Source organism: Neorhizobium sp. IRS_2294, assembly GCF_050500145.1.
GTDB classification, from domain to species: Bacteria; Pseudomonadota; Alphaproteobacteria; order Rhizobiales; family Rhizobiaceae; genus Neorhizobium; species Neorhizobium soli.
Genome location: NZ_CP191439.1, coordinates 1,744,998 through 2,650,561, shown reverse-complemented (window position 1 = coordinate 2,650,561; position 905,564 = coordinate 1,744,998). Strand labels below are relative to the sequence as shown.

849 protein-coding genes, 5 tRNA genes, 2 other RNA genes, 13 pseudogenes and 1 riboswitch (2 of these 870 cut by a window edge) are annotated in these 905,564 nt (G+C 60.7%); of the genes and pseudogenes, 447 read left to right on the top strand and 422 right to left on the bottom strand.

Annotated elements, in window-relative coordinates; all coding sequences use genetic code 11:
• Both ctaD and coxB read right to left on the bottom strand, forming a co-directional pair.
• A protein-coding gene (gene ctaD, locus ACQY1K_RS12865) for a cytochrome c oxidase subunit I (RefSeq protein WP_430257544.1) crosses the window boundary here: on the bottom strand, positions 1–1,158 show its 5' end (the start). 1,350 nt of this gene lie to the left of the window's left edge; 1,158 of the gene's 2,508 nt are visible here — the first part of the coding sequence; it begins with the start codon at positions 1,156–1,158; the stop codon falls past the left edge of the window.
• Positions 1,155–1,823, bottom strand: a complete 669-nt coding sequence (gene coxB / locus ACQY1K_RS12860; protein ID WP_430259008.1) for a cytochrome c oxidase subunit II — start codon at positions 1,821–1,823, stop codon at positions 1,155–1,157. The genes ctaD and coxB overlap by 4 nt, the downstream gene beginning before the upstream one ends.
• Positions 1,824–1,883: 60 nt before the next feature.
• On the opposite strand from coxB, the gene ACQY1K_RS12855 reads away from it, so the two are divergent.
• Complete coding sequence (locus ACQY1K_RS12855) at positions 1,884–2,384, top strand: DUF2231 domain-containing protein (RefSeq protein WP_062460587.1); 501 nt, start codon at positions 1,884–1,886, stop codon at positions 2,382–2,384.
• Here the strand turns inward: ACQY1K_RS12855 and ACQY1K_RS12850 are convergent.
• Positions 2,362–2,865, bottom strand: a complete 504-nt coding sequence (locus tag ACQY1K_RS12850; RefSeq protein ID WP_180215467.1) for a CopD family protein — start codon at positions 2,863–2,865, stop codon at positions 2,362–2,364. The two genes, ACQY1K_RS12855 and ACQY1K_RS12850, sit on opposite strands and share 23 nt — an antisense overlap.
• 131 nt (positions 2,866–2,996) lie before the next feature.
• Positions 2,997–3,632 (bottom strand): hypothetical protein, encoded by a 636-nt coding sequence (locus ACQY1K_RS12845; protein WP_113109825.1) that lies wholly within the window; start codon positions 3,630–3,632, stop codon positions 2,997–2,999.
• Between the two features lie 334 nt (positions 3,633–3,966).
• Between ACQY1K_RS12845 and ACQY1K_RS12840 the strand changes: the two genes are divergently transcribed.
• Positions 3,967–4,143, top strand: coding sequence for a hypothetical protein (locus ACQY1K_RS12840; RefSeq protein WP_430257543.1), 177 nt, complete (start codon positions 3,967–3,969; stop codon positions 4,141–4,143).
• A 263-nt stretch (positions 4,144–4,406) separates the two neighbouring features.
• Positions 4,407–5,204 carry an alpha/beta hydrolase gene (locus tag ACQY1K_RS12835; protein WP_244631413.1) on the top strand — a complete coding sequence of 266 codons (798 nt, stop codon included), beginning with the start codon at positions 4,407–4,409 and terminating at the stop codon, positions 5,202–5,204.
• A 27-nt stretch (positions 5,205–5,231) separates the two neighbouring features.
• Here ACQY1K_RS12835 and ACQY1K_RS12830 read toward each other — a convergent pair whose 3' ends face one another.
• On the bottom strand, positions 5,232–5,609 hold the full coding sequence (locus ACQY1K_RS12830) for a GFA family protein (RefSeq protein ID WP_430257542.1): 378 nt from the start codon (positions 5,607–5,609) through the stop codon (positions 5,232–5,234).
• An 89-nt stretch (positions 5,610–5,698) separates the two neighbouring features.
• Between ACQY1K_RS12830 and ACQY1K_RS12825 the strand changes: the two genes are divergently transcribed.
• Positions 5,699–6,115 (top strand): nuclear transport factor 2 family protein, encoded by a 417-nt coding sequence (locus ACQY1K_RS12825; RefSeq protein ID WP_430257541.1) that lies wholly within the window; start codon positions 5,699–5,701, stop codon positions 6,113–6,115.
• Positions 6,116–6,165: 50 nt separating this feature from the next.
• Here ACQY1K_RS12825 and ACQY1K_RS12820 read toward each other — a convergent pair whose 3' ends face one another.
• The 8 genes from ACQY1K_RS12820 to ACQY1K_RS12785 all read right to left on the bottom strand — a co-directional run bounded on the left by ACQY1K_RS12820 (position 6,166) and on the right by ACQY1K_RS12785 (position 11,824).
• Positions 6,166–7,257 (bottom strand): sensor histidine kinase, encoded by a 1,092-nt coding sequence (locus ACQY1K_RS12820; protein WP_245341542.1) that lies wholly within the window; start codon positions 7,255–7,257, stop codon positions 6,166–6,168.
• Between the two features lie 41 nt (positions 7,258–7,298).
• Positions 7,299–7,670: a response regulator gene (locus tag ACQY1K_RS12815; RefSeq protein WP_062455024.1), complete on the bottom strand. Its 372-nt coding sequence runs from the start codon at positions 7,668–7,670 to the stop codon at positions 7,299–7,301.
• Positions 7,670–7,966, bottom strand: coding sequence for a hypothetical protein (locus ACQY1K_RS12810; RefSeq protein WP_430242585.1), 297 nt, complete (start codon positions 7,964–7,966; stop codon positions 7,670–7,672). The genes ACQY1K_RS12815 and ACQY1K_RS12810 overlap by 1 nt, the downstream gene beginning before the upstream one ends.
• A complete protein-coding gene (locus ACQY1K_RS12805; RefSeq protein ID WP_430257540.1) occupies positions 7,963–9,042 on the bottom strand; it encodes a PAS domain-containing protein in 1,080 nt (359 codons plus the stop codon). Before ACQY1K_RS12805 ends, ACQY1K_RS12810 begins: the two co-directional genes overlap by 4 nt.
• A 270-nt stretch (positions 9,043–9,312) precedes the next feature.
• Positions 9,313–9,714, bottom strand: coding sequence for a DUF2177 family protein (locus tag ACQY1K_RS12800; RefSeq protein WP_092659988.1), 402 nt, complete (start codon positions 9,712–9,714; stop codon positions 9,313–9,315).
• Between the two features lie 111 nt (positions 9,715–9,825).
• Complete coding sequence (locus ACQY1K_RS12795; protein WP_113109829.1) at positions 9,826–10,350, bottom strand: GXWXG domain-containing protein; 525 nt, start codon at positions 10,348–10,350, stop codon at positions 9,826–9,828.
• Positions 10,351–10,364: 14 nt separating this feature from the next.
• A complete protein-coding gene (locus ACQY1K_RS12790) occupies positions 10,365–10,547 on the bottom strand; it encodes a hypothetical protein (RefSeq protein ID WP_062582515.1) in 183 nt (60 codons plus the stop codon).
• A gap of 116 nt (positions 10,548–10,663) precedes the next feature.
• On the bottom strand, positions 10,664–11,824 hold the full coding sequence (locus ACQY1K_RS12785; protein WP_430257539.1) for a flavin-containing monooxygenase: 1,161 nt from the start codon (positions 11,822–11,824) through the stop codon (positions 10,664–10,666).
• 142 nt (positions 11,825–11,966) lie between these two features.
• Between ACQY1K_RS12785 and ACQY1K_RS12780 the strand changes: the two genes are divergently transcribed.
• Positions 11,967–13,007 (top strand): phosphatidylglycerol lysyltransferase domain-containing protein, encoded by a 1,041-nt coding sequence (locus ACQY1K_RS12780; RefSeq protein ID WP_062455036.1) that lies wholly within the window; start codon positions 11,967–11,969, stop codon positions 13,005–13,007.
• 7 nt (positions 13,008–13,014) lie between these two features.
• Here ACQY1K_RS12780 and ACQY1K_RS12775 read toward each other — a convergent pair whose 3' ends face one another.
• Both ACQY1K_RS12775 and ACQY1K_RS12770 read right to left on the bottom strand, forming a co-directional pair.
• Positions 13,015–13,824 (bottom strand): formate/nitrite transporter family protein, encoded by an 810-nt coding sequence (locus ACQY1K_RS12775; RefSeq protein WP_430257538.1) that lies wholly within the window; start codon positions 13,822–13,824, stop codon positions 13,015–13,017.
• Between the two features lie 113 nt (positions 13,825–13,937).
• Positions 13,938–14,399, bottom strand: coding sequence for a MarR family winged helix-turn-helix transcriptional regulator (locus ACQY1K_RS12770; RefSeq protein WP_082476256.1), 462 nt, complete (start codon positions 14,397–14,399; stop codon positions 13,938–13,940).
• Positions 14,400–14,526: 127 nt separating this feature from the next.
• Between ACQY1K_RS12770 and ACQY1K_RS12765 the strand changes: the two genes are divergently transcribed.
• From ACQY1K_RS12765 to ACQY1K_RS12755, 3 genes are all read left to right on the top strand, one after another.
• Positions 14,527–14,958: an organic hydroperoxide resistance protein gene (locus tag ACQY1K_RS12765; RefSeq protein ID WP_062582523.1), complete on the top strand. Its 432-nt coding sequence runs from the start codon at positions 14,527–14,529 to the stop codon at positions 14,956–14,958.
• Between the two features lie 261 nt (positions 14,959–15,219).
• Complete coding sequence (locus tag ACQY1K_RS12760; protein WP_430257537.1) at positions 15,220–16,272, top strand: alpha/beta hydrolase fold domain-containing protein; 1,053 nt, start codon at positions 15,220–15,222, stop codon at positions 16,270–16,272.
• 11 nt (positions 16,273–16,283) lie between these two features.
• Positions 16,284–16,811: a DUF4142 domain-containing protein gene (locus ACQY1K_RS12755; RefSeq protein WP_062455045.1), complete on the top strand. Its 528-nt coding sequence runs from the start codon at positions 16,284–16,286 to the stop codon at positions 16,809–16,811.
• 120 nt (positions 16,812–16,931) lie between these two features.
• On the opposite strand, the gene ACQY1K_RS12750 is transcribed toward ACQY1K_RS12755, so the two are convergent.
• Together ACQY1K_RS12750 and ACQY1K_RS12745 are read right to left on the bottom strand one after the other, a co-directional pair.
• Complete coding sequence (locus ACQY1K_RS12750; protein WP_192086104.1) at positions 16,932–18,314, bottom strand: sensor histidine kinase; 1,383 nt, start codon at positions 18,312–18,314, stop codon at positions 16,932–16,934.
• Complete coding sequence (locus ACQY1K_RS12745; RefSeq protein WP_062455050.1) at positions 18,311–18,973, bottom strand: response regulator transcription factor; 663 nt, start codon at positions 18,971–18,973, stop codon at positions 18,311–18,313. The genes ACQY1K_RS12750 and ACQY1K_RS12745 overlap by 4 nt, the downstream gene beginning before the upstream one ends.
• Before the next feature lie 136 nt (positions 18,974–19,109).
• On the opposite strand from ACQY1K_RS12745, the gene ACQY1K_RS12740 reads away from it, so the two are divergent.
• The 3 genes from ACQY1K_RS12740 (at position 19,110) to ACQY1K_RS12730 (ending at position 22,408) form a co-directional block, all read left to right on the top strand.
• Positions 19,110–19,709 carry a hypothetical protein gene (locus tag ACQY1K_RS12740; protein ID WP_430257536.1) on the top strand — a complete coding sequence of 200 codons (600 nt, stop codon included), beginning with the start codon at positions 19,110–19,112 and terminating at the stop codon, positions 19,707–19,709.
• 162 nt (positions 19,710–19,871) lie between these two features.
• Complete coding sequence (locus tag ACQY1K_RS12735; protein WP_113109833.1) at positions 19,872–21,131, top strand: MFS transporter; 1,260 nt, start codon at positions 19,872–19,874, stop codon at positions 21,129–21,131.
• A 20-nt stretch (positions 21,132–21,151) separates the two neighbouring features.
• Positions 21,152–22,408, top strand: coding sequence for an arsenic transporter (locus ACQY1K_RS12730; protein WP_113165520.1), 1,257 nt, complete (start codon positions 21,152–21,154; stop codon positions 22,406–22,408).
• Positions 22,409–22,437: 29 nt separating this feature from the next.
• Here the strand turns inward: ACQY1K_RS12730 and ACQY1K_RS12725 are convergent, their stop codons facing one another.
• Entirely contained in the window at positions 22,438–23,322 is an 885-nt protein-coding gene (locus ACQY1K_RS12725; protein ID WP_430257535.1) for an SDR family oxidoreductase, read from the bottom strand.
• Positions 23,323–23,420: 98 nt separating this feature from the next.
• Here ACQY1K_RS12725 and ACQY1K_RS12720 point away from each other — a divergent pair, with 98 nt between their 5' ends.
• Positions 23,421–24,260: a helix-turn-helix transcriptional regulator gene (locus tag ACQY1K_RS12720; RefSeq protein WP_430257534.1), complete on the top strand. Its 840-nt coding sequence runs from the start codon at positions 23,421–23,423 to the stop codon at positions 24,258–24,260.
• Between the two features lie 10 nt (positions 24,261–24,270).
• Here ACQY1K_RS12720 and ACQY1K_RS12715 read toward each other — a convergent pair whose 3' ends face one another.
• Both ACQY1K_RS12715 and ACQY1K_RS12710 read right to left on the bottom strand, forming a co-directional pair.
• The gene (locus tag ACQY1K_RS12715; RefSeq protein WP_209901673.1) at positions 24,271–24,987 is read right to left on the bottom strand and encodes an SDR family oxidoreductase; all 717 of its coding nucleotides are present in this window, start codon (positions 24,985–24,987) and stop codon (positions 24,271–24,273) included.
• An 82-nt stretch (positions 24,988–25,069) separates the two neighbouring features.
• On the bottom strand, positions 25,070–25,288 hold the full coding sequence (locus ACQY1K_RS12710; protein WP_062455061.1) for a hypothetical protein: 219 nt from the start codon (positions 25,286–25,288) through the stop codon (positions 25,070–25,072).
• A 217-nt stretch (positions 25,289–25,505) separates the two neighbouring features.
• On the opposite strand from ACQY1K_RS12710, the gene ACQY1K_RS12705 reads away from it, so the two are divergent.
• Positions 25,506–25,988 (top strand): pyridoxamine 5'-phosphate oxidase family protein, encoded by a 483-nt coding sequence (locus tag ACQY1K_RS12705; protein WP_062455064.1) that lies wholly within the window; start codon positions 25,506–25,508, stop codon positions 25,986–25,988.
• Between the two features lie 63 nt (positions 25,989–26,051).
• Here ACQY1K_RS12705 and ACQY1K_RS12700 read toward each other — a convergent pair whose 3' ends face one another.
• From ACQY1K_RS12700 to dinB, 5 genes are all read right to left on the bottom strand, one after another.
• On the bottom strand, positions 26,052–26,294 hold the full coding sequence (locus ACQY1K_RS12700) for a hypothetical protein (protein WP_430257533.1): 243 nt from the start codon (positions 26,292–26,294) through the stop codon (positions 26,052–26,054).
• A 6-nt stretch (positions 26,295–26,300) separates the two neighbouring features.
• Entirely contained in the window at positions 26,301–26,882 is a 582-nt protein-coding gene (locus ACQY1K_RS12695; protein ID WP_430257532.1) for a 2'-5' RNA ligase family protein, read from the bottom strand.
• Positions 26,883–26,954: 72 nt separating this feature from the next.
• Positions 26,955–27,272 carry a hypothetical protein gene (locus ACQY1K_RS12690; RefSeq protein WP_192086112.1) on the bottom strand — a complete coding sequence of 106 codons (318 nt, stop codon included), beginning with the start codon at positions 27,270–27,272 and terminating at the stop codon, positions 26,955–26,957.
• A 28-nt stretch (positions 27,273–27,300) separates the two neighbouring features.
• Complete coding sequence (locus ACQY1K_RS12685; RefSeq protein WP_430257531.1) at positions 27,301–28,050, bottom strand: DNA polymerase III subunit epsilon; 750 nt, start codon at positions 28,048–28,050, stop codon at positions 27,301–27,303.
• Positions 28,051–28,101: 51 nt separating this feature from the next.
• Positions 28,102–29,196, bottom strand: coding sequence for a DNA polymerase IV (dinB, locus tag ACQY1K_RS12680; protein ID WP_174196282.1), 1,095 nt, complete (start codon positions 29,194–29,196; stop codon positions 28,102–28,104).
• 157 nt (positions 29,197–29,353) lie between these two features.
• Here dinB and ACQY1K_RS12675 point away from each other — a divergent pair, with 157 nt between their 5' ends.
• Positions 29,354–29,662: a hypothetical protein gene (locus ACQY1K_RS12675; protein WP_062455075.1), complete on the top strand. Its 309-nt coding sequence runs from the start codon at positions 29,354–29,356 to the stop codon at positions 29,660–29,662.
• Between the two features lie 51 nt (positions 29,663–29,713).
• Here ACQY1K_RS12675 and ACQY1K_RS12670 read toward each other — a convergent pair whose 3' ends face one another.
• The gene (locus tag ACQY1K_RS12670; RefSeq protein ID WP_430257530.1) at positions 29,714–31,126 is read right to left on the bottom strand and encodes an FAD/NAD(P)-binding protein; all 1,413 of its coding nucleotides are present in this window, start codon (positions 31,124–31,126) and stop codon (positions 29,714–29,716) included.
• Between the two features lie 173 nt (positions 31,127–31,299).
• On the opposite strand from ACQY1K_RS12670, the gene ACQY1K_RS12665 reads away from it, so the two are divergent.
• Positions 31,300–31,557 (top strand): hypothetical protein, encoded by a 258-nt coding sequence (locus tag ACQY1K_RS12665; protein ID WP_430257529.1) that lies wholly within the window; start codon positions 31,300–31,302, stop codon positions 31,555–31,557.
• A 124-nt stretch (positions 31,558–31,681) separates the two neighbouring features.
• Here ACQY1K_RS12665 and ACQY1K_RS12660 read toward each other — a convergent pair whose 3' ends face one another.
• Entirely contained in the window at positions 31,682–32,158 is a 477-nt protein-coding gene (locus ACQY1K_RS12660) for a DUF3597 domain-containing protein (RefSeq protein WP_113109845.1), read from the bottom strand.
• A gap of 62 nt (positions 32,159–32,220) precedes the next feature.
• Positions 32,221–32,625, bottom strand: a complete 405-nt coding sequence (locus ACQY1K_RS12655) for a hypothetical protein (RefSeq protein WP_174196285.1) — start codon at positions 32,623–32,625, stop codon at positions 32,221–32,223.
• Between the two features lie 174 nt (positions 32,626–32,799).
• On the opposite strand from ACQY1K_RS12655, the gene ACQY1K_RS12650 reads away from it, so the two are divergent.
• Positions 32,800–35,361: a GcvT family protein gene (locus ACQY1K_RS12650; protein ID WP_430257528.1), complete on the top strand. Its 2,562-nt coding sequence runs from the start codon at positions 32,800–32,802 to the stop codon at positions 35,359–35,361.
• A 75-nt stretch (positions 35,362–35,436) separates the two neighbouring features.
• Here ACQY1K_RS12650 and ftsZ (ACQY1K_RS12645) read toward each other — a convergent pair whose 3' ends face one another.
• A complete protein-coding gene (gene ftsZ, locus ACQY1K_RS12645; protein WP_062455086.1) occupies positions 35,437–36,432 on the bottom strand; it encodes a cell division protein FtsZ in 996 nt (331 codons plus the stop codon).
• 293 nt (positions 36,433–36,725) lie between these two features.
• Positions 36,726–36,920, top strand: a riboswitch (cobalamin riboswitch).
• Between the two features lie 130 nt (positions 36,921–37,050).
• On the opposite strand from ftsZ (ACQY1K_RS12645), the gene ACQY1K_RS12640 reads away from it, so the two are divergent.
• From ACQY1K_RS12640 to ACQY1K_RS12630, 3 genes are all read left to right on the top strand, one after another.
• Positions 37,051–38,058: an ABC transporter substrate-binding protein gene (locus tag ACQY1K_RS12640; RefSeq protein WP_430257527.1), complete on the top strand. Its 1,008-nt coding sequence runs from the start codon at positions 37,051–37,053 to the stop codon at positions 38,056–38,058.
• Positions 38,059–38,139: 81 nt separating this feature from the next.
• Positions 38,140–39,171 (top strand): FecCD family ABC transporter permease, encoded by a 1,032-nt coding sequence (locus ACQY1K_RS12635; protein ID WP_430257526.1) that lies wholly within the window; start codon positions 38,140–38,142, stop codon positions 39,169–39,171.
• Positions 39,168–39,953, top strand: coding sequence for an ABC transporter ATP-binding protein (locus tag ACQY1K_RS12630; RefSeq protein WP_430257525.1), 786 nt, complete (start codon positions 39,168–39,170; stop codon positions 39,951–39,953). The genes ACQY1K_RS12635 and ACQY1K_RS12630 overlap by 4 nt, the downstream gene beginning before the upstream one ends.
• Before the next feature lie 6 nt (positions 39,954–39,959).
• On the opposite strand, the gene ACQY1K_RS12625 is transcribed toward ACQY1K_RS12630, so the two are convergent.
• From ACQY1K_RS12625 to ACQY1K_RS12590, 8 genes are read right to left on the bottom strand one after another with little or no spacing between them, the layout of a single operon-like run.
• Positions 39,960–40,820, bottom strand: coding sequence for a bifunctional 5,10-methylenetetrahydrofolate dehydrogenase/5,10-methenyltetrahydrofolate cyclohydrolase (locus ACQY1K_RS12625; RefSeq protein ID WP_430257524.1), 861 nt, complete (start codon positions 40,818–40,820; stop codon positions 39,960–39,962).
• A gap of 2 nt (positions 40,821–40,822) precedes the next feature.
• The gene (locus tag ACQY1K_RS12620) at positions 40,823–41,992 is read right to left on the bottom strand and encodes a hypothetical protein (RefSeq protein ID WP_430257523.1); all 1,170 of its coding nucleotides are present in this window, start codon (positions 41,990–41,992) and stop codon (positions 40,823–40,825) included.
• 46 nt (positions 41,993–42,038) lie between these two features.
• Positions 42,039–42,923, bottom strand: a complete 885-nt coding sequence (locus ACQY1K_RS12615) for an ABC transporter permease (protein WP_430257522.1) — start codon at positions 42,921–42,923, stop codon at positions 42,039–42,041.
• Positions 42,924–42,928: 5 nt separating this feature from the next.
• The gene (locus ACQY1K_RS12610; protein WP_430257521.1) at positions 42,929–43,729 is read right to left on the bottom strand and encodes an ABC transporter ATP-binding protein; all 801 of its coding nucleotides are present in this window, start codon (positions 43,727–43,729) and stop codon (positions 42,929–42,931) included.
• Between the two features lie 34 nt (positions 43,730–43,763).
• Entirely contained in the window at positions 43,764–44,345 is a 582-nt protein-coding gene (locus ACQY1K_RS12605; protein ID WP_430257520.1) for an NAD(P)H-dependent oxidoreductase, read from the bottom strand.
• A gap of 16 nt (positions 44,346–44,361) precedes the next feature.
• The gene (locus tag ACQY1K_RS12600; protein ID WP_430257519.1) at positions 44,362–45,753 is read right to left on the bottom strand and encodes an FAD-binding oxidoreductase; all 1,392 of its coding nucleotides are present in this window, start codon (positions 45,751–45,753) and stop codon (positions 44,362–44,364) included.
• On the bottom strand, positions 45,750–47,045 hold the full coding sequence (locus ACQY1K_RS12595; protein WP_430257518.1) for an amidohydrolase family protein: 1,296 nt from the start codon (positions 47,043–47,045) through the stop codon (positions 45,750–45,752). Before ACQY1K_RS12595 ends, ACQY1K_RS12600 begins: the two co-directional genes overlap by 4 nt.
• Positions 47,042–47,842 carry a creatininase family protein gene (locus ACQY1K_RS12590; protein WP_430257517.1) on the bottom strand — a complete coding sequence of 267 codons (801 nt, stop codon included), beginning with the start codon at positions 47,840–47,842 and terminating at the stop codon, positions 47,042–47,044. The genes ACQY1K_RS12595 and ACQY1K_RS12590 overlap by 4 nt, the downstream gene beginning before the upstream one ends.
• Positions 47,843–47,972: 130 nt before the next feature.
• On the opposite strand from ACQY1K_RS12590, the gene ACQY1K_RS12585 reads away from it, so the two are divergent.
• The 3 genes from ACQY1K_RS12585 (at position 47,973) to ACQY1K_RS12575 (ending at position 50,300) form a co-directional block, all read left to right on the top strand.
• Positions 47,973–48,737, top strand: a complete 765-nt coding sequence (locus ACQY1K_RS12585; protein WP_430257516.1) for an IclR family transcriptional regulator — start codon at positions 47,973–47,975, stop codon at positions 48,735–48,737.
• A 9-nt stretch (positions 48,738–48,746) separates the two neighbouring features.
• Positions 48,747–49,574 (top strand): bifunctional 5,10-methylenetetrahydrofolate dehydrogenase/5,10-methenyltetrahydrofolate cyclohydrolase, encoded by an 828-nt coding sequence (locus tag ACQY1K_RS12580; protein WP_430257515.1) that lies wholly within the window; start codon positions 48,747–48,749, stop codon positions 49,572–49,574.
• Between the two features lie 99 nt (positions 49,575–49,673).
• Positions 49,674–50,300 (top strand): nuclear transport factor 2 family protein, encoded by a 627-nt coding sequence (locus ACQY1K_RS12575; RefSeq protein WP_430242732.1) that lies wholly within the window; start codon positions 49,674–49,676, stop codon positions 50,298–50,300.
• A 57-nt stretch (positions 50,301–50,357) separates the two neighbouring features.
• On the opposite strand, the gene ACQY1K_RS12570 is transcribed toward ACQY1K_RS12575, so the two are convergent.
• From ACQY1K_RS12570 to ACQY1K_RS12535, 8 genes are all read right to left on the bottom strand, one after another.
• Complete coding sequence (locus ACQY1K_RS12570; RefSeq protein ID WP_430257514.1) at positions 50,358–51,125, bottom strand: 2-keto-4-pentenoate hydratase; 768 nt, start codon at positions 51,123–51,125, stop codon at positions 50,358–50,360.
• A gap of 206 nt (positions 51,126–51,331) precedes the next feature.
• Positions 51,332–51,661 carry a cupin domain-containing protein gene (locus tag ACQY1K_RS12565; RefSeq protein ID WP_430257513.1) on the bottom strand — a complete coding sequence of 110 codons (330 nt, stop codon included), beginning with the start codon at positions 51,659–51,661 and terminating at the stop codon, positions 51,332–51,334.
• A 9-nt stretch (positions 51,662–51,670) separates the two neighbouring features.
• A complete protein-coding gene (locus ACQY1K_RS12560; protein ID WP_430257512.1) occupies positions 51,671–52,378 on the bottom strand; it encodes a glycosyltransferase family 2 protein in 708 nt (235 codons plus the stop codon).
• Positions 52,375–53,034 carry an HAD family hydrolase gene (locus ACQY1K_RS12555; RefSeq protein WP_184653833.1) on the bottom strand — a complete coding sequence of 220 codons (660 nt, stop codon included), beginning with the start codon at positions 53,032–53,034 and terminating at the stop codon, positions 52,375–52,377. The genes ACQY1K_RS12560 and ACQY1K_RS12555 overlap by 4 nt, the downstream gene beginning before the upstream one ends.
• 25 nt (positions 53,035–53,059) lie before the next feature.
• Positions 53,060–53,716: a hypothetical protein gene (locus ACQY1K_RS12550; protein WP_184653832.1), complete on the bottom strand. Its 657-nt coding sequence runs from the start codon at positions 53,714–53,716 to the stop codon at positions 53,060–53,062.
• Positions 53,713–54,474 carry a glycosyltransferase family 2 protein gene (locus ACQY1K_RS12545; protein ID WP_430257511.1) on the bottom strand — a complete coding sequence of 254 codons (762 nt, stop codon included), beginning with the start codon at positions 54,472–54,474 and terminating at the stop codon, positions 53,713–53,715. Before ACQY1K_RS12545 ends, ACQY1K_RS12550 begins: the two co-directional genes overlap by 4 nt.
• A 126-nt stretch (positions 54,475–54,600) precedes the next feature.
• Positions 54,601–55,308: a hypothetical protein gene (locus ACQY1K_RS12540; RefSeq protein WP_430257510.1), complete on the bottom strand. Its 708-nt coding sequence runs from the start codon at positions 55,306–55,308 to the stop codon at positions 54,601–54,603.
• 113 nt (positions 55,309–55,421) lie between these two features.
• On the bottom strand, positions 55,422–55,811 hold the full coding sequence (locus ACQY1K_RS12535) for a winged helix-turn-helix transcriptional regulator (protein ID WP_062455119.1): 390 nt from the start codon (positions 55,809–55,811) through the stop codon (positions 55,422–55,424).
• A gap of 106 nt (positions 55,812–55,917) precedes the next feature.
• Between ACQY1K_RS12535 and ACQY1K_RS12530 the strand changes: the two genes are divergently transcribed.
• Positions 55,918–56,931, top strand: coding sequence for a zinc-binding alcohol dehydrogenase family protein (locus tag ACQY1K_RS12530; RefSeq protein ID WP_430251196.1), 1,014 nt, complete (start codon positions 55,918–55,920; stop codon positions 56,929–56,931).
• Positions 56,932–56,955: 24 nt separating this feature from the next.
• Here the strand turns inward: ACQY1K_RS12530 and ACQY1K_RS12525 are convergent, their stop codons facing one another.
• Both ACQY1K_RS12525 and ACQY1K_RS12520 read right to left on the bottom strand, forming a co-directional pair.
• Entirely contained in the window at positions 56,956–58,317 is a 1,362-nt protein-coding gene (locus tag ACQY1K_RS12525; protein WP_430259006.1) for an amidase, read from the bottom strand.
• An 81-nt stretch (positions 58,318–58,398) separates the two neighbouring features.
• Positions 58,399–58,581: a DUF3008 family protein gene (locus tag ACQY1K_RS12520; protein ID WP_062582591.1), complete on the bottom strand. Its 183-nt coding sequence runs from the start codon at positions 58,579–58,581 to the stop codon at positions 58,399–58,401.
• Positions 58,582–58,715: 134 nt separating this feature from the next.
• Between ACQY1K_RS12520 and ACQY1K_RS12515 the strand changes: the two genes are divergently transcribed.
• The 5 genes from ACQY1K_RS12515 to treY all read left to right on the top strand — a co-directional run bounded on the left by ACQY1K_RS12515 (position 58,716) and on the right by treY (position 65,154).
• Entirely contained in the window at positions 58,716–58,952 is a 237-nt protein-coding gene (locus ACQY1K_RS12515) for a hypothetical protein (protein ID WP_162238003.1), read from the top strand.
• A gap of 162 nt (positions 58,953–59,114) precedes the next feature.
• Positions 59,115–59,918 (top strand): nucleotidyltransferase family protein, encoded by an 804-nt coding sequence (locus tag ACQY1K_RS12510; RefSeq protein ID WP_062457812.1) that lies wholly within the window; start codon positions 59,115–59,117, stop codon positions 59,916–59,918.
• A gap of 74 nt (positions 59,919–59,992) precedes the next feature.
• Positions 59,993–60,679: a metallophosphoesterase family protein gene (locus ACQY1K_RS12505; RefSeq protein ID WP_062457815.1), complete on the top strand. Its 687-nt coding sequence runs from the start codon at positions 59,993–59,995 to the stop codon at positions 60,677–60,679.
• Positions 60,680–60,808: 129 nt separating this feature from the next.
• On the top strand, positions 60,809–62,620 hold the full coding sequence (gene treZ / locus ACQY1K_RS12500) for a malto-oligosyltrehalose trehalohydrolase (protein ID WP_430257509.1): 1,812 nt from the start codon (positions 60,809–60,811) through the stop codon (positions 62,618–62,620).
• Positions 62,617–65,154, top strand: coding sequence for a malto-oligosyltrehalose synthase (treY, locus tag ACQY1K_RS12495; protein ID WP_430257508.1), 2,538 nt, complete (start codon positions 62,617–62,619; stop codon positions 65,152–65,154). Before treZ ends, treY begins: the two co-directional genes overlap by 4 nt.
• Positions 65,155–65,483: 329 nt before the next feature.
• On the opposite strand, the gene ACQY1K_RS12490 is transcribed toward treY, so the two are convergent.
• The 3 genes from ACQY1K_RS12490 to ACQY1K_RS12480 all read right to left on the bottom strand — a co-directional run bounded on the left by ACQY1K_RS12490 (position 65,484) and on the right by ACQY1K_RS12480 (position 66,643).
• Positions 65,484–65,732 (bottom strand): hypothetical protein, encoded by a 249-nt coding sequence (locus tag ACQY1K_RS12490; protein WP_139283784.1) that lies wholly within the window; start codon positions 65,730–65,732, stop codon positions 65,484–65,486.
• Between the two features lie 99 nt (positions 65,733–65,831).
• A complete protein-coding gene (locus ACQY1K_RS12485) occupies positions 65,832–66,224 on the bottom strand; it encodes a DUF983 domain-containing protein (protein ID WP_062455132.1) in 393 nt (130 codons plus the stop codon).
• 128 nt (positions 66,225–66,352) lie between these two features.
• Positions 66,353–66,643, bottom strand: coding sequence for a hypothetical protein (locus ACQY1K_RS12480; RefSeq protein WP_062455134.1), 291 nt, complete (start codon positions 66,641–66,643; stop codon positions 66,353–66,355).
• 245 nt (positions 66,644–66,888) lie between these two features.
• Here ACQY1K_RS12480 and ACQY1K_RS12475 point away from each other — a divergent pair, with 245 nt between their 5' ends.
• Positions 66,889–67,131, top strand: coding sequence for a hypothetical protein (locus tag ACQY1K_RS12475; protein WP_062455136.1), 243 nt, complete (start codon positions 66,889–66,891; stop codon positions 67,129–67,131).
• 78 nt (positions 67,132–67,209) lie between these two features.
• Here ACQY1K_RS12475 and hutX read toward each other — a convergent pair whose 3' ends face one another.
• Both hutX and ACQY1K_RS12465 read right to left on the bottom strand, forming a co-directional pair.
• Positions 67,210–67,734 (bottom strand): heme utilization cystosolic carrier protein HutX, encoded by a 525-nt coding sequence (gene hutX, locus ACQY1K_RS12470; protein WP_062455138.1) that lies wholly within the window; start codon positions 67,732–67,734, stop codon positions 67,210–67,212.
• 8 nt (positions 67,735–67,742) lie between these two features.
• On the bottom strand, positions 67,743–68,090 hold the full coding sequence (locus ACQY1K_RS12465) for an antibiotic biosynthesis monooxygenase family protein (RefSeq protein ID WP_430257507.1): 348 nt from the start codon (positions 68,088–68,090) through the stop codon (positions 67,743–67,745).
• Positions 68,091–68,251: 161 nt separating this feature from the next.
• Here ACQY1K_RS12465 and ACQY1K_RS12460 point away from each other — a divergent pair, with 161 nt between their 5' ends.
• From ACQY1K_RS12460 to ACQY1K_RS12450, 3 genes are read left to right on the top strand one after another with little or no spacing between them, the layout of a single operon-like run.
• Positions 68,252–69,151: a heme/hemin ABC transporter substrate-binding protein gene (locus ACQY1K_RS12460; protein WP_430257506.1), complete on the top strand. Its 900-nt coding sequence runs from the start codon at positions 68,252–68,254 to the stop codon at positions 69,149–69,151.
• Positions 69,151–70,239 carry a FecCD family ABC transporter permease gene (locus ACQY1K_RS12455; RefSeq protein WP_430257505.1) on the top strand — a complete coding sequence of 363 codons (1,089 nt, stop codon included), beginning with the start codon at positions 69,151–69,153 and terminating at the stop codon, positions 70,237–70,239. Before ACQY1K_RS12460 ends, ACQY1K_RS12455 begins: the two co-directional genes overlap by 1 nt.
• 22 nt (positions 70,240–70,261) lie before the next feature.
• Entirely contained in the window at positions 70,262–71,044 is a 783-nt protein-coding gene (locus ACQY1K_RS12450) for a heme ABC transporter ATP-binding protein (protein ID WP_430257504.1), read from the top strand.
• Position 71,045: 1 nt separating this feature from the next.
• Here ACQY1K_RS12450 and ACQY1K_RS12445 read toward each other — a convergent pair whose 3' ends face one another.
• A complete protein-coding gene (locus ACQY1K_RS12445; protein ID WP_430257503.1) occupies positions 71,046–71,402 on the bottom strand; it encodes a YbaN family protein in 357 nt (118 codons plus the stop codon).
• A 193-nt stretch (positions 71,403–71,595) separates the two neighbouring features.
• Between ACQY1K_RS12445 and galE the strand changes: the two genes are divergently transcribed.
• From galE to ACQY1K_RS12420, 5 genes are all read left to right on the top strand, one after another.
• Positions 71,596–72,585, top strand: coding sequence for a UDP-glucose 4-epimerase GalE (galE, locus tag ACQY1K_RS12440; protein ID WP_174196307.1), 990 nt, complete (start codon positions 71,596–71,598; stop codon positions 72,583–72,585).
• 12 nt (positions 72,586–72,597) lie between these two features.
• On the top strand, positions 72,598–72,993 hold the full coding sequence (locus ACQY1K_RS12435) for a VOC family protein (RefSeq protein WP_113109866.1): 396 nt from the start codon (positions 72,598–72,600) through the stop codon (positions 72,991–72,993).
• Positions 72,994–73,004: 11 nt separating this feature from the next.
• Positions 73,005–73,697: a uracil-DNA glycosylase gene (ung, locus tag ACQY1K_RS12430; protein ID WP_113109867.1), complete on the top strand. Its 693-nt coding sequence runs from the start codon at positions 73,005–73,007 to the stop codon at positions 73,695–73,697.
• A gap of 143 nt (positions 73,698–73,840) precedes the next feature.
• The gene (locus ACQY1K_RS12425) at positions 73,841–74,770 is read left to right on the top strand and encodes a VOC family protein (RefSeq protein ID WP_430257502.1); all 930 of its coding nucleotides are present in this window, start codon (positions 73,841–73,843) and stop codon (positions 74,768–74,770) included.
• A gap of 11 nt (positions 74,771–74,781) precedes the next feature.
• Positions 74,782–75,405: an alpha/beta hydrolase gene (locus ACQY1K_RS12420; protein ID WP_430257501.1), complete on the top strand. Its 624-nt coding sequence runs from the start codon at positions 74,782–74,784 to the stop codon at positions 75,403–75,405.
• Positions 75,406–75,448: 43 nt separating this feature from the next.
• Here ACQY1K_RS12420 and ACQY1K_RS12415 read toward each other — a convergent pair whose 3' ends face one another.
• Positions 75,449–76,489 carry a phytanoyl-CoA dioxygenase family protein gene (locus ACQY1K_RS12415; RefSeq protein WP_325265822.1) on the bottom strand — a complete coding sequence of 347 codons (1,041 nt, stop codon included), beginning with the start codon at positions 76,487–76,489 and terminating at the stop codon, positions 75,449–75,451.
• A 180-nt stretch (positions 76,490–76,669) separates the two neighbouring features.
• Here ACQY1K_RS12415 and ACQY1K_RS12410 point away from each other — a divergent pair, with 180 nt between their 5' ends.
• Positions 76,670–77,059 carry a RidA family protein gene (locus tag ACQY1K_RS12410; protein WP_062582616.1) on the top strand — a complete coding sequence of 130 codons (390 nt, stop codon included), beginning with the start codon at positions 76,670–76,672 and terminating at the stop codon, positions 77,057–77,059.
• A 210-nt stretch (positions 77,060–77,269) separates the two neighbouring features.
• The gene (locus tag ACQY1K_RS12405) at positions 77,270–77,686 is read left to right on the top strand and encodes a L,D-transpeptidase (RefSeq protein WP_430259004.1); all 417 of its coding nucleotides are present in this window, start codon (positions 77,270–77,272) and stop codon (positions 77,684–77,686) included.
• A 35-nt stretch (positions 77,687–77,721) separates the two neighbouring features.
• On the opposite strand, the gene ACQY1K_RS12400 is transcribed toward ACQY1K_RS12405, so the two are convergent.
• From ACQY1K_RS12400 to ACQY1K_RS12390, 3 genes are all read right to left on the bottom strand, one after another.
• Positions 77,722–78,297: a hypothetical protein gene (locus tag ACQY1K_RS12400; protein ID WP_430257500.1), complete on the bottom strand. Its 576-nt coding sequence runs from the start codon at positions 78,295–78,297 to the stop codon at positions 77,722–77,724.
• A gap of 189 nt (positions 78,298–78,486) precedes the next feature.
• Positions 78,487–78,636, bottom strand: a complete 150-nt coding sequence (locus ACQY1K_RS12395) for a hypothetical protein (protein WP_430257499.1) — start codon at positions 78,634–78,636, stop codon at positions 78,487–78,489.
• 202 nt (positions 78,637–78,838) lie between these two features.
• Positions 78,839–79,186 (bottom strand): hypothetical protein, encoded by a 348-nt coding sequence (locus ACQY1K_RS12390; RefSeq protein WP_092660075.1) that lies wholly within the window; start codon positions 79,184–79,186, stop codon positions 78,839–78,841.
• 224 nt (positions 79,187–79,410) lie between these two features.
• On the opposite strand from ACQY1K_RS12390, the gene ACQY1K_RS12385 reads away from it, so the two are divergent.
• Positions 79,411–79,965: a transglutaminase-like cysteine peptidase gene (locus tag ACQY1K_RS12385; protein ID WP_430257498.1), complete on the top strand. Its 555-nt coding sequence runs from the start codon at positions 79,411–79,413 to the stop codon at positions 79,963–79,965.
• A gap of 83 nt (positions 79,966–80,048) precedes the next feature.
• On the opposite strand, the gene ACQY1K_RS12380 is transcribed toward ACQY1K_RS12385, so the two are convergent.
• The gene (locus tag ACQY1K_RS12380; RefSeq protein WP_430257497.1) at positions 80,049–80,936 is read right to left on the bottom strand and encodes a DMT family transporter; all 888 of its coding nucleotides are present in this window, start codon (positions 80,934–80,936) and stop codon (positions 80,049–80,051) included.
• A 337-nt stretch (positions 80,937–81,273) separates the two neighbouring features.
• Between ACQY1K_RS12380 and ACQY1K_RS12375 the strand changes: the two genes are divergently transcribed.
• Together ACQY1K_RS12375 and ACQY1K_RS12370 are read left to right on the top strand one after the other, a co-directional pair.
• Positions 81,274–82,569 (top strand): adenylosuccinate synthase, encoded by a 1,296-nt coding sequence (locus ACQY1K_RS12375; RefSeq protein ID WP_092660079.1) that lies wholly within the window; start codon positions 81,274–81,276, stop codon positions 82,567–82,569.
• A 58-nt stretch (positions 82,570–82,627) separates the two neighbouring features.
• Positions 82,628–85,078: a hypothetical protein gene (locus ACQY1K_RS12370; RefSeq protein WP_430257496.1), complete on the top strand. Its 2,451-nt coding sequence runs from the start codon at positions 82,628–82,630 to the stop codon at positions 85,076–85,078.
• Between the two features lie 150 nt (positions 85,079–85,228).
• On the opposite strand, the gene rpoH is transcribed toward ACQY1K_RS12370, so the two are convergent.
• The gene (gene rpoH / locus ACQY1K_RS12365) at positions 85,229–86,131 is read right to left on the bottom strand and encodes an RNA polymerase sigma factor RpoH (RefSeq protein ID WP_062455169.1); all 903 of its coding nucleotides are present in this window, start codon (positions 86,129–86,131) and stop codon (positions 85,229–85,231) included.
• 205 nt (positions 86,132–86,336) lie between these two features.
• Positions 86,337–87,362: an RluA family pseudouridine synthase gene (locus ACQY1K_RS12360; RefSeq protein ID WP_430257495.1), complete on the bottom strand. Its 1,026-nt coding sequence runs from the start codon at positions 87,360–87,362 to the stop codon at positions 86,337–86,339.
• Between the two features lie 45 nt (positions 87,363–87,407).
• On the opposite strand from ACQY1K_RS12360, the gene ACQY1K_RS12355 reads away from it, so the two are divergent.
• Together ACQY1K_RS12355 and ACQY1K_RS12350 are read left to right on the top strand one after the other, a co-directional pair.
• Positions 87,408–87,797 carry a hypothetical protein gene (locus tag ACQY1K_RS12355; RefSeq protein WP_092660094.1) on the top strand — a complete coding sequence of 130 codons (390 nt, stop codon included), beginning with the start codon at positions 87,408–87,410 and terminating at the stop codon, positions 87,795–87,797.
• Positions 87,797–88,618, top strand: a complete 822-nt coding sequence (locus tag ACQY1K_RS12350) for a TrmH family RNA methyltransferase (protein WP_430259002.1) — start codon at positions 87,797–87,799, stop codon at positions 88,616–88,618. The genes ACQY1K_RS12355 and ACQY1K_RS12350 overlap by 1 nt, the downstream gene beginning before the upstream one ends.
• Positions 88,619–88,634: 16 nt before the next feature.
• Here the strand turns inward: ACQY1K_RS12350 and ACQY1K_RS12345 are convergent, their stop codons facing one another.
• Both ACQY1K_RS12345 and ACQY1K_RS12340 read right to left on the bottom strand, forming a co-directional pair.
• On the bottom strand, positions 88,635–89,885 hold the full coding sequence (locus ACQY1K_RS12345) for a hypothetical protein (RefSeq protein WP_430257494.1): 1,251 nt from the start codon (positions 89,883–89,885) through the stop codon (positions 88,635–88,637).
• 100 nt (positions 89,886–89,985) lie between these two features.
• On the bottom strand, positions 89,986–90,522 hold the full coding sequence (locus tag ACQY1K_RS12340) for a DUF1134 domain-containing protein (RefSeq protein WP_062457827.1): 537 nt from the start codon (positions 90,520–90,522) through the stop codon (positions 89,986–89,988).
• A 255-nt stretch (positions 90,523–90,777) separates the two neighbouring features.
• Here ACQY1K_RS12340 and chpT point away from each other — a divergent pair, with 255 nt between their 5' ends.
• From chpT to ACQY1K_RS12325, 3 genes are all read left to right on the top strand, one after another.
• Positions 90,778–91,452 (top strand): histidine phosphotransferase ChpT, encoded by a 675-nt coding sequence (chpT, locus tag ACQY1K_RS12335; RefSeq protein ID WP_062455179.1) that lies wholly within the window; start codon positions 90,778–90,780, stop codon positions 91,450–91,452.
• A gap of 153 nt (positions 91,453–91,605) precedes the next feature.
• Positions 91,606–91,968 (top strand): response regulator, encoded by a 363-nt coding sequence (locus ACQY1K_RS12330; RefSeq protein WP_430257493.1) that lies wholly within the window; start codon positions 91,606–91,608, stop codon positions 91,966–91,968.
• Between the two features lie 54 nt (positions 91,969–92,022).
• Positions 92,023–92,274 carry a hypothetical protein gene (locus ACQY1K_RS12325; RefSeq protein ID WP_430257492.1) on the top strand — a complete coding sequence of 84 codons (252 nt, stop codon included), beginning with the start codon at positions 92,023–92,025 and terminating at the stop codon, positions 92,272–92,274.
• A 116-nt stretch (positions 92,275–92,390) separates the two neighbouring features.
• Here ACQY1K_RS12325 and ctrA read toward each other — a convergent pair whose 3' ends face one another.
• Positions 92,391–93,092, bottom strand: a complete 702-nt coding sequence (gene ctrA / locus ACQY1K_RS12320; RefSeq protein ID WP_062455185.1) for a response regulator transcription factor CtrA — start codon at positions 93,090–93,092, stop codon at positions 92,391–92,393.
• A gap of 427 nt (positions 93,093–93,519) precedes the next feature.
• Here ctrA and ACQY1K_RS12315 point away from each other — a divergent pair, with 427 nt between their 5' ends.
• Both ACQY1K_RS12315 and ACQY1K_RS12310 read left to right on the top strand, forming a co-directional pair.
• Positions 93,520–93,870 (top strand): hypothetical protein, encoded by a 351-nt coding sequence (locus ACQY1K_RS12315; protein ID WP_062455186.1) that lies wholly within the window; start codon positions 93,520–93,522, stop codon positions 93,868–93,870.
• A 154-nt stretch (positions 93,871–94,024) separates the two neighbouring features.
• Complete coding sequence (locus ACQY1K_RS12310; RefSeq protein WP_430242783.1) at positions 94,025–94,483, top strand: paraquat-inducible protein A; 459 nt, start codon at positions 94,025–94,027, stop codon at positions 94,481–94,483.
• Positions 94,484–94,571: 88 nt separating this feature from the next.
• On the opposite strand, the gene ACQY1K_RS12305 is transcribed toward ACQY1K_RS12310, so the two are convergent.
• On the bottom strand, positions 94,572–94,847 hold the full coding sequence (locus tag ACQY1K_RS12305; RefSeq protein ID WP_062455190.1) for a DUF1153 domain-containing protein: 276 nt from the start codon (positions 94,845–94,847) through the stop codon (positions 94,572–94,574).
• Between the two features lie 288 nt (positions 94,848–95,135).
• Complete coding sequence (locus ACQY1K_RS12300) at positions 95,136–96,164, bottom strand: DUF2793 domain-containing protein (RefSeq protein ID WP_430257491.1); 1,029 nt, start codon at positions 96,162–96,164, stop codon at positions 95,136–95,138.
• Positions 96,165–96,427: 263 nt separating this feature from the next.
• Here ACQY1K_RS12300 and ACQY1K_RS12295 point away from each other — a divergent pair, with 263 nt between their 5' ends.
• From ACQY1K_RS12295 to ACQY1K_RS12280, 4 genes are all read left to right on the top strand, one after another.
• Positions 96,428–97,681 carry a sarcosine oxidase subunit beta family protein gene (locus ACQY1K_RS12295; RefSeq protein ID WP_430257490.1) on the top strand — a complete coding sequence of 418 codons (1,254 nt, stop codon included), beginning with the start codon at positions 96,428–96,430 and terminating at the stop codon, positions 97,679–97,681.
• 62 nt (positions 97,682–97,743) lie between these two features.
• Positions 97,744–98,016: a sarcosine oxidase subunit delta gene (locus ACQY1K_RS12290; protein ID WP_062582640.1), complete on the top strand. Its 273-nt coding sequence runs from the start codon at positions 97,744–97,746 to the stop codon at positions 98,014–98,016.
• Entirely contained in the window at positions 98,013–100,970 is a 2,958-nt protein-coding gene (locus tag ACQY1K_RS12285) for a sarcosine oxidase subunit alpha family protein (protein WP_430257489.1), read from the top strand. The genes ACQY1K_RS12290 and ACQY1K_RS12285 overlap by 4 nt, the downstream gene beginning before the upstream one ends.
• A gap of 10 nt (positions 100,971–100,980) precedes the next feature.
• On the top strand, positions 100,981–101,532 hold the full coding sequence (locus ACQY1K_RS12280) for a sarcosine oxidase subunit gamma (RefSeq protein ID WP_430257488.1): 552 nt from the start codon (positions 100,981–100,983) through the stop codon (positions 101,530–101,532).
• Positions 101,533–101,556: 24 nt separating this feature from the next.
• Here the strand turns inward: ACQY1K_RS12280 and ACQY1K_RS12275 are convergent, their stop codons facing one another.
• On the bottom strand, positions 101,557–101,859 hold the full coding sequence (locus tag ACQY1K_RS12275) for a HigA family addiction module antitoxin (RefSeq protein ID WP_430257487.1): 303 nt from the start codon (positions 101,857–101,859) through the stop codon (positions 101,557–101,559).
• Positions 101,860–101,939: 80 nt separating this feature from the next.
• Positions 101,940–102,206, bottom strand: a complete 267-nt coding sequence (locus ACQY1K_RS12270; protein WP_062582644.1) for a hypothetical protein — start codon at positions 102,204–102,206, stop codon at positions 101,940–101,942.
• A 206-nt stretch (positions 102,207–102,412) separates the two neighbouring features.
• Here ACQY1K_RS12270 and ACQY1K_RS12265 point away from each other — a divergent pair, with 206 nt between their 5' ends.
• The 7 genes from ACQY1K_RS12265 (at position 102,413) to ACQY1K_RS12235 (ending at position 110,676) form a co-directional block, all read left to right on the top strand.
• Positions 102,413–104,839, top strand: a complete 2,427-nt coding sequence (locus ACQY1K_RS12265) for a GcvT family protein (protein WP_430257486.1) — start codon at positions 102,413–102,415, stop codon at positions 104,837–104,839.
• Between the two features lie 280 nt (positions 104,840–105,119).
• A complete protein-coding gene (locus ACQY1K_RS12260) occupies positions 105,120–106,022 on the top strand; it encodes a branched-chain amino acid ABC transporter permease (protein ID WP_062455207.1) in 903 nt (300 codons plus the stop codon).
• A gap of 1 nt (position 106,023) precedes the next feature.
• A complete protein-coding gene (gene livM, locus ACQY1K_RS12255) occupies positions 106,024–107,412 on the top strand; it encodes a high-affinity branched-chain amino acid ABC transporter permease LivM (protein WP_430257485.1) in 1,389 nt (462 codons plus the stop codon).
• The gene (locus ACQY1K_RS12250; RefSeq protein ID WP_062455210.1) at positions 107,412–108,290 is read left to right on the top strand and encodes an ABC transporter ATP-binding protein; all 879 of its coding nucleotides are present in this window, start codon (positions 107,412–107,414) and stop codon (positions 108,288–108,290) included. The genes livM and ACQY1K_RS12250 overlap by 1 nt, the downstream gene beginning before the upstream one ends.
• Positions 108,290–109,018, top strand: a complete 729-nt coding sequence (locus ACQY1K_RS12245; protein WP_062455212.1) for an ABC transporter ATP-binding protein — start codon at positions 108,290–108,292, stop codon at positions 109,016–109,018. The genes ACQY1K_RS12250 and ACQY1K_RS12245 overlap by 1 nt, the downstream gene beginning before the upstream one ends.
• A gap of 39 nt (positions 109,019–109,057) precedes the next feature.
• Positions 109,058–109,411 carry a DUF6867 family protein gene (locus ACQY1K_RS12240; RefSeq protein WP_062455213.1) on the top strand — a complete coding sequence of 118 codons (354 nt, stop codon included), beginning with the start codon at positions 109,058–109,060 and terminating at the stop codon, positions 109,409–109,411.
• 140 nt (positions 109,412–109,551) lie between these two features.
• A complete protein-coding gene (locus tag ACQY1K_RS12235; protein ID WP_062455215.1) occupies positions 109,552–110,676 on the top strand; it encodes a branched-chain amino acid ABC transporter substrate-binding protein in 1,125 nt (374 codons plus the stop codon).
• 124 nt (positions 110,677–110,800) lie between these two features.
• On the opposite strand, the gene ACQY1K_RS12230 is transcribed toward ACQY1K_RS12235, so the two are convergent.
• From ACQY1K_RS12230 to ACQY1K_RS12215, 4 genes are all read right to left on the bottom strand, one after another.
• Positions 110,801–112,030, bottom strand: coding sequence for a hypothetical protein (locus ACQY1K_RS12230; protein WP_430257484.1), 1,230 nt, complete (start codon positions 112,028–112,030; stop codon positions 110,801–110,803).
• Between the two features lie 108 nt (positions 112,031–112,138).
• Positions 112,139–113,074: a response regulator gene (locus ACQY1K_RS12225; protein ID WP_430257483.1), complete on the bottom strand. Its 936-nt coding sequence runs from the start codon at positions 113,072–113,074 to the stop codon at positions 112,139–112,141.
• Positions 113,067–116,471 carry a hybrid sensor histidine kinase/response regulator gene (locus tag ACQY1K_RS12220; protein ID WP_430257482.1) on the bottom strand — a complete coding sequence of 1,135 codons (3,405 nt, stop codon included), beginning with the start codon at positions 116,469–116,471 and terminating at the stop codon, positions 113,067–113,069. Before ACQY1K_RS12220 ends, ACQY1K_RS12225 begins: the two co-directional genes overlap by 8 nt.
• Before the next feature lie 90 nt (positions 116,472–116,561).
• Positions 116,562–118,223: an alpha-amylase family protein gene (locus ACQY1K_RS12215; protein WP_430257481.1), complete on the bottom strand. Its 1,662-nt coding sequence runs from the start codon at positions 118,221–118,223 to the stop codon at positions 116,562–116,564.
• 178 nt (positions 118,224–118,401) lie between these two features.
• On the opposite strand from ACQY1K_RS12215, the gene ACQY1K_RS12210 reads away from it, so the two are divergent.
• Positions 118,402–118,530: a hypothetical protein gene (locus ACQY1K_RS12210; protein ID WP_256413792.1), complete on the top strand. Its 129-nt coding sequence runs from the start codon at positions 118,402–118,404 to the stop codon at positions 118,528–118,530.
• Positions 118,531–118,542: 12 nt separating this feature from the next.
• Here the strand turns inward: ACQY1K_RS12210 and ACQY1K_RS12205 are convergent, their stop codons facing one another.
• The 5 genes from ACQY1K_RS12205 to ACQY1K_RS12185 all read right to left on the bottom strand — a co-directional run bounded on the left by ACQY1K_RS12205 (position 118,543) and on the right by ACQY1K_RS12185 (position 121,552).
• The gene (locus ACQY1K_RS12205) at positions 118,543–119,502 is read right to left on the bottom strand and encodes an ATP-binding protein (protein WP_430257480.1); all 960 of its coding nucleotides are present in this window, start codon (positions 119,500–119,502) and stop codon (positions 118,543–118,545) included.
• Positions 119,503–119,516: 14 nt separating this feature from the next.
• Positions 119,517–119,900 carry a hypothetical protein gene (locus ACQY1K_RS12200; RefSeq protein ID WP_430257479.1) on the bottom strand — a complete coding sequence of 128 codons (384 nt, stop codon included), beginning with the start codon at positions 119,898–119,900 and terminating at the stop codon, positions 119,517–119,519.
• Positions 119,897–120,562, bottom strand: coding sequence for a response regulator transcription factor (locus ACQY1K_RS12195; RefSeq protein ID WP_192077444.1), 666 nt, complete (start codon positions 120,560–120,562; stop codon positions 119,897–119,899). Before ACQY1K_RS12195 ends, ACQY1K_RS12200 begins: the two co-directional genes overlap by 4 nt.
• Before the next feature lie 4 nt (positions 120,563–120,566).
• Positions 120,567–121,043: a PepSY domain-containing protein gene (locus ACQY1K_RS12190; protein ID WP_430257478.1), complete on the bottom strand. Its 477-nt coding sequence runs from the start codon at positions 121,041–121,043 to the stop codon at positions 120,567–120,569.
• A 134-nt stretch (positions 121,044–121,177) separates the two neighbouring features.
• The gene (locus ACQY1K_RS12185) at positions 121,178–121,552 is read right to left on the bottom strand and encodes a hypothetical protein (RefSeq protein ID WP_062455229.1); all 375 of its coding nucleotides are present in this window, start codon (positions 121,550–121,552) and stop codon (positions 121,178–121,180) included.
• Positions 121,553–121,792: 240 nt separating this feature from the next.
• Here ACQY1K_RS12185 and urtA point away from each other — a divergent pair, with 240 nt between their 5' ends.
• The 18 genes from urtA (at position 121,793) to ureG (ending at position 136,283) form a co-directional block, all read left to right on the top strand.
• Positions 121,793–123,085 (top strand): urea ABC transporter substrate-binding protein, encoded by a 1,293-nt coding sequence (gene urtA / locus ACQY1K_RS12180; protein WP_430257477.1) that lies wholly within the window; start codon positions 121,793–121,795, stop codon positions 123,083–123,085.
• Positions 123,086–123,313: 228 nt separating this feature from the next.
• Positions 123,314–124,930, top strand: coding sequence for an urea ABC transporter permease subunit UrtB (urtB, locus tag ACQY1K_RS12175; protein ID WP_430259000.1), 1,617 nt, complete (start codon positions 123,314–123,316; stop codon positions 124,928–124,930).
• Positions 124,927–126,102, top strand: a complete 1,176-nt coding sequence (urtC, locus tag ACQY1K_RS12170) for an urea ABC transporter permease subunit UrtC (protein WP_430257476.1) — start codon at positions 124,927–124,929, stop codon at positions 126,100–126,102. Before urtB ends, urtC begins: the two co-directional genes overlap by 4 nt.
• Before the next feature lie 4 nt (positions 126,103–126,106).
• On the top strand, positions 126,107–126,868 hold the full coding sequence (urtD, locus tag ACQY1K_RS12165) for an urea ABC transporter ATP-binding protein UrtD (RefSeq protein ID WP_174196330.1): 762 nt from the start codon (positions 126,107–126,109) through the stop codon (positions 126,866–126,868).
• Positions 126,869–127,045: 177 nt separating this feature from the next.
• Positions 127,046–127,741: an urea ABC transporter ATP-binding subunit UrtE gene (gene urtE, locus ACQY1K_RS12160; protein WP_113109896.1), complete on the top strand. Its 696-nt coding sequence runs from the start codon at positions 127,046–127,048 to the stop codon at positions 127,739–127,741.
• Between the two features lie 202 nt (positions 127,742–127,943).
• The gene (locus ACQY1K_RS12155) at positions 127,944–129,098 is read left to right on the top strand and encodes an alpha/beta hydrolase family esterase (RefSeq protein WP_430257475.1); all 1,155 of its coding nucleotides are present in this window, start codon (positions 127,944–127,946) and stop codon (positions 129,096–129,098) included.
• Positions 129,035–129,859 carry an urease accessory protein UreD gene (locus ACQY1K_RS12150; RefSeq protein ID WP_430257474.1) on the top strand — a complete coding sequence of 275 codons (825 nt, stop codon included), beginning with the start codon at positions 129,035–129,037 and terminating at the stop codon, positions 129,857–129,859. The genes ACQY1K_RS12155 and ACQY1K_RS12150 overlap by 64 nt, the downstream gene beginning before the upstream one ends.
• A gap of 33 nt (positions 129,860–129,892) precedes the next feature.
• A complete protein-coding gene (locus tag ACQY1K_RS12145) occupies positions 129,893–130,195 on the top strand; it encodes an urease subunit gamma (protein WP_062455242.1) in 303 nt (100 codons plus the stop codon).
• Positions 130,196–130,205: 10 nt separating this feature from the next.
• Positions 130,206–130,469: a DUF1272 domain-containing protein gene (locus tag ACQY1K_RS12140; protein WP_192086168.1), complete on the top strand. Its 264-nt coding sequence runs from the start codon at positions 130,206–130,208 to the stop codon at positions 130,467–130,469.
• 11 nt (positions 130,470–130,480) lie between these two features.
• Positions 130,481–130,786, top strand: coding sequence for an urease subunit beta (locus tag ACQY1K_RS12135; RefSeq protein WP_430257473.1), 306 nt, complete (start codon positions 130,481–130,483; stop codon positions 130,784–130,786).
• A complete protein-coding gene (locus tag ACQY1K_RS12130; protein WP_430257472.1) occupies positions 130,783–131,199 on the top strand; it encodes a lysozyme inhibitor LprI family protein in 417 nt (138 codons plus the stop codon). The genes ACQY1K_RS12135 and ACQY1K_RS12130 overlap by 4 nt, the downstream gene beginning before the upstream one ends.
• A gap of 50 nt (positions 131,200–131,249) precedes the next feature.
• Positions 131,250–131,510: an AbrB/MazE/SpoVT family DNA-binding domain-containing protein gene (locus ACQY1K_RS12125; RefSeq protein WP_184653777.1), complete on the top strand. Its 261-nt coding sequence runs from the start codon at positions 131,250–131,252 to the stop codon at positions 131,508–131,510.
• Entirely contained in the window at positions 131,507–131,917 is a 411-nt protein-coding gene (locus tag ACQY1K_RS12120; protein ID WP_430257471.1) for a PIN domain-containing protein, read from the top strand. The genes ACQY1K_RS12125 and ACQY1K_RS12120 overlap by 4 nt, the downstream gene beginning before the upstream one ends.
• A gap of 7 nt (positions 131,918–131,924) precedes the next feature.
• Positions 131,925–133,634, top strand: coding sequence for an urease subunit alpha (ureC, locus tag ACQY1K_RS12115; protein WP_430257470.1), 1,710 nt, complete (start codon positions 131,925–131,927; stop codon positions 133,632–133,634).
• A 25-nt stretch (positions 133,635–133,659) separates the two neighbouring features.
• Positions 133,660–134,343, top strand: a complete 684-nt coding sequence (locus tag ACQY1K_RS12110; protein WP_430257469.1) for a TIGR02117 family protein — start codon at positions 133,660–133,662, stop codon at positions 134,341–134,343.
• Between the two features lie 101 nt (positions 134,344–134,444).
• Complete coding sequence (gene ureE / locus ACQY1K_RS12105) at positions 134,445–134,921, top strand: urease accessory protein UreE (protein WP_430257468.1); 477 nt, start codon at positions 134,445–134,447, stop codon at positions 134,919–134,921.
• 6 nt (positions 134,922–134,927) lie between these two features.
• Entirely contained in the window at positions 134,928–135,629 is a 702-nt protein-coding gene (locus ACQY1K_RS12100; RefSeq protein ID WP_430257467.1) for an urease accessory protein UreF, read from the top strand.
• A 42-nt stretch (positions 135,630–135,671) separates the two neighbouring features.
• Positions 135,672–136,283 carry an urease accessory protein UreG gene (ureG, locus tag ACQY1K_RS12095; protein ID WP_062582696.1) on the top strand — a complete coding sequence of 204 codons (612 nt, stop codon included), beginning with the start codon at positions 135,672–135,674 and terminating at the stop codon, positions 136,281–136,283.
• A gap of 107 nt (positions 136,284–136,390) precedes the next feature.
• Here ureG and ACQY1K_RS12090 read toward each other — a convergent pair whose 3' ends face one another.
• From ACQY1K_RS12090 to ACQY1K_RS12055, 8 genes are all read right to left on the bottom strand, one after another.
• A complete protein-coding gene (locus tag ACQY1K_RS12090) occupies positions 136,391–137,077 on the bottom strand; it encodes a Crp/Fnr family transcriptional regulator (protein ID WP_062455259.1) in 687 nt (228 codons plus the stop codon).
• A gap of 187 nt (positions 137,078–137,264) precedes the next feature.
• Entirely contained in the window at positions 137,265–140,576 is a 3,312-nt protein-coding gene (locus tag ACQY1K_RS12085; RefSeq protein ID WP_209901552.1) for an efflux RND transporter permease subunit, read from the bottom strand.
• A 10-nt stretch (positions 140,577–140,586) separates the two neighbouring features.
• The gene (locus tag ACQY1K_RS12080; protein ID WP_082472011.1) at positions 140,587–141,831 is read right to left on the bottom strand and encodes an efflux RND transporter periplasmic adaptor subunit; all 1,245 of its coding nucleotides are present in this window, start codon (positions 141,829–141,831) and stop codon (positions 140,587–140,589) included.
• Positions 141,832–142,115: 284 nt separating this feature from the next.
• Positions 142,116–143,081 (bottom strand): ABC transporter substrate-binding protein, encoded by a 966-nt coding sequence (locus ACQY1K_RS12075; protein ID WP_430257466.1) that lies wholly within the window; start codon positions 143,079–143,081, stop codon positions 142,116–142,118.
• A gap of 55 nt (positions 143,082–143,136) precedes the next feature.
• Entirely contained in the window at positions 143,137–144,279 is a 1,143-nt protein-coding gene (locus ACQY1K_RS12070) for an ABC transporter permease (protein ID WP_430257465.1), read from the bottom strand.
• Entirely contained in the window at positions 144,276–145,163 is an 888-nt protein-coding gene (locus ACQY1K_RS12065) for an ABC transporter permease (RefSeq protein ID WP_430257464.1), read from the bottom strand. The genes ACQY1K_RS12070 and ACQY1K_RS12065 overlap by 4 nt, the downstream gene beginning before the upstream one ends.
• Positions 145,163–145,498, bottom strand: coding sequence for a hypothetical protein (locus ACQY1K_RS12060; protein ID WP_113165704.1), 336 nt, complete (start codon positions 145,496–145,498; stop codon positions 145,163–145,165). The genes ACQY1K_RS12065 and ACQY1K_RS12060 overlap by 1 nt, the downstream gene beginning before the upstream one ends.
• Positions 145,499–145,573: 75 nt before the next feature.
• Entirely contained in the window at positions 145,574–146,356 is a 783-nt protein-coding gene (locus ACQY1K_RS12055) for an ABC transporter ATP-binding protein (RefSeq protein ID WP_062582706.1), read from the bottom strand.
• 126 nt (positions 146,357–146,482) lie between these two features.
• Between ACQY1K_RS12055 and ACQY1K_RS12050 the strand changes: the two genes are divergently transcribed.
• Positions 146,483–146,893 carry a cupin domain-containing protein gene (locus ACQY1K_RS12050; protein ID WP_113165702.1) on the top strand — a complete coding sequence of 137 codons (411 nt, stop codon included), beginning with the start codon at positions 146,483–146,485 and terminating at the stop codon, positions 146,891–146,893.
• Between the two features lie 44 nt (positions 146,894–146,937).
• Here the strand turns inward: ACQY1K_RS12050 and hydA are convergent, their stop codons facing one another.
• The 4 genes from hydA to ACQY1K_RS12030 form a co-directional block, all read right to left on the bottom strand.
• A complete protein-coding gene (gene hydA / locus ACQY1K_RS12045; protein ID WP_430257463.1) occupies positions 146,938–148,392 on the bottom strand; it encodes a dihydropyrimidinase in 1,455 nt (484 codons plus the stop codon).
• Positions 148,389–148,769 (bottom strand): type II toxin-antitoxin system PemK/MazF family toxin, encoded by a 381-nt coding sequence (locus ACQY1K_RS12040; RefSeq protein WP_192086177.1) that lies wholly within the window; start codon positions 148,767–148,769, stop codon positions 148,389–148,391. Before ACQY1K_RS12040 ends, hydA begins: the two co-directional genes overlap by 4 nt.
• Complete coding sequence (locus tag ACQY1K_RS12035; protein ID WP_184653757.1) at positions 148,766–148,978, bottom strand: antitoxin MazE-like protein; 213 nt, start codon at positions 148,976–148,978, stop codon at positions 148,766–148,768. The genes ACQY1K_RS12040 and ACQY1K_RS12035 overlap by 4 nt, the downstream gene beginning before the upstream one ends.
• Positions 148,979–149,186: 208 nt before the next feature.
• Entirely contained in the window at positions 149,187–150,440 is a 1,254-nt protein-coding gene (locus ACQY1K_RS12030) for a Zn-dependent hydrolase (protein ID WP_430258998.1), read from the bottom strand.
• 254 nt (positions 150,441–150,694) lie between these two features.
• Between ACQY1K_RS12030 and ACQY1K_RS12025 the strand changes: the two genes are divergently transcribed.
• Complete coding sequence (locus tag ACQY1K_RS12025) at positions 150,695–151,330, top strand: TetR family transcriptional regulator C-terminal domain-containing protein (RefSeq protein ID WP_430257462.1); 636 nt, start codon at positions 150,695–150,697, stop codon at positions 151,328–151,330.
• Positions 151,331–151,944: 614 nt separating this feature from the next.
• Here ACQY1K_RS12025 and ACQY1K_RS12020 read toward each other — a convergent pair.
• A complete protein-coding gene (locus tag ACQY1K_RS12020) occupies positions 151,945–152,979 on the bottom strand; it encodes a glutamine synthetase beta-grasp domain-containing protein (RefSeq protein WP_062582719.1) in 1,035 nt (344 codons plus the stop codon).
• Between the two features lie 429 nt (positions 152,980–153,408).
• Between ACQY1K_RS12020 and ACQY1K_RS12015 the strand changes: the two genes are divergently transcribed.
• Positions 153,409–153,606 (top strand): DUF2735 domain-containing protein, encoded by a 198-nt coding sequence (locus tag ACQY1K_RS12015; protein WP_062455286.1) that lies wholly within the window; start codon positions 153,409–153,411, stop codon positions 153,604–153,606.
• Positions 153,607–153,702: 96 nt separating this feature from the next.
• Here the strand turns inward: ACQY1K_RS12015 and ACQY1K_RS12010 are convergent, their stop codons facing one another.
• Complete coding sequence (locus tag ACQY1K_RS12010; protein ID WP_430257461.1) at positions 153,703–155,598, bottom strand: methyl-accepting chemotaxis protein; 1,896 nt, start codon at positions 155,596–155,598, stop codon at positions 153,703–153,705.
• Positions 155,599–156,223: 625 nt separating this feature from the next.
• Between ACQY1K_RS12010 and ACQY1K_RS12005 the strand changes: the two are divergent.
• A pseudogene (locus tag ACQY1K_RS12005) lies at positions 156,224–156,547 on the top strand (DUF2325 domain-containing protein); the annotation flags it as partial.
• A gap of 170 nt (positions 156,548–156,717) precedes the next feature.
• On the opposite strand, the gene ACQY1K_RS12000 reads toward ACQY1K_RS12005, so the two are convergent.
• From ACQY1K_RS12000 to ACQY1K_RS11975, 6 genes and pseudogenes are all read right to left on the bottom strand, one after another.
• Positions 156,718–157,041, bottom strand: a complete 324-nt coding sequence (locus tag ACQY1K_RS12000) for a DUF423 domain-containing protein (RefSeq protein WP_430258996.1) — start codon at positions 157,039–157,041, stop codon at positions 156,718–156,720.
• A 55-nt stretch (positions 157,042–157,096) separates the two neighbouring features.
• A complete protein-coding gene (locus tag ACQY1K_RS11995) occupies positions 157,097–157,522 on the bottom strand; it encodes a group II truncated hemoglobin (RefSeq protein ID WP_244476126.1) in 426 nt (141 codons plus the stop codon).
• A gap of 199 nt (positions 157,523–157,721) precedes the next feature.
• On the bottom strand, positions 157,722–159,083 hold the full coding sequence (locus tag ACQY1K_RS11990) for an enoyl ACP reductase FabMG family protein (RefSeq protein WP_209901534.1): 1,362 nt from the start codon (positions 159,081–159,083) through the stop codon (positions 157,722–157,724).
• A 316-nt stretch (positions 159,084–159,399) separates the two neighbouring features.
• Positions 159,400–159,681, bottom strand: coding sequence for a hypothetical protein (locus ACQY1K_RS11985; protein ID WP_062455296.1), 282 nt, complete (start codon positions 159,679–159,681; stop codon positions 159,400–159,402).
• Positions 159,682–159,849: 168 nt separating this feature from the next.
• On the bottom strand, positions 159,850–160,266 hold the full coding sequence (locus ACQY1K_RS11980) for a DUF4174 domain-containing protein (protein ID WP_062455298.1): 417 nt from the start codon (positions 160,264–160,266) through the stop codon (positions 159,850–159,852).
• Positions 160,267–160,798: 532 nt separating this feature from the next.
• A pseudogene (locus tag ACQY1K_RS11975) lies at positions 160,799–160,939 on the bottom strand (flagellin); the annotation flags it as partial.
• 198 nt (positions 160,940–161,137) lie between these two features.
• On the opposite strand from ACQY1K_RS11975, the gene ACQY1K_RS11970 reads away from it, so the two are divergent.
• Both ACQY1K_RS11970 and ACQY1K_RS11965 read left to right on the top strand, forming a co-directional pair.
• A complete protein-coding gene (locus ACQY1K_RS11970; RefSeq protein WP_184653743.1) occupies positions 161,138–161,917 on the top strand; it encodes an ABC transporter permease in 780 nt (259 codons plus the stop codon).
• 122 nt (positions 161,918–162,039) lie between these two features.
• On the top strand, positions 162,040–163,035 hold the full coding sequence (locus ACQY1K_RS11965) for an ABC transporter substrate-binding protein (protein WP_430257460.1): 996 nt from the start codon (positions 162,040–162,042) through the stop codon (positions 163,033–163,035).
• A 67-nt stretch (positions 163,036–163,102) separates the two neighbouring features.
• On the opposite strand, the gene ACQY1K_RS11960 is transcribed toward ACQY1K_RS11965, so the two are convergent.
• From ACQY1K_RS11960 to ACQY1K_RS11950, 3 genes are all read right to left on the bottom strand, one after another.
• The gene (locus ACQY1K_RS11960; protein WP_430257459.1) at positions 163,103–164,812 is read right to left on the bottom strand and encodes a flagellin; all 1,710 of its coding nucleotides are present in this window, start codon (positions 164,810–164,812) and stop codon (positions 163,103–163,105) included.
• A gap of 319 nt (positions 164,813–165,131) precedes the next feature.
• Positions 165,132–165,737: a hypothetical protein gene (locus ACQY1K_RS11955; RefSeq protein ID WP_430257458.1), complete on the bottom strand. Its 606-nt coding sequence runs from the start codon at positions 165,735–165,737 to the stop codon at positions 165,132–165,134.
• A 193-nt stretch (positions 165,738–165,930) separates the two neighbouring features.
• Positions 165,931–166,007: transfer RNA gene (locus ACQY1K_RS11950), tRNA-Arg, on the bottom strand.
• A gap of 235 nt (positions 166,008–166,242) precedes the next feature.
• Between ACQY1K_RS11950 and ACQY1K_RS11945 the strand changes: the two genes are divergently transcribed.
• Positions 166,243–166,530: a DUF3329 domain-containing protein gene (locus ACQY1K_RS11945; protein WP_430257457.1), complete on the top strand. Its 288-nt coding sequence runs from the start codon at positions 166,243–166,245 to the stop codon at positions 166,528–166,530.
• Positions 166,531–166,539: 9 nt separating this feature from the next.
• On the opposite strand, the gene ACQY1K_RS11940 is transcribed toward ACQY1K_RS11945, so the two are convergent.
• The 4 genes and pseudogenes from ACQY1K_RS11940 to ACQY1K_RS11925 all read right to left on the bottom strand — a co-directional run bounded on the left by ACQY1K_RS11940 (position 166,540) and on the right by ACQY1K_RS11925 (position 170,553).
• Positions 166,540–167,097: a hypothetical protein gene (locus ACQY1K_RS11940; RefSeq protein ID WP_430257456.1), complete on the bottom strand. Its 558-nt coding sequence runs from the start codon at positions 167,095–167,097 to the stop codon at positions 166,540–166,542.
• 232 nt (positions 167,098–167,329) lie between these two features.
• Positions 167,330–168,154 (bottom strand): annotated as a pseudogene (locus tag ACQY1K_RS11935) (transglutaminase family protein); the annotation flags it as partial.
• Between the two features lie 36 nt (positions 168,155–168,190).
• Entirely contained in the window at positions 168,191–169,132 is a 942-nt protein-coding gene (locus ACQY1K_RS11930) for an alpha-E domain-containing protein (RefSeq protein ID WP_062455418.1), read from the bottom strand.
• 11 nt (positions 169,133–169,143) lie between these two features.
• On the bottom strand, positions 169,144–170,553 hold the full coding sequence (locus ACQY1K_RS11925) for a circularly permuted type 2 ATP-grasp protein (RefSeq protein WP_062582734.1): 1,410 nt from the start codon (positions 170,551–170,553) through the stop codon (positions 169,144–169,146).
• 370 nt (positions 170,554–170,923) lie between these two features.
• On the opposite strand from ACQY1K_RS11925, the gene ACQY1K_RS11920 reads away from it, so the two are divergent.
• Complete coding sequence (locus tag ACQY1K_RS11920) at positions 170,924–171,805, top strand: DMT family transporter (RefSeq protein ID WP_430257455.1); 882 nt, start codon at positions 170,924–170,926, stop codon at positions 171,803–171,805.
• A 350-nt stretch (positions 171,806–172,155) separates the two neighbouring features.
• On the opposite strand, the gene ACQY1K_RS11915 is transcribed toward ACQY1K_RS11920, so the two are convergent.
• Positions 172,156–172,482: a hypothetical protein gene (locus tag ACQY1K_RS11915; protein WP_430257454.1), complete on the bottom strand. Its 327-nt coding sequence runs from the start codon at positions 172,480–172,482 to the stop codon at positions 172,156–172,158.
• Between the two features lie 214 nt (positions 172,483–172,696).
• Between ACQY1K_RS11915 and ACQY1K_RS11910 the strand changes: the two genes are divergently transcribed.
• A complete protein-coding gene (locus tag ACQY1K_RS11910; RefSeq protein WP_430257453.1) occupies positions 172,697–173,131 on the top strand; it encodes a hypothetical protein in 435 nt (144 codons plus the stop codon).
• Positions 173,132–173,185: 54 nt separating this feature from the next.
• Here the strand turns inward: ACQY1K_RS11910 and ACQY1K_RS11905 are convergent, their stop codons facing one another.
• From ACQY1K_RS11905 to ACQY1K_RS11895, 3 genes are all read right to left on the bottom strand, one after another.
• Positions 173,186–173,560 (bottom strand): nuclear transport factor 2 family protein, encoded by a 375-nt coding sequence (locus ACQY1K_RS11905; protein WP_430257452.1) that lies wholly within the window; start codon positions 173,558–173,560, stop codon positions 173,186–173,188.
• A gap of 289 nt (positions 173,561–173,849) precedes the next feature.
• Positions 173,850–174,668: a calcium-binding protein gene (locus ACQY1K_RS11900; RefSeq protein WP_430257451.1), complete on the bottom strand. Its 819-nt coding sequence runs from the start codon at positions 174,666–174,668 to the stop codon at positions 173,850–173,852.
• Between the two features lie 199 nt (positions 174,669–174,867).
• Positions 174,868–175,770 (bottom strand): LysR family transcriptional regulator, encoded by a 903-nt coding sequence (locus tag ACQY1K_RS11895; protein ID WP_430257450.1) that lies wholly within the window; start codon positions 175,768–175,770, stop codon positions 174,868–174,870.
• A 91-nt stretch (positions 175,771–175,861) separates the two neighbouring features.
• Here ACQY1K_RS11895 and ACQY1K_RS11890 point away from each other — a divergent pair, with 91 nt between their 5' ends.
• Complete coding sequence (locus ACQY1K_RS11890; RefSeq protein WP_430258994.1) at positions 175,862–176,878, top strand: NADP-dependent oxidoreductase; 1,017 nt, start codon at positions 175,862–175,864, stop codon at positions 176,876–176,878.
• Positions 176,879–176,949: 71 nt separating this feature from the next.
• Positions 176,950–177,252 carry a putative quinol monooxygenase gene (locus ACQY1K_RS11885; protein WP_113110813.1) on the top strand — a complete coding sequence of 101 codons (303 nt, stop codon included), beginning with the start codon at positions 176,950–176,952 and terminating at the stop codon, positions 177,250–177,252.
• Positions 177,253–177,425: 173 nt separating this feature from the next.
• Here ACQY1K_RS11885 and ACQY1K_RS11880 read toward each other — a convergent pair whose 3' ends face one another.
• A complete protein-coding gene (locus tag ACQY1K_RS11880; protein ID WP_430257449.1) occupies positions 177,426–178,142 on the bottom strand; it encodes a helix-turn-helix transcriptional regulator in 717 nt (238 codons plus the stop codon).
• Positions 178,143–178,263: 121 nt separating this feature from the next.
• Here ACQY1K_RS11880 and ACQY1K_RS11875 point away from each other — a divergent pair, with 121 nt between their 5' ends.
• A complete protein-coding gene (locus ACQY1K_RS11875; RefSeq protein ID WP_430257448.1) occupies positions 178,264–178,899 on the top strand; it encodes a LysE family translocator in 636 nt (211 codons plus the stop codon).
• A 132-nt stretch (positions 178,900–179,031) separates the two neighbouring features.
• Here the strand turns inward: ACQY1K_RS11875 and ACQY1K_RS11870 are convergent.
• The 3 genes and pseudogenes from ACQY1K_RS11870 to ACQY1K_RS11860 all read right to left on the bottom strand — a co-directional run bounded on the left by ACQY1K_RS11870 (position 179,032) and on the right by ACQY1K_RS11860 (position 182,226).
• Positions 179,032–180,839, bottom strand: a pseudogene (locus tag ACQY1K_RS11870) (DEAD/DEAH box helicase).
• A gap of 427 nt (positions 180,840–181,266) precedes the next feature.
• Positions 181,267–181,620, bottom strand: coding sequence for a hypothetical protein (locus ACQY1K_RS11865; protein WP_062455439.1), 354 nt, complete (start codon positions 181,618–181,620; stop codon positions 181,267–181,269).
• 276 nt (positions 181,621–181,896) lie between these two features.
• Positions 181,897–182,226 carry a hypothetical protein gene (locus ACQY1K_RS11860; protein WP_113110811.1) on the bottom strand — a complete coding sequence of 110 codons (330 nt, stop codon included), beginning with the start codon at positions 182,224–182,226 and terminating at the stop codon, positions 181,897–181,899.
• A 237-nt stretch (positions 182,227–182,463) separates the two neighbouring features.
• On the opposite strand from ACQY1K_RS11860, the gene ACQY1K_RS11855 reads away from it, so the two are divergent.
• Positions 182,464–186,174, top strand: coding sequence for a response regulator (locus tag ACQY1K_RS11855; RefSeq protein ID WP_430257447.1), 3,711 nt, complete (start codon positions 182,464–182,466; stop codon positions 186,172–186,174).
• Positions 186,175–186,186: 12 nt separating this feature from the next.
• Here the strand turns inward: ACQY1K_RS11855 and mnmD are convergent, their stop codons facing one another.
• Positions 186,187–186,927, bottom strand: a complete 741-nt coding sequence (mnmD, locus tag ACQY1K_RS11850; RefSeq protein ID WP_430257446.1) for a tRNA (5-methylaminomethyl-2-thiouridine)(34)-methyltransferase MnmD — start codon at positions 186,925–186,927, stop codon at positions 186,187–186,189.
• Between mnmD and ACQY1K_RS11845 the strand changes: the two genes are divergently transcribed.
• The 10 genes from ACQY1K_RS11845 (at position 186,926) to ACQY1K_RS11800 (ending at position 193,698) form a co-directional block, all read left to right on the top strand.
• Positions 186,926–188,128, top strand: a complete 1,203-nt coding sequence (locus tag ACQY1K_RS11845) for an NAD(P)/FAD-dependent oxidoreductase (RefSeq protein WP_430257445.1) — start codon at positions 186,926–186,928, stop codon at positions 188,126–188,128. The genes mnmD and ACQY1K_RS11845 overlap by 2 nt on opposite strands.
• Before the next feature lie 112 nt (positions 188,129–188,240).
• Positions 188,241–188,948: a DUF1045 domain-containing protein gene (locus tag ACQY1K_RS11840; RefSeq protein ID WP_430257444.1), complete on the top strand. Its 708-nt coding sequence runs from the start codon at positions 188,241–188,243 to the stop codon at positions 188,946–188,948.
• Positions 188,949–189,019: 71 nt separating this feature from the next.
• The gene (gene puuE / locus ACQY1K_RS11835) at positions 189,020–189,976 is read left to right on the top strand and encodes an allantoinase PuuE (protein ID WP_430257443.1); all 957 of its coding nucleotides are present in this window, start codon (positions 189,020–189,022) and stop codon (positions 189,974–189,976) included.
• Positions 189,973–190,470, top strand: coding sequence for a 2-oxo-4-hydroxy-4-carboxy-5-ureidoimidazoline decarboxylase (gene uraD, locus ACQY1K_RS11830; RefSeq protein ID WP_430257442.1), 498 nt, complete (start codon positions 189,973–189,975; stop codon positions 190,468–190,470). Before puuE ends, uraD begins: the two co-directional genes overlap by 4 nt.
• Positions 190,471–190,533: 63 nt before the next feature.
• Entirely contained in the window at positions 190,534–190,827 is a 294-nt protein-coding gene (locus ACQY1K_RS11825) for a nucleotidyltransferase family protein (RefSeq protein WP_062582764.1), read from the top strand.
• A complete protein-coding gene (locus ACQY1K_RS11820) occupies positions 190,824–191,186 on the top strand; it encodes a HepT-like ribonuclease domain-containing protein (protein WP_192077407.1) in 363 nt (120 codons plus the stop codon). Before ACQY1K_RS11825 ends, ACQY1K_RS11820 begins: the two co-directional genes overlap by 4 nt.
• Entirely contained in the window at positions 191,170–191,694 is a 525-nt protein-coding gene (locus ACQY1K_RS11815) for an ureidoglycolate lyase (protein WP_430257441.1), read from the top strand. Before ACQY1K_RS11820 ends, ACQY1K_RS11815 begins: the two co-directional genes overlap by 17 nt.
• The gene (uraH, locus tag ACQY1K_RS11810) at positions 191,691–192,047 is read left to right on the top strand and encodes a hydroxyisourate hydrolase (protein ID WP_062582770.1); all 357 of its coding nucleotides are present in this window, start codon (positions 191,691–191,693) and stop codon (positions 192,045–192,047) included. Before ACQY1K_RS11815 ends, uraH begins: the two co-directional genes overlap by 4 nt.
• Positions 192,047–192,793, top strand: coding sequence for a metallophosphoesterase family protein (locus tag ACQY1K_RS11805; RefSeq protein ID WP_430257440.1), 747 nt, complete (start codon positions 192,047–192,049; stop codon positions 192,791–192,793). Before uraH ends, ACQY1K_RS11805 begins: the two co-directional genes overlap by 1 nt.
• 119 nt (positions 192,794–192,912) lie before the next feature.
• Complete coding sequence (locus tag ACQY1K_RS11800; protein WP_430257439.1) at positions 192,913–193,698, top strand: hypothetical protein; 786 nt, start codon at positions 192,913–192,915, stop codon at positions 193,696–193,698.
• A 31-nt stretch (positions 193,699–193,729) separates the two neighbouring features.
• On the opposite strand, the gene ACQY1K_RS11795 is transcribed toward ACQY1K_RS11800, so the two are convergent.
• Positions 193,730–194,491, bottom strand: coding sequence for an SDR family NAD(P)-dependent oxidoreductase (locus ACQY1K_RS11795; RefSeq protein WP_430257438.1), 762 nt, complete (start codon positions 194,489–194,491; stop codon positions 193,730–193,732).
• Positions 194,492–194,691: 200 nt separating this feature from the next.
• Between ACQY1K_RS11795 and ACQY1K_RS11790 the strand changes: the two genes are divergently transcribed.
• The gene (locus tag ACQY1K_RS11790; RefSeq protein ID WP_062455479.1) at positions 194,692–195,108 is read left to right on the top strand and encodes a response regulator; all 417 of its coding nucleotides are present in this window, start codon (positions 194,692–194,694) and stop codon (positions 195,106–195,108) included.
• Between the two features lie 15 nt (positions 195,109–195,123).
• Here the strand turns inward: ACQY1K_RS11790 and ACQY1K_RS11785 are convergent, their stop codons facing one another.
• From ACQY1K_RS11785 to puuD, 4 genes are all read right to left on the bottom strand, one after another.
• A complete protein-coding gene (locus ACQY1K_RS11785; RefSeq protein ID WP_430257437.1) occupies positions 195,124–196,269 on the bottom strand; it encodes an alpha-hydroxy acid oxidase in 1,146 nt (381 codons plus the stop codon).
• Between the two features lie 188 nt (positions 196,270–196,457).
• The gene (locus ACQY1K_RS11780; RefSeq protein WP_430257436.1) at positions 196,458–198,428 is read right to left on the bottom strand and encodes a methyl-accepting chemotaxis protein; all 1,971 of its coding nucleotides are present in this window, start codon (positions 198,426–198,428) and stop codon (positions 196,458–196,460) included.
• 315 nt (positions 198,429–198,743) lie between these two features.
• Positions 198,744–200,087: a guanine deaminase gene (gene guaD / locus ACQY1K_RS11775; RefSeq protein ID WP_430257435.1), complete on the bottom strand. Its 1,344-nt coding sequence runs from the start codon at positions 200,085–200,087 to the stop codon at positions 198,744–198,746.
• A gap of 8 nt (positions 200,088–200,095) precedes the next feature.
• Positions 200,096–201,337, bottom strand: coding sequence for a urate hydroxylase PuuD (puuD, locus tag ACQY1K_RS11770; RefSeq protein ID WP_430257434.1), 1,242 nt, complete (start codon positions 201,335–201,337; stop codon positions 200,096–200,098).
• 183 nt (positions 201,338–201,520) lie between these two features.
• On the opposite strand from puuD, the gene ACQY1K_RS11765 reads away from it, so the two are divergent.
• The gene (locus tag ACQY1K_RS11765) at positions 201,521–201,949 is read left to right on the top strand and encodes a GFA family protein (RefSeq protein ID WP_113166803.1); all 429 of its coding nucleotides are present in this window, start codon (positions 201,521–201,523) and stop codon (positions 201,947–201,949) included.
• A gap of 5 nt (positions 201,950–201,954) precedes the next feature.
• Here ACQY1K_RS11765 and ACQY1K_RS11760 read toward each other — a convergent pair whose 3' ends face one another.
• Positions 201,955–202,908: a GGDEF domain-containing protein gene (locus ACQY1K_RS11760; RefSeq protein WP_430257433.1), complete on the bottom strand. Its 954-nt coding sequence runs from the start codon at positions 202,906–202,908 to the stop codon at positions 201,955–201,957.
• Between the two features lie 179 nt (positions 202,909–203,087).
• Here ACQY1K_RS11760 and ACQY1K_RS11755 point away from each other — a divergent pair, with 179 nt between their 5' ends.
• From ACQY1K_RS11755 to ACQY1K_RS11745, 3 genes are all read left to right on the top strand, one after another.
• Complete coding sequence (locus ACQY1K_RS11755; RefSeq protein ID WP_092660229.1) at positions 203,088–205,094, top strand: GAF domain-containing protein; 2,007 nt, start codon at positions 203,088–203,090, stop codon at positions 205,092–205,094.
• Positions 205,095–205,478 carry a response regulator gene (locus ACQY1K_RS11750; RefSeq protein WP_092660231.1) on the top strand — a complete coding sequence of 128 codons (384 nt, stop codon included), beginning with the start codon at positions 205,095–205,097 and terminating at the stop codon, positions 205,476–205,478.
• A gap of 191 nt (positions 205,479–205,669) precedes the next feature.
• Positions 205,670–206,044 carry a hypothetical protein gene (locus ACQY1K_RS11745; RefSeq protein WP_197978069.1) on the top strand — a complete coding sequence of 125 codons (375 nt, stop codon included), beginning with the start codon at positions 205,670–205,672 and terminating at the stop codon, positions 206,042–206,044.
• A 6-nt stretch (positions 206,045–206,050) separates the two neighbouring features.
• Here ACQY1K_RS11745 and ACQY1K_RS11740 read toward each other — a convergent pair whose 3' ends face one another.
• Complete coding sequence (locus ACQY1K_RS11740; RefSeq protein WP_430257432.1) at positions 206,051–206,941, bottom strand: LysR substrate-binding domain-containing protein; 891 nt, start codon at positions 206,939–206,941, stop codon at positions 206,051–206,053.
• Positions 206,942–207,057: 116 nt separating this feature from the next.
• On the opposite strand from ACQY1K_RS11740, the gene ACQY1K_RS11735 reads away from it, so the two are divergent.
• A complete protein-coding gene (locus ACQY1K_RS11735; protein ID WP_192077395.1) occupies positions 207,058–207,282 on the top strand; it encodes a hypothetical protein in 225 nt (74 codons plus the stop codon).
• 8 nt (positions 207,283–207,290) lie between these two features.
• Here the strand turns inward: ACQY1K_RS11735 and xdhC are convergent, their stop codons facing one another.
• The 5 genes from xdhC to ACQY1K_RS11710 form a co-directional block, all read right to left on the bottom strand.
• Entirely contained in the window at positions 207,291–208,148 is an 858-nt protein-coding gene (gene xdhC, locus ACQY1K_RS11730) for a xanthine dehydrogenase accessory protein XdhC (protein WP_430257431.1), read from the bottom strand.
• A 32-nt stretch (positions 208,149–208,180) separates the two neighbouring features.
• Complete coding sequence (xdhB, locus tag ACQY1K_RS11725) at positions 208,181–210,520, bottom strand: xanthine dehydrogenase molybdopterin binding subunit (protein ID WP_430258992.1); 2,340 nt, start codon at positions 210,518–210,520, stop codon at positions 208,181–208,183.
• Complete coding sequence (gene xdhA, locus ACQY1K_RS11720) at positions 210,520–211,992, bottom strand: xanthine dehydrogenase small subunit (protein ID WP_430257430.1); 1,473 nt, start codon at positions 211,990–211,992, stop codon at positions 210,520–210,522. Before xdhA ends, xdhB begins: the two co-directional genes overlap by 1 nt.
• A gap of 682 nt (positions 211,993–212,674) precedes the next feature.
• Positions 212,675–213,451: a 3-hydroxybutyrate dehydrogenase gene (locus tag ACQY1K_RS11715; protein WP_430257429.1), complete on the bottom strand. Its 777-nt coding sequence runs from the start codon at positions 213,449–213,451 to the stop codon at positions 212,675–212,677.
• Positions 213,452–213,607: 156 nt separating this feature from the next.
• On the bottom strand, positions 213,608–214,558 hold the full coding sequence (locus ACQY1K_RS11710) for a GGDEF domain-containing protein (RefSeq protein WP_082472015.1): 951 nt from the start codon (positions 214,556–214,558) through the stop codon (positions 213,608–213,610).
• Between the two features lie 248 nt (positions 214,559–214,806).
• On the opposite strand from ACQY1K_RS11710, the pseudogene glpK reads away from it, so the two are divergent.
• Positions 214,807–216,299: pseudogene (gene glpK, locus ACQY1K_RS11705) on the top strand (glycerol kinase GlpK).
• 42 nt (positions 216,300–216,341) lie between these two features.
• Here the strand turns inward: glpK and ACQY1K_RS11700 are convergent.
• Positions 216,342–217,631: a hypothetical protein gene (locus ACQY1K_RS11700; protein WP_430257428.1), complete on the bottom strand. Its 1,290-nt coding sequence runs from the start codon at positions 217,629–217,631 to the stop codon at positions 216,342–216,344.
• A 316-nt stretch (positions 217,632–217,947) separates the two neighbouring features.
• Between ACQY1K_RS11700 and ACQY1K_RS11695 the strand changes: the two genes are divergently transcribed.
• Positions 217,948–219,282: a D-alanyl-D-alanine carboxypeptidase gene (locus ACQY1K_RS11695; RefSeq protein ID WP_062455530.1), complete on the top strand. Its 1,335-nt coding sequence runs from the start codon at positions 217,948–217,950 to the stop codon at positions 219,280–219,282.
• Positions 219,283–219,286: 4 nt separating this feature from the next.
• On the opposite strand, the gene ACQY1K_RS11690 is transcribed toward ACQY1K_RS11695, so the two are convergent.
• The 4 genes from ACQY1K_RS11690 to mqo form a co-directional block, all read right to left on the bottom strand.
• The gene (locus ACQY1K_RS11690; protein WP_192086214.1) at positions 219,287–219,823 is read right to left on the bottom strand and encodes an SH3 domain-containing protein; all 537 of its coding nucleotides are present in this window, start codon (positions 219,821–219,823) and stop codon (positions 219,287–219,289) included.
• Between the two features lie 157 nt (positions 219,824–219,980).
• Entirely contained in the window at positions 219,981–220,451 is a 471-nt protein-coding gene (locus ACQY1K_RS11685; protein WP_430257427.1) for a GFA family protein, read from the bottom strand.
• 44 nt (positions 220,452–220,495) lie between these two features.
• Positions 220,496–221,203, bottom strand: a complete 708-nt coding sequence (locus tag ACQY1K_RS11680) for a glutathione S-transferase N-terminal domain-containing protein (protein WP_430257426.1) — start codon at positions 221,201–221,203, stop codon at positions 220,496–220,498.
• 159 nt (positions 221,204–221,362) lie between these two features.
• Entirely contained in the window at positions 221,363–223,027 is a 1,665-nt protein-coding gene (mqo, locus tag ACQY1K_RS11675) for a malate dehydrogenase (quinone) (RefSeq protein WP_430258990.1), read from the bottom strand.
• A 255-nt stretch (positions 223,028–223,282) separates the two neighbouring features.
• On the opposite strand from mqo, the gene ACQY1K_RS11670 reads away from it, so the two are divergent.
• The 7 genes from ACQY1K_RS11670 (at position 223,283) to map (ending at position 229,480) form a co-directional block, all read left to right on the top strand.
• A complete protein-coding gene (locus tag ACQY1K_RS11670) occupies positions 223,283–224,308 on the top strand; it encodes an ABC transporter substrate-binding protein (protein ID WP_430257425.1) in 1,026 nt (341 codons plus the stop codon).
• Between the two features lie 5 nt (positions 224,309–224,313).
• The gene (locus ACQY1K_RS11665) at positions 224,314–225,381 is read left to right on the top strand and encodes a FecCD family ABC transporter permease (RefSeq protein ID WP_430257424.1); all 1,068 of its coding nucleotides are present in this window, start codon (positions 224,314–224,316) and stop codon (positions 225,379–225,381) included.
• Positions 225,378–226,139 carry an ABC transporter ATP-binding protein gene (locus ACQY1K_RS11660; RefSeq protein WP_430257423.1) on the top strand — a complete coding sequence of 254 codons (762 nt, stop codon included), beginning with the start codon at positions 225,378–225,380 and terminating at the stop codon, positions 226,137–226,139. Before ACQY1K_RS11665 ends, ACQY1K_RS11660 begins: the two co-directional genes overlap by 4 nt.
• Before the next feature lie 91 nt (positions 226,140–226,230).
• Entirely contained in the window at positions 226,231–226,695 is a 465-nt protein-coding gene (locus tag ACQY1K_RS11655) for an SRPBCC family protein (RefSeq protein WP_062582828.1), read from the top strand.
• A 56-nt stretch (positions 226,696–226,751) separates the two neighbouring features.
• A complete protein-coding gene (locus ACQY1K_RS11650) occupies positions 226,752–227,222 on the top strand; it encodes a hypothetical protein (RefSeq protein WP_113110786.1) in 471 nt (156 codons plus the stop codon).
• Positions 227,223–227,619: 397 nt separating this feature from the next.
• Positions 227,620–228,663 carry an LLM class flavin-dependent oxidoreductase gene (locus tag ACQY1K_RS11645; RefSeq protein WP_430257422.1) on the top strand — a complete coding sequence of 348 codons (1,044 nt, stop codon included), beginning with the start codon at positions 227,620–227,622 and terminating at the stop codon, positions 228,661–228,663.
• Between the two features lie 58 nt (positions 228,664–228,721).
• Positions 228,722–229,480 (top strand): type I methionyl aminopeptidase, encoded by a 759-nt coding sequence (gene map, locus ACQY1K_RS11640; protein ID WP_062455555.1) that lies wholly within the window; start codon positions 228,722–228,724, stop codon positions 229,478–229,480.
• 53 nt (positions 229,481–229,533) lie between these two features.
• Here map and ACQY1K_RS11635 read toward each other — a convergent pair whose 3' ends face one another.
• A complete protein-coding gene (locus ACQY1K_RS11635) occupies positions 229,534–229,749 on the bottom strand; it encodes a hypothetical protein (RefSeq protein ID WP_062455558.1) in 216 nt (71 codons plus the stop codon).
• Positions 229,750–230,054: 305 nt separating this feature from the next.
• Here ACQY1K_RS11635 and ACQY1K_RS11630 point away from each other — a divergent pair, with 305 nt between their 5' ends.
• Entirely contained in the window at positions 230,055–231,242 is a 1,188-nt protein-coding gene (locus tag ACQY1K_RS11630; protein WP_430257421.1) for a YbfB/YjiJ family MFS transporter, read from the top strand.
• Positions 231,243–231,371: 129 nt separating this feature from the next.
• Entirely contained in the window at positions 231,372–232,649 is a 1,278-nt protein-coding gene (gene sbmA, locus ACQY1K_RS11625) for a peptide antibiotic transporter SbmA (RefSeq protein WP_062455562.1), read from the top strand.
• A 359-nt stretch (positions 232,650–233,008) separates the two neighbouring features.
• On the opposite strand, the gene ACQY1K_RS11620 is transcribed toward sbmA, so the two are convergent.
• Positions 233,009–233,374, bottom strand: a complete 366-nt coding sequence (locus ACQY1K_RS11620) for a VanZ family protein (protein WP_430257420.1) — start codon at positions 233,372–233,374, stop codon at positions 233,009–233,011.
• A gap of 75 nt (positions 233,375–233,449) precedes the next feature.
• Entirely contained in the window at positions 233,450–234,436 is a 987-nt protein-coding gene (locus tag ACQY1K_RS11615; protein WP_430257419.1) for a polysaccharide deacetylase, read from the bottom strand.
• A gap of 215 nt (positions 234,437–234,651) precedes the next feature.
• On the opposite strand from ACQY1K_RS11615, the gene ACQY1K_RS11610 reads away from it, so the two are divergent.
• Together ACQY1K_RS11610 and der are read left to right on the top strand one after the other, a co-directional pair.
• Entirely contained in the window at positions 234,652–235,323 is a 672-nt protein-coding gene (locus ACQY1K_RS11610) for a tetratricopeptide repeat protein (RefSeq protein ID WP_062455572.1), read from the top strand.
• Positions 235,324–235,353: 30 nt separating this feature from the next.
• Complete coding sequence (gene der, locus ACQY1K_RS11605; RefSeq protein ID WP_430257418.1) at positions 235,354–236,784, top strand: ribosome biogenesis GTPase Der; 1,431 nt, start codon at positions 235,354–235,356, stop codon at positions 236,782–236,784.
• A 361-nt stretch (positions 236,785–237,145) separates the two neighbouring features.
• Here der and ACQY1K_RS11600 read toward each other — a convergent pair whose 3' ends face one another.
• A complete protein-coding gene (locus ACQY1K_RS11600) occupies positions 237,146–238,180 on the bottom strand; it encodes a glycosyltransferase family 4 protein (protein ID WP_192086222.1) in 1,035 nt (344 codons plus the stop codon).
• Positions 238,181–238,371: 191 nt separating this feature from the next.
• Here ACQY1K_RS11600 and ACQY1K_RS11595 point away from each other — a divergent pair, with 191 nt between their 5' ends.
• Positions 238,372–240,417, top strand: coding sequence for an acyltransferase family protein (locus ACQY1K_RS11595; RefSeq protein ID WP_430257417.1), 2,046 nt, complete (start codon positions 238,372–238,374; stop codon positions 240,415–240,417).
• On the opposite strand, the gene ACQY1K_RS11590 is transcribed toward ACQY1K_RS11595, so the two are convergent.
• Positions 240,378–241,289 carry a sugar kinase gene (locus ACQY1K_RS11590; RefSeq protein WP_430257416.1) on the bottom strand — a complete coding sequence of 304 codons (912 nt, stop codon included), beginning with the start codon at positions 241,287–241,289 and terminating at the stop codon, positions 240,378–240,380. The two genes, ACQY1K_RS11595 and ACQY1K_RS11590, sit on opposite strands and share 40 nt — an antisense overlap.
• Before the next feature lie 156 nt (positions 241,290–241,445).
• Here ACQY1K_RS11590 and ACQY1K_RS11585 point away from each other — a divergent pair, with 156 nt between their 5' ends.
• Complete coding sequence (locus ACQY1K_RS11585) at positions 241,446–243,107, top strand: alpha-glucosidase family protein (protein ID WP_430257415.1); 1,662 nt, start codon at positions 241,446–241,448, stop codon at positions 243,105–243,107.
• A gap of 268 nt (positions 243,108–243,375) precedes the next feature.
• Here the strand turns inward: ACQY1K_RS11585 and ACQY1K_RS11580 are convergent, their stop codons facing one another.
• Positions 243,376–244,917, bottom strand: coding sequence for a cation:proton antiporter (locus tag ACQY1K_RS11580; RefSeq protein ID WP_430257414.1), 1,542 nt, complete (start codon positions 244,915–244,917; stop codon positions 243,376–243,378).
• Between ACQY1K_RS11580 and ACQY1K_RS11575 the strand changes: the two genes are divergently transcribed.
• The 3 genes from ACQY1K_RS11575 (at position 244,892) to ACQY1K_RS11565 (ending at position 246,585) form a co-directional block, all read left to right on the top strand.
• Positions 244,892–245,551 (top strand): HNH endonuclease, encoded by a 660-nt coding sequence (locus ACQY1K_RS11575; RefSeq protein ID WP_430257413.1) that lies wholly within the window; start codon positions 244,892–244,894, stop codon positions 245,549–245,551. The genes ACQY1K_RS11580 and ACQY1K_RS11575 overlap by 26 nt on opposite strands.
• Before the next feature lie 153 nt (positions 245,552–245,704).
• A complete protein-coding gene (locus ACQY1K_RS11570; protein ID WP_430257412.1) occupies positions 245,705–246,214 on the top strand; it encodes a DUF3291 domain-containing protein in 510 nt (169 codons plus the stop codon).
• A 131-nt stretch (positions 246,215–246,345) separates the two neighbouring features.
• Entirely contained in the window at positions 246,346–246,585 is a 240-nt protein-coding gene (locus tag ACQY1K_RS11565; RefSeq protein WP_062455595.1) for a hypothetical protein, read from the top strand.
• 120 nt (positions 246,586–246,705) lie between these two features.
• Here the strand turns inward: ACQY1K_RS11565 and ACQY1K_RS11560 are convergent, their stop codons facing one another.
• From ACQY1K_RS11560 to ACQY1K_RS11540, 5 genes are all read right to left on the bottom strand, one after another.
• Positions 246,706–247,947 (bottom strand): saccharopine dehydrogenase family protein, encoded by a 1,242-nt coding sequence (locus tag ACQY1K_RS11560; RefSeq protein ID WP_430257411.1) that lies wholly within the window; start codon positions 247,945–247,947, stop codon positions 246,706–246,708.
• A gap of 53 nt (positions 247,948–248,000) precedes the next feature.
• Positions 248,001–249,098 carry a carboxynorspermidine decarboxylase gene (locus ACQY1K_RS11555; protein WP_062455601.1) on the bottom strand — a complete coding sequence of 366 codons (1,098 nt, stop codon included), beginning with the start codon at positions 249,096–249,098 and terminating at the stop codon, positions 248,001–248,003.
• Positions 249,099–249,254: 156 nt separating this feature from the next.
• Entirely contained in the window at positions 249,255–249,671 is a 417-nt protein-coding gene (locus ACQY1K_RS11550; protein ID WP_430257410.1) for a GFA family protein, read from the bottom strand.
• Positions 249,672–249,742: 71 nt separating this feature from the next.
• A complete protein-coding gene (locus tag ACQY1K_RS11545) occupies positions 249,743–250,276 on the bottom strand; it encodes an SRPBCC family protein (RefSeq protein ID WP_430257409.1) in 534 nt (177 codons plus the stop codon).
• The gene (locus ACQY1K_RS11540) at positions 250,273–250,722 is read right to left on the bottom strand and encodes an ArsR/SmtB family transcription factor (protein WP_430257408.1); all 450 of its coding nucleotides are present in this window, start codon (positions 250,720–250,722) and stop codon (positions 250,273–250,275) included. Before ACQY1K_RS11540 ends, ACQY1K_RS11545 begins: the two co-directional genes overlap by 4 nt.
• A 140-nt stretch (positions 250,723–250,862) precedes the next feature.
• Here ACQY1K_RS11540 and ACQY1K_RS11535 point away from each other — a divergent pair, with 140 nt between their 5' ends.
• Complete coding sequence (locus tag ACQY1K_RS11535) at positions 250,863–251,705, top strand: alpha/beta fold hydrolase (protein WP_430257407.1); 843 nt, start codon at positions 250,863–250,865, stop codon at positions 251,703–251,705.
• Between the two features lie 163 nt (positions 251,706–251,868).
• On the opposite strand, the gene ACQY1K_RS11530 is transcribed toward ACQY1K_RS11535, so the two are convergent.
• The 5 genes from ACQY1K_RS11530 to ACQY1K_RS11510 form a co-directional block, all read right to left on the bottom strand.
• The gene (locus ACQY1K_RS11530; protein ID WP_062457893.1) at positions 251,869–252,189 is read right to left on the bottom strand and encodes an ArsR/SmtB family transcription factor; all 321 of its coding nucleotides are present in this window, start codon (positions 252,187–252,189) and stop codon (positions 251,869–251,871) included.
• 114 nt (positions 252,190–252,303) lie between these two features.
• Positions 252,304–253,080 (bottom strand): HugZ family protein, encoded by a 777-nt coding sequence (locus ACQY1K_RS11525; RefSeq protein WP_430258988.1) that lies wholly within the window; start codon positions 253,078–253,080, stop codon positions 252,304–252,306.
• A 103-nt stretch (positions 253,081–253,183) separates the two neighbouring features.
• A complete protein-coding gene (choV, locus tag ACQY1K_RS11520) occupies positions 253,184–254,257 on the bottom strand; it encodes a choline ABC transporter ATP-binding protein (protein WP_249406394.1) in 1,074 nt (357 codons plus the stop codon).
• Positions 254,254–255,129 carry a choline ABC transporter permease subunit gene (gene choW, locus ACQY1K_RS11515; RefSeq protein ID WP_062455618.1) on the bottom strand — a complete coding sequence of 292 codons (876 nt, stop codon included), beginning with the start codon at positions 255,127–255,129 and terminating at the stop codon, positions 254,254–254,256. Before choW ends, choV begins: the two co-directional genes overlap by 4 nt.
• 145 nt (positions 255,130–255,274) lie before the next feature.
• A complete protein-coding gene (locus ACQY1K_RS11510) occupies positions 255,275–256,222 on the bottom strand; it encodes a choline ABC transporter substrate-binding protein (protein WP_430243817.1) in 948 nt (315 codons plus the stop codon).
• Between the two features lie 193 nt (positions 256,223–256,415).
• Here ACQY1K_RS11510 and ACQY1K_RS11505 point away from each other — a divergent pair, with 193 nt between their 5' ends.
• From ACQY1K_RS11505 to ACQY1K_RS11495, 3 genes are all read left to right on the top strand, one after another.
• Positions 256,416–256,997, top strand: a complete 582-nt coding sequence (locus ACQY1K_RS11505) for a thymidine kinase (RefSeq protein ID WP_062582867.1) — start codon at positions 256,416–256,418, stop codon at positions 256,995–256,997.
• 96 nt (positions 256,998–257,093) lie between these two features.
• Positions 257,094–258,065, top strand: coding sequence for a hypothetical protein (locus tag ACQY1K_RS11500; protein WP_430257406.1), 972 nt, complete (start codon positions 257,094–257,096; stop codon positions 258,063–258,065).
• Between the two features lie 111 nt (positions 258,066–258,176).
• Positions 258,177–259,367, top strand: coding sequence for a DUF2333 family protein (locus ACQY1K_RS11495; protein ID WP_062455628.1), 1,191 nt, complete (start codon positions 258,177–258,179; stop codon positions 259,365–259,367).
• A gap of 21 nt (positions 259,368–259,388) precedes the next feature.
• Here ACQY1K_RS11495 and ACQY1K_RS11490 read toward each other — a convergent pair whose 3' ends face one another.
• From ACQY1K_RS11490 to ACQY1K_RS11475, 4 genes are all read right to left on the bottom strand, one after another.
• Positions 259,389–260,108 (bottom strand): response regulator transcription factor, encoded by a 720-nt coding sequence (locus ACQY1K_RS11490; RefSeq protein WP_430257405.1) that lies wholly within the window; start codon positions 260,106–260,108, stop codon positions 259,389–259,391.
• A 226-nt stretch (positions 260,109–260,334) separates the two neighbouring features.
• Positions 260,335–260,856, bottom strand: coding sequence for a TIGR00645 family protein (locus ACQY1K_RS11485; RefSeq protein ID WP_082472017.1), 522 nt, complete (start codon positions 260,854–260,856; stop codon positions 260,335–260,337).
• A 142-nt stretch (positions 260,857–260,998) separates the two neighbouring features.
• Positions 260,999–263,332 carry a TonB-dependent hemoglobin/transferrin/lactoferrin family receptor gene (locus tag ACQY1K_RS11480; RefSeq protein ID WP_430257404.1) on the bottom strand — a complete coding sequence of 778 codons (2,334 nt, stop codon included), beginning with the start codon at positions 263,330–263,332 and terminating at the stop codon, positions 260,999–261,001.
• A 228-nt stretch (positions 263,333–263,560) separates the two neighbouring features.
• Positions 263,561–265,156 (bottom strand): DUF2235 domain-containing protein, encoded by a 1,596-nt coding sequence (locus ACQY1K_RS11475; RefSeq protein ID WP_174196397.1) that lies wholly within the window; start codon positions 265,154–265,156, stop codon positions 263,561–263,563.
• Between the two features lie 186 nt (positions 265,157–265,342).
• Between ACQY1K_RS11475 and ACQY1K_RS11470 the strand changes: the two genes are divergently transcribed.
• Positions 265,343–267,022 carry a formate--tetrahydrofolate ligase gene (locus ACQY1K_RS11470; RefSeq protein WP_430257403.1) on the top strand — a complete coding sequence of 560 codons (1,680 nt, stop codon included), beginning with the start codon at positions 265,343–265,345 and terminating at the stop codon, positions 267,020–267,022.
• 165 nt (positions 267,023–267,187) lie between these two features.
• Positions 267,188–268,336 carry a ceramide glucosyltransferase gene (locus ACQY1K_RS11465; protein ID WP_430257402.1) on the top strand — a complete coding sequence of 383 codons (1,149 nt, stop codon included), beginning with the start codon at positions 267,188–267,190 and terminating at the stop codon, positions 268,334–268,336.
• A gap of 16 nt (positions 268,337–268,352) precedes the next feature.
• Here ACQY1K_RS11465 and ACQY1K_RS11460 read toward each other — a convergent pair whose 3' ends face one another.
• Positions 268,353–269,639, bottom strand: a complete 1,287-nt coding sequence (locus ACQY1K_RS11460; RefSeq protein WP_430257401.1) for an extensin family protein — start codon at positions 269,637–269,639, stop codon at positions 268,353–268,355.
• Positions 269,640–269,928: 289 nt separating this feature from the next.
• On the opposite strand from ACQY1K_RS11460, the gene ACQY1K_RS11455 reads away from it, so the two are divergent.
• The 4 genes from ACQY1K_RS11455 to queF all read left to right on the top strand — a co-directional run bounded on the left by ACQY1K_RS11455 (position 269,929) and on the right by queF (position 274,301).
• The gene (locus ACQY1K_RS11455) at positions 269,929–272,118 is read left to right on the top strand and encodes an anthranilate synthase (protein WP_430257400.1); all 2,190 of its coding nucleotides are present in this window, start codon (positions 269,929–269,931) and stop codon (positions 272,116–272,118) included.
• Positions 272,118–272,642: an N-acetyltransferase family protein gene (locus tag ACQY1K_RS11450; protein ID WP_430257399.1), complete on the top strand. Its 525-nt coding sequence runs from the start codon at positions 272,118–272,120 to the stop codon at positions 272,640–272,642. Before ACQY1K_RS11455 ends, ACQY1K_RS11450 begins: the two co-directional genes overlap by 1 nt.
• A 257-nt stretch (positions 272,643–272,899) precedes the next feature.
• Entirely contained in the window at positions 272,900–273,835 is a 936-nt protein-coding gene (locus ACQY1K_RS11445) for a cation diffusion facilitator family transporter (protein ID WP_062457901.1), read from the top strand.
• Between the two features lies 1 nt (position 273,836).
• Positions 273,837–274,301: a preQ(1) synthase gene (queF, locus tag ACQY1K_RS11440; protein ID WP_062455655.1), complete on the top strand. Its 465-nt coding sequence runs from the start codon at positions 273,837–273,839 to the stop codon at positions 274,299–274,301.
• Between the two features lie 77 nt (positions 274,302–274,378).
• Here queF and ACQY1K_RS11435 read toward each other — a convergent pair whose 3' ends face one another.
• Positions 274,379–275,236: a DUF2076 domain-containing protein gene (locus ACQY1K_RS11435; RefSeq protein WP_430257398.1), complete on the bottom strand. Its 858-nt coding sequence runs from the start codon at positions 275,234–275,236 to the stop codon at positions 274,379–274,381.
• Between the two features lie 160 nt (positions 275,237–275,396).
• Positions 275,397–275,993: a HupE/UreJ family protein gene (locus tag ACQY1K_RS11430; RefSeq protein ID WP_062455661.1), complete on the bottom strand. Its 597-nt coding sequence runs from the start codon at positions 275,991–275,993 to the stop codon at positions 275,397–275,399.
• Between the two features lie 216 nt (positions 275,994–276,209).
• Between ACQY1K_RS11430 and ACQY1K_RS11425 the strand changes: the two genes are divergently transcribed.
• Positions 276,210–276,797, top strand: coding sequence for an ATP-dependent Clp protease proteolytic subunit (locus ACQY1K_RS11425; protein ID WP_062457904.1), 588 nt, complete (start codon positions 276,210–276,212; stop codon positions 276,795–276,797).
• Between the two features lie 141 nt (positions 276,798–276,938).
• Here the strand turns inward: ACQY1K_RS11425 and ACQY1K_RS11420 are convergent, their stop codons facing one another.
• A complete protein-coding gene (locus ACQY1K_RS11420) occupies positions 276,939–279,638 on the bottom strand; it encodes an EAL domain-containing protein (RefSeq protein WP_162728320.1) in 2,700 nt (899 codons plus the stop codon).
• A 241-nt stretch (positions 279,639–279,879) separates the two neighbouring features.
• Here ACQY1K_RS11420 and ACQY1K_RS11415 point away from each other — a divergent pair, with 241 nt between their 5' ends.
• Both ACQY1K_RS11415 and leuA read left to right on the top strand, forming a co-directional pair.
• On the top strand, positions 279,880–281,067 hold the full coding sequence (locus ACQY1K_RS11415; RefSeq protein ID WP_062457907.1) for a benzoate/H(+) symporter BenE family transporter: 1,188 nt from the start codon (positions 279,880–279,882) through the stop codon (positions 281,065–281,067).
• Between the two features lie 365 nt (positions 281,068–281,432).
• Positions 281,433–283,160, top strand: a complete 1,728-nt coding sequence (gene leuA, locus ACQY1K_RS11410; protein ID WP_430258986.1) for a 2-isopropylmalate synthase — start codon at positions 281,433–281,435, stop codon at positions 283,158–283,160.
• Between the two features lie 104 nt (positions 283,161–283,264).
• Here leuA and ACQY1K_RS11405 read toward each other — a convergent pair whose 3' ends face one another.
• The 3 genes from ACQY1K_RS11405 to ACQY1K_RS11395 all read right to left on the bottom strand — a co-directional run bounded on the left by ACQY1K_RS11405 (position 283,265) and on the right by ACQY1K_RS11395 (position 285,659).
• Positions 283,265–284,104, bottom strand: a complete 840-nt coding sequence (locus ACQY1K_RS11405; protein ID WP_062455670.1) for an anti-sigma factor family protein — start codon at positions 284,102–284,104, stop codon at positions 283,265–283,267.
• A complete protein-coding gene (locus ACQY1K_RS11400; RefSeq protein ID WP_062582897.1) occupies positions 284,101–284,601 on the bottom strand; it encodes an RNA polymerase sigma factor in 501 nt (166 codons plus the stop codon). Before ACQY1K_RS11400 ends, ACQY1K_RS11405 begins: the two co-directional genes overlap by 4 nt.
• A gap of 98 nt (positions 284,602–284,699) precedes the next feature.
• The gene (locus tag ACQY1K_RS11395) at positions 284,700–285,659 is read right to left on the bottom strand and encodes a metallophosphoesterase family protein (protein ID WP_062583179.1); all 960 of its coding nucleotides are present in this window, start codon (positions 285,657–285,659) and stop codon (positions 284,700–284,702) included.
• Positions 285,660–285,737: 78 nt separating this feature from the next.
• Here ACQY1K_RS11395 and ACQY1K_RS11390 point away from each other — a divergent pair, with 78 nt between their 5' ends.
• Entirely contained in the window at positions 285,738–286,226 is a 489-nt protein-coding gene (locus tag ACQY1K_RS11390) for an NUDIX domain-containing protein (RefSeq protein WP_113110758.1), read from the top strand.
• 15 nt (positions 286,227–286,241) lie between these two features.
• On the opposite strand, the gene ACQY1K_RS11385 is transcribed toward ACQY1K_RS11390, so the two are convergent.
• Complete coding sequence (locus ACQY1K_RS11385; RefSeq protein ID WP_430257397.1) at positions 286,242–287,213, bottom strand: glutathione S-transferase family protein; 972 nt, start codon at positions 287,211–287,213, stop codon at positions 286,242–286,244.
• 329 nt (positions 287,214–287,542) lie between these two features.
• Here ACQY1K_RS11385 and ACQY1K_RS11380 point away from each other — a divergent pair, with 329 nt between their 5' ends.
• The gene (locus ACQY1K_RS11380) at positions 287,543–288,046 is read left to right on the top strand and encodes a GNAT family N-acetyltransferase (RefSeq protein WP_062455683.1); all 504 of its coding nucleotides are present in this window, start codon (positions 287,543–287,545) and stop codon (positions 288,044–288,046) included.
• 30 nt (positions 288,047–288,076) lie between these two features.
• Here the strand turns inward: ACQY1K_RS11380 and ACQY1K_RS11375 are convergent, their stop codons facing one another.
• From ACQY1K_RS11375 to ACQY1K_RS11350, 6 genes are read right to left on the bottom strand one after another with little or no spacing between them, the layout of a single operon-like run.
• Complete coding sequence (locus tag ACQY1K_RS11375; RefSeq protein WP_325262214.1) at positions 288,077–288,496, bottom strand: GNAT family N-acetyltransferase; 420 nt, start codon at positions 288,494–288,496, stop codon at positions 288,077–288,079.
• 29 nt (positions 288,497–288,525) lie between these two features.
• Positions 288,526–288,945 carry a GNAT family N-acetyltransferase gene (locus ACQY1K_RS11370; protein WP_430257396.1) on the bottom strand — a complete coding sequence of 140 codons (420 nt, stop codon included), beginning with the start codon at positions 288,943–288,945 and terminating at the stop codon, positions 288,526–288,528.
• Complete coding sequence (locus ACQY1K_RS11365; RefSeq protein WP_430257395.1) at positions 288,945–291,011, bottom strand: hypothetical protein; 2,067 nt, start codon at positions 291,009–291,011, stop codon at positions 288,945–288,947. Before ACQY1K_RS11365 ends, ACQY1K_RS11370 begins: the two co-directional genes overlap by 1 nt.
• A gap of 3 nt (positions 291,012–291,014) precedes the next feature.
• Entirely contained in the window at positions 291,015–293,936 is a 2,922-nt protein-coding gene (locus ACQY1K_RS11360) for a DUF4159 domain-containing protein (RefSeq protein WP_430257394.1), read from the bottom strand.
• Entirely contained in the window at positions 293,933–294,868 is a 936-nt protein-coding gene (locus ACQY1K_RS11355) for a DUF58 domain-containing protein (protein WP_430257393.1), read from the bottom strand. The genes ACQY1K_RS11360 and ACQY1K_RS11355 overlap by 4 nt, the downstream gene beginning before the upstream one ends.
• Before the next feature lie 32 nt (positions 294,869–294,900).
• Positions 294,901–295,914 (bottom strand): AAA family ATPase, encoded by a 1,014-nt coding sequence (locus ACQY1K_RS11350; protein ID WP_430257392.1) that lies wholly within the window; start codon positions 295,912–295,914, stop codon positions 294,901–294,903.
• A gap of 205 nt (positions 295,915–296,119) precedes the next feature.
• On the opposite strand from ACQY1K_RS11350, the gene ACQY1K_RS11345 reads away from it, so the two are divergent.
• Genes ACQY1K_RS11345 through ACQY1K_RS11335 form a run of 3 tightly spaced genes read left to right on the top strand, consistent with a single transcriptional unit; the run spans position 296,120 to position 298,661 of the window.
• Entirely contained in the window at positions 296,120–296,755 is a 636-nt protein-coding gene (locus ACQY1K_RS11345; RefSeq protein WP_430257391.1) for a DUF1285 domain-containing protein, read from the top strand.
• Positions 296,752–297,387, top strand: a complete 636-nt coding sequence (locus ACQY1K_RS11340) for a CoA pyrophosphatase (protein WP_430257390.1) — start codon at positions 296,752–296,754, stop codon at positions 297,385–297,387. The genes ACQY1K_RS11345 and ACQY1K_RS11340 overlap by 4 nt, the downstream gene beginning before the upstream one ends.
• Complete coding sequence (locus tag ACQY1K_RS11335) at positions 297,384–298,661, top strand: CCA tRNA nucleotidyltransferase (protein ID WP_430257389.1); 1,278 nt, start codon at positions 297,384–297,386, stop codon at positions 298,659–298,661. The genes ACQY1K_RS11340 and ACQY1K_RS11335 overlap by 4 nt, the downstream gene beginning before the upstream one ends.
• 9 nt (positions 298,662–298,670) lie before the next feature.
• On the opposite strand, the gene ACQY1K_RS11330 is transcribed toward ACQY1K_RS11335, so the two are convergent.
• Positions 298,671–298,928 (bottom strand): hypothetical protein, encoded by a 258-nt coding sequence (locus ACQY1K_RS11330; RefSeq protein ID WP_430257388.1) that lies wholly within the window; start codon positions 298,926–298,928, stop codon positions 298,671–298,673.
• 141 nt (positions 298,929–299,069) lie between these two features.
• On the bottom strand, positions 299,070–299,981 hold the full coding sequence (hemF, locus tag ACQY1K_RS11325; protein WP_430257387.1) for an oxygen-dependent coproporphyrinogen oxidase: 912 nt from the start codon (positions 299,979–299,981) through the stop codon (positions 299,070–299,072).
• A 187-nt stretch (positions 299,982–300,168) separates the two neighbouring features.
• Between hemF and ACQY1K_RS11320 the strand changes: the two genes are divergently transcribed.
• On the top strand, positions 300,169–300,426 hold the full coding sequence (locus ACQY1K_RS11320) for a hypothetical protein (RefSeq protein WP_062455715.1): 258 nt from the start codon (positions 300,169–300,171) through the stop codon (positions 300,424–300,426).
• A gap of 9 nt (positions 300,427–300,435) precedes the next feature.
• On the opposite strand, the gene ACQY1K_RS11315 is transcribed toward ACQY1K_RS11320, so the two are convergent.
• From ACQY1K_RS11315 to ACQY1K_RS11300, 4 genes are all read right to left on the bottom strand, one after another.
• Positions 300,436–302,088 carry a Na/Pi cotransporter family protein gene (locus ACQY1K_RS11315; protein ID WP_062582924.1) on the bottom strand — a complete coding sequence of 551 codons (1,653 nt, stop codon included), beginning with the start codon at positions 302,086–302,088 and terminating at the stop codon, positions 300,436–300,438.
• A 147-nt stretch (positions 302,089–302,235) separates the two neighbouring features.
• Complete coding sequence (locus tag ACQY1K_RS11310; RefSeq protein WP_430257386.1) at positions 302,236–302,547, bottom strand: addiction module antidote protein; 312 nt, start codon at positions 302,545–302,547, stop codon at positions 302,236–302,238.
• 2 nt (positions 302,548–302,549) lie between these two features.
• Positions 302,550–302,696, bottom strand: a complete 147-nt coding sequence (locus ACQY1K_RS11305) for a type II toxin-antitoxin system RelE/ParE family toxin (protein WP_174196420.1) — start codon at positions 302,694–302,696, stop codon at positions 302,550–302,552.
• Between the two features lie 57 nt (positions 302,697–302,753).
• Positions 302,754–303,218, bottom strand: coding sequence for a tRNA (cytidine(34)-2'-O)-methyltransferase (locus ACQY1K_RS11300; RefSeq protein WP_430257385.1), 465 nt, complete (start codon positions 303,216–303,218; stop codon positions 302,754–302,756).
• A 339-nt stretch (positions 303,219–303,557) separates the two neighbouring features.
• On the opposite strand from ACQY1K_RS11300, the gene ACQY1K_RS11295 reads away from it, so the two are divergent.
• From ACQY1K_RS11295 to ACQY1K_RS11285, 3 genes are all read left to right on the top strand, one after another.
• The gene (locus tag ACQY1K_RS11295; RefSeq protein ID WP_430257384.1) at positions 303,558–305,408 is read left to right on the top strand and encodes an ABC transporter ATP-binding protein; all 1,851 of its coding nucleotides are present in this window, start codon (positions 303,558–303,560) and stop codon (positions 305,406–305,408) included.
• 337 nt (positions 305,409–305,745) lie between these two features.
• Entirely contained in the window at positions 305,746–307,659 is a 1,914-nt protein-coding gene (locus ACQY1K_RS11290) for a HAMP domain-containing methyl-accepting chemotaxis protein (RefSeq protein ID WP_092660351.1), read from the top strand.
• Positions 307,660–307,813: 154 nt separating this feature from the next.
• Complete coding sequence (locus tag ACQY1K_RS11285; protein WP_192077212.1) at positions 307,814–309,694, top strand: ABC transporter ATP-binding protein; 1,881 nt, start codon at positions 307,814–307,816, stop codon at positions 309,692–309,694.
• On the opposite strand, the gene ACQY1K_RS11280 is transcribed toward ACQY1K_RS11285, so the two are convergent.
• On the bottom strand, positions 309,681–310,619 hold the full coding sequence (locus tag ACQY1K_RS11280; RefSeq protein ID WP_430257383.1) for an endonuclease/exonuclease/phosphatase family protein: 939 nt from the start codon (positions 310,617–310,619) through the stop codon (positions 309,681–309,683). The genes ACQY1K_RS11285 and ACQY1K_RS11280 overlap by 14 nt on opposite strands.
• Positions 310,620–310,987: 368 nt before the next feature.
• On the opposite strand from ACQY1K_RS11280, the gene petA reads away from it, so the two are divergent.
• The 3 genes from petA to ACQY1K_RS11265 are packed head-to-tail and all read left to right on the top strand — an operon-like array spanning position 310,988 to position 313,803.
• Positions 310,988–311,578 carry a ubiquinol-cytochrome c reductase iron-sulfur subunit gene (petA, locus tag ACQY1K_RS11275; protein ID WP_062455741.1) on the top strand — a complete coding sequence of 197 codons (591 nt, stop codon included), beginning with the start codon at positions 310,988–310,990 and terminating at the stop codon, positions 311,576–311,578.
• A gap of 13 nt (positions 311,579–311,591) precedes the next feature.
• Positions 311,592–312,881 (top strand): cytochrome b, encoded by a 1,290-nt coding sequence (locus ACQY1K_RS11270; protein WP_430257382.1) that lies wholly within the window; start codon positions 311,592–311,594, stop codon positions 312,879–312,881.
• 22 nt (positions 312,882–312,903) lie between these two features.
• Positions 312,904–313,803 (top strand): cytochrome c1, encoded by a 900-nt coding sequence (locus ACQY1K_RS11265; RefSeq protein ID WP_062455745.1) that lies wholly within the window; start codon positions 312,904–312,906, stop codon positions 313,801–313,803.
• A gap of 83 nt (positions 313,804–313,886) precedes the next feature.
• Here ACQY1K_RS11265 and ACQY1K_RS11260 read toward each other — a convergent pair whose 3' ends face one another.
• The 4 genes from ACQY1K_RS11260 to ACQY1K_RS11245 form a co-directional block, all read right to left on the bottom strand.
• On the bottom strand, positions 313,887–314,867 hold the full coding sequence (locus ACQY1K_RS11260; RefSeq protein ID WP_430257381.1) for a Csu type fimbrial protein: 981 nt from the start codon (positions 314,865–314,867) through the stop codon (positions 313,887–313,889).
• Positions 314,848–317,301 (bottom strand): fimbria/pilus outer membrane usher protein, encoded by a 2,454-nt coding sequence (locus tag ACQY1K_RS11255; RefSeq protein WP_430257380.1) that lies wholly within the window; start codon positions 317,299–317,301, stop codon positions 314,848–314,850. Before ACQY1K_RS11255 ends, ACQY1K_RS11260 begins: the two co-directional genes overlap by 20 nt.
• A gap of 12 nt (positions 317,302–317,313) precedes the next feature.
• Positions 317,314–317,742, bottom strand: coding sequence for a fimbrial biogenesis chaperone (locus ACQY1K_RS11250; RefSeq protein ID WP_062455754.1), 429 nt, complete (start codon positions 317,740–317,742; stop codon positions 317,314–317,316).
• Positions 317,743–317,805: 63 nt separating this feature from the next.
• Positions 317,806–318,303 carry a Csu type fimbrial protein gene (locus ACQY1K_RS11245; protein WP_174196427.1) on the bottom strand — a complete coding sequence of 166 codons (498 nt, stop codon included), beginning with the start codon at positions 318,301–318,303 and terminating at the stop codon, positions 317,806–317,808.
• A 437-nt stretch (positions 318,304–318,740) separates the two neighbouring features.
• Between ACQY1K_RS11245 and ACQY1K_RS11240 the strand changes: the two genes are divergently transcribed.
• The gene (locus ACQY1K_RS11240) at positions 318,741–319,283 is read left to right on the top strand and encodes an adenine phosphoribosyltransferase (RefSeq protein WP_430257379.1); all 543 of its coding nucleotides are present in this window, start codon (positions 318,741–318,743) and stop codon (positions 319,281–319,283) included.
• Positions 319,284–319,384: 101 nt separating this feature from the next.
• Positions 319,385–319,999, top strand: coding sequence for a LysE family translocator (locus tag ACQY1K_RS11235; RefSeq protein ID WP_430257378.1), 615 nt, complete (start codon positions 319,385–319,387; stop codon positions 319,997–319,999).
• 7 nt (positions 320,000–320,006) lie between these two features.
• Here the strand turns inward: ACQY1K_RS11235 and ACQY1K_RS11230 are convergent.
• The 3 genes and pseudogenes from ACQY1K_RS11230 to ychF form a co-directional block, all read right to left on the bottom strand.
• Positions 320,007–320,473, bottom strand: a pseudogene (locus ACQY1K_RS11230) (MaoC family dehydratase).
• On the bottom strand, positions 320,470–320,940 hold the full coding sequence (locus ACQY1K_RS11225) for a MaoC family dehydratase (RefSeq protein WP_430257377.1): 471 nt from the start codon (positions 320,938–320,940) through the stop codon (positions 320,470–320,472). The pseudogene ACQY1K_RS11230 and the gene ACQY1K_RS11225 overlap by 4 nt, the downstream one beginning before the upstream one ends.
• Before the next feature lie 27 nt (positions 320,941–320,967).
• Positions 320,968–322,071, bottom strand: a complete 1,104-nt coding sequence (ychF, locus tag ACQY1K_RS11220) for a redox-regulated ATPase YchF (RefSeq protein ID WP_113110733.1) — start codon at positions 322,069–322,071, stop codon at positions 320,968–320,970.
• 284 nt (positions 322,072–322,355) lie between these two features.
• Between ychF and clpS the strand changes: the two genes are divergently transcribed.
• Complete coding sequence (gene clpS, locus ACQY1K_RS11215; RefSeq protein ID WP_062455774.1) at positions 322,356–322,664, top strand: ATP-dependent Clp protease adapter ClpS; 309 nt, start codon at positions 322,356–322,358, stop codon at positions 322,662–322,664.
• Between the two features lie 12 nt (positions 322,665–322,676).
• Here clpS and prmB read toward each other — a convergent pair whose 3' ends face one another.
• The 5 genes from prmB to ACQY1K_RS11190 form a co-directional block, all read right to left on the bottom strand.
• On the bottom strand, positions 322,677–323,606 hold the full coding sequence (gene prmB, locus ACQY1K_RS11210; protein ID WP_430257376.1) for a 50S ribosomal protein L3 N(5)-glutamine methyltransferase: 930 nt from the start codon (positions 323,604–323,606) through the stop codon (positions 322,677–322,679).
• A gap of 1 nt (position 323,607) precedes the next feature.
• Positions 323,608–324,336 (bottom strand): aminoacyl-tRNA hydrolase, encoded by a 729-nt coding sequence (gene pth, locus ACQY1K_RS11205; protein WP_430257375.1) that lies wholly within the window; start codon positions 324,334–324,336, stop codon positions 323,608–323,610.
• Positions 324,337–324,444: 108 nt separating this feature from the next.
• Positions 324,445–325,257: a substrate-binding periplasmic protein gene (locus tag ACQY1K_RS11200; protein WP_244508744.1), complete on the bottom strand. Its 813-nt coding sequence runs from the start codon at positions 325,255–325,257 to the stop codon at positions 324,445–324,447.
• Positions 325,238–327,622, bottom strand: a complete 2,385-nt coding sequence (locus tag ACQY1K_RS11195) for a putative bifunctional diguanylate cyclase/phosphodiesterase (protein ID WP_430257374.1) — start codon at positions 327,620–327,622, stop codon at positions 325,238–325,240. Before ACQY1K_RS11195 ends, ACQY1K_RS11200 begins: the two co-directional genes overlap by 20 nt.
• A 219-nt stretch (positions 327,623–327,841) precedes the next feature.
• Entirely contained in the window at positions 327,842–328,459 is a 618-nt protein-coding gene (locus tag ACQY1K_RS11190; RefSeq protein WP_062455789.1) for a 50S ribosomal protein L25/general stress protein Ctc, read from the bottom strand.
• A 369-nt stretch (positions 328,460–328,828) separates the two neighbouring features.
• Between ACQY1K_RS11190 and ACQY1K_RS11185 the strand changes: the two genes are divergently transcribed.
• A complete protein-coding gene (locus ACQY1K_RS11185; protein WP_430257373.1) occupies positions 328,829–331,639 on the top strand; it encodes a bifunctional diguanylate cyclase/phosphodiesterase in 2,811 nt (936 codons plus the stop codon).
• 20 nt (positions 331,640–331,659) lie between these two features.
• Here ACQY1K_RS11185 and ACQY1K_RS11180 read toward each other — a convergent pair whose 3' ends face one another.
• The 8 genes from ACQY1K_RS11180 to lgt all read right to left on the bottom strand — a co-directional run bounded on the left by ACQY1K_RS11180 (position 331,660) and on the right by lgt (position 338,458).
• On the bottom strand, positions 331,660–331,917 hold the full coding sequence (locus tag ACQY1K_RS11180; RefSeq protein ID WP_062455795.1) for a hypothetical protein: 258 nt from the start codon (positions 331,915–331,917) through the stop codon (positions 331,660–331,662).
• A 109-nt stretch (positions 331,918–332,026) separates the two neighbouring features.
• Positions 332,027–332,431 (bottom strand): Kazal-type serine protease inhibitor family protein, encoded by a 405-nt coding sequence (locus ACQY1K_RS11175; protein ID WP_082472021.1) that lies wholly within the window; start codon positions 332,429–332,431, stop codon positions 332,027–332,029.
• Positions 332,432–332,547: 116 nt separating this feature from the next.
• On the bottom strand, positions 332,548–333,480 hold the full coding sequence (locus ACQY1K_RS11170) for a ribose-phosphate pyrophosphokinase (protein ID WP_062455798.1): 933 nt from the start codon (positions 333,478–333,480) through the stop codon (positions 332,548–332,550).
• Positions 333,481–333,605: 125 nt separating this feature from the next.
• The gene (locus tag ACQY1K_RS11165) at positions 333,606–334,349 is read right to left on the bottom strand and encodes a hypothetical protein (protein ID WP_430257372.1); all 744 of its coding nucleotides are present in this window, start codon (positions 334,347–334,349) and stop codon (positions 333,606–333,608) included.
• A gap of 78 nt (positions 334,350–334,427) precedes the next feature.
• Entirely contained in the window at positions 334,428–335,579 is a 1,152-nt protein-coding gene (locus ACQY1K_RS11160) for a M24 family metallopeptidase (protein ID WP_430257371.1), read from the bottom strand.
• 18 nt (positions 335,580–335,597) lie between these two features.
• Entirely contained in the window at positions 335,598–336,389 is a 792-nt protein-coding gene (pgeF, locus tag ACQY1K_RS11155; protein WP_430257370.1) for a peptidoglycan editing factor PgeF, read from the bottom strand.
• Positions 336,390–336,516: 127 nt separating this feature from the next.
• Complete coding sequence (locus ACQY1K_RS11150) at positions 336,517–337,632, bottom strand: class I SAM-dependent methyltransferase (RefSeq protein ID WP_062455810.1); 1,116 nt, start codon at positions 337,630–337,632, stop codon at positions 336,517–336,519.
• Positions 337,633–337,639: 7 nt separating this feature from the next.
• Positions 337,640–338,458: a prolipoprotein diacylglyceryl transferase gene (lgt, locus tag ACQY1K_RS11145; RefSeq protein WP_430257369.1), complete on the bottom strand. Its 819-nt coding sequence runs from the start codon at positions 338,456–338,458 to the stop codon at positions 337,640–337,642.
• Positions 338,459–338,692: 234 nt separating this feature from the next.
• Between lgt and ACQY1K_RS11140 the strand changes: the two genes are divergently transcribed.
• From ACQY1K_RS11140 to ACQY1K_RS11125, 4 genes are all read left to right on the top strand, one after another.
• Positions 338,693–338,977, top strand: coding sequence for an accessory factor UbiK family protein (locus ACQY1K_RS11140; protein ID WP_062455813.1), 285 nt, complete (start codon positions 338,693–338,695; stop codon positions 338,975–338,977).
• Between the two features lie 538 nt (positions 338,978–339,515).
• The gene (locus ACQY1K_RS11135; protein ID WP_062455815.1) at positions 339,516–340,016 is read left to right on the top strand and encodes a YbjN domain-containing protein; all 501 of its coding nucleotides are present in this window, start codon (positions 339,516–339,518) and stop codon (positions 340,014–340,016) included.
• On the top strand, positions 340,016–340,831 hold the full coding sequence (gene proC / locus ACQY1K_RS11130) for a pyrroline-5-carboxylate reductase (protein ID WP_430257368.1): 816 nt from the start codon (positions 340,016–340,018) through the stop codon (positions 340,829–340,831). Before ACQY1K_RS11135 ends, proC begins: the two co-directional genes overlap by 1 nt.
• A 6-nt stretch (positions 340,832–340,837) precedes the next feature.
• Positions 340,838–341,179, top strand: coding sequence for a tRNA-binding protein (locus tag ACQY1K_RS11125; RefSeq protein WP_430257367.1), 342 nt, complete (start codon positions 340,838–340,840; stop codon positions 341,177–341,179).
• Positions 341,180–341,272: 93 nt separating this feature from the next.
• Here the strand turns inward: ACQY1K_RS11125 and ACQY1K_RS11120 are convergent, their stop codons facing one another.
• From ACQY1K_RS11120 to ACQY1K_RS11110, 3 genes are read right to left on the bottom strand one after another with little or no spacing between them, the layout of a single operon-like run.
• Positions 341,273–342,652 (bottom strand): ATP-binding protein, encoded by a 1,380-nt coding sequence (locus tag ACQY1K_RS11120; protein WP_430257366.1) that lies wholly within the window; start codon positions 342,650–342,652, stop codon positions 341,273–341,275.
• Between the two features lie 39 nt (positions 342,653–342,691).
• Positions 342,692–343,390 (bottom strand): response regulator, encoded by a 699-nt coding sequence (locus ACQY1K_RS11115; RefSeq protein WP_062455827.1) that lies wholly within the window; start codon positions 343,388–343,390, stop codon positions 342,692–342,694.
• A 13-nt stretch (positions 343,391–343,403) separates the two neighbouring features.
• On the bottom strand, positions 343,404–343,880 hold the full coding sequence (locus tag ACQY1K_RS11110) for a MarR family winged helix-turn-helix transcriptional regulator (RefSeq protein WP_430258984.1): 477 nt from the start codon (positions 343,878–343,880) through the stop codon (positions 343,404–343,406).
• A gap of 264 nt (positions 343,881–344,144) precedes the next feature.
• On the opposite strand from ACQY1K_RS11110, the gene ACQY1K_RS11105 reads away from it, so the two are divergent.
• Together ACQY1K_RS11105 and ACQY1K_RS11100 are read left to right on the top strand one after the other, a co-directional pair.
• The gene (locus ACQY1K_RS11105) at positions 344,145–344,339 is read left to right on the top strand and encodes a hypothetical protein (RefSeq protein ID WP_062455833.1); all 195 of its coding nucleotides are present in this window, start codon (positions 344,145–344,147) and stop codon (positions 344,337–344,339) included.
• 68 nt (positions 344,340–344,407) lie between these two features.
• Positions 344,408–345,055, top strand: a complete 648-nt coding sequence (locus ACQY1K_RS11100; protein WP_430257365.1) for an MBL fold metallo-hydrolase — start codon at positions 344,408–344,410, stop codon at positions 345,053–345,055.
• 78 nt (positions 345,056–345,133) lie between these two features.
• Here ACQY1K_RS11100 and ACQY1K_RS11095 read toward each other — a convergent pair whose 3' ends face one another.
• Both ACQY1K_RS11095 and ACQY1K_RS11090 read right to left on the bottom strand, forming a co-directional pair.
• A complete protein-coding gene (locus tag ACQY1K_RS11095; protein ID WP_006725577.1) occupies positions 345,134–345,349 on the bottom strand; it encodes a cold-shock protein in 216 nt (71 codons plus the stop codon).
• 478 nt (positions 345,350–345,827) lie between these two features.
• Positions 345,828–346,769, bottom strand: coding sequence for an EAL domain-containing protein (locus tag ACQY1K_RS11090; RefSeq protein WP_430257364.1), 942 nt, complete (start codon positions 346,767–346,769; stop codon positions 345,828–345,830).
• Between the two features lie 220 nt (positions 346,770–346,989).
• Here ACQY1K_RS11090 and ACQY1K_RS11085 point away from each other — a divergent pair, with 220 nt between their 5' ends.
• Complete coding sequence (locus ACQY1K_RS11085; RefSeq protein ID WP_430257363.1) at positions 346,990–348,192, top strand: pyridoxal phosphate-dependent aminotransferase; 1,203 nt, start codon at positions 346,990–346,992, stop codon at positions 348,190–348,192.
• A gap of 134 nt (positions 348,193–348,326) precedes the next feature.
• Here ACQY1K_RS11085 and ACQY1K_RS11080 read toward each other — a convergent pair whose 3' ends face one another.
• Both ACQY1K_RS11080 and ACQY1K_RS11075 read right to left on the bottom strand, forming a co-directional pair.
• Positions 348,327–349,547 (bottom strand): PQQ-dependent sugar dehydrogenase, encoded by a 1,221-nt coding sequence (locus tag ACQY1K_RS11080; protein ID WP_430257362.1) that lies wholly within the window; start codon positions 349,545–349,547, stop codon positions 348,327–348,329.
• A 124-nt stretch (positions 349,548–349,671) separates the two neighbouring features.
• Complete coding sequence (locus ACQY1K_RS11075) at positions 349,672–350,784, bottom strand: calcium:proton antiporter (protein WP_062455845.1); 1,113 nt, start codon at positions 350,782–350,784, stop codon at positions 349,672–349,674.
• Between the two features lie 201 nt (positions 350,785–350,985).
• Here ACQY1K_RS11075 and ACQY1K_RS11070 point away from each other — a divergent pair, with 201 nt between their 5' ends.
• Positions 350,986–351,246, top strand: coding sequence for a DUF2188 domain-containing protein (locus tag ACQY1K_RS11070; RefSeq protein WP_430257361.1), 261 nt, complete (start codon positions 350,986–350,988; stop codon positions 351,244–351,246).
• An 80-nt stretch (positions 351,247–351,326) separates the two neighbouring features.
• On the opposite strand, the gene ACQY1K_RS11065 is transcribed toward ACQY1K_RS11070, so the two are convergent.
• From ACQY1K_RS11065 to trxB, 4 genes are all read right to left on the bottom strand, one after another.
• Positions 351,327–352,451, bottom strand: coding sequence for an N-ethylmaleimide reductase (locus tag ACQY1K_RS11065; RefSeq protein ID WP_113166398.1), 1,125 nt, complete (start codon positions 352,449–352,451; stop codon positions 351,327–351,329).
• Positions 352,452–352,502: 51 nt separating this feature from the next.
• Entirely contained in the window at positions 352,503–352,799 is a 297-nt protein-coding gene (locus ACQY1K_RS11060) for an ArsR/SmtB family transcription factor (protein WP_062455854.1), read from the bottom strand.
• 590 nt (positions 352,800–353,389) lie between these two features.
• Positions 353,390–354,292 (bottom strand): LysR family transcriptional regulator VtlR, encoded by a 903-nt coding sequence (locus ACQY1K_RS11055; protein ID WP_062455858.1) that lies wholly within the window; start codon positions 354,290–354,292, stop codon positions 353,390–353,392.
• 2 nt (positions 354,293–354,294) lie between these two features.
• The gene (trxB, locus tag ACQY1K_RS11050; protein ID WP_062455861.1) at positions 354,295–355,269 is read right to left on the bottom strand and encodes a thioredoxin-disulfide reductase; all 975 of its coding nucleotides are present in this window, start codon (positions 355,267–355,269) and stop codon (positions 354,295–354,297) included.
• A gap of 341 nt (positions 355,270–355,610) precedes the next feature.
• Here trxB and ACQY1K_RS11045 point away from each other — a divergent pair, with 341 nt between their 5' ends.
• From ACQY1K_RS11045 to ACQY1K_RS11035, 3 genes are read left to right on the top strand one after another with little or no spacing between them, the layout of a single operon-like run.
• A complete protein-coding gene (locus ACQY1K_RS11045; protein ID WP_062455864.1) occupies positions 355,611–356,081 on the top strand; it encodes an Lrp/AsnC family transcriptional regulator in 471 nt (156 codons plus the stop codon).
• A gap of 49 nt (positions 356,082–356,130) precedes the next feature.
• Positions 356,131–357,144: a Stealth CR1 domain-containing protein gene (locus ACQY1K_RS11040; RefSeq protein ID WP_430257360.1), complete on the top strand. Its 1,014-nt coding sequence runs from the start codon at positions 356,131–356,133 to the stop codon at positions 357,142–357,144.
• Positions 357,145–357,204: 60 nt separating this feature from the next.
• Positions 357,205–357,936 (top strand): hypothetical protein, encoded by a 732-nt coding sequence (locus ACQY1K_RS11035; protein WP_092660400.1) that lies wholly within the window; start codon positions 357,205–357,207, stop codon positions 357,934–357,936.
• Between the two features lie 22 nt (positions 357,937–357,958).
• On the opposite strand, the gene ACQY1K_RS11030 is transcribed toward ACQY1K_RS11035, so the two are convergent.
• From ACQY1K_RS11030 to greA, 3 genes are all read right to left on the bottom strand, one after another.
• Entirely contained in the window at positions 357,959–358,849 is an 891-nt protein-coding gene (locus tag ACQY1K_RS11030) for a 3-deoxy-manno-octulosonate cytidylyltransferase (protein WP_430257359.1), read from the bottom strand.
• A 70-nt stretch (positions 358,850–358,919) separates the two neighbouring features.
• Positions 358,920–359,972 (bottom strand): glycosyltransferase family 4 protein, encoded by a 1,053-nt coding sequence (locus tag ACQY1K_RS11025; protein WP_430258982.1) that lies wholly within the window; start codon positions 359,970–359,972, stop codon positions 358,920–358,922.
• A 63-nt stretch (positions 359,973–360,035) separates the two neighbouring features.
• Positions 360,036–360,512: a transcription elongation factor GreA gene (greA, locus tag ACQY1K_RS11020; protein WP_062457929.1), complete on the bottom strand. Its 477-nt coding sequence runs from the start codon at positions 360,510–360,512 to the stop codon at positions 360,036–360,038.
• Between the two features lie 242 nt (positions 360,513–360,754).
• Here greA and ACQY1K_RS11015 point away from each other — a divergent pair, with 242 nt between their 5' ends.
• The 3 genes from ACQY1K_RS11015 (at position 360,755) to ACQY1K_RS11005 (ending at position 363,916) form a co-directional block, all read left to right on the top strand.
• A complete protein-coding gene (locus tag ACQY1K_RS11015; RefSeq protein ID WP_062455876.1) occupies positions 360,755–361,987 on the top strand; it encodes a putative DNA modification/repair radical SAM protein in 1,233 nt (410 codons plus the stop codon).
• Positions 361,987–363,438: a UdgX family uracil-DNA binding protein gene (locus ACQY1K_RS11010; protein WP_430258980.1), complete on the top strand. Its 1,452-nt coding sequence runs from the start codon at positions 361,987–361,989 to the stop codon at positions 363,436–363,438. Before ACQY1K_RS11015 ends, ACQY1K_RS11010 begins: the two co-directional genes overlap by 1 nt.
• Positions 363,439–363,538: 100 nt before the next feature.
• Positions 363,539–363,916, top strand: a complete 378-nt coding sequence (locus ACQY1K_RS11005; RefSeq protein WP_430257358.1) for a DUF6693 family protein — start codon at positions 363,539–363,541, stop codon at positions 363,914–363,916.
• A 6-nt stretch (positions 363,917–363,922) separates the two neighbouring features.
• On the opposite strand, the gene ACQY1K_RS11000 is transcribed toward ACQY1K_RS11005, so the two are convergent.
• Positions 363,923–365,491 (bottom strand): MFS transporter, encoded by a 1,569-nt coding sequence (locus ACQY1K_RS11000; protein WP_430257357.1) that lies wholly within the window; start codon positions 365,489–365,491, stop codon positions 363,923–363,925.
• A gap of 106 nt (positions 365,492–365,597) precedes the next feature.
• Complete coding sequence (carB, locus tag ACQY1K_RS10995) at positions 365,598–369,086, bottom strand: carbamoyl-phosphate synthase large subunit (RefSeq protein ID WP_062576875.1); 3,489 nt, start codon at positions 369,084–369,086, stop codon at positions 365,598–365,600.
• Between the two features lie 307 nt (positions 369,087–369,393).
• On the opposite strand from carB, the gene ACQY1K_RS10990 reads away from it, so the two are divergent.
• From ACQY1K_RS10990 to ACQY1K_RS10980, 3 genes are all read left to right on the top strand, one after another.
• Positions 369,394–370,632 carry an MFS transporter gene (locus ACQY1K_RS10990; protein WP_430257356.1) on the top strand — a complete coding sequence of 413 codons (1,239 nt, stop codon included), beginning with the start codon at positions 369,394–369,396 and terminating at the stop codon, positions 370,630–370,632.
• A 100-nt stretch (positions 370,633–370,732) separates the two neighbouring features.
• A complete protein-coding gene (gene ypfJ / locus ACQY1K_RS10985) occupies positions 370,733–371,629 on the top strand; it encodes a KPN_02809 family neutral zinc metallopeptidase (RefSeq protein WP_430257355.1) in 897 nt (298 codons plus the stop codon).
• A 380-nt stretch (positions 371,630–372,009) separates the two neighbouring features.
• Positions 372,010–373,425, top strand: coding sequence for an MATE family efflux transporter (locus tag ACQY1K_RS10980; protein WP_430257354.1), 1,416 nt, complete (start codon positions 372,010–372,012; stop codon positions 373,423–373,425).
• Between the two features lie 42 nt (positions 373,426–373,467).
• Here the strand turns inward: ACQY1K_RS10980 and carA are convergent, their stop codons facing one another.
• On the bottom strand, positions 373,468–374,673 hold the full coding sequence (gene carA, locus ACQY1K_RS10975; protein WP_174196454.1) for a glutamine-hydrolyzing carbamoyl-phosphate synthase small subunit: 1,206 nt from the start codon (positions 374,671–374,673) through the stop codon (positions 373,468–373,470).
• Positions 374,674–374,980: 307 nt separating this feature from the next.
• Between carA and ACQY1K_RS10970 the strand changes: the two genes are divergently transcribed.
• The 6 genes from ACQY1K_RS10970 (at position 374,981) to ACQY1K_RS10945 (ending at position 382,804) form a co-directional block, all read left to right on the top strand.
• The gene (locus tag ACQY1K_RS10970; protein ID WP_062455897.1) at positions 374,981–375,433 is read left to right on the top strand and encodes a GatB/YqeY domain-containing protein; all 453 of its coding nucleotides are present in this window, start codon (positions 374,981–374,983) and stop codon (positions 375,431–375,433) included.
• 384 nt (positions 375,434–375,817) lie between these two features.
• Positions 375,818–377,833, top strand: a complete 2,016-nt coding sequence (dnaG, locus tag ACQY1K_RS10965) for a DNA primase (protein WP_062576884.1) — start codon at positions 375,818–375,820, stop codon at positions 377,831–377,833.
• Positions 377,834–378,371: 538 nt separating this feature from the next.
• Positions 378,372–380,423: an RNA polymerase sigma factor RpoD gene (rpoD, locus tag ACQY1K_RS10960; RefSeq protein ID WP_062455900.1), complete on the top strand. Its 2,052-nt coding sequence runs from the start codon at positions 378,372–378,374 to the stop codon at positions 380,421–380,423.
• A gap of 113 nt (positions 380,424–380,536) precedes the next feature.
• The gene (locus tag ACQY1K_RS10955; RefSeq protein WP_430257353.1) at positions 380,537–381,859 is read left to right on the top strand and encodes a DUF930 domain-containing protein; all 1,323 of its coding nucleotides are present in this window, start codon (positions 380,537–380,539) and stop codon (positions 381,857–381,859) included.
• 25 nt (positions 381,860–381,884) lie between these two features.
• Positions 381,885–382,307, top strand: coding sequence for a secondary thiamine-phosphate synthase enzyme YjbQ (locus tag ACQY1K_RS10950; RefSeq protein WP_092660426.1), 423 nt, complete (start codon positions 381,885–381,887; stop codon positions 382,305–382,307).
• A gap of 155 nt (positions 382,308–382,462) precedes the next feature.
• Positions 382,463–382,804, top strand: a complete 342-nt coding sequence (locus tag ACQY1K_RS10945) for a hypothetical protein (protein ID WP_092661070.1) — start codon at positions 382,463–382,465, stop codon at positions 382,802–382,804.
• Between the two features lie 78 nt (positions 382,805–382,882).
• On the opposite strand, the gene ACQY1K_RS10940 is transcribed toward ACQY1K_RS10945, so the two are convergent.
• Positions 382,883–383,650 (bottom strand): SIMPL domain-containing protein, encoded by a 768-nt coding sequence (locus tag ACQY1K_RS10940; RefSeq protein ID WP_062455912.1) that lies wholly within the window; start codon positions 383,648–383,650, stop codon positions 382,883–382,885.
• Positions 383,651–383,844: 194 nt separating this feature from the next.
• Between ACQY1K_RS10940 and ACQY1K_RS10935 the strand changes: the two genes are divergently transcribed.
• Together ACQY1K_RS10935 and ACQY1K_RS10930 are read left to right on the top strand one after the other, a co-directional pair.
• Positions 383,845–383,920, top strand: a tRNA-Ile gene (locus tag ACQY1K_RS10935).
• A gap of 347 nt (positions 383,921–384,267) precedes the next feature.
• Positions 384,268–388,089 (top strand): SIR2 family protein, encoded by a 3,822-nt coding sequence (locus ACQY1K_RS10930; RefSeq protein WP_430257352.1) that lies wholly within the window; start codon positions 384,268–384,270, stop codon positions 388,087–388,089.
• A 254-nt stretch (positions 388,090–388,343) separates the two neighbouring features.
• Here the strand turns inward: ACQY1K_RS10930 and ACQY1K_RS10925 are convergent, their stop codons facing one another.
• On the bottom strand, positions 388,344–388,499 hold the full coding sequence (locus ACQY1K_RS10925; protein WP_430257351.1) for a hypothetical protein: 156 nt from the start codon (positions 388,497–388,499) through the stop codon (positions 388,344–388,346).
• Between the two features lie 462 nt (positions 388,500–388,961).
• On the opposite strand from ACQY1K_RS10925, the gene ACQY1K_RS10920 reads away from it, so the two are divergent.
• The 10 genes and pseudogenes from ACQY1K_RS10920 to ACQY1K_RS10875 form a co-directional block, all read left to right on the top strand.
• The gene (locus tag ACQY1K_RS10920) at positions 388,962–389,579 is read left to right on the top strand and encodes a hypothetical protein (protein ID WP_430257350.1); all 618 of its coding nucleotides are present in this window, start codon (positions 388,962–388,964) and stop codon (positions 389,577–389,579) included.
• 46 nt (positions 389,580–389,625) lie between these two features.
• Positions 389,626–391,542, top strand: a complete 1,917-nt coding sequence (locus tag ACQY1K_RS10915) for an AAA family ATPase (protein WP_430257349.1) — start codon at positions 389,626–389,628, stop codon at positions 391,540–391,542.
• Between the two features lie 1,510 nt (positions 391,543–393,052).
• Positions 393,053–393,211: a hypothetical protein gene (locus tag ACQY1K_RS10910; protein ID WP_430257348.1), complete on the top strand. Its 159-nt coding sequence runs from the start codon at positions 393,053–393,055 to the stop codon at positions 393,209–393,211.
• Between the two features lie 135 nt (positions 393,212–393,346).
• The gene (locus ACQY1K_RS10905) at positions 393,347–394,117 is read left to right on the top strand and encodes a hypothetical protein (protein ID WP_430257347.1); all 771 of its coding nucleotides are present in this window, start codon (positions 393,347–393,349) and stop codon (positions 394,115–394,117) included.
• Positions 394,118–394,120: 3 nt separating this feature from the next.
• Entirely contained in the window at positions 394,121–396,433 is a 2,313-nt protein-coding gene (locus ACQY1K_RS10900) for a hypothetical protein (RefSeq protein WP_430257346.1), read from the top strand.
• Between the two features lie 2 nt (positions 396,434–396,435).
• Complete coding sequence (locus ACQY1K_RS10895) at positions 396,436–397,377, top strand: ATP-binding protein (protein WP_430257345.1); 942 nt, start codon at positions 396,436–396,438, stop codon at positions 397,375–397,377.
• A 2-nt stretch (positions 397,378–397,379) separates the two neighbouring features.
• Positions 397,380–399,545 carry a TniQ family protein gene (locus ACQY1K_RS10890; protein WP_430257344.1) on the top strand — a complete coding sequence of 722 codons (2,166 nt, stop codon included), beginning with the start codon at positions 397,380–397,382 and terminating at the stop codon, positions 399,543–399,545.
• 119 nt (positions 399,546–399,664) lie between these two features.
• Positions 399,665–400,618: a toll/interleukin-1 receptor domain-containing protein gene (locus ACQY1K_RS10885; RefSeq protein ID WP_430257343.1), complete on the top strand. Its 954-nt coding sequence runs from the start codon at positions 399,665–399,667 to the stop codon at positions 400,616–400,618.
• 352 nt (positions 400,619–400,970) lie between these two features.
• Positions 400,971–401,828: a hypothetical protein gene (locus ACQY1K_RS10880; protein ID WP_430257342.1), complete on the top strand. Its 858-nt coding sequence runs from the start codon at positions 400,971–400,973 to the stop codon at positions 401,826–401,828.
• A gap of 180 nt (positions 401,829–402,008) precedes the next feature.
• Positions 402,009–402,154 (top strand): annotated as a pseudogene (locus ACQY1K_RS10875) (transposase domain-containing protein); the annotation flags it as partial.
• A gap of 651 nt (positions 402,155–402,805) precedes the next feature.
• On the opposite strand, the gene ACQY1K_RS10870 reads toward ACQY1K_RS10875, so the two are convergent.
• A complete protein-coding gene (locus ACQY1K_RS10870; protein ID WP_430257341.1) occupies positions 402,806–403,261 on the bottom strand; it encodes a hypothetical protein in 456 nt (151 codons plus the stop codon).
• A gap of 412 nt (positions 403,262–403,673) precedes the next feature.
• On the opposite strand from ACQY1K_RS10870, the gene ACQY1K_RS10865 reads away from it, so the two are divergent.
• A complete protein-coding gene (locus ACQY1K_RS10865; protein WP_430257340.1) occupies positions 403,674–404,048 on the top strand; it encodes a DUF4440 domain-containing protein in 375 nt (124 codons plus the stop codon).
• A 286-nt stretch (positions 404,049–404,334) separates the two neighbouring features.
• Positions 404,335–405,531: an MFS transporter gene (locus tag ACQY1K_RS10860; protein ID WP_430257339.1), complete on the top strand. Its 1,197-nt coding sequence runs from the start codon at positions 404,335–404,337 to the stop codon at positions 405,529–405,531.
• A gap of 404 nt (positions 405,532–405,935) precedes the next feature.
• Here the strand turns inward: ACQY1K_RS10860 and ACQY1K_RS10855 are convergent.
• From ACQY1K_RS10855 to ACQY1K_RS10830, 6 genes are all read right to left on the bottom strand, one after another.
• Positions 405,936–407,074, bottom strand: a protein-coding gene (locus ACQY1K_RS10855) for an IS3 family transposase (protein WP_430257338.1) whose coding sequence is annotated in 2 segments (ribosomal slippage) — positions 405,936–406,807 and positions 406,807–407,074 — 1,140 coding nt in all. Because the reading frame shifts where the segments join, the coding sequence is not laid out codon by codon here.
• A 341-nt stretch (positions 407,075–407,415) separates the two neighbouring features.
• Positions 407,416–407,580 (bottom strand): Flp family type IVb pilin, encoded by a 165-nt coding sequence (locus tag ACQY1K_RS10850; RefSeq protein ID WP_430256717.1) that lies wholly within the window; start codon positions 407,578–407,580, stop codon positions 407,416–407,418.
• Between the two features lie 1,007 nt (positions 407,581–408,587).
• Positions 408,588–409,391 carry a M10 family metallopeptidase C-terminal domain-containing protein gene (locus ACQY1K_RS10845; protein WP_430257337.1) on the bottom strand — a complete coding sequence of 268 codons (804 nt, stop codon included), beginning with the start codon at positions 409,389–409,391 and terminating at the stop codon, positions 408,588–408,590.
• Positions 409,392–409,813: 422 nt separating this feature from the next.
• Positions 409,814–410,290 (bottom strand): TIGR02391 family protein, encoded by a 477-nt coding sequence (locus ACQY1K_RS10840; protein WP_430257336.1) that lies wholly within the window; start codon positions 410,288–410,290, stop codon positions 409,814–409,816.
• Positions 410,283–410,957 carry a DUF5343 domain-containing protein gene (locus ACQY1K_RS10835; RefSeq protein WP_430257335.1) on the bottom strand — a complete coding sequence of 225 codons (675 nt, stop codon included), beginning with the start codon at positions 410,955–410,957 and terminating at the stop codon, positions 410,283–410,285. Before ACQY1K_RS10835 ends, ACQY1K_RS10840 begins: the two co-directional genes overlap by 8 nt.
• Before the next feature lie 546 nt (positions 410,958–411,503).
• Complete coding sequence (locus ACQY1K_RS10830) at positions 411,504–411,821, bottom strand: hypothetical protein (RefSeq protein WP_092660533.1); 318 nt, start codon at positions 411,819–411,821, stop codon at positions 411,504–411,506.
• Between the two features lie 386 nt (positions 411,822–412,207).
• Between ACQY1K_RS10830 and ACQY1K_RS10825 the strand changes: the two genes are divergently transcribed.
• From ACQY1K_RS10825 to ACQY1K_RS10765, 13 genes are all read left to right on the top strand, one after another.
• Positions 412,208–413,071, top strand: coding sequence for a branched-chain amino acid ABC transporter permease (locus tag ACQY1K_RS10825; protein WP_430257334.1), 864 nt, complete (start codon positions 412,208–412,210; stop codon positions 413,069–413,071).
• Position 413,072: 1 nt separating this feature from the next.
• Positions 413,073–414,077: a branched-chain amino acid ABC transporter permease gene (locus ACQY1K_RS10820; protein ID WP_430257333.1), complete on the top strand. Its 1,005-nt coding sequence runs from the start codon at positions 413,073–413,075 to the stop codon at positions 414,075–414,077.
• The gene (locus tag ACQY1K_RS10815) at positions 414,074–414,853 is read left to right on the top strand and encodes an ABC transporter ATP-binding protein (protein ID WP_430257332.1); all 780 of its coding nucleotides are present in this window, start codon (positions 414,074–414,076) and stop codon (positions 414,851–414,853) included. Before ACQY1K_RS10820 ends, ACQY1K_RS10815 begins: the two co-directional genes overlap by 4 nt.
• The gene (locus tag ACQY1K_RS10810) at positions 414,834–415,550 is read left to right on the top strand and encodes an ABC transporter ATP-binding protein (RefSeq protein ID WP_430257331.1); all 717 of its coding nucleotides are present in this window, start codon (positions 414,834–414,836) and stop codon (positions 415,548–415,550) included. The genes ACQY1K_RS10815 and ACQY1K_RS10810 overlap by 20 nt, the downstream gene beginning before the upstream one ends.
• On the top strand, positions 415,550–416,371 hold the full coding sequence (locus ACQY1K_RS10805) for a phosphate/phosphite/phosphonate ABC transporter substrate-binding protein (protein WP_430257330.1): 822 nt from the start codon (positions 415,550–415,552) through the stop codon (positions 416,369–416,371). Before ACQY1K_RS10810 ends, ACQY1K_RS10805 begins: the two co-directional genes overlap by 1 nt.
• Positions 416,372–416,463: 92 nt before the next feature.
• Positions 416,464–417,954, top strand: coding sequence for an HAL/PAL/TAL family ammonia-lyase (locus ACQY1K_RS10800; protein WP_430257329.1), 1,491 nt, complete (start codon positions 416,464–416,466; stop codon positions 417,952–417,954).
• Positions 417,955–418,035: 81 nt separating this feature from the next.
• Positions 418,036–418,833: an NAD-dependent epimerase/dehydratase family protein gene (locus ACQY1K_RS10795; protein WP_430257328.1), complete on the top strand. Its 798-nt coding sequence runs from the start codon at positions 418,036–418,038 to the stop codon at positions 418,831–418,833.
• A 15-nt stretch (positions 418,834–418,848) separates the two neighbouring features.
• Positions 418,849–420,282 (top strand): aldehyde dehydrogenase family protein, encoded by a 1,434-nt coding sequence (locus ACQY1K_RS10790; RefSeq protein WP_113110698.1) that lies wholly within the window; start codon positions 418,849–418,851, stop codon positions 420,280–420,282.
• 143 nt (positions 420,283–420,425) lie between these two features.
• Positions 420,426–421,313, top strand: coding sequence for a helix-turn-helix domain-containing protein (locus ACQY1K_RS10785; protein WP_430257327.1), 888 nt, complete (start codon positions 420,426–420,428; stop codon positions 421,311–421,313).
• 140 nt (positions 421,314–421,453) lie between these two features.
• The gene (locus ACQY1K_RS10780) at positions 421,454–423,628 is read left to right on the top strand and encodes a TonB-dependent siderophore receptor (protein WP_430257326.1); all 2,175 of its coding nucleotides are present in this window, start codon (positions 421,454–421,456) and stop codon (positions 423,626–423,628) included.
• A gap of 113 nt (positions 423,629–423,741) precedes the next feature.
• A complete protein-coding gene (locus ACQY1K_RS10775) occupies positions 423,742–424,797 on the top strand; it encodes a siderophore-interacting protein (protein WP_244474057.1) in 1,056 nt (351 codons plus the stop codon).
• A 112-nt stretch (positions 424,798–424,909) separates the two neighbouring features.
• Positions 424,910–424,999, top strand: a tRNA-Ser gene (locus ACQY1K_RS10770).
• A gap of 126 nt (positions 425,000–425,125) precedes the next feature.
• Complete coding sequence (locus tag ACQY1K_RS10765; RefSeq protein ID WP_062581198.1) at positions 425,126–425,404, top strand: hypothetical protein; 279 nt, start codon at positions 425,126–425,128, stop codon at positions 425,402–425,404.
• Positions 425,405–425,469: 65 nt separating this feature from the next.
• Here ACQY1K_RS10765 and ACQY1K_RS10760 read toward each other — a convergent pair whose 3' ends face one another.
• Entirely contained in the window at positions 425,470–426,129 is a 660-nt protein-coding gene (locus ACQY1K_RS10760) for a peroxiredoxin (protein WP_092660551.1), read from the bottom strand.
• A 281-nt stretch (positions 426,130–426,410) separates the two neighbouring features.
• Complete coding sequence (locus tag ACQY1K_RS10755) at positions 426,411–426,809, bottom strand: DUF1236 domain-containing protein (RefSeq protein WP_062455989.1); 399 nt, start codon at positions 426,807–426,809, stop codon at positions 426,411–426,413.
• Between the two features lie 391 nt (positions 426,810–427,200).
• On the opposite strand from ACQY1K_RS10755, the gene ACQY1K_RS10750 reads away from it, so the two are divergent.
• On the top strand, positions 427,201–427,932 hold the full coding sequence (locus ACQY1K_RS10750; RefSeq protein WP_430257325.1) for a hypothetical protein: 732 nt from the start codon (positions 427,201–427,203) through the stop codon (positions 427,930–427,932).
• A gap of 11 nt (positions 427,933–427,943) precedes the next feature.
• Here ACQY1K_RS10750 and ACQY1K_RS10745 read toward each other — a convergent pair whose 3' ends face one another.
• Together ACQY1K_RS10745 and ACQY1K_RS10740 are read right to left on the bottom strand one after the other, a co-directional pair.
• On the bottom strand, positions 427,944–428,609 hold the full coding sequence (locus ACQY1K_RS10745) for a response regulator (RefSeq protein WP_430257324.1): 666 nt from the start codon (positions 428,607–428,609) through the stop codon (positions 427,944–427,946).
• Positions 428,606–429,988, bottom strand: a complete 1,383-nt coding sequence (locus ACQY1K_RS10740; protein WP_325262364.1) for a sensor histidine kinase — start codon at positions 429,986–429,988, stop codon at positions 428,606–428,608. The genes ACQY1K_RS10745 and ACQY1K_RS10740 overlap by 4 nt, the downstream gene beginning before the upstream one ends.
• A gap of 271 nt (positions 429,989–430,259) precedes the next feature.
• Here ACQY1K_RS10740 and ACQY1K_RS10735 point away from each other — a divergent pair, with 271 nt between their 5' ends.
• The 3 genes and pseudogenes from ACQY1K_RS10735 (at position 430,260) to ACQY1K_RS10725 (ending at position 432,403) form a co-directional block, all read left to right on the top strand.
• A complete protein-coding gene (locus ACQY1K_RS10735) occupies positions 430,260–430,922 on the top strand; it encodes a phosphatase PAP2 family protein (protein WP_209903466.1) in 663 nt (220 codons plus the stop codon).
• A 58-nt stretch (positions 430,923–430,980) separates the two neighbouring features.
• A pseudogene (locus ACQY1K_RS10730) lies at positions 430,981–431,618 on the top strand (nucleoside triphosphate hydrolase).
• A gap of 80 nt (positions 431,619–431,698) precedes the next feature.
• Positions 431,699–432,403, top strand: a complete 705-nt coding sequence (locus tag ACQY1K_RS10725; RefSeq protein WP_062581192.1) for a Crp/Fnr family transcriptional regulator — start codon at positions 431,699–431,701, stop codon at positions 432,401–432,403.
• Here ACQY1K_RS10725 and ACQY1K_RS10720 read toward each other — a convergent pair.
• Positions 432,400–432,774 (bottom strand): response regulator, encoded by a 375-nt coding sequence (locus ACQY1K_RS10720; protein ID WP_162734959.1) that lies wholly within the window; start codon positions 432,772–432,774, stop codon positions 432,400–432,402. The two genes, ACQY1K_RS10725 and ACQY1K_RS10720, sit on opposite strands and share 4 nt — an antisense overlap.
• A 203-nt stretch (positions 432,775–432,977) precedes the next feature.
• Here ACQY1K_RS10720 and ACQY1K_RS10715 point away from each other — a divergent pair, with 203 nt between their 5' ends.
• A complete protein-coding gene (locus ACQY1K_RS10715; RefSeq protein WP_062456004.1) occupies positions 432,978–433,691 on the top strand; it encodes a Crp/Fnr family transcriptional regulator in 714 nt (237 codons plus the stop codon).
• Between the two features lie 9 nt (positions 433,692–433,700).
• Here ACQY1K_RS10715 and ACQY1K_RS10710 read toward each other — a convergent pair whose 3' ends face one another.
• From ACQY1K_RS10710 to ACQY1K_RS10670, 9 genes are all read right to left on the bottom strand, one after another.
• Entirely contained in the window at positions 433,701–433,931 is a 231-nt protein-coding gene (locus ACQY1K_RS10710) for a DUF6894 family protein (RefSeq protein WP_062456007.1), read from the bottom strand.
• 99 nt (positions 433,932–434,030) lie between these two features.
• A complete protein-coding gene (gene pepT, locus ACQY1K_RS10705) occupies positions 434,031–435,266 on the bottom strand; it encodes a peptidase T (protein ID WP_430257323.1) in 1,236 nt (411 codons plus the stop codon).
• 125 nt (positions 435,267–435,391) lie between these two features.
• A complete protein-coding gene (locus ACQY1K_RS10700) occupies positions 435,392–436,672 on the bottom strand; it encodes a TRAP transporter large permease (RefSeq protein ID WP_062456012.1) in 1,281 nt (426 codons plus the stop codon).
• Positions 436,672–437,193 carry a TRAP transporter small permease gene (locus ACQY1K_RS10695; RefSeq protein WP_430257322.1) on the bottom strand — a complete coding sequence of 174 codons (522 nt, stop codon included), beginning with the start codon at positions 437,191–437,193 and terminating at the stop codon, positions 436,672–436,674. The genes ACQY1K_RS10700 and ACQY1K_RS10695 overlap by 1 nt, the downstream gene beginning before the upstream one ends.
• Before the next feature lie 87 nt (positions 437,194–437,280).
• Positions 437,281–438,267 carry a TRAP transporter substrate-binding protein gene (locus ACQY1K_RS10690; RefSeq protein ID WP_062456018.1) on the bottom strand — a complete coding sequence of 329 codons (987 nt, stop codon included), beginning with the start codon at positions 438,265–438,267 and terminating at the stop codon, positions 437,281–437,283.
• A 51-nt stretch (positions 438,268–438,318) separates the two neighbouring features.
• Positions 438,319–439,200: an amidohydrolase family protein gene (locus ACQY1K_RS10685; RefSeq protein ID WP_430257321.1), complete on the bottom strand. Its 882-nt coding sequence runs from the start codon at positions 439,198–439,200 to the stop codon at positions 438,319–438,321.
• On the bottom strand, positions 439,200–440,351 hold the full coding sequence (locus tag ACQY1K_RS10680; RefSeq protein ID WP_430257320.1) for a mandelate racemase/muconate lactonizing enzyme family protein: 1,152 nt from the start codon (positions 440,349–440,351) through the stop codon (positions 439,200–439,202). Before ACQY1K_RS10680 ends, ACQY1K_RS10685 begins: the two co-directional genes overlap by 1 nt.
• A gap of 4 nt (positions 440,352–440,355) precedes the next feature.
• Positions 440,356–441,261 carry a 5-dehydro-4-deoxyglucarate dehydratase gene (kdgD, locus tag ACQY1K_RS10675; RefSeq protein ID WP_092660566.1) on the bottom strand — a complete coding sequence of 302 codons (906 nt, stop codon included), beginning with the start codon at positions 441,259–441,261 and terminating at the stop codon, positions 440,356–440,358.
• Positions 441,262–441,332: 71 nt separating this feature from the next.
• Entirely contained in the window at positions 441,333–442,085 is a 753-nt protein-coding gene (locus ACQY1K_RS10670) for a FadR/GntR family transcriptional regulator (protein WP_092660568.1), read from the bottom strand.
• Positions 442,086–442,270: 185 nt separating this feature from the next.
• Here ACQY1K_RS10670 and ACQY1K_RS10665 point away from each other — a divergent pair, with 185 nt between their 5' ends.
• The 5 genes from ACQY1K_RS10665 (at position 442,271) to ACQY1K_RS10645 (ending at position 447,389) form a co-directional block, all read left to right on the top strand.
• Positions 442,271–442,843 carry a DUF922 domain-containing Zn-dependent protease gene (locus tag ACQY1K_RS10665; RefSeq protein WP_244474056.1) on the top strand — a complete coding sequence of 191 codons (573 nt, stop codon included), beginning with the start codon at positions 442,271–442,273 and terminating at the stop codon, positions 442,841–442,843.
• A 31-nt stretch (positions 442,844–442,874) separates the two neighbouring features.
• Positions 442,875–444,026 carry a M20 family metallopeptidase gene (locus ACQY1K_RS10660; RefSeq protein WP_430257319.1) on the top strand — a complete coding sequence of 384 codons (1,152 nt, stop codon included), beginning with the start codon at positions 442,875–442,877 and terminating at the stop codon, positions 444,024–444,026.
• Between the two features lie 113 nt (positions 444,027–444,139).
• Positions 444,140–445,696 carry a VOC family protein gene (locus ACQY1K_RS10655; RefSeq protein ID WP_430257318.1) on the top strand — a complete coding sequence of 519 codons (1,557 nt, stop codon included), beginning with the start codon at positions 444,140–444,142 and terminating at the stop codon, positions 445,694–445,696.
• Entirely contained in the window at positions 445,693–446,655 is a 963-nt protein-coding gene (locus tag ACQY1K_RS10650; protein WP_430257317.1) for an ROK family protein, read from the top strand. The genes ACQY1K_RS10655 and ACQY1K_RS10650 overlap by 4 nt, the downstream gene beginning before the upstream one ends.
• 5 nt (positions 446,656–446,660) lie before the next feature.
• The gene (locus ACQY1K_RS10645; RefSeq protein WP_113110857.1) at positions 446,661–447,389 is read left to right on the top strand and encodes a copper homeostasis protein CutC; all 729 of its coding nucleotides are present in this window, start codon (positions 446,661–446,663) and stop codon (positions 447,387–447,389) included.
• A 14-nt stretch (positions 447,390–447,403) separates the two neighbouring features.
• Here the strand turns inward: ACQY1K_RS10645 and ACQY1K_RS10640 are convergent, their stop codons facing one another.
• The 4 genes from ACQY1K_RS10640 to ACQY1K_RS10625 all read right to left on the bottom strand — a co-directional run bounded on the left by ACQY1K_RS10640 (position 447,404) and on the right by ACQY1K_RS10625 (position 450,760).
• The gene (locus ACQY1K_RS10640) at positions 447,404–448,045 is read right to left on the bottom strand and encodes a helix-turn-helix domain-containing protein (protein ID WP_244508750.1); all 642 of its coding nucleotides are present in this window, start codon (positions 448,043–448,045) and stop codon (positions 447,404–447,406) included.
• Between the two features lie 78 nt (positions 448,046–448,123).
• On the bottom strand, positions 448,124–448,495 hold the full coding sequence (locus tag ACQY1K_RS10635; protein ID WP_139283807.1) for a transcriptional regulator: 372 nt from the start codon (positions 448,493–448,495) through the stop codon (positions 448,124–448,126).
• A gap of 140 nt (positions 448,496–448,635) precedes the next feature.
• Positions 448,636–449,256, bottom strand: coding sequence for a response regulator FixJ (gene fixJ, locus ACQY1K_RS10630; RefSeq protein ID WP_062456050.1), 621 nt, complete (start codon positions 449,254–449,256; stop codon positions 448,636–448,638).
• Positions 449,243–450,760 carry a PAS domain S-box protein gene (locus ACQY1K_RS10625; RefSeq protein ID WP_430257316.1) on the bottom strand — a complete coding sequence of 506 codons (1,518 nt, stop codon included), beginning with the start codon at positions 450,758–450,760 and terminating at the stop codon, positions 449,243–449,245. The genes fixJ and ACQY1K_RS10625 overlap by 14 nt, the downstream gene beginning before the upstream one ends.
• Positions 450,761–451,068: 308 nt before the next feature.
• On the opposite strand from ACQY1K_RS10625, the gene ACQY1K_RS10620 reads away from it, so the two are divergent.
• Positions 451,069–451,464, top strand: a complete 396-nt coding sequence (locus ACQY1K_RS10620; RefSeq protein ID WP_430257315.1) for a response regulator — start codon at positions 451,069–451,071, stop codon at positions 451,462–451,464.
• A gap of 16 nt (positions 451,465–451,480) precedes the next feature.
• Here the strand turns inward: ACQY1K_RS10620 and ACQY1K_RS10615 are convergent, their stop codons facing one another.
• Positions 451,481–452,737, bottom strand: coding sequence for an AGE family epimerase/isomerase (locus tag ACQY1K_RS10615; protein WP_430257314.1), 1,257 nt, complete (start codon positions 452,735–452,737; stop codon positions 451,481–451,483).
• A gap of 160 nt (positions 452,738–452,897) precedes the next feature.
• Between ACQY1K_RS10615 and metH the strand changes: the two genes are divergently transcribed.
• Complete coding sequence (metH, locus tag ACQY1K_RS10610; RefSeq protein WP_430257313.1) at positions 452,898–456,668, top strand: methionine synthase; 3,771 nt, start codon at positions 452,898–452,900, stop codon at positions 456,666–456,668.
• A 126-nt stretch (positions 456,669–456,794) separates the two neighbouring features.
• On the opposite strand, the gene ACQY1K_RS10605 is transcribed toward metH, so the two are convergent.
• The 4 genes from ACQY1K_RS10605 to ACQY1K_RS10590 form a co-directional block, all read right to left on the bottom strand.
• The gene (locus ACQY1K_RS10605) at positions 456,795–457,856 is read right to left on the bottom strand and encodes an ABC transporter ATP-binding protein (protein WP_430257312.1); all 1,062 of its coding nucleotides are present in this window, start codon (positions 457,854–457,856) and stop codon (positions 456,795–456,797) included.
• A gap of 27 nt (positions 457,857–457,883) precedes the next feature.
• Entirely contained in the window at positions 457,884–458,672 is a 789-nt protein-coding gene (locus tag ACQY1K_RS10600) for an ABC transporter permease (protein WP_113167065.1), read from the bottom strand.
• 11 nt (positions 458,673–458,683) lie between these two features.
• Entirely contained in the window at positions 458,684–459,559 is an 876-nt protein-coding gene (locus ACQY1K_RS10595; RefSeq protein ID WP_113110683.1) for an ABC transporter permease, read from the bottom strand.
• Positions 459,560–459,638: 79 nt separating this feature from the next.
• Positions 459,639–460,742: an ABC transporter substrate-binding protein gene (locus ACQY1K_RS10590; protein ID WP_062581155.1), complete on the bottom strand. Its 1,104-nt coding sequence runs from the start codon at positions 460,740–460,742 to the stop codon at positions 459,639–459,641.
• A 666-nt stretch (positions 460,743–461,408) separates the two neighbouring features.
• On the opposite strand from ACQY1K_RS10590, the gene ACQY1K_RS10585 reads away from it, so the two are divergent.
• Positions 461,409–462,908 (top strand): amino acid permease, encoded by a 1,500-nt coding sequence (locus ACQY1K_RS10585; RefSeq protein WP_062456074.1) that lies wholly within the window; start codon positions 461,409–461,411, stop codon positions 462,906–462,908.
• A 215-nt stretch (positions 462,909–463,123) separates the two neighbouring features.
• On the top strand, positions 463,124–463,840 hold the full coding sequence (locus ACQY1K_RS10580) for a ParA family protein (protein WP_062456077.1): 717 nt from the start codon (positions 463,124–463,126) through the stop codon (positions 463,838–463,840).
• A gap of 76 nt (positions 463,841–463,916) precedes the next feature.
• Here ACQY1K_RS10580 and ACQY1K_RS10575 read toward each other — a convergent pair whose 3' ends face one another.
• The gene (locus ACQY1K_RS10575) at positions 463,917–465,335 is read right to left on the bottom strand and encodes a L,D-transpeptidase (RefSeq protein ID WP_430257311.1); all 1,419 of its coding nucleotides are present in this window, start codon (positions 465,333–465,335) and stop codon (positions 463,917–463,919) included.
• Positions 465,336–465,517: 182 nt separating this feature from the next.
• Here ACQY1K_RS10575 and ACQY1K_RS10570 point away from each other — a divergent pair, with 182 nt between their 5' ends.
• The 3 genes from ACQY1K_RS10570 to ACQY1K_RS10560 all read left to right on the top strand — a co-directional run bounded on the left by ACQY1K_RS10570 (position 465,518) and on the right by ACQY1K_RS10560 (position 467,185).
• Entirely contained in the window at positions 465,518–466,351 is an 834-nt protein-coding gene (locus tag ACQY1K_RS10570) for a DUF4432 family protein (RefSeq protein WP_113167048.1), read from the top strand.
• Between the two features lie 74 nt (positions 466,352–466,425).
• Positions 466,426–466,764 (top strand): TIGR01244 family sulfur transferase, encoded by a 339-nt coding sequence (locus ACQY1K_RS10565; protein WP_062456086.1) that lies wholly within the window; start codon positions 466,426–466,428, stop codon positions 466,762–466,764.
• 79 nt (positions 466,765–466,843) lie between these two features.
• Entirely contained in the window at positions 466,844–467,185 is a 342-nt protein-coding gene (locus tag ACQY1K_RS10560) for a RidA family protein (RefSeq protein ID WP_062581144.1), read from the top strand.
• 76 nt (positions 467,186–467,261) lie between these two features.
• On the opposite strand, the gene ACQY1K_RS10555 is transcribed toward ACQY1K_RS10560, so the two are convergent.
• From ACQY1K_RS10555 to ACQY1K_RS10535, 5 genes are all read right to left on the bottom strand, one after another.
• The gene (locus ACQY1K_RS10555) at positions 467,262–467,384 is read right to left on the bottom strand and encodes a hypothetical protein (protein ID WP_256413794.1); all 123 of its coding nucleotides are present in this window, start codon (positions 467,382–467,384) and stop codon (positions 467,262–467,264) included.
• A gap of 61 nt (positions 467,385–467,445) precedes the next feature.
• Positions 467,446–469,095: a thiamine pyrophosphate-binding protein gene (locus tag ACQY1K_RS10550; RefSeq protein ID WP_430257310.1), complete on the bottom strand. Its 1,650-nt coding sequence runs from the start codon at positions 469,093–469,095 to the stop codon at positions 467,446–467,448.
• Complete coding sequence (locus ACQY1K_RS10545; protein ID WP_430257309.1) at positions 469,092–470,291, bottom strand: CaiB/BaiF CoA transferase family protein; 1,200 nt, start codon at positions 470,289–470,291, stop codon at positions 469,092–469,094. Before ACQY1K_RS10545 ends, ACQY1K_RS10550 begins: the two co-directional genes overlap by 4 nt.
• Before the next feature lie 2 nt (positions 470,292–470,293).
• Complete coding sequence (locus tag ACQY1K_RS10540; RefSeq protein ID WP_430257308.1) at positions 470,294–471,259, bottom strand: DMT family transporter; 966 nt, start codon at positions 471,257–471,259, stop codon at positions 470,294–470,296.
• A gap of 54 nt (positions 471,260–471,313) precedes the next feature.
• Positions 471,314–472,276, bottom strand: coding sequence for a lysophospholipase (locus ACQY1K_RS10535; RefSeq protein WP_430257307.1), 963 nt, complete (start codon positions 472,274–472,276; stop codon positions 471,314–471,316).
• Between the two features lie 149 nt (positions 472,277–472,425).
• Between ACQY1K_RS10535 and ACQY1K_RS10530 the strand changes: the two genes are divergently transcribed.
• The 4 genes from ACQY1K_RS10530 to metF all read left to right on the top strand — a co-directional run bounded on the left by ACQY1K_RS10530 (position 472,426) and on the right by metF (position 478,054).
• Positions 472,426–474,228, top strand: coding sequence for a hypothetical protein (locus ACQY1K_RS10530; RefSeq protein WP_430257306.1), 1,803 nt, complete (start codon positions 472,426–472,428; stop codon positions 474,226–474,228).
• Between the two features lie 120 nt (positions 474,229–474,348).
• Complete coding sequence (ettA, locus tag ACQY1K_RS10525; RefSeq protein WP_062456108.1) at positions 474,349–475,998, top strand: energy-dependent translational throttle protein EttA; 1,650 nt, start codon at positions 474,349–474,351, stop codon at positions 475,996–475,998.
• A 150-nt stretch (positions 475,999–476,148) separates the two neighbouring features.
• Complete coding sequence (locus ACQY1K_RS10520) at positions 476,149–477,147, top strand: ArsR/SmtB family transcription factor (protein WP_062581130.1); 999 nt, start codon at positions 476,149–476,151, stop codon at positions 477,145–477,147.
• A gap of 10 nt (positions 477,148–477,157) precedes the next feature.
• Positions 477,158–478,054, top strand: coding sequence for a methylenetetrahydrofolate reductase [NAD(P)H] (metF, locus tag ACQY1K_RS10515; protein WP_184653441.1), 897 nt, complete (start codon positions 477,158–477,160; stop codon positions 478,052–478,054).
• Between the two features lie 412 nt (positions 478,055–478,466).
• On the opposite strand, the gene ACQY1K_RS10510 is transcribed toward metF, so the two are convergent.
• From ACQY1K_RS10510 to ACQY1K_RS10490, 5 genes are all read right to left on the bottom strand, one after another.
• A complete protein-coding gene (locus ACQY1K_RS10510) occupies positions 478,467–479,381 on the bottom strand; it encodes a DMT family transporter (RefSeq protein ID WP_174196505.1) in 915 nt (304 codons plus the stop codon).
• A gap of 89 nt (positions 479,382–479,470) precedes the next feature.
• Positions 479,471–480,700: a lytic murein transglycosylase gene (locus ACQY1K_RS10505; protein WP_430257305.1), complete on the bottom strand. Its 1,230-nt coding sequence runs from the start codon at positions 480,698–480,700 to the stop codon at positions 479,471–479,473.
• Positions 480,701–480,830: 130 nt separating this feature from the next.
• Positions 480,831–481,625, bottom strand: coding sequence for a glycoside hydrolase family 25 protein (locus ACQY1K_RS10500; protein WP_113167058.1), 795 nt, complete (start codon positions 481,623–481,625; stop codon positions 480,831–480,833).
• A 133-nt stretch (positions 481,626–481,758) separates the two neighbouring features.
• Positions 481,759–482,442, bottom strand: a complete 684-nt coding sequence (locus ACQY1K_RS10495) for a class I SAM-dependent methyltransferase (protein ID WP_430257304.1) — start codon at positions 482,440–482,442, stop codon at positions 481,759–481,761.
• Positions 482,442–483,701 (bottom strand): DUF3419 family protein, encoded by a 1,260-nt coding sequence (locus ACQY1K_RS10490; RefSeq protein ID WP_430257303.1) that lies wholly within the window; start codon positions 483,699–483,701, stop codon positions 482,442–482,444. Before ACQY1K_RS10490 ends, ACQY1K_RS10495 begins: the two co-directional genes overlap by 1 nt.
• Before the next feature lie 108 nt (positions 483,702–483,809).
• Here ACQY1K_RS10490 and ACQY1K_RS10485 point away from each other — a divergent pair, with 108 nt between their 5' ends.
• Positions 483,810–485,168 carry a serine hydrolase domain-containing protein gene (locus tag ACQY1K_RS10485; protein WP_430257302.1) on the top strand — a complete coding sequence of 453 codons (1,359 nt, stop codon included), beginning with the start codon at positions 483,810–483,812 and terminating at the stop codon, positions 485,166–485,168.
• Here ACQY1K_RS10485 and ACQY1K_RS10480 read toward each other — a convergent pair.
• The 3 genes from ACQY1K_RS10480 to ACQY1K_RS10470 all read right to left on the bottom strand — a co-directional run bounded on the left by ACQY1K_RS10480 (position 485,108) and on the right by ACQY1K_RS10470 (position 488,259).
• A complete protein-coding gene (locus ACQY1K_RS10480; RefSeq protein ID WP_430257301.1) occupies positions 485,108–486,250 on the bottom strand; it encodes a transglycosylase SLT domain-containing protein in 1,143 nt (380 codons plus the stop codon). The two genes, ACQY1K_RS10485 and ACQY1K_RS10480, sit on opposite strands and share 61 nt — an antisense overlap.
• 112 nt (positions 486,251–486,362) lie before the next feature.
• Entirely contained in the window at positions 486,363–486,998 is a 636-nt protein-coding gene (locus ACQY1K_RS10475) for a hypothetical protein (RefSeq protein WP_184653431.1), read from the bottom strand.
• Positions 486,999–487,047: 49 nt separating this feature from the next.
• Complete coding sequence (locus ACQY1K_RS10470) at positions 487,048–488,259, bottom strand: pyrophosphate--fructose-6-phosphate 1-phosphotransferase (RefSeq protein ID WP_062456140.1); 1,212 nt, start codon at positions 488,257–488,259, stop codon at positions 487,048–487,050.
• Positions 488,260–488,616: 357 nt separating this feature from the next.
• Here ACQY1K_RS10470 and ACQY1K_RS10465 point away from each other — a divergent pair, with 357 nt between their 5' ends.
• The 17 genes from ACQY1K_RS10465 to murB all read left to right on the top strand — a co-directional run bounded on the left by ACQY1K_RS10465 (position 488,617) and on the right by murB (position 507,086).
• Positions 488,617–489,360, top strand: coding sequence for a J domain-containing protein (locus ACQY1K_RS10465; RefSeq protein WP_062456142.1), 744 nt, complete (start codon positions 488,617–488,619; stop codon positions 489,358–489,360).
• Positions 489,357–490,127: an N-acetylmuramoyl-L-alanine amidase gene (locus tag ACQY1K_RS10460; protein WP_174196511.1), complete on the top strand. Its 771-nt coding sequence runs from the start codon at positions 489,357–489,359 to the stop codon at positions 490,125–490,127. The genes ACQY1K_RS10465 and ACQY1K_RS10460 overlap by 4 nt, the downstream gene beginning before the upstream one ends.
• A 243-nt stretch (positions 490,128–490,370) precedes the next feature.
• The gene (locus ACQY1K_RS10455) at positions 490,371–490,997 is read left to right on the top strand and encodes a lytic transglycosylase domain-containing protein (protein WP_430258978.1); all 627 of its coding nucleotides are present in this window, start codon (positions 490,371–490,373) and stop codon (positions 490,995–490,997) included.
• Between the two features lie 67 nt (positions 490,998–491,064).
• On the top strand, positions 491,065–492,285 hold the full coding sequence (locus ACQY1K_RS10450; RefSeq protein WP_430257300.1) for an NAD(P)/FAD-dependent oxidoreductase: 1,221 nt from the start codon (positions 491,065–491,067) through the stop codon (positions 492,283–492,285).
• 42 nt (positions 492,286–492,327) lie between these two features.
• Positions 492,328–492,774: RNase P RNA component class A (gene rnpB / locus ACQY1K_RS10445), an RNA gene on the top strand.
• 443 nt (positions 492,775–493,217) lie between these two features.
• On the top strand, positions 493,218–493,652 hold the full coding sequence (gene mraZ / locus ACQY1K_RS10440; RefSeq protein ID WP_062457964.1) for a division/cell wall cluster transcriptional repressor MraZ: 435 nt from the start codon (positions 493,218–493,220) through the stop codon (positions 493,650–493,652).
• 14 nt (positions 493,653–493,666) lie between these two features.
• Entirely contained in the window at positions 493,667–494,692 is a 1,026-nt protein-coding gene (gene rsmH / locus ACQY1K_RS10435; RefSeq protein ID WP_062456153.1) for a 16S rRNA (cytosine(1402)-N(4))-methyltransferase RsmH, read from the top strand.
• A gap of 3 nt (positions 494,693–494,695) precedes the next feature.
• Positions 494,696–495,163, top strand: coding sequence for a cell division protein FtsL (gene ftsL / locus ACQY1K_RS10430; protein ID WP_430257299.1), 468 nt, complete (start codon positions 494,696–494,698; stop codon positions 495,161–495,163).
• Positions 495,163–496,911, top strand: coding sequence for a peptidoglycan D,D-transpeptidase FtsI family protein (locus tag ACQY1K_RS10425; protein ID WP_062581106.1), 1,749 nt, complete (start codon positions 495,163–495,165; stop codon positions 496,909–496,911). Before ftsL ends, ACQY1K_RS10425 begins: the two co-directional genes overlap by 1 nt.
• Positions 496,912–496,970: 59 nt before the next feature.
• Positions 496,971–498,443 carry a UDP-N-acetylmuramoyl-L-alanyl-D-glutamate--2,6-diaminopimelate ligase gene (locus tag ACQY1K_RS10420; RefSeq protein WP_062456161.1) on the top strand — a complete coding sequence of 491 codons (1,473 nt, stop codon included), beginning with the start codon at positions 496,971–496,973 and terminating at the stop codon, positions 498,441–498,443.
• Positions 498,440–499,873, top strand: a complete 1,434-nt coding sequence (locus tag ACQY1K_RS10415; RefSeq protein ID WP_430257298.1) for a UDP-N-acetylmuramoylalanyl-D-glutamyl-2,6-diaminopimelate--D-alanyl-D-alanine ligase — start codon at positions 498,440–498,442, stop codon at positions 499,871–499,873. Before ACQY1K_RS10420 ends, ACQY1K_RS10415 begins: the two co-directional genes overlap by 4 nt.
• A 30-nt stretch (positions 499,874–499,903) precedes the next feature.
• Positions 499,904–501,007, top strand: a complete 1,104-nt coding sequence (gene mraY, locus ACQY1K_RS10410; RefSeq protein ID WP_062456167.1) for a phospho-N-acetylmuramoyl-pentapeptide-transferase — start codon at positions 499,904–499,906, stop codon at positions 501,005–501,007.
• A 4-nt stretch (positions 501,008–501,011) separates the two neighbouring features.
• Complete coding sequence (murD, locus tag ACQY1K_RS10405) at positions 501,012–502,418, top strand: UDP-N-acetylmuramoyl-L-alanine--D-glutamate ligase (protein ID WP_430257297.1); 1,407 nt, start codon at positions 501,012–501,014, stop codon at positions 502,416–502,418.
• A 2-nt stretch (positions 502,419–502,420) separates the two neighbouring features.
• Positions 502,421–503,575 carry a putative lipid II flippase FtsW gene (ftsW, locus tag ACQY1K_RS10400; protein ID WP_062456173.1) on the top strand — a complete coding sequence of 385 codons (1,155 nt, stop codon included), beginning with the start codon at positions 502,421–502,423 and terminating at the stop codon, positions 503,573–503,575.
• A gap of 4 nt (positions 503,576–503,579) precedes the next feature.
• Positions 503,580–504,704, top strand: a complete 1,125-nt coding sequence (gene murG, locus ACQY1K_RS10395) for an undecaprenyldiphospho-muramoylpentapeptide beta-N-acetylglucosaminyltransferase (protein ID WP_192077030.1) — start codon at positions 503,580–503,582, stop codon at positions 504,702–504,704.
• Positions 504,701–506,110: a UDP-N-acetylmuramate--L-alanine ligase gene (murC, locus tag ACQY1K_RS10390; protein ID WP_062581099.1), complete on the top strand. Its 1,410-nt coding sequence runs from the start codon at positions 504,701–504,703 to the stop codon at positions 506,108–506,110. Before murG ends, murC begins: the two co-directional genes overlap by 4 nt.
• 1 nt (position 506,111) lies before the next feature.
• Positions 506,112–507,086 (top strand): UDP-N-acetylmuramate dehydrogenase, encoded by a 975-nt coding sequence (murB, locus tag ACQY1K_RS10385; protein ID WP_113110663.1) that lies wholly within the window; start codon positions 506,112–506,114, stop codon positions 507,084–507,086.
• A gap of 453 nt (positions 507,087–507,539) precedes the next feature.
• Here murB and ACQY1K_RS10380 read toward each other — a convergent pair whose 3' ends face one another.
• Positions 507,540–508,844 (bottom strand): MFS transporter, encoded by a 1,305-nt coding sequence (locus ACQY1K_RS10380; RefSeq protein WP_062581096.1) that lies wholly within the window; start codon positions 508,842–508,844, stop codon positions 507,540–507,542.
• Positions 508,845–509,237: 393 nt separating this feature from the next.
• Here ACQY1K_RS10380 and ACQY1K_RS10375 point away from each other — a divergent pair, with 393 nt between their 5' ends.
• From ACQY1K_RS10375 to ligA, 8 genes are all read left to right on the top strand, one after another.
• Positions 509,238–510,164: a D-alanine--D-alanine ligase gene (locus ACQY1K_RS10375; RefSeq protein ID WP_430257296.1), complete on the top strand. Its 927-nt coding sequence runs from the start codon at positions 509,238–509,240 to the stop codon at positions 510,162–510,164.
• Complete coding sequence (locus tag ACQY1K_RS10370) at positions 510,152–511,072, top strand: cell division protein FtsQ/DivIB (RefSeq protein ID WP_062456190.1); 921 nt, start codon at positions 510,152–510,154, stop codon at positions 511,070–511,072. Before ACQY1K_RS10375 ends, ACQY1K_RS10370 begins: the two co-directional genes overlap by 13 nt.
• On the top strand, positions 511,069–512,400 hold the full coding sequence (gene ftsA / locus ACQY1K_RS10365; RefSeq protein WP_062581091.1) for a cell division protein FtsA: 1,332 nt from the start codon (positions 511,069–511,071) through the stop codon (positions 512,398–512,400). Before ACQY1K_RS10370 ends, ftsA begins: the two co-directional genes overlap by 4 nt.
• Positions 512,401–512,482: 82 nt before the next feature.
• Entirely contained in the window at positions 512,483–514,243 is a 1,761-nt protein-coding gene (ftsZ, locus tag ACQY1K_RS10360; protein WP_430257295.1) for a cell division protein FtsZ, read from the top strand.
• 367 nt (positions 514,244–514,610) lie between these two features.
• A complete protein-coding gene (gene lpxC / locus ACQY1K_RS10355) occupies positions 514,611–515,567 on the top strand; it encodes a UDP-3-O-acyl-N-acetylglucosamine deacetylase (RefSeq protein WP_430257294.1) in 957 nt (318 codons plus the stop codon).
• 192 nt (positions 515,568–515,759) lie between these two features.
• Entirely contained in the window at positions 515,760–516,626 is an 867-nt protein-coding gene (locus ACQY1K_RS10350) for an outer membrane protein assembly factor BamD (protein WP_062456202.1), read from the top strand.
• A gap of 40 nt (positions 516,627–516,666) precedes the next feature.
• Positions 516,667–518,340 carry a DNA repair protein RecN gene (recN, locus tag ACQY1K_RS10345; protein ID WP_430254132.1) on the top strand — a complete coding sequence of 558 codons (1,674 nt, stop codon included), beginning with the start codon at positions 516,667–516,669 and terminating at the stop codon, positions 518,338–518,340.
• A 179-nt stretch (positions 518,341–518,519) separates the two neighbouring features.
• A complete protein-coding gene (gene ligA / locus ACQY1K_RS10340) occupies positions 518,520–520,697 on the top strand; it encodes an NAD-dependent DNA ligase LigA (protein WP_430257293.1) in 2,178 nt (725 codons plus the stop codon).
• Positions 520,698–520,700: 3 nt separating this feature from the next.
• Here ligA and ACQY1K_RS10335 read toward each other — a convergent pair whose 3' ends face one another.
• Complete coding sequence (locus tag ACQY1K_RS10335) at positions 520,701–521,240, bottom strand: GNAT family N-acetyltransferase (RefSeq protein ID WP_430257292.1); 540 nt, start codon at positions 521,238–521,240, stop codon at positions 520,701–520,703.
• A gap of 275 nt (positions 521,241–521,515) precedes the next feature.
• On the opposite strand from ACQY1K_RS10335, the gene ACQY1K_RS10330 reads away from it, so the two are divergent.
• Positions 521,516–522,106 (top strand): 3'-5' exonuclease, encoded by a 591-nt coding sequence (locus ACQY1K_RS10330; protein ID WP_062456214.1) that lies wholly within the window; start codon positions 521,516–521,518, stop codon positions 522,104–522,106.
• Positions 522,107–522,172: 66 nt separating this feature from the next.
• Positions 522,173–522,670, top strand: coding sequence for a CreA family protein (locus ACQY1K_RS10325; RefSeq protein ID WP_062581078.1), 498 nt, complete (start codon positions 522,173–522,175; stop codon positions 522,668–522,670).
• 79 nt (positions 522,671–522,749) lie between these two features.
• Here the strand turns inward: ACQY1K_RS10325 and ACQY1K_RS10320 are convergent, their stop codons facing one another.
• The gene (locus ACQY1K_RS10320; protein WP_062457968.1) at positions 522,750–523,217 is read right to left on the bottom strand and encodes a chemotaxis protein CheW; all 468 of its coding nucleotides are present in this window, start codon (positions 523,215–523,217) and stop codon (positions 522,750–522,752) included.
• Between the two features lie 123 nt (positions 523,218–523,340).
• Between ACQY1K_RS10320 and ACQY1K_RS10315 the strand changes: the two genes are divergently transcribed.
• The 3 genes from ACQY1K_RS10315 (at position 523,341) to ACQY1K_RS10305 (ending at position 525,143) form a co-directional block, all read left to right on the top strand.
• Entirely contained in the window at positions 523,341–523,496 is a 156-nt protein-coding gene (locus tag ACQY1K_RS10315) for a hypothetical protein (RefSeq protein WP_430243192.1), read from the top strand.
• 99 nt (positions 523,497–523,595) lie between these two features.
• Positions 523,596–524,195 carry an SCO family protein gene (locus ACQY1K_RS10310; RefSeq protein WP_062456221.1) on the top strand — a complete coding sequence of 200 codons (600 nt, stop codon included), beginning with the start codon at positions 523,596–523,598 and terminating at the stop codon, positions 524,193–524,195.
• A 66-nt stretch (positions 524,196–524,261) separates the two neighbouring features.
• Complete coding sequence (locus ACQY1K_RS10305; protein WP_430257291.1) at positions 524,262–525,143, top strand: 50S ribosomal protein L11 methyltransferase; 882 nt, start codon at positions 524,262–524,264, stop codon at positions 525,141–525,143.
• Between the two features lie 80 nt (positions 525,144–525,223).
• On the opposite strand, the gene ACQY1K_RS10300 is transcribed toward ACQY1K_RS10305, so the two are convergent.
• Complete coding sequence (locus ACQY1K_RS10300) at positions 525,224–525,397, bottom strand: hypothetical protein (RefSeq protein ID WP_062456227.1); 174 nt, start codon at positions 525,395–525,397, stop codon at positions 525,224–525,226.
• Between the two features lie 238 nt (positions 525,398–525,635).
• On the opposite strand from ACQY1K_RS10300, the gene ACQY1K_RS10295 reads away from it, so the two are divergent.
• Positions 525,636–527,471, top strand: coding sequence for an aminopeptidase P family protein (locus ACQY1K_RS10295; protein WP_430257290.1), 1,836 nt, complete (start codon positions 525,636–525,638; stop codon positions 527,469–527,471).
• A 6-nt stretch (positions 527,472–527,477) separates the two neighbouring features.
• On the opposite strand, the gene ACQY1K_RS10290 is transcribed toward ACQY1K_RS10295, so the two are convergent.
• From ACQY1K_RS10290 to pncA, 3 genes are all read right to left on the bottom strand, one after another.
• A complete protein-coding gene (locus ACQY1K_RS10290) occupies positions 527,478–527,801 on the bottom strand; it encodes an AzlD family protein (protein WP_062457971.1) in 324 nt (107 codons plus the stop codon).
• Positions 527,802–527,812: 11 nt separating this feature from the next.
• Positions 527,813–528,559, bottom strand: a complete 747-nt coding sequence (locus ACQY1K_RS10285; protein WP_430257289.1) for an AzlC family ABC transporter permease — start codon at positions 528,557–528,559, stop codon at positions 527,813–527,815.
• 117 nt (positions 528,560–528,676) lie between these two features.
• Positions 528,677–529,303 carry a bifunctional nicotinamidase/pyrazinamidase gene (pncA, locus tag ACQY1K_RS10280; RefSeq protein ID WP_430257288.1) on the bottom strand — a complete coding sequence of 209 codons (627 nt, stop codon included), beginning with the start codon at positions 529,301–529,303 and terminating at the stop codon, positions 528,677–528,679.
• A gap of 304 nt (positions 529,304–529,607) precedes the next feature.
• On the opposite strand from pncA, the gene ACQY1K_RS10275 reads away from it, so the two are divergent.
• Together ACQY1K_RS10275 and ACQY1K_RS10270 are read left to right on the top strand one after the other, a co-directional pair.
• A complete protein-coding gene (locus ACQY1K_RS10275) occupies positions 529,608–530,831 on the top strand; it encodes a YeeE/YedE family protein (RefSeq protein ID WP_062581070.1) in 1,224 nt (407 codons plus the stop codon).
• A gap of 507 nt (positions 530,832–531,338) precedes the next feature.
• Positions 531,339–532,787 (top strand): DUF2778 domain-containing protein, encoded by a 1,449-nt coding sequence (locus ACQY1K_RS10270; RefSeq protein WP_430257287.1) that lies wholly within the window; start codon positions 531,339–531,341, stop codon positions 532,785–532,787.
• Positions 532,788–532,832: 45 nt separating this feature from the next.
• On the opposite strand, the gene ACQY1K_RS10265 is transcribed toward ACQY1K_RS10270, so the two are convergent.
• Positions 532,833–533,978, bottom strand: coding sequence for an amidohydrolase (locus ACQY1K_RS10265; protein WP_430258976.1), 1,146 nt, complete (start codon positions 533,976–533,978; stop codon positions 532,833–532,835).
• Positions 533,979–534,046: 68 nt separating this feature from the next.
• Positions 534,047–536,611 carry an ATP-dependent helicase gene (locus ACQY1K_RS10260; RefSeq protein ID WP_430257286.1) on the bottom strand — a complete coding sequence of 855 codons (2,565 nt, stop codon included), beginning with the start codon at positions 536,609–536,611 and terminating at the stop codon, positions 534,047–534,049.
• A gap of 218 nt (positions 536,612–536,829) precedes the next feature.
• Between ACQY1K_RS10260 and ACQY1K_RS10255 the strand changes: the two genes are divergently transcribed.
• Both ACQY1K_RS10255 and ACQY1K_RS10250 read left to right on the top strand, forming a co-directional pair.
• Positions 536,830–538,008, top strand: a complete 1,179-nt coding sequence (locus ACQY1K_RS10255) for an efflux RND transporter periplasmic adaptor subunit (RefSeq protein ID WP_430257285.1) — start codon at positions 536,830–536,832, stop codon at positions 538,006–538,008.
• Positions 538,005–541,196, top strand: a complete 3,192-nt coding sequence (locus tag ACQY1K_RS10250; protein ID WP_430257284.1) for an efflux RND transporter permease subunit — start codon at positions 538,005–538,007, stop codon at positions 541,194–541,196. The genes ACQY1K_RS10255 and ACQY1K_RS10250 overlap by 4 nt, the downstream gene beginning before the upstream one ends.
• 10 nt (positions 541,197–541,206) lie before the next feature.
• Here ACQY1K_RS10250 and ACQY1K_RS10245 read toward each other — a convergent pair whose 3' ends face one another.
• Positions 541,207–542,643 (bottom strand): PLP-dependent aminotransferase family protein, encoded by a 1,437-nt coding sequence (locus tag ACQY1K_RS10245; RefSeq protein ID WP_430257283.1) that lies wholly within the window; start codon positions 542,641–542,643, stop codon positions 541,207–541,209.
• Positions 542,644–542,737: 94 nt separating this feature from the next.
• Between ACQY1K_RS10245 and ACQY1K_RS10240 the strand changes: the two genes are divergently transcribed.
• The 3 genes from ACQY1K_RS10240 to ACQY1K_RS10230 all read left to right on the top strand — a co-directional run bounded on the left by ACQY1K_RS10240 (position 542,738) and on the right by ACQY1K_RS10230 (position 548,921).
• Complete coding sequence (locus ACQY1K_RS10240; RefSeq protein WP_430257282.1) at positions 542,738–543,601, top strand: DMT family transporter; 864 nt, start codon at positions 542,738–542,740, stop codon at positions 543,599–543,601.
• A gap of 88 nt (positions 543,602–543,689) precedes the next feature.
• A complete protein-coding gene (locus tag ACQY1K_RS10235; RefSeq protein ID WP_430257281.1) occupies positions 543,690–545,105 on the top strand; it encodes an FAD-binding oxidoreductase in 1,416 nt (471 codons plus the stop codon).
• Between the two features lie 87 nt (positions 545,106–545,192).
• Complete coding sequence (locus tag ACQY1K_RS10230) at positions 545,193–548,921, top strand: AsmA-like C-terminal region-containing protein (protein ID WP_430257280.1); 3,729 nt, start codon at positions 545,193–545,195, stop codon at positions 548,919–548,921.
• 17 nt (positions 548,922–548,938) lie between these two features.
• Here the strand turns inward: ACQY1K_RS10230 and ACQY1K_RS10225 are convergent, their stop codons facing one another.
• The 4 genes from ACQY1K_RS10225 to ssrA form a co-directional block, all read right to left on the bottom strand.
• Positions 548,939–549,217 (bottom strand): ribbon-helix-helix domain-containing protein, encoded by a 279-nt coding sequence (locus tag ACQY1K_RS10225; protein WP_430257279.1) that lies wholly within the window; start codon positions 549,215–549,217, stop codon positions 548,939–548,941.
• Between the two features lie 98 nt (positions 549,218–549,315).
• Complete coding sequence (locus ACQY1K_RS10220; protein WP_113167506.1) at positions 549,316–549,522, bottom strand: DUF4169 family protein; 207 nt, start codon at positions 549,520–549,522, stop codon at positions 549,316–549,318.
• Positions 549,523–549,531: 9 nt separating this feature from the next.
• Positions 549,532–550,035 carry an SspB family protein gene (locus ACQY1K_RS10215; protein ID WP_062456270.1) on the bottom strand — a complete coding sequence of 168 codons (504 nt, stop codon included), beginning with the start codon at positions 550,033–550,035 and terminating at the stop codon, positions 549,532–549,534.
• Between the two features lie 111 nt (positions 550,036–550,146).
• Positions 550,147–550,515: a transfer-messenger RNA gene (gene ssrA / locus ACQY1K_RS10210) on the bottom strand.
• Positions 550,516–550,639: 124 nt separating this feature from the next.
• Here ssrA and ACQY1K_RS10205 point away from each other — a divergent pair.
• The 7 genes and pseudogenes from ACQY1K_RS10205 to ACQY1K_RS10175 all read left to right on the top strand — a co-directional run.
• A pseudogene (locus ACQY1K_RS10205) lies at positions 550,640–551,167 on the top strand (thymidylate synthase); the annotation flags it as partial.
• Positions 551,168–551,436: 269 nt separating this feature from the next.
• The gene (gene thyA / locus ACQY1K_RS10200; RefSeq protein ID WP_430257278.1) at positions 551,437–552,360 is read left to right on the top strand and encodes a thymidylate synthase; all 924 of its coding nucleotides are present in this window, start codon (positions 551,437–551,439) and stop codon (positions 552,358–552,360) included.
• 148 nt (positions 552,361–552,508) lie between these two features.
• Positions 552,509–556,516: a hypothetical protein gene (locus ACQY1K_RS10195; protein WP_430257277.1), complete on the top strand. Its 4,008-nt coding sequence runs from the start codon at positions 552,509–552,511 to the stop codon at positions 556,514–556,516.
• Positions 556,516–558,480, top strand: coding sequence for a hypothetical protein (locus ACQY1K_RS10190; RefSeq protein WP_430257276.1), 1,965 nt, complete (start codon positions 556,516–556,518; stop codon positions 558,478–558,480). The genes ACQY1K_RS10195 and ACQY1K_RS10190 overlap by 1 nt, the downstream gene beginning before the upstream one ends.
• A 10-nt stretch (positions 558,481–558,490) precedes the next feature.
• Positions 558,491–559,018, top strand: a complete 528-nt coding sequence (locus tag ACQY1K_RS10185) for a hypothetical protein (protein ID WP_430257275.1) — start codon at positions 558,491–558,493, stop codon at positions 559,016–559,018.
• 3 nt (positions 559,019–559,021) lie between these two features.
• A complete protein-coding gene (locus tag ACQY1K_RS10180; RefSeq protein ID WP_430257274.1) occupies positions 559,022–560,638 on the top strand; it encodes a tyrosine-type recombinase/integrase in 1,617 nt (538 codons plus the stop codon).
• A 129-nt stretch (positions 560,639–560,767) separates the two neighbouring features.
• On the top strand, positions 560,768–561,151 hold the full coding sequence (locus ACQY1K_RS10175; RefSeq protein ID WP_430257273.1) for a hypothetical protein: 384 nt from the start codon (positions 560,768–560,770) through the stop codon (positions 561,149–561,151).
• A gap of 277 nt (positions 561,152–561,428) precedes the next feature.
• Here the strand turns inward: ACQY1K_RS10175 and ACQY1K_RS10170 are convergent, their stop codons facing one another.
• Positions 561,429–561,701, bottom strand: coding sequence for a hypothetical protein (locus ACQY1K_RS10170; protein ID WP_430257272.1), 273 nt, complete (start codon positions 561,699–561,701; stop codon positions 561,429–561,431).
• Between the two features lie 338 nt (positions 561,702–562,039).
• On the opposite strand from ACQY1K_RS10170, the gene ACQY1K_RS10165 reads away from it, so the two are divergent.
• The 6 genes from ACQY1K_RS10165 (at position 562,040) to ACQY1K_RS10140 (ending at position 567,976) form a co-directional block, all read left to right on the top strand.
• Positions 562,040–563,758, top strand: coding sequence for an AAA family ATPase (locus ACQY1K_RS10165; protein ID WP_430257271.1), 1,719 nt, complete (start codon positions 562,040–562,042; stop codon positions 563,756–563,758).
• Between the two features lie 100 nt (positions 563,759–563,858).
• Positions 563,859–564,407, top strand: coding sequence for a nucleotidyltransferase domain-containing protein (locus ACQY1K_RS10160; protein WP_430258974.1), 549 nt, complete (start codon positions 563,859–563,861; stop codon positions 564,405–564,407).
• Positions 564,408–564,420: 13 nt separating this feature from the next.
• Entirely contained in the window at positions 564,421–564,795 is a 375-nt protein-coding gene (locus ACQY1K_RS10155) for a hypothetical protein (protein ID WP_430257270.1), read from the top strand.
• Between the two features lie 530 nt (positions 564,796–565,325).
• Positions 565,326–565,694: an ArsR/SmtB family transcription factor gene (locus tag ACQY1K_RS10150; RefSeq protein ID WP_430257269.1), complete on the top strand. Its 369-nt coding sequence runs from the start codon at positions 565,326–565,328 to the stop codon at positions 565,692–565,694.
• 1 nt (position 565,695) lies between these two features.
• A complete protein-coding gene (gene arsK / locus ACQY1K_RS10145; protein WP_430258972.1) occupies positions 565,696–566,901 on the top strand; it encodes an arsenite efflux MFS transporter ArsK in 1,206 nt (401 codons plus the stop codon).
• A gap of 100 nt (positions 566,902–567,001) precedes the next feature.
• Entirely contained in the window at positions 567,002–567,976 is a 975-nt protein-coding gene (locus ACQY1K_RS10140) for an arsenic resistance protein (protein WP_430257268.1), read from the top strand.
• An 18-nt stretch (positions 567,977–567,994) separates the two neighbouring features.
• Here ACQY1K_RS10140 and arsH read toward each other — a convergent pair whose 3' ends face one another.
• The 7 genes from arsH to ACQY1K_RS10105 all read right to left on the bottom strand — a co-directional run bounded on the left by arsH (position 567,995) and on the right by ACQY1K_RS10105 (position 572,400).
• Positions 567,995–568,702 carry an arsenical resistance protein ArsH gene (arsH, locus tag ACQY1K_RS10135; protein WP_430257267.1) on the bottom strand — a complete coding sequence of 236 codons (708 nt, stop codon included), beginning with the start codon at positions 568,700–568,702 and terminating at the stop codon, positions 567,995–567,997.
• Entirely contained in the window at positions 568,642–569,118 is a 477-nt protein-coding gene (arsC, locus tag ACQY1K_RS10130; protein WP_430258970.1) for an arsenate reductase (glutaredoxin), read from the bottom strand. Before arsC ends, arsH begins: the two co-directional genes overlap by 61 nt.
• A gap of 2 nt (positions 569,119–569,120) precedes the next feature.
• A complete protein-coding gene (gene arsB / locus ACQY1K_RS10125) occupies positions 569,121–570,194 on the bottom strand; it encodes an ACR3 family arsenite efflux transporter (protein WP_430257266.1) in 1,074 nt (357 codons plus the stop codon).
• Complete coding sequence (locus ACQY1K_RS10120; protein ID WP_430257265.1) at positions 570,194–570,721, bottom strand: arsenate reductase ArsC; 528 nt, start codon at positions 570,719–570,721, stop codon at positions 570,194–570,196. The genes arsB and ACQY1K_RS10120 overlap by 1 nt, the downstream gene beginning before the upstream one ends.
• Before the next feature lie 15 nt (positions 570,722–570,736).
• Positions 570,737–571,177 carry an arsenic resistance N-acetyltransferase ArsN2 gene (gene arsN2 / locus ACQY1K_RS10115; protein ID WP_430257264.1) on the bottom strand — a complete coding sequence of 147 codons (441 nt, stop codon included), beginning with the start codon at positions 571,175–571,177 and terminating at the stop codon, positions 570,737–570,739.
• Positions 571,174–571,527 (bottom strand): ArsR/SmtB family transcription factor, encoded by a 354-nt coding sequence (locus ACQY1K_RS10110; protein WP_430257263.1) that lies wholly within the window; start codon positions 571,525–571,527, stop codon positions 571,174–571,176. Before ACQY1K_RS10110 ends, arsN2 begins: the two co-directional genes overlap by 4 nt.
• A 93-nt stretch (positions 571,528–571,620) precedes the next feature.
• On the bottom strand, positions 571,621–572,400 hold the full coding sequence (locus tag ACQY1K_RS10105; RefSeq protein ID WP_430257262.1) for a MauE/DoxX family redox-associated membrane protein: 780 nt from the start codon (positions 572,398–572,400) through the stop codon (positions 571,621–571,623).
• A 74-nt stretch (positions 572,401–572,474) separates the two neighbouring features.
• On the opposite strand from ACQY1K_RS10105, the gene ACQY1K_RS10100 reads away from it, so the two are divergent.
• Positions 572,475–572,858, top strand: coding sequence for a MerR family transcriptional regulator (locus ACQY1K_RS10100; protein ID WP_430257261.1), 384 nt, complete (start codon positions 572,475–572,477; stop codon positions 572,856–572,858).
• 10 nt (positions 572,859–572,868) lie between these two features.
• Here ACQY1K_RS10100 and ACQY1K_RS10095 read toward each other — a convergent pair whose 3' ends face one another.
• The 6 genes from ACQY1K_RS10095 to ACQY1K_RS10070 all read right to left on the bottom strand — a co-directional run bounded on the left by ACQY1K_RS10095 (position 572,869) and on the right by ACQY1K_RS10070 (position 577,757).
• Positions 572,869–573,318, bottom strand: a complete 450-nt coding sequence (locus ACQY1K_RS10095; RefSeq protein WP_430257260.1) for a DUF411 domain-containing protein — start codon at positions 573,316–573,318, stop codon at positions 572,869–572,871.
• Between the two features lie 77 nt (positions 573,319–573,395).
• The gene (locus ACQY1K_RS10090) at positions 573,396–573,680 is read right to left on the bottom strand and encodes a copper-binding protein (RefSeq protein ID WP_430257259.1); all 285 of its coding nucleotides are present in this window, start codon (positions 573,678–573,680) and stop codon (positions 573,396–573,398) included.
• An 18-nt stretch (positions 573,681–573,698) separates the two neighbouring features.
• A complete protein-coding gene (locus ACQY1K_RS10085; RefSeq protein WP_312413359.1) occupies positions 573,699–574,178 on the bottom strand; it encodes a cupredoxin domain-containing protein in 480 nt (159 codons plus the stop codon).
• Between the two features lie 33 nt (positions 574,179–574,211).
• Entirely contained in the window at positions 574,212–575,570 is a 1,359-nt protein-coding gene (locus tag ACQY1K_RS10080) for a copper oxidase (RefSeq protein WP_325262537.1), read from the bottom strand.
• Between the two features lie 15 nt (positions 575,571–575,585).
• Entirely contained in the window at positions 575,586–577,043 is a 1,458-nt protein-coding gene (locus ACQY1K_RS10075; protein ID WP_430258968.1) for a TolC family protein, read from the bottom strand.
• A 306-nt stretch (positions 577,044–577,349) separates the two neighbouring features.
• Positions 577,350–577,757: a hypothetical protein gene (locus ACQY1K_RS10070; RefSeq protein WP_430257258.1), complete on the bottom strand. Its 408-nt coding sequence runs from the start codon at positions 577,755–577,757 to the stop codon at positions 577,350–577,352.
• Between the two features lie 579 nt (positions 577,758–578,336).
• Between ACQY1K_RS10070 and ACQY1K_RS10065 the strand changes: the two genes are divergently transcribed.
• From ACQY1K_RS10065 to ACQY1K_RS10030, 8 genes are all read left to right on the top strand, one after another.
• Positions 578,337–578,756, top strand: a complete 420-nt coding sequence (locus tag ACQY1K_RS10065; protein ID WP_430257257.1) for a DUF305 domain-containing protein — start codon at positions 578,337–578,339, stop codon at positions 578,754–578,756.
• Positions 578,756–579,088: a four-helix bundle copper-binding protein gene (locus tag ACQY1K_RS10060; RefSeq protein ID WP_430257256.1), complete on the top strand. Its 333-nt coding sequence runs from the start codon at positions 578,756–578,758 to the stop codon at positions 579,086–579,088. The genes ACQY1K_RS10065 and ACQY1K_RS10060 overlap by 1 nt, the downstream gene beginning before the upstream one ends.
• Before the next feature lie 125 nt (positions 579,089–579,213).
• Positions 579,214–579,603, top strand: a complete 390-nt coding sequence (locus tag ACQY1K_RS10055) for a hypothetical protein (protein WP_430257255.1) — start codon at positions 579,214–579,216, stop codon at positions 579,601–579,603.
• 95 nt (positions 579,604–579,698) lie between these two features.
• Positions 579,699–580,103 (top strand): FixH family protein, encoded by a 405-nt coding sequence (locus ACQY1K_RS10050; protein ID WP_430257254.1) that lies wholly within the window; start codon positions 579,699–579,701, stop codon positions 580,101–580,103.
• Complete coding sequence (locus tag ACQY1K_RS10045) at positions 580,100–581,548, top strand: efflux RND transporter periplasmic adaptor subunit (protein ID WP_430257253.1); 1,449 nt, start codon at positions 580,100–580,102, stop codon at positions 581,546–581,548. Before ACQY1K_RS10050 ends, ACQY1K_RS10045 begins: the two co-directional genes overlap by 4 nt.
• Entirely contained in the window at positions 581,545–584,685 is a 3,141-nt protein-coding gene (locus tag ACQY1K_RS10040) for an efflux RND transporter permease subunit (RefSeq protein WP_430257252.1), read from the top strand. Before ACQY1K_RS10045 ends, ACQY1K_RS10040 begins: the two co-directional genes overlap by 4 nt.
• Positions 584,686–584,815: 130 nt before the next feature.
• Complete coding sequence (locus tag ACQY1K_RS10035; protein ID WP_430257251.1) at positions 584,816–587,446, top strand: heavy metal translocating P-type ATPase; 2,631 nt, start codon at positions 584,816–584,818, stop codon at positions 587,444–587,446.
• 158 nt (positions 587,447–587,604) lie between these two features.
• Positions 587,605–588,105: a copper chaperone PCu(A)C gene (locus ACQY1K_RS10030; RefSeq protein WP_430257250.1), complete on the top strand. Its 501-nt coding sequence runs from the start codon at positions 587,605–587,607 to the stop codon at positions 588,103–588,105.
• A gap of 293 nt (positions 588,106–588,398) precedes the next feature.
• Here the strand turns inward: ACQY1K_RS10030 and ACQY1K_RS10025 are convergent, their stop codons facing one another.
• Together ACQY1K_RS10025 and ACQY1K_RS10020 are read right to left on the bottom strand one after the other, a co-directional pair.
• Positions 588,399–589,430: a serine/threonine-protein kinase gene (locus tag ACQY1K_RS10025; RefSeq protein ID WP_430257249.1), complete on the bottom strand. Its 1,032-nt coding sequence runs from the start codon at positions 589,428–589,430 to the stop codon at positions 588,399–588,401.
• A complete protein-coding gene (locus tag ACQY1K_RS10020) occupies positions 589,431–589,898 on the bottom strand; it encodes a hypothetical protein (RefSeq protein ID WP_430257248.1) in 468 nt (155 codons plus the stop codon).
• 317 nt (positions 589,899–590,215) lie between these two features.
• Between ACQY1K_RS10020 and ACQY1K_RS10015 the strand changes: the two are divergent.
• From ACQY1K_RS10015 to ACQY1K_RS10005, 3 genes and pseudogenes are all read left to right on the top strand, one after another.
• Positions 590,216–590,677 (top strand): annotated as a pseudogene (locus ACQY1K_RS10015) (divalent metal cation transporter); the annotation flags it as partial.
• Positions 590,678–590,776: 99 nt separating this feature from the next.
• Positions 590,777–591,598: an ammonia-dependent NAD(+) synthetase gene (gene nadE / locus ACQY1K_RS10010; protein WP_325262567.1), complete on the top strand. Its 822-nt coding sequence runs from the start codon at positions 590,777–590,779 to the stop codon at positions 591,596–591,598.
• A 36-nt stretch (positions 591,599–591,634) separates the two neighbouring features.
• Positions 591,635–592,891, top strand: coding sequence for a cytochrome P450 (locus ACQY1K_RS10005; protein ID WP_430257247.1), 1,257 nt, complete (start codon positions 591,635–591,637; stop codon positions 592,889–592,891).
• Positions 592,892–592,976: 85 nt separating this feature from the next.
• Here ACQY1K_RS10005 and lspA read toward each other — a convergent pair whose 3' ends face one another.
• Both lspA and ACQY1K_RS09995 read right to left on the bottom strand, forming a co-directional pair.
• On the bottom strand, positions 592,977–593,468 hold the full coding sequence (lspA, locus tag ACQY1K_RS10000; RefSeq protein WP_325262571.1) for a signal peptidase II: 492 nt from the start codon (positions 593,466–593,468) through the stop codon (positions 592,977–592,979).
• On the bottom strand, positions 593,465–594,292 hold the full coding sequence (locus ACQY1K_RS09995; RefSeq protein WP_430257246.1) for a cation diffusion facilitator family transporter: 828 nt from the start codon (positions 594,290–594,292) through the stop codon (positions 593,465–593,467). Before ACQY1K_RS09995 ends, lspA begins: the two co-directional genes overlap by 4 nt.
• Positions 594,293–594,389: 97 nt before the next feature.
• Here ACQY1K_RS09995 and ACQY1K_RS09990 point away from each other — a divergent pair, with 97 nt between their 5' ends.
• Positions 594,390–594,776, top strand: a complete 387-nt coding sequence (locus tag ACQY1K_RS09990; RefSeq protein WP_325262575.1) for a helix-turn-helix domain-containing protein — start codon at positions 594,390–594,392, stop codon at positions 594,774–594,776.
• 37 nt (positions 594,777–594,813) lie between these two features.
• On the opposite strand, the gene ACQY1K_RS09985 is transcribed toward ACQY1K_RS09990, so the two are convergent.
• On the bottom strand, positions 594,814–595,230 hold the full coding sequence (locus ACQY1K_RS09985) for a helix-turn-helix domain-containing protein (RefSeq protein WP_325262577.1): 417 nt from the start codon (positions 595,228–595,230) through the stop codon (positions 594,814–594,816).
• 311 nt (positions 595,231–595,541) lie between these two features.
• Positions 595,542–595,772 (bottom strand): hypothetical protein, encoded by a 231-nt coding sequence (locus tag ACQY1K_RS09980; protein ID WP_430257245.1) that lies wholly within the window; start codon positions 595,770–595,772, stop codon positions 595,542–595,544.
• Between the two features lie 267 nt (positions 595,773–596,039).
• Here ACQY1K_RS09980 and ACQY1K_RS09975 point away from each other — a divergent pair, with 267 nt between their 5' ends.
• Together ACQY1K_RS09975 and ACQY1K_RS09970 are read left to right on the top strand one after the other, a co-directional pair.
• Positions 596,040–597,137 (top strand): L,D-transpeptidase family protein, encoded by a 1,098-nt coding sequence (locus tag ACQY1K_RS09975; protein WP_430257244.1) that lies wholly within the window; start codon positions 596,040–596,042, stop codon positions 597,135–597,137.
• Between the two features lie 4 nt (positions 597,138–597,141).
• On the top strand, positions 597,142–597,306 hold the full coding sequence (locus ACQY1K_RS09970) for a hypothetical protein (protein ID WP_430257243.1): 165 nt from the start codon (positions 597,142–597,144) through the stop codon (positions 597,304–597,306).
• 30 nt (positions 597,307–597,336) lie between these two features.
• Here the strand turns inward: ACQY1K_RS09970 and ACQY1K_RS09965 are convergent, their stop codons facing one another.
• From ACQY1K_RS09965 to ACQY1K_RS09955, 3 genes are read right to left on the bottom strand one after another with little or no spacing between them, the layout of a single operon-like run.
• On the bottom strand, positions 597,337–598,269 hold the full coding sequence (locus tag ACQY1K_RS09965) for a cation diffusion facilitator family transporter (protein WP_430257242.1): 933 nt from the start codon (positions 598,267–598,269) through the stop codon (positions 597,337–597,339).
• 51 nt (positions 598,270–598,320) lie between these two features.
• Positions 598,321–598,977 carry a DsbA family protein gene (locus ACQY1K_RS09960; RefSeq protein WP_430257241.1) on the bottom strand — a complete coding sequence of 219 codons (657 nt, stop codon included), beginning with the start codon at positions 598,975–598,977 and terminating at the stop codon, positions 598,321–598,323.
• Positions 598,974–599,408 (bottom strand): disulfide bond formation protein B, encoded by a 435-nt coding sequence (locus ACQY1K_RS09955; RefSeq protein ID WP_430257240.1) that lies wholly within the window; start codon positions 599,406–599,408, stop codon positions 598,974–598,976. Before ACQY1K_RS09955 ends, ACQY1K_RS09960 begins: the two co-directional genes overlap by 4 nt.
• Positions 599,409–599,644: 236 nt before the next feature.
• Here ACQY1K_RS09955 and ACQY1K_RS09950 point away from each other — a divergent pair, with 236 nt between their 5' ends.
• The 4 genes from ACQY1K_RS09950 (at position 599,645) to ACQY1K_RS09935 (ending at position 603,587) form a co-directional block, all read left to right on the top strand.
• On the top strand, positions 599,645–600,262 hold the full coding sequence (locus tag ACQY1K_RS09950; protein WP_430257239.1) for an SCO family protein: 618 nt from the start codon (positions 599,645–599,647) through the stop codon (positions 600,260–600,262).
• Positions 600,263–600,395: 133 nt separating this feature from the next.
• Positions 600,396–600,692, top strand: a complete 297-nt coding sequence (locus ACQY1K_RS09945; protein WP_325262593.1) for a PRC-barrel domain-containing protein — start codon at positions 600,396–600,398, stop codon at positions 600,690–600,692.
• 994 nt (positions 600,693–601,686) lie between these two features.
• Positions 601,687–602,664 (top strand): thymidylate synthase, encoded by a 978-nt coding sequence (locus ACQY1K_RS09940; protein WP_430257238.1) that lies wholly within the window; start codon positions 601,687–601,689, stop codon positions 602,662–602,664.
• Positions 602,664–603,587 (top strand): hypothetical protein, encoded by a 924-nt coding sequence (locus ACQY1K_RS09935; RefSeq protein ID WP_430257237.1) that lies wholly within the window; start codon positions 602,664–602,666, stop codon positions 603,585–603,587. The genes ACQY1K_RS09940 and ACQY1K_RS09935 overlap by 1 nt, the downstream gene beginning before the upstream one ends.
• Here ACQY1K_RS09935 and ACQY1K_RS09930 read toward each other — a convergent pair.
• The 3 genes from ACQY1K_RS09930 to ACQY1K_RS09920 form a co-directional block, all read right to left on the bottom strand.
• Positions 603,584–604,678: an ImmA/IrrE family metallo-endopeptidase gene (locus ACQY1K_RS09930; RefSeq protein ID WP_430257236.1), complete on the bottom strand. Its 1,095-nt coding sequence runs from the start codon at positions 604,676–604,678 to the stop codon at positions 603,584–603,586. The two genes, ACQY1K_RS09935 and ACQY1K_RS09930, sit on opposite strands and share 4 nt — an antisense overlap.
• Complete coding sequence (locus ACQY1K_RS09925; protein ID WP_430257235.1) at positions 604,678–605,013, bottom strand: hypothetical protein; 336 nt, start codon at positions 605,011–605,013, stop codon at positions 604,678–604,680. The genes ACQY1K_RS09930 and ACQY1K_RS09925 overlap by 1 nt, the downstream gene beginning before the upstream one ends.
• 67 nt (positions 605,014–605,080) lie before the next feature.
• On the bottom strand, positions 605,081–605,446 hold the full coding sequence (locus ACQY1K_RS09920; RefSeq protein ID WP_430257234.1) for a hypothetical protein: 366 nt from the start codon (positions 605,444–605,446) through the stop codon (positions 605,081–605,083).
• Between the two features lie 848 nt (positions 605,447–606,294).
• Between ACQY1K_RS09920 and thyA (ACQY1K_RS09915) the strand changes: the two are divergent.
• The 5 genes and pseudogenes from thyA (ACQY1K_RS09915) to ACQY1K_RS09895 all read left to right on the top strand — a co-directional run.
• Positions 606,295–606,576, top strand: a pseudogene (thyA, locus tag ACQY1K_RS09915) (thymidylate synthase); the annotation flags it as partial.
• Positions 606,576–607,103: a dihydrofolate reductase gene (locus ACQY1K_RS09910; protein WP_062581045.1), complete on the top strand. Its 528-nt coding sequence runs from the start codon at positions 606,576–606,578 to the stop codon at positions 607,101–607,103. The pseudogene thyA (ACQY1K_RS09915) and the gene ACQY1K_RS09910, both read left to right, overlap by 1 nt.
• A gap of 162 nt (positions 607,104–607,265) precedes the next feature.
• A complete protein-coding gene (hflK, locus tag ACQY1K_RS09905) occupies positions 607,266–608,375 on the top strand; it encodes an FtsH protease activity modulator HflK (protein ID WP_430257233.1) in 1,110 nt (369 codons plus the stop codon).
• Positions 608,375–609,337 carry a protease modulator HflC gene (gene hflC / locus ACQY1K_RS09900; RefSeq protein WP_062581041.1) on the top strand — a complete coding sequence of 321 codons (963 nt, stop codon included), beginning with the start codon at positions 608,375–608,377 and terminating at the stop codon, positions 609,335–609,337. Before hflK ends, hflC begins: the two co-directional genes overlap by 1 nt.
• A 236-nt stretch (positions 609,338–609,573) precedes the next feature.
• Positions 609,574–611,349 carry a Do family serine endopeptidase gene (locus tag ACQY1K_RS09895; protein WP_430257232.1) on the top strand — a complete coding sequence of 592 codons (1,776 nt, stop codon included), beginning with the start codon at positions 609,574–609,576 and terminating at the stop codon, positions 611,347–611,349.
• Positions 611,350–611,358: 9 nt separating this feature from the next.
• On the opposite strand, the gene ACQY1K_RS09890 is transcribed toward ACQY1K_RS09895, so the two are convergent.
• Positions 611,359–611,961 carry a GNAT family N-acetyltransferase gene (locus ACQY1K_RS09890; protein WP_430257231.1) on the bottom strand — a complete coding sequence of 201 codons (603 nt, stop codon included), beginning with the start codon at positions 611,959–611,961 and terminating at the stop codon, positions 611,359–611,361.
• Positions 611,962–611,987: 26 nt separating this feature from the next.
• Positions 611,988–612,881 carry a phosphoserine phosphatase SerB gene (serB, locus tag ACQY1K_RS09885; RefSeq protein WP_430257230.1) on the bottom strand — a complete coding sequence of 298 codons (894 nt, stop codon included), beginning with the start codon at positions 612,879–612,881 and terminating at the stop codon, positions 611,988–611,990.
• Between serB and miaA the strand changes: the two genes are divergently transcribed.
• Complete coding sequence (gene miaA / locus ACQY1K_RS09880; RefSeq protein WP_430257229.1) at positions 612,882–613,775, top strand: tRNA (adenosine(37)-N6)-dimethylallyltransferase MiaA; 894 nt, start codon at positions 612,882–612,884, stop codon at positions 613,773–613,775.
• Between the two features lie 16 nt (positions 613,776–613,791).
• On the opposite strand, the gene ACQY1K_RS09875 is transcribed toward miaA, so the two are convergent.
• Entirely contained in the window at positions 613,792–615,981 is a 2,190-nt protein-coding gene (locus ACQY1K_RS09875) for a helicase HerA domain-containing protein (RefSeq protein WP_192086359.1), read from the bottom strand.
• Between the two features lie 382 nt (positions 615,982–616,363).
• Between ACQY1K_RS09875 and ACQY1K_RS09870 the strand changes: the two genes are divergently transcribed.
• The 3 genes from ACQY1K_RS09870 to ACQY1K_RS09860 all read left to right on the top strand — a co-directional run bounded on the left by ACQY1K_RS09870 (position 616,364) and on the right by ACQY1K_RS09860 (position 619,826).
• Positions 616,364–618,142, top strand: a complete 1,779-nt coding sequence (locus ACQY1K_RS09870) for an acetolactate synthase 3 large subunit (protein WP_082471955.1) — start codon at positions 616,364–616,366, stop codon at positions 618,140–618,142.
• Between the two features lie 70 nt (positions 618,143–618,212).
• On the top strand, positions 618,213–618,785 hold the full coding sequence (gene ilvN / locus ACQY1K_RS09865) for an acetolactate synthase small subunit (protein WP_062456299.1): 573 nt from the start codon (positions 618,213–618,215) through the stop codon (positions 618,783–618,785).
• Positions 618,786–618,815: 30 nt separating this feature from the next.
• Complete coding sequence (locus ACQY1K_RS09860) at positions 618,816–619,826, top strand: capsular biosynthesis protein (protein ID WP_430257228.1); 1,011 nt, start codon at positions 618,816–618,818, stop codon at positions 619,824–619,826.
• On the opposite strand, the gene ACQY1K_RS09855 is transcribed toward ACQY1K_RS09860, so the two are convergent.
• Positions 619,823–620,665: an aldo/keto reductase gene (locus ACQY1K_RS09855; RefSeq protein WP_430257227.1), complete on the bottom strand. Its 843-nt coding sequence runs from the start codon at positions 620,663–620,665 to the stop codon at positions 619,823–619,825. The genes ACQY1K_RS09860 and ACQY1K_RS09855 overlap by 4 nt on opposite strands.
• Before the next feature lie 196 nt (positions 620,666–620,861).
• Between ACQY1K_RS09855 and nthA the strand changes: the two genes are divergently transcribed.
• From nthA to ACQY1K_RS09825, 6 genes are all read left to right on the top strand, one after another.
• Complete coding sequence (nthA, locus tag ACQY1K_RS09850) at positions 620,862–621,521, top strand: nitrile hydratase subunit alpha (protein ID WP_430257226.1); 660 nt, start codon at positions 620,862–620,864, stop codon at positions 621,519–621,521.
• Positions 621,518–622,177 (top strand): nitrile hydratase subunit beta, encoded by a 660-nt coding sequence (gene nthB / locus ACQY1K_RS09845; protein ID WP_430257225.1) that lies wholly within the window; start codon positions 621,518–621,520, stop codon positions 622,175–622,177. The genes nthA and nthB overlap by 4 nt, the downstream gene beginning before the upstream one ends.
• Positions 622,164–622,553, top strand: a complete 390-nt coding sequence (locus tag ACQY1K_RS09840) for a nitrile hydratase accessory protein (protein WP_430257224.1) — start codon at positions 622,164–622,166, stop codon at positions 622,551–622,553. The genes nthB and ACQY1K_RS09840 overlap by 14 nt, the downstream gene beginning before the upstream one ends.
• Positions 622,554–622,598: 45 nt before the next feature.
• Positions 622,599–622,787 (top strand): type II toxin-antitoxin system HicA family toxin, encoded by a 189-nt coding sequence (locus ACQY1K_RS09835; RefSeq protein ID WP_174196548.1) that lies wholly within the window; start codon positions 622,599–622,601, stop codon positions 622,785–622,787.
• Positions 622,788–622,790: 3 nt separating this feature from the next.
• Complete coding sequence (locus ACQY1K_RS09830) at positions 622,791–623,222, top strand: type II toxin-antitoxin system HicB family antitoxin (protein ID WP_092660675.1); 432 nt, start codon at positions 622,791–622,793, stop codon at positions 623,220–623,222.
• An 84-nt stretch (positions 623,223–623,306) separates the two neighbouring features.
• Complete coding sequence (locus ACQY1K_RS09825; protein WP_062456323.1) at positions 623,307–624,431, top strand: ATP-dependent DNA helicase; 1,125 nt, start codon at positions 623,307–623,309, stop codon at positions 624,429–624,431.
• Positions 624,432–624,437: 6 nt separating this feature from the next.
• Here ACQY1K_RS09825 and ACQY1K_RS09820 read toward each other — a convergent pair whose 3' ends face one another.
• The gene (locus tag ACQY1K_RS09820) at positions 624,438–625,154 is read right to left on the bottom strand and encodes a MerR family transcriptional regulator (RefSeq protein WP_430257223.1); all 717 of its coding nucleotides are present in this window, start codon (positions 625,152–625,154) and stop codon (positions 624,438–624,440) included.
• A gap of 340 nt (positions 625,155–625,494) precedes the next feature.
• Between ACQY1K_RS09820 and ACQY1K_RS09815 the strand changes: the two genes are divergently transcribed.
• Both ACQY1K_RS09815 and ACQY1K_RS09810 read left to right on the top strand, forming a co-directional pair.
• Entirely contained in the window at positions 625,495–626,247 is a 753-nt protein-coding gene (locus tag ACQY1K_RS09815) for a pyridoxine 5'-phosphate synthase (RefSeq protein ID WP_430257222.1), read from the top strand.
• A gap of 277 nt (positions 626,248–626,524) precedes the next feature.
• Entirely contained in the window at positions 626,525–627,790 is a 1,266-nt protein-coding gene (locus tag ACQY1K_RS09810) for an NAD(P)/FAD-dependent oxidoreductase (protein ID WP_430257221.1), read from the top strand.
• A 53-nt stretch (positions 627,791–627,843) separates the two neighbouring features.
• Here ACQY1K_RS09810 and ACQY1K_RS09805 read toward each other — a convergent pair whose 3' ends face one another.
• The gene (locus ACQY1K_RS09805; protein WP_430257220.1) at positions 627,844–628,788 is read right to left on the bottom strand and encodes a bifunctional helix-turn-helix transcriptional regulator/GNAT family N-acetyltransferase; all 945 of its coding nucleotides are present in this window, start codon (positions 628,786–628,788) and stop codon (positions 627,844–627,846) included.
• An 85-nt stretch (positions 628,789–628,873) separates the two neighbouring features.
• Positions 628,874–629,758, bottom strand: coding sequence for an SDR family oxidoreductase (locus tag ACQY1K_RS09800; protein ID WP_430257219.1), 885 nt, complete (start codon positions 629,756–629,758; stop codon positions 628,874–628,876).
• A 117-nt stretch (positions 629,759–629,875) separates the two neighbouring features.
• On the opposite strand from ACQY1K_RS09800, the gene ACQY1K_RS09795 reads away from it, so the two are divergent.
• On the top strand, positions 629,876–630,283 hold the full coding sequence (locus ACQY1K_RS09795) for a winged helix-turn-helix transcriptional regulator (protein ID WP_430257218.1): 408 nt from the start codon (positions 629,876–629,878) through the stop codon (positions 630,281–630,283).
• 51 nt (positions 630,284–630,334) lie between these two features.
• Here ACQY1K_RS09795 and ACQY1K_RS09790 read toward each other — a convergent pair whose 3' ends face one another.
• Complete coding sequence (locus ACQY1K_RS09790) at positions 630,335–631,384, bottom strand: NAD(P)-dependent alcohol dehydrogenase (protein WP_430257217.1); 1,050 nt, start codon at positions 631,382–631,384, stop codon at positions 630,335–630,337.
• 189 nt (positions 631,385–631,573) lie between these two features.
• On the opposite strand from ACQY1K_RS09790, the gene ACQY1K_RS09785 reads away from it, so the two are divergent.
• The 13 genes from ACQY1K_RS09785 (at position 631,574) to lipA (ending at position 643,223) form a co-directional block, all read left to right on the top strand.
• Positions 631,574–632,479, top strand: a complete 906-nt coding sequence (locus tag ACQY1K_RS09785; protein ID WP_062456341.1) for an AraC family transcriptional regulator — start codon at positions 631,574–631,576, stop codon at positions 632,477–632,479.
• 167 nt (positions 632,480–632,646) lie between these two features.
• Positions 632,647–633,297 carry a TetR/AcrR family transcriptional regulator gene (locus tag ACQY1K_RS09780; RefSeq protein ID WP_113165431.1) on the top strand — a complete coding sequence of 217 codons (651 nt, stop codon included), beginning with the start codon at positions 632,647–632,649 and terminating at the stop codon, positions 633,295–633,297.
• Between the two features lie 39 nt (positions 633,298–633,336).
• Entirely contained in the window at positions 633,337–634,356 is a 1,020-nt protein-coding gene (gene ilvC, locus ACQY1K_RS09775; RefSeq protein ID WP_062456348.1) for a ketol-acid reductoisomerase, read from the top strand.
• A gap of 194 nt (positions 634,357–634,550) precedes the next feature.
• The gene (locus tag ACQY1K_RS09770; RefSeq protein WP_062581006.1) at positions 634,551–634,868 is read left to right on the top strand and encodes an FtsB family cell division protein; all 318 of its coding nucleotides are present in this window, start codon (positions 634,551–634,553) and stop codon (positions 634,866–634,868) included.
• Between the two features lie 183 nt (positions 634,869–635,051).
• Positions 635,052–636,110, top strand: a complete 1,059-nt coding sequence (gene pdhA / locus ACQY1K_RS09765; protein WP_062456352.1) for a pyruvate dehydrogenase (acetyl-transferring) E1 component subunit alpha — start codon at positions 635,052–635,054, stop codon at positions 636,108–636,110.
• 19 nt (positions 636,111–636,129) lie between these two features.
• On the top strand, positions 636,130–637,584 hold the full coding sequence (locus tag ACQY1K_RS09760; RefSeq protein WP_092660693.1) for a pyruvate dehydrogenase complex E1 component subunit beta: 1,455 nt from the start codon (positions 636,130–636,132) through the stop codon (positions 637,582–637,584).
• Between the two features lie 10 nt (positions 637,585–637,594).
• Positions 637,595–637,888, top strand: coding sequence for a hypothetical protein (locus ACQY1K_RS09755; RefSeq protein WP_092660695.1), 294 nt, complete (start codon positions 637,595–637,597; stop codon positions 637,886–637,888).
• 1 nt (position 637,889) lies between these two features.
• Entirely contained in the window at positions 637,890–639,287 is a 1,398-nt protein-coding gene (locus ACQY1K_RS09750; protein WP_430257216.1) for a pyruvate dehydrogenase complex dihydrolipoamide acetyltransferase, read from the top strand.
• Positions 639,288–639,410: 123 nt separating this feature from the next.
• Positions 639,411–639,653: a hypothetical protein gene (locus ACQY1K_RS09745; RefSeq protein ID WP_062456364.1), complete on the top strand. Its 243-nt coding sequence runs from the start codon at positions 639,411–639,413 to the stop codon at positions 639,651–639,653.
• A gap of 47 nt (positions 639,654–639,700) precedes the next feature.
• A complete protein-coding gene (locus tag ACQY1K_RS09740; protein WP_092660701.1) occupies positions 639,701–640,339 on the top strand; it encodes an SGNH/GDSL hydrolase family protein in 639 nt (212 codons plus the stop codon).
• A gap of 77 nt (positions 640,340–640,416) precedes the next feature.
• Positions 640,417–641,880: a dihydrolipoyl dehydrogenase gene (gene lpdA / locus ACQY1K_RS09735; protein ID WP_430257215.1), complete on the top strand. Its 1,464-nt coding sequence runs from the start codon at positions 640,417–640,419 to the stop codon at positions 641,878–641,880.
• A 70-nt stretch (positions 641,881–641,950) separates the two neighbouring features.
• On the top strand, positions 641,951–642,196 hold the full coding sequence (locus ACQY1K_RS09730) for a GlsB/YeaQ/YmgE family stress response membrane protein (RefSeq protein WP_062456372.1): 246 nt from the start codon (positions 641,951–641,953) through the stop codon (positions 642,194–642,196).
• Between the two features lie 37 nt (positions 642,197–642,233).
• Positions 642,234–643,223: a lipoyl synthase gene (gene lipA / locus ACQY1K_RS09725; protein ID WP_062580989.1), complete on the top strand. Its 990-nt coding sequence runs from the start codon at positions 642,234–642,236 to the stop codon at positions 643,221–643,223.
• A 27-nt stretch (positions 643,224–643,250) separates the two neighbouring features.
• Here the strand turns inward: lipA and ACQY1K_RS09720 are convergent, their stop codons facing one another.
• Positions 643,251–643,448: a hypothetical protein gene (locus ACQY1K_RS09720; protein WP_062580987.1), complete on the bottom strand. Its 198-nt coding sequence runs from the start codon at positions 643,446–643,448 to the stop codon at positions 643,251–643,253.
• Positions 643,449–643,753: 305 nt separating this feature from the next.
• Here ACQY1K_RS09720 and ACQY1K_RS09715 point away from each other — a divergent pair, with 305 nt between their 5' ends.
• The gene (locus ACQY1K_RS09715) at positions 643,754–644,206 is read left to right on the top strand and encodes a type II toxin-antitoxin system RatA family toxin (protein WP_062456381.1); all 453 of its coding nucleotides are present in this window, start codon (positions 643,754–643,756) and stop codon (positions 644,204–644,206) included.
• 11 nt (positions 644,207–644,217) lie between these two features.
• On the opposite strand, the gene ACQY1K_RS09710 is transcribed toward ACQY1K_RS09715, so the two are convergent.
• Together ACQY1K_RS09710 and ACQY1K_RS09705 are read right to left on the bottom strand one after the other, a co-directional pair.
• The gene (locus tag ACQY1K_RS09710) at positions 644,218–644,715 is read right to left on the bottom strand and encodes a CinA family protein (protein ID WP_430257214.1); all 498 of its coding nucleotides are present in this window, start codon (positions 644,713–644,715) and stop codon (positions 644,218–644,220) included.
• A complete protein-coding gene (locus tag ACQY1K_RS09705; protein ID WP_430257213.1) occupies positions 644,712–645,935 on the bottom strand; it encodes a bifunctional 2-C-methyl-D-erythritol 4-phosphate cytidylyltransferase/2-C-methyl-D-erythritol 2,4-cyclodiphosphate synthase in 1,224 nt (407 codons plus the stop codon). The genes ACQY1K_RS09710 and ACQY1K_RS09705 overlap by 4 nt, the downstream gene beginning before the upstream one ends.
• 147 nt (positions 645,936–646,082) lie before the next feature.
• On the opposite strand from ACQY1K_RS09705, the gene dusB reads away from it, so the two are divergent.
• The 9 genes from dusB (at position 646,083) to ACQY1K_RS09660 (ending at position 657,744) form a co-directional block, all read left to right on the top strand.
• Positions 646,083–647,105 carry a tRNA dihydrouridine synthase DusB gene (dusB, locus tag ACQY1K_RS09700; RefSeq protein ID WP_430258966.1) on the top strand — a complete coding sequence of 341 codons (1,023 nt, stop codon included), beginning with the start codon at positions 646,083–646,085 and terminating at the stop codon, positions 647,103–647,105.
• Complete coding sequence (locus tag ACQY1K_RS09695; RefSeq protein WP_092660713.1) at positions 647,102–648,247, top strand: two-component system sensor histidine kinase NtrB; 1,146 nt, start codon at positions 647,102–647,104, stop codon at positions 648,245–648,247. The genes dusB and ACQY1K_RS09695 overlap by 4 nt, the downstream gene beginning before the upstream one ends.
• Positions 648,247–649,698 (top strand): nitrogen regulation protein NR(I), encoded by a 1,452-nt coding sequence (gene ntrC / locus ACQY1K_RS09690; protein ID WP_430257212.1) that lies wholly within the window; start codon positions 648,247–648,249, stop codon positions 649,696–649,698. Before ACQY1K_RS09695 ends, ntrC begins: the two co-directional genes overlap by 1 nt.
• Positions 649,699–649,916: 218 nt before the next feature.
• A complete protein-coding gene (locus tag ACQY1K_RS09685) occupies positions 649,917–652,193 on the top strand; it encodes an ATP-binding protein (protein WP_430257210.1) in 2,277 nt (758 codons plus the stop codon).
• Positions 652,183–653,547, top strand: coding sequence for a sigma-54-dependent transcriptional regulator (locus ACQY1K_RS09680; RefSeq protein WP_062456399.1), 1,365 nt, complete (start codon positions 652,183–652,185; stop codon positions 653,545–653,547). The genes ACQY1K_RS09685 and ACQY1K_RS09680 overlap by 11 nt, the downstream gene beginning before the upstream one ends.
• A 6-nt stretch (positions 653,548–653,553) precedes the next feature.
• Positions 653,554–654,417 (top strand): D-amino-acid transaminase, encoded by an 864-nt coding sequence (locus ACQY1K_RS09675; protein WP_430258964.1) that lies wholly within the window; start codon positions 653,554–653,556, stop codon positions 654,415–654,417.
• Positions 654,418–654,523: 106 nt separating this feature from the next.
• A complete protein-coding gene (hfq, locus tag ACQY1K_RS09670) occupies positions 654,524–654,766 on the top strand; it encodes an RNA chaperone Hfq (protein ID WP_007757453.1) in 243 nt (80 codons plus the stop codon).
• A 2-nt stretch (positions 654,767–654,768) separates the two neighbouring features.
• On the top strand, positions 654,769–656,199 hold the full coding sequence (hflX, locus tag ACQY1K_RS09665) for a GTPase HflX (protein WP_209903444.1): 1,431 nt from the start codon (positions 654,769–654,771) through the stop codon (positions 656,197–656,199).
• Positions 656,200–656,472: 273 nt separating this feature from the next.
• The gene (locus ACQY1K_RS09660; protein WP_062580972.1) at positions 656,473–657,744 is read left to right on the top strand and encodes an MFS transporter; all 1,272 of its coding nucleotides are present in this window, start codon (positions 656,473–656,475) and stop codon (positions 657,742–657,744) included.
• 92 nt (positions 657,745–657,836) lie between these two features.
• On the opposite strand, the gene ACQY1K_RS09655 is transcribed toward ACQY1K_RS09660, so the two are convergent.
• The 5 genes from ACQY1K_RS09655 to cysG all read right to left on the bottom strand — a co-directional run bounded on the left by ACQY1K_RS09655 (position 657,837) and on the right by cysG (position 662,741).
• Entirely contained in the window at positions 657,837–658,652 is an 816-nt protein-coding gene (locus ACQY1K_RS09655) for a ferredoxin--NADP reductase (RefSeq protein ID WP_092660723.1), read from the bottom strand.
• 128 nt (positions 658,653–658,780) lie between these two features.
• Positions 658,781–659,290: a DUF934 domain-containing protein gene (locus ACQY1K_RS09650; RefSeq protein ID WP_430257208.1), complete on the bottom strand. Its 510-nt coding sequence runs from the start codon at positions 659,288–659,290 to the stop codon at positions 658,781–658,783.
• On the bottom strand, positions 659,290–660,963 hold the full coding sequence (locus ACQY1K_RS09645) for a nitrite/sulfite reductase (RefSeq protein WP_430257207.1): 1,674 nt from the start codon (positions 660,961–660,963) through the stop codon (positions 659,290–659,292). The genes ACQY1K_RS09650 and ACQY1K_RS09645 overlap by 1 nt, the downstream gene beginning before the upstream one ends.
• A 21-nt stretch (positions 660,964–660,984) precedes the next feature.
• Positions 660,985–661,299 carry a DUF2849 domain-containing protein gene (locus ACQY1K_RS09640; RefSeq protein ID WP_430257205.1) on the bottom strand — a complete coding sequence of 105 codons (315 nt, stop codon included), beginning with the start codon at positions 661,297–661,299 and terminating at the stop codon, positions 660,985–660,987.
• The gene (cysG, locus tag ACQY1K_RS09635; protein WP_430257203.1) at positions 661,299–662,741 is read right to left on the bottom strand and encodes a siroheme synthase CysG; all 1,443 of its coding nucleotides are present in this window, start codon (positions 662,739–662,741) and stop codon (positions 661,299–661,301) included. Before cysG ends, ACQY1K_RS09640 begins: the two co-directional genes overlap by 1 nt.
• 225 nt (positions 662,742–662,966) lie before the next feature.
• On the opposite strand from cysG, the gene ACQY1K_RS09630 reads away from it, so the two are divergent.
• Both ACQY1K_RS09630 and mazG read left to right on the top strand, forming a co-directional pair.
• Complete coding sequence (locus ACQY1K_RS09630; RefSeq protein WP_430257202.1) at positions 662,967–663,548, top strand: nucleoside deaminase; 582 nt, start codon at positions 662,967–662,969, stop codon at positions 663,546–663,548.
• Between the two features lie 17 nt (positions 663,549–663,565).
• A complete protein-coding gene (gene mazG / locus ACQY1K_RS09625) occupies positions 663,566–664,396 on the top strand; it encodes a nucleoside triphosphate pyrophosphohydrolase (protein ID WP_430257200.1) in 831 nt (276 codons plus the stop codon).
• 61 nt (positions 664,397–664,457) lie between these two features.
• Here the strand turns inward: mazG and ACQY1K_RS09620 are convergent, their stop codons facing one another.
• The 7 genes from ACQY1K_RS09620 to uvrB form a co-directional block, all read right to left on the bottom strand.
• Complete coding sequence (locus ACQY1K_RS09620; protein WP_430257199.1) at positions 664,458–664,844, bottom strand: hypothetical protein; 387 nt, start codon at positions 664,842–664,844, stop codon at positions 664,458–664,460.
• A gap of 639 nt (positions 664,845–665,483) precedes the next feature.
• Positions 665,484–665,681, bottom strand: a complete 198-nt coding sequence (locus ACQY1K_RS09615; RefSeq protein ID WP_062456430.1) for a hypothetical protein — start codon at positions 665,679–665,681, stop codon at positions 665,484–665,486.
• Between the two features lie 140 nt (positions 665,682–665,821).
• Positions 665,822–666,277 carry a DUF3828 domain-containing protein gene (locus ACQY1K_RS09610; protein ID WP_430257198.1) on the bottom strand — a complete coding sequence of 152 codons (456 nt, stop codon included), beginning with the start codon at positions 666,275–666,277 and terminating at the stop codon, positions 665,822–665,824.
• Positions 666,278–666,343: 66 nt separating this feature from the next.
• Positions 666,344–667,429 (bottom strand): beta family protein, encoded by a 1,086-nt coding sequence (locus ACQY1K_RS09605; RefSeq protein WP_430257197.1) that lies wholly within the window; start codon positions 667,427–667,429, stop codon positions 666,344–666,346.
• Positions 667,430–667,448: 19 nt separating this feature from the next.
• Positions 667,449–667,952, bottom strand: coding sequence for an ImmA/IrrE family metallo-endopeptidase (locus ACQY1K_RS09600; protein ID WP_430257196.1), 504 nt, complete (start codon positions 667,950–667,952; stop codon positions 667,449–667,451).
• 18 nt (positions 667,953–667,970) lie between these two features.
• Positions 667,971–668,378, bottom strand: a complete 408-nt coding sequence (locus tag ACQY1K_RS09595; protein ID WP_430257195.1) for a hypothetical protein — start codon at positions 668,376–668,378, stop codon at positions 667,971–667,973.
• Between the two features lie 182 nt (positions 668,379–668,560).
• Complete coding sequence (gene uvrB, locus ACQY1K_RS09590) at positions 668,561–671,539, bottom strand: excinuclease ABC subunit UvrB (RefSeq protein ID WP_430257194.1); 2,979 nt, start codon at positions 671,537–671,539, stop codon at positions 668,561–668,563.
• A 430-nt stretch (positions 671,540–671,969) separates the two neighbouring features.
• Here uvrB and ACQY1K_RS09585 point away from each other — a divergent pair, with 430 nt between their 5' ends.
• Complete coding sequence (locus ACQY1K_RS09585; protein ID WP_430257193.1) at positions 671,970–673,448, top strand: DUF1800 domain-containing protein; 1,479 nt, start codon at positions 671,970–671,972, stop codon at positions 673,446–673,448.
• A 2-nt stretch (positions 673,449–673,450) separates the two neighbouring features.
• Complete coding sequence (locus tag ACQY1K_RS09580; RefSeq protein ID WP_430257191.1) at positions 673,451–674,623, top strand: DUF1501 domain-containing protein; 1,173 nt, start codon at positions 673,451–673,453, stop codon at positions 674,621–674,623.
• 65 nt (positions 674,624–674,688) lie between these two features.
• Here ACQY1K_RS09580 and ACQY1K_RS09575 read toward each other — a convergent pair whose 3' ends face one another.
• Complete coding sequence (locus ACQY1K_RS09575) at positions 674,689–675,084, bottom strand: acyl-CoA thioesterase (protein ID WP_062456448.1); 396 nt, start codon at positions 675,082–675,084, stop codon at positions 674,689–674,691.
• A 231-nt stretch (positions 675,085–675,315) separates the two neighbouring features.
• Between ACQY1K_RS09575 and ACQY1K_RS09570 the strand changes: the two genes are divergently transcribed.
• The 5 genes from ACQY1K_RS09570 to ACQY1K_RS09550 all read left to right on the top strand — a co-directional run bounded on the left by ACQY1K_RS09570 (position 675,316) and on the right by ACQY1K_RS09550 (position 681,751).
• Positions 675,316–677,145, top strand: a complete 1,830-nt coding sequence (locus tag ACQY1K_RS09570) for a methyl-accepting chemotaxis protein (protein WP_430257190.1) — start codon at positions 675,316–675,318, stop codon at positions 677,143–677,145.
• A gap of 256 nt (positions 677,146–677,401) precedes the next feature.
• The gene (locus tag ACQY1K_RS09565; protein ID WP_092660750.1) at positions 677,402–678,751 is read left to right on the top strand and encodes an extensin family protein; all 1,350 of its coding nucleotides are present in this window, start codon (positions 677,402–677,404) and stop codon (positions 678,749–678,751) included.
• Positions 678,752–679,101: 350 nt separating this feature from the next.
• A complete protein-coding gene (locus ACQY1K_RS09560; RefSeq protein ID WP_113110845.1) occupies positions 679,102–679,929 on the top strand; it encodes a sulfite exporter TauE/SafE family protein in 828 nt (275 codons plus the stop codon).
• 125 nt (positions 679,930–680,054) lie between these two features.
• Complete coding sequence (locus tag ACQY1K_RS09555) at positions 680,055–680,993, top strand: ABC transporter ATP-binding protein (protein ID WP_192076982.1); 939 nt, start codon at positions 680,055–680,057, stop codon at positions 680,991–680,993.
• Positions 680,990–681,751, top strand: coding sequence for an ABC transporter permease (locus ACQY1K_RS09550; RefSeq protein ID WP_092660754.1), 762 nt, complete (start codon positions 680,990–680,992; stop codon positions 681,749–681,751). The genes ACQY1K_RS09555 and ACQY1K_RS09550 overlap by 4 nt, the downstream gene beginning before the upstream one ends.
• Before the next feature lie 107 nt (positions 681,752–681,858).
• On the opposite strand, the gene ACQY1K_RS09545 is transcribed toward ACQY1K_RS09550, so the two are convergent.
• On the bottom strand, positions 681,859–683,061 hold the full coding sequence (locus tag ACQY1K_RS09545) for an MFS transporter (protein WP_092660756.1): 1,203 nt from the start codon (positions 683,059–683,061) through the stop codon (positions 681,859–681,861).
• Positions 683,062–683,137: 76 nt separating this feature from the next.
• Between ACQY1K_RS09545 and ACQY1K_RS09540 the strand changes: the two genes are divergently transcribed.
• On the top strand, positions 683,138–684,148 hold the full coding sequence (locus ACQY1K_RS09540) for an AraC family transcriptional regulator (RefSeq protein ID WP_430257188.1): 1,011 nt from the start codon (positions 683,138–683,140) through the stop codon (positions 684,146–684,148).
• A gap of 18 nt (positions 684,149–684,166) precedes the next feature.
• Here ACQY1K_RS09540 and ACQY1K_RS09535 read toward each other — a convergent pair whose 3' ends face one another.
• From ACQY1K_RS09535 to cobS, 3 genes are read right to left on the bottom strand one after another with little or no spacing between them, the layout of a single operon-like run.
• Positions 684,167–684,871: a TIGR02281 family clan AA aspartic protease gene (locus ACQY1K_RS09535; protein WP_430257187.1), complete on the bottom strand. Its 705-nt coding sequence runs from the start codon at positions 684,869–684,871 to the stop codon at positions 684,167–684,169.
• Entirely contained in the window at positions 684,868–685,113 is a 246-nt protein-coding gene (locus tag ACQY1K_RS09530) for a DUF1289 domain-containing protein (RefSeq protein ID WP_430257186.1), read from the bottom strand. Before ACQY1K_RS09530 ends, ACQY1K_RS09535 begins: the two co-directional genes overlap by 4 nt.
• 9 nt (positions 685,114–685,122) lie before the next feature.
• The gene (gene cobS, locus ACQY1K_RS09525; RefSeq protein WP_430258962.1) at positions 685,123–685,914 is read right to left on the bottom strand and encodes an adenosylcobinamide-GDP ribazoletransferase; all 792 of its coding nucleotides are present in this window, start codon (positions 685,912–685,914) and stop codon (positions 685,123–685,125) included.
• A 209-nt stretch (positions 685,915–686,123) separates the two neighbouring features.
• Between cobS and cobT the strand changes: the two genes are divergently transcribed.
• Together cobT and ACQY1K_RS09515 are read left to right on the top strand one after the other, a co-directional pair.
• A complete protein-coding gene (gene cobT, locus ACQY1K_RS09520) occupies positions 686,124–687,140 on the top strand; it encodes a nicotinate-nucleotide--dimethylbenzimidazole phosphoribosyltransferase (RefSeq protein WP_062456473.1) in 1,017 nt (338 codons plus the stop codon).
• 6 nt (positions 687,141–687,146) lie between these two features.
• Positions 687,147–687,539 (top strand): diacylglycerol kinase, encoded by a 393-nt coding sequence (locus ACQY1K_RS09515; RefSeq protein WP_430257185.1) that lies wholly within the window; start codon positions 687,147–687,149, stop codon positions 687,537–687,539.
• A 19-nt stretch (positions 687,540–687,558) separates the two neighbouring features.
• On the opposite strand, the gene ACQY1K_RS09510 is transcribed toward ACQY1K_RS09515, so the two are convergent.
• On the bottom strand, positions 687,559–689,079 hold the full coding sequence (locus ACQY1K_RS09510; protein WP_430257184.1) for an endo alpha-1,4 polygalactosaminidase: 1,521 nt from the start codon (positions 689,077–689,079) through the stop codon (positions 687,559–687,561).
• Positions 689,080–689,117: 38 nt separating this feature from the next.
• Complete coding sequence (locus ACQY1K_RS09505) at positions 689,118–690,653, bottom strand: sensor histidine kinase (protein WP_430257183.1); 1,536 nt, start codon at positions 690,651–690,653, stop codon at positions 689,118–689,120.
• Between the two features lie 136 nt (positions 690,654–690,789).
• Here ACQY1K_RS09505 and ACQY1K_RS09500 point away from each other — a divergent pair, with 136 nt between their 5' ends.
• From ACQY1K_RS09500 to ACQY1K_RS09485, 4 genes are all read left to right on the top strand, one after another.
• Positions 690,790–691,374 (top strand): thermonuclease family protein, encoded by a 585-nt coding sequence (locus ACQY1K_RS09500; RefSeq protein WP_430257182.1) that lies wholly within the window; start codon positions 690,790–690,792, stop codon positions 691,372–691,374.
• Positions 691,371–692,021 (top strand): uracil-DNA glycosylase family protein, encoded by a 651-nt coding sequence (locus ACQY1K_RS09495; protein ID WP_430258960.1) that lies wholly within the window; start codon positions 691,371–691,373, stop codon positions 692,019–692,021. Before ACQY1K_RS09500 ends, ACQY1K_RS09495 begins: the two co-directional genes overlap by 4 nt.
• A gap of 50 nt (positions 692,022–692,071) precedes the next feature.
• The gene (locus ACQY1K_RS09490; RefSeq protein WP_062456489.1) at positions 692,072–692,563 is read left to right on the top strand and encodes an Lrp/AsnC family transcriptional regulator; all 492 of its coding nucleotides are present in this window, start codon (positions 692,072–692,074) and stop codon (positions 692,561–692,563) included.
• 116 nt (positions 692,564–692,679) lie between these two features.
• On the top strand, positions 692,680–693,735 hold the full coding sequence (locus ACQY1K_RS09485; protein WP_430257181.1) for an alpha/beta fold hydrolase: 1,056 nt from the start codon (positions 692,680–692,682) through the stop codon (positions 693,733–693,735).
• A 40-nt stretch (positions 693,736–693,775) separates the two neighbouring features.
• Here ACQY1K_RS09485 and ACQY1K_RS09480 read toward each other — a convergent pair whose 3' ends face one another.
• From ACQY1K_RS09480 to ACQY1K_RS09440, 9 genes are all read right to left on the bottom strand, one after another.
• Positions 693,776–694,963 (bottom strand): GAF domain-containing sensor histidine kinase, encoded by a 1,188-nt coding sequence (locus tag ACQY1K_RS09480; RefSeq protein ID WP_430257180.1) that lies wholly within the window; start codon positions 694,961–694,963, stop codon positions 693,776–693,778.
• Between the two features lie 210 nt (positions 694,964–695,173).
• A complete protein-coding gene (locus tag ACQY1K_RS09475; RefSeq protein WP_430243308.1) occupies positions 695,174–696,046 on the bottom strand; it encodes an NAD(P)-dependent oxidoreductase in 873 nt (290 codons plus the stop codon).
• A 176-nt stretch (positions 696,047–696,222) separates the two neighbouring features.
• Complete coding sequence (locus ACQY1K_RS09470) at positions 696,223–696,633, bottom strand: CopD family protein (protein ID WP_062456502.1); 411 nt, start codon at positions 696,631–696,633, stop codon at positions 696,223–696,225.
• Positions 696,634–696,636: 3 nt separating this feature from the next.
• Positions 696,637–697,212 (bottom strand): DinB family protein, encoded by a 576-nt coding sequence (locus ACQY1K_RS09465; protein ID WP_430257179.1) that lies wholly within the window; start codon positions 697,210–697,212, stop codon positions 696,637–696,639.
• Positions 697,213–697,322: 110 nt separating this feature from the next.
• Positions 697,323–698,840: a hypothetical protein gene (locus ACQY1K_RS09460; protein WP_430257178.1), complete on the bottom strand. Its 1,518-nt coding sequence runs from the start codon at positions 698,838–698,840 to the stop codon at positions 697,323–697,325.
• A gap of 108 nt (positions 698,841–698,948) precedes the next feature.
• Positions 698,949–699,767: a methyltransferase domain-containing protein gene (locus ACQY1K_RS09455; protein ID WP_430257177.1), complete on the bottom strand. Its 819-nt coding sequence runs from the start codon at positions 699,765–699,767 to the stop codon at positions 698,949–698,951.
• Positions 699,768–699,819: 52 nt separating this feature from the next.
• Positions 699,820–700,650, bottom strand: a complete 831-nt coding sequence (locus ACQY1K_RS09450; RefSeq protein WP_092660783.1) for an ABC transporter permease — start codon at positions 700,648–700,650, stop codon at positions 699,820–699,822.
• On the bottom strand, positions 700,647–701,429 hold the full coding sequence (locus ACQY1K_RS09445) for an ABC transporter permease (RefSeq protein ID WP_430257176.1): 783 nt from the start codon (positions 701,427–701,429) through the stop codon (positions 700,647–700,649). Before ACQY1K_RS09445 ends, ACQY1K_RS09450 begins: the two co-directional genes overlap by 4 nt.
• A 122-nt stretch (positions 701,430–701,551) precedes the next feature.
• Complete coding sequence (locus ACQY1K_RS09440) at positions 701,552–702,331, bottom strand: ABC transporter substrate-binding protein (protein ID WP_062456519.1); 780 nt, start codon at positions 702,329–702,331, stop codon at positions 701,552–701,554.
• Positions 702,332–702,652: 321 nt separating this feature from the next.
• Between ACQY1K_RS09440 and ACQY1K_RS09435 the strand changes: the two genes are divergently transcribed.
• Positions 702,653–704,977, top strand: coding sequence for an OmpA family protein (locus tag ACQY1K_RS09435; RefSeq protein WP_430257175.1), 2,325 nt, complete (start codon positions 702,653–702,655; stop codon positions 704,975–704,977).
• A 55-nt stretch (positions 704,978–705,032) separates the two neighbouring features.
• Here the strand turns inward: ACQY1K_RS09435 and mobB are convergent, their stop codons facing one another.
• Genes mobB through ACQY1K_RS09420 form a run of 3 tightly spaced genes read right to left on the bottom strand, consistent with a single transcriptional unit; the run spans position 705,033 to position 707,097 of the window.
• The gene (gene mobB, locus ACQY1K_RS09430) at positions 705,033–705,545 is read right to left on the bottom strand and encodes a molybdopterin-guanine dinucleotide biosynthesis protein B (protein WP_430257174.1); all 513 of its coding nucleotides are present in this window, start codon (positions 705,543–705,545) and stop codon (positions 705,033–705,035) included.
• The gene (gene mobA / locus ACQY1K_RS09425) at positions 705,542–706,168 is read right to left on the bottom strand and encodes a molybdenum cofactor guanylyltransferase MobA (RefSeq protein ID WP_180215482.1); all 627 of its coding nucleotides are present in this window, start codon (positions 706,166–706,168) and stop codon (positions 705,542–705,544) included. The genes mobB and mobA overlap by 4 nt, the downstream gene beginning before the upstream one ends.
• Complete coding sequence (locus ACQY1K_RS09420) at positions 706,165–707,097, bottom strand: DMT family transporter (RefSeq protein ID WP_113110591.1); 933 nt, start codon at positions 707,095–707,097, stop codon at positions 706,165–706,167. Before ACQY1K_RS09420 ends, mobA begins: the two co-directional genes overlap by 4 nt.
• Before the next feature lie 228 nt (positions 707,098–707,325).
• Between ACQY1K_RS09420 and ACQY1K_RS09415 the strand changes: the two genes are divergently transcribed.
• A complete protein-coding gene (locus ACQY1K_RS09415) occupies positions 707,326–709,893 on the top strand; it encodes a methyl-accepting chemotaxis protein (protein ID WP_430257173.1) in 2,568 nt (855 codons plus the stop codon).
• Between the two features lie 78 nt (positions 709,894–709,971).
• Here ACQY1K_RS09415 and moaA read toward each other — a convergent pair whose 3' ends face one another.
• Positions 709,972–710,958: a GTP 3',8-cyclase MoaA gene (moaA, locus tag ACQY1K_RS09410; RefSeq protein WP_430258958.1), complete on the bottom strand. Its 987-nt coding sequence runs from the start codon at positions 710,956–710,958 to the stop codon at positions 709,972–709,974.
• Between the two features lie 210 nt (positions 710,959–711,168).
• On the opposite strand from moaA, the gene ACQY1K_RS09405 reads away from it, so the two are divergent.
• Genes ACQY1K_RS09405 through ACQY1K_RS09395 form a run of 3 tightly spaced genes read left to right on the top strand, consistent with a single transcriptional unit; the run spans position 711,169 to position 714,015 of the window.
• Positions 711,169–711,555 carry a gamma-butyrobetaine hydroxylase-like domain-containing protein gene (locus ACQY1K_RS09405; protein WP_430257171.1) on the top strand — a complete coding sequence of 129 codons (387 nt, stop codon included), beginning with the start codon at positions 711,169–711,171 and terminating at the stop codon, positions 711,553–711,555.
• Between the two features lie 31 nt (positions 711,556–711,586).
• Positions 711,587–713,410, top strand: a complete 1,824-nt coding sequence (locus ACQY1K_RS09400) for a monovalent cation:proton antiporter-2 (CPA2) family protein (RefSeq protein ID WP_430257170.1) — start codon at positions 711,587–711,589, stop codon at positions 713,408–713,410.
• Positions 713,407–714,015 (top strand): pyridoxamine 5'-phosphate oxidase family protein, encoded by a 609-nt coding sequence (locus ACQY1K_RS09395; RefSeq protein WP_092660801.1) that lies wholly within the window; start codon positions 713,407–713,409, stop codon positions 714,013–714,015. The genes ACQY1K_RS09400 and ACQY1K_RS09395 overlap by 4 nt, the downstream gene beginning before the upstream one ends.
• A 10-nt stretch (positions 714,016–714,025) precedes the next feature.
• Here the strand turns inward: ACQY1K_RS09395 and ACQY1K_RS09390 are convergent, their stop codons facing one another.
• Both ACQY1K_RS09390 and fumC read right to left on the bottom strand, forming a co-directional pair.
• Positions 714,026–715,096: a GGDEF domain-containing protein gene (locus ACQY1K_RS09390; protein ID WP_062456544.1), complete on the bottom strand. Its 1,071-nt coding sequence runs from the start codon at positions 715,094–715,096 to the stop codon at positions 714,026–714,028.
• Positions 715,097–715,360: 264 nt separating this feature from the next.
• Positions 715,361–716,752 carry a class II fumarate hydratase gene (gene fumC, locus ACQY1K_RS09385; RefSeq protein WP_430257169.1) on the bottom strand — a complete coding sequence of 464 codons (1,392 nt, stop codon included), beginning with the start codon at positions 716,750–716,752 and terminating at the stop codon, positions 715,361–715,363.
• A 390-nt stretch (positions 716,753–717,142) separates the two neighbouring features.
• Between fumC and ACQY1K_RS09380 the strand changes: the two genes are divergently transcribed.
• Positions 717,143–719,146 carry a L,D-transpeptidase family protein gene (locus tag ACQY1K_RS09380; protein WP_430257168.1) on the top strand — a complete coding sequence of 668 codons (2,004 nt, stop codon included), beginning with the start codon at positions 717,143–717,145 and terminating at the stop codon, positions 719,144–719,146.
• A 67-nt stretch (positions 719,147–719,213) separates the two neighbouring features.
• Here the strand turns inward: ACQY1K_RS09380 and ACQY1K_RS09375 are convergent, their stop codons facing one another.
• Positions 719,214–719,882, bottom strand: a complete 669-nt coding sequence (locus ACQY1K_RS09375; protein ID WP_430257167.1) for an HAD family hydrolase — start codon at positions 719,880–719,882, stop codon at positions 719,214–719,216.
• A gap of 187 nt (positions 719,883–720,069) precedes the next feature.
• Here ACQY1K_RS09375 and rpiA point away from each other — a divergent pair, with 187 nt between their 5' ends.
• The 4 genes from rpiA to ACQY1K_RS09355 all read left to right on the top strand — a co-directional run bounded on the left by rpiA (position 720,070) and on the right by ACQY1K_RS09355 (position 724,457).
• On the top strand, positions 720,070–720,765 hold the full coding sequence (rpiA, locus tag ACQY1K_RS09370) for a ribose-5-phosphate isomerase RpiA (protein ID WP_062456553.1): 696 nt from the start codon (positions 720,070–720,072) through the stop codon (positions 720,763–720,765).
• 19 nt (positions 720,766–720,784) lie between these two features.
• Positions 720,785–721,372, top strand: a complete 588-nt coding sequence (locus tag ACQY1K_RS09365) for a DUF2059 domain-containing protein (RefSeq protein WP_184653280.1) — start codon at positions 720,785–720,787, stop codon at positions 721,370–721,372.
• Positions 721,373–721,507: 135 nt separating this feature from the next.
• On the top strand, positions 721,508–722,896 hold the full coding sequence (gor, locus tag ACQY1K_RS09360; RefSeq protein ID WP_430257166.1) for a glutathione-disulfide reductase: 1,389 nt from the start codon (positions 721,508–721,510) through the stop codon (positions 722,894–722,896).
• Between the two features lie 187 nt (positions 722,897–723,083).
• Positions 723,084–724,457 carry a class II 3-deoxy-7-phosphoheptulonate synthase gene (locus ACQY1K_RS09355; RefSeq protein WP_430257165.1) on the top strand — a complete coding sequence of 458 codons (1,374 nt, stop codon included), beginning with the start codon at positions 723,084–723,086 and terminating at the stop codon, positions 724,455–724,457.
• A 66-nt stretch (positions 724,458–724,523) separates the two neighbouring features.
• Here ACQY1K_RS09355 and ACQY1K_RS09350 read toward each other — a convergent pair whose 3' ends face one another.
• Together ACQY1K_RS09350 and ACQY1K_RS09345 are read right to left on the bottom strand one after the other, a co-directional pair.
• On the bottom strand, positions 724,524–726,260 hold the full coding sequence (locus tag ACQY1K_RS09350; RefSeq protein ID WP_430257164.1) for a pilus assembly protein TadG-related protein: 1,737 nt from the start codon (positions 726,258–726,260) through the stop codon (positions 724,524–724,526).
• A gap of 1 nt (position 726,261) precedes the next feature.
• On the bottom strand, positions 726,262–726,681 hold the full coding sequence (locus ACQY1K_RS09345; RefSeq protein WP_062456567.1) for a TadE/TadG family type IV pilus assembly protein: 420 nt from the start codon (positions 726,679–726,681) through the stop codon (positions 726,262–726,264).
• Between the two features lie 187 nt (positions 726,682–726,868).
• Between ACQY1K_RS09345 and ACQY1K_RS09340 the strand changes: the two genes are divergently transcribed.
• Positions 726,869–727,699, top strand: coding sequence for a TolB family protein (locus tag ACQY1K_RS09340; RefSeq protein WP_430257163.1), 831 nt, complete (start codon positions 726,869–726,871; stop codon positions 727,697–727,699).
• Between the two features lie 81 nt (positions 727,700–727,780).
• Positions 727,781–728,482 carry a 5,6-dimethylbenzimidazole synthase gene (bluB, locus tag ACQY1K_RS09335; RefSeq protein ID WP_430257162.1) on the top strand — a complete coding sequence of 234 codons (702 nt, stop codon included), beginning with the start codon at positions 727,781–727,783 and terminating at the stop codon, positions 728,480–728,482.
• Here bluB and ACQY1K_RS09330 read toward each other — a convergent pair whose 3' ends face one another.
• Positions 728,483–729,172, bottom strand: coding sequence for a hypothetical protein (locus tag ACQY1K_RS09330; protein WP_092660813.1), 690 nt, complete (start codon positions 729,170–729,172; stop codon positions 728,483–728,485).
• Positions 729,173–729,257: 85 nt separating this feature from the next.
• Positions 729,258–731,576: an NADP-dependent malic enzyme gene (locus ACQY1K_RS09325; protein WP_430257161.1), complete on the bottom strand. Its 2,319-nt coding sequence runs from the start codon at positions 731,574–731,576 to the stop codon at positions 729,258–729,260.
• A gap of 218 nt (positions 731,577–731,794) precedes the next feature.
• Between ACQY1K_RS09325 and ACQY1K_RS09320 the strand changes: the two genes are divergently transcribed.
• Positions 731,795–732,610, top strand: a complete 816-nt coding sequence (locus tag ACQY1K_RS09320; protein ID WP_062580869.1) for a UDP-2,3-diacylglucosamine diphosphatase — start codon at positions 731,795–731,797, stop codon at positions 732,608–732,610.
• A gap of 24 nt (positions 732,611–732,634) precedes the next feature.
• On the opposite strand, the gene dgcA is transcribed toward ACQY1K_RS09320, so the two are convergent.
• Complete coding sequence (gene dgcA / locus ACQY1K_RS09315) at positions 732,635–733,615, bottom strand: N-acetyl-D-Glu racemase DgcA (protein ID WP_192076959.1); 981 nt, start codon at positions 733,613–733,615, stop codon at positions 732,635–732,637.
• A gap of 118 nt (positions 733,616–733,733) precedes the next feature.
• Here dgcA and ACQY1K_RS09310 point away from each other — a divergent pair, with 118 nt between their 5' ends.
• The 5 genes from ACQY1K_RS09310 to ACQY1K_RS09290 all read left to right on the top strand — a co-directional run bounded on the left by ACQY1K_RS09310 (position 733,734) and on the right by ACQY1K_RS09290 (position 738,442).
• The gene (locus ACQY1K_RS09310) at positions 733,734–734,879 is read left to right on the top strand and encodes an ABC transporter permease (RefSeq protein ID WP_430257159.1); all 1,146 of its coding nucleotides are present in this window, start codon (positions 733,734–733,736) and stop codon (positions 734,877–734,879) included.
• Positions 734,879–735,736, top strand: a complete 858-nt coding sequence (locus ACQY1K_RS09305) for an ABC transporter ATP-binding protein (RefSeq protein WP_062456591.1) — start codon at positions 734,879–734,881, stop codon at positions 735,734–735,736. The genes ACQY1K_RS09310 and ACQY1K_RS09305 overlap by 1 nt, the downstream gene beginning before the upstream one ends.
• 8 nt (positions 735,737–735,744) lie before the next feature.
• Complete coding sequence (locus ACQY1K_RS09300) at positions 735,745–737,115, top strand: MlaD family protein (protein WP_062456594.1); 1,371 nt, start codon at positions 735,745–735,747, stop codon at positions 737,113–737,115.
• Between the two features lie 37 nt (positions 737,116–737,152).
• Positions 737,153–737,746, top strand: a complete 594-nt coding sequence (locus tag ACQY1K_RS09295) for an ABC-type transport auxiliary lipoprotein family protein (protein WP_113110840.1) — start codon at positions 737,153–737,155, stop codon at positions 737,744–737,746.
• A 366-nt stretch (positions 737,747–738,112) separates the two neighbouring features.
• On the top strand, positions 738,113–738,442 hold the full coding sequence (locus tag ACQY1K_RS09290) for a hypothetical protein (protein ID WP_430257157.1): 330 nt from the start codon (positions 738,113–738,115) through the stop codon (positions 738,440–738,442).
• 380 nt (positions 738,443–738,822) lie between these two features.
• On the opposite strand, the gene ACQY1K_RS09285 is transcribed toward ACQY1K_RS09290, so the two are convergent.
• Positions 738,823–746,178: a hypothetical protein gene (locus ACQY1K_RS09285; RefSeq protein ID WP_430257156.1), complete on the bottom strand. Its 7,356-nt coding sequence runs from the start codon at positions 746,176–746,178 to the stop codon at positions 738,823–738,825.
• 466 nt (positions 746,179–746,644) lie between these two features.
• On the opposite strand from ACQY1K_RS09285, the gene ACQY1K_RS09280 reads away from it, so the two are divergent.
• Positions 746,645–747,013, top strand: coding sequence for an Hpt domain-containing protein (locus ACQY1K_RS09280; RefSeq protein WP_062456603.1), 369 nt, complete (start codon positions 746,645–746,647; stop codon positions 747,011–747,013).
• A gap of 119 nt (positions 747,014–747,132) precedes the next feature.
• Complete coding sequence (locus ACQY1K_RS09275) at positions 747,133–747,453, top strand: 2Fe-2S iron-sulfur cluster-binding protein (RefSeq protein ID WP_062456606.1); 321 nt, start codon at positions 747,133–747,135, stop codon at positions 747,451–747,453.
• 448 nt (positions 747,454–747,901) lie between these two features.
• Here the strand turns inward: ACQY1K_RS09275 and ACQY1K_RS09270 are convergent, their stop codons facing one another.
• Positions 747,902–748,516, bottom strand: coding sequence for a DUF922 domain-containing Zn-dependent protease (locus ACQY1K_RS09270; RefSeq protein WP_430257155.1), 615 nt, complete (start codon positions 748,514–748,516; stop codon positions 747,902–747,904).
• A 181-nt stretch (positions 748,517–748,697) separates the two neighbouring features.
• Here ACQY1K_RS09270 and folP point away from each other — a divergent pair, with 181 nt between their 5' ends.
• The 3 genes from folP to folK are packed head-to-tail and all read left to right on the top strand — an operon-like array spanning position 748,698 to position 750,365.
• Complete coding sequence (gene folP / locus ACQY1K_RS09265) at positions 748,698–749,489, top strand: dihydropteroate synthase (protein WP_430258956.1); 792 nt, start codon at positions 748,698–748,700, stop codon at positions 749,487–749,489.
• Positions 749,489–749,854 carry a dihydroneopterin aldolase gene (gene folB, locus ACQY1K_RS09260; RefSeq protein WP_092660822.1) on the top strand — a complete coding sequence of 122 codons (366 nt, stop codon included), beginning with the start codon at positions 749,489–749,491 and terminating at the stop codon, positions 749,852–749,854. Before folP ends, folB begins: the two co-directional genes overlap by 1 nt.
• A 7-nt stretch (positions 749,855–749,861) precedes the next feature.
• A complete protein-coding gene (folK, locus tag ACQY1K_RS09255) occupies positions 749,862–750,365 on the top strand; it encodes a 2-amino-4-hydroxy-6-hydroxymethyldihydropteridine diphosphokinase (protein WP_430257153.1) in 504 nt (167 codons plus the stop codon).
• Here the strand turns inward: folK and ACQY1K_RS09250 are convergent.
• The 4 genes from ACQY1K_RS09250 to ACQY1K_RS09235 form a co-directional block, all read right to left on the bottom strand.
• Positions 750,355–750,909 carry a hypothetical protein gene (locus ACQY1K_RS09250; RefSeq protein ID WP_062456618.1) on the bottom strand — a complete coding sequence of 185 codons (555 nt, stop codon included), beginning with the start codon at positions 750,907–750,909 and terminating at the stop codon, positions 750,355–750,357. The two genes, folK and ACQY1K_RS09250, sit on opposite strands and share 11 nt — an antisense overlap.
• Positions 750,910–751,012: 103 nt before the next feature.
• A complete protein-coding gene (locus ACQY1K_RS09245) occupies positions 751,013–752,086 on the bottom strand; it encodes a YcjF family protein (protein ID WP_430257152.1) in 1,074 nt (357 codons plus the stop codon).
• Complete coding sequence (locus ACQY1K_RS09240) at positions 752,083–753,549, bottom strand: YcjX family protein (protein WP_430257151.1); 1,467 nt, start codon at positions 753,547–753,549, stop codon at positions 752,083–752,085. The genes ACQY1K_RS09245 and ACQY1K_RS09240 overlap by 4 nt, the downstream gene beginning before the upstream one ends.
• 81 nt (positions 753,550–753,630) lie before the next feature.
• Positions 753,631–754,140, bottom strand: coding sequence for a SixA phosphatase family protein (locus tag ACQY1K_RS09235; RefSeq protein ID WP_062458026.1), 510 nt, complete (start codon positions 754,138–754,140; stop codon positions 753,631–753,633).
• A 265-nt stretch (positions 754,141–754,405) separates the two neighbouring features.
• On the opposite strand from ACQY1K_RS09235, the gene dksA reads away from it, so the two are divergent.
• Positions 754,406–754,825, top strand: coding sequence for an RNA polymerase-binding protein DksA (dksA, locus tag ACQY1K_RS09230; RefSeq protein WP_062456626.1), 420 nt, complete (start codon positions 754,406–754,408; stop codon positions 754,823–754,825).
• Between the two features lie 106 nt (positions 754,826–754,931).
• Here dksA and ACQY1K_RS09225 read toward each other — a convergent pair whose 3' ends face one another.
• On the bottom strand, positions 754,932–756,020 hold the full coding sequence (locus ACQY1K_RS09225) for a flagellar biosynthetic protein FliO (protein ID WP_430257150.1): 1,089 nt from the start codon (positions 756,018–756,020) through the stop codon (positions 754,932–754,934).
• Between the two features lie 275 nt (positions 756,021–756,295).
• On the opposite strand from ACQY1K_RS09225, the gene cckA reads away from it, so the two are divergent.
• From cckA to ACQY1K_RS09190, 7 genes and pseudogenes are all read left to right on the top strand, one after another.
• Positions 756,296–758,917 (top strand): cell cycle histidine kinase CckA, encoded by a 2,622-nt coding sequence (cckA, locus tag ACQY1K_RS09220; RefSeq protein ID WP_430257149.1) that lies wholly within the window; start codon positions 756,296–756,298, stop codon positions 758,915–758,917.
• A gap of 245 nt (positions 758,918–759,162) precedes the next feature.
• The gene (gene recA, locus ACQY1K_RS09215; RefSeq protein WP_062456635.1) at positions 759,163–760,251 is read left to right on the top strand and encodes a recombinase RecA; all 1,089 of its coding nucleotides are present in this window, start codon (positions 759,163–759,165) and stop codon (positions 760,249–760,251) included.
• Between the two features lie 228 nt (positions 760,252–760,479).
• On the top strand, positions 760,480–763,137 hold the full coding sequence (gene alaS / locus ACQY1K_RS09210; protein WP_430257148.1) for an alanine--tRNA ligase: 2,658 nt from the start codon (positions 760,480–760,482) through the stop codon (positions 763,135–763,137).
• 53 nt (positions 763,138–763,190) lie between these two features.
• Complete coding sequence (gene ttcA / locus ACQY1K_RS09205) at positions 763,191–764,057, top strand: tRNA 2-thiocytidine(32) synthetase TtcA (RefSeq protein ID WP_430257147.1); 867 nt, start codon at positions 763,191–763,193, stop codon at positions 764,055–764,057.
• Between the two features lie 40 nt (positions 764,058–764,097).
• On the top strand, positions 764,098–764,922 hold the full coding sequence (locus tag ACQY1K_RS09200) for an inositol monophosphatase family protein (protein WP_430257145.1): 825 nt from the start codon (positions 764,098–764,100) through the stop codon (positions 764,920–764,922).
• Positions 764,923–765,018: 96 nt separating this feature from the next.
• Positions 765,019–765,234: pseudogene (locus ACQY1K_RS09195) on the top strand (ArsR family transcriptional regulator); the annotation flags it as partial.
• Positions 765,218–765,702: pseudogene (locus tag ACQY1K_RS09190) on the top strand (SRPBCC domain-containing protein). The pseudogenes ACQY1K_RS09195 and ACQY1K_RS09190, both read left to right, overlap by 17 nt.
• A gap of 526 nt (positions 765,703–766,228) precedes the next feature.
• Here ACQY1K_RS09190 and ACQY1K_RS09185 read toward each other — a convergent pair.
• From ACQY1K_RS09185 to ACQY1K_RS09110, 16 genes are all read right to left on the bottom strand, one after another.
• Positions 766,229–766,498 (bottom strand): DUF6959 family protein, encoded by a 270-nt coding sequence (locus ACQY1K_RS09185; RefSeq protein ID WP_430257144.1) that lies wholly within the window; start codon positions 766,496–766,498, stop codon positions 766,229–766,231.
• A 690-nt stretch (positions 766,499–767,188) separates the two neighbouring features.
• Complete coding sequence (locus ACQY1K_RS09180) at positions 767,189–768,394, bottom strand: multidrug effflux MFS transporter (RefSeq protein WP_062456653.1); 1,206 nt, start codon at positions 768,392–768,394, stop codon at positions 767,189–767,191.
• A 118-nt stretch (positions 768,395–768,512) separates the two neighbouring features.
• Positions 768,513–768,845, bottom strand: a complete 333-nt coding sequence (gene grxD, locus ACQY1K_RS09175; RefSeq protein WP_062456655.1) for a Grx4 family monothiol glutaredoxin — start codon at positions 768,843–768,845, stop codon at positions 768,513–768,515.
• Positions 768,846–768,996: 151 nt separating this feature from the next.
• A complete protein-coding gene (locus ACQY1K_RS09170) occupies positions 768,997–769,260 on the bottom strand; it encodes a hypothetical protein (protein WP_113165594.1) in 264 nt (87 codons plus the stop codon).
• Between the two features lie 16 nt (positions 769,261–769,276).
• Entirely contained in the window at positions 769,277–769,513 is a 237-nt protein-coding gene (locus ACQY1K_RS09165; RefSeq protein ID WP_062581431.1) for a BolA family protein, read from the bottom strand.
• Between the two features lie 150 nt (positions 769,514–769,663).
• Entirely contained in the window at positions 769,664–771,871 is a 2,208-nt protein-coding gene (gene purL / locus ACQY1K_RS09160) for a phosphoribosylformylglycinamidine synthase subunit PurL (RefSeq protein ID WP_430257143.1), read from the bottom strand.
• Positions 771,872–771,973: 102 nt separating this feature from the next.
• Entirely contained in the window at positions 771,974–772,471 is a 498-nt protein-coding gene (locus ACQY1K_RS09155; RefSeq protein WP_430258954.1) for an acyloxyacyl hydrolase, read from the bottom strand.
• A gap of 170 nt (positions 772,472–772,641) precedes the next feature.
• Positions 772,642–773,019 carry a hypothetical protein gene (locus ACQY1K_RS09150; RefSeq protein WP_062456663.1) on the bottom strand — a complete coding sequence of 126 codons (378 nt, stop codon included), beginning with the start codon at positions 773,017–773,019 and terminating at the stop codon, positions 772,642–772,644.
• 71 nt (positions 773,020–773,090) lie between these two features.
• Positions 773,091–773,765: a phosphoribosylformylglycinamidine synthase subunit PurQ gene (gene purQ / locus ACQY1K_RS09145; RefSeq protein ID WP_430257142.1), complete on the bottom strand. Its 675-nt coding sequence runs from the start codon at positions 773,763–773,765 to the stop codon at positions 773,091–773,093.
• On the bottom strand, positions 773,762–774,019 hold the full coding sequence (locus ACQY1K_RS09140; protein ID WP_430251563.1) for a hypothetical protein: 258 nt from the start codon (positions 774,017–774,019) through the stop codon (positions 773,762–773,764). The genes purQ and ACQY1K_RS09140 overlap by 4 nt, the downstream gene beginning before the upstream one ends.
• Positions 774,020–774,036: 17 nt before the next feature.
• The gene (gene purS, locus ACQY1K_RS09135; protein ID WP_062456669.1) at positions 774,037–774,279 is read right to left on the bottom strand and encodes a phosphoribosylformylglycinamidine synthase subunit PurS; all 243 of its coding nucleotides are present in this window, start codon (positions 774,277–774,279) and stop codon (positions 774,037–774,039) included.
• Between the two features lie 15 nt (positions 774,280–774,294).
• Positions 774,295–775,059 (bottom strand): phosphoribosylaminoimidazolesuccinocarboxamide synthase, encoded by a 765-nt coding sequence (gene purC / locus ACQY1K_RS09130; RefSeq protein ID WP_062456672.1) that lies wholly within the window; start codon positions 775,057–775,059, stop codon positions 774,295–774,297.
• A 236-nt stretch (positions 775,060–775,295) separates the two neighbouring features.
• Complete coding sequence (locus tag ACQY1K_RS09125) at positions 775,296–775,850, bottom strand: RBBP9/YdeN family alpha/beta hydrolase (protein WP_430257140.1); 555 nt, start codon at positions 775,848–775,850, stop codon at positions 775,296–775,298.
• Between the two features lie 45 nt (positions 775,851–775,895).
• On the bottom strand, positions 775,896–777,203 hold the full coding sequence (gene purB, locus ACQY1K_RS09120) for an adenylosuccinate lyase (RefSeq protein WP_062456678.1): 1,308 nt from the start codon (positions 777,201–777,203) through the stop codon (positions 775,896–775,898).
• 102 nt (positions 777,204–777,305) lie between these two features.
• Positions 777,306–777,980: a ribulose-phosphate 3-epimerase gene (rpe, locus tag ACQY1K_RS09115; protein WP_430257139.1), complete on the bottom strand. Its 675-nt coding sequence runs from the start codon at positions 777,978–777,980 to the stop codon at positions 777,306–777,308.
• Positions 777,981–778,050: 70 nt separating this feature from the next.
• Positions 778,051–779,112, bottom strand: coding sequence for a branched-chain amino acid ABC transporter substrate-binding protein (locus tag ACQY1K_RS09110; protein ID WP_430258952.1), 1,062 nt, complete (start codon positions 779,110–779,112; stop codon positions 778,051–778,053).
• A 197-nt stretch (positions 779,113–779,309) separates the two neighbouring features.
• On the opposite strand from ACQY1K_RS09110, the gene ACQY1K_RS09105 reads away from it, so the two are divergent.
• From ACQY1K_RS09105 to ACQY1K_RS09090, 4 genes are read left to right on the top strand one after another with little or no spacing between them, the layout of a single operon-like run.
• Complete coding sequence (locus tag ACQY1K_RS09105) at positions 779,310–779,639, top strand: XdhC family protein (protein ID WP_062456684.1); 330 nt, start codon at positions 779,310–779,312, stop codon at positions 779,637–779,639.
• Positions 779,636–780,331: an XdhC family protein gene (locus ACQY1K_RS09100; protein WP_430257138.1), complete on the top strand. Its 696-nt coding sequence runs from the start codon at positions 779,636–779,638 to the stop codon at positions 780,329–780,331. The genes ACQY1K_RS09105 and ACQY1K_RS09100 overlap by 4 nt, the downstream gene beginning before the upstream one ends.
• Positions 780,332–780,334: 3 nt before the next feature.
• Positions 780,335–781,978, top strand: coding sequence for an NTP transferase domain-containing protein (locus tag ACQY1K_RS09095; protein WP_430257137.1), 1,644 nt, complete (start codon positions 780,335–780,337; stop codon positions 781,976–781,978).
• A 2-nt stretch (positions 781,979–781,980) separates the two neighbouring features.
• The gene (locus ACQY1K_RS09090) at positions 781,981–782,307 is read left to right on the top strand and encodes a TfoX/Sxy family protein (RefSeq protein ID WP_430257136.1); all 327 of its coding nucleotides are present in this window, start codon (positions 781,981–781,983) and stop codon (positions 782,305–782,307) included.
• A gap of 223 nt (positions 782,308–782,530) precedes the next feature.
• On the opposite strand, the gene ACQY1K_RS09085 is transcribed toward ACQY1K_RS09090, so the two are convergent.
• From ACQY1K_RS09085 to bcp, 4 genes are all read right to left on the bottom strand, one after another.
• Complete coding sequence (locus tag ACQY1K_RS09085; protein WP_430258950.1) at positions 782,531–782,956, bottom strand: NUDIX domain-containing protein; 426 nt, start codon at positions 782,954–782,956, stop codon at positions 782,531–782,533.
• The gene (locus tag ACQY1K_RS09080) at positions 782,953–784,506 is read right to left on the bottom strand and encodes a DEAD/DEAH box helicase (RefSeq protein WP_062456700.1); all 1,554 of its coding nucleotides are present in this window, start codon (positions 784,504–784,506) and stop codon (positions 782,953–782,955) included. Before ACQY1K_RS09080 ends, ACQY1K_RS09085 begins: the two co-directional genes overlap by 4 nt.
• A gap of 228 nt (positions 784,507–784,734) precedes the next feature.
• Positions 784,735–786,042: a M23 family metallopeptidase gene (locus tag ACQY1K_RS09075; RefSeq protein ID WP_430257135.1), complete on the bottom strand. Its 1,308-nt coding sequence runs from the start codon at positions 786,040–786,042 to the stop codon at positions 784,735–784,737.
• A 158-nt stretch (positions 786,043–786,200) separates the two neighbouring features.
• On the bottom strand, positions 786,201–786,668 hold the full coding sequence (bcp, locus tag ACQY1K_RS09070; protein WP_430257134.1) for a thioredoxin-dependent thiol peroxidase: 468 nt from the start codon (positions 786,666–786,668) through the stop codon (positions 786,201–786,203).
• Between the two features lie 114 nt (positions 786,669–786,782).
• Between bcp and ACQY1K_RS09065 the strand changes: the two genes are divergently transcribed.
• Positions 786,783–790,190: a DUF3971 domain-containing protein gene (locus ACQY1K_RS09065; RefSeq protein ID WP_430257132.1), complete on the top strand. Its 3,408-nt coding sequence runs from the start codon at positions 786,783–786,785 to the stop codon at positions 790,188–790,190.
• A gap of 146 nt (positions 790,191–790,336) precedes the next feature.
• Here ACQY1K_RS09065 and ACQY1K_RS09060 read toward each other — a convergent pair whose 3' ends face one another.
• Positions 790,337–790,945: a GNAT family N-acetyltransferase gene (locus tag ACQY1K_RS09060; RefSeq protein ID WP_430257131.1), complete on the bottom strand. Its 609-nt coding sequence runs from the start codon at positions 790,943–790,945 to the stop codon at positions 790,337–790,339.
• Positions 790,946–791,381: 436 nt separating this feature from the next.
• Positions 791,382–792,635: a tyrosine--tRNA ligase gene (gene tyrS, locus ACQY1K_RS09055; RefSeq protein WP_430257130.1), complete on the bottom strand. Its 1,254-nt coding sequence runs from the start codon at positions 792,633–792,635 to the stop codon at positions 791,382–791,384.
• 207 nt (positions 792,636–792,842) lie between these two features.
• Between tyrS and ACQY1K_RS09050 the strand changes: the two genes are divergently transcribed.
• On the top strand, positions 792,843–794,045 hold the full coding sequence (locus ACQY1K_RS09050; RefSeq protein ID WP_192086442.1) for a GGDEF domain-containing protein: 1,203 nt from the start codon (positions 792,843–792,845) through the stop codon (positions 794,043–794,045).
• Between the two features lie 56 nt (positions 794,046–794,101).
• Here ACQY1K_RS09050 and ACQY1K_RS09045 read toward each other — a convergent pair whose 3' ends face one another.
• A complete protein-coding gene (locus ACQY1K_RS09045; protein WP_062580802.1) occupies positions 794,102–794,779 on the bottom strand; it encodes an alpha/beta hydrolase in 678 nt (225 codons plus the stop codon).
• Positions 794,780–795,034: 255 nt separating this feature from the next.
• Between ACQY1K_RS09045 and ACQY1K_RS09040 the strand changes: the two genes are divergently transcribed.
• The 7 genes from ACQY1K_RS09040 (at position 795,035) to sufA (ending at position 802,102) form a co-directional block, all read left to right on the top strand.
• Positions 795,035–796,195, top strand: a complete 1,161-nt coding sequence (locus tag ACQY1K_RS09040) for a cysteine desulfurase family protein (RefSeq protein WP_430257129.1) — start codon at positions 795,035–795,037, stop codon at positions 796,193–796,195.
• Positions 796,196–796,342: 147 nt separating this feature from the next.
• Entirely contained in the window at positions 796,343–797,812 is a 1,470-nt protein-coding gene (gene sufB, locus ACQY1K_RS09035; RefSeq protein WP_184653217.1) for a Fe-S cluster assembly protein SufB, read from the top strand.
• Between the two features lie 63 nt (positions 797,813–797,875).
• Positions 797,876–798,631, top strand: a complete 756-nt coding sequence (gene sufC / locus ACQY1K_RS09030) for a Fe-S cluster assembly ATPase SufC (RefSeq protein WP_113110547.1) — start codon at positions 797,876–797,878, stop codon at positions 798,629–798,631.
• A gap of 20 nt (positions 798,632–798,651) precedes the next feature.
• Positions 798,652–799,935: a Fe-S cluster assembly protein SufD gene (gene sufD / locus ACQY1K_RS09025; RefSeq protein ID WP_430257128.1), complete on the top strand. Its 1,284-nt coding sequence runs from the start codon at positions 798,652–798,654 to the stop codon at positions 799,933–799,935.
• 34 nt (positions 799,936–799,969) lie between these two features.
• Entirely contained in the window at positions 799,970–801,214 is a 1,245-nt protein-coding gene (locus ACQY1K_RS09020) for a cysteine desulfurase (RefSeq protein WP_430257127.1), read from the top strand.
• Between the two features lie 16 nt (positions 801,215–801,230).
• Positions 801,231–801,605, top strand: a complete 375-nt coding sequence (locus ACQY1K_RS09015; RefSeq protein WP_062456735.1) for an SUF system Fe-S cluster assembly protein — start codon at positions 801,231–801,233, stop codon at positions 801,603–801,605.
• A 104-nt stretch (positions 801,606–801,709) separates the two neighbouring features.
• On the top strand, positions 801,710–802,102 hold the full coding sequence (gene sufA, locus ACQY1K_RS09010; protein WP_430257126.1) for a Fe-S cluster assembly scaffold SufA: 393 nt from the start codon (positions 801,710–801,712) through the stop codon (positions 802,100–802,102).
• Between the two features lie 58 nt (positions 802,103–802,160).
• Here sufA and ACQY1K_RS09005 read toward each other — a convergent pair whose 3' ends face one another.
• Genes ACQY1K_RS09005 through ACQY1K_RS08995 form a run of 3 tightly spaced genes read right to left on the bottom strand, consistent with a single transcriptional unit; the run spans position 802,161 to position 805,370 of the window.
• The gene (locus ACQY1K_RS09005) at positions 802,161–803,366 is read right to left on the bottom strand and encodes an ABC transporter permease (RefSeq protein ID WP_430257124.1); all 1,206 of its coding nucleotides are present in this window, start codon (positions 803,364–803,366) and stop codon (positions 802,161–802,163) included.
• Positions 803,347–804,084 carry an ABC transporter ATP-binding protein gene (locus ACQY1K_RS09000; RefSeq protein WP_062580788.1) on the bottom strand — a complete coding sequence of 246 codons (738 nt, stop codon included), beginning with the start codon at positions 804,082–804,084 and terminating at the stop codon, positions 803,347–803,349. Before ACQY1K_RS09000 ends, ACQY1K_RS09005 begins: the two co-directional genes overlap by 20 nt.
• Entirely contained in the window at positions 804,084–805,370 is a 1,287-nt protein-coding gene (locus tag ACQY1K_RS08995) for an efflux RND transporter periplasmic adaptor subunit (protein ID WP_430257123.1), read from the bottom strand. The genes ACQY1K_RS09000 and ACQY1K_RS08995 overlap by 1 nt, the downstream gene beginning before the upstream one ends.
• Positions 805,371–805,573: 203 nt before the next feature.
• On the opposite strand from ACQY1K_RS08995, the gene ACQY1K_RS08990 reads away from it, so the two are divergent.
• Positions 805,574–805,834, top strand: a complete 261-nt coding sequence (locus ACQY1K_RS08990) for a DUF2171 domain-containing protein (RefSeq protein WP_062456750.1) — start codon at positions 805,574–805,576, stop codon at positions 805,832–805,834.
• Between the two features lie 67 nt (positions 805,835–805,901).
• Here ACQY1K_RS08990 and ACQY1K_RS08985 read toward each other — a convergent pair whose 3' ends face one another.
• The gene (locus ACQY1K_RS08985) at positions 805,902–806,081 is read right to left on the bottom strand and encodes a hypothetical protein (protein ID WP_430257122.1); all 180 of its coding nucleotides are present in this window, start codon (positions 806,079–806,081) and stop codon (positions 805,902–805,904) included.
• 77 nt (positions 806,082–806,158) lie between these two features.
• Positions 806,159–806,284, bottom strand: a complete 126-nt coding sequence (locus ACQY1K_RS08980) for a hypothetical protein (protein ID WP_256413796.1) — start codon at positions 806,282–806,284, stop codon at positions 806,159–806,161.
• Between the two features lie 285 nt (positions 806,285–806,569).
• Here ACQY1K_RS08980 and ACQY1K_RS08975 point away from each other — a divergent pair, with 285 nt between their 5' ends.
• Positions 806,570–808,297: a type I secretion system permease/ATPase gene (locus tag ACQY1K_RS08975; RefSeq protein ID WP_430257121.1), complete on the top strand. Its 1,728-nt coding sequence runs from the start codon at positions 806,570–806,572 to the stop codon at positions 808,295–808,297.
• Between the two features lie 8 nt (positions 808,298–808,305).
• On the top strand, positions 808,306–809,601 hold the full coding sequence (locus ACQY1K_RS08970; RefSeq protein ID WP_062580782.1) for an HlyD family type I secretion periplasmic adaptor subunit: 1,296 nt from the start codon (positions 808,306–808,308) through the stop codon (positions 809,599–809,601).
• Between the two features lie 31 nt (positions 809,602–809,632).
• On the opposite strand, the gene ACQY1K_RS08965 is transcribed toward ACQY1K_RS08970, so the two are convergent.
• Positions 809,633–809,878, bottom strand: coding sequence for a DUF982 domain-containing protein (locus ACQY1K_RS08965; protein ID WP_062458038.1), 246 nt, complete (start codon positions 809,876–809,878; stop codon positions 809,633–809,635).
• A 100-nt stretch (positions 809,879–809,978) separates the two neighbouring features.
• A tRNA-Lys gene (locus ACQY1K_RS08960) sits at positions 809,979–810,054 on the bottom strand.
• Between the two features lie 217 nt (positions 810,055–810,271).
• On the opposite strand from ACQY1K_RS08960, the gene ACQY1K_RS08955 reads away from it, so the two are divergent.
• The gene (locus ACQY1K_RS08955) at positions 810,272–811,024 is read left to right on the top strand and encodes a cytochrome c biogenesis CcdA family protein (RefSeq protein WP_430257120.1); all 753 of its coding nucleotides are present in this window, start codon (positions 810,272–810,274) and stop codon (positions 811,022–811,024) included.
• 43 nt (positions 811,025–811,067) lie between these two features.
• Positions 811,068–812,030 carry an AEC family transporter gene (locus ACQY1K_RS08950; protein ID WP_430257118.1) on the top strand — a complete coding sequence of 321 codons (963 nt, stop codon included), beginning with the start codon at positions 811,068–811,070 and terminating at the stop codon, positions 812,028–812,030.
• On the opposite strand, the gene ACQY1K_RS08945 is transcribed toward ACQY1K_RS08950, so the two are convergent.
• Positions 812,007–813,209, bottom strand: a complete 1,203-nt coding sequence (locus ACQY1K_RS08945) for a UbiH/UbiF family hydroxylase (RefSeq protein WP_430257116.1) — start codon at positions 813,207–813,209, stop codon at positions 812,007–812,009. The genes ACQY1K_RS08950 and ACQY1K_RS08945 overlap by 24 nt on opposite strands.
• 215 nt (positions 813,210–813,424) lie before the next feature.
• Between ACQY1K_RS08945 and pcsA the strand changes: the two genes are divergently transcribed.
• From pcsA to ACQY1K_RS08905, 8 genes are all read left to right on the top strand, one after another.
• Complete coding sequence (gene pcsA, locus ACQY1K_RS08940) at positions 813,425–814,153, top strand: phosphatidylcholine synthase (protein WP_430257114.1); 729 nt, start codon at positions 813,425–813,427, stop codon at positions 814,151–814,153.
• A 120-nt stretch (positions 814,154–814,273) separates the two neighbouring features.
• On the top strand, positions 814,274–815,914 hold the full coding sequence (locus ACQY1K_RS08935; protein ID WP_430257112.1) for an ABC transporter ATP-binding protein: 1,641 nt from the start codon (positions 814,274–814,276) through the stop codon (positions 815,912–815,914).
• Complete coding sequence (locus ACQY1K_RS08930; protein WP_430257110.1) at positions 815,904–816,989, top strand: ABC transporter permease; 1,086 nt, start codon at positions 815,904–815,906, stop codon at positions 816,987–816,989. Before ACQY1K_RS08935 ends, ACQY1K_RS08930 begins: the two co-directional genes overlap by 11 nt.
• Positions 816,989–817,903 (top strand): ABC transporter permease, encoded by a 915-nt coding sequence (locus ACQY1K_RS08925; RefSeq protein ID WP_062580772.1) that lies wholly within the window; start codon positions 816,989–816,991, stop codon positions 817,901–817,903. The genes ACQY1K_RS08930 and ACQY1K_RS08925 overlap by 1 nt, the downstream gene beginning before the upstream one ends.
• Positions 817,904–817,948: 45 nt before the next feature.
• The gene (locus ACQY1K_RS08920; RefSeq protein ID WP_430251627.1) at positions 817,949–819,022 is read left to right on the top strand and encodes a BMP family ABC transporter substrate-binding protein; all 1,074 of its coding nucleotides are present in this window, start codon (positions 817,949–817,951) and stop codon (positions 819,020–819,022) included.
• Positions 819,023–819,154: 132 nt separating this feature from the next.
• A complete protein-coding gene (gene glmU / locus ACQY1K_RS08915; RefSeq protein ID WP_430257108.1) occupies positions 819,155–820,510 on the top strand; it encodes a bifunctional UDP-N-acetylglucosamine diphosphorylase/glucosamine-1-phosphate N-acetyltransferase GlmU in 1,356 nt (451 codons plus the stop codon).
• Positions 820,511–820,713: 203 nt separating this feature from the next.
• Positions 820,714–822,540: a glutamine--fructose-6-phosphate transaminase (isomerizing) gene (gene glmS, locus ACQY1K_RS08910; protein WP_430257107.1), complete on the top strand. Its 1,827-nt coding sequence runs from the start codon at positions 820,714–820,716 to the stop codon at positions 822,538–822,540.
• Between the two features lie 96 nt (positions 822,541–822,636).
• On the top strand, positions 822,637–823,356 hold the full coding sequence (locus ACQY1K_RS08905) for a DUF502 domain-containing protein (RefSeq protein WP_430257105.1): 720 nt from the start codon (positions 822,637–822,639) through the stop codon (positions 823,354–823,356).
• On the opposite strand, the gene recG is transcribed toward ACQY1K_RS08905, so the two are convergent.
• Entirely contained in the window at positions 823,353–825,458 is a 2,106-nt protein-coding gene (gene recG / locus ACQY1K_RS08900; protein ID WP_430257103.1) for an ATP-dependent DNA helicase RecG, read from the bottom strand. The two genes, ACQY1K_RS08905 and recG, sit on opposite strands and share 4 nt — an antisense overlap.
• Before the next feature lie 91 nt (positions 825,459–825,549).
• On the opposite strand from recG, the gene ACQY1K_RS08895 reads away from it, so the two are divergent.
• Complete coding sequence (locus ACQY1K_RS08895; protein WP_430258949.1) at positions 825,550–825,873, top strand: succinate dehydrogenase assembly factor 2; 324 nt, start codon at positions 825,550–825,552, stop codon at positions 825,871–825,873.
• Entirely contained in the window at positions 825,870–829,400 is a 3,531-nt protein-coding gene (gene mfd / locus ACQY1K_RS08890) for a transcription-repair coupling factor (protein WP_430257101.1), read from the top strand. Before ACQY1K_RS08895 ends, mfd begins: the two co-directional genes overlap by 4 nt.
• Positions 829,401–829,482: 82 nt before the next feature.
• Here the strand turns inward: mfd and ACQY1K_RS08885 are convergent, their stop codons facing one another.
• Genes ACQY1K_RS08885 through ACQY1K_RS08875 form a run of 3 tightly spaced genes read right to left on the bottom strand, consistent with a single transcriptional unit; the run spans position 829,483 to position 832,938 of the window.
• On the bottom strand, positions 829,483–830,424 hold the full coding sequence (locus ACQY1K_RS08885; protein WP_430257100.1) for a DMT family transporter: 942 nt from the start codon (positions 830,422–830,424) through the stop codon (positions 829,483–829,485).
• 19 nt (positions 830,425–830,443) lie between these two features.
• On the bottom strand, positions 830,444–831,115 hold the full coding sequence (locus ACQY1K_RS08880) for a DsbA family oxidoreductase (RefSeq protein ID WP_430257098.1): 672 nt from the start codon (positions 831,113–831,115) through the stop codon (positions 830,444–830,446).
• A gap of 53 nt (positions 831,116–831,168) precedes the next feature.
• Positions 831,169–832,938 (bottom strand): extracellular solute-binding protein, encoded by a 1,770-nt coding sequence (locus ACQY1K_RS08875; RefSeq protein ID WP_430258947.1) that lies wholly within the window; start codon positions 832,936–832,938, stop codon positions 831,169–831,171.
• A gap of 333 nt (positions 832,939–833,271) precedes the next feature.
• Between ACQY1K_RS08875 and ACQY1K_RS08870 the strand changes: the two genes are divergently transcribed.
• Complete coding sequence (locus ACQY1K_RS08870; protein ID WP_062456811.1) at positions 833,272–833,928, top strand: invasion associated locus B family protein; 657 nt, start codon at positions 833,272–833,274, stop codon at positions 833,926–833,928.
• Between the two features lie 87 nt (positions 833,929–834,015).
• Here the strand turns inward: ACQY1K_RS08870 and hspQ are convergent, their stop codons facing one another.
• The 4 genes from hspQ to ACQY1K_RS08850 form a co-directional block, all read right to left on the bottom strand.
• A complete protein-coding gene (gene hspQ, locus ACQY1K_RS08865; RefSeq protein WP_062456814.1) occupies positions 834,016–834,345 on the bottom strand; it encodes a heat shock protein HspQ in 330 nt (109 codons plus the stop codon).
• Between the two features lie 92 nt (positions 834,346–834,437).
• Positions 834,438–835,361 (bottom strand): DMT family transporter, encoded by a 924-nt coding sequence (locus ACQY1K_RS08860; RefSeq protein ID WP_430257097.1) that lies wholly within the window; start codon positions 835,359–835,361, stop codon positions 834,438–834,440.
• A gap of 135 nt (positions 835,362–835,496) precedes the next feature.
• On the bottom strand, positions 835,497–836,906 hold the full coding sequence (gene glnA, locus ACQY1K_RS08855; protein ID WP_430257095.1) for a type I glutamate--ammonia ligase: 1,410 nt from the start codon (positions 836,904–836,906) through the stop codon (positions 835,497–835,499).
• A 71-nt stretch (positions 836,907–836,977) separates the two neighbouring features.
• A complete protein-coding gene (locus tag ACQY1K_RS08850; protein ID WP_007753933.1) occupies positions 836,978–837,316 on the bottom strand; it encodes a P-II family nitrogen regulator in 339 nt (112 codons plus the stop codon).
• A gap of 331 nt (positions 837,317–837,647) precedes the next feature.
• On the opposite strand from ACQY1K_RS08850, the gene ACQY1K_RS08845 reads away from it, so the two are divergent.
• Positions 837,648–839,135, top strand: a complete 1,488-nt coding sequence (locus ACQY1K_RS08845; protein ID WP_430257093.1) for an NAD(P)H-hydrate dehydratase — start codon at positions 837,648–837,650, stop codon at positions 839,133–839,135.
• Here ACQY1K_RS08845 and ACQY1K_RS08840 read toward each other — a convergent pair.
• Both ACQY1K_RS08840 and uvrA read right to left on the bottom strand, forming a co-directional pair.
• A complete protein-coding gene (locus tag ACQY1K_RS08840) occupies positions 839,132–839,941 on the bottom strand; it encodes a DUF72 domain-containing protein (protein ID WP_430257092.1) in 810 nt (269 codons plus the stop codon). The genes ACQY1K_RS08845 and ACQY1K_RS08840 overlap by 4 nt on opposite strands.
• A 39-nt stretch (positions 839,942–839,980) precedes the next feature.
• Positions 839,981–842,902: an excinuclease ABC subunit UvrA gene (gene uvrA, locus ACQY1K_RS08835; RefSeq protein WP_062580741.1), complete on the bottom strand. Its 2,922-nt coding sequence runs from the start codon at positions 842,900–842,902 to the stop codon at positions 839,981–839,983.
• A gap of 245 nt (positions 842,903–843,147) precedes the next feature.
• Here uvrA and ACQY1K_RS08830 point away from each other — a divergent pair, with 245 nt between their 5' ends.
• Complete coding sequence (locus ACQY1K_RS08830) at positions 843,148–843,732, top strand: single-stranded DNA-binding protein (RefSeq protein WP_062456831.1); 585 nt, start codon at positions 843,148–843,150, stop codon at positions 843,730–843,732.
• Between the two features lie 17 nt (positions 843,733–843,749).
• On the opposite strand, the gene ACQY1K_RS08825 is transcribed toward ACQY1K_RS08830, so the two are convergent.
• Positions 843,750–844,925 (bottom strand): HPP family protein, encoded by a 1,176-nt coding sequence (locus ACQY1K_RS08825; protein WP_430257091.1) that lies wholly within the window; start codon positions 844,923–844,925, stop codon positions 843,750–843,752.
• Between the two features lie 34 nt (positions 844,926–844,959).
• Positions 844,960–845,592, bottom strand: a complete 633-nt coding sequence (locus tag ACQY1K_RS08820) for a MarC family protein (protein WP_062456837.1) — start codon at positions 845,590–845,592, stop codon at positions 844,960–844,962.
• A gap of 228 nt (positions 845,593–845,820) precedes the next feature.
• On the opposite strand from ACQY1K_RS08820, the gene gyrA reads away from it, so the two are divergent.
• Positions 845,821–848,682, top strand: a complete 2,862-nt coding sequence (gene gyrA, locus ACQY1K_RS08815; RefSeq protein WP_430257089.1) for a DNA gyrase subunit A — start codon at positions 845,821–845,823, stop codon at positions 848,680–848,682.
• A 451-nt stretch (positions 848,683–849,133) separates the two neighbouring features.
• Here the strand turns inward: gyrA and ACQY1K_RS08810 are convergent, their stop codons facing one another.
• Complete coding sequence (locus tag ACQY1K_RS08810; RefSeq protein ID WP_062456843.1) at positions 849,134–849,316, bottom strand: hypothetical protein; 183 nt, start codon at positions 849,314–849,316, stop codon at positions 849,134–849,136.
• A gap of 420 nt (positions 849,317–849,736) precedes the next feature.
• Between ACQY1K_RS08810 and coaD the strand changes: the two genes are divergently transcribed.
• From coaD to tgt, 5 genes are all read left to right on the top strand, one after another.
• The gene (gene coaD / locus ACQY1K_RS08805) at positions 849,737–850,231 is read left to right on the top strand and encodes a pantetheine-phosphate adenylyltransferase (RefSeq protein WP_062580735.1); all 495 of its coding nucleotides are present in this window, start codon (positions 849,737–849,739) and stop codon (positions 850,229–850,231) included.
• 31 nt (positions 850,232–850,262) lie between these two features.
• Positions 850,263–850,835: a peptidylprolyl isomerase gene (locus ACQY1K_RS08800; protein WP_062456848.1), complete on the top strand. Its 573-nt coding sequence runs from the start codon at positions 850,263–850,265 to the stop codon at positions 850,833–850,835.
• A 77-nt stretch (positions 850,836–850,912) separates the two neighbouring features.
• Positions 850,913–851,422, top strand: a complete 510-nt coding sequence (locus ACQY1K_RS08795; RefSeq protein WP_062456851.1) for a peptidylprolyl isomerase — start codon at positions 850,913–850,915, stop codon at positions 851,420–851,422.
• A 74-nt stretch (positions 851,423–851,496) separates the two neighbouring features.
• Positions 851,497–852,585, top strand: coding sequence for a tRNA preQ1(34) S-adenosylmethionine ribosyltransferase-isomerase QueA (queA, locus tag ACQY1K_RS08790; protein ID WP_430258841.1), 1,089 nt, complete (start codon positions 851,497–851,499; stop codon positions 852,583–852,585).
• Positions 852,582–853,715, top strand: coding sequence for a tRNA guanosine(34) transglycosylase Tgt (gene tgt, locus ACQY1K_RS08785; RefSeq protein WP_430258839.1), 1,134 nt, complete (start codon positions 852,582–852,584; stop codon positions 853,713–853,715). Before queA ends, tgt begins: the two co-directional genes overlap by 4 nt.
• Before the next feature lie 47 nt (positions 853,716–853,762).
• On the opposite strand, the gene ACQY1K_RS08780 is transcribed toward tgt, so the two are convergent.
• The gene (locus tag ACQY1K_RS08780; protein ID WP_430258837.1) at positions 853,763–854,188 is read right to left on the bottom strand and encodes a DUF4864 domain-containing protein; all 426 of its coding nucleotides are present in this window, start codon (positions 854,186–854,188) and stop codon (positions 853,763–853,765) included.
• A 206-nt stretch (positions 854,189–854,394) separates the two neighbouring features.
• On the opposite strand from ACQY1K_RS08780, the gene ACQY1K_RS08775 reads away from it, so the two are divergent.
• The 3 genes from ACQY1K_RS08775 (at position 854,395) to ACQY1K_RS08765 (ending at position 856,837) form a co-directional block, all read left to right on the top strand.
• Positions 854,395–855,540, top strand: a complete 1,146-nt coding sequence (locus ACQY1K_RS08775) for an MFS transporter (protein WP_174196646.1) — start codon at positions 854,395–854,397, stop codon at positions 855,538–855,540.
• A 165-nt stretch (positions 855,541–855,705) separates the two neighbouring features.
• On the top strand, positions 855,706–856,290 hold the full coding sequence (locus tag ACQY1K_RS08770) for a DnaJ domain-containing protein (RefSeq protein WP_113165235.1): 585 nt from the start codon (positions 855,706–855,708) through the stop codon (positions 856,288–856,290).
• A 67-nt stretch (positions 856,291–856,357) separates the two neighbouring features.
• Positions 856,358–856,837 (top strand): GNAT family N-acetyltransferase, encoded by a 480-nt coding sequence (locus ACQY1K_RS08765; protein ID WP_062580728.1) that lies wholly within the window; start codon positions 856,358–856,360, stop codon positions 856,835–856,837.
• A 14-nt stretch (positions 856,838–856,851) separates the two neighbouring features.
• Here the strand turns inward: ACQY1K_RS08765 and ACQY1K_RS08760 are convergent, their stop codons facing one another.
• Positions 856,852–858,015 (bottom strand): MFS transporter, encoded by a 1,164-nt coding sequence (locus ACQY1K_RS08760; RefSeq protein WP_430258835.1) that lies wholly within the window; start codon positions 858,013–858,015, stop codon positions 856,852–856,854.
• Between the two features lie 127 nt (positions 858,016–858,142).
• Between ACQY1K_RS08760 and ACQY1K_RS08755 the strand changes: the two genes are divergently transcribed.
• Together ACQY1K_RS08755 and ACQY1K_RS08750 are read left to right on the top strand one after the other, a co-directional pair.
• Complete coding sequence (locus ACQY1K_RS08755) at positions 858,143–858,916, top strand: DeoR/GlpR family DNA-binding transcription regulator (protein ID WP_430258833.1); 774 nt, start codon at positions 858,143–858,145, stop codon at positions 858,914–858,916.
• A 69-nt stretch (positions 858,917–858,985) separates the two neighbouring features.
• Positions 858,986–859,366: a VOC family protein gene (locus ACQY1K_RS08750; protein WP_430251662.1), complete on the top strand. Its 381-nt coding sequence runs from the start codon at positions 858,986–858,988 to the stop codon at positions 859,364–859,366.
• A gap of 301 nt (positions 859,367–859,667) precedes the next feature.
• Here the strand turns inward: ACQY1K_RS08750 and ACQY1K_RS08745 are convergent, their stop codons facing one another.
• The 7 genes from ACQY1K_RS08745 to ACQY1K_RS08715 all read right to left on the bottom strand — a co-directional run bounded on the left by ACQY1K_RS08745 (position 859,668) and on the right by ACQY1K_RS08715 (position 867,205).
• On the bottom strand, positions 859,668–860,525 hold the full coding sequence (locus ACQY1K_RS08745) for an MBL fold metallo-hydrolase (protein ID WP_430258831.1): 858 nt from the start codon (positions 860,523–860,525) through the stop codon (positions 859,668–859,670).
• A 4-nt stretch (positions 860,526–860,529) separates the two neighbouring features.
• Entirely contained in the window at positions 860,530–861,312 is a 783-nt protein-coding gene (locus ACQY1K_RS08740) for a TatD family hydrolase (RefSeq protein WP_430258829.1), read from the bottom strand.
• Between the two features lie 8 nt (positions 861,313–861,320).
• Positions 861,321–862,877: a methionine--tRNA ligase gene (gene metG, locus ACQY1K_RS08735; RefSeq protein ID WP_430258827.1), complete on the bottom strand. Its 1,557-nt coding sequence runs from the start codon at positions 862,875–862,877 to the stop codon at positions 861,321–861,323.
• A 94-nt stretch (positions 862,878–862,971) separates the two neighbouring features.
• Positions 862,972–864,003, bottom strand: a complete 1,032-nt coding sequence (locus ACQY1K_RS08730; protein WP_430258825.1) for a DNA polymerase III subunit delta' — start codon at positions 864,001–864,003, stop codon at positions 862,972–862,974.
• Complete coding sequence (tmk, locus tag ACQY1K_RS08725) at positions 864,000–864,680, bottom strand: dTMP kinase (RefSeq protein ID WP_430258823.1); 681 nt, start codon at positions 864,678–864,680, stop codon at positions 864,000–864,002. Before tmk ends, ACQY1K_RS08730 begins: the two co-directional genes overlap by 4 nt.
• A gap of 63 nt (positions 864,681–864,743) precedes the next feature.
• On the bottom strand, positions 864,744–865,913 hold the full coding sequence (locus ACQY1K_RS08720) for a D-alanyl-D-alanine carboxypeptidase family protein (protein ID WP_430258821.1): 1,170 nt from the start codon (positions 865,911–865,913) through the stop codon (positions 864,744–864,746).
• A 155-nt stretch (positions 865,914–866,068) separates the two neighbouring features.
• Complete coding sequence (locus tag ACQY1K_RS08715) at positions 866,069–867,205, bottom strand: septal ring lytic transglycosylase RlpA family protein (protein ID WP_430258819.1); 1,137 nt, start codon at positions 867,203–867,205, stop codon at positions 866,069–866,071.
• A 324-nt stretch (positions 867,206–867,529) separates the two neighbouring features.
• Between ACQY1K_RS08715 and ACQY1K_RS08710 the strand changes: the two genes are divergently transcribed.
• Both ACQY1K_RS08710 and ACQY1K_RS08705 read left to right on the top strand, forming a co-directional pair.
• Positions 867,530–867,619 (top strand) — tRNA-Ser (locus ACQY1K_RS08710).
• 121 nt (positions 867,620–867,740) lie between these two features.
• Positions 867,741–868,172, top strand: a complete 432-nt coding sequence (locus ACQY1K_RS08705; RefSeq protein WP_209900868.1) for a response regulator — start codon at positions 867,741–867,743, stop codon at positions 868,170–868,172.
• Between the two features lie 82 nt (positions 868,173–868,254).
• Here the strand turns inward: ACQY1K_RS08705 and ACQY1K_RS08700 are convergent, their stop codons facing one another.
• From ACQY1K_RS08700 to ACQY1K_RS08690, 3 genes are read right to left on the bottom strand one after another with little or no spacing between them, the layout of a single operon-like run.
• Positions 868,255–869,262, bottom strand: coding sequence for a sensor histidine kinase (locus tag ACQY1K_RS08700; protein WP_244474045.1), 1,008 nt, complete (start codon positions 869,260–869,262; stop codon positions 868,255–868,257).
• 4 nt (positions 869,263–869,266) lie between these two features.
• On the bottom strand, positions 869,267–869,725 hold the full coding sequence (locus ACQY1K_RS08695) for a response regulator (protein WP_062456905.1): 459 nt from the start codon (positions 869,723–869,725) through the stop codon (positions 869,267–869,269).
• A complete protein-coding gene (locus ACQY1K_RS08690) occupies positions 869,718–871,913 on the bottom strand; it encodes an ATP-binding protein (protein ID WP_430258817.1) in 2,196 nt (731 codons plus the stop codon). Before ACQY1K_RS08690 ends, ACQY1K_RS08695 begins: the two co-directional genes overlap by 8 nt.
• 351 nt (positions 871,914–872,264) lie before the next feature.
• On the opposite strand from ACQY1K_RS08690, the gene ACQY1K_RS08685 reads away from it, so the two are divergent.
• The 7 genes from ACQY1K_RS08685 to ACQY1K_RS08655 all read left to right on the top strand — a co-directional run bounded on the left by ACQY1K_RS08685 (position 872,265) and on the right by ACQY1K_RS08655 (position 879,687).
• Positions 872,265–872,426: a hypothetical protein gene (locus tag ACQY1K_RS08685; RefSeq protein WP_092662350.1), complete on the top strand. Its 162-nt coding sequence runs from the start codon at positions 872,265–872,267 to the stop codon at positions 872,424–872,426.
• A 325-nt stretch (positions 872,427–872,751) separates the two neighbouring features.
• Positions 872,752–874,644, top strand: a complete 1,893-nt coding sequence (locus ACQY1K_RS08680) for a SurA N-terminal domain-containing protein (RefSeq protein ID WP_430258815.1) — start codon at positions 872,752–872,754, stop codon at positions 874,642–874,644.
• 19 nt (positions 874,645–874,663) lie between these two features.
• Positions 874,664–875,680, top strand: a complete 1,017-nt coding sequence (trpD, locus tag ACQY1K_RS08675; RefSeq protein WP_430258813.1) for an anthranilate phosphoribosyltransferase — start codon at positions 874,664–874,666, stop codon at positions 875,678–875,680.
• A 4-nt stretch (positions 875,681–875,684) separates the two neighbouring features.
• Positions 875,685–876,500 carry an indole-3-glycerol phosphate synthase TrpC gene (gene trpC, locus ACQY1K_RS08670; protein WP_092662348.1) on the top strand — a complete coding sequence of 272 codons (816 nt, stop codon included), beginning with the start codon at positions 875,685–875,687 and terminating at the stop codon, positions 876,498–876,500.
• Entirely contained in the window at positions 876,500–876,979 is a 480-nt protein-coding gene (gene moaC, locus ACQY1K_RS08665) for a cyclic pyranopterin monophosphate synthase MoaC (RefSeq protein WP_062456920.1), read from the top strand. Before trpC ends, moaC begins: the two co-directional genes overlap by 1 nt.
• Complete coding sequence (locus ACQY1K_RS08660; RefSeq protein ID WP_430258811.1) at positions 876,979–878,196, top strand: molybdopterin molybdotransferase MoeA; 1,218 nt, start codon at positions 876,979–876,981, stop codon at positions 878,194–878,196. The genes moaC and ACQY1K_RS08660 overlap by 1 nt, the downstream gene beginning before the upstream one ends.
• Positions 878,197–878,220: 24 nt before the next feature.
• Positions 878,221–879,687: a cryptochrome/photolyase family protein gene (locus tag ACQY1K_RS08655; RefSeq protein ID WP_430258809.1), complete on the top strand. Its 1,467-nt coding sequence runs from the start codon at positions 878,221–878,223 to the stop codon at positions 879,685–879,687.
• Between the two features lie 46 nt (positions 879,688–879,733).
• On the opposite strand, the gene ACQY1K_RS08650 is transcribed toward ACQY1K_RS08655, so the two are convergent.
• The 4 genes from ACQY1K_RS08650 to ACQY1K_RS08635 form a co-directional block, all read right to left on the bottom strand.
• Positions 879,734–881,362 (bottom strand): CTP synthase, encoded by a 1,629-nt coding sequence (locus ACQY1K_RS08650; protein WP_062456928.1) that lies wholly within the window; start codon positions 881,360–881,362, stop codon positions 879,734–879,736.
• 135 nt (positions 881,363–881,497) lie between these two features.
• Positions 881,498–881,950, bottom strand: coding sequence for a preprotein translocase subunit SecG (gene secG / locus ACQY1K_RS08645; RefSeq protein WP_062456931.1), 453 nt, complete (start codon positions 881,948–881,950; stop codon positions 881,498–881,500).
• Between the two features lie 94 nt (positions 881,951–882,044).
• Positions 882,045–882,815 (bottom strand): triose-phosphate isomerase, encoded by a 771-nt coding sequence (gene tpiA / locus ACQY1K_RS08640; protein WP_430258807.1) that lies wholly within the window; start codon positions 882,813–882,815, stop codon positions 882,045–882,047.
• A gap of 244 nt (positions 882,816–883,059) precedes the next feature.
• Positions 883,060–883,947 carry an alpha/beta hydrolase gene (locus ACQY1K_RS08635; RefSeq protein ID WP_430258805.1) on the bottom strand — a complete coding sequence of 296 codons (888 nt, stop codon included), beginning with the start codon at positions 883,945–883,947 and terminating at the stop codon, positions 883,060–883,062.
• Positions 883,948–884,142: 195 nt separating this feature from the next.
• Between ACQY1K_RS08635 and parE the strand changes: the two genes are divergently transcribed.
• Positions 884,143–886,194 carry a DNA topoisomerase IV subunit B gene (parE, locus tag ACQY1K_RS08630; RefSeq protein ID WP_430258803.1) on the top strand — a complete coding sequence of 684 codons (2,052 nt, stop codon included), beginning with the start codon at positions 884,143–884,145 and terminating at the stop codon, positions 886,192–886,194.
• Between the two features lie 37 nt (positions 886,195–886,231).
• On the opposite strand, the gene ACQY1K_RS08625 is transcribed toward parE, so the two are convergent.
• A complete protein-coding gene (locus tag ACQY1K_RS08625; RefSeq protein WP_062458046.1) occupies positions 886,232–888,775 on the bottom strand; it encodes an HWE histidine kinase domain-containing protein in 2,544 nt (847 codons plus the stop codon).
• A gap of 268 nt (positions 888,776–889,043) precedes the next feature.
• Between ACQY1K_RS08625 and ACQY1K_RS08620 the strand changes: the two genes are divergently transcribed.
• Positions 889,044–890,252, top strand: a complete 1,209-nt coding sequence (locus ACQY1K_RS08620) for an AI-2E family transporter (protein ID WP_062580694.1) — start codon at positions 889,044–889,046, stop codon at positions 890,250–890,252.
• A gap of 84 nt (positions 890,253–890,336) precedes the next feature.
• Positions 890,337–890,774 (top strand): hypothetical protein, encoded by a 438-nt coding sequence (locus ACQY1K_RS08615; RefSeq protein ID WP_062580693.1) that lies wholly within the window; start codon positions 890,337–890,339, stop codon positions 890,772–890,774.
• Between the two features lie 2 nt (positions 890,775–890,776).
• Here ACQY1K_RS08615 and ACQY1K_RS08610 read toward each other — a convergent pair whose 3' ends face one another.
• The 3 genes from ACQY1K_RS08610 to ACQY1K_RS08600 all read right to left on the bottom strand — a co-directional run bounded on the left by ACQY1K_RS08610 (position 890,777) and on the right by ACQY1K_RS08600 (position 893,236).
• A complete protein-coding gene (locus ACQY1K_RS08610) occupies positions 890,777–891,904 on the bottom strand; it encodes a DUF2336 domain-containing protein (protein WP_430258801.1) in 1,128 nt (375 codons plus the stop codon).
• 149 nt (positions 891,905–892,053) lie between these two features.
• Positions 892,054–892,656: a flavin reductase family protein gene (locus ACQY1K_RS08605; RefSeq protein ID WP_062456946.1), complete on the bottom strand. Its 603-nt coding sequence runs from the start codon at positions 892,654–892,656 to the stop codon at positions 892,054–892,056.
• Between the two features lie 4 nt (positions 892,657–892,660).
• Complete coding sequence (locus ACQY1K_RS08600) at positions 892,661–893,236, bottom strand: nitroreductase family protein (RefSeq protein ID WP_430258799.1); 576 nt, start codon at positions 893,234–893,236, stop codon at positions 892,661–892,663.
• Positions 893,237–893,344: 108 nt separating this feature from the next.
• Here ACQY1K_RS08600 and ACQY1K_RS08595 point away from each other — a divergent pair, with 108 nt between their 5' ends.
• Complete coding sequence (locus ACQY1K_RS08595) at positions 893,345–894,334, top strand: hypothetical protein (RefSeq protein ID WP_430258797.1); 990 nt, start codon at positions 893,345–893,347, stop codon at positions 894,332–894,334.
• Positions 894,335–894,349: 15 nt separating this feature from the next.
• Here the strand turns inward: ACQY1K_RS08595 and ACQY1K_RS08590 are convergent, their stop codons facing one another.
• The 4 genes from ACQY1K_RS08590 to ACQY1K_RS08575 all read right to left on the bottom strand — a co-directional run bounded on the left by ACQY1K_RS08590 (position 894,350) and on the right by ACQY1K_RS08575 (position 898,315).
• Positions 894,350–895,192: a lysophospholipid acyltransferase family protein gene (locus tag ACQY1K_RS08590; protein ID WP_430258795.1), complete on the bottom strand. Its 843-nt coding sequence runs from the start codon at positions 895,190–895,192 to the stop codon at positions 894,350–894,352.
• A gap of 106 nt (positions 895,193–895,298) precedes the next feature.
• Positions 895,299–897,299, bottom strand: coding sequence for a threonine--tRNA ligase (thrS, locus tag ACQY1K_RS08585; RefSeq protein WP_430256621.1), 2,001 nt, complete (start codon positions 897,297–897,299; stop codon positions 895,299–895,301).
• Between the two features lie 210 nt (positions 897,300–897,509).
• Positions 897,510–897,866 (bottom strand): membrane protein insertion efficiency factor YidD, encoded by a 357-nt coding sequence (gene yidD / locus ACQY1K_RS08580; RefSeq protein ID WP_430256620.1) that lies wholly within the window; start codon positions 897,864–897,866, stop codon positions 897,510–897,512.
• Entirely contained in the window at positions 897,866–898,315 is a 450-nt protein-coding gene (locus ACQY1K_RS08575) for an iron-sulfur cluster assembly scaffold protein (RefSeq protein ID WP_062456964.1), read from the bottom strand. The genes yidD and ACQY1K_RS08575 overlap by 1 nt, the downstream gene beginning before the upstream one ends.
• Positions 898,316–898,604: 289 nt before the next feature.
• Between ACQY1K_RS08575 and folE the strand changes: the two genes are divergently transcribed.
• The 3 genes from folE (at position 898,605) to ACQY1K_RS08560 (ending at position 900,766) form a co-directional block, all read left to right on the top strand.
• Positions 898,605–899,219: a GTP cyclohydrolase I FolE gene (folE, locus tag ACQY1K_RS08570; RefSeq protein ID WP_062458053.1), complete on the top strand. Its 615-nt coding sequence runs from the start codon at positions 898,605–898,607 to the stop codon at positions 899,217–899,219.
• Between the two features lie 8 nt (positions 899,220–899,227).
• Positions 899,228–899,698 carry a phosphoribosyl-AMP cyclohydrolase gene (gene hisI / locus ACQY1K_RS08565; RefSeq protein WP_062456968.1) on the top strand — a complete coding sequence of 157 codons (471 nt, stop codon included), beginning with the start codon at positions 899,228–899,230 and terminating at the stop codon, positions 899,696–899,698.
• Positions 899,699–899,803: 105 nt separating this feature from the next.
• Positions 899,804–900,766 (top strand): patatin-like phospholipase family protein, encoded by a 963-nt coding sequence (locus tag ACQY1K_RS08560; RefSeq protein WP_062458055.1) that lies wholly within the window; start codon positions 899,804–899,806, stop codon positions 900,764–900,766.
• 33 nt (positions 900,767–900,799) lie between these two features.
• Here ACQY1K_RS08560 and ACQY1K_RS08555 read toward each other — a convergent pair whose 3' ends face one another.
• The gene (locus ACQY1K_RS08555) at positions 900,800–901,234 is read right to left on the bottom strand and encodes a CBS domain-containing protein (RefSeq protein WP_062456971.1); all 435 of its coding nucleotides are present in this window, start codon (positions 901,232–901,234) and stop codon (positions 900,800–900,802) included.
• A gap of 100 nt (positions 901,235–901,334) precedes the next feature.
• A complete protein-coding gene (locus tag ACQY1K_RS08550; RefSeq protein ID WP_184655004.1) occupies positions 901,335–902,108 on the bottom strand; it encodes a rhomboid family intramembrane serine protease in 774 nt (257 codons plus the stop codon).
• A gap of 226 nt (positions 902,109–902,334) precedes the next feature.
• On the opposite strand from ACQY1K_RS08550, the gene ACQY1K_RS08545 reads away from it, so the two are divergent.
• Together ACQY1K_RS08545 and ACQY1K_RS08540 are read left to right on the top strand one after the other, a co-directional pair.
• Positions 902,335–902,922: a PAS domain-containing protein gene (locus tag ACQY1K_RS08545; protein ID WP_062456974.1), complete on the top strand. Its 588-nt coding sequence runs from the start codon at positions 902,335–902,337 to the stop codon at positions 902,920–902,922.
• A 73-nt stretch (positions 902,923–902,995) separates the two neighbouring features.
• Positions 902,996–903,607, top strand: a complete 612-nt coding sequence (locus ACQY1K_RS08540) for a PilZ domain-containing protein (RefSeq protein WP_062456977.1) — start codon at positions 902,996–902,998, stop codon at positions 903,605–903,607.
• Between the two features lie 90 nt (positions 903,608–903,697).
• Here ACQY1K_RS08540 and ACQY1K_RS08535 read toward each other — a convergent pair whose 3' ends face one another.
• Positions 903,698–903,889, bottom strand: a complete 192-nt coding sequence (locus tag ACQY1K_RS08535; protein ID WP_156461844.1) for a hypothetical protein — start codon at positions 903,887–903,889, stop codon at positions 903,698–903,700.
• A gap of 293 nt (positions 903,890–904,182) precedes the next feature.
• Here ACQY1K_RS08535 and ACQY1K_RS08530 point away from each other — a divergent pair, with 293 nt between their 5' ends.
• Both ACQY1K_RS08530 and ACQY1K_RS08525 read left to right on the top strand, forming a co-directional pair.
• Positions 904,183–904,749 (top strand): transglutaminase-like cysteine peptidase, encoded by a 567-nt coding sequence (locus ACQY1K_RS08530; protein ID WP_092662577.1) that lies wholly within the window; start codon positions 904,183–904,185, stop codon positions 904,747–904,749.
• Positions 904,750–905,039: 290 nt separating this feature from the next.
• Positions 905,040–905,564: the 5' portion of a hypothetical protein gene (locus ACQY1K_RS08525; RefSeq protein WP_430258792.1), read on the top strand. Its footprint extends 168 nt past the window's final position; only the first 525 of its 693 coding nucleotides appear in the window; the start codon lies at positions 905,040–905,042; its stop codon lies beyond the right edge, outside the window.

Sequence of the window (905,564 nt, the reverse complement as noted above, 5' to 3'; positions counted from 1 at the left end):
GTCGAACGGCACCATGGCCAGCATAACCCCCGTCAGGCCCCCGATGACAAAGACGAAGAAGAACCCGAAAATATGCAGCATCGGAATGGAAAAGCGCGGGCGTCCATGCGCCATGGTGGCGAGCCAGGCGAAGATCTGGACCGCCGTCGGCACGGCGACCAGCGCACTCGCCGCCGAGAAGAAGGAGAGCGCCACATGCGGTATGCCGACCGTATACATGTGATGCACCCAGAGGCCGAAGGACAGAAACGCCATCGAGACGATGGCCGCGACAATCACCCGGTAACCCGCGAGCGGCGTGCCTGAGAGCACGGGGAGAATGGTCGAGATCGCGCCGACTGCGGGCAGAAAGATGATGTAGACTTCCGGGTGACCGAACAGCCAGAACAGATGCTGCCACAAAAGCGGATCGCCGCCTCGCGTGGGGTCGAAGAACGGCAGGTCGAAGGCGCGTTCCACCTCGAGCAGGATCGATCCGAGGATGAGCGGCGGAAATCCGACCAGCATCATGGTTGCGACCACGAGCATGTACCAGGCGAAGATCGGCATCCGGTCAAGCGAAATGCCGGCGGCGCGGATCTTCACGATCGTCACGATGATCTCGACGGCAGCGGAGAGGGCAGAGATCTCCACGAAGGTGATGCCGAGCAGCCAGACGTCGGAATTGATTCCGGGAGAATAGACCGATGAAGATAGCGGCGTGTACATGAACCAGCCGCCGGAGGGCGCAACGCCGCCGATCAGCGCGCCGATCAGGATCATGCCGCCGAACAGGTAGCACCAGTAGCCGTAGGCCCCGAGACGGGGAAAGGCGAGGTCGCGGGTGCCGAGCAGTTTCGGCAAGAGGTAGATCGCCATGCCCTCGAAGAAGGGGATCGCGAACAGGAACATCATGATGGTGCCATGCATCGTAAACACCTGACCGTAGGTCTCGGCGTCCATGAACACGCTGTTGGCGGAGGCAAGCTGGGTGCGGATCAACATTGCCAGGATGCCGCCGATCCCAAAGAACACGAGAGCGGTCAGCATGAAACGGACGCCAACCACATTGTGGTTGACGGCAGCGAGACGACCCCAGCCGGGCTTTCCAGCCCATAAGCGGTCCAGCGCGCGATGCAGCGCAATCGGGTCGTGCCCGGGTGACGTGGGTTCGGTCATCGGGCGACTTCCCCGATGATTGCCTTTTCGAAATCGTCAGCCGTGTGCGCCTGTACCTCGAAACGCATGCCGGCATGTCCGGTGCCGCAATATTCCGAGCAGACGCCGCCATATCGTCCGGGTTGGTCGGCGCGGATGCGCAGCCGGTTGGCATGGCCTGGAACGGCATCGATCTTGCCGCCAAGGCGGGGAACCCAGAAACTGTGAATGACGTCCTCGCTTTCGGCGATGATTTCGATGGTTCTGCCCGCCGGGATATGCAGGAGGTCGGTTGCGGTCCGGCTGCCCGGCAGGGACGGGTAGGAGAACTGCCATTGCCACATGCTGCCGAAAGCCCTGACCTCCAGCACGTCCTCGGTCTTGTCGCTGCCGCCATTCAACAGAAATTCGCCTTGAGAAAACGCGTAGAAAGTCAGTGCGGTGAGGACGGGCAGGGGAAGAACGAGGCCGCCCCATACAATCCAGCCGCTCTGGGAGAGGCCGCGTCCAAAGCACGGGCGAAACAGGGTGGCGGCAAAGAGCCCGACGACGAGGGTAAAGAGGACGACAGACCCCCACAGCATCACCCACCACAGCTGGGCAATCGAACCCGCGGATGGTCCGGCGGGGTCGAGCGCGGAGAGGTCGCCGGTGCAACCGCTGAGCGCTGCAGAAACAGAGGCCAGCGCGAGGACGCGGAACCAAGTGCGGACCTGATGGATTTGCCCTGCGAACGGAGGGACGTAATGAAAGACGATACCGAAACGACGAACCCGGTCGTGGCCGATGTCAGGGACAAGGATGCCAGCTCGGCAATTGCCGTCGCCGGGCACCCGCTGCATGCGATGAGCGTGCACTTCCCGATCGCCCTTGCCTTCATAACGCTTGCGGTCGATGCGCTGTTCTGGTGGTCCGCCGATCCGTTCTGGCTGCGGGCCGGTCTCTGGAGTTCCGGTGGCGTCTTTTTCTTCGGTCTCGCAGCCGGTGCTGTCGGCACGATCGAGCTTTTGTCGGTGCCGGGCATTCGCGGCCGCGTCGCCAGCTGGGCACATGCGATCGCCGCGGTGACGCTGATCGCCTGCGCCGGCCTCAACTGGGGTCTGCGGGTCACTGGCGCCGGCGACGTGTTGCCGCATGGAATCCTTGTGTCTCTGCTCACCTGCATCATGACGGGCATGGCTGGATGGCATGGCGGCAAGCTGATTTTCGATCATGGTGTCGGCCTCATGGTATCGGCCAAGGACTGATGCGCTCGGCAAGCGTGCGCAGGCCGCCCGGGCGCATGAATTCGCCGGGCAATTCCAGTCCGATAAACGGTTTGGCGAGTGCGACGAACACGATTGCTCCAACGACCGCGGTGGTGACGATGGTTGCCGCAACAAAGCGCCAGACGGGATACGTCTCTCCCTCCTTGAAAAGCCGGATGATGATCAGGCCTGTCAGGACATGCAAGATGGCGAGCAGGCCAACGAACAGCAGCTTGATCGAAAACCACCCGGCAAACGTCTGCTGTCCAAAAATCAGAGCCGTGCCGCTGGCCACCGCCACGAAAGCCGCGGGCGAAATGATCGCCACATAGGCGTAGCGTACGATCATCTGAAGACGGTAAAGCGCATCCTTATCCTTCACATGGGCACGTTGCACGTAGAGGCCCGGTAAGCTGATCAACCCGGCTGCCCAGATGGCAATCGTGGTGATGTGAACGAATTTCAGAAATGCGATGATCAATACCGGCCCAATGCATGACGGATGTGGTGCAAGCGTGCGTAAATGGAGCCGTGTACCCGTCTTTCCAGGACACGAATCTGTGAGGACCTCGTAGCGGCCGTCCGTGCGCGGCGAGATCGAAGGCTGTGGGACTATCCGAGCAACCCGTCGCGCCCGAATTCTTCCCAGCCCGACAGGCCCGCGCCCTCGTTGTCATCAGCCGTTTTTCCAGCCGTCGATTGGCGTTTGGCGGCGGTCTTCAGCGAGCGGGTCAGCTTCGTCTTGAGCGCGGCCCGCCGTCTGTTTTCCGCCGCCATCGCCTTGTCGTCCTCCCGCCACTCGTCGACGGTGCCACCGTCGAGGAGTTCTTCGACGAGGCGTGGATCGAAGACATGGAAGGTGATCTTCTTTGCGCGTCCCGCCAGCCGCACGGTGCGAGTTCCGGCGCTGGGCAAGCGGCCATCGGTGAGCCAGCGAAGTCTTTCGGTCGCGGAAATCGTCAGGATATCCTGGATTTCGCGCGGTATCACGGCGAGGCCTTCGATGCCGACGAGCGCTTGGCTGACAACGCCCGACACAAAACGGAATTCGGTCTTCGACGTCTCGGGCATCGCAAGCACAAGGCTGCCTCCATCGAGATCCAGCAACTTGCGCGAAGCGGCAGGCAGGCGCGCGCGGATCTCCAGCAGGATCCCCTTGGCGCGGACCGCCGAGCCGAGCGTTGCCTTGGGAGGCAGGGGCCACTGTTTAAACAGTTCCGGCCCCTCATTCGTCTTTTGTTTTGGCATCAAGGATAAATGGTCCGCGGGGTCACTAGCGTCAATGCCGTTGTTGGCTGAGACTTGGCCGATGCTGTGCGTTGTATGAAACACAGACGAAACGCTCTCATTTGGCTGTGTCGGCAAAGACTGTGCCTTCAACTTGTTAGGAACACATTCTCATGACATGGTCTGCGCATCGGCATTGCTGATGAGCGTCGGGCTATTCGATGTTCGCAACTGCCGCTTTCGCTTCCTACCTTTGACCACGGATGTACTGGCACCGGTGAATGAAGCGACGATGAGGAAGGTCGGTGCAATTTTGCCCGGCCTTTTTTCATTCTAAACATACCGAAAGACAATCATGAAAAAGACCGATGCGGCGCTGCTTCTCAGGAAGGCTGAGCGACAGATTGCGAATACCAGCGGCGGTGGTCATCTCGGTGGCACAAATCACGGCCAAGGCTATGATGCCAAGACGACCGGCGCGCACAGCCAAGGCCGCAAGGCGTCGCCCCGCGGCGGCTCCGCCAAGAAGTAAGCGGGCTACCACACTATTGATCAGACCGTCGTTCACCACGGCGGGTTTTGTCGTTTTAGGGGTTGGGTATCTTCCCCCTCCATCGCTGCCCGTCTTGTTTTGACGCCACCTCAGGCGATGCGGGACGCGGTTCGCACCGGCTCTGGCCGAACCGCCGCCGGACTGCACACGAAAGTGTAATCGCCGAGGGGCAATCGTTGCCGCGGGTCTCCGGAACGATTTGGGATGGCTGTGGTTTCGGGTGGGATCAATCAGGAATACCCATGCCGCGCCTGAACTTCGCCGTCCCGTTCACATCTGCTTCCATCTTCTTGATGACGCTTCTGTCCAGCCCGGCTCATGCCGTGGATGCCTCGGGAACGCGCGCTGACCTGCGCGCGCCAAAACCGGTTGCAGGGCCGATCGAGGCGGGCGTCCCTCTTGTCGATCAGGCGAAAGGAGAAGTTGCCATCAAAACCTCTCAAACGAAACCGCGTCGTCTTGTGATTTTCCTGCACGGCATCAGAGGCTCCGGTTCGGTCATGGCGGCCATCGGCAATTCCTGGCAGTCAATCCTGATGGACACGCGGTTCGTCGCGCCGGATGCGCCGTTTGCGCATCGATCCGGCGGTCGTCAGTGGTTTGCGGTCGACGATCAGGTGCTGCGGCCGGATCGTATCGAAGGTGCCAGAAAGGCTTTCGACAAGCTGATGGCCGGCATCGTCGAACGCGAAGGTTTCAAAAGTGATCTGGAAAGTGTCGCCTTTGTCGGCGTGTCTCAGGGTGCAATCATGGCGCTGGATGCCGTGTCCTCCGGGCGCTGGAAGGTCGGCGCAGTCGTCAGTATTGCCGGCCTGTTGCCGCTGCCGCCCAAGGCCTCGGCCTCGAAGATACCGGTTCTTCTGATGCATGGCGAGGCGGATCAGACGATCCCGTCCGTGGCATCCGTTGCCGCCGCCGGCCAGCTGCGGGGCGCGGGTTACGACGTTACTTTGAAACTCTATCCCCAGGTCGGGCACACGATCTCGTCCGAAGAGGCGAGGCAAGCCGTGCTTTTTCTGCGCGACCGGTTTGATCGCTAGCAACAAGCGCGGGGCACCGCCCGGGAGCTAAGGTCGGTCCTCGTCAAACTGCTCCGCGTCCGGCAGCGCGGCAAGCCATGGCTCCCGTCGTTTGATCCAGAGTTCGTAGGTCGGCACTATACCCGAAGGCGCGTCGCGCAGGCTTCCGAGCTTGACCTCGGCTTCGTGCTCGTCGCAGGCGAAAAGCCTTGAACCGCACGACGGACAGAAGCGCCGTCCCCCTTGTTCGGCCGTCGTTCCTTCACTCAAGAAAGCATGATCAGGCCAGATGCCGAAATAGGTGAAAGCCGATCCGCTCTCCTGACGGCAGTCGGTACAGTGACAGAGCCCAACCCGCGTGGGTTCGCCCGCCACACTGAACGTCACCTTGCCGCAGAGGCAACCACCCATTCGCACGACCGTCATGACGACCTCCTCCGGAATGCGCTTCGTCTTTGTCCGGAACATCATCGTCCGGTGCTGGTTCCAATTGCAAGATCCAAGAAGGAACCGATATGACCCAACTGGCCGACAATTTCATCGCTGCCCTTCATCGTCTGGAAAAGTCCAGCGACGTCGATGCCATCGCCGGCCTGTTCCGCGACGATGCTGTCCTGTCCAACCCGTTGTCGATCCATGATTCAGCCGAGTCGGGAGCCGCACAGACGTTCTGGACGGCCTATCGCGCCGCGTTTTCAACGATCGAGTCCGAATTCATCAACGTCGTCGAAACCGATGGCGTCGCGATACTCGAATGGCGCAGTGACGCGGTTGTCGAGGGGCAGTCCGTGGCCTATTCAGGCGTCAGCGTTCTCGAAAGCGATGGCGAAAAGATCAAGTCGTTCCGGGCCTATTTCGATCCTCGCGAGCTTGTCGCCAAAGTCGATACCCGTGCGGTGGATGCAACGCCGAGCGACGTTGAGCCCGCCTGACTTTATGTCGAGATCGTCATCGCGGCCAAATCCCGTCTGCCGAAGCCCCGTCAGACCAGGGCGGCAGCGTTCTCCCGGGCGCTGTTCAGGCGCCCGGTCTGGATCTTGCCATGAAGCTCGAACCGCACGCCGTCGAAGTTGTAGAGGGTCTTGCCTTCGCCTTCAAAATACGCGGGCACGATCTTGTTGGTCAGCCGTGATCCAAATCCCGTCCTGGCCGGAGCCATTACGGGTGGGCCCCCGGTTTCCTGCCAGACCAAATGGAACGTCCCATCCGCAGTCACTTCCCACGAAATTCCGATCCGCCCGGTCTCTGTGGATAAGGCGCCGTATTTCACGGCGTTTGTCGCAAGTTCGTAGACCGCGAGCGAGAGTCCGATCGCCTGCTGCGATGCCACGTAGAGGTCCGGCCCGGAGATCACCGCACGATCGGACCGATCGAGATGCGCTGCAAGGGCTGCCTCGACGATCCCCCGGACGGGGGTGTTGTCGGCAGAATCGTGCAGAAGTTCCTGCGCGCTCCCAAGCGCGGCGATCCGGTCCGAGACGGTGGCCCTTGCCTGGTCGAGGCTGCTTGCCTGACGCAGCGTCGAGGAAACGACCGCGGCTGTTACCGCAAGCGTATTCTTGACGCGGTGTACCAGCTCGCGCTGCAATGCGCGCTGGTTCCTGCGGGCGAGCACTCCCGGCGTTGCGTCGAGGGCGATGTTGATCATGCCCTTGATCTCGCCCTTCTCGTAGAGCGGGCTGTAGGAAAAGGTCCAGAAGGTCTCTTCGTCGTATCCGTTGCGCCGCATCGTCAGAGGAAGTTCCTCGGCCCAGGTTCCATCTCCCGACAGCGCCTGGTTGACGAAAGGCTCGATATCCGGCCAGATTTCCGACCAGACCTGTTTGGCAGGCTGACCGAGGGCGCCGGCTTCCTTTGCGCCCAGAAGCGGTGCGTAGGCATCGTTATAGAGGATGTTGAGTTGCTCCCCCCAGAACACGCAGATCGCATGCTTTTGGCCCAGCATCATTTCGATGACAGAGGTCAGCGCTTCGGACCATGACGAAATCGGTCCCAGCGATGTTGGCGACCAGTCGTATTCAGCCGTCAGCCTCGCCATCCGGCCGTTGCCAATATTGGACAGAGGTCTTGTCATCTCGTGGTTCTTTCGCGGTGGGCGATCTCGATGTACCTCATTCAGATCGTTGAAGATAATCCCAATTCGAAGAGCGCGACGCTGAGCTGGCGTTCCGAGATCGGTTTCGACAGGAAGCGTGCTCCCTGCGGCAAACTACCCTGATCGGGCGAGAAACGTCCAGAGATGACGATGATTCTGCATTCCGGCCACCGCGAAGCCGTCAGGTTTGCGAGTTTGATGCCGTTCATCGATCCCGGCATGTCGATATCCGTCAGCATCGCCTTGACCGGAATGCCGGCCTCCAGAAGCGCAAGCGCCTGATCGGCATTGGCGGCTTCGACCACATCGAAGCCGCTGTCGCTGAGGACGTCCGCCAGATCCATGCGGATCAGACCGTCGTCTTCAACCACGAGGATGGGATGATGTTTCATCAATGTTCCTGCTGGAAACCCTGGAGGTCTGCGTCAATCCGGAAGGTGAGACCTGAAGGCTGGAATGTGAAGGCGACGGTACTGTCTGCGGTCCCGTTGAGCCCGGCATTGATCAGACGCAAACCGGAGCCGGGGCCTTCGGGTTGTTGCACCGGCGGCCCGCCTGTCTCGGTCCAGATAAGTTCGAAGCGATCCGATTTCGGGCCGGCGATCTTCCACTGGATATTGACCCGCCCGTCCGGAAGCGAAAGGGCTCCGTATTTGACCGCATTCGTCGCCAGTTCGTGCAGGATCAACGAGAGAGAGAGGAAGGGCGCGAGCCGACCTTGATATTCGTGCCTGTAACGGTGATGCGGGGATTTGCAGGGTCGTCATGAAGGGACGTCATCTTGTCGACGAGCTGCGTGACAGTCGAGGCGCCCATACCGCCTAGCAGAATGGTATCGTGGGCGGCGCTGAGGACGGCGATCCGGTCCGAAAGGCGGACTCTGGCGCTGGCGAGGTCTGTCGAATTTCTAAGCGTCTGCGATGCGATCGCCTGCACCATTGCAAGCTGGTTTTTCAGGCGGTGCCCCAGTTCATGCGACAGCTGTGCCTGTTTTTCCTCCTCCGCTCGAAGCTCCGTGACATCGATTGCCTGAACGAGAATGCCGATGACCTTGCCGTCGTCCTCCACCATGGGCTGATAGGCGAGATCGATGACCCGGTCTTGCTTTTCGCCGGCGGTTCCTCTGTTCAATTCGATCCGAAGGTTTTTCGCAACGAAGGGTTCGCCCGTCTGGTAAACTCTGTCGAGGATGTCGATGTAACCCTGGCGGACCACTTCCGACACGGCCTCGGCGACCGTCTTGCCGATGATGTCGCGGCCGCTGCCGATCATCGAATAGTAGACTTCGTTGGCGTATTCAAAGACGTGATTGGGTCCGGTCAGCATGGCGATACCGCCGGGGCTGAGCTCGAAGACCTGCTCGAAGCGCTCCCGCAGGGTCCGTTCGGCGTTTCGTGCCGCCACGGTCGATGTCTGCTCGGTGCAGGCGCAGAACATTCCCAGCACCGTTCCCCAGGGGTCTCGGACCGGCGTGTAGGAAAAGGCGAAATGCGTTTCTTCGGGAACGCCGTTGCGATGCATGACGAACTCGATATCGTCCATCGACGTACCTTGTCCGGCATAGGCTGCAGAAATGATCGGCTCCACCTGATCCCAGATGTCGTGCCACAGTTCGCCGAAGGGTTTTCCGAATGCGGCCGGATGCCGCTTGCCGCACATTTCGGCGTAGCCGTCGTTGTAGAGCGTCGTCTGTGAAGGGCCCCACACGATCAGCATCGGTTGCAGCGACCCGAGCATGACGTTCACCAGAGTCCGCAACTCCACGGCCCAGCGATCCTTCGGGCCTATATCTGAGGATTCCCAGTCATATACGTCGAATAGATTTCGACACTCTGGATTGGTTTCCAGCGTCAATTCCTTACCGTCCTTCATCAGCGCGCGCACAGGAACGCCTTTACCGGTCGTTTGTTCCAGGTGCTAGAAGAGTGTTCTACGGCCGCCCATAAATCATAACTTTCCCCTGCTTCCAATGGCTGGGAAGCAGGGAGCAACGACGGAGCTGCTTCGTAGGGGGGCGGACTGAGCGGATCAAGCTCAGCTCATGGAGCGGGCGGCGATGTAACCGCAGGCGCTGGCGATGCCCGTCAGGACTGTTCCCCAGATCATGTCGATGACGACAAGCGAAGCCGGCCAGTTTTTCAGTGTCGAGAGATTGGTGATGTCATAGGTGCCGTAGGCGGCCAGACCGAGCAATGCGCCACATCCGATCGCAACCCACAAAGACCCTCCATCGAGACCCGGTTTTACCGCCAGGATGACGATCGCAACCGCGAAGAAGAGGTAGAAGATCGCAGCGATCCCGAGATTGGGAGAGGGAAGCATGAGGTCGCCGAGTTTTTCCCGGTACATCTTGCCGGCAACAAGGCCGAGCCACACAGCGTCGATTGCGAGAAAGGAAACGAGAGTAGCCACATAGGCAATGGCGAGAGATTTCATGAGGCGTTCCACATCAGGGTTGAAGTGCAGAGATAACCCTGTGTTGTTCACCTTGTTCCGCCCGACCAATGTGGTTGTGATCGCAGGCGGCGAGGACCGTTTGCGCAGCGGTCAATCGACGACTTTCTCGAGACGGAAATAATACCGGCGTGGGTCGCCTTCGACGATCATCTTGCCCGCAATCTCTGTATAGGAGATCCGCCGGAACATGTCGGTAATCGGTTGCTGGTCGTAGACCATCGCGGCAGTCAACACGTCGCGATCCATCCTGTTTTCCAGGGATGCGGTGGTGGATTTTGCGCGCACGCGCGGGCGTATGTGGGAAAACAGGTTCACCGCGCTCGAGGTGCGGCCGAACCTTGCAAGCCGGATCGCCCACCGGATGGGAAACACTTTCGGGTCGACTGCAACCAGCCTGCCCGGTGCGCCCTCAAACAGCAGCGCATCAGCCCGCCCGTCCGGATGGAAGCGCTTTCCGAACCAGCGCAGGTTTTCAAGGACGCCATCGAGCGGATGGCCGGACGGGTGGCCGCGGCCTCTCCACAGGCCGACCATGTCCTGAGGCCTGACCGGCTCAAGGGACGCGAACCACTCGGCGCTTTCATCCTGCAATGCCTGCGCTGGGCTTTTTGTCATTATTTTCGCGGTCCTCAGCCGCCGCCCGGCGAAACGCTCTCGTCATCCGTATCCGGCAACGAGCCTGTGCCAGGCGTCTTGCTCTCATCCATCAGTTCAGGCTTGGCGTGCGGACCGGCGGCGGGGCTATCCGATGTCGCCGGCGCTTTCTTGCCAGTTTCTTCGACGGCTTCCTGAGCGTTCTTGTTATCGTCCATGATATCTCCCATTCGGCTGCTACAAGACTGTAGAGGCTCAGTCAGGAATGGGTGGGCACGGCAAAATGTTCCATGGGGCCGTTGTCCGCCGCATCACCGGTTGGCAAAACTCTGTGTCAACGGCCTGAGCGCGCGTCCGTGTCCAGGCGCGATCGAATCGCGGCGGCCATCTCGACTGCTTCTTCTCTGGCATTGTGAAAATAGCTGATAAGGCCCGGCGTCATACCGATGAACCAGAGGCCTGGAATATCAGGGCCGCTCGGGGATGGGACGTGACCGTTCTCGATGACCAGCTTGCCAAGAAGCGATTGATGGTGCGCGCCGTAACCGGTCGCGTAGATGATCACATCCGGGGCTGTCACCACGCCGTTCTTGTGCAGAACGATGCCGGCTTGCGTGAATTCGACAACTTCGCCGACAACCTTGATGCGGCCTTCACGTACGGCCTTGATGGCGCCGTCATCGACCGGGATCGCCACATGATCGCGGGCAAGCCGCGTTGCGGCCTTGTGCGATGATCTGGGAAACCCGAGCTTGGTCAGATCCCCGAAGGCCATGCGTTCCGTCAGCGAGATTGCGATATCGACCACAGGCGTGGGAAGACGTGCCAGCCATGGCGAGAATTTATGGACGGCCACGCCGAACAATCGCTTGGGAAGAACCGATGAACCGGTGCGAACGGAAAACCAGCAGTCGGCCAGATCGACCTTCGCCAGGTGATTGGCAATGTCGAACCCCGAATTGCCGGCGCCGACGATCAGCACCCGCTTTCCCCGGTACTGCTTCGCATCCCCGAAGTCGCAAGCGTGTATGCTTTGTCCGCCGAAGTTTTCCGCACCCTTGAACAGAGGTTGCCACGGATCGCCATCGCGTCCTGTGGCGACCACGACGTTGCGGCACAAAACCGGACCGGCGGATGTTGCAAGATGGAAGACGCCGTCGCGTCTGCTCAACGCCTCAACCGAAACGCAGTGTTCAATATCAAGGGCGTTGTCACGGGCAAACTGCGCCAGATGCTCGGCCACCACGTCGCGTTTTGGAAAAGCCGAGGTTCCGCTCGGGTATTGCAGCCCCGGCATGTGGGAAATGTCGCGATGCGTGTTGAGAGAGAGCTGCGGATGGCGCTTGCGCCAGGTCGATCCGACCTGCTCTTCACGGGCAATGATTCGGGCGCGGATGCCGCGCCTTCCCAGCTCATAGGCGGCGGTCATTCCAGAAAGCCCGGCACCAATGACCACGACATCTTCGATTTGGAGAGGCTCAGCGGGCAGATTCATGGCCAGACAATGCTGAAAAACATGCGCTGCTGCAACACCCAATCCTGAAACAGCGGGGAGATGCCCTCCCAGTTTAGAATATCTCTATGTACCGTAAGACGCGCATGCCAAAAGTACGGACATCGACTTTGAGGAAAATCGTATGGCAGGCCTCCGCGGGTATATCGACTCGGTTCTTGACCGTGGCCTTCCGAATCTCGCGTCCGCTCAGTTGTCAGATGAACGCAGGATGGAGCTTTGCCGGCAACACGGCGACTTCTCGCTGGCGTATTCGACGGCGGTTCAGAAGAACCTCAGCCACTTCGGCGACGACAAGGGATATATCGCCTACGCGACGAAGATGGGGCACATGTTTGCCTTGGGCGATCCTGTCGCCGACAAGGCCGATCGTGCCCGGTACGTGTCTGATTTCGTCGCAGCGGCCGAACGTCCCTGTTTCGTGCAGATCGGCCGGCAGACGGCAGAGACACTGTCTCGGCTCGGCTACCGGATCAATCAGATGGGCGTCGATACCCATCTCGTGCTCAACGAGCATTCGTTTGCCGGAAAGAAGAACGAGACGGTCCGCTATTCGGAGCGGTGGCTGCTGAAGAACGGTTACCGGATTGTCGAGTGTGACGGCAGTCTGGCCAGGCCCGACCAGATCAAGGCCGTTTCCGAAGAATGGCGCGCTGGCCGCATCGTCCGTCGGCGGGAAATGTGTTTCCTGAACAGGCCGTTCAAAGCCGAGCTGTCGGCGCATATGCGCCGGTTCCTGATCCTCGATCCGCAAGGCGAAACCATCGCCGTGCTCGATTTCGATCCGATTTTCGATGCGGGGCAGGTGACGGGATACACGTCCACGTTCAAGCGGAAGAAGACAGGGACGACCCCGCATGCCGAGATCGGTCTGACGAAGTTTGCGACGGACCGCTTCAGGGAAGAGGGCAGGTCGCTGGTGACGCTTGGGCTTTCGCCCCTTGCGGCGATCACGACAAGCGGGTTTGCGGAAAGCGCATTCTGGCGCGGCAGGTTCGAATATGCCTACAAGTCGCCGGCCATCAACAAGAGGATCTTCAACCTGCAGGGACAGGCGGCATTCAAGCGCCGGTTCCATGGCGCCGAAGAGCCGACCTACATCGCCTTCAAGCGTCGCAGCCCTCTGGAAATGCTTGCTCTTTTGAGACTGCTCAAGACCCTCTGAGCCGAGGTCACTTCTTAACCGGCTTTCCGTAAGCCGCAGAATAGGCGAGGGCCACGAAGGCTCCGCCGATCACATTCCCGATCGTTGCCGGCAGCAAGTTGCCGAAGATGTCGCTGATGCCCAACAGCGCCGTCGAGGGTTCAAGCATGCCCTGGACGAGAGTGGCATAGGTCAGCAGATACATGTTGGCGATGGAGTGCTCGAAGCCTGCCGCGACGAACGCTGCGACCGGCAGAAGCAGACCGAAAATCTTCTGCGTGACCGTATGGCCCGCATAGGCCAGCCAGACACCGAGACAGACAAGCGTGTTGGCAAGGATGCCGCTTGCAAGCGTTGTTGCGAACCCCTTGGCAGTCTTCGTTTCAGCAAGCTCGAATGCCGCGCGACCGACCGCTCCGTCGCCGGCCTCATGCAAGCCGGCGAAAACCGCGACGACAGCAAGCGCAATCGAACCGGCGAAGTTGGCCAGATAGACAGTCGTCAACGCCCCCGCCGCCCGGCCAGCGGGGATCCGTCCGGCAACCACCGGACCGATCATCAGTGTGTTGCCGGTGAACAATTCTGCGCCGGCGACCATCACCAGTGCGAGACCGAGCGAAAACACCGTGCCGGCGAGGATCTGCCCGACGCCGAAGGGAAGGCTGTCGGCGCCAGCCAGTGCCACCGTCGCAAACAGTCCACCGAAGCCGATGTAAATGCCGGCAAGCATGCCGAGAATGATCATCTTACTGAGGGGAAGGCCGGCTTTGTCCTCGCAGGCAGAAAAGACCGTCTCGCAAAGGTCGGGCGGTGGCGGTAGTGAATTGGTGTCCGACATGACATCCTCCTGTCGATCGTGTCCGGCGAGGACGTAAATGAGACAGACGACGAATCCGGGAAGGGCACGATCCCGTGAGCCTGTTTTGAGGAGGGTGTCGTGGGACTGCGTCCTTAGAGGTCCGACGTGGTTCCACTCAGTTTCGCGCTGAGAGCGTTTATGGTCGCCAAGGTCGCGTTGACTTGAGGCTGATCCATGCCGACGGCATCAACGATGCACTGCGTCACGGCGTCCGACTTCTCCTGTAGGGCGCGGCCTTTTTCCGTCAGGTAGATATCGACGCGGCGCTCGTCGTCGTCCCTGCGCATCTTTGTCACGAGACCCATCAGCGAAAGCCGCTTGATCAATGGCGTGGTCGTGCCGGAATCGACGCCGAGCCTTTGCGAGATCTCGCCCACGGAAAGGCTGCCCTCGCTCCACAGAAGCTTCATCGTGAGAAACTGCGGATAGGTCAGCCCCGTCGGCGCCAGCGCAGTCCGGTAGACCCGGTTGAAGGCCTGTTCCGCTCTATAGACGGCGAAGCACAGCATTTGGTCGAGTTCAACCGATGCCGGTTTTTCAGGGATATCTGTCATTCGCGCAATCTATATTGTGCGCAAGGTAATTGCAAGCAATTGACAGGCGCTGCAGAGCGCGATATCAATGGCGTGCAATTGAGTTGCGAATTAAGAAAATTCATCCGCCCCAACCCAGGAGAAGACTATGTCTGTCGACGCGAAGTACAAGACCAGCGCAACTGCATCCGGCGGTGGCCGTGACGGCAAGACGGCGCTTTCCGACGGGACGCTGGAACTGCAGCTGGTCGTGCCGAAGGAACTCGGTGGCCCCGGCGGTGATGGCGCCAATCCGGAGAAGCTGTTTGCGCTTGGATATTCGGCCTGCTTCCTCGGCGCCCTGCGCGTCGGCGCTACGCAGCTGAAGACCAAGGTTCCGGATGGTTCGACCGTTGATGCAACCGTCGGCATTGGCCCGCGCTCGGAAGGCGGCTTTGGCATCACCGCTGCCCTGGATGTTTATCTGCCGGGTATGTCGGAAGCCGACGCACAGAAGCTCGTCGAAGTCACCCACGACATCTGCCCGTATTCCAACGCGATCAAGGCAAGCGTCGACGTCGATTTTACGATCCGCACCTGATCGAAAACGGAAGTCGTTCGATTGGGAACATCCGATGGATGGCTCTGGAATAACGCCGCCCACCAGTAATTCTATCTGACAACTATCGCAGGCGGCCGGCAACGGTCGCCTGTCGGTTTTGGCCGCTACTCGCCGTCGCTGCACCCGGCAAGCGGTGTCCGCCGAAATCAGCATCTGTAGATTAGCATCTGAAAAAACAGCATTATCTGGAACATAAGGCCCTCGTCCCGGTTAGCTAGCCATCTAAACCGGAGACCCGACATGAAGTCCTCAATGTTTGCGAAAGCACTTCCTCTCGCACTGATAATGGCCGCCCCGCTTGCCGCCCCGTCGTTTGCGCAGGAGATGGCAAAACCCACCACAGATATGCAGGCGGTGCTCGACAAGCTTGGTGCGCTAGACGCCAAGCCGTTCTCGAGCTTGAGCGTTCCGGAAGCCCGCACACAGGCAAGCCCTGCCGATGCTGCGAAGGCTGTCCAGTGGGAAAAGCGCCTGTCGTCCAATCCCGAAGCGCAGGTGACCACCAAGGACATCACCATTCCGACGGCTGAAGGCGGTATCGCCGCGCGCGTCTACATGCCGGCCGGCAAGGGTCCGTTCCCCGTCGTCGTCTACTATCACGGCGGTGGCTGGGTGGTTGCCGACATCAACGTCTATGACGGCGCACCGCGTGCCCTTTCGCTCGGCGCCAAAGCCATCGTCGTCTCCGTCGAGTACCGTCATGCGCCGGAGCACAAGTTCCCGGCTGCTCATAACGATGCCTGGACGGCCTATAAGTGGGTTGTCGAGAACATTCACGACATGAACGGCAACTCCGACAAGATCGCGGTTGCGGGCGAAAGCGCCGGCGGCAACCTCGCGGCCAACGTCGCTCTGATGGCCAAGGAGATGAAGGCGAAGCAGCCGGTTCACCAGCTTCTCGTCTACCCGGTCGCCGGCAACGACATGGAAACGGCGTCCTACAAGGAAAACGCCAATGCCAAGCCGCTCGGCAAGGCCGATATGGAATGGTTCGTCAAGAACACGGTCACGTCCATGGATGAGACCAAGGACCCGCGCATCAACCTCAACGGTCGCTCGGACCTTGCAGGCGTTGCTCCGGCAACCGTGATCCTCGCGCAGATCGATCCGCTGCGGTCCGACGGTGAAACCTATGCGTCCAAGCTCAAGGACGCCGGCGTTGCGGTAAATACCAAGACCTATAACGGCGTGACACACGAGTTCTTCGGCATGGGCAAGGTCGTTCCGGAAGCCAAGCAGGCACTGGATCTCGCCGTCGCCGATCTCATCGCAGCCTTCGACAAAGCCAAGTAAGGAGAGCCCCTATGAACAAGATGATTTCAGCCTCGCTCGTATCGCTCTCGCTTTTGATGTCCTCGGCAAGCTTTGCGGCACAGCCCGCCAGCGCCGACAAAGCCGCTGCCGCGTTCAACGTCGACAAGGCTTCCTTCGTCAAAGCCGTCACCAGCTCCAACGCCTTCGAGATCGAGTCGAGCAAGCTCGCCGAACAAAAGGCCAAGGATGCCGACGTGAAGAAGTTCGCGTCAGAGATGATCAAGGATCATACGATGGCGGGCGAAGAACTCAAAAAGGCGGCCAAGCTCGGAGACGAGGCACCGGTTATGTCGCCAAAGCACGCGGCCATGCTTGAAATGCTGAAGGGTGCATCTGACCAGGACTTCGAGCCGCTCTATATCGACATGCAGGCAACAGCGCATATGGAAGCGGTCAGCTTGTTTGCGACCTATGCCAAGGGCGGTGACGATGCGGCGGTCAAGGAGTTCGCGGCCAAGACTCTGCCGAAGCTTGAAATGCATAAGATGCACGTGACGAAGCTCGTCGCGGCTCACTGAGGCGGGCAGCATCTGGAGCCTGCGTCTCAGCAGGCCGGGTGAATGTCGAGACGTTTAAAACAATGGCCGCTCCGGAAACGGGGCGGCCATTGTTGTTCCAGGGGTTGGGGAGAGGACGGTTCAAGCTGGAACGGGTGACGATCCTGCGGCCGTTTTCGGCAATGTGATGGTTTGGCGCAGTCCCTTATCGTCTTGATTGCGAAGCGCAATTTTTCCGCCATAGAGCTGTGCGAGTTCATTGGCGATCGTCAGGCCGAACCCATCTCCAGCGACCGTCTCATCCATCCGCACACCCGGCAGAAATGCCTTCTCGATCGTATCGTCGGAGATGCCGGGGCCATCGTCTTCGAGCGTGATGACGATCGAGCGTCCGTCCGTGCGGGCATCGATCGCGACAAGGCTGCCAGCCCATTTGAACGCGTTGTCGAGGAGATTGCCGACGATCTCGTCGAAATCCTCGGCCGCACAGGCAACCGAAATTTGCGGCTCGATCGTGCATTGCACCGAGATGCCCCGGTCAGCGTGGATGCGCGACATGACAAGCACGAGATCGTCTATGCGGGGGTTCACCTGCGTTGCTGAAACGGTGCCGCTGGAGGCAGTCTTGCGGGCACGGGCGAGATGATGGCGGATGCGCTGGTCGATCCTGTCGACCAGATCGCGCATCTCGTTGGTGGGGTCGTTGGCGCCGTTCAAGGCTAATTGCAGGCTTGCGACGGGTGTCTTCAGGCCGTGCGCGAGGTTTGCGAAATGCAGGCGCGTTTCGGCGAGCCTCTCGGCATTCTTGTCCACGAGGCGGTTGATCTCGCGGGATGCGGGCTGCAACTCCTCGACGTCCTGATCCGGCAACCGCGGCAGCGCGCCTGCGGAAATGGATGCGATGTCTGACGTCAGTTGTCTCAGCGGTCGAAGCCCGTAGCGGACCTGCAGCAGGATGCCGCCGACGAGAACGCCACCCAAAAGAAGCATCGCAGGAACCAGCCACAACAATGCCCGCCCGGCGGGTGCGCTCAGGGAAGATTGCGGCGCCGATGCAATGATCTCGACCGTCCGATCTCCGACCATCGTTTCCAGCGTTCGCAGATACAGTGTCTCTTCGCGGAAGGCGACACGATCGGCCGGAAGTGGCTTGGGCTTCGCCGCGTGGCGCCAGTCGAAAGGGCGAGGCGGGCTTTCCAGGGTTTCCTCGGCCAGCGAGCGGGAGGTTATGCGGGTCCGATCGTCGGACACCTGCCAGTACCATCCGGAGCGCGGACGATCGAATGGCGGGCCGTCGAGGTCTGCAGAGAGGACGACGTCGCCGGCACTGTCGGTGGTCAGTGCATTTCGCAATCCCTCGATCTGGGTGTCGAGCCGCTGATCGATCTGCTCCCTCACCACGCCCGCCACGATCAGGTAGAGAATGACGGATGCGACGATCACTGTCGCCGTTACGAAGATGATGGAAAAGCCGGCGAGCCGCCGGGCGATCGACGCCTGGCCGGATAGGTTGAGCCCGGTCATGGCGCTGCCGTCAGCATGTAGCCGCGGCCGCGAACCGTTTCGATCAGTTCCGCGCCGATCTTTCGGCGCAGGCGCGCGACGATCACCTCGATCGAATTGGAATCGACCTCGGCATCGCCTTCGTAGACGCGCTCGATCAGCTCGCGCCGATCGACGATGACGTCCTTGCGCAGGATCAGGCAGGAGAGCACGCGCCATTCCAGCGCGGTCAGTTTCAGCGACAGGCCATTGAACTGGAAGGTGCCGAGCTGGGCGTCGAACTCCAGGGGACCGCAGAGGATTTTGGAGGATGCATGGCCCGTGGCGCGGCGGACGAGGGCGCGCATGCGCAGCACCAGTTCCTCGATCTTGAACGGCTTGGTGAGGAAATCGTCGGCGCCCGCCTTGAAGCTCTCGACCTTGTCCGGCCATCCGTCGCGGGCGGTGAGGATCAGGACGGGGAGGGTGCGGCCCGCGGCCCGCCACGATTTCAGAACCGACACGCCATCGATCTTCGGCAGGCCCAGATCGAGAATGGCAACGTCGTAGAGTTCGGTCAGTCCTGCGTGCTCGGCATCCTCGCCGTTCTTTGCAATGTCCACGACAAAACTTTCGGCCCGCAGGCTGGCTGCGATGCGTTTGGAAAGATCGGTGTCGTCTTCGACCAGAAGTACGCGCATGTGCAACCCGTTTGCCGTGGTGGAGAGACGCTGTCCTATGGCGGCAAGGCTTAACTCAAACTGAACCACAAGGTTCAGGCTGTTATCGGTCGTCGACTGATAAATCTCTCCTGGCATACAGAAACAGGAGAAGACCATGTCAATTTCGGACAACAACACGACCGTCGATCAGAAGGATGGTCCGGCCGACAAGCCGCATGCACCCAAGCCCCCGCACAAGACCGGCAACCGGCGTATGGCAACCTTCGGCGTCACTGCCTTGGCGATCCTTGCCATCGGGGCCGCAGCCGGAGCCGGCGCAATGAAGCTGACCGGGCCGAGCGTCGAGCTTGCGCCCATGAACCCGGTCGCCATCTCCGCCGTCAAGGAGGACAGCCTGGTGACGGTTAAGGGGACGGTAGCCGAGGTATTCGGCAACAAGTTCGTCGTTCAGGACGACAGCGGACGGGCACTGGTTGAAACCGGGCCATCGGGTGACGACGGCAAGCTTGTCGATCTCAACGAAGCCGTCAGCGTCCAGGGTCGCTTCGACAACGGCTTCCTGCATGCGACCTACATCGTTCGTCAGGACGGTAGCATGGAAGCGCTCGGCCCGGCCGGCGGCCCTCCGCGTCACGGACCAGCTGGCGGCCTTCCGCATGACGGACCTGCCGGTGGCCCTCCGCCTCATGGCCCGGCCGGTGGGTCTCCGCATGATGGCCCGCGCGGTGATATGCCGACACCCCCTGCGCCATAGGGGTAAAGCCCTGGTTGCAAAACCTGGTGGCGGAGCCCTGACGGCACGGTTGTAACGGGAAAGCGTGCCCGATCTTCTTTCGGGCACGCTGGAACCCCGCGTCCGCCACCGGCGTTGGACGCCACAATTTTCAAGCATGTAGCATGATGAAGCGAGGCTGGCATGCGATCCACCCTACAGACAGGCCTGACTGATCGATCCCTGGTGGCACTTGCCGTCCTCAACTTCTTTCTCGCCGACGCCCGCGACGGGCTTGGACCGTTTCTCGACGGGTTTCTCGCTACCCACGGGTGGTCGCCGATGACGCTCGGCTTCATCGCCACGCTTGGCGGTGTACTCGGAATGATCGCCACGCCGCTGTTTGGGGCGTGGGTGGATGCCTCCAAGCGTAAACGCACGCTCATCATCATCCCGGTGATCCTGGTGACGGCGGCAGCCTTGTGGACGCTTGCCAGCCCCGGAAACGCATCGGTGTTCGGCGGTCAGTCGGCAACCGCCATCGTTGGCGCCGTCGTCGGTCCGGCGCTGATGGGGCTGACGCTTGGCCTCGTCGGCGAAAAGGCGTTTTCCCGTCAGGTGTCGCGAAACGAATTCTGGAACCATCTCGGCAACGTCGTCTCGCTCGCCGGCATCTATTTAGCGACGGTCTACTTCGGCGTCAGCGGTGTCATCGGATTGATGATCGTCACGGCGGTCGCCGCCATTCTGGCAGCGCTTGCGATCGACCCGGAGCGGATCAATCACAACGCGGCGCGCGGTCTGGCGCATGACGATGGAGCGCCGGGTCCCTCCGGCTATTCCGTCCTAGTGGGCAGCAAGGGGCTGATCCTGCTTGCCGTGACGCTGATGATCTTCCACTTCGGCAACGCGCCGATCAGCCGCCTCATTGCCCAGGACTTCTCGATCCATCTCGGGACGCCGTTTCAGACGACGGCGGTGACGACCGGCGTGTCGCAGCTGTCGATGATCGTCATGGCTTTAGCGGCGCCTTTCCTGATCCGGCGGTTCGGGCTGGCGACGGTCTTCCTCATCGCGCTGCTTGCACTGCCGATCCGCGGTGCGATCGCAGGCTCCTTCAGCAATTTCGCTGTGATCTATCCGGTGCAGATCCTCGATGGAGTTGGCGCAGGCCTGATCGGTATCGCAACCCCGATTGCTGCGGAACGGATCCTTGCGGGAACCGGTCGTTTCAATGTCGGATTGGCTGCGGTCATGACCGTTCAGGGCATCGGCGCATCGCTGAGCAACGTGGTGGCCGGCTGGCTGACGGATGTCGGCGGCTATGCGCTTGCCTACTGGGTGCATGGCGGCGTTGCAGCGCTTGCCGTTGCCGCCTTTCTCGCCGGGCGCAAGAGCATTGCCCCTTCCCAAAAAGGTGCGAACAAGGCAGGAGACGATCGCGAGATCCCTGTCGCACCATAATCGTTTCGGTTGGACCATCCATGAACGCATTGACCATGACCTGGAGCATCGCCGGCCTGACAGCGCTCGGCGTCATTACCCGGCCGTTTGCCTGGCCGGAAGCGATATGGGCGGTGCTTGGCGCATCGCTGCTCCTGGCTTTTGGCCTGATCGCGCCTTGGGATGCGTGGGCCGGGGTCGCCAAGGGGCTCGACGTCTACTTGTTCCTGATCGGCATGATGCTGCTGTCGGAACTTGCCAGACGGGAAGGGCTGTTCGACTGGCTGGCATCGATTGCGACCGCCTATGCAAAAGGCTCGCCGAAGCGATTGTTCGTCCTGATCTATGGAGTCGGCATCGTCGTCACCGCGTTCCTTTCGAACGATGCGACCGCGGTCGTGCTGACGCCTGCCGTCTATGCGGCATGCCGCACGGCAAAGGTGAAGGATCCGATGCCGTACCTCCTCATCTGCGCCTTCATCGCCAATGCCGCAAGCTTCGTGCTGCCCATCTCCAACCCGGCCAATCTGGTGATCTTCGGCGGCGGAACGATGCCGCCTCTGTCGCGCTGGCTCGCCACGTTCGGTCTTCCCTCGATCGTCTCGATCGTCGTGACGTTTATCGCGCTTTACTGGACGCAGCGCTCGACCATCGCGGCCGACAGCGTGTCCCCCGTGGTTGAAAGCGTGCCGCTGTCGCATAGCGCAAGGCTGACGGGGATTGCCTTGTGCGCGACGGCGGTCCTGCTGCTCGGCGCATCGGCGCTGCATTTCGATCTCGGGTTGCCCACCTTTGTGGCCGGCTGCATCGCGACGGCGGCTGTTCTCGCGATCACCCGGCAGAGCCCTGTCGAAACGCTGAAGGGCGTGTCCTGGAGCGTGCTGCCGCTCGTCGCCGGCCTGTTCGTCGTGGTCGAAGCCCTGAACCGGACGGGCCTGATCGATGCCTTGGCGCATCAGCTGACCCAGAATGCCTCGCTCTATCCCGCCCAGACGGCGGCGATCGCCGGCACGGTCGTGGCGCTCGGCTCCAACCTCGTCAACAATCTGCCGGCCGGCCTTGTTGCCGGAAGCGCCGTGGAACTGGCGCATGTGTCCGACAAGATCGCCGGCGCGGTGCTGATCGGCGTCGATCTCGGCCCCAACCTCTCGGTCACCGGGTCGCTCGCGACCATTCTGTGGCTGACGGCGCTGAAGCGCGAAGGGTTGCACATCGGCGCCCTGAGCTTTCTCAAGCTGGGCGCCGTCGTCATGCTTCCGGCGCTCGCCCTGTCGCTTGCAGTCCTTCTTATCCAATGAGGCGCTGGCGCGCTTTGCGGGCTAGTCCATCAATAGACCATCGCATCGAGGTCGGAGATCAGCGTTGGGCCGGTCGGGTGCCAGTCGAGCTTTGCTTGTGTCTTTGCGCTCGACGCCCTCATGTCCAGACCGACGAACCGTGCCATCGCGCCAAAATGCTCCGAAGCCTCGTCGGCTGAGATGGAAACAACAGGGACATTCAAGCCGCGACCCAGCGCTTCCGCGATAAGGCGCATCTCCACGCCTTCTTCGCCGACCGCGTGATAGCGCGCACCGGGTTCCGCTTTCTCGATGGCAAGGCGGTAGAGGCGCGCAACATCGCCAAGGTGACCGGCCGACCAGCGGTTCGTTCCGTCCCCCACGTGAGCTGAAACACCTTTTGCTCTTGCAATGTCGAGGAGTGGCGAGATGAGGCCCTGCTTGAACGTATTGTGGACCTGCGGCAGACGGAGCACGGAAACATTGATCCCGGCGGCCAGAAGCCGGTTCCCAGCCTGTTCGGAGGCAATGCGCGGATTGGGATGATCCGTATCGAAGACGTCTTCGACAGCGAGCTCGCCTTTGCCGCGCGCACCCATCGCGATGCTCGAGGTGATCAGCAGCGGACGGTTGGAGCTGGAAAGGGCTGCCCCCAGCGCTTCGATGACCCGCCGGTCCTTTTCGCAGTTCTCGGCGAAGCGTTCGAAGTTGTGGTCGAACGCCGTATGGATGACGGCATCCGCATTCCGGGCGCCGCGTTCTATGCTTTCGACGTCTTCGAGCGTCGCCAGATGCGGTTCGACCCCTGATGCGATCAGTTTCTGTGCGCCTGCCTGCGAGCGGGTCATGCCGATGACTTCGTGGCCCGCGTCGAGAAGTTCAGGAACCAGCGCGGAGCCGATGAAGCCCGTGGCTCCGGTGAGAAACACACGCATTGTCATTCTCCAGTTGCTTTCACACCGGGACTATCTGCGCTCTTGTTATTCCGTTAAAGTAGTGATCGTATCAGGGTATAATTGCTAACAGGGTATCGATGCCGGACATCACCCCGAATTCATTGGCAGCGTTTCTGAAAGATCGCCGCACGAGGCTCGACCCTGCTGCCTTCGGGTTTTCGGGACGACGACGGACGCCTGGGCTGCGCAGGGAGGAGGTTGCTCAACGCGCCAATATCAGCCCGACTTGGTACACGTGGCTGGAGCAGGGCCGCGGCGGCGCGCCCTCGGCGGACGTTCTGAACCGGATCGCTTCTGGGTTGATGCTGACGGAGCCGGAACGCGAACACCTTTTCATGCTCGGTCTCGGACGGCCGCCGGAGGTTCGCTACAAGTCCACGGAGGGAATCACGCCCAGGCTCCAGCGTTTGCTGGATACGCTCGATGCGAGCCCCGCTTTCGTCAAGACCGCGACATGGGACGTGGTGGCGTGGAATGCGGCGGCGGCCGTGGTTCTGACCGACTACGGGAAACTGCCCGAAGGCCAGCGAAACCTCCTGCGACAGATTTTCTCGAGCCCGTCGCTCCGCGCCAAGCAACATGACTGGGAAGGGCTCGCCCGGTTTGTCGTCGGCGCCTTTCGCGCCGATGCCGCACGGGCCGGTGCGATGTCGGAGGTTTCGGATCTCGTCGACGAGCTCTCGAAGTCCAGTCCGGAATTTGCGGCATTCTGGGGTGAAAACGACGTGAGGCTTCAAAGCGATGGCCTGAAGCGGATCGAACATCCGGATCTCGGCACGGTCGAGCTGGAATATTCCGCATTCTCCGTCGACGGTCGTCCGGATCTCGGGATGATGGTCTACAACCCGGTCGATCCGGCGATGGCCGCGAGAATCCGGCAGCGCGTTGCCGACCGCGCGGCATCAGCTAAACCCTGACCGCTCTATCTTACCAGGGAATACTGCTTCCATCATAGGCGACGAAAGAGCCGGAATTCTCCGGGGCGAGGCTGTTGAGCGTTGAGAGGATCGACGCTGCCGCCTGTTCCGGGCTGACCGTGTTGTGACCGCGTGAATAGGGGTCTGATAGACCCGTGCGAACCGTCCCCGGATGAATGGCGGTGATGACCGCTGCCGGATGGGTGCGGCCATATTCGATCGAAACGGTGCGGACAATCTGGTTGAGCGCCGCCTTGGCGGATCTGTAGGACACCCAGCCGCCGAGCCTGTTGTCGCCGATCGATCCGACACGGGCTGACAGGAATGCGGCGATCGAGCGGGTTTCGCGATCAAACAGTGGGAGAAAGTGTTTCGCGACAAGGGCGGGGCCGACGGCGTTGGTGCGGAACTGGGCCATCATCGTTTCGGGATCGAGCTGCCGCAGAGACTTTTCCGGGCCGCGGCCATCGGTCGTCAGGATGCCGGTGGCGCAAATGAGGAGGTGGATCGGCTTTGCCGAGATCGAGCCTGCGGCGTCCGCCACGCTCGTCTCGTCGGCGAAGTCCAGACCGTCGCGGCTGCGGGAAAAGGCGATCAGTTCGCCGAGATGCGGCTCGTTCTGCAGACACTCGCAGATCGCGGAACCGATACCGCCGCTTGCCCCGATCACTGCCGCCCGGAACCCGTTCGGCAGCGATGCGAGAAGACTGGTTTCAGTGCCTGCCATGTCTGACATATCCGAGATACGCGCGTGTAGGTCGCTTCTTCATCGCACTATGCCCGAACTCCACGGTATTGGGTAGGCGTCGTCAGTCGGAGTTGATGGTCGGCAGATGGGTTTCGACTTCTCGCAGGCGCGCGGCTTCGAGCGGTTCGATCTGCGTCTTCCAGAACTCGTCTGCCTCGGCCGGTTCGTCATCCCACTTGCGGACGTCGGCGATATTGTCGTCGAGCTTTGCACGGCGCGTGCCGCCGAGTTCGAGATATTTCATCGCGAGTTTCTTGGTCGAGGTTTCCTGATCGGTCATGAACCGGTTCCTTCCCGTTGCGTCAATCGTCTGCCAAGTCGCCTCGACCTCGGCTGAGCGCTGTCGCAAGCGTTCATGAGATCGGACCTTGAGTTAGATTAACGGCGCCCCGGTCATCCTGTTCCTGCCGCTGCACGTTTCCGGTGCAAGATATCGGCGGGTCTGGAACAGAAGCCAAGCTCGCCAGTTGACCCGCGTCATCAAAAGGAGAAATCGCATGGCTCACATCGAAGACGAACACGAGAAGGTCTGGGACCTTGCGGAGAAGATCGGGTTTTGCATGCTCACGACCCAGTCGGGTACGGATCTGCGGGCTCGGCCGATGGCGGCCTATGCCGAGCGTCTTGAGAATGCGTTCTACTTTCTGACGGATGTGGCAAGCCACAAGGACGAGGAAATCGCGCGCTACCCGAACGTTTGCCTGGCGTTTGCCGATTCCAAGGGCCAGAAATACGTGTCCATTTCGGCGACGGCAGAAGTGCAGAACGATCGCGAGAAGATCCGCGACCTCTGGGCGACACCGGCAAAGGCGTGGTGGGACAGCCCCGAGGATCCTTCGATCCGCGTCCTGAAGATCACGCCGTCAGCAGCGGAATACTGGGATAGCCCTGGCACAGTCATCAGCTACATCAAGATGGCGGCAGCCGCCGTTTCCAGTTCGAAGCCCGACATGGGCGACAATGCCAAGGTTCAGATGTAACCTTCAAGGCGGACGGGCAACCGTCCGCCATTCTTCTGCGGCCCGCATAGACGGGCCGGCGTCTCAGTTGAAATCGCCGATCGTTCCGGTTTGAAAGATAACCACCGGTTCGCCTTCCTCCCCGACAGCTGGCGATGCCTCGCGCTTCCAGACGACGGCTCCGGCATGTCGATCGCCGAGTTTGCGGGCCTCATCGATCGCAGCCGTCTCGTCTTGTGCTTCCCTGACAGCGAACACCGGAACGGTCTGCCCTCTCTCATCGAGATCGAAGGCGAGGACGAAGATAGATTTGAACGCTCCGGGCATTAGTTTTCATTCCTTGATATGGCTTTGGACGCCGGCACGCTCTCTTTGATCGCGACCGGAAACAACGGCGTCTCGATCTTCCGCAAATATCGCGGAGGTTTCATGCTGCCAGGGTCCATCGAGGTATTTCCACAGATCAACACCTGTAATCTCGATTGTGTATGGCTGAAACTCCGCACGAAGCTCCTGATACAGCCGGTCGGCCCGGTCCTTCGATACCTTGTTCTGGATCGTGATATGCGGCTGCCATTTCTGCATATCCTGCGGACCGAGCCATGGTAGGAAGGCCTCCTTCAACTGGGCTCGCACATCCTGAAGCGCGGCACTGTCGATCGTGAAGGCGACGCCCGCACCGAGATGGCGGACGCCGCTGACCTCGGCTTTGATCGATGACCCAGCCTCGGCGACCCGTTTGAGGTGCTCGACGATCCGCTCCGTATATTCGCCGGGTAGCCGATGAAACATCGTCAGATGCGCATCGAGGAAATTCCGGTCCGGCGGGAAATGGGTTTTCCGCAACAGATCGAAAGGCGCTCTGTCGCCTTCCGCAATACGGGCTGTCAGGATCAGCGGCTGAAGCGTCTTCACTGGGATTGAACCTTCCGGGCCAGGTTTCGAACGGGTCTTTGAAGCCGAGATCTGGGATCCGGGCCCGCGATATCAATCCTTCAGTTTCGCGAACCAGTCCGCATAGGGCGTGTTCTTGGCCATATGCCGGTTGAGATCGGGCTCGCCGTCATCCCACCAGACAGGGCCGCGTTCGCCAAGCTGAACCTTGGCATCGTCGACCCGCCGGCGCGCTTCGGCCATCGCGTCGGGTTTGCCTTTCGCATCGCGGACGGCCCGGCGTGCCGACATCAGGTCCGAGACCAGGCGTTGACGCGTCTCCGCGTCCAGCGCCGGGTTGCTTCGACGCCAGAGCCTGCCGCGGACGACGAAGTATTTGCCGTCGGGTGTATCCGGATACGTCTCGCTCATCGTCCAACCCCGGTTTTCGCCATACCGATTACAGGAGCGTTCCCTGCGGAGGGTCAACGACGGGCGGCTGTGGTTGTTCACCGCGGCGCGTCAATTCGGCGCGGGCGGTGAAGCGGATATCGATATCCCGGTCTTCCGCGAGGTCCCGAAGCGCATCTTCGCTGATCCGGTCCCAGGGCTTGCCGCGATCCGCGCCTGACGGCACGCGCGGCAGCAGACCCGGCTCGCTGCTCCAGGCCAGGAGGTCTTCGAGCGATGCCTCGTTGAGGAGGTCGCGGAGGTGGTGCGCCGTGACATAGGCGTCAGGCATGGCACGATGCGCCGGCAGGCCGATCTCGTGGACCAGACCTTCTGGCATACGCAGGTAGCGCAGCATCTGGTTGGAGAACCGCGGCAGTTCGGGCCAGACCCGCAGGCTGCATTTCCAGGTGCAGATCCAGGGCAGGCCACCCGTCAGCCGCGGTGTACAGTATCGCTGTTCGAAGGCTGCGCGATGGGCGGCAAGCGCTTCGATCCGGTGCGGGGGACGCAGGACAGTCGGTGCGATATCTTTCCAGAACGGCGCGTCGGCGACATGGCTGTCAAGGATGTGATGGATCGCGATCGTGTCGGGCGACATCGGACGGCCGGGATTGACCAGAAGCGCACCGCGGTCCTCGTTAATCTGCCATCTTCCGTCTGCCCCTAGGGTGACATCCTGCCAGCCGATCTCGCAGACGTCGTTCGGTCCGTTGCCGCCGGTCTCGAGGTCGATGACGCGGATGGTGGGATTGCTCATGTCGAAGTCCTTGTCGACGCTTATTGGCCGCGCTCTTTGTGTGCTTGTCGATTATAAATCGAGACCGAGCTGCGGTTGTTCCACGTCATCCGGCCCGGCGCCGACCAGCGACGAGAGGGACACACCCAGCAGCCTTACCGAACGCCGGAACGGATAGACGGTTGCCAGGAGCCCGGATGCCGCCGCCAGCACTTCCGCGACGCTTGCATAGGGGAGGGACGCCGTGCGGCTGCGTGTCGCCTGGGTGAAGTCGGAATATTTGATCTTCACGGTGACCGTCTTGCCCGAAATGCGATGCGCTTCGCAGTGGCGCCAGACCTTTTCGGCAAGTGGCCTCAGTTCGGCGGTCGCAAGGTCGAGGGCGTCGATATCCTCAACAAATGTATCCTCGGCGCCGACGGATTTGCGGATCCGGTCGGGACGCACCTGGCGCTCGTCGATGCCGCGGGCGATGCCGTAGAAATAGGGTCCGGATTTGCCGAAGCTCTCGGCGAGAAACTGCAGCGACTTCGACTTGAGGTCAGCGCCGGTCTCGATGCCGTATTTCTTCATCCGCTCGGCAGTCGCCGGCCCAACGCCGTGGAATTTCTTGACCGGAAGCGATTCCACGAAGCCCGGGCCGTTCTTTGGCGTGATCACGGCCTGGCCGTTCGGCTTGTTGAGGTCGCTTGCCATCTTGGCGAGGAACTTGTTGTAGGAAATGCCGGCCGATGCGTTGAGGCCCGTCACCTGCTTGATCTTGGCACGGATCTCCAGCGCGATCTCGGTTGCGATCTCCATGCCTTTCAGGTTCTCGGTAACGTCGAGATAGGCCTCGTCGAGAGACAGCGGTTCGATCAGCGGCGTGTATTCCGCAAAGATCTCCCGGATTTGCCGGGACACCGACTTGTAGACCTCGAAGCGCGGCGGCACGAAGATCAGATCCGGGCATTTGCGCTTGGCAGTGACGGAGGGCATGGCGGAGTGAACGCCGAAGGCGCGCGCCTCGTAGCTTGCGGCCGCCACAACGCCGCGCGCCGCGGATCCGCCGACAGCCAAAGGCTTGCCGCGCAGGTCAGGATTGTCGCGCTGCTCGACGGAGGCATAGAACGCATCCATGTCGACATGGATGATCTTGCGGGTGGATATGGAGGCCGTGACATTCATGCGGGCGTGCGGTTTGCTGGATCGTATGGAAACAAAAAGAGAACATAGCAGTCTTCCGACAAATATCCAAGCTCTCTGCCCAGCTTCCTGTGCATGAGGGAAACAAGCGGGCTTTGAAGGCGTTTGCTTCTGGTGATCATCAACAGGAGACAGTTTCATGGCTGACGACAGCACGACAACCATTCGAGCGACTTTCGACACCCGTGCGGCCGCAGACCTTGCGGTCGAACATCTGGTGCAGCAGCACGGTATCTCGCGTCCGGATATCTTCATCCAGTCCGTCGGTGCCGACAACACGGTCGGATCCGCGCCGTCGGGTGGCGATGCGTCGCATGATGGCGGAGAGCGCACCGATGGCCCGCTGGAGGGCGAGATCGAGGTTTCTGCCGATATCACTGAGAGCAAGATGGCGGCGGTGCAGAAGAGTTTTGGCGAAGCAGGCGCGATACGGGTCACCGGCCGCTGATTTCAGCGAACCAAGGGGCCGGCTCTCAGCCGGCTCCGTAGGGCGGTGAGCTCAGAGGTTTGCTGCAATCGAATCGGCGACGAGCAGCGCATGTTCCGCAACCTGCGGAAATCCCATCAACTCGCCAAAATGTCCGCGTGCCAGCGGGCCGGCGATGAAGAGCCTTGGTTCGGGCTTGCCATCCGCGTCTATCGCGTTGGACTGCTCGTTGCAGGAAAGACCAAGCCCCGTCGGATCGAGGTGCAGAAAGCCTTGATCGCGGAGTTGCCGCAGCCATTGCTGGCTCTGCAGCACGTTGCCGTGGGCGGGGCCGGTCGTGACCGCGACGGCATCGAACTGGTGGACTTCGACACCATTCTTCCCGCGCCGCTTGATGGTGACATCGATGATGTCTCCGTCGGTGCTGACGTCGACGATGCCTGCGGCGAGGATGTCGAGCCTGCCGGCTGCCGCCTCCGCGTCGAGCACGTCTTCCACCTGCGGCGCAATCCGGAAGCGGTGGACGTCCCAATAGGGACGCAGGTGTCGCACGATCCGGCGGCGTGCCTCGAGCGGCAGATGCTTCCAGATGCCGCCGCCTTGCGAGCGCAACTGGTCGAGAACCGCATGCCAGGTCTGACCCTCTGCCTGCGCTTCCCTGATCGCGGCCCGCACGCGGTACAGGATCTCGGATGCGCTTGTGGCGGGACGGTCGAGAAAGTCGCCGAACGGCTCTTGCGCAAAGGTGGCGTGTCCGCGCGAGCGCAGGCCACGGCGCGAAAGGGCAGTAATGCTGCCGCTATGCCCGCAACGCTTCAACGAGGCGATGACATCCGCGGAGGTCAGCCCGTTGCCGACGACGAGGACCCGATCGTCGGCCCGGATCGGCGCCAATGCGTTCGGCGCTGTCGGGTCCGCGACATAGCGCGGATGCTCGGCCAGTCGTCTCAAGGAGCGTGGGGCAACCGGAGCAGGGTGGGTGGCAGCGATCACCAGGATATCGGCAACCAGCGTCTGCCCGGTGGTATCGGTGACATGCCATTGGTCGTGCCGCTTTTCGACGCCGGTCACCGCGGCGCAGATATGGCGGACGGCTCCGGATGCCAAAAGAGGTTGAAGGTTGGACAGGACATAGTTTCCGAAGATGCCCCGGCGCGGAAACACGTTGCCATCAGCGCGAAATGCCGCCTCATCCTCCGCAACGGAGCCGGTCGTTTCCATCCATCTCGAAAAATGCTCGGGATCGCCAGGAAGTATGCTCATTCGCGTTGCCGGGACGTTGATCCGGTGCACCGGGTCCCGCGTATCGTAGGCCAGGCCCCTGCCGATTTCGGCACGCGGCTCGAAAATGGTGATGTCGACGGCGTCCGCCTTGTGGCCGGTCGCCAGATGGTAAGCGACCGCTGCCCCGGTCACGCCGCCGCCGATAATGGCGATTGAAGATCGTGTTGGTTCAGGCCGTTCAGACGTCGTCGATGCTGTCACTGTCAGTCACTTCGGTTAGACGCGGCCGCTCTTTTAAACTCGCACGGTACGTCGTTGAATCAAAAATCGATAGGCGCTGCGCTTGAAAAAAGGGCTTTTTCCCAGGCATCGGAAACGGAGCACGTTTATCCCTTGGCGCGGCTAAATTTAGTCCAGTGTTCTCGCAGGCAATATTGTTCACGACTCCCTCTGACGCGACATTACACATCAAAGATCGGGAAGGAATGGAGAGCGTGATGATTGGTGGCGGCTTTTCGATATTTGGGATCGATCTGTTCGGATCGACAAGGCAGTTGGCCGGTGACCGAAAAGAAGAAGCCGCGGCATTGCCACGGCTCGAGACGCAGAAGGTCGAGGAGACTGATGCCGATCGACTGACGGTTACCGACCAGCAGGACATTTTTCTCTGGAGTACGTCTCTCGCCTACTGAGACATGACGCGGAAGCCGGTCTCAGCCGGGCCTTCGTCATGTCTCAACCGTCCGGATGACGGGAATCGCAAGCAGTTTTTATCAGATAGAAGTTCGGGCGCCCGCAGTGGAGCGCCCGAAACCATTAATCGAGAAGTTCGGCAGGCACCTTGCCGCCGTTTTCGGACAGCTTCTTCAGCAGCGCCTTGTGCAGCCACATGTTCATCGTGGCGGAATCGCTCTGGTCGCCGGTGTAGCCGAGTTCTTCGGCCAGTTCCTTGCGCTCCGAAAGGCTCGCGTCCATGCCGAGCGCCTTCATCAGGTCGACGATCGAATGCTTCCAGTCGAGCTTCTGGCCGCTCTTCTTGACGGCTGCGTCGAGGACCGGTGCGATATCGACGGTCTGCATCGTGGCAGAGGTCGAGCCTGGAGTTGCGACTGGCGGTGCGCCTGCAGTCTTCGGCGCAGCCTGGGCTGTTCCGCCGACCGGCGGGGCTGTGGTCGCAGCAGGTTCTGGCGTTGCCATGGACGTCGGTGTCGGCTCGGCGCCTGTTGGCGAAGCCGGTGCAGCCGCGGCAGGATGGCCGAAGATGGCGTCCTTGATCTTGCTGAATATGCTCATGGATAGTTCCTCCGTTGGTTTATGCCATACATGGTACGAGATCACGTCGATGACGGATCACTTTAGTTCTGCGGGACAACGACGCGATCGCCGCGTGAGCCGCGGTCTGAACGGTCCGGTCCGCCACGACCGCTGGAACGGTCACGGCCATCGCGACCACCCCGATCATTGCGGCCGTCGCGGTCGTTGCGGATGTAGCCGGGGCGCTCCGGGCGGTCGCCACGGTTCCAGTCCCGATGCGGCCGATCGTTGTCACGGTCGGGCCGGCGGCCGTCGTGACGGCCGTGGTGGCGATCGCGGTCGCGGTGATGACGGTAACGGTAGTTCGGACCGTCGTAACGGTTGAACCGGTCGTAGCGATCGGACGAACGGTACTCGGTGTAGGTGCCGCCTTCGCTGACGCAGCCCGCCAGCATCAGGCAGGCAAGACCGACAGCGGTCACCGCCTTCAATGCTCTGAATTTCATGTGATTGCCCCTGTTACCATTTTATCGAGTGCTAAACAGGAGAAGGGGCCAAGAAGTTCCTCATATACCTCTTCGGGCGTGCGTGGCGCTGCAACAGTTTTTGATGTCGTAATCTGAGGTGACCTGTCGCGTCTGTCCCTCTAGTATCGCGGCTTCACTCGGTTGGGGCATGCAATGGCAGAATTTCCGCAAAAGGCTAAGGTCGTCATCATCGGGCTCGGTGGCATCGTCGGTGCGTCGATCGCGCATCACCTTGTCGAGCGCGGCTGGGACGATATCGTCGGCATCGACAAGTCTGGGGTCCCGACCGATATCGGGTCGACCGCGCATGCCTCGGACTTCTGCTACACGACCAGCCATGACTACCTGTCGGTCTGGACCACCCAGTATTCGATCGATTTCTACGAGAAGATGGGGCACTACGCCCGCATCGGCGGCCTCGAAGTCGCCCGCACCGGCGACGATGCCTGGATGGAAGAGATCAAGCGCAAGCTAACCTCCGCCAAGGCTTTCGGCACCCGGGCGCATTACGTCTCGCCGTCCGAGATCAAGGCGATGTTCCCGCTGATCGAGGAAGATCAGGTGCAGGGCGGTCTGTTTGATCCAGATGCCGGTCTCGTCATTCCGCGCTCGCAGACAGTCGCCGGCAAGCTGGTAGACGCCGCCGAAAAAGCCGGAAAGCTCAAGGTATTCGGCAATACGGCGGCGCAGTCTCTGATTATCGAGGGCGGCCGCATAAAGGGCGTCGTCACCCACCGCGGCACGATCATGGCCGACCATGTCGTCGTCTGCGCCGGCATCTGGGGCCGGCTGATTGCCGAAATGGCGGGCGAGGATCTGCCGGTCATGCCGGTCGATCATCCGCTGACCTTTTTCGGGCCCTATAACGAGTTCGAAGGCACCGGCAAGGAAATCGGCTATCCGCTTTTGCGCGACCAGGGCAATTCGGCCTATATGCGCGACACCGGCGATCCGAAGACGACCGAGGGTGGTCAGATCGAGTGGGGTTACTACGAGACCACCCATCCGCGCCTCTGTCATCCCCGCGACATTCTTGAAAAGCACGAAGCGCGGCTGTCGCCGTCGCAGCGCGATCTCGACATGGAACAGATCATCGAGCCGCTGGAAAAGGCGATCGAGCTGACGCCGATTCTTGGCGAGCTTGGCTATAACGAAGGGCATTCGTTCAACGGTCTCTTGCAGGTGTCGGCCGGCGGCGGTGCTTCCTGCGGCGAAAGCCAGAAGGTGCGCGGGCTCTGGTACTGCGTTGCCATCTGGGTCAAGGACGGCCCGGCCTATGGCAAGCTGATCGCCGACTGGATGACCGACGGTCGCACCGAGATCGACCACAACTCGATCGATTACGCGCGCTTCTATCCGCATCAGCTGACGGAAGAGTTCATCGAGGGGCGCACCTTTGAGGCGGCCCAGAAGATCTATTTCCCGGCCGTTCATCCGCGCGAACCCTATGCGACGGGCCGCGGCGCCAAGCGTTCGCCGTTCCACGACCGCGAACAGGAACTCGGCGGTTACTTCATGGAACTCGGCGGCTGGGAGCGTGCCCACGGCTACGCGGCCAACGAGCATCTGCTGGAGAAATACGGCGACCGGGTGCCGACGCGCGAAAACGAGTGGGACAGCCGCCACTTCTGGCGCGTGTCGAACGCCGAGCATCTGGCGATGAGCGAGGATTGCGGCATCGTCAACCTCTCGCATTTCCACATGGTCGATATCGAGGGGCCCGACCATGTCGAGCTCTTGGAATACTTGTGCGCGGCCAAGATCGGCGGCGACGGCAATATCGGCAAGGGCATCTACACCCACTTCCTCGACGACGAGGGCATGGTGCGGGCCGATTTCACCGTCTTCCGCCTGGCTGATCGCGGCCGTCTCGTCAACGGCGCCGATGCCGGGCCGCGGGACCTGCTCTACATGAAGCGTGTCGCGCAGGATCGTGGCCTCAACGTCACCATTACCGATGTCTCGGAAAAGTTCATCACCATCGGCATCTGGGGCCCGAACGCTCGCGAAAACCTCAAGAAGGTCGTGGCCGACCCTGAAGGTCTCGATGTCGAGAACTTCGCCTTCGCCGCGATCAAGCCGATCGAGATCGCCGGCAAGCATGTCACGGCGTTCCGCATCTCCTATGTGGGCGAGCAGGGCTGGGAACTGCATATGAAATACGAGGACGGCGTTGCCGTCTGGGATGCGCTGCGTGCCACCGGCGTGATGGCCTTCGGCGTCGAGACCTATGCCAACTCACGCCGCATGGAAAAGAGCCTGCGCCTGCAGAACGGCGATCTCCTGACCCAGTACAACCTGATCGAAGCGGATCTTGCCCGTCCAAAGGTCAAGGAAGCCGATTTTTGCGGCAAGGCGAAGCATCTCGAATACAAGGCCCGCGACCATCAGCCGGCGATGCTCTGCACGCTCGTGATGACCGACAATGTCGATGCGTCCGGTGTCGCCCGCTATCCGGTCGGCTCGCTGCCGGTCATGGATCCGGACACGGGCGAGGTTCTGATCGATGAACTCGGACGGCGTTCCTATACGACGTCGATCGCCTACGGCCCGACGATCGGCAAGAATATCGCGCTCGCCTATCTGCCCTGGTCGCATTGCCAGGTCGGCCGGAAACTGACGGTGGATTATTTCAACGAGGCCTTCCCGGTGGAAGTCGCAGCGGTCGGTTACAAGCCGCTCTACGACCCTGAAAATCTCAAGCCGAGAAGCTGACCGGCTTCGGGTCTGACAAACAAAAAACGCTCCGCGGATGTCCACGGAGCGTTTTTTTATTGGCTGAGACTGATCTTAGTACTGCGCAGTCGGGGACGAAGAGCCCTGCTGGTTGCCGTTGAGGCCGGTTGCGACGACCGACACGCGGAACTTGCCGTCGAGGTTCTTGTCGAAGATCGCGCCGACGACGATGTCGGCCTCGGCTTCGACTTCGTCACGGATGCGGCTCGCAGCTTCATCGACTTCGAACAGTGTCATGTCGGTACCGCCTGAGATCGAGATGAGCACGCCCTTGGCGCCCTTCATCGAGATGTCGTCGAGCAGCGGATTGGCGATGGCGGCTTCGGCGGCGATCAGCGCGCGGCCATCGCCGGAAGCTTCGCCGGTTCCCATCATCGCACGACCCATGCCCTTCATCACCGATTTCACGTCGGCGAAGTCGAGGTTGATCAGGCCTTCCTTGACAATCAGGTCGGTGATGCAGCTGACGCCGGAAAACAGCACGCGGTCCGCGATCATGAACGCGTCGGCAAAGCTGGTCTTGGCGTCGGCAATGCGAAACAGGTTCTGGTTCGGAATGACGATGACCGTATCGGCGGCTTCACGCAGGGCTTCGATACCCTCGTTGGCCGTCTTCATGCGGCGGTGTCCTTCGAACGAGAAGGGTTTTGTGACAACCGCGACCGTCAGGATGCCGGCAGAGCGTGCTGCGCGTGCAATCGCGGGGGCCGCACCCGTTCCGGTGCCGCCGCCCATGCCGGCGGTGACGAAACACATGTGCGAGCCGGCGAGATGATCCATGATCTCGTCGATCGATTCTTCAGCCGCCGCGCGGCCGATATCCGGCAGCGATCCCGCACCGAGACCTTCGGTCACCTGCGCACCCAGCTGAATGCGGCGCGACGCCTTGGATGTCGCCAGAACCTGGGCATCCGTATTGGCGGCGATGAATTCCACGCCGTGGAGATTTTCCGTGATCATGTTGTTGATCGCGTTACCGCCACCGCCTCCGACACCGATCACGGTTATCTGCGGTTTCAATTCGGTCAAGCCGCTCTTAATATCCGTCATCTTCGTCTCCTTCAGCTCCTTCCGGTCGTCCCATACCAGAAGGACGGCGAATCGCCCCGCAGGCTATCTGTCCGCAAGGTCATAGACCAGAGCGCTGTCAGGCCAAAGAGGCAGGAGTAGGGTGAGGGCGATGTCATCGCGATTTAATGTACAGCATCCCTGAATTGAGCGCCTCACAAAGGTCGCGACCAATCCAAAATAGACCGTTGCGTAAATTGGTATGTTATACTATTACACTCTGCAACGGCAGAGATCGCGCGGGGATCGCTCTGGACAAGCACCGGCGTGTTCCCTATCAGTTGGGGCGCTACGGTTCTGCAATCGCAGATGAAAAGGGAATGCGGTGAGGCTTTCGGGCCAAGTCCGCGACTGCCCTCGCAACTGTAAGCGGCGAGCCAGCCATCGATACCACTGATCATCCGATCGGGAAGGCGATGGAAGGCGTTCGAGCCGCAAGTCAGGAGACCTGCCGTGGCATGGACAACCAACACCGGACGAGGGGTTCCGGCAGGGAGATGATTATGTCGCAAGCAATGCGCTCGTGCGCCATGTCGACGTCGAGCCGCGATGCGGCTTCAGGTCGTCCTGCCCTTTTTTCCGATCATTAAAGGACAGGACATGAAATCAGGGCTTATCGCCGCCTTAGTTGCGGCACTTCCCACATTGGCGTTTGCAGCACCGACCAGCTACCCGCTGACGATCGAGAATTGCGGTCGCCCCGTCACGTTCGACAAGGCGCCCGAGAAGATCGTCTCGATCGGGCAGGGCATGACCGAAGTGCTTTATTCGCTCGGGTTGGCCGAGAAGGTGGCGGGCACTGCCGTCTGGGTCGGGCCGGTGCTTACGCCCTATGCCGGGGTGGACGCGAAGATAAAACGGCTTGCCGACAACGACCCGAGCTTTGAATCGGTCGTCAGTCTCGAACCGGATCTGGTCGCTGCCGAGTTCGAGTGGCATGTTGGGCCTATGGGATCGGTCGGCAAGCGCGAGCAGTTTTCCGATCTCGGCATCAACACCTATGTCTCGCCCGCCGATTGCGTCGCGAAGACCAATGCCGATGGCGGTGACGGCGTTCGCAACGAACTGTTCAAGATGGACCTGATCTACCGCGAGATTTCAGAGCTCTCGAAGATCTTCGATGTCGAGGACAAGGGCACCGCTCTGATCGCAGACCTGAAACAGCGCGAAGCCGCAGCCGTCGCATCGATCAAGGGCGCGGAGATCAAGAACCTGCCGATCGTCTTCTGGTATTCCAGCAAGGAAACCAAGGGCGATGCCTTTATAGCCGGCAAGAACAGCGCACCGGCTTATATCCTTGAGACGATCGGCGCCCGCAATGTGGTGACGACGGAAGAAGAATGGCCGCTGGTCGGCTGGGAAACGATCGCTGAGGCCAACCCCTCCGTCATCGTCGTCGCAACGATGGACCGTCGCCGCTATGCCGCCGACGATCCGGCCGTGAAGATCAAATTTCTGGAGACCGATCCCGTCGTCAGCCAGCTGGACGCGGTCAAGAACAGACGTTTCGTGCTGATGGATGCCCAGTCGATGAACCCGACGATCCGCACGATCGAGGGCATCGAGACGCTCGCCCGGGGCATCCAGTCCTTTGGCCTCGCGAATTAAGGTGCGGCAGGTGATCACGCATTCCGCTCGTTCCGCCTTCGTCGATATGGCGGGTGCGCTCGACCAGTTCAGGCATCTCCCGTGAGGCGATCCCGTATCGGACGCTGGGCGCTGGGTGCCGCGGGCGTGTTCCTGGTGCTCTCAGCGCTTCTCGTCGCCATCGTTGCCGGGGTGGCGATCGGTGAGATGACCATTCCCATGGAGACGACGATTGCGGCGGTGACGAACCGGCTCGGCTTTACGGCCGTGGCCTTGCCGCGCATCCAGGAAGCGGTGATCTGGGATTATCGCCTGTCGCGGTCGCTGGTCGCGGCATTCTGCGGCGCCGGACTGGCGCTGTCGGGGGCGATCCTGCAGTCGCTCCTGCGGAACTCGCTTGCCGAACCCTATGTTCTCGGCATTTCGGCCGGAGCCTCGACGGGTGCTGTCAGCGTCATGCTGCTTGGGTTTGGGGCGGGCGCAATCTCGCTTTCCGCCGGAGCTTTTGCCGGCGCGCTGATCGCCTTTATCTTCGTGGTGATGCTGTCGAGCGGACGCCAGACGGCGGACCGGACAATTCTTGCGGGCGTTGCCGCCTCGCAATTGTTCAATGCGCTCACCTCCTACATTGTCTCGACGTCTGCCAATGCCGAACAGGCGCGCAGCGTGATGTTCTGGCTGCTCGGCAGCCTTGCCGGCGTCCGCTGGCCGGAGGTGACGCTCGCCGCATCGGTCGTGACGGTCGGGCTCATCGTCTGCATCTGGCATGCGCGGGCGCTCGATGCGTTTACCTTCGGCGAGGATGCGGCGCGTTCGCTCGGCATCGCGGTCCGGCGGGTCCGCGTGGTGCTGCTGCTTGTCACGGCGCTGATGACGGCGACGATCGTCAGCATGGTGGGTGCGATCGGCTTTGTCGGTCTCGTCATTCCGCATGCGGCACGGTTTATCGTCGGTCCCGGCCACATCCGGCTTCTGCCTGCCTGTGCGCTGATTGGAGCGCTTTTCATGGTGCTCGCCGATATCGTGTCGCGCATCGTCATCGCACCGCAGATCCTGCCGATCGGGGTGGTGACGGCGCTGGTCGGCGTTCCCTTCTTCTGCGTCATTCTCTACCGGGCGAGGAGGGTCGCATGACAACCGATACCGTCTCCGCCCCGGTCTTGGCCGCCAGTGCGGTCCGCTGGCTCGCCGGGCGCAAGGTGATCGTCGATGGCGTCACGGTTTCGGTCGATGAGGGCCGGACGCTCGGGTTGATCGGACCCAATGGTTCCGGCAAGTCGTCGCTGATCCGTCTGCTCGCCGGTCTGAGGCCACCCGCCGCCGGCAATGTCACGCTGGATGGCAAGCCGATGAGCGGTTTCGGACGGCGCGAGCTCGCGCGCCGGGTTTCGGTGGTCGAACAGCATTCCGCAACCGAGGCGAATGTCACGGTTATCGACGTGGTCCGGCTTGGACGCACGCCATACCGGTCGGCGCTGTCGCCATGGACGCAAGAGGACGACCGGATCGTGACCGAAGCCTTGGTGCGCGTCGGGCTGGATGATCGCCGCGAGCAGTTCTGGCATACGCTGTCGGGGGGAGAGCGTCAGCGCGTGCAGCTGGCCCGAGCGCTGGCGCAATCGCCGTCGGTGCTGATCCTCGATGAACCCACCAACCATCTCGACATCCAGCACCAGATCGACATCCTCCGGCTGGTCTCGGAGCTGCCGCTGACGACGGTCGTCGCGATCCACGATCTCAACCTCGCCGCCCGGTTCTGCGATGTGATCGCCGTGCTTTCGGCGGGACGGCTGGTCGCCTGCGGTTCGCCGGTCGAAATTCTGACCGAGAAGATGATCGCCGACGTGTTCGGCGTTGAAGCCCATGTTTCGACCTCGCCGCATCACGGCCGGCTGCATATCCAGTTCCTGATGTGAACCGGTCTAGGCGGCGGCGATCTGTAGCAGGTTGCGCAGCAGCATCGCACGGGTGAGCGCGCCGACCGAACCCTGCGGCGGCGTTACCCAGCCTGCGACCTCAGCGACATCGGCTGCCACGTCCGAGACCATCGATCCATCTGCGCCGTAGCTGATGCCGACGCCGACGACGGCGGCACCGGGCTTGACCATGTCTGCAGTGACGAAACCGGGCTGGCCGAGGGCGGCGATGACGATGTCGGCGCGCCTGATGTCCTCGGCGATATCCCGAGAGCCGCTATGTAGAAGCGTCACCGTCGCATCGATTCCCTTGGCCGACAAAAGCACGGTAAGCGGTCGCCCGACGAGCTGGCCGCGGCCGATGATGGCGACCCCCCGGCCGGCGAGCGGAACGGCATTGTCCTGCAAAAGCGCAAGGATCGCGGCCGGGGTGCAGGGCAGGAGGCCCGGCTTTCCCGCCAGGAGCAACCCGAGATTTTGCGGATGCAGGCCATCGATATCCTTGGCCGGCGACACGGCGGTCATCACCTTCGTCTCGTCGATGTCAGGCGGCAGCGGCAGTTGCACCATCTGCCCGTGAATGGCGGGGTCGGCATTGACGGCGGCAATCCGTTCGAGCAGGGCTTCGGTGGTCGTATCCGAGGGCAGGCGCAGGTCGATGGCCTCGATACCGACCTCGACGCAGTCTGCATGTTTTCGGCCGATATAGGTGGCGCTGGCCGGATCGTCTCCCACCAGCACCGTCACCATCTTCGGCGCAATGCCGCGCGCGCGGAGACCGGCAACCTGCGCTGCCATCTCGCGCCTCAGCCGGGCGGCGAGAGCTTCGCCGTCCAGCAGTGTTGCGGTCGTTCTCGGCAGGGTCACGCTCATTTCAGCCCGATCGAGGGATCGATGAAGCGGTTGGTGACGACCTGATCCGGCTTCACATCCGGGTCGGCGCGCTCGTCGAAACGCGGCTTGACCAGTTTGAGCATCTCGGCGACGCGGTCCATGTCGAAATCGCCGATCGTCGCGTTGGGGCCGTTGCCGATAATGCCGGTGTCGACCATCGTCTTTGCGGCATAGGCCATCAGCTCCGGCGCGGTCTTCCACCAGCTGGCAGCGTGACCGGCAGCGTTGAAGTCGACGATCACCTTGTTTGCCTCGGCCGGATCCCTGGCATAGTCGGCAGTTGCTTGCTGCAGAAGCGGGACGAGCTTTGCGAGGCACGGTGCAAGCTCTTCCATTCTAGCCGTCGCGACGGAGAGCATGCCGGTGTAGTTGCGATAGCCGAGGTCGTTCATGTTGAGGTAGCCGATCGGCTTGCCCCAGTTGTTGCCGTGCTCGAACTTGTAGACTTCGCTGGTGACAAAACCCTGGTTCAGCCATGTGCCGTTGTTGGTGACGAAATTCTCGCCGTCACCGCGATAGCCCTCGACGAACACGTCTGCGGGAATGCCCTGCTCGACGAGGTAGAGGCCGAAGGTGCGCTTGGTGGTCGAGACGTAGATCTTGCCCTTGCCGCTCTCTGCAAAGGTCTTGAGATCGGCGATCGACTTGAAGCCGTCAGGGTAGGTGGCCTTGTCCCACAGGAGAACAGTCGGCGCGATATCGAGCGGCGCCATGACGCCAACAACGGGGAAGCGCTTGGAGAAGATGAAGGCGTTGTCCAGTTCCTGATAGCCGAGATGCGGCGTGACGCCGGCCTTGGAATTGCCCATGTAGAGCGCCGAATAAGCGGTCTCGCCATCGCCCATGCCAAGCCCGCCGCCACCTTCGAGGATGGTGAGGTCAATGCCGGTCGAGCCCAGCGGGCCGGTATACTGTCCCGACGTCATCTCTCCGCCCGAGCCGATCAGCTGATAGAGGGGACCTTGCTCGGCCTGGGCCAGCCAGTCCTTCTGGATGATGAACGGGCTGGGGCAGACATCGGCGAGCGGCGTCGTGTAGCGGCTCTTGGCGAACTCGCCGGCGGTCGCGCCATTTGTAGACAAGGCCGTTGCGAACGTGGCGATCGCCACTGCGGTGGTCAGTGTGGCAGTCAGTTTATTTGTCATGTTTGTTCCCCTGATTGCTTTTTTCTAGGTCAGTTCAGCGGCGGTGTCAGCGTTGCCTGTCGCTCGATTCGTGCCAATGCGCAAACAGCCTGTTGCCGAGCCAGTTGAAGGACAGGTAGACGGTGATCGACAGGGCAGAGGCGACGATCAGCGCGGCATACATCTGCTCGTATTTGAAATCGATCTTGGCGTTCATCAGCAGCTGGCCGAGGCCTCCCTTGCCGGACAGGAAGAACAGTTCCGAAACGATCGCGGCGATGACGGCGAGACTTCCGGAAATCCTCAAGCCCGCAAACAGCGTCGGCGCGGCAGACGGCAGCGCGGCCTTGCGCAGCATCACCCACCAGGAGGCATTCTGCAGCTTGAACAATTCGAGAATGTTGCGGTCGACGCTTTTGAGGCCGAGCAGCAGCGTCGTTGGAATGGCGAAGAAGGTGAACAGCGCGACGATCAGCACCTTGGGCATAAAGCCGAAGCCGAGGGCGCTCTGGATCAGCGGAATGATCGCCATGATCGGGATCGACTGCAGCGCCACGAGATAGGGGAAGACGGCTTTTTCCAGCGCATAGACGCGGAACATGACGATGCCGAGCATGATGCCGACGGGAATCGACACCGCAAGTCCCGTGATGGCGATGGAGATCGTGGTCAGCGCCCGCATCAGCAGCTCAGAGCGGAAGGCTGCAATGCCGAATGCCTGGCTCCACAGGCCCTCCGCACTCGGCATCAGGAACTGGCGATGCGCTGGAAGGTCGGCCCGGATCAGGGCGTAGGCTGCGACGATCAGGATGCCGAGGATGAGAGGCGGTGCGAAGCTCAACACGAGACGGCGGACGACGCTCGGCGCCGGTGCAAGCGGGACGGGACTGTAGCGCTCGACCTGGGCCTTCAGCGGCGGGGATTTGTAAGCGGCGACAATAGGATCCGACATGGCGCTCAGGCCTCTATGGCATGGCGAAGGGCACGCGATACCGCTCCGCACAGTTTCGAGAATTCCGGCTCGTAACGCAGGTCCGGCTGGCGCGGGAAGGGAAAGCCGATGTCGAACGTATCGATGATCCGGCCCGGACGGCGCGACATCACCACGACCTTGCTCGACATGTAGACGGCCTCGGGAATGGAATGGGTGACGAAGATGCCGGTGAAACCTTCGCGGCAGTGAAGGTCGATCACCTCGTCGTTCAGCCGTTCGCGGGTGATCTCGTCGAGCGCGCCGAAGGGTTCGTCGAACATGAAGACGTTGGGATTGAGCGCGAGCGACCGTGCCAGCGAGGCGCGCATCCGCATGCCGCCGGAAAGCCTTCGCGGATAATGGGCCTCGAAGCCGGAAAGGCCGACCAGCTCGATCTTTTCCTTCGCGACTTCGCGGCGCTTCGCGGCTGGGTAACCGCGCAGCTCCATCAGCAGTTCGACATTCCCCTGCACGCGCCGCCATGGCAGCAGGGTCGCGTCCTGGAACGTGTAGCCGAGCTGTTGCCGATCAACCCAGACATCGCCGGAACTGTGGCTCGACAAGCCGCTCGCGATCCGCAGCAGTGTCGATTTCCCGCAGCCGGACGGGCCGACGATCGACACGAACTCGCCATGGCCGATGGCAAGGTCGACATCGGAGAGCGCTTCCGTTCCATCCGGGAACGTCATCGAGACCTTTTCGAACACCACGGCATTGCCGCCGGGCAGGGTCGGATGGGGACGTGCACCAATTTCGGTGGCGGTGACTGTCGGCGATCCCGTCATGACAAATCCCCTTTTCTCATCTCAGACCCGTCTCTCAAAACCGCAGCATGGACATGCGGACCTGCTCGATGAAGGCCTCCGTGCGCTCATTGGTGACGTTGTTGATATCGTAGAGCGCGTGATATTTCACCTTGACCCGCGGATTGCAGACGACGCGCAGGAAGCGGGTGGCGTTGCGGCGTGGCGGATCGCCGAGAACCATCGCACGCCAGCGTTTCGAGCCGTAGGTGGTGACGGTCGCGAGCTTGCGGATATTGGTAAGGCCCGGCGAAAGCTGTCCGTCCTGCAGCTTGAACGACACGTCGGGCAGAAACACCCGGTCGAAATAACCTTTGAGGATCGCCGGCCAGCCGAAATTCCAGACTGGATGGCAAAGAACCAGCGCATCGCAGGACATCAGCCGGTCGACATAGGGCGCGACGCGGCTGCGATTGATGGAAAGGTCGTGATAGTCGCGCCGATCCTCCGCCGACAGAACCGGGTCGAACCCTTCGGCATAAAGATCCAGGTCGTCCACCGTATGCCCCGCCTCGAGCAGGCTCTCAACGACCGTATCGTGCAGACGCGAGGCGAGGCTTTCCTTCAGCGGGTGGGCGTAAATGACATGTACCTTCATCGGTCCAAAATTCTCGTTATCGGTTGAAAAGGAAGATGCGGCCGGGAGCGGGGACCCAGTCAGGATGCGTCCAGGCGATCATCTTGCCGGGGTTGAGCAGGCCCTTCGGATCCGTCTGGCGCTTGAATTCGAGCTGGGCCGGATCTGTGCGCTTCATGCCGCCTTCCTCCAGCGTCACCCGATGCGGGTTGAACACGGTGACGCCCAGCCGTGTTTCCAGGATCTCGACTACCTCTTCGAGCCGCTCAGCGCTTTCATAGCGCAGCAGCGGCATGGCGACGGCGGCGACCTTGCCGGAAAACCGAGTGAATTCGAAATGCAGTATCAGCTCGTCGCCGAATGTCTCGGCAATGCGGTCGATCGCGTCGTAGAGATCGTCCTGCGGCAGCATCATCTGCAGGTAGGTGATCGACGGATCGATCTTGATCGCTCGCAGCGTTGTGTGGTTCCAGGCGAGCTCATAGGCTGGCGGCAGGCGCATTCCGGCACCATCCCGGTCGGCGCGGAAGCGGATGGCGGCGCCGGCGGTATCGTCGACTGCGGTCACTAGCGTATCGAGATCCTGCCTTGCGACCATGACGGCAATCAGGGCCTCGTCGGATTTCAGAAAAGGTGCATGCCGGGTGAAGTATCGATCGGGGATGGCGCTTTCGAAGGTAGAGAGCATACGCAGGCTGATCGCGTCATCTTCACCGAGACGAAAGGCAAGGCGGTTCGCTGCTGCAAACTCGGGGACGCCGATCAGCACGTCGACCCAGTCTCCGGCGGGATCGATCGGGATCTCGATTTCGGTGATGACGCCGTTGACGCCGTAGGCGTGCGCCGCCTTGGCGATGTCGTCGCCGACAAGGTCGAGGACGCGGGGCTCTGCCTCCATCGTCACGAGACGCAGGCGGCGGATGTTGGCGGGATTGCGCAGGCCGCCCCAGCGAATGGCGCCGACACCGCTCGATCCCCCGGCGATGAAACCGCCGAGGGTTGCGGTTGCCGTGGTGGAAGGAAACAGGCGGATTTCCAGGCCCTTTTCGCGTGCCGCCTGTTCGAGCTCCGCCATGACAGCGCCGGCTTGCGCAACGAGATGATCGTCGCCGATGCGACCGATGCGGTTCATATGCTTCATATGCATGATAACGCCACCCTGTAGCGGCATGGACTGGCCGTAATTGCCTGTTCCGGCACCCCTGACGGTGACGGGCACGTTGCATCGGTGGCAGATCGAAAGGATCTCGATCACCTCGGCTTCGCTGCGGGGAGCAACCACCAGATCGCCGCAGACGTCTTGCAGAAGATCTTTCAGGACCGGGCTGTACCAGTAGAAGTCCCGGCTTTTCTGCTGCACCGTGCGCGGGTTGTCGTCGATGTCGAACCGGGCGAGCGCTGCCCGGCAGGTTTCCAGATCTGCCGTCACGCGCGCCTCCGTTCGATCCGGACTGCCTCGGCAGTGGCAGCACCGAAGGGTTTGCCGTTGCGCAAAACAGTGCGGGCGGTGTTGGTGCGGGAGAAGAGGTCGGTCCAGCCGGTCGCTTCGAAGATGATGGCATCCGCCGGTCCGCAGGCGCGGATCGCGCCTGCATTTCCGAGACCAATGGCGGCTGCCGGTCCCGCATGGCAGGCGGTGGCCCAGCCGGCGGGATCGCTTTCGAGCTGGCCGAGGAATTGCGCCTGGCGCATCACATCCAGCATGTCGAAATCGCCGTAGGGGTAGAATGCGTCCTGCACATTGTCCGAGGCGAAGGCGACGTTGACGCCGGCGGCGCGCAGTTCCGTGACCGGGGCAAGGCCGCGAAGCCGCGGCGTGCGGCCGGCCTTGCGGTCCTGCAGGAAGCCGTTGGTGAGCGGCAGCGCCACGACATGGATTCCGGCTTCGGCAATGCCGGATATCAGGGCCTGCGATTCGGTTTCGTCTTTCAGAGCAAGCGCGCAGCAATGTCCGGCGACGATACGCCCGGCAAACCGGTGCCGCAGGGCCGTCTCGACGACGAGTGACAGGCCGTCAGCGGACGCGTCCGTCGTTTCGTCCACGTGAAGATCGAGGTCCAGTCCATGTCTTTCGGCTGCAAGAAACAGCCGCTCGATCCGCTCCGGCGTGGCGCTGCCCGGTCCGATAAAGGCGCCAAGCACGCCGCCGCGCTTGGCGATCTGGGTGCAGCGACGATCGAAATCGTCCTGCTCCACCCGAAACAATGCCATCAGCGCCACGGCCTGCAGGGTCAGCCGGTGCTTCCAGGCAGACTGGATTTCGCTGAAGGCAATCCAGGCGGGGCTGTTTTCGGGTTCCTCGAACGTATCGAGATGGGTGCGCAGCGCCAAGGTGCCGTGCTGTTCGGCTCTCACGAGTGCGCGGTCCATGCGCTCCACGATATCCTCGACCGTCCGGTCGGGCGCGTCGGCCATTGCAAGTTCGACCGCGCCGGCAAGGCCGTTGTCGGAAAAGCCGGTTCGCTCGGACGTGAACGCCTTGTCGAGATGGACGTGCATGTCGATGAAGCCGGGCAAAGCGAGGCGGCCCTGCGCATCCCAATCGCGTTCACTTGAGGTTGGCGCATGGAAACGGCCGTCGCGGATCGTCACGTCGAAGGTGACGAGGCCGCTGCGGGTGTCTGCTGCGTGGTGGGGAAGGCCATCGACCAGCGCTGCCGGTGCGCGAAGATTGCGGATGGTGAGCGGCGCGTCGCCGAAGGGCGGTATCACGGCGCTCATAGCGGCTGTGTCCCGATGGCTGCCATGCCCGGATGCGCTGCGACCTCGTCCAATAGCTTGGCGTAGCGGATTGCCGCATGGGCCACGATGACGGCGCCGATATCAGGCGTTGCGGATGCGGCATCGCCGGCGACGCCTGCCGGGTGCAGATCCTCCGCGACCCAGCCGGCGCTGATCGGGCCGAGCAGGCGCAGGACCTCGTTGTTGTCGGTAATGGCCGCAGAGGCCGGCACGAAATTGCGGGCTTCGTTCATGTCGACCAGATCCGGCCGGAAATGCAGCATGGCCGCGGTTTCGACCAGTCCGCCATGGATGCCGTCGCGCTGTTCGAGCGGTGAGACGAGGCCTGGCGGGAAGCCCATCGAGATCCATCCTGCCGACACCACGAACAGCTCCGTTTCCAGCCGCAGGCTTCTTGCGGCGATCTGGAGAACCGGAACGTTGCCGCCATGGGCATTCAGAAACACCAGCTTGCGAAAGCCGGCGCGAGCGACGCCGTGACCAATCTGGGTGAGGGTTGCCAGAAGCGTCGCGGCATCGAGCGTGAGCGTTCCAGGAAAGGACAGGTGCTCGTCGGATTTCGCGTAAGCGATGGTCGGAAGGATGTAGACGTCTGCATCCTTGGCGAGCGGCGCTGCCTCGATTGCCATGCGCTCAGCCAGGATGCTGTCGGTCGCCAGCGGCAGGTGCGGGCCGTGCTGCTCCGTCGCGCCGACAGGCAGGACCGCGACAGCGCGACCTTTGTCGATGGCTGCGAAATCGGTGGTCTTGAGGTCTTGCCAAAACTGAAACGACATGGTTTGTTCGCTTATCGAGCAATTGTTCGTTAATCGTAACCCATGCTACCGGTTCGTCAAGGTGAAAAATGTTGCGATGCGGAAAAGATAGGCAGACACGGGTTTAACCTCGGATCTGGAAGGAGAGCCGGTGCTGGACGAAAACGACAAGGAAGTGTCGCTGACCTTCGCCAAGGGTCTTGCTGTCCTGCTTGCCTTCGATGCGAAGGATCGCGCTATCACGATCACCGAGATTGCCGACAAGGTCCAGCTCAACCGTGCTGTCGCACGGCGGCTGGTGCGGACGCTGGAACAGCTCGGTTATCTCGCCTGCGATCGCGGCCGCTACGAGCTGACCCCGCACGTGCTGCGGCTGAGCCAGGGCTTCATCGAGGGCCGGGGCATTCCGCAGATCATCCAGTCGGTGCTGCGCAATGCGGCGCAGGAGGTCGGCGAGTCCGTGTCCTATGCGATGCTGGACGAGACGGATGCCGTTTATGTCGCCCATGCGTTCCTACCGTCGAAATTCACGCTGAACCGCGTCACGACCGGCACGCGGGTGCCGTTGCTGCCGACGGCTTCGGGGCGTGCGATCCTCGCATTCCTCGATACCGTCCGGCTGGATGCGATCCTCGATAGTGCCGCCTTCTCAGCCCATACCGACCAGACCGAGACCCACCGGGATCGTCTGGAGGAGGCGCTGAAACAGATCCGCAAGCGCGGCTACGCGCTGACCGACAGCGAATATGTCAGCGGCGTTGCGTCGCTGGCGGCTCCCGTGTTTCACCCCGGCATCGGCGAGGTCGTCGGTGCCGTGTCGATCATCTTCGAGCATGGACAGTATGACGAGGCGGCGCTTTCCGAAATGGCTTCACGGCTGAAGGTCTGCGCCGGGCAGATCGGCTCCACACTCTAGGGAAGTCACATGCTTGAGATCGTAACAGGGTTCGAAATTGCAGCCGGGATCAATTCCGAAACACGCCGGCGCATTTCGGCAAGCGGCCGCGCGGTTCGCTGCGTCGTGCTGCTCGATGATGGCAACCCCGGCATGGCCGCCTATGCGCGTCGCCAGAAGGCCAGTGCGCAGGAGGTCGGCATAGACCTGCAGCTCGAAGCTTATCCGTCAGACGTAGTGAGGCTCACGGCTCGACTGGAAGAACTGGCCGCTCGGGACGAAATCGATGCGGTTGCGACGCTTTACCCGTTGCCGGCCGGCATGCATGCCCGCACGGCTGCGCTTCTGATCGGGCCGGACAAGGATGTGGACGGGCTGCACCCCCTCAATGCGGGTGATCTCGCGCTCGGCGCCGTAACACGTCCGCCGGCGACGGCGAAGGCCTGTCTCCTGATGGCGCAGGCGCTGGCCGGTTCGCTCAAAGGGCGTGAGATCGTGCTGGTCGGGGCGTCGCGGATCGTCGGGCGACCACTTGCCAGCATGCTGCTGGACGCCGAGGCGACCGTGACGATCGCGCATGCGGCGACACGGGATCTGGCGGCTCATACGCGACGCGCCGATATCGTCGTCACCGCGGCGGGCGTTGCCGGGTTGATCGGGTCGGAGCATCTTCGCGATGGAGCGATCGTTCTCGATGTCTCGATCAATCGCGGTCCGGGCGGACTTGTCGGCGATGTCGATCTCGACGCGGTTGGGGGTCGCAACGTCACGGTAACGCATGTGCCCGATGGTATCGGACCGGTGACAACGGCCTGCCTGATGCGCAATGTCGCGGATGCAGCGCTCGGATCGTCCTGACGGAAATCAGTAAGGTGATATTGCACTGCACCAGGTTTTGCGCTTTTCTACTCATATCCGAACACAAGTTCGATAAACGAACAAAACGGGGAACTCATAATGACCTCTCATCTTCGCAGCTTCGTGCTGAAAACGCTTTCCGCCGCTCTCGTCGTCGCCTCCGTCGGTGCAGCTCAGGCGGCGGACATCCGTCCCGGTGTCACCTTCGCGGGCACGCCGTCCACCGATCCCGCGCGTGCCGCCATGGAGAACCTGGTCTTCGACCTCGCATCCGCCTGGGCGTCCTGCAACGCCGAACTCTTGAAGAATGCTGTCACCGAGGACGTTGCCTTTTCCTATCCGACCAGCAGCATCACCGGCCGTGACAAGATGCTCGCCGACCTCGACACGTTCTGCAAGGCGGCCAAGGATACCAGCATCTACCTTCCGGAAGACGCGTTCTTCATCGATACGACGACCGGCCGCATCGCGGTGGAGCTGCAGTTCCGCACGTTTCAGCGCGGCAACCGCCAGGTCGTCAACGATGTCTGGATCGCCCATGTCAAGGACGGCAAGATTTCGGTGATCAAGGAATATCTCGACGGCCGGGTGAAGGATCTGCAGGCGCTCGGCGTGCTGCAGCTCGAGGAAAGCCCGAAGACGCTGACGCCGTGGCCGGCCCGCACCGAACAGTGGAAAGGCTGCTTCCCGATCGTCAAGGCAGCACCGGTCAACACCTGCCCGTGATCCTCACGTCGTGAAGGCAGCACGCGAGCCTTGGGGTCGCGTGCTGCAGATTTCCGGTTAAGCCGTGAGCAGGACGCTCATCTGATAACCGCCTTCGAGTTCCACCACCACGCGTCCGGCGCCGGGCAGCGGCATTGCGCCCGAGAGCGCACCTGTCGTCACCGCCATGCCTGACGTGAGTGATGTGGCCGGACGGGCGGCGTCATTGGCATAGGCGACCAGCCAGGCGAGCACGTCTCCGACCGGATGGGCCACTGGTCCGTCATAGACCGGGCTGCTGTCGTGGGTGACCTTGAGGACAAGCCCGCCGACCGTGTCGATCAGCGTCTTCGGGACCTTCGGGCCGAGCGCATAGCCGCCATTGCCGATGCGGTCGGCGAGGTAGAGCGGGAAGGAAACGCTGCCACCTTCCTCGACTGCGGTGACCAGCAGTTCCGAGCCGAGATAGGCGTCCGCCACGGCGTCCAGCACTTCCGCCCTTGTATAGGCTTCGGATCTTACCGGCAGATCCGCGCCGAGCTTGACGGCGATCTCGACTTCGAACCGTGTGCCGGGGGAATAGGGAAGCTTCGCTTCGCTGGTCGTCTCCACATAGGGAAACAGTGGCGCAATGACTGGCTGCTTGTCCGTTGACATCGCGACTTTGATCATCTTCGCGCTGGCGCCGATCCTCTGTGCCACGGCGTTCTGTGCCGCCATGCCGGCGCTCAGATCCTGGGGCAGGGCAAAGCTTGCGGACGGCGCCTTGCGGCCTTCGTTACGCAGCGTGATCAGGCTCTCGGCCAGCGTTTCTGGATTGAACGCCTGGGTTGAGAGTTCGGCCATGAATGTCTCCGATCGAATGATTTGCGGCTGAGCTTTTTTGGGCTCTCGCCAGCGTTTCGCTGTGGTTCAGCGGGGTGGAGATCGTCGCGAACGCAGAGCCGTCCGTCAAGGCTTTGCGGGCAATATCCCGGCCCGGCGCGCAGGTATCCGTTCAGCAGGCCGACTTAACCTGCTGATATCGTTCGTTGAGAGGACAGGATTCTTGGTCAGTCGACGAGATACTTGTCGTTCTTCGCGCTCGGTATCTTCACCACCGTCAGCGTCGCGTCCGTCAGCGCTTCGAACGCGTTGACCGTGCCGGGCTCAATGACGATCAGGCTGCCTTCGCCCCATTCCCTGTCCAGCATGCGGATACGGCCGGAGACGACGAGCGTGATTTCCCGGGCGATCTTGTGGTAGTGCCGGGCATCGCGATCGCCCGCCTTGTAGCTCTTGACGCCCACTTCGAACGCGTCGGTCTTGACGACGCTCGGATCGAAATCGCCGACGAACCAGCCGCCGATCATGTCGTCGAGATTATAGGAGGTTTCGCTCATCTTGCCCTCTCAGATCGACAGTTCGCTCAGCTGGCGGTCCGATTTGATCGGATGATAGTCCTTCGCGTCGATCGGGTAGACGCCGATCTTCTTGTCCTCAAGGACGAGCTCGTTATAGACCGGGCAGACATAGAACATGTCGTTGTGCCGGGCGTCCTTGCGGATCGCGGCCTTGGCTGCCTTGACGAAATCGGACCCTTTGCGGAAGTAGTAAAAGCCCGCCGTCGCATTGTCGCTGATCGGGTGCTTTTCGGCCGCCTCGACCACCATCTGGCGCTCGTCGAGCCGGACGAACGAATAGCGCGGATGCACCGACCGGAAGGTGACGGTGCCGCCATCCAGCTGGCGCCGGTTGAAATCGGCGATGATGGTTTCCATCGGAACGGTCAGGAATTCGTCGCCGTTGAGGATCAGAAGCGGTGTGTCGTTGTCGATGCTGCCGGCGGCAAGCAGTGCAGTGCAGGCAGCACCCTGGGTCTTGTCCTTGACGGCAACGATCTCGGCTGTCGGATCGATCAGCCGCACGACGTCGTCGAGATGGTAGCGGCGCAGTTCCTTTTCCTGCATCGCGATGATCACCCGGTGACCGGTGATCCGTGCGCATTGCTCAAGAAGACGCTGCACCAGCGGCATGCCGTCCACCTCGACCAGCGGGGTCGGGAAGCTTTCGGAGGAGAGAATGCGGGGCTCGCCCGCCATCAGGATGAGGATGTTCATGCGACCACCTGCAGGGCCGGAAGTTCGAACGACGCCTGCAGCTTGTCGATCGCCTTGCAGATCGACTGGTAGTTCACCTCGGACACATCGTTGACGACCATGACATGGGCACCGGAAGCACACGCTGCCCGGATCCCGTGGTCGTTGTCCTCGACGATCAGGCATTCCTCGGGCGCAAGGCCAAGGATATCGATGGCCTTCAGGTAAATCTCGGGGCTGGGCTTGCCGACGCTCACGTCTTCGTTGCTGAGCTGGAATTCCAGATAGTCCTCGAGGCCGGCCTTTGCCATCATCAGGTTGACGGTGCTGCGGATGGAGTTCGAGGCGACGCCCAGGCGGTAGCCTTCACCGCGCAGGCGCGCGAGCGCGTATTGCTGGCGAAACACCGGCTTGCATCTGGTGTGGATCAGCTCGGTCGTATAGCGCTGCTTCATCTCGTTGACGAAACCGTGCAGGGATTCCGGAAGACCGCGGGTGGCGGTCAGCATCTGCAGCTTGGTGCGGGTCGGCAGGCCGTCGAACGTGGTCAGGTGCTCGTGCAGCGGAATGGTGAAGCCGAACAGTTCCAGCGCGCTGTTGAGCGCCTCATAGTGCCAATCGCGGGCATCGATCAGCACGCCATCCATGTCAAAAACTACAGCCTTGATCATCGTCATCAAACCTCGTGCGCTTGAGTTTGCGCTACACCCGCAGCAGTTCCTTGGCTTTCTCGGGAAAATCGGTGCAGATCATCAACCCTTCGCGATCCCGCAGGCCGGACGAGACCAGCCAGTGGAGGAAGGGTTCGTATTCATCGTTCCGGCGGTGCAGGTCGGGCGCGACCAGCGCAACCAGCTTGCCGTCATCAAGCAGTTTTTCGACCAGCGGCGCTTCGTACCAGCGGCCGGGGAGGAAATTGTCCAGCCAGACACCGGTGATGCCGGGCTCGTTGTAGAGTGAAGGAACGCGCTCGTATTCGCTTAGTCTTGTAAACGACGTCATGCGGCGCTTGACGCCCTGGATCAGGTCCGGAACCGAGCTGTCGAACAGGAAATAGTTGTCATAGCCTTCGGCGGCGAGGACCTCGGCCAGCATGTCATGAAGCCCGTCGGCCTTGATATTGAGCGCCAGCGTCGGAGAGCCGTGCTGTCTGGCAATGCTCAGAAGATAAGCGAAGGAGATTTCGGTGCCATCAGGAATGTCGTGCGAGATGACCAGCCGCGGCTTGCCGCCGATAAGGCAGTCGCGCACATCGGTCTCGGTGCCGTAGCCGAGCGAGAACGACCGGACGAAGGCCTCGACCGTGTTCTTTTCCGCGGGAAACTTCCAGTATCCCCGATGGCTGAGGATCTGGATCATGCGGGCGCCTTGATCGACTGCGTGACGCTCAGCGACAGCGGCAGATTGCGGAAACTTTCGAGGTCATCTGGAATGCCAAGGCCGTGCATGCCCTTGTCGACGGAGCCGATCGAATAGGAGCCGATCTTCATGCCATCCTCGATCATGAAATTGTAGACCGGCGCCACATAGAACTCGCCGTTGACGCGGAAGTCGCGCTCGATCATGCGGTCCGCATGGGCGACGAAATCCGATCCTTTGCGGAAATTATAGATGCCGACGGTGGCGTGGTTGGAGATCACCTGCTTTTCCACGACGTTGTCGATAAAGCCGTTGTCGCCGAAGGAGACGAAGCTCCACTTCGGATCGTCCGCCGACATGGTCATGATCAGGCCATCCAGACCGTCTGCAGCGGCAAGGTAGGCGTTGATGTCGACATCGACATACTGATCGCAGTTGGCGATCATCATCGGGTCGCCGTTGTCGATCGCGTCGCGGGCCAGAAGCACCGTGCGGGCAGCACCCTCGGTCACGGTCTCGACCAGATAGATGTCGCAACCCGGCGCCCATTCGCGCAGATGGGCATCGAGACCGTAGTCCCGGACATGCGATGCCTGGCAGATGAAGATGAAGCGGTGCTCGACCTTTGGCTTCAGGTTCTCGATCACGAGGCGGATCATCGCGACGTCATGCACGGGCAGAAGCGGTTTTGGAAGCGTGTAGCCGGCTTTTGCAAAGCGGCTGCCATGACCTGCCATTGGCACGACGATATTGAGCATCTGCGGTATCCAAGAGAGATGTTGCAGTTGATCCAGTGCCCGAAACCTTAAAGCTTGAAGCTGGTGCCAGGCTGGCAAAGGGCGCTCACAGCGTTAGTGCCTGACGGCGGGCGAGGGCGAAACCGGCTATTCGGCCTGGATTTCGCCGAGCTGCATGCCCATCGACGGCGACGGCGTGGTCAGTCGCGGCCGGTTGAAGATCTTGTAGAGCGGGTTGTCGCATTCCGGATTGGCAAACAGCGTGTTGGAATCGAAGTAGCCGTCTTCGATGAAGCGCAGATTTGCGTGCATGGTGCGCAGGAAATAGTACATCAGATGCAGGTGAGCGCGACCCGAAAGCTGGTTCATGATCATGGCATTGTAGAAATGTGAAATCGCGCTCTTGCCGATCACATGCACGGCGTCGCCGACGCGCCAGTGGTCACGCCAGTAGGATTTGTATTCCTTGAAAGGAAAGTAGATGCTGTCGCGGCTGATATCGACATTCCAGTCCGTGATCTTCTTCCTGAACTGCAGGTCGAAGCGGATCACGGCGAGCGCATCGTATTCGTCTTGGGCGAAGACGTGCTTGAGGCCTTCCTTGTAGGTCTCGATCTGCGAGCTGCCCTGCGCATCCAGCTTGATCAGCTCGCACGGTCCAAGCTTATCCTGAAGCTCGGCCAGGGCCGGGCTGTCATAGGTGGCGAGGTAGATTTTCGCATCGGGATTGCTTCCACGCACCGGCGCGACAATGTTCTCGATGATCGAGTCGATGTTCTTGCGCGCATCCATCGGCAGGCCGAAACGGTCCTTCTCGATGTAATTGTTGCCCCGGATCAGTACGGAAAGTCTCAACGTTGCCCCCTATGGAAACGATTATCGCAGTCGCTGATCAACGTCTTGCCCCCGCCGATCCTGTCTCTCTGCGATAGTCCCCGTAGCTGGTGCGGAGCAGGTCAGGCCCTCTTTCAGGCCGGAATCGACGCCGCCTGCACATCGGTCGCGGTCTGTTTCGGCTTGCCGTAGAGCCCGATATTCTCGTCGCCCCAGGCCTTTAACGCGGTCAGGATCGGTTTGATGGTGAGGCCGAGCGGCGAGAGGCTGTATTCCACCTTGGGCGGCACCTGCGCATAGACCTTGCGAGTGATCAACCCGTCCGCCTCCAGCTCGCGTAGCTGGTTGGTCAGCATGCGCTGGGTCACGGCGGGAATCTGGCGGCGGATTTCGTTGAAGCGCAGCGTGCCGTCCAACAGATGAAACAGGATGACGGACTTCCACTTGCCGTCGATCAGGCCGATCGCCGCTTCCACCGAGCAGCCGGGGCTGCAGTCGAACCTGGTATGGTGGGCCTTGGCCATCACGGTATCCTTTTTGACACTATAGGCTGTTTTTGTGCGTATTGGCATTGGATGATCATAGCGCCATATGAAGCCTACATCAATTCTGCAAGCAAAGGAGAACGCCATGAAAGCCATAGCCTACAGAACTGCCGGATCGCTTGATCGGGACGACGCGCTTGAAAATGTCGAACTGGACCGGCCAAAGGCGACGGGGCGGGATATTCTCGTTGCGGTGAAAGCGATTTCGGTCAATCCGGTCGATTACAAGATCCGCAAGAACGTCTCGGCTGAAGACGGCCAGTGGAAGGTGCTGGGCTGGGATGTGGCGGGCGAGGTGGTCGAAGTCGGCGATGACGTGTCCGCCTTCAAGCCGGGCGACGAAGTGTTCTATTCGGGTTCGCTGATCCGGCAGGGCGCCAACAGCGAGTTTCATCTGGTCGATGAGCGGATCGTCGGCCACAAGCCGAAGTCGATCTCGAATGCGCAGGCGGCCGCCCTGCCGCTGACGGCGATTACCGCCTGGGAAATGCTGTTCGACCGGCTCGATATCGAAAAGCCGGTTCCAGGTGCAGCCAATGCGATCGTCATCATCGGTGGTGCTGGCGGTGTCGGATCGATCGCCATCCAGCTTGTCCGGGCTCTGACCGACCTCACCGTGATTGCGACGGCGTCACGGCCGGAGACCCAGGCCTGGGTCAAGGAACTGGGCGCCCATCACGTCATCGATCATTCCAAGCCGATCGCCGAACAGGTGAAGGCGCTCGGGATCGGCGCGCCCGGTTTCGTTTTCTCGACGACCGAAACGCCACGTCATACGAAAGAGATCATCGAACTGATCGCGCCGCAGGGTCGGTTCGGGCTGATCGATGATCCGGAAACCTTCGACATCACCGGTTTCAAGCGCAAGGCTCTTTCTGTGCATTGGGAGCTGATGTTCACCCGGTCGATCTATGAAACGGCCGACATGGACGAGCAGGGAGAGCTTCTGAACCAAGTCGCCGCACTGATCGATGCCGGCCGGATCCGCACCACCGTCACCGACGTGATGAGCCCGATCAATGCGGAAAACCTGAAGAAGGCGCATGCCACGCTGGAAAGCGGCAAAGCCCGCGGCAAGATCGTGCTCGAAGGGTTCTGAGACCTGCGAAACAATGATCCGGGGTCAGCCCCGGATCACCTCTTCCGCTGCCATCGCGGCGGCGAGGAGCATCTCGTCGTCGTGAGCAACCGCCGACAGGAGGAATCCGACCGGCATGCCGGCTTCGCCGGTTCCGCAGGGGATCGACACGCCGCACCAGTCGAGGAAATTGCCGTAGCCGGTATTGCGCAGCGTCCTGCCGTTGGCCGCGAAAAACGCCTCGTCGTCGGCCTTCAATGGCGCAATGGCGGGTGCCACATGGGCGACGGAGGGGAAGGCGACGAGGCGACCGGCGATCAGTGCCTCGGTCTCTGCCGTCATCCGGGCGCGAGCATCGATGATTGCGAGATAGTCGGCGGTCGTGGTCTTTTCGCCAAGCCTGGTGCGGGCAACGACGCGCGGGTCCATTCCGCCAGCATCCGCACCCGCCAGTCGTTCTCGATGGAGCGCAAAGGCTTCCGCCGTCACCATCGGTCCGTATTTCGCCATCAGTTGCGGCAGCTCGTCGAAGGACGGGAAGGCGAGGCGGGTGATGCGGGCACCGCCTGCTGCCAGCCTCTCGATCGCTGCCTCGAACGCCTCGACCACACCCGGCTCGGCGCCGTCGAACACACCATTGGTGGGGATGACGATATCGAGCGGCTGCGTGGGCTTTCGCGGTGTCAGCGGTGTGCCGAGACCCCGCATTGCCGCGTCGATCCACACGGCGTCCTGCACGGTATTGCAAAGCGGTCCCAGCGAATCCAGGCTTCTCGCCAGCGGAAAGACGCCATCCATGGCATATCGCCCACGGGTTGCCTTGTAGCCGACGACGCCGTTGAAGGCAGCCGGGATGCGGACCGAGCCGCCCGTGTCGGTCCCCATGGCAACCGGCACGAGGCCAGCGGCCACGGCCACGCCAGCACCTGACGAGGATCCGCCCGGCACGCGGGGCATGTCTGTCGAGCGCGGATTTTCCGGCGTGCCGTAGGTCGGATTGATGCCGATGCCCGAAAATGCGAATTCGCTCATGTTGGTGCGGCCGATCGCGACCATGCCGGCCTGTTTCAGGAGATCGACGACCGCTGCATCCTTGGTCGCCGCCGGATCTTTGGCCATCACGCTCGAGCCTGCCGTGGTCGAAAGGCCTTCGATGTCGAATAAGTCCTTCCAGGCGATCGGGATACCATCGAGAATGCCGAGCGAGCGATTTTCGCGCAGGCGCTTTGACGCAGCTTGGGCTTCGGAAAGCGCACGGTCCCGCAGAAGCGTCACGAACACGGCCTTGTCGGAATAGGATTCAATCGCCGACAGGACCGATTCGGTCACTTCAACCGCATCAACCTTGCCAAGCTGCAAAAGCGTCGAAAGCTCGGCAATCGACATCGATCCGTAAGACTTGGTCACAGTGCTCATCCTTTATCCGTTCACCTGGGATCAGAGGTGTAACGGATTCGTGCAAAAGGAGAAGACGTTGCCGCTCCAGCTTCAGGAAGCGTGTTCCGGCTTTCCCTTGCGTTTCGTGGAGGCCAGTTCGTCGAGCTGCTTTTCGCTCATCGACTTCTCCATGCTTTTCGAAGCACCCTTCAGTTCCGATTTCTTGGTCTCGCCGCGCTTTGCGGAAAGCGCGGCGCCTGCTGCCTTTTGCTGCGCACTTGATTTTGCCGGCATGTCGTCCTCCTTCGTTTCCGCTTAAAACTTGGCAAACCGTGTCCCGGTTCCCGACAGCACGGAACCTCTGCAGCGTCTCGGCGGTTTCCCCACCGGCTCGCCACATTGCTGGCCTGACGACGTCAAAGGAGACCATGATGGAAAACGAAAAGCACGAAGACGACAAGGCGCGCGAACCGGTTCGTGACGAATTGAGCGAGCAGATGGAAACGACCAACCCGGCAGCCGTGCGCGAAGCCGCGCGTCGCGGCGAAATCGACCGTTTCATGGTCAAGACCGATCTTGAAGACATCGACCAGCGCGAAGACGGCGACCAGCCGGACGGACGCCCAAGCCCGATGGCCAATGCGGACAACCAGGAAAAGCCGTGAGGCTGAGCCTGACGCTCAGGCGGGAAACAGCGGGAAAACGCGCTGTTCCCGCTACCCACTGACATTCGGAGAAAACCGATGAATGCCGATGTAGAAAAGCGCCATGGGCTCGCCCCCGCACCGACGGCGGCGCGAGAAACGCCGCCCCATCCGCTCCAGGCAATGCCCGATCTCGAGGTCAAGGCGGCGCCGTTTCTGGCCGATGCCGATGCGGAGGCCTTCGTTGCCGTGGCGCTGGAGGATCTGGTCGATTGCCACATCCCGTTCCTTCTGGCCGGCACGTTCGCGCTCAGCGCCTATACCGGCATTACCCGTCAGACCAAGGATCTCGATATCTTCTGCAAGGCCGGCGACTACGCCCGGATCCTCTCGCATTTCAAGCAGAAGGGATACGAGATCGAGGTCGAAGACGACCGCTGGCTGGGCAAGGTGAAGAAGGGGAAGCACTTCTTCGATGTGATCTTTGCAGCCTCCAACGGCACGATGCCGATCAGCGACAGCTGGTTCGAGAATGCCAGACAGATCGAGATGAACGGCCACAAGGTCCGTATTATCGCCCCGACGGAGCTGATCTGGTCGAAATGCTTCGTCCAGCTTCGCCACCGCTACGACGGCGGCGACATCGTCCACACGATCCTGCGCGCCCATGACCAGATCGACTGGGAGCGGCTGCTCAACCATATGGAAGTGCATTGGGAAGTGCTGCTGATCCACCTTCTCAACTTCCGCTGGATCTACCCGACCGAGCGCGACAAGGTTCCTGATTGGCTGCTCGACGAGCTTCTCGACCGCCTGAAGGCGCAGCGCGAACTGCCCCTGCCGCAGATGAAGGTCTGCCGTGGCCGCATGTTCAGCCGCATCGATTTCGAGATCGACGTCAAGGAATGGGGTTTTGCCGACGTCGGTGGCGAGGGAGAACTGCGCGCGGGCGTCGATGAAAAAACTTTGGAAGGAGGCCCGGTATGAGCAAGTCTGACAAGGCTGCCGAAAAACAGAAAAGCGATCGCAAGAAGCCTGAGGGCCTGCAGCGTATCGCTGCCATGGGCGATCTCCACGTCAAGGAACACGGCTCGGAATCCTACAAGGACCTGTTTGCCGAGATCTCGCAGGAGGCGGACATTCTGGTCCTGACCGGGGACCTGACCGACCTTGGCAAGGTCAAGGAAGCCGAACTGCTTGCCGCCGATCTGCGCTCATGCTCGATCCCGATGGTCGCCGTACTCGGCAACCACGATTATGAATGTGGCTGCGTCGAGGAAGTCACCCACATCCTAAAGGACGCCGGCGTTCACCTTCTTGAAGGTCAGGCAGTCGAAATCAACGGCGTCGGTTTCGCCGGAGCCAAGGGTTTTGCCGGTGGCTTCGGGCGTCACATGCTGGGTTCCTTCGGCGAGCCGGCGATCAAGGCGATGGTGGCCGAAAGCGTCGAGGAAACGATGCGGCTCGAAAACGCGCTGCGTCAGGTTCGCTCCGAACGCGCCATGGTCGTGCTCCACTACGCTCCGATCCGCGAGACGGTGGAAGGCGAACCGGAGGAAATCTTCCCCTTCCTCGGCTCGTCGCGTCTGGCCGAAACGATCGACCGCTTCCCGGTCAAGGCCGTTGTCCACGGCCATGCCCACCGCGGCCGCTACGAAGGCAGGACACCGGGCGGCGCGCCGGTCTATAACGTTGCTTCGCATATCGAAAAGCCGACAGGTCGGCCTTATGCGCTGCTCGATCTCTGAGCGCTTTCCAGGCTGAAAAACATCAGCCTGTGAAAATCACTGATCGTGAAAGGTTTGCCTGTTCCATGATGGAACTGTCACGCCTTTCACTCGTTTGCCGGTCGCTCTCAACCTGATGAAAGGGACCCCATGTCGGACGTCAATGCCGTCGCCGAACTCCGAAGCTTTCCGAAAACCTGGGGAGCGGAATATGTCGCCGCTGGCGAGGTAAGGTTCCGTCTCTGGGCTCCGGGCCAGGAAACGGTCATGCTCCGTCTCGACGGCAAGGATGCCGAGATGAGCCGCAGCGACGACGGATGGTTCGAGATCCTGGCAACCGGCGTCGAACCAGGCGCGGAATACAACTACGTGCTGGCCGATGGTACCGCTGTCGCCGATCCCGCATCCCGTGCCCAGAAGTCCGAGGTCAACGGAGCTTCGCTTGTCATCGATCCGACCAGTTACGACTGGCAGACAACGGAGTGGACCGGTCGCCCCTGGGAAGAAACCGTCGTTTACGAGATGCATGTCGGCACCTTCACCCCTGACGGCACGTTCCGCTCGGCGATCGAGAAGCTGCCTTATCTCGCCGAACTCGGCATCACCATGGTCGAGATCCTGCCGATTGCGCAGTTCGGCGGCAACCGTGGCTGGGGTTACGACGGCGTTCTTCTTTATGCGCCGCATGCCGCTTATGGCTCGCCCGATGATGTCAAAGCCTTCGTCGATGCCGCTCACGCGCATGGCATCTCCATTGTGCTTGACCTCGTGCTCAATCATTTCGGCCCCGAGGGCAATTATCTGCCGCTTCTGGCGCCCGACTTCTTCCACAAGGAGCGTCAGACACCGTGGGGTGCGGCCATCGCCTATGACGTCGATGCGACCCGCCGCTACATCGTTGAGGCCGCGCTCTACTGGCTGCATGAATACAATTTCGACGGCCTTCGCTTCGATGCGATCGACCAGATCGAGGATATTTCCGACAGCCACGTGCTGAACGAGATCGCCGAGCGCATCCGCGCCGAGATTACCGACCGGCCGATCCACCTGACGACCGAGGATGCCCGCAACATCATCGACCTGCATCCGCGCGACGAAGACGGCAACGCACCTCTGTTTACCGCGGAGTGGAACGACGACTTTCACAATGCCGTCCATGTTTTCGCGACCGGCGAAACGCACGCCTATTACGAGGATTTCGCCAAGCAGCCGGAAAAGCTCGTCGCCCGGGTTCTGGCCGAAGGGTTTGCCTATCAGGGCGAAGTCTCGCCGCATGCCGGCGAAAAGCGCGGCGTGAAAAGCGCAAGCCAGCCGCCCGTCGCTTTTGTGGATTTCATCCAGAACCACGACCAGGTCGGCAACCGCGCCGAGGGCGAACGTCTGATCGAGCTTGCCGGTGCCGATCGTACGAAGGTCCTTTACGCCTCGCTTCTGTTCTCACCGCATATCCCGCTTCTGTTCATGGGCGAGGAATATGGTGAGACGAACCCGTTCCTGTTCTTCACCGATTTCCACGGCGACCTTGCCAAGGCCGTGCGCGAGGGCCGCGCGAAGGAATTCCAGGGCCATGCCGGCCACGAGGGCGATGTCGTCCCCGATCCGAATGCCAAGACGACCTTCGACGCCTCCAAGCTCGACTGGAAGAAGCACGATAGCCGCGATGGCAAGGAGTGGCTTGCGCTGACGAAGGAACTGCTTTCCCTTCGCCAGCAGCACATCGTGCCGATGCTTGCAACGGCCACCGGCAACTCAGGCAAGGTTCTGAAGACCGGCGAGGGCTTCCTGGCCGTTAGCTGGACTTTCCCGAAAGGCACGTTGTCGATCGCGCTCAACATCGGCGAAAAGGCGCAGCCGCTTCCCGATCTGCCGGGTGAGACGCTCTTTGCCTGGCCGTCCGAAACGCCGGATCTGCCCCAGAACTCTATCATCGTCCGCCTCGCGCCCGCCGGAGACACCAAGTGAAAATCCCCACATCGACCTACCGTATCCAGTTTCGCAACGGCATGACCTTCGATCGCGCGAGTGAGCTCGTGCCTTACATGAAGCGCCTCGGCATCAGCCACCTCTACGCGTCGCCGATCTTCACGGCCACGTCGGAGTCAACCCATGGCTATGACGTGACCGACGCTAACGAGATCGAGCCATCGATCGGCGGTCGCGAAGGCTTCGATCGCATGGTGAAAACGTTGAAGGACGCAGGTCTTGGCCTGATCCTCGATATCGTTCCCAACCACATGGCCGCTTCGCTTGAAAACACGTGGTGGCGCGATGTTATCGAAAATGGCCAGAACAGCCGGTTCGCAAAGCATTTCGACATCAACTGGTCGCGCCCGCTGACGCTGCCTTTCCTCGGCGACTCGTTCGAGACCGCACTTTCCAATGGCGATATCTCGGTGAAGCCCGACCCGAAGACCGGCAAGCCGGCTTTCGCCTATTACGACAGCTACTATCCGCTTGCGCCGGAAACCTATCAGGGCCGCGAAACCGAGGTGATCAAACTTACCGACAAGGCATCACTTGTCGAACTGCACGAGCGCCAGCCCTACCGGCTGATGTCGTGGCGGGAAGCGCCGCGCGATCTCTCCTACCGCCGCTTCTTCGAGATCACCGGCCTTGCCGGCGTCCGCGTCGAAGACAGACAGGTATTTGACGACACCCACCGCCTGATCCTCGAACTGGTTCACTCCGGCGCCGTCGACGGTCTGCGCGTGGACCACGTGGACGGTCTCGCCGATCCAAAGGCCTATATCGAGCTTCTGCGCCAGGAAGCTGGTCCCGATTGCTACATCACCGTTGAAAAGATCCTCGGCGAAGGTGAGCACATCCCGAGTGACTGGCCGATCTCAGGCACGACGGGTTACGAGTTCATCGCCTCGCTGTCCGACGCTCTTGTGGACGGCGCAAAGATCGACGGTCTGCGCAAAGCCTATGACGACGTTGTCGGCAAGCCGGTCGACATGGCGGCCGAACTGCGCGCTGCCAAGCTTCTGATGGCCGACAAGAACTTCGAGGGCGAGTTCACGACGCTGCTGAAACTTGCCGTCGCGATCGCCAACACGGATGGCATCAGCGTGGACGAGAAAACCACGAGGTCTGCACTGCGCGAACTGCTGGTCGCATTCCCGGTCTACCGGACCTACGGGACGGAAACAGGTCTGCCGCCGGAAGGCCACGAGATGCTGAAGAGCGTCGTCGACAAGGTCAAACAGGGACCGAATGCGCCGGATCAGGCAGGCCTCGATCTGATCACCCGCATCCTCGGCAACGACGTCTCCGAGAAGGCCTCTCATGATGCGGCGAATTTCCGCACCCGCTTCCAGCAGCTGACCGGCCCGCTGATGGCAAAGTCCGTCGAGGACACGCTGTTCTTCCGTCAGCATATGGCGCTTGCACTCAACGAAGTCGGCGCCGAACCGCTGCCGCGCGATTTCTCGATCGAGCGTTTCCACCACGACATGGAAACAAGGCTGCAGCGTCAGCCGGATGCGCTGTCTGGGACATCCACGCACGACACCAAGCGCGGCGAAGATGCCCGTGCCCGTCTCTACGTGCTGACCGAGGCGCCGGAACTCTGGTCGGAATGCATTGCCCGCTGGCGCAAGATGAACGAGACGAAGGTTGTCTCGCTGGATGATGGCCCGGCACCGGAGCCTGCGGTCGAATGGATGCTCTATCAGGCGCTCGCAGGCGTCTGGCCGACGATGCTGCAGCCGAAGGACGAGACCGGCCTCAAGGCACTCGAGGAGCGTTTCCTTGCCTATGTCGAGAAGTCGATCAAGGAAGCCAAGCTGCGCACCAACTGGGGCGACAGCAACGAGGCGTACGAGAAAGCTGTGCTCGACTACGCCCGTTACATGCTGTCGCCGAAAAACCAGGAATTCCTGGCGGACTTCTCCTCGGCGCTCCAGCCCTTCATCCGGGCCGGTCTGGTCAACAGCCTGACCCAGACGATCGTCAAGCTGACGGCACCGGGCGTGCCTGACATCTATCAGGGCAGTGAAGCCCTCGATTTCAGCCTTGTCGACCCCGACAACCGTCGCGAACCGGATTTCGCCATGCTGCAGGACCTCCCTGCGGAGAACGACAATCCGGACTCCTCGACAGAGGACGGATGGTTGAGCGGACGGCTGAAACAGCACCTGATCCAGCGTCTGCTGCACCAGCGTCGCGACGCGCCGGACCTGTTCCGCAAGGGCGACTACATGCCGCTCAAGGCGACCGGAAACCGGGCCGAAAACATCCTGGCCTTCGCCCGCACCGATGGCGATCAAGCCGTGATCGTGATCGTACCGCGGCTGGTCTTCGGCGCGCTCAACGGCGACGTCTATCCGTCACGGGGCGAGCGCTGGGCGGAGACGGAAGTGGAGCTGCCTGCACAGCTCGCCAACCGTCGCTACCGCGATCTCTCCACCGGCAAGGATATCGAGGCCAAGGACAGCATCGCCGTCAACCTCGCCTTTGCCGATCATCCGTTTGCACTGCTGACTGCCGAATAGGCGAGCCCTCATCTAATCACACTGCTCGCCGAAGTGACGGCGGGCAGTGACCTACCCAGGCGGGACGTCACAGATACGAAAAAGGCGCCGGTTCGATCAGAACCGGCGCCTTTTTGTTTCTCCACCTGAACTTGAAGTTCAGTGGAAAAGGGCAATCAAATCAAGCGAATCCAACGAGGTTCAGAACCGCGATTACGATGACGACTGCGCCTACCAACCATACGATGCTATTCATGATAGTGTCTCCTTTTGCTGTTGGGAGGTGAACGGTGAGGCGTAAAAAAGGTTCCTGAAAACGTGATCTCTGCGTCGACAGATGTGAGTCCGCCTCAGGCGCCGGGTGCTGCACTGCCATCGCCCCGGCGCAACCGCTTCAGCTGGTTGACGACGCGCAGGGAATTGTTGGCTCGGAGGGCCGATCCGTCGGAGCTTGTGGACAGGATGCGAAGCATGTCTTCTGCCTCATCCACCGAAATGGTGCCTCTTGCGGCAAGGCCGTCGATCATCAGCAGCATTGCGCCCTCAAGCGCCAGCGACCGCCGCTGTGCTTCCGTCTCAGTCTCTTGCATTTCCGGCATGACAGGCTCCTTGCTTGTCATGTCGAATGGTTGGCGCGGGAAATTGTTCCGGTACTCGCGCGACGAGCGGCAGTCGGAGACCACCCGGTCGCACCAGAATCAGACGTCGTTCGGGCTTCCTTGCAATCTGCCCTCCCGCGCCCGGTAGATATATTGGCTGGCGACAAGCCAGCCTTTCAGCGGTCGCAACGGCAGGATGCAGGTCAGAAGCAGGAAGGGGAGAGAGATGAGAAGATGCACCCAGAACGGCGGCGAAAAAACCGTCTCGATCCACACTGCGAGTGCCACCGAGGGCACGCAGGCAAAGCAGATCACGAAGAAGGCCGGACCGTCTGCGGGATCCGCAAAGGCGTAATCAAGCCCGCACGCTTCGCATCGCGGCCTGATCGTCAGAAAGCCCTTGAAGAGATGGCCCTGGCCGCAGCGCGGGCAGCGCCCTCGCACGCCCGTTGCGTAAGGCGAAAGCGGCGCCCAGTTCCCGTCGTCTGCCATGTTGCCTCCCAATCATGCCATGTCGATCTACCCGACACGGAATAGGTGCAACGGCTGCAACCCACAAGAGGCGCGCGTGAGGCGCGTCAATCTGCCTCGCCCGACGAAAGTTGATCGCGGGGCGCCCTCTAGTCGGAGAAAGACTCTGAAATCACGTGCCGATCGATGATGCGCAGGCTGCGGTCCGGCTCGATCACATAGGTCTCGCTCACCCGGTCGCCGAACTGGTCGATGAACTCATGCGGAAACGTGCTGCCGATGGGGGATTTGGTCAGCTTCGAACGCGGCTGGCCGCCATAGGTGATGCTCCCCTTGATCGGGGCAATGTCAGATCCGCCACCACTGGCGCCGGCGGTCGTGCAACTGCTGAGCGCCAGGGCAAGTCCCAGAAGGCCGGCAGAGAAGGCGACGATTTTCATGACATTATCCTCATTGGTTAGCACACGCTGCACCCACCTCTATCCAACTTAGGGTCCAGAGCGCTTTTGGCTAGATTGAACCATTCTGCCTGTGCGCTCATGCCGTCGGCAGCGGGCGAGCGGGAACCGCGGGCGCCATTTCTTCTCGACGCAACGGCGTCAGTGGGGCATTCTTGTAAACGGACAACCTCCTGAAAGCTCACAGATCGAGCTCGATTCCAATCAACGATCGAAGGGATGAAACAATGGCGCCACGGACGATACCCGCAGAACTCGATGCTGCCTTAACGGCGTTGCCTCTGAGGACCGGCATCTATGTGCCGGAAGATCTTCTGGAAGACTGGTTTGCGCCAGGGACGGGCATGAGCCCTGTCAGTGCCGAGGCGTTGTCGCAGGCCGAAACCTACGGCCGAAAACTCGAGTGCGAGTTCAAATATTATCCGGAAAGATTGGAAGGCGTGTTCTGGAAATGGGTGCCGGCTCTTTAAGGAGCCTGTTGTCCGCTGATCCGCGCTGCTGCGCAAATCGTGTAGGTTCGGAAATTATCCAATCCGAACCTACATCACTTACAGGCTCGCGTAACGATCGCGCAAAGCCTCGAATTTCACCAGCTGATCCGCCATCAGTTCACGGCCAGCGTCGCGCTTGACGAAAACCTTGAACATGGCGGCGCCCTTCTGGTTCATGAACCAGACCGAGCAGGAACGGCGACCATGGAACGCACGGTCGACGAAGGTGATAGAGGCGCAGTTGTCCTTGCGGATGTGGCCACCGATCGGGCTGTCGCCATGGATGTTGAACCAGCCGTGGCTTTCCGATCCGGCCGGAAGGATGCCGTCGATCTCGGCCACCACGTCCTCCGTGTGAACGAGAAACAGCACGACGCCCCAGGTGGTCAGCTCCGACCAGATTTCGTCGAAGCGTTCCTTGCCGGCAATGACGGCCGACCCCTCCGGCAGGACTGCCAGGATTTCTGCCGCCGTCACACCGGCGCCTGCTGCAATCGATTCAACGACGCCGTCGGGCTTTTCTGAGAGGGCTTTGAGCGCGCGTTCGCGGCGGTCGGGCGCGATCTCCGAGTGGGTGTCCATTGCGGACCTCAGGCTGCGTCGGCGGCGCGGACGCCGTTCTTGTCTTCACTGATGATGACTTCGAAACCTTCAAACTGCGGGCCGGAGAGGTATTCGACCTCGCCGCGGTTCTGGCCGGCATTGGCATGGGCTGCACGGAACTGTTCGGACTTTGTCCAGGCCTGGAAATGTTCGACGGTTTCCCAGAGCGTGTGGGAGGCATAGAGCGTGTGATCGTCGGCCTTCGGTCCCTTCAGCATGTGAAACTCGAGATAGCCTGGCACTTCGGCAAGCCGGCCCTGGCGGCTTTTCCACATGTCTTCAAACGCTTGCTCGAAGCCCGGCACGACGCGGAAACGGTTCATGGCGATGTACATGGAATCAATCCTCACATAAGTTTCACTTCGCACTCAAGTTATCTCTTGATGCCTGTCTTGAAAACCGGAAAAAACTTGTCTAGTCAACTCAAGTTATAGGGCGGCTGGGGCGGATCGCATCGCAACCGAGTTTGCCCTCTGGTATCACAAGGGCGGGTCTCATGGTTTTCTCTCTCCGGGCTTCCTCACCAAGCGTTACACGTCTGATCGCGCTTGCCATCGTCACCTCCGCGGTCGCATTCAGCAGCGCCACGGCATCGGAAACGGGCAATCCGGACGCCCGGCGCATCGTTTCGATCGGCGGCACGATCACCGAAATCCTCTACGATCTGGGCGCCGAGGACCGTATTGTAGCGCGAGATTCCACCAGTTCCTATCCTGCCGCCGCAAATTCCAAGCCTGACGTCGGCTATATCAGGGCACTCTCTGCCGAGGGTATTCTGGGCCAGAAACCGGATCTCATTCTGATGGAAGAGGGGTCCGGCCCGCCGCCGGTGCTGGAGATCCTCAAGGCCAGCGAGATCCCTGTCGTGGTCATCCCGACACCGCCGGATGCGGCAAAGATCGGCCAGAAGATCCGCGACGTCGGTGCGGCCGTCGGCCTTGCCGACAAGGCGGGGGTACTTGCCGCAAACACCGAGGACGGACTGAAAGCGCTCGCTGCCGATGTCGCGAAAATTCCCGGCGAAAAGAAGAAGGTACTGTTCGTTCTCTCCGTCGCCAACGGGCGGCTGATGGCGGGGGGGGGCGATACGGAAGCCGGCGCAATCATCGAAATGGCGGGTGGCGTCAATGCCGCGCCCTCGATCAAAGGCTACAAGCCGCTGTCCGACGAGGCGGTGATTGCCGCGGCTCCTGACGTGATCCTCTCCATGTCACGCGGCGACCATTCGACCACGCCGGATGAGATGTTCGCGCTGCCGTCGATGCAGACGACGCCGGCCGCTGCGTCGAAGGCGCTGATCTCGATGGACGGGTTGCTGCTCTTGGGCTTTGGTCCGCGCACGCCTGACGCCGGCCGGGCGCTTGCCGAAAAACTCTATCCGGATGCGATGCACTGATGATGAAGACGCTGGCCATGCCGTTTCGCAACACGGGCGAGGGCGATCGCACGTCGCAGGGCGTGCTGGTCATCGTCCTTCTCGTAGTGCTCCTGATCGCCGCCTGCCTTCTGTCGCTCGGCGTTGGCCCGACCGGCGTCGGCCTTCGCGATCTCTTCGCCTACCTGACCGGCAACGGCGACAGCCTCACCACCCAGGAACGGGTCATCCTCGAAGCCGTCCGCCTGCCGCGCACGGCGCTCGGCCTTCTGGTCGGCGCGGGGCTGGCTGTCTCAGGTGCGATGATGCAGGGCCTGTTTCGCAATCCGCTTGCCGATCCCGGCATTGTCGGCGTCACATCCGGTGCCGGGCTCGCGGCGGTGCTGGCGATCGTGCTCGGCGGCACGGTGCTTGCCCCGCTCTCGATGCTGCTCGGAAACCAGTTCCTGCCGCTGATGGCGTTTTTCGGCGGCTTGATCAACACCTGGATGCTCTACGTCATCGCCACCCGCGACGGGCGAACCTCGACCACGGCGCTGATCCTCTGCGGCATCGCGATCGGTGCCCTGTCGGGCGCCTTCATGGGTCTTCTGATCGTCATGGCCGATGACCGGCAGTTGCGCGACATCACGTTCTGGAGCCTCGGTTCGCTCGGCGGTGCCACCTACGGGCGGGTGCTGTCGATCCTTCCGTTTATCGTCTTCGTGATGGCGATCATCCCCTTCGTCGCGCGCGGTCTCGATGCGCTGGTGCTCGGCGATGCCGCGGCCTTCCACATGGGCGTGCCGGTGCAGCGGCTGAAGCGGATCGTCATCGTCGCGGTTGCCGCGGCCTGCGGCTCGACGGTTGCCGTCGCCGGATCGATCGGTTTCGTCGGCATCGTGGTGCCGCATCTGTTGCGGCTTGCGATGGGGCCGTCGCATCGGTTTCTGTTGCCGGGCTCGGCGCTTGGCGGCGGCGCGCTTCTTCTGATCGCCGATGCGGTGGCACGTACCGTTGCCGCCCCCGCGGAACTGCCGATCGGGGTGATCACCGCGCTCTTCGGCGCGCCGGTCTTTCTGTTTCTGCTGATCGGACGCAACGGCATCGGCATGCGGGACCTGCCATGAGGGGCATACGAGGAGGACGGGCATGATCAGGGCAGAAAACGTCACCGTCAGCCGCGCCGGTCGCAAGCTGATCGACAGCGTCAGCCTGACGCTGGAGCCCGGCCGTTTCAGCGTGGTGATCGGCCCGAACGGTGCCGGAAAATCGACGCTGATGAAGGTTCTGTCCGGTGAGATGGTGCCGGATAGCGGGCATGTTTCCTATTACGGTGCCGATGTAGCCGCCTGCAAGCCGGCCGATCTGGCCAGGCGCCGGGCCGTGCTGCCGCAGGCGACGCAGCTGGCCTTTCCCTTCTCGGCGCTTGAGATCGCCCGCATGGGTGCCGTCGCGCATGGTTCGCTCAATCCGGACGAAGAAGCGCGCAAGGCCTTGTCGCGCGTGGGCCTGCGCGGTTTCGAAAGCCGGCCCTATCCGTCGATGTCGGGCGGCGAGCAGCAGCGTGTCCAGTTTGCTCGGGCGCTGGCGCAGGTGCCGAAGCCGGTGGTCGACGGCATTCCTTGCGCGCTGTTCCTCGACGAGCCGACCGCCAGCCTCGATCTCGGCCACCAGATTTCGGTGCTCGAAACCGCCCGTGATTTTGCGGCCGCCGGCGGCATGGTTCTCGCCATCCTGCACGACCTCAACCTTGCTGCGGAATTTGCCGACCATCTGGTGGTTCTCAACCACGGCTGCGTGGTGGCGGAAGGTCCGTGCCATGACACCGTGAGCGACGAGATGATTGCTTCCGTCTATGGCATCGCCGGTGCCGTCGGTCGCGTGCCGGCAGCGCATGTGCCTTACGTTCTGCCGCAGTCGCGGCATCGCTAGCTCAGGCGTCCGGTCGCGTCAGCATGAAGATGGCCGGGCCGATCATCAGCGCGGCAACCAGAATGGCGAGCCAGGCTGCCGGGTGCGAGCCGAACCAAAAGCCTGTATAGCTGACGGCCATCAGCGAGATCGCCGTGACCTTTGCCCGGCGCGAAATCGCGCCGCGCTCGCGCCAGTTCCGGAGTGGTGGTCCGAGCGTCGCGTGGTTCATCAGCCAGGCTTCCAGCCTTGGCGAGGACCGTGCAAAGCAGGCGACGGCCAGCAGCAGGAACGGCGTCGTCGGCAGGATCGGCAGGAAGGCGCCGATCACGCCGAGACCCACGAACAGCCAGCCGAGACTGAGAAAGATGTAACGCATCAAAGGACCTACGGGAATCTGCTGACGAGGATAGACAAGTTCGCGGCGCCCGTCTTCATGTAAAGAATCAACTGCACGGGGATGCTGTCTGGTGTTCTGCCATGGGGAGCGGGACCCCTGATATGGCCTCTACCCTTCCCATTTGAAACCCTGTCGGTATAGTGCCGCCGATTTCGAAGAAGCAGGAGCGATGATGTCTAAGAAAAAGGTGCTTGTCGTTGGTGGGGCAGGGTATATCGGGTCCCATACGTGCCTCGTTCTGGCGGACCGGGGTTACGAGCCCGTCGTCTTCGACAATCTCTCCAACGGCCATGCGGAATTTGTCCGTTGGGGCGAGCTCGAACAGGGCGATATCCGCGACCGTGCACGGCTCGACGAAGTGCTCGCCAAGCACAAGCCGGACGCCATCCTGCATTTCGCTGCGCTGATCGAAGTCGGCGAATCCGTCAAGAACCCGGTCGGTTTCTACGACAACAATGTCATCGGTGCGCTGACGCTTCTGTCGGCCGCGATCGACGCTGGCGTGAAGGCCTTCGTGTTCTCCTCGACCTGCGCAACTTACGGTCTTCCAGACCGGGTGCCGATGGACGAGACTCACAAGCAGGCGCCGATCAACCCTTACGGCCGCACCAAATTCATCATCGAGCAGGCGCTGAAGGACTACGGCACCTACAAGGACCTGAAATCGGTCATGCTGCGCTATTTCAACGCGGCCGGTGCCGATTTCGAAGGCCGGATCGGCGAATGGCATACGCCAGAAACCCATGCGATCCCGCTTGCCATCGAGGCGGCGCTTGGCCGTCGCCAGGGCTTCAAGGTGTTCGGCGACGATTACGACACGCGTGACGGCACCTGCGTGCGCGACTATATCCACGTGCTCGATCTGGCCGACGCGCATGTACGCGCGGTCGATTACCTGCTCGCCGGCGGCGATACGGTCGAGCTCAATCTCGGCACCGGCACCGGCACCACTGTCAAGGAACTGCTGGACGCCATCTCCGATGTGTCGGGCAAGCCGTTCCCGGTCGAATATGTCGGCCGCCGCGAAGGCGATTCCACCTCGCTCGTCGCCAACAACGACAAGGCCAAGGCCGTGCTCGGCTGGGAGCCGCAATATTCCCTGGAAGACATTATCCGCTCCGCCTGGGACTGGCACTCCAAGTCCAACCACATCCTCCAATAGGGAGCGCCCCTCATGGCAAAGATGGTGCACTCGATGATCCGCGTGCTGGACGAAGCTCGCTCGGTCGAGTTCTACGACAAGGCGTTCGGCCTGAAGGTCGCCGATCGCCGGCCGTTCGCAGGGTTCACGCTGATCTACCTCTCCAATCTCGAAACCGGTTTCGAACTGGAACTGACGGTCAACGGCAATCGTTCTGAACCCTACAACCTTGGAGACGGTTACGGCCATCTGGCGGTGACGGTCGAGGATGTCGAGGCGGAACACAAGCGCTTCTCCGAACTGGGCCTGACGGTGGGCAAGCTTGCGGACATGCCGCATGAAGGCCGGCCGTTTGCAAAATTCTTCTTCGTCACCGATCCGGATGGCTACAGGACCGAAGTCATCCAGCGCGGCGGACGTTTCACCTAAAGGACACCTGTATGGCGGACGGCGATATCAAGCTTGAGGAAACCTGGAAATTCGCGCTCGAAACCGAGTTCGAAGATCCGTATATGGCCGATCTCAAGAGCTTCCTTGTGTCCGAGAAGAAGGCGGGAAAGCTCATCTTTCCAAAGGGTTCGGAGTATTTTCGCGCACTTGACCTGACGCCGCTCGATGAGGTGAAGGTGGTGATCCTCGGACAGGACCCGTATCACGGCGAAGGACAGGCACATGGCCTGTGCTTCTCCGTCCGGCCCGGTGTTCGTATCCCGCCGTCACTCGTCAACATCTACAAGGAAATGGAAGCAGATCTCGGCATCGCGCCGGCAAAGCACGGTTTCCTTGAGCACTGGGCCGAACAGGGCGTGCTGCTCTTAAACAGCGTGCTGACCGTGGAAGAGGGCAAGGCCGCGGCGCATCAGGGCAAGGGTTGGGAACGCTTCACGGACGCTGTCATCCGCACCGTCAACGAGGAATGCGACGGCGTCGTCTTCATTCTCTGGGGAGCCTATGCCCAGAAGAAGGCGGCTTTTGTCGATGAGGAACGGCATCTCGTCATCAAGTCCGCCCACCCGTCGCCGCTCTCGGCCCATAACGGGTTTCTGGGCTCGAAGCCGTTTTCCAAGGCGAATGAGTATCTGCAGTCCATCGGCAAGGATCCCGTCGACTGGGAGCTGCCGGAAACCGTCTGAGCGGTGAACGCTTCGGTCACCTCGTCAACGAAAAATGAACAATTCGTTCGGATGTGATCCTCTATCCAATTCGCATCCGATCACCAATTATCACCCCAGACAACGGCTCGCTCCCGAGCCGACAAATTGAAAAGGGGTTTGACATGATTAACCAGATCAAGGGCCTCCACCACGTCACGTCGATGGCGGCCAGCGCGTCCACCAACAACCGGTTCTTCACCGATACGCTCGGTCTGCGCCGGGTCAAGAAGACCGTCAACTTCGACGCACCTGACGTCTACCATCTCTATTACGGCGACGAAATCGGCACGCCCGGCTCGGTCATGACCTATTTCCCGTTCCCGCATATCGCCAGGGGTCGTCCGGGCTCAGGCGAGGTGGGTACGACCGTGTTCTCCGTGCCGCAGGGCTCGCTCGGCTACTGGACGGATCGTCTGACGAAAGCGGGTGCCGATGGTCTGAAGGCCGATGAAGCCTTCGGCGAAAAGCGCTTGCAGTTTGCAGGTCCCGACGGCGACGGGTTTGCGCTGGTCGAAGTCAAGGATGACGACCGTGCCCAGTGGACCGGCAACGGCGTCGGTGCCGACGAAGCGATCCGCGGCTTTCATTCAGCGTCGCTCAGACTGCGCGACGACGGTGCCAATGCCGAGCTCTTGAAGTTCATGGGCTACGAGCAGGTTGATGCGAGAGACGGTGTCACCCGCTTCGGCATGCCCGGCGGCAACGGCGCCGACTTTATCGACGTCGAGACGATGCCGAACATTTCGGGCGCCCGTCTCGGTGCCGGCTCCGTGCATCACCTGGCCTTTGCGGTCGAAAACCGTGAAAAGCAGCTCGAAGTCCGCAAGGCGCTGATGGATACGGGGTACCAGGTCACGCCGGTGATCGACCGCGATTACTTCTGGGCCATCTACTTCCGCACGCCCGGCGGCGTGCTGTTTGAGATCGCGACCAATGAACCCGGTTTCGACCGCGACGAGGATACCGCGCATCTGGGCGAGGCCCTGAAGCTGCCGACCCAGCACGAGCATATGCGCTCAGTGCTCGAAGGGCATCTGGAGCCGCTGGCTTAAGGAGAGATACGATGAGTTTCGACAGTTATGAGCACCGGGCGCGGCCCGGTGCACCCGGTGCGCCGATCCTGTTTACCTTCCACGGCACGGGCGGCGACGAGAACCAGTTCTTCGATTTTGCGAGCCGGCTCGTTCCGGGCGCGACGATCATCTCTCCGCGCGGCGACGTCGCCGAGCATGGCGCTGCGCGCTTTTTCCGACGCAAGGCGGAAGGGGTCTACGATCTCGACGATCTCGCCCGTGCGACCAAGCGGATGTCGGAATTCGTGGAGGCCAATCGCGACCGCTACGAATCCTCGACCGTGCTGGGCCTCGGATTTTCGAACGGCGCCAACATTCTTGCCAATGTGATGATCGAAAGGCCCGGCCTGTTCGAGGCGGGCGTGCTGATGCATCCGCTCATCCCGTTCACGCCGCCTAAGCGCACGACGGGCGAAAAGGCGCATGTGCTGATCACCGCCGGCGAGCGGGATCCGATCTGCCCGGTCCCGCAGACGCAGGCACTTGCGGATTATCTCCGCGCGGCCGGTGACGAGGTCACGCTGGAATGGCATGCCAGCGGCCACGAGATCCGCCCGAACGAGATCGAAGCGATCAAGACGTTCCTAGCGCCCTACGGCGCCCGAAGCGAATAAACAAGTCCGCCGAGCCCGCAAATCCGCGAGTTTGGCGGAACCGTCAGATATGCGGCTCGGAATAGGCCGTGCACTCGCCGACATCCTGCCATGTCGGCTTTCTGCCGGCGCGCTTTGCCTTGCGATCGGAATGCCCCAGATAGAGATCGAGGCGGCGGTCGTGCAGGCCGGGAACCAGGCTCAGCGGTGAGAAGGGCAGCGGCGAGAACGGATTGGTGCGGTGATAGGCATGCAGTTCGACCCGCATCGTGTGCTTGAAGCTGACCGCGCGCGAATGGAACGCATAGGTATCGGCAACGACAAGCGTATTGGCCGGCACAGTCACCTTCTTCGGCTCGAAATCACCAAGCGTGGTCAGCTCTTCCGGCGTGATGCGGAATGATCCGTCCGCGTGATGGGCGCGGTTGTCCGTGCTGGCGATCAGGCTTTGCCGATATTCCCATTCGATCCGCTTTTCCGTCAGCTTGTGGCTGCCCGGCACGAATACGAAGGGACCGTTGTCCGCCTCCACATCATCGAGAAACAGCCAGGCCTTGGAGGTCGAGTGAAACGTGTCCGCGTGCAGTGCGGTCTGCGGATCGGCCTTGGCCAGCGCCGGTTCGGCAATCACCGTCTGGATGAAGTGGATCGGATCGCCGCCGGCACCGCCGACATAGCGCAGGAGGCCGGCGATCGACTGGTTGTGGCTGAAGCGAGCCAGATCCGGCAGGCGATTCAGCGCTGTCGGGCCGATCGGAATCATCCGCGTCACCGCCTGTCCCTGCCGCATCTCGCGTGCCGGCAGAGGCTCGCTCTTGAGGAAATCCCGGATGCGCAGGAAGACGTCCTGCGGCAATGCGTTTTGCCGGATCACGAACCCGTCGCGATCAAACGCGCTGCGTTCCTCCGGTCTGACCTGTGACCCCAGGATGCGGCGACGGTAGTCTGCCATCCAAGCGGCTATCCGCACCCGCTCCCGATGCAGGCCAAGCTCGTTCAGGTGCGGATGGCCGATCAGCGGGTTTTTGCGAAACGACTTGTCGCTGCCAAGAATGCCAAGCGCCAGCCGCGGATAGCGCCACCATTGAATTGTCTGCTGCGCCATACCCAACCCCGTATCTTCGTCGCTGCGATCATACCATCAGGCATTGAGGCCGCAAGGGATCAGGTCGCCTGCTCTTTGCCCCGTCCCAGGCTCGTTTTCAGGGGAGGGTTGGCTTGCAGCGTCGGCCGTTGAGAGGTCTAGTGCGCCATTGCCATGCTTTGAAGAGAGTAGCATTCCTCGATGAAGACGACATTCAATCCGCCATCCGTCCGTCAGCCGTTCGGCGCCTACAATCACGGTCTGCTCGTGCCGCCAGGCGCCAGTCTGCTGGTCACCTCGGGCCAGCTCGGCATTGGCCTTGACGATGCGATCCCGGCCGATGTTACCGCCCAGGCAGAACTCTGCTTTAAGGCGATTGGGGCGATCCTTGACGAGGCCAAGATGACCTATGCCGACGTCATCCGCATTTCCGGCTTCGTGACGAGGCGCGAGGACTTCCAGGCCTACATGGCGGTGCGCGATCGTTTCACGCTCGACCCAAAGCCAGTCTCGACGCTGATCATCGTCGGCGGATTCACCCGCGCGGAATTTCTGGTCGAGGTCGAGGTGACGGCTGCAAAGGTATTTTAGGGCGGATCTCGCTTTGCCACGATACTATCAGGATCAAATGGTAATAATCTTGTCATTTGATGCCTTGTTTTCGAAATTTACTGTGCCGATTAAACAAAATTCGAAATAATCAACGACGGGCACGCTAGACTATATTGAAACGTTTCTCGCAAAGTGATGATGTCCTTTCAGGGTAAGGGGCTTTCCGGGGGACATTTCATGCGCCACTACATGGTTGGAGCTGCACTGTTTTCGTGCGCGCTTTTCTTTGCGTCGTCCGCACTGTCCGCCAGCCTGGTCGCCAGCGTCAGCCTGTCGTCCCAGACGATGACGGTGAGCGAAGACGGTGTTGATGTCTACCGCTGGCCGGTATCGACCGCTCGGAAAGGCTACAGCACGCCGCTCGGCAGCTGGAGCGCAAAATGGCTGTCGAGGAGCCACAGGTCGCGCAAGTACGACAACGCGCCAATGCCGTTCGCCGTGTTCTACAATGGCGGCTATGCCGTGCATGCGACGTTCGATACTAAGCGCCTGGGTCGACCAGCCTCCCATGGGTGTATCAGGCTGCATCCGGAAAATGCCGCAACCTTTTTCGCGCTGACGAGCCGGTATGGAACCGCTAACACCCGCATCGTCGTCGGCTATTAGGCCGTGTGCAGCTTAGCGTGCACGGGAACCAAGGTTCAGTATCCGCAACGGCGCAGTTGCGCCTCGTATCTGGCTGCCATGGCGGCGGATTTCTTTGCGGTCTGGCGAACCCCGCCGCCGAACTGGCCGCGCTCATAGCCGCCGTGGCCGGTATAGTAGGCGAGGTAGAGGTTGTAGGTATCGCTGAGGGGGATGTTGTTCCGGATATGGCTCTGGTGGTGATACCAGCCGACAAAGCGGATGGCATCGCCGAAGTCACTGCGGCTGGCGGCCCAGCGACCCGTCGATTTGCGGTAACCGTCCCAGGTTCCGTCCAGCGCCTGTGCGTAGCCATAGGCCGAAGAGATACGGCCCCAGGGAATGATGCCGAGCACATATTTGCGCGGCGGGCGGGCGCGGGCGCGGAAACTCAACTCGACGTAGATCGTCGCCATCAGGATCGGGACCGGCACGCCGTATTCGCGGCTTGCTGCGCGCGCCTGGCGGGCCCAGTTGTTGAAAAGCCCGTCTCTCTGCTCGAAAATCGCGCAGGCATCTCCGATCCGGCTCGGCGCGGAGGCGCAAGCCGTGAGGGACATCATCAGAAGGGCGATGTAAAACGCATTACGCATCGCGCGTTCTTTCAGGCTTGGACTTAAGGCTCTATCTCTGAGGTTTCAGACTGGAACAATGCCACTAAAACTTAACGAAAAGTTTAACGGCCCAGAAAGCAGCCGAAAGGCTCCACGCGCTCGCCTCGGCGCGATGGTTTGCGATCGTCGACATTGAAGGGGTTGCGGAGACGAGGACTAATCGTCGAGTTATCGTTCGCGGTCCTCGACCATCACTTTTTTGGAGAAGGCTGACTGGATCAGCGCTGCGGGCAAAAGCACGATAAACGCGACCACGGTGGCGACACCGTAGGCGAGGGCGGCCAGCGCCCATAGAATGCGGTTGATCATCGGCTTCATCCAGGTTGCCCGATCGGTTGCCTCGGCCCGCACACATAGCACGAAGATCTCTCCAATTCATGAGTATGTTTTCACATACACGAGCTGCGCAGAAAAGTTTTATAGCGCAGTCGCAGGGGCGTTCGCTGAAGCCCCGATATCGAAAGAAAAAGGCCGCTCAATGGAGCGGCCTTGATCATGTCTGCGATACGCCAGAGGGCGATCAGCAAGTTGGATTGGTTTCCATGGTCATCATGGCTCCACCGGCGGTACCAGTGTTGGTGCTGGCGCCCGGATTGGAGTTGTTGCCGGAAGCCACGCCCGGATCCTTCATCGTGCCTGCCTGGCAGTTGGTCGATGGCGTTGTGCCGGATGTGCTGTTGGTCGAGGACGAATCCACGCCCGGCAGCGACGTTGTCGGCGCGGTCTGTTCGACACCGGACATCGGCATCGACTTGCCGGTGCTTCCGGATCCGTCATTGCCGCCCGAACCGGAGCCGCTGGTCTGTGCAAAAGCCGAGGTTGCGAGACCGAGCGAAAGGGCTGCGACGGTGATTAGTTTAATGCTCATGGGAATGTTTCCTTCTTGTTGTCCTCACAGTTACCAAACCGCCCCAGGTGCAGTTGGTTCCAGCTATTGCGCGCCAATTCCTTTTGTGTGCCAGCGCGGGAAAAAAATGGATTTCAATAAAATTGCATCTATTCGTTTAAGCGCGCCGCAAACCTGGCTGCGTATGGTCGTCCCATAACGAAACGAGATGGCAACAGAGCCATCCGCCAAACAGGGTACGGGCCATGATCAAGAAGCTCATCATTTCCGCGATCGTACTGACCGCGCTGGTTGCAGGCAAGGAAGCCAATGCTGCAGGTCCGGGCTCGTTTGCCCGCTCGCTCTCAGGCGTTTCCGCTCTCCACATGCAGGTCGCCCAGAACCGTACCCATGGCGCTGAAGGCTCCAACACGATTTCCGAATTTACCATCGACCAGGCCGTTGAGCTGAAGCGCGTCAACGACGCGGTCGACGGCACGCTTGCAGTCGTCGACGGCTATCTCGACACGTTCGCCGACGACCTCGCGGTCGATCAGGATCTCTGCCTCGATTGCGCCGATCTCAAGCGCGACCATCTCGTTTCCATCGGCTGGGATAGCCGCAACCTGACGATCGGCTACGCTCTCAACGACGAGGGCCGGATCGAACGGGTCCTGGTTGTTGCAACGCCGCGCGGTAACATCGTGCTCTCGCATGGCGGCCTGACGGTCGAAAGGACTGCCCAGACGATGACCGAGACCACGAAGGCTAGCGATGCTCTGCCTGCGCCAGCTGCCACTGCCGACCATTACGATATCTAAAGCTCACTGACCCTGCTGGCCGGTGGCGTCGACGTGCCCTGACGCTGCCGGCCCTTTTTTTCCAAGTTGTCGCCCGTTCGCGTCTATCGCTGTGCGGGCTTTCCCCATTCTGCGATGGCAATGCCGCCAAGCGCCAGAACCAGCGCCACGATGTGGAATGCCTGCAGGTTTTCGCCAAGCACGATCACCGAAAGCAGGGTGCCAAAAACCGGCACCAGATTGATGAACAGGCCGGCCCGGTTGGCACCGATCTCCTCGACGCCGCGGATGTAGAGCACCTGCGCGATCAGCGATGCGAAGACGGCGGTGTAGACTGCGATGATCCAGCCGTTGGCGTCCGGCCAGATCATTCGGTCAGCCGAATATTCCCACGCGGCGGCGGGAATGCTGCCGAGCAGGGCGAACAGCGCCGGGATTGCCATCAGGCTGCGCCAGCTGATGGCCGGGCGAAAGCGCAGCGCCACCGTATAGACCGCATAGGCGACGATCGCGATCATCATGACCGCATCGCCGAAATTGACGCTCAGCGTGACGATGGTCGACAGGTCGCCATGGGCTGCCGTCAAAAGCCCGCCCATCAGGGTCAGCGCGAAGCCGACGATCTGCAGCCAGGATACTTTCATCCGGAACAGCACGAAATTGAACAGGAAGATCAGCACCGGAATAAGCGTCTGCTCGACGGTGACGTTGATCGCCGTGGTGTAATTGACCGCGGTGTAGAGCGCCGCATTAAAGACGACGTAGCCGACGAGGCCGAGAAAGGCGAGAAGCGGCAGGTTCGACCGGATCACGGGCCAATCGCGGCGAAGATCGGGTATGGAGATCGCGAAAATGATGACGGTCGCGAACGCCCATCGCCAGAAGGTCAGGAGCATCGGGCTGACATGACCGATGGCAAGCTTGCCCGCGACCGCATTGCCGCCCCAGCACAGCGTCGCGACGATCAGGAAGATATAGGCTCTGCGGTACACGATAATCTCCTCCGCGGGCCGTATCGACGGCCCGTCCTTGCCCTATCGTCTTTCGTCGGCGCCGACCTTGGCCGTAACGCTTGGCGTGGGCCATAGCGTGGGAATTTGCAAATTGTCACGCAAAAACCGTCCAGCATTCACAAACAGGTCGCTTTCCTCGGGCCAAGGCATTATAGATGCGCGCGTTTGCAGGGGCGGGTCCGGCGCGGTTTCGGACGAGCGCCCTTGTGGGAGAGAACTCTATCTGGCGCTCGCAACGCCGCTGTCTCAGAGCAGCGGTGCTGTCGCGGCGCCGTGGCGTGCTTGAAGGGCAGGCCCGAAACGCAGGAAAGCAAAGATGACGAATGTAGTCGTGGTTGGTTCGCAGTGGGGTGACGAGGGCAAGGGCAAGATCGTCGACTGGCTCTCTGAACGGGCGGATATCGTCGTTCGGTTCCAGGGCGGCCACAATGCCGGCCATACGCTCGTCATCGACGGTGTCAGCTACAAGCTGTCGCTGCTGCCCTCCGGTATCGTCCGCGGCAAGCTTTCGGTTATCGGCAACGGCGTCGTCGTCGATCCGCACGCGCTGGTCGCTGAAATCGCAAAGCTCGACGGGCAGGGCGTCAAGGTCACCCCGGACGTGCTGCGCATCGCCGACAACGCGACGCTGATCCTGTCGCTGCACCGCGAGCTTGACGGCCTGCGCGAAGATGCGGCATCCAACACCGGCACCAAGATCGGCACCACCCGCCGCGGCATCGGCCCGGCCTATGAAGACAAGGTCGGCCGTCGTGCGATCCGCGTCATGGATCTTGCCGACCTCGATACGCTGTCGGCCAAGGTCGATCGCATCCTCACCCATCACAACGCGCTGCGCCGCGGTCTGGGCGAGCAGGAAGTCAGCCATGAGACGATCATGCAGGAACTGACGTCCGTCGCCGAACAGGTTCTGCCGTTCCGCGAAACCGTCTGGGAACTGCTGGACAAGGAGCGCCGCAAGGGTTCGCGCATCCTGTTTGAAGGCGCGCAGGGCTCGCTGCTCGACATCGACCACGGCACCTATCCGTTCGTGACGTCGTCGAACACGGTTGCCGGCCAGGCTGCTGCCGGTTCCGGCATGGGCCCGGGCTCGCTGGGCTACATCCTCGGCATCACCAAGGCCTACACAACGCGCGTCGGTGAAGGCCCGTTCCCGACCGAACTCCATGACGAAATTGGTCAGTTCCTCGGTGAAAAGGGCCATGAGTTCGGCACCGTCACGGGTCGCAAGCGTCGCTGTGGCTGGTTCGACGCGGCGCTGGTTCGCCAGTCGGTCGCGACCAACGGCATCACCGGGATCGCGCTGACGAAACTCGACGTTCTCGACGGTCTGGAAGAACTGAAGATCTGCGTCGGCTACATGCTCGACGGCCAGCGGATCGACCATCTTCCCGCAAGCCAGGCGGCGCAGGCTCGGGTCGAGCCGATCTACGTGACGCTGGAAGGCTGGAAGGAATCCACCGTTGGTGCAAGGTCCTGGGCGGACCTGCCGGCACAGGCGATCAAATACGTTCGTCAGGTTGAGGAATTGATTGGCGCGCCAGTTGCGCTACTTTCCACAAGTCCGGAACGCGACGACACCATACTTGTGACGGACCCGTTTGAAGATTAATGTCAACTATTGATTATCCATTCAGCCGGCTTGAGCCCGGCGACAATGAGAAGTGCTGATGGCAGATTTTGTAGCGGTGATCCGCCGCGCTGTTGATGGTCTGGCGACAAACTCGCCTGAAGCCCGCGCGAAAGTATATGAAAAAGCGCGTGGTGCCGTTCAACGGCAGCTCGAGAACATGAAGCCGCGGCCGCCGGAAGAAATGCTTCGGCGGCAGATGGACAAGCTCGAAACGGCGATCGTCGAAGTCGAGAGCGAGCACGCGGAGGCGCTGGCGCCGTTCGAGAACGAGGCTGGTTTTGCCGACGACGAATTTGCCGCTGGCCAGCCTGCGCCCGCTGAAGAGACGGTGTTGCCGGCTCCAGCGGAGCCCGAGCAGGAACCGGCACCCGCTCCGGGCGAAGAGCCCGAACAGGCAGCACCGCTCGCCGCTACCGAGCCGGCTGGCTATTCGTATGACGAGCCTCCGCTCTATGAGGAACGGCACGAGCCTTTTGCTCCTGTTGCAGCCGAAGAACGCGAACCTGACGTTGCCCATTACGAACCGGCTGTAGAGCCGGAGACGTATGAGGCACGCACGGCCTACGAAGAGCGTCCGCTTTACGAAGAGCCTGTGCCGTCCGAGGAGCAGGACACTGTTCATCAAGGTGGATGGCCGGTCGGTGATGTCGCTGCCGTCGGTGAACGCGATGAGCAGGTCCACAACGAACCTGTGGCCGATGACGGCCGGGCACATTCCGTCGAAGCGCCGATCGAGCAGTATCCCGGGACTGTCGACGAGCCTGTCGCAAACGAGCGGGATGATGATCTTCCCTACTCGGCTGCCCGTCAGGACGATGACGTCGCCCACGTCCAGTGGCCACCGCAGACCAGTGCGGAGCCAGCGCGCACGGAACATGCGCCGCTCTTCGAAGAGCCCACCTGGCATGAGCCGGCGCATTCCGAAAACACCGCCGCAGCCGCCTGGGACGACGTTCCGGAACTGGTGCCGGCCGGTCCCGTCGAGCCGGTCCATCAGCACCAGCCGCAGGCCGATCTTCACAGTGGTGATCGCGTCGACGCGCATTTCGACCAGGAAACCCATGTCTCTGCCGATGCAGTTCGCATGCCATCGGTCGCTGAGCTCCCAAGTTTCGGCCAGACCGGGACGGAGACCGGGCGCAAAGACGACAGCGACGATTTCTTCGCAGGCTACCAGCTTGACGCAAAAGCGGACGAGCAGGCACAAAAGCCTGCCGGCAAGGATCACGAGAAGGATCCCTGGAGCGATCTGGATGACCTCATCGGGTACAGCAAGGGCGCGGCAATTGCCGGCGCCGGCGCTGCCGCCTCGAGCCCGAGACAGGCCCAGTCGGATGACAATCTCGAAGACCTGATGCCGACCCCGGCTAAGCCATACCGGGTGACGACGACGCGCAAGCGCAATTACGGTGGCCTCGCACTCGGACTGGTCGGCCTTCTGCTGCTGGGTGGCGCTGGTTATGCCGCCTGGATGAACCGCGACGCGCTGAGCGAGATGGTCGAAGGCTTCATGCCATCTTCCTCGACGGACACGGCGGTCTCGACCGCTGAAACGCCCACGACCTCGCAACCGGCCTCCGGGAACGCAACTACGGCTCCGGCAACAGCGCCGGCCAACCCGACGCCTTCGACGCAGCAGGCAAATGGCCAGCCCGCCGGTCAGACGAGCCCGCCGCCAGCCGCGGACGGTTCGACCGCCAGCCCGAAATTCACCCAGCGTCTGATGCCGGATGGCACAGAGGTGGATGAAGGTCCGGGTTCGGCCGGAAGCCTTGCCCAGAACGCCGAAGGGCAGTCGGTGGCGCAGCTCAACGCCCCGCCGACCACGCCGCCTGCGGCGCCTGGTGCTGCCGCGACGGCTGCAACCGCGCCCGGCGCACCTGCAGCGACTGCCCCCGACGCCAATCCGGCAGCGACCCCTGCGGTCTCCGGCGAAAAGATGTTCCTCTATGAAGAGCGTCTTGGCCAGACCGCGCCGACCGCGATCGACGGAAGCGTTTCCTGGTCTCTGCAGCGCGAACCGGGTTCCAACGGCGGTCCGCCTCAGGCTGAAGTCCAGGCCCGCATCACCATACCCGGTCGTGGTCTGACCGCGCTTGTGACGTTCAAGCGCAACTCGGATCCGTCGCTGCCCGCGAGCCATCTGATCGAGATCGTCTTTGCCGTCCCGCCGGACTTCGAGGGCGGTGCCATCGACAGCGTCCAGCGCATTGCGATGAAGACATCCGAGCAGGATCGCGGCAACGCCCTGATCGCGGTTCCGGCCAAGATCACCGACGACTTCCACATGATCGCGCTCAACGACTTCCCGGATGCTCGCAACACCAATATGGAGCTGCTGCGCACCCGCAACTGGATCGACATCCCGGTCGCCTATCGCAACGGACGCCGCGCGCTGTTCACGCTCCAGAAGGGGCCTGAGGGCGAGAAGGCGTTCAACGAGGCCATCCGCGAATGGGGCCAGGCCGGCGGCCAGACGGGCCAGTAATCGACCGGTCGCAGGACATAGGTCATACGAGAAGGGTCGCGAAAGCGGCCCTTTTCCATTTCCAGCCTCCCGTTGCGAACTCCCATGGCTCCGGTCAAAGAAAAAGGCCGCAAAATGCGGCCTTCGGTCTGCGAGTGCTGGTGTCTCTCGTTACGCGTCGACGACGCGCAGGGCCTGAGCCTGGGCGAGCGCTTCCTTGCGCACCGCATCCTGCACCTTTTCGAAGGCGCGAACCTCGATCTGGCGAACGCGTTCGCGGCTGATGTCGAACTCGGTCGAGAGTTCTTCGAGCGTCACCGGGTCTTCCGACAGACGGCGGGCTTCGAAGATGCGGCGTTCGCGTTCGTTCAGCACGGCGAGTGCCTTGCCGAGCATGCGGCGGCGCGTGTCGAGTTCGTCCTGCTGGATCAGGACCGCTTCCTGGCTCTCGTGATCGTCGACCAGCCAATCCTGCCACTGGCCGGCTTCGCCTTCAGCCGCCCGGATCGGGGCGTTGAGCGAAGCGTCGCCGGAGAGGCGGCGGTTCATCGAGATCACTTCTTCCTCGGATACGTTCAGCTTGGTGGCGATCTCGGTCACCTGGTGCGGCTTCAGATCGCCTTCCTCGATCGCCTGGATCTTGCCCTTGAGGCGGCGCAGGTTGAAGAACAGCCGCTTCTGGTTGGCGGTCGTGCCCATCTTGACCAACGACCAGGAGCGCAGGATGTATTCCTGGATCGAGGCCTTGATCCACCACATGGCATAGGTCGCCAGACGGAAGCCGCGTTCCGGGTCGAATTTCTTGACGGCCTGCATCAGGCCGACATTGCCTTCCGACACGACTTCGCCGATCGGCAGGCCGTAGCCGCGATAGCCCATGGCGATCTTTGCAACGAGACGCAGGTGGCTCGTCACCATCTTGTGGGCGGCCGCGCGGTCGCCATGCTCAGCGTAACGCTTCGCGAGCATGTATTCCTGCTGTGGCTCCAGCATCGGGAATTTGCGGATTTCGTCGAGATAGCGATTGAGACCGGCTTCGCCGGCGGTAATGGAAGGCAGATTGTTACGGGCCATGAAGCACCCCTTTCCGATCGTTGTCGGTTCCCGGCAGATTTCACCTGCCCTTACGGCGAACCGATTATGGCGCGGATCGTTCCCGACCCCGCACCAATGCAAGTGTCAGATAAGTGTGGCGGAACAGCGATTCAAGCGTTCACACCAACGTTATGACATTACAATTGCGTAATGATCGGCCGGACTTCCGGCGACGGTCAGGCCGTCATTGCCGCAGGGCTTCGATCAACTCTTCCAGGTCGTCGGGGATCGGAGCCTCGAATTCCATCACCTCGCCGGTGCGGGGATGTTCGAACACAAGCAGATAGGCGTGCAGCGCCTGGCGCGGGAAGGCGCTGACGACGGTGCGGGCGGGCTCGGGGATCTTGTTGACCTTGGTCTTGAAGCCACCGGCATAATCGAGGTCGCCGATGAGGGGATGGCCGATATGAGCCATGTGGACGCGGATCTGGTGCGTGCGGCCGGTTTCCAGACGGCATTCGATCAGGGCCGCCAGCGAGGTTGCCTCGGGCGTCTCGTGAAAACGCTCGATCACCTCGTAATGGGTAACCGCCTCGCGCGCGTCCACGGCATTCTCGCGGGTGACGGCGCGCTTGGTGCGGTCGCCACCGGCGCGGCCGAGCGGTGCGTCGATCGTGCCCTTCAAACCTTTCGGGCGGCCCCAGACGACCGCCATATAGGCGCGTTCCAGCGGACCGGAACGACCATGGTCGGCGAACTGGTCGGCGAGGTGGCGATGCGCCAGATCATTCTTGGCAGCGACCATGACGCCCGACGTATCCTTGTCGAGCCTGTGGACGATGCCCGGCCGCTTGACGCCGCCGATGCCGGAAAGAGTGTCGCCGCAATGGTGGATCAGCGCGTTGACGAGGGTCCCGGTCCAGTTGCCGGCGCCCGGATGCACGACGAGACCCGGCGGCTTGGCGATGACGATCAGGTCCTCGTCCTCATAGAGAACATCAAGTGGAATATCCTCGCCCTTGGGTTCGGGATCTTCCGGTTCCGGCAATGTGATCTCGATTTGATCGCCGGGGGACACTTTCTTCTTCGGCTCGGTGCAGGCCTTGCCGTTCAGCAGTACGACACCCTGTTCGATCAGCGCCTTGATGCGGTTTCTGGAGAATTCGCCGTCCAGAACCTGTGTCAGCCACGCATCCAGCCGTCCTTCTGCTGCCTCATCGGCAGTCAGGACTTTCCTCGGGGCTTCGGCTTGTTTAAAGGGGTCGTTCATTCCGGTTTCCGTCAATTCGCAATCTTGCACGCATAAGGACAATTCATGCCCCAACCAGAAGTCGAGGAAAAGGAAGAGCCGCTTGATCCGGCGATGGAGAGAATCCGCCGGAAGATGGTGCTTCTGCAGCTCGTTTCGGGCGGGATCCTGTTTGTCTGCTTTATGGCGGTCCTCGCCGCGATTGTCTACAAGATCTCCCAGCGGCCCGCAGACGGCCCGGCAACGGTCGCCACGTCGGGAAGTTTCACCGTCCCGTCCGACCAGCCGCTGAAGGCCACCGCCGCACTGCCGACCGGTTTCCAAATCGACAATGTGTCGATGTCCGGCAGCCAGCTCGTCTTCCTGGGCCAGCTCAACGGCGCCCGCAAGGTGTTCGTGTTCGACATCGTGCTCGGGCGGATCGTCGCCGACGTGACGATCGCCACCGGTCCGTGATGGAGACAATCCGCATCGAGGATGCGGACGACCCGCGGATCGCCGAATTTCAGGCGGTCCGCGATCGCGACCTGACGGGGAGGGGCGGGCGGTTTATCGCCGAGGGTACGGTCGTGCTGCGCATGCTGGCGCAGGCCCACAGGGCCAAGTCCTCCTTCGTCGCGGAGAAGCTTCTGCTTCTGGAAAATCGGGTGTCCGGGCTGGAAGACATCCTTGGGCGTTTCCCTGACGATGTCCCGGTCTATGTCGCATCCTCTGCCGTTCTCGACCGGATTGTCGGCTTCCACCTCCACCGCGGCGTGCTGGCGATCGGTCGCAGGGCTGAGGAGCCGTCGATTGCGGACCTCCTGCAGAACCTGCCGGAAAAGGCATTGGTCGTTGCGGCCTTCGGCATTTCCAACCACGACAATATCGGCTCGATCTTCCGCAATGCGGCCGCTTTCGGCGCCGATGCGGTGCTGCTGGATGCCGCCTGCTGCGATCCGCTCTATCGAAAGTCGCTGCGGGTTTCTGTCGGCTCCGTGCTCTCGGTGCCCTATGCCCGCACCGGGACGATGACGGAGCTTCTGGACGCGCTGATGTCGCGCGACTTCGCGATCTGGGGCTTGTCGCCTGCCGGACATGCCGAAATCCGCGACGTACCGGCGCATCCGCTGATGGCGCTGATCACCGGAACCGAGGGCGACGGACTGCCGGCGCATATCCTCTCCGCAGTCAAGACCGCGCGCATTGCCCAGATGCCGGGACTGGACAGTCTCAACGCCGCAACCGCGACCGGTATCGCGCTCTACGAGATCGCCATGCGGCAGGGCCGGCTCTAGGGATTTTAGGTGTCGTTCAGGATGACGACTGCTCGTTCAGTTTCGCCATGGCCTTCTTGGCCTTGGCAGCGAGGCTTTCGCGCTCGCTGTTGCCGGATTTGCCCGACAAAATCGTATTGATCGGCGAGGCCTTGCCTTCGCGCGCGGCCGTCAGCGCCACAAGGCTTGCGGCGATGGTTGCAAGCTCCTGCCGAAGCGCTGCATCGTTAGCGCCATCGCGACTCTTTAAAAGCCGTTCCGACACGGCGGTCGCCCGGTTGCGGGCATCGTCTGCGAGATCGATCATGGCCGGTGTCATCATCGCAGCTGTCATCATGGTGGGCTCTGGGTCCATGCCCGTCGGGCGGGCGACGGCTAACACACCCTCCTCGAGGAGATGCGCCGCCTGGATGTCTTCGGGACCGGGCGTGTTGATCTTGCCTGAATTCGACTTCGCTTTTGATCCGGCTGGCGACCCGGTCTTGCGGAGGGCGCGGCTCGCGTCGCGGGCTTCCGCATTGGCCGTTTTCAGTTTTTCGCGTAGTCTTTCGATTTCCTGCTGACGGCGGTCCAGCGCCTCTGCCCTGTCGGCACCCTCGGCGATCTCCCGGTCCAGCCTTTCCTGCAGCGCTATCCGGCGTTGCTCTTCCAGCTTGACCTTGCCCTCGGCTTCCTTGGCGCGGGTGGTCATGTCGCGGATTTCCGTTCGCAGCGTCTCGCGTTCGTCGCGAAGATTGCCGATCCGGGCCTTGAGCCCTTCCATCTCTGCCGCATGAGACGAGAGGTCGATGCGGAAATTGTCCGTATCGGCAATCAGCCGGGCAACGTGCTGCTGGCGTTCGCCGATCTCGACATCGCGCATCCGCAGGTCGTCGTGGGACTGTTCCAGCGCCACCTTCAGCTCCTGGATATAGCTGTCTTCCTGGCGAAGACGCGAGCGGGTGGCGGCAGCCTCGACATCCAGCGTGTCGGCCTGCATCTTCAGGTCCTGCCGGTCGTCTTCAAGCGTGCGGATGGTCGCGTTCAGGGCCTCGATATCGAGCATCAGGCGGGTGTTTTTCTCGCGCGCCTGGATCAGTTCCTGAGAGGTCCGGGCGTTTTCCGCCGCATAGACGGCACGTGCCATATCACGCTGGGCACGCACTTCCTCAGGGCTGATCGGCAGTGTCGCCCGGATGCGGTTTTCTGTGTAGCGCACGATCCGCCTGTGGATCGCCGGCGAAATCAGGATGGCAAGCAGCGCCGCGCTGAGGAAACCCAGGCCAAACAGGAGTGCGTATTGGATCACGGAAAGCCGTTCTTTGTGTCTGGAGCGGACAGGCTCTTTTTAAGCACGGGCGCCTGCACCCGGCAAGTGGGCTCGCCCGGTGGAGGTGTCAGCCTGCCGCTCAGAAGGGGTTCCAGGTGGCTTCGCGGGTCATCTTCAGATAGCCGACATTGATGCCGAGACGGGCGCCAAGGCCGGTGCGGATCGGCACCAGGATCACGTTGTTGTTGCGCAGGACAGTCATCCCGACGCCGGCGACTACGAAGGCCGAGCCGGAAACGCCGCCGAAGCGGGCATAGAGCGAATCGACCGTCGGCAGGTCATAGACCAGCATCATAGCGCGGGTGCCCTGGCCGCCGTAATCGATGCCGAGCGATGGGCCCTGCCAGTAGGTCGGATGCTGTCCGGCGTTTTTCGTGTATAGCTGGCCTTCGCCATAGGTCAGGCCGGCGATGAAGGCGCCGGAGCCTTCCTGGCCGAGAATGTAACCGTTGGGCAGGCCGTATTTCGAGAAAGCGTTTTCCACCACCTTGGCGAGACCGCCGCTGGTGGAGCCGAAAAAGCCGTGGCCGGCATCGACAATTTCCTGCATCGAATACTGCGAAGCATTCTGCTGGGCGGATGCCCTTTCGATTGTGACACAGAAAGCGGTTGCCATGACCACGAAAGCGGTGGCAAAGCGAGCGAAGGCGGAAAGGTTCTGGCGGCGCATATTGAAGTCCGTTTGTTAAATCTTCCGTTATCAAGCGTCATGCTTAAGCCGCCTCTATCTTGGCGGCATGACGTTAACAATCGGTTTACCACAAATGGTGTCATTATGGCGGCACCTATACACATTGACCGTCGACAATCCCCGCGCAATGTTGCTGTGGCACATGCGCGAGGGAATATTTTCATCCAGCCGGAGACACGCATGCCTAAAAATCCCAATCTAACCCTCGGCGGTCCGGATCTGGCAGCTCTCCTCTGCAGCCGGGTCTGCCACGATATCATCTCGCCGGTCGGAGCCATCAACAATGGCCTGGAGCTTCTCGATGAGGGAGCCGCCGACGCGGATGCGCTCGACCTGATCCGTACGTCGGCCATGAACGCCTCGGTGCGTCTGAAATTCGCGCGGCTTGCTTTCGGCGCCTCCGGCTCTGTTGGTGCCTCGATCGATACGGGCGAGGCCGAAAAGGCTGCCAAGGAGTTCGCGGTCGCCGAAAAGAAGACGGAAGTCTCCTGGAACGGCCCGCGCGCCATCATCCCGAAGAACCGGGTCAAGCTGCTCCTCAACCTCTTCACTGTCGCTTACGGCGGCATTCCGCGCGGCGGCTCTCTCGATGTGACACTCGAAAACCCGGAATTCGACGCGAAGTTCATTATCACCATCAAAGGCCGGATGATGCGCGTGCCGGCGAAATTCGTCGAAGTGCTGTCGGGTGCCATGGAAGAGGCGGTCGATGCCCACACGATCCAGCCGTATTACACGGTTCTGCTGGCCGACGAATGCGGCATGGATTTGAAATACGTGGTGTCTGAAGACAAGATCACCTTCATCGCGGAAACCGTCCCTGCCGAAGTGCCGGCCGTTTCCGAAGAGGTCTGAGACCCGATCAAGCGCTCTGACATGTGAAAAGCGCGGGTTGCCCTGAGGCGGCCCGCGCTTTTCGCGCTGCGCCTGACGCGTAACTCTTTCTTAGCTTCATTCGGGTCATGGTGGATGTTGCCTAGGGACGGGCACAGCATCAGGGGAAACACGATGCAGCGAATGATGATTGCAGACAGTTCGGACATCGTGCGCAAAGTGGGCAAGCGCATTCTCTCGGAGATCGGCTTCCTGGTTTCCGAAGCGGGCACTGCGCAGGAAGCACTGACCGGCTGCCGTGCAACCTTGCCGAACTTCCTGATCGTCGATGCAGGCCTCGACGACGCGCTCGGTCTGATCGCCTCTGTCCGGGCAATGGATCGCGGCAAGGACGTCAAGATCTTCTACTGCGTCATCGAGACGGACCTGAAGAAGATGATGGCCGGCAAACGCGCCGGCGCCAGCGATTTTCTCCTCAAACCCTTCGATCGCAAGATCCTGACAGCAGTGTTCGGCGGCTTTGCTGTTGCGGCTTGATAGTTTCAGCGTTTGCGGCGTGCGCTGAGTGAAGCCGCGTCTCGGAGGTGTCCTGTGAGCGATGACGAACTTCTCGTTCTCTACCCCGTACCCAGTCTCATCGCGACGCTACTTCAAAGCGAGAGAGCGAAGGGGAGCCCTCTGACGGAAGACGAGGTCCTCGAAATTACCGACACGTGTGAGGTCATCGCAGTTTCCCGTGATGTTGCTCAGAAAATGGACGAGCAGCGCGGCTATCTCGACATCGATCCTGAGAACTGCTGGGTTGAGTGGCAACAAGCTCGAACCGTGTTTATGGAAACTTGATCCGGACACCGCGCTAAGGCGTCGATCCTCAGCGCTTCCACCTCGGCAATCCTCAAACGCAAAAACACCCGCTTGCGCGGGTGCTCTTCAATCCGGGATAGGGAAAGTTTTCAGGCTCAGGCGGTTTCTGCGAGCTCGACATTGTCAGGTTCGCGCAGCACGTAGCCGCGGCCCCAGACTGTTTCGATGTAGTTCGCGCCACCGGCCGCATTTGCGAGCTTCTTGCGCAGCTTGCAGATGAAGACGTCGATGATCTTTAGTTCCGGCTCGTCCATACCGCCATAAAGGTGGTTGAGGAACATTTCCTTGGTGAGCGTGGTCCCCTTGCGGAGCGAAAGAAGCTCCAGCATCTGGTATTCCTTGCCCGTCAGGTGCACACGCTGGCCGCCGACTTCGACGGTCTTGGCGTCGAGGTTCACGATCAGTTCGCCGGTGATGATGATCGACTGGGCATGGCCCTTCGAACGGCGAACGATGGCGTGGATACGTGCAACCAGTTCGTCCTTGTGGAACGGCTTGGTCATGTAGTCGTCTGCGCCGAAACCAAGGCCTCGTACCTTGTCTTCGATGCCCGCCATGCCCGACAGAATCAGGATTGGCGTCTTGACCTTTGACAATCTCAGAGTGCGAAGCACTTCATAACCCGACATGTCGGGGAGATTGAGGTCAAGAAGAATGATATCGTAGTCATACAACTTACCAAGGTCGACGCCTTCTTCGCCAAGGTCGGTCGTATAGCAGTTGAAGCTTTCCGATTTCAGCATCAGCTCGATCGACTGGGCCGTCGCGCTGTCATCTTCGATGAGTAGAACCCGCATAATTTTCCCCTTTACCGCCGCGTAAGGTTACCGATGCCCCCTTACTCGATACGGATCCAGACTGAGCCTGATTTGGAAGCTGCCAGAAACTGGTTAACAAATTATGAGCGGTCCTGGCAAGGTGCATCATTTTGTTAAGCAAAATTAGTAGCAGCCTGTTTTACTTTAAGGATTGGCCATCGCCAGCTTGATTCAGCGGAGGAGGAAACCCCGCTAAGTGATTCAAACGACTCCGACATTGTCGTGACCGAAAACCGGCCTTGGCATTTACCGACCCTTAAATGATCAGGCTTATTGTTAATGATGCCTGTAAATGAAAGGTTAACGCGGCGCCGAATTTGTTAACGCCTCGGAAATTTTTTGAGCCTCGCACTGTATTGAACAGGGGTTTACCGGCCTGGGTCTCGCTATCCACGGAGTATTGCGTATGAAATCGCGTGACAATCTTGTTCGCCTGAAGAACTTTCAGGTTAACGAAAAGCGTCGTCAACTGCAGCAGTTGCAGACGATGATGGCCGAATTCGAAAGAATGGCGAAGGAACTGGAGCACCAGATCACCGTCGAGGAGAAGAAATCGGGAATTTCCGACCCGAATCACTTCGCCTATCCAACTTTTGCCAAGGCTGCCCGCCAGCGGGCCGACAATCTGCAAGTCTCGATCCGGGAACTTCGGATCCAGCAGGATGCCGCCGAGCTTGCGCTGGAAGAGGCGGAAGCCGAATTTGCAAAGGCGTCGGCGCTCGAAGAGCGCGACACCGGTATGCGCGCCCGCGCCTGATGCCTTACGGCTGGTTGCCAGCCGAGCGCATCACACGATAGCGAGAGGACTTTGACGAGGGGACCGCGGACCGGTGCCCCCGTTTTTGCTTTTTCGACTTTTTCCACGGAGCGGCAGGGCAGACGTGTGGCCCAAGCTTTGCTATGGGTGCCCGATGAGAAGGCTCATCTGGTTTTCGCTTTATGCCGTCGCTTGTGTTTTTCTGGCCCTGGGTCTGACCCTGCCGATCATTCGCTTCGACCGGCTGTATTTCTTTCGCGAGACGCCGTCGCTGGTCGAACTCGTTTCTGCTCTATGGGGGCAGGGCGATGTCGCGCTTGCGCTCATCGTCGGACTGTTCTCGATTGTCTTCCCGGTTGCAAAGCATATGGCGCTCGGCGCACAAGCCTTTCGCGGCAATCGTCAGCCGGGATTTTTTGCGCGCGTGATGCCGCATCTTGCGAAATGGTCGATGATGGATGTGATGCTGGTGGCACTCGTGGTGTTTGCGGCCAAGACGTCCGGCCTCGCGCAGGCAGTAACGCAACCCGGCCTGTGGTTCTATGCGGCCTCGGCGATCATCGCCGGCATATTGCCGCAACTGGCGAGGCGAGAACCGTCCTTGTCCCGGTAAGATTCAAACCAGGGCAAATAAAAAGTGCCGCTGCGGTGAGGCAACGGCACTTCGATTTTACCGATGAACAGTGGTCTGCTGACTTCGCCTAATGGCGGTACTGCTGAATGCGGGTGGTCCGAAGACCGGCCAGGCCGTGGTCGTTGATAGACGCTTGCCAGGACAGGAATTCTTCTACGGTGAGCGTATAACGCTCGCAGGCTTCTTCCAAGCTCAACAGGCCGCCGCGAACCGCGGCGACAACCTCTGCCTTACGACGGATAACCCAGCGGCGCGTATTGGCCGGCGGAAGATCCGCAATCGTAAGCGGGCTGCCATCGGGACCGATGACATATTTAACTCGGGGACGTATCATTTCGGTCATTGGACTCTCTACACAACGCAAGACCACAAACGAGAGCCTACCGGGGCAGTTTTAACATTTGACTAAACGAGAGGCGCCATTTGTGGCCAAACCCGCATTGGTCGCAATTCACTTGATTCGAGCCGACAAAAACCTTTTAAAACAAGGCATTGTTAGAGTTGTCTTAAGTGATGAATTTCTTGGTTTATTTCATGGTTGCTCCGGAAGAGGACACATTGTGGCCACCGCGCGGGTAAAATGGCCGATCTTTGCAACTGAAATTGCGATAATCGGCCACGTCGATTTTAGTCAGAGCAGGGTCAGCGAGAGCTCCGTCTTGCCGGCACCCAGTGTCACCTGTGCGGTGCCGGAGTGCTGAAGCGTCAGGCTATCGCCTGCGCTCAGCGAAAACACGCCGCTCGCACTCTGCGACTGCGCACCACCCGTTATGCCGGTGAGGGTCATCAGTGTTTCCGTACCGTTGCGCAGCAGCACTGCTCCGTGTCCCGACGATGTGGTGACGACGAGATTGAGGGTAACGAGGTAGATGCCGGCTGCTGGAACCGTCATCGCGTTGCCGCCGCCGGCTGCCGAAGCGCCAAGTCCGAAACTGCCCTGGTTGAGGGCGTAGGTGGTAAAGCCGCTCTGCTGGCCTGATGTCGGCGTGAATGTGGTGCCGGTGCGATAGGCGCGCGCTGCCGGCTGGTTGGGTCGGCTGACACGACCTGTCGGGCTGATGGCGAGACCCGTGCGCCAGGTGGTGCCGTCGCTGATCTTGATGGAGAATTCGGTGTTTCCGGCAAGCCCCATTTCTGCGAACCCGGTCCAGTTGGACTGGAACAGCAGCGATGCGGTGTCGGTTGCGGCCGCCTTGTTGACCTTGATCTGGTGACCGTTGCCGGCATGGTTGAAGAGGCTTGCAGGAGACGACAGCGACAATCGGTTGGTGGCATCGGCGACAGCGTTTATGCCGAGCAGGCTCAGGGTGCCCTGATCCGGCAGCGGAACATCCCGCCATGCAGCGCCATCAAACACACGCAGGCGAGAAGTTTCCGCAAACCATGCCCGCCATCCCGTCTTCACGGTCAGGAAGGTCCAGGCGCCGTCCTGCCAGGCGGCGATGCTGCCGGTCTTGCCAGTCCATGCCCCGGTCGCGCTCGCGCCCACCAGATGGCGATTGCCGTCAACCGGCGAGGTCGGTGGGGCCGACAGTTCGGAGAGAATTGTCAGATGCACCAGCGCATCCAGAACAAGCAGCGCCTCGTTATGGGTGACGTGCTTTTGCGCCTGCGACGGCAGGATGAAGGGCATGTCGAGTTGGGTGGTCGTATCGGGCATGTCGCGCTCCCAAAGGTTGGCCAGTGTTGGTCGCGTGGATTTTACGGCCGTGCCCGCGCGTGAGGATGTAACTCGTGTTAAGTGACTGAAATATAATACGTGCCTGCGCCGAAACCAGCGTTAGCAACATCCTGCGTGGCGGGACGGCAACGGTGTGGGGGCTTGTCTCGCCATGGCTGGAAACAGGCGTTCCGATGTCCCGATTGCCCTTGTTTCTTCGTCCGCATGTGCGAATGTGGGCGCAACGAGCACGGGAACACGGCATGCGATATTCCGCCTTATCGATCATCAAGCAGGCGCTTTCGGGCAATCGTCGCTGGACGCCGGCATGGCGCGAGCCGGAGCCGAAACCGCATTACGATGTGATCATCGTCGGCGGTGGCGGCCATGGTCTGGCGACCGCCTATTACCTCGCCAAAGAATTCGGCATCACCAATGTCGCTGTGATCGAGAAGGGCTATATCGGGTCGGGCAATGTCGGCCGCAACACCACGATCATCCGGTCCAACTACCTGCTGGAAGGCAATAATCCGTTCTACGAGATGTCCTTGAAGTTGTGGGAAGGGCTGGAAAGGGACTTCAACTACAATGCCATGGTGTCGCAGCGTGGCGTGCTGAACCTGTTTCACTCCGACGGCCAGCGCGATGAATACGCGCGTCGCGGCAATGCCATGCGGCTTCATGGCGTCGATGCGGATCTGCTTGACCGCGAACAGGTGCGCAGGCTCGCGCCCTATCTCAATTTCGATCACGCCCGCTTTCCCGTCATGGGCGGCCTCCTGCAAAAGCGCGGCGGCACGGTGCGTCACGATGCGGTCGCCTGGGGCTACGCACGGGGTGCCGATGCCAGAGGCGTCGATATCATCCAGCACTGCGAGGTGACCGGCATTCGTCGCGGACCGGGCGGCGAAGTCGAGGGTGTCGAGACGAGCAAGGGCTTTGTCGGCTGCAACCGGCTGGCGCTGGCGGCTGCCGGCAACACGACGACGGTCGGGCGGATGGCGGATCTTGCCCTGCCGATCGAGACGCATGTGCTGCAGGCCTTCGTGTCGGAGGGGCTGAAGCCAATCATCGACAACGTCATCACCTATGGCGCGGGACATTTCTACATCTCGCAGTCGGACAAGGGCGGTCTCGTGTTCGGTGCCAATATCGACTACTATTCCTCCTATGCGCAGCGCGGCAATCTTGCGACCGTCGAGGAGACGATGCAGGAGGGCGTGTCGCTGATCCCCGGACTGTCGCGGGCCAAGGCGCTGCGGGCCTGGGGCGGCGTGATGGACATGTCGATGGACGGATCACCGATCATCGACCGCACGCCGATCGACAATCTCTATCTCAACGCCGGCTGGTGCTATGGCGGCTTCAAGGCCACGCCGGCCTCAGGCTTCTGCTTCGCGCACCTGATCGCCAAGAACGAAACCCATCACGTCTCGCGCTTCATGCGGCTCGACCGGTTCGAGCGGGGCTATGTGCTCGACGAGGGTGGCAAAGGCCCGCAACCGAACATGCACTGAGCCGTATCCGCACCGAGACGAAGACCCAAGACTGAGCCTGACACAAAGACCGAGATTAAGACATGGCAAGCCTGATTACCTGCCCCCATTGCGGAACGCGGCCGAAGGAAGAGTTTTCGGTGCGCGGCGCCGTGATTGCCCGCCCGTCGGCGTCCGAAAAGGACGAGGCCTGGCACCGCTATGTCTATGTCCGCGACAATCCGAAGGGTCGATATCAGGAATACTGGCATCACGCGGCCGGCTGCCGCCGTTGGCTGGTGGTCGATCGCGACAACCTTACGCATGAGGTCTTCGGCGTGACGGATGCGCAAGCGTCTCAGGAGGGGAGCCGATGAGCGCTTACCGTCTCGATGCCGGCGGTCTCGTCAACCGCGCCAATCCCCTGACATTCACGTTCGACGGCAAGAGCTATACCGGTTTCGACGGCGATACGCTCGCCTCGGCGCTGATTGCCAACGACCAGATGCTGATGGGCCGCAGCTTCAAGTATCACCGCCCGCGTGGCCCGGTGACGGCCGGTTCCGCCGAGCCCAACGCATTGGTGACGATCGGCAGCGGTGCCCGGTCCGAGCCGAACGTGCGCGCAACGGTCGCCGAGCTCTACAATGGCCTCACCGCCGTCAGTCAGAACCGCTGGCCGTCGCTCGCCTTCGATATGGGAGCGGTCAACGGCCTGCTGTCGCCCTTTCTCGGCGCCGGCTTCTACTACAAGACATTCATGTGGCCGGCGATCTTCTGGGAAAAGCTTTACGAGCCTGTCATCCGTCGTGCCGCCGGGCTCGGCAAGCTGACCATGGAGGCGGATCCGGATCGCTACGAGAAAGCCTGGGCGCATTGCGATCTGCTGGTCGTCGGCGCAGGGCCTGCCGGCCTGATGGCGGCACTTTCTGCCGCCCGCGCCGGTGCGCGTGTGCTGATTGCCGATGAAAGTGCCCGCTTTGGGGGCTCGCTGCTATCCGAAAACGTCGTGATCGGCGGGCAGGCGGCGAGCGACTACGCCGCCGGTCTGGTCGAGGAGCTCGCGTCCTTTCCGAACGTGACGATGATGCCGCGCACCACCGCGTTCGGCTGGTATGACGACATGGTGTTCGGCGCCGTCGAGCGGGTGCAGAAGCACGTGGAAACGCCGTCGCCGGATCTGCCAGTCGAGTGTGTCTGGCGCATTGTCGCCAAGCGGGCGATCCTAGCCTCCGGTGCCGAAGAGCGGCCTCTTGTGTTCGGCGGCAACGACCGGCCGGGCGTGATGACCGCGAATGCGGCGCGCACCTATCTCAACCGCTACGGCGTCGCCGTCGGCTCCAAGGTTGCCGTCTTCACCAACGGTGGCTCGGGTTATCGCACGGCGGCCGATCTTTCCGCCCGTGGCGTCGAGGTTGCCGCGATCATCGATGCGCGCGCCGCGTCCACCGATCCGGCACCCTACGGCATTCGTGTCATCCATGGCGGTGCCGTCGTCGCAACCAAGGGCCGCAACCGTATCGATGCGCTGGTCGCAGAGCGGGCGGGTTTCGAGGAGGAGATCGCCTGCGATGCGCTGGCCATGGCCGGCGGCTGGTCGCCGATCGTGCATCTGATGTGCCAGCGCGGTGCCAAGCCCGTGTGGTCGGACGCGGCGAAGGCGTTTGTGGCGCCGGATGTGGGCGCAAACTTTGTTGCTGCCGGCTCGGCTGCCGGTGCCGACACCATCGCCGCCTGCCTTCGCGACGGGGCATCGAAGGCAGCTGCGTTTTCGACCGAACTCGGCTTTGCCGCCTATGAAGCAAACATTCCCGAGGTGGAAGGCGAATACGATCCTGATTTCGCGCCGCTCTGGTATGTGCCGGGGGCCAAGGACAAGGCCTTTGTCGATTTCCAGAACGATGTCCATGTCAGCGATCTCGGCCTCGCCCAGCGCGAGGGTTTCCGGCATATCGAGCATACCAAGCGTTATACCACGACAGGCATGGCGACCGATCAGGGCAAGCTCGGCAATGTCGCGACGATCGGGATTGTCGCTGCCATGCGCGGCGTCTCGCCGGCCGAAATCGGCACCACGACCTTCCGGCCGTTCTACACGCCGGTCTCGATGGGTGCGCTTGCCGGTACATCGCGGGCCGAACACGCAGCGCCGGTCAGGACCTCGCCTTTGCATGGCTGGGCCAAGAAGAATGGCGCGACCTTTGTCGAGAGCGGCCTCTGGTACCGCTCGTCGTGGTTTGCGCGCGATGGCGAAAAGATCTGGCGCGACAGCGTTGACCGCGAAGTGCGCAACGTGCGCGAAAATGCCGGTCTCTGCGATGTCTCGACGCTCGGCAAGATCGAAATCTTCGGGAAGGGTGCTGCGGAATTCCTGAACCGGGTCTATTCCAATGCCTTCCTGAAGCTGCCGGTCGGCAAGGCGCGTTACGGCCTGATGCTGCGCGAGGATGGGATGGTGTTCGACGACGGCACGACCAGCCGCCTGTCCGAAAACCACTATGTAATGACCACCACGACGGCTTACGCGACAGAGGTGATGGCGCATCTGGAATTTGCAAGCCAGACCTTCTGGCCTCATCTCGACGTGCGCTTCGTGTCCTCCTCCGACCAGTGGGCGCAGATGTCGCTGGCCGGACCGAAGGCGCGGATCATCCTTGCCCGGATCGTGGAAGACGACATTTCCGATGCGGCAATACCGTTTCTCGGTGCGAAGGTCGTCACGCTCAAGGGCGGGCTGAAGGCGCGCCTGTTCCGCATCTCGTTTTCGGGCGAACTCGCCTACGAACTGGCGGTGCCCGCAGGCTATGGCGAAGCCGTGGCCGATGCGATCATGCAAGCGGGCCGCGAGGACGGTATCTGTGCCTACGGCGTCGAGGCGCTCAATGTCCTGCGCATCGAAAAAGGCTTCGTCACCCATAGCGAGTTGGAAGGCCGGACCACGGCCGACGATGTCGGTTACGGGAAAATGATGGCGATGACCAAGCCGGATTTCATCGGCAAGCGCCTCTCGACCCGTTTCGGCCTGACCGCCGCCGATCGCCTTCAGCTCGTCGGCCTGAAGCCTGTGGAAACGGACAAGGAGTTCATGGCGGGCGCCCATCTGTTGAAAGACGGCGCAGCCGCGACGCTTGCGGGCGACCAGGGCTTCGTATCATCAGCCTGCTATTCGCCGACGCTCGGACACACGATCGGTCTCGGCCTTCTCAAATCCGGCCGCGAGCGGATCGGCGAGAAGATCACCATCTGGGATGGTCTTCGCGGCACCGAAGTCGCGGCGGAAGTCTGCCTGCCGGTGTTTGTCGATCCGCAAAACACAAAACAGCATCTTTGAGGGCATGACGATGGCTTTGACACTTCTCCACCGCCATGCGCTCGAAGATCACATCCTGGGCTTCGAGACGAGCGCCAACCCCAACCACCTGTCCGTCGCGCGGCGGCCGGTGATCTTTTCGGTGCTTGCCCATGCGGGCCAGGAGCAGGCCGTGGGCCTAGCACTCAAGGCTGCCCCGGATATCGCGCCGCGCTTCTGCGGCCCGGCGGAATGGCTGGCGGTGTCGCTCACCGCAGGCTCGGAGATGGTTGCCGGTCTTCTGTCTCAAATTCCCGGCGCCTCCGTCGTTGACCAGAGCGACGGCAAGGTGCTGATGGCGATTTCGGGCCCAAGCGTGCGACAGATTCTCGCAAAATCCGTCGCCGTCGATCTGCATCCGGATGCCTTCGCGCAGGGGCATTCCGCCAACATGCTGTTCGGCCATGTCGCGGTGAACCTGGCGCGCTCCGGCCCGGACGCCTTCGAGATCATCGCGCCCCGGTCGTTCGCCGGCTCGGTCTACGAGGACCTGATGGAAATGGGCCGCAAATTCGCCCTGACGGCATCGTTTTCGGGCGGGTGAAATTCATCCGGGCCGTGACAGGTCTCAACTCGCCAAGGCATATTCCTCGATAGTCGCGAGTTCCGCCTCAAGAGCCTGCGCCTGCGTTTTCAGGTCGTAGCTCGTCTGCATATTCATCCACAGTTCCGGCGAGGTCTTGAAGAACCTCGCGAGACACAGCGCTGTATCCGGCGTGATGCCGACTTTCTCCCCGACGATGCGTTCAATCCGCGTGCGTGGAACATTGAGCTTCTTGGCAAGAGCGTAAGGGGTCATGTCCAGCGGCTCAAGATAGAGATCTCGCAGGATCTCGCCTGGATGAATTGCCGGGAGTACAGAGTTCACCATTCACGTCGCCTCGATGCCTCATGGGTGCATCCGACTTTTAGTATCACGCATTGATACTAAAGGCGTCAAGTCGAAGCGCCTCAGTGCTTCTCGCGAACGAAGCTCCAGAGACCCTTTTCTTCGGATGCTGCCATGACGAGGTCCGGCCGCTTTTCGAGCGCCGGGACGAGACTTGAGAGGCCTTCGACCCGGTTCAGGAGGTCGACGAATTCGGGGGCGAGGTCCTCGGCGAAATCGCGGCAGAAGCCCTGGATCACGCCGAACTCGATTGTCTTGCGCGGTGTCGCATCGCGCATCGTGGTCAATACGCTGCCTACCAGTTCGTCGAAGCTCAGCACGTTTGTCATTGCGCTATTCCCTGTCGGTTGGCGTTCATGAAAGGGCATACGCAAGGATTGAAAAATAAGTTTCACGCTCTTGCTCGAACATGGCGCGAAACGAACAGCGACTATGTCGGAAACGACAAATCCGGGTTCGCAGAACAGCCTATTGGCAATTCCCCGGAGGTTCTAGGCTCACCCCAAACAGGCATCAAGTTAGGGGAACGGGATCCATGAAAAGCCATGCTCGAGTTGTCGTCATCGGTGGCGGTGTCGTCGGATGTTCGGTCCTCTACCATCTGACGAAGCTCGGCTGGAGCGATGTCGTGTTGCTCGAGCGTTCGGAGCTCACCTCCGGCTCCACCTGGCATGCGGCTGGGGGCATGCATACGATCAACGGCGATCCGAACGTCGCCAAGCTGCAGAAATACACGGTCGAACTCTACAAGGAGATCGAGGCCTATTCCGGCCAGGATATCGGCCTGCACATGACCTCCGGCCTGATGCTGGCGGCGACGCCGGAGCGGTTCGACTGGTTAAAGTCGCTGCTTGCCAAAGGTAAATATGCAAACGGCGAAGCAAGGCTCGTCTCGGTCGAGGAAGCGCATGCGATGATGCCGCTGCTTGACCCGACGCAGTTCGTGGGCGCTGTGTTCGATCCGCACGAGGGCCATCTCGACCCCTACGGCACCACCCATGCTTATGCGAAATCGGCCAAGAAGAACGGCGCCGAGATCTATCTGCACACCAAGGTAGAGGACCTGGTGCAGCTTCCCGACGGAACCTGGCGGGTGATCACGGACAAGGGCGAGATCCGCTGCGAACATGTGGTGAATGCGGCCGGTCTCTGGGCCCGCGAAGTGGGGCGCATGGTCGGGCTGGAGCTGCCAGTGCTGGCCATGGAGCACATGTATCTGATCACCGAGGACATGCCTGAGGTCATCGACTTCAACAAGACGTCCGGCCGCGAACTGATGCACTGCGTCGATTTCGACGGCGAGATCTACATTCGCCAGGAACGCAACGGCATGCTGATGGGCACCTATGAAAAGGACTGCCGGCCGTGGTCGCCAATCGAGACTTCCTGGACGTTCGGCCATGAACTCTTGGCCGAGGACCTTGAGCGCATCACGAACGAGCTGGAGGTTGGCTTCCGGCATTTCCCGGCCTTCAACAATGCCGGCATCAAGACGATCATCAACGGGCCCTTCACCTTTTCGCCTGACGGCAACCCGCTTGTCGGCCCCGTGCGCGGCATGACGAATTTCTGGTCGGCCTGCGCTGTCATGGCCGGGTTCAGCCAAGGCGGCGGCGTCGGACTCGCGCTCGCCAACTGGATCGTCGAGGGCGATCCCGGCTTCGACGTGTTCGCCATGGATGTGACCCGCTACGGCGATTACGCGTCGCTTGCCTATACCAATGCGAAGGTGCGCGAAAACTATTCCCGCCGCTTCTCGATCCGCTACCCGAACGAGGAACTGCCGGCTGCGCGGCCACTGTTGACGACGCCGATCTACGACGCGCTGAAGGCGAGGGGTGCAGTGTTCGGCGCGTCCTACGGGCTCGAAACGCCGCTGTGGTTTGCGCCTGAAGGCGTCGAGGATGCGTTTTCCTGGCGCCGTTCCACCGATTTCGAGCATGTCGGCCGCGAGGCAAAGGCGGTGCGCGACAGCGTCGGGCTGATGGAGACATCCGGGTTCGCCAAATATTCGATCGGGGGCGAGGGCGCGCATGCCTGGCTCGACCATATTCTTGCGGGCAAGGTTCCAGCCGTCGGCCGTATGGCGCTTTCGCCGATGCTGAACGAGGCCGGCAAGCTGATCGGCGATTTCACGCTCGCCAATCTCGGCGACGACGCGTTCCTGCTGATCGGCTCCGGCATTGCCGAGGACTATCATATGCGCTGGTTCGAGACGCATCTGCCGGATGACGATTCGGTTTCCTTCGATTGTCTCAATCTCGGTCTGGTCGGCCTGTCGATTGCGGGCCCCCGGTCACGCGATGTGCTGCAAAAACTCACCCATCTCGACCTGTCGGATCCGGCTCTGCCGTTCATGGGCATTGTCGAGATCGATCTCGGCATGGCGCCGGTCATCCTCGGCCGTGTCAGCTATACCGGCGATCTCGGCTTCGAGCTGTGGATGAAGCCGGAATATCAGCGCTATCTGTTCGATCTCATCATGGAAGCCGGTGCCGAGTTCGGGATCACCCTGTTCGGCCTTCGGGCGTTGAATGCGCTGCGGGTGGAGAAATCCTTCGGCAGCTGGTCTCGCGAATACCGGCCGCTTTACGGTCCGCTGGAAGCCGGGCTTGGCCGCTTCATCGCCTATGGCAAGCAGGCCGATTTCATCGGCAAGGCCGCGGCGCTTGAGGAGAAGTCGGAGGGCGGCGCGCTGCGTCTCGTCACCTTCGTCGTCGATGCAAAAGATGCGGACGTGCTCGGCGACGAGCCGATCTCGCTTGACGGCCAGGTCTGCGGCTGGGTGACCTCGGGTGGATACGCCCATGCCGCCGGCGTGTCGGTCGCCATGGGCTATGTGCCGAAAGAGGTCTCCCGAACGGAGGAGGGGTGGCAGATCGAGGTGCTAGGCGAGATGCTCATCGCCCGGCTTCAGCCGCATCCGATCTTTGACGCCAACGGCTCGCGCATGCGGTCCTGACCGTCGAAAGCTGAAAAAGCGGATAAGCCAAGACCGAAGCAGACCAAAGGTTATTTCTCTATAGTTTTTGCCATTCGTGTGGAAATCGTGCCGTTTTTTCAACAATGCCAAGCGGATTTGCGTCACGTGCTGCAAAAGCCACTGAAATTATGTCTGCCTCTTTCTTTTGCACTTCACATTTCGATTGAAACCGGTAGGAATCAAAAAAATTGAAGATCCTATCAGGGACATTCAAGCGAAAGATGCGGCCGCCAAGGATCGCATCCGCAGGGGAAAATATATGGAATATTTTATCCAGCAGCTCATAAACGGGCTGACTCTCGGATCCATCTATGGGCTCGTGGCAATCGGCTATACGATGGTTTACGGCATCATCGGCATGATCAACTTTGCCCATGGTGACATCTTCATGCTCGGCGGCTTTGCCGCCCTGATCGTGTTCCTGCTTGCCACATCCTTCTTCGCCGGCATTCCGGTGGCGCTGCTGCTTTTGCTGATGTTGCTCGTCGGCATGCTGATGACAGGCCTTTGGAACTGGACGATCGAGCGGATCGCCTACCGGCCGCTGCGCGGCTCGTTCCGCCTGGCGCCGCTGATCACCGCGATCGGCATGTCGATCTTCCTGTCGAACTTCATCCAGGTGACGCAGGGTCCGCGCAACAAGCCGATCCCGCCGCTGGTCACCGACACCTATCATTTCGGTGCGATCACGGTGTCGCTGAAGCAGATCCTGATCGTCGTGATCACCTCGATCCTGCTGTTCGCGTTCTGGTACATTGTCAACAAGACGCCGCTCGGCCGTGCCCAGCGCGCCACCGAACAGGATCGCAAGATGGCGGCTCTGCTCGGCGTCGATGTCGACAAGACGATCTCGATCACCTTCATCATGGGCGCGGCTCTCGCCGCCGTCGCCGGTGCCATGTACCTGATGTATTACGGTGTCGCCTCGTTCAACGACGGCTTCATTCCGGGTGTGAAGGCATTTACCGCAGCCGTTCTCGGCGGCATCGGCTCGCTGCCGGGCGCTGTTCTCGGCGGGTTGCTGATCGGCCTCATCGAGAGCCTGTGGTCGGCATATTTCTCGATCGCCTACAAGGATGTCGCGACCTTTGCGATCCTCGCCTTCGTGCTGATCTTCAAGCCGACCGGCATCCTCGGTCGTCCTGAAGTGGAGAAGGTGTAACATGGCGACCGTATCGGAAACCGTTCCCAACAACGTCATGGCCAAGGCGATCAAGGAAGGCATCTTTGCAGGCGTCATCGCCTTCCTGATGTTCTCCCTGTTCGTCGGCATCGAGACCTATCAGGACATCAACAACCAGCTCGTCTGGCGCACCCGCTGGGGCCTGCTTGCAGTGTTCGTGGCAGTCGCTGCCGTCGGTCGCTTCCTGACCGTCGCCTTTATCAAGCCCCATCTCGACCGTCGCAAACTTGCCAAGGCAAAAGCCGGCATTCTCGAGATTTCGGATGAGAAGAGCTTCTTCCATCGCCACTTCCTCAAGTTCGCGCTGGTCTTCCTGCTCATCTATCCATTCCTGTCGCTGCTGATTGTCGGCAAGCAGGGCTCGCTGAAATATGTCGACAACTTCGGCATCCAGATCCTCATCTATGTGATGCTCGCCTGGGGCCTCAACATCGTCGTCGGTCTCGCCGGTCTGCTCGATCTTGGCTATGTCGCCTTCTATGCGGTCGGCGCCTATTCCTACGCGCTTCTGTCATCGTATTTCGGCTTCTCGTTCTGGCTGCTGCTGCCGATGTCCGGCATTCTCGCCGCACTCTGGGGCGTCATCCTCGGCTTCCCGGTGTTGAGATTGCGGGGTGACTACCTTGCCATCGTGACGCTCGCCTTCGGGGAAATCATCCGGCTTGTTCTGATCAACTGGACCGACGTCACCAAGGGCACGTTCGGTATCTCGGGCATCGCCAAGGCGTCGTTCTTCGGCATCTGGTCGTTCGATACGGGCTCCCCGAACAACTTCGTCAAGGCCTGGGGCCTCTCGGCTTCGTCGGTCTATTACAAGATCTTCCTGTTCTACATCATCCTCGCGCTCTGCATGCTGACGGCCTACGTCACCATTCGCCTGCGTCGCATGCCGATCGGTCGCGCATGGGAAGCATTGCGCGAAGATGAAATCGCCTGCCGCTCGCTCGGCATCAACACCGTCACCACCAAGCTCACGGCATTTGCCACGGGCGCGATGTTCGGCGGTTTTGCAGGCTCGTTCTTTGCGACCCGCCAGGGCTTCGTCTCTCCGGAAAGCTTCGTCTTCCTGGAATCGGCTGTCATCCTGGCCATCGTGGTTCTCGGCGGCATGGGTTCTCTGACCGGTATCGCGATCGCCGCTGTCATCATGGTCGGCGGCACCGAGATCCTGCGCGAGATGTCGTTCCTGAAGATCATCTTCGGCCCCGACTTCACCCCGGAACTCTACCGCATGCTGCTGTTCGGGCTGGCGATGATCATCGTCATGCTGTTCAAGCCGCGTGGCTTCGTGGGCTCGCGTGAGCCGACAGCCTTCCTGAAGGAGCGCAAGGCCATCTCCGGCAGCTTCACCAAGGAAGGCCACGGCTGATGGCGACGGATATGACGACTATGACGAAAGACACGATCCTGAGGGTCGAGCATCTGTCGATGCGGTTTGGTGGCCTGATGGCGATCGACGACTTCTCGTTCGAAGCCAAGCGCGGCGAAATCACCGCGCTGATTGGCCCGAACGGCGCTGGCAAGACGACGGTGTTCAACTGCATCACCGGCTTTTACAAGCCGACGATGGGCATGCTGACCCTGCATCGCAGCAACGGCCGGGAGTTCCTTTTGGAACGCCTTCGCGATTTCGAGATCAACAAGGTCGCGGGTGTTGCCCGTACCTTCCAGAACATCCGGCTGTTTTCCGGCCTGACGGTTCTCGAAAACCTGCTGGTCGCGCAGCACAACGTGCTGATGAAGGCTTCGGGTTACACGATCCTCGGCCTCTTGGGTCTGCCGACCTACAAGAACGCTGCCAAGGCCGCGATCGAAAAGGCCGAATACTGGCTGGACAAGGCCGATCTGACGGACCGCGCCGACGACCCGGCCGGCGACCTTTCCTATGGCGCCCAGCGCCGGCTGGAAATTGCCCGCGCCATGTGCACCGGGCCGGAGCTTCTGTGCCTGGACGAGCCTGCCGCCGGTCTCAACCCGAAGGAATCGCTGACGCTCAACGCGCTGTTGCGCGGCATCCGCGACGAAGGCACGTCGCTGCTCCTGATCGAGCACGACATGTCCGTCGTCATGGAGATTTCGGATCACGTCGTGGTTCTGGAATACGGCCAGAAGATTTCCGACGGAACGCCTGATCACGTGAAGAACGACCCGAGGGTGATCGCAGCCTATCTCGGCGTCGAGGATGATGAAGTTGAAGAAATCGAGGAAAAGCTCGACAAGGGCATTATTGAAGAGGGGTCCGTCTGATGGCCGGTGAACCCCTTCTGAAAGTCCAGGGCGTCGAAACCTACTACGGCAACATCCGGGCCCTCGACGGCGTCAATGTCGAAGTCAACAAGGGCGAGATCGTCAGTCTGATCGGCGCCAACGGTGCCGGCAAGTCGACGCTGATGATGACGATCTGCGGCAGCCCGCAGGCCCGCAAGGGTCAGGTCATCTTCGACGGCGAAGACATCACGCAGGTGCCGACGCATTTGATTGCGCGTCGGCGTATCGCCCAGTCGCCGGAAGGCCGCCGCATCTTTCCGCGCATGACCGTGCACGAAAACCTGCAGATGGGCGCCGGTCTCGACAACCTCAAGTATTTCAAAGAGGACGTCGAAAAGATCTTCACCCTGTTTCCGCGCCTCAAGGAACGCCAGGCCCAGCGCGGCGGCACACTTTCGGGCGGCGAGCAGCAGATGCTGTCGATCGGCCGTGCACTGATGGCGCGTCCGAAACTGCTTCTTCTGGACGAGCCGTCGCTCGGCCTCGCACCATTGATCGTCAAGGGCATTTTCGAGGCGATCAAGAAGCTGAACAAGGAAGAGGGGCTCACCGTCTTCCTCGTTGAGCAGAACGCGTTTGCGGCACTCAAACTGTCCGATCGCGCCTATGTGATGGTCAATGGCAAGGTGACGATGTCCGGCTCCGGCAAGGAACTGCTCGCAAATCCCGAAGTCCGCGCCGCCTATCTCGAGGGGGGCCGGCATTGAGCACCATGATCATCATACCGGCGACCGGGGGACACTGAGATGCAGGGCCTGTTTTTCGAAACCGATACTGGCGTGCGTTATTTCCTGCGCGCACTCGTCATGGTCCTCGGCTTCTGGACGGCGTGGCGCGCCGGCAAGGCGGTCGCAGAAGGCTGGAACGGCTATGGCCATGTCATCGCCTACACGCTGCTGCTGGCCGTCGCGATGCAGTTCATGCATTACGCGCTGTTCCAGGGACCGTTCATCAGCCCGTTCCATTACATCATCGATGTGGTGCTGCTGATGGCGTTTTCCATCTCCGGATTCCGCATTCGCCGCACCCGTCAGATGGTTCAGAACTACTACTGGCTCTATCAGCCTGTCTCCGCTTTCTCATGGAAGAAGAAAGATTGACAGTCGCTCATTTCTGACTTCAGATTGGGTTGGGTCAAATAAGAATACACCAGAGGGTGGAACATTTCTCCGGCGCAATGATGGTGGGTATTGCGTCCGGGTCCCAAAAAACCGCTCACCTAAAAACTGGGAGTAAATCAATGAAGAAGTCTCTTCTTTCCGCCGTCGCGCTGACGGCGATGGTCGCATTCAGCGGCAACGCCTGGGCCGATATCATCATCGGCGTTGGCGGCCCGCTGACCGGCCCGAATGCTGCATTCGGCGCGCAGCTGCAGAAGGGTGCTGAACAGGCTATCGCCGATATCAATGCCGCCGGCGGCATCAACGGCGAAAAGCTGGTCATCGCGCTCGGCGACGACGTTTCCGATCCGAAGCAGGGCATTTCCGTTGCCAACAAGTTCGCGTCCGATGGCGTGAAGTATGTTGTCGGTCACTTCAACTCGGGCGTTTCGATCCCGGCTTCGCAGGAAGTCTATGCCGAAAACGGCATGCTCGAAGTCACCCCTGCAGCAACCAACCCTGTCTTCACCGAGCGCGGCCTGTGGAACACGTTCCGCACCTGCGGCCGTGACGACCAGCAGGGCGGCGTCGCCGGCAAGTATCTTGCCGAGAAGTTCGCCGATGCAAAGATCGCGATCATCGACGACAAGACACCTTACGGCCAGGGTCTCGCTGAAGAAACCATGAAAGCCTACAACGCGGCCGGCAAGAAGCAGGTCATCCGCGAAGGCGTCAACGTCGGCGACAAGGACTTCTCGGCGCTGATTTCCAAGATGAAGGAAGCCGGCGTTTCGATCATCTACTGGGGTGGTCTCCACACGGAAGCCGGCCTGATCATCCGTCAGGCGAAGGATGCTGGCCTCAAGGCAACGCTCGTATCGGGTGACGGTATCGTCTCCAACGAACTGGCCTCGATCGCTGGCGATGCCGTCGAAGGCACGCTGAACACGTTCGGCCCCGATCCGACACTGCGTCCTGAGAACAAGGAACTGGTTGCCAAGTTCAAGGCTGCCGGCTTCAACCCTGAAGCCTACACGCTCTATTCCTACGCAGCCGTTCAGGTCATCGCCGAAGGCATCAAGCTTGCTGGCAGCCCTGACGACGCAGAAGTCGTTGCCAAGGCTCTCAAGGAAAAGGGTCCGTTCAAGACCGTTCTCGGCGACATGGCTTTCGACGCCAAGGGCGACCCGAAGCTCCCAGGCTACGTCATGTACGAGTGGAAGAAGGGTCCGGACGGCAAGTACAGCTACTTCCCGCAGGGCTGAGCCTTCAAGGCTTGAACCATCGATTGACAGGAAGCCCGGCCATTGGCCGGGCTTTTTACATTGATGCCTGCAGGGTTCAGATATCGAGCTCTGAGTTTCCCGAGCTCAAACCCTGAAAATCCCATCAGAAACTTTCGGGGGTGAAACTGGCAAACCGCGCGGCGGGGAGAGGGCCGGCGGTCATCAGTGTGAAATCGAAATTCGACTTTGCTTCCGATCCCAGAACGTATTGACGGTGCACGCGCAGGAAATCGCGCTTGATCCTGTTGTAGCGCTCGGGCGCCATCATCCGCTTGACCCTGATGAAGGCAAGCGTCGCCTGGGGTGCATCTTCATGTCCTGCCAGCGCCACGACGCGGCTCTTGTAGAAATGAATGCTGTCGGTGAGGCACTGAACCTCCAGCCAGAAGATCTGTGGTGCTCGGGCAATGCGGCCGACACAGGCGCGCAATGTTGCGGCAGGCCGCAGCAGCGAGCATTGCAGGATCGCGCCTCCCAGCGTCACGAAGCTCGCCTTGCGGTCGCTCTGATCTGCGCCCCGCCTGAACACATCAGGACTTTCCGCAAGCAGCATGCCGATCACGTGGGTCGCGACAGCCGATCCCATGCTGTGCGACGTGATGAGATATTCGTCCGCATCCTCAGTCAGTGCCTCGCGGACACCCTCCATGCAGCTCGCCAGCCAGGCGTTGACATCGGGCCTGTCGAGATTGCCCATCGCGTCGGCCATCTCCCAGTCGGCAAACAGGTGCAGCGTGTGAAACCGTGCCATGAAGGGCAGGAAGGCGTAGCGGAACAGCGCAAGACCAAGCGGTATGCTCCACAACAGATGCAACATATTGAGCCCGAGCAGTGCGGGCAGGGCAGCGATCACGGCGGTGAGCCCAAACGCTACCGCCACCAGCAGGAATGGAAACAGGAAAAATAGGCCGAACCGCCATGCATGCCTGAGATAGCCGGCCATGCCGCCCTGGGTGACGATACGCAAGGCGCTTCGATAACCGTCGAGGATACGGCGCGGCAGCGGCTTGCCGTTCAGGCTGTTGACCAGCGCGCAGTGGTCGAAGATGTAGAACCGGCTTTGCGTGACGCCATCATCACCATCCGGGGCGCGACAGGTGATGTCGAAATACGCCGTCTTTGCGGTCCGCTGCAGCTCACCTGTCTGGAGATCCAGGTTCCATGTCTTGGCGCTCTGTGCCGCCGCGCGCGCATAACGGGCATGGTGCATGCCGGCGTCGAGCGGCTCGAAGCCCGGGAAATGCAGGACGACGCGTTTCCTCACCCGGTCCGCCGTCGGGGAGTTATCTGCGTCGTGGGGCGTCTGTGCCGTCAAAGGCGATTGTGTAGTCATGACTGCGGAGTTCCGGATGCGGCTTGTCTAGGCCGTTGAGGGTGCGCGCGGATCTATCCCTTGGCATCGCCGACTGCAAGTGTCTGGCCCCGGTCGGCCCGTTTGCGTCTAGTCGGGCCGGTCGCCTGCGTGCAGGACGTTCGCCGCCATGACCGCTGCCGAGGCGCGATTTTCGACGCCGAGCTTGATGTAGATCTGCTCGAGATGCTTGTTCACGGTGCGGGCCGACAGACCGAGGATATCGCCGATATCCTTGTTCGCCTTGCCCTTGGCGATCCATAAGAGCACTTCCGACTCCCGCTGCGTCAGGGGAAAATGCTGGCGCAGGATTTCGTCGTCCGGCCGCTTGATGACAGCGGCTGATAATCGGAACAGGAATTCGTCTGCGCCGATCGCGCCGAGAAACGCAAACTGCAGGCTGGTCTGCAGGTTTTCGGACAGCGAGAAGGCGGCGTTGCGGGCAAAGCCTGCCGTATCGCGCTCCGCCATCCAGGCGCCGATGCGGCCCGCGACGATCGCAATGCCGTCGTCGCTTTCCGTTGCGGCATTCATCAGCCGCGTTGCTTGCGGCGTCGACCAGCGGATCGAACCGTCGTTTCTGACCGCAAGCAGATGCCGGCCGGCGGCATCGAGCGCGACGCGGGCGCTCTGGGCGGAGCGGGCGTTGGAAAGATGCACGCGTATTCTCGCCCGCAATTCGTCGATATTGATCGGCTTGCTCAGATAATCGACGCCGCCGCTGTCCAGCGCGTTGACGACATGCTCGGTCTCGGTCAGGCCCGTCATGAAGATCACGGGCACCTGAGCTGCAGCATGCGCCTTCAGTTTGCGGCAGGTCTCGAACCCGTCCATGCCGGGCATCACGGCGTCGAGCAGGATCAGATCGGGCGTGATGCGCTCGACGATTGAGAGGGCTGCCTGTCCCGACGTGGCGATCAGCACCGAAAAGCCGGATTGCTCCAGCGCTTCAGTCAGAAAACCGAGCGTGTCGGGACTGTCGTCCACCAGGAGGACGATATCGCGCGGTGTCGTCGCGTCAGCCATCGTTGTTTTCCCGTTCTTCCAGTTCCTGTGTCTCCATGCGTTCCAGGTATTTCATGTAACCGGCCATGTCGAAGGCCTTTACATAGGTTCCGAGCTCTTCCGCGAACGGGCGGTGCGATTGGTCCGTGGCGAGATCCGCGAGCTTGGCTTCGATGCCGCGCACGTAACCGATTTCACCGAGCCGCAGCAGATCCTGAAGATGGCCCGTCCCGGGGCTGATGACCGGCTGCTTGACGAGGGCCGAAAGCGCCAGTGCCGGTGCTTCGTCCTCGTAAACCCATTTGAGGGAGAGATGCGAGGCAAGCTTGTCGGCAAGGCGGCGCAGGTTGACGGGCTTGGACAGCGTATCGTCATGCCCTTCGCCACCCGCATCCGCGGTCGTGCCATCGCCGATATTGGCCGAGAGCATGATCATGGGCGCCGTCTGGCCTTCCTCTCGCAACCTCGAAACAAGCTGCCAGCCGCTCATGCCGGGCATGGAGATATCGACCAGAAACAGATCCGGCCGAACACCCTCGATCAGCGTCAGGCATTCCGGCCCGTCGACGGCCGTCAGGATGACGAAATCCATTGGCGCCAGCACCTCGCGCATCAGGTCGCGGTGATCCTGGTTGTCGTCCACTACGACGATGGTGCGGCGCGGCCCGGTATAGGAGACGATCTTTCGCTCCGCCTCCGGTGTCGTGTTCGGCCGCTCGATGGCCGAGAGCATGAGCCGCACCTTAAAGGTCGAGCCTTCACCCTTCGTGCTGGCAACGGAGATTTCACCGCCCATCGTGTTGGTCAGAAGCTGAGTGATGGTGAGCCCGAGCCCAAGCCCGGGCATCGGCCGGATGCTTTCCGCTTCGCCGCGCTGGAACGGTTCGTAGATGCGGCCGAGATCCTTTTCCGCGATGCCACGGCCGGTATCGGTCACGGTGAAAGTCGCGACCTGGCTGCGATAGCCGATCTCGAAACGAACAGTGCCTTCGTCGGTAAATTTGACCGCGTTGGAGAGGATGTTGACGAGGATCTGGCGAAGCCGCTTTTCGTCGGTGCGCACATATTGCGGAAGCGTGCGGGCGCGCACGTGTTCGAAGGCGAGACCCTTGGCCTGCGCCTGCAGGCTGAACATCTCGACGATCTGGTCGAGGAAATCCTGGATGTTGATCTCGTTTGAATAGACCTGCAGCCGCCCGGCCTCGATCTTTGAAATGTCGAGCAGCCCGTCGATCAGGCCGGAAAGATGATCGGCGCTGCGCTTGATGACCTTGATCGCCGATTGCCGCGGGGCAGGGATGGTGTCGTCGCGCTCGAGGATCTGGGCATAGCCCAAAACGGCGTTGAGCGGCGTGCGCAGCTCGTGGCTCAGGCCAACCACATACCGGCTCTTGGCGCGGTTGGCGGCTTCTGCGGTTTCCTTGGCATCCTGCAGCGCCGCGTCGGTCTTCTTGTGCGCCGAGATTTCCTTCAGCAGAAGCGTGTTCTGCCGCGAGGATTCCTCTTCGGCCACCATTCGGCTGTCATGCGCCAGCACGTAGAACCAGGAGAAGATGCCGGTGATGATGGCAAAGACGAAGAAGACGATCAGGATCGTGCCGTAGATGACATCGGCATTTGCAGGCGCTGCCTGGCCTACCTGATAGGCGATCAGCGACAGGATGGCGCCGATCGCCGAGATCGAGATCACCGCCGTCATCCCGTAGCGGCCGAGCCGGGTCGTGAGCTTGGCAATGACGCTTTCGGTGAGGAAGGTGCGCGCCACGGTGCCGATCTGCGTGTTCAGCCGTGCGTGCGGCTTGCACATGTCGTGGCAGCGGCTGTCGAGCGAACAGCACAGCGAACAGATCGGCGCCGCATAGGCCGGGCACCAGGCCATGTCCTCATGCTCGAACGGGTGTTCGCAGATCGAGCAGGTGATCGAACCCAGCGTCTTCCAGCTCTGGCGCGGCTTTCTGGCGAGATAGTATTTGCCCTTCGTGGCAAAGGCGATCGCCGGCGACACGAGGAAGGCCGTCAGTGTCAGATAGGTAGCGAGCGACGCCATCAGCGGGCCGAACAGGCCGAGATGGGCGGTCAGTGCAATGCCGGTCGCTGTAAACATGGCGCCGAGCCCCACCGGATTGACGTCATAGAGATGGGCACGCTTGAACTCGATGCCGGGCGGCGACAGACCGAGCGGCTTGTTGATGAAGAGATCCGCCGAAATCGTGCAGAGCCAGCTCATCGCCACGATCGAGAAAATGCCGAGCGTTTCCTCCAGCAGCCGGTAGATGCCGAGTTCCATCAGGAGCAGCGCGATGATGACGTTGAACACCAGCCAGACGACGCGGCCGGGATGGCTGTGGGTCAGCCGCGAGAAGAAGTTCGACCAGGCAAGCGACCCCGCATAGGCGTTCATCACGTTGATCTTCAGCTGCGACACCACCACGAAAGCCGCCATCAGCATCAGCGCCGCGGTCTCGTTGGGGATCATGTAGCCGAAGGCGGCGAGATACATGTGGGCAGGATCGGCCGCGTCCTCGACCGGCACAGCGCTCGAGAGCGTCAGCACGGCGAGGAAGGAGCCCGCGAGAAGTTTTGGCACGCCGACCAGCACCCAGCCGGGTCCCGCCAGAAACACCGCGAACCGGTGGCGCCATTTCCGCTGCCCTTCCGGCGGCAGGAAGCGAAGGAAATCGACCTGCTCACCGATCTGCGGCATCAGCGCTAGGATGACGGCAGACGCCGCCCCGAACTCCACCAGATCGAACGGCGCCGAACCGCCGATTTCGCCGTTCGAATGGCCAATGCCGGCAAAGGCGCGCCAGAGGTCGAATTTCTGCCAGTCCATGAAGGCGATGAAGACAAAGGGCAGAATGTTGAGGATGATCCAGAACGGCTGGGTCAGAAGCTGGAAGCGCGAGATCAGCTGCACGCCGTAGATGACGAGCGGGATCACCACCGCGGCCGAGATGATATAGCCGATCCAGGGCGGAATGCCGAAGGCGAGATCCAGCGCGCCGGTCATGATCGACGCCTCGATCGCAAACAGCATGAAGGTAAAGCTCGCATAGATCAGCGAGGTGATGGTGGAGCCGATATAGCCGAACGAGGCGCCCCGCGTCAGCAGGTCGATGTCGACCCCGTGGCGGATCGCATAACGGCTGATCGGCAACCCCACGACCAGCATGACGAGAGCGGCCACCAGAATGGCGAAAAACGCGTTGGTCGTGCCGTAGGAGAGCGTGATCGCCCCGCCGATCGCCTCCAGCGCTAGAAACGAGATCGCGCCGATCGCCGTCTGCGAAATCCGGCTCGACGAAAACCGCCTAGCGCTCTTGGCGGTAAACCGCAGCGCATAGTCTTCCAGCGTCTGGTTTGCGACCCAGCGATTGTACTCACGGCGAACCGGTATGATGCGTTGGCGTGCTGCCATGCCTAAAAACGATCGCCTTTATCGGGGAGACTGATATTTAGGCAGTTTCGACTTTGGTGGAGCGTTTTGCAAGGGCGGTTTTACCGCTGCTCACACCTCGCTGCGCTTCAGCAGGTAATCCAGCCCACCGGCGCGATACCAGCGATAGCCATAGGGCTCGATCACGATGTGATGCTTGCCTTTTTCGTCCGCTGTGCTGTCCGAGTCATCGGCGATGTCAATCAGGTTCTTGCCCGCATCCTTGAGGCCGACGTCGAAGGTGATCTCCACCGGCCGGTCGTGGAAATTGTGGAGGATCACCAGCGCGTTGTCGCGCCAGTCGTAGCGCATGGCGAGTACGCCGTCATCGCCGGTATCGAGGCATTCGAACGTGCCCCAGCCGATCTCCGGTGCTTCCTTGCGCATTCGGATCATCCGCTCTGTCCAGTTGAGCATGGAATCGGGATCGCGACGCTGGATGGCGACGTTGACGTGGTCGAAGCCGTAGGGGCCCTCGTGGATCACGGGCAGGATCGGTTTGTCGCTCTTGGTGAAGCCACCCTGCGGTTCGTTCGACCACTGCATCGGCGTGCGGGCGCAGTTGCGCTCGGGCAGTGAGAGGTCGTCGCCCATGCCGATTTCGTCGCCGTAGCGCAGAACCGGGGTTCCGGGCAGGGAATACATCAGGCTGTAGGCGAGTTTCAGCCGGCGCGGATCGCCACCCAGCATCGGCGCCAGACGGCGGCGGATGCCGCGGTCGTAAAGCTGCATGTCCTTATCCGGACCCATCTTGTCGAACACGGTCTGGCGCTGCTTGTCGGTCAGGCGGCCGAGGTCGAGTTCGTCGTGGTTGCGCAGGAAAATGCCCCACTGGCCGGTCGCCGGGCGTTCCTTGGTGTCGTTCATTGCCTTCGCCAGTGGCCGCACGTCGGCGCTGGCCATCGCGTAAAACAGCGACTGGTTGACGTGGAAGTTGAACATCATCTGCATCCGGTCGCCGTCGTCGCCGAAATATTGCAGGTTCTCCTTCGGCACGACATTCGCTTCGGCCAGAATGATGCTGTCACCCTGGCGCCATTGCAGGAATTCGCGGAAGGACCGCAGCATGTCGAACTGCTCCTTCGGCTTTGTGACGTCGGCGCCCTTTTCGGCGATCACGAAGGGCACCGCGTCCATGCGGAAGCCGGAGACGCCGAGCTGCAGCCAGAACCCCATGATCTTCAAGATCTCGGCCTGCACATGCGGGTTGGCGGTGTTGAGATCCGGCTGGAATTCGTAGAAGCGGTGGAAGTAGTACTCGCCGGAGGCCTTGTCGCGCGTCCAGGTCGTCTTCTGGATGCCGGGAAACACCATGCCCTCATCGGCATTGGCCGGTTTTGTCTTCGACCAGACATACCAGTCGCGGTAGCGCGAATTCTTGTCCGCACAGGCCTCCTTGAACCAGGGATGTTCGTCCGATGTGTGGTTGACGACGAGATCGATCAGGACACGGATGCCGCGTTGCTTGGCACTGTGGGTGAACTCGACGAAATCGCCGAGCGTGCCGTAGCGCGGATCGACATTGTAATAGTCGGAGACATCATATCCGTCGTCGCGACCGGGAGACGCCTGGAACGGCATCAGCCAGATCGCGGTCACCCCAAGGCCGGCGAGGTAATCCAGGCGCCGCTGCACCCCTTGAAAATCGCCGACCCCGTCGCCGTTGGAATCCATGAAGGTTTCGACATTGAGGCAATAGAAGACGGCATTTTTGTACCAGAGGTCGTTGATCACGGGATGCTCCACGGCTTCGTTCGATCCGAGGCAATCGCGTCAGCCGCAAAATTGTTCCCGCCCGATTGTGAGTTTGCGATCAAGGCTCGCAAAATGCCCCGTCGGCCCCGTGTAATAACGCTTGCTATTTTACCCGGATCAGAGGCTATGCTTCATCATCAACATGAGGAGATAGGTCATGGCCAAGGGTCAGGTACGCGGCAACAAGGAAACGCGCAAACCCAAGAAGGACAAGGCCGCTCCAGCGGCTGCGCCGACTTTGGGTTCGCAGGTCAAGTCGGCCGAAAGCAACACCAAAAAGAAGTAATCCGCTCCGTCGTCATGCCGCGATCTCCTTGGTCGCCGGCAGACACAGGACGGCTTCAAGACCTCCCATATGCGACCGGGAGAGGCTCAGCTTCCCGCCGTAAGCATTTGCAATGTCGCCGGAAATCGCCAGGCCAAGGCCTGTTCCGGCGCCATCGCTGTCTTCCTCCTGCTGGCCGCGGACACCGCGCTTCAGCATGGAGGCGTAACGCTCCGGCGTGACGCCCGGGCCATCGTCCGCGATACGCAGCAACACCATCCCGCCATCGCCTCTCGATGCCGTCAGCGCGATGCGCCGTCTTGCAAAACGGACAGCGTTGTCGAGAATGTTGCCGATCGCTTCGGCTGCGTCGGCCGGGTCCGCCTGGACCGTGAGCGCCGGATCGATATCGAGCTCCCAGTCGATCCCGCGGTTTTCGGTGACGGGCGACAGCACGCTCACAAGCTTTCCCGAAATGCCGAGAAGCGATGTCGTCGCCATCTGTTCGACGCCCATTCGAGCGGCCTGCAACTGCCGGTCGGCGCGCTGGCGCACCAGCTCGATCTGCTGCAGGGCCGTTTCGCGACGGGCGCCCGGCAGATCCTCGACGAGATGGGACAGGACGGTCAGAGGCGTCTTCAGGCCATGTGCCAGATCGCTTGCCCGGGCGCGCGCCCTCTCGACGGCATTTTCCCGCTCCGACAGAAGAAGGTTGATCTCGTTGACGAGCGGCGTGACTTCGCTTGGCCCCTGCGCACCGATGCTCGGCAGGCGACCCGCCCGGATATCGGCTACATCCTGGCGCAGGCGGGAAAGCGGCCTCAGACCGACGAGGCTCTGCAGGAGTGCGGCAAGGAAAAGCAGGGCACCGATGGCGATCAGCATCATGACCAGGGGCCGGTGATAGGTGGCGAGCGCTTCCTCCATGTCGTTCTTGGAGAAGGCGGTGTAGAGGGTGAAGCGCTGCAGGGCGTCGCCTTCGCCGATCGACATCTCCCTGACCGTGATCAGGATCGTGCCACCATCGGGTCCTTCCGTCTGGAAGAAGCCGCAATAGAGATCGGGGAAAACATCTGCCGCGCCAGCTCCTGATCCCAAAGCGAGCGGGAGCGCAGCGGAGGTTTCCCGTCGGCCGGCGATATCTGCCAGTAGAGGCCACCGGCCGGGATCTGGAAGCGTGCATCGGACGGCTCGCTGGCCAGGGAGAGACCGTTCTTCTGAATGGTCAGCCGTGCGCCGAGCGCGTCCGATACCGCCGTCATCTCTGCGGAATACTGGTCGGCAACATAGTCCTCGAACAGGTGACCAAGCACGAACCAGGCGAGCCACAGGGCCACACCGATCGATATCAGGGCGCCGATTGCCAGCCGGAAACGCAGGGAGCGGATCACGGGCGTTTCTCCGGCAAGACATAGCCAAAGCCGCGGCGGGTCTCGATCGCGTCGCTGTCAGTTTTCTTGCGCAAGCGGGCAACCATCGCCTCGACGGCGTTCTTGGCGGCGTCGTCGTCGCGGCCCTGAACCTGGCTTGCAAGTTCTGCGGGCGTCAGGACGGCGCCGGGGCGGTCGATGAACAGCGAGATCATGCGGTATTCCAGAGGGCTCAGATCCAGCTCGCGTCCGTCGAACGTCACACGGCGGGCCTGCTCATCCAGCGTGAACCGGTCGGCCGATTTGACGCGTGCCTGAACCTTGCCGGTTCGGCGAAGCAGCGCCTTCAGCCGGGCGAGCAGCTCCTCGCTGCGAAACGGTTTCGGCAGGTAGTCGTCGGCGCCGGCGTCGAAGCCATCGACGCGTTCCATCCAGGAACCGCGCGCCGTCAGTACGAGGATGGGCGTATCGACGCCGCTTGCCCGCCAGCGCTTGAGAATTGAAAGCCCATCCATCCCCGGCAGGCCGAGATCGAGGATAATGGCTGCATGGTCGCCTGTCTCGCCCCGTTCCCAAATGTCTGGTCCGTTCGAGAGAGTTTCGACAAAATAGCCCTCGCGACTGAGCTTCTCGACGACGAGCGCTGCGATCTGGGGGTCGTCTTCGGCAAGCAGGATCTTCATGATATCAACCGCCTCCCAGAAGCGAGCCGCTTCTCGCATCGACCCGCAGGGTGCGGATGGCACCGTTGTTGTCGCGCAGTTTCAGTTGATAGACGTCGCGCGACTGCGAGCGGCTGAGACGGATGTCGATGATGCGACCATACCTGGTGGCGTCGATCTTTCTCAGCATCGTCTTTAGCGGCATGATCTGACCGCTGCGAACCGCATCGCGGGCCCGATCGGAATCGTTTGGGCCATAGCCGCCGCCCGATGCGTCATGGCTTCCCGCACCGTCCTTGCCGTGGTCATCACCGCCATCGTCATCGCCGCCGTGGTTATCGCCATCATCGCCACCGCCGTCATTGCCCGAGCCGGAAGATCCGCTGCCATCGCCGCCGCCGTCGCCATCCTTGGCGAATGCGGGCGCAACGGGCGTGGCGATCGCCGACCCGAGTGTGGCCGCGAGCAGCGCAGCAAGATAGATACGACGGGTCACGCCCATTGATACTCCGGATAGGACTGTGTGGCAGCGCTTTTGAGCCGCGAAATACTACTCTGCCATGATGGCGATGTTGCTGCAAACGGCCGCACCCCCGCCGGCATCCGGCGGGGGTGCGGACTGTGGTCGGACAAAGCCTATTTGTGGCCGCCGCGCGTGCCGCCCTTGTGGTCGTTCTTGTTGTGGTTTGCAGAGTCATCGCTGCTCTTGCCGCCGCGCTTTCCGCCCTTGTCGTCGTTCTTGTCATGGGTCGCGGCGTCATCGCTGCTCTTTCCGCCGCGCTTTCCGCCCTTGTCGTCATTCTTGTCATGGGTTGCAGCGTCGTCGCGGCTCTTGCCGCCGCGCTTGCCACCCTTGTCGTCATTGGCATCATGGTTCGGACCATCGTCCGCACCCTGGCGGGCAAAGGCTGCGGATGTGCCGGCAAAGGGAACGGCTGCCTGGACCAGTGGCAGCGAAGCGGTGAGGGCGAGTGCGGCGGCGAAGGTCGTCAGAGCAAGTTTCGTTTTCATGGCATGTTTCCTCTCGTATTTGGTTGACGAGTGCAGAATGCCATCGGGGCCCTGACAGGCCACTGAGTGCCGCTGTCAGCAAACTGTCAGACTGGAGAGGACTTGCCCTCCAACGGGCCGGTTCACCCCTCCCGATACGTCATTCGACGTATACGTTTTTGCGGTGCAGCAGCCGATAGTCCGGTTAAGCAACGGTTAAATCTCCGGTTGCTTGAACGAACAAGAAGAGGGGTTCGACCAATGACATTCAGGGTGAAACTTACCGGCGCGCTGCTTGCCGCTGCCATGTCCGCCACGGCGCTTTCGGGCGCATACGCTGCCGACGATACGATCAAGATCGGCGTTCTGCATTCGCTGTCCGGTACGATGGCGATTTCCGAGACGACGCTGAAAGACGCCATGCTGATGATGGTGGAAGAGCAGAACAAGAAGGGCGGCGTTTTGGGCAAGAAGCTCGAAGCCGTCGTCGTCGATCCGGCCTCCGACTGGCCGCTGTTTGCCGAAAAGGCCCGCCAGCTGATCAGCCAGGACAAGGTTGCAGCCGTTTTCGGTTGCTGGACCTCGTCGTCGCGCAAGTCGGTTCTTCCTGTCTTCGAAGAGCTGAACTCGATCCTGTTCTACCCGGTTCAGTACGAGGGTGAAGAATCCTCGCGCAACATCTTCTACACCGGTGCCGCGCCGAACCAGCAGGCCATTCCTGCGGTCGATTATCTTGCCAAGGAAGAAGGCGTGCAGCGCTGGGTTCTCGCCGGCACCGACTATGTCTATCCGCAGACGACCAACAAGATCCTCAAGGCCTACCTGATGTCGAAGGGTGTCGCCGAGGCCGATATCATGGTCAACTACACGCCGTTCGGTCATTCCGACTGGCAGACAATCGTTTCCGACATCAAGAAGTTCGGCTCTGCCGGCAAGAAGACCGCCGTCGTCTCCACCATCAACGGCGATGCCAACGTGCCGTTCTACAAGGAACTGGGCAACCAGGGCATCAAGGCCGAAGACATTCCGGTCGTGGCCTTCTCGGTCGGCGAAGAAGAGCTAGCCGGTCTCGATACCAAGCCGCTGGTCGGCCATCTCGCCGCCTGGAACTACTTCCAGTCCGTCGATGCCGAGGTCAATGCGTCCTTCATCAAGGAATGGCACGCGTTTATCAAGAACGACAAGCGCGTGACCAACGATCCGATGGAAGCCGCCTATATCGGTTTCCAGGCCTGGGTTAAGGCCGTCGAATCCGCCGGGACGACCGACACGAACGCGGTTCTGGACTCGATCATCGGCGTTTCGGTGCCGAACCTGTCGGGCGGCTATTCCACCGTCATGCCGAACCACCACATCACCAAGCCGGTGCTGATCGGTGAAATCCAGGCCGACGGCCAGTTCGAAATCGTCCAGGAAACGCCGGCCGTCGTCGGTGACGAATGGTCGGATTACCTGCCGGACTCCAAGGACCTGATCTCCGATTGGCGCAAGCCCATGTCCTGCGGCAACTTCAACGTTGCCACCGGCAAGTGCGGCGGCAAGGGCGGCAGCTGATCCGGGTTATCTCTTCATGATCGGAGAGGGGAGCGAGCGGAATGCCGCATCTCCTCTCCTCATCCCTGTACTTGTCACAGGGATCCAGCAGCGTCGCGTCGGCGACGCGGAAGAGTTTTTTCGGCCCAAGGACTTGGGCCGACTGGATTCCTGTGACGAGCACAGGAATGAGGAGTGTTGAGCCAGCCTCCAATCCGCAAGTATCCGCCATGTGTGAAGGGCGATGTCGTGACAACAAGAAGCTTCGTCAGAGCGGTTTTTGCCGTTCTCCTCCTCGCTCTCGCAGCACCCGCCCTTTCGCAAGGGGCTGATCCGAAGCCGCTGTTTAACCAGCTCGCCGATGCCGATTTCGGCCAGGCTGAATCGATCGTCGCCAAGATCGCCACCAGCGGCGATATCCGCGTGGTGCCGGCGCTCGAGGCTTTTGCCGAGGGCGATCTCTATTTCCGCAAGGCCGACAAGGCCGTGTTCGTGGCCAAACCCGCCGGCTCGCAGCTGGATCTGATTGATCCGGTGACGGCGGAAAGCGCCGGCCAGGTCGCCAAGGGCGCCGTCACCAAGATCCGCGTCAACAATACGCTGCGGCGCGCCATTCGTGCAGCGCTTGGCGGTCTGACGCTGATGAGCCCGGATCGCGGTGTCCGTCTTGCCGCAGCCGATGCGATCCTTTTGTCGCCGAGTGCGGAGGCGCTGGATCTGGTCGAGGCTGCGATTGCCAAGGAAACCGACCGCGACGTCAAATTCCGCATGGAGGAGGCGCGCGCCGTCTCGGTGCTCTCCTCCGACCGCTCGCTCGACGAAAAGCGCGCCGCCATCCAGACCATGGGCAATCTTGGCGGGCGCAGTGCGCTCGGTATCCTGAGTTCGGTCTCGTCAACGATCGATCCGAGCCTGAAGGCCGATCTCGATGCGGCGATCAAAGCAATCCAGAACGAGCAGCAGCTGTGGGATCTGGCCCAGAACGTCTGGTACGGGGTCTCGCTCGGCTCGGTGCTGCTCTTGGCCGCGATCGGGCTTGCCATCACCTTCGGCGTGATGGGCATCATCAACATGGCGCATGGCGAAATGGTCATGCTCGGCGCCTATTCCACCTATGTGGTGCAGGAAGTGATCCGCAGTCACGCGCCCGGCCTGTTTGACTGGTCGCTGACGATTGCGCTGCCGGTGGCCTTTCTCGTGACCGGTGCCGTCGGCTTCGTCGTGGAGCGCGGTATCATCCGCTTTCTTTACGGCCGGCCGCTGGAAACGCTGCTCGCCACCTGGGGCGTGTCGCTGATCCTGCAGCAGACGATCCGCTCCATCTTTGGCCCCACCAACAAGGAAGTCGGCAATCCGTCCTGGATGTCCGGTTCGTTTCCGCTCGGCGGCATGACGATCACCTGGAACCGCATGTGGATCGTGATCTTCTCGCTGTCGATCTTCTTCGCGCTGCTGGTGGTGATGAAGAAATCCGCCTTCGGCCTCAACATGCGCGCCGTCACCCAGAACCGTCGCATGGCATCCTCCATGGGCATCCGCACGCCATGGGTCGACGCGCTGACCTTCGCGCTCGGCTCCGGCATTGCCGGCATTGCGGGCGTCGCGCTCAGCCAAATCGACAACGTCTCGCCCAATCTCGGCCAGAGCTACATTATCGACAGTTTCATGGTCGTGGTGTTCGGCGGCGTCGGCAATCTCTGGGGCACGCTGGTCGGGGCACTTTCGCTCGGGGTGCTCAACAAGTTCCTCGAACCCTCGGTTGGCGCCGTTCTCGGCAAGATCCTGGTTCTGGTTCTTATCATCCTCTTCATCCAGAAACGTCCGCGCGGCCTGTTCGCGCTCAAGGGAAGGGCGATCGAAGCATGATTACCGGCTTCATTCTGCGTGCACTCGAAGGCAAGATCGTCGTTGCCATCGCCATCCTGCTCGGAGTCGCCATTCTCGTCCCGGCGCTCAATCTCCTGACCTCGCCAGACAGCGCGTTCCACATCCCGACCTATGCCATGGCGCTGATGGGCAAGTATCTCTGCTACGCGCTTCTGGCGCTGGCACTGGATCTGGTCTGGGGCTATTGCGGCATCCTCTCGCTCGGCCACGGCGCGTTCTTCGCGCTCGGCGGTTATGCGATGGGCATGTATCTGATGCGCCAGATCGGCTCGCGCGGCACCTACGGCAATCCGCTGCTGCCCGATTTCATGGTCTTCCTCAACTGGAAGGAACTGCCGTGGTTCTGGTACGGGTTCGATTACTTCGCCTTTGCGATGCTGATGGTTCTAGTCGTGCCGGGCCTGCTAGCCTTCGTCTTCGGCTGGTTCGCCTTCCGCAGCCGCGTCAACGGCGTCTACCTGTCGATCATCACCCAGGCGATGACCTATGCGCTTCTGCTCGCCTTCTTCCGCAACGACATGGGGTTCGGTGGCAATAACGGCCTCACCGACTTCAAGGAAATCCTCGGCTTCAACGTGCAGGCCGGCGGCACCCGTGCAGCGCTGTTTGCGATGTCGGCGATCATGCTGGCTCTCTGCCTTCTGGTCGCCTCGGCCATCACCCGCTCGAAATTCGGCAAGGTGCTGGTTGGCGTCCGCGATGCGGAAAGCCGGGTTCGCTTCCTCGGCTTCCGGGTGGAGAATATCAAGCTCTTCACCTTCGTCGTTTCGGCCATGTTTGCCGGCATTGCCGGTGCGCTGTTCGTGCCGCAGGTCGGCATCATCAATCCAGGCGAATTTGCCCCCGCCAACTCGATCGAAGTCGTCGTCTGGACGGCGGTCGGCGGCCGCGGCACGCTGATCGGCCCGATCATCGGCGCTATCCTCGTCAATGCCGGCAAAAGCTATTTTACCGGCGCCTTTCCGGAGATCTGGCTGTTTGCGCTGGGCGGCCTGTTCATTGCCGTCACGCTGTTCCTGCCGCGCGGCATCGTCGGCACCATCCAGCACGGATTTGATGGCCGCAAGGCGCTGAAGGCAGCGGTGGAGGCGGAAAAGGGCAGGGATGCCGGGGCAGTCCCGGTCGCCCGACAGGTTCAGGCAGCGGAGTGAGACGATGAACACGATTGCCGAAACACGCGCCAAAAGCCTGCTCTATCTGGAAGACGTCTCTGTCTCCTTCGACGGGTTCAAGGCGATCAATTCGCTGTCGCTCGTGGTCGAACCGGGAGAGCTTCGCGCCATCATCGGCCCGAACGGTGCCGGCAAGACGACGATGATGGACATCATCACCGGCAAGACGCGTCCCGATACCGGCCGGGTGATCTTCGAGGACACGATCGACCTCACCAAGAAGGACGAAGCCGATATCGCCCAGCTCGGCATCGGCCGCAAATTCCAGAAGCCGACCGTGTTCGAAAGCCACACCGTGTGGGACAATCTCGAACTGGCGCTCAACCGGTCACGCACTGTGTTCGGCACGCTGTTCTATACGCTGTCTGCCGACGACAAGGCCCGCATCGAGGAGATCCTCGAGACGATCCGCATGTCCCACCGCAAAAACGAATATGCCGCCAATCTTTCGCACGGCCAGAAACAGTGGCTTGAGATCGGCATGCTGCTCGCTCAGGAACCGAAGCTGCTTCTGGTCGATGAACCGGTCGCCGGCATGACGGATGCCGAGACATCCGAGACCGCCTTGCTGCTGAAAGAAATCGCCAAGACCCGCTCGGTCGTGGTGGTGGAACACGACATGGGCTTCATCCGCGACCTCGGCGTCAAGGTGACGTGTCTCGCGGAAGGATCGGTGCTGGCCGAAGGGTCGATCGATTTCGTGTCGAACGATCCAAAGGTGATTGAGAATTATCTCGGACGGTGAGGGATTACCCTCCCCTTGAGGGGGAGGGTCGGCGCAAAGCGCCGGGGTGGGGTGATCTTTGGGATCCCGGCGGTCACCCGCAGCTTCGCTGCGACCTCCCCCTTAAGGGCGAGGTGGAAGGATGCCGCAAGCTTGTCGATCCTCCAACGGCCGACACAAAGAGAAAAGAGACCAACCATGCTGACAGTCGAAAACGTCAATCTCCATTACGGTGCGGCACAGGCCCTGCGCGGCGTGTCGATCAAGGCCGATATGGGCAAGATCACCTGCGTTCTCGGTCGCAACGGCGTCGGCAAGTCGTCGCTGCTCCGCGCCGTCACCGGGCAGCACCCGGTGTCAGCGGGTACGATCAGCTTTCAGGGCGAGACGTTGAACGGGCTTGCACCCTATCACCGTGCCAAGCACGGCATCGGCTATGTGCCGCAGGGGCGCGAGATCTTTCCGCTGCTGACCGTTCAGGAAAACCTTGAGAGCGGCTACGCGCCGCTGGAGCGCAAGGACAAGTTCATCCCGGATGACATTTTCGCGCTGTTTCCGGTGCTCAAATCCATGCTCGGACGCCGTGGTGGCGATCTGTCGGGCGGCCAGCAGCAGCAGCTGGCGATCGGGCGGGCCATGGTCACGCGGCCGAAAATCCTGGTGCTGGACGAGCCGACCGAAGGCATCCAGCCGTCGATCATCAAGGATATCGGCCGGGCTATCCGTTACCTGCGCGACAGTACCGGCATGGCGATCCTGCTGGTCGAACAGTATCTCGACTTCTGCCGGGAGCTGGCAGATCATGTCTATATTATGGATCGTGGCGAGATCGTGCACGAAGGCGCCGCTGAGACACTGGATACGGCAGAAGCAAGGCGACACCTAACTGTTTAGGGGTCAATGTTTGCATGGCTTCTATTCGTTAACGCGGTTTCAAAGCCTGGGCCTGTGTGCTAGATGAACAGCAGATGAACGCATCTTCCGAACATCGTAGATAACCCCCGCACCCCATGATGAGGCGCTGATGGTCTTTGAACGCATTGTTGGTTCTCGTTCCCGCTCCGCCCTTCGCGCTACCGCGACCGGAGCGTTTTTCTTGGCCGCAGGTGCCGCTTTTGCCGGCTGTGGCCAGCCTATGACGCCGGGTCTCCATCCGGTCACCATCGAGACCGACGGTATCGAACGCCAGGCCGTCTACTTCGTGCCGTCCTCCTATACAGGCAAGGACAAACTGCCCGTCGTGTTCGATTTTCACGGCAGCAACAGCAATCCGGTCGGCCAGTTGAAGCGCTCTTCCTGGGACAAGGTTGCCGAAAAGAACGGGTTTATCGCCGTGGCGCTGCAAGGCAGCCTGTCCGGCAAGGCGCCGGGCACCTATGGCTGGAACGTTCCGCATGTGCAGGTGAGCCAGGCTATTCTTCCCAATGGCGCCCAGGGCGGCCAGGACGAGATCGCCTTTATCGAGGATGCCGTCGAAGAGGTGAAGGATGACCTCTGCGTCGATCCGAACCGGATCTTTGCCTCGGGTTATTCCGGCGGCGGCCGCATGCTGTCGGCTTATGTCTGCTCCGGTCAGGACGATTTCGTCGCGGCAGGTTTTGTGAATTCGCTGCGCGCCGGTCGTCCCGTCGAGACCGATGGCAAGTGGGGGCCCGATGCCGCCAACTGCAATCCGGCCAAGCCGATCTCGATCGTGGCGTTTGCGGGCGAAAAGGATGCGCAGAACCCCTATGCCGGCGGCGGCAGCGCCTATTGGCAGTATGGTTTCAAGACGGCGATCAAGCGCTGGACCGATCTCGACGGCTGCAAGGGCAACGGCAACGCAAAGACTGTCGAAGGCGTCACCTACACCATGTACGGCACCTGCACCAACGGCGCCCGCATCGCCACCTACGTGTTCGAAAAGGGCACGCATGACTGGCCGAGGCCTTCGGAAGCCCGGGAAGCGGTGATGGCTGCCGCCAAGGATGGCGTTGCCGGCGTGACCAAGGTTTCAAGCGTGGTACCGGCAAAGCCTGCCTTCGACGCCAATGTCGACCCGGCTTTCCGCATGTGGGATTTCTTCTCGAAGGCCGACACGACGGATATGGTCGCCACGGCCGCGCCTGCGAAATCCTCTAGCGGATCGAAGTCTGGCACGACTGTTGCGTCTGACTGCGCGACACAGATCAACATGCAGGACACGACGTGCAGCAGCATTCAGCCGACGACACCCCGCCGCAGCGGGCAAGGGGTTCGGGACGCCTTGTAACCAAGGCGTTTGCCGGGCGCACACGGCTTGACCAGTTTTTCCAGGAAGGCTGCGCAAAAATACGCCTTCCGGAAACCTTTTCGCCTGAAATGGAGGCGATCCTCATCAACACGTCAGGGGGACTGACGGGCGGCGACGTGATCGATTGGTCCGTCGCCGCATCCGATTCCACCCGCCTCTCGGTCACCACGCAGGCCAACGAGAAGATCTACAAGGCGGCCGCAGACACGGCCTCCGTCTCCACCCATATCACCGTCGGCGAAAACGCTTCCGTCCACTGGCTGCCGCAGGAAACCATCCTGTTCGACCGTTCGTCGCTGACGCGCAGGCTCGATGTGGATCTCGCCGAAACCGCCGAATTCCTCGCCGTCGAGGCCGTCATTCTCGGTCGCAAGATGATGGGCGAAGCGGTCAATCTCGGCTTCTTCCGGGATCGCTGGCGTGTCCGGCGCGCGGGCTCCCTCATTCACGCGGAAGAGATGCGTCTCGACGGCGAGATCGCGAGGCTGGCGGAAGCGGCCGCCGTTCTCTCCGGCCAGGTCGCGTTCGCGACGCTGTTTTATTCGGGGCCGCTGGCAGAAGCCCTGTTTCCGAAGTTGCGGGACTGTCTCGGGCCCACATCCGGCGGGGCCAGCTTCTTCAACGGCAAGATCGTTGCGCGTCTCACCGCGCCGACCGGGTTCGAGCTGAGAAAAATCCTGGTACCGGCAATTTCCGTATTGCGTAACGGCGCGCCAGTGCCGAAAGTCTGGAACATCTGATTTGTCATTGATGACGCCGATTGCGGGACGCCCATGAACCTCACCCCACGCGAAAAAGACAAGCTTCTGATCTCCATGGCCGCGGTCGTTGCCCGCCGTCGGCTGGAGCGGGGCGTCAAGCTGAACTATCCAGAAGCGATCGCGCTGATCACCGACTACGTGGTGGAAGGCGCCCGCGATGGCCGCTCCGTCGCGGCTCTGATGGAGGAGGGCGCGCATGTCATCACCCGCGACCAGGTGATGGATGGCATCCCTGAAATGATCCACGACGTGCAGGTGGAGGCGACGTTCCCGGACGGAACCAAGCTCGTCACCGTGCACGAACCGATCCGCTGAGGAGTTCGCCATGGCTCTCGAACTGCGCCCCAACTGCGAATGCTGCGATAAGGATCTCGCCCCCGACAGCCGCGAGGCGATGATCTGCACGTTCGAATGCACCTATTGCATCGATTGCGCCACCGGCGTGCTTGCCGGTACATGCCCGAATTGCAATGGTGAACTGGTGCGTCGTCCGGTGCGCCCGGCCGCCGCACTCGTCAACAATCCGGCCTCTACGGTGCGTGTCCTGAAGGCCGAAGGCTGCCAGCCGAAACTCTTATTGAGCGCCTGAGGAGGTGGACCATGATACCCGGTGAAGTCTTTACCGTTGCAGGCGAGATCGAACTCAATGTCGGCGCCCCGACGATCTCGATCGAGGTTTCCAATACCGGCGACCGGCCGGTGCAGGTGGGCAGCCACTACCATTTCTTCGAGACCAATAACGGGCTTTCGTTCGATCGCGACAAGGCGCGCGGCATGCGGCTCGATATCCCCGCCGGCACTGCCGTTCGCTTCGAACCGGGGCAGACCCGGTCGATCACGCTGATCCCGCTGTCTGGCGCCCGCAAGGTCTACGGGTTCCAGCAGAAGATCATGGGTGCCCTATGAAATCGCTGGCGCTTCTAGCCGCCTGTGGCTGCGTGCTCCTGATCGACGCCCCGGCGTCCGGCGAAGACAGGCCGGAGGTGGACTGCGACAACGCCCAGGTTCAGATGGAAATGACCTACTGCGCCGAGCAGGAGTTCATCGCCGCCGACAAGCTTCTCAACACGCAGTACAAGAAGACCCGCGACCTGATCCGGGCCCGTGATGCGGATGCCGATCCCTCCACGACGGGTGCGGAGAAGGCGCTCGTCGCCGCACAACGCGCCTGGGTCACCTACCGCGACGCCCAATGCGCCTCCTACGGCTTCCAGGCCCGCGGCGGCTCGATGGAACCGATGCTGATCTACGGCTGCCAGGCAGATCTGACTGCGAAGCGGACGGAGGAGCTGAAGGAGCTGACGGAAGAGGGGAACTGAAGCGGGTGCCTTGTTGCGGCAATGGCGGTCGGATCGATGAGGAGAGGATCATGACGGAGACAGTCAAAATCAGTTCTGGAAATCAGATCACGCTGTCAGACGACGCGCTCGCAAATCTTGGAGTAAAGGCAGGCGATCAGGTCGATATCATTTCGACGCAGGACGGTGCGTTGGAAATCAGACCGAAGCGTCGCACGTTTGCCGACTTGCGGGGGATCGTCAAACTGGAGAGGCCGGTCACCTCGGAAGAGCTTGATCGTTGGGTCGCGGAAGCCCGGGGACGGAATGTAGAGGGCGACGTCGAGGAATGATCGGACTTGATACCAATGTTCTGATCCGCTGGCTTGTTCACGATCAGCTGATCGGTGGCTTGGCAGAAGACCAGGCAGAAGCGCTCGAGTCCATGTTTGCACACAACGTCGACGGCTTCTTCATTAACGAGATTGTCGTGGTCGAAATCGCGTGGGTTCTGAAGCAGCGCGCGCGACTGCCGAAAGCGCAGATCCTGGACATTCTCTCGATTGTGCTGGATCTCGAAAATGCCGTGGTGCAGGACCGGGAGGTCCTGCACGCGGCTCTGAAATCCTACGAAAATTTTGCAGGCGATTTTTCTGACCATCTCATTGGCGAAATCAATCGCCGTCAAGGTTGCAGCACGACGATGACCTTCGACAAGGCTGCGGCCAAATCACCCCAATTCACCGAGCTTCGGAGCTAGACCATCCATGCCCTACAAAATGTCCCGCGCGTCCTATGCTTCCATGTTCGGCCCGACCACCGGTGACAAGGTGCGGCTTGCCGATACCGAACTCATCATCGAAGTCGAGAAGGATTTCACCGTCTATGGCGAGGAGGTCAAGTTCGGTGGCGGCAAGGTCATTCGTGACGGCATGGGACAGAGCCAGGCAACGCGGGCCGAGGGCGCTGTCGATACTGTCATCACCAATGCGCTGATCGTCGATCACTCCGGCATCTACAAGGCCGATGTCGGTCTGAAGGACGGCCGTATCCATGCGATCGGCAAGGCCGGCAATCCGGATACGCAACCGGGCGTGACGATCATCGTCGGGCCATCGACCGAGGCGATCGCCGGCGAAGGCAAGATCCTGACGGCCGGCGGCATGGATGCGCATATCCACTTCATCTGCCCGCAGCAGATCGAGGAAGCGCTGATGTCCGGCATCACGACGATGCTGGGCGGCGGGTCGGGACCGGCGCACGGTACGCTTGCCACCACCTGCACCGGCGCCTGGCATATCGAGCGGATGATCGAAAGCTTTGATGCGTTTCCGATGAACCTCGCGCTGGCCGGGAAGGGCAATGCCTCGCTGCCGGCGCCGCTCGAGGAGATGATCCTTGCCGGCGCGTCATCGCTGAAGCTGCACGAGGACTGGGGCACGACGCCCGCTGCCATCGACAACTGCCTGACAGTCGCCGACGCCTTTGACGTGCAGGTGATGATCCACACCGATACGCTCAACGAAAGCGGCTTCGTGGAAGACACGATCGGCGCTATCAAGGGCCGCACCATCCATGCCTTCCACACGGAAGGGGCCGGCGGCGGTCACGCGCCTGACATCATCAAGATCTGCGGCAATCCCAACGTCATTCCGTCCTCGACCAATCCGACGCGGCCCTACACGATCAACACGCTGGCCGAACATCTCGATATGCTAATGGTCTGCCACCACCTGTCGCCGTCGATCCCGGAAGACATCGCCTTTGCCGAAAGCCGCATCCGCAAGGAGACGATCGCTGCCGAAGACATCCTGCACGATATCGGCGCCTTCTCGATCATCTCGTCGGACAGCCAGGCAATGGGCCGCGTCGGCGAAGTTGCCATCCGCACCTGGCAGACGGCCGACAAGATGAAGCGCCAGCGCGGCCATCTGGCCAGCGAAACCGGCGACAACGACAATTTCCGCGTCAAACGCTATATCGCCAAATACACGATCAACCCCGCGATCGCGCACGGCATCAGCCATGAAATCGGCTCGGTCGAAGTCGGCAAGCGCGCCGATCTGGTGCTCTGGAGCCCTGCCTTTTTCGGCGTAAAGCCGGAAATGGTGCTGCTCGGCGGCTCGATTGCGGCAGCACCGATGGGTGATCCGAACGCGTCTATCCCGACGCCGCAGCCGATGCACTATCGCCCGATGTTTGCAGCCTATGGCAAGCTGCGCACCAATTCCTCCGTCACCTTCGTCTCCCAGGCGTCGCTCGACGCGGGCATCGTCGGCAGGCTGGGGGTCGCTAAAAAGCTTCTCGCTGTGCGCAATACCCGTGGCGGCATCTCCAAGGCGTCGATGATTCACAATTCGCTGACGCCGCATGTGGAGGTCGATCCGGAAACCTACGAAGTGCGCGCCGATGGAGAGCTCCTGACCTGCAAGCCGGCAACGGTTCTGCCGATGGCACAGCGGTACTTCCTCTTCTGATGCAATACCTTCCCGGACACGGCGCATGAAGAGGCTTGCAAGGCGGTTGCTGCTGGCGATCCCGGCAATCGCTATCCTGATCGTTCTCGCCGTCGCCGTTGGCACATTCGTGCCGCGGCCACTGTTTGCGCCGGATCCCCCGCACGCTTCCGAAAACACGCGCCGGATCCTCGTGCTTGCCAACCCGATCCATACGGATATCGTCATCCCGCTCAACGAGGAAACGCGGACGTCCTATGCGTTTCTGGAAGCATCGGGCATTCCCGTTTCAGATCCGGCGGCGGAATGGTTGGTGATTGGCTGGGGAGGGCGGTCATTCTATCTGGAAACACCGACGTGGGCGGAGCTCAAGCCCATACCGGCATTCCGGGCGCTCACCATCGATCGGTCGGTCATGCATGTCGATGTGGCCGGCGGCATCGACGACGCGCACCCGGCGGTGCAGTCGTTCGATCTCGATGCCGGTCAGTTCGAACGGCTGTCGGCTTTCATCCGTGCCAGTTTCGTGGAGTTGGATAGCAAGGTCGTGCCCATCCCCGGAGCAGGCTACGGCGTCAATGACCGCTTCTTCGAAGCACATGGATCGTTCAACGCGCTTGTCGGCTGCAACACCTGGACAGCACGGGCGCTGAGGGCCGCGGGCCTGCGCACAGGACTGTGGAATCCCCTGCCGCAATTGCTGGCGCTGTCGCTCCGACTTTACAACTGAGAAACATCGATAATCCTGGCCACGGATTTTGCGGCCGGGGCGTAACTAGGCCTTGTGCCGAGCGTCACGCTTGGTGATTATGCCGCCTCAAGGAGACATCAATGCAGCATATCCATTCCTATCGTCCCGCCGGTGAAATCAGTGATCCGCCGGTGGATGTCGTCACCTTGCCGCATGATCTGCGGCACCTGCGCCGCAAGCTGCTGCATTTGTCGAACGGCGACATGGTCATGCTCGATCTCAAGGAAGCGGTGCTGTTTCACAATGGTGACCGGCTGGTGCTTGAGAACGGGGATACGGTGGAAGTGCAGGCGGCGCCGGAAAAGCTGTTCGAGGTCAAGGCGCGCGATCCGCTGCACCTGATCGAGCTTGCCTGGCATCTCGGCAACCGGCACCTGTCGGCGCAGATCGAGGACGGCCGTATCCTCATCCTGCGCGATCACGTCATCCGTTCCATGCTGCAGGGCCTCGGCGCAACCGTCACCGACATTGACGAACCCTTCCAGCCGGCCCGCGGCGCCTATCACGCGCATGGCGGCCATGATCACGGCAGTCACGGTCATCATGCCCATGACTGAACCGGTATGATGCAAGACGTGGGTCTGCAGGGTAAGCTTGGGCAGGGGCTAGATACGCACGCCTTGCTCCGTCTGATGGCATGGCTGTCTCCGGCTTTTCCGATCGGCGGCTTTGCCTGGTCGGGCGGGCTGGAGCGCGCGGTGGCGGATCGGCTGGTGACGTCGGCGCCCGATCTCACATCCTGGCTCGAAACCATCCTTGTTCACGGTTCGCTGTGGAACGATGCGGTGCTGTTTTCGAGCGCGTTCGAGGCTGTCGATCAGCGGGATGCGTTGAAGGACCTGTCCGAACTCGGTCTGGCGCTGGCAGGCTCGGCGGAGCGTCATGCGGAAACGTTATCGCTCGGCCAAGCCTTCGTCACGGCGGCCATCGCCTGGCCGCACGCTGTGCTGCAGCTTTTGCCGAAACAGGTGCCGTTTCCGGTCGCGGTCGGCGCCATCTCGGCGGCCCATGGCGTGCCGAAGACGAGTGCGATCGCGGCTTACCTTCACGCAGCGGTGTCGCAGTCGGTCTCGGCCGGCATCCGGCTCGGTGTCTGTGGCCAGGCTCATGGTGTCGGGATACTCGCCGATCTTGAGGCGCTGCTCGGCGAGGTCGCGGAGAAGGCACAAGGCGCGACGCTCGATGATCTCGGCGGTGCCGCCGTGCAGGCGGAGATCGCCTCGCTTCGCCACGAAACACAGCATTCGCGGCTGTTCCGGTCCTAGCGACCGGGATAAGCTGCTCCAGCAATCGAAAGGAATGTCCTCATGAAATCGGCAAACGGACCGCTTCGCGTCGGGATCGGCGGGCCGGTCGGCTCCGGCAAGACGGCGCTCACCGAAAAGCTCTGCAAGGCGATGCGCGACAAATATTCGGTCGCAGTCGTCACCAACGATATCTACACGAAAGAGGATGCCGAAGCGCTGGTGCGGATGCAGGCGCTGTCGTCGGACCGGATCGTCGGCGTCGAGACGGGCGGATGTCCGCATACGGCGATCCGCGAGGATGCGACAATCAATCTTCAGGCGATCGCCGGTCTCAACGAGCGCATTCCCGATCTCGACATCGTGTTCATCGAATCCGGCGGCGACAATCTGGCGGCGACGTTTTCCCCGGATCTCGCCGATATCACAATCTACGTGATCTCCACCTGCCAGGGCGAGGAAATTCCGCGCAAGGGCGGGCCGGGTATCACCCGCTCCGATCTCCTGATCATCAACAAGAAGGACCTGGCGCCTTACGTCGATGTCGATATCGACGTGATGGACAGGGATGCTTCGCGGATGCGCGAGATGAAGCCGCATGTCTTCACCGACCTCAAGCGCGGCGAGGGCGTCGAGCATGTGGTGCGGTTTCTGGAGACGCAGGGCGGGCTGTGAGATCGCAATGACGAGGTCTGCGGTTTCCTGACCCTTTGAGGCAAGCCATGCTGACGCGAGTGGCCGGCCTGCTCGGGCCGGCCTCCCGGGTTACTTGCTTCGACGGTTCAGATTTCCCGCAGCGCCTGTACGTCCACCACCTGGATGATGCGGCCGCGAACCGTGACGCCTGTCTTGCGCAGGGACGAAAAGGCGCGCGACAGGGCTTCGGGAGCCAGTCCCAGCATGCCGGCGAGCAGGCTTTTCTGGAACGGCAGGCGGATGGCTGCCGGTCCACCGTCAACCGGGCAGCGGCTGAGGATGTAGTTTGCCACCCGTTGCGGCGCCGTGAACAGCCGGTCGTTGGCAACACAGTCCATCGTGCTGATCAGATGACGCGACAGGGTCGTCATCACGGCGCGGGAGATACCGGGATCCTCTTCAGCCAGATCCTTGACCGTCTGCAGGTCGAAACGCACCAGCGTGCAGGTCTCTGCGGCCTGGGCGAAAAAGGGATACTTCCGGTCCGCATAAAGCATGCACTCGCCGAACGTATCTCCCGGTGCGGAAATGCGGATATCCGCATCGCGCCCGTCTCGGCTCAGCCGGTAGAGGCGGACATAGCCATTCAGCACACAGTAAAACGCTTCGGCACGTTGGCCCTCTCGCACGATGAGGTCACGGGCGGACACTGTCTCGACACTCATCGCCGACAGCATCTTGACCAGCGAGTTACCGGTCAGGCCGTGCATGAAAGGCGTTTTCATGAGAACCGCGCGGTCGCGATTGTTGAGTTTGATGTCGCCGTTTCCCATGTCCGTTCTTCTTTTCTGGCGGGGAGCTTCCTAGAATGTAATTATTCTAAATTAACACGTGCTCCGAAGCGCGTTTTGACGTCGATCAAATCGTCCAAGATTCTTTGCGATCGGGATGCGCTTTTGCATTTCCGCACCCTTCGACGTCTCCTGCCCCACACGGAATCGCTTGCTCGGAACGGTGTTTTTACTCCGCAGCCATGGGCGGAAGCCGCAGGACCTTGGCGCCGCCAGAGGCGCTGAGCATATCGTGGTCGATGCCGTTTTCGCGTTCCAGCCGGCGAAGCCGCTCGCCGAGGTCACGGTTCTCCTGGGTCAGCTCCTCATTGGAAAGGCCGAAATCCTCCTCTTCTTTCTTGCCGACCAGGCGACCGAAGATCCGCCCGAGCAGGCCGGAAAGATCGTCCATGATGAGGAAGAAGGCGGGGACAACGAGGAGCGACAGGACGGTGGAAACGATGATGCCGCCTATCACGGCGATTGCCATCGGGGCGCGGAACGATCCGCCTTCGCCGATACCCATCGCCGAGGGCAACATGCCGGCCGACATGGCGATAGACGTCATGATGATCGGGCGGGCGCGCTTGCGGCCGGCTTCGACCATCGCGTGAACACGCTCCAGTCCGTGGCGTTTCATCTCGATGGCGAAATCCACGAGCAGGATGGCGTTCTTCGTGACAATCCCCATCAGCATCAGGATACCGATCAGAACCGGCATCGACAGCGCGTTCTGGGTGACGATCAGCGCCACCGCCACGCCGCCGATCGCAAGCGGCAGCGAGAACAGGATGGTCAGCGGCTGGATGACGTCCTTGAACAGCAGGATCAGCACGACCAGAACCAGAAGCAGGCCCATCAGCATGGCATTGCCGAAGCTCTGGGTCATTTCCGCCTGCACCTTGGCGTCGCCGCTTTCGGCCAGCCGAACGGATGGCGGAAGGTTGGTTTCGTCGACGATGCGTTTGAACTCGGCCGACGACGTGTCGAGTGCCGTGCCGAAGGGCACATCCGAGCCGATCGCCACGACGCGGTTGCGGTCGTTGCGCGTGATCGAGCTCGGGCCTTCCGAATAATCCACGTCGGCAACACTGGTGAGTGGCACCGTGGCACCGCTTGCGGTCCTCAGCTTCAACGCCTTGATCGCTGCTAGATCACGCCGCACATCGAGTGAGGTCTGGACACGGATCGGGATCTGCCGGTCATCCAGGTTGATCTTGGCGAGATTGGCGTCGATATCGCCGATGGTCGCGACGCGTACGGTCTCGGAGATCTGCTGCGGCGTGATGCCGAGGCGCGCGGCTTCGGCCATACGCGGACGGATCTGCAGTTCCGGCCGGGGCAGGGCGCCGTCGGAGGAAACATTGGCAAGGATCGGCGAAGCGCGCAGGCGCGATTCCAGGAGCCCGATCGCATCGTTCAGGTCCGCCTCGTTGTCGGAGAGGAAGTTGAACGCTAGTTCGCGCTCGGCACGGTCGTTGACCTTCGAGATACGCACGTCCGGGATATCGCGGATTGCGGCAAAAATGTCCTTTTCCACGTCCCATTGCGGACGGGTACGGCCATGTTCTTCCATTTTCGGCAAAGAAGAGCCGATCAGCGGCAGGCTGCCCAGCCCCTTGTTGACCAGCGTCTTGATCAGCGAATGGTCGATGTTTTCGAGGATGACACGAACGGTCGAACGGCGCAGTTCGAGATCACCCTTGGGCGAGGCGCCACCGAGCACAAAGACGCTTTCGACGCCGTCGATATCGCGAACCGCGTGGTCGATCCTTTCAGATGTCTCGGCGGTCTCCTCCAGCGTCGCATTGGGCGGCAGCTCGACGGAGAGAACGACGCGCGAGGAATCGTCCGGCGGCAGGAAGCTGCCGGGCACCTGGCTCAGCAGCATGAGCGATCCTGCGAGGAAGGCGATGGCGCCGAGAAGCGTCGCATAGCGCCAGTACCATTTGCGGGTCGTGCCGGTGACCAGGCGCGTGTAGGCGCGCATGATCCAGCCGTCATTGTCGTGGTGGTCTTCCATCCCGTCTTCGGCGCGCATCAGATAGGCCGCCATCAGCGGCGTGATCAGGCGCGCGACCGCCAGCGAGAAGAAGACCGAGAAGGCGACGGTGAGACCGAACTGGATGAAATACTGGCCCGGAACGCCCGGCATGAAGGAGACGGGCACGAAGACGGCGATGATGGTGAAGCTCGTCGCGATGACCGCGAGGCCGATCTCGTCGGCCGCTTCGAGTGCGGCCTTGTACGGCGTCTTGCCCATCTTGATATGGCGGGCGATGTTTTCGATCTCGACGATCGCGTCATCCACCAGAATACCGGTCGCAAGCGTCAGCGCCAGGAATGAGACGAGGTTAAGCGAGAACCCCATCAGGTCCATGACCCAGAAGGTGGGGATTGCCGACAGCGGCAGGGCGACGGCCGCAATCAGTGTAGCGCGCCAGTTGCGCAGGAAAAGCATGACGACGATGATGGCAAGGATCGAGCCTTCCACCAGCGTGTGAAGGGCCGCTTCGTAATTTCCGTAGGTGAAATAGACGGAGTCGTCGACCATGGCGATCGCGACGTCGGGATGGGCTTTGCGGACGCCGTCGAGGCTTTCCGCGACGGTTTCGGCGACGGAGACTTCGCTCGCACCCTTGGCGCGGAAGACCGCGAAGGTGACGGCCGGCGTGCCGTTGAAGCGCGAGAAGGATTTCTGCTCCTCGTAGGTATCGGTGACGGTGCCGAGCTCCGACAGCCGCACGAAACGGTTGTTGGAAAGGCTGATCGACGTCTCGGCCAGTTGCGCCACATCGCGGGCATCGCCGAGCGTGCGGATCGTCTGTTCGTTGCCCGCCACCTGGCCACGGCCGGAGCCGAGATTGACGTTGGTGCCGCGGATCTGCTGGTTCACGTCGGCTGCCGTGATGCCATAGGCATCGAGCTTGGCGGGATTGAGCGAGACGCGCACTTCGCGATCGGAGCCGCCGTAACGGTCGATACGGCCGATCCCGGCCTGGCCTTCCAGCGCCCGCGTCACCGTGTCGTCGACGAACCAGGAGAGTTCTTCGAGCGTCATGTTCGGCGACGAGACGGCGAATGTCTGGATCGCCTGTCCTTCGACATCGACCTTGGTGACGATCGGTTCCTCGATGCCGGCCGGCAGGTCGCCGCGGATCTTGTCGATCGCGTCCTTGGTATCCTGCACCGCTTCGGGCGTTGGCTTTTCGATGCGGAAGACGACGACCGTCTGCGACTGGCCATCGGTGATGGTGGACTGGACCTCGTCGATGCCGCTGATCGAGGCGACGGCATCCTCGATCTCCTTGGTCACCTGTACTTCCAGTTCGGCAGGCGATGCGCCGGACTGGACGACGGTGACGGAGACGACGGGCACGTCGATATTCGGGAAGCGGGTGATCGGCAGCGCATAGAAGGACTGGATGCCGACGTACAGCAACAGGGCAAAGCCGAGAAGCGGCGCGATCGGGTTGCGGATGGACCAGGCGGAGAAGTTCATCTTCGCGTCCTCAATTCGAAACAGCGGCGGGCGGGGCCCGGTCAGCTTCGGCCTTGTCGGCGCCAGCCTTTGAGCCCGGCAGGACCGGGTTGATCTTGTCGCCGTCGCGCACGAAGGCGCCGGCCTTGGCGACGACCCGGTCGCCCTCGGCAATGCCACTGACGATCTGGATGAAGCCGCCGTCCTGAATGCCGGTTTCTATCTTGACCTGCTTGACGGTGTCGCCGTCCACCTTGCGGGTGACCGAGCCCGACGGCGCCGTGGTCACGGCCGAGAGCGGCAGGGCCAGCGCCGTCGTTTCGGTGATGACGATCTCCGCACTGCCATACATGCCCGATCGGGCACCACTTTCGTCATCCACGACGATATGCACGGCGCCGAGGCGGGTGGTCGCATCGACGGAGGGCGAAACGATCCGCACCTTGCCTTCGATCTTGCGTGTGCCGCCGGCAATGGTGATGATCGCCTTCTGGCCGAGCTTGACCTTCTGGATGTCTGTTTCCGAAAGATCGGCCACGAGTTCGATCGCGCCGTCTTTGATGATAGTAAAGAGCGGTTCGCCGGCGCCGGCGGCAATCGCGCCGATCCGCGCATTCTTGGCCGTGACGACGCCATCAACCGGGCTTTTGACGCCGGTGCGGGCAAGGTTGAGGTCGACGTCCTTGATCTGCGCATCGACGACCTTGACGTCGGCCTCACCGACGGAAACGGCCTGTTTCGCCGCGTTCAGCCGTGCTTCGGCGACTTCAACCTGGGCCTGCGTCTGTTCGACCTGGCTCTGGCTGCTGGTGCCGTTTTGTCCGAGTTTTCTGGTGCGGTCGCGCTGGCGGATGGCGTCGGCAAGATTGGCTTCGGCCTCGATCACCTGCGCCTTGTATTGCGCGACGCCGGCCTCGGCCTTGGCCCTGTTTGCCTCAAGCTGGCTTTTTTGCAGAATGAGCGAGTCGTCGTTGAGGGTTGCGAGAACCGCGTCCTGCTTCACCTCGTCGCCGACATCGGCATCGACGCTGCGGATAGAGAGACCGTCGACCAGAGGCTGGATGTAGATTTCCTCGATCGGGCGGATCGTACCGGTCGCGATGACCCGATCGGTCATCGGGCGGGTTTTGGCCTCGGTCACGATGATCGACGGAAGGTTCTTCTGCGGTGCGGTCGGCTGTGCTTGCTGCGCCAATGCCGGAAAGGCGAGGAGCGTGATCAGGGCAGGGGCGAGGGACGCCGCCAACAACGCGAGCTTTGACGAAATGCGAAACATGCGACGACTTCCGATGCACCAGAGGGTCTTTATTTCGCTGTCCGGGATCCGCGCCCCTCCCTGCGCAGTACCTGATGAGGTGGTGACGACCCAAAGCCGCCACAAGTCCGTCACCCGACAAATTCATGTCCCGTGTTTTTACGGCTTCCGTCGCCGCAAATCAATCTGCTCGCGGAAATGCCAAGACCAAGATCAGTGATGGTTACCGCCCCCTAAAATATGCCCGGCAGCGCGCCGGGCATATACTGTTTTCGGCAGGTTAGATCGGCTCGATCAGGGCCTGCTTATTTAAGAGCGGCGGTCGTTACATCGGTCGTGTAGCCACCATCCGGCTGCTTGGTGATGATCTTCTGGTCGAGCAGCGCCTTTACCGTGCGCTCGTAGGTCGCCATGTCCAGCTTGCCGTCGCCGATCAGCTTTGCCACTTCGCCCATCATGCGCTTCTGGTGGTTCTCGTCCTGGCCGCCATTGTCCATGACGATCTCTGCGGCTTCTTCCGGGTTCTCGATCGCGTATTTCCAGCCCTTCATCGAAGCGCGCACGAACTTGACCATGTTCTCCTTGAACTTTGGATCGGCCAGCTTGGTATCGAGAGCGTAGAGCCCGTCTTCCAGAAGGTCGTTGCCGAGCTTGGTATAGTTGAAGACGACCAGATCTTCGGCCTTGAAGCCGGCGTCAATCGCCTGCCAGTATTCGTTATAGGTCATGACGGAGATGCAGTCCGCCTGCTTCTGGATCAGCGGCTGGACGTCGAAGCTCTGCTTCAGAACCGTCACGCCATCCGTACCGCCCTCGGTCTTCAAGCCGATCTTGTTCATCCAGGCAAAGAATGGATACTCGTTGCCGAAGAACCAGACGCCGAGCGTCTTGCCCTTGAAATCGGCTTCCGTCTTGACCGGTCCGTCCTTCGGGCAAATCAGCTCGAGACCGGACTTGGCGAAAGGCTGGGCGATGTTGGTCAGCGGTACGCCCTTTTCGCGGGCAACCAGCGCGCCGCCCATCCAGTCGACGATCACGTCGGCGCCGCCGCCGGCGATCACCTGTTCCGGAGCGATATCGGGACCACCCGGCTTGATCGTCACGTCAAGGCCTTCCTCCTCGTAGAAGCCCTTGTCCTTGGCCACGAAATAGCCGCCGAACTGGCCCTGTGCCACCCATTTCAGCTGCAGCGTCAGCCTGTCGGCGGCGAACGCATTGGATGCGGCAAGCGAGAACGCCCCCGCCATCAGTGCCATGATCATCTTTTTCATTGTCGTTTCCCTCTTTTGTTGCCGCCCCCGTTTTCGGGATGCGGATCGTCAGCGACTAACCCCCACGGTTAGACGGATGCCAGAATGTCGTTGCTCTCTCGGCAAGGGCGACGACGCCATAAAAGAGCGATCCGGCAAGCGCCGCAACCGCGATTTCGGCCCAGACCATGTCGACATTCATGCGCCCGATCTCGGTGGAGATGCGAAAGCCCATGCCGACGATCGGCGTGCCGAAGAATTCCGCAACGATGGCGCCGATCAGCGCCAGGGTGGAGTTGATCTTCAGCGCGTTGAAGATGAACGGCATGGCGGCCGGAAGCCTGAGCTTCATCAGCGTCTGCCGGTAATCCGACGCATAGGAGCGCATCAGGTCACGCTCCATCGTTCCGGAGGCGGAAAGCCCGGCCACCGTGTTCACCAGCATCGGGAAGAAGGTCATGATCGTGACGACGGCGGCCTTCGACTGCCAGTCGAAACCGAACCACATGACCATGACCGGTGCGACGCCGATGATCGGCAGCGCCGACATCAGATTGCCGATCGGCATCAGTCCGGCGCGCAGGAAGGCGAAGCGATCGGCAAGGATCGCCACCACGAAGCCCGCGCTGCAGCCGAGGATGTAGCCCGCCAGCACCGCCTTGAAGATCGTCTGCTGCACGTCCGCCCAGAGGATCGACAGCGAGGCTGCAATGCGAACGCCGATCGAGGAGGGCGGCGGCAGGAGGATGAAGGGCACGCCGAAGCCGCGGGTGAGCGCTTCCCACAGGATCAGCAGCCACGCGCCGAAGATCGTCGGGATCGCAAGCCCCAGCAGTCCGTCCGCGAACCTGGAACGGGTCCGGATCTCCGACAACAGGCTGACGCAGCGCCATGCCAGCAGCCAGTTGGCCGCGATCATCAGGAAGAACGCCGTCGAGGCCTTGCCCTCGTTTCCGGCGAGGCCTGAAACCAGGATGCCGGTCGAGAGGTGGCAGAAGACGAAAATCGCGGCCGCGAGAAACAGGGGCGGCAGCGGCAGAAACGAAACGACCGCGCCTGCAATGGACAGGGCGAAAATCGCACACAGCGTCATCGGTGCAAAACGTGTCACCGCATCGGGATCGAGGAGCGGCAGGGCCGCAAGCGCTGCGAGCGACAGCACCAGCGATAGCCAGCCCTGCCATGACTGGAGGAGGGAGGTTCGCAGAGATGCGCTCATGTCGGCTTTCCTCCCATGTTGCGGTTGACGATCTTTCCGGCGATCCCGACGACTGCGACCAGAAGCGATGCGAGCACGGAGCCCGCCACCAGCGCCGCCCAGATATCGATCGTCTGGCTGTAATAGGCGCCGGCGAGAAGCTTCGAGCCGATGCCGGCGACGGCGCCGGTCGGGAGCTCACCGACGATCGCGCCGACGAGACTTGCGGCAATCGCCACCTTCATCGAGGTGAACAGGAACGGCACCGAGGCGGGGACACGCAGCTTCCAGAAAGTCTGTGCGGCGCTGGCATGATAGGTGCGCATCAGATCGAGCTGGATAAGTTCCGGCGAGCGCAGGCCCTTCACCATACCGACTGCGACGGGGAAGAACGAGAGGTAGGTGGAGATCACTGCCTTCGGCACCAGACCGGAAATCCCGATCGCGCCGAGCGTGACGATCACCATCGGCGCGACGGCAAGGATCGGCACGGTCTGCGACGCGATGATCCACGGCATCAGGCTGCGGTCGAGCGCGCGCACGTGGACGATGCCGACCGCGATCAGGATGCCGAGAAGCGTTCCGAAACCGAAGCCCGCAAGGGTCGAGGAGAGCGTCACCCAGGCGTGATAGACGAGGCTGCGATTCGAGGAAACGCTTCGCAGAAACGTGTTCGCGAAAACATTCGACGCCACCTGATGCGGCGCCGGCAGGATCGGTTTCGGCTGCGACATCGTCTTGCCGAGGAATTCCATCGGCGTCGAGGTCACACTGGCGCGCCGGTCGAGATCGCGCTGGAATGGCGCGTTCATGAAATACGCGCCGACATACCAGATCGCGACGATGACGAGGACGACTGTTGCGACGGGCAGGATGCGGTGACGGAAGAGGGTTTCCTTGTGCATCAGCCCTTCGCCCCCATCGGCACCAGCATCAGCACCATGGCAGCGACCCCGAGCCCGACGCCGGCCAGCTGCTGCGGCGTCAGTTTCTCGCCGAAAACGGCAAAGGCGATGACGTTGATGAGAAGCAGCTGCGCGATCGCCGAAACGGAGATGGCGAGCCCCAGCCCGCCCTCGCGCATCAGCTTCACCATCATCAGGTTGCCTGCGCAGTAGAGCACCAGCGACAGCAGGAGAAGGAGGATGTTGCTGGAGGCGATATAGGCACGCGAGGCGGTTGCCGCCGCAAGAAATGTCGCCATGGCGCCGCACAGCCAGAGCAGGAAGGCAGCGTTCATGGTGAGATCTCCCAATGAACGCCTTTTGCCGCCGGAAGAGACCGAGCCTTCAGCGTGAGAGAAGAGTGCAAATCCCTATTCCTCATAGCTGTGCCCCGCGCGCAGACCTTCGCGGACCCGATGAGCGATCGCCAGAAATTCCGGCGTCTCGCGGATATCGAGCGGGCGTTCCTTCGGCAGGGTCGAGGTGATCACGTCGGTCACCCGCCCGGGTCGCGGCGACATCACCACGATCTTGGTGGAGAGATAGACCGCCTCGGGGATCGAGTGGGTGACGAAGCAGATGGTCTTTTGCGTCCGCTCCCAGAGTTTCAGGAGTTGCTCGTTCAGATGGTCGCGGACGATCTCGTCCAGTGCGCCGAAGGGCTCGTCCATCAGAAGGAGATCGGCATCGAAGGCGAGCGCGCGGGCGATCGAGGCGCGCTGCTGCATGCCGCCGGAAAGCTGCCAAGGATATTTCTTGCCGAAGCCCGAGAGATTGACGAGATCGAGCGTCCGCTCGATGCGGCTCGCGCGTTCCGCTGCCGAATAGCCCATGATTTCGAGCGGAAGGGCGATGTTGTTCTCGATCGTCCGCCAGGGATAAAGCGCCGGCGCTTGAAACACGTAGCCGTAGGAGCGGCTTTTCCGCGCTTCCTCCGGCGTCATTCCATTGACGAGGATTTCGCCCGAGGTTGCCCGTTCCAGATCCGCGATCACCCGCAAAAACGTCGTCTTGCCGCAGCCGGAAGGGCCGATGAAGGAAACGAAATCGCCCTTTTTCACGTCGAGATCGACATCAGACAGCGCATGAACCGGCCCGTCGCCGGTCTCGAATGTCAGGCCGAGCTTTCTCGCAGAGACGACGGAGTAGGTCATGGGCGCGCTCCGTCGAAAGCGTGGCTGATCGTTTGAAAGGCCGGGTTTTCTGGTATCATCACGCTGCACATCCGGCCGTCGGCGCCATGGAGGCTGCCGCGGTTCTGCTGGAGAGGGGGAGTTTCAATGGACACGTCATCAAGACCGACCTGCCGTATCGTCAGGCCCGATGCCGCCTATGACGGCAAGCAGGGTCTCACCTATGTTCAGGGCATTTCCGCCGAAACGGTCGGCTCCAAGGGCATCTGCATGCATCTTCTGACCATTCCGCCGGGGGCAAAAGCCAAGGCGCATTTGCACGAAACCCATGAGACCGCGATCTACATGCTCTCCGGCTCCGCCGACACTTGGTATGGGGATCGGCTGGAGAACCACGTCGTGCTGCATGCGGGCGAGCTGATGTACATTCCGGCCGGTGTTCCGCATCTGCCAGCCAACCGGTCGGGCACGCCCTGCACCGCGATCATCGCGCGCACCGATCCCAACGAGCAGGAGAGCGTCGTCCTGCTGCCGGAGCTGGATGCTTTGGTGGACTGAGCCACCGGCCCTCGCCTTACCGGGTACCGCTGTCATCAAGCCGCTCATACGCCTGATGCCGGGATGCCGGAGCGTTCCACCTTGCGGGGCGCGGTGATCTCCTTCCAGGCCGACAGCGCCTTGCTGACGGCTGGGAACGGCGGGCGGGAAACGAACTTGCCGTCGCCCGGCTTCGTGCGGATCTCGCCATTGGCATAGGCGACATTGCCGCGCGACAGCGTGAAGCGCGGCAGCCCGGTCACATGCTTGCCTTCGAACACGTTGTAATCGATCGCCGATTGCTGGGTTGCGGCGGAGATCGTCTTTGAGGCCTTCGGGTCGAGCACCACGATATCCGCGTCGGCTCCAACCAGGATCGCGCCCTTCTTCGGGTAGATGTTGAGGATCTTGGCGATGTTGGTGGAGGTGACTGCCACGAACTCGTTCATGGTGATGCGGCCGGTCTCGACGCCGTGGGTCCACAGCATCGGCAGGCGGTCTTCAAGGCCGCCGGTGCCGTTCGGGATCTTGCGGAAATCGCCGCGCCCGGTGCGTTTCTGGTCGGTGGTGAAGGCGCAGTGGTCGGTCGCTACCACCTGCAGCGAACCGGCCGCCAGGCCCGCCCATAGCGAATCCTGATGGCGCTTGTCGCGGAACGGCGGCGACATCACGCGGCGGGCGGAATGATCCCAGTCCGGATGGGCGTATTCGCTTTCGTCGAGCGTCAGATGCTGGATCAGCGGCTCGCCATAGACCCGCATGCCGGACTGGCGGGCGCGCCTGATCGCCTCATGCGCCTGTTCGCAGGACGTGTGCACCACATAGAGCGGAACGCCCGCGGTATCGGCAATGATGATGGCGCGGTTGGTCGCTTCGCCCTCGACGGAAGCGGGGCGGGAATAGGCATGCGCCTCGGGTCCGTCATTGCCCGCGTCCATCAGTTTCTGCTGCATGGCGGCGACGATATCGCCGTTTTCCGCATGTACGAGCGGCAGGGCTCCAAGCTCGGCGCAGCGCGAGAACGAGGCGAACATCTCGTCGTCATTGACCATCAGCGCGCCCTTGTAGGCCATGAAGTGCTTGAACGTGTTGATCCCGTGGTTGCGCACCAACGCCTTCATCTCGTCAAACACCTGCTCGCTCCACCAGGTGATCGCCATGTGGAAGGAATAGTCGCAATGGGCGCGGGTCGCCTTGTTGTCCCAGCGCTTGAGCGCATCAAGCAGCGACTGACCCGGCTCGGGCAGGCAGAAATCCACCACCATCGTGCTGCCGCCCGAAAGCGCCGCCCGCGTGCCGCTATCGAAATCGTCGGCCGAATAGGTGCCCATGAACGGCATTTCCAGATGCACATGCGGATCGATCCCGCCCGGCATTACGTAAGCGCCTGACGCATCCAGGACTTCCTCGCCCCGGAGATCCGGCCCGATCTCGACGATCCGCCCACCCTCGATCTTCACATCCGCCTTGTAGGTGAGGTCGGCTGTCACGACAGTGCCGTTCTTGATGATGGTGGTCATGGCTCGCTCCCTTGTTCTGATGTCTGGGCCTGCAACTGCATCTTGTGCGTCAGCCCGATAATGTGCAGCAACGCGATTTCCAGCCGGTTCAGATCGTCTTCGTCTAATCGGCCGATCCGCTGCCGGATGACCTCCCTGCGCAAAGGTGAGATTTTCTCCGACATGATCTGGGACAGTTCCTGCAAGCCATTGTCGATGGTGGGCACGATGATCGGGCGAAGCCAGGGGGTCTCGATGACATGGGTCGTCATCGGGCATGCCAGGATCGTCGTGAGGATTTCATTGAGGTCGTCGTGCTGGAGGATGACGGCAGGTCTTGGCTTTCCAAGCTCACCGGGGAAAACCGCGATAACGATATCTCCACGCTTGAGCTTCACGGCTTATCCCAATTCGTGGGGCCGACAGCATCGAGCCAGTCCATGACCCCTTCGGCCTTGTCCGCTTCGGCGATCTTCCGGGCCTCTTCCTGTAGCTGCTCGCGGACGGTCTCATTGTCGAGATCCGGCACCCAAACCTCGATCGGCCGGTAGCCCTTGCGGATCAGCTCGGCGCGTTCTTCTTCAGAGACTTCGCGTGGCCTGCCCATGTCATTGCCTCCTGTCACTGATGGCGCGATGCCGCGCTATGGACGAGTTTTCCGGGTCGAGCTCAATGCGATGGCTCGAACCTCGTCGCACGCGCGTTTGCCCGTCGCGCTGACGGCGCGGCGATGCTTGAAAACAAGAATTTCCGGTGCGGGTGACATGCGGCTGGCTCCGCTTTTGTTGCCGGCGTCGAGTGTAGCTCGGATCTCCTCACGCCACAATCTCCGCCGTTTCCAGCACCGCATGCAGCAGCACGTCGCAGCCGGCGGCGGCCCAGTCCTTGGAGATCTCCTCGGCCTCGTTGTGCGAGACGCCGTCGACGCAGGGGCAAAAGATCATCGTCGAGGGTGCCAGTCTGGATGCCCAGCAGGCATCGTGGCCGGCGCCGGAAATGATGTCCAGATGGCTGTAGCCGAGCTTGACCGCGGCATCGCGCACCCGGCCGACCAGAACCGGATCGAAGGTGACAGGATCGAAATGACCGACGGCTTCAACGGCGCAGCCGACACCGAGCGCTTCGCAGATCTCGATTGCGCCCGCCTCGATCTTCGCCCGCATGCGGTCGAGCTTTTCCTGCGTCGGCGTGCGCATGTCGACGGTGAAGGCCACCTTGCCGGGCAGCACGTTTCGGGAATTGGGCGAGAAGAATGCCTGGCCGACGCCAGCGACAGCGCCCGGCTGCTCCGCCATCGCCACGTCCTGCACCAGTTCCAGAATGCGGCCGAAAGCGAGCCCCGCATTGACGCGGCGGTCCATTGGGGTGGAGCCGGTATGGGCTTCCTTTCCCGTCAGCGTGAATTCCAGCCACCACAGGCCCTGGCAGTGAGTAACGACGCCGATCTGTTTTTGCTCGGCTTCGAGGATTGGGCCCTGCTCGATATGATATTCGAAATAGGCATGCATCTTGCGGGCGCCGACCTCTTCGTCGCCCAGCCAGCCGATCCGCTTCAGCTCCTCGCCATAGGTCTTGCCGTCCGGATCCTTGCGGCTATAGGCGTAGTCGAGCGAATGAACACCGGCAAACACACCGGAGGCGAGCATGGCCGGCGCAAACCGCGCACCTTCCTCGTTCGCCCAGTTGGTGACGACGACAGGATGCTTCGTCTTCACCCCGAGATCGTTCATCGAGCGCACGACTTCGAGCCCCGCCAGCACGCCGAGCACACCGTCATATTTGCCGCCGGTCGGCTGGGTATCGAGGTGGGAGCCGATATAGACCGGCAGCGCATCCGGATCGGTGCCGGCGCGGGTCGCAAACATCGTGCCCATCTTGTCGGTGCCGACGGTCATGCCGGCGTCTTCGCACCAGCGCTTGAACAGGTGGCGGCCTTCGCCGTCCTCGTCGGTCAGGGTCTGGCGGTTGTTGCCGCCGGCAATACCGGGGCCGATCTTCGCCATCTCCTCCAGCATGTCCCACAGCCGGTCGCCGTTCACACGCATGTTCTCGCCCGGTGCTGCCGCCATCATCTTGTCCTTACCCGTTATGCCTGCAAGAGCCGCGTTCCCGACCCACGTTTGGCCAGATCTGAAACATCGGCATTGCGTTTGTTTTGTCTGTGATCGATAATTTGACCGACTGGTAAAACATACAATTTCCCGACCGCCACTCAAGCCGTAAATCACGAAAAATACTCGCCTATTTTCGCGCCAGATGCCTTGAAAATGGGCCTTGTGACACGAGCCTGGATCAGCGTTTGGGAAGGCAAGGCAGGACACGGATGGCCATTCCACGAGCGGCGAAAACGCAGCGGCGCACCCGCATCCAGGAGGAGAAGGAAGAGGTCATTCTCGAGGCCGCACTTGAGGTGTTTTCGGTCAGCGGTTTCCGCGGCACGACGATCGACCAGATTGCCGAGGCGGCGGGGATGTCGAAGCCGAACCTGCTCTATTATTTCCGCACCAAGGAGGCGATCCACCGCCAGCTGATCGACCGGGTTCTCTCGACCTGGCTGGAGCCGCTGCGCGCTTTCGACGCTACAGGCAATCCGGCTTCGGAAATCCGCTCCTATATCCGTCGCAAGCTGGAAATGGCGCGGGATTTCCCCCGCGAAAGCCGGCTTTTCGCCAACGAAATCCTGCAGGGCGCGCCGCATATCGAGGACGAGCTGAAGGGGCCCCTCAAAGACCTGGTCGATGAAAAGGCCGACGTCATCCGCGCCTGGTCGAAAGCCGGCAAGATCCGCACCTGCGACCCTTATCACCTGATCTTCTCGATCTGGTCCACCACGCAACATTACGCCGATTTCGACGTCCAGGTCCGCGCCGTCCTCGGCCAGGACCGGGACGACGAGGACCGTTTCGAGGATGCGGCGCGGTTTCTGGAGGGGCTGTTTCTGGAGGGGCTGAAGCCCTAGGGCTTCCCGGAGGACTTTGCGTCTCAAGCGGCAGCCGATGTTGCATCTCCGGCGGCAGCCGTCTTGGCGAGGCGTCCCTCACACACTCCCTCATTCCTGTGCCTTTCACAGGGATCCAGGCTGCCCAAGTCCTTGGGCTAAGGAGAGCCTTCCCGCGCCGCAGACGCGACGCTGCTGGATCCCTGTGACGAGCACAGGGATGAGGGTGGAGAGAGCTTTTGCGCCTCAAGCGGCAATGGCTCCAGCGTCCTAAGCGACAGCCGACTTGGGATCACAAGCGGCAGCCGTCTTTGCGAGCGGCCCTCCCACACTCCCTCATTCCTGTGCTCGTCACAGGAATCCAGTCAGCCCAAGTCCTTGGGCTGAGAAGACCCTTCCGCGCCGCGGACGCGACGCTGCTGGATCCCTGTGACGAGCACAGGGATTAGGGTTTGGAGAGGGTTCAGGGTGCGGAGAGGGGGATGAGGGCGGATAGGGGTGAGCCCTGAGCCCTGAGGGCGGAGAGGTACCGATCCAGGGGAGCGTGCCGGGAAAGCCTCACGTGCAGAACCCCCGAAACAAAAAAACGCCGGCGCGAGGCCGGCGTCTTCGTTGTCCTGGGAGGACGTTGTGTCTTAAGCGGCAGCGGACTTCGCGAGCGGCACTTCCGAGATCGTCTTCAGAACCTGCGAGGCGATCGCGTAGGGGTCGCCCTGGCTGTTCGGACGGCGGTCTTCGAGGTAGCCCTTGTAGCCGTTGTTGACGAAGGAATGCGGCACGCGGATCGAGGCGCCACGGTCGGCAACGCCGTAGGAGAACTTGTTCCACGGCGCCGTTTCGTGCTTGCCGGTCAGACGCAGGTGGTTGTCCGGGCCGTAGACGTCGATATGGTCCTGCAGGTTCTTGTCGAACTGCGCCATCAGCGCCTCGAAATAGTCCTTGCCGCCCACTTCGCGCATGTACTTGGTCGAGAAGTTGCAGTGCATGCCGGAGCCGTTCCAGTCGGTGTCGCCGAGCGGCTTGCAATGGAACTCGATGTCGATGCCGTACTGTTCCGTCAGACGCAGAAGCAGGTAGCGGGCCATCCAGATCTGGTCGGCGGCGCGCTTGGAGCCCTTGCCGAAAATCTGGAATTCCCACTGGCCCTTGGCCACTTCGGCATTGATGCCTTCGTGGTTGATGCCGGCTGCGAGGCACTGGTCGAGATGCTCTTCAACGATTTCGCGGGCAACCGAACCGACGTTCTTGTAGCCGACGCCCGTGTAGTACGGACCCTGCGGAGCGGGGTAGCCGCTTTCCGGGAAGCCGAGCGGACGGCCGTCTTCGTAGAAGAAGTATTCCTGTTCGAAACCGAACCATGCATCTTCGTCATCGAGGATGGTCGCGCGGCTGTTGGACGCGTGCGGGGTAACGCCATCAGGCATCATCACTTCGCACATGACCAGCGCACCGTTGGTGCGGGCCGGATCCGGGTAGATGGCGACCGGCTTCAGCACGCAGTCGGACGAGCGGCCTTCGGCCTGATTGGTCGACGAACCGTCGAAGCCCCACAGCGGCAGCTGTTCCAGCGTCGGGAAGGTGTCGAATTCCTTGATCTGCGTCTTGCCACGCAGGTTCGGGACGGGGGTGTAACCGTCGAGCCAGATGTACTCGAGCTTAAACTTGGTCATATTTTATCTCTCAGGCCGTGGTGTTCATGGTTGAGCCATCCAGAGACTGCGACGCGAAAGCGCTGCATCCCGGGCATGAGACATAGAACGCACATACCGTGCCAGTTTTTGTCGTCGCCCAAAAATCCCGATAAAAAAGTCGTAGGATTGGCCGGGTTTACATGTCTGCGGGTGACGACTGTAACGCCATCATCCCAGCCCGTTTGAAAATCAATCGATTTTTCGCGTACCCACCGGGGGTCGTGAAACAAGGAATTATGCTTAGCGTCTGAGTTCCGCCGACGAAACTATATCGCCCTGAGCTCGTTTGCTTTCATTCGTGCCTAGCGCCGAACAGGCAAATGATGTAAAATAGTGCAGAAAGCACAAAAAATGTGCATATCTCTGGTTGGTATGCGTTTGAGTGCGCATTGAGGAGGAGGCGATAGGATGGTTATTGGCATCCATCGTGAGACAGCGCAGATCCTGCAATTTCCATTGACGCCACGGATCCGTCTTGAGAACGGCGCCACGGTGCCGGTCGGGACCTACCCGGTCGCGGTGCAGGACCACTGCTGGTATCATGAAGAAGCAGTGAGCAGTGCGTTGGTCGACACCAAGCCGGAACAGGGACCGAAACCCTGCTGAGCGTTGCGGGCCATCGCCGGATGGCCGATCCGAATTGAAAAATCCCGAGAGCATCGCTGCCCCCGGGATTTTACGGTCTGACTGTCCAGGCTTTTATCAGGCCGCGCGCATCCGGCGTGCCATGCCGCCGAGCTCGCTGCCACCTTCCAGCTTGAAGTTGGAAAGAAGCGCCTGAAGCTGGCGGCTTTCGGCTGCAAGCGTCTCGCTCGCCGCCGTCGTTTCTTCCACCATCGCGGCGTTTTTCTGGGTCATCTGGTCCATGTGGTTGACCGAGGAGTTGATCTCGGCCAGCGCCGTCGACTGCTCGCGGGCAGCCGTGGCGATGGATTCCACATGTTCGTTGACCTTGTTGACCAGGCTTTCGATCTCGACAAGTGCTGTACCGGTCGAGCGCACCAGCGAAACGCCGCCTGCGACTTCGGAAGCCGAGGCGCTGATCAGCGTCTTGATTTCCTTTGCCGCATTGGCGGAGCGCTGGGCGAGCTCACGCACTTCCTGAGCGACGACGGCAAAGCCGCGACCGGCTTCGCCAGCACGGGCGGCTTCGACGCCGGCGTTCAGCGCCAACAGGTTAGTCTGGAAGGCAATCTCGTCGATGACGCCGATGATCTGGCTGATCTTCGTCGAGCTGTCTTCAATGCGGCTCATGGCGGTGACGGCGCTGCGAACGATTTCGCCCGACTTTGCCGCACTCTGCTTGGTCTCATAGACCATGTCGCGGGCTTCGGTGGCGCGGGCAGAGGCGGCACGCACCGTCGTGGTGATCTCGTCGAGGGCGGCTGCCGTTTCTTCAAGCGCTGCAGCCTGCTGCTCGGTCCGCTTGGAGAGGTCGTTTGCCGCCGAAGACAGTTCGGCAGAGTTGTCATTGATCGTGCCGGCTGCGCCGCGCACGTTGCTCATCGTGGCGCTGAGACGGTCCATCGTCGAGTTGACGTTGGTCTGAAGCTCGGCAAATGCACCCTGGAACTGGCCGTTCATGCTCTGGGTCAGGTCGGCATCGGCAAGCGCTGCGATGACGCGGCGAACTTCCGTGACGGCATTGTCGACGCTTTCCACCAGCTGGTTGACGCCCGATGCAAAGCGGTTGAGGTCTTCGTTCTGGTAGTCCTTGCGGATGCGGCCGGAAAAATCGCCGGCGACAGCGGATGCGACAACTTTCGAAATCGACGTCTGCAGGTCGCTGGAACGCTCGTGAAGGGCTGCTTCCTGTGCCTTGAGGTCGGTCATGGCGACAGCGTTGGTATGGAATACCTCGACGGCACGGGCCATTGCGCCGATTTCGTCGCCGCGGCTTGCGTCGACGCCATCGATGTTCATATCGCCCTTGGCAAGGCGGGTCATGGCTTCGGTCAGCTCGCGGATGGGGCGAACGATGCCACGGCGTGCGACGATCGTGCTGATCGTGGCGCCGATGATGATGAAGGCGAGGGCCGACAGCGCCGAAACCAGCATGGCGGTGGTCGAGGACGCAACGGCTTCTTCGCGGGCCACAGCCAGTTCCTTGCCGGAATAGGTGCTGTAGACCTTGACGGAGTTGGTGACGACCTTCTGGCCATCCAGCGCCTTTTTCAGCGCAGCCGAGATGGCGGCGGTGTCGGCTGCATTCTTTTCGGCGGTGTCCACCATGCTGCGGATCGAGACGAAATAGCTGTCGAGGGCGGCTCTCACCGTCTTCAGCTGATCCTGTTCGGCAGCGTCTGCGGTTGCCTCGATCTTCGGCAGGCGGGCCAGCATTTCGCCGGCGCGCTTTTCGGCGTCGATGCGGAAATCCTTGGCTTTGTCCGGCGCCGCGGCCAGCTGATAGGTCATGCGGCTAATTGCGATAATGTCGACCCGCAGATCCATCGCTTCACGAGCGACTTCTTCACGCGCGCCGACTGAAATGATTGCCTTTTGCAGGCCATAGAGCCCGCTTCCCGCAACGCCTGCAATAATAAGAGAAGAAAGGCCCATTACGACGGTAACGAGGCCGAGTTTCTTCGAAATAGCCATATCCCGAATTGCCATAGTGCACACCACTTCAACTTGCCCAACAATACATCCCAACCCGCCAATTCTCGGCATGCGCGAGGACGCCCACCTAACCTATTGCCGTAATTGCGCTAATCGCTGGTTAAAATAGCGGGCGAATATTTGTCCGGACTTGGGCGAAAACTGACAGTACACGCTAGGGTTTGAATTTATTCTCGGTTTTGAGCAAATGCTCAGTATAGGGTACGCTAAAACTGCTGTGAATCCCGAGGCTTCGTTGATCGAGCTGTAAGCCGACGCCGGCCTGCCCTATCAATGCCCCTAAAAACCACGGTCCGCTACCATACGCTACGTGAGCAGAAAAACTGCCATTCGGCGCGCGTGTCGGTCGAAAACGACGCGGGCTGCGTCCCTGAATTAATATGAGTGAAAGAGTCGACGTTAATCTTTACTCTCAAATTCAAGTTTCATATGGTGCGCCAACGACGGGGTTTGCCCCGAATTATTCCGGCCCAATACGGAGAGCATCATGGCGAAGAAACAGAAGCGGAAAAACACGAGTGGCGGCAATGCCGCATCCGATGCTGCGGCATCCTCGAACCGCAGCGCTGCCAATGGCGCCTCCGGGATCGGCGGGGAAGTGGTCGACATCCGCAGCTTTCTCTATGTCGGCGGCCGGGACTGCCAGGTGGCCCATCTGCGCGCCATCGCCACCCGCCACGGCGCGGAACTGATCCATCACGACGGTGGGTTGCGCGAGGCGGTTTCCCGCATCGATACGGTGCTTCCCTCGGTTGACTGCGTGTTCTGCCCGATCGACTGTATCAGCCACGATGCGTGTCTGCGGGTAAAGACCGGATGCAAGAAGTTCGGCGTCACCTTCATCCCCTTGCGCAACGGGTCGAAGTCAAGCCTTGAGCGGGCGCTGCAGACCATCAAGGATCGCAATGATGAAAACAGGTTATCCTGATCAGCCTATTCTCGATCGCGAGGGGCGCGATCTCGACGCGATGGCGGTCCTGCACAAGCTCGCCGAACAGAGCGGCGACGGCATGGTGACCGAGCTTTACCGGCTCGCGATGGACCGCTCGCAGGATACGGCTTTGCCGAGATCGATACCTTCGAGCCAAACCGGACGTTCTAGCGCCGGGCCTCGGCGCGCAAAAACGCTCCGATCGCGATTGCGAGCCAGCCGAGAATCATAAGATTGCCGCCGAGTGGCGCGGCAAACGGAAACAGTCGGCTTCCGAGATAATGACGCGCCACCAGATCACCCGCAAACACGATCGTCCCAAGGCCCAGAATGAGACCGGCCAGCGTCGCTGTGCGGATCTGCTGATGTCCAAGATAAAGAGCGAGCAGCACCGGCGCGTGCGCCAGGCACATCATCGAGGCAGAGCCGAGCAGAAGCGTATCGCCGCCATGACTTGCGGCAGCCGCAAGGCCTACGCCGCAGGCGCCCATCAGACCGCTCGTAAAGAGAATGAACGGCCGCAGTTTATCGAGTCTCGCCAAGGCTCTATTCCCTGTTTTGCATGTGATGAGCCAGCCGCTCGATCGGCGGCCAGATGATGTCGCGCAGGGCCGGGCTTGCGATCGTCTCGTCCATGGCGCGGCGGAAGCACAGCAACCATTCGTCGCGCTCCACCGGTCCGATCTCAGCCCCGAAATGGCGCGAGCGAAGGCGAGGGTGCCCGTGTTTTTCCACATAGACGGGCGGGCCGCCGAGATAGCCGGTCAGATAGTCATAGAACTTCGCTTCACTTCCCGTCAGACTTTGCGGATGAACGGCCCGGCAGCGGGCAGCTTCCGGCAGCGTATCCATCAGGGTGTAGAAGCGCGCCGCGAGGGCCCGAACCGTCGCATCACCCCCGATCGCCTCGTAAAGAGTAATCGTTTCGCCGGATGTGGTCTGCCTGTCCTCGTCTGCCATCACGGTTTCCATGGCTCACCCATCCGGCGTCTTAGACGGATCAAGGGTGGTTGATCGTTCAAGGCTTGGTAGGCCGGAGCAACCGTCAGGGCAAGACCCGGACTAGGGCCTGAGGGGCAAAGCGATGCCGGGCGACGGTCAGGGAGTATCTTTGCATCGATGGTGCCGCCGACGCGGGGTCGGCGGGCACGATGGAGTGCAGCGGCCTTTTTCAGGCGAGCATTCTGACCTTTTCGGTCACGCCTGCATCCGCATTCGACTCATGGGTCGAATTGAGCTTGCGGGCGACGATGTCGTGGTTGAGCCACACGACAGGACCGGTCGGGTTCGAGGTTTCCGCAAAGATCAGCTGTCCGGTTGCCTCAACGACCAGCGTGCTCAGCAGATCGCTGATCAGAACCTTGCTGTCCTTGTGCATCTGCGTGATCTCGGCCGAGGTGCCGATGGTGAGATCGGACTGGCCCTGGCTGTTTGGCATCGGCCAACGCTTGAAATCGTAGAAGGGCTGCATGACTTCGTCTGCCTGAAGATCGATGATCTTCTGCAGCGTGTCTTCAACCGTGTAGCCGTCTGCCAGGCGCTCCTGGCAGGCCTGCCACAGTTCTTCAGCCCAGGCGCCGCCGCCTTCCTTCTTCAATGCGAGAAGGAGAGGGATGAGCGGCAGTTCGATACCGGCAAACACGTCGGAAGAGTTGGTCCGGATTTCCGGGCAGTTGTAGACGGTCGCCTTGATGCCATCGGCCCAAGCCTTGCGCGCTACATCCTCAAGGCGCATCTTGGCATAGCCCTGCGTGTAGTTGGTGTAGGTCTGCCAGCGATATTCGTCGCCGATCAGGATGCCGGTGCCGTGATATCCATAGGCCGTGTAGCGCACCTGGTTGCCCGCTGCTTCGATCCGCGTGCGGATGGCGGTGCTGAGATCGATCAGGTGGTGATAGGTGTTGGCGGAAACCTCGTCGAAGTTTGCAAGGATCAGCTTGCCCATGTCGCTGTCGAGCAGTGTCTGCGAGGACATGTGGCGGGCGCCGCGGCCCTTGTAGATGCGGTTGGCAATGACGAGGAAAGCCTTCGCCTTGGGGATGCCACCCGCCATCGTATGAGCAAAGAAGACATTCTTGCCGGCCGGGATCATGTCTTCGAGGATCGCCATGACTTTCGTCAGCGAATCCCGGAAGCGCTCCACGCCGACTGTGCGGCATGCCTCGATGTGATCCCAGTCCAGTTTGTCGGTCTGCCAGCTTTCGAGCGTCATATCGGCCAGAAGATCGGTCGGGGTCGGCGTGCCGGCCGGTGAGTCGAGATCAAAGCCCGCCATCAGCGGAACGTTGATGATCTTGCCGCCGAGCTGCGTTTCCGCAGCCTGCAGTTCGTCATCGGTCAGCGGACGCAGCGCGTTGTTCTCGTCGCGGCGCCCGACGGTGATGCCGACGATCTTCATGCCCGCACGCTTGGCCTCTTCGATCAGCCCGGTCGCGTAACCGCGCCCGAACAGCTCGCCGAACAGAACAAACACGTCACCTTTGCGAAAGACGACATTTTGGGAAATGCGTTTCAGGGGGATCGGATTTTCCATGGCGCAAACTCTCTCAAAAAGGACCGGAATCGATCCCTCGAATATCTTTGAGACCTAGTGCACCATAAAAACGCGAAATGGGAACTCATTTTGCGTGTCCAAGTATGTCGATTCGTGAACTGACGCGGTGATCAGGGCGGTTGTTAAGGTCGATCGTCCGCCTAACAGCTGTGCCGAGACCGTATTCTGATGGCAACCCCTCCGTCTTCCACGACCATCCGCGCCGTGCACAGCGCAACGCCGGCACGTGCGCGAAAAGGCGCGTTGCATCAGATCTTATGAGTTCAGTCTTGGAAGAATCCTGCTGCGGCAGGGCCTATACACGCTGCATGCGCTCCTGAAGCGCATCAACGACGGCCTGCAGGAACGCCTTGCGCCGCTCGTCCGTCGTTGCGTCAGCCGTGACCTTGAGCGGCCCGCGGATATTGTTCATGAAACCGGAGTGGTTGAAACTGTCGGCGGCCACGTTGACCTCGACCTCGTCCATGTAATGCGACAGCAGGGGCGCCAAAGCGAGGTTGGTGTCCTTCTGGTACTGGTGGGCCATCACCTGAGCAAGCTTACCCATCTGCACGTACGGACCGAATTCGGCGCTCATCTGTCATCGTCTCCTTCAATTCATGGCCTAGGCGCCTAAGGTAGGGTGAACGCGTCGCAACGCAAATGTCGATCGGGGATATGCCCGCGTTTTCCGAAATGGTCGCGAAAAGTTGAACGAATTGGCGCCGTTGCGTGCCACGGATACCCCAACGTTGTCCGAGGTCATTCAGCCTTTTCCGCCGCGGCGCATCGGCATGCGATCGATCAGGTCGAACATCTCGACGTCGCTGACGACCGTATCGCTTTTCAGCTTCACGCCGCCATCCTTGCCGACAAGGACGACATGAAACGCACCGTCCGCAATATTTGCCTCCGCGCGCAGCCTGCGCGCGTCGATCCGGTCGGCGTCACCATAGATCGTTTCCACGACATCTCCGGAAACCTGCAGCACAACCATGTCGCGCTCCGCCAATTCCGCCTTTTGCGATGTCAGGATGCCGACCTGTCGGGCAATCGATGCATCGCCCTTGTCACCGAAAAGGATGAGGACACGCTTTTTCCATTCGAGGTGTGAAAGGCTGTCCATGGCAAACACCTGCGAGGTTGCGAGCGAGAGGGCGAAGGCGATGAGTGTTCGTTTCATGCGGTCATCTCCAGATCTACCGAAGGAACGCAACAAACGCGTGATGGTTCAGGTGCTTCCTGTCTGTACGCCCTCTCTGGATTCTTGAGCTAGTCGCTCCCATCTTATGATCATCAACTGAAATAGGGAGGTTGCGATGGCAGATACCTCTGCGCACGCACGCGATGGCAACGTCATGGAAATTCTGTCTCCCACCCGGGTCGCCGGCCCGGGCTCGCCCATTTGCGACTGCTGTCGACAACCAAGATCCGCTGAGGAGTTTGATCAGGATTGCTGCGGGATCTGCATAACCTGTCTCGAGTGTGACGACATGCTGGTGGATGTGGAGCCTGAGGCATCGCCTCGTACGGCGAGAGAGCGTCCGGTGCCGTGAGCGGCCAGATGGTGGCAATGGTGTAGGGCAGGGTGGTCTCGATACGCGCCACAGCGGAACCGCGGTGAACCGGCGAACGCCTGGTCATGACGATGTCGACCAGAGAATGAAAGGAGGGCTGGATCCGTGAAAGAACTTCGGCCAGCGCTCCAGGTGCGTTCAGGAGTTGAAGAGCTGCATAATCGTCTCGCTGCTGCTATTGGCGATCTGCAACGTCTGAACGGCAAGTTGCTGCTGCGTCTGGATTGCGGACAGCCTAGCAGAGGCTTCCTCCATGTCCGTGTCGACAAGGCGGCTTACACTTCAGGAGCCGTTGATCGTACTTCCGAGATACAGCCGTCTGAAAGAAGAGCGACCGAAGATTTGGATGCGTAGTTCGCCTTCAGTAATCGGTTTGCAGTTTCCGAAACTCGTGAAACCGTGATGCACGTCGGACTCGAACTTGCGATGCCGCAATAAATTCAACGAATTTTAGCGTTCTTTCGTTAATCCGGGCTCATGGACGCGAACGAAACGCCCGCGACAATTCTACAGAGGGTCAGCCTGCCAACAGGCTTCCTTTCGCTGCTTGCAATCTGGTGGTTGATCACTGCGTCCTTCGATATCCCACTGAGTGTACTGCCATCCCCGGCCGATGCGGTGATCGCGCTACTGGAGAGCAAGGGCGTCTTTCGATCGCTAGGAGTAACTATCCAGACGACGCTGATCGCATTACTGGTTTCCGTCGTCGCGGGCGTCGCTATCGCACTTCTTCTGCATCGCTGGCTTTTGCTAGAGCCGCTCGTTCTGCCACTCTTGGTGACGCTCCAGGTCACTCCCGTTATCGTGCTTGCGCCGGTCGTGGTCGTGGTCGCCCCACCCGGGCTGACGCAGGTCATCGTCGCCTTCCTCGTGGCGTTCTTCCCGATCACCGTCAGCACTTTGCAAGGGCTAAAGAGTACGCCGTCGGTTCTGCTCGATGCGATGCGGATCTATCCCGTGTCGCGATGGCAGACATTCTGTTATCTGAGATGGCCGTTCGCCTTGCCGTTCTTCTTCAGCGGGTTGCGCACCGCAGTCGGGCTGGCGCTTGTCGGCGCCGTCATTGCTGACATGATGACCGGTCGCGGCGGACAGTATTCCGGTATTGGCATGCGTATCCAGAGCGCACTGCAGGGCAATATCCGGCTTGTGTTCGGCGAAGCCCTGCTCGTCACCGCAGTTGGGATCCTGCTCATCGAAGCCGTTGGAATGATGTCCAAATTGTCGCTTGGCCAATGGCGCGGCAATGACGGTTGACTTTGCATGATGATGGTTGCAATTCCTGAAGTTGAACTTCTTGTAGGTCATCTGTGAAACAGCAGTCTGGGTCGACATGCTGGCGAAAGTGTAGATGTCCCGAGCTGGGTTGGGAAACCGTCATGCACATTCGATTGAAAACTGCATCCATCATCGCAATTCTTGCAGGTTGCAGCGAGGAGGCTCTCGCAGCCGACAAGGTTCGTTTCGGCACCGACTGGCTGGCGCAGGCCGACCATGGCGGCTTTTATCAGGCGCTAGCGGACGGCACCTATGCAAAGCATGGGCTCGATGTGGAGATCATACCCGGCGGCCCGAATGCGGCAAACCAGGCGTTGCTGACGTCCGGCAAGATTGATTTCTATCTTGGTACGCCCCAGAACGTGATCAACGCGACGGTCGACGGCAGCCCCCTCGTTGATATCGCGGCAATCTATCAGAAAGCACCACAGATCCTGATGGCCCATCCCGGTGTCGAGACGTTCCAGGACCTGACCCGGCTTGCCGACATATTCATGAGTGCAGGCGGCTACGAAAGCTATTTCGCGTGGATGCTCGCGTCATTCCAGGGTTTTTCCGAGGAGCAGTATCGGCCATACAATGGCAGTCTCACGCCCTTCGTTACCAATACGCATTCCGCGCAACAGGGCCTTCTCACGTCCGAGCCGTACTCGGTGCAGCTGCAGGCGGGATGGTCACCGAAAGTGTTTCTGCTCGCCGACCAGGGCTACAAGCCTTATGCCCAGACGATCACCGTGCGACCATCGTTCATTGCTGACAGGCCCGATGTCATCCAGCGTTTCATCGACGCGACGATCGAAGGCTGGAATACCTACCTTTACGGCGACAACCATTCGGCAAACGAGCTTATCAAGCTCGAGAACCCGGACATGACGGACGAGCTTCTTGCCTATGCGCTCGACGTCATGAGACAATATGGCCTCGTGGATAACGACGAGACGGTGAAGACTGGCATCGGCTGCATCACCGAAGAACGCTACAGGTCATTCTTCGACACTCTGGTGGCGGCCGAGACGATCAGCGCAAACTTCAACTACCGTCGGGTTTTCGATGCGCAATTCGTCTGCAAGGGCGTCGGCGTCGCCTTCCGGAAATAACTCAGCGAGTTTGTGAGGAATGATGAGGCCGCTTTATGTCGGCCCCACCTCACGCGACCGGTATCGATCAGTTGAACAACTGCATGATGGTCTCCGGCGCGCTGTTGGCAATCTGGAGCGACTGCACGGCGAGCTGTTGCTGCGTTTGCTTCGCCGAAAGGATCGCCGATGCCTCTTCAATGTCGGCGTCAACGAGGCGACCGACGCCTTGTTCGATATTGTCCATGAGCGTGGCATTGAATTGTGCCTGTATGTCGATCCGGTTTTCCGCCGCACCCAGCGTCGCACCACTCTTGATGACGCGCTCCAGCATCATGTCGAGACCGTTGATGTAGTTGTCGAGATCATTGGCCGGATCGGTGATATCGACATCGAGGATATCGAAATTAGGGCCCCGAACGTTGTCTTCGACGTTGTCGATCGAAAACCAGGAGCGATTGCCCTTGTCGGGATATAGGGAGCTGTCGATAGTGAAGACGACACTTCCTCCACTAGAAGACACGATAACGCCGGATGTCGAGAGCGTTCCACCGTCGATGTTTTTCGCCAGATTGAGAATGGAGGCGAGATCGGCTGCGGAATTAACCATGCCGTCAGCCGTTCCGAGCGCGGCATCAACGATATCGCGGGTGACGACGAACTCCTGCTCCTCGGTGTTTGGTAAATTCAAGTCGAAGGTGAAATCAACATCACGATAGATCTGGAAGGGCCCGGTGAACGCAAAGGAGGTCTGCGCGTAGCTGCCCGGGGCATCCTGATACGGCGTATCCTCGAACCCGCCGGCAGTAGCCGCTGGGCTTCTGATTACGTTCGTCACCTGAATGCTCGACCCGCTGTTTCCGCTCTGCTCTGTGCTTACGATGGAGAGGAGGGAGCTACTATAGGAGCTTCCATAGGTCGAGACGCGGCTTGAGAGGCCTGCATCTGCGAGGGCTTTGCGGATCACGGTGGCATAGTCGTCATCGTCCGAAATGATGCCATCCGTGGTGCCAAGCGCCGCATCGACAGTCGCCTTGTCGATGGAGACGTTCGTTGCCGGCGTTCCATCAATTGAGATATCAAATGAGATGCTCTCTCCGGCAGCCAACGTCACCGGTCCGGTCATCTCCCATTGCTGATAGCCGTTGCGGTTCTGGCCAGCCGGATCGGCATTGCGGAAGCCTCCGATACCACCGAGCGAGCGAATGTCCTTCTGCAGTGAGCCGCCGCCGCCAACATTGAACACGCTGACATCAGCGGTATCAATCTCCGTCTTGTCGACCTGAACGGTCCCATCCGGTGAACGGATGAAACCGGAGACCACGTAGTCCGGCAGGGAAGAAAGGACCGCAAGATTGTCGTCGGACTTGGTGTTTAACCAGTTCACGCCGCTAAAGCTCGCAGATGTCGCTGTGGCCACCAGCTGCTCTTTCAGTGCATCTAGTTCGCTTTGAACCTTCGACCTGTCGATGCTCGTTTCTGTCGCCGTCACCAACTTCGCACGGAAGTCGCTCACGATATCGATCGTCGTGTCGATCGCCGCCACCGCGACGTCGATTTTTGCAGATCCAATGCCTATGGCATCATTGACTGCCGAGTTGGCCTTGTTGTCAGAGCGCATCGTGGTCGAGATCGACCAGTACGCCACGTTATCGGACGCGGTCTGGATGCGAAGGCCGGAGCTGACTTGCTGCTGTGCGGTATCGAGCTGGTTGTTGACCGTGCGAAGGGTCTGAAGTGCTGATGTTGCGGAGGTATTGGTTAGTATGCTGGTCACGTTAGAAAGCCCCAAAAGCAAGGGCTAGCCCCCGGACGCGAAAACGGGTCCGGCGAAATAAGCTAGCAATGATCGGAACATCGTTAACGGTTAACCCAAAGGGTGCCCGTCGTAATGGCGGGACCGTAACCTTGGAAACCCAGGTCTGGGTTCCAAGGCTGCGCAGCAATCTTGTGGTGCAAATGATCGCCGTGCACTTGTATTGTAGTTTTCGACCGGAAATGGTTAACGGACGGTTAAAAGCTGCAAGCAGAACTTGATATCCCGCAAATTTCTGCGGCGGCAGTAAGGGCCAGGTACCTGTGGGAAAGCGTTCCGACCGGCAGCCCGATCGCCCGGTCTACCGTTTGCCAAGGACAGTCGCGACCAGTTCCAACTCCGGCTCGAAGTCGCTGACGAGCATCTTCAACTGCGCTTGGATTTCCCCAGCATTGGTGATGTCGGTTAGCGGGATCACGTTCCTGCGTAGAAAACGTGAGTAGAGCCTACCCGTTTCGGCTGCGTCCGGCTGGAACTGAATGCGGTCAAGATTGCTGACGACGGCCGCGGTCTTGATCGCCTCGATCATGCCTTTCCGAAACTCGCGTGCAGAAGCCGGGCCGACCTCGGCATTCAATCGCAGATATCCTGATATGCCGTCCTCGCTCACCCGCATCTCGGCCAGAACGATCAATGGATAACCCGCCCACCATCTTTCGCAACCCTTCCAGACGATACCCACCTTGTCGAGCTCATCCCGCCATTGGACAGGAAGGAACGCCACAAGGTTCTTAGCCGATCCGGCATAGAAGAAATGGCGATCACCGATCCCGATCTGTTGGTTGGGCATCAGTTCGCTACCGAACACACTTCGAATTGCACCATCGAAACCGGCATTCGCATTGGCCTTTGCAAGCAGGCCAAGCAGTTTTTTGCTGTCGAGATAAAGCTGGCGCGTATGTTTCATTTCGGAGCGTTCACGTTAATTCAGTCAGTTATTATTTTGGCGCAGGTAGAAATAAGCATCTAGGGGGCTGAATGCGTTGAGGAAAGAACCTTGGGGTGGAGAGGGTAATCATTGTGCTAACGCTGCGCTAGCGTATTTCCGATCCATTAGAAATCAAGAATAAAAATAAAAATCAATGATTTCTTAGGTTTAGTGGCGCACCCGACAGGATTCGAACCTGTGACCTTTGGAATCGGAATCCAACACTCTATCCAGCTGAGCTACGGGTGCATGCCGAAAAGCGATGACTCGCTTCGTCCGATGAGACGGTTCTTAACCCAGGATGCTTGCGGCATCAATTGGCAAAATCGGGAAATCGCAGCCTGTGGGCAAGATAGCGGCCGTGGGCGTCCCGCGGGGCTGCGTCGGGGAGAGGGAAAGTGGGAGTGATCCCTTGCAATTTTCGCTGGGGACAGGGATATCGTCGGGGCAGGGCCGTATCTGGCCGCGAGGGGAGCAGGCACGCATGATCGATCCGAACCACCCGTTTTATGGGCCGCTCTGGCGGCGGATCCTCATTCCGGCGATCTGCTTCGGCTGGGCTGTGTTCGAGCTTTATGCCGGTTCGGTCACCTGGGCGGTCATTTCCGGGGGTCTCGGCCTTTATGCGGCCTACAAGCTGTTCCTCGAAAAGCGGCCGGCTGCACCGGTTACGATGGCCGACCCTGTACAGGACCAGGATGCGCCGGCCGACGATGCGCAGGTGCGCAATGCGTCTGAACTGCCTGCCGACAGGACGTTCGACAAGACCTGAACCTTAAAATCAGCCGAACATCCGCGCGTGGATTTCCCGCGCCCTGATCGCCTGGTCGATCAGCAGGTTGGCGATCTGCATCCGCGTGGTCGCCGCCGGACGGAACCGCTCGGCCACGCCGTCCGGATGGTTGGTCTTGGCAAACCGTCTTCGCTTGTCGTTGAGCGTGGCTTCCGTGTCGACGTCGACAATAGCAAGTTCGCCGGCAATCTCGTCCGTCGTCAACCGGGTCAGGTGTACAGGTATGGACGGTTCTACCGGATCGATCGGCTGCGGCTGCGGGGTTTCGGATGTCAGATCACCTGGCAAAGGCGGAGCTTGCGCCCCCATCTCTTGCTGCGTGCCGGCTCCCGGTTCGAGTTCCGAGATGTCGGCGAGGTCTGCGAAATAGGCGTTGGTGTCGCCAGTCGCACCTGTCTCTGGTTCCTCGTCGGTCGTCGAGATGACGAAACCCGTTCCAAGGCCGCGGACGCGGAAATCCGCTGCCGCCTCGACAGGTTGTTCGTCGTCGCGCTCGCGCTTCAGCCGTGTCAGCACCGACTGGAAGATCGATTGTCCCAGCAGCATTTCCGCTCCCTTGCTATCGGCGCAGACAATCATGCCTGGATGGTGCCGGGCTTGCGGGAGAGTCGGTTAAATTTACGTAAACAACGACGGCTGTCTTAGGCAGCCGATCCTGATGTCACGACTGGCTTTGTCCTTGCGTGGTCTGGCTCTGCCCGCCCTGGACCTGGCTCTGTCCACCTTGGCTTTGGCTCTGTCCACCGCTCTGGCTTTGCGAACCCTGGGTCTGTGAGCCTTGAGCTTGAGTCTGGCCCTCATCCTCCACCGTCAGCGACACCTTGAGGTTTTCGCCGAACGTCTCGGAGACCCGGCCGATGCGCATGCCTGAGATCGGGGCTGCGTCGCGGTAGTCGAGGCCGGTGGCGAGCCGCACATAGCGCTCGTCCGGGCAGACGTCGTTGGCCGCATCGAAGCCCACCCAGCCGAGGCCCGGAATATGCGCCTCCGCCCAAGCATGCGTCGCCACCTGTTCGGTCGTGCCCTCCATAAGCAGATAGCCGGAAACGTAGCGGGCGGGGATATCGCGCAACCGCGCGGCGGCCAGGAAGATATGGGTGTGGTCCTGGCAGACGCCGGTCTTTGCGGCAAGCGCCTCTTCGGCGGTGGTTTCTGTCGTCGTGGTGCCCGGCGTATAGGCCACGGTCTCGTGGATCGTTTCCATCAGCGCATGCATGCGGGCAAGTTCGCTGTCGCCGGTCAGGCCTTCTGCCAGCGCCTTTACCAGCGGGCCGGCTGACGTGCGCGGGGTTTCGCGGAGAAACAGCCAGAGCGGGCAGAAGCCCTGATGGGTGCCGAAAACGCCGGCCTTGTCCACGGTTTCCACTTCGCCCGAGGCGACGATGCGGATCGTGTTCTCGCCGCCTTCCGACGACACCAGTTCGACGCGGTTGCCGTATTGGTCGGCATAGCCCGCCTCGACCGTGGCGCCATCCACGCTCACCGTCCAGTTGATGATCTTCTGGGTGGATCCTGCGGTCGGCGTCAGGCGAAGCCGCTGCAGCGAGTAGGGCAGCGGTTCGTCATAGGTATATTCCGTCGTATGGGAAATCTTCAGGCGCATTGTTTCAAATCCTCAAGGGACGCCACTCGGCCCGTCCTACTGGTAAAAGCGATAGCCTTGCGAAATCTCGGCGCTCAACTGGTTGTTGCGCGATACGAATTCCTCGAGAAACTCGTGCAGGCCGTGATCCATGATCTCGGTGATCGAGCCCCGCGTCAGCGTCGCGCGGATCGCGTCGGCCGTGTCGTGCGCCGTGTGCCGCTCTGCGTATTCCCGCTGCAGGTAGCCGAGATTGCTGACGATCTTTTCGTAGCAATAGGCAAGCGAGCGCGGCATCTGAACTTTCAGGATCAGGAAGTCGGCGATATTGCCGGCCTGATAGTCGCCGTCATAGACCCAGCCATAGGAGCGGTGTGCGGAAACCGAGCGAAGGATCGATTCCCACTGGAAATTATCAAGCGCGCCGCCGACCTGGCTGACGGAGGGCAGAAGCACGTAATATTTCACGTCGAGAATGCGGCTCGTGTTGTCGGCCCGTTCGATGAAGGTGCCGATGCGCGAAAAATTGTAGAGATCGTTGCGCAGCATCGAGCCGTGGAATGCACCGCGGATGAGGGCGCAGCGGTGCTTGATGACGTCGATCAGTTCCGGCAGTTCGGTGGCCTTGAGGTTGCGCGCAAGCCGTGCCTTGAGATCGAGCCAGGCCTCGTTGGTGGCCTCCCAGGTCTCGCGCGTCAGGGCGGTTCTGACCATACGGGCATTGTTGCGGCCCGATTCGATGCAGGACAGGACGCTCGACGAATTGGCCGTGTCGCGCAGGAGATAATCCACCGCGTCGGCTGCCGTCAGCTTGGCATGCACCTGCTTATAGGCATCGCGCACGCCCGCACTTTCCAGAACGCCGTGCCAGTCCTCGTCGGAGGATCCGGCCCGCGTCAGCGAGACGCGCAGACCGGCATCGACGAGGCGGGCGATGTTTTCGGCACGCTCGATGTAGCGGAACATCCAGTAGAGGCCGTTTGCAGTTCTTCCCAGCATGTTTTACGCCCTCAATCTTCCAATACCCATGTGTCCTTGGTGCCGCCGCCCTGGCTGGAATTGACCACCAGTGAACCCTGTTTCAGGGCTACGCGTGTCAATCCGCCGGGAATGATCTTCACCTTGTCGGACACGAGGACATAAGGGCGCAGATCGACGTGGCGGGGGGCAACGCCCTTGTTGACGAAGATCGGCACGGTGGACAGAGCCAGCGTCGGCTGGGCGATGTAGTTGGTCGGTCGCGCCTTGAGCTTTGCGGCAAATTCGGCGCGCTCGGCTTTCGTCGCGGTCGGGCCGACCAGCATGCCGTAGCCGCCCGATCCATGCACTTCCTTGACCACGAGTTCTTCGAGATGCTCGAGCACGTATTTGAGGCTGTCGGCTTCCGAGCAGCGCCAGGTCGGCACGTTTTCCAGAAGCGCCTTGCGGCCGGTATAGAACTCGACGATCTCAGGCATGTAGGAATAGATCGCCTTGTCGTCGCAGATGCCGGTGCCCGGCGCATTGGCGATGGTGATGTTGCCGGAGCGGTAGACATCCATGATGCCGGGAACGCCAAGCGCCGAATCCGGCCGGAATGTCAGCGGATCGAGGTAGTCGTCATCGACGCGGCGGTAGAGGACGTCGATCGCCTCATAGCCGCGCGTCGTGCGCATCTTCACCTTGCCATCGATGACACGAAGGTCCGATCCCTCGACCAGTTCGACGCCCATCTGGTCGGCCAGGAACGAGTGCTCGTAATAGGCAGAATTGTAGATGCCGGGTGTCAGCACCGCGACACGCGGCCGTCCCTTGCAGCCGGGGGGTGCGAGCGAGGCCAGCGACTGGCGCAGCTGGCGCGGATAATCCTCGACACGCTGCACCTTGTTCAGGGTAAACAGCTCGGGGAACATCTGCATCATCGTTTCGCGGTTCTCCAGCATGTAGGAGACGCCGGACGGGGTTCGGGCATTATCCTCCAGCACGTAGAACTGGTCCTCGCCGGTGCGCACGATATCGGTGCCGACAATGTGCGTATAGACGCCGCCCGGCGGCTTGAAGCCGATCATTTCGGGCAGGAAGGCCACGTTCTTCTCGATCAACTCGCGCGGAATGCGGCCGGCCTTGATGATTTCCTGCTTGTGGTAGATGTCGTCGAGAAAGGCATTGAGCGCCACGACGCGCTGCTCGATGCCTTGCGCGAGCTTGCGCCATTCGCGGGCGGCAATGATGCGGGGAATGATGTCGAAGGGGATGAGTTTTTCGGAACTGTCGGCATGACCATAGACCGCGAAGGTGATGCCGGTCTTGCGGAAAATGTTTTCGGCATCCTGCGTCTTGCGGATCAGATGCGCCGTATCCTGGCTGGCATACCAATCGTGGTAGGTCTTATAGGGCAGACGCGGCTGGTCGTCCGCGGTTAACATTTCATCAAATGCCAAAGGTATGTTCCCCATTTTTGGTCATAAGAATACAACGGCATTGGCAATGCAAGAACCATGCTCAGTTGCGTATGACAAATATACGACCCGTCCTGATGCGGTGAGATAGGGCCTGAACGACGATCAAAAAGGGCAACTGCCGATGGAATTAGCGACGGCTCATCTTCGGTCGTAGAAAGACCGCTCGTCAAAGCAGCAACTGCCTCATCGCTGATCACACCGGAGACCGGATCTTAGTCGCACACCGTCAGATGCGCTGATGGGAACGGTGAGTATTTCTACTTTGACCGCGTCGCCGCCACAGCCTAATCAGACGCCGGATCATTTCCCGCCCACCGGCCTTGTCAAAGCCACTCTCCGGAACATTCCGATGCTCGACCGCCTGGCTCCGGCCGTTTTTGTTTTCCTGTGGTCGACCGGGTGGATCGTCGCCAAATATGCGTCCGCCCATGCGGACCCCGTCACCTTTCTGGCCGCCCGGCATGCACTGGCGGCCGTCGTCTTCCTTTGTCTCGGGCTTGCCCTGCGGGTCACGTGGCCAAAGACCGGACGCGAGATCGGCCATGCGGTGCTTTCAGGCATTTTTCTGCACGGGCTTTATCTCGCCGGCGTCTGGTATGCGATCGGGCAGGGCGTGCCCTCGGGGCTGTCGGGCATCATTGCCGGGCTGCAGCCGCTGATGACGGCGGCGGTCGCGCCGTTCCTGCTTAGCGAAACGCTTTCCCGCCGGCAGAAGCTCGGCCTCGCGCTCGGCTTTGCCGGTATCTTCATCGCCATCTCGCCGCAGCTTTTTAGAAGCCTGTCGGCCGGCATGACCGGGCTCGGCCTGCCGCTTCTCCTCAATCTCATGGCGATGGGGTCGGTCACCTACGGCACGATCCACCAGAAGCGCTACCTGCAGCAGGGCAACCTCGTTGCCATCGGCACGCTGCAATATGTCGGAGCGTTCATCGTGACGCTGCCGGTCGCCTATCTGATCGAGCCCATGCGCTTCGACTGGACCACCCAGGCACTCGCCGCCATGGCCTGGTCGGTCATCGGCATCTCGCTCGGTGCCGTCGCACTGCTCCTCTACCTCATCCGCCGCGGGCAGGTTTCACGCGCAGCCTCGCTGATCTATCTCGTGCCCCCCGTTGTTGCCATCGAAGCGGCAATCCTGTTTGGCGAACCCCTGACCCTTCCCATGGTCACCGGCACCGCGATCGTGGTTCTCGGCGTGTATCTGGTGAACCGCAAGGCGAAGGCGGGGTGAGGGCCATTTGGGGCTGAACCTCTCTCGCTCCGACCTCCTCTGCGTCAACATGGCGGATGTTGTACGCAGCCGTTCTCATGTACTGCTCCGCCACGCCCGTTAATGCACTCAAAAGCCTGGATATCACCGACATGTGGGATTGGTTCCCGATCGTCTTCTTCCCGCTCAAGATCATCGTCCTCGGCACAGGCATGTTCTTCGCCATCAAGTGGCATAGGGATCAGGAGAAGAAGAAGTAGTGGGATGTGCGGGGGCAAGCGGCGTGATCGCTGGCACGTGGGCAATGAGCCGACTTGGCTTTAAGCCGCTATCGGACGAATGCGCTTTGGCAGTTTTGCGGCGGGATCCGGTCATTGACCAGCGTTTGGTGACGACCGATCCTTCAGTTTTTCAGCCCATTTAGAGGCTAGATAGAAAATTACCGCACCTACTCCAAAACCTAGCCACTGGTTGATCAGGTATGCAACGATAGGCAGACAGATCGCGCTGGAAATAGTGATGCTTGAAATAAACGCTGAGACCGAAAGCGGACGCCAGATCACCATGAAGATCGCAATGGTTGCCCACATCACACCGACAAGCCCATAGGGTCCTAACGCTTGAACATAATGTCTTGCGCCAAATCCAATTGCGGCGACCGCCAGAGCAACTAGCAGAGTAAAAGCAAATCGACTCATTACACTCTCCGCGGAATTCGTTCGCGAAGGATAGCGGAGTCTGTTCTGGAAACTTCTTAACTTCGCAATGGAAATGCAATGTTATCTCGCATGTCTGAAGTCCGCTCGCGGTAGAAGCGGACGTAGTCAGCGGGAGGTCCATTGCGTATGCTCGGTTCGTTGTCGAAGAATGTCGAGCATGGAGCAATCATTCTGCTCGTCGAAGAGGTGAACAGTGGATTGGAAACATTACCTAATTCTCTGGTTGATTGCAGGCGTTTCCGCATCTCTCGCTGCGTTATTGATGCACAGGCGTCTCGCGCGGGGCAATTTGGGTAAATTTGCAGTTTTCGAGCAAATTGTGTTGCCCGCACTGATACTTATAATGGCAGCGCTTACTCTCAGCATTGGTCCATTTGTTGATGTAAGTGGGATGCAGACAAATGAGTCGATGGCGAATATGATTTCCGCCATCCTATTCGGCGCTTCGCTGCTAATAGCAGTAATATTAGTTCCGCTGTTCTTTCCGCTTATTCTCACATTTTACCTGATGGGTGGTTTTTCGCTTCCGTGGACGTTTCTTTCGATGGTCCCAGTTATCGCCGTGCTTTCGGCTATGCTTGGTAACTTAATAGGCTTCACCACATCAAAATTGAGCAAAGGGAGGTGAGATCGTCGCCACAGCCATGACCGCGTCGGGCCATAAGGCGACGTTGGCCAGGGCTCAACTTTCGGACATTGTTTGCCCTGCTGCCCAAAGCCACTCGCCATTTGCCTGAGTGAACACGCACAGCGATCGTACACGCCCGGATTGCTCGATCCCATCGATTGCCAGCCTATCCGACAGCACCAGTGTCGCCACCGCGAAATCATCGATTGGCCTCACCGCAACCTCAACCACGCTTTGGTCAAGAAACACCAATGATGTGGATGTGCAGAACGTGTCGATGTATCCGGCTTTATGGAACGACTTGCCCCTGGCATTTAGATAGACGAAGTTTGGATGAAGCAATTCACCGAGCTTCAAAGCGTTGCGCTCAACCAAAGCTCGTCCTTTTCTCACGAGCACTTCGCGAATGCGTTCTTCAATATCGATCATTCTGGAACGATCCTTCGGATTGACGCAGGCGCTGCTCATAAATGATGAGCGCATGTCTTTGAACTGATAGCACGCCGCCTAAGGTGCGCTCCGGGCAACTGTCCCAGTCTCCCCACCATCAAATGCGGGGCAACCGAAAACGCTAACCCGGAGGATGCGCTGCAATCATGACATTTCATAGCAACGGCTATCCCTCATCTTATTCAAGATGAGGAACAGCAATGCGCGCAGACTATCGATCGCGCTCCCCGCACCCGCTGCCATCACGTCGTAACAGCGTCAATCCGCATCAGAGTAGAAAGTCGTCCGCATACATTTTGTGGGAGCCATGCAGGTCGATCATGAAATCGGCCTTTTTGTCACCGTTGACGTCGGCATAGACGTAAGTATGCGACTTTTCTTTCTCGTAGCGAAGCTCGCCGGCGTTGCCGGTAAATTTCTTGGCTCCGATCCAGTCAAAATCCTGGTTTCCGCTGATCTTGGTATCGGCATCGATGGCAGTGAGGTTGATCAGGTCGCGCGTAGCGGAATTATGCTCCCAGTCGGTAATAACATCCGCCGCCTTGACGGTGCTTTCCTTAACCGACTTGAAGAGGAACGTGTCCTCTCCCCAGCCACCCGACAAAACGTCCTTGCCGGCGCCACCGTAAAGCACGTCGTCTCCGCGACCAGCGTAGAGCTTGTCATCACCGGCGCCACTGATGAGCTTGTTCATGCCTGTGTCGCCCTTCAGCGTGTCGGCACGTGCGGTTCCCCTGATATCATCCAGATAATCCACAACGTTCAGAGCAGAACCCGTGAGAGCGCCTACAGGATTGCCCGCCTTGTCGTGTGCGGAGACTTCCAGCTCATAGTGGAAAGAGTTGAGGTCGTAAGCCTGGTAGCGCACGTCCCTCACGGCAACGATCTGATTGCCTTCCAGAGCAAAGAGGTCACTGAATGTATCTACGTTGCCGACCGAGCCGTACCAGACCATGGCATACATGCTGAAATCGAACTGCAGGTCCGCCGTATCGTAGCCCTCGACCCCCAGGGTCGCCACGACCGTTCCCGCTTTCGTATTTTCTCTGATCTCAGTCGGAAGACCCGTAATATCACCGATAGCCATGCTTTATGTCTCTCCGCCGGAGGTCGCCAACATCATCGACGGCCATCATAAAAGGTCTCAAATAACCCATTGCGAAATAGCGGCATCCGGCATTGAACGCAACAATAAGGTTAGCCCCAGACTGCCCCACCACTCGTTATGATTGATGACTAAATGGACGTGTTCGCTTCGGCCCAACTGCGGTCGTTCACTGCCAATGTTACGACAACGCTGCCAGGGTGTTGAGGAAGGCGCGGACGGCGGGGTTCGACCGTCGGCTCTCGGGCCACAGCGCCGTGATATTGTGCCGGTCTACCGCATAATCGGCCAGAACCGGCACAAGGGCTCCACGCCTCACCCAAGCGCTTGCCATGAAACTGGTTGCCATTCCGATGCCGCTACCCGCTGCGATCGTCGCAAGCACGGCTTCGCTCGCGTCCACAATAATACCCGAGGACGGTACGATCTCGACCTCCCTGTCCCCAACGCGGAAAGGCCAGCGGAATAGCTGGCCGCTACTCTGGTAGCGCAGGCTGACAGTTTCATGCTCTGCCAATTGGTCCGGGTGGGTCGGCGGACCGCGCCCGGCCAGATATTCGGGCGAGGCATAGCAGCATAGCCGATGCGGCAGGAGGCGGCGGGAAAGCAGGCGCGAGTCTGCCAGATCGCCAATGCGGACCGCGACATCGAAGCCGCCTTCGATAAGATCAACCATGTGATCGCTCAAACGCAGGTCTATGTTAACCTTCGGATGGAGCCTGCGAAACTGAGGAAGCACCGGCGCTATGACGTGCAGGCCGATCGGCAGAGAGGCCGCGATCCGCAATGTGCCGGCGGGCTCAGTGCGCGCTGCTTTCGCCGCCTGCTCGATCTCTTCTGCGTCGTGCAGCAGCCTGAGCGCACGCTCATGCAGATCGCGGCCTTCGGGCGTCAGCGTCAGAGAACGTGTCGTGCGCGCAAAAAGCGAAACGCCGAGCTGTTTTTCCAGCCGCTGAATGCTTTTGCTGACCGCCGAGGGTGAGATGGACAAGGAGCGGGCGGCGGCAGTGTAGCTTCCGAGCGAGCCGGCGCGAGCGAATGCAATCAGCCCCGTCAGCCTATCAATTCCCATTTGTTCCTTCATGGCACTACTAAAGCGAATTATCTGATGATTATCAATCGAAGATGTCGATCGTATCTTCAGTCATCGAAATGACTATCCAAGCGAGGCCATGATGACTGACATGATGAAAGCCGTGCGATTGCACGAGTTCGGTGGACCAGATGTACTCCTCTACGAGGATGCGCCCCGACCGGAAATCTCGGCTGTCGACGTGCTTGTTCGCGTCCATGCCACGAGCCTCAACCCGCCGGATCTCTATCTGCGCGATGGTTACCGGGCTCTCCCGCCGGAATGGCAGCCCAATCCAAGCTTTCCGCTGATCCTTGGTACGGACGTTTCCGGCACGGTTGCGGTCGTCGGCGAAGACGTGTCGCAGTTCAAGGTCGGCGACGAGGTCCATGCGATGGTCCGGTTCCCGCATGACCTCATGACGGGAAGCAGCGCCTATGCCGAATATGTTCGTGTTCCCGCATCGGACCTGGCGCTGAAGCCCGTCGGGATCGACCACGTCCAGGCCGCCGGCGCGCCGATGTCGCTTCTGACCGCCTGGCAATTTTTGGTCGATCTGGGACACGATGCGCCGAACCCTTTCCAGACCTTCCCGCATGCACCGGCTCTGCTCGACGGCAAGACCGTGCTGGTAAACGGCGCCGGCGGCGGCGTCGGCCATCTCGCAGTCCAGATCGCGAAATGGCAAGGGGCGAGGGTGGTTGCCGTTGCTTCCGGCAAGCACGAGGCGCTTCTCAATGATCTTGGTGTCGATATTTTCATCGACCACACGAAGACGGCTGCTGAACAAGTGGCGAAGAATGTTGATCTGGTGCTCGATGCCGTCGGCGGCGCGAATATGGAACGCTTTCTCCCCAGCATTAAGCCGACTGGCGCCCTGTTTCTCGTCAACCCGCTGGGCTTTTCAGGTTATGACGAAGCCGCGCGGCGAAAGATCACCGTCTCGACGACGCAGGTGCGCTCGAACGGCGCGCAACTGGCAGAGGCCGGCCGTCTGCTTGAGGACGGCTCCATACGGGTGGTGATCGACAGCACCTATCCGCTGGCCGAGGCAGCGGCAGCGCATCGTCGTGCTGCCGAAGGGAGCATCCAGGGCAAGATCGTGCTGGTCGCCGTCTGATCACCACTTGACCAGTCAAGGCCCAGGCCGCCGCAAACAGATGGTCGGGGCGCTGATAGAGGGGCTATCCCATGCTGATTATCACCGGCTACATGCACGTCGATCCAGCCGATCTGGCGCAATTCATGACGGAACTGAATGCGCTGGCATCCACAACACGGAAGCGTCCGGGCAGCATCACGTATGATGCTGCCGTGGACGATCCACAATCAGGTCGATTGCTGATATCGGAACGTTGGGTCGATCAGGCTGCGCTTAGCGCTCATTTGCAGGCAGCCGACACGATCGCGTTCGTCAGCCGCTGGATCGGTAAGATGCGAGGCGAACTCAAGAAATACGACGCATTGAACGAACGCGACATCATGGATTGCTGATGCTGCTACTGGGTTGGAGGTCTGCGTCCGCATTGGGCAGACAGCCGACCTCGACAGTTCTGCCCCTACACGCGACACTGCGGACGATCGTAGAACTCCCTAGTCTGCCACGTCGCAAAGCTCAGAAACACCAATGTCGCTTCATCGCGAGTTTCCCGAAACCCGGCGTTGGTTCACAATTGGATTGCCGGATATGCAGGGTCTCTCTGTTCGATCTGCCAGCCGGAAATCCAGATGCTGCGCAGCCTATCTCCCTCTTTGGGGAAGTGGTTTCCCGTCAAACTGCAGCTTTCCACGCGGTCGATCCGGAAATTCCGAATTGCCTGTCTCAGTTCGCACCATCCGACGATGACGGCACTGTCCAGATAGTAGATCAACGCCAGCGGCCAGACGATGCGACGCGTTGGATTGTTCTGCTGGTCACGGTAGTCGAGCAACAGCTTTTCCTCGTCGCGGATCGCACGACGGACAATCCCGAAATCGATGCCTTCCGGAGCTGGAGTGCTTGCGCCCCAAGCGTGAAGGGCACGCGATGTCAGTGCTTCGCGCAACGGCGCGGGCACGGCAGCTGCGATTTTAGCGACGACCCGTTCGGATGCCTTTTTGAGGTCAGTGTCGCCTGTACGCTCGATCAGCGCCATGCCGAGAACGACAGCCTCGGTCTCCTCAGCCGTAAACATCAGTGGCGGAAGATCAAAGCCGGGTCGGAGAATATAGCCGATCCCGCGCTCGCCTTCGATCGGCACGCGCATAGCCTGAAGGCCGGCAATGTCCCGATAGATCGAGCGCATGTTGACTTCCAGTTGGGCTGCCATCTTCGCCGCCGTTATAGGCGTCTTTGCCAGTCTCAGAATCTGGATGATCTCGAAGAGCCTGGAAGCTTTGCGCATGCTGATTACCCCATCACAACTGACACACCCCTGTCAGTGAGCCCCTGTATAGCATGCCGCAACACGCTGAAAAACAGGCGGTATCGAGACCGTCAGTCGAATGGAACGGGCGGCAACTGACATGACCTACGTCGAAAATCTCTGGCTTTTCTTCCTTCTGCTGACGGGCATTATCGCCGTTCCGGGCATGGACATGGTGTTTGTCCTTGCGAACACTCTTGCGGGTGGAAGACGCGCCGGGCTCGCAGCGACTTTCGGGATGATGGCCGGTGGAGCCTGCCACACCTTGTTCGGCGCTTTCGCCGTTGCCGGGCTTACCAGGTTGATCCCGGCTGTTTCCGGCCCCATGCTCATACTCGGGTCGGCCTATATGATCTGGATCGGAGTCAGTCTTGCCCGCAGTTCGATCGTGATCGGGTCCGTTGATAGCGGTGCGGCTCGATCTTCCGGGCGGGTCTTCATTCAGGCCGTCGTCACTTGCCTCCTCAATCCGAAGGCATGGCTGTTCATTCTCGCCGTCTATCCACAGTTCCTGAAGCCTGCTTTCGGGCCGCTCTGGCCCCAGACACTTGCGATGGGTTTGATGACCGTGCTCGTTCAGCTTGCCGTTTACGGTGGACTGGCTCTGGCCGCCGCGAGAGGACGCGATGCCATCGTCTCCAAACCCACTTTGACGATCTGGGCAGGACGGGTGGCTGGTTTGGTGCTGGTTGCGATTGCCGCATACATGTTTCTGCGCGGATGGAATGAACTGTGATCGAGCGATCCGGTTGTCGCAGAAATCCTGAGTGTCGGGGTGAAAGCGGCCTCACCAACCACCCCTAATACCCCACACAAAAACGGCCGAGATTTCTCCCAGCCGTCTGAACTCTCTCAACCGCGTCTCGCGTTAAGCGCGCGTGGTGCGCTTGCGGCCCTGATGGCCGGCGGTGCGCTGGTCGATGGGGGCCTGGCCGCGGTTGTCGTTGCCGAAGCGGACCGGGCCGCGACCGTCGCCCTTGGGGGCTGCGGCCGGCGTGTGCCGGTTTGGCTTGGCTTCGCCGGATGCGGCGGCCGCATTGCCCTGATGGGCCTTGCGCTGGCTGCCGGCTTCATGCGCGCCGTGGCTTGCATGGTCGCGGTTGCCGGAACCGGCTGGCTTGGCTGAGCCACGGTTGTCAGGACGACCGCCAGTCTTTGCGCCCGGGTTGCCGAACTGCTTCTTGACCGGACGGAAATCCGAAGTCGAGGACAGATCGTTGTCGGGCGCTACGCTTGCCGCTGCCGGCCGTGCAGCCTGTGAACGGGGAGCCTGGCTTCTTGGCGCTTCTGCACCGTCACCAGCGAAGAACGGCTTGCGCGCCGGACGTTCGCGGCGCGGGCCACGGGCTTCGCCGGCAGCACCGGCACCGCGGCCTTCGCCGCCGCCGCCATTGCCGCGTGGCTGGCCGCCACGGCCGCCCTTGTTGCCGCCGCGGGCATTGGCGCCGCCACGGTTGTTGTTGCCGTTGGCGCGAACCGGACGGTTCATCGTCTCAGGGCGCTCGCCGGTCAGCGTCTTGATCTCGATGTTCATCAGCTTTTCGATGTCGCGCAGCAGCATCGTTTCGTCCGGTGCGCAGAAGGCGATCGCGATGCCTTCGCGGCCGGCACGGGCCGTGCGGCCGATGCGGTGAATATAAGCTTCCGCGACATCAGGCAGATCGTAGTTGTAGACGTGGCTGACGGCCGGGATATCGATGCCGCGGGCCGCGACGTCGGTCGCAATCAGCGTCTTGATCTCCCCATCACGGAAACCCTTGAGTGCCCGTTCGCGCTGGCCCTGGCTTTTGTTGCCGTGGATCGAGGCGACCGAGAAACCGATGTTTTCAAAGTGCTTCATCAGCTTTTCAGCGGTGTGCTTGGTGCGCATGAAGACGATCGAGCGGCCATCCGGATTGTCGAGCAGCGACTTGCGAAGAAGGTCGGTCTTGTCACCCTTGCCGGCAACGAAGTGGACGAACTGGTCCACCTTGTCGGCTGCCTTGCCCGCAGGCGTCACTTCCACCTTGACCGGGTCGGTCAGGAAGTCGGCGGCCAGATCGGCGATCGCCTTCGGCATGGTGGCCGAAAACAGCATGGTCTGGCGCTTCTTCGGCACCATCTTCGAAATCTTGCGCAGGTCATGCACAAAGCCGAGGTCGAGCATCTGGTCGGCTTCGTCGAGCACGAGGAAGCGAACCGTCGTCAGACCGATCGCGCGGCGCGAGATCAGGTCGAGCAGGCGGCCAGGGGTGGCGACGAGGATGTCGGTGCCCTTTTCCAGCTGCAGCTGCTGCTTGTTGATCGAGACACCGCCGACGACGAGATTGATCTTGAGCGGGCGGCCCTTGATGAAGGTCTTCAGGTTGGCGGCGATCTGGTTGACCAGTTCGCGGGTCGGCGCAAGGATCAGCGCGCGGGTGGTGCGGTTGTCGGGGCGGGTCGCGTCGGCCATCAGGCGCTCGATCAGCGGCAGGCCGAAAGCTGCGGTCTTGCCGGTGCCGGTCTGCGCAAGGCCGATCAGGTCGCGGCCTTCGAGGAGAAGCGGAATTGCCTGGGCCTGGATCGGCGTCGGGGTTTCAAAACCAAGCTCGGTGAGCGTGGCGACGATCTGCTTGGACACGCCAAGAGATTCAAAATTCGTCAAGTCGAATACCTTTCGGGGCGCCAAAAGCGGACGCTCCGAAATGGCACCATGCCATCCGGGCTGCTTGTGGCGTCAAGAACCCCGCGTGATTTGGGAACTTGTGTGTTGGAAATTACTTTCCAGCGCTTGAACCCTCATCCCGAGGGCGATCTATCTGTGCGCCTTGTTCCTTCTTCGCGCTGTCAGTATGGACGCGGGGCAGCTCACGCGGCTGCCGGAAGGTGAAAGCTGGCATGCATTTGGTTGATTTGCCGCCGAAAGTCAAGGTTCTTCTGCAAAACGACGCAGGCTGTCCGCTAGCTGCGACCCGGTAGGCACTCACGTCACAGGGGATTTTCTCGAGTCGTCAGCCCTCCGAGCGGCGGCCACACGAACGGCGATCCCCAAGGCAATGGTCGCGCAGAGTGGCGGCCCAAAACGAAAAACGGCGGTGCATCGCACCGCCGTATCGCAAATCTTGATGGACGCCTGGACGCTTTAGTAGCAGACCCGTGCGCGGTAGGCTTCGCCATACTCGTTTTCCACCCATTCATGGTGGCAACGCGGTGGTGGTGGCGGTGCGGCATAATAGGCGCGACGATAGACGACCGGCGGCGGTGGCGGCGGAGCATATTCGTATTGCGGCTCCACATAGACCGGACGCTGCGATCCGGACACGATCGCGCCGCCGATCAGGCCGCCGGCAATCCCGGCCGCGGCACCCAGCAGCACATCGTCGCCGTGGTGACGGTAGTGATCGCGGGCCTGCGCTGCCGGTGCCGTCGCAGCAAGTGCGCCGGCGACTGAGAGAGCCGCAATGCCAGCAGTAATGGTCTTCTTCATGATCGACATGCCTGGTTCCTTTCCCCGTGGTGTTTCGAGGTACGTTCAAAGCGTCGCTCTCAATCACGGCGGATTGATGGAAGTTTTATCGCCGTAGTCTGAACGCCTATTCAGACTCCACCGTGGAAAAATTGCTTTTCGAAAGGTGTCGGCAACCCAGGGTCTGCCCGGAGATTGAATTGCGGCGAAAACCCGGCAATTTTCGGGAGGAATTGTGGCTCGAGCTGTCTGGCGGTTTTGGCGGGCAAGAAAAAGCGCCGGGTCTAATCCCGGCGCTGGAGCTGATCAGCAGTTGTTCGTCGTGGTGCCGGAACCGTCGGTCGAACCGCTGGTTGCCGAAGGTGCGCCACCGACACCCGTCGTGTCGCAGCCGCCTTTGCTCGTGCCGTTTCCGGTCGTCATGCTCTTGGAGTCCGTGCTGCCCGTGGTCGTCCCATCGTTGGCGCTATTGGACGGCGTGTTGGACGGCGTCTGGCCGGTTGTACCGCTGCTCGTTCCGGATGCAGCGCCTGCGCCAGACGCGCCGGAACCTGCGGATCCACCGGATGCACCTTGAGCGAATGCCGATGTTGCAAGGCCAAGCGTCAGCGTGGCAATCGTCACAAGTTTCATCATCGAAAATTTCCTTTGTTCGCTTCACGTCAGGGTTAACCGGCGTCGGCGTCCAAGGTTGCCTGATGCGGCCGATTTAGTGTCATTGCGTTGATCCTCGATGCGTGAAACGCCCCCGGCCGCACTCCATTCGAACTTGCGAAAACGCAAATATTAAACAACCCTGTGTTCCGGGCAACGTGTTGTTAATACTCGCTATGGTGTTATCGGGTCGGTTTCCGAAAAATGGTGGGATCCCGCATGCGCGGGAGTGAGCGGGGCAGGGTGCACACGAAGAGCGAACGCCTGGAAAGCAAGTTTCTGGAGCGGGCCTGCGCCCGCATCGTGGATCTCCCCGAACCCGCCTATATCAAGAACTGCCGGCTCGCATACGTCGCCGTCAACCCCGCCTATGCGGCCATGGTCGGCGCTCGCCCTGAGGAGCTCGTCGGCCAGACAAGCCTCAGCCTCGGCAGCGAAGGCGAAAAGGATGAGCGCAAGGAAAAGGAATGCCGCGCCCTGGTGTTCGGTGCCGAAGAAAAGGCGCTGGCGTTCAACGCCGACGGGATCTTTTCCCATGAGATCCATATCGAGCGGTTTCTGACGGAAGACGATCAATCCTACGTCTTCGGCCATTTCCTGCCGGTCGGCGCTGCATCGCGCCCAACGGGTAATGGCGTCCCCGCGCCGCTCGAGACGGCGGCGAAGCCGTTTTCGCTGTTTGAGAACGGTCTTCTCGACGACGCGATCGACATGCTCGAAATGGGCATCGGCATCTACGACCGCGACAATGTGCTCGTTTACTGCAATTCGCAGCTTGTCGACCATTTCGATGCCTGTGGCATCGTCATCAAGCCGGGCATAGCGCTGGAGGACATCATCCACCGCGCCTATGATCAGCGGGAACGTGCGGCAAGCGGCAATGCGTCCGTAACGCTTGCGCCGCGCGAGAAGTGGGTGGAACAGCGTCTCCGTGCCTTCCTCGTTCCCTATCACGAGCGGATCGACAAGCTGCCGGATGGGCGCTGGATGCGCAGTCTCAACAAACGGCTGGAAAACGGCCTGCTGATCGCCATCCGCCACGACGTCACCGACTTCAAGGACCAGGAGATGCTGCTGCGCAGCCAGGTGGCGGAAACCGGGCTTTTCCGCGCCATCCTGGAAGACCTGCCGGCCCCCGTGTTCGTTCGCAACGAAATGCACGAGCTGACCTATGCCAACCACGCCTACGAGCAAATGCTGGGCAGCGAACGGGAAAACTATCTCGGCAAGACGGAAGCCCAGATGTTTCCCTGGGCGGCGGAGCGGTTCTGGAACGAAAACGCCCGCGTGCTGGACGGCGAGGCGATCGACAAGTCGGAGGATATGACCTTCCCGGACGGTTCGGTCATTCCGGTTCTTACCCGCCTGCGCTCGATTGAGGTCGACGACGGCAGCCGCTATCTGGTCTGCTCGCGCACAGACGTGTCGCTGATCAAGGAAGCGCAGCAAAAGGCGGAAAAGGTCAGCCAGGATCTGCAGACGATCCTGTCGGCCCAGCCGGTCGGCATCGGTATTCTCGATGCGGATCTGGTGTTCGAATACGCCAACCCCGCCTTCTATACATCCTGGGATACGGACAAGCGCTTCGATCTGGCCGGTCGTTCCTACCGGGATTTCATGAAGGTCAATTACGACAACGGTATCTATGCCGGCTCGGACCTGGATTTCGATGCGATCTACAATGCCCGCATCGCCGCACTGACAGCCAGCAACGATCATCCGCCGATCGAGATCCGCACCCATGGCGGCCATTACCTGCTGATTTCGGGCACGCAACTGACCGATGGCAAGATCCTCATCAGCCATACCGATATCACCGCGATGCGCCAGCGCGATGCGGACATCCGGCAAGCGCAGGAAGCGCTGCAGAAACACGGCGCGCTGATGCGCGACGCAACCAGCGCAATGTCTCAAGGGCTGCTCATCCTGCACGACGGCGCGATTATCTTTTCAAACGATGCGCTTGCCGCCATGCTGGAGATGCCGGCCGACATGCTGTCGATCGGCAAAAGCTGGCGCAACGTCTTTGGCTACTGCGCAAAACGCGGCGATCTTGGCGATGCGCGTACCTCGACCGCGGCGCTGCGCGAATGGGAAGCAAGCGTTGCCTCTGGAGAACCGGTATTTACCTCGTTCCGCGTCGAGGACCGCCGCTGGATCCAGCTCGAGGCCCGCCCGACCGGGGACGACCACTGGCTTGCCGTCTTCACGGATGTCACCGAGAGCAAGGAACGCGAGGCGGACCTGACGCGCCTGCTCAACCGGGCGGAAGCGGCCGACCGTGCGAAGTCGGAATTCCTTGCCAACATGAGCCACGAGATCCGCACGCCGATGAACGGCGTGCTCGGCATGGCCGAACTGCTTGCGAAATCGAGCCTCGATACCCGCCAAAAGACCTTCGTCGACATCATCGTCAAATCCGGCAATGCGCTTTTGACGATCATCAACGACATTCTCGATTTCTCCAAGATCGATGCCGGCCAGATGAAGCTGCGCAAGGCGCCGTTCGATCCTGTTGAGGCAATCGAGGACGTGGCGACGCTTCTGTCGTCGGCCGCCGCCGACAAGGATATCGAACTGATTGTCCGCGGCGAGGTTTCGGTGCGCGAAACGGTCCTCGGCGATGCCGGCCGCTTCCGCCAGATCGTCACCAATCTGGTCGGCAATGCCGTCAAATTTACCGAAAAGGGCCATGTCTTCATCGACTTGAAGTCGCGGCCGATCGATGGTGACCAGCTGATGCTGTCGATCCGCATCGAGGATACCGGCCTTGGCATTCCCGAAGAAAAGCTTCGGTCGGTGTTTGAAAAGTTCAGCCAGGTGGATACGTCGTCCACGCGCCGTCATGAAGGCACAGGGCTTGGCCTTGCGATTACGTCCGGTCTGGTCGAGCTGTTCGGCGGTTCCGTCGAGGTCGAGAGCGAGCTTGGCCGCGGTTCGGTCTTTACCGTCAACCTGCCGTTTGCCGTGGTTGCCGAACGCAAGATGGAAGTGACGCTGCCGGTCAGCACCAGCGGTGCCCGGGTGCTCGTGATCGACGACAACGCTGTGAACCGCCGCATCCTCACCGAGCAGCTGAGCATGTGGGGCTTCGAGACCGTTGCCGCTGAAAACGGGGCGGAGGGTCTTGCCTTCCTGCACGAAGCAACCAGGCTCGGCATCGTCATCGATGTGGTCGTGCTGGATTATCACATGCCGGAGATGAACGGGTTCGACTGCGCCAAGGCGATCCGGCGCGACAGGCGCTTCGATTTCACCGGCATCGTCTTCCTGACGTCGATGGACATGGCAAACGACGAGACGATGTTTGCCGAGCTCAATGTTCAGGCGCATCTGATGAAGCCCGCCCGCGCAGCCCTTTTGCGCAGCACGATCATCGACGTCGTCCGCGTCATCCGCACCCGGCGCCGCGCATCCGGGCAGGCGGTGCCGCTCATTGCGTCGTCTACTCCAGCCGTCGACACAGCTGGCTCAAAGCCTGCAGAACCGGTGGCGCAGGAAAATACCGTCGCTCCTGTGATCAAACCAACGCTCGATGTTCTCGTCGCTGAGGACAACGAGGTCAACCAGATCGTCTTTACCCAGATCCTGCAGATGACCGGCTGGCTGTTCCAGATCGTCAAGAACGGCGCGGAAGCGGTCGAGGCCTGGCAGAAGTACGATCCGGCGGTGATCATCATGGACGTGTCGATGCCGGTGATGAACGGGCATCAGGCGACCCGCAAGATCCGCGAACTCGAAAACTCGACCGGCACGCATGTCCCGATCATCGGCGTCACCGCCCATGCGCTCGAAAGCGACCGCGAACTCTGCTTCCAGGTCGGCATGGACGATTATTTGTCGAAACCGATCAGTCCCGAAGCGCTTGAGAACAAGATCCGCCACTGGCTGGACGGCGCCGTCGTCGTTTCGGCGCTGGATGGCAACTGAGGTCTTAGAGCCTCAGTCCTTGCGTCCGCGCAGCATCTCGCGCTTGCCCGCAAAGCCGGGCTGGCGCTCCACGGTGAAACCCGCGGCCGCCAGATTGCGGCGGACGAAGCCTGCCGCCGCATAGGTTCCGAACGTGCCGCCCGGGCGGGTGCGGTCGAAAAGTGCCTGCATCAGCTCCGGCGACCACATGTCGGGATTCCGCGACGGCGCGAAGCCATCGAGGAACCAGGCATCGAAGTCAGCCTCTTCAGCCGTGACGCCGTCGAGCGCTGCGTCGCAGACAACCGTGAGCGTCGTCTGGTCATCGAGGTCGATGGTGATCCGGCCGCTCGGCTCATCCGGCCATGCTTGCGTCAGTGCCTGCCGCTGCGGATCGATTTCCGGCCACCGCGCCAGTGCCCGCCCGATCTCGTCGCGTTGCATCGGATAGAGTTCGAACGATGTGAAATGCAGCCGTGTGCCGGGTTTGCGGAAAAGCGCCCACTGGCGCCAGGTCTCGCAGGCGTTGAGGCCGGTGCCGAAACCGAGTTCGCCGATCCGGAACGTGTCTTCGGTCGGTGACATGTCGTTCCAGCGCTCCGGCAGTCCGTTTCCCGCCAGAAACACATGGCCGCATTCCAGGCGGCCATCGGTGCGGCAATAAAAGTGGTCGCCAAATTCCGTCGAATACGGCATATCGCCGTCATGCCAATCAAGCGCCGGTGCTTCAGGCGTGGCGTCGTCTTTTACAATTTCGGGATCGTGATTGCTCATGGAAGATGCGGATAATCCTCGAGGTCCCCGGGGTCAATCTCCAGCAATGCCTCATCTCCCCGATGATCATGTCGATCTCCTGATCATCGGCGGCGGCATCATGGGCCTCTGGGCCGCGGTCAAGGCGGAACGGCTTGGCATCCGCACCCTTTTGGTCGAAGCGGGACGGTTGGGGCAGGGTGCCAGCGGCGGCATTTTGGGCGCGCTGATGTCGCATGTGCCCGACCGCTGGAACGACAAGAAACAGGCCCAGTTCGACTCGCTCGTCGCCCTCGAAGACGAAGTGGCGAGGCTCGAAGCCGAGGCCGGGCTGTCCTGCGGTTATCGCCGCTCCGGTCGGCTGATCCCGCTGCCGAAGCCGCATCTCAGACCCATCGCCCTACGCCATCAGCAGGAGGCGGAGGTCAACTGGCGGCACGACGGCGATCCGTTCCACTGGCATGTGCTCGATGCGTCGCCTTTCGACGGATGGCCGGACCCGGCCTTTACCGAAGCCGGCATCGTGCACGACACGTTTGCCGCCCGCGTTTCCCCCCGTCATCTGATGGCTGCGCTCGCCGCCTTCCTTGGCAACGCCCGGCATGTGAGCCTGATCGAAGGACTGCCGGCGGAGCGGATCGACCCGGTGGCAAACCGCGTCGAATTTGCCGATGGACGCTCGATCGGTTTTGGCCATTGCATGATTGCGGCCGGCCCGCAGTCGTTTCCGCTGCTTGGTCCCCTGTCTCCATCCATCTCGGTTCCGCTGGGACAGCCGGTGAAGGGGCAGGCGGCGCTGTTGAAGGCCGATATCGATCCGTCGCTGCCGATCCTCTTCCTCAACGGCCTCTATGTCATCGCCCATGACGATGGCCACGTGGCGGTCGGCAGCACCAGCGAGGAGGAGTTCGACGCGCCGTTTGCCACCGATGCCAAGCTCGACGATCTCCTGGTCCGCGCCCGCGCGCTCGTGCCGGCACTTTCCGGTGCGGAAGTGGTGGAGCGCTGGGCCGGCTTGAGGCCCAAGGCGATCGGCCGTGAGCCGATGGTGGGTCCGCATCCCGACCATCCACGCGTCATTGCTCTCACCGGCGGCTTCAAGGTCAGCTTCGGGCTTGCCCACAGGCTTGCGGATGCCGCGCTCGGTTTCATCATCGGTCAAGAGCACTCGCTTCCCGAGAGTTTTATACTTTGGGATCATCTTTCGGTTGCTACGCGTTAAACGCGCGTTTCGGCCCTTTCTCGTCGTTAATCTGTCACGCAAATCGCGTAACCCAATTCGTGGGATTGATGAGCATGCGTGAATAAACGAACAGGGGCAGAAAAGGTGACGCATGCGCTACGCACTCTATTTTACGCCACCTGCGCATGATCCGCTGACGCTTGCCGCGGCGCAATGGCTCGGCCGCAGTGCCTATTCCGGCGAGGCGATGGAGCCGCCCGAGATCTGCAACCTTGGTTTGCATGAGATCGCCTATCATACCGCGCTGCCGCGCCGCTGCGGTTTTCACGCCACGCTCAAGGCGCCGTTCCGGCTCGCTCCTGATATTACCGAACAGATGCTGCTGCGCCATCTGATGCACTTTGCGGGATCGCATGATCCTTTCGAACTGCCGCCTCTCGAAGTGGCGCGGCTCGGCAATTATTTCGGGCTCGTGCCGGCGCTTCCCTGCGAGCGGATGCGGTTTCTCGCCTGCGCCGTCGTGCAGGAATTCGATGCGTTTCGGGCGCCTCTCTCGGAAGGCGAACTGGAACGCGCCGATCCCGGCGATCTCTCGGCACCGCAGTTTTCCAATCTTCATCGCTGGGGCAACCCTTACGTGATGGAAGAATACCGCTTTCACATGACGTTGACGGGCCCGATGACACCGGCCGAGATGCCGCGTTTCGAAACGGCCTTGCGCGCCCATTTCAATCCGTATCTGCTGCGTCCCCTGGAAATCGCCAATATCGCGCTGTTCGTCGAGAATGAGCCCGGTGCGCCGTTCCATGTGCATTCTCTGCATCCGATGGGGCGCGTTTCCGCCCGCAAGATCGCCTGAGCGATCACGTTCCGTCTCGACATCGGCGGAAAGGCTGGGCTACCTTCCACAAGAGATAATCGAGGTGGACCATGCCCATAACCATAAAAGACTATCCCCGCGACCTCGTAGGCTACGGCCGCCACACGCCTGATCCGAAATGGCCCGGCGGCGCCAATATCGCCGTGCAATTCGTGATCAATTACGAAGAGGGCGGCGAAAGCTCGATCCTGGATGATGATCCGGCGTCGGAAAACCTCTTGTCGGAGATCGTCGGCGCCGCCGCCTGGCCGGGCCAGCGCAATCTCAACATGGAATCGATCTACGAATACGGTTCGCGCGCCGGTTTCTGGCGGCTGCACCGGCTGTTTACCGAACTCAAGGTCCAGACCACCGTCTACGGCGTGACGCTTGCCATGGCCCGCAATCCCGAAGCTGTCTCAGCCATGAAGGAAGCCGGCTGGGAGATCGCCAGCCACGGTTATCGCTGGCTCGAATACAAGGATTTCGACGAAGCACGGGAACGCGAACACATTCTTGAGGCGGTGCGCCTGCATACCGAACTGACCGGCGAGCGTCCTTACGGCATGTATCAGGGCAAGCCATCCGACAACACGCTGAAGCTTGTCATGGAAGAGGGCGGTTTCCTCTATTCGTCCGACAGCTATGCCGACGATCTGCCCTATTGGGTGCCGGGGCTGGATGGCAAGCCGTTCCTGATCATCCCTTATACGCTGGAAACCAACGACATGCGCTTTGCCACGCCGCAGGGTTTCAACACCGGCGATCAGTTCTTCACCTATCTCAAGGATGCGTTCGACACGCTTTACCGGGAAGGCGAGGAGGGGGCGGCAAAGATGCTGTCGGTCGGTCTGCACTGCCGCCTCGTCGGGCGTCCGGGTCGCGTGGCGGCGCTGCGGCGGTTCATGGAATACGTGCTCTCGCACGACAAGGTCTGGCTGCCGCAACGCATCGAGATCGCCCGCCACTGGCATGCCCATCACAAGCCGTCAGATGTGTCGGCATCAAGCACGGTGGCTGCACGATGACCGCCCGCAACGATTTCGTCGCGACCTTCGGCGGCGTGTTCGAACATTCGCCCTTTATCGCCGAGCGCGCCTATGACGGCGGCATGATCTTCGTGCCGCTGACCGCCAAGGGCGTGCATGAGGCTATGGTGGCGGTTTTTCGCGCCGCGGATCCGCAGGAGAAGCTCGGCATCCTCAACGCCCATCCGGACCTTGCCGGCAAGCTCGCAATCGCCGGCGGACTGACGCAAGAGAGCAAAAGCGAACAGGCCGGCGCAGGCCTCGATCGTCTGAGCCCAGATGAGCACGCACGCTTCACCGAACTCAACGCCGCCTATGTCGCAAAATTCGGCTTCCCCTTCATCATCGCCGTGAAAGGCCTGACAAAGGACGACATCCTCGCCGCCTTCGAGACCCGCGTCGGCAACGACGCCGATGAGGAGTTCAAGACCGCCTGCGCCCAGGTGGAAAGGATCGCGCATCTGCGGCTGCTGGCGCTTTTGCCGGAGACGTGAGGGGTTTGCTTTTCCCTTGCCTGTCCTTCGCCTATAGTGACCGCAACAGGAGTTCTCGCCCTCATGAGACCGTCGGAAGTGCTGGAGAAAAACCGTGTGGCTATCCGCGAAGCGACGAAACGCTTCAATGCGGCGAACCCGCGCGTCTTCGGTTCGGTGGCGCGGGGTGAGGATCGTCCGGATAGCGATATCGACATCCTCGTCGATGCACTGCCCGGCACGACGCTGTTTGATCTCGGCGGGCTTCTCGAGGAGCTGAAGGAAATGATGTCGGGCACCGATGTCGACCTTCTCACACCCGGGGATCTTCCCGAGCGCCTGCGCGAGCGGATACTGCGGGAAGCCAAGCCGGTATGAGCATCGAGCGGCTCCAGACCTACATCGATGAAATGCTTGAGATCGGGCAGGAGATCCGGACGTTTGTCGCAGGCATGACCTATGAGGACTTCGCCGGCAATATTCTCGCGCAGCGGGGCATCGGGATGAACCTGCTGATGATCGGCGAAGCCTCCATGCAGCTTGCCAAGGAGTTTCCCGAATTCGTGGCCGACCATCCGGATATCCCGTGGATCAAGATCCGCGGAATGAGAAACCGCATCGCGCACGGCTATCGCAGCATCAATGTGGAAACTCTGTGGGATACGGTTCAGACATCCATTCCCGACCTTCTCGACCAACTCCACTCTCTGCGCAACTTCCATGCCCAAGGCGAATGATTTGACCGACCCCGAAACCCTCCACATCCTCCCGCTCACCAAAGCCACCTTCGCAGCCTATGGCGACGTGATCGAGGCCGATCCGGCGACGATGCGGCTGATCAACAACGGCACGACGGAGCGCTACCATGGGCTGGCCTCACCGGTCGTGGTCGGGGCCCCGGAGCGGCTGATCTTCAACATTTTTCGCGGCCAGCCGCGGAGTTTCCCGCACGAGGTCGGGATGATGGAGCGGCATCCGTTCGGCAGCCAGAGTTTCATGCCGCTGTCGGGGCGGCCGTTTCTGGTGGGCGTCTCCGACGACGAGGACGGCCGGCCGGGGCGTCCGAAAATCTTTTTGGCGCAGCCGCATCAGGGCGTGAACTATTTCGCCAATACCTGGCATCATCCGCTGATGGCACTCGGCGAGGTCAGCGATTTTCTCGTCGTCGATCGCGACAACACGGCGGCAAACCTCGAGGAATTCTTCTTCGACAAACCCTATCGCATCACGGAGCCCAGCCTATGACCGGCCTCACCACCCATGTGCTCGATACCGCGAGCGGTGCGCCTGCCTCCGGGCTCGTCATCGACCTCTACCGGATCGACGGCGACGCCCGCGAAAAACTCATGACGGTCACGACCAATGCCGATGGCCGCATTGATGGCGGACCGATCCTCTCCGGCGACACCTTCGTCACCGGCATCTTCGAGCTTGTCTTCCATGCGGGCGACTACCTGCGTGCCCGCGGCGTCGCGCTCACCGAGCCGGCCTTTCTCGACGTCATCCCGATCCGCTTCGGCATTTCCGATGTCTCGGCGCATTATCATGTGCCGCTGCTGATCTCGCCCTATGGCTATTCCACCTACAGGGGAAGCTGATGCGCTTTGCAGCGATCGCCGATATCCACGGAAACTGCGCCGCACTGCAGGCGGTGCTCGACGACATCGCAGACCTCGGCATCCGCGACATCGTCAATCTCGGCGATTGTTTCAGCGGCCCACTGGAGGCTGACAGGACCGGTGACCTGCTGCTGCTTCTCGATGAGGCCGCAGCGCAGACCGTGCGCGGCAACCACGATCGCTACCTCCTGGAAACGCCACCCGACGCCTTGGCGGCCTCGGATCGGCACGCGCACGGGCAGCTGGCACCGCGGCATTTCGAATGGCTGCGCAAACTGCCATTCACCAAGGTCTGGCGCGACGACGTTTACCTCTGCCACGCGACGCCTGAGAACGACAATCTCTACTGGCTGGAAACGGTGTCTGCGGACGGCCATGTGACGCTGCGGCCGCAAGCCGAGATCGAAGCGTTGGCCGAAGGCATCGCGCAATCGCTCATCCTCTGCGGCCACAGCCATGTGGCCCGGGTCGTCCAACTTTCCGATGGCCGGCTGATCGTCAATCCCGGCAGCGTCGGCCAGCCCGCCTATGACGACGATGCCCCCGTCTATCACAAGGTCGAAACGGGCCATGCACTGGCGTCCTACGCGGTGATCGAAAAGACCGACAAAGGCTTCGTGCCGACACTGCGCACCGTGGCCTACGACCACATGGCAATGTCCCGGCTCGCCGCGAAAAACGACCGTCCCGACTGGGCAAGTGCACTCGCGACCGGCAGGGTGTGAGGGTCAGTCGGGCCGCGCCCATCCCCTTCAATTCTCTATCCACCGCTAAAATTCCGACGGAAACCATTCCGCAAGGCTTCTTCCAGATACTCCCCTGCGACGAGACAGGGGATGATTCGATGGCTCAATCACGCGCAAAACCGGCTGCGAAACGCAAGCGCAGCGCCGGGACCAAACGCTCTTCCTCGCGTTCGGGAGGTTCGCTCTGGCTTTGGGGGGCAGCCCTTGTCGTGGTCGGCGGCTCGATCGCGCTCTACGATCATTCGACTGCCGCGCACCGCTTCGTGAGCAGTCTCACCTCTTCAAAGCCCGTTCAGACGGCCTCGAAGCCGGTGCAGCGCGATGACAATCCGGTACCGCCGAAACCGGTTGTTGCTGCTGCACCTCTGCAGCGCCCGGTCACGCCGCGGCCGACCGCTGCGCTTGACCAGAGCCAGACGGCCGCGATCATTCCACCGGCGCCGATCGGCAAGCCGGGGCTGGACGCGGTTGCCGCACAGTCGGCTGCTCAGCCGGGGGCGCCGAGACTGGGCGAAAAGCTTGCCGGTGCCTATGAGGCAAAGTTCTTTCTCTGCGGCACCGCCAAGCAGGACGACTGCGTCGTGTCCGCCGACCGCTTCGTCCTCCATGGTCAGAAGATCCGGCTGGTCGGCGTCGAAGTCCCCAATATCGCAAAGCCCCGGTGCGAGGCCGAGCGGATCAAGGCAAGCGATGCCAAGCTGCGGGTCCGCGCGTTCCTCGATTCCGGTCCGTTCGACCTGATGAGCTGGCGCGGCAATGATGCGGCGGTGGACGGTCACCAGTTGCGCGAAGTCACCCGCAACGGCCGCTCGCTTGCCGATATCCTCGTCAAAGAGGGACTGGCGAAGCGCCCGGGCGCCGGCAAATCCGGCTGGTGCTCCTGAGCCTCAGCCGCCTTTCGCCGTGGCCTCCGCCTTACTTCGAAGGCTGGCCGTTGGAGGCAGAGATTCCACCATCGACCGGCAGGTTGACGCCCGTCACGAAGCGCGCATCGTCGCTCGCCAGAAACGCGATCACAGCGGCGACATCGGCCGGCTCGCAGGGACCTTCCAGCGCAAAGCGCGCGTTGAACTGGGCCAGCCGTTCCTGATTGTCCATGATGCTATCGGTCATGCCGGAGCGCGTCAGGCTCGGGCAGACCGCGTTGACGCGGATGCCATCCTTGCCGTGATCCAGCGCCATCGCCCGGGTGAGATTGACGACACCACCCTTGGCGGCATTGTAGGCCGCCATGCCCCAGTCGCCACCGGTGCCGGAGACAGACGCGACGTTGACGATCGAGCCCCTGGTCGTTTTCAGATGCGGGATTGCCGCGCGGCTGGCAAAGAACACGCCGTCCAGATCGGTCGCCATCACCTTGCGCCAGTCGCTGGTCGACAGCGATGACACATCGCCCTGCACCGCCACGCCTGCATTGTTGACGAGAGTGTCTATGCGGCCGAACGTCTTGACCGCGGCCTCGACCAGAGCGTTCACCTGGTCCTCGTCCGCCATGTCGCAGGCCTGCACGAGAACGCGGTCCGTGGGGTAGGGCGCTGCAACCGCCTCGAGCTTTTTGGGGGTGCGGCCGGCGATCACGACGAAGGCGCCCTCATCCAGAAACCGTTCTGCGGTCGCCTTGCCGATGCCCGATCCCGCGCCCGTGACGATGACGACTTTTTCGCTGAAGCGCTGCATGAAATTCTCCTTGTAAGCGATGCTATTAGGGCCATCCTCCAAGGCTGCGAACGGGCAGGAACGGGGCGAGGTTCCACGGACAGACGCGGCGAATATGCGATTGTTCGCATTTTATTAATATTGTTAGCAAAGACTGACGGACGGGACACATCGAAATCAGATGGCAGGCGTTGAGGGAGCGAACTACATCGGAGGCGAACATGGCTTTGTATCAGCGTACCGTGCTTGTCGTAGAAGATGAGCCCCTAATCCGGCTGCATCTGGCAGACACTTTGGAGGATGCCGGCTATACGGTTCTCGAGGCATCGAACGTGCTCGAGGCGGTGGCCGTCCTTGGGCAGTCCCGAACCGTTGACGCGGTCATTACCGATATCGACATGCCCGGCGCCCTCGACGGTTTCGACCTGATGAAGCTGATCTGCAGCTGCTACCGGGATACCGCCGTCATCGTCACGTCAGGCGGTCATGTCCTGTGCGAAGCCGAGCTTCAACCCGGCTGCGCGTTCATTCCCAAACCCTATGACCTGCCGAAAATGCTCGACATGCTCGCGGCACGGATCGCCCAGGCCTCCACGCGGTCGTCCCAGGCATGGCCCTGCGGCAGACTGTGGGCCTAGGCTCAGAAGAAGAAATCAGAACCTCATGTCGGCGATGATGTCGCGGCCGCAGGTTTCGATATCGCGCTTTCCGCACAAGGCCATCGAGATGTCCATTTCCTTGCGGATGATGTCGAGCGCTGCAGTCACGCCCGGCTTTCCCATCGCGCCGAGGCCATAGAGGAAGGGGCGGCCGATATAGGTGCCCTTGGCCCCCAGCGCCACGGCTTTCAGCACATCCTGACCGGAGCGGATACCGCCGTCGAAATGCACCTCGATACGGTCGCCGACGGCTTCGACGATCTTCGGCAGCATGCTGATCGAGGAGGGGGCGCCATCCAGCTGGCGGCCGCCGTGGTTGGAAACGATGATCGCATCGGCGCCGGTGTCGGCTGCGGCCCGCGCGTCTTCCTCGTCGAGAATGCCCTTGATGATCAGCTTGCCGCCCCACAGGTCCTTGATCCAGCGGATATCGTCCCAGGAGAGGCGCGGGTCGAACTGTTCGGCGGTCCAGGCACCGAGCGACGACAGGTCTGAGACGTTGCTGGCATGGCCCACGATATTGCCGAAGCCGCGACGCTTGGTGCGCAGCATTTCCAGGCACCATTGCGGCCTGGTCGCCAGCTGCAGCGCGCTGTTCAGCGTCCATTTGGGCGGCGCCGACAGGCCGTTTCTGATGTCCTTATGACGCTGGCCGAGGATCTGCAGATCGGCGGTGACGACCAGCGCCGAGCAGCCGGCCTGCTTGGCGCGGCCGATCAGCCGTTCGATAAAGCCGCGGTCCTTGAGCACGTAGAGCTGGAACCAGAACGGCTTGGTGGTGACCGAGCGCACATCCTCGATCGAGCAGATGCTCATGGTGGACAGCGTGAAGGGAACGCCGAATTCTTCTGCCGCCTGCGCCGCCAGCATCTCGCCATCGGCATGCTGCATGCCGGTCATTCCGGTTGGCGCGAGCGCCACGGGCATGGACGCTGCCTGTCCGACCATCGTCGTTGCCAGCGACCGGTTGGTCATGTCGACAAGCACCCGCTGGCGCAGCTTGATCTTGGAAAAGTCATCCTCGTTGGCACGGTATGTGCCTTCGGTCCAGGCGCCGCTATCGGCATAATCGAAGAACATTTTGGGCACACGACGGCGAGCCATGGTCTTCAGATCGGCAATGGTCAGCGGCTTGGACATGCGCAAAACTTCCTCCTCGATGGTTGTCCGACAACTACCATATCCGGGCGACCTTGCCAGCGGAAACGTCGGTTTGGGGGAGCAGTTTTCTCAACCGCACCGCAGGTGCCGCGCCGCAACGGAAAACGGGCGGCCATGGCCGCCCGTCGTAGTTTACTCAATCTGTGGCCGGGTTTTGTGGCTGGGCCTCAGAATTCTTCCCAGGACTGGGCCTGTGCCGCGGCCGATGACGAACCGCCGCCGAAGGCTGAAGCGATGCGGTTGCCGAGCGCTCGTGCCGGCGATGGTGTCTGGCGCGAGGCCGGCGATACGGCCATCGGAGCCGACGGAGCATGGCCGCGACGACCGTTCGATACGGAGCGGTTTTCGCTCTGGCCGAGGTTGAAGCGCGACAGGAGGTCGTTCAGCGAGGCTGCTTCCTTGGCAAGCGAGTGGCTGGCCGCAGTCGATTCTTCCACCATGGCGGCGTTCTGCTGGGTGCCCTGGTCCATCGTGTTGACCGCCGTGTTGATCTCCTGCAGTCCGACCGCCTGTTCGCGCGCGGAGTCGACGATCGCGTTGACGTGGCGGTTGATCTCCTGAACTTCGGCGACGATGACTTCCAGCGCCTTGCCGGTCTCGCCGACCAGGTGGACGCCGGAGCGGACATGCTCGCTCGATGCGGTGATCAGTTCCTTGATCTCCTTGGCGGCCTTGGCAGACCGCTGTGCGAGTTCGCGGACTTCCTGTGCGACGACGGCGAAACCCTTGCCCGCTTCACCGGCACGCGCGGCTTCGACACCGGCGTTCAGGGCGAGAAGGTTGGTCTGGAAGGCGATTTCGTCGATGACGCCGATGATGCTGGAGATCTCGCCCGAGGACTTTTCGATCCCCTGCATGGCGGTGACCGCATCGCGCACGACTGCGCCGGAACGCTCGGCACCGGCACGGGCCTTGGTGACGAGGTTGCCGACTTCTTCGGCGCGCTTGCTGGAATCCTTCACCGTGGTGGTGATCTGCTCCAAGGCGGCTGCGGTTTCTTCGACCGATGCAGCCTGCTGTTCGGTGCGCTTGGACAGATCGTCGGCGGCCGCACGGATCTCATTGGCGCCGCCGTCGATGCCGCGGGCATTGTTGCCGACGGCCTGCAGCGTTTCCTGAAGGTTGGCAACCGAATCGTTGAAGTTGTTGCGCAGTGCATCGAGATGCGCGACGAACGGCGTGTCGAGGCGGTAGGCGACATCACCCTGCGCAAGCTTTGCCAGTCCGCCGGCAAGCTGGTCCACCGCGAACTGGGTGTCAGCGGCGTCCTTTGCCTTTTGCGCGTCGCGTTCGATGCGTTCGCGATCGGACAGGCTCCGGTTGGCATCGGCTTCGCGTTCGAGGCGGATGCGCTCCAGCGCGTTGTCGCGGAACACGGCAACGGCTGCCGCCATGGCGCCAAGCTCGTCGCGGCGATCCTGACCTTCGATCGGTGCCTCTGTTTCACCCCGTGCCAATGACGCCATGCGTTCGCGCAGGTTGGCAATCGGCTTGGTGATGCCCTTGGCGGAGACGAGGAGCGCTCCGACGATACCGGCCGAAAACACGACTGCGAGAACGAGCAGTGCGTTGAAGATCGTCGAGTTCGTTTCGTCGGTGATCGCGTTGCTCTTGGTATTCACATCTGCGCTCAACCGCTCGAGGAATGCCGCGAGGTCCTTCGCCAGCGGCAGAACCTGCTGATCGACCTTCACAAGAGCTGCCTTGGCGATTTCGTCCTGGTCGTTTTCACCGAGGGCAACAGCCTCGTCAGTCAGCGTGAGGACTGCCTTGACGCGGGTCACGAGCGGGTCGAGGTCTGCCGCTCTGGTTGGCACGAGTGTACGGATATGCTCGAGACGCACCATCAGGTTGGTTTTGCTTTCCTTGTAGAAAGCAGTGGCAGCCGTCATCCCCTCGCTGCCCCTGGGATAGGCAAGGGTCTGGTAGGCGGCATAGCCCGTCGCCGCAAGATTGCGGTTGGCGCGGGCCATTTCCACAGCCGCAACGGTGTCTGTCGAAATAAAATCGGAGTAGCTGGTATCGGCAGCCTTGTAGCGGCTTGCAACGAAGCTTGTAGCGCCCAGGCCAACGACGCAGAGCGGGATAAGGACAGACAGTATTTTGGTGCGAATACTCGCATTTTTCAAAAACGACATAGAACCCCTCGTGGAGTAGCGGAGAAGCCTCCATTCCATCAGCGTTGCTGGCGCCAGCCGGGATCGCTGGAGCGCATGCAAACTGATCGATTGGTCAGGCAAACTTGTGTGGCATGACAGCTGCGCTCTGCCTTCATGGCTGCCAGGGGATATTCTGTCGCAGACAGGCGTAATAAGTTATAGTTTAAATATAATTAAGCGCTGATATTACAGTGAAAATGCATCACGACTGGATTCTAGACTTGGTGTTTCGTTCGCCGGTTGCGCCCGGAGGGATGGGGTATCCTGTCCCGACAGCCCGGCTACTTCGAGACGTCAGGCCTCCACGGCACCAGTCTGCATTTCATCGCCGCCCAGCCCCGTCTTCATCGCCTTGCCCGCAACATAGGTTTCCACCACCGCGCGGTCGTCGCCCATGGTCTGCAGCAGGAACAGCTCTTCGGGCAGGGTCTTCACCGTTTCCATCCGAAGCCGCATTGCGGGTGTCGATCCGGCGTCGAGGATGACGAGGTCGGCCATCGACCCGATGTCGAGCGTGCCGATGTCGGCCTCCATGCCCAGCGCCTCCGCATTGCCGCGGGTCATCAGGTAGTAGCTTTCGAGCGGATTGAGACGTTCGCCCAGCAGTTGCTGGATCTTGTAGGCCTCGTCCATGGTCTTCAGCATCGAATAGCTGGAACCGCCGCCGATATCGGTCGCGACGGAAACACGGACGGGCTTTTCGCGCCTCCTCAAGGCTTTCAGCGGAAACAGGCCGGAACCGAGGAACAGGTTGGAGGTCGGGCAATGCACGGCAATGCTGCCGGCTTCCGACAGCGCATCTGCCTCACGCTCGGAGAGATGGATGGCGTGGCCGAGCAGCGTCTTTTTCCCCAGCAGGCCGTAACGGGCATAGATATCGGTATAGTCCGTCGCTTCCGGATAGAGCTCGGCAGTATACTTGATTTCGTCGTGGTTTTCCGAGAGGTGCGTCTGGATGAACAGGTCGGGGAATTCCTGCGCCAACGCTTCCGCCGCCTTCATCTGGCCCGGCGTCGAGGTGATGGCAAAGCGCGGCGTGATGGCGACGTGGTTGCGGCCCTTGCCATGCCATTCGGCAATCACGGCTCTGGTTTCGTCATAGCCCATCTCGGCCGTGTCGAGCAGGCCCTGCGGCGCATTGCGATCCATCATCACCTTGCCGCCGACCATGCACATGTTGCGCTTCATCGCCTCGGCGAAAAACGCGTCGGCGGAGGTCTTGTGCACCGAGCAATAGGCAACGGCCGTCGTCGTGCCGTGGCGCAGAAACTCGTCGTAGAAATGTGTGGCGATGCGCGTCGCGTGATCGCTTTCGACGAAGCGGCATTCCTCGGGGAATGTATAGGTATTGAGCCATTCCAGCAGATTTCCGGCATAGGACGCGATCACCTGCATCTGCGGAAAATGCACATGGGTATCGATCAGGCCCGGCAGAATGAGGTGCGGCCGGTGATCGATCTCTTCGACGTCGGCCGTCGCCTGCGCCTTGACCTGCGCGTAGTCGCCGGTTGCGGTGATCCGGCCGCCGGAGACCAGCAGGGCGCCGTCGTGCTCGTACAGATAGCTGTCGGTGTCGGTCATCGCGAGGGGGGCGCGCTTGAACGACAGGAGGCGGCCGCGGATCAGGGTATCGGTCATCTAAAACTCTATTTCGACGCTATCGCACTTTCATACCACGCAACGAGAAGACGGCGCTCCTCGCTGGTGATGGCGGACACGTTGCCTGGCGGCATGGCGTGGCTCCGGCCGGCCTGGATATAGATCTCGCGGGCGTGGGCGGCAATCTCCGCATCGGTTTCCAGCTTCACCGATTTCGGCGTGAAGGTGATGCCCTCCCAAACCGGTTCCGCCGCATGGCACATCGAACAGCGCCCCTGGACGACATTGCGCGCCGCGACGAAATGCGTGTCGGATGCGAATGTCTGCTGGATCGGCGTCATGGCCGATGCGCTCGATATCTCGGTCTCGCCGGTCAGCACTTTTGGCACCGTCGAAAGCCACATGATGGTGATGAACAGGAGCACCGTCACCAGCCAGGTCCAGGTCGGCTTGCCCTTGCGCGCATGGGTGGTGTTGAACCAGTGCCGGATCGTCACGCCCATCAGGAAGATCAGCGCCGCGATCACCCAGTTGAAATGGGTGGCAAACGCCAGCGGATAATGGTTCGACAGCATGAAGAAGATGACGGGCAGGGTCAGGTAGTTGTTGTGCAGCGAACGCTGCTTGGCAATCGCGCCGTATTTCGGATCGGGCGTGCGCCCGGCGATCAGGTCGGCGACGACGATGCGCTGGTTCGGCATGATGATCATGAAGACGTTGGCAGACATGATCGTGGCGGTGAAGGCGCCGAGATGCAGGAAGGCCGCCCGGCCGGAAAAGATCTGCGTGTAGCCCCAGGCCATCGCGACCAGAACCAGATAGAGAATGCCCATCAGCGCCCAGGTATTCTTGCCGACAGGCGATTTGCACAGCTGGTCATAGATGACCCAGCCGATACCGAGTGACGCCAGCGAAAGGCCGATCGCCTGCAGGGATGACAGGTCCATCACCGTGCGGTCGATCAGGAACAGGTCTGCGCCGCCATAATAGACGATGCACAGCATCACGAAGCCGGAGAGCCAGGTGGCGTAGCTTTCCCACTTGAACCAGGTCAGGTGCTCCGGCATCTGCGCCGGCGCCACCAGATATTTCTGAATGTGATAGAACCCGCCGCCATGCACCTGCCATTCCTCGCCATAGGCGCCGACGGGAAGATGTGCCCGCTTCACTAGCCCAAGATCAAGCGCGATGAAGTAGAAGGACGAGCCGATCCAGGCGATCGCAGTGATGACGTGAAACCAGCGCGCTGCAAAGCTCAGCCATTCCCAGGCGATCGCGTATTCGTACATTCCGTGTGTTCCCGATTCAGTTCCCCTGCAGCGCACTTTGGGCAAAAAAGGATCGCGAGGGAAGAGGGGCGGACGCCGCCGTCATTCCGATACAGATCATATGGCAATGAGGGGAGCGGGCGAGGTTGCCGTGCCCGTCCATTCGGACTAGCTTTCGGGCGTATCAGGATCGAGGAGCTACCCATGAGCGAAACCGCAGAACCCCATCATGCCTCGTGCCACTGCGGCGCGGTGCGCTTGCGGGTCAAGTTGTCGGATGGGTTCAACACGATCCGGCGCTGTGACTGCTCGTTTTGCCGCATGCGGGGAGCCGTCGTTGCCTCTGCGCTGCTGAGCGATCTCACCATCCTTGAAGGCGAGGACAGCCTGACGCTCTATCAGTTCAATACGGGGACTGCGAAACACTATTTCTGCAAGACCTGCGGCATCTATACCCATCACCAGCGACGCTCAAATCCGGAGCAGTTCGGCATCAATGTCGCCTGCATCGAAGGTGTCAGTCCGTTCGATTTCCCCGAAGTGACGGTCATGGACGGCGTCCGTCATCCGGCTGATACGGGTGCCGATCCAAATTCGGGGATTGCAGGTGTCCTCAGATACTCGACATCCTGAGGCTGTCAGACAGCGGTAGTAATCCGTCCCAGGCGTGTTTCCGGATCGAGGCAGACCTGGTTGCGGCCCCGCATCTTGGCGGCGTAGAGCGCCAAGTCGGCGCGCCGGTAGAGGTCGGCGGCGCTATCGCCGCTGTCGCCGGATGCGATGCCTGCAGAAAACGTGTAGCGGAAGCTCTGCTGTTCCGCGACGGGCCGCGAGTGACGCACCGCCTCCAGCATCTTGCCGACGATCGTCAGCGCGTTTTCCGGTGATGCATTGGGCAGGATCAGCACGAATTCCTCGCCGCCGACACGGCCGAGTACGTCGGTCTTTCGCACATGGCTGTGCAGTGTCTTGGCAAAGTCCTTCAGCACCGCATCGCCGACCGAATGGCCGAAACGGTCGTTGATATATTTGAAATTGTCGATGTCGAGCACGGCCAGGCATCCGGCCGGCTGCGATGGCGCCCCACCTTGCGAGCGCAACAGATCGTCGATCTTTGCCATCGCGAACCGCCGGCTTGGAATGCCGGTCAGTTCGTCGATCTGGGAGACCCTGATCGCGTCGTCGCGGTCCTGCCGGAGCGTTCTTTCGTCGGGGCGCATCGAGGTGATGTCACTTGCAACGCACAGCATCCAGCCGTTCGGCTGCATGGTTTCCGTCATCCAGAGCCAGCGGCCGTCGTGAAGGTCGGTTTCGTAGGCGCGAAAGCCGATCTTGCCGCGCCGCGAAAGGGTGGAGCGCAGCCATGTCTCGAAATCCGTCGCCTTGATGACCGTGCCGCGCGCTGACAGGAAATTGCGGCGCATCATCTCCGACCAGAGCGGATTTTCGGTCTCGTCGAGGCACCAGGCGTCCCGGAACGCACGATTGGCGAAACGTAGCCTGTCGTCCTGATCGAACACTGCGATCAGGACGCCTGCAACTTCCATCAGCCCGGCCATCTGCCGCAGCGTCGCGTCGTCGTTCAAGGCCATGATGTCCCAGAATGTGAGTCTCTGTCTGCGTATTTCTTAGCTGTTACTTATGAATGATCAGTTAGGCAATTTGTTTCAACCCGCGGTATACGCGGTTGAGAAGCAGCAGTGACCGTGCAGTGGTGACAAATCATTTTTGCGCCCTATCTTAGCGTCAATTGCAATTTTCAGAGTTTCCCTTGCTCATCGCCGATCTCGACGAACACGCCGCCCTTCTCGATCGTCTCGAGGCCCTCGAAGCCTACGACATCATGGATTCTCCGTCTGAACCGGAGTTCGACGGGATCGTCCAGATCGCCACCGCGCTTTGCAAGGCGCCGGTGGCGCTGATCAGTCTTGTCGATGCGGAACGCCAGTGGTTCAAGGCGCGTGTCGGGTTCAGCCCGTCTGAAACGCCGCTCTCCCAGTCGGTCTGCCGCCATGCGCTCGCCAGTTCCGATCTTCTGATCATTCCCGATCTCAAGGACGATCCGCGCACGTGCTACAACACGCTGGTGACCGGCGAGCCATTCATCCGCTTTTACGCGGGCGCACCGCTGATCACACCCGACAATATCACCATCGGCAGCCTCTGCGTCATCGACAGTGTGCCGCGGCCGCACGGTCTCGACAACGAACAGCGCGAAGGACTGCGCGCGCTTGCAGGCCAGGTGATTGCGCTGTTTGAAGCGCGCCGGCTGTCGCAGCGCAAGGACGATCTGTTTCGCCGGCAGAAGAGCCTGACATCGCATATGCGGGCCGCTGCAAACGAGACGCTGGCTGCCCAGGAGGCTGGCGGCGTCGGCACGTTCGAAGTGGATATCGAGACCGGTCAGGCCAAGACGTCGCCGGCCTTTTGCCGCATCTTCCATCTGCCCGTCGCACCGATCTATCCGTCCTCCCTGTTTGAGGGAATGGTCGTGGAGAGCGACCGGGGCTTGCAGTCGAGCGACCTCGGCCGTCGGGAGGCCACGGATTCGCTCGACGTCGAGTATCGCATCAATACGGATGTCGGAATCCGCTGGATTTCGCGCACCGCCAGTTTCGTTCACGACGAGAGCGGACGGCCGATCAAGATGATCGGTGCGGTGAAGGACGTCACAGTCATCAAGCGGGCGGCTGCCCGCGTCCAGGCTCTGCTCGATCTTGGCGACCGTCTCAATCATCTGACCGACACAGAGTCCATGGCGATGGCGGCGGCCGACCTGATGGCCAAGGCACTGGATGCCACCCGCGCCGGTTTCGGCATCGTCAACCTTGCTGACGAGACGGTGCTGATGCAGCCGGAATGGACGGCGCCCGGTGTCGTGTCTCTTTCCGGCCGGCATCACTTCCGCGATTACGGCTCGTTCATCAACGATCTGAGGCTTGGCAACCCCGTCGTCATCCCCGATGTCACGCAGGACCCGAGAACCCGCGACAATGCGCAGGCACTGCTGGATCTGGATATCCGCGTCCTCGTCAATGTGCCGATCATGGATCAGGGGCGTTTCAATCTGGTCGTGTTCGCCCATCACACGCATCCCTATGCGTGGAGCACCGAAGAACTGGCTTTCCTGCGCAGCTTTGGCGATCGCATCCAGGCCGCGATTGCCCGCGTGCATGCCGAGGCCGAACAGATGGTCCTGCAGCGTGAGCTCGGGCACCGTCTGAAAAACACGCTTGCCATGGTGCAGGCCATCGCCTCGCAGACCCTGCGTCCGGTCAAGGAACGCAACCACGTGGACGCTTTCGAGCGTCGCCTGCATGCGCTGAGCACCGCGCACGAAATCCTTCTCGAGCGCAACTGGAGCAGTGCCCCGGTTTCCAACGTCGTTGAAAAGACGCTCGACCGTCTCTCCGTGCGCGAGCGGATCGACATCGTCGGCGACCCGATCATGCTTGGACCCAAGGGTACGCTGTCGCTGTCGCTCGTGCTGCACGAGCTCGCCACCAACGCGATCAAGTATGGCAGTCTCTCCAACACGACAGGCCGCGTTGCCATTAACTGGCACGTGGAAGGCGAGGGCGATCTTTCGTCGTTCAACTTCAGCTGGCAGGAAAGCGGCGGACCGCAGGTTGCCGAACCGCAGGCCAATGGGTTTGGATCGAAACTTATTCGTATGGGACTGGCCGGAACAGGCGGCGTTAACGTTCGTTATGAACCATCGGGCTTCGTCGCCCAGATGCACGCGTCTCTCCCTCAGCTCCAGCAGGCAGATATCTGAATGGGATCACATACCCCGCCTTCAAGGCACGTCGTACTCGTAGTTGAGGACGAACCGCTGCTCTTGATGATGGCGACGGACCTCGTAGAAGAAGCCGGTTTCGAAGCCGTCGAGGCTCGAAGTGCCGATCAGGCAGTCGAAATTCTCCAGGAACGTAAGGATATCCGCATCGTCTTTACCGACATCGATATGCCGGGCAGCATGAACGGAATGCGGCTGGCCGCCATGGTGCGCGACCGCTGGCCGCCGATCGAGATCATCATCGTGTCCGGCCATGTGAAGCTCGGCAAGGACGATATGCCGGCCCGCAGCGTGTTCTACAGCAAGCCCTACGATGCCGCCAAGATCGCCGCTCAGCTGCACCGGATGGTCTCGCACCTCTGAATGCCTGCCTGAGTGTAGGTTCCTTAAGAAAAATCTAATACGCAAGTTGTGCGCCGCACTATTTTGTTTAGCGGCACCAGCCGACTCGCGTATTGTAAACTTTGCAAGTTCTCCGGCGGTGCCGGGTATTGCGTTGAGCGCGTCGCCGGAGATGACATTCATCAACGGAGAACAGGCTTATGCATAGCGACATGACGCCGAGCAGGCGGTGCCTTCCAACGGGCGCGGTGATTGCGTTTGTATCCGGTGTATCCACGTGCGGCATTCCCATTCCACAGGGGCGGGCGCACGAGGCCGTGAGCGGCTTCAAATACGAGTCCTACTGCTGCAACGGCAACAATCATACCGGCGACTGCCAGAGGATCCCGACCAGGAATGTCAGGATCACAAGCGGCGGTTACGAAATCATCCTGAAGCCCGGTGACCACCGTCTGGTCACCCGCACCCATGATTTCCAGCTGCCGCAGAGCGAGGCCCGTCGCAGCACCGATTCCGAATATCACATCTGTCTTTATCCGACGGAAGACACGCTGCGCTGTTTCTACGCGCCCGACATGGGCTTTTGAGGGAGCTCAGCATTCCGGCAAAAGTTCGGTGATCCAAGTCCGGAATGCCCTAACCTTTTTGATGTTGTACCTGCTTTCCGGATAGGCGAGCCAATAGTCACGACCGTCGTTGCAGGTGAGTTCGAACGGCTGGAAAAGACGCCCAGCGGCGATGTCGTCGAGGAAATGCCGGGGGTTGAGAATAGCGACCCCTTGGCCTGCCATGGCGATTTGAGCATCCATGGTCTGTGTGCCAAATTCGTTGCGCGGGAACCGCTCCAGTCCCGGATTTTCCACGCCGGCCGCGGAAAACCACTGGCTCCACCATTTGTCGCCGGCGCTGATGATCGGCAAGTTGAGAAGACCAGCGGGCTCGGCCAAGGCGCCCGCTTGTTCGGCGAGCTTCGGGCTGAGCATCGGGGTGAAATCCAATCGCATGATACGGTGAGCGACAACACCCTGCCAGTCGCCCTTGCCCCAGCGAATGGCCACATCAGCCTGTTCGCGGACAAAATCGATGAGGTTTGACGACGTCTCCAGCCGCACCGCGATCTTCGGATGCGTCAGCTGAAAGGCGCCGATATGACGCGACAGCCATTGGTAGGCGAACGTGGCGGTGGAATGAATCGTCAGCATCTCGTTGGATACAGCGCTCAAGGCCGCCACAGCCTCGTCCATGATGCCGAACGCTTCCGATATTTTTGGTGCCAGCCGCTCGCCTGCCGCCGTCAATGTCACCTGTCGCGGCCGGCGGAGGAACAGCTGGTCGCCCAAAGTCTCCTCAAGAAGCTTGATCTGATAGCTCACCGCCGTCTGCGTCATGCCCAGCTCTTCGCCGGCCCTGGTGAAACTCAGGTGCCGCGCTGCCGCTTCGAAGACGCGAAGGGCGTTCAGCGGAAAGTTCGTCGACAATTTCATGGATAAGCCCTCTTCATCCATACAGACGGATGTTCCATTGGAAACGGAGCATTTTTGCGCGCATCTTCCAAGCACAAACATCAAATCAGTGATGACTCAACAAGGGAGAAGCGGCCATGTTCAGTGGTTTGCGCGCTGCATTTCTGCGCCTGAAATCAAGCGTGGGTTTTTTGACATCGATGATCGCAGGCGCCCGCCGGCGGTGCGACGTGGAGAATGTCAGCGAGGACGAACTGCGGGCCTTCGGTCTGCTCGACGAGAGGATCTCGCCCAGCACCGTCAAGCGTCGCTTCCGTTCCGAGGCGTGGGCCGAGGTGGATCGCTACCAGCGCTTTCCGTGAGGCGCGTGTCAGACCGAAGAACGTGCGGGCATACCCTCTTCGACCGGGTGCCCGGCGGGGACGCGGTGCAACAGTTCGGCGGCGACCAGCGCTGCGATCACCGCCGGGCGCTTGTCCTTGACGCTGTCATCAGCCGACACACTGCCGACCGGCAGCGTCAGCCTAGATATCATCGCTGCACTCGTTTCGCGGTTCTCCGTCTGCCGCTGCAGCCAGTTTGCAAATGTCGCGCGCTTTGTGGCCGAGCCGATCATGCCGACATAGGCGAGGTCTCCCCGCGAGAGCGCCCGTTCGGCGATCAGGAAATCCAGCGCATGGTCGTGGGTGAGGATGACAGCCGCGCCACCCGGCGCAATCTCCGCCACATGCGCTTCCGGCATGGCGGCCAGCCGTTCGGAAACTTCTGGTGGCAGTCCCTCCAGCGCCTCGGCGCGTGTCTCGATGACGGTCACGGCAAAGGGCAGGGGCGCGAGAGCGCGTGCCAGCGCCAGACCCACATGGCCGCAGCCGAACAGGTAGATTTCGGGGCGCGTGTCCTCTTCGCGGCGCATACGGGTTTGCAGATCCGTAGCGACTTCAGGCGTCACGACGGTAAACACGAGTTTCGTGCGCCCGCCGCAGCACTGGCCGATCTCGGGCCCGAGCGGAATATCCATCACCGCAGCGCCCGAGCCTGCGAGGATAGAGCGGGCGTTGTCGATCGCCATATATTCGAACTGGCCGCCGCCGATCGTGCCCCAGATCGCAGTGCTGCTGACCAGCATGAACGCACCTCGCTCACGCGGCGTCGAGCCCTTCGCCTCAGTGATCTCGACGAGGACCGATGCGGGGTTGGCGGCGAGAAACGCGGCAAGCGGCAGGGTCATGGTTGGGGCTCATGCGGCTGCAGCATCGCGCTTTACCCCAAAGCCTTCATCCGCTCGACCGCCATCAGCACCCTTTCCGGCGTTGCGGGCGCATCGAGCCTCGGGCAGGCGGCGTAATCGGCAACGCTTGCCACCGCCATCGAGATCGCTTCGAGAACCGAGATCGCCAGCATGAAGGGCGGTTCGCCCACGGCTTTCGAGCGGCCGACGGTCGGTTCAGCATTTTCAGACCATTCCGCCAGCTGCACGTTGAAAATCTTCGGCCGGTCGGAGGCGAGCGGGATCTTGTAGGTGGAGGGCGCGTGCGTTCTGAGGCGCCCCTTGGCGTCCCACCACAGTTCTTCGGTAGTCAGCCACCCCATGCCCTGCACGAAGGCGCCTTCGATCTGGCCGATATCGATCGCCGGATTGAGCGATTTGCCGACATCATGGAGAATGTCGGTGCGATCCATCATGTATTCGCCGGTCAGCGTGTCGATCGAGACTTCCGACACGCAGGCGCCATAGGCGAAATAGTAGAACGGATGGCCCTTTCCGGCCGCCCGGTCCCAATGGATCTTCGGTGTCTTGTAGAAACCTGCGGCGGAAAGCTGCACACGGTCGTAATAGGCGGCCTTCACGAATGTATCGAAGGGCACGGTGTCGCCGCCGATGCGGATGCGGTTGGGCAGGAATTCCACTTCCGACTTTTCCACCTTCCACTGCCGGCAGGCGAAATCCACCAGCCGCTCCTTGATCTGGCGGCAGGCATCGTAGGCGGCCATGCCGTTGAGATCGGAGCCGGAAGAGGCGGCGGTCGCGGATGTGTTCGGCACCTTGCCAGTGGTCGTCGCGGTGATCTTCACCCGGTCAATATCGACCTGGAAAGCATCGGCCACCACCTGCGCCACCTTGGTATAGAGACCCTGGCCCATCTCGGTGCCGCCGTGGTTCAGGTGGATCGAACCGTCGTTATAGACATGCACGAGCGCGCCCGCCTGGTTGTAGGCCGTCAGCGTGAACGAGATGCCGAACTTGACCGGCGTCAGCGCGATGCCCTTGCGAATGACTGGGCTTTGCTCGTTGAACTCGAGGATCGCCTGCCGCCGCGCCTGATAGTCGCTCGACTGTTCCAGTTCGTCGACGATGCGGGCGATGACGCAGTCCTCGACCTCCTGATGATAGGGGGTCGTGGTGCGGCCGGAGCCGGGCTGTCCGTAGAAATTGAGCTTGCGCACCTCGAGCGGGTCTTTGCCGACCGCATAGGCGATTTCCTCGATCATCCGCTCGGCGCCGAGCATGCCCTGCGGCCCGCCGAACCCGCGAAAGGCGGTGTTGGACACCGTGTGGGTCTTTAGCGGTTGCGAGGTCAGGTGCACATGCGGGTAGAAATAGCTCGAATCCGCATGAAACAGCGCCCGGTCGGTGACGGGACCGGAGAGATCGGCGGAAAAGCCGCAACGCGCCGCGTAGGTCGCATCGACCGCGTGGATGCGGCCGTCCTCGTCGAAGGCGATATCGTAATCGACCCGGAAATCATGGCGCTTTCCGGTCATCGACATGTCTTCGTCGCGGTCCGGCCGGAATTTGACCGCCCGGTTGAGCTTCTTTGCCGCGACGGCCGCAAGGGCTGCGAACTGGTTGCCCTGGGTCTCCTTGCCGCCGAAACCGCCGCCCATGCGTCTGGTGCGGACTTCGATCGCGTGGTTCGGCACGCCCAGCACATGCGCCACCATATGCTGCACCTCGCTCGGATGCTGGGTCGAGGACCAGACGATCACGTCGTCATCCTCGCCCGGAATGGCAAAGGCAATGTGGCTTTCGAGGTAGAAATGCTCCTGGCCGCCGATTTCCATCGAGGCCTGAACCCGAAGCGGCGGCTTGCCGATCTCGGCCTCCGGCTCGCCGCGCTTCAGCGTCATCGGTTCGGTCACGAATGGCGCGCCATTGTCGCGGGCCCCTGCGATGTCGCTCCAGTGGGGAAGGTCGCTATACTCGATCTTTGCCAGAAGTGCTGCACGCCTGGCCTGGTCGCGCGTTTCCGCAAACACCGCAAAGATCGGCTGGCCGTGGAACTGCACGAGATCGGTCGCCAGCAGCGGCTCGTCATGACGGCCGGTCGAGCCGACGTCGTTGGCGCCCGGAATATCGTCTGCCGTCATCACCCAGACGACGCCGGGTGCTGCTTTGACTGCTTCGAGGTCAATCGACACGATCTGCGCATGGGCGCGATCGGCGAGGCCCAGCCCGCCATGCAGCGTGCCCGCGGGTTCTGGAATATCGTCGATATACTCGGCCTGTCCGGTCACATGCTTGTGCGCCGAATCATGCTTTAGCGACACATGCATCGGGCCGTCGATCACCGGCTTCATCGGAAAGCTTGTATTGTCCATCATGCTTCCTCCAGCTCGAACCGGTGCAGCTCGCTCGGTGCTCCCGCGGTCTCCAGAAAGAACCGCGTCAGCAGGTTCTTGGCGGTCAGGCTGCGGTATTCAGCGGTCGCCCGCCAGTCCGTCAGCGGCTGGAAATCCGCATCGAACGCGTCGCGCACGGCAGAGACCACGCCCCAGCTCCAGGGCTGTCCCTTCAGCATATCTTCCACATGGGTTGCCCGTTTCGGGATCGCCGCCATGCCGCCGAAGGCGATGCGGATCTCTTCGACCAGCCCTTCGGCGTCGAGCATCAGGTAGAACGCGCCGCAGAGCGCCGAAATGTCCTCGTCGCGGCGCTTGGAAATCTTGTAGACGGCGAAATGGCTGTCTTCTGCCGGGCGCGGCACGACGATCTTTTCCACGAACTCGCCGGGCTGCCGGTCCTGCTTGCCATAGGCGATGAAGTAATTCTCGAGCGGCATCGTGCGGCGACCGGAATGGGACCGCAGCGTCAGTTCGGCACCCAGCGCGATCAGGGGCGGCGGGGTGTCGCCGATCGGCGATCCGTTGGCGATATTGCCGCCGATCGTGCCCATGTTGCGCACCTGGCTGCCGCCGATCCGGTCGATCAACCGGCCAAAGGCGGGAACCACCGCATCCATCACGCCTTGCGCATCCGCATAACTGACGCCGGCACCGATGGAGACGCCTCCATCCTCGATGGTGATCGCTTTCAACTCGCTGAGATGGTTGATGAAGATGACAGGGTCGAGCAGCCGCAGCTGCTTCGTCACCCACAGTCCGACATCGGTCGCACCGGCCACGACCGTTGCATCAGGGTTTTCGGAAAAGACTTGGGCAAAGGCCTCGACCGAGGCCGGAACGATGGAACGGGCGCCGTCCTTTTCGACGACGATGGTGTCGGTCGCCGACTGCATGGAGAAAAGCTTGCCCATGATTTCGGTGCGGTCGCGTTCCAGCGGATCAAACAGCGCGCTCGGCCGGCTTTCCGCCACCTGTTCCGCCGCCTTGACGATCGGCTCGTAGCCGGTGCAGCGACAGAGATTGCCCTGCAAGGCGCTTTCGATGTCCTGGCGCGACGGCTGTTCGTTGGAAAGCCAGAGCCCATAAAGCGACATCACGAAGCCCGGCGTGCAGAAGCCGCATTGCGAGCCATGACAGTCGACCATCGCCTGCTGCACCGGATGCAGAATGCCATCCTTTGCGGCCAGATGTTCGACCGTGACGATATGGGTTCCGTGCAGCGATCCGAGCAGGCGGATACAGGCATTGACGCTTTCATAGATCAGGCCGCGTTCACTCAGCCTCCCCACCAGCACCGTGCAGGCACCACAATCGCCCTCGGCACAACCTTCCTTCGTCCCCGTCAGCCGCCTTCTGAGGCGCAGATAATCGAGAAGCGTTTCCGTGGGGCCGAAATCTCCAAGGCTCAACTCTTCCGTGTTGAGTATGAAGCGGATCGCTGAACTCATCTGTCTCCTTCGTCCGCCGTCACCGGCTTCTGCTGTCAATTCGATTGCGGCGGATGCCGGGGCAACCGCTCAAAGTCTCTGCCGCGACGCCTCGACGTCGCCGCCGTAGCATCCGCCCCAACCTCCCTCATTCCTGTGCTCGTCACAGGAATCCAGCAGCGTCGCGTCCACGACGCGGAAGGGTCTTTCCACGCGAAGTCTTTCGCGTGACTGGATTCCTGTGACAAGCACAGAAATGGGGGTAGCGGGGGTGGGCGCCGTCACCCACATCGCTTGCTTCGCGCAAGTCTACTGCGCAGTGCGGTCGCCGTCGATGGAGATATTTTTGGCGGGGACGCGGAAGTGGGCGTTTCCGGCGAAGCAGTTGTCCGACGTCTTCGTCGCAGCGATCGCCCAACGTCTCGGCCGCGACCCCCGCCCAACGTCTCCGTCGCGGCGACCACCCAACGTCTCCGGCGCGGCATCCACCCGGACGTCTCCGCCGCGGCAACCACCCAACCTCTCCTCATTCCTGTGCTTGTCACCGGAATCCAGCAGCGTCGCGTCCGCGACGCGGAAGAGTCTTTCACGCGAAAGACTTCGCGTGACTGGATCCCTGTGACAAGCACAGGGATGAGGGAAACGGGGGTGCCAGGAATGCGCTACGGGCGAGACCTTCCCCATCGTCTTTCACGCCCAACCCTCACTGCGCCGTCCAGCCGCCATCGATCGAGAGATGCGTCCCCGTGATGCTTCGTGCCGCATCGCTCGCGAGGTACAGCGCCGCGGCGGCCACGTCCTCGACCGCGACGAATTCCTTGGTGGCCTGCAGCCGCAGCAGCACTTCGTCTCGCACCTGCGCTTCGCTGATGCCCTTTTCGCGGGCCTGGGCGGGGATCTGTTTTTCGACCAGCGGCGTCAGCACGAAGCCAGGGCAGATGGCGTTGACGGTGATGCCCGATTGCGCGACCTCGAGCGCCACGCTTTTGGTGAGGCCCATGATGCCGTGCTTGGCGGCCACATAGGCGGATTTGAACGGCGAGGCGACGAGGCCGTGGGCGGAGGCGACGTTGATGATGCGGCCCTTGCCTTGCGCCTTCATCAGCGGGATCGTGTGGCGCATCGTGTGGAAAGCCGACGACAGGAGGATGGCGATCAGCTGGTCCCATTTTTCCGGCGGAAAATCTTCGATCTTTGCCACATGCTGGATGCCGGCATTGTTGACGAGAACGTCGACCGTTCCGAATGTCTTCGCCGTGCTCCGGATCAGATCCTCGATCTCGCCGGGCCTGGTCATGTCGGCCGGGTGGTAGAGGACGGTTGCGGCACCCGCCTCGTCGAGCATCCGGCAGGCGGCCTCGATTGCGTCCTTTTCTCCAAAGCCGTTGATCACGACCGTATCGCCCGCGGCTGCAAAACCCTTTGCGATGCCGAGACCGATGCCGGACGTTGAGCCGGTGACGACGACGGTTCTTGCCATTTTTATAAAACCCTCCCTAGGCCAAAGCGCCCGCGCTTGAGCGGTGCCTCGACCGGAAAGGTACGCTCAAACCTTGCGCCCTGGCAATTGCCAAGGAGTGCCGAAAGAAGGGGAGCGAGCAAGGGCCAGGCGCCAGCCTTGCCCTTGCAGCAAGCTTCAGTTTGCCGGCTTGCCCGCACCGGTTGCGGCATGGGTCGCCTGCGCATGAGACGGGGATCGCGCCGGGTTGCCGGCCGTGTTTCTGGCGGCCTGACGCACGCGGTTGCGCCCGCCTTGCTTGGCGTCGTAGAGCAGCGTATCGGCCACCCGCAGCATCTGTGCGAAGCTCTCGCCGGCCTCCCCCTGGTAGACTCCGAAGCTTGCGGTGAGACGTCCTTGAGCGAGCGGCGTGACGGTGGTCTTTGCGAGTGCTGCGCGCAACCGCTCGGCGATATCAGCGGCCTCCGTCTCGGTCGTCTTCGGCAAGACGATGCAGAATTCCTCGCCGCCGATCCGCGCCGCGAGATCGTAGGGGCGGACATAATTTGTGGCGATTTCGCCGGCTGCCACCAGAACCTGGTCGCCGACATCGTGTCCGTGACTGTCGTTGATGGTCTTGAACTTGTCGAGGTCGAACAGGATGACCGAGATCGGTTCCGCCTGGCGCTCGGCGCGTGCCAGTTCCTGCGCAACGCGTTCGCTCAGCCAGCGGCGGTTGCCAAGCCCGGTCAAAGGGTCGGTCATCGCCTGGTGGCGCAGCTTCTGCATCAGCGTTTCGACTTCGGCGACCATCGAGGTCACAGCCGTCGCGAGCACGCCGATCTCATCATCGGCTTTGGAAAACATCCGCACCGGCTGGCCTTCGTCGCGATAGGTTTTGACCGCGCGCGTCAGGCTGCGGAGCGGCCGCAGCAGCAGCCAAAGGCCCGAAAGGCAGGCCACGGTGCCGATCAGCGTGGCGCCGAGCAGCAACAGAAGAAGCGTGAGCGGCTGGGTTTCGAAACCGATCGCGAGATAGGCGATCACGGCAATCAAGGGCACGTGGATGGACAAAAAGCAGATCATGAAGATCTTGGCCGTCAGTGATTTCCTGAAAGGCTGCAGCGCCATCGGGGGGGTCGGATTCATCCCGGCTCCTTTTGAAGATACAAGTCCCACTGCGGGGTCCAAAGACCGCATAAAGCTATGGGTGCGTCCAAAAGAGGGCGCTCGCTCAAAAAGGCAAATGCGAAATTTAGCAGTTTCGCCGCTGATCCTGTGGATAACGGTGCGGCACCCGCTCGATTCCAGCCTCCATGGCGGGGAGTTGCGGTTTGACGGCGACGGCGGCATCTGCTCAAACCGTGATCAACGCGCAAATGGTGAGGGAGGGCAGCATGGCGGGTTACATCCTGGCGATCGATCAGGGAACCACGTCGACACGGTCAATCGTGTTTGACGAAACAATGCAGATCGCCGGTGTCGGCCAGACCGAGTTTCCGCAGATCTTTCCGAAATCGGGCTGGGTGGAGCACGATCCGGAGGCGATCTGGGAGAGCGTGCTCGTGACGGTCAAGCAGGCGCTGGAGGCCGCAGGCCTTGAGGCATCGCAGATCGCCGCAATCGGCATCACCAACCAGCGCGAGACCGTCGTCGTGTGGGACCGCCAGACCGGCAAGCCGATCCACAACGCCATCGTCTGGCAGGATCGCCGCACCGCATCCTATTGCGAAAAGCTCAAACGCGAGGGTCTCGAAAAGACCTTCTCGAAGCGCACCGGCCTGCTGCTCGACCCGTATTTTTCCGGCACCAAGCTTTCCTGGCTGCTGTCCAATGTGAAGGGGGCGAGGGCGCGCGCCGCAAAGGGCGAACTCTGCTTCGGCACGATCGATACGTTTCTGATCTGGCGGCTGACGGGGGAAAAAGCTTCGTCACCGACGCCACCAATGCCTCGCGCACGTTGATCTACAATATCGCCGACAATGCCTGGGACCAGTCGCTGCTTGATATCCTCAAGATCCCGGCCGCCATGCTGCCCGAGGTGAAGGACTGCGCCGACGATTTCGGCGTGACGGAAAAATCCCTGTTCGGCGCCGAGATCCCGATCCTCGGCGTTGCGGGCGATCAGCAGGCGGCAACGATCGGCCAGGCCTGTTTCGAACCGGGCATGATGAAATCCACCTATGGCACCGGTTGTTTTGCCGTTCTCAACACGGGACGCGACATGGTGCCTTCGAAAAACCGGCTGCTCACCACCATCGCCTACCGGCTGGACGGCGAGACGACCTATGCGCTGGAAGGCTCGATCTTTATCGCGGGCGCTGCCGTGCAATGGCTGCGCGACGGAATCGGCGTCATCGACAAGGCGTCGAAATCGGGAGATCTTGCCGCAAAGGCGGATCCGCAGCAGGACGTCTATCTGGTGCCCGCCTTTACCGGCATGGGCGCGCCGCACTGGGATGCGGAGGCGCGCGGCGCCATGTTCGGCCTCACACGAGCGACGGGACCGGCGGAAATTGCCCGCGCGGCACTCGAAGCCGTCTGCTACCAGACCCGCGACCTCTTGGATGCCATGTGCCGCGACTGGAAGAACCGCAGCGGCGACACGGTGCTGAGGGTCGATGGCGGCATGGTTGCTTCCGACTGGACGATGCAGCGCCTCTCCGACCTCCTTGACGCGCCGGTCGATCGCCCCAAGATCCTCGAAACCACCGCCCTTGGCGCCGCCTGGCTCGCCGGCTCCAAGGCCGGCGTCTGGCCAGACCGCAAGGCTTTTGCCAAAAGCTGGGCGCGAGAACGCCGGTTTGAGCCGGAGATGGACCCGAAGACACGGGTTGCCAAGATCAAGGGCTGGAAGGACGCGGTAAGGCGGACGTTGACGAAGGGGTGAGGGGGAATTTTGGCCTCAGCCCTCTTGCTTATCTAGCACCAGTCAATTTGTCGCTTGTTGACCGACCGCTCCCAGGTCGGGCTTGTAGCCGGGTTGACTGAATGGAGCCGGCTGTTTCCGCATCGATCGTGCTTTCAACTTGGAACGAACTGCGCCGACCGATGCTGCTCCGAGCATGATTCCCAAAAGTGCGGACGTCTTGATCGAGAGAAACGCGCCGCCGAACAGCGCCGTCGTGGTGATGTAGATCGATGCCATCAGTGGCAGGATCGGCGGCGTCAGGCGGGTCGAACTCAGGACGCCTGAAAAGAGGTAGAGGCAGAGCAACATGCCTGGCAGTGTGGCAGCGTAGACGAGATAGAGGATGCCGCTGTCGCCGAACCGGCTCACGTTCAAGGCGCCCGAGAACAACTCGAAGATGTTGGTACTGGTGACGACATCGAATGTGATGGCGATGCGTCGAGGGGTTTCGGACTCGGCAAGCCGGCCATCACTCATCATGTAGAAGAAAAATGCCGCGACCAGCACGATGGCCGGACCCCAAGCCGACCATGCCATTCTGATATGCGACTGGAGACATGACAGACCGAAAAAGAGGATGATCATGGCGGACGGCACACGCGAGTCGGCCAGCAGTGCCAGGACCAGGCAGGCGGCAAATGCGCCCGCGCGTTGCCAGGGGTAGTGCCGGAACCAGACGGCGAAGAACATGCAGGCGACGACTGCGAAATATCCGAGCGACAGAGGTTCCAGAAACGGTCCACCGATCCGGTGATCGGTCAGGAAGCCGAAGAAACTTCCGCCGCCGCGGTTGGCGCCGAGATAAAGCCCCATCTCGTCCGAGCCGCTGGCGAGCTGGTCGGAGACCCAGACGCGGGTGTTGCGGAAGAACGAGAGGGGATTGAACAGCGTGGTATAGAGGCCGACCAGGAACGCATCCAGAAAGCAGATGACACCGACCGCAGCGATGATCAGCTTTAAGGCCTTGAACGGAAATTGCCTGATGACACTTCCGAAGATTATGAAGATCGGGATGACCATCAGGTCGTAGTAATGTTTCGAATTGAGCTCGTTCCAGATCGACGCCAAGAGTGCAAAAACACCAAGGCAGGCGCAGGCGATCCAGAAGCTCAACGGAAGCTGTGGCCGCCGCAGAACAGCAACAGCAATCGCTGCTGCAGTAATCGCTAATTGAGCGACGGACGCGATAGTCGAATTGACGGGAAACAGAAGGCTGTTGGAGAAAGCAAGGGCCGTATTCAGGAGCGTTGCGGCAAACAAGAATATGCTTGCCGGCCTATCGACGTCGTTGTTTTTTCTGTAGGTCTGCAATGGCTGCCCCAATCCCGTCAACCGCCCCCGGTTTGTGGAACTGTTCTTAGCAGATCGATGTATTCATCGACAATCGGTCAGGATTTATTTCTCACGCTGTCGTCTGCCCGCAGTTTAAGCAGTATCTTTCGGACGGTTTGCTTATTTATCATCTTGGCACGAGACGATCCGGTCCGATTGGATCAGCGCAGGCCGCGGTCGCCGTCCGACCGGTGTCCCATAAAAAGACACATCATACCGGGTAAAATTCGGCGGTGCCATTTTCATGCCGGTATCGCTCGCCTATGGTCGCACCGCAAATTCGAGAAGGTGAAGAATGGTTCGGCTGCTGCGTGTTCTGTCGTTTTTTCTGGTGTCATGCTTGGCGGTCGCTGCCGGCCGGACCGAGGCGCAGGCAGGTTACGCGCATTTTATCTATGATGTGAGCGCGGGCAAGATTCTTGCGTCCGAAAATGGCGACGTGCTCAATCACCCCGCGTCGCTCACCAAGATGATGACGCTTTATCTCACCTTCGAGGCGATCAAGAGCGGCCGGATGACCTGGGACGAGCAGATCGTCATGACGCCGAACGCGGCGTCGAAGATCCCGTTCAAGCTGGGGCTGAAGCCCGGCGAGACGCTGTCCGTGCGCGAGGCGGTGCTTGCCACCGGCATCCGATCCGCCAACGACTCGGCGGCGGCGCTCGGCGATCGTCTTGGCGGTTCGGAAGAACGGTTCGCGACGATGATGACGGCGAAAGCCCGGGCGCTCGGCATGTCGAAGACGGTGTTCCGCAATGCGTCCGGCCTGCCGGATCCGGCCCAGATCACCACCGCCCGCGACATGGCGATCCTGGCTTTGTCGCTGATCCGCGACTATCCGAGCGAGTACCAGCTGTTTTCGATGCGGTCGTTCGTGTTCCGCGGCCGGACCATCCGTGGCCATAACAATCTCATGTACCGCTATCCCGGCATGGACGGGATCAAGACCGGTTTCGTCAACGCCTCCGGCTACAATCTGGCAAGCGCCGTTGTCGTCAACGGCAAGCGCTATATCGGCGTGGTGATGGGCGGCAAGTCCGCCCGCAAGCGCGATGACCAGATGGCGGCGCTGCTCGATCAGTATACCAACCCGATGCGGCCGGCAGGCGGTGCGCTTGTGGCGACGGCGGAACCGCAAAAGCGTCCCGGCGTCCAGCCTGGGGGCCAGGCGGGAGCTCCGGCGGCGGGCCAGGTCCTCTCCTATGCCGAACAGCCGCGCCGTCAGATTTCGCCCGGCATGGCATCGTCGAGCCAGAGGACTGTCGCTGCCAGTGCCGGCGGCAGAACCCAGTCGCGCACCGGCATCGAACCGCCGGTTCCCTTGCCCTCCGCGCGGGTCGCCGATGCGTCGAGCGCTGCATCGCAGGTGGATGCCGCGTCGAACGCCGCAGGCTGGAGCATCCAGGTTGCCGCCGCCGGCAGCCGCAGGGCCGCGACCGCGATGCTGGAGCGGGCACTGCCGGTTCTCGCAGGCGGGTTCGGCCCGGCGGCACCAAGCGTCGAGGGTTACAAGGATGGCGCCCGCGAGTATTTTCGCGCACGTTTTGTTGGATTTGCCAGCCGTGAGGTTGCCGCCAGCGCCTGCGCCTCGCTGCAGGCGAAATCGATGACCTGTTTCGTGGTGCGCTGAGGCCTTACTCGATCGTTTCGCCGGGATAGACGCCCCACAGATCCGCCTGTCTGACGAAGCCGGCAAGCCGGCGGTTCTGCAATTGCGCGCGGCACCAGCGGCCGTCGCACCTGACGATATCGAGTTTCACCTCCGCTTGCAGTTGCGCCACCGGCCGCCCGTCGGATGCGGGCGCGATGCGCAACGGCACCGTCTCCTTGATCCAGGGGCCGACCACGGCGGTGCGGTTGCCGGACAGAAGCGCTGCAAACATCCAACCGCTCGCGCCCTGCTGGTCACGCACGCGCCGCCAGTTTCCGTATTCCTCGATGATTTCAAGCGGCAGGCCACGGGCGGAATAGACAAAGGATGTCGGGTGATCCAGCGAGGGCCCGACCCGCATATGCGCCGTTCGTGATTTCAGCGACACAAAGCGGGGGATCGGAAACCCGGTCGAGCGGCCTTTCTTCCAGCCGTCGTTGAACGCGGCTTGCGCCTGCGGCACGCTGCCCCCCGTTTCGACCGGTGCCAGGATGGCGATCAGGACCAGGAGAGCGGGCAAGGCTCCTCTGGCGCGCGTTCCGATTTTTCCGTTTGTTTTCATCAACCCGCCATCGTTGCTGCAGCCAGCTAAGGCCGGCTGCGGCATTCAAGTCGGTCGTGGTTAGCAGGGCGTTAATCAACGCCACCAACGGGGACACGATGTACTCACGATGGGGTTATCGGTCGGCGCTCCCGGCCTGCGCCCGGTAGTCCCTGACGAGCCCTTCGTAAGCGTCCATCGGCGGAAATTCCGCAAAACTGTGGGTGGCGCCCGTGTTTGCCCAGGGGAATTTCGTGGACGTGAAGGTTTCGATGAAGGGCGCAAACCAGTCGGCATCGTCGAGCATGGTCGGCCGGATGTTGACGAACCCGTCCATCCCTGTCGCCTTCGTGTAGAGCCAGCTCTTGCAGCGCGAGCAGTGGTAGTGATGGACGTCGTCGCCATGCATGCCGCCGATGACAGCCTTTCCCGCTGTGACCTCGAAACCATCGGCAGGAATGGCGGCCGAGCAGGAGAAGGCGCTGGCGCTCATCTTCTGGCACCCCTTGCAGTGGCAGGCCATCGTGACCAGCGGCGCTGCACTGATCCGGAAGCGGATTTCGCCGCAACGGCAGGACCCGCCGAGCGGCAGTTTCGGCATCGGCATCTCCTCAGGTGACCCCGAGAAGATAGCGCATCATGCTGACAATGTCAGGCGGGGCGTTTCGGGATATCCAGTCCGCTCTGCACGGCGGGACGGGCAAGGCCGCGTTCCAGCCATTTCGGCACATGGACAAGCTCGTCATAGCCGACGAGGTCGCCGGCACCGTAAAAGCCGATCAGGTTGCGAACCCATCCGAGCATGGAAATGTCGGCGATCGTGTATTCATCGCCCATCACCCAGTCGCGACCGGCGAGCCGGGTTTCCAGCACGCGGATCAGCCGGGCGCTCTCCTTGGCGTAGCGGTCGCGCGGGCGCTTGTCTTCGAAATCCTTGCCGGCGAATTTGTGGAAGAAACCGAGCTGGCCGAACATCGGACCGAGCCCGCCCATCTGAAACATCACCCACTGGATCGCCTCGTAACGGCCCGCCGGGTCGGCGGGCAGAAACTGTCCGGTCTTTTCGGCGAGATAGATCAGGATCGCCCCCGATTCGAACAGCGCAAGAGGCTTGCCGCCCGGACCATCCGGATCGAGGATCGCCGGGATCTTGCCGTTCGGGTTGAGCGACAGATACTCTGGCTCCCAGGTCTCGTTCGCCCCGATATTGATGAAATGCGGCTCGTAAGCCAGTCCCGTCTCCTCCAGCATGATCGAAACCTTCACGCCATTCGGCGTGGGCGTCGAATAGAGCTGAAGGACTTGAGGGTTTTGGGCGGGCCAGCGGGTGGTGATCGGATAAGCGGAAAGATCGGCCATGGGGGATCCTCGGGTTGAACTATCCAGAACACCCTAGTTCGGTGACTGCCCGTGGAAAAGAGGAAACGTTTCGGTGGCTGTCAGCCCGAATTGCACCACGAAAAAGCCGGGCGTCCTTGCGGACACCCGGCTCCATTCATTCCGTCCAGGCCGCCGCGATTACAAAGCGATGTCCGGGACTTTCTTGACGTCGCCAGCGGGAGTTACCGTTGCGCTGGCGGCGGCTGCTGCGTTGACCGCCGGGGAGGCGATGGCCAGCTGCAGACGGGCTTCCGTGGCGGCCCATGCCTTGGCAAGCATGTCCGGGTTGTCGTTCAGCTTCTGGCCGTAGCTCGGAACGATCGTGTGGACGCGTTCCTGCCATTCCGGTGTCTTCAGCTTTTCGGCGAACACCTTCTTCAGAACATCGAGCATGATCGGGGCTGCGGTCGAGGCGCCCGGCGAAGCGCCGAGAAGGGCTGCGATCGAGCCGTCCTTGGCTGCGACGATCTCGGTGCCGAGCTTCAGCACGCCGCCCTTGACGGGATCGCGCTTGATGATCTGCACGCGCTGGCCGGCCTGCCACAGGCGCCAGTCCTCGGCCTTGGCATTGGGGAAGTAGACCTTGAGCGCTTCGAAGCGGTCTTCGTCGGACATGATCAGCTGGCCGGCGAGATACTGGACGAGCGCGAACTCGTCGGTGCCGACCTTGACCATCGGCCAGATGTTGTCGAGCGTGACCGATGCCGGCAGATCGAACAGCGAGCCTTCCTTCAGGTACTTCGTGGAGAAGGTGGCGAAGGGGCCGAACAGGATGTGGCGCTTGCCTTCGAGCACGCGCGTGTCGAGATGCGGCACCGACATCGGCGGAGCGCCGGTCTCGGCCTGGCCATAGGCCTTGGCGAGGTGACGTTCGACGATCTCAGGCTTGTCGCAGACGAGGAACGAGCCACCGACCGGGAAGCCGGCATATTCGTCGCCTTCCGGAATGCCGGACATCTGCAGAAGCGGCAATGCGCCGCCGCCGGCACCGATAAAGACGAATTTCGCCCGGACCGTTTCGGATGCGCCGGTGTCACGGTTGGAATAGCTGACCGTCCAGGTGCCGTCGTCGTTCTTCTGCATGTCGTCGACTTCCGACGAGGTGCGCAGGGTGAACGTCTGCTGGGCCTTCAGGTGCGCCACGTACTGGCGGGTGATTTCGCCCCACTCGACGTCGGTGCCGAGCGGGCTCCAGGTGACGGCGAGCTTCTGGTTCGCGTCACGGCCTTCCATCATCAGCGGAACCCATTCGGCGATCTTGGCGTGATCGTTGGAGAATTCCATGCCGGAGAAGAGCGGGCTCGCCTTCAGCGCTTCGAAGCGCTTGGCCAGGAACGCGGTGTTGTCTTCGCCCCAGACGAAGCTCATGTGCGGCGTCGAGTTGATGAACGAGCGCGGATCCTTCAGAACGCCGACATCCACCTGGTGGGCGAGGAACTGACGGGTGACCTGGAACGCTTCGTTGATTTCGATTGCGCGGCTGATCTGGACATTGCCGTTGCTGTCCATCGGCGAATAATTGAGTTCGGCGAGCGCCGAGTGGCCGGTGCCGGCGTTGTTCCAGCCGTTGGAGCTTTCCATCGCGACCTTGTCGAGGCGCTCGATCATTTCGATCGTCCAGGTCGGCTCGAGCTGCGAGATGAGAACGCCGAGCGTGGCGCTCATGATGCCGCCGCCGACGAGGAGAACGTCGACCGTCTTTTCGGGAGAGGTGGTTTGCGCCCAGCTCGGAAGCGTCGTTGCGCCAAGTGCAGCAGCGCCGCCCGCAGCGGAGCCGAGAAGCTGGCGACGGCTGACCGCCATGCCGCTTGTGGAGGACGAAATGTTATTGTTCTTGGAAGGCATCGCCACCTCGGAATTGTTGGTGTTTCGCTCCTCCCGCGGCGGTCTCTAAGGGATTTATCATAGACCGACAAGCCCCCGTTGCGGCATTTTGTCGGTAGGACAGCGTGACGCGGCGGCTGTTCTTCAAAAGATGATTGAATTCATCTTGTTTTGATCCGGCGGCGTGGATATAGGGCGCGTGCGCCCATCGTCCTTCAACAGGGAACCACTCTCGTGACAGCGATTAAGTCTCTTCTGGCCGTCTCCGGCCTTTGCGCCGCTCTTGGTCTCGCGACTGCCGATCTTGCCGAGGCGGCAACCCAGTACCCGCTGACGATCGACAATTGTGGCGCTTCCGTCACGTTCCAGAAGGCCCCGGAACGGGCCGTCGGACTTGGCCAGAACAGCGCGGAAATCCTGCTGATGCTCGGGCTCGAGGACAGGATGGTCGGAACAGCGTTCTGGCCGAGCAAGGTTCTGCCGGAACTTGCCGAGGCCAATGCCAAGGTGAAGCTGCTCACCGTCGAATTTCCGACATTTGAAAGCATCCTGGCGCAGAACCCGGATTTTGCCGCCGCCGCCCTGCCGAGCCTGATCGGCCCGACGAGCAAGGTTGCCAAGCGCGAGGATTTCGACAAGGTCGGCGTGCCCACCTACATCTCGCCAAGCACCTGCCTTTCCACCGAAAAGGTGAAGAACGAATACGGCAGCCGCGACCAGCTTTGGAATATGGACCTGCTCTATAAGGAGATCGCCGAGCTTTCGCAGATCTTCGACGTTTCCGAGCGTGGCGAAGCGGTCATCGCCGATTTCAAGGCGCGTGAGGCCGCCCTTCGTTCGAGCGTTGCCAAGGACGGCAAGACACTCTCCTACCTGTTCTGGTTCTCCAGCCAGTCGCCGACCGCCGATGCCTATCTCGGCGGCAAGAACGCGGCCTCCGGCTTTATCGCCGATCTCTTGGGCGGCAAGAATGCCGTGACGGCGGAAGCCGAATGGCCGACGCTTGGATGGGAAAGCATCATCGCTGCCAATCCCGATGTGATCGTGGTCGCCAATCTCGACCGCAACCGTTGGGAGCTGGACAAGCCGGACGCCAAGATCAAGTTCCTGACCACCGATCCGGCCGTCAGCCAGATTGCGGCCGTCAAGAACAAGGCGATGGTGGTGATGGACGGTCAGGCGATGAACCCGACCATCCGCACGATCTACGGCGCCGAACAGGTGGCCGCGCAGCTCAGGGCGCTTGGTCTCCTGAAGTGAGCCAAATGCAGCGACCGATCCCGCAGCAAAGCCGGCATACGGGCCGGCAGAACGGGCGGCAGCTTGCCGTCCTGTTCGGCCTGCTGCTGGCGTCGCTCGCCGCCATCGGTCTCGTGGTCGGAGTGAGCGTCGGGATCGGCGACCTGCCGATCCCGCTTTCGACGACCTATGCCGCGATCACCAACCGGCTGGGCTGGACGGCGATCGAGCTCAACCGGATCCACGAGACTGTGATCTGGGACTACCGCCTCAGCCGGGCGCTGGTCGCATCCTTCTGCGGTGCGGGTCTTGCGCTGTCTGGCGCCATCATGCAGTCGCTGCTGCGCAATCCGCTGGCCGAGCCCTATGTGCTCGGCATTTCCGCCGGCGCCTCCACCGGGGCGGTGGCAATCGTCATTCTCGGGCTTGGCGCTGGCACGGTGTCGCTTTCGGCCGGTGCCTTTGCCGGCGCCTTTGCGGCGTTCTTTTTCGTAGCGTTGCTGTCGAACGGCGCGCGTGGCGGGGCGGATCGCACCATTCTTGCGGGCGTAGCGGCATCGCAGCTGTTCAACGCGGCAACCTCCTATATCGTTACCACATCCGGCAATGCGCAGCAGGCGCGTGACGTGATGTTCTGGCTGCTCGGCAGTTTCGGCGGCGTGCGCTGGCCGGAATTCATGCTCGTCTCGGTCATCGTCGGCGTGTGCCTGATCGTCTGCCTGTTCTATGCGCGGGTGCTCGACGCGTTTGCCTTCGGAGACGAGGCGGCCGCCTCGCTCGGCGTCAATGTCGGTCGGGCCCGCATCGTGCTGTTTGCGCTGACGGCGATCATGACGGCGACGATCGTCTCGATGGTTGGAACGATCGGCTTTGTCGGTCTCGTCGTGCCGCATGCGGCGAGGTTCATCGTCGGGCCTTTGCATATCCGGCTGCTGCCGGCCTGTGCCATCGTCGGTGCAATCTTCATGGTGCTGGCCGATATCGCCTCGCGGGCGCTGATCCCGCAGCAGGTTCTGCCGATCGGCGTCGTCACAGCTTTGGTCGGCGTGCCGTTCTTCTCCGTCATTCTCTACCGGTTCCAGAAGTCGTCATGAGCATCAGAGCGGAAAATCTCAGCTGGAAGATCGGCCGCAAGACCATTCTCGACGGCGTGTCCTTCGCGGCCGAACCGGGTAAGATGGTTGGGCTGCTCGGGCCGAACGGATCGGGCAAGACCTCGCTTTTGCGCCTGATCGCCGGACTGAAGACGCCACATGCGGGCAAAGTGACGCTCGATGGCCGGGATATCGGCACGATCGGGCGCCGCGCGATCGCGCAGAGGGTGGCGTTCGTGGAGCAGCATGCGACGACCAATTCCAGTCTGCGCGTGATCGATGTGGTCAAGCTCGGGCGCTTTCCGCACCGGTCGATGTTTTCGGGCTGGTCGATGGCCGACGACGAGGCGGTGACAGAAGCGCTTGCACGATCCGGCATGGTGGAAAAGCGCAACGATCGCTGGCAGAGCCTGTCGGGTGGCGAGAGGCAGCGCGTGCATATCGCCAGGGCGCTCGCGCAATCGCCAAAGGAACTGATTCTCGACGAGCCGACCAACCATCTCGACGTCCAGCACCAGATCAGCCTGATGCGGCTGGTTGCCGGTCTGCCGGTCACAAGCGTGATCGCGCTGCACGATCTCAACCACGCCGCGATGTTCTGCGACAGCCTGATCATCCTGCAGCAGGGCAAGATCGTTGCATCAGGGACACCGGAGGAGATCATCACGCAGGAACTTCTGAGGGACGTGTTTTCGGTCGATGCGCGGGTGGAAACCTCGTCGCATCACGGGCGGCCGCATATCCACTATCTGCGATAGATCCGAAAACCTCGTATTCGCGCTTCCCTTGCGACGCATTCGTTGTAGGCTCATGTCCTCAGCACGTTAAACACGCACGGGAGAGAGACGGATGACACACGCCGCTTACGCACTGCAGATCGTCCGCGAGTTCGATGTGCCGGCCGAGAAACTCTACAAGGTTTGGACGACGCCGGAACGGTTCGGCGAGTGGTTCTGCCCGCTGCCCTGGAAAGTGACGCAGGCGCGCGCCGACCTTCGCCCCGGCGGCGAGAGTTTTGTGCTGATGCAGGGGCCGGAAGGCGAAACGGTGCCGAATGCCGGAGTTTATTTGGAAGTCGTGCCGAACAGGAAGCTCGTGTTTACCGACGCCTATACGGCCGGATGGGTGCCCTCGGCCAAGCCGTTCATGACCGGCATCATCGCGTTCGAGGATATCGGCGGCGGACGCTCGCGCTACACGGCAACGGCCGTCCACTGGGCCGAGGAAGACATGATCGCCCACCGGGACATGGGGTTCGAGCAAGGCTGGGGCGTGGTTGCGGACCAGATGGCCGAGATTGCCAAGACGATGTAGGCCGTGAACTCTCGAATTGGGTTGAATCGGTTATGCAATTTGGCCAGGTGTAGTCCATGCTCAAGTTCGTCAAACTGCAACTCGGCCGAGGTTGGGTGGCCGAACCTAATGCGCCCGAGCCCCAAGTTTCGGCTGAGGGCCCCTCCGTCAAGGTCCGGTTCCGCGCGTTCAGGACCGTTCCCGACAAAAAGCCGACAGGTGTACGCAGGGCGTTGAGCCTTTTTTCGAAGACAAGTCCGAAATTTGAGGAGACATGGGGCACCTTGAGATTTGTTGGCTGCAGCCGCTGGCGCTGGGACAGCACCAATGATCATGAATGGTATAAGGTAGACGGCCATGGTCGTTACAGCGGTATTGCTCCTCGTTGGGGCGAGTTCTATGAGCTAGTCGGTCCCGACCCTGACCGCGATGCCGTGTCTTGGGACGAGATCGGGGCAGACACCGTTCACTCACGGCATTTCCTATATTATTTCCGCGACGAGACGATCGAGTTCATAGCAGAGGAATGGTCGTTCATCCCGAGCTGACGAGGTCAATCGGCGCGGGCTCGGCAGTTTTCGGGGGCCTCCCGCCGCGGCATAACCTGATTGAGATCCAGCAATGAGCGGCTGGAGTTTGGGACAGGTTGGCGTGACCTTTCTCGCCATGGCAAAACTGGCCTGTGTTCGGCTCACTCTCCGCCATAACGAAACTACGATGTAGTTTAGCCGAGGGTTATCAAGCGCTTGGGCAGTCTCGCTTGTATCCTGATTCCGCCATGGCTGAGCGCTGACGATGCGAATCCGGGTTTGCCTTCAACTGTCTGAAAACGGATCCCTTTTTGCCACTCGAGTTGCTCGAACGAACCGTTCGAGAAAATCCGGTTTGCGGGATGTCTGTCCGGTGACTATGTGACTGGCATCAGCAACCGGATATCTTCTGACGATGGAACTCGGCCTTTACACTTTCGGTGATCTCGACCCGACCGCGCTCAACAAGGGTGGGGAGGCGGCACGGCGGGTGACGAACCTTCTGGAAGAGATCGAGCTTGCCGACCAGGTGGGGCTCGACGTGTTCGGGCTCGGAGAACATCACCGGGCCGACTATGTGATATCGTCGCCGGCGACGGTGCTTGCTGCCGCTGCAGTGCGCACCAAAAACATCCGGCTGACGAGCGCGGTGACGGTTCTGTCTTCGGAAGATCCGGTGCGGGTGTTTCAGGAATTTGCGACAGTCGACCTGATTTCCGGCGGCCGGGCCGAGATCATGGCCGGGCGCGGCTCGTTTATCGAATCCTTCCCGCTATTCGGTTACGACCTTGGCGATTACGACGACCTGTTTTCGGAAAAGCTCGATCTGCTGCTCGCGCTGCGCGACAACGAGATCGTGACCTGGCAGGGCGAGAAGCGTGCGCCGATCAATGGCCGCGGCGTCTATCCGCGGCCGTTGCAGAACCAGATGCCGGTGTGGATCGCGGTCGGCGGTACGCCGCAGTCTGTGGCGCGTGCGGGGGCCATGGGCCTGCCGCTTGCGGTCGCCATCATCGGCGGCGAATATCCGCGCTTTGCGCCGTTCTTCAAGCTTTACCGCGAGGCGGCGACGCGGGCCGGGCATGATGCCGCCGCGCTGCCGACCAGCATCGCTGTGCATGGGTTCATCGCCGATACGACCGATATCGCTGCCCAGCAGTTTTACGGGCCGCAGGCCGCGGTGATGGACCGGATCGGTCGCGAGCGCGGCTGGGGGCCGACCAACCGGGCGCATTTCGACCAGGCCCGTGGTCCGATCGGCAATCTCTTTGTCGGCGAGCCGGAGCTGGTGGCGGAAAAGATCATCGCTGCCCACACGGTGTTCGGCATGAGCCGTTTCATGCTGCAGATGGCGATCGGCCTGATGCCGCATGATCAGATCATGCGCGGCATTGAACTCTACGGCACGAAAGTGGCGCCGATCGTCAGAAAAGAGATCGGGAGCCCAAAAAGCATTTGACGGGCCGGGTCGTTGGCGCGAAACCGGCGACCTTACAGAGAATGGACGTGCGGGACGGATGATCATTTCGAACGAAGACGAGCTTGCAAAGCTCAAGGAGATCGGCAGGCTCTGTGCCCGCGCGGTGGATTTGATGGGCAAGGCGCTCGAGCCCGGGATCACCACCCGCGAACTGGATGCGATCGGCCGCAAGCTTCTGGAAGACAGTGGCGCGCAGTCGGCACCCGAGCATGACTACCAGTTTCCGGGCGCGACCTGCATTTCCGTCAACGAGGAAGTGGCGCACGGAATTCCCGGCGACCGGGCGATTGCGGCTGGCGATCTCGTCAATATCGACGTTTCGGCGCTCAAGGATGGATTTTACGGCGATACCGGCGCGTCATTCTGCGTGCCGCCGGTCAAGCGCGAGGTCGAAAAGCTGTGCCGCGACGGCAAGCGGGCGCTGTGGACCGGGTTGCAGCAGGTGAAGACGGGAAAGCCGATTGCCGGCATCGGCAACGCGATCGGGGCGTTTGCCAAGAAGAACCGCTATACGCTGATCACCAATCTTTCCAGCCACGGCATCGGCCGCTCGCTGCACGAGGAGCCGGGTGAAGTGCCGACATGGCCGGATCCGCAGGAAAGCCGTATCATGGAGGAGGGGCTGGTGTTTACCATCGAGCCGTTCCTGTCGCTCGGCGGCGAATGGGCCGAGGACGCCGACGACAAGAGCGATCCGTGGACGCTCTACAGCGAACCCAAGGCGCCGACCGTGCAGTTCGAGCACACGATCGTGGTGACGCGCAACGGGCCGCTGATCCTGACGCTGGCAGACTAGGCTATCCTAGCTCTGTCAGCAGACCGGCCGAAGAGTCGGCCGGGTCGATCCGATCAGCTTTTCTTGTGTTTGCTGCAGACGATATCTAGCCTGCGATAGAAAGCGTCGGCGCGCTCCTGATTGAGCTTGTCCATCATCAGGCTGGTCTGGCGACGGGCAGCGCTTTCGAGCAACTGGGCAAACGCCGCGTTGCCGATCTGGTCGGCCTCGCGCAGCTGCGAGATCAAAGGGTCGGACATCACGTCCGAACGGGTAAGATCCTGGTTCATCAATATAAACTCCATCATCCCTACAAAATCGATCCGAACACCTGAAACGGCATTCGAAGGGTACGATGCGTAGATTTCCTAAAATGAACGCCGGCCGGGACATCCGAATCACCGGAGCTCTGTCGACCTTCATATAATGCCCGTCATTCGTGTCAGCAAAGCGACAGAAGTCGTGATTTGTGGTGTCGGGAATGGGATTGCAGGTGACCCGAATTTGCGGCTGCTCGACCACCCATCAGCGCTCGTCATCGCAGCGATGACAATTTCTGCATTGTGCAGCGCAACCGCCGCTGGGATAAGGCGGCATGTTGCAGATCTCTACGCCTCAGGTTCGAACCCCCCTTATGATCGGCGTGTCCGGCGGCGTTGCGATGGCGGCGGCGATGGGGTTCGGGCGGTTCTTCTATACACCGGTGCTGCCGGGGATGATTGCGGGCATTCCGATCTCGGCTGCCGATGCGGGCACGATTGCAGCCGGTAACTTTGCGGGTTATCTGGCCGGTGCCGTGCTTTCGGCCTATGGCTGGGCGTCAGGTCGCGAGCGGCAGGTGGCGCTCGGAGGATTGCTGGCGACTGCAGTTCTTCTGGCGGCCATGGGTCTTTCGACATCGGTCCCGGTGTTTGTGGTGATCCGCTTTCTCGCCGGGCTCGCCAGTGCGTTTTCGATGATCTTTACCTCCGCCGTCGTGCTGCCGCATGCGGTGGGGCGACCGACTGTCGGCATGCTGCATTACGGCGGCGTCGGCGCCGGCATCGCGCTGTCGTCGGCGCTTGCCTTCATCGTCAACACGGTGGCGGGTGATGCGGCGCACGGGTGGCGGATCAACTGGTTTGCGGGTGCGGCAATCGCGTTTCTTGTCTTCCTCCTGGTGTCGCGCGGATTGCCGCGGCCGGCCGGGGAGACGCGGGTACCCGTCGAGCCCAGGCTCGTCTGGAACCGTCCGCTCGTGCTGATAACGCTGTCCTATGGCCTGTTCGGCTTCGGTTATGTGATTACCGCCACCTTTCTTGTCGCGATTGCGCGGATGGGCAATGCCGGGTCGGTGGTCGAGTTTCTGGCCTGGTTCGTTACCGGGTGTGCGGCCACGGTTTCGCTGTTTGCCTGGCAGCCATTCGTCAGGCGGCTGGGGCTCGGGGCCGCCTATTGCGCCGCCATCGCGTTGCTGTGGCTCGGCGTGCTCGGCTCGGTGATACTGCCTGCGGTTCCAGGTGCGCTGTTCGGCGGATTGCTGCTCGGGGCGACGTTCATGGTCGTTACCGCCTACGGGCTGCAGCTCGGTCGCCAGCTTGCGCCGCAAAGCCCGCGCCGCGCCTTTGCCTTCATGACCGCCGCCTTCGGCACCGGCCAGATCGTCGGGCCGCTGGTGGCAGGGTTTATAGCCGAGCGAAGTGGTAGCTTCACCCTGCCGTCGCTGATTGCAGCCGGCGCGCTTGTCGTGTGCGTCGGGCTGGCATTGCCGCTGATCCGGCATGTGCCTCGACGGGACGCCTGAGGGCTGATGCTTACATTTATGTAACAATGGTGGGGAACCATTGCCGCTCCCTTGGAACTGCCTTAGTTTCCGGCCACATCGTCCACCCCGACATCATCCTAGAATCGAACTCAGGAAAGCGCGCGCTCCGTGTTCCACTCCTTCTTTCCCCGACCCAAACTGTTTTTCCTTTCGGCGATTGCATTTGCGTTTGTCGCTGTCCTCGCCTGGTATTTTGTTTTTGCCGGTATCGGCGACAGTCTTGGCTTCGGCGCGCCGGAGGGGGCGGTGGAACCATATGACCTCACCTTCTTCCTGATGCCGTCCAATGTCTTTTTCTATGCCTATTTTGCAATCTGCATGCTGTTGTTCGGCGCCGCATGGAGTTTCATCGATCGCTACAATCCGTGGATCGGCTGGTCGGTGTGGGGATCCCTGTTGATCGTCGCCGTCACCTATTTCGGCGTGCAGGTGACCGTCGTCATCAACAACTGGCGCCGTCCTTTCGGTGATACGCTGATGAACGCCCTGCAGGGCAAGCCGGGGACGACGGCATGGGACTTCTACAGTCTGATGCTGATCTTCGCGCAGGTGGCTTTCCTCAGCATGGCCGTATCGATCCTCACGGATTTCTTCACCAGCCACTACATCTTTCGCTGGCGCACGGCGATGAACGACTTCTACATGTCGAAATGGGAGCAGTTGCGCCATATCGAAGGCGCATCGCAGCGTGTCCAGGAAGATACGATGCGGTTCTCCGCGACGCTGGAAGGCCTTGGCATCACGCTGATCAATTCCGTGATGACCCTGATCGTCTTCCTGCCGATCCTGTTCGGACTGTCGAGCTACGTGACGGAACTGCCGATTATCGGGCAGATACCGCATGCGCTGTTCTGGTTGGCGATCTTCTGGGCAACCTTTGGTACCGTTCTTCTGGCAACTGTCGGCGTCAAGCTTCCGGGGTTAAATTTCCGCAATCAGCGCGTTGAAGCCGCCTACCGCAAGGAACTTGTTTACGGCGAGGACCATGCCGATCGCGCCCAGCCTGCGACGGTCAGAGAACTCTACGGGAATGTGCGGAAGAACTATTTCCGCATGTACTGGCATTACCTCTATTTCAACGTCGCCCGCTATTTCTACATCCAGGCGGACGGGCTTTTCCTGCTGTTCATGCTGGTTCCAACCATCGTCGCCGGCAAGATTACCTATGGTATCTACCAGCAGATCGCCACGGCCTTCGGGCAGGTGTCGAACTCGTTCCAGTATCTGGTCAATTCCTGGACGACGATCATCGAGCTTCTATCGATCCACAAGCGCCTGAAGGCCTTCGAGGCGGCGATCGATGGTGAGCCGCTGCCGGAGATCGACCGGAATTATCTGGTGCGTGAAGCGGAAGGCGGGGAGATGGCGGCGAACAAGCCGACCTGACCTGATCGTCGTTTCCAGATAGCAGACAGCAGTTTTGGCCGCGCCGGGTGACTAGTCCGGCGCGGTTTCTCGTTCAGGGGAAGGGCAGGCGGCGCAATAAGGGTATTTTGGAGTTCAGGCTTTCCGCCTGCCGGGACCGTTTCTGATGATTTTCGGGATGCCGAAAACCGTCACGGTCATCATCGGAACCGGTTCTTTCGAACCTTTTGGTGATGCCGGTTCGCGAACCCGGTTTCCCACCCGATGACGCAATCATTATCGCGCGGCCCGACAGCGTGAGGACGAGCGTTTCTCAAAAAAACGATAATCCGTTGGTTTGAAACGGAGATAACGTGCATTAGCGGATTTTTCGGACGCCTTTAGGCGATAGATTTGCGGCGGAACCGCATCTGGTTCAGCGTCCAGCCGGCCAGGCAGCCGATGGCGGCGCCTGCAGCCTTGACCAGTGCGTCATCCATATGGGCATGCCGCGAGGGCGACAGGAGCTGCAGCAGCTCAATGCCGCCAGCCCCGATCAAGAGCAGAACTGCGCAATAAATCCACTGGCGCGGATAGGCGACGACGAAGAGGAAGGCCATCACGGCGAAGGCCGCCGCCCGGTCGACATCGACGGGCAGGAGGTCGTGCGGCCGCAGGTCGATCGGCGAGATCGTCACGAAGACGATTGCGGCGAGCGCCAGCCAGGCCAGGGTTCTGGCCGGATTTGCGAGAAGGCGGTTTGTCATCAGGGTGTCATACCGAACTATGCTGCATTGCAAAAATCGAATCGTCGCCCGCGGTTAACGGCGTCCAGCAGACGGCTACAGGCCGGACGTTGCCTTGGCCTTGCGACGTTCTGCGATCATGGGGATGGCCTGCTTGTAGCTGACGCAGGCGACATCGTCCCTATTGCAGACTTCCGAGACCAGCCGTTCCATCGCCCGCCAATAGGCACCGCCGTTCATCTCGACGAAATGAAAGCCGAGCTGAACAGGAATGCGGTCACCGTCGTATTCGCGGTCGAAGGCGGCGCGGAATGCGGAATAGGCGCGGTCCTCGAACGTGGACGACTGGCTGGGATTGTCGATGCCGCCGGAATGGCGGATGAACAGATTGTAGTCCATGGCGATGATCGGTCGCTGCGACGGGCCTTCGGGAATGAGCGGCAGGCCGAAGCGGATCAGCCCATCCTCGTCGTCCGGCATCATCGGCCCCTTGGTGACGAGGCTTGCATCATAGGTGAAGCCCGCTTTTTTCTCGGCGACGGTCATGCCGGCGCTGGTGGCGAAATAGGGCGCCCGAAAACCATGGATGTCGTTCGCCACGAAATCCTTCCAGCCGTCGGGTTCGCTTTCGCCAGCACCGACCGCCGTCCAGGCATTGCCGAGCACGCGCGAGAAGGTCGTCATCTCGGCGCTCCAGTCTGCCGCGGACCAGTCCTTGCCGTCGAAGTGGCCGCAGGTGTGGCTGGAAATGTCGTGGCCTTCCTGATGCGCCTGCCAGATATGGGAAAGCCGTTCTCGCGCTTCGTCTTTCGTCTGGGCAAAGCCGATATTGGAGCGGCCGGGCTTGTGGCCCGGTCCCTGATAGGTCGACCGCTCGGCGCGGGGGATCAGCAGCGTGCAGGACAGGAAGTAGGTGAAGTGGGCGTTGTTGGCCCTCGCAAAATCGCGGCTGCGCTGCCACAGGTGGTTGGGACCGGCGCCATCGAAGGAGACGATCAGCAACTGTTTCGGCCGCTCGTCTGCGCTCAGCGCCGGGGAGGCGAGGCAGAGGCAAAGGGCGATGGAGGAAAAGAGCAAACGCATGGCAACCCGGTACTGTGTCCAAAGGGGAGAATCGAGGCGAATTTCCCTGCGCCCGGATTAAGGCGAAGCTTTGAATTGGGATATGATAGAAGGGACCAAGGCTCCTTGCATCAACAAGCTTGTTTGAGAATTGCGTGAGGGGCCTTACATCCTTAGCAAAATAAGCTATTAGGCGCTCTTTAGATGGATGGGGCCCCACCAAGGCCGGAGTGATCATGGCGCAGAACGACGACAGCTTTTTCCGTGAGGTCAACGAAGAACTTCGTTCCGACCAGTTGCAGTATGTGTGGAAGCGCTATAGCCGTATCCTGATCGGCGTTGCCGTTCTTGTCGTCCTCGGCACGGCGGGCTGGCGCGGGTACGAATACTGGGAAAACCACGGTTCGTCGCAATCGGGTGACCGGTTCATCGCTGCGCTCGATCTTGCCTCGAAGGGCAAGAACGACGAAGCGCTGGCAGCGCTGTCTGCGATCGAAAAGGATGGCTCCGGCGCCTATCCGGTTCTCGCCAAGATGCGCGCCGGCTCGGTTCAGGCCGCCAAGGGCGATACCGGCGCTGCCATCTCCACCTTTACAGCGATCGGCGGCGACACTTCAGCGCCGGCCGCAATCCGCGATCTCGCAAAACTGCGCGCCGCATGGCTGCTGATCGACGCCGGCACCTACGATCAGGTGTCTGCACAGGCGCAGGCCATGGCCAACCAGGGCCAGACGCTTGCCAATTCCGCCCGCGAGGCACTCGGTCTTGCCGCCTACAAGGCCGGCAACATGGCGGAAGCCAAGACCTGGTTCCAGCGGATCGCCGAGGATGCCAGTGCGCCGCGCAACGTTGCCAACCGCGCCCAGATCATGCTCGACAACATCGCCGCATCCGGCAAGGCGCCCTGATTTTTCGCCACAGGGCAGCAAGGAACGACTATGAGCTTCACCGTCGCCATCGTAGGACGCCCGAATGTCGGCAAGTCCACGCTCTTCAACCGGCTGGTCGGCAAGAAGCTCGCGCTCGTCGACGATACGCCGGGCGTTACCCGTGACCGCCGCCCGGGCGATGCCAAGCTGATCGACCTCAGGTTCATCATCATCGATACGGCGGGTCTCGAAGAGGTCGGTCCCGATACGCTCGAGGGCCGCATGCGGGCCCAGACCGAGCTCGCCATCGAGGATGCCGACCTGACGCTGTTCGTGGTCGATGCGAAATTCGGTCTGACACCGCTCGACAAGACGTTCGGCGAACTGTTGCGCCGCAGCGGCAAGCCGGTCGTGCTGGTGGCCAACAAATCCGAAGCCAAAGGCTCCGACGGTGGCTTCTACGATGCCTATACGCTGGGTCTCGGCGAGCCGGTGCCGATTTCTGCCGAACACGGTCAGGGCATGATCGACCTGCGCGACGCGATCGTCGAGGCGATCGGCGAAGACCGTGCGTTTCCGGAAGGCGACGACGACGAGGCCGAAACCGATATCGACGTTCGTGATTCCGTGCTGGGTGAAGAGGTCGACGACGATTTCGAGCCTGAATATGACGATACCAAGCCGCTGCGGGTTGCGATTATCGGTCGCCCCAATGCGGGCAAGTCGACGCTGATCAACCGCTTCCTTGGCGAGGACAGGCTGCTGACCGGCCCGGAAGCCGGCATTACCCGCGACAGCATTTCCGTCGACTGGGAGTGGCGCGGCCGCACGATCAAGATGTTCGACACGGCCGGCATGCGCAAAAAGGCCCGCGTCCAGGAAAAACTCGAAAAGCTGTCCGTCGCCGACGCGCTGCGGTCCATCCGGTTTGCCGAGACTGTCGTGATCGTGTTCGATGCGACCATTCCGTTTGAAAAGCAGGACCTGCAGCTGGTCGATCTGGTGCTGCGCGAAGGTCGCGCTGCCGTTCTCGCTTTTAACAAGTGGGACCTGGTCGAAGAGCCGCAGGCGGTGCTGGCCGAGCTGCGCGAAAAGACCGAGCGGCTGCTGCCGCAGGCGCGCGGCATCCGCGCCGTGCCGATTTCGGGGCAGACCGGCTATTCGCTCGACAAGCTGATGCAGAGCATCATCGACACCGACATGGTGTGGAACAAGCGCATTTCGACGGCTAAGCTCAATCGCTGGCTGGCAGGCACGCAGGTGCAGCATCCGCCACCGGCTGTTTCGGGCCGCCGCCTCAAGCTCAAATACATGACGCAGGTCAAGGCCCGCCCGCCGGCCTTCATGATTTCCTGCACGCGTCCCGATTCTCTGCCGGAAAGCTATGTGCGCTATCTGACCAACGGTTTGCGCGCCGATTTCCAGATCCCGGGCGTGCCGATCCGCATTCACTTCAAGGCGGGCGAGAACCCGTTCGAAAACCGCCGCAAGAAGCGATAAACCTGCTCGGTGATCGCGTTTACCGCAGAACGTCGATCATCAGCGGCACGAGCGATTTCGCCAAATGGTTGAAATATAAGCCGGAACGTGGGCTGAACGCAGCGACCGCTCAGGAGTTTCGCGCTCTGCTTGCATTCGGCTCGTCTTTATGATCCACTCCTTCTTGTCGACCCGGTGCTGTGGAGGGCGTTGGGCGGCCTTTTGGGAGGTTTTTCATGATCGTACTCGGTCTGCTGACTGCCGTGGGTCTTGGTGCTGGTGGTATCGGCTATTTCATCTGGCGCGGATAGGCATCAGCGGGACGTGCCGGTTCGACATGCAGGCTAGCGCATAGAACCCCGGCCACAGCAGCAATATTCGGTTATCGCGCAGTCAGCGCCTTGACACCCTGTACCTTGAGCACGTTGCCGAGAAACTGTTTCGAGGCCGCTTCCCAGGTGTAGCGGCGGGCAAGGCGACTTGCGTCCTCGCGGCGACACGTCAGTGCTTCCAGGCAGGCAAGACGCAGGTCTTCGTTGAGGGCACCGGCGCCTGAGCCCTGTTCGATGATATCGATCGGACCCATGACCGGATAGGCCGCGACCGGGACGCCGCTTGCCAGCGCCTCGAGAATGGTGTTGCCGAACGTATCGGTTCTGGACGGGAAGACGAACACGTCGGCCTGGGCGTAGGCGCGTGCCAGGTCTTCTCCCGTTTTCATTCCCGTGAAAAGCACATGTGGGTAGCGCCGTTGAAGGTCGGCGCGGGCGGGGCCGTCGCCGATCACGACCTTGGAGCCCGGCAGATCGAGATCGAGAAAGGCGGGCAGGTTTTTCTCCACGGCTACTCGGCCGACCGTCATGAAGATCGGGCGCGGCAGGTCGAAGGGCTTTGCCTCGAGTGCCACCGGGTGAAACACCGTCTGGTCGATGCCGCGGCTCCAGCGCAGAAGATTTTTCACGCCGAGCTTGTGCAGTTCCCGCTCAAGGCTCGCGGTTGCCACCATGCAGCCGTTGCCGGCATTGTGGAACCAGCGGACGAAGCCGTTGAGCAGCCGGATCGGCACCGGAAAGCGGGCGGCCACATATTCCGGAAAACGCGTGTGATAACTGGTGGAGAACGGCATGCCGTTCTTCAGGCACCAGCGGCGGGCAGCAAGTCCGAGCGGTCCTTCCGTTGCAATATGCACGGCGGATGGCTGAGTTCCTTCGATGGCCGCGGCAACGCTGCGGAAGCTTGCGACCGAAAGGCGGATTTCCGGATAGGTCGGGCAGGGGATGCTCGAAAAATCCAGCGGCGTCACCATCGAGACATTGATGCCCATGCCTGCCAGTTCGCGGTTGGTATTTTCGATCGAGCGTACGACGCCATTGACCTGCGGATACCAGGCGTCGGTTACAATGGTAATCCTTGTCATGGTTTGACCCGGCCCCGTTGCCATGCCGGAACCGACTCGCGGCTACCGACCATGTTTTCCTTTCCTTCATCGGAAAATATTGTAACAGGGCGATGAAGACGCGCTTTCAACGTTTGATTGTCAAAGTCGCACGCTGCTCGCAGCACCCCTCAGCAATGGACTTCCGCGGCCGGGATTGGTAGAGCCCCGGCATGCAGTACAGACCAGAAATCGATGGGCTGCGCGCGATCGCCGTCGTTCCCGTCATCCTCTTCCACACCGGTCTCGGGTTAATGCCGGGTGGCTTTGTCGGCGTCGACGTGTTCTTCGTCATCAGCGGCTACCTGATCACCGCGATCATTCTCAACGACCTGGCGAGAGACCGTTTCAGCATCGTCAATTTCTACGAGCGGCGGGTGCGGCGCATCGCGCCGGCGCTGCTTGTGGTGTGCATTGCCTGTCTGCCCTTTGCGGCACTGTGGATGCTGCCATCGGAACTGGACGATTTCGGCAAGGACCTGTTCCACTCGCTGCTGATGGTTTCCAACTTCGAGCTTTGGGACAATACGGGATATTTTTCGCCCAGTACCGAACTGAAGCCGCTGCTGCATACGTGGTCGCTATCGGTGGAAGAGCAGTTCTATCTGGTGTTTCCGGTGCTTCTGTGGATGGTGCGCAAGCAGACGCGGCAGGTGATCTTCCGCATCGTGGCGGTTTTGGCGCTGATCAGCCTGTTTCTGGCATGGCCGGTTTCAAGGGTCGATCCGGTCGCGAATTTCTATCTCCCCTTTACCCGTTTCTGGGAACTTGCCGCAGGCGCGCTTTTGGCGATCGGCGGCATACCGACCCGTTACTCTGAGCGGACCCGATCGGCCCTGGGGCTTGCTGGCCTTATCCTGATCGTCGGCAGTTGCCTGTTCCTGACATCCGAGCTGAAATGGCCGGGACCGGTGACGCTGGCGCCGGTCGTCGGCACGCTTCTGGTGATCGCCTTTGCCGGTCCGGGCAATCTTGCCGGACGGCTGCTTTCGCTTCGGCCGCTGGTGGCGATCGGGCTGATCAGCTACAGCCTCTATCTCTGGCATCAGCCGGTGTTCGCCTTTGCCCGTCTGCGCTCGATGGACATGCTGCCGGGCTGGTCCTACGGGCTGCTGGTGGCGCTCGTGTTTGCGCTGGCAATCGCAAGCTATTTTCTGGTGGAACAGCCGTTCCGGAAGCCGCAGGTCGGCCGTCGCTTGGTGTTTTCCCTCAGCGGGTCCTTAGCGGCGGTGCTGGTGGTGCTCGGCATCGTGACCACCAACGCGCAGGGCTTTCCGGGCCGCGATCCCGTGCTTACAGCCATGGGGGAGCCGAGCCTCGGCATCGGCAAGATCTGCAACGGCGAAGTGCGGCCGGATGTCTGCACGATCGGTCAGGGCCCGGAAATGGCGGTCTGGGGCGATTCGCTGGCGATGCATCTGGTCGACGGGCTGGCGGCGTCCATGCACGATACGCCGTCCGATCAGGGCGAGGGGCTGGTGCAGCTTCACAAGAACAGCTGCGCGTTTCCAACCGGCATCGCGCCCATTCCGCTCAACGATTCCGCGTCATGGCCGCTCGACTGCATTCGTCACAACGAGGCGGTAAAGGCCTATCTTGCAAAGACGCCCTCGCTGCGCACCGTCGTGCTCGGATCGCAGTACCTGACCTATCTCCGATCTGACCGCCGGGTGATGACGGAGCAAGGCCAGGCGATGCGGACGGATTACGGCCGGATGCTTGCCGAGGTCGAGGCGACTGCCGACTGGCTGCGCTCGATCGGTCTGCGGCCAGTGTTCATGGCGCCGCCGCCGCGCGATGGTCGCGATATCGGCCGCTGTGTCGTGCGAAGCGCCATGCTGGATGTCGCAGACACGCCCTGCATGATGGAGCGGGACGAACAGCGCGCCCATGATGCCCTCGTGGAGCGGCTGATGGCGGACGTTTCGAAGCGGTTCCCGGTCGTGTCGCTCGAAGATTATCTCTGCGACGAGAAAAGCTGCCGGGTGGTGGATGGCGGCGTTTCGCTGTTCCTCGACGACGAGCATTTTTCGCATCTGGGGTCGATCCATCTCGGCAAGACGCTTGATCTCTACGACGCGCTGACGGATGCCGCGCAACACGGTTGCGAGGCTGGCGTGAAGGTGGGCGAGCCGAAAGGGATCTGCCAGCTCAAGCCGACACATCCGGTCGCGGTGGTTCAGCCGGGCAGAAGCTCCGGACTGATCAGCGCGCCGTGATGGCCGATGACGGTGGCGGCGACTGCGGCGCCGTAGGCTGCGGCTTCGTGCGGTGCGGCGCCGCTTAAGTACTTCGACAGGAAGCCGGCGTTGAAACTGTCGCCGGCGCTGGTCGTGTCGACCACCTTGCCGGTGGTGACGGCCGGTGCATGACCGGTCACGCCCGACAGGCTGAAGGTTGCGCCTTCTGCGCCGTTCTTGACCACGACATCCGTGACGCCGAGACCATGGTAGCGGGCGATCGTATCGGCCACCGTGGCATCGCCGAAATAGGTTGCTTCATCGTCGAAGCTTGGGAGAACGATGGTGGCGGCTCTTGCGCCATCCTCGATCGTCTTCAGCATGATGTCCCGGCTCACCCACAGGCGCGGGCGAAGGTTCGGATCGAAGGCGACCGTCTTGCCGGCGGCCTTGGCGCGGCGCAGTTCCGATAAAAGCGTCTCGACCGCTTCCGGTGCCAGGATGCCGAGCGTGATGCCGGAGAAATAGATGATGTCGGCGGTTTCGATTGCCGAGCGCAGGTGCTCGGCGTCGTCTGCGAGCTTGCGCGCGGCAGCGCTGTCGCGCCAGTAGCTGAAGGTGCGCTCGCCATCCTTGAGGGTGATCAGGTAGAGGCCGGGCGTCTTGCCGGGGATGCGGCGGATGAGGCCGGTGCCGATGCCGGCTTTCTCCATCATCCCAAGCATATCCGACGACATCGGATCGTCGCCGACTGCGGTCAGATAGTCCACCGACCAGTCTTTGGAGAGGCAGGCGCGGGCATACCAGGCCGTATTGAACGTATCGCCGGCAAAGCCCTTGCGCAGCAGGCCTTCACCCGCCTGCGACAGTTCCACCATGCATTCGCCGATCGAAAGAAGCTTTCCGCCCAAGTGTCATCCCTCCCATGGGTTTGACGCTCGAATAAGCTGAAGCGTCCGCCATGACAAGAGCGTGTCGCGCTTCGTTTCCGCGTTGTCTTTTGGTGGCATGGCTCTAGTTTGGGACCAAGGTTGGGATGAGCGATTTTCAAGAAGGAGCATTGTGGAATGGTATTGGAGACCACGAGGGACACCACTCGCAAGGTTGACGGCAACTGGTGGCGCGGTGCGGTGATCTACCAGATCTATCCGCGATCCTTCCAGGACACGACCGGCGACGGACTGGGCGATATCAAGGGGATTACCCAGCGCCTGCCGCATGTAGCTTCGCTCGGCGTCGATGCGATCTGGCTGTCGCCGTTTTTCACCTCACCGATGGCCGACATGGGCTATGACGTTTCCGATTACTGCAATGTCGACCCGATGTTCGGCACGCTTGCCGATTTCGATGAGATGATGACAGAGGCCCATCGCCTTGGCCTCAAGGTGATCATCGACCAGGTCATTTCGCATACATCCGATCGGCATCCGTGGTTTATCGAAAGCCGCTCGAGCCGCACCAATCCCAAGGCCGACTGGTATGTCTGGGCCGACCCCAAGCCCGACGGCACGGCTCCGACCAACTGGCTGTCGATCTTCGGCGGACCGGGCTGGGAATGGGACGGCGTGCGCAAGCAGTATTACATGCACAACTTCCTGATCTCGCAGCCGGACCTCAACTTCCACAATCCCGATGTGCAGGACGCGATGCTGGATACGGTGCGCTTCTGGCTCGACCGCGGCGTCGACGGCTTCCGGCTCGATACTGTGAACTACTATTTCCACGACAAGCAACTGCGCAGCAACCCGCCGATGGTCTATGACACCGACGGCGCCGGCATGGAGACGGATACCAATCCGTATTCGATGCAGAACCATCTCTACGACAAGACGCAGCCGGAAAATATCGGCTTTCTGAAGCGGCTGCGGGCGCTGCTCGACAGCTACGACAACCGCGCCTCGGTGGGCGAAGTGGGCGACGGGCCGCGTTCGCTGAACACGCTCGCGCTCTATACGACCGGCGACGACAAGCTGCACATGTGCTACACGTTCGACCTGCTGGGCCCGGCGTTTTCTGCCGCCTATATCCGCAAGGTGATGCAGACCGTGCTTGATACGGTGGTGAACGGCTGGGTGTGCTGGGCGTTTTCCAACCACGACGTGGTGCGTCACGTGACCCGCTTTACCGACGATCCGTCCGAGCAGGACCGCGTCGCCAAACTGTCGGCAACGCTGATCTCTGTCTTGCGCGGTTCGATCTGCCTCTACCAGGGCGAGGAGCTGGGCCTGAGCGAAGCGGAACTGACTTACGAGGATCTGCGCGACCCCTACGGCATCCGCTTCTGGCCGGCCTTCAAGGGCCGCGACGGATGCCGCACGCCGATGGTGTGGGAAGCGGGCGAGACCCATGCGGGCTTCAGCGAGGGCGCCAAGACATGGCTGCCCATTCCGGCCGATCACGCCAGCCGTTCGGTGGATGCGCAGGAGGCAATGCCGGATTCGGTGCTGCAGCACTACCGCGAAACCTTCGCCTTCCGCAAAAACCACCATGCGCTGATCGACGGCGACATGACGTTTATCGAGACCAACCAGGACCTGCTCGCCTTCGTCCGCGAAAAGGGCGGTGAGAAGCTGCTGTTCGTGTTCAACCTGACCCGCGAGCCGCAAAACTTCGTGCTGCCCAAGCGGATGGGCGACGTGATGCCGGTCGATCTTCCGGGGTTTGTGTCGAAGCTGGAAGCGGGTGCCGTAAAGCTCGATGCGCTGGATGTGTTCTGCGCGCGGGTGTGATGGCGTAGGTGTGAGTGGGATGGGAGGGGAGGCAATCTTCCCCTCTTTCCTGTGATTGCCACAGGAATTTTGCCGACGCGTCGGTAGGGCGACGACGGTTCTTTCAGCCCAAGGACTTGGGCTGGCTGGGTTCCTGTGACGAGCACAGGAATGCGGGAGCGTAGGGGACTGTCGGCGCAAAACTATCGGCGCCGTTGCCTGTGGATTGGTGCGGGAGCAAGACATTTTGGTGGTTCAACGCCCGTTGATCCCCCACCGCTTTCCCCAATCAGATCTCCTCGATCCGTCGGTCGTCTTCGGGGAGGATCGAGAGTTCGCGCCAGTCGATTTCCTCGAGGAGGAGATTGTATTCGTCGACATTCAACTCGTAGGAGGCGCGGAGGTTTTCGAGTTCGGTGCGTTGTCCGGCGATGAACAGAAGCACCAGCCGGCGGTAGGTGTCCATCGAGGCGGCGCGGTCGGGGTCGTCGAAGGCCTGGTGTTCCATCGTGAGCTTCGCGCGCAGTTTTTCGGCTTCTGTTCCCGTCTCGCCGTCGAGGCGGCCGATGCCTGCCTTGACGACACGGCGGCGCATCTCAGACAGTTCCTGTGCGCTGGTACGGCGCCGGTCGAGGCCGAGCCAGCGGATGAGCGGTGACAGTGTCAGGCCCTGCAGGACGAGCGTGGCGATGACCACGGCGAAGGCGGTGAGCACGACCATGTCGCGCTCCGGGAAATCTGCAGGGAGCGCGTAGGCCGTGGCAAGCGAGAGGAGGCCGCGCATGCCGCACCAGGAGGCGAGAATCGCCTGTCTGGTCGATGCCGGCTCCTCGCGGCCGTCGCGACGGGCCCGCCAGGCCTCGATGCGGTTATAGGCGAGGCAGAGCGCGAAGCGGGTGGCGATGACGATGGCGACGATCACGGCGGAAAACAGCAGAGCTTCGGCGAAATGGCCGACCTCCATGTCCGCGTAGATGTCGCGCACCTGCATGCCCATCAGCAGGAAGGCGACGACGTTGAGGACGAACACGACGACCGTCCAAACCGCGTAGGACTGCACCCGCATGCGCGCCGAGGACAGGCTTTCGCTGGTGCTGGCAATCGTCATGGCGAAGGTGACGATTGCGAGCACCGCAGACAGTTCCAGATGTTCGGCGAGGATCCACAGAAGGAAGGTCTGGACGAATTGCAGGAGATTGCCACCAAGCGTGCCTGTGACGTAGGCCGACAGGCGGCGGATTACCAGCGCCGCGACCCAGCCGAGCAGGATGCCGCCGGGAACGGCAAGAACGAGATGGGTCGTTACCTCGCGATCAAGCCCGCCGGCCGACTGGACCGCAAGGGCTGCCCCGAAGATCAGAAGTGCTGCCGCATCGTTGAACAGGCTTTCGCCGCGCAGGATGGCATCGGTGGTGCGCGGCACCGACATGGTGGAGAGGACGGCGGTGGAGGCGGCGGCATCCGGCGGCGCAACGATGGCGCCGAGCACGATGGCAGCCGCAATCGGAAGGCCGGCCATCACATAGCCGGCGACCGCGACCGTCGCCGTGGTGACGACGACGCCGCCGAGCGCAAAGACCACGAGCGGTAGCCAGAAGCGCCTGGCGGTGTTCAGCGGGAAATCGAAGGCGGCATCGAGCAAAGCCGGCGCAATGAACAGCGCCAGCGCGATCTCCGGATCAAGCGCGAAGTAAGGCGCGCCCGGCACCAGCGCCACCGCGACGCCCGCCAGAGCCAGCATCGACGGATAGGGCACAGAGAGCCGCCGCGACACCTGCAACAGCACGATCGCGACCAGCATCAGGATGAGCAGGCTTTCGAAAAAGGTCATGGGGGTGGCGTCATTCGCTGCAGGGGTGATCGACCGGGTGCGTCACAGCGCATCCGTCGAGCATCATGTAGGGCGGGAGGGTGAAAGGGAAAACGGTTTTCGGGCGGTGCGGGTGATGGCGGGTCTTCGTGGGTGCGCGCTTTGGCCGATTCCGGGTCCAGGGTCTGTTTCGAACGGCATTGCTCCGCGGGGCGGGACGCGATATCTGCTGGAGGCAAGGGCTTTGCATCGATCCAGCCAGATGGAGATGCAGGGCTGGCAGCGCTCAACAGGTGATGGACCGATGGCCCGCAAGAACAGAGATGAACCGGCTTCATGGGACGAGGCTGCGCCGGAGCCCGTGTATTGTCCGATGTGCGAGCGGGTGATCCCGGAGGATCAGCAAGAAAAGCATTATCTTGTCCCCAAGAGCAAAGGCGGCAAGGAAACGGTTTGCCTGCACCGGATCTGTCACGACCAGATCCATGTGAATTTGACGGATGCCCAGCTCGCCAAGAAGTTCTCGACGATCGAGGCTATCCTTGAAGACCCGGCGATACGGACATTCGTTGCCTGGGTGAAAACAAAACCTCCGGGGTATGCGGCTCCGCCGAAGGAGCCGCGACAGGGTCGGGGACGCGGGCCGAAAGCATAGAGACGCACGACCGCCTCGTGGTGGCTCTGACCCTTGTCTTGGCTGAGGCCTCTGATGTCTCGAGAACTTCGATTTCAGGCTACTTGCTGCCTGGCGTTGGCTCCCGTAGCTTGACGAAAGTCAAGCCGTCAAAGGGAAAGCAGACGAGGATCCATGCCTTACCTCGCCGTCTACAATTTCAACAATTTCCGGGTTCGCGCGGACGAGCCGGCAAACCAGGGTTTTCACGACAGGAACGACCTCAATTTCCAAGCGGCGGAAATGAGCGAGGGGTTTGTGGCTCGGTCGGGTTACGAGGGCGAGGAGGGGCCTGAGAGTTGGGGCCCTCAGGTGTTTCCGCGTTTCTACATCGACAATGGCGACGGCTGGGCTCCGGCGACCCTCTCCCTGTGGCGCGACCTGACAGCGCTATACGCCTTTACCTACTCGGCCATTCACATCGAGGCGATGCAGAATGCGCGGCAGTGGTTCGACCGGCATACATGGCCTCCTTACGTTTTGTGGTGGGTCTCTGAAGGATACGTTCCCACTTGGCAGGACGGCTGCGAACGTCTGGAGCACCTGCACGACCACGGGTCCTCTTCCGTCGCCTTCGACTTCAAGGCGCCGTTCGATCCGGATGGCCATCGCACCGCATTCGACCGGGCGGCAGTTCCGCGCTGAGCAGGAACCACTGAAGCCACCCTTCGTTTTTCCCTCCGCGGATGACATTTTCCTCAGGAAAGACAAGCGCTTACCCTTGCGGTCGCAGGCCTTATTATCTACGGAGGGGGTTCAAAGTTAAGGGGTTTTTCATGAGTAGAATTATTTTGGTCGTTCTGGTTGTTCTCATCGCAGCGACGGGGTTTATCGGGCAGCGCTGGTACAGCTATGTGTCAAACACGACTTCGGCGTATGACGAGGTCGGTATCGAGATCAACAGCCGTCTGCCGGGACCGCTGAACAAATGGGGCTGCGACAAGCTGCATGCCACATTCGGCGAAGTGCCGCCGCCTTATGGCTGCGCGAGCGCCGACGGAACGTCCTGGCGCTGAGCGGAAGCGCCTGCCTTTGCCTGGATGGTGAGGGCAGCCACGTTTTCACAGTGTTACAAACAAAAAAGCCCGCGATTGCTCGCGGGCTTTTTTGTTGCTTGAACGGAGGCTGTTTCGATCTCAGTCGAAATGCAGCTCGCGTTCGCCGTTTTCGTCGCGGATGCAGGTCTGCAGTCCGATCTTGTTCAGGATGTTGAGGAAGGGCTTTGGCGCCAGTTCTTCGACGTTTGCCATCTTCTTCACATCCCATTCGCCTGTCGCGACCAGCATGGCAGCGGCGACCGGGGGGACGCCCGCGGTGTAGGAAATGCCCTGGGAGCCGACTTCGTTATAGGCTTCCTTGTGGTCGGCGACGTTGTAGATGAACACCGTGCGTTCCTTGCCGTCCTTGATGCCCTTCACGAAATCGCCGATACAGGTCTTGCCTTCATATTCGGGCGCCAGCGACGACGGGTCGGGGAGGCAGGCCTTGACGACTTTGAGCGGCACGACTTCCGAACCGTCGGCAAGCTTGACCGGCTGTTCCGAGAGAAGGCCGATCGATTTGAGGACCGTGAAGACGTTGATGTAGTGATCGCCAAAGCCCATCCAGAAGCGCACGTCGGCGCCATCCATGTTCTTTGCCAGCGAATGCACTTCGTCATGGCCGCAGAGATAGGCGCGGCGCGTGCCGACGACCGGCAGGTCGTAGTCCTTGCCGATTTCGAACATCTTGTTGACGGTCCATTCGCCGCCCTGCCAGGCGTAGACGACACCGGTGAATTCGCGGAAGTTGATTTCCGGATCGAAGTTGGTGGCGAAATACTTGCCGTGGCTGCCGGCATTGATGTCGACGATATCGACGTCGGTGACCTTGTCGAGATAGTCATCCTTGGCAAGGCGGGCATAGGCGTTGACGACGCCCGGATCAAAGCCTGCGCCGAGGATGGCAGTGATGCCCTTTTCCTCGCATTCCTGCGCACGCTTCCACTCGTAGTTTCCGTACCACGGTGGGGTTTCGCAGATCTTGTTCGGCTCTTCGTGGATGGCGGTGTCGATATAGGCGACGCCGGTATCCATGCAGGCGCGCAGCACCGACATGTTGAGGAAGGCGGTGCCGACGTTGATGACGATCTGGCTGCCGGTCGCCTTGATGAGGGCTTTGGTTGCTTCGATGTCGAGGGCGTCGAGGGCGTGGGCTTCGAGCTTGCCTTCTACCTTCATCGCCTTCTTGTCGTGGACCGAGGCGATGATGGCGTCACATTTCGACTTGGTGCGGGAGGCGATATGAATATCGCCGAGCACGTCGTTGTTCTGGGCGCATTTGTGCGCTACGACCTGGGCGACGCCACCGGCGCCGATGATGAGTACGTTCTTTTTCATGGTGGGGACGAGTTCCTTCAAGTCCAATCGTCAGAAGCCGCTGAGCTTTGTGCTCAGGATAGGCTTTGTTCGTAGTCCGCGTAGCCGAACTCGCGGACCGTCCTGAGGCTGCCATCCAGTTCACGGATGGCGATTGCCGGCATTTGCACACCGTTAAACCAGTTTTTCTTGACCATCGTGTAGCCGGCGGCATCCTGGAAGGAAATGCGGTCGCCAACTTTCAGTTCATTCGGAAAATCGAACTCGCCGAAAATATCCCCGGCAAGACAGGACTTGCCGCAGACCATGGCACGATACGGTCCCTGGTTTGGATGAACCTTCGCGTTTTCACGGTAGATCAGGAGATCCAGCAGGTGCGCTTCGATGGAGCTATCCACCACGACAAGGTTCTTGCCGTTGTAAAGGGTATCGAGGACGGTGGTTTCCAGCGTCGTCGAGCGGGTGATCGAGGCTTCGCCGGGTTCGAGATAGACCTGGACGCCGTATTCGCCGGAGAAGCGCTTGAGGCGCTCGGCAAACAGGTCGACCGGGTAATCGTCGCCGGTGAAATGGATGCCGCCGCCGAGGCTGACCCATTCGGCCTTCTTCAGCAGGGGGCCGAACTTCTGCTCGATTTCGCCGAGCATGCGATCAAACAGCGAGAAGTCGCCGTTTTCGCAGTTGTTGTGGATCATGAAGCCGGAGATCAGGTCCATGACCGGCTCGACCTGTTTCTGGTCCCATTCGCCCAGCCGCGAGAAAGGGCGGGCGGGATCGGCGAGATCGAAGGTGGACGAGGAGACGCCGGGGTTGAGGCGCAGGCCGCGGGTAATGCCCGACGACTGGCTCTCGAAACGCTGCAACTGGCCGATCGAGTTGAAGATGATCTTGTCGGCATGCGAAACGACCTCGTCGATCTCGTAATCCGCATAGGCCACTGAATAGGCGTGGGTTTCCTTGCCGAAGCGCTCATGGCCAAGGCGGACTTCGTTGAGCGACGAGGACGTGGTGCCGTCCATGTAGTCGCGCATGAAATCGAATACCGACCATGTGGCAAAGCATTTCAGCGCCAACAATGCCTTGGCGCCCGACGTCTCGCGGACAGCAGCGATCCTCTCCATGTTGCGGAGAAGTTTCGACTTGTCGATGAGGTAGTAGGGTGTCTGGAGCATATCGTGCGGTCGGCCTCGTGACGGTCTAGGGAAAGCGTATGGCGCCTATTGCCTCAGGCGGCTGTCATCTTCAAGACCCGAGGGCCAAGATTGTCGAAAGGGCCGCGGTTTGGCGGCCCTTTTGACAGAGACGGAGACGGTCCCGTTTGCCTCGCGTCAGGCTGCGGGCGGCATCTTCGCAAAGCGCGCGAGGGCCGGGTCGAGGTGGTCCCATGGCTCGGCCGCGTCGGTCCAGGTGATCATCTGCGGCCGATATCGGTCCGGTGCGTCGAGGCTTGCTGCGCGGATGACAAACACGTCCGGCATGGCCGGAAAGGTCATGGAGACAGGCGCGCCGCAGGTTGGGCAAAAGGCGCGTCTTTTCACGGTGCCGCCATCGCCTGTTGCTTCCCAGTGACTGGGCTGGCCCTCGATCGTCACCGTCGCTCCGGCAAAGACGAGATTGGACGTGTGGCCGGTGCCGCTTTCGCGCTGGCACTGACGGCACTGACAATCGACCATGGCGACGGGTTCGCCGGTGACGGTGTAACGGACGGCGCCGCAGGTGCAGCCGCCGGTAAAGGGTTCATGCATGGACGCTGCTCCATTTCTGGTTGCCGGTGCCTGAGGCTCGCGCCGGGGCGGGGTGTGGTCGCTAGAGGATCTCAGGCGGGAACGATGGCTTCGTATTCGTCGCGCAGACGAAGCCATGCGGGCCAGAAGGCGGCAGGATTTTTGCCCGCTGCCTTGACCTCGAGGATGTCGAGGTGGGCATGCCAGCCAGCGCCGACCATGACCATGTTTCGACGGTCGGAAATGCGGCGGTGGGTGAGGGTCAGAAGAACATCCTTGCCGACGGCCTGCAGTTCGATCGAGACCTCGCCTGAAGGTGGCCAGGAGAAGACCACCCGGTGGGGTGCTTCGAAGGCGATCATCTCGCTCTGCATGCGCTGTTCTTCGGGAAAGCCTTCCGGGCGGCCGGCGGAATCATCGCTGAGTTCATCATTGCGCCAGACGAGCTCGAACGTGCCGCCGGGCTGACGCGGCATCGTGCCGGACGCGAGCCACTGGCGGCGCAGATCGCTGTCGGTGACATAGTCCCAGATGCGTTCGATCGGCCCTGGTAGCTTGCGCTGGATCGTCAGGGCGAGGGCTTCTGTCATGAAGGCGTGCCTGCTCAACGATGTCATGTCGGTCATTGATCGTCTCCCGGTTTGCTGTGCGGTTTTCCTTCGGCTTTGGTGGTGGCCTCGCCTTGCGGGCCGGTGGTCTTGATCGCATCGTCCTCGCGCAACAGCCGGTCGAGCGTGTCGAGGCGGGCGGTCCAGAAGCGTTCGTAGAAGGCCAGCCATTCGTGGGCGGCGGCGAGCGGGCCTGGCGATAGGCGGCAGAGATGCGTACGGCCCTGAATTTCCCGATGGACCAGCCCGGCTGCCTCCAAGACCTTGATGTGTTTCGACGCGGCTGCCAGCGACATGTCGTAGGGGGCTGCCAGTTGTCCGACAGTCTGCCCACCGCTTCCAAGAGCCGTCAGCATCTGCCGGCGCGTGGTGTCGCTCAGAGCCTGAAAAACCGCATCGATCTGATGTTCCGTTAATTCAACCATAAGGTTTAATTTAAAGCCTTCGCCGCAATTGTCAACCATATTGTTGAATGTCTGGTTCTGGCTTTTATCAAGAGTTGCAAAAGCGAGAGGGAATCATAATCTGCAGGCGCTGCCCGATGTACCGGTCAGCCAAATGCAGACGTTCACCTCTCACCTGTCAGATCAATCGAGGGTAAGCCATGAGCAGCAGCTACATCACCACCAGCGACGGCACGCAGATATATTTCAAGGACTGGGGCAGCAAGGACGCCCAGCCGATTGTCTTCCATCATGGATGGCCGCTTTCGTCCGATGATTGGGACGCCCAGATGCTGTTCTTCCTCGACCAGGGTTACCGCGTGATCGCGCATGACCGTCGCGGACACGGCCGTTCCAGCCAGACCGATACCGGCAACGAGATGGATACCTATGCAGCCGACGTGGCCGAACTGGCGGCGCATCTGGATCTCAAGGGAGCCATCCATGTCGGTCACTCGACGGGTGGCGGCGAGGTCACGCGCTATGTCGCGAAATTCGGCCAGCCGCAGGGTCGCGTTGCCAAGGCCGTGCTGATTGGCGCGGTGCCGCCTGTCATGGTGCAGAGCGACAGCAATCCCGGCGGCCTGCCACTGTCGGTGTTCGACGGTTTCCGTACCGCGCAGGCGGCCAACCGGGCGCAGTTCTTCCTCGATATCCCGACCGGACCGTTCTTCGGCTACAACCGCGACGGTGCCAAGGTCTCAGAAGGCGTCATCCGGAACTGGTGGCGTCAGGGCATGATGGGCGGCACCAAGGCGCATTACGATTGCATCAAGGCGTTTTCCGAAACCGACTTCACGGAAGACCTCAAGGCGATCGACCTGCCGGTTCTCGTCATGCATGGCGACGACGACCAGATCGTGCCGATCGCCGATTCGGCGATGCTGTCATCCAAGCTTTTGAAGAACGGCACGCTCAAGGTCTACGAAGGTCTGCCGCATGGCATGGCGACGACGCATGCCGATCTCATCAACGCTGATCTGCTGGCGTTCTTCAAGGCATAGTCAAAACAGAAATGGCTCGTCGCGAGACGAGCCATTTCCAGAGATTTCATCGGTTTCAAAAAATCTTACAAAGCAAATTTCAAAAAGAAAAAATGCTACCAGCCATGCCGGCAACGCTGTGTGGATGCGTTCTGACCCGCCGCGTCATGCAGCGGACAAGATTTCAGGCGGCTGCAGATTTCGTCTCAGCCGGGATGCAGTAGATGTTTTCAAGCGTCGACAGGACCTTGAGAACCGAGTCCGCGGAACTCGAATAATAGATCGTCTGCGCATCGCGGCGCGTCTTCACCAATTTCTGCGCGCGCAGCTTGGACAAGTGCTGTGACAGTGCAGACTGGCTCAGGCCAACTTGAGTAGCCAGTGCCCCCACAGCTACTTCGCCCTTGACCAGGCAGCACAAAATCATCAGCCGCTTTGGATTTGCCATCGCAGACAGCAAATTCGCTGCTGCATTCGAGTGGTCTGAAAGTGGCATCGTTTCCATCATATCTCTATCCCCTCTTCCTGAGCATGCCGTGCTCCGGTAATGCCGTAGTCCCTGGAACTGACTAAACCAGCAGACATCAAAGTTGTATATCCCTAGATTTTGGGTAGTCGACTACACTGTTTTAGACATATTGAAAATATACTGGGACGCGTGCTCGGGGGACGATTGCAACGTCCTGAACTCATGTCTCAGCAATGTGTCTCCGGCGATCAGATCTAGCCCGGCGCTATCTGCACCGACGAACCGCCATTGACCAGCATTCTTTGCGCCGAGCCGTGCGGCAAGGCTGTTCGCTTCGTCCGTCAACTCTCTGATATCGCGCGAGAAATTACTCCATTGCTCGCCGCTTCCAGGGTTCGCGATGACAAGCTCGCTGCCATCCAAGGCATAGGCCCTGCCAAAGCCGCCGTTGAGCGAGGCCGACTGCGGAACAAGGCGAAAAAAGTAGAAATCCGGAAAGTCGATATAGAGTTTTGCTTTCGGATGACGGTCCAGAAACCGCTGGCGGATGCGCAGATGGACGGGACTATCTCTTTCCACTTTTTCCGCAATGCACTGAACGGTGATTCGCGGGTGGGCGAGCGGATCGCCCTTGCCGGTCTCGCCGGCGAGTAGAGAACAGCGGGGATCGCCTGCCAATCCCTTCGTATGACCCGACAGCGCCGATACGAGAATCACCGGCACGCCATCAAGATCGGTTCCGGTCAGCACGCGGCTTGCGGAGGGAAAACCGCTTGTGGGATCAAGCACCGCAAGCGCCATGTGACGGGCGCCGCGCACCAGCATCCGCGCAAGGTGGCGTGCTTCCTCATCCGTGTCGCGCAACACGCTTTGATCTTTCGAAGGTTCCTGCGCAGAGGTCGGTGGAAGAGCCTGTCTCACCGTCATTGCGCCCTGCAGCTCGTCGGTCAAAATATTCACCAGTTCTAAATTTCAAATCTCTATAACAGCAGATCATTAACAAACGAGTGTCAGTCCGCCTTGATTTGCATCAAGTCCGGCGTCGGTGGCGTGTCAGACCTGCAATCACGTCGTCAGCCGTAATCGCGCCGACGACGGCGCCGTTATCGACGACCGCGATCGATCCCCTCTGTCGGGCCAGCGCATCCATGATGTCGACCAGTGGCGTGGTGCTCCTCGCTGTTGCCGACACCGGCGGCGCCCCGGCATCGGCGGTTACGCCTTGCCGCATCACGTCGCCCGCGGTGAGCAGGCTGATCGGGTTCATGTGCTGGACGAAATCGGCGACATACTGGTTTGCGGGTGCCTGGACGATCTGCTGCGGGGTGCCGCACTGGACGATACGGCCGCCTTCCATGATGGCGATGCGGTTGCCGATGCGGAAAGCCTCGTCGAGGTCGTGGCTGACGAACAGGATGGTCTTTTTCAGGCGGCGCTGGAATTCCAGCAGCTCGTCCTGAAGTCGGGTGCGGATCAACGGATCGAGCGCCGAAAAGGGTTCGTCCATCAGCAGGATCGGCGCGCCGGTGGCAAAGGCGCGGGCAAGGCCGACACGCTGCTGCATGCCGCCGGAGAGTTCACCCACCTTGCGATCCGCCCACTGGCTGAGGTTGACGAGTTCCAGCTGTTCGTCGACGCGCTTGCGCCGCTCCGGTTCGGCGACGCCGGCGAGTTCAAGCCCGAAGCCGACATTGTCGGCGACGGTACGCCACGGCAGCAGCGCGAACTGCTGGAAGACCATCGAAACCGTGTGCATCCGAAGATCGCGCAGGGTGCGGGTGCCGGCTTTGTAGGGATCGACCGGTCCGGACGGGGTGGCAACGCTGACCGCGCCGCGCACGACCGGCGCCAGACCGTTGACGGCGCGCAGGAGCGTCGACTTGCCCGAGCCGGACAGGCCCATCAGCACGAGGATTTCGCCTTCGCGCACCGACAGCGTGGCATCGGCGACACCGAGCACGATCCCGGTTTCTTCCGAGATCTGGTCGCGCGTCATGCCTTGGTCGAGCAGTTTGACAGCCCGCTCCGGGTTGTTGCCGAAGATGATATCGACCTTCGAGAAGGTGACGGCGGCAGGCGCTGTCCGGTTCATCGCGTCGGTCATGACTTGCCTCCCGGTTCTGCCGTTCTGAACATGCGGTCGAGAATGATCGCCAGGATGACGATGCAGAAGCCGGCATCAAAGCCGCGGGCGATGTTGACGGTGTTGAGCGCGCGCACGACCGGTACGCCGAGACCGGGGGCACCGACAAGCGCTGCGATTACCACCATCGACAACGACAGCATGATCGTCTGGGTCAGACCGGCCATGATCTGCGGCATCGCGTAAGGGAGCTCGATCTTGCGCAGGACCTGCGACGGCGTCGCGCCGAAGGCGACGGCTGCTTCGGTCAGAGATCCGGGCGTCGAGATGATGCCGAGGCGGGTGAGTCGGACCGGGGCGGGGATAGCGAAGATGACGGTTGCGATGAGGCCCGGCACCATGCCGAGGCCGAACAGAATGAGCGCCGGGATGAGATAGACGAAGGTGGGAATGGTCTGCATCAGGTCGAGGATCGGCCGCAGGATCTCGTAGAGCCAGGGGCGACGGGCAGCAGCGATTCCGATCGGAATGCCGACCGCCATGCAGACGGCGGTGGCTGCAAGCACCAGCGCCAGCGTCTCCGTCGTCTCCTTCCAGTAGCCCTGGTTATAGATCAGCAACAGACCGATTGCGGTGAAGGCTGATATCGAGACTGATCGTCTCAGCCAGAAGGCGAGCGCCGTGACGATGGCGATCAGCACGAAGGGGTTCGGCCCCTGCAGCACGTACAGGATCGCATCGATGACCGCCGACAGCACGGTGGCGAGCCAGTTGAAGAACCAGTCGGCATTGGTGGTCAGCCAGTCGACCGCATCTTTCGCCCAGTTTCCAAGGCGGATCTTGCCGGTGGAATCCACAAGCCAGTTCGGGAGCGAGTTGGTTAGCCAGTTCACGTCGCGTGCCTGCCTCGTCTGGAAGGAAATACAAGGAGCGAAAGCGTTACCCTCGAGGGCGCCCCCAAGGGTCTACCAACGTCAGCGGATCCTCGGGACGGGCCCGAGGATCACACCGCCGGCATTCGCCGGTTTGCGACGCGTCTTACAGGCCGAGTTCGGCCTTGACCGCGGCCTCGGCTGGCTTGCCGTCCTTGGTGGTGACGCCGGCAAGCCACGGGGTGATCGCAGCGCCATTGGCCTTCAGCCACGTGGTCGCCGCTGCTTCCGGCTCTTCACCGTCGTTGAGGATGCCGCCCATGATCTGGTTTTCCATCGGCAGCGAGAACTTCAGGTTCTTGATGAAGGTGCCGACATTGGGGCATTCCTGCGTGTAGCCGGCGCGGACGTTGGTATAGACTTCGGCGCCGCCGAAATTCGCGCCGAACACGTCATCGCCGCCGGTAAGGTAGGTCAGCTTGAAGTTGGCGTTCATCGGATGCGGTTCCCAGCCGAGGAAGACGACGGGTTCGCCGGCCTTGTCGGCGCGGGCGACCTGGGCCAGCATGCCCTGTTCAGAAGATTCCACCACTTCCAGCTTCTTGAGGCCGAATGTGTCCTTCTCGATCATGCCGAGGATCAGGCGGTTGCCGTCATTGCCGGGTTCGATGCCATAGATCTTGCCGCCCAAAGCATCGGCCTTGGCTGCGATATCCTTGAAGTCCTTGATTCCGAGTTCGGCGCCCTTGGAATTGGTTGCCAGCGTGTACTTGGCGCCGACGAGGTTGGGGCCGATGGATTCGACCGACTTGTCGGTGAGGAAGGGCCGGACGTCGGCTTCCTGGGTCGGCATCCAGTTGCCGAGGAAGACGTCGATATCCTTGTTCTTCAGCGACGAATAGGTGACCGGCACCGAAAGCACCTTCACATCCGTCTCATAGCCCAGCGCCTTCAAAAGGACGGAGGCGGTGGCGGTCGTGGCGGTGATGTCGGTCCAGCCGACATCGGAGAAACGGACGGTGCCGCAGCTTGCCGGCTCGGCGGCCGAAGCAGCTCCGCTCAGCGCCATCATGGAGACGGCGGCGGCCAGAATGGTCTTGGTCGAAACGGTCATGGTCATTTTTATGCTCCCCATTAAAATCATGCCCAACCTTATCAATATCTCTCCGAAACAGGCAAGCTTGTGCATCACGGCGTCTGAAGCCACCATTTGCGACAAAGCGCCGATTGATGGGTCGTTCGCGTATTTTTTGTGGGTTTTGCGTGGCGGCGCTTTTCTTCGATGCCGATCGGCATCACAAAGCCGCATGGCCAAGCTTTACTTCCATTACGCGACGATGAATGCCGGCAAATCGACCATGCTGCTGCAGGCATCCTACAACTACCGCGAACGCGGCATGCGCACGGCAATCTTCATCGCCGACTTCGACCACCGGGGCGGCCAGGGGCGCGTTGCATCGCGAATCGGCCTGTCATCCGACGCGATCCCGTTCAGCCCGGAGGACGATCTCTATGCGGAGATCTCAAAGCTGCATGGGCAAGAGCCGCTGACCTGCGTCTTTATCGACGAGGCGCAGTTCCTGACCTCCGAGCAGGTGTGGCAGCTTGCCCGCATCACCGACCGCGTCGGCATTCCGGTCATGGCCTATGGTCTGCGGACTGATTTCCGCGGAAAGCTGTTTCCGGGGTCGCAGGAGTTGCTGGCGATTGCCGACGAACTGCGTGAAGTCCGCACGATCTGCCATTGCGGACGCAAGGCAACGATGGTCGTGCGTGTGGATGCCGATGGCGAGGCGCTTCGCGAAGGCGCACAGGTTGAAGTGGGCGGTAACGACCGCTACGTCTCGCTTTGCCGGCGGCACTGGGAAGAAAAGATGCGTTGCTGGTAAGCGGCGACGCGAAGATTGGCATTGTTCCCGTTTGCGTTGAAACGCCGTAGCGATTTTTCCAGCCTGTGATACCTTGAAATTCTCCCGGACGGTGGCATGGCCGCGGGAGTGCTTTGGGGAGGGCAGGGCATGGGAGATTACCGGCGATTTCACGAGGAAATATCCCGGATCGCGACGGCGTTTCAGGCAATGTGGGACGAGCTCGCCACATCCGAAGCGATGCTTTCGCGAGGGGTGAAGGACAGACACGTTCCAGATGTCGCAGACCTCGAAGCCGAGGCCGAGCGGCAGGCACGGGTGACGATGATGGGCGACGGCCTGGAGGCGGATCTCGCCAAAGCGGTCGGCGCGTTCGGCGATGCGGTGACGAGGCTGCGGCAGACCTTCGACGATCCTGTCGAGCCCACCAGTTTGAAGCGCATACTCGGCTGGACCACGAAATGGTCCGGTCAACGTTCGGGGCAAAACAGGACGGGCATCGAGCCCGTGAAGCAGCTCCTCGATGTCGGAAATGCGTTCTACACGCTGCTCGACAAGGAACGTGTCGCGCTGATGATGGGACGCTACCGGTTCGAGAGGGGGCTTCTCGACCTTGCCGACCACCGCAGGGAGCTGGTGCGCGGGTTGATGGGCGAGGATCTGTCCAAACCCGACGCGGTGGGCCGGACGGAAGGCCTTTTCCGGCTGATGAACGGTATAACCGACCGGATGAATGCCAGCGTGATGACGCTCAATATCTTGCGCCACAAGGTGCTTTTCGACACCGGCGACCTGCTGGCGGTTCATCAGGCGCTCTGGCAGCGCGATCCACCGCTGCAGGGCCTTCTCCCCTACAGTGTTCCGGTAGCAGGGGTATTTGCCGAAAGTGCCTGGCGGGCCTCCGGTGCCGGGCAAGCAAAGCGGGCGGCGCAACAGGCCTTTGCCGACCGGTTCCTGCCGAAGGCGGAGACCGATCCGGTGTCCGTGACCGATGGGAGCGAGCCTGGAGAGGTGACGGCTGTGACGAGCCCCAGTGACGGGCGCTGGAGGATGCCGCACTGGCCGTTTGGCGGCTATCTGCGATCGTAAACCCGTGCTCCGCTGCCGATTTTTGTGCAGCGCGGTTGTTTGCCTGCTTGCGGAACCATATCTGTTGGAACAACCGGGCGTACCTATCGGCCCCACAGACAGGAGAACAGGATGCTCGACCGGCTCAAGGCCTCACTTCAGACCCTGGGCAAGGCGATCGCAAGGGGCATCGGACTGCTCGTCGCCGGGATCGTCTGGCCGTTTCGCGCCGCTCACGGCTGGTATGGCGAGCGGCACCTGATGGTGAAGGCGCCGATCCTGGCATTCCTCGTTATCTTGTTTGGTCTTTACGGCTATTTCTTCGTGCAGACCCAGATCTGGACCGGGTTCAACCCGAGCTTTGTCGATGCCTATCGCTGGAATGAGCGCACCGTGCCGGCCGGCCAGGACCTTCCTGCGACGGCGCCCGTGGCGGCTGCTGCTGCGGAAACATCGAACGGGACGGCCGCGTCTTCTCCGGTGCCCGCCGCGCCTGTTGTGGCTGCCCGCCAGTGCCAGTCGTCGGCGATCGTCGATGCGGCGGCGGATCTGACCGACGCCAACGTGAACCAGAATGCGTGGATCTCGTCCATGCTGCTCTACCGGCTCGGCTTCTTCGGCATCAGCTGGGACAACACGCCATTTCTCGACAACAAAGCTTCGTTCCAGCGCGGCGTGAACCAGGCGGTGCGACGCACGTCCAGCGAACTTGTCGATACGCTCGGCCGCGTGCGTGGCACGTCGGGTGTCAACACCAACCTACAGGATGCCCGCGGCAACCTGCAGTTTGATGAGTATTCCTGGTATTTCGGTGTCGATCCGTTTGGCTTCAAAACGCCGACGCCGAGCTACTATCGCACCGCGATCGAAAAGCTGCGGGCCTTCAACGCCGATCTCACCGCCTGCAACGCGACCTTCGACAGCCGCTCCGACAATCTCGTGCAATTCGTCGACCGGATCGCCAATGATCTTGGTGCGACGGCTGCGATCCTGCGCGACCGGTCGGAAAACCATGCGGCCGGCTGGTTCGATACCCGTGCCGACGACCGTTTCTGGTTCGCCTATGGCCAGCTCTACGGCTATTACGCCGTGCTTTCCGCCGCCGGTGCCGACTTCTCGCAGGTCATCCGCGAGCGCAACCTGACGCAGCTTTGGAACGAGACGCTGTCGCGTTTCCGCGCAGCACTTCGCATCCAGCCGTCGATCGTGTCCAATGGGGCGGAAGACGGGATGATCATGCCGAGCCATCTGTCGGTGATGGGCTTCCATACGCTGATGGTGCGCTCCAACCTCGTTGAAGTGCGCGGCGTACTGGATCGGTAAGACGGTGCGGCTGCGGCAGCGCTAGCTGATCAGCCGCAGTCTCAGCGCTTTTGCCACAAGCTGGGTGCGGTTGACGCAATCGAGCTTCTTGATGGCATTGGTCATGTAGGCGTTGACCGTGTGATCGGAGAGGGACAGGATCTTGCCGATTTCGGACGAGGTCTTGCCCTGTGCCGTCCAGCGGACGACTTCAAGTTCCCGCGTGGTCAGCGGCCCGAAGGTCGATGCCTGCTCCGATCGGCGGATGCGATCGAACACCGCGAAGGCGTGCAAAATCACCATGCCGATTTCGTTCAGTTCCGTCTGGGTCAGGCGCGGACGATCTCCCGACATGCGGATGCGGAAGCCGGTACCATCGACCGAATGAAGCGCCATCGCCACGCTGGTGATCATGCCGTACTGACGGCGCAGGGCGATCAGGTCCGGCGGGAGCTGGCCAGGCGAGTTGCGATCATCGAGACAGCAACAGTCCGGGAGCGACCAGCCGCTCGTGGCATCCGCCATCCGGGTGCGTGGCAGCAGCCGCAGTCGATCGAATTCGCGGATATAGTCCTTGGGAAGATTGGTCTCGACGATGATGCGGGACAGAAGCGTCTCGCTTGCAGGCGGAAGCTTGACCAGAGCGAAATGGCGCAAGCCAAATTCGCGTGTGGCCCGTTCAAAGACCGTCGAAATCTCCGCACGGGAGTAGGCTGCAGAAATTTCGCCGTTGAGGATCGATTGCCGCTCCAGCGTGATCATATTAGCTTCGAAAAAAGTGAATGGTTATTATGTTAAGCGCAACAAATATACTAATCGCTTTGTAAATCCAGCGGAAAAGTGAGCAAAAGCCCCCGTGTGGAGTAATTTTCCGAGATACTGTTATATTTGTCTCATGTATCGCCGAGATGGGCTCATTCGCAAGCCCTTTTGCGGTTCGTCAATCACCGGTCCGGCCTGATCCGGGGTAATTTAGACCCTGAGTCGGTCAAAGCTTGGTTTCGTGTTTGTGGGCCTTTGTCGTCGCCATGATCTTCTCCAGCCAGCCGAGCATGACGGCCGAGACCACAAAGGTGAGGTGGATGATCGTGTACCACATCAGCGTGGTATCCGAGTACTGGTTGGCATTGAGGAAGATCTGCAGGAGATGGATCGACGAGATGGCAACGATGGAGGAGGCGACCTTGATCTTGAGGCTTCCGGCATCCAGTTTGCCGAGGAACGAAACGTCGGCTTCCGTTTCGTCGAAGCGGCTAACGAAGTTCTCGTAACCAGAGATCATCACCATCACGATCAGGCTCGCAACGAGTGCCGCATCAATGAGACCCAGCATGGCGAGGATCATTTCGGCTTCACTCAGCGTGAAGACTTCCTTGGCGACTTTCCAGAACTTGAACATGAAAGACAGCGCGTAGACGGCGAGTGCGGCAACCAGGCCCAGATAGAAGACGACGAGCAGCCAGCGACTGGAGAGGATGATCTTCTCGACAAGCAGTTCCAGCGATTTCATGGGGGCCGTTCTCCGTTGCAGGCGCTGGAGATTCCCATAAGCCGGGCCGAAAACCGGTGCAAGATGCCTATCCTGACGAAAACGCCGCACCCCCTACGGGGAATGCGGCGTCCAGGATCAAAGGGCGATCGTCGGGGAGGGATCAGAACTTCTTCGTCACCGACAGTTTGAAGCTGCGGCCGGGCTCGCTGTAGAAGTCCTGCGCCGAAGCCGAAACGCCGTCCGGGACGCTGACCGCGTCAAAGTACTTCTTGTCGAACACGTTGAAGACGCCGGCCTGAACCTTGAGGCCGGAGAGATCGACGGTACCAACCTTTTCGGGTGCCCACCAGACGGTTGTGTCGACGAGGCCGTAACCGGGTGCCTCGAAGCCGGTGCCGCTGACCTTGTTGCGGGAGGACGCAAGCGTCAGCGAGACGTCCGAGCCCCAGGTCTCGGATGAATAGCCAAGGCCGATGATGGCGCGCAGCGGCGCGACCGAGTTCAGGTAGTCGCCGGTATCGGTATCCTTGCCGTGCGAATAGGCAAACGAGCCCCAAGTGCGCCAGCTTGGATCGAAGCGCCATTCGCCGCCCAGTTCGATGCCGTAGATGCGGACGTGGTTGAGGTTTTCGTAGCCGGTGATGCCGCCGACCGGGTACTCACCGCCTGGAGGCGCGATGGTGACCGTGTCGATGAAGTTCTTGTAGTAGTTGTTGAAGGCGGTCGCCTTGAACGAATAGTCGGCCGCGTCGTATTTGGCGCCGATTTCAAAACCGTTGCTGGTTTCGGTTTTGAGATCAGGATTGCCGATGCGGGCATAGGAGCCCGGAGCGCCGTAATTCTGGTAAAGCTCGGTCGCGGTCGGTGCGCGGAAGCCGCGTGCATACTGGGCGAACAGTTCCAGTTCCTGGGTGGCCTTCCAGCCGAAGCGGAGTTTCGGCGAGATGCCGAAGTCGTTGTTGCTTTCGAGATAGGCCGGATCGTAGTTCGGGCTGTCCTCGAAGCTTGCGGTCGATTTCGGATCGTAATCGTACCAGTCGAAGCGCACACCGGGCGTCACCGTCAGGCGGTCCTCGAAGAACTTGATGTCGTCTTCGGCATACATGCCGAGGATCATCCCGTCGACGTCAGGCATATCGGACGAATTGGAATGGAGCATGCGGCAGGACTGGGGACCGAAGGGTTGCGGGATGGTCGTCCAGTCGACATCAGGGCAATTGTCGACGCCGGAGGAGTATTGATAGGTCTTCTGCCAGGAGAGCTCGCCGCCGAACCGGAATTCGTGGCTGACGCCGCCGATGGTCAGTTCCTTCGAGGCGCTGCCGGAGATGCCGTAGCTATCCTGTGTCAGCTGGTTTTCTCGGCTGTAGATACCGCTTGGGGAGCCGTAGAAGAAGGGGTCGCCGGGAATGATTGAGCCGCGTGGGTCGGTAAGGCGGAACCCGTCCGTCGTGTTGTTCAGTCGCTGCTTTTGCCAGTAGGTGATGATGCTCGCCTGATCGACGATGTCGCCGCCGCTGGGGGAGATAAAGTCGTAGGATGCCGACAGCCGCTTGCGATCGACCTCTTCGCCGCTCTTCAGCGTGCCCTGCTGGTAGCTCGTGGTCGTGCCGCGCATGTTGTCGCTGTCGATCTCCTTGTTGAAGAGTTCGCCGGTCAGGCCGAAACGATGGCCGCCCTCGATATACTGGTGGAACTTGGCGAGCAGGTTGCGCTGCCAGTAATCGCTTGGATTGGCCTCCGTGCGGGTGGTGCCGTAACCACCTATTTCGCCCTCGTTATCGGTCTCGTTGCCGCGCTTGTAGCCGCCCTGGAGCATGAACCAGCTGTCATTGTGTCGTGCGGCGATGGCGGCATTGTTGCCGAGGCTGCGGTCGGCGCTGTCATAGGTGCTCTTGGTCAGAGCGCCGAAATTACGGCCGTCCTCGATCAGGTCTTCCGGATTGATCGTGTAGAGCTGGACCGCGCCGCCGAGGGCGCCGGATCCGACGCGGCTCGAATCGGCACCCTTGGTAATGTCGATCGTCGAAAGCGTGTCGAAATCGAAGGCGTTGTTGCCACCACGGGCGCTATCGCGCGGGTCGGTCAGCCAGGGCTGGCGGATCCCGTCGATCGTCGTCAGGACGCGCTCGTTTTGCAGACCGCGAATGTTGATGCTCTGGCTCTGCCGGTTGAAGGTGACGCCGGCATCGACGCGACGGGAGAAATCCTTGAAATCGGTGACCATCCGGTCCTGGATGACCTGACGATCTGTCGTTTCGGTCAGCGGCGAGTCGGACTTGCCGACGTAAGTCCCGTCGCGCAACACGATCGGCTTCAGGGCGGTCGTATCCTGTCCATCGGCAACCTGGGTCGCGGCGGTCGCTCCAGCGGCGGTCGTTCCAGCGGTGGTCTGGGCAGTCTCTTGCGCCCATGCCGGCGGCGCGGCCGTGATCAGCAGAAGTGCGGCAGTTCCGGCGTAGAGATGGCGATGCCGCGACGAACGGGTAGGCATGGTGGTTCCCCTCAAAAAGACATGCAGAGACATCGGGCGCGGCGATAGCCTGCGTCCGGGTAACGTTCGGATTGTTTGATTTCCGCCGAAGCAGAAGCCCCGCAAAAAGCATTAGAAATCTAAACTAAATGAGTCAAGTTTGAATCTGAGTGTAATTCTCATGTTTCTGCGCGGCGTGTGGTGAGAGCACGCCGTGACGAGTGTTGGTCGTCGTCACGGCGTGGTTGGTCAGTGGCTCGGTGGTGGGTTTGCGGAAGACGGGGAAGGGGCGACTGTCAGCCTGACGCTGCCGCGGTTGTTGCCGTAGGCGCCCCAGGCATCGTTGGCGAAGCAGTAAAGATAGCCGTCGCCCTTCGGTGTGAATTTCGCCTTGCTGCGGATCAGAAACACCTCGTGGGGCAGTTTGAGAATGCCGTTCTTGGGCGTCTGCTGCTGAGCGGGCGGCGGCACGTCGTTGGCGATCACGCCGATCAGGCTGAACCAGGGGAGCTCCTCCTCGCGACGGGTCCACCAGAAATCCACCTGCTGGTTTCCGGTCGACCATTTCCACGCCTTTTCGAGCTGGCCAAGGCCGCTCGAGGCAATATGGGCAATCTCACCGGCCTGGAAGTTTCCTCCATCTTTCGGGCCATCGGCGTTGCACAGGACCGTGCCATCGGTCCACTCGCCTTTCGCGACGAACGTGTAGGTAATGCCCTTTTGCAGAAAGATGCCGGTGTCGTTCCAGTGGTCGCGTGCGAAGACGTCGACCTCTGCGGGCAGGTCTGCGTTGGCGTGCCGGTAGCGCCCCTGCGACAAGGGCGGGGTGCGGTGCCGCTCGGAGGCGGAGCTGTGCAAATCTTCTGAAGGCGTTGCGGTCACGTGCGGTACGGCGCGCGGTCTCGTTTTCAGCTTGGCGAAGATGCCACTGGCGGAATCATGCAGCACGCCGCGCGGATCCGGCCTCAGCTGGTTTTCAGCCCCTTCGCGGAATACGAGGCCGCAGCTTTTTGCCTCGTTCATCATCCACAGGAGAGCGCCGTCCGAAAGGCCCGTTGCGGCATAGCCACCGCCGACATCACCATGCACGCCCGGGAACCAGACCTGTTTCAGCGTTCCGGTCCAGCCATCCGGCTTGACCCAGAGCGTCGGCATGAAACTTTGGCGGAACTCGTCGAGCGCCACTGCATGGCGGGCGTTGAGGACGGCGGAACCGAGTGTCGTATCGTGAAACTCATGGTTCTCCGGGTTGTCGAGAAGGTTGAGAAACCCCATGTCATCGGGAATGCCGAGCGCGCCGACCGTATCCCAGACGCCGATGAACTGGATGAGCGTTGAGGCATTGCGGGTGCCGCCTGGGGCGACGTTGTGGAAGTGGATCTTGCCGGACTGTTTGCGCTTGGTGCCGGCTTCGCTCTTGGCGCGGTACTCCGTGAAAATCGCCTCGATCGCCTTCCAGGTTCCCTCTTCGTCGAGCTTAGAGGCTTTGATATCCAGAAGGCCGCATTTGGAGATCATGCCTCCGAGGCTGCGGACCGTGTAGGCGCCACGGCTGAAGCCGAACAGATAGATTTGATCTCCGGATTTGTAGGTGCTGGCAAGCCATTTGTAAGCGCCCTTGATGTTGTCAGCGAGACCCTTGCCGGTACCGCCTTCCACCGCACGTCGCCACCAGGTTCCGTCTGTGCCGACACCGGGGTGATAGTAGGCATCCTGTTTGATGCCAGCGGCATCCTTGTCGGCGACCGCATTGTAAATCTTGCGAACATTGGTCGGGCTAGGCTGGCCGCCATCCATATCGTCGGGCGTGTTCCAGGTGCCGTCGCAGCAGAGAATAAGGTTCATTGGTCGTTCCCCCTCGATCCCCCATGGATCAGAGATATATAAGATTGTATCGAATTAAATTGCAACTTTGGTGTGTGGATGAGCGCGTTGTAGTGTGCATAATCAGGGCGCTGCTCCCGTTCCGGGCTTGTCGTGGGGAAGCGGCTGTGGCCAAGGTTCACGCAAACCAACAAGCGAGAGACAAGCATGGCCCCCGTTCCATCCGACATCGAGATCGCCCGCGCGGCAAAAAAGAAACCGATCGCGGACATTGGCGCGTCGCTTGGCATCTCTCCCGAGGCGTTGGTGCCCTACGGCCATGACAAGGCGAAGATCGGGGCCGATTTCATCGGCTCGCTCCAGGGCCGCCCCGATGGCAAGCTGATCCTCGTGACGGCGATCAATCCGACGCCGGCGGGCGAGGGCAAGACGACGACCACGGTCGGGCTTGGCGACGGACTGAACCGGATCGGCAAGAAGGCCGTCATCTGCGTGCGCGAGCCGTCGCTTGGGCCCTGCTTCGGCGTCAAGGGCGGGGCGGCCGGCGGCGGTTATGCGCAGGTCGTGCCGATGGAAGACATCAACCTGCACTTCACCGGCGACTTTCACGCCATTACCTCTGCGCACAATCTCCTGTCGGCGATGATCGACAACCATGTCTACTGGGGCAACGCGCTCGACATCGACACGCGCCGCATCACCTGGCGGCGGGTGATGGACATGAACGACCGGGCGCTGCGCCAGACCGTGACCTCGCTTGGCGGCGTGTCGAACGGCTTTGCGCGCGAAAGCGGCTTCGACATTACCGTCGCATCCGAAGTGATGGCGATCCTCTGCCTGGCGCAGGATCTGGCCGACCTTGAAAAGCGGCTCGGCGATATCGTCATCGGCTACCGGTTCGACCGCTCGCCGGTCTATGCCCGCGACATCAAGGCCGACAAGGCGATGGCGGTGCTTTTGAAAGACGCGATGCAGCCGAACCTGGTGCAGACGCTGGAAAACAATCCGGCGCTGGTGCATGGCGGGCCGTTCGCCAACATCGCCCATGGCTGCAATTCCGTGATCGCCACCAAGACGGCGCTGAAGCTTGGCGACTACGTGGTGACGGAAGCGGGGTTCGGAGCGGATCTGGGGGCCGAAAAGTTCTTCGACATCAAGTGCCGCAAGGCAGGCCTGAAGCCCGATGCGGCCGTGATCGTTGCGACCATCCGGGCGCTAAAGATGAATGGCGGCGTGAAGAAGGACGATCTGGGAGCCGAGAATGTCGAGGCGCTGACGCGCGGCTGTTCGAACCTCGGCCGTCACATCGCAAACGTGCGCAAGTTCGGCGTGCCGGTCGTGGTCGCGATCAACCACTTCATCTCGGATACCGATGCGGAAGTGGCGGCGATCAAGGAATACGTCTCGCATCACGGCGCGGAGGCGATCCTCTGCCGTCACTGGGCGGAAGGTTCCGCCGGCATCGAGGAACTGTCCTACAAGGTGGTGGAACTGGCCGAAAGCGGCGCCGCCGCCTTCAAGCCGATCTATCCTGATGACATGCCGCTGATGGAGAAGATCGAGGCGGTCGCCACCAAGATCTATCATGCCGGCGAGGTGACGGCGGAAAAGGCGGTGCGCGATCAGCTGAAGGCCTGGGAAAGTGCTGGTTACGGCCATCTGCCGGTCTGCATCGCCAAGACGCAGTATTCGTTCTCCACCGATCCCAACCTGCGCGGTGCGCCGGAAGGGCATGTGGTGCATGTGCGCGAAGTGCGGCTGTCGGCCGGCGCCGGCTTTATCGTGGCGATCACCGGCGAGATCATGACCATGCCGGGCCTTCCAAGCGCGCCTTCGGCCGAGCGGATCCATCTCAACGCGGATGGGCTGATCGAGGGGTTGTTCTAGGCCTTATAGTTCTCAGCGGGTTTTCTCCGGATCGTCCTTTCCTCTCGCCTTCGCGGGTGAAGGGCAACGTCATGCGTCTGTCACACCGAAATGGTCTGCTTGCCCTTACTCTTCAGGCACTGGCGGTGACCCGACGATTCGGGGCCGGCCATCGGGAACATCAGGATGGATCTTGTTCTTGCGACACTCGCCATGGCCCTTCTGGCGATCAATCTCTTCAGCATCGCTATCGCCGGCCGGCGACTTTCGCATCGGGACAAGGCGAGCGACACGCCGGCGGTGATCACGCCGGACGGTGTCTCGATCGTCATTCCGGTGCGCGGCATCGAGGCCTATTCCAGCCTGACGCTTGCGCATGCATTCAAGCTCGAATGGCCCGATTACGAGCTGATCTTCTGCGTGCAGGACGAGGGCGATCCGATCATCGGGGAAATCCGTGCCGCAATCGCCGCGCATCCCGCGGTGCCGGCGCGGCTGCTGATCGGCGACGACCGGATCAGCGCCAATCCCAAGCTCAACAACTGCGCCAAGGGCTGGCACGCGGCGCGCCACGAATGGGTGGTGCTTGCCGATTCCAACGTGCTGATGCCGAAGGACTATATCCAGAACCTCGTCTCCGGATGGCGCGCCGATACCGGGCTTGTGTGTTCGACACCGATCGGATCGCGGCCGGACGGGTTCTGGGCCGAAGTGGAATGCGCTTTCCTGAATACGCTGCAGGCGCGCTGGCAATATGTCGGCGAGGCGCTAGGGCTCGGCTTTGCGCAGGGCAAGAGCATGCTGTGGCACAAGCCGTTTCTGGATGCGGCCGGCGGCATCCAGGCGCTGGCGGCCGAGATTGCCGAGGACGCGGCGTCGACCAAGCTCGTCAACCGCCACGGCAAGAAAGTCCATCTGGTCTCGGCGCCGTTCGAGCAGCCGCTCGGGCGTCGCGGGCTGGAGGAAATCTGGTCGCGCCAGACGCGCTGGGCCCGGCTGCGGCGGGTGACGTTTCCGCTGTTCTTCACGCCGGAGATCCTGCTCGGGGCGCTGCCGCCTCTGACGCTTGGGCTGATCGCTGCCGTCCTGCTGGATCTCAATTCGGCAGCGGTGGCCGCAACCGTGTTCGCCGCAACCTACCTGCCGGAACTGGCCCTTGCGCGGGCCAAGGGCTGGCGGCTTTCGATCCTGTCGCTGCCGGCGATGATGGTGCGCGACGTGATGCTGCCGGCAATCTGGATCAGAAGCTGGCTTTCCGGATCGTTCGAATGGCGCGGCAATGCCATGACGATCGGCACGCAGGAAAGCCGGCTGACCGGCTCCTCGCCGGCCTGACCCTGGCCCTCAACGGCTACTCGCAGATGCGGTAGCCGCCATCCCTGTCGATGATGTCGAGATGAAGGTGATCCTCGTGGGCGGCATCGCTGCCGGGTGCGAGAACCGTGGTGAAATGCAGGCATGCGCCGGCGGTGGCGGTCATCTGGAAGGCACCTTCCAGCGTGTGATCGTCCTCACGCCGTTTCATCACGACCTTCTCGCCATTGTCTAGCTTGAAGGCGGCGACATCGAAGGCGTTGCCGCGTCCATGCTCGGAGATCTTGCCGGTCGAGGCGCTGTTTCTGAGGCGGCACTGGTAGGTGGAGCCCGGGACAAGACCGGTGATCTTGCGGCCCGGCATGGCGATGTTGAGCGCGGGCTGGACCGTATCCTTCAGCCAGTGGGCCATGGTCAGCGCCGTCTTGCAGCGCATAGTGGCGCCGCCGAGATCGACGCCGGGCAGAACCTGCGCCACCTCGATCGGCTGCTTGATGCCGCAGCCATTGCCGTCGTCGATCGGTTTGACGGATTCGAACTTGGCACCGATGGCACCGAGGTCTGCAAGGCAGGCTTTCAGTTCTGCGGCGTCTTCCTCGACGAGAGGCGGAGGAGGCGGGGTCTCGGCCTGTTCCTGCTTTTCGTCCGCAGGCTTGTCGGCCGGAGTTTTGTCATCAGCGGCCTTGTCCTGCGGTGCCTTGTCGTCTGGCTTGGCGGCGTCCGGTTTGGCAGGTTCAGTCTTGCCGTCGTCGCTCGATGCAGCGGGCTTCTGTTCTGCGGGTTCTTCCGGCTTGGGAGTGGGGGTCGGGATGGTTTCTTCAGGAGCTTTACCGGTCTGTTCCGGGCTCTGGGTCTGTTCGGGGGCCGGGACAGGTGGCTCTGCGGGGCGCTCTGCAGGCTTCTCCGCAGGGGTTTCGGGCGGGTTCTCGGGCTTTGCTTCGACGGGCTTTGCGGCGACCTCAGGTGTAGCAGCGGCTGCGGCCGTTGCCGCCGTTGCCTCGGGCACGGGTTCACCACCCGGCTTCGCCATGGGAAGCGGAACGGTAGCGAGGGCGGGGGCGGCGTGGATCGCGGCTCGGCTCTGGTTCTGGGCACCCTGTGCGGGGCGGGTCGACTGGTTTTTGCCGGACGAGGATTTGCGCGTCGACTGTTTGCGGGTGCGTCCGGCATCGCGCATGAACTGGTCGATGATGTTGATTTCGACAACGTTCGGCGTCGAGCCTTGCGGCGCTGGGCGGGCGGGCAGAGGGGCGGCACCCAGTGTCAGCGGTGCGCTCATTGCCAGCGAAGTGCTTAAAGCGAGAAGGCATAGAGTATGCTTCATCCTTCGGTCGTCCTTTCCCATGTTTCGGAGACGCAACGCGGATGACCCTGTTTTGGTCGCATTGTGGCCAAATAAATCCACTTGCGCGTTTGCCGGAGCCGCGCTAACAATTCGCTCCATGATGATTTCGATGAACAACAACGGTAACTGGTGGTGGGCACGCTGACGCGGCCTTGACCAGTCATGTCCATCGACAAGACTACGACCAAGCCGCCCGATTACCGAGGCGGCTTTTTTATTGGCCGCTTCTCAAAATCCGGGCAGATCAACAGGGATTTTAGAGGCAGACATGGCGACGATCATTCACGACGACGGGTCCGAGACCTACGAGACCAAGGGCGGAATCAGCGTCAGCCGCGCCCGCAGGCCGGCCGAATATGCAACCGCGATCTCGTCTTACGTCGACCGGCTGGACGAGCGCCGCGGCGCGGTGTTTTCCTCGAACTACGAATATCCGGGGCGCTATACCCGCTGGGATACGGCGATTGCCGATCCGCCGCTCGGCATTACCTGCAACGGCCGGGCGATGTGGATCGAGGCCTATAACGGTCGTGGCGAAGTGCTTCTGTCGTTTATCACCGACAAGCTTGCGACGATTTCCGACCTGACGCTCGGCGAGCGCACCGACCGCCGTCTGGATCTGACCGTCAACCAGCCGTCCCGCGTGTTTACCGAGGAAGAGCGCTCGAAGATGCCGACGGTGTTTACCGCGCTGAGAGCCGTCGTCGATCTCTTCCATTCGGATGCGGATTCGGCGATCGGTCTGTTCGGGGCTTTCGGCTACGATCTTGCGTTCCAGTTCGATGCGATCAAGCTTTCGATGCAGCGTCCGGAAGACCAGCGCGACATGGTTCTCTATCTCCCCGACGAAATTCTGGTCGTCGACCACCATGCGGCAAAGGCTTGGGTCGATCGCTACGACTTTGCCAAGGACGGCGTGACGACGGAAGGCAAGGCGCAGGATATCGCGCCCGAGCCGTTCCTGCGCACCACGGTGACGCCGCCGAAGGGCGACCACAAGCCGGGGGAATACGCGAGCCTCGTTACCCGCGCCAAGGAAAGCTTTCGCCGCGGCGATCTGTTCGAAGTGGTTCCGGGCCAGAAGTTCATGGAGCGCTGCGACAGCAATCCGTCGCAGATTTCCAACCGGCTGAAGGCGATCAACCCGTCGCCCTATTCGTTCTTCATCAATCTCGGCAACCAGGAATATCTGATCGGCGCATCGCCCGAAATGTTCGTGCGGGTGTCCGGCCGTCGCATCGAGACCTGCCCGATTTCGGGCACGATCAAGCGCGGAGAGGATGCGATTTCCGACTCTGAGCAGATCCTGAAGCTGCTCAATTCCAAGAAGGACGAGTCGGAGCTGACCATGTGCTCCGACGTCGACCGCAACGACAAGTCGCGCGTTTGCGAGCCGGGTTCGGTCAAGGTGATCGGCCGCCGGCAGATCGAGATGTATTCGCGGCTCATTCATACGGTCGACCATATCGAGGGACGGCTGCGTCCAGACATGGATGCGTTCGACGGGTTCCTGAGCCACGCCTGGGCGGTGACCGTGACCGGTGCGCCAAAGCTGTGGGCGATGCGGTTTGTCGAGGCCAACGAAAAGAGCCCGCGCGCCTGGTATGGCGGCGCGATCGGCATGGTCGGCTTCAACGGCGACATGAACACGGGACTGACGCTGCGCACCATCCGCGTCAAGGACGGCATTGCCGAAGTGCGCGCCGGTGCAACGCTGCTCAACGATTCGGATCCGCATGAGGAAGAGGCCGAGACCGAGCTGAAGGCATCGGCGATGATTTCGGCAATCCGCGATGCGCGCGCCGGCAACACGGCCAAGGCTTCGCGCGACGTCGCCAAGGTGGGCCAAGGCGTGAAGATCCTGCTGGTCGACCACGAGGACAGTTTCGTCCACACGCTTGCCAACTACTTCCGCCAGACGGGGGCGACGGTCTCGACCGTTCGCTCGCCTGTGCCGGAAGAGGTGTTCGAGCGGATCGATCCGGATCTCGTGGTTCTGTCGCCGGGGCCGGGCAAGCCGAAGGATTTCGACTGCAAGGCGACGATCAAGGCGGCGCGGGCAAAAGACCTGCCGATCTTCGGCGTGTGCCTTGGCCTGCAGGCGCTGGCCGAAGCCTATGGCGGCGAGTTGCGGCAGCTGGCTTTGCCGATGCACGGCAAGCCGTCGCGCATCCGGGTTCTGGAGCCCGGCATCGTGTTCTCCGGTCTCGGCAAGGATGTCACCGTCGGGCGCTATCACTCGATTTTTGCCGATTCGTCGACGCTGCCCACCGATTTCATCATCACCGCCGAAAGCGAGGATGGCACGATCATGGGCATCGAACACGCCAAGGAGCCGGTCGCGGCGGTGCAGTTCCACCCGGAATCGATCATGACGCTGGGCGGCGATGCCGGCATGCGGATGATCGAGAACGTGGTGGCGAACCTTTCGAGAAAGCGCGCAACGAAGGCGGCGTGATGGACGATGCCGACGCGATCGGTGGCGCTGACGGCGTCACCATCGAACAGCTCACGGACGAACATATCGAGGGCTTTCACAAGGCGCTCGATATCGTCTGCCGGGAGCGGCGCTACATGGTGTTTCTGCGTGCCCCGCCGATCGACGAGATGCGGGATTTCGTGCGCGAGAGCGTGGCTGCTGGCAATCCGCACATCGTCGCGGTCGCTGACGGTGAGGTCGTCGGCTGGTGCGATATCCGAAGGCTGGAGCGCGATGTGCATGCTCATCGCGGCCTGCTCGGCATGGGCATCATTCCCGGGTTTCGCGATAGAGGCCTAGGCCGTCGGCTGATCGTTAACGCGGTCGAGGCCGCCAACCGGTCCGGCATTCACCGCGTCGAACTCGACGTGCATGCGGACAATCACCGGGCGATCGCGCTTTACCGGAAGGTGGGATTTCAGGTGGAGGGCGTGGCGCGCGATGCGTTGAAGATCGACGGATGCTACCTGGACAGCGTGCGGATGGCGCTGATCTTTACCTGACGCCTGGTCTCTGACGCCCGATGCCCGCCTGCGACGATGCCCCGTTGTTGATAACGTCTGACGACGAGCATACCCGGCGACTGGACGCGCAAGACCGGCTTTGACAAACCGCGAGGCTTGCGCCATACAGCCGGCCATTATTCGAAACCGCCGCTGCGAGACGCTCTCGCCGCGGCGGTTTCGTCGTTTTGGGCATAGCTTCCTGCAAATCGCTTGCAGATGCAGGAGGATGATTAGTGAAGACGGGTATGGGCGATATGGACAGAGTGGCAAAGGACGACAAAAAGGTCGAGAGACTGGCGATGTGGGGCATCCCGATCTCGATCGGCGTGCTGTTCCTCAAACTTGCTGCGTGGTGGGTAACCGGCTCGGTGGCGCTGCTGTCGGACGGTCTGGAATCACTGGTCAACGTGGCGGCGGCATTTATTGCCTATTTCGTCATCCGCTATGCGCAACGGCCGGCGGACGATGACCACCACTTCGGCCATCACAAGGCGGAATACATATCCGCCGTGGCGGAAGGCGCGTTGATCGTGCTGGCGGCGATCCTGATCATTCAGGAAGCCTGGGGCGCTCTGGGCGCCCCGAGCATGCCGGAGACGCCATGGCTCGGGCTTGCCATCAACGCTACGGCAGGCGGAATCAATGCGGTCTGGGCGACCGTGCTAATCAGGGTCGGACGGTCGCACCGGTCTCCGGCGCTTCTGGCAGACGGCCAGCACATCATGTCGGATGTGGTGACGTCGGCCGGCGTATTCGTCGGTCTGGTGCTCGCGGTTCTGACGGGTTACCTGATCCTTGATCCGCTGCTTGCGATCTTCGTCGCCTTCAACATTCTCTGGCAGGGTTACAAGGTCATCACCCACTCGCTGGGCGGGCTGATGGACAAGGCGCTGCAGCCGGAGGAGGAAGCGGCCGTGCGTGCGGCGATCACCGCCCATTGCGACGGGGTTCTCGATGTGCACGATCTGAAGACGCGACGGGCGGGATCGGCTGCGTTTATCGATTTCCACCTGGTGGTGCCATCGCGAATGTCGGTCGGCGAAGCTCACGAAATCTGCGACCGCTTGGAAGATGCGATCAAGGAGGCTATTCCCGGTGCCACCCTGGCCATCCATGTGGAGCCGGAAAGCGAACACGCGCATGGCAAGCGTGTTGCCATTGAAAGCCATGCGAATCTGAAGGGAATTTAAAATGACGATGACAGATGTCAGCGGACTGTCGCAGCTCGGCAATCAGGTCGAGGCCCCAACGAGCCCCGAGACGGCGGTTCTGGAAAAGGTGCCGAACGGCAACCAGGGCACGGATTATGTGGTGCGCTTTACCGCACCCGAATTCACCTCGCTATGCCCGATGACCGGCCAGCCGGATTTTGCCCATATCGTGATCGACTATATTCCCGACGGGTTTCTGGTCGAATCAAAGTCGCTGAAGCTGTTCCTGCATGCGTTCCGCAACCACGGCGCCTTTCACGAGGACTGCTCGGTCTATATCGGCAAGCGGATCGTCGACCTGCTCAATCCGAAATGGTTGCGGATCGGCGCTTATTGGTATCCGCGCGGCGGCATTCCGATCGACGTGTTCTGGCAGACCGGCGAAGCGCCGAAGGGCGTGTGGTTGCCGGATCAGGGCGTGGCGACCTATCGGGGACGTGGGTAAGATTTATTGGCAATTAGCCCGGCACGCACCGGGCTAATTGCGACACTCAACCCGTTCGGGGAGAGGGCCATTCCGCCTCAGACATTCATGTTGTCGTCGCCGCCGAAATCGCCGCCGCCGAAGTCGGACTGATCGTCGTTGCCGAAATCGGCCTGTTGCCAGCCGCCGTCATTGCCACCGGGATCGGGTGTTGCGTCGTTGCCGTTATCTGCGTCCGTATTGGAGGCCTCACGGATTGCGTCGTCGCCGATATAGGTGTTGTTGATGACGGTTTCCTCGGTTGGGCCGCCTGTGAACGGATTGGCTTCGGCTGCGGGATTGCCCAAGCCGAGGCCTGACATGTGGTTGCCGAACAGGCCCGAAAGCGAATTGGCAAGCAGCATGCCGCCCGCCACGCCGGCGGCCGTGCCGAGTGCACCACGCAGGAAGCCGCCGCCAGCGGACGGGGCTTGTGCCTGCGGATAGCCTTGTGTCCCCTGCATCTGTGATGACCAGGGACCTGACGGGGCGGGTGCTGCGCGATAACCGTCGTCGTTGCCGCGGTATGGCTGCTGATATCCCGGTCGCGCACCCCAGGGGCCGGATGGCTGCTGGCCGGCCTGTTGGGACGGCATTTGCGGTGCCGGAGGGCGAGGCGCCTGACCGGAGCCGAAGATCGAGCTCAGGAAACCGCCGCCCTGTTCGTCGCGCCTGATGTCGCTTTCGCCGGCCTGAAGCTGCTTGACCTGTTCTTCGAGTTCGCGGATGCGGGCGGATGCGGCCTCAAGGCCCTTCTCCTGAACGATCACCGCCTGGGCGAGGTAATAGGCGGCATAGGGCTGCTGGCGGGTCGCGTCATCGATCAATGTCTCCGCGTCACGGTCGCGCGGGGTGGTCGAGGCTGTTTTTACGCGATCGAACAATGCGGTCAGAAGCTGGCGTTCTTCCGGTGACATGGTCTCACTCCTTGTGGACGTCCCAAGCGGCCGTCATCTGACAAGGAGTTAGTCGGCATTTTCGGGATTTCAAACCCGCTGCCGGGTTAAATCTTGTTCATGTAGAACATGCGCCGCCTGACACTATGATTCAGGCGGCGCAGCCTATCTTGTTGTAATATCAGCCGAATGCGAGCGTCAGGCCGAGCACTGCGGTTGCTGCGCCGAGGATGCGGGTTACAGCTGGCGCAAAGCGCGCGATACCGAGGCCGAGCGCGATGCCGGCTGCGTGAAGAAGAGCTGTCGCGATGACAAAGCCGAGGCCGAACTGAAGCGCACCGGCGCTGCCGAGTTCGCCGCCATGGGCATGGCCGTGGAACAGCGCAAAAACGCCGACGATTGCAGCGCAGGCGGCTGTCGGAAGCTTGACGGCGGTGGCGACCAGAAGACCGAGTGCGATGACCGAGGCGAGGATCGCCGGTTCAACGAAAGGCAGATCGAGACCGGAGACCGCGAGCACGAAGCCGAGCGCCATGGTGCCGACGAATGCGGCAGGCACGGACCAGATGGCCTTGCCGCCGATCTGTGCTGCCCAGAGGCCGACGGCGAGCATGGCAAGCACGTGGTCGAGGCCGAAGATCGGATGCGAAATGCCGGCCATGAACGAGCCATGTGCTTCAGGATCGAGATGGGCAAAGGCTGGAGCGGCAGCAACGACGACTGCGCCCGTTGCGAGCGAAATATGCTTCAGCGCGGTTTGGAAAGGTCTGGTCAACATTTTGATCCCCGATGAAATACATGATGCGTGAAGCGTAAAACGATAGGCAAGAGCAGTCACCGCGTCCATTGCCAATTGTAACGATCCGGCGATGCGGACTACGTCATTCACCTTAGTCGTTGGAAGCTTGCCATGTTCAGGCCGGGGTGCATTGTTTTGTGACCGCGAACACATTATGTCCCGTATATGAATTTCATGCAGGAGACTTTGACCGTGCTGAACGACGAAGACGACACAGAAGACAAGACGAAGGAACTGCCGCTCGGTAAGGAAACGGAGGCGAATCTTTTCAAGTCGCGTTCGATCTTCATCTACGGAGCGATCACCCAGGAACTGGCGCAGAAGGTCAACACGCAGCTCGTGGCACTTGCCGCAGCCAGCGACGAAGACATCCGCATCTACGTGAATTCCCCGGGCGGCCATGTCGAGTCGGGTGATTCGATTCATGACATGGTCAAGTTCATCAAGCCGAAGGTCTGGATGATCGGCACTGGCTGGGTCGCTTCTGCAGGCGCCCTGATCTATGTGTCGGTTCCGAAGGAACGCCGCATCGCGCTGCCGAACACCCGCTTCCTGCTTCATCAACCATCTGGCGGTACGCGCGGCATGGTCTCCGACATCGAGATCCAGGCCCGTGAAATCATCAAGATGAACGAACGCCTGAACAAGATCATGGCAGAAGCAACCGGCCAGCCGATCGAAAAGATCGCAGCCGATACGGACCGCGACTACTGGCTGTCGGCACAGGAAGCCGTGGCCTATGGTCTCGCATCCAAGATCGTGACGTCGCAGAGCGAAATCTGATCCAGACGTCGTTCTGACAAATCAAAATCCCTCGTCGGCTTCAGGCCGGCGGGGGGGTTTGCGTTTGAGGGCAATCGTTTCAGGCGCGGGTAGGGGCCGAGAGGTCCGGATGACCCGAACCCTTTCGACCACCGCGCGATATCAGGCGAGCTTGCGGGTGGGTACGGCGGTTGCCGGGACGCGGCCCTGCTGCCAGTGGGCGGCAAAATCCATGAACGCATCGGGCGACATCGGCTCCGCGAAGGCATAACCCTGCAGCACCTGGCAACCGAGGCCACGCAGGATATCCATATGGGCTTCCGTTTCGACGCCCTCGGCGACGATCTCGATCCCTTGCGAACGGCCGATCTCGATGATCGAAGCCACAAGCCGGTGCTGGGGACCCGACGCCTGAAGCGGCGAAATCAGCTGCCGGTCGATCTTCAGCCGCTTGGGGCCGAGTTCCAGCAGGCTGACGATCGAAGCGTGTCCGGAGCCGAAATCATCCAGCTCGATATCGATACCCAAATCCTTCAGCGTGCCGATGATCTTGCGCAGGCCGCGGTCGTTTCCTTCAAACGAGATCGATTCCAGAAGTTCGAATGCAATGCTGCCCGGCGCAAACGACAGGTGCGACAGCTGCTCCAAAAGGTTTTCGTCCTTCAGGCGCTGGGCCGAGACATTGACAGAGACCCTTGGGACGGCAAGCCCGCGGGCACGCCAGCGGGTGGCCTGGAACAGCGCTTTTTCGAGAATGAGCGCGTCGATTTCACCGGAGCGATGAAGACCTTCGGCGATATCGAGAAACGCTTCGGGCGCGAGCAGGCCGCGGGTCGGGTGGACCCAGCGGGCCAGCGCCTCGACACCGACGATATCGAGGGTGACGGCATCGAACTGCGGCTGGAAGAAGGGAACGATCTGGTCGTTCTCGATTGCCGCGAGAAGCTCGTCGGACGTGCGCTTTACCTGGATCGCCGTCAGAAGCAGGGACTCGGAAAACACCTCGGCGCGGTTACGGCCGCGTTTCTTGGCCTCGTACAGTGCGACGTCGGCATTGATCAGCAACTGGCGCGGTTCTTCGCACGCAAGCGTCTGCATGGCGATGCCGGCGCTGCAGCCGACATGGCATTCCTGGCCGTCGATCGTCATCGGTTTGGCGATCGCCTTGACGATCGAGCGGCCGAGATGTTTTGCGCGCTCTTCCGGGGCTGGGCCGCTGGTGACGACCACGAATTCGTCGCCGCCGATCCGCGAGACGAATTCGTCATGGCCGATCAGTTCCAGGAGCCGGGCCGTCGTCTGGCGCAGGACCTCGTCGCCGGCCGCGTGGCCGAGCGTGTCGTTGACTTCCTTGAAGCGGTCGAGATCGAAATGGATGAAGGCCAGGCGGTGACTGTGCGTCGTCGCGTTCGAGGCTTCCATGAACTGGTCGAGAAAGCGCCGGTTGGGAAGGCCGGTCAGGGCGTCGTGCAAGGACTGGTGCTGCAACGTGCGGCGAGTCGCGCGCAACCGCTCGTTCTGTTCTTCAGCGCGGGCGCGCTCTTCCCGCAGTTCGATCTGCAGATTGACGTCATCAGTGACATCCCAATTGGCGCCAACGACGCGTTCGACGCCTCCCGATGTTTTGTAGGCCTTCCCGTGCGCGCGGATGTGACGGATCTCGCCCGAAGGTCGGACAATCCGGAACTGGGTAATATAGGGCTCGGTGGCACCGATGACCTCGTTCAGCCGATTTTCAGCCGTCTCGATATCGTCCGGATGAACAGTCGAACGCCAGTCCTCGTAGGTGAAGATGTCCTTGCCCGGAGGCGCAGAATAGAGGTCCTTGAGCCGCTCGTCCCAGAAAAGGCGGTCTGTGGCGCCCTCGTATTCCCAGACGCCGATCTGCGACGCTTCGAGTGCCAGCGTCAACCGGTGGTGAATGGTCTCGAACTGCTCCTCCCGGTGTTGCAGATCGACGATGTGGCGATTGCGCTGCCTCATCAAGATCCCCACCCAGATCATCGGGGCGACGATGCAGAGTGCGATCAGCGTCGCGTAGGCATAAAGCCAACCGATATCCGGCGGGGTCGTGTTCCAGCCGGCTTTCGGGACCGCTGCGAGATACCAGGTGTCGTATCCGAGCTCGATGCGGGCACGAACCGCATCGGCGGAGAAGATCGCCGGGTCACCGGTAAAGACGTCCTTCGCAACCGGTGCCGGCCGCCTGGAGATCGCGATGCTGAGGGGTTGCCGTTCGGTATCGAGGTCGATGTCGCGGAACAGGCGCTCCACGTCGATCACGCTCGAGACGATGCCCCAGAAATGTCCGTTGGCTTGCGAAAAAACCGGGTAGCGGGCCAGCAGTCCCAGTCCGCCCTGAGCGAGTTCGACAGGTCCGGCGATCGTGGTGGACCGGCGCTTGATCGCCTCCATGACGGACACTGACCGTTTGGGGTCGGCCGTGTAATCTCGTCCGACAAGCTGCTTGTTCTGGTCGTAAGGGTAGACGTACCGGATCACAAGATCGGGTGCCACGGCGACGTTCTTCAGCTGCGAGGGAACAGCGAAAACTCGCTCGGAGAGCGCCGCAAACTGCGTTTGCGTGATGGATGGGTTTGCAGCGATCGCGGCAACGAGACCCTGGACCAGATTGACGTTGCCGCGAATATTGGTTTCGAGGCTTGAGGACACGCGCGCCAGTTGTTCCGACGCGACGAGCCGCTGCTGCGCCATGTATTGGGCGCGCTCTTCCAGATCGGCCCGGACAATTCCGAAAATGACCGCGGCGACCATAATGAAGGCGGGCAGATACCAGCCGAACCGGTAGAATCGCCGTTCCCGGCTTCGGCCGGGCTTTATCATGGAGGAAGAGAAGAGCATGCAATGTTCCAACAGGTCTCCCGCCAACATTTCAGACAAGGCTTAATTTAGTCTGAGATGGAACGGCGCCGGACGGGTCGTCGAGCCGAAATACTGGTCTAAACTCTAATATTTTTGAGAAATCCGGCCCTTTATACATGACTGAAAATCGGAAAAAATCAGTCGGCTTGGTCATCTCATGGGCTTGTCTCGCGGCGGCCGGTCGTGCTCCATGCACCCTTCACCGCGTCGGGTTCTCATCATGTTCAAAGACTTCTCTTTTTCCGCCCTGACGATGGGGATGCTGACCGCGTTTGTCGGTTTCGTCAGCTCGTTTGCCGTGATCATCCAGGGTTTGCAGGCAATGGGCGCCAATAGCGATCAGGTCGCCTCCGCGCTCCTGGCGCTTTCCCTGGCGCTCGGCATCCTTGCCGTGAGTTTCTCGGCCGCTCTCAAGATGCCGATCAGCATTGCATGGTCGACGCCTGGTGCCGCTCTTCTCTCGGGGATCGGGATGATCGAGGGTGGATTTCCCGCAGCCGTCGGCGCCTTCGTCATCTGTGGCGGGCTGATCATGCTGTCGGGCCTGTTCCAGCCGCTCGGGCGCGCGATCCGGATGATCCCGGGGCCGCTTGCCAACGCGATGCTGGCCGGTATCCTGCTCGGCCTGTGTCTCGCGCCCGTGAAGGCGGTGGCGTTCGACCCGATGCTGGGACTGCCGATCGTGCTGACCTGGGCGGTCGTCGTGTCGCGCTGGCGGCTTCTGGCCGTGCCGGCCTCGCTTGCGGCGATGATGCTGGTGCTGATCTTCGGCGTCGACCTGCCGGCAGATACGCTGAGCCAGATCGGCGCTGCGATCCATCCGCAATTCGTGTTCGTCGAGCCGGTCTTCACCTGGCACGGCGCGATTTCCGTGGCGGTGCCACTGTTTATCGTCACCATGGCGTCGCAGAACATTCCCGGCATCGCGATCCTCAAGGCGCACGGATACGAGCCGCATCCCGGACCGATGTTCGTGGCAACCGGCGCCCTGTCCTCGCTTGTCGGCGTTTTTGGCGGCGTGCCGGTCAACATGGCGGCGATCACGGCGGCGATGTGTGCCAGTACCGACGCTCATCCGGATCCCGCCCGGCGTTACGTAGCGGCGATCATCGGCGGCTTCAGCTACGCGGCGCTGGGGCTGGTGGCCGGCGGCATTATCGCCTTCGTATCGCTCGCGCCGCCGATCCTGTTGCAGGCAGTCGCCGGGCTCGGGCTGATCGGCGCGTTCTCGAACGCGGCATACGCCGCCTACCACAATCCCGCTACCCGCGAGGCTGCGGCCATCACCTTTATGGTCACCGCTTCCGGAATCGCCTTCGCCGGGATCTCAGGGGCGTTCTGGGGTCTGCTGGCCGGTGGCGTGATGATGGGTTTGCAGAAGGCTCTCAGACGCGAAAGATTGCCTTGAGAGGGAACCGCGGCCGTCGTTGCAACATCAAATGCCGTTCGAAAGTGCACTTGCACGTTCTCTGCCCGCCCGCTATAGATTTTCCCATGACCATGACAGGTGCGATCATGTCCGACCGTTTGCCGACCCGCAGCTTCGCTGCCGGGGCGACGGTTTTCGCGCCTCTCTCGCTTCTTAGCCTCGACCTTACACTCGGTTGCCGGGTCCGTTGAGGAGCGCCCGGCGGCCGAAAGCCCGCCGGCGTAAGAGCTCCTCGCAAGATTTACCGATATAGCTGAGACAGACCCTGAGAGGTCGCCATCCTCACCAAGCAGGCCCCAAAAGTGCGGCGCGCGGCGGATGGAAAGGACGAGGACTTGAAGACCATGGACGCCAAGACTTCCAACGTGACTACTGCAAACAAGGCTAAGGGTATGGCCGACGCGGCGGTGAAATACCGTGCCTATCCCGCCATCAATATTCCCGACCGGACCTGGCCGTCGAAGGTGATCGACAAGGCGCCGATCTGGTGCTCGGTGGACCTGCGTGACGGCAACCAGTCGCTGGTCAACCCGATGGGCCACGATCGCAAGGCCCGCATGTTCAAGCTGCTCCTGGATATGGGTTTCAAGGAAATCGAGATCGGTTTCCCGTCGGCTTCGCAGACCGATTTCGACTTTGCCCGTTGGTGCATCGAAGAGGGTGGCGTTCCCGACGATGTGTCGATGCAGGTACTGGTTCAGTGCCGGCCGGAACTGATCACCCGCACGTTCGAATCGCTGGAAGGCGCCAAGCATCCGATCATCCACTTCTACAACTCGACATCGGAACTGCAGCGCCGTGTGGTGTTCGGCAAGGATGTCCGCGGTATCAAGCAGATCGCCGTCGACGCGGCGAAGATGATCACCGACATGGCTGCCAAGGCCGGCGGCGATTACCGGTTCGAATATTCGCCGGAAAGCTTCACCGGCACCGAGCTGGAAGTGGCGCTGGAGATCTGCAACGCAGTCATCGAGGTGGTAAAGCCGACCGCTGACAACAAGCTGATCCTCAACCTGCCCTCGACCGTCGAGATGGCGACGCCGAACATCTATGCCGACCAGATCGAATGGATGTGCCGCAATATCGACAATCGCGAGAACGTCATCATCTCGCTGCACCCGCACAACGACCGCGGCACCGGGATTGCCGCGACCGAGCTGGCGCTGATGGCCGGCGCCGACCGCGTCGAAGGCACGCTGTTCGGCAATGGCGAGCGCACCGGCAATGTCGACGTCGTGACGCTGGCGCTCAACATGTACACGCAAGGCGTCGATCCGGGGCTGGACTGCACCGATATCGAGCGCATCAAGGACGTCTACGAATATTCGAACGAAATGGTCATTCCCGAGCGCCATCCTTACGTCGGCGAACTGGTCTATACGGCGTTTTCCGGCTCGCACCAGGATGCGATCAACAAGGGCATGAAGGCGATCAAGACGGCCAACCATCCGGTGTGGGAAGTGCCTTACCTGCCGATCGACCCGCGCGACGTCGGCCGGTCCTACGAGGCGATCATCCGCATCAACTCGCAATCGGGCAAGGGCGGCATCGCCTATATCCTGCAGCAGGATTACGGCATCAACCTGCCGCGCAACTTGCAGGTTGAGTTCCGCGAGGACATCCAGCGGATTACCGACGAAGAAGGCAAGGAAGTCGCTTCCAAGCGTATCCATGAGCGCTTTATCGAGCGCTATGTGGACCAGCCTTCAGCACGGCTGAAATTCGTCGATCACCAGACGTTCCCGGCCGGGATGGAGCACAAGGGCATCCGCGTCGTTTCCGCCGAGATCACCGATGGTGGTGAGACGAAGACGATCGAAGGCCGCGGCACGGGCCCGATCGACGGGTTCATCAATGCGCTGTCGGCCTATCTCGGGATCGAGTTGTCGGTGAACGAGTATTCGGAACACTCGCTGCAGCATGGCTCGAACGCCTCGGCGATCGCCTATGTGGAGGTCGAGCATCCGGGTGGCAAGCTGTTCGGCGCCGGCATCAACAACAACATCGTGACGGCATCGCTCGACGCGATCGTGTCGGCCGCCAACCGCGTGTTGGAAGAACGCGGCCGGTAAGCCGGGGCCTGTAGGGTATCAGAAGACACAAGCCGCATCGCTAGCCGATGCGGCTTTTTGCTGGGATAAGATCGGGCGGATCGGCTTCGATGCAGGCCGGAGGCTCAGATTAGTCCCGCGGCCTTGGCGGCGATCTCGTCGAGATCGGCGGCGGAGGAGGGGCCGACGACGACATAGGTCGCGAGCGGCGTGCTCCAGGACACAAGACCCGTATCGGCGCGGATGTCCTCTACCGGTTTGTTGGTGTCCGGACGGGTCTTGGAGAAGGTGATCGCGATGATCTCTCCCTCATCGCCGCGGCGGTAGAGGAGGAGGCCCGAGGGGCGGTTGTCGGCGGTGAAAAGCCGTGCGCCGGCGAAGGTCAGCCCGCTTTGCGACAGGTCCGGAATGCGAAAGGCGATGCCGGTGCCTGTGGTCAGCCATGCGAGGATATCGCCGGGCCTGTCGGCACCGATTTCCACCAGACGATCGGGCAAGCGGGTATAGAGCCGGTAATGGGCGACGACGTCGTCAAGCCAGTCCCGCGAATCGAGCTGCACTTCCGAGCCGCCGAGACGGGTCGATCCCGGCTGGGTGCCGAGCGCATAGCCGATGCCGCCGCCGAGGCAGAGACTGAGAATGCATGCGACAAGGGCCTGCGTTCTGCTTGGCTTGAACGAGAGTGACTGGCGCTTTTTGTCATCAGGCAGCCTGATCGCGCGGCGCGGCAGCGGTGCGTTCTTGATGGTGCGGACGAGTTCGAGCGGCAATGGTTCCTTCATGGCATCGTCGAAGACGCGCCGGCCGTAATCCGTGCCGCGTTTCAGGTTGTCATGCAGGGCCCGCGCCTGCGGCTCGTTGACCAGAAGCGCTTCGATCTCCTGCCGTTCGTGTTCGTTGGCTTCGCCATCCAGGAAGGCCGAAATGCGCTGTTCGAGCGCGGACGAGGAAGCACTGGCTTTCATGCGCGGCGCTCCGATGCTTCCGGCGCGATTTCCGACAGTCTGAGCCGTGCAGAACACAGGCGTTCGGCGAAGGCCTGTTCCGGAATGCCGAGTATAGCAGCCGCCTCGCCATAGGCGAATGCCTCGACGTCCACGAGAAGGAAGACACTGGCGAGGCCTGAGGGCAGGGACAGCAGGATCTGATCCGATGTGGCCATCGTGGAAATTTCGGTAGCCGATACGACGCCCTGTGCCTTCGGGGTGGAGGACGGCTGGGTCTTGCGGCGCTTCTTGATCTCGTCGGACCAGGCTGTGCGCATCAGGCTGAACAGCCAGCTTTCGATGCGGCCTTCGCCCTTCCAGTGATGGCTTTTCTGGATTGCACGCGAACAGACTTCGCGCACCAGCCTGTCAGCATCCTCGGCGGTGCCTGCAAGCGTCAACGCGAAACGACGAAGCCTCGGCAGCAAGGCTACGAGGTCACGGCGAATGTCCATGGTCTGGGTCGGATTGTTCATGCGGAAACAAGCTTAACGGGGCTATGCGTTATGATTACGGCCATCTCGTTAAGCTATGAATCGAATGTGATGCATTTGCAACAGGCGACGCAATTAATCTACAAGATTTCGACGGTCTCGGGCTGGATCGCCGGCATAGGCAGTGGTTGATCGCCATAAAAGACGTGGCTGCTGTCCAGCGCAATGCCGTCACCTGCCTGCGTCAGCCCATAGCGTTCACAAACCAGGTTCCAGTTGCCGGGTTCGCCCGACAGCGAAAACAAGTTGTAGGAAGCAGGTGGCTTGTGGCCGCCCGGACCCTGCGAGGCGGACGCGATACCGACGACCGGCACGGGCCGGTTATGGGTCTTGAGTTCGTAGACGGTGTTAAGATGCGTATGGCCGTGCAACACCAGTTCGGCGCCGCCGGTCGAGATGGCCGCAGCAAATCGACGGATGCCGATCATACGCTTGTGCGATGACGCCGCGCCGTGGATCGGCGGGTGGTGAATCATCACCACGCGGAACAGTCCGCGTTCGCCGGCTTTCTTAAGAAGGTTCACTGTTTCGCGCGCCTGGCGCGGGCTGAAATAGCCGGATGCGGAAAACGGCGGCGTCGCGTTGGATGTGGAGCAGCCGATGATGGCGATCGGGCCACGCTCCCGGTAGGTCGGGAAGATGTGATCGTCCTTCGGCCATTCGCCCGGATCGTCGTCGCTTTTCACGAAGGGATACCAAGCGGCAACCGACTTGTCGTGAGCGCCCGGCACATAGGCGTCGTGATTGCCCGGCACGACGGTCGTATCGGCGGGTTCGCCGATCGTATCGAGCCATTCGCGGGCCAGCCGGGTTTCGATCTTGGTCGCCAAATTGACCAGATCGCCTGTGATGAGCAACTGGTCCGGCTCTCGGTCCTTCATGTCGCTCAACAGCAGATCCAGCGTGTTGACGAGAAGATGCTTTCGGCGGGTGCGGTGCCAGTTGACGAAACCGGTGATGCGTTTTGACAGAAGCTCGCGCATCGTCAGCCGCGGAAGGGGCCCCAGGTGGATATCGGAAATATGCGCGAACTTGAACATGGCGAAGACATAACGCATGAGAGAGCAATTGGTACCGAATTTATCGCCGCTCCCGAAGTTATGAAGTGGAACGCCTGAATGGTTGAGCAGGGCATTCCCGAAGTTACCGGCGGCCGGGCCCGCATTCTCGTCTGGCTGATGCACAAGGCGTTCATCGTCACACGAGGCATGACGATGGGTGTGCGGGCCGCCTGTTTCGACGACGAGGGCCGGATTTTCCTGGTGCGCCACACCTATGTCCCGGGATGGTATATGCCCGGCGGCGGCATGGAACGCGGCGAAACCGCGCTTCAGGCGCTGCACAAAGAATTGCGGGAAGAGGGCAATCTGGAAGTCCTGGGAGTGCCGGAGCTTTTCCACGTCTACCTGAACCGCAACGCATCGAAGCGCGACCACGTGCTGTTCTACAAGGTCAACGTCAACCAGACGGCGCCGCGCGCCGCGGATTACGAAATTGCGGAAAGCGGCTTCTTTGCCCTCGACGCGCTACCGCCTGAGGTCACCCAGGCGACAGCGCGCCGATTGCAGGAGCTTTCGGGAAAGATCGAGAAGGGGGAGTACTGGTGAGAGTTACCCGCTTTCCTACCCCCGCCCATGCGGTGCGTCGAGATCGAGCTCTGGTCCTGTGGGGACGATGCCGGTCGGGTTTATGGTTTTGTGGCTCTCGTAGTAGTGGTGCTTGATGTGGAGGAGATTGCAGGTCTCGGCCACGCCCTCGTGCTGGTAGAGATCGCGCAGATAGGCTGAGAGGTTCGGGTAGTCGGCGATGCGGCGGATGTTGCATTTGAAGTGGCCGACATAGACCGGATCGAAGCGGATGAGTGTGGTGAACAGCCGCCAGTCGGCTTCGGTCAGCTTGTCTCCGAGCAGGTAGCGGCTTTTCGAGAGACGGGTCTCGAGACTGTCGAGCGTTTCGAACAGCTTTGAGACGGCCTCTTCATAGGCGTCTTGCGTGGTGGCGAAGCCGGCCTTGTAGACGCCGTTGTTGACGGTGTCGTAGATGACCGCGTTGATCTTATCGATCTCACTGCGCAGATCGTCTGGGTAGAAATCGACATCGGAGCCGGTGATGCCGTCGAAGGCGCTGTTCATCATGCGGATGATTTCGGCGCTTTCGTTCGAGACAATCGTGTTCTGCTGCTTGTCCCAAAGGACCGGAACCGTGACGCGGCCGGAATAGGCGGGATCGGCTTTCAGATAGACCTGGTAGAGATAGTCGGAGCCGAACAGGGCGTCGCCGGTTGCGCCGTCGCGTTTGCGGAATTCCCAGCCGTTTTCCAGCATTAGGTAATCGACGACGGAGACCGAGATCAGATCCTGCAGCTTCTTGAGGTTGCGGAAAATCAGCGTCCGGTGCGCCCAAGGGCAGGCGAGCGATACATAGAGATGATAGCGTCCGGCCTCGGCCTTGAAGCCGGAGGTGCCTGACGGTCCGGCGGACCCGTCGGCTGTCACCCAGTTGCGGAACTGTGATTCGGAGCGCTTGAAATGACCCTTGCTGGCCTTGGTGTCGTACCAGACGTCGTGCCACTTGCCGTCTACCAACATGCCCATTGCAATCTCCTTGGTTGTCTTTCTGTTAGATACGACAAAGCCTGACAATGACGAGGTGCGATTTTGTAAACGCTGCGTTTTTGGATTGGACGGGTGGAATATTTTCTGATAGCTCGCTTGTCACGATTGTTCGGGAACAGCCAGAGAATGACCGAAGTGCGGACACTGCGACGACGCTGAAGATCGACCACGACGCCTGAAAACGCGTCGCGATATCGCTCGTCCTGTCTGCTCTCTCCTTACGGCTTCGGTTCTCCATGTCCCTGCATCTTGTTGCGTCGCAATCCTCAACATCCCAGAATTCTTCGTCCGAAAACACCCCCAAGTCCATGGCGAAACACGACCTCGTCTATCTGACCGAGGATGCGTCTCACGATGACATCATCGAGGTGATCAACGAGGAAGCGTTCGGCCCCGGTCGGCATGTCCGCGCTGCGTCCCGCATTCGCGAGCAGGGGCCGCATGACCGGTCGATCTCGTTTGTCTGCGCTGACGATGGCGAGACGATCGCTTCGGTGAGGATGACGCCGGTTCTGGCGGGAAGCGTGAAGGGCCATATGCTGGGCCCGCTGGCGGTCAGGCCGTCGCACAAGAACCTCGGGATTGGCCGCGAACTGGTGCGGATCGCCATCGATGCCGCCCGCCGCCATGGATCGGAAGCCGTGATCCTGATCGGCGATCCGCCCTATTACATGCCGCTCGGCTTCGAGAAGGTGGCCTACGATGCGCTCGATTTTCCGGGACCGGTCGATCCGGGGCGGGTGCTGGTCGTGCCGCTCAAGGACGGTGTGCATGACGGGCTGAAGGGCGTGATCGGCTGGCGGGAGCTGTGATCCGTCAGGACTTCGCGCCAAGCCCTTGATCTAGAATCGTTTTTCCAGCCACGTTACATCATGTCCGCCGGCGAGGCCTTCGAGCTTGCCGATCGGGTGGTAGCCGAGCTTCAGATACAGCGCGAGTGCTGCCGGGTTCATCGTATCGATATAGGCTCCGATACAGCCGCGCTTGGCCGCCTCCGCTTCGGCCATGGTCATGAGGCGGGCGGCGAGGCCCTTGGCGCGCATCAATTCCGGAATGAACAGCATCGAGATGTAAAGCCAGCCGCGGCCGGTATAGCCGACGAGGCCGCCTGCGATATCGCCGGCCGTATCACGTAGCGGGATTGCCAGTTCGCGGCGGTCGCTCGCGCCGAAGCATTCGATGTTGAAGGCTTTCAGCTTGTCGAGGATGATGTCTTCATCCTGCTGCGAGATGCCTTCGACGATTTCCAGATCCATATCCATGCTCCCAGATTGCGGCCGAGATGGATAGACTAAAGCGCTTTTTGAAGGAAGGTGCGGGTTCTGGTTTCGACGAAATTTGGAATCTCGCCAAACACTTGGTAGCCGTGGCTCTTGTAGGCCTTGAGGGCGAGTGGGTTGAACGTATCGATCCAGGCGCCCTTGCAGCTGCGGGTGCGAGCTTCGTTTTCGGCCTTGGTCAGAAGCTTTGCCGCCATCCCCTTGCCGCGCAGGGTTTCCGGAATGAACAGCAATTGCGTGAAGAGCCAGCCCCAGGACGTGTAGCCCGAGAGGCCGCCGATGACCGTGCCGCTCTCGTCGCGGATCAGCACGGCGAGCGGTTTTCTGTCGGAGGGGCCGACTTCGCCTTCGTTGAAGGCGGTAAGGCCGCCGCTGACGATTGCTAGATCGTCTGGGCTCGGCGCGTCGGTTAGATAAAGCTCGTGGCCCATCAGCGACCCTCGCGCCACCACATCGCAGCCATTGCGAACAACAGCACCGACAGGCCGGCAAAACCGGCAAACAGCGGCAGCGTGTTGATGCCGCGCAGCACCGTCTCGTCGGTCATGCGGATGACCATGCGGTTGGGATCGCTAACGCGCACCTCGCCGCGAACGGGCAGAATGTCGGGGATGGTGATGCTATCGCCCGATGCGACGCGGGTGACGAGGCCGCGAGTCTTGTCGGCATAGGGCTGCAAGGTCGCCTCGGTGGAGATCATCGCCTTGAACTCGGGCGAGTCGACGGCGCCGACATGGACGAGCGTCTGGAAGTCGCCGTTCCTCACTTCGAACAGGCCGGTTTCATCCATGCGGCTTTCATAGCGATACTCGCCGGGGCCGGCGGGCGTCATCTGGACGGTTTCGGTGCGGCCGGACGGATAGCGGATCGTCGCGGGGCCGGGGTCGTTGCCGATCGTCTGGCGGGTGGCGGCGAGCGTACGGCCGACGGAGCGGGCGGTCAGCGCCTCTTCCTCGAGTTCCGGCTCCTTCATCAACCAGTGGGCGATGCGGCGATAGAGCGCCACATGCGGGCCGCCACCTTCAAAGCCGCGGGCCCAGAGCCAGCCCTGATCCGACAGGAGCATGGCGACGCGGCCTTCACCCTGGCGGTTGAGGACGAGGAGAGGGCGGTCGCCATCGCCTTCCATCACCGTCTGACCCTGCGGCGGGTCGACATCGATGGTGCGGAACCAGCGACCCCAGGCGGGCGGCGTCTGGTTGGAGCCTTCAAGACCGCGGGTGACCGGGTGCTTGGTGCCAACTTCCGACAGATGCGGGAAGAAGCCGGCATTGTGGACTTCGCCTGTGGGTGCGGCCGGCAGGACCTGTTCGAGCGGCGTCGCGGCAATCGAATCTTCGCCAGCATGTTCCGGGCCTGCCGCGATCAAAAGCGCGCCGCCGTTTTGCACATACTGGGAGATGTAGTCGTAATAGAGGATCGGCAGCACGCCGCGATGCTTGTAGCGATCGAAGATGATCAGATCGAAATCCTTGATCTTCTCGACGAACAGCTCTCGGGTGGGGAAGGCGATCAGCGACAGCTCGTTGATCGGCGTGCCATCCTGCTTTTCCGGCGGACGCAGGATGGTGAAATGCACGAGGTCGACGGAGGCGTCGGATTTCAGAAGGTTACGCCAGGCGCGCTCGCCGGCATGCGGTTCGCCGGAGACCAGCAGCACGCGCAGGTTCTGCCTGATACCATCGATGACATGGACGGCGCGGTTGTTGGCGGTGGTCACTTCGCCAGGCAGCTCGGCAACCGAGAACTCCATGACATTGTTGCCGCCGCGCTGGACGTTGAACGAAAACGGAGTGGTGACGCCCGGCGTTGCCTGCAGCGTTGCGATCTGCTGGCCGTTCATGCGCACGATGACTTCGGCGGGGCCGCCGCCCTGGCGACCGTCGTCGAACACGCGCAGCGTCAGTTCCTGCTCCTCACCGACGATGCCGAAGCGGGGCGCGCGCAGCACTTCGATGCGGCGATCGAATTCGTTTGGCTGGCCGGTGATCAGCCCGTGGACGGGCGCGTTGAAGCCGAGATCCTGGTTGATGCCGGGAAGATCGTGGATCTGGCCATCGGAAAGAAACACGGCGCCGCCGACACGGGCGGGCGGCACGTCCGACATGGCGGAGCGGAGTGCCGTAAACAGCTTCGTCGATGGTGTGTCGCTGTCTACATCGTCTCCGGCCTCGACGATGCGCGTCTCGATGCGGGGATAGCGGGAGAAGCGGTCGCGCAGTTCCGCCAGCGCCTGATCCGTCTGCTGCTCGCGGCCGGCCAACTCCTGGCTCTGGGAGCGGTCGACGACGATTGGCACGATGGTGGAGAGCTGCTCCCGGTCCTCCTGGTTGAGCGTCGGGTTGGCAAGCGCCATCAGGAGGGCGGCAAGCGCCAGCGTGCGAAGGGTGGCGCCACGGACGCCGCGCAACAGCGCGGTGACGGCAAGGACGAGGGCCAGAGCACCGAGGGCTGCGAGGATCGGCCAGGAAAAGAAGGGGGCGAATTCGATGGTCATCGGTTACTGCCCCAGCCGTTCGAGGAGTGCGGGCACGTGGACCTGGTCGGCTTTGTAGTTGCCGGTCAGCATATACATCATGATGTTGACGCCGGCGCGGTAGGCGTATTCGCGCTGCATGTCATCTGGTGGCACGGTCGGGAGCATGGAATTCCCCTGTTGATCGACCGCCCAGGCGCCGGCAAAATCGTTGCCGGTGATCAGAAGCGGCGTCACGCCGTCGCCGCCCGAGGAGAGCTGCGAGGTGGAGTTGCGGGCATCCTGACGGGCTTCGACCCAGAGCGGACCGCCGCGATAGCGACCGGGAAAATCCTTGAGCAGATAGAAGGTGCGGGTCAGGACGTGGTTTTCCGGTGTCGGCTCGAGCGGCGGGATATCGATGCTGGCGAGGATTTCCTGCAGCCGCAGGCCGTTGGGGCTGGAGCTGCCATCGAGTGCTGAAACCTGGTCGCGGGTGTCGAACAGAACCGTGCCGCCGTTGCGCATATAGGCGTCGATGCGTGAGATCGAGGCCTGCGATGGCATCGGCGCTGTCGCGGAGACCGGCCAGTAGATGATCGGATAGAAGGAGAGGTCGTCCTTGGCGATATCGAGGCCGACAGGGGCGCCGGGTTCGAGCGTCGTGCGGTAGCTCATGTACTGGGTGAGACCGTCGAGGCCGCGTTCGGAGATGCTGTCGACATCGCTTTCGCCGGTCTGGACATAGGCAGGGTGGGTGGTGTCTAGGCGGTCAAGGATCTGCTCGTCGCCAGGCTTTGCGCCTTCGCCGGGCTGCATTTCGCGAAACGGCTGTGACTGAGCCGACTGCGGTTGCGACGCGGCGGGCGCCGGTGGCTGCTGCGCGAGCGACGGGTTCGGGTTGAGCAGCGCCATTCCCAACGCGAAGCCGAGGATGAGGGTCGCGGCGGTGCCAGACGTCCGGGCGGAGGTTGGCTTTGAGCGTCCGGGGCGGCGGGAAAAGGCACCGTTCATGAAGAGCATTACCAGGCTATCGAGGACGAGGAGCGCGAAGGCGAGAGCAAACAGAGTCGGACGCAGGGAGAGAGCCTCGCCGCCAGCCAGTTGCTCGCGCGCCACCTGCGTTCCGCCGACCGATGGATCGAAGGGGGCAAGCACGGTCGCGGGCGCTAGAAGATTGACGGCGGAGTAGCCGTCTTCGGTGCCGTAGAGGCCCGGAGGATGATCGAAGCTCGCGACAGGCCGGGCGTTGGCGGGAATGGTGATCGGGCGGGCAGCGCCGGTCTCGGTTGTCATCACGCCGTCGGCGGTCAGCAGGCGGTAGGGCGGCAGGGCTGCGGCGGCGCCTTCGGTGCCCGGTGCTCCGGATGCGCTGCCACCGGCAGCACCGCCGACGCGGGCCATTTGAACCAGCCGGCGCAGCATCTCGACGAAATTGCCAGACAGCGGCAGGTTCGACCACGTCGCCTCGGCGCTGGTATGGAACAGCACGATGCGTCCGGCCTCGACTTCCTTTTCGGTGACGAGCGGCGTGCCGTCGGCAAGGCTTGCCCAGGTGCGCTCGGCAAGATCCGGCGTCGGTTCGGCGAGAACCTGGCGGGTCACGGTGATATCGGCTGCGCGAGGAAGACCGGCGAAGGGGCCGAAATTCGGGAAATCGGCGAGCGCCTGCGGCTCCGACCAGGACATGGCGCCGCCGAGCGCACGTTCGCCCTGGCGCAAGGTGACCGGTACCAGCGGATCGTCGGCCGGTGCTGCGGCAAGCCGTGGGCCGGCGAAGCGGACGAGCGTGCCGCCACGGGAAATCCAGCGTTGCAGCGGCTGGGAGATTTCCGGCGGCAGTCGGCCGACATCGGCCATGATGATCGCCGAGGGATTGTCCTCGAGGATCTGCGGAATGGACACCGAGAGATCGGCGGTGTTGGGCTGGATCACATCGGCATAGGGCTGCAGTGCCCGGCTGATATAGTAGAGCGGTTGCAGCAGCGGCTGGAAATCGCTTCCGCTTTCGCCGGCGATCAGCGCCACGCGGCGGCGGCGGAAACCGTCGTCGAGAAGGTGAGCGGCCCCGGCGGTTGCGATGCCTTCGACGGAAAGGCGAGCGAAATCGTTGCGCAGTTCGAACGGCGCCGAAATTTCTGTCGTCGCCGTGTTGGCGCCATCGGCAAATGCCAGAGTGCCAGCGGCAAGCGAGCGACCCTGCGGATCAAGCGCGTTGACGGTGAACTGCTGCGTGCCAGCCGTGGACAGACGGGTGGCGCTGACATTCATCGCCGTGGAATTGTTGGTGGCGCCTGTGATCGCGACGGCCGATTGTCCATCGCCCTCGATGACGCGCATGTCGCCTGCCGAGAGGCCGGCAAGGGCGGTCATCGTTTCGGCGTCAGTCGTTGCGGCGATGCCGTCGGAGACGAGCGCCAGTGTGCCGGGGCGGGTGCCGTTGAGAGCTTCCCGAAGCGCTGTCACGGCGCGAACGCGGTCGGGCACCAGAGGCCTCGGGCTTGCGGCGGCAAGCTTGTCGCGCGCTGTGGCGGCACTGCCGGGTGTTGCTTCCTGGTTCTGATCGGCCGTGAAGGCGATCGCGACCGGAAGGTCTGCACTTTCGGCATCGTCGATCAGGAGACTGGCGGTCTCAACGCGGCGTTCCCAGTCGGTCGATGTCGCCCAGCCGTTGTCGATGACGAGCGCCAGCGGGCCATCGGTGTTGAGCGAACTCGTGCGCGGGTTGATGACCGGATCGGCGATGGCGAGAATGATCGCGGCGGCGAGAAGCATGCGCAGGAGCGTCAGCCACCACGGGCTCTGGGACGGCGTTTCCTCGCGCTTCAGGACGCTTGCGAGAATGCGCAGAGGCGGGAAGACTTCCGATTTTGGTCTCGGCGGGGTCAGCCGCAGCAGCCACCAGATGGCGGGCAGGGCGATCAGGCCGAAGAGGATGGCGGGATAGGCGAAGGCGAGCGCGCTCATGACCTGTCCTCGATATTTCCGCTATCGATCCGTCTAGGCGCTGGCATGCCGGAGAGGTAGCCGTGGACGGCGACCAGCGCTTCGGAGGCGAGACGGTCGGTGCGGTGGAACACGAAACTCCAGCCGAGACGGCGCAAGCCCTCGCCAAGCGCATCGCGACGGACGAGATAGGCGCGCTGGTATTCCTCGCGGATATTTTCGGCGCGGCCGGACACGAGCTTTTCGCCGGTTTCGGGATCGGTGAATTCGGTGCGGCCGGTATAGGGGAAGGTCTCTTCGGCGGGATCGGCAACCTCGATCACATGGCCGCGCAGGCCGCGGCGTCCGAGCGGCGTGATGCGGTCCATTACCTTGTCGGCGTCATCGAGGAAATCGCCGATCAGGACGATATCGCTCTGGCCGCGGATCATCCCCGTATCCGGCAGACCAGTCGCCTGCGGTGCGTGCATGATGGCGGTCGCCAGTCGTTCGGCGGCGTTGCGGGCAGAGACCGGTTCCATGATGCCGGGGCATCCGATCCGCTCGCCCGAGCGGGCAAGGATTTCGGCGAGCGCCAGCATGATGACCAGCGCGCGGCTTTCCTTCGATACCGATCCGAATGTCGACTTGTACATCATCGACGGCGACATGTCGGCCCAGAGCCAGATCGTGTGCGCGGCTTCCCATTCCCGGTCTCGGACATAGGTATGATCGTCGCGGGCGGAACGGCGCCAGTCGATGCGCGACAGGCTTTCGCCCTCCGCATAGGGCCGGAACTGCCAGAAATTCTCACCCATGCCGCGCTTGCGGCGGCCGTGCCAGCCGGCAATTACCGTGTTGGCAATGCGCTTGGCCTCGACCATGCAATCGGGCACCAGCATGGCGCGCTGCTGGGCGCGATGAAGGACATCGCTGCTGGCGGTTTGATCGACGATCTGGCCGATGGATGCCACGGAGGTTCCTTTCTAGCCTGAACCGGCGATCTTCAGCCGCGGGCCTGTTTGACCAGGCCGGCAATGACATCGCGCACCGACATGCCTTCGGCGCGGGCGGCGAATGTCAGCGCCATGCGATGCTGCAGGACCGGTTCGGCAAGCGCGTAGATATCGTCGAGCGACGGTGCCAGGCGGCCTTCGTAAAGTGCGCGGGCGCGGGCCGTCAGCATCAGCGACTGGCCGGCACGTGGGCCTGGACCCCAGGCGACATGCTTGTCGGTCGAAGCGTTGCCGTGGCCCGGTCGGGCAGAGCGGACGAGCGACAGGATCGCATCGACCACCTTGTCGGAGACAGGCATCTGGCGGATCAGCGCCTGGATGTCCTTCAGCCGCGTCGCGTCGATTACGCTGCGCGCCTTGGCTTCGGCGCTGCCTGTCGTGTCGAGCAGGATCTGACGCTCGGCGGCGAGCTCCGGGTAGAGAACGTCCACCTGCAGCAGGAACCGGTCGAGCTGCGCTTCGGGAAGCGGATAGGTGCCTTCCTGTTCCAGCGGGTTCTGCGTGGCAAGGACGTGGAATGGTGCCGGCAGGTCATAGCGCTGGCCGGCCACGGTGATGTGATATTCCTGCATGGCCTGCAGCAACGCCGACTGGGTGCGGGGCGAGGCGCGGTTGATTTCGTCGGCCATCAGCAGCTGTCCGAACACAGGTCCCTTGACGAAGCGGAAGGAGCGGCGGCCGGTCTCATCGGTATCCATCACTTCCGAGCCGAGGATGTCCGATGGCATCAGGTCGGGGGTGAACTGGATGCGGTTCGACTCCAGACCCAGGACGGTGCCGAGCGTCGAGACGAGTTTGGTCTTGGCGAGACCGGGAACACCGACCAGCAGCGCGTGGCCGCCCGAGAGGACCGCGAGCATGGTGTTTTCGACGACACGCTCCTGGCCGAAGATGACCTTGGCGACTTCCTCGCGGATGGCGGCGATATCGGCAAGTGCCTTTTCGGCCGAGGCGATGATGGCTTTCTCGTCGAGGACTGTTTGCGTAGAATTCATCATGCCCATGTCGTTCACCATCACCCTTGATTGGTATCCAGATCCAGCAGGCTTCGCCGAACCAACTTGTCCGACCGTGAATCGCTGCGTCGCAGCAGTCACCTTAGACCTTGAAACTTATTCCGCCAAATAAGGCTGACAAGCACGCGATGAATGACTATCTCGTGAGAACATTCACCTTGGCTGATGCTTAAGGTCGAACCGGGACTGAAAAATGGCAGTAGAACCAATTAATAAGGCGGCCGATGCCGCTGGTCTCGCGGCAATGATCGCCCATGCGTCGGAGCAGGCGAGTGGTGGCCCGAGGGGCGAAATGCCCGGCCTGCCGCCGGTCGAGCGGTGGAACCCGCCGTTCTGCGGCGATCTCGACATGGAAATCCGTGCCGACGGGACCTGGTTCTATCTGGGCACGCCGATCGGCCGGGCGCCGCTGGTCCGGCTGTTTTCGACCGTGCTGCGCAAGGACGAGGACGGCCGAACCTATCTCGTTACGCCTGTGGAAAAGGTTGCGATTCGTGTCGTCGATGCGCCGTTCGTGGCGGTGGAGATGCAAACGAGCCTACGAGACGGCCAGCAGGTGCTGACGTTTCGTACCGGTGTCGGCGATGTGGTGGAGGCCGGCAGCGACCATCCGATCCGGTTTGCGATCGCCGGCGAGGGGCAGGAGCTGAAGCCTTACCTGCACGTCCGCGGACGGCTCGAGGCGCTGGTTTCGCGGGCGGTGATGTATGATCTCGTGGCGCTTGGCGAGACGATCGAGATCGATGGCGTCGCGATGTTCGCGGTTCGATCGGGCGACGCGGTGTTTCCGGTCATGCCTGCCGCCGAGCTGGAATTGTTGTCCCGATGAGCATTCCCGGTTTCTTTTCAGCGGCAGAGTTTCGCCGCCGTTCGCTTTCCCAGAAGGGCGGACCGATTGAGGATGCGTGGCGCGATCACGGCGATCACGTGCTTAACCCGGCCTGGGTGAACGCGACCATTCAATCCAAGCTGAAGGATGCCGCCGTGCTGGTGCCCGTCATCGACGATGCCGATGGCGCCAAGGTGATCCTGACGCAGCGGACGGTAAAGCTGCGCAAGCATTCCGGCCAGATCGCGTTTCCGGGTGGTGCGATCGATCCCGCAGACGGATCGCCTGAGGTGGCGGCGCTGCGCGAGGCGGAGGAGGAGATCGGTCTTGACCGGCGCTTCGTCGAGCCCTTGGCCAGGCTTCCCGATTATTACGCGGCTACCGGCTTTCGCATCACGCCGGTGCTGGCTGTTGTGAGCCGCGGTTTCGAGCTGACCCTCAATCCGGACGAGGTGGACTCGGCTTTCGAAGTGCCCTTGTCGTTTCTGATGGACGAGGCGAACCACCAGCGCGGGACCCGCGACTGGAATGGCGCGACCCGGCACTTCTACGTCATGCCCTATGAGGACCGGGAAATCTGGGGCATTACCGCCGGAATTTTACGTACGTTGTATGAAAGGCTTTACGCATGACCTCCATTGCTACCCCCTCGGTTGCCGGTGAGGCATGGTTCAACGATGCCGCTCTGCAGCGGCTTCTAGCGCTTCTGAACGCCGATGGCGGCGAGGCGCGGGTGGCGGGTGGCGCGGTGCGGAACGCGCTGATGGGGCTCGCCGTTGCCGACATCGATGTGGCGACGACGCTTCTGCCGCAGGATGTGGTCGAGCGGGCAGAGGCTGCCGGCATGAAGGCTGTGCCGACCGGGATCGAGCATGGGACGGTGACGCTGGTGATCGACGGCACGCCGTTCGAGGTGACGACGCTTCGCCGCGACATCGAGACGGACGGACGCCATGCCAAGGTTTCGTTCGGCACCGACTGGCAGGCCGATGCGGAACGGCGCGACCTCACCATCAATGCACTCTACGCGGATGCGTCGGGCGCTGTGGTCGATCTCGTCAAGGGATTGCAGGACATCGAGAGCCGGACGATCCGGTTTATCGGCGACGCTTCGCAGCGGATTGCCGAGGATCATCTGCGCATTCTCCGGTTCTTCCGGTTTTTCGCCTATTACGGATCCGGCCGGCCGGATGCCGACGGATTGCGGGCATCGGCACGCGCCAAGGACAGGCTTTCGACGCTTTCTGGCGAGCGGGTCTGGGGCGAGACGAAGAAACTGCTGTCCGCCCCCGATCCGTCGCGCGCACTTTTGTGGATGCGGCAGGCTGGCGTGCTGACGGAAATCCTGCCGGAAACCGAAAAATGGGGCATCGACGGCATTCATCCGTTGGTCGCTGCGGAAGCAGCACTCGGCTGGACGCCGGATCCGCTGCTGCGGCTTGCGGCGATCGTGCCGCCCGATGCGGAACGGCTTACGGCGATGGCAAAGCGGCTGCGGTTTTCGAATGCCGATGCGGCGAAGCTGGCCGTCTGGGCGTCCGCACCCGCCATTCCCGACGAGGTGACGGATGTCGGCTTCGATCGTCTGCTCTACCGAAATGGCGTGGCCGGCATGGTTGCACGCGTCAAGCTGGCGCTGTCGTCGGCCAGAGCAGCGGCCGAGGGCGATCCAATGGCGATGCGCAAGTCGGCAAGGCTGTCGGTTCTTCTGAAGCGGGCCGAGGGCTACGTCAAGCCGGTCTTTCCGATCGCGGGCGCCGACGTTCTCTCGGCAGGTGTGCCTGCCGGCAAGAGGGTCGGTGAGATCCTGAAGCAGATCGAGGACTTCTGGGTGGAGCGTAACTTCAACCCCGACCGGGCAGCGCTGGCCGCCCGGCTGGACGAGATCGTGAAGCAGAGCTCCTGATCAATCCTCCTATTCGGAGATTGCCCAGGAGTGGAATACGGATGCCCGCTCCGCGGGAATCATCATGTGAGCGGCATTGGCCGCACCGGTTTCCGCCGACTTACCGGCAAGCTGCCGCTTCACTTGCTCGACACAGAAAGCGTGGGGCAGTTCGCCACCGCTTCTGGCTCGCATTTCGACGGCCAGACGCTCGACCAATTCGGGCGTCTTCATCAACTTCGAAACGGGGTATGGACTTGGTTTTGTCAGGCTGTTTGATGGGGTCATGGCTGTTCTCCCGTGCAACCAGACCGCACGCTAGCACCGAACACACCGATTCGAACATCGAATTTTTCGCAGATGACAACTACCAGTGGCCTTACAGTCATCAATTTCTTGAGAGCAGACTGCCCGGGCGTGCCAAAATGATCAGGGCCAGCGGACTGCCGGTGGCATCGAGGATAGAATCGATTCCACATTGCCGCCTGTCTTCAGGCCGAAAATGGTACCGCGGTCGTAGAGAAGGTTGAACTCCACGTAGCGGCCGCGACGGATCAGTTGCTCGTCGCGGTTCTCTTCGGTCCAGGGCCGGTTGAAATTGCCGCGGACGATTTTCGGGTAGAGGAGGTTGAAGGCGCGGCCGACATCCTGCGTGAAGGCGAAATCGGCATCCCAGCCGCCTTTTTCCGCATCCGAGTGGAGCCAGTCGAAAAAGATGCCGCCGACGCCGCGGGGCTCGTTGCGATGCTTCAGGAAGAAATAGTCTTCGCACCATGCCTTGTAGCGCGGGTAATCGGCGACGGCGTGGCGATTGCACGTGATTTCCATGACCCGGTGGAAAAGCTGGGTATCGGGGTCTTCCTGGCTGCGCCGGATGTCGAGGACCGGCGTCAGGTCGGCGCCGCCACCGAACCACTGGCTGGTGGTGACGACCATGCGGGTGTTCATGTGCACTGCCGGCACATTGGGATTGACCGGATGGGCGATGAGCGAAATGCCCGACGCCCAGAATGCGGGGTCTTCGTCGGCGCCGGGGATCTGCTTGCGGAATTCTTCGGAAAACTCGCCGTGGACGGTGGACGTGTGGACGCCGACCTTCTCGAAGACGCGGCCTTCCATCATCGACATCGTGCCGCCGCCGCCTTCGCCCTCGTTGCGAAGCCAGTTCTTCGGGGTAAAGCGGCCGGGCGGCTGATCGGAGAGCGGGCCGGTCAGCTCGTCTTCCAAAGCCTCGAAGGAAGCACAGATCGTGTCACGGAGGCTTTCGAACCAGGCTCGCGCGGCTGCCTTCTTCTCTTCGAGATTTTCGGGCAGTTCCTTGGGCAATGCCGGCCGTTCCATGGTCTTTTCCTTTTCCGCTATGCCTTTGATCTGATTCCGTATCCTCGCCGGCGGCACTTAGCATCTCAGACTTGCGCCGGCCATTCCCAAGCGCGTGAGGCCGCCCGTTTTAAGCCAGGAAAACAGACTCGCAATGCGTGTGAGACCATATTATCTTGATGTCACCAGGTGCCGATAAGAGGGTTTGATGGCGAAATTCACACCCCCGCCACTCGACGGGCTGAAGCGCAGAATTCACCGCCACCGGCAGGAACAGGCCGGCGGACCGGGCAGTATGTTCGTGCGCGAGACATTTCTGATGACCCGCGAGGATGCCCGCGAAAAAGCGCGGCAATGGTTCGACGAATTTCCGAAGGCTGCCTACTGGACCGAAGTGGAAAGCTGGCGCCAGCTGGAGGGCGACCGCATCGAGTTCACCATGCGGAGACTTCCGACGGCGGACTAAGGAAGTCCCTCAGGCGCCGGGTTCGGCGAGGCGAAGGCGGCTTTCGATCAGTGCGCCGCTGTCATCGAGGATCGGATGCGCAACCGACACGATGTGCGCATTGATGCGTTTGAGGTCACGTAGCATGTCGAGATGCAGCGAGCTGGTCTGCAGGCTTTCCAGTCGTCCGTCGCGCAACCGCTCCAGATGCTTTTCGGCGGACCGCTTTTCGAGCCGGCGGACTTCCACCTTGATTTCCATCAACTGCCGCGCCAGCGCCAGATCGCCCGTCTGGAAGATCGTCTGGGCGGTTCTCAGGTTGTCCACAGTCAGGCTGAGCAGCACCTGCAATTCATCGAAGCCGTCGTCCGAGAACTTGAGGCCGTGCGCAATCTTCTTGCGGACCTGTTCGGCGATGCCCTTTTCGATGATGTCGCCGATATGTTCGAGGTTGATAGCGTAATCGATGATGGCGATGGAGCGGCGGGCGTTCTCCGCATCGAGACCGGTGCGGCCCAGTTCCGACAGGTAGAGCTTCACATCCTGATGAAGGTGATCGACCCGTGACTCGAGCCCGGCGATGTCTGCAAGCGGGGCGATATCGTTACGTTTGAAGGCATTTTCGGTGCGGATCAGCATGCGCTCGATAGTGTCGCCGACGCCGAGCACTTCGCGCGTCGCATTGGCGAGCGCCATCACCGGGTTGTCGAGCGCGTCCTGATCGAGGAAGCGGGGGCCGTCGTCTCGCTGCGGATCATCAGGGACGAGGCGAGCTGCAAGGCGGGAGACTTGGGCTGAGAACGGGAATACGACCAGCGCAAGCAGGATGTTGAAGGCGAGGTGTGCATCGACCGGGAGCTTTTCCGGCGACAGCGGCAGGGCTTGAACGGCATCGGCGACAGGGCCCGCGAGCGGCAACGCGATGGCGCAACCGATGCCGCGGGTTACAAGGTTGCCGAGCGTGATGCGTCTTGCAGCAGCCGGCGCAGAAAGAGTGGCGACGACGGGCGGAATGGCGCCACCGAGATTTGCGCCGAGGATGAGCACGATTACCAGGCCGGCGGAGACATTTCCGGTCGAGGCGAGCGAGAGGATCAGCACCACGACCGCCAGGCTGGACGACGAAACGAAAGCCAGAACCGCCGACAGGATCAGCGCCACCGGCCACGCGTCATCGAGCAGGCCGATAAAGGCCGCGAGCGCCGGCGACTGGCGCATCGGTTCGGTGGCGAGCCCAAGCAGATGCAGCGACAGCAGCATCAGGCCGACGCCTATCATGGCCGTGCCGCCGCCTTTGCGGGCTGGCGATGCACCGCGAAGCATGACCAGACCGATGAGGATGAGAAGGGGCGACAGCCACTCGATGCCGGTCGCGACCAGCCAAGCGGTAACGGCGGTGCCGACATTGGCGCCGAGGAGCACGATCTGCGCCATGCGTGGACGCACCATGCCGCGTTCGGCAAACGAAGCGAGCGTCAGTGCGGTCGCGGTCGAACTTTGCAGGGCGATCGTGGCGACAAGGCCGGAGACGAAGGAGCGCAGGCTGCTGCTGGTGCCGCGGGCTAGACCCGTCTTGAGGCGTGTCCCGAAGGCGCGGGTGACGCCATCCTTGACCTGCGCAAGGCCAAACAGAAGCAGGGCCACGGCGCCGAAAAGATTGATGATCACGATGGTGGATTGCATATCGGATTGTCTTCGCCCGGGGACGGTTCCTATCGAATGAAGTGCGATAATGAATTGCCGGCTAACGAATATAGGCCGATTACGCCGATGTGCAAATCACTGTTCGCGACAGTTTTTTACGCGTTTTGGCGTGGGGGCAAAAGGACATCAGGCAGCGTCTTCGGTGGCCTGCTCTTTCGCCGGGACCGGCATGAGTTCAAGACCCAAAGCCTTCATCACCTTCAGAATTGTGGTAAATTCCGGATTGCCTTCGCCGCTCAAAGCCTTGTAGAGCGCCGCCCGGCTCATGCCGGTTTTGCGGGCAAGCTTGCTCATGTTTCGGGCCTTGGCGACGGTTCCGAGGCATTTGGCGATGAAGGCCGGATCGCCTTCCTCGAAGGCTGCGACCATGAATTCGTGGATTCCTTCTTCGGTATCCACATATTCCGAAGGATCGAATAGACGGGTCTCGAGGGGCATGGCTAATCTCTCCACTCATTTGCGAGTCGCTTTGCCTCGGCAATATCGCGCTGCTGACTGCTTTTGTCGCCACCGCACAGAAGGACGACAACGGTGTCTCCGCGCTTTATGAAATAGAGCCGGTAGCCAAGGCCATGATCGACACGCATTTCTCCGCATCATAGAGTAAACTCAGGCGTGTAAAAGATGCGAAATGCGCGTGAGGTTTATGAGGCGAAACCCGTCTGCCTGAGCGCCTCTCCTGATATCATTGCGGCCGACATGGCGACGTTGATGGAGCGTTGTCCTTCGCGCATCGGGATCAGTATGCGGGCATCCGCCGTTTCGTGGACGAGGTCCGGAACGCCGGCGCTCTCGCGGCCGAACAGCAGGATGTCGCCGGGCTGAAACTGGAAGTCCACGTAAGCTTGGGCGGCCTTTGTGGAGGCGAGGACCAGCCGCCGGTTTTCGGATCTCCGCCAGTCGTCGAACTGCTGCCAGTTGACGTGGCGGGTAAGTTCGACGTTTGCCAGGTAATCCATTCCTGAGCGTTTCAGGTTGCGATCGGAAATATCGAAGCCCGCCGGTTCGATGATATCGACGCCGAGGCCGAGGCAGGCGGCGAGCCTCAGGATCGTGCCGGTATTGCCGGGAATGTCGGGCTGGTAGAGGGCGATGCGCAGCTTTGTCATGGTTTTCCTTAAGCCGAGCCGCCGTTCCGGCTCAAGCGGTTCTGCGCGGTTTCGATCGGATTGCTGCGGATTTGGGACTTTTCAAAATGGCAATCAACGGGTAAAAGGGCATCGATCTTTAACGCCAGCCTATGGAGGCCTACATGGATATGACCGTGCTTACGCGCCTCCGCCCCCCGGTATTTGTCCGACAGGCTTAGGCGTCCGCGGTTTCACGCAGTCCTTTTCCACCTTTGTATTTTGCGCGGCCGATATTCGGCTTCGCTCACCACATAATTGACCGGTCCGCCGTCGGCGCGTTTGCGTTGCTTAAAGCGGATCCGATTGACGGAGCTATCCATGTTTTCCTGGTTCGAACGGCAGGTTCACCCCTATCCCGAGGAGACCCCAAGCCTGCCGCCTACTGGCCTCATTGCCTTTCTGTGGCACTATACCAAGCCGGTCTGGCCGTGGGTGCTGATCATGTCTGTTTGCACGATGTTCATCGCGCTCGGCGAAGTGATGCTGTTCCAGTTTCTGGGCAATATCGTCGACTGGCTGACACATGCCGAGCGTTCGACCTTCCTTGCGAACGAGGGAATGACGCTGGTCGCCATGGCGCTGATGGTGCTTGTCGGGCTACCGCTCGTCGCCGGCCTCAATTCGCTGATCATGCACCAGATCCTGATGGGCAATTTTCCGATGATCGCCCGCTGGCAGATGCACCGGTTCCTGCTCAACCACTCGATGACATTCTTTGCCAACGAGTTTGCCGGTCGCGTCTCGACCAAAGTCATGCAGACGTCGCTGGCGATCCGCGAAGTTGTCATGAAGGTGCTCGACGTCTTCGTCTACGTCGCGACCTATTTCATCTCGATGGTGGCGGTGGTTGCGGTCGCGGATATCCGGCTTGCGGTGCCGCTGGTGGTCTGGATCGCCTTCTATTCGGCGACCGTCGCCTACTACGTCCCCAAGCTTCGGAAGATCTCAGCAGCGCAGGCGGATGCGCGGTCGATGATGACCGGGCGTGTGGTCGACAGCTACACCAACATTGCAACGGTGAAGCTGTTTTCGCATGCGGGGCGCGAAGAAGACTATGCCAAGGATGCGATGGACGTGTTCCTTAAGACCGTGCATGGCCAGATGCGCAAGGTGACCGCGTTCCAGGTGCTGGTCTATTTCTACAACTGCGCGGCACTGTTTGCCGTCGCGACGTTGTCGATCTGGTTCTGGCTGGACAGCGCGATCTCGATCGGCGCCATTGCCATCGCGATCGGCCTTGCAATGCGCATCAACGGCATGTCGCAGTGGATCATGTGGGAAGTCTCGGCGCTGTTCGAGAATATCGGCACGGTCTATGACGGCATGTCGATGATGACCAAGCCGCATGACGTCACCGATGTCGAGGATGCGTCGAAGCTTTCGGCGGCGAAAGGCCATATCGTCTACGACGACGTGCGCTTCCATTACGGCAAGGCAGCGGGCGTCATCGACGGGCTGACGCTGGATATCAAGGCGGGCGAGAAGGTTGGCCTGGTCGGGCGCTCCGGTGCCGGCAAGACGACTCTGATGAACCTGCTCCTGCGGTTCTACGATCTGGAAAGCGGGCGGATCACCATCGACGGGCAGGACATTGCCGGTGTGACGCAGGACAGTTTGCGGTCCTTGGTCGGCGTGGTGACACAGGACACGTCGCTGCTGCATCGCTCGATCCGCGACAATATCGCCTATGGCCGGCCGGACGCGACCGATGCCGAGATCATTGAGGCGACCAAGCGGGCCAATGCCTGGGACTTCGTGGAAAGCCTTGTCGATCTTCAGGGGCGCAAGGGGCTCGACGCGCATGTGGGCGAACGGGGCGTAAAGCTTTCGGGTGGCCAGCGTCAGCGGATCGCGATCGCCCGCGTGTTCCTGAAAGATGCGCCGATCCTGGTGCTGGACGAGGCGACCTCGGCGCTGGATTCGGAAGTCGAAGCGGCAATCCAGGAAAACCTGTTTGCCCTGATGCAGGGCAAGACGGTCATCGCCATCGCGCATCGGCTGTCGACACTCACGGAGATGGACCGGGTGATCGTGCTCGACCGGGGCGCCATCGTCGAGACCGGCACGCATCGCGAACTGGCGGATCAGGGCGGCATCTATGCGGACCTCTGGAACCGTCAGTCCGGCGGCTTCATCGGGCATGAGGACGAGGGCCAGGCTGCCGAGTAAACCGTTGTCGGAAGAGGCTCACGGTCGCCGGGGAAACCGGCGGCCGACAACGGTCGTCACGCGTCCGATGGGCGCTGGACGCTTCCGATCGGCGGGAGGGCGCGACGCCAACGATTCATAACTTGTTGCGCATGTTCCGAGCCACCCCGGGATGGTCGCTCACGCTCTCGGCGGCTCCCTAGGGAACGACGCCGCGGCCAGCGAAACATTCAACAATGTCAGGTATTTGCGACGACGCTAATATTTTTTTATGGCCGAGACGCAGTAAGTTTTTCTTTATCTAAAGCTGTCAAGTCTCGAGGGATTAAACTCCCTCTCATTTCGGCTCCGGTCCCAGATGTTCAGCAAGATAAAGATCAAGTTTCTTCTGCCCGCTCTCTTCGGCATCACCGTTCTTCTGGTGATCCTTCAGGGCGCACTCGCCATGCGCTCCGTCAACCAGCTCGATGCTCAGACGTCCAATATCAGCCGTCGCATGGAACGCTCGGTGATGACCTCCAATATGGACAGGATCCTGTCCGATATCCGGCGTCTTTATTTGATGGCGCTTTCGGCCAGCAATGCCGCTGACCAGAAGCAGTGGCTCGATCAGATCCGCGCCAAGACGCAGGAGCGTGCCGAGGCTTTCAAGACATTCGCCGACACGGCCAGCCTCGATGTGACCAAGGACAAGATCGAAAAGCTCGAGGCGATCGTTGCCGATTACGACAAGCTGGGAGCTCAGTTCGTCAGCCTGCTGGGGGCCTCGCGCGTCTATGAGGCCAAGGCCGTCATCGCGCAGATGGTGCCCAAAGGCGGCGAGGCCGGCGATGTGATGCTGGACATGATCAACGACAACCGGCTGCACAGCCTCGAATACGGCAAGGTCGCAGATAGCGCCGCACGGTTTGCAGCCATCTCGACGATTGTCGTCGTCGTCTTCGCAACACTTCTCGCGCTTGCTGCAGGGCTTTTGTCCTACTTCCGCGTTGCGCGCCCGATTGCCGACATTACCGGTTCGATGAACACGCTTGCCTCCGGTAATGCGCAGGTTGCGATCCCTTACGCGGGGCGGAAGGATGAAATCGGCGAGATGGCAGCAGCCGTCTCCGTGTTCCGCAACAACGCCCTGGAGCGCGAGCGCCTGGAGCGGGAAACCGAGGCCAACCGTTCGATGAGCGAGAGCGAGCGGATTGCTCGCGAGGAGCAGAAGGCGCATGAGGCGGCCGAGGTTTCGTTTGCCGTCGATAGTCTTGCCAACGGTCTGAACTCCCTCTCGCACGGCGATATGACCTTCCGCATCGGACAGCCGTTCGCCGGACAGCTCGATCAGCTCCGCGTCAACTTCAACGCCTCGATGGACAATCTGCAGACTGTCCTTCGGTCGGTCGGTGACAATGCCCGGATGATCGATGCCGGTGCCAACGAGATACGCTCAGCCGCAGACGATCTGTCGAAGCGTACCGAGCAGCAGGCGGCATCGGTCGAAGAGACCGCTGCGGCGCTCGAGGAGGTAACGACGGCCGTCAAGGATTCGGCAGCCCGTGCCGGAGAAGCCGGCAAGCTCGTCGAGCACACCCGCGACGGTGCCGAAAAGTCCGGCGATATCGTTCGCCAGGCCGTCGTTGCGATGGAAGCGATCGAAAAGTCGTCCGGCGAGATCGGCAACATCATCGGCGTGATCGACGACATTGCGTTCCAGACCAATCTTCTGGCGCTGAACGCCGGTGTCGAGGCAGCCAGGGCCGGCGAGGCCGGCAAAGGCTTTGCGGTCGTTGCCCAGGAAGTCCGCGAACTTGCCCAGCGGTCCGCGAAAGCGGCGCGCGAGATCAAGGTTCTGATCGGTGCTTCGGGCGAAAAGGTGCGTGACGGCGTTGCGCTGGTCGGCCAGACAGGGGCTGCCTTGCAATCGATCGTGACCGAAGTGCAGCAGATTAACACCAACGTCGCCTCGATCGTCGTGTCTTCGCGTGAGCAGTCGACGGGTCTGTCGGAGATCAGCACCTCGGTCAATCATATGGACCAGGGCACCCAGCAGAACGCGGCGATGGTAGAGCAGACGACGGCTGCCAGCCACAGCCTTGCCGCGCAGGCTGCATCGCTGATCGAGCTTTTGGCACAGTTCAAGCTGGAAGAGGGACGCAGTGCCGTCCGCTCGGCCACGCCTGCATCGCGACCGGCACAGTCACCCGTGCGTGCAATGGGCAACCGGATTGCCTCGGCATTCGGCGGAGGTCAGGCTGCGGCCAAGCAGGAATGGTCGGAGTTCTGATCCTCTGCCAAAATGATGAGTTCTGGAAACGGCTGCTTCGGCGGCCGTTTTCGTTTTGAAGCCCGCCTTATGAAAAGGGGGCGATTGCGGAATTATCCGGCGACAGCCGCATCCCAGCCTTTGCCCCTTTCGAAATCCGCCTATATCCTGCGGCATGATCATTCGTCTCTTCCGCGCCTTCGAAAATTATGTTCAGCCGTTTGCGCGCAAGGACGATCTGCGTCCGCCCGAAGACGTGTTCGCCTTTATCTGGTTCTACATCTCGCAGGCCAAGGCGCCGTTCTTCGGGATGCTTATTCTGGGTGGTCTGACGGCGGCGATCGAGGCGGCGCTGTTCTGGTTCGTCGGGCGGCTCGTGGATATCCTGTCGACGATCAAGCCGGGTGACGGCTGGACGGTGCTGCTCGACCAACATGGCGGCGAGCTGTTGGGCATGCTGGTGCTGATCGGTGTCGTGCGCTTCCTGGTGACGATGTCGACCGCGCTGATCGACCAGCAGATCATTACGCCCGGGTTCTACAACCTGATGCGCTGGCAGTCCTACATGCATGTGGCGCGGCAATCGCTGTCGTTTTTCCAGAACGACTTTTCCGGCCGGATCGTCACCAAGGTCTGGTCGGGCGGGCAGGCGGCGGGCGATCTCGTCACCTCGCTGATGGAAAGCGTCTGGTTCGTCACGATCTACTCGGTCTCCATGCTCGTCCTGGTCGGCGGGCTGGACCTGCGGCTCGGGGTACTCGTCTGCGTCTGGGTGCTGGTATTCGGATTTCTGGCCCGCTATTTCGTGCCGCGCATCCGCTATCACTCGCGCGAGACGGCGGAGGCCGCCTCCATGCTCAACGGCCGCATGGTCGACGCCTACAGCAACATCCAGACGCTGAAACTGTTCGGGCGCGACGAGGCCAATGACCGCTACATGCGGCAGGGCTTTGAGACCTATCAGACCACGCTCATCCACTTTACCCGTTTCATCACCGGCGTCCGGGCGTCGATGGCGCTGCTGTCGGGCATCATGATCAGCAGCATGGCGGCGCTGTCGATCCATCTGTGGCTGTCCGGGCTGATCAGTTCCGGCGCGGTCGCCTTTACCTTGGCGCTGGTACTGCGGCTCAATTTCCTGCTTGGCCGTCTGATGACCCAGTTCAACGGCATCATGCGCAATTTCGGCACCGTCCAGAATGCGGCCGAGCTGATCTCAAAGCCGATCGGGCTCGTGGACGTGCCCGGCGCGACGGAGCTTAAGGTGGAGCAGCCGGAGATTCGGTTTGAAAATATCCGGTTTCACTACGGCAAGGGCGAGGGCGTGATCGACAACCTGTCGCTCTCCATCCGGGCGGGAGAGAAGATCGGGATCGTCGGACGATCCGGTGCGGGCAAGTCGACGCTCGTCAACCTGCTGCTGCGCTTCTACGATCTGGAGGGCGGGCGCATCCTCATCGACGGGCAGGACATTGCGACGGTGAGCCAGGAGTCGCTGCGTGCCAATCTCGGCATGGTGACGCAGGACACGTCGCTGCTGCATCGCTCGCTTCGCGACAACATCCTGTTCGGGAGACCCGATGCGACCGACGCACAGCTTCTCGATGCGGCCAAGAAGGCCGAGGCAGACGGGTTTATTCAGACGCTGACCGACCAGCGCGGCCGCCGCGGGTTCGATGCGCATGTGGGCGAGCGCGGCGTGAAACTGTCGGGCGGACAGCGACAGCGGGTGGCGATTGCCCGGGTGATGCTGAAGGACGCGCCAATCCTGGTGCTGGACGAGGCAACATCGGCGCTCGATTCGGAAGTGGAAGCGGCGATCCAGTCCAATCTGGAGCGGCTGATGCAGGGCAAGACCGTGCTCGCGATCGCGCACCGGCTTTCGACGATCGCGACGCTCGACCGGCTGATCGTGATGGACAAGGGCGCCATCATCGAGCAGGGGACCCATAACGAGCTGATTGCGGCGGGCGGTCTCTACGCGGACCTTTGGTCGCGCCAGTCTGGCGGGTTTCTGGGGATCGAAGACGAAGGCGACGTGGTCAAGGTCCGGTAATCGCGATGTCGGCGATCAGCCCGGCGTGGTTGGAGCCGTAGGTGTTCGGCATGCGGGTGAGCGACTTTATCTTGAGCGGGGCACGCACATAGACGTGGTCGATCGCCAGACCCAGCATCCGCGCCCGGACTGGCCAGGTGGGCGGCTCGAAGGCTGCTGTCTTCAGACCCGTCGAGTTCAGAAACATCCGCATGTTGGGTGGCAGGCTTGAGGCGTTGAAATCGCCTGACAGAACCAGCGGGCCATCGGTGGCGGTGATGGCGAGAGCTGCATTCATGAGTTCCATCGTGTGGAAGTTGTCGAAATACGGCTTCGTCGTATGGATGCCGACGACATGGACCTTGCGCCCGGAAACCGTGACCTCGCCCATGATAAAGCGATTGTCGAAGATATTGCTCAGGCTTCGAACCGAAGCGCTTTCGATCGGGGTTTTTGAAAACATCATCTGGTCGCACTCTTCCATGAGCACGCCGCAGCCGACGCGGTAGGGATAGACCGTGGCGATCTGCGTCAGATGTTCGTAAAGCGATTCGCCTTCCATGATGTTCACCACATCGGCGCCCGATGACAGGATGGCGCGGGTGATGCCCTCGGCATTTTCGTAGTTTTCGGAGAGGATGTTGAAGGACATCAGCCGGAAGGTCGGTGCGCTCTGATCGGCAGGCGTGACCTCCGCCGCAATTTCGCGCGCCATCCACAGAGGGTGCGCGGTCAAAAGCAGCGCGACCAGAAGCAGGGCATAGCTTGCGAGGTTGCGGTGGATAAGAAGCGCGACCGCCATGGCGACGACGCAGGCCGCGGCCGCATGAAATTGCAGGCTGTGCAGCGTTGCGAGGATCCAGTGAGGCCGCAGATAGCGTGTCAAGATCGCGAGAAGGACCAGCGACACGATGACGCAGATGGCGACCGATAACGTCTTTCTCATTCAGGATTTCCGAGCCGGCTGCCATGAAGCTTTCTGCCGCCTAGCATGCCGTTCCGCCACTGGCAACGCAACAGGCCCGGCCAGGGGCAAGGAAGGGCAGGCGATCTGGGGTTGTGGCCGCTTCGCCACGCCCGCGCGTCCCGGGGTGGGGCAGTTCGATCCAATGCGGCGCATATCCGGCAATACAGGGGGACGGTCCGCATCCTGGCCAGAATGTGGCGGGCAGGCACTTGCCAAGTTGGGACTTTATCTGCGATCAAGCACATGAGGCGCTATTTGCTGGGATTCCCAAGGCATGAGTGTGTCGGGGGAGCCGCGCGGAGGAGCGATGCGGATTTATCCGCTGGAGCGTGAGAGGATGACTGACCGTGAGCGAGCACGATACGCATAGTGCACGCGTGGAGCCCCATTCGGGTGAACCCACGCGGCGCGATTTCCTATATTTGACTACCGGCATGGCTGGCGCCGTGGGCGTCGCGGCTGTTGCCTGGCCGTTCATCGACCAGATGCGGCCTGATGCATCGACGCTTGCGCTCGCATCGATCGAAGTGAATGTCGCAGCTCTTGAGCCGGGTATGTCGCTCACCGTCAAATGGCGGGGCAAGCCGGTGTTCATCCGCAACCGGACGCCGAAGGAACTCGAAGAGGCCAACAAGGTTGAGCTTGCCGCGCTCAAGGATCCGGTGGCGCGCAATGCCAACTTGCCGGCCGATGCGCAAGCATCCGGCGTCGATCGTTCTGCCGGCGCCGGCAAGGAAAACTGGATCGTGATGATCGGCTCCTGCACCCATCTGGGTTGCGTGCCGCTCGGTCAGTCCGGGGACTTCGGCGGGTGGTTCTGTCCGTGTCATGGGTCGCACTACGATACGGCAGGCCGTATCCGTAAGGGACCTGCTCCGCAAAACCTGGCCATCCCGACGTTCGCATTTGCGTCGGATACCGTGATCCGGATCGGGTGAGGGGAGCATTCTCATGAGCGATCATTCGTCCTACCAGCCATCCACCGGCATTGAAAAATGGGTCGACCAGCGGCTGCCGCTGCCGCGTCTGATCCATGACAGTTTCATCTCGTTTCCGGTGCCGAGAAACCTCAACTACGCCTATACGTTCGGCGCCATGCTTGCGGTCATGCTGATCGTACAGATCCTGACCGGCGTCGTGCTGGCCATGCATTACACCGCATCGACGGTCGACGCGTTCGACTCGGTCGAGAAGATCATGCGCGACGTCAACCATGGTTGGCTGCTGCGCTACATGCATGCCAACGGCGCGTCGTTCTTCTTTATCGCCGTCTACCTGCATATCGGACGCGGTCTCTACTACGGCTCCTACAAGGCGCCGCGCGAAATCCTCTGGATCCTCGGCGTCGTCATCTATCTCCTGATGATGGCGACCGGCTTCATGGGCTACGTTCTGCCCTGGGGACAGATGTCGTTCTGGGGTGCCACCGTCATCACCGGCTTCTTCTCGGCCTTCCCGCTGGTGGGTGAATGGATACAGCAGTTCCTGCTCGGCGGCTTTGCCGTCGACCAGCCGACGCTCAACCGCTTCTTCTCGCTGCATTACCTGCTGCCGTTCATGATTGCGGGCGTCGTCGTCCTGCATATCTGGGCACTGCATGTGACCGGCCAGACCAATCCGACCGGCGTCGAGATCAAGACGAAGACCGATACGGTGCCGTTTACGCCTTATGCGACGCTCAAGGATGCGCTCGGCGTTTCGGTGTTCCTGATCGTCTACGCCTGGTTCATCTTCTACATGCCGAACTATCTCGGCCATCCGGACAACTACATCCCGGCTGATGCCCTGAAGACCCCGGCACATATCGTGCCCGAATGGTACTACCTGCCATTCTACGCGATGCTGCGCGCGATCACCTTCAACTTCCTGTTTATCGACTCGAAGCTCGGCGGCGTGCTGGTGATGTTCGGTGCGATCATCATCCTGTTCTTCGTGCCATGGCTCGATACGTCGAAGGTGCGCTCGGCCGTGTACCGGCCCTGGTACAAGACGTTCTACTGGATCTTCGTCGTCAACGCGATCCTGCTCGGCTGGCTCGGATCACAGCCGGCGGAAGGCATTTTCGTCGTGCTGTCGCAGATCGGGACGGCCTACTATTTCGGCTTCTTCCTCGTGATCATGCCGCTGCTCGGCCTGTTCGAGACACCACGCCGCATTCCGAATTCGATCACGGAAGCGGTGCTGGAGAAACAGGGCAGAACAGCCAATGCCGGCGTCGCGGCCGCTCAGGCAAATGCCTGAGCGCAGGCGGGAGGAGACATACATGAAGAAGATAACACTCGGCCTCGCTTCGCTCACACTGGCACTTGGCCTCACCATGGGATCGTTGAGCGCGCAGGAAAAGCATGACGTCGGCGCCGGCACAGCCGGTGGCGGCGGCGGTGACCATGCGGAAGGCGGCACGCCGCATTATCCGCTGCGTCATCCGGAACCTGTGGACTGGACCTTTGCCGGTCCCTTCGGCCACTACGACAAGGGCCAGCTGCAGCGCGGCCTCAAGGTCTATACGGAAGTCTGTTCCGCCTGCCATTCGATGCGGCTCGTGTCGTTCCGCACGCTCGAGGATCTCGGCTATTCGGACGGTCAGGTGAAGGCGCTTGCTGCCAATTACGAGGTGCAGGACGGTCCAAACGACGACGGCGAGATGTTTACCCGCAAGGCGGTACCATCGGACCACTTTCCGTCGCCCTATCCGAACGCCCAGGCCGCGGCGGCGGCCAACAACGGTGCTGCACCGCCGGATATGTCGTTGCTTGCCAAGGCGCGCGGCATCACCCGCGGCTTCCCGCAGTTCGTGTTCGACATCTTTACCCAGTACCAGGAAGGCGGCCCGGACTATATCCACGCGCTGCTGACCGGCTACCAGGATCCGCCTCCGGGCGTGGAAGTCGCACCGGGGACGCACTACAATCCGTACTTTGCCAATGCCTCAGCGCTCGCCATGGCCCCGCCGATCAGCAATGATCAGGTGAGCTATGACGACGGTACGCCGCAGACGGTGGATCAGTATTCGAAGGACGTCGCCGCGTTCCTGATGTTTACTGCCGAGCCGCATCTGGAAGAGCGCAAGCGCACCGGTTTCATGGTGATGATCTTCCTGGTGATCTTTACCGGGCTGATCTATCTGACCAAGAAATCGGTCTATGCCCGCAAGCCGCATTGATATTTAAGGTCTTCATGGAAAAGGCGGCTTCGGCCGCCTTTTTTGTTGTCTTGCGGCTGGCCGCTCAAAGGTCCCGGCAGTGATCAGAAATAGGTGACCGTGACGATCACCGTGTCGGTGTAGTTGCCGGCGGCTGCCGGTTGCGGAGCGACGCGGCCAAAGACCGGTATCGACTGCACAGCGCCGGCCCCCGTGCCGGAGACCAGTGCGCTACCTGTCGCACCCCAAGGTCGAGAATGGGCCTGATCGGCGTAAAGGCCGTAGGCGATCGTGTTGGTACCGGAGCGCATCAACCGTTGTTCCGGGTTGGTGGCCGCAGCCAGGCCGCCATCCATGGCGATGCTGTAGGTTGAGTTCGGCGTGCAGGTGACGTCGACCCCGCCGCTCGCGGTCACTTCGGAATCGATCAGGCCGTGAAGACCGAAATCTAGGTTCGAAACGGCGATCAGGCAGTTTGCCGCAACGGTTGCCTGGACGGTAAAGCTTGCCTGCGCCAGTGTCGCCGAGGTCGGTGCCGCGCAGTCGAGGGTGCTTCCCTCTTCGTAGTAGAACCGCACCTCGCCGGTGGCGAAGGAGGAGAGGTAGGTGCCGGTGCCAGCGCTCGTCTGGCCGGCAGACAGCCCTCCGTAAAGCGTCACGGCGCCACTCGCCTCGCCATCAGATGCGGCGATGCGGATCGTCCGTGGCTGGCCGAGTGTCGTATCGTCATACGAACCCCAGCGGGTCGCGCGGCCGGCGTCGGCGTAGAGCTGGTAGCCGAGCTCGTTCGCGCCCGATCGCATGATGCGGGTCCCGCCGGATGTGCCACCGCTACCGCTGCCGAGATTGCCGCAGAGCGTGACCGCGGTTGCGTTGGCGCTGACGCCGCTGCAACTGATCGAAACCTGCGCCGTCGCATCGGCGGATGCGCCCGAGAGCGTATCGACATTGCCGAAATTGGCGGAGTCGATGTCGACCGTGCAGCTTGCGGCCGCGGCGTCGGCGGCGCCGGCTCCATAGAGGAGCAGGCCGATCCCGGCCTGGAGAAGAAGCGTTCTGAGGCGCTTAAGGCTGGCATATCGCATCGGTAATACTCACCTGTTTGCCCCGCTGGGGCTTGTATTGGAAGGTTGCCACGCAGGTGGTCTCATCCGGCAGCGTCAGGGTGAGGCGGTTGCTGGCTTTCAGATTTTCCACGAGCGTCTGGCCGTCATAGCCGACGACGAAAGGTTCCGATCCGGTCTTCGTCGTGCCGCTGGCGCCGACTGCGATGGGTTTTCCGTCCGGTCCGGAGAAGGTCACCAGTGCGGCGTTCGCATCGACGTCGACCTCGAAGTTGACGACGATCCCCGATCGGTCGGCCGGCACCACGACGGTGCGGGTGGTGTTGACGACGGCGTCGAGCGGCAGATCCTCGGGGTCGATCGCAATGTGGTTTTCCTGATAGGAGCGCAGGTTCGGAAGGAGCAGCTTGCCGCCGCTGTTTGTGCGGCCGGCTGGTCTGTTCTCATGCTGGACCTCGACGCCGGGCGCGCCTGCATCGACGATGGCGAACGCGTCGTTGATGCGGTTGGACGCGAAGACGCCGCCTCCGGCCGCGACCAGAGCTCCATCAACGGTCACACTGGCCCTTGTCTTGCTGCCGCGTTGGTCGACACGCGCTGCCACTTTTGCCGCCGAAGCGCGGTAGCTGACGGCTGCCGAGTTGATCGCGTTTTCCGACTGCGTCCGGCCAACGCTCCAGCCGTAGTCGCCGATCTGCTGACCCAGCGTGCGGCTGACCGTCTGCGTCACGCTGGTTTCGTCTGACTGCGATGCTACCGATGTGGTGGCCGAGATCCGCTTGCCGATCGGGACGAAGAGGCTCGCATAGATTCCGACAGTGCCGTCGGTCAGGCTCTTGATCGCGGACACGGAAAACGTGCTGTCATTGAACACCGGGCGGCTGTAGGAAAGGCCGAGGATACGCTCCCGGTCACCTTCTGCGGTCTCGGCATTGGTAAAGCTGAAGTTCAGGTTCGATCGGTCGAAAGGCATTGGGACCGACAGGGATACCTGGTCGAGCGCCTTGGGCGGCGCCGCTGATCCGAGCAAGATCCCGTCGGTGGAGCTGCGCTTGTCGGCTGTGACCGAGGCAATGTCCTGAAAACTGCCGAAGCTGCGCTGCATGCGGGCTCTGAGGTGAAAGCCCCGCATCTGTCTCTCCCAGGTCATGCCAACCTGCTCGCCTATTGCACCATCGTGATAGCTGCCAGCGCCAGAGAGCGAGATGACGCCACTCCAAGGCGCGGCGAACACGGCGCCGACGCCGCCATGGACGAGATCCGCGCCGCCCTCGGCATGGCCTTCCATCGTCAGCCAGTTGGTCGCGCCGGTGCGCAGGGTCAGCGATCCGTAAGGGCGGGAATCGTAGTCGTTCGAGTCGATCCCGTAGCCGTGTCGCGCAAAGCCCAGCTCGGCGGAGAAATCGTAAAGCCCGCGGGCGAGCATCTGACTGGACGCGATGAAGCTGCTTTCGGTCGACACCTGCTGCCCTTGAGCGTCGGTGACGACAACCCGGGCATTGCCGCTTCCGTCGACGAAGGGCAGGTTGGTGATGTCGAACGGACCTGCGCCGACCGAACTGGAAAAGCGCTTGGCATCATTGAGATAGACATCGACGGTGGAAGGCACGGCAGCGCTTGCCGACAGTTCCGGCACGGGAAAGGTGACCAGGTCGGATCTGAGCGAGAAGCTGCGTTGCACCTGCAGGCCTCCAAGACGGGTCGGGCGCGTCCAGTTCAGGCCGCCGGTGATGACGTCACCGGCGCTGTAGGTGATCATCGAGTCCTGATCCGAATAGCGCCAGGTCGTGTCCAGGCGCGTCGAGCCGTAGTATGTATCGTCCGAGGTGCTGGCGATAAATGTATTGCTGAGGACGCCCAGCGGGCTGAAATACAGGGCTTCGAAAGCGCCGCTCACACCGGTGAAGCCGAACCGCGAATCCTTTTCGGAATTGTCGGAAGACGCGACGATATTGTAGTTGAGGAGTGCACCGGACGAGGATTGCGCCCTCAGTCTCGGTCTCTTCGGCGCACCGCCGCGCCGCGCCTTGGCGTCGATGATTTTTGGCGCGCGTTCGCCGTTCGATGCGGTAAAATCGATCGTTTGCTGCAGATCGTCGTAGACGAAGGTGACTGATGGTAGCTGATCGATCGTCACGCGGCCATCGGCGCCGATTGCCGTCTTGGCGGGCTTGATGCCGATATTGCGCAGCTGCTCGATATCGATCGAGAGGGATCCGTCCGGTGCCTGCCGGAAGGCGGCAACGAGATTGGTCTTTACGCCGTTGATCGATACGTACAGATAGAGGTCGCTCGGCCCGCCCGTATCGGTGGCCGCAGGGACGTCAAAAGGATCGGCGTCGGCCGCCAGATCGGCATCCGGAGACGTATCCCCGGATGCCGCATGACCTGCGGTCGGCAGGACGAGGACGGCGAGGCACAAGCGCGCCAGGAGCAGGGCTGTCTGACGCGCCATGCGACCGACCCCCTAGTCGGTAAACCGAACGGGGATCGAATGCCGGATCATGACGCTGACCTGACCGGGGGTCTTTCGCCCGGCCTCGGGCAGCTGATCGATCAGAAGCCGGTAGGACTCTGTTCCGACAATCGGCTTCTTGCTGACACGGACAACTCTGATCGAGTTCTCAGTACCAGGCTTCAGCGTGGTGACCGGGGGGCTGGCAACCACGTCCGTGGTGGGATCCAGGCGATCCTTGCCATTGACCTTCGTCCAGCGAAAAACCCGCACCTGCACCTTGACCGGCCGCAACCCGTCTTCCCACACCCGAACCGTTCCCGTGGGGGAAGAGGCTTTCAGATCCAAAGTGATCGGAGAAACCCTCAACGCAGCTGCTCCGGCACCGCCGGCTATCAGGCACGCGAATAGGCTCGCTGCCATGAAGCGCATGGAGATCATCTTGTCATCCTTATTTTAGGTTAGCGACACGCCGCGCCGCCGAGCTTGCCGAAAGGTTCGTGCTTAGTAGTTGATCGTTGCGATCAAGACGTCGCCGTAGGTATCAGCCTGGACGCTCTGGTTCGCTGCAAGCACTGCCGTGAACGGAATGACGTCTGCTCCGCCAGTCGCGGTGCCGTCAAGCGTGTTCGTGCCGAGGGTGGCCCCCCAGATCGGGCCGGTCGCCAAGCCCTGGTGAACCGTATAGGTCGCCAGACCACCGTTGGCTACGCCTGTCATAAAGCGGGTTTCAACGGTTGCCAGGGCGCCATTGCCGACACCGAGCTGTATCTGATAGGGCGCATTCGCCGTGCATTGCACGGTCATGTTTCCGGGGACCTCGACGGCTACATCGATCAGGGCCTGATTGCCGAAGGCGACCGGATCAGTGGCCAGCGTGCATTCGGCAGCCACGGTCATCGAAACATCCATGTTGGCATCCAGTGTCTGGGCAAATGCGGCGCTGGACGTCAGGGAAATGGCTGTAGCGGCGAAAATCGTCGCGAGTATTGTCTTCGTCATGAAGGACCTCAATGGGCGCGATCATTCGCGCTTTGATAGAAATTGGCAATGTTGCCAACCCTAGACTGCGGTCCAATTTGTTAACGAAACATTAATGCCGTTTCTTTCACAAGTAACTAATTTACTCTAAATCACATAAAGTGATGATGAATCGGAAAATCGATCTTCCGCATTCAAACGAGCCAGCGCGTTATGCGAGGGCCAGGCGACAGTTTACTTATTCGTGATTTCTAATGGATGGCGGAATGTCGAGAGTGCAGGTATCAATTGCGGTGAATACTCAGATCGGTTTTGGTTGAAGAGACGGCGGACGAGAATGCGTCGCTGGGGGGCACTGTTGGGTCGGCGGGTAGTGCGCGGTTTGATCTGGACAATGTCGACCGCAGCTGCCTATTGCTTTCCTTTAGCAACGAACAACAAACAAGGCTCCCGCCCCAATGTCCTCCCGTGACGACACACCCGCCGCCTCCATCCGTGCCATCCGTGATTACCCGAAACCAGGTATCATCTTTCGCGACATCACGACGCTGCTTGGCGATGCCAAGGCGTTCCGCCAGGCGGTGGACGATCTGGTGAAACCTTATGCCGACATGTCCATCGCCCAAGTGGCCGGTATCGAGGCGCGTGGCTTTATTCTCGGTGGTGCACTAGCGCACCAGCTCTCGGCAGGGTTCGTGCCGATCCGCAAGAAGGGCAAGCTGCCGCACGAGACCGTTCGCGTGGCCTACAGCCTCGAATACGGCGTCGACGAGATGGAAATGCACGTGGACGCCGTCAAGCCCGGCGAGAAAGTCATCCTGACCGACGACCTGATCGCGACCGGCGGCACGGCCGAAGGTGCGGTCAAGCTGCTGCGCCAGATGGGTGCGGAGATCGTATCGGCCTGTTTCGTCATCGACCTGCCGGAACTCGGCGGCCGCAGAAAGCTCGAAGCCCTTGGCGTCGAAGTGCGTACGCTGATCGAGTTCGAAGGGCACTGAAGAAAATTCCCAAATGCCGCCGGTTTTGAGGATTGCGACCGGCGGCGGAGGCGATATCCTTCACCCGTTCCGGACTTGACCGGAGCCTCGGGGAGACGGACATGGATATCGCAAGCCTTTCTGCCTTTGCCGCCGCGTTTCTGGTTTTCGCGGCAAGCCCCGGACCCGACAATGTGACGATCATGGCCCGTACGGTGTCGCACGGTGCGGCCGCCGGTATCGCCTACGGAGCCGGAACGGTCACCGGCATCCTGATCTTTCTGTTCCTCGCCGTGTTCGGCCTGTCGCTGGTGGCGGAGGAGCTGGGCATGGCAATGACGGTGCTGCGCTATGCCGGGGCTGCCTATCTGGTCTGGATGGGCGTGCGGTTGTGGTTTGCCGAGCCGGTTCCGGCCGATCATGCCGTGGTAACGGGCCGGTCGGGGCTGGTGGCGACATTTGCGACCGGTGTCCTTCTCAATCTCGGCAATCCGAAAATGCCGCTCTTTTACATAGCGCTCCTGCCCAACGTCGTTGGACCCAATCTCACGATGGAGCAGGCCGGCCTTTTGGCGCTGGTCATCGTCGCCGTCGAGGTTCTGGTGATCGGCGGCCACGTCGTTCTGGCAGGCCGCGCGAGGGCGGCACTGAAGCGGCCGTCGGTTCTGCGGCGCGTCAACCGGAGCTGCGGAGCGGTGATGGTGGGGGCCGGCGTTGCTGCGGTCGCAGTGCGCTAGCAGGCTTTCAGGTGAATTCGAGAACGGTGCCTTCGTAGCGCATCACCGTTTCGCCGTGCTGGTTGACGCCGTCATTTTCCGTCAGGTTGATGAAGGTGCCGGGGCGGCTTCCGAGCGGGCGGGATTCGATCAGGGTCACGGAATAGGTGATGCTGTCGCCGGCATAGACGGGTTTCAGCCACTGCAGCGACTTGAAGCCGGCCGAGGGGCCGAGTTTCGGGGCGACGAGGCCGGCGGCTTCGAGACGTGCGACTTCCGCTGTCCAATAGGCCATGAACATCTTCATCCAGCCGGCGCAGGTATGCCAGCCGGAGGCGCAGAGGCCGCCGAAGACGTAGTGTTTTGCGGCTTCCGCATCCACATGGAAGGGTTGAGGATCGAATTTACGGGCGAACCCGATGATGTCTTCAGGGGTGAAGAGCAGCGTGCCGGTTTCGATCCGCGTGCCGGGGGAGAGAGTTCGATCAGCCTCATGGCGTGACCTCGGCCGCGTTTCGGAGCCGGATCATGATCGGGTTTTCACCGCGCATGACGATCTGGCCTCGCTGGTTGGTGACTTCGTGCAGGAAGTTGACGAGGCCGATGCCCGGGCGGGAGCGGAGCAGGCGGGTCGAGGCCACGGTGGAGCGGCCGGACAGCGTGTCGCCGGCGAGGACCGGCTTCTTCCATTCCATCAGTTCGACGCCGGGCGAGCCTTCGGACGCCGCGCGTGACAGCCAGCCGTCATACATCATCCGCATGAACATCGACGATGTATGCCAGCCGGACGCCGAGAGACCGCCGAGAATGCTGGCACGTCCGGCGGCTTCATTGAGATGCATGGGCTGAGGGTCGAATTCGGTGGCGAACTCGACGATTTCCTCGGCCGTGACAAGCTTATCCGCAAGCGGGAAGGTGCGTTCCGGGGTGAAGTCCTCGAAGTGATATTCGATTTCCGTCATCGCGTTCGCGCCTCCGCGGTGTCCCGATCAGGTGTTGAAGCGGAAGTGGATCACGTCGCCGTCGTTTACGACATATTCCTTGCCTTCGTCGCGGCCCTTGCCGGCTTCCTTGGCGCCGACTTCGCCCTTGAAGGCGACGTAGTCATCAAAGCCGATGGTGAAGGCGCGGATGAAGCCGCGTTCGAAATCCGTGTGGATGACGCCGGCAGCGGCCGGGGCCTTGGTGCCGCGGACGATCGTCCAGGCGCGGGTTTCCTTGGGGCCGACCGTGAAATAGGTGATCAGGTGAAGGAGGTTGTAACCGGCGCGGATGAGGCGATCGAGACCTGCTTCTTCAAGGCCGAGCGCCGAGAGGAATTCCTTGGCTTCGTCTTCCGGCAGCTGCGCGACTTCAGATTCGATGGCGGCCGAGATGATGACGCATTCGGCACCCTGTTCCTTGGCCATCGCGGCCACGGCCTTGGTGTGCTCGTTGCCGTCGACGGCATCGCTTTCGGCGACGTTGCAGACGTAGAGGACGGGATGCGAGGTCAGGAGGTTTAGAGCCTTCAAGATCTCGATGTCGTCGGCTGCCAGCGTCTTCAGAAGAATGCGGGCAGGCTTTCCGTCGTTGAGAAGCTTGATGACGGCTTCCATGACCGGCAGCTGGGCGACGGATTCCTTGTCGTTGGTCTTGGCGCGCTTGCGGGTCTGCTCGACGCGGCGTTCCAGGCTTTCGAGGTCGGCAAGCATCAGCTCGGTCTCGATCGTCTCGGCATCGCCGACCGGATTGATACGGCCTTCGACATGGGTAATGTCGTCGTCTTCGAAGCAGCGCAGCACGTGCACGACAGCATCGACTTCGCGGATATTGGCGAGGAACTTGTTGCCGAGACCTTCACCCTTCGAGGCGCCGCGCACGAGGCCGGCGATATCGACGAAGGAGATACGGGTCGGAATGATTTCCTTGGAGCCGGCGATGGTGGCCAGCTGCTGCATGCGCGGATCCGGAACCGCGACTTCGCCGGTGTTCGGCTCGATCGTGCAGAACGGATAGTTGGCAGCCTGCGCCGCCGCAGTCTTGGTGAGAGCGTTAAAGAGCGTGGACTTGCCGACATTCGGCAGGCCGACGATACCGCATTTGAAACCCATGGGACGGACCCCGTCTGACTAGAATTGTTCGTTGCCGTGGCTATGGGGGAAACAGGCCGGGCGGTCAAGGGTTGGCGGGGTGAGGGAGGTCGTCGGAACGCTGGTAACGACGCAAAACAGAATTCGGAAACGAGACGTCGGCTTGCGATGCAAACACAAATCAGACCCACCGGTCCCAATCGGGCAAATCACCGCAGTTGCTTGAATTTCGGACCCGTCGGTGCGATATAGCCAGCATACAATCATTGCTGTTTGAGCATGGCGAACGTCATCAGGAGATGCGGATGGCCGGAGACACCACCCTCACGCCGAAGACGACGACAAAGCCCAAGCTGGAGCGGCCGAAGCTCTACAAGGTTATGCTCGTCAACGACGATTATACGCCACGCGAATTCGTGACCATGGTTCTGAAAGCCGTGTTCCGGATGAGCGAGGATACCGGCCGCCGGGTGATGATGACCGCCCACCAGATGGGTGTGGCGGTCGTGGTTGTCTGCACCAAGGATATTGCAGAGACCAAGGCCACCGAGGCGATCGATCTCGCCAAGGAAGCCGGTTTTCCGCTGATGTTCACGACCGAGCCTGAAGAATAGCCGGTCGTCGGCTCAGGAAGCGGTGACGCCGAGAGCTTCGGCGGAGATCCAGAACACCGCGTCCTGCGATTCCTCGGTTTCCAGCCAGACGAAGTCGAGACCCGGAAATTCCTCCTCGAGGATTTCACGGCCGGAGCCGATCTCGCAGATCATGCCGCCTTCGGGATTGAGGTGGTTTGCGGCGTCTGCCAGCAATGTCCGCACCAGATCGAGACCATCAACACCGCCATCGAACGCCATCGAAGGCTCGGCACGGAATTCCGCCGGGAAACCATCCATCGCGTCGTGATCGACATAGGGCGGGTTGGTGATGATCAGGTCGTATTTCCGGCCTGCGAGCGGCTGGAACAGATCGCCCTGATGCAGGCTCACCTGCTGTTCGACCTCGTGTTCCCGCAGGTTCAGCTTTGCCACTTCCAGCGCGTCGGCCGACAGATCGACCGCATCGACGGCGGCGTTGGGGAAGAATTTGGCGGCCAGCACCGCGAGGCAGCCGGAGCCCGTGCAGATGTCCACAGCAGTCTCGACCATCATCTGGTCGGGCAGGAAGGACGATCCGTTCGGACCGAGATATTCGCGAAACAGGATCTCGCCGATATGCGAGCGTGGCACGATGACCCGCTCGTCAACCAGAAACCGGACGCCCTGGATATAGGCGCGGCCGGTGAGATAGGACGACGGTTTACGGGTCGTGACGCGGGCCTCGATACGCTCTGCCAGAAGTCGGCGCTCGGCCGGCAGGAGGCGCGCGTCGAGGAAGGGATCGAGTGCGTCGATCGGCAGGTCGAGCGTATCGAGCAGCAGAAAGGCCGCGTCGTCGCCGGCAGTCGTGGTGCCGTGGCCAAAGGAAAGATTGGCGGCGTTGAAGCGCGAGATTGCATAGCGCCAGTAATCGCGCAGCGTGACGAGTTCGGTCGTGAGAGCGGTCATAGCTGGTGTCATCTTACTTGTCCTTGTCGCCGAACAGTTTCCTCAGCATGTCGGCCATCGGGCCGGTGGCCGGGATGTTCGGTTTCATGCCGCCGCGCGCCTGGTGGATATGGCTCTTGCCTGCAGGTTTCGGTGCCTTCGGGGTGGGCTTCGGCTTTTCGTCCTCGTCCGGCTGGCTGCCGACGGCAAGGGCGAGCTTGTTCATCAGCTGCGAATCCTCGCCCTTCACCAGCATTTCGGCATTGTCGGCAAGCGCATCGAGAAGCTGCGGCAACCAGGCCTGATCCAGTTTGTCGAAATCGCCGAGCACGTGGTTGTTGACGAATTCCTTGGCCCCGGGATGGCCGATGCCGAGCCGCAAGCGGCGGTAATCCTTGCCACAATGGGCGTCGAGCGACTTGATGCCGTTGTGACCGCCATGTCCGCCGGCTGTCTTGATGCGCGCCTTGCCGGGCGCAAGATCCAGCTCATCGTAGATCGCGATGATATTTTCAGGCCCGAGCTTGTAGAAGCGCATGGCCTCGCCGACCGCTTCGCCCGACAGGTTCATGTAGGTCTGCGGCTTGATCAGCAGAACCTTGTCGCCAGCGAGCTCGCCTTCGGAAATGAGGGCCTTGAACTTCTTTGCCCATGGCGAAAAGCCCGGCCGCCGCTGGATGGCGTCGAGCGCCATGAAGCCGATATTGTGGCGATTGCCGGAGTACTTGCTGCCGGGATTGCCGAGACCCGCAATGATCAACATGAAGTGCGTCCGAATTTTCGTACAGGATGTGGTCTCACCACCCCGAAACGGAACGGAAGTCAACCCGGTTTCGTCCCTGCCGACTGATTGGCACCGCTGATCGCTTGCTCAGTGTTCGGCCTTGAGGCCGTAACGCCGGTAGATCGTGTCCTGGCGGCCATCGCGGATCATGCTGTCGAGTGCGGACTGCATTTTAGCGATCAAGGCGTCCGGGACTGTTTTCTGACAGGCAATGCCGAGCTTCTCCTCGGAGAGGGGAACCACCCTCTCGACGTCGGTGCCATTGTTCTTCAGCCTCTGATAGACGCCTTCCGACATGGGCATCATGTCGATCCGGCCCCGGACGAGCTTGCGCAGCGACGTGTCGAAATCGGCGCTGAGATCGAGGTTCGCAAATCCCATCGATTTCAAAAGGTCCTCGGTAAAGTCGAGCCGATGGGTTCCGATCAGAAAGCTCTTCGCCTCATCGAGCGTCGTGGCGTGGATCGACGAGCCCGCCCGCTTGACCAGGATCGTATGGTTCACGGAGATCGTCATGACCCATTTGAACCGCGGCTTGCGGTCCGCTGTCTGCGCTGCCGAGAAGGCGCAGGTCATCGGCTCGGTCTCGGCGAGCGCGATGGCGCGGGCCCAAGGGATCATTTCAACGTCATAGGGTATTTGCGCTTGCCGCATGATGACATCGATCTGGTCTATGCCCGCGCCGCCATAGCGCCCGTTCTGATCACGGTAGCTGAAGGGTGCATAGGGCTCTGTCTTGAGCTGGAGCCTGTCTGCGGCGTGCGCCTGCAGGCAAGACCACGGTCCGATTGTTGCAGCGAGAGCAAGCACGACGAGTGCTGCGCTTGTCATGCCACACCTGATCGAGGACATCTGCTGCTCCACATCGAGGGCCGGGATTTCAGCTTGCAATAGAATCAATTCGGTCGCCGCTTCGGTCGGCGTTCAACATCGTAAGGACATCGCCGATCGCTTGCGGTCGTGCGAAGTAGTAACCCTGAGCGTATTCGATGCCCATGTCGATGAGTGTCGAACGCTGATATTCGGTTTCGACGCCTTCGGCGACGACATGGCAGTTCATCTTGTGCGAGATCGCGGCAATGCCTTCGATCAGCATCTTGTTTCGACGATCGATATCATCGTCGCCATTGTTGAGAGACCGGATAAAGGATTGGTCGATCTTGACGATATCGACCGGGAAACGGCTGAGATAGCTGAGCGAGGAATAGCCGGTTCCGAAGTCGTCAAGCGCGATGCGGCAACCGATGTTGCGGATCTCGTCGAGCAGCCTGCGGATTTCCGGATTGTCATGCATCAGCACGGCCTCCGTGATCTCGATGACCAGTCGGGACGGGCGGATTGCGTAGCGGCCGAGCAAGGTTGACAGCTTGACGGGAAGGCTCGCATCGAATTGCAGCGGCGATACGTTGACGGCGACATAGGTGTCAGACATGCCCGGTATCCGGGAGATGCGGGCAAGATTGGCGACGGCGTCCTCAAGGATGAGATTGCCGATCTGGCCGATCGTACCGGTTTCCTCGGCGACGCTGACGTTTGCGCCCGGAGGAACAAGCCCCTTGCGCGGATGGCGCATGCGCATGAGCGCTTCAAAGCCGTTGCAGGCGCCGGTCCTGATATCCACGATCGGCTGGAGATGCGCTTCGAACCAGTTGGCGGCAAGCGCTGCTTCGATGTCGGTTTCGATTTCGGCACGTTCCCGCGTCTTGTCGAGGATGGCCGAATTATAGACCTGCGCACCGTTCTTGCCGTCGCGCTTGCGGGCATACATGGCCAGATCCGACTTCTGTAGAAGCTCGGCGCCGCTTGCGGCATGGGCAGGGTAGAAGGCAAGGCCGATACTGGCGCTAAGGCGCACACTGTTGGTCTCGATGCGGAATGGAACGTCAAAGAACTCGACGATTCTCTGGCACAGCTCGGTGCCGCGCCGTTCCGACCCCTCGCCACACAGAAGAATGGCAAACTCGTCGCCGCCCAGGCGCGATGCCGCGTCGTGGTCGCCCAAAAGCGGCAGCATCCGCTCGACGAACTGGCCGAGCACGAGATCGCCGGCCGCATGACCGAGATTGTCGTTGATCGATTTGAACCGATCGAGATCGACGAACAGACAGGCGATGTCGGTTCCGTTGCGATCCGCCTCGATGATTTTCTGCTCAAGCACCGCCTCGAATCCCTGACGGTTGAGAAGGCCGGTCAGGTGGTCGGAAATGGCCTGCTGGTAGTTGCGGATTTCTGACTGCTTGAGCTCGGTGACGTCGGTCATCACGCTCAGTGAGCCGGTCTCGCCGTCGCCCGCCGAACCGAGTTCGGTCTCCGCGATAAGGACGTTCATCGTCTTGCCGGACTGACAGATGAAGCGCACGGTGACTTCGAACGCCGGTCCGCGCGATCGCACCTGCGATTTCCTGTTGTGGTAGAGGCTGCGGTCTTCCGGCATCACCAGTTCGCAGAAGGGCAGGTTCAATATGTCAGATCGGCTGTACCCGGTCGCAACGAGCCAGTAGTCGCTGACGGCGGCTATCCTGTCGTCGGCGTCGAGCGAAAACAGCATGGCCGGCGTGAGATTGTAGGTCTGCGTCGTCTTGCGATGTGCCAGCTTCAGCTCGCGCTCCTCGTGTTCGAGAAGGGTCTGCATCTCGTTGAAGCTCTTGGCCAGGCGTCCCATTTCATCGGTGGAGCGCCAGTCGACATGGTGACGAGAACCGAGGCGACGGGTCGCTTCGATTGCGGCGGTCAAACGCAGAAGAGGTTTGATCACCATCACGCGGTTGCCGAGAATGGCGGCGCCGAACACGGTCAGGATGGCGATGATGAAGATCGAGATGAAGGCGAACTCGAATTCGTGAAGCTTCGAGAACCAGCCGATTGTCGGGATGCTGACGCTGACCTTACCGACAACGCGAGCGCCGTAGTTCGACATGTAGGTGATGGGCTGCGAGCGGATCGTCAGGTCGCTCAGGGATATCTCTTGCGGCGTGACTTCCGATATATTCAGTTTGCCTGTCGTGTCGGTGACGCGAACCGCGTAGATAGTCGGATCTTTCACCATGCCGACGGCGATCTGGTGAACGCTTTCGGTATCGAGATCCCAGAGGGGCTTGGCAAGCGCTTGCGAGTTCGTCGCCAGAACGATGTCGACATGCTCTTCGAGCGCCCGAACCGCCTGCTGCGATGACAACGCCAAAAGCAGCGTGAACAACGGCACGACGACGGCCAGAAGCGCGCCCGAAATAATGGCTATGAACCGACTCTCAACGGAATGAGCCACCCGTATTCCCCGCCTGCTTGTAGTCGGTGTTAGCCGCCGACTGCGTGTTCCCCAACACAGTAATTGGCCGGATAATTCCAGCCATTGATTAAGCTTTACTGAAGCCGGGAAGAGTAAAGCGAAGCGGATCTTAAAGAGGGTTACGTAATCCTGACCGGAAAACGTAAAAGCCCGCCTTCGGTGGAAGGCGGGCTCTCAGAAAGACAAGACGAAAATGTCTTATTCGGCTTCAGGAGCCGCAGTCTCAGTCGCTTCTTCTTCTTCGACGCCTGCAGCAGGTGCAACGATCGTCGCGATGGTGAAGTCGCGGTCGGTGATGACAGGTGTCACGCCCTTCGGCAGCTTAACGGCCGAGATGTGGAGGCTGTCGCCGATCTTGGCGTCGGTCAGATCAACCGTGATGAATTCCGGGATCTGGTCGGCCGGGCAATGGAACTCGACCGTGTGACGGACGATGTTCAGAACGGCGCCCTGCTTGATGGCCGACTTGTCTTCGTTTTCGAAGTGTACCGGTACTTCGACGTTGACTTCAGTCTTGGCCGAAACGCGCAGGAAGTCGACATGCATGGTGAAGTCGCGGACCGGATCCAGCTGGTAGTCCTTCGGGAGGACCTGGATCTTCTTGCCGTCGAATTCGATCGTCGCGATGGTGGTCATGAAACCGCCAGCGTGAATGCGCTTCGTTACTTCGTTCGTGTTGAGCACGATCGACAGAGGAGCCTGCTTGTCACCATAGATGACTGCAGGGATAAAACCGTTGCGGCGAAGTTCACGGGAGGACCCCTTACCGACCCGTTCGCGCGCCTCGGCCTTGAGCACGTAAGTTTCCTTGCTCATGGCAATTCCTTTCGAGGTTGTTTGGAGAGTTCTTCGCGGACAGTGCCGCGTCAAACCGGAGGGCATCGTCCGACGCTCTCCATCCGCGTTGCCTCCAAGGGTGTCTACGCGGACGGGGTCCCTATAGTCCATCAGGGCAGGAGACGCAAGGGATCTGCGGCGTGGTTGGCTCTGCAAACCGGTCGTCGTCGTTACCTACCGCCAGATACCTGCGTGGCCAATATGAAACTTCCGGTATGTGCCGTTTTGCCATCCATTAATGACGTTCATTCGAAATTAGCGAGATTCGATAAATGCGAGGTCCGGGCGACCGAATTTGTTAAATTGTGAGGGTCAAGACGGTGATAACTCCGGAGACCAAGATCTAACATGTACGCCGTTCTGTCCTGTCTGGCCTATGAGCACAATCTCTTCCTCGTCGTCGTGGCGGGGGCGCTCTGCTTCATTGCGAATGCGGGAACCGTGGTTTTTGCCGCCCGGTCACGACAGGCAAACGACCGCAGCCGCTACGGCTGGGTGATCGTCTCCGGCGGAGCAGGGGGCTTCGGGATCTGGGCAACACATTTCGTGGCCATGCTCGCCTACGATCCGGGCCAGCTCTTCACATTCAATCTGTCGCTGACGCTGCTGTCGCTTGGTATTGCATTTCTCGCGACATTTGCGGCGGGACTGCTTGCCGTGCTGTTTACCGGCAAATCCGGCGCTGTGGCCGCTGGCCTGGTATTCGGTACCGGCGTTTCCTGCATGCATTTTACCGGCATGGCGGCGATCGAGTTCGGCGGCCTGATCGTCTGGTCGCAGCCGCTGGTCATCGCTGCCATCGTCACCGCGATCGTCATGTCGACGACAGCCTTCCTCATGATCCTGAAGGGAGGCCTTGCAAACAACATTCTTGCTGCAGGTCTCCTGTCGCTCGGTATCGTCTTTATGCATTTCATCGCGATGGGCGCGGCAACGCTTGTTCCGGGTTTCGGGATCCTGCCTGAAGACGGGATGCTGTCGAAGCCGCTGATGCTGGCAACGATCATTGCCGTCTCGCTGTCGCTGATCGGGTCGGGCCTGGCCGTTGCCACCATCACCGGGCGTGCGGCGCGGTCCTCGAAGGCCAGCGAAGCCAATTTCCAGATGCTCGTGCGCGGGGTGACCGACTACGCGATCTACATGCTTTCACCCGAGGGCGCCGTCTCCAGCTGGAATGCAGGGGCAGAGCGTGCCAAGGGGTACAGGGCCGACGAGATCATTGGCCAGCATTTTGCACGTTTCTATTCGGATGAAGAACAAGCCCGGGGTCTGCCGGAACAGGCGCTCGCAACAGCGCGCACAACCGGTCTGTTCGAGGCGGAAGGCCGGCGCTACCGCAAGGATGGGAGCTGGTTCTGGGCACATGTGGTGATCCAGCCCGTCCTCGACGACGATGGCGTGCTTGCCGGCTACGCCAAGATCACGCGCGACATCACCCGTCAGAGACAGGACACCGACCGGATCGCCTCCGTGACGCAGAACCTGGATCTGGCGCTTGAGAACATGGCGCAGGGGATCTGCCTGTTCGATCGCGAGCAGCGGTTGGTGCTGACGAACCGGCGCTATGGCCAGATTTTTCGGTTTGAGGAAGGCGCTCTGAAGCCGGGTATGACATACCGCGAGATCGTGGCTCTTGGCTACAGGACCTCGTTTGCCGACGCGGCGGAGGCGGAAGCACGGGCAGAACAGCATTACCAGCGCAACATCGCAGCCATCAATTCCAGGCAGGAAGCCCTTCTACACCGACTGAGCGACGATCGGACGATCCGGATCGATTTCAGCTATCTCGATCAGGGCGGCTGGGTCTCGACATTCGAGGATATCAGCGAGCGGATACGGTCGGAGGAAAAGATCGCCTTCATGGCGAAGCATGACAGCCTGACGCAGCTTCCGAACCGTCCGGCCCTGATGGAATATCTCGAAGCCGAGGTGCGTAACGCGGAGAGCGAGGGCGGGCATGTTGCGGTCGTCGGCATCGATCTCAACAAGTTCAAGCAGATCAACGATCAGTTCGGGCACGCGGCCGGCGATGCCGTGCTCAAGGAAATTGCCGAGCGGATGAATTCGATCGTGCGGCCGCACGAGATGTTTGCCCGGTTCGGCGGCGACGAATTCGTGGCCGTGAAGCGCTACGGGGATTTGGGCGAAGTGTCCGAGTTCCTGGACCGATTGTCGGATGCGTTCGGGCAGCCGATCCAGATCGAGGTGCATCGTCTCAGTCCCGGCGCAAGCATGGGTGTCGCGCTCTACCCGCATGACGGGGCATCCCCCGATGCGCTGATCGCGAACGCGGACCTGGCCATGTACCGCGCCAAGGGATCGCTCTCGCGCGACATCTGCTTCTACGACATCGAGATGGACGAGGCCGCCCGCGACCGCACCAAGATGGCCGAGGATCTGTGGACGGCGATCGAGCAGGATCAGCTCAGGCTGCACTACCAGGTGCAGAAGTCGGTCGCGACCGATGAGATCACCGGTTACGAGGTCCTGCTGCGCTGGAGCCATCCGGAGCGGGGCAATGTCTCGCCGGCCGATTTCATCGGGGTTGCCGAGGAATGCGGCGCCATCCTGCCGATCGGCGCGTGGGTTCTGCGCGAAGCATGCCGGGAGGCGGCGAACTGGCCGAATGACTACAAGGTCGCGGTCAATTTGTCGCCGGTGCAGATCGCCCATGCCGACATGCCGGCGCTGGTTCATACCGTGCTTCTGGAAACCGGTCTGAAACCAAGCCGTCTCGAGCTTGAAATCACCGAAAGCTCGATCATCAGCGACAAGCAGCGGGCGATGAATGCGCTTCGCTCCATCAAGGCGCTGGGCGTATCGATTGCGATCGACGATTTCGGGACCGGCTATTCGTCGCTGGAGACGCTGCGCTCCTTCCCGTTCGACAAGATCAAGCTCGACCGGAGCTTCCTGACCGAAGTGGACCGCAGCGAGCAGGCAACGGCCATGGTGCGAGCAATTCTGGCTCTGGGGCAGGGCCTGCAGATCCCGGTTCTCGCAGAGGGTGTCGAGACGGTGAACCAGCTCGACATTCTGCGGCGGGAAGGATGCCACGAAGTGCAGGGCTATCTTCTCGGTCGGCCGATGCCGATGGAAGATCAGCCGAATCCGCAGGCTGGGTCAGAGATGGGCTCGGCCAACCAGAACGCTGCCTGAAGATCGTAGAAACGTTTGACCTAGCGTCGGGGTTCGCCGCCGGGGGCGTAGGCCGTTTTCTGCTCGAACCGGAATTTGTGGCCGCAGTCGCTACAGCGCAGCATGTATTTGCGCGGATCTTTCGAGGCGAACTCGGTCTGAAAACCTTTCGGGAGTTCGTCGATGCGAAAATCGCGATTGCTGGCGCGCTTGTCGTCGGACTCGGAGACTTCGGCATAACCGGCATGTCCGCACTGCGAGCATTCGAGTTTTCGGGAATAGCGGTCGCGGGCGGCCATGCGGAACTCCTTGGGTACCGCGCCTACATAGTCAACAGACGCCGCGAATGCAAAACGCCGGGATGGAAATCCCGGCGTTTATATTCTTGGCGTTCAACTCGCGTCGCGATCAGCGGCGGCATTCGCCCGGAGAGACCGCGCCGAAGCCGGCATTGCGGGCTTCGCAGGCATTCGGGAATGTCTGGAGCCGACCGCCACGCTGGCCGCAGACCGGGCGATATTCGCGGGTGCACATGCCGCCGCCATTTTCAGGACGATCAGGTCTGCCGGGACGATCCGGCCTCGAGGGGCGATCCCAATCCGGGCGGTCAGGCCTTGATGGACGATCCGGGCGATCGGGTCTGGATGGGCGATCCCAATCTGGACGGGGATCGGGGCGATCGGGCCGGCTCCAGCCGGGGGCGGGACGTTCCGGCGGATAGCCGGGGCCCGGACCTGCGTCGACGCAGGCGGAAAGCATTGGAGCCAGGATGAAAAGTGCAAGCCATTTCGGCTTGTTTCGTAGGATCGACATCGCGATAGGTCCTCCCTCTGCAGATGGATGGCAGACCTCTATCAGACTTACATAGCCGTGGGACAGGGGCCGCAGCATTTTTGCTGCCGAGCCCGTCCCACGGTCATGCGTCAATCCTAGTCGAACAGGCTCGAGACGGACTCTTCCATGGCGGTACGGTTGATCGCCTCGCCGAGAAGGTTTGCCGTGGTGATGACGCGGATATTGTGCGCCGACTGAACGGATGTCGTCGGCTGGATCGAATCCGTGATCACCAGTTCCTTGAGCTTGGACGCCGCGATGCGGGCAACGGCACCGCCCGACAGCACGCCGTGGGTGATGTAGGCGGTCACGCTGGTGGCGCCATTCTTCAAGAGCGCTTCGGCCGCGTTGCAGAGTGTGCCGCCGGAATCGACGATATCGTCGATCAGCAGACAGTCCTTGCCGGTCACGTCACCGATGACGTTCATGACTTCCGACTCGCCTGCGCGTTCACGCCGCTTGTCGACGATGGCGAGCTGGCAGCCCAGGCGCTTGGCAAGCGCTCGGGCGCGAACCACACCGCCGACATCTGGCGAGACCACCATGACGTTGTTGAGGTCGTAGTGTTCCTTCACGTCGCGCGCCAGAATCGGCACGGCGTAGAGGTTGTCGGTCGGGATATCGAAGAAGCCCTGGATCTGGTCTGCGTGCAGATCGAGCGTCATGACACGGTTGGCGCCGGCCTCGGTGATGAGGTTGGCGACGAGCTTGGCCGAGATCGGCGTGCGCGGCCCGGCCTTGCGGTCCTGACGGGCATAGCCGAAATAGGGAAGCACAGCCGTGATGCGCTTGGCGGAAGACCGCCGGAACGCATCGATCATGATCAGCAGTTCCATCAGGTGATCGTTGGTCGGAAACGACGTGGACTGGATGACGAACACGTCTTCCCCACGGACATTCTCCTGTATTTCAACGAAGATTTCCTGGTCTGCAAATCGCCTTACCGAGGCTTTTCCGACTGGTACATTAAGATAGCTGCAGATCGCGTCGGCCAGATGCCGGTTCGAATTGCCTGCGAAAACCTTCATTGCGGTCCGCCTGTATTGAAGCTGGATGGCGGCCTTTTACCGGCGCCACCTTCGAATGCAATAGCGTTTTCCCTCAGGCCACCGTTTTTTGCGAAGAAACAGTGACCGTGTCACATCATGGTTACCTAACCGCCATGCGATTGCCGCCAGCTCATATAGTCCTGGATCGTCTTTGCGGCGATGAGTTCCATGGTTGAGGAGGGCACTGCGGCCCATGGATCCTGGCCGCTGCCGGGCACATTTTCCTGCCCCTGCATGCGGTGAAGTCTGGAGCCGGTATTGTCGAGAACATCCCAGACGTAGACGATGGTGATCTTTTCGCCATCGCTGAAGGCCGAGAAATAGCCCTTGAGGATCTGCTCGGTACCCGTATCGCTGGAGGGACGGATCGTCAGCCCGGCGGCGCGCGCCTCGGCGCCAAGCCGTCGCGACAGCGGCGTTACGGCCTGGACAGGGGCACCGATGATCGGCAGGAAGCGGATGGTGTTGCCTGCGGCGGCGGGCAGGGAAGCCTCCTGCTGGGGCGCTGCAGCGGTAGACTGGGCTTCAGCCTGGCTTTGGCCCTGCCAGTCGGGCGGTGGGCCTGAAGAGGCGGGCGAGGTCTGGTTGCCAGACTGCATCGCCTGGGCCTGCGCCTCCAGCGTATTTTGCGGGCGCGGCTGGTAGGTGTCGTTTCTGTAGGTTTGGTTCTGGTAGGTCTCGGGCCTTGGGGAACGGGCCATGCGCTCCGTATCGGCCTGGGTAACCGGTGTCGATGCGCGATTGCCGCCGCCGATTTCGGCGCGCGGCGTCAGCGCTTCGCTGGTGTTGCAGCCGGAGACGGACAGAGCAACGATGCAGGCGGAAAGCAGTTTTCCGATAAGCCGCATGCGTTCGCCCCTTTGCCGGTTCCCATCCCGCGACAAGCTAAGGTCGGATTTTCCGGCCTGTCAATGATCGCGGGCTTCTCAGCCCTGGATAAGGTCGAGACCATGGCGTGAAAGCGGCCGGGGGGCGCCTTCCGTCGTCAGATAGGTCTGGCCGAGCGTCATGGCCGCGCCGCTGTCGCTGTCCATGATGATCATGTGCACGAACAGCGTCATGCCGGGCAAGATCTCCTGCGGATTGCCGAAGTGGAACATCTGGTGCTCCATCCACGACGGCGAGAAGCGGGCGCCCAACGAGTAGCCGCATGCGTTCAGCCGGTGACGGGAGAGGCCGCGTTCGTCGAGGATCCTGGCATGGGTATCGAACACGTCTCCGAATGTATGACCTGGAGACAGAACCTCCTCGATCGCCCGGATCGTCTCAAGGCAGGCCTTGTAGAGTTCCTTGTGGCGCGGCGAGGGATCACCGACGAGCGCGGTGCGCATCATCGCGACGTGATAGTGGGCGGCGGTGCCGGCCCATTCGAGCGTCAGCTGGTCGGTGGCATCGAGCTTGCGGCGACCGGCCTTGTAACGGCACAGAAGCGCATCCTCGCCGGAACCGATGATGAATTCGTTGGCGGGGTAATCGCCGCCGCCGGAAAATACGGCACCCTGCATCGCCGCAAGGATATCGGCCTCGTCGCCGCCGGCCTTGATCAGCGGCAGAGCGGCGTCGAGCGCATCATCGGCCAGTTCGGCGGCGCGTTGCACATGAGCGATCTCGGCCGCGCTTTTGACGAGGCGCAGCCGGCTGACCAGATAGGATGCGTCACTGAGCTGACCGAAATTGGTGAGCTGGTTGTCGAGCAGGCGCGCGATGCGGCCGGTCATGCCATGCGTGTCGTATTCGACGCCGATCTTTGCGCCGAGAAGATCGAGTTCGCTCAAGAGGTTCTTGAGATCCAGCGTCGGATCGGCATTCACCCGGTCGACCCAGACGACGATGTTTTCGATAATCGAGGTCTGGCGGGCCTGGCGAAGGTCGGCAGAGCGCGTGAGCAGCGTCATCGAGCCATCGGCCTTCACGACCAGCGTCTGGAAGAAGCAATAGCCGAACGTGTCGTAGCCGGTCAGCCAGTACATGCTTTCCTGCGCAAACAGCAGGATGGCATCGAGCTTTTCCTCGGCCATCTTCGTCGTCAGGCGGGCGAGACGATCGGCATATTCCGATCTGTCGAAGTGCAGAGCCATGGTAGTCCTCCCGAACTTTTATTGCTGAAGCGCGATGGCTGAAATCTGGCGGCCGTAATCCGGCTCTTGGTCATGCGTCGTGCGGCGATAGGAAAAGAAGCGTTCCCGATCCGGGTAGGTGTCGAGGCCGAGGTTCTCAGCGGTGACGCCTGCCGCCTTCAGCCGCGACATGGTGAGTGCCGGCAGATCGAACATCGAATGCTGCGGCTTTGGAGACGGCGTGAAGAAGGCTGCGTATTCGGGGTTCACGCCGAGGAAGCGTTCCACGAATTCCGGGCCGACCTCGTAGCTGTCAGGCCCGATCGACGGGCCGAGAACGGCAACGATCTTTTCCCTGACGGCGCCGAGCGACACCATCGCGTCGATCGTGTTTTCGAGCACGCCTGTGAGCGCGCCCTTCCAGCCGGCGTGGGCCGCGCCGATCACGCCATTGTCGCCATCGGCAAACAGGATGGGGCCGCAATCGGCAGACAGGACGCCGATCACGACGCCGGGCGTGGCCGCGACCATCGCATCGACCTGCGGGCGCTCGCCTGAATAGGAGGCATCGACCACGACCACATCGGGCGAATGGACCTGATGGACGGTTGCGAGCTTTTCGAGCGGCAGATCGAACCAGGCCGCAACCCGCCGGCGGTTTTCCAGAACGAGCGTCTGATCGTCTTTCGACCCGACACCGACATTGAGACCGGCGTAGATTCCGTCCGACACGCCGCCCTTTCGCGTGAAGAAGCCGTGGCGGATCTTGGCGCCGGCTGTCGCGTTCAATAGGGCGCTTTCGATCGGCGTCGGCGAGGCGTTCTCCGGCATCGGCTTATCCACCCTGCTGATTTTGTTGATTTTTGCATGATGCCTCAGAAGGCACTCGCTGCTTCGATTGCGCGGGAGATTGGCGCAAGCCGATAGCGCATGTCAATCCGCTCCGAGCGGTCCTCTCTCAATCAACCGGGCGAAAAGGCATCAGGTTGACCGCGGAGCCCGAGACGGCGATGACCTTGAAGAGCTCGCCCATCTTGCCCGCACCTTCGCCGGCAAGACGATCGACGGCAGCTGCTATCAGCCGCTGTTCGGACGGTTCCTTGTCGCGCGCAAGGGCTGAAGCCCGTTCGGCAAGGCCGAGGCCATAGAGGAATTCGCCCTGATGGAGGCCGCCGTTCAGATGAATGCCGGACGCCAAGGCGACCTTGGCGAGATCTTCGAAATCGACATGGCTGGTCAGATCTGCCTCGCCGGGGCTGGCAAGCGGCGGGTCATAGTCGTGGTTCTTTACGGCCTGCAGAGTATCGCCGAAACTGGTGACCATATGGCCGTAGTCGATGACGAGCGCACTGCCGCCGAAATGCCTTAGCCTTTCGCAGAGCGTCTGCATGACGGCCTGGCGGGCAGGGGCGAATTCGAAGATCGTGCCTTCCGGGATGGAAGCGACGGGGGCCGGCAGGAGGACCGGATCGAGCGTGGCGATGCCGGCGACGAAGGACAGCTCGTCCTCCGGGCCAAGGCCCACCAGCCTTTCGCGAAAACCGGTCGGGGTCCGCACGAACTGGCGGATCGGGATTGCGTCGAACAGTTCGTTGGCGGCGATCAGGGTGAACCCTTCCGGCACGTCTTCGAAACTGTCGTGCCAGGAAATCTTGGTCGAATAGGCCTCGAGCGTCACGCGCTGAACGCCGCGAAGGCGTTCGCTGGTTTCCACCAGATGGACACGCAGGCCGTCCATCAGGGATGGTGCGATGCGCTGGATGACGCGCAGCATGTCGGACATCATCGTGCCGCGGCCGGGACCGATCTCGACCAGGCGCACATCGCCCGGGCTACCCTGGCGCTGCCAGGCGTGGACCATGAAAATGCCGACCATTTCGCCGAACAGCTGGCTGATCTCCGGCGCGGTGACGAAATCGCCATGTCGGCCGAAAGGTTCGCGGGTGCGGTAGTAGCCGAATTCCGGATCGGCAAGGCAGAGCGCGAAATAGTCGGTGACGCTGATCGGTCCGCTGGCGCGGATCAGCGTCTTGATCTTTTCGGCAAGGGGCGTGGTTACTTCTGGGCTGTTCACGGGTGCCTCACACTTTCGCCGCGGAGGCGACGCGAGCCCGCGTGATCGCCCAGATGCCAACAGCAACCATCGGTAGTGATAGCACCATGCCCATCGTTAGCCAATTGGTGCCGAGCAAATAGCCGAGCTGCACATCCGGTTCGCGGAAGAACTCGACAAAAATTCGGCAGAGCCCGTAGCCGAGGACGAACGCGCCGCAGATGGTGCCGGGTACACGAAGGGCCTTGAAACGATAGATCAGGAGTGCCAGCACCAGAAGCAGGATGATGCCTTCCAGGCCTGCTTCATAGAGTTGGCTCGGATGGCGGGCGAACGGGCCACCGGTCGGGAAGACGACACCCCATGGTGCATCGCTCAACCGTCCCCAGAGTTCGCCGTTGACGAAGTTCGCAATGCGGCCGAACAGCAGGCCGAACGGCACGACGGCGGCGACGATGTCGAACATGCTCCAGACGGGAATGGCATGGCGGCGGGCAAACACGATCATCGCGATCGTCGCGCCGAGGAAACCGCCGTGGAAGGACATGCCGCCGTTCCAGATCTCGATCGCGCGGATCGGGTTTTCCAGGATCGGGCCTAGATCGTAAAACAGGATGTAGCCGATGCGGCCGCCAAGGACGACGCCTGCTGCGATCCAGACGAGGAAGTCGTCGAGATGGACCGCGGTCATCGGGGCCTGACCGTTGGGCCACAGTGACGCGTTTGCGGTCAGCTTGCGGGCGTAAAGCCAGCCCAGCATGATACCGGCAACATAGGCAAGGCCATACCAGTGTACCGCAAGCGGCCCCAAGGAGAACGCGACCGGATTTATCTCGGGAAATGGCATGAGAGCAAAAAAATGAAGCGCTTCGTACAAATTACAGGTGTCTCGCTTACTCACAGTCGTATGAAAAGATGGACTTGGGGACATCGCCGGTCAAGATGAATCTCATTCTGAGACGCGCGCAACAGTGGATGACGCTTGCAACGCGGCGACCCAAGCCCTACTTCAGATCCGATAGGACAAACACAGGCCGATATCGGGCCGATATCGCTGCCGATGGCAAGGAGACGGAACCTTATGTCGACCGGAACGAACCGCATATTCGACGATTTCGCACGGCTGATGACGGACGCTGCCGGCGCTGCACAGGGTGTGCGCAAGGAAGTGGAGACGGCTTTCCATGCCCAGGCGGAACGGTTCCTTAACAACATGGATCTGGTCAAGCGGGAGGAATTCGAAGCCGTTCGCGAGATGGCTGCCCGCGCCCGCGACGAGAATGTTGCGCTAAAGGCCCGTCTCGATGCGCTGGAGGCAAAATTCGGCCAGAGCCAGAGCCACGACCAGGGCCAGTCAGGTCAGTAAGCCACTTCAGATCCGGCCATAAACTGTGGCCCCTCAGGGGATTCGCAATCCCCGTTTGAGATCGCCGTCAAAGTCCAGCGCCAAAAGCCTGCGCGGCGATCTTTCCCAGCCTATTCGCAATTGAGCGTCATCGCCTCTAATCGGCACAGTCAGGCGTCTGTTTCGCCTCGCCAAATCCCCATGAATTTACAAAAAATTAAGCCCTGTGGACACTCTTAAAAAAGCCAGCGTCCAGAGTCATTTAACCATCCGTTCTGATCTCATGCGCGAACCGGTTTCGGGGTTCAATCCACGGAAATCGGCATTCAGGGGATGGCAGCCGGACTCCGTCTAGCTACACTGATTTTACACGATGATTCGAAACGAGCCGGTGAGCTTCCGGTGGTGACCGATAGGTTAACGACGAGGCTGAAGGTAAGCTCCAGACAGGGTAACTCAGTTATTCTGGCGGCGACGAGCGATCATCGAAATTTAGTTCCGGTTAAGTGTTGGCGCGTTCCGCTCGAATTCGCATTCATTCCGGTCAAAAAGGTGCCGCATGAGCCTCATGGAATTAAACGTTGAGCGTCAGTCGAACCCGGTGGACATGATCGAGTTCGTCGCAGCTTCCAACGATTGGACATTCGAACGGTCCGGCGAAGACGAGATCGCCATGACCGTGGAGGGTCGGTGGACGGACTACCACGTATCCTTCTCCTGGATGGAGGAGTTCGAGGCGCTGCATCTCGCCTGCGCCTTCGATCTGAAGATCCCCGATATCCGTGTGAACGAGGTCATCCGGCTTCTGTCCTACGTGAATGGTCAGACGCTGATGGGGCATTTCGACCTGTGGCGTCAGGAAGACGTGGTGATTTTCCGCCAGTCGCTTCTGCTGGCCGGCGGTGCCGAACCCACGAACCAGCAGGTCGAGGTTCTGTTTTCCAGCGCGCTTGATGCCTGCGAGGCCTATTATCAGGCGTTCCAGTTCGTCGTCTGGTCCGGCATGGAAGCGAAGGCTGCCATGGATTGCGTTCTGTTCGAGACGGTCGGCGAGGCTTGATGGCGTTGCAGCTGGGTTCGATCGTTCTCGTCGGTGCCGGCAATATGGGCGGCGCCATGCTTTCCGGCTGGTTGAAGAACGGCGTTCCCGGCGCTTCCGTCACCGTCGTTGACCCATCGCCGTCCGAGGCGATGAGAGCGATGATGTCCGACGCCGGCGCGACGCATGTTACGGCACTTCCAGACGGTGCGTCGGCAGATATCCTGTTTCTCGCGGTCAAGCCGCAGCTGATGGATGCCGTTCTGCCGCCGCTGAAGCCTGTGGTCGGCGCTTCGACAGTCGTCGTCTCGGTCGCAGCCGGCAAGACACTGTCCGCCATGCAGAGCCATCTCGGGGACGGTGCAATGGTGCGCGCCATGCCGAACACGCCGGCCATGATCGGCCGCGGCGTGACCGGTGCCTATGCCAACGACAAGGTGTCGGCCGCCCAGCGCGATGCGGTGCATGCGCTTTTAAAGGTCAGCGGTCCGGTGGAATGGGTTTCGAGCGAGGCGGATATCGATGCCGTCACCGCCGTTTCCGGCAGTGGCCCGGCCTATGTCTTCTATCTGGTCGAATGCATGGCGGAGGCCGGGCGCAAAGCCGGTCTTCCTGCCGATCTTGCGATGCGGCTTGCGCGCGAAACCGTGTCGGGTGCGGGAGAACTTCTGCATCAATCGACGGAGGATGCCTCGCGGCTTCGCCAGAACGTGACGTCTCCGGGCGGCACCACGGCTGCTGCCCTCTCCGTGCTAATGGCAGACGATGGGATGCAGCCGCTGTTCGACAAGGCAATCGAGGCAGCGCGGAGCCGCGCGGAAGAACTGGGACGCTGAGCAGCCATGTCTGACGAGATAAGCTTTGCCGACTTCGAGAAGGTCGATATCCGGGTTGGCACGATCGTCGAGGTCGAGCCGTTTCCGGAAGCCCGCAAGCCGGCCTTCAAGCTGAAGATCGATTTCGGGCCTAAGATCGGCGTCAAGAAATCGTCGGCGCAGATTACCGTCCACTATACGCCTGAAACGCTGCTCGGACGCCAGGTGCTGGGCGTCGTCAATTTTCCGCCGCGCCAGATCGGGCCGGTCCGTTCCGAAGTGCTGACGCTTGGCTTTGAAGACGAGAACGGCGCGATCGTTCTGGCTGCCGTCGAGCAGGGCGTTCCAAACGGCAAGAAGATGATGTGATCAGGCGCGAGGGCGTCCTCACCGGACACCTTAGCCGTTTCGCCAACAGTCTCCCCAACTCTCACGTGAGCTCTTTGACTGCCGGGCCTTCGCTCAGGCCGGAACGCGAACGATTGCCCTCAAGCCACCGCTCGGACTGTCGTCCAGCGTGACATTGCCGCCATGCGAGCGGGCGATGTCGCGGGCGATCGCGAGGCCGAGGCCGGTTCCGGATGCATCGAGATTGCGGGCCTCGTCGAGCCTGTGGAATGGCTTGAACACGTCCTCGCGGGATTGCGCAGGAACGCCCGGGCCGTCGTCATCGAGGGTCAATGTCAGCCATTTGGCGCTGTGGCGCGCATCGATATGCAGGTTGTCGGCATAGCGCTGGCTGTTTGAGACGAGGTTTCCAAGCAGGCGGTTGAAGGCGTTCGGCCTGACGGCGATCTCGTCGTCGCCCTCGATGTGGTAGGTGAGGATCTGCCCGTGCAGGCTGAAACTTACGCGGAATTTCTCTAGAAGCTCGCTCAGATACAGCGTACCGAAGTCCTCCTCGGCCTCGCCCTTGGCAAATGCCAGATAGCCCTCCAGCATAGACTGCATGTCTTCGACATCCTGTTCCATGCCGGCGAGCTCAGGCTTGTTGCCGGCAAGTGCCAGCTGCAGCTTGAATCGGGTGAGGATGGTGCGCAGGTCGTGGCTGATGCCGGCCAGCATCGCGGTGCGCTGCTCCATCTGCCGTTCGAGCCGTTCGCGCATCTGGATGAAGGCAAGGCCCGCGCGCCTTACCTCGTCTGCGCCGCGCGGCGAAAAGCCTTCGGTCTTTTGTCCCTTGCCGAAACTTTCTGCCGCCTGGGCAAGTCTCAGGATCGGGCGGATCTGGCCGCGCAGGAACAGGATCGAAATCACCACCAGCACGAAGGCGGTGCCGATCATCCAGATCAGGAAGATGTGGGTGTTGGACGCGTAGGTAGAGCCGCGTCTGGCAAACACCCGCAGCACCCGTTCGTCCATTTTTACGCGGATCTCGACGAGCCGACTGTCGCCTACCGTATCGATCCAGAACGGCATGCGGATCTGACTGCTCAACTGTTCGGCAAGGATGTTGTCGAGGATCGCGAAGAAGGGGCGCTGGCGGGGCGGCGGGAGCTGGCCGTTCTCCTCGATTGCAATCGTCAGGCCGAGAGAGCTGTCGGCGATGCGGCTGACTTCGTTGTAGTTGCTGTCCTGCGGATAACTGCGGATGATCTCGATAATGGCGGCGATGTCGCGAACGGTGCCTTCAGACAGGCGCTCCGTGACCATGCGCCAGTGGCGTTCCATGAACACCGCGGCGACGACTGTCTGCAGCAGGAGCATGGGGAGAATGACGATTAGCAGCGAACGGGTGTAGAGGCCCGTCGGCAGCCAGCGACGCAGCCAGCGCGTGAACGGACGCCAACCGGGGAGGGTCAACCGGCTGGTCTCTCGCTTCAGCGTGTTGAAAATTGCCATTCGCCGCCCGTTATCGTCCTGTCGTCGGTCTCTTGTGCATCAGTCGATACTCAGCCTGTACCCGATGCCACGCACGGTCTGGAGATAGACCGGGTTGGCGGGGTCTTCTTCGATCTTACGACGCAGCCGGTTGATCTGCACGTCGATTGTGCGCTCGCCGACATCCGTATCGTCCCCGATCAGTTCGTGGCGGGGGATCGTTTCGCCGGCGCGCAAGGCAAACAGCATCATGATTTCCTGTTCGCGGTCGGTCAGGCGGATCGTCTCGGCAGCCTTGCGCAGTTCCTTGCGCGGGATCGAGAAGGTGAACGGACCAAACATGATCTGCTCGATCTTGGGTGCATCGGCCGAGCTGCTGCGGCGCAGGATGTTGTTGATGCGCAGGACCAGTTCGCGCGGATCGAAGGGTTTGGACAGGTAATCGTCGGCACCTGCCTCGAGACCGGCGATGCGCGATTCTGCCTCGACCCGTGCCGTCAGGAGGATGACCGGGGTGGTCTTCTTTTCATAAAGCGACTGGGTGAGCGACAGGCCCGTTTCGCCCGGCATCATAACGTCGAGAATGATGAGGTCGAAATGCAGTCCTTCCAGCTTGCGCCGCGCTTCGGCGGCATCTCCCGCGACCGTGATGCGGAAACCCTGCTCCACCAGATAGCGGTTCAGGAGATCGCGGATGCGGGTGTCGTCGTCGACAACGAGAAGGTGAGGGGCGTCGTCCAAAAGCGGTGTATTGGTCATCTGTCTGTCCCGGTCAGATATCCTGACTGATGTTGATATCAGAAATCACGAGGTTCGGGTCACGTCCACGCATCCGTTGAAGGAAAAGGGTGACGCTTTCCCGCATCCCGGGGGTGAAGTCTTCCATGGCGCGTGCGATACGCTTGGATTGCGGCTCGCACAGGGCCAGCGCCAGTTCACGGCCGGCAAGCGTCGGATAGAGGCGGCGCTGTCTGCGATCCTTGGCCCCGGCCATCTGCCGGATATAGCCAGTCTCGATCAACTGCTTCAGGACGCGGGCGAGGCTCTGCTTGGTAATCTGCAACAGATCGAGAAGATCCGTCACCATCATCCCCGGCTGGCGGCAGACGAAATAGACAACCCGATGGTGGGCGCGGCCCATGCCGATCTTCGCCAGGATAGCGTCCGGATCGGACACGAAGTCGCGATAGGCAAAGAAGAACAGCTCGATCGCTTCGAAATCGATCTGGCCCTCGTCGACCACGGGCATCTGTGGCGGGACTTTCTTGACGGCTTTTCCCGTCGCTGCAGGCGGCACGCCGTTTCCTTTCGCTCGCTACGTCTTCATCGTGTGAAGCTGTTTAACGTAATCCTTTTGCGCTGTCGCCCGTGATAAATCGCTCTGGCGGTCAAAATTCGACCGGTTGTGTTGCTTTCAGGGAGAACACGCACTTTCTTTTGCGCGCACGACTTGTCCGGCGGAACCTTTATCCCCAAGCGCCATTATTCCCAGCGAACGACTGGAGATTATTCAATGAACGCGCACACTTATTCCGCAATGCCGCCGATCGAGCTGAACCAGACCAAGGCCGAAGCTCATCCGCTGCGCCCGGTCTTCATCACGGTGATTGCGCTTAAAGTCGTCGTCTCGGCATTTCTGCTGGCGACTGTTTCGCTGGCCCCGCCGGTTGCTGCCGAAGGCACGTATCTGGCCGCCGCTATCAACTGATTTTGAGGCTGTCATCGGCAAGCCTTCCGGCTATGAAGAACGACAACGTTCAGGGCAGGACAGGCATTATGGGTCGATTGCAGGCAAGCGTCATTCCGGTGACGCCATTTCAACAAAACTGTACCGTCTTCTTTGACGACGATACAAAGACAGGCGTCATTGTCGACCCAGGCGGTGACATCGGGGTTATTCTGGACCTCGTGCGCAAAAGTGGCATTACCCTTTCCGAGATCTGGCTGACCCACGGGCATATCGATCATGCCGGAGGCGCCGACGAACTTCGCGAGGTGCTCGGCATTCCTGTCGTCGGACCCCACCGCGACGATCTTCCCCTTCTCAAAAATCTTGAAAAGCAGGCTCAGATGTTCGGTGTCGACGGCGACGTCCGCAACGTCGTGCCTGATCGGTTTCTTGACGAAGGCGAAACAGTCTCGTTCGGCGAGCATGTGTTCGAGGTTTTTCATTGTCCGGGACATTCGCCCGGTCACATCATATTCTACAACAGAGACCATGCCTTCGCACATCTTGGTGACGTCCTGTTTGCCGGGTCGGTCGGACGGACTGATCTACCCGGAGGCGATCACGCGACGCTGATGGACTCGATCCGCACCAAGGTTCTGCCGCTGGGAGACGAGGTAGGTTTTCTCTGCGGTCACGGACCGGGAAGCCGGATCGGCGACGAGCGCCGCAGCAATCCATTCCTGAAGGGCCTGTAACCGGCAACCGGTATCACGGGCATAAAAAAACCCGGCATCACTGCCGGGCTCCAACTGGAATGAGCGAGCTTTTGAAGCTCAACCGGAGATCTGCAGATTGACGGCCTTGGGGCCTTTTCCGCGACGATCCGGTTCCGTGTCGAAGCTTACTTTCTGGTTTTCAGTCAGCCCGGACAGGCCGGAAGCCTGTACGGCGGAGATATGAACGAAGATATCGGCGCCACCGTTGTCTGGTTTGATAAAGCCGAATCCCTTGTCCGTATTGAAGAATTTCACAGTGCCAGTCTCGGCCATGCAGCAGGTCCTTTTCCTTCTGTCCGTGTTCAGCGGCGGACAGCATCAGAGTGTGCCCTCACGGGCGGCGGCAGGCAGCTTTAAGAAAGGGTCCCTGTGTTTACCGCGGCGACTGGCAGATAAGGTATAAAACCAAGCCCCCAGTTCCCGCCCGAAGTCTTGGCGCCTTCGGAGCGCGTCATTATAGGTCTTCCCATGCTCGTAAATTGCCCGAACATGGACAGAGTGCTGTGTTTATCAAAAATTGGCAAGAAAAAGTTTTTTGAAAGGCAGGCCCGTTTCAGCCTGCCTCATTTGGCCAAAAGCGCTGCAAATGCGGGCTTTGCGCATGGTCCGAAGGAAGTTGGATGGGCAACGGATCGCTGGCGATGCTTCGCCCGATCGGCTCTATGCGTGTTCGCGTCATGTTTGTAGCCGTTTCCCAACGTCTACACTCTCTGCGGGAAGTTCCACTGCGAACCGGTGAAAGTACGGACGGCTAGCTGCCCTGATGTCTGCGGCCGAAGGTTTTCATCCGCTTGAGAGGGGTGGCCGACGGAAACGGGGCGGCGGCAGAGACGCGAATGGCGGATGCAGGCGAGAGGCTCATGTCGAGGTCGCCGCCGATGCGCGGCAGGCCGTGTTCCGGGAATGTCCTGTCGAACGTGGTCGGGGCGAGTTCAGGCCGTGCGAGTGCATATCCCTGCACGAGAGACGCGCCGAATTCCTCGCACACCTCCACCTGCCACATTTCCTCCAGTCCTTCGATGATCGGCTCGATCCCGTCATCCAGCATCTGCTGCAGGACGACGCGCAGGAGTGCCGCTCCTGCCGGATTGTCGAGAAAGTCGCGGACCCAGCCGGGTTCGAATTTGACGTAGTCAGGCTTCACCCGCTTGAGAAGCGCCAGATCGGACTCGCCCGCACCGTAATCATCGATCGCCACCTGGAAGCCGATGGCGCGCATGTGGCTGGTGAAGTCGGCGATGACGGCGGCGTTGGTCTCGGCGGTCTGACGGATTTCGCAGACGATCCGGTTGACGGCAAGTCCGGCTTCGTGGCTCGCAAGTTTGATGCGTTCGACTTCGTGGCGCATGTCTTCGGGTGTGCGCACCAGACCCGGCTGGAACTTGACGAAGATCTTCGCCTGGCGTCTGTCGAGCCGGCCGGTGTTGAGAATATGGATCGTCCGGACCATGCTGTCGATATCGGCAACTTCGGCGGGATCAACGAGGCTGAAGAATTCGTGCGGGGGAACGGGCTCTTCGCCACGATAGGCGCGCACGAGCCCGACAAAGGCTTCGATGGCCAGCCGATTGCCGGGTTTCGACGTTTTGAAAATGGGCTGAAGCGCGGATCTGAGAATGAAAGGCCCGTACGCGGTCGACCATGCCCCGTCGTCGCCGCGAACCAGGTTGGCGAAAATGCTTCTCGATGCCATACCCGTACCGTCTCCTGCGCAATTTTGCAGATTGTAGGCGAGACGGGTTACGCGGTCGTAAATACGCGCCCGAAGGTTTTAATCAGCGACATTGATCGCATTCATTCATGCTTTTTTCTTGAAAGGCGCCGGTTCATTCTCCATACAGCTTGAGGCGGCCGCTCGGCGGCGAATGAGCGCACCCCGCCGTAGTGTTCAATCAGCCCAGGACCGAAACGACATGGCCTTTCTTGCCGACGCCCTTTCCCGTGTAAAGCCTTCAGCGACAATCGCTGTTTCCCAGAAAGCTCGCGAACTGAAGGCGAAAGGTCGTGATATTATCGGTCTCGGTGCCGGTGAGCCTGACTTCGACACGCCTGACAATGTCAAGCAGGCGGCGATCGACGCGATCAACCGCGGTGAAACCAAGTACACGCCGGTTTCGGGTATTCCAGAGCTGCGCAAGGCGATCGTCGACAAGTTCAAGCGCGAAAACAACCTCGACTACAAGGTCGAGCAGACCATCGTCGGAACCGGCGGAAAGCAGGTTCTGTTCAATGCCTTCATGGCGACGATGAATGCAGGGGATGAAGTGATCATCCCAGCACCCTACTGGGTTTCCTACCCGGAAATGGTCTCGATCTGCGGCGGCACGCCGGTAACGATTTCGACCAAGCAGGAAAACAACTTCAAGCTGACGGCCGAAGAGCTGGAAAGCGTGATCACGCCGAAGACCAAGTGGTTCATCTTCAACTCGCCGTCGAACCCGACGGGCGCTGCCTACAGCGCGGATGAACTTAAGTCGCTGACCGACGTGCTGCTGAAGCATCCGCATGTGTGGATCCTGACCGACGACATGTACGAGCACCTGACCTTCGGCGACTTCAAGTTCGCGACGCCGGTCGAAGTGGAGCCGAAGCTCTACGACCGGACGCTGACGATGAACGGCGTTTCCAAAGCCTATGCGATGACCGGCTGGCGCATCGGCTATGCGGCCGGTCCGATCGAACTGATCAAGGCGATGGACATGATCCAGGGCCAGCAGACCTCGGGCGCATCGTCGATCGCGCAGTGGGCGGCTGTCGAGGCGCTCAATGGTCCGCAGGATTTCGTGACCAAGAACAAGGCGATCTTCGAAGGCCGCCGCGATCTCGTCGTGTCGATGCTCAACCAGGCGTCCGGCATTGTTTGCCCGAAGCCTGAAGGCGCATTCTACGTCTATCCGTCCTGCGCCGGCCTGATCGGCAAGACGGCTCCGACCGGCAAAGTCATCGAAACGGACGAGGATTTCGTGTCCGAGCTCCTGGAATCGGAAGGTGTCGCCGTGGTTCACGGATCGGCCTTCGGTCTTGGCCCGAACTTCCGCATTTCCTACGCGACGTCGGAAGACATTCTCGAAGAAGCCTGCAAGCGCATCCAGCGCTTCTGCGCAGCCTGCAAGTAAGTTTCGAGACACGAGTTTGATGGGAGAGCCCGGCCAAGCGCCGGGCTTTTTCGTGAGTGGTGGTCCAGTGGAGGGAAGGTCGGGGCGGGCCACGGCTATAGCCCCGACCGAGCCCCTTTTCGAGGATCCTGCGTTTAAGCCTTGGTTAGCTTGACGATCGTCGAGGAGCCGGAACGGGTTTCGGTGACGGCGTAGACGGCGCCATCGGGGCCGACCTTGACGTCGCGGATGCGAGCCTTGAGCGGAACGTGTTCTTCGTGGCTCACCTTGTCGCCATCCATATGCAGGACCACCACGCCCTGGGTTACCAGACCGCCGACCAGGAATGCGCCCTTCCATTCGGGGATCGCATCGCCATCGTAGAAGGCCATACCGGAGGGGCCGATGACCGGATCCCAGTAATAGACGGGCTGTTCGGTCTGAGCCTTCTCGGTGATGCCGTCGCCTACCTTGCCGCCGCTATATTCGACGCCGTAGGTAACCTCCGGCCAGCCGTAGTTCTTGCCGGCTTCCGGTCGGTTCAACTCGTCGCCGCCCTTGGGGCCATGTTCGACCGTCCAGAGGCGGCCGTTGCCATCGAGTGCTGCTGACTGGAGATTGCGGTGGCCGTAGGACCAGATTTCCGGCCGCGCTTCGGGCTGATCGACAAAGGGATTGTCGGGCAGGGCCTTGCCGTCCATGTCGATGCGGAACACTTTTCCAAGACCGCTTTTGAGATCCTGTGCCTGGACACGCGGCTCCGGATCGGACCGCTCGCCGACCGTGACATAGAGCTCGTTGTTGGGGCCAAAAGTGAGGCGCGAGCCGAAATGCTTGTTGCCGTCATAGCTTGGCATCTGCTGGAAGATCACCTTGACGTTTTCCAGCTTGCCGCCGCCATCGTCGTTGGCGACGAGCTTGGCGGAGGCGACGGATGTGCCGTTGCCGTCTTCACGCTCTTCGGAGAAGGAGAAGAAGATCATGCCGGACGTTTCGTGATCCGGGGCGAGGGCCACGTCGAGAAGACCGCCCTGGCCAGAGGACAGGACTTTCGGAACGCCTTCGATCGCAGGGCCGGGCTTGCCGTCCTTGATGATATGCATCGCGCCTTCCTTGGCGGTCACCAGCATGCGGCCATCGGGGAGAAATTCCATAGACCAGATGTGCGGAAGCCCTTCGGCAACGACTTCGGTGGTGATCTTAGGCATTTCCGCCGGCTGCGCTGCGCGGGTCTGACCGGTGAAGGCAGGTTTTTGATCCTTCGCATTTGGAGCACTTGTTTCAACCGGTTTGCCACTGGTCTGCGCCATCGCGGGAGCGCCGACCAGTGCGAGAGCCAGGGCCGTGCCTGCAAGGAAGATGTTCGTGCGTTTCATGGGTCACCTCCGGACTTTGTCTTGATGCCTTTCAGTGGCGATCGCTCGCCAGACATTGTCCCATCTAGGGCGGCCAGTCCCGAAGACCGAACACAGGGTGTTCAACTCTTCTTTATTGCAGATGTCACAATCCGATCATCGTCAGCATGATGAAGGTCGCAAACAGCACAAAATGGGTCATGCCCTCGATTGCGTTGGTCTGGCCGTCGTTGAGGTTGATCGCCGCAACCACGAGCGTGATTGCGACCATCACCGTCTGGACCGGCGTCATCGCCATGATGAAGGGCTGGCCGGTATAGAGCGCGATGCCTTCCATGACCGGGACGGTGAGAATGACCGTCGAGAGCGACGCGCCCATGGCGATGTTGACGACGGACTGCATGCGGTTCTTGAGCGCCGCCCGCATGGCGGTCAGGATTTCCGGCGCGGCGGAGATGGCGGCGACAACGACAGCGGTCAGCGCGATCGGCGCGCCGGAGCCTTCCAGGCCTTCGCCCATGAAGACCGACATGAATTCCGCCAGGAAGCCGATGATCAGAACGCCCAGAAGAATTATGCCGATCGATACGGCCGCGGAATCCTCGGCGGCCTCCTCCTGAGGCGCGGACGCTGTCCCGGCGGCTGCCGCCTTCTGGGTCCGCGGATAGGTGTAGCTGAAGAAGTAGCTGTGCGGCCCGACCTGCATCTTGAGAAAGACGCCGTAGAGCGCGATCATCGCGCAGATGGTAAAGGCGGAATAGTAGTGCCAGCTTTCACGCGGTACGAATTCCGGCACGATCATCGAAATGCCTACCGCCGTCATGATCATGACAGTGTAGGTGCGGCTTGAATCGTCGTTATAGGGTTGCTCGCCATGGCGCAGGCCACCGAGCAGGGCCGCGAGGCCAAGAATGCCGTTGATATCCAGCATCACCGCCGAATAGATCGTGTCGCGCACCAGCGTCGGTGAGGAATTCGAACCCATCATGATGGCGAGGATCAGGACCTCGACCGCCACCGCGGACAGGGTGAGGATCATCGTGCCATAGGGGTCGCCAACCTTGTGCGCCAAAACCTCCGCATGATGGGCGACGCGTGTGGATGCAAGCACAATCACACCGACGAAGAGCGCTGCTGCGATCAGCGACACCGTCTTTCCGGCCTCCAGAATTGAGTGTTCGATGAAGAAGCCGAGAATGGCGACGACGAGGGCGATCAGCAGGAATTTCTCCTGCCGGAGGTGGGTCGCGATTTGCACTGGAAGCTCCTGGAAACGATCTCGGAGAAACTAGGGTTGTCGGTCGACCTGCACAGAGGACGGTTTGCGATAATCGGTCTTTGGTGCCATTATCCTCGCCAGTGGAAGGAACTTCGCGGCGTATTCCGGCTTTTTTGCTCTACGCGGCCTTCTGGACCGAGACCGGTCGGGGCAGCCACGAAAAAACATACAGGAGGATCTATGACCAAGGTCGTTTACACAATCGTGCCACATGATGGCGGCTGGGCCTATCGACTGGGCGACGTTTATTCCGAAACATTCCCGAACCACAACGACGCGCTGCAGGCGGCCCGGATTGTGGCTGCCGAACAGCAGGTGGGTGGCGAGCCCGAAGAGATCAGCTGGCAGGACGCAAAGGGCGTCTGGCACACGGAGCACAGCGACGGCGGTGACCGTCCCGAAGCCGAAGTTGTGGATGGCGATCAGGCGGACGTGCGCTAAGCATTCGCTGCGACCAAAAAGAAGGCCATGCCCGGCGTTTGTGCCAGGCATGGCCGATTTCAGATAGTCGGGCCTAAAGCTTAGGCTTCTGCTGATTCAAGCGACGGGTAGTCGGTATAACCCTTTGCGCCGCCGCCGTAGAATGTGTTCTTGTCCGGCTCGTTGAGCGGCGCGTTTGTCTTGAACCGCTCGACCAGATCCGGGTTGGCAATGAACAGCTTGCCGAAGGCGACGCCATCCGCATAGCCGCTGGCCACAGCCTTTTCAGCCGTATCCTTTTCGTAGCCATTGTTGACCACCCAGGCGCCGGTGCCGCCGGCGTTGCGGTAGGTATCCTTCAGTTCCTGGTAATCGAACGGCTTGCCGCCCTGGACATAGCCGCGGTCACCACCGGTCGCACCCTCGATGACGTGGATGAAGGACAGGTTGCGGGTCGCCAGTTCCTTGACGAGATAGTCGAAGACCGTCTGCGGCGCATCTTCGGTGATGTTGTTGGCAGGCGTAACAGGCGACAGGCGAATGCCGACGCGGCCGCTGCCGATGGCTGCAGCGACGGCGTCAACGACTTCGAGCGCGAACCGGGCGCGGTTCTCGACGGAGCCACCGTATTCGTCTTCGCGGAGGTTTGCGCCAGTCTTCAGGAACTGGTCGATGAGGTAGCCATTGGCGCCGTGGATTTCGACGCCGTCAAAGCCGGCCTCGATCGCAGCCTTTGCACCGGCAGCAAAATCGGCAACGACGCCCGGGATTTCGGAAAGTTCGAGCGCGCGCGGCTCAGATGTATCGGCAAACGCGCCGCTGCCATCCGGGTTGATGATGTAGGTCTTGCCCTTGGCGCCCAGTGCGGACGGCGCGACGGGTGCGCCTTCATTCGGCTGCAGCGAGGTATGCGAAACGCGACCGACGTGCCAGATCTGGGTAACGATCTTGCCGCCCTTCTTGTGAACGGCTTCCGTCACCTTCTTCCAGCCGTCGATGGCCGGAGCGAGGTAAAGGCCCGGAACGTCGGCATAGCCCTGTCCCTGCTGGCTGACCGGGGTGCCCTCGGTGATGATGAGGCCCGCCGAGGCGCGCTGTTCGTAATAGGCGATGTTGAGATCGTTGGGGATCGCCTTCGGCGAACGGTTGCGGGTGAGCGGCGCCATGACGACGCGGTTCTTCAGTTCGATGTCGCCGAACTTTACCGGTTCAAAGAGTGAGGTCACAGGAATATCCTTCCATGCTGCTTTGGGAGTGATTGAGTTAAGGGGTGGCATTCAGAGAGCGGAGCGAAGATTGGTCACGAAGTCTGCGATCTTCTCCTCGTCGCGGCTGTAGAACGCCCATTGACCAACCCGGCTCGTTTTCACGAGGCCGGCTTTTTCGAGGGTCGAAAGGTGCGCAGAGACGGTCGATTGCGACAGACCACATCGTCTTTCGAACTGCTTGGCACAGATGCCCATTTCGAGCGGATGATCCTGATCGGAAAAATGCTGCTCGGGCTGCTTCATCCATTCGAGGAACTCAATCCTCGTCGGATGGGACAGTGCTTTCAGTATCTCGGTGCGATCCATCGTCTTTCCATATCGTCTCTAACCGATATATAGATCGTCTGAAGACGATTTAAAGGAATGACGTTCCCATTTTTTTCAGGAAGGCAAAAAAAAGGGCCTCCAGATTGCTCCGAGGCCCGTCAGGTGTGAAGGTCTAAAACCTCCAGAGGGGAACAGCCGGCGCTGATAACGGGGACGTCATCAATTGCTCCGGCTGACTCCTATATGGGCGCAGCGATTTGTGAGAGCAAGGGGGGTGGCCGAAATATTGACCGTTTCGGTCCAATTACTCTGACAGGCAGCCGAGGATTGCGGCGGGCCGGCAAACCGCAGGGCAAAAAAAGAGGGCCACCGGATCACTCCAGGGCCCTTATAATTATGAAGGTTAAAAACAACCTCCAGAGGGGAACAGCTGCTGCGGTGGAACTGGGAGGAAAGCCACCATATGCATCAGCTGAGTGCGATATGATGGTTTTTTGGGCAGGCGGCAACGCTTTTTTGCGCAGGACTGCCATGCACGTTCTGCACAGCTTACTCTAGTCACTGAGTCGTGTATGAAATCGCTGCGAGAATCCCGGTGCCCATTCTGAGCGAAACGTCTTCGACAGCGATCAGAAATTCCAGTTACGCGCCTTGGCGACGATAAAATCGCGGAAGACCTTCAGCTTGGCAGCGTTCTTCATTTCATCCGGGTAGCAGAAGTAAGTGTCGAATGAAGGGATGTCGGCGCTCAGCGTCAGCTGGATCAACCCAGGGTCGCGGCCGACGATATAGTCGGGCAGGCAAGCGATGCCGATGCCAAGCAGGCAGGCTCGTTTGATGGAGGTCTGGCTGTTGATCTGCAGATGCGGCGTGCGGGTATTGTCCGAAGAACGGCCGGCGGATTCGAGCCAGTTGACGTCGAGAAGGTAATTCGGGGCAGGCTCGCCGAAGGAGATGATGCGGTGGGTGTCGAGATCCTCGACCGACTGCGGTTCGCCATAGCGGTTGATATAGGACGGGGCTGCATAGACGTGCATGTGCACGGTGAACAGCTTGCGCTGGATCAGGTCCGACTGCTGCGGCTGGCGAAGGCGGATGGCGCAGTCCGCATGGCGCATGTTGACGTCGACTTCCTCGTTATCGAGGATGAGCTGGATCGACATTTCCGGATAGAGCTGCAGGAATTCCTGCACCTTGTCGGTGAGCCAGCCCTGGCCAAGGCCGACCGTCGTCGTGACGCGCAACTTGCCCGACGGCTTTTCCGTCGTTTCGGTCAGCTGCATCTTCACGGTTTCGAGCTTCAGAAGCACGTCATGGGCGGTGCGATAAAGAAGCTCGCCCTGTTCGGTGAGGATGAGGCCTCGGGCGTGGCGGTGGAACAGTTTGACGCCGACGTCCTGTTCCAGCGCGCTGACCTGCCGGCTGATTGCCGACTGGGACAGATGCAGCTTGTCTGCTGCATGGGTGAAGGATCCCGCCTCCGCCGCAGCGTGGAAGATGCGCAACTTGTCCCAGTCGAGAGGTACGCCCATGCTTACTCCGCAGCAATGGCAACCGGCTGAATGCCGGCGAGGTAACGTTCGGCTTCGAGCGCTGCCATGCAGCCCATGCCGGCGGCGGTGATCGCCTGTCGGAAGGTGTCGTCGGTGACATCGCCCGCGGCAAACACGCCGGGAACGTCGGTCATTGTGGAATCAGGCGCCGTCCAGAGATAGCCGCCGTTCTTCATCTTCAGCTTGTCCCTGAAGAGTTCGGTCGCCGGGGCATGGCCGATCGCCACGAAAACGCCGTCGATCGGCTGATCGGAGATCGTGCCGGTCCTGGTATCACGCAGGCGCACACCCTCGACCGATGGCGGCAGTGGCGCACGGGCCGGCTTGCCGGTGACCTCGGCAATTTCGGTGTTCCACATGACCTTGACGTTGGGGCGCTGGAACAGGCGCTCGGACAGGATCTTTTCCGAACGGAACGAGTCACGCCGGTGGACGACCGTCACGGTCTTGGCGATATTGGAAAGATAGAGTGCTTCCTCGACTGCGGAGTTGCCGCCACCGACCACGATCACATCCTTGTTGCGATAGAAGAAGCCGTCGCATGTGGCGCAGGCGGAGACGCCAAAACCCTGGAACTGCTGCTCGCTTTCGATGCCAAGCCATTTGGCCTTAGCACCTGTCGCGATGATGATCGTATCGGCAGTCCAGACGGTGCCGGAATCGGTGCGGACCGTGAAGGGGCGATGATTCATCTCGACCTCGGTCACGAGATCGTTGACGATCTCGGTGCCCACATGGACCGCCTGCTGCAGCATCTGCTCCATCAGCCAGGGACCCTGGATCGGATCGGCAAAGCCCGGATAGTTTTCAACGTCCGTGGTGATCATCAGCTGACCACCCTGTTCCATGCCTGCAATCAAGACCGGCTTCAGCATCGCACGCGCTGCGTACACCGCAGCTGTATAGCCGGCGGGGCCGGAACCGATGATCAGAACCTCTGTATGACGGGCGGACATGATGACGTTTCCTTTCCAAGACCGTGTCGGGCGCGTGGCGCCGCTTCCTCATATAGGAAGCCATTATTCGGTCTGCCGCTTTTGACACGTCATGTAAGGGCCATCCATGCAACATTGCAAGGGCAGCCTTGCGATAACAACAAGACAGTTGGAACTGCCGGGTAGAAACGTCAGGCCAACTGCGATTGGATGTGTCTCTAGGTGCACCTCGGTTGACAACAACTGGACCGGCGCACGAAATTTTCTTGCGTCGGAACGATGTTATTGTATGTCTTCGCGACACCGAGATGGATACCCGGGAGCCTGCGTGCTCCCGTCAATTTTGAAGGCAGGCACTACACATGGTCGTGAAAGTCGAACTCGATACCATCGACCTGAAGATCCTTCGCGAATTGCAGAAGGACGGACGCATGACCAATGTCGAGCTGTCCGAACGGGTCGGCATATCGGCGCCGCCCTGTCTGCGGCGCGTTCGCAAGCTGGAAGAGAACGGCATCATCAAGGGTTATCGCGCCATGCTGCAGGCGTCGCTGCTCGGATACGATCTTGTCGCCTTCTGCATGGTGGGACTGAAGCAGCAGTCGGACAGCAAGCTGAAGGCCTTCGCGGCGGATATGGAAACGCGGACCTTGGTGCGTCAGGCCTGGATGGTCTCCGGCGAGACCGATTTCCTGCTGCAATGCGTGGCCGAGAACCTCACCGTCTTCCAGGATTTCGTCATCGAGGATCTGACCGCGGTCGACAATGTCGATACGGTTCGCACCATGCTGACGATCCGGCAGGTCAAGGATGCGCCGGTCGTGCAGATCTAGGATCGTCGAGATCGAGGTCGTCCGAGGGACAGGGAGCAGGAACCAGAGCATGTCCAGCCACGACATCGAGCTTGTGATCACCTGGGTTGATGGTTCGGACCCGGATCATCGCGCGAAGCGCCTGCAATACGATGACGTTGCGTCGAGTTCGCACGCGGTGGCATCCAGCCCGACGCGGTTTGCCGATAACGGCGAGATCTACTATCTCATCGCCTCCGTGCTGAAATACGCGCCGTTCATCACCAAAATTCACATCGTCACGGACGGGCAGAAGCCGGAATTCGTCGACAGTTTTGCGCAGGCGGGTTTCTGCACGGAAGATTTCATCGCCATCGTTGATCACAACGTGGTCTTCGACGGGCTTCCGGCCGTGCTGCCGACGTTCAACTCGCTGTCGATCGAGGCTGCGGTCTGGAATATTCCGGGGCTTTGCGAGAATTTCGTCTACAGCAATGACGACTTCTTTCTGAACGCTCCGACATCTGCCTCCGCGTTCTTTCGCGACGGCAAGCCGATGATTTACGGGCGCGTGAAAAGCGGATTGCGATCCCGCCTCAAGCAGTGCCTGCGGTGGTTCAAGCGGCAGCGGGCGGAAGCGTCCAACGCTGTTCCGAGCTTTACCGTCGCGCAGGAGAAGGGGGCAGAGCTGGCGGGTGCGAAGAACCGGTTTCTGCAGGTCGGCCATTACTTTCACGCGGTCAGACGCTCAACGCTTGCCGATTACTATGCAGCGCATCCCGACGTGCTTCGCCAGCAGCTCTCCCATCGCTTTCGCAACATCGCCCAGCATTCGCCGGTTGCGCTTGCCAATCATCTCGAGATGGAGCGCTTTGGCGCGACCCCGTTACCCGAACACCGCACGGCCTATATCAAGCCGCGGCAGAAGCGGGCGACCGCACCTGTACTCGCCATGATCGAACAGGGCAGCGCCCCGTTCGGATGTATCCAGAGCCAGGACGAACTCAGCATCGAGCTTCGCCAGGCGCTGACTGACGTGATGATAACGAAATTTCACACCCATCTGCCGCACCGGCTTATCGAACACCTGCGGGCGGCAGACTGACGAGGTTACCGGTGTAGACAGGACTGCCGAGGTTACGGCAGCAAGACTTGGAGAACGTGCGTGGTACGCAAGAAGAGTAAGCTTGAGGCACTGCTGTCCTTCAACCGCTACCGCAAGCGCTGGGGAGCTGCGAAATACGCCAAGCTCGACCAGGATTACGCGGGCATGAAGCAGCGGCTGATCGAGGATTCGGATCGCGAGCACCGGTCGGGCAAGCAGAAGTCGCTCGACGATCACATGGCGAACCTGAGACTGGAGTTCAAAGGCCAGCCGGAACTGCTGTTCTATCATGCGCAGCTTATCGTCCTCATGCGGCGCGAATATAATGTCCGGGAGACGTACCAGCAGTTCAAGACCCTGTGGGAGAATGAAGCGCCGTTCCTCACCGCCCATCTCGATCTGCGTTGGCTGATTTCCGCGAGTGACAGCATTGCCGATCTCGACGAGGACATGACGGCAAGGGCGATCGCCATGATCGGCTCGTCGCTTGCCAACACGATCAAGGTCTACGAGACCGACCGCTTTATCCATGGCGGCGACGAGCGTCCTGTCTCACAAGATGCGATCGAACAGACGCAAGGTGCGCCGATGCACAGGTTCAACGGGATGTACCTGTTCAAGGTGGGGACCGACGACACGCTGCGAAACATGCGCTGGCGGCTCGATCCGTTTTTCAAACAGGGGATTGCCGGCGAGATCGCGAAGGCGATCTACGACCGCCTGCAGGAGAACGACACGGCATTCAGCCGGTTACGAGCGCTCCACCACCGCGATCGCAGCGGGTGGTGGTAGCAAGCGCTTAAGCTGTCCCGGTTCAGGATGGCTCGCCATTCTTCGCTCGCTGCTTTTTGCGCTGCTTGACCAGCCTGTCCTTCTTGGACCTGATCCGCAGACCTCTAGCGAGATTGTAGATGACGCGAAGCGGCATGGTGATCGTGATCAGCTTGCCGAGGTTGCGGTTGCTGTTTTCCAGCCGTTCGGACAGGACCTGGATCGCCGCGAACACGAAGTTGCTGTTGTCGATATCGGGGAAGTGGCGCGACAGCGCCTTGTAGGGATTGAAAGCTGTTCTTCCTGCCATTTCGAGCTTGTCGCTGTTGGCGAGGAGCTGCAGCACCGACTGTTCGAACGTCCAGTCGTGGATGTGGAACATCTGCCACTTGCGGCTGCGGCGTCCCGAGAAACCGCAAAGCACGACCTTGGCCTGCGGCACCTTCTCGCAGAGCCAGACCGAAAGGGCGAAGCCTGAACTGGCGGTATGGTCGCGCGGGTAGAAATCTTCGAGGTAGCTGCAAAGGTCGATGGCGCCTGCTGCGACGCCGCCGAACTCGGCCGGTTCCGTCACCTGTTCCATCGTGGCGGCGCGCATGCTCATGACGCCAGTAAACCCGGGGCCCGGCAGCAGGGCCAGCACCTTGTCGAGAGCGTTGTCGTAGATCAGTTCGGAGCCGACACGGCTGGTGCGTGCCACCAGCAGCGAATTGCGCGTGAACGGCGTTTTCAGGACCTTGCTGACGTAGTTGAAAAAGACGAACAGCGTCGTTTCCGGATAGGCGGCGTGGATCTCGTTGAAGTTCTGCTCGTCACTGTTGGCGACAAGAACGATGTGGCTATAGCCGGCGAAAAACTGCTGCCAGTCTTCCTCGCTCATAAGTCCGCTCGTCGTCGGTCTGTGCTGCGCCATCCCGGCAGAAAGTTCCGTCATTCGAAGCGTCCTCCATGCAGATGCGGGCAGAGCCGGACCGGTCGCGTGGCACCAAATGCCTCTGAAGTTTTCATGGTCCGGTCTCTAAAAGCGTTTCGTAGATTTCCGCCAGACTGTTGGCTTCCTTTTCGATGGCGAAGGCGACGCGCACATGCTCGCGACCGCTCCAGCCCTGCTGGCGGGCCAGTGCAGGGTTTTCGAAATAGGTGCGCAGCGCATCGCGAAGCGCCGTGTAATCGCCGGCCGGAACAACCGATCCGGTCTCACCTTCGACGATCATTTCGGAATAGGCGCCGGCATCACTTGCAACGACTGCGGTTCCCGATGCCATCGCCTCGAGCGGCGTCAGTCCGAAGCCTTCATTGCGGGACGGTGCCACATACAGAGACAGGCGACGGTACCAAGGCTTGATGTCGTCCACTTCGCCCATGAACAGGATGCGATCTGTCAGACCGCTCATGGCGACATCGGCTTTCAACGCATCGCCGAAAACCGTGTTGTCCGGCGTGACACGCCCGCAGACGACGCCCGTCCATTCGGGATAGGACGGCAACAGTTCGATCAGGGCGCGCACGAAAAGGTCTGTGCCCTTCTGATGCCGAACGCGCCCGAAGCATCCGATCAGATGCTTGCCGAAACCATCTGCCGGGGAGGAAGGGTCGGATGGGCCGGAGGGACGGAAGAGATCGAGATCGACGCCGTGGTGCACCACCTTATAGGGCACTTTCAGGTATGAACCCGATCGTGCAGACGTCGCGACGACCGCATCCATCTTGCTGATCAGAAAACCCGTCCAGGCGGAATGGGTTCGCTGCGCGGCGGAGGTAAACAAGAGCTTCAGCGGCATCCGCAGCACATCGCGCATGAAGAGGCCGGGCAGCATCTCGATATTGCGGCGGGCATGCCAGACACGGGCGCGCCGCCCTAATGGCGGTGACCACAGCGCGGCAAGGTCGGCATAGCGGATGTGGGGAAGGTGGGAGGGCAGGCCAGGTCCCAAGACCGCGATCTTCTGACCCTTTGCCCTTTGCACCGGAATCAGCTGGACGATCGTGGACGTCACGCCGGAGAGCCGCTTCTTGAAGTTCGGCGCGATCACTTCGATATCGGATATATCGACCACGGAGCCGGGAGCGATACCGCTGCCCATCTCCGTGGCGACTTCGCCAGACGTTTCCACGAGCGATCAGCCCCAGGAGATGGCGAGGATCTCGTAGGCCTTGGAGCCGCCGGGGGCGACGACTTCGATACTGTCACCCTTCTCCTTGCCGATCATGGCACGGGCGATGGGCGAGGAGATCGAGATGCGGCCAGCCTTCACGTCGGCTTCCTGATCGCCGACGATCTGATAGGTCTTTTCCTCCTCGGTATCCTCATCGATTAGCTTGACGGTTGCGCCGAACTTGATCGTGGAACCGGACATCTTGGAGAGGTCGATCACTTCGGCGCGGGCCGTGAAATCTTCCAGCTCGCCGATGCGGCCTTCATTGTGGCTCTGGGCTTCCTTGGCCGCGTGATATTCCGCATTTTCCGAAAGGTCACCATGGGCGCGCGCTTCCGCAATCGCTTCGATGATGCGGGGACGCTCCTCCTGCTGGCGCCAGCGCAGTTCTTCCTGCAACTGGGTAAACCCCTTCGGCGTCATCGGTACCTTTTCAACCATTTTCTTGTCCTTAAGGCGCATGTCCGCGGATGCCGCGGACACAAAAAGAAACAGGTTCCGGAGCGGTAACTTCGGAACCATCTGCAGCATCTGAATTTAGGGCATCATAACAGAATTTCGACTGCTCCCGCTAGGAAAATCGAAATGGTGTCAGATGCGCCAGCTGGAGTTGAATGAATCAAACGTCCCTCGATTTGTCAACGGGTTGACGCAGTCATAAAGAACATATAGAGAACGCACTAATGAAGAAGTCGCTGAAAGAACGGTTGGCGATCCTGTCGGACGCTGCCAAGTACGACGCCTCCTGCGCCTCCAGCGGGACATCGAAGAGAGATTCGTCGGTATCCGGCGGATTGGGTTCGACCGAGGGGTCCGGCATCTGCCATGCCTATGCCCCGGATGGTCGCTGCATCTCCCTTCTGAAAATCCTTATGACGAATTTCTGCATCTACGATTGCGCCTATTGCATCAATCGTTCCTCCAGCAATGTCGAGCGCGCCCGGTTCACGCCCGAAGAGGTTATCTGGCTGACGCTGGAATTCTATCGGCGCAATTATATCGAGGGTCTGTTCCTGTCGTCGGGCATTATCCGCTCGTCCGATCACACGATGGGCGACATGGTACGGATCGCGCGGGAATTGCGGACCGTTCATAATTTTCGCGGCTACATCCATCTGAAGACGATCCCGGAAGCGTCGCAGCAGCTGATCGAGGAGGCGGGGCTTTATGCCGACCGTCTGTCGATCAACATCGAACTGCCGACCGATGCCGGGATCAGCCAGTTTGCGCCGGAAAAGCGGCCTGCCAATATTCGTCGCTCGATGGGCGATCTGCGGCTGAAGATCGAGGAGATGCGCGACCCGACGCTGCAGACCAAGCGTCGCAAGCGGTTTGCGCCTGCCGGCCAGAGCACGCAGATGATCGTCGGGGCAGACGGCGCCAACGACGCGACCATTCTTGGGACGAGCGCCAGACTGTATGGCAGCTACAGCCTGAAACGCGTCTATTACTCCGCCTTCAGCCCGATCCCGGACTCGTCGAAGACACTGCCGCTGATCAAGCCGCCGTTGATGCGCGAGCATCGGCTCTATCAGGCTGACTGGCTTTACCGGTTCTACGGGTTCGAGATCGGCGAGATTACGGCGTCCACGGAAAACGGCATGCTGGATCTAGACCTTGATCCGAAGCTTGCCTGGGCGCTCGGCAACCGCGACAAGTTTCCGGTCGATGTGAACAGGGCGGACAAGGAGACGCTGCTGCGGGTGCCGGGTTTCGGGACCAAGACCGTCGGAGCGATCCTGTCGTCGCGCAGGTTTCGCAAGCTGCGACTGGAGGATTTAAAGCGGCTGAGCGTGTCTCTGAAGAAGGTACAGCCCTTTATCACCTGCGAAGGGTGGACACCGCGCAAGCTTGCCGACCGGGCCGATCTGCGATCCATGTTCCAGCCAAAGCCGGAGCAGCTGTCGCTTCTATGATGTACCGAGTCCTGTTGCGGGGGAGAGGCGATCTGACCGAGTGGCGCGATGCTGCGCGTGCCTATCTCGCGGCCGGCATCGCACCTGATCGCGTCGAGTGGCGCACGATGGACGACACGGACGGATTGTTCGGGCTGGACGGCAACCAGTTGCCTGCGCCTGTCGACAAGCCGGTGACGCAGGGTGTTCCTCCAGCCTTTCTGAAGCTTGCCGCCTCGGTCATCTGCCATTCCGATCCGACGCGGTTCTCGCTTCTCTACCGGATGCTGTTTCGCATGGCGCACGGGCGCAATTTTTTGGGTATGGCGACCGATCCGGATGTGGTTGCGGCAAACCGGATGTCTAAGTCGATCGGCCGCGACTATCACAAGATGACCGCCTTCGTCCGTTTCAAGGAAATCCCACTGCCGGAGGGTGTTGCCGGACGCCGGCGCTTTGTGTCCTGGTTCGAGCCTGATCATTTTATCATCGACCGTGTGGCCCCGTTTTTTCAGCGTCGTTTCAACGACATGGACTGGCTGATCGTGACGCCCAAGGGTTCGGCGTCCTGGGATGGCGAGACCCTGCGGACCAGCGATGAGCCCGCCGAAAAGCCCGACCTTCGCGACGACACGGACGATCTGTGGCGGACTTACTATGCCAATATCTTCAACCCCGCGCGGCTGAAGGTGAAGATGATGATGTCGGAAATGCCGAAGAAGTACTGGAAGAACCTGCCCGAGGCCGAGCTTATTCCGGGCATGATCGCCAGCGCCGAGGCAAATGTGATCGAGATGGGACGCAAGGCGGCGAGCGAACCCCTGGCGTTCCACCATCGCATCCAGGAAGCCGCAGCACGGGTGCCCACGCCAGAAGGGCCGACCGCCGGTACAATCGAGGCCTTGCGGGAGGAAGCACGTCGCTGCACCCGCTGCGACCTCCATTGCATGGCGACCCAGACGGTTTTCGGCGAGGGGCCTGTCAATGCCAAGGTGATGATCGTCGGCGAGCAGCCGAGCGATCAGGAGGATCTGGCCGGGCGCCCCTTCGTCGGGCCGGCGGGCAAAGTGTTCAACGAGGCGGTGAGCGCGGCCGGGATCGACCGGACGCAATTCTACATCACCAATGCGGTGAAGCATTTCAAATACGAGCCACGCGGCAAGCGGCGCATTCACCAGAAGCCAAATATGGGCGAGGTGCAGCAGTGTCGCTGGTGGCTCGTCCAAGAACTCGATCTGGTGCAGCCGAAGCTGGTCGTCGCGATGGGTGCGACCGCGCTGTTTTCACTCACCGAGATGCGCCACAAGCTGGAGGACGTGCGGGGCAGACCGATCGCCATGGAGAACGGACGGATGCTGTTCGTCACCGTGCATCCGTCCTACCTGCTTCGCATTCCCGATGAAGGGCGAAAGGCGGAGGAGGTGGCGCGGTTCAAAGAGGATATCGTGGCGATCGGACGCCTGGCTTCGTAAGCGAAGCATCAGCTTCATTGGTGGGCCCAGGTTTCAATTGACTTCGTCTTGAAATGAAAGCTGTATTCGGCGGGGTCTCTCAAGACTATAGCTGGGGAATATGTCGAATACAGACGTCGCGGTCACACCGCCATTCAAGGCGCAACCTTTCGGCTCCACGCTTCGGTGCGAATATTCGCTAATGGAGGCGGTCGGGTATATAATACTCTGGGTGATCATCAGTGTGTTGACACTTGGGATCGGTGCGTTCTTCGCGGTTTACTACTTCTACAAGAGCATCATCAACAAGACCTACCTGATCGGCCGGGACGGCCAGCGGATCGCGCGGCTCGAATGTGAACTCAACCTGGCGGAGATGATAGGTCACATCCTGATCTGGATCCTGATCTCCATCGTGACGCTCGGGATCGGTCTTGTGTTCTACGTCTTCCGCACCTTGCGGCTCTGCTTCAACAGGACAAGGCTCGTTTATATCTGAGCGCGTTCAGTGTCCCGAGCCGATCGCGCTTTCGTCGATATGGGCGCGGGCGTAGATCGTGCGGGCGGTCGCTGCGAGGATAAGCAGGACCAGTGAGGCGAGGAGGCAGCAGCTGGCAAAACCCGTCGAGAAGGATTGCCGGGCGGCCTCCAGCCAGACCGGGCCTTCGCCTGCCTGAAGAGCGCTTCCGCCGAGCCCGCGGGCCGTCTCGACGGCGCCGCCGATGGTCGCCCTGACCGTCGCCGCCTGGGCCGGGTCGAGGCCGGCCACATCCGCGCCATCCATTAGAATGCGATAGACCAGTGTCCCGAAGCTGCCGAGAAGGGCGACACCGAGGGCGCCGCCGAATTCGGCGCTGGTTTCGGAAATCGCCGAGGCCGAGCCGGAGCGTTCCGGTGGCGCCGTGCCAACGATCAGGCCAGTCGTCGTCAAAACGACGGGCACGAAGCCGATCGCGATGATCATGGTCGAGCCGAGGACGCCGTAGAGGCTCTCCGAGTAGGCAGCGATCGACATGGACAACATGCCGGCCGCGTTGATGACGAGACCGATGAGGACGGTGTTGACCGGGCCGAACCGGTTGGTGAACCGGTAGGCCTGCAGCGACATGACGGTGAAGACGATCGATGACGGGATCGACCAGAGGGCGGCTTCGAGCGGCGACAGGCCGAGCACGAACTGCAGGAAGAGGTTCTGGTAGAGAAACACCCCGAAGACGAAGAACATGCCCGCGAGATTGACGAGAAGCGAGGCGGTGAAGGCGGGGATGGCAAACAGCTTGAGGTCGATCAGAGGCTGCGTCAGGCGCTTCTGACGGCGGATGAACAGGTAGCCGAACGCAACGCCGACCGCGATCGGGACCAGATGCTGGCTCTGGAACCCATCTGCCGCCATGTGCTTGAAGCCGTAGATCACCGGCAGCACGGTCGCGAGCGACAGGACGACGCTGACGAGATCGAGCTTGGCACTTTCCGGGCTCTTGTATTCCGGCAATAGGAACGGGGCGACGACCAGAAGCACCAGCATGATCGGAATGTTGATGAGAAACACCGAGCCCCAGTGAAAATACTGCAGGAGAAAGCCGCCGAGGAGCGGGCCAATTAGTCCGCCCAGTGCGAAAGCTGTTCCCCAGATGCCGATCGCCCGGTTTCGCTCGGCTTCGTTCTTGAAGAGGTTGACGATCAGCGACAGGGTCGAGGGCGCGATCGTCGCGCCGGCAATGCCGAGAAGCGCACGGGCGGCGATGAGTTGCTGCGCTGTCGATGAGAAGGCGGCAAGTGCCGAGGCGATCCCGAAGGCGAATGCGCCGATCAGCAGCACGCGGCGGCGGCCGATCCGGTCTCCGAGCGTGCCCATGGTGACGAGAAAACCGGCGACCATGAAGCCGTAGATGTCGTTGATCCAGAGCAGTTCGGACGCGGACGGATCGAGATCCACGACGATCGCGGGGACGGCGAGAAACAGGATGGACAAGTCCATCGAGTAGATCAGGCAGGCGATCGACAGGACGCAGGCACCGATCCATTCCCGGCGACCGGCAGGCTCGTGGCCCGGATGTTGCGACGGCGTCTGCATCGTTCCTCTCCCAGATATCGGCTTGCGGATTTACCGCACGTCTCAGGATCGGGCAACCGCGGGGCCAGCAAAGAAAACGGGCGCCAGAGGCGCCCGTTGGAGAGTGTTACGCGAAGTAGCTTTGCAGCGTACGCACTTCGAGATTGCCGGCCTTCAGCGCCTTGATCGCCATCGCAGCGGATTCGGCACCTGATATCGTCGTGTAATACGGCACCTTCTGCATCAACGTTGCACGGCGCAGCGATTTCGAGTCCGAGATCGCCTTGTTTGAATCCGTTGTGTTGATGACGAGCTGGACCTGGCGGTTGCGGATGGCATCCTCGATATGCGGGCGTCCTTCCAGGACCTTGTTGATCTTGGTCGACTCGATGCCGTTTTCGGCGAGGAAGCGGGCGGTACCGCCGGTGGCGATGACCTTGAAGCCTATTTCCTTCAGCATGCGGATGGCCGGCAGCACGCGTGGCTTGTCGTCGTCGCGGACCGACACGAAGACCGCACCGTCGCGGGGCAGTTCGACGCTTGCACCGAGCTGGCTCTTGGCGAAGGCGAGCGCGAAGTCCGTATCGAGACCCATCACTTCGCCGGTCGAACGCATTTCCGGTCCGAGCAGGATGTCGACGCCGGGGAAGCGGGCAAACGGGAAGACCGCTTCCTTGACCGCGATATGCTTCAGGTTGCGCGGATCGGGCTTGGTGCCGTAGGCCGCAAAGATCGCGTCGAGCTTTTCGCCGGCCATGGCACGGGCGGCGATCTTTGCGATCGGCGCGCCGATGGTCTTGGCCACGAAGGGCACCGTGCGCGAGGCACGCGGATTGACTTCGAGCACGTAGACGGTGCCGTCCTTGATGGCGAACTGGACGTTCATCAGGCCGACGACGTTAAGCGCCTTGGCCATCGACGTTGCCTGGCGTTCCAGCTCGTCGATCATCTCGTTGGACAGCGTGCGCGGTGGCAGCGAGCAGGCGCTGTCGCCCGAGTGAATGCCGGCTTCCTCGATATGCTCCATGATACCGGCGACATAGACGTCGGTGCCGTCGCAGAGGCAGTCGACATCGACTTCGATGGCGTTGGACAGGTAGCTGTCGAACAGAAGCGGGTTCTTGCCGAGCAGGGTGTTGATCTGGCCGGTCTTGTCGTTCGGATAGCGCTGCTTGATGTCTTCAGGCACCAGTTCCGGCACCGTATCGAGGAGGTAGCTCTGCAGCTGGCTTTCCGAATGCAGGATCTGCATGGCGCGGCCGCCCAGAACGTAGGATGGGCGAACGACCAGCGGGAACCCGATTTCCGACGCCACGAGGCGGGCCTGCTCGACCGAGTAGGCAATGCCGTTGTTCGGCTGCGTCAGGTCGAGCTTCATCAGCAGCTTCTGGAAGCGGTCGCGGTCTTCGGCCAAGTCGATCATGTCGGGCGCCGTGCCGAGGATCGGGATGCCGTTCTTTTCGAGCGCCTCGGCAAGCTTCAGAGGCGTCTGGCCGCCGAACTGCACGATCACGCCGACGACTTCGCCCTTCTCCTGTTCCGCGCGGAGAATCTCGATGACGTCTTCTGCGGTCAGCGGCTCGAAATAGAGGCGGTCGGACGTGTCGTAGTCGGTCGATACGGTCTCGGGGTTGCAGTTGATCATGATCGCTTCGTAGCCGGCATCCTTCAGGGCGAAGGCGGCGTGGCAGCAGCAATAGTCGAACTCGATGCCCTGGCCGATGCGGTTCGGACCGCCGCCGAGGATGACGACCTTCTTGGCGGTCGAGACTTCGGCTTCCGAGCGCAGTTCGCCGACGAACGGCGTCTCGTAGGTCGAGTACATGTAGGCGGTCGGCGACGCGAATTCGGCAGCGCAGGTATCGATGCGCTTGAAGACCGGCCGCACGTTGAGCGCGTTGCGCAGTTCCGCGACTTCCTTCGGGCGTTTCTTGGTCAGGCTGGCGAGGCGGGCGTCTGAGAAGCCCATGGCCTTCAGCATGCGCAGGTTCTCGGCGTCAGCAGGCAGGCCGTGTTCGCGAACGCGGGCTTCCATGTCGACGATCGCCTTGAACTGGGCGATGAACCACGGGTCGATCTTGCAGGCTTCATGCACTTCGGCTTCGGAGAGACCGAGACGGAGAGCCTGGGCGACCTGGCGCAGACGGTCCGGCGTTGGCGTGCCGATCGCGGCGCGGATGGCATTCTTGGAGCCTTCGCCCTCTTCCATGCCGGGGATCTCGATCTCGTCGAGACCGGTCAGGCCGGTTTCAAGACCGCGGAGCGCCTTCTGCAGCGATTCGGCAAAGGTACGGCCGATCGCCATGACTTCACCGACCGACTTCATGGCGGTGGTCAGCACCGGCGAGGCGCCCGGGAATTTCTCAAAGGCAAAGCGCGGGATCTTGGTGACGACGTAGTCGATCGACGGTTCGAACGAGGCAGGGGTTGCACCACCGGTGATGTCGTTGTCGAGTTCGTCGAGCGTGTAGCCGACCGCAAGCTTTGCCGCGACCTTGGCGATCGGGAAGCCTGTCGCCTTGGAGGCGAGCGCCGAAGACCGCGATACGCGCGGGTTCATTTCGATGACGACAAGACGGCCATCGGCCGGATTGACCGCGAACTGGACGTTGGAGCCACCGGTCTCGACACCGATCTCGCGCAGGACCGCGATCGATGCGTTGCGCATGATCTGGTATTCCTTGTCCGTCAGCGTCAGGGCCGGCGCGACAGTGATCGAGTCACCGGTATGGACGCCCATCGGGTCGATGTTTTCGATCGAGCAGATGATGATGCAGTTATCCGCGGTGTCGCGGACCACTTCCATCTCGTATTCCTTCCAGCCGAGAACCGATTCCTCGATCAGCACTTCGGTGGTCGGCGAGGCATCGAGACCGCCGCCGATGATTTCGAAGAATTCCGAGCGATTGTAAGCAATGCCGCCGCCGGTGCCGCCCATGGTAAAGGACGGGCGGATAATGGCGGGTAGGCCGACGACGTCGATAGCCTGTGCCGCAATCGCCATCGCGTGGCTGATATAGCGCTGCTTGCGGTCGGTTTCGCCGAGGTTCCACTGGTTTTCGAGCGCGTCGAGCGCCTTGTCGAGCTCGGCGCCGGACAGTTCGGCCTTGACCTTGTTGCGCTCGGCTTCGTGCGTCTTGCGGTCGGCATCCTTGATGTCGGTGGCATTGGCCAGCATCGACTTCGGGGTTTCGAGGCCGATGCGGCTCATGGCTTCGCGGAAGAGGGCGCGGTCCTCGGCCATGTCGATGGCGGCGGGCTTGGCCCCGATCATCTCGACATTGTAGCGGTCGAGCACGCCCATTCTCTTCAGCGACAGTGCGGTGTTCAAGGCCGTCTGGCCGCCCATGGTCGGCAAAAGCGCGTCAGGGCGTTCCTTGGCGATGATCTTGGCCACCACTTCCGGGGTGATCGGCTCGATATAGGTGGCGTCGGCCAGGCCCGGATCGGTCATGATCGTTGCCGGGTTGGAGTTGACCAGGATGACCCGGTAACCTTCTTCGCGCAGCGCCTTGCAGGCCTGGGTGCCGGAATAGTCGAATTCGCATGCCTGGCCGATGACGATCGGGCCCGCCCCGATGATGAGGATCGATTTGATGTCTTGGCGCTTCGGCATGATCTCTATCCACTTTTTTCTGCGCGAAAAACCGGCACGGGGCGTGAAGCTCCGGTCGGGTGGCGTGCGCATGTTTTTTCTGGCTAGACGCGGCTTATAGGGAAATGTGCCGGGGAACGGAACCCCATAATTGAGCATATCGACAGGAATCGACACGGCTGCCGGGTAGTTTTGCCCAGGCGTTTCGAGGCGTACCGCAACGGGGTTTAGTGACATGGACAGGTTGCGACCGCACCAGTAGATTGCGCAGACATAATATAAACAGCAACGGCCCTCCATGACGACGACCGCTTGCGCGGAGGAAACCATGGCCGATGCCACTTCGAAAGCCGCTATAGCGCAAGCGGCGACCGCCGCCGATGCACCCGTCCAGGCGGACAAGACGGTGATGCCGATCATTTTTGCGGTCAGCTTCTGCCATATGCTCAACGACATCATGCAGTCGATGATCTCGGCGATCTATCCGATGCTCAAGGCCGACTACAATCTCGACTTCTGGCAAATCGGCATTCTGACGCTGGCCTTCCAGTGCACCGCATCGCTGCTGCAGCCGGTGATCGGCATCATCACCGACAAGAAGCCATTCCCGTACTCGCTGCCGATCGGCATGGGGGCGACGTTTGTGGGGCTGTTTCTGCTCGCCGGTTCGCATGTCTATCTGATGCTTGTGGTGGCGGCTGCGCTGATCGGCATCGGGTCGGCGGTGTTTCATCCGGAATCGTCGCGGGTGGCGAGGCTTGCGTCCGGCGGGCGCTATGGTTTTGCGCAGGCGACCTTTCAGGTGGGCGGCAATTTCGGACAGGCGATCGGGCCGCTGCTGGCCGCCTTCATCATCGTGCCGATGGGGCAGGGCAGCGTCGCCTGGTTTTCGGCAATCGCGCTGCTCGGCATCGTGATCCTCTCCTGGGTCGCGCGCTGGTACAAGGCGCATATGCTGGCCAACAAGGGGCGCAAGAAGAGCCTCGGTATTCACAGCCTGCCGCGTCGCACGGTGATGGTGGCACTGGTCGTGCTGGCGATCCTGACGTTTTCGAAGAACATCTACATGGCGGCAATCGGCAGCTATTACACGTTCTTCGTTATCGAGCGCTTTGGCGTCACCGTGCAGTCGTCGCAGATCATGCTGTTCGTCTTTCTGGGCGCGACGGCGCTGGGCACGTTGATCGGCGGTCCGATCGGCGACCGGTTCGGCTCCAAGGTGGTGATCTGGATCTCCATTCTCGGCGTGCTGCCGTTCACGCTGGCCATGCCGTTCGCCAATTTACCGATGACGATCGTGCTGTCGGGTATCGTTGGGCTGCTGATGGCGTCGTCTTTCCCGGCCATCATCGTCATGGCGCAGGAGCTGGTCCCTGGCCGGGTGGGAATGATCGCCGGCATCTTCTTCGGGCTCGCTTTCGGCATGGGTGGTATCGCCGCCGCCGTGCTCGGCATCATCGCCGACCACAGGGGCATCAGTTTTGTCTATTCCATCTGCGCCTTCCTGCCGGCGATTGGCCTTCTCACCGTGTTCCTGCCCAGCAAGGCGCAGCTGAGGGTCGCCTGAGCCAACAGCCTGACATCCCGACATGGATATTTGGCGGGCCTGTTCTATATCGTCGTCAAGGATCATTTCCGACCGAATAGATTAGAACCTGGGGTGCGATATGGAATGGAAAGGGCGTCGGCAATCCGACAATGTCGAGGATCAACGGGGTGCCTCGATGGGTGGCCGCGGTGGCGGTTTCCGCATCCCGATCGGTGGCGGCGGACGTGGCGGTGGTGGATTGAGCATCGGCGGCATCGTCGTCGTGCTGATCATCTGCTGGGTCACGGGCATCAATCCGCTGACGCTTCTGTCGGGCGGCGATACCGGCATGGATACGGGCACCAGCACCACGCAGCAGGCGCCGCGTACGCCGGCTGAAGACGAGATGACCGGTTTCGTCCGCACCGTCCTTGCTGATACCGAAGACACCTGGAACGAAATCTTCCAGAGCAACGGCGCTCGTTATGAGGAGCCGACGCTGGTTCTCTTCGGCGGTCAGGTTCGGTCTGCCTGCGGTTTTGCGTCGTCGGCAAGCGGCCCGTTCTACTGCCCGAGTGACCGCAAGGTTTATCTGGATACGGAGTTCTTCAAGGAACTCAGCCAGCGGCTTGGGGCCGGAGGCGATTTTGCCGAGGCCTATGTGGTCGCGCATGAAGTCGGGCATCACGTCCAGAACCTGCTCGGCGTATTGCCGAAATTCAACCAGGCGCGGCAGAATATGAGCGAGACCGAGGCCAACCGCATGTCGGTTCGCGTCGAGCTTCAGGCGGACTGCTTTGCCGGCGTGTGGGGCAAGCGTACCCAGCAGAAGGGCTTTCTCGAAAGCGGCGACCTGGAGGAGGCTTTAAACGCCGCCCAGCAGATCGGTGACGACACGCTGCAGAAGCGCAGTCAGGGTTATGTCGTCCCGGAAAGCTTCAACCACGGCACCTCGCAGCAGCGTATGCGCTGGTTCAAGCAGGGCTTCGACACCGGCGACATGAAGGCCTGCGACACGTTCTCGGGCAATGTCTGAGCAGTGGTCTTTGCTGCTCCGGCGAGCAGCAGAGCCGTGACTGAGAGATCAATCTTAGAAAAATCGTGTGGGCGGCGAGACCGATCGCCCGCACTTTCCCGGTTTAGGCGTGCTCGACTCCGCAAATCCTGGACCTATGCCGGGCTGCGTTCGGCACCAGCCCGTGCCGATGGACGAGGCCAAGTTCCTGGCCGCACCATCCTCCTATCGATCGGTCCGTCAGACCAGTCACGTCACCCATCAACGTTGGTGAACTTCGCCCTACAATTTTTGCTGGATCGGTGCCGAGCCTTGATGAACCCCGATGCCTTCTTTATAGGCAGGGTACCGTGCCGCTGACCGTTTCTGGAAGCGGCTTTTTCCATTTGTAGGATTTATCGATGTCGGGCTTGCCGAACACTGGCGGTGCATCTGCGCCGCATGACGCCGTCATTACGGATCGTTCCTGGTCGTCGCATCTGCGCGGCACGTTTGCGCTCGGCATCCCGCTGGTGGGAGCCCAGCTTGCGCAGATGGCGATCCATACGACCGACGTCATTCTGGTCGGCTGGCTTGGGACGACCGAACTTGCCTCCGTGGTCATTGCGACGCAGCTGTTTTTCGTCGTGTTCATCTTTGGCACCGGGTTCACCAGCGCCGTCGTGCCGCTGGTTGCGCAGGCGCTCGGCCACGGCGACCGGATCGGCGTGCGCCGGTCGGTGCGCATGGGGCTGTGGGTGGTGATTGCCTATTGCACGGTTGTCGCGCCGCTGCTCTGGTTTAGCGAACCGATGCTGCTCGGCCTCGGTCAGGCGCCCGATGTCGCGGCCAATGCGCAGAGCTATCTACGCATTGCGCAATGGGGCATGTTCCCGGCGCTCGGACTGATGGCTCTGCGCAGCTTCGTGACCGGATTGGAGAAGGGCGGGATCGTTCTCTACATCACGATCGGCATGTTCATCATGAACGCGATCGTCGCCTATCTGCTGATCTTCGGCCATTACGGAGCGCCGCAGCTGGGTCTTCATGGCGCGGCGATCGCAGCCGTGTCCGCCAACCTGGTCGGCTTCCTGATCGCGATTGCCTATGTGCAGGCGCAGCCCGCCATGCGCGCTTATGAACTCTTCGTGCGCTTCTGGAAGCCTGACTGGTCGATGGTTCGGGAAGTCTTCCTGCTCGGACTGCCGATCAGCTTCACGATCCTTGCCGAAACGAGCCTGTTTGCGGCGGCTTCGCTGATGATGGGCAGTATCGGCAAGCTCGAGCTTGCCGCCCATGGGATTGCGCTGCAGCTTGCCTCGATCGCCTTCATGGTGCCGCTGGGTCTGGCGCAGGTCGCAACGGTTCGGGTCGGTCTTGCCAACGGTCGTGGCGACATGGTCGGTGTTCGAAGGGCCGGTGGGGCCGTGCTGATCGTCAGCATCATCTTCACGGCGATCGGCGGTGTCCTTTACGCCGTGATGCCGGGCGCGCTGGCGGGGCTTTTCCTCGACACCAGCCAGCCGGACGCCGCTGCGGTGCTCGCGCTCGCCACACCGCTGATTGTCATTGCCGGCATCTTCCAGCTGGTCGACGGGCTGCAGGCCGTGGGGGCCGGACTTTTGCGCGGATTGAAGGATACGAAAGTGCCGATGCTTCTGGCGCTGATCGCCTACTGGCCGATCGGCTTCGTCTGCGCCTGGGTGTTCGCATTTCCACTCGGCTATCGCGGCGAGGGTGTCTGGTTCGGTTTCGTGATCGGCCTTGCCGCCGCAGCTCTCTTCCTGTGCGGACGGTTCTGGATTCTTTTGCAGCGCCATAAGCAAATGGCCCGCTGAGAGCAGCGGGCCATCTGATTGAAACCGTGACTTGAGAAGGTTTTAGCGCTCGGCGAGCGCTGCCTCTCCCTTGTTCTCGCGCACCATGTTGATGAAGCGGCGGAACAGGTAGTGGCTGTCCTGCGGACCGGGCGATGCTTCCGGGTGATGCTGGACGGAGAAGACCGGCTTGCCGGACAGACGCAGACCGCAATTGGTGCCGTCGAACAGCGAAATGTGAGTCTCCTCAACACCCTGCGGCAGCGACTTCGAGTCGACCGCGAAGCCGTGGTTCATCGACACGATCTCCACCTTGCCGGTCGTGTGATCCTTGACCGGGTGGTTGGCGCCGTGATGACCCTGGTGCATCTTTTCGGTCGTGGCACCGAGTGCGAGGCCGAGGATCTGGTGACCGAGGCAGATGCCGAAGGTCGGGATGTCGGTCTTGACGATGTCCTTGATGACAGGGACAGCGTAAGCGCCGGTGGCTGCCGGATCGCCCGGGCCGTTCGACAGGAAGATGCCATCCGGCTTCAGCGCCAGAATGTCTTCCGACGAGGTCTGGGCCGGGACGACCGTGACCTTGCAGTCGAGGCCGGTGAACAGGCGCAGGATGTTGCGCTTCACGCCGTAGTCGATGCAGACGATGTGATACTTGGCATCCTCGGCCTTCAGTTCCTCGGAACCTTCGTTCCAGACCCAGGGCTTTTCGGTCCACTGCGACGACTGGCCGGAGGTCGCTTCCTTGGCGAGGTCGAGACCTTCGAGACCACTCCAGGCCTTGGCTTCCGCCTTCAGCGCTTCGATGTCGAAATTGCCGTTCGGATCATGGGCGATCACGGCGTTCGGGGCACCGTTCTGGCGGATCCAGGAGGTCAGCGCGCGTGTGTCGATACCAGAGAGGCCAATGACGCCGCGGCTCTTCAGCCAGGAGTCGAGGTCCTTTGCCGAGCGGTAGTTCGATGGTTCGGTGATGTCGGCCTTGAAGATCGTGCCAACGGCGCCGCGGCGGGCAGCGGGCGTCAGGTCCTCGATGTCCTCGTCATTGGTGCCGATATTGCCGATATGCGGGAAGGTGAAGGTGACGATCTGGCTGAGATAGGACGGATCGGTCAAAATTTCCTGGTAGCCGGTGAGGGCGGTGTTGAACACCACTTCGGCGGTGACCTTGCCGGTCGCGCCGATGCCTGTTCCTTCAATCACGGTTCCGTCGGCAAGCACGAGAACGGCGGTGGGTTTTTTCGTGGTCCAAGGGGTGGTCGCGGTCATATCCATCCTTCTGCCCCAGCGGCCCGTTTCCCGAAACGGAAAACAGGGTGTCGAGGTCATCTCTCGTCGCAGAAAAGGGCGCGCGGAAACCCGCTTGCGGCCCACTATCCAATTGTTGTGCAGGTCCTCGACATAAACAAGGCAGAACAGCGGGTCAATTGCCGTTTATGAGAAAGCTGGGCGCAAAGGCCGGCACTCGGTGAGTTTTGCCGTGTCGGCAAAACGTTTGATCGCCGTTCACGCTTGTTCTATGACGTCGCAAAAGATCGGTCCGCTGCGGATCGAGTGACGTTCAAGGAGACAGGCCATGTTGCGCGAGAAGCTTTCCGAAGCGATGAAGGAAGCGATGAAGGCGAAGGAAACCCGCAGGCTTTCGACCGTGCGGCTGATCCAGACCGCCATCAAGGACCGTGACATCGCCAATCGCGGCACCGGCAAGGACGCTGCCACTGACGACGAAATCCTGCAGATCCTGCAGAAGATGGTGAAGCAGCGCGAGGAGTCGGCGAAGATCTACGAAGACAACGCCCGCCCGGAACTTGCAGCACAGGAACGCGAAGAGATCGCCGTCATCAAATCCTTCATGCCGGAACAGATTTCCGACGAGAAGGCGAGCGAGATCGTCGCTTCCGTCATCGCCGAGATCGGTGCTGCTGGAATGAAGGACATGGGCAAGGTGATGGCCATTCTGCGCGAACGCTATGCCGGCCAGATGGATTTCGCCAAGGCGTCCGGCACGATCAAGGCGCAGCTGAGCTGAGGTCTAGCCGCTACGCATAAAACGAGAAAGGCGGGAAGTCCTTCATGGAGTTCCCGCCTTTTGCTCTTCTACGCCTCCCATCGGCCGACCGCGGACATGCCACCGGTAGGAGAGGACGATCGACCGCAGTCATTGCAGGCAGCCGTCCTGAAGAGCAATCTCAGATGCCGTACCCGCCTGTCGAGGCGACTGACGGCACGTCTTGTCGGATTCAACGCTATGCAGGGAACCTGCGTATCGCAAGTTACAATTCGTTAATTTCTGTGGGTTGATCGGGTCGGTGGTCACGGGAGCGGCGGCCTGTGAATAGCGGGCATGATTTGCGGCCGGGCTGGCATTCCTGCGCACTGAGCATTAATATGGTCTCTGGCCCGCGAGGTAGACATGCGCTTTTCAAACAGTTTTCTTGATGAGATCCGGGATCGGGTGCCGATTTCGACGGTGATCGGCCGTCGTGTCACCTGGGATCGCAGGAAGACCAATGCTGCGCGCGGCGATTTCTGGGCCTGCTGCCCGTTCCATGGCGAGAAAAGCCCGAGCTTTCACTGCGAGGACCGCAAGGGTCGCTATCACTGCTTCGGCTGTGGCGTATCGGGCGATCATTTCCGCTTCATGACGGATCTGGAAGGGCTGAACTTTCCAGAAGCCGTCCAGCAGGTTGCCGATATGGCTGGTATCGCCATGCCGCAACCCGATCCGCAGGCGGAAAAGCGCGAGCGGGAGCGGATGTCGCTTCTCGACGTCATGGAAATGGCGACGCGCTTCTTTCAGGACCAGTTGCAGAGCCCGACCGGCGCCAAGGCACGCGCCTATCTTCGCGACCGCGGACTGACGGCGCGCACGATCGAGAATTTCCGCCTCGGCTATGCGCTGGACAGCCGCAATGCGCTCAAGGAGTTCCTTGCCGGCAAAGGTGTCGCGAAGGAACAGATCGAGGCCTGCGGCCTGGTGCGTCACGGCGAGGGGATTGCCGTTTCCTACGACTATTTCCGCGACCGCATCATGTTCCCGATCCTGTCGTCGCGCGACAAGGTGATTGCCTTTGGTGGACGCGCGATGGCGCCGGATGCGCCGGCCAAATACATGAACTCGCCGGATACTGAACTCTTCCACAAGGGTCAGGTGCTCTACAATTTCACCCGCGCCAGGCGGGCGGCACAGCCGGGGCCGGGATCGAAGGAACCGGGCACGATCATTGCCGTGGAAGGCTATATGGATGTGATCGCGCTCAGCCAGGTGGGCGTCGAAAATGCAGTTGCGCCGCTCGGTACGGCATTGACCGAAAACCAGCTGGAGCTGCTTTGGCGGATGACGCCGGAACCGATCCTGTGTTTCGATGGCGATGGTGCCGGTATCCGTGCTGCAAACCGTGCTGCGGATCTCGCGCTTCCCTCCATCAAGCCCGGCCGCTCGGTGCGGTTCGCGTTGCTTCCAGACGGCAAGGATCCGGACGATCTCGTCAAGCACGAGGGAAGAGCGCCGTTCGATGGCGTGATCGCGCAGGCGCGTCCGCTTGCGGAGATGGTCTGGCAGCGGGAAACCAATGGTGCCGCCTTCGAGACCCCGGAAAAGCGGGCGGAACTCGAGGCAAGGCTCAAGCAGATCGTTTCCGTGATTGCCGACGAAAGTGTGCGCCGTCACTACCAGCAGAATGTGCGCGATCGTCTCAACGGCTTGTTCCAGCCGCAGCGCAATGGCGGCGGTGGCGATCGTCGTCAAAGCTACCAGCAGCGCGAAGGCGGCGGGTCCGGCAGAGGCGGTGCGGCCGGCGGACGGGGTGGATCGTCGTTCCAGCAGCAGGGGCGCGGAATGGGTGTTTCCGACCGCCTGACGCGATCGGGGCTAGTGCGGGGACATCTCGACCTTCCGGCCCTGCGCGAAAGCGTGCTGGCGCTGACCATCGTCCATCATCCGCAGCTTCTGCTCAACGAGTATGACGAGATCGCCTCCATCGAATTCGAGAACCGCGATCTGAAGCGGATGTGGTCTTGCGTGCTGACCATTGTCGGGCAGGCCGGTGCCGGTTTGACGGTGCAGGACCTGAAACGGGAACTCGGCGAGAATGGCTTTGAGGAACTGTTGAAGTCGATGAACCAGCAGATCCGCAATGCGCGACTGTGGACGGCGACGGAAGAGGCCGATCCGCAGGATTCGCTGCAAGCCTACCGCCAGACCCGGGCACTGCATTCCAGAAACAAGGAGCTCCGCTGGCAGAAGATCGAGCTGGAGCGTGAACTCGCGGAGATGACCGAGGACGAGGCCGAGCGTGCCGAGATTTTGCTGCGTGCACTTCTGGAGGTACAGAATGAAATTTCCAGGCTTGAAAACCAGGAAGCGATCATCGACGGCTTCGGTGTTCTGTCAGGACGCGTCAAGGGCGCTGCCGTCAGTCACGGATAAAGGAGAGCTGCGCAGATACTAAACCGTGTTGAATTGGTCGCCTGATGGATTAACAGCGCGAGTGGAGTGGTCTATACAGCTCTTGATTGATCACTGTATTGTTGCAACGCATCGGAAAATGGCGTCAATCCCGCGCATTTCGGGTAGAGCCAGGGGTTATTACCGGGCGGCGGGCTCTTGTCTTTCATTGTGCACCGCTTACATATGGCTTCAATATGACGGGAGTACCGCCAACGGGGACATGGTCGTAAAGGTAATTTCCACTTTTCCTGGGCACAAGCTTTGGAAGAACTTGACGAAGCGTTATTTTGTGGGAATCACCATTTCGGGCAATATTGGTGGAGTGGGTCTAGCGCCGCGGCGATGTTCGGCATCTTCGTTCTGGCGGTCCCCGCGAGTAGCGGTCGCCGATGGTAATCGGGAGTTAAAGGTCATTCCGTTACGAGTTGGATATTGATTCGCGGCTGGTGTGGCTTTTGCCCTCCGCCGCAGGCCACGAAGCGCTGCGCAGTGGCGTTCAGGGAAAGCGACGACATACATGGCAACTAAAGTCAAAGAAAACGAAGAAGCCGATACCGAGCGCGAAGGCTCGGTCGACGGTCCGCTTCTCGATCTTTCTGACGACGCGGTCAAGAAGATGATCAAAGCCGCGAAGAAGCGCGGCTACGTGACGATGGACGAGCTTAACTCGGTTCTTCCGTCCGAAGAGGTCACTTCCGAACAGATCGAAGACACGATGGCGATGTTGTCCGACATGGGCATCAACGTCGTTGAAGATGAAGAAGCCGAGGAGGCCACCACCGAGGAGGAGGACTCCAACGAGAGCGAAGAGAGCGAAGGCGGCGAACTTGCCCCGACGTCCAGCACAGCTCTTGCCACGGCGAAGAAGAAAGAACCCACCGATCGTACCGACGATCCGGTGCGCATGTATCTGCGCGAAATGGGCTCGGTCGAGCTTCTGTCGCGTGAAGGCGAAATCGCGATCGCCAAGCGCATCGAGGCTGGCCGCGAGACGATGATCGCCGGTCTGTGCGAAAGCCCGCTGACGTTCCAGGCGCTGATCATCTGGCGCGACGAACTGAACGAAGGCACGACGCTGCTGCGCGAGATCATCGATCTCGAGACGACCTATTCGGGTCCCGAGGCGAAGGCTGCGCCACAGTTCCAGAGCCCGGAAAAGATCGAGGCGGACCGCAAGGCTGCCGAGGAAAAGGAAAAGACCCGCAAGGCTCGTTTCTCTGCTGCCAACGATGACGACATCACCGCTGTCGGCGGCGACCAGGGCTTGGAAGAAGAGGAAGAGGACGACGACGAGTCGAACCTTTCGCTTGCCGCCATGGAAGCGGAACTGCGCCCGCAGGTCATGGAAACGCTCGACACGATTGCGGATACCTATAAGAAGCTGCGCAAGCTTCAGGACCAGCAGGTCGAGCAGCGGCTTGCCGCCTCCGGCACGCTGTCTTCCGCTCAGGAGCGCCGCTACAAGGAACTGAAAGACGAACTGATCACGGCAGTGAAGTCGCTGTCGCTGAACCAGAACCGCGTCGAAAGCCTTGTCGAACAGCTCTATGACATTTCGAAGCGCCTGATGCAGAACGAAGGTCGTCTTCTTCGTCTGGCCGAATCCTATGGCGTCAAGCGCGACTCGTTCCTGGAACAATATCAGGGCGCCGAACTTGATCCGAACTGGATGAAGTCGATCGCCAATCTGTCGGCACGCGGCTGGAAGGATTTTGCCAAGGCGGAGTTCAACGCCATTCGCGATATCCGTCAGGAGATCCAGAGCCTGGCCACCGAAACCGGTATTTCGATCACCGAATTCCGCCGGATCGTGTCGATGGTGCAGAAGGGCGAGCGCGAAGCGCGGATCGCCAAGAAGGAAATGGTCGAGGCGAACCTTCGTCTCGTCATCTCCATCGCCAAGAAATACACCAACCGCGGCCTGCAGTTCCTGGACCTTATCCAGGAAGGCAATATCGGCCTGATGAAGGCCGTCGACAAGTTCGAATACCGTCGCGGTTACAAGTTCTCGACCTATGCGACCTGGTGGATCAGGCAGGCGATCACCCGCTCGATCGCCGACCAGGCCCGCACGATCCGTATTCCGGTGCACATGATCGAGACGATAAACAAGATCGTCCGGACATCGCGCCAGATGCTGCACGAGATCGGCCGCGAGCCGACCCCGGAAGAGCTGGCCGAAAAGCTGGCCATGCCGCTCGAAAAGGTCCGCAAGGTCCTGAAGATCGCCAAGGAGCCGATCTCGCTCGAAACCCCTGTGGGTGACGAAGAGGATTCGCATCTGGGTGACTTCATCGAGGACAAGAATGCGCTGTTGCCGATCGATGCCGCCATCCAGGCGAACCTTCGTGAAACGACGACGCGGGTTCTCGCATCGCTGACGCCGCGTGAAGAACGTGTTCTTCGCATGCGCTTCGGCATCGGCATGAACACCGACCACACGCTCGAAGAAGTCGGCCAGCAGTTCTCGGTCACCCGCGAACGTATCCGCCAGATCGAGGCGAAGGCGCTGCGCAAGCTGAAGCACCCGAGCCGGAGCCGCAAGCTTCGCTCGTTCCTCGACAGCTGATCGCTGGACCAGACCCATTAAAAGCCCGGCCGTTATGACGTGCCGGGCTTTTTTATTGATGTTGTGATCGGGCCGGGCTCGATCATACCCGCGAACCATCCTACATGGGAGCCATGCCGGATATGTCTCCCGCCCCGCATAAGAAGGTGATCGCAACGGCGCTGGGTGCGTCCGTGGCTCTGCATCTGATCATTGCCGGCGCGCTTCTCGTCCAATTGCCGCTGCCGACCGACGCGGTTCCCGAGGAGGAGACCGTCCAGGTGGAAATCGTGCCGCCGCCGGAAGAGGAAAAGCAGGAGCCAGCCGAAGAGGCCAAGAAGCCCGACGAGCTGAACCTCAAGGAAGAGGCGAAGGCCGAAGAGCCGCCACCGGAAAAGCCGCCCGAGCAGAAGCCTCAGGAAGATCCGCTCGAGGACCCCGTGATTTCGGCGAGCAAGGCTTCGGCACCGGAAGCTGCTCCGCCGCCTTCCCCTGCGCAGGACGAAAAGCCGGAGGAGCAGAAGCCGCCGGAACCTCAGCCTCCCAAGCCTGAAGAACCAAAGCCCGAAGAGCCGCAGCCTCAAGAAAAGCCGCCCGAAGAAAAGGCGCCGGAAGAAGCGAAAGAGCCCGAGGCACCGCAGAAGGCCGAGCAGCCGGCACCGCCGCCGCCGCCTGCAAGCCCGACACCGGCCGAGGAGGAGAAGCAGGCGTCAGCGCCGCCGATGTCCGCACTGCGGCCTGTGTTCCAGTTTGGCGAAAAGGATAGCGGTCCGCGCCAGGCGCTTGACGGCAATGCTGCGGAGGATACGCCAGCGCCCGCTGCGACCGATGCCGATCCGCCAGCGCCTGAGGAGCCTGCACAGACGGCGGGTACCGACGGACAGGGCGAGGGCGCGCCAGCAGAAGCGCCGGTGCCGACCAATATGACGCCACCGCAGCTCAGTGTTCCAGGCTCCGATCCGTCGGGAATGCCCGGACCTGCCGGCGGTGCGTCTCCTGATGCGATGACGGCCGGGCTCTTTACAGGGCCGCCTTCCTCCGCACCCGTGCCGACGCAAAAGCCGGCGCCGCCGAAACCATCCACTGCCGCCGGCGATCTCAAGCCTGTCAGAACGCTGTTTTCCGCGCGCGATACCGGTGATGCGCTGGCGACCGTCGCGATGGCCGGCATTCCGCGCGGCGTTCGGGCAGGGCAGCTCTGCTCGTCGGAACTCAGCGCGCAACTTCAGAACGGCTCGCCCGCCTACAATCCCGATGTCTTGCCCGCACCGAAGCTGCCCAATGGGACGGTTCTCGAGGCGCGCAATATCGGCTTTCGCGCCAAAGGCCAGTGGCATGATGTCAGCTTCCGCTGCGAAGTCGATGCCGATGCCACGAAAATCGTTTCGTTTTCGATGAATCTGGGTGGCCTCGTGCCGCGCTCGGAATGGCGCAAGCGCGGTTTTCCCGAGTTTTGATCTTCAAGCAGACAAGAGAATTTCGATGCCGCAGACCGCGATCCAGATTTCGACCAGAGGCCAAGGGCTATACGAGTTCACGGATGAAGCCGAACGCTTCGTGCGCCAGGCCGGGCGCGACGAGGGCCTGCTGACCGTCTTCGTTCGCCACACGTCCTGTTCGCTGATCATTCAGGAAAATGCCGATCCGGACGTGAAGCGCGATCTGAATGCGTTCTTTTCCCGCCTCGTTCCGCCGTCGGATGATCCTTCGATGGGCTGGGTCAGCCATACAATGGAAGGGCCAGATGATATGCCGGCACATATCAAGGCGGCACTGACGGCAGTCTCGATCGGCATTCCGATAACCGGCGGTAGGCTGGTGCTCGGCACGTGGCAGGGGATCTATCTCTTCGAGCACCGCGACAGCCCGCACAGGCGCGAGATCGTGCTGCACCTTTCGTCGTGATGATCGTTGTTTTCCAAATGAACACATACTGAATGATCGGTTTTGCAGGCATTCAGCTGGGTTGGATAGAGTTGCATCGACCGTTGGCCCGAAAGGCCGGCGCGAGACAGCCGGACAACCGGTGACAGGTTCAGGAGAAGCAAAAGATGACTACAATCACACGCCTGATGGCGAAGGCCGGCCTTGCAGCCTTGATCGCTCTGACAGGGATTTCGGCGTCCGCGCCAATCGCCGCCGCCGCCGGCCCTGAATTCGTACAGTACCGTGAGCGCGACTGGCGTCCGCATCACCCGCCGCGCTATGAGCGCCCGCGCCACATGCGTCCCGTCGGCTGCTCGCCGCGCCTGGCTGAACGTCGCGCCGAAGCGATGGGTCTGCGCCGTACCCGCGTCGTCGACATCTCCCGCCGCAGCGTGACCGTCGTCGGCGTCGACCGCCGCGGACGCGACCGGGTCGTGTTTGCCAACGTGCGCGGCTGCCCGCTCATCCGTCGCTAACGGATCTCAAGCGTCCCAGTCTATCTTCAGCCCCGTCCGGCATTCGCCGGGCGGGGTTTTCTCGTTGAAGCGATCCGATCAGGGATCGATGGAGAACACGACGTTGACGTTGACCGTGTAGCTGGTCTCGCCGGCCGCCACCGGGACGCCGTTGCCGGAATCCTTTGCCATTGTCATGCGCATCATCGGCGGGGCCATGGGCGGTGCCGAATTCTCGCTGATCTCCATGATGCGGCCAAGCTTGACGCCGGCGGCTTCCGTCAACGTCTTTGCCTTGGCGAGCGCTTCGGCAACGGCTGCCTTGCGCGCCTGCGTCATCACTTCGTCGGTATTGGTATTGGTGAACTCGATCTGTCCGCCCTGGTTGACACCGAGCTTGACCGTCTTGTCGATCAGACCGCCGAGCTTTTCGAGATCGCGCACCTTCAGCGTCAGCGTGTTGGACACTTCGTAACCGATAATTTCCTGCGGCGGCTCGATGCCGTCCTTCGGGGCTACCTGGCGATATTGCGGGTAGATCGCAAAGCTGCTGGTCTGGACGTCGCGATCGGCAATGCCTTCAGCCTTGATGGCGGCGAGCACTTCGCTCATTGCCGTGTTGTTGGCGGAGACGGCCGCATCGGCGGTCTTTGCCTGCCTCACGACGGCAAGCGACAGGATCGCCATATCGGGCGCGACCGCGGCCTTGCCCTCGCCGGACACGCTGATGATCGGTTCGCGCGGCGTGCGGGCTTCCTGCGCAGAGGCGACCGTTGCCGAAAACGGCGACAGCGGGAGGAAGGCCGTGCCGAGGGCAAGGGCTAGGAAAGCCGGCGCGAGAGAAGGGGCGGTGGGCAAACGGCGCATTGTGTCTCCTTTGATACTGGTTGTTCGACCTCGACGATCCCGGCCAAATGCCTGAGTTGAAAGCCGAACATCCTCTAGGTGACGTGTGATTGTGAACCTATTGCGGCAAGGCCTTGTGAGCTTTCACAATTTGAGCTAGAGGGACCCTTGCGGCCGGCGAACCATTGCGCCAGTCGTCATGCCTGAACAGGGCAGGGCCTGTAGCTCAATGGTTAGAGCCGGCGGCTCATAACCGCTTGGTTGGGAGTTCGAGTCTCTCCGGGCCCACCACCTCTGTCCATCGCCACAACAGGCTGGACTCTCCTCGCACAAGTCTGGATTCGTCGTCCCATAAGTCAAGACTCTGCGTCATATGGCGGGGAATGGATATTGGTCGACACTTACCTGCGTCCCTTACGTCGAGTACAGGCCCCTGTTCCTAACCCGCTTGAATCGGCGCGCACTGACTTCATTGCTGATTTGGTTTTCGACGAGTCCCCGATAGGGAAACTTCCGGCGCATAACCGCCCCCACTTCTTTCGTCCACGGCTTTCCAGGTCTTGAATCATCCGCGCGGCGGCCACTCAATTTTAAGAGCTCTGTTCTCTTTAAAGCTGTGCTGTGCAAAACTGCATCCTATGAGATTCATCGAATCAGGGCCATCAATTCCAATCGAACTGCTTACGGCGCGGGATCAAGGCGAAGTCGTATTCTTTTGTGGTGCGGGAGTCTCCAAGCCTGCTGGTTTGCTCAGCTTTTTCGAGCTTACCGTTCAGGTTATGAGAAAGTTAGGAGTTCAGGCCAGCTCAAAGGTCGGTATGCAGATGGCTCATGCCATCGCGAAAAACGATCCCGATCTCGCTCCGCCTTTCGATCAGGTTTTTGGACAGCTTCAGCGCGTATACACGACAGAGAAGATCGAAAAGGAGGTCACGCGCCTTCTGAAGACACCAAAAAAAGCAATCACGTACAATCACGAGGTCGTGCTCCGGCTGTCGAAAGACGCCCGAGGGATTCCTTTCGTCGTAACGACAAACTTTGACCACCTGTTCGAACGAGCAATGCCGCGTTTAAGGCGATGGTTTCCGCCAATGCTACCAATCATGACGGGCGATAGCCTCCACTCTGGTGTTGTTTATCTCCATGGCCGACTCGGGAGCGGTCGCCAGACGGAGGGACCATCGAGCGCTCTCGTTCTTGGATCAGGCGATTTCGGCCGAGCTTATCTTGCCGACGGATGGGCGACGGCTTTTTTCCGCCAACTCTTGGAGAGAAAAACAGTAGTCCTATTGGGCTATTCGGCAGGCGATCCTCCGATCCGCTATCTCCTTGAGGGGCTGAACGCCAGTACTTCAGCGAAGCTTCAACCGATATATGCATTCGACCGAGGAGAAGAGAACGAAGTCAATTCTAAATGGCGTGACCTTGGCGTGTCGGGTATTCCATTTCGGGAGTTCCAGGACCTTTGGGGCACCCTTGAAGCATGGGCTGAGCGCGCTGACGATCCGGACGGCTGGCGTGCCAAAACGCTATCAATGGCGAACGGTTCTCCGCGGGTGCTGAAGGCATATCAACGCGGACAGATAGCTGCTCTTACTGCAACGCCCGAGGGAGCAAAAGGCTTTGCAGAGGTCAATCCTCCGCCCTGTGCAGAATGGCTGTGTGTACTAGATCGCAATATCCGGTATTCCCAGCCATTCAAGGATGGCTATGGCGACGGGGCGAGGGAAATCGATCCTCTCTTGGAATATGGTCTGGATGACGATCCCCCCAGGCTCGTCGGGAGAAGTCCCGCCGCTGGTGGGATAGATTTTCTAGGGAAACTCCCAGCTGACACGGACAGCGACATTTTCTTCCGCCTAGCCGGGGCGTCACCCAAACGAAGGGGGGCCATTCCCCGTAGGCTTTGGTCGCTAACTCGTTGGTTCGAAACGGTAGCCCACGAATGGATTGCAATTTGGTGGGCCAGTCGGCAACTCAATCTCCACCCCGATATTCTCTGGAGCGTCAATCGACGTTTAACTGGTCATGGAACGAAGTTTCCCGACGACGTCCAGAGGGTTTGGAGCCTTATTCTTGAGATAGAAGAAGAGCGAGGAGAAAATGACCACGATCTCGGATGGTTCGAATTCGTGGCGTTGCTCAAACGCGGCGGATGGAGCAGCACGGTTTATCGTTCTTTTGAGAAGGCAATCAAACCTCGGTTGAAAGTGGAGGCGTCATTCCGATCAATGCCTCTTTTGCCGATGGGCGATGGCCACGACAGCAACGGCAAGCTCTACGAACTGATTAGGTTTTCAGTGCATTGCCCGTCGAGACATAACCACGATATTGACGTTCCCGTTGAAGTGCTGCCCCGCCTAGCTGGGATAGTGAACCGCTCGCTAGAGCGAGCTGCCGACCTTTTAAAAGAAACTGGCAGGTCCGCAGCTTACTTTCACCTGCCTGCCATAGAACCAGATACTGGACGCGGTAAACGTTATGTTCCAAGCGAGGGTCCTGCAGAACTCTTTCTTTGGGCCACTGAACTTTTCGATCGACTAGCCACATCGGACCCACAAGCCGCCCTAGCGGAAGCCGCCAAATGGCCTCCGAGCGATCGATTTTTCTTCGACAAGTTTCGATTGTTTGCGTGGAAGATTGATAGCCTTTTCGACCTCGCTGAAATCGCCGAAGGTGTTACGGCTCTTCAGGAGGATTCGTTTTGGGACCCGTATCTGGAGCGTGACCTTCTGCATTTGCTGCAGGCCAAATGGAGTTACTTTTTAGCCGATCAGCGGAGGGCAATAGAGGAACGCCTGTGCCAGCCACCTGATCGGTTTCCGGAAGATGATCCCCCGGAGGTCGAACGCCGCCTCCGGTACGCAATTGGTTCCCGGCTTGGCTGGTTGGACCAGAATAACTGTCAACTTTCACAGGTTGCGTTGAGCAAGCTAGGCGAAATCAGAGCAGTTGCTGATTGGTCCGAAGACTTAGAAACAAGGGCCGACCGAGATATGGATGGCCGGGTGGGATGGGTGGAACGGCGTGTCGACCCGGCTAATCTAGAGGGCGTCAGTGTTTCGAAACTCATCGAGCGCTCCATAGAATTGTCTGGACGCGATCAGGTTGCTTTTGTGGAGTACGCGCCGTTCGAGGGCGTTGTGGCCGAACGGCCTTCGCTTGCTCTTTCTGCACTGGCCTTCCAGGCTCGTCACCAGAAATATCCGGTTGGACATTGGAGGCAGTTACTTTCGAAATGGCCAAAGGAAGCCTCTCAGAGGGCAACGAGGTTGTGTGGGCTTAGGCTGGCAAGGCTGCCCGGGCAAGTTCAATTTGAGTTGCGGGCATACTTGGCAAGCTGGATCGAAGATCATTTTACTGGAATCGCGACCTCTCACCCAGATGACTTTTATCAGGTCTGGGACGACGTTTACGCCGTCCTGCAGGAATCTGGTGACGACGCCACCTCAAGCGGCATGGGTGAGTTAACGGTGGGGGGCGAAATCGTACAACGATCCCGCAGGACTCTCGATCACGCTATCAATGGTCCCGTCGGGCATCTTGTAGAAGCATTGTTTGCGACGATGAGTGAACGGAACTTCAAGAAAAATGAGAGAATTCCCTCAAGCAACATCATCAGGCTCGAGCGCTCACTGGGATCAGTTGGCGAAGGAGCAGACCATGCAGCCTCCCTCCTAGCTCAGAGGCTCAACTGGTTGTATTACATAGACAAGGCTTGGACGACAAAGGTCGTCGTTCCGATTTTCGAACTTTCTCACCCCCTTGCCGAAGCGGCGTGGAATGCATTGCTGTCCAGTCAACAAGTGCCGCAGCCGACTGAACTTTTTGCTCTGCTTAAAATGCAATTCCTTAGAATTTTCGATGACCGAAAGGAATGGTTGTCGGAAGATCGCGACGAGCGACACGCGGTCGCTGTGCTGATCATCGCGACATACTGGAATAAAAATAGCGGAAAATACATCAGCGACAACGAATGTCGGCAGGCTTTGCAATCAGTGGATGACGTAGGCCGACAAACGGCCTTGTGGACCCTTCACCGGATTATCCAGGAAGGAAATGCTTGGAAGTCGTTCGGTAGGAGGTTTTTCGCGGCATTGTGGCCCCAAGAAGCACGTTTTCAAACGGGTGCTGCTAGTGACACGATGCTACGTATAGCAGAGGATAAGCCAGACCAATTCCCCGAAGTAGTGGACACGATCAAAGACTTCCTCAGGCCTATCGATCATCCCGACATGTTTATTTTCCGTCAGAGACGAGAGGACGAAAAGAGGGGAAGCGATTCTCTTTCCAAACGATGGCCTCATGAGGTCTTGGAAGTTGCGGACCGTATTGTTGCGCTCAAGCCAGCATACGTCCCTCACGAACTTTCTGCCCTATTGGCGGATATTGCAGAAGCCGATCCAACGCTCCGCGGCACAACGGCGTGGAGACGGTTAAATGATCTTATCATGAGATGAAAATGATGGCTTCTGTCGCAGAGTTTGAACGAGGGCTGATTACAGAGCGGACCATTGCCGGCATAGCGGCCTCCCGTGCCAGACGTAAAATACCGGAACGCCGCTGTGTTCTAACCGACGAACAATGTGATTAGGGCTGTCAGGGTTGGAGGGTGGAACGAGGCCTCGCGACATCTTGGCCCGCTTCAATATTCATCCGTAGACGCTCATGAGGGCGGCAGATCAGGACAAAGACAAGAAGAGCCTGGAGATCGTTAGATTTTCATCAACTCCTCGAATTCGTCGTCATAAACGGGAAAGACCTGGAACTCGTCCCTGAGCCCTTCGATCGTCATGGTTTGATAGGCATACGTGTCGAGGTCTGCCAGGTTGGCGAGGTAGTCCGACATCACGCGGGTGTTGTTGAACATGGCAAGTATCTCCTATTCCGCGCCGATGGCGGCGGATGGTGCTGATTCCGATATTGGAAGGGCCGCCCCCTCTCGGGATCAGCAACCCATTCGAAACGGGATAAGCACTGCGGACATGAAAGGCATCCTTTGACATGCGGGTACTGATCGGCGAACGCTGAAACGGTCTTAGCCGACGCGGTCATATTCGAGCGCTCTGCCTGCAAATTTCCATGATAGTTTTGTCCTTCGAGCCGAATAGTCATCGCTCAGACGTGAACGAATCTAGAACCGTTCCTGCGCGTGAACGGCGCCCTATTCGGAAACGTTGCAGAAGAGAAATGCACAGGGCCCGGTTGACTCTCGAAAATTGTTCGCTATTTGTTCTTTCCATGCAGAACACACAGCACCTCATACGAATAGGTTGAACCTCGCTGCCGCGATGACCGCGGCGCCGACCAATCGTTTTTGTCCGAGGATGCCATGGGAATTGCCAAGCAGGCCGCCACGTTGCGCGCCGCCAGAAACTCCGCGTCAATCAGAACCTACCAGCCTGCCGGCACAGTCAAATGTGACGGCGTAGCGTTGTTCCGTTCCCAGTCTGCCCGCGATGTCGCGTGTGTTCTCGATGTCAATCCGTCGGTGACGGCGTGGCGGTGTATGCCGCCGCCTTTCGACCTCGACGGAACCGCTCACCTCCCTGACTTTCAGGTCTTCAATGAGGATGGCGGAACCATGTTCATCGACGCTCCAGACAGGGCAAGGTTAGTAGATGCCGCTCTGATGGAGGCTGAAGCCGCCCGTCTTAACGCGAGATATCGACTGCTGTCACGCGGCGAGGTTTACGACGGCTTCAGGTTGCGGAACGCAAGGGACCTCCTGCGCTATGCGGGCCACGTCGTTCCTCTTGGCGACCGCCTCAGGCTCCTCGCCGCCCTCGACGAACACGGCTCCCTGCCGCTCGCGGAATGTCTGAAGGCGTTCCAGGAAACGAGGCCCGTTCCAGGGATCGCGGCCCTTATCCTCCATGGCTACGTCGAGGTCGATCTCGACGACGCGCCGCTCGGTCCCGAGACGGCGGTGCGCAGGATATCGCGGTAACGAAACCCCGCGTACCCGTGTTTCCGAGCCATGAGAGAGCCTTGCCATGTCCTACAGGTCAGCCAGTCGGCGAAACTGCCCGCCCAGCCTTGCCGTCGCGGTCGCACGCTGCGGTGTCCGCAACGCCCTGCGGCCTTTTCTCCGTCGCCCAGATATCTGCTACGTCGCGGTGCTGGTCGTGCCCGAAAATACGTCGGACTACTACGGCCGCGCCGTATCGACATTCATCCGCGATCCGGTGCCTGTCGATCAGGATTGCAACGAGACCGCCGTCGTCATGACCGTCAGCGATCAGACGATCGAACCGCGCACTTTCCACGAGCGTCTGAGGCATGGTCGTCAGGTGGTCGTCGTCACGGAGAAGGCCGACAGCCTGCCACCCGAATTTCTCGCGGGCGCCGACCTGGTCAGGGAAGTCGTCAGGCCGACCCCGGCACATCTCACGGCGGCCTCCAGAAGGGCGAAGGTGCCGGGCATGACGCACGAGTTCGCCGAGTTCCTATCGACCCAGTCCTTCGACATCATCGCCGCCGTGATCAGACCGACACGGCCGCTTCTCAATTCGGTCCGGCAATTGCGGCGCATGGCCGAAAAGCACGTCGAGCCGTCCGCGCCCGTGGACAAGCCGTCTGCCCTGCGCCTTGAGGAGACCCACGGCTACGGTGAGGCAAGGGACTGGGGTCTGCGGCTGGCGGAAGATATCGCTGCCTGGAAACGCGGAGAGATCGCGTGGGAGGACGTGGACAGAGGGGCGCTCCTCTGCGGGCCGCCGGGATGCGGGAAGACTAGCTACGCCAAGGCTCTGGCCTCCTCCTGCGGTGTCGAACTCGTCGTGGCCTCCGCAGGACGCTGGCAGGCAGCAGGTCATCTCGGAGACTACCTGAAGGCCATGCGTCAGAGTTTCAAGCAGGCGCAGACCAAGGCGCCGTCGATCCTGTTCCTCGACGAGTTCGATTCCGTCGGCAGTCGCGACGTTGCGGTCGACAGCGACAACCACGACTACAAGCGCCAAACGGTCAACGCGCTCCTCGAATGCCTCGATCCGTCCGAAGGTCGCGAGGGTGTCGTGGTGATCGGAGCCACGAACGACGCATCCGGAATTGATCCCGCCCTTTTGCGGCCTGGACGGCTTGAAATTCGGATCGACATCCCTTTGCCCGACGCGGTTTCCAGGGTGGGCATCCTGCGACAGCACCTCTCGGGCCACGCCGTCGGTGAAGACCTCGCACGGTTTGCCCAGGCCACCCGCGGCTGGAGCGGCGCGGACATCGAGAAGCTGGCCCGTGACGTGCGTAGGCTGGCAAGGCGCCAGCGCGTCCCGGTTAGCGAGGGGCTTGTCATGGAGGCCCTGCCGGTTCGCCGGGTTCTCAGCGATGAAGAACTGCGGCGGGTAGCCGTCCACGAGGCGGGCCACGCCGTCGTCGGGACTTTGCTGTTCCCTGACAGTATTCGTCACGTCTACGTCGAGCGCGACGTTCCGGCGAACACGGTAAGCCGGGTCGTCGGCGCGGCGGTATTCCAGCATGCGACCGAGACGGTCGGTACGCCCGCATATTACGATAACAGGATCGCCATGATGCTCGGAGGGATCGCCGCCGAGCAACTCGTCTTTGGCGACCGATCTGACGGCGCCGGTGGCGATCCCTCGTCCGATCTCGGTGTCGCAAGCGATGTCGCCACCCGCATGGAACGCTGCCTCGGGCTGGGAGATGCTCTCTCCGTGGAATTCGGCGAAGGGCGCCGTCCACTTGAATATCTCCGTGTTCGTGATCCCGAACTCCGCAGCCTCGTGGACGCTCGGCTGAGATCGCAATTGGACCGCGCGGTGGACCTGCTGACGGGATGCCGGGATCAATTCGACCTTCTCGTGGAAACCTTGATCGCCGTAGGTCGGGTGGATAGCGACGGAGTTCAGGCGATCTTGTCCGCGGGGACTCGGAATGCCGCATCCGTCGTGACTTGACGGCTAGCGGTCTCTGTCTCGGCCCATCATCGCAGGTGGGCTGAGACCTGAACTGATAAAGTTCGGAAGATAACGGGACCCGACGGGCATCCGACAACGATCGGAAACTGCGAGTACACGCCGGAATTAGGCTTCAGACCAAAAGAAAATGGACGTTGTGTGAGTATGGTTAACGAATTTCATGTGCCTTCGGCGGTGCCAGGAGACCTATCGGGTCACCGGGCTTATCAGGTTTCCCTGATTTATGACGATCGCCTTAGGGTTGAGTTGACGTGGACATCTATGCCTGAACAAGAGGGCTTGAACCGAGCTGTAATGATGTTCCTGGATATCGTCTTATTCAAGAACTCGCGGGCGGATTGCGCATCGACTTCGAAAATTGGCGCTGTCAGCCACTCAGAGCGTTTTTCGCTGCTTCGGATCTCCCGTTCTAAAAGTCGGTACAATGCGTGCGGACAGAATCGGCGACTTTCAGCAGGCATTTATCCGGACGGGTACGACATCGTTCCTACGATCGCTTTGAATCTCGTCTGGACAACGAAAGTCCCGGCGCGCCCCTTGGTTGTCGTTAGGTTGACCGAGAACGTGGGATTTGAAGACGGTAGCGACTGGCTCGCCGTGGTCCCGCGCCGACGGGTAACTCCGCCTGCCGCGTCTTATCTCGTACGGGCGGAAACGCAGACGCGAAACGGGCTTGAAGAGGACGGAGGAAACTCAAGAACTCACCGATATATTCAAGAACTCGTTGAGAACGTTTGTCTTTTCAAGAGGAACACCGATTTCCGTGTCCGGTCGGGACAGACTGCAGCGCGTTATTGTTCCGTGCAGTGCCGTCACGAATGTCGTCGTGAAAACGCCAGGACGCGTATGGAGTGCACGGGCGGACGGCGGAGCGGATTCGACGAGAGGAGGAGCGATGTCGGTTCGGCGTCTCACAGCGCGTTCACGCAGTTTCTTGGGGTCTTGTCTTCATCCGAGAGCTGGATCTATATCCGGGACGTCGACGCCGAAACGAGGTCTCCACCACCTCACGTAAAGCGGAGGCTTAGAACGGGAAACGGGCCGCGTTGGACCGCGACCCGTATTGAGGCTGGCCTGTTAGCAGCAGGTGACAGCCAGATGGCTCAAACATTGAGGAAAAAGCCATGGCGCAGATGTATTCCGGGTAGACCCGGAAATCAACAGGGAAACCGGCCACTTCGGCAGTTGACGCGTGAAGCGTTAACGGCCCCGGGTGAGCCGTGTCTTCCCGCCCGCCGGATGCCGGCTTTTGGTGCACTTGCGGTTTCCGCGGCGTCGAAAGCCGATGTTGGGAAGCTTCACGGGACAACGGGTCGAATAGGCAGGCGGCGACGCCTGACCGCGACGGCCCCGCCCTGAGCCTCCCGAACGGCACGGTACGGGCCCTCAATCGCATGAACCGCCTTCGCCCTCTGACTGTGGGCGGCGGAGGCGGACGGTTCCCCATAAGCCCGATGCGCGACGCACTCGGCAAACGGAGATTGCGACCATGTATCTCGTCAAGAACGCATTCACGAAACGCATCCACCTCGGCACCCTCGACTTCGACCTCGAAGGTCTTGCGGAAATCAGCGCCATCGACCTCGACGAAGAACTCCAGCGTCTGATCTGCTCGGTGTCCGACCGTCCCGATCGCAACGGCCGCTAACACTCCCGAACCCACTCGAAAGGCAGCCTGCGCGGGGACTTCGGTCCCCGCGACGGCGAAGCCTTCAGAAAGGTCATGATGGAACACCAAGACGACCCACGCGGCATCGCTGCAGGCAAAATGGGGGAGTCGGCCATGGACCTGATGGATTTCGGCGTGAGGAACCTTCCGCCGACGCTGTTCACACACGCTCACGTGCCGCTCTGGAAGCCGGAGTGGGGAACGCGCTATCATACGCTGCCGGTGACGTTCCCGACCGACAAGTCTCCCGCTGGCGAAGTCATCGCACGCCTGCCGCTGATGGCCGACGGGCTTGTCCACCTGGATACCGATCCCGACGTGACCGCCATTGCGGCGTATCCGATGACAATCGAGTATCGGGCACCCACCCGCAACAATATGGCGGTGAAGCGCGATCATCTTCCCGATGTCGCCATTCGTCGGGCTGACGGCGGCGTGGTCTTCATCGACTACGTACCTGTGAACGAACAGGCCGAGAAGCCTTGGATCGCAAGGCGAACCCGCGTCCTTGAGGACCACGTCGCCGCTCACTACGGCTGTGGGTACGCCGTCCACGACGAACTCTGCGTCCTCGCACGTCCGCTGTTTCCGAACCTTAAGGCTATGTGGGCGCACAAGGCCACCTCGCTCGATCCGCTCGAGGTTCGGCTGGTGATCAAGGCGTTGCGCCGTTGCCGATTTCCCTCACGCCTCGGGGTCCTGAAAAAGACCCTGCACGCCGACGAGGAACTGTGCGGTGTTTTCGCCGCCCTCGACGTGGACGGCGCGGACACCGTCTACACCGCCGTCATGCAGATGTGCATCTCGGGAGAACTCGACATCGACCTGTCCATGCCGTTCTCGGCCATGACTTCCGTCACCGCACGCAATCTTCGGGGAGCCTGACACATGGGAATGGACCGTTTCGACCCTACCAAACTCGTTGAGGGTGTCATCACGCAGGAGAACATCCCGGCGACACCGCCCAACGGAACGTGCGACCACGTCTTCGATATGCGGGCTGACGACATCTATCACGTCTTCAATGCCGAGCGCACAGTGTTCACGGCCTACATGGTCGAGGAATGGGTCAAACTGGGCAAAGCGGGTAACGATCTGCTCGTCCGCCTCAAGTCTCCGCAGAACGCGCTCGTGATGCACCTGTCCAATTGGCAGATCGCGCACCTGGAGAAAGCGGGCCGCATCATGCCCGTCGGCGCCGCGGCTTCGCAAGGACGTGGCGGCTGCACACCGGGGTACGGCATGGCCATCAAGGGCGCGCGGCTTGAAAAGGCCGAACGGATGCTCGTCTATATCGACGAGGTCTTCAAGGCGTTCGGCGAGTACTGCAAGGGCGGCCGATCGCGGAAAGTCATGGAACGGGCTGTCCACGAACTCGCCGCGAAACGAGGCGAGAAGCCTCCGTCGATGACGGCGCTTTACGAAAAGCTCGCCCGACTGCGCAAGGACCGCGATTTCGACAGGACTGCGGCCGTCGCTGACAGACCGCGGCGTGGCAATCAGTCCGCGCGCAAACCGAACCGCGCCGAGCACGCCATGCGCGAGGCCGTCGAGGAGACACTCTTCGTCAGCGGCGACTGGAACGGTGTGAAATCCCTCCTGTGGGGTTGGTCGCAACCGGACGGCAAGTATGCCGACATGCCGAATCTGGTACGCAAAATCGGCGAAGTAAAACCCGTTTTCAGCGACACGACCATCCAGCGACGATTGGCGCAGGTGGACCGCTTCACGCGCCACAGTCTCGACTACGGCGACGACAGTGCGGAACTCGCCTTCGCCGACCGCGTCAGGCAGTTACGGCCCGATCATCTCCTCGACATCGTCGATGTCGACCACTCTACATTGAACATCGTCGTCTTCGGCGAAGGTGTCTCGTTCGGCCGTCCAGATCTTGTTCTTTTCCGCGACCGCTACTCGGGCATCATCCTTGGGTGGGCGGTGACATTTGGTCCGCCGTCCTACGAGACCTTTCTCGAAGGACTTCTGCACGCGATGTCTCCAAAAGATCCGGACAGTCTGCCGTCTGGCGTGACCTATCGCTGGTATGGAAGACCCTTCCGTCTGGGCGTGGACAACGCCAAGCACCTGATCGGTCTGGACATCCACAAGGCAGCTCGGCAGCTCGGCATGCAGACCGTCAAGTACCGTCCTGGCCACCCTTGGGAAAAAGGCGCGGAGGAGCACATGTTCCGCATCCTCGGCGTCAGCCTCGTCGAGCGGCTTCCGGGGAACACGACCCTGTCGCCGGACGAGCGCAAGAAGTTCGACGACGACCGTCTCATGGCCTTGCCGCATATCGACATCGCCGAACTGAACGGCTTCCTCGCCTTCTATTTCGCCAAAATCTACAACTGCCAGCCACACCAGGGCCTTGGTCGGGTTCTGAGCATGTCGGCCGTACCCGAAGAGCTTTGGGAAAGCGGCATCGCAAAAATCCCGCGGCGGCCGATCCAGGACCCGTCCATCCTCGTGAGGCTGGCAGGGCAGACCCGCGATGTCGGCATTTCCGACCACGGCATGATCCGCTGGGAAAACCTCGAATACCAATCCGCCTCGGCCAATGCCCTGAAACTGTCCGCTCGCCACAAGCGCGGCGAAGGCAAGTTCCATGGAACCAAGTATCCGGCGACACGCGATCCGGCAGACCTCTCGAAAATCTGGATCGAAATCCCGTGGGAGAAGGGCCGATTCATCGAGGTCCCGATCAGTGGCGCCTATGCCTCCTACGCGACGGGTCTCAAGGCATACCAGCACAAGCGCATCATGGAGCACCATCGCGCCAAGACGAACGAAGCCGCGAACGCGCCTGCGTTGATGGCCGCCAAGGCCGAGCTCATGCAGAAAATCGTGGACATTCATGCCAAGCGCCAGAAGCACGGCACGGCGATCAAGCTCGCCCAGTTCATGACGCGGCAGGCGACGCGCATCGAGCGCTCGCGCCCTGTGGTCGTCGAGGACGGCGTGCTGACGCAGCGTCTCGATCTGGCGCGCCCTGCGAAGGCCGCCAGGCTGGAACCCCTATCGCCGATGACCAAGGCTCGGATGCCAACGCCCCGCACGTCCGAAAACGAAGAGGTCGATGAGGACGGCGTCTTCGTGGAGGAGGTTGATGTGCCCCCGCCACCTGAGCTGGAGCCTCCGCGCGCCGGAGGCTCCTCGATCGCCGACATCGCCGCCCGCAATGAAGAATGGGACGACTGAACATGACCGCTTTCCACGAGAATCCCTTCAAGACCGCCGAGGAACGTCTGGCCGCCGCCGCGCTCGAAGTTCCCGAACGCCAAGCCATGATCGAACGGCTGCTCTACAAATACCCCGTCTTCAAAAAGGGCGAACAGTTCATCCGCGATTTCCATTTTCCCTTTGTGGGAGGTACCCACGGGAAGGGCAAGATCGGCGGCCTACTCGGCTCGTCGCGTGCGGGAAAATCGACGATCTGCGCCTACTATGTCGCTGGCACCGTCGCGCCCGGTCCTGATGAGGACGGCGAGCGCCATCCCGTCCTGCACATCACGGCGACCGACCAGACCACGCCGTCTAGCCTGGCTGACACCCTCGCCACGGCCACCGGCATGAGGTCCCTGCCAGCCAAGATCAAGACGCAGGCGCGCATCAACATGGTTCTCGACCGCCTCCGTCAGGTGCGTACCGAACTCGTCATTCTCGACGACGTGCAGTTCCTGTTTCTCGGACGGACGAAGTCGCACCTGTCGGGCTTCCAGAGTTTCCTGAAGCAGATGGCCGACCTGCAGACGCTCAACGTCCTCCTTGTCGGTGAAGAGAGCGTCCGTGACTTCATCGCGGGTGTCGACTACCTCGAGGGACGCGGCGGCTTCAAGCGCGAGGTCCTGAAGCCGCTTGGTGACGCGGGCAAAGAATTCGAGGACTTCCGCCTTCTCCTGAGCAAGATCGACGCTCGACTTCCGTTCAAGGAGCAGTCCGTCATGCACGGCAGTTCCGCTGTGGCAGCCGACATCCACGCCTTCACGGGCGGCTCCATCGGCCGAGTGATGAACCTCGTCCGCGACGCCGCCGCGCTCGCGATGAACGATGGTACCGCGTGCATCATGCTCGACCACCTACGGCGATCCTCCGAGACGCTGGTCCGTGTCGGCGACACCCGCAACTACTTCAGGAAGGTCTGACCATGGGCATCAATACCACGATGTATCTGCCGTTTTCGAACTGGAGCCTGAAGCCTCGCCACGGTGAGCCAGCCCATGGCTACTTCCTGCGCCTTGTCGCCAACGAGGGGCATTACAGCGCCAGCGTCTACGCCAACGAGATCGGCCTCAACGGGCGCCGTCTGACCCCCGAGGAGACGCTCGGAGCCTTGTTGGTGCTGCCGATCGGCGACGACCATAAGGACGCGCTCAGGCTTTCCAGCCCGATCGCCGACGGGGCATATTACGATTTGGGAGGTCAGCGGTTGCGGCAAAGGCAGATGTCCTTTTCCACCCGCCGTTTCTGTCGGGCCTGTCTGGCGGAGTCTCCCTATCATCGCGTCTGGTGGGACGTCCTCTCCTTCCGGACATGCCCAGAACATGGGACGACTATCGAGGACGTGGATGCCTTTGGGCAACCGATCGGTTGGTGGTGGGCTGATATCGCCAGCGACACCAGTGGCAACCCTTTGGCGGCCTCGGCTGTCTCTCGGGCGGACCGGCACGCACGTAGCCTTGAAGCGTTTGTCCTTGAAAGGCTCGGAGCCGCGCCGAAGACATCGTGGCCCCTTCTCGAGCCTTACGAGCTCTTCGAGGTGATCGAGGCGTGCGAATATCTCGGTATGTGGCTCGGCAATGAGCGGACGAGCGTCGTCCCCGCCAACCCTATGGAGAAGCTCGCTGTCGGCATGGCGGCACTTGAGGGGGCATGGGATGCTCTCGTCGGCGCAATGCGTGCGTGGTTCATGGAGCGGGTGCCATCGGAAGTTCGCCGTGCGGGTAAGATGGAGAGCATGGGGTGGGCGGGAAAGGCCCGGCCGAAACTGCCAGGCACCGAGATCGGCGACATGCTGAAGCGTGCCACGACCGAGGCGTTCGAACCGATCGGGAAGATGGGAAAGAAGCGTTTTCGGGAAACGGCCGACTTCTATGCGGAGCGGGCGCTCTCGCCTGTGGCCGAAGAACTTAATGTCAGAATGGATGCACTTCTGCCGCTGGCCCGTCACCTCGGCATCGTACACAAAACGCCGGGAGCGTGGATGGTCACCTCCAATCAGGCAGACATCTTGCGCGGAGCTGTCGCCGGGATGGTGACGTCGTCAGAAGTCACTGGCATTCTCGGCCTGGAAACCTGGGAGTGGCAAGACCTTGTCACCATGAATAGACTTACGTCGTTTGGCCACTTCGGGGTAGGTCGCTTTTTCCTGCGTTCTGATGTTCAGGGCTTCGTCGCGGAAACGTTGAACGGGGTACCGCGAAGCGATGCTACGTCTGTTTCACTACGTACCTATGCCCGTCGAACCGGCACGTCAGCTGGCGCAGTGCTGATCCAGGTACTGGAAGGAAACCTGATCGGAATGCGTTCCTCGGGAGGCAACGATCTTCGCGCGGTCAGGGTCGTGGCCGAAAGTCGTCGTCGCGCCGGGTTCAGGACACCTTGCGCGTTGGAGGCTCCTGAGGCTGTCACCTTGGCCGAGGCAATGGTGATTATTAGGTTTAGTTACGAAGTCATCAGCCGACTCGTCGAAGTAGGTGCCATTGAGAAGACGGAAGACGGTTTGTTGCGCAGAGCGAGTGTTGTCGAGTTCCACGGCCGCTACGTGAACGCGCAGATTTACCGTGCGGTTCTCTGCTGCTCGATGAGCGAAGTACCAGTTAGGATGGCTGAGATTGGTGTCCCGTATTGCTTCGGCATCGGGGGCTTGAACGTTGTTGTCGAGCGGGCACCCGCGCGCCGAGCTCTCGGTCTGGCACACGACCCAGACGACCCCGCCTTCGCGCGCAACGATCTCTGGGAGGAATTCAGACGCCTGGTCAGTGAGAGGTGTTCGGTATTCATGGTCCCGCCAACTGTTTCAGCACTTGGGGCGAAGCTCCGGACCGCAACCAGAAAGGTGGCTGTGGATGCCACTGTGGATACTACGACAGGCGCTATTCGTCTGAGCTTCGACCTTCATCCAATCGTGACACCCCGTCGTTGGAAAATTCTTGAGAAGCAAGAGGCCGAGATCAGGGCGGCCTTGGGGTTCCTGGAGTGGGAAAGCACCGACGGTGACGACGGATGGCGTTTAGTGTTCGTGGCACTGAAGTCTGCGGATCTCTCCCGCGCCGTGGACGTGTTGATCGGCGTCTACCGTTTTTTTAAATAGAAGCCTGTTGTTCGCAAGGTTTAAACGGGATTCCTGTTGATTCCAGACGCCGCTGCTTGGTGACGGATGATACTCGGCATAAGCTGTACGTCTATCGAGATTGTCTCATGAGGTGTAGCTTGGCTTTAACAGCGTTTATCTCCTACTCGCATGCCGACGAGAAATATCTGGAAAGGCTGCACAAGCACATGGCCCTTCTACAGAAGGAGCGTGCCGTCGAAACGTGGACGGATCACCAGATCACGCCTGGCAAAAGACTTGACAGCGAGGTTGCAAACGCCCTTGAGCGCAGTGACGTATTCATTGCTCTTGTCAGCCCAGATTACCTAGCTTCCAACTACTGCTACGACCGGGAGTTCGAAGCGGCCCTCCGCATGGCCGAGTCTGGCGAACTCCAGATCCTTCCGGTTATCGTCGAACCTTGTGATTGGCTTTCTTCCCCATTCAGCCAGTTCCTTGCACTTCCAAAAGACGGAAAGCCAATCTCGGAATGGACGAACTCAAACGTCGCCTACCTCGATGTTGTCTCTGGAATTCGTCGATTGGTTAGCTCTGGCGCGCCACAGCCTGCGGCAACACACGACGGTACAAACGTCGCACCTTCGGCGGCCTCGTCGCGGCGGATAAAGATCAAGCAGGAATTCGATTCAATACAGAAAAGCGATTTCACCGATCAGGCGTTCGGCGTGATCAGCGACTATTTTCGAAGCTCCTGTGAGGAGATTAGCGGAATCGAAGACCTGAGGGCGAAATTTCACCGCATGAGCGATGGCTCTTTCACCTGCACGGTCGTCAACCGCGGGATCAAGGGAGGTCGGGAAGCGAACATAACCGTACACAACAGCAAGGGCAGACGGCATCATTTCGGGGACATCAACTATGTCTTCGAAGCACATGCCGACAGCGGAACCTCGAATGGCGCCATCCGTGTCGCCGCCGATGACTACAACATGTACCTCACCTTGGGCTTTGGCGGCATGATGGGTCGAGACGAAAGCAAGTACGACGCACCCCAGGTTGCGGAAGCCCTGTGGCTCGAATTCATCGGTCATGCGGGCATTGAATATGACTGAGCCCAAGCGGTTCCAGTGCTGAACTGCGGGCATAGATTTGATACGGATTTGCTAACGCTGGAAGAGCGGCGAGAGGTCGTACGTGACGACAGGCCTATCTCGTCCGTTCGTTGTCCAGAATGTAAGCGAACCGATATCCCCGCCGATTGGGCTGGCACGCTGGTACATATTTCCGGAATTGCGTAGCAAATGCCACGAAGTTGGCGATCGCAAGCCACGTCACGACCAAACCTGTCAAGATAGCAAATATTGAAGCCCCGACACCGCCATATGACACATAACCTTAATTCCTTCGAATTATGGCTCGGAATTCCCTACATGAGGATTATTATAGATTTTTGAGGAGACTTGCATGAACGACGCGGTGTCTGAAAACAAAGGAGGGCTGGCACCCTTAGGCCCAGCCCCCATATCTGTGTCAAACGGGGATTTAACTGCCGAAGCAGAAATGGAACCCGCAAGCGCATGCACTACATATAAGGCAGCGGATGCCCTTCTGCAAGATTTAAATTCGTTGCCGAATGCCGCATTAGATAAAATCAAGAAAACGATATCCGCTGCGCGTCTAAAACGCTATCTCGAATTGGTCGACAACGATCTACGGCTGGCAATTCGCCTCCACACCTGGAATGCAGCGGTTGCTGGCTCACTTCTTCCTACCTTGCACCTCACCGAGGTCGCTATCCGAAACCTTGCAATGCGCCGCCTCGCGGCCAAATACGGTAAACAGTGGTACCGCAACGATGACCTGATCACCTACAGACTGGGCAAATCGGGGCTAGCAGAGCAACTCAACGACGCTTATCAAGGCGAGATAGAAAAGGGTCGCAGAGGCGATCTTTCCGACTACATCACTAGCGAACTTATGTTTGGTTTCTGGGTCAACGTATTCACAAAGAAGTTTCATCCGCATCTTTGGAAGGCCGACCTTCATACCATCATCGCTGGCTTCCCTAGAGATAAAAACATCGACGACTTGCACGAAGGCGTCGAATTCGTCCGGACTTTTCGAAATAACGTTGCACACCACAAGGACCTGATCTGCAAACCTGTGGTGTCCAATTACGAGCGTACACTCGACGTAGTCGGTATGCTCTGTGCGAAAACCCGTGATGCAGCCGAAAAAACGTCGGCGTTTCGGCAGGTGTGGGCCTGCGCTCCTGTAGCGCTTGATCGCCTGCGAGGCCAAGTGTCGGAGGGCGGAGTCTAGTCAAATTAGCGACCTGCCTATCATCCGCCCAGCTACCCCGACGATATCGGCTATGAGGCTACCTTGTCACAGCGCCTTCGTCCGAGCAGTTGAATTTTCGTGAGATGCGCTTGTTTGAACTCTTGTGGCATTTGCTACATATTTCCGGATAATTCAAAGGCTGGGCTATGGTCCTGACATCACGACGCTGAAGAGGAAAACAGGGTGACTATGCGTCACCCATCGAGAGCTGCAAGCTCAATGCCGCCCATCCACTGGCTTTTCTGACCGCGACGCTCACTGTCATCGTGAACGTTCGAAAGCAAACCCAGATCGATAAGCTGTAACCGAGATTTCTGCCCTCAAACGGAATAGGCTAGCAGCAACAATGCCCGATGGGCAAAACTCTCACCACGACATGGACGGTTCCTTCTCACGGCGTCGGATGGGGTGGCAGGCAGGGGACATTTGCGCCATTGCGGGATCGAAACCTGAAGGCCTTTTCTACTCGTTGGATTTCGATCCTTGGCGCTTTATCTTCCTCCAGGATTATGACGTCAGGGGCTTCGTCACTCCCGGAGCACGCTTTTCGAAAGGCTTTCATCGCAGGGCTATAGACAAACAGGTAGCGACCAAGGTCGATGCAATTTGGTTCGCCCGTATTCGTCGGGTTTCCATTGGCATCACACCTTTCTGTATAGGAGAAGTCTCTCGCCGCTTCTGATAGGCGGCTGAGGGCGGCGCTTGAACTGTAGGTTCCCCATAAGAAGAACAGCACGAAAGCAACACATCCTAATAGAACGCCAACTCTGAAAAGGCCACGAGCTAGGCTTGGACCGCTGTCGTCATCTTCCAATTCGATGCTCCTCCCCCGAAGGTGCAAGCCACCCTGATGGCAAGATAGTTGCTTTTCCATGTTGGCTGCGGATGCTCAACACCGATCAAGGATTTGCTGTCCACGCGGAAGTGAAACACCGCTTACACTACGTGATCATTGTCTAGTCGATCAGGTATAGCAGTCCGAATTTGCGAACTATGTAAGGCGAGCCTCCGGCGAAGCGCTCCATTGCTTCGCTGTAAGGGAAGTTTATCAGCGCGCCGGGATAACGTTTAGCAAGTCCGGGCAGAACACGCGAGAACACGCCACTACGTCGGTATGGTGGAGCGATCCAAATCCAACCGATCATGTGTGTGACATCCTTGTACGGCGTGTTGGTATAGATGCCAGCCCCGCCGAGCGCCCTACCTTCTGCGTCACAAAACAAAACACCAGTCGCTCCTGGTTCAATCTGACGACCTTTTGGAGCCCAGCCGCTTTGATCATATTCCATCTCGCGTTTGAAGCGATGGGAAATCCGATCAAGCGTGTAGTGCAGGAGATCCATGTCGTTCGCATTGAAGATGATCAAACCGCTTTCAGGGTCAGTCATAGCCGCGAACGTTTGGTTCGGCATCGGCCTGTCTGGCGCGGTGACTTCTTCGTGTTGCCTAGCATGACGGTGCACATCGTCTGGTTCGTCATCAACATATGTGAAACCGCAATCGGAACATTGAACTAACATAAAACACGATCCTCAGTTCGTTGCAGTTCGACGAAAATCGGCGCCATCCTCGATTGTGGCTCGTTTCTCGGGAGAAATACAGTTTCGCAGGTTACTTTATTCAGCGACTATGGGAATGAAATCGGTCTAATTACAGTGTCGGGGCATTTCGAGATTTTCGACCACAGTGTTCTTGGTGGCTACGTTGCTGACGATAACCACCGAGGGGTAGACACTGCCACGAACCGGTGAACCGCAGGAACGATGGTTGCATAAGGTAAGATCACAGGTACATTCAAACGGTATCGCTAAGGAGGTGCCAGCCTTGACCAGCGTTCCGAGCCTTGAGGAAATCCAGTCTCTCGAAGAAGCCCTTCACCGCCCAGAGATAAGGCGGTCACGGGAAGCCGTCGAAACGTTGCTCGCCGATGGGTTTGTGGAATTCGGAGCATCTGGAAGCGTGTACGACCGAACAGCCATCATCGATCTTCTCGCGCAGGAGAGTGGTACCGATGAAGGCGACCTTCGAACAGCGAACTACGCCCTGAAGCCTATCTCGAACGACGCTGTGCTTCTGACATATGAAACGGAGCGCTCGTATCTGGATGGTTCTAGGCGCCTTGTGCTGCGAAGCTCCGTCTGGAAGTACGACGGGCTCAAGTGGCAGATGTTCTTCCATCAAGGTACAGTCAGGACGTAAACGCCGCCATAGATAACGCGGCTCTCGGTTGATGGCTTGATGCCGATGGCGTTGCCGAAAACCTACTGGTGAGAGCAGATTCCAGCGTTCCACTTCGCTTCCGAGATCGCTCTCGTTCGCAAACCTGTCCCCGATCTCCGCCGTCGTCGTCGGGCGCTCGGCGCGCGAAGGATGTCCGGCACGATATGGTGTTTATTGTCGAGTGGCAAAAGACAGTGGTGTTCTGTGGTTTACTTTTCCTAGCTACGCCCCTCATCATTCAAAGCATCGAACCTCGGATTTTCAGATGCGCACAAACCAACAAAAGATCGCGTTTGCACTCTTCACGGTCCTCTCCTTCGGGTTGGTAGGTGTCGGAATCGTTCTGCCGTCGTGGATCGCTTTTCAGGTTGGAGGATCAAAGCTTGTTGGCCTTGTCTTGCTTACATCCAGTCTTGCTGGAATTCTTCTCGCACCATTGGCGGGTCATCTAGTCGATAAACACGACCGAAGAGTGATGTCCGCCACAGGACAAGCGACGCGCGCGGCTGCAATGCTCATAGTAGGATTTGCGGACGGTTCCTCTGCTTTCATCGGGGAAATATTGCTCATTGCCTCCGGCATTGGAGGAGCATTCGGTTTTGCGATCTTATCCGGCTCGCTAGGCGGTCTGCTTCAACGTCTAGTGCCAGCAGAGGAACGGGCGAGCTTCTCCCTGAGGATGTCGGTAGCTAAACAGGTAGGAATAGCATGTGGCACCGGAGCGGCTGGGATCGCGTTGTACTACCTCGGAAGCAGCTCCGCTGCGTATCTCTTCAGTGCGATTACCTTCGTTTCGATTGGGCTGCTGCGTATGCTACCCACATCGCAATCGCACTCGCATGGAACCGCCAAAGGAAGTTTCATCGCCTCGAACCTGCAAGCTCTCCGCTACTTTCGTCGACAGCCGGAATGCTTTGCTGCCGTCCTTTTCACTGGTCTTTCATACTCGATCCTTCAGGTGACGAACCTTCTCCTACCAGGCTTTGTAACTAACAGCCTCCACGGCGACAGCTCGCTCTTTGGGACGCTCGAAATGGTTGCCGCACTCGCAGGCGCGGCCTCGGCCCTGCTTTTGTCTGGAAGGCGGGTTGCTGAGATTCTGAGACGACGGGCGACCACAATCCTTGTTCTATCGGCGCTGTCGCTGATCGCCTTCTCGTACTCGCAGACGTCATTCGTAGCAATGATCATATACTGCGCCTCTGGGATGCTTTGGAGCGTCAGCAGATCGCTGGCCAGCGCCAATTTCCTGATCGTAATCGACAACCAGATGATAGGCAGGGCGCAAGGTTTCAGTACGCTGCTCAGCAGCGCCTTCGGTGGGTTGATATATCTTGTGCCAATCACACTTCCTTCATCGACAGAGGCCGACCTATACGTCGGCTGCGGGCTCGTTATCTTACTCAGTGTCGTGCTGGTTGATGTCTTGGTGAAGCGGAGACGCACACCGATCGAGAACTAATGCGCCGCTTTGTGGAACTTGCTCTATAACGCCGCAAATCGACGCATTACGCTCGAAGCCAGCCGCGATCTGATAATGGGTGGCAATAACAAATGCTGAGTCCGGACTTGTGCGACGATGGCCGCCTTGAATCCGTGCTTATGCGACGACGAGTCCAGCCACGAAATGTGGCGGCTTATGGTTCTTGCAATGAAATCAGCAAAGCTGAATCCGGACTTATCTGGAGACGCACAACCTCATTTCTTAGTCATTGATATCGCTTCACTATTGTAGCCGGACGCGAATTTCCGGAATTTTGACACGAGGTTCCGGAAATTTTAGTTTTGAGTGCAGCCGGAAGTGAAGAGCTGGCTCGGTTTGTCTGAACAGTTTCGGGCGTTTCGCTAAGTGGATTTCCACCTCGATTATGCCGCCACCATCATTGGTGCCAGCGCGTTGAAGTAGGCCTGATCCGGCGTCCTCCGGTCAAGGGATGAATGTGGGCGTCGGCTATTGTAAAAGGTCAGATAGCGGCGGATGCCAGCGCGGGCCTCGGACACTGTTTTATAGGCGTGGAGGTAGACTTCCTCGTATTTGATCGAACGCCAGAGCCGCTCGACGAAGACGTTGTCCCGCCACGCACCCTTGCCATCCATCGAGATGGCAATCTCAGCCTTTTTCAGCACCGCCGTGAAGTCGACGGAGGTAAACTGCGAGCCCTGATCGGTGTTGAAGATGTCCGGCTTTCCGTAGCGGGCAAGCGCTTCCTCGACCGCTTCGATACAGAAGGCTGCTTCCATCGTGATCGACAGCCGCCACGACAAAACCCTCCGACTGAACCAGTCGACGACCGCGCAAAGATAGACGAAGCCCCGCGCCATGGGGATGTAGGTCAGGTCCATCGCCCAGACCTGGTTGGGGCGGGTGACCGCCAGCTTGCGGAGGAGATACGGATAGATTTTGTGACCGGGAGCCGGTTTCGAAGTGTTCGGGCGACGGTAGATCGCCTCGATGCCCATCTTCTTCATCAGCGTGGCGACGTGCAGCCGCCCAGTCTCCAGCCCTTCTCCCCTCAAGAGCCCTTGCAACATCCGACTTCCGGCAAATGGGTAGTCGAGATGCAACTCGTCGATCCGGCGCATCAGAGCCAGATCGCCGTCAGACACCGGACGCGGCGAATAATAGACGCTGCCACGGCTGAAGCCGAGAAGCTTCGCCTGGCGCACGACGGATAGCTTATGCTCGCGGTCGATCATTTCTTTCCGCTCAGCAATCCCGCCTTGCCGAGCGCTCCGGCTAAAAAATCATTCTCCAGCGTCAGCTCCCCGATCTTGGCGTGCAGCGTTTTGACATCGACGGTTGGACCCGCCGGTTCCGCCTTCGCTTCATCGCCGAAAACGCCTGTCGCTCCCTCAAGGAGCTGGTCTTTCCACTGCTTGATCTGGTTGGCGTGCACGTCGAACTGCTGGGACAGTTCCACCAGCGTCTGCTCGCCTCGAATGGCGGCGAGCGCCACTTTTGCCTTGAAAGCCGGGCTATGGTTCCGGCGCGGTCGTCTCGTCATGGTATCTCCTGTTCCTGGCATCTAAGCCGAAGTCAGGCAGAAATTCCACTTATCCCCGCTGTGCAGATTTCCCGAGCCACCTCTCTTCGCACGCAAGATCTTGATCGAGACAGGGTATCCGAATGCGCGCAACTGTGCCGCCATTGGAGACTGCAGAAATCTATCAGAGGTTCCTGCGCGGTTCCGCGAACGCTTCCCGTGTGTTCGCGTCCTGAACGAAAAAACCGAGCAAAGATTTCTCTTGCTCGGTGAGTTGAGTGCTGGAAACCAAAATGGCGTCCATTTCTTCGCGTACAACCTCAAGGACTAACTTGACGTTAAGATCGCGCCGCAGAAAGTGATCAGCACTTATCAGTGGCAGCGGTGCAGTTGAGCTTGTTGCCTAGGTTTGTGAACTGGGTGTTGAGTTTGCCGCCGAGGGTGGTTGCACCACCGATGAGGGCAACCGAAATCAACGCTGCGATGAGCCCGTATTCGATAGCAGTGGCGCCAGATTCGTCTTTCATGAAACGTGCAAATATCGACACAGGAATCTCCTTTGATCCTTTCCGTTGGACGGACTGTCTCAACGCATTTCGGATCTACCAGACGTATGATGCTATTCGGTTAAAGGGATCGGTTAATTTTTAATGACGTCTCGCTGCGAGAAATAGTCGGCTTCGCGAATGTAGCGATCGTGCCAGTGGGTTCCTGTACAGCTGGAGGTCTTGTTCATAGCTGATACTGCGAGGGGACCGTTCAAAAGATCACAATAAGATCAAGGGGAGGGCAGAGGGGCGTTTTAGGCCGAACGCTGTTGTTTTCGCTGCGCTAATCGACTTTCTCCGGGCCCACCATTGTTTTATCTATTGCTTCGTAGCCTCATTGTAGCCGGACGCAAGTTTCCGGAATTTTGTCACGAGGTTCCGGAAATTCCATCTTTGTCAGAGCCAGTTAGCAGCCCGAGAGGCACTGATGGATGCCATTCCGTCGAGTCGCTCGTAGTAACTTCGGAAATGCTTTAGCTCCACGGTGCGTCCATGTGTGATGTAAATCTGCAGGAGCCAAACCAATTTTGGGAAGGCTTCAGGAGGTTCCAAAGAGAGCATGAGGTCGGTCCCCTCCATAGCGGACCGGCATATCGAGTTGCTTTGTGGGTTGTAGGGAATGATGTAGCCGTCCGTCAAAGAGAAGATACCATTTGGCGCTAGCGTCTTTTCTGTTTTAGACGCGAGCTGTAAGGCCCGATCCAGAACGGTGGCAGCGTGCTACAAAGTTGAGGCTGGTAGGCTATTCCCGCAACTGAAAGCACTTTGGGCTTAATTCATCCGATGTAGCTAGTGCCACTGCTGCGACGACTATTCGTGAACGGTGCGGGGATCGTCTAAAAACTCGAAGCATAACAAAGCGGCCTTGAAACCCCGCACCTATGCGGGTCTTCGTTGTTTCCGCTTGCGAAATTCAGCTATTTCGCCGTCCAATTGGGACTCGAATTTCTCTGGTGAGGCCCGCATCCGCGCTAAGATGTCACTCGCTAGAGCAGGAAGTCGTCCTTGTAGAGGGTTACGGCATCGTCATACTTGATGGCGAAATCTACTTTTTTGTCGCCGTTCACGTCGGCATACACCATAGAATATGACCCGTGTTTTTCATATCTAAGCTCGCCAGCGTGGCCAGTGAATTTCTTGGTGCCGATCCAGTCGAAACCCTGATCCCCAGCTACCTTCGCGTTCGCATCTATTTGGGAAAGATCCACGTGATCTCGGATGCCGCCTTTAGGGGCGTGCTCCCAGTTAGTGATGACGTCGAACGCAGTGGCTGTGCTTTCCTTGATCGACTTGAACAGAAACGTGTCTGCTCCTTGTCCGCCGGAAAGATAGTCTTTCCCCATTCCGCCGTACAAAATGTCGTTTCCGTCAAAGGCTATGAGCTTATCATTTCCTGCGCCGCCCAACAGCTTATCCATACCGAAACTGCCACTGAGGGTATCGTTGCCGGGCGTGCCGCTTATGTCTTCCATCACGTCGGAGACGTCGTACAGAATTCCTTTTGTTTCCAGTATTTGGCCGTCGAGATGGGCTGAAACGCGTATCAAAATATGCAGCTCGAGCGCTTCCATCCGCTCATAATCGAACTTCCCCGCGATGAGGATCTGGTTGCCCGATATGCTGAAGGAGTTGTCCTGAAGCGTAGATCCGTGATCACCATAAAGCTCGGACTGCATCGTATATGTGACGCCTGCCTGCTCAGGGAACGTCGAAACCGTGGCGAGCACTGTTCCAGCTTTTGACCCCTCAGGTACAGAGTTCAATACCTTTGTGATTACGATCTCGGTCAATGTTTCTGCTCCTCCAAGTTGCACGGGACTAGCAATAGCGAAAGTTTGGCATTTGACAACATCTGTCAGCGGCGATGGACACCGTCATTTGAAAGCCATATGAGGAGGGGAGCGGGGGCGGCATTTTGATTACACCGGAGGTCGGTTTCATAGCTGATCTTGCGAGGGGGGCGTTCAAAAAATCGCAATAAGATCCAGGGGAGGGCAGAGGGGCGTTTTGGGCCGAACGCTGTTGTTTTCGCTGCGCTAATCGACTTTCTCTGGGCCCACCATTTATGTCCATCGCCACAACAGGCTGGACTCTCCTCGCACAAGTCTGGATTCTTCGTCAGATGAAGTCGGATTCCGCACATGCAGACCGGAAAAGAAAGCTCCAAACGCTTATGCGAGGGGTGAATTCAATTTCGGCCGCCGCTGCAAGGTCACGGTGACTTCCTGTCCTGAAGCCGCCGGAGCAAAGTCGAGGCCATCGAGAGATGATCGAGGCATTGATCTATCGTGTCGTGAATTATCTCATGTCCCCTCGGATTACGAATCGCCGACATAGAACCCGCGAATATGAATTTATAACCGCTCTGTTCGTCCAGCTCGCTCTGGGTGAGCATCTCTGTCAGCTTGATCTTAGTGTTCTTTTCTCCGAACGCGTTCATCATAAGACCATGACCGCTGTCGCTAACACCTGAGATTTTTTTTACATGAGTGTCTAGGAACTTGAAGGCTTCGAAAGTCGCCTGCGAATAATGTCCGTCGTCGAAAAGAGCCTTTGAGACTTTGGTGATTGCAGAGTGAATGTTTCGCTCGTCGAATGGATGGGCGGTCGGCACTGACGACTGGGGTGTGCTCCCAAAATTTCCCGCCGTTCTGGCGATCCGCTCGAACCGAGTGAGGTTCTTAAACATCGATCAGGTTGGCCTTGATGCTTTTGAAGATGTTGTCGTAAGTTTCCTGCGATCCTTCGGCTGGCAGATTGATCTCGATCCGCACCGTCAGCGCCATATCTCTTTTAGATGATGTGTGGTTTGGCAAGGAAACGGAGACAGGCTCCGCGGCGGTCTGAGCTGACTTGGCCTTTGCAGGTTTTGCTTTCGGGGTCTTGGAGTTGCCATTGGAAGCGGTTGCACGGGATTTGGAGGGAGCCGCCTGCTGCTCGTTTCCCGCGAGGCTGCTGAACGCCTGAAAGACCCCCGCCTGCCTCGCGCCGATGACTTCGCTGGTCTTGTCGTTGGTGCGGAAATACGCTGTCAGTTCGGGTTTAGTCAAAGTCCAAGCATCATCACCCCTAATTTCAAAGAGGTCCGCATATGCCTCACGGACTAGAGATGCGAATGCCTTTTCGAACTCTTCTGGAGGCAAGACAAATACTTCGTGTCCCTTTTCTGTGCGCTTCCCTTCTTCGTCGATGACCCCGAGAAATTGCAGGGCATTGATCACATAGCTCTCGTTGTTCGAAGCAACTTGGTATTTCTTGACAGTATCGGAAGACACGGTCGCAGGAAAATTCTTACGCAGGAAACCAATCATCTGTGTGATGTTGCCCGCGCCAGAGATATACGGATGCGATGCCATAGAATTCTCCTTGAATCGAGTGATCGATCAATCACGCGAGCCACGAAGTTAGTCAACCGAATCAAGTCTTGGTTGTGGAGTAGGACCGTCGCAGACGTACTTCATAAACAGATATTTTTCGGTGGTTGATTTGCGGGTGAAAATTTCCCTGTTCGACGTTCCGCACAGGGAACCTCACGGGTCCGGTGTTATTCGTCACCAACAGAGTTGGGCGGGCCCGCGATGACTGTTCGTGCCGGGCGTTGGCCAGGGACGTTGTTCAGGGTCTAACGGGATAGACAAGGACCCGTCTTGAGAACGGAACCTGGATCAACGATCCCGGGAACTGGAAGGTTTTTGTGGATAGTCTTGTGCTGACGACCGACCCGAAGACCAATGTCTAGGGCTGCCAGAGCCGAAAGTGGCGCCGGTCCCTGGGGAGAATACCGGTTGCCCTAAATCTCTGCCCATCGATAGGACAGCACACTACCCCAATTACTCCCACCACCACCCAAAAAAAGCGCCCCCCGCGATATCGCGAAGAGCGCTTTTGGGAAAAAACGCTGATTAGCAGTTGGTGCCCTGGACGGTTGTGCCGGTGTTGTTCGGGAGGTTGCCCGAGTTGGCTGCGTCACCTGGCTGGCCGCCGTTGTTGCACTTCTTGCTGCCTTCGCCCATCGTGCTGCTGCCGGTCATGGTGCTGTTGGTAGCAGTCGAATCGACGGTGCCGGAAGCTGCTGGCTTCGGCGGGATGTTGCCACCTTCGCCTGCGGTGTTCTGCTGTACGTTGCTGCGGTCTGCGGCGGTGCCGGACGTTGCCGTCTGGGCCATAGCCGACGTTGCGAGACCAGCGGAAAGGATCGTTACTGCGAGAAGCTTCATCATTATGGTGTTTCCTTGTATTCCCTACGGTGACTTAACCCGATGGCGGGCAAAAGGTTTCCTCACATTAGCAAAAGATCTGCATGCGGGCGGGCTGTGGGTTTTTGACCATTGGCAGCTTCGTCGGTTCGGGGAGGGTTCGGTTGCGTCATTCGGGAGCACGGTTGCCTTCGACTTCTCGGCCACTCGCTGGCGACTGGTCGGCCATGAGGCGGCGGCTGGGGGCGTTCTTGCATGGTCGGTTCGCTTCGTTCGCCATGCCGGAGCGCCGCTCTGTGGATAACCGCATGTCGGGCGAATTCCGGCTTTTGTCACCCCAGCAATTTTCTTGACCTTCGGCTTCAATTATAAGCAGCCTGCAGTTCAGGACCGCATGGGAGGCGAGACGGTTGCAGACGATTTTGAGCATCGGTATCGATGCGCTCGCCTATGGCATGATCCTGTTCGTGATTTCGATCGGGCTTTCGGTGACGATGGGGCTGATGCGGGTGGTCAATCTCGCCCATGGTGCCTTCGCGATGATCGGCGGCTATGTCGCCTCCTATATTTCGCGGGACCTCGGCCTAGGCTATGCGCCGGCCATCCTTGCCGCCGTGGTCGCCACGATCGTGATTGCGGTGCCGATCGAGCGGTTTCTCTATCGTCGCATCTATGGCGCGCCTGAATTGACGCAGGTGCTGATGACGATCGGCATCACGTTTTGCATCATCGGGCTTGCCAATTACCTGATGGGGCCGACGCTGAAGACCATTCCGCTTTCGGATATGCTGCAGCAGCCGGTCGATCTCGGTTTCCGCAGCATTTCCGCGCATCGGCTGTTTGCGATCTTCTGCGGTCTTGCCGTGGCGCTTTGCCTGTGGCTTGCGATCGAGAAGACCGGTTTCGGCATCAGGCTGCGGGCCTCGGTCGACAATGCGGCGATGGCCTCAGCGCTGGGGGTTCGCACCGAAATCATCTATGCGGTCAGCTTTGCGGTCGCGGTCGGGCTTGCGGCCTTCGGCGGCGTGGTCGGGGCGGAGCTGCTGCCGGTCGAACCCTATTATGCGCTGCGCTATCTCGTGACATTCCTGGTCGTCGTTTCCGTCGGCGGGGCAGGCTCGATCGGGGGCACGCTGCTCGCCTGCCTGCTGCTCGGCGCGGTCGATACGACGGGCCGCTATCTCCTGCCCGAGTTCGGCGAGTTCTTCTTCTACCTTGCGGTGATCGCCATCATCTGCGTGTTTCCGAACGGCCTCATGAAGGGGGCGAAATAGAATGGCGGTTGATGTGAGTTCAAGGGATATGGGCGCAATGCGCCGTCGGCGTTCGCTGATGCGCGATGTCGTGGGGTTCGGCGTGATCGTCCTTGCCGCGGCGATCGGCTATTTTGCCTTTCCGGATAATCTGGCGCTTCTGACGCGGATCATCGCGGTGGCGCTGCTCGTGCTTTCGCTTGATCTCGTCACCGGCTATTGCGGCGTGGCGACGCTTGGTCATGCGGCGCTGTTTGGCAGCGGCGCCTATGCGGCGGGTATTCTGTCTGCCCATTACGGCATCAACGATCCGCTGCTGATGACGCTTGCGGGTCTTGTCGGCGGAGCGCTTGCCGGGCTGTTGTCGGGTCTCGTCATGCTGCGTGCCCATGGCCTGCCGCAACTGGTTCTGTCGATCGCCCTCATTCATCTGTTTCACGAGCTTGCCAACAAGATGTCGTCCTTTACCGGCGGCAGCGACGGTCTTTCGGGAATTGCGCCGGATCCGATCTTCGGCCGTTTCGAATTCGATCTGTTCGGCAATACGGCCTATGTGTTCGCGGTCGTGATGCTGCTCGTCGTGTTCGTTCTCCTGCGCATTCTCGTGCGGTCGCCATTCGGCATGCTGTGTCGCGGGCTGAAGGAGGATCCGCTGCGGATCCGGGCGATGGGCGCCTCACCGAAGCGGGCGATCGTCAAGATGTATGGCATTTCCGGCGCTGTCGCCGGGCTGGGCGGCGCGCTCAACGCCATCTCCACGCAGGTGGTCGGGCTCGATACGCTGTCGTTTACCCAGTCGGCGGAAGCGCTGGTCATGCTGGCACTCGGCGGCACCGGTTCGCTGTTCGGGGCCTTGGCCGGCACCGTCGCCTTCATGATGTTCCAGGACTATGTATCCTCGGTCAATCCGTTCCACTGGCTGACCATGGTCGGCGCGCTGCTGATTGCCGTCGTGCTGTTTGCGCCGAAGGGCATTTATGGAACGGTGGCGGCGCTTCTAGAAAAACGGCGGGAGGGACGCCCATGACCGCAGCTGTCGGAAACCCCGTGTTCGAAGTCGTCGCCCTCAAAAAGTCGTTTGGCGGGCTGGTGGTCACGAACGATGTTTCGTTGTCGATGGCGGCGGGCGATCGGGTGGCGTTGATCGGCCCGAACGGTGCCGGCAAGACGACCTTCGTCAATCTGGTGACGGGAACGATGGCCCCCAGTTCCGGCGAGGTGCGGCTGGGTGGCGAGGTGATCACGGGGCTCGATGCAAGCGCCCGCGTCAAACGCGGGCTGGTGCGGTCATTCCAGGTGACACGGCTGTTTCAGGATATGACGGCGGCCGAACATCTGGGCCTTGCGGTTCTTCAGCGGGAAGGGCGGTCCGGCCGCATCTTCGGTAATTTCCTGACCATGCCTGACGTGATGCAGGAGGTGGAGCACCGGTTGGAGACATTGCGGCTGACCGCGCTCATGCACCGCAAGGTCCGAGAGATCGCCTATGGTCAGCAGCGTCTTCTGGAAATCGCCATCGCGCTCGCCTTGAAGCCGAAAGTGCTTCTCCTCGACGAACCGGCGGCCGGCGTGCCGCAGAGCGATGTCGGGCTGATCGAGCAGGCTCTCAACGATCTGCCGGCCGATCTGGCGGTGCTGATGATCGAGCATGACATGGATCTCGTCTTCCGGTTTGCCAAAAAGGTCGTGGTGCTTGCCGCCGGTGCCGTGATCTTCGACGGCGCGCCGGGCGACGCCACGCGCGATCCCCGCGTCAGGGAAGCCTATCTGGGGAGCTATGCCGATGCCGGCCGCGTCGCTTGAGATCGAAAACCTTTCGGCGGGCTACGGCCCGACGAGGGTGCTGGAAGACATCACCATCACGGTTCCGGCCGGACGGCGGCTGGCGGTTCTCGGCCGCAACGGCATGGGCAAGACGACGCTGCTTGCGAGCCTTGCCGGGCAGACTCGTCGTTACGGTGGCCGCATTACGCTTGACGGTGCCGATATCAGCACTGCCGCGAGCGCCGACCGGGCCCGTGCGGGCCTCGGCTATGTGCCGCAGGAACGCTGCGTCTTCCCGAGCCTGACGGTGGAGGAAAACCTGTTCGTTGGCCTCAAGGCGCGCCCGAAGGATGCGATCGAGGAGGCCTATGCCATGTTTCCGCGGCTGAAGGAGCGGCGCAGCAATCTGGGCAACCAGCTTTCCGGCGGCGAACAGCAGATGCTGACGACGGCCCGCACCATTCTCGGCCGTCCCTCCGTGCTGCTTCTCGATGAACCGCTTGAGGGGCTCGCCCCCGTCATCTGCGAGGAACTGATGATTGCCTTCGCGGCACTTGCGACATCAGGCGACATGACCATCCTTCTGGTGGAGCAGCGGATCCAGAGCGCGCTGGATTTCGCGGAAGATGTCATCATTCTGGAGCGCGGGCGCATTGCCTGGAGCGGCACGCCGGATGCCCTTTCCAAGGATCAGCCGACGGTGGACCGTCTGCTCGGTGTCGGCGGTTTGCATTGATGGACAGCCCGGCGCGGCTCGCCAGTCTGGCGATGTATGTCGCGCCGCCACCGGTTGCTGAGGCGACCGATGCGCTGTGGGGGTTTATTGCGCGTCACCTGACCGATGCCGGCATGGCCGGGGTTCCTGGTTTGCTCGATCGTTCGATCTCCCATGACGACGCCTGGCTGCGGCCGGATCTGCTGTTGTCGCAGACCTGCGGCTACCCTTACGTCACCAGTCTACGCGGAAACGTGCGGCTGGTGGCGACGCCCTGCTATGACTATCCCGGTTGCAGCGGGCCGGATATGCGCAGCTTCGTGATTGTCCGCAAGGATGCGGGCATCGCTGCGCTTGAGGATCTGCGCGGGCGGACGGCGGCGATCAACAGTCGCGACAGCAATTCGGGTGCCAACCTGTTTCGCGCCGCGATCGCGCCGATCGCACGCGGACCACGCTTCTTCGGAAGGGTGATCGAAACCGGCGGGCACGCGGCCAGCATCGCGGCGGTTGCCGAGGGCAGGGCGGATTGCGCTGCGATAGACTGCATCACGTACGGTCATGTGGCGCGGTTCGCGCCTGACGATCTGGCTGATATCGTCGTGGTGGCAGAGACACCGTCTGGGCCAGGACTGCCGCTGATCACCCGTGCATCTGCATCCGATGACGAGGTGGCGCTTTTGCGAGAAGCGCTTGAGGCAGCACTCGTTGACCCGTCGCTTACGGATGTGCGTGACGTGCTGGCGCTGACCGGTTTCGCGGTTCTCGACGATTCCCGTTACGAGAGGCTGCTCGAGCTTGAGCGGCAGGCCGCAGCGCTTGGCTATCCTGCCGTCGCCTGACACATCGACGCCGCTGCCGGGACTTTGCCTTATCCCTTGAGACGCCTATCGTAGCGCCTTCGCCAACCCCGGCCTTTCAAGGGACGCTGCCCGTGACGATCCTTATCGACAAGGTACTGACGTGGCGTGATGTCGCTCACGTTGCGGAAGGCGAGGATCTCGCGCTTTCGCAAGGGGCTTGGGACCGCGTCGCCTATGCCCGACGTATCGTCGAGGCGTTGGTGGAAAACGGCGCGAGGGCTTACGGCATCACGACGGGCGTCGGGGCGCTGTCCGATACGGTCGTCGATCGCGAGGCGCAGAGCCGGCTTTCGCGCAATATCGTCATGAGCCATGCCTGTGGTGTCGGGCCACTGCTTGGCCGCCGCGAGGTGCGGGCGGTGATCGCAGCGCAGATCGGCAATTTCGTGCATGGGTTTTCGGGGGTACGCCCTGATATCGTTCGATACCTGTGCCGGTTTCTCGAGGCCGATTGCATTCCGGATATGCCGTCGAAAGGCTCGGCCGGCTACCTCATTCACAACGCCCATACGGCGCTGGTGCTGATCGGCGAGGGACATGCCTGCGTGGCGGGGGAGCGGATGACCGGCCGCGCGGCGCTTGCCGCAATCGGGCTCGAACCGTTGGTGCTCGGCGCCAAGGAAGGGCTCAGCCTCGTCAACGGCACCGCCTGCTCGACCGGGCTTGCCTGCGTGGCGCTCGCGCGTACCGAACGGTTACTCGACTGGGCCGATGCGATTGCCGCTGTGACGCTGGAGGCTGCCGGGTGCCAGATGGCCGCTTTCGACGAGGATGTGCTGGCGCTGAGGCCTTCGGCGGGTATTGCCAGCGTCGGGGCCGCATTGCGGTCGCGTCTTCAGGGAAGCGGTATCATCGCGGCCGCGGTCGGGCGGCGATTGCAGGATGCGCTCAGCCTTCGCGCCATACCGCATGCGCATGGTGCGGCCCGCGACGTGTTTGCCCATGCCTGCGGGATCGTCGATCAGGAGCTTGCCTCCGTCACCGACAACCCTGCAATCGCGGGCACGCCGGATGCGCCGCTCGTCTGGTCTGAAGCGCATGCGGTGGCGCCGGCGCTCGGGCATGCCGCCGATGCGCTTGCGAGTACCATTGCCCAGGTTGCGGCCATGAGCGAGCGGCGCATAGACCGGCTGGTCAATCCGCTGGTGAGCGGCCTGCCGCCGTTTCTCGCGACCGACGCGGGAAGCCATTCCGGCTTCATGATCGCGCAGTATACGGCGGCCGCGCTCGCCAACGACAACCGGCGGCTGGCCGCGCCCGCGGCAACCGATGGCGGCCTGACCTCGGGCCTTCAGGAGGATTTCCTGTCGCATCCGACCGCGGCAGCCAACAAGCTGCTCGCCATACTCGACAATGCCGAACGGGTGCTTGCGATCGAACTGATGGCGGGCGTCCAGGCGCACGACATTCTCGCCGAAACCAATTCGCCCGCGATCGGCACCCTGGACGTCCGCGATATGGTGCGACAGCATGTGGCCATCTACGCAGACGATCGCCCGCTGGGTCACGATATGGAGGTGCTGCGCCAACTGATCGCCGGCAATCCGCCGCCGCCCGCTTGACCTCCCTCGCGCATCTTATAGTATGAGTTAGGTCATCATGTATGATGACATTGTGATAGGAAGCTGTCCTGGGGAGGATCAATGCTGAAGAGACTTTTGCTGACCGGCGCCGCCGGCGGGCTTGCGCGCGGAATTCGTCCGCTGCTGAGCGAGCTTGCAGAACAAGTGGTGCTGTCGGATCTCACAGAGATCGATGATCCCGGTGCGAACCAGAGTTTTGTGCGCTGCGATCTGTCCGATGCCGCAGCCGTTGCCAAACTGGTCGAAGGCGTGGACGGTATCATCCACCTCGGTGGTGTTTCGATCGAAAAGCCGTTCGACATGATCCTGCAGGCCAATATCGTTGGCCTCTACAATCTCTACGAGGCTGCCCGCCACAGCTGCAAGCCGCGCATCGTGTTCGCCAGTTCCAATCATGTCGTCGGCTATTACAGACGCGACGAATTCATCGACAACAGCGTCGCGCCGAAGCCGGACTCGCTTTACGGTGTTTCCAAAGTCTTCGGCGAGGCGGTTGCCAGCATGTACTGGCAGAAGTTTGCGCAGGAGACGCTGTCGATGCGGATCGGCTCCTGCTTCGACAAGCCGCTCACCCGGCGTATGCTGGCGACCTGGCTGAGCTACCAGGATTTCATTTCGCTGTGCGGGCGGGCCTTCTCCGCTCCACGGCTTGGTCATACAGTGGTCTACGGCGCTTCGGCAAACGATGAACAATGGTGGGACAACGGCAACGCTTCCTTCCTCGGCTGGAGGCCGCAGGACACATCCGCCAAATGGCGCGTGGAAGTGGAGGCAGCTGCGGTTGACGATCCGGCCGATCCCGCGGTCATTTATCAAGGCGGTGCATTTACCACGGCCGGGCATCCGGACGATATCTGAGATAGGAATTTTGCAATGACGATCTACCAGAACCTGATTGCCGGCGAATGGGTCGGCTCGGATGCATCCGAGAACATCAGCCCGTCCGACACCAAAGATGTCGTCGGTCTCTATGCCCGCGGCAGCGCTGAGGATACGAAAACTGCGATCGCGGCGGCGAAGGCCGCATTTCCCGCATGGTCGCGTTCCGGCATCCTGGAGCGGCACGCGATCCTGAAGAAGACCGCGGACGAGATCCTGGCCCGCAAGGAAGAGCTCGGCAAGCTGCTGGCGCGCGAAGAAGGTAAGATCCTTCCCGAGGCGATCGGCGAGGTGACGCGCGCGGCGCAGATCTTCGATTTCTTCGCGGGCGAAGCGCTGCGCCTGACCGGCGAGATCGTGCCGTCGGCACGGCCGGGCATTACCGTCGAGATTACCCGCGAGCCGCTCGGCGTCATCGGCATCATCACGCCGTGGAATTTTCCGATCGCCATTCCGGCCTGGAAGATCGCGCCGGCGCTTTGCTACGGCAACACGGTCGTGTTCAAGCCGGCCGAACTCGTGCCCGGCTGCGCTTGGGCGATCGTCGACATTCTCCACCGCGCAGGCCTGCCGAAGGGTGTGCTCAACCTGGTGATGGGAAGCGGCTCGGTGGTCGGTCAGGCGATGCTCGACAGCAGGGATCTCGGCGGCATCACGTTTACGGGCTCGACCGGCACCGGCAAGCGGGTGGCGCTCGCCTCGATCGAGCATAACCGCAAGTTCCAGCTGGAAATGGGCGGCAAGAACCCGATGGTGGTGCTTGACGATGCAGACCTTAACGTCGCCGTGGAAGCCGCTGCCAATTCCGGCTTCTTCTCGACCGGCCAGCGCTGCACGGCCTCGTCGCGGTTGATCGTGACGGAAGGCATCCACGACAAGTTCGTGGCTGCCATGACCGACAAGCTGAAGTCACTGACCGTTGACAATGCACTGAAGGCCGGCACGCATATCGGTCCCGTCGTCGACGAACGGCAGCTCAAGCAGGATACCGACTACATCGAGATTGGCAAAAGCGAGGGCGCCAAGCTTGCCTTCGGCGGCGAGGTCGTGTCTCGCGATACGCCCGGCTTCTATCTGCAGCCGACGCTGTTTACCGAAGCGACCAACCAGATGCGCATCAGCCAGGAAGAGATTTTTGGCCCTGTCGTGTCGGTTATCCGGGTCAAGGATTATGACGAGGCGCTCGCCGTTGCCAACGATACGCCGTTCGGCCTTTCCGCCGGCATCGCCACGACCAGCCTGAAGCATGCGACGCATTTCAAGCGCAACTCCGAAGCCGGGATGGTGATGGTCAACCTGCCGACGGCGGGCGTCGATTTCCACGTTCCGTTCGGCGGCCGCAAGGCGTCGTCCTTCGGTTCACGCGAACAGGGCAAATATGCAGCGGAATTCTTCACCGTAGTGAAGACAGCCTATACGCTGCCGTAACCGAATTTGGCCCCGGCGTAGCAGATGTTGCGCCGGGTGCAATCACCGTGATCCTCTGCAACGGGCAACCGGAATTGGCGGGGATTGATGCAAGCGCTTAAACTTGATAATCACGAACAAGTTTAATGTGCCACGGTGAATCGATGACCTTCCAGCCTCGGATGCGAAACCAGATCGAGGGTTTTTCGGTCATCGGCGGCATGCGTCGGCGGCACTGGAATGGGATCACCGCAGATCTGTGGGATGTGGAATGCGGCCCGCATGCGGGCGGTTATTACGTGGCGCAGGATCCGCGGCTTTTCATTCTGTTGGAGCATCGCGGCGGCGGGCGGCCGCTGGTGAAGTGCAGTCCACGAGCGGGCGGTTCGCCGCAGGACAGTTGCGAAAGCCCGATTTCCTATATCCCGGCCGAGATGGATCTGTGGGTGGATATCGAAGACGTCCAGTATGTGCGGCACCTCGACATTCATTTCGATGCGGATGGTTTGCGGCGCCGGCTGATGGACGAGCTCGATCCGCGGCGTCTGACCGAGCCGCATCTCCTGTTTGCCGATCAGCGCGTGATGTCGCTGGCGCAGCTGATTGCGACGGAAGTCGCCAGTCCGGACCCGCTCCATGATCTCTACGGCGATGGCCTGACGGTCGCGCTGCTCGTCGATGTGCTGAAGATCGTCAAGCTGTCGGACGCTCGCAAGCGCAGCACGCTTGCCCCGTGGCAGTTGCGGCGCGCCGTGGAATTCATCGAGGCCAATTGCCTTCGCAGCATTCGGCTACAGGAGATCGCGGCCCTGACAGGGCTGTCGCAATCGCATTTCAGCCACTCGTTCAAGGCGTCGACAGGGTTTGCGCCGCACGAGTGGCAGATGAATGCCCGGCTCGACCGTGCCAAGCAGATGCTGATTTCCGGCGCCCGGCCGCTGACCGAAATCGCGGTCGAGAGCGGCTTTGCCGATCACGCCCATTTCAGCCGCGTGTTCCGCAAGCATGTCGGCACCACGCCGTCGAAATGGAAAAAGTCACACTCGGTTTGAATCGGCTGCGATGGGGTTCAGTCCAGCAACTTTGCCCAAGATCGTTCAAATATCGCGGATGCGGGCAAGCGACGGCGTTTAATTTGAGTTAAACACTCATCTATTGTGCCAGGTAGTGTGGCGGCGTGAGTGGGGCGAATATGAGTGGAATGTTGGGGAAGAACAAGGTGAAGGCGGCGCTTGGGGCAGGGGTTGCCCTTATGGCGCTCAGCGCATCGTTTAGCGCGCGGGCGCAGGTGCAGAGCGAGGGGACAACGCTTGCACCGATCGTCATCGAGGGCCAAGGAACGGAAGGCGGCGGTACCGGCCCTGTTGAGGGTTACGTTGCCAAGCAGACGACCACGGGTTCCAAGACCGATACGCCGATCAATGAAATTCCGCAGTCCGTATCCGTCGTCGGACGGCAGGAGCTGGAGGATCGCGGCGTCGTCGACAAGGTCGATCAGGCGCTTCTATATACGCCCGGCGTCTTTGCGCAGCCTTACGGTTCGGATCCCGATACCGACTGGATTTATGTGCGCGGCTTCAACGCGTCGCAGACCGGTCTCTTCTACGACAATCTGGCTCTGACCAGCCACGCCTTCGGCAATTTCCAGATCGATCCGTTCCTGCTGGAGCGCGTGGAAGTTCTTAAAGGCCCGGCATCGGTTCTGCTCGGGGGCGCCAATGCCGGCGGTGTCGTGAACCTGGTGCGCAAGCGTCCGACGGACGAGCCCTATTTTTACACCGAGCTCGGAGTGGACAGCAACGGCAGCGGTTATGCCGGCTTCGACTTCTCGGACAAGGCGCTCGGCAGCGATGTCGTCAGCTACCGCTTCACGGGCAAGCTTTCCGGCGGCCAGGGCTATTCGGATGAGCAGGATGACATCCGCGGCGTGTTCATGCCGCAGATCACATTCCAGCCGACCGACACGACCAGCCTCAATGTCTGGGGCTCCGTCAGCAAGCTCGATCAGACCCATACGTCCAACGGTCTGCTGCCCTATACGGGCACCGTGGAAAGCAATCCCGTGTTCGGCAAACTTGACCGTGACGTGTTTGTCGGCGACCCCGACTTCGATATCGGTCGTTCGACCCAGGCAATGGTCGGCTACGAGTTCGAGCATGAGTTCGAGAGCGGCTGGAAGTTCACGCATAACCTGCGCTACGCGCATCTCGACAAGCGCGAACGCCAGATCTACGCATTCGACTTCCTGTCGCAGACCGATGGCCTGGTGCTGACCTACGCCGACGACGTGCGCTCTTCGGCCAACTCGTTCAATGTCGACAACCGGCTGGAGAACGAGTTCGAGCTTGGCGGCGCCAGCCACAAGGTCATGGTCGGCGTGGATTACCGCTATTATCGTCTCGATAACGATCAGCTCGCGACACCCTTCGGTTCCTATCCGCCGCAATACGATCCGCTTAACCCGAGCAATGACCTGCCAACACCGACACTCGTGCCTTCGACGCATCAGATCTATACGATCAATCAGGTCGGTGCTTATGTTCAGGACCAGATCAAGTTTGGCGGAGGCTGGGTCGCCACCCTCAACGGTCGCTTCGACTATCTCGAAAGCGAGGTTGACGACCGCCTCGGCACCGGTGATGCCGAACTGAACGATACCGCCTGGAGCGGCCGTGCGGGCATCGCCTACGAATTCGAAAACGGTGTGACGCCCTATGCCAGCGTCGCCACCTTCTTCAGCCCGCTTGTCGGCACCGGTGCGGATGGCGCGCTGAAGCCCGAAGAAGGCGAGCAGTACGAGGCCGGCGTCAAGTACGAGCCGACCTGGCTCGATGGAAGTCTGACGGCATCGGTGTTCCAGATCGACAAGCAGAACTACACGGTCAGTGTCCCGGCCATCGGTGACCGTCAGCTCGGCGAAGTCCGCTCGCGCGGTGTTGAACTCGAAGGCAAGTTCAATCTGGATCGCAACTGGAAGCTCATCGCTGCCGCCTCCTACACCGATCTCGAGTTCACCGAAAACCCTGGCGATTCGTCGCTGGAGGGCAATACGCCGGCGGTGGTGCCGAACGCGCAGACATCGCTCTGGCTGGACTACACGGTCACGGACGGACCGCTCGCAGGCCTGGGTCTTGGGGCCGGTGTGCGCTACCGCGGCAAGTCCTGGGCTGACGACGCCAATACGCTTCGCGTGGAGGATGCGACCGTGTTCGATGCGGGTATCCGTTATGAAAAGAACGACTGGAAAGCTGCTCTCAACGTGACCAACCTGTTCGACAAGGAATATGTCGCAGGCTGCAACACGATGTATTTCTGCGGCTACGGCGAAGCCCGTACGCTGACCTTGAAAGTCAGTAAGGTTTGGTAACTTGACAAACTTAGTAAACTTTAGCAGGAAGGCCCTACGGGGCCTTTCACACTGACCGGCTCATGAGACTGTTGACGAACGGGTGAGCGCAGAGGAGCGCGACGGGAATGTTGATGGACAGGTTTACGCTTTCCGGCCAGGCAATTCCGGTCGACCCGGAGCGCATGCTGTGCGAAATCTGCGAACATTTCGTCGAGCATAGCGAGGTCAAGCGCGACGGCGACCACGTCAATCTCGCAAGCGAGGTTGGCGAAGCTAATATCCGCAAGCAGGGCGGCTGCCTTTCGATCGATATTTCCTGCCCGTCGGCGCAGCTGCTGCAACTGGTGCGCAGCTCGATTGCCGAGCATCTTTTCATGTTTGCCGGCGAAGAGCCGCTGGAACTGAACTGGCATGACGAAGCGGTCCTGACGCCAATCCCGGGCCTTACCGAAATTCGCGTCGTTGCCGCGCGGCATGTAACGCCGCATATGCGCCGCCTGACGCTTGCCTGCGACGACGTTGCCCGGTTCGTCGGCGCCGACTACCACATTCGCCTGCTGATCCCGAAGAAGGGCCGCAAGCCCGTCTGGCCGGTTACCCGTGCGGATGGTCGCCTCGGCTGGCTGAACGGCGAAGACGAAATGGTGATCCGCATCTACACGATCCGCAGCGTCGATGTGGTCCGCGGCGAGATGGATATCGACTTCGTTCTACACGAAAGCGACGGCCGGCCCATGCCGGGTGCCGAGTTCGGCCGCCATGCCGAGCCGGGCGATGTCGCAGGTCTGCTGGGACCGGGCGGCGGCGGTTTGCCGGATGCCCGGCACATGATCCTTGCCGGCGACGATACGGCCTTGCCGGCGATTTCCCGAATCCTCGCCGAAGCGCCAGCCGATGCACGGCTGCAGGTGTTTATCGAGGTCGACGACGTTGCCGATCAGTTGCCACTCTGCTCCAGCGCATCTGTCGAGATCACCTGGCTGCATCGCAAGGGCATTGCGCCTGGCAAAGCCGGCATTCTTGGCCCGGTCGTTCTTCCCGTCATCGAGCAGGCCGGGGCTGAAGCCTTTATCTGGATCGGCTGCGAGAAGTCCGAAGCTCGGCCGATCCGCAACCATCTGAAGTCCCGCGGCCACGACAAGAAGCGCATGTGCGTGATCGGATACTGGGGCGAGAACAAGCATTGAGAGCGATTGCCGTGGGGCAAAGGCCCTAATCGTCGCGTGCGAGCGGCAACACGGTTGACGCCGGCAGGGCGAAGCAGGTAGGACGCCATCGTTCCCTTTTAGGGAACGGTGCGGAGAGGTGGCCGAGTGGTCGAAGGCGCTCCCCTGCTAAGGGAGTATACCCGGAAGGGTATCGTGGGTTCGAATCCCATCTTCTCCGCCACTATTTTCCCAGATCGTTTCGTCTCGACATCTTTTCTGGGAACTTTTGTACCTTCAGAAAGATAAGTCAGGAACCACCTCGCGACGTACCCGTTGATAGTCATTCACCTATCAAGAAGGATACCCCATGGCTCGCGATATTTCCTCCGACATCGATCGTCTGTCCGATCAGCTCGCCGACCTGCGTTCGGCTCTCATGAAACAGGCCAGCTCTTCGGCAAGCGAGGCATCCAGCTATCTCGCGCCGCGTGCCCGCCAGGTGGCGCGGCAATTGCAGCACGGCAGCCATGACATTTCGGAGGTCGTACGCCGCAACCCGGGTACCGCAACCGGTGCACTCGTCGGCGCGCTTGCGATTGGAGCCGCAATCGGCTTCCTTCTGTACAGTGCCGCTGAGCGCGACTAATTAGACCTGAAACAGGCGCGTGGATTTCTTCCATGCGCCTGTTTGCACATTGTGGACCGTAGGGCTCAGGCCGACGGCTGCTTCGTCTTGCGCAGATACGGAAGAACCGTGTCGAACGATCCAAAACGCGCAAGCGCATCCTCATTCGAAACCCCTGCCGTAATGATCACATCGTCGCCCTGCTGCCAGTTGGCGGGCGTTGCGACCTGATGCTTTGACGTCAGCTGGATCGAATCGATCGCCCTCAAGATTTCATTGAAATTGCGACCTGTTGTCATCGGGTAAGTGAGGATCAGTTTGATCTTCTTGTCTGGACCGATGACGTAGACAGAACGTACTGTCGCATTGTCTGCAGGTGTGCGGCCCTCAGACGATGACCCGGCGCTTGCCGGCAGCATGTCATAAAGTTTCGCGACGTTGAGATCCTTGTCGCCGATCAACGGATAATCGACATCGTAGCCGGTTGCCGTGCGAATATCGTCCTTCCACTTGCCGTGGCTTTCGACGGGATCGACCGAGATGCCGACGATCTTGACGCCGCGCTTGGTGAATTCACCTTCGAGCCCCGCCATCGTGCCGAGTTCGGTGGTGCAGACGGGCGTGAAGTTCTTGGGGTGGGAAAAGAGAACCGCCCAGCCATCGCCGATCCAGTTGTGGAATTCAATCGTGCCTTGGGTTGTTTCGGCAGTAAAGTCCGGGGCGATGTCGTTGATACGCAGGCTCATGATGAAGTCCTCCAGTGCTTTTCGCATTGTGATCGGTGACGGCGACATATCCGGTCGGGCGCCGCCTTTGGGCCACCTTAGATATTAGCGGTCGGCCCACTGAATACCACCACGTTTGTTCCAAATTGCGAGCGAGATGGGGCGAAAAGTTGCGCATCGAGTAACGATATCGAAGTCGCATTGCGCGGTCTGAGTTCGTCGCCGATGACCGGCATCTGAATGCAAATCAGCCTCGCGTTCCTTTCGGAAGGCGAGGCTGACGGGAAATCCTTCGTCCGCAATTAGCGGATGATCTGGACGACCTTACGGGTCTGCGGATCGACGATCACGCGTTCCTCGTTGACGACCGTGTAGGAATATTCCGGCGCTTCTGGGATCTGCGAGAGAACGACGGTTTCAGGAACCGCCTGGCCGACCACGATGCGCTCCTTGACGACGACGCGTTCGGTTGGCATCGGCTGCTGCTCGACATAGGTGACGACGCGCTGCGGCGGCGGATCGATTGCGCTGCCGACGATCGCGCCAGCGACGCCACCAACGGCTGCGCCGACTGGTCCGCCGACGATTGCGCCGGTAACCGCGCCGCCTGCTGCACCATTAACCGTGCCCTGCTGCGCCATAGCGACCGGCGCAATGCCGATGCTGAGAAGGGTAGAAAGAACGAGGATCTTCGTTTTCATAACGTTTACCTTTCGATGCCTGCGACGGGACCGGCCCGGCAGTTTTATGTTCCGCCAGATGCAACGGTCGTTTTCGACCCCGTTCTGGATGAGTATGGCGATGTCCTGATACCCAAAAGGAAAATGTGTTCAGCGCCTTGATACGACCTGACAATGGCCGAGCGGATGGTTCGTTCCAGCCATTGGGCTTCAGTCCTGTGCGGTATGGGACCAAAGGCTGAGACATGGCGGATCTTGCCGAAGAGACGGAAAAAACGGAACAATTCCGGCGGCCGGTGGATTTCAAATACTCAGTGCACCTGCGCAGGCGGGAGGCTGACACCTCATGTGGCAAGAGGCCGCTAAGACGGGCATTGCGCCGGTTGTCACGGCATATTTGAAGAGCCAACAGATGATCACACGCCGAGACATACTCACCGCCGTCACCACCGCAGCATTCGTCACGGTGTTTCTGCCTGCGCAGCTTCGTTTCGATGTGGCGTCGGATGGAATGCTGATCGGGATCGCCCAGGCACAGGCGCAAGGCAATGGCGGTGCAGGGTCTGGTGGCGGAGCCGGCGGTAATGGTGGCAAGGGAGGCTCGGGTCAGGGTGGCTCGGGGCAAGGTGGTTCTGGCTCGGGTGGCTCTGGTCCCGGTGGCTCTGGCCCAGGTGGTTCAGGCCCAGGTGGTTCAGGCCCAGGTGGTTCAGGCCAAGGCGGGTCAGGGCAGGCCGGCGGCTCAGCGGGTGACGGCGCGGATGGCGGATCGAAGGGTGACGGGGGCAAGGGCGGCTCTGGTAGCGGTGCGCCGGGAGAGGGCAATCGCGGGGACGCGCAAAATGCCGGAACGTCGGGGACACCCTCGGATGCTCCGGCGAATGGAGCCGTGACTGATGGACCGCAGAACACCGGCACCCAAAAGGACAATGCGATCGGAACGACACCCGAGACACCGGACGTCTCGGCCGAAGGACGGAAGAAGACCTCTAAGAATTCGCGCTCGCTGTCTGTTCGTCATGCGAACGGAACCACTGAGCGGATCTCAGGCGATCGGTACGAGATGCGGGATTCACGGCAAAGACCGATCGTGAACCGCGAGGCCACACGATCGGACCGAAAGAGACTTGAGACGCTAAGCCGCTAACGGATACCGCACTAGGCTGCTCCGCCCGTCCGACTTTCGGTCGCATCGCGAAGGGCCAGCGCTGCTTCGGTGCGGTTGGAGACTTTGAGTTTCGACAGAATGCGCGTCATGTGGTGCTTGACCGTCTTCTCATGCAGATCGAGCAGTTGCGCCACCCGCTTGTTGCTGAGACCCGATGCCACGAGGTTGAGGACTTCCTGTTCGCGATCCGTCAATTCCGCCATCAGATCCTGCTTGGCGGCATTTTCCCGTTCCTTTGCCATGCCGGCGAGAAGCCGGGCGGAGAGGCTAGGGGCCAGGTAGGGTTCTCCAGAGGCAACGGTGCGGACGACATCGGCCAGTTCGCGGGATCCGATGCCTTTCAGAACATAGCCTTTGGCTCCAAGCTTCAGGGCACCTGCAATGTCCTCGTTGGCTTCCGATACGGTCAGCATGACGATCTTGATAGGGGGCCAGGCCTCGACGGCGCCGGCGACAGCCTGCAGTCCGTTTCCGGGCATCGAGATGTCCATCAGCATCACGTCGGGGCGTATATGCTCGACGATATAAAGCGCCTCGTCCTTAGAGCCACCTTCCGCCACGATCTCAAAACCCTCCATTTCAGAGAGGCTGCGGATCACTCCCTCGCGAAACAGCGGATGGTCGTCGATGACGGCTATTCTGGTTGGGGCTTTCATACATGCTCCGATTCATGAACGTTCAGCGACATTCTGACCGTTGTTCCACGAGAAGACGTCGCGAGATCAAAGGTTCCCCCGAGGCTTTCAATCCGCTCCCTGAGACCAGCGATCCCTAATCCTTCCGGCCTCATAGTGGATTTGTCGAAGCCGGGTCCATCGTCGCTTACCTCGACAATGATCATGTTGCCTTCGTAGGTTTGGGTGACTGTCTGGTTTGCGCCAGCGGCGTGCCTGTATCCGTTGTTCAACGCTTCCTGGACAAACCGGTAGATACAGATCTTGGCGGAAGGAAGAAGCGGTCTGGCGGGCGATGCGACGTTGAGGTCAACGGTCGCCGCAGTCCGCTCGCGGTGAGCGCCAACGACCTTTTCGAGGATTTCCGGCACAGCTGCCGTCTCGATCTGCGGCAGGACAAGCCCGCTGCAGATGCTGCGGATCTCATCCATCGCTTCCTGCAAGCGCGCCTTGATTGCAGCAATCTCCGCTTCCCGGACATCGCGGGGAGCTTCCGGATCGACCAGGAGCGCGCTGTCGACGCGCAGCGCCGCATAGGCGACAAGCTGGGCCGGGCCGTCGTGCAGGTCGGCACCCAGCCGCCGCAGGTAGCCTTCGTTCAACGCTGTTGCGCGTTGCGACGCGCGCTGTGCACGGCTGTGCAAGGTCCTGTTCTGGGTCAGCAGGCTCTGCAGATCCACCACCCGCTCCGTGAGGCTGCGCTGCTGCGCCTCGATCATCCGGCTGCCCTTGAAGACGATCGCCGACAAAAGCAGGAAGAACGTCGTCGTGACCCCGGCGACGGCCAGCCAGCTCTGAAGGCGCGCCTGCGACAGGCTTTGCTGGAAATCATCGGCGATCTCGTAGAATTCCGTGACCGCGATCACCTCGCCGGACCAGGGCTGCAGGATCGGATTGTAGATTTCGAGAAGCGGCTTTCCGAAACTGCGCTGATCGAAACTTTCGGCATCATCGACATAGTCGAACTGTGCGACCATCTTGCCGGAAAAGGCTGCGGTCAGATCTTTGCCCGGCGGGAAACGTTTGCCCTGGATCGTTTTGTCCGTCGCATAGAGAACGGTGCCGTCTGCGCGCCAGAGCCTGAAGGAGACGACCTGCTTCCCGAGAGCGCCCTGACCGAAGGTTTCGTCGAGAACCCGGTTGGTCACGTCGTCGAGCGTGTCCGTTGTCTTGAGATCCGGCAGGATCGGCGCAATGATGCTATCGACATAGAGTGCGGTGGTGGCCGCAGAATTGCGTGTGACCGCGTCCTCGATGAGGTTCGTCACGAAGGCGCCGACCAGCAGCATTGCAACGATGGACACGATGCCGCCGGCAAACAGGAATTGCCGCGCCAGCGTCTGTTGGTTCCAGCGTTCCAAAATTCCTGTCTTCAGCAATGCCCCGGGGCCTCGATTGATCGAGCCATACCTATGGCAGCCGAAAGCAGGATCAATTGTGGCCGTGACGCGAAAGGAGCGATGATGCCTCCACAACACATTCTTCATGCACCTTCTTTGCCTTCACGTCTCTCCTGCCTATCTGTTGCAGCAATGAAACCGACAACGACGTCGTCGCCATCGCGGCTGATGATGCAAACCCGGAGACGATGCCGTGCTGCAACGCCTGAGAACGATCATTGCCGAGCGGTTCATGACGTTTGAGCCTCTTGGCCTGATCATGTTCTCACTCCTGGCCGGTAGCCTCTTCCTGTTCATCAGCCTGACCGGTATCGTGATCGATGGCGAAACGCACGAATTCGACGAACGGATACTGCTTGCTCTCCGCCAGACAGGCGACCCTTCGGTGCCCATCGGGCCCTACTGGCTGACCCATGCCGTTGGTGACATCACCGCGCTTGGCGGCATTACCGTGCTATCGCTTATGACCGTGCTTGCCACGATCTATCTTCTGCTCGCGGGCCGCCGCTCGATCGCCGTCTTCATGTTTCTATCCATTCTCGGCGGTTGGCTGCTCAGCAACCTTCTCAAGCTCGGCGTGGCGCGGCCAAGGCCGGACATCGTACCGCATCTCGTCAATGTCCACGACCTGAGCTTCCCGAGCGGGCATGCGATGCTTTCGGCGGTGACCTATCTCACCCTTGCGGCGCTGCTGTCACGTGCCGAACAATATCGCTCGACCCGCATCTTTTTCCTCGCGACCGGCATCCTGCTGACCCTGCTTGTCGGTCTCAGCCGCCTCTATCTCGGCGTTCACTATCCAACAGACGTGATGGCGGGGTGGTGTGCGGGTGCAGCCTGGGCTGCCGGCTGCTGGATTGTCGCACGACGGTATATTTCGTCACGCGCATCTTGAATGAAGCGACCGCGTCGGGAATGAGTGGGCAAACGAAAAGGCAATAGTGATGGCGGACATGCAACTCGACGAACTGTGCGACCTTATCCTGAAGACGGAGGAGGGAAAGTCTCGCTCGCTCATCGCGGTCGCAGGACCGCCCGGAGCGGGGAAGTCGACACTGGCCGACATTCTGGCATCCAAGCTCTCCGGACGGGGGAAACAGCCGAAGTCCTGCCGATGGATGGTTTCCACATGGACAACGGCATTCTCGAGGAGCGCGGATTGCTCGCCCGCAAGGGGGCGCCCAATACGTTCGACCTGCGCGGTTTTATCGATGTCGTCCAGGCCGTGAAAGCGGCCGAGGATGAAGTGCTCGTGCCCGTGTTCGACAGGTCGCGCGAACTGGCGATCGCTGCGGCACGGGTCGTCTCGCCACGCCATCGGTTCATCGTGATCGAGGGCAACTATCTTCTGCTGGGCGAGGGTGGCTGGGAGCGTCTTGCACCGCTGTTCGACTACCGGATCCTGCTCGCCCCGCCGGTCGAGGAGCTGCAACGGCGTCTGGAGGCGCGATGGACGTTCTACGGTCTGTCCGGCCAGGCCTTCGAAGACAAGATCCACGGAAACGACATGCCGAATGTTCGGTTGGTGCTGGAAAAATCGAAGGGCGCCGATCTGGTTCTCGAAAGACTGGATCTCGAAGCCGCACGATAAGTGCTCCCGGGGGGCTACACAGATCGACTTCGTGATCCAAATATAACAGGGTAACGATCACAGAGGACGGGTGAAAACCAATGCGATCACCCAACACGCTGCTATCCCTGTTGTCCGAGGACGACTACTCGCACGCGGAACGCTGCATGGAGGAGCTCGAATTGCCGCAGGGCATGCTCCTTTCCGGACCGGACGAAGTCGACCGATACTGCTATTTCCCCTATTCGGGGATTGGGTCGACCGTCGCGATCTCTGCGCGCGGCAAGCAGTCCGAGATCGGACTGTTCGGGCGGGAAGGCATGTCTCCCGCGTCGGCGATACTGGGATCCGATCGCAACCCGTACAAGGTCATCATGCAGGTTCCGGGGCACGGCGCACGCATTGAGGTCGGGCAGCTGGTTGACCTCATCTGGAGCAGGCCGGAGATACGCCGGGTCTTTTTCCGGTGGGCGCATGTTTCTTCGGTGCAGGTTGCTCTGACTGCGCTGACCAATGCCACCCAGACGATCGAGCAGCGTCTGGCCCGATGGATCCTGATGTGTCACGACCGCACGGGCAGCGACGAAGTCAACCTCACACACGAATTCCTGGCAATCATGCTTGCCGTCCGGCGTCCGAGTGTAACGACCTCGCTGCATGTGCTCGAAGGTCGGCAAATGATCCATTCGTATCGGGGAACGATTGTCGTGCGAGACCGTCCGGCGCTGGAGAAACTCGCAGCCGACTGCTATGGCGGAGGTGAGGTTGAATATCAGCGCGTGATGGAGATGTCAGCGTCAGTCTAAGCTCTGGCTGAAACCGCGGCGAGCTTCTGCTCGACGACGGAAACGACGAACGCTGGATCGGCCGGCTTGTCAATCCAGACGCCATCGCTGAAGAGCTCGTTTTCCCAGTCCTGCGGCTTTTCACTGCCCGAGTAGACCACGAATGGGATGCGAGCGTCATGCAACACCTGGATGACCGCGTAGCAGTCACCATCGGTCAGATGAAGATCGAGAATGACAATGCTCGGAACATTCTTCTGCAGCCATTCCAGCGCAGCTTGTTTCGAGCGTAAATTGATGACGCTATTCAGCCCAGCAGCCCCGAGCGCGTCCTCGATATCCAACGAAATGAGCGGCTGATCTTCAAGCAATAAAATCATATGTTTCGACAAACCAGTTCCAAAGGGTCACTGTGTTGAAAGCGCGGATTCGTTCTAATCAATTTGCTTCGGACTTTGTCCGTTGGTCTGATAGCGTACCGACGTTGGGAAGCGGGTTGTCTCGCTTATTTTATGGACATAGATGGAATCATTCTATTCAGGCGGAGATATCTCCATAGGCCGAGCAGGCTGGTCTCTGCCTTCAAGGGTTGGCGATGGGTGACATTCAGAAAGATACGGTCCGGAATTCGCTTCTCCGGCTGATGCCCCGAGAAAGCTTCGAAGCAATTGCGCCGCATCTCGAACATGTCGATCTTCCGCGTGGAACCGAGCTATCGGCTCCGAACGAAACGCCCCTGCACGCCTATTTCCCGGAATCCGGTATCGCCTCGATTGTGGCGAGGTCTCCGCAAGGGCAGCATGCGGAGATCGGAATTTTTGGTCGCGACGGAATGACCCCCACGGCGATGGTCCTTGACGCGGAATCGGACCCCTATTCGATCTTTATGCAAGTGGAGGGCCGTGGTTACCGTCTGGCCTCAGATCAGTTGAAGCTGGCTTTGAAGGATCGCGCCTGTCTCAACCTTCTGACGCGCTACAGCCAGGCCCTGTCGGTCCAGGGGGCCTACACGTCACTGTCCAACGCCGTCCATCACATCGACGAACGGCTGGCCCGGTGGATCCTGATGTGTCACGATCGGACCGACGGCGACGAGATCAGCCTTACCCACGAATTCCTCTCGATCATGTTGGCTGTCCGCCGACCGAGCGTGACGACGGCACTGCATCTGCTCGAAGGTCGCAAGCTGATCTACTCCGAGCGTGGCATGATCATCGTCAGAGACCGTAGCGCACTCGAGGATTTCGCCAAAGATGCCTACGGGGAATGCGAGCGGGAATACGAGCGTCTGATCGGACCCTTGAGGTAGAAGTCGACCTCAGTTTGTCGCCGCGGGCAGGGAGAACTCCCCAACCTTCGTTCCCTTGTAGTCGCGAACTTCAATCATTGGTGAGACGGAAGGACGACCCTGTCGCAACCGGTCGGCCATGATTTCGCGCGCAGACGCCTCGGCCTCGGCCAGGGCGCTTGGAAGATCCGGAAGATCGTTGCCTTCTTCGTCTTCGATCAAATCTTTGCCGTCACGAACGTGGAAATAAAATCGGGGCATGTGGGTACCTAGCGAGCTTTTTATTCATACCCGCGAGGCTCGCTTAGGTTCCAGATCCGTGTTCATGTCGGCAAAGACTGTACGGTTGCGTACATAGGCTCAGGAGCGCTCTTCCCAGAGCTTGGCCAGTTCAACGATCGTGTCGACCGCCTTTTCCATATCCTGGCTGCTGACCCATTCCAGCGGGGAGTGGAATGCATGGCCGCCGGCAAAGATGTTGGGGCAGGGCAGGCCCATGAAGGATAGCCTTGAACCGTCAGTGCCGCCGCGGATGCTGCCGCGCTTCGGCGTCAGACCGGCCCGCTTGATCGCATCGATCGCATTCTCGACGATCTCAGGATGACGGTCGAGCACCAGCTTCATGTTGCGATACTGCTCGATGACGGTGAACGTGTAGGTCGAACCGGGATAGTCGTGCATGACGTCCTTGACGATATCCTCGAGCAACGTCTCCTTGGTCTTCAAACCCTCGTCGGCGAAGTCCCTGATGATCAGGCTGATCTTTGCCTTCTCCATGCTGCCGCTCAGATCCGTCGGATGGATGAAGCCGTCCCGGCCTTTCGTCGTTTCCGGCGCCATGTGTTTTGGCAGGCGATCGACGATGGCGCCGGCGATGCGGATCGCGTTTTCCATCTTTCCGTAGGCGAAACCGGGGTGGATCGCGACGCCGGTGATGGCGATCTCGACCGCGTCGGCAGAAAACGTCTCATCCTCGATCGTGCCGACTGTTTCGCCATCCAGCGTATAGCCAAAATCGGCGCCGAGCTTTTGAATATCCACCTTTTCCACACCGCGGGCGATCTCTTCGTCGGGCGTGAAGAGGAGGCGGATCGCGCCGTGCTTGATGTCGGGGTTGTCGATCAGGTATTTCGCGGCCGTGACGATTTCGGCAAGGCCCGCCTTGTCGTCGGCGCCGAGAAGCGTCGTGCCGTCGGAGGTGATGATGTCGTGGCCGATCTGGTTCTTCAGTTCCCTGTGCTCGCTCTCGCGGATCACGCGACCCGCATGGCCGGGAAGTGCGATATCGCCGCCCTGGTAGTTACGGATTACCTGCGGCTTGACATCGGTGCCGCTGAAGTCTGGTGCCGTATCCATATGCGCGCAGAAGCAGACGACGGGCACGTTGTTCTTACCCGTATTGGACGGCACCGTTGCATAGACATAGCCGTGTTCGTCGAGATGCGCGTCTGAGAGGCCGATCTCCAGCAGTTCTTCGACCAGAACACGGCCGAGCGTCAGCTGTTTCGAGGTCGATGGCTGGGTGGGTGAGGAGGCATCCGACTGGGTATCGATGACGACGTATCGGAGGAAGCGGTCGGTAACGGTATCGGTCATGAGCAAATATCCGGATCAAATCAAAGCCGGACTGTAGCCTGACATCTCCAAAATGCAAAAGGTCCCGTGCTGGACGGGACCTTTGATTTCAGGAGCGATGACTATCCGACTTGAACAGCCTCGGCCTACTTGAACAGAGCCGGCAGCCAGAGCGACAGGCCGGGGATATAGGTGACCAGCAGCAGCACGAAGATGCTGGCGCCAAAGAACGGCCAGATGGTCTTCATAGCTTCGCGGATGGTGATGCCGCCCACCGCGCAGCTGACGAAGAGCACGGTTCCGACCGGAGGTGTGTTCAGTCCGATACCGGCGTTGAGGATCATTACCACGCCGAAATGGACGGGATCGATGCCGAACGCCTTGACGACCGGCAGCAGGATCGGCGTTGCGATGATCACCATCGGCGCCATGTCCATGAACGTGCCAAGCACCAGCAGGATGATATTGATCATCAAGAGCACGATGATCGGATTGTCAGAGATGGCCGAGATCGCGGCGATGATCAGCGTCTGCACCTGCAGGAAAGCCATCAGCCAGCCGAACGAGGCAGCCATGCCGATCACCAGCAAGACCATTGCCGTGGTGCGGACAGCACCCATAACCGCTTCGACGAAACCATCCCAGTTCAGTTCGCGATAGACGATCATCGCGACAAGGAAGGCGTAGAGTACCGCGATGCAGGAGCTTTCCGTTGCCGTGAACACGCCCGAGCGGACACCGCCGAAAATGATGGCGATCAGGAGGATGCCCGGGAGCGACGCCAGGAAGTAGTAACCCACACGCCTGAAGCCGGGGAACGGGTCCGCCGGGTAACCGCGCTTGACGGCAACCCACCAGGCCGTGACCATCAAGGCGGCGGCGAGAAGCAGTCCGGGAATGATGCCCGCGGTGAAGAGATCGGCGACGGAGACATTGCCGCCGGCTGCGATCGAATAAAGGATCATGTTGTGCGACGGCGGGATCATCAGCGCGATGATCGCAGCATTTGCCGTCACGTTGACAGCATAGTCGCGGTCGTAGCCGCGGGCTGCCATCTGCGGGATCATCAGGCCGCCGACGGCCGAAGCGTCGGCCACCGCAGAACCGGAAATGCCACCGAACAGGGTCGAAGCGACCACGTTGACCTGGCCGAGGCCACCCCGCATGTGGCCAACCAGGCCGGCCGCAAAGCGGATCAGCCGAGTTGCGATACCGCCGCGTACCATCAGGTCGCCTGCGAAGATGAAGAACGGGATCGCCATCATGGCAAACACGTTCATGCCGGAATTCATCTGCTGGAAAACGACGATCGGGGGCAAGCCGATATAGAGCACCGTCGCGAAGGATGCGATGCCGAGGCAAAATGCGATCGGCATCCCGATGATCATCAGAAAGGTGAAGGCGCCGAAAAGAATGGTATAGGCCATTATGCGGCCTCCTGCACAAGTACGTCCGCTGCGATTTCCTCGCCGATCGCGACGTCGATGAAACGTTCGAGTGAAAAGATCGATATCATTGCGCCACCGATGATCATCGGAAAGAAATCCGTACCGCCGGGCCATCCGAGTACGGGGATGCGCGCCGTCCAGGTCCCGATCGCCAGAAGCGATGAGTAATAGGCCATGCCGATGCCAAACAGCACGATCAGTCCGAGGCTGAGCAGGTCCATGGCCCGCTGGATGGCCGGCGGCATGATGTAGCGAACAACGTCGAGCCCGAGATGGACGCTTTCGCGAACACCGACCGCAGCGCCCAGCATGATGAACCAGGACATCAGATAGAGCGACAACGGCTCCGACCAGCTGGGACTATCGTTGAGAATATAACGGCTGAAAACCTGCCAGCCGACGATCAGGGTCATCGAGACCATGCCGATACCGGCGATCCACAATGATGATCGGCTGATCATGCTAAGAACAGGTCTTATCGCCTGCATGAAATTTCGCATTGTCCCGTCCTCCAAAGCCCGACACGTTCCCCGATGTCGGAAAAGCACAGCCGACCCCGGTGTGGCGGGGCCGGCCGATCAGGGCTGTCAGTTGACGGCCTGGATTTCTTCCAACAGGCTCTTCATCTTCGCGTCGGTCACGAACTTGTCGTAGACTGGCTTCATCGCGGCCGAGAACTCGTCCTTGTTGACGGTAATGACCTTGACGCCGCCGGCGCGGACCTTTTCTTCTGAAGACTTTTCGCGGGCAGCCCACAGTTCGCGCATCTTGACGACGCTGTCCTTCGCGGCCTGGCGGATGACTTTCTGGTCATCGGGCGTCAGCTTGTCCCAGGAGACTTTCGACATGACCAGAATTTCCGGGTTCATCGAATGCTGGGTCAGCGAATAGTTCTTGGCGACCTCGTAATGACGGGCCGATTCGTAGGACGGCCAGTTGTTTTCAGCGCCGTCGACAACTCCGGTTTCCAGCGACGAGTAGACTTCGCCCATCGGCATCGGCGTCGGGTTGGCACCGAAGGCCTGCATCATCGCGATCCAGAGGTCGGACTGCTGGACGCGGATCTTCATGCCCTTGAGGTCGGCCAGTTTTTCGACCGGCTTCTTGGTGGTGTAGAAGGAGCGCGCGCCGCTGTCGTAGTAGGCCAGACCGATCAGGCCGTGCGGTTCGAAGGCGGCAAGGATCTTGTCGCCGATCGGGCCGTCTACGACCTTATGCATGTGGTCGGTCGAGCGGAACAGGAAGGGCAGGCCAAGAACGACCGTCTCGGGGATGAGGTTGTTGAACGGCGCGGCATTGACGCGGTTCATGTCGATGACGCCGAAACGGGTCTGCTCGATCGTGTCCTTCTCGCCGCCGAGAACCGAGTTGTTCATCACCTGCACGCCGATGCGGCCGCTGGTGCGTTCCTTGACGAGGTCGCCCATGTATTTAACTGCTTCGACAGTCGGATAGCCATCAGGATGGATATCGGCAGAGCGCAGGGTGATCTCCTGCGCGCGGACGCTGGTATGGGCCGTGGTGGTGGCCAGCGCCAGGCAAAATGCGAGCCCGAGGGCTTTCGTCAGTTTCATGTCTTCCTCCTCCAAAAAGCCGTCGCCTCCACGCGCCGGCGGTGATTAAATTTATTTGGTCGATGCACTCCAGTCCGGAAGGCCAAACAGTTGTTCCGGGTTCTTCACGAGCGCCAGCTCAAGCGCTTCTTCGTCCGCCAGCCAGCTTAGAACCGTGTCGGTCAACGCGACGTCGTCCGGATAGTCCTTCTGCTCGCGTGCAAGGTTGTGCGGCCAGTTGCTGCCCCAGACGATGCGTTCAGGCGCGTAGGCGGCGATATCGCGCGAGAAGGCCGCGACATCGGCATAATCAGGTGCGCCGGACTTCGAGGACTCGTAGACGCCTGCGAACTTGAACCAGCATCTGCCGATATCCATCAGTCGCTTCAGCGCTGCGATCTCCGGGCCCTCTGGCGTTGCGCCGGAGAAGAACTTGCCGTGATGGTCGAACACCCAGCGGCTTTTGAGTTTGGCAAGGCGTGGCTCATGCTCGAGGATATTGCTGCCGTCGAACTGGACTGCGAGCATCCAGCCGCGGGCGGCAGCCTTGGCGTCGAGTGCTTCGAGCGCCGAAAGGTCCACGGCACCGCCGGGCAGATCCATGATGCGCAGGCCGACGATACCGGCTTCGGCGAGCTGGTCGAGTTCGCCATCGGAGACATCACCCGCGACTGCAGCGACGCCACGGGCAACATCGCCCATTTCCTTCAGGCAGGCGACCAAGTTGGTATTGTCGCGCTGGTGGGCATTGCCCTGCGTGATCACGACACGATCGATGCCGAGCCATGCCATGAACTGGCGATACTGGTCCGCATCGGGAAGTGCGCCGCCCGGAAGGCCCGGACCACCGGGCTGCGATGGGAAACCCGGCAGGTACATGTGCATCTGCGAATCGACTGCGCCCTTCGGCAGTTTCGTCTTGGGCGCGTTTCCGGAGAGCGGACGAACAAGCATCAGACGTCTCCCGACTTCGGTTCAGGCATTTTGAATTCCTTGAGCGCATCGCGGTTGATCTCGATCCCGAGACCAGGGCCATCGGGGATCTGCACCACGCCGTGCCGATGTTCGATCGGTGTTTTGATCACCGCTTGGCGGAAAGGGTTGTCGGTGCGGTCGAATTCGAGAATGGGTTCGATCGGATTGACACGAACCGGGCTCGGGATCATCGCCGCCATGAACTGCAGGGCTGCTGCGATATGGACGGCCGTGCCCCAGACATGCGGTACAACGCGGATACCATGGAGCGCTGCGAGATCGGCAACGCGCTTGGCTTCTGTAAACCCGCCGACGCCGGCAAGATCGGGCTGGAGAATGTCAACGGCGCGGGTTTCCACGGGCTCGCGCATGCCCCACCGGCTGTGCCAGGTTTCGCCGCCGGCAACCGGGATCGGCTGGCGGGCGCGCACTTCGCGGTAGGCCGCCAGCTGTTCCGGCACGACGGGCTCCTCGAACCAGTCGATATCGTATTGTGCCGCCGCGTTGCCGAGTTTGACGGCTTCGATGGTGTCATAGCCGTGGTTGGCGTCGATCATCAGGCGCATATCGGGACCGGCTGCTTCCCGCACGGCGCGGATGACGCGAAGGTCTTCCTCGACGCCGAAGCCGATCTTAATCTTCGTCGCGTGGAAACCTTCGTCGCGGTAGCGGGCGACATCGCGGGCATTGTCTTCGACGCGGTCGACGCCGTCGCGCTTGAAGCTGCCGGTGGCATAGGCCTTGACGCTTTCGCGAAAACGGCCTCCGAGCAGGATCGAGATCGGCACGCCGAAATGCTTGCCCTTGATGTCCCAGAGCGCGATGTCGATGCCCGAGAGTGCAGTAACGGCAAGGCCGCGCTGGCCCTGGTCACGCAATGCGTTATAAAGCCGCGCCCAGATCTTTTCGGTTTCCAGCGGGTTTTCGCCGATCAGCCAGTTTGCATAGGCTGCGACCACCGCCGCATTGGGCCGGGCCGGGCCGAGGCATTCTCCCCAGCCGATGGTTCCGTCGTCGCACTCGATCTCGACCAGGATATGAGCGCGGCGATCGAAGCGCATCGAGGCGCTTTCGAAGGCGACATTTAGCCTGTGTTCAAGAAGGTGGGTGCGGACCGAAGCGATCTTCATGGGTTCACCGCTTCTGATCGCCGATGAGCTTCAGCAGGATCTGCTCTTCTTCTTCCGTCAGGTCATCGAGCGGTGGGCGGACCTTGCCGGCATCGAAGCCCTGCAGGCGCACGCCGGCCTTGATGGCCGAAACGGCATAACCCTTGCGGCGGCCGCGAAGCGCCATGAAGGGGTAGAAGAATTCGGTGAGGATCTGTTCGCAGCGGGTGCGATTGCCGGCCCGCAGCGCCTTGTAGAACTCGACGGCAAGACCGGGCACGAAGTTGAAGACGGCCGACGAATAGGTGGTGAAGCCGGCGCCGAGATAGGCTTCGGCAAACAGTTCGGCCGTCGGCATGCCGCCGAGATACATCAGCCGGTCGCCCATCGTGGCGGTGATCTGGCGCACGAGGCCGATATCGCCGGTGCCGTCCTTGAAGCCGATGAGATTGGGGCATTCGTCGCAGAGCCGCTGCAGCGTGTCGACCTGCAGCACGGAATTATCGCGGTTATAGACCATGACGCCGATGCCGACCGACTGGCAGATCGCCTTCACATGCTTGTACAGGCCTTCCTGCGGCGCATCGATCATGTAATGCGGCAGAAGTAGAATTCCGTCCGCGCCTGATTTCTCGACCTTCTTTGCCAGATCGACGCCCACATGCGTGCCGAAGCCGCAACCGGAGACGATCGCGGTCTTGCCGGACGCTTCCTTGGCGGATTTCACGATGGCGGGAATTTCGTCGGGGGCCAGCGAGAAGAATTCTCCGGTGCCGCCGGCGGCAAAGAGAACGGGCGCCTCGAAGCCGGAAAGCCACTCGATATGACGCTGATAACTTTCAGGCTGAAACTGGCCCTCGGCATCGAAATGGGTCACAGGGAACGACAGCAGGCCGGCGCCAAGCGCTGCCTTGATCTCTTCAGGCGTCATGTAGTGTTATCCTCTCAGTGTCTCCTCCAGACAATGTTGTCGTACATGTATGATGAATTTGTGTCAACACGTCATCTGACAGATTGGCGAACTTCGCGCAGCAACGTCCGGTAGCGCAGTTGCGCGCCACGCAGATGGCTGCGCATGGCCTGCCTTGCGCCTTCTTCGTCGCCTTCCGAAATTGCCACGACGATCGCGTCATGCTCCTTGTCGAGAAGGGCGATATAGGCCGCCTGATCAGATTCGGAATCGTCCGGACGCAGGGCCGCACGGGGGATCAGCCGCTTGCCGATCATGGTCAGGAACTCGCGGAAACGCGGGTTGTTCGTCGCTTCGGCAATGGCGAGATGGAGGGCAAAATCCGCCTCGCTGGTCGGCTTGTCTGCCTCGAGACAGGCGCGGACGGCATGGTGATGCTCGAAGATGCTTTCTTCCTGCGCGGGCGAGCGACGCACCGCTGCAAGGCCTGCAGCCTCGACTTCGACGGCGGTTCTGAGCTCCAGGAGCTCGATCATCGAGGACACCTGAGCAAGATCGATATTGTTGAGCGAGAGCATCGTGGGCTGGGTGTTTTGCCGTGGTTCCAGCACAAAGACGCCGGCACCCTGGCGCGCTTCCACAAGACGGTCGGCGCGGAGGGCGGCGATCGCCTCGCGCACCACGGTGCGGCTGACGCCGTGGGTCTCCGTCAGCTGCGCTTCGCTCGGCAGCCGCGCACCGGCCGTGAATTGACCGGCGGCGATCGCTTGGCGCAATGTATCCGTCAGCTGAGACACCAGCGTTCCTGCGCCCTTTGCCGGCTCCAGCCTTGTCTCTCCAGCCATGCGTCTCTCCTTGCGCTCTCGTTATCTGCTCCCGTTAACCTGTATGATAAGTCGGCTTCGTTGTCACGGCTTTTGCTTATGGAGCCTTTGCGGCAGTTGAAAGCGGCCGCACTTGTCTCTAGGTTGCGGCATTGAGTTCAGATATCGGGTGATGAGTGCGCGAGAGAGTTCGGTGTATCGGTCTGTTGTGTGCTCTTAGTCTCTGGCCGGCGGCGGCGCAGGCGCAGTGGAAGCCGGTGGAGCAGGTGAAGACCTATCCGGTTAAAGGCACGTCCGGCATCGAGCTCTACTCCTCGATCGGCGAAAACGGCCCCAAGGTCGGCAGCCAGGTTCGGGCCATCGCTCACACGGATTTCAAGCTGACCTGGTCGCGCAAATACGAGCCGCAGCCGGACGGCGCCTGCACGCTGGTTTCGGCGCGGCCCAACATCGTCATCATCTACACACTGCCAAAGCTTGTCTCAAAACTGTCGCCAGCGCTTCAACAGAAATGGGACGCGTTTACTGACGGCGTGCGCCGGCATGAGCGGGTCCACGGCGCGATGATCGAGGATCTCGTGCGCCAGATCGAGGCGGCCAGTATCGGGCTTTCGGTGCCGAACGATCCGAAATGCACCAAGGTACGGGCTGAACTCCAGAGCAAGATCGCCGTCATCTTTCCCGCCCATCAGCAACGCAACCGGGATTTCGACAAGGTAGAACTCGGCGATGGCGGCAATGTGCAGCAGCTGATCCTCCAGCTCGTCAACGAGCGCTAGAGACAGGCGAATTTTTCAAAGGAAGCTTTCAATGACGCAGGTTATTTCCGCCGGTGATGTCGATGCCGAGGCTCTGATCGAAGAGCTGAAAGAGTGGGTGCGGATCGAGACGCCCTCCGGCAATGCGGCGGCGGTAAACTTCCTGGCCGATCGGGTGGAGGCCAGTGCGGCTAAGGCCGGGCTTTCCGTCGAACGGCTGCCGGGCACGCTCGGGTTCGGCGATATCCTCGCGGTCCGATCGCCACGGCAGGCGGGGAGCAACGAGAAATCGGTTCTGGTGCTTGCGCATCTCGATACGGTGCATGCGATCGGCGTGATCGATAACCAGCTTCCGCTCCGCCAGGAGGGCGACAAGCTTTACGGTCCCGGCATCTACGACATGAAGTCCGGTGCACTGATGGCGCTGGAGGCGTTGAAGATCGCGGTTGCAAAGGGCAGCAGAATGCCGGTCGATCTCGTTTTCGTGCCGGACGAAGAGGTCGGAAGCTTTTCGTCGCGGGCCTTCATGGAGGAATGCGCGCGCAGCGCCGGTTATACGCTGGTGGTGGAACCCGCGCGCGACGGCGGCAAGATCGTCATCGCCCGCAAGGGTGTGGCGATGTACGATATCGTCGTGCGTGGCCGGGCCTCGCATGCGGGCACACGGCCACAGGACGGACGAAGCGCCGTGCGGGCGGCAGCAAGGCTGGTGCTCGATCTGGAGGCGCTGAACGACTCAGGACGCGGCATTACCGTGACGGTCGGCACAATCAGCGGCGGCACCGGCCGCAATACGGTGCCGGCGGAATGCCGCATGCAGGTGGATGTGCGCGTCCCCGACGATGCGGCAGCCACGGAAGTCACGGCGAAGATCGCCGCCATGCAGCCGGTCGATCCGGATATCAGTTTCGAGATCAAGGGACAGATGAACCGGCCACCGTTTGCGCAGTCGGATGCGGGCCGGAGATTGTTCGATACGGCGGCGAAAATCGCTGTAGATCTCGGCATTGCGCTGGAGGGCGTCACGACCGGCGGCGGTTCCGACGGCAATTTCACCGCAGCGCTTGGCGTGCCCACGCTCGATGGTCTTGGCGCCGACGGTGCGGGGGCGCATACGTTCGACGAGCATATCTTGCTGTCGAGCGTCGCACCGCGGACGGCGCTTCTCGCCAACCTGATGATGTCGCTCGAGCCCGAAGCCTGACGGGTGCCGCTTTGTGAACGGTGCGGCACCGGCCGCACCCATCACGGCATCTTTTCATCGTCCAGAAATTGCGTCCATATGGCTGATATCGAAGACCAATCGGGAATTCCGACATGACCAGCGGCCTGCACCACATCACCGCCATCACCCGCAAGATACAGGCGAATGTCGACTTCTATGTCGGCTTCCTCGGATTGCGGCTGGTGAAACGCACCGCCGGTTTCGAGGATGCGCAGCAGTTGCATCTGTTTTACGGCGACGGTGCCGCATCGCCCGGATCGATCGTGACGTTTCTCGCCTGGGAAGATGGATCGCTCGGTCGGGTCGGGCATGGGGCGCCGAGCGAGATCAGCCTGGAGATTTCGCCGGAAGCGATCGGCTTCTGGCTGACAAGGGCGCTGCAATATAACATCAAGCTTTCCGGGCCCGCGCAGGAATTCGGCCAGCCCGTGCTGCGCCTAACGGATCCGGACGGGATCATCGTCAAGCTCGTCGGCGTCGAGGAAATAGGGCCTTGGGTCTGGTGGAAGGATGGTGGCATTGCCGAAGAAAACGCAGTCCGCAGACTTTACGGCGCGACGATCCTTTCCGAGAAGCCTCAGGAGACCGCTGAATTCCTTGTGAGGCATATGGGGTTGGCTGTTGGAGGCCGGGAAGGCAACATCCAGCGTCTGGTCTCGGATGCGCATGATATCGTCGATGTCCGCGATGCATCGGGTTTCTGGACGTCGGCGCCGGGCACGGGCGCGATCGATCATATCGCTTTCCGGGCTGCGGATCGCGCGGCGGTCGAAGCGGTGTATGCAGACCTTGCCGCTGCCGATGCGGGCGAAATGAACATCCACGACCGGCAGTATTTCCATTCGCTCTACGTGCGCGAGCCGGGCGGCACGCTGATTGAACTCGCCTCGGACGGGCCGGGTTTTGCCACCGATGAAACTGTCGAGACGCTGGGACGCCAGCTGTTCATTCCGAACCATTTCAAGGGGGATCGCGAGGCGCTGAAGGTGATGCTGCCGCAGTTCGGTCTGCCGGGCGAGGAACGCGTCATCTACCGCGACCTGCCGTTCGTGCATCGGGTCCACATGCCTGACAACTGGGACGGCACGACGCTGGTGCTGATGCACGGCACCGGCGCCAACGAAACGGCGCTGCTGCCGCTCGGCCGAAAGGCGGCACCCAATGCGATGCTGATCGGTTTGCGCGGCCGCTCCGTGGACGAGGGCTATCCGCGGTTTTTCCGCAGGCTCAGCCAGACGACGTTCGACCAGAAGGAGATCGCCTTGGAAGTGGAGGCTTTCGTCGGGTTCATCGAGGATATCGGTCCGGCGTATGGCGCGGATCCGGCGCGCACCGCGTTCCTCGGTTATTCCAACGGCGGCAACATGATCGGAGCGACGATGCAGCTTTACCCTGAGCTGATCCGCAAGGCAGTGCTGCTGCGCTCAATGAACGTGCTGGAAGACCGACCCGTCGTTGATCTTTCCGGGGCAGAGGTCCTGTCACTCAGCGCCATCAACGATTTTTACGGCCCGCTTGCCGGCGAGATCGAGGACAGGCTACGGACGGCCGGGGCCGACGTGACGGCCCGGGTACTCGATGCCAATCATGGCCTCGACGCGGAAGACGAGGTCATCGTGCACGAATGGCTCAAGGAGCGGATTGGTTGACAGGTAACGTGTTCACGACCGGAAACGACAAGCCGGTATTCTGTGCCGATATCGGCGGTTCGTTCATCAAGTTCGCGGTGTCGCCGAAGCCTGGCGTCATCGAGCCTCTGGAGCGGGTTCCAACACCCGCGTCCGACTGGGATGCGTTCGTGGCAGCGCTGTCTGACCTGATCGCGCGGCATGCCCATCTGGTTAAAGACAATGACTCGACGCCGCTGGCGTTGTCGATCACCGGGATCGTCGATCCCAAGACCGGCGTTTCGATTGCCGCCAACATTCCCTGCATCACAGGACGTCCCGTGGCGGCGGAACTTTCCGCGCGGCTCGGAAGGCCGGTCGTTGCGGCCAACGACGCCGATTGTCTGACGCTTGCCGAAGCCAGTGAAGGTGCCGGCAAGGGCCATGACGTCGTGTTCTGCGCCATCATCGGCACCGGGATCGGCGGTGGTCTGGCGATTGGTGGCAAGCTGGTGCGCGGTGCGGGCGGCGTGACCGGCGAATGGGGCCACGGGCCGATCGTCAATACGACCGTCGAGATCGCCGGCGAGACGATCCACATTCCGCGCCTGGCCTGCGGTTGCGGCCAGTCCGGCTGTGCCGATACGGTCGGCGGCGCACGCGGGATAGAGCGTATCGACGGCCTGCTCCATGAGAGAGCCGAGACCAGTCACACGATCATTGAAGACTGGCAGGCCGGCGATGCGTTGGCGGAAAAGACGATCGCCGTCTGGCTGGAACTGATTGCCGATCCCCTGGCGCTCGCGGTCAACACGACAGGGGCGTCGGTCGTGCCCGTCGGAGGGGGACTGGCCTCCGTTTCGGCACTGATCGACCTGCTGGACGGAGCAGTGCGCAAACGCATCCTCAACCGGATAAGTTACCCATTGGTGATCCCGGCGCTTCGGCAGGCGGATGGTGGGCTGGTCGGGGCAGCGGTGCTCGGCCGGCAGGAGGGCTGATGGCGATGCGGATCACGCTCGAAGTCTGTGTCGATACGCCTGAGGGGTTCGAGGCGGCTGTGGCGGGCGGGGCCGACCGGATCGAACTCTGCGCGGCGCTCGATCTGGGCGGACTGACGCCGTCGCCGGGGCTGATGGCACTGGCGGCGAAAGCGTCGACCCCGGTCTATGCGATGATCCGACCGAGGGCAGGGGATTTCGTGTTCGGTCTCGGTGACGAGGCGGCCATGCTCGGCGATATCGACGCTGTGCGGTCCGCCGGGTTGGCGGGTGTGGTGATCGGTGCGAATCTGGCCGACGGCCGTCTCGATGTGGCGCTGCTCGAACGCCTGATGCGACATGCTGACGGTCTCGGTGTGACACTGCACCGTGCCTTCGATCTGGTGCCGGATCCGGTTGAGGCCCTCGACGTGGCGATGACGCTCGGCGTTGAGCGCATCCTGACGTCCGGGCTGGTTCCGCGCGCCATAGACGGGGTGAACCTGTTGAAGCAACTGGTCGATCAAGCCGGGACACGGTTGTCGATCATGCCGGGCAGCGGGGTCACGCCGGCAAACGTTGTCGAATTGTTGAACTGCACCGGTGCCCGCGAGGTCCACGGCTCCTGCCGCGCTGTTCTCAAGCGCGGTGACGGCAGGGCTGTCGAGTTCGGTTTTCAAGCTAACCAATCATACCGGACAAGCGAAGTCATCGTGCGCGAGATGCGGACGATCTTGGATGGTGTCGGCAGCTGAGGGTTCGCTCAGCCTCAGGCGCAGAGGCTGGCGAGGGCCTTGAAGTCCTGGATCTGCACGCAGCGGACGCTTTGCAGTTTGATCAGGTTGGATGCGCGCAGCTTTGCGAACACACGCGAAACGGTTTCAATCGTCAGGCCGAGATAATCCGCGATGTCGAGCCTCGACATCGGCAGGTCGAAATGGTCGAGATTGCCCTGGCGGTTAGCCATGTCCAGCAGGAAGCCGGCGATGCGCTCCACCGCGGTCTGGCGGCCGATGACCGCCAGGTGCTCCTGGGCGCGCAGCATGCCGCGCAAGGCGAGCTTCAGAATGTCGTCGCCACTGCCGGGCTGGGAAAAGCTGCGCAGTCCCGTCGGAACGATCGCTTCCGCGAAAAAGGCATGCGTGCGGTCGGCTTCAAACCCAAAGGTCTCGCCGGCAAGGTAGAAGCCGATGACCTGACGGCGGCCATCGGACAGCAGCCGATGGAGGCGGACGGCGCCGAATTCGACCTCGTAGAACGTGCCGGATTTCTCGCCGGGCGTGTAGATTTCCTTGCCGCCGGCATAGGTCTGGACCTGGGTAACCCGGGTGACTGGTGCGGAGGAACACGGAAACGCGATCGGCGTTGCGTTTAGCATCTTTGCCTGGGCGTTCGCGACCGGAGCGTTCACGGCTCTTCCTCCAAGTGATCAGAGCTAGGATGCCGCAAGCCACTCGTCGGCGATATTGAGGTGTCTCCCTACGGAGTTCTACGTAGCGACCGGTGCCGGCGTGGCGTGGCTCAGATGGGCGAAATCCCTCACCATCCGCAGGAGTTCGGCACCATCGAACGGCTTTATCAGGATGCGCGCCGTGTTTTTGGATGGGATCGGCGTCATTCCGTCTGCCAGCATGATGAAACGGCTGGGAGAGTCGAGAAGCTTGTGCTGGGCGTCGAGGTTGCCGTGGACTTCGTGGGAGTCGATGATCGTGCACGCTGACGAGGCTGCCGAAGCGTGGCCCGCGCACCAGCTTTCATAGGAGAGGACCTGAAAACCTTCGACCTCCAGCGCGAACGCCAGCGACTGTCTAAGCCCGGCATCCGGAGCGATCACTGCAATAGTGGTCGAGGGTGACAACACGTGGACTATCCAGGATCCGGGGGGCGCTAGGGCGACATTGGACGCCGATTGTAATATGCGCGCCACGCCCCAAGCGGACTTTGCGTTAGATCAAGAAGTTGCAATTAAATCGCGGATTGTCCGTTTGTTCAGGTTCGGCGTCACTCCTGGTCGAAGCCGGCCGCCATGGTCATTCGAACCAGTTGCGGCAGGCTGCGCGCCCGCATCTTGGCCATCACGTTGGCGCGGTGGACTTCAACCGTCCGGGGGCTGATGTCGAGATCGTAGGCGATCGACTTGTTCGGCAAGCCGGCAACGACTGCCAAAAGGACCTGGCGCTCGCGATCGCTGAGCGACTGGAGGCGGCTCAACACTTCCTGCACCTCGGTCACTTCCGTCGGCTTTTCGACGAGAAGCTTGGCAGCCCGCTCGATTGCTTCGATGATGGTCGTATCGTCGAACGGTTTTTCGATGAAATCGACAGCGCCGGCCTTCATTGCTTCCACTGCCATCGCCACGTCGCCGTGGCCGGTTATGAAGATCACAGGCATCCGGATCTTCTGGGCGGCGAGTGACCTGATCAGCTCGAGACCCCCGATATCGGGCATCCTGAGGTCGCTGATGAGCAGGGCGTTGCGAGTTCCGGGCGCAAATTTCAGGAAGGCTGTCGCGCTTTCATGCACGCGCACGGCAAATCCGTTCATCGTCAGCATGAAGGCGAGCGACTTGCGCACCGGCTCCTCATCGTCGACGATATGCACCACGTAGTCAGCGGTCGGCATTCTCTTCGTCCTCCTTGTACAACGGCAGCGTGAACCGGAACGTGGCACCTCCGGCGACATTTCGGGTGACCACCATCTCACCGTCATGGGCTTCGATAATACGTTTGCATATCGAAAGTCCGATCCCCATACCACCCGCCTTGGTCGTCACGAATGGCTTGAACAATTGGGCCTCGATCTCCTCCGCAATCCCGGGGCCTGTGTCTTCGACGACCACAGCCACGTGCTCGTCGTCCTGGACCAGCGTGCGGATCGTGAGCTCTTTCCGCTCACTGTCGCGCATCGCTTCGATTGCGTTGCGCATCAGATTGGTCAGGACCTGCTGGATCTGGATCTTGTCAGCGACGACGATTTCCGGGCCGTCGTTGAATTCGAACATCGTCCGCACGCCATTTTCGCGAGAACCGACCAAGGCCAGAGCCGCGGCTTCTTCAATCAGCCGGCGGATGTTGTGGGGTGCTTTTTCCGTTTCGCCCTTCGTCACGAATTCGCGCAGGTGCTTGATGATCTGCCCGGCGCGGAGCGATTGGTTGCCGGCTTCCTTCAGCGCGTCGCGCAATCGCGACGCCATGTCGTCGTCCATGTCCCGCAGGAGCCTTGCGCAGCCGTGGACATAGTTCGCGATGGCCGAAAGCGGTTGGTTCAGTTCATGGGCAAGGGTCGAGGCCATTTCACCCATCTCGTTCAGTCGCGCGAGACGGGCGACTTCACCCTGCATTTCCTGCAATCGTGCCGCCGATTCGGCGCGTTCGGTAAGATCTCGCACGAAGCCGGTATAGAAGGTCTCGCCACCCGACCGGGTTTCGCCAACGGCAAGCTTCATCGGGAAGGTGGAGCCATCCTTGCGACGGCCGACCACGACGCGATCCCGGCCGATAATCCGCTTTTCGCCGGTGCGCGCGTAGCGCTCGAGATAGCCGTCATGCTCCCTGTGGTAGGGCTCCGGCATGAGGATACGCAGGTTGCGTCCGACGACCTCATCTTCCGTATATCCGAACTGGCGAACGGCCGCGGAATTGAAGGAGACGATGATGCCTTCCTTGGTAATGACGATGGTGGCATCGAGCACGGTGTCGAGGATCGATCGCAGATGCGCCTCGCGAACCTCGGCCTTGGCCTGGGTCTTTGCGATGATGATCCGGGCGATATGCAGGACCTTGCCGGTGACGGCGATTGCCAGGCTGGTCAGAGCAACCACTCTCAGTTCCGCCGAGGTCGCGCTGACGGGTGACAGTTCCTTCAACGCCCAGACACCGATTACGGAGAGGATTGCGGCGACCACGCCCGGTCTCAAGCCTCCGATGACGGAGGCGAAGATGATCGACGGCACGAAAAAGAAGTAGATTCCCTTGCCGTTCATGGGAACGGACAGAGCCAGACGAATTGCAAAGCCGACCAGGAAGCCGACCACAGCAAGGAGATAGACCTCACCGCGGGTGAAATCACGTTTCTGAATGAACTGTACGAAGCGTTCGGTGCGCCCGGTCATTTCGCTTAGGATCATCGCTCATCCTACTGAAAAGGCGATCGACACAGGCGCGCGGAGAGACGGGCGCGGATGTCTTGAACGCGTTGTAGCACAGGCTTAAATGCAGCGTCCAACGGGCAAATCGGGGAGGGGTCTTCATACACATGCTTTTCACCATATGTCAGAGAAACCGCGCATTCGCTCCGGAACCCTGTTCATCCCGGCGTGCAATTGATCGGCAAACCCGATAAGGCTGGGCCTTGGCCTAAACATTCCGCTAGGTTATCAACCAGAATCAGACTGGTAACACACACGCAGCCATGGCTGCTGCCGGAGAATTTGATATGTCGACCGTAGCCGCCGAAGCAAATGAAGGGCGCGCCGCACCGATCAAGGTTTTGTTCGTAGAAGACGAAGCCCTGATCCGCATCTCTACAGCCGATTTCCTGCAGGATGCCGGCATGGGCGTCGTCGAAGCCGGCACGGCCGGTGAGGCGCTGGGCCTTGCCTCCGAGCAGCCGGTCGATATCCTGGTTACCGACGTGCATCTGCCCGACATGACAGGCCTGCAACTGACCATCAAACTCCGCGACCAATTTCCGGATCTCCCGGTCATCTTCGCGACGGGCGATCGCAATGTCGAAGGCGCCGAAGGCCTGTCGCGTTCGGGCCTGGTGACCAAGCCCTATGACTACGACAGCCTTGTCTCGCTGATCCGCTCCATGGTCTCGGCCGGCTGACCGGCGGAACCGGCCGTCAGATCCGGCAGTCCGCCTCCACGATCATCTTCGTCAGGCTGCCATCCGCGGGAAACAGCGGGATGAGGCATGCCTGCAGCGCGTGATAGATGTCGCCCTTGCCGGGAAACAGGGTGTGAGCCGGGACCAGATCCTCCGTCAGTTCCTCGTGCCAGCCGCCGTTCTTGTGGTCGACGAACTTGTTGGCGATTGTGCCCCAGATCAGCCTGTAGCTGTCTTCGTAGAAGCTGTCGGCCGGCAGATGCTGGTTGATGAAATGCGCAGCGCCAGCGCCCTCGCACATCGGCCACCAGAGCTTGTTGGTCTTGGCGGGCTTGTCGTCCCAATCCAGCGTGTAGAAGAACCCGCCTTTTTCCTTGTCCCAACCGAGTGACATGGCCTGCACGAACAGGTTCTTGGCCGCATCCGGCATCCAGGCGTGCTTCTTGTCGCCGAGCGTCCACAGTTGCAGCGTCAGTCTTGCCCATTCCAGCCAGTGGCCGGGCGTCGTGCCGGCCGGGCGGAACATCTCGTCCTGGTGATAATAGTTCTTGTCGATCTGCCAGTCGCTATCGAAATGCTCGGCGACGCGGAAGCCGACGCTGCCGGCGAGGCGCCGGATGACGAGGTCTGCAATGCTTTCGGCCTTGTCCAGATAATGCCGTTCGCCGGTTGCCTCAAAGGCCGCCATCAGCGCTTCAGTCAGGTGCATGTTAGAGTTCTGGCCACGGTAGCTGCCGCCGTCGATGGGGGACCAGTCGGGCGCGAATTCTTCGGCAATGGCGCCGTGTTCGATATTCCAGAACCGGGTCTCCAGCACGTCGGTGACGTCGGCGAGCATCGCGTCGGCGAGCGGATGGCCAACGACTTTTGCGGAGGATGCGGCGAGAAGCACGAAAGCGTGGCCGTAACCCTGCTTGTTGCCATCCGCCGGGCCATCGTCGTTCATCGACCAGGCATAGCCACCGTTTTGTTGGTCGCGGTGACCGTTCCAGAGAAAATTCATGCCGTGGTCGACCAGGTCGCCCGTACCCGGACGTCCCAAGAGATAGCCGATAGAATAGCAGTGCACCATGCGGGCGGACGCGTGAATGCCGCGAACGGGATTGTCGCCGGGGAGCGGGTTGCCGGTAGGATCGAGATCGAAGAAGCCGCCCTTGGGGTTGATGGCCCTGTGCTGGAAGAAATCGAACAGGCCGTCAGCCTGTTGCAGCAGCCAGCGCCGGTGGTAGGGCAGATCGCTCCAGAATTTCGATACCTGGCCCGCGTCGCTCATGCTTCTCTCCCTTTTGCATTCTGCTTCAAGGCTATACCGTCAGGAGTATGGCCTGTCATCGACAATTCGTTTATTACTCACGGCACGACGGCTGGACATCATATAAACGCATCTTTATATGATTATGAATACCGTTTGATGCTGTTCAGGAGTGTGTCCCTTGTTTGATGAACTCTTCGGTCCCGAAGGCGATCGCCGCGACGGTGCGGAAATCCTTGCAGCGCTAAAGGCCGCCGCACGCGAACGCATTCTCGTGATAGATGGCGCCATGGGCACTCAGATCCAGGGGCTTGGCTTCAACGAAGAGCATTTTCGTGGCGAACGCTTTATCGGTTGCGCCTGTCACCAGCAGGGCAACAACGACCTTCTGATTCTCTCGCAGCCCCAGGCGATCGAGGATATCCACTATCGTTACGCCAAGGCCGGCGCCGATATTCTCGAGACCAACACGTTTTCCTCCACCCGTATCGCCCAGGCGGATTACGAGATGGAAGGCGCTGTCTACGATCTCAACCGCGACGGGGCACGCCTTGCCCGCCGGGCCGCGATCCGCGCCGAAAAGGAAGACGGCCGCCGCCGTTTCGTGGCCGGCGCCATCGGGCCGACCAACCGGACGGCCTCGATTTCTCCCGATGTCAACAATCCGGGCTACCGCGCCGTCTCCTTCGACGACCTGCGGATTGCCTATGGCGAGCAGATCGACGGTCTTATCGACGGCGGTGCAGATATCATTCTGATCGAAACGATCTTCGACACGCTCAACGCCAAGGCTGCGATCTTTGCCTGCGAGGAGCGCTTCGAGGCGAAGGGTATTCGCCTGCCGGTGATGATATCGGGCACGATCACCGACCTTTCCGGACGCACGCTGTCCGGCCAGACGCCGTCTGCGTTCTGGAACTCTGTGCGCCATTCGAACCCGTTCACAATCGGTCTCAACTGCGCGCTTGGCGCAGATGCCATGCGTCCGCACCTGCAGGAATTGTCGGGCGTTTCCGACACCTTCATCTGCGCCTATCCGAATGCCGGCCTGCCCAACGAGTTTGGTCAGTATGACGAGACGCCTGAAATGATGGCGAAGCAGGTCGAGGGATTTGCCCGCGAAGGTCTCGTCAACGTCGTCGGCGGCTGCTGCGGCTCGACGCCGGAGCATATTCGCGCGATCGCCGAGGCTGTCTCCAAGTACAAGCCGCGCCAGATCCCGGAGCATTCGCCGTTCATGTCGCTGTCGGGCCTCGAGCCCTTCACACTGACAAAAGACATCCCGTTCGTGAATGTCGGCGAACGCACCAACGTCACCGGTTCGGCCAAATTCCGCAAGCTGATCACCGCCGGCGATTATGCGGCAGCGCTGGTCGTTGCCCGCGACCAGGTCGAGAACGGCGCGCAGGTCATCGACATCAACATGGACGAGGGCCTGATCAACTCAGGTCAGGCGATGATCGAGTTTCTCAACCTGATCGCCGCCGAGCCGGATATCGCGCGCGTTCCAGTCATGATCGACAGCTCGAAGTTCGAGATCATCGAAGGCGGACTGAAATGCGTTCAGGGCAAGCCGATCGTCAACTCGATCTCGCTCAAGGAAGGCGAGGAAAAGTTCCTGGCGCAGGCCAAGCTGATCCGCAATTACGGCGCAGCCGTCGTGGTGATGGCGTTCGACGAGACCGGCCAGGCGGATACCTATGACCGCAAGGTCGAGATCTGCAGCCGCGCCTACAAGATCCTGACCGAGCAGGCGGGCTTCCCGCCCGAGGATATCATCTTCGATCCGAACGTGTTTGCGGTGGCGACCGGGATCGAGGAACACAACAATTACGGCGTCGACTTTATCGAGGCGACGCGGACGATCCGCGAACGCATGCCGCTGGTGCATATTTCAGGCGGCGTTTCGAACCTGTCCTTCTCGTTCCGCGGCAACGAGCCGGTGCGCGAGGCGATGCATGCTGTGTTCCTCTACCATGCCATCCAGGCGGGCATGGATATGGGCATCGTCAATGCCGGTCAGCTGGCGATCTACGAAAACATCGATCCGGAACTGCGCGAGGCCTGCGAGGACGTGGTGTTGAACCGCCGCGCCGACGGAACCGAGCGGCTTCTGGAAGTGGCCGAAAAATATCGTGGCGGCCCCGGCAAGGAAGCAAGGGTGCAGGATCTGGCCTGGCGCGAACGCTCGGTCGAAGAGCGGCTGTCGCATGCGCTGGTCAACGGCATCACCGAATTTATCGACGCCGATACGGAGGAGGCGCGGCTGCAAGCCGCGCGTCCGCTCCACGTCATCGAGGGGCCGCTGATGGCCGGCATGAATGTCGTCGGCGATCTGTTCGGCTCCGGCAAGATGTTCCTCCCGCAGGTGGTGAAGTCCGCCCGCGTGATGAAGCAGGCGGTTGCGGTGCTGCTGCCCTACATGGAAGAGGAAAAGCGCCTCAACGGCGGTGACCAGCGCAAGACCGCCGGCAAGATCCTGATGGCGACCGTCAAGGGCGACGTCCACGACATCGGCAAGAACATCGTCGGTGTCGTACTCGCCTGCAACAATTACGAGATCGTCGATCTCGGCGTGATGGTGCCGGCCACGAAGATCCTCGAAACGGCAATTGCCGAGCAGGTCGATATCATCGGCCTGTCGGGCCTGATCACGCCATCGCTCGATGAAATGGTGCATGTGGCGGCCGAAATGGAGAGGCAGGGTTTCAACGTGCCGCTGCTGATCGGCGGCGCGACGACCAGCCGGGTGCACACGGCCGTCAAGATCCATCCGCGCTATGAGCGGGGCCAGGCCGTCTATGTCACGGATGCTTCGCGCGCCGTCGGCGTCGTCTCGGCACTTCTGTCGCCGGACGCGAAGGATGGCTATGTCGAGACGATCCGCGGCGAATATGCCAAGGTCGCGGCGGCGCATGCCCGCTCGGAAGCGGACAAGAAGCGGCTGCCGATCGAGCGTGCCCGCGCCAATGCCGAGACGGTCGACTGGACATCCTATGAGCCCAAGAAGCCGCAGTTCTTCGGCACGAAAGTGTTCGAAGGCTACGATCTAGCGGAGCTTGCGACCTATATCGACTGGACGCCGTTTTTCCAGACCTGGGAATTGAAGGGTCGCTACCCGGCCATTCTCGAAGACGAGAAGCAGGGCGAGGCCGCGCGGCATCTGTTTGCAGATGCGCAGGCGATGCTTCAAAAAATCATTGCGGAAAAGTGGTTCCGGCCCCAGGCCGTGATCGGCTTCTGGCCGGCCAACGCTGTCGGCGACGACATCAAGCTGTTTACCGACGAGACGCGCAGCACGGAGCTCGAGACGCTGTTCACGCTGCGCCAGCAGCTGTCCAAGCGTGACGGCCGGCCGAATGTGGCGCTGTCGGATTTCGTCGCACCGGTTTCGAGCGGCAAGGCGGATTATGTCGGCGGCTTCGTGGTCACGGCCGGTATCGAGGAAGTGGCGATCGCGGAACGGTTCGAGCGGGCGAACGACGATTATTCGTCGATCCTGGTCAAGGCGCTCGCCGACCGGTTTGCGGAAGCGTTTGCCGAACGCATGCACCAGCGCGTGCGTCAGGAGTACTGGGGCTATGCGCCGGATGAGACGCTCACCAGCGACGAGTTGATCCACGAGCAGTATGCCGGCATTCGTCCGGCACCGGGCTATCCAGCGCAACCCGACCATACGGAAAAGGAAACGCTGTTCCGGTTGCTTGACGCTACCAAGGCGACGGGCGTGACGCTGACCGAGAGCTACGCGATGTGGCCGGGATCATCCGTCTCGGGCTTCTATATCGGCCATCCCGCCAGCTACTATTTCGGCGTTGCCAAGGTGGAACGGGACCAGGTCGAGGATTACGCGTCGCGCAAGGGCATGCCGATCGAGGAAGTCGAGCGCTGGCTCGGGCCGGTGCTCAACTATATCCCGACCAATGTGGCGGCGGTGGAAGACGCCGCATAGGCGGTCTGCCGCCATGTTCACAGATTGAATCAAGAAGCCGGCAAGTTGAATCACTTGCTGGCTTTTTCTGTTTGATATTGCGGTCTTGTTAGCGATCAAGCATTCGCCACTCGCGGCGCGCTGCGCCTATTCCTTGACCACCAGCAGGTCGCTTGCGGCGAAACGCAGGGTCACTGTTTCGCCTGGCTGCGGCAGCACCTTGTCCGGCGCGTTGAACATGTCGAAGGATATCTGGTTGCCGCCGACCGTGACCTTGGTGCGCACGACGGAGCCAAGGAAATGCGTCGAGACAACGGTGCCGGTCAAAGCCGTATCGCCCGTGGCGCTCTCGGAAAGCGAACCAGCTTCCGGACGCAGCGCGATCGATACGGTGTCGCCTTGTGCAAACGCGCCAATTGGTTCGCGCAGCGTGATGATGTTGTCGCCGATACGGATGGTGTTGGCGGCCGGATCTACGACGATCGCATCGATGATGTTGAGCGTGCCGACAAACGAGGCGACGAAACGGGTGGCCGGGCGGTTGTAGATCTCCGACGGCGTACCGATCTGGTCGGCGCGACCGGCGTTCATGACGACGATCCGATCCGAGATGGACAGTGCTTCCTCCTGATCGTGGGTGACGAACACGGTGGTGATACCGAGCTTCCTCTGGATCTGACGGATTTCCTCGCGCAAGGATACGCGGATCTTTGCGTCGAGCGCCGACAGCGGTTCATCCAGCAGCAGGACCTGTGGTTTTGGGGCGAGCGCACGCGCCAGCGCGACGCGCTGCTGCTGGCCGCCGGACATCTGGTACGGGTAGCGGTCGGCCAAATGTTCGAGGCCGATCAGCTTCAGCATTTCCTTCACGCGGGCGTCGATATCCGCCTTCGACATGCCAGCGACCTTGAGGCCGAAGGCGACGTTGTCGAACACGCTCATGTTGGGAAACAGGGCATAGGCCTGGAACACCATGCCGATATTGCGCTGGCTGGTTTTCAGGCCCGACTGGTTGCGGCCGTTGATGACGATCGTGCCGTCGCTTGGGTTCTCGAACCCGGCGATCATCCTCAGAACCGTGGTCTTGCCGCAACCGGACGGTCCGAGAAAGGAGACAAATTCCCCTTTCTCGATCGCCATATGGAAGTCCTTGACGACCTGCGTCTGGCCGAAGCTTTTCTTGATACCGTCGAGAACGAGAAACGACATGAGGTGAAAATCCTTGAGGCGCAGTCCCTAAGCCCGGGAGGGTGCCATCTTGCTGAAACGGGAAACGAGCTGGAGCAGGCCCATCGAAAGCCAGGTGATCGCAAAGGCGATAACCGCGAGCGCCGACGGCTCATAGGCCTTGTTGGCGCCCACGAGCTGGAGATAGGGACCGAATGCGGGACGGTTGAGAAGGGCGGCCATGGTGAACTCGCCCATCACGATCGCGAAGGTGATGAAGGCGCCCGACAGCACGCCCGACATCACGTTCGGGAAGATGCAGCGAAACAGGATCGTCGGCCATTTGGCGCCAAGGATTTCCGCCGCTTCCGTCAATGTTCTGACGTCGATGGTGCGCATCGCCGTATCGACCGAGCGATACATGTAGGGCAGCGACAGGGTGATGTAGGACATGACCAGAAGCACGTTGGTGCCGAAGGTCGAACCGGTGAACGGGATGTAGGACGACGAATTGTAGAGCCTGAGATATCCGAAGACGATGACGATCGCCGGGATGACCAGCGGCATCAACGTGATGAACTCCATCACCGGTCGCATCTGGGGGACGCGCAGCCTGACCCAGTAGGCCGTCGGCACGATCAGCAGCATGCCGAAGATGATGGTGAGCAGCGCCATCAGCATGGAGAAGCCGAAGGTCGCCCGGAAGGCGGCATCCGAAAACACCGAGTCGTAGGCATCGAACGAGTATTCGCCGCGCCGCATGCGCAACGAGAATTCAAACGTGCCGATCAGCGGCACGAAAAAGTAGATGACGCCGATGGCGATGGCGAGCCAGGCGAAGAATTTTGTCATCTTCATCTCGCGCATCCTCACTTCTGCCAGCGTTCGGCGCGCATGCGCAGCCAGATGTACAAGACGTTGGAGGCGCCGGTGATGACGATCATGCCGAGTGCCAGCGCATAGCCGAGGTTCGGATTGTGCAGCACGTCGCCGCGGATCTGCGCATAAAGCAGGATCGGCACGATGTTGAGCGAGGAGCCGGTCAGCGCATAGGCCGTGGCGATCGCGCCGAAGGCGTTGGCGAACAGAAGCAGGCTGGTGCCGAGAAGGCTTGGCCACAGGATCGGCATCGCCACCATGCGCCAATATTGCCAGGTGGATGCGCCGAGGATCTCGGAGGCTTCACGCCACTCCTTCTTCAGACCGTCGAGTGCCGGGGTCAGGATCAGCACCATCAGCGGGATCTGGAAGAACATGTAGGTGAGGGTCAAGCCCACGAAGGAGAGGAGATTGAAGCCGGTCGAATAGAGATTGAAGCCGAACCAGTCGCGCATGAAGACGGTCACGAGCCCTGTGCGGCCGAGCGTGGCGATAAAGGCGAAGGCGAGGGGCACGCCGGCAAAATTCGAGGCGACGCCGGAGAAGGTCAGGAGGCTTGAGCGGATCCAGGACGGGAGGCCGCCAAGGACGATCGCCCAGGCGAGCGCAAAGCCGATGATCGCGCCACCGAGCGATGAGGCGAAGGAGACCTTGATCGAGATCCAGTAGGCCGAAAGGATTGTCGGCGTGAACAGGTCTGCGATATTCTTGAAGGTGAACGTTCCCTCGGGCGTGAAGAAGGCGCCGACGACGAGATAGAAGGTCGGGACGATCAGAAACATCAACGCGAAGATCATGAACGGCGCGACGCCGAGCCAATCGACGACGGTACGGCGGTCGATGAAGGACGATGATGCGGTGGACATGAATCCGGTGTTTCTGTCGGAGGAGAAAAAGGCCTCCCCGCGCCCATGAAAGCGGAGCGGGAAGGCCGTCTAGGCTAGATTACTTGACGTTGGCGCCGACCACGGAATCCCACTTCGTGGTGATCGCGGTCTTGCCGGCAGCCTGCTCTTCGAGTGTCGGGAATACGGCCTTTTCATAGGACGCGGCCGGCGGCAGGGCGTCGAGCAGTGCCTTCGGGATCTTGTTGTTCTTGGCAAGATCGTTGAACCGGATCGGGTGGCAATAGCCCTTCAGCCAACCGAGCTGGCCTTCGTCGGAATAGAGGTATTCCATCCACAGCTTGGCAGCGTTCGGATGCGGTGCGAAAGCGGAGATCGCCTGCACGTAGACGCCGGCAACGACGCCCGACTGCGGAACGACGACTTCATAAGGCGGGTTGCCCTTCAGGCTTTCGCCCCAGGACAGAGCGTTGTAGTCCCAGGCGATGATGATCGGGGTGGAGCCCTGTGCGAACGGGGCAGCCTTGCCGATGACCGGAACGAAGTTGCCGGCCTTGTTGAGTTCTGCGAAGAACTTCAGGCCTTCTTCGCCAGCCTTGGCGGCATCGCCCTTAGCGGCGGAGAGACCGGCAGCATAGACGCCCTGGACAGCCTGGTTGGCAGAGCGCGGGTCGCCGGCGAGTGCGACGGCGTTCGCGTAGTCGGACTTCAGAAGATCCTTCCAGTCCTTCGGCGATTCCTTGACGAGATCCTTGTTCACCATGAACGCGAGAACGCCGTAATAGTCGCCGTACCAGTAGCCTTCAGCATCCTTGGCTTCAGCCGGGATCGAGTCCCAGGTGGAAACCTTGTAAGGCTGGATCAGGCCTTCGGCCTTGGCGGACGGGCCGAAGGACAGACCAACGTCGATCACGTCAGGAGCCTGCGGGCCCTTGTTGCCCTTGTTGGCCTTGATGGCTTCGATTTCGTCGCCCGAGCTCGCGTCCGGGTTCAGTTCGTTGACTTCGATTCCGTACTTGGCCTTGAAGCCGGCGATCACGTCGCCGTAGCCGCACCAGCTGTGGGGCAGGGCGATGGTGGTCAGCGCGCCTTCCTTCTTGGCGGCGGCGATCAGTTCCGCGCTCGGCTCGGCTGCTGCAAGGCTGGTGGAAGCGATGAGGACTGCTGTCGTCAGAGACAGCAGACGATGGGCGTTCTTGAGCACGGGTGTCCTCCTGGGGTTGAGCGTCTCGGCGCGACTCGTAGAGCCATTGTGTGTATCGTATGTGACAGCGCGCATTCCAAGCGCATGCTAGAAATCAGGCCTGTATTTCAGGAATTTAGAAGATATCCTTCACCAATTGAATCCGTTTGTCCGGAGGGAACTGCGCTCGGACACGGCAATCGTGTTTGCCCTGTCATCACTGGTCAATCCTGCCGGTCATACGAAAGCCGTTCCCTCCGGTCTGCGCCGGTTTGTGACAGGATTAACATTCGTTTCCAGGACCGAGTCAACGGGGCCTATGGAGGAGATTTGAGATTACCGTTGACGACGCGGCGGAAGTGAAGAATTCTCGTCGTGGTTAATGCGTGTTCATACTTCACGAAATCGCTTCAAGACCGATGTCGGCGGGATCAAAGGACAGTCATCGCGTCCGGCACTGACTTCACGACCTAGACTATGAACGAGTTTATTCGAAACGAAGCCGCCTACGGTCGAGGCAGGCTTTCGACGGGCCGGTGTGGGAACTCTCCAGCCGGTTTACTGAGAGACCAGGGGAACAGCCAGAGCTGCGGGATACCGACACCGACAAAAGCGGGCGGATCCGAATGGACGGGGACGGCGGGCCGGACGGCCTCGCTGCCTATTTCTTTGATCAGGAGAGAAGGCATGGAAAGTTCATCAGCGGGCGTCAGCTACAAGAAGGCGGATGCTGCCTATTTCGAAAAGCGCGGGCTTTCGCGCTATGCAGGGGTCTGGTCGCTTTGGGCGCTCGGCGTCGGCGCCGTTATCTCAGGGCATTTCTCGGGCTGGAATTTCGGTTTCGCGACCGGCGGGTGGGGAGGGATGCTGGTTGCAGGCATCATCATCGCCGTCATGTATCTCGGCCTGACGTTCTCGATCGCCGAGATGAGCCCGGCGCTGCCGCACACGGGTGCTGCCTATTCCTTTGCGCGAACGGCGATGGGACCCTGGGGCGGCTTCATTACAGGGCTCTGCGAGAACGTCGAATACGTGCTCACGCCCGCCGTCATCGTTACCTTTATTACGGCCTATGTGAATTCGATCCTCGGCCTCGATCCCGTCTACTCGCCGATCCTGTGGATCCTGTTCTACATCATCTTCCTAGCGCTCAACGTGTTCGGCCTCGAACTGTCGTTCAAGGTGACGCTGGTCATCACGATCGTTTCGCTGGCGGTGCTGGTGTTCTTCTGGGTCAGCGCCATCCCCAACATGGACTTTTCCCGCTGGGCGCTGAACATCGGCGTCGGACCTGATGGTGCAGCGATCGAACTGCCTGAAGGCAATGGCGATTGGTTCCCGTTCGGGATCACAGGCGTGCTTGCAACGCTTCCCTTTGCGGTCTGGCTGTTCCTTGCCATCGAACAGTTGCCGCTGGCGGCAGAAGAATCGGTCGATCCGAAGCGTGACATGCCGAAGGGCATCATCCTCGGCATGATGACGCTGATGCTGTCGGCCTTCATGATTGTGCTCCTCAATCCCTCTCTGCCGGGTGTCGGCGCCTTTCATCTGAGTACGGCGCTGGAGCCGCTTCTCGACGGGTTCAAGTCCGTTTATGGCGACGGCGGCGTCGTTATCCTCGGTCTGGTGGCGCTGACGGGTCTGATCGCCAGCTTCCATACGATCCTCTATGCACAGGGTCGCCAGATCTACTCGCTCTCACGGGCCGGCTATTTCCCGACGGCGCTCTCGGTCACGCATCCGACCTACAAGACGCCCTACGTCGCGATGCTGGCGGGAGCGCTGGTCGGTCTTGCCGTGATGCTGGTCATCTGGTTCTCGCTCGGTGCGGAAGCAGGCGGCAGCGCCATCGGCAGCGTGTTGCTCAACATGGCGGTGTTCGGCGCGATGTTCTCCTACATCATGCAGGCGATCTCGTTCATCATCCTGCGCAAAAAACTGCCCAATATCGAGCGGCCGTTCCGGTCTCCACTGGGCATCCCGGGTGCCGTCCTGACGATCGTCATCGCAGTGGTGACGCTTCTCTATCAGGTTCAGGATCCCAACTTCTTCAAGGGCGTCGTCTGGGTGGTGATCTGGTTTGCAGTCGCGATCGCCTATTTCGCGCTTGTTGGCCGCCATCGTCTGATCCTTTCGCCGGAAGAAGAGTTCGCGATGGAGCACAAGCAGGCGGCAGCGCTGGTCTGATCCCCAGACATCCGTGATCAACATGTGGCCCGCGATCGCTTCGCGGGCCACATTTGCGTTCTCAGCCTTTTTAGGTCGGCATGCTGAAATGTGACAGGCAATATGCGTTAACCCTTAATTTACGTCTCGTTAACCAAGTTCATGAAGAATACGTTAACTGCGCATGAAGCGGCGTGGTGGTGAGCGATGCGGCTCTATTTCATCAAGGACCGAGAATGCCCGTAATTTCATTTGCCAATGCCAAGGGCGGTGCCGGCAAGACGACTGCAGCCCTGCTGCTTGCCACGGAACTCGCCCACCAGGGATTTCGCATCACGATCATCGATGCCGATCCGCAGAAGTGGATCAGCCAGTGGTGCGAGATCTCCGGCCCCGTGCCCAACCTCTCGGTGATTTCAGAAGTCACGACGGCGTCGCTTCCATGCCACCTGCGCGAGATGGCATCTTCGACCGACTACTTCATCATCGATCTTGCCGGCGCGCGAGACGCGCTGGTAACCACTGCAATCGGGCTTTCCAACCACGTCATCATCCCGGTCCAGGGCTCGGCGATGGATGCGAAGGGCGCAGCACAGATTCTCGATCTGCTCGCGCAGATGAAGGACAAGGCCAAGCTCGACATTCCCCATTCCGTCGTCCTTACCCGTGTCACCTCGATGGTAACGACGCGAGCCATGCTGGCGATCAAGGGGTTGCTGGCGGCCAAGGGCGTCAATGTGCTGGAGACGTCGATCGGCGAACGGGTCGCGTTCAAGGAATTGTTCGAGACCGGCGGAACCCTGCACACGCTCGACGCGACAAAGGTCAGCAATGTCGACAAGGCAAAAGACAATGCGCGCAGTTTCGCTCAGGAAGTGATGCGCATGATGCCTGTCCGCGTCGTGCGCTCGATGGGATCGAAACTGTTTCCGTTTCGCCGCAACGCCGCCTGAAGCCAATTTAACGTAGCCAAAAAAAGCCTCTCCGGTTTGCCGGAGAGGCTTTTTGCGTTGTTAAGTCTGGCAAAACCTACTCGAGGAATTCGACGGTCGTGCCGGGTTTGACCATCTTGGCAAGTTCCGTCGCATCCCAATTGGTGAGGCGCACGCAGCCGTGGCTGTTGGTCTTGCCGATCTTGGAAGGCTCCGGCGTGCCGTGAATGCCGTAGGTGGGTTTCGACAAGGCGATCCAGACCGTGCCAACCGGGCCGTTCGGACCCGGAGGGATCTGCAGGATCTGGGTGTTGTTGCCCTGTGTGAAGTTGATCTTCGGATTGTAGGTGTAGCCCGGATCGAGCGCGATGCGCTGGACGGTATGGTTGCCCGACGGCGATGGCGTATCGCTCGAACCGATCGTGGCCGGATAAGCCGAAATCAGAACGCCGTCTTCACCGTAGGCGAAGACCTGCTTGCGATACTTGTCTGCAACGATCCGCGTCACCTGTCCGGTCTTCGGCGTGCCGGGGTTGATCACCTTGATGGTCATGCCGGGAATGGTGAAGTCGACGTTCGGGTTGAGCGACTTCAGGTAGTTCTCATCCATGTGGAACTGCTCGGCGAGCTTTTCGGTCACGGATGTGTAGGACATAGCCGGCAGAGTGGCCTTGTGAGCGTAGTCTTCCGGGATAGACGCAACATATGGTCCGGCAGCGTCCGCGGCCGTGATCGTATAATCGATGATCGGCAGGCCGCCCGAATAGGTCAGGCGCTGCATGATGTCTTCGGAATTGTTCGGATCAAGCGTCTCGCCGGTCATTTCCTGCCAGGCGGCGATCGCCTTGTTGACGTTGTCGCCAAGATGGCCGTCGATCACACCGGGTGAAATGCCCTCGCGGTCAAGAAACACCTGGAGTGCGGCGATCTCGGCCTGCGGCTTCTTGGTGACGGTGATGACCGGTTTCGCATCATGCTGCGGTGCTGGAAACTGCGAGCCCGCATTTGGGTCGATCGACGCTTCTTCGGGCTCGGAATAGTTCTCGTCGATGCCGGGAAGTGCATCGTTGGTAAGAGGCTCGCGGGTAATCGAGCCGGGGCCGGCAATCGACCCGGTCACGGCACCCGGTTCTTCGCCGGGACGATACTGGCGGTAATCCTGATATCCGCCCTGGTCTTGCGGATACTGATCCTGCGGCTGATAGACGGTGTCGCGACGGTTGCGGTAGCCACTCGGTGCCGGCGGATATTCCGCCTCCTGGGGACGGTAGGCATCCTGGCGCGTTTCGGTCGCAACGATGTTTCCGCGGCGATCGAGATAGACGCGGCGGCCCATACCGTCGCGGCTGATCACCACGTCGCGCGGATCCGGCATGTAGTCGAGTATGGCGCCGTCAGGTGCCACGAGGGTCGTCTGCTGCTGATAGCGATATCCGCTCTGAGCCTGCGCCGACGATGGCCCGAAGGCTGCTGATATTGCCATTAGGCCGATACTTGCGAGAATGAGACGCTTCACGTTTCCACCGAAAGAAATTATTCCGTCTACGGTAAGCGGGGAAATGCGCATATGGTTCCCGACTCCGTATCTGGTGCCATAGACAACGTAATTTCGACTTTACCGTGAAAAAAGTGAATTCGTTATGAACCGATGGTTAAATTCGATCACGATCCGGCGAGAGGCGCCGTGAGGGAGGTTTTATGAAAGCGTTTTCAGCAGGAAACGGGCCGAAGCTCACTCTGGACGAGGGATCGGTGCTGGATATCGGCGCCTGTTTCGTCGGCGGCATCGACATCGCGCCCGGCCGGGCCATTCCTGACGATGGCGATCCGCGAATCGACCATTCGCTGGAAGGGTTTTTGTTTACCTGCGGTCCCGACCACATCCGTCATCCCGAACCCATACCCGGTCGTCCCGATGGCGCGAAGTTTCCGCTGCACGGCTCCTACTCGTCGCACCCGGCCGAGATCGTGTTCTGGGATATGCAGGAGGATGCCGAATGCCGGGCGCGCGTTCCGGTCACGACAGCCGAGGGGGGATCCGCGCTTCTGGAACGCCACTGGCGGATTGATGGAGTGACCGGAGAAGTCTGCCTGTCCGACAGGGTGACGAACACTGGTACGAAAGCCATCGCCCGGGTGCATATGTACCATATGAATATCGGGGCCTGGCTGCTGGACGACAACGTCCGTCTTTCGAGCGCGATGTTAGAGCAAAAAGAGATGCCCTGGAATTTCGGGCCCGAGCCAGGGAGCGTGTTCTGCGTGCCGGCAGCGGGCGGCGATCCCTGGGCGGAACTGGCCTTGGGACCGATCGCGGCGCTCGGTGGTCTCACGCTCAAAGTGCGTTTCAAGACCGACACGCTTCCATACCTGCAGATGTGGCGCAACCAGAAGCAGCCGGCGCATGTGCTGGGGATCGAGCCGGTCTCGCACCGGCTGGCCACCCGCGGCGAACTGGAGGCGTCAGGCGAGCTGAAATGGCTTCAACCCGGCGAAAGCGTCGACTACGGCCTGCGCTTCGTGTTTGCGTAAAAGGCCGCTTGGCGATTGACGCTCCCCGGGGTGCATCGTAAAGCTTGCCCGCTATCGAGAATGGAGGCTCTGCCATGGATATCCGCGAGATCAACGACGAATACTCGGTCTCAGGCCAGATCACGGTCGAAGACCTCGACCAGATCAAGGCGCTCGGCTTCAAGTCCATCGTCTGCAACCGCCCCGACGAGGAAGAGCCCGGCCAGCCGGATTTCGCCGCGATCGAGGCACGCGCCAAGGAGCTCGGTCTCGACATCCGCCATATCCCGGTCGGCCGCATGGGCCTGACACCGGAAGGCGTGACCGAGATGGTCGACGTGCTCGAAGATTTTCCCAAGCCGCTGCTTGGCTATTGCCGCTCGGGCGCACGCTCCACGGCGATCTACGAACAGAGCCTGCGCCTGCGCGGCTGATCGGTTCGAAAGCCTTTCCACGCAAGGGCGCGGTATGCCACGCCCTTAATTTCCGAAGCTCAGCATTCAGGAGCATTTTATGAGCATTCAGCGTATCGAGCCCGGCGCCCGCATGAGCGGCGCCGTCGTCCATGGCAACACCGTCTATCTGGCCGGCCAGGTTGGCGAAGGCGACAGCGTCACCGACCAGTGCAAGGACGCGCTTGCCGAAGTCGATCGTCTGCTGGCTGCTGTCGGTTCCGACAAGTCGAAGATCCTGCAGACCCTGATCTATCTATCCGACATTGCTGATTTCGCCGAAATGAACGCAGCCTGGGAAGCATGGGTCGACCCGGCCAACACACCGGCCCGCGCCACCAGCGAAGCTAAGCTTGCTGCGCCGAAGTACAAGGTGGAATTCATCGTGACCGCGGCGATCTGATCGCTCGGTTCATACGGACATGAAAAAGGGGGCCGGTGAAAACCGGCCCCCTTTTTGTGTCGATTATCCCTTGGGATCACGGCTCGCCCGGCGTCATGCCGATGAAGTAGTAAGCCGCGAGTGCGAGACCGATAAAAAAGATGACGGCGACGAAGGTCGTCATGCCGCCCAGTGCTTTGCGTTTTGTGTCATTTGCCATGCGCCATCAACGGCATGGCCGGCGGAATGTTCCGCCGGGGGATTGCGCAAATGCCGCCGTTTCAGTTCCTGTTGCGGATCTGCGTCAGCGTTTTGGCCGGCGTGATCGCTTCCGGATCTAGCCTGACTTCGATGATGGCCGGCTTTCCGCTTGCGCGGGCACGCAGATAAGCCGGACCGAAATCCTCCGTCTTCTCGACCAGCTCGCCATGCCCGCCGAAGGCTTGCGCATAGGCGACGAAATCCGGGTTGACGAGATCTGTCGCCGAGACGCGGCCCGGATATTCTCGTTCCTGATGCATGCGGATCGTGCCGTAGATACCGTTGTTGACGAGGACAGTGATGATCGGCAATCCGTAGCGGACGGCGGTGATGAATTCCTGCCCGTGCATCATGAAGCAGCCATCGCCGGCAAAGCAGACGACTTCACGATCCGGAAACAGCTGCTTGGCGGCGACTGCTGCCGGAAGGCCGTAGCCCATCGATCCTGATGTCGGTGCCGACTGCGTGTTGTATTTCCGGAACCGGTGGTACCGGTGCACCCAGGTGGCGTAGTTGCCGGCGCCGTTGGTGAAGATCGCGTCGGTCGGAACGTTTTCCTCGATCCAGGCCATGATCGGACCCAGGTGGACGTCGCCGGGGCCGCTTTTCGGGGGCGTCGACCACTTCAGATAGGAATCATGCATCGACGATTTGCGCTCGGTCCAGAGCGGCAGTGCCGGCGGTTGGAGATCCTTGATGGCTGCGACGAATTCCGCCGGTGCCGCGCAGATCGCCAGATCCGGGCGGTACATCCGGCCAAGCTCTTCCGGATCCGGGTAGACATGGACCAGGGTCTGCTTGGGGTAGGGAATGTCGAGAAGAGTATAGGAGGAGGACGGCATTTCCGACATGCGGGCGCCGATGAGGATCAGGAGATCGCTATCCTTGATCTCGTAAGCGAGGGCCGGGTTGATGCCGATGCCGACATCGCCGGCATACGACGGGTGAAGGTGATCAAACAGCATCTGGCGACGGAAGGAGCAGCCGACCGGCAGTTTGAAGCGGCTGGCGAAATCCTGGAAGTCCGAGACCGTCTTCTCATCCCAGCGGGTGCCGCCGAGGATCACCATCGGCCGCCTTGCATTGCGCAGCATCTCGTCGAAGGTCGCGATCTGGCTCTTGCCGGGATGGCTTTCGACGGGCGTGTAGGGGCGGGCCTGAGCCGCCTCGACCGCTTCCGTCAGCATGTCCTCGGGCAGCGTCAGCACAACAGGGCCGGGGCGACCGGAGGTGGCGACGGCAAAGGCGCGGGTGACGAATTCCGGAATACGGCGGGCATCGTCGATCTCACCGACCCATTTGGCGAATTCGGTAAAGGCGCGGCGGTATTCGACTTCCTGGAAGGCTTCGCGTTCCTTCATGTCGCGGCCGATCTGGCCGATGAACAGGATCATCGGGATCGAATCCTGCTTGGCGATGTGTAGACCGGCCGACGCGTTGGTGGCGCCGGGGCCGCGGGTGACCATGCAGATGCCGGGTTCGCCGGTCAGACGACCCCAACTATCGGCCATCATCGCGGCGCCGCCTTCCTGGCGGCAGATGAGAACCTCGATACCGCTTTCATAGAGCGCGTCGAGCACGGCGAGATAGCTCTCGCCCGGAACGCAGGACACTCTGCTCACCCCGTTTGCCTTCAGTGCCTCGACGATCAGTTCTCCACCCGTCTTCATCGATTGCGCTCCTTCTCGATCATGTTCAGTTCGGCAAGAATTTCGGCCGTGTGCTCGCCCACGTTCGGGCTTGGCCGGTGATAGGCAAGAGGCGTCTCCGATAGCACGATCGGGCTGCGGACGCCGGGGATGACAGTGCCGTCGGCTGCCTCGAGATCCACACGCAGACCGCGCGCCTTGACCTGGGGATCCTCGAACATTTCACCGATCGAATTGATCGGTCCGACCGGCACGGCATTGTCGCCGCAGGCGGAGAGGAGCTCGGCCTTGGTCCACTTGATCGTCTCGGCGATCAGGAGGCTGCGGACCTCGATCCGGTGCGCGACACGCGCCTTGTTGGTGGAAAACCGCTCGTCATCCGCGACGTGCTCGATGCCGAGAATTCGGCAGAAGCGGCGGAACTGTCCGTCATTGCCGACGGCGAGAATGATGTAGCCGTCCTGGACGTTGATCACCTCATAAGGAGAGATGTTCGGATGGGCGTTGCCGAGGCGGACCGGCGAGATGCCTGATATCAGGTAGTTCATGTTCTGGTTGGCAAGGACCGCCGACATGACATCGAGCAGCGCCATGTCGATATGCTGGCCTTCGCCTGTCTTCATGACGTGGATCAGCGCGCTCTGGATGGCGGTGACGGAATAGATGCCGGTGAAGATGTCGGCGATGGCAACGCCCGATTTCATCGGCTGGCCGTCCGGTTCGCCTGTGATCGACATGAAGCCGGACATGCCCTGGACGATATAGTCGTAGCCGGCAAGGGTCGCATAGGGACCGTCCTGGCCGAAACCGGTAATCGAGCAATAGACCAGCTTCGGATTGATCGCCTTCAGGCTCTCGTAGTCGAGCCCGTATTTGTTGAGGCCGCCGACCTTGAAGTTCTCGATCAGGACGTCCGACTGCGCGGCGAGGCGGCGGACGATGTCCTGGCCTTCTTCGGTCTTGAGATCGACCGCGATCGACCGCTTTCCCCGGTTGGTCGAATGGTAATAGGCGGCAGAGAGGTTTTCGCCGTCGATGCTTTCGACGAAGGGAGGGCCCCAAGCGCGGGTATCGTCGCCGCCGTCAGGGTTTTCGACCTTGACCACATCGGCACCCATATCGGCCAGCATCTGGCCGGCCCAGGGGCCTGCGAGCACGCGGGCCAGTTCGAGAACGCGAATGCCGGCAAGCGGCGGCTTTTTCTTCGGCTCATCCATGATCAGGGGCTTACCACTGTGTTTTCGCTGTTGGTGACGGGCTTAAGCGAGGCGGCGCGGCGTTCGCGCCAGATGATGTAGAGGCCTGACCCGATGATGATGGAGATGCCGAGCCATTTGACCGGATCCGGGAAGTCGCCGAACACCAGCCAGCCCAGCAAAGTGGCCGAGACGATCTCGAAATACTGGAGCGGCGCAATGACCGAGGCGGGCGCGGCGCGATAGGCATAGACGGCAAGCAGGCCGGAGAGGGCAGCGACCGTGCCGACGCCGACCATCCATGTGGTCGTCGTCAAATCGGGGATCGACGGGGTCATGAATTCGATGCCGCTGACATGACCGATCAGGAGGAGGGCACCTGATATCGGAATGCCCCAGAGCGACATCTGAAACTGCATCGACCATGGGTTTTCGCGATGGGCGAGCGCCCGCGTCATCAGGGCGAAGACGGCGACGCCGAAGGCGGTCACCACGGGCAATACCGCGATATAGCCGATTTCCTGGAAGCTCGGGCGGATGACGATCATCGCGCCCAGGAAGCCGACGCCGCAGGCCGTGTAGCGCCGCCAGCCGATGATTTCCTTGAGGAAGATCGACGACATGACGGTCAAGATGATCGGCTCGACGAAGAAGATTGCGACGGCGTCTGCGACTTCCATGACGGCGAGCGTTGCGACGAAGCAGATCATCGAGAGCGTGATCACGGCCGCGCGGATGGCGTGATAGAAACTGAGCTCCCAGGAGAAATTGCGCCACGACCCGGTCCACAGCACGATCGGCAACATGCAAAGGCCCTGGACGATGAAGCGCACCATCGTGATGAGCGTTGGGGAGGCGTTGGCAGTTGCAAGCTTGGAAAACACGTCGATCAGCGGCGTGATCAGCATGGCAAGCAGCATCAGGCCCATGCCGGCGGAAATGCCGGACGCTTGCAGAGCAGGTCTCGTATGCGCATGCGGTGACGTCATGGCAAAGCTATACCTTCGGCATTCTCCGAGCGCACTTGAGGAAATGTCATGAACTCATTCCGTTTGCGTGCGGGTATCGCGCGACGGATCTGAGCGACGCGAGGTGAGCGTTTTCGCCCATTCGGCGAAGGCGTTGGTCGCGCGGTCCCGGACGCGATCGTTCAGGGTCTCGTGGCGGGTTTGCGGGTAGATGATCGTCTCGACATTGTGCATGCCGCGTTTCTGGAACCTGTCCGCGAGCCAGCGGATGGCGCGCCCTCCATCCGTCGCCGGATCGTCCGTGCCACCGACCAGATTGACCGGCAAGTCGTCGGGCAGGCGGTCCAGAAGTGCGGGGCCCCGGTAGGACATCTCGAAGATGTCGAGCCAGAGCGAGACGCTGGCATCGAAACCGCAGAGCGGGTCGGCAACATAGGCATCGACTTCGGTTTGGTCGTGGCTCAGCCAGTCGAAATCCGTGCGATGGCCGGGGATCGATTTTCCCCATGCGCCGAAAGTCAGTTTCGGCAGATGCGTGCTTGGAACATCAGACCCTTTTAGCGCGCGCTCGACAAGCAGAATTGCTTGGGCACCGCGCCCGGCGAGGCCTGGATTGAAGTTGGAGTTCCAGACGGCAATCCCGTCGAAGGCCTGCGGATAATCGATCGCGGCATTGAGGGCGATGAGGCCGCCCATCGAATGCCCCAAGAGAATGATCGGCAGGCCCGGATGCCCCTTGGCGGCGAGATCGCGAACCGCTTTCACATCCGCGGTCACGATGCTTGCACCGTCCCGCAAGGCAAATCGGCCGATCGGTAAGCCGGGTGCCGTGGTCTCGCCATGGCCGCGATGGTCGGGCGCATAGACATGAAAACCGTGCGTCGCCATCGCCTCGGCAAACCGCCGGTAACGGCGGGAATGGTCGGCGAGACCGTGCAAGACGAGGATGACGCCACGGCCGTCCGATGTCGCGGGTTGATAATGAAATGCTAGGCGCGCGCCCGTCGAACTATCGAGCCAGTTGGTTGTGTCAAACATCGCTATTCCTGCGGCACCGACGCTGTCAGTCGCTTGTCCTGCCCGGCCGCTTCTCCCGTTCGATCTTTCGCAGAGGCAATCCGGTAGCGCAATGTTAATTCAAGCTATGTAAGCCGGTGCTGAAGGGCAAAACGCAGGTGGCTTCGAGGATGGCTGGCGCGAGGAGAGGCGAGGCAGGCGCGTCATCGACGCGGCAGGAAGGATCGCTTCTGCGGATCTTTTTCGTTGTCTACCTGACGGCAATCCTTTTGCTGCTACTCGACCTTTCCGATGGACGGCTGTTCTTCGCGGATGTGGATGATGTTCTCCGGGGCGTTCAGATTCGCCATCTGTTATCCGCATCCGGGTCCTTCTGGGACCTGACATTGCCGATGATCGACAGCCCAGGGATCTACGTCTCGCCCTGGTCTCGTCTCGTCGACCTTCCCTATGCCGGCCTTTCGCTTCTGCTGACGCCGCTGCTCGGCCGCGACGGCGCCATCTCCGCATCCCTGCTGATCTGGCCGCCGATGCTGCTTTCGGTCTATGGGCTGTTTGTTGCCATGATCTGGAAACGCATTGCTCCGATCACCGAGGGTATTCATTATCTCCGGCTGGCGGCTGGGACGTTTGCGATGCTGTATGCGGTCTTCGAATTTGTGCCCGGTCGGATCGACCATCACAATGTCCAGATCGTTGCTTTGATGGCCGTCGCCTACGGTCTTGTCCGCTTCGATCGTATCGGCGGTATCGTTGTCGGGGTAGGCACCGTCATGTCGGTCGCCATCGCACTCGAAGGTCTGCCGTTCCTGGTCATCATGTTCGGCGGACTTGTTGTGGCATTCGTCGCAGGGGCGACCAGGGCGGCCGAAACGCTCTCGGCGGCGTCGGCCACAATATGTATCGCCACTGTTCCAACAGCTTTGGCACTGCTTGGTGCCTCGGGTACGATGTCGACGCAGTGCGATGCGTTTTCTGCACCCTATATCGCTCTTCTTGTCGGTCTGTCCGGCACATCCTGGATTGCCTGCAGATGTTTCGCGGATGCATCCGGCTGGGTAAAACTGCCCGTTCTTGCCGCTGCCTCGATCGGCGTCATCGTTGCAACCGGAATCTCTTTTCCTGAATGCCTTGCGGGCCCCTATGCCGGGATGGATCCGCTTGCAAAGCAGCTATGGTTCGACCGGGTGCCGCAGGAGCAAGGACTGCTCCATTATGCAGGCGGCTCGCCCTTGCCGGGCATCTTGTTGATCGGTATTTTCCTCACCATACTGGCTCTTGCGGCGCCACGGGTCTTGAGTGAGGTTCGCGCCGGTAATCCTGCCCTTGCGATCCTGTTCGTCACCGCACTCGTCAGTGTGCTTCTGGCAACCGGTCTGCTTCGCTATATCCGCTTTCCATTCGTGTTCGCCGCACTTTTCGTGCCACTGGCGCTCCGCCATATCGATCAGACATCAAGGCAGCCCGGCCGAGCGTCAAGGACCTTGTTCAGCGTCGGGACCGGCGTCTTTCTGCTCATGGTCGGTCTCTGGAGCCTTTCGCGGCCACAAACGATACACGGCGATGCCGTTCAGGCGATGACCATCGACGACTGCAAGGCCGGCGACATGTCCGCTCTCACAAATCTCGGCCAAGGGGATCTTCTAGCACCCCCGACACTTGCCATGTCGGTGCTGAGGAACCCGATGCCTTCAGGACTAACGGTCGGGCCGATCCCGTTTCACCGGGCCTCACGCGGGATGGCGAACGCCTATACAGCCTTCATCACAACCGACCCAGAGACGCGTCGCGAAGCGCTTGCACCGTTCGATTATGTGGCGGTCTGCCGTTTCCCTGCGCAGGCTGAGCCTGGATCGGCGCCGCTTTACGATGCATTGTCCGCGAGCAAGGACTGGCCCGGTCTCGCACGGCTCGAGACCGGTCGCGCAAATCCGTTTCAGCTTTTCCGGATCGACCACGCAAACCTGCGCTAGAAAGCCTCCGGTGCCACGATTCCGTTCGGAAAGCGCATGGTTTGCGCCTCGTATGCGTTGCTCCCAGGCCCGTCTTCGCCTACATAGCGGGCAAACAAATTCCCCGGAGCACATTTATCCATGGCACGTCAGTTCATCTATCACATGTCGGGGCTGAACAAGTCCTACGGCGCCAAGAAGATCCTCGAGAACGTCAACCTGTCCTTCTATCCGGATGCCAAGATCGGTATCCTCGGTCCGAACGGTGCGGGTAAGTCGACGGTTCTGCGCATCATCGCCGGACAGGACAAGGAGTTCACCGGTGAGGCCTGGCTCGCTGAAGGTGCGACCGTCGGCTATCTTGAGCAGGAACCGCATCTCGACCCGACAAAGACCGCTTTCGAGAACGTCATGGTCGGCGTCGCTGCCAAGACCGCGGTGCTTGAGCGCTACAACGAACTGATGATGAACTATTCTGACGAGACCGCCGACGAAGGCGCCAAGCTCCAGGACGTCATCGACGCACAGAACCTCTGGGATCTCGACAAGCAGGTCGAAATGGCAATGGAAGCCCTGCGCTGCCCGCCGAAGGATTCGGACGTCACGCTGCTTTCGGGTGGTGAACGTCGCCGTATCGCGCTCTGCCGCCTGCTTCTGTCGCAGCCGGACCTGCTGCTGCTCGACGAACCGACCAACCACCTTGACGCCGAGACCATCGCCTGGCTCGAAAAGCACCTGCGCGACTATCCCGGCGCCGTGATGATGATCACCCACGATCGCTACTTCCTCGACAACGTCACCGGCTGGATCCTCGAGCTCGACCGCGGCCGCGGGATTCCATACGAAGGCAACTACTCGGCTTACCTGCTGGCGAAGGCCAAGCGCATGCAGCAGGAGTCCCGCGAAGATGCCGGCCGCCAGAAGGCGATTTCGCGCGAACAGGAATGGATCGCCTCCAGCCCGAAGGCCCGTCAGGCCAAGTCGAAGGCCCGTATCAAGGCCTACGAACAGCTGGTCGATGCTGCCGACGGCATCCGTCCCGGCGATGCGCAGATCATCATCCCCGTGTCCGAGCGTCTCGGCCAGGTGGTGATCGAGATGGAAGGCATCAACAAGGGCTTTGAAGGCCGCACGCTGATCAACGACCTGTCGATCAAGCTGCCACCGGGCGGTATCGTCGGCATTATCGGCCCGAACGGCGCCGGCAAGACGACCCTGTTCAAGATGATCACCGGACAGGAAAAGCCGGATGCCGGTTCTGTCCGCATCGGTGAAACCGTGCATCTCGGCTATGTCGACCAGAGCCGCGATGCTCTCGACGGCAACAAGACGGTGTGGGAAGAAATCTCGGGCGGTGCCGAAGTCATCAAGCTCGGCAAGTTCGACATGAACTCCCGCGCCTATTGCGGCGCCTTCAACTTCAAGGGCGGCGATCAGCAGCAGAAGGTCGGCAACCTGTCGGGTGGTCAGCGTAACCGCGTCCACCTTGCCAAGATGCTGAAGGCCGGCGGCAACGTTCTGCTGCTCGACGAACCGACCAACGACCTTGATACGGAAACACTGGGCGCTCTCGAAAGCGCGCTCGAAGCGTTTGCCGGCTGCGCGATCATCATCAGCCATGATCGCATGTTCCTTGACCGGTTGGCGACGCATATCCTCGCGTTCGAAGGCGATGGCCATGTGGAATGGTTCGAAGGCAACTTCGAGGATTACGAAGAGGACAAGATCCGTCGTCTCGGCCCTGATGCTCTCAATCCCGGCAGCCAGGCCCACAAGCGCCTGACACGCTAACTGCGACAGACGCAGTTTGAAGCTTACAAAAACCCGGGGTCGTCCCCGGGTTTTTTTGTAGGAATGCAGGCTGAAATCCCGTTGCGTCTTGCATGACAATTTGAAATCACATAAACATATCTTTATATGTTGATTGTGAAGGCGTGTTGTATGGGGTTGGTCCTCGATGAACTGGTAGATGTGCTGAAGACGGCAGGGGAGCCCACACGGTTTCGTTTGCTGGTGCTTTTGGCCGCAGGCGATCTGACCGTCACGGATCTGACCGAGATTCTTGGCCAATCTCAGCCTCGGATCTCGCGTCATCTCAAGCTGTTGACCGAAGAAGCGCTGATCGAGCGATACCAGGAAGGCGCCTGGGCTTACTTTCGGCTGCGCCAGGAAGGGAACGGCGCTGCACTGGTCCAGACTTTGCTCGCCTCCGCTTCGCAGGATGATCCGGTGCTTGTGCGTGACCGCGAGCGTCTGACAACTGTGAAAAACCAGCGCTCGGCGAAGGCGCAGGAGTATTTCAGCCGCAACGCTTCGCAGTGGGACGAGCTTCGTCGTCTGCATGCCAGCGACGAGACGGTCGAAGAGGCGCTGCTGCGGCTGATCGGTCCTTCGCCGGTTGATTCGCTCCTCGATCTCGGCACGGGAACGGGCTGGATCCTGCAGTTGCTGGCAAGCCGCTATCGCCGCGCGATCGGTGTCGATGCCAGCCGCGACATGCTGTCTGTCGCCCGGTCCAATCTCGACGATGCAGGCATCGTCAAGGCATCGGTCCGGCACGGCGACATTCTCAATCCGCCTGTCGAAGGCCAGGATTTCGATCTCATCACCATTCACCAGGTGCTGCATTTCCTCGACCGGCCGGATCTTGCGATCGCCGAAGCCGCGCGCATGCTGCGGCCCGGCGGGCGATTGCTGATCGTCGATTTTGCGCCGCATGCGCTGGAGCATCTGCGTGACGAGCACGCGCATCTGCGCCTCGGTTTCTCCCATCAGGCGATGAACGAGTGGCTGAACAGAGTGGGCCTGGACGTCCAGAAGGTGATCGACCTCAGCCCGGGCCGCGAAGGCGCCCTCACAGTGACAGTGTGGCTTGCCGGCGACCGTCGCCTGCTGATGGCGAAAGCCGACACACCCGCTCTCGCCGAAACCGTTATCTAGGAGCCTGATCATGGATACACCCGCAGCCAAGGCCCCGTTCAAGCTCTCCTACGAGTTCTTTCCGCCGAAGTCCGATGAGATGCAGACGCAGCTCTGGGAAACGGTCGATGCGCTTGCAGCCTTCAAGCCGGAATTCGTCACGATGACCTATGGCGCCGGAGGCTCCACGCGCGAGCCGACGCTCGCAGCGGTTCAGCGTATGATCAACGATGCCAAACTCCAGACCGCTGCGCATCTGACCTGCGTCGATGCCGCGCGCGAGGAGGTCAAGTCTGTTGTCGAGGAGTACCGGGCAGCGGGCGTTCGTCGCATCGTCGCGCTGCGCGGAGATTCGAGCGCAGGCGTCGGCGCGGCCTATACGCCGCATCCGGACGGGTTCTCCGACACGGCCGATCTCGTTCGCATGCTGGTCGAGTATGGCGACATGGATATTTCCGTCTCTGCCTATCCGGAAATGCATCCGGAAAGCCCGAGCATGGCCGCCGATATCGATACGCTCAAGCGCAAGGCAGATGCAGGTGCCAACCGTGCCCTGACGCAGTTCTTCTTCGACAACGAAGTGTTCGAGCGCTATCTCGAGGCCGTTCATGCGGCGGGCATCACCATCCCGATCGTGCCCGGTATCATGCCGATCCAGAACCTGACTCAGCTGAAGCGTTTTGCGGGCCGCTGCGGCGCCACCGTTCCGGCGTTTCTCGATGCCCGCTTCGAAGGTCTGGACGACAAGCCTGATGATCGTGCCAAGGTGGCGGCCGATGTCGCGGCCGAGCAGATCGCAGACCTGATGCGCCGCGGTCACGATCACTTCCATCTCTACACGATGAACCGCGTCCCGCTGGTCTCAGGTGTGCTGGAACGGCTTGGCCGGCATCCTGACAAGAATGCAAACGTAGGTAACGCTGCGTAGTGCCGACAATGGAAAAAGCGCATGTCCCATGCGGGAACATGCGCTTTTGTAATGCTGCCGATTATCAAACGGTCAGTCCGAGGTATCACCGGTCACCGGTTGCATGCGTTGTTTTGGAATGCGTCTAGATGAATAACATCGAAGCGACGAACACAAACGCAATACCAACCACCAGGACATTGAGAGGGTAGGTTCTTCCCATGTCTGCCTCCTTGCGTTGACTGACAGAGTTTATGTCTGTTTCATGGCAAATGGAAAGAGGGAAACTGTGCTGCGGCGCATCAAGATGCGGCCGAAACCGACCGATCATTTTCCATCTTATTGATTTGACAACGGAAAGCCCCGTTAACGGAAGTTTTCAAATTGTTAAATATCGCGATCAGACGGTTAACAGTACCGTTTCCAGCGAGGACTACGTCGCTGTTGTGCGGGTGCGAAGGATTCGCCCATCCAGCAGAAGGAGCCCTGCACAGATGACCGCCATGCCGGCAATATCATTCCATTCCAGTCGTTCGCCGAGGAAGAATACTCCCAGAAGAATGGCGCTCGGAGGGATGAGCAGCGTGACGAGGGAAGCGTTGGTTGCGCCGGCCAGTGCCAGGACCCTGAAGAAGATCAGGTAGGCGAGCGCGGTCGAGAGTAACGCCAACGCTACGATAGCCATGACGACGTGAGGAGACGGTGCAGCAAGCGTCCAGGGTTGGTCCGCAACCAGCGAGACCGGCAGTATCATCAGGCTCGACGCCGTGAGCTGTCCCGTGGCCGTCACCGGGGCCGGTATGCCGCGGAAGCGTTTTCCGTAGGTGCCGGCGATACCATAGGAGATCGCGGCGCCGATCGGCAGGAGCAGCGCCCAGAGCGGTGCTGCCGTATCTGTAATCGTGCTCGGGCCGATCAGGATGCAGGTGCCGACAAGGCCTGCAGCGCATCCTGCGAGCTTTGCCCCGGTCAGCTTTTCGTCCGACGTCCACTGGTTGGCGATGATGACGGTCCAGATCGGCGTCGTCGCGTTGAGGATCGAGGCAAGGCCTGCGCCGATCTCCGTCTGGCCGAAGAAGATAAGCGTGTGCGGCAGAGCGTTGTTGAGGAAGCCCATGACGAGAAAGGCGCGCCAGTGGGTGGCAAGGATGGAGTAGGTTCCGTTGCGGCCGTGCAGGTAGATGTGGAGAGCGAGCGCTGCAAGACCGAGGCGCAGAAACACCAGCGTGAACGGCGGTACTTCCTGGACGGCGATGCGGGCGAAGAAGAACGAGCCGCCCCAGAGAAGGCCGAGCACGAACAGCAATGCCCAGGCAACGGGGGTCAGTCTGGCTGCGGCGGATGACATGGAATGCCTTTGTTGATGCTGCTCGAAGGTAAAACGGGCGGCGGTTATCCCGCCACCCGTTTTATGTCATGTGATGCAAGGTCTGCTACTTAGAGAGCAGACAGGAGCGCCTGGGTCGGCCAGCCGTCGGCCGGCATGCCGAGGCGTGCCTGTTCCTTCTGGACGGCAACGCGCGTGCCGGAGCCCAGAATGCCATCGATCTTGCCAACGTCATAGCCATGCGCCTGAAGCTTGGTCTGCAGTGCCTTCATGCCCGTATCGTCGAGACCCGGTTCCGGGTTGCCCTTCAGGTAAGGCGGGGCGCCGGAGAGGCGGGTGGCGAAATAGGCGGCAGACGTCGTGTAGATGAACGACTGGTTCCACTGCAGGTAGATGCCGAAGTTCGGATAGGTCAGGAACGCGGGTCCCTTGCGGCCCTGCGGCAGAACAAGCGCTGCCGGCAGGTTGCCGAAGGACGTGACGCCGTCGCGCGGCGTGACGCCATAAGAAAACCATTCGCTGGCCGGGATCTCGTTGCCGAGGCCGCTCTTTTCGAAGGGCAGGCTTTCCGGCAACGTCACTTCCTGGATCCAGGGCTGGCCGGGCGTGAAGCCCATGCTCTGAATGAATTTGGCCGCCGTCAGGATGGCGTCGGGACCGCTCGTCTTGACGTTGATGTGGCCGCTGTTGTCGCCGTCGACGCCGTGCGCGATGATGTCTTCCGGCAGCATCTGCACCTGGCCGATTTCGCCGGCCCAGGCGCCGGTGTTGGTGGCCGGGTCTAAATCGCCATGCTGAACCATCTCGATCAGCGCGATCAGCTGCGGCCGGAACAGGCCCGGACGGCGGCAGTCATGCGACAGCGTGACAAGTGCGTTGCGGGTGTTGAAATCGCCCTGAACGGCACCGAAATCGGTTTCCATCGCCCAGAATGCGGTGATGACTCCAGGCGCAACACCGAATTCGCTCTGGGCGCGGCCGAACACGTCCGAAAGCTGCTTCATCTTCTGACGACCGATATCGAGGCGGCCTTGGCTGACGGTGCGCTGCGAGAATTCGAGGAAAGTCTGGCGGAAGACGCCCTGCGCGCGGTCGCGCGACAGAACTTTCTGGTCGATCTCGGCGCCTCCAAATGCCTGATCCGCTGCGGCAGCGGTAGCGCCGGCCTTGATCGCGTCAGCCTTGACGCCTTCGAGGAAGGTCGCAAGATCGCCGCCGCAAGGTGCTGCCGGAATTGGCGGAGCGGTCGGCTGAGTGGCTGTCTGGGCAAGGGCGGTGGAAGAGAGGCAGGCGGCGAGAGCACAAGCCAAAGCTGCGCGGCGGACAAGTGTCGAAGACATCAGCGGTTTCCTAAAATCGATTTCTTCCGCGCGACATGGTCACTGGTGGACATGGGCGCAGACCCTCAGGTCGCGCCGGTTTTAGCGTAACGTCAGATACATTGCCAGAGAGCTTGTGCGGGTTAGCACATCAGTCGGCCGACGCAATAAACGTCTTCCACGCTTTGCTGTTTCCGGCAAAGACATTGATATCGGTTGCGCCTTTGACGCCCGGGACAACGCCGGTTGCCGTGTACTGCCAGAACGCCCACTTGCGGTCCGTATAGATCTTGGTCGGATGGGCGGCGACCGAGCGAACCCAGAAATGGTAGTTGGGGAAGGCGCCGACGAGGTTGTCGCGGTGGAAATCGACCGACGTGTAGATGATCGGGCGCTTCCCGTAGTGGGCCTCGATCCTGTCCATGAAGCGTTTCATGCTGGCGCGTACAGTCACCGGATCTGGCTTCAGCTTGCAGGTGGGCGAGGCGTGGTTCCATTCCATGTCCAGCACCGGCGGCAGCATGTTTGCTTCCTTGGGAACATTGGCGATGAACCAGTCTGCCTGATCTTCCGGTGTCGAGCAGAAGTAGTAGAAGTGATAGGCCGCGTGCGGAATGCCCGCATTGGCGGCGTTGCGCCAATGGGTGGTGAAGGCGGAATCGATGCGGTCCTTGCCCTCGGTGCCCTTGATGAAGACGAAGGCGACACCGGATTTCTTCACCGTCTGCCAGTCGATGTCGGTGCCGTTCCATTTCGACAGGTCGATGCCGTGAACCTCGTGGCGGCCCGGATGGTTGGCGCCGAAATCCTGCGGATCCGTGTCCTTGAACTTCATCTGCCGGACAGAGCCAGTATCGACCAGATCGTAGCTCGTGGACGTACAACCGGACATCAGAAGCGCGGCAGACAGGACGGCAGCAGAAAGAACGGTTGGAAGCCGGGGCATGAAGGTTCCGTGTTAGGGCAGAGACAAAGAGCCTTGTCCGCGATCGAGTGGGCAAGAGGGAGGCGTAGCGTCCCGTTTACCATAAGCTCGTAAAAATTCAGTTAGAAAGCAAGATCTGGAATACGCTGAGTGATTATCCCCGGCGGCGAAGGATCGCCCGCCAGGCATAGCCGCTACCGATCACCTCGAACATCATGTCGGCCTTTGCCGGGGCGAGACGCTTTTCCAGCGCCTGTTCGAGGGTGGCGCGCGGGGTCACATGAAAGCGGGCGAGCCAGGACTTAAGCGTAGATCCCATGACGTTCGGCAGGTTTTCCTGCTGTCCGAAGTCGATGATATGCAGCGACCCTTGAGGCGACAGCGCCGCAAGGGCGGCGTCGATCGCCTTCTCCCAGTCTGGGATCATCGACAGGGCATAGGAAATGAGGATCCGGTCGAAACCGTTGACGCCGAACTCCTCCGCCGTGAATGTCGTGGCATCTGCGACCTTCAGAATAGGCTTTATTCCTGTGCCGCGGAAATTCGCGTCTGCCGTCTGGAGCATCTGCGCGGAGATATCGAGGCCGTAGAGTTTCGCGTTCGGGAAAAGCTTGTGGGCGAGCAGCAGGTTACGGCCGGTTCCGCAGCCGACTTCCAGCACGCTTCCACCGACTGGCGGAGCAAGACCTGCGATCGTGCCATCGCGTCCCAAGAGATAGTATTTTCGGGTGAGGTCGTAGATATGCCGCTGGTAGCGGTACATCCGATCCATCCTGCCGGCATGGCCGATCTCTTCGCGATTGGCCGGTTCGAGGTTGCCTGCGTCGGTCTCTGCCATCAGTCGGCCTTCGCGTAGACATGGAAGCCGCCGTAGATGGCGGAGCGGTCCTGCAGGTTGAGGGCCTGCGAGCGCGCGTCGAGATAGGTCCAGCGGGCGGCAAGCGAGGGCGAGAGGCGCCCCTCGATGACGCTGCGCTCGGCGGCCGTCCGGAAGATCACCCGGGCGCCGACAGCGGCCGTCCGGTCGATCTCAGACCAGAGGTCGTTGATCTGCTGGTCGTTCATCCAGTCCTGCGCGTCCAGCAAGACGTAGCGATCGATTGAGCCTGCCGTCTTGCGCTTGAGGAGAGCCGTGAAACTCTCGTGGTGAACGGCGACCCGGTCTGTGGCGGCACGGATCGCCTTGTAGTTGCCTGCCTTGAGATAGGTGGGCAGCGTGCCTTCGTGGGCGGCGGGATAGCGGCGGACAAACGCCTGCCAGGCGAAATAATTGTCCTTCAGAGGAAAATGACAGGCGAGCTTTTCGAGACGCTCCCGCAGCACGGTCGCGATTGAGCCGTTATCGCTGCCGCCTGTCGCCATGCCGGCCAACTCGTCATATTGCTGCGGCGGAATGCCAAGTCCGAACAGCGAGCTCTTGTTCGAGGTAATCCAGCGGACAAGTTTTCTGTCGAACAGGGGCGCGATCTCTTCGTCGAAGAAGCGGCGCTGATCTCGGACCGATTTGGTCTGCGCCATCTTCGTCAGATCGACGCCATGCAGGCGCGCCAGAAGGTGTCCCGCGCCGATGAACCGGCCGAGAAGACCGGTGCGGTAGATGTTGCGGTCGAACACGGAGATGCGGCGACGGCCGGTGATAGACCGCTTCTGCCAGTAACTGCGGGTTGCGCGATCCAGATGCGACGCGATCAGTCTGTCGAAGGTGACGCTGTTCGATCGTGTACCCTGCGCCGAGAGAAACCTGACGACATCCATATGGCTCGGCAGATGACGGAATGCCGCGAGCTTCAGCCGATTCAGCGCGACATGGTGGGGGTTAAGATCCACGACATCGATGCTGCGCGGATTGCGGGAGAGGTAGGCCAGCATGTTGCAGCCACCGGAGCCGATGGTGACGATCGCATGCTCCGATGAGAGCTTCATTGCTTCCATGTCGACGTCTGGATCTTCCCAGATCTGCGGATAGACGAGACCGGAAAACAGGAGCCCGAACAGCCGTTCCGACAGCCCTTCGCGCGAAAATAGTTTGTGCTGGAGCAGCGCATCCTTGAGCTTCTGATTGCTGGTGAAACCGGTTTCCCTGACGACGTCGGCCATTGCGTCTCTCGCTGCGTGAATTATTTCGCGATCTGTAGAACGCAGGCCTAAACCCGGCATGCTACAGCTGGATGACGCGGGCTGTTGGTGAACAAGGACATTTGACATATGCGCCTGATGAAGCGGATCGTGACGGGAACTGCCGCGGCATTGGTACTTGGAATCGTCGGGGGACTGGCGTGGATCACCATTGCGCCGCCGCAACTGCTTCGGGTAGGAAGCGGCTATGCGGCCAAGATCGTGTGCTCCAATGTGTTTCTGGCCGGACGCGATCCGCAAGAGGTGCTGGCGAGCGACGTGCAGGCGCCGGGCAACCCGCTGCTCCTGATGATGCGGGTGACCGTTGACCGCGATGCCGGTCGGGTCGATGCCGGGCTGCTTGGCTTCATCGGAACCAATCAGGCAACCTACAGGCCTGGCCTCGGCTGCACCGTTTCGCCGGATGGTTCGGCGTTGCCGCAAGTCGCGCTGCCGCCGCGATCATCACCTTCCGTCGATGAAGCTCCGGCCTGGCCGGTGGGGCAGGGGGTCGAACGCGATCCGCGCGTGATGGCGGTTCTAGAGGATAAGGCACTGACCGGGCCTGGCATGCGGGCGGTGGTGGTCGTCAAAAACGGGCGCATCGTCGGCGAGGCTTATGGAGAGGGCTTCTCGAAGGACACGCCGTTGCTGGGATGGTCGATGACGAAAACCGTCAATGCGGCGCTGATCGGCACATTGATGAACAGCGGCCGGATGTCGCTCGGAGATCGTGATCTTCTGCCCGCGTGGAGCAACGACAAACGACGCGAAATCACGCTTGCCAACCTTCTCGCCATGGAAAGCGGGCTTGGTTTCAACGAGAATTACGGTGCCGTCGCCGATGTCACACGGATGCTCTACCTCGAACCCGACATGGCCGCCTTCACGGAAACGATCCCGCTCGAGGCCGATCCCGGTTCGCGTTTCAGTTACTCGTCGGGCTCCAGCGTATTGCTGTCGAGGATCTGGATGGACAGGATCGGTGATCGCGCGACGGCTCTTGGCTATCCATCCAGGGCCTTGTTCGATCCGCTCGGCATGACAAGTGCTGTCATGGAGCCCGATGCGGCAGGGACGTTCGCCGGCAGTTCCTACCTCTATGCGACCGGGCGCGACTGGGCGCGGTTCGGGCTGTTTCTGGCGCGCGACGGAGTGTGGAACGGGACGCGTCTGCTGCCGGACGGCTTCGTGCGGCTGATGCAGGAGCCGAATGCGCACTCGGGCGGACGGTTTTCGAAGATGCAGACGTGGCTACCAAAGCCAGACGACGTCGCTCTGCCTGAAGATACGTTCTATCTGCAGGGCCATGACGGGCAGACCATCGCTGTCATGCCGTCGGCGGATCTCGTGGTGGTGCGGCTTGGGCTGACGCCCCGGTCGCTGGGTTACGAACCGGGCTTGCTGTTCGGCGCCGTTGCAAAGGCGACCGGTGTCGTGGGGCTCTGATCGGCCTTCAGCACATGCAGCATGTCGCGGCGCTTGGCGTCGTAGTAGTAGCCGCGGGCATAGAGGCGGATGGCGTTGTCGTTCTTGTTGTCGGCAACGAGCCAGGCGCCGCGGAGATATCGGATCGCGTATTTGAGATTGGTCTCGGCGTCCAGCAGGCCTTCCGGCTTGCCCTGATAGCCCATCGACTTCGCGGTCGAGTACTTGATCTGCATCAGGCCCCAGTAGCCGTTCTTGTGATAGGCCTTGGGATTGTATTTGCTTTCGCGATGGACGACGCGGTGCACCAGCGATTCCGGCACGCCGTAGAGACCGGCATAGCGCTTGATGAGCTTCTTGAGGTCTGCAGGCGCGTTCGACGCGGTATCCGGCATCGGCTCGCCGGGAGCCGGCGGAAAGTCCTTGATATTGCCCATGGCCGAGACCGCAGCCACAGCGCGGGGAGCGGCTGCATAGGCAAGCGTGGAGCTTGCGGCAGCCGGCGTTGCAGCACCAGCAATAGCGCTCGATGTAAGCGTGGCTGGACGGGGTGTCGGCACGACCGATTGCAACGCCACCATATCCGGCGTCAGTTCTTCCTCGTCGAGCGCGATGGCCTGCGCTGCTGCCGGCTGGATCTGGCCGGACGCAACGGCGGTCGCGACCGGCGGCGACACGAGACGGCTCGACTTCTGGGTCATGACCGAACCGGCTGCGGGCTTGAGCGGCTGCGCCGAAGCAAGGCTCACGGGCTGGACTGCGGTTGCGATCGGCGGCGGCGTGAAGGCAACGATCGGCGCCATGGTCGGAGACGCCATGGCAGCATTCTGAGCCGATACGGTTTCTACGGTCGGAGGAACCGGAACGGCGATGCGACCGCTCTTGGCGATCTGTGCCATTGTCTGCCCGGGCGCCATTTGTTGAGATTCATCGGCGGCGGAAGAATTGTACTGGATGACGAGCTGACCGTCAGCTGACGTGGTCTGAGACGGCTGACCGGAAGCGACTTTTGTATCGCGCTCAACGCTGGAGCATCCAGCCAGAACGGAAGACATCGCAAGCGCCACAGCAGCTCTACGGCTGACGAATCTCACCACCGTCATCAGGTTGCTCTCATTTGAAATGGTTACCGTACCCGCCAAAAAGTCACCGATTGTGGATTTCCATTAACGTATAAGGCGGCGCCCGGCAAGTCGAAGGACGCTTTCTGTTTCCTCAAGCGGCGATTCGCCGAAAACCAGCCGTCACGGCACGCCTGGCGATGAATACCGTGCCGGGCTTGTTCAAGGCTGGATTGCGCCTCGAAAATCGCTTTGTGCCCCGCAGCGCAAGGCTGGGGATGAGTGCCTGTGCCAACGCACCGGCAGCGATGGAGGCGGGAAAAATCGCCGTCAGCACTTCGGCCTGGAGCGAGAGCGACAGCGAAGGGCGCAGAAACTGTGCAGTCAGCGCGGCAAGTATGATCGCGTATCTGGGGGTGCGAACGCAGCGAACGAAGACGTCTGCAAAGATCCGGTCAAACCGCCGCGTCGGCAGATTGTCATTGTCGGCGAGCGGCGCGCGGACCTGTGGGTCCTGGAAGCACCAGAGTACATAGACCATGGCGTAGGCGATGCCGACCCAGCCGATCGCGGTCATGGCCGATGGCGCGTAAAAACAGACAAGCAGTAGCGGCGCGAGGCCCGCGGTGAAGGCGAGACCCAGTCCCAAGGCCAATGCGGGGACCGTCACGACTGCGCTTAGACGGCCGCGCTGCTTGGAATAGAGCGCGACTGTCCTCGTCAGCGGGTTGGGAAGGATGACGAGGGCCACAGCGGTCGCGGCAAATGCGAACCATGTTTCGATCGTCATCACATTCCTCCGGAGCCCACGGCTCTCGTTTGTCGCTCAGCGCGACGCGTTATACGGTTTCGTAGGGCTGGCCGATATGGTCCATCACCTCGCCAAACCATTTTGCCGTCAGATCGAAATGTTTTCCACCCTTGATTCGGGGAAATTCGATGGTTCTCAGTTTTCCGCCCTGGTCTTCATCATGGCCGGTGACGCCGGACACCTTGTTGAGAGCGCTTTCGACCGCAAGATCGACCATGCCCTGGATGAGGCGAAGATCATCACCATTGGCCGGGGCCGAGCGGGCGAAATAGCCTGACTTCTGGACCATCGAGCGTTCGGCGCCGATCAGGCCCGCAAACTGGTTCTGGAACCAGCCGCCGACATTGATCGTGTCGAGCTTCACATGGCCGAACGCATCGCGCTTGACGGTGTCGCCGGCGGCTTCCCGTTCCGCGATGATCGTATTCATGCCGGCACCTTCCGAGACGAAGATCGTCACGGTGCCGCGTTCTTCCATCACGCGCTTCAGGCGTGCAGACTCTTGTTCGAGGTCGAACTCCAGTTCCGGCAAATAGAGGCCATCGATGCTTTTCAGCTCGGCGTTCATCATGAGGCCGTCGACATACTCGTTGCCGCGGCTCTGCTCGATATAGGCGCGCGCCGTTGCGGCCGTCAGCCAGCCGCAGTGGCGACCCATGACTTCGTGGATCACGAAAGTGCGGGGGGCGGCGGTCTGCTCGTTGCTGACATTGTCGAAGAAACGCGCGCCGACTTCGGCGGCCGTCCATGCGCCGAGCGACTGGCGGATTGGCACGACGTCGTTATCGACGGTCTTCGGAAGACCGACGACGGTGAGATCATAGCCATTTGCGCCGAGGTAGGCTGCGAGATCGGCTGCCGTCGTGTTGGTGTCGTCGCCGCCGATCGTGTGAAGGATCGTAACGCCGTCCTTGGCGAGTCGTTCGGCTGCGACCTGCAGTGGGTTGTCGCCTTCCTTGACGAGGCCACGCTTGACGCAATCGGCGGCGTTGGTGAGCTTGACGCGGCTGTTGCCGATCGGCGAGCCGCCGTAACGATGAAGGAGAGGAGCCTTTTCACGCATCTCGGATGTGATCGCGATGCTGTCGCCCAAGAGCACGCCCTGGTAGCCGGAGCGGTAGGCAATGATGTCCAGATCAGGGGCAACATCCGAGTAGCGCTCGATCAATCCGCCGACGGCAGACGAGAGGCAGGGCGCAAGGCCACCGGCGGTCAGCAGTGCGACTTTCTGTTTGGACATCGATCCTCCTTGATGCGCTCAGGGCGCAAGAAACTGACAAAACGGGATGAATGGATGCGACACCAGCCGGAGCCTGTAAAGTGAATTTCTCAAGAAAATTCCGTCGCTTCGAGGTTTTTCCTGTCCGTTCCCCGATCTAATCGTTTCAAAGAAATCACCAGCCTCGCGGGCTGCCGTGGCACACGGCAGGACGGGTCGTTTTGGTCGACGTTTCGACCCATTGGCCGTCAACAACTTTGTGCCGTTGCCGGACAGACCGGGCTTTCAGCATGATTGTTCGAAAAACATGAACAGAGTTTAATCTTCAGCGGACCGTCCTCAGCTTGCCAAAACCTCGGTTATCTGGTCATTTAAGGGATGATTTTCGATTTCAATTGCCTCCAATTGTCCTCCCTGTGGGAAAGGTTGCTCGGTGCCGTCGGCGATGCCGCGGGCGGTGTGCTCAACCGAGTCGTCGATGCGATCCGCACCATGTTCGAGGGCGATCCGGAAACACGGCGCCAGGTTTCCTTCTCGGTGGCGATCATCGCCCTGTCTGCAAAGATGGCGAAGGCCGATGGCGTGGTCACCGAAGCCGAAGTGAGTGCCTTCCAGCAGATTTTCGATTTCCCGGCCGAGGAAGCGCGCAACGTTGCACGTCTCTATAACCTCGCACGCCAGGACATTGCCGGCTACGAGGCGTATGCCACGAAGCTTTCGGGGCTGTGCAGCAGCGGCGACATGGAAAACTGCCCGATGCTTGAGAGCGTCGTCGATGGTCTGTTTCATATCGCCAAGGCGGATGGTCTCGTGCATGAGAGCGAGCTGGCGTTTCTGGCGCGCATCGCCGAAATCTTCCGGATCGACGAGGAACATTTCCGCCGCATCATGGCCCGCCACGTGCATCTCGACGGTCGTGACCCGTATCTGGTGCTCGGCGTTTCGCGTGACGACGATTTCTCGGCAATCCGCAAACAGTACCGTCTGCTGGTTTCGGAGCATCATCCCGACCGGCTGATCGCACGCGGCGTGCCGGCAACACTGCATGCGGCTGCGACCGAACGGATGGCCGCGCTCAACGCGGCCTATGAAGCGATCGAGAAAGAGCGCCGCGCGGCATGACAATTCCGGCTTCCTTTGCCGCCGATCATGCCCGCGCCACGGTCGAGCCTTCTCCTAATCATGGGGAAAGGGCAGGCGGGCGCCAGCCGGACATGATCCTTCTGCATTATACCGGCATGCCTGATGCCGACCAGGCGCTGGCATGGCTTCGCAACGAGGCGAGCCAGGTCTCCAGTCACTATTTCATCCATGAAGACGGCCGGATCGTGCAGCTTGTTCCCGAGGCGCGGCGCGCTTGGCATGCGGGCAAAAGCAGCTGGGCCGGCGAAACGGACATCAATTCCTGCTCCATCGGGATCGAAATCGCCAATCCCGGACATCCCGGCGGACTTCCCCATTTTCCGGATATCCAGATCGACGCGGTCGTCGAATTGTGTCGAGACTGCGGCAATCGCTGGGGAATATCCCGGGAACGGGTCGTCGGACACTCGGATGTCGCCCCCATCCGCAAGCTCGACCCGGGCGAAAATTTCCCCTGGCAGAAATTGTATGTGGCGGGGATCGGTCACTGGGTCGAGCCCGGTCAGATCAGCGGCGGCCGGTTTTTCCAGCACGGCGAAAGTGGCCAGCCGATCGAGGCCCTGCAGTCGATGCTGTCGCTCTACGGATACGATATTGAAATCACGGGCACATTCTGCGATCGCACGAAGGGCGTCGTCGAGGCTTTCCAACGGCATTTCAGGCCCGCGCTGGTCGATGGGATTGCCGATTTTTCGACGATCGACACGCTGCATCGGCTGCTCAAGGCACTGCCGAAATACAGCTAGGCGCAAGCTTCGCGAAACTGTCGGAAGCGTTTGCGGACAGGGCTTTTTTGCATTGCCACATGATCTCCTTAATGCGGCTTTCTAAAGAGTTGCTAACGCAGCGTCCCCAGACGGGGGCTGCCAAGATAAACCTACAGGTCTTGTAAAACCTCGCGTCGTCGTCCGGCGTCGCGACGAGGGATGTTTGCGTATCACGATATCCCGCGAGCCTGTTGTTCCGGAGATACTTTAGAATTGACTAAGATGACTTGTGCGGTCGCGGCAGGCATTGCCATGCTTTTCGCGGGATGTGGATCTGTGCGTGCCGAAGACGGCGGAGACGTGGTTCGGGTTTATGTCAAACCGCTGACCATTCCCTGGGAGACACGCGAAACCGGGTTTGCTGCCCCGACGGCCACCGAGAGGCAGATGGTTCGCCGGATGCATTATACGACGCTGATCGCCAAATATGCCGATCAATACGATGTGCCGTTCGACCTTGCTGAGGCTGTCGTGCAGATCGAAAGCAATTTTCGCCCGACTGTGAAGGGCAGTGCCGGCGAGATCGGCCTGATGCAGGTGAAGCCGGCGACCGCAAGGCTGATGGGCTACAAGGGCCCTGATTATGGCCTCTACGATCCGGAAACCAACATTCGCTACGGCATGAAGTATCTGGCGGGCGCCCATGATCTGGGTGGCGGCAAGATTTGCGGCACGATCCTTAAATACAATGCGGGCCACGCCGCCAAGCGTATGAACCCGACGTCCAAGCGCTACTGTCAGCGCGTCGAGGCGGTTCTTGAAGACAACAAGGAAGATGTGATCGAAAAGACCTTCGCGTTCGATTTTCCACCGAAGGGGTATGCCGTTCTGGCGCCTCTGGTATTCTGATTCCGGAAACGGTTAGAACTGCCTGAAAAGAGCGGCAATTCGAGCTAGGGAATCGAAAGGACAGGGCATGGCGGCGCGGTTCAAATACATCATCATCGGAAGCGGCATGATGGGGGCGGCAGCGGCCCGGCATCTTTCCAAATGGACCGATGGTGTGGCGTTGATCGGGCCGGGCGAACCTGACGATTACCAGCGGCATGACGGCGTGTTCGCAAGCCATTACGACGAGGCGCGCATCACCCGGACGATCGATCAGGATCCAGTCTGGGCCCGCCTCGCCAATCGTTCGATCGAGCGCTACGGCGAGATCTCGTCCGAAAGCGGTATCGATTTCTACTCGGAAGTGGGTTGTCTGATGGTCGGGCCTGGGCGCGCCGGACTGCAGTCCTATGCGCCCGGGCGTACCGGGCAGCCATCCTATGTCGGTCGCGTGCTCGATGCCGCCGGGCGGCTCGGGGTCGAGACCGAAACGCTGGGGCATGATGCGCTTTCGAAGCGGTTTTCGTATTTCGCCTTTCAGGATGGCGCCGAAGGCGTCTGGGAGGAGAAGCGGGCGGGGCACATCAATCCGCGCCGGCTGGTGAAGGCGCAAGTCATGCTTGCGGAGCGGCAGGGTGCCACGCTGATTGCCGAGACCGTTTCGGCCGTAAGCCAGGACGGAGCGATCGTGACCGTGACGACGGCGGAAGGGCGCAGTTACACGGCCGACAAGGTGCTTGTGGCGGCAGGCGGCTTTTCCATCAACGAGGCACTTGTCGGCGCTCGTCTCGATCTCTCAGTCTATGCAAGGACCATCGCGTTCTACGAGGTCGGCGAGGGGGCGATGGAGGAGCTGAAGGCCATGCCATCGCTGATCTGGAAATGGAACGAGGAGGATGACGGGATCTACCTTCTGCCTCCGGTCCGTTATCGTGATGGCAAAACCTATGTGAAGATCGGCGGCGATCCGGACGATCTTCTGCTGCCGTCAGAGCCCGAGATACGGGACTGGTTCAAGAGCGGCGGACGCGAGACGACCCGGCGCCACCTGACCGACGTGATGGAACGGCTGATGCCGAGGCTCGATCTGTCGCGATCTTCCATGGCAGCCTGCGTCACGTCTTTCACGCCGAACAACTATCCGGCCATCGCCATGACGGCGTCCGACCGGATCGGTGTTCTGACCGGCGGTTGTGGCGCTGCCGCCAAGAGTTCCGACGAGATAGGCCGGCTCGGCGCCGAACTGATTTTCCACGGGTCGATCATCGACGATGGCTATCCGGTCGATTTCCATGCGGAATACCGGTAGGCCTATGGCCTTATCCGCGCATCTCGGCTAAGAGCCGCGCGACCAGTTGGCCGGGCAGCCGCACTTTACCAATGCCGAAAGGCGGTAGGGTGAGGAAAGTCCGGGCTCCACGGAAACACGGTGCCGGATAACGTCCGGCGGGGGCGACCCTAGGGACAGTGCCACAGAAAGGAAACCGCCCCGCTTTCTGATCGACCGGATGACGCATTGCGGCAAGGGTCGATGAGATAGCGGGGTAAGGGTGAAAGGGTGGGGTAAGAGCCCACCGCGCGACCGGTAACGGAAGCGGCATGGTAAACCCCACCGGGAGCAAGACCGAATAGGGATGACGCGGGACGTGCGCAAGTACGTCTACAGCCTGTTTCCGGGCCAGTCATCCGGGTGGGTTGCGCGAGGCGACGTGTAAACGGCGTCCCAGATGAATGGCTGCCACGTTCCGGTGTTCGCACCGGGGCCATACAGAACCCGGCTTACAGGCCAACTGGTCACTACTCTCTTCTGATTCGTCAATTGTGCCCGTCCCCGACGGGGCAATCTGACATGCAAATTGCCCAATTTCGGTGCCGCTTTTTATATGAGCAGGCCGGAAAGCGCCTTGCGTTTCCGGCTCTTAGCAACTGTCAAAATATCACTTGCGAAGGGTCGCAAAGGCAGTTTCTCCAAAGCGCTCAATAACCCTTTGTTAAACTTAACAGCTTATAAATAAATCCGAACATGGAGGAGCTTGCAGGGCCTCTCCCATTGACGCCCATATGGTCCCATGGTATCCCAAATTCGCACTGCACAAGGGCTTTTTGCCCATCAAATCAAGAGTTTCGATCTCGCAATCGGGCAAGCATCTGCTTATCCGCACGGATCTTTCTTGTTTGAATCCAAGCAGTCTGGCGGGAAGTTTCCCGTGTCTTTTGCGAACGGGGCGGGTGTTTGTTGCAATGAGCCGCTTCCTGTCGAATGCGACGAACAGGATCGATACGAAGGGGCGGGTCTCTGTGCCTGCCGGCTTTCGCGCGGTTCTTTCCGAGCGCGGAATTCAGGAGCTCTACTGCCTCCAGGATTTCATCTATCCGGCGATCAGCGTCGGCGGTCCGGATCTGCTCGATCGCTACGAGCGGCAGATTGCGTCCGTCGATCCGTTTTCACCGGACGCCAACAGGATGTCGCTGCTGATTCACGGCGGCGGTGTCTTCATGAGGCTCGATGCGGAAGGCCGGCTGATGGTCTCGGATTTCATCCGGGATTTCACGGGTATCAGCTCGGAAGTCACTTTCGTCGGGCGTTCGGATCATTTTCAGCTTTGGCAGCCGCAAGCATTTCACGAGGCGCAGGCGGCAGCACGGGAGGGACGTTTGAGTTCACGTCCCGCATAGTACAGGAGAGCGGGATGTCGGCGAATCCAGGCGAAGGTCAAACTGAGCCCGAAGGCGGACCGGTTCGCCATATTCCAGTTCTTCTGCACCAAGTGGTGGAGGCGCTTCAGCCTCTTCCTGGTAAGGTCATCCTTGATGGCACCTTCGGGGCGGGCGGTTATTCGTCCGCCCTGCTGGCTGCCGGTGCTGACGTCATTGGCCTTGATCGCGATCCTTCCGCAATCGCCAATGGGCAGGCTCTTGTTGCCGCGCATGCAGGTCGCCTCTCTCTCATTCATTCACAGTTCTCGCAGCTTGCCGATCATGCGCCGGAAGGCGGGCTCGATGGCGTCGTTCTCGATATCGGCGTGTCCTCGATGCAGATCGATGAGGCCGAGCGCGGCTTCTCGTTCCAGCGCAACGGTCCCCTCGACATGCGCATGTCGAGCAATGGCGTATCGGCGGCTGATGTCGTCAATCGCGCGAAGGTCGGCGATCTCATCCGCATCTTCGGCTTTCTCGGCGAGGAAAAACATTCCGGCCGTATCGCACGTGCCATCGAAAAGCGCCGCGTGACCGAGCCCTTCCGCACGACGCGCGATCTCGTCAATCTCATCGAGAGCGTCAATCCGCGTAAAGCCAAGGACAAGATCCATCCGTCGACGCGTGTTTTCCAGGCGCTGCGCATTTTCGTCAACGACGAACTCGGCGAGCTGGCACAGGCGCTGTTTGCCGCCGAGCAGGCCTTGAAGCCCGGTGGCCGGCTCGTGGTCGTCACCTTCCATTCGCTGGAAGACCGGATCGTCAAGCAGTTCTTCGCCGATCGCTCGTCCAAGACCTCCGGCTCCAGGCATCTGCCGATGGTTGCGGTGAAGGAAGCGATCTTCGATCCGCTCGGCAAGGCGATGGTGGCGGCAAGCGAGGAGGAGGCAGAGATCAATCCGCGCGCCCGTTCCGCCAAGCTGCGCGCCGGTATCCGCACCGAAGCAAAATCGCGTGGCTCCGACATGTCGATCTTCGACCTGCCGAGCCTCGCAAGCCTTTCGACATTGGGGGTCTGACGGATGTTGAGAAGCTTCGATCTCGTGCTGATCGGCGTCATGACGGCAACGGCTGTCGTGACCTATTCGATCAAGCATCGCGCCGATGAGAAACTTGAAGAGGTCCGGCGTCTCGAAACCGAGATCAGGCTCGAGAAAGATACGATCGATCTCTTGAGGGCCGACTGGGCGCTTCTAACCCAGCCGAACCGTCTTCACCGGCTGATCGGCGTCTATGGCACCGAGCTCGGCCTTGGCGCGACCGATACGACGCAACTCGCCATGCCCAAGGAATTGCCGATGATAAAGTCGCGTCTGCCGCAGCCCGAGACCACCATCGAGGACATCATTTCCGGCAAGGACAGTGAAGTCGCAGCGGCGCTGAAGGGCGTCGAGGCTGCAAAGTCCCGACCGCCTTCGAAAATACCGGTGCCCAAAAACCGTGGCGCTTCTTCTCTTGATGTTCATTCAACCGGATCGGTGAGACGCTGATGTCCTTCCTGTCACGAATCATGGTTTTGAAGAGCAGGGCGCATTTTTCGGCCGGTGGCCGTGGCCGCCCATCGATGCGCGGCGCGTCCTTTGAAGGTACGCGCAAGCGCAAGTCCGCCCAGGCGAAAAACCGCGTCGGTCTCCTGATCGCCGGCTTTGTCGCGTTCTACGGCGTCATCGGCGGACGTCTCGTGCAATACGGCTTTGCGATGCCTGAGGTAACGTCGAGCATTCTGCCGGCAGACCGGTTCATGGCGTCGCGCCCGGATATTGTCGACCGCAACGGCGAGGTGCTGGCCACCGACATCCGCACCGTCTCGCTGTTTGCCGAGCCGCACAAGATCGTCGACGCCGACGAGGTGATCGAAAAGCTCGCGACCGTGCTGAACGATCTCGACGTGAAGGGCACCTATACGAAGCTTCGCTCCAATTCGCATTTCCAGTGGCTGCGCCGCCAGCTGACCCCGAAGCAGCAGAGCCAGATTCTGGCACTCGGCATCCCGGGTATCGGTTTCCGGCCTGAGAAGCGCCGTTTCTATCCCGGTGGCAGAACTGCTGCGCATCTCGTCGGTTACGTCAATATTGACAACCGCGGCGTCGCCGGAATGGAACGCTACATCGATTCCCAGGGTCTCGCGGACCTTGCGGCCGTCGGCATGACCTCCGATCAGCCGCTTGAGCCGGTCAAGTTGTCGATCGATCTGCGCGTCCAGGCAATCGTTCAGCAGGTCGTTGCCGAATCGATCGGCAAATACTCGGCGATCGGTGCAGGCGCCGTCGTCATCGACGTTCACACCGGTGAAATCCTCGGCATGGCATCGGCACCGGATTTCGATCCGAACGACCCGAATGGCGTGGACGCTGAAAAGGGCTGGATGAACCGCATGTCGAACAGCACGTTCGAAATGGGCTCCACCTTCAAATCCTTCACGCTCGCCATGGGTCTCGATGACGGCAAGATGAACCTGCAAAGCTCGTTCGATGCTCGCTTCCCGATCCGCATCGGCGGTTTCACCATCAAGGACTTCCATGGCAAGGGGCGCGTGTTGAGCGTTCCGGAAATCTTCCAGTATTCTTCGAACATCGGCACGGCGAAGATCGCCGACATGGTCGGCATTGCAGGACACAAGGACTTTTTGACGCGGCTTGGACTTCTCAGCCGGATGAAGACCGAACTGCCGGAAATCGCGATGCCAAGTCAGCCGCGCGAATGGAAGAAGATCAACTCCATCACCATCTCGTTCGGTCACGGCGTGTCGACGACGCCGCTGCAGACGGCTGTTGCCGGTGCGGCACTGGTCAACGGCGGCAAGCTCGTTCCGCCGACATTCCTGCCCCGCACCCAGGCGCAGGCCGACGAGATCGCCACCCAGGTCATGAAGCCCACAACCAGCAAGGACATGCGCTTCCTGTTCGAATGGAACGGCATCAACGGATCGGGCCGCAATGCGCGCGTGGCCGGCTTCAATGTGGGCGGCAAGACCGGAACGGCGGACAAGGTCGTCAACGGCCGCTACGCCCACGACAAGAACTTTAACGCGTTTCTGTCGGCCTTCCCGATGGACAATCCGCGCTATGTCGTCCTGTCCTTCAGCGACGAGCCGAAGACCGACAAAGGCAATGGCGCCGCGCTTGCTGCAATGTCCGCAGCACCCATGGTCAAGGAGATCATCGCGCGGTCTGCTCCCATTCTCGGTGTAAAGCCAAAATTCGGCAATGACGGTTCTGCCCTGCTTGTGTCTTATTGAGGATCAAGAACGGGCCCTCGATTCGTGAGGGAGCCTGCTGTTAGATGGAAAGATTACCGATGAAACTGCGCGATCTTGCCGGAGACGATTTTCCGGAAGCGGCCGATATCCTGGCTGGACCAGCCGGTGATGTGGATATTCTCGGTCTTTCCTCGGACAGTCGGCAAATCGCCGAGGGCATGCTGTTCGCAGCTCTTGCTGGATCCAAGGCTGACGGGTCGCGCTTTGTCGACGATGCCGCCGCCAAGGGCGCGGTTGTCGCCATCGCGTCCCATCCGGCAGACAGCAGCATCCCGGTTGTGGTCGTGGACAATCCACGCCGCTTTCTAGCAATCGCTGCCGCTCGGCTGTATGGCGCTCAGCCGGAGACGATGGTTGCGGTAACAGGCACTGCCGGCAAGACTTCGGTTGCCTCTTTCACCCGGCAGATCTGGGCCTATGCCGGCCATGCGGCTGCACAGATCGGCACCACGGGCGTCGTCTCGCCTGATCGCAACGACTACGGCTCGCTGACCACGCCTGATCCCGTCGAGCTTCAGAAGCTGCTGGCGGAACTCGCGTCCGAAGGCGTCACCCACGCGGCGATGGAAGCGTCCAGCCACGGTCTCGACCAGAGCCGTCTCGACGGCGTCAAGCTGTCGGCTGTCGGTTTCACCAATCTTGGCCGCGACCATATGGACTACCATCCGACCGTCGAGAGCTACATGGCCGCCAAAATGCGGCTGTTCGATACGCTGGCACCTGCGGGCGCTCCGGCCGTGATCTTTGCCGACGACCGCTGGACTGAAACTGCGATCGAGGTGGCACTTGCTTCAGGCCTCAGCATCCGGACCGTCGGGCGCAAGGGCGGCTATCTCTGCCTGAAGCGTGTCGAACACTTCCGTCACAAGCAGACCGCGGAGATCCATGCGGACGGCAAGATCTATGAGGTCGATATCCCGCTCGCGGGCGACTTCCAGGTGGCCAATGCGCTGGTTGCCGCAGGACTTGCGATGTCGACCGGCGTTCCGGCCGCTGTTGCCATGGCAGCGCTTGAAAAGCTCGTCGGCGCATCCGGCCGGCTCGAGCTTGTCGGCCAGACGAAGGATGGCGCGCTTGCCTATGTGGATTACGCCCACAAGCCCGATGCGCTCGAGAACGTTCTGAGCTCCGTGCGTCCGTTCACCACCGGCCGCGTGGTCGTTGTGTTCGGCTGCGGCGGAGATCGCGACAAGGGCAAGCGTCCGATCATGGGAGAGATTGCCACCCGCCTTGCGGACGTGGTGATCGTCACCGACGACAATCCTCGCTCCGAGGAGCCGGCCACGATCCGCTCCGAGATCATGGCGGCAGCGCCGGGCGCGGAAGAGATCGCCGACAGGGCAAAGGCAATCCGTCACGCGGTCGGACTGCTCAAAACTGGCGATACGCTGATCGTTGCCGGCAAGGGGCATGAGGAAGGACAGACGGTTGGGGCAACGACATTGCCGTTCTCCGATCATGTCGAAGTGCGCAAGGCATTGCAGGACCTGGCGGAGGGCGTAGCATCGTGAGCTTTCTTTGGACCTCGCAGGAAATGGCCACCGTCATGGACGGCCGGCCGATCGGGCAGATGCCGGAAGGCGTCACCGGTCTTTCGATCGACAGCCGCGGAATCACCGAGGGTGAAGCGTTTTTCGCCATCAAGGGTGACCGGGTCGACGGGCATGACTATGCCAGCATGGCGATTGCCAACGGTGCATCGCTGATCGTCGTTTCAGAAGCGAAGCTGCCGGCAATGGGCCGTCTGACGATCCCGATGATCGTCGTCGAGGACGTGCTGGCCGCACTCGTCAAGCTCGGGATCGCGGCACGTGACCGCAGTCGCGCCCGTATCGTTGCCGTGACCGGTTCGGTCGGCAAGACGACGACCAAGGAAATGTTGCGCCATGCACTTGCCCCGTCCGGCAAGGTGCATGCGGCCGTCGCCTCGTTCAACAATCACTGGGGCGTCCCGCTGACGCTCGCACGCATGCCGTCCGATACGGATTTCGGCGTGTTCGAGATCGGCATGAACCATGCCGACGAAATCCGGCCGCTGGTCAAAATGGTGCGCCCGCATGTGGCGATCATCACGACGATTGCTGCCGCCCATCTCGGGCATTTCAACAGTCTCGAAGAGATCGCGGCTGCCAAAGCCGAGATCCTTGAGGGTATCGAGCCCGGCGGGGCTGCCATCCTCAACCACGACAATGCACAGTTTGCGCTGCTGGAACAGAAAGCCCACGAGTTGGGCGTCAGCCATGTCATGACCTTCGGCCAGCATGCAAAGGCCGACTATCGCCTTGCCGATTTCGAGGGCAATGCCGAGAGCTCCGTTATCTGGGCCGTTCTCAATGGCGAGACGAAGGAGTTTGTGATCGGCGCACCTGGCCGCCACATCGCCGAAAATGCCATGGCAGTTTTAGGAGCGGCGCTCCTCCTCGGTGCCGACATGGGCTCGGTGGGGCAGGCGCTGGCCGAACTCAAGGCCGTCAAGGGCCGGGGACAGCGCCATCGTCTCGGTATTGGCGAAGGCCATCTGACGCTGATCGACGAGAGCTACAACGCAAATCCTGCCTCGGTTCGGGCCGCGATCTCCCTGCTCGCAGCGACAGCACCGGAACTCACCGGTCGCCGTATTGCCGTCCTCGGCGACATGCTGGAAATGGGCGAGTTCTCGACCCAGGTGCACGAAGAGCTGGGCGGGCCATTGCTCGCCTCCGGGATCGAGCACGTCTGGCTCGCCGGCAAGGAAATGGCCGCTCTGCGGGATGCGCTGCCTGATAGTGTCGACGTACAGTATTTCGAAACGACGGACGCACTGACTGAATACGTCGTGCGCTCCGTCATTCCCGGCGACGTGCTGATGGTGAAGTCGTCACTTGGGCTTGGTTTCGGCAAGATCGTTGCCGCGCTGCTTGACAACTACCCGGCTTTTTCCGACACGGACCGCCAACCTTAAGACGACGCGGCTTTTTTGAAAGGGCCCTTTATGCTGATCTGGCTCGTGGAACTGGCAGACAAGATTCAGTTCTTCAACCTGTTCCGATACATCACGTTCAGGACGGGAGCAGCGCTCTTCACCTCGGCGTTCATCGTCTTCATGTTCGGGCCACGGATGATCAATTCACTCCGAATCCGTCAGGGCAAGGGTCAGCCGATCCGCGCCGACGGACCGCAGACCCATTTCAAGAAGGCCGGTACGCCGACCATGGGCGGGTTGATGATTCTCGCCGGCATCGTCGGCGGATCGCTGCTCTGGGCCGATCTTTCCAACATCTACGTGGTCGCCACGCTGCTCGTGACGCTCGGATTCGGCGCGATCGGTTTTTATGACGACTATCTCAAGGTCACCAAGCAGACCGACAAGGGCTTTTCCGGCAAGGCGCGCCTCGGCATCGAGTTCCTCATCGCCGGCATCGCCGTGTTCTTCATGATGCGACTTGCGATGGTGACGGAGCCTGCGGGAAACCCGCATCTGGCAACCTCGGTCGCCTTTCCCTTCGCCAAGGATTTCCTGATCAATATCGGCTATTTCTTCATCCTGTTCGGTGGCTTCGTCATCGTCGGCGCCGGCAATGCGGTCAACCTGACTGACGGTCTCGACGGGTTGGCGATTGTGCCGGTCATGATTGCCGCCGCGTCGTTCGGGGTGATTGCCTATCTCGTCGGTAACGCCGTCTTTGCAGGCTATCTGCAGATCAATTTTGTCCCCGGAACCGGTGAGCTCGCCGTCATCATGGGCGCGGTGATCGGGGCTGGCCTCGGCTTTCTCTGGTTCAACGCCCCGCCGGCTGCGATCTTCATGGGCGATACGGGTTCGCTGGCACTCGGCGGCCTGATCGGTTCGGTTGCCGTCGCCACCAAGCACGAGATCGTCATGGCGATCATCGGCGGCCTGTTCGTGATGGAAACGATGTCCGTGATCATTCAGGTTGGCTTCTTCAAGATGACCGGCAGGCGTGTGTTCCTGATGGCGCCGATCCATCACCATTTCGAAAAGCTTGGCTGGACCGAAAGCCAGGTCGTGATCCGGTTCTGGATCATCGCCGTCGGCCTCGCGATGCTCGGCCTCTCGACCCTCAAGCTGCGGTGATCCGATGATCCCGGTCACGACATTCAACGGAAAACGTGTCGCGCTTTTCGGTCTCGGTGGTTCGGGACTGGCGACCGCGCAGGCGCTGGTTGCCGGCGGTGCCACGGTTCTGGCCTGGGACGACAATCCTGACAGCGTCGCCAAGGCAAACGTTGCCGGCATCGAGACGGCGGACTTGCGAACCATCGACTGGAGCGCGCAGGCGGCCTTCGTTCTGTCTCCGGGCGTTCCGCTGACCCATCCAAAGCCGCATTGGAGCGCCGATCTGGCGCGTGCTGCCGGCGTCGAGATCATCGGTGATGTGGAGCTTTTCGTGCGCGAGCGCCGGGCGCATGCACCGGACTGCCCGTTCATCGCCATCACCGGCACCAACGGCAAGTCGACCACGACGGCGCTGATTGCGCATATCCTGCGCTCAAGCGGGCGCGACACGCAGCTGGGCGGCAATATCGGGACGGCGATCCTGACGCTCGATCCGCCGAAGGCCGAACGCTATTACGTCGTTGAATGCTCGTCCTACCAGATCGATCTGGCCCCGACGCTCAATCCCACGGCCGGCATATTGCTTAACCTCACGCCCGATCATCTCGACCGTCACGGCACGATGCAGCATTATGCCGACATCAAGGAGCGATTGGTTGCTGGGGCGAAGACCGCCGTCATCGGCGTCGACGACAGCTATTCGACGCTGATCGCCGACCGGGTCGAGCGCACAGGCGTCAAGGTTCGTCGCATTTCCAAGCGTAATGCGGTCGCCGATGGTATCTATGCCGAGACAACCCGGCTCATCGAGATGAATGGCGGCGTGTCTTCCGCTCTCGTCGACCTCGATGGCATCCCGACGTTGAAGGGCAGCCACAACGCTCAGAACGCGGCGGCGGCGATTGCTGCCTGCCTGGCGGTCGGCGTCTCTGCGGATGACATCCGCGCCGGTCTGCGGTCATTCCCGGGCCTCAAGCACCGCATGCAGCCGGTCGGGAGACGGGACCATGTTGTTTTCGTCAATGATTCGAAGGCAACGAACGCCGAAGCCGCGGCCCCTGCGCTTTCCAGCTATGAGCGGATCTACTGGATTGCGGGCGGTCTTCCCAAGGAAGGCGGCATCGCAAGCCTCGCACCACTCTTCCAGAATATAACAAAAGTCTATTTGATCGGAGAAGCAGCACCGGCATTCGCAGCAACTCTTGGAGACACGGTCCCTTACGAAATTTCGGGCACGCTCGAACGGGCTGTTACCCATGCAGCCGCAGATGCGGCAGCCGACACTGTTTCGTCGGCAGTGATGTTGTCGCCGGCATGCGCCAGCTTTGATCAGTTTAAGAATTTCGAAGTGCGCGGCGATGCGTTTGTCGCACTCGTCGCAGCTCTCGACAGTGTGGACATGCTGGTCGATACCGGAAAAGGAAACTGAATATGGTAAGCCGCGCAGACCGTGGACCGCTCGCAGACTGGTTCTGGACGATCGACCGTTTTTTCCTGGCGGCCTTTATCATGCTGATGGGCATCGGGTTCATGTTGTCGTTTGCGGCATCGCCAGCCGTTGCCCAGCGCATCGGTCTCTCAGACTTCCACTTCGTCGAACGCCATGCGGTTTTCCTCATTCCGTCACTCGCCATCATGATTGGCCTGTCGTTCCTGACCCCGCGTCAGGTACGAAGGACCGCAATCGTGCTTCTTGCTCTTTCGCTGGCCGCGATGGTTCTGGCGTTGTTCTTCGGCGTCGAGGTCAAGGGGGCGCGGCGCTGGATCGGTGTTGGCGCGCTGTCCATCCAGCCGTCCGAATTCATGAAGCCCGCCTTCGTGGTGGTCTGCGCCTGGCTGTTTTCAGAGCACGCACGGCAGCCTGAAATTCCGGGCAATCTCTTCGCCATCATCCTGTTCGGCATCGTCGCGGCCCTTCTTGTCGCGCAGCCCGACCTTGGGCAGACGATCCTGACCAGCATCGTGTGGGGCGGCATGTTCTTCATGGCCGGCATGCCGTGGCTCTGGATCGTTCTGCTTGGCGGTGTCGGTGTCGGCGGTCTTCTTGCGGCCTATTACATGCTGCCGCACGTGACGGCCCGTTTCGACAAGTTCCTAACCGGCGAAGGCGACCGCTTCCAGGTGGAGACAGCGCATGAGGCGATCGTGCGCGGCAACTGGTTTGGCCAGGGCCCGGGCGAGGGCATCGTCAAGCGGATCCTGCCCGACAGTCACACCGACTTTGTGTTCTCCGTCGCGGCCGAGGAATTCGGCATCATCTTCTGCATGGCGCTTGTTGCAATCTTCGCCTTCATCGTGCTGCGCGGCCTCAAGCATGCCTTCAACGAGCGCAACGACTTCAACCGCTTTGCCGTCGCCGGGCTGGTGCTGCAGATCGGCATACAGTCGATGATCAACATCGGCGTCAATCTCGAGTTGATGCCGGCCAAGGGAATGACGCTTCCGTTGATCTCCTATGGCGGATCGTCGATGATCGCCATATGTGTGACAGCTGGTTTTATTCTGGCACTCACACGTCACCGGCCGGAACGGCGCGCGCAGGAACGCAGCTTGTTCCGCGTCGCGTCCGGAGTTCCCGCGGAGTAGGTATATGAGCAAGGGCATTATTCTGTTAGCCGCCGGGGGAACCGGCGGTCATCTTTTTCCTGCGGAAGCATTGGGTCACGAGCTGAAAGCACGGGGCTTTTCCGTGCATCTGGTGACCGACAGCCGCGCCGAGCGTTTTGCTGGCAAGTTTCCGGCTGATGAGATTCATGTCGTACCGTCGGCGACGTTCGGATCGAAAAATCCGATCGCGATGGCGCGGACTGCCTGGAAGCTCTGGACCGGTCTTCGCGCCGCGCGCAAGCTGATATCGCGTTTGCGGCCGATCGCGGTCGTCGGCTTCGGTGGCTATCCAACAGTCCCGCCATTGATGGCCTCGACCGGCATGGGCGTGCCGACGATCATCCATGAGCAGAATGCAGTGATGGGCCGGGCCAACAAGGCGCTGGCTTCGAGGGTGCAGGCGATCGCTGGCGGGTTTCTTCCCGAAACGACCGGCACATACGCGGCAAAGACCGTAACGACCGGCAATCCCGTGCGCCCCGCGGTTCTGGAAGCCGCAAACGTGCCCTACGTCGCGTCGCGGGGAACTGATCCGTTCCGGCTCGTCGTGTTCGGTGGTAGCCAGGGCGCTCAGTTCTTCTCGTCTGCCGTGCCCACGGCCTTGAGCCTTCTCGATCAATCCGAGCGGGACAGGCTGGTTGTGACACAGCAGGCACGCCCCGAGGATCAGGGCCGTGTCGGCTCGTGCTTCGGCAAGCTGAATTCGAAGGTAGAAATCTCGCCGTTCTTCCCCGACATGGCCGAGCGTCTTGCGGCGGCGCATCTCGTGGTGTGCCGCTCGGGTGCATCGACGGTATCGGAGATCTCGGTGATCGGGCGACCGTCCATTCTGGTGCCCTATCCCTATGCTCTGGATCACGACCAGGCGGCCAATGCGGCGGCGCTCGTTGCGACCGGCGGAGCCGAGGTCGTGGCGCAGTCCGAGCTTTCGCCGGAACGCCTCTCGGCGATGATATCGTCTGCCATGAATGAGCCGGAGCGGCTGGAAAAGACGGCGGCAGCCGCCAAGCGGGCAGGTCGGCCCAATGCGGCGATCGCACTCGCAGACCTCGTCACCGCGGTTGCTGAACGTAAAAATATTGCAGAATTCAAGGGAGTACGGGCATGAAGATGCCGAAGGCTATTGGCCTCGTTCATTTCATCGGCATCGGCGGGATCGGCATGAGCGGTATCGCCGAAGTGCTGCACAATCTCGGCCACAACGTTCAGGGCTCCGACCAGGCCGATAGCGCCAACGTGCAGCGCCTGCGCGACAAGGGCATTCCGGTGTTCGTCGGCCATACCGCCGAAAACCTCGGCGATGCGGAAGTCGTGGTCGTTTCGACAGCGATCAAGAAGAACAATCCGGAACTGGTTGCTGCGCGAGAAAAATCGCTGCCGATCGTCCGGCGCGCGGAAATGCTGGCGGAGCTGATGCGCTTCCGCAACGCGATTGCGATCGGCGGCACGCATGGCAAGACCACCACGACCTCGATGGTCGCGGCGTTGCTCGAAGCCGGCAATCTCGATCCGACGGTCATCAACGGCGGCATCATCAATGCCTACGGCACCAACGCCCGCATGGGCGAGGGCGAGTGGATGGTGGTGGAAGCCGACGAATCGGACGGTACCTTCCTGAAGCTGCCGGCCGACGTCGCGGTTGTGACGAATATCGATCCCGAGCATCTGGACCACTACGGCAATTTCGACGCGGTGCGAGCGGCCTTCCGGCAATTCGTCGAGAACGTGCCCTTCTACGGCTTCGGCGTTCTCTGCCTCGATCACCCGGAAGTGCAGGCGCTGGTCGGCAAGATCGAGGACCGCAAGGTCGTCACCTATGGCGAGAACCCGCAGGCCGATGCGCGGTTTTCGAACATCCGCATGGAGGGCACCAAGTCGATCTTCGACGTGGAAATCCGTCGCCGTCGCACCGGCCGGATCTTCACCTTCAAGGATCTCGTGTTGCCGATGCCAGGCCGCCACAACATCTCCAACGCAACGGCTGCGATTGCCGTCGCAAACCGGCTCGGGATATCGGAAGAAAATATCCGCAAGGGTCTTGCGAATTTCTCGGGCGTCAAGCGCCGCTTCACGCTGACCGGCACTGTCGACGGCGTTTCCATCTTCGACGATTACGGTCACCATCCGGTCGAGATCAAGGCCGTGCTGAAGGCAGCGCGCGAGGCATGCCAGGGGCGTGTCATCGCCGTCCACCAGCCGCACCGGTTCTCCCGGTTGTCGAGCCTGTTTGACGATTTTGCGAATTGCTTTAACGATGCCGACAGTATCATCCTTGCGCCGGTCTATGCCGCGGGGGAAGATCCGATCGAAGGGGTCAATTCAGAATCGCTGGTGTCGCGGATCAAATCGAGCGGCCACCGCGATGCGCGTTACATGACCTCTCCGAGCGAACTGGCTTCGATCGTCTCCGGCATTGCGAAGCCGGGGGATTTCGTGGTGCTTCTGGGGGCAGGCAACATTACGCAATGGGCTGCGTCGTTGCCGAAGGAACTTGAGAGATTTTCGGGACAGTAGAATGAAACAAGTGAATGGGGAAAAGCTGCTGACGTCACTCGGGGACGGCGTCAAGAACCTGCGTGGTCGTCTGACGCCGAATGCACCGATGGATCGGGTCACGTGGTTTCAGGCGGGCGGACTTGCCGAGCTGATGTTCCAGCCGCATGACGCCGAGGATCTCGCGACTTTCCTCAAGATGCTGCCGCAAGAGGTCCCTTTGACCGTTGTCGGCGTCGGCTCCAATCTGTTGGTGCGTGATGGTGGTATTCCGGGCGTTGTGGTCCGTCTCTCTGCCAAGGGGTTCGGCCAGCTCGATCTCATGGGTGACAACCGGATCAAGGCCGGTGCGATCTGCCCGGACAAGCACCTCGCTGCGATGGCGATGGACAATGGTATCGGCGGGTTTGCCTTCTACTACGGCATACCGGGTTCGATTGGCGGGGCGCTGCGGATGAACGCCGGCGCCAATGGCGGGGAGACTGCCGAGCGGCTGGTCGAAGTCCATGCCGTCGATCGCGAGGGCAACGAGCATGTGCTTTCCAACGAGGACATGGGATACAGCTACCGCCATTCATCGGCTTCCAAGGACCTGATCTTCACCCATGCGGTGTTCGAAGGGTACCCGGAGGACCGTGCCAAGATCCGCGCCGACATGGACGCTGTTCGCCAGCACCGCGAGACCGTGCAGCCGGTCAAGGAAAAGACCGGCGGCTCTACCTTCAAGAACCCGGAAGGCCATTCCGCCTGGAGCCTTATCGACGAGGCCGGCGGCCGCGGTCTGATGAACGGTGGCGCCCAGATGTCGTCGCTGCATTGCAACTTCATGATCAATATTGGCCATGCCACCGGCTATGATCTCGAATATCTCGGCGAGATGGTGCGCCAGCGCGTGTTCGACAAATCGGGCATCAAGCTGGAGTGGGAGATCAAGCGCCTCGGTATCTTCATGCCAGGCCGGGAAGTGCGGCCCTTCCAGGGTGCGACGACGGAGTAGCTATAACTAGTCCTTCTTCAAGGATGGGCGAATGACGCTGATACACAACGAGCGAACCAAACTTCTGGCGAATTCGCTGGACAGGCTTTCGACGGCCTGTGTGGCCGCGGGTTTCATAGCTCCGGCTGTCTCGCTTTCCAACGGAGCAGCGTCGGCTGGTATCTCGCTGTCTATCGCCCTTTCGACGCTGGCTTGGATTTCCGGCGGTTTGCTACTACATTGGGGTGCAAGACGTGCTCTTGGAGAGTTGATCTCATGAACGCACCCACTTTCTTCTTCCTGTATGTCCTGCCCTTTGTGATCGCTGGAGCGGGTTGGGTTGCCGTCTTGCTTGCGGAGCGAAGCAGCCGTCGCAAGCACCGGCTACATCCAGGAGAGTGACAGTTCACACAAAAAAAGCCCGCGAAGTCAGAGACTTCGCGGGCTTTTTTGTCATTTTGATTCCGGTTTAGCTTAGACCTCGTCCTTGCCCGACAGGAGGATGCAGACCAGCGTGATCACGGCAGCGATGCCGAGATAGTAGCCGACATAGGCCATGCCGTAATTGGCCTGGAGGTAGGTTGCGATATAGGGCGCGAGCGACGCGCCGAAGATGCCGGCGAGGTTGAAGGTGATCGACGAGCCCGTATAGCGGACCGCGGTCGGGAAGGGAGCGGCCAGTGCCGTTCCGATCAGGCCATAGGTCATGCCCATCAGCACCATCGCCAGTACGACGAACAGGAAGATCATGCCTTCGCCATTGGTCATCAGTGCCGGCAGGACAAACGAGAACAGCCCGATCAGCACCGTCGTCACGATCAGCATCTCGCGGCGTCCGTAGCGGTCACCCAGCTTGCCAACGATCGGAATGAAAATGCCGAACACGATCGAGCCGAGCAACTGCACCTCGAGCGCATCGAGGAACGGCATCTTCAGGATCTTGACGTTGTAGGACAGAAGATAGGCCGAGCCGATGTAGAACAGCACGAAGGTTGCAAGCGCCACGAAAGTGCCAAGCGCCAGGCTGCGCTTGTGCGTGCGGAACAGTTCCACGACCGGGATCTCGACCCGCTCCTGCTTGTCGATCGTCTTCTGGAAGGCTGGCGTCTCGGTGATCGAGAGGCGTACCCAAAGGCCAACGGCAATCAGCAGGATCGATGCAATGAACGGAATGCGCCAGCCCCAGGATAGAAGCGCATCCTGCGACATGAAGTGCAGCAGGATCCAGAACACGCCCGAAGACAGGAACAGGCCGACAGGAGCGCCAAGCTGCGGGAACATGCCGTACCAGGTGCGCTTACCCGGAGGTGCGTTTTCGGTCGCGAGCAGAACAGCACCGCCCCATTCGCCGCCGAGGCCAAAGCCCTGGCCGAAACGGCAAAGCGCCAGAAGCAGCGGTGCTGCCACGCCGATCGTCTCATAGGTCGGCAGCAGGCCGATGATCACGGTGGAAATGCCCATGGTCAAAAGTGCGGCAACCAGCGTTGTCTTGCGTCCGATCCGGTCACCGAAATGGCCGAACACGACGGCACCGAGCGGGCGGGCAAAAAATGCGATCGAGAAGGTTGCGAACGAGGCAAGCAGTGCGGTCGTCGGATCGCTGTTGGGGAAGAACAGCGCCGGGAAGACGAGGACCGCAGCCGTCGCGTAAACGTAGAAATCGAAGAACTCGATCGTCGTGCCGACCAGGCTGGCCGTCAGGACGCGTGCAGGAGAATTCATTGCAACATGCGCTAACGGCTCAGCTGACGGCGAAGCGGGAGGCGTCGCGTTTGTCATACTGATTCCAATTCAGGAGATTTAAATATGCGGCTCTCTAGGAGTACCGGCTGCGACATACAGCAGTTTTCTGACGAGTAAAACAAAAAACGCGCAATAAACGGCACGTTTTCACCCCTGATCCATTGCGATCTTACCGCGCTCGAGCAGCTGTTCGAGCTCCATGTCCCGTGCGGTACCATGCGACCTCAAGTCCTGCATTAACCATTTCAAAATCTAATTTGTGCTTCAATTTCAGCCTGTTGGGTTCTCCCATTAAGGAAAGTAAACGATTTGTTAACCATTTTGGTGCACCAATAGCCTGGCGATCAGATCTGAGAAAGAATTGTTGGTCGTACAAGTTTGGCGCAAGCGATGTCGCTTAAGCCTAAAGCCCTTTTCCGGGAGTGGTTGATGAACGACATGCATGTGGCTGTATTGATGGGAGGGTTTTCCTCCGAGCGGCCGGTCAGCCTGTCTTCCGGCAACGCCTGTGCTGAGGCTTTGGAAGGCGAGGGTTACAAGGTGACGCGGGTTGATGTCGATCGTGATGTCGCAGCGGTTCTTGCCAGCCTGCGCCCGGATGTCGCCTTCAATGCGCTGCATGGTCCCTTCGGTGAAGATGGCACCATCCAGGGCGTGCTCGAATATCTCGAGATCCCCTATACGCATTCCGGCGTTCTGGCCTCCGCTCTCGCGATGGACAAGCAGCAGGCAAAGCACGTGGCTAAGGCTGCCGGTATTCCTGTTGCTGAAGCCAAGGTCATGGATCGCCATGAGTTTACCAATGAGCATCCGATCGCCACGCCTTACGTCGTCAAGCCGGTGCGCGAAGGCTCGTCCTTCGGCGTCGTCATCGTCAAGGAAGGCCAGTCTCACCCGCCGCAGATCATTACCTCGAAGGAATGGAAATACGGCAGCCAGGTGATGGTCGAGCGTTATGTCTATGGCCGCGAGCTGACCTGCGGCGTCATGGGCGACGTGGCGCTGGGTGTGACGGAAGTCATCCCGAACGGTGATGCGTTCTACGACTACGATGCGAAATATGCCGTCGGTGGTTCGAGCCACGTCATTCCCGCACAAATTTCACCAAATATTTACCAAAAAATTCAATCCTTGGCGCTTGAGGCGCATCGGGCAGTGGGGTGCCGTGGCGTCAGTCGTTCGGACTTTCGCTTCGACGACCGGTTTTCCGAAGACGGCGAAGTCATCTGGCTCGAAATCAACACCCAGCCCGGGATGACGCCGACCTCGCTTGTGCCTGAGATGGCTGTTCATGCTGGTCATACTTTTGGTGGTCTCGTCCGTTGGATGGTGGAGGACGCGTCGTGTTTGCGTTGAATAGCAAAAAAGCTGACGATCACGGCCGGGCAAACTATCTCGGCGCTGAAGAGCGTCGTGTACTGCCGCGTCCACTGCGCCGCGTCGTCCGCTTCGGCTTGAGCCTTGCGACGGGCCGCATCCATATCCCTGACCATACCGGCACGTTTGCGACATTCGGTTTCTTCGCAGTCGTCGGCCTCTACGGAATGTCGCTTGGCGGCCATGCCCAGACGGTTGCTCAGGCGACGACGGCTGCCGTCGGTTTCGCCATCGAAGACGTTCGCGTCTCGGGCAATGACCAGACGTCGGAAATCGACATCCTGCAGCTTCTCGGTCTCGACGGCACGACCTCGCTGGTCGCTCTCGATGTCGATCAGGCGCGCCGCAAGCTGTCCGAGCTTCCCTGGGTTCGCTATGCCGAAGTCCGCAAAGTCTATCCGCGCACGATCGAAGTCATGCTCAAGGAGCGCGAAGCTTTCGGGATCTGGCAGAACGGTTCGGATCTCGCTCTGATCGAAAAGAACGGTTCCATCATCGCGCCGCTGCGGGACAGCAAGTTCGCTTCCCTGCCGCTGTTCGTGGGTCGTGAAGCAGACAAGGCCGCATCCGCTTTTGTCGATCAGATGGCTGCGTGGCCGGAGCTTCGCTCGCGGGTAAAGGCGTACGTCCGCGTCGCCGGTCGTCGCTGGGATTTGCACATCGACAACGGCGTTGTCCTGAAGCTGCCGGAAACCCAGGTCGAGACCGCGCTCAGCGTGCTGGCTCGTCTGGAAAAGGAAGAACGGATCCTGGAGCGTGACATCGCTGCCGTCGATCTTCGCCTGCACGACCGCACAACCGTTGAACTTACTTCTGCCGCCACCGAACGCCGCAACGAGGCAGTCGAGGCACGCACGAAGGCGTTGAAGAAGGCAGGAGAGACGTGAGTGTATTCGGTTCTTCCAATTACGGGCTTCCGCACATGAAGCCACTGTCTTCCAAGCGCAGCCACATCGTTTCGGTGCTCGACATCGGCTCGACCAAGGTCGTGTGCATGATTGCGCGGCTGACGCCTAAGCAGGAAAGCCAGATCCTGCCGGGTCGGACCCATCATGTCGAGATCATCGGCATCGGCCACCAGCGTTCGCGCGGCGTCAAGTCCGGCGTCATCGGCGATCTCGATGCGGCGGAAAGCGTCGTCCGTCTTGCGGTTGACGCTGCAGAGCGCATGGCCGGCCTCACGGTCGACAGCCTCATCGTCAATGTTTCTGCCGGTCGTCTGACCAGCGACGTCTATACGGCATCGATCGACCTCGGTGGACAGGAAGTCGAATCGGCCGATCTGAAGCGTGTTCTCGTCGCAGCCAGCCAGAAGTCGGCTCGCCAGGACCGCGCAATCCTTCACTCGCTGCCGACCGGCTTCACGCTGGATGGCGAAGTCGGGATCCGCGATCCGCTGGCGATGTACGGCGATATGCTGGGCGTCGATATGCATGTCGTCACCGCCGAGCGCGTGATGCTGCGCAACCTCGAGCTCTGCATCAACCGGGCGCATCTGTCCGTCGAGGGCATGGTGGCAACGCCATATGCCAGCGGCCTTGCAGCCCTTGTCGACGACGAAGTCGAACTGGGTTGTGCGGCGATCGACATGGGCGGCGGTACGACAACAATTTCGGTGTTTGCCGAGGGCAAGCTCGTTCATACGGATGCGATCGGCCTCGGTGGCCATCACGTCACCACTGACCTTGCACGTGGTCTTTCGACCCGGATCGAGGATGCCGAGCGGATGAAGGTCGTGCATGGCTCGGCCGTCTCCAACGGCGCAGACGACCGCGACATGATTTCGGTTCCACCGATCGGCGAGGACGACCGCGACCAGCCGACCCAGGTTCCACGCTCGCTCGTCACCCGAATCGTCAAGGCCCGCATCGAAGAAACGCTGGAACTGATTCGTGACCGGATCCAGAAATCGGGTTTCAGCCCGATCGTCGGCAAGCGCGTGGTTCTGACGGGCGGTGCCAGCCAGTTGACCGGCCTGTCGGAGACGGCCCGTCACATTCTGGCCCGCAATGTTCGTATTGGTCGTCCGATGGGCATTTCCGGCTTGCCGGCTGCCGCCAAGGGCCCGGCCTTTTCGACGGCCGTCGGACTGATGATCTACCCGCAGGTCGCGGACCTCGAAACACATGCATCCCAGAGCGGCCTGATCGGCTCGCTCGGAAATGGAAACGGCCGTCTCGCCCGCGTCGGGCAATGGCTCAAGGAAAGTTTTTGACCCGGGCTCTGCTCCCGGATCAGAGAAGTTGCAATGAATTGGCCAGCTCGGCAATGCGGCCACGAGAAGAAGGACAGGTACAATGACGATCAAGCTTCAAAAGCCTGATATTACCGAGCTGAAGCCTCGGATCACCGTTTTCGGCGTCGGCGGCGGCGGCGGCAATGCCGTCAACAACATGATCACCGCAGGGCTGGAAGGCGTCGATTTCGTCGTTGCCAATACCGATGCCCAGGCGCTGACCATGACCAAGGCCGAGCGGATCATCCAGATGGGTGTGCAGGTCACCGAAGGTCTCGGCGCAGGTTCGCAGCCGGAAGTCGGTCGCGCTGCCGCTGAGGAATGCCTCGACGAGATCATCGATCATCTTAACGGAACGCATATGTGCTTCGTCACCGCCGGCATGGGCGGCGGCACCGGCACCGGTGCTGCTCCAGTCGTTGCACAGGCTGCCCGCAACAAGGGTATCCTCACGGTTGGCGTTGTTACCAAGCCGTTCCACTTCGAAGGCGGTCGCCGCATGCGGCTTGCCGAACAGGGCATCCAGGAACTGCAGAAGTCGGTCGACACGCTGATCGTCATTCCGAACCAGAACCTATTCCGCATCGCCAACGACAAGACGACGTTTGCCGACGCCTTCGCCATGGCCGACCAGGTTCTCTATTCGGGCGTTGCCTGCATCACCGACCTGATGGTCAAGGAAGGCCTCATCAACCTCGACTTCGCGGACGTTCGTTCCGTGATGCGCGAAATGGGCCGTGCGATGATGGGCACCGGCGAAGCTTCGGGCTCGGGCCGTGCGATGCAGGCAGCGGAAGCTGCTATCGCCAACCCGCTGCTCGACGAGACCTCGATGAAGGGTGCACAGGGCCTGCTGATCTCCATCACCGGTGGTCGCGACCTGACGCTGTTCGAAGTCGACGAAGCGGCAACCCGCATCCGCGAAGAAGTCGATCCGGACGCCAACATCATCCTCGGCGCAACCTTCGACGAAGCGCTGGAAGGTATCATCCGCGTTTCCGTGGTTGCCACCGGCATCGACCGCGCCCATGGCGAAATCGACCTGCGTGCCGCTGAAATGCGCGCAGCCCAGAAGCCGATTATCCGTCCTTCGGCGGCCGTTGCTCCGGCTCCGGCCGCACAGCAGCCTGTCATGATGCAGGCACCGGTTCAGGCCGCAGCGCCTGCGCCAATGGCTCCCAAGGCTGTCGATCCGATCGCCGAGACCATCCGCCAGGCCGAAGCCGACATGGAACGCGAACTGGCTATCCCGCAGCCGGTCATGCATCAGCCTGCAGCGCCTGCGCCGCAGCCTGTCATGCAGCAGCAGCCACCGGCAGAAGAGGCTTTCCGTCCGCAGAGCCGTCTGTTTGCACAGTCCGCACCTGTCGAAGCCGCTCCACAGGTTGCGCGTCCGGCTCCGCAGATGACACAGCAGCCAGCGCCGCGCATGACACAGCCGGTCCAGCAGGAGCCTGTCTACCGCGAACCTGTCATGGAACCGGTCCGCATGCCGAAGGTCGAGGATTTCCCGCCGGTTGTTAAGGCCGAGATGGATCACCGCACCCAGCCTGCCAGCCATGTGCAGGAAGAGCGCGGCCCGATGGGACTTCTGAAGCGAATCACCAATTCGCTGGGCCGTCGCGACGAAGAAGAGCATGTCGAACCAGCCGCCGCACCGGCTCCGGTTCAGCAGCAGCGCCGTCCGCTGTCGCCTGAGGCAAGCCTCTACGCACCGCGTCGTGGCAACCTCGACGATCACGGTCGTTCGGTTCCGCAGAGCTCGCAGCATGACGACGATCAGCTCGAAATTCCGGCATTCCTTCGCCGTCAGTCGAACTGATTTGTAGGAGCGTCGCAGCGTCAGCGCGCGGCGTTCAACAAATGTCTGCAGAGCCCGGGTCGTTGCACCCGGGCTTTGTGTATCCGGACGCCTGAGGCGTTAAGGATTTTGTCCTGGACCTCCGGAAAAGTTGCCTTAATTCAGATTGTTACCCTTAGACGTCCGCGTTTGTGCCTTGAGTCCTAACACCGCGTCATTCTGCGTGTTGGTGGCGTAACAATCCGATACGAACAGTGATTTGGAATGTTAAAGACGCCTGCGTATGTAAGACGATAAGTGATGCTGACATGAACGTTTGAGAGGCGTTGTCGCCGGTATCTAACCAAGCTCGATCCCAGACCAGGGGTCTTGAGAGAAGGCATTAGGAATGACCATCGGATTGCTCGGTTTCCAGACCACCATCGCGGCCCCGGTTTCTTTGACCGGTATTGGCGTGCATTCGGGGTCTCCGGTCAGCATCACATTCCAGCCTGCTGAATCCAATTCCGGTATCATCTTCGCGCGTCAGTTTGATGACGGGTCTTCTGCCGAATACCGCGCCGTCTCCTCTCAGGTTGGTCCGACCGATCTCTGCACGATCCTTGGTTCGTCGCCGGCCGCCTGGGTTGCCACGATCGAACACGTGATGGCAGCACTCTACGCGCTCGGGATCGACAACGTGACTGTCGATGTCGATGGCGCCGAAATGCCGATCATGGACGGCAGCTCCTATCCTTTCATCGATGCGATCGAACAGGTCGGCATCGTCAATCTCAATGTGAAGCGTCGCTACATCCGTGTCATCAAGCCGGTCCGAATCGAATCGGGCGCGTCCTGGTCCGAGTTCCGGCCGCATGATGGTACCCGCTTTGAAGTCGAGATCGATTTCGCATCTCCGCTGATCGGCCGTCAGAGCTGGAACGGTGAACTGACCGCAGCGCGGTTCAAGCAGGATCTTTCACGGGCTCGTACATTCGGCTTCATGCGTGACGTCGAGCGCCTTTGGGCTGCTGGCTACGCTCTCGGTTCGTCGCTTGAGAATTCCGTCGTCATTTCCGATGACGAAACGGTCGTGAACGTCGAGGGTCTTCGTTACCAGGACGAATTCGTGCGCCACAAGACGCTGGACGCGGTTGGCGATCTTGCGCTTGCCGGCGCTCAGTTCATCGGCTGCTACCGCTCCTATCGCGGCGGCCACAAGATGAACGCCAATGCGCTGAAAGCTCTGCTCAACGATCCGACGGCTTATGAGATCGTCGAAGCGCCATCGTCGCGGGTTGCGCGCGTGAGGGCCGGAGATTTCGTTCCGGTCAGCGTCAGTGAACTGGCGCCGTCTTTTGCTTGAATAACAACTCCAGTCGACTTGGCCGCTTCCGTTGGAAGCGGCTTTTCTTTTGAATAGCCATGTGTGCTGCGGTCGGTGCCACAAAAATGCGTTAATGGGTGAGCATTGCGTTGCTCTGCCAATACTTTTATGGCTAGAACGACCTGCTTTCGGGCAGCAGGGCAAAACGGGCGGGACATCGGGAATTGTCGAATGGCGTATGCGAAGGCTGTAGAAATGCGTAGAGCGGCAAGGATCGCACTTGTATCGTTGGTGTTTGCGGGTGCCGGTCTCGGCCTTACCGCATGCCAGTCGGACAAAGACATCGACATCACCAAGCTCGGTTTCGAAAGCGAGTCGCCCGAGGCCCTCTACAATCAGGGCCTTGCCAACATGAAGGCGGGCAATATCGTCGAAGCGAGCCGCAAGTTCGACGCCATCGAGAAGCAGAACCCGTTCACCGAGTGGGGCCGCAAGGCGCTCGTCATGAGCACGTTCAGCAAGTATCGCATGGGCCGCAACGACGAGGCCATCACCGTCGGTAACCGCTATCTCAACCAGTACCCGCGCTCCGCAGATTCGGCCTACGTGCAGTATCTGGTCGGCCTTGCCTATTCCAAGCAGGTCGCCGACGTCACGCAGGACCAGAAGGCCGCCAACAACACGATTGATGCGATGACCAAGGTCGTCCGTGATTATCCCGATTCGGAATATGTCGAGGACGCGCAGGCGAAGATCCGCTTTGCGCGTGACCAGCTTGCCGGCAAGGAAATGCAGGTCGGGCGATACTATCTCGAGCGCAAGGAATATCTTGCCGCCATCTCGCGCTTCCGCAGGGTCGTCGAGACCTTTTCCAATACCAACCAGGTTGAAGAAGCCCTCGCGCGTCTGACGGAAACCTATTACGCGATGGGCATCGTCGAAGAGGCGCAGACCGCCGCAGCCGTGCTTGGCCGCAACTATCCGGACAGCCAGTGGTACGCAGACTCCTACAAGCTGCTTCAGTCCGGCGGTGTTCAGCCGCGCGAGAACAAGGGCTCGTGGATTGCGCGTGCCGGCGCAAAGCTCGTCGGCGCCTGAGACCTTTCAACCAAGTGCCTGACAGGATAGGCGAGGCCGCATGCTGATCCAGCTTTCGATCCGCGACATCGTTCTGATCGAGAAGCTGGACCTTGCCTTCGAAGCGGGCCTTTCCGTGCTGACCGGCGAGACCGGTGCAGGCAAATCCATCCTTCTCGACAGTCTTTCTCTGGCGCTGGGCGGCCGCGGCGACGGTGGTCTCGTGCGCCATGGCGAGGACAAGGGGCAGGTGACGGCGGTCTTTGACGTGCCGATGAACCATTCCGCCCGCAAGCTTCTGCGCGACAACGGCATAGACGACGACGGCGATCTGATCTTCCGCCGTATCCAGTCGGCCGACGGGCGCACCCGCGCCTCGATCAACGACCAGCCGGTCAGCGTGCAGATGATGCGCCAGGCGGGACAGGTTCTGGTCGAGATCCACGGCCAGCACGACGATCGCGCTCTGATCGATACCGGCGCCCACCGCACGCTTGTCGATGCGTTTGCAGGCCTCAACGATGAGGTTCTCTCGGTTTCCCACCTCTACAAATCCTGGCGGGATGCCGACCGGACCCTGAAGACGCATCGCGCCAAGGTGGAGGCCGCCGCACGCGAGGCCGATTATATCAGGGCCTCGGTCGAGGAACTGGAAGCCCTCTCTCCCCGCGACGGCGAGGAGGAGGAACTGGCCGAGCAGCGCTCGAAGATGCAGAAGTCCGAGCGCATTGCCGGTGATATTTCGGAAGCGTCGGAGTTTCTCAACGGCAACGGTTCGCCCGTGCCGTTGATCGCCTCCATGGTGCGCCGCCTCGAGCGCAAGAGCCACGAGGCGCCTGGCCTGCTGGAAGAGACCGTCGAGCTGCTGGATCAGGCGCTGAACCATCTGTCGAACGCACAGATGGAAGTCGAAACGGCGCTTCGCCGGACCGAGTTCGATCCGCGTGAATTGGAACGGGTCGAGGAACGACTGTTCGCCCTGCGCGCCGCCGGCCGCAAATATTCGGTCGCCGTCGTCGATCTTCCAGCGCTTGCCGAGAAGATGGTGGCTGACCTTGCCGATCTCGATGCCGGCGAGGAACGGCTGGGTGAGCTGGAAAAAATCGCGGCCGCTGCGAAAGAGGAATTCGATCGGGCGGCACTCGTTCTCTCTGACAAACGTAAAGCGGGCGCGGAGACGTTGGCCGAAGCGGTGATGCAGGAATTGCCGGCGCTGAAGCTGGAGCGGGCCCGCTTCATGGTCGAGGTGACCGCCAATCCGGAGGCTGCGGCAGCCGAGGGTATCGATACGGTCGAATTCCATGTTCAGACCAATCCGGGCACACGCCCCGGGCCGATCATGAAGGTCGCGTCCGGCGGCGAGCTGTCGCGCTTCCTGTTGGCGCTCAAGGTGGCGCTTGCCGATCGCGGCTCGGCACCGACGCTCGTCTTCGACGAAATCGACACTGGTGTCGGTGGTGCGGTGGCGGATGCGATCGGCCAGCGGCTGAAGCGTCTGTCGGGCACTGTGCAGGTGCTCTCGGTCACCCACGCGCCGCAGGTGGCGGCTCGTGCCGCGACGCATCTTCTGATCTCCAAGGGTCCGGCCGGCGACGGTTCCGACAAGATTGCCACACGGGTGGCGACTATGGCGCCTGAAAACCGCACCGAGGAAATTGCCCGCATGCTGGCCGGCGCTTCGGTAACGGACGAGGCGAGGGCGGCCGCCAGAAGCCTGCTTGCGGGCAAGAGCTAAACGGTTATCCGGCAGTCGCGGGAGCGTGCGGTCAGGCTCACCCGGACAGGGCGTAACGCAATCCGGTATCCCGAAACGATGCTGTATTTCGTGGCGTTCAGTCACAGGCGAGATGGGCGCTGCTTCTTCCAATCTTCTCAAATTGCACTAGAAATGCCGTTGAAGATGGAGATTCCCGCATGGCCGCCGACCAGACCCCGACCGAGACCCCTGTTGATGACTTGACGGAACAGGCAGCGGCTGATGAGCTGGAGCGACTGGCGCGTGAACTTTCCCATCACGACGAGCTCTACCATGCCAAGGACGCGCCGGAGATTTCCGATGCCGATTACGACGCGCTGAAGAAGCGTAATGCGGCGATCGAAGAGCGTTTCCCGCAACTGATCCGGGCCGATTCGCCGTCCATCAAGGTTGGTGCGGCACCTCTGCCGACGTTCGCACAGATCACCCATTCGCGACCGATGCTGTCGCTCGACAATGCCTTCGCCGACGACGACGTGCGCGACTTCGTGAACTCCGTCTACCGCTTTCTCGGTCAGTTGCCGGACGGCTCGATCGCCTTTACGGCCGAGCCGAAGATTGACGGGTTGTCGATGTCGATTCGCTACGAGAACGGGATCCTCGTCAATGCCGCGACCCGTGGCGATGGCACGACGGGTGAAAACGTCACTGCCAATATCAAGACGATCAAGGAAATCCCCAACAAGCTTCCGAAAGGCGTTCCCGCGGTCGTCGAGGTTCGCGGCGAAGTCTATATGGGCAAGAGCGATTTCCTGGCGCTCAATGCGGAGATGGAAGCGAAGGGCAAGCAGCTCTACGTCAATCCGCGCAACACGGCGGCAGGCTCACTGCGCCAGCTCGATGCCAAGGTGACGGCCAGCCGCAAGCTGAAATTCTTCGCCTATGCCTGGGGAGAGATGTCCGAGCCGAACGATCTGCCGACCACGCAATACGAGATGGTGCAGACCTTCAAGGACTGGGGTTTCCCGGTCAATCCGCTGATGAAGCGGCTGAATTCACTCGAGGATATTCTCGGCCACTACCGCGAGATCGGCCTCGAGCGTCCCGAACTCGACTATGATATCGACGGTGTCGTCTACAAGGTCGACCGGCTCGATCTGCAGGCGCGCCTCGGTTTCCGCTCGCGCTCTCCGCGCTGGGCGACGGCCCACAAATTCCCCGCCGAGCAGGCGTTCACGACGGTCGAGAATATCGACATCCAGGTCGGCCGCACCGGCGCGCTGACACCGGTGGCGCGATTGACCCCGATCACCGTCGGCGGCGTGGTCGTTACCAACGCGACGCTGCATAACGAGGATTATATCAAGGGCATCGGCAATTCCGGCGAGCGGATCCGCGAAGACGATCACGACATCCGCATCGGCGACACGGTCATCGTGCAGCGTGCCGGCGACGTCATCCCGCAGGTTCTCGACGTGGTCATGGAAAAGCGGCCGGCGGATGCCAAGGCCTATGAGTTTCCGAAGAAATGCCCGGTCTGCGGCAGTCATGCGGTGCGCGAGAAGAACGAGAAGACCGGCAAGCTCGATTCGGTCACCCGCTGCACCGGCGGCTTCGTCTGCCGTGCGCAGGCGACCGAACACCTGAAGCATTTCGTCTCACGCAATGCCTATGACATCGAAGGGCTTGGGGCAAAACAGGTCGACTTCTTCTTCGAGGCGGAAGATCCGGCGCTGCAGATCCGCACTGCGCCCGACATTTTCACGCTGAAGAAGCGTCAGGAAACATCGAAACTGCTGAAGCTCGAAAACATCGACGGGTTCGGCAGGATCAGCGTCCGGAAACTGTTCGACGCGATCGACGAGCGGCGCTCGATCGCGCTCAACCGCTTCATCTACGCGCTCGGCATCCGCCATGTCGGCGAGACGACGGCGAAGCTTCTGGCGCGCCACTACGGCACCTACGAGGCCTTTGCCGAGGCCATGAAGGACGCGGCCAGTCTCTCCGGGGATGCCTGGGCTGACCTCAACAATATCGAGGGCATCGGCGAGATCGTCGCCCGCGCCATCGTCGAGTTCTTCAAGGAGCCCCGCAATCTCGACGTCGTGACGCGCCTCCTCACCGAGGTGACGCCGCAGGCGGCAGAACAGATCGCGGCCTCGAACAGCCCGGTTGCCGGCAAGACCGTCGTCTTCACCGGCTCGCTGGAGCGGTTTACCCGCGACGAGGCCAAGGCCCGTGCCGAAGGGCTCGGCGCCAAGGTGGCCGGTTCCGTTTCCAAGAAGACCGACTACGTCGTTGCCGGCCCCGGCGCCGGTTCCAAGCTCGACAAGGCCAGGGAACTCGGTGTCGAGGTGATGACGGAAGACGAGTGGCTGACGCTTATCGGTAGCTGAGCATCAGGTTTTGAGCCGCGCCATCGCATAGGCGTCGACATAGTGCCCGTCGCGAAAGGCGTCGTCCCTGAGATGCCCTTCGATGACAAAGCCGTAGCGCTCGTAGAGCCTGATGGCGTCTTGGTTGTCGGTGAAGACGTCGAGTTCCAGACGGTGCAGGTTCAGCCAGTTGTCGGCAAGGTCGATCGCGGCCTTCATCAAGGCCGAGCCGACGCCGCGGCCGACAAAGTCGTCGTGCACGCCCATGCCGATCGTCCCCACATGCCGGCGACGGCCTTGCAGCGGACCGAGGAAGATGTCGCCGATGATGACGCCGTCCATGTCCGCCACGAGCTTCTTTGCGCCGGGCGCCGGGTTTTCCAGATACTGGCGGGTTTCCGCTACGGTCTGGAAGGGCAGCCTCAGCGTGCCGTAGCGATATCCGGGAAGATTGGCGAGGGCCGTGATGGCCGCCGCATCGTCGGGTGTCGACGACCTGATCACGTAACCGTCCAGCCGTTCGGCTCGCGGTGGCTTTTCCTGGATTTCGTCGCTTGAAGACATCTTTGCTCTCCTTCAGGTAATACCGAGGCAGAGCGGACCAGCCGATCCCTGCCATTTTCGGCAGGGTGGTGGACGGATGATCGACTAACGCGCCAAACCCGCCACACGCCCTGCAAGGCTTGTGGTCATGGTAAGACGGGTGTGGGCGATAGCGTTGATCATGGATCACATTGGGCCTGACAATGATGTGGAGGTCAAGATGCAGGCGGGGATGCGCTTTGCCGAATCGCTCCATCCGGCATAAAAGTCCGATGACCGAAGATTAGGACGCGACCTTGAAGACCATTGCGATCGATTTCGAAACCGCCAACGAACAGCGCGGCAGCGCCTGCTCGGTGGGTCTTGCGTGGATCGAGGACGGTCGTGTGGTGCGGGTCGAGGAACGGCTGATCCGGCCGCGGGATATGCGGTTTTCGTCTTTCAACATCGCCATCCATGGGATCCGGCCCGACCATGTCGAGGATGCCGGCGAGTTTCCCGAAGTGATGGACGAGTTCATCGACGATTTTCGTGGCGCGACGATGATCGCCCATAATGCCGCCTTCGATTTCAGCGTCTGGCGGGCCTGTCTCGACCAGTACCGGCAGTCCTATCCGGAACTGTCTTATCTCTGCAGCGTCAAGATGGCGCAAAAAGTCTGGCCGCACCTGATCTCGCACAAGCTCAATATCCTCGCGCAGCACCTGGGGCTGAGCTTCCTGCATCACAATGCGGCAGAGGATGCGGCGGTCTGTGCCGAAGCCTCGATCGCGATTGCACGGTCGCTTGAGGTCATGCATATCCACGATATTCCGACCGCGATCGGCATGCGGGCAGGGCGGTTGTTTTCCGGTGGCTATGATGCCTGCACATTGCGCAAGCAGTGATCACTTGTAACCCCGCTGCCGAAGCTTATCTCTGATCACGTATCGTTGACTGGAGATTTTGCCACTATGACTCGTTCGAGCCGCCGCCTTGCCGTTCTCGCGACCGCCGCTATCCTCGGCGGTCTTGCCGTTCCCGCTCTTGCCCAGGTGGTCGGCAAGGTCGGCGTCGACTGGATCGGCAACGACATCATCGTCGAGGCGGTGCAGGACCCGAAGGTGAAGGGTGTCACCTGCCACGTCACGTATTTTGATCGCAGCGTCATCGACAGGCTGAAGAACGGCAAGTGGTTCGAGGACCCGTCCAACAATTCCATCTCCTGCCGCCAGACCGGGCCGATCGAGATCGGTGATATCGAGCTGGACGACGGTGGCGAGGAAGTGTTTCGCCAGGGTCGGTCGCTGATCTGGAAAGACCTTCTGGTCAAGCGGATCTACGACAAGCCGAACGATACGCTGATCTACCTTGCCCATTCGCGACAGGTTGTCGAAGGATCGGCGAAGATGGCGATCTCCAGCGTGCCGCTGTTCAACCAGCCGGTGACCTGGGAAAAGGGCAAACCCTGATCCGCTCTACGTCCTGACGTAAGAAAACCGGGCTCCTTTCGGAACCCGGTTTCAGCAAGGACAGTTCTATGCCTTCAGATCAGGCGGCTTCGCGCGACAGTTCGTCTGCAATGACGGTGTCTAGGTTCAGGAAGCAGACCATGGTCTTTTCCAGGGCAACGATGCCGCGGCAGAAATCGCGCTGGGCTTCCGGAATGATTTCCGGTGCCGGCTGCAGATCTTCGCTTCTGATCGTCATCATGTCGGAGACCTGTTCGACCAGAAGGCCGACCAGCTTGCCGGCGATGTCCGTGACGATGATCGCCGAACGCTCGGACGGTTCGGTCATCTTCATGCCGAGGCGGCACGCCATGTCGATGACCGGGATCACCGCGCCGCGCAGGTTGATGAGGCCAAGCACGTAAGGCGGAGTATGCGGCATCGGAGTGACCGGCGCCCAACCGCGAATTTCGCGGATCGCCATGATGTCGATGCAGAATTCCTGGTCTCCCAAGTGGAAGGAGACGATTTCGAGATAGGCTCCCGACTGCTTGATGGCGTTACTCATGTCGATCATCCTGATGTCGTTTTTTTGAAAGTCTCACGTCCCCGTTAAACTTCCCCTAATCTTTGCCGCCTCAACGCGCTTTTTGTTCTATTTCCCGGCCGGTCGACGATGCTATAGTGGGTCATGCAACCGACCGCCCCATCGCTCCGACTTCCGGTTTTTCTGATCGCCGCGCTTGCCGCGATGCTGATCGGCGTCCTCGCTTTTGTTGGTTGGGCGCAGCACGGTTCGTCCATCTTCCTCGCGATGGCCGAGGGAACGCTCTCCTGGTGCATGTGACGGCCACGTCTGTGAAAACGCTGTGGTGATTTGCAACAATCGTCGTCTGCGGCTATCAGCGGTCACGATCTCAACTGATGATGCAGCAGGCAAACTACGATGAAGACTTTCCGAATTGTACTTTGGCTCGCCGTCGTCATTTTGGCCGGTGTTCTGGCCTGGCTGACCCTGGAGGTCACGCGCTCGAAGCAGCAGGTGGCCGAAGGGCCGTTCGGTGTCCCGTTCGAACTTGTGGCGCAGGACGGCAGCCCGATCACCGAAGCAGCGTTCCGCGACAAACCGACTGCCGTGTTCTTCGGCTTTACCCATTGCCCGGAAGTCTGCCCGACAACGCTGTTCGAGCTGAACACCTGGCTGCATCAGGTCGATCCCGATGGCACAAAGCTCAACGCTTACTTTGTGAGCGTCGACCCGGAGCGCGACACGCCGGAGCTGATGGGACAGTATGTCTCGAATGTCTCCGACCGTATTCGCGGTATCTCAGGCCCGCCTGCCAAGGTGATGGAGATGGTCAAAGGGTTTCGCGTGCTTGCCCGCAAGGTGCCGGTGGATGAGAAAAACCCTGGCGGCGATTACACGATGGACCATACGGCATCGATTTTCCTCCTGAAGGACGGCGGCCGTTTTGCCGGAACGATCGCTTACGGCGAGGATCCTGCAGCGGCGGCGAAGAAGCTCGAGAACCTGACCAAGGGATAAGTCGCTTGAGGCGGATGCCTTATCTGTGGCAAAGCTTGCCGCGAAGATTATGAGAGGCGACTTCCTTTGAGTGAAATCCGGCTTTACGTGACATCCACCGAAATCGGTTCGGCCGAGATCCTCGACCTCCTGTCGCTGGAGTTCGGCGAAGAGGACGTGGCGATTGCCACGACCGAGGTGGACGAGAAGAAGGATATCTGGGAAGCCTCCGTCTACATGATGGCGGACGACGAAGAGGTCTTCAGAGAACGCATCGCAAAGGCGATCAGCGACGATTTTCCCGATCTTTCGATTGCGATGGAGGTTATCCCGGATGTCGACTGGATTGCCAAATCGCTCGAAGGGCTTAAGCCTGTCAGGGCAGGGCGGTTTCTGGTTCATGGCTCGCATGACCGCGACAAGGTCAAGATCAACGACATTGCCATCGAGATCGATGCTGGACAGGCATTCGGGACCGGCCATCATGGCACAACGGCGGGGTGCCTCGAGGTGATCGACACGGTCGTTCGAGCGACCGAGCCGAGAAATGCGCTCGATTTGGGAACGGGCAGCGGCGTTCTGGCGATTGCGGTGCGCAAGTTGCGCAACATCCCGGTTCTTGCAACGGACATCGATCCGGTCGCCGTTCGGGTTGCCAAGGAGAATGTTCGCCGCAACGGCATTGCCAGCGGACTGCGGCTGGAGACGGCACCGGGTTTCCACTCCTCGGCCTTTCGCCAGGACGGTCCGTTCGACCTCATCATCGCCAATATTCTGGCGCGGCCGTTGATCAAGATGGCGCCGCAGCTGGTGACGCATCTGACACCGGGCGGATCGGTGATCCTGTCCGGTATTCTAGCCGAGCAGCGCTGGAAGGTGATTTCCGCTTATGCAGGCGCCCGCTGCCGGCATGTGCGCACGATCTGGCGAAACGGCTGGGTGACCATGCATTTCGTGCGAGGCATGTGACGGGCCATGAGCTGGCCTGTCAGGTTCTGTAGGCTTGCCGGCACACCGAGTTGCGTGCCGGGTATCGCGTCGTCCTCAGATCAGAAGATGTAACGGGTCGCACCCTGGCGCTGAAGTTCTTCGCGCGTCGTGCCGAGGCTCTTCAGCGTCGCATCATCAAGGCCAAGCATTGCGCCGTTGACGTAACGGGAAACCTGACGCTGACGGGCTTCAACCACGCGGTTCATTGCATTGCGGAGAAATGAGTTGGCCATCGTGTTCGTCCTTTTCAAAGTGATGACCCCAGAGGTCATCGAACATTGACGACACCTTAGTTGATAAAAAATGAGGCAGGCAGTGGGTCTGCATCATGTGTGGCATGCGTCGGCTGCATGGATAGGTTCCTGACCCTGACTGCCCTGTCACGTATCTGCATAGGATACTGGCGGCGGCGCGGGGAAATGTTCTAACATGGCGGCCATCAGTCGGAATCAAACCAGCCGGAATTCACTCATGTTTCAATCGTTCGAGACCAAGTCCGCCCCGCAGTTCGGCCGCGAAAGGGTGACTGCCCTGCGCGACGGCTTTGCCGAACTCGGCATCGACGGGTTTCTCGTGCCCCGCGCCGACGAGTATCAGGGCGAGTATGTGCCTGAGTCGGCCGAGCGCCTGTCATGGTTGACCGGCTTTACCGGATCTGCCGGCATGGCGCTCATCACGCAGCGTGAGGCAATCGTCTTCGTTGACGGGCGTTACGTGACGCAACTGGCCGAACAGGTTGACGGAACTGTGTTTTCCGGCGGCGATCTGGTCGGCGAGCCGCCGCATGCCTGGATTGCGAAACAAGCGCCGAAAGGGTTCCGCCTCGGCATCGACCCTTGGCTGCATGCCGGTGCGGAAGTGCGCAGGCTGGAAAAGGCGCTTGCGGAGATCGGCGGCACGCTGGTTTCGCTGGCCCATAATCCGCTCGATGCGATCTGGAGCGATCGCCCGGCGGAACCGGTTGGCGCGTTGACCATCCAGAGAGAAGAGTTTGCCGGGAAGCCGGCCGGCGACAAGCTGAGCGAGATCGCGCGGCAGACCGAAGCGAAGGGACTGTCGGCGGTGCTGATCACGGATCCGTCCTCCGTCGCCTGGATCTTCAATGTTCGCGGGGCTGACGTGCCGCACACGCCACACCCGCTGGCACGCGCGATCGTCTTTGCAAATGACAAGGCAGAACTCTTCATCGATGCGGCAAAGCTCGGGAGCGAAGAGGCGGCTTACCTGGACGCTCTCGCTCTCCGGCGCGACCCTTCCGCGTTCCTAGGCCGTCTTGCCGAGGTCTCCAAAAACGGCGCCCGCATCCTGATCGATCCGGATCTGACACCGCTCGCGCTGACGGCTGCAGTCGTCGCAGCCGGCGGCGAGGTGGTCGAGGGGATCGATCCGGCAAAGCTGCCGCGCGCCTGCAAGAATTCGGCGGAACTCGATGGATCTGCCAAGGCGCATCTGCAGGATGGCGCGGCTGTCGTCGAGTTTCTGTGCTGGTTGGATGGCCAGACGCCGGGCTCAATCACCGAGATCGATGCGGTAAAGACGCTGGAAGCGACCCGGGCCCGCGTCGGCCAGAGCATGCAGAACCCGCTGAAGGACGTTTCCTTCGATACGATTTCCGGTGCCGGAGAGCATGCTGCGATCATGCATTACCGGGTGACGTCCGAAAGCAACCGGCAGATCCTGCCCGGCGAACTGTTCCTGATCGATTCGGGCGCGCAGTATGTCAACGGAACGACGGATATCACCCGCACGGTTGCGGTCGGCTCGGTTTCCGAGGATCGCAAGCGCTTCTTCACGCTGGTTCTGAAGGGCATGATCGCCATCAGCATGGCGAAGTTTCCGAAGGGAACGCGCGGCTGCGATCTCGATCCGCTCGCTCGGATCGCGCTGTGGAAGGCGGGGGCGGATTTTGCGCATGGCACGGGCCATGGCGTCGGCTCCTATCTCTCGGTGCATGAGGGGCCGCAGCGCATTTCGCGGATGTCGACGCAGGAGCTTCTGCCCGGCATGATCCTTTCGAACGAGCCCGGCTATTACCGCCCCGGCGCCTTCGGGATCCGGATCGAAAACCTGATCTTCGTGAACGATGCCGCACCTGTCGAGGGTGGGGACATGCCGGTTCTGTCGTTCGAGACGCTGACCTGGTGCCCGATCGATCGCCGGCTTGTGGTCCAATCGCTGATGACCTCGGAAGAACTGCAGTGGCTGAACGACTATCACACACAGGTGCGCGAAAAACTGATGCCGCTGATCGACAAGGATTCGGTCAAGACCTGGCTCACAACTGCGACGGCGCCGATCTCCGGCTGAGCCGGATTACATCCCGATACCGAAACCGTGCCGGGCGGCCATGACTGCCGCCCAGCCGACGACGAGGACCATGAGGCCCGGAAAACGCAGTCCGAACACCAGCGCCGCGATCATCGCAATGCGCACGTCCCAGCCGCTGTTGACGAAGGGTGGAGCGACGAGTGTCACCAGAACGGCGGCCGGCACGGCGTTGAGGGCCGATTCCACCCGTGGCGGTATGCGTTTCAGGCTGTTGACAAGGATGTAGCCGCCGAGCCGCGTGGCGTATGTCGCAATTGCCGCCATCAGGATCAGGGTGACTGTCTGGCTGTCGACGGAGAAGGCGCTCATGCCGGTTTCCATCACGCAGCCTCCGTTTCAAGGGCCGGGTCTTTCACGTCGTGATCCGAGGCTCCGGGAGGAGGTAGGATGGCCGCGACGACGATCCCGAGCGCTGCCCCCACACTGATATGCCAGGGTGACCCGACGACCCAGTAGGCGATAACCGATCCGACTGCTCCGGCGACGAGGACGGGTAGAAAATTGTGCCGCTTGCGAAAGCCCATCACCAGACCGAGAAAGTAGACGGGCAGGAGGACATCGATGCCGATCGCCTTCGGGTCGCCGATCAGGCTGCCGAACAGCGCGCCGACAATGGTATTGCCGACCCATCCAATCCATACCACGCCGCCCATGGCGATGTACCAGGCGAAGGTAACCGGGGTCTGTTCTTCACGTTTCTCCGTCTCGGCAAATTGCGGATCGGTCAGCAGAAAAAAGGAAAGCCCGCGTTTTAGCAGCGGAAAACGGCCGAGGATCGGCGATACTGCCGCGGAATAGAGAACGTGGCGGAAATTGACGGCGAGCACCGAGAGCACGATCATCCAGGCCGCGACATGGTGGCCGAACAGTTCGATCCCGACCAACTGGCTCGCACCGCCGAAGACAAACGCGCTCATCAGCGCCGCTTCCGCCATGCTGAAACCGTTGTCGATGGCGATCGCTCCGAACAGGATGCCGAACGGGGCTGAGGAAAGGACGATGACGAAGCCCTTCTTCAATCCGTTCCTGATCTGGCCGCTTGTGGTGATCGGTTCGCTGAAACTCATGAGTCTTCCGATGCGTGCGCGTGCAATGCTTCGTTTATGCACGTGAGCGCCCGGTGACAATCGAATTGCGTTGATGCGTGTATCGATTTTGCTGAACGATCGGCGGCGCGGAGTGCGTCAGTCCGCGAGAATCTCGCTGCTCTTGATAATGCCGACGCCGTTGGCGCGCATCTCCTCGATGGCAGCCCTGACACCCTCGGGTGTTATGCCGCGGCTCGCATCCTCGATGAAGCGCACTTTGACGTCCGGCAGCATTTCGACAGCGTCCAAGGCTGAAAACTTCACGCAGTAGTCCGTGGCGAGACCGCAAACGTCAAGCTCCGTAATCTGCTGCGCCCGGAGGTAACCGGCAAGGCCGGTAAGGGCGGCCTGGTCGTTGTCGCGAAAGGCGGAATAGCTGTCGACCGCAGGGTTTTCGCCCTTCTGCTGGATATAATCGACTGCGCCGATATCGAGATCCGGATGGAATTCCGCATCCGGTGTTTCCCGCACGCAGTGATCCGGCCACATGACCTGCGGCTGGCCCAAGAGCTCGCCCATGTCGAATGGTTTCTTGCCCGGATGCTGGGAGGCGAAGCTGCCGTGATTGGCGGGATGCCAGTCCTGCGAGGCGACGATCACGTCGTAACCGCCGTCGGAAATGAGGCTGTTTGCGATCGGCACGATATCGTCACCGTGGGCAACGGCGAGGTTGCCGCCAGGGCAGAAGCCATTCTGGATGTCGATCAGGAGCAGCGCTTTCATAGATCGTCCTCACGAGTGGTTCTTCCTTGTCACACGAAGATGCCAAGCATGGCGGCATCGATCAAGCCTCTTCTGCCCAACACGATCGTCGCTCCAAATCATTTGTGACGAAACGGTCGGCCTTGGTGGCAGGTTCTGCGGTCATCTGATCTCCGCGGTTTCTAGGATGTCTGAAGATGACTCGATCGCTTTTGCTGACCGATCTGAAATCTCAATCCGGTTTCGAGCCGAATGTTGAAACGTGATTCCTCGTCGGATGCGGACCACGACCCTATCTAGAGGTCATCTTCACGGAGTTTCTCCCATGTCACTGTCGTCTTCGCTAGAAACGCGGGCTGAAGGCCTGCCGCCGATCGGTTTTCCCGGTCTCGGCGCTCTCATCGTGCTTGTTGTCGGCACCGTTGCGCTCGGCCTCGCTTATGGTCCAGCCCAAGGTGCGCTCTTCCTCATCGGAGGCGGGCTTGGCATCGCGCTCTATCACGCGGCCTTCGGGTTCACGTCTGCCTGGCGTGTCTTCATTGCGGAGGGCCGGGGCCGGGGTCTTCGCGTTCAGATGATTCTTCTGGCGCTTGCCGTCATCCTGTTTTTCCCGGCTCTATCCAACGGCGTGCTGTTCGGCACCGAGGTGCGTGGCAATATCTCGCCGGCCGGTATCGGCGTGATCGTCGGCGCCTTCATGTTCGGCATCGGGATGCAGCTTGGCGGCGGTTGTGCATCCGGCACGCTGTTTACCGCCGGTGGCGGCAATGCGCGCATGCTGGTGACCCTGTTCTTCTTCATCGTCGGTTCGGTTCTCGCCACCATCCACTTCGACTGGTGGGTCAGTCTTCCTTCGCTGCCGCCGACGTCTCTGTTTCAGACGTTCGGTGCGTTTGGCGGCATTGCGGTATCGCTTGCCATATTCGCGGCGATCGCCGCGATCACTGTGGTCGTCGAGAAGCGGCGCAACGGCGCACTTGAACAGGCACCACCTTCGCCACGGCATGGTCTTGCCCGCTATCTGCGTGGTCCGTGGCCGCTGGTGGCTGGCGCGATTGCACTCGTCATCCTCAATTTCGCGACGCTCGCAATCGCCGGCCGTCCCTGGGGGATCACGTCCGCCTTCGCGCTCTGGGGTGCGAAGGGCGCGCAGGCGATCGGCTTTGATCCGACAGCCTGGGCCTACTGGCAGCAGCCGGGGAATGCCAAGGCTCTGGCCGGAAGCGTGTTTGCCGATGTCACATCCGTCATGGATTTCGGCCTCATCGCGGGCGCCATGCTGGCGGCGGCGCTGGCTGGAAAGTTTGCTCCCAGCCTCGACATCCCGCTGCGTTCGATCCTTGCGGCCGTCGTTGGCGGCCTGCTGCTCGGCTACGGTGCGCGAATCGCCTATGGCTGCAATATCGGAGCCTATTTCTCCGGCATCGCGTCCGGCAGCCTGCATGGTTATCTCTGGGCAGTCGCGGCGTTTGCCGGAAATGTGCTGGGTGTGAAATTGCGGCCCTTCTTCTTCATGGAAGGTCGGTCCATTCGCCGGGCCGACGGTTGAGCCGTTCACCGCATCCCTTCAAAACTCCACGATCCATGGGCGCCTCCACAGAGGCGCCCATTTTCGCATGTGGGTTCAGACAGAGTGTCGCCACACTTTGGCTCGGGCTTGCCGCATCTTACCCCCTCAAAATTGCGGGTGCGATTTCGTACCTCAAATGTCGCAACAGTTAAAAACCGGTGTAAGCCTTGAGTTTGTTAACTTTTGTCGCTAAACAGCAACAGTCGACGAGCTAGACACCGGACTTGCGGGAAGGGTCGAACACCCCTTTGCCGCATTTCTGCTTAACTTCCGGCGGTATGCGCTTTTAAGTGCACCACCGAAACCAAATCGGGGCGGCGTAAAGACATTGGTTACCATAATCGTTCATTCTCATATGCAGTCGATTGGCGGCGATGAGCAGATCCTGTCTGCTTTCTCAGTCCGCTTTGATCTTGCGGGCAAGACTGCGAAAGCAGGCCTTGCCGGTGTGAGTAACGGTTCGGGTAACGAGTAATGGCGCGTCAGTTGGAATCCAAAGCTTCGAAGCAGAACGGTCGCAAAGCGGCATCGAAAGCATCCTCGGCGCAGGCGCGCCGCAAGAAGTCCCGCTCACTCATGACGAATATGGCGCTTGGCGTCGGCTTTACCGTGGCAGCGCTGGTTGGTGCCTCGATGGTCACGGTCGCGACCTCGGTCAAGTCTGCCCCCAGCATCAGGTTCGAAACGGCCCTGCTTGCGCCACCAACGGCGCGCGAGCATCTCGTGGCTGCATCGGCGCGCACTGCGGACCGCAATCTCGATATCTCGAAATTCTCTCGCCTTTCAGGCAGCGCGCCGGCCGAGCCGAAGCGCGGTCGTCTGGAAGGAGCGCAGCTTGCTGCTCTCTCTTCCCAGCGTCCGGATGACGCAAGCGTTCGTCAGTCGATGCATCTCGCGATGGCAAAGGCTGCCCGTCACGCCGAAACCGAACAGCAGTTTGCGGCCCTTGGCAAGCTTCGGCCCGGCTCCGACCAGATCAAGTCCGCCCTCGGTTCTGCCATGGAAAGTCTTGTGGTCGTAGCGCCACGCGGTAGCGAAGCTCTGGGCGCAATGCCCGACATTCTCCAGGAAGTTCAGCCGGCGACAGAGGTGGCGGAACTCGACACGATGAAGCCGGTGGAACTCGCGTCGCTCGAAAGCGATCTGCCGGAAAGCATGTCGGAGGATACGGTGGCGATTGCCGAACAGGCGACGCCGCTGCCTTCACCTGCGCCGACATCTCTCGCCCAGGCGCTGCCGAAAGCCGGACCACTGCCGGTCCTGCGTCCCGGTGCGGCCACCACCAGCGCTTCCATGGCCGTCGCTTCCGTCAAGCCTGAAAAGCCGAATGCACTTGCCGCAATCGCAGCCGTCGCGCCGCAAAAGCCTGGCCGTGGCGACAACGATAACGACAAGCCAACCGTGCTTGCCTTTGCCAAGCCGAACAACCCGATGCGCGAAGAGCCTCTCGCGCCGTCGCAGGGTTCGCCGAAGTGGCCGGGCATTGGCACCAAGGTTGCGATCTACGACATCACCAACGGCGTGGTCATCATGCCGAATGGCAGCAAGCTCGAGGCCCATTCCGGCATCGGCAGCATGCGCGACAACCCGAAGTTCACGCATGTGAAGATGCGCGGCCCGACACCTCCGGGCACCTACAAGCTGTCGATGCGCGAATCGCTGTTCCACGGTGTTGCGGCAATCCGATTGACACCGACCGACGGCAAGGCGCCTCAGGGCCGCACGGGTCTTCTCGCTCACAGCTTCCTGCTTCGCGTTCGCGGCGACAGCCATGGTTGCGTGGCCTTCGCTGACTACGACAAGTTCCTGAAGGCCTTCCAGCGCGGCGAGATCACCCACATGATCATCGTGCCGAAGTGGGATGGCAAGCGCCCCGGCGCCGGCCCAAGCGGCGGCGGCATCATGGCAAAGCTGTTCGGCAACAAGGACGCCTGATCAAACTCAAAACAAACGGAGCCTTTTAGGCTCCGTTTTTCGTTGTCAGCCCAGCGTCTGCCGCGTTGCGGCCAGGAAGATGCGCGCGCCGATCGCAATCAGATCGTCGGGATAATCATAAGTCGGGTTGTGCAGGGCAGGGTGGCTTTCGCCGGCGCCGAGAAACAGCATGGCCGATTTCGAGACCGTAGCGAAGCGACCGAAATCCTCCGAAGCGCGATAGGCTTGCCCAGCGACATGCGGCACGCCCTCGGCATCCATGGCGGCCCTTAGGATGTCGGCTGCAGCGGGATCGTTGATGCAGTGGCCGAACACATCCTGATAGGACACGGTCAGGGCCAACCCATCCGCCGCAGCCGCGTCTCTCGCCATTGTCTCCGCCTGTTCGACAAGAGCGGACATCTGATCATCCGTCGAGGTGCGCAGCGTCACCCAGATCTCGCCATGCGCCGGTGAAATTCCGGCCGCGGGTTCACCGATCGTCACGTGGGTCACGGTTGCTCGCACGAGGTCGTCGTTTTCGACAGAGCCTGCCGAAATACCGCTCAGGGCTGGCAGCAGCCTGGCCACGGCCGAAACCGGCGAGATCCCGGTCTCTGGCGATGCCGCGTGGGCAGTCTTGCCGGTCAGGATGATCTTCATGCCGCGCGATGCGCAATTGGTCGGCCCGTCCTTCAGATGGACGTGGCCGAGCGGGATGCCCGGCATATTGTGCAGCGACAGGCTGATATCGGGCGTGAGGGCCCGGAACGTCTCGTCGGCAAGGACCGCTGCCGCCCCGGCGCCGTTCTCCTCCGCCGGCTGGAACAGGAGAACGACACGACCCTTGGCGGGACGTCGACGTCCGAGCGCACGGCCGACCGCCGCAAGCGTTGCCATATGCCCGTCATGCCCGCACATATGGCTCTTTCCCGATACCTTCGACTTGTACTCGGGATCGCCCAACTCCTCGATCGGAAGAGCATCGAGCTCCGCCCGCAGCATCACCGTCATTCCGGGCACGCCACTGTCGTAGACGACCGCGACGCCGGTGCCGCCCAGACCTTCGACGATCTCGTCCGGACCGGTCTCCGACAGGAACCGCACCACCTCGCGCGCCGTCCCCGCTTCCTCACCGGAGACATCAGGCATGGTATGAAGCCGGCGGCGCCATGCGGTGAGTTCGACGACGTCGCTGTTGGTGAGGGAGATGTCATTCATCGAATTCTAAAGCCCTCATCATGGTCACGACCCTCGTTTGCGAGTGAGTAGACGTCTCGTCAGCCCGCCTTCTCCACGAACCCGTCCAGCACCCGCTTTTGCCCTGCCTTGTCGAACTCGATCGTCAGCTTGTTGCCTTCGATCGCGGTGACATTGCCGTTGCCGAATTTGATGTGGAAGACCCGGTCGCCGGTGGTGAATTTCGAGGGCGTGTCGGTTGTCGACTTGGCGACCAGCTCGCCGTCGATCGTGCGGCCGCGGGGGCCGCTTTCGCCGTAGCCGATGCGTTCCACGGCGTGGCCTGAGCGGCTGCCCCAGTTGTCGCGGGTGGCATCTGTCTTGTTGGCCTGGGCGCGTTTCCAGCCGGGCGTCGCATAGGAGTTGCCGGCGAAAGCATCCGCCTTGTCGAAGCGCGACTGGCCGTAGCCGCCGCGGCCGCCATAGCCGCCGAAGCTCGAGGACTCCGAGGACGCCACATCAACATGGCTCGGCGGCAGTTCATCGAGAAACCGCGAGGGCATGGTTGATTGCCACAGGCCGTGAATGCGTCGGTTCGAGACGAACCAGATGTGGCAGCGTCGCTTTGCGCGGGTGATGCCGACATAGGCGAGGCGGCGTTCCTCCTCCAGCCCCGAGCGGCCGCCTTCGTCCAGGGCGCGCTGGTGCGGGAAAAGGCCTTCTTCCCAGCCGGGCAGGAATACGGTCTCGAATTCCAGACCCTTGGCCGAGTGGAGCGTCATGATCGAGACGGCATCGAGGTTCTCGTTGGTCTCGGCATCCATGACGAGCGAGACGTGTTCGAGGAAGCCGCGCATGCTCTCGAACTGCTCCATCGAGCGGATCAGTTCCTTCAGGTTTTCCAGCCGCCCCGGCGCTTCGGCGGTCTTGTCGTTCTTCCACATGTCGGTATAGCCCGACTCTTCGAGGATCTGCTCGGCCAGTTCCGTATGCGGCACGGTTTCGAGACGTGCCTGCCAGTTGCGGAAATTCTGCACGACATCGAACAGGGCCTTGCGGGCCTTCGGCTTCAGCTCGTCGGTCTCGATCATTTCGCTTGCGGCCTGCAGCATGGGCACATCGCGGGCGCGGGCGCTGTCATGCAGGTAGCGTATGGTCGTGTCGCCGAGGCCGCGCTTCGGCGTGTTGACGATACGCTCGAAGGCAAGGTCGTCGGCCGGCTGGCAGACCATGCGGAAATAGGCCATCGCATCGCGGATCTCGAGGCGCTCGTAAAAGCGCGGGCCGCCGATGACGCGGTAGTTGAGGCCGAGCGTCACGAACCGGTCTTCGAACTCGCGCATCTGAAACGAGGCGCGCACCAGGATCGCCATGTCGTTCAGCGCGTGTTTCTTGGCATCGCTGCGACCATCGCCGCGCTGCAGCCGCTCGATCTCCTCACCGACGGCACGGGCTTCTTCTTCGCTATCCCAGGCAGCGTGGACGATGACCTTTTCATCTTCGGGATCGACCCGGTCGGTGAACAGCGTCTTGCCGAGGCGTCCTTCGTTATGGGCGATCAGATGGCCGGCAGCGCCGAGGATGTGCTCTGTCGAGCGGTAGTTGCGCTCAAGCTTGATGACCTTGGCGCCCGGAAAATCCTTGTCGAAGCGAAGGATGTTTTCCACTTCCGCGCCGCGCCAGCCATAGATCGACTGGTCGTCGTCGCCGACGCAGCAGACGTTCTGCGGCACATCCTTCGGACGCTGAGCGAGCAGACGCAGCCACATATACTGGGCCGTATTGGTGTCCTGATACTCGTCGACGAGGATATAGCGGAACCGCTGGTGATACTCCTTGAGCAGATCCGGTGCCTTGCGGAACAGGGCGATCGGGTGCAGCAAAAGGTCGCCGAAATCGCAGGCGTTGAGCGTGCGCAGGCGGGCCTGATAGGCGGCATAGAGTTCGCGGCCCTTGCCGTTGGCAAAAGCTCGGGCGTCGCCTTCCGGAATGTCGGGCGGCAACAGGCCCTTGTTCTTCCAGCCATCGATCATGCCGGCGAACTGCTTGGCCGGCCAGCGCTTGTCATCCAGACCTTCCGCCTGGATGAGCTGCTTGATCAGGCGCACGACGTCGTCGGTGTCTAAGATGGTGAAATCGGATCGCAGGCCGACCAGCTCCGAATGGCGCCGCAGCAGTTTGACGCCGATCGAGTGAAACGTGCCGAGCCACGGCATGCCTTCGACGGCGCCGCCGACGAGAACGCCGATGCGCTCCTTCATCTCGCGCGCAGCCTTGTTGGTAAAGGTCACGGCGAGAATCTGGCTCGGATAGGCGCGGCCGGTCTCCAGCAGGTGGGCGATGCGGGTGGTCAGCACGCGGGTCTTGCCGGTTCCGGCGCCCGCGAGAACCAGAACGGGACCATCCAAGGTCTCGACCGCTTCGCGCTGTTCCGGGTTAAGGCCCGTCATATAGTCGGGTGAGGGCCGGTTGCCACCGCGCGCCGCCATGGCCCGCGCCGCGATCCCCAAACCACCGGAACCACCAGCAGGAACAGGAGCAGAACCTTGGTTGCCAGCCGATGCCGGCACCGGGCGCTGGTCCGATTGGTCTTCGCCTCGCGCCTTGCGGGGGGCGGGCTCCGGCTCCTCATCGAAGAAAGGGATGTCGTCGTAACTGTTACTCATCCGGCCAATGTAGTGATTCGGGCTCGAAAGACCAGCCGATGTTCTCTTTTCATTCCTATGTTTCCCCTAGGAATCTTCCGGATCCGTGTCGTTGAAGCTCTGACACATCCGTGAAATCGCGTGATGTTACAAAACAGTAAGGTAGGTTCCTCGACCTTGCCAGTTGGGCGCGAAACGGGGATACTTGCACCACTTATCGATAGACTTGCGAGGAATGAATGCGGATCTGGAACCAGCTTCTGATGTCGGTTGCGGTACTGCTCGGAGGGCTCTGTCTCTGGGTCTACCTGTCGGCAGATGCCGGGCGGTCACTGATTTCGATGGGCGTTCCCGCAGGAGTGGTGATTTCCATCAATCCTGATGTCGCCGAGCCGGCGGCCGCAACGGTTGCGGGCGCACCGGCTTCGTCATCGCGCGGCGGGCAGCGGGGCGGCGGTGAGAGCCAGGTGGTGTTGGTTGCAACCAGACCCGTCGGAACCGGTGTGGTCAATGACAGACTGTCGGCGATCGGTGACGGCGAGGCGATCCAGTCGGTTATCGTGATGCCGCAGGCGACGGGCACCGTAAACGAGATCCTCGTCAAATCCGGCGACATGGTCAAAAAGGGCCAGATTCTTGCGCAGCTCGATGACGACGAGCAAATCATCCTGCGCGATCAGGCGCAGGTGGTGTTGCGCAGTGCGCGTGAGAAATCTGATACTTACCGGAACCTCAAGAGCTTCTCCCGTCTCGACGTGCTCGACGCGCAGATCGCCTCCGAAACGGCGCAGCTGACGGTCACCAACGCCGAACTGGCGCTGAAGCGTCGCTCGGTCGTTGCGCCAATCGATGGGATCGTCGGCATCGTCGCGGTCAATATCGGTGACAACGTCACGACCGCGAGCAATATCGTGACGATCGACAACCGTACCGAGCTGCTGGTGGATTTCTGGGCGCCGGAGCGTTTCGCGGTTCAGGTCAAGCCTGGCATGCCGGTCGAGGCCGCCTCCGTCTCGCGTCCAGGCCGCACCTTCGAGGGTGCGGTCGAGGCCGTCGACAACAGGGTCGATCCGGCAAGCCGTACGATCCGCATTCGTGCCAGAATTCCCAATGTTGATGACGAACTCCGCGCCGGCATGTCTTTCGGCGTGACGATGCGGTTTCCGGGCGAGACCTTTCCAAGCGTCGATCCGCTTGCAGTCCAGTGGGATGCGAAAGGCTCGTTCGTCTGGCATATCGTCGATCACAAATCGGTCAAGGAGCGGGTGAGGGTGATCCAGCGCAATCCCGATTCGATCCTCGTCTCGGCCAATCTGAAGGTTGGTGATGTCGTGGCGACGGAAGGGCTCCAGCGGGTGCGGGAAAACGGTGCCGTTCGTATTGCCGGTGAAAAACCGCCGGAGGTTGCCAGCCGATGAGCAGCAGCGATCGCGGAAACTCCAACCACAATTCATCGTCTCACCCATCGGGCCATGCGTCCGGGAAAAACAGTTTCACCGCGCTCTTTGTGCGGCGGCCGGTCCTTGCCGCGGTTCTCAACACGCTCCTCGTCGTCGCAGGCCTTGCCGCTCTTGCCGGCGTCGAGGTGCGCGAGTTGCCGGATGTGGACCAGCCGGTCATCACCATCCGCACCACCTATGACGGCGCTTCTGCCCAGACCATGGACCAGGAAGTGACCGATATCATCGAGGGCGCGGTTGCCCGGGTCGCCGGCCTCAAGGCCGTTTCATCGGAATCGCAGTTCGGCCAGAGCCGTGTCACGCTGGAATTCAACGACACCGCCGATCTTGCGGTGGCCGCCAACGACGTGCGTGATGCGCTTGGTCGTGTCACCGGCCAGTTGCCTGACGACGTGGACGAGCCGCGCATCATCAAGGCCGATTCCGACAGCCAGCCGATCATGCGGCTTGCCGTTACGTCCAACTCGTTGTCGATGGAAGACCTGACGCTTCTCGTCGATAACGAGGTGTCCGACCGGCTTGCGTCGGTTGACGGCGTCGCTGACGTGGAACTCTACGGCGACCAGGAAAAGGTCTTCCGCGTCGACGTGAACCAGACGGCGCTTGCCAGTCGTGGGCTGACGATTGCAGACCTCTCCGAGGCGCTATCGACGGCTGCCCTCGACGTGCCCGCCGGGTCGCTGGAATCCTCGACGCAGGACATTGTCGTGCGCGCGACGGCGAGCCTGACCAAGCCCGAAGATTTCGAAAACGTCATGCTGGGCAACAATGTCCGGCTGCGCGATGTGGCAACCGTGATGCTGGGGCCGGACGACGGCACGACGGCGTTGCGATCGAACGGCGTTCCGGGCGTCGGTCTCGGCGTGCTGCGCCAGGCGCAATCGAACACGCTCAGCATTTCGGAAGGTGTACGGGCCGCCGTCGCCGATCTCCAGAAGACGCTGCCCGAGGGCACGCGCATTGCCATCACCAGTGACGATGCGGTCTTCATCGAAGGCGCGCTGCACGAGGTCGAGATCGCGCTGGCGCTCTCAGGCACGATCGTCATTGCCGTCATCTATCTCTTCCTGCGCGACTGGAAGGCGACGCTGATCCCGGCGCTGACCATGCCGGTGGCGCTGATCGGTACGCTGGTCGCAATCTATGCCGTCGGGTTTTCGATCAACATTCTGACGCTGCTGGCGATCGTTCTTGCGACCGGCCTTGTGGTGGATGACGCGATCGTCGTTCTTGAAAACATCGTGCGACGACGATCGGAAGGCATAGGTCCGCGCGCGGCAGCCGTGATCGGCACCCAGGAGGTTTTCTTCGCAGTGCTGGCGACGACCGCGACGCTTGCCGCCGTATTTATTCCGCTGTCGTTTCTGCCCGGCCAGATGGGTGGCCTGTTCCGCGAGTTCGGTTTCGTTCTGGCGTTTGCCGTCGCGCTGTCTTCGGTCACGGCGCTGACGCTTTGCCCGATGCTTGCGTCGCGCATGCTGACCAAGCCGATACAGGAAAAGAACGACGGCCTGCTTGGCCGGTTCGGAACGCTGTTTGCCAATTTCTACCGGGTGACGCTGCATGCCTGCCTTGGCGCGCCGGCGATCGTCATCGTCTTCGCGCTGCTGTTCGGCGGTGCTGGCTATATGGCCTTCAAGACGGTCAAGAGCGAACTGACCCCGCCGGAAGACCGGGCCATGGTCATGCTGCGGGCGACGGCGCCCGAAGGCATCAGCCTGCAATATATGCGCGACAAGCTGCAGCAGATCGAAGAGAAACTGCAGCCGCTCGTGGCGTCCGGCGAGATCCAGAACATCTATTCGATCTCGGGGCAGGGTGGCGCCACCAATAACGGTTTCATGGTTCTGACCCTCGCGCCTTGGTCCGAGCGGGAGCGCAGCCAGGCCGATATCGTCCGGGATATCAACGCGGCCACCGCGACCGTGCCCTCGCTTCGCGCCTTCGCGACGCAGCAGAACAGTCTGCGTATCCGCGGTGCCGGCAACGGGTTGCAGATGGCGATGGTCGGCACCAATCATGAAGAGCTGACGGCCGCCGCGCTGAAACTGGTGGACCAGCTTCGCGCGAGCGGATTGTTCGATACGCCGCGTCTCAACAACGAGCCGACACAGGCCCAGATCTTCGTGTCGGTGAACCGTGAGCGGGCATCGGATCTCGGAATCGACATCACGAATCTCGGCACGTCGCTGCAGTCTCTTCTCGAAGGCCGATCTGTGGTGGACGTGTTTGTCGACGGCGAGGCGACACCGGTCAAGCTGACATCGACGACGCGTCCGATCGATGACCCGACGGATCTCGAGAACATTTTTCTGAAGGCCAAGGATGGCCGCATGGTGCCGCTCTCCACCGTCGCGACGCTCGAGGAACGGGCCGTGGCGCCGAGGCTCAACCGCGAACAACGGCTTGCGGCAGTCTCCTTCTCGGCAAGCCTCAAGGACGGTGTCTCGCTCGGTCAAGCGGTCCAGGCGGCGACCGAGCTCGCGCAGCCGCTCCTGCCAGCTGGATCACGTCTGATACCGTTGGCAGAGGCTGCGACACTCAAGGAAAACTCGAGCGGCATGGCGCTGACATTCGGCTTTGCCATCGCCATCATCTTCCTGGTGCTTGCGGCGCAGTTCGAAAGCGTTCTGTCTTCGATCATCATCATGTCCACGGTGCCGCTGGGACTAGCGTGTGCTGCCTTCGCCTTGGTTCTGACTGGCTCCAGTCTCAACGTCTACAGCCAGATCGGGCTTGTGCTGCTTGTCGGGGTCATGGCGAAAAACGGCATTCTGATTGTCGAGTTCGCCAACCATCTGCGCAACGAGGGCGCGTCTTGCCGCGAGGCGATCGAACGGGCGTGCGCGATCCGTCTTCGACCGGTGATGATGACGATGATCGCGACCGTGATCGGCGGCGTGCCTCTGGTTCTTGCCAAGGGCGCCGGTGCCGAAGCCCGTATCGCGCTCGGCTGGGTGATCGTCGGTGGCCTCGGCATGGCAACCATGGTGACGCTCTACATCACCCCCGTCGCATACTTGTTGATCGCCCGCTTCTCCAAGCCACAGGTGCACGAGGAACAGCGGCTGCAGGACGAGCTGGAAAGCGCCCGCAAGGGACGCGCCAACGATACGAAAGAGCAGCAGCTGATGGCAGCCGAGTAAGGGCTTGCCTTCAGGCAACGGTTTCGGGGTTCCGCATGTCGGCGAAAATCTGCTTCAGGACGTCGTAGATCCGGCCATCGAGCGATTGCGACACGTTGAAGCGCATGGAGCCCGTCGCTGATTGCGACGGGCTGAAGACATTGCCAGGAGCAAGCACGATGTTGTGCTTCAGTGCCGCCCGCGCGACGTCGGCGGAATCGAGGCCGTCCGGCAACCGGCACCACAGAAACATGCCGGCCTGCGGCTCGATCCACGGCACGATGCCGATCGCTCTGAGCCTTCCCGACACCTCGACCCTCGCGCCGGCAAGTCGCCCCCTTATCGTGTCCAGATGCTTGCGGTAGCTGGCATCGCTCAGCGCCTGGTAGACCAGTTCGGACGCAAGCGACGGTCCGCCGAACGAGGTCGCGATCTTCAGGTCCGTCAGACCCTCGATCCAGTCCCGCTTAGTGGCGATGAAGCCGCAGCGGAACGAAGCGGACAGCGTTTTCGAAAAGCTGCCGATATGAATGACCCGGTCCAGACCGTCGAAGGCGGCCAGCCTCGGGGCCGGCGTGTGCTCGAAATCCGCAAAGATATCGTCCTCGACGATCGTCAGTCCGAACTGTTCGGCAAGTTTCAGAACGCGATGCGCGGTGACGGGACTAAGCGTTGTCCCGGTCGGATTGTGGACCGCCGAATTGGTGATGTAGAGGCGAGGGCGGTGCTCAGTGAGGATGTTTGCGAAAGCGTCGAGATCGGGCCCGTTGGGCGTATAGGGCACGCCGACGATCCGGGCTCGGTGAGCGCGCAGGATCGCCTGGAAATTGAAGTAGCATGGGTCGTCCACGAGGACCGTGTCTCCCGGCTCGATCAGGAACCGGCAGAGAAGGTCGATCGCCTGGGTGCCGGAATCGGTCAGCACGATCTGGTCGGGCGAAGCCTCGATGCCGCGCTCTCCCATTCTGCGCGCAATCAGGCTCCGAAGCGGCATCAGGCCGAGTGGAGAACCGTAGTCCGTAAGCGGTGCCGTATCGCCGCGGGACAGTGTGCGAAGCGATCGCCGCAAGGTCTCGTCGGGTAACCAGGATGGCGGTAGCCATCCGCAACCAGGCGTCAGGCCATCGCGCCGGACATCGAGCGACTGCCGCGACACCCACAAGGGATCGACGGCGCGGTCGAGCTTCGGACCGATCTGCGCGAGCGACAGCGGCGCCGTCTGGTTGGCAACGTAAAAGCCGGAGCCGGGGCGGGAGGTGATCACGCCCTCTGCCGCCAGCCGGTCATACGCATCGACGATCGTGGAGGTGGATACTTTCAGCGTTGCCGCGAGGCTTCGCACGGAGGGAAGCTTTGCTCCGGGCACAAGGCTGCGCCCGGAAATCCGTTGCCGGATGGTCGAAACGACCATAGCGACCTTCTGCCCACCTTGCGTCCCCAGGTCCATCCGTACTGCCTCATGCACCATTACAGTTTTGTCAAATCGTACCTGAGTGTAACTGTCTCTGCCAGAGGCTTGCGCGCATAAGCATCGAAGGTTTTCGGTGAGGGTGTGCAGGCTTATGGATCGTTCTCTTTCAGGTTGGATCAACGGCATGATCGGCGTGATCATCTTCAGCGGCTCGCTGCCGGCGACAAGGGTTGCCGTCACGCAGTTCGATCCGGTTTTTCTAACCGTTGCCCGTGCCGCGATTGCCGGCATCCTCGCGCTCTGCATTCTCCTTGTCTTCCGCGAAAAATGGCCGTCGCGCCGCGACCTTGTGTCTCTTGTGGTCATTGCGCTCGGCGTCGTGGTCGGCTTTCCGCTTCTCACTGCGCTGGCACTCCAGCACGTGACATCGGCCCATTCGATCGTCTTCATCGGTCTGTTGCCACTCGCGACCGCATGCTTTGCGGTTCTGCGCGGTGGAGAGAGACCGAGGCGGGCGTTCTGGGTCTTCGCAATTGCCGGAAGCGCCTGCGTTGCAGGCTTTGCGCTGTCGCAGGGCGTGATGGCGTCCCCCTTCGGCGACGGCATGATGCTTGCCGCGGTTCTCGTCTGCGGCCTCGGCTATGCGGAAGGTGGTCGCCTGTCGCGGACGCTCGGGGGATGGCAGGTGATCTGCTGGGCGCTCGTCCTGTCGCTGCCTGTCATGATCGTCATCACGGTTACGCAGCTGCCGTCGGATTTCTCAGCGATCGGCACCCCGGCATGGCTTGGCCTCGGTTATGTCTCGCTGTTCAGCATGCTGATCGGTTTCATCTTCTGGTACCGCGGGCTGGCGCAGGGCGGCATTGCGGCGGTCGGCCAGTTGCAACTCACGCAGCCATTCTTCGGCCTCGTGCTTGCCGCCCTGCTTCTTGGTGAAAGCATCAGCCCGATGATGATCGCAGTCACGCTCGCCGTCATCCTCTGCGTCGCCGGTGCTCGCCGCTTCGCGCGATAGGCCCCACCGTACCGATGCGGGGTTGTTCGTTCTGGACAAACCTTGCCGTGTCTCCTAACCAAGCCGTAGCATCTTGAGGAGACGTAGCATGGCAATTCGCGACGTGAAGGCAGGCCAACGGAACGAGGAGGGCATTGCCGCGGTCCTCGGGATCTTGAAACAGGCTTTCGGCGAGCGTTTCCAGACCGGCCAGTCGTTCCGCGAACAGCATGCCCATACCACGACCTATCTTCCGGGCCAGCTTCCCGATGGCGTCGTGTTCGTCGAGACGAGCGACGACGTGAAGACCGTGGTGAAGGTGTGCGCCGAACACCGGGTTCCGATGATCCCGTTCGGCGTCGGTTCCTCGCTCGAAGGTCAGGTCAATGCGCCTTCCGGCGGCATTTCGATCGATTTCAGCCGCATGAACAAGGTTCTTCGCATCAGCCCTGAAGATCTCGACGTCACCGTCGAGCCGGGGATGACGCGTGAGGAGCTGAACCGCGAACTGCGCGATACCGGCCTGTTCTTCCCGATCGATCCCGGTGCCAACGCAACGATCGGCGGCATGGCGTCGACCCGTGCGTCCGGTACCAACGCGGTGCGTTACGGCACGATGAAGGACAATGTCCTGGCGCTGACGGTCGTTACCGCAGATGGCGAAGAGATCCGCACCGCGCGTCGTGCCCGCAAATCCTCGGCCGGCTACGATCTGACCCGGCTTTTCGTGGGCTCCGAAGGGACACTCGGCGTGATCACGTCGGTGACGTTGAAGCTTCAGGGCATTCCGGAAAAGATCGGCGGTGGCGTCTGCGCCTTCCCGAGCGTCGAGGCCGCTTGCGATGCCGTCATCATGACCATTCAGATGGGCATTCCGGTTGCCCGTATCGAACTTCTCGACGACGTGCAGATCCGCGCCTGCAATGCCTATTCGGGCTTATCCTACCCGGAGAAGCCGACATTGTTTCTCGAATTCCACGGCACCGAGGAAACGGTCCGCATCCAGTCGGAACAGTTCGCCGAGATCGCATCCGACTGTGGCGGCGACGAGTTCCATTGGACTGCCAATGCCGAAGAGCGCACCAAGCTGTGGAACGCCCGCCACAATGCCTACTGGGCCGGCCGCGCGCTCGATCCGTCGCTGAATGGGCTCTCCACCGATGTCTGCGTGCCGATTTCGCGGCTGGCGGAATGCGTGGCCGAGACCCAGGCCGATATTCGCGATGCGGGGCTTCTGGCACCGATCGTCGGCCATGCGGGCGATGGCAATTTCCATGTTCTCGTGCTTTTCGACGACAAGGATCCGGCTTCCGTTGCCAATGTCGAGGCGTTTACGGGACGCCTGAGCCGCCGTGCTCTCGCGATGGATGGAACCTGCACCGGCGAACACGGCGTCGGGCAGGGCAAGATGTCCTATCTCGACGAGGAACTGGGCGGTGCCGTCGAGCTGATGCGGTCGATCAAGAAAGGCTTTGATCCGCAAAACCTCTTCAATCCGGGAAAGATCTTCCGCATCGCGGAATAACACTCCCCAATGATTGACTTGCCAGTCCGGCGCGTGGAACTACTCTTGCCGTAGAAACAGGGAGATAGGCCGGTGCTCGGACGCATCATGTTGGCTTTGGGCGGATTGGTCGTGGCAGCGCTGTTTGCGGCGCTGCTGGTGCCGTTCTTTGTCGACTGGTCGAGCTTCCGCGTCGCTTTCGAGGATCAGGCCAGCCGTCTGCTCGGCAAGAAGGTCGCCGTCCACGGCTCGGTCGATGCGCGGATCCTCCCATTTCCGTCGGTTACACTGCATGACGTGCGCGTCGGCCAGGACGTCGATGGCCAGCCGCTCGTGCAGGTGGCGCAATTCTCGATGGATATGGAACTCGCGCCGTTTCTCTCCGGCGAGGCCCGCATTTTCGATATGCGCATTGACAAGCCGAAGGTTCGCTTCCGCATCCTGAAGGACGGCACGTTCGAATGGCTGCGCGGCAGTCGCCCGACGATCGCGGCCCGCAGCGTCATTCTCGAAGACGTCCATATCATGGGTGGCGAAATCGAGATCATCGACGATCGCAACGGCCAGGTCCGCCACATGACCGGACTGTCCACCGACCTGTCGGCGGGGACGCTTGCCGGGCCATGGCGGGGCGAGGGCAATGCGGTGCTGGATGGCCAGGAGGCCCGCTTCAGCCTGACAAGCGGTGAAGCCGCTGCCGAGGGACGGCAGATTCCGTTGCGGCTTCGCGTCTGGCCGGATGCCCATCCGGTCGTGGTCGATTTCGATGGCGAACTTGCCGCGGTCGACAACAAGCCCAGCTACAATGGCAAGTTCAACCTTGCCTTCCTGCAGGAAGAAGACGAGTCCGAGCCGGTCAAGGCGCCGCCGCCCGGTCCGCGCGTGTCCGGCGATTTCGAGCTGACCGGCGAGCGCGCCCGCATTCCGCAATACCGGGTCGAAGTCGGTCCGAAGGAAAACCCTTACATCGTCACCGGCGAGGCAACGCTCGATACAGGGCCGAAGCCGGAATTCCTGCTGACGGCCGATGGCCAGCAGATCGACGTCAACCGCCTGAGCGAAGGGCCGCAGGCAAAGACGGGTCGCAATCCGGCCGCCTCCGCGCAGCGTCGCCTCAATGCCTTCGTGCAGATGGTTGCATCGATCCCGATCCCGCAGGTACCGGGGCGGGTCAACCTCAAGCTGCCGGCGATCGTCTTCAACGACACAACGATCCGCGACATCCATCTCGACGTTAGACCGGCCGGGCGCGGCTGGGCCGTCGACAATGTGACTGCCACCCTGCCGGGCCGCACCCAGCTGGAGGCCAAGGGCAATCTCAACCTTGCAAACCGAACCGCCTTTGTCGGCGACATGCTGGTTGCCTCGACACAGCCGTCAGGTCTCGCCGACTGGCTGTCCGGCAGCGTTGATCCTGCGATAAGGCAGCTGAAAAACGCCGGCTTCTCGGCCAAGGTGAACCTCACGCCGGAACTTCAGAGGTTCGAAGCTCTGGAACTTGGGATAGGGCCTGCAACGCTTAAGGGTCGGCTGGAGCGCCAGTCGCCGAATGGCCAGGCGCCAAGCCTTTCCATGGCGCTTGCCGGCAACGAGATCGATATCGACGCGATGCGCGCGCTCGCGTCGCTGGTCACCGGCGACGATGCCGGTCAGGACGTGCTGGATCACCGGGTCGCAGCAAGCCTCAAGGCCGACCGGCTGACGGCTCTAGGCGTCGTCGCAACCAAGGTCGATACCGCGTTTAGCGTGGCCGAGGGCGTGTTGTCGCTGGAGCGGCTGACTGTCGGAGATATCGAGGGTGCCACCTTGTCCGCCAAAGGCATGTTCGAGGGCTCGCTGGTTTCCTACGGCGGGACCGGGTCGGTGAGTTTCCGTTCACCGGACCCTACGTCTTTCATCACCATGCTGCGGGATCGGCTGCCGCATCATCCGTTGCTCGACCGGTTGGCCCGCAACGGCAGCTGGTATGCGGATTCAGATCTGATCGCCGATATTTCGCTTGGCGGCAGCGGTCTAGGCGGTGCCAATATCAAGCTGCGCGGCAAGGCGAATGGCAGCACGGTCGATGCCGATCTGAAGCTGCCCGGCATCTTCGATCTCACGGCCGGCAACGCAATGACGCTGTCTGCATCGCTTGCCAACCCGAAGGCGACGGTCCTGCTGGGTCAAGCCGGTCTCGATCCCTTGCCTTTCGATGGTGACGGCGCGGGACGGTTGGCGCTGACATTGCAGCAAAAGGAACAGCACGCGGCCACCACCGAACTGAGCTTCACGACGCCCAAGACGTCGCTGCTGATGGCCGGCGACGTGAATATCCAGAATGCCGGATTTGGCGAAGGGCGGGCGCGGGTGTCGCTCAAGAGCGCCGATATCGAGCCCTATCTGCTGGTCACCGGTGTCAGCCTGCCGCAGTTCGGCAGCGGACTGCCTGTCAATCTCGCGGCTGATGTCGAGCTTTCGGCAGATGCCGTGAAAGTCTCTGGCCTCAGTGGCGATCTTGCCGGAAACACTGTCGGCGGGTCGCTATCCGCCGATCGCCGCGCTCCCGGCCTGCCTGTTACCGGCGACATGTCTGTCGACACGATCGATCTTGCCTGGATGGGCGAGGCGGTATTCGGGCCGATGGAGAATGGCGTGACAGGCGCCCCATCGAAGACGCCGTTCGCCACGCCGCTGATTGGATCAACGGATGTCGGCATCAATCTGTCGGCAAAAACGCTGCGGGCGGATGCGCTTGGAACAATCACCGGTTTTTCGGGCAAGGTGAACGGCAAAGCCGGTGGTCTGACGATCGACAACGCGTCCGGAACCTGGCAGGGCGGAAAGCTGTCCGGACGGCTGATGATGTCGAACGGCGATGCGACCGGTATCGTCCAGGCAAAGCTGCAGGTCGAAAACGCCGACCTCGCGCCGCTCGTCTGGCAGAAGGGTGGCACACCGGTCGCGGCTGGCAAGCTGGACAGCACTGTCAGCATCGAGGCGACGGGCAAGAGCATGGACGAACTCATGCATGGCGTCAGCGGCTCCGGCGAGATTCGCCTAAAGAATTTCGAGATTGCCGGGATCAATCCGGATGCGCTCTCGCCAACTCTTGCCGGTGCCGACAGGCTGCAGGGCGAGGTCAACGAGGCAGCGGTTCAACCGATCGTGACAACTGAGGTCCTGAAAGGGACAACCCGGCTCGGGTCCGTCACCATTCCGATGACGATTACCGGCGGCGCCGCACGGGTTCAGAATTTTACCGCAACGGCCGGCGCCGCACAGGTCTCGGCTGAGGGCGTGCTCGACTTTGTCGATGGCCGCATCGATGCCGGGCTGTCGGTCCGTTACGATGCGGGTGAAGAGGCTGTGGCGGGGGGAGAACCGACTGTCACGCTCGGTTATTCCGGATCGCTCGAGCAGCCGGACCGGCGGATCGATATGGCCGCAATGGCAAACTTCCTGTCACTGCGTGCCTTCGAACAGGAACGCCGCCGCGTCGAGACGCTGCAGGCAAGCGTGCTCGAGAAACAGCGGCTGCGCCGCGAAGTCGCGCTCTACACATTTCGTGGCGTGGAACGGGAGGCGGCACGCGTCAAGGCAGAGGCCGAGGAGCGGGCACGCCAGGAGGCGGCGGAGGCAGAACGCAGAAGCCAGGAAGCCGAACGGCAGGAGGCAGCAAGGCGCGCTGAAGCAGCCCGGCTCCAGCAGGAGCGGCAACGGGAAATCCAAAGGCAGAACCAGCAGCCATCGGCGCCGGCGCCGTTCACGATGCCACCCGCCGGCGACCTTTTCCAGGAGCAGCCTTCGGGTACGGGTCGCTCCTCAAACCCAAGTTTGCCGGGCGTGCAGCCGTGAGTGCGGCGGCACGCTGATCAGAGCAAATGGGGGGCGGGAGGACGCTGACCGTCAGCGCCTGGCTGGCGCCCGGCAAGACAGTCTGCCAGCGAGGTCTTGAACCAGCGCAGCACATGCAGGCGGAGTGCAGAGGAAAGATTGTTGTCTCCCGAACGACCGTCGTCGACCTCGGCGATCAAGGCGGCCAGACTGATGCCGCGTTTGGCAGCAATGGATTTCAGTTCATGCCAGAATTCATCTTCCAGCGAAAAACTCGTTCGATGACCGTGCAGGGTCGCAGAATGTTTTCGGATCAAGTGTAGGCCCCGTCACCCTCATGGTGATTGATGGAGCGCAATTGAGGATGTCGCATGCGCACGGTCAAGCCGTTGCCATGAGTCAGCCTAACGAAGCCTTAACGCCGTTCGTCCGTTTCCGGAGAAGGCTTTTCGAGCTTACCCTGATCGAGGGTTTTCCCCGCTTTTTCGTTGAGGGCCGTCGTCAGCTGCTTTTCACTCTTGGTGCGGCCAAAGCTGATGCGGTTCTGTTCGGCAGCCGCGTCCTTTTGCGAACGCGCCTTGCCTTTGCGAAACTGCCGAAGGTTGACGATCTCGGCGCACATCGTGTCTGCCTACTGCTTCTTGCGGAACGAATCGAGGGAGACGACGGAGCCTTCCTTCTTGTCCTCGCCGGTGGCGGCATCCGCATCCACAACCTTTGGCGTGGTATCGACCGGGATCGCGGTGATCTCGGCAGAAACTTCGCCTTCCTCGACCATCGGCACTTCGAACTCGAGTTCGAAATTCACGGACGGGTCGTAGAAGCCGCGGATCGTGTTGAACGGGATGACCAGGCGTTCCGGCGTATCGTTGAACGACAGGCCGATTTCAAACAGCGTGTCGGTGATCTTGAGGTCCCAGAACTGGTGCTGGACGACGATCGTCATCTGTTCCGGATATTTCGACTTCAGCGCCGGAGAGATTCGTACCCCGGGTGCGCCGGTCAGGAATGTGATGAAGAAGTGGTGGTCACCCGGCAGTCTGCCGGTTGCCGCGACCTCGGACAAAACCTTGCGGATAACGCCGCGGAGGGCGTCCTGTGCCAGAATATCGTAGCGGATGTGATCCTGCCCCATGCGATCCTGTCTTTCTATTGCTCTTCAAACGCCGCTTATGTCACGAGACGCGCCCGCGGGGAAGTCCGCTTCGGCGTCGAGTCATGTCATGATATTCCACCGGGGAGCGAAGGTGAAGGCTTCTGTTGCCAGGTGCCTCCGGACCCCGCCTTACGGGGCTAACCGTAAGGACTTAGTTCGGGTTTCCCGCACCGCCATTAGGCAGCGAGAGCGTAACCCTTAGCGTTGTTGTCATTTGCAACTACACTTGTGACCCGATAACGGCGGTATCATGCCGAGCAAAAGTTCGATCTTTACACCCTTGTCGATCCTATTTCGCCCCCATCACAAGCCGGTCCAGATTGAACGACCGGTTTGTGGTGGAGGCGCCGGGTACCGCCCCCGGGTCCAATAGGCTTATTTCATCGACCGTTTATCGCCATATCCGAACCGAAGTCCGGCACGAGTGATATAGGGGTTTGCGAACCGGATGAAAAGAGGTCTCGTCATATTCCTATCATCAACGTGAAAAGCTTGGAAAAGCCGCGCCGGTGACGGGGAGGTGATTGGTGAGTAGGCTTCGTGCTATTATGTAGGACGATCTCGACCAATCGGCGGAAGACCTATGAAGCAGTATCTCGACCTTCTCCGGCACGTGATGGAGACTGGCGCCGACCGCGGCGACCGCACCGGGACCGGTACCCGCTCGGTCTTCGGCTACCAGATGCGATTCGATCTGAACGAGGGTTTCCCGGTCCTCACCACCAAGAAGCTTCATCTGCGCTCGATCATCCATGAGCTCTTGTGGTTTCTGAAGGGCGAGACGAACATTGCCTATCTCAAGGAGAATGGTGTCTCCATCTGGGATGAATGGGCGGACGAAAAAGGCGATCTCGGTCCGGTTTACGGATATCAGTGGCGCTCATGGCCGACGCCTGATGGCGGTCATGTGGATCAGATCGCCAACCTGATCGAGAACCTGAAGGTCAACCCGAACTCGCGCCGGCACATCGTCACAGCCTGGAATCCTGCACAGGTTGACGACATGGCGCTGCCGCCCTGCCATTGCCTGTTCCAGTTCTACGTGTCGGAGGGGCGGCTGTCGTGTCAGCTCTACCAGCGGTCGGCGGACATATTTTTGGGAGTTCCATTTTTTTCCGACGGCGCGGCGGTATCTTCGATTGGAAGTCATTGTAATATCACAGTCCATTGAAGCCTCGTCAAGTGTACCGGTATAGTTTCGGCTCATGAGGTGGCGGGCGCGCTGCTTGTAAGCCATCTGCGGCATCGAGTGGGTCAACCGACGCGAAGGATTCGTAGTCGTCTCGACCTCTGATTTTATCATTTAAATTCTTACAATCTCCGACGCCTTGCACCCGCGGCTTATGGGCGTCACGATCCCCTATAGATTAGGAAAGACTCATGGCTCGTCACCCGGAATTCCAGTATTTGGATCTTGTCGAACACGTACTAAAGAATGGCGACAGGCGCATTGATCGTACGGGCGTTGGAACATTGGCGTCGTTCGGCACCATGATGCGGTTCGACATGAGCGACGGCACTTTTCCCGTTTACACCACGAAGCGGGTTTATTGGAAAACGGCCGTGAAGGAGATGCTATGGTTTCTGACCGGGCAGACGAATATCCGATCGCTGCTGCGCGAAAACGTGAAAATCTGGACTGACTGGCCTCTCGAAAAATTTCGGAAGGCTACCGGCTCGGATATAAGTCAGGATGATTTCGAGGCGCGCATACTCGCTGACGAGGAGTTTGCAACACAATGGGGCGACCTCGGCCCAGTTTATGGCAAGCAATGGCGACGTTGGGTCGGGCCCGATGGCAAAGAATATGATCAGATTGCCGCGATTATTCACACCTTGCGGTCCAACCCTACAAGCAGGCGCATGCTATTTCACGCGTGGAACGTGGCCGATCTCGATCAAATGGCTCTAAATCCATGTCACAATTTCTATCAGTTCTTTGTTGGCGGCTTGAATGACCTGCAGCCGGGCGGAAAGCCGCGGCTGTCGTTGATGGTTGGAACGAGAAGCAACGACTTAGGGCTTGGCAATCCATTTAATACCTGCCAGCAGGCAGCATTGCTCGCGATGGTTGCGCAACAGGTAGACATGGACCCCCATGAGCTGATCTGCGTCGGCGGCGACGTTCACCTCTATCTCAATCACATCGAGCTTGCCGAGACGATTCTAAAGCGTGAGCCTCGACCGTTTCCAAAGCTGCGCCTCCTGCGCAGACCGCAGAGCATAGACGGCTATCGGATCGAGGACTTCGAAGTGGAAGGCTATGACCCTCACCCGGCCATCCAGGCACCGGTGGCGGTCTGAAATGGAACGGCTCCTATCCAAGCGGCTTGAAAGCGAGCTACGTAACGATTTGGAGCGAGGAACTATCGTCTGGAACGAGGCCGGGAACGTAAATCGAGCCGTCTACGCAGGTCGCATTGGGGTCAGCCGGAGAGCGCTTCCGCAAGGTGTGCTTGAACAATTCGATGGCTTTGGCCCTGAGAAAGCATCGACCGAAAGTGTCCTCCGATCGATTTTGGAGCACGACTTTCAAAAGGGAGCACTGACCTTTTCAAAGCCTGGCTTCATCGACAAACGGTACTATGCAAAGCGGGCGGCCTGCAGCAACACCCAGTATTACAGGAAACTGTTTAACGAGTACGAAACCAAGGCAGGTGTCGTCTGCACCTCAATCTCCCTTGTCCAACTGCTCTCTCGTGATTTCGCGTCAGGCACGCTGCCGTTCAGCCGCGGCGGAAAAATCGACCGGTCCCATTATGCAGTTCAGCTCGGTGTCACCAAAAGTAGCCTCACGCCGCATATCCCCGTGTTCCAAGTTTTCGAAAGCAAACTAAGAGGAACTGGCCGCTATCGCGACGACGACCTCGAAAAGATGGCGAAATGGCTGGAAACAAACTTCGACGAAGGCTTGCTTCGGTTCAACACGAGCGGCAAGCTCGTGCGGCAGCAGTTCAAGGATGCTTTTGGCATCACTGGCTCCGATTTCGAAACCCGCTACCCAGCCGTAGGTGGCCTAATTCAAAAATATGAAGCTCTCCACCAGCGCCGCTTACTCGAAGCTGGTTCGCACCTGGGCGCATCCAAATCGAACACCACAAAAAAGCGTATCTCAGCCAAGGCAGAATGCCGCCTTAAGCATGAAGTGCGGCCAGGCGAGCCGAGTGCGGTCTCAGAAGAGCCTCCTCCAGCATCACTTTCGCCTCAGGTCGCTGCGAGCCAATCTGCAATATGTAATGACATCGCGACGAGGCCGTCGCCGGAGGAGGACAATGGTGCCTACGACGCTTTCATCGAAAAGGGTCATCCGAGGCCCGCTAAACCCAGCAAGAGTAGTTTAAGTTCACAACCCGATCAGTCCGGGCCTGCCTTCCAGCCCAATTCCCAGCCCCAGCCCCAGCCCCAGCCCCAGCCCCAGCCCAATGTCACACAGAGAACCACCACAGGCTCAAAAGAACGACTTCAACAGCTAGGGGTGAGCAGCAAACTGTCCACCGCAGAACCTGCGGCGACAAGCAAGCCTGCCCGTGGGGCTGCCGCTACGACCCCTGAGCACAGCGTGTTGATGTCAAAACATCCGGCGCTTCGTAAACACCAGTTCTACGAGGTCGGATCGACCCGACAAAGGCTCGTGGAATTGTTGAATCAACACTTCGATCGCGACCGGTCTGCACCGTTGGTTCAAAGAAATCTGGCCATTGCCCTGAATGTAACCGACACATCAATCAGCATCAATTATCGCGATGTCGTAAAGGACTATCGGGATTGTGCGAACGGCAGCATGCATGAGACGTTCGTCCCAGTAGATGCCGACCTTATTGAACGATATCCGGGGATCGAGAAGCACCAGTATTACCCTCCAGGAAGTACTAGGGCTCAGCTCGTTACGATACTGAACAAGGATTTGGTCAGCGGCACGATCCCACGCAGCCGAGGTGGAAAGATCGATCGGCAAGCGCTATCCGCGAGATTTGCGTTCGCGAGCAACGCGATGAGCAACTATGTTAATATCCTGCATGACTACGAGTCCGCAACAGGCGGTCTGCAGAACGTTCATGCACGTCGCCTTCCCGAAATGGAAGCATTCCTCGCCGCGTCGTTCCAAGACGGGACATTGGAAGTCCGCAACGGAAAGGTCGCCCGTCTTCAATTCCATCGGCATTTCGGGCTTTCTGAGAACAAGACAATACTCGTCCGCAACCCTGCCATTCTCGCGCTACTGGAGAGATACGACGACCTGGTGAAATCGACTGGGTATCTTCCGAACCGAACAGTGCCAGAGATCAGACTTCTTAGGGCTGTCCTCAAAGACGATCCACCGATTTTCAAGACCGGCCTGTCTATCGACAGGAAGAGTATCTCAAGAATTACAAAAATATCGATGGGCCGCATTGTGCGGCCCCCTTTCGCACAGGTTCTCGAAGACGCCGACATCCGTCTCGTTCAGCAAGTCGAAAGCGACGATCTGTGTCGTGTCTTCGCTGGACGGCTGTTTACCCTGCGTTCCCTCTTGGATTCTGGATGGTCGCACCAGTTTCTAAAGCGGGTGGCCGATGGCTTCCAAAAGATCTACGGTACGAAGCGTCCGGACAAGGCGAAGGTTGCCTATAATAGTTTAAGGGAAATACTTCGGTACATAGGGGGCGCAGACGATCCATCGTGTCGGGCCGTCAAGTCGGCTTTGAACATTGTTAAAGTCCGTTCAGTCCGGCCACAGGACTGGACACTTGCCACGCAAGCATACTCGACCTGGATCGATGACCGCGATGATCTCAAAGGGGGGACGTCGAAGACAAAGCTAGGTTCCGCGAATAGTGTTTTAAGACATCTCGGCAACGTTGGTGTTTTTCCAGAACTCGAGATGGCGCTTAGAGCTAAAGGCGAGGCAAGCTCGCACAGGCGCACGTTGGCGCAGGCACCAGCCTCGGAGGGGGTTGATGATTATCTTGCGTTTGCCACAGCCATGCTTCACGAGGCTGCAAAACTTCGACAGGTCGATATCGATACAGATGTCGAGGCAGGTTTTCTGAAGACATTGCGTGCGGAACTGTCGTCCGCCAACCTGAGTGCAGACGACAGCCCGGCCAAGGTAATTGTCCATGTATTGAAGCGCCGGCTAAAGTTGATCGAAGATGCACTCGCTGCTGTTTACGTGCGCTGGCGGCGTAAATGGGAGCGGGGGCAGGAGCTCCTGCAAGTTGGCGAAAGCGTGGGTGCGGATTGGGAGCAGACTTTCTTCGCTGGCTCGCGCAATGAATATGTTCGGCGAACCGAGATGCGGGAATTTTTCCCGGTTGATGACCCAGACCGTGCAATCGCCAATCTCATAAGACTGGTCTCAGACAAGTTTAATGGCATTTATCCCTCCCAGAATCAGGGGAATGTGCATTTCGGACAATTCTTTGCGAAGCGCGCACTGGAGTTGGGGGGCAAAGTCGAGCTCCAGGCGATGATAACGCCGCATCCCCATGCGGTCTACGCACTCGTACTTCTCTATCTGTGTGGGTCGGGAGCTAACATGGCAGTTGGTCGAACCTTGTTCGTCGACGCTATGGAGCATTCGCAAATTTCTGGAGCCACTCATATAACTGGTGAGAAGGCGAGGGCGGGCGGCAAGCCGATCCATGCGCATCTTGACACTCGGTCCCACGCAGTGATGGGGATGAATTGGTTGCTGCAGGCATCAGCCAGCGTTCGCCTAGAGCTAGACTCGGACGACAGAAAGCTTCTTTTTGTCGTGAATCAGCGTTCCGTCGGACAGCCAGTAGAGGAATACAATATACGGGCCTTTTTGAAACGGATCGCGGACAACATACCGGAAATTGCCGAGCTTGGAATCACACCGGCCATGCTGCGACCGACCGTCCTGCTGATCGCGGCACTCGAAGGTGATGCCGACGCACATCGAGCCGCGGCCCTCGGACAACATGGGCTAAATGTCGGGCAAGGGTATATCTCCCATCCACCGACGCGTTACATGAATGACGAGGGCATTCGAGACTTCGTGGACAGCTTCGAAGTTGCATCGTTTCACGCCGAGCCAGAGGTAACGGAATGGCTTGGCTTCACGAAGGCCGAAATGGACGTCAAGATAGAGAAGTTGATGGAGACTGGTCTTGGGACGTTTTGTCGCGACCTTCATGGACGCCCTGGCAACGACGGTGAAAAGTGCCGCACGTTCGACTGCTGGAACAGTTGCCCACAGCTCGTCGTGATCGCTCGGAGGAGAGATCTCGCCTTCCTCATAATCTGGAGGGCCTCGCTGATCGAAGCCGAGCCCTTATGGATACTCGAGCGGAAAGAGCGCTGGTACGCTCTTTGGTTCCCGTGGCTGGAATTTATCCAGACTGTCGAGCGAAAAATATTATTGACGGCCATGGGAAGGATCTGGCGCGAAGCGACCGTAATAGCTGAGAAGATCATGGCTCAACCCGATTTTACACCTATAAGGCCTCACTGATGGCATTGAAAGTTGCAGGTCTGACGTCTACGTCATCTCCGCGTCGGATGCACAAGCGTGACGCAAAGTGGCTTCAAGACCAATATGAAGCGACGACCTGGGTGATAACAGACACGATCGGCGAAGGTTACGCGGAGACGGTCGATTTTCACGTCCCACTTCCGAACGGTCGCTACTTGACGGAAGAGCCTGAGCTTTACCGCACGGTTAAAGAGTTCATATTCTGGATCCGCGAGGGGCCTTACACCCGTATCGACGACGCTGCCCGGCATAAGCAGTATGCTTTGTCGATCATACAGATCGCTTGGGGTCTTGTCGCGAGAGGCTATAGCTCGTTTGCAAGTCTGTCCAAAGAGGTGGTCCACGAAATCTGTGAGGGAAGCACCAAAGGCCGAGACGGCATTACCAGCGCATCTGTCCTCCTAAGAACGCTTCTTGATGGGTACGCTTCCTGGAGCGAGGTGCCGTCGCAGTTCGCGGCAGGTAGAAGTCTTGACTTCCCGCGTTTGGTCTCGGCCCTGCACATTCCTGATGGCTGGGATAGGCCTCCGCTTCGAAGAGAGATAGCCTACACTACCGCCCGGCTGAACGGAAAGACGATCGTCCGTTCCGGCCCGAAACAGATCACGGTGCAAAACGTGCATTTGATCACCATCATTTTCGAGGCACTTTATCAGCTCCGCCACTTCATGCAGTCGGATTCAATCGCATTCAATCCCTTTGACGATGGCGCCTATGCCATGGCTGTCAGCCTCGGGGCGAATACTGTTCCTACACCAATCGCGCCCCCCGAACTCGTCCTGAAGTTCATTCGCGAGAGTGCCAATTACATCGTACGAAACGCGCGAAAGGTGACCGCGCATTTCCTCGAGGTACGGGCGAGTGCGGGGACCGAATCATGGAGCGAGCTTACCGCCCGAGAAGCCAAGTCGCAGGTAAGGTGGGTCGCGGACGCTGCTTTCGTGCTCATCGCAGCGTTCAGCGCGCGCCGCCTCGAGGAAATCTACAAGTTACGTAGGGACTGCCTCAAGGGCAGTGACCAGCACGGATGGTGGATGGAAGTCTATATCGAAAAGTTAAGAGAATGGACTTGGATACCCGTTCCACGGATCGTGGCACGGGCTGTCGAGGCGATGAAGTCGATGGACGCTGACAATCCGGACGTAAGTCAGTCGCTCTTTATTTTGAACGATCCACTGACTGGAAAGCGTATCAAGCTCAAGCATCGGATGAAGTCATTTGCCGAGAAGCTTGGCGCAGACGCATACGTCGGCCGTGGTGGAATATCTCTCTCATGGAACTGGACGCCGCGTCAGTTCCGCCGGTTCTTCGCTGTTTTGTACATCTACCGATGGTTTGGCAAGAAGGAGACCTTGGCTCACCACCTTCGCCATCATGATTTGCAGACCGCCAACGACTACCTACGACTGGACCCGGAGGTGTCGGATATCTGGCTCAAGGAGATCGCCAACTACAAGACCTTCGTTGCCGAGCGTGTGGCAGCGAACGACGGATCCTTTGCTGGCCCGATGGGAGATCGCCTGCAGAAATATATCGAGCGCGTGCGTCGCGTGCTCGATCAGAACGTCATGATTATTCCGGAAGAAAAGGCGGAAGTAATCCTGCGACTTATGAAGAAACTCCACCTAGTCGTGACGGTAAAGGCCTGGGTCACTTGCTGCTGCCCGGCCACACAAGGAGGCTGCGAGCGTGCGGCCTGTCGAAAAGACGCGGGATTTGCATCTGGTTCTGTCGGGCCGGACTTCGTGGCTGCAGGCCCGTCGATATGTCCTGGATGCCCATGGGCACTCGTCTCCGAGGGAAATGTCGACTTCATGGAACTGGAACTCGAGGAACTGACCGATACCGCGGCACAAGCTTCGGGCGTCTTTGCAGAACTAGCATCTGAGAAGGTCGTGGTGCTCTCGCGGTATCGTGAATCCTTAAGAAAGAGTTTCAATTGAGGAGGAGCGAATGGAACAGAGCCTCTCAACACGCATCGCCGCACGGATAGCACTGGTAGCTAAATGGTTGAAGACACAAGTGCCGCCGGACCTTGATGACATACCGACTTCGCTCAATGGATGGCGCCAATACCACAAGCCGGAGCTCGGGATTTTGCGGATTGGTTCGAAGCATGGGTTCACGACTACAGATCCTGACCTTGGGGGCGAGGTAGCAAAGCTCCAAGTCTTGATCACGGCTTTGAATGAGAAGAGGGGCAAGGAGGCCAAAGCGAAGTCGAAAAATAAAAGGCGGCCCTACAAGCCCGAGGCGGCGCGCCGCCGGCTCGCTGAGCATGAACGCGATGCGGCGCTCTTGGACCTCAATAAAGTCGCCGGGCAGTGGCATGTGGCCCGCGATGAGCTGGCGCAGATGACCAAGAAGGTCGGCAATCTGGAGGTGGATAGGCGCGAGCTTCACTCTAAGCTTAGGGAACACGACGATCGGATCGAGTACTTGCTCGGACGTCTTCGCCAAGTTGGGATAAGGGAAGTGTAGGATATGAAAGAGGAGAGCATCTACGATAGGCTTTCACGGCTCATAGCAGGGAACTTTAATGGTGAATTTCCCCGATGGACCAAGCGCGGCGTCTGCAGGAAATGGGTCGCCGCATTGATTGGCTGCAGACCGGCGACTCTAAGTTCCAGTCCGAAGCTGAAGAAAATGCTCGTAGCTTGGGAGTCTCTTAGAAAGGCGACATCTCAGCCGGCGGCAGATGCGCCCGAGCCGGCGAATGACAATGTGACGCTGATGCGGCGTGGCGACCGCGAGGCCCGTATCATATGGGCTCAAGTCAAGTTAAACCGGCAAATCTGGTCAGTCCCGACGATCGTAGCACATTCAGCCGAGCAGTACTACAATGACTGGTTTCGTTTTCTGGTCTTCAAAAAGAAAAGAGAACCAACCTCAGTCGACGAGAGCGCAAAGCACATCCGGCAGTTCCTGAAATTCTGCAGAAAGTACAAAATAGCACTTCGCGAAGTCGACGATGACGTACTCCTCGCATGGCGAGAAGAGCTCAGAGAGCGCAGAACGACGACGCCTCGCCGGAATACCCTGCTACGTACAGTCCATGCCTTTTTCAAATGGACCGCGGTCGAGAACATCTACAAGCATATCGCTCAGGTCGGTCGTCCTAGCAACTATGCGGAGTCGATGGCCGACTATACATTTCCGATTTCTTCCGAGGAGGTTATGGTCATTACAAGCCGTGGAAACAAGCGCTTCCACTGGGTCTGGCCATTTCTCGAAACCGGACCCGGAGCACGGTACGGCCGTCGACATACCCCTACGCTGGAGGAGATCGACCGCATCTATGCCTTTACCGACATTGAGAAGCACGGAATCCGCAACGTCACCATCATGAACTGGGCACTTAGGACCGGAGCGCGCGTCAGTGAAATCCTCGGACTTAAGTGCGACGACTTGCCTAGAGAAGACCAGTATGCCGAGCTGATCGAAAAGGATCAGTGGACCATCAAGCTAAAAAAACGAAAATGGCACAAGGAGGGTGGCGTTCTATACGTTCCAGCCGATGTCATCTGGGACACGATTAACTATATTGAAGGACAGCGGGCAGAAATATTAGCGAATAGTCAATCTAAGAACGAGGGCGCCATATTCCTTTCAGAACGAGGCACCCCGCTCGTACCTGACTCGGTCAGCCGGATATGTAACAAACTATTCAATGCAGCGGACGTCGACAGGGCGAACATCCACCGGCTTCGAGCTCGCTTTGCACATAATGCCGTAGAAACCGCTTTGAACCACCTGGAGCAGGCAGGCGTCACGCTTGACCCCTCGTCGGGATGGCACCAGACGGCTCTGGTCATCGCTGCGGAAATGATGGGACATACTTCAACACGATCGCTTGAGCCGTATTTGCATGACATTATGTTCCGCAGGACCGAGATCGCGCGTCTGCGGACGCAGGGGGGAGTGATCGAGCCCGTAGAGGATCGGACGGCTGAGAAGGAGAACATCATAGTGCTTGGCGAGAAGATCGCGGATCTGATGCGAGCCGGCAACGAGACCGAGGCACGTAAGATGGCAAGGTTTATCGCGAATTCGATCGACAGGCGGTTGCTTTGGAAAGAACCGATGGGGATGGCCGCCTGATCGGATATGCGGTCAAGACCCCCTTCGCATGGCGCCGCTTTGAATTCTTCGGAAGCGGCGTCTACGTCATGAGCATATATATGTAATAGCCGTGTAGCTCGGCGTTGGATTGATTAGGGAGGAAGTATTATGTCCGACATGCAGCCGGTGCGCGACCTGACCGACTTACTGCTCGTCGAGACCTGTTTTGATCTTGGTTTTGAGGAGGGGTTAGGTGCCGGCAGAACTGAAATGAAGATAGTCGAACGCGATTTCGCGCCACACGAGGGTAGCCTGGTCATTGGGCATCTCATGCTTGATTCGATCTACTTCGAGGTGAAACGCCAAATCTACGACTTTCCCGCGAAGCAGAACCTCGATGCTTGGCTGGAAGGTTTCTATCGGGGGGTGGCTCAGGCTGGCGCGCGCGTAGGTTTCATGTCTACGATCGGTGACCCGGACGGATCGGCGAGGCTAACAATGCATCTGTTCGTTCACCGTTGGCCCGTTCCAGCGGAGATCACGTTGCAGTGAGTGAGTGACATCTTGCTAGTGCATCAAGCGTATCACCACCATGGTGCATGGGACGCGGCCTCTTGCCACGCAGCGGATCCCAAGTCGGCCAAAGTCACGTCTGTCACTCTCAACGGGCGAGCGGCACAAGAGAGTGCATGACAATTCAACCCAGCTCCATGAGCCAGTTTTCTATCATTTGAAAAAAGGCAGTTTATAATTGTTATCCGGTATGCCGCCGTAGGTAAGTTGATTGTCGTTACCTCGCGGTATCGATTGCTTCGATCAGAGAAGATCATTAGTCGTTCTTGCGGGCCCGTCTTGCCAGCCGGTTGCGCTTCCTCTCATCGTCAAAAGATTCCACGATGTTGCGATTGAAGATCCCCCAGCCCTGTCCTGCCTCAGGCTTCACAAACTCGATCCCGTTCTTTTGGAAATGGTCCACCAGATGCTCGACGCTTTCGAGGTCACCGAAACCATGCTCTGTATTGTAGATGGTGCGAACTGCAAGTCCGGACGAAGCCGCCAACTCCGCTTGGGTGTAACCGAGCGTGACGCGAGCGGCGATCAATAGTTTCGTGGGTGGCCTCATAAGGATTCAATGTCATGCCTTTTTACCGCAGGCAAATGAGTTGACAAACGCGCTTAAAATCGGCACGTAAACACCTGTAAGACGTCTTATGACGCCGATTTTATTCGCAAGTCGTTTTCAACGAATCACAGCGTACTGGAGCGTGCATGCAAAAGGATCCTAAGCGCAGGCTGTCAAAAGACGAGATTTCGATGTTGCACTCATCGCTATCTGTATTCCTCGCATATTGCGGACTTCGATCTGCGCTTCGGAAAGCTGGGCTGCTCACAAGGCTGGAGGACGGCATGTTGATATGCGTAGTACCGCAAGGCTACCGGATGATCGATTACAAGGTCGCTGCCGAATATCTGTTCGGCAAGGATTCGAGTTTGAACTGGGAGGAGCCTACTCGAAGCAAGCGCGTCTATCAGTTTTCGGAAAACTACAAGATCCCCACTAAGGGCTCACGGGTTGAGTTCACCGTATTTGATCTGGCAGACACGGCAATCATCCTGACTGTCGACGAACATCTAATATCAAAAGAGCTTCGGTTCGCCGCCGATGACATCGTGCATATTATTCACCCGTCTGCAGCTCACATCAAAGCGGCGAGAGTTATTTCGGGTCGCCCGCAAATTTCCAACGAGGTAGCCTCAGATCTCGCATCTCGGCCACAGAACATCGTGATTGCCGCACTTCTACGCCGGAACCTTGAAAGCGCTCACCTAACGTTGCTGGATGATATGGAAGGCGCACCTCTTGGCGGACCTACCCTCAACGAACTTCCAGGCTATGACATACTCAAGGACTGGGCGCTGAAAGTCGCAGTGGATACGGCCGCATGGAGAAAGAGTGGCCTTGCTTGGACAGAGGTTGGAAGTGGCGCGCTTTTATCGGGACCGCCGGGTACCGGAAAGACAATGTTCGCTGATGCTTTCGCCAGATCCTGCGGGCTCAAGCTCGTGTCGACCACCGTGGGCGAATGGCAAGCCGCTGGGCACCTTGGGGACACGTTGCAAGCCATGCGGCGGTCGTTTGCTGATGCGGCGCGGGCAGATGGGGCTGTGCTTTTTATAGATGAGTTGGATGGAATTGGTAGTCGAAGTCGTTTGTCGGGTGACTATGTCGAGTACTGGCGGCTGGTGATCAACGAGTTTCTGTCTCTCACGTCGCGCCTGCCCGAAGGGGTGCTATTGATAGGAGCGACGAATGATCCAGAACAGATTGATCCCGCAGTCCTGCGGAGTGGCCGGCTTGAAATGAAGTTCGAGCTCTCACTCCCTGACAGGAATACCCGTGCGGAAATTCTTGCTTATCACCTCGGTGGACACATTGGCTTCGAGCCGCTCGTCAATGTTGTCGGAAACCTTGACGGTTGGTCGGGTGCCGACCTCGAGAGACTGGCACGTAATTCAAAACGACGCGCTCGCGCCATGAAACGAGAAGTCAAGATAGACGATGTCCTATTGGCGCTTCCGAAACGGAAGGCATACTTACCGGAAGTCCGGTTCCGGCTTGCCGTTCATGAAAGCGGGCACGCGTTGGTTTCTCTGGCCCACCGCGCTACGACCAGCGTGACGATCACCGTGGAAGAGACGTTTGACCCAGACCAGCAGACAAATGTCGGTGGTAGAACTTCTTACGATCAGATCGACGATTGGCTGCCTACCGAAAACACGCTTTTGGGCCGCATGGCAACCGCACTCGGCGGATTGGCAGCGGAGGAGATCGTATTCCGGGACCGGTCGATTGGTTCGGGGGGCGGCCCTGGTAGTGATGTCGAACGGGCAACGATGATCGCTCGAAAGCTCGTCACGTCTTATGGCTTAGGCCGTATCCCTGTGTACGTCAGGGCAGTCGGTGATGTGGATGTTGAAACCATCCTGCCTGCTGATTCTGAAAACGACGTCCGCGAGCTTTTAGCCGTGCAGTACCAGGCGGTGTTAGAGTTGCTCGAACCGGAGCGCGAGCGCTTAATCGAGCTGGCCAGAGATGCGATGCTCAACCACTCCGTCACAATCGCTCGTGAAGGCGGCTCAGATACTGTCTCGCTTTGATTTGGCCCGCGCTTGGTCGGTAAAAGCGGGCCAAATGCTTCACACCCAGAAATGGACCAGTCGCACCGCTATGAGGGGGGATATGTCGCTCGTGAGTTTCATGCTGACCGAACGCCAACAACGAATCCTTCGCGTTTTGTTGATGCACCCTGATTGTCAGTATAGCTTTTCTGATTTGGTCCGGTTGGCAGGTCGGGGGAATGGTGCCACTCAACGGGTCATGGAGCGATTAGAGGTCAGTTGCCTGGTGCTAAAAAGCGCTCGCGGCAATCAACGTCGCTATTCGATCAATAGAGCGCATCCCATCCATATGGAGCTGCGTTCAATCTGTATAAAAACTTTCGGACTCGCGGACCTTGTGTCGGAAGAACTGGAGCCATTGAAACCGCAGATCTCCGAAGCGTTTCTATTCGGCCCCGTAGCCCGAGGTTCGGACCGCCCTGACAGCGATGTCGATCTGATGATCATCGGTGAAGTCGACATCTTCGATCTTGGATCCTGCGTTTCCCTTTTGGAGACAAGGACGGCGCGCACGATCAACTTGAATCTTTACACGACCCAGGAGTGGATAGACCTTCGCAATCATAGTGTCATCCGGTCCATATCGAATGGTCCTCGCATTGAAATTTTATCAAATCAAGCCGTTTAAAACGGGGAGTGCAGTGGCAAAGGATACGACGCCGGCGCGGAGTTCCACCCGCGATACCAAGATGAAAGAGGGCGAAAGTTCTGACATCGAAGTCGGGAATGGATGGTGGCGGATCATAGCAGACGCGATAGACGAGGCGGCTGAATTTCCTGACGAATGGGGTTTTGAATTCGTTGGAGCGACACGGCGCTCCGGGGCGTTGCTGCTTCATGCCGTTTACAATCCGCGCGATATGCAGGTCGGAAGCAAGGAGCAGCATCCGTACGACGCTTTCGTGGCGCTGCGTGAAAAAGCCCGAATGAGGTCGTTACATACCTGCGAGGTTTGTGGCGCGGCGGGATCGTTCCGTGGTCTGACAGTACGCTGTGATGAACACTTTACGCTGTAATTTCCTGGTCTCTCTGACTGGTTGCCGCTCGACTGGGTATTACTGAGGCATCAGGGACCTACAGATGCTGATTGGACCCGCGGAGACGCAGTTCTTCCGTCATCGTGGACGCAATGGTCAAGGCTCTCGCAGCCGGGAGCTGTATGTCAGCGCGCCATCGTGGAACGGGAAATGGCTGAGCGCGCTGCTGCGTGCGGCGGGACATCCGCGTCCACTAACTGTGCCTTCGGAAATCCGATGAAGCATTCTTGGATGTCGCGAAGGCGGCGATTGGTTCTCTATTCCGGCAAGGACGTTGAGGACTTCGTCACGGAGTGGTCGAGCGAACGGTGCCTGCCAGGCCGTCCCATCGTGCATTGCCTGAGGCGCTTTTGGAACTCAAGCGATACAAACTCGTACAGACCGAAGCGGCTCACAGGGCCGAGCTCCGTCCTAACGATCAATTCATCGAGATGTATCGGAGCGAGCTATTGTCGAGTGCGTCCAAAGAAGTTATTGCTTCGATTCGATATTCTTAGGATTATTGAAATATGGAAGAGCGCCAGGCAGTGGCATCCTTCGCGGCGCTTTCGCAGAGCACACGGCTCAAGATCATTCGGGCCCTCGTGGTCGCCGGGTCGGACGGAATGGCGGCTGGAGTTGTGGCTGAGAGCGTCGGGGTGTCAGCGTCGAACGTCTCGTTCCACCTGAAGGAGCTTGAACGGGCTGGACTCATCAATCAGAAGCGGGAATCCCGATCTATCCTTTATAGCGCGAACTACGACGGTCTGGCTGGGCTCGTCAGGTTTCTGATGGAGGACTGCTGCGCGGGACATCCACAGGTGGTTTCGCCATGCATGGTAGTGGAATGCTGTGATCCCGAACGGGCGACCGCGGAACAGGGCACCGGACGTGCCTGACATTCACGTGAAGCCTTTGCCTGGAATCGTCACCGCGCTCGGTGTCACGCAAATCATCGGGTACGGCACGCTCTACTACAGCTTCAGCATCCTCACGCCCGGCATGGCCCGTGACTTCGGCATGACGACCGAACAGGTGTTCGGAGTGTTTTCCGCATCGCTTCTGGTGGGTGGACTATCCGCACCGATCATCGGCAAATGGATGGATAGGTTCGGAGCCGCGAAGGTCATGACGCTCGGGTCATTGATCTCAGCCTTGACGCTCGTTCTTTGCGCCTGGTCACCGTCGATCGCGATCTTCGCCCTTGGCATTGTCCTGATAGAGATAGCTTCCGGGATGGTGCAGTATCAGGCCGCGTTCGCCGCCCTGGTGGAAGTTCGGCCTCACGCCGCATCCCGCAGCATCACCTATCTGACGTTGATCGCCGGGTTCGCTTCGACAATATTCTGGCCTGTGACGACAGCGCTCATAGATCATCTGACATGGCGGGAAATCTACCTCGGTTTCGCGGCGATGAACGTGTTCGTGTGCCTGCCGTTGCACTTCTGGATCATGCGCAGTGGGACGCGCCGCAATGACCCGGAACTTAAGCAGGCCCGCCCGATAATGGTCGGAGCACTTCCGTCATCCGAACGTCGGCGGGGGATGATCATGGTTTCCATGGCCTTCGCCCTTCAAGGGTTCACCCTCTCAGCTATTCTGACGCACATGGTGCCGATGCTAGGAGCTATCGGTCTTGGTACCGCTGCCGTCCTCATCGGGGCGATTTTTGGCCCAGCGCAGGTTTTCAGTCGTCTTATCAACATGGCTTTCGGCCAGAGGGTCTCCCCGGCAGGGCTCGCGACGACATCGGCAGTGCTCATCGTTGCGGCAGTTCTGATGCTGGCGGCCTCCGGTGCGTGGCTGCCAGGCGCGGTGACGTTTGCCGTCTGCCTTGGTCTCGGCTCTGGAATCAACAGCATCGCACAGGGGTCGCTTCCTCTGTGGCTGTTCGGATCAGACGGCTACGGGGCGATCACAGGACGGATGGCCGGCTTCCGTCTTGTCGCGGCGGCGATGGCACCGTTTGCGTTCTCCGTGCTGATGGAGTGGTTCGGCATTGATGTGGCGCTGGTTGTCAACGCGTGTCTCGGAGCTCTGGGGATCATTGCGTTCGTGGCCGTATCTGCGGCGGCAAAGCGGTCGTCCAAAACTGGGGAGCCGTGACCGCGCAGATAGTCAGATCGCGACGATCTGTGTGCTTTGTCTAGCCAATGCTGGAATAACATGAAACCTTAGAACAAATTCCTATCATGGAAGAGCAAAATTGGCTGAAATCAGAGAGACGCTGGAGAACAGGCAGGTCAGCATATATCTCGCCGCGGTGATCATAGGCACCGCGATTGCGATGACAATTCCGGGAACGACAATGCTGGAGGCCTGGATCAACCCGGCGCTCGCATTCATGCTTTTCGTCACCTTTCTGCAGGTGCCGATAGGCGAACTCGGGCAGGCATTTTCGAAGTTCAGATTCCTGGGGGTTCTTCTCCTCACCAACTTCGTCGCTGTCCCGGTGCTGGTCGGGATTCTCGTGCAGTTTCTTCCGGTCGACCCGATGATCCGTTTGGGAGTGCTTCTGGTGCTTCTGGCTCCGTGCATAGATTACGTGGTCACGTTCTCCCACCTCGGTCGGGCGGATGCCAAGCTTCTCCTTGCCGCCACGCCTGCACTGCTGGTCGTCCAGATGGTTCTGCTCCCGATCTACCTCAGCGTGTTTCTCGGTCAGGAAGCGGCCGATCTCGTCCAGATCGGTCCGTTCCTCCACGCTTTCGTTTGGTTGATCGCCTTGCCACTCATCCTCGCAGTACTGACCCAGTCCTGGGCGGCAAGGAGCAGGATGGGAACGTCGGTCTCCGCAAGGCTCGGGTTGATGCCGGTCCCCGCCACTGCGATCGTTCTTTTCATTGTCGCCGCCGCGGTGGTCCCACAAATGGGAGATGCCATCGATGCGGCGGTTAGGGTCGTTCCCGTCTACGTGGCGTTCGCGATCGCTGCTCCGTTGCTTGGTTGGTTCGTCGCGCGGTTATTCCGCTTGGATGCAACAGCGGGCCGGGCGGTGGCATTCAGTTCCGCCACCCGGAATTCGCTTGTCGTGCTCCCGCTCGCGCTTGCCGTACCGGGAGCAGTTCCGATTCTGCCCGCGATCATCGTGACCCAGACACTGGTCGAGCTTGTCAGCGAGCTGGTATATGTGCGGCTTGCACCAAGGTTCGGAGTTTCGACGTCACCGCAGATATCCTGATATCAGACGCACATACGGTCAGATCGAATTCAGTGAAACCCGCGCTTCGAGCTTGGCGGCATCCTCCTTCCGCTCGCTATAGCGGTCGGTCAGGTAGGCGGACGCATCGCGGGTGAGCAGAGTGAACTTCACTAGCTCCTCGCAAACATCGACGACGCGGTCATAAAGTGACGATGGCTTCATCCTGCCATCAGCATCAAATTCAAGGAATGCCTTTGGAACCGACGACTGGTTGGGGATCGTAATCATCCGCATCCAGCGACCAAGGATTCGCATCTGGTTGACCGCGTTGAAAGACCGACTGCCTCCGGAAACCTCCATCACTGCAAGCGTCTTGCCTTGCGTCGGCCGGACCGAGCCAATGGACAGCGGTATCCAGTCGATCTGAGCCTTCAAGATACCCGTCATGGCTCCATGGCGCTCCGGACTGACCCAGACCTGGCCCTCTGACCATTCGGACATGTCGCGCAGTTCCTGCACCTTCGGGTGGCTAACGGGAGCCTCGTCCGGTAGCGGAAGGCCCTGTGGATTGAACACGCGCACTTCGCAGCCGAAATGCTCCAGCAGCCGACGGGCTTCATGCGCCAGAAGACGGCTGTAGGAAACCTCGCGTAGGGAACCATACAGGATCAGGATCCGTGGCGGATGAGCGGAGAAGCTCGGTCTCAGAGCATCGAGATCGGGAAGACGGAGATGATCCACGTTGGCTGCCGGGAAATCAGACAATGCGCTTTCCCCTCCGCGTCCAGAACCTGTTCGCCGTCCTCCTTGGCAAAGGAGCCCCGGTGCGTATCGGGCAGGATTTCCAGCACAAGTTCCGACGGACGGCATAATCGGGTGCCTGATGGTGTGACGACGAACGGGCGGTTGATCAGGATCGGATGCTCGAGCATGGCATCGATAAGCTGGTTGTCGGCGAGTGTCGGATCGCCAAGGCCGAGATCGGCAAAAGGCGTACCCTTTTCGCGAATGGCCTTCCGGACGGTCAGGTCAGCATCATCGATCATCTTGACGAGCTCGTCCCGTGACGGAGGTGTCTTCAGGTACTCGATGACGTTCGGCTCGATCCCGGCGTTCCGGATCATCGCCAGCGTGTTGCGGGACGTGCCTCAGTCCGGGTTGTGATAGATGGTGACTTCCATGGTCATGCCCTTTCGCTGGCTGGTGTTTTGGCGATCGTATTTCTCGAAACGGCAGGACTGGACTCGTACCATCCCTTCGAGCGGTTCACGATCCAGACCACCGACAGCATCACCGGCACTTCGATGAGTACGCCGACGACGGTTGCGAGTGCGGCCCCCGACTGGAATCCGAACAGGCTGATGGCGGCGGCGACGGCCAGTTCGAAGAAGTTGGATGCGCCGATCAGTGCCGAGGGACCGGCGACACAATGCTGTTCGCCTGACATCCGGTTGAGGATGTAGGCGAAACCGGAGTTGAAGTAGACCTGGATCAGGATCGGCACCGCCAGCAGCGCGATGATCGTCGGCTGTGCGATGATCTGCTCGCCCTGGAATCCGAACAGCAATACCAGCGTCGCCAGCAACGCGACGAGCGACAGCGGCTGGAGCTTTGACAACAGTCTGTCCAACCCTTTGCTGGTTCCCCCGGCCAGCAGGACCCTCCGGAGGACCTGCGAGATCGCCACCGGGATCAGGATGTAGAGTGCCACCGAGATCATCAGAGTGTCCCATGGCACGGTGATGGCGGACAGACCCAGAAGAAGCCCGACGATGGGTGCGAAGGCGACAATCATGATCGCGTCGTTCAGCGCGACCTGGGACAGTGTGAAATGAGGTTCGCCCTTGGTAAGATTGCTCCAGACGAAGACCATGGCCGTGCATGGGGCCGCCGCGAGGATGATCAGGCCCGCGATGTAGGAGTCGATCTGATCTGCGGGCAGGTATGGTCGGAACAGCCAGCCGACGAACAGCCAGCCAAGCAGCGCCATCGAGAACGGCTTGACGGCCCAGTTGATGAACAGAGTCACTCCAATGCCGCGCCAATAGCTACCGACCTTGGAGAGCGATCCGAAGTCAATCTTGAGAAGCATCGGAATGACCATCAGCCAGATCAGCACCGCGACGGGGATGTTGACCTTCGCGATCTCGGCTGCGCCGATTGTTTGGAAGACGCCCGGCATCAGGTGGCCGAGCGCGATGCCGACGAGGATGCAAAGGAAAACCCAGATCGTGAGGTAGCGTTCGAAGGCGGACATCAGGCGCTCTTTTCCTGGTTGCTGGTCGAACCTTCCATCTGGCCGATCTGTCTGAGCTTCTGTTCGAGGGCAATTTTCTCGATCGAGGACAGCGGAAGACTAAGGAATGCTCCGATCCGGTTCTTCAGGAAGCGGGCGGCCTGTGCGAATGCACGCTGAACTTCGATGTCGGTTCCGACGACAGCCGCCGGATCCTCGACACCCCAGTGCGCAGTCATCGGATGCCCGAGCCAGACAGGGCAGGCTTCACCAGCCGCGCTGTCACAGACCGTGAAGATGAAATCCATCTGCGGCGCGCCCGGCTCCGCGAATACGTCCCAGTTCTTGGACGAGAACCCGGTTGATGGGTAGCCGAGCGCTTCAAGCTCTTTGATCGCATGGGGATTTACTTCTCCCTTTGGATGGCTGCCTGCAGAGTGGGCCCGGAAGCGGCCTTTGCCTTCGGCGTTGAGAATCGACTCGCCGAGGATTGAGCGCGCCGAATTGCCCGTGCACAGGAAGAGCACGTTATGGATCTTGTCGGTCATGGTGTCGTTCCGTTGTTAGATCGGGGGTCTTTTCAGCTTCATGATCGTCGCCGAGGCCGGGCAGAGGCTTGAAAGCTGGCGGGTGAAAAGGACTGCGGTCGGCAGGTACGAGCGGCCAACTTCGTCGAAGCCGATCGTCTTAAAAAACGGGGCAGCGCTCGTCGTGGCGAGATAGACATCCGCCCCCGGTGCCGCTTTAGCGATGGTCAGCTCCGCGAGCGTCCGGCCAATTCCTTCACCACGGCGTTCTGGCTGGATGACCATGGAGCGCAGCAGTACGTCATCGCCGTAGACCTCGAGGCCCGAGTAGCCGACTACAGCGCCGACGCTGTCTCGCAAGGCGAAGAAAGAGCAGCCGTCGTCCTCGAGGTCGTGGGTCGGAAGCGATGCAAACACCAGCGCGTTCCTGAGCTGCGGATCCGATGGTGGAATGAGAGAGAGCGTGAAATCGGTCATGACCGCAAAGGCTCCGGAGCACAGCATCGGGTCAGTTCGGCGATCAGCGGCGCGCAGAGCTCCGCGTTGCCGTCACAGCAATCCTTGAGAAGAAAGAGGGTCACGTCGCGGAAGCCATCGAGGTCGGCGCGGTATGTGATGGTCCGGCTCTGGCGCTCGCTACGGACGAGGCCCGCCCGCGAAAGGGTTGCGAGGTGTGCCGACATCGTGTTCTGAGGGACGGCGAGAACCCGCGCTATCTCGCCTGCAGGCAGTCCGTTGGGCTCCTGCTTCACCAGCAGGCGGAATGTCTCCAGGCGAGTGGCCTGGGCGAGGGCGGCGAGTGCCGCGATGGCTTGAGCGGTTTCCATGAATCCAGACTTATGGATATATCTCCGATATGTCAAGCCATCCGTTCCGGAAGATGCGGCCCGCACGAACAGGTCCGGGTCTGCGTGCCCAGGTCACATCAGGTGGCCGCCGATGAAGCCCAGCGAGGCTGCCGCCATCCAGACCGCCATCGCAATCATCATCAAATTCTCGGTCAGCGAGATGAAGCCCAGCGGGACGTTGCTCGATCCGCCCACGCAGGCGCATTTCAGCTCGCGCCTGTCGATGTAGACGGCTTTGAAGACCGAGACAGCGCCGATGCTGCCGATGAAGAGGGCGACTGGAACCGATATCCAGTTGAGCGCGCCTGCCACCATCAGGATCCCTGCCGCTCCCTCGGCGTAGGGATAGATGTAGCTGTAGGGCACCCAACGCTTCGCCAGGATATCGTAGTTCAGAAACATTGTGGCGAAGGCCTCGACGTTCTGCAGCTTGAGAAGCGCCAGCACGACCATCGAGAAGGCGATGAACCATTCGGCCGCCCTCAGCGTGAAGGGATCTCCGACGACGGCATAGCTCGCCGCCATCGCCGTCAGCGCGGTCATGGCGAAGAGGACGACGACCGGACGATAGGTGGTGGCCTTCGGATCCGCGACCTTCCTGCCGAGAAACCTTCGCAGGTCGTCGTGTCCGCCGATGCGCCTGCCGTCGATGAACACCTGCGGCGTTGTCGCCACACCGTGCTCTTGCTTGAACGCGTCAGTCGCCTCGCGTGTCTCCAGGTGGTGATCTTCGACCTCGTAGCCTGACCGTTCAAGCAGATACTTCGCCTTCAGCCCGTAGGGGCAGGTGTGACCCGGCATCACCATCCGGTGGATCACAGCCTTCTTAGTGTTCTGGACCCTGTCCAACATTTTCATTCTCCAATGTCTTGTGAAACTGTTGGCATGACCATACCTTCCGTACCGTGGTACGGAGTCAATAGCCAATGGACATGACGATCGGAAAACTTGCTGCGGCCGGAAACGTCGGGGTCGAAACGATACGCTTCTACCAGCGGCGCGGCCTGGTCACGACCCCGAAGAAGCACGTGGGCGTCCGCCACTACGGGGAGGACGACCTCCGCCGCCTCCGGTTCATCAGGCAGGCGCAGAACGCGGGTTTCACGCTCGAGGAGATCAGGGAGCTTCTGGATCTCGATGCGGGAGAAGACCGGGAGACAGCGCGGAAGCTTGCGAAGCTCCGTCTCGACGCCCTCGAATCCCGCATCGCCGAACTGGATCAGGCGAGGGTCGCGCTCAAGCGGCTCGTTGGGGAATGCGCATCCGGAAAGACCGGGCCGTGCCCGATCCTGTCGTCGTTCGGCATCTGACGATGCCCGGTCATCTCGGCCGGACGGCGAGGTAGACATAGGGCGCGCCTGCGTCCTTCGGCACGGCCATGACATCGTAGGAAACGCCGGGATCGGTCCCCATTCCGAGCGATCCCCTTGGCATGCCGCCAACCGCCAGGCCCGCGAGCGAAGGCATCTCCGCCAGGAGCCGCTGCGCGGCTTCCAGGGGGACGTGTCCTTCGAGGAAGTATCCGTCCACGGTGGCGGTATGGCATCCTCGGATGGACGCGGGAACCTTCAGCTTCGACTTGACCGCATCCATGTCGTCCTCGTCCCGGAGATCGACAGCGAACCCCGCGTCCGAGAATGCGGAGGCCCAGGCTTCGCAGCAGCCGCAGTATGGGTCCTTGTGAACGACCATATCCGGCATGCTGGCCGAGGCCGCGCCGGGAACAAGCGCCGCCGACGCTGCTATGCATATGAATTGCCTGCGCTTCACGATTTCCTCCTCTTCCAGTGCGCCGACATCAAGGTTGGAGGCCGCGCCCGCGACAGGCAGGTGCGGCCTCCGTCGCGTCACTTGACCTGCGTGACCATCAGCTTGCCTTCGACGCGCTCGGCCACGAACTGGATCTTGGCGCCTTCCTTGAGCTTTGCAAGGACGGCATCGTCCTTGACAGCAAAGACCATGGTCATGGCTGGCATCTCCAGTCCCTTGAGCTCTTCATGGATCAGGGTGACCTTCTTCGCCTTCGCGTCGACCTTCTTGACGGTCCCGTTGGTGAACTCCTGGGCGAAGGCGCCTGCCGCGGAGGAGAGGGCGATCGCTGCGGCGAGGCCGAACTTGATGATGTTCTTCATTTGCGGATTCCTTTCAGGTTACTTGGCGACGGCGACGTCGCCGTGCATTCCAGCGTCGTAGTGGCCGGGAACGAGGCAGGCGATCTTGAACACGCCGTCGTTGGAGAACTTCCAGACGATCTCGCCGGACTTGCCCGGCTTCAGCCGGATGGCGTTGGGGTCGTCATGTTCCATGTCCGGAAACTTCTCCATGACGGCCTTGTGCTCCATGACCTTGTCTTCCTGGTCGAGGACGAACTCGTGATCCAGCTCGCCCTCGTTCTTGATCGTGAAGCGGACGGTCTGGCCCTTGCGGACTTTGAAGTTGTTCGGGGTGAAGACCATCTTGCCGTCCGGGGTCTCCTTCATGCTGACGCGGATGGTCTGCGTGACCTTGGACTTCTCGCCAGGCTCGCCCACGGCCATGGCCTCGCCGTGCCCTCCGGCATGGCTGCCGGAGGCGAGGGCGGGAGCGGCAAGAGCGGTGGCCAGCAGGAGGCCGATGATTGCTTGTCTCATGTGTGTTCCTTTGCGGTTGTCTGAGGGTTGGTGTCAGCCGTGGTTCGAATGCTTCGAAGGTAGCTGCGTCTTTGCGTCCTTCGCCTTGGGCGCGTCGGGCAGGCTGCCCGTCCACTCGAAGGCCTGGGTGCCGGGCGGGTTCTCGTACCAGCCAGGATCGGTGTAATCGCCCGCCGAGATGCCCTCGCGGACTTTCACCACGGAGAACATGCCGCCCATCTCGATGGGGCCGTGAGGACCCCAGCCAGTCATCATGGGAACGGTGTTCTCCGGGATCTCCATCGACATCTCGCCCATGTCGGCCATGCCTGCGGTGCCCATCGGCATGTATTCGGGGCGGAACTGCCGGATCTTCTTTGCGACCTCCTTCTTGTCGACCCCGATGAAGGTCGGGATCTCGTGGCCCATCGCGTTCATCGTGTGATGCGACTTGTGGCAGTGGATCGCCCAGTCGCCGACATACTTCGCGTCGAACTCGTATGCCCGCATCGCGCCGACCGGGATGTCGATCGACACCTCGGGCCAGCGCGCCTCCGGCCGGACCCAGCCGCCGTCGGTGCAGGTCACCTCGAAGTCATAACCGTGCATGTGGATCGGATGGTTCGTCATCGTCAGGTTGCCGACGCGCACGCGCACCCTGTCGTCCTTCGAAACCACCAGCGGGTCGATCCCCGGAAAGACGCGGCTGTTCCAGGTCCACAGGTTGAAGTCGGTCATCTCCATGACGCGCGGCACGTATGTGCCCGGATCGATGTCGTAGCCGCTGAGCAGGAAGACGAAGTCGCGATCGACAGGCATGAATGCCGGATCCTTGGGATGGACGACGAAGAAGCCCATCATGCCCATCGCCATCTGCACCATCTCGTCGGAGTGCGGGTGGTACATGAAGGTGCCGGACTTCACGATGTCGAACTCGTAGACGAACGTCTTTCCGACCGGGATGTGCGGCTGCGACAGCCCCCCCACGCCATCCATGCCCGACGGCAGGATCATCCCGTGCCAGTGGACGGTGGTATGCTCCGGCAGCTTGTTGGTCACGAAGATCCGCACCCTGTCACCTTCGACGGCCTCGATGGTCGGACCCGGCGACTGGCCGTTGTAGCCCCAGAGGTAGGCGGTCATGCCCTCCGCCATCTCGCGCTCGACGGGCTCTGCCACGAGGTGGAATTCCTTGACCCCGTTGTTCATCCGAAACGGCAGCGTCCAGCCGTTGAGGGTGACGACTGGGTTGTAGTCGGGGCCGACCGACGGCCTCACCGGGGTCTGCGTTGCGGGCGAATCCATGAGAGCGGCTTCGGGCAGCCCCATGTTCGTTGTCTGGCTCCAGGCCTGGGAGGAGACGAGGGCGGCCGATGCAGCGCCTGCTCCGAGCAGTTGTCTTCTACTGAACATTGTCGTGTTCCTTTCTCAGTGGCCGCCCGCTGGCGCTTCTTCGGCAGACGCGACTTCCGTTTCCGCCGCAGCCGATCCCGTGCTGCCGCCGTAGACGACGGGAGCGAGGTTCGCTTCGGCGAGCCAGAAGTCGCGTTTCGCGTTGACGGCGAGGATGGTGGAGGTGATCTTGTCGCGCGTGTCGGAGATCAGTTCGAACGTGCTGGTGATCATGCCGTTGTAGGTGAGCATCGACTGCTCCTCGATCGCGTTGCGCAGGGGCAGGACGTTGTTCCTGTAGTGGCGTGCGATGTCGTAGTTCGACCTGTAGGCCACGTAGGCAGATCGTGCTTCCGAACGGACGTTGACAGCCAGCGCCGCCAACTGGTTCGCCGCGCGCATGTAGGCGAACTCGCCCTTGCGCAGACGTGCCTGGCCGGAATCGAAGATCGGGATGGTGAACTCGAGGGCGGCGGTTCTGGAGACGTCGGAGACGGTTCTGCCGTCCTCGCGCTCGCGTTCCTTTTCCCAAGTGCCGACGAGTTCGATGTCGGTCACGATGCGTGTCGCGTCCTCGAGCTTGTACGACTGGGCAGTCGCCTGCAGCTCTAGCCGCGAGACCTGGAGATCCATCCTCTTGGCGATGGCCTCGGCCTCGATGTCGTCCCGCTTGATCAGTGTCCGGGGCAGGTTCGGAAGACGGTTCGGAATCTGGAAGTCGATGTCCGATCCCGAAAGCCCCATGAGCCGGACAAGCTCCTCCTTGGCGAGCCGGGCCGCCAGCCGGGCCTTGGCCGTGTCGCCCGTCAGCTCGGCATAGAAGACATGCTCGCGAGCCTGCTCGGCCTTGGGCAGGGAGCCAGCCTCGCCGATCTTCTTCGCCAGTTCGGAGGCAGCGTCGGCGGCCACCTTCGCCTGGTTGAGGTAGGCGACGTTCTCCCATGCCGCGACCGCATTGATCCACGCCCGACGCGTCTCCGCAGCGAGCGAGATGGTGGCGATGGCCGCCTTGAGCTGGGCCTGCCTGAAGCGGTTGTCGGCCAGCTTGATGTTCCGGTCGTAGGTGGCGAGCGCCAGGATGTTGGCGGCGATCGCACCTTCGAGGACCCGGTAGGCTTCAAGACCCGGAGTTCCCATGCCGCCGACCCCGACTGAGAACGTCGGAAACACCGAAAGCTGGGTCTGCCATGCGTCGGCGGCGCTGTCGCCGAGATCGGCGTAGGAGGCCTGGAGGCTTCTGTTGTTGAGGAGCGCGACCTGGACGGCCGTTTCCACGTCGATGGTCTTCCTCGCCATCAGCGCCTTGACGCGGTCGCGGGTCGCCTGGGCCTGCTTCTGGTTCTGGATCCAGACGGTCTGCTTGCCGATCGCCTGCGAGCTTGCGAGCGAAGCATTCTGAAACCCCGCATCCTTCGCCGCGTAGTCCGTCGTGCATCCGGCAAGGACCAGAGGGAGAATGACGCAGGAGATAATCTTCGTCTTCGCGGACGTCATCATGCACCTCCCTTCTTCGGGGCCTGTGCATCGTTCAGGCCCCGCCAAGGCCTTGGACCGACAGGGGTTCGATGAACGTAGCTTCCGATAGCGCTCTGGTAGCGCACGGGGGGCGCGTAGGCGGAATCCAGATTATCGGTGGGACTTATGACTTCCGGCAGAGCTGAGGCGCAGCCGCCTGCGAAAAGCGGCAGTGCAGCCACCAGGAGTATTCTTCTCATGATGAAATTCCGAGTATGAGATCGCGATCGCGCTCACGTCGCAATGGACGAAGCGCGGCAAGACCCGCCGGGGCGGGTGCTCAACTCAGATGTTGGGTGGCCTGTGGAGGCTGGGCCGCGTGCCGTGTACGCGGGTATCGTCGAGAGAGCGCAGTGCCGCGGAGGCCATCAGCGGACGAGATGTCTGGCAGTGTGACGGTAGCGCGACGCTGAAGCAGAAGTCCTGGCAGCAGTTCTTCTTGAACTGCTTGCCCGGATCCGTACCGTCGTCCGCGTCCGCGTCGGCGGCATGGTGGCCAGCATCGGCACTTTCCGCCGTCGCTCCATGGTCGTGACCGCCGGAATGATGGTCGTCCGCAACCACTTCACCAGTCCCGGAGTACGCTGTTCCGTGCATGGCGGCATAAACGTTGGGCATGGTGTAGCCGACCAGCGACACGATGATCGCCAGCCTGATCAGAACCAGCAGCTTGCTGCAGATGATTCGATGCATCGCTTCCATGAACCTGAGGCTACATGCGGCCGGGCCGCACTTCAACCATGAGAGACAGTCGCCGGAGCCTGATTCGTTCTCACACAGGCAGCGGCGAGATCATGGATGAGGCTTCCCACGTGGGAAGGTCAAGGGCCATTCGCGACGATGGAACATTCGTCGCCACCGGGTGTTTGCTGGATGAAGGGGAATATGATGAGAATCCGCATCCGACAGATCCGCGCCGTCGTCATGCTCATGGCTCTGCTGGTGTCCGCGAACATGGTCGCCATGGCTTCGGCATCGGCAGGCGCGAATGGACTGTGCCCGCAGGCAGTGATCGCTGCCTCCGCCGAACATTCGGGCCCGGCCAGGGACCATCATGGCGGAGTTGCCACTGGCGGCTGCTGCTCGGACATGCACTGCTGTCCCATCGTCCCCCGCCTGCCGCACGCGGATCTCGTCCTGCGGACGGGTCGGCTCCCTTCGCCTCCGCTGGATGACGAAACTCCCCTGCTGCTGGTGCGGCCCATCGATCCTCCTCCACGAACCGGGAGCGTCTGAACGAAATCAACGCAAACCGTATCAATGGAGAACAACATGAACATCATCAGAAGCCTGGCGGTTGCGACCGCTGTCATTGCCGCCCCCGTCCTCGCCACCAACGCACAGGCTCAGGAGATGGCCTATCCGGACAAGTGCAAGTCCGAGATGGCATCCGGCGGCGACATGTCGATGCAGGGTCACCAGATGTCCGGCATGGCCGAATTCCAGAAGGAGTCCATGCAGGGCATGAAGGCCATGAACATGAACATGATGCAGGGCATGATGAAGAAGGATGCCGATGTGGCGTTCGCCTGCGGAATGATCGCCCACCACATGGGCGCGATCAGCATGGCCCAGGTCGAGCTGAAACATGGCGATAACGCCGAGACGAAGGCCAAGGCCCAGAAGATCATCGACGACCAGACCAAGGAGATCAAGGAACTGACCGCCTGGGTCGAGAAGGAGGCAAAGTGATGCATCACATGTCCTCCGAGATGAAGGAATGCATCGACAAATGCCTCGCCTGCTACAGCGAGTGCTTGTCGATGGCGATGGGCCATTGCCTGCAGATGGGCGGAAAGCACACTGAACCCGCCCATTTCAAGCTGATGATGGCCTGCGCCGAGATGTGCCGGACATCGGCCCATTTCATGCTGATCGGCACCGAGCATCATAGGCACACCTGCCGCGAGTGCGCTGAGATCTGCCGTCAGTGCGCCGACGACTGCGAACGCGTCGGCGACATGCAGGCCTGCGTCGATTCCTGCAGGAAATGCGCCGATAGCTGCGAAAAGATGGCAGCCTGAGAACGAGCCGGGAGGGTGCAGACATCCTCCCGGCCATTTGCCGGGATCGGGCAGCGGGAGCGGCGCCATGCCGCAGCGCGCCTGATGGCTTCACAACACCCTTGCTGTCGTGCAAGAATGAATGCATGAAGCCAATGATGGTCATCCAAGGCATCCTCCGCGCGCTTGCTATGCTTTCCGTCCTGATGGGACCTGTGAGCGTGAACACGGCTGCGGCGGCTATGGGGTCATCCAGCCCGATGGCGGGCATGGCCATGGAAATGGTGGATCAGGCATCGGATGAAGAGGCGATGGCGAACATGCCATGCTGCGCGGACGAGGAGAAGACCTCCGTCCCCGACTGCATGAAATCCTGCCCCTACGCCTTCGTGTGCTCCACCGTCATCGTGGGCAACCTGTCTTCGGCCAGCGGTCTACCTCTCATCCACCCGCTGCCTCTGTCGTTCCCGTGGGTCGCCGGAGAGGACTTTGCTTCGGCTCTGGTGGAGCCTCCCCCTAGGCCGCCGCGCGCCTGATTCACTCTCATTCGCTGCGTCGGTCCGCCCGCCTTGCGGAGCTCTCCGACGCGTCCAGTTACTGCGCGCATCCGCGCGTCTCGAGATGTGAAATCATGAACAACCGAAACCTTCCCTTGCGGGCGGCCGTCGCCGCGCTCGCATTCCTTGCCGCATCCACTGGCACCGTTCTGGCCGGGGCCCTCGACTACGAGTTCCAGCTCGTCGCTTCCGAGGTGAAGCATGGGCCGCAGGCCGAAATCGCAGTCAAGCTCGTCGACAAGCGATCCGGAGGTCCCGTTTCCGGCGCAGTCATCTTCACCACCCGGATGGACATGGCTCCAGACGGCATGGAGATGATGACGACCTCGGTGGAGAACCTGCCGCAAAAGGAGCCGGGCGTGTACCGCTTCCGCACCAACCTGTCGATGGCAGGCGGCTGGCGCTTCAAGGTGGCCGCCAAGGTACAGGGCGAACCTGAGACCGTGCAGGGCGAAGTCGTTCTGAAGGCGCTTCCGTGAAGACCTCCGTGTTGCTGCTGATCGCCTCCTGCCTCGCCGTCGGCGGCGGGGGAGGGTACCTGCTCGGCTCCGGCAGGATCTCCATTCCCGATGTCACCGCCTTGAGGCTCCTGATTGCAGAGGTGCCGGGCGTTGCCGAAGAGACGCGGCCTGCGGGCAGCGGCCGGGTCATCTACTATAGGCATCCCGGCGGAGATCCCGCCTGGTCGGCTGAACCTGCGAAGACGGCTGACGGCAGGGAGTTCGTCCCGGTGATGGCAAGCGAGGACATCAGCTTCGCCGACAAGCCCGACGGCATGGATGCCGTTCCCGACATGGCAGAAGCCGGAGCCGCAGACACCACGGCGGCCGGGCGGAAGATCCTGTACTACCGCAATCCCATGGGTCTGCCAGACACCTCCAGGGTGCCGAGGAAGGATTCGATGGGGATGGACTACATCCCCGTCTACGAGGGCGAGGCGGATGGCGGCTCAACCGTCCGGGTTCCTCTGGGAAAGCTCCAGCGCACCGGTGTCAGGACCGCGGAAGTGACCATGGAGAGGCTGCCGACGGTGCTGCGAGTCCCCGGCATCGCGATGCTCGACGACCGCCGGATCCACGCGGTGAGCATGCGTACCGACTCCTTCATAGAGGAGGTGGCCCCGGTGACCGCGGGCAGCCGGGTGAAGGCCGGGGACAGCCTCTTCAGGTTCTACTCGAAGGAAGTCGCGACGGCTGCCTCCGAATACGCGAACGTCGTGTCCGGTGGCGGCGATACCGGCGGGAGCGCCTTGAGGCTCCGCAACCTCGGAATGTCCGACCGTGCGATCGAGAGCGTCCGCAAGGACCGCAAGGTGCCGCCGAGCATGTCCTTCGACGCGCCAGCGGACGGGATCGTCATCGAACGGGCGACGACACAGGGAAGCATGGCGGAGCCTGGCGACATCCTGTTCAGGATCGTCGACACCCGCGAGATGTGGATCGTGGCCGACGTGCCGGAAAGCCAGCTCGGCGCCGTGGCAGTCGGGGCGACTGCAGCCGTGACCGTCAGCGCCCGGCCCGGCGTGGCGTTGCGCGGAGTGGTCGAACTCGTTGATCCGGAAATACGCGACCAGACAAGGACGGCCAAGGTGCGCATCCTGATCCCTAATCCAGATGGCACGCTTCTTCCGAACATGTTCGCAATCGTCGAGATCTCGTCCGGCCAGCCGGATCCGGTCGTCTCGGTACCGAACGACGCGATCATCGATACCGGGAATAGACGGGTGGTGTTCGTCGACAAGGGGGACGGAAGGTTCGAACCACGCGACATTGAGGTCGGTGTCCGGGCGGCGCAGAGAACCGAAGTGACCGCCGGCCTTGCGGCCGGAGAGCATGTCGTCGTCTCGGCCAACTTCCTCATCGATGCCGAGAGCAACCTGAACTCCGCCTTGAGTGCCCTTGCCGCAGGAGACGTCCAGCCATGATAGCGAGACTTATCTCATGGTCGGCGCACAACCTGCTGCTCGTCTTCGTCGGCGCGTTCTTGGTGGCCGCAGGAGGCATCCATGCGCTGCGCACCCTTCCACTCGACGCGATCCCAGACCTCTCCGACGTTCAGGTCATCGTCTACACGGACTTCCCCGGACAAGCTCCCCAGGTCGTCGAGGACCAGGTCACCTATCCTCTGACGAGTTCGATGCTGACGGTTCCGAAATCGAAGGTGGTGCGGGGCTTCTCCTTCTTCGGCGTCTCCTTCGTCTACGTGATCTTCGAGGACGGGACGGATCCCTACTGGGCGAGAAGCCGCGTGCTCGAATTCCTAAACGCGGCCGCAAGCCGACTGCCCGAAAGCGTCACGCCGACACTCGGTCCCGACGCGACGGGCGTGGGCTGGGTCTATCAGTACGCGGTGATCGCCAAGGAGATGTCGCTTGCCGAACTCCGCTCGCTTCAGGACTGGGTCGTCAAGTTCGCCCTGTCGCGCTCCGAAGGCATCGCGGAAGTGGCAAGTGTCGGTGGCTTCGTGAAGCAGTATTCGATCGTCGTGGATCCCGTCCGCCTCAAGGCGCAGGGCATCACCCTGGGCGAAATCGCCACGGCGGTGAAGGCCAGCAACCGGGACGTGGGAGGCCGGACCATTGAACTTTCAGAGTTCGAGTACATGGTGCGGGGCCGCGGCTACCTGCAGGGCACCGCGGACATCGAAAACATCGCTCTGCGTTCCGAGAAGGGGGTGCCGCTCAAGCTGGCGGACGTGGCGAGGGTGGAACTGGTGCCCGACGAGCGCCGCGGGATCACGGAGATGAACGGCGAGGGCGAGGTGGTCGGTGGCATCGTGCTGCAGCGATACGGATCGAACGCGCTTACTGTGATCGAGAACACCAAGACGAACATTGACGCTCTCAAGGCGAGCCTTCCTGCCGGAACCAAGATCGTTCCCGTCTATGACCGCTCCCGGCTCATCGAGGCCGCCATCAAGACCCTTAAGGGGACGCTGCTCGAGGAATCCATCGTGGTCGCGATCGTGACCATCGTCTTCCTCATGCATGTCAGGAGCGCCCTGGTCGCGATCATCATGCTTCCTGTCGGCATCCTGATGGCCTTCGCGGCGATGGGCATGCTCGGCATCGGCGCGAACATCATGAGTCTTGGCGGCATCGCCATCGCCATCGGTGCGATGATCGACGCCGCCATCGTGATGATCGAAAACGCTCACAAGCATCTCGAGCGTGCGCCACCGGACAAGCCACGCCTTGAAGTTCTGGTGGAAGCGGCATCCGAGGTCGGTCCGGCGCTGTTCTTCAGTCTATTGATCATCACCGTTTCTTTCCTGCCGATATTCACCCTCGAATCTCAGGAAGGCCGGCTGTTCGGCCCGCTCGCCTTCACAAAGACCTTCGCCATGGCCGCGGCCGCGATCCTGTCGGTGACCCTCGTGCCAGCGCTCATGGTCGTCTTCGTGCGGGGCAGGATCATGCCGGAACACAGGAACCCCGTGAACCGGATGCTCATCTGGGTCTACCGCCCGGTCATCGCCGGAGTTCTGAAGGCGAGAACGCTCACCATCCTCATCGCGCTTGCAGCGCTCGCGGTCACGGTCTGGCCAGCCCGGCAGCTCGGGAGCGAGTTCATGCCCGCCCTCGACGAAGGTACGCTGATGTACATGCCGACCACGCTTCCCGGCCTGTCGGTCACCAAGGCCGCCGAGCTCATGCAGACGCAGGATCGGATCATCAAGTCGTTCCAGGAGGTCGAGACCGTGTTCGGCAAGGCAGGCAGGGCGATGACGGCGACAGACCCCGCGCCGACCGAAATGTTCGAAACCATCATCACCCTCAAGCCCAGGGACCAGTGGCGGCCCGGCGTGACAGCCAACTCGCTCAGGCAGGAGATGGATGCGGCGCTTCAGTTTCCCGGCGTATCCAACGCCTGGACGATGCCGATACGGGCACGCATCGACATGCTGTCCACCGGGATCCGCACTCCCGTCGGGGTGAAGGTGTTCGGCGCGGATCTGGCGGAGATGGAGAAGGTGGCGCGCCGCGTCGAGGCCGTTCTCAAGAAGGTGCCGGGCACGTCCTCGGCCTATGCCGAACGCGTCATCGGGGGCTACTATCTTGACATAGTTCCCGACCGGACAGCGCTCGCGCGCCACGGCCTGACCGTCGGCAGCGTCCAGGATGTGGTCGGGATGGCTCTCGGCTCTGAGACTTTGACGACCACGGTAGAGGGCAGGGAGCGGTATTCGGTCGCGCTCCGCTATCCGCGCGCCTACCGCAGCGATCCGAAGGCTATCGGCAGGGACGTTCTCGTGAGCCTGCCGGACGGAGGATCCGTGCCCCTTGGAGACGTCGCGAAGATTGAGCTCACCAGAGGTGCAACATCTATCAGGACGGAGAACGGACAGCTCGCCGTCTACGTGTTCGTCGATATCACCGGGCGCGATCTGGGCGGATATGTAGCCGATGCAAAGGCTGTCGTCGAACGCGAGGTCGGTCTGCCGCCCGGCTACTCGCTCGGGTGGAGCGGTCAGTTCGAATATCTCGAGAGGGCGAAAGCGCGACTGACACTCGTCGTGCCGCTTACCCTAGCCCTCATTTTCCTGCTGCTCTACCTCAACTTCAGAAGATTGACGGAGACCCTGATCGTCATGCTCTCGCTTCCCTTCGCGTTGGTCGGCGGCATCTGGCTGATGTGGTGGCTGGGGTTCAACATGTCGGTCGCCGTCGCCGTCGGCTTCATCGCCTTGGCGGGCGTCGCGGCTGAAACGGGAGTGATCATGCTTATCTATCTGGATCACGCGCTGGCGGAGGAACGCGCGCGATGCGCCGCCGAAGGACGGGACCTGACACGTGCGGACCTCCACAGGGCGATCGTCGTCGGAGCAGTCGAGCGCGTGCGGCCGAAGATGATGACGGTCGTCGCAATCATGGCCGGGCTGGTACCGATCCTGTGGAGCAAGGGCGCAGGATCCGAGATCATGCAACGAATCGCGGTTCCCATGATCGGCGGCATGATCTCTTCGACCGTGCTCACACTCGTCGTTATCCCCGCCGTCTACGCACTCGCCAAGGGATGGCGGCTAGGCTCCGTCACCGAACATTCGCGCGTGCACCGGTGAGGAACAAATGACCAGAGACAGGCTTGCCGCTTTGGGGAGGTCGAGTCTGCGCAAAATTCCATTTAAGCTCTTGCACCTCTAGTAGCTAGAGGTCGTAAAAACATTCGCAGATACCATGAGGATTCTGAGAATGAGCGATTCCCTGCAGACGAGATTTCGTGTCAACGGCATGGACTGCGCATCCTGCGCGAACAAGATCGACACCGCTGTCAGGCAAATGCCCGGCGTTTCCGACGTGTCGGTTTCGGTCACCGCGGGAACGATGACGGTGAGCCATGATACCAGCAGCGATCTTGTAGCGATTGGGAAGAAGGTTTCCGGTCTCGGTTACGAGGCCCTGCCAATCGCTCCGAAGACAGCTCCTGTGGCCGCTGAAATCTCCGGGCACGTTCACGGCCCGAGCTGCACCGCGGACCACGGCCACGCGCATGATCATGACGACAGTCATGGAGAGCACCATGACCATGCCGCTCATTCACATGACACCGCTCCTGCATCCGTCCATCATCATGAGGACGGACGAGTAGAAAACAACGCTATTCCGGCAGATGTCAGCTCCAACGGCCAGACGCGCTTCAGAGTCGGCGGCATGGACTGCGCGTCATGCGCCAGCAAGATAGACACCGCCGTCCGCCGTCTTCCAGGGGTCGACGACGTCAGCGTCTCGGTTACCGCCGGGACAATGATGGTGAAGCATTCCGGTGTCGCCGACCTCAAGGCTGTCGAGAAACAGGTCTCCGGCCTCGGCTACTCGATCGCTCCAATCGTAAAGGCACCAAAGGCAGCAACTGGCGGCGCTACCGTGTCTAGCGATCATTCCGGCAATGACCACGGATCCAAATCCACTGAGGCCGAGATCGAAGGGTTGCACGGCCATGACCATGGCCCGTCCGAAGGCCCTTGGTGGCGGAGCAAGAAGGGTCGCCTGACTATCATGGCGGGCACCGCGGTCGTGCTCGCTTACGGCATTGGTCATTTGTTCCCGGCCATCGCGACCTATGCCTTCATCGTCGCGATGCTCGTCGGTCTAGTTCCAATCGCCCGCCGGGCGTTCATGGCGGCGCGGGCAGGGATACCATTCTCCATCGAGATGCTGATGACAATCGCAGCTATTGGCGCGCTGATCATAAATGCCACCGAAGAAGCCGCCGCCGTTGTCTTCCTATTCCTGGTTGGCGAACTGCTTGAGGGGGTGGCTGCAGGGAAGGCGCGTGACAGCATAAAGTCGCTGACTGCGCTTGTGCCGAAGACGGCTCTCTTGGAAGAGGGGGGTAAGACCCGCGAAGTTCCGGCAGAAACTCTTGCAGTCGGCTCCATCATTCTGGTCCGTCCAGGGGACCGCATCTCCGCAGACGGTGTTATCGTAGCGGGCGAGAGTTCGATCGACGAAGCTCCTGTCACAGGTGAAAGCGTCCCCGTGCGCAAGGTCGTCGACGACAAGGTCTTCGCTGGCACCGTCAACGGCGACGCAGCGCTGCGCGTCAAGGTTACGGCCGCCGCTGCCGACAACACCATCGCCCGCGTCGTGCGGCTCGTTGAAGAAGCCCAGGAATCCAAGGCTCCAACCGAACGCTTCATTGACCGCTTCTCCCGCTATTATACGCCGGGCGTGGTTATCGTCGCCGCGCTTGTTGCGATCATTCCTCCGCTTGTCGGCGGCGGGGTATGGAGCGAATGGGTCTACAAGGGCCTTGCTGTCCTGCTGATCGGCTGCCCATGCGCGCTCGTCATCTCTACGCCAGCCGCCATCGCCGCATCGCTCTCGTCCGGTGCCCGCCGCGGCCTGCTTCTGAAGGGCGGCGCGGTTCTCGAAGGACTGGGCAAGCTGACAGCCGTCGCATTCGACAAGACGGGCACGCTCACCGAGGGCAAGCCGAAGGTCACCGATGTCGTTCCGTTCGGTCGTAAGGCCGACGAGGTCCTGCGCATCGCAGCCGCGCTGGAGACAGGCTCCAGCCATCCGCTTGCAGTCGCAATCCTGGACAAGGCAAACGAGGACGGCATCGATCTGCCTGCCGCTTCCGATGCGAAGGCGCTCGGCGGCAAAGGCGTGACCGCAATTGTCGACGGGGTCGAGGTGTTCTTTGGTTCGCCGAAGGCCGCTGCGGAGCGGGTCACGATGCCGATGGCCCACTCCAAGACGATCACTGCCTTGAATGACGAGGGCAAGACCGTATCTGTCCTCGTCATCGGCGATGTACTCGCCGGTGCCATCGCCATGCGCGACGAACCGCGGGCAGATGCCGTGGCAGGTCTCAAGGCACTGACCGATGCGGACATCAAGATCGTAATGCTCACGGGCGACAACAAGCGAACCGCTGCCGCCATCGGCGCACAGCTAGGTATCGAGGTCCGCGCGGAACTGATGCCAGAAGACAAGCAGCGGATCGTGGGCGAACTCAAGAAGGAAGGCTACGTCGTCGGTAAGATCGGTGATGGCATCAACGATGCTCCCGCACTCGCCGCCGCCGACGTCGGTATCGCGATGGGCGGCGGAACCGACGTCGCGCTCGAGACGGCAGATGCGGCCGTCCTGCATGGCAGGGTCGGCGATGTCGCGTTGATGATCGACCTTTCCAAGCGGACGATGCGCAACATCTTTCAGAACATCACGATCGCGCTCGGTCTGAAGGTGGTCTTCCTGGTGACGACAATCCTTGGTATCACGGGTCTTTGGCCTGCGATCCTCGCAGACACCGGAGCGACGGTCCTCGTGACGATGAACGCGCTGCGACTTCTGCGTCCAGTCCGGGAGGCATGATGCTCAGGAGATCGCATCCTAACGGCGTATTGTCCTGGTGGCCTCGTCGGCCGTGTTCAGCTTCGTCGGCATTCCATCGGTGTTGAAGCCGATGGAGCTTTTCCAGGACGCAGTTCAATGAGAATGCCTTCAACTAAATAAAAACGGAGAACTCAATCTTGCCCTTCCGGACGGCTTCCATTCTCGCCATTGCCGCGCTCGCTCTGCCGCTTGTTCATCCGGCCAGCGCCATGTCCCACGACTTCAGGGCGGGAAGTCTGGAGCTCAAGCATCCCTGGTCAGCGAAAGCCCCTGCGGTGGCACCGGTCCTTGGCGGCTATGTCACGATCGTGAATACGGGAACGCAAAGCGATCGCCTCCTTGGTGGAACGACGACGGTGGCCGAACGTCTCGAAATCCACGAGTCCTCCATCGTCGATGGCATTGCGAGAATGCGTCCCGCGAAGGAGGGGATCGAGATCCCGGCTGGTGCGACGTTGAATCTGCAGCCGGGCGGAGCGCATATCATGCTTGTCAATCCGAAGCAGCGTCCCACGGAAGGCGAGAAGTTCAAGGCAACGCTCTCGTTTGAGAAAGCCGGATCCGTGGAGGTGGAGTTCGTGGTGCAAAAACCGAAGCCATCGTCCAGTGAGAACCACTCCGGCCACAAGAGCCCATGATGCGCCGCAGCCTATCTGCGGCGATGGGCTTGATTGACTGTTAATCAGTTCGCATTATGTTCACTACACACAACCGGGGAAAAAACCATGTCGTTGGCGATTCTCTACAGAACCTGCGAGCACTGCGACCGACAGCACGTTCGTGATGGCGATGACTTCTCGCCTGACTGCTTTTGTGCGGCATGTAGTGGAGACCGCCGCTCAATCGCGGCTGCAGTACTGAAGGCTCGTCCGGTGTCGCTTTCTGAAATCGAAGCGTCCGACAGGTATCTGAAACGCTCCCCAGCACGAGCCTAGCCGCCGAAATACTTCCTGAGCTGAGTGTCTGCAAGGGCTTTGGCGACGGGGCCGCCTGAACTTCCCAGGGTCTTCTTCGAACCCTTGCCAAGCGGGTGGCTAACCGCCGCCCAGTTCCACAGCTTGCCCCGCCTCACAAGATCGACCTCGATCCGGCGACCCTTGGTCTCGCGGGTCCATCTGACGCTGTCTTCGTCGAGGGTGCAGTCCCACACTACCTCTCCGGCAATCACGGCCAGCGCGTCGAGCGCCCGTCGGCTGGTCGCCAACCGCGTCGCACTGTCATCGGCGAGCATCGCCCGGACGAGACGACGCCATTTTCCGGAAATGTGCGGAAGCCATGTCAGCCTGTCGGCGTACCCGCCATCCCTGACACTATACCGGGGAAGGGGACCCTGCCTGTACCAGGCATCACCATGAAGCAGGCGGTACAGGGTCATTCCAAGGGCCCAGAAGTCTGATTTCTTGCTGGAAAGCCCCGTCTCATGTGATTCTGGAGCCAGGTGATCGGTGTAGGAATAGCCCAGATCAGCGTAGCCCAGCACCATCTCGTCAGTCACGAGACCGAAGTCGCCAAGCTTCACGGTGCCGTTCTTCGTGACGAGAATGTTTCCGGGCTTGAGGTCGCGGTGGAGCATCTCGCGGTCATGCAGGGATCCCAGACCGTGACAGATGTGCGTCGCTATCCGATGGACTTCCGGAGAGGAGATCGGTCCCGCCTCATAAGGCTTCTGGAGCGATCCCCGTTCGCACAGTTCCATGACGAGGTAGATCGCGTCCTCGGTCGTCGAGCGGTTCACATAGTAGACCTGGACGACGTTGTCGTGTGTCGCCTTCTTGAGATTGGCGCCCTCCTTGACCAGGTCTTCCTTTCGCTGCTCCCATTTCTCGGGAGTGTCGGTATCCTTGGGCCGGATGACCTTCACGGCAAGCTCCGGATGGATGTCGTCGCTTCCGAGGTGTACGTCTCCGAAATGCCCGTTCCCAAGCTTGGAGCCGATCTGAAGACTGGATGTGAACCCGCTCATTCAGCGCGTCGCCAGAATGAGGAGAGCCGCTTCGCGACTTCCCGCGCGCATCGCCACGCCGCCCAGGTTCTCTTTCCAGAAGTCATTGTCCTTCAGGTACTCGTCAGCCTTTCGCTTGCCGAAACCCTTGCTGATCTTTGACTTCGAGACCTGCTCGACCGGACATCCGCAAGCCAGGGCGCAGATGGCGACCCCGCGAAGCTCGGCGGCCTGCAGATGCGCCAATCCCATCCCGCGCGCGTTCGCCGCACTTTCCTTGATCACGGCTTTCGCGATTCCCTTGTCGCGGACATAGTCCGACAGGCGCTTGTAGATCGTCTGGAAGGCCTTGGGACGGGCGCCGTTTTCCAGCTTCCAGGATTCGTCGGCAATGATCACGATCGGACCGTCTTCAGGGACTTCCGCGTCCACAATGACGAGTCCGTCTCCCGAAACATGCACTCCCAGCCACCGGTCTGCCACAGCCACTCCGAATCCTTGAAACATCCATCGCAGGCTTCCGCCTCGAAACGCAGGGATGCTTTAGTTTTTTGAAACTAGCGGGATAGTTGATGACGCTGATGATTCGGTCAAGCGCAGGAAGAGGATGTTACCTAGCTCTACCCGTGCTTTGACGAAAGAGAGGATGCGGCGCGGGCCTAAGTGGGCACGAAAGCGGGCCGATTTCCACATAGACCGTGAATTGGCGAAGTCGCAGGCCGCCATCTAGCCGTCCGACGAGAAGCGGCCATGGTCGAATGCTTCAGCAGCGGTTTGCGGCATGACTTCTCCCGATCCGTTGCCATCAGACGAACGTGGCGGAACTAGGCGAAGCGCACAGTCTTCTCGCCCCGCTGCTAGGGCTCGCCGTTGCACCGATGCTCTTTGGCATCGCTCTTCTCTGCTGCGGCATAAACTCGACGGTTACCGCGACGCTTGCCGGGCAGATCATCATGGAGGGCTTTCTCAACATCCAGCTCGCCCCCTGGCTCCGACGGCTGATCACGCGAGGAATTGCGATTATCCCTGCCGCGGGGGTCACCATTGCTTTCGGAGACAGTGGCACGGGCCAACTCCTGATCCTCACCCAGGTCGTATTGAGCCTTCAGCTATCCTTCGCGGTGTTTCCGCTCGTGATGTTCACGTCGGACCGCACAAAGATGGGAGAACTCGTTGCGCCGCGTTGGCTGGCGGCGTTTGCGTGGCTGATCGCCTTCGTCATCCTGTTGCTGAATGTGAAGCTGTTGTTCGATTTTGTCGGGTTGTAGTGGGCTGAAGCTCGGGGAAGCAACAGGGCACCGGTGGAAATCTGCAACAAGAGCGCGAGGTCTGCGTTCTAGTTTCAGTCGATTTTCAGGGAGGACAACATGCTCGACGAACGCGCCCGGATCATTGAGGAACTCGGAGTGACCAGAAGCTTCGATGCATCGGCCGAAGCTGAACGCCGCTCAGGGTTTCTAGCAGACTATCTTCGAGCGTCCTCGTTGCGGGCGCTTGTCCTCGGCATAAGCGGGGGCGTAGACTCGCTCACGGCAGGAATGCTCGCACAGAGGGGGGTGCAGCGGCTGCGGGATGGTGGATACAGCGCCGAGTTCATCGCAGTACGCCTTCCATACGGCGAGCAGGCCGACGAGGCCGACGCGCTGAAATCTTTGGATGTCATCCGCCCCGACCGCACTGTCACGATCAACATCAAACCCGCAGCCGACGCTATGCTGTCCGAAGTCCGGCGCGATGCCGACGATCTCGTTTCAGGCGAGCGCATGCACTTCCATCTCGGAAACATCAAGGCCCGCCAGCGAATGATCGCTCAGTATGCTCTGGCGGGCGGTGCGCGTGGTCTGGTCATCGGTACTGACCATGCCGCCGAAGCTCTGATGGGCTTCTTCACAAAATTCGGCGATGGCGCGGCCGACATCCTGCCGCTCTCCGGTCTCAACAAGCGGCGGGTGAGGGCGGTCGCGCAGCATCTCGGCGCGCCCGCAGATCTCGTCTTCAAGGTCCCGACGGCCGACCTCGAATCCGATGCGCCTCTCAAGCCTGACGAAGACGTGTATGGTGTCACCTATAACGAGATCGACGACTTCCTTGAGGGTAGGGAGATCGGCGACAATGCGCTGCGACGGATACTGACGGCGTATAGATCCACTGCCCACAAGCGTTCCCTACCTATGGGTCCGATAGGGTGAGGCACCTTTGAGATCGAAACCGCAGGCGAGGCGGCAATGGCAAGCATTCCTTCTGAGAGAATACCGGACTCGACGATAGCGCTTATCCGCGATCCCTATCGCTTCATTTCCGATGGGTGTTGGCGCCACCAATCAGACCTGTTCGAGACACGGCTCCTGCTGCAGAGGACGATCTGCATGACAGGTCCGGAAGCGGCCAGCCTTTTCTACGATCCCAACCTCTTTGTACGCCAGGGTGCAATGCCCAAAGCGATCCAGAAGACGCTGCTCGGGGAGGGTGGCGTTCAGGGCCTCGACGGCAGACCGCACCTACACCGCAAGCACTTGTTCATGTCGCGGATGAGCCCTGACCAGATCCGGGAACTGTCTCGTCTAACGGCGGCGGAATGGCAGATGCGGATGGGGACATGGACATCGAGAGCCGACGTCACGCTCTACACGGAATTCCAAAATCTCCTGACACGCGCAAGCCTGGCCTGGGTCGGAGTCCCTCTGCCTGAAGCGGACGCCCAAAGAAGGACACGGGACATCGTGGCCCTCTTCGACCATGCGGGATCGGTGGGAATCCGGCATCTGTGGTCCCGGTGGTCGCGCAGACGTGCCGATCGCTGGCTTGCGAACTTGGTGGAGGAAGTCCGTTCCGGGCGGCTCCAATTGTCGGAGCATTCCGCTGTCCATGCCATTGCCTGGCATCGTGATCAGGATGGGAAACTGCTGCCACCTCGCGTTGCTGCCGTCGAATTGCTCAACGTCATCAGACCAATCGTAGCGGTCTCGGTCTACATGGTGTTCGTGGCGCAGGCGTTGCACATGCATCCGCACGTTAGGGACAAGCTCCGCTCAGGCGATGATGACTACACCCACCTGTTCGTCCAGGAAGTGCGCCGATACTATCCGTTCTTCCCCGCTGTCGCCGCACGCACGCGAAAATCCTTCGAATGGAAAGGACATCGTTTTCCGACGGGCCACCGTGTAATGCTGGATCTGTTCGGTACTAACCATGACGCACGGACCTGGGAGAGGCCGGAGGAATTCGAGCCGGAACGGTTTCGTCAATGGGACGGAGGCCAGTTCAACTTCATACCGCAGGGCGGTGGAGACCACTCCGTCCACCATCGCTGTCCCGGTGAGTGGATCACCATCGAACTCATGAAGCAGGCAACGGTAATGCTGACCCGACAGCTTGAATATGATGTCCCCGAACAGGATCTGCGGATCGAGTGGTCGCGGATGCCTGCGCTGCCGCGGAGTCGCTTCGTGGTCAGCAATGTCGTCATCCGCGAGGAACCATGAGCAACGCATTCCTCGCGTCCGCGTGGCAAGGCGCTCGGCGGATCAGCAGTTGAGGCATTCTTGCGCCATACATCAGCAGAGCGGCCTACCGTACCCGTGGCCCCTCTGCGGCCGCGTCAGGGGATTGCAGGCTGGACGCAATCAGCAGAATGGCCGCACCGATCGTGATCCAGACATCTGCGAGATTGAACACGAAGGGTTCCCACTCACCGATCCGCAAGCTCAGGAAGTCGGTGACCAATCCGCGCGCGGTCCGGTCCAGAAGATTTCCCAGCGCCCCTGCAAGGATGAACGACAGCCCGACCCTTTGCCATCCTTGGGAACGGTGAAGCCAGATCGCCATCACTGCCGCGATGATGCCTGTCACGGCAATGAGCAGGTATCTGCCGATATCGCTGTCGGACGAGAGTAGGCTGAACGAAACACCCGTGTTAAAGGTGAGCCGCAGAGGTATCAGCGGCAAAAACTCGATCGGAGGGTCGTAGGCTACCAGGCTGGCGCGCGCCCAGGCCTTGGAGCCGATGTCGAGCGCGGCACCACACGACACCAGTAAGATTGACGCGAGTGCTGCCTTCAAGCCTTCGCCTCCGAGAGATCCTGCCGCGCATCCCGGATGATCGCCCAGGCCGACTGGAGAAACAGGCCCGCGACCGCGAAGGCGACAACGAGATCCGGCCACTGCGAACCGGTCCACCACACAAGCCCGGCCGCTATTATCACCGCCAGGTTTCCGACAGCATCGTTGCGCGAGAAGAGCCAGACCGCCCGCATGTTGGCGTCGCCCTTTCTGTAAGGGATGAGCACCACGGCTGAAAGGACGTTGACGACGAAGGCGATGGTTGCGAATCCAGCCATTGTCAGAGATTCTGGCTGATGCTCGACGAATAACCTGTATATCGTTGAAGCCACCACCCCGAGGCCGAGCACGCCAAGGAACAGCCCCTGCAGAAGCGCAGCCTTCGCGCGGGCGGCGAGACCCCAACCTACAGCCATCAATCCCAGAAATGAGATCAATCCGTCGCCGAGGAAGTCGAGAGAATCTGCTTGCAGGGCCTGCGAACCCGCGATGAAGCTTCCAGCTATCTCGACGACCCCGTATCCGACGTTCAAAGCCACGACGATCCAAAGCGCGCGCTTGTAGGCAGGCGTCACGTGGGACAGGTCTGGAATATGATCGTCGTCATCGTCCGCCACCTCCTCACTCGCTGAACCCATCCGGTCGAGGCGGTATCCAAGCCCAGTTACGACATCCTCCATGACGGGCAGCCGGGTCGCGGGTTCATCCACCTTGAGCGTCATGACCTGCGACGCGATGGACACTTTCACATCCTCCACGCCATCGATCTTCCTGACCGCCCCCTCGATCTTTGCGGCGCAGGACGAACAGTCCATTCCGGCCACGCGATAGCGCACTGTTTCAGCAGACGTCATTCCGAAAGCCTCGATTTCGACATTCGTGACTGCTACAACCTGTAGCGACTACAGGAGCAAGTGGAAAATGCAGATCGGTGACCTCTCCGCAAGAAGCGGCGTGAAGATCGAAACCATCCGCTACTACGAACGCGTCGGTCTTCTACCTCGGCCCGACAGGCTGGCCAGCGGCCGTCGGATCTATGGAGATGAGGACGTCAGGCGGCTGGGCTTCGTCCGCCACGCGCGGGACATGGGGTTCGGCCTCTCATCAGTGCGCGTCCTTCTATCTCTGAAGGAGAAGCCGGATGAATCCTGCGGTGAGGCGATCCGCATAGCCCAGGCCCAGCTCGACGCGGTGGAGGAGCGGATGTCGCGGCTGGCAGATCTCAGGACCGATCTCAAACGGATGATTGCGGAATGCGACGGACACCAAGTCGCCGACTGCAGGATAATCGAGACCATTGTGGGATAACTGGCTGTGCCCCAGCCATACAAAGGCAACAAGATGTTCAGTCGTGATCCGTCGCGCACATGTCATGGTTCGCCAGCGCCCGGATCACGTAGCAGTCTCGCACCTGATTTGAATGGCAGTGGGTCGAGATACGCTCCAACTCGGCTTCGAGCTTCTTCAGTCGTTCGATCTTTTGTCTGACGGTGACGAGCTGTTCCGCGGCGATCCGGTCGGCTTCCGCGCAGGGTTTCTCGGGATGCTGACTGAGATCGATTAGCTCGCGGATGGCCTCGATCGTAAGGCCGAGATCACGAGCGTGTCTGATGAACGACAGGCGTTCCTGCTCGGCTTTCGAATAGCGCCGCTGGTTGCCTTCGGAGCGTTCGGGCGGCGAGAGGAGCCCCATCTGCTCGTAATAGCGGATCGTTGGCACCTTCACACCGGTGGTCTTCGCCAGAATTCCGATGGTAAGCATGATATCCTCCAAGCGGCGCGCGCGCGGCAAATAGCCCATCACCAAAAACTGAAACCTCGTTGTTCACAACGTTGGTAATGGGGATCGGTATCTCAGATGTGAGGATTTCCGATGGCAAATCAAGTGACAACTTGACCTCTGAGGGATGCCTAGATCGTGATCCCTCGGAAGGCAGAACTCGACATGTGAAGGGACACTGTCTCGGACGGTGCCGCTTGCCATCTTCGACGGGATCGCGGTCCAGCCCATCCACACATTCCGACACGCCTCTGCTAGTCCTTGGCATTCAGACAAACCCACTCAATGTTTGCCTATGGGCTTGGCCGCAAACCACGCCTTCCGGATTGCCAATCTCTGAACCGTAGGAAGAATTCGATGCCGATGATCGGCGCCAGCACTATCGATGCGAGTGCTCCCAACATCGATTCGAAGATGTCATGACCACCGATCCAGCACACGAGTGCGAATGCAAGCTTCATCAATGCGAAGCCGATCGCCGAAAAGATGGCAATCCAGAACACAGCGCGCGCGAGCTTCATCATTCGGGTTCTCATGGCGGGAAATTAGGGTTGAACACCGGAAATGCATAATCAACGTTTCGTGCTGTTCGCTGGCGACGTATTTCCAAGATCAACGTCGCGGCTCTTGCACCTAAAGCCCCTAGAGGTCTTATGATGCCGCCGAATCGGGATGGATCGTGAACTGAAGCGTTCTCACCGGATCGTGTAGACAGGCTTAACGGAGAGTTAACGTCCATCGTTAGAATGTGTGGACTAACTCCACTTGAACCAGGGCAGCAGAACAGCGGCATGACTTCCAACGTTGCAATTTCCCGGACACTGAACCCTGTTCGCGCGTTTATTCGCCGCGCCGCCTGCATCGCGTTCGTCGGCATGGCTCTGTCTGGATGCGTCGCGTCGGACATGGCCCTCGACGGACTGTCTGAAAACGCGCCGCAGATCCCGGCGAAACTAATTGCAGAGATGGCGAAGAAGGGCATGAAGCCTGAAAGCCCTGTGCTGGTGAGAATATTCAAGCAGGAAAGCGAGCTCGAGGTCTGGAAGATCAACGGGACCGGTCGTTACGCGCTGCTGAAGACATACCCCATGTGCAGGTGGTCAGGGAAGCTCGGCCCGAAGATGGCGAACGGCGATCGCCAGGCTCCGGAAGGCTTCTATCACGTCTCGCGCGGCATGCTGAATCCTAAGTCGCAGTACTACGTATCCTTCAACCTCGGATATCCGAACAGGCTCGAATCTGCTCTCGGCTACACGGGCGAGGCGCTTATGGTCCATGGTGCCTGCTCGTCGTCCGGATGCTACGCACTCACCGACCAGGGCGTCGGTGAAATCTACGCGGTGGTTTCGAAGGCGCTCGCCTCCGGCCAGGAGCGCTTTCAGGTCCAGGCATACCCTTACCGCATGTCCGCCGAAAACATGGCTCTTCATAAGGAAGACGGTAATCTGCCTTTCTGGCGGACGCTCAAGGAAGGCTACGACGCATTTGAGCTGACGAAGCAGCAGCCGAAGGTTTCTGTCTGCGGTCGCCGTTACGTGTTCAATACCGAGTTCCAGGGCGGTGATCCCCGCGACCCGCTGGCGGCATGCCCCGCTGCCGCCACGCCGACCGACCCTCAGCTCGTAACGAAAATCGCGGCTGAGAACCAGAAGGTCGATCTGGCGCTGGCAGAGAGCAAGGCTTCGACAGTTTCCGCCTATGTCGACGGAGGCATGCACCCGAGCTTCAGGTCGCTCCTCAAAAAGGACGGCCCCGTGAAGCTGGCGGCGCGCATCTCGAGCATCAAATACCCGGTCAGCAGGCCGGACGCTGCCTTGGCAGATCCCTTCTCCGCCATTCCCAAGCGCACCGATGCTGACACCCGGACGGACAGGCAGCAGGGGAACTGATCCAATGACAGCAGGTGACGGCCCGCGTAAGCAGAGGATCCGCCGCAACAACATGATGCTTCTGGCGGTCCTCGTTGCATTTGTGCTGGCTGTGTTCTCCAACAGCTTCTTCCATATCCGCCAGGAAGCGCGGCCGGCGGCTGCAGCAGGCGAGCGGGCGCCTCCATAGCGCGGGTCGACCCATCAATGGACGCGGCGATCAATCTCCTGATAACTCGCCTGCCTCGTGTCCGACCACTTTGGAACCCTCGTCGCAACGATCATCGTACGACTCGATCTCGATGGTCGAGTGGCCGATGCGGTAGTTAGCCTTCAGAAGTTTTCGGGCCTGTTTCTTTATCCTCGCCATGTCGGCGAACGATGTCCCGCCGATGACGAGGTGGGCCTCTATCGCGTTGTGGCCTTCGTCGAGCGCCCACACGTGCACATGATGCACGGCCTCGACACCCTCGATCGATCGCAGCTCTTCGACGACGCTGGAGATGTCGATATCCTCGGGTACCGCCATCATAAGGACCCGGACCGAACTTCCGATCTCAGCGAAAGCCTGCCACAGGATGTAGGCCGCGATCAGAAGAGTGATGGCGGGATCGATCCACGTCCACTCATAGATCAGGATCAGCGTTCCAGCGATGATGACACCGACCGACCCGAGAGCGTCAGCGACGTTGTGGAGGAATGCCGCGCGGATGTTCATGCTGTTCTTCGACATCGCATAGGTGAGCATCGCCGTGACCATATCGATCAAAAGTGCGACACCAGCGATGATCACGACTGTCCAACCCTCGATTGGCTCCGGCTGGATGAAGCGCACGACTGCCTCGTAGAGCAGGTAGAGGCCTATCACGATGAGGGTCGTATAGTTGATAAGGGCGGCAACGATCTCGGCGCGCACATAGCCGAACGTCATCTCGTTGTCCGCGGGCCGCCTGGCGATGCGTCGCGCTCCGAACGCGATCAGAAGCGATGCCGCGTCGCTGAAGTTATGGAGCGCGTCGGCAATCATCGAGAGGCTGCCTGATACGATCCCGCCGGCTATCTGCGCAAAGGTCAGCAGCACGTTGACGAATATCGCCCAGCCGATCCGACGGTCGCCGCCCCCGGTCCCATGGTCGTGGTGATGTCCGCTCATTTCCAGTCTCCGAAATCGCGGTCTTAAGCAGTCTTGCCGCAGATAGTGTTTTTAAGAGCCTGGCTTCGTGGCCTTGAGTTCCGCGCTTACGAGGCTATAGAGGCCCTGGGGGCTGAATTCAGTAAGCGGCTTCCCGTTGACGAAGAACGTCGGTGTCTGACGGACATTGTTCGCTCTTACGTCCGCTGCATCTGCGGCAAGAACGGCATCGACCGCGCTTGATGTTGCATCCTGTCTGCCTTTAGCAAGATCAAGGCCGCCGCCCGCTGCTATCTGCCAGGCTTTTTCAATGTCGGGAGCGCCATGGACGGCCCATTCCGGCTGGTTCGCGAGCAGAGCCTCGAGGACGGGCTGGAAAAGGTTCTGCTTTCTTGCCGCCTCGAGAATCCTGACTGCCTCGTCGGAACCCTGATGCAGTGCCGTGTACCGGAGCACGAGTCGTACGTCGTTGCCCGTCTGGGACATCATCTGCTTCACGATGGGATAGAACGCCCGGCATGCCTCGCACGCAGGATCGAAGAACTCGACGATCGTGACCGGGGCCGCGGACGGCCCCATGACGGGTGAATGCATCCTGACGAGCGTGTTGTCAGCCACGGGGGTGGCCGGCTGGGTTTCGACAGGCTTACCGCCATAGAGTGCGGCACCACCGGCGAAAACTGCGATGGCGGCGAAAGCGGTGGATACCATGATGGTGCGTCTGTTCATTTAGATGATCTCCTGCGCACGACGAGAAGTAGCGCGATAATGATGGTGAATGCCGCGAGCGAAAGAAGAGGGAGAGGCAGCGAGCCGAACAGGGTCATGCCCTCTCCGGAGCAGGATGGTCCTTCTCCGCAAGGCTTGATGGCTGTCGGGACGATCCCGAAGTAGAGGAGGTTATGGAAAGCCGCGACAAGCCAGCCGATCACGGCAAGCGGCATCGCGTAGAGCCAGCCACCACCATCCGAGCGGATCGCCGCAACGCCCAACACGGCCACAAGCGGAAACATGAATGCCCGCTGGTGCCAGCAGAGATCGCATGGAGCCTGGCCCATAACTTCCCCGATGAAGAGCGCACCAAGGGTCGATGCCAGCGCGATCACCCACGCTCCGAAGATCGGTGGCCATGTCTTGTCTGCTGCTTCAACTCTGCTCATCTGCCTGCCTTCTTCGCGTCGAATATTCATTGTGCGACCTCAAGCCCCTAGAGGGTCAAGGACCTGTTGCTGCTTTCCAGCCATACCTCAGCATTCCCGCAGGTTGACTGCCTGCGACAGTTCGGCGCGGTTTCTTCAGATTGAAGCGTTTCTACTTGACCCTCTAGCAGCTAGAGGAGGTATTCCCTCTATTCTAGGTGCCTTGCAATCTGAGCGGGGTGGAGAGGGGACGGCTCATGACCGGTTTGAAGATATTCCGCATCGTAACATGGGGGCTGGTCGTGATCGTCGCGGCTGGCTTGCTAGTCGTAGGCGGCATCCTTCCGTCGGGGCGGCAGGGGGCGGAGGTTTCGTCTGAAACCTCTACACCCGTGATCGGCAAGCCTTTCTCGCTGACTTCGCACCGGGGTGAAATCATCGACAACGCGACCCTCAAGGGTAAGCCGTACCTCGCCTTTTTCGGCTTCACCCATTGTCCCGATGTCTGCCCCACCACGCTGTTCGAGCTAACAGATCTCATGGGTGAACTGGGGCCTCTCGCTGATAGGTTCAACGTGGCGTTCATCAGTGTGGATCCGGAGCGGGATACACAGGATATGCTGGAAGCCTACATGGCCTCTTTCGATTCCCGGATCATCGCGCTGAGAGGAAGTCCTGACCAGACCGAGACGGCTGTGAAGGCATTCGCCGCATATGCTAAAAAGGTACCTACAGACGGCGGAAACTACACGATGGATCACACGGCAGGTGTCTATCTGATGGATGCTGACGGTATGTTCAAGGGAACGCTGGACATGCACGAACTACGGGAAGTCCGGCTGAAGAAGATCAGAAACCTCGTTGCTATGCGATAAGTTTCTGGAGTGCTCATATATCGGCGGCACGGCCGCGTCATGATCAGATAGCAGCTCCACCGTTTCGGGGCGTCGGAACAAAGAGTGCCGACTTCGGGTTATCCAACCACAAGAAAAACAGGAGGATTACCCAATGGATCACACAAATCACGTTCGCCTCGATGCCGCTGACCTGACACCTGCCGTACTTGAAGGTGCGACGATCTACGGGGCAGACGACCACAAGGTCGGCAAGCTCGATCACGTCCATGGCTCAGGATCGGCTGGTACCGCCATCATCGATGTCGGCGGTTTCCTCGGGATCGGCGCGAAGCCAGTCGCTGTTCCACTGTCGGACCTCCAGTTCATGCGTGACGAGGATGGCGACGTCCACGCAGTGACCACCTGGACAAAGGATCAGCTCAAGGAAATGCCTGAGCACAAGGACTAAGTCCAATCTCCTTTTCTAAAGATCACCCGGCCGTCGCGCCGGGTTTTTCTTGTGACCGACTGGCCTTTACCGAGATGAACCACGCCCCCAATCGGCGAGGGTCTGTCAGGGCTTGCAGAGCCCCCGACTCAAGTCCTCCTCAACCGCGCAGTCGTGATAGCCGACTTCTTGGGATCGCTTGTAAGCGTGAAGCAGTAGAGCGCTTTCCCCGCCGCTGCCTTGATGCGGCCGGACTGAATGATCGTCGGGTCGCCATCGTACCCGGCACGTTTTCCAGGACATCCTCAACCGCGCGGTCCGCTTGCACGAAACCGAAGCCGTGCAGGAGAAGCTTCTGAGCAACTCACCGATCGAGGTCGAACGTGCGTCCTCGCGCAGAGATGCGTTTGAAACGAACGCGAGCTCTTCGCCGTATCGAGGACTATGTAGGCCAGTCGCCCAAGGCGGCTTGAGCCTAGTCGTCAACGGGATCACCAGATCGCCCGCATCTTCAAAAGTCTGTCCGCTTCGGGTCCCGGATTGCGATTTGTGGAGGGTTTTGAGCGGGTGACCTTCGCACGGGTTGCGTCTCTCCTCAGTGATGCGCTCGGCCACGACGACAGTCTCGACACCATACCAACCGTAAAGATCGAGCACGGCTTCAGGCAGGTTGACCTTTCCCTGAGGCAGCGAATGCGCATACGCGGATGACGAAGGTAGTCCTGCGCCACTTGAAGCTCTCGGCTTCCAATTTTACGACAGGTACGCAAACTGGGGATTGGTCAGTCATCGTATTCGTGACTTCCGTTCTCAGACGATCTAGCCTGAATCGGAATTGGCTGATGACCGCGACGTATCCAGCACTATCGACAATGCGCTTGTGGTCTTACCGGCTTTCGCAGAAATCAATCGTCCGACTAAACGTTTTCAACTAACCGATGAAATAATCCTGCGGCTTACAATCTTGCAGTGAGGCGCTATCATCGGTCGGTGCCGATTCGCGCTTGGAGGATGCATGGAGATCGAGAGAGAAGGAATAGATGATGTACTCCATGACGTGTACACTTACCTTCAGAAGATCGGGCGCTTCAATCAAGGATCTCGTGGTGGCACGATGGAGTTGCTTGCCGTCACTGTTCGCATGACGAACCCCCGAGCGCGGATCAGCCGCTCTGAGGACCGCGGCAAGCCGTTCAGCGCCTTGGGGGAGCTGTTATGGTATCTTTCGGCCTCGGACAGTTTGGAATTCATCCAGCCGTACATCGACAAATATAAGGACGACGCTGAAGACGACGGCACCTTGCACGGTGCATATGGCCCACGGCTTCTCCGTATGCGCGCAAAAATCGACCAGCTTGAGAACGTATACCAGCTCCTGAAAGAACGCCCCAGTTCAAAGCGTGCAGTCATCCAAATCTTCGATGCTGAGGATCTCATTGGAACGTTTAACGAGATTCCCTGTACTACTACCGCGCAGTTCCTGGTCAGGGACGGAAAACTCCACCTCTCGGTGACCATGCGATCGAACGATGCATATTTCGGCCTGCCTCACGACGTCTTCTGCTTTACGATGCTTCAGGAAATGATGGCTCGGAGACTGGGGTGCGAGCTTGGCGAATATTATCACTACGTCGGTAGCATGCATGTCTACGTCAAATACCTTCCACAACTGCAGGAGTATCTTGCGGAAGGCTGGCATAGGACCGAGATAATGCCGGAGATGCCTGTAGGAGATCCGTTCGAGTTCGTGAAGCGCATCCTGGTGGCGGAGACGGAAATCCGTCGAGGCGCCATCATGACCGCGGACAATATGATTGACAGTCCATACTGGTCGGACATCCTACGGCTTGTGCAGGTTTTCTGGGCTTCCGGTATCGAGGAACGCCTAGATCAGCTTAAGGCCGAATTTCACTCCGAAATCTATCGTTCACATCTGGAGACGCGTAGACATATGCGACAGAGGGTCGAAACGGAAACAGATAAGAGCACCTGATGACGAAGTGGCCGTCGCGCGAAATTGAAAAACAACGCCTCATGAAGGCGATGGCGACCCACTCCGCCATGGTCAGGACCCTGCCGGGTGTAGCTTCTGCTGCGGCGCTCGAAACACTGGCCATGCAATTTATCGCCAGCCTTAGGCGCGAGGACTACTACTCTAAGGTACAAGAGAAGCCAGTAAGCGCGTCGCGGGCCGATCCAAACAGCCCTATGTTCGACGCCGAACGTGCTGTTGCTCACCATATGCAAAACGGTGACGTCGAGGAGGCCGCGTGGCTTGTTTTCCTTATGACCCATTTCGCAAGGCCTGCAGACTCGGGATGGCTCCGATTGAAGGACGTCTATGGGAAGCTGGGACAGGGCGTCTGGACCTGGAAGATTGTGGCACCGAATCCCAAGGCTTTCAGCGACTGGGTGTATGCTAATGCTGGTTCAATCCGAGGCAAGTTCGGAAATCACCGGAAGTACGAAAGCTTGGAGAAGGGAACCAAGCGAGAGTTCTCCCTCGTCCTCAAGACATACCTCGATGTCGTCGGAAAAAGTCATAAGATGTTCTTCGCGAAGTCGGTCCGCGATGCGGGCAACGATCCCTCGGTCATATTCGACCACCTGTACCGCCAACTTGATGCAATCTACTCGTTTGGCCGCTTGGCCAAGTTCGATTACCTTGCCCTTATTGGACGATACCGTATCGCACCGATCACCCCTGGCTCGGCATATCTTCCGGGAGCGACTGGACCAGCCTCTGGTGTCCGGTTGCTCTTCCTCGGACAACCAAAGGGCACGGCGACACTCAAACAGCTTCAGGTATGGTTGAATGAACTCGACGCAACTCTGTCGGTCGGAATGTCTGTGATGGAAGACGCACTCTGCAACTGGCAGAAGAGCCCAACATCCTTCAAGCATTTTAAAGGCTAGACTTCCACAGGCGCAATCTGCTCCCATGTCCACCTGCGCTTCAGGAAGTTCAGGGTCTTCGGTTCGATCATTTGACGCTTCTGCATCTGACCGACGATCAGGCCAGGTGCTATTTTGAGCTGAACGCTGAACCGCACCACTCGAGTCTCGTCTGCGTTAAGGCTTAGGAATTCCTCTTCGCGGTCAGCGGGCACGATGCACCGGCGAGCGTAGTTGTTCGCCTCGTCCTCGCGGTCATCCGAAACCATTCCATCGGTGTCCACGAACGTCTGGGCATGGTGCAGGACAAGATGGCCGATCTCATGGAACAACGTGAACCAGAACTGGTCGTCGGACCTGTGCCTGAAGCTCATGAGGATCATCGCTTTGTCCGGCGAGACGAGCCTCGTAGCACCGCTTGCCCGGCAACCCTCGGGTGCTTTTACGACCGCCAAGGCGACACCCGCCTCAGCAAGGAGAGCCCGCAGTCTGGGCAGGAAAAGTGCCGGCAGCTTCAGGCGTGAAAGCTCCTTGATCTCAGGTAGGCGTCCGATTAGTTTATCGACGTCCCAGGTCTCGGTCCTAATTAAATCAGATTCCAGCTCGCCGCGGCGTAGCCACATGAGAACTGCCTCTTCCTTAGTTTCGAAGGCGCTCGTGCTTCTGAAATCTGTCCGCCCGACGAGCCTCCCGTAATGCTCGTGCCAGGACTTCGGGTTGGGAACACTGAAATAGACCAGGCGTTTGCGGACCTCGGCAAATCTACTGGCTTCGGACAGTTTTCCGCGTGGCTTTACGCCTGGGGCTGGAACACTGCTGATGAAGTCGTTGACATCGTCAGGCGCAACGGCTTGAACAGCGCGAGCAACGGCTAGTTCGAAATTCTCCTGGCGCTTCAGCCAGAAAGACGGAGATGCTCCTAAGACTCCGGAGAGGCAGGAGGCGACATCGATGTCGATCTTGCGGGAACCGTCGAGCAGTGAGCGGAGCGTGTTAAGACCGCCGTCAAGACGACCGGCTATATCGTCAGCGCTAACCCGACGACGCTGCATGACGTCACGGATGGAATCTCCCGGCTTCGAGAACCAATCTGTCGCATTGATATCATCCATCAGTTTCGCCTCTGTAAGGTCGTCAGCATCACTCGTGTGACGCTCGACCAGTTCGTCTGTCCGCTGTCGCTGATCGCGAACTTCTTGCCCACGGGAACGAAGACTGCGATGTATTCGCTTCCAACCCCAACATGAAAGGCCATCGGGCCAGACGTGATCAGGTCATACACAAGAAATTCATGCCATTCGGCAGCATTATTGAGCGCCTCGGCGTCAGCAATCATCGTGAACAACGTTCGCGCTACATGCACGCCTAATATTTCCAGGCCCCGTTCAAACTTGCAGCAGCAGTCGCGAAGCTCGTCTGTCTCAAACGAAATCTTCAATCCCGCCACCCGATTCTGCTTGGCAGTGCGCGCGTGACGGCACTAGCTTGCATGACGCTGCTGAGGCGCGTTCCTCTCATTGAGGTAGAGCCGTACCACGAGGTTTCGATGCCTGTTTGGCCCGGATTTGGTCGATACGCGACCAGTTCCTTGCTAGTTCGTCTTCACCGGCATGATCCATAATGATGCCCTGAGCAGAAGAAAGGGCAGCCAGCGTAACCAAAACTCCGCCGGTCTCTTGGGCGACCTCGCCCTCAGGACGTGAAAATACGTAATCGACAAGCGCCATAGCATCGTCTCTGCTGCAGCCAGATGACTGAGATAGCTCGAGCGCCTCTTCAAGAAATCGATGGACGCGCTCATCTAGGTCCGAATGTGCGGAGGCAGGGAAACAGGCCAACACCCAGTCTTGGACGCGAGTTTGAAAATTGCTGTCTTTCAACGATCTCTCCGCCACCAGGAGCACTACAGAAGGACTCACTTCTTAAACACGACCATATCATTTTAAAGACCGCTGACAACGAATGCGTGTGCTCGACGGACGTATTCCACACTTCTCGTTTCTAGCAGTTGCCGCAGCGTACGGTACACTTCCTCAGTCGTCGCAGTGGTGAAATCATGCGTCGGCTGCACAAATGCAGGTCCGCCAAGCGGCGAGCTAATGTCGTGCCTGGAGGTGCCGGACGGAGTCGTTATCAATTCGGTCGAGAACTCAAAGAAGCTGGCCCATGAGAGTGTTAGGCGCGAAGGCGCCTACAAAAGCATGCCCCAGCTCTACAAAAAACGGAAGCGATGTCTAAACTGGCGTGAGGGTCAGTTGGCCGCTCAGAATCGGAGCCGGATCTTTGCCAGTGTGCCCTGCACGGCCTGCCCTTGAGCAAAATGTCTATGGTTTTAAGCACAAGTCCCAGGTCACTGACCGCCTGAAAAATCGGGCCGACGACGGTTATTCGGCAAGTGAAGCCCTCTCTGGACTTGGCACTGACAATGATCTGTGTAAACTTTGCGTCACGGTACAGGCAGGGATGCCGATGACCGTGAAGGGTTAGGCTGCCACCGCTTCGTAGGAAGTGGTGGCATTCTCTGCCTGACATCACACTCCCAGAATTTTCAACGACGGCATCCAAAGCTGCGTGGCGCCCCGGAGCAAGACCGGGGGCTGTCTGCCCCCGGACCCCCGAGGATATTTCCAGAAGGGTTAGACCTATGCCTCGTATCAAGTAACCTCAAGCGAACACTTCGACCATGGAGAAAGTTTTAGTGTACCGAACATTGTCAAAAACCAGCGACGTCGGAAAACCGTTCAACATCGCCTCTTACGCGCTCCTGACCATGATGGTGGCGCAGGTGACCGGGCTGAAGCTTGGCGATTTCGTGCATACGCTTGGCGACGCGCATATCTATTCGGATCATTTCGAACAGGCGCGGCTGCAGATGACGCGCGAGCCGAAGCCGCTGCCGACACTGCGTATCAATGCTGATGTGAAGGACATCTTCTCCTTCCGCTTTGAGGATTTTGCGCTGGAGAATTACGTCGCTGATCCTAGCATCAAAGCACCGATCGCAGTCTGATGGCGGTTCCGGTCGCAATCTTCGTCGCGGTGTCGCGCAACAATGTCATCGGCAGAGATGGCGACATGCCCTGGCGGCTGTCGACCGACCTCAAGCGTTTCAAGGCGATGACGCTCGGCAAGCCGATGGTGGTGGGACGAAAGACGCTCGACAGCTTCGGCGGCAAGCCGCTGCCCGGCCGCCCGCATGTCGTGGTCACCCGCAATCGCGATCTCTCGGTCGAGGGTGTGGAGACGGCGGCGTCCCTCGAGCAGGCGATATCTAGGGCGAGGGAGATCGCTGCAGCGACCGGTGCCGGAGAGGTCGGCATTCTCGGAGGCGGCGAAATCTACGCGAAAGCAATCGATCTGGCAGACCGACTTTACGTGACCCATGTGGAAGCGGATATTGCAGACGGTGATACGATGTTTCCAGCAATCGATCCAACCGTGTACGAAAAGATCGAGGAGATCCTCGTCCCGGCCGGCGAGCGCGACAGCTTTGCCACCCGTTTTGCTGTCTACAGCCGCCGATCGATGCCAAAGTGACATAATTCGTTACCGAACACCGGGAAGTTATTGAAGCTGCGTTGAAAGCGGCTCTTCCGATACTTATAACGGCATGACCGGGGGCACGGACCGCGAGCTGCTGCATTTCAGGCGGCTCGGACAGGCGACCGGTTAGGGAGTAGCACTAACAAAGAGGTTTTGATGCCCTGGAGCAATCAGAATGGCGGCGGCGGCCCATGGGGCGGCGGCGGCGGCGGTAACAATCAAGGACCTTGGGGACAAGGCCCGAACCGTCCGCGCGGCGGCGGTGGTGGCGGAGGGGGAAATGGCGGACCGCCTGACCTCGAAGACATCCTGCGGCGCAGCCAAGACCGGCTGAAGGGTTTTATGCCTGGTGGTTTCAACGGCGGAGCAGTCGCGGTCGTCTTTCTGGCCGTTCTCGCATTCCTGGCATTCGAATCGATCTATACGGTTCAGCCGGACGAGCGGGGCGTCGAACTTCGGTTTGGAAAGCCCAAGGAAGAACTGTCCATGCCGGGCCTTCACTTCCATCTCTGGCCGTTCGAAACGGTGGAGATCGTCAAGGTCACCGAGCAGCAGCAGAATATCGGTGCGCGCAGCAGTGCCACCAATTCGAATGCCGGATGGATGCTGACCGGCGACCAGAATATCGTCAACGTCCAGTTTTCGGTCCTTTTCACCGTCACCGATCCACGCGCCTATCTCTTCAACGTCGAGGCCCCGGCCCAGACGCTGCAGCAGGTTGCAGACAGCGCCATGCGCGAAGTCGTCGGACGCCGTCCGGCTCAGGATATTTTCCGCGACGCTCGTGAAGGCATGTCGACGCAGGTGCGCAACATCATTCAGGGCACGATGGACCGTTACGGCGCAGGCATTGCCATCAACGCCGTGCCGATCGAAGATGCCGCGCCGCCGCGCGAAGTGGCAGACGCGTTCGAAGAGGTTCAGCGCGCCGAGCAGGACGAAGACCGTATCGTCGAGGAAGCCAATCGCTACGCCAACCAGAAGCTTGGTGGCGCCCGCGGTCAGGCCGCGCAGGTCCGCGAAGAGGCGTCCGCCTATCGTGACCAGACGGTCAACGAGGCTCAGGGTGAAGCGCAGCGCTTCGTGTCGATCTACGACCAATATGTGAACGCACCGGACGTGACGCGCGAACGCATCTTCATCGAGACCATGGAGAACGTTCTGAAGAACTCCAACAAGGTCATCATCGAGCAGGGTCAGAACGTCGTCCCTTATCTGCCGCTCAATGAAATCAACCGGCCGGCAGCCGCACAGGGGGGCAACTGATGATCTCGAACAAATTGCCCGCTTTCCTGATCGGTCTCGCCGTTCTCCTGTTCCTCGTCTACTCGTCGGTCTTCGTCGTCAACGAACGGCAGCAGGCGCTCGTGCTTCGCTTCGGTGAAATCCAGAGCGTGAAGAACGAGCCGGGGATCTATTTCAAGCTTCCCTTCGCCTTTGCCGATGCCGATCGCGTTCAGTATATCGAAGACCGCGCACTTCGCCTGGATCTCGACAATATCCGCGTTCAGGTCCGCGGCGGTGCCTTCTATGAAGTCGACGCGTTCGTGATCTACCGGATCGAAAATCCGCAGCGTTTCCGGGAAGCGGTTTCGGGCGATCGCGTGTCTGCCGAATCGCGTATCAGCACGCGTCTCGACGCCGGTCTGCGCCGCGTCTACGGTCTGCGCAGCTTTACCGAGGCGCTGTCCGAAGAGCGTGCGTCGATGATGACCGAGGTCAAGCGTGATCTCGACGTTGCCGCCGAAACGCTTGGCGTCAAGATCCAGGATGTCCGCATCCGTCGCACCGATCTGACGCAGGAAGTCTCGCAGCAGACGTTTGCGCGCATGCGTGCCGAGCGTCTGGCGGAAGCGGAACTCATCCGCGCCCGTGGTAGCGAAGAAGGCCAGCGTCGCCGTGCTATCGCCGACCGCCAGGTTGTCGAGTTCGTCTCGGAAGCGCAGCGCGATTCGGAAATCATCCGAGGTCAGGGCGATGCCGAGCGTAACCGCATCTTTGGGGAAGCGTTCCAGCGTGATCCGTCGTTCTTCCAGTTCTACCGGTCGATGCGCGCCTATGTCGCCTCGATGGCCGGGAAGGATACGACCCTGGTGCTTTCGCCTGATTCACAGTTCTTCCGGTTCTTCAACTCGTCGGACGGCGTGGTAACGCCGCCTGCAGCGGGACGGCCTGCACCGGCCCAGCCGACGCCAGCCCAGCCGGCACCGGCGCAACCGACGAACTAAGCACTCAAGAAAAGGGCGGCCTGTCATGGCCGCCCTTTTCGCAACTGCCCTTTTCACCCGTCATCCACATCCATGTTCGCTGATGGTCGCGGTTTCACGAAAAGGTAATTTTCCCGGCCGTTATTCCGCCCTATGCTTTCTTCAGAACGGCGCGCGAGTTATCAATGCGTAACGTTGTGGGTTGCACGGATGCTTTTCTGCCGCGGCAGACACCGTGACAGAAAACGAGGATGCCAATGGGCCATTCGAAACTATCGTCCTTGAAGGGTTCCGTGAGCCTCGGTCTAGTGGTTGCCGTCATGGTCAGTCCGCTTCAGGCACTGGCGCAAAGCCCGGCCCAGCCGCAGCAGGTCCAGGCCCCGGCCCCTCGGCCACAGGCGCCAGCGCCTCAGGGACAGGCGCCCGCTCCGCAGGGGGAAGCCCCGGCACCTCCGGGACAGGCGCCGGCTCCACAGGCTAACAGCCAGCCGGCCACTCAGCCCGGCGGCATGCTGCCCGCGCCACCAGCGCCAGTCGGCAACAAGTTCAATCCGCCACCTCCGGTCAGCCAGTCCGCAGTGCCCGCCGGTCCAGCGCCGATCTCCGATCTGGCGGAAGGTCTGCTCGACGCCGTCGTCAACATCTCGACGTCGCAGAGCGTCAAGGACCAGGGTGCCGGCCCGCAGCCGCAGATCCAGGAGGGCTCACCCTTCCAGGAATTCTTCGACGACTTTTTCGACGACAAGGATAATCAGGGCGGAAACCAGAAGGTGTCTTCACTCGGCTCCGGCTTCGTGATTGATTCCTCCGGCTACGTGGTAACGAACAACCACGTTATCGAAGGCGCCGACGATATCGAGGTGATTTTCCCTGACGGCCGCAAGCTGAAGGCTCGCCTGGTCGGCACCGACACAAAAACCGACCTCTCCGTGCTGAAGGTCGAGTCCAAGACGCCGCTCAAGGCCGTTCCCTTCGGTGATTCCAAAAAGATCCGGATCGGCGACTGGGTCATGGCGATCGGCAATCCGTTTGGTCTTGGCGGCTCGGTGACGCTCGGCATCGTGTCCGCACGCGGCAGAAACATCAATGCAGGGCCCTACGACAACTTCATTCAGACGGATGCGGCGATCAACAAGGGCAATTCCGGCGGACCGCTGTTCAACATGCGCGGCGAGGTAATCGGGATCAACACGGCGATCATTTCGCCCTCCGGCGGCTCGATCGGTATCGGCTTTGCCGTCCCGACAGAACTTGCGGAAAACATCGTCCATCAGCTGATCGAGTTCGGCGAGACCCGCCGCGGCTGGCTCGGTGTCCGCATCCAGCCGGTCACCGACGATATTGCAGCGAGCCTGGGGCTCGACAAGGCCCGTGGAGCCCTGGTTTCCGGCGTCGTTGAAAACGGTCCGATCAAGAACGGTGAAATCAAGTCGGGCGATGTCGTGCTCGCCTTCGACGGACAGTCGGTCAGTTCGATGCGCGATCTGCCGCGGATTGTGGCCGAAAGCCCTGTGGGCAAGGATGTCGAGGTGCGGTTGCTGCGCGACGGCAAGGAACAGACCGTCCGCATCACGCTTGGGCAACTCGATGATACGGCCGATGCCGCAGATGGCGATGAGCCGGCAGCACCCGATGGACAGTCGCCAGACGCACAAAGCCCTGACGATCAGTCCCCGGATGACCAGGGCAAGAATGACAGCGGCTCCCCGGACGCCGGCGAGAAAAGCAGCGAGCCCGTCACGGTTTACGGCATGACGCTGAGCGTGCTGGATGAGGCGCACCGCAAGACGTTCGGGATCGCGGAAAGCGTCGAGGGCGTGGTGGTGTCCGAGGTGAAGGCTGGTTCGGTTGCCGCTGCCAAGGGCTTCAAGGCCGGCGACGTGGTGGTCGAAATCGCCCAGGACTTCGTCGAGAACCCGGGTGAGGTCGCCAAGCGCTTCGACGTGCTGAAGAAGGAAGGCCGCCGCAACGCGCATGTCATGGTGGCCGACAAGACCGGAAACCTGCGGTTCGTGGCACTTCCGCTGGAATAGCCTGAGAGTTCAGGCTTCCTCGACAAGGCGGGCGTTCCGCCTTGTCCATTCCTCCGGTGTCATTGCGTAGACGACATGGCGCTTGAGGTGGGGATGCGTCTCCGGCACGCGCGGATGGTCGAAATCCATGCCGGCCGCCCGATGCATTCCAAGGCGCTTCATGACAGCCGTCGAGCGGTTATTGTCCGCTACGGCGAACGAGACGACGGCCTTGATGTCCTTCTCCACGAAGGCGAAATCAAGCAGCGCTTCTGCCGCTTCCGTCACATAGCCATTGCCCCAGTAACGGGCAGCCAGACGCCAGCCGATCTCCACCGTTTCGGCCGGAAAAATCCCCGGCATATTGGCATAGGTCAGCCCGCAAAACCCGAGAGGCTCGCCGGTTTCCCTGAGTTCGAGCGCGTAAAAGCCAAGCCCGTTTTCGGAAAACATGTCGTTCAGCTTCCCGAGGAACGCATCCGATTCGTCGTGGCTGCGACGGAACGGGAAGAACGCCATCACGTCAGGGTCTGCGTTGATTTCGCGGAACAGGTCCCGGTCCGTGGGGAGCCAGCGGCGCAGGACGAGGCGTGAAGTTTCGAGGAGCGTGGTTGCGACAGGCTGCGGTTGCATCGTGATGCTCATCCCTCTGTTGAGCCTCAGCCCGGAATGACGAAATCCGTCTTCCGGTAGCCCTGGATATAGAGGAGCGCGGTCAGGTCGCCGTGGTCGATGCGGATCTTGGCCTGGGCCGCGACGTTGGGCTTGGCGTGGAGGGCCACGCCGGAGCCTGCGATGCCGAGCATGCCAAGGTCGTTTGCGCCATCGCCGACAGCAATCGTATCATCAGGGGTGATGCCGAGTTCGCGGGCGATCTCTTCCAACGCATCCACCTTGGCCTGTTTGCCGAGGATGGGTTCGGCGACTTCGCCGGTCAGGATGCCATCCTGTTCGAGGAGCATGTTGGCGCGGTTGACGTCGAAGTCGAGCATTGCGGCGATGCGGCTGGTAAAGACGGTAAAGCCACCGGACACGAGTGCCGTGTACCCACCCTTCGCCTTCATCGTCGCGATCAGTTCCGGTCCACCCGATGTCAGCGTGATCCGCTTCTCGATGACCTCGTCGACGACGCCGATCGGCAGGCCTTTCAAGAGCGCCACCCGTTCTCTCAACGCCGGCTCGAATGCGATCTCGCCGTTCATGGCACGTGCCGTTATCGTCGCCACCTTGTCCTTCAAACCGACGACGTCGGCGAGTTCATCGATGCATTCCTGGCCGATCATGGTGGAATCCATGTCTGCGATGAGGAACGACTTGCGCCGGGTTTCCGCCTGCTGCACCACAACATCGATCCGCTCCTCGCCGATCAAGCCGCGGAGTGTTTCTTCCGCAGCCGACGGATCGGTGCCGTCGCGAAGGGCGATATCGCAGGCGATCCCGTCTGCCAGCCAGTACAGACCGGAGGCGTTGACCGCTTCGGCGGCCCGTTCGGCGATGGACGGAGTGAGAACGGGGTTTGACGGATGGGCAATGAGCGTGGCAACGAAAGCCATATGACCGACCTTATGCAAAATACTGATGCGATCCTGATAACCGGGCCAACTGCCAGCGGCAAGTCGGCGCTTGCCATTCGCATGGCACGCGAATGCGGCGGCGTCGTCGTCAATGCCGATAGCATGCAGGTTTACGACACGCTCAGGATCATCACCGCGCGTCCGTCAGAGGAGGAGACCGCGGACATCGCCCATTACCTCTATGGGCATGTGCCGGCGACGCACGCCTATTCGACGGGCGAATGGCAGCGGGACGTATCCGCACTCCTGCCGGTCTTGAAAGAACAGGGGCGGATTCCGGTCTTCGTCGGCGGCACGGGGCTGTACTTCAAGGCGCTCACGGGCGGTCTGTCGGACATGCCGGAGATTTCCCAGGATATTCGGTGCCGTGTGCGCTTGCGGCTCAAGGAGGAGGGACCGCAGGCGCTTCACTCGGAGTTATCGGCACGTGACGCGGCGGTGGCCGCCAATCTGAAGCCGATGGACGGACAGCGAATCCTGCGGGCACTGGAGGTGCTGGAAGAAACAGGCCGATCCATCACCGAGTTTCAGGGCAAGGCAGGCCCGGTCATCATCGATCCGTTGCGAGCGCGCAAAATCGTCGTTCTGCCGGATCGAAAGATCCTGCACGATCGTATCAATGCCCGCTTCGTCAAGATGCTGAATGGGAGCGCAGTCGAGGAGGTCGAATCGCTGCTCGCCTGCGATCCGGCCCCGGACCTGCCGATCATGAAGGCGATCGGCGTGCGGGAGATCGGCGAAATGCTCGCGGGACGGATGACCCGCGACGCGGTCATCGAGCGTGGCTCCGCGCTGACGCGGCAATACGCCAAGCGTCAGATGACCTGGTTCCGCAACCAGATGGACGAAAGCTGGGAGCGCCTCGCGACGTGAGGGCGCTCGCTCGCGATCAGTCCTTGTCGTAGAGACTGCTCAGTGGCTTCTTGAGAAGGCCATCGCGCAACGAACCTTCCCGTGGCGGAGCTTCGCGCCGCAGGAATGCGTTCGGACGCGGTTCCAGTGACGGCGAGCCTGGTCGCGGAGTCTCGGACGAAACCTGCCGACGAAGATCGGCGAAACGGTCGTGAATGGCGGGCGGGCGATCCGTGAGCCGGTCGGTCTGACGCTCCACGGGACGCTCGGCAAAGCGCTCAACCGGCCTGTCGCGTTCCGGGAAGCGCGGTGCAAGCCGCTCCGCTGCACGCGGGGTCGGCAGCATGTCGGATCTGTAGGGTGCCAACGAGGGCGGTTCCGGCGAGCGCGGGGCAGGCGCATCGAGCGGCGGTATACCGCTGCCGATTTCACGCCGCCAGTCATTCAGTTCCGCGTCATCGGCGGACGGCACAGCCTGCCTGTCTTCGGGCGGGATCGGCAGACCTGCCTCCGGGGCGGGTGGATTGGCGGAATAGCTCTGCTGGAACGATGAGATTTCCGGCGCTGTGACCGAGCGCATGCGGGACACGATCGAACGCAGATCAACCGTGTCGGGCGTTTCTTCGCTGCCTTTGTTTGCAAGACTGTTGGTCTTTGGAAGATAGCGTTTCTCGACGCGTGAGAAGCGCATGCGCATGGGAACCGAGATGGCCTCGCCGAACGCGATTGCCTCGCCATTGCCGATCGACGACAAGAAGCTCGTCGTTGAGATCGACGAATTTGGGATCGCCGACTTGATGATGACCTGATCCCGTTCATTCGACAGGCGCATGGCAAACAGTGTCGAGCACTGGGACAGGATCGTCTGGTCAAGCTCGCCGGGGCGCTGCGTGATGATGCCAAGCGAAACGCCGTATTTCCGGCCTTCCTTTGCGATGCGGGAGATGGCCTGCACGGTCGGCGCAAACCCGAGCTCCCGGTCCGCCGGTACGTAGCGGTGCGCTTCCTCGCAGACAACGAGCATGTGAATTGCGCCATTGCTCCAGAGCGCAAGCTCGAACGCCATGCGGCAGAGGATAGAGGCGACAGAGTTCACGACTTCCGATGGGATGCCGGCAAGCTGGAACGTCGAGATCGGCCGGTCGTCGCCGGGAATGCGGAAGATATGCGCGATCGTCTCCATGATCGTGTCTTGGATCGTGTTGTTGGAGAACATGAAATGATAGCGCGGATCGTTGATCGCCGACGTGATGCGCATTTTCAGAGCGCGCAGGAACGGCTTGTCGGAGCGACCCTCCAGCCTGCCGAGCCGTTCGTCGATCAGGGCCAGCAGATCGGCCATGCGGTAAGGGACGGGCGTATCAGCTGTCAGCGAACTTTTTTCCGAAGCCGAGCGGCGCATCAGGCCCGAATCGCTGCCCTTGAAAGCGCGTTTTGCTTCCGGGATGAGGTCGCGCATGATGTCGAGCTCTTCGGGGATAGCCGGGCGGCCACGGAAAATGACCTCCGAGAATTCCTCAAGGCGCATCAGCCAGAAAGGCAGGTCGAGCGTGTCGGTATCGATAACGACCGCATGATCGGGAAAGGCTGCCGCAAATTCGTTGTGCGGATCGAGGATCAGTACGCGGAGCCGATGGTCAGCTTCGATCGCCTTGTGCAGGAGAAGCGAAACGGCTGTCGACTTGCCGACGCCGGTGGAGCCGACGATGGCGAAATGCTTCGACAGCATTGAAGGCACATGGATTGCCGCGTCGATGCTTTCATCCTGGCTGAGCTTGCCGATCGTGCACGTATCGTTCTTGCCGGCATCGTAGATGCGCAGAAGGTCGGCCGAGCGGATACGATGGGCAATGGCGCCGAGATAGGGGTAGGCGGAAATGCCGCTCGAAAACTCTTCGCGGCCATCATGCCCGACACGGACCTCGCCGAGCAGCTCGACTTCGATGTGGAATTTCGTGTCTTCGCCTTCCGCCCACTGGCGTTCGCCAGATTGCATCGAATAGGCAAGCGCGACGACGCGGTTGCTGCCGACGGAAATGGAGATCAGCCGGCCGACGGACCAGAGTTCGGTGAGATCGGTGTCGCCATGCTCGGCGACAGCTGCGATCGTCGCATGCGAGCCGTTGCAGGCGACGACACGGCCCAGCATCCGGTTACCGATTTTCTGGGCATCGCGACGCTCTTGCTCCCCGGCAGAGATCGAACGGTGAAGGTCGTTGTTCAACAACAGTAACGGCCCTGCAAATGGGGTGGCAATCGAAAGGTGATATGGAGATCAGGTTCCTCCAATCTCGCGACTGTAGCCTTGCCGGCTTAACAACTTGTGTAGGACCTCGTGACTTTCGGCGTGAACTGCGAGCGATCTCAATGAGATGACGTTTTTGCTGACGGTCTGCGTTGACGAATGGGGCATATCCGGCTAACACTCACGGCCATGAAGATTTCGAACGCACTTATCGTGGTGGGAACGCGCATGGGCAGGACGGTGTAACCGTCCGGCGATAGCCACCCATGCGCGGAAAGACAGGCTCCTTAAGGGGCCTTTTTTTATGTCTTCAAACCGGCTCGGAGGAGCCGCCGGTAAATCCAGAAGTGAACGGATGACGATGATGACGGATACGAATAACAGGATGACGGGCGCAGAGATCGTCCTGAAGGCGCTGAAGGATAACGGCGTCGAGCATATTTTCGGCTATCCCGGCGGCGCGATCCTGCCGATCTATGACGAAATCTTCCAGCAGGATGACATCAAGCACATCCTCGTCCGCCACGAACAGGGCGCCGGCCATGCGGCCGAAGGCTATGCCCGTTCGACCGGCAAGGTCGGTGTCATGCTCGTCACGTCAGGTCCAGGGGCCACCAACGCGGTTACGCCGCTGCAGGACGCGCTGATGGATTCGATCCCGCTCGTATGTCTGACCGGCCAGGTTCCGACTAACCTGATCGGCTCGGATGCCTTCCAGGAAGCCGATACGGTCGGCATCACGCGCCCCTGCACCAAGCACAACTGGCTCGTCAAAGACGTCGACCAGCTGGCCGGTGTCATCCACGAGGCGTTCCGTATCGCCCAGTCCGGCCGTCCGGGACCTGTTGTCGTCGATATCCCCAAGGATATCCAGTTTGCGACCGGCACCTACACGCCACCGGGCGCGACACCTGCGAACAAGAGCTACGCGCCCAAGCTTGCCGGCGATATGCAGGCAATCGAGGCAGCCGTCCAGCTGATGGCTTCGGCCCGTCGGCCGATCCTCTACACAGGCGGCGGCGTCATCAATTCCGGTCCGGAAGCATCGCGTTTGCTGCGCGAGCTGATTGAGCTGACGGATTTCCCGATCACCTCGACGCTGATGGGGCTCGGCGCCTATCCGGCATCGGGCAAGAACTGGCTCGGCATGCTCGGCATGCACGGTTCCTATGAAGCCAACATGGCGATGCATGACTGCGACGTCATGGTCTGCGTCGGTGCGCGTTTCGACGACCGCATCACCGGACGCCTGAATGCGTTTGCGCCGAACTCGCGCAAGATCCATATCGATATCGACCCGTCTTCGATCAACAAGAATGTCCGCGTCGAGATCCCGATCATCGGTGATGTCGGTCATGTTCTGGAAGAGATGGTTCGCCTGTGGCGCGCCCTGCCGCAAAAGCAGGACAAGGCGCAGATCTCCGACTGGTGGAGCGAAATCCAGAGCTGGCGGGGTCGCAAGTCGTTTTCCTACAAGAACTCGACCGACGTCATCATGCCGCAATACGCGGTCGAGCGTCTCTACGAGGCGACGAAGGGTCACAAGACCTTCATCACGACCGAGGTCGGCCAGCACCAGATGTGGGCGGCACAGTTCTTCGGTTTCGAAGAGCCGAACCGTTGGATGACATCGGGTGGTCTCGGCACGATGGGTTACGGCCTGCCGGCAGCTCTCGGCGTTCAGGTCGCGCATCCCGATGCGCTCGTCATCGACATTGCCGGCGACGCGTCGATCCAGATGTGCATCCAGGAAATGTCCTGCGCGATCCAGCACGATCTGCCGGTCAAGATCTTTATCCTGAACAACCAGTATATGGGCATGGTGCGCCAGTGGCAGCAGCTGCTTCACGGCAACCGCCTGTCGAACTCCTATACCGAAGCGATGCCTGACTTCGTCAAGCTGGCGGAGGCCTATGGCGCGGTCGGCATGTATTGCGACGATCCGAAGGAGCTGGACGACAAGATCGCCGAGATGATCGCAATCCGGCAGCCAGTCATCTTCGACTGCCGTGTCGCAAACCTTGCCAACTGCTTCCCGATGATCCCGTCAGGCAAAGCCCATAACGAGATGCTGTTGCCGGACGAGGCGACAGACGAAGTTGTTGCAACCGCGATCGACGCCAAAGGCCGTCAGCTGGTTTGATCGGCGCATCCGGGGCGTCAGCGGAGGGCTGGCGTCCTGAACCTATCTCTGAGGAAACGGACCTGAGACCATGAATGCACATCAGCAGCCGACCGGTTCTGCCTACTTCTTCCAGCCGGAAACGGCCAAGGTCGAGAGCCACACGCTTTCGGTTCTCGTCAGCAACGAGCCGGGGGTTCTAGCCCGCGTTATCGGGCTCTTCTCCGGCCGCGGCTACAACATCGAAAGCCTGACGGTTTCGGAGACCGAGCATGAAGCGCACCTATCGCGCATCACGATCGTGACCAACGGGACGCCGACCGTGCTCGAGCAGATCAAAGCGCAGCTCGAGCGCATCGTGCCTGTCCACCGGGTTCTCGACCTGACGGTCCGAGCGCGCGATCTCGGCCAGGACCGGCCCATCGAACGGGAAGTGGCATTGCTCAAGGTCGTCGGCCACGGCGACCAGCGCGCCGAGGCCTTGCGTCTCGCCGACGCGTTCCAGGCGAAGGTCGTGGACGCGACGATCGAGCACTTCATCTTCGAGATCACCGGCAAGTCGTCGAAGATCGATCAGTTCGTGGCGGTCATCAGACCTCTCGGCCTGATCGAGATCTGCCGCACGGGCATCGCCGCGATGAACCGCGGCTCGCAGGGCATGTAAGTGTCGGGCCGCGGCGCCGGGGATATTCCATTGCAAAAGGACTGGCTGCCGAAACCTGGAATGCGCATCGGTGCGACCTTCTATGTCCGGCAGTCCCAGCCCTTTTTGCGGCATTACTTCGGCGTAGAGGCGCTTGAGCCTACGCTTCGGCCGGGGATCGGTGGGATCGTTCTGTGGGGCGGTCGCGCTCCGGCAAAGGCGGCGAAGTTGATTGCCGCGCTGCGTGGGCTGCCGAGCTGGTATCTGGAAGACGGGTTTTTACGCTCGGTGGGCCTCGGCAAGCAGAACGCGCTGCCGATTTCGATCCAGATCGACGATCTCGGCATGCCGGTGAGGGCCGCCGTTCCCTCGCGCCTGGAAAAGGTGATCGCGGCATCTGCCGACGATTGGGATGCTGCATCCCTGGGCAGTGATATCCGCACTGCGCTGGTTTCTGAAAAGCTGTCGAAATACAACAACCTGCCGCATCGGGAGCTGAAACTCGAGAGATCGCGGCGAAAGCGCATCCTTCTGGTTGACCAGGTGCTCGGCGATGTTTCGGTGCCGATGGCGGGCGGCTCGCCGGACAGCTTTTCTCGGATGCTCAAGGATGCGATCGCGAGCGGTGCTCAATGCGTGGTGCGCACCCATCCGGATGTGATGGCCGGCTTCCGCAAGGGCTATCTGACCGAACAGGCAGCGAAAGCGTCCGGCGTGATTCTCCTGTCGGATGCAGTCTCGGTTCCCTCCATTCTCGATGTGGTGGATGAAGTCTGGACGGTCTCCAGCCAGTTCGGGCTGGACGCGCTCCTGCGCGAAAAGCCGGTGCGGTGTTATGCCGGTCCGTTCTATGCGGGCTGGGACCTGACCGAAGATCACCTCGGTGGGGGCGCGCAGGCCACTCTGTCTCGTCGGACCGCCCGTCCCACCATCGATCAGCTGGCAGCGGCAGCCTTCGGCCTCTACCCGGTCTATCGCGACACGAAGAGTTTTGCCGAAATCGACGTCTTCAAGGCGATCGAGACGGTCGCGGACGAGCGCCGACGGCTGAATCTCGACTAGAGCATCTCCAGCGGCTGCTTGCGTTCCGGCGGCGGGAAGGCGGCGTCGAGAGCCTCCCAGTCCTCGTCGCTGATGTCGAGGTCGACAGCAACGGCATTCTCCTCGACGCGCGACGCGGTCGAGGATTTCGGAATCGCGATCACCTTGTCCCGCTCCAGCAGGAAAGCGAGCGCCACCTGCGCTGGCGTTGCCTGGTAGGCTTTGGCGATGCGGATCAGTTCCGCATTGCGCAGGATCCGTCCCTGTTCGATCGGGGAATAGGCCATGACCGGAATCTCGTGCTCCTGGCACCAGGGCAAGAGATCGTATTCGATGCCGCGGCGCGACAGATTGTAGAGTACTTGATTGGTCGCGCAGTTGCGTCCATCCGGCACCGCCATCAGTTCTTCCATGTCGGCGGTGTCGAAATTGGAGACGCCCCAGGCGCCGATCTTGCCGTCGCGGCGCAGAGCCTCGAACCCGGCGACGGTTTCTTCGAGCGGATGCTCGCCGCGCCAGTGCAGAAGGTAAAGGTCGAGCCGATCCGTTTTCAACCGTTCGAGACTGGCCTCGCAGGCCTCGATCACACCGCGGCGGCTGGCATTCCAGGGATAGACCTTGCTGACCAGAAACACCTCGTCGCGTCGGCCTTCGATGGCTTTTCCTGTCAGCTCTTCCGAAGCGCCTTCGCCATACATTTCCGCCGTGTCGATCAGCGTCATGCCAAGGTCGAGGCCGCGGCGCAGACTTTCGATCTCGGCCTTCGCGTCGTTCGGGGACTCGCCCATCTTCCAGGTTCCAAGGCCAAGCGCTGGAACCGAGATGCCGGAGGGCAGGGTGACGGTTGGAATATCGGGCATCTTCGACCTCGCTGATGAGTGATCTGATGTCAGATAAGGCGCTCTGCCGTGATGCCAAGCCTCCGGTTCGTCCGGTGGCGGCAAAGGCTTGCCGGGCATGAGGAAGGCGCATACGCTGAACCGACGACGACAACGTTTGCATCTCCTCGATGCGGACGTTGGCAAAGGTATCCCGCAGCGATCATGAGGTCCCGCCATGCACGAAGATCACGAGACCGATCACCACGACCACCATGGCCACGCTCACGGTCACGGTCACTTTCACGACCACGACAACCGCTACACCGACATGCAGGCGCGGGTGAGGGCGCTTGAGACGGTGCTGGTCGAAAAGGGCCTTATTGATCCGAAAGCAGTCGATGCGATCGTCGAGACCTACGAGACGAAGATCGGGCCGAAGAACGGCGCCCGCGTGGTAGCGAAAGCATGGAGCGATCCGGTGTTTGCGGACTGGCTGAAGGCAGATGCCACGGCGGCGATCGCCAGCCTCGGCTATACCGGCCGCCAGGGTGAGCATTTGCGCGCCGTATTCAACACCGTGGAGACCCATAACCTCATCGTCTGCACGCTCTGCTCCTGTTACCCGTGGGCCGTGCTTGGCCTGCCGCCGACCTGGTACAAGGCGCCGGCCTATCGCTCCCGTGCGGTGATCGATCCACGCGGCGTGCTGGCCGAATTCGGCTTGGCTCTTCCCCAGGAGACGAAGATCCGCGTCTGGGATTCGACGGCGGAACTGCGCTACCTCGTCATTCCTGAACGACCTGACGGGACGGACGGGCTGGACGAGCAAGCGCTTGCCGCACTGGTCAGCCGTGACGCGATGATCGGTACCGCGATCGCAGGGGTGCCGTCATGAACGGCCCGCACGACCTTGGCGGACAGATGGGTTTCGGGTTGGTGGCACCTGACAGCAACGAGCCCTATTTCCATGCGGACTGGGAACGCCGCGTGCTGGGCCTGACGCTCTCCTGCGGTGCATTTGGCGCATGGAACATAGATGAAAGCCGGCATGCGCGCGAGAATATCCCACCGGCGAGCTATCTCTCGGCCAGCTATTACGAGATCTGGACCCGGGCGCTGGAAGTGCTTCTGGAACGGCACGGTTTTGCGACCAGCGCGGAAATTGCCTCGGGCACAAAACAGGTCGAACCGGCGGTGCCCAAACGCATCTTGAAAGCCGAGATGGTTGCGGGCGTGCTTTCCAAAGGCGGGCCGTGCGACCGGCCGCTGGAGACAAGGCCAGCCTTTGCCGCGGGCGATCGTGTCCGCACGAAAAACTTCAACCCGGAGACCCACACGCGATTGCCGCGTTACGCACGCGCCAAGACCGGCGTGGTCGAGGCGGTGCAGGGCGCTTTCGTGTTCCCGGATGACAATGCCCATGGCAAGGGCGAAAACCCGCAATGGGTCTATACCGTCGTTTTCGATGCGTCAGAAATCTGGGGCGAGGGCGCCGATCCGACGCTGACGGTTTCCGTCGACGCCTGGGAGAGCTATCTTGAGCGCTTCTGAACATAGATGCGATAGCAAAACCGACCTTGCGGATTCGCCGGGCTTGCCGGTGTCACCGGAGGGTGATCCGGTATTTCCCGAGCCCTGGGCGGCCGAAGCCTTCGCGATGACCGTGCACCTGCACGAGCGCGGCGTGTTTACTTGGCCGGAATGGGCAGCGGCATTGTCGCGCCAGGTCCATCAGCCCGGCAGGGCAGACGATGGAAGCGATTATTTCGACTGCTGGGTGGCAGCGCTATGCGACCTCCTCGAAGAGAAACGTGTCGCCGACGAAGCGACGATCCTTAACCTACAGCAAAGCTGGCAGCGCGCGGCGGAAACAACGCCACATGGCATGCCGATCGAGCTGAGGAACGATCCGCACCGACAGAGTTGAAAACAGGCATCTTGAAAATACACATCAAGTGTGTATAGATAGCCCATGAAGAGTGGCGACATCATCTCTGCGTTGAAGGCTGATGGCTGGTACGAGGTCGCCAGGAAGGGCAGTCATGTCGAGTTCAAGCATCCAAGGAAGCTTGGTCGGGTAACTGTCCCTCACCCTAAGCGAGATATTCCAGTCGGAACGCTCAAGAGCATCGAGAAGCAAGCCGGACTAAATTTGAGGTAAGCCATGCGCAATTATATCGCACTGATTCATAAGGATGCCGACAGCGATTTCGGCGTTTCCTTCCCGGATTTCCCCGGTGTTGTCACTGCTGGTCGGGATCTGGATGAGGCGCGGCGCATGGCTGAGGAAGCGCTGGCGTTGCATGTCGAAGGATTGCTGGAAGATGGCGATGCCATTCCTGAACCGGCTTCGCTTGATGCGGTGATGGAAAACCAGGACAACAGGGACGGTGTCGCCATCCTTGTTTCTCTAAAGACCGAGGGCAAAAAGGCTGTTCGCATCAACATCACGCTTCCCGAAGACATGCTCGCCTCGATCGACGCTTTCGCCGAGGCGAATGGATTTACCCGATCCGGCTTTCTCGCCCGTGCGGCCAAGCATGAGATGGAGTCAGCTCATTCGGGCAATGGCCGGAAGCGAGCGCTGGCCGTCTGAACCAGCTTCCTTCATCCCAGGCTTCCATTCATCTTTCGTTCTTTTCAGTTGCGCTGACGGGCAGAATCCTGCCAAGTCGCGGCCATGCAATTTGCGCCGCAACAAGACGAGGCCTTGAAGGCCGTTTCGAAATGGCTGAAGGAAGGCCGTAGCCAGGTTTTCCGTTTGTTCGGGTATGCGGGCACGGGCAAGACGACGCTTGCCAAGCATTTCGCCGAGCACGTCGATGGCGACGTGCTGTTTGCCGCGTTTACCGGCAAGGCGGCGCAGGTGCTGCGGTCGCGCGGCGCGCGCAATGCGAAAACCATTCACTCGCTGATCTATCGCCCGCGGGGCGAGGAGGAGGTTGAGAACGAGGAAACCGGCAAGACTTCCGTGTCGCCGATGTTCTCAATCAATCGCCAGAGCCCGCTCACCAAGGCAGCACTGATCGTCATCGACGAATGCTCGATGGTAGACGAACAGCTGGGGCGTGACCTCTTAAGCTTCGGCACGCCTGTTCTGGTTCTGGGTGATCCCGGCCAGCTGCCACCGGTCACGGGCGGCGGTTTTTTTACCGAGCAGGAACCGGATTATCTGCTGACCGATATCCATCGCCAGGCGCAGGACAACCCGATCATCCAGCTCGCCATGACCGTGCGCGAAGGCAAGGAGATCATGCATGGCGACTACGGCAAGGCGAAGGTCATTTCCCGCAACGAGGTGACGCAGGAACTGGTGATGGAGGCCGATCAGGTTCTGGTCGGAACCAACCGGACCCGCAAGCGCTACAACCAGCGCCTTCGCGAACTGAAGGGCTTTACCGCCGATTACCCACAGTCCGGCGACAAACTGGTCTGCCTTCGCAACGATCAGGTCAAGGGCCTTTTGAACGGGTCGCTGTGGCAGGTGATGAGTTCGTCGCGAGAAACCGTCAAACCCGGTATCAACCTGATGATCCGCCCGGAAGACGACGACATGGATCGCGGTGCAGCCAAGATCAAGCTGCTGAAGACTGCGTTTGAGAGCGACGAGGAAATTCCGTGGTCGACGCGCAAGCGTTATGACGAGTTCGATTACGGTTATGCGCTGACCGTACACAAGGCGCAGGGTTCACAGTGGCAGAACGTCGTTCTATTCGACGAGAGTTTTGCCTTTCGCGATACGCGGGAGCGCTGGCTCTACACGGCTATCACCCGCGCTGCCGAAACGCTGACGATCGTCCGCTAGAGCGGTTCAGTTGAGGACGACACCGGCCACCAGTGCCTTGGCGATTGCCTGAAAACGGTTGCTCGCCTCGAACTTGTCGATCAGCGCGATCTCGATTCGGCGCATTTCGTCGAGATCAATCTCAAGCTCGCGGGCTATCCTTGATGCGGAATATCCATCGCTCATCAACGACAGGCATCGGCGTTCGATATCGGCAAGCGGCGGACAGGCTGCACGCCGGCTGGTCTCGGCACGGTCGTCGGTGTCCTGCGACACCAGGGTCTCGATCTGCTGCATCTGCCGCCGGATCTGGGAGATCTCTGCGGTCATCTCCCGTTTGCGTTGTTGAAGTGCGGTACTGAAGATGTCGTCGGCCTTGGCCTGGCTGGCAGCTCCTGCCAGCTCCGACAGGAGGTCCTGGATCATCACGATGCCGATGCCGACCTCGCGGCAGGCCGTGATAACTGCCATGCGACGGATCTGATCTGATGCGTAAACCCGCATCGGGGCCGTTCCGCGTCCCGTTGCACGGCCTGCGACCAGCAGCCCTTTTTCCTCGTAGAAATGCAGTGTCCGGTGCGTTACGCCGAACAGGTCCGCCACGTCGGCAATCGGCACAGGCTGACCCGGCAGCTCGAACGGCAACTGGATTTGCGGGAAAAATCTGATCGCCAGGAATTCCGGCGACAACAGGCAGGAGGGCTGGGAAGTCTGGCTAGTTGCATCAAACAGGTCGCTTCGCATCGGATCCTTCGGTCGCTAGCTGGTCCTGCTCGATTGCATCCACAGGCCGCTTTATGCGTCATGATGAGCGGATGATCTTCGGTAAAAGGAATGCGGACCCGATTGATCGTGACAGCAGAATTCGCCTCGCCGGCCTCATGTGCCGCATCTTGCCGACTTGGCGAATTCTGCATGAAGACAACGTACGTAAAGTTTTAACGATTACTACTCCGGATTTTTGTAGATTATAATATGCTTATGTATCGGAAAGATCTATTTTCTACGTAATGTTCCCAAAAGGTGGTCAACACGCTGCGCATGTCCTAAAAGCAGGCTGACATTTCTCGCTTCGGACGCTGCCATGACCACTACGCTCTCCGTCAATCTCAATGCTGTCGCCATGCTCCGCAATCGCCGCGATCTTCCGTGGCCGAGCGTTGAAGCTTTGGGGCGGATTGCGTTGCAGGCCGGGGCATCCGGACTGACGGTTCATCCGCGTCCCGACCAGCGCCATATCCGTTTTTCCGATCTGCCGGTTTTGCGCGCCCTGATCGACGACGAATTCCCGGATGCAGAATTCAACATCGAAGGCTATCCGAGCGAGGATTTTCTGGCGCTGTGCGAACGTATCCAGCCGGAGCAGGTGACATTGGTGCCTGACGATCCGGCCCAGGCGACGTCCGACCACGGTTTCGATTTCCGTGCGACAGCCGAAATGTTGAAGCCGATTGTGGCGCGCTTGAAAAAGGGCGGCATGCGGGTTTCGCTGTTTGCCGATGGTGACGGCGAAGTCGAAGCGGTGGCGCTTGCCAAGGCGACCGGTGCCGACCGGATCGAACTTTACACCGGTCCCTATGGCGGCTGTTTCGACAATCCGGAACGCGGCATCGAATTTCTCGAGCTGTTGGGAAGGACTGCGGATGCTGCATTGGCGCACGGCCTTGGCGTCAATGCCGGGCACGACCTGACGGTCGACAATCTCCCCGCGCTGGTGAAGCGCATTCCGGCGCTTGCCGAAGTCTCGATCGGCCACGGGCTGACGGCCGATGCGCTGGAATACGGAATGGCCGAGACGGTGCGTCGTTTCTGCCGCGCCTGCGGTCAGACGATCTAACTGAACCCGCAGCCGCGGTTCTCTCTTCGACCATGAGGCTGTCAGCGTCTGGTACCGTCACGGCAGGCTTGTCACCGCGTGAAGGCGACGGGTCGGATGCTGACCCCACGCGGCGCTATCGAGCGCCTGAATGCCTTGCATCAGGCGGCTCCCTGCCTTGCACAAAAGGCAGATGGACAAAGTGCCGCAGTTCCGTTGACTGAGAACTTGATTAAGACCTGCATCATATTGCGCTGCAGCATTTCATTGTCATTCGTCATTCGGGGAAGCATCCATCGTGAGCAAGCATAGAGTTGTCGTCGTCGGGGGAGGTTTCGGGGGATTGCAGACGGTGCATGGGCTGAAAGGTGCCGATGCCGACATTACGCTCATCGATCGTCGCAACCATCATCTGTTCCAGCCGCTCCTCTATCAGGTCGCGACGACGGTGCTCGCCACGTCGGAAATCGCATGGCCGATCCGCAGGCTGTTCCGCGATCGGCGCGATGTCACGACGGTGCTCGATGAGGTTCTCGGGATCGACAAGGGTGCGAAGACGGTGAAGCTCGCGTCCGGCCGTATGGTGCCGTATGATACGCTTGTTCTCGCAACTGGCGCACGCCACGCCTATTTCGGCCGCGACGAATGGGAAAGTGTCGCGCCCGGCCTGAAGACGTTGGAGGATGCGACGACATTGCGCCGCCGCATCCTGCTCGCATTCGAGCGGGCAGAGATGGCGGAAAAGACGTCGGAGCTGGATTCCGAGCTGACATTCGCGATAATCGGCGCCGGTCCGACAGGCGTGGAAATGGCCGGCATGATCGCGGAACTCGCGAACAAGGTGCTGCCCAAGGAATTCCGCAAGATCGACACGACCCGCACGCGGGTGATGCTGATCGAGGCTGGCCCACGGGTGCTGCCGGCTTTCGCCGAAGATCTGTCGGCCTATACGAACACTGCGCTCGAAAAGCTCGGCGTCGAGGTTCATACCGGCAAGCCCGTCACAGCGATCACCGAGGAAGGCGTCACCGTTGGCGACGCGTTCATTCCCTGCAAGACGGTGATCTGGGCAGCCGGTGTTCAGGCATCGCCCGCTGCGCGCTGGATCGGCGCGTCGGCGGACCGCGCCGGGCGCGCCGTTGTCGGTCCGGATCTGTCGGTAACAGAGCAGCCTGAGATCTTTGTGATCGGCGATACCGCGCTGGTCTCGCAGGACGACGGCAAGCCGGTGCCCGGCATCGCGCCGGCCGCCAAGCAGCAGGGTGAGTACGTCTCGAGTGTCATCAAGACCCGGCTCGCCGGCAAGCCTGCGCCGGCGGCGTTCCACTACCGTCACCAGGGCAGTCTCGCGACGATCGGCAAACGTGCGGCAGTGATCGATTTCGGCAAGTTCAAGCTGACGGGTGGACTTGCCTGGTGGATCTGGGGGCTTGCCCATATCTACTTCCTGATCGGCACGAGATCACGCGCCGCCGTTGCCTGGAGCTGGCTGTGGATTTATCTGTCCGGCCAGCATAGCGCGCGGCTGATCACCCAGAAGGAAACGCTGAAGGACGAGTCCTGATCGTCTGGCAGGGTATGGATCCTCGGGCGTGATCCAGGGATCCAAGCACGATCTCAGACATCGGCGCGTGGAACGTCCGTCAGATCGAGTTCCCAGGTCTGGCCGATGCATTCCGGGCCGAACATCGCATGTCTCTCCTCGGCGACAAGCGTGAAGCCGGTGGCCTCGTAGATGTGAAGGGCAGCCTTCAGCACGTCATTGGTCCACAGCGACAGCTTGGCATAGCCTGCCGCCTTCGCGAAGGCGATTGCTTGCTCGACAAGGGTCCTGCCAAGGCCGAGGCCACGGCCTGCGGGATCGACATAAAGGACGCGCAGCTTGGCGATGTTTTCGCCAGCGTCAGCGACCAGAACCGAGCCTATGCGCTGTCCGTCTCTTTCGGCAATCCAGCACCGCTCCCTGTCCGGATTGAAGTTCTGGATGAACCGTCCCGCCACCTCGGCGACGAGACCTTCGAACCGGTCGTTCCACCCGTATTCCCGCGTATAGGCGACCGACTGCGCCTCAATCAGCCAGCCCATGTCGCCGGTTCGGTGTTCACGGATCACGACCGGTGCCGTGGAGCGCTCTGTGGTTGCCAGGATGCCGTGGATGGTAGCCATCGCGGTGACCAGTCTGTCTCGATCACCGTCGCTGACGCCGGAAAGCTCGCGGGCGATCTGCGCTCTCGATCGCGTGCCGAGCATTTCGTATTCCGCTTTCCCCGGCGCGGTAATCGTCAGGATTTGACTGCGCCGGTCCAACGGGTCGGGTTCGCTCTCGAGAAAGCCTGCTTCGCGGAATTTCTTCAGGATGCGGCTGAGATAGGCAGGATCGAGCCCGAGTTCACGGTTGAGCTCGGTGGCCGAAATTCTTTGGCTCGCGCCGATCTCGTAGAGGATGCGCGCTTCCGTCAGCGTGTGGTCGGTATCGAGGTACCCTTTCGACAGCACGCCGAGCTTGTTGGTGTAGAAACGGTTGAAGGCGCGGATTGCCTCGAAGGTCTCTGCTCTAGACATGATGATCCTCCCATCCAGGAGGGTAGATGTTCCGGTATTTAATTGACTGAGTCAACTAAATACCGGAACTAGGTCGCCTGTTGTCTTACGCGGTGAGGTCGGCCTTGCGGCTGTCTAAATAGGACGCAAGCGATTGGGGCTTTGCACCTGTCAGCGTCTCGTAATCGTCGGTCACCAGATCAAAGTTGCCCGCCTTGATATTGGCGTCGGCGGATACCAGCATCTTGATCAGGAAGTCGGGAAGCCCCGCATTGGCCATTCCGCCTGCAAGTTGCTCCTCGGTGACCTTGACGACCGCAAGCGGCTTTCCCGTGACCTTCGAAACCAGTGATGCGATCTCGTCCGCGCTGAGGCTTTCCGAGCCCGTCAATGTCACCGTCCTGTTGCCGGCCGGGGGATTGGCGAGCGCTGCTGCGGCGGCGCGGGCGCAGTCATCGCGCGCGATGTTGGAAAGCTTGCCGTCGCCCATGGCCGTGTACCAGGTGCCGGTCGCGAGGTTATGCGGCATCGACATCAGGTAATTGTCGCCGTACCAGGCGTTGCGCAGGATCGTGTAGGACAGCCCCGTCGCCTTGATGGCCTCCTCGGTCCCGAGATGATCCGGCGCGAAGCTCACCAGCGATCTGTCCGGGTTCGGCATAGATGTGTAGAGGATGTGCTTGACGCCGGCCTTTTCAGCAGCGGCAACGGCAGCCTTGTGCTGCTTGAGGCGACCGCCCGGCGTGGCGAGATCATCGGTCGAGATGATCAGCACGCGATCGATCCCTTTGAACGCCTCCACCAGCCCGGCTTCGTCGGTGAAATCCGCCTTGCGGGTTTCGATACCCTTGGCCGCAAGCTCCGACAGTTTGGACGGATCGCGGCTTGCGGCAACGATATCGCCTGCGGAAACCTTCGATGTCTCCAGGAGGTGATGAAGAACGGCGCGGCCGAGCTGACCGGCGGCACCGGTGACGAGAAGTTTGGTCATCCTGCGTTTCCTATCTTTGTAAGTCTCAAAAAGAGACTAACACTAGAATAGGAATTGACGACCTCCTGTAAAGGAGGCAGTTTTGAGGGAGATCGTTACCAAAAGGGAACCACCGCGATGGCCGTTACCGCAAGCAAGCCGACGCTGGCTGAGCGACCCTGTGACACCTCGACCTGGGATGCCGGGAACTGTCCGGTCCGGGACGTGATGAACCAGATCGCAGGCAAGTGGTCGACGCTCATTCTTCAGGCGCTTTCGGAAAAGCCGTACCGGTTCGGCGAACTGCGGCGGCTTGTGCCCGATATTTCCCAGCGGATGCTGACGCAGACGCTGCGGGATCTGCAGCGCGACGGTTACATCGATCGGCAGGTGTTTCCGACCAAGCCGCCAAGCGTCGAATACCGGATGACGCCGCTAGGCTACTCGCTGTTTGAACCACTCTCGGCAGTGCTTGCGTGGGCGGCAACCAACCACGCCAACGTCAGGGCGGCACGGTCGAAGTTCGACGCGGGCGATCTTCGCTAACACAAAGGGCGGCCCGAAGACCGCCCTTGTCATTGCACTATACCAAACGGATCAGGCGTCGAGCGATGCCATGTCGATGACGAAGCGGTAGCGCACGTCGCTCTTCAGCACGCGCTCATAGGCTTCGTTGACGTCCTGGATCTTGATCATCTCGATTTCCGAAACGATGTCGTGCTTGCCGCAGAAATCCAGCATGTCCTGGGTTTCCTTGATCGAGCCGATCATCGAACCCGACAGGCTCTTGCGGCCCGGGATCAGCGAGAAGGCATGAACCGGGATCGCATGCTCCGGTGCACCGACAATGACCATCGAGCCGTTGACCTTGAGCAGGCCGAGATAGGCGTTCCAGTCGATCGCCACACCTGCGGTGCATATGATCAGATCGAAGGTACCGGCAAGCTTGGTGAAGGTTTCCGCGTCGCTCGTCGCGTAATATTCCTTGGCGCCGAGCTTCAGGCCGTCTTCCTTCTTGGAGAGGCTCTGCGAGAGGACGGTGATATCAGCGCCCATCGCGGCACCGATCTTGACGCCCATATGGCCGAGACCGCCCATGCCGACGATCGCGACCTTCTTGCCAGGGCCAGCCTGCCAATGGTGGAGCGGCGAATAGAGCGTGATACCGGCGCACAGCAGCGGAGCGGCAGCGTCGAGCGGAAGATTTTCCGGGATCGACAGGACATAGCCTTCCTTGACGACGATGTGATCGGAATAGCCGCCCTGGGTGGCCGCATTGCCGTTCAACGTATCGACATCGTTATAGGTCTGGACGAGGCCTGGCATATACTGCTCGTTGTCGACATCACGCGCTGCGCAGCCGACGCAGCTATCGACGAAGCAGCCGACGCCGACGCGGTCGCCGACCTTGAATTTGGTGACGGCCGAACCGACGGCGGTAACGATGCCGGCGATCTCGTGACCGGGAACGATCGGGTAGACGGCGTTCTTCCATTCGTTGCGGACGGTATGGATGTCGGAATGGCAGATGCCGGCGAATTTGATATCGATCACCACGTCATCTTCGTTCGGCTCGCGGCGCTCGAAGGTAAACGGTGTGAGCGGCTTGGTGGCGTCGGTCGCGGCATAGCCTCGTGCAATAGCCATGGAAAACTCCATTCATTTTCAGTTGAAATCAACTGCCGGACTATGCCGATCCGTCGTCACAAGCGTTAGATCGATCCTGCAAGCTTCTTGCACGATCCTACAAATTCCGTTTTCGGATACTACCTCTGTCTTGTGCCTGATATGGATTTGCCATGTCAGTGCCGGAACGCGCGACGGTGGTGAGACTTCATGACAATTTCCTTCATGCCCTATCAGGAACTGACGGCACTCGCTGCCCGGCATGCGGTCGAAGGCAATGACGGCACGACTGCGATCGAAGGGTTGCGGCTGCACCGATGTTCGGCTCCAACAGCGCCGCTTCATACGGCCTATTCTCCCAGTTACACGCTGGTGCTACAGGGCTCCAAGAGCCTGACGCTTGGCCGTGAGACGTATCGCTATGGCGTCGGCCAGTATCTGCTGACCTCGCTCGATCTGCCCGTCGCGTCCTGGGTGGTGGAGGCCAGCGGCGATATTCCCTACTACTGCCTCTGCCTTGATCTGAAGATGGAGCGGCTCCACGAATTGTTCGACCGTATCAACTTCCAGCCAGACTCTCTGGCAAGTGAGGGATACCGCGGGTTGACGGTCAACCATGCGTCGCCTGATCTGATCGATGCGACAACCAGACTGGTGCGGTTGCTTGATACGCCATCCGATATCGCTGCGATGGTGCCGCTTATCGAACAGGAGATCTTCTACCGCCTGCTGACCTCGCCCGATGGGCCAAGGCTTGTCCATATGGCCATGTCGGAAACGCAGAGTTCCAGAATCGCACGAGCCGTCAGTTGGTTGCGATCAAATTTCCATCGTCCGCTCAAGATCGAGGATCTGTCGGATCACGTGGGAATGAGCCCGTCCTCGTTCCACCATCACTTTAAGGCCGTGACGGCTCTCACGCCTGTCCAGTTCCAGAAGCATCTCCGCCTTCATGAGGCGCGCCGGTTGATGCTGGTCGACGGGCTGGATGCAGGCAATGCCGGCCACCGCGTCGGTTACCAGAGCCCGTCCCAGTTCAGCCGCGAATATGGCCGTCTCTACGGCATGTCGCCGAGCCGTGACATCAGCGCAGTGCGTGAGCCGTCCGCCGGCTGACGCGGATTAGCGAGAGTTCTCTCCCGGCTTGGCCGACACCGATTCTTCCCGCATCTTATTCGCGTGACCCGCCAGAAGCACTTGACGGGCATGTGAAATCATTTATACCGGCAGAACCGTACCGTACGGTACTTCAGAGGTGAGCCGTGAGAACCGAAACCGCAGACATGCCCGACTTTTCGCCGCGCCAGAACGAGGTTCTGGAGCAGGCGCTGCGTCTGCTCGTCGAAGGCGGTGAGAAAGCACTCACCACATCCGGGCTTGCACGCGCTGCAAGCTGCTCGAAGGAAAGCCTCTACAAGTGGTTCGGTGACCGCGAAGGCCTGCTGGCGGCGATGATCGCCCATCAGGCCGCCAAGGTCCGCACTTTCGAGCGCTCCGGCGAGCGGCTGAGTGCCGAGCTTCTGCGCGAGCATCTCGAACTTTTTGCACGCGATCTGCTGGAGGTTCTCTCCGGCGACGTGTCGCTGGCGCTGAACCGGCTGGCGATCGGCCAGTCCGGACCAGGTGCCGGACCGAACGGATCCAAGCTCGGCAAACTGCTGGTCGAGCATGGCCGCCGCCAGATCGATCGTCGCGCCATGGCGCTGATCGATGCGGGCAAACGGGTAGGGCTCCTGCGGTTCGACAACGCGGATGCCGCCTATCATACGCTTTACGGCCTGATCGTCTCCGACCTGCATGTCCGCATGCTGCTCGGCGAACCCGGGCTGAAGGATACTGCACGTCAGGCGGAAAGAGCCATCGATGCCTTTCTGTCGCTGTATCGCACCGAGAAACAGCCGCTGGAGGTGTCACGCACCTCCGCGGCCCGCTAATCATCAACAACAGTTACGTTCATAGGGAAGGAACATACGATGCGCGTTTATTACGATCGGGATGCTGATCTCAATCTCATCAAGTCCAAGAAGGTTGCCATCATCGGTTACGGTTCGCAGGGTCGCGCCCACGCGCTGAACCTGAAGGACAGTGGTGCCAGCAATGTCGTCATCGCCCTGCGTGCCGATTCGCCGACCGTCAAAAAGGCCGAAGCCGATGGCTTTAAGGTCATGACCGTTGCCGAAGCTGCCGCCTGGGCAGATCTGATGATGATGGCGGCTCCCGACGAGCTGCAGGCAGACATCTACAAGGCCGACATCGCCGGCAACATTCGCGACGGCGCTGCCATCGCTTTCGCCCACGGCCTCAACGTCCATTTCGGCCTGATCGAGCCGAAGGCTTCGGTCGACGTCGTCATGATCGCACCAAAGGGCCCGGGCCATACGGTTCGTGGCGAATACCAAAAGGGCGGCGGCGTTCCTTGCCTCGTTGCCATCGACCAGAACGCGTCCGGCAATGCGCTTGAGATCGCTCTCTCCTACGCTTGTGGCGTTGGCGGCGGCCGGTCCGGCATTATCGAGACCACGTTCAAGGAAGAGTGCGAAACCGATCTGTTCGGCGAACAGGCTGTTCTCTGCGGCGGTCTCGTCGAACTGATCCGCGCCGGTTTCGAAACGCTGGTCGAAGGCGGTTATGCGCCTGAGATGGCCTATTTCGAATGCCTGCACGAAGTGAAGCTGATCGTCGACCTGATCTATGAAGGCGGTATCGCCAACATGAATTACTCGATCTCCAACACGGCCGAGTGGGGCGAATACGTCACCGGTCCGCGCATCATCACCGCCGAGACAAAGGCCGAGATGAAGCGGGTTCTGACCGATATCCAGACCGGCAAGTTCACGTCCGACTGGATGCAGGAATACCGTGCCGGTGGCGCCCGCTTCAAGGGCATCCGCCGCATGAACGACAAGCACCAGATCGAGGAAGTCGGCACCAAGCTTCGCGCCATGATGCCATGGATCGGCAAGAACAAGCTGGTTGACAAGGCCGTCAACTAAGCGATTGTTGCAGATTGAAACGGAGGCCGGAGCCAAAAGCTCCGGCCTTTCGCATTTCTGGGTGACGTCGAGCGGGTGAAGTCGCCGGTCGAGGCTCCCCGGTCAACCATTGCTTAAGCAAGTTCTGCGATTCTCTCTCGCAGTTCGGATCGATCCTGATCCAGTTTAGCGTAATGGGTAGGCGTCTCGTGAGCATGTGGACCAAGCATCACAAGAAAAGAAAATTCGGTCGTTTCGTCCTGCCTGCCATCACGATCGCATTCGTTTCCTATTTCGGATATCATTCCGTGCATGGCGAACTCGGGCTGATCGCGACGGAGAAATTCGAGAAGCGGCGGATCGAGCGGGTTGCCGAACTGACAAGGCTGACCGACGGTCGCAAGGCGTTGGAGCGTCAGGTCCAGCTGATGAGCGACGGGTCTCTCGAGAAGGACATGCTCGACGAGATCGCCCGCTACCAGCTCAACGTCTCCAAGCGCGACGAGATCGTGATCTTCAACAACTACTTCTGAATTAACCATAAGCTGGTTAATTTCACAATTCAGCAACGATATCAGTGATTTAATTTGGATGTGAGCCATGCAATTATGGCATTGCTGGTCCGTGCTTTCTTCCCTATGTTACGCTCCGAAACCAGGGTGCGTCATTTTGACATGATGTCCCCTTTATAAAGAGCAGCACACAGGGAGGGATCGATGGCGCAAGCTAAAACCGCGTCTACGTCCGGCCGCAAAACGGCGGCAAAGTCTGCAACCCAGAACGTTTCAAAGGATTTTACCGGCAAGAATATGTCGGACTTCGGCAAGGATGACGAGCTGCACGCGTATCGCGAAATGCTGCTCATCCGCCGCTTCGAGGAAAAGGCCGGCCAGCTTTACGGCATGGGCTTCATCGGTGGTTTCTGTCACCTCTATATCGGCCAGGAAGCTGTCGTCGTCGGCATGCAGATGGCGCAGAAAGAGGGCGATCAGGTCATCACCGCCTATCGTGACCACGGCCATATGCTGGCAACCGGCATGAGTGCCCGTGGTGTGATGGCGGAACTGACGGGGCGTCGCGGCGGCTATTCCAAGGGGAAGGGCGGCTCGATGCACATGTTCTCCAAGGAAAAGCAGTTCTATGGCGGCCACGGCATCGTCGGCGCGCAGGTGTCTCTCGGCACCGGTCTTGCTTTCGCCAATGCCTATCGCGGCAATGACAGCGTATCGGTCGCCTATTTCGGCGATGGCGCTGCCAACCAGGGCCAGGTGTACGAGAGCTTCAACATGGCTGCTCTCTGGAAGCTCCCGATCGTCTATATCGTCGAGAACAACCGTTATGCGATGGGCACATCGACCGCCCGCGCGACGGCGCAGTCGAACTATTCGCTGCGCGGCTCCGGCTTCGGCATTCCCGGCATCCAGGTGGATGGCATGGATGTGCGCGCCGTCAAGGCCGCCGGCGACGAGGCGCTCGCTCACTGCCGTTCCGGCAAGGGTCCGATCATTCTCGAAATGCTGACCTACCGCTACCGTGGTCACTCGATGTCCGACCCGGCCAAGTATCGCTCCAAGGAAGAAGTGCAGAAGATGCGCTCCGAGCAGGATCCGATCGAACAGGTGCGTCTGCGCATCCTCGACGGTGGCTGGGCGACCGAGGACGAACTGAAGGCGATCGACAAGGATATCCGTGACGTGGTCTCGGATTCTGCAGATTTTGCCCAGAACGATCCGGAGCCGGATGTATCCGAGCTCTACACCGACATTCTGCTCTGATCGCGGGGAGGGAACCTCAATGCCAATCGATATCCTGATGCCCGCGCTTTCTCCCACGATGGAAGAAGGCACGCTCAGCAAGTGGCTGAAAAAAGAGGGTGACAAGGTCACCTCCGGCGACGTGATCGCCGAAATCGAGACCGACAAGGCGACCATGGAAGTGGAAGCTGTCGATGAAGGCGTGATCGGCAAGCTGCTGATCGAGGCCGGCACCGAAAACGTCAAGGTCAATACCAAGATCGCAATCCTGCTTGCCGAAGGCGAAACCGCCGACGACATGAAGGCTGACAAGCCTGCACAGGAAAGTGCGCCCCAGGCAGACGCTCCGAAGGCAGACGCTCCGAAGGCCGATGCCGACACTCCGGCGGCGACCTCCGATGCTGCCGGCGGCAAGGCCCGCGAAGCCAAGGACGAGACACCTGCTGACGCCAAGGTTCCGGCCCAGCCGAAGATCGACGTCGCTGCCGATCCGGACATTCCGGCCGGCACCGAAATGGTGATGACCACGGTTCGCGAAGCGCTTCGCGATGCCATGGCCGAAGAAATGCGTCGCGATGGCGATGTGTTCGTCATGGGTGAGGAAGTCGCCGAATACCAAGGCGCCTACAAGATCACGCAAGGGCTGCTGCAGGAATTCGGCGCGCGTCGCGTCGTCGATACGCCGATCACCGAACACGGCTTTGCCGGCGTCGGCGTCGGTGCTGCCATGGCCGGCCTGAAGCCGATCGTCGAGTTCATGACGTTCAACTTCGCCATGCAGGCGATCGACCACATCATCAACTCGGCTGCCAAGACGCTCTACATGTCCGGCGGCCAGATGGGTGCGCCGATCGTGTTCCGTGGTCCGAATGGTGCCGCTGCCCGCGTCGGCGCGCAGCACAGCCAGGACTATGCCGCCTGGTACAGCCAGATCCCGGGCCTCAAGGTCGTCATGCCCTATACGGCTGCCGATGCGAAGGGTCTTTTGAAGGCTGCAATTCGCGATCCGAACCCGGTCATCTTCCTGGAAAACGAGATCCTCTACGGGCAGCAGTTCGAAGTGCCGAAGCTGGACGATTTCGTCCTGCCGATCGGCAAGGCGCGTATCCACAAGACCGGCAAGGACGTGACGGTCGTGTCCTTCGGCATCGGCATGGCCTATGCCACGAAGGCGGTTGCCGAACTCGAGAAGGACGGCATCGATGTCGAACTGATCGATCTTCGCACCATCCGTCCGATGGACCTGCCAACCGTCATCGAATCGGTGAAGAAGACCGGTCGTCTGGTCACCGTCGAGGAAGGCTATCCGCAGTCGTCGGTCGGCACTGAAATCGCCACCCGCGTGATGCAGCAGGCCTTCGACTATCTCGATGCGCCGATCCTGACGATCGCCGGCAAGGACGTGCCGATGCCTTACGCCGCCAACCTTGAAAAGCTGGCGCTGCCGAATGTCGGTGAAGTCGTTCAGGCGGTGAAGACCGTCTGCTACAAGTAAGGATCCGGTCATGCCGAAATCTTCTGTGAAGCAGATTCTGCCGGTTTCCGGTTCTTGGTTCCGAGTGATCGGCACCAAGAACAACCCGGTGTTTGAAAGAATTGTGTTCTGGGCCTTGGTCAAGACTGAAGACACCGAGGTGATCGTCGGTGTGCCGCGCGAAGAGATTGGCGTGATTGGTGCCGTAGACGGCTGGCTTGAAGACGTTGCCGGTTACATCGAAGTGACGCCTGAAGACGTCGCCCGGCTGACGGAACATCCTGACGAACTTGCCCAGTTTGAACTTGTGTGGGCGGAGGATTAACATGCCTATCAACATCACCATGCCTGCCCTGTCGCCGACCATGGAAGAGGGCAACCTCGCGAAATGGCTGGTCAAGGAAGGCGATACGGTCAAGTCCGGCGACGTGATCGCCGAAATCGAGACCGACAAGGCGACGATGGAAGTCGAAGCCGTCGATGAAGGCGTCGTCGCCAAGCTGGTGGTTCCGGCCGGCACCGAAGGCGTCAAGGTCAACGCCCTGATCGCCATCCTTGCGGTCGACGGCGAAGATGTTTCGGCTGCCGCTTCCGGCGGCGAGGCTCCGAAGGCTGAAGCCCCGAAGGCAGAAGCTCCAAAGGCTGAAGCAGCTCCTGCGGAGAAGGCGTCCGAAGCGCCGAAGTCCGAAGCCAGTTCCGACAAGCCGCTGACAGATGCCGCTCCGGCACCGTCGACGCCTGCTCCGAAGGCAGAAGACGGCAAGCGTGTGTTTTCGTCGCCGCTCGCCCGTCGTATGGCCAAGGAAGCCGGTCTCGATCTCACCGGCGTTACCGGCACCGGCCCACATGGCCGTGTCGTCAAGGCCGATATCGAGAAGGCCGCCGCTTCCGGTGGTGCAAAGTCTGCTCCGTCTCAAGCGACTTCGGCAACGGCCGGTGCCGCACAGGCTACAGCTGCGCCGATGGCAAAGGGTCCGTCGGACGACAACATCATGAAGCTGTTTGCGGAAGGCTCGTACGAGCTTCTGCCGCATGACGGCATGCGCAAGACGATCGCCTCGCGCCTGACAGAGTCGACCCAGACGGTTCCGTCGTATTTCGTTTCGATGGACTGCGAACTCGATGCCATGCTCAAGCTGCGCGCCGAGATCAATGCGTCCGCGCCGGTGAAGAAGACGGAAAAGGGTGAGGTTCCGGCCTTCAAGCTTTCCGTCAACGACTTCATCATCAAGGCGATGGCGCTGGCGCTTCGGGATGTTCCGATGGCGAACGCCTCCTGGACGTCTTCTGCCCGCGTCCTGCACAAGCATGCGGATGTCGGCGTTGCCGTCTCGATCCCGGACGGTCTGATCACTCCGATCGTCCGCAAGGCCGAGACGAAGACGCTTTCGGTCATCTCCAACGAGGTCAAGGACCTTGCCAAGCGGGCCCGCGACAAGAAGCTGAAGCCGGAAGAATACCAGGGCGGCACCACGTCGGTGTCAAACCTCGGCATGTTCGGTGTCTCCAACTTCACGTCGATCATCAACCTGCCGCAGGCCTCGATCGTCTCCATTGGCGCCGGTGTCGAAAAGCCGATCGTTCGTGGCGGCAAACTCGAAGTCGGCACGGTGATGACGGCAACGTTCGCCTTCGACCACCGCGTCATCGACGGCGCGCTCGGCGCAGAGCTTGCCTCGGCCTTCAAGCGCTACATCGAAAGCCCGATGGGCATGCTGGTTTAAGAAATCTCGGCCGCGGCCTAAGTCGCGGCCGTTCCCATCGGTGAATGCGCTTGATGCGTGACATTTGTAAGCTGCTCCACCATATTTGATGGAGCGGAATACGGTCCGCTCAGGAGCACGTCGATGGCGAACGAACCGGTGGACATGATCATGCCGATGCTGCGTGAAATACGCGGTGAAATGCATGAGATACGCGGTGAACTCGGTGCCGTGAAACAGCAATTGCACAAGCTTGAGATCGGCCAGAAGAGTATTCGCAATGCGCTGACCGCCGATACAATGCTCTCGAAGTTCATGACCGGTGATTTCGAGGAGCGGATATCCGAGCTTGAAAGCAAGGTCGAGACGCTGATGAAGGGGACCTGACCTCGGCTGAGGCAGGTCGGCAGGGAATGACTGGGCGTATGGACACTATGAAAACCGTTCTCTGCTTCGGCGACAGTCTCACATGGGGGTATGACCCCGTTGGTCCCGGTCGTCACGCGTTCGAGGATCGCTGGACGAGCGTGCTCGGCGCCGCACTCGGAGACGAGGTCACGGTCATTGCCGACGGCCTGAACGGGCGCACGACCGGCTACGACGACCATCTCGCCGATTGCGATCGCAACGGGGTCAAGAATTTCCCGACCGTTCTGCATACCCATATGCCGCTTGATCTGGTCGTCATCATGCTTGGCACCAACGACATGAAGCCGGTCATCGCCGGGACGGCGCATGCGGCGCGGGCCGGGATCCAGCGGCTGGTCGCTTTGATCCGCCATCACGAATGGTCATTCGACTATGACGCACCTGACGTGCTGATCGTGTCGCCGCCGCCGCTTTGCGAGACCGGAGATCCGATCTTTTCGGCGATGTTCCAGGGCGGGATCGAACAATCGTCGATGCTCGCCTCGCTTTACCGCGATCTCGCCGATGAACTCGGTTGCGGCTTCTTCGATGCGGGATCGGTCGCGAAGACCAGCCCGCTCGATGGTGTGCACCTGACGGCTGAAGATACCCGCGCCATCGGCCGTGGGCTTGAGCCGATCGTCCGGATGATGCTCGGCATCTGACCCAAGAATTCACATCGGCAGGCCGCGTATCGATGGTCGCCGCAGACACAGACTTGAAAAGACAAAGGCAGGAAACAATGGCTCAGTCCTACGATCTCATCGTTATCGGCGCCGGTCCGGGCGGTTATATCGCCGCGATCCGTGCATCCCAGCTGGGCATGAAGGTTGCCGTCGTCGAGCGCGAGCATCTGGCCGGCATCTGCTCCAACTGGGGCTGTATCCCGACCAAGGCGCTGCTTCGGACAGCCGACGTGCTGCATACCGCGCAGCATGCCAAGGATTACGGCCTGACGCTGGAAGGCACGATCAAGCCTGACGTTAAGGCGGTCGTTGCGCGTTCGCGCGGCATTGCCAACCGCATGAACAGCGGCGTCGGCTTCCTGTTCAAGAAGAACAAGATCGATATCATCTGGGGCGAAGCCAAGGTCACCAAGCCGGCATCCGGTTCGCAAATGGCCGAAATCGTCGTCGGCAAGATCACCAAGGAGATCGTGCAGCCTCAGGGTCCTGTTCCCAAGAACACACTGGGCGAGGGCACCTACACCGCCAAGCACGTCATCGTCGCCACCGGCGCCCGTCCGCGTGCGCTGCCGGGTATCGAGCCCGATGGCAAGCTGATCTGGACCTACTTCGAGGCGATGAAGCCCGAAGAGCTCCCGAAGTCGCTGCTGGTGATGGGGTCTGGCGCGATCGGCATCGAGTTCGCGTCCTTCTACCGCACCATGGGCGTCGATGTGACCGTGGTCGAGATCATGAGCCAGGTCATGCCGGTCGAGGATGCCGAAATTTCGGCCTTCGCCAAGAAGCAGTTCGACAAGCAGGGCATCAAGATCCATCTCGAAGCCAAGGTCGCGAAGGTCGAGAAGGGTGCAAACTCGATCACGGCCACGATCGAGAAGAAGGACGGCACGTCGGAGAAGATCACCGCAGACCGGATGATCTCGGCTGTCGGCGTGCAGGCCAATATCGAGAATATCGGCCTTGAGGCTGTCGGCGTGAAGACCGACCGCGGCTTCGTCGTCATCGACGGCTACGGCAAGACCAATGTCGAAGGTATCTACGCGATCGGCGATGTCGCAGGCGGTCCGCTGCTTGCCCACAAGGCCGAGCATGAAGCCGTCGTCTGCATCGAGAAAATCGCCGGCCTGCCCAACGTCCACGCCATGGACAAGAGCAAGATCCCGGGCTGCACCTATTGCAACCCGCAGGTCGCGTCGGTTGGTCTGACGGAAGCGAAAGCCAAGGAGCAGGGCCGCGAGATCCGCGTCGGCCGCTTCTCGTTTGCGGCAAACGGCAAGGCCGTGGCCCTCGGCGAGGACCAGGGCATGGTCAAGACGATCTTCGACAAGAAGACCGGCGAGCTCATCGGTGCGCATATGGTCGGGGCGGAAGTGACCGAACTGATCCAGGGCTTCGTCGTCGCCATGAACCTCGAGACGACGGAAGAAGACCTGATGCACACCATCTTCCCGCATCCGACGATTTCGGAATCGATGAAGGAAAGCGTCCTTGACGCCTATGGCCGCGTCCTGAACGCTTAGGTCTTAGCGCCGATTGCATATGGGCGGCTTGCCGCCCATATCTGCTGAAGAGGTTTGAACGGAGTAAGTCATGGGCGTGGGCTGGTTTGCAGCGATCATCATCGGAGGCCTGGCAGGCTGGCTTGCCGGCAAGCTGATGGATATGCGCTTCGGCATCTTCATGAATATCGTGATCGGCATCGTCGGCGCGGTGATTGCCAACGCGATCTTCAATGCGGCCAACATCCATGTCGCCAGCGGTTGGCTGGGTTACCTCGTGCAGGGTTTCGTCGGCTCGTGCATTTTGCTATTTGTCGCAAAACTCGTCAGGCGTTGACGGTACCCGCATTCAAAGCGGTTGAGGACAGTTATTTATGGTCACCATTCTCGACAGGATAAACCTCATCACCCCTGCAACGGGCGATGAGAAGCGTGTCCGCCATCCGGAGAAGGCGCATCGGCCCGATACCGAAGTGCTGCGCAAGCCCGAATGGATCCGTGTCAAGGCTCCGGTTTCTAAGGGGTATCAGGAAACCCGCTCGATCGTGAAGGAGCACAAGCTCGTCACTGTTTGTGAAGAAGCGGGTTGCCCTAATATCGGCGAGTGCTGGGACAAGAAGCACGCCACGTTCATGATCATGGGCGAGATCTGCACGCGCGCCTGCGCGTTCTGCAACGTCTCGACAGGAAAGCCGAACGCGCTCGACCTGTCAGAGCCCGAGAATGTCGCAAAGGCCGTCAAAGAGATGGGCCTCAGCCACGTCGTCATCACCTCGGTCGATCGTGACGATCTGGCCGATGGCGGTGCGGAGCATTTCGAGAAGGTGATCTGGGCAATCCGTGCGGCGTCACCGCTGACGACGATCGAGATCCTGACGCCGGACTTCCTCAAGAAGCCGGGCGCTCTCGAGCGCGTCGTTGCGGCAAAGCCCGACGTCTTCAACCACAATATGGAGACGGTTCCTGGCAACTACCTGACGGTTCGCCCCGGTGCGCGGTATTTCCACTCGGTTCGTCTGCTGCAGCGGGTGAAGGAACTGGATCCGACGATGTTTACCAAGTCGGGCATCATGGTCGGCCTCGGCGAAGAGCGCAACGAAGTGCTGCAGCTGATGGACGACCTGCGGACCGCCGACGTCGACTTCCTGACGATCGGCCAGTATCTGCAGCCGACCCGCAAGCATCATGCGGTGATGAGTTTCGTGACGCCGGAGGAGTTCAAGTCCTACGAGACCGTGGCCTATACGAAGGGCTTCCTGATGGTGGCGTCCAGCCCGCTGACGCGGTCGTCGCATCACGCAGGCGATGATTTCGCCCGTCTGCGCGCCAATCGCGCCCGCAAGCTGCTCGCAGCAGCGGTGTAATCCGCACTTCTGCGGTCTGGCGGCCGATCACTCGGCCGCTTGAATCTTCTCGATCTTATCCTGGTTCTTGTCCTGCCCGCGGCGGCGCTCGCGCAGCGTCGTGCGATGTCCGCGTGTCTCGGCTTTCGCCATTTCCACAAAATAGGCGAGCATGGGGAGCTGGTTCATATCGGCCAGTTGCTTGGCGGATTCGAGCAGCTTGATCATTTGCGTGAAGTCATCCATGGAATGCGTCTTTCCGACAGGTAAAGGCCAGTCATCTCCCGTGAAGCGTTATACGCAGGATTGATCCCGCGGATCATTACAACTTCATTGCTGAGACATTAAAATTATTTAATCTTTGGGCCTCCCGTTATCGAGCCGAGCGGCGACGTCCCAGATATGCCTTGAAGCAACAACCCGCCAGAGGGCGGGGCCATTTTTTTGGACGACAGCGAGAGCGCAGGATTTGGGCGCGCCTGATGTTGAAATCGCACCGACATATGCGTCAGCTTCTTGATCTTCTGCCTGTGCGCGATTAACTCCACGACATGCCCAAGTTCGAAATACGCCGCCCCGTCAAGCATAGTCCCGAGAAGATGTACGCGCTGGTCGCCGACATCGAGAAATATCCGGAATTCCTGCCGCTTTGTGAAGCGCTGTCGATCCGTTCCCGCAAGGAACGCGACGGCAAGGAGTTGCTGCTTGCCGACATGACCGTCGGCTACAAGGCGATCCGCGAGACTTTTACGACACAGGTGCTGCTGCATCCGGCGGAGCAGGCGATCGATGTCAAATATATCGAAGGTCCGTTCAAGTATCTCGATAACCGCTGGCGGTTCGAGCCGGCGACGGACGGTTCCGACGGTTGCACCGTTGCCTTCTTCATCGACTACGAATTCAAGAGCATGATTCTCGGCGCCCTGATGGGCTCGATGTTCGACCGCGCCTTCCGCATGTTTGCCGAAGCGTTCGAAGCACGCGCGGACAAGATCTACGCCTAATTGGGGTCAGTTCAGTCCGCCGCCTCCAGCAGCATGTCCAACGCTGTCATGATTGTCGCAATCCGGATCTCGGTCCGGCCGATGTCGCCATAGCGCATCTCCCGGTGCAGGATCTTTCCGTTCCGGCCGCGCGCTGCGAGATGGACCAGCCCGACTGGCTTTTCGGCCGAGCTGCCGCCGGGGCCTGCTATGCCTGTTACGGCAACCGCGAGACCGGCGCGGGAGCGGAACAGGGCGCCAGTTGCCATCAGCAGGGCAGTTTCCCTTGAGACGGCGCCGTGTGTTGCAAGCACCGACGAGGGCACTCCCAGCATGTCTGTCTTCGCGTCATTGGTATAAGTGACAAATCCGCGATCAACGACCGCCGACGACCCGGCGATTTCGGTCAGCGCGCCTGCGATCAGGCCGCCGGTGCAGGACTCCGCCGTCGAGACCATCAGCTTGCGCGCCGAAAACGTCTCGATGATGCGCCGGGCCTGTGCCTCGATATCATCAGGAAAGAGGCTCATGCCCGCACCGATCCGAACACCACGGTGGCTGTGGCAATCGCTGCGATCCCCTCGCCACGGCCGACAAAGCCGATCTTCTCGTTGGTCGTCGCCTTGACCGAACAGCGGTCGAGCGAGATGCCGAGAATTTCGGCAAGCTTTTCGCGCATTTCCTGACGATGCGGACCGATCTTGGGGGCTTCCGCGATCAGCGACACATCGGCATTCATGATGGTGCCGCCGTGCTCGCGCACGATCTTCGCAGCATGTTCGAGAAAGATCCGTGAGGCCGCGCCCTTCCACTGCATATCGGAGGGCGGGAAGTGGTCGCCGATGTCGCCGGCGCCGCAGGTGGCGAGCAGCGCGTCGGTGAGCGCATGCAGCGCCACGTCGGCATCCGAATGGCCGCTCAGCTTCTGATCGTGCGGAATGAAGATGCCGCAAAGCGTCACGCCGTCGCCGGCCACAAGCTGGTGGACGTCGTAGCCATTGCCGGTGCGAACATCCGGCAGATAGTGTGCGGCAGGTTTGTCCTGCGTGAGTTTCTCGTCAGCCATATCGATATCCCGCTTCAGCGTCAGTTTGATATTGTCGACGGAGCCTGCCACGAGCGTCACGGCAAGGCCCGCCCACTCGGCGATGGAGGCATCGTCGGTGAAATCGTCGCGGCGAAGGGCTGCTGCCTTTTCATGCGCGGTGCGGATTTCCGAGAGACGGAAGCTCTGCGGTGTCTGGGCCGCATAAAGCCCCGACCGCGATACCGTCTCATGCACCAGCCCATCCGAACCGCCGCGCTTCAGCGTGTCGGTCACGGCCATCGCCGGCAGAATTCCGTCCTTGCCCGCGGCAAAGCCGTCTGCAATGCGATCCAGCAGCACGTGGTCGACGAAAGGGCGGGCCGCGTCATGGATCATCACGTGGGTCGCCTCCGTTGCCGCAATCGCCCGCAGGCCCTCGTAGACGGAGCGCTGCCTTGTATCGCCGCCGAAGGTGACAATGATGTTCTCGGCTCCGCCAAGTCCGTCCGTCGAGGCGGCGTAGAGCGCCTCGTCTTCCGGGTGGATGACCACGACGATCGGGCCGCTCTTTGGCCAGGTCAGAAATTTCTGCAGCGTATGATGAATGACTGGCAAGCCACCGATACGGCGATATTGTTTTGGCCCGTCTCCCGGCGCACCCGCACGCTCTCCGCGGCCAGCGGCCACGATGACGATGGCTATCTTGAAGATCTCGCCGTCCATGAGCCCTCGGAAATTGGTGGGAGGTTGACAGCCGCAGAACTATAGGACCAAAAGCCTTAATTCCAGCACGTCGCTTAAAAATAACGCAGCTCGTGAATTGCCCTTGGCAAACGCATGACTCCTGAATAAAAATAGTGCAGAAGAATTATCTGCCCGAAAGATCATCATTTGTCGCTCCCTGATCTATCCTCATCTTTTCATATCGGGCCAGTCGCCATCCGTAATCGGGTCGTCCTGGCGCCGATGTCCGGCGTGACCGATCTGCCGTTCCGCACCCTTGCCTGGCGCCACGGAGCAGGTTTGGTCGTGACCGAGATGGTTGCGAGCCGCGAGCTGGTGATGAACCGGGAGGAATCCTGGTCGCGGCTGCAGGGGACAGGGATTACGCCGCATATGGTGCAGCTCGCCGGTCGCGAGGCGCACTGGATGGCGGAAGCGGCAAAGATTGCCGAAGCCAATGGTGCCGATATCATCGACATCAACATGGGCTGTCCGGCAAAAAAGGTGACCGGTGGCTATTCCGGTTCCGCGCTGATGCGCGATCCCGATCACGCACTGTCGATGATCGAGGCGACCGTCAAGGCGGTCAACGTGCCGGTCACCGTCAAGATGCGGCTCGGCTGGGACGAGAATACCATCAACGCACCGGAAATCTCACGCCGTGCCGAACAGGCAGGTGCCCGGATGATCACCATTCATGGCCGCACCCGCATGCAGTTCTACGAGGGCAAGGCGGACTGGGATGCCATTCGTGCCGTTCGCGATGAAATCTCGATACCTCTGATCGCAAATGGCGATGTCGAGACGCCGGAAGATGCGGCCGAGATCATCCGGCGTTCAGGCGCCGATGCGGTCATGGTCGGACGCGGTGCGCAGGGTCGTCCCTGGCATATCGGTTGGCTTGCCGGCGCTTCTGCACCGGGCCGTGAGGAGATGGCTGTCATCGTCGTGGAACATTACGAAGCGATGCTGGAGCTTTATGGCCGCGAGGCCGGGCTTCGACACGCGAGGAAACATCTCGGCTGGTATCTCGACCGGTTCGCGCCGAACCTGCCGGCAGATCAGAAGGGCGCAATCATGATCTCGAAGGACTCGACCGACGTTTCGAAAAGAATGTCGTCGGCACTGCTCGACGATGCGTTCGATGAGTCGCGAAGGAAGGCAGCATGACCAAGTCTCCCGCACCCGATGCCGCGCAGGGGCAAGCGCTGGCCATGGCGGTTCTCAATTCCGTTCAGAACCCCGTCATTCTTGTCGATGCCGATGGCAGGGTCGCATTCGCCAACTGGGAAGCCGAGTCGTTCTTCGGCTCCAGCGCCTCGCATCTGGCCAAGAACACGATCTCGAGTTTCATTCCATTCGGAAGCCCACTTCTCGCGCTGATCGATCAGGTGCGCGAGCGCAAGGCGCCCGTCAACGAGTACCGGGTCGACCTGTCGTCACCGCGGCTCGGACAGGAAAAGCTGGTCGACCTCTATGTGGCGCCTGTCGTCAGCGAACCGGGGTCTGTCGTCGTGGTGTTCCAGGAACGCTCGATGGCCGACAAGATCGACCGCCAGCTGACACACCGGGCCGCAGCGCGATCCGTCACCGGCCTTGCGTCGATGCTGGCACATGAGATCAAGAACCCGCTATCCGGCATCCGCGGCGCGGCCCAGCTCCTCGAGTCGGTCGTGCCGGACGAAGACCGCTCTCTGACCCGGCTGATCTGCGACGAGACCGACCGGATCGTGTCGCTGGTCGACCGTATGGAAGTGTTCTCCGACGAGCGTCCGATCGACCGGATGCCGCTCAACATCCACTCCGTGCTCGATCATGTGAAGGCTATCGCCAAGGCGGGGTTCGGACGCGACATCAAAATCGCGGAAATGTACGATCCGTCGCTGCCGCCGGTCTATGCCAACCGCGACCAGCTTGTTCAGGTGTTTTTGAACCTCATCAAGAATGCCGCCGAAGCGGTCGGTGACCAGCCGGATGCGGAGATCATGCTGACCACCGCCTACCGTCCGGGCATCCGCCTGTCGGTTGCCGGCACGCGGGAGAAGATCTCGCTGCCGCTGGAATTTTGCGTCATCGACAACGGTCCGGGCGTCCCGGCCGATATCCTGCCGCATCTGTTTGACCCCTTCATCACCACCAAGACGAACGGTTCCGGCCTTGGTCTGGCGCTGGTTGCTAAAATCATCGGTGCCCATGGCGGCATCATCGAATGCGACAGCCAGCCGCGCCGGACGATATTCCGCGTTCTTATGCCCATGCACAAGGAAGAAGGCGGCGATGGCCGCGCCTTGAACTTCACAGGAAGCGATTAATGACTGCCACGATCCTTGTCGCAGACGACGACGCAGCCATCCGCACGGTACTCAACCAGGCGCTGACCCGCGCCGGTTATGATGTCCGCATCACATCGAATGCCGCAACGCTATGGCGCTGGATTTCCGCCGGCGAGGGCGATCTTGTCGTCACCGACGTGATCATGCCGGACGAGAACGCGTTCGACCTCCTGCCGCGCATCAAGAAGGCGAGGCCGGATCTTCCGGTACTGGTCATGAGCGCCCAGAACACGTTCATGACCGCCATCAAGGCCTCGGAGAAGGGCGCTTACGACTATCTGCCGAAGCCGTTCGACCTCACCGAGCTGATCGCCATCATCGGCCGGGCGCTGGCCGAGCCGAAGCGCAAGCCGGCCCGCCTCGACGACGATACGCAGGACGGCATGCCGCTGGTCGGCCGTTCGACGGCGATGCAGGAAATCTACCGCGTTCTGGCGCGTCTGATGCAGACCGACCTGACGCTGATGATTACCGGCGAGTCGGGCACCGGCAAGGAACTGGTCGCCCGCGCCCTGCATGACTACGGCAAGCGCCGCAACGGCCCGTTCGTCGCCATCAACATGGCGGCAATTCCGCGCGATCTGATCGAGTCGGAACTGTTCGGCCACGAAAAGGGAGCCTTCACCGGCGCCCAGAACCGCTCGACGGGCCGTTTCGAACAGGCCGAGGGCGGCACGCTGTTTCTCGACGAGATCGGCGACATGCCGATGGATGCTCAGACACGGCTTCTTCGTGTTCTGCAGCAGGGTGAATACACGACGGTCGGTGGCCGTACGCCGATCCGCACCGACGTCCGCATTGTTGCCGCGACAAACAAGGATCTGAAGCAACTCATCAACCAGGGTCTGTTCCGCGAGGACCTTTACTATCGCCTCAACGTCGTTCCGTTGCGCCTTCCGCCGCTCCGAGACCGCGCCGAAGATATTCCCGATCTCGTCCGTCATTTCATGCAGATGGCGGAAAAGGAGGGCCTCGACGGCAAGCGTTTCGAGACGGAAGCGCTGGATGCGATGAAGGCCTATGCCTGGCCGGGCAACGTCCGCGAGCTGGAAAACCTCGTGCGCCGCCTGATGGCGCTTTATCCACAGGAGGTGATCACCCGCGAGATCATCGAAACGGAGCTTCGCTCCGATGTGCCGGATAGCCCGATCGACAAGATGACGGCCCGTTCAGGGTCTCTCACCATTGCCCAGGCGGTCGAAGAGAACATGCGGTCATACTTCGCCGGTTTCGGTGAAAACCTGCCGCCGCCAGGTCTTTACGACCGGGTTTTGACAGAAATGGAGTATCCGCTGATTCTTGCCGCGCTGACTGCCACCCGTGGCAACCAGATCAAGGCAGCAGATCTTCTCGGCCTCAACCGCAATACGCTGCGGAAGAAGATCCGCGAACTGGGCGTTTCGGTCTATCGCAGCTCGCGCGGCGCATAGTCCTGTCATTTCCGTTCGCCACAATCGCTTGACACTTCTGCTTCATCGTTGCATTTTCGCCACAAAGCGTTGCTTAAACATCACGCAGATTTACGCTTCAGGCTGAGCATCCAGGCTTGGCCCGAGCAGCGCGAGTTTTCGTTGCAAATGAATGACTGGCGTCTGCGTCCGGATGAGATATCCGCACCGGCCACGCCACGAAGGCCGGGGTTTTAACGATGACGGATGGCGCTGCAACGCAGTCGGCCGAAACGGAGCCGGCAGCTGTAGTCCACGATCGGCGTGCATCCTTCGCGCTGCCGGGCCTGCTTCTTGCCGGTGGTGCACTGATCTGCGCCACACTGACGCTGTTCGTGCTGCTGGGCGTGACGCCGGTCGCGCCGACGACCAATGTCGTGATCGCGTCCGCCGCGATCAACTCGCTGTTCATTCTCGGCCTTGTCTACCTGATCGGCAGAGAGGTCGGACGACTGGTAAAGGCCAGACGTCGTGGGCGTGCGGCGGCCCGTCTGCATGTGCGCATCGTCGTGCTGTTCTCGTTCGTGGCGATCACGCCCGCCGTGCTGGTTGCGATTTTCGCCAGCCTGACGCTGAGCGTCGGTCTCGATCGCTGGTTTTCGCTTCGCACGCAGTCGATCGTGCAGTCGTCGCAGGACGTTGCACGAGCCTATATGATGGAGAACGCAAGTTACCTTCAGGGCCAGACCGTCTCGATGTCGAACGATCTCGAGCGGAACCGCGCGATGTATTATCTCGACCGGACCGGTTTCATCGACCTTCTGACCCGTCAGGCGCGGGGCCGTGGTCTGCTCGGCGCCTTCCTGGTGCAGGAGGATGGCCAGGCGGTCGCACAGGCTGATATCAAGACGGAGAAGCCGCTTCCGGCCATTCCCCAGGACGCGCTCAAAAGTGCTGCATCCGGCCAGCCGACGCTGATCCCACCGGGCATCACCAACCTCGTCGGTGCCGTCATCAAGATCGATACGATCCCGGGCGCCTTTCTCTACACGATCCGGGCCGTCGATCCGCGCGTGATGAACGCGATGCGGCTGATGGAGGAGAACACCGCCGAATACAAGGCGATGGAAGCCGGCCGCATGTCGCTGCAGGTCGCCTTCGCCGTGCTCTATCTCGGCTTTGCGCTGATCGTGCTTCTCGCCGCCATCTGGGCCGCCATCGCGGTTGCCGACCGTATCGTGCGGCCGATCCGGCTGCTGATCAGTGCGGCAGACAGCGTCGCCACCGGCAATCTCAACGTGGTCGTCCCGGTTCGCACTGTCGACGGCGACGTGGGCAGCCTTTCGCGCACCTTCAACAAGATGATCTCGGAGATCCGCAGCCAGCGCGATGAAATTCTCGAGGCCAAAGACGAGGTCGACGATCGCCGCCGGTTTATCGAGGCGGTGCTGTCGGGCGTGACCGCTGCCGTCATCGGCGTCGAGGCCGACCGCCGCATCACCATCGTCAATCCGACAGCGGAAGACTTTCTCGGTGCGCCTGCCGAGGAGCTGATGGGCAAGACGTTGGATGACGTGGCGCCTGAGATCGATCATGTACTGACCGAGGCGACCGCCCGCTCGCGCGGTGATTTCCGCAAGCAGGTCAACCTGATGCGCAACGGGACCGAGCGGACCCTGTCCGTGCAGGTCACCCGTGAAGAGCAGCGTTCGCCGCAGGATGCCTACGTTATCACGCTCGACGACATTACCGACCTCGTGATCGCGCAGCGTTCCACCGCCTGGGCGGATGTGGCGCGACGTATCGCGCACGAGATCAAGAACCCGCTCACTCCGATCCAGCTTTCCGCCGAGCGCCTGAAGCGCCGCTACGGCAAGCAGATCGACGCCAGCGACCGGGCTGTGTTCGACCAGTGCACCGATACGATCGTGCGCCAGGTGGGCGATATCGGCCGCATGGTCGACGAATTCTCCTCGTTTGCCCGCATGCCGAAGCCGGCCAAGGAAGATGCGGACCTGCGCGATATCCTGCGCGATGCCATCTTCCTGCGCGAAATGGGTGAGACACATGTGGACTTCATTCGCGAGCTCGGAGATCAACCGCTGAAAGGTCTGTTCGATGCCCGCATGCTGGGCCAGGCTTTCGGAAATCTCGTCAAGAATGCTGTCGAGGCGATCGAGGCGGTGCCGAGCGATCAAGAGCGCGACGGCCGCAAGATCATGGTTCGTGCTGCTCTCGAAAAAGGCCGGGACACGTTCGTCGTCGATATCATCGACAACGGCAACGGACTGCCGACCGAAAACCGGCACCGCATTCTGGAGCCTTACATGACGATGCGCGAGAAGGGCACGGGCCTTGGCCTCGCGATCGTCAAGAAGATCATCGAGGAGCATGGCGGACAGCTGGAGCTGCACGATGCCCCCAACGATTTCGATCATGGCAAGGGCGCCATGATCCGGGTGCTGCTGCCGCATGTCGAGCGGGTGGCAAAGCCCAACACAGATAATAACGATAGGGAACTGGCATATGGCATCTGATATTCTTGTCGTCGATGACGAGGCCGACATTCGTGACATCGTTTCGGGGATCCTGTCCGACGAGGGCCATGAAACGCGAACGGCCCACGATGCGGACAGCGCACTTGCGACGATATCCGACCGTGTGCCACGGCTCGTTTTTCTCGATATCTGGATGCAGGGATCACGTCTCGATGGGCTCGCGCTCCTCGAGGAGATCAAGTCCCGTCATCCGGACCTTCCCGTCGTCATGATTTCCGGTCACGGCAATGTCGAGACGGCGGTATCAGCCATCAAGCGCGGTGCCTTCGACTTTATCGAAAAGCCGTTCAAGGCCGATCGGCTGATCCTGATTGCGGAGCGGGCGCTCGAAAACTCCAAGCTGAAGCGCGAAGTGACAGAGCTGAAGCGCCGTACCGGGGATGCTGCCGAACTCGTCGGCACGTCGGTTGCCGTGTCGCAGCTTCGCCAGACGATCGAGAAGGTATCGCCCACCAACAGCCGCATCATGATCCTTGGCCCATCCGGTTCCGGCAAGGAGCTGGTGGCACGGATGATCCACAAGAAGTCCTCGCGTGTGACGGGTCCTTTCGTAGCGTTGAACGCTGCAACGATCACGCCTGACCGCATGGAGATCGCGCTGTTCGGGACCGAAGGCGGGCCTGGCCAGCCCCGCAAGATCGGCGCGCTGGAAGAGGCGCATCGCGGTATACTCTATCTCGACGAGATCGGTGAAATGCCGCGCGAGACACAGAACAAGATCCTGCGCGTGCTTGTTGATCAGCAGTTCGAGCGCGTCGGCGGTTCCAAGCGGGTCAAGGTGGATGTGCGCATCATCTCGTCGACAGCCCTCAATCTGGAGAGCCTGATTGCCGAAGGGGCGTTTCGCGAGGATCTCTATCACCGCCTCGCGGTCGTGCCGGTCAAGGTACCGGCGCTTGCCGAACGGCGGGAGGATATTCCGTTCCTGGTCGATATGTTCATGCGCCAGATCTCCGAGCAGGCCGGCATCCGCGCCCGCAAGATCGGTGACGATGCCATGGCCGTGCTGCAGGCGCATGACTGGCCCGGCAACATCCGCCAGCTGCGCAACAATATCGAACGGCTGATGATCCTTGCCCGTACCGACGGTCCTGATACGGCGATATCAGCGGACATGCTGCCACCCGATCTCGGCGACATGCTGCCGAAAGTCTCATCGAAGGGCGATGTCCACATCATGACGCTGCCGCTGCGTGAAGCGCGCGAAATGTTCGAACGCGACTATCTCGTCGCGCAGATTAACCGCTTCGGCGGCAACATTTCGCGCACCGCGGAATTCGTCGGCATGGAGCGCTCGGCGCTGCATCGCAAGCTGAAGTCGCTGGGCGTGTAAGGGATCATCATGCGTATCGCTTACGTCAACGGCCAGTATGTCATGCATTCCGAGGCTGCTATCCATATCGAGGATCGCGGTTTCCAGTTCGCCGATGGTGTCTACGAAGTCTGCGAGGTCCGGGACGGGCTGATCGTTGATCTGACTCGGCATCTGAACCGGCTCGACCGCTCCCTCAGCGAGCTGCGCATGGTCCAGCCCATGAGCCGCGCGGCACTCACGCTCGTCATTCGTGAGGTGTTGCGGCGCAACCGGGTTCGCAACGGCATCTTCTACATGCAGGTGACGCGCGGTGCGGCAAAGCGCGACCATTTCTTCCCGCCGGAGGGGACGGCTCCGACCATCACGATCACTGCCAAGAGCACCGATCCGTCGCTGCTTGCCAAGAAGTACGCGACCGGCATCAAGGTGATCACGCTTCTCGAAAACCGCTGGGATCGCGTCGACATCAAGACTGTGGGTCTTCTGCCCAACGTTCTGGCCAAGCAGCAGGCCCGTGATGCGGGTGCCCATGACGCGATCTTCGTTACGCGGGACGGCATGGTGCTGGAAGGTGCTTCCGCCAATGCCTGGATCGTCACGCCGGAAGGCGAGCTTGTCACGCGACCGGCCGAGCACGGGATCCTCAAGGGCATCACCCGCACGACGGCAATCGACGTTGCGGCAAAGCTCGGCCTCGTTTTTGTCGAGCGGGAGTTCTCCGTGAACGAAATGCTTGGCGCCCGCGAAGCCTTCATGACGTCTGCAACCGGCATTTGTGTACCGGTCGTCGAGATCGATGGTAAGCCTGTCGCGAACGGCCATCCAGGCACTGTCTCAAGCGATATTAGGGACGCTTTTTTCGCGATTGCGGAGAAGACGGCGATTTGATAACCAGACTGTCAGGGGAAGGGAAACACGAGGGCGTTTCCCGCTCAACTCTAGAAATTTTGATCAGCTTCCGGCAATGACCGGCAAGAAAGAAAGAAGCGACGCTATGGCGGAACGTTCTCAGAACCTGCAGGATTTGTTTCTCAACACAGTCCGCAAACAGAAGATTTCCCTGACGATATTCCTGATCAACGGGGTGAAGCTCACGGGCGTCGTGACCTCGTTCGACAATTTCTGTGTGCTTCTACGCCGTGACGGACACTCGCAGCTCGTGTATAAGCACGCTATCTCCACCATCATGCCGGGTCAGCCGATGCAGATGTTCGAGACCGAAGAGAACGCTGCTTAAGGATCGATAGAATCTCCAATCGTGATACCTCGAACGAATCAATAGTCCCGGAAGCTGAAAAGCACCGGGACGACATGCGCGCTGTCGTCATCGTGCCTGTGCTGAAACAGAGCCGGGCACGCAGCGGGCAGGGTGAGGCGACAGCCACGCCTGCGCCCTCAAGACCTGCCGCGCCGCAGCGATCCAACGAAGCCCGTCTTGAAGAAGCGACCGGCCTTGCCCGTGCGATCGATCTCGAGATCGCCGAAGGCATGATCGTAACCGTCGGTCAGCCGCGGCCCGCCACGCTGATGGGCACCGGCAAGATCGAAGAGATCAAGGCACTTCTCGACGAGAAGGATGCCGGGCTCGTCATCGTCGATCATCCGCTGACACCTGTCCAGCAACGCAATCTCGAGAAGGAATGGGGCGCCAAGGTCATTGACCGCACCGGCCTCATTCTGGAAATCTTCGGCCGCCGTGCCTCCACCAAGGAAGGCACGCTGCAGGTCGATCTCGCTCACCTGAATTACCAGAAGGGCCGCCTCGTTCGGTCCTGGACCCACCTTGAACGCCAGCGCGGTGGTGCGGGCTTCATGGGCGGTCCCGGTGAAACCCAGATCGAAGCCGACAGACGGCAGTTGCAGGACAAGATCATCAAGCTCGAGAGGGAGCTTGAACAGGTCGTGCGGACCCGCCAGCTGCACCGCGCCAAACGCCGCAAGGTGCCGCATCCGATCGTGGCGCTGGTCGGCTATACCAATGCCGGCAAGTCGACGCTGTTCAACCGCATTACCGGCGCCGGTGTGCTGGCCGAGGACATGCTGTTTGCGACGCTCGATCCAACGCTGCGCCGGATGAAGCTGCCGCATGGCCGCACCGTCATCATGTCCGATACGGTCGGGTTCATCTCCGATCTTCCGACCCACCTTGTCGCCGCCTTCCGCGCGACGCTGGAAGAGGTGCTGGAAGCCGATCTCGTGCTGCATGTGCGCGACATGTCCGACCCTGACAATGCCGCCCAGTCGGCTGACGTGCTGCGCATCCTCGCCGATCTCGGGATCGACGAGAAGGAGAGCGAGAAGCGCATCATCGAGGTCTGGAACAAGATCGACCGGCTCGACCCGGAAAGCCACGACGCGCTGTTCGAGCGTGCCCAGGGGCGCGCCAACATCATGGCCGTCTCGGCGATCACAGGCGAAGGCGTCGAGGCACTGCTCGATGAAGTCTCGAACCGGCTTTCCGGCGTGCTGACCGAGGCCGAGATCGTGATCCCGGCCGATAAGCTGGCACTCGTCTCCTGGGTCTACGGCAATGCCGTGGTGAGCGAGCGTGAGGACAATGAGGACGGCTCGGTGACGCTGGTCGTCAAACTCACGGATCGGCAGGCTTCTGAACTGGAGCGCAGGCTCGGGAACGGCGCAAAGCCGGACAAGGAAGAGTGGGAGCGGTAAGACGGTCCTTCTTCATTCCCTGTAGCTGCTGCGAAGGTTCGCGGGAGCGTATTTCCCTCCATACGGATGGTAATTCGCTTTGTGAACCTATGTCGGAAAACGCCAGTCCAGTAACGCTCCATTGTGATACGTATTCATCTTCGTGGCGCGAAGCTAACACACTGACAATATTTGAGTATTAAATAGGGTTTACGCGTAATTCACGGGCGGCGGAAGCAACCAAAGCTTGGCGGATGCATTTAGGCTGCGCTCTCCAGCTAAGGTTCGCTCCTGATGACATCATCCGTTCTTCACAAATCTGCGGGTGGCAATCCACCGCGCATCTTCTCCGACCGATCTCTGGCGGCGCTCTGCCTCCTCAATTTCTTTCTAGCCGATGCGCGTGATGGGCTCGGGCCGTTTCTTGATGCTTTCCTTGCGACGCAAGGCTGGTCATCGATGTCACTCGGCCTGATCGCCACGGTCGGTGGTTTGATCGGGCTTGCCGCAACGCCGCTTTGTGGGGCGCTGGTCGATGGAACGTCGTGGAAACGGGCGCTCGTTGCCATTCCGGTCGTGGTGGTCACCGCTGCAGCGCTGGTGACGCTTCTTTCCCCCAATCCGGCAATTGTCTGGATCGGTCAGATCGGGACCGCCGTCGTCGGCGCCGTGATCGGTCCGGCACTGGCCGGCCTGACGCTGGGTCTCGTCGGCGAGAAGCTGTTTTCGCAACAGATCGCTCGCAACGAGTTCTGGAACCACACAGGCAATTTCGCCTCGCTGTTTGCCGTCTACGTCATCATCTCGCTGTTCGGCCAGGGTGGCATGATCTGGCTGATGATCGCGACGGCGTTCGGTGCTCTTGCGGCAGTCGCAATGATCGATCCTGATCGCATCGATCACAAGGTCGCCCGCGGCCTTGCGGCGGACGACGGCAGCGGAGCAGACGCTAGCGCGGCGGAGGCGCCATCCGGTTTCAGTGTGCTTCTGAAAAGCCGGGGACTTATTCTGCTCGCACTGATCCTGATGATCTTCCATTTCGGCAACGCGCCGATGAGCCGGTTGATCGCCCAGCAGTTCGCCATCGAACTCGGAACACCATTCCGGACCACGGCGATCATCACAGGCATCGCCCAGCTTTCGATGGTGGCTGTCGCGGTCGTGACGCCGTTCCTGATCCGAAGGCTTGGCCTTGCCGCGACGCTTGCGATCGGGCTTGCAGCGCTGCCGATCCGCGGGTTGATCGCCGGCAGCTTTGACGGTTTCTGGGTGGTATGGCCCGTCCAGATCCTCGACGGCGTCGGTGCCGGGCTGCTTGGCATCGTCACACCGGTTGCGGTGGAACGCATCCTGAAGGGTACAGGCCGTTTCAATGTCGGCTTTGCGAGCTTGATGACGGTCCAGGGCCTTGGCGCATCGCTCAGCAACGTCGTTGCCGGCTATGTGGTCAGCCAGGGAGGCTATGCGGTCTCTCATCTCGTCGGGGGCGGCGTCGCGCTGATCGCCGTGGCCGTCTTCGCGATCTACCACAAGGAAATCGCGCCTTCGCAAAAGTCGATCGGCTGAAAAAGGAATGCCGCGATCCCGGCTCAGTTCGGGGATAGCGGCATTTATAATCAGATCATTAGACCGGTCTTTTAAACCGATATCTCAGAAGCTTACCCAACAAATGCGCGTTCGATAACGAACTCGCTCGGCTTGTTGTTGGCACCTTCGGTCAAGCCGGCATTTTCCAGCCGTTCCTTGGTGTCTTTCAGCATCGCAGCCGAGCCGCAGATCATGCCGCGGTCGACAGCGGGGTCGAGCGGCGGCACGCCGAGATCGGTGAACAGCTTGCCGTTGTCGATCAGGTCGGTGATGCGGCCCTGATAGGGGAACGCCGCGTCGCGGGTGACGGTCGGATAGTGCTTCAGCTTGGTGCCGACGACTTCGGAGAGGAACTCGTGATTGCGGATCTCTTCCATGAGGTCGAACCCGTATTTCAGCTCCGCCACTTCGCGGCAGGTATGGGTGAGGATGACCTCGTCGAACTTCTCGTAGGTTTCCGGATCGCGGATCAGGCTTGCGAACGGAGCAATGCCCGTGCCGGTCGAGAACATGTAGAGACGCTTGCCGGGCGTCAGCGCGTCGAGCACAAGCGTGCCTGTCGGCTTCTTGCGCATCAGAACCGTATCGCCCGGCTTGATCGCCTGCAGATGCGATGTCAGCGGGCCATCCGGAACCTTGATCGAGAAGATTTCAATCTCTTCGTCCCAGGAGGGGCTGGCAATCGAATAGGCGCGGTAGATCGGCTTATCGCCGACCATCAGGCCGATCATGGCAAATTCGCCTGACCGGAAGCGGAAGCCTGCCGGACGTGTCATGCGGAAGCGGAACAGATGATCCGTGAAATGCTCCACCGAAAGCACGGTTTCGGCGTAGACTCCATCCGGGATCTTCACGGCAAACTCTTCGGTCTTGGCAGGTGCGTTCATAGTCTCGTCCGTTACTCGGTCAGATTGGTTTCGCAGCAGCGAAATACACTATCGAGCCGCGCTTATGAAGCAATCGGCCGCGCTTTCTGGCCGATCGCTTAGAAAATATGTCTTCTGAGGTCAGCTTTTCAAGCCGGCACCGAGCGGCGGCGCCAGCTATAGCCTTCGCCTGGCTCCGCAGGACGCGCCGTTGGCTGGTAGTGGACGTCAATGCCGGGCAGGCGGCCTTCCTCCAGACGCTGCAGCGCAGTCGCGTTGGTGACCGCGAAACTGTCGATGCCACAGCGCAGCATCAGCGGGACCTGGTCGATCAGCACGTCGCCTACGGCGCGCAACTCGTTCTTATAGGCGAGCCGATCGCGCAACAGCGAAGCGTGGCTGAAGGCGCGGCCGTCGCTGAAGGCTGGAAACTCCACCGCTACCAGCTCGATGCGGTAGAGATAGGGCTCAAGCTTCCGGACGTCGTCGGCGGGCTTGATCAGCACACCGAGACCCACATCGTTGCTGGCTTCCGCCTTCTCGACGAATTCGGCAAGCGGAAGCAGCGGCTTCTGCTCGCCCTCGGCCTTTACCTCTTCCGTCTCGATCACCCAGGGGTCGCTGGCGACGAAACCGGTCTCTCTCCAGATCTTCGCCATCACGCAGCCTCCGCCTTCGCGTCACCGTAGAGCGCATCCTTGAAGGGCTGTGGTCCGACGCGGCGATAGGCGGCGAGGAAGGTTTCCTCCTGGCCCTGCCGAAGCCCGAGATAGGTGTTGACGATGGTTTCGATCGCGTCCGTCACCTTCGACGGCTCGAAGCCGCGACCGATGATTTCGCCGATCGACGTGTTCTCGTCCGCAGAACCGCCAAGCGTGATCTGATAGAGCTCGGTGCCCTTCTTTTCGACGCCCAAAAGGCCGATATGGCCCACATGGTGGTGGCCGCAGGCGTTGATGCAGCCGGAGATCTTGATCTTCAGCTCGCCGATTTCCGCCTGCCGCTCCGGGGAGCCGAAGCGTGTGGAGATCTCCTGCGCGACCGGGATCGAACGGGCGTTCGCCAGAGCACAGTAATCCAAGCCGGGACAGACGATCATGTCCGTGATCAGGTTGGAATTTGCCGTTGCCAGATTGTGGGCTGCAAGGGCGCGATAAAGCGGCTCGAGATCGGCCAGCGCCACATGCGGCAGGATGACGTTCTGCTCGTGGCTGATGCGGATTTCGTCATGGCCGAATTCTTCGGCCAGATCGGCCATCGCATCCATCTGCACATCGGACGCATCGCCCGGAATGCCGCCGATGGGTTTCAGGGAGATGGTGACCATGCCGTAGTCCGGATGCTTGTGCGGCTGGACGTTCTGATCCACCCAGCGGGCAAAGTTCTCGTCCTGCCGCTTCCAGCTCGCGAGTTCCTTCCAGCCCTCAGCGCGGTTCGGCAAGGCGGGCGGTGCGAAATAGGCGGTGATCGCCTCGATATCCCGTTCCGGCAGCTTCAGCTCGGTGCCCTGCAGATGCTGGAATTCCTCCTCCACCTGACGGGTCAGTTCCTCGACGCCGGTTTCGTGCACGAGGATCTTGATGCGGGCCTTGTACTTGTTGTCGCGGCGACCGTTGAGATTGTACACCCGCATGATCGCGGTCGTGTAGGAGAGGAGATCTTCCTCGGGCAAAAAGTCGCGGATCTTCTTGGCAATCAGCGGCGTGCGGCCCTGTCCGCCGCCGACATAGACGGCAAAGCCGATCTCGCCTTTGTCGTTCTTCTTCAGGTGCAGGCCGATGTCATGCACCTGGATCGCGGCACGGTCGCGCTCAGCGCCGGTCACGGCGATCTTGAATTTACGGGGCAGGAACGAGAATTCGGGATGAACCGACGACCACTGGCGCAGGATTTCCGCGTAAGGGCGTGGATCGGCGACTTCATCGGCTGCAGCGCCGGCGAAATGATCGGCCGTGACGTTGCGAATGCAGTTGCCCGATGTCTGCAGCGCATGCATTTCGACGGTTGCGAGTTCGGCCAGGATATCCGGTGTATCCGACAGTTTCGGCCAGTTATACTGGATGTTCTGCCGTGTTGTGAAATGGCCGTAGCCGCGGTCATACTTGCGGGCGATATGGGCCAGCATCCGCATCTGCTTTGCATTCAGCGTGCCGTAGGGGATGGCGACGCGCAGCATGTAGGCATGCAGCTGGAGATAGACGCCGTTCATCAGGCGCAGCGGCTTGAACGCATCCTCGGCAAGCGCGCCGGAGAGGCGGCGCTCCACCTGATCGCGGAACTGCTCCACGCGGCCTTCAACAAATGCGTGGTCGAATTCGTCGTAACGATACATGATGTTCCTGAACTCTCGGTATCAGACTGCGATGAATGCCGGATCGGCGTGGCTGTAACCGGTGGCATAATCCATTGTCGGGCCCTGTGCACGAATGCGTTCGCGAAGACGTGTGGGCCACAACTTGCCTTCGGTTTCCTCGACATCGATGACATTGACGTCGACAACCTTGTTTTCGGCAAAGTCACGCTTGCCGATTGCTTCCAGAGAGGAAACGGCTTCCGCGTGGCGCGCCACAAGCGCGTCCTGCAGGTTTTCCGTCCAGCGGCCGGCGGCATCAAGCCAGACGGCGATGCCATCGGACAGGCGGTTGGCAGTCAGAACCTTGTCGGCCATTATTCCACTCCAATGCTTGCCCGCTCAACCGTCCTTGCAAAGGCGGAAAGCGGTTCGGACTTCTCAAAATTCGCACCAGCGACGGCTTCGCCGATGATCACCATGACCGGGCCATCGAGATCGTCGCGGGCCTCAAGCGCCGGCAGTTCCTTCAGCACCCCGTGGAACAGCTTTCGGTCGGTGCGGCTGGCATTCTCGATCACGGCGACGGTGGTGAGCGGCGAGACGCCGGCCTGCATCAACCGTTCTGCAACCGATGCTGCAACCGTGCGGCCCATATAGACGGCAATGGTGGCGCCGGAGATTGCAAGGCTTGCCCAATCCGGGAGCGCTTTGCCGGCAAGGTCATGGCCGGTGGTGAAGATCAGCGACGAGGCGACACCGCGAAGGGTCAGCGGCAGCTCGAAATCGGCAGCAGCGGCAAAGGCCGAGGTGATGCCGGGCACGATCTCATAAGCGATGCCCGCTTCGCGCAAGGCAGCCATCTCTTCGCCGGCGCGGCCATAGACCAGCGGATCGCCGCTTTTTAGCCGCACGACGCGCTTGCCCTGACGACCGAGATCGACCAGCAGGCGGTTGATTTCGTCCTGGCTCTTGGAATGGCAATTCTTGCGCTTGCCGACCGAAAGGCGTTCCGCATCGCGGCGGCCGATATCGACGATCACTTGGGGAACCAGCGCATCGTAGACGATCGTATCCGCTTCCATGAGCACGCGCTGGGCCCGCAATGTCAGGAGATCCTCGGCGCCTGGACCGGCGCCGACCAGCCAGATCTTGCCCTCGGCCTTGCCGGTGACCGAGAGAAGAGCATCTGCGGCACGGCGGGCCGCGACATGATCGTTGGCGTCGACGGCATCGGCAACGTCGCCGGAGAAGAACCGGCGCCAGAAGATGCGACGCGAGACACCGCGCGGGACGGCGCGTTCGACGGCGTCGCGGTAATCGGTCGCAAGCGAGGCAAGTCTGCCGAGCGATGGCGACAGCATCTGATCGATGCGGGCGCGGATTATCTGGGCAAGCACCGGACCAGCACCCTCGGTGCCGATGGCGATGGCGAGCGGGGCGCGGTTGACCAGTGCGGGCGTGAAGAAATCGCAGTGATCGGGCTGGTCCACGCCGTTGGACGGAATTCCGTGCTCCCGGGCAGCGATGACGATGGTCTGGTCGAGAGCCTGATCGCCGGTGGCGGCAAACACGAGCGTCGCGCCTGCCACCTGCGCGGCGGCAAAGGTCTCGCGGATCGGCTCGATCTTGTGCTCAGTGAGCCATGCGGCGTAATCGGCCTGCGGATCATTCGCATAGGCGATGATCAGCGCGTCCGTATTGGCGATCAGCCGCGCCTTGGCATAGGCCTCGTCGCCGTTGCCGAACACGGCAACGTTTTTTCCGCGCACGCGAAAAAACGCCGGGAAGACCGACAGGCGTTGAAGGCTCTGAGACATGCGATTATCCTGCATCATATGAACCTGAATATCCACAATGCGGTGGCATAATTGAAGAAATGGATGTGCAAAAGGCCGGGGCGCCCGGTATTTCTGTTTCCCGTTCGCTCGCTTCTTGAGCAAAAGCCACCGCCAACCTTCCGTTTATTGTCCTGAGCATGACGCGACCGTAACCCGACACAAGTTCGCCACCCCCCCGCAGCCGACCCAGATCAAGAGTGCCCCATGACCATTGCTTCCCGCCTTCTCGATGTCATCGAGCACGATATTCTGCCTCTGACCCAAACTGGCGTTGCCGCCGGCAACAAGGTGTTCGGGGCGGCGATCCTGCGCAAGTCCGATCTGTCGCTGGTGATTGCCGAGACCAATAACGAGCTGGAAAATCCGCTGTGGCATGGCGAGGTGCATACGCTGAAGCGCTTCTACGAGATTGATTCCGGACTTTCCGCCAAGGATCTGATTTTCCTCTCGACTCACGAACCGTGCACGATGTGCATGTCGGCGATTACCTGGGCCGGGTTCGACAATTTCTACTCGTTCTTCAGCCATGAGGACAGCCGCGACGCGTTCGCCATTCCGCATGACCTGAAGATCCTGAAGGAGGTGTTCGGGCTGGAGCCGGGCGGCTACCGGCGGTCCAACGCGTTCTGGAACTCCTACTTCATCAGCGACATCATCGAGGCCGAGGAGGACGACGCCATCCGGCAGGACCTGAAGGCCCGGGCGGAGCGGATCCGGCAGCGTTACCAGCTGCTGTCGGAAAGCTATCAGGCCGGCAAGGCTGACAACACGATACCGCTCAATTGAAGGCCAAGGATTTCGGCATGCATGCTTCGAAGGATATTTCCCGCCTGATCGAGATCATGGCGGCGCTGCGCACGCCGGTGACCGGTTGCCCGTGGGACCTTGAACAGAGTTTCGAGACGATCATTCCCTATACGATCGAGGAGGCCTACGAAGTCGCCGATGCGGTCGAGCGGCATGACATGGACGATCTGCGCGAGGAACTGGGCGACCTGCTTTTGCAGGTCGTGTTCCATGCGCGGATGGCGGAGGAGGCCGGAGCGTTTGCCTTCGGCGATGTGGTCGAGGCCGTCACCACCAAAATGATCCGCCGGCATCCGCATGTGTTTGCGCGCTCCGATGCGGATACGCCGGGTGCCGTGAAGCTTCAGTGGGATGCGATCAAGGCCGAGGAGAAGCGCGAGCGGGCAGAGCGGCGGGCGCTGCGCGGCACGACCGACACTGCCAAATCCGGCTTTCTCGGCGGCGTGCACCGGGCCCAGCCGGCACTGAGCGAGGCCGTGAAGCTTCAGCAGCAGGCCGCCCGCGTCGGCTTCGACTGGTCGGAACCCGGCCCGATCCTCGACAAGATCGAGGAGGAAGTTGCCGAACTGCGCGAGGCCCTGGCGGCTGGGCAGCCCGAAAAAGTGTCCGACGAACTCGGCGACCTCATCTTTGCCCTCGTCAACATCGGCCGCCATGTGGATGCCGATCCGGAGACGGCGCTGCGTGGCACGAATGCGAAATTCCGAAGGCGTTTCAACCATATCGAGACGGAACTTCAGAAATCAGGCGAGACGCTGGAGGCAGCAACGCTGGAGCGGATGGAGGGGCTTTGGCAGGCGGCGAAGGCGATTGAGCGGGCGCTGTAAGAAGCTCAGCTTCCTGCAGCCTATCTCGGCCCGGCGGGGCTGGTTCTATCCGCGGTCCGCGTTACGGCAGGGATGGTGGGGGCAGTTTTTCGCGGGCCCGGTAGGCCGCCATCCATCGCCTGGCATCCTCGTCCGGGAGCGCGTTTCGGGCGACCTCGACACAGGCATCCTGCAATTCACGCTCGATGGCGGAAGGCGATGCGAACATCATGCCCTGCCGGCCGAGATCCGCGCGGGCGGCAAGCGCGATGAGGTAGATCAGGGTAAAGCTTTCGGGGTAGTCGGGGCCGAAATTGATCAGACAGGCAGGGGCGCGGGTGTCTAGATCGACATGCAAGCATCGGTTGGCGCGACGGCATTCGCGCCGGAGGCAGGCCTGCGGAAAGGCCAGTATCTCGGCCGTGCAGCATGCCAGATGGGTCTCGATTTCCGTGATTTCGACAGACATGGTGCTTCTCCTGTCCGGTTTCGGATGATCCGCCTGCGCAGGGCAGACGTGTGCCTTGGCGATCGAGGGATGGAAAATTCGGACGGGGCGCCGGAAGCTGCCTCGATATAGAAAGTAGTGGGTGACACCTTTCGGCACCCCGTTCAGCGGTTTTTGCCCGCGACTCCGGTCTCTCTGCAATGACCCGGCCGGGCGGTTGTTCGCCGCCAGCTTCCCGGTGTTTTCGACGGATCAGGAATCCGGCGAAACCACCCGGCGGGCCACCTTGTGTGCCGCACAGGCACATCCGGCGCGCTCTTTCGGGCATCGGAAACCGGCGGTCGGTCCGTGACCCGCCTGTTTCCCCCGTGTCGCCGGAGGGAGACCATTTTCCGCGGACCCGGAGCATGGGGTTTTGCGTCCTTTCCCCATGACCCGCGCCGGTTCCGCCTCGCCGGGACGCCTCCCGGTGTATCCGCGACGGAACGCAGCATTATAGGCACGGAAAAAAACCGTGAGGATGTAACATGCGTTAAGTCATTGTAATTTGGTGAGTCGGTGCGCCAAAATCCGCCGCAGCGGAAACAAAAGCGCTGTTATCGAGTCGCATCTAAGGACCGGAAAGGCGGGCGTTGCGCCCTCGGCGCGAAAAGCTGCCGCTCAGCGCGGCGCGGTGCCGGCCAGTTTCGACTGCACGAGATCGACGCTGCCGCGAACATGGATCGTCACCGGTTTGCCACCGGCACCCGTGACCGCCAGCGCAATCACCGAGACGTCTTCCTCATAGGTGGTGACGTAAAGGACCTGAGCCTGATTGACGTAAACGGGCTGATTGTGGGTGTTCTTGAAGCCAATCATCGTGGCTGTGCTCCATCTTCGTTGTGAAGAAGGTATCGCATGGAAGGGGTTGATGGAGGGTGAATGCGGGTGGTGATGGTGTATGGGGATGGTGGCGCTTTGGCAGGCGGCGAAGGCCGGCGCCGCGACGCCCCGCGGATCTAGTGGCCGCCGAGCAGATCGCGCAGGCCCCATTTGACCTCGCCCTTGCGGTTTTCGATGTCATCCACCTTCCAGCCGCCGTTTTCGCGCACGAGCGTGTAATGCAGCGTGACCGGCCCAAAATTGCGGAAGAACACATCGAGTTCGACGCGGTCGCCGCTTCCCTTGAGCGGCCCGAGCCGCACATTCGTCGCCTCTCCATCCTGCCCTGATATCACCGGATCGAAATCGATCGTGCCGATCTCGTCATCGGACGTGCGGGCGCGATCGGCAACAAACAGCTTGGCCAGCCCGCGCGAGAAAAACGGCTGGTAAGGCGAGGGCGCATCCGCCGGCGTCTTGTCGAGATCATAGGCATAGAGCGCCTTGATCAGCGCCTCCGGGGTTTTGTAGGTCTCGGCCTGGACGGCAAAGGCGGAGAGGAGGAGCAGGGTTAGGGCGATGAGGGTGCGCATGGGCGGCCGGAGGCGTGTAGGTTTGTAAGGGTTGGGTTGGTGGCAGAACCAGCCGTTTCGTCGAGGTTAATCTTCCCAAGTTTCGTCGAGATCAATTCCGCGAATATCACCATCGTTGAAGAACGCTTGAATATGTAAGTGGATATTCACTCTGGCGGCAATATTCTTCTGCGGAGAATTAATTCCTAAGGCTGGGCTGGTTGCAGTTTGACGGATCATGAATTCACCCCAAATCCCGAGTCCACTTACCTGATCCCGCCATTCGTCACGAGCCATTATCGCTGAGGCCGCGTCGTCAAATCCCCAATCATCTTCTTTATTGCGTGCTGAAAGCCATCCATTCCTGACGGCGAGATCAACGCGAGGTTTAGGCGGGCCAGCTCTCTCGTGTGTTCGCGGCCGCGTGCTTCCCCAGTCGCCAAAGGTTATCCTTTGGCGGTTCGTCTGCTGGGTGAGGTCCGCCAAGAACTGTCGATTGTCGAATGGCACAAAATCAACGCCCTCGACGTCTGCATAGCCCTTTGGAATGGTTGTATAGGACACCACCATAGGCACTTGAGCATCAATATCTGCTAGCTGTGTGCGGATCAGGTTCCCAACAGTTAGACGCATGGGCAGCGTATCTCTAAGCCAACCAGATTCGACAATAATAGCGTAGTCGGCCGAACCGACCTCGTTAATCGCCGCGATGGCCTCATTGAGGTTCACGGGAATCCTGTCGAGCTCAATTCGGAATGCGAACGTTCGATCCATTTCCTGAAATGCGGCGATTTGTTCGACAATCTGTGCCCGTGTCTGGTGTTCTACCTGGAGACATGGGCTTGCCATAGGTATAGTTTCGATAAATCCAATCCAGTTTGCATAGTTGCCCGCAGGATCCTGTAAATCAACCCATTGTTGCTGCGCGAAGGCGTCGTCGTTCGTAATTCGGTAATCCCGATCGATGTCGAGAAAAAAGGGACGATTGGGAAAGGCCTTATTTATACGGTCCACCGCTCGCGCCAGTTCGTTGGCATTTGGCCATGGTGCGAGCAAGAAGTTTGGCTGAATCCTATCCTTGGTAGCGGCAGGCAACCGCTCTAGCCCGTTCATCTCACTCGCTCGAATAGCGAGAGTAGGAACGTAGTTTAGGTTGGTTATGTTTACAGCCATTGCTTGCCACTTCCGCTTGTTAAGCTGCCATCCGAATTTCCATTGCCGCCTTCGACACACCGAATTGCTCTGCTAGAAGCTCGACCGTCGTCTCACTCAAATTCTCACCATAACGCGAGAAAGCGTTTTGTAATGCTTTCTCAGGCATGACGATCTGCGATGCCAACCTGTTTGCCTCGTACTCGATTTGCTCGGAAGCTCCCGAACGGTATAGAACGTTGTCAGTCAGCTTGCCCCCCATGTCGTCAATGATGTGACGGTGCAAAAGGAAGTGAGCTATTTCGTGCGCCAGCGTAAACCGTTGACGTTGTCGGCTCTCATGCCGATTGATTTTGATTTCGTAACCGCCTTCGATTTTCGAGATCTGCCCTGACACATTTAGTGGCAACGAGGACACTTTTACCTCCAACCCCAAAGCCTTGGCGATAGCACCCAATTTCACCGGAACTTCCCCCAAGTATCGTTCCAAGACATCGCGATCAGCCCTTGGGATTTTCAGCCATTCTCTTGTCGAGGATGCCATGTTGATTAGCCTCTCTTTTTATTCGCGCGGCGACGACCCATCGTCACCGTCTTCGTTCGAACCGCCAGAGTAAATCGCTCGTTCCAGAGCATTGCTCAAACGACCGTCTTTTTCCATTCTACCTAGTTCTCTCTCCACCATATCAGGGAGATCTGCTCTCACTCGAGTCTCAGCGTTGGAAACGGATTCGGTACGGATGATCTGGAATCCAAAAACCGCAGCGACAGCAACGATAAGTGCGACGCCCCCTAAAACGACGGTAGCAACAGTGAGGTTGATGGCCGCAAGATCAGCGTAGGTCAACTCCAAGGGTTGCGATGTAGTTGCTCCCTCCGCAAAATGGAAATTGATGTTAAAAAATATCACTAAGGCCGCGCCGGATAAAACGCCGACAACGATCTTGGTAATCTCGGTTAATATCCTCATCGAACTATCCACCCTCACTTTAAGCAATAGTTTGATTCGGTCGAATCTATCCAAGAATTCCTAAGGCCAGGTACAGCCTATTGGCTCATGTTATGCATTCGGCGCTGAACTCGGCATTAGAACCGATTCACTAACCAAATGCTTTGGCTTGCCACGGAGCAGATTTTCATTTTGACGTGTCCCTATCGCCCCGGCCGTCCCGTCTTGCCCTTCGTCCGACGCTTTTGCTGCTTGGCGTCGGTCGCGTCCTCGTAACTCCCGGCGCCGACCTTTCCGCGCACGATGGGGCGGGGGTCGTCCTTGCCTTCGCCCCGTTCCGGCTGGCCTTCCAGCAGCGGCGAAAAGCGCTTCTTGGTGCTGATCGTTTCCGGTGGGCGTTCCGGCAGGGCGCCGGGGGCGGGTTTTTCGGTGCGGCCGACGGTCATCTCGTCGAGGGAGTTTCGGCGGAACAGCGGGGTGGCCGTGTCTGTGCCCGGGCCCATGTCGTCGAGCGAGGGTTTGGCGAAGTAGGAGGGTGATGCCTCGTCCCCGGCCTTGGCGCCTTTGCCTTTGCCACCGCCCAGCGAGGTGCGGGTGGCTTCGGCGCTGCGGCGCACGCCCTCCTGGGCTTTGGATTCCTCGCGGGCGATCGGGTCGTCCATGGTGGCGAGTTCGGAGGCCTTGAGGCGTTTGATCTCGTCGCGCAGGCGGGCGGCCTTTTCGAAATCGAGGTCGGCTGCGGCGTCGCGCATGGATTTCTCCATCGCGTTGAGATGGCTCTGCAGGTTGTTGCCGACGAGGTGGCCGCCGTCTGCAAAACCCTTGCCGGAGGCGCCGGAGATATCGGCGCGGACGTGGTCGCGCTCATAGACGCTGTCGAGAATGTCGGAAATGCGGGCCTTGACCGACTCCGGCGTGATGCCGTGTTCGGTGTTGTAGGCGACCTGCTTTTCGCGGCGGCGGGCGGTTTCGTCCATGGCGCGCTGCATCGAGCCGGTGATCTTGTCGGCGTAGAGGATGACCTTGCCATCGACGTTACGGGCGGCGCGGCCGATGGTCTGGACGAGCGAGGTTTCCGAGCGCAGGAAACCTTCCTTGTCGGCATCGAGAATGGCGACGAACCCGCATTCGGGAATGTCGAGACCTTCGCGCAAGAGGTTGATGCCGATCAGCACGTCGAAGGCGCCGAGGCGCAGGTCGCGGATGATCTCGATGCGTTCCAGCGTGTCGATGTCCGAGTGCATGTAGCGGACGCGCACGCCCTGTTCATGCAGGTATTCGGTGAGGTCTTCGGCCATGCGCTTGGTGAGCACGGTGACCAGGGTGCGGTAGCCCTTTTCGGCGGTCTCGCGGATCTCGCCGAGCACGTCGTCGACCTGGCTGCGGGCGGAACGGACTTCGACCGGCGGGTCGATGAGGCCGGTCGGGCGGATTACCTGTTCGGCAAACACGCCGCCGGCCTGTTCCATTTCCCAGTTGCCGGGCGTTGCCGACACGGCGACGGTGAGGGGGCGCATTGCATCCCATTCCTCAAAGCGCAGCGGCCGGTTGTCCATGCACGACGGCAGGCGGAAACCGTATTCGGCCAGCGTCGCTTTCCGGCGGAAGTCGCCCCGGTACATGCCGCCGATCTGGCTGACGGAAACGTGGCTCTCATCGATGAAGAGCAGGGCGTTGTCTGGGATATATTCGAATAGCGTCGGTGGCGGCTCGCCAGGCGTGCGGCCGGTGAGATAGCGCGAATAGTTCTCGATGCCGGCGCAGGAGCCGGTCGCCTCGAGCATTTCGATATCGTAGCGGGTGCGCTGTTCCAGACGCTGCGCTTCGAGCAGGCGGCCGCCCTTTTCGAGTTCGTTGAGGCGGAGCTTCAGCTCTTCCTTGATCGACTTGATGGCGCCGTTGAGGGTGGGGCGCGGCGTCACATAGTGGGAGTTGGCGTAGATCTTGACCGATTTCAGGTCGCCGGTCTTGTGGCCGGTCAGCGGGTCGAATTCGGTGATACTGTCGATCTCGTCGCCGAACATCGAGATGCGCCAGGCGGCATCTTCAAGGTGGGCGGGGAAGATCTCGATCGTATCGCCGCGCACGCGGAACGATCCGCGGATGAAATTGATGTCCTGGCGCTTGTATTGCTGGGCCACGAGATCGGCCAGAAGCTGGCGCTGGTCGAGCTTGTCGCCCACGGCCATCTGGAAGGTCATGGCGGTGTAGGTTTCGACGGAGCCGATACCATAGATGCAGGAGACCGAGGCGACGATGATGCAGTCGTCGCGTTCCAGCAGCGAGCGGGTGGCGGAGTGGCGCATGCGGTCGATCTGTTCGTTGATCGAGGATTCCTTCTCGATGAACGTATCGGAGCGCGGCACATAGGCTTCCGGCTGGTAATAGTCGTAGTAGGAGACGAAATATTCCACCGCATTGTCGGGGAAGAAGTTCTTGAATTCGGAATAGAGCTGCGCCGCCAGCGTCTTGTTGGGCGCCAGGATGACGGCCGGGCGCTGCGTGGCCTCGATGACCTTGGCCATCGTGAACGTCTTGCCGGAGCCGGTGACGCCGAGCAGCACCTGCGATCGTTCGTTGTTGTTGATGCCCTCGACGAGGTCCTTGATGGCGGTCGGCTGGTCGCCGGCGGGCTGATAGTCCGAGGCCATGCGGATGGTGACGCCGCCTTCGGATTTCTCGGGCCGGTGGGGACGATGCGGCGTCCACATCTTGCCGTCCTTGAACAGCGGGTTGCCGCTTTCGATCAGCGCCGAAAGGGCCTCCACCGTGGCGGTGACGGCGCCGGTGGCGAGGTGTTCCGCCTCTTCCAGCGAGACATCCATGCCCGCGACCGGATTGAGACCGGCGGCGGCGCGGGTTTTCGGGTCCGACGAGCCGCCCATCGACGTGCCGCGGGACGATTTCGACGAGGTCGTGTGCTTGGCGGTTTTCGGCGTGTCTTTCGCGGCGGCCTTGATGGCCTCTTCGCGGGCGGCGATCTCGATCTTCTTGCGGTGCTTGCCGGCCTTGGAGGCGATCTCGCGCTGGGTCTCGACGCCAGACATTTCCGCCTCGGCTTCCAGCTGCCTTACCCAATCCGAGACATTCCCCTCCAGCGGCGCGCCTTCAAACGACGATTGCGGGGATTCCTCGAAACCGCTGGGCTTGGAGGAGGGAGATTTTTTCGGAGATCTGGCCATGCCGCGAATATGGAGGCGGGATGGCGGAAAGTGAAGAGGGGGATGGTGGGAAAATGAGTACAAAAGGGCAACGGGGTAGTTTGTGCTTTTGGCGCGGTCTCCAGCAGATCCCGAAGGCTACCATTGTCCACAGTTCTACGATGCATAGCGTGGGCTGCGTCTCTCACATCCCCACGCCGTAAAGTAACCGGATGACAGAATGTTGTATCGACCGTGGCTGGACAGGCGAGCCGTCGTTGGCGATATCGCAGCTGATGGCATTCTTGCCGAGGCATGTTGAAATCGTTTAGAGGGGCCACTTCCGAGGTTCTTCGGTCCCAGACGGCGGTTGGCTGGCGGCAAATCGTCCGGGTCGCGAAATGGCCGTAATTGTCTTTCGTTTCGGACACATTCGTCTCCGACTCTGGGGGACTGAAACAGGAGTGGCCGGATGGCGATTTCGAGACCGACATTGGCAGCGATTCGCTACGGGTACGGATTGCGTCCCGGAGAAGAGCCGCCGCGCGATGCCGAGGCTCTGCTGGCCCAGCTTGATCAGGCTGCCAAGCGGAAACTGCGGTTTCCCCGCGAGGGAGCGGGTGGCCGCCGCGAGACGGCCTCTCGGGTGATGTCGTTGCGGGCGGCCGAAGCGAAGGCGGCGAAGGACGGCAAGCCGAACGAAAGCATTCGCAAGGAAACCCAGAAGGAAGCGCTGCAGATCTATCGGCAGGATGCGATGGCGCGGCTGGCGCAGGCGATCCTGTCGCCCTTCGGGTTTCACGAACGGTTGGCATCGTTCTGGACGGACCATTTTTCCACCAGCGCGCTCAAGTCGCTGCCGATGCGGATGGTCGTGCCTTTGTACGAGGCGGAGGCGATCCGTCCCAATCTGGCCGGGTCGTTCGCGAACCTGCTGAAAGCCGCCATGCTGCATCCCGCGATGCTGATCTATCTCGACCAGAGTGATGGTGCCGGCATGGACGCCCCCGCGGGGCGGCCGGGCGGGCGTGCCGTGAACGAAAGCCTTGGCCGCGAACTGCTGGAACTGCACACGCTGGGAGCTGGGAGCGGGTATACCCAGGAGGATGTCCGGGCCGCCGCGCTGATCCTGACGGGACTGTCGGTCGATCGCCGCGCTCTCGAAGTCGTCTACCGGCCACGCATTTCCGAAGGCGGCTCGATCAGCTTGCTCGGAGAGGTTTATGAGGACGACGAGGCGGGGAGCCAGGACCATCTACGGATGCTTGAGGATCTGGCGCTGAACCCGATGACGGCGGAACATGTCTGCCGAAAACTGGTGATCCACTTCGTTGCCGACGAACCCCCGGCGGATGTGGTTGCCGCGATGACGGCAGCCTGGGCTGAAACCGAGGGCGATCTGAAGGCCGTCTATCGTGCCATGCTGGATCATCCCCGTGCCTGGAGCGATCCTGGACAGAAGATCAAGCGTCCGTTCGAATTCGTCGTGTCCGGATTCCGAGCCGTCGACATTTCCGATAAGGACCTCTCCCGGTTGCTGGACGAGATGGACGACGATGAGCAGGAAGACGACGGACCGATGCGAAAGGCGCTGAAGATGGCCAGCAGCACGGCTGCCCGCGCGGATGCCAAGCAGCGTGCCGCGCGCGCCAACGACCTGACGCTTGCCGCGCTCCAGCGGATGGACCAGCCGATTTGGCAGCCACCGAGCCCGGCCGGCTATGCCGACCTGGCGAGTGTCTGGCTGTCGCCGGGCCAGCTGAGCGAGCGGATCGCCTGGGCGCGGCTGATGGCCGGCCGTTTCGGCCAGAGGCGTGATCCCGGCACGTTTCTCGATGCGGCGCTCGGGGACGCGGCGGGCCAGAATACCAGGGACGTGATTGCTCAGGCACCCAACACCAACCACGCCATTGCGATGGTTCTGGCGTCGCCCGAGTTCAACAGGAGATAGCGATGACGATCAAGCGAGGCTTTTCGCTCTCCCGCCGCGGCTTTCTGGCCGGCGCCTGCTGTGCCGCTGCCGCACCCGTGCTGACATCGTTCAGCGTTGCGGCTGCTCCTGGCGAAAGCCGGTTCGTGACGATCATATTGCGCGGAGGGATGGACGGCCTGGATCTGGTGCAGCCCTATGGCGATGCGGCTTTCGCCGGATTGCGACCGACGCTCGGTCTGACGCCCGGGACCGGACTTGTTGATCTCGACGGATTTTTCGGTCTCAACCCGGCGGCGTCGGCATTGATGCCGCTCTGGCAGGAGAATGCGCTGTCCTTCGTGCACGCGGTCGCGACGCCCTACCGCAACGGGCGCAGTCATTTCGACGGCCAGACCATGCTGGAAAACGGTGGTACCGACGCATCGCAGAAGAGTGGCTGGCTCAACCGGACGCTGGCGGTCATTCCGCGCACCGACGGCCGCAAGGCGCTCGACATCCATACGTCGATGGAACTGATCCTGAGCGGGCCGAACAAGGCCGACAACCGTCCGGGAACTGGCGACGTGGAGATGGCGCAGGACGAGATCGGCTTTCTCGAGCGGCTCTACGCAGCCGACGCGCCGTTTGCCGCGGCGATGGAGGAGGTCAAGCGGACGGGGTTTTCGGCTGACGGGTACCGTCAGAAGCGGAGCCGCAGCGTCGTCGACATGGCGCGGCTTGCCGGTGGCATGCTGCGGGAAGACTACCGGATTGCCAGCTTTTCGATCAACGGCTGGGATACGCATGTGGAGCAGGCTAGCCAGTTCGGATCGATGGCTGGCGAGCTTGCCGCTGCCATCGTCGCGCTCAAGGACGCATTGGGTGCTGACGCCTGGGCCCGCACGGTGGTGCTGGCAGTCACGGAATTCGGACGTTCCGTGCGCGAGAACGGCACCGGCGGAACCGATCACGGCACCGGCGGCGTTGCCGTTCTCGCCGGCGGTGCTGTGTCGGGTGGGAAGGTGATGGGGACGTGGCCCGGTCTTGCCGAGGACAGGCTTCTGGATGGCCAGGATCTGATGCCGACCGGCGATGTGCGCGAGATCGCCGCGGCCATGCTGCACAAGCAGTTCGGCATTGCACCGGACAAGCTGACGTCGCGCGTCTTTCCCGGGCTGTCCTTCGACAGGTCCTCCATCTATCTTCAGGGGTAACTGGCTATCTACAGCGATAGACCGGCTATCTGCAGGGATCGACTAGGGCCGGTCCGACCTGGCCACTATTCTGCGGGAACGGGTCTTGGCTTGCCGTCGTCTCCCAGCGCCACCATGACGAAGGTCCCGGCCGTTACCTTTTCCAGCATCCGGTAGCGCGCGCGCTGGGCCCAGGCTTCGACATTCAGCGTGATCGAACTCGTGCCGACGCGGGTGATCTCGGTATAGACGTTCAACGTGTCGCCGATCTTGACGGGGAGCTGGAATGCCATTTCCTTCACGGCTGCGGTCACCGTGCGGCCATGCGCCCGCTCGGTGGCGCGGATGCCGCTGGCAAGGTCCATCTGGGCCATCACCCAGCCGCCGAAGATATCACCGGCTGGATTGGCGTCGGCCGGCATCGCAAGTGTGCGCAGTGTCAGTTCGCCGGTCGGAGAGGCAGGTTGCGGCTGTTCGGTCATTCGTCACGTCCTTGCTGAGTCTCGTATCTGTTGAGACCAGACTAGAGCGAAAGACGGGTCCGGCCCACCCTTGTTTTGGATTGGAGCAATGCTCCAGCAACATGGCTTGGATACATGCCGCTTTGGTGCGTGCGCACCCAATCCGAGTAAGTGTTTCCGCCGCTTACATGCTTTACGACCTGCTAACCCTCTTCACCTAAGCTCCGCGCAGTTTTACTGGAGGGGGAAACTATGCAGCGTATCGCTATTTCTTGGCGTCTCTACAGCCTTGTCGTCCTGTCGCTCGTCATTCTCGGTGGCGCGATGGTGTTCAGCCTGTTTCAAAGCTATCGTTCGTCGGAGCAGGAGCGCAAGGCGGGTCTTGCCCAGATGAACGACAACGCTGTTGCCATCCTGAAGAAGTACCAGGGTTTCGAAGCTGCCGGTACGATGAGCCGTGACGAGGCGCAGGCAGCCGCCAAGGCGATCATCAGCGCCATGCGCTATGGCGGCGGATCGGGGTATTTCTGGATCAACGACATGCACCCGACCATGGTGATGCATCCGATCAAGCCGGAACTGAACGGATCGGACCTGACCCAGAACAAGGACCCCAACGGGAAATTCCTGTTTGTGGAATTCACCAATGTGGTGAAGGCAGGCGGTCAGGGCTTTGTCGACTATTACTGGCCAAAGCCCGGTGCCGCCGAACCGGTCGAGAAATACTCGCATGTCATCGGCTTTTCGCCCTGGGGCTGGATCGTCGGTACCGGTGTTTATACGGACGACCTTCAGGCGATGTTCCGCCAGGACGCGATGAAGTTTGCCGCCATGTTTGCGGGTGGTGCGGTTCTGCTGCTTGCCGGCGCCTGGTTTGTGGTCAGAAGCGTGACCCGACCGATCCGTCAGGTAAAGGGCGTGCTGACCGCGATTGCGGCCGGCGAGACCGACATGGCGGTTCCGTGCACGGCTTATCCGAACGAGGTGGGCGAGATGGCACGTGCCGTCGAAGTGCTGCGCAACAGCGTCGAAGAAAGTGCGGCACTTCGGGCACGCGAGGCCGTTCACCAGCGTGCCATGGCGACGGAGCGTTCCGAAAGCGAGCGCAGCAGCGGTGCTGCGGCCGAGAGACAGGCGCGGGCGATCGGCGAGCTGGGATGGGCGCTGGAGGCACTTGCCGCCGGCAACCTCTCCGTTTCGCTCGGTGATATTGGCGCTGATTATGCGAAGCTGCGGCGCGATTTTAATGCGGCGGTCGAAGCGCTTCACAATGCCATCGCTGCAATTTCGGAAACCGGCCATGTGGTGCGCGACAGCGCTTCCGACATTTCCGGCGCTACCGGCAACCTTGCCAAGCGGACCGAGCAGCAGGCTGCGGCACTGGAAGAGACGGCCGCCGCACTCGACGAGATCACCGCGACAGTCGGAACTGCGGCAGAGCGGGCTCGCGAGGCACGCGTCATGGTCGCCGAGACCAAGGCAAGTGCCGGCCGTTCCGGAGAGATCGTCCGCAGCGCGGTGGATGCTATGGGCCGTATCGAGGCGTCGTCCAGCCGCATCAGCCAGATCATCGGGGTCATCGACGAGATCGCCTTCCAGACCAATCTTCTGGCGCTCAATGCCGGCGTCGAGGCGGCACGGGCAGGTGAGGCGGGTCGCGGCTTTGCAGTCGTTGCGCAGGAAGTGCGCGAACTGGCGCAGCGCTCGGCCAACGCCGCCAAGGAGATCAAGACGCTGATCAGCACCTCGGTGCACGAAGTCGAGACCGGCGTCGCGCTGGTGCGGTCAACCGGTGATGCGCTAGTGGAGATTGCCGTGCTGGTCGAAAAGGTCAACGCCCATGTCGAGACGATCGCAACGACCGCGCACGAACAGTCGGGTGGGCTTCGGGAGATCAACGCGTCTGTCAACCACATGGACCAGATGACCCAGCAGAATGCCGCCATGGTCGAGGAGACGACGGCTGCCAGCCAGACCCTGGCCGAACAGAGCCATCATCTGCAGCATCTGCTTTCGACCTTCCGACTGAATGGCGAGGCCGTAAAGGACACTCGTCAACCGGACCGGGTTCGCGCGGCCTGAGTGACTGACGTCGATGCGCCCGTCCGCAGCTTGCGGGCGGGCGTTTTTACGCGCGGCGGACATTTGATGGTCTTCACAAAGGTGCAGTTGTAGTGTGTGGCAGCTCGCGCTGCCTGCATGAAATGACCATGAAACGGCCTCGATTGGGCAAGGCTTCGTTTACCGAATCTTCCTACAATTTGCGCTTGTGTGATTTCGGCACCAGAGGGTGGCAACTGGTATGGCGTATGCGCTTCTCGAGAAGCAGGCCCAACGGATGGCCCCGAAGACTTTTATGCGCAAAGCTTTGGCGCTGCTGATGGTCTCCACCATGCTTGCCGCCTGTTCTTCCAGCGACCTTGTTCCGCCTGCGTCGATCGATAGCGGGACGCGCGTCGGCGCGATCCAGCCTGTCGCGCCGCTGCCGCCCGACACGATCGCCCAGTCGCCCTACCAGACAAACGCCGGTTATCAGGCTGGTCCTTCGCCAGCCGCTTCGGTTGGCATGATGAATGCTCCGGTCGCCTCGAACAGCCCTCCCGGTGACGGGGGACATTATCTGCGCGCGCCGCAACCGATGCAGTCAGCCTCGCTGGCGCCACCCGTATCCTCCTCGCCGCTCGGGCAGGGCGGAATGCCCACCGCCTCGCCTGAAGAGGGCGTTAACATGGATAGCGAGCTCGGCTTCGATCCGGACGAGAGCGGTGTGACGGGCCTTGCGGAAGAGCAGGACAGCGATATCGCCGAAGGCGTCGGCGACCAGCCGGTGGTCGATGGCATCGGCACGGACAATCCGCGTGCACTGAGTGCGAGACGCCAGCCGATTTCCAACGTCGAAGATGATCGTGTCATTGTGCCGCCGAAGCGTTCCGGCGCGGGCGCGCGCGATGAAATGATGAATGACGGATTGGCCGGCGGTAGCCAGGTCTGGGGCGACCGTTCGCCCGTGACGCCGCCGAGCCGTGCGCCGGTTCGCAGCCAGCAGGTGGCGATGCTGCGTCCGAACAATCCAACGATCCAGTCGGGTCCGATGAGCGAGCCGGACAAGCCGTTTCTGCGCAACGTCATGCCGCAATCGGAAGTGAGCTGCCGGGCGGAACTGCGCCGGATGGGCGTCGAGTTCCGGGATCAGCCGCGCATCTCCAACGGTCCGAGCTGCGGCGTCGACTACCCCGTGAAGCTTTCCGGTCTTTCCGGCGGCATCGATGTCAAGCCGGCGGTGACGCTGAACTGTCAGGTGACGCTTGCCTTCGCCAAGTGGGTGAAGAGCGAACTCGCACCATCGGCACGTCTGCGCTACCTCTCGGGCATCCAGAAGATCCAGCCGATGGGTGGCTATTCCTGCCGCCGCATGAACAATTCGCGGCAGCGCTACAACCCGATGTCGGAACATGCCAAGGGCAATGCGATCGATATCGGTGCCATCGTGCTGAAGAACGGTCACGATATCAACGTGCGCAAGAAGGGGCTGTTTTCCTTCCGCGAGGGCGCGCTGCTCAAATCCGTGCGGACCGACAGCTGCAAGTATTTCAACACGGTGCTCGGACCCGGTAGCAATGCCGAGCACTGGAACCACTTCCACTTCGACCTGCGCCCGCGCAAGGGCGGTCGGCGCTACTGTAGCTGACGTCCACGCTACGGTTGCCCAAGCTCACGCAGCACAAGAAAAAGCCGGCTCTGGGTTTTCACCTGGAGGCCGGCGAAAGTGGAGACGGCTCGCGGGGGGAAGCCTGTCTCCCGGTAGGAGACCCGCCTTTGGCTGAGGCGGGGTGATGCGGCAAGCGAAAGAAAATGCTGAAAAGGATCTGGTGATAACGGCCGACCGGTTTGGTGTTGCGGCACTCCAGAAACCTGGAACCGGGCGCCCATTGCTTGCCTCTGCGCAATCATGCTGTCAGAACGTCACGGGAAAATGACAGCGGCATGCAGAATCCAATTTTTGAGCGCTGCCTTCGGAGACGAACGATGCAGCCTCTCATGCCGCCGCTGGCCGACCTTTTGCCTTTCATCGCAGCACTTCTGGCAGCGGGCGTGCTGGCGGGACTTCTTGCCGGGCTGTTCGGGATCGGTGGCGGCGCGATCCTGGTGCCGATCTTCTTTCACGTGTTCGGCCTGCTGGGCATTTCCGACGCGGTGCGTATGCATCTGGCGCTCGGCACCTCTCTTGCGATCATCGTGCCGACGTCGATCCGCTCCTTCATGGCGCATCGAAAGAAAAACGCCGATGCTGTCGACATCGATCTCCTGAAGGGCTGGATCATTGCCGTGCCGCTCGGCACGATGATCGCCGCCGTCGTCGCGGCATGGTCGTCCAGCACCGAGCTCAGGATCATCTTTGCCGTCATCTCGCTGCTTCTGGCGCTGCGCATGATATTCAACCGGGCAAGCTGGCAGCTGGGCGACGATCTGCCCAAGAACCCGGTCAAATTCCTGGTTGGCACGGGGATCGGTATTCTCTCAGGCCTGATGGGCATTGGCGGCGGTGTGATGAACAACACCTTCATGACCCTCTATGGCCGCTCCATCCATCAGGCCGTCGCGACATCGTCCGGCGTCGGCGTGCTGATTTCGCTGCCGGGCCTGATCGGCTATGTCTGGGGCGGATGGGGTGAGCCCGGTCTGCCCCCGTTTTCCACCGGCTATATCAACTGGATGGCGGTGGCTCTGCTGATCCCGGTGACGCTTCTGATGGCACCCTATGGGGCGAGACTGGCGCACGCGCTGTCGAAGCGGCAGCTGGAATTCGGTTTTGCGCTGTTTCTGGTGGGAATATCGATCCAGTTCTTCTTAAGCGTGTTTGCCTGACACCATTGGTCGCGAAATCCGAACGCAATATTCGACCGCCGGGGGATGGTTGCGCGATGCGTTGAACCTATATTCGTGGCAATCCAGAAAATACTTTCCCCATTCAAGTCTCCCAGCGAGTAACAATGACTTCTATCGTTTCCATCCGCCAGCTGACCAAGACCTACGGTAATGGTTTTCAGGCGCTGAAGGGCGTTGATCTCGATATCGAGGAGGGCGAAATCCTAGCGCTTCTCGGCCCCAACGGCGCCGGCAAGACGACGCTGATCTCGATCATCTGCGGGATCGTCAACCCGAGTTCCGGAACTGTCAAAGTCGGGGGCTACGACGTCGTGAAGGACTTTCGCAAGACCCGTTCGCTGATCGGACTGGTGCCGCAGGAACTCACCACGGACCAGTTCGAAACCGTCTGGAACACCGTCTGCTTTTCGCGCGGCGTTTACGGGTGCAAGCCGGATCCGGCGCTGATCGAGCGGATCCTGAAGGACCTCTCGCTCTGGACGAAAAAGGACAGCATGCTGCGCGAGCTTTCCGGCGGCATGAAGCGTCGCGTGCTGATTGCCAAGGCGCTGTCGCATGAGCCGAAAGTGCTGTTCCTCGACGAGCCGACCGCGGGCGTCGACGTCAACCTGCGCCGTGACATGTGGCTGGTGGTGGAAAAGCTCCGCGAAAGCGGCGTCACGATCATTCTCACCACCCACTATATCGAGGAAGCCGAGGAGATCGCCGACCGCGTCGGCGTCATCGATGGCGGCAGCCTTCTGCTCCTGGAGGAAAAGGCAAAGCTGATGACGAAGCTCGGTCGCAAGCAGTTGCGGCTGGAGCTTGCAGCACCACTTTCCGCGCTGCCGGAAAGCCTAGAATCCTACAATCTGACGCTGTCCGACGATCGCACGACGCTGATCCACGACTACCAGGGCGAGGAAGCGCAGGACAGTATCGCCTCGCTTCTGGCGACGCTTGCGCGGGAAAACATTCATTTCCGCGATCTCTCCACGCGGCAAAGTTCGCTGGAGGATATTTTTGTGGCGCTGGTGGCTGAAAAAGCGGGAGAACAGGCATGAATTTCGAAGCCGTCAAATCGATCTATTTCTTCGAGATGGCCCGCATGCGCCGCACGCTGCTGCAAAGCGTGCTGTCGCCGGTCATCACCACGTCGCTCTATTTCATCGTGTTCGGCACTGCGATCGGCTCGCGTATCCAGACCATCGAGGGCGTGTCCTACGGGTCGTTCATCACGCCGGGCCTGATCATGCTGACATTGCTGACGCAATGCGTTTCCAACGGCTCGATCGGCATCTACTTCCCGAAGTTCACGGGCACGATCTACGAGATCCTGTCGGCGCCGGTCGCGATGACGGAGGTGCTGCTCGGCTATGTGGGGGCAGCGGCGAGCAAAGGGCTGATCATCGGCCTGATTATTCTCGCGACCGCGTCCTTCTTCGTGGAAATTCGCATCGCCCATCCATTCATGATGATCCTCTTCCTGGTGCTGACGGCTGTGACCTTCAGCCTGTTTGGTTTCATCATCGGCATCTGGGCGAAGAATTTCGAGCAGTTGAACGTCGTGCCGATGCTGGTCGTGCCGCCGCTGACGTTTCTCGGTGGCAGCTTCTACTCGATCGACATGCTGCCGCCCTTCTGGCAGGCGGTCAGCCACCTCAATCCGGTGCTGTATCTGGTCAGCGGTTTCCGCTGGAGCTTTTATGAGATCGCCGACGTCAATCCGATGATCTCGGTCGGCATGATCGCGCTGTTCCTGGTGATCTGCCTGTCGGTGTTGGGCTGGATGTTCAAGACCGGGTATCGGTTGCGGAACTAACCGGCTCAGCCGGTCCGCACCTGGCAGCCTCCACTCAAGAGACCCTCACAGAAACGCCCGCAACATTGCTGTTGCGGGCGTTTTTTTGCGCGGTGGTTCGGGCCTGTCTAGCCCAGTGACAACCGGCGACGTTCGCCGCGGGCGGCCATGACCGAGGTGCCGGCTAGGGCGGCGAGACCGAGGAAGGAGATCACCGCGATCGGTCCCTGTGTTTCGATCAGGATGCCGCCGAGGACCGCACCGCTGGAGATCGCGATCTGGAAGGCGGGGATGACGAGCGCACCGGCGCTTTCGGCCTCGTCAGGGGCGTGACGGACGACGAAACTCTGGATGCTGACCGGGAATGCACCGAAGGCGAGGCCCCAGAGGGCGATTGCGACAGCTGAGACGACAAGCGATGCGCCGCCGATCGCCAGTATCAAGGCCGATACGGCGACAAGGCTGCCGAAGATCGTCACCGACAGACGTGCACTGCGTTCCGAGACGATGCCGCCGAGGATGTTGCCGACGAAGCCTGCGATGCCGTAGCCGAGCAGAATCAGCGAGATCGTTTCGACGTCGAGCTTCGGCACGCGCTCCAGGAACGGGCGGATATAGGTGAAGCCGGCGAAATGGCCTGCGACGAAGAGGAGGATGGTGAACAGTGCGGTTCGGATGGCCGGACGGCGCATCAGGGCCGCGAGCGTTCCAAGACCTGCATGGCCGGTCGGCGGCAGGGCGGGCAAGGTGAAGGCCTGCACGGCCAGCGCGACCACGCCAACGGCTGCGGAGAGGTAGAATGCCGAGCGCCAGCCGAGCGTGGAGCCCAGCCAGGCGCCGAGCGGAGCAGCGCAGACGGTGGCGAGCGAGACGCCGGCCATGATGATGGCCATGGCGCGCGGCATGCGGGCCGGCGGCACGAGGCGCATGGCAAGTGCTGCCGACATGGCCCAGAACCCGCCAAGGCCGATGCCGAGCAGGACACGGGCGGCCAGCAGCATGACGATGTGGTTTGCGACCGCCGCCAGCAGGCTCGAAATGATCAGAAGCGTGGTCAGGGCGAGAACCGTCCAGCGCCGGTCGATATTGCGGGTGCCGATGATGACGCCGGGGCCGGCGATGGCTGCAATGACGGCGGTCGTGGTGATCGACTGGCCGGCAACGCCGGTGCCGACGCCAAGATCTGCCGACAGCGGCGTCAGCAGGCTGACGGGCAGGAATTCCGCGGTAACAAGGCCGAAGACGCCAAGCGTCAACGATATGACAGCTCCCCAGCGTGCGGGTGTGTCGTCGGCCTGCGGCGACGTGGCTCGTTGGACGCTCATATCCATTGGTATAGACTCCTGACTGAATGATGCGCCCTGGATAGGCTTCACTCGCCGGATGTTCCATGCTAGATAATCCGATATGCTTGATCATTCGTCCAAACTGACATCTGACCTTACGTCCGATCCGCTGACCGAAATGTTGCGGGGGCTTCGCCTTGATGGGGTCGACTACGGCCGCTGCCGTCTGGCCGAGCCGTGGGGAACGGCGTTTCCGGCGCAGGATGCCGCGCGGTTTCATTTCATCAAATGCGGCCGGGCGATCATCAAGACCGAAACCGGCAACTGGCAGGAGTTGAAAACCGGCGATGCGGTGCTGATCCCGCGGGGCGAGGCGCATGTTCTGGCGAGCGCTGCCGATGCACCCACCCTGCCGTTCGAACACTACGGCCGCAAGGAAGTCTGCACCGGCATCTACGATCTGAAGTGCCGCAATACGGCCGAGAGTGGCGGCACGCTGGTGTTCAGCGGCTCCCTGCGCTTCAACGTCGACCGGCTGCATCCGCTTTTGCAGATGATGCCGGAGACGATGCTGACCAGCGATCTTGCCAAGGATGACCCGGCCATTCCGCATCTCCTCGAGGCGATGACGCGCGAAGTGGATATGGACCGAGTCGGTGCCGGTGGCATTCTGGCACGATTGGCTGACGTGCTGATGGCGACGATGATCCGCACCTGGGTGGAACACGGTTGCGGCGAGACGCGCGGTTGGATTGCAGCCGTCCGGAGCCCCGATGTCGGCCGGGTGCTCGCGGCCATCCATCTGCAGCCGGAACGCGACTGGAACAATGTGGAGCTAGCGCGGCTGATGGGCATTTCCCGCTCCGGCTTTGCGGAACGGTTCGCACGCGTCGTCGGAGAAACGCCGGCGCGGTATGTGGCACGGGTGCGGATGCACCAGGCCCGGCTATGGCTGAAGGACGGGATGCGCGTGGCGATGGTCGCCGAGCGGCTGGGTTATGACGCCGAGGCCTCGTTCAGCCGCGCCTTCAAACGCGTGATCGGCGATCCGCCGAGCCATTATCGCAGCAAGGCCGATCCGGTCCGCGCGCTGGCGCCTCTTGCGGCGGTCTCCTTGGTCGCTGCCGAGTAGTTTTGGCAGCGGGAGCCGCTAATCCTTCAGCCTCAGCTCGTCGGACTGCATCTGCATCGAGCTGAGTGTGGAGAGGAAGGTCATGCCGAGGAGGCTTTCGTCGAGCCTGCCTTCTTCCGCCACCATGGCGCGGACGTCGCGTCTGACGATCGGGCCGATCGAGACTTCGTTGAGGCGGACCGGCGCTGCCTGGGCGCGGCCGTTGGCTGTCATGACAGTTACCGAGTAGCTCAGCGCCGAAGGATCGAGGCCGATCCGGTTGGCGTCCTCGTAGGTCAACACGATGCTGCTGGCGCCGGTATCGACAAGCATCGGCAGGACCTTGCCCTCGACGCCGACATTGGCTTTGAAATGGTCTCCGAGCGTCTTGTGGATGACCACTTCGCTGCTGCCGTCGCTGGATGTGGTGACGACCGCGGTGCCGGGCAGCAGGCCTGCCGTCATGCGGGCGCCAAAGCTGCTGAAATCGTTTCGGTAGAGATAGCCCGCAACCAGCGCCATGATGATGACCAGCCAGATGGCAAGCTGGCGGGCAACGGTTCCGAGGTTGCCGCGGCGGCCCTGCAGGACGCCGGCGGATAAAAGTGCGGCGATCGGGATCAGATAGACGAGGCTGCCGAAATCCTCGTTGGCCATGCCGAATGTGCGGCCGCTGTCGTGGTTGTAGACGAGCAGCGCCAGACCGGCACCGAGGATGAGGAGGACAACGGTAAAGCCGTTCATGCGGTGGTTGTTTCCTTCCTGACGGTGGCGTTTGCTGTTCTTCTGCGCTTGAGCTCACCGAGCTTTTCGGGTTCGACGGTATCGAGCCGTGTCGGCAGCAGGTCCATCAGCTGAATGCGCTCGTCATCGGTGAAACCGGTCCATCCGGCTATCTCGTTGCCAGTGCGGCCGCAGCCGACGCAAAAGCCTGTTTTCAGGTCGATCGAACATATCAGTGTGCAAGGCGAAATCATCGCGTCCATATCGTGGGTTCAAAGGCCGAGAGCAAGGGCCGATAACAGGGCGATCTCGCAGAGTTGTTGTGTGGCGCCGATCGTATCGCCGGTATGTCCGCCAAGTTTTTTCGAGACGTAGCGGGTGAAACCCCATGCGGCGGCGGCAGACAGGCCAAGCGCGATCAGCGCATGCAGCAGGCCGAAACCGGGTATGAGCATGACGAGGCCGGCGGCAGCGCCGATCACGAGCGCGAGATTGCGGGCGTTGTCATCGGGCATTCCGGCACCGGCTGCGACACCGTTGCTTCGCGCAGGGGGCAGGGCGCGCCAGTGGGCGACCAGAAGCGCGCGGCTGACGGCAGCGCTGGAGAGAAGCGCGAGAGCGGCCGCTTCGGGGGAAAGGCGCGCAATGCCGGCCAGTGCCGCGGCACGCAGGCCGAAGGACAGGATCAGCGCGACGACGCCATAGGAGCCGATGCGGCTGTCCTTCATGATGAGGAGCGCATGATCTGCATCGCGTCCGCCGCCGAGACCGTCGGCGGCATCGGCAAAGCCATCTTCATGCAGCGCGCCGGTCAAGAGGGTGATCAGTGCAAGTGCGATCAGGACCGGCAGGAGCGTATCTCCAGCGGTTGACTGGATGCTGCAGAGGGCCAGAAGAAGGAGAGCGGGGAGAAACGCGATCAGCAAGCCGGCGACCGGAAATGCGCGCACGGCACGTGACACCGTGCCGTCATAGCCGGCAAAAAAGCGATCCGGCACTGGCAGGCGGCTGAGGAACCCTACCGAGCGGGCGAGATCTGCAACGAAGTGGTTTGCGTATAGCAGTTTCTCTCTCCTGGCTTTGCGAGGGCTGTTTTGAGGATGGGTTTTTCGGCAGCAGCCTTTTTGACCTTGTCCCGTTCGACCTGACCTTGTCGCGTCGCTGATAGCCGATTATGAGATGGCGCATAAAGTATGATTTGCTGAATGATCAATCCCTACCCGATCCAGCGTCAGAAGACGATACCGCCCGAAAAGACCGAAGAGAGTTTTCCATGAGCATGACCGGCCTGCCGTTCGACGATTTCCGCACTCTGATGCAGAACCTTCCCGGTCCCGATGCAAGGGCATTGGTGGCGGCCCGCGAACGCGACGCGCAACTGACAAAGCCGGCGGGTTCGCTCGGACGTCTTGAGGAGATCGCCTATTGGCTGGCGGCCTGGTCGGGGCGGGCGCCGAGCGTCACGCGGCCGCTGGTGGCGATCTTTGCCGGCAATCACGGTGTTACCAGACACGGGATTACGCCGTTTCCCTCGTCCGTGACGCAGCAGATGGTCGAGAATTTTGCGGCTGGCGGTGCGGCGATCAACCAGATCTGCGTCACGCATGATCTAGGCCTCAAGATCTTCGATCTGGCGCTGGATTATCCGACCGGCGACATCGCCACCGAAGCGGCCCTTTCCGAGCGCGACTGTGCAGCGACCATGGCCTTCGGCATGGAGGCGATTGCCGGCGGCACGGATCTTCTGTGCATCGGCGAAATGGGGATCGGCAACACGACGGTTGCAGCGGCGATCAACCTGGCGCTCTACGGCGGCGAAGCGGAAGACTGGGTTGGTCCCGGGACCGGTTCGCATGGCGAGCTTCTGGCCCGCAAGGTGGCCGTGGTGAAGCAGGCGGTGGAGTTCCACAAGGAGCATCTGTCGGACCCGCTGGAAGTGCTGCGTCGCCTCGGCGGACGCGAGCTGGCAGCGATCGCCGGTGCTATTCTCGCGGCGCGGATGGAGAAGATCCCGGTTCTCCTCGACGGCTATGTGGTGACGGCTGCGGCCGCTATCTTGAAGGCGGCCAATCCGTCGGCGATCGACCATTGCCTGATCGGCCATGTCTCCGGCGAGCCGGGGCATCTGAAGGCTATCGAGAAGCTCGGCAAGACTCCGCTTCTGGCGCTCGGCATGCGGCTGGGCGAGGGAACCGGTGCGGCCCTTGCGGCCGGTATCGTCAAGGCGGCGGCTGCGTGTCACACCGGCATGGCGACCTTCGAGCAGGCCGGCGTCAGCAACAAGGACTGATGCTGGATGGAAAAGACGCCGCTGGACAGCCATATCGAAAAAGCGGCGACCTTTCGCAGGATCATCGCCTCGTTCCGGTATTCGATGCAGGGCCTTGCCAGGCTCTGGCGCGAGGCGGCGTTCCGCCAGGAAGTCTATGCCTTCCTGATCGGGATCGTCATCTTCGCGGTCGCCGGAGCCGGCTTTGGAGACTATTTCATCTTCATCATCCTGATGCTCGTGCTGTTTTGCGTGGAAGCGCTCAACACGGCAATCGAGGAACTTGTCGATAGGGTGTCGCCGGAGATTTCGGTTGTCGGGCGGCACGCGAAGGATCTCGGATCCTTCGCGGTGTTCTGCCTTCTCTGCGCCAACGGTCTCTTTTCGCTCTATGTGGTGGTGAAGCAGATCTGGATCTGATCCGAAATGCGCTTGTGCCTCAGCCGATGATGTCGAAATCGGCGGCGGTGAGGCCGAGGTTCTTGTCCAGTTGGGCAAATTGCACGGCGGCGGTCTTGCCGGTGCCGTCGGCGTCGTAGAACAGCTTACCCGTCAGCTTGTCGTAGATGATCCGGTCGCTTGCATCATGCGCCTTGGTGCCGGTATGGAATGCGCTGGACAGGAGATCTCCGACCTTGCCGGCCTTGGCGAAGATATCGTCGTCCAGCCAGATGGTGTCGTCCTTCGCACTGAAAGCGCTGATCGTGTCGATATTCGACGCTCCGAGCTTCGTATCGAACACGAAGATATCGGCGCCGCTGCTTCCTGCGAGTGTGTCCTTGCCGGCCCCGCCGTAGAGTTTGTCGTTTCCGGCGCCGCCGGAAAGCTTGTCGTTGCCGGATCCGCCGATCAGGGTGTCGTTGCCTCTGCCGCCATCGAGGCGATCATTGCCGTTGCGTCCGTCGATCCGGTCGTTGCCGGCAAGACCGTCGATCGTATCGGCAAGCTGCGAGCCGCGCAGGCTATCGTTCTTGTCGGTGGGGCGGATGAAGGCCGGGTCGCCGTCATGGGGGGCGGCCAGGCGGTCGAGATCGCGATCTGGTGCGGCGTATGGGATGAACCCGTCTTTCAGAGCGAGCTTGTTGAACTCATCGATCCGCGCCGTGCCGTTGATATAATCGACGGCGAAGACCGGTTTGCCGTTCGCGAGGAAATCCTTTTTGAGGATGTCGATCGTCTCGCGGTCCGGGTTGAGCTTGTTGTTCTCATCCGCATCGCCGCCATAATAGACGTCCTCGACTGCGATGCCGCCGATTGCGCCGAGATAGGCCTTTTTGCGGGCGCTGTCGGAGCCGAGGTCCTCCATGATGAAGGCGCCGTTTTGCGGAATGACGAAAAAGTCGGGATTGGTTTTGCGGGCATGCTCGGTCAGCGCGACGATGAAATCCACCATGCGCTGTGCAGCCTGCTTGGTGTTGGCCGGATCGCCCGGCTGCCTGTCCTTGGCCGAGGCCTCGGCGCCCCAGAAATAATAGGCATCGACGATGTCGAGATAGGCGGCGTCGAAGCCTGCCTTGACGATGGCATCGAAGTCACCGGTCTTCTTGTCGTTGAAGATCAGATCCTGCCAGTCCTTGTCCCAATAGCGAACCTTGCGCGATTCCGGCCAGTCGGCGTTGACGGGACCGAGCCAGTCGGGGGCATTCGACGTCAGCTTGTCGCGGGCTTCGCCGCCCGATGTCCATGTCGTCTTCCAGTAGTCGCGAAACTCCGCGGCCTCGCCGATCGAGATATAGGACGCGACCACCGAGCGACCGCCCATGCCGTCCTTCATCCGGGTGATCTCGTCGGCGGTAAACCGCTCCGCATTGCTGCCGTCGCGTGTTGAATCGATGACAAGAAAATCATGCGTCGCGGACGCCAGCAGACCGGCATCGAGCGGATTGCCGTTCGTGCCCTGCAGCTCATAGCCCCAGTTGTCGACTGTGACTTTGCCGGACGACGTTGTGAAACTGACCAATTGGTGACCTGGCTCGCGACTGAAGTCGCGGAGTAATGTTAAGCGAAGCTTTTGCGGCGGCGCTCGATGGGGGGGGCGTCGGCGATGGCGGGGACGCTCTGGAGGATGCGGGTCGAGGGCAGGATGGCGATGGCTTCGGTGCCTTCACGCAGCTTCGAGCGCAGGATGAACTGGCCGTCGTGCTTGGCAAGGATCGCCTGGACGATCGGCAGGCCGAGGCCTGTTCCCTGTTCGGCGTTCTTGATGGCAATCGATCCCTGACCGAAGGCGGAGAGCACGATCGGGATTTCCTCTTCCGGAATGCCCGGTCCGTTATCCTTGATCGCCACATACTGGCCGCCGCCGGCGGTCCAGCCCACCTTGACAGTGATTTCGCCACCCTGGGGCGTAAACTTGACGGCGTTGGAGAGAAGATTGAGCATGACCTGGCGCATCGACTTCTCGTCGGCCCAGACCTGCGGCATGTGCTTTTCGAACTGGTCGCGGATGGTGATGCTTTTCGCCCGGGCCCGCAGTTGGACCATGCCGATGCAATCTTCCGCCACTTCCAGAAGCGACAGCGAATCCTCCGTCAGATCGTAGCGGCCCGCTTCGATGCGCGACAGGTCGAGGATCTCGTTGATGAGGTTCAGGAGGTGCTGGCCGGAGCGGTGGATGTCGCCGGAATATTCCCGGTATGTCGGGTTGGCGAGGGGGCCCAGGACCTCGGAACTCATCACCTCCGAGAAGCCGAGGATAGCGTTGAGCGGGGTGCGAAGCTCGTGCGACATCGAGGCAAGAAAGCGGGATTTTGCCAGATTGGCTTCTTCTGCACGGCGGCGAGCCTCGTCAGACATGGACTTCGCCACTTCGAGCTCGGCGATCAGATCGTCCTTTTCCGACTGATAGGACATCAGCGTCAGGTTGGAGCGGTAGAGGCGCTCGGCGACGTAATGGAAAAACACGACAGCCGTCGCGCACATGGCGGTAAGGCCGATATCGAGGACCTGACCCGACAGGATGGCGATGCTGAGAAGCGCCGCAATCATCGGCACGAAGCCGTAGAGAACGCTCTGGCGCAGCATGAACGTGCTCATGGCGGTGTAGGACACCGCAAACAGAAGCACCGCACCCTTGTAGAAATAGAAGCTGTCGCCAGCGCAGGTGGAGCAGCCCTGAAGCGCGAAGGCGCCCCAGCCGCAGCCGAGCAGGATATGTCCCGTCAGAAGGCGTCTACGCCATTTCCTGGTGTCGGCAGCCGTTATCTCCACCTTGCTCGCACGGCGTGCCAGAAGCACGTTGATCGCGTGCAGGCACAGCATCAGCAGCGCCCAGGCGAAGATGTGGATATCCGGATTGAGATAGAAGCCGATGGCGGTGACGACAGCAACGACGAGCGGCGTCATCAGTGCCGCCTGCAAACCGGAGCCGATATGGATGGAGAGCATATCGCGATCAAACGCAAAATTGCCATTGGACGACGACTGCAGCCGATCACGGGTCGCACGGACAGCCTTCGAGACAGCCTTGTTGCGGTGGCTGCGCGTGCGATCGACGATATTCTTGTCGGTTGATGTGCTGACGCCGCTACTCATAGGCTGTGTACTGGGCCTGTAAACTGATATCCCCGGGGTACTTGAGAGGCTAATCCGCAAACCTTAAGAAGATGCTGCCGGGAAAGGATTTGTTTGCCATTTCCGTGAAGCTTCCGTTTTGTTGTAAGGCTCAAATGTGACCCGTATCGTTAAAATAGGCCGCGACGCCGTGTTCCTGGCGGCGTTCATCTTCCTGGGCTCGCTGATTATCGCCAAGCTCGATATCGGCCAGGGAAGCGCGATCAACGGTCCGTTTTTTGCGATTGATGGCGACACGCTGGCCGCCGGTGCTGAGCGGCTTCGGCTTGTCGATATCGATGCGCCGGAGGCTGGCCAGACCTGTGGCGATGGCAAGGGCGCAGAGTGGGCCTGCGGCGATGCGGCTCGCGAAGCCTTGTCGAAGCTTGCGGCCAGTCCCATGACCGAGTGCCGCGGCGACGCGCGCGATCGCTACCGGCGCGTTCTGGTCTCCTGCCGCCGCGGCGACCTCGACATTAACGGCGAGATGGTGCGCCAGGGAATGGCTGTGGCATCCGGTGGTTACGGACGCGAGGAGGCGGCCGCGAAGGGTGCAGGCGAGGGGATCTGGGCCGGACCGTTCGAGAGGCCGAAAGCGTACCGGGCGGCGAAGGGGGCGATGGATGACGACGCGGGTACAACGGCGCTTGTCGATCGCGTAGGCGAGATGTTCGACCGGCTGAAGGCTGCGGTTTCGTGGTGAATGGCGATCCGGCTGGCATCGCGTCCCTCGCGGCCTCGATCGCGCAGTGTCGCATCTGTCGCGATCATCCACTGAAAGGTGAAGCGGACCGCCTGCCGCACGAGCCGCGGCCGGTTGCCGTGCTGTCTGCCACCGCCCGGTTGCTGATCGCCGGGCAGGCGCCGGGCTTGAGGGTTCACGAGAGCGGTCTGCCGTTCAACGATGCCTCGGGCAACCGCCTGCGGGACTGGATGGACGTGACGCGCGAGGAGTTCTACGATGCGCGGCGCCTTGCGATCGTGCCGATGGGTTTCTGTTTTCCGGGCTATGACGCGAAGGGCAGCGACCTGCCGCCGCGTAAGGAATGTGCGCCGGCCTGGCGCAGCCAGGTGATGGCGGCGATGCCGCAGATCGATACGATCCTCGTGATCGGGCAGTATGCGAGTGCGTGGCATCTCGGGGCGCAGCGCAAGCCGAGCATGACGGAAACAGTCAGAAACTGGGGGCAGTATTTCTTCGCCAATGAGGGCCCGCGCGTTCTTCCGCTTCCGCATCCGAGCTGGCGCAATAGCGGTTGGCTGCGGAAGAATCCGTGGTTCGAGGCAGAGGTTATTCCAGCGCTTCGGCATCATGTGGATAGCTTGGTGCGGGGAACAAATTTCGCTTAACTGTGCGATAATGGGGTATATAACGGAAAATCATTTCGAAAGGACGTTTGATGGACCGCCTGGACCGCAAGATTCTGCGCATACTGCAAGAAGACTCCACGCTCGCCGTTGCAGATCTCGCAAAGAAGGTCGGACTGTCGACGACTCCGTGCTGGCGGCGCATCCAGAAGATGGAAGAGGACGGCGTGATCCGCCGTCGCGTGGCGCTTCTCGATCCGGTCAAGGTCAATACCAAGGTCACGGTGTTTGTCTCCATCCGCACCGCAAGCCACTCTATCGAATGGCTGAAGCGGTTTTCCGAAGTGGTGGTGGATTTTCCCGAAGTGGTCGAATTCTACCGCATGAGCGGTGACGTCGATTATCTGCTGCGCGTGGTCGTCCCCGACATTGCTGCCTATGACGCGTTCTACAAGCGCCTCATCGCCAAGATCGAGATCCGTGACGTGTCGTCCGTGTTCGCGATGGAGCAGATCAAGTACACGACTGAACTGCCGCTCGACTATATGCTGCTCGACAATCAGAAGTCCGGCGACAGCGACTGATGGTCAAGGCGCTTCACAGGGCTGTTATCTTCGATTGCCCTCAATGAGGCCGGACCTACCTTGAGCGTGTCACCCGGTGCATGCCATGTGCCGGGCGCGAGCCTCAAGGAGACCTGATGCCCACGCTATTCCTACGTTCTATCGTTGTCGTTGCTGCTGCCTTAGCCCTGCCGGGCCTCGGTGCGGCGCAAGGCGTGTCCTCGGAGCACCCGACCTATGGTCCGAGGCTGGAAGGCTTCGAGTATCCGTTCAAGACTGAAGTCTTCAGCGTGGCGGGGCAGAGGCCGGATGCCGCGGCCGCAGGCGACAGCCAGCCGCTGGAAATGGTTTTCATGGATATCGCCCCTGAGACGCCGAACGGGCGCACCGTCGTGCTTCTGCACGGCAAGAATTTCTGTGCGGCAACCTGGGAGGCGACGATCGGTCGGCTGACCGGCGCCGGTTACAGGGTGATCGCACCCGACCAGATCGGTTTCTGCAAGTCGAGCAAGCCGGCCGCGTATCAATTCAGCTTCCAGCAACTGGCGCAAAACACCAAGGCGTTGCTCGACGCGCGCGGTATCGACAAGGCGACGGTGGTTGGTCATTCGATGGGCGGCATGCTGGCGACGCGGTTTGCGCTAATGTATCCGGACTTTACCGAGCAGCTGGTTCTGGTGAACCCGATCGGTCTCGAAGACTGGAAGGCGAAGGGCGTGCCCTACCAGTCGATCTCGGCGGCCTTCGAAGGTGAGCAGAAGACCAGCTTTGAGAGCATCAAGGCCTACCAGCAGAAGTTCTATTATTCCGGCCAGTGGAAGCCGAGCTATGACAAGTGGGTGGAGATGAGCGCCGGCATGTCTACGGGCGAGGGAGGAGATCAGGTGGCCTGGAACCAGGCGCTGACCTCCGACATGGTCTTTACCCAGCCTGTTGTCCACGAATTCGGGCAGGTAAAAACGCCGACCCTGCTCATCATCGGCACGACGGACAAGACGGCTCCGGGCGCCAACCGCGCCAGCAAGGCGATCGCCGCATCGCTCGGCGATTATACCAAGCTCGGCAAGCAGGCGGCGGAAACCATACCGGGTGCGAAGCTGGTGGAGTTCGACGATCTCGGCCATTCCCCGCAGATCCAGGATCCGGACCGGTTCCACAAGGCGCTGCTCGACGGGCTGAATGATCGCTCGTGATACTGGGAACCGCGTTCGCTTCAGTGAACGCGGTTCCTGATCAGCTTTCCGGCACGATTGCCGGCATGCGGAAGGTGAACACCGTCTGAGTATCATCAGAGGTGACATCGATATGGCCACCATGGGCCTTGGCGATCTGCGACGCGATGTAGAGGCCAAGGCCTAGACCCTGATCATGGGTGCCCGCATCGCTGCGGCTGAAGGGCTGGAACAGTTTTTCGATCGCCTTGCCGGTGATCGCGGTTCCGGCATTGGCGATTTCCAATTTCAGTTCGTCCCCTTCGACCGTTCCCAGAATGCGGATCGGATGTTCTGTAGAGCCGTGGGTGATCGCGTTGCCCAGAAGGTTGGAGAACATCTGCGCAAGGCGGTCATGGTCGACATCGAACAGGCCCGGCAGCTCTATCTCGACGTCAATGTGCCGCTCTGGATGGGCAGAGCAGATTTCCGAGACGACCTGCATCAGTGTGGGGCCAAGCGGACGATCTGCTTCCCTGCGTAGACCCAGACCGCCACCAAGCCTTCCGCGGGCGAAATCCATGACGTTATCGATCAGGCCGGACATGCGCAGGATACTGCCGCGCATCATGTTGAGCACCCTGGTGGACCGCTCGCTTTGCGCTTCGCGCTGCAGGATGTTGATGCCGCCGTCGAGCGACGCAAGGGGATTTCGAAGATCGTGGCCGAGGACTGCGATGAACTGTTCCCGCAACCGAGCCGTCGCTTCCGCATCGAGCAGACTTGCATTGGCCCGATCGAGCTTCTCGTCGGCTTCCAGATGGTAGGCAATCAGTTCGGCAAACAGCTTGAATGTTCCAATCACCTGCGGATTGTTGAGCGCTGCCGGCTTGGGATCTATGGCGCACAGGGTTCCGAAATAACGGCCATCCGGCAGGATGATAGGCATGGAGATGTAGCTCTTCAGTCCGTAGAGCTTCGGGGTTTGATGCTGGAAGTAGACAGGGTCTTCGGCGACGTTGTCGATGACGATAACGTCGCGCGATTGCCGGACTTCGTGGCAGAGCGTCGTTTCGACCGGCAGTTCTCCTCCGGCCGGGAGTCCGAAATGGATGTTGTCCAGAACCTGGCAGGCAACCCACCGATCCTCCGTGACGCGAACAACTGCCGCATATCCCATCCCGGTCGCGCGACAGACAACATCAAGGATCGTTGGTACGGCACCGATACGCTGGACTGCGTCTATGTCGTCCTGAAAGTCATGCGCCATAAATATTCACCAATCCGGCTGACCTTGGTCCTCCAAAATACCCTCTACCCATGGGGCGTCGCAAGGACATCCACCACGCGTCAGGCTCACCGTCGCCGCATAATGCTGATGTAACCGCGAGTCCGGGTTTGCACCAGTCTGCTCTAGCTAAGGATAGAGCAACGGCCAATGTCAACGGGCCGTCGCCACGACTACTGTCGTATCGATAAATTACTTCCGCTCCAACCGTGCCAGCAGCGACGACGTGTCCCAACGCTTGCCGCCCATCGCCTGCACTTCAGCATAGAACTGGTCGACCAGCGCGGTCATTGGCAGGTTTGCGCCGTTGCGACGGGCTTCGGTGAGGACGATATCGAGATCTTTGCGCATCCAGTCGACGGCAAAGCCGAAGTCGTATTTGCCCTGGTCCATCGTCTTGTGGCGGTTTTCCATCTGCCAGGATCCCGCCGCGCCCTTGGAGATGACGCCGACGACGGTCTCGATGTCGAGGCCTGCCTGCTTGCCGAAATGCACGGCTTCCGCCAAGCCCTGGACGACGCCGGCAATGCAGATCTGGTTCATCATCTTGGTCAGCTGGCCGCTGCCGACCGGACCCATCAGGCCGACCATGCGGGCATAGGCCTCGATCACAGGCTTTGCCGTGTCGAAGGTTTTCTGATCGCCGCCGCACATGACAGTCAACACGCCGCCTTCGGCGCCCGCCTGGCCGCCGGAAACCGGTGCATCGATAAAGCCGATGCCTTTTTCGCCGGCGGCTGTCTCCAGTTCACGGGCGACTTCGGCGCTGGCCGTCGTGTTGTCGATCAGGATCGCACCGGATTTCATGCCCGAGAGAACGCCGTTCTCACCTGTGGTCACCTGGCGCAGATCGTCGTCGTTGCCGACGCAGATGAAGACGAAATCGGCATCTTTTGCGGCTTCGGCTGGCGTTGCACCGGTGGCTCCGCCGAACTTCTTTGCCCACTCGGCAGCTTTGGACGCGGTGCGGTTATAGACCGTGACGTCATGGCCGCCCTTTTCCTTCAGGTGGCCTGCCATCGGGAAACCCATAACGCCAAGACCGATGAATGCCACTTTCGCCATGCCGGAACTCCCTGAATTGCTGTGATGCGAGGATTAGAACAAAGCAAGGCCGACGGGAAGGGCAAAGCGCTCGCAAGCCTAACTAGCTGACCTGTCACGACGCTCCACCCGCCGGCTGCGGCGCGTTGGAAATTGGTTCGGTGATACCGTCGTGCAGAGCAGGGTCTCTCTTCTGATCAGAACGGCTTGATCACGGCGAGCGCCACGATCAGCACGAGACAGATCATGATGATGGGCATGCCGAGACGCACGAAGGCGTTCGGATCGCGTTTCGGATCGGCCGCCATCTTGCGCATGGCCGCCCCCTGCATGCCGTGCAGCGCGGAAAGCAGGATCACCAGCACGAACTTGGCGTGAAGCCAGCCACCCGAAAAGCCGACATAGCCGATCGCCAGCCAGAGGCCGAAGATCCACGCGCCGGCAAGGGCGGCGGTCGTGACGGTACGGTCGTATTTGCGCAGCGACTGGATGACGCCGACCCGGATCGTCGGGGGCACCATGGAGATGACGAAGGCGTTCACCAGCATGCCGCCGATCAGCAGGAAGTCAGAGATGAGGTGCAGGGTTTTTAGAACGAAATACAGCATGGGTCAGTCACTCCAGATCATGGATTCGGTAAAGCCGAGTTCGGCGAAGTCTTTTGCGCGCAATGCCTGTTCCTGCGGGTCCGACGGAAAGAACTCGTCGAGCTGCGGTGGGGAAACAGGGGTGGAAGACAGCATCGCATGCACCTGGCCGCGATGATGGATCTGGTGCTGGAAGAGGTGCAGCAGAATTCGATCGGCACGCTCGACCTGGACATGTTTTTGTCGCGGGATCCGGATTTCCCCGGCGAGGTCGGCCTCGCTCATGCGACGACAGTGATCGATCATGCGACGGTCGACGGCCCGTTGTTCCCGATCGAGATCGGCGATAGCGGGGAAGGGTATCTGCGGCTCGAACGACGAAGCGCCGGGACAGTGTCCTTCGAGCGCACCGACGTAAAGCCAGTCCACCGTGAGAATGTGGTTGAGCGTGTGGATGATCGACGGGAAGAAGCTTTGCCGCGGCGCGCCAATATCTTCAGCCGACAGCAGGGCACAGGCTTTGAGCAGCCGGTGATTGGCCCAGGCATTGTTATAGGCCTGAGTGAGAATATAGCGCTGCGGCCCCATCGCCACCTCCATTGCGAAGTTGGTTTAGCCGTTCGGGCGAAGGTTGAGAAGGTGGAAGTTGATATGCTTGGCTCTGGATTGATTAAAGCCGATCACTCTGTTGGAGGTTCCGACTGGGCAGCTTACGACACCTTCGGTTTATTGTCCTGATTCCGCTTGGAATCCGGGAAGTAGGACGACCCTTGCCCAAGGCTGTTGGCAATGTCGCTCCACAACCGGCGCAGGCGGCGGACATGCAGATCATCTGTGATCCATGTCATCAGATGTTCGGCGGCTTTCGAGGTGAGTTCCGGGTCTTTGCTGACCCGCTCACGCGCCCATTTGGCGTATTCGTCCACCGTGACCGCGCGGGCATTCGCACCGTCCATGATCATGAAGTTCATTTTTGCGATGTCCGTCAGCTTGCGCAGGTTGCTGGTCGGCGACATCAGAACGCTCAGATAGATGTCATCGAACTCTTCCGGAGAGTCGATGCTGTCGATCGCGCGTTCGAGGTCGAAGATCGTTCTGATATTCAACTCCCGGAAAGTCAGAAAACGCTCGAGGCCGACGATGTGGCAGAGTTGTGCCTGGGCGACCCAGTCGATGCATTGATAGATCCCGAATGGCGTTTCGACGTGCAGAAGGATGGGATTGTAGGTGGCAAGATTCTGAATGTCGTAGATGCCGCAATCTTCCAGCCGGAACCGGATCTCGTAATCGATGCCGTCGATCACATCGAGCGATATGATCGGGGTGATGGACACGAAGCGATCGTCGCTCGTCTTGACCCAGGGTAAGATCTGCTGGAGCTTGACGAGGAGAAACTTGGTGGAGCTCTGCGGGATCAGCCCGAGCATCGGGGCAAGAGCGATCCATGTGAGCGGCAGCGACTGGCCCGTGGTTGCGGGATCTGAGGCCCCGCCAGTCAGAACACGTCCGATGCCGCCGAGCGGGTCCGGGAAGGCTGCGAACAATATCGCAGCAAAGAGAACCGATGCCAGGCTTTCGATGGTGATCCTCAAGAATGTGGTCGATGAAAGATCGAACACAGCGAGGCGGGCAAGAAGGGCCCGGGCCGATGAGATGTAGGCGCCGACAAAGGCGAGCGAACCGATCACGATGAGCTTCGACGAGTTGTCGCCAGCTATGAGACCCGGCACGGGGCACTGGACGGAGATCTGCAGCCCACAGCAGATCGCGGAAATGAAGATGTGAAAGCCAACATAACTCAGAAGGACGAAGCCCAGAGACGACAAGAAAAGACGGTAGGCGAATGTCACGCGGCCCTTTGCTGCAAGACTAATGAATTGCCGCAGCTTCTCCGCTTCGGGGAGTTTGTCGAACTTTTCCTGCTCCGGCAGAACCAGATCGGCCGTGTATTTCGAGCGGACGAATTCGAAGGATGGGTTGGTATCGAGCGGCGACTGCGTGTTTCCGGTTCCGTCTTTTTTGTTTTTGTCAGTGCCGAAGTTGGTATGAAAGTCCTGGATCTGCCGGAGCCTGCGCAAGCGCACTTCGTTGCGCGCTGCAAAGATGAGAAGCGGGCCGAGCAAGGCGATGACCAGGGCAATCCAGTCAATACCCGACAGCAGACCGACGAGAAGTGAAGGCGTTGTGAATAGGCTATACAGCAGCCCAGTCCAAGACGTGGCATCCATAGCAATCCCCCCCAATCAACCAAATGCTATGATTGGTTGATTGAAGGAGATTTGCGCAACCTAGACGGAATGTCAATATGACCTGATGGGGTGACCTAGTTTAAGGTCTCAGCCCTTCAACTTCGCAATCACGAGATGGCCGGGGCTCGGGTTGCCGTCCTGCATCCGCACATTGATTTCGGTCATTTCCACGACCGTAAAGCCGGTCTCTTCCAGCCGCGAGTGGATGTAGGATTCCGAGTGGACGAAGCGCTGGTGGGGGCCGACCCGGTAGGGGGTGGTGTCGGATGCGGGGAGCGTTTCGGACGAGAAGGCGAACAGGCCACCCGGCACCATGTTTTCGGCAGCACCGAAGAACAGCGGTTCTAGCGCGCCGAGATAGGGCAGAACGTCGGTTGCGGTGACGAGGTCGAAGGGCTCGTCGTCGTTGTCGTCAAGGAAGTCCTCGACTTCCGCGACGTAAAGGGTCTCGTAGAGATCCTTCTCATGGGCGATCTCGACCATGTTTTCGGAAAGATCGATGCCGGTGATGTCGTCCACCATGTCGCGCAGGGTCCCGCCTGTGAGACCGGTGCCGCAGCCGAGATCGAGCATGCGCTTGAACGGGCCAAGGTTCAGCTCCTGCAAACGCTGGCGCAGGATGACGGGGACCGCGTAGCCGAGCTGTTCGACAAGAATGTCTTCGAAGCTTTCGGCATGCTGGTCGAACAGGGTTTCGACATAGGCGTCCGGCGCTCTCGGCGGCGTTTCGCCACGACCCATCGAGGCGATCCGCACGGCTGCGCCACCGTGATCCTCGGGGTCGATTGCCAGAACGTCCTCGTAGGCTTTCACGGCCGCGTCGATATCGCCGGCCTTTTCCAGCGCCAATGCGCGGTTGTAGGCCTCGGCCAGAGCTTCCTCGTCGATCTTCGTCATCGCCATCATCCTTTTCGTTGCGAAGCGCTTTAAGGGGCTGAGCGCCGTTTGGCAATCTGGACTAGCGTTTCAGGTGACGGGTCAGGCGGGCTTCCATGAATGCCCAGAGGTGCCGCAGTGCTTCCACCATCGTCAGGTAGAAGATCGCCGCCCAGAGATAGGTCTGGTAGTCGAAGGTGCGCGAAAAGGCGTAGCGCGTCTCGCCCATCAGATCGAAAACGGTAACGATGGCGACCACGGCGGAGCCCTTGATCATCAGGATCACTTCGTTGCCGTAAGGGCGAAGTGCCACGATCAGGGCTTGCGGCAGGATGACCTTGCGCAGCGTGATGCGCTTGGAAATGCCCAGCGCCGCGGCGCCTTCGTGCTGGCCGCGCGGGACGCTTTCGATGGCACCGCGCAGGATTTCCGCCTGGTAGGCGGCCGTGTTGATCGTCAGCGAAAACAGTCCGCAATACCAGGCCTCGCGGAAGAACCACCAGAGACCGACGGATTCGAGTTCCGCCCTGAAACTGCCGAGACCGTAATAGATCAGGAAGAGCTGCGCGAGCAGCGGCGTCGAGCGGAAGAGATAGACGTAGGCGTAGGCGATCGTGTTGAGCACGCGGTTCTTCGACATGCGGGCGAACGCGATCGGCAGCGAAAGCAGCGCGCCGAGAACGATGGAGATGCCGACGATCGAGATGGTCGTCCACAGGCCGTTCAGGTAGCGCGGTCCGTATCGCTCGAACTTGGCCGTATCCCAGCCGTTGATCACCATCATGACAAGCGCGACCGCCAGCAGGCCCCAGAGCACCAGCACGATCATGCCGGTGACCTTGGCGGCGGTGAGCGGCCTCTCGGCGACGGCGGGCGCCGGGCGTGCCGGTATCAGCTCTTTCACAAAGCTCATCGCGATACTCCCGAGCGTTTGGCCCAGCGTTCGATGAAGCCGAGCCCGAACGAGGAGATCATCGCGAGCGCCAGATAAAGAAGGCAGGCGATGGTGTAGAAGAAGAACGCCTCTCGGCTGACGCGCGCGGCAATGCCTGTCTGGCGGATGATATCGGCAAGGCCGATCACCGAGACATAGGACGTATCCTTCAGAAGGATCAGCCAGAGATTGGTGAGGCCCGGTAGCGCGATGCGGATGAGCTGCGGCAGGACGATCAGGAACATCGTGCGCCAGCGCCGAAGGCCAAGCGCATCGCCGGCCTCATACTGGCCGCGCGGGATGGCGCGAAAGGCAGAGAGAAGCACTTCCGACGAGTAGGAGGAGAATACGACAGCAAGAGCTACCATCCCGGCCACGAAGGCGTTGATCTCGACGCGGCCGTCATAGCCGAAGGTCGACAGCACCGTCTGGAGAAGGATCTGGGCACCGTAATAGACGATGAACAGCGTCAGCAGTTCGGGAAGGCCGCGAAAGATCGTGGTGTAGATGCCGGCAGCCAGCCGCAGCAGCCGTTCTTCCGACTGCGCCGCGAGCGCGATCAGGAAGCCGATGATGAGGCCGACCGGCAGGGTCGCTAAGGCCAGCGTGATCGTGACCTTGACGCCAAAGGCGATCTCGTCGCCCCATCCGGCGTCGCCGCAGGCGATCAGGGAACCTTGGCCGAGCCAGGTAAAGATGCCGGCCGGGCCGCAAAACGGGTCGAGCGTATCGAAGAGGGCGGAGAGCCATCCGCTCATAGGGTCATTCCGGTTCGTTCCCCATGCGGCTTTTAAGATGCCGCTTCAGTCATAGGTGTCATTAAAAAGGAAAACGGCGGAAGGGCAAGCCTTCCGCCGTTCATATTCCGGCGTATAGACGATTACTTGTCGCCGTACACGTCGAAGTCGAAATACTTCTTGTTGATTTCGGCGTATTTGCCGTTGGCGCGGATCGCGGCGATCGCGGCGGTGAACTTGTCGGCCAGTGCCGTTTCGTCCTTGCGCACGGCGATGCCGGCGCCTTCGCCGTTGATTTCCGCATCGACCGGGAGCGGTGCAAGGATCTTGCAGCAGTTGCCGGCTTCGGACTTCACCCATTCCGACAGGACAACGATGTCGTCCACAACGCCGTCGATGCGGCCGTTGGTGAGGTCGAGCTTGTACTCGTCAGACGTCGGGTAGAGCTTCAGTTCGGAATCGGGGAAATGCTTCTCGGTGTAGTTCGAGTGGGTGGTCGAACCCTGGGCGCCGAGCGTCTTGCCCTTGAGCGAGGCCGCGGTCGCATCCTTCAGCGGCGAATCCTTCGGCACGGCGACTGCCGGCGGCGTGTTGTAATATTTCTTCGAGAACGCAACCTGCTGCATGCGCTCCGGCGTGATCGACATGGAGGCGATGATAGCATCGAACTTCTTCGACTGCAGCGCCGGGATGATGCCATCCCAGTCGTTGGTGACGAAGGTGCAGGTGACCTTCATTTCGTCACACAGCGCCTTGGCGATGTCGATGTCGAAACCGGTCAGATTGCCGTTGGATTCGAGAACGTTGAAGGGCGGGTAAGCGCCCTCGGTGCCGATCGTGAGCTTTTCCTGGGCAAGCGCGGATCCGGCGAAAAGCGATACAGCCGCGATGGATGCAGCTGCGAAAAGGCGGGACATGGTCATAATGATCCTCTCTGTTGGCAAGACCGGCGGCGTTGAATTCATACGCCATCCGGGTTGCGGGGCTTAAGGCCAGCTCGCCCCGTCTGACGTTTTATAGATACCGGCCAACGGGAAATTGCAACGGCATTTTCCTGCCCGATGACACCTCGCGGGAGGTGAACGCGGCATTCAGTTGTCATTCATGTGGTTGGGAACAGTCTTTGCGGAACCATATCGGTTGAATACCCGTTCAGCCGGCGCGTCAGCCCGAGGTCATTCTTTCGAACGATGCATAATACGGGATGCGCCAAGGGAAGAGACGCTTGAGAAGAGGAAGATTGCATGTCTAAAAAATTCAGACTGTTTGCCAGCGTGGCTGCGCCGGTGCTGTCGCTGCCGCTGATGCTGCAGCCGGTTGGTGCCATGCCGCTGAAGGCCGCCATTGAAGTCAACCAGACTCCGGCCTCGGTACCAGGTTTCATCCAGGTTCAGCAGGAAGTCATCGCGCCTGAAGATGGTGGTGGCGAAAAGCCGCAGCGTCCGCGCCGTGAAAAGAGCGAAGCGGGCCAGGGCGAAGACAAGCCAGAGCGGCCGCAGCGTCGCCAGGCCGCGGAAGACGGTGGCGGTGCCAGCGAGCGCCCGCAGCGTCGCCAGCAGGCTGAAGACAACGGCGGCGCAAGCGAGCGTCCAGCACGCCGCGCGCAGGCTGAACAGGGCGAGCCCGAGCAGAAGAAGCCAGCGCGCCGCGATGCCGAGCGTCAGCAGGATGCACCTGCAGCAGGCGAACGCCCGCGCCGTGAAGCGCAGGGAAGCGATGCCAAGGAGCGTCCGCCTGCAGCGGACCGTTCCAATGCCGAAAGTGAGCGCCCGAAGCCATCCCGTGACCGCGCCGATCCGTCCAAGGCCGATGCTGCCGACAGGGCAAATCCGGACGATGCAAAGCCGGCCAAGCCTGAAAAGGCACAGGCCGATCGTGCAAAGCCAGACCAGGCTGATCCGGATCAGGCTCGTCCGCAGCGCCAAAAGGCCGGCGATGAACAGTCGCCTGAGCGTCCGCGCGCGCAGGGCGATCGTAACAAGGTAGATCCGAAGGCCGACCCCAAGGTTGATCCGAAGGCTGCGGAACGCAATGCTCGCGACACCGACGCTGAGAACGGGGCTACGCCTCCGCGCGACGCCAAGGATCGCAACCAGCGCGACCAGACCCGTCCGGATACTGCCGCGCAGCCAGACGCGGCTCGCCCAGACCGTAATCAGGCTGACCGTAACCCAGCCGATCGCGACCAGAACAACCGTCGCCCGGGTGATGCCGATCAGGCCAGTCCGAACGAGCCCGGCCGTGATCGTCCCGATCGCAACCAGGCCGATCGCAATCAGCCGGAGACCGATCAGCCCGCAAACGGCCGTCCACGGCCGCCGCAGGTTGCCGATACGCCTGACAAGGTGGAGCGCGCCAAGGAACTGGCGAAGGATCCGAAGTCTGCGCAGCGTGGCGAACAGCCGACCCTGCCGGTCGAAAACGGTGCAGCGGTGCTCGACAGCGCCAAGGAAGATGCACGTCCGCGTCGTCCGGACCGCGATGGTGAGCGTCCGCGCCGCGACCGCGACCGCGATGCCCAGCAGGCCGATCGTGCACCACCACGTTCCGACGCTGATTCCCAGTCCAACACCCGGGAGACAGCCGACCAGAGGCGCAATTTCCGCGAACTGTCCGAAGAGCGCGGCGAACGGCTCGACCGTCGTCCACAGTTCGATCGCCCGCGTGGCTGGGATTATCGGGGTCAGGACGGCCAGGATGTCGGTCGTAACGATCGCGGCAGGGATCGTGGCCGCGTGATCATCTCGATCGACAACCAGTCGGTCGTGCGCCACGACGACAGCCGCCGCTTCTACGAAGAAGACGGTCGCCAGCCGGAATACGAGCGTCTGCGCGATGGTCGTGTACGTGAAGTGATCGAGCGCGACGACGGCACCCGGATCGTCACCGTGCGGAACCGTTACGGCGAGATCGTCCAGCGGTCGCGTATCGTGCGCGGGGGCGAGGAATACGTGCTCTACTATGCGCCGGAACTGTCGGAACAGAACCGCGGTGCGGATTACACCTGGCGCGATCCGGGTGACGACCTGCCGCCGATGCGTCTCGACGTTCCGCTCGACGACTACATCATCGACACGTCGTCGGAGCCTGACCGGAACTACTACGAGTTCCTCGAACAGCCGCCGGTCGAACAGGTCGAGCGCGTCTATTCGCTGGATGAGGTTCGCTACTCGGCCCGTATCCGCGACAAGGTTCGTCGTATCGACTTGGATACGGTCACCTTTGCAACAGGCAGTGCCGAAATTCCGATGAATCAGGCAAGCTCGCTGCGCAAGGTTGCGGATGCGATCAACCAGGTGCTGAAGAAGGACCCGGCTGAAACCTTCCTGATCGAAGGCCATACCGACGCCGTCGGCGCGGATGACGCCAACCTCGTCCTGTCCGACGAGCGTGCGGAAAGCGTTGCCCGCGTTCTGACCGACGCTTACGGCATCCCGCCGGAAAACCTGGCGACCCAGGGCTACGGCGAACGCTACCTGAAGGTTCGCACCGACGGACCGAACCAGGAAAACCGCCGCGTCACCATCCGCCGCATCACGGCGCTGGTAAAGCCGGTGGCGTCGAAATAGTACGGTTCACTAGAGTTGATCAGAGAGCGCCCGGTTTATCCGGGCGTTTTCATTTCTACGGGAGAGAAACGACGTTCGCGATGAAGTCCGCGATGGCGACCGTGTCGTCGAGATCGAAGACGGGCAGGGACGTACCCTCCACCGCATGATCGGCAGCGATGGCAACAATGTGCGGATCGGTCGGAGCCAGTGGCTCGCGGCTTTTCGATTCGAGCCTGCGGGCCTCAATCTTGGGCACTGGCTCGCGCTTGTAGCCCTCTATCAGCACCAGATCGCAGGGCGCGATACGATCGAGAACGTCCTGCAAACTGGGTTCCGGATCGCCGCGCAGCTCGTGCATGATGGCAAACCGGGTGCCGGAGACGATCGTCACTTCATGCGCGCCAGCCTGACGGTGCCGGAACGAGTCGGCGCCGACCTTGTCGATGTCGAAATCGTGGTGGGCGTGCTTGATCGTCGAGATCTTGTAGCCGCGGCGGGTGAACTCCGTCACCAGTCGCACGGCAAGGCCGGTCTTGCCGGAGTTCTTCCAGCCTGCAATTCCAAAGACACGGGGCGGCACTGTCATCTCAGAGCCTCGGTGAAGCGCTTGGCCAAGGCCAGATCCTCCGGAGTGTTGATATTGAGAAAAGGATCGAGCATTTCGCCGCCGATGTCGAGAATTGGGAAATCCACATAGACCGTCGAATGGCGATCCAGAAATGCCCTGAGGCGACGGTTGTCGGGATCGACAAGCCAGTGTTCGAGATCGTCGGCGATCGACTTCGGCCAGAGCGCGAAAACGGGATGCGTGCGACCATCCGACGTAGCGACGGCAATGGTTTCAGGGCCAGCGTCGGCTTCGAGACGTGCCACCAGATCGAGCGGCAGGAACGGACTGTCGCAAGGGACCGTCACCAGATGGGACGCATCGGTGTCCTGCGCCTGAAGGTCGAGAAGACCGGCCAGGACGCCTTCGAGCGGGCCGGCCTGGCCCGGTCTCAAGTCGGGAACGAGACGTAGCCCGCGAATATTCTCTGAGGCTTCGGGCGCATTCAGAACGATCGATATCACCTGAGGCGCGAGCCGATCGACGACATGGCCGAGGATCGTCTTTCCGGCGAGCGGCAGATCAGCCTTGTTTTGCCCCATGCGGCTGGATCGGCCGCCGGCGAGAATGAGAGCCGGGAGATCGTTTGAGGCAGTTATCATCGGCCCGTTTCTCTCGTCTGCGTGGAGCCGGGCGGGGCGACGTCGGCGGCGGTCGCGACCTGCTGCTTCCTCTTCTTTTCGCGCGCGAACGTGTAGAGACCGGAGCCGATCACGATTGCCGCTCCCGCAAGCATGCTGCCGCTCGGCTCCTCGCCGAAGAACAGGATCCCGATCGCCAGAGCCCAGATCAGGCTCGTGTAGCGGAACGGCGTCACGAACGAGACCTCTCCCGTGCGCATCGCCATGATCACGGTCTGATAACCCGCAAAAACCAGGAGCGATGTCAGGACGAGAATGGAGAAGGTGCCGGCGCTCACCGGTTGCCAACCGCCCATCGGCACGATCAGGATAATGCCGAGAAGCGTGTTGGCGAAACTCGTGAAGAAGGTGATGCTGATGGTCGGGATTTCAGCGCTGATCCGCCGGGTCGTCAGGTCACGGCAGGCGGTGAAGCATAAAGCGATGAGCGGATAGACCGCGTCCGCCGAAAAGCCTTCCGCGCCGGGGCGCAGAATGAGAAGGACGCCAACGAGCCCGACCCCGATCGCGCTCCAGCGCCGCCAGCCAACCGGTTCACGAAAAATGAGTGCTGCGCCGAGCGTGACGACCAGTGGCAGCGACTGCATGATGGAGGCAGCGGTGGCAAATTCGAGCCGGGCGAGCGCGGTGAAATACGCAAGGGTGGCGCCGAGTTCGCAAAATCCTCGCAAAAGGACGAGGGGATGGCTCAGCGTTTTCAGCGAAATCGACGCGCGAAGGTGGCGCGCGATGAAATAGACGAGGGTTGTGGTCATGACCCCGCGCACGGCAATGATCTGTGCAATGCTGAGCTCTGACGTAACGGATTTGACCAAAGCGTCGTTGAAGGTAAATGCCGCCATGGCGAACGCCATAACCAGGGCGCCGCGTGCGTTTTCGGACAAACTCATGATGTCTCCTCGGGACCGCGCCGTCTTAACGCAGCTTCAAACGGTCCGCCAGCAGCCACATGTCCCCGTTCTTGCGAAATCGCAACTCGGACGTCCTTGAGTTAACGCTTGTTCAACCGAATTTGCAGATTGTGTGCAGCAATGTTACCCGCATGACGTGGGGGCGCTTGCTGGATAACCCGCGAATGAACAGCGGAGCCGGGGGCTACTCAACAACCCGGGGGTTCCATGTCATTCGTCGATCGTCTGCTTCAAAGACGCAAAATTGTCACCAAGGTTCTTCTCTTCGTCGTGCCACTGGTGCTTCTCATTGCAGGCGTGGGAATGGCTGGCTTCTATACGGCCGAAACGCTGAACGGTCATATGACCGTGACGCGTGCCACGATCGAAAATATCGGCGATTTCGAAGATCTCCAGTCATCGCTTCAGGCATTCACCGAGGCTCCGTCGGATCAGACCGTCGCGACCCTGCGGTCCAGTATCGCGCGTCAGGCAGACGGCATCGGCCGGTTGCAAGGGCTGTTGCAGACCGAGGGTGACCGTAACCGGATAGCCGTTGTCCGCGAGCTTGCGGCTAAGCTCTCGGCCGACACGGACGGGCTGTGGGCGATCGAACAGATGCGCAAGCGCAATGTCGAGGAGATCAATCAGATCCTCAAAGGCGTGCGCGATGCTTCCAACGGCGTCGACAAGCAGGTCGAGATCATCCAGAAACAGTTTGACGGCAAAGAGAAATTCGCCAAGCGGCAGCTGTTTGAAGCCTACGCGTATCGATCCGTCGCGCGTCGGCTGGAAAATCTGCGCAATGCCGTGCGGGCCTCCGAAACCGACGAAGCCACCGTCAAGGGCGCGGAGCTTTACGGCCACACTCTGAAAAAGGAATTCGCGATCGTCGCTCCGATGCTGTCGTCCAACGGCAAGGCGGCCATGGCGCCGATCGAGCAGTCGGCCGATCAGCTTCTGGCCGTCATCGCCAGCGACAAGCCGGTTGCCGACAAGGCCCAGGCTCTGCGCATTGCGACAAGTGCCTTCATGAGACCGCAGGGGGAACTTGCCGCCGAAGTGACGAAGAAATCCGGTGACGCAGCCGAGCGTTTCGTCGATCTCGAAGGCGAGGTGGAAGTGCTGAAGATCGTTCTCGACCAGATCGACCAGTCGCTCCAGATTTCGAACGCGATGCAGCTGCATGCCGAGCGTTTCATGACGGTGCCGACCGATGAAGCACGTTCGCATATCATTGCCGACATCGTGGCGCTGAGGGCAACAAGCGCAAAAGTCTCCGAACTCAATTCACGCAATGCCGCCACCCGCGACTTTGGACCGACCCTTGCGACACTGCTGAGCGCGCTCGACAAGAGCACGGCGACGACGATTGTCAACGCGGGTGAATGGACTGCGGCACGCACGAAGGCGACAGAAACGTTGACGGCAGGCATGGCCGGCCTCAAGAACTTCGTGGCGCAGGCGCAGGCGCAGGAGGTCGGCAAGGCGGACAGCGAGCGTTCGGCCACCGTTTCCGTGATCGCCATGGTGGCGGGCACGCTGCTTGCCATCGCCGGCGGCCTCATGCTGGTCGAGACGCTGCGCGGACCTTTGCGCCGCGTCACCGAGATCATGAAGCGTCTGGCCGATGGCGATCTCGATGTGAAGATCGAAGGCCGCGAGCGGGGCGACGAGATCGGCGACATGGTGCGGTCGGTCAGCGTGTTCCGCGATTCGGCGCTGGAGAATATCCGGCTGGAAAAAGAGGCGACGTCGGCACGGGAGCTTTCGAGCGCCGAATTGGACCGCCGCACAAGCGAACGTGCCCGGATTGCCGCCGAACAGCGTCAGGCGCTGACCGCTCTCTCGAGCGTTCTTGGTCAGCTTGCCGAAGGCGACCTGGAGCAGACCATGGATGAAAACCTGCCCGAGGATTTCATCGAGATGGCCCGCACATACAACCGCGCTGTCGAAGAGTTGCGCGGCACGCTTGCCGACGTCCGTTCCACGGCCGACGAGATCGAAGGCGGCACCGGCAATCTTGCGGCATCCGCCGACGACCTTGCCCGGCGCACCGAGCAGCAGGCGGCGGCACTCGAGCAGAGTTCGCGTGCGCTCCGCCATCTCGGCGACATCGTCCGCGCAACGGCGCAGAGCGCTCGCGAAACCTCGACATCCGTCAACGAGACTGAAGCTTTTGCGGTGCGTTCGGGCGAGGTCGTGGCACGCGCTGTCGGCGCCATGGGCGAGATCAGTCGGTCGTCGGAGAAGATCGCAACCATCATCGGCGTCATCGACGAGATCGCCTTCCAGACGAACCTGCTTGCGCTCAATGCCGGTGTCGAAGCCGCACGCGCAGGTGAGGCGGGTCGCGGTTTTGCCGTGGTCGCGCAGGAAGTCCGCGAACTGGCGCAACGCTGCGCAGGCGCTGCCCGGGAAATCAAGGGGCTGATCTCGGCAAGTTCCGCCCAGGTGACCAATGGCGTGCACCTGGTTGAAGAGACAGGTGGCGCGCTCTCGCAGATCATCGCCCATGTGACCGACGTGCGCAAACTGGTGACGCAGATCTCCGATGCTGCCGAGGAACAGTCGACGGGGATCAGCCAAGTCACCCGCGCCGTTCAGGAAGTGGAACACATCACCCAGCGGAACGCCGCGATGGTGGAAGAAAACAATGCCGAGATCCACGGCCTGCGCCAACGGGTCGGCGTTCTTTCCGAAAAGATCGAGCGGTTCAAGACCCGCGAACCGCATGAACAGTACGGCATGGGGAGTTATGACCGGCGCGATCAGCAGCGGCGCGACGTCGCCTGAGACGATCGCTGCAGTCCCAAAACGAAAAGAGCCGGCTCAAGCCGGCTCTTTTCACATCTGAGCTTTGCTTCGTTTACATCACCCGCCGGTGACGCTCATGTGCCGCGACACCGCCGGGCGGTTGTTGCGGTCGATGATGAAGTCGTGGCCTTTCGGCTTGCGCGAAATTGCCTCGTCGATCGCCGCCGAAAGAACGGCCGGTTCGTCCGATGCGCGCAGGGCAGCACGAAGATCGGCAGCGTCGTTCTGGCCGAGGCACATATAGAGCGTGCCGGTGCAGGTCAGGCGGACGCGGTTGCAGCCTTCGCAGAAGTTATGCGTCATCGGCGTGATGAAGCCGACGCGGCCACCGGTTTCGGCGACCTCGACATAGCGGGCAGGGCCACCGGTCTTGTAGGGGATGTCGGTGAATGTGAACTGCTGCTCGAGATCGGCGCGCAGCTTCGACAGCGGCAGATAGCGGTCCGTGCGGTCTTCCTCGATCTCGCCCATGGGCATGGTCTCGATGACCGTCAGGTCCATTCCGCGGCCATGGGCGAAGCGCAGCATGTCGGCGATCTCGAATTCGTTGAAATCCTTGAGCGCGACCGCATTCAGCTTGATCTTCAGGCCGGCCTTCTGCGCCGCATCGATGCCTTCCATGACCTTGGAGAAGTCACCCCAGCGTGTGATGGTCTTGAACTTGTCGGGATCGAGCGTATCGAGCGAGACGTTGATGCGACGCACGCCGCAATCGTAGAGTTCTTGCGCGTGGCGGGCGAGCTGGGAGCCGTTCGTCGTCAGCGTCAGCTCGTCGAGATTGCCCTCTTCGATGTGGCGACCGATCGAGCGGACCAGATACATGATGTTCTTGCGCACCAAAGGTTCGCCGCCGGTCAGCCGGAGCTTGCGGACGCCCTTTGCGACGAAGGCCGAACAGAGCCTGTCGAGCTCTTCCAGCGTCAGCAGGTCCTTTTTCGGCAGGAACGTCATGTTTTCCGCCATGCAATAGGTACAGCGAAAGTCGCAGCGATCCGTGACCGAGACACGCAGATAGGTGACCGCGCGACCAAACTTGTCGATCATCGGTGCGTTGGTCGCGGCAGGGCCGGCAGTCAGTGGCGGTATGACAAATGAATTCACGGGTAAATACTCCTGACGCCAGAACTTGGGTCCGATCCGGGGCAACGTCAAGGTTTGTACTCCTTAACGTGATGATGGACCGTTCACGGCGAACGGGCTTGCGAGGCATGAGCGAAGTCCATAATCGTGAGACATTCAAATTGGAAGAGAAACATGACTGACGTTCCCAACGACAGCTGGCCGACGGAATTGCGGGTTTCGCCGGACAAGAGAACACTGACCGTGCACTTTGAAGACGGTGCGTCTTACGCCCTGTCCGCCGAGATGATGCGCGTGCTCTCGCCTTCCGCAGAAGTTCAGGGCCACAGCCCGGACCAGAAGGTGACGGTACCGGGAAAGCGCCTTGTGGGCATACGCAACGTGGTCGCGACCGGCAATTATGCGGTCCGCATCGCGTTCGACGACGGCCATGACAGCGGTATCTTTACCTGGCGCTATCTGCGCGAGCTCGGGACCGAGGGCGACGCGCTTTTCCAGGGTTACGAAAATGATCTGGCGGCCAAGGGACTGAGCCGCGATAGTGTCATGCAGACGCGCTAAAGCGATTTCGAAAACAAAGGGGATTGTCGGGGTGGCAGCGGAATCAAATGCGGGCGATCTGGTTCAGGTCGTCGCGCTTCTCGGGGCAGCGGTTATTGCGGCACCCCTCTTCAAGAAGATCGGTCTCGGATCCGTGCTCGGCTACCTCGCCGCCGGTTTGGCGATCGGGCCTTTTGGACTGAAGCTTGTCTCGGATCCGCAGGCGATCCTGCACATTGCCGAACTCGGCGTCGTCATGTTCCTGTTCGTCATCGGCCTGGAAATGCAGCCATCGCGGCTTTGGAGCATGCGAAAGGATATTTTCGGGCTTGGCGCACTCCAGGTGTGCGCCTGTATTGTTTTGCTGATGGCTGTCGGGATCGGCTTCGGTTATCCGGCGCCTGTCGCCTTCGTCGCCGGCACCGGCTTCGTCCTGACCTCGACGGCAATCGTCATGCAGATGCTTCAGGAGCGCAACCATCTGCATACGCCGAAGGGCCAGCATATCGTTGCGATCCTGCTGTTTGAGGATCTCGCCATCGTGCCGCTGCTGGCTATCGTCGCCCTCCTGGCGGCGCAGGGCGAGGCGGTATCCTTGACCGAGCGGCTGCAATCGGTCGGCATCGGGTTTGCAGCGCTTGCCGCACTCGTTCTTGCCGGGCGATACCTGCTCAACCCGTTCTTCCGGCTGCTTGCCAATTCCGGTGCGCGGGAGGTGATGACCGCCGCGGCTTTGCTCGTCGTGCTCGGATCGGCGCTGCTGATGCAGTTTGCCGGTCTGTCGATGGCGATGGGGGCGTTTCTCGCCGGCGTTCTTCTCTCCGAATCATCCTTCCGGCACCAGCTTGAGGCCGATATAGAGCCGTTTCGCGGCATCCTGCTCGGTCTGTTCTTCCTCGGCGTCGGCATGGCGGTCGATCTGTCGGTGATTGCCGCCAACTGGCAGCATGTGCTTCTGGCCGTGATCGCCTACATGATCGTCAAGGGGCTGGTGATCTACGGGGTCGCAAGGCTGCTCGGCACGTCCCACGCTGAAGGTCTCGGCCGTGCGATCCTGATGGCGCAGGGCGGCGAATTCGCGTTCGTGCTTTACGCGGCGGCGGCCTCCGTCGGCATTCTCGATTCGGAAACGAATGCCGTGCTGACGGCGACGATCGTCATCTCCATGGCGGTGACACCGCTGGTCGTTGCGATCTACGTGCGCACCGCGCCGAAGCCGGAAGTGGATACGAGCGGTCTGGCCGAGCCAGAGAATATCGAAAATACGGTGCTGTTGATCGGCTTCGGGCGTTTTGGACAGATCGTCAGCCAGCCGGTTCTGGCGCGAGGCTATACGCTGTCGATCATCGACAGCAATGCGGAGTTTATCCGCGACATCGGCGATTTCGGCTTCAAGGTCTATTACGGCGACGGTGTCCGACCCGAGATCCTGCATGCAGCCGGTGCGGCGACGGCAAGGGCGATCCTGATCTGTGTGGACGACAAGGAAGCGGCGCTGAAGATCGCCGAGATCGTCAAGGAAGAGTTCCCGCTCGTTCCGGTTCTCGCCCGCGCCTATGACCGCGGTCATGCGATCGATCTTCTGAAGGCCGGCGTCGATTACCAGATCCGCGAAACCTACGATTCGGCGCTGAGCTTCGGAGGCGAGGTTCTGCGCGCTCTGGGTGAGGCCGACGAGACCGCGCTTCAGATGGTCGAGGAATTCCGCGAGATCGATCGCGAACGGTTTGCGCTGGAACAGGTCGGCGGCATCTATGCCGGCCGTTCGCTAATCAAGGGCAATGCGCAACCGGCAGACATCATCGCCGCCAAAACGGCGCGCGAACGGGAACGACGGGCGGCCGCACAGGACGCGGCGCAAGGGGCAGCAAGATGACGGTTATCACGACGGTCGACGAACTGAAGGCGATCTATGGCGACAGCAGCGAGGCATCGCTTGCCAAGGTGACCCGCTTCCTGACGGCCGAATATCGGCAGATGATCGAGGCATCACCGTTCGTGGCGCTGGCAACCGTCGGGCCGGAAGGGATCGACTGCTCGCCGCGCGGCGATCTCGGCGGGGTGGTGCGGATCGAGGACGAGCGGACGCTGGCGCTTCCGGACTGGCGTGGCAATAACCGCATCGATTCGCTGATCAACATCGTTCGAGATCCGCGGGTCGCCCTGATGTTTCTCGTGCCGGGCTCGACGATGACGATGCGGATCAATGGTCGCGCGGTGGTGTCGGTGGAGCCCGGACTGCTTCAAAGCTTCGAGATGGACGGCAAGCACCCGCGCAGCGTGACGGTGATTGCTATCGACGAGGTCTATTTCCAATGCGCGCGGGCGCTGATGCGGTCGGAACTGTGGAACCCAGCTCGGTTTGTTGACCCGAAGACCCTTCCGACGCCCGGCACCTTGCTGAAGGCGGCAAAGGCCGACTTCGACAAGGAGACCTATGACCGCGACTGGGCGGACCGTGCCGCCAAGACGATGTGGTGAGGGCAGGCGGTCACTTCTTGTAGATCAGCCAGCTCTTGCTGACGTAATCCTTGGTCATGCTGTCTTCGTAGAAGACGGTCCGGTTTCGTCCGGAGTTCTTGGCATGATAGAGCGCCGTGTCCGCGCGGGCGTAGAGATCGCCCGGATCGGCTGCCTGCGAGGCCATCGAGTATCCGAGCGAGATGGTGACTGGCCCATAGTTGATGCCTGAGCGGGAATTGCGGAAGGCGCGCGTTTCGAGAGCACGACGCACCCGCTCGCAGATGATCATGACCTCGTCGGGTGTGTTGCCCTGAACGATGATCGCAAACTCCTCGCCGCCTGTGCGTGCGACGAAGACTTCCTTGCGGACGTTCGAACGGATGACCGAGGCGACGGTCGACAGGATCTTGTCGCCGACCGGATGGCCGTAGCTGTCGTTGATCTTCTTGAAATTGTCGATGTCGGCAAGGACCAGCGCCGTCACGGGCAGGCTTGGCGCATGGTCGAAGATCGTTGCTAGGCGCTCGTCGAAGGCGCGTCGGTTGGAAAGCCGCGTCAGGGAATCGGTATTGGCGATCCGCTTGTACTCGTCGAGTTCGCGGCGAACCTGATCCATTTCCTGCGAGCGTTGCTCCATGTCGCCGGCGGTCTTTTCGCCCTGCGCGATCTTGTCACCGGTGGCATCGTTGAGGAGGCTGACGGCGTTGCGGATCAGCTCGCTCGAAAAGCTGCTTTTGGCATTGATACGGACGGCGGTCTCGCCAAGAAGACGGCTGTAGCTTTCGAGCGACGCCTGTTCCTGACGCAACAGCTTCAAGACAGAGTCCAGCTCCGTCAAGATGCGGTCATGCGCCTTCTCGATGACATCGACCTGACCCGTTCCCAGGTGCCGGGCAGAAAGGTCGTCGAGTTCCTCTTGCGTCGCGCGTGAGCCCAGCGCCGCAAGATCCTGTGCCAGCTCGGGGTTGGAGCCGATGTAAGCTTCATAGAATAGCTGATAATTACGCGGTATCGAAGCGACCCCCATCGCCCGAATTGCGTATATGACTTGACTGATCAAATCACTGGATTGCGCCTTCGGCGCCACACCCGTCGTCATCGACGACCCCCACTAGACCTCATCCACTGTGTGGATAAATTTATATGTGACGAATGTTGGAAAACAATTAAGAGCAGTTTGTATTTGCGCAATTTTGTACGCGTTATTTTAATTATGATTCTATGTTATATTGCGTGAAAGTGCAAATCTTGGCTGAGCTTGCCATGCGAGCAAAACATATGGTTCGATCTAGCTCATTCCGGATGTAATCTTGACGACGGGGCCTATCGGTTGACCGACCCCGTCATCGCTCTAGCGACCGATTTACTTGGGGCCGATCATGTTTTCCGGACGGACATACTGATCGAACTCCTCGTTCGTCAGATAGCCACCGCCAACGGCTTCCTCACGCAGGGTGGTGCCATTCTTGTGCGCGGTCTTGGCGATCTTCGCGCAGGTGTCGTAGCCGAGCCTGGAATTCAGCGCGGTGACCAGCATCAGGGAGTTTTCGACGCCCTTGCGGATATTGTCTTCACGCGCTTCGATGCCGACGACACAGTTGTCGGTAAAGGAAACGGCAGCATCACCGAGCAGCTGAACCGACTGAAGGAAGTTGTAGGCCATCATCGGATTGTAGACGTTCAGCTCGAAATGCCCCTGGCTGCCGGCGAAGGTGAGGGCAGCATGGTTGCCGAAGATGTGGGCGCAGACCTGTGTGAGCGCTTCCGACTGCGTGGGGTTGACCTTGCCCGGCATGATCGACGAGCCCGGCTCGTTTTCCGGCAGCGACAGTTCGCCAAGGCCGGCACGCGGACCGGAGCCCAGGAAGCGGATGTCGTTGGCGATCTTGAACAGCGCCGCAGCGGCCGCATTGATCGCGCCGTGCGAAAACACCATCGAGTCGTGTGAAGCGAGCGCCTCGAACTTGTTCGGCGCCGTCACGAAGGGCAGGCCGGTGATCTTCGAGATTTCGTCGGCGACCTTTTCGGCAAAGCCGACCGGGGCGTTGAGGCCTGTGCCGACGGCAGTGCCGCCCTGAGCAAGCTTGGAGAGTGCCGGAAGCGTCAGCTCGATATTGGCGATCGCGGAGGCGACCTGCGCGGCATAGCCGGAAAATTCCTGGCCGAGCGTCAACGGCGTCGCGTCCTGCGTGTGGGTACGGCCGATCTTGATGATGTGGGCAAACGCCTTCACCTTGGCTTCCAGAGCCTCATGCAGATGCCTGAGCGCAGGCAGGAGATGGCGGACGATGGTTTCGACGCAGGCAATGTGCATGGCCGTCGGATACGTATCGTTCGACGACTGGCTCATGTTGACATGGTCGTTCGGGTGCACAGGCTTCTTGGAGCCCATGACGCCACCGAGGACTTCGATCGCCCGGTTGGAGATCACTTCGTTGGCGTTCATGTTCGACTGCGTGCCGGAACCGGTCTGCCAGACCACCAGCGGAAAATGATCGTTGAGTTTGCCGTCGATCACTTCCTGGGCAGCGTCGACGATCGCCTTGCCGACGGTCTTGTCAAGGCCTGCCAGTTCCATATTGGCGACGGCTGCGGCCTGCTTGACGATGCCGAGCGCACGAACGACGGCCAGCGGCTGCTTTTCCCAGCCGATCTTGAAGTTTCCAAGCGAACGTTGCGCCTGAGCGCCCCAGTAGCGGTCTGCGGCCACGTCGATCGGGCCAAAAGTATCGGTTTCGGTGCGCGTTGTGGTCATCGTGTCGCCTCTGTCTCCCATGCCCGCGAACGCGGGCGAACTATCGCGTGCCGGGCACGAAACCGGCGCCGGCATTACTATACCATTACCGGGTGACTTCAAGCGCAGCCGGGGTCGATTTGTGACCGTGTCCGCGTGCCATTTCGGTCACGCCGCGTGGAATTGTGCCCGATGGAACAATGGTCGGCCAAATAAACTAGGTTACCCATTGGTGAAAATTTAACGAATAATTTCTTAATCTTCGCCGGCGTTCGCGTATGCTTTGCCGCTCAGATCCGGCTTTGTGTGTGCTCGGGCGTTTCTTTCCACAGGCCACGCGATCGGATAGATGGCGGGCTGCATGAATTGATCCCGCAGATTTGCAAGCGGGTGGAAATGACGGGGACAAAATTGCCGCAAGATACCAAAAAGACTTCGCTCGCTCTGGCTTTGGTTTCCGGAATTTCGGCCTTTGCCGTCCTGGCCGGCCCCGCCAACGCCCTGACCCTGATGGATTTCCTGAAAGGCGGCCCTGGCAAGAGCCGCGCCGCCGACAACGGCGTTCCGGGTGTGACGACTGTTGCTCCTACCGAAAAGGCGCTGGCCGATCCCGAGCCGCTGCCGAAGGTGTCCGGACCCCGCTACTATACGTATAAAGCCGATGCCAGCCGGGCTGTGCAGACCGCAGGCTTTGCCGCGGCTTCAGCGACCGATGCGACCCGCCTGATCGCGCAGGCAAAGGTTTCGGCCCCGTCTGCGATCGCGTCCGCACTCGAAGCCTATTACAGCAAGAACGCAGCTCCGCTCTGGGTCTCCGGCGGCGATGCCAACGACCATGCGCGGGCGCTGATCAGCGTGCTGGAAAAGGCCGCCGACTTCGGTCTGGATCCCGCCGACTACGCGTTGAAGGTTCCGAACCTGACGACCGCCAGCGTCGCGCCGGCCGAAGCGCCGGTTGCGTCGGCTGAAGCCGAGGCCACTGTCGACCCCGCAACCCCCTCCGCCGCGGCGCCGGAAGCGGCAACCGCCACACCCGTCGCTGCCACGCCGGACACAGCTACCACCACGGCTGAAACGCCTGCCGTAGCATCACCTGCCGCCGGTCCGGCCGAGGGTCACGACCGCGATCTGATGCAGTTCGAGCTTGCTCTGTCTGCCAAGGCATTGCTGTTTGCGCAGGATATGACGCGCGGGCGTATCGATCCGAACAAGATCTCCGGATTCCACGACTTCAAGCTGAAGGCCGTTGATCTGAATGGCGTCATGGCTTTCCTGGCGACAGGTCAGGAACCCGGCGCCTATCTTGCAGGCCTTGCTCCGCAGGACCGGCATTTCACGGCTTTGAAAGCCGAGCTTGTCAGGCTGCGTGCTGAAGCTGCGAGTGAAGCGACCGCCGTGAAGCTCCCGGACAATCTGCTCCTGAAGCCGGGCAACAGCAGCCCTGATCTGTCAGCTGTTGTTGCGGCGATCCAGCATTCGGGGTCCGATGCGCTGAAGACCAAGCACGAAGCGACGCTTGCGAGCTACCAGCAGACGCCGGAATACACGCCCGAGCTGGTCGATCTGGTCAAGACGTTCCAGAGCGAAGCAGGCCTGAAGGCCGATGGCGTCATCGGTGCGGCGACCGTTCGCAAGATGGTCGGCCATACGTCGCAGGACAAGATCGAAAAGCTTGTGGTCGCCATGGAACAGGCACGCTGGCTGCCGAGCGATCTCGGTCAGCGCTACGTGTTCATCAACCAGCCTGCATTCCGCGTTTACTACAACGAGAACGGCGCCGAGCAGTTCTCGATGCGCACAGTTGTGGGATCGAAGGCGCATCAGACGTTCTTCTTCCAGGACGAGATCGAGACTGTCGAGTTCAACCCATACTGGGGCGTGCCGCAGTCGATCATCGTCAACGAGATGCTGCCGAAGCTTCGCGCGGACCCGTCCTATCTCGATCGTCTCGGCTATGAAGTCGCGGTCAATGGCAAGGCGGTGCCGTCGCGCAGCGTCAACTGGTACACTTCGACCCAGAACGTCTCGGTCCGTCAGCCTCCGTCGAGCGACAATGCTCTCGGCGACCTGAAGATCCTGTTTCCGAACGCCCATGCGATCTACATGCATGACACGCCTTCGAAGAGCTTCTTCCAGCGTGACATGCGTGCGCTCAGCCATGGCTGCGTGAGACTCGCAGAACCGCGCAAGATGGCTGCGGCCGTCCTCGGCATTTCCGAGCAGGAGGTCGATGCTCGGATCGCCGGTGGTGAAAACGTTGCGGCCAAGGTGACCGCAAAGATCCCGGTCTACGTTTCCTACTTTACCGCATGGCCGAACAAGGACGGAAAGGTCGAGTATTTCGACGACGTCTACGATCGCGACGCGGCAGTGAGAAAGGCATTCGAGGCAACCACGAAGGCACGTTCGGCTTAAAGCTGAAAATCTTGACGTCCAATTGGAAACGGCGGCCTTCGAGCCGCCGTTTTCGTTCGGGTTGACCTCAGATCATCTGCCGGATGACCTGGACGGTCAGATCGTCGAAGTGATCAATGACGATGTCGGCGTTGAGGTCCACGACGGGGACGTCGGAATAGCCGAAGCTGACGGCGATCGAACCAATCCTTGCATTTTGCGCGGCGAGGATGTCGTTGATGCTGTCGCCGATCATGATGCTGCATGCCGGGTCGGCGCCAGCCTTCTCGATCGTGCCGAGAATATGCCCCGCATCGGGTTTGCGGACCGCAAACGTGTCTCCGCCGGTGATGACGTCGAAACGCGAGGCAAGGCCAAGGCCCTGCATCAGCGGCAGCGCCAGTTCTTCCAGCTTGTTGGTGCAGACGGCAAGCCGGACACCTGCACATGCGAGGCGATCAAGACAGTCGATGACACCGGGATAGACCTTGCTCTTGCCCGGCATATTCGCCTTGTAATGCGCCATGAAGCGATCGAAAAGCCGCGTGGCCAGTTCGTCGTCGAGCGGCGTGTTGCGCAGGTGGAAGGCGCGGGCGATCATCATCCGCACGCCCTGGCCGACGAGATGGGTGATATCCTCATAGGCGACAGGGTGCAGATCGGCCGCGGCAATCGTGTGATTGAGGCTATCGATGAGATCGGGCGCGGTATCAACGAGGGTACCATCCAGATCGAAGATGACGAGGGGAGTTTTCACGGGTGCCTCTTGGTTTCGATGAATGCCGGCTGGAATATCAACACAGAAAAAAGCAAGGCAGCGACTAACACGGATCCGGCGACGCCGCAAAACCTCAGCAAGCCTGTGTGCAAGACGTTAGGCTCTTTCGTTTGTCAAAAGAGCCGTGTAAACAGCGACCGCAGGAACATTCTGGAGCTTTTGGCGGATGGACGCCCGAGAAATGAAGGTCAAGGCGGCTGAGGCTGCGCTGGGATATGTCGAAGACGGAATGCGTCTTGGCATCGGCACAGGCTCGACTGCCGAAGAGTTCGTTCGTCTCCTGGCCGAAAAGGTGCATGGCGGCCTGAAGGTTCTCGGCGTGCCGACCTCGGAGCGGACCGCCCGCCTTTGCGTCGAACTCGGCGTTCCCCTCAAATCGCTCGACGAACTGCCGGAGCTCGATCTGACGATCGATGGCACCGACGAGGTGGACGGGAACCTGACCCTGATCAAGGGCGGCGGCGGTGCTTTGCTGCGTGAAAAGATCGTTGCGGCGGCGTCTGCTCAGGTGATCGTGATTGCCGACGAAAGCAAGGTCGTGGAAACCCTCGGCGCGTTTCCGCTGCCGATCGAGATCAATCCGTTCGGGATGGCCTCGACACGCATTGCCATCGAAAAGGCGGCCTCCAGGCTCGGCCTTTCCGGCGAACTGAAGCTGCGCCGCGGTGGCGAAGATGTGTTCCGCACCGACGGCGGGCACTATATTCTTGACGCATCTTTTGGCCGCATTCCTGATGCAGAGGCCTTGTCAGCTCAACTTCATCTCATTCCCGGCGTCGTCGAGCACGGGCTGTTCATTCACATCGCGTCCTTTGCGATCATCGCCGGCGAGGCTGGTGCGCGGACGTTGAAGGCGAAATAACCTTAGGAGCAATCAACCCATGATCAAATTCGCGGTTCTTGGCCGTGCTGCCGCCCTCGCAATTGTGATGTCCGGCGCCCTTTCCGTTTCTGCTCAGGCCCAGGAAATTCCTGAGGCCCATATGGCGGCTGCGCGCGATGCTATCGCTTCGCTCAACGTCACCGATCGGTTCGACAACATTCTGCCCAACATGGCCGAAGCGTTGAAGGGTCAGTTCATCCAGTCTTCGCCGAACTTCCAGGAACAGATCAACGCCATCGTCGACGAAGAGGCGCTGGCGCTTGCTCCGCGTCGTGCGGATCTCGAAAAGGAAGCTGCGACGATCTACGCCAAAAGCTTTTCCGTGGATGAGCTGAAGACGATCTCGACCTTCTTCACGACCGAAGCCGGCAAGAAGCTTTTGAACAACCAGCCGCTGGTTGCCCGCGAACTCGGACGTGCGGCTGAAATCTGGGCCAACGGCATTTCGCGCGACCTGAACACCCAGGCGACCGCCAAGCTGCGCGGCGTTATCGATGCCAACCCGATCAAGGCACCTGTTGTCGATACGCCGGCACCTGCGGCGGCTGGCGCCAAGCCGGCTCCGACGCCTGCTGCCAAGCCCTGATCGACTGATCCACAAGACTTCTGAAAAGCCCGGAGAAATCCGGGCTTTTGTTTATGGCGGCTGCAGCATTATATGTGGCTGGCACCTATCTATGCCCCAAGCATCCCACCCATGTTCTTTCTTCAGGAGCCTGCCATGACCGCCTATGACTATGACCTGTTCGTGATCGGTGCAGGCTCCGGTGGCGTCAGGGCAGGGCGCGTTGCCGCGTCGCTCGGCAAGACGGTAGCCGTTGCCGAGGAATATCGGTTCGGCGGCACCTGCGTCATCCGCGGCTGCGTGCCGAAGAAGCTGCTTGTCTACGCTTCGCAGTTCTCGGAGCATTTCGAAGATGCTGTCGGCTTCGGCTGGACGGTCGGCGAAACCAGCTTCGACTGGAAAAAGCTGATCGCGGCCAAGGATGCCGAGATCGCGAGGCTCGAGGCGATCTACAAGCGCAACCTCTCCAATAGCGGCGCCGAGGCGATCGAAGATCGGGCCGAGCTTGTCGATGCCCATACGGTGCGCCTGGTGAAATCCGGAAGAACCGTGACGGCGGACAAGATCGTGATTGCCACGGGCGGCACACCCAACCCGCATGTGGCCCTTCCCGGCTACGAGCTCTGCATCTCGTCCAACGAGGCTTTCGATCTGCCGGAACTGCCGAAATCGATCCTGATCGCCGGCGGCGGTTATATTGCGGTGGAATTCGCCAACATCTTTCATGGCCTCGGCGTCGAGGTGACGCTGATCTATCGCGGCCAGGAGATCCTGTCGCGGTTCGACCAGGACATGCGCCACGGACTCCGCAAGGCGATGGAAGACAAGGGGATGCGGGTCATTCTGACCGACGTGATCGCCGAAGTGATGAAATCTCCGGCCGGTCATCTCATCGCGTCGACCATGGGCGGCGAAACGCTTGCCGTTGATACGGTGATGCTGGCGCTCGGGCGTGATCCGAACACCGATGGATTGGGGCTTGAGGCTGCCGGTGTCGAGGTGGACGAGCTCGGAGCCATCGTCGTTGACGAGTATTCGCGCACCAATATCGAAAACATCTATGCGCTCGGCGATGTCACCAACCGGGTACAGCTGACGCCGGTCGCGATCCATGAGGCGATGTGCTTTATCGAGACCGCGTTCATGAACAACCCGACCAAGCCGGATCACGAGCTGATTGCGACGGCGGTGTTCTCGCAGCCGGAAATCGGCACGGTCGGTCTTTCGGAAGAGGAAGCGGCCAAGCGCTATGCCGAGCTCGAAGTCTACCGCGCGGAATTCCGGCCGATGAAGGCAACGCTCTCCGGCCGGCAGGAAAAGACGATCATGAAGCTGATCGTCGATGCCGAGAGCCGCAAGGTGATCGGATCCCACATCCTCGGCCACGAGGCCGGAGAAATGGCGCAGCTGATCGGTATATGCCTCAAGGCCGGGGTGACGAAGGACGATTTCGACCGCACGATGGCGGTGCACCCGACGGCCTCGGAGGAACTGGTGACCATGTACACGCCGAGCTACCGCATCAGGAATGGCGAGCGGGTCTGAGGTCTGCTTGGACCGGGACGAATATAATTTAGCAATGTGAGATGGTTCGACGTCGTTTGTTGCACTGGTGGAAGCCCGGCCTGGCGCTTATCTACCCGCTATGCAAACGAGGCCGTTCGGTCTATAAGCCCCGCAAAATTTGAAGCTTTGCCCGGCGGGGGAGCCGGGGTGGAAACAGGTGAGTATCATGGCGCAGAACTGGACCCCGAGCACGTGGCGGAACAAGCCGATCCAGCAGGTTCCGGACTATCCGAACATGGCTGCATTGGAAGCAACCGAGGCGCAGCTTTCCACATTCCCGCCGCTCGTGTTTGCGGGTGAGGCGCGCCGCTTGAAATCCCAGCTGGCCAAGGTGGCGGAAGGTGACGCGTTCCTTCTGCAGGGCGGCGACTGCGCCGAAAGCTTTGCCGAGCATGGCGCCGACAACATCCGCGACTTCTTCCGCTCGTTCCTGCAGATGGCCGTCGTGCTGACCTATGGCGCGCAGCTTCCTGTCGTGAAGGTCGGCCGGATCGCCGGTCAGTTCGCAAAGCCACGCTCGTCCAATATCGAGACGCAGGGCGATGTCGAGCTGCCGTCCTACCGCGGCGATATCATCAACGGCATCGATTTCACCGAGGCCTCGCGCATTCCGAACCCGGAGCGCCAGCTGGATGCCTATCGCCAGTCGGCGGCAACGCTGAACCTTCTGCGGGCCTTCGCGATGGGTGGCTATGCCAACCTCGAAAACGTCCACAAGTGGATGCTGGGCTTCGTGAAGGACAGTCCGCAGGGCGAGCGTTACCGCATGCTGGCCGGCCGGATCAGCGAAACGATGGAGTTCATGCGGGCGATCGGCATCACGGCCGACAATCAGCCGAGCCTGCGCGAAACAGATTTCTTCACCAGCCATGAAGCCCTGCTTCTCGGCTATGAGGAAGCTTTCACGCGCGTCGATTCGACATCCGGCGACTGGTACGCAACGTCGGGCCACATGCTGTGGATCGGCGACCGCACACGCCAGCTCGACCACGCGCATGTGGAATACTTCCGCGGCATCAAGAACCCGATCGGTCTGAAATGCGGTCCGTCGCTGCAGCCGGACAATCTGATCCAGCTGATCGACGCTCTGAACCCCGCCAACGAGCCGGGCCGGTTGACGCTGATTGCGCGCTTCGGCCACGACAAGGTTGCCGATGGCCTGCCGAAGCTGATCCGTGCCGTCGAGCGCGAAGGTCGCAAGGTCGTCTGGTCCTGCGATCCGATGCATGGCAACACGATCACGCTCAACAACTACAAGACCCGTCCTTTCGAGCGGATCCTGTCGGAAGTGGAAAGCTTCTTCCAGATCCACCGGTCGGAAGGGACCCATCCGGGCGGCATCCATATCGAGATGACCGGCAAGGATGTGACCGAATGCACCGGCGGCGCCCGTGCGGTGTCGGCCGGCGACCTGCAAGACCGCTACCACACGCACTGCGATCCGCGCCTCAACGCCGACCAGGCGCTGGAACTGGCGTTCCTCCTGGCCGAGCGTATGAAAAGCGGTCGCGACGAGAAGCGAATGGTCGTCAACGGCTGAACCCCGGTTCGACGCAACGCAAAAGGCCGGCTTGAAAACGCCGGCCTTTTGCGTTGCAAGGGCCGCCTACTGGACGAGAACGGGGTTGCGGCAGGACGCGCCACCGACCTGGACATCCGCTTCACCAACGCGCACGCCGAGAGTCAGCAGGACGTTGTAGAGGACGGTGTCGACCGGGCTCATGGCCGCACCGAGCGTGGCACCGACGGCAGCGATAATTGGCTGCGGCAGTCCAAGCCCAAGGCCGAGAAGGTCTACCCGCACAACGAGCTTGGAAAGCAGGCTCGTCGTCAGCGACTCAAGCACGTTCTTGACCGACGTCGACTTTACCCTGTTCGCGCTGATATCCGCCGGCGAGAACGTCAATCGCTCTGTCTTGAGATTGGTCGACGTGGTGTCCGCCATGGCGGAGACCTTGAGAAGAAGGGTCGAGATGATGTCGGCTCGCGTGACACGCGGATCTTTGCCGAAGTTCGTGAATGCCGTCGTATCGACGTCGCCCAATGCGATCGACGCGATGCCCGGGACGGCGTCGACATCGACGGTGGCGCTGTTGGCCGCGCCCGTACAGGTGATGCCGGCAAGCCGTCCTTCGGCATAGGCAACTTCCAGGTAGAGGGGGACGCGGACCTTGAGCCCGAGGATCGCCTGGAGGCCATCAACCACGACCTCGACCGCCACGCGTGTCTGAGCGGTGCGGACGATCGCGCCCGGCGCGCCGACTGCGAGGTAGGACGACCCGACGGGCGGCTCCCCGATCGCAACGGTCACCTTGGACGAGGCGACACCGGGAATGGATGTCCCAAGGTCGACAGAGAGCTGCTTGCCGCCGCTGGCAGCGGTTGCGGCCGCCGACAGCAGATCGAAGACGCTGGTGTTGACAGATAGTCCACTCGATTGGCCGATCAGCTTTTGAGATACGGGTCCCAGCTTCAGCGTATCCTCGAGCTTGACCACGACCTTCGTCTTGTTGAGCGTCTTTTCGAGATTGGAGAGGACCGTCGAGACCGAGGGGGTAAGTCCGGTCGTCTTACCGAGGGCTCCGACAAACTTGCCATAGTTGATGTCGGTTGTGAGAACATCCGCGTAAGTCCCTGACTGGAGACCAAGATCAAGAGCAAGCTGGTCGATCGTTTTCAAGGCATTGACCTGGGCATCGGCGAGGGCCCGATAATCCATCGCCTTCAGGGAAATCGTCGTTCCGAGCATCTGGCCAAGCAGGGCATTGAGGACACCCTCGTTGACGCTTGCCAAACGACTGCCGATCGAGAAGGACGCAAGCTTATCCGTTGCTGCTGTGCCGGATGCGGCAAGCGCCGGCGGGGTGGTGAGACTTGCCCCGAACATCAGGTTGCTCTTGCTGCGGAGCGTCAAGCGGACCGCATCGGGCGGTGTTGCGCCGGCGACAAAACGGTTCGCGGCAGGCTGCGCGGGATCGGGTACATAGCGGCCCCTGGTGATCTCGGCATAGCTGCCATAGGCTTCGAGCGCCGTCTTGGGGTTGAATGGGACAACCCCCTTGGTCGTCAGCAGGCCGCCGGCGCTGACGACGCCAATGCTTTGACCGTTCATCGCGAAAAAGTCGAAAGCGGATTTTTCTGCAGTCGAAATGTTGGCCGCTGCTGCAATCGCGGCGAGGTCGGCGCTTGCCTGCAACTGCCGCTGCTGGAGCGTCAGGCTGCCATAGTCGACGCCGAGTGCCAGCGCTCCGATGGCAAGCGGCATGGCAAGTGCAGCAGTAATGGCAATGTTGCCGGCTCGGTCACCGGCGATAGTCTGACGACGCTTCAGGCGGAAAAGCATCTCAAATGCCTCCGATCCGCATGGTCGAATAGCGCCTTATGTGCTTGTCCGGCATGGCGTAGCTGTAGAGACTGAAGATCGGCAGGGTACTTGCGTCGTATTCGATCGAAACGGTGAACTGGTTGGGGTTGCTCGGGTCGCTTTGCACCTTCGTCGTGAAGTTCTTCTTGTCGAGAAGCGCATAGTCCATCGTCGACTTGGTGAGATACTCCTGCACCAGCTTCTGGCGTTCGCTGGCATCGAGGCCGGCAACAGCCGTGCGTGCCGCATCCGCGGCAATCTGCTGCACGGCGTGGGCCGCAGCGAGGTAGACGCCATAGCCGATCAGGCTGAAGAGCATCAGAAGCAGGACCGGCGCGATGATCGCGAATTCGACGGCGGAACTGCCCGAACGGCATCGCAGCAAGGATCGGATTCTCATCACCAACTCCCATTGTATGAGTATATTCGAATATAATGTTATGCGGTTATAAAGAATCCATGAATCGCATCCGTCAGTTTTTAATGATGTGTTTTTAGATCTGCGCTGGGTAAATTCGCGTGACTTGCCACCTTGTGTTCAGGCGTCGTAACCTTGAGCTGGCAGTAAACCGCCGGGAGAGAATGCAATGCGCAGTTCGGTCGAAATCTATAATATCCGGACGCGACAGAGCCGGATTGTCTGGCAGACGAGCGCGCTTTTCGAAGCGCCGAACTGGGCGCCGGACGGACGTTTCCTCATGCTCAACAGCGACGGGCTGATCTATCGGCTGCCCGTGGCCGGCGACACGCCTCCGATCATCGTTGACACCGAGTTCGCGGTTGCCTGCAACAACGACCATGGCATCTCGCCCGACAGCACGCTGATTGCGATTTCCGATAAGGTCGAATTCGGCAAGTCCGCGATCTATGTGCTTGCCGCGACCGGGGGCAAGCCAAGGTTGGTAACACCGAAGCTTCCCTCCTACTGGCACGGCTGGTCTCCGGACGGACAGCGCTTCGCCTATTGCGGCATCCGCGACGACGTTTTCGATATCTATACGATTGCGGTCGAAGGCGGCGAGGAGATGCGGCTCACCCATGGCGAAGGCCGCAACGACGGGCCTGACTACTCCCCGGACGGGAACTGGATCTATTTCAATTCGAGCCGTACGGGCACCATGCAGATCTGGCGCGTGCCGGCTTTGGGCGGCTCGGCGGAGCGCATCACCGACAGCCCCTATGGCGACTGGTTTCCGCATCCGTCACCGAAGGGAGACAAGATCGTTTTCGTGTCCTATGACGGCGACGTGTTCGATCATCCGCGCGATCTCGATGTCCGGGTTCGGCTGATGGATATGGATGGCAGCAATGTCGAAACGCTGTTCGAACTGTTCGGCGGGCAGGGCACGATGAATTCGCCAAACTGGTCACCGGACGGTGACGAATTCGCCTATGTCAGGTATTTTCCTGTTTCGTGATGGGCTTGCGATATCTGGTATGGTCGGGCATAGCCTCGGCAGTTTTGCTTCAGCCGTCGCAAGCATTGTTGGGGATAGACGATGCCGCCAATTCCAGAACCGTCCGACGATACGCAAGCGGGCCTTGCTCCGGCCGGCGCCTTTTCCGCGGCGGAGCGGGCAGCGATCTACCGGGTGATCGAAACGCGACGCGACGTTCGCGATCAGTTCCTTGCCGATCCCTTGAGCGACGAGCTTGTCTCCCGTCTTCTGGCGGCCGCGCATGCCGCACCGTCAGTCGGTTTCATGCAGCCGTGGAATTTCATCCTCGTCCGTGACCAGGCGATGCGGCAGGCGGCGTGGGAGGCCTTTTCCAAGGCCAATGACGAGGCGGCCGAGATGTTTTCCGGCGGCGAGCGCGAGCTTTATCGCAGCCTCAAGCTTGAAGGCATTCGCAAGGCGCCGCTATCGATCTGCGTTACCTGTGATCCGGACAGGGCGGGACCGGTCGTGCTCGGTCGCACCCACAATCCGCGCATGGATGTCTACTCCACCGTCTGCGCCGTGCAGAACCTGTGGCTTGCCGCGCGCGCCGAAGGCGTCGGTGTCGGCTGGGTCAGCATTTTCCGCGATGAGGACGTGCGCAGGCTGCTGGGTATCCCAGAGCGCGTGGCGATCGTCGCCTGGCTCTGTCTCGGCCATGTGGACCAGCTCTACAGCGAGCCGGAACTGGCCGTGCGCGGCTGGCGCCAGCGCCTTGCACTGGAAGACCTGGTGTTTTCCGAGCGCTGGCAGGGTGACTGACTACTGCTGTTGCTGCGGACCATTTTCGCGGGGGTGGCGCAGATCAATACTGGCTTCAGGGAGAAAAATCGGACCCACCGTGCGGACCTTTGCGGAGGTTTCGTAATTCCGCTCCGGTACCGGCGGCGTGGGATCGATCGCAACCTTCTGGACGGTGGCAGGCTTGCGGGTCCGCAGGTCGGTGATGCTGCCGGAATAGGCCTCCTCATCCTTCGGTAGCGCGATCCCCTTTACCCGGATCCGTTCCTTTTCCTCCTCCTTCGCGACATCCTGGAAATCGGACGGAATGCAGGCATTCTGACGGATGGCAACGATGGTTGCGCCGCGCTCTTCCCCGGTGACGGACAGGTTGCGGGCTTTGTTGCGCTCGTCAACAAGCACTTCGCGGTTTTCCTCCAGGGCTTGCAGCTGCTCGAGGAGGGGTTCGCACTGGTCGGCCTTGGCCGCGCCAAAGGAAACAATGCTGCCGCCACCGCATCCGGCGCGCCGCATGTCGACGCGAAGTTTGCGGATGTCGGAGTTTGCCTGGCTGAGGTCCTGCGCATATCGGCGCATCTCAGCGGTATTGCCGATCACAACGGGTGTGCTGTGAAGCTTACGGTACAGATCCGCACAAAGCTGCGCATCCCGCGCCAGGACGGAGGCGGGGACGAAGACGAGCGGAATGAAGATCAGGCCGCGAAATCGCATCGCTTTTCCGGCAATTCGTTGAAACCCATCAAACATAGGCCGGGGCGGATGAAGATATCCTAAACCGCCCCGGGTTCTGTGAGACCTAGCCGAACAGCGACTCTGGCTGCGAGGCTTCGACGACGGCCAGAGCCGCCATATTGACGACGCCGCGGGATGTGACGGACTGGCCGAGAACATGGGCGGGTTTTGCCGTGCCAAGCAGGATCGGGCCGACATGCAGCGCGTCCATCATGGTGCGCACCAGGCCAAGCGAGATGCTGGCCGCATCGAGGTTCGGGAAGACCAGCAGATTGGCTTCACCGGACAATGTGGTGCTCGGCATGGCGCGCTTGCGCAGTTCCTCGGAAAGCGCCGAGCCACCCTGCATTTCACCGTCGACTTCCAGATCCGGCGCCCGTTCGCGAATGATGGCGAGTGCGTCGCGCATCTTCGCGGCGCTCTCGGAATTGCGCGAGCCGAAGTTGGAGTGGCAGATGAGGGCCGCCTTCGGCTTGATGCCGAAGCGGCGCACTTCCTGGGCCGAGAGAATGGTGATCTCGGCAATCTCTTCGGCGGTCGGATTGTAGTTGACGAACGTGTCGGTGAAGAAGATCGCACCGCGCTGCGAAATCAGCAGGCTGAGGCCGGCGAGCGTCTTCGTGCCTTCGCGTTTGCCGATGATCTGGTTGACGTCGCGCAGATGCCGGTCGTAGCGGCCTTCGATGCCGCAGATCAGCGCATCTGCCTCGCCGCGCTGGACCGATAGCGCGCCGATGACCGTGTTGCTGGTGCGCACGATGGTTCGTGCCGCTTCCGGGTTTACGCCCTGGCGACCGACAAGCGCGAAATAGTCGTCGACATAGCCGCGGTAACGCGGATCGTCTTCCGGGTTGACGACGGCGAAATCGACATTCGGGCGGATGCGGATGCCGAAACGCTGGAGACGCGCTTCGATGACCGAGGGACGGCCGATCAGGATGGGCCTTGCGATCTGCTCTTCGAGCAGGATCTGTGCGGCCCTCAGAACGCGTTCGTCCTCGCCTTCTGCGAAGATGACGCGGTTTCTTTCGGCAGTCTTGGCCGCCGTGAAGATCGGCTTCATCACGAAGCCGGAGCGCCAGACGAATCGGCTAAGCTGGTCGAGATAGGCTTCAAAATCCTGGATCGGACGAGCGGCGACGCCGCTTTCGGCCGCAGCCCTTGCGACGGCCGGCGCGATGCGCAGGATGAGGCGCGGATCAAACGGCGACGGGATCAGGTAGTCGGGGCCGAAGATCGGCGTTTCACCGGAATAGGCTTTCGCGGCGACGTCGGAGACTTCCTCGCGGGCAAGTGCTGCGATCGCCTTGACCGCCGCCATCTTCATTTCTTCGTTGATCGTGCGGGCGCCGCAATCGAGTGCACCACGGAAAATGTAGGGGAAGCACAGGACGTTGTTGACCTGGTTGGCAAAATCCGAGCGGCCGGTGCAGATCATCGCGTCGGGACGTTCGGCGCGGGCGAGTTCCGGCATGATTTCCGGCGTCGGGTTGGCGAGCGCCATGATCAGCGGCTTTTCGGCCATCTGCACCAGAAGTTCGGGCTTCAACACGCCTGCGGCCGACAGGCCGAGGAAGACGTCTGCGCCGGCGATATTGTCGGCCAGAACGCGGTTGTCGCTCTTCTGGGCGTAGATCGCCTTCCACTCGTCCATCAGCTCGACGCGGCCCTCATAGACCAGCCCTTCGATATCGTGGACCCAGATGTTTTCCTTCTTCGCACCAAGCGACACGAGAAGATGCAGGCAGGCAAGCGCCGCCGCACCGGCGCCCGACGTGACGATCTTGACGTTATCGATCATCTTGCCGGCAAGCTCCAGGCCGTTGAGGATCGCGGCGGCGACAATGATCGCCGTTCCGTGCTGATCGTCATGGAAGACCGGGATGTTCATCTTTTCGCGAAGACGACGCTCGACTTCGAAACATTCCGGAGACTTGATGTCTTCGAGGTTGATGCCGCCGAAGGTCGGCTCGAGTGCCGAGATCGTCGAGACCATGGCTTCGATGCCCGGCGCGTCGATTTCGATGTCGAACACATCGATGCCGGCGAATTTCTTGAAGAGGACGGCCTTGCCTTCCATTACCGGCTTGGAGGCAAGCGGGCCGATATTGCCGAGACCGAGCACGGCAGTGCCGTTGGAGACCACGGCGACCAGATTGGCACGCGCGGTAAATTCCGCGGCCATTTCCGGATTGTCGCGGATCGCAAGGCAAGGAGCGGCCACACCCGGCGAATAGGCAAGTGCCAGGTCGCGCTGGTTGCCGAGCGGCTTGGTGGCCTGGATTTCCAGTTTGCCGGGGCGGGGATAGCGGTGGAAGAAGAGAGCCTGTTCGTCGAGATCTCCGGTTACCGGCGATGGTTTCGGATTGTCGTGCCCATCCATGCTCTTATGGCTCCTCGTATCGATTTCCGTCCTGACATGCGAGTCCCCTCCTTACATCAATCGATCCATCGAGAAACTACAATATTTGCGATGCTGTCGGATTTTGCCGCCGGTTTCGGGTGGTCGCCGACTGCGGCGATCGCGCCCCTGTCATCATCCTGAAACACGAGTCTGATTTTCGAAGGGTAGGACAAGGTAGGTAACGAAGGGACGTTTCCGTGGCCGATGCAATCGAGACAAGGCATTTCAGAACCCTGTTCATTTCGGACGTGCATCTCGGCTCCAAAGCCGCCCGCACGGACTTTCTCCTCGATTTCCTGCGCTACCACGAGGCGGAAACGATCGTGCTGGTCGGCGATATCGTCGACGGCTGGCGGTTGAAGCGCAGCTGGAACTGGCCGCAGGGCTGTAACGACGTGGTTCAGAAGCTTCTGCGCAAGGCACGAAAGGGCACGCGGATCGTCTACATTCCGGGAAACCACGACGAATTCCTGCGGGATTTCCCCGGCATGCATTTCGGCGGTATCGAGGTCGCAGACCGGATGATCTACGAGATGGCAGACGGGCGGAAATACCTGGTGCTGCACGGTGACGAGTTCGACGTCGTGGTGCGCAATGCGCGTCTGCTCGCCTATCTCGGTGACTGGGCCTATGATGCGGCAATCGCCATCAATGTCGGTCTTGCAGCGGTGCGCCGCCGCATCGGCCTGCCATACTGGTCATTCTCCGCCTGGGCGAAGCTGCAGGTGAAGCACGCCGTGAATTTCATCGGCGAGTTCCAGAAGGTTGTCGTCGACGAGGCTCGTCGCAACAATGTCGATGGCATCATCTGCGGCCATATCCATCATGCGGTCATGGAAGACATCGACGGGATCCACTACGTCAACACGGGCGACTGGGTCGAAAGCTGCACGGCGATTGCCGAGCATCGTGACGGGACGCTGGAGCTGATCTCCTGGCAGAAGATCGCGAAGACCGCGGAAATCACGACGCTGCCGGCACCGGAGACGATCAGGGGCATGCAGGCCGCGTAACGGCCTGTCGGTGCAAGGGACTCATCATCCCCAGAGGTTCGTCCGGGGCGGATAGACCAGCGATCCGTCGTATCGCAGCCCGTCCGGGCGGTCTTGCGCCAAGAGTAGCGGACCGTCGAGATCGGCGTAGTCGGCATCCTGCGCCAGAAGAACTGCGGGGGCCATGGCGAGCGACGTTCCGACCATGCAGCCGATCATGACGGCAAAGCCCAGTCGCTGCGCCTCCTCCTTCATGATCAGCGCCTCCGTCAACCCACCGGTCTTGTCGAGCTTGATGTTGACGGCGTCGTAGCGGTTTCTCAAACTTGCAAGATCGCCGGTTGCGTGCACGCTTTCGTCAGCGCAGATCATCACCTTGCGGCGGATGGTGGCAAGGATTGCATCCTTGCCGGCTGGCAGCGGTTGCTCGATCAACGAGATACCGAGGGCGTCTGCGACATCCAGATGTCGGGCCAGATTGTCCTCCGTCCAACCTTCGTTGGCATCGACGATCAGACGCGAATCGGGCGCTGCCTGCCTCACCGCCCGCATTCGGCTTTCGTCATCGTCTGTGCCGAGCTTGACCTTGAGGAGAGGGCGAGCCGCATTCCTGCGCGCATCCTCTGCCATTGCCTCCGGCTCGCCAAGCGACAGCGTGAAGGCTGTGATGAGCGGCTTTTCGGCAGCATCAATCATCGATGCCACCGATCGGCCAAGGCTTTTGGCTTCCAGATCCCACAGGGCGCAGTCCACCGCGTTGCGGGCGGCTCCCGGTCGCAGGCGCGTCTGCAGTGTGTGGCGATCCATGCCATCGTGCATCATCGAAGCAAGGGAGTTGATCTCGTCGAGGACGCCTTCGGTTGTTTCACCGTAGCGTTTGTAGGGAACGCATTCGCCCCGGCCGGTCAGTCCGTCGCGGGTGATCGCACAGGTCACCACCTCGGCTTCTGTCTTGGAACCGCGAGAAATCGTAAACACCCCCGCGATCGGGAATTTCTCGATTGTTGCTTCGAAGTGACGCGTCATGGTTTTCCACCTGGGCGTTGTGGCAAATCCGTTCAGGGTCGCTATATTGCCGCTCTCAGTGCTGCGATCAACAGCAGATCGCAGCTGCGTGCTGCTTAACCTAAGCCGAAAGAAACCTGTGCCGTCACAACCTGCCGAAATCAAAGCCGAAGACCTGCCCGGCGGCGATGGCGAGCGCTACATTCTGGCCGGAGAATGGCGCAATCATTCGATTTCGCCGGTCCTCAAGGCGTTTGGCGATCTTGAAAAGAGCAGCGGGTCTGGATCCCTCGAGATCGACGTCTCGGGGATCGACGGAATCGATACATCCGGCGCCTGGCTGATTCGCCGTCTTCTGTCGGCAAAAGCCGAGCAGGGTCGCGACGCGAAGTTGGTCGGGGCGGAAGGGACGATCGAGGAACTGGTTGGCGCCCTGCCGGAAAAGACCCCGGCACCGCCGCCCAACGATCAGGACAAGCGGTCGCTGTTTGATCGCGTGTTCAGCCCGGTCGGCAAGACGATGACGGAATTTGCCGGTGACTTCGTCGCCGCCATGCACATTCTCGGCTCGGCGGTCCGTGGCGCACAGCTGAAATTCGGCCGCGGATCCGGCGTTTCTCCGGCATCCGTCGTGACGCATATCGACCGGATGGGCGTGCGTGCGGTGCCGATCATCCTCCTGATGTCGTTTCTGATCGGCGCCATCATTGCGCAGCAGGGCGCTTTCCAGCTCCGGTATTTCGGGGCAGAGATCTTCGTCGTCGACTTGGTCGGCATTCTGCAGCTTCGCGAAATCGGCGTTCTGATCACGGCGATCATGATCGCCGGCCGTTCGGGAAGCGCGATCACCGCCGAAATCGGCTCCATGAAGATGCGCGAGGAAATCGACGCGCTGACCGTCATCGGCCTCAATCCCGTCGGTGTGCTCGTGTTCCCGCGCCTTGTCGCCCTGACGATCGCACTGCCGCTCCTGACCATCGTGGCGAACCTGTCGGCCCTCTACGGCGCTGCGGTGATCACGCTGGTCTACTCCGGCATTACTTTCGATACGTTCCTGTCGCGCCTCAAGGAGGCGGTCGACTTCTCGTCGGTGGCATCAGGCATGATCAAGGCGCCGTTCATGGCGCTGGCAATCGGCATCGTGGCGGCCGTCGAGGGAATGAAAGTCGGCGGCAGCGCAGAATTGCTCGGCCAGCACGTCACCTCGTCGGTGGTGAAATCGATCTTCGCGGTGATCCTTATCGACGCGATGTTTGCGATTTTCTATTCCGCGATCGATTTTTGATGGGGACCGGCGTGGAAGACGTTCAAACCTTTGACAATACCAAACCTGCGGAGACGAAGAGCGACGAGCGCAAGGTCGTGCTGTCGGTCAAGGATCTGACGGTCGGCTTCGGCTCGAAGCTCGTGCTGGACAATCTGAACCTCGATATCTACCGGGGCGAGATCCTCGGCTTCGTCGGAGCGTCGGGCACCGGTAAGTCGGTGCTGATGCGCACGGTTCTCAGATTGCTGCCGCAGCGCTCAGGTACGATCGAGATCCTCGGAGTTGATTATGCCACCGCCGACGAACAGCAGCGCGTGGCGCTCGATACGCGGCTCGGCGTGCTGTTCCAGCACGGTGCCCTGTTTTCGGCGCTGACGGTGAAAGAAAACATCCAGCTGCCGATGCGCGAGTATCTCGATCTGCCGCAGTCGCTGATGGACGAACTCGCCTATGTGAAGCTCGAGATGGTGGGCCTGCCGCCCGACGCGGCCGATAAGTATCCGTCGGAACTATCCGGCGGCATGATCAAGCGCGCAGCCCTTGCGCGGGCTCTGGCGCTCGACCCCGATCTGGTTTTCCTCGACGAGCCCACATCGGGCCTCGATCCCATCGGCGCTGCCGATTTCGATGCCTTGATTGCAAGGCTGCGCGATACGCTTGGCCTCACCGTCTACATGGTGACCCACGACCTCGACAGCCTGTTTTCCGTTTGTGATCGCATTGCCGTGCTTGGGCAGAAACGGGTCTTGGTGGAAGGCACGCTTGAGGATATGTTCGCCTTCGACGATCCGTGGGTTCAGTCCTATTTCAAGGGCAAGCGCGCGCGTTCCGTCGTGACCGATGAGACCAGGCCCGACGGCGAATCTGAGAAGTGATGTAACCTATGGAAACTAAAGCAAATTACGCCCTCGTTGGCTTTTTTACCTTGCTGGTAATGGCTGCCGCTTTCGGGTTCGTCTACTGGATGGCTTCGTCCGGCCGGGGAGGCCCCACGGCTGAGCTGGCGATTCGCATTCCAGGCTCCGCAAACGGTCTTTCCGTTGGTTCGGCGGTGCGCTTCAACGGCATCCCAGTCGGCTCCGTGCGCAGCCTCAGCATCGACCCGGATGATCCGCGCTACTCGATCGCGTTCACCGAAGTGCGCGCCGACGCACCTGTCTACCAGTCGACCAAGGCCGTTCTGGAAGTTCAGGGCCTGACGGGCGCTGCCTATGTGGAAATGTCGGGTGGTGCCAAGGGTGAAGAAAACATCCTGCAGAAGGCGATCGAGAGTGGCCGTCCAGCGGTGCTGATCGCCGACCAGTCGAGCGTGACCAACCTTCTTGCGACGGCCGACAAGATCCTCGACCGGGCAGACCAGGCAATTGGCGACATCCAGGGATTTGTCGGAGACGCACGCGGTCCGCTGACGCAGACTATCCGCAACGTCGAGACGTTTACGGCTGCGCTCAGCAACAATTCGGACAGCATCGACAAATTCCTGAACAGCCTCTCGACGCTGTCGGCGACGGTCGATCGCGTCTCCGGCACGTTGAACTCGACGCTCGAAGCAGCTGACCAGCTGGTACGGGCGATCGATGCCGAACGGGTCAACCAGGTTGTAACGAACGCCGAACGGGTGACTCGCAACATTGCCAATGCCTCGGACAACTTCGGCCCTCTGGTGCAGAACGTGACCCAGGCGGCTGCGAGCTTCCAGCAGGCAGGCGTCGATGCGCAGAGCGCCCTGAAACGCGCCGATACGCTGATGGCGGCCGTCGACGTCAATCAGGTCGGCGCTACGATCCGCAACATCTCGTCGGCATCCGAAGACGCACGCCAGACGCTCAGCTCGGCGCGCGACGTGATCGACGACGTGTCGCGCCGCCGCGACGACATCAACGGTGCGATCTCCAACTTCACGGACATGTCGACCAAGCTGAACAACGCATCGAACCGCGTCGACGGCATTCTGGCCAAGGTGGACGGGCTGGTTTCCAGCGACGACTCGCAGGGTCTGTTTGCCGAGGCGCGCAAGACGCTCGAATCCTTCCGCACCGTCGCCGACAATATCAATTCGCGCGTTGGACCGATTGCCGACAACCTGTCGCGCTTTTCGTCCGGTGGCTTGAGAGACATCCAAACGCTGATCAACGACACGCGCGGAACCGTGCAGTCGCTCAATCAGGCAATCAGCAATTTTGACCAGAACCCCCAGCGCCTGATCTTCGGCGGCGAAACGGTGAAAGAGTACGATGGCAGGACACGGCGCTAACATGCGGGGAGTTCAGGGTTTCATGCAAGGATCTGCGATGCTTCGCGTCATGCGCCATCCGATCATCATCGCAGCCCCTTTGATGGCAGCACTTCTGGCCGGTTGTGGCAGCAAGGCGAACAACGACACGTTCGACCTGTCGATCACGCCGATGGCAAGTGGAGCAACCGCGAAGAGCCGGCAGATCCTGGTGCCTGAACCGACTGCGGTCAAGATGCTCAACAGCGACCAGGTCGTTGTGCGTATTTCGCCCTCCGAGGTTCAGTATCTGGCCAATTCCCGCTGGGGTGACAGGCTTCCGGCACTGGTCCAGTCGAAGCTGGTCGAAGCGTTCGAAAACTCAGGACGGGTTGGCGGCGTCGGCAAGCCGGGGCAGGGTCTGGCGATCGACTATCAGGTCGTAACCGATATCCGCAGCTTCGAGGTGGTGACTGAGGGCAACAGGCTTGCCACGGTGGAGATCTCGGCAAAGCTCTTGAACGACCGCAACGGCAGCGTTCGTGCCCAGACCGTCTTCAAGGCAACGGTGCCGGTCGCCGGAACCGAGAACCGCCGCTTCATCGAAGCGCTGGACAAGGCATTTGCACAGGTCGGCGCGAATATTGTCGACTGGGCTCTCAAGGCCATGTGATCCTTTTCGCGCGGGGACGACCCGCGCGATATCGGCCTGGCGGAGACTTCTCTGCCGAACAATTCGCGGCAGAGAAGCACTTTCCTGCAGTACGTAATCTTACCCGAGCGAACGCTCTCCAAGGGCGCTGGCGGTGAAGCTTGGCGATGGTCCCAAGCATCGCGTTAGGATGCCCACCCGGCTCCCGGACCCGCTCTGCCAGCTGAGCGATACGATACTGGTTCCAGCACTGCGATCCTCACGAGATCTGACATGCGTCTGTGACAGCTGGCTTTGCAATCCGAACTAATAGCCTGGCCGTTATGGAGTTGACCTGCGCTATAAACAGCGCTCCGATCTCGGTTGCTTCTCCTGAGAGCCAAGCGAATGACTAAGCCTCCGATCCCCGTCTATTTTTTCAGGCAATCCGGTTTTGCTCCCTCCGGTGACACCGTGGTCAGCGTTGCACCGTTGCAAAGTGTCGTGGCGGTTTATGGCGCAGGCGGCGTGGTGGGCGAAGGTGGTCTGGCTTCTGCCATTGGCGGCGGCGTGGTGTTTCGCAACGATGCCTCGGACGCGTGCTATATCGGCGTCTGGGGCGCCCGGAACGCGTCACGCTTTAGCAGCGACCTTCGCGCACGGATGGAGATCCGGCTGCTCAGGCACGCGCCCGATGCGCGGCTAGTTTCTGGGGCGCGGCAAAAGAGCGGCCGTTGAGGAACTGAGTAGAAAGAGGGCCAGACTCAGGTTCGCTCCGATGTAGTGCAGCCCATCGAAAGCCGGCTTGATGGGCGACTGAGCGTTCTGTGAAGAGTACTGGCGAAAAACTCCGCAGGTCGCTTTGGAAACTGAGCCTGTCACCAAACTCCTCTCATCCTCGCCCTTGTGGCGGGGATCCAGTCCGTACGTGTCCATGAAGTGAAGGAGTCTGTGACCCGACAGACCTCGTGCCGCTGGAATTTCGGCACAAGGGCTGGGATGAGGGAGGTCGGGGTATCCCTCTCGCCAACAGCTTCTTCAGGGTTTATCCGCCAACGAAAAAGCCGCCCCGAAAGGCGGCTTTTCTTGTTTTTGGCATTCCCTGCGGAATGGATCGATCAGCTGAAACGTCCGGCCGCGTGGGCGAGCATGGTGTAGACCTTGCCCGTATCCGAGGTCAGGTAGCTCTGGGTGACCGTCTTGTCGCGATCTGTGCGGGCGACATCGGCGAGCAGCTTTTCGAAATCGGCGATGTAGCGATCGACGGCGGTGCGGAATTCCGGCTCGCGTTCGTATTTCCGCTTGATGTCGTCGAACGTCTGCTGACCCTTCAGCGTGTAGAGGCGGCGTGTGAACACGTCGCGCTCGCCGCGCTGGTAACGGCGCCAGAGGTCGACCGAGGCGTCGTGATCGATCGCGCGGGCGATGTCGACCGACAGAGAGTTGAGCGATTCCACCATGTGACGCGGGTTGCGGTTGTCGCCGTTGGTGCGAACAGGCTGGGCCGGTTCGGCTGCTGCCGGGCGTGCAGGCTGCTGCGGCTGGCGAGCAACTGTGCCTGATGTATCGTCACGCGATGCACCGCGAAGGAGATCGCTGATCCAGCCGCCTTCACCTGGACGCTGCGTTGCGTCAGGCGCGCGGGAGACCGGGGCCTGAGGCTGTGCGAGAATCTGCGTTACCGGTGGCGTCTGTGAAGGCGCCTGGGCAACCGGCTTGCTGACGCCCTGTGCGATGCTCGGCGTCGGACGATCGAGTGGCAGACTGTCACGAAGGACAGACGAGCCAAACGGTGCGCTTGTCGCCGCGGCTGGTGCCGTCGGGGCTGCAGGGCGCGGGGCCGCCGGCTGCGGAGCCGGCTGGGCGACCGGAGCAGGGCGCGACACTGCAACCGGCTCGGACACGTCGAGGCTCTGGGCGGACCGGCCGACTAGCTGCGAGATGTCCTGCAGGGCCTTGATCTGTTCAGCCACGGCACGGCGCATGGCGGCTGCGCTTTCCTTGGCTTCTTCGGGCAGATCGAACGCACCGCGCTTCAGTTCGGTGCGAGTCGCATCGAGTTCCTGGCGAATGTCCTGGGCCGAGCGGCGGATCTCGTCGGTTGCGCCGGTAAAGCGGCCGATCGCCTCTTCAACGGAAACCCGCAGCGTATCGCGCAACTGCTGGGCTGCGCCATCGGTGCGGTTTGCGGCGTCGGCCAGCAGGCGCTCGATGTCGCCCATCGAACCGGTGATGCTGCCGCGCAGGCGCTCGGATAGATCGCGGGCGCGTGTCTCGGCATCCGACAGTGTCGTCTCGATGGCGCGGCTTGCCTCGTTGCCAGCCTCGCTCAGCGTCTCGCGCATAGCCTGGGCCGTGAGGTTGGCACGCTGCTGGGTTTCGCCCAGGCCGCGACCGATATCTGCGAAGGAAGCGTGCAGGCTTTCGCGCAGCGATGCGCCGATCTGCGAGGTGCGATCTTCGGCGCGGGTAAAGGCGCCATCGACGAGCGAGGTCAGACCATTGAGCGTGCCTTCGATTTCCTCCGAACGCTTGACGAGACCGGCAGAGAGGGTGCGGAGCGCCGTCTGGCGTTCGTCGAGCGTGCTGGCAAGGTTCGACTGGGCAGCGCCGAGCAGCTCGGATGCCTGAGCGAGAACCTTGGAGTGATCGTCGAAGCGACCGACAATGCCGCCGACCTGGCTGAGCGTCTGGCCGGAAATGCTGACCAGGCGATCGATGTTGTTTTCGAGCAGGCGGCTCGAACCGTGCACGAGGTCGGCCGCGCTGTTGGCCGACTCGGCAAAGCGGTTGGCGGTCGCATCGAGTTTCTGATCGGCGTCGGACAGCTGTTCGCTGACGCGGTCCGCTGCCTGGCCGAGATTGCGAGCGGCCTGTTCGACCAGCGATGCGATGCCCGAATTGCTTTCGGCAAGACGCTCGATCAGGCTGTTGACGTTTGCCGACAGGCTCTGCTCGACGGCGCGCATGGCACCGGTGGCATTCTCTGTCCGCTGGCTGATGGCGGCGAGCGTTTCGTTGGTGCGGGCGGAAATCGCCTCCACCAGTGCGTCGTTCTCGTTGCGGATGCGGTCGGTCGTATCGCGGGCGGCCGTGGAAAGGCGCTCGGCGCTTTCCTGTGCGGCCTGGCTGATGCGCTCGGCGGCGGACCGGCCGGTCTCGGCATATTCCTCGACCAGCGGCCGTGCCTTTTCGTCGATCAGCTTGGAGAGTTCGGCCGAACGGCTTGAGAGCATCGAGTTCAGGTCGCGGGTGCGGCTGTCGAGCGACGAGCGGATCGATTCGCCACGGGCAGCGAGCGCCTTGTCGACGGCCGTGAGAGCGCTGTCGAGTTCGCCTGCGGTTTCGGCAAGCGTGTCGCGCAGAGACGTACCGCGGGCATCGAGCGCCTTTTCGGCATCGCCAAGCGCTTCCGAAATCGCGTTGACCTGTTTCTTCACCAGGCTGTCTGCTTCGGCGACCTTGTGGACGATCGCGTTGCCGGCTTCCGAGAAGGCCTGCGCCACGGTTGCCGCCTGACCGGCAAGCCGGTTCTGGGTTTCCGAAATGCGGTCGACGATATCGTTGGAGCGCTGTTCGATCGAGCGGGCAAACTCATCGTTGCGGGTACTGAGTTCTTCCGTGAAGTCTGCGCCGGCGCGGGCAAGAAGCTCTGCCGAACGGCTGGCTTCGCTATCCATGCCCTGCGCTGCGGCGCTGACGGCGTCGCGCAGGCTGGAGGCGAGGCCGACAGCCTTGCCTTCGATGGTGCGCGACACGGCGTCGAGGCCGACGGTGAGCGCCCGGTCCATGGTGCCGAGGCGTTCTTCGATGCGGGCGGTGCGTGTATCCAGCGTTTCGGCGATCCGATCCGACGTTTCGGATCCGATGCGCTCAAATTCCTGCGTGCGGGATGCGAGCGCCTGATTTATGCGGTCTGCAGTTTCTCCCGACAAGCGCTCCAGTTCGGCCGTGCGATCACTCATCACGGTAGAAACGCGATCGGTCGCAAGGCTGGTAACGCGCTCCAGTTCCGCGGTGCGGGCGCCGAGTGCATCGGCGATACTGTTGCCGGCCGTGTCGACCAGGCTGGTCGCATTGCCCAGTTCCGAGCGGATGCGTTCTTCCAGACCACCGAAAGTCGTCTCTATCCGGGTGCCGGCGCCATCGAGGGCGGTAGAAACGCCGCCGACAGTTTCTTCGACGCGGCTCGAGAATCCCTCTGCGGAGGCTGTGATTTCGCGGGCGGCTTCGTTGAGCTGGCCTGCAATCGCGCCGACGTTTTCGCGAAGACGCGTTTCCAGGTTTTCACCGGCGCCGTCGATCGTGGCGCGCAGCGATTCCTGCTGGGCTTCGAGGGACATTTCCAGCATGCCGGCGCTGGTTGCGATGGTGGCGCCGATCGATGTTGCCTGATCCAGCATCAAGTCGGCCAGATGGTTTTGCGCATTGGTGAGCGTGCTGGCAATCAGGCCGCCGCGATCGTCGAGTGTCGAGCGAATGCGCTCGTAGCCGCCATCGAGCGTAGACGAGAGCTGGCGGTTTGCGGTGTCGAGCGTCTCGGCCATCTGACCGTGTGCCGTCGTGACCTTTTCGGATATGTCGCGGCTTGCGGTATCGACGACGCCTGAGATCTGTACGGCAGCGGTGCCGACCGTGTCGCTGATGGTGCGGGTTGCTCCATCCAAGGTCGAAGCGATGTTGCGCGTTGCGTCGCCGACGGACTGGGAAATGTTCTGGGCGCCCGAACCGACCGTCGAGGAAATCTCGTAGTTCGCGGCGCCGAGCGTCTGCGCGATGTCCTGTCCGGCTGTGGCAAGCGTATCGGCGAGCTGCTGGTGACCGAGGCCGATCGTTGCAGCAATCCGCTGCTGGGTGGCGTCGAAGGTTTCGTCCATCCGCTGCAGGCCATCTGCCATGCCGGTTTCGAAGCGGCTGGTGCCATCGGTGAGGGCGGATTCAATACGTGTGGCTGCGCCACCGACCGAGTTTTCGAGACGAGCGCTGCCACCGTCGAGGATGCGGGACAGTTCCGCAGCCTGGGTTTCGAGCGTGATGTCGAGGCCGAGCTGGCCGTCCTGGTAGGCACTGCGGATTGCATCCGTGCGATCTGCAAACGCGCTTTCGATGCGTTCCGCTGCACCGCCGACGGATGTCTCAAGCTGCGCGCTGCCGGACTGGATGATGCGCGACAGTTCCGAGGCGTGGGTCTCGAGCGCGATGTCGAGGCCGAGCTGGCCTTCCTGATAGGCGCTGCGGATCGCATCGGTACGATCGGCAAAGGCGCTTTCGATGCGCTGGGCTGCACCGCCGACGGACGTCTCAAGCTTCTCGCTACCGCCCTGGATGATGCGGGTGAGTTCCGAAGCGTGCGTTTCGAGTGTGATGTCGAGGCCGAGCTGGCCTTCCTGATAGGCGGTGCGGATCGCATCGGTACGATCGGCAAAGGCGCTTTCGATACGCTGGGCTGCGCCGCCGACGGATGTCTCAAGCTTCTCGCTGCCGCCTTCGATGATGCGGGTAAGTTCCGAAGCGTGCGTTTCGAGTGTGATGTCGAGGCCGAGCTGACCTTCCTGATAGGCAGTGCGGATTGCGTCGGTACGATCTGCGAACGCCGTTTCGATACGCTGGGCTGCGCCGCCGACGGATGTCTCAAGCTTCTCGCTGCCGCCTTCGATGATGCGGGTGAGTTCCGAGGCATGCGTTTCGAGCGAGATGTCGAGACCTAGCTGACCTTCCTGATAGGCGTTGCGGATCGCTTCGGTACGATCGGCGAAGGCGCTCTCGATGCGCTGGGCTGCGCCGCCGACGGATGTCTCAAGCTTCTCGCTGCCGCCTTCGATGATGCGGGTGAGTTCCGAGGCATGCGTTTCGAGTGTAATGTCGAGACCGAGCTGACCTTCCTGATAGGCGTTGCGGATCGCGTCGGTGCGATCGGCAAAGGCAGCTTCAATGCGGCCGGCAACCCCTTCTACGGAATTCTCGAGGCGTTCGCTGCCGCCGTCGAGAATGCGCGCCAGTTCCGAGGTCTGGGTCGCAAGCGTGATGTCGAGACCAATCTGGCCGTCCTGATAGACGCTGCGGATTGCTTCGGTGCGTTCGGCCAACGTGGCTTCGATCCGTTCGGCTGCACCCCCGACAGACTTATCGAGCCTTTCGCTGCCGCTGTCGATGATGCGGGAAAGCTCGGAGACGTGGCTTTCGAGCGAGAGATCGAGACCGAGCTGGCCGTCCGTATAGGCCGTGCGGATTGCCTCGGCGCGAGCGGCGAACGTGTGTTCGATACGGCTGTCTGCGTCCGATACGGCGCCGATCAGAGCTGCCGTCTTTTCTTCGAGTGCGCCTGTGAGGCGATCTTCGTGCAGGGCAAGCGAAGTCGCGATATCCATCGACCGGTCATCGAAGATCTCAGCCAGGCGGTCGCGGTTGGCGGCAAGCGTCGTGTCGAGGCTCGTCACCTTGCGCTCCAGTTCGCTGCCGAGCCGGATCTCGCTGTCGGACAGCGCCTTCGACAGGACTTCAGTCTTGTCGTCGAACATCGAGGACAGGCGCTCGGGTGTTCCCGACATCAGCTCGCTGATTGCCGAGGTGCGGCTGTCGAGGACTTCTGCAAGACGATCGTGGCTGCCGGTGACTGCATCGATGATGGCATCCGCACGCGAACCGACGGCGTCCTCGAAACGGGCCTGGCTATCGGAGAGTGCGGCGGCAAGTGCCGTGCCGCGTTCAGCCATGACGGCGTCGACCTTGTTGTGGGCGTCGCCGAAGCTGTGGCTGATTTCGTTGCTGCGAGCAGCAAGCGCATCGGAAAATTCGCGGGCGCGGTTTTCGAGCATGGAGTCCAGCACTTCCTGGCCGGTTCCAAGCGTCGTTGCGAGCGCCAGCGACTGGTCGGTCAGTGCATTTCCGATCCGGTCGATGCTGGACGACAGGATGCCTTCGATCGCATCCGAACCGCCTGCGACGGTTTCGTTGATGCGGGCGAGGCTGTCCATCAGCTTGCTATCAAGCGTGCCGGCGCGCTGGTCGAATGCCGTGGTAAAATGCGACAGGCCGTCGTCGAAGGTTGCCGAAAGCTGGCCAACGGTTGCCTGGAGACGGTCTTCGAACAGGCCGGAGCGGAGGTCGAGATCCATGATTGCGTCGTCGGACGCGGTCTGGAGGCTCTGGCGGAATGTGGCGCTCTTCTGGTCGAGCGAGCGGTTGAGCGCGGCGATTGCCGTGTCCAGCGTGCCGCCGAGCGTCTTCTCGCTGTCGTTCAGGCCCTCGGTGATTTCGCGGGTGCGGGCGAGCAGCGTCTCGTTGAGCTGACGGGTACGGTCGGCGAGGGCGGCGTTCAGCTTTTCGGTGTTGGCATCGATGGTCGACGCACGGGTTTCGAACTGGCCGAGCAATTCCTGACCGCGTTCGGACATGGTCGATGTGAGCGTGTCGAGGCGGATATCGAACTCGGTGGCCAGAGCGATACCGGACGATGTCAGGCTCGAGACGAGGTTTTCGGCACGGGCGGCCATCAGGGAGCTGAGCGCTTCACCGGCAGCGTCGGATTTTGCGATCAGAGACGCGGCGCGGGTGTCGATCATCGAGGCAAAGGCCTCGCCTGACGTGGCGAGGCGAACGGAGATCTCCTCTGTCGACAGCGACAGGTCTTCCTTCAGCTGCTCGTGCACGCCGACGATCGACGAGCGGATACGTTCCGCATGGTTGACGATCGCGTCGCGCTCGGCGCCGAGTTCATGCACCAGGCCGCGAACGCGCAGCTCGTTGTCTGTATAGCTGCGTTCCAGCGCGTTGACTTCGGAATGAACCAGCGTTTCCAGCTCGGAGGCACGCGCAATGGTGCGCTCGATGCCTTCGTTCATCGCAGACACTTCGCGGCGGACAGCCTGGCCGACCGACATGATGCGCTCGGAGGCAATGGTTTCCGGTTCGGAGAGACGCAGGGCCACTTCCGCCATCGAGCGGGCCGCATTGCGCAGATCAGCAGCTCTCGCCATCATGATCGCGAAGGCGAAGAACAGCATGATCGGCAGCAGGATGCCGACGACGAGGGCGACGATCCCAGGTGCAGCGAGGACGCCGGCGACCGAGGTGAATTCCCACAGCTGGCTGCCGTAGATCAGCTGGCCGAGACCGATACCCGCAACAACCCAGAAGAACGAGATAATGGCGGCGTTGCGGACGGCGCTCTTGATCGAGCCGCCTTCGAGCGAACGAAGAATCGCATTCGGGGTGCGGCGACCGGCATCATTGGCCGGCTCGAAAGCGGGCTGTCGGGCTGTCGTTTCGGGACCGGCCTGACGAGGCGGAGCGGATTGCGGATTTTGTGAGGACGATGGGGAGCGCTGCCTTGGCGTATCCGACACTCTGGTCTCCGAAGCGGTCTGAGTTGGTCGGGCGCGAGGCTGCTCGCCGTTGAAGTCGATCTTCAGCGCTTCTTCCAGTGCCTGGAAAGCCGTCTCATCGACCGACTCGCTGCTCGTTTTCTTCGCCATGCGGTTACGCCTCGTTACACTCACCCGGCGCTTTCGTTCCAGCTCTGCCGCCTGCAGGCTGGAAGTCGGGTCGCCGACCGGAACCCGGCCCGTGCGTCATGCTGGCCGCAATTCCACTTTACTCACAATTCGAACGGCCGTTGTTGCAAACGGATGATAATGAAAGCTTACCACCGTTCCGCCGTCAGACGCAGGATGGTTTACACACCCATCTCAACCGTCCTGTAGTGACACATTCGTGTCTTTCACACAATTGCTCGGCCGGGATCGGCCCGGAAAGCAGATTTGTTGTTAACAGAATTTAAACCACGAAAAATGTCGAAACCCCTGACATTTCGTGAGGTTGATGGAAATTAACCATGTCCCGAAATTTGCGCCGTGATTGTGCCGGAATTTAACGGGATAGGCAGCCGCTGTCCCGCATCACTGGGACGCATGATTGAGCCCCAAAGAGGAACAGAGTTTCATGTCAGCGGCGAATACTGCTTTTTCAACGCCCACTAGCCCGCGCGGGGCATGTCCTTCGCAGTCGCGCCCGATCGATCTCGTGCATCTTGCCCGCCAGACGATGGGCGACAAGACACTGGAAAACGAAGTGCTGATGATGTTTGCCCGCAACGCCCGCCGGGCGCTGCAGGACATGACGGGCGCAGACGCTGCCGGGGTTGCGATGACGGCGCATCGCCTGAGGGGGGCTGCATCTGCGGTCGGCGCGTTCGGCGTTTCCAAAGCGGCAGAGAAACTGGAAGCAGACGGTGCCGACGCCGCGCATTTGGCCGCGCTTGCCGCGTGTGTCGTGGAAGCCGAGAACTTCATCCTGAAACTCTGCCGCTGATCCGTGACAGTTGGAGGGCGCCGCAAGACAACGGCGCGTCGTCCGTTCGTGTTGACTGGACCGGTGATTTATCGGAAGACAACCGGCCAAGACTGCCACTCAATGCGGATTTCCTGATTATGACGAAACTGACCCTCGTTGCCTTCGACGGTACGCGCTTCGATATCGAAGCTGACAACGGCTCCACAGTGATGGAGAACGCCGTGCGCAATTCCGTGCCAGGCATAGAGGCCGAATGCGGCGGCGCCTGTGCCTGTGCCACCTGTCATGTCTATGTCGACGATGGCTGGACCGAAAAGGTCGGTCCTCCGGCAGCGATGGAAGAAGACATGCTCGACTTCGCCTTTGAGGTGAAGCCGACCTCGCGGCTGTCCTGTCAGATCAAGATCAAGGCCGATCTCGACGGTCTGATCGTGCACGTTCCAGAACGTCAGGCCTGAACCAAACCAGACGACCCTCTTCCAAAAAAATGCCTCGCTGCGCAGTTAGCGCAAGCGAGGCAAGGCAGGCGCATAGCCGCAAGGCGAGGGAGGAAAACGCCTGCGGCCGCAATTGCGCCGGGGAGACCTGTGAAGCTTGTACAAGGCAACAACGCGGGACCTCTCTCGGTCCAAGTGCCTGATCGCGGCCGCGAACATCTGCGGCGCCTGAACGGGTGGATCCTGGCACCGTGGCCGGGATCGCGGGCGGCTGGATAACCCTTGATATGGGTCGTTCACAGCGCCGTTCTGTTGCTACGGTTTTAGCCCAGACACACACATTAGTATATTGTTATAAGTCACCGATGAATGACAGGGTGGTGCGAAAGCTCCGCGCAAGTCTCGGGAAAGGTCGGGCTACGGGTCGGTTGATTGGCTGTGCCGATCGATGTCGTCTTTCGCTGCCCGATCAGTCGCGCTTCATCCGGTATTTCAGAAGACGGGTCATCCGCTCGTCGAAGTTCTTCAACTCGACCTGGTCGAACCGCATCTGTTCCCGGTCGTGTGCTTCCAGAAGATCGCGAGTCGCATCGGCGACCTTCTTCTCGAGACTATCGCAACTGCTGGGCGTCGAGAGGTCCAGAAGCTGTCTCTCGAGAATGCGGGCATGGGTGCGGGCAATTTCGGCATGGCGTTCTTCGTGGCGCTTGATGTCTGCCGAAAGCGTGTCCCATATCATGCCAAGATCCGCGTCTGCACGACGTCGATTGATCCAGCGTGGCAGAACGATATGGGTACGCAGTGTGACCCTTGCGGCGCCGACCGTGCATCGATTGGCGCGCTCGACATAGGTCACTTCCCCGCCGAATTTGATTTCGGTTGCACCGGGATGACGGTGGCCGGTCGTGCGGGTCAGCGGACCGCGTTTTTCCAGCTCCTTGTCGAGGTCTTCGGCAGTTTTGCCGCCGATCTGAAAATACGAGTAAGTCTTGGTGATGATCGGTGCGGCCGATGCGGGAGAGGCGAAGACGCCTGCAAGAAGTACGGTACCGATGAGACGGCGAACCGCGCGCATTGAAAACATTCTGTGGCCTGCAACGTTGAACTTTAAAAGAGCTTGGGGCATAGCGAGACCAAGCGCAACACGAGGTCCCTGAATTTTGCGTCAACTCTCCAAAGATGATTGGCCGGTGATATCGCGGCGCAACACGCACTGGCAATTGGCGCGCGGACGCGTGCTGGAACTCGGCGCGCAAGGCCATATCATGGCGATCGTCAACGTGACCCCAGACTCGTTTTCCGACGGCGGTCGGCATGCGCAAACGGATGGCGCCGTGCGGCATGCGCTGAGCTGCGTCGCCGAAGGTGCTGCCATCCTCGATATCGGTGGCGAATCGACACGGCCCGGCGCGGCGGCGGTGACGCCTGCCGAAGAACAGGATCGCATCCTGCCGGTGATCGAGAAGCTTGTCGGCGAAACCGACGCTATCATCTCGGTCGATACCTATCGTGCGGTAACGGCGCGGCTGGCGATGGCTGCCGGCGCCCACGTCATCAATGACGTACATGGACTTCAGCGCGAACCCGACATGGCTGATGTCGCGGCCGAGACAGGTGCTGGTATCTGCATCATGCATACGGGACGCGACCGGACGGATCGACGTGCGGACATGATCGAAGACCAGCAGTATTTCCTCACGCGGTCTCTCAAGATCGCGCATGCTGCCGGGATCAAGGATGCGGCGATCGTGCTCGATCCCGGGTTCGGATTTGCCAAGAACCGGGACGACGACATGGAACTGATCGCCCGATTCGGCGAGTTGCAGTCACTCGGATTTCCCTTGCTCGCCGGGACGTCGCGGAAGCGGTTTGTCGGTTCAGTCACGATGCGGGATCCGGCCGATCAGCGGGATATCGGCACGGCTGCAACGACTGCGATCCTCCGACTCGCCGGTGCGGCGATCTTCCGGGTTCATAATGTCGCGGCCAACCGCGATGCCCTGCTGATGGCAGATGCGGTTCTGGCGTCCCGTGCGGCGCAACGGGAGGAGGGCTGATGGGGACCTACAGCATCGCCTTGAAAAACTGCGCCTTCTTCGCTCGTCATGGAGCCTTTGCGGAAGAAGAGAGGCTCGGTCAGCGATTCTATGTCGATCTCGTCATGCATGTGGATGCCGAAGAAGCGCTGGAGGACGACAACGTCGAGAGCACCGTGCACTATGGCAAAGCCTATGAAATCGTCGAGAGGATCGTGACCGGCACGCGCCGCAACCTGATCGAGACGCTGGCCAAGGACATTGCTAAGGCGCTTTGCGCCTGGTCGTCGCAGATCCGAAGGGTCGAGGTGACGGTGCGCAAGCCGAGCGTGCCGATCCCGGGAATTCTTGATTATGCCGAAGTGAGGATCGAGCATGTCGCGTGACGGCTCGATGAAATTGGTAGCCCTTGGGCTCGGCGGTAACGTCGGTGATCCGCGGGCTGCGATGGCAGATGCGTTGAGGGAACTCGATGCCCGATCGGACTGTCGGGTGCTCGCCGTATCCCGGCTTTATGCCACGCCGCCATGGGGGAAGACGGATCAGGCCGAGTTCCTGAACTGCTGCGCCCTGATCGAGACGTTGCTTCATCCCGAGCCGCTTCTCGATGTCTGTCTTGATATGGAAAGGCGGCGCAAGCGTGAGCGCGTCGAGCGCTGGGGCCCGAGAACCATCGATATCGACATCCTGACCTACGGCGACAGCGCGTATCACTCCGAGACGCTGGAGCTTCCCCATCCGCGCATGACGGCGAGGGGCTTTGTGATGATGCCGCTTGCCGATGTCGCGCCGGAAATGGTCCTCGGACAGAAAAATGTCCGCGACTGGCTGACAGAGGCGGACATCGAAGGCATCAGGATCGCTGACGCAGACAGGGACTGGTGGATTAGGGCTTGATCGAACCGACGGCGATCGAATCGAGATCGCGATCCAGCGACAGGCCGATCACGGGCACCATCTGGTCTTCGACCTTCACCGAGATGGTGATGTTCATCTTGTTCTCGCCGCGCAGGCTGGCGACCATTGCACCGTTCAGCTGGGCACGGTTGATGCCCATCACGACCTTGTCGCCATTGACGGAGCCTGAGACGATGTCGAGGCCCTTGCCCTGGGCGCCGTCCAGGAACTTGCCGGAATAACCGGTGCTGCTCTGGCTGATGACAGCGGACATCGGCTGCTGGAAGACGCCGACGCGGCAGGTGCCGTCGAGCTTGATGCCGACAGTGCCATCCGGCTGGGCAGCGCCAATCAGATTGCAGCTGAACTTGGTGCCCTTGTACTTGCCCGCGACGATTTCGCCCGGACCCTTCCAGACACCACCGACCTGCTGGAAAAAGGATTTGTCACGCGAAGCCGCGGAGGCCTCCGGTGCCAGGGCGGGAGCAGTTGCGATGGTCAGTGCAACGATGCCACCGAAAAGCGAAAAGAAGCGCGAATACATGTGCTTTCCCTTGGAAACCAGAAACTTCAAGTGCCTCGCAAATTAGCTTGGAATGGTTAATGACTGGTATCATTTCGGGTCATTAAGGGTCACAGAGGCGCGATCAATCGGTCTTGCGCGGGCCTACGGGAGAGATGTCGGACATGAAATCGCCGATCCCCGGGCGCTTCACAGCGCGGAAGGGAAGTGGGCGGCAAAGATCCATCGCGGCAATGCCGATACGCGCCGTCAGCAGGCCGTTGATGACGCCTTCGCCGAGTTTGCTTGAAAGCCTCGATGCCAAACCATGGCCCAGAACCTGCTGAGCGATTCCGTCTCCAACCGCGATCGAACCTGTCACCGCCAGATGCGCCATCACGTCCCGCATGAGCTTCAACAGTCCGAGCGTGCCTGGGCGCCCGCCGTAGAGGTCCGCCATCGCGCGGATCAGTCGTGTCACCTCGAACAGGACATAGACGAGATCAACGACCGCGCGGGGGCTGACAGCGGTGACGACCGAGACCCGTTTCGAGGCACCGAGGATGAGGATGCGTGCCTGCCGATCGAGCGGCGAAAGGAGTTCGCGCTCGGCAAGATCGATGAGTTGTGGCCCGTCGATGATGTCGTCTTTCGTCGCATCGAGCGCGGCACGTCCGCGGGCGGTCTCCGCCCGGTGACCTGTCAGTTTCGTGAGCGCGGCGACGACGGTTCTGGCTGCCGTCGGCCTTGGCGATTTCAGGGCGTCTTCCGCTTGCGTCTTCAGCGTCTGGACCGCAGCAAGCCGCATCATCCCGATGATTTCGCGACCGACCATGACCAGAAGCGCGACGATGCCGACGCCCAACGCTGCCGCTGCGGCGTAACCGAGCCAGTCGGACCGCGCAAAGAGATCCCGGATGATCCGATCCGCCCAGAGGCCGAACGCAAGCGACAGGAACGTGCCGAAGGCCGCGGCCGCGAGGTTGGCGAAGGAGAAACGCTTCCGCTTCACCGGCACGGCGACGGCCAGCGCGTCTGGTGAAAGTTCCTGCGGGCTGATGAACGGATCGAGCTCGTCCGGCGTGATGGCGATGCCATCGTCAAACCGGCGGGGTGCGCGGTTCGGGTGGGTCTGCGGCTCTTCTTTAGTCGGAATGTCGTCGTCTACGACGAAGGAAGTTGGGCGGCGGCGGTCATCGGTGATCTTGCGGTCGGTCATGCGAGGCGATCTCCCAGCAGAAACTGCATGGCGCGGTCGAGCCTGATATGCGGGACCGATAGGGTAATGCCGCCCTTTTCGTCGAGAGCCGGGGGACGGAAGCGCACCACGTTGACATCCGGAAGCTCGGAGCCCGGCTGACCGAGCTGCCGAAACAAGGCTTCCGGGTCGGCCGGAAGGTCGCCAGGGAAGATCGCCGTCTGCCGCGTGCCGTCGAAGACTTCGCCATTGATGGTTTCGCCTGCCATCGGTGTGCCGACGATGACCGGCAGTTGGTGACTGCCGTCCTTCACGGAAGCTTCACGCGTGGCGCGCACGGAGGCGATTGCCATCACGTCGATGCCGGCGCCGGCCATGCCGATCCGCTCGATGGCGCGGTCGACGAGGCGGCCGGTCAGGCGTTCCAGCCGGTCGTGGCTTTCGTGATGCAGATGGTCGGCCTTGGTGGCTGCGACCAGCACCTTGTCGATGCGCCGGCCGACCAGCGACGAGAAGAAGCTGTTGTGGCCGGGACGGAAGCAGGCGAGTACGTCGGTCAGTGCGCGTTCCAGATCCTGCACGGCCTCAAAGCCACGGTTGATCGCCTGGAGCGCGTCGATCAGCACGATCTGCCGGTCGAGACGCGCGAAATGCTCGCGGAAGAAGGGTTTGACGACGATTGTCTTGTAGGCGTCGTAGCGGCGCTCCATCATCGCCCGGAACGACCCCTTCGGGGCCGGCGTATCCGGAAGATCGGCGAGGGGCGCAAAGGTGAGGGCGGGCGAACCTTCCAGGTCGCCGGGCATCAGAAATCGCCCGGGCGGCAGGGTGGAGAGCGAGCGCTCATCGGATTTGCAGGCTTTCAGGTACGCCGCAAAACTCTCGGCCAGCCGACGCGCGGTTCCTTCGTCCGCCGGTGCGTCCATGTCTATGCCGGAGGCGAACGAAAGCCAGTCCTTCGACAACTCGGCGCGAATGCCGGTACGGGCAAGGGCTACCGTGTTGCGGCTGAAGGTCTCGTAATCCTGTGCCAGCAGCGGCAGATCGAGCAGCCATTCGCCGGGATAGTCGACAATGTCGATCGACAGCCGGCCGCGGGAAAACATCCGGTTCCATCCACTGGCGCTCTGGTATTCCAGCGTGACGCGGAGTTCCGAGATCGCGCGCGTCGAGTCCGGCCAGATCCGTTCGCGCACCAGTGCGTCGATGTGATCCTCATACTGGAAGCGCGGTATCGCGTCGTCCGGCTGCTGCTCGAGCCGCGCCTGCGAGACCCGGCCGGAGCGCATTGCCTCGAACAGCGGCAGTCGGCCGCCGTTCAGGAGATTGTGGACAAGCGACGAGATGAACACCGTCTTGCCGGCACGCGACAAGCCGGTAACGCCAAGCCGCATCGACGGATTGACCAAGTTCGATGCGCGATCGGCGAGATTATCGAGAGCAATCTTCGCGTCGTCGGTGATACTGGTGAGCGCTGGCGGCAAGGTGTCGTCCCAAAACTGTTTGTCGCTATATAGGGACCGTTAGGCAATGCGCAAAGGGATGGGATGCCTTGGAATCTGTGGTCACGGCGTGATGAAATCTGTCAGGTTCCATGCGGGTCGCGAGCCGTCGCTTCGGCCTGCGTGATCGATGACAGCAAGGCCTGCCGTCGGATACCCTGAGGGCAGGGCGCGGGCTGCATGCTCTTTTCCGATCAGTTCCCCGAACACGTCCTCGATCGTCGGGTTATGCCCGACGAGCATCACCGATCCGCTGCGGTCGCTGGTAAAAATCAGCGCGAGATAGGTGCCGACCGATCCGTTGTAGACCTCGTCGATGAATTCGGGCTCGATGGTTTCGCTGATTGCGCGGCGCACCGCCTCCGCAGTCTGGCGGCAACGCATAGCCGTCGAACTGATAACAGCGTCGGGGCGGTAGCGACGGTCCGCCGCCTTGTCGGCAACGATTTCCGCTTCGGCGAAACCGTCCGTCGTCAGTGTTCGATCGAAATCTCTCTGACCCTGTTCCGGGTTGGCCGCCCGGCCGTGCCGGAGAAGGTAGATGCGTGACGGCGGCGGCGCGAGTGTCGGCATATCGGTGAAAGACGCCATTTCATTCTCCTTTGACCGCCTGGACGGTAATTCCGTGACTTCGGAACTTCAACCACGCCTGCGCCATGATTGCCAGTTGCGCTGCCCAGGAACCGGTTTCAACCGAAGTCGATTAAAGCATAGAAAATAGTCATTTAGCTGATTTTTGTGACAATTTTAAAATTGCCTCAATAACGAGCGGAAGGCTTGAACCGGAACAACCAAAGCGATATAGAGCGGCCACGAGATGTTCTTCAGGAGAATCGCGTTGAGTGAGAAGATCGATCTTAGCAATTATGTACTCTCGGAAACCGACGAGTTCATGAATGCAAACCAGAAGGCGTATTTCCGGGCAAAACTGACGGCCTGGAGAAACGATATCCTGCGGGAGGCGCGGGAGACTCTGGATCATCTGGCAGAGGAAAGTGCCAACCATCCCGATCTGGCCGATCGCGCATCTTCGGAAACCGATAGAGCCATCGAGCTTCGTGCCCGTGACCGGCAGCGCAAGTTGATCTCCAAGATCGACGCGGCGATGCAGCGCATCGACGACGGGACCTATGGCTATTGCGAAGAAACCGGCGAGCCAATCGGACTGAAGCGTCTTGACGCCCGGCCGATCGCAACCCTGTCGATCGAGGCCCAGGAGCGGCACGAGCGTCGCGAAAAGGTCTATCGCGACGAATGATTTCTGCTTGACGCATGGTCTACGGCAGAAACGACAAAAGGCACGGGAAACCGTGCCTTTTGTCGTTTGATGTCATGGATACGGGCAAAGCCCGCGGCCCTGCATGTCATTTATCGCGCGTGGCGGACATTTCCCCAAATATACGGGCGACTTCGTCCTGAAGTGATGGCTCGGCAGTCGCGCCGGTAATCGGTGCGACAGCAGGATCGCGCTGCGGCAACTGGCGGTTTGGTGCTGGCACCGCGATCGTCTCGCGGCCGGCGTTTTCCCGCGCCGCAAGGTTTTGTGCCATTTCCTCTTCCAGAATTTTCTCGAAATCACTCCCGAGCATCTTCGGCTTTTCGAGAGCCGACTGTACGCCGGTCGAGAGGTCCTCAGGATTGATCGGAACAACGCGCGACGGTTCGGCCGGCTGGTCGGGCTCGGCGTGAGCAAGAACCCGACTGCGCGCGGCTTCAAGCGCGTTTGCCGCATCGTCGACCCTGGATGGTGCAGGCTGCGGGATCGCCGTGATCGCTGCCGCGGCGATCGGCGCTGTGGCAACGCCAGCGGCTGTCGAAACCGTTGCCGGGATGACGACGGTCGGTGCCGGCCGCTGCGGCTCGGGGGCGGACTGTCTCGCTGGCGGATCCAGTCGCTGCGGGGCGGGTGGTGATACGGACGCAGTCGGCGTCGGCTCCGACCGGGATACCGGGCTCACAGGGCGAGCGGGAATGGGAGATGGCTGGGTCGCGAGTGGTGGCTTCGCACGCGGGGTGTCGTCGCGCACAGAAATCTCCCGCATGGGCTCAGGCCTTTCGGCCTCTGGCAGAGCTGCCGGGCGAGGGTCCGGACGCTGCCTCTGGGCAAGTGCGGGACGCGGTTCAGAAGGCGCGCTTTCAATGGCGGAGGGCTGTGAGGGCGAGTTCGTCGCGATGCCGGTTTCGATCACGATATCGGTCGGCCCGCCGATCATGACGAGGTGCTCCACGCCGTCGCGGCGGATCAGCACGAGGCGGCGGCGTGCATCGACGGCTGCCGCATCCAGCACCTGCAGCCGCGGATTGCGGTTGCGTCCCCCGCGGACGAACGGCGACGGTCCATTGCGACCGCGCAGCATCCACAAGATGCCGAACAGGAAGAGAAGCCCGATGCCGACACCGAGGACCGCGATAACCATCCGGCTGCCATAGGCGCCCATCAGTTCTTCGGCCATATGCTGATACTCCTCATGCCAATCGTCACATTTGAAAAGACGACAATTTTCGCTTCGATCAAGGGGTGCTGCGATGCTGTCTTGATGGAAAACATCACTTCGGAGAGGAAAGATAGGGCACAAGTCTTCACTGTCCCGGGTTTTCTGGCACAACGGAGCTTTTTGCGTCGCCGACAACTTGCTAAGAAGGAATCATAGGGTTTTCGGCTCCGTGGAGCATGACGGCCGCAGTAGGATGGCTTCGGCAGTCGGCCGTTGCGAAATGCGAGGGATTGATGACGAAGTTGCAGCAGGGCGGCAACTACGAGACCCCACTGGTCGAGCGTAAGACGCGGGGTGGAACCATTCTTCGGATCGTGCTTCTAGCGCTGGTGCTGCTGGGCGTTGCAGTCGCTTTTGTGGTTTTTCAGCAGGCACTCGACAATGAGATTGTGCTCGGCCTGCTGGGCATCCTTGCCATGGTCGGCATATTTTTCCTCGTCTCTTCGATGATTGGCCTCGTGGAAGTCATGCCGCAATCGCGGTCCGACGATCTCGCCCGCGCTTTCCTGGCCGGCCATCCGGACGGTATCCTGATCACGGACATCAAGGGTCGCATCGTCTACGCGAACGCTGCCTATGGTCGGATGACCGGTGCGACGAAAAAGAGCGATATCCAGTCCCTTGAAACGCTTCTGTCCAAGTCGCGCGAATCCAACGAGGCGCTTTACAGGCTGACATCCGCGCTGCGGGAAGGCCGCGAGGGTCATGAAGAATTCCGCCTGCTGCAGCCGCTTGGCCGCAGCACGGGCACTGCCGTCGTTGGAGAGAATGGTGCGGGCGCCTTCTGGTACAGGCTGAAGGCCGGCCTTCTGGCGGGTTCGGGAAACAACAATGCGCAGCTCGACATCTGGCAGATTACCGACACGACCTCGGAACGGTCGGACCAGGAGCGCTTCTTTCGCGAACTGCAAAACGCCATCGACTACCTCGACCATGCGCCGGTCGGGTTCTTTTCCGCGGGCAAGAAGGGCGAGATCTTCTATCTCAACGCCACGCTGGCTGAATGGCTGGGTCTCGATCTGACCAAGTTTTCTCCTGGATCGATGACGATCGACGATCTCGTGGCGGGCGAGGGCATGGCGCTGATCCAGTCGGTTCAACCGGCGCCAGGTCTGAAGCGCACGGAGACGCTCGATCTCGACCTGCGCCGTGCCAACGGCCAGAGCCTGCCGGTGCGACTTGTTCACAGCGTCAGCTCCATGCGCGACGGTGCGCCCGGCGAAAGCCGCAGTGTCGTGATCAACCGGCCGCATGGTGAGGACACCGATCAATCCGCGTCGGCGATGCGTTTCACGCGCTTTTTCAACAACACGCCGATGGCCATTGCGTCCGTGGATGGCGAAGGCCGGATCCTGCGCATCAATGCGCCGTTCCTGCGACTGTTCGCCGGGGTTCTGACCCGCGACGACGTGGAAAGTGGTGCGTCGCTAGAGCGTATCGCGCACGAGACGACCCGCGATCAGCTGATGGCGGCGCTTGCTGCCGCACGCGACCGGCAGGGCGACATCACTCCGATCGATTCGCGGCATCCGGGTGACGAGACCCGCTATCTGCGTTTCTACGTCAATGCCGTGATCGACGAGAGCGACGAGGCACCCGAAGAGGCGGCCATCATCTATTCCGTCGAGACGACCGAGCAAAAGGCGCTCGAGACGCAGATGGCGCAGACCCAGAAGTTGAACGCTGTGGGAACGCTTGCCGGCGGCATCGCCCACGATTTCAACAATGTGCTGACGGCAATCCTTCTGTCCTCCGATCACCTGCTTTTGCAGGCGCGTCCGTCCGATGCGAGCTTTGCCGACCTGATGGAAATCAAGCGCAACGCCAACCGGGCCGCCGTTCTGGTGCGCCAGCTTCTGGCCTTCTCGCGTAAGCAGACGATGCGTCCGGCGGTGCTGAACCTGACCGACGTGGTGGGCGACCTGCGGATGCTGGTCGACCGGCTGATTTCCGGCACCAATGTCAAGCTCGATGTCGACTACGGGCGTGACCTGTGGCCGGTGCGCACCGACCTGTCGCAGTTCGAGCAGGTTCTGATCAACCTCTGCGTCAACGCGCGCGATGCGATGCCGCAGGGGGGCACGATCCTGATCAAGACCCGCAATGTGACGGCCGAGGAAACCAGCAGCTTCCATCAGGCCGATCTGCCGGCGGAAGATCTCGTGATGGTCGAGGTTGCCGACAGCGGCACGGGCATTCCGCCCGAGATCATGGACAAGATCTTCGAGCCGTTCTTCACCACCAAGGAAGTGGGCAAAGGGACAGGTCTCGGCCTTTCGATGGTCTATGGCATCATCAAACAGTCCGGCGGCTATATCTATCCGGAATCCGAAGTCGGTCGCGGAACGAGTTTCCGGCTGTTCCTGCCGCGTCACATTCCCGAAATACCGGTCATCACGCCAGAGGCCGCAGAGGCTGCAGCTCTGGCAGCCGCACAGCCTGTGGCTTTGAAAGCGCCGGCGGAAGACATGGATCTCACAGGCAAGTCTGCGGTCGTGCTGCTTGTGGAAGATGAAGAAGCGGTTCGCCGTGGTGGCAAGCGCATGCTGGAAACGCGCGGTTATACCGTGCACGAAGCCGGATCCGGCGTCGAAGCACTCGACATCATGGACGAGCTCGAAGGCAAGGTTGATATCGTCGTTTCCGACGTTGTCATGCCTGAGATGGACGGGCCGACGCTTCTGACGGAACTGCGGAAATCCTATCCGGATCTGAAGTTCATCTTCGTCTCCGGATACGCGGAGGACGCGTTTGCGCGCAACCTGCCGGCCGATGCGAAGTTCGGTTTTCTGCCCAAGCCGTTTTCGCTGAAGCAGCTTGCCGTTGCGGTTCGCGAGATGCTCGACTCGGACTGATTTTCCGACCCGCCTGCGAAACTTTATGGAGCCTCGCGATTCGTCCGTCGAATGCGAGGCTCCTTGCTTTAACGCCTGATTTTCCACAGGTTATGCGTGCGTGAACGTTCAGGGAACGAAATCGCGATAACGCAATTCAATCAAGCTGATAAAAGCCTCTTGATTGATTAGAACAAAAAGAGTACACGATGTCCATCGGCTGCTTCATTGCTTGCGTGGCGGCAATAACCTAAAGGTGGGACCTCATGGCACAGAATTCATTGCGGCTCGTAGAGGATAAAGGCGTGGACAAGAGCAAGGCGCTCGAAGCAGCACTCTCACAGATCGAACGTTCCTTCGGTAAGGGATCGATCATGAAGCTTGGCTCGAACGATAGCATCGTCGAGATCGAGACAGTTTCCACCGGTTCCCTGAGCCTCGATATTGCGCTCGGCATCGGCGGCCTGCCGAAGGGCCGTATCGTCGAAATCTATGGTCCGGAAAGCTCGGGCAAGACAACGCTTGCCCTGCAGACCATTGCCGAAGCCCAGAAGGGTGGCGGTGTTTGCGCCTTCGTCGACGCGGAACACGCACTCGATCCGGTCTATGCCCGCAAGCTCGGCGTCGATCTGCATAACCTCCTGATCTCGCAGCCTGACACCGGTGAGCAGGCGCTTGAGATCACCGATACGCTGGTGCGTTCCGGTGCTGTCGACGTTCTCGTCATCGACTCGGTTGCGGCATTGACCCCACGCGCCGAAATCGAAGGCGAGATGGGCGACAGCCTGCCGGGTCTTCAGGCCCGTCTGATGAGCCAGGCACTGCGCAAGCTGACGGCGTCGATCTCCAAGTCGAAGACGATGGTGATCTTCATCAACCAGATCCGCATGAAGATCGGCGTGATGTTCGGTTCGCCGGAAACGACGACAGGCGGTAACGCGCTGAAATTCTACGCGTCCGTTCGTCTCGACATTCGCCGCATCGGCCAGGTCAAGGAACGCGAAGAAGTCGTCGGCAACCAGACACGCGTCAAGGTCGTCAAGAACAAGATGGCGCCTCCCTTCAAGCAGGTCGAATTCGACATCATGTATGGCGAAGGCGTGTCCAAGACCGGCGAGCTCGTCGATCTCGGCGTCAAGGCTGGGATCGTCGAGAAGTCGGGCGCATGGTTCTCCTACAACAGCCAGCGCCTTGGTCAGGGCCGCGAGAACGCGAAGTCGTTCCTGCGAGACAATCCGGAAGTGGCCCGCGAAATCGAAACGTCGCTGCGCCAGAATGCCGGCCTGATCGCCGATAAGTTCCTGCAGAATGGCGGACCCGATGCCAATGACGGCGACCAGGCCCCCGACCCTTGATCGGACCTGGGTTGGGATGCCGATCTAGGGTATCCTGTCGCTGATCTTCGCCGGTTTTTCGGCTTTCAAATCTTGCCGGCCGCCATCTACGAGATGCGCGGCCGGTCTGCGTTTCGGGTGGGTTTGGGATGATTAGGGGTGCTGTGGCTGGACAGTCGGGAACGCGGACGATACAAGCCTTTCGTCTTCGAATAACAGCATCGCACCCGGCGATAAAAAGGGCTTAGCATGAGCGGCGTGAATGAAATCCGGTCGACGTTTCTCGACTATTTCCAAATGAACGGCCACGAGGTTGTGTCCTCGTCCCCGCTTGTGCCGCGCAACGACCCGACGCTGATGTTTACCAATGCCGGTATGGTGCAGTTCAAGAACGTCTTTACCGGTCTTGAAAAGCGGCCCTACACCACGGCCACCACCTCGCAGAAATGCGTACGCGCCGGTGGCAAGCACAACGATCTCGACAATGTCGGTTACACCGCCCGCCACCTGACCTTTTTCGAGATGCTGGGCAACTTCTCGTTCGGCGACTATTTCAAGGAAAACGCGATCGAGCTTGCCTGGAAGCTGGTCACCGAAGGCTTCGATCTGCCCAAGCACCGCTTGCTGGTCACCGTCTATTCGGAAGACGAGGAAGCTGCGACGCTGTGGAAGAAGATCGCCGGCATTTCCGACGACAAGATCATTCGCATTCCCACCTCCGACAACTTCTGGCAGATGGGCGATACCGGCCCCTGCGGTCCGTGTTCGGAAATCTTTATCGATCAGGGCGAGAATGTCTGGGGTGGGCCTCCGGGCTCGCCTGAAGAAGACGGCGACCGCTTTCTGGAATTCTGGAACCTCGTGTTCATGCAATACGAGCAGACGGCACCGGGCGAGCGTTCGCTGCTGCCGCGTCCGTCGATCGATACCGGCATGGGTCTCGAGCGCATGGCCTGCGTTCTGCAGGGCAAGCAGAGCGTGTTCGACACGGACCTGTTCCAGACGCTGATCGGCACGATCGAGGATGTGCTGAGCGTGAAGGCGGAAGGCAGTGCAAGCCACCGCGTCATAGCCGACCATCTGCGGTCCTCCGCCTTCCTGATTGCCGACGGGGTGCTGCCATCCAACGAAGGCCGCGGCTACGTGCTTCGCCGCATCATGCGCCGCGCCATGCGCCATGCGCAGCTGCTCGGTGCCAAAGAACCTGTGATGTACAAGCTGCTGCCGACGCTGGTTCAGGAAATGGGCCGCGCCTATCCGGAACTGGTGCGCGCCGAGGCGCTGACGTCGGAAACGCTGAAGCTTGAGGAAACCCGCTTCCTCAAGACGCTCGAACGTGGTTTGTCGCTGCTTTCGGACGCGACCAGCACGCTCGACAAGGGCGACATGCTCGACGGCGAGACGGCGTTCAAGCTTTACGACACCTACGGCTTCCCGCTCGATCTGACGCAGGACGCGCTCCGCGCCCGCGAAATCGGCGTCGATCTTTCGGGCTTTACCGATGCGATGGAACGCCAGAAGGCCGAAGCCCGCTCGCATTGGGCAGGCTCCGGCGACAAGGCGACCGAAACCGTCTGGTTCGAAATCAAGGAAAAGTTCGGCGCCACCGAATTCCTCGGCTATGACACCGAAACTGCCGAAGGCGTCGTTCAGGCGATCGTCAAGGATGGCAAGGCCATCGACAGTGCCTCGAGCGGCGATGCCGTTCAGATCGTCGTCAGCCAGACGCCGTTCTACGGTGAATCCGGCGGCCAGATGGGCGATGCCGGTTTGATCTCGACCGACCACGCCAAGCTTGAAGTGACCGACGTCCAGAAGCGGGGCGAGGGGCTGTTTGTCCATATCGCAACCGTGACCGAGGGCACGTTGAAGGCTGGTGACGCGGTCATTCTCGCCGTCGATCACGCCCGCCGTTCGCGCCTGCGCTCGAACCATTCCGCCACGCATCTGCTGCATGAAGCCCTGCGCGAAGTGCTCGGCACCCATGTGGCGCAGAAGGGCTCGCTTGTCGCTCCTGAGCGTCTTCGTTTCGACGTGTCGCATCCAAAGCCGATGTCATCAGAAGAACTGCAGGTCGTCGAGGATATGGCCAACGCCATCATCCTGCAGAACGCACAGGTTACGACGCGCCTGATGAGCGTCGACGATGCGATTGCCGAAGGGGCAATGGCGCTGTTCGGCGAGAAATACGGCGATGAAGTTCGTGTCGTCTCGATGGGCAAGGCTGTCGATGGCCCGAAAGCCGGCAAGCCCTACTCGATCGAACTCTGCGGCGGCACGCATGTCAACGCGACGGGTGATATCGGCCTTGTGCGCATTCTCTCTGAAAGCGCCGTCGGCGCCGGTGTTCGCCGTGTCGAAGCGGTGACGGGGGATGCGGCGCGTGTCTATCTCGCCGAGCAGGATGAGCGCGTGAAGACCTTGTCCGGTGCGCTGAAGGTTCAGCCGACCGAACTCGTTTCTCGCGTCGAGGCGCTGATCGACGAGCGTCGCAAGCTTGAGAAGGAGTTGGCGGATGCCAAGCGCCGGCTCGCCATGGGTGGCGGACAGCAGGGTGGTTCTGCGGACGACATTCGTGATATCGCTGGCATCAAGTTCATGGGCAAGGCACTGGCCGGCATCGACGCGAAGGACCTGAAGGGGCTCGCGGACGAAGGCAAGGCCACGCTCGGTTCCGGCGTCGTGACCCTGATTGGCGTTTCTGAAGACGGCAAGGCAAGTGCGGTCGTGGCGGTGACGCCTGATCTTATCGGTCGCTTCAGTGCTGTCGATCTGGTGCGGATCGCCTCTGCAGCGCTCGGCGGCAAGGGCGGCGGCGGACGGCCGGATATGGCGCAGGCCGGTGGCCCTGACGGTGCCAAGGCCAATGAAGCGCTGGAAGCCGTGGCGGCAGCGCTCGGCGCCTGAGAGTTGGAATGATCGGGCGGCCACTGGCCGCCCGTTTCACATGAGGTTTGGACATGGGATTGAACGCAACAATACCGGATGAGATCGACGAGGTCGTGGATGGCCTCGTGCCGTCCCTATTCAGGGATGCGCCGAGTTCGGTCTCGTTCAACAAGTTGCGCAAGCGGCTGCTGCGGCAGGTTCGTCAGGCATTCGACGATTTCGGCATGCTGAAAGATCAGAAACGCTGGCTGGTCGGCCTGTCCGGCGGCAAGGACAGCTATTCGCTTCTCGCCATTCTGCTCGATCTGCAGTGGCGCGGCCTGCTTCCGGTCGAGCTGCTTGCCTGCAATCTCGATCAGGGACAGCCGAATTTCCCCAAACACGTCCTGCCTGATTATCTCACCTCGATCGGCGTCAAGCACCGGATCGAGTATCGCGATACCTATTCGATCGTGAAGGAAAAGGTGCCGGCGGGCGGAACCTACTGCGCGCTCTGTTCGCGGCTTCGGCGCGGCAATCTCTACCGGGTTGCCCGCGAAGAGGGTTGCGACGCTCTGGTTCTCGGGCACCACCGGGAGGATATTCTCGAAACCTTCTTCATGAACTTCTTTCACGGCGGACGGCTTGCCGGGATGCCGGCGAAGCTTCTGAACGACGAAGGCGACGTGATGGTGCTGCGGCCGCTCGCCTATTGCGCCGAGGACGATCTGGCGAAGTTTTCTGCTGCCATGGAATTCCCGATCATCCCGTGCGACCTCTGTGGCTCGCAGGACGGGCTGCAGCGCAATGCGATGAAGGCCATGCTTGCCGATATCGAGACGCGCATGCCGGGCCGCAAGGACACGATGCTGCGGGCGCTGGCGCATGTGAACCCGTCGCATTTGCTTGACTCGAAACTGTTCGACTTCTCCGGCCTCAGCGCCAACCCCGCCACCTGATCTCCGACAAACTGCTCCCACTACTGCAGGATCTCATACAATGACCATGCCGCTCGATATAGCCAAGCTTGCCGATATCCTGCGCCTTGCGGCGAAGGAAGAGATCCTGCCGCGGTTCCGGCGGCTTGGAAGCGGCGACGTGCGTTCCAAAAGCGAGCCGTCGGATCTGGTGACCGAAGCGGACGAGGCGGCCGAGCGTCTGATCCGGCGCGAGCTTGAAGCGCTGGCGCCTGATGCTCTGTTTGTCGGCGAAGAATCGGTGGCCGCCGATCCGTCCCTGCTGGGCAAGCTTGGAGGTTCGGATTTCGCGATCGTCGTCGATCCTGTCGATGGCACGTTCAATTTCGCATCGGGCATTCCCGCTTTCGGCGTCATGGTTTCGGTCGTCTGGAAAGGCGAAACGGTGGCCGGCATCATCTACGATCCGATGGGTGACGACTGGGTGATGGCGGAAAAGGGCGCAGGCGCCTTCCTGCGCCGTCCTGACGGCGATGCGGTGCGCCTTGCAGTGGCAGAACCAAGACCGATCGGCGACATGGTCGGAATGGCGTCACCCGGGTATTTCTTCGGCGAGGAGAGAGAGCGGCTGCTGGCCAATCTGGCGAAGGTGCGTTTCTTTGCCAACTATCGATGTGCCGCGCACGAGTATCGCACCTTTGCCCGCGGGCACGTGCAATATCTTCTCTACAACAAGCTCATGCCTTGGGATCATCTGGCGGGCACCCTGATTGCCACGGAGGCCGGCGGTTATGCGGCGCGCTTCGACGGATCCGAGTACCTGCCGAACCACGTGGATGGCGGGCTGCTGGTCGCGACCTGCAAGGGCAGCTGGCAGATGCTGCGCCGCGAACTCATCGGCGACTGAGCCTTCAAGGGGTCGGTCCCAGTAGAGGGCGAAACGACACCGTAAGCCAACTCCGTTGTCCTCGTTGAACCCTCGTGTATTCTGGTGCCGGAAGGCGGCATGCGGAAGCATATCCAGGTTCTCGAACGAGCGGGGCTCGTTGTCACCGAGTAGATCGGACGGGTGAGAATCTGCAGGCTTGAGAAGCACGGACTTGAGGCGGAGGCCGAGTGCGTAGAGGCGCATCGAAAGCTTTTCGAGGCCCGCTTCGAACCATTGAATGAACTCATCAGTACCATGCAACGGGAGGTAACCGATGAATCAGCAAGTTGACGGGACATCATTGGAGCGCAGGGGCGATCGCGAATTGGTCGTCACGCGGACATTCAATGCGCCGCCGATTGCCGTTTTCAGGGCGTGGAGTGAGCCCGAGATGTTCCAGGCCTGGTGGGTGCCAAAATCGGTCCCTGGCCTGTCGCTCGTATCGTGCGACATGGACGTGCGTACCGGCGGCAAGTATCGGCTGGAATTCGGTGCCGGTGGCGATTCCGATACCATGGCCTTTTATGGCAAGTATCTCGAGGTCGTACCGAACGAGCGCATTGTCTGGACCAACGACGAGGGCGAAGAGGGCGCGGTCACGACCGTGAGCCTCGAGGACCAGGGCGGAATGACGCTGTTGCGTTTCCACGAGGTCTACCGTCCAAGGCGGCGCTTGAGGAGGCCCTGCAGGGCTCGGCGGTCGCATTGCCCGAGCAGTTGGACCAGCTCGACGAATTGCTGACCAGCAAAGCTGAGTAGCGCTGTTGCGGAAACGCATCGGGGCAACGTATGCCTTAGGCGCGCTAACCCCCCGAGCTTTTCGCGGGTGGTGAAGGCAAAGCAAACCAATCTCGCGGCGCCGTTCTATGTCCGCAACGGGCCGAAAGGCGTCTTCGGCAGCGTTGCGCCAGAAGCGGTCATCAAGCAACGGCGCTATCATGAAGTCTGCGGGAGCGATACTTCCTCATCCAAATCGGGATGAGGCAGACAGAAATGAACGCGTTCACTGATATCCAAGCATAGGCAAAGAGCAGGCCCGCGGCTGCCGCAGAACCAGCGCCGCCAGTTCGCTTCCAGTATAATTCCAGTGTTCTCGTGCAATCTCGGCGAAGGCTATTCCGTGAAAAAGGATTGGAAGCAGCCAGTTTAGCGTCCTATGCCCATAGCTGAGTGCGAGCCACTGCCCCCCTTCGGAAAGCACAGTTGGAACAAGAAGGATACTGAGAATGAGAAAATCTAACAAAGCTACTCCTCCTGCTCGCGTCGATATCAGACCTGCTGAACGTCAACGGAAGTAAGGCAGCTCGATCGCTTGCTCTGAGCAGACCTGTTCATAGAAGTTCTGGATTGCCAAAAGATCGTGGAGCAGCACTTCGATCTCGTCACCGAGTTCAGCCAGGTCTTGCTTCGCAAGAAGCCTCTGCATTTGAGCAACCTGCGTCGTCATGCTGTGCAGCGTATCGCCTTGGAAAACGACCCCCGGATACTTCCTGTCAGGCATTTGTACGACAGCGTAGTTGGACGGCGGTGTTAACATTGTCGCGTGGGAGGTCATAGTCGGTCCTCGATTCCTATATCATTACACGGAAGCATGACCGCAATGGGCCAACAGCCGTCTTCCGCTTCGCGCCAATTGCGGAAGTAGAACGTATTCAAGCTTGATCCAGTATCAACGTAAGGAAGCATAAATTTCAACAACCCGAATGACTGCTGCCGGCCGGTTGCGGACATAGAACGGCGCCGGCCGCTTGCGATGTGCAGCACTATTGCTTCGCTCGATTTACAACGATTATGCGGCCCAGAAATACGATAACAAAGGGTGTCCATAGTGCGAGGACTAAATAGTAGACTGCGGTCGCCCCGACACACTCACTTTCATCGATCCGACAGGACTGAGCTACTCCAAGGCGAAGAGGTGACAGAGCGAGGCCTAGTGCTGCTCCAACAACCAGCAGAGACATCCATGTCCGGAAACCTTGGCGAACGATCAAGGTGAATGTGATGATTGCGATACAAGGCAGCAAAGCTATCAACCCTAAAGGCATAGTTTCTTCCCAGTCAGTCACAGACGTAACTGAATACTATGCGATCTGATTGTTGTCGCAATGTCCGTTATCGGCCGAAAGCTGACTCTCTCCGTTAGAGTGTCAATTCGCCCTCTACCTGACCGACCCCTTCAAGACAAAGCGGATACGAAAAAGGCCGGATCGCTCCGGCCTTTTTTGCGCTCTGACGTGATGGACTGTCAGGCCTTGTGGTTGTGGGGCCGGAAGAGCTTTCCCTTTTCGCCGATCAGCACGAAGATCAGGCCGATGACCGAGACGGTAAAGAAGCCCGCCACCATCGGGGTTGCCGTGCCGTCGAAGGCCTGGCCGATGGATGCGCCGATGATTGCGCCGCCGACCGTGCCCATGAAGCCGAGGACCGAGGACGCGGTGCCCGCCACGTGGCCGAGGGGCTCCATTGCCAGCGAATTGAAATTCGAGGCGATCAGGCCGAACAGGAACATGGCCATGGCGAAGAAGGCCAGGAACAGCAGGAAGGGCATCGGTTCGGATGACAGCAACTGGACGCTCAGCCACAGGAAGGTGACCACGACGAAGCCGATGATGGCGGCGTGCGACAGCTTGCGCATGCCAAGCCGGCCGACCCAGCGGGAGTTGAGGAAGGCCGAGATCGACATGAACAGAGCGACCGCAGCAAACGCCACCGGGAACCAGACGCCGAGCTGATAGATGCCGACATAGACCTGCTGGGCCGAGTTGATGAAGCCGAACAGGGCGCCGAAGATGAACGTGCTCGCAAGCGTGTAGCAAAGCGCCATGCGATTGGTGAGCACGATCAGGAAGCCGGCGACGATGGACTTTACCGTGAACGGGCGAACGTCGGCCTGATCCAGCGTTTCGGGCAGCTTGCGGGCAACCCAGATCGTGACGATGATTGCGACGACGGCGATGAAGACGAAGATCAGGTGCCAATCACCAAACAGCAGCACGAGCTGTCCCGTTCCGGGCGCGATGATCGGGACGATCATGAACACCATCATGATCAGAGACATGACTTCCGCCATGGCGCGACCGCCGAACACGTCGCGGACGATCGAGACCGAGATGACGCGTGTCGCGGCCGATCCGATGCCCTGGATAAAGCGCAGGATGAGCAGGCCCGCAAACGAGGGGACGAAAACGACGGCGATCGCTGAGACAATGTAGATGCCGAGACCGATCAGGAGCGGCGTGCGGCGACCGAAACGGTCGGAGATCGGGCCATAGAAGAGCTGGGCGATGCCGAAGCCGAACAGATAGGCCGAGACGACATACTGTCGATGGTTCTCGTTCTCGACGCCGAGTGCTGCGCCGATCTGCTGTAGTCCGGGAAGCATGATATCGATGGCGAGGGCGTTGAGTGCCATCAGAGCCGCCATCATGGCAATGAATTGTGCCCTTCCCATGCCTTGCAGCTTTGGGACAACGGGATGTGAAGGATTTGTCACGGGGGATTTCCTAAAGAATGGGAAAGGCGCCGTGGGAGCGGCGCCTTCAAAATTTTGGAGAGTATATCAAGCCGGATCAGGCTGCGCGGACGGTAATGCCCTGTTCCTCGATATGGGTTTTGAGCTCGCCCGACTGGAACATTTCGCGGACGATATCGCATCCGCCAACGAACTCACCCTTGATGTAGAGCTGGGGGATCGTCGGCCAGTTGGAATAGTCCTTGATGCCCTGGCGGATTTCCGCGTCGGCAAGAACATTCACGCCCTTGTAGTCGAGCCCGAGGTAATCGAGGATCTGGACGACCTGGCCGGAGAAGCCGCATTGCGGGAACTGGGGCGTGCCCTTGAGGAAGAGAACGACATCGTTCGTCTTGATTTCGTTTGCGATGAAGTCGTGAATGCCGCTCATGATCTTTCCTTTCACACGCGGTTTCAAGGACCGCTGCGGTGTCTTGCCCCTTAAATAGCAAGGTGACCTTACTAATTCCAGCGCAATTCCGCTTGAAGTGTCAAACTGTTTACGCCTTCGCGCAACGCCACCAATGACGTGCCCCTTAGGGCTATCGGCTGCGTTGCTTGCTGCGGCTGGTGGCAGTGCGCCGGCGGCTCGTCTGCTTTTTCGCTGGCTTCGCAAGTTTTGATCGCGTTCTGGGCTTTTTGCCGGTGAACCTACCCGTGGTCGCGGACCGCGTGCTTCCCGATGCAGCGGCGCGCGTCTGACGCTTCTTGCGCTTGGAAGGCGTGCGGCCGTGCGACTTGCCCAGAAGCTGCTTGACGACATCGTCGACAACGCTGGTAACGATCTGCTTGATCAGGTCGGACATCGCACCGGCAGCCTCGTTACTCGGCGGGGGCGGAGGTCTGAAGCGCCAGGGCGTGCAGAACGCCGCCCATGTTGCCCTTCAGCGCTTCGTAGACCATCTGGTGCTGCTGGACGCGGCTCTTGCCGCGGAACGCGTCCGCGACGACCTCGGCTGCGTAGTGGTCACCGTCACCCGCCAGATCGCGGATCGTGACCTTGGCGCCGGGAATTCCGGCTTTGATCATGTCTTCGATATCGCCGGGACGCATGGGCATGGTGTCTTCCTCTTCTTCGGCCGCAAACTCATATCGCGGCATGCTTTGACCGAAAGACTGCCTGAAAGCAGTCTCCCGGTCAAAGAGGTAACAACCTCAAATACAGATTGCTAGAGGATTTGGATCGGTTGAAGTCACCCGACCCGTGCCTCATGCCATGAACGAGGGGAACCAGCTCTCGTGAGCGATGGTGAGATCCTCGACAGTGATGTCGACGATGTCATCGATGACGACGCGTTCGCCGGCGACCATGCCGAGGCGGCGGAAGGGCACGGCTGAACCTTCGGCATTGGCCTGCAGGAAATTGGCGATGTCAGCCGGAACGGCGATCACGTAACGCGCCTGATCTTCCCCGAACAGGAGCGCATGCGCCGGTCCGCGCTGTTCCGACAGGCTGACGGTCATGCCCTTTTCCGACGCCATCGCCATTTCGACAAGTGCGAGACCGAGGCCACCGGAGGAGATGTCGTGGCAGGCGCTGACATGGCCGTTGCGGATCGCCGAGCGCACGAAGTCGCCATTGCGGCGTTCGGCGGAAAGATCGACGGTCGGTGCTGGACCTTCTGTCGAGCCGAGGATGTCGCGCAGGTAGATCGAGGAGCCGAGATGGCTACCATCGGTGCCGATCATGATCAGCACGTCGCCGTCGCCAGCGGAGCCGATCCTTGCCATCTTCTGCCAGTCGGGCAGCAGGCCGACGCCGGCGATCGTCGGGGTCGGCAGGATGGCGACGCCGTTGGTCTCGTTATAGAGCGACACGTTGCCGGAGACGATCGGGAAATCGAGGGCGAGGCACGCTTCGCCGATACCCTTGATGGCGCCGACGAGCTGGCCCATGATTTCAGGCTTTTCGGGATTGCCGAAATTGAGGTTGTCGGTGGCCGCGAGCGGCTCGGCGCCGGTTGCGACGATGTTGCGCCAGCATTCGGCCACAGCCTGCTTGCCACCTTCATACGGGTCCGCCTCGACATAACGCGGCGTGACATCAGACGAGAAGGCCAGCGCCTTGGTGGGATGGGTCTCGATGCGCACGACGCCGGCATCGCCGCCGGGGCGCTGCAGCGAATTGCCCTGGATCAGCGTGTCATACTGTTCCCAGACCCAGCGACGGCTGGACTGGTTGGCAGAGCCGACCAGCTTCAGAATGGCATCGTTGTAATCCGTCGGCGCTGCAACGTCGGCCGCGGATAGGTCGGGGCGCGGGTTGTGCTGGATCCAGGGACGGTCGTATTCCGGTGCTTCGTCGCCCAGTTCCTTGATCGGCAGGTTGGCGACTTCCTCGCCCTGATGGATGACGCGGAAACGCAGGTCATCCGTGGTCTTGCCGACGATTGCGAAATCGAGGCCCCATTTGACGAAGATCGCCTTGGCGACTTCTTCCTTCGAAGGCTCCAGCACCATGAGCATCCGCTCCTGGCTTTCCGAGAGCATCATTTCATAAGCCGTCATGCGCTCTTCGCGCACCGGGACCTGATCGAGCTGCAGTTCGATGCCGAGGCCGCCCTTGGCGCCCATTTCGACGGCCGAGCAGGTGAGGCCGGCGGCACCCATATCCTGGATGGCGATGACGGCTCCGGTCTTCATCAGCTCGAGGCAGGCTTCGAGCAGGCACTTTTCGGTAAAGGGGTCGCCGACCTGAACGGTGGGGCGCTTCTCCTCGATATCGGCGTCGAATTCGGCCGATGCCATCGTGGCGCCGCCGACACCGTCGCGACCGGTCTTCGCGCCGAGATAGACGACGGGCAGACCAACGCCCTTGGCTTCCGAGAGGAAGATGCCGTCGGACTTTGCAATACCGGCTGCGAAGGCGTTGACGAGAATGTTGCCATTGTAGCGTTCGTCGAACTCGACTTCGCCGCCGACCGTCGGCACGCCAAAGGAGTTGCCGTAACCACCGACGCCGGCAACGACGCCGGAGACGAGGTGTTTTGTCTTTGCGTGGTCAGGGGCACCGAAACGCAGGGCGTTCATGGCCGCAATCGGCCGTGCACCCATGGTGAAGACGTCGCGCAGGATGCCGCCGACGCCCGTCGCCGCACCCTGGTAGGGCTCGATATAGGACGGGTGGTTGTGGCTCTCCATCTTGAAGACGACGACATCGCCATCATCGATGTCGACCACGCCGGCGTTCTCGCCAGGGCCCTGGATGACGCGCGGGCCCTTGGTGGGCAGCGTGCGCAGCCAGCGCTTGGATGACTTGTAGGAGCAGTGCTCGTTCCACATAGCCGAGAAGATACCGAGTTCGGTATAGGTCGGCTCGCGGCCGATCAGATCCAGGATCCGCTGATATTCGTCGGGCTTAAGGCCGTGGGATGCGACGAGTTCTGGCGTGATCGGGAAGCTGTTCGGAATGGTCATGATCTTCTCTATGTTGCGGAGCGAGATATGCGCCGCTCTTTAGCCTATGTCTTGACGAGGCGCGACAAGAAAATGCCGGCGCGCCACAGGCAAAAGCCGAGATCAGAACCGGTAACCTACCGTCAGACCCGCGCGGGTCAGACCATCGTTTGGTCCGTCGCAGAGATTGGCGTGAGACGAATGGCCCGCCTGCGCCAAGAGCTGCCAGTTCCCGAGAAGTTTGACGCCTGCGGCCACATATTCGTGGAAGATTGCGCGGCAGCCAAGCTGAGGGTCGTCGCCGCTGTCCAGGCTGCCGTCATGCACCGCGCCGCCGAAGCCTGCTTCCACGAAGACATTGCGCGTGACCGGCACTGTCCACGAGAAGCCTGCATAGACCTGGCTCGTTTCGCCCGTGGTGCTGAGTTCGCCGCCGACGTGAAGACGTGGCCGCAGGACCTTCTCAACGCCCGTCGCCTGTTCACGACCGAACGGATCCATGAGGAGCATTCCCGTCAGGAAGACGCCGTTTTCCTTGCGACCGCTGTCCAAGGAGGTGAGGACTCCAAAACGCGCGTCGTCGAACAGTTGTTCGGCAGCAACGATCGGTGTCGCGACCATTGACAGGAATGCCAAGGGTGCAGCGAGGGCGATCCGCGCCGGCAGTGTCAGGGAAATCGGCGGCAAACTACTCTCCTCGAATCGGCATTATGTTGCCGTTTGAGGAGAGAGTGGTCTGCGAAACTCGTACGGAGCTTACGCTATCGACAGAAGGCTTCTGACGGTCGAGATCAGCAGTTGGTGTTGCCAGCGGCCCAGCGTTGCACATCGGCGTTGACGCGGCCCGACACAGGCTCGCTCATCAGCGGGCCGAAGGTGGAAAGCTTGGCAGGTCTGCCCTCCGCCTGCACCACGAGAAGCGGACGGATATCGGACGAGCCCTTGCGTGTCAGAAGAAAGCGTGGACGACCGGAGAAGGACGTCAGTTCCGGCGCGAACGCGTAGGACTTGAAGGCCGGGTCGCCCGACCGGAACCAGCAGCGATTGGCGCCAACGGCAACCTTTTCCATCACGTCGAGCGCCGATGCGTTGCTGACCGCTTTGACGGGTGGTTTCGACTGGCAGGACGCGAGCGCGGTCCCGAGAGCGACAAGAGAAATGGCAGTCATAGTACGGTAAGAGATCTGCATGTCGTTCCCGGAGGGTTATGGTATTGTCTGCTACGGAGACCTGAGACAGGTCAGGCAGCGATCACGTCGAGCGCCGAGGCAAAAAGGCCGCGACCGTCACTGCCGCCATGCGCGGCTTCGATCAGGTTTTCCGGGTGCGGCATCATGCCGAGAACGTTGCCGCGCGCGTTGATGACGCCAGCGATATCGCTCAACGAACCGTTGGGGTTGGTGCCCTCGGCATAGCGGAACACGACTTGGCCCTTGTCTTCCATGGAAGCGAGCGTGTCTGCGTCGACAAAGTAGTTGCCGTCATGGTGGGCGACCGGGCAGCGGATGATCTGACCCTTGCCATACGCCCGGGTAAAGTCCGTTTCGGCATTCACAACTTCGAGCTTCACGTCCTTGCACACGAACTTCAGCGACGTGTTGCGCATCAGTGCACCCGGCAGCATCCCCGCTTCGACCAGGATCTGGAAGCCGTTGCAGACGCCCATGACCTTCACACCCTGTTTGGCCTTCTGCTTGATGGCCTGCATGACCGGCATACGGGCGGCGATCGCGCCACAGCGCAGATAGTCGCCGTAGGAGAACCCGCCGGGAATGACGATCAGGTCGATATCATCAGGGATCTCGGTTTCCGTCTGCCAGATGGTGACGGGCGCCTGGCCGGAGATCTTGGTGAGGGCGGCGATCATGTCGCGGTCGCGATTGAGGCCGGGAAGCTGGACAACGGCGGACTTCATGGGTGCGGTTCAAACCTTGCCTTGGCCTCAGACAGCTCGCGCAACTCGAGGCGGTTTTCGATACGGTCGAGACGCGATTCATGCCGCGTCAAGGTCGTGTAGACGTTATGGATGTCATGCTGCACCGCGACCATCGTCCCGCGCATGGCATTCATCTCGGAGCGAAGCTCGCTCAACGAAGCATCGACTTTGTCGAACCGGGCGTTGAGCTTCTTCAGCAGTTCGTACATGAGTTCATTCGTGACGTCAGCCATCACATACTCCGCAACCGTCAGTCGATTGCGATAGTATAGTTCTCGATTACCGTGTTAGCCAGAAGCTTTTCGCACATCGACTTCAGGTCTGCTTCGGCTTTTACCTTGTCGGTGCCCTCAAGGGAAAGGTCGAACACCTTGCCCTGACGAACATGGCCGACGCCTTCAAAGCCTAAGCTTCCGAGCGCGCCTTCGATGGCCTTGCCCTGCGGGTCTAGAACGCCGTTCTTGAGCGTAACGGTCACGCGTGCCTTGATCACTAAATATCCCCCGAATTACTTGACAAGAACCGGGCCGGTCCCGCGGAGCGGCTCGTTTTCGTTGATGATGCCGAGACGGCGGGCCACCTCGGAATAGGCTTCGACCAGACCGCCGAGATCGCGGCGGAACCGGTCCTTGTCCATCTTTTCCTTCGTCTCGATATCCCAGAGACGGCAGCTGTCGGGCGAAATCTCGTCAGCCAGGATGATGCGCATCATGTCGCCTTCGAAAAGGCGGCCGCATTCGATCTTGAAATCGACGAGCTGGATGCCGACACCGAGGAAAAGGCCGGACAGGAAGTCGTTGACGCGGATGGCGAGCGCCATGACATCATCGAGCTCGGCCGGGTTTGCCCAACCGAAGGCGGTGATGTGCTCTTCGGACACCATCGGATCGGCAAGCTGATCGGACTTGTAGTAGAATTCGATGATCGAGCGGGGAAGAACGGTGCCTTCCTCGATGCCCAGACGTTCCGACAGCGAGCCGGCGGCGACGTTGCGCACGACGATCTCGAGCGGGATCATCTCCACTTCCTTGATCAGCTGCTCGCGCATGTTCAGCCGACGAATGAAATGCGTGGGAATGCCGATCTTGTTCAGGTGTGTGAAGAGATATTCCGAAATGCGGTTGTTCAGAACGCCCTTGCCGTCGATCACACCGTGCTTCTTCTTGTTGAAGGCTGTGGCATCGTCCTTGAAGAACTGGATCAGCGTGCCTGGCTCCGGGCCTTCGTAAAGGATCTTTGCCTTGCCTTCGTAAATACGGCGGCGACGGTTCATGATTGTTTTCTCGTTGTTGGCACCCGGGGCAGGCGCAATGGATCGTGTTTGTGGGGTCCATATCGGAAAAGATCGCATTTCACAATGCGGGGGCCTTCCGTCCGGTTTTCATCCCGATGAAAAAAGCTATGCCGGCTCCCTCTACCGCATAGGCCGCAGACGACTCAGTCGTGTACCGCGGCAACTTCCCAGCCTAGCAGGAAAAATGCGTCTTGATTCCGGCGTGCCCCCCGAGTTCAGGGCTTCAGTTTGCCGAGGAACTGGGCAAACACCATCGTACCCTCCGGCCAGGGACCATGCCCCGATTCCGCGTTGATATGCCCGGATTCCCCTGCATCGACCAAGACCGATCCCCAGGACGCGGCGATATCGTCGGCGTGCTCGTAGGATCCGAACGGATCGTTTCGGCTGGCCACGGTAAGCGTCGGGAACGGTAGCGGATCGCGCGGGTAGGGGCCGAAGGTCATCAGGTGTTTTGGCCTGATCTTCGGGTTCTCGACCTCGGGCGGCGCAACGAGAAACGCACCGGCGATCTTCTTCTTGAAAAGAGGGATCGCATGGATGGCGGTTGCCACGCCCAGCGAGTGGGCGACGAGCACCACCGGTCGCGTCGAGGCGTTCACCTCTTCCACGAGCCTTTGGACCCAGTCGTCCTTGACCGGTTTTGCCCATTCCACTTGCTCGACCCGGCGCGCGGTGGCGAGTTTAGACTCCCACCGCGTTTGCCAGTGGCCTGGGCCGGAATTGGTGTAACCCGGGATGATGAGGATATCGGCTTCGGATGCTTTCATGCCGCTTATCTGTGTTTGTGTGATTTCAATATCAAGTTGCTGGTATCAGGCTTCGCCAAAGACCCGGGTAAAGATCGTGTCGACATGCTTGGTGTGGTAGCCGAGGTCGAACTTCTCACGGATCTCTTCCTCGGAAAGGGCGGCCCGGACTTCCTGATCGGCCAGCAGCTCTTCGAGGAAGTCCTTGCCTTCCTCCCAGACCTTCATGGCGTTGCGCTGAACGAGGCGATACGCATCCTCGCGCGACGTGCCTGCCTGCGTAAGCGCCAGAAGGACGCGCTGGCTCATGACCAGACCCTTGAACTTGTTCATGTTCTTCAACATGTTCTCTGGGTAGATCACCAGCTTTTCGATGACGCCGGCGAGACGGTTGAGGGCGAAGTCGAGGGTGACGGTCGTATCCGGGCCGATGGCGCGTTCGACGCTCGAGTGACTGATGTCACGCTCGTGCCATAGAGCAACGTTTTCCATCGCCGGAACCACCGACATGCGCACGAGGCGAGCAAGACCGGTCAGGTTCTCTGTCAGAACAGGATTGCGCTTGTGCGGCATGGCCGACGAGCCCTTCTGGCCGGGCGAGAAGAATTCTTCCGCTTCCAGAACTTCCGTGCGCTGCATGTGGCGAATTTCGATCGCGACGTTTTCGATCGACGAGGCGATGACGCCGAGGACCGCGAAATACATCGCATGACGGTCGCGCGGGATGACCTGCGTGGAAACCGGTTCTGCCTTCAGGCCGAGCGCTGCTGCGACATGCTCCTCGACGCGGGGATCGATGTTGGCAAACGTGCCGACGGCGCCAGAGATTGCGCAGGTGGCAACTTCTTCGCGGGCTTCGAGCAGACGGGTCTTGTTGCGGTACATTTCCGCATAAAAGCGCGCAAAGGTGAGGCCCATCGTGGTCGGCTCGGCATGGATGCCGTGGCTGCGGCCGATACGGACCGTATCCTTGTGCTCGAAGGCACGGGTCTTGAGGGCTTCAAGAACACGATCAATGCCGGCGATCAGGATGTCGGTCGCCCGCACGAGCTGGATGTTGAAGCAGGTGTCGAGGACGTCCGAGGATGTCATGCCCTGGTGGATGAACCGGCTGTCGGGGCCGACGAATTCCGCGAGGTGGGTGAGGAAGGCGATGACGTCATGCTTGGTGACGGCTTCGATCTCGTCGATGCGCGCGACATCGAACGTTGCGCTGCCGCCCTTTTCCCAGATTGTCTCAGCCGCCGACTTCGGGATCACGCCGATCGCGGCAAGCGCGTCGCAGGCATGCGCCTCGATTTCGAACCAGATGCGGAACTTCGTCTCTGGCGACCAGATGGCGACCATCTCGGGCCGGGAATAGCGAGGGATCATGAGCGTGCGGCTTTCCTGTCAAGTGTTGCCCAGCCTGTAGCAACAAGCGGGCCAAAGCTCAATAACTTCGGGTTTGTTTGCAGGAAAGAGGGCGCCGGATGGTTAGCGCGCGCCGCTTGCCGCTGTTCTCAGTGCTTCGATATTGGTGCGATAGGCGTCGATGCCGTCACCCTTGTAGATGGCGGAGCCAGCAACGAAGACGTTGGCGCCTGCAGCGCTCGCAGCGCCGATCGTGTCTGCGGTGATGCCGCCGTCGACTTCGATCTCGATCGGGCGGTCACCGATCAGGGACTTCGTCGCGCGAATCTTGTCGAGCATGGCGGGGACGAATTTCTGGCCGCCGAAGCCTGGGTTGACGCTCATGATCAGGATCAGATCGACGTCATCGAGCACGTTTTCGAGCGACGACAGCGACGTTGCCGGGTTGAGCGTCACGCCGACCTTCTTGCCGAGGCTGCGGATCGTTTGCAAAGAGCGATGCAGATGAGGACCCGATTCGGCGTGGACGGTAATGCCGTCACAGCCGGCCTTGGCGAAGGCTTCGAGATAGGGGTCGGCCGGCGCGATCATCAGGTGGCAGTCGAAAAACGCATCGGTATGCGATCGCAGCGACTTGATGACATCTGGTCCGAACGAAATGTTCGGGACGAAATGACCATCCATGACGTCAAGATGCACCCAGTCGGCGCCGGCCTGCACAACGTCGATGACTTCCTGGCCAAGCTTGGAGAAATCGGCGGCAAGAATGGACGGGGCGATGCGGATCGGCAGGGTCATGGGATGGGTCTCCGGTTTGAGGGAGGCTTTATCATCCCGTGGCGACAGGAACAATCGCCTGGCCAGACCATCAGTAGGTGGCGGGCCCGATCTCCACAAAGTCCGTACCTTGCCACTCCACCAGACGGAACGGGTTCTGCTTCAATTCGTGGTCCGGGCCGAAGGCGACAGGACCTATCGCGGTCGTGAAGGAGCCTGCCGCAAGAGTGTCGGTCAGGGAACGACCATTGGACGTCTCGGTCACCGCCCGGTGAACAAGTTCCGTTGCCGCATAAGCGGGCAGAACGTAGCCTTCCGGCTCGACATTGCCTGCGCGAAGTTGCGTGACGGCGGTGGAAGCTTCAGGCGCAACTGCGTAATCCGGAAGGGCTGCCGCGAGCACGCCGTTGGCAAGGCCAACAGGACGGTTTGCGGCACGGAGCGCATCTCCGCCCATGACTGTCAGGGAAATGCGTTCGGCTGCAGCGTCGCGAACGATGATGGCGGTATCGTTGCGGTCGCCACCGATAAAGACATGAGTCGCGCCGGCCTTTGCCAGGCGGCGGACGAGAGCGATCTGTTGCTCCTGGCCTGGCCTGAACACGTCGGTGAACGCGGGGCGGATGCCTGACGGTTCCAGCTTCTGGCGAACGGCGCTTGAGAGCTCGCGGCCATAGATCGTGCCGTCGTCGATGAATGCGATCGGCTCGGCCTTCCAGCGGGATAGGATGGCAGATGCAACAGCATCCGCTTCGGCGGTTTCGGTTGGTGCCAGACGGAAAAACGGCCAGTCGTTGCGAAGTGCATCCTCCATCAGGATCTTCGACCGCACCGAGACCGAAACGGCTGGAATAGCGGCGGCCTTCAAGGCGGGCAGCGCCGTCGTCAGCGTTTCCACGCAGAGGAAGCCGATGGCCGCGCTGGCCTTTGCATCCGTCAGAGACTTCGATACCGCGAGCCCGCCATTCTCGTCACAGCTCTCGTCCAGCTCCACCAGCGTATCGCCATTGGCCTCGGCGGCCGCACGGGCGCCTTGGTAGATCTGGGCTCCGAGGAGGGCGTATGGACCCGATTTCGGTGCGACCACGCCGATGATCGCAGCCGATGCAGACGGAGCAGCGAGGAATGAGGCAAACAGGCCGGCTGATATCAAAGTGCGAATGTCCATGCCTTCCCTTAACTCATTGCGGCTTGCGTTCCAGCACATTTAGCTTTCCCATCCGACCGGTCAAAGAGAATCGCGTCACGACGATAAAAACTGCGCGCAGACGTGGAAAAGCGCGGGTGAGGCTTCCATATCGTCACGACGCGCCGATGCGTGTTTCGAAAATTGCCGTCTGAAAGGCACCGATGACCGTCACATCCAGTCTTGATCCACTCGTCACCGCCCAGAATTGGGCCGAAAGCGGCCGCGACGTGGCGATCGCAACCGTCGTCGAGACCTGGGGATCTGCACCACGTCCGATCGGAAGCCATCTCGCGATCGATGGCGAGGGAAATTTCGTCGGCTCCGTTTCGGGTGGCTGCGTCGAGGGTGCGGTGATTACCGAGGCGATCGAGGTGATTTCGTCAGGCACGCCGAAGATGCTGGAATTCGGCGTCGCCGATGAGACGGCGTGGCAGGTCGGGCTTTCCTGCGGCGGCAAGATCCGCGTCTATGTGGAAAGGCTCGGCCGATGAAGTTCGATGATCTGGCGCGTCTCAACGGCGCCCGGCAGGAAAGACGGGCCTCAGCGACAATAACCGACCTTGCGTCGGGCGAAATTTCTCTTGTTTCCGAGGAAACGGTTCCGGAGGGTCCGCTTGGTGCCGCCATCGCGGACGCGATGCGCAGCGGCAAGGCCACGAGCGTCGAAATCGACAATCGCATTCTGTTTATCAATGTCTATCTGCCGCCGCCAAGGATCGTCGTGATTGGCGCGGTTCATATCAGCCAGGCGCTCGCCCGTCTGGCACCGGTGGCGGGCTACGACCTCACGATCATCGATCCGCGGACGGCCTTTGCCACCGAAGAACGGTTCGGTGATGTCGATGTCATCGCGGAGTGGCCCGAAGACGTGCTGAGAGAGCGACCGTTCGATAGCTATACGGCTGTCGCGGCCCTGACGCATGATCCGAAGATCGATGATTTTTCCTTGTCGCAGGCGCTGAAGGCGGGCTGTTTTTACGTCGGGGCGCTCGGTAGCCGCAAAACTCATGCGAAGCGCGCTGATCGACTGAGGGATATGGGACATTCCGTGGAAGAGATTGCCCGGATTTCAGCGCCGATCGGTCTCGACATCGGTGCTGCGAACCCGGCCGAGATTGCGCTTGCCACACTTGCCGACATCGTCAGGTCGTTGCGACGGCGCGACCTCCTTACGCAGGGTTAGGGAATGAAATACGCCAGCTTCCCGTTGCGTGAGGCCGAAAACATAGTGCTTGCCCATTCAATCCGGTTTGAAGGTCAGCGCGGACGACTGCACAAGGGTCACCGGCTAGCGCCTGATGACATCGAGCGTCTTCGCGAAGAGGGTATCGCTTCCGTCATAGGCGTGCGGCTAGATGCAGGAGACGTTCTTGAAGACAAAGCGGCGGGAATGCTGGCCGCCGCAATCGCACCTGATCACCTCACGTTTTCGGAGCCAGCAACGGGACGTGTCAACGTTTATGCGGCAACGGCCGGTCTGTTCGTCGCCAACACGCACGTCGTCAACGCGCTCAACGGCGTGGACCCGTCGATCACGCTTGCCTGTCTCAAGGATCGCGTATCGGTCAAGGCAGGCGACATGGTCGCAACGTTCAAGATCATTCCGCTCGCTGTCGATGGCGATTGTCTCGGGAAGGCTGTGGCGCTGCTTGGGGCTTCTACACCGTTTGAGGTCAAACCGTTCGAGGCTCATGTTGTCACGTTGATTGCAACGGAGCTTCCGACGCTGAAGACGTCGGTGATGGACCGAACGGCGAAGCTCATCGAGCAGCGGCTTGCACTTTCGGGCAGCACACTGGTGCGCGAAATCCGTATTCCGCATACGCATGACGCCCTGACCGGCGCACTGCAGGCGCTTGATCTCGGGAACTGTCGCGAGCCTTCGCTGGTGATCGTGTTTGGTGCGTCCGCCGTTGCCGATGAAGAGGACGTCATTCCGGCTGCGATCCGAGCCGCTGGCGGTGAGGTGATCCGCGTCGGCATGCCGGTCGATCCCGGCAATCTTCTTGTTTACGGCCATATTGGTGGTGTCACGGTACTGGGAGCCCCCGGTTGTGCACGGTCTCCGAAGGAAAACGGTTTTGACTGGATGCTCCACCGGCTGCTTGCCGGTGAAAGACCGACATCGGACGATATTGCCGCACTGGGTGTGGGAGGACTTTTGATGGAGATCCCGACAAGGCCTGCGCCGCGGGACCGCAGCGAGAGCAAGGACGATGTCTCGCTTTCGGTTGCGGCTGTCCTGTTGGCCGCCGGTCAGGCCAGGCGCATGGGCGAAAGTGGCCTTCACAAGCTGCTTGCTGAGTTTGACGGTGTGCCGCTCGTGCGCCGCTCCGCCGAGATGCTGTTGGCCTCGAAGGCCACACCCGTGGTCGTTGTCACCGGTCACCGGCAGCAGGATATTGCGGCCGAGCTTTCATCGCTCGACGTCCGTCTCCAAGACAACCCCTCCCATGAAGCGGGGATGGCGAGCTCTCTGATTGCCGGATTCACGCGGCCGGATGTCGCGGCAGCAGATGGCGTCCTCGTCATGCTGGCAGATATGCCGGGCGTGACCGTCAGCCATATCGATGCCTTGCTCGGTGCCTTTGGTGACGCCGGTGGCGAGGCGATCGTGCGCGCAGTCTCCAACGGCAAGCGCGGCAATCCGGTTGTTCTGCCGCGCGCCACCTATGATGCTGTACGGAACCTGCAGGGCGATGTCGGCGCAAGGGCGATTATCGAAACCTCCGGTCTTCCGGTGATCGATGTCGATATCGGTCCGGCAGCCCATCTTGATGTGGATACGCCCGAAGCCGTCATTGCTGCAGGTGGCGTTCTGAGGACGTGACAATGGATACTATCGCGATCGAAGAGATGTTCGAAGGGCTCGGGCCCGTCAGCATCCGTCGGATGTTCGGCGGCAAGGGCATCTACCATCAGGGCCTCATCGTCGCGATCGAGCTGCGCGACGAACTGATGCTGAAAGCCGATGCCGTGAGCGCGCCTGAGTTCGCTTCTGCAGGCGCGCGGCAGTGGAGCTACGAAGGCAAGAAGGGCAAGTCCGTGATGATGCCTTACTGGACGGTACCGGAAGATGCGTTTGAGGACCCAGACCTCATGTCAAAGTGGACAAGACTGGCCTACGAGGCCGCAATCCGGAGTGAAATTGACAAGTAACCTATATTTTTGGCACTGCGAGATTTCGCGTATTGAATAGGCAATAGGTTTCGCGCTAAAATAGGCATCGTAATGGGGGATGCAGGCTTACCGAGCAGTCGGTGCGTTTCCATCTGACGTAAAATACAACGCTATTTCATCACGGGCAGCCGTTCCGGGAAACCGGGACGGCTTTTTGCGTTGCTGTTTTATCAACGTCCGCCGCGGGCTGGAAGTTGTGTGTTCAGATTTTGGAAAGATGTTCAAATGCGCGGATCGAGAAGGCCGAGAGTGGCATTGGCGGATCGGCAGGGTCAAACCATCCCAGATCCGAAAGCTTGTCCGGTTCGGTCAAGCGTGGCTCGCCGGAGAAATCGCGTGTGACGTAGATCATGGAGATCCAGTGTTGTGCGTCTTCCGGGAGGATCTGTTCAGTCGTGCAGAGAAACTCAACTTTGCCGATCGACAGGCCGGTTTCTTCCTCGGCCTCACGACGTGCCGCATCCGCGGACGGCTCCATCTTATCGACCTTGCCGCCGACGATGTTCCAGTAACCGGCTTCCGGCGCCTTCAGGCGACGGCAGAGGAGAACCCTCCCATCATCCCGCAAAATGACCAACCCGGCGCCGACGCCGGGAAAGTCTATGCCGGGTCTCAAGGACAAATTCAGACCTTGGCGTTGGCGACGATCAGCATGAATGCCGGAATGTCGTCGCCGAAACCAACTGGTGTCGGGCCGTCATCGTGGTCGCGGTAGTGACGGCGACGCTCGCGGTTGTCGTCATTGGCAGGATTCGGAGCAGGGGCCGGGCGAGGAGCGCGTTGTGCGCCATTGTTCTGCGGCTTCCTGTCGGCGCTACGTTCGCGCTTTACGTCTTCTACCCTGGCTTCAATCATATTTTCCGTCTGGCTCCGATCATCCTGGCTCGTCGGTTCTGCAATCTTGACCGGAGCTTCTACGCTCCTGGTCTGCTCGGCGCGCTTGCCGCGACCGCGATCCTTGTCGCGCTCGCCACGCTTGCCGCCACGATCGCGACCCTGGCCGCGTTCCTGACCCTTGTCGCTGCTTTCCATCGGTGCCGGCAGGGCAGCGATGTCACCGTTCAGCCATTCGATCTTTTGAGTGATCAGCTTTTCGATCGCATCGAGATACTTAGCATCGGATTTTGTCACAAGCGTGAATGCACGACCGGACCGTCCTGCACGGCCGGTACGGCCGATGCGGTGGACATAGTCTTCCGCATGGATTGGAACGTCGAAGTTGAAGACGTGGCTGACGTCGGGAATATCGAGACCGCGCGCTGCGACGTCGGAGGCGACCAGTAGCGTGATCTGGTTGTCCTTGAAGCCTGCCAGCATGTTGGTACGCGAGCGCTGATCCATGTCGCCATGGAGCGCGCCGACCGAGAAGCCGTGGCGCTCGAGCGAGCGGAACAGGTCGGCGACATCCTTCTTGCGGTTGCAGAAGATGATCGCGTTCTTCAGGTCGTCCTGCGCGCGGATCAGGTCGCGAAGGGTTGCCCGCTTCTCGTAATCCTTGTTGTGAGCGGCGACCAGGCGCTGCGTCACCGTCGTTGCTGTCGAAGAAGGCTTTGCCACCTCGATGCGTTCCGGGTTCTGCAGGAAGCGGTCGGCCAGCTTCTGGATTTCCGGCGGCATGGTTGCCGAGAAAAACAGCGTCTGACGCGTGAACGGGATCATCTTGGCGATCTTTTCGATATCCGGGATGAAGCCCATGTCCAGCATGCGGTCGGCTTCGTCGATCACCAGGATCTCGACGCCGGTCATCAGCAACTTGCCGCGCTCGCAGTGGTCGAGCAGGCGGCCTGGCGTGCAGATCAGCACATCGGCGCCGCGCTCAAGCTTGCGATCCTGTTCGTCGAACGACACGCCGCCGATCAGGAGAGCGACGTTCAGCTTGTGATTCTTGCCGTATTTTTCGAAGTTCTCGGCGACCTGTGCCGCGAGTTCGCGGGTCGGCTCGAGGATCAGCGTCCGTGGCATGCGGGCGCGGGCACGGCCTTTTTCCAGAAGTGTCAGCATCGGCAGCACGAAGGATGCCGTCTTGCCTGTTCCCGTCTGCGCGATGCCGCAAATATCGCGGCGCTGCAGGGCAAAGGGGATGGCACCAGCCTGGATCGGTGTCGGGATGGTGTAGCCCGAGTCGGTGACTGCAGAGAGTACTTTCTGGCTAAGGCCAAGATCAGCGAATGTGGTCAAAGGGAAATCTGTTTCCGTTGCAATTCGGGGAAGTGATCCGGTGCCGACGGTAACTGGCGTACGACAACTGGCCCGCGACATAGGACCAAAATGCCGGAAAGTCAAGAAATCCCGGAATATTGCTGCCGGATGTGGTGAATAGAGGCGGCAAGGCTTCCAATGTGTTGTCGAACGCGCTCAGTTTCGCAACGCATGACCCATTCCGGACCTCTCGCGCATCTTTGCGGCCTAATTGAGATAATTGTAGAGCTTCATACCGGCGTTCAGGAAATGCACGGGGTCGACCGGCGAACCGTCGCGTCGCACTTCGTAATGAACATGCGGTCCCGTGGACCGTCCGGTGGAGCCTGCACGTCCGATCACCTCGCCGGGAGCCACAGTCTCTCCGGCTCTGACAAGGATGCGCGACATGTGGCCATAGCGCGTGGTTATGCCTTGGCCATGATCGATCTCGACCAGATTGCCATAGCCTGCTGAGGGACCGGCGACAACGACTTTGCCAGCGCCCGTACTTTTCACGTCGTCACCGGTCTCGGCTTGAAAATCGATGCCTGCATGCAGCGCGAGGCGTCCGACAAACGGGTCCATCCGGTTACCAAACCGGCTGGTGACGGAACGGCCGGGGGCCGGGTTTCCGAACGGCAGCTCGCGCGCCACGTCGCGGACGCTTTCGAGCCGGTTAAGCGCGGAATCGAGATCATCGAGCGATGTGTCGAACGTGTCCGAGAACAGCTGAGGCTGGACGTAGGGCCCACCAATACCCGGGTCCGGTTCGGTCGGAGGAGCGGCCGCGACCTGCACGCCCGTACGCCGGAGGATGGACGTGATGGCGTCTGCCGTCTGCGATGCGCCAGTGGTAAGATCGGCGATCTTGACGATCTGGCGCTTCTCGATGTCCTTCAAGGACAGAGTCACCTTGGAAAAGATGCGGTCGGCTCGATCCGCGAGATTTTCGCGAAGCGGGGTGTAGGCCAATGGATTGGCGACGCCGAGATCCGCCGGAGCGGAATGGTTCGACAACAGGCCTTCGATCGCGTCCAGTCCATGACTGACGGATGCCTGCTTGTCCTTGCCTTCTGCCTGATAGGCTGAAGCTGGTGACGACGAGGTGCCGGCGGACGGGACGATGCCCGATTCTTCCGCGCGGTCTAGAAGCGAACCAAGCTTGCCGTGCCGCGAAAAGAGGGCGTTTTGCTGTTCAAGCAGTTTCTCGACCTTTTGCTCCACGACCTGCTGATCGAGCAACTGGCGGGATGTGATGCGGTCGAGCTGGGCGCGCAGGGCAGAGATCCGGTCTTCGTAATCATGCTGCATGCGCGCCTGGCGCGCCATCGTTGCGCCGATCAGATCGTCGCGGATCACGAGATAGCTGGTGGCGCCGAGATATCCGATCGCCAACGCGCCGACGACGCAGACGGAGACTGCCGCCATCCAGGGGCGGATCGTCATGTGGCGGATCTTTTCGCCGCTTGCGAGAATGAGAACGTGCTCGGGAGCACGATTTCCAAAAACGCGGCTTTGAGTTCCGTTTGCCACCTTCTGCTCCTGAAGATGCGCATGAGACGAGTCGTGCGCGGTGATCCTTCCTCCGCACTAGACCGCTTTATAGTTAACAAACCGTTGTTTTTCGTGCCGCAGAGCAGGAGGCGTGACACCGCAATTTCGCATCAACATGCGACAGGGAGGTGTCTGGCTTACAGGGCCTGTACGGCTTTCAGCACCTCTTCGGCGTGACCGGCAACCTTTACCTTCGGCCAGACATTTGCGATCCGGCCATGGGCATCGATCAGGAACGTCGTGCGGTCAATTCCCATGTAATTGCGCCCGTACATGCTCTTTTCCTTCCAGACGCCGTAGAGGTTTGCGACGGCGGTATCCTCGTCCGATCCGAGGATCACTGCGAGCGCATGTTTCTCGACGAACTTGTCGTGCTTCTTCACCGTGTCCGGGGACACGCCGATGACGGCGGCGCCGGCTTTCTCGAACTCGGGGAGGAGGGCCGTGAACGCCAGCGCTTCGGTGGTGCAGCCGCTGGTATCGTCCTTTGGATAGAAGTAGAGAACGACCGGCTTGCCGGCGAACGTCTGCAGCGAGACGGTACCACCGCCGTCGCGGGGAATATCGAACTGTGGGGCGATGTCGCCAATGGCCAATTCAGACATGAATTTCCTTTCTTTCGCCGGGATCTTGAGCAATTGTCGGCCCATCGGTAGTCTATTGGTGCCCGTTGCGTCTAGTCAGGCTGCAGCGGGTCTTGAGAAGGTAATGTCAGCCTGATGGCGGAAATTCGCGGCGAAAAGGTCAGCTTCAACCGCAAGGATATGGTTCCGCTGCACGAACTTCCCTCTGCACAGGCGGAAGATCCCATTATCGTACACTGCCCACCGCGCCGATCGCGCATGCGCCGCGTGGGCAAGACCTTTTTGCTGTTTACGATGCTGATTCTGGCTGCCGCCGGAACTGCGATTGTCGCCATCGAGAGCGGCGTCGTCGACGGCGCACTGACGGCGCGGGCACAGTCGGCCCTCAACAACGCGATCGGGCCCCGTTATGTCGCTTCGGTCGGTTCGACGGCGATCCGGTTTGATTCGGTGATGCGGATCGCGATCGAGGCGCGCGACGTGGATATCGTCGAGCAAGCGAGCGGTCAGCGGCTGAGCCGTGCCGAAGCGCTGCGGATGGCGATCGATCCGATGAAGCTTCTCGGTGGTCGCGTTTCCATCAACAACATTTCCGCGCAAGGCATTCGGCTGGAGACGGCGCAGTTGCCAGCAGGCGATCCTATGGCGCTGTCTCAGGTTCGCGTCGATGCGATGCCGAAGCTGCTCGAGCAGGCGTTCCAGCGCCTTGATGAAGTGCGCGGCCTGATCGAGCGTACCGGCACCGCATTCGTTAGGATTGCCGGCATCGAAATCGTGCTGCCGTCTGCCCCTGGCCAGAAGCCGCTGATGTTCGTCGTCAACGAGCTCAATATGCAGCGCAACATCGAGGGCGAGATCGATATCAGGGGGATCGTCAGCCTTAACGACCGCCAGGCAACGCTGGTGGCAGGATCCCAGACTATCGAAGGCGTGACGACCGGACTTTCCGCAAAGCTCATGGGGCTGGACGTGACGTCTTTCCTGTTGCATCGCGATGCAGCCGGGATGCCGCGCGAAGGGCTGGACAGTGCCGTCGATCTTGAACTTGCTGCGACCCGTTCGCGCGAGACCACTGTTCCGGTCATCACCGCAAAGCTCAAGCAGTCGCCAGGAAGGTTCTATTTCGACAGTATCGAGCAACCCTTCAGCGGCGCGGATATCGATGTCGCCTATGATTTCACCAAGGACGCGATCGAAATCCAGAGATCGGAAGCGCGTTTTGGCCCGACTGTCCTTCCGTTCACCGGCGCGGTCGTCGATCTCAACAGGGTCGATCCGGCAGACCACCGGCCGGGGTTCGGTCTCGATCTCCTTGTCAGCGGCGGAACAGCAGCCGGCGCGTCGAACGCCGAAGAACCGGCACAGTTCGATCTGAAAGCCGTCGGACGCTATCTCTCGGCCGATCGCGAGTTGCAGTTCGACGAGATGGCGATGTCCAGTCCGCTTGGGCGGATGGCCGCTGCACTGAAAGTGCGCTTCGGCACGCAATCTCCGGAAATCAGCTTCGGCGGTCAGTTGCCACAGATGCAGGTGACTGCAATCAAGCAGCTCTGGCCGTTCTGGATGGCCCGCAAGGCACGCGACTGGGTGATGGGAAACATGTTCGGGGGAACGCTGAGCAACGGCTCCATCGCCGTCTTCATTCCGGCAGGACGGATGAAGGGACCGGGCGTTCCGCTCGATCTCAACCGCAACGAACTGCAGATCAGTTTCGACCTTGCCGACGGGCGCGTCAACCTGCCCGCCGACATCCCGCCGCTTCGCGACATCTACGGCCGTTTCGACCTGAAGGGTGAAGCGATGCAGGTCGACATCACGCAAGCGGGTTCGTTTTTTCCGTCGGGGCGCGCGGTCAAGGTTGAGGGAGGGCGTTTCTCGATCCCATCGACCTACGCGAAGCCGCTGATGGCCGATATCGCGCTGAAACTGAGCGGGCCGGCGGATGCCATCGCGGAACTCACGAGTTTCAAGCCCATCAACGGTCTAAAAAACACAGAGTTCAAGCCATCGGATTTTTCCGGCACTGCCAAGGTGGATGTGAAGGCGCAGTTTGGTCTGGTCAATGACCAGAACCCGCCGAAGCCGGTCTGGAATGCGCATGCGGATCTGCGCGACGTTGCGCTGGCGACGCCGGTGTCCGGTCGCAAGATTTCCAATATCGACGGCACGCTCGATATCGATCCGCAGGCCGCCAGACTGAGCGCGAAGGCTGCGATCGACGAGGTGCCGGCAGACGTCACCCTCGTGCAGCCGATCGACAGCGCGTCGACTGTCAAGCGTGAACAGGTCATCAAGGCAGTTCTCAGCGACAGCCAGAGGGACAAACTGGTGCCCGGTCTCTCGGAGATCGTCCAGGGCACGATCAGCGTGGAACTGACCAGGCTCGATGATACCAGGCAAGGCGTCAGCCTCGATCTGACGCGCTCTGCGCTCTCGATCCCGGGCATCGGCTGGACGAAGGGCAACGGCGTCGGTGCCAAGGCGCAGTTCGAGATTGCCGGGGAGGGCCTCCAGCGGACAGAGCTCAAGAACTTCGAACTGGTGGGCGACGGGTTTGGCGCGCAGGGCAATATCGTCCTCACCAATGGTAGCCTCTCGTCGGCGGAGTTTTCGAGCGCCCGCCTGTCGCCGTCCGATAATTTCAGCGTTGCGGTGAAGCAGTCGAAGGGTGTCTTCGATGTGTCGATCGGCGGATCCTCTGCCGATATAAGGCCTATCATCACCAAACTTCGCTCGGCTACGCCTAGTGCAAGTGGGTCGGGTTCCTCTGCCAAAAGCAGCGGTGGCGCGACGATCCGTGCCAAGCTCGATCGCATGGTCGGCTTCAACGACGAGGCCCTGTCGAACGTCAATCTGTTGTTTGCGATACGCGATGGCGACATTGCCTCGGCCGACCTTTCCGCCGTAACGGAAAGCGGGCAGGCGGTTGTCAGCGACATAACGAAGGGCAACACGATCTCGATGACCAGCGGCGATGCCGGCGCCGTCGTGCGGTTTGCCAATATCTACAACAACATGCGGGGCGGTCTTCTCAATTTGCGGCTGCGATCGCAAGGGTCCGACTGGGCCGGCAATGTCGACATCCGAAGCTTCGCTTTGGTGGACGAGCAGCGCCTGCAATCGCTGGTGTCGACCCCTGTGGGCCGGGATGGGGAAAGCCTCAGCAAGGCGGTCAAGAAGGAAATCGATCTCAACGCCGCGCGCTTCCAGCGCGGTTTTGCCTCGCTCGTTTACCGGAACGGTGCGCTCTCTGTTGCCAACGGCATCGTTCGTGGCGAGCAGATCGGCGCGACATTCCAGGGCATGCTGCGCGACGCCCGCGGCAGCATGGACATGACCGGCACCTTCATGCCGGCCTATGGAATCAACCGGCTTTTCGGCGAGCTTCCGCTGATCGGTGCCATTCTCGGCAACGGACGAGACCGCGGACTGATCGGCATCACGTTCAAGCTCGAAGGTGTGTTCGACAAGCCCAAGCTGACGATCAATCCGCTGTCGATCATCGCGCCCGGTGTGTTCCGACAGATCTTCGAGTTCCAATAAAAAAAAGGCCCCGCGAACGAGGCCTCTAACTTAAATCTATAATACTTTCTTTCGGAAGGAACGTTCGCAAAACTCCGACTTTTGTGAGTGAGTTTTGGGATAGATATCACCCTGAATAAAAGGCGGTTTCGAATTTCTCGCTTCACTTAGGATTTCTGCGGTAAATGCTTGCCCATCAGAATCCATTCTCCCGGTTCATCTGAACCAGGAAACGGGAAAAATGGCCGTCTGCTCCATTCGGTAAAGCCACTTGCCTGATATATGCCATATGCTTTCGCGTTGAAGCTGCCAACCATGAGCGTCAGACGGTCGCTTCCTGCAGATCGGGCCACGCGCTCCGCTTCTACCAGCAGTGCCTTCCCGAACCCCTTACCCTGGAATTCTTGGTAGATCGCAGCGGCAGAGATATACCACGTCCCGGCAGCCAGTGCTTTCAACTCGTTGAGCGGTTTTACGACCTCCATGTTAGGAGCTGGACCGGATATTTCTGGAATTATATACCCGTTTAAAGCACCAACGCTCTGGCCTTTATGTTCGGCGATACGCCAATTCGTGAAGTGGGTAAAATGACCCTCGTCATTGCGGATAACGTTCCGGCCGATCTCGCACGCCGATTCTCCGGGAGAAGCCATGTTCCCCCACAGGAATGAGGTCAGTCGGCGTGTTGCCATGTCCGCGAAAAGAACGAGATGGGCACAATCTTCTTGGGTTGCGCTGCGAAACTTGATGGGCATAAGGGCTGGCGTCGAGGTCATGCTTGCTCCCTGATTTGAGGGTTCAGACAACAAAAAACCTGCCGACATAGGGGTGGGCAGGTTCCGGGAAGTCCCATGATGGTGGGGAGGGCTATCCCTCCGGAAACTAACGCCACCGCAGAATCAACACGCCACGCTGCACAGTCATGCAGCGTCGGCGTCGGATGATGTTTGCGGAGCCAGTGTTCATGATGGTGAGAATGTTCGAGCTTGCAAAGAAGGTCAATAGCCGCTGATCGGTGCCATTCTCGGCAACGGACGAGACCGCGGACTGATCGGCATCACCTTCAAGCTCGAAGGCGTCTTCGACAAGCCGAAGCTGACGATCAATCCGCTGTCGATCATCGCGCCCGGTGTGTTCCGACAGATCTTCGAGTTCCAATAAAAAAAGGCCTCGCGAACGAGGCCTTTTCATTGTTCTGCAGACCGTTGGCACTCAGGCCGGGCGGACGAGGATATGCTTCTTCTTGCCGAGCGACAGCTTGATCACGCCATCGGCCGTGACGTCGCCGGTGCCGATGACGGCGCGTTCGTCCGAGACCGCCGTATCGTTGATGCGCACGGCGCCACCCTGAATATGCCTGCGAGCTTCGCCATTGGAGGCTGCAAGGCCTGCCTTGACGATCAGTGCCAGGAGGCCAAGACCAGCCTCCAGTTCCGACGATGCGATGTCGATCGACGGCAGGTTGTCGGCAAGCGCACCTTCCTCGAACGTCTTGCGGGCGGTTTCAGCCGCTTGCTCGGCATTGTCGCGGCCGTGCAGCATGGCGGTGACTTCCGTCGCGAGGATCTTCTTGACCTCGTTGATTTCCGAACCGGCAAGTGCTGAGAGGCGGGCAATCTCGTCCATGGGCAGAGTGGTGTAGAGCTTCAGGAAGCGCGAGACGTCTGCGTCCTCGGTGTTGCGCCAGTACTGCCAGAAGTCATAGGCCGACAGCATGTCCGGGTTGAGCCAGACCGCGCCGTTCATGGACTTGCCCATCTTCGCACCCGACGATGTCGTCAGAAGCGGCGAGGTGAGGGCGTAGAGCTGCGGTGTCCCCATGCGGTGACCAAGGTCGATCCCGTTGACAATATTGCCCCACTGGTCCGAGCCGCCCATCTGCAGGCGGCAACCGTAGCGCTGGTTGAGCTCCACGAAATCATAGGCCTGAAGGATCATGTAGTTGAATTCGAGGAAGGACAGCGACTGCTCGCGGTCGAGGCGCGTCTTGACGCTGTCGAAGGACAGCATGCGGTTGACCGAGAAGTGACGGCCCACATCGCGCAGAAATTCGAGGTAGTTGAGATCGCGCAGCCAGTCGCCGTTATTGATCATCAGCGCATCCTTATGACCTTCGCCGTAGCTCAGGTAGTTGGAAAAGACGCGCTTGATGGAAGCTATATTGCTTTCGATCGTGTCGATCGTCATCAACTGGCGAGCGTCGTCCTTGAACGAGGGATCGCCGACCATGCCGGTGCCGCCGCCCATCAGCGAGATCGGCCGGTGGCCGGTCTGCTGCATCCAGTGCAGCATCATGATCTGGATGAGACCGCCCGCATGGAGGCTTGGTGCCGTCGGGTCAAAGCCAATATAGGCCGTCACGGTTTCCTTGGCGAACAGTTCGTCGAGACCCGATTCGTCGGAAATCTGGTGAATGAAGCCACGCTCATTGAGCGTGTGGAGGAAATCGGACTTGAACCTGGACATCTTACTTCTCTGTGGATGCGTTTTTTGTCTTGAGAGCCGGCGTCTAGCACTGTTTTGGTGGTTTATCACTCCAAAAATGCAGCGAAATGCGCTTGCACTTATCTGTGACTCGCCGTCATGGTTCATTAATCTTTTGTTTTCTGCCAAGCCACTAAGGTGAAGGCAGGACTGCGGCATTCCTTGTTTTCTAAATGCATTGTTGGGTTGATGAACGGGGCAGTTTTTTTCCTGGGGGTGAATTTCGTCGTCGCGATATGTTTCTGTATCGTGTTTGCGGTTGTTTCCACCCGCAGTCGGTCGCGCGTTGCCGCGCTTTGGTTCGGGGCCGGTTTCGGCGTCGCTTCACTGGCCGCTGTTTGCGAGATTGCCGTCGCCTATCTGCCCTGGCCGCGTCCCTGGGCCATCGGAGCTTTTGCAACCGTTCTCGGTGGCATGATTTTCCTGCTGTTCGGTATTGGCAGTCTCTATGACGTTCGCATCAACCGTCGACTTGCCGGATTGATGTTCGCCGTGAGCTCCTTCGGAAACGTCTTCGTCTATGATCTGCGGCCCGGCACGCCGCTTCACGCATTTTCCTACCAGACTCCATTTGCCCTGGTCATCCTCGCAAGCGCCGGCGTGGTTCTGCAGGCTTTGTTGCGCTCGAACCGGCAACTGCTGATCGATAAGGTCGTGTGCGCGCTTCTTGCGGTCACAGGGGTTCATTTCATTGCGAAGGCCGCACTTGCGATCGCCGTTGGTGCCGGGTCCGTCGCGACAGATTATATCCGCACCGACTATGCGCTGATCTCCCAGAGCCTGACGGCTGTTCTGATGGTCGCGGTCGGCCTGACCCTGCTGTCGGTGCTGGTGCTCGAAATCATGGCCGATGAACGCAGCGTGTCGGAAAGCGATGCTCTGTCGGGTCTTGCAAACCGGCGCGGCTTCGAGCGCCGGGTAAGATCCGCAATCGCGACGTTTCCAAACGGACCGCATGCGGTGGTTTTATGCGATCTCGACAGGTTCAAGACCATCAATGACACCTATGGGCATCATGCCGGGGATATGGTGATCCAGAGTTTCGGGACCTTGCTTTCCTCGTGCGCGCCAAAAGAAGCAATCGTCGGCCGGATGGGCGGCGAAGAGTTCTCCGTGTTCCTTCCCAACACGCCGATGGACGTTGCGCTGATGGTGGCTCAGGCTCTGAGGGGCGGCACGATGGCGATGTCGGTGGCGGGTCTGCCACCCACCTCAAGGATCACGGCGAGTTTCGGCGTCGCCAATCTCACCAGCCCCGACGCGCTCGACGAAATGTTCCGGCAGGCGGATGTGGCGCTCTATGCCGCGAAGCGGGCTGGCCGTAACCGGGTTCATGAAGCGACGTCAGACGATGGGCGTCCGCGTGCGGCACATGTGCGACCGGTCAACTGAAGATACGAAAATGGCCGCAAACGCGGCCATTTTTGTTTCTTCGATGCACAGTAGCCTTAGCGGATGCGCTTGGCAGCCGGCTCGGGGACGAGTTCGCCATTGAGGCGGCGATCGAGGTAATCCTCGCATTCGCCCATCAGCGTTTCGGTCTGGCCGTTGAAGAAGTGGTTCGCGCCCTCGACGATCTTGTGCGTGATGAGGATGCCCTTCTGGGTCTTCAGCTTCTCGACGAGGCCGTTGACGTCCTTTTCAGGCGCAACTCTATCGGCATCGCCGTTGATGATCAGGCCGGACGAGGGGCAGGGGGCAAGGAACGAGAAGTCGTAGATGTTCGGCTGCGGCGCAACGGAGATGAAGCCTTCGATTTCCGGGCGGCGCATCAGAAGCTGCATGCCGATCCAGGCGCCGAAGGAATACCCACCGACCCAACAGCTCTTGGAATCCGGATGCAGGCTCTGGACCCAGTCGAGTGCCGAGGCTGCGTCGGACAATTCACCGGCGCCGTGGTCGAACTCGCCCTGGCTGCGTCCGATCGAACGGAAGTTGAAGCGGAGTGTCGTGAAACCGCGCTTCTGGAACATGTAGAAGAGCTGGTATACGATCTGGTTGTTCATCGTGCCGCCGAACTGCGGATGCGGATGCAGGATGATGGCGATCGGCGCGCTCTTTTCCTTGGAAGGCTGATAACGGCCCTCCAGGCGGCCTGCAGGGCCGTTGAAAATCACTTCGGGCATCGGTACTCCGGTCGGTCAAACGTGATCTGATACCAGACTGGGTTGCTATCCACGGTTCATCCGTCGAGTTTGACTTGACGAAGCCGCTCAGCTTTTCTAAAACCCAGTTTAGAACCATTCGAAATTGGGGCCGCCTTGGCAGCGCCCGATGCGATGTCTCTTAAGGCAAGCGTGGCCGGAATTTCAAGAAAAATGCGGCCTGCGGCAACCCTAGATGAGGCCCAACGGTAATTAGGGACGGAATCTGATCAGGCAATGGCGTTGAACCGCACCTATCTCGACTGGAACGCGACGGCACCTTTGAGTGCGCCGGCGCGTGCTGCGATGCTGGAGGCCCTTCAGCTTCCGGGCAACGCATCGTCGGTGCATGGTGAGGGCCGGTTGTCGCGCGCGGCCGTCGACAAGGCGCGGCGCCAGGTTGCGGCCTTGGTCGGCGCAGATCCGGCGCATGTTACCTTTACCAGCGGTGCGACGGAGGCCTCGAACCACGTTCTGACGCCTGACTACCGGATGGGCCGTTCGCCCGTCGCGATCGGCGCTCTCTACGTTTCGGCGATCGAGCATCCGGCGATCCGCGAAGGCGGCAGGTTTGATCCTGCCCAAGTGATCGAGATACCGGTGACGCCAACAGGCATCGCGGATCTCTCGACGCTGGAAACCCTGCTGGCGGCGCATGACCATTCTCTTGGCCTTCCGATGGTCGGGCTGATGCTGGTCAATAACGAGACGGGCGTAATCCAGCCGGTGGCGGAGGCTGCGGAGATCGTCCACAGGCATCGCGGGCTTCTGGTCGTCGATGCGGTGCAGGCTGTCGGTCGCATCCCGGTCGATATCAACAGGCTGGATGCCGACTTCATGGTGATCTCGTCGCACAAGATCGGCGGACCGAAGGGCGTCGGCGCCCTGATTTCGCGTGGCGAAGTGCTGATGCCGAAGCCGCTGATCCGTGGCGGCGGGCAGGAGAAGGGTCACCGTTCCGGGACCGAGAATTTTCACGCGATCGTCGGCTTCGGCGCTGCGGCGATGAGCGAAGACCTCGATGATCGGAATGCCGGTATAGGCGCGTTGCGGGATCGTCTCGAAGGCGAGATGCGCAAGGCTGCTGCCGATGTGATGATCCATGGCGCGGATGTTCCCCGCGTCGCCAATACCTGCTTCTTCACGCTCCCGGGGCTGAAGGCGGAAACGGGTCAGATCGCTTTCGATATTGAAGGCATCGCGCTTTCGGCCGGTTCGGCCTGCTCTTCGGGCAAGGTCGGCGAGAGCCATGTGCTGACGGCGATGGGCCGGGATCCACAGCTGGGTGCCCTGCGCATCTCGCTCGGCCCCGACACGACAGACGAAGACATTACGCGTGCGGTTGCGGCTTTTGCCAAAATCGCAGCCCGTCGCAAGGCCCAAGGCGTTGCGGCGTGACAGCGCTCTAATTTGTGCGAGCGCAACTTTCTACTTGCCTAAAGGTGTGAAAACCGCCTTTTGGCGCCTACATACGGGAGGAACAGAACCTCCCGGAGACATGACAGAATTGCCGGAATTTGAACCGGCAAGATTTGGAGAATGAACATGCCAGCTGTCCAGGAAACAATCGATCAGGTCCGCGGGATCGATATCGATCAGTACAAATACGGCTTCGAAACCATTATCGAAGTGGACAAGGCGCCCAAGGGCCTTTCGGAAGACATCATCCGCTTCATTTCAGACAAGAAGCAGGAGCCCGAATGGATGCTGGAATGGCGTCTCGACGCCTACAAGCGCTGGCTGACGATGGAAGAGCCGACCTGGGCGCGCGTCGATTACCCCAAGATCGACTTCAACGATCTCTATTACTATGCCGCACCGAAGACTACGTCCGGTCCGAAGTCGCTCGAGGAAGTCGATCCCGAGCTGCTGCGCGTTTATGAAAAGCTTGGCATTCCGCTGCGCGAGCAGGAAATCCTTGCGGGCGTCGACAAGCCGCGGGTTGCCGTCGATGCGGTGTTCGATTCCGTGTCTGTTGTCACGACCTTCAAGAAGGAACTTCAGAAGGCCGGCGTGATCTTCATGTCGATCTCGGAAGCCATTCGCGAGCATCCGGACCTGATCAAGCAGTATCTGGGCACGGTCGTATCGGCCACCGACAACTATTACGCCACGCTGAACGCTGCCGTGTTTACCGATGGCTCGTTCGTGTTCGTGCCGAAGGGCGTTCGCTGCCCGATGGAACTGTCCACCTACTTCCGTATCAACGAGAAGAACACCGGCCAGTTCGAACGCACGCTGATCATTGCCGAGGAAGGCGCTTACGTGTCCTATCTCGAAGGCTGCACGGCGCCGCAGCGCGACGAGAACCAGCTGCATGCCGCAGTGGTCGAACTCGTTGCTCTCGACGATGCCGAGATCAAGTATTCGACCGTTCAGAACTGGTACCCGGGCGATGCCCAGGGCAAGGGCGGTATTTACAACTTCGTCACCAAGCGTGGCGATTGCCGCGGCCACCGTTCGAAGATTTCCTGGACCCAGGTCGAGACCGGTTCGGCGATCACCTGGAAATACCCGTCCTGCATCCTGCGTGGTGACGATAGCCGCGGCGAGTTCTACTCGATCGCCGTGTCGAACGGTCACCAGCAGATCGATAGTGGCACCAAGATGATCCACCTCGGCAAGAACACGTCGAGCCGCATCATCTCGAAGGGGATTTCGGCAGGCGTCTCGCAGAACACCTATCGCGGTCAGGTCTCCATCCATCGCAAGGCTGAAAACGCCCGTAACTTTACCAACTGCGATTCGCTTCTGATCGGCGACAAGTGCGGTGCGCATACCGTGCCTTACATCGACGTGAAGAACTCGTCGGGCCAGATCGAGCACGAAGCGACGACCTCGAAGATCTCCGACGACCAGAAGTTCTACGTCATGCAGCGCGGCATTCCCGAAGAAGAAGCGATCGCCCTGATCGTCAACGGCTTCGTCAAGGATGTCATCCAGCAGCTGCCGATGGAATTTGCGGTCGAAGCGCAGAAGCTGATCGGGATTTCGCTCGAAGGCTCCGTCGGCTGATCGGCCTGTCATTTGAATAGCGCGCCTGGCGCGTCACTAAAGAGTATCCGGAAAGATAGACCTATGCTTGAGATCAAAAACCTGCATGCCCGCATTGCCGAAGACGGCACCGAAATCATCCGTGGCCTGAACCTTACCGTGAAGGCTGGCGAAGTTGCCGCCATCATGGGGCCGAACGGTTCCGGCAAGTCGACGCTGTCCTATATCCTGTCCGGCCGTCCGGACTACGAAGTCACCGAGGGAGAAGTTCTTCTGAACGGTGAAAGCATTCTGGAGCTCGATCCGGCGGAGCGTGCCTCCAAGGGCATTTTCCTTGCCTTCCAGTATCCGGTCGAGATCCCGGGCGTCGCCACCATGCAGTTTCTCAAGGTGGCCATGAACGAACAGCGCAAGGCGCGCGGCGAAGCCGAACTGACGACGCCGGACTTTATCCGTCGCGTCAAGGAAGCAGCTGCCGAGCTGAAGATCGACATGGATATGCTGAAGCGTCCGCTCAATGTCGGTTTTTCCGGCGGCGAGAAGAAGCGTGCGGAAATCCTGCAGATGGCGCTGCTTGAGCCTTTGCTCTGCGTGCTTGACGAGACCGATTCCGGCCTCGACATCGATGCGCTCAAGATCGTGGCTGATGGCGTCAATGCGCTGAAGTCGCCGGATCGTGCGACGATCGTCATTACCCACTACCAGCGCCTGCTCGACTATATCGTGCCGGATACGGTTCACGTCCTCTACAAGGGCCAGATCATCCGCACCGGTGACAAGGCGCTGGCGCTCGAACTCGAGGCCAATGGCTACGCGGACATCATCGGCAGAGCAGCCTGAGACGCGGGAAGGAATTTGGCATGAACATGCAAATCAATCAGCCCGTCCGGCTGACGGCCGCCGAAACGGCGCTCGTCGAGGCCTTTGCGGCCCAGGTTGGCGAATTGCCGGGCAACGGTGCCGTCACGGGAACCCGCGATCGTCTTCTCGACGATCTGAAGCGGTCCGGCCTGCCGACGCGACGTATCGAGTCCTGGCACTATACGGATCTGAAGAACCTGTTGCGCGCCATTCCAGAGCGCGTCGTCGGTGGCGTTTCGGTCGATCCGATCGCACCGCTGGTCGAAGGGGCGAAAGTCCTTTCGATCGTTCAGGGCGTAGCGGACAACCGCGCGACGATCGATGGCGTCGAGCTTTCGGTCTTCAGGGACCAGCTCGCCGATGGTTCGGCCGTGGCGGGTCTTGCGGCGTTCGACAGGGACGACGCGATCGCTCGCATCAACGGCAGCTTCGTGCGGGACGGCTTCGCGCTCTCCGTACCGGCTGACGTTGCGGTCGAACAGCCGATCGAACTTCAGGCGGTTCACGGCGCCGGCCAGGTCCATACGCGGTTTCCGGCGGTGTTCGGAGCCCGGTCCAAGGCAACGATCATCGAGCGTCACTGCGCGGTGACTGATGATGCGGCACTCGTGTCGTCGATCAGTGACCTGACGCTGCAGGACGGTGCAGAGATCACCTGGATCATCCTCCAGACTCAAGGGGCTGACGACACCCATCTCGGTCAGATCCGCATTTCGCTCGGTACCGATACCAAGCTGCGATTGTTCATCGTCAACGCCGGCGGCAAGCTGGTGCGCCAAGAGCTTCGCGTCGACGTTCAGGGCGAGGGATCGGAGTTCACGCTGCGTGCCGTCAACCTGCTCGGTGGCGATACCCATACGGACGTGACGATGGTTCTCGGTCATAACGTTCCGCACACGAGCTCCACGGAAATCATCCGCAACGTCCTGTTCGACAAGGCAAGCGGCGTATTCCAGGGCATGATCAAGGTCGCCCCGGACGCGCAGAAGACCGATGCGAAGATGGCGTGCAACACGCTTCTGATGTCCGACGACGCCGATTTCTCGGTGAAGCCGGAACTCGAAATCTTTGCCGACGACGTGATCTGCGGACACGGCGCCACGGTTTCCGATATCGACCGCAACCATCTCTTCTACCTGATGGCGCGCGGCGTTCCGGAAAACAGGGCACGGGCCATGCTCGTCAACGCCTTCGTGGCGGAGATTGTCGAGGAACTGGAAGAAGAAAAGCTCGTCGAAGCGCTGGAAGGCGTCATCTCCGACTGGCTCGAAAAGCACGCCTGATTTTAAAGGCGCGCGTCCGCAAATGAGGCATGACATGGACCAGATCACACCTGCGACAGCTTACGACGTCGAAGCGATCCGAAAGGATTTCCCGATCCTTTCGACCATGGTGCATGGCAACAAGCCGCTGGTCTATCTCGACAACGGGGCGTCTGCCCAGAAGCCGCAGGCCGTGATCGACGCGATCGCGCATTCCTACTCGAACGAGTATGCGAATGTGCATCGCGGCCTTCACTACCTCTCCAATGCTGCAACGGATGCCTACGAGGCGGCGCGCGAAAAGGTGCGCCGTTTCCTCAACGCCGGTTCCGTCGACGAAATCATTTTCACCAGCAATTCCACGGCGGCAATCAACACCGTCGCCTACGGTTATGGAATGCCGCATATCGGTGAAGGCGACGAGATCGTCATCACCATCATGGAGCACCATTCCAACATCGTGCCGTGGCACTTCATTCGCGAACGCCAGGGTGCGAAGATCGTCTGGATCCCGGTCGATGACGACGGCGCCTTTCATCTCGACGACTTCGAAAAGGCGCTGACGGACAAGACCAAGCTGGTCGCCATCACCCATATGTCGAATGCGCTCGGTACGGTGGTTCCGGTCAAGGAAGTCTGCCGCATTGCCCACGAGCGCGGTATTCCGGTTCTCGTCGATGGCAGCCAGAGCGCCGTCCACATGCCGATCGATGTCAGCGATATCGACTGCGACTGGTTCGTGATGACCGGCCACAAGCTCTACGGCCCATCGGGCATCGGCGTTCTCTATGGCAAGGCGGACCGTCTGAAAGAGATGCGGCCGTTCATGGGCGGTGGCGAAATGATCATCGACGTGGCCGAAGATTTTGTCACCTACAACGATCCGCCGCACCGGTTCGAGGCGGGCACGCCGCCGATCGTGCAGGCGATCGGTCTCGGTCATGCGCTGGACTATATGGACAAGGTTGGTCGCGATGCGATTGCAAAGCACGAGGCCGATCTGACTGCCTATGCCACCCAGCGGCTGAGCGTGATCAATTCGCTGAGGATCATTGGCAACGCGCCGGGCAAGGGCGGGATCTTCTCGTTCGAGCTTGCCGGCATTCATGCGCATGACATCTCGATGGTGATCGACCGGCGCGGTGTGGCGGTGAGAGCCGGCACCCATTGCGCGATGCCGCTCTTGAAACGCTTCGGCGTTACCTCCACATGCCGTGCATCCTTCGGCATGTACAATACCCGGGCCGAAGTGGATGCGTTGGCAGATGCACTCGACTACGCCCGCGATTTCTTTTCCTGAAGGACTTTTGAAGGCCATGGACGACCAGATACCGAAATGGGATGCCCGCGAGGGGATCATCCAGTCCGCCATTCCCGAAGACGAGGTGGCGCGGCTCTCCGACGACATCGTCGCGGCTTTGAAGACCGTCTATGACCCGGAAATTCCGGCCGACATCTTCGAACTCGGCTTGATCTACAAGGTCGATATCGAGGACGACCGGATGGTGAAGATCATGATGACGCTGACAGCGCCCGGTTGCCCGGTTGCCGGCGAAATGCCGGGCTGGGTGGAAAATGCCGTCGGCGCCGTCGAAGGCGTGTCCGGCGTAGAAGTCGAGATGACCTTCGATCCGCCGTGGACGCCGGAGCGGATGTCCGAAGAGGCGCAGGTCGCCGTCGGATGGTATTGATCGGTTAAGGCGCCGGTACTAAGTTGGAATCACGAGACGTACTCTCGAAACACCAGATCTAGAAACACCGGGCCTTGAACCCGGTCGTGGAAGGAAAGAATGCCATGGGCTTTGCTGTCATGACGATCACAGACGCTGCTGCACAGCGCGTCAACCAGATCACCTCGAACTCCGGTCCTGATGCGCTCGGCTTGCGCGTCGGTATCAAGAAGGGCGGTTGCGCCGGCATGGAGTACACGATCGATCTCGTGACTGTGCCGAACGCCAAGGACGACCTGATCGAGCGGGACGGCGCCAAGGTGTGGATCGAGCCTTCGGCCGTTCTTTACCTGCTCGGCACCCAGATGGATTTCGAGACGACCAAGATGCGATCCGGCTTCACCTTCGTGAACCCGAACCAGACATCGGCCTGCGGTTGCGGCGAATTGGTCGAACTGAAGCCTGCGGATCTGGCGGCGCTCGCGCAGCAGCGCACCACGCAATCTCCGGCCGCCTGAGGCGATAAATTCAGATGTTAAAGAGAAAGGGCCGCGAGGCCCTTTTTTATTGCGCTGTCTATTCGTGGCGCAAAGCCTCAATGGGGTTGAGCTGGGCTGCCCGTCGGGCCGGGAAGTAACCGAAGATCATGCCGATCGCTGCGGAAAAGGCGAAGGCCATAAGGATGATCGTCGGGCTGGCCACGAACGGCACCTCAAGAAAGCTGACGACGCCGTAGGCGAGCGCAAGGCCTGTTATGATGCCCGTCACGCCGCCGAAGATCGACAGCATCACGGCCTCCACGAGGAACTGACGGAGAACCTGGCTTTCGAGTGCGCCGATCGCCAGCCGGATGCCGATCTCGCGGGTTCGCTCGGTGACGGAAACCAGCATGATGTTCATGATGCCGATACCGCCGACAAGAAGACTGACGGCCGCGACGGCACCGAGAAGGCCCGTCAGCAGAACCGTCGTTCCCGTCATCGCGGCCGCGATCTGCGACATGTCGTTGACGGAGAAGTCGTCATCGCGTCCGATCGCGATGCGCCGCCGCTCGCGCAGCAGGCCTTCGACATCCGACTGGACCTTGGCGGTCGAGACGCCATCCTGAGCGGATATGACGATGCTGGAGATCGTCGTCGTCCCGCCGATCCGCCGCTGGTGCAGCTTCAGCGGCATGATGACGGTGTCGTCCTGGTCGTCACCCATGCCGGACTGACCCTTGACCGCGAGCACGCCGACGACCGGGCAGGCGATGTTGCTGACCCGGATCAACTGTCCGACCGGGTTGGCGGCACCGAACAGCTGCTTGCGCACCGTCTCGCCGATGATGCAGGCCGCATGGCTGCCGCGATCCTCGTTCGGATTGAAATTGCGGCCGAGCGCCATATCCCAATCCTGCACGATGAAATAGTCGTTGGTGGTGCCGACAGCGCTCGACGAATGGTTGGCGCCGCCGGCGATGACCGTGGCTGTCCCGCGATTGATCGGTGCGACGCCCCGAAGACCGGAGATCTGCTCCTTGATCGCCAGCACATCCTTGTCGGTGAAGCGCTTGGCTTCCGTGCTCGCGCGTCCCGGTCCCCACTGGCCCGGACGGATGAATAGGGTGTTGGTGCCAAGGCGGGACAGTTCATCGCGCACCTTCGCAGTCGTGCCGTTGCCGATCGTCACCATGGCGATGACCGCTGCGACGCCGATCACGACGCCCAGCACTGTGAGAAAGGAGCGCAGCAGATTGCGGCTGATCGCCCGCCAGGCGAGCTTAGCGGCTTCCAGCAGCATGGCTTGCCCTTTCGAGATTGGGTTCGTCGGAGACGAGGTGACCATCCGTGAAGCGCAAGAGACGCGACCCGTAGGCTGCGATATCTTCCTCATGGGTGACCATGATCACGGTAATGCCGTTGTCGCGGTTGAGCCGGGTGATCAGGTCCATGATCTCCATGCTCGTCTTGGTGTCGAGATTGCCTGTCGGCTCGTCGGCGAGAAGCACGGCCGGATCGGTGACGATGGCCCTTGCGATCGCGACGCGCTGTTGCTGGCCGCCGGACAGTTCCTGGGTGGTATGGCCTTCGCGTCCGGCGAGACCGACCTGAGCCAGGGCCACAGTAGCACGTGCGCGCCTCTCCTTGGGCGGCATGCCGCGATAGACGAGCGGAAGCTCCACATTTTCAACGGCAGATGTCCGGGCGAGCAGATTGAACCCCTGGAACACGAAGCCCAGCATGTGGCGTCTCAGAAGCGTCCGTTGCTCCCGGCTGAAATCTGTTGTCGGAACGCCCTGAAACAGAAACTCGCCGGATGAGGGGATATCGAGCCCGCCGATGATGTTCATCGCTGTCGATTTGCCCGACCCGGACGGTCCCATGATCGACACGAATTCTCCGGCGGATATGGCAAGGTCGATCTGGTCCAGCGCCCGGATCGTCGCTTCGCCGCGCCCGTAGAACTTCGAGACCTTGTCGAATGCGATGAGGGGTGCAGGCGTGACGGCGAGGTCCATCACTGCGCCCTTGCGACAGCATCCGTCACCAGTTCGTCGCCGTCGCGGATTTCGCCTGATTTCAGGACCGTGAACTGGCCATCGGTCGGCCCGGTTTCGACGGGCACGCGCTGTGCTTCGCCGTTGCGCAGTACCCAGACGGCGCGCGTGTTGTTTGCGGCCTCTTCGCCCCGGTTGCGTTTGCGGGGCGGGCGTGGCGGCGAGAACAGCCGGGAGAGTATGTTGCCGCGCTGCCGTGCGGTGGCGGCCGGCGAGTAGCGAAGCGCTGCGTTGGGGACAAGCAGCGCATCCTTGACCGACTGGACGGTGATGTCTGACGTGGCCGTCATGCCCGGCCGCAGCAGCAGATCGGCATTGTCGACGGTCAGGATCGCCTTGTAGGTCACGACATTGGACACGGTCTCGGAGGCGAACCTGACGGTCTCGATGGTGGCCGGAAAGCTTCGCTCCGGATAGGCATCGACCGAGAAGCGCGCAGGCTGCCCGTCCTTGACCTGGCCGACATCCGCCTCGTCGACGGAGACCTGGAGTTCCATGCGCTTGAGGTCGCCGGCGATTGTGAAGAGGACCGGTGCATTGAGCGACGAGGCGACCGTTGCACCGGGATCGACTTCGCGGGTCAGCACGATCCCGTCGATCGGAGATACGATCGTCAGTTTGCCGAGGTTAACCTCGGCAAGCCTCAGGCTTGCTTCGGCGGACAGGATCGCGGCCTGATTGATGTCCTTCGTCGCAACGGCCGACTCGTAGGCATAGCGCGCCGCGTCCAGATCCTGCTGGCTGGAAATGCGATTGGCGACGAGTGCCGTCAGGCGGTCGAATGAAATCTTCGCGGAAGCCGCTTCTGCCTCGGCCTTCAGGACATTGGCCTTCGCGGACGCAAGTTGAGCGCGCGCGCTTTGCACATCCGCTTCCTGCTTGCTGGTGTCGAGTTCGAGCAGCACATCGCCGGCCTTGACCGCGCTGTTATAGGTCACGTTGACTTTCCTGACCGTGCCGGAAAGCTCGCTCGATATGTCCACCTGATCGGTCGGCTGGACGGAACCGGTTGCAGTGACAACTACCGCAAGGTCTCCGCGCTTTGCGGCCTGCGTCGTGTAATCGTATCGTGGGCCGCTGCTGCCGAAATAAGAGTAAGCCATCAGGGCTGCGGCGGCGATTAGGATGAGGAGAGGCCAGACAAACCAACGTCCACGCTTTTTCCGCTTGCCCGAAGACGCAAGGATCGCGGCGAGATCAGGCGCATCCTGTTTACGGCTGGCTGGGGGAGTGGACTGGACGTTCAATGGCTATCCTCGATGCGGTGGAAATAGCGCGAGCCGTTCCGGTCTAGCGAGGGATCGCGTCGAAACCGCGGCTTTGCAACTCTGGAACGAGGCATTCGCATGAAAGCAGCCGGTGGCCAACTTAAATGTCGGTAATGTATCGGAGGCACTGCATCGAACTTCGCGGTTGTGCGTTATGGCTGAACACACAAAGGAGAACTCAGATGATCGATGTCGCCCTTATCAAGGAACATGCGGAAGTGATCGGTGCGGACGGCGTCCACATCGGAACGGTTGACCGCGTTGAAGGAAACCGTATCAAGCTGACCAAGAAGGATAGCGGTGAGGGGAGCCATAAAGGCCATCACCATTTCATTTCGCTTGAACTCGTTGCCGATGTCGAAGGCGACAAGGTTCGTCTCTCTGCAGATGGTGACGTCGCAGTGACGTTCGAAGAAGAAGACGGCGGCAAGCCGATCCACTGAAGCAATTCAGCATGCAAAAAGGCCGGCGTTTCTGACGCCGGCCTTTTTTGTTTACGCATCAAAAATTTCAACGGGTTGGATGGGGGACCCCGAAGCGCTCGGGAAGAAAAGCCGTTTCAGTCGCGGCGCCACTCAAGCGAGCGGATTTCTCGTGGGCAACAGGCGTGTTTGGAATGCCAACAAGAATTACAAAGACGGCACCAACAGCAGCTGAACAACATACCAGCAGAATATTACGCATGGTCATGCTTGCACTTCCTCTCGTGATGCGATCGCTTGAGATCGCGATGATGTAAGCTGGTCCTTTTTCTCTTTGGGATGATCCTAGTTGGCAGCCGACAACTGGGTCGGAGACGCGAGTATTTCCGTATCGCCAAGCGAGTGATCAGAATACTTGAACACCAGAATACTGAGGACCGAACCGATAAGAGCGACGAAGACTATTCTCATGCTGAGACTCCTTTGCCCTCAGAACGGCGGTCCTGAAGTAAGGTTCCGTAAACCAATTCGTGATAGCCGCCGATTTAAGAACTTTGCGGATTGTTGATTGACAAATGGTTTGGCCCGGCACGTCCTTGGACGAGAGCGGGGCACTTGTGCCGGAGCGATCTGTCTGCCGCGCGGCTTTATTGAACTTTAAACCCGTTACGGGTAATAGGTGTGATCCCTGCATCAGGATTGCGCATTATGGCCGAAACCGCTTCGGGATCCCCACGGCAAGCCTCCAAAGATCCGATGAGCGAAGCCATTGCGCCGAGCAGAACCGGTCTCGTTGCGGTCGCGGTCGCGAGCGGACTGGTCAACGTGCTCTATCTCACCAGCTCATTCTTCATGCTGCAGGTCTATGATCGCGTCATCCCAAGCCGCAGCATCCCGTCGCTGATCGCGCTCAGCTTGCTGGCATTGATGCTGTATCTATTTCAAGGCGCATTCGAGCTTACCCGCAGCCGCATGCTGACAAGGATTGCCGGCATCATCGATGATACGATGGGGTCGCGGGTTTTCAAGATGATGCTCAAGGCGCCGGTCAAGACGAAGGCGTCGATCGACGGTCTTTCGATCATGAAGGATTTCGACCAGGTCCGTTCGTTTGTCTCGAGCGCGGGGCCGCCGGCCTTTTTCGACCTGCCGTGGCTGCCGTTCTATGTCGCCATCTGTTTTCTGTTTCATCCGGTCATCGGCTATATGGCAGTCGGTGGGGCGCTCATCCTGATGGTGCTCACCTACCTCACCAACCGCAGCACGCAGGTTTCCGCCAAGAAAGTGCACGAACTGACCGGCCAGCGCAGCGCCTTTCTTTCGGCGGCACAACGCAATGCCGAAGTCATTGAGGCCATGGGCATGGCAAACGACTTCTCACGGCAATGGACTGCCACAAACGCCAACTATCGCAGCAGCTATCAGACCAATTCCGATACCTCGAACGGATACCTGTCCGTTACCAAGATTTTTCGCATAGCGCTGCAATCGGCAGTCCTTGCCGTCGGCGCGGTGCTCGTCATCGAAAACCAGGCATCCGGCGGCATCATCATCGCGTCGTCCATCCTTACCTCCCGCGCGCTTGCCCCGGTCGAGCAGGCGATTGCAAACTGGCGCGGCTTCGTTTCGGCCCAGCAGGCCTGGAAACGGTTGCGGCATATGCTGAACGCGCTGCCGGAGGCCGATATGCCTCTGTCGCTGCCCGCACCGAAGCAAAGTCTGGCGGTGGAGAGCCTTTCGAGCGGCCCGGCTGGGCTGCAGAAACTGGTGATTTCCAATGTATCGTTTACGCTTCAGGCCGGCAGCGCTCTCGGCGTGATCGGACCGAGTGCATCCGGCAAATCATCGCTCGTGCGGGCTCTGACGGCCGTCTGGCCGATCTATCGCGGCAGTGTCAGGCTGGATGGCGCAGCGCTCGACCAGTGGAGCGACGAGGACCGTGGTCGCCATCTCGGATATCTTCCGCAGGAGATCGAACTTTTTGCGGGCAGCGTTTCGGACAACATTGCGCGGTTTCGTGAAAACCCTGATGCGGCCGATGTCATTGAGGCGGCAAAGGCTGCGGGCGTCCACGACCTCATCCTGCGCCTGCCGAACGGCTATGATACCGATATTGGCTTGAGTGGTTCCATGCTTTCGGCCGGTCAGCGCCAACGCATCGGGCTTGCGCGTGCGTTGTTCGGCAAGCCGTTTCTGGTTGTTCTGGACGAGCCCAATTCCAATCTCGATTCGGAAGGCGAGGTCGCGCTGACGGACGCGATCATCGGCATCCGCAAACGCGGGGGCATCGTGATTGTGGTCGCGCACCGCCCGAGTGCGCTCGCGGCCGTGGATTTCGTGCTGATGATGAAGGACGGTGGTCTTGCGGCCTTCGGACCGAAGGACGAGGTGCTCTCGAAGGTGCTTCGGCGCGAGAACCAGCCGAACGAGAGAAGTTCGCCGCTCAAGGTCGTCGGGGAAAGCCCGGAACAGATAAGGCAATAGGTCTCAAGATGACAACAGCCGAGCGTTCGCTGAAGCGCCATATCCTGCTCGTATCGACGTTGAGCGTGTTGCTTGTCGGCGGCATCGGCGGCTGGGCACTCAGCACGACATTGTCGAATGCGGTGGTGGCCGAAGGCAGTGTCGTGATCGAGGACAATGCCAAGAAGGTGCAGCACCTGACCGGCGGTATTGTCTCCGAGCTGCTCGTCAAGGAAGGCGCGCATGTCAAAGCGGGGGACGTCCTGCTGCGGCTGGATGGCACGTCGCTCAAATCCAATCTCGGCATTACCAACAGCACGCTGGCACAGCTTTACGCGCGGCGCGCGCGGTTGCAGGCGGAACGCCGCGGTGAGGAGAACTTCACGGTCAAGGAAGCCGAGGCCGCGGGTATCAATTCCCAGACGAACCGCATCCTGATCGAAGGCGAACAGCAGTTCTTCCTCAGCCGTCGCGCCTCGCTCGAGGGTATGAAGAAGCAGCTCGCCGAGCGGAAGAGCCAGTTGGCCGAAGAAATTGAGGGCGCCACGCTGCAGATCAAGTCGATCGACGATTCGATCGTGCTGATCGATGAGGAACACACGGCTATCAGCTCGCTCTACGAAAAGCAGCTCGTGACGATGCAGCGTGTCAACACGCTGAAGCGCCAGCGCGCCGAGCTTGACGGCAATCGCGGACGGATGATCGCGACGCGGGCGCAGGCGCATGGCCGCATCAACGAGATCAACCTGCAGATCCTGCAGCTCGACGAAGACAGGCAGACGGAAAACGCGCGTGACCTGACCGATGTCGAGGCAAAGATCGCCGAATCAGAAGAACGCCGTATCGCCATACAGGACCAGCTCGACCGTCTCGACGTTCGCGCACCGCTTGACGGTTACATTTATCAGCTGGCGCTGCACACGGTGGGCGGCGTTGCCAATCCGGGCGAGGCGCTGATGCTGCTGTCGCCGGAGACGCGCAGCCTGACGGTCGAGGCGAAGGTCGCTTTGCGCAGCATCGACCAATTGAGCGTGGGACAAAGTGTCGACATCCGCTTCAGCGCTTTCGACCAGAAGACTACGCCTGAAGTCCAGGGCAAGATTTCGTCGATCTCGCCCGATTCGGTTGTCGATCAGCGTAGCGGCGCTGCCTCCTATATCGTGCGGATTGCGCCTGATGCAGGCGATATCGCGCGGTTACAGGGCCTGTCGCTCTATCCAGGAATGCCCGCGGAGGTGTTTATCAAGGTCGCCGACCGGTCGGTCATCTCCTATCTGACCAAGCCGATGATGGATCAGATCAACCACACGTTCCGTGACGAGTGAGCGGAAAGCGACCAATAGGCAGCTATTGGTCTCAGGCGCTGACGAGAACGCCGGCTTCCTCGGCAGCAGCGACGAAGGCCGCACGGGCGTCTTCCGGCTTGCGTTTTCCACCATCCACTTCGGCGCACACGATCAGCGCACGGTCGATCAGCGGACCGTCTTCGACAGGCCAGTCCTCGATCATCGCCCAGGCCGCAGCCTGGGTCGTTTCGACTGTCGTTTCGACAGGCGGCTCGCCAATCAGGACGACGACAGGTTTTGACCAAGGGTTGTTCATCATCGGGGGAATTTCACATGATTTGATGCAGGTCGAAGACTACGGAACATCTGAAGTCCATCTTCGCCAGCGTCGAGTTTCACCACATTATCTGGATAAATGGTGAGAGCGCAGGGGTTCGAACCCTGGACCTACTGATTAAAAGTCAGTTGCTCTACCAGCTGAGCTACGCTCTCCCTAAAGACTGCCGAGGCATCCTTTGAAAGTGCGCGGAACATATGCAGGTCACTCTTTGCGGTCAACCCCGCTAGCTGTGCAAAATTGCGTTCCTCAACGCTTTTCCCCGCCGCTTCGTCTGCGCGCAAAAAGGTGACTGGCTTTCCGGACGCGGCATGCTTAGGTGAAATCGATTCCACGGTGGGAAACTTCCGATCAAAACCTGCGGACCAAAACGTGTCGATTGCTGATATCTCTCTTCTGAGTGCCTTGATTGCCGGCGCCCTATCGTTTCTTTCCCCGTGCGTCCTGCCGCTGGTGCCGCCCTACCTGTGCTACATGGCCGGGATTTCCGTCGACCAGTTTCGCGACGGGCATGCGGCCGTGTCGCGGTCAAAGGATACGCGCCGCGCGGTTCTTTTGGCCGCGTTCTTCTTCACCCTCGGCTTTGCGACCGTGTTCGTTGCGCTTGGCGCCGGTGCTTCGACGATCGGTGTTCTTCTCCGGCAGCATCTCGACCTGCTCTCCAAGATCGGCGGCGTGACCATCATCATCATGGGCCTGAATTTCCTCGGCGTGTTCCGGATCGGCCTGCTTGCGCGCGAGGCGCGGTTTCATGGCGGTGGACAGCCGGCGACGCTGTCTGGCGCCTACGTGATGGGGCTGGCTTTCGCGTTCGGCTGGACGCCGTGCATCGGTCCCGTTCTCGGCGCGATCCTCGGTGTTGCCGCGTCGCGCGATACGGTGGGCGAGGGCGCCATGCTTCTGGCGATCTATTCGCTCGGTCTCGCCGTGCCGTTCTGGATCGCTGCCGGGTTCTCCGGTGCCTTCATGCGGTTCCTCACCCGCTTTCGACGGCATCTCGGTCACGTCGAGAAGGCGATGGGCGTGTTGCTGATCCTGACCGGCCTTGCATTCATCTTCGGTTTCGTGACGTCAGCCGCGATCTGGTTCCAGCAGACCTTTCCAATCCTGATGCAAATCGGCTAACGGAACGGCCATAAGGTCAACCGCGGTAAGGATTAAAGGCGGCATGGGCGACATCATCGGCTTGCTGCTACCGTTTTTCGGATTGATCCTGATCGGCTACGTGGCCGCAAAGGTCACCAAACAACCGGCCGAGGCGCTTGGATGGATGAACACGTTCATCATCTATGCGGCACTTCCGGCGCTGTTCTTCAAGCTCGTCTCGCGCACGCCAATGGAGCAACTGGCGCGGGTCGACTTCATTCTTGGCGAGATCTTCGCGACCTATTTGATCTTCACGGTGGTGTTCCTTATCGGGTTCCTGATCCGCAAGACGTCATTCGAGGACTGCACGATCCAGGCGTTTGCCGGCGCTTACGGCAACATCGGATATATGGGGCCGGGGCTTGCACTGCTCGCTTTCGGCGAAGCGGCTGCCGTTCCGGTGGCGCTGATCGTCTGCTTCGAGAACGCCGCCCATTTCATCGTGGCACCCGCCATGATGGCGGCAGCCGGCGGCGACGGTCGATCACCGCTGGCGGTGGCGGGCGATATCGCCCGCAAGGTTCTGCTGCACCCGTTCATCATCTCGACAGCTGTCGGCTTTGCATTCGCCGCGATGGCGTGGCAGCCGGCCGAGCCGGTGCAGCGGCTTGTCGATTATCTGGCGCAAGCGGCGGCGCCCTGCGCGCTCTTTGCAATGGGTGTGACACTGGCGCTGCGGCCGGTGCGGCGTGTTCCGGTCGAGATCGGCTATATCGCCGTCTTCAAGCTGATCGTACTGCCACTGACGACGTTTTCGGTCCTGTCGCTGATCGGTGGTTTCGAACCGGTCTGGATCTACTCGGCGACGCTGCTGTCAGCCCTGCCGACAGCCACCAATGTCTTCGTCATCAGCCAGCAATATGGCGTCTGGCAGGAGCGCGCGTCGGCGAGCATCCTGATTATCACGCTGGCGTCTGTCTTCACCCTGCCAGCGATCCTTTATCTCATCCATTCCGGTTTTCTATCTGCGGGCTTGCTTCCTTAGGCCAGAAAAAATTTCGCGCAGTCCGCGGCCCGGTTCGATCCCCTCCCGCATCATCAGATTGCGTAACGGCGGGGCGTTTTTCAAGACCTGCAGACCGCCCGCCCGTAGCATCTGGACGGGCAAGAAGTCCGACAGAAGTGAGCGGTTGAGGAGATCGACACCGAAGGTGCGGGTCATGATATCGGGGCGGCGGCTCCGGTTGAAACGATCGCCGATATCCGCGCCAATCGGTCTGTCCGGTTCGTCCGTCACCAGATCACTCAGCGTGATGATATCACGCAGCGAGAGGTTGAGGCCCTGAGCGCCGATCGGGGGGAAGGCATGCGCGGCTTCGCCGACAAGTGCGACACGACCCTTGCCGAACCGGTCTGCCATCAGGCTCGAAAGCGGCCAGGCCTGCGGGGCGGCTTCGACGGTCACCTTTCCGAGCATCGACTGCATGCGGTCTTCGACGAGCTGCGACAGCTGGTCGAGATCGGTCGCCATCAACCGTTCGGCTTCTTCGGGTCTCACTACCCAGACGAGGCTGGAGCGGGAGCCGGGCAGGGGAACCTGCGTGAACGGTCCGGTTTCTGTATGGAATTCCGTCGAAACGTTGTGATGCGGCACCGTGTGGGCAAAGTTCATCACCAGGGCGGACTGCGGGTAGGACCAGCGGCGGACACCTATGCTAGCGGCCTCGCGCGTGCTCGACTTGCGCCCGTCCGATCCAATGACCAGATCGACCGCCATAGCTGATCCGTCCGATAAGGTAAGGCGAGCGCGATCGCCGTCGAGGTCGAAGGCTTCGACCTGATGCGTGAACCGGGTGACGTTCGGTTCCAGGTTGATCGCCTTATCCAGCGCCGGAGACAGAGCGTTGTTGGGAATGTTGTAACCGAACGCGTAGAGCCCGACATCCTGCGCACGAAACTGTGTAGTAGGCGCGCGCAGCAGACGAGTCGTGCCGTCGATGATCTGCATGATCGACAGCGGCGCGGCCGATGGCGCGATGATATCCCAAAGACCCAGCCGATCGAGCAGGCGGATGGATTGATCCATCAGCGCGGTCGTGCGCCCATCGTCTCGCTCGGATGCCGGCGAAATGAGCGCGACTTTGCGGCCGGCTCGACCAAAAGCCAGCGCCGCTACCGATCCTGTCAGGCCGCCGCCAACGACGGCAATTTCGAACTCGTGCATCTGTCACCTCCGGAGCCATTCGCTCTCACCGTATTTATAGAGTGCTGGCCGTAATTCCAGCCGTAGCAGCGTCAGATTCGGCACGCGCTGCCCACGAGGGATCGAGAGAAATCCTGGTTTTCCCGGTCATAATCAGGTGTGCGCCGGCATGCGCAGTTGCAAACGGGGACAATTGGCCGCATATCTCGCAGGCTTCACGGAAAGGCGGGGGACGCGTGTTCAGGCGACTATTCAATTATCGGAACGTCCCTTACGCGGAAATCCGGGCTTTCTCCGTGCATCTCCTGACGGCGTCAGGATCCTTCCTGGCATTCCTCGGTGTCGTGGCTGCGGCAGAACATCGATTTGTCGACATGTTCTGGTGGCTGGGGCTGGCACTTCTGGTCGACGGGATCGATGGGCCGATCGCGCGCAAGGTGCATGTGAAGGAAGTCCTGCCGAACTGGTCGGGCGACACGCTCGACAACATCATCGACTATGTTACCTACGTTCTCCTGCCGGCCTTCGCGCTCTATCAGAGCGGCATGATCGGCGAACCCTGGTCATTTGTTGCGGCTGGTGCCATCGTCGTGTCGAGTGCGATCTACTATGCCGACATGGGCATGAAGACGGATGAATACTTCTTCTCCGGCTTCCCGGTCGTCTGGAACATGGTGGTGCTGACGCTGTTCGTCATCGATGCCAGTGCGACGACGGCCATGATCGTCGTTTCCGTGTCCGTGGTTGCCACTTTCCTGCCGATCAATTTCCTCCATCCGGTGCGCGTCAAGCGCCTGCGGTCGCTCAATCTCGGGATCTGCCTGCTCTGGTGCGCGCTCGCCGGCTACTCGCTGCTCCTGCATTTCCAGTCGCCGGACTGGCTCGTCTGGGGCGTCGTGATCAGCAGTCTTTATCTGTATTGCATCGGCGGCATCATGCAGCTTTTTCCAGGTCTTGGAAAATAGTTGCGTTTTTTCACATCGCATCTGTTTGCTGTTGTGCACGGCAACAAAAACGGTATCAATATCAACCCAGTACCCGGGTTAACCGGGTGGGGTCAGAAGAAATAATACTGCGACGCGAAAATGCCGGCACACAAGACCGGGCGCGCGGATGAACAAGGGGACGTCGTGACTTTTTCCGAGAGCGAGCAGGCTGCTTCGCTTTTGTCGGTCCGTGGACTGACGAAGCTGTTCGGCGATTTTGCTGCGTGCAGTGGTATCGATCTCGATATCGCGCCGGGTGAAATCCATGCGCTGCTCGGCGAAAACGGTGCCGGCAAATCCACTCTCGTAAAAATGCTGTTCGGCGTGCTTCAGCCATCGGGCGGGCAGATTGTCTGGCAGGGGAACCCGGTGACGATTGGTTCGCCTGGGGAAGCCCGGCAGCTCGGCATCGGCATGGTGTTTCAGCACTTCTCGCTGTTCGAAGCGCTGACGGTTGCCGAAAACATTGCCTTGTCTCTCGATCCGAAAACGCCGCTTGCCAAGATCGCCGAAGAGGCTGCCTCGCTTTCCAAGGCGTACGGACTGCCGCTTGATCCTTATGCGCATGTGGCAGACCTTTCGGTCGGTGAACGCCAGCGGATCGAGATCGTGCGGGCTCTCCTCCAGAACCCGAAGCTGATCATTCTCGACGAGCCGACCTCCGTGCTCACGCCGCAGGAAGCGGACCGGTTGTTCGAGACGCTCTTCAAGCTGAAGGCCGAGGGCCGCTCGGTGCTTTATATCAGCCACCGGCTGGAAGAAGTGCGTCGCATCTGCGACCGCGCCACCGTGCTTCGCCACGGCAAGGTGACCGGCGCCTGCGATCCGAGGCAGGAGACGCCAGCGTCACTTGCCCGGATGATGGTGGGGACGGAAGTTGCCGCGGTGCATCGGGACGAGACGGTGGCGCTTGGCGACATTCAGCTCGATGTCACCGATTTGACAGTGAGGGCGCGCTCGCCATTCGCGGTCAGTCTCAAGAACATTTCTATGCGCGTTAGGGCGGGCGAAATCCTCGCGATTGCGGGCATTGCTGGCAATGGTCAGAGCGAGCTTTTCGATGCGCTGTCTGGCGAGTATCCGGTTGCCGATGATGACCGGATCAAGATCCGCGGCAAGGCGGTGGGTCGCACCGGCATCAATGGCCGGCGGTTGCTCGGTGCGAGTTTCGTGCCCGAGGAGCGGCATGGTCATGCTGCCGTGCCCGGCATGTCGCTGACCGACAATCTGCTGCTGGCGCGCAGCCAGCCGGACCGGAAGGCATTTCTGTCGGGTGGTCTGGCGTCGATCGTGCGTTCCGGTGCGATCCGCTCGGCCACCAAGCGCATCTGCCAGCAGATGGATGTGCGCAAGAGTGGCGAGGATCCGCTGGCGGGATCGCTTTCGGGGGGCAACCTGCAGAAATTCGTTGTCGGGCGCGAACTCGATCGGCAGCCTTCGATCATGATCGTCAACCAGCCGACCTGGGGCGTCGATGCCGGGGCTGCGAGCCGCATCCGGCAGGCGCTGATCGATCTGGCGAAATCCGGCTCCGCCGTCGTCGTGATCAGCCAGGACCTTGATGAGATTTTCGAGGTGGCAACCAATATCGCTGTTATCTCGGAGGGCAAATTGTCGGAGCCGCATCCGGTCGGCAGCCTGTCGCTGGAGCGGATCGGGCTGATGATGGGTGGCATCCATGAGAGCCATTCCATCCCTGACGCCATGCCGTCCTCGCCGGAGGCAACGCATGCGCATTGAACTGCAAAAGCGCGCCCGCGTCTCGACACTGTTTTCGGTTCTTTCGCCGCTTCTGGCGTTGGTGCTGACACTGATCGGCGGCGCCATCCTGTTCTGGGCTCTCGGCAAGAACCCGGGATCGGCGCTCTACAGTTTCTTTATCGAGCCGCTTCTCGAAGTCTGGTCGCTGCATGAACTGGCCGTCAAGGCCGCACCGCTGATCCTGATCGCGGTCGGGCTTTCGATCTGCTACTGCTCGAACAACTGGAATATCGGCGCCGAGGGCCAGTTCACGATCGGGGCGATCACGGGTTCGATCCTGCCGGTTCTTTATCCCGAGTGGCATTCGCCGATGATCCTGCCGCTGATGCTTCTGATGGGCATTGCCGGCGGCGCGCTCTACGCGGGTATTCCCGCACTTTTGAAGACGCGGTTCAACACCAACGAAATTCTGACCAGCCTGATGCTGGTCTATATCGCGCAGCTGTTTCTCGACTGGCTGGTCCGCGGCCCATGGCGTGACCCGCAGGGCTATAATTTTCCGCAGACGAAGAGCTTCCAGATCGAGGCGGTGCTGCCGGAAATGCTGGCCTCCGGCCGGGCCCATTGGGGCTTTGCCTTCGCGATCATTGCCGCGGTGGCGCTCTGGTTCATGATGCGCTTCATGCTGAAGGGTTTCGAGGTTCAGGTGCTTGGGCAGTCGGAACGGGCAGGGCGTTTTGCCGGCTTTTCGGCACGGCGCATGGTGTGGTTCTCGATGCTCGTCTCCGGCGGACTTGCCGGGCTTGCGGGGATCTCGGAAGTATCCGGTTCGATCGGCCACGTACAGCCGTCTATCTCGCCCGGATACGGTTTCACCGCGATCATTGTGGCATTCCTCGGGCGTCTCAATCCGCTCGGGATCATCGCGTCGGGCCTGGTTCTGGCGCTCACCTATCTCGGCGGTGAGGCGGCACAGCTTTCGATCGGGATCTCCGACAAGGTCAGCCGCGTCTTCCAGGGCCTGCTGCTGTTCTTCGTTCTGTCCTGCGATACGCTGATCCATTACCGCATCCGGCTGATCTTTGCCGGAAGCCAGGCGGAGGCGAAGAGCTGATGTTCGAGGCGATCCTTCTGACCGTCATCACTGCCGCAACGCCGCTCGTCATCGCAGCGCTCGGCGAACTCGTCACTGAACGTGCCGGTGTGCTTAACCTCGGCGTCGAAGGCATGATGATCATGGGCGCCGTCTGCGCCTTTGCGGCGACGCAGATGACCGGTTCGCCCTATATCGGCATCGTCGCCGGCATTGTCGGCGGCGGGCTGTTTTCGCTGCTGTTCGGGTTCCTGACGCTGACGTTGGTGGCAAACCAGGTGGCGACGGGGCTGGCGCTCACGATCCTCGGTCTCGGCATTTCCGGCCAGCTCGGCGAGAGCTTTGTCGGTCAGCCGGGCATCAAGCTGCAGCCGATCGTCATTCCGCTTCTGTCCGATATTCCCTTCGTCGGCCGCGTTCTCTTCGCGCAGGATCTCACCTTCTATCTGTCTATCGCGCTTGTCATCGGCATCAACTGGTTCCTGTTCAAGAGCCGTCGCGGCCTGAAGCTTCGCGCGATCGGCGACAACCACGGATCGGCGCATGCGCTCGGCATCAACGTCATCCGCACGCGCTATTTGGCAGTGCTGTTCGGTGGCGCCTGTGCGGGTCTTGCCGGTGCGCAGCTGTCGCTTGTGTATACGCCGCAATGGGTGGAAAACATGTCGGCTGGACGCGGCTGGATTGCGCTTGCGCTCGTCGTCTTTGCTTCGTGGCGGCCATGGCGGGTTCTCGCCGGCGGCTATCTTTTCGGGGCCGTGACGATCGGGCAGCTGCATGCGCAGGCGTTCGGTATCGGCATTCCGTCCCAGGTTCTGTCCGCACTTCCTTACGTGGCGACTATTGTCGTCCTCATCATCATCTCGCATAATCGTCGCACGACGCTCATCAATACGCCGGCTTCGCTCGGAAAGGCATTCGTCCCCGATCGGTGACCGCGGTAAGCACACCCCGTCTTCAAGCCAATAGAGGTTTAGGAAATGAAGAAACTGATTATCGCCCTAGCCGCGTCGGCCGCCCTTCTGGGTGGTTTCTCGACCGGCGCGCAGGCCCAGGAAAAGAAGAAGGTCTGCTTCATCTATGTCGGTTCCAAGACCGACGGCGGCTGGACCCAGGCGCATGATCGCGGCCGTATCGAGCTGGAAAAGGCACTTGGCGACAAGATCGAGACGCCGTTCCTCGAAAGCGTGCCGGAAGGTCCGGATGCCGAACGTGCGATCGAGCGCATGGCCCGCTCCGGTTGCGCGATCGTCTACACGACCTCGTTCGGCTTCATGGATGCGACCGTGAAGGTTGCCGCGAAATTCCCGAACGTGAAGTTCGAACATGCAACCGGCTTCAAGGCTGGTCCGAACCTCGCGACCTACAATTCGCGCTTCTACGAAGGCCGCTACATCCAGGGCCAGATCGCTGCGAAGATGTCGAAGAAGGGCGTTGCCGGCTACATCGCATCCTTCCCGATCCCGGAAGTGGTGATGGGCATCAACGCTTTCGAACTCGGCGCAAAGTCGGTCAATCCTGAGTTCAAGCTCAAAGTCGTATGGGCCAACACCTGGTTCGACCCGGGCAAGGAAGCCGATGCTGCCAAGGCACTGGTCGACCAGGGCGTCGATATCCTGACCCAGCACACCGACACGACGGCACCGATGCAGGTTGCAGCCGAGCGCGGCATTTTCGCATTCGGTCAGGCCTCCGACATGATCGCCGCCGGTCCGAAGACGCAGCTGACTGCGATCGTCGACACCTGGGGCGCCTATTACATCAAGCGCACCAAAGCGCTTCTCGACGGCTCCTGGAAGTCCGAGCAGATCTGGGACGGCTTGAAGGACGGCATTCTCACGATGGCGCCCTACACCAACATGCCTGACGACGTGAAGGCGATGGCCGAAGAGACCGAAGCCAAGATCAAGTCCGGCGAACTGCATCCGTTCACCGGCCCGATCAACAAGCAGGACGGTTCTGAGTGGCTGAAGGCCGGCGAAAAGGCCGAGGACGGCGTTCTGCTCGGCATGAACTTCTACATCCAGGGCGTGGACGACCAGCTGCCGAAGTGAGCTCGTCTATAAGCTGAATTCTAAAGGGCGCCCTCATCGGCGCCCTTTTTGTTTCTTCTGGACATATGCCGTTTATCGCCCTTCAAGACAGTTGCTGCTACACAGGCGGCGATCGCCGAAGGAGATTCTGAAATGAGCCGTTCCTGCCTTGCCGTCATTCTTGCCGCTGGCGACAGTACGAGAATGAAATCGTCCATGTCGAAAGTGCTGCATCCGGTCGCCGGGCGGCCGATGATTGCGCATGTGATGGCAGCGGTCGCTTCGGCCGGCATGACGGACGCAGCACTTGTGGTCGGCCGCGACGCAGACAAGGTTGCCAAGGCAGGTGCGATCGGCGGGATATCGGTCAAAGCTTTCCTGCAGACGGAGCGGCTTGGCACCGGACACGCAGTTCTCGCGGCGCGTGACGCGATCGCGGAAGGTTTCGACGACGTTCTGGTGGCCTATGCCGACGTTCCGTTGATTACCGCTGCCCCGTTCATGGCCGCTCGGGCTGAGTTGCAGAATGGCGCCGATGTCGTGGTCATCGGCTTCCACACGGACAAGCCGACCGGCTACGGTCGTCTTCTGGTGGAGAATGGTGAGCTTGTCGCCATCCGCGAGGAGAAGGATGCGACTGAGGAGGAACGCAAGGTCACCTGGTGCAATAGCGGCCTGATGGCAATCAACGGTGCCAAGGCTCTGGCCCTGCTCGAACAGATCGGCAATGCCAATGCCAAGGGCGAGTACTACCTGACGGATCTCGTGGAGATCGCCCGGGCGAGCGGCGGCAAGGTCGTTGCCGTGGATGCGCCCGAAACGGAACTGACCGGCTGCAACAACCGGGCGGAACTGGCTTACATCGAGCGCCTGTGGCAGGAGCGCCGCCGGCACGAACTGATGGTGTCCGGTGTCACGATGATTGCGCCGGAAACCGTTTTCCTGGCGTTCGATACGCAGATCGGGCAGGACGCGCTGATCGAGCCGAATGTCGTTTTCGGGCCCGGCGTGACGATCGATAGCGGTGCGATCATCCACGCGTTTTCCCATATCGAAGGCGCGCATGTCAGTTCGGGTGCGACAGTCGGGCCATTCGCACGGCTTCGGCCAGGGGCTGATCTCGCCGAGGGCTCGAAAGTCGGCAATTTCTGCGAGGTGAAAAACGGCAAGGTGGGCGAGGGCGCCAAGGTGAACCACCTGACCTATATCGGCGATGCCGTCATCGGCGCGCATGCCAATATCGGCGCCGGCACGATCACCTGCAACTATGACGGCGTCAACAAGCATGAGACCCGGATCGGCGCGAACAGCTTTATCGGATCCAACTCGTCATTGGTTGCGCCGGTGTCGATCGGCGACGGGGCCTATGTCGCGTCAGGCAGTGTGATTACCGAGGATGTGCCTGACGATGCGCTGGCCCTTGGTCGCGCCCGGCAGGAAGTGAAGCCGGGCCGCGCGAAGGTCATTCGCGAGCGCGCGCTGGCGATCAAGGCATCGAAGGCGAAGTAGCCGTCCGGGGCTACATTGAAGACGGAAGGATCCGTCGCTGCGGGAGGGGCAAGAACTGCTTCGAACAGGCCGCAGCGGCAGGTCCGACCCATTAAGGATTTCGCGTTACTGTTCGACATCGAAAGTGACCGCGCCGGTGATTGCACGGCGAGGGCAATCGGCTAGGACTTCGCGATCGAACGAGAAGAATTGGAGAGGCCTATATGTGCGGGATTGTCGGGATCGTGGGCCAGGAGCCGGTAGCGACGCGTCTGGTCGAGGCGTTGCGGCGGCTGGAATACCGCGGCTATGATTCCGCCGGCGTCGCGACGATCCACGAGGGCAAGCTCGATCGCCGCCGCGCCGAGGGCAAGCTGTTCAACCTCGAGAAGAAGCTCGATGGAGAGCCGCTGCCGGGCATGATCGGCATTGCCCATACCCGCTGGGCGACGCATGGCGTTCCGAACGAGACGAACGCGCATCCGCATTTCGTCGACGGAGTCGCGGTTGTTCATAACGGCATCATCGAGAATTTCTCCGAACTTAAGGACGCCCTGATCGCCGAAGGGGCTGTGTTCACCAGCCAGACGGATACAGAAGTCGTGGCGCATCTTCTGGCGCATTACACGCGCGAAGGCCTGGGGCACCGCGAAGCGATGCTTGCCATGCTCAACCGCGTTTCCGGCGCCTATGCGCTGGTCGTGATGTTCGAGGACGAGCCCGGCACGATCTTTTCGGCGCGATTCGGACCGCCGCTTGCCGTCGGTCATGGTCGGGGAGAGATGTTCTTAGGATCGGATGCGATTGCGCTGTCGCCCTTCACCAACGAGATCACCTATCTGGTCGATGGCGACTGCGCCATCATCACCCATGATCGTCTCGAGGTCATCGACTACGAAGGCAGGCCTGTTACCCGCAAGAGCCAGATTTCGCAGGCCGCGACCTTCATGGTCGACAAGGGCAACCATCGCCACTTCATGGAGAAGGAGATCTACGAGCAGCCGGAGATCATCTCCCATGCGCTTGCCCATTACATCGACTTTGCCACCAACACGGTGAAGCCGACGGATACGGCGATTGATTTCTCGACGGTGTCCGGTCTCGCGATCTCCGCCTGCGGTACGGCCTATCTGTCCGGTCTTATCGGCAAATACTGGTTCGAGCGGTACGCTCGCCTTCCCGTCGAGATCGACGTCGCCTCGGAATTCCGCTACCGCGAACTGCCGCTGTCGCCCAGCCAGGCGGCGCTGTTCATCTCGCAGTCCGGCGAGACAGCCGATACGCTCGCATCCCTGCGCTATTGCAAGGAACAGGGCCTGAAGATCGGCGCCATCGTCAACGTCCGCGAGTCGACGATCGCGCGCGAATCGGATGCAGTGTTTCCAATTCTCGCAGGACCGGAGATAGGTGTCGCCTCGACCAAGGCGTTCACCTGCCAGCTCGCGGTTCTGGCGGCTCTTTCGATCGGCGCCGGTCGCGTCCGCGGGACAGTGACGGAGAGCGACGAGAAGGCGATGGTAAAGCACTTAGCCGAGATGCCGCGAATCATGAGCCGGGTATTGAACGACATCCAGCCCCAGATCGAGGCGCTCTCGCGTGAGCTTTCGCGCTTCAAGGATGTGCTCTATCTTGGTCGCGGCACGAGCTATCCGCTAGCACTGGAAGGTGCTCTGAAACTCAAGGAAATCTCCTACATTCACGCGGAAGGCTACGCAGCCGGTGAATTGAAGCACGGACCGATCGCCCTGATTGACGAGCACATGCCGGTCATCGTCATTGCGCCGCATGACAGGTTCTTCGAAAAGACCGTTTCGAACATGCAGGAAGTGGCGGCGCGCGGCGGCGAGATCATCTTTATCACCGACGAGAAGGGAGCCGCTGCCTCGAAACTTCCGACGATGGCGACGATCGTGCTGCCGGATGTAGACGAGATCATTTCACCGATGATCTTTTCGCTGCCGATCCAGCTGCTCGCCTACCATACGGCCGTGTTTATGGGCACGGATGTCGATCAGCCTCGCAACCTTGCCAAATCCGTCACCGTGGAGTGATCGGGAAAGGTTTGCTTTCCCTTGCATCGCAGCATTGCATCTTGCATTGTCGCATTCGATGAATGCGACAATGCAAGTCACAGGTAAGGAATTTTCATGAGCGACAGCCCCGAGCGCTTATCGCTGGCCAATCGGCTCAGAAACAACTTCCTGACAGGCCTGATCATATGCGCGCCTTTGGCGATCACGATATGGCTTACCTTTACCTTCATCGACTGGGCCGATAGCTGGGTAACGCCCTACATTCCGCAGCGTTACGACCCCCAATATTACTTCGACGTAACGATTCCCGGCACGGGTCTGCTGCTGGCGATGGTGATGATCACCATCATCGGCTTTCTCGGCAGGAACCTGATCGGTCGCTCGATCGTCAGTTTCGGCGAGTTGATCCTCAACCAGATGCCGCTTATCCGGACCATCTACAAGAGCGTCAAACAGATCCTGGAGACGGTTCTGAAGGAACAGTCCACGTCCTTCAAGAAGTGCGGCATGGTGGAGTTTCCGACACCCGGCACCTGGGTGCTCGTGTTTATTGCCGGCGATGCACAGGGCGAGATTGCCGAGAAGCTCAACGCAGACGGCGAGGAGATGGTGGCGGTGTTCATGCCTCCGACCCCGGTTCCAACCGCGGGTTTCCTGATGTTCGTGCGCAAAAGCCAGATCATCATGCTCGACATGACGCCGGAAGAGGGCGCCAAGCTGTTGATCTCGGGCGGGCTTATCTCTCCGACCTATACGCCGAAGCCGGGCGAGGTCCCGATCCTGCCGGCACCGCAGGACATGCCCACTGTTACCACGCCTCCGACAGCACCTTAGCCGGCGCGCAGGAAGCGGATCGCTTCGTCACGTCTATGCAGGTACAGCAGCGCGCGTACGGCCTCGCCGCGTTCACTTGTTAGGTCGGGATCGCGATCCAGGAGGTAGGTCGCGTCCTTGCGGGCGATCTCGAGGAGATCCGCGTGTGCTTCTAGGCTGGCGATCTTGAACCCGGGCGTCCCTGACTGGCGGGTGCCGAGGAGTTCTCCTTCGCCACGCAGTTTCAGGTCTTCCTCGGCGATCAGAAAACCGTCCTCGCTGTCGCGGAGAATCGACAGGCGCGCGTGGCCGGTCTCGCTGAGTGGTCCCTTGTAGAGAAGAATGCAGGTGGAGGCTTCGTCTCCACGCCCTACACGTCCGCGCAACTGGTGGAGCTGCGCTAGACCAAACCGCTCTGCATGTTCGATCACCATGATCGTTGCATCGGGCACATCGACGCCGACCTCGACAACCGTGGTTGCCACAAGCAGGCGGATCTCGCCGTTCTTGAAGGCGCTCATGACGGCGTCTTTTTCCGGTCCGGCCATTCGGCCATGCACGAGGCCGACATTGTCGGCACCGAGTTCGCGGGCCAGTACCGCGTAGCGCTCCTCGGCCGACATCAGTTCGGAGACGTCCGATTCCTCGACCAGCGGGCAGATCCAGTAGGCCTTCTTTCCCTCTGCGACGGCGCTGCGCAGGCGCCCGACGACATCGCCGATCCGTTCGGTCGGGATCGTCACGGTCTGGATCGGCTTTCTGCCGGCAGGCTTCTCGGTCAGCTTGGACACATCCATGTCGCCGAAGGCTGCCAACACCAGCGTGCGCGGGATGGGCGTCGCGGTCATGACGAGCATATGCGGGGATATGCCCTTGGCGGTCAGACGCAGACGCTGATGCACGCCGAACCGGTGCTGTTCGTCGACGACCGCCAGCATCAGGCTGTGATAGCTGACGGTGTCCTGGAACAGCGCGTGGGTGCCAATGACGATCTGGGCCTCGCCCGAGGCGATCCGCTCGACGATGGCTTCGCGTTCGCGACCCTTGGTGCGGCCGGTCAGAAGTTCGACAGTGACGCCGGCGGCACCGGCCAGTTTCGAGATGGTCGAGAAATGCTGGCGGGCGAGGATTTCGGTCGGTGCCATCAGAACGGCCTGGCCGCCGGCTTCGACAGCGGCGGCCATCGCCAGAAGGGCCACCAGCGTCTTGCCGGCGCCGACATCGCCTTGCAACAGCCGCAGCATGCGGTCTTCGCCTGCCATATCCTTGGTGATATCCTCGACGGAGGATTTCTGGCTCGGCGTCAGCGAAAACGGCAGTGCGGCGACGAGCCGGGTGGCAAGCTCGCCCTTTACCCGGATCGGCTGTCCCGGCACTTTGCGGATCTTCTGGCGCACCAGTGCCAGCGACACCTGGCCTGCAAGGAACTCGTCATAGGCCAAGCGGCGGCGTGCCTTGGACTGGGGATCGATATCCGTTTCGTCCCGCGGATCGTGCAGTTCCTGAAAGGCTTCCGTTACGGTAGGAAAGCCCTCACGCTGCGTGAGGCTCAAATCCGCCCATTCCGGGAACTGGGGCAGGCGCGCGATTGCAGCTTCAATCGTCCGGCGGAATGTCTTCGAAGAGAGGCCCGCGGTCATAGGATAGACTGGTTCCACAAGCGGCAGGTTTTCGGCTTCCGATACCTTCACCATGAAATCCGGATGGATCATCGAGGCGCGGCCGTTGAACCAGTCGACCTTGCCACTGACCATCACCTGTTCGTCGACCGGAAGCGTCTTGTGCAGCCAGTCTCCCTTTGCGCGGAAAAAGGTGAGGGCGAGTTCGCCCGTCTCGTCGTGCAGGAAGACCCGGTAGGGCTGGTTGGTTCTGGCCGGTGGAGGTTGATGCCGGTCGACGCGTCCCTCGATGGTGACGATCGCTCCCTGCGGCGCGAGCGCGATGCCCGGACGGTTGCGGCGATCGATCAGCGAGGTGGGCGCGTGGAACAGGAGATCGACGACCCGGCAGTCTTCCGCATCCTCGCGTCCGGTGACGCGCGCGATCAGGTCGGCGATCTTCGGGCCGACGCCGGGCAGCGATGAGACGGAGGCAAACAGCGGATCGAGTATGGCAGGACGCATGGTTGGTTAAATGGCGCAAGTTTTGCCCATTTGGCAAGGTGACGCGAGCCGAAAACAATCCTATATGAACCGCAAAACAGGGACCTGGCTTATGACTGGATTGGCACGCACCAGCGCGGATCTCGACCCCCGTCGCCGACGTATTCTCTATCGCTGCTGGCATCGCGGCATTCGCGAGATGGATCTCGTGTTCGGCAGCTTCGCCGAGGCGGAGATTTCCAACCTCTCCGATACGGAACTGGACGAGTTTGAAGTGATCATGGATGAGCAGGACCACGACCTGCACGCCTGGATCACCGGCGCTATGGCGCTGCCCGAGGAACGCAATACGCCTCTGTTTGCGCGTATCGCCGCCTACAAGCCGGACTTCGATCCCGTGACCAGAGAGTTGTTGCAAGAGAAACTCGGCCAATGATTTCCGGATTTAACGCGAAGAAGATCGCGGCGGCCTCAACACCGCTGACCATCGGCAGTGTGCCGGCCGGCACCGAACCGCTTGTTCTTGCGGAACTGGCGCGGGCCGGACAGTCGGTTGCCTACGTTCTCTCGGACGGCCAGCGGATGCCGGATCTGGAGCAGATGCTGTCCTTCGTTGCGCCGGAAATTCCGGTTCTGTCGCTGCCGGCCTGGGACTGTCTGCCCTATGACCGTGTGTCGCCGAGTGCCGATGTCTCCGCAAGGAGACTGGCCGCCCTGTCGGGGCTGATCGCGCATGCCAAGAAGCCGCATCCGGCGATCGTGCTCGTCACGGTCAACGCGATGTTGCAGAAGATCGCGCCTGCCTCGGTCATTGAAAGCCTCGCGTTTTCGGCCAAGCCCGGCAACGTGATCCGCATGGATGACATCGCGGCGCGGCTTGAGCGCAACGGATTCGACCGCGTTTCCACGGTGCGCGAAGTCGGCGAATTTGCGGTGCGCGGCGGTATTCTCGATGTGTTCGTGCCGGGTTCGGAAGAACCGGTGCGGCTGGATTTCTTCGGTGACACGCTGGAAACGATCCGGTCCTTCGATCCGGCAAGCCAGCGCACGACGGGCCAGGCCCGCTCGCTCGACCTCAACCCGATGAGCGAAGTGACGCTAACGCCTGATACGATCAGCCGCTTCCGCACGAACTATCTGTCGCTGTTCGGTGCTGCCAACCGTGACGATGCGCTCTATGAGGCCGTGTCCGAGGGGCGTTGCTACGCCGGCATGGAACACTGGCTGCCGCTGTTTTACGAGAAGCTCGAGACCGCGTTCGACTATCTGAGCGGCTTCCGGATCGTGACCGATCACAATGCGCGCGAAGCGGCCACAGAGCGCTCAAAGCTGGTCACGGACTATTTCGAGGCACGCCGCGATCAAGCGAGCCTGGGCAAGGGTGCCGCCGCGCAGGCGACGCCCTACAAGCCGGTATCGCCGGGCCAGCTCTATCTCGACGGCAAATCGTTTGCCGAAATTCTCGATGAGGTCGCGGCCATCCGGCTCACGCCCTTCAACGAGATGGATTCGGCCGGCCGTCCGGTTCTGACTCTGGATGCCCATACGGGGCCGCGCTGGGCGAAAAGCCAGGCGGAGACCGGGTCCGAGACCCAGGAACACGATTCCGATAGCGAGGTTCGTGTCAATATTTTCGATCTTGTCGTCAAGCACATCGCCGACAAGCGCGCTGAAGGCACGAAGGTTCTGATTACGGGCTGGTCCGCCGGCTCGCTTGACCGCCTGCTACAGGTGCTGGACGAACGCGGCCTGAAGCGCATCAAGCCGATCGAAAAGCTGTCTGACCTTCAGAAGCTCGACAAAGGCGAAGCGGCGTCCGCGGTGATGAGCCTGGAGGCGGGTTTCGAGACGGGCGATATCGCCGTGATCGGCGAACAGGATATTCTCGGCGACCGCATGGTTCGCCGCGGCAAGCGTCGCAAGCGCGGTGCCGACTTCCTGACCGAAGTCGCGGGTCTCGATGAAGGGTCGCTTGTCGTCCACGCCGAACACGGTATCGGCAAGTTTGTCGGCCTGATCACGATCGAGGCCGCTGGCGCGCCGCGTGCCTGCCTGGAACTGCATTATGCGGATCAGGCCAAGCTCTTCCTGCCCGTCGAAAACATCGACCTTCTGTCACGCTACGGGTCGGATGCAGCGGAAGCCAATCTCGACAAGCTGGGTGGTGGCGCCTGGCAGGCCCGCAAGGCCAAGCTCAAGAAGCGCCTGCTGGATATGGCCGGCGATCTGATCCGGATCGCTGCGACGCGCATGGTGCGTCGTGCGCCGGTTCTCGCAACGCCGGAAGGGCTCTACGACGAGTTCGCTGCCCGCTTCCCCTATGACGAGACGGAAGATCAGGAAACCGCGATCGAGGCGGTGCGTGACGATCTGGCAGCCGGTCGACCGATGGACCGCCTGGTTTGCGGCGACGTCGGCTTCGGCAAGACCGAAGTGGCGCTGCGCGCGGCCTTCTTTGCCGCGATGAACGGCGCCCAGGTTGCGGTTGTCGTTCCGACGACCCTGCTCGCACGCCAGCATTTCAAGACGTTTACCAACCGCTTCCGCGGGCTGCCGATCCGGATCGCCCAGGCCTCGCGTCTCGTGCCGGCAAAGGAGCTGGCGCTGACGAAGAAGGAATTGTCCGAGGGCAAGGTCGATATCGTCGTCGGCACCCATGCGCTGCTGGGCAACAGCATCCAGTTCGCCAACTTGAGCCTGCTGATCATCGACGAGGAGCAGCATTTCGGGGTCAAGCACAAGGAACGGCTGAAGGACATGAAGACCGACGTGCATGTGCTGACGCTGTCTGCGACGCCGATCCCGCGCACGCTGCAGCTGGCCATGACGGGCGTTCGCGAACTGTCGCTGATCACCACGCCGCCGGTCGACCGCATGGCTGTGCGGACCTTCATCTCGCCGTTTGATCCCTTGGTCATTCGCGAGACGCTTATGCGCGAGCATTACCGCGGCGGCCAGAGTTTCTACGTCTGCCCAAGGCTGGCGGACCTTGCCGATATCCAGGCGTTTCTGCAGTCGGACGTGCCGGAACTCAAGGTAGCCGTTGCGCATGGACAGATGGCTGCGGGAGAGCTGGAAGATATCATGAATGCCTTCTACGACGGCAAGTATGACGTGCTTCTCTCGACCACGATCGTCGAATCCGGTCTCGATGTTCCGACTGCCAATACGCTGATCGTTCACCGGGCCGACATGTTCGGGTTGGCACAGCTCTATCAGCTGCGTGGCCGCGTTGGGCGCTCGAAGGTTCGGGCATTTGCGCTGTTCACGCTGCCAGTCAACAAGACGCTCACCCAGATGGCGGACCGTCGCCTCAAGGTGCTGCAGTCGCTCGATACGTTGGGCGCCGGTTTCCAGCTGGCAAGCCACGACCTCGACATCCGCGGCGCCGGCAATCTTCTCGGCGAGGAACAGTCCGGTCACATCAAGGAAGTCGGCTTCGAGCTTTACCAGCAGATGCTGGAAGAGGCGGTTGCCGAAGTGAAGGGCGAAGACGAGATTCTCGATACGGGCTGGTCACCGCAGATCTCCGTCGGCATCACCACGATGATCCCGGAGAACTACGTGCCGGATCTGCATCTGCGCATGGGCCTCTACCGCCGTCTCGGCGAAGTCCAGGAACTGTCGGAGATCGACGGGTTCGGCGCGGAAATGATCGATCGCTTCGGACCGATGCCGCCCGAGGTGCAGAACCTGCTCAAGGTCGTTTATATCAAGACGCTCTGCCGCAAGGCGAATGTCGAGAAGGTCGATGCGGGTCCGAAGGGCGTGGTCATCGTATTCCGTGACAAGCAGTTCCCCAACCCGGCGGCGCTGGTCGGCTATATCGCCAAGCAGGGTTCGCTTGCGAAGATCAGGCCGGACCAGAGCATCTTCCTCAACCGCGACCTGCCGACGCCGACAAAGCGGCTGACGGCTGCAGCCCAGGTGATGACGCAGTTTGCGGAACTGGCGAAGACCTGAAGCGTCTCGTCGCTTCGACAACAAACAAAAGGCCGGTGAGCAGAGCTCGCCGGCCTTTTTCGTTCAATCGATACTGTGGCTTTCAGGGCTTCGTGTCTGGCGCTTCCGGCGCCATCACCGCGGCGGCCTGCGTATCCGAGCCAAGGGCCGGCGGAAGCGGCGTGCCGCGAACGCGTTCGCGAATGAGGGTCAGCATGCCCGAGCCGATGATCAGGATGATGCCGATCACCATCGGCAGGTCGATATGGTCGCCGAAGACCAAGTAGCCGAACAGCACCGCCCAGATCATTTGGCTATATTGCGTCGGACCGATCAGGGTCGCGGGTGCATAGGCGGCTGCATACATGACCAGGATCGCGCCGAGTGCTGCCAGAAGCCCGTAGCCGGCCAGCCAGAGCCACTGGATTGCCGTGGGCGCCTGGAAGCCGGGCAGGGCAAGCGCGCCGCAGACGACGAGCGTTCCGAGCACGCCGGCGCCGTAGAGCGATATGTTCTTTTCCGACGGTCCCATGGCCCGGAACACGACGATCGAGATCGCGCCGCTCAGGCCACCGAAGACGGCGCCGAGATGGCCGATAGAGAGTTCGCGAAATCCGGGGCGGAGCACGATCATGACGCCGACAAAGCCGATGACGACCGCGGCCCAGCGCCTGTATCCGACCTGTTCCTTGAGAAAGATGACCGACATGATGGTGACGAAGGACGGAAGAAGGAAGATCAGCGCGAATGCTTCGGCCATCGACAGATGGGTGAAGGCGGTGACGCTGCCGATCGTGCCGCCGGCCTGGGCCACGAAGCGCAGGATCCAGAGAGGTCGGTTGGTGGTGTTGAAGATATCCGTCCAGCGATCGCCCTTCTTCATGAGGAAGGGCAGACCGACGAGGCAGAAGACCGCGCCGAGGAACGAGGATTGATAGGGGCTCAGCTGGCCCTCGATCAATTTGACGCTGGCGTCGCTCCATGCATAGGCGGCGAAGGCCGCAAAGGCGATGAGGACACCCTTGAGGGTCTGGTCTTTCTGCACAAAGATGACTTTCAGAGAGCTAGATCATGCCCTTGCGAGCTTCGGCCTTGAGCTGGGCGATTTCGCGGAAAGCGTTGGCGAGGACATCCGGCATCTGCGCACCGCTCACCGCATACTGTCCGTCGATGATGAAGAACGGCACGCCGTTGACGCCCATCTTCTGAGCGGCGTTGATCTCGGCCAGCACCGTATCCTTGTCGGCGTCACCTGCCAGCAGGTTCTCGACCACGGTGCGATCCATGCCGGCTTCGACGGCGATGTCTGCGAGAACCGCGTGGTCCCCAACAACGCGCCCCTGTTCGAAATTCGCCTTGAATAGTGCGGTCACAACGCGATCCTGAACCTCGCGGCCTTCCACCATGGCCCACTGAAGTAGACGGTGGGCATCGAGCGTGTTCGAGCCGACCGCGATCGCGTCGAAATTGAATGCGATGCCGACTTCCTGGCCCAGCTGAGTGAGCGCCCCGTGCGCGCGGGCGACCGTTTCGCTGCCGCCGAGCTTTGCTTCAAGAAACGCTTTGTGGTCCACACCTTCAGGCGGAATGTCCGGGTTGAGGCGATAGGGACGCCAGTTCAGGTCGACACCGATCTCGTCCTGAACTTCGGCGATTGCCAGCTCGAGCCGCGCCTTGCCCAGATAGCACCAGGGGCACACGACGTCGGAGACAATATCTACGGTGATGCGCTCCATCGGCGTTCTCTTTCCAATCAGGTTTGGCTTGCGATCGGCAGGTGGCGAGCTGTCTACTGCGCCCGCTCATCCCACCAAGAGTTGAGCTGATAGCCGTATAGCGGCAAGGTTTCCGGATAGCGTATCTGCTTGCGCCGCGCCACCCACTGGTCGGCAATATGGTAGAGCGGCACCATGTAATGGCCTGAAATCAGCAGGCGGTCGTAGGCGCGAACGGTTGCCTCGAAATCTTCCTTGCTGCGGACCGCCATCATGGTGCCGATCAGCCGGTCGATATCGGGATCCGCCGTTCCTGCGAAGTTGAAGCTGCCGGGCGCGTCGCGCGACGTGGAGCCCCAGCGTCCCATCTGTTCGATCCCGGGAGACAGCGACGACGGATAGGATTTGACGATCATGTCGTAGTCGAAGCTGCCCGAACGCGACTGGTACTGCGAATCATCGACTGTGCGGATCGCCATGTCGACGCCGATCATCCGAAGGGCTCGCTGGTAGGCGATGGCGAGCTTTTCCTGATCGACGGTCTGGGTCATGACCTCGAACGACAACTGGCGCCCGCTGGCATTTGTCATGCGGCCGTTCTTGATCGTGTAGCCGCCCTTGTTCAGAAGGTCGACGGCCTTGCGCAGCACTCTGCGGTCGGCACCGGACGCGTTGGTCTTTTCGATACGGTAGGTACCATCGAGTACCTCGGGCTCGATTCGATTCTTGGTGTCACCGAGGATTTCTAGCTCGCGCTGGTCCGCCGGTTTGCCGAGAGAGGTCAGCGGCGAACCCTGCCAGAAGCTTTCGGTGCGGGTATAGGCGTTCTCGAACAGGTTCCGGTTGGCCCACTCGAAATCGAAGGCAAGCGAAAGGCCGGCGCGCACGTTGACGTCTGCAAAGATCGACCGGCGCGTGTTGAACACGAAGCCCAGCATGCCTGTCGGCAGTTGCGGCGTGAAGGCTTCCTTGACCGCGTCTCCAGTCCGGATGGCCGGGAAATTATACGCACGCGCCCAGTGGGTCGGGCTGCCATCGGGATAGATGTCGATCTCGCCCTTCTTGAACGCCTCGAACAGGGTGTTGTCTTCCAAAAAGTATTCGACGCTGATTCGGTCGTAATTGTCGAAACCGACTTTGGCCGGAATAGCCTTGCCCCAGTACTTGTCATCGCGCTCATAGACGATGCGCTGGCCGGGTGAGACGGATTTGATAAGATAGGGTCCCGAGCCCAGCGGCACCTTCAGGGTCGACTGATCGAATGTCTCTGGGTCGATCGCGTGTTTCGGCAGGATCGGGGTGGAGGCGGCGATGATCAGCGGGAATTCCCGGTCGACCGTGTCGTTGAAGGTGAAGCGGACACTGCGCTCGCCGACCTTTTCCATCTTCTCCACTGGGGCGAGACGCCTGGAGAACGGTACCCGACCCTTGTCGCGCAGCACCTCGAAGGAAAAGATCACGTCCTCAGGCGTCACCGGCTGGCCGTCGGACCATTTTGCCTTGGGATTGATGTTGAACTGGATGAACGTGCGCTCATCATTCCACTCGACGCTTTCGGCCAGAAGCCCGTAGAGCGTGAAGGGCTCGTCGGCGGAACGTGTCATCAGCGTTTCATAGATCAGGTTGCCGAAGGCCGGATCCCAGACGCCGCGGGCGGTGGTCCGGATGCTCTTCAGATTGAACGGGTTGAGGCTGTCGAACGTGCCGACGACGCCGTAGCGGACGCTGCCCCCCTTCTTCACTTGCGGATTGACGTAGCTCAGATGCTGGTAATCGGCGGGCAGGGCAGGTTCGCCATGCATGGAGATCGCGTGCACAGGCTGCGCCCGCGCCCCGGATGCCATGACAGGCACAAACAGCGTCGCTGCGATCAAGAAGGATATACTGCGCTTCACGAAAGCATTCCGTTTCTCTCAATACTGCTGATTCGGGCGGAAAATAGCGGATAGGTGACAATGCACCAAGCACAGGCTCTTCAAACTTGCGTTGCAACGGTGAGGTTTGTCAAAATAGCAAAAGAAAGGCTGGATATCGCCGTCGCGTCGATGTAACAGATTGGCAACACCCGCCGAGTCATTCAATTGCCTCATTTGAGCGACAGGTGACAGGCAGTAGGACATCTCGACGGGTTGGACGGCGCATGCTGCGCCCGCGGATTTCAGGAGACGGATTTCGTTATGATGCTCAAGGCAACCAAAGTTATGCGGACGGCCATGTCTGCTCTTGCTGTTTCGGTCGGCGTAGCTGCGCTGCCGGTTGCAGCCTTCGCCCAGCAGGCAGCTCCCGCACAGGGCGGCGCCGGTGCCGGCGGTCCGCCGCTTGGCTGGTTCAAGACCTGCACCAAGCAGGACGATGCTGATCTCTGCGTTGTGCAGAACATCATTCTGGCCCAGAACGGCCAGCTGATCACGGCAATCGGCCTCATCAGCGTCGAAGGCAAGGTCAACCGCAAGATCCTTCAGGTCTCGGTTCCGACCGCACGTATGGTGCAGCCTGGCATCATCATGCAGATCGACGGTGCCAAGGGTCAGAAGCTCGACTACGCCGTCTGCCTTCCCGACAAGTGCACGGCCGAAGTGCCGCTGACGGATGCGATGATCGCAAGCCTCAAGAAAGGCACCGACGTCGTCTTCACGTCGATGAACTTCCGTCGCGCACCGAACCCGATCAAGGTTTCGCTGACCGGCTTCACCGGCGCTTATGACGGTGCCGCAATCACCCAGTCGCAGCTTGCCGAAAGCCAGCGCAGCCTTGAAGAAGGCATGCAGAAGAAGGCTGAGGAAGCGCGCAAGAAGCTTGAAGAAGCTCAGAACGCTGCCAAGCAGGGCCAGTAAGTTCAAATCTCAAAGCAACAAAAAAGCCCGGTCGAAAGACTGGGCTTTTTTCGTTTTGACGATTTATCTCGACAAGGCTGGCCCCGATCAATGGGCGAGGATAACCTTCGGCTTTAGATTGCCGGAGGGGCCGGCATCGAAGATCTGGTAGACCTGCGGGTTGCGCAGGGGTTGGTCGCTCTCGTCATGGACCAGGTTCTGTTCCGAGACATAAGCGACGTATTCGGTTTCGTCGTTCTCGGCCAGAAGGTGGTAGAAGGGCTGATCCTTGCTTGGGCGGATCTCGGCCGGAATCGCGTTCCACCATTCCTCGGTATTGTCATATTCGGGGTCCACATCGAACACGACGCCGCGGAACGGGAACACCTTGTGGCGAACGACTTCCCCGATCGTAAACTTGGCATTTCGCTGTTTCATGGTGCGACATCCTTTCGCAACACAATGTGGGTGTAAATCCGTTGCTGCTCAAGTGGCAAATGCGGTGTGGTAAGGATAGTTCCACTTTGTTCTCATCCCGTTCCGGCTCGTCTTCCCTTCAACGTTGCAAGAATGACGCCTCCGAGGACGCACACGATGCCGACAGCATGGTAGGCCTCGAAGGTTTCGCCGAGAAACGCCACGGCCATGACGATCGAAACCGGAGGCATGAGGTAGAGCGTGGTCCCGGCCGTGACCGAACCGAAGATCCGCACCACCTGCTGGAAGCAGAAGAAGGCGGCGAGCGAGGCGAAGAGAATGATGCCGGCAAGCTTCAGCCAAGCGGACTGGCTTGTCGGAAGAAGCCCGCCATGAAACAGTTCCCAGATTGCCGGCGCGACGAGAATGAGGGAGCCGGAGAAGGCGATAAGTCCGAACAGCGTGAGCGGACGAACGGCTTGAGCTGCCGGGCGCCGTAACAGAATTGAATAAAAGGCAAACGCTATCGCAGCGATCAGAATGCCGAGATCGCCTAGATTGAAGCGCATGTGAAGAACGGCAGCAAGGTCGCCCCGCAACACGATAACCGCGACGCCCGCGAAGGCGAGCGCCATGCCGCAGATCTCCTTGATGCTGATGCGTCGACTGGCGAACAGCCATTCCAGCAGAATGATGAAGAGCGATGAGGTGCTGTAGATCAGCGTGGCATTCGAGGCCGTCGTCATGGTGAGCGCCCAGTAGACGAAGCCGCCGCAAATACCCATGCCGAGGAAGCCGAGCCAGAGCCACAACCACGTATGGGCCCGCACAAAGGCCGCAGCAGCGCGACGATCCATATAGAGCAGCGGCAGCATGATGAGCGTCGATCCTGCCCAGCGGATAAACGCGGTCATATAGGGACCGATCTCGCCGACAATGCCGCGACCGAAAACGAGATTGCTGGAAAAGAAGACCGGGACAAGAAGGAAGATCAGCCAGTCGAGGGGACGGGGCGTGCTGCCGGTATCGGTGCGCATGAGGCAATCCAGGGGGGCGGTGACGCAGGGCGAGGGCCTGCGACCGCAAGTTAGGAGCCTGCTGCTCCGATGAGGCGCGAATGAAAAACGGCGGGTCAGGCCCGCCGTTTCTGGTTTTCAGGTTCGTCCGCCGGATCAGGCGGAATAGTACATGTCGAATTCGACCGGATGCGGCGTCATCTCGAAGCGCATGACTTCCACCATCTTCAGTTCGATATAGGCGTCGATCTGATCGTCGTCGAAAACGCCGCCGGCGGTGAGGAACTTGCGATCCTTGTCGAGGCTGTCGAGCGCTTCGCGCAAGCTACCGCAGACCGTCGGGATCTTGCGCAGTTCCTTCGGCGGCAGGTCGTAGAGATCCTTGTCCATGGCCTTGCCGGGATGGATCTTGCTCTTGATTCCGTCGAGGCCAGCCATCAGCATGGCGGCAAAACCGAGATAGGGGTTCTGAGCCGGATCAGGGAAGCGGACTTCGACGCGCTTTGCCTTCGGGTTCGACCCGAACGGAATGCGGCAGGAGGCGGAACGGTTGCGGGCCGAGTAGGCCAACAGAACCGGTGCTTCGTAACCCGGGACGAGACGCTTGTAGGAATTCGTCGTCGGGTTGGTGAAGGCGTTGATCGCCTTGGCGTGCTTGATGATGCCGCCGATGTAGTAAAGGCAGCTTTCCGACAGGCCTGCATACTCGTCACCAGCAAAGGTCGGCTTGCCGTCCTTCCAGATCGACTGGTGAACGTGCATGCCCGAGCCGTTGTCGCCGAAGATCGGCTTCGGCATGAAGGTGGCCGTCTTGCCATAGGCATTGGCGACCTGATGCACGACGTATTTGTAGATCTGCATCTTGTCGGCGTTGCGCACCAGCGTATCGAACTTCACACCGAGTTCGTGCTGGGCAGCGGCCACTTCATGGTGATGCTTTTCGACGACCACGCCCATCTCGGTGAGGACGGTGAGCATTTCCGAGCGCATGTCCTGAAGGCTATCGACCGGCGGAACCGGGAAGTAGCCGCCCTTGACGCGCGGACGGTGGCCGAGGTTGCCGGTCTCGTAATCGGTGTCGTCGTTGGACGGCAGTTCCGAACTGTCCAGCTTGAAGCCCGTATTGTAGGGATCGGCCTTGTACTTGACGTCGTCGAAGACGAAGAATTCAGGCTCGGGGCCGACGAAAATCGTATCGCCGATGCCCGATGCCTTGAGATAGGCCTCGGCCTTCTTGGCCGTGCCGCGCGGATCGCGGTTGTAGGCTTCACCGGAAATCGGATCGAGAATATCGCAAACGATGACCATGGTGGATTGCGCGAAAAACGGGTCCATGTGCACGGTCTGCGGATCGGGCATCAGCACCATGTCCGACTCGTTGATGGCCTTCCATCCGCCGATCGAGGAGCCGTCGAACATGACGCCATCGGCGAACATATCCTCATCGACGGCCGAGACGTCCATCGTCACGTGCTGCAGCTTGCCGCGCGGGTCCGTAAAGCGCAGGTCCACGAACTTGACGTCGTTTTCCTTGATCTGTTTCATGATTTCGCTTGCGCTCGTCATATGACCTTTTCCTCGCCTGTATGATTGTTATGAACTGTCCGCGCGGCTTCTTATCAGCCTTCAAAGTGCGGTCAGATAGCGTCCACACCCGTTTCGCCGGTGCGAATACGAATGACTTCCTCCACGTTGGAAACGAATATCTTGCCGTCTCCAATTCGTCCAGTCTGTGCCGCGTTGCGGATGGCCTCAATGACCGCGTCTGCATTCTCGTCGGCCAGCACAACTTCAACCTTCACCTTCGGGAGAAAGTCGACGACGTATTCCGCGCCACGATAAAGCTCGGTATGTCCTTTTTGGCGTCCAAAGCCCTTGGCCTCGGTCACCGTAATCCCTTGCAAGCCGACTTCCTGAAGGGCTTCCTTCACTTCATCCAGCTTGAACGGTTTAATGATCGCTTCGATCTTCTTCATGAGAAACCAACTCTCCGCTTCTCCCAGTCGCAGGCCCATGCCCGCCAAACAGGCCGATGCACTATTCGTGCCAAACTCTTTCACGTTTTTCAGAAAATAACACGGGTTTGCGTCAAAACTTTCCATTTTTCGGTGGATTGCCTGCTGAACGCGGTTGGCCACGTCCGGGTTTGTGCGCCTGACGCCGTATCCTTGCCGAAATCGCTTCCGCCCGCCGCACCGAGCGCATGCCTGTCCACCTACTAAATAAGCATGTTTTCTGTGCATTTGATGATGTTTTGATCACTAAGATCGCGCTTGTATTTCCCCTGTTTTGCCTTTGAATAGACAAATGACCAATTCATTCGCTCATTTGCTCCTGACGCCTAACGATATGGCAGCCGTCGACACGGCCGCGGCAGCATCAGGTATGTCCTCGATAGGGCTGATGGACCGCGCGGGCCGGGCTGTCGCGGCGTCGGCTCTTCGACACTTTCCCGGCGCGTTGCGCTTTGTCGTCCTGTGTGGACCCGGCAACAATGGCGGTGACGGCTATGTCGCGGCGGCGGCCTTGAAAGAGGCCGGCACACGCTGCGTGGTCTACAGTCTGGGGGATCCCGCACAACTGCGCGGCGATGCGCTTGAGGCCCGTTCACGCTGCCCGCTCGATACCCAGCCGTTGGACAATTATGTGCCATTGCCTGGTGATGTCGTCATCGATGCGCTCCTCGGGGCAGGGCTCTCCAGAAACGTCCCCGATAGCGTGGCGGCACTCGCTTATCGTCTGGCAGCAACCGATATACCCGTGCTTGCCGTCGATCTGCCGTCTGGACTATGCGGCCGGCGCGGCGTGGCGCTTGGCGCGGCGTTGCGTGCAGATCGGACGGTGACATTCATTGCGCGCAAGCCGGGCCACGTCCTCATGCCGGGACGCGAGCTCTGCGGTGAACTTGAGGTTTTCGATATCGGCATCCCCAAGCGAATCGTTTTGAGCAAGGCCGGCAGTCTTGCCGAGAACGCGCCGTCGATCTGGAGCTCAGCTGTGCCGTCACCGTTGAGTGACAGCCACAAGTATACGCGCGGCCATATGGTCGTGTTCAGCGGTCCCGCGGACAAGACGGGCGCAGCCCGGCTTTCGGCGACGGCGGGTCTGAAGCGCGGGGCAGGGCTCGTTACCGTTGCAAGCCCGACGGACGCACTTCCCGTCAATGCCGCCTTGCTGACAGCAATCATGCTTCATGCAATCGACGATGTCGCAGACCTCGCCGAGTGGCTGGGTTCGGCAAAACTCTCCGCCTTCGTGCTCGGCCCGGGGTTCGGCGTCGGGGAGAAAGCCCGCGAGTTCGTGCTGGCACTGAAGGACAAGCGGCTGGTGCTGGACGCGGACGGCATTTCCTCGTTCAAGGACGATCCTGATACGCTGTTTTCAGCCTTCTCGGAGGGCGAGACGCGCCTGGTACTGACCCCACATGAGGGGGAGTTTGCCCGGCTGTTTCCGGATTTGGCTGAGGGCAAAGAACTCAGCAAGCCGGAGAAGGCGCTGAAAGCCTCGGCGCGGGCCAACGCCGTCATCGTCTACAAGGGTGCAGACACGGTGATCGCTTCACCCGATGGCCGCGCCCTGATCAACACGAGTGCGCCGCCCTGGCTTGCCACCGCAGGCTCCGGAGATGTGCTCGCCGGAATGATCGGAGCGCTGCTCGCTCAGGGCATGCCCGCCTTCGAGGCCGCGGCGGCAGGCGTCTACCTACACGGCGAAGCGGCCAATAGCCTGACCCCAGACATGACCGCGGAAGATCTGGCCAAGAGAGCAGGGATCCTGCCGAATAAAGAGCCCTAGTTCCTGGCGTCGAGCATCTCCTGCATGGCCATTGCGCCGCCGGGGGCGTTGACCTTGCCCTCGTGGATGAAGAAGGCGTAGACGTCGCGCGGCTTTTTGGCGGGATTTCGCGATTCGTCGATCAAAGGTAGATCGTCGGGGACGCTACCGGCAGACCAGGTTTTCAACCTTTTCGCCCAATCTTTCATATCCGGCTTCGTGTAACAGGTTTCGATCTCGTCCGACCCTTTTTGCAGCCGCGCATAGACGAAATCAGCGGTAACGTCGGCGATCATCGGATAGTCGAAATGATCGGCGCAGACGGGCGCGACATTGTATTTGGCGATGAGTTCGACGAATTCGGGAACCTTGAAGCTGTCGTGCCTGACCTCGACGACGTGGCGCAAAGGCAGCCCTTCCAGCGCGTCCGGCAGCAGTTTCAGAAACGCTTCGAAATCGTCAGGCTCGAATTTCTTGGTGGGCGCGAACTGCCACAGCAACGGCCCAAGATGGTCGCCGAGTTCAGCGAGCCCCTGCTGCAGGAAGCGATCGATCGATTCGCCCGCCTCGGCCAGGACCTTGCGGTTGGTGGTGTAGCGGCTGGCTTTCAGCGAGAAGATGAATCCGTCAGGCACTTCGGAGGCCCATTTCGCAAAAGTCTCGGGCTTTTGCGACCCGTAATAGGTGCCGTTGACCTCGATGACCTTGAGCTTGGACGCCGCATATTCAAGCTGGCGTTTCTTCGCCAGCTTGTCCGGATAGAACGTGCCCTCCCACGGCGCGAAGGTCCAGCCGCCGATGCCTGTTCGAATTACGCCTGGTGTCATCACTCATCTCCCCGAAACAGGTATTGGCGGCGGTATAAACTATTCTGCCGCTTGGACTTTCTTGACGGGACGCCGTTCCAGAAGCTCCTTCAGGAACTGGCCGGTATAGGAGCGCTTCTCTTTGACGACCTGTTCCGGCGTGCCGCAGGCAACAATCTCCCCACCACCCGTGCCGCCTTCGGGGCCAATGTCGATAACCCAATCCGCGGTCTTGATGACTTCGAGATTGTGCTCGATGACCACGACCGAATTGCCTTGGTTGACCAGTTCGTGCAGCATTTCCAGAAGTTTCGCGACGTCGTGGAAATGCAGGCCCGTGGTTGGCTCATCGAGAATATAGAGGGTGCGGCCGGTGGCACGCTTCGACAGCTCCTTGGCAAGCTTGACGCGCTGCGCTTCGCCGCCTGAGAGCGTGTTTGCCTGCTGGCCGACCTTGATATAGCCGAGACCGACATCGAACAGCGATTGCAGCTTGTCGCGCACAGCCGGAACCGCGGCAAAGAACTCGACACCTTCCTCGACCGTCATATCGAGGACGTCGGCGATCGACTTGCCCTTGAAATGCACGTCGAGCGTTTCGCGGTTGTAGCGTTTGCCGTGGCAGACGTCGCAGGTGACATACACATCCGGCAGGAAGTGCATTTCGATCTTGATGACGCCGTCGCCCTGGCACGCCTCGCAACGACCGCCCTTGACGTTGAAGGAGAAACGGCCGGGCGCATACCCGCGGGCCTTGGCTTCCGGCAGGCCGGCAAACCAGTCGCGGATGGGGGTGAAGGCACCGGTATACGTGGCCGGGTTGGAGCGCGGTGTGCGACCGATCGGCGACTGGTCGATATCGATCACCTTGTCGATATGCTCGAACCCGTCGATCCGATCGTGCTCGGCCGGGATTTCTCTCGCGCCCATGACGCGGCGTGCGGCCGACTTGTAGAGCGTTTCGATCAGGAAGGTCGACTTGCCGCCACCCGATACGCCGGTCACGGCGGTAAAAACGCCGAGCGGTACCGCCGCGGTAACGTTCTTGAGGTTGTTGCCGCGGGCTCCGAAAACCTTGAGTTCCTTGCCTTTTTTGACCTTGCGCCGCTCAGTGGGAACTGCGACGCCGAGTTCGCCCGACAGGTATTTACCGGTCAGTGACTTGGGGTTTGCCATGACCTGCTGCGGCGTGCCTTCGGCGACGACCGTGCCGCCGTGAATGCCGGCGGCAGGGCCGATATCGACGACGTAATCGGCGGTCATAATGGCATCCTCGTCATGTTCCACGACGATGACGGTATTGCCGATGTCACGCAGATGCTTCAGCGTTTCGAGCAGGCGGGCATTGTCGCGCTGGTGGAGGCCGATGGATGGCTCGTCCAGCACGTAGAGAACGCCGGTAAGGCCCGAGCCGATCTGCGATGCCAAACGGATGCGCTGGCTCTCGCCACCGGACAGCGTGCCGGAATTTCGCGAAAGGCTGAGATAGTCGAGCCCGACGTCGTTCAGGAACTGAAGGCGCTCGCGGATCTCCTTGAGGATACGGACAGCGATCTCGTTCTGCTTCGCGTTCAGGTGCTCGGGGAGCGCCGCAAACCAGTCGCGTGCCAGCCGGATCGACATTTCTGTCGTCTGGCCGATATGCAGCTTATTGATCTTGACCGCCAGCGCTTCCGGCTTCAGGCGATAGCCGGCACAGGACGGGCATGGAGCGGCCGACATGTAGCGCTCGATTTCCTCGCGCGCCCAGGCACTGTCGGTTTCCTTCCAGCGCCGTTCGAGATTGGGGACGATGCCTTCGAACGTCTTGGTAGTCTTGTAGGACCTGGCACCATCGGCGTAGTTGAACTCGATCTTTTCCTCGGTGCCCTCGAGGATCGCCGAGCGGGCGCTATCCGACAGCTTGTCCCAGCGGTCCGTCAGCTTGAAACCAAAGACCTTGCCGAGACCCTCGAGCGTCTGGTTGTAATAGGGCGAGGTGGACTTCGCCCAGGGCGCGATCGCGCCATCCTTCAGTGTCCGGCCGGGTTCCGGCACGATCATGTTCCGGTCCACCTTCTGCTGTGATCCAAGACCATCGCAGGTGGGGCAGGCACCGAAGGGATTGTTGAAGGAGAACAGCCGCGGCTCGATCTCCGGAATGGTGAATCCGGACACAGGGCAGGCGAATTTTTCCGAAAACAGAACCCGTTCATGGGTTTCGTTCAGCGATTTGTTGGCAGATCCACCTGCGGAGGTTTCCTTCTCCGGCAGAGGCTTGTCGGCGAACTCCGCAACGGCCAGGCCATCCGCCAGTTTCAGCGATGTCTCAAGGCTGTCGGCCAGACGCGCGGCAATGTCGGAACGCACCACAAGGCGGTCGACGACGACGTCGATGTCGTGTTTGTATTTCTTGTCGAGCGCTGGAACGTCGGCGATCTCATAGAACTGGCCATCCACCTTGACGCGCTGAAAACCCTTTTTCATCAGCTCGGCGAGTTCCTTCTTGTACTCGCCTTTGCGCCCGCGGATCATTGGTGCGAGAATATAAAGACGGGTGCCTTCTTCGAAAGCAAGGACCCTGTCGACCATTTGGCTGACGGTCTGGCTTTCGATCGGAAGCCCGGTCGCTGGCGAATATGGAACGCCGACGCGCGCAAACAACAGGCGCATGTAGTCGTAGATTTCCGTGACTGTGCCGACCGTCGAGCGGGGATTTCGCGAGGTCGTCTTCTGCTCGATCGAGATCGCCGGAGACAGGCCTTCGATCTGGTCGACGTCAGGCTTCTGCATCATCTCCAGAAACTGGCGAGCATAGGCCGAAAGGCTCTCGACATAGCGTCGCTGTCCCTCGGCATAGATCGTGTCGAACGCAAGCGACGACTTGCCTGAGCCGGACAGGCCGGTCATCACGATCAGCGAGTTGCGGGGCAGATCGAGATCGATCCCCTTAAGATTGTGCTCGCGCGCACCACGGATGGAAATGGTTTTGAGTTCGCTCATCGTTATGCCTTCGGGGAGGATCGAAGGTCCTTATGTAGTTATCGAAAGCCGCCTGTCGAGACGAAACTGTTGCAACGCAACCCGGTTCCGAATGCTTGACAGAACTATACGGAGAAAATAGAACAAAGAAAGAACAAAATTCACTGTGGATTAAACCTCGGCATTGCCCAAACCGGGCGGTCGATGGTTTAAGGTGGGGTAATTGGTTTTCAAAGCCGCGCTTGGCGGCAAACGAGGTGAATACGATGGCGGGCAGCGTGAACAAAGTCATTCTGGTGGGCAATGTCGGCGCCGACCCGGAAATCCGCCGGACGCAGGATGGCCGCCCGATTGCAAACCTGCGCATCGCCACGTCGGAAAGCTGGCGCGATCGCACGTCGGGCGAGCGTCGCGAAAAGACGGAATGGCATACGGTCGTCGTGTTCAACGAAGGCCTCTGCAAGGTCGTCGAGCAGTATGTCAAAAAGGGCGCCAAGCTTTATATCGAAGGCGCACTGCAGACCCGCAAATGGCAGGACCAGACCGGCAACGATCGTTACTCAACCGAAATCGTGCTGCAGGGCTTCAACTCGACCCTGACAATGCTCGACGGTCGTGGCGAAGGCGGCGGTGAGCGCGGCGGCGCACGTGGTGGCGCAAGCGACTTCGGCGGCGGTGGCGGCGGTGATTTCGGCGGCAACTACGGTGGCGGCGGCGATGACTATGATCGTCCGCGTTCCGGGGGTGGAGCACCGGCAGGGCGCGGTGCTCAGGGCAGCCAGGGTGGCCAGTCCTCCGGTGGTGGCGGCGGGAACTTCTCCCGCGACCTCGACGACGACATCCCATTCTGATCAAAAAAAGGCGCCGCTCAGGCGCCTTTTTCATGTTCGGTTGGAGCATGAGTGGCGCGGTCCGAAAGCATCGCTACAAGCACGTCGGACTGCGAGAGTATCCCGACGAGTTTGCCGTTCTCGCCGACGATCGGCAGGTAGTGCAGGCCTTCCTCGGCAAACATGACGACCGCGTCGTTGAGCGGTGCCGACGGCTCGATCGTCCGGACCGGCGCGGTCATGATATCCCTTACGATATGGTTTGGCGCTGTTGCGCCTTGCATCATCAGCCGCAAACGCTGGCGCGGGCCGATCGTCGGGCGACCGCCGGTCCAGATTGGCTTGTCCAGAAAATCCGTCTGCGTAACGATGCCAACCACCTCAGCCTTTTCGTTGGTGACGGGCAGGGCCTTCAGACGGTGGTTGCGCATGGACTGATGCGCCTTTCCCAGGGGATCATCCGGTGACACCGCGATCACGTCGCGGGACATGACGTCGGCGCAGGTGAGGTGGCTGGCGCGCTGGCGGTAGGAGCGCAGTTCGGTCAGGCGAATAATTGTTTCGAGGTCGCTGCGATCGATATCGAGGACCTGATCATAGTCCCTGAGGACGGCGTCGAGATCCTCCCGGCGGAACCCGATACGGCCGCTCGGCGGCGGATCCTTGGTGCCGTGCGAAGGGGCAGGTGTAGCGGGCGCATGCGGATAGCGCCGGCCTGCCAGATTGTTGAGAATGATCGCAAGCAGCAGCAAAGCCAGCGAGTTGCCCAGAACCGGCCAGAGGACGAATCCGTATCCCATCGCGTGAATGGACGGGCCGCCAAGCACTGCGGTCAGGGCAATCGCACCGCTTGGCGGGTGCAGGCAGCGCAGCGCCATCATCGCCGCGATCGCTATGCCAATGGCGAGGCCCGAGGCGAGGGCAGGGTCTGGCACGAGCGCAGCGACTGTGACGCCGACAGTGGCCGAGAGAATATTGCCGCCCAAGATGGACCAGGGTTGTGCGAGCGGGCTCGACGGGACGGCAAAAAGCAGCACGGCCGAGGCACCCATCGGGGCGATCAGTGCCGGCAATGACGGTTCGAAGCCGGCGACGAGACTGCCGCCCAGTCCCGTCAGGGAAATGCCGAGCAAGGCGCCGCCCGCAGAGCGAAGCCGTTCCCTCATGCTGATCGGGTTCGGTGCCTGTCCGATGAGACGGTTTAGAATGTGCATGGATTGAGCTTTCGGCCGTCCGTCTCAGGAACGATCAGGGTATCGCGAATGCCGACCGGATGCCGTCGACCACGAACTGAACGGACAAGGCAGCGAGGATGACCCCGAGAAGCCGGGTGAGGATCGCGCGCCCTGTCACACCCAGGAAACGGTCGAGCTTTTCCGCGATCAGAAGCGTTGCGTAGAGCACCACCATGATCAGCGCGAGGACACCGATAAGAAGGGCTCGGTCGAGAGCGCTGGTGAATGTTCCGGACAAAAGGACGGTCGCGGAAATCGCTCCGGGGCCGGCGATCAGCGGCAGGGCGAGCGGAAACACGGCGATATCGTGGATATGGTCGATCGTGATCGCCTTTTGCGACGTCTTTTCCTTTCGCTCCTGGCGCTTCTCGAAAACCATTTCGAACGAGATCCAGAACAGAAGCAGGCCGCCCGCGATGCGGAAGGCGCCGATCGAGATGCCGAGCAGGCCGAGAACGCTCGATCCGAACAGGGCAAACACCGCGAGGATCCCGAACGCGATCAGCGCACCGCGAAAAGCGACAAAGCGCCGTTGTGCCGTCGTCATGCCGACCGTCAGGCCCAGAAAGACCGGCGCCAGACCCGGCGGGTCGAGCGTGACCAACAAAGTGGTCAACGCGTTGATGAGAGCATCGGGTGAGGCCATGGATACTCCTAGAGGACGCTCGGCTTGCCGTTCAATGATAAGATTGTTAGGACAGCCGGGCGCTTTAGGGAAGTCTTGCAACGAATGTATCCAACGATCGTGGCAAACACCTTCCAAATGCCGCAAAACCTGTTCACAACTACAAAGCAAATTCAGTGGAAATTGGCGCCCGGAGCCGCTTTCCGCTATAAAAATTCAAATGATTCCGAACAGAGATCGTGATCCGATTTGACTGAGCAAAGCACACCCGGCGGCGGAAAGCTGCCTCCAGGCATCGAACCCATTTCCATTATGGAAGAGATGCAGCGGTCCTATCTCGATTATGCGATGAGCGTGATCGTCAGCCGCGCACTTCCCGACGTTCGTGACGGACTGAAGCCGGTTCACCGGCGCATCATGTTCGGCATGTCCGAGCTCGGGATCGACTGGAACAAGAAATACGTCAAATGCGCCCGCGTAACCGGTGACGTGATGGGTAAATTCCATCCGCACGGCAACTCCGCGATCTATGATGCGCTGGCACGTATGGCGCAGGACTGGTCGCTCCGCTTGCCCCTCATCGACGGACAGGGCAATTTCGGATCGATCGACGGGGATCCGCCGGCGGCGGAGCGCTATACCGAGTGCAGGCTTGAAAAGTCCGCCCATGCGCTGCTCGACGATCTCGACAAGGAAACCGTCGATTTCCGCGACAACTATGACGGCACGCTGTCGGAACCGGTGGTTCTGCCTGCGAAATTCCCGAACCTACTCGTCAATGGCGCAGGCGGCATCGCCGTCGGCATGGCGACCAACATCCCGCCGCACAATCTGTCGGAAGTGATCGACGGCTGCATCGCGATGATGGACAATCCGGCGATCGAACTGCCCGAGCTGATGCAGATCATTCCCGGCCCGGACTTTCCGACAGGTGCGATGATCCTCGGCCGCGCCGGCATTCGGTTGGCTTACGAGACGGGTCGTGGCTCCGTCATGATGCGCGGTCGTGCGACGATCGAACCTCTGCGCGGCGACCGTGAGCAGATCATCATCACCGAAGTTCCCTATCAGGTGAACAAGGCCTCGATGGTCGAAAAGATTGGCGAACTCGTTCGCGAAAAGCGGATCGAAGGGATTTCCGATCTGCGTGACGAGTCCGACAGACAGGGTTACCGAGTCGTCGTCGAGCTGAAGCGCGATGCGAATGCCGACGTCATTTTGAACCAGCTCTACCGCTACACGCCACTGCAGACGTCGTTCGGCTGCAACATGGTGGCGCTCAATGGCGGCAAGCCGGAGCAGCTGGCGCTGATCGACATGCTGAAGGCCTTTGTGTCCTTCCGCGAGGAAGTCGTCAGCCGCCGCACGAAATACCTGCTGCGCAAGGCGCGCGAGCGCGCTCACGTGTTGGTGGGTCTGGCGATCGCCGTTGCCAATATCGATGAAGTCATTGCGCTCATCCGCCGTGCACCGGATCCTGCGACGGCCCGCGAGCAGTTGATGACCCGCCGCTGGCCGGCCCATGACGTCGAGGCTCTTATCCGGCTCATCGACGATCCGCGTCACAAGATCAACGAGGACCTGACCTACAACCTCTCCGAGGAACAGGCCCGCGCGATTCTCGAACTGCGTCTTGCCCGCCTCACGGCGCTCGGCCGCGATGAAATCGGCGACGAGCTGAACAAGATCGGCGCCGAGATCTCCGACTATCTCGACATCCTGTCGTCACGGGTTCGCATCCAGCAGATCGTCAAGGACGAACTCATCGCCGTTCGCGACGAATTCGGCACACCGCGCCGCACCGAGATCCTCGAAGGTGGTCTCGAAATGGACGACGAGGACCTGATTGCCCGCGAGGACATGGTTGTTACCGTTTCGCATCTCGGCTATATCAAGCGTGTTCCGCTGGCGACCTATCGCGCCCAGCGTCGTGGCGGCAAGGGTCGCTCCGGTATGGCGACGCGTGACGAGGATTTCGTTACCCGGCTATTCGTGGTCAACACCCATACGCCGGTGCTGTTCTTCTCCTCGCGTGGCATCGTCTACAAGGAAAAGGTCTGGCGCCTGCCGATCGGTACGCCGCAATCGCGCGGCAAGGCCCTGATCAACATGCTGCCGCTGGAAGCCGGCGAGCGCATCACCACGATCATGCCGTTGCCCGAAGACGAAACGTCCTGGGATAACCTCGACGTGATGTTCTCCACGACACGCGGCACGGTTCGCCGCAACAAGCTTTCGGACTTCGTGCAGGTCAACCGCAACGGCAAGATCGCCATGAAGCTCGAGGAAGAGGGCGACGAAATCCTCTCCGTCGAGACCTGCAGCGGTCCCAACCTCGATCTCAACGAGCCCGGCGATGACGTGTTGCTAACAACCGCGCTTGGACAGGCGATCCGCTTCCCGGTCGAAGAGGTCCGCGTCTTTGCCGGCCGTAATTCCATCGGTGTCCGCGGTATCAATCTGGCCGAAGGCGACCGCATCATCTCGATGACGATTGTCGGGCATGTCGATGCCGAGCCGTGGGAACGTGCAGCCTATCTCAAGCGCTCGGCGATAGAGCGCCGTGCTGCCGGGGTGGACGAAGAGGACATCGCTCTGGTTGGTGAGGAAGTCACCGAAGAGGGACAGCTTTCCGATGAGCGCTATGAATACCTGAAGCAACACGAGCAGTTCGTGCTGACGGTTTCGGAAAAAGGCTACGGCAAGCGCTCGTCTTCCTATGACTTCCGCACATCGGGCCGTGGCGGCAAGGGTATCCGTGCCACCGATACCTCGAAGACTACGGAAATCGGCGAACTCGTGGCCGCCTTCCCGATCGACGAGGGTGACCAGATCATGCTCGTTTCGAATGGCGGTGTTCTGATCCGTGTTCCGGTTGGCGGCATTCGCATTGCCAGCCGTGCGACGAAGGGCGTCACGATCTTCTCGACCCACAAGGATGAGAAGGTGGTCTCCGTCGAGCGCATCAGCGAGCCTGAGAACGAAGACGAGAACGGCGAGTTGCCGGGTGAGATCTCGGCCGAAACCGGTGACCTCGGGATTGCTCCCGATACCGACACCGACGCGCCCGAAGCCGATACGCCTGATGCTGACGGGGATGCGACCGAATAGGTCGCGTCCACCCGGACGGCAAAAGACGAGAAAAACGAAAAAAGCCGGAGGATGGGAAACCATCCTCCGGCTTTTGTTTGAGTAGCTCCACGGGGTTGGGCATCTCGCCAGTATTTGGCACCGGCGATCAAACTAGTGGCGCGGTGTTCGATCATTGGATTGGGATGCGACCAAGTAGGTCGCGTCCTTCCGGAGGGCAGAGGACATCAACAACGAAAAAGCCGGAGGATGGGAAACCATCCTCCGGCTTTGTTTGAGCCGCTTAGCGCGGAAAGGGCATCGCGCCCTGTTCGCTACCGTTCACGAAAATAATGGTGTGGCTTGTCGCTCTAGATCTTCCCGACAACGTGCCCAAAGAGCAGGGGGCACGATTGCGGTTTCTGTGATCGCGGATGTTTCAGAGGAGCGGCCAAAGGGATGAGGTCCCAGCCCAGCTCCTCGCGGCAGGCGATCAATAGTAGGAGATGTCGCTGTAACGACCGGTAACCTGCGGGTAGTTGGAGCCGTCGACATCCGAGCGGTCCTGGTAGAGAGTGACCGTCGCCGTCAACATGACAGCAATCATGGCGCTCCATACGAGGTTAATCATGGTGATCTTGTCGGGCATAGCCATCTTTTTGTTTGCGATCATCATATCCGATTATCCTTTTAATTGCCTGAGCGCGTGAACTGCGCGCAGCGACACCACATTATGAGAGTGACCTATCTGAACGGCTCTGAAGCATGCTTGAATGGCGCGTTCATCTGGCGTTCAGGTTCCGGATCGCGTTTCCACTTCTCAGAGGTCTGGCGATCCGAATACGTAAATCGCGGCGTCCAATAAAAGCGCTGCAGCGATTGCAGCGAAAATCATTAAAGCCAGCATTTCCGTATCTCTCAACTCAGCGGGACGATGATCTCGCCCCGTCATGTTTGTCAGTTAAACATGAACCGGCTGAAACGGCCTTGAACGACGCATTCATCTTTCGTTCAGTTTTTGGGAAAGCCTTGCAGCGGGCGGCCTTCCGTGACAAAAGGCCGTTGAAATTCAGCTGGAACAGGCTCCGACTTCAGTATGACGATCGCTCTTTATCCCGGCTCATTCGACCCGATGACAAACGGCCATCTCGATATTCTCGTGCAGGCGCTGAACATTGCCGAACGGGTCGTCGTGGCAATCGGCGTTCATCCGGGCAAGGTGCCGGTATTCAGCTTCGAGGAGCGCGCGGCATTGATCGCAGCAGCACTTTCGGAGGCTCTGCCCGAGCGCGAGGACAGTCTTTCGGTGGTTTCCTTCGAAGGACTGGTCATCGACGCTGCCCGGGAGCAGGGGGCGACAATCCTTGTGCGCGGCCTGCGCGACGGGACCGATTTTGATTACGAGATGCAGATGGCCAGCATGAACCGGACAATGGCGCCAGACCTCCAGACGGTATTCCTGCCGTCGGCGGCGGCCTCCCGGCCCATAACGGCCACATTGGTCCGCCAGATCGCTGCCATGGGCGGCAATGTCGGCGAATTCGTGCCGGCTGTGGTACTGCGCGCCCTGAACGAAAAGCACAAACGCTGATTCTGCGACAAAAGATAACAGGAGTCTTCTGATGAAACTGCTTCGCCTCGCCATAGCCGGCGCCCTCGCGCTCGCTGCCACGGTCGGAACAGCCGTTGCGGCGGCAGACGATTTTCTGACCATCCAGTTGAAGGATGGCCCGGTCGTGATCCAGCTGATGCCTGAGTCGGCACCGAAGCACGTTGCGCAGGTGAAGGCGCTGGCTGCCAAGGGTGCCTATGACAACGTCATATTCCACCGGGTCATCGATGGCTTCATGGCCCAGACCGGCGACGTCAAGTTCGGCAAGCAGGGCGGCCCGAGCTTCAACGCTTCGCGCGCCGGCACCGGCGGCTCGGATCTTGCCGATCTTCCTGCAGAATTTTCCAAGACGCCATTCGAGCGCGGCACTGTCGGCATGGCCCGTTCGCAGAGCCCGAATTCTGCCAACTCTCAGTTCTTCATCATGTTCGACGAAGGCCCGTTCCTGAACGGTCAGTACACCGTAATCGGCAAGGTCGTGTCCGGCATGGAAGCCGTTGACAAGATCAAGCGTGGCGATGGCAGCAATGGCGAAGTCACCAATCCCGACAAGATGGTCAAGGTGACCGTCGGCAAGAAATAATCGGCTCACAGTCGATTGAAACGGCAATGGCCCACCGGGCTGATGTCCTGAGACAGAGATAATCAAGGAGAAATACCATGGCCGAGATCAAGGATCCCGAAAACACCCTCATCATGGAAACCACCAAGGGCAAGGTCGTCATCTCGCTCCTGCCGGACCTGGCACCTGAGCACGTTGCGCGCATCAAGGAACTTGCCCGCGAGACGGCCTATGACGGCGTTGTTTTCCACCGCGTCATTCCGGATTTCATGGCGCAGACCGGCGACGTCAAGTTCGGCAAGCAGGGCGGAGCGGACTTCAACCCTTCGCGCGCCGGCATGGGCGGTTCCGACAAGCCGGACCTGAAGGCTGAATTCTCGGCTGTATCGCATATCCGCGGCACATGCTCGATGGCCCGTTCGCAGAGCCCGAACTCCGCCAACTCGCAGTTCTTCATCTGCTTTACCGACGCTCCTTGGCTGAACAAGCAGTACACGGTCTGGGGCCAGGTCATCGAAGGCATGGACATCATCGACCTGATCAAGAAGGGCGAGCCGGTCAAGGATCCGGACTCGATCGTTTCCGTCCGCGTCGCCGCAGACGTCTGATCTAAACCGCAATCTCTGGCCCGCTCCGTCTTCTCGACGGGGCGGGCCTTGCCTATTCTGGAAGCTCTAACATCATGCGTGTCGATCTTTTCGATTTCGATCTGCCCGAGGAAAACATTGCGCTGCGGCCGGCAAACCCGCGCGACAGCGCCCGGCTGCTTGTCGTCGACGCAGGCGCCGATCCTGTCCTTTCCGACCAGCGGGTCAGCGATCTGGTGGCATTCCTGAAACCGGGCGACGCGCTGGTCTTCAACGACACGAAAGTCATTCCCGCCCAGCTCGAAGGCATCCGTCATCGCGAGGGTGCCGGTGGTCAGCAGGTTTCGGCAACGCTGCATATGCGCACCGAACCGGATGTCTGGAAGGCCTTTGCAAGGCCCGGCAAGCGGATCAAGATCGGCGATCGGATCGAGTTCGGCCGCTCCGGTGAGAGTACCTGCCTGTCCGGGTCGCTTGTCGCGACAGTCGAGGAGAAGGGAGAGGGCGGCGAGGTGACGCTGCGTTTTGATCTTTCCGGTCCGGCACTCGACGAAGCGATCCTGTCGGTCGGCCATATTCCACTGCCTCCCTATATCGCCGCCAAGCGGCCTGAGGATGCGCAGGACGCCAAGGATTACCAGACGATCTACGCCCGCGAGCAGGGAGCGGTCGCAGCGCCAACTGCAGGGCTGCATTTCACGCCCGACCTGTTTGCCAGGCTGGACGCGGCGGGCGTCGATCGGCATTTCGTGACGCTGCATGTGGGGGCCGGAACGTTTCTGCCGATGAAGGTGGACGATACCGAAGACCACAAGATGCATCAGGAAATCGGTTACGTGAGTGCCGAGACCGCGCAGCATCTCAACGCCGTAAAGGCGAGGGGCGGGCGCATCGTCTGCGTCGGCACGACCTCGCTGCGGCTGATTGAAAGTGCTGCGGCTGACGACGGCACCATACTGCCCTGGAGCGGTGCGACCGGCATCTTCATCACGCCCGGCTATCGGTTCAAGGCAGTCGACATGCTGATGACCAATTTCCATTTGCCGAAATCGACGCTGTTCATGCTGGTTTCGGCCTTCTGTGGGCTCGAGACGATGCGCTCAGCCTACGACCATGCCATCTCGTCCGGCTACCGCTTTTACTCCTACGGCGACTCAAGCCTGCTTTTCAGGAACGACCGATGACCACCGAAAATTTCCAGTTCAATCTGAAGGCAACAGACGGCGGCGCCCGTCTCGGCGAAGTCTCCATGCCGCGCGGAACGATCCGCACGCCGGCTTTCATGCCGGTCGGGACCGTGGGAACGGTCAAGGCGATGTATCTCGACCAGGTGCGCGATACGGGCGCCGATATCATTCTCGGCAATACCTATCACTTGATGCTGCGGCCGGGCGCTGAGCGGGTCGCGCGGCTCGGCGGGCTGCACAAGCTGATCCGTTGGGATCATCCGATCCTCACCGATTCGGGCGGCTTTCAGGTCATGTCGCTTTCGGCGCTCAGAAAGCTCGACGAGAAGGGCGTGACCTTCAAGAGCCATATCGACGGCTCCAAGCACCATATGTCGCCGGAGCGTTCGATCGAGATACAGGGCCTGCTTGGCTCGGATATCCAGATGCAGCTCGACGAATGCGTGGCGCTTCCGGCGGAGCCCAAGGAAATCGAGCGCGCGATGGAATTGTCGCTTCGCTGGGCAGAGCGCTGCCGGGTGGCCTTCGGGGAACAGCCAGGCAAGGCCATGTTCGGCATCGTCCAGGGTGGCGACATTCCGGCGCTCCGCGTGCGGTCTGCCGAAGGGCTGAAACAGCTCGACCTCAAGGGTTATGCGGTGGGCGGGCTTGCCGTCGGCGAGCCTCAGGACGTCATGCTGCGCATGCTGGAGGAGACGCTTCCGGTTCTGCCATCGGAAAAGCCGCGCTACCTGATGGGTGTCGGCACGCCTGACGATATCCTGAAATCTGTGGCACGCGGTATCGACATGTTCGACTGCGTGATGCCGACGCGGGCCGGCCGTCACGGTCTTGCCTTCACCCGTCGCGGCAAGGTGAACCTTCGCAACGCACGCCATGCCGAGGATATGCGACCGCTCGACGAGGAGTCCGGCTGCCCGGCCACGCGCGACTATTCCCGCGCCTATCTGCACCATCTCATTCGCTCAGATGAATCGCTGGGCGGGATGCTGCTGTCGTGGAACAACCTCAATTACTATCAGGATCTGATGAAGGGTATTCGCGAGGCGATAGCCAACGGTCGTTTCGAGGATTTCTGTGCAGAGACCCAGGCGGAATGGGCGAAGGGCGATATCGACCCGGTCTGAGGATGTTCCAGCGGGCAGGGGCGGTGCCCCTGCCGACCATATTTTGGCTAGATGCCCTGGCTCGCCGTATTGCGGATCATCAGGACGCCGTTGACCTTGTAGGAGCCGTCGTCCATCAGCCGCATCTCGTAGATGGCGGTCCAGTCCTTGCCCTGCTTGGCGCTGATCATCACTTCCTGCAGCACGACTTCGCCGCCGCCCACCAGTTTGGAGCGGCCGAAGGCATAGGTTCCGGCCTGATAGACAGCCTCATAGTTGTCGCGGACCATGGCGAAGAAGACTTTTTTATCCGGATAAAGACTGCGGATCCCCGGCGACGCGAGAGAATAGGCCTTATCCGCATCGTCGTTCATCAAGGCGGAGATCTGGGCGGAGATGACGGCGCGGGCGTCGGCGACCGGATCTTCGGCGTGGACGACACCTGCGGGTGACAGAAAGAGGAATGCGGCAAGAGAGGCTATTCGAAAGCGCATCTGACATTCTCCAGCATCGGCTTCCATAAAGTTTAGAGCATACTCACCAAAGGGAAAGGTGGCGTTGCGGATATTTTCAGCATCACCGCGATCTGCCCAGTCGGACGGCAAACCTTAACGCAGGGCAGGGTCCCACGTTCATGTCTTGTCGTCGTCAAAGTCGCGGTGCACCAGTGTGTCTGATGTGATTGCTTCGGAATTCCGTAATGACCCTACTAGCGCCGGCTCTGCTCTATTTCAGCAATGCTCTTCTGTTCGTTTCCCTGTTCACGCGGCTTCCAGCCATTCAGGAATCAATGGGAATCGACAAGGCAGTGCTCGGGATGGCGCTCTTGAGCGCACCGGTTGGCACGTTTCTCGCGCTGCCTCTGGCGGGGAGGATCACCGACAGGCTCACACCTCGGCTGACCGCAGTCATCACCTTGCCGATTGTAGCACTTCTGAGCCCGATCCTGGCGGCCGCGCCGCTGCCTCTATTTGTCCTCGGTTTCTTCCTGTTCGGCTTCTTTCGCACGATCTTCGACGTGTCCGCCAACATGATCTCCGCCGGTATCGAGCAGCGGACCGGCACAAAGGTTCTGGCGAGAAGCCACGGGTTCTGGTCGGTCGGGCTTCTGTTCGGATCGCTTGCGTCCGGTTTCCTCGCAGCGCAGGGCGTATCGCCCTTTGTGCAGCAGAGCGTGGCGGCGCTACTTGTCCTCGTAGCCTGCTTTGCCGTCTTCCGGGTGACGGCCGCCGACCCGGCGCCAGCTGCGCCGACGACGAAAAGAAAATCCGCATACGTCATGCCGGACAAGACCATCATCCTCATCTGCATCATGGTGTTCGGGCTCTGCATCGTGGAAGGCGCGGTCTACGACTGGGCGATCTTCTTTCTGCGCGAGGAAATGGGGGCGGATCCGGCGATGGCCGGCGTCCTCTACGCCGTCTTCACCGTCGGCATGGGACTGACGCGGCTGTCGGGCGACAAGCTGCGGGAAGTCGCAGGACCGATCTCGCTGATCCGGGGATCCGCTATCGCCGTCGCGTTCGGTATCGTGCTGCTGGTGACCGCCGCAAACCTCGTCGTTGCCGGCGTGGCGCTGTTTCTGATCGGCTGCGGGATCGCGCTGGCCTTTCCCCTGGCAGTCTCGACCACGATTGCCCGTGGCAAGGGACAGCCCTCCGACAATCTTGCAGCCCTCGCGCTGACCCTGATGCTTTCCACGATCGGGGTGCCGCCGCTTCTGGGCTTCATTGCAGAGCATGTGAGCCTGGTTGCCACCTTCGTCGTTTTGCTTCCGACCGTTCTCATCAGCTTCCTGATGGCGCCGGTGGCCGATGGGCGCCGGCCGTTTCGTCTCAGGCGTTGATCGCTTGCATGTGGAAAACCGGTCGGTTTTGGGGCAGGGGCAAGACTTGCCGGCTGATGGCCCCTAATTGGCCACATGAATGGATAATGGCTTGAGCCGACTGGACTTCGTCGCTACGACTGGATTGGCGTTTTCTGATATGACTTTCCGAAAACAGGTGGCACTGTGATCGATCCCTATGAAATTCTTGGTGTTTCGCGCGAGGCGGATGTGACGGCGATCAAGCTTGCCTACCGCAAACGGGTGAAATCCGCCCATCCCGATACCGGCGGCGATGCGGAAACGTTCGGACAGCTGAAGGCATCCTTCGAGCTCCTGAACGACCCGATCCGCCGAAAAGTCTATGACGACACCGGTTACGATCCCGAGCTTGCCGACAAGAAGGACCTGCAGGGTCTCGTCATTTTGGAGATGCTCGTCAACGAGATGATCCTCGATGAGCGCGAGCCTGGCAGCTTTGATCCGGTTTCCTCGATGCGGCGCAAGCTCACGGACCGGATCGTCAATGCGCGCTTCCATATTCTCGAGATGGAGCGCCACCGCGCCCGGATCCGCAATCACATCAACCGGATCGGCCGCAAGCCGGAAACGGATGTTCTGGGTCGCATGCTGAAATCCCGCTGCGAAACGATTGCCGATGCGATCAGCAAGGCCGATTCCGAGATCCAGACCATCGAGCAGGCCTATGGCATGCTGGACGGATACAGTTACGAGATCGAAATCGCCGAGGTAAAGGACGCGGCCGAATAGGCCGCGGACCCGCACGCGGCCATCGGACGATCACATTTGGCGTCGCCGAAACTTCACGGATCATTTCATGACACTTGCCATCCGAGACGCCACCCGTGCCGATGCCGGAACGCTCCTGTCTTTCATCCGCGAACTCGCGATCTTCGAAAAGGCCGAGCATGAGGTTGCGGCGACCGTCGAGACGATCGAGACATCGATGTTCGGCCCGACATCTGTCACGCGCGGCCTGATCTGCGAAAGCGATGGCAAACCGGTCGGCATGGCCATCTGGTTCTTCAATTATTCGACATGGCAGGCACGGAACGGGCTCTACCTCGAGGATCTCTACGTGACGCCGAACGCTCGGGGGCTCGGGGCTGGGAAGGCGCTGTTGCGGCATCTCGCGAAGATCGCTGTCGAGAGCGGGTGCGGACGGTTCGAGTGGAGCGTGCTCGACTGGAACGAACCGGCGATCGGTGTCTACGATGCGATCGGTGCCGAACCGCAGAAGGAGTGGATCCGCTACCGGATGGCTGGTGAGAAGCTCAGGGACTTTGCTGACGGCTAGGCCGGATCAGCCCGTTACCGTCGCGCGGTCAAAGGCCAGGTGAGCGCGACGAACGCCATGCCGCCAGCAACCAGAACGAAGGCCACACCCAGACTATAGTGATGGGCAACGAAACCGATGGCGGCCGGACCCATGAGAATTCCGGCGTAGCCCATCGTCGTGATGGCAGCGATCGCATGGCTGGGTGGCATTTGGGTCTGCTTGCCGGCTGCTGTGAACAGAACCGGCACGATATTGGAAGCCCCGAGCCCTACCAGAAGGAAGCCCGCAAACGCCAGGGGCTGGTTAGGAGCCAGGACTGTCAGCAGGAAACCCAGTGCTGCGAGCGTGCCGCCACCGACCACGACTTTCATGCCGCCGAGCGTCTTGACGATCCAGTCGCCTGTCAGCCGACCAACGGTCATCGCGATGGCGAACATCGTGTAGCCAAAGCCTGCCTGAGCTGGATCGACAAGGTGCGCGCCGATGAGGAACAGAGCGCTCCAGTCGAGCACCGCGCCCTCGCCAAGGAAAACCAGAAAGCACAGCAGTCCGATGAAGGCCACGATGCCGCGCGGGATGGTGAACAACGGCGCATCTCCGGTCTCCTGGTTTCCGTAGGGCAGGAGGCCTCGAAAGGATTGCGCCAGCAGACCAAGCAGCAGCGCACTGAACATCAAGGTCGCGGTCAGGGGTGAAACGCCGGCACCAAGCAGAAGGCTCATGCCGCCCGCGCCGACAATGCCGCCGACGCTGAACAGCCCATGGAAGCCGGACATCATGTTGCGGCCGCTGTCCTTCTCGACCATGACGGCCTGAATATTGATCGCGACGTCCACCGCGCCAACGCTTGCCCCGAACAGCGCCAGCGAGATCGCCATGCCGGGAAGCGTATCGGCGACCGCCAGCAGCGGGAGCACGACGGCGAGGGCGAGGGTGCTTGCCACGATGACGGCCCGGCATCCGAATCGGCTCGCGAGAATGCCGACCATTGGCATGGTCACGATAGAGCCCAGGCCAAGGCACAGGAGCAGCAGGCCAAGCGTGCCGTCATCCACGCCGATTCGAGCCTTGGCGACAGGAACCAGCGGTGCCCAGGCCGCCATGGCCGAGCCGGCAATGAGAAAGCTGGAGCGCGTGGCCAATTGGTGTCGGCCTCCGGTGCGGGGGCGTCCTTTGAGGATCTGGGCGTTCGGCATCTCGATAGCTCCTGGATTACAGCGTTGGACCTCGGAAGAGATCGTCGCCGTCCTTGATGGTGCCCTGTTTACAGAATGCGTAAAAATGTGCAAGATCGTGCAGAAACTTTCATGAGGGGGCTGGCACGTGCTGACAGAAGAGAGGCTCGACCGCATCCGCGAGCAGTTGACCGTCCGCGGCAAGGTTGTTGCGAGCGAACTGGCGACGCAGTTTGACGTGTCCGAAGACACGGTTCGCAGAGACCTGCGCGAACTCGCCAAGCTGGGTTTCTGCCGTCGAGTCTATGGTGGCGCGCTGCTGCCGACGCCGGATTTCGGCACGTTGGCTGCCAGAACCGTATTGGACACGGATCGAAAGTCGAGCCTTGCACGGGCGGCGGCGAGGCTTGTCGAAGACGGCCAGACCGTGTTCATCGACGCCGGATCCACCAATCTTGCGGTCGCGAACGCGCTCGATCCGAGCCAGACGCTGACGATCGTCACGAACGCGCCGGTGATTGCCACGGCGCTATCAGACCGACCGAACTTTACGGTCATTGTTCTCGGCGGTCTGTACGATCAGGCGAAGGGCGCGTGCCTCGGGCCGCAGGCGATACGTGAAGCCATGCAGGTCTATGCGGACATGTTCATCATCGGCGTATGCGGCGTGGACAGCATCGCCGGCGTCACTGCGCTCGATCCGGGCGAGGCCGAACTCAAGCGGACCATGGTCAACCAGAGCAGCATTCTCGTCGTCGCCGCGACGGCCGAGAAGCTCGGCACAGTCGCGCCGTTCAAGGTCGCGGATACGTCGATGATCGATCATCTCATCGTGGAGGATGGCGAATTCGACCGCGGAGACTTCGCGCGGTGCGATGTCCAGGTGCATGTCGCACTAGATGGCGGTTCTCCGTCGACGTGAAGCATGTGGCGGCAACGTCCGCATCTTTCGTAGCTTCGCACGTTCGTCAAACAAGGAATTCAACGACCCATGCGCATCGCCCACGCAGCACTTTGGACCCGCGACCTCGACGCCGCTGCCGGATTTTTCGAGACCTATTTCGACGCAACGGTGGGAGAACCTTACCACAGCAAGAACAGGGTAGGGTTCACATCGAGGTTCGCCAACCTGCCCGGTGCAGAGGACCAGATCGAGCTCATGTCGGGGCCATGGGTGACGGACGCCAGAGGAGAAAGCGTTGGCTGGGACCATATCGCCATTGCGCTGGGGAGCGAGCGTGCAGTCGATGCTTTGGCGGAACGCTGCCGGCTTGCCGGCTGCCTGCGATCAGGACCCAGATGGACCGGTGACGGGTTCTACGAGGCCGTCATCGTGATGCCGGATGGTAGCGCCGTCGAGATCACCGTTTGAACGCGATGCCGACGGCGCGCAAAGTTGTTGCGTTCGGTGATCAATGTTCTGGGTACTGAAGCGTATGGGATGTGATCCGGCGGATCCGGCGCTCGCTCAGGTCAAGACCATTCGCCAGTGACACTACTGTCATCACGCACGATACGGCCTTGGACGAAACTTCGATCCGCCGCAGATCGCGCACGCCATTCACATGCGGGGAGTGTGACAGTCCAGCTTTGCAGCAACATCCAAAGATCAGATAAGATAGATTATGGAACTAGAGGATGTGGCTGGAAGCGCAATACCTTGGCCTTCTCCCTTAGAGCTGCAGATCATCCGATGTCACATCGACTTCGAACGCCAAGCCGTCATAGGCCGGTTCGACATGGCCCGGCGTTTCAGCCATGACGCGATCGTAGTCCAGTGGGATATGCATGTGGGTCAGCAGCGCGCGCTTCGGCGCCAGATGGCTGATCCAGTCGAGTGCCTGCTGCAGTGACAGATGGCTCGGATGCGTGCGGTACTGGAGCGCGTCGATGATGAGCGTATCCAGTCCTGTGAGCTTCGGCACGGTTTCCGGCGGAAAGTCGCTGACATCGCTGCAGTACGCCACGTTGCCGATCCGGAAGCCCAGAGACTGGATATCGCCGTGGATCTGCCTGAGCGGCTGGAACCGGATGGCATCGCCCGGACCGTCTATGACGACCGGCGCGTCCATCGTCTCGATCAGCACCGGCTTGACGATCGGCGGATAGCTGCCGCCGGCCGGTGTTTCCAGGCAATAGCCGAAGCCCTGGCGGATGCGGTCCATCGTCGGCGGATCGGCATGGATCGGAATGCGGTGCTTCTGCAGAATGAAATAGCCGCGCAGATCGTCGATCCCGTGCAGATGATCGGCGTGTGGATGGGTGTACAGAACGGCATCGATGCGCTGGACGCTTGCGGCGATCATCTGCTCGCGAAAGTCCGGGCCGGTATCGATCACGACAACAGTTTTGCCGCCATCCGGCGCGATCTGCTCCACCATGAACGAGGCGCGCGTGCGCCGGTTCTTCGGGTTTTCCGCGTCACAATCGCCCCAGTCGCCGTTGAGCCGCGGTACGCCCGGCGAAGACGCGCAGCCGAGAACGGTAAAGCGCCGCCGATATCCGGTGCTCGTTCCGGCCCGGGCCGCCATCACCTCAAAGCCTCGGCATCTTGGAGAAGCAGCGGAACGCGTTTTCCGTCGTGATCGCAGCCATCTCTTCGTAAGTCAGGCCGTGAACATCGGCCAGCACCTCTGCGGTATTGACCACGTAGGACGGTTCGTTGCGCTTTCCGCGCCAGCGTTTTGGCGCCAGATAAGGTGCATCGGTCTCAACCAGCAGCCGGTCAGTCGGCAGCGTTTTGGCGATGGCCCGGATTTCCTCGGATTTCGGGAATGTCAGGATGCCCGAGAAGGATACGTAGCCACCAAGCTCGATACCGGCACGGGCGAGGTCGGGTCCGGCCGAAAAGCAATGCAGAATGAAGGGGAAAGCCCCCTTCCCGCTTTCAGCTGTCAGGATCTCGATCATGTCTTCGTCGGCACTGCGACTATGGATCACGAGCGGCAACCCGGTCTCGCGTGCAGCTTCGATATGTCTGACAAGACCGGTCTTCTGGTCGGCCGGCGTTTGCGTGTCGTAGAAATAATCGAGACCAGCTTCGCCGATCGCGACGATCTTGTCATGCGAATTGGCGAGACGAATGAGGTCTTCCGCCTGGATATCCAGCTCTTCGCTGGCATTGTTGGGATGCGTGCCAACGGAGCAGAATACCGACGGATATTTGTCCGTGATGGCCAGCAGGCTGTCCAGCTTCCTGACGCGTGTCGAAATCGTCACCATCTGCCGGACACCGGCTTCGTGGGCGCGCTCGATCAGTTCGTCGCGTTCGGAGTCGAAATCCGCAAAATCCAGATGGCAATGGGTATCGATCAGCATGACTTGCCCTATGCCGCCGGCTGCGGCGCAACGTAGCGCGGGAAGACCGGGCTTGGAGCTTCCAGTACCGTTCCGGGCGTCAGGCGGCCAACTTCGCCGAGTGACGCGAAATCACGCGATCCGGTAGGTGCAGCCACCAGATCGAGAAGCTTTGACGACGAGTCCGGCATGAACGGCTGCAGCAGGATGGCGATCTGGCGCACCACTTCTGCGGCCACGTAAAGGACCGTCTCCATCCGGGCGGGATCAGTTTTCTTCAGAACCCACGGCGCCTGGGCTGCGAAATACCGGTCGGTTTCCGACACGACGGCGATGATTGCTGCCAGAGCGCGGTGAACGAGCTGCTTTTCCATGTCTTCGCGGCAGATCGGCAGGAGCGCATCGACGGATGCCAGCATTTGCCGGTCTGCGTCGGTGAGTTCGCCGGGTGCCGGGATCTTCGCATCGCAGTTCTTGACGATCATCGACAGCGAGCGGCTGGCAAGATTGCCGATACCGTTTGCGAGATCGGCGTTGATGCGCGTGCCGATCGCATCCTCGCTGCAGGTGCCGTCCTGGCCGAAGGAGATTTCGCGCAGCAGGTAATAGCGGATCGCATCGAGGCCGAAATGGCCGATCAGTTCGAACGGATCGAGGACGTTGCCGAGCGACTTCGACATTTTCTCGCCGCCCTTCGCAAGAACGAAGCCATGGGCATAGACGCGCTTGGGCAGCGGCAGACCTGCCGACATCAGGAAGGCTGGCCAGTAGACGGCGTGAAAGCGGATAATGTCCTTGCCGATGATATGCGCATCCGCCGGCCAGTATTTGGCGCGCGGCCCATTTGGGTCGTCAAGGTAGCCGGTCGCTGTCAGGTAGTTCGTGAGCGCGTCGACCCAGACATACATGACGTGCGCCGGATCATCGGGAACCTTGATGCCCCAGTCGAACGTGGTGCGGGATACGGAGAGATCGCGCAGGCCGGATTTCACGAAGGAGATCACTTCGTTGCGGCGCTCGGCCGGGCCGATGAAGTCCGGATGATCCTCGTAATGCTTCAGCAGCTTGTCGCCGTATTCGGACAGCTTGAAGAAGTAGCTGGACTCTTCGACCCACTCGACCGGCGTGCCCTGCGGGCCATAACGGGTGCCGTCACGCAGCTGCGTTTCGTCCTCGGCGTAGTAGGCCTCGTCGCGGACCGAATACCAGCCGGCATAGGTATCCTTGTAGATATCGCCGGCGGCCGACATCCGGTTCCAGATGTCCTTGCTTGCCTGATGGTGGCGCTGTTCCGTCGTGCGGATGAAATCGTCGTTCGAGGCGTTGAGCAGCTTGCCCATTTCCCGGAACTGCTCGGTATTGCGCTCGGCCAGCTCTTCCGGCGAAATGCCTTCGTTGCGGGCCGTCTGCTGCATCTTCTGGCCGTGCTCGTCCGTGCCCGTCAGGAAGAAGACATCCTTGCCGTCGAGGCGCTGGAAGCGCGCCATCGCATCCGTCGCGATCAGTTCGTAGGCATGGCCGATATGCGGCTTGCCGTTCGGATAGGAAATCGCGGTCGTGATATAGAAAGGTGTCTTGTTCGGCATGGGCTGTACTCGGACAGATGTTAAGTCACGCCGCTCTTAGCGCATGTTGCAGACAAGCGAAACCCAAACTTCCCGCCACGGTCCGGATCGGTGATCAGGCGAGCCTGGCGGTCTCGAGAATGGACATCAGCGTCTGCTTGCGATCGAGGTTGTAGGCCTGGGCGATCTTCAACTTCTCGGTCATGTCGGAAACCAGCTTCGCCCTGCGATCCGCCGTCGCGAGATCGCCTGACAATGCGGCCTCCCTCGCCCGTTTGACGAGATGGTCGGATAGATGCTCCAGAAAGAAGCCGAAGATGACGTCGCTGTCCTTGCCGGAGAGAACGTCGGCGAGCCGGTGCATGGCTTTGCGCGCGGCCGGTCCATCGGCAGAGACGGCATCGTCGAATGCCGAGATGATATCAGCGCCGCCGTAATTCAAAAGTTTCAGGGCCTGAGCGACGCTTCCCTTGGATTGCGACAGCACCATTTCCTCGGTCTTGCCGCCATCGAGTGGGCTGCCGAGGGCTGCGAGCGCGCTTGCAAGATCGGCATCACTGAGTGGTGACAGCCTGAGCGGCTGGCATCTGGACCGGATGGTCGGCAAGAGCCGTCCGGGGGCATGCGAGAGAACCAGGAAAAGCGCACGCCGCGGCGGTTCTTCGAGGATCTTGAGGATCGCGTTGGCTGCATTGCGGTTGAGGTCATCGGCCGCATCGATGATGACGATGCGCCAGTTGCCGGTTCCGGATGTCTGCGAAAAGAAGTGGCCGGCTTTCCGCACTTCATCGACGGTGATGGCCGTCTTCATCTTTCCCGTCTTCTCGTCCACCGGTCGAGACAAGTGCAGGAGATTGTGCGAGGCACCGGAGGCGATCTGGCGGCTGACGGCGCCGTCTGGATCCGGATCGGCAATATGATCGGGTGCGCTTTCCGGCTCCGGATTTGAGAGGACATGATTGGCGAAACGGAAGGCCAGTGTCGCCTTGCCGATGCCTTCCGGACCCTCGATCAGGATGGCGTGATGGCCCTTGCCCGTTTTGTAGCTGGCACTGAGAAAGTCCTCGGCATCCCGATGGCCGAACAGGTGCGGATTTCTGGCGGGCGAAATGGCGCCGTCCAGAATGTGCGGATCCTGGTCGCTCATTCGGATGAACCCGGGCCGCCCGCCTGATCAGCGCCGAGGCTCAAAGCCATGGGCTCGATCAGCGCTGCGATCTCCTTGGCGATGATCTCCTCGTCGCGGTCGGCATCGATGACGTGACAGCGGTCGGGATCGGCGGTGGCAATCGCGAGATAAGCCTGGCGGCGCGTATCGTGGGTCTCGATTTCCTCGCGCTCGAAACGGTCGGGGGCTTCGTCCGGTGCACGTTTGCGGGCACGGCCCAGGCCGATTTCTGCGGACAGATCGAGGATGACGGTACAATCCGGTTTCACGCCGTCGATCGCGACACGCTGCAAGGCCTCGATGAGATCGGACTCCAGATTGCCGGTGGCGCCCTGGTAGACGCGGGAGGAATCGATGAAGCGGTCGCAGAGAACGATTGCGCCGCTTGCGAGCGCCGGCCGGATGACCTCCTCGACGTGGTCGTTGCGGGCCGCCGCAAACAAGATGGCCTCGAGCCTGGTCCCGAACTCTTGGGCTGCGCCCGACAGCAGAACGTGGCGAACCGCTTCGGCGCCCGGCGAGCCGCCAGGCTCGCGCGTCATCAGAACGTCGTAACCACGCCTTCGCAGGAGATCGGCAAGCCTGCGGATCTGGGTGGATTTCCCCGCCCCTTCCCCGCCTTCGAATGTCACGAATAGCCCGGATTGTTGTGTCACACCTAGTTCCGTATTGCGCCTGTCGGTCGGTTCATAGCCCATATTGGCGCGTCACGGAACATGTCAAAGCCAGAACAACATCAGTTCCAGAACCGCGTCCGTCGCCTTGTTGAAGAGTGTCCCGTCTTCGATGGCGTCCGCCGTCATCAGCGGCACTTCCCGGACCAGACGGTCTCCGGACGAGATTCTGAGGACGCCGATTTCCTGTCCTTTCGTGACGGGAGCACGAAGCGGCCAGCGGTAGACGATCTGACCCGAAAGGCGATCGGGGCTGTTGGTTGGCAGGTAGAGATCGACCGGCTCCTGCGCGACGAGGTCGACGTGGCGGCTGGTGCCGCCATAGACGCTTGCCTGGCCGATCACCTCGCCTTGCGCGAAGATCACCTTGGTCTGAAACGAGGAGAGCCCCCACTCCATCACCCGGCGCGCCTCTTCCACCCGCTCCTTGTCACTGGCAAGTCCCCCCATGGCGAGGAACAGCCGTGTTCCTTCGCGCTGTGCCGAAGCGACGAACGAGAAACCTGCGCCTTCCGCATAGCCGGCTCCAAGCCCGTCTATGCCGAGATTGAGCGCAAGCAGCGGGTTTTTGTTGCGCTGAAAGATCTTGTTCCAGGTGAAGTCCGGCTGGGCGTAGAGCGGGTAGTATTGCGGATATGTCTTTTGAAGGTGCCGCGCGAGTTCCACCATGTCACGGGTGGTGGTCCGGCTTTCGGCAGAAGGAAGGCCCGTGGAATTGCCGAATGCAGAGCGCGTAAGTCCCAGATCCTTGGCGCGCGCGTTCATGCGCGTCGCGAATTCGGCCTCGGAGCGAGACAGTCCTTCTGCCAGAATGATGCAGGCGTCGTTGGCATTCTGGATGATCACGCCCCGGATCAGGTCGTCGACCTTCATCTGCGATTTCAGCGCCGCAAACATCGTCGTTGTGCCCGATGGCGCGCCACCGGTGCGCCAGGCAAACTCGGTTACGGGATAGCTGGTTTCGGGTGTGATCTCGCCGCGCTGGAGCGCGCTGAACACCACTTCCATGGTCATCAGCTTGGCGAGCGAGGCTGCCGGAATAGACTGGTTTTCGTTTGCCGAAAGCAGCACCGTGCCGGTCTTTTCCTCGACCATATAGACCTGTCTGGCCTTGGTCGCGAAGGCTGGTGCGGCGTCCTGCGCAGACACGGTCTGTGTCGCGGAAAAGGCTGCCGTGACGCACAGGCAGGCCGAAAACAGAAAGCGTCGCATCATGCCCCCAGAAACGTTTCGACCTATGCCTACAGCATCGATCCGCGAACCGGAATCAATTTTCGGAGATAGGATGCTTTGCGGAAGACAGCGCGAACAACGCGCTGCCGATCGGGACGTCAGACGCGTCGCCTCAGGGTCGGGCCGTGCTGGGCCGCTTAGTCCTGCAGCAGGACGTTGCCGAACATGACCTGCTGCTTGTGGCCCTTAGGCGGCTCGACATAGGCAGTTTCGGAGGTCCAGGCCTGCTGTGCCCGATTTGCGACCGGGCGGATCTGCTGTTCTGCCCGCGCCGGAGCGACTGGCTGAACGTAACGCTGCTGGCTTGCAACCTGCTGCTGAGCCGGGGCTGCGATCGCCTTCTGGGTCGGAGCCTGAACTGGTGCCGGCTTTGGCGCAACTGCCGCGACCTGTCGCTGCGGTGCCTGGGCACGAACAGTCTCAGCCGTCGAACGCTCGACCGGGCGCGGCGACGCCGCATACTGCTCGGCCTGTTGGAAGCCCCTCTTCGAGGATGCGTTGCTCTGCGCACGGCTCGGATAGGCGGCAGGCGTCGGTACGGACGAACCGAAGCTCTGCATCTGGTCACGCAATGGCTGGTTCGACGCGACCATCATGCCGCTTGAACTCTGACCGCCACCCGGATTGAAGGACGGCAGTCGATCGCCCTTGCGGATGTAGGACGCCATCAGGAACGGTGTATCCTCACCATCCATACGAGCGCGGCCGACATACTGGACATTGACCTTGGCAGTGCCCGAACGCTTCATATCGAGGAGCTCGGCGGTCTTGCTGGACACGTCGAGGATGCGGCCGGCGTGATACGGGCCGCGGTCATTGACGCGCACGATGACCGACGAGCCGTTTTCGACATTGGTGACGCGGGCATAGCTTGGCAGCGGAAACGTCGGATGGGCTGCCGTGAGGCTGGCAGAATCATAGACCTCGCCATTGGCGGTATAACGGCCATGGAAGGCCGAACCATACCACGATGCGAGACCACTCTTGTTATACTGCGGATCTTCCTTGGGAACGTAGGTCTTGCCCCTCACCTGGTAAGGCTGGCCGACCATAAAGCGACCGCCGCCTTTCGGTACCGGCTGTCCGTCCTTGACGACGCGCGGACTGGCTTTGACGCCATACTCCTTCTCGGAGAAGTATTCCTTGCTGCGTACCTGCTTCTGCGCAGGTTCAGGCGTCGGCTTTGTCGTGGCACAGGATGCCATCGCCGCGAAAACCACCGTCATGCCAAGCCACTTCGCACTTAGCGAAACAATACCGCCACTCAAACGCAAAACCTGTCCGCCCCATAATTTCTTGCCACAACGAGCGCTTGAGCCTCGAAGATCGATTCGTCGTTCCGATCAATGAACCAAGCGAGACCCGTTCGGCCCCGTCTTTGATGGATGCCTAGATTTGCTTTTTTCGTGGCTAAAATGCGAACGAAAACTGTTGAGTAATTAAAATTGTATCCAGTATGGTTAACGGATACTTAAAGTAATATTCTATTAATACTTTGATTGCCGCCTTCCCCCGCAAAGACTAGGGTACCAGTGCAGCAATCGAAGCGCATCTCCAGTTGACGACGGCAGTTCTGCGATTATAAAGCCTGACAGCGAGGAAGAGTGTCCGAGTGGTTTAAGGAACCGGTCTTGAAAACCGGCGTGCGGGAGACCGTACCGTGGGTTCGAATCCCACCTCTTCCGCCATCAGCCGATCGCATCGAAAAGAGTGGCAGCGTTCCATACACGTCATGTCTGTAATGCCTGCGGGCTTTTTGCCCTTGAAAAAAGCGTACCGCTCGCCATTTCGCAACTTCCTGTTTTAACCATGCGTGAAATGATGTCCGATAGCACAGCCTATACCGAATCCGCGAAAATTCTCCTGTTGGAGGATGACCTCCTTCTTGCCATGGACATGGAGGATTACCTCCTCGACCGTGGACACGAAGTCGTCGGACCGTTTGGACGTCTGGTCGATGCGCTCGATGCCATCCCTCGCAACGAGCTTGCCGGCGCGGTGGTCGATCTCAACCTGCACGGCGAGTTGTCCTTTCCGGTGATCGAGGAACTGCAGGCACGTTCTGTCCCCATCATCGTCTGCACCGGTTACGCCGAGCTGCCGGAAGTCAAGACGAGGCTGAAGGGATTGCCGCTGCTTCCCAAGCCCTGGACGGCCCACAAGCTTTCCTCGCTGATGGAAGAGACATTCGGGGCCACTCAGGAACCACGTGACGCGCCTTCGTCGAAGATCCGGAACTAGGCGCTCGGGCGCTCATCAAAGTTCGTTCTGACACAGTTTCGACGCGGCGCCTAAAGGGGCAGCCGCGCCGGAGTTCCGAACTTCAGTCGAATGACGGTATCGGGAAGGTGATCCGGCAAACGAGGCCTGTCTCGGCATAGTCTATTTCGACGTTCCCTCGGAGTTCATACTGGATGCTTCGCTCCACCAGCGTCGTACCAAAACCCTGTTGCTCGGGTGGCGTGACGGTCGGGCCGCCAATCTCCTGCCAGGTGAGGGTCATGGTTGCCTTTCCCTCCTTCACGGCGTCGCGCACCCAGCTGATCGCGATATGACCGCCATCCTGTGACAGTCCGCCGTATTTCACCGCATTGGTCGTCAGTTCGTTGAAGACCAGGCTGAGCGCCAGCGCGGACTTCGGGTCGAGATGAACGGTCGGACCGGGATCGATCACGAACCGGTTGCCGCGGCCCTCCATATACGGTGCCAGGGTTCGACGTACGACGTCGGCAAGCTCCGCCTTGCTCCAGTTCGTTTCGAACAGGAGCGCATGTGCGTCAGCCATCGCCCGAAGCCTGCCAAGCAGGTTCGACGCGTAGTCATCGACCGTGTGACTGCTCTTTGCAGTCCGGCGTACGAGCGACATGACCATGGCCATGGTATTTTTCACCCGATGGCTCAGTTCGCGGACGAGCAGTTCCTTCTGGTTCTGCGCACGCCGGTGCTCGGCTTTCTCGTGAGCCTCCGCCAGTGCCCGCTCGACGGCAGCGGGCAAGCGTATCAACCGTTGCTTCAGAACGTAGTCCGTCGCGCCACGCCGAAACGATTCGATTGCGGCCTCCTCCCCGAGGATACCGGAGACAAAGATGAATGGTATCTCCGGCACCTCGCGGCTTGCCATGTCCAGCGCCGCCATACCGTCGAAATCGGGCAGCGAAAAATCCGAAAGGATGAGGTCGAAATCGCGCGCTTCCAGCGCTTTCACAAATTCACCGCGGTTGCTGACGAGACGGATCTCCGGCTTTTTCGTCAACAGTTCAAGCTGCTCGCGGATCAATTCGGCATCGAGCGGGCTGTCCTCCAGCATGAGTAGGCGTGGATTGTGCTGCACTCTGTTAGCCTCCGTCTTTGGCGCGGTATCCAGGAGGTGGTTCATTCAAGAGAGCCCAAAATACCCCGAGATCCTGAATGGCCTTGAAGAACTGCTTGAACTCGACAGGCTTCACGACGAAGGCGTTGACGCCGAGCTCGTAGCTTCGCACCAGATCCTGCTCTTCCCTCGACGACGTCAGCATGACGATCGGAATGTGGTGCAGTCTCTCGTCTTTCTTGACACGCTCGAGGACTTCGAGACCATCGATCTTGGGAAGTTTCAGATCAAGCAGCACGACGGTCGGATCGCCGGACGGGCGACCTTCATGAATCCCGGTTCCGAAGAGATAATCGATCGCCTCGGCGCCATCGCGAGCAACGACAATCTCGTTGGCAAGCTGGCACTTTTCCAACGCCGCGAGCGTGAGTTCCAGGTCGCGTGGGCTGTCTTCGACAAGCAGTATCGGGCGTAGTTCAGGCATGGGCGCGGCCTTTCTTCTCAGGGCCTGGCAGGGCAAAGACAAAGGTTGCGCCCTTGTCCACTTCCCCATGGGCGGTAATGCTTCCGTTATGGCGTTCGACGATCCTGCGCACAAGAGCAAGGCCGATACCGGTCCCCTCGAAGTCTTCGGCGCGCTGGAGCCGCTGGAAGACCCCGAACAGTTTGCCGACATAAGCCATGTCGAACCCGACGCCGTTGTCGCTGACGCTGTAGGTGGTCACATCGCCTTTGACGGAGCCCCGGACGCGGATTTCTGCGGGGTTGCGGTGCCTGCTGTACTTTACCGCGTTTTCGATGATGTTGAACCAGACCTGCCGCAACAGCGTGGCATCGCCCCAGGCGGTCGGCAACGGCTCGATCGACCACGAGATCGCTCGGTCGTCTTGGTTCAGAATCACGCTCTTCACAACCTCGGCGACTAGCTTGTTCATGTCGACATGCTTATGGGTGATCGCGGCACGCCCCAGCTGCGAAAAATTGAGCAGGCCATCCACGAGCCTGCCCGCTGCCAGCGCCGAATCGGAGATGGTCCGAAGGTAGTGGCGAGACTTTTCGTCGAGATTGTTTTCCCGGTCTGTCAGCAACTGAGCGAAGCCGACGATGTGCCGGAACGGCGCCCTCAGATCGTGCGACACCGAATAGGAGAAAGCTTCAAGCTCCTTGTTGGAGCGCTGCAGTTCGCTGGTGAGTTCACCCAGCTCTTCAGCCTTTCGCAAGACGATCCCGACGATCGCGTTGCGAAGGTCGCGTGCAGCAGAAAGTTCTGCTTCGCTCCAGGCCTGAGAATGGAGCCGGACATTTTCGCTCCAGGCCTGAAAGGATTTCCGCGGATGGATACGTCCTTTTTCCTGGACAATCTTATGCGGGTCTCCAGCCCACTGGACCGTGCGGATCACCTCGGGCCGGAACCAGATCAGCCAGTTCTCGTAAAGCTCGGACAAACGAATGGCGATGATGCCGCTTGCCTCGCCGGCAAACGCTTCAGCCGATGGAAAGTCCGCAGCAAGCGATGTGGTGGCGAAGATGTCGTCGTCCGCTCTGCCGGAAAGCCAGCCGACGATGGAGCGAACTTCGTCGTCCGTCGGGGTGATCCCCACCTTGTGGCACTCTCCCTGTGCAATAATGGCGGCTCCCGAGGCACCGACCTGCGCGACCAGATCCTTCGGCAAGGTCTCCAATCCCTCGCTCCAGGACGAGGCAGATGTCATTGCCCGCAGAAGATCACCGGAGATGCGCGCCAGCTCGACGCGGCGGGTGGCGTCCTGGGAGTGAACTTGCGCTGCGATCCGCATGGCGAGCGACTGGACGATAAAGTCGCAGGCATCGCGCACCCTGACCGGAACCATGTGAGGCTCGGCGCTATGGCAAGCGACAAGCCCCCAAAGGCGTCCGTCGATTATGATCGACATGGACATGGATGCGGCCGTGCCCATGTTGTGCATGTATTCGAGATGCACCGGCGAAACGCTGCGCAGCTGCGAGAAGCTCAGATCAAGCGGACTGCCTGCGGTCCCGGATCCGCGACCAGCGTCTATCGGCACAGGTTCATAGGATGCGTCGGGAATGACCCGCAAGCGATTGGCGGCGTAGAGCGCACGCGCCTGTGCCGGTATGTCGCCCGCCGGGAAACGCAGGTCGAGATACGATGGCAACCTGCCATTGCCTGCTTCCGCGACAACGTGTCCGTTCCAGTCGTCGTCGAACTTGTAGACGAGGACGCGATCGAACCCTGTCAGGTCGTGAACAAAGCGAGCGGCCGCCGCAAGCGAACCCGCCACATCGGCCTGCGTCGACAGAACCTGCGCAAAACCGCGCAGGCGCGCAAACAGGCTGCCGAGTGTCTGCGCTCCCGAACGCTCGACTTCCAGGATAACAAGTCCACCAGATCGATGCGCCGTCAGTGTTGCATCGGAGATATCTGTCTGGAAAACGGCTTCGCTCAACTCATGCCAATTTCTGATGTCGTCATTCAGTGGATCAAGGATCACCGGCGCGGGACCGCCGAGGCGCAGATCAGCACCAAAAAACGCGCCGGCATTGCGGCTTGCCTGCAGGACCGTGAGATCAGTCGGCCGCAGAACGATCAGCGCACCATGCGGCTGGATCGCACCCGGTATATGGATCGGCTCCTGCGCGCAGGATTCCAGGTTGATTTCCGATCGATCCAAAATGCTTTTTCTCCCTCATCTCCGCCCGCATTCCACTGCGGTTCAGAGGCAAACAGGCTTCTAAATTAGTCCTGTCGTTTCACAAGCCAAAATACAAACTGGACGATTCATGTAAACCGAGCCGCTACCCATCGGCTCGGAATCGAGGGAACTTCGCCGTCCCAACTTCATTATTCGCTGACAAACACGAGCAAGATTCGGATGAATGCCAATGGTCCTCAAACAGTGATTGCTCACCTTTACGATTGTCGGCGCCGCGTCTCTTCGCGCCAGAAGAACTCCAGTTCCACGCAAGCGCGATTATCTAGCCTGCCCTTGTCGGAATCAATCGCGACAGTTAGGGGACAATGAATGTCTAAAGAAACCGAACACACGAGCCAGCCATCCGAACAGGCCATTGGCCTTTTCCTGCAGGACGGCGATGGCGACAGCCTTACCGACGTGCTCGTCGAAGCGCTTTACGAAGCATTTCGCATCATGGACGACGACGTCTCCACCGAAACCTACCACTAACGCGCTAAAACGTACACTGGCGGCGAATGAGCGGACGCGACGCCGGGCCTGAGACGGCTCGCCCGTGGAGATGCTGAGCAGCGTTCGGCGAAACGGGTCGTTTCGATCAATAGCGGGGATAGAGTGCCCACCGGGCCCGGCTGTCGTGACTGTCGTCGTCATATAATCCCTGCCATTACCTTCACGAAATAGTCAGTGGGGCGGACAATGGTGGTGCCTGCGCGCTTTTGCGCGTCAACGCCTTCATTTCCGTTGCAGATTGTTCTAGAGACATTCGCTCAAACCGCCGGAAAGGCGGCACTACGACTGATAGGTAATATCGCCGATGCTCAATTCGCTCAGAAACGCAGCCCGCTCCTGGGTCGCAAAACTCCTGCTCCTGGTTCTTGCCGCATCCTTCGGCATCTGGGGCATTTCGCACTCCCTGATCGGATCGAACAGCAATACCGTCCTGACGGTGGGCGATCAGCAGATCTCGTCTGAAGAGTTCAGGCTGGCCTATCAGCGGCAGGTCGCCAATATCGGTCGTCAGTTCGGCGCACCGCTGACCGCGGAACAGGCACGTGCATTCGGCGTCGAGAACGAGGTGTTCGCACAGCTCGCCGCAGGCGCTGCACTCGATCAGCTTTCCGACGACATGAATCTCGGTCTTTCAGAAGACAAGCTCGGTATCCTGATCAGCGAAGACCCTGCATTCCAGGGCGTCAACGGTCAGTTCGACCGTGCCTTGTTCACATCCCGCCTGCGCAATGCCGGCCTTCGCGAGGACGATTACATCAAGGAGCGCAGCAAGGTTGCTGTCCGCAGCCAGATCGTCGAATCGGTGTCCGACGGGTTCAAACCGCCGCAGGTTCTGATCGATGCATTGAAGCAGTATCGGGACGAAAGCCGCACGGTCGAATATCTGCTTTTGTCGAACGCCAATATCGATCCCGTAAAAGCACCGACGGATGATATTCTGGCGCAATGGTTCGAAGGTGCGAAGAGCCGCTATCGTGCCCCGGAATACCGCACGTTTGCCTATGTGAAGCTGCAGCCATCCGACATCGCGGATGCGTCTTCGATCACCGACGAGCAGGCGCGGGCCGAATACGACAAGCGGATCGCCAGCTTCAAGACGAGCGAGACGCGCACCATCGAGCAGCTGCCCTTCCCCAACATGGAAATGGCAGAAGCTGCGGCGACGCAGTTGCGCGCCGGAACGACGACGTTCGACCAGGTCATGGCGGACCAGGGCAAAACCGCAGCCGACGTTCGCCTCGGCGACTTTACCCGCGACGCTGTTCCGGATGAGGCAATTGCAGAAGCGGCCTTCAAGCTTGGCGCGAATGGCGGCATCACGCCAGCCGTTCAAGGTACATTCGGTCCCGTCATTTTACGGGTCTCCAACGTTCGCCCGGAAACCACCCGCGCCTTCGACGAGGTCAAGGGCGAGTTGCGCCAGCAGATTGCGGTCGCGGCCGCCTCGCAGGAACTCAACACGGCACATGACCGCTTCGAGGAGTTGCGCAGCAACGGGACGACGCTTGAAGACGCAGCAAAGGATCTGAACCTCAAGCTCGTCACGGTCACGGCCAATGCATCCGGTCTTGATCCGCAGGACAAGCGCATTGCGGATCTCCCGAGTGGTACCACGCTTTTGACCGACGTCTTCCGCACCGATCCCGGCGCCGATACGCTGCCGCTGACGGTTGGCACGGACGGCTTCGTCTGGTTCGAGGTCCGCAACGTCACGCCGGAACGGGAACGTCCGCTTAGCGAAGTCCGCGACCGGGCCGTTGCCGACTGGACGGCTGATCAGCAGCGTCAGGCGCTTTCCGCACGCACGGCCGACCTCAAGGGTCGCCTCGACAAGGGCGAGACGCTGGCAGTAATCGCTGAGGATCTCGGCGTCGCCATCGAAACGAAGTCAGGCCTGCGCCGCAACGGCGAGGACGCCATCTTCGGCAACGAAGCGATTGCGGCAGCCTTTGCCGGACCGGTCGGCGTGACTGGAACAGCGCTCGGATCCGACGGCGAGAGCCGCCTTCTTCTGAAGGTGACGGCGGTCGATCAGGCCACGAGCGATGCGCTTGCCGGCGACGAGCAACTCCAGCGCATGGCCGATTCTGCCGGCGATGACATGCTCGATCAGATGGTCAACAGCCTCAAGAACACCTACGGTGTTTCGATCAACCAGGCCGCCGTCAATCAGTCGGCTGCGCCCGCGCAATACTAAGCGACTTGAGAGCCAAAGAATGCCTGAGCTGAAACCCTTCATCGCCAAAGTTGCTGCCGGGGAGAGCCTCACGCTGGATGAGGCGCGTCAGGCGTTCGACATTCTGATGTCCGGCGAGGCGACGCCCTCGCAGATCGGCGGGTTTCTGATTGCGCTGCGCGTACGAGGAGAAACGGTGGCGGAGATTTCCGGCGCCGTAACGACCATGCGCGAGAAGATGCTGCGGGTCGACGCACCAGCCGATGCCGTTGATATCGTCGGTACCGGTGGCGATGGTGCCGGCACCTACAACATCTCGACACTGGCGTCGATCATCGTGGCTGGTACAGGCGTTCCCGTCGCCAAGCATGGCAACCGGGCGCTGAGTTCCAAATCGGGCACGGCGGACGCTTTGTCAGCCCTCGGTGTCAACCTTGAAATTGGCCCGGAGCGTATTGCCCGCTGTATTCGCGAGGCCGGGATCGGTTTCATGTTCGCCTCGATGCACCACGCCGCGATGCGCCATGTGGGGCCTAGCCGCGTCGAACTGGGCACGCGGACGATCTTCAACATTCTAGGTCCTCTCTCGAACCCTGCAGGCGCCAAGCGTCAGTTGCTCGGCGTTTTCGATCCGAAATGGCTGCAGCCGATCGCAGAGGTGCTGCGCGGTCTCGGCTCCGAGACTGTCTGGGTCGTGCATGGCCAGGGTTTGGACGAGATCACCACGACAGGCGTTACGCAGGTCTGCGCTCTGCAGGGTGGCAGTATCCGCTCCTTTGAGCTGACCCCAGCCGATTTTGGCGTGCCGCAGGCAACGCTTGCCGACCTCAAGGGTGGTGACGGCATCCACAATGCGAAGGCGTTGCGGGCGGTTCTCGGCGGGGCGAAGAATGCATACCGTGACATTTCACTCTGCAACGCGGCGGCAGCGCTTGTCGTCGCCGGAAAGGCCGAAACGCTGAAGGATGGCATGACGATCGCCACGAACGCGCTCGAAAGCGGCAATGCCGCTGCAGCGCTTGACCGGCTTGTGGCCGTATCGAACGAGAAGGATTGAGCGAATGGCGGATATTCTCAAGAAGATCGAAGCCTATAAGCGCGAGGAAATCGCAGCGGCCAAGGCGAGTGTACCGCTCACTGAGCTAAAGGCTCGTTCCGCCGACCAGCCTGCTCCGCGCGGTTTTCTGCGTGCGTTGCAGGCCAAGAAGGATGCCGGCATTTTTGGTCTCATTGCCGAAATCAAGAAGGCGAGCCCTTCGAAAGGGTTGATCCGTCCAGATTTCGATCCGCCGTCGCTCGCCGCAGCCTATGAGGCCGGCGGTGCAGCCTGCCTGTCTGTTCTAACAGATACGCCGAGCTTTCAAGGTGCGCCGGAATTCATGGTCGCAGCAAAGGCTGCCTGCGCCCTGCCCGTTCTGCGCAAGGATTTCATGTTCGAGACCTACCAGGTGCACGAAGCGCGCGCCTGGGGAGCCGACTGCATCCTGATCATCATGGCGGCGCTGTCGGATGACGACGCGCTTGCGATCTACGAGGTCGCCGGCGAGCTTGGCATGGATGCGCTGATCGAAGTGCACGACGCCCCTGAAATGGAGCGGGCGCTGAAGCTCGAGGCACCGCTGGTGGGGATCAACAACCGCAATCTGCGCACGTTCGAGCTCGATCTCGCCATCAGTGAGACACTTGCACCGATGGTGCCAGCCGATCGACTCCTCGTCGGCGAAAGCGGCATCTTCACCTACGCCGACTGCCAGCGGCTTCAGAAGGCTGATATCGAGACCTTCCTCGTCGGTGAAAGCCTGATGCGTCAGGACGACGTTGCTGCGGCGACGCGGCTGCTGCTGTCCGGCGAGCTCTCCGCACAGGCGGCCGAATAATGGCAACACTCACTCATATCGATGCGGCCGGCGAAGCGCATATGGTCGATGTCGGCGACAAGACTGAAACCGTACGCTCGGCGACGGCCGAGGGTCATGTCAGGATGCTTCCCGAGACGCTGGCGCTGATTCTGGATGGCAATGCCAAGAAGGGTGACGTCATTGGAACAGCGCGGCTCGCCGGGATCATGGCGGCGAAGAAGACCAGCGATCTCATTCCTCTTTGCCATCCGCTGATGCTGACCAAGGTCTCGGTCGAGATTACCGAAGACGCGGCCCTGCCCGGTCTGCGTGTCACGGCGACCGCCAAGCTGACCGGCAAGACCGGCGTCGAGATGGAAGCGCTGACGGCGGTGTCCGTTGCCTGCCTGACGATCTACGATATGGCGAAAGCCGCAGACAAGGGCATGCAGATCGGCGGCATCCAGCTTCTCGAGAAGACCGGCGGCAAGTCCGGAACATACCGCCTGGAGGGCTGATGAAAGCACTACTCCCCGTGGCGGATGCCAGGAGCCGGCTGCTCTCTGCAGCGCGTCCGATCGACGATATCGTGAATGTTCCGCTTGGCGAGGCCGACGGTCGCGTGCTGGCTGCCGATCTGGCCGCGAGGCTGACGCAGCCACCGTTCGACGCGTCCGCCATGGATGGCTACGCAGTACGGGCAGCGGATGCGTCCACGGTCGGCACAGAACTGTCGGTCATCGGGACGGCGTCTGCGGGCCATGCCTTCGAGGGCATTGTCGGTCCGGGCGAGACGGTGCGGATCTTCACGGGTGCACCTCTGCCGCAGGGCGCTGATTCCGTCCTCATCCAGGAAGATGCCGAGCGAATCGCGGGCGACCGGATCCGCACTGCATTTGCCGTCGTCGAAGGACGGCATGTGCGGCCCCGCGGCCAGGATTTCGCGGAGGGCGAGATCGTCCTCAAGAGCGGCACAGTGCTCGACTTCGCGCATCTAACCGTCGCCGCCGCGATGAACCATCCGACGCTTGGGATCTATCGGCGACCAAGGGTCGCGATCCTTGCGACCGGTGACGAGCTTGTAGTTCCTGGCGGTGCGCCAGCGACCGCGCAGATCATTGCCTCCAACACGTTCGGCGTCGCCGCACTGGTGCGGTCCAGCGGCGGTGAGGTTCTCGACCTTGGCATCGTCAAGGACAACCAGGCGGATATCGCTGCAGCTGTCGCACGGGCGCAGCTCGAAAAGGCCGACGTGCTGGTCACGCTCGGTGGAGCTTCTGTCGGCGATCACGACCTCGTCCAGTCGACGCTGAAGGCCGCCGGTATGGAACTCGATTTCTGGCGGATCGCGATGCGTCCCGGCAAACCGCTGATGGTCGGTTCGCTCGACGGCATGCATGTTCTGGGCCTGCCCGGCAACCCGGTCGCAAGCCTTGTGACCAGTCTCCTGTTCCTCGAGCCGCTGCTGCGAAAGCTCGCGCGTCTCAGCGAGAGGAACCGCGAGGTCATGGGTGTCACAGCGGAGCATATGAAGGCGAACGACCAGCGGCAGGACTATGTTCGCGCGAGCGTGACGCGTGACGCGGCGGGAAATCTTGTTGCCAAGGCTTTCGGAAAGCAGGATTCGTCGATGATGAAGATATTTTCGCGATCCGACGGCCTTATCGTGCGTCCGCCGCACGCTCCGGAGCTGGCTGCCGGTGCACCCTGCCCTATATTGCTCATTCGTTCCTAAGGCGCTTTCCAGGCGTCCTTTGCGATGCCTCGAACGGAGAAGCGCGTGCCTGCCGATCATTCAACTGACAAAGACATTCCGACCATCCTGTGGTTTCGCAAGGATCTCCGTCTCGATGACAATGCGGCGCTGAATGCCGCGATCGATGCCGGCGGCCCGGTCATCCCCGTCTATATCCGCGAACCCGACGAACTGAACATCGGGCCTCTCGGTGGCGCGCAGGAATGGTGGCTGCATCATTCGCTGACGGCACTCAAGGGCGCGCTGAAAGCGCTCGGCAGTGACCTCATTCTCGTTAGGGGAAAGGCCGAGGATGTTCTGTCCGACATCGCCCACAAGACCGGCGCCCGCTCCGTCTTCGTCAACCGCGCCTATGAACGCACGGACTACGACCGTGAAATCGCGGTCGCCCTCAAAGACAAGGGCATCGCCATCAGCGCCTTACATGGCCAGCTTCTCCACGAGCCGGACCGGATCCGCACGGGGGCGGGCAAGCCATTCAAGGTTTTTACACCGTTCTGGAACGCGATGCAGAAGCTCGGCGAACCGCACGAGCCGATGGATACCCCAAAGTCCATCCCTGCCCCGAAGCAATTTCCCCGTTCGGAAAGCCTGGACGGCTGGGACCTGCTGCCGGCAAAGCCGGACTGGGCTTCGGGTTTTTCCGAAATGTGGACACCGGGAGAACAGGGCGCGCGGGAGAAGTTAAAGGACATCATCGACAGGGACCTGCACGACTACAAGCGCGGTCGGGACTTTCCGGCGATCGACGCCACGTCTTCGCTGTCTGCCCACCTCACCCATGGCGAGATTTCCCCTGCCCGCATCTGGTACGAGACGAGAGGTCTTCCGGCGAAGACATCGGAAGACGTGTCGCACTTCCGCCGCGAGCTTGCCTGGCGCGATTTCTGCTACGGTCTGCTGATCGAATTTCCCGGCCTCGATCGCGAAAACTGGGACGACAAGTTCGACGCATTCGAATGGCAATACGATGCCAAGCAATTTACGGCCTGGACCAAGGGGATGACGGGTTATCCGATCGTCGATGCCGGTATGCGGCAGTTGTGGAAACACGGCTATATGCACAACCGGGTGCGGATGATCACGGCGTCGTTCATGATCAAGGATCTGATGATCGACTGGCGCAAGGGCGAGCAGTGGTTCCGCGATGCGCTTGTCGATGCGGATCCTGCCAACAATTCCGCCAACTGGCAGTGGGTGGCCGGCAGCGGCGCCGATGCCTCACCGTTCTTCCGGATCTTCAACCCTATCCTGCAGGGCGAGAAATTCGATCCAGACGGCGATTACGTTCGCGAGCATGTGCCCGAACTGGCAAAGCTCGACCGCAAATACATCCACAAGCCGTTCGAGGCGCCTGCGGCCGTGCTGGAGAAGGCAGGGATCGAGCTGGGGAAGACCTATCCAAAGCCCATCGTGGATCACGGCTTTGCCCGCGACCGGGCGCTCGCCGCATACAAGGCGCTCAAGTAGAAAAGCGGGCAAAGAAAAACCCGGCCGAAGCCGGGTTTTTCAGGTCTTAGACGAGACGGCTCTGTTCGAGCGCTGCCTCGACGAAACTCGCGAACAGCGGGTGCGGATCGAGCGGTCGGCTCTTCAGCTCCGGATGGTACTGAACGCCAATGAACCACGGATGGTCAGGATATTCGACCGTTTCCGGCAGAAGGCCGTCCGGTGACATTCCCGAGAAGACGAGGCCGCAGTTTTCAAGGCGGTCCTTGTATTGGACGTTCACTTCGTAACGGTGACGATGGCGCTCGGAGATATCCGTCGACCCGTAGATCTCGGCGATCTTCGTGCCCTTCTTCAGAGCTGCCTGATAGGCGCCGAGACGCATCGTGCCACCGAGGTTGCCGGCAGTCGACCGCTTCTCGAGCTCGTTGCCCTTCAGCCATTCCGTCATCAAACCGACGACCGGTTCCTTTGCAGGACCAAACTCGGTCGAGGATGCGTCTTCGATGCCGGCGAGATGACGGGCGGCTTCCACCACCGCCATCTGCATGCCGAAGCAGATGCCGAAATACGGAACCTTGCGTTCGCGTGCAAACTGCGCCGCGAGGATCTTGCCCTCGGAACCGCGTTCGCCGAAGCCGCCGGGGACCAGAATGCCGTGAACCTTCTCAAGCCACGGAGCCGGGTCTTCTTTTTCGAAGACTTCCGATTCGATCCACTCGAGATTGACCTTGACGTGATTGGCGATGCCGCCGTGATGCAGGGCCTCGATCAACGACTTGTAGGCGTCCTTGAGGCCTGTGTACTTGCCGACGATCGCGATCGTCACTTCGCCTTCCGGTGTGTGGATGCGGTTGCAAACCTCTTCCCAGGCGTCCAGACGGGGCTTGGGAGCCGGTTCGATGCCGAACGCAGCCAGCACCTCCGAATCGAGGCCTTCCTTGTGGTAGGCCATCGGGACGTCGTAGATATTGGCGACGTCGAGCGCCTGGATGACCGCGGATGGGCGAACGTTGCAGAACAGCGAAAGCTTGCGGCGCTCGGCCTCCGGGATTTCCCGGTCTGCGCGCACCAGCAGGATGTCCGGCGCGATACCCAGCGCCTGCAGTTCCTTGACGGAATGCTGGGTCGGCTTGGTCTTCAACTCGCCGGCTGCAGCAATGAACGGCATCAGTGTCAGATGCAGATAGATCGTTGTTCCGCGGGGCAAGTCGTTCTTGACCTGGCGGATCGCCTCCATGAACGGCATCGCTTCGATATCGCCGACCGTACCGCCAACTTCGCAGAGGACGAAATCGTAGTCCTCATTGCCCTCGGTGACGAAATCCTTGATCTCGTTGGTGACATGCGGAATGACCTGAACGGTCGCGCCGAGGTAGTCGCCGCGGCGTTCCTTGTCGATGATGTTCTTGTAGATGCGGCCGGTGGTGATGTTGTCGGTCTTGGTCGCCGAACGGCTGGTGAACCGCTCGTAGTGACCGAGATCCAGATCGGTCTCAGCGCCGTCGTCGGTCACGAAGACCTCGCCGTGCTGCGTCGGGCTCATAGTGCCCGGATCAACGTTGAGATAAGGATCGAGCTTCCTCAGCCGAACCCGGTAACCCCTCGCCTGGAGCAGAGCTCCGAGGGCCGCGGCCGCAATTCCTTTTCCGAGGGAAGAAACCACGCCGCCTGTGATGAATACATATCGCGCCATGGGAGCCACCGAATACCTTCTGATTTCTGATTCCGCCAGCGGAATTTTCTTTTTCCGAAAAAAGTCTGTGGAATCTCCACAAACGAAAACCGGCAGGCTTTTGGCCCGCCGGAGTTTGTTGCCTTCAACCGTGCCTTACTGGCCGGTTGGAACGCTGTTCGTCGGAGCGGGCGTTGCCGGGGCCGGTGTCGCAGGAGCCGGTGCTCCCGTTGCCGGTGCTGTCGGAGCAGGCGCTGAACTCGCGCCATCCGATGGGACGCCGTTGCTTGCCGGCGGAGCGGTCGGTGCCGGGCCGAGCTGGTTCAAGATACCATTGCCTGAACCCTGCTGGCTCTGCGGAATGCGGTCGAGAATATCCGTTGGACGCGATTCGTAGCGTGCCAGAATACCGAGCGCCAATGACGTGACGAAAAACAGCGTCGCCAGGATCGCCGTCGTGCGGGTCAGGGCGTTTGCCGTGCCGCGCGCCGACATGAAGCCGGAACCGCCGCCGATGCCAAGCCCTCCGCCTTCGGAGCGCTGGATCAGCACGACGCCGACAAGCGCCAGCACGATCATGAGATGAATGACGATCAGAACAGTCTGCATGAATAAGATCCCTGCCCCGTTGGCGAGGCAATAGAAGAAGTTTGGCGGCTCTTTACATGAGGCCCGCCCGCTTTCCAAGCCCCTATTGAATGGCTCAGGCGGTCAAGGCCTCATAGACGCCGTAGATGGCGAGAAAATCGTCGGCTTTCAAGCTGGCGCCACCGATCAATGCGCCATCGACATTTTCGATCGCCATCAGCTCCGCCGCATTGCCCGGCTTGACCGAGCCGCCGTAGAGGAGACGCATCCCCTTGCCTTCGTCGCCGAACCTCTTGGCGAGTTCTACGCGCATGAAAGCGTGCGCTGCTTCCACATCTGTCGCGGTCGGCGTCACGCCGGATCCGATCGCCCATACAGGCTCGTAGGCTATGACCGTGTTTGCGGCTGTGGCATGGTCAGGCAGGGAGCCAGCGAGCTGACGCTTCAGGATATCGAGTGTCTGGCCGGTGTCGCGTTCGTCCGCCGTTTCACCGACGCAGACGATCGCGATCAATCCGGCTGCATGGGCAGCCTCGGCCTTGGCGCGAACCGTCGCGTCCGTTTCACGATGATCGACGCGCCGTTCGGAATGGCCGACGATCACATGCGTGCCGAAGCAGTCGGCGATCATGTTTGCTGAAATATCACCGGTATGCGCGCCGCAATCCTTCCGATGACAATCCTGGGCGCCGATCATCAGCGGGCTGTCTGTCGAAAGCGCCGTCGCCACATAGAGAAGCGTGGCCGGCGGGCATATCAGGGTTTCGACCTTTTCCGAGAGAGGTCCCATCACGCCCTGAGCAATCGCCTTGATCTCGGGAAGGCTGTCCCTCGTGCCGTTCATCTTCCAGTTTCCGGCAATAAGCGGGCGAATTTCTGGTGTCATGTCGATCCCTGTTCCTCTCCTCCAGCCGACGCCGTTGAGCGCCGCCACCTAAACGTGCAGGACAGGCCTCCCGACATGTCCTTTCACACTTCGTACGCTGAATAATGAACGCATTTCAAGTGCTTGGATGGATCATGGATGCCGGGACACCGGCCTAGAGCCCACTCATCGCGCACCGCAAGCGATGCACGCCGCGATTCAATCGGTTGAGATCCATTGAAACGCCCGATTGCGCTTAAACCGGTTATTCGTGGGCAATAAGCACGAAATTGAGGGCTTTGCGCCAGTCGATCATCCGGATCGGCGTTCCGTGCCCACCCGTGTTGAAAACGGACATACGGACCGGGTATCCGGCGCTCTGCAATTTCCGGTAGATCTCGGTCTGTCCGCTGGCTGCGTAGACGCTGTCGGCACTGCCATGGGCGATATAGACCGGCAGTTTCGCCTTGGCAAACGGCGTCGACGGCAGACCCGGATCAGGTGGACCGCCAAGCAGAACCATTCCCTCCAGAATGCGGATCGTCGTGGCGTCACGGCTCACGGCCTGACAGATGAAGCCACCCATGGAGGCGCAGGCGAGGATGATTGGACGTCCAGTCGATTTCTCCGACGCATAGCGAATAAGGGCGGCGATATCGGCTGCACCTTTGTCGTCGAAGGATTTTACGCTCGGCGAATAGTAGGTCCCGCCTGACGCGGTGACGAGGTTCTTCAGCCGGTTGAAATTGCCGCCGAACGTGTAGTCGTTGACGCCGAGCCGCCTGTCGCCGCCCCTGCCGTGAATGAAGATCACCGTGAAGGCGCCACCTTGAGAAGGTCCCACCCTGGTGACATCAAGGGTCCGTCCGGAGAAGGCCAGGGTTTCATTTTCCTGGACACGGCGCGGTCCAAGCGCCACATAGGCATTCGTGACCCGCCGCTCAGGCTCGCTGTCACGTCCGTTGATGTCGCGCAGTTCCTGGTAGTCGACCACCTCGTAAGCGCCGCCATCCTTGGTCTCCAGCACCTCGAACCTGGAGAAAAGCTCGTCCTTGAACGGCTTGATGGGGCCTTCCTGCGCGAGGCTTGCTGAAGCGGTGAGCGCGACCATGCCAGCAAGAAGCGTGCCGAAAAAGAAATGAACTGTGGACATGCGGGCTTTCATTCGGAACCTTCTGTCTTCCAACTTGCCATGCTAAAGCCGAGGCAGCATTGCTGGCAGAGCCGCCGTGTGCGTACGGCATCGCGAGAAAGCCGGTTTTCTGGCAAAATCGCATGTGATTCGAAACAGCACGAGATGGGTATGGCTATCTCCTCCGCACCCCGACAGGTAGTACCGACACCGCCAATGGATGACAATAACGACCTTTTTGCCGATACGCCCGCTCTCCCCAGATCAGCGCCAGCGGAACCTGTACCCGCCGTCAAGGCAGCGCCTTCGCCGCGACGTCCGGCTACAATCGCCGCCGACGGCGACGACTACGGCGCATCGTCGATCCGCGTGCTGGAGGGGCTGGAACCGGTGCGTATGCGCCCCGGCATGTATATCGGCGGCACGGACGAAAAGGCTCTCCACCATCTGTTTGCCGAGGTCATCGACAACTCGATGGACGAAGCCGTGGCCGGCCATGCCAATTTCATCGAGGTGTATCTGGATACCGAAGGTTGCCTGACGGTTACCGATAACGGTCGTGGCATTCCTGTGGAAAACCATCCGCAAGTGCCCGGCAAGTCGACGCTCGAAGTCATCATGACCAAGCTTCACGCCGGCGGTAAGTTTGACGGAAAGGCTTACGAGACCTCGGGCGGCCTCCATGGCGTCGGCGTCTCTGTGGTCAACGCGCTTTCCGACATGCTGGAAGTCGAGGTTGCGCGCAACAAGAAGCTCTATCGCCAACGTTTTTCCCGCGGAGTTCCGCAAGGTGGGATCGAAGAACTCGGTGACGTACACAATCGTCGCGGCACCCGCGTCCGCTTCCATCCGGATCCGCAGATCTTCGGCGATCACGCGAAGTTCGATGCCGGTCGCATTTTCCGCATGGCGCGCTCGAAGGCTTATCTGTTCGGCGGCGTCGAAATCCGCTGGAGCTGCGACCCGTCACTGGTTCAGGCCGGTGGCGATGTGCCGGACAAGGCAGTCTTCCATTTTCCCGGCGGTCTGAAAGACTATCTTTCGGCCACGCTCGGCAAGGATTTCACCGTCACTCGCGAAATCTTTGCGGGCCGCACCGAAAAGACCGGTGGTCACGGCGCCATGGAATGGGCGATCACGTGGTATGGTGGCGACCCGCAGGTTCACTCCTACTGCAACACCATCCCGACGACCGAAGGTGGCACTCATGAAGCCGGGTTGCGCATCGCGCTGACCAAAGGCCTGAAGAATTACGCCGAACTGACCCAGAACAAACGTGCCCGCGAAATTACGACGGATGACGTGATGATCTCGGCCGTGGGCATGCTGTCTGTCTTTATCCGCGAGCCGGAATTTGTCGGCCAGACCAAGGACAAGCTTGCGACCGTGGAGGCTCAGCGGCTCGTCGAGAACGTTCTGCGCGACCCCTTCGATCATTACCTGACCGGAAATCCCAACGAGGCCGCGAAACTGCTCGACTGGGTGATTGAGCGCTCCGAAGAGCGGCTTCGTCGCCGCAAGGAAAAAGAGGTCAATCGCAAGACGGCCGTGCGCAAGCTGCGCCTTCCCGGCAAGCTTGCCGATTGCTCACAGAACACGGCCGAGGGCGCCGAACTGTTCATCGTCGAGGGTGACTCGGCTGGCGGCTCGGCGAAGCAGGGCCGTAACCGGTTGAACCAGGCCATTCTTCCGCTCCGAGGTAAAATCCTCAACGTCGGCTCGGCAAGCCGCGAGAAACTCTCGGCCAACCAGCAGATCGCAGATCTGGTGCAGGCGCTTGGCTGCGGCACGCGGACGAAATACCGCGAGGAGGATCTTCGCTACGAGCGGGTCATCATCATGACCGACGCCGATGTCGACGGCGCCCATATCGCATCGCTGCTGATCACGTTCTTCTATCAGGAAATGCCCGAACTCATCCGCGGCAGCCATCTTTATCTGGCCGTGCCGCCGCTTTACGTCATCCGGCAGGGTGGCAAGACCGTCTATGCCCGCAACGACGCGCATCGGGCCGAATTGATGGAAACGGTGTTCAAGGGCAAGAAAGTCGAAATCGGTCGCTTCAAAGGCCTTGGCGAGATGATGGCTGCGCAGTTGAAGGAAACGACCATGGACCCCGCCAAGCGCACGTTGCTGCGCGTCGGGATCGACGAGGTGGATTTCGAAGGCACGCGCGAGGCGGTCGACAATCTCATGGGCACGAGGCCCGAGGCGCGATTCCGGTTTATCCAGGAACGCGCCGCCTTTGCCGATAACCTCGATATCTGATTGCTGCGACCGGAAGACTTCCGGTCGCATTTTGAAACTATCGTTCCAGAACCTTGCTGACGGCGGCGATCAACGCCGTCGCTTCATAAGGCTTGCGCACAACCGGCGCTGAAAACGTCGCCGGAATGATCGAGCGATCGCTGTATCCCGTCGCAAACACGAAGGGCACGTGACGACGCAGAAGTTCTTCCGCGATTGGAAGCGACGTACCGGATCCCAGATTGACATCGAGGATCGCGACGTCCGGGGTGAAATCCTTGAGGCGGCGAAGCGCGTCCGAGACCGAAGGCGATGTCGTTACCTTGTCGATACCATTGTCCGCCAGCATCGCCTCGACATCTGCTGCGATCAGCATCTGATCTTCCACAAGAAGGAACTCCAGATTGCCGAGTGATCGCTCGCTCGCCGTCCGTCCGCCGAGCCCATCCAGGTGGAGATCGTCCTCGGATGCCGCGTCATCATCTGCGTGAACGTGCTTGGAGGGGATGACAAAGACCGCGTTGACGCCCTCGGGCGGATAGTCGACCGATGCCCGACCATCCAGCTCGAAGGGCATGCTGCGGCTGATAAGGACACTGCCGAACCCACTGCGACTGGGCGCCTTTGTGACCGGACCACCGGTTTCTTTCCAGGTCAGCTCGCAATCGCCATCAGCACTTCGGCCCCACTCGATGTCGAGCCGACCGTCAGATACCGAGAGCGAACCGTATTTCGCAGCATTGGTAGACATTTCGTGCAGGACGAGGGCCATGACGGAAAACGCACGGCTATCAAGCCAGAATCGCGGTCCGCTCATCGTCACGATGCGGCCGCTTCCCTTATAGGGCTGCAGTTCGGCTTCGAGAAGGTCGGCCAGATGTCCGCCATCGCCGCTGCGGACGACCTGATCGTGCGCATAGGCCAATGCCTGAATGCGTCCCTTCAGCGAGCCGACGTAATCGGACAGCGGTCTTGAGTCATCCACAGGATGCCCCACGAGCGCCTTGATCACAGACAGGATGTTCTTGACGCGGTGGTTGAGCTCCTCGTTGAGCATGCGCTGGCGCACGTCCGCCTTACCGCGCTCGTCCGCAAGCAGTTCGTTATGATGCAGTACGGTTTCGACAAGAACTGCCCTGATGGCGTCGGCAATCTCGAGATCCGTATCGGTCCAAGGTTGAGCCTTGAGGCGCACCTGTTCTTTCCAAATGGCGAAGCTCGACCTCGGCGTCAGTCGCTCCCCATGCGGTCCGCTGGTATACTGCTTGTCGGGATTGCCTGCCCAATCGAGGGTCTGCACGACTTCCTTGCGGAAGAAAAACAGATAGTCGCGAGGGCGCTGGGACAACGAAATGGCAAGAACGCCGCTCACGTCGTCCGGCGAGATCATCGACAACGGTAGCGACCGAGACAATTCGGCCGTCGACCAAATCCGTCCGCCCGCGACGCCGCCGACCAGTTCCGCCAGTTCGGCAACCAGATGCTCCTGTGGCACGAGCCCCTGCCCTGTCCAGATCCCGTCAAGCCACAGCCCGACCCCATCGCAGGGTAGCATGCCGCCGAAATCATCCAGTGAACTTCTCAACAACCCGCTGATATCGTTGTGGTTGGAAGCGATCTGAAGGAATCGGTCGAGCGAACGTCTGGCAAGATTTGCCGTTTCGACAAGTTGCTTCTGTTTCAGCGCGCTCAAATGCAGGGAGAAGAACTCGCCGAACGTTTCTGCCGCAACGCGCTGGGGCATCGACAAGGTCTTTGGCGAATAGTGGTGGCAGGCCATCAGCCCCCACAACTCCCCATCAACGATGATGGACACCGACATCGAGGCAGAGACGCCCATGTTGCGAAGATACTCGCAGTGGATCGGCGAAACACTCCTCAGATGCGCGAAGGACATATCGAGCGGCAGGCCGTCTTCGCCCAACTCAGGGACGATGGCCACACGCTCGTTGTCAGCGTTGGAGATGACGCGGATGGTGTTCTTGATGTAGAGAATGCGTGCCTGTTTGGGGATATCCGCTGCAGGAAAATACTGGCCCTTGAAGCTCTCGAGGTCGCGGCGTTTGTATTCGCTGACGACCTTGCCGGACCCTTCCTCCTCGAAACGATAGACCATAACGCGGTCATATCCGAGCATGGCGAACATCAGCCTTGCAGCGTTCTCGATAAGCCTGTCGATGCTCTTCATGTTGCGAATGCGGCTGATCAACATGCGCGCAACTTCGAGCGGCTGGTCGGCGTCGTTTGAAGCCGGCTCGAACTCGATGATCACCTTGGAATCGAAACGATGCAACGAGATGTCGAAAGCTTTGCCTGACGGGAGTCGCAAGGCATGGCGTAGCGCCGGGCGTGCTGGATCATCGGAGGTCGCGAGCGCGTTGCGAAGCGAATGGGCCGCTTCGCCACCGACGACGTCCTCGAGTCTCCGGCCGTTGATGTCACCTTCAACACCGAGCATCTCTCCAACATTCGCAGAGTGGTGAAGAATCTCAGCGCCAGTTAAGTCGCAGGCAAGAAGGCAACCATGCGGTTGAATGCTCCCTGGGATGTGAATTGGCTCGCGGTCGCAATTTGTAAGGTCGACCGCCTCCGCATTGAGCATCATTAAAGTCCTTGGATCTCGTCTCTTATAAAACACGCGTACGTTACGGTTATCTATTGTTCTGCTCTACCGAAACAAGGGGCGCTGACAAAGACGGTTTAGCCATCGCAATGCCCTAGACGAAGTTATGGTTCGGTGTTTTCACATTTGTATCGTATCTGAAGGATAGGCAGACGATGAAGGGCTCGGTTAAGAGGTCCACGGTAGGCTTGCAGCGTAATGGCCGAGACACCATATCGGCGACAGCAATCGGGAGTGGCAGTATATCGTGAGCGCGCAAGATGATCGGAACATCCCTATAGAACCGCGTTGGCTGGGACCGGTCTCTCCCAATCGCATTGCTCTGATACCGGCGATATCGGCAGCTCGATGGCTTCTGGTCCTGATTGTTGCTGCGTCGATTTATTTCTTCTACGGCTTCCTTGTGCCGGTTCTGGCCGCCTTGGTCATTGGATTTGCGAGCTGGCCACTTTATCGCAAGCTCTTGGTCCGCGTTGGCGGAAACACGACAATCGCCGCGACGCTTGCCATTCTGTTCATCCTCGCCTTTCTGATTGTGCCGATCGGCGTCGCGATCAGCTACACCACGGGTGAACTGCGCCAGTGGTTCAGCTGGGCGGTCGAAGTGAACAGGTTCGGGGCACCGCCTCCAGCCTGGATCATCGGCCTTCCCTGGGCCGGTGATTGGCTCGGGTTGCAGTGGACAAAGCATGTTGGGTCACCTGGCGCCATCGGCGAGCTTGTACAGATCGTTAGCGGAGCCAATATCGGCAATATCTACCGCGCCGTGATTGCTGCCGGAGATGGCGTCTTCCATCTCGTTCTGACCATGCTGTTCATGATGATCGCGCTGTTTTTCGTTTATCGTGACGGCGCATCGTTTTCACGCCAGATTGATCTCGTTGGTGAGCGCATCCTGCCGTCGCGGTGGGAGCGGATTTCGCGTGTCGTACCGGCGACAATTAGTTCGACGGTGACCGGGATGACGTTGATTGCGATCGGCGAAGGCATCGTGCTTGGCGTGGCCTACTGGATTGCTGGCGTCCCCTCGCCTGTGACACTTGGGGTCATCACTGGTGTAATGGCGCTTATTCCGGGCGGCGCGCCGCTTTCGTTCACGCTGGTATCTGCCTATCTCGTTGCCAACGGCTCGTTCGTCGCAGGGATCGGGCTGTTCACGTGGGGTGCGGTGGAATTGTTTATCGTCGACAAGACGGTTCGTCCGCGCCTGGTTGGCGGCCCTATCAAATTGCCATTCCTTCCCACATTCTTCGGCCTTGTCGGTGGTGTGAAAACCATGGGCTTTCTCGGACTGTTTATCGGTCCGGTTCTGATGGCGCTGATTGTGTCGATATGGCGGGAATGGATTCGCGAGGTCCGGATGGCAGAGACGACCGAAGTGCAATCGGCCGACCTTGCGGTGTCGCCGAGCGAAGCGGCGGAGCGGGCCTATAAGCGAAAGGCGCAAACGCCTTAAGTGTTCAGCCCCGCTGCGGTGGCGCCTCGCTGGCGCCATCATTGAGCAATCTAACCCCCAACAACCGCCATTGGGGAAAACAGCATGAATTCCGCGCTCATCGTCATGACTATTTTGGGCTGCAACGATTCGGCCACGGACTGCCGCTACATCTCGACAGTCGACCAGAGATGGCCGACGGTCGCAATGTGCGACGCCGTTTCCGAAGACAGGCTACCGTCCTATGCCAATCAGCCTTATCCGGTAATCATCGCCGTCTGCCAGAATCCGGACGATGCGATCGAGACAGCAACACAGTCGCAAACCCCTCCCGTGCGGGATCAAGCGTCCGAGCCGATAGCGGCGGCTCCGGAGCCAGACAGCGACGTAAGCGAGAAGCAGAAGGAAGGTCTGGCCAGCCGTGCGATCCAGCGGGTTCGCAACGTTTTGCCAACGACCGAAGGCGTCAAGACGCTCGTGACGACGCCCGTAAGGCTTGTCGAAGGCGGTTATTCGTGGGTTGCCAAGCGTTTCGACCGCTAAGCTCAGGCAGCAAGCGCTAACTCGCTCGCATAGGCCCGTGCGGCGAACCGCATCTCCAGACGATGCCGTCTCTCGATCATCTGGATCATATCCGAGACTGCCGGATGCTGCCCTGCAGCCCCTGAAAACCTCTCGATCAGACGACCGCAGACATCAGCGGTGGAACGACCCGCCGACGCGTCGCGCCAGAGCAGGACTGCCTCGACGAAGACGGTGGCAATCTCCCTTGTCAGACCACAGGCTTCAAAAAGGGCGCAAACGGCATGAAGGCGGCCTGTCGCCAGGATAGGCCTCACGCGACGCTCTCCGAGCCCGGAAAGGGTCGATACCGCCTCTGCAACGAGGTCAGCCTTGCCAAGGCAGAGGGCGTGGATCAGGAAAGACGGTGTGAGGCGTCCCGATGCCCGGAGATGCTCGACAAGTGCCGGCACTTCCTGCTGGGACGTCGTTCCTGCAATTGCGACGGTTGCCGCTTCGTCGGCCTCGCGGCCCACATATTCGATACGGCCGCGAGCAAGCGTCGAGCGGACCAGACCGCAGTTGAGAAGCGTGTCCGCGATGTGGCTAACGAGCATGTGGCGCGCTTCTGAAGGAAGGTCTTCGCGCTCGAGCAGAAGGTTGCGAATGTCGTGGCGCTGTCCATGCCGCTCGGCGATCCGGCGCAGGGATATGCCTGTGATCAACGCAGTGCCACTTTCGAGCAGAATCAGAATTTCCGGCTCGTCGCCGATTTCTGCAAGTGCTGCACAGGCGCCGCGGGAAAGATTTGGCCGCGAGGCGATCAGACGCCGGGTCATTCCATCGCCTCGGCCGATCAGGTCGACAAGATCCGAGTCGCTTATGACGGGCGAGCGGGCAATCACCGTACAGGCGATCTCGACCTGATCTTCCGCAAGCGCGAGGATGATCGCACGAGGAGCCTGGGGCGAATCGGCGATCGATTCTGCCAATGCGAGACGTACGCGCGGCGAAGGGTCATCGAGAAGGTAAGTGATCGCCAATCCGGCAGCCTTGCGCTCTTCCGCCCCCATCGCCGCGTGGAGATATGCCCGACCAAGGGCATCCGCTGCGCGGGAACGGTCCCCAGCTCTTGCCGTCTCAGCCCAACGAAGAAATGCCTGTACGATCACGACCTGCCCCGGAAACACAACGGTGCTGCTCCGTCTGGAACAGCCTGGTGCCACGGTAGAGACAAAAAGTTTAAGATTGGTTCACCATGTTCCACACCCGGCGCGGCGCACCTCACGCGTAGCCTGAACCAGGCCGAGAGTATGAAATCTTACGTCGGACGGATCAGTTCGAACACGCCCTCGCCGGCATCGGAATAGTCACGGTAGCCCATGCGGCCGACCGGTCGGGCAAGCTGCATGTCGATTCGGCCATCCCGGATGATGTCTTCGGAGATATGGATTCCGACCACCTCGCCAAACACCATGTAGGCGTCGGTGAGCTCGCCCTTGAGATCCTTCGGCTGGATCACTTCGGTAAGACGGCATTCCAGCGCGGTATAGGCCTCCGCAACGTAGGGCGCGTCGACGACCTCTCCCATTCTGGCGGTGAGGCCAGCCAGGTCGAACTCATTCACCCCGTAATCTACCGGAGCCGAGGAAGCGTTGACCTGTTCGGAAACATGGCGGCTGGCCATGCTTGCCGTGAAAAAACCCGTGTCCGACGCATTCTTCAGACTGTGCTTGCGTCCCGACGAGGAGAACATCACGATCTTGGGGTTATCGGACACGATGTTGAAGAAAGAATAGGGCGACAGGTTCAGCGAACCGTCGCGGCCTTTGGTACCGATCCAGCCGATCGGCCGCGGCGCCACGATGGCCTTGAAGGGATCATGGCGCATGCCGTGGGCGTTTGTGTCGGTGCGATAAAACATGCGTTCAACCTGCGTAGGTGACAATGTCGGCAAGAGCCGGCCGCGGCCGGTCCGGCGTCGCGAAATCGCTCGAGCCGATATGAATGAAACCCGCGACCTTTTCGCGCGGGCTTATGCCAAGAGCGGCGAGGGCTCGCTCGTCGTAGCACACCCACTCGGTGCGCCAGTTGGCAACATAGCCATGTGCATTTGCAGCCATCAGCATGTTGAGGCAGACAGCGCCAGCCGACAGGACCTGCTCCCATTCAGGGATTTTGACGTGGGGCTGCGCGGTGCTGACAACGGCAACGACAAGCGGTGCACGTGTGAAACGCGTCAGTTCAGCCTGTTTGGCCGGTTCATTCATCTCCGGGTTACCGGCGAGCGCGAGTTCAAGGAACGTTTCGCCGAGCTTTGTGCAAACGTCACCCCGATAGACGACAAGGCGCCACGGCGCGATTTTGCCATGATCGGGAACGCGGACCGACATGCTCAAGATCGATTCGAGCTCTTCTTGCGATGGGCCCGGGCCTGTGATCTGGGCAACGGGCGTCGAGTGGCGCTCTTGCAGGTAATCGCTGAGCTTCAGGTTGTTTTCCATGTCGAAAGCTTCCGATCGATACGTGATATAGAGGTAGGCCTTGAAAATGCCCGGACGTTCGTCTTCAAGTGGCTTCTCGCAAAACAAGAGTCAACGGGTCATATCCTGATGCCAGGCCTATCGTTCGTTACCCGTATCGCTGCTGCAGGCCTGCTGCTGTTGACCGCTGCCGACCTGGGTTTCGCGCAAAGCGATGCGTTCGGAAGCTTCCGCCAGCTCGACAGCACGGGGAAGATGCCCAAGCTGAACGCCTTCTCGGCCACACCGGGCGAAAGCGCCGGCTCGATCGCGAAGGATGTGCGGTTTGATGCCAGGCTGACGGCTGACAGCGACGTGATGCAGGAAGGTCTTGCCTGGCGCGTATTCAGCCCGATTACCGGTGTGGACGGCAAGCTTCCGCTTGTTGCAAGCTCCGACGGCGGATCCGCCGCTTTCCAGCTGGCGCCGGGTGATTATTTCGTGAATGTCGCGTTCGGCCGCGCCGGCGTCACGAAAAAAGTAACTGTACCTTCTGAAGGCGACTTCCAGAAACAGACCCTCGTCCTTGATGCCGGCGGGTTCATCCTGAACGCGGTTGCCGGAGCGGACCAGACTATCCCACCGGCACAGCTGAGCTTCTCCGTCTATGCGGCCGAAGTCCGCGAAAACGGCGATCGGGCCCTGGTGATGTCGGAGGTAAAGCCCAACACCATCGTGCGGCTTGCGACAGGGACCTATCACGTGGTCTCTGAGTACGGTGACATCAACGCCGTCGTGCGTGCCGACATCCAGGTGGAAGCGGGCAAGCTGACGCAGGCAGTCTTGCAGCACAAGGCCGCGGAGGTGTCGCTGAAGCTCGTGTCTCAGCCGGGTGGCGAAGCCATCGCCGACACGGCCTGGTCGGTGCTGACGGCTGCGGGCGACGTGGTCAACGAAAGCGTCAGCGCCCTGCCCTCCATGGTGCTGGCCGAGGGCGACTATCTCGCCGTTGCCCGCAACAAGGACAAGATCTATCAGCGCGAATTCAAGGTGACGGCTGGTAACAACGTGGATGTCGAGGTGTTGATGCGCAACGCCAACCCGTCAGATGCCACGACCGCTGCCGTCGTGCCCGACTGACATCGGCTTCCTGGGTCAACTGGCCTTCTTGAGAAACCGCTGACGTCTGACGGGTCGCATGGAGAAGACGGCACTGTGGAGCAGACCGAACAACTCCTTGCGGTCTGTGGTCCCAGCCATATCGTCCCAGCTCATCACCCTGCCCACCCGTGCCGTGATCGACGTTCCAGACAGGCGTTTAAACTCGCGGATGAGAAGCGACAGCCTGAATGTCATCGAGATCCGGCTGGCCAGGTGAAAGAGCCGACCATTCTGCCCCTCGAAATAGACCGGAACCACGTTGGCCCTGGTAGCCTGGATGAGTTTTGCGGCGAAGATCTTCCACGGCAGGTCGTCGGCAATGCCGAATCCCTTCTTCGCGGTTGCGACACCGCCGGCTGGAAAGATAATGATGGTCGTGCCGTCTTTCAGCAGCCGTATCGCTTCGTTCCGCGTGTGCATGTTCAGCACCAGCGCCTCCTTCGTCTCCTCGAAGGATACGGGCAGCGAATAGGGTTCCATCTCAGGAACCTTCAGGAGATCGTTGTGGATCAGCACGCGGAAAGGTCGGCCGAGCTGTTCGGCAAGTGCCAGCACGGCAATTCCGTCTCCGATGCCGAACGGATGGTTTGCAACGATGACCAGTGGAGACTGCAGCTGTTCTTCGGGAGGCCACGCGCCTTCTATCTCGAGACCCACGTCGATGATATCGAGCATCTTGCCGAAGACGCGGTCGCTCTTGCCGACGATGTCGGTGCGCCAGATATCATACAGCCGGGCGAAACGATCACGTCCCGAGAGCCCCTCGATAGACCGGATGAACCAGCGCTTGAAGCGCGGATCCCTGTCATTGGCGTAGGAAAGTTCCCTGAACCGCAAATCAGTCTCCCAACGGAGAGGCGCATCCGATGAGAAGGCAATATTACAAAACGATTGCAGTTTTTTGACAGCACCCGCGGACATGGCCCGCGGGCGCTGGTCTTGATCAGGCCGGGCGTTTTCTCAGTGCTGCGCGGCGGCGAAGGTCCGGCGGCGTCGCTTCTTCCGCAAGCGACCGAATCGCCTCTTCTAGCGTCATCGACGTTTGCGCCTGCGAGCCGAGACGACGGATGTTGACCGAGTTCTCCTCGGCTTCCTTCTTTCCGCAGACGATAATGACCGGAACCTTGGTCACCGAATGCTCGCGGACCTTGTAGTTGATCTTCTCGTTGCGGAAGTCGGTCTCGACCTGCAGACCAGCATCGCGCAACTGTTCGGCAACTTCCCGACCGTAGTCGTCTGCATCGGACGTGATGGTCGCGACAACGACCTGGGTCGGTGCAAACCACAGCGGCATGTGGCCTGCGAAGTTCTCGATCAGAATGCCGAGGAACCGTTCCATCGAGCCGCAGATGGCACGGTGGATCATCACCGGCTGCTGCTTTTCCGAGTTGGCATCGATGTAGAACGCGCCGAAGCGCTCCGGCAGGTTAAAGTCGACCTGGGTCGTTCCGCACTGCCATTCGCGGCCGATGGCATCCTTCAGCGTATATTCGAACTTCGGGCCATAGAAAGCGCCCTCGCCCGGAAGAATGCCGGTCTTGATTCGACCGCCGGACTGTTCTTCAATGGTTTTCAAAACGTCCGTCATGACGCTTTCGGCGCGATCCCAGAGATCATCGGTGCCGACGCGCTTTTCAGGACGCGTGGAGAGCTTCACGACCACTTCCTCGAAGCCGAAATCCTCGTAGACGGAGAGAATGAGATCGTTGATACGCAGGCACTCGGCTGCCATCTGCTCGTCTGTGCAGAACACGTGTGCGTCGTCCTGCGTAAAGCCGCGTACGCGCATCAGACCATGAAGCGCGCCTGACGCTTCGTAGCGGTGAACGAGACCGAATTCGGCAAGCCTGATCGGCAGCTCGCGATAGGACTTCAGACCATGCTTGAAGATCTGGACGTGGCCGGGGCAGTTCATCGGCTTTAGTGCGAAGACGCGATTGTCCGCTCCCTCGTCCTTTGGATGCGTGAACGCGTAAGCGGATTTCACCGCGAACATGTTTTCCTGGTACCAGCCCCAGTGACCTGACGTTTCCCAGAGAGACGCGTCGAGAACCTGCGGTGCGTTGACCTCTTCGTAGGTGCCGGCCAGGCGGCGGCGCATGTAGGACGTCAGGGTCTGGAACATGCGCCAGCCCTTGCCGTGCCAGAAGACGACGCCGGGGCCCTCTTCCTGGAAATGGAAAAGGTCCATTTCACGCCCGAGCTTGCGGTGGTCGCGCTTTTCGGCTTCGGCCAGGATATGCAGGTAGTTATCGAGCTGCTCCTGCTCCGCAAAGGCCGTGCCGTAGATGCGCGTCAGCATGACGTTGTTGCTGTCGCCGCGCCAATAGGCGCCAGCCACCTTCATCAGCTTGAAAGCCGTACCGATCTGGCCCGTGGACGCCATATGCGGCCCGCGGCACAGGTCGAACCAATCGCCCTGATAATAGATCTTCAGATCCTGGTCTTCGGGAATGGCGTCGACCAGCTCGACCTTGTAGGCCTCGCTCTTGGCTGCAAAAACCTCGCGCGCCTTGTTGCGCGGCCAGACTTCCTTGGTGAAGGGTTTGTTGCGCTGGATGATTTCCTTCATCCGCTTTTCGATCTTCGGCAGGTCGTCCGGGGTGAAGGGCTCGGCCTTGGCAAAGTCGTAATAGAAGCCGTTCTCGATGACGGGACCGATGGTTACCTGCGTGCCGGGCCACAGCTCCTGCACCGCTTCTGCCATGACGTGCGCGGCATCGTGGCGGATCAGTTCGAGTGCCCTGGGGTCCGTACGGGTAACGATCTCGATCTGACCGTCGACGACGGGGTCGGAGAGATCGCGCACGGTCCCGTCGATCGCGATCGCGACAGACTTTTTGGCAAGCGACTTGGAAATGGATTCGGCAACTTCACGGCCGGTCGTGCCGGCATCATACGTGCGGACGGAGCCATCGGGAAATGTAAGGGAAACCTGGGACATGTTCTATCTCCTGTCCAGTCCCGCCAACGAATGCGGGTGGTGGTAAAATGGCCAGATCGACCGGCCGGCAACGGGCGCGGTGATAGTGTGTTTCGGGCCGTTAGTAAAGGTTTGGAACCCGCGAACGGATGGTCGGAAAGCCTATAGCTTCCGAGCTCTGGCGAGCTGCAAGGACTGACGTCATTTGAGATAGTTGGGCTGGTGTCACGCTTATCCATGACGCCAGTATCGCCAGGGCATCCACCAGACCTGGCGTTGCCTCTGCAGGTCCGGAACCGGGTCCAGTCCGCCGGAGCCACCCGGACCGCAGCGCGCGACTCGGTACAGTGTCATCCAGAGACCGGGCCAGAGCCCGTGTCGGGCGATCGCCTCGTAGCCATACTCGGAACAGGTCGGAATATGGCGGCAGCCGTTTCCGACAAAGCCGGAAAGAGTGAGCTGATAGAACCGGATCAGTCCCATACCGGCGAGGCGTCCGGGCGTCTTTTTGAACGGGCCTTGCCAGTTTCGCGATCGATAGGGCCCGCCGCGTTTTGTGTTGTGGTCACAATCCGGCGAACCGCACATCAGGCGGTCGCTTTGTCGGCCCGGTCGCGGACGTCGATCTGATCGAGAGCGTCAACGACGGCATCGAATGTCAGCATGGTAGACGGATGCCGGGCCTTGTAATCCTTCACAGGCTTCAGGTAGCGCATGTCTTCGAAGCGGCCGACCGGGCCTTCGCCGCCCTCTTTCAGCATCGACAGCATGTCGACCCTCGCCTGGCGCAGTTCGTCGACAGGCGCGCCGACGATATGCCGTGCCATGATCGACGACGACGCCTGACCGAGGGCGCAGGCCCTCACCTCGTGAGAGAAGTCGCTCACCACGCCGTCACTGACTTTAAGGTAAACACGAACTTTTGAACCACAGAGCTTGGAGTGCTTTTCGGACGTCGCATCCGCATCGTCCATTGCACCCGCGCGGCCAATGTTCCCCGCAAATTCAAGAATTTTCTGGTTATAGATCTCGTCCATGTCGCTCGCTCACGTCATCGTCCTCGACATCCGCTCGACCGATCGAACGCACCGTCTACCGGGATGACCTACCACAATCTGGATTAGGCCCCTATATGTTGTCCGCGACGGGAATTATCAAGGAAACACGTTTTCGAGAAACACGCGAAAACGGCGATGGTATGCCTTGAAAATTCGGAACGCGCAGACGAAAAGTCAGGAAACTGGTATTCCGGCGTGATCCATGGCGATCAGCTTTTTTACCATAGTGAGATCGGATGTGGCCCTGGCCCGCATCGAGGGACACAAGATGGATGCTATTTTGAAGAATTTTCCGGCCTCCAGCCAGAAACAGCCTCGTCCGACCCAGCAGGAAGCTGAGGACGCCGTGCGCGTCTTACTCCAGTGGTCCGGTGACGATCCGGAGCGCGAAGGTTTGCTCGATACGCCGAAGCGCGTTGCAAAAGCCTATCGCGAGCTCTTTTCGGGCTATGATCTGTCGGCCGAAGAGGTTCTCGGCCGGACCTTCGAGGAGGTCTCGGGTTATGACGATATGGTTCTCGTTCGCGATATTCCATTCTTCTCCCATTGCGAGCACCATATGCTGCCGATCAAAGGCAAGGCGACCGTTGCCTATCTTCCGCAGGGCCGGGTCCTTGGATTGTCCAAGATTGCCCGTGTGATCGAGATCTACGGTCGTCGCCTCCAGACGCAGGAAAATTTGACGGCACAGATCGCCAGCGCGATCGACACGACATTGAAGCCGCGCGGCGTGGCTGTTCTGATCGAGGCGGAACACATGTGCATGGAGATGCGCGGTGTGGAGAAGCAGGGCTCTCAAACGCTGACGACCCGCTTTACCGGTGCGTTCAAGACCGACGCGGCCGAGCAGGCGCGCTTCTTTACCATGGCCCGCAACCGCTGAGCGCCGAAATGACAATGACTTTTGAAGCGCCGTCGTCGGATAAGGCCGAGCTCGAGGGTGACGGCGCCTTTACGCCGCGTTTCGATTCCGACGGTCTTGTGACCGCTGTCGTGACCGACATTCGCGATGGCGAATTGCTCATGGTGGCGCATATGAACGCCGAGGCGCTTGCGCTGACGATCGAGACGGGCGTCGCTCACTACTACAGCCGGTCGAGAGCGAAACTCTGGAAGAAGGGCGAGACCTCCGGCAATCTGCAGACTGTGCATGAGGTCAGGACCGATTGCGATCAGGACGCCGTCTGGCTCAAGGTCTCGATGTCCGGCCATGACGCCGCTTGCCACACCGGGCGACGCTCCTGTTTCTATCGTGCGGTAAAGAAAAGTGACGGTGGCGCTGTCCTTGAAATACAGGATCAACAGCGTCACTTTGATCCAGAGCATGTGTATTCTGGTCATGATGAGACGGGAAAGCGGTAGGCGTCTGCACCGCTTTCATACCATCCCCACCTGAATAACGAATTGGCAACCAAACGATGCGTTAATTGGCGTACGTGGCTGTGTTCAGCTGAGAGGTGATGGGCGATGATGAATTGGAGTTGGAGTCGCAACGAGCGGCAAGCCGCGCCAGCAGACGCTGTCACAAATCGGCTCCAGACGTCCCCTCCTCCCATTGTCATTGAGCAGCCACGCAAGGCAAAGCTGTCTCTAGCACTTGGTGGCGGCGCGGCCCGCGGATGGGCGCATATCGGCGTGTTGCGCGCGCTTGACGAAGCCGGCATCGAAGTCGGGATGATTGCCGGCACGTCAATCGGCGCGCTGGTCGGAGGCTGTTATCTCGCCGGCAAGCTCGACGAACTCGAAAGCTTTGCCCGATCTCTGACCATGCGGCGGATCGCGGCGCTTCTCGACCTCACCATCGGTGGCGGCGGCCTGATCGGCGGCATGCGGTTGACGAAGCGAATGCAGGAACACCTGCAGGGCATCTCCATCGAGGATCTCGACCGTCCCTTCGTCGCAGTCGCGACGGAACTTCATACCGGGCACGAAGTGTGGATTTCGGCCGGCTCTCTGATCCGCGCCCTTCGGGCGTCCTACGCGCTGCCGGGGATTTTTGAACCTGTGAAATGCAGCGGCCGCACGCTGGTCGATGGCGCGCTGGTCAATCCGGTCCCGACCTCCGTCTGTCGCGCCTACGAGCAGCCGCTGGTCGTGGCCGTGAACCTCAACTACGATGTCTTCGGCCGGTCCGCGGTTGTCAAACACACTGCAGCCGATGCGCCGGACGATCACGAGCGTTCGCGCCATCAGGACGACCCCCGCGTCGGTGTCACCGGCACCATGGTGCAGGCGTTCAACATCATCCAGGAGCGCATATCGCGGGCGAGACTGGCCGGCGATCCGCCTGATCTGGCGCTGCATCCGCGCCTCAACGATATCGGTCTGTCCGAATTCCACCGCGCCGGCGAGGCGATCGACCGGGGCTATGAGGCCACCATGTCGCAGATCGTGGCGCTTCAGCGCATGCAGGAAGTTTTCGCCCGCTGAGATGCGGGCGAAGGTGCCGCTCTCCCAGCCGCCTTACCCGGCGATATAGGCCTTCATCTGTTCGGCCTCGATCTCCACTTCGCGCAGCCGCGATTTCACGACGTCGCCGATCGAAATGATGCCGGAGAGCTTGCCGTCGGCTTCTACCGGGACATGGCGGAACCGTCCCGCCGTCATCATGCCCATCACCTCGTCTGCCGTCTGATCCTCCCGACAGCGTTGCACGGAGGTTGTCATGACGGCCTTGACCGGCTGCTCCAGCGCATCGACGCCTTTGGTGGCGATGCAGTGGACGAGGTCTCTCTCGGTAAAAATGCCGGCAATACGCCCCTCCATCCCGGCAATGATCACGGCACCGATGTTTCGGTCGTTCAAGATGCCCGCGATCTGGCGCAACGTCTCGTCCGGGCTGACCGTCACGACGTTACGGCCCTTCGAATCCAGCATGCTCTTTACGGTCGTCGACATGGCTCGCTCCTCCAAAACCATTCGAACCGAAACGTCTCCCCTCAAAGACGTTTGCGGCACAGTCCCTCGACGCGAAGTTTAAGACGACAGCAACTGGAGATCAAGCGGGCGCCAATGGATGGTCATCGGCAGCAATCCTGTCGAACAGGCCGAAAAACAAAAAGCCGAAGAGAAAGCCACCGATATGAGCATCCCAGGCAATTTCTCCGACATCGGATCCAATCAGCGGCAGGCCGATGGCGACAAGCACGTTTCCGAAGAACCACATCGCCGTGAAAATCACCACTGTCCGGTTCCGGAAAGAGCCGAGTATGGACTGACGTGGATGGAGATGGCCGAAACTGCGGTCGTATCCGCGGCCGTCCGGGAACGCGAACCGGCACGCGGCGCCCATCAAGCCTGAGACGACGCCTGAAGCGCCGACGAGCAGCGTCTGGTCGCCCCAATGCAGGCCGGCGTGGAAGAAAGCTGCCGCCGCTGCCGAGAAAATCCAGAACAGCACGTAGCGGAGAGTTCCGATGCGGCGCACGACCGGCGCTCCAAAGGCAACCAGCCAGAGTGCGTTAAAGCCGATATGCTCGATACCGCCATGCAGGAAGGAATAGGTGACAGGCGTCCACAGCCATTCGAAATTCTGCTCCGCAAACGGAACGACGTAGCGTACGGGCGTGAAGGCGAACCACATCAGCACCGAGATCTGCGCCTCCTCGTCGAGCAAGTAAGCATCGACTAGATAGACGACGGCCAGGAACAGGACCGAGATCACCAGACTTCGGGGAAGATTGAAAACTGGCTGCGACGACTGGTCGTCGATGGCGTCCGCATCCCTGTCCGTATCGTTCGCGGCACCCGGCAGGTCTTGCCTGTCGCTCATCACAATTCCTTCCCTGTTGAAGCGTCAGGCTTACAGGACGACCCGCCTGAAGAAAAGCTGCAGATAGCACCGGATACAAGCACTTAGTCGCCGGGTTCGACATTCTTTCGTCTAGGCTCACCGCTCTGGCATGGTTTTCGCAGCGTTAAGGCTGACCCTCGTGTTGTGCCTTAGAAAGCGGTTCAGCACGGGATGAAGCGTCTCGAAATGGATCACGGGAAAGCGAATGCGAAATCCGGCTACGACGGAAATCTTCGAATACTGGACAGGTCTGTGCGACGGGCGGTTGCCTCCCATGCGCAACGAGATCGATCCGGTCGCCCTGCGCAGATTTCTGCCTCATCTCTTCATCGTCGCAAACGAGGCAGACGACCAATTGACGTTTCGGCTTGCGGGAACGCGGTTATGCGAGTTGTTCGGTGGCGAGTTTCGCGGGATGCCGTTCCGCACGATCTGGGATCTCGAAGAAAACGATCGCGCCCAGGAGGTCGTCATGCAGATCCTCGTCCATGAGAAACCCGCGATTGCCGACGTAGTCCTGAACGTAGCCGGCACGTCAATCGAATGCGAAATGCTGATGATGCCGCTTCGCTCTTCCGAAACCGGAAGCGACCGGGTACTCGGAGCACTTCTGCCTGCCGACGGCCCGTTCCCGGTGGCGGCCAGACCGGCAAGTGGGCTGCATCTTCAAGATTGGGGCTTTGTCGAAAGCGATGAAACCGGCGGGTTGTCCGTCTGCGGGCATGACCAGCCGCAGTTGGTCCAGTCAGGACTTCTGCGCCGCTTCCTGCCGGCGAGCTTCTTCCCACAATGACGGCTTCGGGAACCATATATTAACGCCCTGTCGCTAATGTAGGCTAGGACTCTAGCTGAAAAAGCGCTCATCCATGTTTTCCGGCACCTCGTCTCAGGCATCCGTTTCGCAAGCAACTGCAGCGCAGCGCTCATTCCAACGCGTCTCCGTGAACATCGGCGGCCGCTTGATGCTGGCCGACCATGAGGAATATGCTTGCACCGCGATCGAGATGTCCCCCGGGGACGTCAGCTTCCAGTGTGCCGGTCGTCCACGGACCAACGAGCGGGTCATCGCCTATCTCGATCACGTCGGCCGCCTTGAAGGGACAGTTCTCAGTGTTGCCGGCGGCGGCTTCCTGATGATGATCAACGCGACCGACCGCAAGCGCGAAAAACTTGCCGCACAGTTGACCTGGATCGCCAACAAGCATGAACTCGGGCTGCCGGAGGACCGTCGCCACGATCGTCTCACCCCGCGCAACACCCGTTCGGAGATTACTCTCGACGACGGGCGCCGCTATCCGTGCCGGCTGCTTGACCTTTCGCTTTCCGGTGCGGCTGTCGACATCGAGACCCGTCCGTCAATCGGGACCCCGCTACGCCTCGGAAACATGCGCGGACGCGTGGTGCGTCATTTCATGGAAGGCGTCGCGATCGAGTTTCACTCGGTCCAGTCCCGCGAAGCGCTGACCGAGTTCCTCTAAGCCTCATCATATCCATTTTCTAACCGGCCTGCCCGCAGCTGAGTTGTGCTGTGTCTGCTCCGGCGTGAATTATTACGATCACCGCCATCGTCAGCGGCGCTGGACTTGCTGGTCCGACACACCAAAATCCCGAAAAAACACGTGGCCAGAATTATTTTGTGCCTTTTCGGGATTTTTTTCGCGCAGTTTTAGGCGGCGAAACGGGCTGTTTTGGTCGCGATTTCGTCCCGGAACGCGGCGAAGCAAAGCAACAGGCACAGGCAGATCGAAGACTTCGCTCACCTTTCGATGATGTCACGTTTCATCAAAGCGATGCAGTATCAGGGAGATAGGAGCGGATAGGTCAAATTTACCTCGCATTTTATGCAAATACGCCGAAAAAGCAGTGCGTATTTTATGAAAAAGCACGTCGAATTCGACGCGTATTTTCGCCAAAGTTGATTAGAATAAGCATCTGATTTTACTGCGGTATTTTGCGGTCGATCAAAGGGTCTGAGGCATTGTTTCCCCACAACGGGGAGACAAGAAAAATGAACTGCCGTAAAGCTCTCGCATTCGCAATCGCCGCCGCTGCAATGATCGGCTCCATGACCGTCCAGTCCTTTGCGATGCCATCCGGCGCCATGCGCGTTATCGGCAAGGCAAACCCGCCGATCGGTCATTACGAATTCTGCAAGACCTACACGAGCGAATGCGTGGCATCCTACAAGGACGCCGGCCCCGTGGCACTCACCGAAGACACCTGGCGCACGATCCTCGACGTCAACTACACGGTCAACACCTCGATCACACCGATGACCGACCAGGAAATCTACGGCGTCGAAGAGCGCTGGGCATACCCGCGGACCGTCGGGGACTGCGAGGACTTCGTGCTCCTGAAGCGGAAGATGCTGACGCAGCAGGGCATTTCGCCTTCCAACCTGCTGATCACGGTCGTGCTGCAGCCGAATGGCGAAGGTCATGCAGTTCTGACCGTCCGCACGGATCGCGGCGACTTCGTCCTCGACAACATGCGCAACAAGGTCATGATCTGGACCGATACGGAATACACATACCTGAAGCGCCAGGCGACCGATGATCCGGCGCGTTGGGTCAAGCTCCAGGACGGCCGGGCCACCGCAGTCGGCAGCGTCAGCCAGTAAGACAAGATTACCCCGACGGATGATCGACCATGTCATCATTCAGAACGCCGGCAGGGCCTCCGAGGAGGTATCCTGCCGGCGTTTCCGTTTATGGCGCTCACCGCTGTCGCGCGACTATGACTAACGATCCATTAACCACAAATCCGCAACAATGGCGGTATCGCTGCCGGCGCGGTCGCACCCCTCGTTCGGTCCGCCGGCCACTCCAGTGACGAGAGCCCGGCCGCATGCAACCCGACAGCCTTAGTGAAACGGACAGCCCGCTTCTATCCAGGCGAACCCTGTACAAGATGACCGGCATCGTGGTTGCGCTTGGCATAGTGACCAGCGCCATCAGCGTTGGCGGCCGATGGCTCGGCGAGCGGATGATGCTGGGTGGCCATTCCGAGAGCACAGAGACATTCGACTTGGTGATCGGTCAGGATACCATCCAGCTTTCCGCCAACACGCTTCGTTTTAAAGAGCAGAGACGGAGCGGTGCAACTGAACGGGCGGATCTTTATCTGACCTGGCCGGAAATGACGGGCTACAGCACCACCAATCGGGCGCGATTCGACACCGTCTCTCAGCCGGCATCTCTGATCTTCGTACAAATGTCGCAGAGCACCATGTCGCGCGACATGTCGGGGCGGCTTCAGCCGATCTACGAGGGACTTTTCGAAGGCCCGGCAGAACCGGCTGAGCATGGGCTGACACTGCATCGCCTCCGGGCGGACAGCGGTTACGGGAACGAAGTGATTCTGACGGGCGCACGGCCTGGTACCGCCTCTCCCTACGCCGTGCGTTGCCTATTTCCATTGGCGGGTGAGCGCCCT

Excerpts from the sequence above, each read along its gene's own strand:
- ACQY1K_RS12855 (WP_062460587.1), top strand. The coding sequence starts at position 1,884 with ATGAAAGACGATACCGAAACGACGAACCCGGTCGTGGCCGATGTCAGG.
- ACQY1K_RS12845 (WP_113109825.1), bottom strand. The coding sequence starts at position 3,632 with ATGCCAAAACAAAAGACGAATGAGGGGCCGGAACTGTTTAAACAGTGG.
- ACQY1K_RS12840 (WP_430257543.1), top strand. The coding sequence starts at position 3,967 with ATGAAAAAGACCGATGCGGCGCTGCTTCTCAGGAAGGCTGAGCGACAG.
- ACQY1K_RS12835 (WP_244631413.1), top strand. The coding sequence starts at position 4,407 with ATGCCGCGCCTGAACTTCGCCGTCCCGTTCACATCTGCTTCCATCTTC.
- ACQY1K_RS12830 (WP_430257542.1), bottom strand. The coding sequence starts at position 5,609 with ATGACGGTCGTGCGAATGGGTGGTTGCCTCTGCGGCAAGGTGACGTTC.
- ACQY1K_RS12825 (WP_430257541.1), top strand. The coding sequence starts at position 5,699 with ATGACCCAACTGGCCGACAATTTCATCGCTGCCCTTCATCGTCTGGAA.
- ACQY1K_RS12820 (WP_245341542.1), bottom strand. The coding sequence starts at position 7,257 with ATGACAAGACCTCTGTCCAATATTGGCAACGGCCGGATGGCGAGGCTG.
- ACQY1K_RS12815 (WP_062455024.1), bottom strand. The coding sequence starts at position 7,670 with ATGAAACATCATCCCATCCTCGTGGTTGAAGACGACGGTCTGATCCGC.
- ACQY1K_RS12800 (WP_092659988.1), bottom strand. The coding sequence starts at position 9,714 with ATGAAATCTCTCGCCATTGCCTATGTGGCTACTCTCGTTTCCTTTCTC.
- ACQY1K_RS12795 (WP_113109829.1), bottom strand. The coding sequence starts at position 10,350 with ATGACAAAAAGCCCAGCGCAGGCATTGCAGGATGAAAGCGCCGAGTGG.
- ACQY1K_RS12790 (WP_062582515.1), bottom strand. The coding sequence starts at position 10,547 with ATGGACGATAACAAGAACGCTCAGGAAGCCGTCGAAGAAACTGGCAAG.
- ACQY1K_RS12785 (WP_430257539.1), bottom strand. The coding sequence starts at position 11,824 with ATGAATCTGCCCGCTGAGCCTCTCCAAATCGAAGATGTCGTGGTCATT.
- ACQY1K_RS12780 (WP_062455036.1), top strand. The coding sequence starts at position 11,967 with ATGGCAGGCCTCCGCGGGTATATCGACTCGGTTCTTGACCGTGGCCTT.
- ACQY1K_RS12775 (WP_430257538.1), bottom strand. The coding sequence starts at position 13,824 with ATGTCGGACACCAATTCACTACCGCCACCGCCCGACCTTTGCGAGACG.
- ACQY1K_RS12770 (WP_082476256.1), bottom strand. The coding sequence starts at position 14,399 with ATGACAGATATCCCTGAAAAACCGGCATCGGTTGAACTCGACCAAATG.
- ACQY1K_RS12765 (WP_062582523.1), top strand. The coding sequence starts at position 14,527 with ATGTCTGTCGACGCGAAGTACAAGACCAGCGCAACTGCATCCGGCGGT.
- ACQY1K_RS12760 (WP_430257537.1), top strand. The coding sequence starts at position 15,220 with ATGAAGTCCTCAATGTTTGCGAAAGCACTTCCTCTCGCACTGATAATG.
- ACQY1K_RS12755 (WP_062455045.1), top strand. The coding sequence starts at position 16,284 with ATGAACAAGATGATTTCAGCCTCGCTCGTATCGCTCTCGCTTTTGATG.
- ACQY1K_RS12750 (WP_192086104.1), bottom strand. The coding sequence starts at position 18,314 with ATGACCGGGCTCAACCTATCCGGCCAGGCGTCGATCGCCCGGCGGCTC.
- ACQY1K_RS12745 (WP_062455050.1), bottom strand. The coding sequence starts at position 18,973 with ATGCGCGTACTTCTGGTCGAAGACGACACCGATCTTTCCAAACGCATC.
- ACQY1K_RS12740 (WP_430257536.1), top strand. The coding sequence starts at position 19,110 with ATGTCAATTTCGGACAACAACACGACCGTCGATCAGAAGGATGGTCCG.
- ACQY1K_RS12735 (WP_113109833.1), top strand. The coding sequence starts at position 19,872 with ATGCGATCCACCCTACAGACAGGCCTGACTGATCGATCCCTGGTGGCA.
- ACQY1K_RS12730 (WP_113165520.1), top strand. The coding sequence starts at position 21,152 with ATGAACGCATTGACCATGACCTGGAGCATCGCCGGCCTGACAGCGCTC.
- ACQY1K_RS12725 (WP_430257535.1), bottom strand. The coding sequence starts at position 23,322 with ATGCGTGTGTTTCTCACCGGAGCCACGGGCTTCATCGGCTCCGCGCTG.
- ACQY1K_RS12720 (WP_430257534.1), top strand. The coding sequence starts at position 23,421 with ATGCCGGACATCACCCCGAATTCATTGGCAGCGTTTCTGAAAGATCGC.
- ACQY1K_RS12715 (WP_209901673.1), bottom strand. The coding sequence starts at position 24,987 with ATGGCAGGCACTGAAACCAGTCTTCTCGCATCGCTGCCGAACGGGTTC.
- ACQY1K_RS12710 (WP_062455061.1), bottom strand. The coding sequence starts at position 25,288 with ATGACCGATCAGGAAACCTCGACCAAGAAACTCGCGATGAAATATCTC.
- ACQY1K_RS12705 (WP_062455064.1), top strand. The coding sequence starts at position 25,506 with ATGGCTCACATCGAAGACGAACACGAGAAGGTCTGGGACCTTGCGGAG.
- ACQY1K_RS12700 (WP_430257533.1), bottom strand. The coding sequence starts at position 26,294 with ATGCCCGGAGCGTTCAAATCTATCTTCGTCCTCGCCTTCGATCTCGAT.
- ACQY1K_RS12690 (WP_192086112.1), bottom strand. The coding sequence starts at position 27,272 with ATGAGCGAGACGTATCCGGATACACCCGACGGCAAATACTTCGTCGTC.
- ACQY1K_RS12685 (WP_430257531.1), bottom strand. The coding sequence starts at position 28,050 with ATGAGCAATCCCACCATCCGCGTCATCGACCTCGAGACCGGCGGCAAC.
- dinB (WP_174196282.1), bottom strand. The coding sequence starts at position 29,196 with ATGAATGTCACGGCCTCCATATCCACCCGCAAGATCATCCATGTCGAC.
- ACQY1K_RS12675 (WP_062455075.1), top strand. The coding sequence starts at position 29,354 with ATGGCTGACGACAGCACGACAACCATTCGAGCGACTTTCGACACCCGT.
- ACQY1K_RS12660 (WP_113109845.1), bottom strand. The coding sequence starts at position 32,158 with ATGAGCATATTCAGCAAGATCAAGGACGCCATCTTCGGCCATCCTGCC.
- ACQY1K_RS12655 (WP_174196285.1), bottom strand. The coding sequence starts at position 32,625 with ATGAAATTCAGAGCATTGAAGGCGGTGACCGCTGTCGGTCTTGCCTGC.
- ACQY1K_RS12650 (WP_430257528.1), top strand. The coding sequence starts at position 32,800 with ATGGCAGAATTTCCGCAAAAGGCTAAGGTCGTCATCATCGGGCTCGGT.
- ftsZ (WP_062455086.1), bottom strand. The coding sequence starts at position 36,432 with ATGACGGATATTAAGAGCGGCTTGACCGAATTGAAACCGCAGATAACC.
- ACQY1K_RS12640 (WP_430257527.1), top strand. The coding sequence starts at position 37,051 with ATGAAATCAGGGCTTATCGCCGCCTTAGTTGCGGCACTTCCCACATTG.
- ACQY1K_RS12630 (WP_430257525.1), top strand. The coding sequence starts at position 39,168 with ATGACAACCGATACCGTCTCCGCCCCGGTCTTGGCCGCCAGTGCGGTC.
- ACQY1K_RS12620 (WP_430257523.1), bottom strand. The coding sequence starts at position 41,992 with ATGACAAATAAACTGACTGCCACACTGACCACCGCAGTGGCGATCGCC.
- ACQY1K_RS12615 (WP_430257522.1), bottom strand. The coding sequence starts at position 42,923 with ATGTCGGATCCTATTGTCGCCGCTTACAAATCCCCGCCGCTGAAGGCC.
- ACQY1K_RS12610 (WP_430257521.1), bottom strand. The coding sequence starts at position 43,729 with ATGACGGGATCGCCGACAGTCACCGCCACCGAAATTGGTGCACGTCCC.
- ACQY1K_RS12605 (WP_430257520.1), bottom strand. The coding sequence starts at position 44,345 with ATGAAGGTACATGTCATTTACGCCCACCCGCTGAAGGAAAGCCTCGCC.
- ACQY1K_RS12595 (WP_430257518.1), bottom strand. The coding sequence starts at position 47,045 with ATGAGCGCCGTGATACCGCCCTTCGGCGACGCGCCGCTCACCATCCGC.
- ACQY1K_RS12590 (WP_430257517.1), bottom strand. The coding sequence starts at position 47,842 with ATGTCGTTTCAGTTTTGGCAAGACCTCAAGACCACCGATTTCGCAGCC.
- ACQY1K_RS12580 (WP_430257515.1), top strand. The coding sequence starts at position 48,747 with ATGCTTGAGATCGTAACAGGGTTCGAAATTGCAGCCGGGATCAATTCC.
- ACQY1K_RS12575 (WP_430242732.1), top strand. The coding sequence starts at position 49,674 with ATGACCTCTCATCTTCGCAGCTTCGTGCTGAAAACGCTTTCCGCCGCT.
- ACQY1K_RS12570 (WP_430257514.1), bottom strand. The coding sequence starts at position 51,125 with ATGGCCGAACTCTCAACCCAGGCGTTCAATCCAGAAACGCTGGCCGAG.
- ACQY1K_RS12565 (WP_430257513.1), bottom strand. The coding sequence starts at position 51,661 with ATGAGCGAAACCTCCTATAATCTCGACGACATGATCGGCGGCTGGTTC.
- ACQY1K_RS12560 (WP_430257512.1), bottom strand. The coding sequence starts at position 52,378 with ATGAACATCCTCATCCTGATGGCGGGCGAGCCCCGCATTCTCTCCTCC.
- ACQY1K_RS12555 (WP_184653833.1), bottom strand. The coding sequence starts at position 53,034 with ATGACGATGATCAAGGCTGTAGTTTTTGACATGGATGGCGTGCTGATC.
- ACQY1K_RS12550 (WP_184653832.1), bottom strand. The coding sequence starts at position 53,716 with ATGATCCAGATCCTCAGCCATCGGGGATACTGGAAGTTTCCCGCGGAA.
- ACQY1K_RS12545 (WP_430257511.1), bottom strand. The coding sequence starts at position 54,474 with ATGCTCAATATCGTCGTGCCAATGGCAGGTCATGGCAGCCGCTTTGCA.
- ACQY1K_RS12535 (WP_062455119.1), bottom strand. The coding sequence starts at position 55,811 with ATGGCCAAGGCCCACCATACCAGGTTCGACTGCAGCCCCGGCTGCTCG.
- ACQY1K_RS12530 (WP_430251196.1), top strand. The coding sequence starts at position 55,918 with ATGAAAGCCATAGCCTACAGAACTGCCGGATCGCTTGATCGGGACGAC.
- ACQY1K_RS12520 (WP_062582591.1), bottom strand. The coding sequence starts at position 58,581 with ATGCCGGCAAAATCAAGTGCGCAGCAAAAGGCAGCAGGCGCCGCGCTT.
- ACQY1K_RS12515 (WP_162238003.1), top strand. The coding sequence starts at position 58,716 with ATGATGGAAAACGAAAAGCACGAAGACGACAAGGCGCGCGAACCGGTT.
- ACQY1K_RS12510 (WP_062457812.1), top strand. The coding sequence starts at position 59,115 with ATGCCCGATCTCGAGGTCAAGGCGGCGCCGTTTCTGGCCGATGCCGAT.
- ACQY1K_RS12505 (WP_062457815.1), top strand. The coding sequence starts at position 59,993 with ATGGGCGATCTCCACGTCAAGGAACACGGCTCGGAATCCTACAAGGAC.
- treZ (WP_430257509.1), top strand. The coding sequence starts at position 60,809 with ATGTCGGACGTCAATGCCGTCGCCGAACTCCGAAGCTTTCCGAAAACC.
- ACQY1K_RS12490 (WP_139283784.1), bottom strand. The coding sequence starts at position 65,732 with ATGCCGGAAATGCAAGAGACTGAGACGGAAGCACAGCGGCGGTCGCTG.
- ACQY1K_RS12485 (WP_062455132.1), bottom strand. The coding sequence starts at position 66,224 with ATGGCAGACGACGGGAACTGGGCGCCGCTTTCGCCTTACGCAACGGGC.
- ACQY1K_RS12480 (WP_062455134.1), bottom strand. The coding sequence starts at position 66,643 with ATGAAAATCGTCGCCTTCTCTGCCGGCCTTCTGGGACTTGCCCTGGCG.
- ACQY1K_RS12475 (WP_062455136.1), top strand. The coding sequence starts at position 66,889 with ATGGCGCCACGGACGATACCCGCAGAACTCGATGCTGCCTTAACGGCG.
- hutX (WP_062455138.1), bottom strand. The coding sequence starts at position 67,734 with ATGGACACCCACTCGGAGATCGCGCCCGACCGCCGCGAACGCGCGCTC.
- ACQY1K_RS12465 (WP_430257507.1), bottom strand. The coding sequence starts at position 68,090 with ATGTACATCGCCATGAACCGTTTCCGCGTCGTGCCGGGCTTCGAGCAA.
- ACQY1K_RS12460 (WP_430257506.1), top strand. The coding sequence starts at position 68,252 with ATGGTTTTCTCTCTCCGGGCTTCCTCACCAAGCGTTACACGTCTGATC.
- ACQY1K_RS12455 (WP_430257505.1), top strand. The coding sequence starts at position 69,151 with ATGATGAAGACGCTGGCCATGCCGTTTCGCAACACGGGCGAGGGCGAT.
- ACQY1K_RS12450 (WP_430257504.1), top strand. The coding sequence starts at position 70,262 with ATGATCAGGGCAGAAAACGTCACCGTCAGCCGCGCCGGTCGCAAGCTG.
- ACQY1K_RS12445 (WP_430257503.1), bottom strand. The coding sequence starts at position 71,402 with ATGCGTTACATCTTTCTCAGTCTCGGCTGGCTGTTCGTGGGTCTCGGC.
- galE (WP_174196307.1), top strand. The coding sequence starts at position 71,596 with ATGTCTAAGAAAAAGGTGCTTGTCGTTGGTGGGGCAGGGTATATCGGG.
- ACQY1K_RS12435 (WP_113109866.1), top strand. The coding sequence starts at position 72,598 with ATGGCAAAGATGGTGCACTCGATGATCCGCGTGCTGGACGAAGCTCGC.
- ung (WP_113109867.1), top strand. The coding sequence starts at position 73,005 with ATGGCGGACGGCGATATCAAGCTTGAGGAAACCTGGAAATTCGCGCTC.
- ACQY1K_RS12425 (WP_430257502.1), top strand. The coding sequence starts at position 73,841 with ATGATTAACCAGATCAAGGGCCTCCACCACGTCACGTCGATGGCGGCC.
- ACQY1K_RS12420 (WP_430257501.1), top strand. The coding sequence starts at position 74,782 with ATGAGTTTCGACAGTTATGAGCACCGGGCGCGGCCCGGTGCACCCGGT.
- ACQY1K_RS12415 (WP_325265822.1), bottom strand. The coding sequence starts at position 76,489 with ATGGCGCAGCAGACAATTCAATGGTGGCGCTATCCGCGGCTGGCGCTT.
- ACQY1K_RS12410 (WP_062582616.1), top strand. The coding sequence starts at position 76,670 with ATGAAGACGACATTCAATCCGCCATCCGTCCGTCAGCCGTTCGGCGCC.
- ACQY1K_RS12405 (WP_430259004.1), top strand. The coding sequence starts at position 77,270 with ATGGTTGGAGCTGCACTGTTTTCGTGCGCGCTTTTCTTTGCGTCGTCC.
- ACQY1K_RS12400 (WP_430257500.1), bottom strand. The coding sequence starts at position 78,297 with ATGCGTAATGCGTTTTACATCGCCCTTCTGATGATGTCCCTCACGGCT.
- ACQY1K_RS12395 (WP_430257499.1), bottom strand. The coding sequence starts at position 78,636 with ATGAAGCCGATGATCAACCGCATTCTATGGGCGCTGGCCGCCCTCGCC.
- ACQY1K_RS12390 (WP_092660075.1), bottom strand. The coding sequence starts at position 79,186 with ATGAGCATTAAACTAATCACCGTCGCAGCCCTTTCGCTCGGTCTCGCA.
- ACQY1K_RS12385 (WP_430257498.1), top strand. The coding sequence starts at position 79,411 with ATGATCAAGAAGCTCATCATTTCCGCGATCGTACTGACCGCGCTGGTT.
- ACQY1K_RS12375 (WP_092660079.1), top strand. The coding sequence starts at position 81,274 with ATGACGAATGTAGTCGTGGTTGGTTCGCAGTGGGGTGACGAGGGCAAG.
- ACQY1K_RS12370 (WP_430257496.1), top strand. The coding sequence starts at position 82,628 with ATGGCAGATTTTGTAGCGGTGATCCGCCGCGCTGTTGATGGTCTGGCG.
- rpoH (WP_062455169.1), bottom strand. The coding sequence starts at position 86,131 with ATGGCCCGTAACAATCTGCCTTCCATTACCGCCGGCGAAGCCGGTCTC.
- ACQY1K_RS12360 (WP_430257495.1), bottom strand. The coding sequence starts at position 87,362 with ATGAACGACCCCTTTAAACAAGCCGAAGCCCCGAGGAAAGTCCTGACT.
- ACQY1K_RS12355 (WP_092660094.1), top strand. The coding sequence starts at position 87,408 with ATGCCCCAACCAGAAGTCGAGGAAAAGGAAGAGCCGCTTGATCCGGCG.
- ACQY1K_RS12350 (WP_430259002.1), top strand. The coding sequence starts at position 87,797 with ATGGAGACAATCCGCATCGAGGATGCGGACGACCCGCGGATCGCCGAA.
- ACQY1K_RS12340 (WP_062457827.1), bottom strand. The coding sequence starts at position 90,522 with ATGGCAACCGCTTTCTGTGTCACAATCGAAAGGGCATCCGCCCAGCAG.
- chpT (WP_062455179.1), top strand. The coding sequence starts at position 90,778 with ATGCCTAAAAATCCCAATCTAACCCTCGGCGGTCCGGATCTGGCAGCT.
- ACQY1K_RS12330 (WP_430257493.1), top strand. The coding sequence starts at position 91,606 with ATGCAGCGAATGATGATTGCAGACAGTTCGGACATCGTGCGCAAAGTG.
- ctrA (WP_062455185.1), bottom strand. The coding sequence starts at position 93,092 with ATGCGGGTTCTACTCATCGAAGATGACAGCGCGACGGCCCAGTCGATC.
- ACQY1K_RS12315 (WP_062455186.1), top strand. The coding sequence starts at position 93,520 with ATGAAATCGCGTGACAATCTTGTTCGCCTGAAGAACTTTCAGGTTAAC.
- ACQY1K_RS12310 (WP_430242783.1), top strand. The coding sequence starts at position 94,025 with ATGAGAAGGCTCATCTGGTTTTCGCTTTATGCCGTCGCTTGTGTTTTT.
- ACQY1K_RS12305 (WP_062455190.1), bottom strand. The coding sequence starts at position 94,847 with ATGACCGAAATGATACGTCCCCGAGTTAAATATGTCATCGGTCCCGAT.
- ACQY1K_RS12300 (WP_430257491.1), bottom strand. The coding sequence starts at position 96,164 with ATGCCCGATACGACCACCCAACTCGACATGCCCTTCATCCTGCCGTCG.
- ACQY1K_RS12295 (WP_430257490.1), top strand. The coding sequence starts at position 96,428 with ATGCGATATTCCGCCTTATCGATCATCAAGCAGGCGCTTTCGGGCAAT.
- ACQY1K_RS12290 (WP_062582640.1), top strand. The coding sequence starts at position 97,744 with ATGGCAAGCCTGATTACCTGCCCCCATTGCGGAACGCGGCCGAAGGAA.
- ACQY1K_RS12285 (WP_430257489.1), top strand. The coding sequence starts at position 98,013 with ATGAGCGCTTACCGTCTCGATGCCGGCGGTCTCGTCAACCGCGCCAAT.
- ACQY1K_RS12280 (WP_430257488.1), top strand. The coding sequence starts at position 100,981 with ATGGCTTTGACACTTCTCCACCGCCATGCGCTCGAAGATCACATCCTG.
- ACQY1K_RS12275 (WP_430257487.1), bottom strand. The coding sequence starts at position 101,859 with ATGGTGAACTCTGTACTCCCGGCAATTCATCCAGGCGAGATCCTGCGA.
- ACQY1K_RS12270 (WP_062582644.1), bottom strand. The coding sequence starts at position 102,206 with ATGACAAACGTGCTGAGCTTCGACGAACTGGTAGGCAGCGTATTGACC.
- ACQY1K_RS12265 (WP_430257486.1), top strand. The coding sequence starts at position 102,413 with ATGAAAAGCCATGCTCGAGTTGTCGTCATCGGTGGCGGTGTCGTCGGA.
- ACQY1K_RS12260 (WP_062455207.1), top strand. The coding sequence starts at position 105,120 with ATGGAATATTTTATCCAGCAGCTCATAAACGGGCTGACTCTCGGATCC.
- livM (WP_430257485.1), top strand. The coding sequence starts at position 106,024 with ATGGCGACCGTATCGGAAACCGTTCCCAACAACGTCATGGCCAAGGCG.
- ACQY1K_RS12250 (WP_062455210.1), top strand. The coding sequence starts at position 107,412 with ATGGCGACGGATATGACGACTATGACGAAAGACACGATCCTGAGGGTC.
- ACQY1K_RS12245 (WP_062455212.1), top strand. The coding sequence starts at position 108,290 with ATGGCCGGTGAACCCCTTCTGAAAGTCCAGGGCGTCGAAACCTACTAC.
- ACQY1K_RS12240 (WP_062455213.1), top strand. The coding sequence starts at position 109,058 with ATGCAGGGCCTGTTTTTCGAAACCGATACTGGCGTGCGTTATTTCCTG.
- ACQY1K_RS12235 (WP_062455215.1), top strand. The coding sequence starts at position 109,552 with ATGAAGAAGTCTCTTCTTTCCGCCGTCGCGCTGACGGCGATGGTCGCA.
- ACQY1K_RS12230 (WP_430257484.1), bottom strand. The coding sequence starts at position 112,030 with ATGACTACACAATCGCCTTTGACGGCACAGACGCCCCACGACGCAGAT.
- ACQY1K_RS12225 (WP_430257483.1), bottom strand. The coding sequence starts at position 113,074 with ATGGCTGACGCGACGACACCGCGCGATATCGTCCTCCTGGTGGACGAC.
- ACQY1K_RS12220 (WP_430257482.1), bottom strand. The coding sequence starts at position 116,471 with ATGGCAGCACGCCAACGCATCATACCGGTTCGCCGTGAGTACAATCGC.
- ACQY1K_RS12210 (WP_256413792.1), top strand. The coding sequence starts at position 118,402 with ATGGCCAAGGGTCAGGTACGCGGCAACAAGGAAACGCGCAAACCCAAG.
- ACQY1K_RS12205 (WP_430257480.1), bottom strand. The coding sequence starts at position 119,502 with ATGTCGATCGGCGAAGGCGACGCCCTGCAGCGCTTCACCCTCTACACC.
- ACQY1K_RS12195 (WP_192077444.1), bottom strand. The coding sequence starts at position 120,562 with ATGAAGATCCTGCTTGCCGAAGACGACCCCCAGATCGCAGCGCTCGTC.
- ACQY1K_RS12190 (WP_430257478.1), bottom strand. The coding sequence starts at position 121,043 with ATGGGCGTGACCCGTCGTATCTATCTTGCTGCGCTGCTCGCGGCCACA.
- ACQY1K_RS12185 (WP_062455229.1), bottom strand. The coding sequence starts at position 121,552 with ATGAAAACGAAACTTGCTCTGACGACCTTCGCCGCCGCACTCGCCCTC.
- urtA (WP_430257477.1), top strand. The coding sequence starts at position 121,793 with ATGACATTCAGGGTGAAACTTACCGGCGCGCTGCTTGCCGCTGCCATG.
- urtC (WP_430257476.1), top strand. The coding sequence starts at position 124,927 with ATGATTACCGGCTTCATTCTGCGTGCACTCGAAGGCAAGATCGTCGTT.
- urtD (WP_174196330.1), top strand. The coding sequence starts at position 126,107 with ATGAACACGATTGCCGAAACACGCGCCAAAAGCCTGCTCTATCTGGAA.
- urtE (WP_113109896.1), top strand. The coding sequence starts at position 127,046 with ATGCTGACAGTCGAAAACGTCAATCTCCATTACGGTGCGGCACAGGCC.
- ACQY1K_RS12145 (WP_062455242.1), top strand. The coding sequence starts at position 129,893 with ATGAACCTCACCCCACGCGAAAAAGACAAGCTTCTGATCTCCATGGCC.
- ACQY1K_RS12140 (WP_192086168.1), top strand. The coding sequence starts at position 130,206 with ATGGCTCTCGAACTGCGCCCCAACTGCGAATGCTGCGATAAGGATCTC.
- ACQY1K_RS12135 (WP_430257473.1), top strand. The coding sequence starts at position 130,481 with ATGATACCCGGTGAAGTCTTTACCGTTGCAGGCGAGATCGAACTCAAT.
- ACQY1K_RS12130 (WP_430257472.1), top strand. The coding sequence starts at position 130,783 with ATGAAATCGCTGGCGCTTCTAGCCGCCTGTGGCTGCGTGCTCCTGATC.
- ACQY1K_RS12125 (WP_184653777.1), top strand. The coding sequence starts at position 131,250 with ATGACGGAGACAGTCAAAATCAGTTCTGGAAATCAGATCACGCTGTCA.
- ACQY1K_RS12120 (WP_430257471.1), top strand. The coding sequence starts at position 131,507 with ATGATCGGACTTGATACCAATGTTCTGATCCGCTGGCTTGTTCACGAT.
- ureC (WP_430257470.1), top strand. The coding sequence starts at position 131,925 with ATGCCCTACAAAATGTCCCGCGCGTCCTATGCTTCCATGTTCGGCCCG.
- ACQY1K_RS12110 (WP_430257469.1), top strand. The coding sequence starts at position 133,660 with ATGAAGAGGCTTGCAAGGCGGTTGCTGCTGGCGATCCCGGCAATCGCT.
- ureE (WP_430257468.1), top strand. The coding sequence starts at position 134,445 with ATGCAGCATATCCATTCCTATCGTCCCGCCGGTGAAATCAGTGATCCG.
- ACQY1K_RS12100 (WP_430257467.1), top strand. The coding sequence starts at position 134,928 with ATGATGCAAGACGTGGGTCTGCAGGGTAAGCTTGGGCAGGGGCTAGAT.
- ureG (WP_062582696.1), top strand. The coding sequence starts at position 135,672 with ATGAAATCGGCAAACGGACCGCTTCGCGTCGGGATCGGCGGGCCGGTC.
- ACQY1K_RS12090 (WP_062455259.1), bottom strand. The coding sequence starts at position 137,077 with ATGGGAAACGGCGACATCAAACTCAACAATCGCGACCGCGCGGTTCTC.
- ACQY1K_RS12085 (WP_209901552.1), bottom strand. The coding sequence starts at position 140,576 with ATGAACTTCTCCGCCTGGTCCATCCGCAACCCGATCGCGCCGCTTCTC.
- ACQY1K_RS12080 (WP_082472011.1), bottom strand. The coding sequence starts at position 141,831 with ATGTTTCGCATTTCGTCAAAGCTCGCGTTGTTGGCGGCGTCCCTCGCC.
- ACQY1K_RS12075 (WP_430257466.1), bottom strand. The coding sequence starts at position 143,081 with ATGAAAAAGATGATCATGGCACTGATGGCGGGGGCGTTCTCGCTTGCC.
- ACQY1K_RS12070 (WP_430257465.1), bottom strand. The coding sequence starts at position 144,279 with ATGAGCGCATCTCTGCGAACCTCCCTCCTCCAGTCATGGCAGGGCTGG.
- ACQY1K_RS12065 (WP_430257464.1), bottom strand. The coding sequence starts at position 145,163 with ATGCACAAGGAAACCCTCTTCCGTCACCGCATCCTGCCCGTCGCAACA.
- ACQY1K_RS12060 (WP_113165704.1), bottom strand. The coding sequence starts at position 145,498 with ATGAACGCTGCCTTCCTGCTCTGGCTGTGCGGCGCCATGGCGACATTT.
- ACQY1K_RS12055 (WP_062582706.1), bottom strand. The coding sequence starts at position 146,356 with ATGACCTACTCCGTCGTCTCTGCGAGAAAGCTCGGCCTGACATTCGAG.
- ACQY1K_RS12050 (WP_113165702.1), top strand. The coding sequence starts at position 146,483 with ATGGACACGTCATCAAGACCGACCTGCCGTATCGTCAGGCCCGATGCC.
- hydA (WP_430257463.1), bottom strand. The coding sequence starts at position 148,392 with ATGACCACCATCATCAAGAACGGCACTGTCGTGACAGCCGACCTCACC.
- ACQY1K_RS12035 (WP_184653757.1), bottom strand. The coding sequence starts at position 148,978 with ATGGGCAGGCCACGCGAAGTCTCTGAAGAAGAACGCGCCGAGCTGATC.
- ACQY1K_RS12030 (WP_430258998.1), bottom strand. The coding sequence starts at position 150,440 with ATGGCGGCAGCACCGGGCGAGAACATGCGTGTGAACGGCGACCGGCTG.
- ACQY1K_RS12025 (WP_430257462.1), top strand. The coding sequence starts at position 150,695 with ATGGCCATTCCACGAGCGGCGAAAACGCAGCGGCGCACCCGCATCCAG.
- ACQY1K_RS12020 (WP_062582719.1), bottom strand. The coding sequence starts at position 152,979 with ATGACCAAGTTTAAGCTCGAGTACATCTGGCTCGACGGTTACACCCCC.
- ACQY1K_RS12015 (WP_062455286.1), top strand. The coding sequence starts at position 153,409 with ATGGTTATTGGCATCCATCGTGAGACAGCGCAGATCCTGCAATTTCCA.
- ACQY1K_RS12010 (WP_430257461.1), bottom strand. The coding sequence starts at position 155,598 with ATGGCTATTTCGAAGAAACTCGGCCTCGTTACCGTCGTAATGGGCCTT.
- ACQY1K_RS12000 (WP_430258996.1), bottom strand. The coding sequence starts at position 157,041 with ATGGGCGCCTGCGGCGTAGGCCTTGCGGCTGCCGCAAGTCATGGCGGC.
- ACQY1K_RS11995 (WP_244476126.1), bottom strand. The coding sequence starts at position 157,522 with ATGGAAACCGTGATGGCAGACGAGGACAGGCAGACCACATCCGGCGAA.
- ACQY1K_RS11990 (WP_209901534.1), bottom strand. The coding sequence starts at position 159,083 with ATGGAAAATCCGATCCCCCTGAAACGCATTTCCCAAAATGTCGTCTTT.
- ACQY1K_RS11985 (WP_062455296.1), bottom strand. The coding sequence starts at position 159,681 with ATGAGCGCCGAATTCGGTCCGTACGTGCAGATGGGTAAGCTTGCTCAG.
- ACQY1K_RS11980 (WP_062455298.1), bottom strand. The coding sequence starts at position 160,266 with ATGAAACGAACACTCATCGCCTTCGCCCTCTCGCTCGCAACCTCGCAG.
- ACQY1K_RS11970 (WP_184653743.1), top strand. The coding sequence starts at position 161,138 with ATGGACGCGAACGAAACGCCCGCGACAATTCTACAGAGGGTCAGCCTG.
- ACQY1K_RS11965 (WP_430257460.1), top strand. The coding sequence starts at position 162,040 with ATGCACATTCGATTGAAAACTGCATCCATCATCGCAATTCTTGCAGGT.
- ACQY1K_RS11955 (WP_430257458.1), bottom strand. The coding sequence starts at position 165,737 with ATGAAACATACGCGCCAGCTTTATCTCGACAGCAAAAAACTGCTTGGC.
- ACQY1K_RS11945 (WP_430257457.1), top strand. The coding sequence starts at position 166,243 with ATGATCGATCCGAACCACCCGTTTTATGGGCCGCTCTGGCGGCGGATC.
- ACQY1K_RS11940 (WP_430257456.1), bottom strand. The coding sequence starts at position 167,097 with ATGCTGCTGGGACAATCGATCTTCCAGTCGGTGCTGACACGGCTGAAG.
- ACQY1K_RS11930 (WP_062455418.1), bottom strand. The coding sequence starts at position 169,132 with ATGCTGGGAAGAACTGCAAACGGCCTCTACTGGATGTTCCGCTACATC.
- ACQY1K_RS11920 (WP_430257455.1), top strand. The coding sequence starts at position 170,924 with ATGCTCGACCGCCTGGCTCCGGCCGTTTTTGTTTTCCTGTGGTCGACC.
- ACQY1K_RS11915 (WP_430257454.1), bottom strand. The coding sequence starts at position 172,482 with ATGAGTCGATTTGCTTTTACTCTGCTAGTTGCTCTGGCGGTCGCCGCA.
- ACQY1K_RS11905 (WP_430257452.1), bottom strand. The coding sequence starts at position 173,560 with ATGATCGATATTGAAGAACGCATTCGCGAAGTGCTCGTGAGAAAAGGA.
- ACQY1K_RS11900 (WP_430257451.1), bottom strand. The coding sequence starts at position 174,668 with ATGGCTATCGGTGATATTACGGGTCTTCCGACTGAGATCAGAGAAAAT.
- ACQY1K_RS11895 (WP_430257450.1), bottom strand. The coding sequence starts at position 175,770 with ATGAAGGAACAAATGGGAATTGATAGGCTGACGGGGCTGATTGCATTC.
- ACQY1K_RS11890 (WP_430258994.1), top strand. The coding sequence starts at position 175,862 with ATGACTGACATGATGAAAGCCGTGCGATTGCACGAGTTCGGTGGACCA.
- ACQY1K_RS11885 (WP_113110813.1), top strand. The coding sequence starts at position 176,950 with ATGCTGATTATCACCGGCTACATGCACGTCGATCCAGCCGATCTGGCG.
- ACQY1K_RS11880 (WP_430257449.1), bottom strand. The coding sequence starts at position 178,142 with ATGCGCAAAGCTTCCAGGCTCTTCGAGATCATCCAGATTCTGAGACTG.
- ACQY1K_RS11875 (WP_430257448.1), top strand. The coding sequence starts at position 178,264 with ATGACCTACGTCGAAAATCTCTGGCTTTTCTTCCTTCTGCTGACGGGC.
- ACQY1K_RS11865 (WP_062455439.1), bottom strand. The coding sequence starts at position 181,620 with ATGTCGATCATGAAGAAGACCATTACTGCTGGCATTGCGGCTCTCTCA.
- ACQY1K_RS11860 (WP_113110811.1), bottom strand. The coding sequence starts at position 182,226 with ATGATGAAACTTGTGACGATTGCCACGCTGACGCTTGGCCTTGCAACA.
- ACQY1K_RS11855 (WP_430257447.1), top strand. The coding sequence starts at position 182,464 with ATGCGCGGGAGTGAGCGGGGCAGGGTGCACACGAAGAGCGAACGCCTG.
- ACQY1K_RS11845 (WP_430257445.1), top strand. The coding sequence starts at position 186,926 with ATGGAAGATGCGGATAATCCTCGAGGTCCCCGGGGTCAATCTCCAGCA.
- mnmD (WP_430257446.1), bottom strand. The coding sequence starts at position 186,927 with ATGAGCAATCACGATCCCGAAATTGTAAAAGACGACGCCACGCCTGAA.
- ACQY1K_RS11840 (WP_430257444.1), top strand. The coding sequence starts at position 188,241 with ATGCGCTACGCACTCTATTTTACGCCACCTGCGCATGATCCGCTGACG.
- puuE (WP_430257443.1), top strand. The coding sequence starts at position 189,020 with ATGCCCATAACCATAAAAGACTATCCCCGCGACCTCGTAGGCTACGGC.
- uraD (WP_430257442.1), top strand. The coding sequence starts at position 189,973 with ATGACCGCCCGCAACGATTTCGTCGCGACCTTCGGCGGCGTGTTCGAA.
- ACQY1K_RS11825 (WP_062582764.1), top strand. The coding sequence starts at position 190,534 with ATGAGACCGTCGGAAGTGCTGGAGAAAAACCGTGTGGCTATCCGCGAA.
- ACQY1K_RS11820 (WP_192077407.1), top strand. The coding sequence starts at position 190,824 with ATGAGCATCGAGCGGCTCCAGACCTACATCGATGAAATGCTTGAGATC.
- ACQY1K_RS11815 (WP_430257441.1), top strand. The coding sequence starts at position 191,170 with ATGCCCAAGGCGAATGATTTGACCGACCCCGAAACCCTCCACATCCTC.
- uraH (WP_062582770.1), top strand. The coding sequence starts at position 191,691 with ATGACCGGCCTCACCACCCATGTGCTCGATACCGCGAGCGGTGCGCCT.
- ACQY1K_RS11805 (WP_430257440.1), top strand. The coding sequence starts at position 192,047 with ATGCGCTTTGCAGCGATCGCCGATATCCACGGAAACTGCGCCGCACTG.
- ACQY1K_RS11800 (WP_430257439.1), top strand. The coding sequence starts at position 192,913 with ATGGCTCAATCACGCGCAAAACCGGCTGCGAAACGCAAGCGCAGCGCC.
- ACQY1K_RS11795 (WP_430257438.1), bottom strand. The coding sequence starts at position 194,491 with ATGCAGCGCTTCAGCGAAAAAGTCGTCATCGTCACGGGCGCGGGATCG.
- ACQY1K_RS11790 (WP_062455479.1), top strand. The coding sequence starts at position 194,692 with ATGGCTTTGTATCAGCGTACCGTGCTTGTCGTAGAAGATGAGCCCCTA.
- ACQY1K_RS11785 (WP_430257437.1), bottom strand. The coding sequence starts at position 196,269 with ATGTCCAAGCCGCTGACCATTGCCGATCTGAAGACCATGGCTCGCCGT.
- ACQY1K_RS11780 (WP_430257436.1), bottom strand. The coding sequence starts at position 198,428 with ATGTCGTTTTTGAAAAATGCGAGTATTCGCACCAAAATACTGTCTGTC.
- guaD (WP_430257435.1), bottom strand. The coding sequence starts at position 200,087 with ATGACCGATACCCTGATCCGCGGCCGCCTCCTGTCGTTCAAGCGCGCC.
- puuD (WP_430257434.1), bottom strand. The coding sequence starts at position 201,337 with ATGTACGAATACGCGATCGCCTGGGAATGGCTGAGCTTTGCAGCGCGC.
- ACQY1K_RS11765 (WP_113166803.1), top strand. The coding sequence starts at position 201,521 with ATGAGCGAAACCGCAGAACCCCATCATGCCTCGTGCCACTGCGGCGCG.
- ACQY1K_RS11760 (WP_430257433.1), bottom strand. The coding sequence starts at position 202,908 with ATGGCCTTGAACGACGACGCGACGCTGCGGCAGATGGCCGGGCTGATG.
- ACQY1K_RS11750 (WP_092660231.1), top strand. The coding sequence starts at position 205,095 with ATGGGATCACATACCCCGCCTTCAAGGCACGTCGTACTCGTAGTTGAG.
- ACQY1K_RS11745 (WP_197978069.1), top strand. The coding sequence starts at position 205,670 with ATGACGCCGAGCAGGCGGTGCCTTCCAACGGGCGCGGTGATTGCGTTT.
- ACQY1K_RS11740 (WP_430257432.1), bottom strand. The coding sequence starts at position 206,941 with ATGAAATTGTCGACGAACTTTCCGCTGAACGCCCTTCGCGTCTTCGAA.
- ACQY1K_RS11735 (WP_192077395.1), top strand. The coding sequence starts at position 207,058 with ATGTTCAGTGGTTTGCGCGCTGCATTTCTGCGCCTGAAATCAAGCGTG.
- xdhC (WP_430257431.1), bottom strand. The coding sequence starts at position 208,148 with ATGACCCTGCCGCTTGCCGCGTTTCTCGCCGCCAACCCCGCATCGGTC.
- xdhB (WP_430258992.1), bottom strand. The coding sequence starts at position 210,520 with ATGGACAATACAAGCTTTCCGATGAAGCCGGTGATCGACGGCCCGATG.
- xdhA (WP_430257430.1), bottom strand. The coding sequence starts at position 211,992 with ATGAGTTCAGCGATCCGCTTCATACTCAACACGGAAGAGTTGAGCCTT.
- ACQY1K_RS11715 (WP_430257429.1), bottom strand. The coding sequence starts at position 213,451 with ATGGCAAGAACCGTCGTCGTCACCGGCTCAACGTCCGGCATCGGTCTC.
- ACQY1K_RS11710 (WP_082472015.1), bottom strand. The coding sequence starts at position 214,558 with ATGAATCCGACCCCCCCGATGGCGCTGCAGCCTTTCAGGAAATCACTG.
- ACQY1K_RS11695 (WP_062455530.1), top strand. The coding sequence starts at position 217,948 with ATGGTTCGGCTGCTGCGTGTTCTGTCGTTTTTTCTGGTGTCATGCTTG.
- ACQY1K_RS11685 (WP_430257427.1), bottom strand. The coding sequence starts at position 220,451 with ATGCCGATGCCGAAACTGCCGCTCGGCGGGTCCTGCCGTTGCGGCGAA.
- ACQY1K_RS11680 (WP_430257426.1), bottom strand. The coding sequence starts at position 221,203 with ATGGCCGATCTTTCCGCTTATCCGATCACCACCCGCTGGCCCGCCCAA.
- mqo (WP_430258990.1), bottom strand. The coding sequence starts at position 223,027 with ATGGCGGTCAGCCGTCGCCAGCTTCTCGGCTCCGCTGCGGGCGGCGCT.
- ACQY1K_RS11665 (WP_430257424.1), top strand. The coding sequence starts at position 224,314 with ATGCAGCGACCGATCCCGCAGCAAAGCCGGCATACGGGCCGGCAGAAC.
- ACQY1K_RS11660 (WP_430257423.1), top strand. The coding sequence starts at position 225,378 with ATGAGCATCAGAGCGGAAAATCTCAGCTGGAAGATCGGCCGCAAGACC.
- ACQY1K_RS11655 (WP_062582828.1), top strand. The coding sequence starts at position 226,231 with ATGACACACGCCGCTTACGCACTGCAGATCGTCCGCGAGTTCGATGTG.
- ACQY1K_RS11650 (WP_113110786.1), top strand. The coding sequence starts at position 226,752 with ATGCTCAAGTTCGTCAAACTGCAACTCGGCCGAGGTTGGGTGGCCGAA.
- ACQY1K_RS11645 (WP_430257422.1), top strand. The coding sequence starts at position 227,620 with ATGGAACTCGGCCTTTACACTTTCGGTGATCTCGACCCGACCGCGCTC.
- map (WP_062455555.1), top strand. The coding sequence starts at position 228,722 with ATGATCATTTCGAACGAAGACGAGCTTGCAAAGCTCAAGGAGATCGGC.
- ACQY1K_RS11635 (WP_062455558.1), bottom strand. The coding sequence starts at position 229,749 with ATGAACCAGGATCTTACCCGTTCGGACGTGATGTCCGACCCTTTGATC.
- ACQY1K_RS11630 (WP_430257421.1), top strand. The coding sequence starts at position 230,055 with ATGTTGCAGATCTCTACGCCTCAGGTTCGAACCCCCCTTATGATCGGC.
- ACQY1K_RS11620 (WP_430257420.1), bottom strand. The coding sequence starts at position 233,374 with ATGACAAACCGCCTTCTCGCAAATCCGGCCAGAACCCTGGCCTGGCTG.
- ACQY1K_RS11615 (WP_430257419.1), bottom strand. The coding sequence starts at position 234,436 with ATGCGTTTGCTCTTTTCCTCCATCGCCCTTTGCCTCTGCCTCGCCTCC.
- ACQY1K_RS11610 (WP_062455572.1), top strand. The coding sequence starts at position 234,652 with ATGGCGCAGAACGACGACAGCTTTTTCCGTGAGGTCAACGAAGAACTT.
- der (WP_430257418.1), top strand. The coding sequence starts at position 235,354 with ATGAGCTTCACCGTCGCCATCGTAGGACGCCCGAATGTCGGCAAGTCC.
- ACQY1K_RS11600 (WP_192086222.1), bottom strand. The coding sequence starts at position 238,180 with ATGACAAGGATTACCATTGTAACCGACGCCTGGTATCCGCAGGTCAAT.
- ACQY1K_RS11595 (WP_430257417.1), top strand. The coding sequence starts at position 238,372 with ATGCAGTACAGACCAGAAATCGATGGGCTGCGCGCGATCGCCGTCGTT.
- ACQY1K_RS11585 (WP_430257415.1), top strand. The coding sequence starts at position 241,446 with ATGGTATTGGAGACCACGAGGGACACCACTCGCAAGGTTGACGGCAAC.
- ACQY1K_RS11575 (WP_430257413.1), top strand. The coding sequence starts at position 244,892 with ATGAGCAGGCTTTCGAAAAAGGTCATGGGGGTGGCGTCATTCGCTGCA.
- ACQY1K_RS11580 (WP_430257414.1), bottom strand. The coding sequence starts at position 244,917 with ATGACCTTTTTCGAAAGCCTGCTCATCCTGATGCTGGTCGCGATCGTG.
- ACQY1K_RS11570 (WP_430257412.1), top strand. The coding sequence starts at position 245,705 with ATGCCTTACCTCGCCGTCTACAATTTCAACAATTTCCGGGTTCGCGCG.
- ACQY1K_RS11565 (WP_062455595.1), top strand. The coding sequence starts at position 246,346 with ATGAGTAGAATTATTTTGGTCGTTCTGGTTGTTCTCATCGCAGCGACG.
- ACQY1K_RS11560 (WP_430257411.1), bottom strand. The coding sequence starts at position 247,947 with ATGAAAAAGAACGTACTCATCATCGGCGCCGGTGGCGTCGCCCAGGTC.
- ACQY1K_RS11555 (WP_062455601.1), bottom strand. The coding sequence starts at position 249,098 with ATGCTCCAGACACCCTACTACCTCATCGACAAGTCGAAACTTCTCCGC.
- ACQY1K_RS11550 (WP_430257410.1), bottom strand. The coding sequence starts at position 249,671 with ATGCATGAACCCTTTACCGGCGGCTGCACCTGCGGCGCCGTCCGTTAC.
- ACQY1K_RS11545 (WP_430257409.1), bottom strand. The coding sequence starts at position 250,276 with ATGACCGACATGACATCGTTGAGCAGGCACGCCTTCATGACAGAAGCC.
- ACQY1K_RS11540 (WP_430257408.1), bottom strand. The coding sequence starts at position 250,722 with ATGGTTGACAATTGCGGCGAAGGCTTTAAATTAAACCTTATGGTTGAA.
- ACQY1K_RS11535 (WP_430257407.1), top strand. The coding sequence starts at position 250,863 with ATGAGCAGCAGCTACATCACCACCAGCGACGGCACGCAGATATATTTC.
- ACQY1K_RS11530 (WP_062457893.1), bottom strand. The coding sequence starts at position 252,189 with ATGGAAACGATGCCACTTTCAGACCACTCGAATGCAGCAGCGAATTTG.
- ACQY1K_RS11525 (WP_430258988.1), bottom strand. The coding sequence starts at position 253,080 with ATGACGGTGAGACAGGCTCTTCCACCGACCTCTGCGCAGGAACCTTCG.
- choV (WP_249406394.1), bottom strand. The coding sequence starts at position 254,257 with ATGACCGACGCGATGAACCGGACAGCGCCTGCCGCCGTCACCTTCTCG.
- ACQY1K_RS11510 (WP_430243817.1), bottom strand. The coding sequence starts at position 256,222 with ATGACCGTTTCGACCAAGACCATTCTGGCCGCCGCCGTCTCCATGATG.
- ACQY1K_RS11505 (WP_062582867.1), top strand. The coding sequence starts at position 256,416 with ATGGCCAAGCTTTACTTCCATTACGCGACGATGAATGCCGGCAAATCG.
- ACQY1K_RS11500 (WP_430257406.1), top strand. The coding sequence starts at position 257,094 with ATGGCCGCGGGAGTGCTTTGGGGAGGGCAGGGCATGGGAGATTACCGG.
- ACQY1K_RS11495 (WP_062455628.1), top strand. The coding sequence starts at position 258,177 with ATGCTCGACCGGCTCAAGGCCTCACTTCAGACCCTGGGCAAGGCGATC.
- ACQY1K_RS11490 (WP_430257405.1), bottom strand. The coding sequence starts at position 260,108 with ATGATCACGCTGGAGCGGCAATCGATCCTCAACGGCGAAATTTCTGCA.
- ACQY1K_RS11485 (WP_082472017.1), bottom strand. The coding sequence starts at position 260,856 with ATGAAATCGCTGGAACTGCTTGTCGAGAAGATCATCCTCTCCAGTCGC.
- ACQY1K_RS11480 (WP_430257404.1), bottom strand. The coding sequence starts at position 263,332 with ATGCCTACCCGTTCGTCGCGGCATCGCCATCTCTACGCCGGAACTGCC.
- ACQY1K_RS11475 (WP_174196397.1), bottom strand. The coding sequence starts at position 265,156 with ATGAACCTTATTCTCTGCTGCGACGGCACCTGGAACACGCCCGACGAT.
- ACQY1K_RS11470 (WP_430257403.1), top strand. The coding sequence starts at position 265,343 with ATGGCCCCCGTTCCATCCGACATCGAGATCGCCCGCGCGGCAAAAAAG.
- ACQY1K_RS11465 (WP_430257402.1), top strand. The coding sequence starts at position 267,188 with ATGGATCTTGTTCTTGCGACACTCGCCATGGCCCTTCTGGCGATCAAT.
- ACQY1K_RS11460 (WP_430257401.1), bottom strand. The coding sequence starts at position 269,639 with ATGAAGCATACTCTATGCCTTCTCGCTTTAAGCACTTCGCTGGCAATG.
- ACQY1K_RS11455 (WP_430257400.1), top strand. The coding sequence starts at position 269,929 with ATGGCGACGATCATTCACGACGACGGGTCCGAGACCTACGAGACCAAG.
- ACQY1K_RS11450 (WP_430257399.1), top strand. The coding sequence starts at position 272,118 with ATGGACGATGCCGACGCGATCGGTGGCGCTGACGGCGTCACCATCGAA.
- ACQY1K_RS11445 (WP_062457901.1), top strand. The coding sequence starts at position 272,900 with ATGGACAGAGTGGCAAAGGACGACAAAAAGGTCGAGAGACTGGCGATG.
- queF (WP_062455655.1), top strand. The coding sequence starts at position 273,837 with ATGACGATGACAGATGTCAGCGGACTGTCGCAGCTCGGCAATCAGGTC.
- ACQY1K_RS11435 (WP_430257398.1), bottom strand. The coding sequence starts at position 275,236 with ATGTCACCGGAAGAACGCCAGCTTCTGACCGCATTGTTCGATCGCGTA.
- ACQY1K_RS11430 (WP_062455661.1), bottom strand. The coding sequence starts at position 275,993 with ATGTTGACCAGACCTTTCCAAACCGCGCTGAAGCATATTTCGCTCGCA.
- ACQY1K_RS11420 (WP_162728320.1), bottom strand. The coding sequence starts at position 279,638 with ATGCTCTTCTCTTCCTCCATGATAAAGCCCGGCCGAAGCCGGGAACGG.
- ACQY1K_RS11415 (WP_062457907.1), top strand. The coding sequence starts at position 279,880 with ATGTTCAAAGACTTCTCTTTTTCCGCCCTGACGATGGGGATGCTGACC.
- leuA (WP_430258986.1), top strand. The coding sequence starts at position 281,433 with ATGGACGCCAAGACTTCCAACGTGACTACTGCAAACAAGGCTAAGGGT.
- ACQY1K_RS11405 (WP_062455670.1), bottom strand. The coding sequence starts at position 284,104 with ATGAAAGCCAGTGCTTCCTCGTCCGCGCTCGAACAGCGCATTTCGGCC.
- ACQY1K_RS11400 (WP_062582897.1), bottom strand. The coding sequence starts at position 284,601 with ATGAACAATCCGACCCAGACCATGGACATTCGCCGTGACCTCGTAGCC.
- ACQY1K_RS11395 (WP_062583179.1), bottom strand. The coding sequence starts at position 285,659 with ATGTTCAAGTTCGCGCATATTTCCGATATCCACCTGGGGCCCCTTCCG.
- ACQY1K_RS11390 (WP_113110758.1), top strand. The coding sequence starts at position 285,738 with ATGGTTGAGCAGGGCATTCCCGAAGTTACCGGCGGCCGGGCCCGCATT.
- ACQY1K_RS11385 (WP_430257397.1), bottom strand. The coding sequence starts at position 287,213 with ATGGGCATGTTGGTAGACGGCAAGTGGCACGACGTCTGGTACGACACC.
- ACQY1K_RS11380 (WP_062455683.1), top strand. The coding sequence starts at position 287,543 with ATGGCGAAACACGACCTCGTCTATCTGACCGAGGATGCGTCTCACGAT.
- ACQY1K_RS11375 (WP_325262214.1), bottom strand. The coding sequence starts at position 288,496 with ATGGATATGGATCTGGAAATCGTCGAAGGCATCTCGCAGCAGGATGAA.
- ACQY1K_RS11370 (WP_430257396.1), bottom strand. The coding sequence starts at position 288,945 with ATGGGCCACGAGCTTTATCTAACCGACGCGCCGAGCCCAGACGATCTA.
- ACQY1K_RS11365 (WP_430257395.1), bottom strand. The coding sequence starts at position 291,011 with ATGACCATCGAATTCGCCCCCTTCTTTTCCTGGCCGATCCTCGCAGCC.
- ACQY1K_RS11360 (WP_430257394.1), bottom strand. The coding sequence starts at position 293,936 with ATGAGCGCGCTCGCCTTCGCCTATCCCGCCATCCTCTTCGGCCTGATC.
- ACQY1K_RS11350 (WP_430257392.1), bottom strand. The coding sequence starts at position 295,914 with ATGGGCATGATGAATTCTACGCAAACAGTCCTCGACGAGAAAGCCATC.
- ACQY1K_RS11345 (WP_430257391.1), top strand. The coding sequence starts at position 296,120 with ATGGCAGTAGAACCAATTAATAAGGCGGCCGATGCCGCTGGTCTCGCG.
- ACQY1K_RS11340 (WP_430257390.1), top strand. The coding sequence starts at position 296,752 with ATGAGCATTCCCGGTTTCTTTTCAGCGGCAGAGTTTCGCCGCCGTTCG.
- ACQY1K_RS11335 (WP_430257389.1), top strand. The coding sequence starts at position 297,384 with ATGACCTCCATTGCTACCCCCTCGGTTGCCGGTGAGGCATGGTTCAAC.
- ACQY1K_RS11330 (WP_430257388.1), bottom strand. The coding sequence starts at position 298,928 with ATGACCCCATCAAACAGCCTGACAAAACCAAGTCCATACCCCGTTTCG.
- hemF (WP_430257387.1), bottom strand. The coding sequence starts at position 299,981 with ATGGAACGGCCGGCATTGCCCAAGGAACTGCCCGAAAATCTCGAAGAG.
- ACQY1K_RS11320 (WP_062455715.1), top strand. The coding sequence starts at position 300,169 with ATGGCGAAATTCACACCCCCGCCACTCGACGGGCTGAAGCGCAGAATT.
- ACQY1K_RS11315 (WP_062582924.1), bottom strand. The coding sequence starts at position 302,088 with ATGCAATCCACCATCGTGATCATCAATCTTTTCGGCGCCGTGGCCCTG.
- ACQY1K_RS11310 (WP_430257386.1), bottom strand. The coding sequence starts at position 302,547 with ATGCCCCTCGAGACCCGTCTATTCGATCCTTCGGAATATGTGGATACC.
- ACQY1K_RS11305 (WP_174196420.1), bottom strand. The coding sequence starts at position 302,696 with ATGCGTGTCGATCATGGCCTTGGCTACCGGCTCTATTTCATAAAGCGC.
- ACQY1K_RS11300 (WP_430257385.1), bottom strand. The coding sequence starts at position 303,218 with ATGACAAAGCTGCGCATCGCCCTCTACCAGCCCGACATTCCCGGCAAT.
- ACQY1K_RS11295 (WP_430257384.1), top strand. The coding sequence starts at position 303,558 with ATGTTTTCCTGGTTCGAACGGCAGGTTCACCCCTATCCCGAGGAGACC.
- ACQY1K_RS11290 (WP_092660351.1), top strand. The coding sequence starts at position 305,746 with ATGTTCAGCAAGATAAAGATCAAGTTTCTTCTGCCCGCTCTCTTCGGC.
- ACQY1K_RS11285 (WP_192077212.1), top strand. The coding sequence starts at position 307,814 with ATGATCATTCGTCTCTTCCGCGCCTTCGAAAATTATGTTCAGCCGTTT.
- ACQY1K_RS11280 (WP_430257383.1), bottom strand. The coding sequence starts at position 310,619 with ATGAGAAAGACGTTATCGGTCGCCATCTGCGTCATCGTGTCGCTGGTC.
- ACQY1K_RS11270 (WP_430257382.1), top strand. The coding sequence starts at position 311,592 with ATGAGCGATCATTCGTCCTACCAGCCATCCACCGGCATTGAAAAATGG.
- ACQY1K_RS11265 (WP_062455745.1), top strand. The coding sequence starts at position 312,904 with ATGAAGAAGATAACACTCGGCCTCGCTTCGCTCACACTGGCACTTGGC.
- ACQY1K_RS11260 (WP_430257381.1), bottom strand. The coding sequence starts at position 314,867 with ATGCGATATGCCAGCCTTAAGCGCCTCAGAACGCTTCTTCTCCAGGCC.
- ACQY1K_RS11255 (WP_430257380.1), bottom strand. The coding sequence starts at position 317,301 with ATGGCGCGTCAGACAGCCCTGCTCCTGGCGCGCTTGTGCCTCGCCGTC.
- ACQY1K_RS11250 (WP_062455754.1), bottom strand. The coding sequence starts at position 317,742 with ATGATCTCCATGCGCTTCATGGCAGCGAGCCTATTCGCGTGCCTGATA.
- ACQY1K_RS11245 (WP_174196427.1), bottom strand. The coding sequence starts at position 318,303 with ATGACGAAGACAATACTCGCGACGATTTTCGCCGCTACAGCCATTTCC.
- ACQY1K_RS11240 (WP_430257379.1), top strand. The coding sequence starts at position 318,741 with ATGTCCTCCCGTGACGACACACCCGCCGCCTCCATCCGTGCCATCCGT.
- ACQY1K_RS11235 (WP_430257378.1), top strand. The coding sequence starts at position 319,385 with ATGGATATCGCAAGCCTTTCTGCCTTTGCCGCCGCGTTTCTGGTTTTC.
- ACQY1K_RS11225 (WP_430257377.1), bottom strand. The coding sequence starts at position 320,940 with ATGACGGAAATCGAATATCACTTCGAGGACTTCACCCCGGAACGCACC.
- ychF (WP_113110733.1), bottom strand. The coding sequence starts at position 322,071 with ATGGGTTTCAAATGCGGTATCGTCGGCCTGCCGAATGTCGGCAAGTCC.
- clpS (WP_062455774.1), top strand. The coding sequence starts at position 322,356 with ATGGCCGGAGACACCACCCTCACGCCGAAGACGACGACAAAGCCCAAG.
- prmB (WP_430257376.1), bottom strand. The coding sequence starts at position 323,606 with ATGACACCAGCTATGACCGCTCTCACGACCGAACTCGTCACGCTGCGC.
- pth (WP_430257375.1), bottom strand. The coding sequence starts at position 324,336 with ATGTTGATCATTGCGGGTCTCGGCAATCCCGGCAGCAAGTACTCCGGC.
- ACQY1K_RS11190 (WP_062455789.1), bottom strand. The coding sequence starts at position 328,459 with ATGAGCAAGGAAACTTACGTGCTCAAGGCCGAGGCGCGCGAACGGGTC.
- ACQY1K_RS11185 (WP_430257373.1), top strand. The coding sequence starts at position 328,829 with ATGTACGCCGTTCTGTCCTGTCTGGCCTATGAGCACAATCTCTTCCTC.
- ACQY1K_RS11180 (WP_062455795.1), bottom strand. The coding sequence starts at position 331,917 with ATGGCCGCCCGCGACCGCTATTCCCGAAAACTCGAATGCTCGCAGTGC.
- ACQY1K_RS11175 (WP_082472021.1), bottom strand. The coding sequence starts at position 332,431 with ATGTCGATCCTACGAAACAAGCCGAAATGGCTTGCACTTTTCATCCTG.
- ACQY1K_RS11170 (WP_062455798.1), bottom strand. The coding sequence starts at position 333,480 with ATGAAGGTTTTCGCAGGCAATTCGAACCGGCATCTGGCCGACGCGATC.
- ACQY1K_RS11165 (WP_430257372.1), bottom strand. The coding sequence starts at position 334,349 with ATGCGGCTTATCGGAAAACTGCTTTCCGCCTGCATCGTTGCTCTGTCC.
- ACQY1K_RS11160 (WP_430257371.1), bottom strand. The coding sequence starts at position 335,579 with ATGGCTCTGCACTTCGACAGATCGGAATATGCCGATCGTCTCGCCCGC.
- pgeF (WP_430257370.1), bottom strand. The coding sequence starts at position 336,389 with ATGCCGGAGAACGCCTCGCCGACGCCGATCGAAAGCGCCCTATTGAAC.
- lgt (WP_430257369.1), bottom strand. The coding sequence starts at position 338,458 with ATGCCATTTCCCGAGATAAATCCGGTCGCGTTCTCCTTGGGGCCGCTT.
- ACQY1K_RS11140 (WP_062455813.1), top strand. The coding sequence starts at position 338,693 with ATGTCGACCGGAACGAACCGCATATTCGACGATTTCGCACGGCTGATG.
- ACQY1K_RS11135 (WP_062455815.1), top strand. The coding sequence starts at position 339,516 with ATGAGCCTCATGGAATTAAACGTTGAGCGTCAGTCGAACCCGGTGGAC.
- proC (WP_430257368.1), top strand. The coding sequence starts at position 340,016 with ATGGCGTTGCAGCTGGGTTCGATCGTTCTCGTCGGTGCCGGCAATATG.
- ACQY1K_RS11125 (WP_430257367.1), top strand. The coding sequence starts at position 340,838 with ATGTCTGACGAGATAAGCTTTGCCGACTTCGAGAAGGTCGATATCCGG.
- ACQY1K_RS11120 (WP_430257366.1), bottom strand. The coding sequence starts at position 342,652 with ATGGCAATTTTCAACACGCTGAAGCGAGAGACCAGCCGGTTGACCCTC.
- ACQY1K_RS11115 (WP_062455827.1), bottom strand. The coding sequence starts at position 343,390 with ATGACCAATACACCGCTTTTGGACGACGCCCCTCACCTTCTCGTTGTC.
- ACQY1K_RS11110 (WP_430258984.1), bottom strand. The coding sequence starts at position 343,880 with ATGCCCGTGGTCGACGAGGGCCAGATCGATTTCGAAGCGATCGAGCTG.
- ACQY1K_RS11105 (WP_062455833.1), top strand. The coding sequence starts at position 344,145 with ATGAACGCGCACACTTATTCCGCAATGCCGCCGATCGAGCTGAACCAG.
- ACQY1K_RS11100 (WP_430257365.1), top strand. The coding sequence starts at position 344,408 with ATGGGTCGATTGCAGGCAAGCGTCATTCCGGTGACGCCATTTCAACAA.
- ACQY1K_RS11095 (WP_006725577.1), bottom strand. The coding sequence starts at position 345,349 with ATGGCCGAGACTGGCACTGTGAAATTCTTCAATACGGACAAGGGATTC.
- ACQY1K_RS11090 (WP_430257364.1), bottom strand. The coding sequence starts at position 346,769 with ATGGCATCGAGAAGCATTTTCGCCAACCTGGTTCGCGGCGACGACGGG.
- ACQY1K_RS11085 (WP_430257363.1), top strand. The coding sequence starts at position 346,990 with ATGGCCTTTCTTGCCGACGCCCTTTCCCGTGTAAAGCCTTCAGCGACA.
- ACQY1K_RS11080 (WP_430257362.1), bottom strand. The coding sequence starts at position 349,547 with ATGAAACGCACGAACATCTTCCTTGCAGGCACGGCCCTGGCTCTCGCA.
- ACQY1K_RS11070 (WP_430257361.1), top strand. The coding sequence starts at position 350,986 with ATGACCAAGGTCGTTTACACAATCGTGCCACATGATGGCGGCTGGGCC.
- ACQY1K_RS11060 (WP_062455854.1), bottom strand. The coding sequence starts at position 352,799 with ATGGATCGCACCGAGATACTGAAAGCACTGTCCCATCCGACGAGGATT.
- ACQY1K_RS11055 (WP_062455858.1), bottom strand. The coding sequence starts at position 354,292 with ATGGGCGTACCTCTCGACTGGGACAAGTTGCGCATCTTCCACGCTGCG.
- trxB (WP_062455861.1), bottom strand. The coding sequence starts at position 355,269 with ATGTCCGCCCGTCATACAGAGGTTCTGATCATCGGTTCCGGCCCCGCC.
- ACQY1K_RS11045 (WP_062455864.1), top strand. The coding sequence starts at position 355,611 with ATGGTCGTGAAAGTCGAACTCGATACCATCGACCTGAAGATCCTTCGC.
- ACQY1K_RS11040 (WP_430257360.1), top strand. The coding sequence starts at position 356,131 with ATGTCCAGCCACGACATCGAGCTTGTGATCACCTGGGTTGATGGTTCG.
- ACQY1K_RS11030 (WP_430257359.1), bottom strand. The coding sequence starts at position 358,849 with ATGACGGAACTTTCTGCCGGGATGGCGCAGCACAGACCGACGACGAGC.
- greA (WP_062457929.1), bottom strand. The coding sequence starts at position 360,512 with ATGGTTGAAAAGGTACCGATGACGCCGAAGGGGTTTACCCAGTTGCAG.
- ACQY1K_RS11015 (WP_062455876.1), top strand. The coding sequence starts at position 360,755 with ATGAAGAAGTCGCTGAAAGAACGGTTGGCGATCCTGTCGGACGCTGCC.
- ACQY1K_RS11010 (WP_430258980.1), top strand. The coding sequence starts at position 361,987 with ATGTACCGAGTCCTGTTGCGGGGGAGAGGCGATCTGACCGAGTGGCGC.
- ACQY1K_RS11005 (WP_430257358.1), top strand. The coding sequence starts at position 363,539 with ATGTCGAATACAGACGTCGCGGTCACACCGCCATTCAAGGCGCAACCT.
- ACQY1K_RS11000 (WP_430257357.1), bottom strand. The coding sequence starts at position 365,491 with ATGCAGACGCCGTCGCAACATCCGGGCCACGAGCCTGCCGGTCGCCGG.
- carB (WP_062576875.1), bottom strand. The coding sequence starts at position 369,086 with ATGCCGAAGCGCCAAGACATCAAATCGATCCTCATCATCGGGGCGGGC.
- ACQY1K_RS10990 (WP_430257356.1), top strand. The coding sequence starts at position 369,394 with ATGGCCGATGCCACTTCGAAAGCCGCTATAGCGCAAGCGGCGACCGCC.
- ypfJ (WP_430257355.1), top strand. The coding sequence starts at position 370,733 with ATGGAATGGAAAGGGCGTCGGCAATCCGACAATGTCGAGGATCAACGG.
- ACQY1K_RS10980 (WP_430257354.1), top strand. The coding sequence starts at position 372,010 with ATGTCGGGCTTGCCGAACACTGGCGGTGCATCTGCGCCGCATGACGCC.
- carA (WP_174196454.1), bottom strand. The coding sequence starts at position 374,673 with ATGACCGCGACCACCCCTTGGACCACGAAAAAACCCACCGCCGTTCTC.
- ACQY1K_RS10970 (WP_062455897.1), top strand. The coding sequence starts at position 374,981 with ATGTTGCGCGAGAAGCTTTCCGAAGCGATGAAGGAAGCGATGAAGGCG.
- dnaG (WP_062576884.1), top strand. The coding sequence starts at position 375,818 with ATGCGCTTTTCAAACAGTTTTCTTGATGAGATCCGGGATCGGGTGCCG.
- rpoD (WP_062455900.1), top strand. The coding sequence starts at position 378,372 with ATGGCAACTAAAGTCAAAGAAAACGAAGAAGCCGATACCGAGCGCGAA.
- ACQY1K_RS10955 (WP_430257353.1), top strand. The coding sequence starts at position 380,537 with ATGCCGGATATGTCTCCCGCCCCGCATAAGAAGGTGATCGCAACGGCG.
- ACQY1K_RS10950 (WP_092660426.1), top strand. The coding sequence starts at position 381,885 with ATGCCGCAGACCGCGATCCAGATTTCGACCAGAGGCCAAGGGCTATAC.
- ACQY1K_RS10940 (WP_062455912.1), bottom strand. The coding sequence starts at position 383,650 with ATGCGCCGTTTGCCCACCGCCCCTTCTCTCGCGCCGGCTTTCCTAGCC.
- ACQY1K_RS10930 (WP_430257352.1), top strand. The coding sequence starts at position 384,268 with ATGAGATTCATCGAATCAGGGCCATCAATTCCAATCGAACTGCTTACG.
- ACQY1K_RS10925 (WP_430257351.1), bottom strand. The coding sequence starts at position 388,499 with ATGTTCAACAACACCCGCGTGATGTCGGACTACCTCGCCAACCTGGCA.
- ACQY1K_RS10920 (WP_430257350.1), top strand. The coding sequence starts at position 388,962 with ATGGGAATTGCCAAGCAGGCCGCCACGTTGCGCGCCGCCAGAAACTCC.
- ACQY1K_RS10915 (WP_430257349.1), top strand. The coding sequence starts at position 389,626 with ATGTCCTACAGGTCAGCCAGTCGGCGAAACTGCCCGCCCAGCCTTGCC.
- ACQY1K_RS10910 (WP_430257348.1), top strand. The coding sequence starts at position 393,053 with ATGTATCTCGTCAAGAACGCATTCACGAAACGCATCCACCTCGGCACC.
- ACQY1K_RS10905 (WP_430257347.1), top strand. The coding sequence starts at position 393,347 with ATGGACCTGATGGATTTCGGCGTGAGGAACCTTCCGCCGACGCTGTTC.
- ACQY1K_RS10900 (WP_430257346.1), top strand. The coding sequence starts at position 394,121 with ATGGGAATGGACCGTTTCGACCCTACCAAACTCGTTGAGGGTGTCATC.
- ACQY1K_RS10895 (WP_430257345.1), top strand. The coding sequence starts at position 396,436 with ATGACCGCTTTCCACGAGAATCCCTTCAAGACCGCCGAGGAACGTCTG.
- ACQY1K_RS10890 (WP_430257344.1), top strand. The coding sequence starts at position 397,380 with ATGGGCATCAATACCACGATGTATCTGCCGTTTTCGAACTGGAGCCTG.
- ACQY1K_RS10880 (WP_430257342.1), top strand. The coding sequence starts at position 400,971 with ATGAACGACGCGGTGTCTGAAAACAAAGGAGGGCTGGCACCCTTAGGC.
- ACQY1K_RS10870 (WP_430257341.1), bottom strand. The coding sequence starts at position 403,261 with ATGCCGAACCAAACGTTCGCGGCTATGACTGACCCTGAAAGCGGTTTG.
- ACQY1K_RS10860 (WP_430257339.1), top strand. The coding sequence starts at position 404,335 with ATGCGCACAAACCAACAAAAGATCGCGTTTGCACTCTTCACGGTCCTC.
- ACQY1K_RS10850 (WP_430256717.1), bottom strand. The coding sequence starts at position 407,580 with ATGAAAGACGAATCTGGCGCCACTGCTATCGAATACGGGCTCATCGCA.
- ACQY1K_RS10840 (WP_430257336.1), bottom strand. The coding sequence starts at position 410,290 with ATGTTTAAGAACCTCACTCGGTTCGAGCGGATCGCCAGAACGGCGGGA.
- ACQY1K_RS10835 (WP_430257335.1), bottom strand. The coding sequence starts at position 410,957 with ATGGCATCGCATCCGTATATCTCTGGCGCGGGCAACATCACACAGATG.
- ACQY1K_RS10830 (WP_092660533.1), bottom strand. The coding sequence starts at position 411,821 with ATGATGAAGCTTCTCGCAGTAACGATCCTTTCCGCTGGTCTCGCAACG.
- ACQY1K_RS10820 (WP_430257333.1), top strand. The coding sequence starts at position 413,073 with ATGGCGGTTGATGTGAGTTCAAGGGATATGGGCGCAATGCGCCGTCGG.
- ACQY1K_RS10815 (WP_430257332.1), top strand. The coding sequence starts at position 414,074 with ATGACCGCAGCTGTCGGAAACCCCGTGTTCGAAGTCGTCGCCCTCAAA.
- ACQY1K_RS10810 (WP_430257331.1), top strand. The coding sequence starts at position 414,834 with ATGCCGGCCGCGTCGCTTGAGATCGAAAACCTTTCGGCGGGCTACGGC.
- ACQY1K_RS10805 (WP_430257330.1), top strand. The coding sequence starts at position 415,550 with ATGGACAGCCCGGCGCGGCTCGCCAGTCTGGCGATGTATGTCGCGCCG.
- ACQY1K_RS10795 (WP_430257328.1), top strand. The coding sequence starts at position 418,036 with ATGCTGAAGAGACTTTTGCTGACCGGCGCCGCCGGCGGGCTTGCGCGC.
- ACQY1K_RS10790 (WP_113110698.1), top strand. The coding sequence starts at position 418,849 with ATGACGATCTACCAGAACCTGATTGCCGGCGAATGGGTCGGCTCGGAT.
- ACQY1K_RS10785 (WP_430257327.1), top strand. The coding sequence starts at position 420,426 with ATGACCTTCCAGCCTCGGATGCGAAACCAGATCGAGGGTTTTTCGGTC.
- ACQY1K_RS10780 (WP_430257326.1), top strand. The coding sequence starts at position 421,454 with ATGAGTGGAATGTTGGGGAAGAACAAGGTGAAGGCGGCGCTTGGGGCA.
- ACQY1K_RS10775 (WP_244474057.1), top strand. The coding sequence starts at position 423,742 with ATGGACAGGTTTACGCTTTCCGGCCAGGCAATTCCGGTCGACCCGGAG.
- ACQY1K_RS10765 (WP_062581198.1), top strand. The coding sequence starts at position 425,126 with ATGGCTCGCGATATTTCCTCCGACATCGATCGTCTGTCCGATCAGCTC.
- ACQY1K_RS10760 (WP_092660551.1), bottom strand. The coding sequence starts at position 426,129 with ATGAGCCTGCGTATCAACGACATCGCCCCGGACTTTACTGCCGAAACA.
- ACQY1K_RS10755 (WP_062455989.1), bottom strand. The coding sequence starts at position 426,809 with ATGAAAACGAAGATCCTCGTTCTTTCTACCCTTCTCAGCATCGGCATT.
- ACQY1K_RS10750 (WP_430257325.1), top strand. The coding sequence starts at position 427,201 with ATGATCACACGCCGAGACATACTCACCGCCGTCACCACCGCAGCATTC.
- ACQY1K_RS10745 (WP_430257324.1), bottom strand. The coding sequence starts at position 428,609 with ATGAAAGCCCCAACCAGAATAGCCGTCATCGACGACCATCCGCTGTTT.
- ACQY1K_RS10735 (WP_209903466.1), top strand. The coding sequence starts at position 430,260 with ATGACGTTTGAGCCTCTTGGCCTGATCATGTTCTCACTCCTGGCCGGT.
- ACQY1K_RS10725 (WP_062581192.1), top strand. The coding sequence starts at position 431,699 with ATGCGATCACCCAACACGCTGCTATCCCTGTTGTCCGAGGACGACTAC.
- ACQY1K_RS10715 (WP_062456004.1), top strand. The coding sequence starts at position 432,978 with ATGGGTGACATTCAGAAAGATACGGTCCGGAATTCGCTTCTCCGGCTG.
- ACQY1K_RS10710 (WP_062456007.1), bottom strand. The coding sequence starts at position 433,931 with ATGCCCCGATTTTATTTCCACGTTCGTGACGGCAAAGATTTGATCGAA.
- pepT (WP_430257323.1), bottom strand. The coding sequence starts at position 435,266 with ATGACCGATACCGTTACCGACCGCTTCCTCCGATACGTCGTCATCGAT.
- ACQY1K_RS10700 (WP_062456012.1), bottom strand. The coding sequence starts at position 436,672 with ATGGCCTATACCATTCTTTTCGGCGCCTTCACCTTTCTGATGATCATC.
- ACQY1K_RS10695 (WP_430257322.1), bottom strand. The coding sequence starts at position 437,193 with ATGCGAAATTTCATGCAGGCGATAAGACCTGTTCTTAGCATGATCAGC.
- ACQY1K_RS10690 (WP_062456018.1), bottom strand. The coding sequence starts at position 438,267 with ATGAAACTGACGAAAGCCCTCGGGCTCGCATTTTGCCTGGCGCTGGCC.
- ACQY1K_RS10685 (WP_430257321.1), bottom strand. The coding sequence starts at position 439,200 with ATGCTTGTTCGTCCGCTCTCCGGAAACGCGCCCAAGACGAAACTGCCG.
- ACQY1K_RS10680 (WP_430257320.1), bottom strand. The coding sequence starts at position 440,351 with ATGAAGATCGCTTCGGTCCGCACCCACCTTCTTGAACACAGGCTAAAT.
- kdgD (WP_092660566.1), bottom strand. The coding sequence starts at position 441,261 with ATGACGCCTGAAGAGATCAAGGCAGCGCTTGGCGCCGGCCTGCTGTCG.
- ACQY1K_RS10670 (WP_092660568.1), bottom strand. The coding sequence starts at position 442,085 with ATGGCTGGAGAGACAAGGCTGGAGCCGGCAAAGGGCGCAGGAACGCTG.
- ACQY1K_RS10660 (WP_430257319.1), top strand. The coding sequence starts at position 442,875 with ATGACGCAGGTTATTTCCGCCGGTGATGTCGATGCCGAGGCTCTGATC.
- ACQY1K_RS10655 (WP_430257318.1), top strand. The coding sequence starts at position 444,140 with ATGACCAGCGGCCTGCACCACATCACCGCCATCACCCGCAAGATACAG.
- ACQY1K_RS10645 (WP_113110857.1), top strand. The coding sequence starts at position 446,661 with ATGCGGATCACGCTCGAAGTCTGTGTCGATACGCCTGAGGGGTTCGAG.
- fixJ (WP_062456050.1), bottom strand. The coding sequence starts at position 449,256 with ATGCCGACCGCTGACTACGTGGTGCATATCGTCGACGATGAGGAGCCG.
- ACQY1K_RS10625 (WP_430257316.1), bottom strand. The coding sequence starts at position 450,760 with ATGATCCTAAGCGAAATGACCGGGCGCACCGAACGCTTCGTACAGTTC.
- ACQY1K_RS10620 (WP_430257315.1), top strand. The coding sequence starts at position 451,069 with ATGTCGACCGTAGCCGCCGAAGCAAATGAAGGGCGCGCCGCACCGATC.
- ACQY1K_RS10615 (WP_430257314.1), bottom strand. The coding sequence starts at position 452,737 with ATGAGCGACGCGGGCCAGGTATCGAAATTCTGGAGCGATCTGCCCTAC.
- ACQY1K_RS10605 (WP_430257312.1), bottom strand. The coding sequence starts at position 457,856 with ATGTCGTTTCTCGTTCTCGACGGTATCAAGAAAAGCTTCGGCCAGACG.
- ACQY1K_RS10600 (WP_113167065.1), bottom strand. The coding sequence starts at position 458,672 with ATGAAGATGACAAAATTCTTCGCCTGGCTCGCCATCGCCATCGGCGTC.
- ACQY1K_RS10595 (WP_113110683.1), bottom strand. The coding sequence starts at position 459,559 with ATGTCCACCGCATCATCGTCCTTCATCGACCGCCGTACCGTCGTCGAT.
- ACQY1K_RS10585 (WP_062456074.1), top strand. The coding sequence starts at position 461,409 with ATGGAAAGTTCATCAGCGGGCGTCAGCTACAAGAAGGCGGATGCTGCC.
- ACQY1K_RS10580 (WP_062456077.1), top strand. The coding sequence starts at position 463,124 with ATGCCCGTAATTTCATTTGCCAATGCCAAGGGCGGTGCCGGCAAGACG.
- ACQY1K_RS10570 (WP_113167048.1), top strand. The coding sequence starts at position 465,518 with ATGAAAGCGTTTTCAGCAGGAAACGGGCCGAAGCTCACTCTGGACGAG.
- ACQY1K_RS10565 (WP_062456086.1), top strand. The coding sequence starts at position 466,426 with ATGGATATCCGCGAGATCAACGACGAATACTCGGTCTCAGGCCAGATC.
- ACQY1K_RS10560 (WP_062581144.1), top strand. The coding sequence starts at position 466,844 with ATGAGCATTCAGCGTATCGAGCCCGGCGCCCGCATGAGCGGCGCCGTC.
- ACQY1K_RS10555 (WP_256413794.1), bottom strand. The coding sequence starts at position 467,384 with ATGGCAAATGACACAAAACGCAAAGCACTGGGCGGCATGACGACCTTC.
- ACQY1K_RS10550 (WP_430257310.1), bottom strand. The coding sequence starts at position 469,095 with ATGAAGACGGGTGGAGAACTGATCGTCGAGGCACTGAAGGCAAACGGG.
- ACQY1K_RS10545 (WP_430257309.1), bottom strand. The coding sequence starts at position 470,291 with ATGGATGAGCCGAAGAAAAAGCCGCCGCTTGCCGGCATTCGCGTTCTC.
- ACQY1K_RS10540 (WP_430257308.1), bottom strand. The coding sequence starts at position 471,259 with ATGACGTCACCGCATGCGCATACGAGACCTGCTCTGCAAGCGTCCGGC.
- ACQY1K_RS10535 (WP_430257307.1), bottom strand. The coding sequence starts at position 472,276 with ATGTTTGACACAACCAACTGGCTCGATAGTTCGACGGGCGCGCGCCTA.
- ACQY1K_RS10530 (WP_430257306.1), top strand. The coding sequence starts at position 472,426 with ATGGCTGGCGCGAGGAGAGGCGAGGCAGGCGCGTCATCGACGCGGCAG.
- ettA (WP_062456108.1), top strand. The coding sequence starts at position 474,349 with ATGGCACGTCAGTTCATCTATCACATGTCGGGGCTGAACAAGTCCTAC.
- ACQY1K_RS10520 (WP_062581130.1), top strand. The coding sequence starts at position 476,149 with ATGGGGTTGGTCCTCGATGAACTGGTAGATGTGCTGAAGACGGCAGGG.
- metF (WP_184653441.1), top strand. The coding sequence starts at position 477,158 with ATGGATACACCCGCAGCCAAGGCCCCGTTCAAGCTCTCCTACGAGTTC.
- ACQY1K_RS10510 (WP_174196505.1), bottom strand. The coding sequence starts at position 479,381 with ATGTCATCCGCCGCAGCCAGACTGACCCCCGTTGCCTGGGCATTGCTG.
- ACQY1K_RS10505 (WP_430257305.1), bottom strand. The coding sequence starts at position 480,700 with ATGTCTTCGACACTTGTCCGCCGCGCAGCTTTGGCTTGTGCTCTCGCC.
- ACQY1K_RS10500 (WP_113167058.1), bottom strand. The coding sequence starts at position 481,625 with ATGCCCCGGCTTCCAACCGTTCTTTCTGCTGCCGTCCTGTCTGCCGCG.
- ACQY1K_RS10495 (WP_430257304.1), bottom strand. The coding sequence starts at position 482,442 with ATGGCAGAGACCGACGCAGGCAACCTCGAACCGGCCAATCGCGAAGAG.
- ACQY1K_RS10490 (WP_430257303.1), bottom strand. The coding sequence starts at position 483,701 with ATGGCCGACGTCGTCAGGGAAACCGGTTTCACCAGCAATCAGAAGCTC.
- ACQY1K_RS10485 (WP_430257302.1), top strand. The coding sequence starts at position 483,810 with ATGCGCCTGATGAAGCGGATCGTGACGGGAACTGCCGCGGCATTGGTA.
- ACQY1K_RS10480 (WP_430257301.1), bottom strand. The coding sequence starts at position 486,250 with ATGACGGTGGTGAGATTCGTCAGCCGTAGAGCTGCTGTGGCGCTTGCG.
- ACQY1K_RS10475 (WP_184653431.1), bottom strand. The coding sequence starts at position 486,998 with ATGACGATCGAAACATGGTTCGCATTTGCCGCGACCGCTGTGGCCCTC.
- ACQY1K_RS10470 (WP_062456140.1), bottom strand. The coding sequence starts at position 488,259 with ATGTCCAAACAGAAAGTCGCACTGCTGACCGCCGGTGGCCTTGCGCCC.
- ACQY1K_RS10465 (WP_062456142.1), top strand. The coding sequence starts at position 488,617 with ATGATTTTCGATTTCAATTGCCTCCAATTGTCCTCCCTGTGGGAAAGG.
- ACQY1K_RS10460 (WP_174196511.1), top strand. The coding sequence starts at position 489,357 with ATGACAATTCCGGCTTCCTTTGCCGCCGATCATGCCCGCGCCACGGTC.
- ACQY1K_RS10455 (WP_430258978.1), top strand. The coding sequence starts at position 490,371 with ATGACTTGTGCGGTCGCGGCAGGCATTGCCATGCTTTTCGCGGGATGT.
- ACQY1K_RS10450 (WP_430257300.1), top strand. The coding sequence starts at position 491,065 with ATGGCGGCGCGGTTCAAATACATCATCATCGGAAGCGGCATGATGGGG.
- mraZ (WP_062457964.1), top strand. The coding sequence starts at position 493,218 with ATGAGCCGCTTCCTGTCGAATGCGACGAACAGGATCGATACGAAGGGG.
- rsmH (WP_062456153.1), top strand. The coding sequence starts at position 493,667 with ATGTCGGCGAATCCAGGCGAAGGTCAAACTGAGCCCGAAGGCGGACCG.
- ftsL (WP_430257299.1), top strand. The coding sequence starts at position 494,696 with ATGTTGAGAAGCTTCGATCTCGTGCTGATCGGCGTCATGACGGCAACG.
- ACQY1K_RS10425 (WP_062581106.1), top strand. The coding sequence starts at position 495,163 with ATGTCCTTCCTGTCACGAATCATGGTTTTGAAGAGCAGGGCGCATTTT.
- ACQY1K_RS10420 (WP_062456161.1), top strand. The coding sequence starts at position 496,971 with ATGAAACTGCGCGATCTTGCCGGAGACGATTTTCCGGAAGCGGCCGAT.
- mraY (WP_062456167.1), top strand. The coding sequence starts at position 499,904 with ATGCTGATCTGGCTCGTGGAACTGGCAGACAAGATTCAGTTCTTCAAC.
- murD (WP_430257297.1), top strand. The coding sequence starts at position 501,012 with ATGATCCCGGTCACGACATTCAACGGAAAACGTGTCGCGCTTTTCGGT.
- ftsW (WP_062456173.1), top strand. The coding sequence starts at position 502,421 with ATGGTAAGCCGCGCAGACCGTGGACCGCTCGCAGACTGGTTCTGGACG.
- murG (WP_192077030.1), top strand. The coding sequence starts at position 503,580 with ATGAGCAAGGGCATTATTCTGTTAGCCGCCGGGGGAACCGGCGGTCAT.
- murC (WP_062581099.1), top strand. The coding sequence starts at position 504,701 with ATGAAGATGCCGAAGGCTATTGGCCTCGTTCATTTCATCGGCATCGGC.
- murB (WP_113110663.1), top strand. The coding sequence starts at position 506,112 with ATGAAACAAGTGAATGGGGAAAAGCTGCTGACGTCACTCGGGGACGGC.
- ACQY1K_RS10380 (WP_062581096.1), bottom strand. The coding sequence starts at position 508,844 with ATGACAAACGCGACGCCTCCCGCTTCGCCGTCAGCTGAGCCGTTAGCG.
- ACQY1K_RS10375 (WP_430257296.1), top strand. The coding sequence starts at position 509,238 with ATGAACGACATGCATGTGGCTGTATTGATGGGAGGGTTTTCCTCCGAG.
- ftsZ (WP_430257295.1), top strand. The coding sequence starts at position 512,483 with ATGACGATCAAGCTTCAAAAGCCTGATATTACCGAGCTGAAGCCTCGG.
- lpxC (WP_430257294.1), top strand. The coding sequence starts at position 514,611 with ATGACCATCGGATTGCTCGGTTTCCAGACCACCATCGCGGCCCCGGTT.
- ACQY1K_RS10350 (WP_062456202.1), top strand. The coding sequence starts at position 515,760 with ATGGCGTATGCGAAGGCTGTAGAAATGCGTAGAGCGGCAAGGATCGCA.
- recN (WP_430254132.1), top strand. The coding sequence starts at position 516,667 with ATGCTGATCCAGCTTTCGATCCGCGACATCGTTCTGATCGAGAAGCTG.
- ligA (WP_430257293.1), top strand. The coding sequence starts at position 518,520 with ATGGCCGCCGACCAGACCCCGACCGAGACCCCTGTTGATGACTTGACG.
- ACQY1K_RS10335 (WP_430257292.1), bottom strand. The coding sequence starts at position 521,240 with ATGTCTTCAAGCGACGAAATCCAGGAAAAGCCACCGCGAGCCGAACGG.
- ACQY1K_RS10325 (WP_062581078.1), top strand. The coding sequence starts at position 522,173 with ATGACTCGTTCGAGCCGCCGCCTTGCCGTTCTCGCGACCGCCGCTATC.
- ACQY1K_RS10320 (WP_062457968.1), bottom strand. The coding sequence starts at position 523,217 with ATGAGTAACGCCATCAAGCAGTCGGGAGCCTATCTCGAAATCGTCTCC.
- ACQY1K_RS10315 (WP_430243192.1), top strand. The coding sequence starts at position 523,341 with ATGCAACCGACCGCCCCATCGCTCCGACTTCCGGTTTTTCTGATCGCC.
- ACQY1K_RS10310 (WP_062456221.1), top strand. The coding sequence starts at position 523,596 with ATGAAGACTTTCCGAATTGTACTTTGGCTCGCCGTCGTCATTTTGGCC.
- ACQY1K_RS10300 (WP_062456227.1), bottom strand. The coding sequence starts at position 525,397 with ATGGCCAACTCATTTCTCCGCAATGCAATGAACCGCGTGGTTGAAGCC.
- ACQY1K_RS10295 (WP_430257290.1), top strand. The coding sequence starts at position 525,636 with ATGTTTCAATCGTTCGAGACCAAGTCCGCCCCGCAGTTCGGCCGCGAA.
- ACQY1K_RS10290 (WP_062457971.1), bottom strand. The coding sequence starts at position 527,801 with ATGAGCGCCTTCTCCGTCGACAGCCAGACAGTCACCCTGATCCTGATG.
- ACQY1K_RS10285 (WP_430257289.1), bottom strand. The coding sequence starts at position 528,559 with ATGAGTTTCAGCGAACCGATCACCACAAGCGGCCAGATCAGGAACGGA.
- pncA (WP_430257288.1), bottom strand. The coding sequence starts at position 529,303 with ATGAAAGCGCTGCTCCTGATCGACATCCAGAATGGCTTCTGCCCTGGC.
- ACQY1K_RS10275 (WP_062581070.1), top strand. The coding sequence starts at position 529,608 with ATGTCACTGTCGTCTTCGCTAGAAACGCGGGCTGAAGGCCTGCCGCCG.
- ACQY1K_RS10260 (WP_430257286.1), bottom strand. The coding sequence starts at position 536,611 with ATGAGTAACAGTTACGACGACATCCCTTTCTTCGATGAGGAGCCGGAG.
- ACQY1K_RS10255 (WP_430257285.1), top strand. The coding sequence starts at position 536,830 with ATGCGGATCTGGAACCAGCTTCTGATGTCGGTTGCGGTACTGCTCGGA.
- ACQY1K_RS10250 (WP_430257284.1), top strand. The coding sequence starts at position 538,005 with ATGAGCAGCAGCGATCGCGGAAACTCCAACCACAATTCATCGTCTCAC.
- ACQY1K_RS10245 (WP_430257283.1), bottom strand. The coding sequence starts at position 542,643 with ATGGTGCATGAGGCAGTACGGATGGACCTGGGGACGCAAGGTGGGCAG.
- ACQY1K_RS10240 (WP_430257282.1), top strand. The coding sequence starts at position 542,738 with ATGGATCGTTCTCTTTCAGGTTGGATCAACGGCATGATCGGCGTGATC.
- ACQY1K_RS10235 (WP_430257281.1), top strand. The coding sequence starts at position 543,690 with ATGGCAATTCGCGACGTGAAGGCAGGCCAACGGAACGAGGAGGGCATT.
- ACQY1K_RS10230 (WP_430257280.1), top strand. The coding sequence starts at position 545,193 with ATGTTGGCTTTGGGCGGATTGGTCGTGGCAGCGCTGTTTGCGGCGCTG.
- ACQY1K_RS10220 (WP_113167506.1), bottom strand. The coding sequence starts at position 549,522 with ATGTGCGCCGAGATCGTCAACCTTCGGCAGTTTCGCAAAGGCAAGGCG.
- ACQY1K_RS10215 (WP_062456270.1), bottom strand. The coding sequence starts at position 550,035 with ATGGGGCAGGATCACATCCGCTACGATATTCTGGCACAGGACGCCCTC.
- thyA (WP_430257278.1), top strand. The coding sequence starts at position 551,437 with ATGGCTCGTCACCCGGAATTCCAGTATTTGGATCTTGTCGAACACGTA.
- ACQY1K_RS10190 (WP_430257276.1), top strand. The coding sequence starts at position 556,516 with ATGGCATTGAAAGTTGCAGGTCTGACGTCTACGTCATCTCCGCGTCGG.
- ACQY1K_RS10185 (WP_430257275.1), top strand. The coding sequence starts at position 558,491 with ATGGAACAGAGCCTCTCAACACGCATCGCCGCACGGATAGCACTGGTA.
- ACQY1K_RS10180 (WP_430257274.1), top strand. The coding sequence starts at position 559,022 with ATGAAAGAGGAGAGCATCTACGATAGGCTTTCACGGCTCATAGCAGGG.
- ACQY1K_RS10175 (WP_430257273.1), top strand. The coding sequence starts at position 560,768 with ATGTCCGACATGCAGCCGGTGCGCGACCTGACCGACTTACTGCTCGTC.
- ACQY1K_RS10165 (WP_430257271.1), top strand. The coding sequence starts at position 562,040 with ATGATCGATTACAAGGTCGCTGCCGAATATCTGTTCGGCAAGGATTCG.
- ACQY1K_RS10160 (WP_430258974.1), top strand. The coding sequence starts at position 563,859 with ATGCTGACCGAACGCCAACAACGAATCCTTCGCGTTTTGTTGATGCAC.
- ACQY1K_RS10150 (WP_430257269.1), top strand. The coding sequence starts at position 565,326 with ATGGAAGAGCGCCAGGCAGTGGCATCCTTCGCGGCGCTTTCGCAGAGC.
- arsB (WP_430257266.1), bottom strand. The coding sequence starts at position 570,194 with ATGTCCGCCTTCGAACGCTACCTCACGATCTGGGTTTTCCTTTGCATC.
- ACQY1K_RS10120 (WP_430257265.1), bottom strand. The coding sequence starts at position 570,721 with ATGACCGACAAGATCCATAACGTGCTCTTCCTGTGCACGGGCAATTCG.
- arsN2 (WP_430257264.1), bottom strand. The coding sequence starts at position 571,177 with ATGACCGATTTCACGCTCTCTCTCATTCCACCATCGGATCCGCAGCTC.
- ACQY1K_RS10110 (WP_430257263.1), bottom strand. The coding sequence starts at position 571,527 with ATGGAAACCGCTCAAGCCATCGCGGCACTCGCCGCCCTCGCCCAGGCC.
- ACQY1K_RS10105 (WP_430257262.1), bottom strand. The coding sequence starts at position 572,400 with ATGTTGGACAGGGTCCAGAACACTAAGAAGGCTGTGATCCACCGGATG.
- ACQY1K_RS10100 (WP_430257261.1), top strand. The coding sequence starts at position 572,475 with ATGGACATGACGATCGGAAAACTTGCTGCGGCCGGAAACGTCGGGGTC.
- ACQY1K_RS10090 (WP_430257259.1), bottom strand. The coding sequence starts at position 573,680 with ATGAAGAACATCATCAAGTTCGGCCTCGCCGCAGCGATCGCCCTCTCC.
- ACQY1K_RS10085 (WP_312413359.1), bottom strand. The coding sequence starts at position 574,178 with ATGAGACAAGCAATCATCGGCCTCCTGCTGGCCACCGCTCTTGCCGCT.
- ACQY1K_RS10080 (WP_325262537.1), bottom strand. The coding sequence starts at position 575,570 with ATGTTCAGTAGAAGACAACTGCTCGGAGCAGGCGCTGCATCGGCCGCC.
- ACQY1K_RS10075 (WP_430258968.1), bottom strand. The coding sequence starts at position 577,043 with ATGACGTCCGCGAAGACGAAGATTATCTCCTGCGTCATTCTCCCTCTG.
- ACQY1K_RS10070 (WP_430257258.1), bottom strand. The coding sequence starts at position 577,757 with ATGCATCGAATCATCTGCAGCAAGCTGCTGGTTCTGATCAGGCTGGCG.
- ACQY1K_RS10065 (WP_430257257.1), top strand. The coding sequence starts at position 578,337 with ATGAACATCATCAGAAGCCTGGCGGTTGCGACCGCTGTCATTGCCGCC.
- ACQY1K_RS10060 (WP_430257256.1), top strand. The coding sequence starts at position 578,756 with ATGCATCACATGTCCTCCGAGATGAAGGAATGCATCGACAAATGCCTC.
- ACQY1K_RS10055 (WP_430257255.1), top strand. The coding sequence starts at position 579,214 with ATGAAGCCAATGATGGTCATCCAAGGCATCCTCCGCGCGCTTGCTATG.
- ACQY1K_RS10050 (WP_430257254.1), top strand. The coding sequence starts at position 579,699 with ATGAACAACCGAAACCTTCCCTTGCGGGCGGCCGTCGCCGCGCTCGCA.
- ACQY1K_RS10040 (WP_430257252.1), top strand. The coding sequence starts at position 581,545 with ATGATAGCGAGACTTATCTCATGGTCGGCGCACAACCTGCTGCTCGTC.
- ACQY1K_RS10035 (WP_430257251.1), top strand. The coding sequence starts at position 584,816 with ATGAGCGATTCCCTGCAGACGAGATTTCGTGTCAACGGCATGGACTGC.
- ACQY1K_RS10025 (WP_430257249.1), bottom strand. The coding sequence starts at position 589,430 with ATGAGCGGGTTCACATCCAGTCTTCAGATCGGCTCCAAGCTTGGGAAC.
- nadE (WP_325262567.1), top strand. The coding sequence starts at position 590,777 with ATGCTCGACGAACGCGCCCGGATCATTGAGGAACTCGGAGTGACCAGA.
- ACQY1K_RS10005 (WP_430257247.1), top strand. The coding sequence starts at position 591,635 with ATGGCAAGCATTCCTTCTGAGAGAATACCGGACTCGACGATAGCGCTT.
- ACQY1K_RS09990 (WP_325262575.1), top strand. The coding sequence starts at position 594,390 with ATGCAGATCGGTGACCTCTCCGCAAGAAGCGGCGTGAAGATCGAAACC.
- ACQY1K_RS09985 (WP_325262577.1), bottom strand. The coding sequence starts at position 595,230 with ATGCTTACCATCGGAATTCTGGCGAAGACCACCGGTGTGAAGGTGCCA.
- ACQY1K_RS09980 (WP_430257245.1), bottom strand. The coding sequence starts at position 595,772 with ATGATGAAGCTCGCGCGCGCTGTGTTCTGGATTGCCATCTTTTCGGCG.
- ACQY1K_RS09975 (WP_430257244.1), top strand. The coding sequence starts at position 596,040 with ATGACTTCCAACGTTGCAATTTCCCGGACACTGAACCCTGTTCGCGCG.
- ACQY1K_RS09970 (WP_430257243.1), top strand. The coding sequence starts at position 597,142 with ATGACAGCAGGTGACGGCCCGCGTAAGCAGAGGATCCGCCGCAACAAC.
- ACQY1K_RS09965 (WP_430257242.1), bottom strand. The coding sequence starts at position 598,269 with ATGAGCGGACATCACCACGACCATGGGACCGGGGGCGGCGACCGTCGG.
- ACQY1K_RS09960 (WP_430257241.1), bottom strand. The coding sequence starts at position 598,977 with ATGAACAGACGCACCATCATGGTATCCACCGCTTTCGCCGCCATCGCA.
- ACQY1K_RS09955 (WP_430257240.1), bottom strand. The coding sequence starts at position 599,408 with ATGAGCAGAGTTGAAGCAGCAGACAAGACATGGCCACCGATCTTCGGA.
- ACQY1K_RS09950 (WP_430257239.1), top strand. The coding sequence starts at position 599,645 with ATGACCGGTTTGAAGATATTCCGCATCGTAACATGGGGGCTGGTCGTG.
- ACQY1K_RS09945 (WP_325262593.1), top strand. The coding sequence starts at position 600,396 with ATGGATCACACAAATCACGTTCGCCTCGATGCCGCTGACCTGACACCT.
- ACQY1K_RS09940 (WP_430257238.1), top strand. The coding sequence starts at position 601,687 with ATGGAGATCGAGAGAGAAGGAATAGATGATGTACTCCATGACGTGTAC.
- ACQY1K_RS09935 (WP_430257237.1), top strand. The coding sequence starts at position 602,664 with ATGACGAAGTGGCCGTCGCGCGAAATTGAAAAACAACGCCTCATGAAG.
- ACQY1K_RS09930 (WP_430257236.1), bottom strand. The coding sequence starts at position 604,678 with ATGGATGATATCAATGCGACAGATTGGTTCTCGAAGCCGGGAGATTCC.
- ACQY1K_RS09910 (WP_062581045.1), top strand. The coding sequence starts at position 606,576 with ATGGCGGTTCCGGTCGCAATCTTCGTCGCGGTGTCGCGCAACAATGTC.
- hflK (WP_430257233.1), top strand. The coding sequence starts at position 607,266 with ATGCCCTGGAGCAATCAGAATGGCGGCGGCGGCCCATGGGGCGGCGGC.
- hflC (WP_062581041.1), top strand. The coding sequence starts at position 608,375 with ATGATCTCGAACAAATTGCCCGCTTTCCTGATCGGTCTCGCCGTTCTC.
- ACQY1K_RS09895 (WP_430257232.1), top strand. The coding sequence starts at position 609,574 with ATGGGCCATTCGAAACTATCGTCCTTGAAGGGTTCCGTGAGCCTCGGT.
- ACQY1K_RS09890 (WP_430257231.1), bottom strand. The coding sequence starts at position 611,961 with ATGCAACCGCAGCCTGTCGCAACCACGCTCCTCGAAACTTCACGCCTC.
- serB (WP_430257230.1), bottom strand. The coding sequence starts at position 612,881 with ATGGCTTTCGTTGCCACGCTCATTGCCCATCCGTCAAACCCCGTTCTC.
- miaA (WP_430257229.1), top strand. The coding sequence starts at position 612,882 with ATGACCGACCTTATGCAAAATACTGATGCGATCCTGATAACCGGGCCA.
- ACQY1K_RS09870 (WP_082471955.1), top strand. The coding sequence starts at position 616,364 with ATGACGGATACGAATAACAGGATGACGGGCGCAGAGATCGTCCTGAAG.
- ilvN (WP_062456299.1), top strand. The coding sequence starts at position 618,213 with ATGAATGCACATCAGCAGCCGACCGGTTCTGCCTACTTCTTCCAGCCG.
- ACQY1K_RS09855 (WP_430257227.1), bottom strand. The coding sequence starts at position 620,665 with ATGCCCGATATTCCAACCGTCACCCTGCCCTCCGGCATCTCGGTTCCA.
- nthA (WP_430257226.1), top strand. The coding sequence starts at position 620,862 with ATGCACGAAGATCACGAGACCGATCACCACGACCACCATGGCCACGCT.
- nthB (WP_430257225.1), top strand. The coding sequence starts at position 621,518 with ATGAACGGCCCGCACGACCTTGGCGGACAGATGGGTTTCGGGTTGGTG.
- ACQY1K_RS09835 (WP_174196548.1), top strand. The coding sequence starts at position 622,599 with ATGAAGAGTGGCGACATCATCTCTGCGTTGAAGGCTGATGGCTGGTAC.
- ACQY1K_RS09830 (WP_092660675.1), top strand. The coding sequence starts at position 622,791 with ATGCGCAATTATATCGCACTGATTCATAAGGATGCCGACAGCGATTTC.
- ACQY1K_RS09825 (WP_062456323.1), top strand. The coding sequence starts at position 623,307 with ATGCAATTTGCGCCGCAACAAGACGAGGCCTTGAAGGCCGTTTCGAAA.
- ACQY1K_RS09820 (WP_430257223.1), bottom strand. The coding sequence starts at position 625,154 with ATGCGAAGCGACCTGTTTGATGCAACTAGCCAGACTTCCCAGCCCTCC.
- ACQY1K_RS09815 (WP_430257222.1), top strand. The coding sequence starts at position 625,495 with ATGACCACTACGCTCTCCGTCAATCTCAATGCTGTCGCCATGCTCCGC.
- ACQY1K_RS09805 (WP_430257220.1), bottom strand. The coding sequence starts at position 628,788 with ATGTCTAGAGCAGAGACCTTCGAGGCAATCCGCGCCTTCAACCGTTTC.
- ACQY1K_RS09800 (WP_430257219.1), bottom strand. The coding sequence starts at position 629,758 with ATGACCAAACTTCTCGTCACCGGTGCCGCCGGTCAGCTCGGCCGCGCC.
- ACQY1K_RS09795 (WP_430257218.1), top strand. The coding sequence starts at position 629,876 with ATGGCCGTTACCGCAAGCAAGCCGACGCTGGCTGAGCGACCCTGTGAC.
- ACQY1K_RS09790 (WP_430257217.1), bottom strand. The coding sequence starts at position 631,384 with ATGGCTATTGCACGAGGCTATGCCGCGACCGACGCCACCAAGCCGCTC.
- ACQY1K_RS09785 (WP_062456341.1), top strand. The coding sequence starts at position 631,574 with ATGACAATTTCCTTCATGCCCTATCAGGAACTGACGGCACTCGCTGCC.
- ACQY1K_RS09780 (WP_113165431.1), top strand. The coding sequence starts at position 632,647 with ATGCCCGACTTTTCGCCGCGCCAGAACGAGGTTCTGGAGCAGGCGCTG.
- ilvC (WP_062456348.1), top strand. The coding sequence starts at position 633,337 with ATGCGCGTTTATTACGATCGGGATGCTGATCTCAATCTCATCAAGTCC.
- ACQY1K_RS09770 (WP_062581006.1), top strand. The coding sequence starts at position 634,551 with ATGTGGACCAAGCATCACAAGAAAAGAAAATTCGGTCGTTTCGTCCTG.
- pdhA (WP_062456352.1), top strand. The coding sequence starts at position 635,052 with ATGGCGCAAGCTAAAACCGCGTCTACGTCCGGCCGCAAAACGGCGGCA.
- ACQY1K_RS09760 (WP_092660693.1), top strand. The coding sequence starts at position 636,130 with ATGCCAATCGATATCCTGATGCCCGCGCTTTCTCCCACGATGGAAGAA.
- ACQY1K_RS09755 (WP_092660695.1), top strand. The coding sequence starts at position 637,595 with ATGCCGAAATCTTCTGTGAAGCAGATTCTGCCGGTTTCCGGTTCTTGG.
- ACQY1K_RS09750 (WP_430257216.1), top strand. The coding sequence starts at position 637,890 with ATGCCTATCAACATCACCATGCCTGCCCTGTCGCCGACCATGGAAGAG.
- ACQY1K_RS09745 (WP_062456364.1), top strand. The coding sequence starts at position 639,411 with ATGGCGAACGAACCGGTGGACATGATCATGCCGATGCTGCGTGAAATA.
- ACQY1K_RS09740 (WP_092660701.1), top strand. The coding sequence starts at position 639,701 with ATGAAAACCGTTCTCTGCTTCGGCGACAGTCTCACATGGGGGTATGAC.
- lpdA (WP_430257215.1), top strand. The coding sequence starts at position 640,417 with ATGGCTCAGTCCTACGATCTCATCGTTATCGGCGCCGGTCCGGGCGGT.
- ACQY1K_RS09730 (WP_062456372.1), top strand. The coding sequence starts at position 641,951 with ATGGGCGTGGGCTGGTTTGCAGCGATCATCATCGGAGGCCTGGCAGGC.
- lipA (WP_062580989.1), top strand. The coding sequence starts at position 642,234 with ATGGTCACCATTCTCGACAGGATAAACCTCATCACCCCTGCAACGGGC.
- ACQY1K_RS09720 (WP_062580987.1), bottom strand. The coding sequence starts at position 643,448 with ATGGATGACTTCACGCAAATGATCAAGCTGCTCGAATCCGCCAAGCAA.
- ACQY1K_RS09715 (WP_062456381.1), top strand. The coding sequence starts at position 643,754 with ATGCCCAAGTTCGAAATACGCCGCCCCGTCAAGCATAGTCCCGAGAAG.
- ACQY1K_RS09710 (WP_430257214.1), bottom strand. The coding sequence starts at position 644,715 with ATGAGCCTCTTTCCTGATGATATCGAGGCACAGGCCCGGCGCATCATC.
- ACQY1K_RS09705 (WP_430257213.1), bottom strand. The coding sequence starts at position 645,935 with ATGGACGGCGAGATCTTCAAGATAGCCATCGTCATCGTGGCCGCTGGC.
- ACQY1K_RS09695 (WP_092660713.1), top strand. The coding sequence starts at position 647,102 with ATGACCAAGTCTCCCGCACCCGATGCCGCGCAGGGGCAAGCGCTGGCC.
- ntrC (WP_430257212.1), top strand. The coding sequence starts at position 648,247 with ATGACTGCCACGATCCTTGTCGCAGACGACGACGCAGCCATCCGCACG.
- ACQY1K_RS09685 (WP_430257210.1), top strand. The coding sequence starts at position 649,917 with ATGACGGATGGCGCTGCAACGCAGTCGGCCGAAACGGAGCCGGCAGCT.
- ACQY1K_RS09680 (WP_062456399.1), top strand. The coding sequence starts at position 652,183 with ATGGCATCTGATATTCTTGTCGTCGATGACGAGGCCGACATTCGTGAC.
- hfq (WP_007757453.1), top strand. The coding sequence starts at position 654,524 with ATGGCGGAACGTTCTCAGAACCTGCAGGATTTGTTTCTCAACACAGTC.
- ACQY1K_RS09660 (WP_062580972.1), top strand. The coding sequence starts at position 656,473 with ATGACATCATCCGTTCTTCACAAATCTGCGGGTGGCAATCCACCGCGC.
- ACQY1K_RS09655 (WP_092660723.1), bottom strand. The coding sequence starts at position 658,652 with ATGAACGCACCTGCCAAGACCGAAGAGTTTGCCGTGAAGATCCCGGAT.
- ACQY1K_RS09650 (WP_430257208.1), bottom strand. The coding sequence starts at position 659,290 with ATGGCGAAGATCTGGAGAGAGACCGGTTTCGTCGCCAGCGACCCCTGG.
- ACQY1K_RS09645 (WP_430257207.1), bottom strand. The coding sequence starts at position 660,963 with ATGTATCGTTACGACGAATTCGACCACGCATTTGTTGAAGGCCGCGTG.
- ACQY1K_RS09640 (WP_430257205.1), bottom strand. The coding sequence starts at position 661,299 with ATGGCCGACAAGGTTCTGACTGCCAACCGCCTGTCCGATGGCATCGCC.
- cysG (WP_430257203.1), bottom strand. The coding sequence starts at position 662,741 with ATGTCTCAGAGCCTTCAACGCCTGTCGGTCTTCCCGGCGTTTTTTCGC.
- ACQY1K_RS09630 (WP_430257202.1), top strand. The coding sequence starts at position 662,967 with ATGACCATTGCTTCCCGCCTTCTCGATGTCATCGAGCACGATATTCTG.
- mazG (WP_430257200.1), top strand. The coding sequence starts at position 663,566 with ATGCATGCTTCGAAGGATATTTCCCGCCTGATCGAGATCATGGCGGCG.
- ACQY1K_RS09620 (WP_430257199.1), bottom strand. The coding sequence starts at position 664,844 with ATGTCTGTCGAAATCACGGAAATCGAGACCCATCTGGCATGCTGCACG.
- ACQY1K_RS09615 (WP_062456430.1), bottom strand. The coding sequence starts at position 665,681 with ATGATTGGCTTCAAGAACACCCACAATCAGCCCGTTTACGTCAATCAG.
- ACQY1K_RS09610 (WP_430257198.1), bottom strand. The coding sequence starts at position 666,277 with ATGCGCACCCTCATCGCCCTAACCCTGCTCCTCCTCTCCGCCTTTGCC.
- ACQY1K_RS09605 (WP_430257197.1), bottom strand. The coding sequence starts at position 667,429 with ATGGCTGTAAACATAACCAACCTAAACTACGTTCCTACTCTCGCTATT.
- ACQY1K_RS09600 (WP_430257196.1), bottom strand. The coding sequence starts at position 667,952 with ATGGCATCCTCGACAAGAGAATGGCTGAAAATCCCAAGGGCTGATCGC.
- ACQY1K_RS09595 (WP_430257195.1), bottom strand. The coding sequence starts at position 668,378 with ATGAGGATATTAACCGAGATTACCAAGATCGTTGTCGGCGTTTTATCC.
- uvrB (WP_430257194.1), bottom strand. The coding sequence starts at position 671,539 with ATGGCCAGATCTCCGAAAAAATCTCCCTCCTCCAAGCCCAGCGGTTTC.
- ACQY1K_RS09585 (WP_430257193.1), top strand. The coding sequence starts at position 671,970 with ATGGCGATTTCGAGACCGACATTGGCAGCGATTCGCTACGGGTACGGA.
- ACQY1K_RS09580 (WP_430257191.1), top strand. The coding sequence starts at position 673,451 with ATGACGATCAAGCGAGGCTTTTCGCTCTCCCGCCGCGGCTTTCTGGCC.
- ACQY1K_RS09575 (WP_062456448.1), bottom strand. The coding sequence starts at position 675,084 with ATGACCGAACAGCCGCAACCTGCCTCTCCGACCGGCGAACTGACACTG.
- ACQY1K_RS09570 (WP_430257190.1), top strand. The coding sequence starts at position 675,316 with ATGCAGCGTATCGCTATTTCTTGGCGTCTCTACAGCCTTGTCGTCCTG.
- ACQY1K_RS09565 (WP_092660750.1), top strand. The coding sequence starts at position 677,402 with ATGGCCCCGAAGACTTTTATGCGCAAAGCTTTGGCGCTGCTGATGGTC.
- ACQY1K_RS09560 (WP_113110845.1), top strand. The coding sequence starts at position 679,102 with ATGCCGCCGCTGGCCGACCTTTTGCCTTTCATCGCAGCACTTCTGGCA.
- ACQY1K_RS09555 (WP_192076982.1), top strand. The coding sequence starts at position 680,055 with ATGACTTCTATCGTTTCCATCCGCCAGCTGACCAAGACCTACGGTAAT.
- ACQY1K_RS09550 (WP_092660754.1), top strand. The coding sequence starts at position 680,990 with ATGAATTTCGAAGCCGTCAAATCGATCTATTTCTTCGAGATGGCCCGC.
- ACQY1K_RS09545 (WP_092660756.1), bottom strand. The coding sequence starts at position 683,061 with ATGGATATGAGCGTCCAACGAGCCACGTCGCCGCAGGCCGACGACACA.
- ACQY1K_RS09540 (WP_430257188.1), top strand. The coding sequence starts at position 683,138 with ATGCTTGATCATTCGTCCAAACTGACATCTGACCTTACGTCCGATCCG.
- ACQY1K_RS09535 (WP_430257187.1), bottom strand. The coding sequence starts at position 684,871 with ATGAACGGCTTTACCGTTGTCCTCCTCATCCTCGGTGCCGGTCTGGCG.
- ACQY1K_RS09530 (WP_430257186.1), bottom strand. The coding sequence starts at position 685,113 with ATGGACGCGATGATTTCGCCTTGCACACTGATATGTTCGATCGACCTG.
- cobT (WP_062456473.1), top strand. The coding sequence starts at position 686,124 with ATGAGCATGACCGGCCTGCCGTTCGACGATTTCCGCACTCTGATGCAG.
- ACQY1K_RS09515 (WP_430257185.1), top strand. The coding sequence starts at position 687,147 with ATGGAAAAGACGCCGCTGGACAGCCATATCGAAAAAGCGGCGACCTTT.
- ACQY1K_RS09505 (WP_430257183.1), bottom strand. The coding sequence starts at position 690,653 with ATGAGTAGCGGCGTCAGCACATCAACCGACAAGAATATCGTCGATCGC.
- ACQY1K_RS09490 (WP_062456489.1), top strand. The coding sequence starts at position 692,072 with ATGGACCGCCTGGACCGCAAGATTCTGCGCATACTGCAAGAAGACTCC.
- ACQY1K_RS09485 (WP_430257181.1), top strand. The coding sequence starts at position 692,680 with ATGCCCACGCTATTCCTACGTTCTATCGTTGTCGTTGCTGCTGCCTTA.
- ACQY1K_RS09480 (WP_430257180.1), bottom strand. The coding sequence starts at position 694,963 with ATGGCGCATGACTTTCAGGACGACATAGACGCAGTCCAGCGTATCGGT.
- ACQY1K_RS09475 (WP_430243308.1), bottom strand. The coding sequence starts at position 696,046 with ATGGCGAAAGTGGCATTCATCGGTCTTGGCGTTATGGGTTTCCCGATG.
- ACQY1K_RS09470 (WP_062456502.1), bottom strand. The coding sequence starts at position 696,633 with ATGCTGTATTTCGTTCTAAAAACCCTGCACCTCATCTCTGACTTCCTG.
- ACQY1K_RS09465 (WP_430257179.1), bottom strand. The coding sequence starts at position 697,212 with ATGGAGGTGGCGATGGGGCCGCAGCGCTATATTCTCACTCAGGCCTAT.
- ACQY1K_RS09460 (WP_430257178.1), bottom strand. The coding sequence starts at position 698,840 with ATGGATGCCACGTCTTGGACTGGGCTGCTGTATAGCCTATTCACAACG.
- ACQY1K_RS09455 (WP_430257177.1), bottom strand. The coding sequence starts at position 699,767 with ATGATGGCGATGACGAAGATCGACGAGGAAGCTCTGGCCGAGGCCTAC.
- ACQY1K_RS09450 (WP_092660783.1), bottom strand. The coding sequence starts at position 700,650 with ATGAGCTTTGTGAAAGAGCTGATACCGGCACGCCCGGCGCCCGCCGTC.
- ACQY1K_RS09445 (WP_430257176.1), bottom strand. The coding sequence starts at position 701,429 with ATGAGCGGATGGCTCTCCGCCCTCTTCGATACGCTCGACCCGTTTTGC.
- ACQY1K_RS09440 (WP_062456519.1), bottom strand. The coding sequence starts at position 702,331 with ATGACCATGTCCCGCCTTTTCGCAGCTGCATCCATCGCGGCTGTATCG.
- ACQY1K_RS09435 (WP_430257175.1), top strand. The coding sequence starts at position 702,653 with ATGTCTAAAAAATTCAGACTGTTTGCCAGCGTGGCTGCGCCGGTGCTG.
- mobB (WP_430257174.1), bottom strand. The coding sequence starts at position 705,545 with ATGACAGTGCCGCCCCGTGTCTTTGGAATTGCAGGCTGGAAGAACTCC.
- mobA (WP_180215482.1), bottom strand. The coding sequence starts at position 706,168 with ATGATAACTGCCTCAAACGATCTCCCGGCTCTCATTCTCGCCGGCGGC.
- ACQY1K_RS09420 (WP_113110591.1), bottom strand. The coding sequence starts at position 707,097 with ATGAGTTTGTCCGAAAACGCACGCGGCGCCCTGGTTATGGCGTTCGCC.
- ACQY1K_RS09415 (WP_430257173.1), top strand. The coding sequence starts at position 707,326 with ATGTCATTCGTCGATCGTCTGCTTCAAAGACGCAAAATTGTCACCAAG.
- moaA (WP_430258958.1), bottom strand. The coding sequence starts at position 710,958 with ATGATCGACAAGTTTGGTCGCGCGGTCACCTATCTGCGTGTCTCGGTC.
- ACQY1K_RS09405 (WP_430257171.1), top strand. The coding sequence starts at position 711,169 with ATGACTGACGTTCCCAACGACAGCTGGCCGACGGAATTGCGGGTTTCG.
- ACQY1K_RS09395 (WP_092660801.1), top strand. The coding sequence starts at position 713,407 with ATGACGGTTATCACGACGGTCGACGAACTGAAGGCGATCTATGGCGAC.
- ACQY1K_RS09390 (WP_062456544.1), bottom strand. The coding sequence starts at position 715,096 with ATGACGACGGGTGTGGCGCCGAAGGCGCAATCCAGTGATTTGATCAGT.
- fumC (WP_430257169.1), bottom strand. The coding sequence starts at position 716,752 with ATGACCACAACGCGCACCGAAACCGATACTTTTGGCCCGATCGACGTG.
- rpiA (WP_062456553.1), top strand. The coding sequence starts at position 720,070 with ATGGACGCCCGAGAAATGAAGGTCAAGGCGGCTGAGGCTGCGCTGGGA.
- ACQY1K_RS09365 (WP_184653280.1), top strand. The coding sequence starts at position 720,785 with ATGATCAAATTCGCGGTTCTTGGCCGTGCTGCCGCCCTCGCAATTGTG.
- gor (WP_430257166.1), top strand. The coding sequence starts at position 721,508 with ATGACCGCCTATGACTATGACCTGTTCGTGATCGGTGCAGGCTCCGGT.
- ACQY1K_RS09355 (WP_430257165.1), top strand. The coding sequence starts at position 723,084 with ATGGCGCAGAACTGGACCCCGAGCACGTGGCGGAACAAGCCGATCCAG.
- ACQY1K_RS09350 (WP_430257164.1), bottom strand. The coding sequence starts at position 726,260 with ATGCTTTTCCGCCTGAAGCGTCGTCAGACTATCGCCGGTGACCGAGCC.
- ACQY1K_RS09345 (WP_062456567.1), bottom strand. The coding sequence starts at position 726,681 with ATGAGAATCCGATCCTTGCTGCGATGCCGTTCGGGCAGTTCCGCCGTC.
- ACQY1K_RS09340 (WP_430257163.1), top strand. The coding sequence starts at position 726,869 with ATGCGCAGTTCGGTCGAAATCTATAATATCCGGACGCGACAGAGCCGG.
- bluB (WP_430257162.1), top strand. The coding sequence starts at position 727,781 with ATGCCGCCAATTCCAGAACCGTCCGACGATACGCAAGCGGGCCTTGCT.
- ACQY1K_RS09330 (WP_092660813.1), bottom strand. The coding sequence starts at position 729,172 with ATGCGATTTCGCGGCCTGATCTTCATTCCGCTCGTCTTCGTCCCCGCC.
- ACQY1K_RS09325 (WP_430257161.1), bottom strand. The coding sequence starts at position 731,576 with ATGGATGGGCACGACAATCCGAAACCATCGCCGGTAACCGGAGATCTC.
- dgcA (WP_192076959.1), bottom strand. The coding sequence starts at position 733,615 with ATGACGCGTCACTTCGAAGCAACAATCGAGAAATTCCCGATCGCGGGG.
- ACQY1K_RS09305 (WP_062456591.1), top strand. The coding sequence starts at position 734,879 with ATGGGGACCGGCGTGGAAGACGTTCAAACCTTTGACAATACCAAACCT.
- ACQY1K_RS09300 (WP_062456594.1), top strand. The coding sequence starts at position 735,745 with ATGGAAACTAAAGCAAATTACGCCCTCGTTGGCTTTTTTACCTTGCTG.
- ACQY1K_RS09295 (WP_113110840.1), top strand. The coding sequence starts at position 737,153 with ATGCTTCGCGTCATGCGCCATCCGATCATCATCGCAGCCCCTTTGATG.
- ACQY1K_RS09290 (WP_430257157.1), top strand. The coding sequence starts at position 738,113 with ATGACTAAGCCTCCGATCCCCGTCTATTTTTTCAGGCAATCCGGTTTT.
- ACQY1K_RS09285 (WP_430257156.1), bottom strand. The coding sequence starts at position 746,178 with ATGGCGAAGAAAACGAGCAGCGAGTCGGTCGATGAGACGGCTTTCCAG.
- ACQY1K_RS09280 (WP_062456603.1), top strand. The coding sequence starts at position 746,645 with ATGTCAGCGGCGAATACTGCTTTTTCAACGCCCACTAGCCCGCGCGGG.
- ACQY1K_RS09275 (WP_062456606.1), top strand. The coding sequence starts at position 747,133 with ATGACGAAACTGACCCTCGTTGCCTTCGACGGTACGCGCTTCGATATC.
- ACQY1K_RS09270 (WP_430257155.1), bottom strand. The coding sequence starts at position 748,516 with ATGTTTTCAATGCGCGCGGTTCGCCGTCTCATCGGTACCGTACTTCTT.
- folP (WP_430258956.1), top strand. The coding sequence starts at position 748,698 with ATGGCGATCGTCAACGTGACCCCAGACTCGTTTTCCGACGGCGGTCGG.
- folB (WP_092660822.1), top strand. The coding sequence starts at position 749,489 with ATGGGGACCTACAGCATCGCCTTGAAAAACTGCGCCTTCTTCGCTCGT.
- folK (WP_430257153.1), top strand. The coding sequence starts at position 749,862 with ATGAAATTGGTAGCCCTTGGGCTCGGCGGTAACGTCGGTGATCCGCGG.
- ACQY1K_RS09250 (WP_062456618.1), bottom strand. The coding sequence starts at position 750,909 with ATGTATTCGCGCTTCTTTTCGCTTTTCGGTGGCATCGTTGCACTGACC.
- ACQY1K_RS09245 (WP_430257152.1), bottom strand. The coding sequence starts at position 752,086 with ATGACCGACCGCAAGATCACCGATGACCGCCGCCGCCCAACTTCCTTC.
- ACQY1K_RS09235 (WP_062458026.1), bottom strand. The coding sequence starts at position 754,140 with ATGCCGACACTCGCGCCGCCGCCGTCACGCATCTACCTTCTCCGGCAC.
- ACQY1K_RS09225 (WP_430257150.1), bottom strand. The coding sequence starts at position 756,020 with ATGGCCGAAGAACTGATGGGCGCCTATGGCAGCCGGATGGTTATCGCG.
- cckA (WP_430257149.1), top strand. The coding sequence starts at position 756,296 with ATGACGAAGTTGCAGCAGGGCGGCAACTACGAGACCCCACTGGTCGAG.
- recA (WP_062456635.1), top strand. The coding sequence starts at position 759,163 with ATGGCACAGAATTCATTGCGGCTCGTAGAGGATAAAGGCGTGGACAAG.
- alaS (WP_430257148.1), top strand. The coding sequence starts at position 760,480 with ATGAGCGGCGTGAATGAAATCCGGTCGACGTTTCTCGACTATTTCCAA.
- ttcA (WP_430257147.1), top strand. The coding sequence starts at position 763,191 with ATGGGATTGAACGCAACAATACCGGATGAGATCGACGAGGTCGTGGAT.
- ACQY1K_RS09200 (WP_430257145.1), top strand. The coding sequence starts at position 764,098 with ATGACCATGCCGCTCGATATAGCCAAGCTTGCCGATATCCTGCGCCTT.
- ACQY1K_RS09185 (WP_430257144.1), bottom strand. The coding sequence starts at position 766,498 with ATGACCTCCCACGCGACAATGTTAACACCGCCGTCCAACTACGCTGTC.
- ACQY1K_RS09180 (WP_062456653.1), bottom strand. The coding sequence starts at position 768,394 with ATGGGAAGGGCACAATTCATTGCCATGATGGCGGCTCTGATGGCACTC.
- grxD (WP_062456655.1), bottom strand. The coding sequence starts at position 768,845 with ATGAGCGGCATTCACGACTTCATCGCAAACGAAATCAAGACGAACGAT.
- ACQY1K_RS09170 (WP_113165594.1), bottom strand. The coding sequence starts at position 769,260 with ATGTCCGACCTGATCAAGCAGATCGTTACCAGCGTTGTCGACGATGTC.
- ACQY1K_RS09165 (WP_062581431.1), bottom strand. The coding sequence starts at position 769,513 with ATGCCCATGCGTCCCGGCGATATCGAAGACATGATCAAAGCCGGAATT.
- purL (WP_430257143.1), bottom strand. The coding sequence starts at position 771,871 with ATGACCATTCCGAACAGCTTCCCGATCACGCCAGAACTCGTCGCATCC.
- ACQY1K_RS09155 (WP_430258954.1), bottom strand. The coding sequence starts at position 772,471 with ATGGTCGCGACACCGATCGTTGCTGCCGAACAACTGTTCGACGACGCG.
- ACQY1K_RS09150 (WP_062456663.1), bottom strand. The coding sequence starts at position 773,019 with ATGACTGCCATTTCTCTTGTCGCTCTCGGGACCGCGCTCGCGTCCTGC.
- purQ (WP_430257142.1), bottom strand. The coding sequence starts at position 773,765 with ATGAAGTCCGCCGTTGTCCAGCTTCCCGGCCTCAATCGCGACCGCGAC.
- ACQY1K_RS09140 (WP_430251563.1), bottom strand. The coding sequence starts at position 774,019 with ATGGCTGACGTCACGAATGAACTCATGTACGAACTGCTGAAGAAGCTC.
- purC (WP_062456672.1), bottom strand. The coding sequence starts at position 775,059 with ATGAACCGTCGCCGCCGTATTTACGAAGGCAAGGCAAAGATCCTTTAC.
- ACQY1K_RS09125 (WP_430257140.1), bottom strand. The coding sequence starts at position 775,850 with ATGAAAGCATCCGAAGCCGATATCCTCATCATCCCGGGTTACACCAAT.
- purB (WP_062456678.1), bottom strand. The coding sequence starts at position 777,203 with ATGATCCCTCGCTATTCCCGGCCCGAGATGGTCGCCATCTGGTCGCCA.
- rpe (WP_430257139.1), bottom strand. The coding sequence starts at position 777,980 with ATGACCCTGCCGATCCGCATCGCCCCGTCCATTCTTGCCGCCGATTTC.
- ACQY1K_RS09105 (WP_062456684.1), top strand. The coding sequence starts at position 779,310 with ATGACCGTCACATCCAGTCTTGATCCACTCGTCACCGCCCAGAATTGG.
- ACQY1K_RS09100 (WP_430257138.1), top strand. The coding sequence starts at position 779,636 with ATGAAGTTCGATGATCTGGCGCGTCTCAACGGCGCCCGGCAGGAAAGA.
- ACQY1K_RS09095 (WP_430257137.1), top strand. The coding sequence starts at position 780,335 with ATGAAATACGCCAGCTTCCCGTTGCGTGAGGCCGAAAACATAGTGCTT.
- ACQY1K_RS09090 (WP_430257136.1), top strand. The coding sequence starts at position 781,981 with ATGGATACTATCGCGATCGAAGAGATGTTCGAAGGGCTCGGGCCCGTC.
- bcp (WP_430257134.1), bottom strand. The coding sequence starts at position 786,668 with ATGTCTGAATTGGCCATTGGCGACATCGCCCCACAGTTCGATATTCCC.
- ACQY1K_RS09065 (WP_430257132.1), top strand. The coding sequence starts at position 786,783 with ATGGCGGAAATTCGCGGCGAAAAGGTCAGCTTCAACCGCAAGGATATG.
- ACQY1K_RS09060 (WP_430257131.1), bottom strand. The coding sequence starts at position 790,945 with ATGACCTCGACGCCAGCCCTTATGCCCATCAAGTTTCGCAGCGCAACC.
- tyrS (WP_430257130.1), bottom strand. The coding sequence starts at position 792,635 with ATGTCCAGGTTCAAGTCCGATTTCCTCCACACGCTCAATGAGCGTGGC.
- ACQY1K_RS09050 (WP_192086442.1), top strand. The coding sequence starts at position 792,843 with ATGAACGGGGCAGTTTTTTTCCTGGGGGTGAATTTCGTCGTCGCGATA.
- ACQY1K_RS09045 (WP_062580802.1), bottom strand. The coding sequence starts at position 794,779 with ATGCCCGAAGTGATTTTCAACGGCCCTGCAGGCCGCCTGGAGGGCCGT.
- ACQY1K_RS09040 (WP_430257129.1), top strand. The coding sequence starts at position 795,035 with ATGGCGTTGAACCGCACCTATCTCGACTGGAACGCGACGGCACCTTTG.
- sufB (WP_184653217.1), top strand. The coding sequence starts at position 796,343 with ATGCCAGCTGTCCAGGAAACAATCGATCAGGTCCGCGGGATCGATATC.
- sufC (WP_113110547.1), top strand. The coding sequence starts at position 797,876 with ATGCTTGAGATCAAAAACCTGCATGCCCGCATTGCCGAAGACGGCACC.
- sufD (WP_430257128.1), top strand. The coding sequence starts at position 798,652 with ATGAACATGCAAATCAATCAGCCCGTCCGGCTGACGGCCGCCGAAACG.
- ACQY1K_RS09020 (WP_430257127.1), top strand. The coding sequence starts at position 799,970 with ATGGACCAGATCACACCTGCGACAGCTTACGACGTCGAAGCGATCCGA.
- ACQY1K_RS09015 (WP_062456735.1), top strand. The coding sequence starts at position 801,231 with ATGGACGACCAGATACCGAAATGGGATGCCCGCGAGGGGATCATCCAG.
- sufA (WP_430257126.1), top strand. The coding sequence starts at position 801,710 with ATGGGCTTTGCTGTCATGACGATCACAGACGCTGCTGCACAGCGCGTC.
- ACQY1K_RS09005 (WP_430257124.1), bottom strand. The coding sequence starts at position 803,366 with ATGCTGCTGGAAGCCGCTAAGCTCGCCTGGCGGGCGATCAGCCGCAAT.
- ACQY1K_RS09000 (WP_062580788.1), bottom strand. The coding sequence starts at position 804,084 with ATGGACCTCGCCGTCACGCCTGCACCCCTCATCGCATTCGACAAGGTC.
- ACQY1K_RS08990 (WP_062456750.1), top strand. The coding sequence starts at position 805,574 with ATGATCGATGTCGCCCTTATCAAGGAACATGCGGAAGTGATCGGTGCG.
- ACQY1K_RS08985 (WP_430257122.1), bottom strand. The coding sequence starts at position 806,081 with ATGACCATGCGTAATATTCTGCTGGTATGTTGTTCAGCTGCTGTTGGT.
- ACQY1K_RS08980 (WP_256413796.1), bottom strand. The coding sequence starts at position 806,284 with ATGAGAATAGTCTTCGTCGCTCTTATCGGTTCGGTCCTCAGTATTCTG.
- ACQY1K_RS08975 (WP_430257121.1), top strand. The coding sequence starts at position 806,570 with ATGAGCGAAGCCATTGCGCCGAGCAGAACCGGTCTCGTTGCGGTCGCG.
- ACQY1K_RS08970 (WP_062580782.1), top strand. The coding sequence starts at position 808,306 with ATGACAACAGCCGAGCGTTCGCTGAAGCGCCATATCCTGCTCGTATCG.
- ACQY1K_RS08965 (WP_062458038.1), bottom strand. The coding sequence starts at position 809,878 with ATGAACAACCCTTGGTCAAAACCTGTCGTCGTCCTGATTGGCGAGCCG.
- ACQY1K_RS08950 (WP_430257118.1), top strand. The coding sequence starts at position 811,068 with ATGGGCGACATCATCGGCTTGCTGCTACCGTTTTTCGGATTGATCCTG.
- ACQY1K_RS08945 (WP_430257116.1), bottom strand. The coding sequence starts at position 813,209 with ATGCACGAGTTCGAAATTGCCGTCGTTGGCGGCGGCCTGACAGGATCG.
- ACQY1K_RS08935 (WP_430257112.1), top strand. The coding sequence starts at position 814,274 with ATGCCGGCACACAAGACCGGGCGCGCGGATGAACAAGGGGACGTCGTG.
- ACQY1K_RS08930 (WP_430257110.1), top strand. The coding sequence starts at position 815,904 with ATGCGCATTGAACTGCAAAAGCGCGCCCGCGTCTCGACACTGTTTTCG.
- ACQY1K_RS08925 (WP_062580772.1), top strand. The coding sequence starts at position 816,989 with ATGTTCGAGGCGATCCTTCTGACCGTCATCACTGCCGCAACGCCGCTC.
- ACQY1K_RS08920 (WP_430251627.1), top strand. The coding sequence starts at position 817,949 with ATGAAGAAACTGATTATCGCCCTAGCCGCGTCGGCCGCCCTTCTGGGT.
- glmU (WP_430257108.1), top strand. The coding sequence starts at position 819,155 with ATGAGCCGTTCCTGCCTTGCCGTCATTCTTGCCGCTGGCGACAGTACG.
- glmS (WP_430257107.1), top strand. The coding sequence starts at position 820,714 with ATGTGCGGGATTGTCGGGATCGTGGGCCAGGAGCCGGTAGCGACGCGT.
- ACQY1K_RS08905 (WP_430257105.1), top strand. The coding sequence starts at position 822,637 with ATGAGCGACAGCCCCGAGCGCTTATCGCTGGCCAATCGGCTCAGAAAC.
- recG (WP_430257103.1), bottom strand. The coding sequence starts at position 825,458 with ATGCGTCCTGCCATACTCGATCCGCTGTTTGCCTCCGTCTCATCGCTG.
- ACQY1K_RS08895 (WP_430258949.1), top strand. The coding sequence starts at position 825,550 with ATGACTGGATTGGCACGCACCAGCGCGGATCTCGACCCCCGTCGCCGA.
- mfd (WP_430257101.1), top strand. The coding sequence starts at position 825,870 with ATGATTTCCGGATTTAACGCGAAGAAGATCGCGGCGGCCTCAACACCG.
- ACQY1K_RS08880 (WP_430257098.1), bottom strand. The coding sequence starts at position 831,115 with ATGGAGCGCATCACCGTAGATATTGTCTCCGACGTCGTGTGCCCCTGG.
- ACQY1K_RS08875 (WP_430258947.1), bottom strand. The coding sequence starts at position 832,938 with ATGGCATCCGGGGCGCGGGCGCAGCCTGTGCACGCGATCTCCATGCAT.
- ACQY1K_RS08870 (WP_062456811.1), top strand. The coding sequence starts at position 833,272 with ATGATGCTCAAGGCAACCAAAGTTATGCGGACGGCCATGTCTGCTCTT.
- hspQ (WP_062456814.1), bottom strand. The coding sequence starts at position 834,345 with ATGAAACAGCGAAATGCCAAGTTTACGATCGGGGAAGTCGTTCGCCAC.
- ACQY1K_RS08860 (WP_430257097.1), bottom strand. The coding sequence starts at position 835,361 with ATGCGCACCGATACCGGCAGCACGCCCCGTCCCCTCGACTGGCTGATC.
- glnA (WP_430257095.1), bottom strand. The coding sequence starts at position 836,906 with ATGACGAGCGCAAGCGAAATCATGAAACAGATCAAGGAAAACGACGTC.
- ACQY1K_RS08850 (WP_007753933.1), bottom strand. The coding sequence starts at position 837,316 with ATGAAGAAGATCGAAGCGATCATTAAACCGTTCAAGCTGGATGAAGTG.
- ACQY1K_RS08845 (WP_430257093.1), top strand. The coding sequence starts at position 837,648 with ATGACCAATTCATTCGCTCATTTGCTCCTGACGCCTAACGATATGGCA.
- ACQY1K_RS08840 (WP_430257092.1), bottom strand. The coding sequence starts at position 839,941 with ATGACACCAGGCGTAATTCGAACAGGCATCGGCGGCTGGACCTTCGCG.
- uvrA (WP_062580741.1), bottom strand. The coding sequence starts at position 842,902 with ATGAGCGAACTCAAAACCATTTCCATCCGTGGTGCGCGCGAGCACAAT.
- ACQY1K_RS08830 (WP_062456831.1), top strand. The coding sequence starts at position 843,148 with ATGGCGGGCAGCGTGAACAAAGTCATTCTGGTGGGCAATGTCGGCGCC.
- ACQY1K_RS08825 (WP_430257091.1), bottom strand. The coding sequence starts at position 844,925 with ATGCACATTCTAAACCGTCTCATCGGACAGGCACCGAACCCGATCAGC.
- ACQY1K_RS08820 (WP_062456837.1), bottom strand. The coding sequence starts at position 845,592 with ATGGCCTCACCCGATGCTCTCATCAACGCGTTGACCACTTTGTTGGTC.
- ACQY1K_RS08810 (WP_062456843.1), bottom strand. The coding sequence starts at position 849,316 with ATGATGATCGCAAACAAAAAGATGGCTATGCCCGACAAGATCACCATG.
- coaD (WP_062580735.1), top strand. The coding sequence starts at position 849,737 with ATGACGATCGCTCTTTATCCCGGCTCATTCGACCCGATGACAAACGGC.
- ACQY1K_RS08800 (WP_062456848.1), top strand. The coding sequence starts at position 850,263 with ATGAAACTGCTTCGCCTCGCCATAGCCGGCGCCCTCGCGCTCGCTGCC.
- ACQY1K_RS08795 (WP_062456851.1), top strand. The coding sequence starts at position 850,913 with ATGGCCGAGATCAAGGATCCCGAAAACACCCTCATCATGGAAACCACC.
- queA (WP_430258841.1), top strand. The coding sequence starts at position 851,497 with ATGCGTGTCGATCTTTTCGATTTCGATCTGCCCGAGGAAAACATTGCG.
- tgt (WP_430258839.1), top strand. The coding sequence starts at position 852,582 with ATGACCACCGAAAATTTCCAGTTCAATCTGAAGGCAACAGACGGCGGC.
- ACQY1K_RS08780 (WP_430258837.1), bottom strand. The coding sequence starts at position 854,188 with ATGCGCTTTCGAATAGCCTCTCTTGCCGCATTCCTCTTTCTGTCACCC.
- ACQY1K_RS08775 (WP_174196646.1), top strand. The coding sequence starts at position 854,395 with ATGACCCTACTAGCGCCGGCTCTGCTCTATTTCAGCAATGCTCTTCTG.
- ACQY1K_RS08765 (WP_062580728.1), top strand. The coding sequence starts at position 856,358 with ATGACACTTGCCATCCGAGACGCCACCCGTGCCGATGCCGGAACGCTC.
- ACQY1K_RS08760 (WP_430258835.1), bottom strand. The coding sequence starts at position 858,015 with ATGCCGAACGCCCAGATCCTCAAAGGACGCCCCCGCACCGGAGGCCGA.
- ACQY1K_RS08750 (WP_430251662.1), top strand. The coding sequence starts at position 858,986 with ATGCGCATCGCCCACGCAGCACTTTGGACCCGCGACCTCGACGCCGCT.
- ACQY1K_RS08745 (WP_430258831.1), bottom strand. The coding sequence starts at position 860,525 with ATGGCGGCCCGGGCCGGAACGAGCACCGGATATCGGCGGCGCTTTACC.
- ACQY1K_RS08740 (WP_430258829.1), bottom strand. The coding sequence starts at position 861,312 with ATGCTGATCGATACCCATTGCCATCTGGATTTTGCGGATTTCGACTCC.
- metG (WP_430258827.1), bottom strand. The coding sequence starts at position 862,877 with ATGCCGAACAAGACACCTTTCTATATCACGACCGCGATTTCCTATCCG.
- ACQY1K_RS08730 (WP_430258825.1), bottom strand. The coding sequence starts at position 864,003 with ATGAGCGACCAGGATCCGCACATTCTGGACGGCGCCATTTCGCCCGCC.
- ACQY1K_RS08720 (WP_430258821.1), bottom strand. The coding sequence starts at position 865,913 with ATGATGCGACGCTTTCTGTTTTCGGCCTGCCTGTGCGTCACGGCAGCC.
- ACQY1K_RS08705 (WP_209900868.1), top strand. The coding sequence starts at position 867,741 with ATGCGTGAAATGATGTCCGATAGCACAGCCTATACCGAATCCGCGAAA.
- ACQY1K_RS08695 (WP_062456905.1), bottom strand. The coding sequence starts at position 869,725 with ATGCCTGAACTACGCCCGATACTGCTTGTCGAAGACAGCCCACGCGAC.
- ACQY1K_RS08685 (WP_092662350.1), top strand. The coding sequence starts at position 872,265 with ATGTCTAAAGAAACCGAACACACGAGCCAGCCATCCGAACAGGCCATT.
- ACQY1K_RS08680 (WP_430258815.1), top strand. The coding sequence starts at position 872,752 with ATGCTCAATTCGCTCAGAAACGCAGCCCGCTCCTGGGTCGCAAAACTC.
- trpD (WP_430258813.1), top strand. The coding sequence starts at position 874,664 with ATGCCTGAGCTGAAACCCTTCATCGCCAAAGTTGCTGCCGGGGAGAGC.
- trpC (WP_092662348.1), top strand. The coding sequence starts at position 875,685 with ATGGCGGATATTCTCAAGAAGATCGAAGCCTATAAGCGCGAGGAAATC.
- moaC (WP_062456920.1), top strand. The coding sequence starts at position 876,500 with ATGGCAACACTCACTCATATCGATGCGGCCGGCGAAGCGCATATGGTC.
- ACQY1K_RS08660 (WP_430258811.1), top strand. The coding sequence starts at position 876,979 with ATGAAAGCACTACTCCCCGTGGCGGATGCCAGGAGCCGGCTGCTCTCT.
- ACQY1K_RS08655 (WP_430258809.1), top strand. The coding sequence starts at position 878,221 with ATGCCTCGAACGGAGAAGCGCGTGCCTGCCGATCATTCAACTGACAAA.
- ACQY1K_RS08650 (WP_062456928.1), bottom strand. The coding sequence starts at position 881,362 with ATGGCGCGATATGTATTCATCACAGGCGGCGTGGTTTCTTCCCTCGGA.
- secG (WP_062456931.1), bottom strand. The coding sequence starts at position 881,950 with ATGCAGACTGTTCTGATCGTCATTCATCTCATGATCGTGCTGGCGCTT.
- tpiA (WP_430258807.1), bottom strand. The coding sequence starts at position 882,815 with ATGACACCAGAAATTCGCCCGCTTATTGCCGGAAACTGGAAGATGAAC.
- ACQY1K_RS08635 (WP_430258805.1), bottom strand. The coding sequence starts at position 883,947 with ATGTCCACAGTTCATTTCTTTTTCGGCACGCTTCTTGCTGGCATGGTC.
- parE (WP_430258803.1), top strand. The coding sequence starts at position 884,143 with ATGGATGACAATAACGACCTTTTTGCCGATACGCCCGCTCTCCCCAGA.
- ACQY1K_RS08625 (WP_062458046.1), bottom strand. The coding sequence starts at position 888,775 with ATGCTCAATGCGGAGGCGGTCGACCTTACAAATTGCGACCGCGAGCCA.
- ACQY1K_RS08615 (WP_062580693.1), top strand. The coding sequence starts at position 890,337 with ATGAATTCCGCGCTCATCGTCATGACTATTTTGGGCTGCAACGATTCG.
- ACQY1K_RS08605 (WP_062456946.1), bottom strand. The coding sequence starts at position 892,656 with ATGTTTTATCGCACCGACACAAACGCCCACGGCATGCGCCATGATCCC.
- ACQY1K_RS08600 (WP_430258799.1), bottom strand. The coding sequence starts at position 893,236 with ATGGAAAACAACCTGAAGCTCAGCGATTACCTGCAAGAGCGCCACTCG.
- ACQY1K_RS08595 (WP_430258797.1), top strand. The coding sequence starts at position 893,345 with ATGCCAGGCCTATCGTTCGTTACCCGTATCGCTGCTGCAGGCCTGCTG.
- thrS (WP_430256621.1), bottom strand. The coding sequence starts at position 897,299 with ATGTCCCAGGTTTCCCTTACATTTCCCGATGGCTCCGTCCGCACGTAT.
- yidD (WP_430256620.1), bottom strand. The coding sequence starts at position 897,866 with ATGTGCGGTTCGCCGGATTGTGACCACAACACAAAACGCGGCGGGCCC.
- ACQY1K_RS08575 (WP_062456964.1), bottom strand. The coding sequence starts at position 898,315 with ATGGACGAGATCTATAACCAGAAAATTCTTGAATTTGCGGGGAACATT.
- folE (WP_062458053.1), top strand. The coding sequence starts at position 898,605 with ATGGATGCTATTTTGAAGAATTTTCCGGCCTCCAGCCAGAAACAGCCT.
- hisI (WP_062456968.1), top strand. The coding sequence starts at position 899,228 with ATGACAATGACTTTTGAAGCGCCGTCGTCGGATAAGGCCGAGCTCGAG.
- ACQY1K_RS08560 (WP_062458055.1), top strand. The coding sequence starts at position 899,804 with ATGATGAATTGGAGTTGGAGTCGCAACGAGCGGCAAGCCGCGCCAGCA.
- ACQY1K_RS08555 (WP_062456971.1), bottom strand. The coding sequence starts at position 901,234 with ATGTCGACGACCGTAAAGAGCATGCTGGATTCGAAGGGCCGTAACGTC.
- ACQY1K_RS08550 (WP_184655004.1), bottom strand. The coding sequence starts at position 902,108 with ATGAGCGACAGGCAAGACCTGCCGGGTGCCGCGAACGATACGGACAGG.
- ACQY1K_RS08545 (WP_062456974.1), top strand. The coding sequence starts at position 902,335 with ATGCGAAATCCGGCTACGACGGAAATCTTCGAATACTGGACAGGTCTG.
- ACQY1K_RS08540 (WP_062456977.1), top strand. The coding sequence starts at position 902,996 with ATGTTTTCCGGCACCTCGTCTCAGGCATCCGTTTCGCAAGCAACTGCA.
- ACQY1K_RS08530 (WP_092662577.1), top strand. The coding sequence starts at position 904,183 with ATGATCGGCTCCATGACCGTCCAGTCCTTTGCGATGCCATCCGGCGCC.